This window comes from Microbacterium sediminicola, from assembly GCF_039531125.1.
Lineage (GTDB): Bacteria > Actinomycetota > Actinomycetes > Actinomycetales > Microbacteriaceae > Microbacterium > Microbacterium sediminicola.
The window spans coordinates 1,143,944-1,808,146 of sequence record NZ_BAAAPL010000001.1 but is presented as its reverse complement, the minus strand read 5'-3'; the positions used below and the strand labels follow the sequence as shown (position 1 = coordinate 1,808,146).

The 664,203-nt window shown below is 67.7% G+C and carries 608 protein-coding genes, 14 tRNA genes, 6 rRNA genes, 1 other RNA gene, 3 pseudogenes and 2 riboswitches (1 of these 634 running past the window's edge); of the genes and pseudogenes, 406 read left to right on the top strand and 226 right to left on the bottom strand.

The features are described 5' to 3' along the window. Nucleotides 1-336 precede the first annotated feature (336 nt). Complete coding sequence (locus tag ABD206_RS08505) at nucleotides 337-1,377, top strand: NAD(P)-dependent alcohol dehydrogenase (protein ID WP_344071359.1); 1,041 nt, start codon at nucleotides 337-339, stop codon at nucleotides 1,375-1,377. 18 nt (nucleotides 1,378-1,395) lie between these two features. On the opposite strand, the gene ABD206_RS08500 is transcribed toward ABD206_RS08505, so the two are convergent. Together ABD206_RS08500 and ABD206_RS08495 are read right to left on the bottom strand one after the other, a co-directional pair. Continuing rightward, nucleotides 1,396-2,052: a class I SAM-dependent methyltransferase gene (locus ABD206_RS08500; protein ID WP_344071358.1), complete on the bottom strand. Its 657-nt coding sequence runs from the start codon at nucleotides 2,050-2,052 to the stop codon at nucleotides 1,396-1,398. Nucleotides 2,053-2,057: 5 nt separating this feature from the next. Then, nucleotides 2,058-2,546, bottom strand: coding sequence for a YajQ family cyclic di-GMP-binding protein (locus ABD206_RS08495; RefSeq protein ID WP_344071356.1), 489 nt, complete (start codon nucleotides 2,544-2,546; stop codon nucleotides 2,058-2,060). 52 nt (nucleotides 2,547-2,598) lie between these two features. On the opposite strand from ABD206_RS08495, the gene ABD206_RS08490 reads away from it, so the two are divergent. From ABD206_RS08490 to ABD206_RS08460, 7 genes are all read left to right on the top strand, one after another. Continuing rightward, nucleotides 2,599-3,090: an FBP domain-containing protein gene (locus ABD206_RS08490; RefSeq protein ID WP_344071354.1), complete on the top strand. Its 492-nt coding sequence runs from the start codon at nucleotides 2,599-2,601 to the stop codon at nucleotides 3,088-3,090. 43 nt (nucleotides 3,091-3,133) lie between these two features. Beyond that, a complete protein-coding gene (locus ABD206_RS08485) occupies nucleotides 3,134-4,042 on the top strand; it encodes a carbohydrate kinase family protein (protein WP_344071351.1) in 909 nt (302 codons plus the stop codon). Nucleotides 4,043-4,291: 249 nt separating this feature from the next. Continuing rightward, nucleotides 4,292-4,903: an alternate-type signal peptide domain-containing protein gene (locus tag ABD206_RS08480; RefSeq protein ID WP_344071349.1), complete on the top strand. Its 612-nt coding sequence runs from the start codon at nucleotides 4,292-4,294 to the stop codon at nucleotides 4,901-4,903. 101 nt (nucleotides 4,904-5,004) lie between these two features. Further along, on the top strand, nucleotides 5,005-5,565 hold the full coding sequence (locus tag ABD206_RS08475; RefSeq protein WP_344071347.1) for a TasA family protein: 561 nt from the start codon (nucleotides 5,005-5,007) through the stop codon (nucleotides 5,563-5,565). After that, a complete protein-coding gene (locus tag ABD206_RS08470; protein ID WP_344071345.1) occupies nucleotides 5,562-6,509 on the top strand; it encodes a hypothetical protein in 948 nt (315 codons plus the stop codon). Before ABD206_RS08475 ends, ABD206_RS08470 begins: the two co-directional genes overlap by 4 nt. Beyond that, a complete protein-coding gene (locus ABD206_RS08465; protein WP_344071342.1) occupies nucleotides 6,509-7,267 on the top strand; it encodes a signal peptidase I in 759 nt (252 codons plus the stop codon). Before ABD206_RS08470 ends, ABD206_RS08465 begins: the two co-directional genes overlap by 1 nt. A 7-nt stretch (nucleotides 7,268-7,274) precedes the next feature. Next, nucleotides 7,275-8,732: an RICIN domain-containing protein gene (locus tag ABD206_RS08460; protein WP_344071340.1), complete on the top strand. Its 1,458-nt coding sequence runs from the start codon at nucleotides 7,275-7,277 to the stop codon at nucleotides 8,730-8,732. 109 nt (nucleotides 8,733-8,841) lie between these two features. On the opposite strand, the gene ABD206_RS08455 is transcribed toward ABD206_RS08460, so the two are convergent. Then, nucleotides 8,842-8,923: transfer RNA gene (locus ABD206_RS08455), tRNA-Tyr, on the bottom strand. A gap of 187 nt (nucleotides 8,924-9,110) precedes the next feature. Here ABD206_RS08455 and ABD206_RS08450 point away from each other — a divergent pair. From ABD206_RS08450 to ABD206_RS08385, 14 genes are all read left to right on the top strand, one after another. Continuing rightward, nucleotides 9,111-10,133 carry a hypothetical protein gene (locus ABD206_RS08450; RefSeq protein WP_344071338.1) on the top strand — a complete coding sequence of 341 codons (1,023 nt, stop codon included), beginning with the start codon at nucleotides 9,111-9,113 and terminating at the stop codon, nucleotides 10,131-10,133. After that, nucleotides 10,130-10,927, top strand: a complete 798-nt coding sequence (locus tag ABD206_RS08445; protein ID WP_344071336.1) for an inositol monophosphatase family protein — start codon at nucleotides 10,130-10,132, stop codon at nucleotides 10,925-10,927. The genes ABD206_RS08450 and ABD206_RS08445 overlap by 4 nt, the downstream gene beginning before the upstream one ends. A 149-nt stretch (nucleotides 10,928-11,076) precedes the next feature. Beyond that, nucleotides 11,077-12,486 (top strand): M23 family metallopeptidase, encoded by a 1,410-nt coding sequence (locus tag ABD206_RS08440; RefSeq protein ID WP_344071334.1) that lies wholly within the window; start codon nucleotides 11,077-11,079, stop codon nucleotides 12,484-12,486. A gap of 69 nt (nucleotides 12,487-12,555) precedes the next feature. Continuing rightward, nucleotides 12,556-12,627: transfer RNA gene (locus ABD206_RS08435), tRNA-Thr, on the top strand. Nucleotides 12,628-12,658: 31 nt separating this feature from the next. Continuing rightward, nucleotides 12,659-12,732, top strand: a tRNA-Met gene (locus tag ABD206_RS08430). Nucleotides 12,733-12,908: 176 nt separating this feature from the next. Next, nucleotides 12,909-15,248 (top strand): acyltransferase family protein, encoded by a 2,340-nt coding sequence (locus ABD206_RS08425; protein ID WP_344071332.1) that lies wholly within the window; start codon nucleotides 12,909-12,911, stop codon nucleotides 15,246-15,248. 495 nt (nucleotides 15,249-15,743) lie between these two features. Beyond that, nucleotides 15,744-17,264, top strand: a 16S ribosomal RNA gene (locus ABD206_RS08420). Nucleotides 17,265-17,657: 393 nt separating this feature from the next. Continuing rightward, nucleotides 17,658-20,760, top strand: a 23S ribosomal RNA gene (locus tag ABD206_RS08415). Nucleotides 20,761-20,878: 118 nt separating this feature from the next. After that, a 5S ribosomal RNA gene (gene rrf, locus ABD206_RS08410) occupies nucleotides 20,879-20,995 on the top strand. Together the 16S, 23S and 5S rRNA genes form the textbook arrangement of a ribosomal RNA operon. 166 nt (nucleotides 20,996-21,161) lie before the next feature. Then, the gene (locus ABD206_RS08405; RefSeq protein WP_344071330.1) at nucleotides 21,162-21,908 is read left to right on the top strand and encodes a DUF2510 domain-containing protein; all 747 of its coding nucleotides are present in this window, start codon (nucleotides 21,162-21,164) and stop codon (nucleotides 21,906-21,908) included. Beyond that, a complete protein-coding gene (locus ABD206_RS08400; protein WP_344071328.1) occupies nucleotides 21,905-22,702 on the top strand; it encodes a sulfite exporter TauE/SafE family protein in 798 nt (265 codons plus the stop codon). Before ABD206_RS08405 ends, ABD206_RS08400 begins: the two co-directional genes overlap by 4 nt. Before the next feature lie 48 nt (nucleotides 22,703-22,750). Then, the gene (locus tag ABD206_RS08395; RefSeq protein WP_344071326.1) at nucleotides 22,751-23,200 is read left to right on the top strand and encodes an FAS1-like dehydratase domain-containing protein; all 450 of its coding nucleotides are present in this window, start codon (nucleotides 22,751-22,753) and stop codon (nucleotides 23,198-23,200) included. Continuing rightward, on the top strand, nucleotides 23,197-23,601 hold the full coding sequence (locus ABD206_RS08390; RefSeq protein WP_344071325.1) for a MaoC/PaaZ C-terminal domain-containing protein: 405 nt from the start codon (nucleotides 23,197-23,199) through the stop codon (nucleotides 23,599-23,601). Before ABD206_RS08395 ends, ABD206_RS08390 begins: the two co-directional genes overlap by 4 nt. A gap of 2 nt (nucleotides 23,602-23,603) precedes the next feature. Next, nucleotides 23,604-24,740 carry a UDP-N-acetylmuramate dehydrogenase gene (locus ABD206_RS08385; RefSeq protein ID WP_344071323.1) on the top strand — a complete coding sequence of 379 codons (1,137 nt, stop codon included), beginning with the start codon at nucleotides 23,604-23,606 and terminating at the stop codon, nucleotides 24,738-24,740. Nucleotides 24,741-24,853: 113 nt separating this feature from the next. On the opposite strand, the gene ABD206_RS08380 is transcribed toward ABD206_RS08385, so the two are convergent. After that, nucleotides 24,854-26,089, bottom strand: a complete 1,236-nt coding sequence (locus ABD206_RS08380) for a pyridoxal phosphate-dependent aminotransferase (RefSeq protein ID WP_344071321.1) — start codon at nucleotides 26,087-26,089, stop codon at nucleotides 24,854-24,856. A 46-nt stretch (nucleotides 26,090-26,135) separates the two neighbouring features. Next, the gene (locus ABD206_RS08375) at nucleotides 26,136-27,203 is read right to left on the bottom strand and encodes a helix-turn-helix transcriptional regulator (protein ID WP_344071319.1); all 1,068 of its coding nucleotides are present in this window, start codon (nucleotides 27,201-27,203) and stop codon (nucleotides 26,136-26,138) included. Between the two features lie 150 nt (nucleotides 27,204-27,353). On the opposite strand from ABD206_RS08375, the gene ABD206_RS08370 reads away from it, so the two are divergent. The 4 genes from ABD206_RS08370 to ABD206_RS08355 are packed head-to-tail and all read left to right on the top strand — an operon-like array spanning nucleotide 27,354 to nucleotide 30,854. Then, nucleotides 27,354-28,226, top strand: coding sequence for an ABC transporter ATP-binding protein (locus ABD206_RS08370; protein WP_344071317.1), 873 nt, complete (start codon nucleotides 27,354-27,356; stop codon nucleotides 28,224-28,226). Beyond that, complete coding sequence (locus ABD206_RS08365; protein ID WP_344071315.1) at nucleotides 28,223-29,032, top strand: ABC transporter permease; 810 nt, start codon at nucleotides 28,223-28,225, stop codon at nucleotides 29,030-29,032. Before ABD206_RS08370 ends, ABD206_RS08365 begins: the two co-directional genes overlap by 4 nt. Before the next feature lie 35 nt (nucleotides 29,033-29,067). Next, the gene (locus ABD206_RS08360) at nucleotides 29,068-30,234 is read left to right on the top strand and encodes a sensor histidine kinase (RefSeq protein ID WP_344071313.1); all 1,167 of its coding nucleotides are present in this window, start codon (nucleotides 29,068-29,070) and stop codon (nucleotides 30,232-30,234) included. Then, a complete protein-coding gene (locus ABD206_RS08355; RefSeq protein ID WP_344071311.1) occupies nucleotides 30,231-30,854 on the top strand; it encodes a response regulator in 624 nt (207 codons plus the stop codon). The genes ABD206_RS08360 and ABD206_RS08355 overlap by 4 nt, the downstream gene beginning before the upstream one ends. 12 nt (nucleotides 30,855-30,866) lie before the next feature. Here ABD206_RS08355 and ABD206_RS08350 read toward each other — a convergent pair whose 3' ends face one another. The 4 genes from ABD206_RS08350 to aceB form a co-directional block, all read right to left on the bottom strand. Next, a complete protein-coding gene (locus ABD206_RS08350; RefSeq protein ID WP_344071308.1) occupies nucleotides 30,867-31,445 on the bottom strand; it encodes a TetR-like C-terminal domain-containing protein in 579 nt (192 codons plus the stop codon). Continuing rightward, complete coding sequence (locus ABD206_RS08345; protein WP_344071305.1) at nucleotides 31,438-32,271, bottom strand: alpha/beta fold hydrolase; 834 nt, start codon at nucleotides 32,269-32,271, stop codon at nucleotides 31,438-31,440. Before ABD206_RS08345 ends, ABD206_RS08350 begins: the two co-directional genes overlap by 8 nt. Nucleotides 32,272-32,447: 176 nt before the next feature. Next, on the bottom strand, nucleotides 32,448-34,046 hold the full coding sequence (locus ABD206_RS08340; RefSeq protein ID WP_344071303.1) for an isocitrate lyase: 1,599 nt from the start codon (nucleotides 34,044-34,046) through the stop codon (nucleotides 32,448-32,450). Between the two features lie 45 nt (nucleotides 34,047-34,091). Next, on the bottom strand, nucleotides 34,092-35,717 hold the full coding sequence (aceB, locus tag ABD206_RS08335) for a malate synthase A (protein ID WP_344071301.1): 1,626 nt from the start codon (nucleotides 35,715-35,717) through the stop codon (nucleotides 34,092-34,094). Nucleotides 35,718-35,853: 136 nt separating this feature from the next. On the opposite strand from aceB, the gene ABD206_RS08330 reads away from it, so the two are divergent. From ABD206_RS08330 to rplA, 9 genes are all read left to right on the top strand, one after another. Further along, nucleotides 35,854-37,356 (top strand): helix-turn-helix domain-containing protein, encoded by a 1,503-nt coding sequence (locus ABD206_RS08330; protein ID WP_425561170.1) that lies wholly within the window; start codon nucleotides 35,854-35,856, stop codon nucleotides 37,354-37,356. 40 nt (nucleotides 37,357-37,396) lie between these two features. After that, complete coding sequence (locus ABD206_RS08325; protein ID WP_344071299.1) at nucleotides 37,397-37,840, top strand: pyridoxamine 5'-phosphate oxidase family protein; 444 nt, start codon at nucleotides 37,397-37,399, stop codon at nucleotides 37,838-37,840. Between the two features lie 108 nt (nucleotides 37,841-37,948). Further along, nucleotides 37,949-38,677: a hypothetical protein gene (locus ABD206_RS08320; RefSeq protein ID WP_344071297.1), complete on the top strand. Its 729-nt coding sequence runs from the start codon at nucleotides 37,949-37,951 to the stop codon at nucleotides 38,675-38,677. Then, nucleotides 38,674-39,120, top strand: coding sequence for a hypothetical protein (locus ABD206_RS08315; RefSeq protein ID WP_344071294.1), 447 nt, complete (start codon nucleotides 38,674-38,676; stop codon nucleotides 39,118-39,120). Before ABD206_RS08320 ends, ABD206_RS08315 begins: the two co-directional genes overlap by 4 nt. 151 nt (nucleotides 39,121-39,271) lie before the next feature. Continuing rightward, a tRNA-Trp gene (locus tag ABD206_RS08310) sits at nucleotides 39,272-39,344 on the top strand. A 45-nt stretch (nucleotides 39,345-39,389) separates the two neighbouring features. Next, nucleotides 39,390-39,653: a preprotein translocase subunit SecE gene (gene secE / locus ABD206_RS08305; protein WP_344071292.1), complete on the top strand. Its 264-nt coding sequence runs from the start codon at nucleotides 39,390-39,392 to the stop codon at nucleotides 39,651-39,653. Between the two features lie 60 nt (nucleotides 39,654-39,713). Beyond that, on the top strand, nucleotides 39,714-40,703 hold the full coding sequence (nusG, locus tag ABD206_RS08300; protein ID WP_344071290.1) for a transcription termination/antitermination protein NusG: 990 nt from the start codon (nucleotides 39,714-39,716) through the stop codon (nucleotides 40,701-40,703). A 106-nt stretch (nucleotides 40,704-40,809) separates the two neighbouring features. After that, entirely contained in the window at nucleotides 40,810-41,241 is a 432-nt protein-coding gene (rplK, locus tag ABD206_RS08295; protein WP_344071287.1) for a 50S ribosomal protein L11, read from the top strand. A gap of 14 nt (nucleotides 41,242-41,255) precedes the next feature. After that, a complete protein-coding gene (gene rplA / locus ABD206_RS08290) occupies nucleotides 41,256-41,948 on the top strand; it encodes a 50S ribosomal protein L1 (RefSeq protein WP_344071285.1) in 693 nt (230 codons plus the stop codon). Nucleotides 41,949-42,009: 61 nt separating this feature from the next. On the opposite strand, the gene ABD206_RS08285 is transcribed toward rplA, so the two are convergent. The 4 genes from ABD206_RS08285 to ABD206_RS08270 form a co-directional block, all read right to left on the bottom strand. After that, nucleotides 42,010-43,041 (bottom strand): NADP-dependent oxidoreductase, encoded by a 1,032-nt coding sequence (locus ABD206_RS08285; protein ID WP_344071283.1) that lies wholly within the window; start codon nucleotides 43,039-43,041, stop codon nucleotides 42,010-42,012. 176 nt (nucleotides 43,042-43,217) lie between these two features. After that, on the bottom strand, nucleotides 43,218-43,709 hold the full coding sequence (locus ABD206_RS08280; RefSeq protein ID WP_344071281.1) for a MarR family winged helix-turn-helix transcriptional regulator: 492 nt from the start codon (nucleotides 43,707-43,709) through the stop codon (nucleotides 43,218-43,220). Then, entirely contained in the window at nucleotides 43,706-45,349 is a 1,644-nt protein-coding gene (locus tag ABD206_RS08275) for an MDR family MFS transporter (RefSeq protein WP_344071469.1), read from the bottom strand. Before ABD206_RS08275 ends, ABD206_RS08280 begins: the two co-directional genes overlap by 4 nt. Nucleotides 45,350-45,450: 101 nt before the next feature. Further along, nucleotides 45,451-46,047 carry a YqaJ viral recombinase family protein gene (locus ABD206_RS08270; RefSeq protein ID WP_344071278.1) on the bottom strand — a complete coding sequence of 199 codons (597 nt, stop codon included), beginning with the start codon at nucleotides 46,045-46,047 and terminating at the stop codon, nucleotides 45,451-45,453. Between the two features lie 316 nt (nucleotides 46,048-46,363). Here ABD206_RS08270 and rplJ point away from each other — a divergent pair, with 316 nt between their 5' ends. The 3 genes from rplJ to ABD206_RS08255 all read left to right on the top strand — a co-directional run bounded on the left by rplJ (nucleotide 46,364) and on the right by ABD206_RS08255 (nucleotide 49,820). Next, nucleotides 46,364-46,879: a 50S ribosomal protein L10 gene (gene rplJ, locus ABD206_RS08265; RefSeq protein ID WP_344071275.1), complete on the top strand. Its 516-nt coding sequence runs from the start codon at nucleotides 46,364-46,366 to the stop codon at nucleotides 46,877-46,879. A gap of 42 nt (nucleotides 46,880-46,921) precedes the next feature. Beyond that, the gene (gene rplL, locus ABD206_RS08260; RefSeq protein ID WP_251451116.1) at nucleotides 46,922-47,311 is read left to right on the top strand and encodes a 50S ribosomal protein L7/L12; all 390 of its coding nucleotides are present in this window, start codon (nucleotides 46,922-46,924) and stop codon (nucleotides 47,309-47,311) included. Between the two features lie 100 nt (nucleotides 47,312-47,411). After that, the gene (locus ABD206_RS08255; protein WP_344071270.1) at nucleotides 47,412-49,820 is read left to right on the top strand and encodes an HAD-IC family P-type ATPase; all 2,409 of its coding nucleotides are present in this window, start codon (nucleotides 47,412-47,414) and stop codon (nucleotides 49,818-49,820) included. On the opposite strand, the gene ABD206_RS08250 is transcribed toward ABD206_RS08255, so the two are convergent. Continuing rightward, nucleotides 49,807-50,223, bottom strand: coding sequence for a hypothetical protein (locus tag ABD206_RS08250; protein ID WP_344071268.1), 417 nt, complete (start codon nucleotides 50,221-50,223; stop codon nucleotides 49,807-49,809). The genes ABD206_RS08255 and ABD206_RS08250 overlap by 14 nt on opposite strands. 183 nt (nucleotides 50,224-50,406) lie before the next feature. Here ABD206_RS08250 and ABD206_RS08245 point away from each other — a divergent pair, with 183 nt between their 5' ends. From ABD206_RS08245 to ABD206_RS08235, 3 genes are all read left to right on the top strand, one after another. After that, nucleotides 50,407-57,144 carry an ExeM/NucH family extracellular endonuclease gene (locus ABD206_RS08245; protein WP_344071266.1) on the top strand — a complete coding sequence of 2,246 codons (6,738 nt, stop codon included), beginning with the start codon at nucleotides 50,407-50,409 and terminating at the stop codon, nucleotides 57,142-57,144. Between the two features lie 232 nt (nucleotides 57,145-57,376). Then, nucleotides 57,377-58,762, top strand: a complete 1,386-nt coding sequence (locus ABD206_RS08240) for a multidrug effflux MFS transporter (protein ID WP_425561169.1) — start codon at nucleotides 57,377-57,379, stop codon at nucleotides 58,760-58,762. A gap of 30 nt (nucleotides 58,763-58,792) precedes the next feature. Then, complete coding sequence (locus ABD206_RS08235; RefSeq protein WP_344071264.1) at nucleotides 58,793-60,355, top strand: SDR family oxidoreductase; 1,563 nt, start codon at nucleotides 58,793-58,795, stop codon at nucleotides 60,353-60,355. Between the two features lie 3 nt (nucleotides 60,356-60,358). On the opposite strand, the gene cydC is transcribed toward ABD206_RS08235, so the two are convergent. Then, nucleotides 60,359-62,029, bottom strand: coding sequence for a thiol reductant ABC exporter subunit CydC (gene cydC, locus ABD206_RS08230; protein WP_344071262.1), 1,671 nt, complete (start codon nucleotides 62,027-62,029; stop codon nucleotides 60,359-60,361). Then, complete coding sequence (gene cydD, locus ABD206_RS08225) at nucleotides 62,026-63,720, bottom strand: thiol reductant ABC exporter subunit CydD (RefSeq protein WP_344071260.1); 1,695 nt, start codon at nucleotides 63,718-63,720, stop codon at nucleotides 62,026-62,028. Before cydD ends, cydC begins: the two co-directional genes overlap by 4 nt. Nucleotides 63,721-63,861: 141 nt before the next feature. Between cydD and ABD206_RS08220 the strand changes: the two genes are divergently transcribed. The 4 genes from ABD206_RS08220 to ABD206_RS08205 are packed head-to-tail and all read left to right on the top strand — an operon-like array spanning nucleotide 63,862 to nucleotide 66,618. After that, nucleotides 63,862-64,257 carry a TOBE domain-containing protein gene (locus ABD206_RS08220; RefSeq protein ID WP_344071257.1) on the top strand — a complete coding sequence of 132 codons (396 nt, stop codon included), beginning with the start codon at nucleotides 63,862-63,864 and terminating at the stop codon, nucleotides 64,255-64,257. Between the two features lie 11 nt (nucleotides 64,258-64,268). Next, nucleotides 64,269-65,033, top strand: coding sequence for a molybdate ABC transporter substrate-binding protein (gene modA, locus ABD206_RS08215; protein WP_344071256.1), 765 nt, complete (start codon nucleotides 64,269-64,271; stop codon nucleotides 65,031-65,033). Further along, on the top strand, nucleotides 65,030-65,863 hold the full coding sequence (locus ABD206_RS08210; RefSeq protein ID WP_344071255.1) for an ABC transporter permease: 834 nt from the start codon (nucleotides 65,030-65,032) through the stop codon (nucleotides 65,861-65,863). Before modA ends, ABD206_RS08210 begins: the two co-directional genes overlap by 4 nt. Further along, entirely contained in the window at nucleotides 65,860-66,618 is a 759-nt protein-coding gene (locus ABD206_RS08205) for an ABC transporter ATP-binding protein (RefSeq protein WP_344071254.1), read from the top strand. The genes ABD206_RS08210 and ABD206_RS08205 overlap by 4 nt, the downstream gene beginning before the upstream one ends. 41 nt (nucleotides 66,619-66,659) lie before the next feature. Here the strand turns inward: ABD206_RS08205 and cydB are convergent, their stop codons facing one another. The 3 genes from cydB to ABD206_RS08190 all read right to left on the bottom strand — a co-directional run bounded on the left by cydB (nucleotide 66,660) and on the right by ABD206_RS08190 (nucleotide 69,866). Next, on the bottom strand, nucleotides 66,660-67,691 hold the full coding sequence (gene cydB, locus ABD206_RS08200) for a cytochrome d ubiquinol oxidase subunit II (RefSeq protein ID WP_344071253.1): 1,032 nt from the start codon (nucleotides 67,689-67,691) through the stop codon (nucleotides 66,660-66,662). Between the two features lie 12 nt (nucleotides 67,692-67,703). After that, the gene (locus ABD206_RS08195) at nucleotides 67,704-69,146 is read right to left on the bottom strand and encodes a cytochrome ubiquinol oxidase subunit I (protein ID WP_344071251.1); all 1,443 of its coding nucleotides are present in this window, start codon (nucleotides 69,144-69,146) and stop codon (nucleotides 67,704-67,706) included. Between the two features lie 102 nt (nucleotides 69,147-69,248). Next, entirely contained in the window at nucleotides 69,249-69,866 is a 618-nt protein-coding gene (locus tag ABD206_RS08190; RefSeq protein WP_344071249.1) for a helix-turn-helix transcriptional regulator, read from the bottom strand. 100 nt (nucleotides 69,867-69,966) lie between these two features. On the opposite strand from ABD206_RS08190, the gene ABD206_RS08185 reads away from it, so the two are divergent. The 5 genes from ABD206_RS08185 to ABD206_RS08165 all read left to right on the top strand — a co-directional run bounded on the left by ABD206_RS08185 (nucleotide 69,967) and on the right by ABD206_RS08165 (nucleotide 74,057). Continuing rightward, nucleotides 69,967-70,569: a hypothetical protein gene (locus tag ABD206_RS08185; protein ID WP_344071247.1), complete on the top strand. Its 603-nt coding sequence runs from the start codon at nucleotides 69,967-69,969 to the stop codon at nucleotides 70,567-70,569. A 78-nt stretch (nucleotides 70,570-70,647) separates the two neighbouring features. Next, a complete protein-coding gene (locus ABD206_RS08180; protein WP_344071245.1) occupies nucleotides 70,648-71,226 on the top strand; it encodes a copper resistance CopC family protein in 579 nt (192 codons plus the stop codon). Nucleotides 71,227-71,236: 10 nt separating this feature from the next. After that, on the top strand, nucleotides 71,237-71,767 hold the full coding sequence (locus ABD206_RS08175; RefSeq protein WP_344071243.1) for a copper chaperone PCu(A)C: 531 nt from the start codon (nucleotides 71,237-71,239) through the stop codon (nucleotides 71,765-71,767). Nucleotides 71,768-71,776: 9 nt separating this feature from the next. Beyond that, a complete protein-coding gene (locus ABD206_RS08170) occupies nucleotides 71,777-73,021 on the top strand; it encodes a Dyp-type peroxidase (protein WP_344071241.1) in 1,245 nt (414 codons plus the stop codon). A gap of 34 nt (nucleotides 73,022-73,055) precedes the next feature. Beyond that, nucleotides 73,056-74,057 carry a TIGR00341 family protein gene (locus tag ABD206_RS08165; RefSeq protein WP_344071239.1) on the top strand — a complete coding sequence of 334 codons (1,002 nt, stop codon included), beginning with the start codon at nucleotides 73,056-73,058 and terminating at the stop codon, nucleotides 74,055-74,057. 22 nt (nucleotides 74,058-74,079) lie between these two features. On the opposite strand, the gene ABD206_RS08160 is transcribed toward ABD206_RS08165, so the two are convergent. After that, nucleotides 74,080-74,706: a hypothetical protein gene (locus ABD206_RS08160; protein WP_344071237.1), complete on the bottom strand. Its 627-nt coding sequence runs from the start codon at nucleotides 74,704-74,706 to the stop codon at nucleotides 74,080-74,082. Nucleotides 74,707-74,799: 93 nt separating this feature from the next. On the opposite strand from ABD206_RS08160, the gene gnd reads away from it, so the two are divergent. Then, nucleotides 74,800-75,849 carry a phosphogluconate dehydrogenase (NAD(+)-dependent, decarboxylating) gene (gene gnd, locus ABD206_RS08155; RefSeq protein ID WP_344071235.1) on the top strand — a complete coding sequence of 350 codons (1,050 nt, stop codon included), beginning with the start codon at nucleotides 74,800-74,802 and terminating at the stop codon, nucleotides 75,847-75,849. A 15-nt stretch (nucleotides 75,850-75,864) separates the two neighbouring features. Beyond that, complete coding sequence (locus tag ABD206_RS08150) at nucleotides 75,865-76,221, top strand: hypothetical protein (protein ID WP_344071233.1); 357 nt, start codon at nucleotides 75,865-75,867, stop codon at nucleotides 76,219-76,221. On the opposite strand, the gene ABD206_RS08145 is transcribed toward ABD206_RS08150, so the two are convergent. From ABD206_RS08145 to ABD206_RS08130, 4 genes are read right to left on the bottom strand one after another with little or no spacing between them, the layout of a single operon-like run. Continuing rightward, nucleotides 76,218-77,549, bottom strand: a complete 1,332-nt coding sequence (locus ABD206_RS08145; protein WP_344071465.1) for a sensor histidine kinase — start codon at nucleotides 77,547-77,549, stop codon at nucleotides 76,218-76,220. The two genes, ABD206_RS08150 and ABD206_RS08145, sit on opposite strands and share 4 nt — an antisense overlap. Nucleotides 77,550-77,595: 46 nt before the next feature. Next, complete coding sequence (locus ABD206_RS08140; RefSeq protein WP_344071231.1) at nucleotides 77,596-78,291, bottom strand: response regulator transcription factor; 696 nt, start codon at nucleotides 78,289-78,291, stop codon at nucleotides 77,596-77,598. Beyond that, the gene (locus tag ABD206_RS08135) at nucleotides 78,288-80,189 is read right to left on the bottom strand and encodes a YhgE/Pip family protein (RefSeq protein WP_344071229.1); all 1,902 of its coding nucleotides are present in this window, start codon (nucleotides 80,187-80,189) and stop codon (nucleotides 78,288-78,290) included. The genes ABD206_RS08140 and ABD206_RS08135 overlap by 4 nt, the downstream gene beginning before the upstream one ends. Continuing rightward, on the bottom strand, nucleotides 80,186-82,975 hold the full coding sequence (locus ABD206_RS08130) for an MMPL family transporter (RefSeq protein WP_344071227.1): 2,790 nt from the start codon (nucleotides 82,973-82,975) through the stop codon (nucleotides 80,186-80,188). The genes ABD206_RS08135 and ABD206_RS08130 overlap by 4 nt, the downstream gene beginning before the upstream one ends. 136 nt (nucleotides 82,976-83,111) lie before the next feature. Between ABD206_RS08130 and ABD206_RS08125 the strand changes: the two genes are divergently transcribed. Further along, on the top strand, nucleotides 83,112-84,014 hold the full coding sequence (locus ABD206_RS08125; RefSeq protein WP_344071225.1) for a DMT family transporter: 903 nt from the start codon (nucleotides 83,112-83,114) through the stop codon (nucleotides 84,012-84,014). Between the two features lie 180 nt (nucleotides 84,015-84,194). On the opposite strand, the gene ABD206_RS08120 is transcribed toward ABD206_RS08125, so the two are convergent. Genes ABD206_RS08120 through ABD206_RS08105 form a run of 4 tightly spaced genes read right to left on the bottom strand, consistent with a single transcriptional unit; the run spans nucleotide 84,195 to nucleotide 88,853 of the window. Next, complete coding sequence (locus tag ABD206_RS08120) at nucleotides 84,195-85,199, bottom strand: ABC transporter permease (RefSeq protein WP_344071222.1); 1,005 nt, start codon at nucleotides 85,197-85,199, stop codon at nucleotides 84,195-84,197. After that, nucleotides 85,192-86,217, bottom strand: coding sequence for an ABC transporter permease (locus ABD206_RS08115; RefSeq protein ID WP_344071220.1), 1,026 nt, complete (start codon nucleotides 86,215-86,217; stop codon nucleotides 85,192-85,194). The genes ABD206_RS08120 and ABD206_RS08115 overlap by 8 nt, the downstream gene beginning before the upstream one ends. After that, nucleotides 86,214-87,752: a sugar ABC transporter ATP-binding protein gene (locus ABD206_RS08110; RefSeq protein ID WP_344071218.1), complete on the bottom strand. Its 1,539-nt coding sequence runs from the start codon at nucleotides 87,750-87,752 to the stop codon at nucleotides 86,214-86,216. The genes ABD206_RS08115 and ABD206_RS08110 overlap by 4 nt, the downstream gene beginning before the upstream one ends. Nucleotides 87,753-87,779: 27 nt before the next feature. Beyond that, nucleotides 87,780-88,853, bottom strand: a complete 1,074-nt coding sequence (locus ABD206_RS08105) for a substrate-binding domain-containing protein (protein WP_344071216.1) — start codon at nucleotides 88,851-88,853, stop codon at nucleotides 87,780-87,782. Nucleotides 88,854-89,105: 252 nt separating this feature from the next. On the opposite strand from ABD206_RS08105, the gene ABD206_RS08100 reads away from it, so the two are divergent. The 11 genes from ABD206_RS08100 (at nucleotide 89,106) to ABD206_RS08050 (ending at nucleotide 101,158) form a co-directional block, all read left to right on the top strand. Next, nucleotides 89,106-90,200 (top strand): Gfo/Idh/MocA family protein, encoded by a 1,095-nt coding sequence (locus ABD206_RS08100; RefSeq protein ID WP_344071213.1) that lies wholly within the window; start codon nucleotides 89,106-89,108, stop codon nucleotides 90,198-90,200. 41 nt (nucleotides 90,201-90,241) lie between these two features. Further along, nucleotides 90,242-91,156, top strand: a complete 915-nt coding sequence (locus ABD206_RS08095; protein ID WP_344071211.1) for a sugar phosphate isomerase/epimerase family protein — start codon at nucleotides 90,242-90,244, stop codon at nucleotides 91,154-91,156. A gap of 8 nt (nucleotides 91,157-91,164) precedes the next feature. After that, entirely contained in the window at nucleotides 91,165-91,920 is a 756-nt protein-coding gene (locus ABD206_RS08090; RefSeq protein ID WP_344071208.1) for an SDR family NAD(P)-dependent oxidoreductase, read from the top strand. Further along, complete coding sequence (locus tag ABD206_RS08085; protein WP_344071201.1) at nucleotides 91,917-93,056, top strand: aldose 1-epimerase family protein; 1,140 nt, start codon at nucleotides 91,917-91,919, stop codon at nucleotides 93,054-93,056. The genes ABD206_RS08090 and ABD206_RS08085 overlap by 4 nt, the downstream gene beginning before the upstream one ends. Before the next feature lie 14 nt (nucleotides 93,057-93,070). Next, nucleotides 93,071-94,288, top strand: a complete 1,218-nt coding sequence (locus tag ABD206_RS08080) for a CaiB/BaiF CoA transferase family protein (protein ID WP_344071197.1) — start codon at nucleotides 93,071-93,073, stop codon at nucleotides 94,286-94,288. A 2-nt stretch (nucleotides 94,289-94,290) separates the two neighbouring features. Further along, a complete protein-coding gene (locus ABD206_RS08075; RefSeq protein ID WP_344071195.1) occupies nucleotides 94,291-95,451 on the top strand; it encodes a hypothetical protein in 1,161 nt (386 codons plus the stop codon). Beyond that, nucleotides 95,448-96,230 (top strand): enoyl-CoA hydratase/isomerase family protein, encoded by a 783-nt coding sequence (locus ABD206_RS08070; RefSeq protein ID WP_344071192.1) that lies wholly within the window; start codon nucleotides 95,448-95,450, stop codon nucleotides 96,228-96,230. The genes ABD206_RS08075 and ABD206_RS08070 overlap by 4 nt, the downstream gene beginning before the upstream one ends. A gap of 14 nt (nucleotides 96,231-96,244) precedes the next feature. Then, a complete protein-coding gene (locus ABD206_RS08065; RefSeq protein WP_344071190.1) occupies nucleotides 96,245-97,432 on the top strand; it encodes a fumarylacetoacetate hydrolase family protein in 1,188 nt (395 codons plus the stop codon). Beyond that, entirely contained in the window at nucleotides 97,429-98,481 is a 1,053-nt protein-coding gene (locus ABD206_RS08060; protein WP_344071188.1) for a LacI family DNA-binding transcriptional regulator, read from the top strand. Before ABD206_RS08065 ends, ABD206_RS08060 begins: the two co-directional genes overlap by 4 nt. 30 nt (nucleotides 98,482-98,511) lie before the next feature. After that, nucleotides 98,512-100,035, top strand: a complete 1,524-nt coding sequence (locus ABD206_RS08055; RefSeq protein ID WP_344071185.1) for an aldehyde dehydrogenase (NADP(+)) — start codon at nucleotides 98,512-98,514, stop codon at nucleotides 100,033-100,035. Between the two features lie 82 nt (nucleotides 100,036-100,117). Beyond that, a complete protein-coding gene (locus ABD206_RS08050; RefSeq protein WP_344071182.1) occupies nucleotides 100,118-101,158 on the top strand; it encodes a methylenetetrahydrofolate reductase C-terminal domain-containing protein in 1,041 nt (346 codons plus the stop codon). Between the two features lie 170 nt (nucleotides 101,159-101,328). Here ABD206_RS08050 and ABD206_RS08045 read toward each other — a convergent pair. Then, a tRNA-Ser gene (locus ABD206_RS08045) sits at nucleotides 101,329-101,416 on the bottom strand. 84 nt (nucleotides 101,417-101,500) lie between these two features. Between ABD206_RS08045 and ffs the strand changes: the two genes are divergently transcribed. From ffs to recR, 7 genes are all read left to right on the top strand, one after another. Next, an RNA gene (ffs, locus tag ABD206_RS08040) (signal recognition particle sRNA small type) lies at nucleotides 101,501-101,597 on the top strand. 121 nt (nucleotides 101,598-101,718) lie between these two features. Further along, nucleotides 101,719-103,881 carry a phosphate acetyltransferase gene (gene pta / locus ABD206_RS08035; RefSeq protein ID WP_344071180.1) on the top strand — a complete coding sequence of 721 codons (2,163 nt, stop codon included), beginning with the start codon at nucleotides 101,719-101,721 and terminating at the stop codon, nucleotides 103,879-103,881. After that, complete coding sequence (locus ABD206_RS08030; protein WP_344071178.1) at nucleotides 103,878-105,110, top strand: acetate/propionate family kinase; 1,233 nt, start codon at nucleotides 103,878-103,880, stop codon at nucleotides 105,108-105,110. The genes pta and ABD206_RS08030 overlap by 4 nt, the downstream gene beginning before the upstream one ends. 99 nt (nucleotides 105,111-105,209) lie before the next feature. After that, complete coding sequence (locus ABD206_RS08025) at nucleotides 105,210-105,962, top strand: HAD family hydrolase (RefSeq protein WP_344071176.1); 753 nt, start codon at nucleotides 105,210-105,212, stop codon at nucleotides 105,960-105,962. Between the two features lie 2 nt (nucleotides 105,963-105,964). Next, the gene (locus ABD206_RS08020) at nucleotides 105,965-108,505 is read left to right on the top strand and encodes a glycoside hydrolase family 65 protein (protein ID WP_344071174.1); all 2,541 of its coding nucleotides are present in this window, start codon (nucleotides 105,965-105,967) and stop codon (nucleotides 108,503-108,505) included. A 20-nt stretch (nucleotides 108,506-108,525) separates the two neighbouring features. Continuing rightward, the gene (locus ABD206_RS08015; RefSeq protein WP_344071171.1) at nucleotides 108,526-110,616 is read left to right on the top strand and encodes a DNA polymerase III subunit gamma and tau; all 2,091 of its coding nucleotides are present in this window, start codon (nucleotides 108,526-108,528) and stop codon (nucleotides 110,614-110,616) included. Further along, nucleotides 110,616-111,209: a recombination mediator RecR gene (gene recR, locus ABD206_RS08010; protein WP_344071168.1), complete on the top strand. Its 594-nt coding sequence runs from the start codon at nucleotides 110,616-110,618 to the stop codon at nucleotides 111,207-111,209. Before ABD206_RS08015 ends, recR begins: the two co-directional genes overlap by 1 nt. Before the next feature lie 7 nt (nucleotides 111,210-111,216). On the opposite strand, the gene ABD206_RS08005 is transcribed toward recR, so the two are convergent. Then, entirely contained in the window at nucleotides 111,217-112,608 is a 1,392-nt protein-coding gene (locus ABD206_RS08005; protein WP_344071166.1) for a threonine/serine exporter family protein, read from the bottom strand. Nucleotides 112,609-112,752: 144 nt separating this feature from the next. Here ABD206_RS08005 and ABD206_RS08000 point away from each other — a divergent pair, with 144 nt between their 5' ends. From ABD206_RS08000 to ABD206_RS07985, 4 genes are read left to right on the top strand one after another with little or no spacing between them, the layout of a single operon-like run. Continuing rightward, complete coding sequence (locus ABD206_RS08000; RefSeq protein ID WP_344071164.1) at nucleotides 112,753-114,039, top strand: aspartate kinase; 1,287 nt, start codon at nucleotides 112,753-112,755, stop codon at nucleotides 114,037-114,039. 34 nt (nucleotides 114,040-114,073) lie between these two features. Beyond that, nucleotides 114,074-115,147: an aspartate-semialdehyde dehydrogenase gene (locus ABD206_RS07995; protein ID WP_344071162.1), complete on the top strand. Its 1,074-nt coding sequence runs from the start codon at nucleotides 114,074-114,076 to the stop codon at nucleotides 115,145-115,147. 44 nt (nucleotides 115,148-115,191) lie between these two features. Beyond that, a complete protein-coding gene (locus ABD206_RS07990) occupies nucleotides 115,192-116,667 on the top strand; it encodes a malate:quinone oxidoreductase (RefSeq protein ID WP_344071160.1) in 1,476 nt (491 codons plus the stop codon). A 5-nt stretch (nucleotides 116,668-116,672) separates the two neighbouring features. Further along, entirely contained in the window at nucleotides 116,673-117,326 is a 654-nt protein-coding gene (locus ABD206_RS07985) for a thymidine kinase (protein ID WP_344071158.1), read from the top strand. 83 nt (nucleotides 117,327-117,409) lie between these two features. Here ABD206_RS07985 and ABD206_RS07980 read toward each other — a convergent pair whose 3' ends face one another. Beyond that, nucleotides 117,410-118,258, bottom strand: coding sequence for a DUF1295 domain-containing protein (locus tag ABD206_RS07980; RefSeq protein WP_344071156.1), 849 nt, complete (start codon nucleotides 118,256-118,258; stop codon nucleotides 117,410-117,412). A 92-nt stretch (nucleotides 118,259-118,350) separates the two neighbouring features. Here ABD206_RS07980 and ABD206_RS07975 point away from each other — a divergent pair, with 92 nt between their 5' ends. Both ABD206_RS07975 and ABD206_RS07970 read left to right on the top strand, forming a co-directional pair. Beyond that, nucleotides 118,351-119,058 (top strand): FadR/GntR family transcriptional regulator, encoded by a 708-nt coding sequence (locus ABD206_RS07975; RefSeq protein WP_344071154.1) that lies wholly within the window; start codon nucleotides 118,351-118,353, stop codon nucleotides 119,056-119,058. Between the two features lie 40 nt (nucleotides 119,059-119,098). Beyond that, entirely contained in the window at nucleotides 119,099-120,355 is a 1,257-nt protein-coding gene (locus ABD206_RS07970; RefSeq protein ID WP_344071152.1) for an alpha-hydroxy acid oxidase, read from the top strand. Between the two features lie 75 nt (nucleotides 120,356-120,430). Here the strand turns inward: ABD206_RS07970 and ABD206_RS07965 are convergent, their stop codons facing one another. The 4 genes from ABD206_RS07965 to ABD206_RS07950 form a co-directional block, all read right to left on the bottom strand. Further along, entirely contained in the window at nucleotides 120,431-121,249 is an 819-nt protein-coding gene (locus tag ABD206_RS07965) for an HAD-IIB family hydrolase (RefSeq protein WP_344071150.1), read from the bottom strand. A 10-nt stretch (nucleotides 121,250-121,259) separates the two neighbouring features. Beyond that, nucleotides 121,260-121,336, bottom strand: a tRNA-Pro gene (locus ABD206_RS07960). A 24-nt stretch (nucleotides 121,337-121,360) separates the two neighbouring features. Continuing rightward, nucleotides 121,361-122,314, bottom strand: a complete 954-nt coding sequence (locus tag ABD206_RS07955; RefSeq protein ID WP_344071148.1) for a metallophosphoesterase — start codon at nucleotides 122,312-122,314, stop codon at nucleotides 121,361-121,363. After that, the gene (locus tag ABD206_RS07950; RefSeq protein WP_344071146.1) at nucleotides 122,311-124,926 is read right to left on the bottom strand and encodes a transglycosylase domain-containing protein; all 2,616 of its coding nucleotides are present in this window, start codon (nucleotides 124,924-124,926) and stop codon (nucleotides 122,311-122,313) included. The genes ABD206_RS07955 and ABD206_RS07950 overlap by 4 nt, the downstream gene beginning before the upstream one ends. A 106-nt stretch (nucleotides 124,927-125,032) precedes the next feature. Between ABD206_RS07950 and sp36 the strand changes: the two genes are divergently transcribed. Then, complete coding sequence (sp36, locus tag ABD206_RS07945) at nucleotides 125,033-125,245, top strand: Sp36 family protein (protein ID WP_344071144.1); 213 nt, start codon at nucleotides 125,033-125,035, stop codon at nucleotides 125,243-125,245. Nucleotides 125,246-125,249: 4 nt separating this feature from the next. Then, nucleotides 125,250-125,717: a RidA family protein gene (locus tag ABD206_RS07940; protein WP_344071142.1), complete on the top strand. Its 468-nt coding sequence runs from the start codon at nucleotides 125,250-125,252 to the stop codon at nucleotides 125,715-125,717. An 11-nt stretch (nucleotides 125,718-125,728) separates the two neighbouring features. Here the strand turns inward: ABD206_RS07940 and acs are convergent, their stop codons facing one another. Continuing rightward, nucleotides 125,729-127,696 carry an acetate--CoA ligase gene (gene acs, locus ABD206_RS07935; RefSeq protein ID WP_344071140.1) on the bottom strand — a complete coding sequence of 656 codons (1,968 nt, stop codon included), beginning with the start codon at nucleotides 127,694-127,696 and terminating at the stop codon, nucleotides 125,729-125,731. A 386-nt stretch (nucleotides 127,697-128,082) separates the two neighbouring features. Here acs and ABD206_RS07930 point away from each other — a divergent pair, with 386 nt between their 5' ends. The 10 genes from ABD206_RS07930 to ABD206_RS07885 all read left to right on the top strand — a co-directional run bounded on the left by ABD206_RS07930 (nucleotide 128,083) and on the right by ABD206_RS07885 (nucleotide 137,439). Beyond that, entirely contained in the window at nucleotides 128,083-129,099 is a 1,017-nt protein-coding gene (locus ABD206_RS07930; protein ID WP_344071138.1) for a TadA family conjugal transfer-associated ATPase, read from the top strand. Next, nucleotides 129,096-130,079, top strand: coding sequence for a type II secretion system F family protein (locus ABD206_RS07925; protein ID WP_344071136.1), 984 nt, complete (start codon nucleotides 129,096-129,098; stop codon nucleotides 130,077-130,079). The genes ABD206_RS07930 and ABD206_RS07925 overlap by 4 nt, the downstream gene beginning before the upstream one ends. A gap of 56 nt (nucleotides 130,080-130,135) precedes the next feature. After that, a complete protein-coding gene (locus ABD206_RS07920; protein ID WP_344071134.1) occupies nucleotides 130,136-130,333 on the top strand; it encodes a DUF4244 domain-containing protein in 198 nt (65 codons plus the stop codon). Nucleotides 130,334-130,365: 32 nt separating this feature from the next. Then, entirely contained in the window at nucleotides 130,366-130,665 is a 300-nt protein-coding gene (locus ABD206_RS07915) for a TadE family type IV pilus minor pilin (protein WP_344071132.1), read from the top strand. Continuing rightward, nucleotides 130,666-130,992, top strand: coding sequence for an Rv3654c family TadE-like protein (locus ABD206_RS07910; protein ID WP_344071130.1), 327 nt, complete (start codon nucleotides 130,666-130,668; stop codon nucleotides 130,990-130,992). Nucleotides 130,993-131,158: 166 nt separating this feature from the next. Next, nucleotides 131,159-133,888: a type I DNA topoisomerase gene (gene topA / locus ABD206_RS07905; protein WP_425561168.1), complete on the top strand. Its 2,730-nt coding sequence runs from the start codon at nucleotides 131,159-131,161 to the stop codon at nucleotides 133,886-133,888. Continuing rightward, nucleotides 133,885-134,514 carry a dTMP kinase gene (gene tmk / locus ABD206_RS07900; protein WP_344071127.1) on the top strand — a complete coding sequence of 210 codons (630 nt, stop codon included), beginning with the start codon at nucleotides 133,885-133,887 and terminating at the stop codon, nucleotides 134,512-134,514. The genes topA and tmk overlap by 4 nt, the downstream gene beginning before the upstream one ends. A gap of 29 nt (nucleotides 134,515-134,543) precedes the next feature. After that, on the top strand, nucleotides 134,544-135,740 hold the full coding sequence (locus ABD206_RS07895; protein ID WP_344071125.1) for a DNA polymerase III subunit delta': 1,197 nt from the start codon (nucleotides 134,544-134,546) through the stop codon (nucleotides 135,738-135,740). After that, nucleotides 135,740-137,296 (top strand): alpha/beta hydrolase, encoded by a 1,557-nt coding sequence (locus tag ABD206_RS07890; RefSeq protein WP_344071123.1) that lies wholly within the window; start codon nucleotides 135,740-135,742, stop codon nucleotides 137,294-137,296. The genes ABD206_RS07895 and ABD206_RS07890 overlap by 1 nt, the downstream gene beginning before the upstream one ends. 70 nt (nucleotides 137,297-137,366) lie before the next feature. Further along, nucleotides 137,367-137,439 (top strand) — tRNA-Thr (locus ABD206_RS07885). Here the strand turns inward: ABD206_RS07885 and ABD206_RS13630 are convergent. Next, nucleotides 137,395-137,715: a helix-turn-helix domain-containing protein gene (locus ABD206_RS13630; RefSeq protein WP_425561184.1), complete on the bottom strand. Its 321-nt coding sequence runs from the start codon at nucleotides 137,713-137,715 to the stop codon at nucleotides 137,395-137,397. The genes ABD206_RS07885 and ABD206_RS13630 overlap by 45 nt on opposite strands. Before the next feature lie 260 nt (nucleotides 137,716-137,975). Between ABD206_RS13630 and ABD206_RS13625 the strand changes: the two genes are divergently transcribed. From ABD206_RS13625 to ABD206_RS07845, 9 genes are all read left to right on the top strand, one after another. Next, nucleotides 137,976-138,191 (top strand): helix-turn-helix domain-containing protein, encoded by a 216-nt coding sequence (locus tag ABD206_RS13625; RefSeq protein WP_425561167.1) that lies wholly within the window; start codon nucleotides 137,976-137,978, stop codon nucleotides 138,189-138,191. Between the two features lie 725 nt (nucleotides 138,192-138,916). Then, the gene (locus ABD206_RS07880; protein WP_425561166.1) at nucleotides 138,917-139,924 is read left to right on the top strand and encodes a protein rep; all 1,008 of its coding nucleotides are present in this window, start codon (nucleotides 138,917-138,919) and stop codon (nucleotides 139,922-139,924) included. A 99-nt stretch (nucleotides 139,925-140,023) separates the two neighbouring features. Continuing rightward, complete coding sequence (locus ABD206_RS07875; protein ID WP_344071119.1) at nucleotides 140,024-140,362, top strand: hypothetical protein; 339 nt, start codon at nucleotides 140,024-140,026, stop codon at nucleotides 140,360-140,362. A gap of 14 nt (nucleotides 140,363-140,376) precedes the next feature. After that, the gene (locus ABD206_RS07870; RefSeq protein ID WP_344071117.1) at nucleotides 140,377-140,505 is read left to right on the top strand and encodes a hypothetical protein; all 129 of its coding nucleotides are present in this window, start codon (nucleotides 140,377-140,379) and stop codon (nucleotides 140,503-140,505) included. A 247-nt stretch (nucleotides 140,506-140,752) separates the two neighbouring features. Beyond that, nucleotides 140,753-140,905, top strand: a complete 153-nt coding sequence (locus tag ABD206_RS07865; protein WP_344071115.1) for a hypothetical protein — start codon at nucleotides 140,753-140,755, stop codon at nucleotides 140,903-140,905. An 80-nt stretch (nucleotides 140,906-140,985) separates the two neighbouring features. Beyond that, nucleotides 140,986-142,887, top strand: coding sequence for a hypothetical protein (locus ABD206_RS07860; RefSeq protein WP_344071113.1), 1,902 nt, complete (start codon nucleotides 140,986-140,988; stop codon nucleotides 142,885-142,887). Continuing rightward, complete coding sequence (locus tag ABD206_RS07855) at nucleotides 142,887-143,162, top strand: hypothetical protein (RefSeq protein ID WP_344071111.1); 276 nt, start codon at nucleotides 142,887-142,889, stop codon at nucleotides 143,160-143,162. The genes ABD206_RS07860 and ABD206_RS07855 overlap by 1 nt, the downstream gene beginning before the upstream one ends. Then, nucleotides 143,162-144,067, top strand: a complete 906-nt coding sequence (locus tag ABD206_RS07850; protein WP_344071109.1) for a hypothetical protein — start codon at nucleotides 143,162-143,164, stop codon at nucleotides 144,065-144,067. The genes ABD206_RS07855 and ABD206_RS07850 overlap by 1 nt, the downstream gene beginning before the upstream one ends. Nucleotides 144,068-144,187: 120 nt before the next feature. After that, entirely contained in the window at nucleotides 144,188-145,294 is a 1,107-nt protein-coding gene (locus tag ABD206_RS07845; protein ID WP_344071106.1) for a GTP pyrophosphokinase, read from the top strand. A gap of 11 nt (nucleotides 145,295-145,305) precedes the next feature. Here ABD206_RS07845 and ABD206_RS07840 read toward each other — a convergent pair whose 3' ends face one another. Next, nucleotides 145,306-146,358, bottom strand: a complete 1,053-nt coding sequence (locus ABD206_RS07840) for an LPO_1073/Vpar_1526 family protein (RefSeq protein WP_344071104.1) — start codon at nucleotides 146,356-146,358, stop codon at nucleotides 145,306-145,308. Then, nucleotides 146,351-146,692, bottom strand: coding sequence for a hypothetical protein (locus tag ABD206_RS07835; protein WP_344071101.1), 342 nt, complete (start codon nucleotides 146,690-146,692; stop codon nucleotides 146,351-146,353). Before ABD206_RS07835 ends, ABD206_RS07840 begins: the two co-directional genes overlap by 8 nt. Before the next feature lie 480 nt (nucleotides 146,693-147,172). Between ABD206_RS07835 and ABD206_RS07830 the strand changes: the two genes are divergently transcribed. After that, nucleotides 147,173-148,303: a hypothetical protein gene (locus ABD206_RS07830; protein ID WP_344071099.1), complete on the top strand. Its 1,131-nt coding sequence runs from the start codon at nucleotides 147,173-147,175 to the stop codon at nucleotides 148,301-148,303. Here the strand turns inward: ABD206_RS07830 and ABD206_RS07825 are convergent. From ABD206_RS07825 to ABD206_RS07815, 3 genes are all read right to left on the bottom strand, one after another. After that, on the bottom strand, nucleotides 148,300-148,488 hold the full coding sequence (locus tag ABD206_RS07825; protein ID WP_344071097.1) for a hypothetical protein: 189 nt from the start codon (nucleotides 148,486-148,488) through the stop codon (nucleotides 148,300-148,302). The two genes, ABD206_RS07830 and ABD206_RS07825, sit on opposite strands and share 4 nt — an antisense overlap. A gap of 180 nt (nucleotides 148,489-148,668) precedes the next feature. Continuing rightward, nucleotides 148,669-149,265: a tyrosine-type recombinase/integrase gene (locus ABD206_RS07820; protein ID WP_344071095.1), complete on the bottom strand. Its 597-nt coding sequence runs from the start codon at nucleotides 149,263-149,265 to the stop codon at nucleotides 148,669-148,671. A gap of 457 nt (nucleotides 149,266-149,722) precedes the next feature. After that, on the bottom strand, nucleotides 149,723-150,685 hold the full coding sequence (locus ABD206_RS07815) for an EamA family transporter (protein WP_344071093.1): 963 nt from the start codon (nucleotides 150,683-150,685) through the stop codon (nucleotides 149,723-149,725). A 54-nt stretch (nucleotides 150,686-150,739) separates the two neighbouring features. Here ABD206_RS07815 and ABD206_RS07810 point away from each other — a divergent pair, with 54 nt between their 5' ends. After that, a complete protein-coding gene (locus ABD206_RS07810) occupies nucleotides 150,740-152,962 on the top strand; it encodes an MMPL family transporter (protein WP_344071091.1) in 2,223 nt (740 codons plus the stop codon). Continuing rightward, nucleotides 152,959-153,537 (top strand): isochorismatase family protein, encoded by a 579-nt coding sequence (locus ABD206_RS07805; RefSeq protein ID WP_344071089.1) that lies wholly within the window; start codon nucleotides 152,959-152,961, stop codon nucleotides 153,535-153,537. The genes ABD206_RS07810 and ABD206_RS07805 overlap by 4 nt, the downstream gene beginning before the upstream one ends. On the opposite strand, the gene chrA is transcribed toward ABD206_RS07805, so the two are convergent. The 6 genes from chrA to ABD206_RS07775 are packed head-to-tail and all read right to left on the bottom strand — an operon-like array spanning nucleotide 153,538 to nucleotide 157,999. Beyond that, the gene (chrA, locus tag ABD206_RS07800; protein ID WP_344071087.1) at nucleotides 153,538-154,764 is read right to left on the bottom strand and encodes a chromate efflux transporter; all 1,227 of its coding nucleotides are present in this window, start codon (nucleotides 154,762-154,764) and stop codon (nucleotides 153,538-153,540) included. It abuts the gene before it with no gap. A gap of 51 nt (nucleotides 154,765-154,815) precedes the next feature. Further along, nucleotides 154,816-155,202 carry an arsenate-mycothiol transferase ArsC gene (locus tag ABD206_RS07795; RefSeq protein ID WP_344071085.1) on the bottom strand — a complete coding sequence of 129 codons (387 nt, stop codon included), beginning with the start codon at nucleotides 155,200-155,202 and terminating at the stop codon, nucleotides 154,816-154,818. Beyond that, nucleotides 155,199-155,948, bottom strand: a complete 750-nt coding sequence (locus ABD206_RS07790; RefSeq protein WP_344071083.1) for an aquaporin — start codon at nucleotides 155,946-155,948, stop codon at nucleotides 155,199-155,201. Before ABD206_RS07790 ends, ABD206_RS07795 begins: the two co-directional genes overlap by 4 nt. Before the next feature lie 18 nt (nucleotides 155,949-155,966). Next, nucleotides 155,967-156,608, bottom strand: coding sequence for an arsenate reductase ArsC (locus ABD206_RS07785; protein ID WP_344071080.1), 642 nt, complete (start codon nucleotides 156,606-156,608; stop codon nucleotides 155,967-155,969). A gap of 37 nt (nucleotides 156,609-156,645) precedes the next feature. After that, entirely contained in the window at nucleotides 156,646-157,047 is a 402-nt protein-coding gene (locus ABD206_RS07780; RefSeq protein ID WP_344071078.1) for an arsenate reductase ArsC, read from the bottom strand. Between the two features lie 49 nt (nucleotides 157,048-157,096). Then, entirely contained in the window at nucleotides 157,097-157,999 is a 903-nt protein-coding gene (locus ABD206_RS07775; protein ID WP_344071077.1) for a metalloregulator ArsR/SmtB family transcription factor, read from the bottom strand. Between the two features lie 83 nt (nucleotides 158,000-158,082). On the opposite strand from ABD206_RS07775, the gene ABD206_RS07770 reads away from it, so the two are divergent. From ABD206_RS07770 to ABD206_RS07760, 3 genes are all read left to right on the top strand, one after another. Then, nucleotides 158,083-158,646 (top strand): hypothetical protein, encoded by a 564-nt coding sequence (locus tag ABD206_RS07770; protein WP_344071075.1) that lies wholly within the window; start codon nucleotides 158,083-158,085, stop codon nucleotides 158,644-158,646. A gap of 96 nt (nucleotides 158,647-158,742) precedes the next feature. Further along, nucleotides 158,743-159,723: a YHYH protein gene (locus ABD206_RS07765; RefSeq protein ID WP_344071073.1), complete on the top strand. Its 981-nt coding sequence runs from the start codon at nucleotides 158,743-158,745 to the stop codon at nucleotides 159,721-159,723. A 52-nt stretch (nucleotides 159,724-159,775) separates the two neighbouring features. After that, a complete protein-coding gene (locus ABD206_RS07760) occupies nucleotides 159,776-160,147 on the top strand; it encodes a hypothetical protein (RefSeq protein WP_344071071.1) in 372 nt (123 codons plus the stop codon). Nucleotides 160,148-160,163: 16 nt separating this feature from the next. Here the strand turns inward: ABD206_RS07760 and ABD206_RS07755 are convergent, their stop codons facing one another. After that, on the bottom strand, nucleotides 160,164-160,628 hold the full coding sequence (locus ABD206_RS07755) for a hypothetical protein (protein WP_344071069.1): 465 nt from the start codon (nucleotides 160,626-160,628) through the stop codon (nucleotides 160,164-160,166). Beyond that, nucleotides 160,625-161,077, bottom strand: a complete 453-nt coding sequence (locus tag ABD206_RS07750; protein ID WP_344071068.1) for a DM13 domain-containing protein — start codon at nucleotides 161,075-161,077, stop codon at nucleotides 160,625-160,627. Before ABD206_RS07750 ends, ABD206_RS07755 begins: the two co-directional genes overlap by 4 nt. 157 nt (nucleotides 161,078-161,234) lie before the next feature. Between ABD206_RS07750 and ABD206_RS07745 the strand changes: the two genes are divergently transcribed. Together ABD206_RS07745 and ABD206_RS07740 are read left to right on the top strand one after the other, a co-directional pair. Further along, nucleotides 161,235-161,939 carry a response regulator transcription factor gene (locus ABD206_RS07745; protein ID WP_344071066.1) on the top strand — a complete coding sequence of 235 codons (705 nt, stop codon included), beginning with the start codon at nucleotides 161,235-161,237 and terminating at the stop codon, nucleotides 161,937-161,939. Then, on the top strand, nucleotides 161,939-163,075 hold the full coding sequence (locus ABD206_RS07740) for a sensor histidine kinase (RefSeq protein ID WP_344071064.1): 1,137 nt from the start codon (nucleotides 161,939-161,941) through the stop codon (nucleotides 163,073-163,075). Before ABD206_RS07745 ends, ABD206_RS07740 begins: the two co-directional genes overlap by 1 nt. 45 nt (nucleotides 163,076-163,120) lie before the next feature. On the opposite strand, the gene ABD206_RS07735 is transcribed toward ABD206_RS07740, so the two are convergent. Beyond that, a tRNA-Lys gene (locus ABD206_RS07735) sits at nucleotides 163,121-163,196 on the bottom strand. A gap of 67 nt (nucleotides 163,197-163,263) precedes the next feature. Here ABD206_RS07735 and ABD206_RS07730 point away from each other — a divergent pair. Both ABD206_RS07730 and ABD206_RS07725 read left to right on the top strand, forming a co-directional pair. Continuing rightward, entirely contained in the window at nucleotides 163,264-163,902 is a 639-nt protein-coding gene (locus ABD206_RS07730; RefSeq protein ID WP_344071062.1) for a DNA-directed RNA polymerase subunit beta, read from the top strand. Nucleotides 163,903-164,046: 144 nt separating this feature from the next. After that, the gene (locus ABD206_RS07725; RefSeq protein WP_344071060.1) at nucleotides 164,047-164,931 is read left to right on the top strand and encodes an aminodeoxychorismate lyase; all 885 of its coding nucleotides are present in this window, start codon (nucleotides 164,047-164,049) and stop codon (nucleotides 164,929-164,931) included. A gap of 104 nt (nucleotides 164,932-165,035) precedes the next feature. On the opposite strand, the gene pstB is transcribed toward ABD206_RS07725, so the two are convergent. The 7 genes from pstB to ABD206_RS07690 all read right to left on the bottom strand — a co-directional run bounded on the left by pstB (nucleotide 165,036) and on the right by ABD206_RS07690 (nucleotide 173,140). Continuing rightward, nucleotides 165,036-165,815: a phosphate ABC transporter ATP-binding protein PstB gene (gene pstB / locus ABD206_RS07720; RefSeq protein ID WP_344071058.1), complete on the bottom strand. Its 780-nt coding sequence runs from the start codon at nucleotides 165,813-165,815 to the stop codon at nucleotides 165,036-165,038. Between the two features lie 19 nt (nucleotides 165,816-165,834). Next, complete coding sequence (gene pstA / locus ABD206_RS07715) at nucleotides 165,835-166,923, bottom strand: phosphate ABC transporter permease PstA (RefSeq protein ID WP_344071056.1); 1,089 nt, start codon at nucleotides 166,921-166,923, stop codon at nucleotides 165,835-165,837. Next, on the bottom strand, nucleotides 166,923-167,885 hold the full coding sequence (pstC, locus tag ABD206_RS07710; protein ID WP_344071054.1) for a phosphate ABC transporter permease subunit PstC: 963 nt from the start codon (nucleotides 167,883-167,885) through the stop codon (nucleotides 166,923-166,925). The genes pstA and pstC overlap by 1 nt, the downstream gene beginning before the upstream one ends. Nucleotides 167,886-168,024: 139 nt before the next feature. Next, a complete protein-coding gene (locus tag ABD206_RS07705; protein ID WP_344071052.1) occupies nucleotides 168,025-169,122 on the bottom strand; it encodes a phosphate ABC transporter substrate-binding protein PstS in 1,098 nt (365 codons plus the stop codon). Between the two features lie 149 nt (nucleotides 169,123-169,271). Next, nucleotides 169,272-170,210 (bottom strand): NUDIX hydrolase, encoded by a 939-nt coding sequence (locus ABD206_RS07700; RefSeq protein WP_344071050.1) that lies wholly within the window; start codon nucleotides 170,208-170,210, stop codon nucleotides 169,272-169,274. Next, entirely contained in the window at nucleotides 170,207-172,369 is a 2,163-nt protein-coding gene (locus tag ABD206_RS07695; RefSeq protein ID WP_344071048.1) for an RNA degradosome polyphosphate kinase, read from the bottom strand. The genes ABD206_RS07700 and ABD206_RS07695 overlap by 4 nt, the downstream gene beginning before the upstream one ends. A gap of 69 nt (nucleotides 172,370-172,438) precedes the next feature. Beyond that, on the bottom strand, nucleotides 172,439-173,140 hold the full coding sequence (locus tag ABD206_RS07690; RefSeq protein WP_344071045.1) for a winged helix-turn-helix domain-containing protein: 702 nt from the start codon (nucleotides 173,138-173,140) through the stop codon (nucleotides 172,439-172,441). A 106-nt stretch (nucleotides 173,141-173,246) separates the two neighbouring features. Here ABD206_RS07690 and ABD206_RS07685 point away from each other — a divergent pair, with 106 nt between their 5' ends. The 4 genes from ABD206_RS07685 (at nucleotide 173,247) to ABD206_RS07670 (ending at nucleotide 176,572) form a co-directional block, all read left to right on the top strand. Then, the gene (locus ABD206_RS07685; RefSeq protein ID WP_344071043.1) at nucleotides 173,247-173,537 is read left to right on the top strand and encodes a hypothetical protein; all 291 of its coding nucleotides are present in this window, start codon (nucleotides 173,247-173,249) and stop codon (nucleotides 173,535-173,537) included. A gap of 175 nt (nucleotides 173,538-173,712) precedes the next feature. After that, nucleotides 173,713-174,321 carry a nitrobindin family protein gene (locus tag ABD206_RS07680; RefSeq protein ID WP_344071041.1) on the top strand — a complete coding sequence of 203 codons (609 nt, stop codon included), beginning with the start codon at nucleotides 173,713-173,715 and terminating at the stop codon, nucleotides 174,319-174,321. Further along, nucleotides 174,321-175,439: a CAF17-like 4Fe-4S cluster assembly/insertion protein YgfZ gene (gene ygfZ / locus ABD206_RS07675; RefSeq protein WP_344071038.1), complete on the top strand. Its 1,119-nt coding sequence runs from the start codon at nucleotides 174,321-174,323 to the stop codon at nucleotides 175,437-175,439. Before ABD206_RS07680 ends, ygfZ begins: the two co-directional genes overlap by 1 nt. Further along, nucleotides 175,436-176,572, top strand: coding sequence for an FUSC family protein (locus ABD206_RS07670; RefSeq protein WP_344071036.1), 1,137 nt, complete (start codon nucleotides 175,436-175,438; stop codon nucleotides 176,570-176,572). The genes ygfZ and ABD206_RS07670 overlap by 4 nt, the downstream gene beginning before the upstream one ends. A gap of 15 nt (nucleotides 176,573-176,587) precedes the next feature. Here the strand turns inward: ABD206_RS07670 and ABD206_RS07665 are convergent, their stop codons facing one another. Further along, nucleotides 176,588-177,406 (bottom strand): class I SAM-dependent methyltransferase, encoded by an 819-nt coding sequence (locus ABD206_RS07665; protein ID WP_344071033.1) that lies wholly within the window; start codon nucleotides 177,404-177,406, stop codon nucleotides 176,588-176,590. Between the two features lie 60 nt (nucleotides 177,407-177,466). On the opposite strand from ABD206_RS07665, the gene ABD206_RS07660 reads away from it, so the two are divergent. Next, nucleotides 177,467-178,216 (top strand): phosphoglyceromutase, encoded by a 750-nt coding sequence (locus tag ABD206_RS07660; protein WP_344071031.1) that lies wholly within the window; start codon nucleotides 177,467-177,469, stop codon nucleotides 178,214-178,216. Between the two features lie 68 nt (nucleotides 178,217-178,284). On the opposite strand, the gene phoU is transcribed toward ABD206_RS07660, so the two are convergent. Further along, complete coding sequence (gene phoU / locus ABD206_RS07655; RefSeq protein ID WP_344071462.1) at nucleotides 178,285-178,953, bottom strand: phosphate signaling complex protein PhoU; 669 nt, start codon at nucleotides 178,951-178,953, stop codon at nucleotides 178,285-178,287. Between the two features lie 167 nt (nucleotides 178,954-179,120). Between phoU and ABD206_RS07650 the strand changes: the two genes are divergently transcribed. Beyond that, nucleotides 179,121-180,350 carry a sensor histidine kinase gene (locus tag ABD206_RS07650; RefSeq protein WP_344071029.1) on the top strand — a complete coding sequence of 410 codons (1,230 nt, stop codon included), beginning with the start codon at nucleotides 179,121-179,123 and terminating at the stop codon, nucleotides 180,348-180,350. Then, on the top strand, nucleotides 180,347-181,030 hold the full coding sequence (locus tag ABD206_RS07645; RefSeq protein ID WP_344071027.1) for a response regulator: 684 nt from the start codon (nucleotides 180,347-180,349) through the stop codon (nucleotides 181,028-181,030). Before ABD206_RS07650 ends, ABD206_RS07645 begins: the two co-directional genes overlap by 4 nt. Before the next feature lie 71 nt (nucleotides 181,031-181,101). On the opposite strand, the gene ABD206_RS07640 is transcribed toward ABD206_RS07645, so the two are convergent. Then, nucleotides 181,102-181,572, bottom strand: a complete 471-nt coding sequence (locus ABD206_RS07640; RefSeq protein ID WP_344071026.1) for a DNA modification methylase — start codon at nucleotides 181,570-181,572, stop codon at nucleotides 181,102-181,104. A 165-nt stretch (nucleotides 181,573-181,737) separates the two neighbouring features. Here ABD206_RS07640 and ABD206_RS07635 point away from each other — a divergent pair, with 165 nt between their 5' ends. Together ABD206_RS07635 and ispD are read left to right on the top strand one after the other, a co-directional pair. Continuing rightward, nucleotides 181,738-182,220: a CarD family transcriptional regulator gene (locus ABD206_RS07635; protein ID WP_344071024.1), complete on the top strand. Its 483-nt coding sequence runs from the start codon at nucleotides 181,738-181,740 to the stop codon at nucleotides 182,218-182,220. Nucleotides 182,221-182,262: 42 nt separating this feature from the next. Continuing rightward, on the top strand, nucleotides 182,263-183,462 hold the full coding sequence (gene ispD, locus ABD206_RS07630) for a 2-C-methyl-D-erythritol 4-phosphate cytidylyltransferase (RefSeq protein WP_344071022.1): 1,200 nt from the start codon (nucleotides 182,263-182,265) through the stop codon (nucleotides 183,460-183,462). Between the two features lie 20 nt (nucleotides 183,463-183,482). Here the strand turns inward: ispD and ABD206_RS07625 are convergent, their stop codons facing one another. After that, complete coding sequence (locus ABD206_RS07625) at nucleotides 183,483-183,947, bottom strand: GNAT family N-acetyltransferase (protein WP_344071020.1); 465 nt, start codon at nucleotides 183,945-183,947, stop codon at nucleotides 183,483-183,485. A gap of 10 nt (nucleotides 183,948-183,957) precedes the next feature. Continuing rightward, nucleotides 183,958-184,890 carry a DMT family transporter gene (locus ABD206_RS07620; protein WP_344071018.1) on the bottom strand — a complete coding sequence of 311 codons (933 nt, stop codon included), beginning with the start codon at nucleotides 184,888-184,890 and terminating at the stop codon, nucleotides 183,958-183,960. Nucleotides 184,891-185,037: 147 nt separating this feature from the next. Here ABD206_RS07620 and cysS point away from each other — a divergent pair, with 147 nt between their 5' ends. From cysS to ABD206_RS07605, 3 genes are all read left to right on the top strand, one after another. Next, a complete protein-coding gene (gene cysS / locus ABD206_RS07615) occupies nucleotides 185,038-186,426 on the top strand; it encodes a cysteine--tRNA ligase (RefSeq protein WP_425561183.1) in 1,389 nt (462 codons plus the stop codon). Next, nucleotides 186,423-187,430 carry a 23S rRNA (guanosine(2251)-2'-O)-methyltransferase RlmB gene (gene rlmB / locus ABD206_RS07610; protein ID WP_344071014.1) on the top strand — a complete coding sequence of 336 codons (1,008 nt, stop codon included), beginning with the start codon at nucleotides 186,423-186,425 and terminating at the stop codon, nucleotides 187,428-187,430. The genes cysS and rlmB overlap by 4 nt, the downstream gene beginning before the upstream one ends. 91 nt (nucleotides 187,431-187,521) lie before the next feature. After that, nucleotides 187,522-188,160 (top strand): NAD(P)-dependent oxidoreductase, encoded by a 639-nt coding sequence (locus tag ABD206_RS07605; RefSeq protein ID WP_344071012.1) that lies wholly within the window; start codon nucleotides 187,522-187,524, stop codon nucleotides 188,158-188,160. Nucleotides 188,161-188,185: 25 nt separating this feature from the next. On the opposite strand, the gene ABD206_RS07600 is transcribed toward ABD206_RS07605, so the two are convergent. Beyond that, the gene (locus ABD206_RS07600) at nucleotides 188,186-189,493 is read right to left on the bottom strand and encodes a DUF4032 domain-containing protein (protein ID WP_344071010.1); all 1,308 of its coding nucleotides are present in this window, start codon (nucleotides 189,491-189,493) and stop codon (nucleotides 188,186-188,188) included. A 70-nt stretch (nucleotides 189,494-189,563) separates the two neighbouring features. Next, nucleotides 189,564-190,667: an ABC transporter ATP-binding protein gene (locus ABD206_RS07595; protein WP_344071007.1), complete on the bottom strand. Its 1,104-nt coding sequence runs from the start codon at nucleotides 190,665-190,667 to the stop codon at nucleotides 189,564-189,566. 254 nt (nucleotides 190,668-190,921) lie between these two features. Between ABD206_RS07595 and ABD206_RS07590 the strand changes: the two genes are divergently transcribed. The 5 genes from ABD206_RS07590 (at nucleotide 190,922) to ABD206_RS07570 (ending at nucleotide 197,244) form a co-directional block, all read left to right on the top strand. Beyond that, a complete protein-coding gene (locus tag ABD206_RS07590) occupies nucleotides 190,922-191,845 on the top strand; it encodes a DsbA family protein (RefSeq protein WP_344071005.1) in 924 nt (307 codons plus the stop codon). Between the two features lie 50 nt (nucleotides 191,846-191,895). Continuing rightward, nucleotides 191,896-191,971: transfer RNA gene (locus ABD206_RS07585), tRNA-Thr, on the top strand. A 256-nt stretch (nucleotides 191,972-192,227) separates the two neighbouring features. After that, complete coding sequence (locus ABD206_RS07580; RefSeq protein WP_344071003.1) at nucleotides 192,228-193,301, top strand: sigma-70 family RNA polymerase sigma factor; 1,074 nt, start codon at nucleotides 192,228-192,230, stop codon at nucleotides 193,299-193,301. A gap of 176 nt (nucleotides 193,302-193,477) precedes the next feature. Then, entirely contained in the window at nucleotides 193,478-196,261 is a 2,784-nt protein-coding gene (locus ABD206_RS07575; RefSeq protein ID WP_344071001.1) for a hypothetical protein, read from the top strand. Beyond that, nucleotides 196,234-197,244 (top strand): DMT family transporter, encoded by a 1,011-nt coding sequence (locus ABD206_RS07570; protein ID WP_344070999.1) that lies wholly within the window; start codon nucleotides 196,234-196,236, stop codon nucleotides 197,242-197,244. Before ABD206_RS07575 ends, ABD206_RS07570 begins: the two co-directional genes overlap by 28 nt. Before the next feature lie 16 nt (nucleotides 197,245-197,260). Here ABD206_RS07570 and msrB read toward each other — a convergent pair whose 3' ends face one another. Continuing rightward, nucleotides 197,261-197,668 (bottom strand): peptide-methionine (R)-S-oxide reductase MsrB, encoded by a 408-nt coding sequence (gene msrB, locus ABD206_RS07565; RefSeq protein WP_344070997.1) that lies wholly within the window; start codon nucleotides 197,666-197,668, stop codon nucleotides 197,261-197,263. A gap of 83 nt (nucleotides 197,669-197,751) precedes the next feature. On the opposite strand from msrB, the gene ABD206_RS07560 reads away from it, so the two are divergent. The 5 genes from ABD206_RS07560 (at nucleotide 197,752) to groL (ending at nucleotide 201,790) form a co-directional block, all read left to right on the top strand. After that, the gene (locus tag ABD206_RS07560) at nucleotides 197,752-198,756 is read left to right on the top strand and encodes a DUF2332 family protein (RefSeq protein ID WP_344070994.1); all 1,005 of its coding nucleotides are present in this window, start codon (nucleotides 197,752-197,754) and stop codon (nucleotides 198,754-198,756) included. A 9-nt stretch (nucleotides 198,757-198,765) separates the two neighbouring features. Next, entirely contained in the window at nucleotides 198,766-199,077 is a 312-nt protein-coding gene (locus ABD206_RS07555) for a DUF3263 domain-containing protein (RefSeq protein ID WP_344070992.1), read from the top strand. Then, nucleotides 199,077-199,679, top strand: a complete 603-nt coding sequence (locus ABD206_RS07550; protein ID WP_344070990.1) for a LytR C-terminal domain-containing protein — start codon at nucleotides 199,077-199,079, stop codon at nucleotides 199,677-199,679. The genes ABD206_RS07555 and ABD206_RS07550 overlap by 1 nt, the downstream gene beginning before the upstream one ends. Nucleotides 199,680-199,810: 131 nt before the next feature. Continuing rightward, nucleotides 199,811-200,014, top strand: coding sequence for a cold-shock protein (locus ABD206_RS07545; protein ID WP_344070988.1), 204 nt, complete (start codon nucleotides 199,811-199,813; stop codon nucleotides 200,012-200,014). Between the two features lie 156 nt (nucleotides 200,015-200,170). Next, complete coding sequence (groL, locus tag ABD206_RS07540) at nucleotides 200,171-201,790, top strand: chaperonin GroEL (RefSeq protein WP_344070986.1); 1,620 nt, start codon at nucleotides 200,171-200,173, stop codon at nucleotides 201,788-201,790. 153 nt (nucleotides 201,791-201,943) lie between these two features. Here groL and ABD206_RS07535 read toward each other — a convergent pair whose 3' ends face one another. The 6 genes from ABD206_RS07535 to ABD206_RS07510 all read right to left on the bottom strand — a co-directional run bounded on the left by ABD206_RS07535 (nucleotide 201,944) and on the right by ABD206_RS07510 (nucleotide 208,612). Next, complete coding sequence (locus tag ABD206_RS07535; RefSeq protein ID WP_344070984.1) at nucleotides 201,944-202,231, bottom strand: WXG100 family type VII secretion target; 288 nt, start codon at nucleotides 202,229-202,231, stop codon at nucleotides 201,944-201,946. Between the two features lie 125 nt (nucleotides 202,232-202,356). Further along, a complete protein-coding gene (locus ABD206_RS07530) occupies nucleotides 202,357-204,162 on the bottom strand; it encodes a sensor histidine kinase (RefSeq protein WP_344070982.1) in 1,806 nt (601 codons plus the stop codon). Continuing rightward, nucleotides 204,159-204,851 (bottom strand): response regulator transcription factor, encoded by a 693-nt coding sequence (locus tag ABD206_RS07525; protein WP_344070980.1) that lies wholly within the window; start codon nucleotides 204,849-204,851, stop codon nucleotides 204,159-204,161. The genes ABD206_RS07530 and ABD206_RS07525 overlap by 4 nt, the downstream gene beginning before the upstream one ends. Before the next feature lie 95 nt (nucleotides 204,852-204,946). Then, nucleotides 204,947-206,602: a DNA repair helicase XPB gene (locus ABD206_RS07520; protein WP_344070978.1), complete on the bottom strand. Its 1,656-nt coding sequence runs from the start codon at nucleotides 206,600-206,602 to the stop codon at nucleotides 204,947-204,949. Between the two features lie 36 nt (nucleotides 206,603-206,638). Beyond that, complete coding sequence (locus ABD206_RS07515) at nucleotides 206,639-208,345, bottom strand: helicase-associated domain-containing protein (RefSeq protein WP_344070976.1); 1,707 nt, start codon at nucleotides 208,343-208,345, stop codon at nucleotides 206,639-206,641. After that, on the bottom strand, nucleotides 208,346-208,612 hold the full coding sequence (locus ABD206_RS07510; RefSeq protein WP_344070974.1) for a multidrug ABC transporter ATPase: 267 nt from the start codon (nucleotides 208,610-208,612) through the stop codon (nucleotides 208,346-208,348). It abuts the gene before it with no gap. A gap of 107 nt (nucleotides 208,613-208,719) precedes the next feature. On the opposite strand from ABD206_RS07510, the gene ABD206_RS07505 reads away from it, so the two are divergent. Together ABD206_RS07505 and ABD206_RS07500 are read left to right on the top strand one after the other, a co-directional pair. Next, nucleotides 208,720-209,100 carry a cold-shock protein gene (locus ABD206_RS07505; RefSeq protein WP_344070972.1) on the top strand — a complete coding sequence of 127 codons (381 nt, stop codon included), beginning with the start codon at nucleotides 208,720-208,722 and terminating at the stop codon, nucleotides 209,098-209,100. Then, nucleotides 209,084-209,713, top strand: a complete 630-nt coding sequence (locus ABD206_RS07500) for a DUF3027 domain-containing protein (RefSeq protein WP_344070969.1) — start codon at nucleotides 209,084-209,086, stop codon at nucleotides 209,711-209,713. Before ABD206_RS07505 ends, ABD206_RS07500 begins: the two co-directional genes overlap by 17 nt. Nucleotides 209,714-209,731: 18 nt before the next feature. Here the strand turns inward: ABD206_RS07500 and serC are convergent, their stop codons facing one another. Then, nucleotides 209,732-210,838: a phosphoserine transaminase gene (gene serC / locus ABD206_RS07495; RefSeq protein ID WP_344070967.1), complete on the bottom strand. Its 1,107-nt coding sequence runs from the start codon at nucleotides 210,836-210,838 to the stop codon at nucleotides 209,732-209,734. Between the two features lie 109 nt (nucleotides 210,839-210,947). Here serC and ABD206_RS07490 point away from each other — a divergent pair, with 109 nt between their 5' ends. The 6 genes from ABD206_RS07490 to ABD206_RS07465 all read left to right on the top strand — a co-directional run bounded on the left by ABD206_RS07490 (nucleotide 210,948) and on the right by ABD206_RS07465 (nucleotide 219,609). Continuing rightward, the gene (locus tag ABD206_RS07490; RefSeq protein ID WP_344070965.1) at nucleotides 210,948-211,649 is read left to right on the top strand and encodes an iron-dependent transcriptional repressor DtxR; all 702 of its coding nucleotides are present in this window, start codon (nucleotides 210,948-210,950) and stop codon (nucleotides 211,647-211,649) included. A 246-nt stretch (nucleotides 211,650-211,895) separates the two neighbouring features. Beyond that, nucleotides 211,896-212,771: a M23 family metallopeptidase gene (locus ABD206_RS07485; RefSeq protein ID WP_344070963.1), complete on the top strand. Its 876-nt coding sequence runs from the start codon at nucleotides 211,896-211,898 to the stop codon at nucleotides 212,769-212,771. A 312-nt stretch (nucleotides 212,772-213,083) separates the two neighbouring features. Beyond that, entirely contained in the window at nucleotides 213,084-213,581 is a 498-nt protein-coding gene (locus ABD206_RS07480) for an HNH endonuclease (protein ID WP_344070961.1), read from the top strand. Between the two features lie 211 nt (nucleotides 213,582-213,792). Then, nucleotides 213,793-214,524 carry a hypothetical protein gene (locus ABD206_RS07475; protein WP_344070959.1) on the top strand — a complete coding sequence of 244 codons (732 nt, stop codon included), beginning with the start codon at nucleotides 213,793-213,795 and terminating at the stop codon, nucleotides 214,522-214,524. Between the two features lies 1 nt (nucleotide 214,525). Then, complete coding sequence (locus tag ABD206_RS07470; RefSeq protein WP_344070957.1) at nucleotides 214,526-216,097, top strand: DNA polymerase Y family protein; 1,572 nt, start codon at nucleotides 214,526-214,528, stop codon at nucleotides 216,095-216,097. After that, on the top strand, nucleotides 216,097-219,609 hold the full coding sequence (locus ABD206_RS07465; RefSeq protein WP_344070955.1) for an error-prone DNA polymerase: 3,513 nt from the start codon (nucleotides 216,097-216,099) through the stop codon (nucleotides 219,607-219,609). The genes ABD206_RS07470 and ABD206_RS07465 overlap by 1 nt, the downstream gene beginning before the upstream one ends. A 22-nt stretch (nucleotides 219,610-219,631) precedes the next feature. On the opposite strand, the gene ABD206_RS07460 is transcribed toward ABD206_RS07465, so the two are convergent. From ABD206_RS07460 to ABD206_RS07450, 3 genes are all read right to left on the bottom strand, one after another. After that, on the bottom strand, nucleotides 219,632-221,188 hold the full coding sequence (locus ABD206_RS07460; protein ID WP_344071460.1) for an SLC13 family permease: 1,557 nt from the start codon (nucleotides 221,186-221,188) through the stop codon (nucleotides 219,632-219,634). Between the two features lie 63 nt (nucleotides 221,189-221,251). Beyond that, a complete protein-coding gene (locus tag ABD206_RS07455; RefSeq protein WP_344070953.1) occupies nucleotides 221,252-221,392 on the bottom strand; it encodes a hypothetical protein in 141 nt (46 codons plus the stop codon). A gap of 204 nt (nucleotides 221,393-221,596) precedes the next feature. Next, nucleotides 221,597-221,878: a Fe-S cluster assembly protein HesB gene (locus ABD206_RS07450; RefSeq protein ID WP_344070951.1), complete on the bottom strand. Its 282-nt coding sequence runs from the start codon at nucleotides 221,876-221,878 to the stop codon at nucleotides 221,597-221,599. 172 nt (nucleotides 221,879-222,050) lie between these two features. On the opposite strand from ABD206_RS07450, the gene ABD206_RS07445 reads away from it, so the two are divergent. The 3 genes from ABD206_RS07445 (at nucleotide 222,051) to ABD206_RS07435 (ending at nucleotide 225,668) form a co-directional block, all read left to right on the top strand. Continuing rightward, entirely contained in the window at nucleotides 222,051-224,867 is a 2,817-nt protein-coding gene (locus ABD206_RS07445) for an ATP-binding protein (RefSeq protein ID WP_344070949.1), read from the top strand. Nucleotides 224,868-225,020: 153 nt separating this feature from the next. Beyond that, nucleotides 225,021-225,566, top strand: a complete 546-nt coding sequence (locus tag ABD206_RS07440; protein ID WP_344070947.1) for a DUF4333 domain-containing protein — start codon at nucleotides 225,021-225,023, stop codon at nucleotides 225,564-225,566. A 30-nt stretch (nucleotides 225,567-225,596) separates the two neighbouring features. Beyond that, nucleotides 225,597-225,668: transfer RNA gene (locus tag ABD206_RS07435), tRNA-Arg, on the top strand. Nucleotides 225,669-226,103: 435 nt separating this feature from the next. Here ABD206_RS07435 and ABD206_RS07430 read toward each other — a convergent pair. The 5 genes from ABD206_RS07430 to ABD206_RS07410 form a co-directional block, all read right to left on the bottom strand. After that, entirely contained in the window at nucleotides 226,104-227,627 is a 1,524-nt protein-coding gene (locus ABD206_RS07430) for an ApeA N-terminal domain 1-containing protein (protein WP_344070945.1), read from the bottom strand. A gap of 243 nt (nucleotides 227,628-227,870) precedes the next feature. Further along, on the bottom strand, nucleotides 227,871-228,329 hold the full coding sequence (locus ABD206_RS07425) for a hypothetical protein (protein ID WP_344070942.1): 459 nt from the start codon (nucleotides 228,327-228,329) through the stop codon (nucleotides 227,871-227,873). Beyond that, entirely contained in the window at nucleotides 228,320-228,904 is a 585-nt protein-coding gene (locus ABD206_RS07420) for an ArsR family transcriptional regulator (protein ID WP_344070940.1), read from the bottom strand. The genes ABD206_RS07425 and ABD206_RS07420 overlap by 10 nt, the downstream gene beginning before the upstream one ends. A 288-nt stretch (nucleotides 228,905-229,192) precedes the next feature. After that, entirely contained in the window at nucleotides 229,193-229,819 is a 627-nt protein-coding gene (locus ABD206_RS07415; RefSeq protein ID WP_344070938.1) for an HD domain-containing protein, read from the bottom strand. A gap of 120 nt (nucleotides 229,820-229,939) precedes the next feature. Next, nucleotides 229,940-230,392, bottom strand: coding sequence for a DUF1801 domain-containing protein (locus tag ABD206_RS07410; RefSeq protein ID WP_344070936.1), 453 nt, complete (start codon nucleotides 230,390-230,392; stop codon nucleotides 229,940-229,942). Between the two features lie 98 nt (nucleotides 230,393-230,490). On the opposite strand from ABD206_RS07410, the gene ABD206_RS07405 reads away from it, so the two are divergent. After that, nucleotides 230,491-231,075, top strand: a complete 585-nt coding sequence (locus ABD206_RS07405) for a dienelactone hydrolase family protein (protein ID WP_344070934.1) — start codon at nucleotides 230,491-230,493, stop codon at nucleotides 231,073-231,075. An 87-nt stretch (nucleotides 231,076-231,162) separates the two neighbouring features. Next, nucleotides 231,163-231,567 (top strand): nucleoside/nucleotide kinase family protein, encoded by a 405-nt coding sequence (locus ABD206_RS07400; RefSeq protein ID WP_344070932.1) that lies wholly within the window; start codon nucleotides 231,163-231,165, stop codon nucleotides 231,565-231,567. Nucleotides 231,568-231,603: 36 nt separating this feature from the next. Here ABD206_RS07400 and ABD206_RS07395 read toward each other — a convergent pair whose 3' ends face one another. Both ABD206_RS07395 and ABD206_RS07390 read right to left on the bottom strand, forming a co-directional pair. Then, nucleotides 231,604-231,957 (bottom strand): TraR/DksA family transcriptional regulator, encoded by a 354-nt coding sequence (locus ABD206_RS07395; protein WP_344070930.1) that lies wholly within the window; start codon nucleotides 231,955-231,957, stop codon nucleotides 231,604-231,606. A 30-nt stretch (nucleotides 231,958-231,987) separates the two neighbouring features. After that, the gene (locus tag ABD206_RS07390) at nucleotides 231,988-232,215 is read right to left on the bottom strand and encodes an RNA-binding S4 domain-containing protein (protein ID WP_344070928.1); all 228 of its coding nucleotides are present in this window, start codon (nucleotides 232,213-232,215) and stop codon (nucleotides 231,988-231,990) included. A gap of 158 nt (nucleotides 232,216-232,373) precedes the next feature. On the opposite strand from ABD206_RS07390, the gene ABD206_RS07385 reads away from it, so the two are divergent. From ABD206_RS07385 to ABD206_RS07375, 3 genes are read left to right on the top strand one after another with little or no spacing between them, the layout of a single operon-like run. Continuing rightward, nucleotides 232,374-232,721, top strand: coding sequence for a hypothetical protein (locus ABD206_RS07385; protein ID WP_344070926.1), 348 nt, complete (start codon nucleotides 232,374-232,376; stop codon nucleotides 232,719-232,721). 42 nt (nucleotides 232,722-232,763) lie between these two features. Further along, complete coding sequence (locus ABD206_RS07380) at nucleotides 232,764-234,203, top strand: GMC family oxidoreductase (RefSeq protein WP_344070924.1); 1,440 nt, start codon at nucleotides 232,764-232,766, stop codon at nucleotides 234,201-234,203. Beyond that, entirely contained in the window at nucleotides 234,200-235,084 is an 885-nt protein-coding gene (locus tag ABD206_RS07375) for an oxygenase MpaB family protein (protein ID WP_344070922.1), read from the top strand. Before ABD206_RS07380 ends, ABD206_RS07375 begins: the two co-directional genes overlap by 4 nt. 31 nt (nucleotides 235,085-235,115) lie before the next feature. On the opposite strand, the gene ABD206_RS07370 is transcribed toward ABD206_RS07375, so the two are convergent. The 3 genes from ABD206_RS07370 to ABD206_RS07360 all read right to left on the bottom strand — a co-directional run bounded on the left by ABD206_RS07370 (nucleotide 235,116) and on the right by ABD206_RS07360 (nucleotide 237,023). Further along, nucleotides 235,116-235,457, bottom strand: a complete 342-nt coding sequence (locus ABD206_RS07370) for a histone-like nucleoid-structuring protein Lsr2 (protein ID WP_344070920.1) — start codon at nucleotides 235,455-235,457, stop codon at nucleotides 235,116-235,118. A 40-nt stretch (nucleotides 235,458-235,497) separates the two neighbouring features. Beyond that, entirely contained in the window at nucleotides 235,498-236,355 is an 858-nt protein-coding gene (locus tag ABD206_RS07365) for a LuxR C-terminal-related transcriptional regulator (RefSeq protein ID WP_344070918.1), read from the bottom strand. 128 nt (nucleotides 236,356-236,483) lie between these two features. Then, nucleotides 236,484-237,023, bottom strand: coding sequence for a methylated-DNA--[protein]-cysteine S-methyltransferase (locus ABD206_RS07360; protein ID WP_344070915.1), 540 nt, complete (start codon nucleotides 237,021-237,023; stop codon nucleotides 236,484-236,486). Between the two features lie 219 nt (nucleotides 237,024-237,242). Between ABD206_RS07360 and ABD206_RS07355 the strand changes: the two genes are divergently transcribed. Together ABD206_RS07355 and ABD206_RS07350 are read left to right on the top strand one after the other, a co-directional pair. Beyond that, a complete protein-coding gene (locus ABD206_RS07355; protein ID WP_344071458.1) occupies nucleotides 237,243-240,923 on the top strand; it encodes an AAA family ATPase in 3,681 nt (1,226 codons plus the stop codon). Next, a complete protein-coding gene (locus ABD206_RS07350; RefSeq protein WP_344070913.1) occupies nucleotides 240,910-241,098 on the top strand; it encodes a hypothetical protein in 189 nt (62 codons plus the stop codon). The genes ABD206_RS07355 and ABD206_RS07350 overlap by 14 nt, the downstream gene beginning before the upstream one ends. Nucleotides 241,099-241,105: 7 nt before the next feature. On the opposite strand, the gene mscL is transcribed toward ABD206_RS07350, so the two are convergent. From mscL to ABD206_RS07335, 3 genes are read right to left on the bottom strand one after another with little or no spacing between them, the layout of a single operon-like run. After that, a complete protein-coding gene (mscL, locus tag ABD206_RS07345) occupies nucleotides 241,106-241,531 on the bottom strand; it encodes a large conductance mechanosensitive channel protein MscL (protein WP_344070911.1) in 426 nt (141 codons plus the stop codon). Nucleotides 241,532-241,550: 19 nt separating this feature from the next. Then, the gene (locus ABD206_RS07340) at nucleotides 241,551-241,844 is read right to left on the bottom strand and encodes an FmdB family zinc ribbon protein (protein WP_344070909.1); all 294 of its coding nucleotides are present in this window, start codon (nucleotides 241,842-241,844) and stop codon (nucleotides 241,551-241,553) included. Between the two features lie 14 nt (nucleotides 241,845-241,858). Beyond that, nucleotides 241,859-242,452: a 5-formyltetrahydrofolate cyclo-ligase gene (locus ABD206_RS07335; RefSeq protein WP_344070907.1), complete on the bottom strand. Its 594-nt coding sequence runs from the start codon at nucleotides 242,450-242,452 to the stop codon at nucleotides 241,859-241,861. 81 nt (nucleotides 242,453-242,533) lie between these two features. Here ABD206_RS07335 and galU point away from each other — a divergent pair, with 81 nt between their 5' ends. From galU to ABD206_RS07315, 4 genes are all read left to right on the top strand, one after another. Continuing rightward, entirely contained in the window at nucleotides 242,534-243,421 is an 888-nt protein-coding gene (gene galU / locus ABD206_RS07330) for a UTP--glucose-1-phosphate uridylyltransferase GalU (RefSeq protein ID WP_344070905.1), read from the top strand. A 21-nt stretch (nucleotides 243,422-243,442) separates the two neighbouring features. After that, a complete protein-coding gene (locus tag ABD206_RS07325; protein ID WP_344070903.1) occupies nucleotides 243,443-244,072 on the top strand; it encodes a GNAT family N-acetyltransferase in 630 nt (209 codons plus the stop codon). A 63-nt stretch (nucleotides 244,073-244,135) separates the two neighbouring features. Beyond that, complete coding sequence (locus tag ABD206_RS07320; protein WP_344070901.1) at nucleotides 244,136-245,062, top strand: large exoprotein; 927 nt, start codon at nucleotides 244,136-244,138, stop codon at nucleotides 245,060-245,062. A 54-nt stretch (nucleotides 245,063-245,116) separates the two neighbouring features. Further along, a tRNA-Ala gene (locus ABD206_RS07315) sits at nucleotides 245,117-245,192 on the top strand. A gap of 48 nt (nucleotides 245,193-245,240) precedes the next feature. Here ABD206_RS07315 and ABD206_RS07310 read toward each other — a convergent pair. After that, nucleotides 245,241-245,387: a hypothetical protein gene (locus tag ABD206_RS07310; RefSeq protein ID WP_344070898.1), complete on the bottom strand. Its 147-nt coding sequence runs from the start codon at nucleotides 245,385-245,387 to the stop codon at nucleotides 245,241-245,243. A 110-nt stretch (nucleotides 245,388-245,497) separates the two neighbouring features. Here ABD206_RS07310 and purU point away from each other — a divergent pair, with 110 nt between their 5' ends. From purU to ABD206_RS07295, 3 genes are read left to right on the top strand one after another with little or no spacing between them, the layout of a single operon-like run. Then, nucleotides 245,498-246,397 carry a formyltetrahydrofolate deformylase gene (purU, locus tag ABD206_RS07305; RefSeq protein WP_344070895.1) on the top strand — a complete coding sequence of 300 codons (900 nt, stop codon included), beginning with the start codon at nucleotides 245,498-245,500 and terminating at the stop codon, nucleotides 246,395-246,397. Nucleotides 246,398-246,423: 26 nt separating this feature from the next. After that, the gene (locus tag ABD206_RS07300) at nucleotides 246,424-247,272 is read left to right on the top strand and encodes a methylenetetrahydrofolate reductase (RefSeq protein WP_344070893.1); all 849 of its coding nucleotides are present in this window, start codon (nucleotides 246,424-246,426) and stop codon (nucleotides 247,270-247,272) included. Between the two features lie 43 nt (nucleotides 247,273-247,315). Further along, complete coding sequence (locus tag ABD206_RS07295; protein WP_344070891.1) at nucleotides 247,316-248,662, top strand: aminomethyl transferase family protein; 1,347 nt, start codon at nucleotides 247,316-247,318, stop codon at nucleotides 248,660-248,662. Between the two features lie 9 nt (nucleotides 248,663-248,671). Here the strand turns inward: ABD206_RS07295 and ABD206_RS07290 are convergent, their stop codons facing one another. Further along, nucleotides 248,672-249,175: a MarR family winged helix-turn-helix transcriptional regulator gene (locus ABD206_RS07290; protein ID WP_344070889.1), complete on the bottom strand. Its 504-nt coding sequence runs from the start codon at nucleotides 249,173-249,175 to the stop codon at nucleotides 248,672-248,674. Between the two features lie 130 nt (nucleotides 249,176-249,305). On the opposite strand from ABD206_RS07290, the gene ABD206_RS07285 reads away from it, so the two are divergent. The 3 genes from ABD206_RS07285 (at nucleotide 249,306) to ABD206_RS07275 (ending at nucleotide 251,757) form a co-directional block, all read left to right on the top strand. Continuing rightward, a complete protein-coding gene (locus tag ABD206_RS07285) occupies nucleotides 249,306-250,682 on the top strand; it encodes an aminomethyl transferase family protein (RefSeq protein ID WP_344070883.1) in 1,377 nt (458 codons plus the stop codon). Nucleotides 250,683-250,781: 99 nt separating this feature from the next. Beyond that, nucleotides 250,782-251,270, top strand: a complete 489-nt coding sequence (locus tag ABD206_RS07280; protein ID WP_344070864.1) for a hypothetical protein — start codon at nucleotides 250,782-250,784, stop codon at nucleotides 251,268-251,270. 10 nt (nucleotides 251,271-251,280) lie between these two features. Next, on the top strand, nucleotides 251,281-251,757 hold the full coding sequence (locus tag ABD206_RS07275; RefSeq protein ID WP_344070862.1) for a YbaK/EbsC family protein: 477 nt from the start codon (nucleotides 251,281-251,283) through the stop codon (nucleotides 251,755-251,757). Between the two features lie 12 nt (nucleotides 251,758-251,769). Here ABD206_RS07275 and ABD206_RS07270 read toward each other — a convergent pair whose 3' ends face one another. The 3 genes from ABD206_RS07270 to ABD206_RS07260 are packed head-to-tail and all read right to left on the bottom strand — an operon-like array spanning nucleotide 251,770 to nucleotide 254,115. Further along, on the bottom strand, nucleotides 251,770-252,948 hold the full coding sequence (locus ABD206_RS07270; RefSeq protein WP_344070860.1) for an acyl-CoA dehydrogenase family protein: 1,179 nt from the start codon (nucleotides 252,946-252,948) through the stop codon (nucleotides 251,770-251,772). Next, nucleotides 252,945-253,715: an alpha/beta fold hydrolase gene (locus ABD206_RS07265; RefSeq protein ID WP_344070858.1), complete on the bottom strand. Its 771-nt coding sequence runs from the start codon at nucleotides 253,713-253,715 to the stop codon at nucleotides 252,945-252,947. The genes ABD206_RS07270 and ABD206_RS07265 overlap by 4 nt, the downstream gene beginning before the upstream one ends. 10 nt (nucleotides 253,716-253,725) lie before the next feature. Next, nucleotides 253,726-254,115 (bottom strand): DUF4260 family protein, encoded by a 390-nt coding sequence (locus tag ABD206_RS07260; RefSeq protein WP_344070855.1) that lies wholly within the window; start codon nucleotides 254,113-254,115, stop codon nucleotides 253,726-253,728. Between the two features lie 17 nt (nucleotides 254,116-254,132). On the opposite strand from ABD206_RS07260, the gene ABD206_RS07255 reads away from it, so the two are divergent. After that, nucleotides 254,133-254,804: an HAD family hydrolase gene (locus ABD206_RS07255; RefSeq protein ID WP_344070853.1), complete on the top strand. Its 672-nt coding sequence runs from the start codon at nucleotides 254,133-254,135 to the stop codon at nucleotides 254,802-254,804. 8 nt (nucleotides 254,805-254,812) lie between these two features. Here ABD206_RS07255 and ABD206_RS07250 read toward each other — a convergent pair whose 3' ends face one another. Further along, nucleotides 254,813-256,018 carry an MFS transporter gene (locus tag ABD206_RS07250; protein WP_344070851.1) on the bottom strand — a complete coding sequence of 402 codons (1,206 nt, stop codon included), beginning with the start codon at nucleotides 256,016-256,018 and terminating at the stop codon, nucleotides 254,813-254,815. A gap of 360 nt (nucleotides 256,019-256,378) precedes the next feature. Here ABD206_RS07250 and nrdH point away from each other — a divergent pair, with 360 nt between their 5' ends. From nrdH to nrdF, 4 genes are read left to right on the top strand one after another with little or no spacing between them, the layout of a single operon-like run. Next, the gene (nrdH, locus tag ABD206_RS07245) at nucleotides 256,379-256,612 is read left to right on the top strand and encodes a glutaredoxin-like protein NrdH (protein ID WP_344070849.1); all 234 of its coding nucleotides are present in this window, start codon (nucleotides 256,379-256,381) and stop codon (nucleotides 256,610-256,612) included. Between the two features lie 3 nt (nucleotides 256,613-256,615). After that, nucleotides 256,616-257,053 carry a class Ib ribonucleoside-diphosphate reductase assembly flavoprotein NrdI gene (nrdI, locus tag ABD206_RS07240; RefSeq protein ID WP_344070847.1) on the top strand — a complete coding sequence of 146 codons (438 nt, stop codon included), beginning with the start codon at nucleotides 256,616-256,618 and terminating at the stop codon, nucleotides 257,051-257,053. After that, on the top strand, nucleotides 257,035-259,191 hold the full coding sequence (gene nrdE / locus ABD206_RS07235) for a class 1b ribonucleoside-diphosphate reductase subunit alpha (protein ID WP_344070845.1): 2,157 nt from the start codon (nucleotides 257,035-257,037) through the stop codon (nucleotides 259,189-259,191). The genes nrdI and nrdE overlap by 19 nt, the downstream gene beginning before the upstream one ends. 19 nt (nucleotides 259,192-259,210) lie before the next feature. After that, the gene (nrdF, locus tag ABD206_RS07230; RefSeq protein ID WP_344070843.1) at nucleotides 259,211-260,188 is read left to right on the top strand and encodes a class 1b ribonucleoside-diphosphate reductase subunit beta; all 978 of its coding nucleotides are present in this window, start codon (nucleotides 259,211-259,213) and stop codon (nucleotides 260,186-260,188) included. Here nrdF and ABD206_RS07225 read toward each other — a convergent pair. Beyond that, nucleotides 260,185-260,433, bottom strand: a complete 249-nt coding sequence (locus ABD206_RS07225; protein ID WP_344070840.1) for a DUF4287 domain-containing protein — start codon at nucleotides 260,431-260,433, stop codon at nucleotides 260,185-260,187. The two genes, nrdF and ABD206_RS07225, sit on opposite strands and share 4 nt — an antisense overlap. Nucleotides 260,434-260,502: 69 nt before the next feature. On the opposite strand from ABD206_RS07225, the gene ABD206_RS07220 reads away from it, so the two are divergent. The 3 genes from ABD206_RS07220 (at nucleotide 260,503) to ABD206_RS07210 (ending at nucleotide 262,913) form a co-directional block, all read left to right on the top strand. Next, complete coding sequence (locus ABD206_RS07220) at nucleotides 260,503-261,819, top strand: acetyl-CoA hydrolase/transferase family protein (RefSeq protein WP_344070838.1); 1,317 nt, start codon at nucleotides 260,503-260,505, stop codon at nucleotides 261,817-261,819. Between the two features lie 221 nt (nucleotides 261,820-262,040). Continuing rightward, entirely contained in the window at nucleotides 262,041-262,469 is a 429-nt protein-coding gene (locus tag ABD206_RS07215; protein ID WP_344070836.1) for a MarR family winged helix-turn-helix transcriptional regulator, read from the top strand. A gap of 51 nt (nucleotides 262,470-262,520) precedes the next feature. Next, the gene (locus ABD206_RS07210) at nucleotides 262,521-262,913 is read left to right on the top strand and encodes a DoxX family protein (protein WP_425561182.1); all 393 of its coding nucleotides are present in this window, start codon (nucleotides 262,521-262,523) and stop codon (nucleotides 262,911-262,913) included. A gap of 30 nt (nucleotides 262,914-262,943) precedes the next feature. Here the strand turns inward: ABD206_RS07210 and ABD206_RS07205 are convergent, their stop codons facing one another. After that, on the bottom strand, nucleotides 262,944-263,924 hold the full coding sequence (locus ABD206_RS07205) for a Gfo/Idh/MocA family protein (RefSeq protein ID WP_344070832.1): 981 nt from the start codon (nucleotides 263,922-263,924) through the stop codon (nucleotides 262,944-262,946). A gap of 72 nt (nucleotides 263,925-263,996) precedes the next feature. Between ABD206_RS07205 and ABD206_RS07200 the strand changes: the two genes are divergently transcribed. Beyond that, entirely contained in the window at nucleotides 263,997-265,325 is a 1,329-nt protein-coding gene (locus ABD206_RS07200; protein WP_344070830.1) for a M20/M25/M40 family metallo-hydrolase, read from the top strand. A 19-nt stretch (nucleotides 265,326-265,344) separates the two neighbouring features. Here the strand turns inward: ABD206_RS07200 and ABD206_RS07195 are convergent, their stop codons facing one another. From ABD206_RS07195 to ABD206_RS07160, 8 genes are all read right to left on the bottom strand, one after another. After that, entirely contained in the window at nucleotides 265,345-266,685 is a 1,341-nt protein-coding gene (locus tag ABD206_RS07195; protein ID WP_344070829.1) for an O-acetylhomoserine aminocarboxypropyltransferase/cysteine synthase family protein, read from the bottom strand. An 83-nt stretch (nucleotides 266,686-266,768) separates the two neighbouring features. Beyond that, complete coding sequence (locus tag ABD206_RS07190) at nucleotides 266,769-267,704, bottom strand: NADP-dependent oxidoreductase (RefSeq protein WP_344070828.1); 936 nt, start codon at nucleotides 267,702-267,704, stop codon at nucleotides 266,769-266,771. 57 nt (nucleotides 267,705-267,761) lie between these two features. Beyond that, nucleotides 267,762-271,649 carry an ATP-dependent RNA helicase HrpA gene (gene hrpA, locus ABD206_RS07185; protein ID WP_344070826.1) on the bottom strand — a complete coding sequence of 1,296 codons (3,888 nt, stop codon included), beginning with the start codon at nucleotides 271,647-271,649 and terminating at the stop codon, nucleotides 267,762-267,764. A gap of 19 nt (nucleotides 271,650-271,668) precedes the next feature. Next, nucleotides 271,669-274,062: a transglutaminase domain-containing protein gene (locus ABD206_RS07180; protein WP_344070824.1), complete on the bottom strand. Its 2,394-nt coding sequence runs from the start codon at nucleotides 274,060-274,062 to the stop codon at nucleotides 271,669-271,671. Continuing rightward, nucleotides 274,059-275,420 carry a DUF58 domain-containing protein gene (locus ABD206_RS07175; protein WP_344070822.1) on the bottom strand — a complete coding sequence of 454 codons (1,362 nt, stop codon included), beginning with the start codon at nucleotides 275,418-275,420 and terminating at the stop codon, nucleotides 274,059-274,061. Before ABD206_RS07175 ends, ABD206_RS07180 begins: the two co-directional genes overlap by 4 nt. After that, nucleotides 275,417-276,382, bottom strand: a complete 966-nt coding sequence (locus tag ABD206_RS07170; RefSeq protein WP_344070820.1) for an AAA family ATPase — start codon at nucleotides 276,380-276,382, stop codon at nucleotides 275,417-275,419. The genes ABD206_RS07175 and ABD206_RS07170 overlap by 4 nt, the downstream gene beginning before the upstream one ends. 35 nt (nucleotides 276,383-276,417) lie before the next feature. Next, nucleotides 276,418-282,306: an Ig-like domain-containing protein gene (locus ABD206_RS07165; RefSeq protein ID WP_344070818.1), complete on the bottom strand. Its 5,889-nt coding sequence runs from the start codon at nucleotides 282,304-282,306 to the stop codon at nucleotides 276,418-276,420. Between the two features lie 4 nt (nucleotides 282,307-282,310). Beyond that, on the bottom strand, nucleotides 282,311-283,420 hold the full coding sequence (locus tag ABD206_RS07160) for a serine/threonine-protein kinase (protein WP_344070816.1): 1,110 nt from the start codon (nucleotides 283,418-283,420) through the stop codon (nucleotides 282,311-282,313). Nucleotides 283,421-283,534: 114 nt separating this feature from the next. On the opposite strand from ABD206_RS07160, the gene ABD206_RS07155 reads away from it, so the two are divergent. Further along, nucleotides 283,535-284,371 carry an aldo/keto reductase gene (locus ABD206_RS07155; RefSeq protein WP_344070814.1) on the top strand — a complete coding sequence of 279 codons (837 nt, stop codon included), beginning with the start codon at nucleotides 283,535-283,537 and terminating at the stop codon, nucleotides 284,369-284,371. A 6-nt stretch (nucleotides 284,372-284,377) separates the two neighbouring features. On the opposite strand, the gene ABD206_RS07150 is transcribed toward ABD206_RS07155, so the two are convergent. Both ABD206_RS07150 and ABD206_RS07145 read right to left on the bottom strand, forming a co-directional pair. Then, nucleotides 284,378-285,940 (bottom strand): dolichyl-phosphate-mannose--protein mannosyltransferase, encoded by a 1,563-nt coding sequence (locus tag ABD206_RS07150; RefSeq protein WP_344070810.1) that lies wholly within the window; start codon nucleotides 285,938-285,940, stop codon nucleotides 284,378-284,380. A 10-nt stretch (nucleotides 285,941-285,950) separates the two neighbouring features. After that, on the bottom strand, nucleotides 285,951-286,514 hold the full coding sequence (locus ABD206_RS07145; RefSeq protein ID WP_344070808.1) for a hypothetical protein: 564 nt from the start codon (nucleotides 286,512-286,514) through the stop codon (nucleotides 285,951-285,953). 188 nt (nucleotides 286,515-286,702) lie between these two features. On the opposite strand from ABD206_RS07145, the gene ABD206_RS07140 reads away from it, so the two are divergent. The 6 genes from ABD206_RS07140 to rsmI all read left to right on the top strand — a co-directional run bounded on the left by ABD206_RS07140 (nucleotide 286,703) and on the right by rsmI (nucleotide 293,600). Then, complete coding sequence (locus ABD206_RS07140) at nucleotides 286,703-287,713, top strand: LacI family DNA-binding transcriptional regulator (protein WP_344070806.1); 1,011 nt, start codon at nucleotides 286,703-286,705, stop codon at nucleotides 287,711-287,713. Nucleotides 287,714-287,962: 249 nt separating this feature from the next. Next, the gene (locus ABD206_RS07135) at nucleotides 287,963-288,628 is read left to right on the top strand and encodes a class II aldolase/adducin family protein (protein WP_344070804.1); all 666 of its coding nucleotides are present in this window, start codon (nucleotides 287,963-287,965) and stop codon (nucleotides 288,626-288,628) included. A 68-nt stretch (nucleotides 288,629-288,696) separates the two neighbouring features. Further along, nucleotides 288,697-289,818, top strand: a complete 1,122-nt coding sequence (gene chvE, locus ABD206_RS07130) for a multiple monosaccharide ABC transporter substrate-binding protein (RefSeq protein WP_344070802.1) — start codon at nucleotides 288,697-288,699, stop codon at nucleotides 289,816-289,818. A gap of 72 nt (nucleotides 289,819-289,890) precedes the next feature. Continuing rightward, a complete protein-coding gene (gene mmsA, locus ABD206_RS07125) occupies nucleotides 289,891-291,420 on the top strand; it encodes a multiple monosaccharide ABC transporter ATP-binding protein (RefSeq protein WP_344070799.1) in 1,530 nt (509 codons plus the stop codon). Nucleotides 291,421-291,443: 23 nt separating this feature from the next. Beyond that, nucleotides 291,444-292,682, top strand: a complete 1,239-nt coding sequence (mmsB, locus tag ABD206_RS07120) for a multiple monosaccharide ABC transporter permease (RefSeq protein ID WP_344070797.1) — start codon at nucleotides 291,444-291,446, stop codon at nucleotides 292,680-292,682. A gap of 93 nt (nucleotides 292,683-292,775) precedes the next feature. Then, complete coding sequence (gene rsmI, locus ABD206_RS07115; RefSeq protein WP_344070795.1) at nucleotides 292,776-293,600, top strand: 16S rRNA (cytidine(1402)-2'-O)-methyltransferase; 825 nt, start codon at nucleotides 292,776-292,778, stop codon at nucleotides 293,598-293,600. A 16-nt stretch (nucleotides 293,601-293,616) separates the two neighbouring features. On the opposite strand, the gene ABD206_RS07110 is transcribed toward rsmI, so the two are convergent. The 4 genes from ABD206_RS07110 to ABD206_RS07095 form a co-directional block, all read right to left on the bottom strand. Continuing rightward, nucleotides 293,617-294,534 (bottom strand): sugar ABC transporter permease, encoded by a 918-nt coding sequence (locus ABD206_RS07110; RefSeq protein ID WP_344070793.1) that lies wholly within the window; start codon nucleotides 294,532-294,534, stop codon nucleotides 293,617-293,619. After that, nucleotides 294,534-296,156 (bottom strand): ABC transporter permease subunit, encoded by a 1,623-nt coding sequence (locus ABD206_RS07105; protein ID WP_344070791.1) that lies wholly within the window; start codon nucleotides 296,154-296,156, stop codon nucleotides 294,534-294,536. Before ABD206_RS07105 ends, ABD206_RS07110 begins: the two co-directional genes overlap by 1 nt. A 79-nt stretch (nucleotides 296,157-296,235) precedes the next feature. Next, nucleotides 296,236-297,465: a sugar ABC transporter substrate-binding protein gene (locus ABD206_RS07100; RefSeq protein WP_344070789.1), complete on the bottom strand. Its 1,230-nt coding sequence runs from the start codon at nucleotides 297,463-297,465 to the stop codon at nucleotides 296,236-296,238. A 143-nt stretch (nucleotides 297,466-297,608) separates the two neighbouring features. After that, nucleotides 297,609-299,651 carry a beta-galactosidase gene (locus tag ABD206_RS07095; RefSeq protein WP_344070787.1) on the bottom strand — a complete coding sequence of 681 codons (2,043 nt, stop codon included), beginning with the start codon at nucleotides 299,649-299,651 and terminating at the stop codon, nucleotides 297,609-297,611. A gap of 184 nt (nucleotides 299,652-299,835) precedes the next feature. On the opposite strand from ABD206_RS07095, the gene ABD206_RS07090 reads away from it, so the two are divergent. The 3 genes from ABD206_RS07090 (at nucleotide 299,836) to ABD206_RS07080 (ending at nucleotide 303,479) form a co-directional block, all read left to right on the top strand. Continuing rightward, on the top strand, nucleotides 299,836-300,849 hold the full coding sequence (locus ABD206_RS07090; protein ID WP_344070786.1) for a LacI family DNA-binding transcriptional regulator: 1,014 nt from the start codon (nucleotides 299,836-299,838) through the stop codon (nucleotides 300,847-300,849). Between the two features lie 23 nt (nucleotides 300,850-300,872). After that, entirely contained in the window at nucleotides 300,873-302,444 is a 1,572-nt protein-coding gene (gene metG, locus ABD206_RS07085; RefSeq protein WP_344070784.1) for a methionine--tRNA ligase, read from the top strand. A 150-nt stretch (nucleotides 302,445-302,594) separates the two neighbouring features. Further along, complete coding sequence (locus ABD206_RS07080) at nucleotides 302,595-303,479, top strand: TatD family hydrolase (RefSeq protein WP_344070781.1); 885 nt, start codon at nucleotides 302,595-302,597, stop codon at nucleotides 303,477-303,479. On the opposite strand, the gene ABD206_RS07075 is transcribed toward ABD206_RS07080, so the two are convergent. Together ABD206_RS07075 and ABD206_RS07070 are read right to left on the bottom strand one after the other, a co-directional pair. Beyond that, nucleotides 303,461-304,495, bottom strand: coding sequence for a LacI family DNA-binding transcriptional regulator (locus ABD206_RS07075; RefSeq protein ID WP_344070779.1), 1,035 nt, complete (start codon nucleotides 304,493-304,495; stop codon nucleotides 303,461-303,463). The genes ABD206_RS07080 and ABD206_RS07075 overlap by 19 nt on opposite strands. An 11-nt stretch (nucleotides 304,496-304,506) precedes the next feature. Beyond that, on the bottom strand, nucleotides 304,507-305,766 hold the full coding sequence (locus ABD206_RS07070) for a glutamyl-tRNA reductase (RefSeq protein ID WP_344070777.1): 1,260 nt from the start codon (nucleotides 305,764-305,766) through the stop codon (nucleotides 304,507-304,509). A gap of 41 nt (nucleotides 305,767-305,807) precedes the next feature. Between ABD206_RS07070 and hemE the strand changes: the two genes are divergently transcribed. Genes hemE through hemL form a run of 8 tightly spaced genes read left to right on the top strand, consistent with a single transcriptional unit; the run spans nucleotide 305,808 to nucleotide 314,191 of the window. Continuing rightward, the gene (hemE, locus tag ABD206_RS07065; RefSeq protein ID WP_344070775.1) at nucleotides 305,808-306,929 is read left to right on the top strand and encodes a uroporphyrinogen decarboxylase; all 1,122 of its coding nucleotides are present in this window, start codon (nucleotides 305,808-305,810) and stop codon (nucleotides 306,927-306,929) included. Beyond that, nucleotides 306,926-308,248 carry a protoporphyrinogen/coproporphyrinogen oxidase gene (locus ABD206_RS07060; RefSeq protein ID WP_344070773.1) on the top strand — a complete coding sequence of 441 codons (1,323 nt, stop codon included), beginning with the start codon at nucleotides 306,926-306,928 and terminating at the stop codon, nucleotides 308,246-308,248. Before hemE ends, ABD206_RS07060 begins: the two co-directional genes overlap by 4 nt. Continuing rightward, nucleotides 308,245-308,919, top strand: coding sequence for a hydrogen peroxide-dependent heme synthase (hemQ, locus tag ABD206_RS07055; protein WP_344070771.1), 675 nt, complete (start codon nucleotides 308,245-308,247; stop codon nucleotides 308,917-308,919). Before ABD206_RS07060 ends, hemQ begins: the two co-directional genes overlap by 4 nt. Then, nucleotides 308,916-310,130: a ferrochelatase gene (locus ABD206_RS07050; protein ID WP_344070769.1), complete on the top strand. Its 1,215-nt coding sequence runs from the start codon at nucleotides 308,916-308,918 to the stop codon at nucleotides 310,128-310,130. The genes hemQ and ABD206_RS07050 overlap by 4 nt, the downstream gene beginning before the upstream one ends. Beyond that, nucleotides 310,127-311,071: a hydroxymethylbilane synthase gene (gene hemC / locus ABD206_RS07045; protein WP_344070766.1), complete on the top strand. Its 945-nt coding sequence runs from the start codon at nucleotides 310,127-310,129 to the stop codon at nucleotides 311,069-311,071. Before ABD206_RS07050 ends, hemC begins: the two co-directional genes overlap by 4 nt. Further along, nucleotides 311,068-311,892, top strand: coding sequence for a uroporphyrinogen-III synthase (locus ABD206_RS07040; protein ID WP_344070764.1), 825 nt, complete (start codon nucleotides 311,068-311,070; stop codon nucleotides 311,890-311,892). Before hemC ends, ABD206_RS07040 begins: the two co-directional genes overlap by 4 nt. Then, nucleotides 311,889-312,875 carry a porphobilinogen synthase gene (gene hemB, locus ABD206_RS07035; RefSeq protein ID WP_344070762.1) on the top strand — a complete coding sequence of 329 codons (987 nt, stop codon included), beginning with the start codon at nucleotides 311,889-311,891 and terminating at the stop codon, nucleotides 312,873-312,875. The genes ABD206_RS07040 and hemB overlap by 4 nt, the downstream gene beginning before the upstream one ends. Next, nucleotides 312,872-314,191: a glutamate-1-semialdehyde 2,1-aminomutase gene (gene hemL / locus ABD206_RS07030; protein ID WP_344070760.1), complete on the top strand. Its 1,320-nt coding sequence runs from the start codon at nucleotides 312,872-312,874 to the stop codon at nucleotides 314,189-314,191. Before hemB ends, hemL begins: the two co-directional genes overlap by 4 nt. Before the next feature lie 92 nt (nucleotides 314,192-314,283). Here hemL and ABD206_RS07025 read toward each other — a convergent pair whose 3' ends face one another. Then, on the bottom strand, nucleotides 314,284-315,729 hold the full coding sequence (locus ABD206_RS07025) for a sugar porter family MFS transporter (RefSeq protein ID WP_344070758.1): 1,446 nt from the start codon (nucleotides 315,727-315,729) through the stop codon (nucleotides 314,284-314,286). A gap of 68 nt (nucleotides 315,730-315,797) precedes the next feature. Here ABD206_RS07025 and rsmA point away from each other — a divergent pair, with 68 nt between their 5' ends. The 8 genes from rsmA to ABD206_RS06985 all read left to right on the top strand — a co-directional run bounded on the left by rsmA (nucleotide 315,798) and on the right by ABD206_RS06985 (nucleotide 322,267). Further along, on the top strand, nucleotides 315,798-316,646 hold the full coding sequence (gene rsmA, locus ABD206_RS07020; RefSeq protein WP_344070756.1) for a 16S rRNA (adenine(1518)-N(6)/adenine(1519)-N(6))-dimethyltransferase RsmA: 849 nt from the start codon (nucleotides 315,798-315,800) through the stop codon (nucleotides 316,644-316,646). Nucleotides 316,647-316,656: 10 nt separating this feature from the next. Next, complete coding sequence (locus tag ABD206_RS07015) at nucleotides 316,657-317,727, top strand: aldo/keto reductase (RefSeq protein ID WP_344070755.1); 1,071 nt, start codon at nucleotides 316,657-316,659, stop codon at nucleotides 317,725-317,727. Beyond that, the gene (locus tag ABD206_RS07010; RefSeq protein ID WP_425561181.1) at nucleotides 317,721-318,647 is read left to right on the top strand and encodes a 4-(cytidine 5'-diphospho)-2-C-methyl-D-erythritol kinase; all 927 of its coding nucleotides are present in this window, start codon (nucleotides 317,721-317,723) and stop codon (nucleotides 318,645-318,647) included. Before ABD206_RS07015 ends, ABD206_RS07010 begins: the two co-directional genes overlap by 7 nt. Nucleotides 318,648-318,733: 86 nt before the next feature. Next, entirely contained in the window at nucleotides 318,734-319,036 is a 303-nt protein-coding gene (locus ABD206_RS07005; protein ID WP_344070751.1) for a DUF427 domain-containing protein, read from the top strand. A gap of 10 nt (nucleotides 319,037-319,046) precedes the next feature. Further along, entirely contained in the window at nucleotides 319,047-319,901 is an 855-nt protein-coding gene (locus tag ABD206_RS07000) for an ABC transporter ATP-binding protein (RefSeq protein ID WP_344070749.1), read from the top strand. Then, complete coding sequence (locus tag ABD206_RS06995; RefSeq protein ID WP_344070747.1) at nucleotides 319,898-320,584, top strand: ABC transporter permease; 687 nt, start codon at nucleotides 319,898-319,900, stop codon at nucleotides 320,582-320,584. Before ABD206_RS07000 ends, ABD206_RS06995 begins: the two co-directional genes overlap by 4 nt. Further along, nucleotides 320,581-321,291 (top strand): ABC transporter permease, encoded by a 711-nt coding sequence (locus ABD206_RS06990; RefSeq protein ID WP_344070745.1) that lies wholly within the window; start codon nucleotides 320,581-320,583, stop codon nucleotides 321,289-321,291. The genes ABD206_RS06995 and ABD206_RS06990 overlap by 4 nt, the downstream gene beginning before the upstream one ends. 76 nt (nucleotides 321,292-321,367) lie before the next feature. Further along, on the top strand, nucleotides 321,368-322,267 hold the full coding sequence (locus ABD206_RS06985) for an ABC transporter substrate-binding protein (RefSeq protein ID WP_344070743.1): 900 nt from the start codon (nucleotides 321,368-321,370) through the stop codon (nucleotides 322,265-322,267). An 84-nt stretch (nucleotides 322,268-322,351) separates the two neighbouring features. Here the strand turns inward: ABD206_RS06985 and ABD206_RS06980 are convergent, their stop codons facing one another. The 6 genes from ABD206_RS06980 to ABD206_RS06955 all read right to left on the bottom strand — a co-directional run bounded on the left by ABD206_RS06980 (nucleotide 322,352) and on the right by ABD206_RS06955 (nucleotide 327,525). Next, the gene (locus tag ABD206_RS06980) at nucleotides 322,352-322,513 is read right to left on the bottom strand and encodes a hypothetical protein (RefSeq protein ID WP_344070741.1); all 162 of its coding nucleotides are present in this window, start codon (nucleotides 322,511-322,513) and stop codon (nucleotides 322,352-322,354) included. Nucleotides 322,514-322,567: 54 nt separating this feature from the next. Then, a complete protein-coding gene (locus tag ABD206_RS06975; protein WP_344070739.1) occupies nucleotides 322,568-322,858 on the bottom strand; it encodes a metal-sensitive transcriptional regulator in 291 nt (96 codons plus the stop codon). Then, nucleotides 322,855-324,540 (bottom strand): FAD-dependent oxidoreductase, encoded by a 1,686-nt coding sequence (locus ABD206_RS06970; protein ID WP_344070737.1) that lies wholly within the window; start codon nucleotides 324,538-324,540, stop codon nucleotides 322,855-322,857. Before ABD206_RS06970 ends, ABD206_RS06975 begins: the two co-directional genes overlap by 4 nt. A 108-nt stretch (nucleotides 324,541-324,648) precedes the next feature. Then, a complete protein-coding gene (locus ABD206_RS06965) occupies nucleotides 324,649-326,472 on the bottom strand; it encodes an ABC-F family ATP-binding cassette domain-containing protein (RefSeq protein ID WP_344070735.1) in 1,824 nt (607 codons plus the stop codon). A 37-nt stretch (nucleotides 326,473-326,509) separates the two neighbouring features. Next, a complete protein-coding gene (locus tag ABD206_RS06960; RefSeq protein ID WP_344070733.1) occupies nucleotides 326,510-327,034 on the bottom strand; it encodes a hypothetical protein in 525 nt (174 codons plus the stop codon). Next, the gene (locus ABD206_RS06955; RefSeq protein ID WP_344070731.1) at nucleotides 327,031-327,525 is read right to left on the bottom strand and encodes a MarR family winged helix-turn-helix transcriptional regulator; all 495 of its coding nucleotides are present in this window, start codon (nucleotides 327,523-327,525) and stop codon (nucleotides 327,031-327,033) included. Before ABD206_RS06955 ends, ABD206_RS06960 begins: the two co-directional genes overlap by 4 nt. A 77-nt stretch (nucleotides 327,526-327,602) precedes the next feature. Here ABD206_RS06955 and ABD206_RS06950 point away from each other — a divergent pair. The 6 genes from ABD206_RS06950 to ABD206_RS06925 all read left to right on the top strand — a co-directional run bounded on the left by ABD206_RS06950 (nucleotide 327,603) and on the right by ABD206_RS06925 (nucleotide 333,218). After that, nucleotides 327,603-327,674: transfer RNA gene (locus ABD206_RS06950), tRNA-Gln, on the top strand. Nucleotide 327,675: 1 nt separating this feature from the next. Further along, on the top strand, nucleotides 327,676-329,136 hold the full coding sequence (gene glmU, locus ABD206_RS06945; protein ID WP_344070729.1) for a bifunctional UDP-N-acetylglucosamine diphosphorylase/glucosamine-1-phosphate N-acetyltransferase GlmU: 1,461 nt from the start codon (nucleotides 327,676-327,678) through the stop codon (nucleotides 329,134-329,136). Beyond that, on the top strand, nucleotides 329,111-330,145 hold the full coding sequence (locus tag ABD206_RS06940; RefSeq protein WP_344070727.1) for a ribose-phosphate diphosphokinase: 1,035 nt from the start codon (nucleotides 329,111-329,113) through the stop codon (nucleotides 330,143-330,145). The genes glmU and ABD206_RS06940 overlap by 26 nt, the downstream gene beginning before the upstream one ends. A gap of 145 nt (nucleotides 330,146-330,290) precedes the next feature. Continuing rightward, entirely contained in the window at nucleotides 330,291-330,761 is a 471-nt protein-coding gene (locus ABD206_RS06935; RefSeq protein ID WP_344070725.1) for a hypothetical protein, read from the top strand. Between the two features lies 1 nt (nucleotide 330,762). Beyond that, nucleotides 330,763-331,629: an FAD:protein FMN transferase gene (locus ABD206_RS06930; protein WP_344070723.1), complete on the top strand. Its 867-nt coding sequence runs from the start codon at nucleotides 330,763-330,765 to the stop codon at nucleotides 331,627-331,629. After that, nucleotides 331,626-333,218: an FAD-dependent oxidoreductase gene (locus ABD206_RS06925; RefSeq protein ID WP_344070721.1), complete on the top strand. Its 1,593-nt coding sequence runs from the start codon at nucleotides 331,626-331,628 to the stop codon at nucleotides 333,216-333,218. Before ABD206_RS06930 ends, ABD206_RS06925 begins: the two co-directional genes overlap by 4 nt. Here the strand turns inward: ABD206_RS06925 and ABD206_RS06920 are convergent. From ABD206_RS06920 to ABD206_RS06865, 12 genes and pseudogenes are all read right to left on the bottom strand, one after another. After that, the gene (locus ABD206_RS06920) at nucleotides 333,212-334,690 is read right to left on the bottom strand and encodes a sensor histidine kinase (RefSeq protein WP_344070719.1); all 1,479 of its coding nucleotides are present in this window, start codon (nucleotides 334,688-334,690) and stop codon (nucleotides 333,212-333,214) included. The genes ABD206_RS06925 and ABD206_RS06920 overlap by 7 nt on opposite strands. Continuing rightward, nucleotides 334,687-335,415: a response regulator transcription factor gene (locus ABD206_RS06915; protein ID WP_344070717.1), complete on the bottom strand. Its 729-nt coding sequence runs from the start codon at nucleotides 335,413-335,415 to the stop codon at nucleotides 334,687-334,689. The genes ABD206_RS06920 and ABD206_RS06915 overlap by 4 nt, the downstream gene beginning before the upstream one ends. Nucleotides 335,416-335,519: 104 nt before the next feature. Then, nucleotides 335,520-335,804, bottom strand: a pseudogene (locus ABD206_RS06910) (recombinase family protein); the annotation flags it as partial. An 809-nt stretch (nucleotides 335,805-336,613) separates the two neighbouring features. Next, nucleotides 336,614-337,633 (bottom strand): TIR domain-containing protein, encoded by a 1,020-nt coding sequence (locus ABD206_RS06905; protein ID WP_344070715.1) that lies wholly within the window; start codon nucleotides 337,631-337,633, stop codon nucleotides 336,614-336,616. Between the two features lie 122 nt (nucleotides 337,634-337,755). Further along, nucleotides 337,756-338,163, bottom strand: coding sequence for a GNAT family N-acetyltransferase (locus ABD206_RS06900; RefSeq protein ID WP_344070713.1), 408 nt, complete (start codon nucleotides 338,161-338,163; stop codon nucleotides 337,756-337,758). Nucleotides 338,164-338,407: 244 nt separating this feature from the next. Then, nucleotides 338,408-338,611: a hypothetical protein gene (locus ABD206_RS06895; RefSeq protein ID WP_344070711.1), complete on the bottom strand. Its 204-nt coding sequence runs from the start codon at nucleotides 338,609-338,611 to the stop codon at nucleotides 338,408-338,410. Between the two features lie 111 nt (nucleotides 338,612-338,722). Beyond that, nucleotides 338,723-338,929: an ABC transporter ATP-binding protein gene (locus tag ABD206_RS06890; protein WP_344070709.1), complete on the bottom strand. Its 207-nt coding sequence runs from the start codon at nucleotides 338,927-338,929 to the stop codon at nucleotides 338,723-338,725. Between the two features lie 190 nt (nucleotides 338,930-339,119). Continuing rightward, on the bottom strand, nucleotides 339,120-339,281 hold the full coding sequence (locus ABD206_RS06885; protein ID WP_344070707.1) for a hypothetical protein: 162 nt from the start codon (nucleotides 339,279-339,281) through the stop codon (nucleotides 339,120-339,122). After that, on the bottom strand, nucleotides 339,278-340,081 hold the full coding sequence (locus tag ABD206_RS06880; RefSeq protein WP_344070705.1) for a sigma factor-like helix-turn-helix DNA-binding protein: 804 nt from the start codon (nucleotides 340,079-340,081) through the stop codon (nucleotides 339,278-339,280). The genes ABD206_RS06885 and ABD206_RS06880 overlap by 4 nt, the downstream gene beginning before the upstream one ends. Before the next feature lie 93 nt (nucleotides 340,082-340,174). Then, entirely contained in the window at nucleotides 340,175-341,653 is a 1,479-nt protein-coding gene (locus ABD206_RS06875; protein WP_344070703.1) for a ThiF family adenylyltransferase, read from the bottom strand. 1 nt (nucleotide 341,654) lies between these two features. Beyond that, nucleotides 341,655-342,035 (bottom strand): hypothetical protein, encoded by a 381-nt coding sequence (locus tag ABD206_RS06870; RefSeq protein WP_344070701.1) that lies wholly within the window; start codon nucleotides 342,033-342,035, stop codon nucleotides 341,655-341,657. Next, entirely contained in the window at nucleotides 342,032-342,463 is a 432-nt protein-coding gene (locus ABD206_RS06865; protein WP_344070699.1) for a hypothetical protein, read from the bottom strand. The genes ABD206_RS06870 and ABD206_RS06865 overlap by 4 nt, the downstream gene beginning before the upstream one ends. A 141-nt stretch (nucleotides 342,464-342,604) precedes the next feature. Here ABD206_RS06865 and ABD206_RS06860 point away from each other — a divergent pair, with 141 nt between their 5' ends. From ABD206_RS06860 to ABD206_RS06845, 4 genes are all read left to right on the top strand, one after another. Next, the gene (locus tag ABD206_RS06860) at nucleotides 342,605-343,033 is read left to right on the top strand and encodes a transcriptional regulator (RefSeq protein ID WP_344070697.1); all 429 of its coding nucleotides are present in this window, start codon (nucleotides 342,605-342,607) and stop codon (nucleotides 343,031-343,033) included. Continuing rightward, nucleotides 343,020-344,084, top strand: a complete 1,065-nt coding sequence (locus ABD206_RS06855) for a protein kinase domain-containing protein (protein ID WP_344070695.1) — start codon at nucleotides 343,020-343,022, stop codon at nucleotides 344,082-344,084. Before ABD206_RS06860 ends, ABD206_RS06855 begins: the two co-directional genes overlap by 14 nt. A 101-nt stretch (nucleotides 344,085-344,185) precedes the next feature. Then, nucleotides 344,186-345,595, top strand: coding sequence for a hypothetical protein (locus ABD206_RS06850; protein ID WP_344070693.1), 1,410 nt, complete (start codon nucleotides 344,186-344,188; stop codon nucleotides 345,593-345,595). Between the two features lie 402 nt (nucleotides 345,596-345,997). Beyond that, nucleotides 345,998-346,825: a hypothetical protein gene (locus ABD206_RS06845; RefSeq protein ID WP_344070691.1), complete on the top strand. Its 828-nt coding sequence runs from the start codon at nucleotides 345,998-346,000 to the stop codon at nucleotides 346,823-346,825. Nucleotides 346,826-347,079: 254 nt separating this feature from the next. Here the strand turns inward: ABD206_RS06845 and ABD206_RS06840 are convergent, their stop codons facing one another. Together ABD206_RS06840 and ABD206_RS06835 are read right to left on the bottom strand one after the other, a co-directional pair. Further along, a complete protein-coding gene (locus ABD206_RS06840) occupies nucleotides 347,080-347,319 on the bottom strand; it encodes a uracil-DNA glycosylase family protein (protein ID WP_344070689.1) in 240 nt (79 codons plus the stop codon). After that, nucleotides 347,316-347,579, bottom strand: coding sequence for a ribbon-helix-helix protein, CopG family (locus ABD206_RS06835; RefSeq protein WP_344070687.1), 264 nt, complete (start codon nucleotides 347,577-347,579; stop codon nucleotides 347,316-347,318). Before ABD206_RS06835 ends, ABD206_RS06840 begins: the two co-directional genes overlap by 4 nt. Before the next feature lie 329 nt (nucleotides 347,580-347,908). On the opposite strand from ABD206_RS06835, the gene ABD206_RS06830 reads away from it, so the two are divergent. Continuing rightward, entirely contained in the window at nucleotides 347,909-349,360 is a 1,452-nt protein-coding gene (locus ABD206_RS06830) for an ABC transporter permease (protein WP_344070685.1), read from the top strand. Nucleotides 349,361-349,394: 34 nt separating this feature from the next. Next, nucleotides 349,395-350,114, top strand: coding sequence for an ABC transporter ATP-binding protein (locus ABD206_RS06825; RefSeq protein ID WP_344070682.1), 720 nt, complete (start codon nucleotides 349,395-349,397; stop codon nucleotides 350,112-350,114). Nucleotides 350,115-350,187: 73 nt separating this feature from the next. Here ABD206_RS06825 and gndA read toward each other — a convergent pair whose 3' ends face one another. Next, nucleotides 350,188-351,636, bottom strand: coding sequence for an NADP-dependent phosphogluconate dehydrogenase (gene gndA, locus ABD206_RS06820; protein ID WP_344070680.1), 1,449 nt, complete (start codon nucleotides 351,634-351,636; stop codon nucleotides 350,188-350,190). An 83-nt stretch (nucleotides 351,637-351,719) separates the two neighbouring features. Further along, nucleotides 351,720-351,842 carry a hypothetical protein gene (locus ABD206_RS06815; RefSeq protein ID WP_344070678.1) on the bottom strand — a complete coding sequence of 41 codons (123 nt, stop codon included), beginning with the start codon at nucleotides 351,840-351,842 and terminating at the stop codon, nucleotides 351,720-351,722. Nucleotides 351,843-352,077: 235 nt separating this feature from the next. Here ABD206_RS06815 and ABD206_RS06810 point away from each other — a divergent pair, with 235 nt between their 5' ends. From ABD206_RS06810 to ABD206_RS06795, 4 genes are all read left to right on the top strand, one after another. Then, nucleotides 352,078-352,686, top strand: coding sequence for a 50S ribosomal protein L25/general stress protein Ctc (locus ABD206_RS06810; RefSeq protein ID WP_344070675.1), 609 nt, complete (start codon nucleotides 352,078-352,080; stop codon nucleotides 352,684-352,686). Between the two features lie 90 nt (nucleotides 352,687-352,776). Next, a complete protein-coding gene (pth, locus tag ABD206_RS06805) occupies nucleotides 352,777-353,361 on the top strand; it encodes an aminoacyl-tRNA hydrolase (RefSeq protein WP_344070673.1) in 585 nt (194 codons plus the stop codon). A gap of 45 nt (nucleotides 353,362-353,406) precedes the next feature. Next, a complete protein-coding gene (gene mfd / locus ABD206_RS06800; protein ID WP_344070671.1) occupies nucleotides 353,407-357,015 on the top strand; it encodes a transcription-repair coupling factor in 3,609 nt (1,202 codons plus the stop codon). Nucleotides 357,016-357,088: 73 nt separating this feature from the next. Continuing rightward, the gene (locus tag ABD206_RS06795; protein WP_344070669.1) at nucleotides 357,089-357,688 is read left to right on the top strand and encodes a gamma carbonic anhydrase family protein; all 600 of its coding nucleotides are present in this window, start codon (nucleotides 357,089-357,091) and stop codon (nucleotides 357,686-357,688) included. A gap of 33 nt (nucleotides 357,689-357,721) precedes the next feature. On the opposite strand, the gene ABD206_RS06790 is transcribed toward ABD206_RS06795, so the two are convergent. Next, entirely contained in the window at nucleotides 357,722-360,397 is a 2,676-nt protein-coding gene (locus tag ABD206_RS06790; RefSeq protein ID WP_344070667.1) for a phosphoenolpyruvate carboxylase, read from the bottom strand. Nucleotides 360,398-360,565: 168 nt separating this feature from the next. Between ABD206_RS06790 and ABD206_RS06785 the strand changes: the two genes are divergently transcribed. From ABD206_RS06785 to ABD206_RS06720, 14 genes are all read left to right on the top strand, one after another. Continuing rightward, nucleotides 360,566-361,786, top strand: coding sequence for a Na+/H+ antiporter NhaA (locus ABD206_RS06785; protein ID WP_344070665.1), 1,221 nt, complete (start codon nucleotides 360,566-360,568; stop codon nucleotides 361,784-361,786). Between the two features lie 10 nt (nucleotides 361,787-361,796). Next, nucleotides 361,797-362,486, top strand: a complete 690-nt coding sequence (locus ABD206_RS06780; protein ID WP_344070663.1) for a nucleoside triphosphate pyrophosphohydrolase — start codon at nucleotides 361,797-361,799, stop codon at nucleotides 362,484-362,486. A gap of 31 nt (nucleotides 362,487-362,517) precedes the next feature. Continuing rightward, nucleotides 362,518-363,774, top strand: coding sequence for a histidine--tRNA ligase (gene hisS / locus ABD206_RS06775; RefSeq protein ID WP_344071456.1), 1,257 nt, complete (start codon nucleotides 362,518-362,520; stop codon nucleotides 363,772-363,774). Between the two features lie 58 nt (nucleotides 363,775-363,832). Further along, entirely contained in the window at nucleotides 363,833-364,651 is an 819-nt protein-coding gene (locus ABD206_RS06770) for an SGNH/GDSL hydrolase family protein (RefSeq protein ID WP_344070661.1), read from the top strand. Between the two features lie 24 nt (nucleotides 364,652-364,675). Further along, nucleotides 364,676-365,032 carry a GntR family transcriptional regulator gene (locus ABD206_RS06765; protein WP_344070659.1) on the top strand — a complete coding sequence of 119 codons (357 nt, stop codon included), beginning with the start codon at nucleotides 364,676-364,678 and terminating at the stop codon, nucleotides 365,030-365,032. After that, a complete protein-coding gene (locus ABD206_RS06760) occupies nucleotides 365,022-366,023 on the top strand; it encodes a DUF1648 domain-containing protein (protein ID WP_344070657.1) in 1,002 nt (333 codons plus the stop codon). The genes ABD206_RS06765 and ABD206_RS06760 overlap by 11 nt, the downstream gene beginning before the upstream one ends. A gap of 58 nt (nucleotides 366,024-366,081) precedes the next feature. Continuing rightward, nucleotides 366,082-366,723 carry an O-methyltransferase gene (locus ABD206_RS06755; RefSeq protein WP_344071454.1) on the top strand — a complete coding sequence of 214 codons (642 nt, stop codon included), beginning with the start codon at nucleotides 366,082-366,084 and terminating at the stop codon, nucleotides 366,721-366,723. A gap of 287 nt (nucleotides 366,724-367,010) precedes the next feature. Next, entirely contained in the window at nucleotides 367,011-368,291 is a 1,281-nt protein-coding gene (gene eno, locus ABD206_RS06750; protein WP_344070655.1) for a phosphopyruvate hydratase, read from the top strand. A 33-nt stretch (nucleotides 368,292-368,324) separates the two neighbouring features. After that, nucleotides 368,325-368,882 carry an FtsB family cell division protein gene (locus tag ABD206_RS06745; RefSeq protein ID WP_344070653.1) on the top strand — a complete coding sequence of 186 codons (558 nt, stop codon included), beginning with the start codon at nucleotides 368,325-368,327 and terminating at the stop codon, nucleotides 368,880-368,882. Between the two features lie 116 nt (nucleotides 368,883-368,998). Beyond that, on the top strand, nucleotides 368,999-369,517 hold the full coding sequence (locus tag ABD206_RS06740; protein WP_344070650.1) for a DUF501 domain-containing protein: 519 nt from the start codon (nucleotides 368,999-369,001) through the stop codon (nucleotides 369,515-369,517). After that, nucleotides 369,514-370,782: a S8 family serine peptidase gene (locus ABD206_RS06735; RefSeq protein WP_425561165.1), complete on the top strand. Its 1,269-nt coding sequence runs from the start codon at nucleotides 369,514-369,516 to the stop codon at nucleotides 370,780-370,782. The genes ABD206_RS06740 and ABD206_RS06735 overlap by 4 nt, the downstream gene beginning before the upstream one ends. A gap of 22 nt (nucleotides 370,783-370,804) precedes the next feature. Then, nucleotides 370,805-372,184, top strand: coding sequence for an NAD(P)/FAD-dependent oxidoreductase (locus ABD206_RS06730; RefSeq protein ID WP_344070649.1), 1,380 nt, complete (start codon nucleotides 370,805-370,807; stop codon nucleotides 372,182-372,184). A 30-nt stretch (nucleotides 372,185-372,214) separates the two neighbouring features. Beyond that, a tRNA-Leu gene (locus ABD206_RS06725) sits at nucleotides 372,215-372,287 on the top strand. 1 nt (nucleotide 372,288) lies between these two features. Continuing rightward, complete coding sequence (locus ABD206_RS06720; protein ID WP_344070647.1) at nucleotides 372,289-372,792, top strand: GNAT family N-acetyltransferase; 504 nt, start codon at nucleotides 372,289-372,291, stop codon at nucleotides 372,790-372,792. Between the two features lie 3 nt (nucleotides 372,793-372,795). Here the strand turns inward: ABD206_RS06720 and ABD206_RS06715 are convergent, their stop codons facing one another. Then, nucleotides 372,796-374,319 carry a SulP family inorganic anion transporter gene (locus ABD206_RS06715; protein ID WP_344070645.1) on the bottom strand — a complete coding sequence of 508 codons (1,524 nt, stop codon included), beginning with the start codon at nucleotides 374,317-374,319 and terminating at the stop codon, nucleotides 372,796-372,798. Nucleotides 374,320-374,393: 74 nt separating this feature from the next. On the opposite strand from ABD206_RS06715, the gene ABD206_RS06710 reads away from it, so the two are divergent. Both ABD206_RS06710 and ABD206_RS06705 read left to right on the top strand, forming a co-directional pair. Beyond that, nucleotides 374,394-374,963 carry a LemA family protein gene (locus ABD206_RS06710; RefSeq protein WP_344070644.1) on the top strand — a complete coding sequence of 190 codons (570 nt, stop codon included), beginning with the start codon at nucleotides 374,394-374,396 and terminating at the stop codon, nucleotides 374,961-374,963. 21 nt (nucleotides 374,964-374,984) lie between these two features. After that, a complete protein-coding gene (locus ABD206_RS06705) occupies nucleotides 374,985-375,872 on the top strand; it encodes a M48 family metalloprotease (protein ID WP_344070643.1) in 888 nt (295 codons plus the stop codon). Between the two features lie 80 nt (nucleotides 375,873-375,952). On the opposite strand, the gene ABD206_RS06700 is transcribed toward ABD206_RS06705, so the two are convergent. Beyond that, nucleotides 375,953-376,864 carry a hypothetical protein gene (locus tag ABD206_RS06700; protein ID WP_344070641.1) on the bottom strand — a complete coding sequence of 304 codons (912 nt, stop codon included), beginning with the start codon at nucleotides 376,862-376,864 and terminating at the stop codon, nucleotides 375,953-375,955. A gap of 50 nt (nucleotides 376,865-376,914) precedes the next feature. Here ABD206_RS06700 and ABD206_RS06695 point away from each other — a divergent pair, with 50 nt between their 5' ends. Next, complete coding sequence (locus ABD206_RS06695; protein WP_344070639.1) at nucleotides 376,915-378,108, top strand: AI-2E family transporter; 1,194 nt, start codon at nucleotides 376,915-376,917, stop codon at nucleotides 378,106-378,108. After that, nucleotides 378,105-379,331 carry a threonine ammonia-lyase gene (gene ilvA, locus ABD206_RS06690; RefSeq protein ID WP_344070637.1) on the top strand — a complete coding sequence of 409 codons (1,227 nt, stop codon included), beginning with the start codon at nucleotides 378,105-378,107 and terminating at the stop codon, nucleotides 379,329-379,331. The genes ABD206_RS06695 and ilvA overlap by 4 nt, the downstream gene beginning before the upstream one ends. Before the next feature lie 44 nt (nucleotides 379,332-379,375). On the opposite strand, the gene greA is transcribed toward ilvA, so the two are convergent. Both greA and ABD206_RS06680 read right to left on the bottom strand, forming a co-directional pair. Next, nucleotides 379,376-379,867 (bottom strand): transcription elongation factor GreA, encoded by a 492-nt coding sequence (greA, locus tag ABD206_RS06685; protein ID WP_344070635.1) that lies wholly within the window; start codon nucleotides 379,865-379,867, stop codon nucleotides 379,376-379,378. 85 nt (nucleotides 379,868-379,952) lie between these two features. Then, on the bottom strand, nucleotides 379,953-380,381 hold the full coding sequence (locus ABD206_RS06680; RefSeq protein WP_344070633.1) for a DUF4307 domain-containing protein: 429 nt from the start codon (nucleotides 380,379-380,381) through the stop codon (nucleotides 379,953-379,955). A gap of 72 nt (nucleotides 380,382-380,453) precedes the next feature. On the opposite strand from ABD206_RS06680, the gene ABD206_RS06675 reads away from it, so the two are divergent. Continuing rightward, nucleotides 380,454-380,702, top strand: a complete 249-nt coding sequence (locus tag ABD206_RS06675; RefSeq protein WP_344070631.1) for a hypothetical protein — start codon at nucleotides 380,454-380,456, stop codon at nucleotides 380,700-380,702. Nucleotides 380,703-380,705: 3 nt separating this feature from the next. On the opposite strand, the gene trhA is transcribed toward ABD206_RS06675, so the two are convergent. After that, nucleotides 380,706-381,389: a PAQR family membrane homeostasis protein TrhA gene (gene trhA, locus ABD206_RS06670; protein ID WP_344071450.1), complete on the bottom strand. Its 684-nt coding sequence runs from the start codon at nucleotides 381,387-381,389 to the stop codon at nucleotides 380,706-380,708. Between the two features lie 129 nt (nucleotides 381,390-381,518). Here trhA and ABD206_RS06665 point away from each other — a divergent pair, with 129 nt between their 5' ends. The 3 genes from ABD206_RS06665 (at nucleotide 381,519) to phoH2 (ending at nucleotide 385,080) form a co-directional block, all read left to right on the top strand. Next, on the top strand, nucleotides 381,519-382,298 hold the full coding sequence (locus ABD206_RS06665; RefSeq protein ID WP_344070629.1) for an isoprenyl transferase: 780 nt from the start codon (nucleotides 381,519-381,521) through the stop codon (nucleotides 382,296-382,298). A gap of 86 nt (nucleotides 382,299-382,384) precedes the next feature. Continuing rightward, a complete protein-coding gene (locus ABD206_RS06660) occupies nucleotides 382,385-383,509 on the top strand; it encodes an aminotransferase class V-fold PLP-dependent enzyme (protein WP_344070627.1) in 1,125 nt (374 codons plus the stop codon). Between the two features lie 203 nt (nucleotides 383,510-383,712). Then, nucleotides 383,713-385,080, top strand: coding sequence for an RNA 5'-3' helicase PhoH2 (phoH2, locus tag ABD206_RS06655; protein WP_425561164.1), 1,368 nt, complete (start codon nucleotides 383,713-383,715; stop codon nucleotides 385,078-385,080). A gap of 25 nt (nucleotides 385,081-385,105) precedes the next feature. On the opposite strand, the pseudogene ABD206_RS06650 reads toward phoH2, so the two are convergent. The 6 genes and pseudogenes from ABD206_RS06650 to xseA all read right to left on the bottom strand — a co-directional run. Beyond that, a pseudogene (locus tag ABD206_RS06650) lies at nucleotides 385,106-385,384 on the bottom strand (winged helix-turn-helix domain-containing protein); the annotation flags it as partial. A gap of 170 nt (nucleotides 385,385-385,554) precedes the next feature. After that, nucleotides 385,555-386,949: a class II fumarate hydratase gene (locus tag ABD206_RS06645; RefSeq protein ID WP_344070625.1), complete on the bottom strand. Its 1,395-nt coding sequence runs from the start codon at nucleotides 386,947-386,949 to the stop codon at nucleotides 385,555-385,557. A 21-nt stretch (nucleotides 386,950-386,970) separates the two neighbouring features. Then, nucleotides 386,971-387,570, bottom strand: coding sequence for a carbonic anhydrase (locus tag ABD206_RS06640; RefSeq protein WP_425561180.1), 600 nt, complete (start codon nucleotides 387,568-387,570; stop codon nucleotides 386,971-386,973). A 35-nt stretch (nucleotides 387,571-387,605) separates the two neighbouring features. Continuing rightward, on the bottom strand, nucleotides 387,606-388,247 hold the full coding sequence (locus tag ABD206_RS06635) for a DUF4245 family protein (RefSeq protein ID WP_344070621.1): 642 nt from the start codon (nucleotides 388,245-388,247) through the stop codon (nucleotides 387,606-387,608). Further along, entirely contained in the window at nucleotides 388,247-388,492 is a 246-nt protein-coding gene (locus ABD206_RS06630; protein WP_344070619.1) for an exodeoxyribonuclease VII small subunit, read from the bottom strand. The genes ABD206_RS06635 and ABD206_RS06630 overlap by 1 nt, the downstream gene beginning before the upstream one ends. A gap of 1 nt (nucleotide 388,493) precedes the next feature. Further along, entirely contained in the window at nucleotides 388,494-389,822 is a 1,329-nt protein-coding gene (gene xseA, locus ABD206_RS06625; protein ID WP_344070617.1) for an exodeoxyribonuclease VII large subunit, read from the bottom strand. 55 nt (nucleotides 389,823-389,877) lie between these two features. On the opposite strand from xseA, the gene ABD206_RS06620 reads away from it, so the two are divergent. The 3 genes from ABD206_RS06620 to ABD206_RS06610 are packed head-to-tail and all read left to right on the top strand — an operon-like array spanning nucleotide 389,878 to nucleotide 392,063. Beyond that, nucleotides 389,878-390,939, top strand: coding sequence for a 4-hydroxy-3-methylbut-2-enyl diphosphate reductase (locus ABD206_RS06620; protein ID WP_344070615.1), 1,062 nt, complete (start codon nucleotides 389,878-389,880; stop codon nucleotides 390,937-390,939). Beyond that, on the top strand, nucleotides 390,936-391,499 hold the full coding sequence (locus tag ABD206_RS06615) for a DUF6264 family protein (RefSeq protein ID WP_344070613.1): 564 nt from the start codon (nucleotides 390,936-390,938) through the stop codon (nucleotides 391,497-391,499). Before ABD206_RS06620 ends, ABD206_RS06615 begins: the two co-directional genes overlap by 4 nt. A 12-nt stretch (nucleotides 391,500-391,511) precedes the next feature. Then, complete coding sequence (locus ABD206_RS06610; protein WP_344070611.1) at nucleotides 391,512-392,063, top strand: MOSC domain-containing protein; 552 nt, start codon at nucleotides 391,512-391,514, stop codon at nucleotides 392,061-392,063. A gap of 88 nt (nucleotides 392,064-392,151) precedes the next feature. On the opposite strand, the gene fbaA is transcribed toward ABD206_RS06610, so the two are convergent. Next, nucleotides 392,152-393,180, bottom strand: coding sequence for a class II fructose-bisphosphate aldolase (gene fbaA / locus ABD206_RS06605; RefSeq protein WP_344070609.1), 1,029 nt, complete (start codon nucleotides 393,178-393,180; stop codon nucleotides 392,152-392,154). A gap of 198 nt (nucleotides 393,181-393,378) precedes the next feature. Here fbaA and glpX point away from each other — a divergent pair, with 198 nt between their 5' ends. Together glpX and ABD206_RS06595 are read left to right on the top strand one after the other, a co-directional pair. Beyond that, nucleotides 393,379-394,368, top strand: coding sequence for a class II fructose-bisphosphatase (glpX, locus tag ABD206_RS06600; RefSeq protein WP_344070607.1), 990 nt, complete (start codon nucleotides 393,379-393,381; stop codon nucleotides 394,366-394,368). 116 nt (nucleotides 394,369-394,484) lie between these two features. Beyond that, nucleotides 394,485-394,733 (top strand): UDP-N-acetylmuramyl pentapeptide phosphotransferase, encoded by a 249-nt coding sequence (locus tag ABD206_RS06595; protein WP_344070605.1) that lies wholly within the window; start codon nucleotides 394,485-394,487, stop codon nucleotides 394,731-394,733. Between the two features lie 8 nt (nucleotides 394,734-394,741). On the opposite strand, the gene ABD206_RS06590 is transcribed toward ABD206_RS06595, so the two are convergent. Both ABD206_RS06590 and ABD206_RS06585 read right to left on the bottom strand, forming a co-directional pair. Then, nucleotides 394,742-396,043, bottom strand: a complete 1,302-nt coding sequence (locus ABD206_RS06590) for a DNA recombination protein RmuC (RefSeq protein WP_344070603.1) — start codon at nucleotides 396,041-396,043, stop codon at nucleotides 394,742-394,744. A gap of 63 nt (nucleotides 396,044-396,106) precedes the next feature. Then, the gene (locus tag ABD206_RS06585) at nucleotides 396,107-396,706 is read right to left on the bottom strand and encodes a 3'-5' exonuclease (RefSeq protein ID WP_344070601.1); all 600 of its coding nucleotides are present in this window, start codon (nucleotides 396,704-396,706) and stop codon (nucleotides 396,107-396,109) included. A gap of 83 nt (nucleotides 396,707-396,789) precedes the next feature. Between ABD206_RS06585 and ychF the strand changes: the two genes are divergently transcribed. From ychF to ABD206_RS06570, 3 genes are read left to right on the top strand one after another with little or no spacing between them, the layout of a single operon-like run. Further along, a complete protein-coding gene (gene ychF, locus ABD206_RS06580; RefSeq protein ID WP_344070599.1) occupies nucleotides 396,790-397,863 on the top strand; it encodes a redox-regulated ATPase YchF in 1,074 nt (357 codons plus the stop codon). Nucleotides 397,864-397,875: 12 nt separating this feature from the next. Further along, on the top strand, nucleotides 397,876-398,562 hold the full coding sequence (locus ABD206_RS06575; protein WP_344070597.1) for an alpha/beta fold hydrolase: 687 nt from the start codon (nucleotides 397,876-397,878) through the stop codon (nucleotides 398,560-398,562). A 35-nt stretch (nucleotides 398,563-398,597) separates the two neighbouring features. Beyond that, nucleotides 398,598-398,753, top strand: a complete 156-nt coding sequence (locus ABD206_RS06570; RefSeq protein ID WP_344070595.1) for a hypothetical protein — start codon at nucleotides 398,598-398,600, stop codon at nucleotides 398,751-398,753. 42 nt (nucleotides 398,754-398,795) lie between these two features. Here the strand turns inward: ABD206_RS06570 and ABD206_RS06565 are convergent, their stop codons facing one another. The 8 genes from ABD206_RS06565 to ABD206_RS06530 all read right to left on the bottom strand — a co-directional run bounded on the left by ABD206_RS06565 (nucleotide 398,796) and on the right by ABD206_RS06530 (nucleotide 407,202). Continuing rightward, nucleotides 398,796-400,316: a DHA2 family efflux MFS transporter permease subunit gene (locus ABD206_RS06565; protein ID WP_425561163.1), complete on the bottom strand. Its 1,521-nt coding sequence runs from the start codon at nucleotides 400,314-400,316 to the stop codon at nucleotides 398,796-398,798. Nucleotides 400,317-400,470: 154 nt separating this feature from the next. Beyond that, complete coding sequence (locus ABD206_RS06560; protein WP_344070593.1) at nucleotides 400,471-400,668, bottom strand: hypothetical protein; 198 nt, start codon at nucleotides 400,666-400,668, stop codon at nucleotides 400,471-400,473. Then, a complete protein-coding gene (locus ABD206_RS06555; RefSeq protein ID WP_344070591.1) occupies nucleotides 400,665-401,570 on the bottom strand; it encodes a glycosyltransferase family 2 protein in 906 nt (301 codons plus the stop codon). Before ABD206_RS06555 ends, ABD206_RS06560 begins: the two co-directional genes overlap by 4 nt. Further along, the gene (locus ABD206_RS06550) at nucleotides 401,567-402,712 is read right to left on the bottom strand and encodes a cysteine desulfurase family protein (RefSeq protein ID WP_344070589.1); all 1,146 of its coding nucleotides are present in this window, start codon (nucleotides 402,710-402,712) and stop codon (nucleotides 401,567-401,569) included. The genes ABD206_RS06555 and ABD206_RS06550 overlap by 4 nt, the downstream gene beginning before the upstream one ends. After that, nucleotides 402,709-403,569 (bottom strand): carboxylating nicotinate-nucleotide diphosphorylase, encoded by an 861-nt coding sequence (gene nadC / locus ABD206_RS06545; protein ID WP_344070587.1) that lies wholly within the window; start codon nucleotides 403,567-403,569, stop codon nucleotides 402,709-402,711. Before nadC ends, ABD206_RS06550 begins: the two co-directional genes overlap by 4 nt. Further along, nucleotides 403,569-405,113, bottom strand: a complete 1,545-nt coding sequence (gene nadB / locus ABD206_RS06540; RefSeq protein WP_344070585.1) for an L-aspartate oxidase — start codon at nucleotides 405,111-405,113, stop codon at nucleotides 403,569-403,571. The genes nadC and nadB overlap by 1 nt, the downstream gene beginning before the upstream one ends. Then, nucleotides 405,110-406,447: a quinolinate synthase NadA gene (nadA, locus tag ABD206_RS06535; RefSeq protein ID WP_344070583.1), complete on the bottom strand. Its 1,338-nt coding sequence runs from the start codon at nucleotides 406,445-406,447 to the stop codon at nucleotides 405,110-405,112. Before nadA ends, nadB begins: the two co-directional genes overlap by 4 nt. Nucleotides 406,448-406,476: 29 nt before the next feature. After that, on the bottom strand, nucleotides 406,477-407,202 hold the full coding sequence (locus ABD206_RS06530) for an NUDIX hydrolase (RefSeq protein WP_344070581.1): 726 nt from the start codon (nucleotides 407,200-407,202) through the stop codon (nucleotides 406,477-406,479). Nucleotides 407,203-407,290: 88 nt separating this feature from the next. On the opposite strand from ABD206_RS06530, the gene ABD206_RS06525 reads away from it, so the two are divergent. From ABD206_RS06525 to gcvP, 4 genes are all read left to right on the top strand, one after another. Continuing rightward, nucleotides 407,291-408,463: a MarP family serine protease gene (locus ABD206_RS06525; RefSeq protein ID WP_344070579.1), complete on the top strand. Its 1,173-nt coding sequence runs from the start codon at nucleotides 407,291-407,293 to the stop codon at nucleotides 408,461-408,463. Between the two features lie 53 nt (nucleotides 408,464-408,516). After that, a riboswitch (glycine riboswitch) is annotated at nucleotides 408,517-408,607 on the top strand. Next, nucleotides 408,608-408,727, top strand: a riboswitch (glycine riboswitch). Nucleotides 408,728-408,774: 47 nt separating this feature from the next. Beyond that, on the top strand, nucleotides 408,775-409,890 hold the full coding sequence (gcvT, locus tag ABD206_RS06520) for a glycine cleavage system aminomethyltransferase GcvT (protein ID WP_344070577.1): 1,116 nt from the start codon (nucleotides 408,775-408,777) through the stop codon (nucleotides 409,888-409,890). Further along, on the top strand, nucleotides 409,887-410,270 hold the full coding sequence (gene gcvH / locus ABD206_RS06515) for a glycine cleavage system protein GcvH (protein WP_344070575.1): 384 nt from the start codon (nucleotides 409,887-409,889) through the stop codon (nucleotides 410,268-410,270). The genes gcvT and gcvH overlap by 4 nt, the downstream gene beginning before the upstream one ends. A gap of 56 nt (nucleotides 410,271-410,326) precedes the next feature. Next, nucleotides 410,327-413,167, top strand: coding sequence for an aminomethyl-transferring glycine dehydrogenase (gene gcvP / locus ABD206_RS06510; RefSeq protein WP_425561179.1), 2,841 nt, complete (start codon nucleotides 410,327-410,329; stop codon nucleotides 413,165-413,167). 1 nt (nucleotide 413,168) lies between these two features. On the opposite strand, the gene ABD206_RS06505 is transcribed toward gcvP, so the two are convergent. Both ABD206_RS06505 and ABD206_RS06500 read right to left on the bottom strand, forming a co-directional pair. Then, the gene (locus ABD206_RS06505) at nucleotides 413,169-414,188 is read right to left on the bottom strand and encodes a 1-aminocyclopropane-1-carboxylate deaminase (RefSeq protein WP_344070571.1); all 1,020 of its coding nucleotides are present in this window, start codon (nucleotides 414,186-414,188) and stop codon (nucleotides 413,169-413,171) included. Next, nucleotides 414,185-414,877 (bottom strand): GntR family transcriptional regulator, encoded by a 693-nt coding sequence (locus ABD206_RS06500; RefSeq protein ID WP_344070569.1) that lies wholly within the window; start codon nucleotides 414,875-414,877, stop codon nucleotides 414,185-414,187. The genes ABD206_RS06505 and ABD206_RS06500 overlap by 4 nt, the downstream gene beginning before the upstream one ends. A 109-nt stretch (nucleotides 414,878-414,986) precedes the next feature. Between ABD206_RS06500 and ABD206_RS06495 the strand changes: the two genes are divergently transcribed. Beyond that, entirely contained in the window at nucleotides 414,987-416,783 is a 1,797-nt protein-coding gene (locus ABD206_RS06495) for a proline--tRNA ligase (protein ID WP_344070567.1), read from the top strand. Nucleotides 416,784-416,786: 3 nt separating this feature from the next. On the opposite strand, the gene ABD206_RS06490 is transcribed toward ABD206_RS06495, so the two are convergent. Together ABD206_RS06490 and ABD206_RS06485 are read right to left on the bottom strand one after the other, a co-directional pair. Next, entirely contained in the window at nucleotides 416,787-417,617 is an 831-nt protein-coding gene (locus ABD206_RS06490; protein ID WP_344070565.1) for a zinc-binding metallopeptidase, read from the bottom strand. After that, nucleotides 417,614-419,119: an alanine/glycine:cation symporter family protein gene (locus ABD206_RS06485; RefSeq protein ID WP_344070563.1), complete on the bottom strand. Its 1,506-nt coding sequence runs from the start codon at nucleotides 419,117-419,119 to the stop codon at nucleotides 417,614-417,616. Before ABD206_RS06485 ends, ABD206_RS06490 begins: the two co-directional genes overlap by 4 nt. A 146-nt stretch (nucleotides 419,120-419,265) precedes the next feature. On the opposite strand from ABD206_RS06485, the gene nusA reads away from it, so the two are divergent. The 4 genes from nusA (at nucleotide 419,266) to rbfA (ending at nucleotide 423,975) form a co-directional block, all read left to right on the top strand. Further along, the gene (gene nusA / locus ABD206_RS06480) at nucleotides 419,266-420,255 is read left to right on the top strand and encodes a transcription termination factor NusA (protein ID WP_344070561.1); all 990 of its coding nucleotides are present in this window, start codon (nucleotides 419,266-419,268) and stop codon (nucleotides 420,253-420,255) included. Further along, the gene (locus tag ABD206_RS06475; RefSeq protein ID WP_344070559.1) at nucleotides 420,182-420,574 is read left to right on the top strand and encodes a YlxR family protein; all 393 of its coding nucleotides are present in this window, start codon (nucleotides 420,182-420,184) and stop codon (nucleotides 420,572-420,574) included. The genes nusA and ABD206_RS06475 overlap by 74 nt, the downstream gene beginning before the upstream one ends. Nucleotides 420,575-420,631: 57 nt before the next feature. After that, nucleotides 420,632-423,367 carry a translation initiation factor IF-2 gene (gene infB, locus ABD206_RS06470; protein ID WP_344070557.1) on the top strand — a complete coding sequence of 912 codons (2,736 nt, stop codon included), beginning with the start codon at nucleotides 420,632-420,634 and terminating at the stop codon, nucleotides 423,365-423,367. Between the two features lie 176 nt (nucleotides 423,368-423,543). Continuing rightward, nucleotides 423,544-423,975, top strand: coding sequence for a 30S ribosome-binding factor RbfA (gene rbfA, locus ABD206_RS06465; protein WP_344070555.1), 432 nt, complete (start codon nucleotides 423,544-423,546; stop codon nucleotides 423,973-423,975). On the opposite strand, the gene ABD206_RS06460 is transcribed toward rbfA, so the two are convergent. Next, nucleotides 423,976-424,473: a flavodoxin family protein gene (locus ABD206_RS06460; protein WP_344070553.1), complete on the bottom strand. Its 498-nt coding sequence runs from the start codon at nucleotides 424,471-424,473 to the stop codon at nucleotides 423,976-423,978. Between the two features lie 40 nt (nucleotides 424,474-424,513). Further along, the gene (locus ABD206_RS06455) at nucleotides 424,514-425,386 is read right to left on the bottom strand and encodes an HhH-GPD family protein (RefSeq protein WP_344070551.1); all 873 of its coding nucleotides are present in this window, start codon (nucleotides 425,384-425,386) and stop codon (nucleotides 424,514-424,516) included. Nucleotides 425,387-425,499: 113 nt separating this feature from the next. On the opposite strand from ABD206_RS06455, the gene truB reads away from it, so the two are divergent. The 8 genes from truB to ABD206_RS06415 all read left to right on the top strand — a co-directional run bounded on the left by truB (nucleotide 425,500) and on the right by ABD206_RS06415 (nucleotide 433,554). Continuing rightward, a complete protein-coding gene (gene truB / locus ABD206_RS06450; RefSeq protein ID WP_425561178.1) occupies nucleotides 425,500-426,336 on the top strand; it encodes a tRNA pseudouridine(55) synthase TruB in 837 nt (278 codons plus the stop codon). Further along, nucleotides 426,333-426,701, top strand: coding sequence for a hypothetical protein (locus ABD206_RS06445; protein ID WP_344070547.1), 369 nt, complete (start codon nucleotides 426,333-426,335; stop codon nucleotides 426,699-426,701). The genes truB and ABD206_RS06445 overlap by 4 nt, the downstream gene beginning before the upstream one ends. Nucleotides 426,702-426,746: 45 nt before the next feature. Next, the gene (locus ABD206_RS06440; protein ID WP_344070544.1) at nucleotides 426,747-427,205 is read left to right on the top strand and encodes a hypothetical protein; all 459 of its coding nucleotides are present in this window, start codon (nucleotides 426,747-426,749) and stop codon (nucleotides 427,203-427,205) included. After that, nucleotides 427,202-428,179: a bifunctional riboflavin kinase/FAD synthetase gene (locus ABD206_RS06435; protein ID WP_344070542.1), complete on the top strand. Its 978-nt coding sequence runs from the start codon at nucleotides 427,202-427,204 to the stop codon at nucleotides 428,177-428,179. Before ABD206_RS06440 ends, ABD206_RS06435 begins: the two co-directional genes overlap by 4 nt. A gap of 91 nt (nucleotides 428,180-428,270) precedes the next feature. Then, nucleotides 428,271-428,915, top strand: coding sequence for a hypothetical protein (locus ABD206_RS06430; protein ID WP_344070540.1), 645 nt, complete (start codon nucleotides 428,271-428,273; stop codon nucleotides 428,913-428,915). A 188-nt stretch (nucleotides 428,916-429,103) separates the two neighbouring features. Beyond that, nucleotides 429,104-431,251 (top strand): DEAD/DEAH box helicase, encoded by a 2,148-nt coding sequence (locus tag ABD206_RS06425; protein ID WP_344070538.1) that lies wholly within the window; start codon nucleotides 429,104-429,106, stop codon nucleotides 431,249-431,251. 97 nt (nucleotides 431,252-431,348) lie between these two features. Continuing rightward, on the top strand, nucleotides 431,349-432,377 hold the full coding sequence (locus ABD206_RS06420) for a 6-phosphofructokinase (protein WP_344070536.1): 1,029 nt from the start codon (nucleotides 431,349-431,351) through the stop codon (nucleotides 432,375-432,377). Nucleotides 432,378-432,699: 322 nt separating this feature from the next. Beyond that, a complete protein-coding gene (locus tag ABD206_RS06415; RefSeq protein WP_344070534.1) occupies nucleotides 432,700-433,554 on the top strand; it encodes an endonuclease domain-containing protein in 855 nt (284 codons plus the stop codon). 149 nt (nucleotides 433,555-433,703) lie between these two features. Here ABD206_RS06415 and ABD206_RS06410 read toward each other — a convergent pair whose 3' ends face one another. Beyond that, nucleotides 433,704-435,803 (bottom strand): S9 family peptidase, encoded by a 2,100-nt coding sequence (locus ABD206_RS06410; RefSeq protein ID WP_425561177.1) that lies wholly within the window; start codon nucleotides 435,801-435,803, stop codon nucleotides 433,704-433,706. Nucleotides 435,804-435,874: 71 nt separating this feature from the next. Here ABD206_RS06410 and ABD206_RS06405 point away from each other — a divergent pair, with 71 nt between their 5' ends. The 3 genes from ABD206_RS06405 (at nucleotide 435,875) to ABD206_RS06395 (ending at nucleotide 438,696) form a co-directional block, all read left to right on the top strand. Then, a complete protein-coding gene (locus ABD206_RS06405; RefSeq protein ID WP_344070530.1) occupies nucleotides 435,875-436,783 on the top strand; it encodes a phosphodiesterase in 909 nt (302 codons plus the stop codon). Between the two features lie 17 nt (nucleotides 436,784-436,800). Continuing rightward, entirely contained in the window at nucleotides 436,801-438,264 is a 1,464-nt protein-coding gene (locus ABD206_RS06400) for an aspartate ammonia-lyase (protein ID WP_344070528.1), read from the top strand. A 99-nt stretch (nucleotides 438,265-438,363) separates the two neighbouring features. Continuing rightward, complete coding sequence (locus tag ABD206_RS06395; RefSeq protein ID WP_344071444.1) at nucleotides 438,364-438,696, top strand: DUF4190 domain-containing protein; 333 nt, start codon at nucleotides 438,364-438,366, stop codon at nucleotides 438,694-438,696. Nucleotides 438,697-438,717: 21 nt separating this feature from the next. Here the strand turns inward: ABD206_RS06395 and ABD206_RS06390 are convergent, their stop codons facing one another. After that, nucleotides 438,718-439,581 carry a fumarylacetoacetate hydrolase family protein gene (locus ABD206_RS06390; protein WP_344070526.1) on the bottom strand — a complete coding sequence of 288 codons (864 nt, stop codon included), beginning with the start codon at nucleotides 439,579-439,581 and terminating at the stop codon, nucleotides 438,718-438,720. Nucleotides 439,582-439,729: 148 nt separating this feature from the next. Between ABD206_RS06390 and add the strand changes: the two genes are divergently transcribed. Together add and ABD206_RS06380 are read left to right on the top strand one after the other, a co-directional pair. Then, on the top strand, nucleotides 439,730-440,737 hold the full coding sequence (gene add / locus ABD206_RS06385) for an adenosine deaminase (RefSeq protein ID WP_344070524.1): 1,008 nt from the start codon (nucleotides 439,730-439,732) through the stop codon (nucleotides 440,735-440,737). Continuing rightward, complete coding sequence (locus ABD206_RS06380; RefSeq protein ID WP_344070522.1) at nucleotides 440,737-442,107, top strand: NtaA/DmoA family FMN-dependent monooxygenase; 1,371 nt, start codon at nucleotides 440,737-440,739, stop codon at nucleotides 442,105-442,107. Before add ends, ABD206_RS06380 begins: the two co-directional genes overlap by 1 nt. A gap of 6 nt (nucleotides 442,108-442,113) precedes the next feature. Here ABD206_RS06380 and ABD206_RS06375 read toward each other — a convergent pair whose 3' ends face one another. After that, complete coding sequence (locus ABD206_RS06375; RefSeq protein WP_344070520.1) at nucleotides 442,114-442,683, bottom strand: TetR/AcrR family transcriptional regulator; 570 nt, start codon at nucleotides 442,681-442,683, stop codon at nucleotides 442,114-442,116. Nucleotides 442,684-442,854: 171 nt separating this feature from the next. On the opposite strand from ABD206_RS06375, the gene ABD206_RS06370 reads away from it, so the two are divergent. The 10 genes from ABD206_RS06370 (at nucleotide 442,855) to ABD206_RS06325 (ending at nucleotide 451,833) form a co-directional block, all read left to right on the top strand. After that, nucleotides 442,855-443,223, top strand: coding sequence for an FKBP-type peptidyl-prolyl cis-trans isomerase (locus ABD206_RS06370; RefSeq protein ID WP_344070519.1), 369 nt, complete (start codon nucleotides 442,855-442,857; stop codon nucleotides 443,221-443,223). Between the two features lie 105 nt (nucleotides 443,224-443,328). Further along, on the top strand, nucleotides 443,329-443,889 hold the full coding sequence (locus tag ABD206_RS06365) for a YceI family protein (RefSeq protein ID WP_344070518.1): 561 nt from the start codon (nucleotides 443,329-443,331) through the stop codon (nucleotides 443,887-443,889). 260 nt (nucleotides 443,890-444,149) lie between these two features. Next, nucleotides 444,150-444,419, top strand: coding sequence for a 30S ribosomal protein S15 (rpsO, locus tag ABD206_RS06360; RefSeq protein ID WP_261166117.1), 270 nt, complete (start codon nucleotides 444,150-444,152; stop codon nucleotides 444,417-444,419). 190 nt (nucleotides 444,420-444,609) lie between these two features. Further along, nucleotides 444,610-445,575, top strand: a complete 966-nt coding sequence (gene efeU / locus ABD206_RS06355; protein WP_344070515.1) for an iron uptake transporter permease EfeU — start codon at nucleotides 444,610-444,612, stop codon at nucleotides 445,573-445,575. Beyond that, nucleotides 445,556-446,788, top strand: a complete 1,233-nt coding sequence (efeO, locus tag ABD206_RS06350; protein ID WP_344070513.1) for an iron uptake system protein EfeO — start codon at nucleotides 445,556-445,558, stop codon at nucleotides 446,786-446,788. The genes efeU and efeO overlap by 20 nt, the downstream gene beginning before the upstream one ends. A gap of 1 nt (nucleotide 446,789) precedes the next feature. Next, on the top strand, nucleotides 446,790-448,082 hold the full coding sequence (efeB, locus tag ABD206_RS06345; protein ID WP_344070511.1) for an iron uptake transporter deferrochelatase/peroxidase subunit: 1,293 nt from the start codon (nucleotides 446,790-446,792) through the stop codon (nucleotides 448,080-448,082). A gap of 66 nt (nucleotides 448,083-448,148) precedes the next feature. Continuing rightward, complete coding sequence (locus ABD206_RS06340) at nucleotides 448,149-449,036, top strand: alpha/beta fold hydrolase (RefSeq protein ID WP_344070509.1); 888 nt, start codon at nucleotides 448,149-448,151, stop codon at nucleotides 449,034-449,036. A 98-nt stretch (nucleotides 449,037-449,134) separates the two neighbouring features. Next, nucleotides 449,135-450,358: an LLM class flavin-dependent oxidoreductase gene (locus tag ABD206_RS06335; RefSeq protein ID WP_344070507.1), complete on the top strand. Its 1,224-nt coding sequence runs from the start codon at nucleotides 449,135-449,137 to the stop codon at nucleotides 450,356-450,358. Nucleotide 450,359: 1 nt separating this feature from the next. Beyond that, nucleotides 450,360-451,004 (top strand): FMN reductase, encoded by a 645-nt coding sequence (locus tag ABD206_RS06330; RefSeq protein ID WP_344070505.1) that lies wholly within the window; start codon nucleotides 450,360-450,362, stop codon nucleotides 451,002-451,004. Between the two features lie 130 nt (nucleotides 451,005-451,134). Further along, nucleotides 451,135-451,833 (top strand): class II aldolase/adducin family protein, encoded by a 699-nt coding sequence (locus ABD206_RS06325; RefSeq protein ID WP_344070503.1) that lies wholly within the window; start codon nucleotides 451,135-451,137, stop codon nucleotides 451,831-451,833. On the opposite strand, the gene ABD206_RS06320 is transcribed toward ABD206_RS06325, so the two are convergent. Next, nucleotides 451,824-452,441 carry a DedA family protein gene (locus ABD206_RS06320; protein ID WP_344070501.1) on the bottom strand — a complete coding sequence of 206 codons (618 nt, stop codon included), beginning with the start codon at nucleotides 452,439-452,441 and terminating at the stop codon, nucleotides 451,824-451,826. The two genes, ABD206_RS06325 and ABD206_RS06320, sit on opposite strands and share 10 nt — an antisense overlap. A gap of 161 nt (nucleotides 452,442-452,602) precedes the next feature. On the opposite strand from ABD206_RS06320, the gene ABD206_RS06315 reads away from it, so the two are divergent. The 6 genes from ABD206_RS06315 (at nucleotide 452,603) to ABD206_RS06290 (ending at nucleotide 460,388) form a co-directional block, all read left to right on the top strand. Beyond that, nucleotides 452,603-454,627: a glycosyltransferase gene (locus ABD206_RS06315; protein WP_344070500.1), complete on the top strand. Its 2,025-nt coding sequence runs from the start codon at nucleotides 452,603-452,605 to the stop codon at nucleotides 454,625-454,627. 248 nt (nucleotides 454,628-454,875) lie between these two features. Next, nucleotides 454,876-457,131: a polyribonucleotide nucleotidyltransferase gene (locus ABD206_RS06310; RefSeq protein ID WP_344070498.1), complete on the top strand. Its 2,256-nt coding sequence runs from the start codon at nucleotides 454,876-454,878 to the stop codon at nucleotides 457,129-457,131. 214 nt (nucleotides 457,132-457,345) lie between these two features. Further along, a complete protein-coding gene (locus ABD206_RS06305) occupies nucleotides 457,346-458,371 on the top strand; it encodes an aldo/keto reductase (RefSeq protein WP_344070496.1) in 1,026 nt (341 codons plus the stop codon). Between the two features lie 118 nt (nucleotides 458,372-458,489). After that, the gene (locus tag ABD206_RS06300; RefSeq protein ID WP_344070494.1) at nucleotides 458,490-459,092 is read left to right on the top strand and encodes a histidine phosphatase family protein; all 603 of its coding nucleotides are present in this window, start codon (nucleotides 458,490-458,492) and stop codon (nucleotides 459,090-459,092) included. Nucleotides 459,093-459,132: 40 nt separating this feature from the next. Further along, nucleotides 459,133-459,948 carry a 4-hydroxy-tetrahydrodipicolinate reductase gene (dapB, locus tag ABD206_RS06295; RefSeq protein ID WP_344070492.1) on the top strand — a complete coding sequence of 272 codons (816 nt, stop codon included), beginning with the start codon at nucleotides 459,133-459,135 and terminating at the stop codon, nucleotides 459,946-459,948. Next, nucleotides 459,945-460,388, top strand: coding sequence for a hypothetical protein (locus ABD206_RS06290; RefSeq protein WP_344070490.1), 444 nt, complete (start codon nucleotides 459,945-459,947; stop codon nucleotides 460,386-460,388). Before dapB ends, ABD206_RS06290 begins: the two co-directional genes overlap by 4 nt. On the opposite strand, the gene ABD206_RS06285 is transcribed toward ABD206_RS06290, so the two are convergent. The 4 genes from ABD206_RS06285 to ABD206_RS06270 form a co-directional block, all read right to left on the bottom strand. Continuing rightward, on the bottom strand, nucleotides 460,385-461,299 hold the full coding sequence (locus tag ABD206_RS06285; RefSeq protein ID WP_344070488.1) for a TIGR01777 family oxidoreductase: 915 nt from the start codon (nucleotides 461,297-461,299) through the stop codon (nucleotides 460,385-460,387). The genes ABD206_RS06290 and ABD206_RS06285 overlap by 4 nt on opposite strands. Continuing rightward, nucleotides 461,292-461,717 (bottom strand): OsmC family peroxiredoxin, encoded by a 426-nt coding sequence (locus ABD206_RS06280; RefSeq protein ID WP_344070486.1) that lies wholly within the window; start codon nucleotides 461,715-461,717, stop codon nucleotides 461,292-461,294. Before ABD206_RS06280 ends, ABD206_RS06285 begins: the two co-directional genes overlap by 8 nt. Before the next feature lie 81 nt (nucleotides 461,718-461,798). Beyond that, nucleotides 461,799-462,272: a DUF4395 domain-containing protein gene (locus ABD206_RS06275; protein WP_344070484.1), complete on the bottom strand. Its 474-nt coding sequence runs from the start codon at nucleotides 462,270-462,272 to the stop codon at nucleotides 461,799-461,801. Next, on the bottom strand, nucleotides 462,265-462,717 hold the full coding sequence (locus tag ABD206_RS06270; protein WP_344070482.1) for a TlpA family protein disulfide reductase: 453 nt from the start codon (nucleotides 462,715-462,717) through the stop codon (nucleotides 462,265-462,267). Before ABD206_RS06270 ends, ABD206_RS06275 begins: the two co-directional genes overlap by 8 nt. Before the next feature lie 107 nt (nucleotides 462,718-462,824). Here ABD206_RS06270 and thyX point away from each other — a divergent pair, with 107 nt between their 5' ends. The 18 genes from thyX to ABD206_RS06180 all read left to right on the top strand — a co-directional run bounded on the left by thyX (nucleotide 462,825) and on the right by ABD206_RS06180 (nucleotide 480,963). Beyond that, on the top strand, nucleotides 462,825-463,550 hold the full coding sequence (gene thyX, locus ABD206_RS06265; RefSeq protein WP_344070480.1) for an FAD-dependent thymidylate synthase: 726 nt from the start codon (nucleotides 462,825-462,827) through the stop codon (nucleotides 463,548-463,550). A 52-nt stretch (nucleotides 463,551-463,602) separates the two neighbouring features. Continuing rightward, nucleotides 463,603-464,580: a 4-hydroxy-tetrahydrodipicolinate synthase gene (gene dapA, locus ABD206_RS06260; RefSeq protein ID WP_344070478.1), complete on the top strand. Its 978-nt coding sequence runs from the start codon at nucleotides 463,603-463,605 to the stop codon at nucleotides 464,578-464,580. A gap of 17 nt (nucleotides 464,581-464,597) precedes the next feature. After that, entirely contained in the window at nucleotides 464,598-466,274 is a 1,677-nt protein-coding gene (locus tag ABD206_RS06255; protein ID WP_344070476.1) for a ribonuclease J, read from the top strand. Between the two features lie 37 nt (nucleotides 466,275-466,311). Then, nucleotides 466,312-466,806, top strand: a complete 495-nt coding sequence (locus ABD206_RS06250; protein WP_344070474.1) for a GNAT family N-acetyltransferase — start codon at nucleotides 466,312-466,314, stop codon at nucleotides 466,804-466,806. 186 nt (nucleotides 466,807-466,992) lie between these two features. Next, nucleotides 466,993-469,623, top strand: coding sequence for an FtsK/SpoIIIE family DNA translocase (locus tag ABD206_RS06245; RefSeq protein ID WP_344070472.1), 2,631 nt, complete (start codon nucleotides 466,993-466,995; stop codon nucleotides 469,621-469,623). 20 nt (nucleotides 469,624-469,643) lie between these two features. Then, nucleotides 469,644-470,252, top strand: coding sequence for a CDP-diacylglycerol--glycerol-3-phosphate 3-phosphatidyltransferase (gene pgsA / locus ABD206_RS06240; protein WP_344070470.1), 609 nt, complete (start codon nucleotides 469,644-469,646; stop codon nucleotides 470,250-470,252). Continuing rightward, nucleotides 470,249-470,755 carry a CinA family protein gene (locus ABD206_RS06235; protein WP_344070468.1) on the top strand — a complete coding sequence of 169 codons (507 nt, stop codon included), beginning with the start codon at nucleotides 470,249-470,251 and terminating at the stop codon, nucleotides 470,753-470,755. Before pgsA ends, ABD206_RS06235 begins: the two co-directional genes overlap by 4 nt. A gap of 163 nt (nucleotides 470,756-470,918) precedes the next feature. Next, complete coding sequence (locus ABD206_RS06230) at nucleotides 470,919-471,227, top strand: helix-turn-helix domain-containing protein (protein ID WP_344070466.1); 309 nt, start codon at nucleotides 470,919-470,921, stop codon at nucleotides 471,225-471,227. A 10-nt stretch (nucleotides 471,228-471,237) separates the two neighbouring features. Next, nucleotides 471,238-471,459 carry a DUF3046 domain-containing protein gene (locus ABD206_RS06225; RefSeq protein WP_344070464.1) on the top strand — a complete coding sequence of 74 codons (222 nt, stop codon included), beginning with the start codon at nucleotides 471,238-471,240 and terminating at the stop codon, nucleotides 471,457-471,459. Between the two features lie 315 nt (nucleotides 471,460-471,774). Then, entirely contained in the window at nucleotides 471,775-472,824 is a 1,050-nt protein-coding gene (gene recA, locus ABD206_RS06220) for a recombinase RecA (RefSeq protein WP_344070462.1), read from the top strand. Nucleotides 472,825-472,826: 2 nt separating this feature from the next. Then, nucleotides 472,827-473,396 carry a regulatory protein RecX gene (locus tag ABD206_RS06215; protein ID WP_344070460.1) on the top strand — a complete coding sequence of 190 codons (570 nt, stop codon included), beginning with the start codon at nucleotides 472,827-472,829 and terminating at the stop codon, nucleotides 473,394-473,396. Nucleotides 473,397-473,505: 109 nt separating this feature from the next. Further along, nucleotides 473,506-474,492: an amidohydrolase family protein gene (locus tag ABD206_RS06210; RefSeq protein WP_344070458.1), complete on the top strand. Its 987-nt coding sequence runs from the start codon at nucleotides 473,506-473,508 to the stop codon at nucleotides 474,490-474,492. Beyond that, complete coding sequence (locus ABD206_RS06205; protein WP_344070456.1) at nucleotides 474,489-475,373, top strand: IclR family transcriptional regulator; 885 nt, start codon at nucleotides 474,489-474,491, stop codon at nucleotides 475,371-475,373. Before ABD206_RS06210 ends, ABD206_RS06205 begins: the two co-directional genes overlap by 4 nt. 287 nt (nucleotides 475,374-475,660) lie before the next feature. After that, the gene (locus ABD206_RS06200; RefSeq protein ID WP_344070454.1) at nucleotides 475,661-476,641 is read left to right on the top strand and encodes an ABC transporter permease; all 981 of its coding nucleotides are present in this window, start codon (nucleotides 475,661-475,663) and stop codon (nucleotides 476,639-476,641) included. Continuing rightward, nucleotides 476,638-477,552: an ABC transporter permease gene (locus ABD206_RS06195; protein WP_344070452.1), complete on the top strand. Its 915-nt coding sequence runs from the start codon at nucleotides 476,638-476,640 to the stop codon at nucleotides 477,550-477,552. Before ABD206_RS06200 ends, ABD206_RS06195 begins: the two co-directional genes overlap by 4 nt. Beyond that, complete coding sequence (locus ABD206_RS06190; protein WP_344070450.1) at nucleotides 477,549-478,496, top strand: ABC transporter ATP-binding protein; 948 nt, start codon at nucleotides 477,549-477,551, stop codon at nucleotides 478,494-478,496. Before ABD206_RS06195 ends, ABD206_RS06190 begins: the two co-directional genes overlap by 4 nt. Next, nucleotides 478,486-479,295 (top strand): ABC transporter ATP-binding protein, encoded by an 810-nt coding sequence (locus tag ABD206_RS06185; protein ID WP_344070448.1) that lies wholly within the window; start codon nucleotides 478,486-478,488, stop codon nucleotides 479,293-479,295. Before ABD206_RS06190 ends, ABD206_RS06185 begins: the two co-directional genes overlap by 11 nt. A gap of 84 nt (nucleotides 479,296-479,379) precedes the next feature. After that, nucleotides 479,380-480,963, top strand: a complete 1,584-nt coding sequence (locus ABD206_RS06180; protein WP_344070446.1) for an ABC transporter substrate-binding protein — start codon at nucleotides 479,380-479,382, stop codon at nucleotides 480,961-480,963. A gap of 85 nt (nucleotides 480,964-481,048) precedes the next feature. Here the strand turns inward: ABD206_RS06180 and ABD206_RS06175 are convergent, their stop codons facing one another. Next, nucleotides 481,049-482,131, bottom strand: a complete 1,083-nt coding sequence (locus ABD206_RS06175; protein WP_344070444.1) for a zinc-dependent alcohol dehydrogenase — start codon at nucleotides 482,129-482,131, stop codon at nucleotides 481,049-481,051. Nucleotides 482,132-482,302: 171 nt separating this feature from the next. On the opposite strand from ABD206_RS06175, the gene ABD206_RS06170 reads away from it, so the two are divergent. From ABD206_RS06170 to miaA, 6 genes are all read left to right on the top strand, one after another. After that, nucleotides 482,303-482,863 carry a UGSC family (seleno)protein gene (locus ABD206_RS06170; RefSeq protein ID WP_344070442.1) on the top strand — a complete coding sequence of 187 codons (561 nt, stop codon included), beginning with the start codon at nucleotides 482,303-482,305 and terminating at the stop codon, nucleotides 482,861-482,863. Next, nucleotides 482,860-483,912, top strand: coding sequence for a hypothetical protein (locus ABD206_RS06165; RefSeq protein ID WP_344070440.1), 1,053 nt, complete (start codon nucleotides 482,860-482,862; stop codon nucleotides 483,910-483,912). The genes ABD206_RS06170 and ABD206_RS06165 overlap by 4 nt, the downstream gene beginning before the upstream one ends. Before the next feature lie 35 nt (nucleotides 483,913-483,947). Next, nucleotides 483,948-484,817, top strand: coding sequence for an SDR family NAD(P)-dependent oxidoreductase (locus ABD206_RS06160; RefSeq protein WP_344070438.1), 870 nt, complete (start codon nucleotides 483,948-483,950; stop codon nucleotides 484,815-484,817). Then, the gene (locus ABD206_RS06155) at nucleotides 484,814-486,157 is read left to right on the top strand and encodes a phenylacetate--CoA ligase family protein (protein ID WP_344070436.1); all 1,344 of its coding nucleotides are present in this window, start codon (nucleotides 484,814-484,816) and stop codon (nucleotides 486,155-486,157) included. The genes ABD206_RS06160 and ABD206_RS06155 overlap by 4 nt, the downstream gene beginning before the upstream one ends. 78 nt (nucleotides 486,158-486,235) lie before the next feature. Further along, complete coding sequence (gene miaB / locus ABD206_RS06150; protein ID WP_344070435.1) at nucleotides 486,236-487,783, top strand: tRNA (N6-isopentenyl adenosine(37)-C2)-methylthiotransferase MiaB; 1,548 nt, start codon at nucleotides 486,236-486,238, stop codon at nucleotides 487,781-487,783. Continuing rightward, nucleotides 487,780-488,697: a tRNA (adenosine(37)-N6)-dimethylallyltransferase MiaA gene (gene miaA / locus ABD206_RS06145; RefSeq protein WP_344070434.1), complete on the top strand. Its 918-nt coding sequence runs from the start codon at nucleotides 487,780-487,782 to the stop codon at nucleotides 488,695-488,697. Before miaB ends, miaA begins: the two co-directional genes overlap by 4 nt. On the opposite strand, the gene ABD206_RS06140 is transcribed toward miaA, so the two are convergent. Then, nucleotides 488,631-489,191, bottom strand: a complete 561-nt coding sequence (locus tag ABD206_RS06140; protein ID WP_344070432.1) for a MarR family winged helix-turn-helix transcriptional regulator — start codon at nucleotides 489,189-489,191, stop codon at nucleotides 488,631-488,633. The two genes, miaA and ABD206_RS06140, sit on opposite strands and share 67 nt — an antisense overlap. A 28-nt stretch (nucleotides 489,192-489,219) precedes the next feature. Here ABD206_RS06140 and ABD206_RS06135 point away from each other — a divergent pair, with 28 nt between their 5' ends. Both ABD206_RS06135 and dapF read left to right on the top strand, forming a co-directional pair. Continuing rightward, nucleotides 489,220-489,600, top strand: a complete 381-nt coding sequence (locus ABD206_RS06135; RefSeq protein WP_344070430.1) for a nuclear transport factor 2 family protein — start codon at nucleotides 489,220-489,222, stop codon at nucleotides 489,598-489,600. Nucleotides 489,601-489,638: 38 nt separating this feature from the next. Next, nucleotides 489,639-490,511 (top strand): diaminopimelate epimerase, encoded by an 873-nt coding sequence (gene dapF / locus ABD206_RS06130; RefSeq protein WP_344070428.1) that lies wholly within the window; start codon nucleotides 489,639-489,641, stop codon nucleotides 490,509-490,511. A 63-nt stretch (nucleotides 490,512-490,574) separates the two neighbouring features. On the opposite strand, the gene ABD206_RS06125 is transcribed toward dapF, so the two are convergent. Then, nucleotides 490,575-491,216 (bottom strand): class I SAM-dependent methyltransferase, encoded by a 642-nt coding sequence (locus tag ABD206_RS06125; RefSeq protein ID WP_344070426.1) that lies wholly within the window; start codon nucleotides 491,214-491,216, stop codon nucleotides 490,575-490,577. 87 nt (nucleotides 491,217-491,303) lie between these two features. Here ABD206_RS06125 and hflX point away from each other — a divergent pair, with 87 nt between their 5' ends. Continuing rightward, nucleotides 491,304-492,827 (top strand): GTPase HflX, encoded by a 1,524-nt coding sequence (hflX, locus tag ABD206_RS06120; RefSeq protein ID WP_344070424.1) that lies wholly within the window; start codon nucleotides 491,304-491,306, stop codon nucleotides 492,825-492,827. Nucleotides 492,828-492,845: 18 nt separating this feature from the next. Here hflX and ABD206_RS06115 read toward each other — a convergent pair whose 3' ends face one another. From ABD206_RS06115 to lexA, 3 genes are all read right to left on the bottom strand, one after another. Continuing rightward, nucleotides 492,846-494,756, bottom strand: a complete 1,911-nt coding sequence (locus tag ABD206_RS06115) for an alpha/beta hydrolase family protein (RefSeq protein WP_344070422.1) — start codon at nucleotides 494,754-494,756, stop codon at nucleotides 492,846-492,848. A gap of 4 nt (nucleotides 494,757-494,760) precedes the next feature. Beyond that, complete coding sequence (locus tag ABD206_RS06110; protein ID WP_344070420.1) at nucleotides 494,761-496,170, bottom strand: hypothetical protein; 1,410 nt, start codon at nucleotides 496,168-496,170, stop codon at nucleotides 494,761-494,763. A gap of 69 nt (nucleotides 496,171-496,239) precedes the next feature. Further along, a complete protein-coding gene (gene lexA, locus ABD206_RS06105; protein WP_344070418.1) occupies nucleotides 496,240-496,920 on the bottom strand; it encodes a transcriptional repressor LexA in 681 nt (226 codons plus the stop codon). A 215-nt stretch (nucleotides 496,921-497,135) separates the two neighbouring features. Here lexA and ABD206_RS06100 point away from each other — a divergent pair, with 215 nt between their 5' ends. Genes ABD206_RS06100 through ABD206_RS06075 form a run of 6 tightly spaced genes read left to right on the top strand, consistent with a single transcriptional unit; the run spans nucleotide 497,136 to nucleotide 501,544 of the window. Continuing rightward, nucleotides 497,136-497,558: a LysM peptidoglycan-binding domain-containing protein gene (locus tag ABD206_RS06100; protein ID WP_425561162.1), complete on the top strand. Its 423-nt coding sequence runs from the start codon at nucleotides 497,136-497,138 to the stop codon at nucleotides 497,556-497,558. 58 nt (nucleotides 497,559-497,616) lie between these two features. After that, entirely contained in the window at nucleotides 497,617-498,699 is a 1,083-nt protein-coding gene (locus ABD206_RS06095) for a histidinol-phosphate transaminase (protein ID WP_344070416.1), read from the top strand. Next, nucleotides 498,696-499,298: an imidazoleglycerol-phosphate dehydratase HisB gene (hisB, locus tag ABD206_RS06090; protein ID WP_344070414.1), complete on the top strand. Its 603-nt coding sequence runs from the start codon at nucleotides 498,696-498,698 to the stop codon at nucleotides 499,296-499,298. Before ABD206_RS06095 ends, hisB begins: the two co-directional genes overlap by 4 nt. Before the next feature lie 16 nt (nucleotides 499,299-499,314). Then, entirely contained in the window at nucleotides 499,315-499,965 is a 651-nt protein-coding gene (gene hisH, locus ABD206_RS06085; protein ID WP_344070412.1) for an imidazole glycerol phosphate synthase subunit HisH, read from the top strand. A gap of 48 nt (nucleotides 499,966-500,013) precedes the next feature. Beyond that, nucleotides 500,014-500,760 (top strand): bifunctional 1-(5-phosphoribosyl)-5-((5-phosphoribosylamino)methylideneamino)imidazole-4-carboxamide isomerase/phosphoribosylanthranilate isomerase PriA, encoded by a 747-nt coding sequence (gene priA / locus ABD206_RS06080; protein WP_344070410.1) that lies wholly within the window; start codon nucleotides 500,014-500,016, stop codon nucleotides 500,758-500,760. Further along, a complete protein-coding gene (locus ABD206_RS06075; protein ID WP_344070408.1) occupies nucleotides 500,744-501,544 on the top strand; it encodes an SseB family protein in 801 nt (266 codons plus the stop codon). The genes priA and ABD206_RS06075 overlap by 17 nt, the downstream gene beginning before the upstream one ends. 15 nt (nucleotides 501,545-501,559) lie before the next feature. Here ABD206_RS06075 and ABD206_RS06070 read toward each other — a convergent pair whose 3' ends face one another. Both ABD206_RS06070 and trxB read right to left on the bottom strand, forming a co-directional pair. Continuing rightward, nucleotides 501,560-501,916: a thioredoxin family protein gene (locus ABD206_RS06070; protein WP_344071440.1), complete on the bottom strand. Its 357-nt coding sequence runs from the start codon at nucleotides 501,914-501,916 to the stop codon at nucleotides 501,560-501,562. Nucleotides 501,917-501,964: 48 nt separating this feature from the next. Continuing rightward, nucleotides 501,965-502,888 (bottom strand): annotated as a pseudogene (trxB, locus tag ABD206_RS06065) (thioredoxin-disulfide reductase); the annotation flags it as partial. Between the two features lie 217 nt (nucleotides 502,889-503,105). On the opposite strand from trxB, the gene ABD206_RS06060 reads away from it, so the two are divergent. Genes ABD206_RS06060 through ABD206_RS06050 form a run of 3 tightly spaced genes read left to right on the top strand, consistent with a single transcriptional unit; the run spans nucleotide 503,106 to nucleotide 505,026 of the window. Continuing rightward, nucleotides 503,106-503,651 carry a UGSC family (seleno)protein gene (locus ABD206_RS06060; RefSeq protein WP_344070406.1) on the top strand — a complete coding sequence of 182 codons (546 nt, stop codon included), beginning with the start codon at nucleotides 503,106-503,108 and terminating at the stop codon, nucleotides 503,649-503,651. Next, nucleotides 503,648-504,766 carry a hypothetical protein gene (locus ABD206_RS06055; protein ID WP_344070404.1) on the top strand — a complete coding sequence of 373 codons (1,119 nt, stop codon included), beginning with the start codon at nucleotides 503,648-503,650 and terminating at the stop codon, nucleotides 504,764-504,766. Before ABD206_RS06060 ends, ABD206_RS06055 begins: the two co-directional genes overlap by 4 nt. Next, nucleotides 504,763-505,026, top strand: a complete 264-nt coding sequence (locus ABD206_RS06050) for a hypothetical protein (protein ID WP_344070402.1) — start codon at nucleotides 504,763-504,765, stop codon at nucleotides 505,024-505,026. The genes ABD206_RS06055 and ABD206_RS06050 overlap by 4 nt, the downstream gene beginning before the upstream one ends. Before the next feature lie 33 nt (nucleotides 505,027-505,059). Here the strand turns inward: ABD206_RS06050 and ABD206_RS06045 are convergent, their stop codons facing one another. Continuing rightward, the gene (locus ABD206_RS06045; protein ID WP_425561161.1) at nucleotides 505,060-505,488 is read right to left on the bottom strand and encodes a DUF1844 domain-containing protein; all 429 of its coding nucleotides are present in this window, start codon (nucleotides 505,486-505,488) and stop codon (nucleotides 505,060-505,062) included. Nucleotides 505,489-505,797: 309 nt separating this feature from the next. On the opposite strand from ABD206_RS06045, the gene infC reads away from it, so the two are divergent. The 35 genes from infC to der all read left to right on the top strand — a co-directional run bounded on the left by infC (nucleotide 505,798) and on the right by der (nucleotide 547,847). Further along, nucleotides 505,798-506,382: a translation initiation factor IF-3 gene (gene infC, locus ABD206_RS06040; RefSeq protein WP_344070400.1), complete on the top strand. Its 585-nt coding sequence runs from the start codon at nucleotides 505,798-505,800 to the stop codon at nucleotides 506,380-506,382. A gap of 48 nt (nucleotides 506,383-506,430) precedes the next feature. Further along, nucleotides 506,431-506,625: a 50S ribosomal protein L35 gene (gene rpmI / locus ABD206_RS06035; RefSeq protein WP_344070398.1), complete on the top strand. Its 195-nt coding sequence runs from the start codon at nucleotides 506,431-506,433 to the stop codon at nucleotides 506,623-506,625. A gap of 29 nt (nucleotides 506,626-506,654) precedes the next feature. After that, nucleotides 506,655-507,038, top strand: coding sequence for a 50S ribosomal protein L20 (gene rplT, locus ABD206_RS06030; protein WP_344070396.1), 384 nt, complete (start codon nucleotides 506,655-506,657; stop codon nucleotides 507,036-507,038). A gap of 135 nt (nucleotides 507,039-507,173) precedes the next feature. After that, complete coding sequence (locus ABD206_RS06025; protein ID WP_344070394.1) at nucleotides 507,174-507,992, top strand: TrmH family RNA methyltransferase; 819 nt, start codon at nucleotides 507,174-507,176, stop codon at nucleotides 507,990-507,992. A gap of 41 nt (nucleotides 507,993-508,033) precedes the next feature. Then, nucleotides 508,034-509,089 carry a phenylalanine--tRNA ligase subunit alpha gene (gene pheS, locus ABD206_RS06020; RefSeq protein WP_344070392.1) on the top strand — a complete coding sequence of 352 codons (1,056 nt, stop codon included), beginning with the start codon at nucleotides 508,034-508,036 and terminating at the stop codon, nucleotides 509,087-509,089. After that, nucleotides 509,089-511,620, top strand: a complete 2,532-nt coding sequence (pheT, locus tag ABD206_RS06015; RefSeq protein WP_344070390.1) for a phenylalanine--tRNA ligase subunit beta — start codon at nucleotides 509,089-509,091, stop codon at nucleotides 511,618-511,620. The genes pheS and pheT overlap by 1 nt, the downstream gene beginning before the upstream one ends. A gap of 41 nt (nucleotides 511,621-511,661) precedes the next feature. Beyond that, complete coding sequence (locus ABD206_RS06010) at nucleotides 511,662-514,529, top strand: MMPL family transporter (RefSeq protein WP_344070388.1); 2,868 nt, start codon at nucleotides 511,662-511,664, stop codon at nucleotides 514,527-514,529. Continuing rightward, entirely contained in the window at nucleotides 514,529-516,358 is a 1,830-nt protein-coding gene (locus ABD206_RS06005; RefSeq protein WP_344070386.1) for a YhgE/Pip domain-containing protein, read from the top strand. Before ABD206_RS06010 ends, ABD206_RS06005 begins: the two co-directional genes overlap by 1 nt. Before the next feature lie 442 nt (nucleotides 516,359-516,800). After that, on the top strand, nucleotides 516,801-517,844 hold the full coding sequence (argC, locus tag ABD206_RS06000) for an N-acetyl-gamma-glutamyl-phosphate reductase (RefSeq protein WP_344070384.1): 1,044 nt from the start codon (nucleotides 516,801-516,803) through the stop codon (nucleotides 517,842-517,844). After that, a complete protein-coding gene (gene argJ, locus ABD206_RS05995) occupies nucleotides 517,841-518,998 on the top strand; it encodes a bifunctional glutamate N-acetyltransferase/amino-acid acetyltransferase ArgJ (protein ID WP_344070382.1) in 1,158 nt (385 codons plus the stop codon). Before argC ends, argJ begins: the two co-directional genes overlap by 4 nt. Beyond that, nucleotides 518,995-519,954: an acetylglutamate kinase gene (gene argB / locus ABD206_RS05990; protein ID WP_344070380.1), complete on the top strand. Its 960-nt coding sequence runs from the start codon at nucleotides 518,995-518,997 to the stop codon at nucleotides 519,952-519,954. The genes argJ and argB overlap by 4 nt, the downstream gene beginning before the upstream one ends. Beyond that, nucleotides 519,951-521,198: an acetylornithine transaminase gene (locus tag ABD206_RS05985; RefSeq protein ID WP_344070378.1), complete on the top strand. Its 1,248-nt coding sequence runs from the start codon at nucleotides 519,951-519,953 to the stop codon at nucleotides 521,196-521,198. The genes argB and ABD206_RS05985 overlap by 4 nt, the downstream gene beginning before the upstream one ends. Further along, a complete protein-coding gene (gene argF / locus ABD206_RS05980) occupies nucleotides 521,195-522,118 on the top strand; it encodes an ornithine carbamoyltransferase (protein ID WP_344070376.1) in 924 nt (307 codons plus the stop codon). Before ABD206_RS05985 ends, argF begins: the two co-directional genes overlap by 4 nt. Continuing rightward, the gene (locus tag ABD206_RS05975) at nucleotides 522,097-523,194 is read left to right on the top strand and encodes a heparan-alpha-glucosaminide N-acetyltransferase domain-containing protein (protein ID WP_344070374.1); all 1,098 of its coding nucleotides are present in this window, start codon (nucleotides 522,097-522,099) and stop codon (nucleotides 523,192-523,194) included. The genes argF and ABD206_RS05975 overlap by 22 nt, the downstream gene beginning before the upstream one ends. Continuing rightward, nucleotides 523,191-524,621: an argininosuccinate lyase gene (gene argH, locus ABD206_RS05970; protein WP_344070373.1), complete on the top strand. Its 1,431-nt coding sequence runs from the start codon at nucleotides 523,191-523,193 to the stop codon at nucleotides 524,619-524,621. The genes ABD206_RS05975 and argH overlap by 4 nt, the downstream gene beginning before the upstream one ends. 54 nt (nucleotides 524,622-524,675) lie before the next feature. Further along, nucleotides 524,676-525,992 (top strand): tyrosine--tRNA ligase, encoded by a 1,317-nt coding sequence (gene tyrS, locus ABD206_RS05965; protein ID WP_344070372.1) that lies wholly within the window; start codon nucleotides 524,676-524,678, stop codon nucleotides 525,990-525,992. A gap of 598 nt (nucleotides 525,993-526,590) precedes the next feature. After that, nucleotides 526,591-528,111 (top strand): 16S ribosomal RNA (locus ABD206_RS05960). A gap of 393 nt (nucleotides 528,112-528,504) precedes the next feature. Beyond that, nucleotides 528,505-531,607, top strand: a 23S ribosomal RNA gene (locus ABD206_RS05955). Between the two features lie 118 nt (nucleotides 531,608-531,725). After that, nucleotides 531,726-531,842, top strand: a 5S ribosomal RNA gene (gene rrf / locus ABD206_RS05950). Between the two features lie 63 nt (nucleotides 531,843-531,905). Further along, on the top strand, nucleotides 531,906-533,180 hold the full coding sequence (locus tag ABD206_RS05945) for a hypothetical protein (RefSeq protein WP_344070370.1): 1,275 nt from the start codon (nucleotides 531,906-531,908) through the stop codon (nucleotides 533,178-533,180). Next, nucleotides 533,180-534,214, top strand: coding sequence for an HAD-IIA family hydrolase (locus ABD206_RS05940; protein WP_344070368.1), 1,035 nt, complete (start codon nucleotides 533,180-533,182; stop codon nucleotides 534,212-534,214). The genes ABD206_RS05945 and ABD206_RS05940 overlap by 1 nt, the downstream gene beginning before the upstream one ends. A 35-nt stretch (nucleotides 534,215-534,249) precedes the next feature. Further along, the gene (locus tag ABD206_RS05935) at nucleotides 534,250-534,444 is read left to right on the top strand and encodes a hypothetical protein (protein WP_344070367.1); all 195 of its coding nucleotides are present in this window, start codon (nucleotides 534,250-534,252) and stop codon (nucleotides 534,442-534,444) included. Nucleotides 534,445-534,457: 13 nt separating this feature from the next. Continuing rightward, a complete protein-coding gene (locus tag ABD206_RS05930) occupies nucleotides 534,458-535,258 on the top strand; it encodes a TlyA family RNA methyltransferase (RefSeq protein ID WP_344070366.1) in 801 nt (266 codons plus the stop codon). Then, complete coding sequence (locus ABD206_RS05925) at nucleotides 535,255-536,190, top strand: NAD kinase (RefSeq protein ID WP_344070365.1); 936 nt, start codon at nucleotides 535,255-535,257, stop codon at nucleotides 536,188-536,190. Before ABD206_RS05930 ends, ABD206_RS05925 begins: the two co-directional genes overlap by 4 nt. Before the next feature lie 13 nt (nucleotides 536,191-536,203). Further along, on the top strand, nucleotides 536,204-537,913 hold the full coding sequence (recN, locus tag ABD206_RS05920; protein WP_344070364.1) for a DNA repair protein RecN: 1,710 nt from the start codon (nucleotides 536,204-536,206) through the stop codon (nucleotides 537,911-537,913). Between the two features lie 27 nt (nucleotides 537,914-537,940). Beyond that, nucleotides 537,941-539,650 (top strand): CTP synthase, encoded by a 1,710-nt coding sequence (gene pyrG / locus ABD206_RS05915; RefSeq protein ID WP_344070363.1) that lies wholly within the window; start codon nucleotides 537,941-537,943, stop codon nucleotides 539,648-539,650. Continuing rightward, complete coding sequence (locus ABD206_RS05910) at nucleotides 539,647-540,225, top strand: NUDIX domain-containing protein (RefSeq protein ID WP_344070361.1); 579 nt, start codon at nucleotides 539,647-539,649, stop codon at nucleotides 540,223-540,225. Before pyrG ends, ABD206_RS05910 begins: the two co-directional genes overlap by 4 nt. Before the next feature lies 1 nt (nucleotide 540,226). Next, complete coding sequence (gene xerD / locus ABD206_RS05905; protein ID WP_344070359.1) at nucleotides 540,227-541,150, top strand: site-specific tyrosine recombinase XerD; 924 nt, start codon at nucleotides 540,227-540,229, stop codon at nucleotides 541,148-541,150. 95 nt (nucleotides 541,151-541,245) lie between these two features. Beyond that, complete coding sequence (locus ABD206_RS05900) at nucleotides 541,246-542,124, top strand: ParA family protein (protein ID WP_344070357.1); 879 nt, start codon at nucleotides 541,246-541,248, stop codon at nucleotides 542,122-542,124. Then, entirely contained in the window at nucleotides 542,108-542,989 is an 882-nt protein-coding gene (locus ABD206_RS05895) for a segregation and condensation protein A (protein ID WP_425561160.1), read from the top strand. Before ABD206_RS05900 ends, ABD206_RS05895 begins: the two co-directional genes overlap by 17 nt. Beyond that, entirely contained in the window at nucleotides 542,979-543,590 is a 612-nt protein-coding gene (gene scpB / locus ABD206_RS05890; protein ID WP_344070355.1) for an SMC-Scp complex subunit ScpB, read from the top strand. The genes ABD206_RS05895 and scpB overlap by 11 nt, the downstream gene beginning before the upstream one ends. Continuing rightward, nucleotides 543,587-544,405, top strand: a complete 819-nt coding sequence (locus ABD206_RS05885; RefSeq protein WP_344070353.1) for a pseudouridine synthase — start codon at nucleotides 543,587-543,589, stop codon at nucleotides 544,403-544,405. The genes scpB and ABD206_RS05885 overlap by 4 nt, the downstream gene beginning before the upstream one ends. A gap of 1 nt (nucleotide 544,406) precedes the next feature. Further along, complete coding sequence (locus ABD206_RS05880) at nucleotides 544,407-545,603, top strand: prephenate dehydrogenase (protein ID WP_344070351.1); 1,197 nt, start codon at nucleotides 544,407-544,409, stop codon at nucleotides 545,601-545,603. Then, on the top strand, nucleotides 545,596-546,315 hold the full coding sequence (gene cmk, locus ABD206_RS05875) for a (d)CMP kinase (protein WP_344070350.1): 720 nt from the start codon (nucleotides 545,596-545,598) through the stop codon (nucleotides 546,313-546,315). The genes ABD206_RS05880 and cmk overlap by 8 nt, the downstream gene beginning before the upstream one ends. Nucleotides 546,316-546,317: 2 nt before the next feature. Then, nucleotides 546,318-547,847, top strand: coding sequence for a ribosome biogenesis GTPase Der (gene der / locus ABD206_RS05870; protein ID WP_425561159.1), 1,530 nt, complete (start codon nucleotides 546,318-546,320; stop codon nucleotides 547,845-547,847). A 33-nt stretch (nucleotides 547,848-547,880) separates the two neighbouring features. On the opposite strand, the gene ABD206_RS05865 is transcribed toward der, so the two are convergent. After that, nucleotides 547,881-548,618, bottom strand: a complete 738-nt coding sequence (locus tag ABD206_RS05865; RefSeq protein WP_344070348.1) for an anaerobic ribonucleoside-triphosphate reductase activating protein — start codon at nucleotides 548,616-548,618, stop codon at nucleotides 547,881-547,883. Beyond that, entirely contained in the window at nucleotides 548,615-550,495 is a 1,881-nt protein-coding gene (locus ABD206_RS05860; protein WP_344070346.1) for a ribonucleoside triphosphate reductase, read from the bottom strand. Before ABD206_RS05860 ends, ABD206_RS05865 begins: the two co-directional genes overlap by 4 nt. Before the next feature lie 244 nt (nucleotides 550,496-550,739). Between ABD206_RS05860 and ABD206_RS05855 the strand changes: the two genes are divergently transcribed. Together ABD206_RS05855 and ABD206_RS05850 are read left to right on the top strand one after the other, a co-directional pair. Next, nucleotides 550,740-553,217: an FAD-dependent oxidoreductase gene (locus ABD206_RS05855; protein ID WP_344070344.1), complete on the top strand. Its 2,478-nt coding sequence runs from the start codon at nucleotides 550,740-550,742 to the stop codon at nucleotides 553,215-553,217. A gap of 81 nt (nucleotides 553,218-553,298) precedes the next feature. Beyond that, nucleotides 553,299-554,210, top strand: a complete 912-nt coding sequence (locus ABD206_RS05850; RefSeq protein WP_344070342.1) for an NUDIX domain-containing protein — start codon at nucleotides 553,299-553,301, stop codon at nucleotides 554,208-554,210. Nucleotides 554,211-554,288: 78 nt separating this feature from the next. On the opposite strand, the gene ABD206_RS05845 is transcribed toward ABD206_RS05850, so the two are convergent. The 3 genes from ABD206_RS05845 to ABD206_RS05835 are packed head-to-tail and all read right to left on the bottom strand — an operon-like array spanning nucleotide 554,289 to nucleotide 557,518. Beyond that, nucleotides 554,289-555,701, bottom strand: coding sequence for an HNH endonuclease signature motif containing protein (locus ABD206_RS05845; protein ID WP_344070340.1), 1,413 nt, complete (start codon nucleotides 555,699-555,701; stop codon nucleotides 554,289-554,291). 54 nt (nucleotides 555,702-555,755) lie between these two features. Continuing rightward, nucleotides 555,756-556,133 (bottom strand): RNA-binding S4 domain-containing protein, encoded by a 378-nt coding sequence (locus tag ABD206_RS05840; RefSeq protein WP_344070338.1) that lies wholly within the window; start codon nucleotides 556,131-556,133, stop codon nucleotides 555,756-555,758. Further along, nucleotides 556,130-557,518, bottom strand: coding sequence for an MFS transporter (locus ABD206_RS05835; RefSeq protein WP_344070336.1), 1,389 nt, complete (start codon nucleotides 557,516-557,518; stop codon nucleotides 556,130-556,132). Before ABD206_RS05835 ends, ABD206_RS05840 begins: the two co-directional genes overlap by 4 nt. 104 nt (nucleotides 557,519-557,622) lie before the next feature. Between ABD206_RS05835 and ABD206_RS05830 the strand changes: the two genes are divergently transcribed. After that, nucleotides 557,623-557,696: transfer RNA gene (locus ABD206_RS05830), tRNA-Pro, on the top strand. A gap of 87 nt (nucleotides 557,697-557,783) precedes the next feature. Here the strand turns inward: ABD206_RS05830 and ABD206_RS05825 are convergent. Further along, complete coding sequence (locus ABD206_RS05825) at nucleotides 557,784-558,902, bottom strand: class I SAM-dependent methyltransferase (RefSeq protein WP_344070334.1); 1,119 nt, start codon at nucleotides 558,900-558,902, stop codon at nucleotides 557,784-557,786. Nucleotides 558,903-559,055: 153 nt separating this feature from the next. Here ABD206_RS05825 and ABD206_RS05820 point away from each other — a divergent pair, with 153 nt between their 5' ends. Next, nucleotides 559,056-559,859 (top strand): DUF1206 domain-containing protein, encoded by an 804-nt coding sequence (locus tag ABD206_RS05820; protein WP_344070332.1) that lies wholly within the window; start codon nucleotides 559,056-559,058, stop codon nucleotides 559,857-559,859. A 55-nt stretch (nucleotides 559,860-559,914) separates the two neighbouring features. Here the strand turns inward: ABD206_RS05820 and ABD206_RS05815 are convergent, their stop codons facing one another. Next, a complete protein-coding gene (locus tag ABD206_RS05815) occupies nucleotides 559,915-560,463 on the bottom strand; it encodes a TetR/AcrR family transcriptional regulator (RefSeq protein WP_344070330.1) in 549 nt (182 codons plus the stop codon). 61 nt (nucleotides 560,464-560,524) lie between these two features. Here ABD206_RS05815 and ABD206_RS05810 point away from each other — a divergent pair, with 61 nt between their 5' ends. From ABD206_RS05810 to ABD206_RS05800, 3 genes are all read left to right on the top strand, one after another. Beyond that, complete coding sequence (locus ABD206_RS05810; RefSeq protein ID WP_344070328.1) at nucleotides 560,525-561,040, top strand: DoxX family protein; 516 nt, start codon at nucleotides 560,525-560,527, stop codon at nucleotides 561,038-561,040. A 133-nt stretch (nucleotides 561,041-561,173) separates the two neighbouring features. Continuing rightward, nucleotides 561,174-562,334, top strand: coding sequence for a carbohydrate-binding domain-containing protein (locus ABD206_RS05805; protein ID WP_344070326.1), 1,161 nt, complete (start codon nucleotides 561,174-561,176; stop codon nucleotides 562,332-562,334). A gap of 83 nt (nucleotides 562,335-562,417) precedes the next feature. Then, a complete protein-coding gene (locus ABD206_RS05800) occupies nucleotides 562,418-564,145 on the top strand; it encodes a sensor histidine kinase (protein WP_344070324.1) in 1,728 nt (575 codons plus the stop codon). Nucleotides 564,146-564,190: 45 nt separating this feature from the next. Here the strand turns inward: ABD206_RS05800 and ABD206_RS05795 are convergent, their stop codons facing one another. Beyond that, the gene (locus ABD206_RS05795) at nucleotides 564,191-564,922 is read right to left on the bottom strand and encodes a glutamine amidotransferase (protein WP_344070322.1); all 732 of its coding nucleotides are present in this window, start codon (nucleotides 564,920-564,922) and stop codon (nucleotides 564,191-564,193) included. Nucleotides 564,923-564,972: 50 nt separating this feature from the next. Here ABD206_RS05795 and ABD206_RS05790 point away from each other — a divergent pair, with 50 nt between their 5' ends. Next, nucleotides 564,973-565,497, top strand: coding sequence for a DUF1697 domain-containing protein (locus ABD206_RS05790; protein WP_344070320.1), 525 nt, complete (start codon nucleotides 564,973-564,975; stop codon nucleotides 565,495-565,497). 1 nt (nucleotide 565,498) lies between these two features. Here ABD206_RS05790 and ABD206_RS05785 read toward each other — a convergent pair whose 3' ends face one another. The 10 genes from ABD206_RS05785 to ABD206_RS05740 all read right to left on the bottom strand — a co-directional run bounded on the left by ABD206_RS05785 (nucleotide 565,499) and on the right by ABD206_RS05740 (nucleotide 574,005). Beyond that, nucleotides 565,499-566,359: an ABC transporter permease gene (locus tag ABD206_RS05785; RefSeq protein ID WP_344070318.1), complete on the bottom strand. Its 861-nt coding sequence runs from the start codon at nucleotides 566,357-566,359 to the stop codon at nucleotides 565,499-565,501. Then, a complete protein-coding gene (locus ABD206_RS05780; RefSeq protein WP_344070316.1) occupies nucleotides 566,356-567,198 on the bottom strand; it encodes an ABC transporter permease in 843 nt (280 codons plus the stop codon). The genes ABD206_RS05785 and ABD206_RS05780 overlap by 4 nt, the downstream gene beginning before the upstream one ends. Then, nucleotides 567,195-568,022, bottom strand: coding sequence for an ABC transporter ATP-binding protein (locus tag ABD206_RS05775; RefSeq protein WP_344070314.1), 828 nt, complete (start codon nucleotides 568,020-568,022; stop codon nucleotides 567,195-567,197). The genes ABD206_RS05780 and ABD206_RS05775 overlap by 4 nt, the downstream gene beginning before the upstream one ends. An 11-nt stretch (nucleotides 568,023-568,033) precedes the next feature. Then, the gene (locus ABD206_RS05770) at nucleotides 568,034-569,092 is read right to left on the bottom strand and encodes an ABC transporter substrate-binding protein (RefSeq protein ID WP_344070312.1); all 1,059 of its coding nucleotides are present in this window, start codon (nucleotides 569,090-569,092) and stop codon (nucleotides 568,034-568,036) included. A gap of 156 nt (nucleotides 569,093-569,248) precedes the next feature. Continuing rightward, nucleotides 569,249-569,836, bottom strand: a complete 588-nt coding sequence (locus ABD206_RS05765; RefSeq protein WP_344070310.1) for a helix-turn-helix domain-containing protein — start codon at nucleotides 569,834-569,836, stop codon at nucleotides 569,249-569,251. Next, nucleotides 569,833-571,191, bottom strand: coding sequence for an amidohydrolase family protein (locus tag ABD206_RS05760; protein WP_344070308.1), 1,359 nt, complete (start codon nucleotides 571,189-571,191; stop codon nucleotides 569,833-569,835). Before ABD206_RS05760 ends, ABD206_RS05765 begins: the two co-directional genes overlap by 4 nt. Further along, the gene (locus ABD206_RS05755; protein ID WP_344070306.1) at nucleotides 571,188-571,592 is read right to left on the bottom strand and encodes a nuclear transport factor 2 family protein; all 405 of its coding nucleotides are present in this window, start codon (nucleotides 571,590-571,592) and stop codon (nucleotides 571,188-571,190) included. The genes ABD206_RS05760 and ABD206_RS05755 overlap by 4 nt, the downstream gene beginning before the upstream one ends. A gap of 18 nt (nucleotides 571,593-571,610) precedes the next feature. Beyond that, nucleotides 571,611-572,465 (bottom strand): amidohydrolase family protein, encoded by an 855-nt coding sequence (locus ABD206_RS05750; protein ID WP_344070304.1) that lies wholly within the window; start codon nucleotides 572,463-572,465, stop codon nucleotides 571,611-571,613. Between the two features lie 4 nt (nucleotides 572,466-572,469). Next, nucleotides 572,470-573,168 carry an isochorismatase family protein gene (locus tag ABD206_RS05745; protein WP_344070302.1) on the bottom strand — a complete coding sequence of 233 codons (699 nt, stop codon included), beginning with the start codon at nucleotides 573,166-573,168 and terminating at the stop codon, nucleotides 572,470-572,472. Between the two features lie 33 nt (nucleotides 573,169-573,201). Continuing rightward, a complete protein-coding gene (locus ABD206_RS05740; RefSeq protein ID WP_344070300.1) occupies nucleotides 573,202-574,005 on the bottom strand; it encodes a thioesterase family protein in 804 nt (267 codons plus the stop codon). Nucleotides 574,006-574,037: 32 nt separating this feature from the next. Between ABD206_RS05740 and ABD206_RS05735 the strand changes: the two genes are divergently transcribed. From ABD206_RS05735 to ABD206_RS05685, 11 genes are all read left to right on the top strand, one after another. Continuing rightward, nucleotides 574,038-575,273, top strand: a complete 1,236-nt coding sequence (locus ABD206_RS05735) for an LLM class flavin-dependent oxidoreductase (protein WP_344070298.1) — start codon at nucleotides 574,038-574,040, stop codon at nucleotides 575,271-575,273. A gap of 1 nt (nucleotide 575,274) precedes the next feature. After that, on the top strand, nucleotides 575,275-575,673 hold the full coding sequence (locus ABD206_RS05730; RefSeq protein ID WP_344070296.1) for a RidA family protein: 399 nt from the start codon (nucleotides 575,275-575,277) through the stop codon (nucleotides 575,671-575,673). Then, nucleotides 575,670-577,112: an aldehyde dehydrogenase family protein gene (locus tag ABD206_RS05725; protein WP_344070294.1), complete on the top strand. Its 1,443-nt coding sequence runs from the start codon at nucleotides 575,670-575,672 to the stop codon at nucleotides 577,110-577,112. The genes ABD206_RS05730 and ABD206_RS05725 overlap by 4 nt, the downstream gene beginning before the upstream one ends. Continuing rightward, complete coding sequence (locus ABD206_RS05720; protein ID WP_344070292.1) at nucleotides 577,109-579,157, top strand: oxidoreductase; 2,049 nt, start codon at nucleotides 577,109-577,111, stop codon at nucleotides 579,155-579,157. Before ABD206_RS05725 ends, ABD206_RS05720 begins: the two co-directional genes overlap by 4 nt. A 1-nt stretch (nucleotide 579,158) precedes the next feature. Beyond that, nucleotides 579,159-579,893 carry an SDR family NAD(P)-dependent oxidoreductase gene (locus tag ABD206_RS05715; protein ID WP_344070290.1) on the top strand — a complete coding sequence of 245 codons (735 nt, stop codon included), beginning with the start codon at nucleotides 579,159-579,161 and terminating at the stop codon, nucleotides 579,891-579,893. After that, nucleotides 579,890-581,413 (top strand): GMC family oxidoreductase, encoded by a 1,524-nt coding sequence (locus tag ABD206_RS05710; protein ID WP_344070288.1) that lies wholly within the window; start codon nucleotides 579,890-579,892, stop codon nucleotides 581,411-581,413. Before ABD206_RS05715 ends, ABD206_RS05710 begins: the two co-directional genes overlap by 4 nt. Next, entirely contained in the window at nucleotides 581,410-582,876 is a 1,467-nt protein-coding gene (locus tag ABD206_RS05705; RefSeq protein ID WP_344070286.1) for an aldehyde dehydrogenase family protein, read from the top strand. The genes ABD206_RS05710 and ABD206_RS05705 overlap by 4 nt, the downstream gene beginning before the upstream one ends. 82 nt (nucleotides 582,877-582,958) lie before the next feature. After that, nucleotides 582,959-583,399: an organic hydroperoxide resistance protein gene (locus ABD206_RS05700; RefSeq protein WP_344070284.1), complete on the top strand. Its 441-nt coding sequence runs from the start codon at nucleotides 582,959-582,961 to the stop codon at nucleotides 583,397-583,399. Beyond that, nucleotides 583,396-583,893, top strand: coding sequence for a flavin reductase family protein (locus ABD206_RS05695; RefSeq protein WP_344070282.1), 498 nt, complete (start codon nucleotides 583,396-583,398; stop codon nucleotides 583,891-583,893). The genes ABD206_RS05700 and ABD206_RS05695 overlap by 4 nt, the downstream gene beginning before the upstream one ends. A 54-nt stretch (nucleotides 583,894-583,947) precedes the next feature. Next, nucleotides 583,948-584,850 carry a polysaccharide deacetylase family protein gene (locus ABD206_RS05690; protein ID WP_344070280.1) on the top strand — a complete coding sequence of 301 codons (903 nt, stop codon included), beginning with the start codon at nucleotides 583,948-583,950 and terminating at the stop codon, nucleotides 584,848-584,850. A gap of 87 nt (nucleotides 584,851-584,937) precedes the next feature. Next, a complete protein-coding gene (locus tag ABD206_RS05685) occupies nucleotides 584,938-585,852 on the top strand; it encodes a phosphatase PAP2 family protein (RefSeq protein WP_344070278.1) in 915 nt (304 codons plus the stop codon). Between the two features lie 71 nt (nucleotides 585,853-585,923). On the opposite strand, the gene ABD206_RS05680 is transcribed toward ABD206_RS05685, so the two are convergent. The 7 genes from ABD206_RS05680 to ABD206_RS05650 form a co-directional block, all read right to left on the bottom strand. Beyond that, nucleotides 585,924-590,456: a choice-of-anchor M domain-containing protein gene (locus ABD206_RS05680; protein WP_344070276.1), complete on the bottom strand. Its 4,533-nt coding sequence runs from the start codon at nucleotides 590,454-590,456 to the stop codon at nucleotides 585,924-585,926. Between the two features lie 90 nt (nucleotides 590,457-590,546). Beyond that, the gene (locus ABD206_RS05675; RefSeq protein ID WP_344070274.1) at nucleotides 590,547-591,416 is read right to left on the bottom strand and encodes a lytic transglycosylase domain-containing protein; all 870 of its coding nucleotides are present in this window, start codon (nucleotides 591,414-591,416) and stop codon (nucleotides 590,547-590,549) included. After that, nucleotides 591,413-592,321: an anchored repeat-type ABC transporter permease subunit gene (locus ABD206_RS05670; protein ID WP_344070272.1), complete on the bottom strand. Its 909-nt coding sequence runs from the start codon at nucleotides 592,319-592,321 to the stop codon at nucleotides 591,413-591,415. Before ABD206_RS05670 ends, ABD206_RS05675 begins: the two co-directional genes overlap by 4 nt. Beyond that, on the bottom strand, nucleotides 592,318-593,085 hold the full coding sequence (locus ABD206_RS05665; protein ID WP_344070270.1) for an anchored repeat-type ABC transporter ATP-binding subunit: 768 nt from the start codon (nucleotides 593,083-593,085) through the stop codon (nucleotides 592,318-592,320). Before ABD206_RS05665 ends, ABD206_RS05670 begins: the two co-directional genes overlap by 4 nt. Further along, a complete protein-coding gene (locus tag ABD206_RS05660) occupies nucleotides 593,082-594,101 on the bottom strand; it encodes a choice-of-anchor M domain-containing protein (protein WP_344070268.1) in 1,020 nt (339 codons plus the stop codon). Before ABD206_RS05660 ends, ABD206_RS05665 begins: the two co-directional genes overlap by 4 nt. 23 nt (nucleotides 594,102-594,124) lie before the next feature. Next, nucleotides 594,125-595,591, bottom strand: coding sequence for an anchored repeat ABC transporter, substrate-binding protein (locus ABD206_RS05655; protein ID WP_344070266.1), 1,467 nt, complete (start codon nucleotides 595,589-595,591; stop codon nucleotides 594,125-594,127). A 127-nt stretch (nucleotides 595,592-595,718) separates the two neighbouring features. Next, the gene (locus ABD206_RS05650; RefSeq protein WP_344070264.1) at nucleotides 595,719-601,016 is read right to left on the bottom strand and encodes a TIGR03773 family transporter-associated surface protein; all 5,298 of its coding nucleotides are present in this window, start codon (nucleotides 601,014-601,016) and stop codon (nucleotides 595,719-595,721) included. Nucleotides 601,017-601,127: 111 nt separating this feature from the next. Between ABD206_RS05650 and ABD206_RS05645 the strand changes: the two genes are divergently transcribed. Beyond that, entirely contained in the window at nucleotides 601,128-602,171 is a 1,044-nt protein-coding gene (locus ABD206_RS05645) for a CobW family GTP-binding protein (protein WP_344070262.1), read from the top strand. A gap of 9 nt (nucleotides 602,172-602,180) precedes the next feature. Here the strand turns inward: ABD206_RS05645 and ABD206_RS05640 are convergent, their stop codons facing one another. The 5 genes from ABD206_RS05640 to ABD206_RS05620 form a co-directional block, all read right to left on the bottom strand. Then, complete coding sequence (locus ABD206_RS05640; protein WP_344070260.1) at nucleotides 602,181-603,611, bottom strand: ABC transporter ATP-binding protein; 1,431 nt, start codon at nucleotides 603,609-603,611, stop codon at nucleotides 602,181-602,183. Continuing rightward, a complete protein-coding gene (locus tag ABD206_RS05635; RefSeq protein ID WP_344070258.1) occupies nucleotides 603,608-604,369 on the bottom strand; it encodes an energy-coupling factor transporter transmembrane component T in 762 nt (253 codons plus the stop codon). Before ABD206_RS05635 ends, ABD206_RS05640 begins: the two co-directional genes overlap by 4 nt. Nucleotides 604,370-604,436: 67 nt before the next feature. Continuing rightward, a complete protein-coding gene (locus ABD206_RS05630) occupies nucleotides 604,437-605,081 on the bottom strand; it encodes an MptD family putative ECF transporter S component (protein ID WP_344070256.1) in 645 nt (214 codons plus the stop codon). Between the two features lie 56 nt (nucleotides 605,082-605,137). After that, nucleotides 605,138-606,871: an ABC transporter ATP-binding protein gene (locus tag ABD206_RS05625; protein ID WP_344070254.1), complete on the bottom strand. Its 1,734-nt coding sequence runs from the start codon at nucleotides 606,869-606,871 to the stop codon at nucleotides 605,138-605,140. Beyond that, the gene (locus ABD206_RS05620; RefSeq protein WP_344070252.1) at nucleotides 606,868-608,661 is read right to left on the bottom strand and encodes an ABC transporter ATP-binding protein; all 1,794 of its coding nucleotides are present in this window, start codon (nucleotides 608,659-608,661) and stop codon (nucleotides 606,868-606,870) included. Before ABD206_RS05620 ends, ABD206_RS05625 begins: the two co-directional genes overlap by 4 nt. A 140-nt stretch (nucleotides 608,662-608,801) precedes the next feature. On the opposite strand from ABD206_RS05620, the gene ABD206_RS05615 reads away from it, so the two are divergent. After that, nucleotides 608,802-609,509, top strand: a complete 708-nt coding sequence (locus tag ABD206_RS05615; RefSeq protein ID WP_344070250.1) for a TetR/AcrR family transcriptional regulator — start codon at nucleotides 608,802-608,804, stop codon at nucleotides 609,507-609,509. Between the two features lie 15 nt (nucleotides 609,510-609,524). Here ABD206_RS05615 and ABD206_RS05610 read toward each other — a convergent pair whose 3' ends face one another. Beyond that, on the bottom strand, nucleotides 609,525-610,082 hold the full coding sequence (locus ABD206_RS05610) for a helix-turn-helix domain-containing protein (RefSeq protein ID WP_344070248.1): 558 nt from the start codon (nucleotides 610,080-610,082) through the stop codon (nucleotides 609,525-609,527). A gap of 82 nt (nucleotides 610,083-610,164) precedes the next feature. Between ABD206_RS05610 and ABD206_RS05605 the strand changes: the two genes are divergently transcribed. Next, nucleotides 610,165-611,106 carry an NAD(P)/FAD-dependent oxidoreductase gene (locus ABD206_RS05605; protein ID WP_344070246.1) on the top strand — a complete coding sequence of 314 codons (942 nt, stop codon included), beginning with the start codon at nucleotides 610,165-610,167 and terminating at the stop codon, nucleotides 611,104-611,106. 3 nt (nucleotides 611,107-611,109) lie between these two features. Here the strand turns inward: ABD206_RS05605 and ABD206_RS05600 are convergent, their stop codons facing one another. Genes ABD206_RS05600 through ykgO form a run of 3 tightly spaced genes read right to left on the bottom strand, consistent with a single transcriptional unit; the run spans nucleotide 611,110 to nucleotide 613,343 of the window. Further along, nucleotides 611,110-612,099, bottom strand: coding sequence for an arsenic resistance protein (locus tag ABD206_RS05600; RefSeq protein ID WP_344070244.1), 990 nt, complete (start codon nucleotides 612,097-612,099; stop codon nucleotides 611,110-611,112). Further along, complete coding sequence (locus ABD206_RS05595) at nucleotides 612,093-613,211, bottom strand: NAD(P)/FAD-dependent oxidoreductase (protein ID WP_344070242.1); 1,119 nt, start codon at nucleotides 613,209-613,211, stop codon at nucleotides 612,093-612,095. The genes ABD206_RS05600 and ABD206_RS05595 overlap by 7 nt, the downstream gene beginning before the upstream one ends. A gap of 9 nt (nucleotides 613,212-613,220) precedes the next feature. After that, on the bottom strand, nucleotides 613,221-613,343 hold the full coding sequence (gene ykgO / locus ABD206_RS05590) for a type B 50S ribosomal protein L36 (RefSeq protein WP_023951906.1): 123 nt from the start codon (nucleotides 613,341-613,343) through the stop codon (nucleotides 613,221-613,223). 96 nt (nucleotides 613,344-613,439) lie between these two features. Between ykgO and ABD206_RS05585 the strand changes: the two genes are divergently transcribed. After that, entirely contained in the window at nucleotides 613,440-614,477 is a 1,038-nt protein-coding gene (locus tag ABD206_RS05585; RefSeq protein WP_344070240.1) for a GTP-binding protein, read from the top strand. A gap of 9 nt (nucleotides 614,478-614,486) precedes the next feature. Here ABD206_RS05585 and ABD206_RS05580 read toward each other — a convergent pair whose 3' ends face one another. Both ABD206_RS05580 and ABD206_RS05575 read right to left on the bottom strand, forming a co-directional pair. Further along, nucleotides 614,487-614,783 carry a hypothetical protein gene (locus ABD206_RS05580; RefSeq protein WP_344070238.1) on the bottom strand — a complete coding sequence of 99 codons (297 nt, stop codon included), beginning with the start codon at nucleotides 614,781-614,783 and terminating at the stop codon, nucleotides 614,487-614,489. Beyond that, nucleotides 614,780-615,112, bottom strand: coding sequence for an ArsR/SmtB family transcription factor (locus ABD206_RS05575; RefSeq protein WP_344070236.1), 333 nt, complete (start codon nucleotides 615,110-615,112; stop codon nucleotides 614,780-614,782). The genes ABD206_RS05580 and ABD206_RS05575 overlap by 4 nt, the downstream gene beginning before the upstream one ends. A gap of 65 nt (nucleotides 615,113-615,177) precedes the next feature. On the opposite strand from ABD206_RS05575, the gene ABD206_RS05570 reads away from it, so the two are divergent. From ABD206_RS05570 to ABD206_RS05520, 11 genes are all read left to right on the top strand, one after another. Continuing rightward, on the top strand, nucleotides 615,178-615,615 hold the full coding sequence (locus tag ABD206_RS05570; RefSeq protein ID WP_344070233.1) for a Fur family transcriptional regulator: 438 nt from the start codon (nucleotides 615,178-615,180) through the stop codon (nucleotides 615,613-615,615). Nucleotides 615,616-615,698: 83 nt separating this feature from the next. Continuing rightward, nucleotides 615,699-618,191 carry a glycogen/starch/alpha-glucan phosphorylase gene (locus ABD206_RS05565; protein ID WP_425561176.1) on the top strand — a complete coding sequence of 831 codons (2,493 nt, stop codon included), beginning with the start codon at nucleotides 615,699-615,701 and terminating at the stop codon, nucleotides 618,189-618,191. 54 nt (nucleotides 618,192-618,245) lie between these two features. Continuing rightward, on the top strand, nucleotides 618,246-619,415 hold the full coding sequence (locus ABD206_RS05560) for a PP2C family protein-serine/threonine phosphatase (protein ID WP_344070229.1): 1,170 nt from the start codon (nucleotides 618,246-618,248) through the stop codon (nucleotides 619,413-619,415). Beyond that, complete coding sequence (locus tag ABD206_RS05555; protein WP_344070227.1) at nucleotides 619,412-621,370, top strand: glycosyltransferase; 1,959 nt, start codon at nucleotides 619,412-619,414, stop codon at nucleotides 621,368-621,370. The genes ABD206_RS05560 and ABD206_RS05555 overlap by 4 nt, the downstream gene beginning before the upstream one ends. Beyond that, nucleotides 621,367-621,699 (top strand): STAS domain-containing protein, encoded by a 333-nt coding sequence (locus tag ABD206_RS05550; protein ID WP_344070225.1) that lies wholly within the window; start codon nucleotides 621,367-621,369, stop codon nucleotides 621,697-621,699. Before ABD206_RS05555 ends, ABD206_RS05550 begins: the two co-directional genes overlap by 4 nt. Then, a complete protein-coding gene (locus ABD206_RS05545; protein WP_344070223.1) occupies nucleotides 621,692-622,114 on the top strand; it encodes an ATP-binding protein in 423 nt (140 codons plus the stop codon). Before ABD206_RS05550 ends, ABD206_RS05545 begins: the two co-directional genes overlap by 8 nt. Nucleotides 622,115-622,288: 174 nt before the next feature. After that, nucleotides 622,289-623,311: an iron-siderophore ABC transporter substrate-binding protein gene (locus tag ABD206_RS05540; RefSeq protein WP_344070221.1), complete on the top strand. Its 1,023-nt coding sequence runs from the start codon at nucleotides 622,289-622,291 to the stop codon at nucleotides 623,309-623,311. 10 nt (nucleotides 623,312-623,321) lie between these two features. Beyond that, nucleotides 623,322-624,368 (top strand): FecCD family ABC transporter permease, encoded by a 1,047-nt coding sequence (locus ABD206_RS05535; protein ID WP_344070219.1) that lies wholly within the window; start codon nucleotides 623,322-623,324, stop codon nucleotides 624,366-624,368. A 53-nt stretch (nucleotides 624,369-624,421) separates the two neighbouring features. Further along, nucleotides 624,422-625,414 carry a FecCD family ABC transporter permease gene (locus ABD206_RS05530; RefSeq protein ID WP_344071428.1) on the top strand — a complete coding sequence of 331 codons (993 nt, stop codon included), beginning with the start codon at nucleotides 624,422-624,424 and terminating at the stop codon, nucleotides 625,412-625,414. After that, entirely contained in the window at nucleotides 625,411-626,214 is an 804-nt protein-coding gene (locus ABD206_RS05525; protein WP_344070217.1) for an ABC transporter ATP-binding protein, read from the top strand. The genes ABD206_RS05530 and ABD206_RS05525 overlap by 4 nt, the downstream gene beginning before the upstream one ends. Beyond that, on the top strand, nucleotides 626,201-627,172 hold the full coding sequence (locus ABD206_RS05520) for a siderophore-interacting protein (RefSeq protein WP_344070215.1): 972 nt from the start codon (nucleotides 626,201-626,203) through the stop codon (nucleotides 627,170-627,172). The genes ABD206_RS05525 and ABD206_RS05520 overlap by 14 nt, the downstream gene beginning before the upstream one ends. A 29-nt stretch (nucleotides 627,173-627,201) precedes the next feature. Here the strand turns inward: ABD206_RS05520 and ABD206_RS05515 are convergent, their stop codons facing one another. Next, nucleotides 627,202-627,687, bottom strand: coding sequence for a glutathione peroxidase (locus tag ABD206_RS05515; RefSeq protein WP_344070213.1), 486 nt, complete (start codon nucleotides 627,685-627,687; stop codon nucleotides 627,202-627,204). A gap of 122 nt (nucleotides 627,688-627,809) precedes the next feature. Here ABD206_RS05515 and adhE point away from each other — a divergent pair, with 122 nt between their 5' ends. Then, nucleotides 627,810-630,500, top strand: a complete 2,691-nt coding sequence (adhE, locus tag ABD206_RS05510) for a bifunctional acetaldehyde-CoA/alcohol dehydrogenase (protein ID WP_344070211.1) — start codon at nucleotides 627,810-627,812, stop codon at nucleotides 630,498-630,500. 64 nt (nucleotides 630,501-630,564) lie between these two features. Here the strand turns inward: adhE and ABD206_RS05505 are convergent, their stop codons facing one another. Next, the gene (locus ABD206_RS05505) at nucleotides 630,565-632,673 is read right to left on the bottom strand and encodes a GAP family protein (protein ID WP_344070209.1); all 2,109 of its coding nucleotides are present in this window, start codon (nucleotides 632,671-632,673) and stop codon (nucleotides 630,565-630,567) included. A 48-nt stretch (nucleotides 632,674-632,721) separates the two neighbouring features. Beyond that, nucleotides 632,722-633,642 (bottom strand): universal stress protein, encoded by a 921-nt coding sequence (locus ABD206_RS05500; protein WP_344070207.1) that lies wholly within the window; start codon nucleotides 633,640-633,642, stop codon nucleotides 632,722-632,724. A 101-nt stretch (nucleotides 633,643-633,743) separates the two neighbouring features. Here ABD206_RS05500 and ABD206_RS05495 point away from each other — a divergent pair, with 101 nt between their 5' ends. From ABD206_RS05495 to ABD206_RS05470, 6 genes are all read left to right on the top strand, one after another. Further along, nucleotides 633,744-635,351 carry a GAF domain-containing sensor histidine kinase gene (locus ABD206_RS05495; protein ID WP_344070205.1) on the top strand — a complete coding sequence of 536 codons (1,608 nt, stop codon included), beginning with the start codon at nucleotides 633,744-633,746 and terminating at the stop codon, nucleotides 635,349-635,351. Continuing rightward, entirely contained in the window at nucleotides 635,348-635,980 is a 633-nt protein-coding gene (locus ABD206_RS05490; RefSeq protein WP_344070203.1) for a response regulator, read from the top strand. The genes ABD206_RS05495 and ABD206_RS05490 overlap by 4 nt, the downstream gene beginning before the upstream one ends. Before the next feature lie 296 nt (nucleotides 635,981-636,276). Beyond that, on the top strand, nucleotides 636,277-637,053 hold the full coding sequence (locus ABD206_RS05485) for a glycosyltransferase family A protein (RefSeq protein WP_344070201.1): 777 nt from the start codon (nucleotides 636,277-636,279) through the stop codon (nucleotides 637,051-637,053). An 11-nt stretch (nucleotides 637,054-637,064) separates the two neighbouring features. Then, nucleotides 637,065-637,541: a prepilin peptidase gene (locus ABD206_RS05480; protein ID WP_344070199.1), complete on the top strand. Its 477-nt coding sequence runs from the start codon at nucleotides 637,065-637,067 to the stop codon at nucleotides 637,539-637,541. Nucleotides 637,542-637,580: 39 nt separating this feature from the next. Continuing rightward, nucleotides 637,581-638,618 carry a YihY/virulence factor BrkB family protein gene (locus ABD206_RS05475; protein WP_344070197.1) on the top strand — a complete coding sequence of 346 codons (1,038 nt, stop codon included), beginning with the start codon at nucleotides 637,581-637,583 and terminating at the stop codon, nucleotides 638,616-638,618. Next, nucleotides 638,611-639,240 (top strand): CYTH domain-containing protein, encoded by a 630-nt coding sequence (locus ABD206_RS05470; RefSeq protein WP_344070195.1) that lies wholly within the window; start codon nucleotides 638,611-638,613, stop codon nucleotides 639,238-639,240. Before ABD206_RS05475 ends, ABD206_RS05470 begins: the two co-directional genes overlap by 8 nt. A gap of 61 nt (nucleotides 639,241-639,301) precedes the next feature. On the opposite strand, the gene lpdA is transcribed toward ABD206_RS05470, so the two are convergent. Next, nucleotides 639,302-640,702, bottom strand: a complete 1,401-nt coding sequence (gene lpdA, locus ABD206_RS05465) for a dihydrolipoyl dehydrogenase (RefSeq protein WP_344070193.1) — start codon at nucleotides 640,700-640,702, stop codon at nucleotides 639,302-639,304. 133 nt (nucleotides 640,703-640,835) lie between these two features. Here lpdA and ABD206_RS05460 point away from each other — a divergent pair, with 133 nt between their 5' ends. The 3 genes from ABD206_RS05460 (at nucleotide 640,836) to ABD206_RS05450 (ending at nucleotide 642,674) form a co-directional block, all read left to right on the top strand. Next, nucleotides 640,836-641,345: an FHA domain-containing protein gene (locus ABD206_RS05460; RefSeq protein ID WP_344070191.1), complete on the top strand. Its 510-nt coding sequence runs from the start codon at nucleotides 640,836-640,838 to the stop codon at nucleotides 641,343-641,345. After that, entirely contained in the window at nucleotides 641,345-642,037 is a 693-nt protein-coding gene (ftsR, locus tag ABD206_RS05455) for a transcriptional regulator FtsR (RefSeq protein WP_344070189.1), read from the top strand. Before ABD206_RS05460 ends, ftsR begins: the two co-directional genes overlap by 1 nt. Nucleotides 642,038-642,128: 91 nt before the next feature. Further along, the gene (locus ABD206_RS05450; protein WP_344070187.1) at nucleotides 642,129-642,674 is read left to right on the top strand and encodes a MerR family transcriptional regulator; all 546 of its coding nucleotides are present in this window, start codon (nucleotides 642,129-642,131) and stop codon (nucleotides 642,672-642,674) included. Between the two features lie 37 nt (nucleotides 642,675-642,711). Here the strand turns inward: ABD206_RS05450 and ABD206_RS05445 are convergent, their stop codons facing one another. Continuing rightward, nucleotides 642,712-643,518, bottom strand: a complete 807-nt coding sequence (locus ABD206_RS05445; protein WP_344070186.1) for a ParA family protein — start codon at nucleotides 643,516-643,518, stop codon at nucleotides 642,712-642,714. 70 nt (nucleotides 643,519-643,588) lie between these two features. On the opposite strand from ABD206_RS05445, the gene ABD206_RS05440 reads away from it, so the two are divergent. Genes ABD206_RS05440 through def form a run of 3 tightly spaced genes read left to right on the top strand, consistent with a single transcriptional unit; the run spans nucleotide 643,589 to nucleotide 648,879 of the window. Then, nucleotides 643,589-646,996, top strand: coding sequence for a pyruvate carboxylase (locus ABD206_RS05440; protein WP_344070185.1), 3,408 nt, complete (start codon nucleotides 643,589-643,591; stop codon nucleotides 646,994-646,996). A 54-nt stretch (nucleotides 646,997-647,050) separates the two neighbouring features. Continuing rightward, on the top strand, nucleotides 647,051-648,391 hold the full coding sequence (locus ABD206_RS05435) for a MinD/ParA family ATP-binding protein (protein ID WP_344070183.1): 1,341 nt from the start codon (nucleotides 647,051-647,053) through the stop codon (nucleotides 648,389-648,391). Next, nucleotides 648,388-648,879 carry a peptide deformylase gene (gene def, locus ABD206_RS05430; RefSeq protein WP_344070181.1) on the top strand — a complete coding sequence of 164 codons (492 nt, stop codon included), beginning with the start codon at nucleotides 648,388-648,390 and terminating at the stop codon, nucleotides 648,877-648,879. The genes ABD206_RS05435 and def overlap by 4 nt, the downstream gene beginning before the upstream one ends. Nucleotides 648,880-648,944: 65 nt before the next feature. On the opposite strand, the gene ABD206_RS05425 is transcribed toward def, so the two are convergent. Beyond that, nucleotides 648,945-650,771 carry an AMP-dependent synthetase/ligase gene (locus ABD206_RS05425; protein WP_344070179.1) on the bottom strand — a complete coding sequence of 609 codons (1,827 nt, stop codon included), beginning with the start codon at nucleotides 650,769-650,771 and terminating at the stop codon, nucleotides 648,945-648,947. A gap of 173 nt (nucleotides 650,772-650,944) precedes the next feature. Between ABD206_RS05425 and ABD206_RS05420 the strand changes: the two genes are divergently transcribed. Together ABD206_RS05420 and ABD206_RS05415 are read left to right on the top strand one after the other, a co-directional pair. Further along, entirely contained in the window at nucleotides 650,945-651,658 is a 714-nt protein-coding gene (locus ABD206_RS05420) for a lysophospholipid acyltransferase family protein (RefSeq protein ID WP_344070177.1), read from the top strand. 4 nt (nucleotides 651,659-651,662) lie between these two features. Continuing rightward, complete coding sequence (locus ABD206_RS05415; RefSeq protein WP_344070175.1) at nucleotides 651,663-653,000, top strand: class II 3-deoxy-7-phosphoheptulonate synthase; 1,338 nt, start codon at nucleotides 651,663-651,665, stop codon at nucleotides 652,998-653,000. Between the two features lie 41 nt (nucleotides 653,001-653,041). Here ABD206_RS05415 and pknB read toward each other — a convergent pair whose 3' ends face one another. Then, nucleotides 653,042-655,018, bottom strand: coding sequence for a Stk1 family PASTA domain-containing Ser/Thr kinase (gene pknB / locus ABD206_RS05410; protein WP_344070173.1), 1,977 nt, complete (start codon nucleotides 655,016-655,018; stop codon nucleotides 653,042-653,044). Nucleotides 655,019-655,123: 105 nt separating this feature from the next. On the opposite strand from pknB, the gene ABD206_RS05405 reads away from it, so the two are divergent. Continuing rightward, nucleotides 655,124-655,465 carry an Rv2175c family DNA-binding protein gene (locus ABD206_RS05405; protein ID WP_344070171.1) on the top strand — a complete coding sequence of 114 codons (342 nt, stop codon included), beginning with the start codon at nucleotides 655,124-655,126 and terminating at the stop codon, nucleotides 655,463-655,465. Nucleotides 655,466-655,510: 45 nt separating this feature from the next. On the opposite strand, the gene ABD206_RS05400 is transcribed toward ABD206_RS05405, so the two are convergent. After that, the gene (locus tag ABD206_RS05400) at nucleotides 655,511-656,605 is read right to left on the bottom strand and encodes a polyprenyl synthetase family protein (protein ID WP_344070169.1); all 1,095 of its coding nucleotides are present in this window, start codon (nucleotides 656,603-656,605) and stop codon (nucleotides 655,511-655,513) included. 66 nt (nucleotides 656,606-656,671) lie between these two features. Here ABD206_RS05400 and ABD206_RS05395 point away from each other — a divergent pair, with 66 nt between their 5' ends. The 8 genes from ABD206_RS05395 to murD form a co-directional block, all read left to right on the top strand. After that, on the top strand, nucleotides 656,672-657,034 hold the full coding sequence (locus ABD206_RS05395; protein WP_344070167.1) for a DUF3040 domain-containing protein: 363 nt from the start codon (nucleotides 656,672-656,674) through the stop codon (nucleotides 657,032-657,034). A 189-nt stretch (nucleotides 657,035-657,223) separates the two neighbouring features. Beyond that, on the top strand, nucleotides 657,224-657,655 hold the full coding sequence (mraZ, locus tag ABD206_RS05390) for a division/cell wall cluster transcriptional repressor MraZ (RefSeq protein WP_344070165.1): 432 nt from the start codon (nucleotides 657,224-657,226) through the stop codon (nucleotides 657,653-657,655). Between the two features lie 103 nt (nucleotides 657,656-657,758). Then, nucleotides 657,759-658,712, top strand: a complete 954-nt coding sequence (gene rsmH, locus ABD206_RS05385; protein ID WP_344070163.1) for a 16S rRNA (cytosine(1402)-N(4))-methyltransferase RsmH — start codon at nucleotides 657,759-657,761, stop codon at nucleotides 658,710-658,712. Continuing rightward, nucleotides 658,709-659,296, top strand: coding sequence for a cell division protein FtsL (gene ftsL / locus ABD206_RS05380; protein ID WP_344070161.1), 588 nt, complete (start codon nucleotides 658,709-658,711; stop codon nucleotides 659,294-659,296). Before rsmH ends, ftsL begins: the two co-directional genes overlap by 4 nt. After that, nucleotides 659,293-661,077, top strand: a complete 1,785-nt coding sequence (locus ABD206_RS05375) for a peptidoglycan D,D-transpeptidase FtsI family protein (protein WP_344070159.1) — start codon at nucleotides 659,293-659,295, stop codon at nucleotides 661,075-661,077. Before ftsL ends, ABD206_RS05375 begins: the two co-directional genes overlap by 4 nt. Nucleotides 661,078-661,102: 25 nt before the next feature. Then, nucleotides 661,103-662,515 carry a UDP-N-acetylmuramoyl-tripeptide--D-alanyl-D-alanine ligase gene (locus ABD206_RS05370; RefSeq protein WP_344070157.1) on the top strand — a complete coding sequence of 471 codons (1,413 nt, stop codon included), beginning with the start codon at nucleotides 661,103-661,105 and terminating at the stop codon, nucleotides 662,513-662,515. Further along, on the top strand, nucleotides 662,512-663,621 hold the full coding sequence (gene mraY / locus ABD206_RS05365) for a phospho-N-acetylmuramoyl-pentapeptide-transferase (protein WP_344070155.1): 1,110 nt from the start codon (nucleotides 662,512-662,514) through the stop codon (nucleotides 663,619-663,621). The genes ABD206_RS05370 and mraY overlap by 4 nt, the downstream gene beginning before the upstream one ends. Next, nucleotides 663,618-664,203, top strand: the beginning of a protein-coding gene (gene murD / locus ABD206_RS05360; RefSeq protein WP_344070153.1) for a UDP-N-acetylmuramoyl-L-alanine--D-glutamate ligase. The gene runs 959 nt beyond the window's last position; only the first 586 of its 1,545 coding nucleotides appear in the window; the start codon lies at nucleotides 663,618-663,620; its stop codon lies beyond the right edge, outside the window. Before mraY ends, murD begins: the two co-directional genes overlap by 4 nt.

The window sequence follows — 664,203 nt, the reverse complement described above, 5'->3', positions numbered from 1 at the left end:
TGCTCGCAGCCATCTCCCGCGCCAACCGCCCCGCCCGCGCCAGCGCCCGCGACCGCGCGACCTCCGCCGCAGCCAACACAGTTTCGGCTTCTTCGAACGCGGCAACAAGCGACTCCAGCTCGGCGGCCTCCGCCTCGCTGTATTCCACCACCCCGCTCGAAATCATGTGTCAATTCTGACAAGGGGGTCCGACATTGAAACGGGAAATCGGCCCCTCGCTGGAAAACTCGCATAATTCCTTTTCGGGGAGGAATACCCGCCCCCCGGAACAGAATCACCGGCGACCGTTTCGCCCCGACGACCCTCGCCCCCGGCATCCACGGCAGAATCAGACTCATGCCCACTGTCGCCGCATACGCCGCCACCTCCGCCACCGAACCGCTCGTCCCGATCACGATCGAGCGCCGTGAGACCGGTCCGACCGACGTCCTCATCGCCATTTGCTACGCCGGAATCTGCCACTCCGACATCCACACTGTGCGCGGGGAGTGGGGCGCCATCACCTACCCGCAGGTCGTCGGCCACGAGATCGCCGGTGAGGTCATCGAGATCGGCTCCGAGGTCACGAAGTTCGCGGTCGGCGACCGGGTCGGCGTGGGCTGCATGGTCAACTCCTGCCGCGAGTGCGAGAACTGCCAGGCAGGGATGGAGAACTACTGCCTCAATGTCTGCACCCAGACCTACGGTTCCGTCGACCGAGACGGCACGATCACCCAGGGCGGCTACGCGACGCACGTTGTCGTCGATCAGGACTTCGTGCTCGACATCCCCGAGAGCCTGCCGTACGACGCCGTCGCTCCTCTCCTGTGCGCGGGAATCACGACCTACTCGCCGCTCGCCCACTGGAACGCCGGCCCCGGCAAGAAGGTCGCCGTCGTCGGCATGGGTGGCCTCGGGCACATGGCGGTGAAGATCGCGGCCGCCATGGGCGCCGAAGTCACCGTTCTCTCGCAAACACTGTCAAAGCACGAGGACGGTCTGCGCTTCGGTGCGAGCCACTATTACGCGACGAGCGACCCGGCCACGTTCGCGGAGCTCGCAAACACCTTTGACCTCATCATCAACACCGTCAGTGCGCCGCTGAAGTTGGATGCCTACCTCGGGCTCCTGCGCCTGGACGGCACGATGGTCAACGTCGGTGCTCCGCCCGAGCCGCTGCCGATCCAGGTGTTCACGCTCTTCAACAACCGCCGTTCGTTCGCCGGATCTACGATCGGATCGATCGCCGAGACCCAGGAGATGCTCGACTTCTGCGCCGAGCACGGGATCGTCCCCGAGACGGAAATGATCTCGGCCGAGCAGATCAACGACGCCTACGAGCGCGTGCTGAGCTCAGACGTGCGCTACCGCTTCGTCATCGACGTCGCGACGATCTGAGCCGCGGGTTCGCCGACGCTAGGCGGACCGACGCAGCAGGAGGATCCCGTCCTCGAGCGTCGCGGCCTGGCCGTCGGGGCCGGTCGCCTCGCGTGGGCGGACCTCGCAGAGTTCCGTCTCCCAGACGCTCGGGTCGAGTGCGAGCAGCTCGAGCTCCTGCTCGGGTGTGAGCAGTCGTACGCCGTCGTCGTGCGCATGGCGCGACCAGGGAGGCGGAGCGGCGTGCGACAGCACCAGCAACCGCCCACCGGGCGCGACGCGGTCCGCGGCATCGCGCAACAGCCTGATGCGGGGAAACTCCGGGTCCCACGAGTGCAGGAAACTCGCGAGCACGAGGTCGAACGCGCCGTCGATGGATGCCGCACCGTCACCGACCACGAACGTCGCCGTCAGTCCGCGCTCAGCTGCGAGTTCGCCCGCCCGTCGGACTGCGGTGGGGGAGACATCCAGACCGGTCGCGTGCCATCCGTGCTCGGCGAGCCACAGCACATCGCCGCCCTCTCCCGACCCGATGTCGAGCGCCGTCCCCGGCGCCATGCCAGCCACCGTTGCCGCGACAGCGGCATTCACCCGCCCAGACCACACACGGTCTGCGGCGGCGTACCGCTCTTCCCAGGCCGCATGCATCGCGGCCGAGCGGTCGTCCGCAGCCGCAGCGGCGTCTTCGGCGACCATGCGTGTCAGCGGTAATTCACGAATTGCAGGTCGACATCCAGGTCTGCGGCTTTCAGCAGTCGGATGACGTCCTGCAGGTCGTCGCGGCTCTTGGACTGCACGCGCAGCTCGTCGCCTTGGATCTGCGACTTCACGCCCTTGGGGCCCTCGTCGCGGATGATCTTGCTGATCTTCTTGGCGTTCTCCTGCGAGATGCCGTCCTTGAGGGAGGAGCCGATGCGGTACTCCTTGCCGGAGGCGGTCGGCTCGCCCGACTCGAGGCTCTTCAGCGAAATCCCACGCTTGATGAGCTTGGACTGGAAGACATCCAGCACGGCCTTGGCGCGCTCTTCACTGTTCGCCTTGATGAGGATCTGCTCGCCGCTCCACTCGATCGAGGCGCCGGTGCCCTTGAAGTCGTAGCGCTGCTCGACCTCTTTGCGAGCCTGGTTGAGGGCGTTGTCGGCCTCCTGGTGGTCGACCTTCGAGACGATGTCAAAAGAGGAATCAGCCATCCCCCGAGTCTAGGGCGCGCGGGCGTTTCTAGACTGGGGAGACGGAGGTGCCATGCATTCGCTCACTCAGGAAGAACTGCGCGCGGTGTTCGTCAACGCCGCTCCCGACGAACTCAGCCGCATCGACATGCCGCTGAAGGCCATGACGACGGACTGGTATCACCTCGATTTCCTCGCGTGGCGCGACCCGGAGTTCCGCGGGCGCGGCTACCTCGTGGCCGAGGTCGACGGCCAGCCCACGGGCATCGTCGTGCGCGCCGCGGACTCCTCGTCCCGGGCGCGGTCGGGTATGTGCAACCTCTGCCACACAATGCAGCCCGGCAACCAGGTGTCCCTCTTCACCGCACGCAAGGCCGGGGATGCCGGCAAGCAGGGCGACAGTGTCGGTACCTACATCTGCGTCGACTTGTCCTGCCACGACAACGTTCGGTTGGCGGCGCCCCTTGCGCCCAGCGAGATCCGCGCGAGCGTGGACATGCGCATCGACGGCACGCGCCGCCGCACCGAGGCCTTCGTCGCCCGGGTCCTTGAGGAGGCGGCGTGACGATCGTGGTGGGTGCCGCCAGGGCGGCGGGAGAGTCAGGGGTATGAACCGTGTCGTCGTCATCGGAGACGCCCTCATCGACGAGCTGCGCGACGAGAACGGTGTGCGCGAGTTCGTCGGGGGAGCGGGTCTCAACGTCGCCGTGGGCCTCCAACGCCTGGGGGTGCCCGCGACGCTGATCGCGATGGTCGGGGATGATGAGTCCGGCGTCCGCATCCGCACCGCCCTCGCCGACCACGGGGTGGAGCTGCTCGCCTGCACAACGCAGGAGTCCGGCCGCGCGGTGAGTGTCCGCGCCGACGGAGAACCGACGTACTCCTTCAACAGCGCCGCCGTCGCGCGGCGCGTTGAGTTCGGCGAGACAGAGCGGCGAGTGATGGCCGATGCCCCCGCGATCGTCGTCAGTTCGTACCCGTTCGACGATGAGGAGCAGGAAGATGCCCTCCTCCGAGCGGTCCGTGAGGCCGGTTCGCCGCTGATCGTCGACCCCAACCCGCGGTGGGGGCTCCTCCGGGACCGGGACGCCTTCGCCGCGGGACTCCTGCATTGTGCGGGTGGTGCGGACCTCGTGAAGATCGGTGATGACGATGCCGCGATGCTCTGGGGTGAGGATGTCGACGTTGCGGCGGCGCGCCTGCGCGAGGCGGGTGCACAGGCCGTGCTGGTGACCCGCGGCGCCGCCGGCGCGACGATCGTCGTGGACGACGGAGAGATCTCCCGGCCCGCGACCCCGCTATCGCTCCCGATCGTCGACACGATGGGCGCGGGTGATGCGACGCTCGCCGCGGCGGTCGCGGAGCTCGTGCGGACGACTCCCGCATCGCTGGCGGAGTGGGGGCATGTGTTGGAGGCGGCGATGGATGCCGCGGCCGCCACCTGCCGCGTCGCTGGTGCTCTTCTGCGGTCGCTGGCAGAGGTGCATTCAGCAGATCTTGAGGTTGCCGGCAGCTGACGGGCGAGTTGGTCGAATCCAAAAAGGCCTGGTAAAAGGGATATTTTTCCCCACAACTCCGAATCTTGAGCTTTTCTTGCGCTGGCGTTGAGGTTCTGCTGAGGTTCGTCTCTGCGGAACCTCACAGAGCCCTTGTGCCGTGCTGATTGTGCCTTGCGCTGCCGGGCGTAGCTTCCCGAGTGTCGGAGGGACAGCGAAGTCCGGAAGTCGTCCCCCGTGAGCGATCACACATCTAGGGAAGGCAAGACAATGAATCGCAATGCAAAGGCAGGCATCGCCGTCGGAGCGGCAACCATCCTCCTCCTCGGCGGCGGCGGCACGTTCGCGCTGTGGCAGAGCTCGACGACTCTCACCGCGACATCCGTCACCTCAGGTCAACTTGAGTTGTCGGACGCGTCCGTCGATGGCGAGTGGTACCGATACGTCGACGGGCAAGACCTCGCTGACTATGACCCGCTCACCGACGCCATCGACATGACGACGTGGACGATCGTCCCGGAGGACGAACTGATCTTCATCGCCGAGGTCGGTCTGACCGCCGAAGGTGGAGACCTGTACTTCACCGTGGACAGCACACTCGGAGGAGATGCCGCTGCCGATGGCTTCACGGTGGGGATCACTGTGCTCGAGGAAGACGCGGTCACTCCTCTCACCTCGATCACGGCGGCGAGCGGTCAGTTCACCGGCGTCGCCGAGAACGACACCGTGTACAACGTGGATGCCGCTGACGAGGTCGTCACCACGACCTTCCTGACGGGCGTGCCGGTCAGCTTCGATGCAGACAACACCGACGATCAGTCGGTGACGCAGAACCTGGCGGAAGCCGCGATCAACGTCAACCAGGTCGTTCTCGTCGGGTGAGTACCGACCCCGCGGGTGATGCCGGGGCGTGTGAGTCTCCGGTATCACCCGCTTCAGCCAACTGACGTAGGGAGTTCGCCGCACAGCGAGGGGGTGGAATCATGACCGGTCGATACAGCGCGGATCGCCTCGGGGCACACGCGAAGCCCCAGACTCAGCGCACGGCACGGCAGGCCATGAGCCTCGCGGGTGCCACAGCGGTCTCGGCCTCCCTCCTCGGCATCCTGACTGCTGGCTCTACCACGGCACTCTGGCAGGACGGCGTCACCCTCAACGCCGGCGCGGTTGTCTCGGGCACGATCGATATGCAGATCACCGGCACCCTCAACGACATCACCAACAGGCTGCCGGGGGAGCGCGTCGTCCAGCAGCTCACGATGACCAACGGCGGAGATGTCGACCTCGACATCTCCGCCGTGCTCGACGTCACGCCCACGAACTTCGAGGTCCGCTTCGAGATCACCGACACCGCCTGCGGCGCGGTGCTGTCGACACCTGCTGTCACCGCGGGCACGCCCGTCGATCTCGGTACCGTCACGATCGGTCACAGCCGCAACCTCTGCGTGGAGGTGACCGCGCTTGACGGCGTACAGCCCAGCGAAACCCTGACCGCGATCGCCACAGTGACGGGCGATCAGATCGTGGCAGGAGACCAACAATGAGACCGCGATGGGCGCTCAGCACAGCAGCGATCGGCATCGCGCTGACGACGCTCACGGCGTCGCCGGCAATGGCAGTGGCCGACGAGGGGAGTGGCAACATCTTGCTCAGCAACGACGGTGTGAGCTGGGGACCGAGCCTCACCGACCCTCTTTTCCCTTCGGGCACGCGAATCGTCCCCGGCGATTCCCTCGACGCCGATTTCTGGGTCAAGAACAACAGCGACACGAACGCATGGGTCTCGCTGCGGATGAACGGTCTGGAAGTGAGCTTCCCCCAGTACGCGCTGACGATGGCGGTGGCCTTGGACGGTGCGACGTCCGGACGCGCATTCATCGAAGGGGGGCAGTGCTACACCCTCGTTCCTGCGCGCTACATGACCCCCGGGCAAGCCCTCCACATCGACACCTCTCTCAGCTTCGACGCGATCAACAGTTCCCTCTCACAGAACAAGACCGCTCAGCTCGTCTTCACGGTGCAGCTGACCGAGGCTGTCGTCGCGGTACGGACTCCCGCAGACTGCCCCGTCGCGCCTGGGGTTACACCGGGCGGCGCGGCGGGTGGCCCCACCATTCCACCGTCCCCAGGCGCGACCACCGGAACGGATACGGCTCAGGTGGGCGGCGAGGTCACGACCGAGGTGTTCGGCCAAAACACGCGCGAGGGCGCCGAGCAGGATGCCGCGGCCGCCGCGCCGACGACTGCCGGCCCGCATCCGCGTGATCCGGTCATCTGTGGTGGCCGCATCGGCGCCGGTCTCGCGGATCAGTGCGAGCGACTGATCGCGCAGGGTGAGGGCATCGGTCGTACGCCTCTCTATCCGAACAGCGGCACCTTCGGTGCCTGGTGGGCGCTCCTGTTCGGCTTTGTCGCCGTCGGCGCACTCCTCACCTACCTACAACGCGAACTTCGTACACGTGACCGCACCATCGTCTGGGAGCACTGATGGCCGAAACCCGAGCAGAACTGAGAGCGCAGCGCGAGCGCGAGGCGCAAGAAGCCGCGACGTCGCGGGGGGACGCCCCTCCACCCCCATTCGAGGATGCCGCCCCCTTCGCCGAGACTCCCGCCACCGCGCGGCCTGTTGCGCCCTCCGAGAGCGTGAAGAAGGTAGCGGTCGACAAGGACGGTAAGAGGGAGAAGGGAATCTGGAGCTACCTCGGGATGGGGATCAGTGCCGGACTCCTGCTACTGGCCATCGCCGTCGCTGCGCTCGTCGTCGTGGTTCCGGCTGTGACGAACTCGGTGTCGCTCACCGTTCTCACCAACTCGATGGAACCGACCTACCCGCCGGGCACGCTGCTCGTCGTCACTCCGACCGACCCACAGGACATCCGCATCGGCGACGTCATCACGTACCAGCTCGTTCCCGGAGAGGCGACGTACGTCACACACCGTGTGGTCGCCGTCACACAGTCGACGAACGGGGACGTGAGCTTCACGACCAAAGGTGACAACAACGGCACGATCGACGAGGACCCTGTCATCGCCGACCAGGTCATGGGGCGCGTCTGGTATTCGCTGCCGTGGCTCGGATGGATCAACAATGCGGTCGCTGGCCTCGGCCGATCGTGGCTGATCGTCGGCGCTGCCGTCGCGCTGTTCGCCTACGCGGGGTGGATGTTCACGTCCGGCTACGTCAAGAAGCGTCGCGAGCGGAACCACAACGAAGAGGTTTTCGCCGCGACTGAACCGGAGAGATAGGCGTCACATGTATCGGTTCGCCCGGGCGGCATTCGCCGGCATCCTGGTGCTCGCACTCAGCATGGGTGTGGTCACAGCTGCCGTTGCCGCCTGGCGCGCGATCGCCGGGCTGGATATCAGCGCGTCAGCCGCGGCAACCGGAATCACTTCGACAGGCAACTATGCCGGCCTCGCGGTGACATACGACCCGGTTGCGGGAACGCTTGCGGGCGCGGCCGCGGTCGTCATCGAGAACACCGGAACGCGCGAAGCGTCGTACCTCGTCACGCTCTCGCCCCACGATGCGTCGAACGCGGGACTCGGCGCGGCGATCTCGGTGGCAATCGGCACCGTTGCGAACACGGGTGCCTGCACCGTCGCGGTGCCGCTCGGCGCCGAGCAGTCGGGAACGCTCGCCACCGACTTCGTCTACGACAGTTCGTCAACGACCCTCGCTGCCGGCGCCTCTCTCACGCTCTGCGTCACGACGTCGATGACCGAAGCGAACGCAGAGGCGCTGGATGACAACGGCATCCAGATCGACGCGACGACGGCGCTGCGGTACTCGACCCAGGCGGGGTGGCGTGTCGATTCGTCGAGCACCACGATCATCCAGCAGGTGGCCGAGGGTCTCTTGTTCTTCACCAACCCTGCTGGCCGATACACGATCAGCCTCCCCGCGGTGTCATCGTGTCTCATATCGACCACAAACAGTGGAACGACCGGCCCGGCCACGGGGCACAGCTGCACGCCGGACTGGCAGAACCAGTGGCGGCTTGCGTCGGTCGCAGAGAACGTCTGGACGATCACTTTCGCCACCAACGGCGGAAGTGACAACAGTCGGTGGACGACGGGATCGCCAATCACCACCTCGACCGCCGCCGTCACAGACGCACAGCGCTGGCAGGTGATCGCGCGTGGTGACGGCACCTATCGCATTGAGAACGTCGGCACCGGCCTGTGCGCAGCCCTGGGAACCAACCTCTACGGCTCCACGAACTTTTTGACGACCGCCACCTGTGACTCCGGAAATGCCCACCAGGGCTTTACCTTCACGCTCGTCGGGTCGCCGTTGCCCTCGCAGCCCCTGGCGACCACGTGCAGTGGCAATCAGAATTGGATGACGATCAGCTGGCCCGTCAACTCCGGGTATGAGGCCGAGGCCGACTATCGGATCTTGGTCGACGGCGTCCTGATCGGAACGCAAGACAACGGCTACTACACGACCCTGGGATTCGGCGCATCCTCGATCCAGACCCCGCTCACCACGATCAACACGCAGAGCGGATTGGGACAGAAGACGATCACCGTCGAGCAGTCCGTTGCGGGCAGCCAGTGGGCGACCTATGCGACCGGCTCCATCTGGCTCACGTACGCGAATGGCAATGGGAACGGCAACGGCAATGGGAACGGCAATGGAAACGGCAACGGTGGTGGTGGCAACGGTGGCGGCAACGGAACGTACTACCTGTCGTGTACCGCGTAACCGATCGCGCTGACCTGCCTGACGGCGTGGGCCCCTCAAGGGTTCACACCCGCAACGCTCGATCGAACTGAAAAGGGCCCCGCTGTCGCGAGACCCTTTTCACTCAGAGTGGCAGGTGAGGGATTCGAACCCCCGAAGTCTAAGACGGCTGATTTACAGTCAGATCCCTTTGGCCGCTTGGGTAACCTGCCAAGGCGCACCCGCCCAGCTTGTACAGTCGACCGGAGGCGCGATCAGCAATACTACCTCCCCTGCGGTGGTCACAGAAATCGCCCCGGACCCGCGCTCCGTCGCGCTCCACAGTGTCCCGAATCCACAGCCGATCACATAGGTCGGCATGCGAGGATGACCCCAGCACGCACCCGTCTGGAGGAGCCCGTGACCACTCTGCCCCCCGATGCCCCGCCGCCTGCAGCGCCGCCTGCTCCGCAGACTCCCGCGTACGCGGAACGCCCACCACACGCCCAGGCCGTGATCTGGGTCGCGTTGTCCGCACTGATCGCCGCCGCGTTCGTGTGCATCGTGTGGGTGCTGATCGGCCCCTCCGACGGCACGATCGGGCGAGCGCTCGCCACGATCCTGTTGCTCGCGGGCTTCTGCGGTATTGCGATTCTCGAGGCGCGGCTGGCACACAAGCGGCCCGCGTGGTTCGCCATGGCCAGCACGATCTCGTGGGCGGTGGCGCTGATCATCGGCCTGCTGCTGATCTGGATGCCCGCCCACCGGTGGGACGGCTACGACTTCGATCCCTTCGGCGCCGCCGAGCGACTGCTGCGCTTCCTCCTGGTGGTCCTGATCCTCCAGCTCGTCCTTCTGCACGCGCGCCTGTACCTCAAGGCTGCCGGGCGGTACGCCTCCACCTTCACCCGCGTGGTCGCCCCGATCACCCTTGGGTTGGTCGCGATCCTCGCGATCATGCTGATCTTGCCGTTGGTCTTCAATGAGTGGGTCTACTTCTACGACTTCTACTGGCGCGTGGTCGTGGCGATCACGATCCTCGCGGCGGTCGGCACCGCGATCATCCCCATGGTCACGGCGCTGTTCGGTGCGCGACCCGGTCCGCTCCTGGTCGCTTCGTCGACGGATGCCGCGCCCGCTCCGGCATCCGCTGGTTCTGGCCTTGCGCCCTGGCCGATGTTCATCGACGGGCTGACGCCGCTGCCGATGATGCCCGATGGCACCCCCGACTGGAATGCGTACCACACGGGCCACCCGACCCCCGGGGCGATGCTCTTCGCATCCCTGCCCGCCGAGCCGGTCGCCGCCGAGCCGGTCGCGGCGGAGACGGGGGGCGATGTGGCGGAGGCGGCACCAGCTGACGCCGCCCCGACCGAGCCCCTGGCTGAGGCAACGCCCGAGGAAGAGGACGCCTCCTCCTCCGAGCCGGGGAAGGACGCGTGACCGCCGATATCCCGGCACTGGAAGCGCTTGCTGTCGCGATCGCTCGCGAGGCGGGCGCCCTGGCTCGGCAGCGGCGCGAGGAGGGCGTATCGATCGCGGCGACGAAGTCCGTGCTCGCCGACATCGTCACCGAGGCGGATCGCGAGGTCGAGGACCTCATCCGCGAACGACTGCGTGACGCGCGTCCGAGCGACGGCTTCCTCGGTGAGGAATCCGGTGCCGAGCCGGGGACGAGCGGCATCACGTGGGTCGTCGACCCGATCGACGGCACCGTCAACTATGCGTACGGCATCCCGATGTATGCGGTGAGCATTGCCGCGGTGTCGGGGCCGCCGGTCGCGGGGGAGTGGACGGCGCTGGTAGGCGTCGTCTACGCGCCCGCCATCGACGAGCTGTTCCGCGCGACCAGGGGCGGGGGAGCATGGCTCGGTGACCGGCGTCTCGAGGTCGAGCCGGAGGTCTCGCCCGCTGGCGCACTCCTGGCCACCGGCTTCGGCTACGACCCTGCCACCCACGCCGGTGACATCGCGCGCGTGGCCCGCGTCATGCCGATCGCGCGGGACGTGCGGCGCATCGGTGCCGCATCCCTCGATCTGTGCTCGGTTGCCGCCGGACGTGTCGATGGATACTTCGAGCGCGGGCTCAAGCCGTGGGATCACGCGGCAGGTGCGCTGATCGTCGAGGAAGCGGGCGGGAGATTCGGGCTGCTGGAAGAGGATGACCGCGGGCGACCCCTCATCGTCGCCGCCGGCCCGGGGCTGTTCGAGCGCCTCGTCGTGGTTGCGCTCCCGTGATGTCCGGGCGTCCACAGTTTTCTCAGGTGCGACGTAGTACCGTTTACCGTATTGTTACTTTTGCCGCGGGCGCCCGAAACGCCTGAGGACGAACGTAAGAAGTGCCCCCCGACCCCGTGTCGTACCCGACGACCGAGAGCGAACCACCCGTGACATCCGACTCCCCCGCGGCAGAGAGCGCGCCATCGCGACGTTCCCGCCGCACCGCCTCCCTGTCTGCGCAGGCGGCTGAGGAGTCGACCCCGGAGGTCGTCGTCGTCCAGGCCCCGGCACCGCTCACCACCATTCCTGTGCCTGTGCAGGCCGGTGACCGCGCCCGTGCCCACAACACCGCAGATGTGGACGTCGAGCCCGCCGCACCGAGGGCGTCCAGCCGCCGGGCTGCGCGCCTCGCAGCGGCTGAGGCCGCCGCCGAAGCACGTCGTCTGGCGTCGGCCCCCGCGACCGAGCCGATCGACGCCGTCTTGGCCGAGGTTCTGACCGAGCCGGTCATCGATGCGATCCGCGACCCCCTCTCGGACAGCCCCGCTGTCGTAGAACCCGAGTCGGTTGCTCCTGCGGCCGCATCAGAGCCCGCGCTCGACGAGTTCGAGGCCGCGGTCCGCGCGCTTGCGATGACCGTCGAGTCGCCGATCGTCGTGGATGCCGAGACTGCCGCGCGCGTCATCGCCGAGACGGCTTCGGCGGATGACGGTGACGTCGTCGACGTCGTGGATGCATCCGCCGTCGGCCTGCGTGGGCGGATCGGATCCCGTTTCGGACGCGTATCGGGTACGACGAAGAACTCCGGCAAGAAGCTGCTGACGACATCCTTCTCCATCGGGGTCATGGGCACTGTCGGACTGCTCGCCGTGGGGATGACGACCCCCCTCGAGGCCGTCGCCGCGGCGAATGCCGCTGACGCGACTTCGGTCACCACCATCGTCGCGCTCACCTCGTCGGACGAGGACAGCACCGGCGAAGACATCCAGGCCTACGTCGCGCCCGCCGAGGCGACGACCACCGACCTGGTGCGAAGCGAGGGCTACGCCGCTGTCTCGCTCGCCGAGATCGCGGCAGAGTCCGGTGTGCGCGACACCTCAGATCTCTACACGAACAACACGGCATCCGCTGTGCAGTATCCGTTCCCTGTCGGTGTTCCGATCAGTGACGGGTTCGGCATCCGCTGGGGGTACCTCCATGCCGGTGTCGACTTCATCCCCGGCGGTGAGGGCGCGGAGATCCACGCGATCGCCGACGGCGTGGTGCGCGTGGCGACGGAGGCGGGCGCCTCCTACGGCGTGCACGTGATCATCGACCACATCGTTGATGGCGAGGTCGTCTCGAGTCACTATGCGCACATGCAGTACGGCTCGCTGCAGGTTTCTGTCGGCGATGTCGTCCACGTGGGCGATGTCATCGGCACCGTGGGGACGACGGGGCACTCGACCGGTCCCCACCTGCACTTCGAGATTCTGCTCAACGGTGTGACGCCGACAGAGCCTCTCACCTGGATGGCGGCGCACAACGTCGCCGACACCGTGGTCACGATGCCCGACGGGATTCTCGTCAGCGAGTGATCGCCGCGAGGATTCTTGCGGCCCTCGTCGCTCTGATATCCTCTTCTAGTTGCCTGCTCAGCAGGCTTCGCCCCGATAGCTCAGTGGCAGAGCACTTCCATGGTAAGGAAGGGGTCGTCAGTTCAATCCTGACTCGGGGCTCGCAGCATCCAGTTTCCAGCGGATGCCTCGCGGCAGGGTAGCTCAGTTGGTGAGAGCGCACGACTCATAATCGTGAGGTCGCGGGTTCAAGCCCCGCTCCTGCTACAGATCGAAGAAGAGGACCTCAGGGGGTCCTCTTCTTTCGTTTCCGGGCACGGGCGTGGCTGTCGTCGCGAATGGCCGAGGCCCCGGACGCGGGGTGGCCGGCGTGCGGAGGCGCACCCCGAGCTGCGTTCAGGAGGTGTCTGGGAACGCTCCCATATGCTTGACGGCGACTTCACATGACCACACAGCCGACCACCATCCCGTTCCGCCGCGATATCCAGGGGCTTCGCGCTCTCGCCGTGCTCGCGGTCATCGGCGCACACGCGCTCGGCTGGCCCGCAGGCGGCTTCGTCGGGGTGGATGTGTTCTTCGTGATCTCAGGGTTCTTGATCACGCGGATGTTGCTGGAAGAGGCAGCCGTTCGCGGACGCGTGTCGCTCCCGCGCTTCTACGCACGCCGCGCACGCCGTATTCTGCCGGCGGCACTGGTGACGCTCGCCGTCGTGACGGCTGTCTCCTTCGTGGTCTTCAACACGGCCCGCGCTCACCAAACGTTGTGGGACGCGATCTCGGCCGCGCTTCTGGTGTCGAACTGGCGCTTCGCAGCAGAACAGACGGACTACTTCCAGTCGTCGTCGCCGGTGTCACCGCTCCAGAACTTCTGGTCACTCTCTGTCGAGGAACAGTTCTATCTCGTGTGGCCGGCGCTTCTCGTGCTGGTCTGGCTCGCGCTCGCGGGGAGGGCGGCTCGATCCGCGCGCGGAAGGTGGGCGGTGGGGGTCACGTCGCTCGCGCTCGCGATCGCCTCGTTCTCGTGGGCCATGGGAGAGACGGCCGATCATCCCTTGTCCGCCTACTTCTCGACCTTCACGCGAGTATGGGAGCTTGCGTTCGGTGCGACACTCGCAGCTGCCGCTCCGGCGCTGGCGCGGCTGCCGCGCGGCATCGGGATGGCGCTGAGCTGGGTCGGACTCGTCGGGGTGTGCGCGTCGTTCGTGGTGATCGATCCGGCTATCGAAGGCTTCCCCGCGCCGTGGGCGGCGCTTCCGGTCGCGGCTGCGGGCCTGATTCTGATCGGAGGGAGCTCCGGTGGTCCGCGACAACGACACCTCTTCCCGCTGTCGAATCCCGTCACGGTCTTCATCGGCGACGCGTCCTACTCCCTCTACCTGTGGCATTTTCCGGTGATCGTGATCGCCGCTGCTGCCGTGCCCGCATCGCAGGCTGCGAGCTGGATCGTCCTCGCGGCCATTGCCATCATCGGCTTGGCTTCGTTCTTCATCGTCGAGCAACCACTGCGCCATGCGCCCTTCTTGGGAGGTAATCTCCCGCGTGCGCAGTCGGCGCCGGCGGATCCCACCGAGCACATGCCGCGCGTGGGAGCACCGACGGTTGCGGCGCCGACCGTCGGCTCGACCCGGCCGGCAGGGTGGGTTCCTGGCACTCGGTACTACCCGGGGAGTCCGCGACCGACGGCTTCGCCGATGGCTCGCCCCGTCGGTACCCCGTCGCATGTCATCGAGCCAGCGCCGCGCGTGCCCGTGTCGAATCTCGAGCCCACCGACCTCACGTCCGCCTCGGCTCGTGCGTCTACGTCCTACGCGGACTGGCGGGCCCGGTTCGGGGCCCAGGTCTTCCTCGCGGGGGCGGGGCTGGTGACCGCGACGCTCGCCGTGCTCCTTGTGCTCCAGCCGTCGTTCACCACAGCCGTCATCGGCGTCGGTGCGAACGTCGAAGAGCCCGTCACGGCAGATGATGCCGCAGCCGAACTCCAGGCAGACGTGGCGGCCGCCGTGATGGCGTCCGCATGGCCGGCGCTGTCGCCCTCGCTCGATGACGTCATGATGCGCGGGTCGGCTGCCAACCCGGCGCGTGACTGCTTCTCCCCTTCGGTCACTCCCGATCTCGGATCGTGCACGTGGGGCAACGACGCGGCCCCGACCCACATCTACCTCGTCGGCGATTCGACGGCCATGGCGTATGCGCCCGCATTCCGTGCGCTCGCGGAGGACAGCGGGGGAGCGATTCGCGCCACCACGATCGGTCTGTATGGATGCCGATTCACCGATGTGTTGGTCGACAATGACGACGACGCGGTCATGGCAGCCTGCGAGTCGAGAAAGGCGCTCGTCCGTGACGCGATCGTGCGCGATCAGCCGACCGTCGTCGTGACGTCAAACATCTTCACGCTCGGACACACCACGGCAGGACAGGACCTGTCTGCGACTGACTTGATCGCTGCGCAGGCAGCCGAGGAGGCCAGCTATGGCGTGCCCACGATCACGTTGGCGCCGCCGCCATCGGGTGCCAACCTGAGTGCCTGCTACCGGCCGGGCTCCTCGCCATTCGATTGCGCGGTCGCCATCGACCCGACCTGGCGAGAAATGAGCGATGCGGCCGCGGCGATCGGAACGTATATCGACTCCCTGCCCTTCAGCTGCTGGGAGGACGTCTGCCCGGCATTCGCGGGGACCATACCGACCAAGTACGACCAAACCCATCTCACCGTGGCGTACTCCGAGCGCATCGCGCCCTACCTCCTCGCCCAAATGCGGGCGACCGGTCTCGTTCCGTAGCGCGAGGCCCGACGCTCCGGCCAGAGCATCCGTGCGTCCGGTGGAGCGTTCGCGCGACACGCCCGAGGGGGGAGTGGTTTTGGTCGTGGCGCCGCGTGGGTTAGAGTAGAGAGGTTGCCCCGCAGCACCGCCGAAAGGTCAGGAGATGCAGGGAAACGAGCCTCCGGCGCCAGCTGTCGAGTGCATATCTGTGAGTTCAGATTCACAGGATGCCGATTTGACAGAAACTGCAGGAGAGCTAAGATTGAGAAGTTGCCCTGGTGGCTGGCTGTGAGGCTGGTGTCGGGTGCATCCGATCCTTGAGAACTCAACAGCGTGCACTTGTCAAATGCCAAATAACCTCGTCCTGACCTTTTTGGTTGGGTGAGATTCCTTTGGATCAAAGTCCAGCCCTCTTTTTGGGGGTTGGCGAACGGATAGTCAGCAATGAATATCGTTTTGGTCAGTTCAAACTCGCTGCGTCGATCTTTTTCCGGTTGATGTATGCATTTTTTCTTTACGGAGAGTTTGATCCTGGCTCAGGATGAACGCTGGCGGCGTGCTTAACACATGCAAGTCGAACGGTGAAGCCAAGCTTGCTTGGTGGATCAGTGGCGAACGGGTGAGTAACACGTGAGCAACCTGCCCCGGACTCTGGGATAAGCGCTGGAAACGGCGTCTAATACTGGATACGAGCTGCGAAGGCATCTTCAGCAGTTGGAAAGATTTTTTGGTCTGGGATGGGCTCGCGGCCTATCAGCTTGTTGGTGAGGTAATGGCTCACCAAGGCGTCGACGGGTAGCCGGCCTGAGAGGGTGACCGGCCACACTGGGACTGAGACACGGCCCAGACTCCTACGGGAGGCAGCAGTGGGGAATATTGCACAATGGGCGGAAGCCTGATGCAGCAACGCCGCGTGAGGGATGACGGCCTTCGGGTTGTAAACCTCTTTTAGCAGGGAAGAAGCGAAAGTGACGGTACCTGCAGAAAAAGCGCCGGCTAACTACGTGCCAGCAGCCGCGGTAATACGTAGGGCGCAAGCGTTATCCGGAATTATTGGGCGTAAAGAGCTCGTAGGCGGTTTGTCGCGTCTGCTGTGAAAACTGGAGGCTCAACCTCCAGCCTGCAGTGGGTACGGGCAGACTAGAGTGCGGTAGGGGAGATTGGAATTCCTGGTGTAGCGGTGGAATGCGCAGATATCAGGAGGAACACCGATGGCGAAGGCAGATCTCTGGGCCGTAACTGACGCTGAGGAGCGAAAGGGTGGGGAGCAAACAGGCTTAGATACCCTGGTAGTCCACCCCGTAAACGTTGGGAACTAGTTGTGGGGTCCATTCCACGGATTCCGTGACGCAGCTAACGCATTAAGTTCCCCGCCTGGGGAGTACGGCCGCAAGGCTAAAACTCAAAGGAATTGACGGGGACCCGCACAAGCGGCGGAGCATGCGGATTAATTCGATGCAACGCGAAGAACCTTACCAAGGCTTGACATATAGAGGAAACGTCTGGAAACAGTCGCCCCGCAAGGTCTCTATACAGGTGGTGCATGGTTGTCGTCAGCTCGTGTCGTGAGATGTTGGGTTAAGTCCCGCAACGAGCGCAACCCTCGTTCTATGTTGCCAGCACGTAATGGTGGGAACTCATGGGATACTGCCGGGGTCAACTCGGAGGAAGGTGGGGATGACGTCAAATCATCATGCCCCTTATGTCTTGGGCTTCACGCATGCTACAATGGCCGGTACAATGGGCTGCAATACCGTGAGGTGGAGCGAATCCCAAAAAGCCGGTCCCAGTTCGGATTGAGGTCTGCAACTCGACCTCATGAAGTCGGAGTCGCTAGTAATCGCAGATCAGCAACGCTGCGGTGAATACGTTCCCGGGTCTTGTACACACCGCCCGTCAAGTCATGAAAGTCGGTAACACCTGAAGCCGGTGGCCCAACCCTTGTGGAGGGAGCCGTCGAAGGTGGGATCGGTAATTAGGACTAAGTCGTAACAAGGTAGCCGTACCGGAAGGTGCGGCTGGATCACCTCCTTTCTAAGGAGCATCTGGAGGCTTCGGTCTTCCAGGCGCCAGTTCAGAACCGAATGTGTTCTGCTGGTTAGCTCATGGGTGGAACATTTGATGAGGCTCCGTATGGAGATCGAAGAAGTTAGTACGCCGCTTGCGGTTGGAACGGTTTTTCGTGAAGGTACGGGGCATGCACGCTGTTGGGTCCTGAGGGACCGGATGGGCTTCTTTCGGGGAGTTCAACCAACCTCAGGGCCTTTTCTGGTGGTCGCAGCAGCGATCAGCGGGGAGGGTACCGCCCGTACTTTGAGAACTACACAGTGGACGCGAGCATCTTAGAGATGACTCTTTTGAGTCATTTCACAGATGATCTTTTTAGATCATTAGTCAATTTCAATTTGACGATTCAAACTCATGTGATTTCAAGTCTTTAAGAGCAAACGGTGGATGCCTTGGCATCTGGAGCCGAAGAAGGACGTAGCAATCTGCGATAAGCCTCGGGGAGTGGATAAGCACACTGTGATCCGAGGGTGTCCGAATGGGGAAACCCCGCTAGGCGGCGTGCCGACCTAGTGACTCCCGCCTGAATATATAGGGCGGGTAGAGGGAACGTGGGGAAGTGAAACATCTCAGTACCCACAGGAAGAGAAAGCAACCGCGATTCCGTTAGTAGTGGCGAGCGAAATCGGAACAGGCTAAACCGAGTACGTGTGATATCCGGCAGGAGTTGCGTATTCGGGGTTGTGGGACTTTTCGTGTTGTTCTGCCGAGCAGCGAGCGTGACAAGAGGGTATAGACGAACCGCTTTGAAAGGCGGGCCATAGTGGGTGCCAGCCCCGTAGTCGAAATGCCTGTCTTGGCGTGAAGAGTATCCCAAGTAGCACGGGGCCCGAGAAATCCCGTGTGAATCTGTCAGGACCACCTGATAAGCCTAAATACTCCCAGATGACCGATAGCGGACAAGTACCGTGAGGGAAAGGTGAAAAGTACCCCGGGAGGGGAGTGAAATAGTACCTGAAACCGTTTGCTTACAAACCGTTGGAGCCTCCTTAGTAGGGGTGACAGCGTGCCTTTTGAAGAATGAGCCTGCGAGTTAGCGATATGTGGCGAGGTTAACCCGTGTGGGGTAGCCGTAGCGAAAGCGAGTCTGAATAGGGCGATTCAGTCGCATGTCCTAGACCCGAAGCGAAGTGATCTATCCATGGCCAGGCTGAAGCGACGGTAAGACGTCGTGGAGGGCCGAACCCACTTAGGTTGAAAACTGAGGGGATGAGCTGTGGATAGGGGTGAAAGGCCAATCAAACTTCGTGATAGCTGGTTCTCTCCGAAATGCATTTAGGTGCAGCGTTGCGTGTTTCTTGCCGGAGGTAGAGCTACTGGATGGCCGATGGGCCCCAAAAGGTTACTGACGTCAGCCAAACTCCGAATGCCGGTAAGTGAGAGCGCAGCAGTGAGACTGTGGGGGATAAGCTTCATAGTCGAGAGGGAAACAACCCAGACCACCAACTAAGGTCCCTAAGCGCGTGCTAAGTGGGAAAGGATGTGGAGTTGCTCAGACAACCAGGAGGTTGGCTTAGAAGCAGCCACCCTTGAAAGAGTGCGTAATAGCTCACTGGTCAAGTGATTCCGCGCCGACAATGTAACGGGGCTCAAGCACGCCACCGAAGTTGTGGCATTGACATTAGTGGTAGGCCTTCGTGGTCCAGCCGTGTTGATGGGTAGGAGAGCGTCGTGTCACGAGTGAAGCGGCGGGGTGACCCAGCCGTGGACGTGACACGAGTGAGAATGCAGGCATGAGTAGCGAAAGACGTGTGAGAAACACGTCCTCCGAAAGACCAAGGGTTCCAGGGTCAAGCTAATCTTCCCTGGGTAAGTCGGGACCTAAGGCGAGGCCGACAGGCGTAGTCGATGGACAACGGGTTGATATTCCCGTACCGGCGAAGAACCGCCCCAATCAATCCAGTGGTGCTAAGTGCCCGAATCTTCATCCTTAAACCCTTCGGGGTGGCGGGGTGTTGGCTAGCGCATGACCCCATGCTGGTGCGGTTAGCGTATTAACAGGTGTGACGCAGGAAGGTAGCCCAAGCCAGGCGATGGTTGTCCTGGTGCAAGTGCGTAGGCCGAACGGTAGGTAAATCCGCCGTTCGTGATGGCTGAGACACGATGCGGATAAAAAGTGGGTGATCCTATGCTGCCGAGAAAAGCATCGACGCGAGGTTCTAGCTGCCCGTACCCCAAACCGACTCAGGTGGTCAGGTAGAGAATACCAAGGAGATCGAGAGAATCGTGGTTAAGGAACTCGGCAAAATGCCCCCGTAACTTCGGGAGAAGGGGGGCCATCCACTTATATGACCGTGCGTCAAAAAGGGTGTGGTGGCCGCAGAGACTAGTGGGTAGCGACTGTTTACTAAAAACACAGGTCCGTGCCAAGTCGCAAGACGATGTATACGGACTGACGCCTGCCCGGTGCTGGAAGGTTAAGAGGACGGGTTAGCGTAAGCGAAGCTCAGAATTTAAGCCCCAGTAAACGGCGGTGGTAACTATAACCATCCTAAGGTAGCGAAATTCCTTGTCGGGTAAGTTCCGACCTGCACGAATGGCGTAACGACTTCCCAACTGTCTCAACCGCGAACTCGGCGAAATTGCATTACGAGTAAAGATGCTCGTTACGCGCAGCAGGACGGAAAGACCCCGTGACCTTTACTACAGCTTGGTATTGGTGTTCGGTGTGGCTTGTGTAGGATAGGTGGGAGACTGTGAAGCATGGACGCCAGTTCATGTGGAGTCATTGTTGAAATACCACTCTGGTCACTCTGGATGTCTAACTTCGAACCGTAATCCGGTTCAGGGACAGTGCCTGGTGGGTAGTTTAACTGGGGCGGTTGCCTCCCAAAAAGTAACGGAGGCGCCCAAAGGTTCCCTCAATCTGGTTGGCAATCAGATGGCGAGTGTAAGTGCACAAGGGAGCTTGACTGTGAGACTGACAGGTCGAGCAGGGACGAAAGTCGGGACTAGTGATCCGGCAGTGGCTTGTGGAAGCGCTGTCGCTCAACGGATAAAAGGTACCTCGGGGATAACAGGCTGATCTTGCCCAAGAGTCCATATCGACGGCATGGTTTGGCACCTCGATGTCGGCTCGTCGCATCCTGGGGCTGGAGTAGGTCCCAAGGGTTGGGCTGTTCGCCCATTAAAGCGGTACGCGAGCTGGGTTTAGAACGTCGTGAGACAGTTCGGTCCCTATCCGCTGCGCGCGTAGGAAGTTTGAGAGGATCTGACCCTAGTACGAGAGGACCGGGTTGGACGAACCTCTGGTGTGTCAGTTGTTCCGCCAGGAGCACCGCTGATTAGCTACGTTCGGGATGGATAACCGCTGAAAGCATCTAAGCGGGAAGCCGGCCTCAAGATGAGACTTCCATACCTTCGGGTGAGAGGCTCCCAGCAGACTACTGGGTTGATAGGCCAGATGTGGAAGCGCAGTAATGCGTGTAGCTGACTGGTACTAATAAGCCGATGACTTGATAACACTCCATCAGTTTGATTTCTGTTGGTGCTTGCGTCCACTGAGTGGTTCTCGATGTACGGTCGAGAACACAACAAAACAATGTATTTTTGCTTGTGCGAGATTGAAACATCAATAGTGTTTCGGCGGCCATAGCGAGAGGGAAACGCCCGGTCACATTCCGAACCCGGAAGCTAAGCCTCTCAGCGCCGATGGTACTGCAGGGGGGACCCTGTGGGAGAGTAGGACACCGCCGGACTTCTTTCATGAAATGGCCACCCAACGCAGGGTGGCCATTTCACGTTAACGGCGGCGCTGCATGGCCGATCATCGGTTGTATGACTGGCGGCTAGAGTTGAAGGCCAGGTGAACCGTTCAGGTCACCGGACCTACGGCATCCTCACGACAGCGGAGATCGACAGCGCATGGCTCAGACCCCACCGGGCTGGTACGACGACGGTCACGGCGCTCTTCGCTGGTGGGACGGCTCCCAGTGGAGCGAGTTCACGCACCCCCAGCCGCAGGGCATGGATGTCTGGCGGCCGACCCGCAATGCACCCGTTCCTGAGGCCTCCGCTGAGCCGGCAGCGTCGACCCTCGAGCCGCCGGCCACGCCCGAGGAGCCCACGCAGGCGGGCATCTTCGCTGCCGCCACCGAGCCTCAGCGTTCGCGCACCTGGATTGCGTGGCTCGTTGTCGGAATCGGGATGCTCCTCATCGTCGTTCTCGCGGCGGTGCTGATCCCCCTCGCAATCCTCGGCTTCGGACGGGTGGATGCGCAGTCCGCGCAGCCGCAGAGCGGTGAGGAAGCGGCAGTCGTCGCGGCGATCACCGGCTTTGACGAGGCGTGGCAGACATCCGACTGCGAACTGTTCGCGGATGTCACGACCGAGAGCATCCGCGCTGCGACGGGCATCGTGGACTGCGCCGAGTTCGTGGCGCGGACAGAGGCATTCCGGCAGTGGTACTCCGACTACGAGATTGTCGTCACCGACATCAGCGCAACCGGCACCGACGAGTACACCGTGCTCACCCATGAGCAGTTCCAGACGCACTTCGAAAACGATGGAACCCCGCTCGACCCCCCGATTGAGGAGTTCGTCATCTACGAATACACCCTGGTTCCCGACGACAACGGCTGGGCGATCTACGACCTGGTGAGCGCACAGTGACTGAGACGCAGACGCGGACACCGCGGTTCTTCATCACCGCGATCATCATCGGTCTCGCCGCGGGACTGCTCTCCGGGTTGTTCGGTGTCGGCGGGGGCACGGTCATCGTCCCCGCGCTGGTGTTCTTCCTCGGGTACAACCAACGGCTCGCTGCCGGCACCTCGCTTGCGGCAATCGTTCCGACGGCGACCGTGGGTGTCATCTCCTACGCGGTGACGGACTCGGTGTCGTGGGTTGCGGCCATCATCCTGGCGCTGGGTGCGATCATCGGTGCGCAGATCGGCACGTGGCTGCTCCAGCGGCTACCGGTGCTCGTCCTGCGCTGGTCGTTCATCGGCTTCCTCGCGCTCGTGATCATCAGCCTCTACCTCGTGATCCCCTCGCGGGATGCCGTCCTCGAGTTCCACGCTCTGACGATCGCGGGGCTCGCTGTGCTGGGGCTCATCACCGGCATCCTGGCCGGTCTGCTCGGCGTCGGTGGCGGCATCGTCGTGGTCCCGATGCTCATCATCGTGTTCGGCGCGAGCGATCTCGTCGCGAAAGGCACCTCGCTGCTCATGATGATCCCGACGGCGGTCTCGGGCACCTTCGGCAACGTCAAGCGCAAGAACGTCGACCTGGTCGCAGCCGCCACCATCGGCGTTGCGGCGTGTACGACGACCGCCCTCGGTGCGTGGCTGGCGACGCTGCTCGACCCGTTCCTCGCCAACGTCCTGTTCTCGCTGTTCATCGCCTTCATCGCCATCCAGATGGCGCTCAAGGCGATCCGCGAGGGGCGCGCGAAGAAGGCGTGACGATCGAGGTCCCGAGGGTCCCGGGTGCCCGCTCGGTAGGATGTTGCGGTGCCTGTGAATCCTGAGCTCGTCGGAAAGACCTTTCCTCCGACGACGCCGTACCTGGTCGGCCGAGAGAAGGTGCGCGAGTTCGCGCGTGCAGTGTGCGCGGAGGACCCGCAGCATTTGGATGCTGCTGCCGCGCAGTCGCTCGGCTATACCGACGTCGTCGCCCCGCCGACCTTCGCCATCGTCATCCAGGATCAGACCCTGCAACAGCTTCTCGCAGAGCCGGGCTCCGGCATCGAGCTGCACCGACTGATCCACGCCGAGCAGCGCTTCGCCTACACCCGCCCGATCGTCGCGGGGGATGAGCTGACCGCGACCCTCACGGTGTCGCAGGTACGTCCGTTCGGGCAGGGTGCGATGGTCACGAGCGAAGCGGCGGTCACGGATGCCGACGGTGCGCACGTCGTGACCATGACCTCTGTGCTCCTGGTCGGGGAGGCCGACGAATGAGTGAACTGACCAAGGGCGACGTCGTCGCCGAGCGCACCGTGCACCTCACCCGCGAGGCCCTCGTCCGCTACGCCGGGGCATCGGGGGACTTCAACCCGATCCACTACCGCGATGACGTCGCGGCATCCGTGGGACTGCCCGGTGTCCTCGCGCACGGCATGCTCACGATGGGCCTCGCCGTCGAGACCGTGGTGCCCTGGCTCGGGGATGTGGCGCGCATCCTCGACTACGGCGTGCGCTTCACCCGCCCGGTGGTCGTGGATGCCGAGGACGGCGCCGACGTGGTCGTGACGGCCAAGGTGTTCGCGGTCGATGAGGAGACGGTCACCCTCGATCTGTCGGTGACCTTCGACGAGACCGCGGTGCTCGGCAAGGCGCGCGTGCGCGCCACTCTCGCCTGACGATGCCCGAGATCACCCCCATCCCGCTCGCGCAGCTGACGACGCTGCGCACCGGCGCCGCTCCCGCGCGCATGTGGGATGCCGAGACGCGGGAGGAGCTGATCGACGCCCTCCAGCACGTCTGGGCAGAGGGTGAGCCGTGGCTCGTGCTCGGCGGAGGCTCGAACCTCTTCGTCGGTGACGAGCCCTTCGAGGGGACCGTCATCCGCGTGCTCACCAGCGGCATCGAGACCCTGCCCGCCCCGGCTCCCGGCATCCGTCGTCTACGGGTGCAGGCCGGGCACAGCTGGGACGACTTCGTCGCCTACACGGTGGAGCGCGGGCTCGCCGGCGTCGCCGCGATGTCCGGGATCCCCGGGACCGTGGGCGCAGCGCCCGTGCAGAACATCGGAGCGTACGGACAGGAAGTCGTGCAGACGCTCGTCGAAGTCGAGCTCATCGATGAACGAACCGGCGAGATCCAGATCGTGCCCGCCGCAGAGCTGGGCCTCGGTTTCCGGACCTCCGTGCTCAAGCACCACTACGGTTCCGTGCCCGACCGTTCTGCCGTCATCCTCTCCGTCACCTTCGACCTGGCCGAAGTCGGTCCAGGGGAGCGGCGGATACGTGGCGAGCAGCTACGAGCGGCCCTCGGTCTCGCCGAGGACGACACCGTCACGCTGGGATGGGTGCGAGAGCACGTCCTCACTACCCGCGCGCGCAAGGGCATGGTGCTCGATGACGAGGACCCCGACACGTTCTCGGCGGGCTCGTTCTTCCAGAACGCCGTCGTATCGGCATCCTTCGCCCGCACACTTCCCGAGGAGTGCCCGCAGTGGCCGGTCCACCCCGACAAGGACGAGGCGCTCGTGATTCCGCTCGAGCAGTTCGACGGCTACATCCCGCCAGCGCGGCACGCGGAGTCCGATGTCAAGGTCAGCTCGGCGTGGCTCATCGAGCACTCCGGGATCGGCAAGGGGTTCCGCTTCCCGCGCTCGCGTGCCGGCGTCTCGACCAAGCACGCCCTCGCCCTCACCAACCGCGGCGAGGCGAACGCGGAGGAGATCGCCGAGCTCGCCCGCTTCATCCAGGGCCGCGTGCAGAGTGAATTCGGCCTGATCCTCCAGCCCGAGCCGGTCCTGGTCGGCGTCGAGCTCTAGTTCTCGCAGATCCATCCCGCCGAACCCACACCTTCGTTGCGAACCCACAGTCTCGTGGCGTCACAAACGTGTGGGTTCGCACGAAACGTGTGGGTTCGGCGGTGGGGGATGCGTCAGGCGAAGAGGCGCTGGAGGCGCTGGACGCCCTCGAGGAGCTGGTCGTCGCTCAGGGCGTACGACATCCGAAGGTAGCCGCTGGGGCCGAAGGCCTCACCGGGGACGACCGCGACCTCGGCCTTCTCGAGGATGAAGTCGGCCAGTTCGAGCGTCGTGTCGATCTGCACGCCGTCCCATTCGCGCCCGAGCAGGCCCGTGACATCCGGGTACACATAGAACGCGCCCTGCGGCACCGGCACCGTGACGCCCGGGATCTTCGCGAGCTCGGCGACGATGAGCGTGCGGCGACGGTCGAACGCCGCACGCATGGCCTCGGCCTCGTCCTGCGGTCCCGTGATGGCCGCGATCGCGGCGCGCTGGGCGATGTTGTTGACGTTGCTCGACAGGTGCGACTGTAGGTTCGCGGCCAGCTTGATCGCGTCGGCGGGGCCGACCATCCAGCCCACGCGCCAGCCGGTCATCGCGTAGGTTTTCGCGACACCGTTGAGCAGCAGCGTCTGCCCGGAAAGCTCCGGCACGGCCTCGACGATCGATACCGCGCGAGCTCCGTCGTAGACGAGGTTCTGGTAGATCTCGTCGGTGAGAACCCAGATGCCGTGCTCCAGCGCCCACTGCCCGATCGCCCGCGTCTCCGCCTCGGTGTAGACCGAGCCGGTGGGGTTCGAGGGGGAGACGAACACCAGCGCCGTCGTGCGCTCGGTGCGCGCCGCCTCAAGCTGTTCCACCGTCACCTTGTAGTCCTGGTCGGCTCCGGCGAACACCTCGACCGGCACACCGTCGGCGAGTTTGATCGCTTCGGGGTAGGTCGTCCAATAGGGGGCGGGGAGCAGGACCTCGTCGCCCGGGTTCACCACGGTCTGGAACGCCTGGTAGACCGCCTGCTTGCCACCGTTGGTGACGACCACCTGGGCGGGAGTGACTTCCAGGCGTGAGTCGCGCTGCGTCTTGGCCGCGATCGCCTCACGCAGCTCGGGAAGGCCGGCTCCGGGTGTGTAGCGGAAGTTCTTGGGGTCCGTGAGGGCTGCGGCTGCGGCATCCACGACGAACGGGGGCGTCGGGAAGTCGGGCTCTCCAGCGGCGAAGCTCACGACGGGGCGACCGGCCGCCTGCAGCGCCTTGGCCTTCGCATCCACTTTGAGCGTCGCGGATTCGGCGATGGCGGAGAGCTTGCGGGAAAGAGGAGCACGTTCGGTCACGGTGAAAATCGTAGTCGTCGCGGGGGCAGGACACATGAGCAACGGCTGTGCGTGCGGCGCGTGCCGCACGCGCTATCCGACATCAGTCGAGATCTGCGTCCGCGTACAGCAGGAAGAAGAGTCGCGAGGTGACCTCGCGGCGCGAGGAGACACCGAGTTTCGTGAAGACCGACTTGAAATGGTCCTGCACGGTGTAGGGCGACAGGTGCAGGGCCCGCGCGATGGCCTGCGTCGAGTCTCCGCGCGTCATGGCCTGTACTATCGCGGTTTCGCGAGGTGTGAGGCCGTAGGCGGACATTAGCAGTGGCGCAATGTCGGCCGGGCCGGCCGGTTCGATGGTGACCGCGTAGGTCGTGGTGGCGCCCGAGCCATCGCGCAGTCGCGTGCCGCGCAGCAGGAGCCAACGTCCGGAACGATCCTGTGTTCGCATCGTGGGGGCAGGGTCGTCGCCCCGGCGGATGCGGAGAAGGACGGCGGCGACGGATCCGGGAATCGGATAGTCGGGGTCATCGAGACGCGAAAGCATCACGGCTCCCGACTCTGTCGTGTCGATGAGCTTGCCATCCAGATCGAACAGAAGGATGGCCGGGCCGCCGTCGGTGGCCCCGGGAGCATCGATGGTGGAGGTCACGATGGCCGCACGGATTCCGTCGGCCAGGACGCCCTCGAGCGTGTGCAGGAAATCCGCTTCGTCACTGTCGAACCCCGGACCTCCGTGCGTGCGGTACAGGGCGAACGCACCCCACGCGGTTCCACCGCGACGGGCTACCCCGCGCAACTCGTGCTCGGCGCCGATCAACGGTCGGATCACGTTGCGAAATCGGTCGCTGCGCTGCAGATCCCCCTTCGTTTCGTCGAACAGGATGGCGATGGAAGAGTTGCGTCGCGAGAGGTCGACGAACTGCGCGACATCCGGCACTGCGTACTCGTAGAAGAAGAAGTCCAACCCGCCCGAGTCGTCGAGATCGTGGCGGTGAGCAACCGCGAGCGTCAGAGTCGAGGGATCGACGGTGGACAGGCATGCGCCGTCGGCAGGCACAGCGCTGCGTACGAGGGTCATCGCCTCGTCCATGTACTCCTCCAAGCCGAGACCAGCCCGCGCGAGAGTCATCAAACCCGCGCTCGCGCTGTCGGCTCGGAACTGTCGCATGAGGTCATTGTGGGCCGCCGCATGCGCGGTGTCACTCCCAGATTCCTGGTGGTTCCGCCGGGGGTGCCCCACGGCATCCACCGAACGGTGGATGCCGCACCCGACGAACGGCCACTGCCGCAGCGGCGCAGATACGAGGACGCTGGAGGCATGGAGAACACAGCGGTGCGGGTGCGGAACCTGCGGAAGACCTACGGCACGAGGGCGGTCGTCGACGACGTCTCGTTCGACATCCATCGCGGCGAGACGTTCGCGCTGCTCGGCCCGAACGGTGCGGGCAAGTCCACGACGGTCGAGATCCTCGAGGGGTACCGGCGTCGCACGAGCGGTGAGGTCTCGGTCATCGGCGAAGATCCGAGCCACGCGGGCCTGGCCTGGAAGGCCCGGCTCGGCATCGTGCTGCAGACCACGGAGCAGGCGGGGGCCTTCACCGTGCGTGAGCAGATACGGCAGTTCGCCGGCTACTACCCGAACCCGCGCAACGTCGACGAGGTGATCGCGGCGGTGGGGCTCTCGGAGCACGCCGGTCGACGTATCTCGAAGCTCTCGGGCGGCCAGCAGCGGCGCGTGGATGTCGCCCTCGGCATCATCGGCAATCCCGAGCTCCTCTTCCTCGACGAGCCGACCACCGGGTTCGACCCGCAAGCGCGCCGGGAGTTCTGGGGCCTCATCACAGGGCTGCAGGGGGAGGGGACGACGATCCTGCTCACCACCCACTACCTCGATGAGGCCGCACAGCTGGCCGACCGCGTAGCCGTGATCGACCGTGGTGTGCTGCAGGCGATCGGCCCGGTCGCCACGTTCGGCGGCGACGACGCGCGCACGCCGATCGTGCGCTGGAGCGAGGACGGGGCGATCCGCGAAGAACGAGCCGCGGAGCCGTGGGCGTTTGCGTCTGCACTGGCCGCGCGGCTGGGCCGAGAGCCGGAGGATCTCGAGATCCGTCGTCCGACCCTCGAGGACATCTATCTGGACATGGTCGAAGCGACCACCGATGACGAGAGGCTGGAGGTCTCCCGATGAGCACCATCGCCCTCGGCGCACGCCGCGCCGGCTACGAGATCCGCGGGTACATGCGCTCGCCGGAGTCCATCTTCTTCACGTTCCTGTTCCCGATCCTGATGCTGGCCCTGTTCAGCACGGTGTTCGGCGCCGACGGGGCACAGAGCTATGGGCAGAACCTGCCGCCGCTGACCGCGGCCGAGATGTACCTGCCGGGGATGCTCGCCGCCGGTGTGCTGCTCTCGGGACTGCAGAACCTCGCGATCGACATCGCCCTGGAGCGCCACGACGGCACACTCAAACGACTGGGGGGCACGCCGCTGTCTCCCGTGAGCTACTTCTTCGGCAAGATCGGACAGGTCGCGGCGACCGGGATCGTCCAGGCGATCGCGCTGCTGCTGTTCGCGTGGTTGGTGCTCGGTGTGGCCCTTCCCACCGACGTCCAGTCGTGGCTGACCTTCGTCTGGGTGTTCCTGCTGGGACTAGCCACCTCGGCGTTCCTCGGGATCGCCGTCTCGGCGATCCCGCGTAGCGCCCGCAGCGCGTCGGCCGTCGTGATCCCGGTCACCCTGGTGTTGCAGTTCATCTCGGGCGTCTATCTCTTCTTCTGGCTGCTGCCCGAGTGGCTGCAGAACATCGCGAACATCTTCCCGCTGGCGTGGATGGCCAAGGGCATGCGCGCCGTGTTCCTGCCCCCCGAGTACGCAGCGCTCGAGCAGTCGGGCGCCTGGGATCTCGGCTGGGTCGCCGTGGCGCTGCTGGTGTGGTTGGTCGTCGGGCTCGTGCTCTCGCGGCTCACCTTCCGCTGGATCCGCCGCGACGCGTAACCTGACCAGACGTCACGAGAAGAACGGATGTCGCGATGACCGAGCAGCGCTGGTGGGACGTGTTGGTCCCCGTCGTCGCGGCCGGCATCGCGACGCCCGTCTTCGTCGCGAGCCCCGACCCCTGGACCCGCGGACTCGTCGCACTCTCGGTGGCGATCTTCGTGGTCGGATACTTCGCCGTGCGCCGCCCGATGCGAGACGATCCGACGCCGGCGCGCAGCGCCGTGTTCCTTGCCCTCGTCGTGCTGTCGGTGGGGATCGGGGTTGCCGCCGTCCCCTTCATGGCGATGCTGCAGGTGCTCGCCTACCCGTTCGTGTGGACGACGGTGCGAAGCCGTGCGGCGGGGGTCGGCTGGACGGTCGCCACCGGTGCCGCCGTCTTCGTCGGGTTCATCATTCGCGACGGCTGGACCGTCGATGGGCTCATCGACGGGGGGCTGTCGGGCGGGCTCGCCGTGATCTTCGCGAGTGCCCTCGGGCTGTGGATCACGAGCATCGCCGAGTACGGCCAGGAGCGAGCACGCCTGGTGAACGATCTGACCGCAGCGCAGTCGCAGCTCGAGGCGCTCAGCCACGAGCGGGGCGTGGCCGAGGAGCGTGAGCGCGTCGCGCGCGACATCCATGACACCCTTGCGCAGACCCTTGCCGGGCTCGTCCTTCTGAGCGAGCGGGCCGGTCGCCAGGCGAGGGACGAGCGCTGGGATGCCGCGCGCGGCACGATCGAGACGGTTCAGCAGACCGCGCGGGAGGCGCTCGCCGAATCCCGCGCGCTGGTCGCTCGGATGGCCGCGGTCCCCGCCGACGATGCGCTCGCAGCGGCGATCGAAAGGCTCGCGGCCCGTTTCCGGGCCGAGGCGGGGCTCGCGATCGACGTGGAGGTGGCACCGGGTGCCCATCTCGACCGTGAGGCGCAGGTGGTGCTACTGCGGTGCCTGCAGGAGGCGCTCGCCAATGTGCGCAAGCACGCGCGCGCCACCCTCGTGCGGGTCGAGATCATGCGCGAGGCTGACACGGTGCGGATGGATGTCGAAGACGACGGGATCGGCTTCGCCCCCGACGCGGTCCGTACCGGATTCGGCCTCGACGGGCTGCAGGACCGCGTTGCGCTCGCCGGCGGCGAAGTGACAGTGCGCTCCGCTCCGGGGGAGGGGTCTACGCTCACGATCGTGTTGCCCGCGGCCGAGGCCGAGGTGGTCGCGTGATCCGGCTCGTCATCGCGGATGACCACCCCGTTGTGCAGGCGGGGCTTGTCGGACTGTTCGCGGACGAGCCTGGCTTCGAGGTCGTCGGCCGGGCTTCGGACGGTGCCGAAGCGGTTGCGCGAGCCGAGGAATCCCACCCTGATGTCGTGCTCATGGATCTGCGGATGCCGAATCTCGACGGTGTGGCCGCGACCGCGACGATCACGTCGCTGCCCGAGCCGACGCCGCGCGTGCTGATCCTCACCACATATGAGTCCGACGACCAGATCCTCGCGGCCATCGAGGCCGGTGCCGCCGGCTACCTGCTGAAGGCGGCGCCGCAGGACGAGATCATCGCCGGGGTACGCTCGGTGGCGGCCGGCCAGACGGCGCTCTCGCCGGCGGTCGCGGCGCGACTGGTGACACGCATGCGCGCGCCGGCCCCGACCGTCGCGCTCACTCCGCGTGAGACCGAGGTGCTTCGCCTCGTGTCGCAGGGGCGCAGCAACAAGCTCATCGCCGCGGACCTCGGGATCGGGGAATCGACGGTGAAGACCCACCTGCTGAAGATCTTCGAGAAGCTCGACGTCCCCGACCGCACCCGCGCAGTCACCCTGGCCATGGAGCGCGGCCTCATCTGAGGTGCGGGGCGCTCAGTCGGCGGGGTGCGCCGCCATCGCGGTCAGCATCGCGTGCAGGCCCCAGACGAGGCGGTCGAAGCTGCGGTCCACGCTCTGTGGCATGCCGAATCCGCCGCCGGTCTCGAGGGCGGCGAACCCGTGGAGAGCTGCCCGCACCGCTCGCGTCGCATCCACCCGATCGGCCTCGGCGATGCCATAGCCGGCCAGCACGGCCGTGACGATCGCGAGCACATCCGCGGAGGCTTCGGCATGCGCCGTCCCGGGGGTCATCGCCGGACGCTGGGTTGCCTCATAGCGACCCTGGTGAGCCAGGGCATACGAGCGATACGCGCTGCACAGCGAGCGGAGCGCATCCTGTTCGGAGACGCCGACGGTCGCCGTGCGCAGGGCGTCGCCCAGTTCACGGGTGGCCAGCGCTGCGACTTCCGCGCGCAGGTCGTCGAGAGAGGCGACGTGCTTGTACAAACTGGGCACCCGCACGCCCAACGAGTCTGCGACCAGAGTCAGGGACATCGCGTTCCATCCGGCGCCGTCGGCGATGTCAGCGGCGGCGGCAACGACGGCCTCGCGGGATAGGCCCGCCCTAGGCATCCGTCGCCACCCGCCGGCAGAAGGCGACGAGCGCGTCGCCCACGATGGTCGGCTGCTCGACCTGCGGGTAGTGCCCGGCGCCGTCCACGAGCGTCACGGTCGCGTTGAGCTGCTCGCCGATCCAGTGCGCTTCGGCGACAGGATCGCGGAAGTCCGGGTCGGCGGTGCCCATGATGACCGCGGCAGGGATCTGGACCTGCGGCAGGCTCCGCTCGGCCGCCGTGTGATCGGTGCGTGTGGTGCGCGCGAACGCCGCTGTCGCTCCCGGCCGGCGCATCGCCCGGCGGATCGCCGCGCGGTGCGCCTCGAAGTCGTCGGGCCGGCGGCCGGGGTAGAGGGAGGGCAGGTAGGACAACCAGGACTGCCGGGCCCACGGCCGGAGCATCAGCACACGGAAGAGGAGACCCATGACGGGGTTCACCGGTGCGTTGCGCACGAACGGTCCGATGAGCGCGACGCCGCTGACGGCATCCGGTCGCTGCGCGGCCGCCCACACCGACGCTCCCGCGCCCATGGAGTTGCCGACCAGGATCGCCGGGCCGCCGAGTTCATCGATCAATGCCAGGGCGTCCGAGCCCGCCGCCTCGTCGTCGTAGCGATCGAAGGTCGCGTCGCTCTCGCCGTGGCCGCGGAGATCCATGACCGCGACGCGGAACCCCGCTCGGGCGAGAGCGGGAACCGAGTAGCGGTAGGAGGCGGCGATCTCGCCCATTCCGGGGAGGCAGACGACAAGCGGGCCTTTCCCCGCGAGGCGGTAGGCGATGCGACCGCCGGGGCGGTCGAGATGCTGCACGGACAGCTCGTCGAACTCGGTGGTGGTGGTCATCTCGACCTCCTTGCTCATTGTCATAGCTTTAAAGCTAAAGGCATTAGCCATGAGTGTCAACAGGGTGAACCAAAAGAGTGTCAACGGGGTGAACCAAGAGAGTGTCAACGGGGTGACAGCAGTGGGGCGGGACGGATGCCGTGGCATCCGTCCCGCCCCACTGGAGGAACGAGGGATCAGCTGAACTGGTTCATCGTGTTGTGCTGCCCGCCGGCCTTGAGGGCGGCGTCGCCGGCGAAGTACTCCTTGTGGTTGTCGCCGATGTCGCTTCCGGCCATGTTCTGGTGCTTCACGGTCGCGATGCCCTCGCGGATCTCGCGACGCTGCACGCCTTTCACGTAAGCCAACATTCCCTCGTCGCCGAAGTAGCCCTTCGCGAGGTCGTCGGTCGACAGTGCGGCCGTGTGGTAGGTCGGCAGCGTGATGAGGTGGTGGAAGATTCCGGCGCGCGCCGACCCGTCGCGCTGGAAGGTGCGGATATTCTCGTCGGCCAGTCGCGCCAGCTCGGTGTCGTCGTATTCGACGCTCATCAGATCGCTGCGGTCGTAGGCCGAGACGTCCCCACCCTGCTCGGCGAGCGTGTCGTACGCCTGTTGGCGGAAGTTGAGCGTCCAGTTGAACGACGGGCTGTTGTTGTACACGAGCTTCGCGTTCGGGACCTCGGCCCGGATGGCATCGACCATGCCGGCGATCTGCTCGACGTGCGGCTTCTCGGTCTCGATCCACAGCAGATCGGCGCCGTTGCGCAGTGAGGTGATGCAGTCCAGCACGACGCGGGCCTCGCCGGTGCCCGGTCGGAATTGGTACAGATTGCTCGCGAGGCGCTTGGGGCGCAGCAGTGCGCCGTCGCGCTTGATGACGACATCGCCGTTGCCGAGCTCTGCCTCGGAGATCTCCTCGACGTCCAGGAACGAGTTGTACTGGTCGCCGAGGTCGCCCGGGGCGTGGGTGACGGCGAGCTTCTGGGTGAGACCGGCGCCGAGCGAGTCGGTGCGGGCAACGATGATGCCGTTGTCGATGCCGAGCTCGAGGAAGGCGTAGCGCACCGCGGTGAGCTTTGCGATGAAGTCCTCGTGCGGGACGGTGACCTTGCCATCCTGGTGGCCGCACTGTTTCTCGTCCGACACCTGGTTCTCGATCTGGATGGCGCAGGCGCCGGCCTCGATCATCTTCTTGGCGAGCAGGTACGTCGCCTCCGGGTTGCCGAAGCCTGCATCGATGTCGGCGATGATCGGCACGACGTGGGTCTCGTAGTTGTCGATCTGCGACTGGATGAACTCCGCCGCTGTCTCATCTCCCGCAGCACGCGCCGCGTCGAGCTTGGTGAACAGCAGGTCGAGCTCGCGGGCGTCGGCCTGACGCAGGAACGTGTACAGCTCCTCGATCAGTGCCGGCACCGAGGTCTTCTCGTGCATCGACTGATCCGGAAGCGGGCCGAATTCCGAACGGAGCGCGGCGACCATCCATCCGGAGAGATAGAGGTAGCGCTTGTCCGTGCTCTTGAGGTGCTTCTTGATGGAGATGAGCTTCTGCTGACCGATGAAGCCGTGCCAGACGCCGAGCGACTGGGTGTACAGCGACGAGTCGGCGTCGTACTCGGCCATGTCGCGGCGCATGATGTCCGCGGTGTACTGGGCGATCTCGAGGCCCGTGCGGAAGCGGTTCTGCGTGCGCATGCGAGCGGCGGATTCGGGGTCGATCGCGTCCCAGCTCGAACCGTTCTGCTCTTTGAGCGCCCGGACAGCGGCGATGTCGTCCTGGTAAGTGGTGGTCATGTCCTTGTCCTTCGTCGTTGAAATAGAGGTGTCTGCCCGCAGAGGTCAGTCGTCCGTCAGGTAGGTCGCGTAGGCGCCTGTGGTGAGGAAGGCCGGGAAGTCGTCGTGCAGGGCGACATCCCGGAACACCTGGGCGGCATCGTCGAACCGGTCGCCGGGGAAGCGGTCGACCTCGCCCAGCACCTGTGCGATGAGGTTGCCGACGTACTCCCGGGTGATGCGGGTGCCCTCGTCGGTCGAGCGGTCCTGGTGGATCCACTGCCAGATCTGCGAGCGGCTGATCTCGGCGGTCGCGGCGTCCTCCATGAGGTTGTCGATCGCCACGGCACCCAGGCCCCGCAGCCATGCCTCGATGTACCGGATGCCGACCGACACGTTCCCGTGGACGCCCGCGGCCGTGATGGGCCGTCCGATGTGCACGTCGATGAGATCGGCGGCGCGGACTGTCACCTCGGGACGCTGACGATCGACCTGATTCGGCCGGTCGCCCAGCACCGCGTCGAACTCCGCCTTCGCGACCGGAATGAGGTCGGGGTGGGCCACCCATGTGCCGTCGAACCCGTCGCCGGCCTCGCGCTTCTTGTCCGCGGACACCTTCTCGAATGCACGAGCGGTGACCTCGGGGTCGCGGCGGTTCGGGATGAAGGCACTCATGCCGCCGATCGCGAAGGCACCCCGCTTGTGGCAGGTCTGCACGAGGAGCTCGGTGTAGGCCCGCATGAACGGCACCGTCATCGTCACTTCGCTGCGGTCGGGGAGGACGAACCGCGCTCCGCGACCGCGGTAGTTCTTGATGATCGAGAAGATGTAGTCCCAGCGCCCGGCGTTCAGGCCCGCGATGTGGTCGCGCATCTCGAAGAGGATCTCCTCCATCTCGAACGCCGCCGGCAGCGTCTCGATCAGCACGGTGGCGCGGATCGTGCCGTGCGGGATGCCGATGTACTGCTCGCTGAAGGTGAAGATGTCATCCCAGAGCTTGGCTTCCTCGGAGGACTCGAGCTTCGCGATGTAGAAGTAGGGACCGCGACCGTTCGCGATCAGCTGCGTCGCGTTGTGGAAGAAGTACAGCCCGAAATCCACCAGCGACCCGGACGCCGACATCCGTCGCCCGGAGCGGTCGGTGAACTGCAGGTGCTTCTCGGTGAGGTGCCAGCCACGCGGGCGCATCACGATCGTCGGAGTGCGCTCGGCGGTGACGCGGTACTCCTTGCCCTCGGCATTCGTGTAGGCGAGCTGTCCGCGGATGCCGTCGAACAGCGACAGCTGCCCCTCGATGACGTTCCTCCAGGTGGGGGAGGTGGCGTCCTCCTGGTCGGCGAGCCACACCCGGGCGCCCGAGTTGAGTGCGTTGATGGTCATCTTGGGGTCGGTCGGCCCCGTGATCTCCACGCGCCGGTCTTCGAGTCCGGGGCCTGCGCCGGCCACGCGCCAGTCGAGGTCCTCGCGGATGTGCGCCGTGTCGTCTCGGAAGCGGGGGTCCTGACCATTGCCGATCTCGAACCTGCGCCGCATCCGGTCGGCGAGCCGGTCGTGCCGCCGCCCGGCGAACCGGGTGTGCAGATCGGCGACGAAATCGAGGGCCTCCGGCGTGAGGATCTCGTCGTAACGCGGACCCATCCGGCCGAGGATCTCGATCGTCGGGCTGGGCGCCGTGGGGGGCTGAATCGTCATGGCGGTCTCCTGAGTGGTCTCCGGGCTGTGGTTCCCGGTGGGTCGTGAGACCACTGTGAGTGAAGTTTCACCGCTCGACTGACCAATTGGGATGTGAAGATTGACGAAATTTCTTTTCTTGTGACACAATCCCGGCATGACGACGATGCCGACGCGAGACGCCCTCCCTGAGCTTCCGGAGGACGAGGGCATCGACGCGCTCATGATCGGGCGGCGCATCCGTCAGGTGCGCACGGACCAGGGGATGACGCTCGAAGCGCTCGCCGCTGCGGTCGATCGCGCCCCCAGCCAGCTCTCGATGATCGAGACCGGGAGGCGTGAGCCGAAGCTCACGCTGCTCCAGGCGATCGCGCGCGCGCTCGGCACGACGCTCGACGCCCTGCTGGAGTCGCAGCCCCTCGATGAGCGGGCGACCCTGGAGATCCAACTCGAGCGCGCGATGAAGGGACAGACCTTCCAGTCCCTGGGCATCGAGCCCTTCCGTATCGGCAAGACCGTCCCGACCGACGCGCTGAGAGCGCTGTTGGCCCTCCACGGCGAGATCGACCGGCTGCACGACGAGCGGGCGGCGACGCCGGAGGTCGCGCGTCGCGCGAACCTGTCGCTTCGGCACCTGATGACCAAGGAGAACAACTACTTCGCACACCTCGAGGCGCAGGCCGGGGATCTGCTGGCGGCTGTCGGGCACCAGGGTGGCCCGGTCACGCAGCGCACGGCATCCGACATCGCCGCCCACCTGGGCTTCACCATCCACTACGTTTCCGATGTTCCACTCACCACGCGCAGTGTGCTGGATCTCAAGAACGGCAGGCTCTATCTCTCAAGCAGCATGACCAGTCGCCGCGATGCGCGGACGGCCGTGCTGCAGTCTCTGGCCAGTCGTATCCTGGGGCACTCCGAGCCCGCCAGCTACGCGGACTTCCTGCGCCAACGCGTCGAGATCAACTACCTGACGGGCGCGATCCTTGTGCCCGAGAAGGATGTCGTCCCGGCGCTTCGGGAGGCGAAGTCGCGACGTGCGCTGTCGATCGAGGACCTCCGCGACGCGTACTCGGTCTCCTACGAGACGGCGGCGCATCGCTTCACCAATCTGGCGACCGTGCACCTGGACCTTCCCGTCCACTTCCTCAAGGTCCACGAGTCCGGGACGATCACGAAGGCCTACGAGAACGACGACGTGAACTTCCCGACGGACAGGTTCGGGTCGATCGAAGGTCAGATGTGCTGCCGCAAGTGGACCAGTCGTGTCGTGTTCGACATCCCCGATCGCTTCAACCCCTATTTCCAGTACACCGACACCGGCAACGGCACCTACTGGTGTACGGCGCGCGTCGAGGCATCCGCCGAGGGACTGCACTCCGTGAGTGTGGGTGTGCGCTTTGACGACACCAAGTGGTTCATCGGCCGTGAGACCACCAATCGCGGGGTATCACGCCACTCCGTCGAAGTGTGCTGCCGCCGAGCGCCCGCCGATCTCGAGGCGTCCTGGCGCGAGAACTCCTGGCCGAACGTGCGGACGCCGCGAACCCTTTTGGCAACGCTCCCCACCGGCTCCTTCCCGGGCGTGGACACGACCGACGTCTACGAGTTCCTCGAGTCGCACGCACCCAGCTCCCCCCGGGGTACGCTCGGGCCTTGAGTCCCTCCCGCGCCGGGCAGCGCAGGGCCAGAATGGAGGCATGGAAGAGATGATGGACAACGACGTAGTCACCTCCCTCTCCGACGCGGAGTCTTGGGAGCGACTGGCGGGCGTGCAACTCGGTCGGCTCGTGACCCACGTGGGCGATGTGCTCGACATCTATCCGGTCAACTTCGTGGTCGACGATGACAGCATCGTCTTCCGCACCGCCGAGGGCAGCAAGCTCGTCGAGCTGACCGTGAACGACGAGGTGCTCTTCGAGGCGGATGCCTATACCGACGACACTGCGTGGAGCGTCGTCGTGCGCGGTATCGCGCACCGGATGGACACCGAGTCTGAGATCGAGGCGGCAGATCAGCTCCCGCTGGCGCCGTGGGTGCCGACCCTCAAGTACAACTATGTGCGGGTGCGCGCGCAGAGCCTGTCTGGCCGCGCGTTCGTGCGCGGCCCCGAGCCCGAACGCTACGGCGTCGCGGACTACTGAGCGTCGCGGCAAGGACGGACACTGGGGCGCTGGTGGATCGCGGTCGTTTCGGCGGCCGCGACGTTCGCACTCGGACTCGCGGCGGTCGCCGCGATCGGGGTGCTGCGGGTGCCGCGGCCCGTGGAGATGACGGCGGCTGAGAACGCCGCGCTCGATCCGTTGTTCGAGCTCGATGCGGCTCGTGCCGACGAGATCCGCGCGCAGCGCGCGGACTATCGCAATGCCGCGGCCGCGTGGGATGCAGACCTGAGCGCCGTCGAGCAGTGGCGGCAGAACGATGAGGCCCCCGTCCAGGGGCCGGCCAACCCCGGGGGTGATGCCCTCCCGGGCGCGGACCCGACCGGGAGGGCATTCCTCGATTCGATCGGCGCGACTGACGTGCAGGTGCGATTCGACGCCGGCGATCTCAACTGCGGCTACGCGGCGCAGGCGGAGCTCGACACCTGGCGCACGTTGATCTCGGGCGGATGCTTCCAGACGGCCTATCCGGACTGGCTGTTCGTCGCGTGGGAGCCGGGAACCGAGGAGTTCGCCTGGCCCCTCTTCGTGCACGAGGCGATGCACTGGTGGCAGTACCAGAATTACTACCCGGCGCTGCTCGAGGCGGACCGCGAGGGCGTGCCGGAGGAGCTGTACGACGAGGAGTTCGAGACCGATGCCAGCTGCCGTGCCGTCTACCTGCACGGCATCACGCGTTCGGCCTACGCCGATTCCTCATCGCCGTGCACCATCGATTGGTACGAAGGATGGTTCCTCGACCATCTCGCTTCGCTCGGCGTCCGTGTCTCCGCTCCCACCGCAGAGGAGTTCGAAGTGACCACGGTGATCCGCCCGTGAGGCGTCGAGCCGCCGCCGTCGGTGCTGCGATCCTCGTCGTCGCCCTGGCCGGATGCGCCACGGACGATCCTGCAGAGATCGACGCGCAGGCCAGCGGCGCGTTCGACGGTCTGGTTGCGGCAGCGGCAGAGATCGATAGCGCCGTGCTGCGGACACTGTCGATCGATCCGGCGACGACGCAGTCTTGTGGCGACGGGGGAGAGCAGATCATCCGTAGCGCCCGCGGCACCGTGTCCGTCGGCGCGGGGGTTGCTCAGGTCGCCGCGCTGGCCGAACTGCAGTTCGCGGGTGGCGCGCTCGATCCCGAGCGCTGGGACGAGATCGATCCGGCGCAGCCCGGAGTTCAGCGCGCGTGGGCAGATGACGACGGGATCATCGCCACCGTCCGTTTCGAAGACCCGCTACTGGTGATCGCGGTGTTCTCGCCCTGTGTGGACGGGTAGTGGCATCCGACCCCGGTTCGCCGCCCCGACCCCCATGCCGTACACTGGACGATGCAGTAGAAGTCTGCATTCTTTTGCCGTGCCTGCGATCAAGTTCCCCTTGGTCGGCGCGGGAGAAGTGCGCAGACGCCCCGAGGCCTCCGAGGTCTCTAGGGCGGTAGCTCAATTGGCAGAGCAGCGGTCTCCAAAACCGCAGGTTGCAGGTTCGATTCCTGTCCGCCCTGCGCGTCAGCGAAAGCTGGCACACCAGAAGCAACCAGGTGGGATACATGGTCCAGGACGAATCACAGGGTGAAGTTGCTGCCCGCAGCAGCGAGCCCCGCGAGAAGAAGCTGAACATCTTCCAGCGGATCGCCCTGTTCATCCGTCAGGTCTTCGCCGAGCTCCGCAAGGTCGTCACCCCGACCCGCAAGGAGCTCGTGCGATACACGCTCGTCGTGCTCGGTTTCGTCGCCGTCATGATGGCGCTCGTGTACGGAATGGACGCCGCGTTCCTCTGGCTGACGACTCAGGTCTTCGGCATCCCCGCCTGACCCGGGCCGCGACACGAGGGGTGGGGCCAGATTCCCACCCCCGAACGGAAGTGAAAGACAGTGTCTGAAAAGTACCTCGACGACGCCGACTGGGCGCCCTCGGCTGAGCAGTCCTCGGAAGAAGACGAGGCTCAGGAGGGCTCGGAGCTCGCGCGCGAAGAGCAGCAGAGCGAGGCGGCCGAGCACGTGGCAATCCACGTCGAGGATGCCGATGCCGATGACTTCTCAGATGATGACGACGTCGAGGTGAACGACCCGGAGGCGGATGCGATCGTGAACGACGCGCTCGAGATCGACGAAACGGCAGAGGCCGAGGCTGCGGCCGAAGTGCTGACCGAAGATGCGGCCGACGAGGCGGCGGAGCGTGAGGCAGAAGCTGCCGACGAGGTCACCCCCTACGACGGTCCCGACCCGGACGAGGACGAAGACCCCTTCGAGGTGTTCCGCCGAGAGCTGCGCCTCATGCCGGGCAAGTGGTACGTCATCCACTCCTATGCCGGCTTCGAGCGCAAGGTGAAGGCCAACATCGAGCAGCGCAAGTCGACGCTCGAGGTCGAAGAGGAGATCTATCAGATCGAGGTCCCGATGGAGGACGTCGTCGAGATCAAGAACGGCCAGCGCAAGATGGTCACCCGCGTTCGTATCCCCGGCTACGTGCTGGTGCGGATGGAGCTCAACGAGGACACCTGGTCGGTGGTCCGCCACACGCCGGGCGTGACCGGGTTCGTCGGCAATGCGCACAACCCCACTCCGCTGCGTTTCGAAGAGGCCTTCAACATGCTGAAGTCCCTCGTCGAGGTCAAGGAGACCGCTCCGGCCAAGGGTGGCGCCCCCGCGAAGAAGGGTCAGCCCGTCGCGCGCGTCATCCCCGCCGAGGTCGACTTCGAGGCGGGCGAGACGATCACCATCAAGGAGGGCTCGTTCGCGGGTCTTCCCGGCACGATCAGCGAGATCAAGCCCGAGAGCGGCAAGCTCACGGTCCTCGTCTCGCTCTTCGAGCGTGAGACCCCGGTCGAGCTCAGCTTCGACCAGGTCACCAAGATGGTCTGACACACACAGATTTCCCGGGACACCCCGGGGTACCGCGGTCCGGAAAGGCCGGACTCGCGGGAGAAGCGGATGTTCACGGCATCCGGTTCGACGAAAGGAAAAAAGAATGGCACCGAAGAAGAAGGTGACCGGCCTGATCAAGCTTCAGATCAACGCCGGTGCAGCCAACCCGGCGCCGCCGATCGGCCCCGCGCTCGGTCAGCATGGCGTCAACATCATGGAGTTCTGCAAGGCGTACAACGCCGCGACGGAGTCGCAGCGCGGCAACGTCATCCCCGTGGAGATCACCGTCTACGAGGACCGCAGCTTCACGTTCATCCTCAAGACCCCGCCGGCAGCTGAGCTGATCAAGAAGGCCGCGGGCGTCGCGAAGGGCTCGAAGACCCCGCACACGTCGAAGGTGGGCAAGCTCACCAAGGACCAGGTGCGTCAGATCGCCGAGACCAAGATGCCCGACCTGAACGCGAATGACATCGAGGCCGCCTCGCTGATCATCGCCGGCACCGCCCGTTCCATGGGCATCACGGTCGAGGACTGAGGGGGATAACGAACATGGCTACCAAGTCCAAGGCATACGCAGAAGCCGTCTCGAAGATCGAGGCCGGCAAGTTCTACTCGCCCACCGAGGCCGTCGCCCTCGCTCGCGAGACCGGATCGAAGAAGTTCGACTCGACCGTCGAGGTCGCGCTCAAGCTCTCGGTCGACCCCCGCAAGGCAGACCAGATGGTGCGCGGCACCGTCATCCTGCCCCACGGCACGGGCAAGACCGCTCGCGTCATCGTGTTCGCCACCGGCCCCGCGGCTGAGGCAGCGATCGCCGCCGGTGCGGACGAGGTCGGCGGCGCCGAGCTCATCGAGAAGGTCGCCGGCGGCTGGACCGCATTCGACTCGGCCGTCGCGACGCCCGAGCTCATGGGTCAGGTCGGCCGCTTGGGTAAGGTCCTGGGTCCCCGCGGCCTGATGCCCAACCCCAAGACCGGTACCGTGACCCCGAACCCGGCCAAGGCCGTCGAGGAGATCAAGGGCGGAAAGATCGAGTTCCGCGTCGACAAGCACGCCAACGTGCATTTCATCGTCGGCAAGGCGTCGTTCACCGCCGAGCAGCTGGATGCGAACCTGCAGACCGCGCTCGACGAGATCGTCCGCCTGAAGCCCTCGAGCTCGAAGGGTCGCTACATCCAGAAGGGCGCCGTGTCGACCACGTTCGGCCCCGGCATCCCGCTGGATGTCAACGCGATCGGCTGATCACACATCACGAGCGAAGGCCCCCACCGTCCTGGTGGGGGCCTTCGTCATGGGTGCGTCGTCAGTCTTCGGCGACCTGGAGGACGATTTTCCCCCGGGTGTGGCCCTCTTCCAGTGAGGAGTGCGCGTCGGGAGCATGGTCGAGGTCGTAGACCTTGTCGACGTACACCTGGATCGCGCGCGAATCGAGCAGGCGCGCGATCGTCGCCAGCGTCGCCCCTTCGGGGATGACCTTGTAGCTCGTCGCACGCACCCCTGCGTCGCTGGCGGCCGCGGCATAGCCGGGGAATGATCCGGTCGGGACCAGAATGTAGATTCCCCCTGGACGGAGCACCGTCAGTGAGCGCGTTCCGACGGCATCCTGCGCATTGCCGACGAGGTCGATGACCACATCCATGTCCTGCACGACATCCTCGAAACGCGTCGTGGTGTAGTCCACCACGACGGATGCCCCGAGCTCCCGTAGCCAGGGCGCGTTCGCTCCGGATGCCGTGACGGTGACGTGCGCGCCGAAGTAGGCGGCGAACTGCACAGCGAAGTGGCCCACTCCGCCGGCGCCCGCGTGGATGAGAATGCGCTGTCCCTCGTGCGCGTGGGCGGTCTCGACCACGAGCCCCCACGCGGTCAGGGCCGCAACCGGTACCCCTGCCGCCTCGACGTGCGAGAGCGTCGAGGGCTTGCGCGCGAGGGAGAGCGTCGGGGCGACGACGTATTCGGCGTAGGAGCCACCGGTTCGCGGGAAGTTCGCCATTCCGAACACCTCGGTTCCCACCGGGAACGGGTGCGTCTCGAAGGGTGAACTGACGACGACGCCGCTGAAGTCGAAGCCCAGCGTCGCGGGAAGAGCGTCGACGGCCGAGGACAGGCCCGCGCCGGACCGCGTCTTGGCGTCGATGGGGTTCACGCCCGCGGCGACGACGCGCACGAGCAGTTCGCTCAGCACAGGGGAGGGGACGGGGGTCGACACAACCTGCATCGCATCGGGCGCTCCCCACTCGTCGACCATGACGGCCCGCATCTCGGAGGGGATCTCGATCTCGACGGCGGGGGCCGAGAGGGAAGAGGTGGCAGGACGCAGCGGCCGGAATCGCATAGGTCGCTCCTTCCGAACTTTGCCGCCGAGAAGCACGTGCATCTGCAGTGATCCACGCGTGACGACAGGTGGTGCCCCCGCGCTCCGCGAGGTATCCCTCAGTCAACAGCGCGATTGTCTCGTTGGTGTTACGTCGTTGTCACCGGTCAGATAAGAGGTTTCAGGCGAGCTGAGAGTCAGGCGGAGCGAGTGTCCCCACCCGGCGGCTCGCTGGAGATGAAGGCGTTGAGCAGATCGGCGAACTGCTCGATCGATGCGGTCGGCCAGGCGGCAAGAGCTGCGGCACGTCGTTGCTCGTAGGGCAGGCGCGCCTCATCGAGCCGTTGCGCCCCTTCTGCCGTGATGCTGATCAGCCGCGCGCGCCGATCGTTCGGGTCGGGGGTGCGAGCGATGAGCCCCAGGCCCTCCAGCTCACTCACCTGACGACTGAGCATGCCCTTGTCTGCGGTGAGGACCTCCACAAGCGCGGACAGTGTCGTGGGTCCGGTGCGCGCAATGGTCGTGAACAGTTTCGCCGTTCCCGGGAGCATGCCGGGGTGAAGGTTCTCGGCGAGCTGGATGTAGTAGCGCCGAACGGAGCCGACCAGCCCGACGATCGCTCCGTCGAGGCGGCGGACCGCATCGCGGTGAGCCGCCTCGACGGAGCGGGGATCGATCGGGTCCGTCATTGCTCCGGGGTCGTGCGATCGGTGGCTGACGGTGGCGTCTCCTCCGTCTTCCCCAGGACGTCCATGGCCTCGCTCACCGATACGGTCGCCAGGTCAGCCTCGCTTGCGGCGATGCGTTCGCGGGTGTTCATGCGGTTCAGGGGTGTGTTCGGCAAGAACGCCACGGCGATCACGCTCAGGATGGCGAACGGTACGAGGAAGACGAAAGAGAAAGAGATGCCCTGAGCGTAGACATCCTCGAAGATGACCTGCAACACGGCGGGCATCGTCGACACTTCGGGAAGCGACCCCGATTGCAGCTGGTCGGCCCACGCCTGCGCCTGATCGCCGAGTGAGGCGAGCGCCGCCATGAGATCGTTCGTGCGCTCGCCCAGCAGGTCGGTGACCCGTGCGGCGAGAGCCGCGCCCATCACCGACACGCCGATGCTGCCGCCCAGGCTGCGGAAGAACGTCACCCCCGAGGTCGCGGCGCCGATCTGTGTCGGGTTGGTCGTGTTCTGCACCACCAGCACGAGGTTCTGCATGGTCATGCCGACCCCCGCTCCGAGGATGAACATGTAGATCGACACGACGAGGAAGGGGGTGTCGTAGTGGATCGTGGTCAGCAGCGCGGAGCCGGCCACCAGCATCACCGCTCCCGTGACGACGTACGGCTTCCATCTGCCGAACCGCGTGATGAGCTGACCGGCGCCGATCGAGGCCACCAGCAGTCCACCGATCATGGGGATCGTCATCAGGCCGGCCTCGGTGGGGGAGGCCCCGCGCGCGAGCTGCATGTACTGCCCGAGGAAGACGGCCGCGCCGAACATCGCGATGCCGGTCGCGATGGAGGCGAGCACGGCCAGCGTGAAGGTGCGGTTGCGGAAGAGGGAGAGGGGAACGAGCGGATCCTTGGCGCGCAGCTCGACGACGATGAACAGGACCGTCGCGACGATCACTCCGCCGATCATGAGGATCGTTGCGAGGCTCCACCACTCGAAGGCGTCGCCCGCGAGGGAGACCCAGATCAGCAGCAGGGCGACCGCGGTCGACAGCAGCACGATGCCGACGTAGTCGATCGAGACCTTGCGGCGTGCGCGGTGCGTGAGGTGGAGCGTTCGCTGCACGATGATGAGCGCTGCGATGGCGAAGGGAATGGCGACGTAGAAGTTCCACCGCCAGCCCCAGGTGTCGGTGATGAGGCCTCCGGCCAGGGGGCCGCCGATCGTCGCGAGCGCCATGACGGCGCCGAACAGCCCCATGTAGCGTCCGCGCTCGCGAGGGCTGATGATGTCGGCCATGATCACCTGGCTGAGAGCGGCGAGCCCGCCCGCGCCGAGCCCCTGGACGGCGCGGCATGCGATCAGCCACTCCGGGGTGGTGGCGAAACCAGCCGCTGCCGTGGCCAGGACGAAGATCGCGATGGCCAGCTGGAACAACACCTTGCGGTTGTAGAGGTCGGCAAGCTTGCCCCATACCGGGGTCGAGATCGCCGTCGTGAGCAGAGTTGCGGTCACGACCCAGGTGAACGCCGCCTGATCGCCGTCGAGGTCGTGGATGATGACCGGGAGCGAGGTGGACACGACGGTCGACGCGAGCATCGACACGAACATGCCCAGGAGCAGGCCGGAAAGGGCTTCGAGCACCTGTCGGCGGGTCATGCCGGAATCGGTGCGGGAGACGGATGTCGTCACGGCAACCTGACTTTCGAGATAGTTGAGCAGAGACAACTATCTCGAATTGGTTGCAGAAAGTCAATCAATCAGGCGGTGCGCCTCGCCTGCGTCCTGCGGTAGAGCTCGTCGATGAGGTCGGTGGCCAGTTGTACGAGCCGTCCGATCTCCTTCTCGTCGCGGTCGACCCACTGACAGCGCGGCTCATCGCCCACCGGGACGAAGTCTTCGTGCTCCTCCCAGGCCACCAATGTCCTCTCGGCGCCGAGCACGTGCTGCTGCCACCACACCTGCCGCAGGTAGGAGCGCGGGATGCTGCGCCAGGACTTGTTGGTGGTTTTGATCTCGGCGAGCACGACGCGCCCCTCGGCATCCACCATCACGCCGTCCGGGGTGGCGAGGTGTCGCTTCTCGACGACCGCGTGGAACAGTGCCGACGACGGCAGGATGCCGTGGGTCGCCGCCACCCAACGGGCGATTTCCGGTTCACGCAGCCGGCCGTGCGCGGTGTAGGCGTTGCCGGAGAATCCGGAACCCATGAGCTTCGCGTCCGCGGCGCGGGCGATCGAGCGCTCGGAGGTGAGGCCGGCGACATCCGTTGCGGTGATCCCTCGCGAGCGAGCCCGCATCCACGCGACCCGGTCGCTGGAGTCGGCGACGATGCGGGCGGCCAGTTCGGGAGTCACCCCACGACCCTACGCGGGCGCCCGGACGTGCGGCGGCAGTCGCGCCGCGAGTTGAAGGAAGCGCAGCAGCCGGGGTATGCTTGTCGAAGCCGAAGACCGCCGGTCATCGTCGTGCGCGAAAGCGCAGGTCGATCGAAGCGCTGGAACTTCTCACCAGAGGAGGCCCAGGGGCCCGCGCAGGTGTCACAGAACGATTCTCCCGAATTCGGGTTTCTCAGCTCCGTGCGCTTGCGCCGGAGCTTTTTTCTTTGTCCGAGCGGATGCCGAGGCTCACGTCCCACCATCGTGGAACGTGCAGAAGACACAAGGAGTGACCATGGCGCAGAAGGAAGCGACGGTTGCTGAGCTCACGAAGAACTTCGAGGACTCCGCTGCCGTACTGCTCACCGAGTACCGCGGTCTGACGGTTGCCGAGCTCAAGGAGCTCCGCAACAGCATCCGTCAGGACGCAGAGTACGCCGTGGTGAAGAACACGCTGTCGAAGATCGCCGCGAACAACGCGGGGATCACGTCGCTGGACGAGGACCTCAAGGGCCCCTCGGCCATCGCGTTCGTGCACGGTGACCCGGTCACCGTCGCGAAGGGACTGCGCGCCTTCGCCAAGGCTCACCCTCTTCTCGTGATCAAGGGCGGCTATTTCGATGGCGCGCCCCTGTCCGCAGACGAGGTCAACAAGCTCGCCGACCTCGAGAGCCGTGAAGTCCTGCTGGCGAAGCTCGCCGGCGCGATGAAGGCCTCGATGACCAAGGCAGCATTCGTCTTCAACGCACTGCCGTCCAAGGCCGTTCGCACGGTCGACGCACTGCGTGAGAAGCAGCAGTCCGCGGCCTGATTCAGGTCCGGCAGATAACCACACCGATCAAGGAGAATCATCATGGCAAAGCTCAGCACTGAGGAGCTGCTCGACGCGTTCAAGGAGCTCACCCTCATCGAGCTCAGCGAGTTCGTCAAGGCGTTCGAGGAGACCTTCGACGTCACCGCTGCCGCCCCTGTCGCGGTCGCCGCTGCCGGCGCCCCCGCCGGTGGCGCCCCCGCCGAAGAGGCCGAGGAGAAGGACGCGTTCGACGTCATCCTCGAGGCCGCTGGCGACAAGAAGATCCAGGTCATCAAGGTCGTCCGCGAGCTCACCTCGCTCGGCCTCGGTGAGGCCAAGGCTGTCGTCGACGGTGCTCCCAAGCCCGTCCTCGAGGGCGCGAACAAGGACGACGCCGAGAAGGCCAAGGCCAAGCTCGAAGAGGCCGGCGCCACCGTCACCCTCAAGTAAGTCCCTTTCGAGGTACTTCCCGAAAGCCCCGGATGTCTCATCCGGGGCTTTCGCCTTTCCCCGTGTACGCGCCGTGGGCGTGTGTCGATATCGTGGCGGCATGACCACCGACCTCGCGCTGTCCGGACTCTCCGCCGCGGAGGTGGCCGAGCGGGTGGCCGCGGGCAGGACCAATGACTTCCAGGCGGACTCCAGCCGCAGCATCGGCAGCATCATCCGCGCCAACGTCTTCACGATCTTCAACGCGATCGTGGGCTCCTGCTTCCTCGTCCTCCTTCTGCTGGGGCGCTGGCAGGATGCCGTCTTCGGACTGAGCGCTCTGGCCAACACGATCATCGGCGCGTGGCAGGAGTTCCGCGCCAAGGCGGCACTTGATCGCCTCGCCCTGTTGAACGCGCCGTCGGCGCGTGTCCGCCGCGACGGAGTCGAGGCGGAGATCCGCCCGACAGAGGTCGTGCTCGACGACCTGCTCGTGCTGCGCGCCGGCGACCAGATCCCCGCCGATGCCGAGGTCGCCGAGGCACGCGGCCTGCAGGTCGACGAGTCGATGCTCACGGGCGAGTCGGACGCGGTGGACAAGCATCCAGAGTCGGAGGTGCTGTCGGGCTCGATCGTCGTCGGGGGCGAGGGCGTCGCGCGTGTGGTGCGCGTCGGGGCCGACTCATACGCCAACAAGTTCGCATCGGAGGCCAAGCGGTTCTCGATGGTCTCCAGCGAACTGCGGTCGTCGATCAACCTCGTCCTGCGCGTGATCGGCTGGGCGATCGGTCCCATCGCGCTGGTTGTGCTCAACGCGCAGATGATGGCCTTCGGCGGATGGCCGCAGGCGTGGGAGAGCGGCGACTGGGTGCAGGCGGCGGTCAACACGATCGCGGCGATCACCGCATCCATCCCGCTGGGACTCGTGCTGATGACCAGCATCGCGTTCGCGGTCGGCGCCGCCAAGCTCGCCGGCAAGCAGGTGCTCGTGAACGAGCTGCCGGCCGTCGAGGGACTGGCCCGCGTCGATGTCGTGTGTCTGGACAAGACCGGAACATTGACGGCCGGTGAGATCGAGTTCGATGCGGTCCACCCCGTCTCCGGTGCCGGCGCGGAAGGGTGGGGCGAGGTCCTGTCCTGGTATGGCGCGGACCCGGCCGCCAATGCGACCGCGCGCTGCCTGCGCGAGCCGTACCCGGTGGACCGGCCGATCACACCGGCCCACATCATCCCCTTCTCATCCGCTCGGAAGTGGAGCGCCGTGGCCTTCGGGGGGGATGGTCCGATCGGCACGTGGGTGCTCGGGGCTCCGGAGATGGTCTTCGCCGAGGCATCCGACCCCTCCTCCGATCTTGGTGGTCTCGTCGCGACCCTCGCCGCCACCGGCCGGCGCACTCTCGTGCTCGGACGTTCGCCGCTCGCGTTGTCCGAGGCGGATGTCGAGGCCGAGCGGCTGCCCAGGGGTGTCGTCCCGATCGTGGTCATCACATTCCGGGAGCAGGTTCGCCCCGATGCCGCCCAGACTCTCAGCTACTTCGCGGAGCAGGGGGTCGGCATCCGCGTGATCTCGGGTGACAACCCGCGCACTGTCGCCGCGATCGCCAGAGAGGTCGGTGTCGACGTGGAGGAGGGCTTCGACGCGCGCACCCTTCCCGACGATGACGATTCGCTGGCCGAGGTGCTGGAGCGGGAGCGCGTCTTCGGGCGCGTTACGCCGGAGCAGAAGAAGCGGATGGTGACCGCACTCCAGTCCCGCGGGCACACTGTCGCGATGACCGGCGACGGGGTCAACGACGCACTCGCGATCAAGACCGCCGACATCGGCATCGCGATGAACTCGGGTGCCGCGGCCACGAAGGCCGTCGCCCGCTTGGTGCTGCTGGATGGACAGTTCTCCCACCTGCCCGACGTCGTGGCCGAGGGGCGCCAGGTGATCGCGAACATCGAGCGGGTCTCGATGCTGTTCCTCACCAAGACCTCGTACATCGTGGTCCTGTCGATCGTGTTCGGCATCCTGCTGCTGCAGTTCCCGTTCCTGCCGCGACAGCTCTCGATCACCGACGGCCTCACGATCGGCATCCCGGCGTTCTTCCTGGCGCTGATGCCGAACAAGCAGCGCTACATCCCCGGATTCCTCAAGCGTTCGCTGAGCTTCGCGATCCCCGCAGGACTCGTGATGGGAGCGGGCCTCACGCTCTATACGATCAGCGCGAACTCGCTCGGCATCGACCAGGCGGAACTGCGCACCGGCGCGACGATCATCCTCGCGATCGTCGGCATCTGGATCCTGACGGTCCTCTCTCGCCCGATAAACCGCTTCAAGGGGCTCGTGGTCGGCGCGATGTTCATCGGACTGGTCGTGGTGTTCTCGGTGCCGCTGGCGACGGAGTTCTTCCAACTGGTCGATCCAGGCAAGGATGCGGCATACCTCATCGCGGGCGTGACGATCCTCACTCTCGGCGGGATCGAGATCGTGCGCTTCGCGCACCGACGGTTCGTGCGGCGGTCGATGGCCGCTATGCAGCCCTGATCTGCGGCGACTCCCGGAAGAACCTCGACGTCGCCGGCAGCCACAGCGCCAGAAGGATGAACACGCCGATCGTCATCTGGACGCCGGCGATCCAGTCGAAGTCGGCGGCGATGATCGCGAGAACGTGCAGCAGCAACTGCAGTGAGACGTAGACGGTCAGGACGATTCGCGAGAGTCGGCTGCCCCGCGAGATGCCGGATGCGACGCCGATGATCAGCAGACCGAGCAGGATGATCCCGGCGCCGACGAGGGAGTCGGCCCAGACCGCCGCCGAATCCGTGACGTCGTATCGACTGAGCAGTACCAGTAGACCGAGGCCGATCGAACTCAGCCCGCTGATGTAGGTCAGCACCACGGCGATCGTGACGACGACGGGGCGGCGTGCGGTCGGCTGCTCGGTCACGCGCCCACTCTAGCGATGGGGTCCGAACAGCGTCTCTCAACCCGCGAGAGACGCCGACGCGCCGGGGTCGCTGATCGCTTTGGTTTCGTTAACGCACACGTCACATATTCGATACGCAGCCATCATCCGGACGGGGATACCTTGATCCCTGTTCGGTCTTATCGGGGATTTCTCAGGGGAAACATGTCAATTTCACAGCGTTATTTGTCGCGCCGTTTTGCCGCTGTCGTCGGCGGCGTAGCTCTCGTGGCGAGCATGGTCGCCGTACCATCGGGAGCCTTCGCCTCAACCGATGGCGAGGGCGTCATCATCAACGAGGTGTACCTCAAGGGTGGAAGCGCCAATGCGGTGTACACCGACAAGTTCGTCGAGTTGTACAACCCCGGTGACGCCGCACAGAGCCTCGAGGGCTGGTCGCTGCAATACCGCAGCGCGAGCGGTACGGGCGGCCCGTCGGTGAACGTCCCGCTGTCGGGGACGATCGAGGCCGATGACTACTTCCTGATCGCCTTCGACGGCAACGGCGCCAACGGCGCCGCACTCCCGGTGACGCCGGACCTTGACATCGACAGCGTGTTCAACGCGTCCGGAACCAGCGGAACGCTGTGGCTCTCCGACACCACAGACGCGCTCACGCTCGCGACCGGCTCGATCAGCGGTGTCGAGCACGTCGTCGACCTGATCGGGTACGGCAGTTCAGGGACCTTCGAGGGTGCCGTCGTACCCGTCTCCGGCTCGAACACGACCCCCAACTCTCTGGCTCGTACCGGGTTCGTCGACACGGATGTGAACTCCGCCGACTTCGCGCACCCTGCGACGATCACCCCCCAGGCATCCGCGGGGAGCACCCCCGACCCCGAGCCGACCGCCACGTCGACGGCGGAGCCCACGGCGACCCCGACCGCGGAGCCTTCGCCCACGGCGACGTCGGGAATCACGGCGATCGATCAGATCCAGGGGACGGGCGCTGCCAGCCCCCTCGTCGGTCAGACCGTGACCACACGTGGCATCGTCACCGCGGCCTACCCGACCGGCGGCTACAACGGCTTCTACATCCAGACTCCGGGCACCGGAGCCGAGCTCGACGGTGCATCCGACGCAGTCTTCGTCTACGGCAGCGCCGCCACCGCTCTGGTCGCCGTCGGTGACTACGTCGAGATCACCGCAACCGTCGCCGAGTACTCCGACATGACCGAGCTGACCTCTCCGTCGGTGACGATCCTCGCCGAGACCCCCGCCGCGATCGTTCCGGCCGAGGTTGCCATTCCCGCGACGGAGGAAGCGCGCGAAGCGCTCGAGGGCATGCTGCTCGCCCCCGCCGGCGACTACACCGTCACCAACACCTACTCGACGAACTACTACGCCGAGATCGGCCTCGCCGTCGGAACCACGCCGCTGCTGACCCCGACCGAGGTCGCGGTCGTGGGCACGCCCGAGTACGACGCGGCGGTGGCGGATGTCGCCGCCCGCGCGGTCACGCTCGATGACGGCGCCTCGATCAACTTCAACTCCAACGCCAACAAGGGCATCGCGTTGCCGTGGCTCACCGATACCACCGTCACAGTCGGTGCCGCTGTCACCTTCGCCGAGCCGATGATCTTCGAGTACCGCAACAGCCTGTGGAAGCTGCAGCCCACGCAGCAGTACGTCGCCGGCGCAGAACTCCCCGCGACCTTCAGCGACGTGCGCACTGCGGCCCCCGAGAACGTCGGTGGCGACATCCAGCTCGCGACCTTCAACGTGCTGAACTACTTCACCACGACCGGCGAGGACTGGGGGTGCACCTCGTTCTACACCGACCGCGAGGGCAACCCGATCACCGTCAACAGCTGCGGTGACGCAGGTCCCCGCGGCGCCGCCGACGACGAGAACCTCGCTCGCCAGCAGGCCAAGATCGTTTCGGCGATCAACGCGCTGGGCGCCGAGGTCGTCTCGCTCGAAGAGATCGAGAACTCGGTCACGTTCGGACAGGACCGCGACGCAGCCCTCGCCACGCTCGTGGATGCGCTGAACGCCGCCCTCGGCTCAGAGGAGTGGGCGTACGTGCCCTCGCCCGCCGCAGAGGACCTTCCGGCTGTGGAGGCACAGGATGTCATCCGCACCGCCTTCATCTACAAGCCGGCCGCGGTCACCCCGATCGGCGACTCGGTCGTGCTGACCGACTCCGACGCCTTCTCGAACGCTCGCCAGCCGCTCGCGCAGGCGTTCGCTCCGGCAGGCGAAGAAGCCGCGCAGTTCGTCGCGATCGTCAACCACTTCAAGTCGAAGAGCTCCTCGGGCGCATCCGGTGACAACGCCGACAGCGGCCAGGGCGCCTACAACGGCGACCGCACCCGCCAGGCTGAGGCGCTTGTCGCCTTCGCTGACGAGGTCGCGGCGGACGCGGGCACCGAGAGCGTCTTCCTGCTGGGTGACTTCAACGCCTACAGCGAAGAGGACCCCATCCACGTGCTCGAAGAGGCCGGCTATACCGACCTCGGCGCGCTGACCGGCGAGTACAGTTACTCCTTCTCGGGTCAGTCCGGATCGCTCGACCACGTCCTCGCCTCCGCGGCGGCGCTGGAGACGGTGACCGGACAGGACATCTGGAACATCAACTCGGGTGAGGCCATCGCGCTGGAGTACAGCCGGTACAACTACAACCTGACCGACTTCTACGACGAGTCCGCCTACCGCTCCAGCGACCACGACCCGCTCGTGATCGGCATCACCGCGCTCGCGCAGCCCACGATGGTCAACCTGTTGAACATCAACGACTTCCACGGTCGTATCGATGGCAACACGGTCGAGTTCGCGGGCACGATCGAGCAGCTGCGCGCGGAGTACGGCGACGAGAACACGCTGTTCCTGTCGGCCGGTGACAACATCGGTGCCTCGCTGTTCGCCTCCGCGTACTTCGGGGATGAGCCGACGATCGAGGTCCTGAACGCGCTGGAGCTTGCGGCATCCGCTGTCGGCAACCACGAATTCGACAAGGGTCTGGATGACCTGTTGGGTCGTGTGACCGAGGCCTCCGACTTCCCCTACCTCGGTGCGAACGTCTACACGAAGGGCACCGACACCCCGGTGTTCCCCGAGTACGCGGTCTTCGACGTGGACGGCGTCACCGTCGCCGTCATCGGCACCGTGACCGAGGAGACTTCGGCACTCGTCTCGCCCGGCGGTATCGCCGACATCGAGTTCGGCGACCCGGTCGAGGCGGTGAACCGTGTGGCGGCGCAGCTGACCGACGGTGACCCGTCCAACGGTGAGGCCGATGTCATCGTCGCTGAGTACCACGAGGGCTCGATCGACGGTGTGGCCGAAGGTGCGACGCTCGAGGAGGAGATCGCCGCGGGCGGTGCCTTCGCGTCGATCGTCACCGAGACCAGCGCCGCTGTCGACGTGATCTTCACGGGCCACACCCACAAGGAATACGCGTGGGACGCGCCGATCCCCGGCGAGGAAGGCACTCGCCCGATCGTGCAGACCGGTTCCTACGGGGCCAAGATCGGCCAGGTCGTCCTGTCGGTTGATGATGAGGGCGAGGTCATCGACTACGCGGCGCAGAATGTCGCGCGCACGACCGTGTCGGAAGACACGCTCGAATCGACCTACCCCCGCGTCGCCGAGGTCGCCGCGATCGTCGATGAGACGCTGGCGGCAGCCGCAGAGGTCGGCGAGCAGCAGGTCGGTTCGGTGACCGACGACATCACGACCGCCTTCTCGGGTGGCACGTACGTCGACGGTGTGTACACGGGTGGATCGCGTGACAACCGCGCCGCGCAGTCTACGCTCGGCAACCTCGTCGCCGACTCGCTCGTCGCGAGCCTGTCGGCTGACGAGCGCGGTGGCGCCGAGATCGGCATCGTCAATCCGGGCGGCCTCCGCAACGAGCTGTACTACGGCGAGGACGGTGTCATCACCTACGCCGAGGCCAACGCGGTGCTGCCGTTCGTCAACAACCTGTGGACCACCACTCTCACGGGCGCGCAGTTCATCGAGGTGCTGGAGCAGCAGTGGCAGCCCGAGGGTTCGAGTCGTCCGTACCTGGCGCTCGGCCTGTCGGACAACGTGTTCTACACGTATGACGAGACGCGCGAGAAGGGCGACCGGATCACGGATGTCTGGATCGACGGTGAGTTGATCGATCTCGAGCGCGAGTACCGCATCGGTTCGTTCAGCTTCCTGCTGCAGGGTGGCGACAACTTCACCGTGCTGGCGGAGGGTACCGACACCCGCGACTCGGGTCTGATCGACCGTGACGCGTGGATCGACTACATCACCGCCAACTCGCCGCTGAGCCCCAGCTTCGCGAGCCGATCGGCAGAGACCACGAGCCTGCCCACGTCGGTCACGCGCGGCGAAGAGCTCACGATCGAAGTCTCGGGAATCAACCTCACCTCGCTGGGTGCGCCGGAGAACACCGAGATCGAGGTGGAGATGCGCGGCAGCGCGGCGGAGTTCGCCTCGGTCGCGATGGTCGAGGGAACGGCAACGGTGACGATCGAGGTCCCGATGGATGCTCCGCAGAACAGTGCACTGCTGCTGTCGGCACCCGACTCCGGGACCCAGGTGAGCTTGCCGCTCTCGGTGTCGGATGGACTTGTCGAGCTCAACCTGTTGAACATCAACGACTTCCACGGTCGTATCGATGGGAACACGGTGGAGTTCGCGGGCACGATCGAGCAGCTGCGTGAGCAGTACGGCGAGGAGAACACGCTGTTCCTGTCGGCCGGTGACAACATCGGTGCCTCGCTGTTCGCCTCCGCGTACTTCGGGGATGAGCCGACGATCGAGGTCCTGAATGCGTTGGAGCTTGCGGCATCTGCTGTCGGCAACCACGAGTTCGACAAGGGTCTGGATGACCTGTTGGGTCGTGTGACCGAGGCCTCCGACTTCCCCTACCTCGGTGCGAACGTGTACGACGCGACAACCGGCGACGTACTGTTCGATGAGTACGCACTGTTCGAGTCGAACGGCGTGACGGTCGCCGTGATCGGCGCGGTGACCGAGGAGACCCCCTCGCTCGTCTCGCCCGGTGGCATCGAAAACGTGCGTTTCGGTGACCCGGTGGAAGCGGTGAACCGTGTGGCGGCGCAGCTGACCGACGGTGACCCGTCCAACGGTGAGGCCGATGTCATCGTCGCTGAGTACCACGAGGGCTCGATCGACGGTGTGGCCGAAGGTGCCACGATCGAGGAAGAGATCGCCGCGGGCGGTGCCTTCGCCTCGATCGTCACCGAGACCAGCGCCGCTGTCGACGTGATCTTCACGGGCCACACTCACAAGGAATACGCCTGGGAGGGACCGATCCCCGGTGAGGAGGGCACCCGTCCCATCATCCAGACCGGCTCGTACGGCGCCAACATCGGACAGGTCGTCCTGTCGGTGGATCCCGCAACCGGGGAGGTCGTGTACTACTCGGCCACGAACGTCGCCCGCACGACGACGCCCGAAGCCGACCTCGAGGCGCAGTACCCGCGTGTGGCCGAGGTAGCGGCGATCGTCGATGAGACGCTCGCAGCCGCAGCGGAGGTCGGGAATACCCCGGTCGGTTCGGTGACCCAGGACATCACGACCGCGTTCGCGGGTGGCTCGTACGTCGACGGTGTGTACACCGGTGGATCGCGTGACAACCGCGCCGCGCAGTCCACGCTCGGCAACCTCGTCGCCGACTCGCTTCTCGACAGTCTCTCGGCTGACGAGCGCGGTGGGGCCGAGATCGCCTTCGTGAACCCCGGTGGCCTCCGCAACGAGCTGTACTACGGGGCGGATGGCGTGATCACCTACGCCGAGGCCAACGCGGTGCTGCCGTTCGTCAACAACCTGTGGACCACGACCCTCACGGGCGCGCAGGTCAAGGCTGTGCTGGAGCAGCAGTGGCAGCCGGATGGCTCGAGCCGCCCCTTCCTGCAGCTCGGCGTGTCGGACAACCTGTTCTACACGTTTGACGACAGCCGCGCGAAGGGCGACCGCATCACGGGGGTCTGGATCGACGGTGAGCCGCTGGTCATGGACGCCGACTACCGGGTGGGTTCGTTCAGCTTCCTGCTGGAGGGTGGCGACAACTTCACCGTGCTGGCGGAGGGTGCTGACACTCGCGACTCGGGTCTGATCGACCGTGACGCGTGGATCGAGTTCATCACGGCCAACTCGCCGCTGAGCCCCGACTTCGCCTCGCGCAGCGCGAAGGTCACGGGCCTGGCGTCGCAGCTGGTGCGTGGTGCGACGGCCACGTTCGAGGTGTCGGGTGTGAACCTCACCTCGCAGGGCTCGCCCGAAAACACGACCGCGCTCGTGTCGTTCGCGGGAAGCACCGCGATCTTCGACCCGATCGTGATCTCGGACGGCGTCGCGTCGGTGTCGGTCACGGTGCCCGCGGATGCTGCGGACAGCACCGAGGTCGTCCTTGCGGTCGAGCCGAGCGGTCTCGAGATCCGCATCCCGGTGACTGTCAGCAACGCCCTCGAGCCTGAGCTGCCTGAGACCGGCGGTGGTTCTGGTGGGAGCTCGGGTGAGACGCCCGCGGCCCCGGCTGAGGGCACGCTGACGCCGGCCGCACAGGGCCTGATCCAGGCTCCGGAGAGCGCCGAGCAGGGCCAGCAGATCACGATCATCGTCGGTACCCAGTACGCGGGGCAGACGGTGCACGTGTGGCTGTTCTCAACGCCGACCTACCTCGGCGCGCCTGTGGTGTCGGCATCCGGAACCGTCACCGTGACATTGCCGACCGGAGTTGCCGCGGGCACGCACCGACTGGTCGTGACAGACGAGCTCGGCACCGTGATCGGCTGGCAATACATCCAGGTCGAGGCGCTGGCCGCGACCGGTGGCACGGCTGAATCGGCGGGCGTGAACCTGCTGCCCTGGGCAGCGGCGGCGCTCCTGGCCGGTGCCGTCCTGCTCGTTATCCGCCGACGCACGGCCCAGGAGGCGTAACCCTCACAACCGAAGCATCCCGTTTTCGTCGAGGTATCCCGCATAGCGGGCCACGTCGATGGAAATGGGATGCTTCGGCGTTGGCGGGGTGGATGCCGGGAGCAGCGACCCAGTGGGGTCGAGCGGGCGTAGACTAGAAGTGTCGAATCGATTCGGGGCATGCGCGTCGACGTAATTCCACGCGCGCCCATCGACGGTGTCGACCCGCTTCTCACGTGAATGGACACTTGCCGTGCTCGACACTGCCCCCAACCCCACTGTGCCCGCTTCCGGGCGCCGATCTGTGCCCGAGACGACCGCGCCGGTGACGGCATCCACGCCCCTGCGGCACCGGTCGCCCACGGGTGCGATCCGCACCCTCGGCGCGAATCCTGCGACCGCGCCGATCATGCTGCACCCCGGAGACTCGCTGTCCGGTGGCCGTCGCGCGCTCTACATCATCCTGCTCGGTGCGCTCACAGCACTCGGTCCGTTCACGATCGACCTCTACCTGCCGGCGTTTCCCCAACTCGAAGCCGACTTCCAGACGACCGCGGCAGCCATCCAACTCACCCTGACCGGCACGATGATCGGGTTCGCGGTCGGCCAGTTGGTTGTCGGCCCCCTCAGCGACAAGCTCGGCAGGCGCCTCCCCCTGGTCGGCGTCACGATCTTGCACGTGCTCGCGAGCGCCGCGGCGGCGATCTCTCCCGACCTCATCACGCTGTCTGCAGCCCGCTTCTTCATGGGCTTCGGTGCCGCAGCCGGCGGTGTGGTCGCGATGGCGATCGTCCGGGACCTGTTCGGAGGTAAGCGCCTGGTCGTCATGCTCAGCCGCCTCGCGCTCGTGAGCGGGGTTGCGCCCGTGCTCGCACCCCTCCTGGGATCTGCCCTTCTGATCGTGATGCCGTGGCAAGGGATCTTCGTCGTCCTCGCCGCGTACGGCATCGTCATGCTGACGACGACGCTGCTGTTCATCCCCGAGACCCTGCCGCCGGCGCGTCGACACGAGCGCGGTGCGACGACGCTCGCGCAGCGGTACCGCGGTGTGCTGACCGACCGTGTTTTCCTCGGCGTGCTGGTCATCGGGGGCATGGCCTTCAGCGGTCTCTTCTCGTACCTCTCCGCATCGCCGTTCCTGTTCCAGGACGGCTATGGATTCGATCCCCAGGCATACGGCGTGCTGTTCGCCGTCAACTCGGTCGGGGTCGTCATCGGTGTGCAAAGCGCGTCGCGCCTCGCTGCGAGGTTCGGACCACAATGGGTGCTGGCCTTCTCGACGGCCGGGTTGGTGGTCTTCGGGTCGGCGATCATCATCACCGACATGATCGGCCTCGGCCTGTGGGGGACGATCATCCCGCTGTTCCTGTTCATCACCTCGGTCGGTTTCACGTTCCCGTGTGTGCAGGTGCTCGCCCTCGACCGGCACGGCAAGGCCGCCGGCACAGCGGCATCGCTCCTCGGCGCGGCCAACTTCGGAGTGGCCGGCATCATCTCCCCGCTCGTCGGCTGGATATCCGCGGGTGCCGGCATCACTGCAACGACGATGGCTGTGGTCATGGTCGGCTGCGGCATCGTCGCGGTGATCGCGCTGTGGCTGGTTGTGCGTCCCCGAACGGTGCAGGCGCTCACCCCCTGAGCCCACGGCAGACCCGAGTAGTCTGCCCGTGTGACCGACCTGACCGCTCCCACCGGACGCGAGTCCTCGCTGACCGCATCGGCGCGCGCTGATGGATCGGCACCGCGCGCGCTCGTACTGGGTGCGACGGGATACATCGGCGGGCGACTCGTGCCGCGTCTGCTCGCGGCGGGCTACCGCGTGCGTGTGCTCGCGCGGCACCCCGAGCGGATCCGCGCGTTCTCGTGGGGATCGCGCGTCGAGGTCGTCGCCGGAGATGCGTCCGATGAAGCTGTCATCGCTGACGCGGTGAAGGACGTCGACGTCCTGTACTACCTCATCCACTCGATGATGGCGGGACGATCATTCGAAGCGACAGACCGGACGGTGGCGAAAACGGTCGCCGACGCCGCTTGCGCCGCCGCCGTCGCCCGCATCGTGTACCTCGGCGGGCTGCACCCCGCCAGCGACGCGCTGTCGCCGCACCTGCGCTCACGCGTTGAAGTGGGGGAGATCCTGCTCGCCTCGGGTGTGCCCACGCTCGTGCTGCAGGCCGGAGTGGTCATCGGCTCCGGCTCGGCCTCATTCGAGATGGTGCGGCACCTGACCGAAGTTCTGCCCTACATGCCCGCACCGAGGTGGGTGCGAAATCGCATCCAACCGATCGCGGTGCGCGACGTCCTGTACTACTTGCTGGCCGCGGCACGCGTGGATGCCTCCGTCTCGCGGGCCGTCGACATCGGCGGCCCCGATGTGTTGCGGTACGGGCAGATGATGAACGGGTACGCCGTCGTCGCCGGGCTGCCCCAGCGTGCGATCGCAGCCCTGCCGGTGCTCACGCCGAGACTGGCGTCACGGTGGGTCAATCTCGTCACGCCGATCCCCGGCGCCATCGCGCGTCCGCTTGTCGAGTCCCTGCAACACGACTGCGTGATGCGATCCGACGACATCGATCGTCTGATTCCGCGTCCCGAGAACGGTCTGACGACATACCGCGACGCCGTGGCGCTGGCTCTCGGCCGCGAGCGTGCGGACGATATCGAGACGAGCTGGCTCGACGCCGACGTGTTGGATGTGCCCTCCAGCCCGCTTCCCAGCGACCCGGAGTGGGCAGGACGTGCGGTCTTCACCGACGTCCGGTCGGCGACGACGAGCGCTTCCGTCGGTGCGCTCTGGAGTGTCATCCAGGGGATCGGCGGCCAGAACGGGTGGTACTCCTCCCCGGTGCTCTGGGCCATCCGCGGATGGATGGACAGGCTTGTCGGAGGTGTCGGCCTCCAGCGCGGGCGCCGCAGCAAGAATCGACTCAGCGTCGGGGATGCGCTGGATTTCTGGCGGGTCGAAGCGATCGAGCCGGGCCGGTTCCTCCGGCTGCGGGCGGAGATGAAAGTGCCCGGACTCGCCTGGCTCGAGCTTCGGGCCACCCCGCAGGAGGGCGGTGGATCGCGCTACGACCAGCGGGCCGTGTTCTTTCCTCACGGGCTCGGCGGTCGGCTTTACTGGCTTGCCGTCCTGCCCTTCCACGGCTTCATCTTCCGCGGCATGGCCAACAGGATCACGGCCGCGGCGAGTGCTGTCGATGCGGCAGAGATCGCTGACGCGGATCAGCGCTAGGCATCACGAGAGGGGCGCGAGAGTCCCACGGTCGATGCGCACCGTTCGATCCACCAGATCGCCGGGAACGGTGACGTGGGAGATCAGGACGACGGCCTGATCGTCGTCCACGGCTGACAGCAGGTCGGTGAGCAGCGCGTCGGATGCCTCGGGGTCGACCCCCGCGGTCGGCTCGTCGAGCACGAGGACGGGGAACCCGCGCAGGAGCGCACGGGCCAGGGCGATGCGCTGCGCCTGCCCGCCCGACACGAGCGCCCCCCGCTCACCGACGCGCGCATCCAGCCCGCCGCGTTCGTGAAGCCAGTCACCCAGGCCCACCCGGGACAGCACGGCTTCGAGCTCGTCATCGGTGGCGGTGTCACGCGCGAACAGCAGGTTCTGGCGGATGTCCTCATCGAACAGCATCGGATCCTGCTCGCACAGGCCGATTGTCAGGCGCAGATCGTCGGTCGCCACGCGCCGGACGTCGGTCCCGCCGATCGTGAACACCCCGTCGCTGTCGAGGAAACGGACGAGCGTATGGGCGAGGGTCGATTTGCCCGATCCGCTGGATCCCACCACGAGGAGCCGTTCGCCGGGGCGGATGTCGAGGTCGATGTCCCGGAGCGCGGGGGAGTCCGCGTGCGGCCACGTCGCCGACAGGCCGCGCAGGCGAATTCCCTCTCCCAGGCGTGGCGCGTGCCCGGTCGGGGCGAGCTCATCGACAGGTATCCCGGCCGGGACGGCATCCGGGATCGCGGTCGCGATGCGCTCAGCCGAGGCACGCACCTGTCGCCATGCCGCCGCCGCCAGCGGCACCGCGGCGAACACCTCGAAGACCGCCATCGGCACGAGGACGGCGACAGCGAGTTCGGGACCACCGAGAGTGCCGTCCGCGGTCAAGGGAGTGGTCACCAGCAGCGCGGCGAGAGAGGCTGCGCCCGCGAGGAGGGACACGATGCCGGCGGTCGCGGCCTGTGCTCCCGCTCGGCGCACGACGGCGCGTCGCAGCGCCGCGTCCGCCTCGCGGACGCGGACGATGCTGGTGCGCTCCGCCCCGCAGGCCAGCAGCACGTCAAGGCTCCCCAGGTGATCGAGGATCGCATCTGCGAGGCGCGATCGCAGCGGGGCGATCGACCGCTCGGACCGCGCGCCCGCCGCCCATCCCCACAGCAGCGAGATCGCCGCCGCAGCGAGAAGGCAGCCGAGCAGTGTGACAGCGGCGGGCCAGGAGACGAACGCGACCAGCAGAACCGAGCCCACCGCGACCAGGGCCGAGGCGGTGAGCGGCTGCACGACCCGCAGCGGCAGATTCTGCAGGTCGTCGACATCATCGACGAGCGCTCCCAGCACCGAGCCGCGGCGGACACGGAACAGTCCGTCGGGCGCCAGCGGGATGAGACGCCGCACCATGTCGGTGCGCGTGGCCGCGAGCTGGCGGAGCGCGGCATCGTGTCCTGCCAGACGGTCCAGGTAGCGGAACACCGCGCGCGTCAGCGCGAACAGGCGCACCCCCACCACGGCGACCGAGATGTACAGGACCGGCGGCTGCTCGCTGGCGCGCACGATGAGCCAGGCGCTGACGGCGAGCAGCGCGACGGCCGACGCTTCCGAGGCGAAGGCGGATGCCGCGCCCGGCCAGAAGCGACGGAACGGGGGCAGCGCGCGGCGAAGGACGTCGTGCGTCGTGGTCATGCCCTCACCTCGCTCGGTTCGAGGGACACGATGCGGTCGGCGATGCTGCGCGCCGAACGTCGATGCGACACGAGGAGCACGGTCGCGCCGTCGTCTGCCAGCAGCCGGACCGAGCTCCACAGGCGCGCCTCGGTGGCCGCATCCAGGGCCGAGCTGGGCTCATCCAGCGCGATGACGGATGCTGCGCCCGCCAGGTGCCGATAGAACGCCCGCGCGATGGCGACGCGCTGCGCCTGTCCGCCCGACAGGCCCGATCCCTGGGCGCCGAGCAGGAGCTCCGGATGGAGCTCGTCGGCGCACGCGAGAGCGAGCGCGCGTGCGACCAGCGAGGCGTCCGCCGCGTCCGCGCCGAGCGCGATGTTGTCGGAGATCGTGCCCGTGATGAGGCCGGGGCGTTGTCCCGCCCACGCGAGCCATGTCGCCGGGGTCAGGGTGCTGACATCCACGCCCGCGTGCGTGAGCGTGCCCTCGAAGCTCGCAGCACCGCGGAGTGCGGCGAACAGGCTCGACTTCCCGACGCCGCTCGGCCCCTCGATCAGTGTCACACTGCCCGCCCCGGCCTCGAACGTGACGGGCGCCAGAAGGCTCTCGCCGCGCCGAACCCTCACGCCGGATGCCACCAGCGAGGGGTCGCGATCTGTGGCATCGGGGTCGTGGCGTACGGCGTGTTGCGTCCCCTCGCGTGAGAGTCCGGGCGCGGTGCGGTCACGTGCGGCATCCAGGACGTCGAAGATGTCGTCTGTGGCGGCGACTCCTTCTGCGGCGGCGTGGAACTGCACCCCCACCTGGCGCAGCGGCAGGTAGGCCTCGGGTGCCAGGAGCAGCACGAACAGCCCCACCGACAGTGCGAGAGATCCGTCGAGCAGACGGAATCCGATCGAGACGGCGACGATCGCGACCGCGATGCTCGCGAGGAACTCCAGCATGAAGCCCGAGATGAATGAGACCCGCAGCACCTTCATCGTCTCGCGGCGGTACTGCTCGGTGACGGTCGCGATGGATGCCGCGGCGCGGTGTTGCCGGCCGAACACCTTGAGCGTCGACAGCCCCCGTACCGTGTCGGAAATGCGGCTCGCGAGCTGCCCGAGTGTCTGCCACTGCCGCTGTTGGACCGCGCGCGTCATGAGCCCGATCAGCACCATGAAGATCGGGATGAGAGGGATCGTGAGGACGACCGTCAGCCCGCTCAGCCAGTCCTGCCACCACATGACGGCGATGATGATCGGAGTCGCGATGGCGGTGAGCAGCAGTTGCGGCAGATAGCGCCCGAAGTAGGCGTCCAGGGCGTCGAGGCCGCGGCCGGCGGTGACGGCGAGGTGGGCCGTGCTGCGAGTCGCCAGCCAGTCGGGGCCGAGGCGGCCGACCGCATCGAGCAGGTGGGAGCGCAGTTCGGACTCGACGCGCGCCGCCGCCCGCGACGCAGCGGCCTCACGCGCCCACATCAACAGGGCGCGCGCCAGCACGACGGCGGCGAAGGCCGGGAGGACCTGACTCAAGGCGCCGGCCGGATCCCCGTCGACCGCCCGCACGATGCCCTGGGTGAGCAGCCACGCGAACGCGATGATCGCCAGCGTCTGCGCCAGACCGATCACGGCGATCAGGGCGAAGAATCCGCGTGAGCCCCGCGCATAACGCAGGAGTCGCGGGTCGACCGGTGGGCGGCGTGCAGGGGATTCGTCCGCCGAAGGCATGGATCGAGTCTGCCTCATTCTGCGTTGTGCGCCGACTTCGGCCGCCGGGGGAAATCTCCACCGGTGGTCGTCAGAGACTCGTGCACCAGCGGGGAAAGTACGACAGTATCATCCGCAAATACGGATGATACTGTCGAAAACATGCGCACATATCGGATATCCGAAGCGGCGAGGCTTCTCGCCGTGAGCGATGACACCGTCCGCCGCTGGATCGACCACGGGGTGTTGTCCACGACCGGCGCAAGCCCCGTCGAGATTTCAGGCGACGCCCTCGCCCGCCGTGCGGTCGAGCTGGCGGCCACTCCCGTCGAGCCCGGTGATGTGCTCTCCAGCGCGCGCAACCGGTTCACGGGTCTGGTCACGCGGGTGCAGGTCGACGGGATCATGGCGCAGGTCGACATCCAGGCAGGTCCGCACCGGGTCGTGTCACTCATGTCCGCCGAAGCGGTCGCTGACCTGGATCTGCAGGTCGGGTCGCTGGCGACGGCCATCGTGAAGGCCACCACGGTCATCGTCGAAGCACAGCGGTCCGCATGAGGGTCCGGGGGATGCGCGCACCGGCAGCGTTGGCAGCGCTCGTGGCCGGCGCGATCGCGCTCGCGGGCTGTGCCGGCGCGGATGCCGCGACGGACGAATCGGGGACAACCACCGTTCTGACGGTGTCCGCTGCGGCCTCGCTGCAGGACGTCTTCGATGAGATCGCGGCGCACTTCGAGTCCGACCACCCGGGAGTCGTCGTCCAGACGGTCTACGACGGCTCCTCGACCCTGGCCACCCAGATCATCGAGGGCTCCCCCGTGGATGTCTTCGCCTCGGCGAACGAGACGACCATGCAACGCGTCGTGGATGCGGGCCTTGCGACAGACCCGGCGCTGTTCGCCACGAACACCCTGGTCATCGCCGTTCCGGCGGGCAATCCCGCAAAGGTCAGCGCGCTCGACGATCTCGCAGAACCGGGTCTTCTCGTCGTGCTCTGCGATGCCGAGGTGCCCTGCGGTGCGGCATCGCAGCAGCTGCTGGACCTGAACGGTGTCTCTGTCACACCCGCGAGCAGCGAGCAGAACGTCACGGCTGTGCTGACGAAGGTCGCCGCCGGCGAAGCCGACGCGGGGCTCGTCTACGCGACCGATGTCGCGGGGCGCGGTGATGTCGAAGCGATCGTGCCGGAGGGGGCGGACGAGGTCGTCAACCGTTATCCGATCGCCGCGCTTTCGGGTGCGACACACGCCGCGCTCGCGCAGGAGTTCGTCGACCTCGTGCTCGGTGCGAGCGGGCAGGAGACACTCGCAACGGCAGGTTTCGGCGCGCCATGAGCTCGACGGTGACCGGAGCGATGCCCTCACGCGGGCCGGACCTGGGTCTCACGCCGCGGGCGCTGGTTGTGCCCGCGATCGTCGGACTCGCCTTCCTGATCCTGCCGCTGCTGGCCCTTGTCGGTCGCGTCGAGTGGTCCAGCTTCCTGTCCGACATCACCTCCCCCGATGCGATGCAGGCCCTCGGTCTCTCGCTCGGGACGAGCACTATCGCCACGCTCGTGTGCATCGTCGTCGGGGTGCCGCTCGCGATCGTGATCGCCCGCGCCGGCGCGGGCTGGGCGGGCCTGCTGCGCGCCCTGGTGACGGTACCGCTGGTGCTGCCGCCCATGGTCGGAGGTGTGGCGCTGCTGTTCCTCCTCGGTCGCAACGGCTGGGCGGGCCCGGCGCTGTCGGCCCTCGGCATCCAGCTGCCTTTCACGACCGCGGCGGTGGTGATCGCGCAGACCTTCGTCGCGCTGCCGTTCCTGGTGCTCTCGGTCGAAGGCACTCTGCGCGCCCGCGGCGCCGGCTATGAGAAAGCGGCGGCGGGACTGGGGGCGGGTCGATGGATGATCCTGCGCCGGGTCACCCTGCCGCTGGCGGCGCCGGGTCTTGTCGCGGGGGTCGTGCTGAGCTTTGCCCGCGCGCTGGGCGAGTTCGGCGCGACCGCCCTGTTCGCGGGGAACGCTCCCGGCGTCACCCAGACCATGCCGCTGGCGATCTACACCGCGTTCAACGGCGCGGGCGTCACCCAGGGCACCGCGGTGGCGCTCTCCCTGGTGCTGCTGGTCGCCGCGCTCGCGGTGCTCCTTCTCGTCCGCGGCTGGCGGCCCGGAGCCACCCGATGACCGCGGCGCTCGCCGCGCACGTCGTGGTCGACCGGCCGGCGTTTCGCGTGGACCTGCGCGTCGACCTCGCGCCCGGGGAGATCCTCGCGATCATGGGGCCGAGCGGCGCGGGTAAGTCCACCCTCCTGGACGCACTCGCCGGATTCGTACCGCTGTCCGACGGCGCGATCCAGATCGCCGGACGTCTCGTCGCCCGCGCCGATGTGGCGCGGCCCCGGCACGGCATCCATCTCGCACCGGCCGCACGCGGGGTCGCGCTGCTCTCGCAGGACCCCCGACTGTTCCCGCATCTGAGTGCCCGGGAGAACATCGCGTTCGGGCCGCGGGCCCGGGGTTTGTCGCGAGAAACCGCCCGGCAGGTCGCCGACGAGTGGCTGGATCGCGTCGGTCTCCCGGATGCCGGGCACCGGCATCCGCACGAACTCTCCGGTGGTCAGCAGCAACGGGTCGCGCTGGCCCGCGCCCTTGCGGCGGACCCGGCACTCGTGCTGCTGGACGAGCCGCTGACCGGTCTCGACCCGCTGACGGCCGAGGAGCTTCGCGCGGTGCTTGCCACGCAGTTGTCGTGCACCGCCATCATCGCGACCCACAGTGTGCGCGACGCCGCGGTGCTGGCGCACCGCCTGGCCCTGATCGAGGAGGGTCGCTTCTCGCAGCAGGGGCTCCTGGATGACATCCTCGACGCCCCCGCGACGCCGTTTGCCGCGGCCCTGTTCCGCGAGACGCCGGTGAGGCGCCGAGACTCACCGCAATAGCAGCGTTTCTCGGCGCCCCACCGGCGTCACGGCGGCGCAGGTCAGTGGACGAGCGCCTCTGCCTTCTCGATCCGCGAGCGTGTGACGCGCTTGCGGAAGACCCAGTACGTCCAGCCCTGGTAGAGCAGGACCAGCGGCAGGAAGATGACCGCTGCCCAGGTCATGATCGTGAGCGTGTACTCGGTGCTCGAGGCGTTCGTGACCGTGAGGCTGTTCTCGGGGAAGGGCTCAGAGCGCATCACGAACGGGAACATCGACATCCACAGCGTCAGCACCGCGAACGCCACCGTGAACACGCCCGTCGTGAATGCCCAGCCCTCGCGATCGCGCGCGTTGAACAGGATGGACAGGATGAGCGCGACGGCCGCGAGGGCTGCGGCCGCGATCACGAGCGGCAGCAAGGGCGCCGCATGGGATGCCGCGAGCAGGATCGTCCAGATGAGGAAAGCCGCGGCGACGACGACGGTGATCAGACCCACCTTGGTCGCGAGCTTGCGGGCGTCATCGTGCACCTGCCCGTCGGTCTTCAGGCCGATGAAGTACAGGCCGTGTACGAACAGCACGAGCACGAGGGTGATCCCACCCAAGAGCGCGTAGGGGTTGAGCAACGTCAGCAGGCTGCCGGTGAACTCGTGGTTCGAGTCCAGTGGGACGCCCTGGACGAGGTTTGCGACCGCAACGCCCCACAGGAGAGCGGGCAGCACCGACCCGATGACGATCATCGTGTCGAAGCCCTTCTTCCACCGCAGGCTTTCTCGCTGGTGGCGGTATTCGAACGAGACACCGCGCAGGATCAGAGCGAGCAGGATCAGCAGCAGCGCGAGGTAGAACCCGCTGAACAGCGAGGCGTACCACTCCGGGTAGGCCGCGAACAGACACGCGCCGGCGACGATGAGCCACGTCTCGTTGAAGTCCCAGACGGGCCCGATCGTGTTGATGATCTGACGCCTGCCGACCTCGTCCTTGCCGAGGAAGGGGAGCGACATCCCGACGCCGAAGTCGAAGCCGTCGAGGACGAAGTAGCCGACGAACAGGACGCCGACGATCCAGAACCAGAGGTATGCGAGATCCATGGTCATCAGCTCCTAGTAGACCGTCGTCGGGGTGTCTTCGAGGGCGGGTGGTTCGGCGCCCGGGCTGTCGGGATCCGGCAGCGGGTCGGGTCCCTTGTGGACGGTCTTGAGGATGAGTCCGAACTCCACGACCGCGAGGGCCGCGTAGATGGCGGTGAACGCGATCAGCGAGATCAGCACCGACCAACCCGGGACGGACGGGGAGACCCCGTCCTCGGTGAGCATGAGGCTGAAGACGATCCAGGGCTGGCGGCCCATCTCGGTGAACACCCAGCCGACGAGGGAGGCCAGCAGAGCCAGCGGTGCGCTCCAGATGGCCACGCTCCACGCCCAGCGGGGGACGTCGCGCTTGGCGCTCTTGCGGGTCAGCCAGAGGCCGACGACGGCGACCAGGGTCGTGAACATGCCCAGGCCCATCATCCAGCGGAACGACCAGTACGTGATCCACAGCACGGGGTTGAAGACACCGTCGACTTGGGCGGCGAGCTCAGGCCACTGCTCGGCGTACTGGGCGTTGAGGTTGTTCACACCTTCCACGCACCCGTCGAAGGTGTGCGTCGAGAGGAAGGAGAGCAGATACGGCACGCGGATCGACCAGATCTCTCCCGTGCCGTCCGGGGTGCCGATCGAGAAGATCGAGAACGAGGCGTTCGCCCCGCACGCGGTATTGAACAGCGCTTCGGCCGCCGCCATCTTCATGGGCTGGGTCTCGACCATGACGAGGGCCAGCTGATCGCCGGCGAAGAAGACGCCGGCGAAGCCGATGATCATGCCCCACAGTCCGAACTTCAGCGCCGGGCGCATCATCTCGATGTTGCGCTTGCGGGCCATATGCCAGGCGGCGGCGGCGATGACCACGCCAGAGGAGAACATGAACGCGGCGAACAGCGTATGGGGGAACGCCGTCAGGGCCACCGGGTTGGTGAGCACCGCGACGAAGTCATTCATCTCGGCACGCGAGCCGTCGTCGGCCATTTGGTAGCCGAGCGGGTTCTGCATGAAGGCGTTGGCGGCGATGATGATGTAGGCCGAGAGCATGGCGCCGATCGAGGCGATCCAGATGGATGCCAGGTGCAGGCCTTTCGGGAGCTTGTCCCAGCCGAAGATCCACAGCCCGATGAAGGTCGCTTCGAAGAAGAAGGCCATGAGTCCTTCGAAGGCGAGCGGTGCCCCGAAGACGTCTCCGACGAACCGGCTGTAGGCCGACCAGTTCATGCCGAACTGGAACTCCTGCACGATGCCGGTGACGACCCCCATCGCGAAGTTGATCAGGAAGATCTTGCCGAAGAAGCGGGTCAGGTGCAGCCACTTCACATCGCCCGTGCGGTACCAGACGGTCTGGAAGATCGCGACCGTAACCGACAATCCCAGGGTCAGCGGTACGAAGAGGAAGTGGTACAGCGTCGTGAGTCCGAACTGCCAGCGCGCGAGCACAAGCGGATCAAGAAACTCCATGGTTGATACCCCCAGGTCGGTGGTGTGGTCCTTCAGTCACGCTACCGCGCCAGGGTTCAGCAAGGGTGAAAGTGGATGCCGTGAATAATCCGCGCACGACGCTCACGCTTCCGCGCGCAGGGCGAGGTTGACGACGCACTGCTCGGGGATGGCCCCGTCTGCCATGCACGCGACCCGCAGCGGGCCGCCGGCTTGGGCGAGCACGCCCTCCATGAGGCCGAGGTGGACGGCGCACAGCGTCGCGCGGTTGGTCGCGCTCGAGGATGCGTGCGGGCACGGGGAGAGATCGACGGTCAGGGTCGTCTCGTCGACGACCGGCTCGAAGCCGGCGTCGCCCAGATCATCCACGAGTGCATCCAGCTGGTGCAGCACCTCTGAGGGGAGATCCTCCGCATCGGTCCAGGGCATCACGCGGCGCATCAGATCCCCGCGGCGCGCGGCCTGTTCGGCCTTGCGGCGGGCGATCGAGCTCGTCGATCCCGCTGCTCCCGTCGCGGCGGAATAGAGCATCCGGGGGCGGCCGCGGGTCGTGCGGTGTTCGGTTTCGGTGACGACATAGCCGCCGTCGACCAGTCGCTGCAGGTGCTCGCGCACCGTGTTGGGGTGCAGACCCGTGGAATCGCACAGCTCGCCGACCGTGCGCGCGGGACGCTCTTGCAGAAGGTGCAGCAGCCGGACGCGCGAATAGCTGGAGATCGCGCTGTATGTGATGCGGGACATACCTGGATTATCGATCGACGCCGCGTCGTTCCGACCGGGAATAAGGTCCCATGGCGCCGTCGTGGTCTGCGGTGACGCAATGATTTGCCACAATGTATCCATGGCCCGATCGAGAAGAGTGCGACTGCTGCGCAGCACCGCCGCCGCCTCGATCGCCACGTTCGTCGCCCTCCTCTCGCACGTCGGCGCGGGCGGCGAGATGCCGCACGTGCTGGGTGTCGCCGTCCCCTGGGTACTCTCGCTCGCGGTGTGCACTGTGCTCGCGGGGCGGGCACTCTCGCTGTTGCGGCTCACCATGGCGGTCGGAATCAGCCAGTTCCTCTTCCATGCCCTGTTCGTGCTGGGGGCGACCGGTTCGGCCGCCGCGACGGCTACCGGACACGTCCACGGCATCGGCGCGCTGGATCTGTCGGATGTGACCGCGGTCGGCGGAGCTTCCGTGATGTCGCTGTCGCACGTGATCGCCGCGGCCGTCACCGTTGCCGTCCTCTACCGGGGCGAGCGCCTCGTCGCCCGGCTCGGAGAGCTGGCCCGTGGCGCCGCACGGTGGGTGCGTCGCCACTACGTCGCGGCCGGTGGGGGATGGTCCCTGGAGCCGCGCCTCGAGGTGCCGCTCGTGCCCTCGACGGCCGCACCACTTCTCTCGCGCATCTTTGCCAACGTCGTCCGGCGTCGTGGCCCGCCCGCGCCTTTCGTGGTCTGACTCTTCCTGCCGCAGTGCACGCATGCCCCGCCCGGGGTCTGCGCGCGGCTTTGGTGTTGTTCCCCGAGAGGTTTTCGCATGTCCCGTTTTCGTACCCGTGCGGCGGCCGTGGTGGTCGCCGTTCTCGCGATGGTCGCTGTGGCGACTCCTGCGTTCGCGCACGACGAGCTCGTCGCGAGTTCTCCCGCGTCCGGCGAGGTGTTGGACGTCGCGCCCGAGCAGATCGAGTTGACGTTCTCCGCCGACATCATGGAGCTCGGCGCGGCGGTCATCGTCGCGGATGCCGATGAGAACGACTGGGTGGGCGCGGACCCCGCCATCGACCTGCAGACGCTCACGGTTCCTCTCGTCGAGGGGATGCCGGACGGCTCATACGAGGTGCGATGGCGCGTGGTTTCGGCGGACGGACACCCGATCTCGGGCGTGATTCCCTTCACCGTGGGTGAGGCGACCGCTGCGACGGATGCCGCGACGACGGACGGGCACACCGAGGAAGATACGACCACCACCGATGACGAGTCCTCTGCGGCCGTCATGATCATCGTGATCGGCGGGGTCATCGCCCTCGCCGCGATCGCGCTGGTCCTCTTCTTCCTCTTGCGGGGCCGCGCGCAGCGCACCCGCACGGACGCCGATGACGCGTCCGATGAATCCTGAAAGGCACCACATGTCCACCCTTCGCACCACTTCGCGCGTCGGCATCCTGCTCGCGGCCGCAGCGCTCGCTCTGTCCGGCTGCACCGCCGCCGACGCATCCGCGCAGTCTGAAGCTGACGCCGTCGTCGTGACCGACGCCTGGGTCAAGGCCGTCGAGGACGGCATGACCGCCGCCTTCGGCGAGGTCGAGAACACCGGTACCACCGACGTCACGATCGTCTCGGCCGAGACGGATGCGTCGCCCATGATTGAGTTGCATGAGACCGTCGACGACGGCACCGGCACCATGACCATGCAGGAGAAGGACGGTGGCTTCGTGATCGCCGCCGGGGATACCCTGACGCTCGAGCCGGGCGGAAACCACATCATGTTCATGGGCGTCGCCGCGCCGATCGTCGCCGGAGATGAGGTCACCATCACCCTCGTCTTCTCCGACGGCTCGACCCTGGAGGTCACCGCCCCCGCCAAGGACTACTCGGGCGCGAACGAGGAGTACGTCGGTGACGACATGGACCACGACAGCATGGATATGGACGGCTGATCGAGGACCATGGTTGACGAGCGAGAGACACGCTCCGACACCGCCGCATCGACGCGGCGGCAGTTCCTCGTGGGAGGGGCTGCCGCCGGCGTCGGCGCCGCGGTGGGTGCGGCCGTCGCGCTGGGGGTGAACCACGCCGCAACGGCGAGTACCGCGCCCGGTTCGGGGGCTGCCCCGATGAACGGGGCGCAGGTCGTCCCGTTCTATGGCGAACACCAGGCCGGCATCGACACGTCGGCGCAGGCGCACAGCACCCTGGTAGCGCTCGATCTGTTGCCCGAAGTGACGCGGGACGGCCTGCGGCGCCTGATGCGCATCCTCACCGATGACGCCGCGCGCCTGACCCAGGGCACGCCGGCCCTCGCGGACTCCGAGCCTGAGATGGCCACGGCCCCCGCGCGGCTGACGGTGACCTTCGCCTTCGGACCGGAGTTCGTCGCCCGGTCAGGAGCGACCGCGCCGGCGTGGCTGCGGCCGCTCCCGGCGTTCTCGATCGATCAGTTGCAGGATGCCTACAACGACGGAGATCTGCTGATCCAGGTGGCCTCCGATGACCCCGTGACCGTCGCGCACACGGTACGGATGCTGCTCAAGGATTCCCGGTCGTTCGCCACGGTGCGCTGGCAACAGCAGGGATTCCGTGCGGCCTACGGGTCGTACCGACCCGGCACGACGATGCGAAACCTCTTCGGGCAGGTGGACGGCACCTCCAACCCGCAACCAGGCACCGAGAACTTCGACGCGGTCGTCTGGAGCGATCGGGGATGGCTGGCGGGGGGCACGAGTCTCGTCGTCCGCAGAATCCGGATGACCATGGACACCTGGGACGAACTCGATCGCAGCGGCCGTGAGCAGGCTGTCGGGCGCACGATGTCCAACGGTGCGCCGCTGACCGGTACCGAGGAGTTCGACGAACCGGACTTCGACGCGAAGACCGCGATCGGTTTTCCCGTGATCCCGGAGTTCTCGCACATGCATCGCGCCCGCGGCGATGACCCACGGTATCCGACCGAGCAGATCTTCCGGCGCGGCTACAACTACGACCTGCCGCCCTCGGGCGCGGAGGTGTCGGACTCGGGATTGATCTTCGTGTCCTACCAGGCCGACGTCGACCGGCAGTATGTGCCGATCCAGCAGCGACTGGCGGATCTGGATCTTCTCAACCAGTGGACGATCCCGATCGGTTCGGCCGTGTTCGCGGTTCCTCCCGGATGTGCCGAGGGCGGGTATATCGGCGAGTCGATCCTGGCGTGATGAAGAGATCCCCGCGCGCCACTACAGTGAGCGCGTGGGGATCTCTCGCGTCACTGAACTGCTGATTCCGACATCGCAACGACTGAGCGCCCAGGAGCTCCACGACTCCCTCGACCTCGGCGCGGGCGATGTCGGCCGCAAGCGATCGGCGTTCCTGATCATGCTGGTGCTCTCCGGTGTGATCGCCATCACCGGCGTGCTCGCGGACTCGACCGCGACCGTGATCGGCGCCATGATCATCGCACCCCTGGCGACGCCGATTCTCGGCATCGGTCTCGGAATCGTCGTCGGTCAGCTGCGCCTGGTGCTCACCTCGCTCGCATGGGTGATGATCGGGCTCGCGATCGTCGTCTTCATCGGAGCGATCTCGGCGCGCTTCGTCGCCGACCCGACGACCCTCGCCGTGAACTCGCAGGTCACCGGCCGCACCTCGCCCGGACTGCTCGACCTGGCCGCCGCGCTGGCAACGGGGACGGCAGGCGCGTTCGCGATCGCGCGTCGCGACCTGAGTGCGGTGCTGCCCGGCGTGGCGATCGCGATCTCCCTCGTGCCGCCGCTCGCCGTCGTCGGGGTGTGCGCGGGTGTCGGCGCGTGGGACTCGGCGCTCGGTGCACTGTGGCTGTTTCTCTCGAACGTCGTCGCCCTCATCATCGCCAGCAGCATCGTCCTGACGATTGCGGGCTACGCGAAGGATCCCGCGTCGCTGCCGACCGCGAAGCGCCGCCGTGCCTACACGGTCGTCGGCGTTGCGGCGGCGGTCGTGATCATCCCCCTCGCACTGAACACAGCGGTGTCCGTCGCGATCGCTTCGTGGGGGCTCACCATCCGTGACACGACCCAGACCTGGATCGGGGACGGGACCGACGTCCGGATGACGGGGCTGAGCTGGGTCGGTGTGAACGCGACCGTCGATCTCGTCTCGGATGACGGGCAGATTCCGTCCACGGATGAGCTGACGGACGCACTGGAGACGCTGCCCGAGTTCGTTTCGGTCGATCTGCGCGTGCAGAACGAAGCGCTCTACCCGGTCCGCTGATCGGGTCGTCGGAGGTGAGTCGCTAGAGCCTGATCGGGAAGGTCGCGAGGAGTGCGATCCCGACGACCGCGACGACGACCGCACCGCCCAGCATCACCTTTCGCGCCCACGGGGCGAGTTCGCGCTGCGACATCGCCGTGAGGAACAGGACGAGGGCGAACATCACCGTCAGCAGCGAGTAGTTGTCGCCTCGTTGATTGTTGGCCAGGGCCTCCTGGTACTTCTCATCCGCCGTGGCGCTGAGGGTCTGCGCCTCCACCGTTCCCGGGGGCACGTACTCGTCCATCGAGAAGGGACCCTCCTCGACACGGTCACCCGCCTCCCAGGCGTCGAACGCGATCGCGAATTCCGTCGAGAACCGCGCCTCGATGTAGTCGGCAAGGTCGGTATCGCCGCGATAGGTCGCGCCGATCCACTCCGCCCACACGCTCAGGTCGAACTGCCGGGCCGTGCGCGCTTCGCCCTCGGCGCTGGCCGCCTGAATCCGGGCGCTGGATGCCTGACTGAACGCGATCGACATCTCACCGCCCCACTTGGAGGCCTCGAATCCGCACCACGCGGTCAGCACAGCGGTGACCGAGAGGACGAAGACCGCGACGATGTCCAGCCAATCGCGGCGTTTCGGCACCGCAGGGGTCTCACCACTCACGTCGTCATCCTAGGGTCCCTAGACTGCGAGTGAACGTGCTCGGCGCGCACCGACGTGTCGGCAGTGGACGCACCGCGAACAGGGGACTCACACATGCAGCTGGGAATGGTCGGACTCGGACGGATGGGCGCCAACATCGTGCGCCGTCTTATGAAGGACGGACACGAGTGCGTCGTGTTCGACGTCAACGCTGATGCGGTCACCGCTCTTGCAGCCGAGGGCGCCACCGGCGCGACCTCGTTCGCCGACATGGCGGCCAAGATGCAGGCGCCGCGCGCGATCTGGCTCATGATCCCCGCGGGGCTGACCGGAACCGTCGTCGACGAGGTGGCCGAGGTTCTTGAGCCGGGCGACATCATCATCGACGGTGGCAATTCGAACTACAAGGACGATGTTCGTCGTGCCGCCAAGCTCAAGGACAAAGGCATCCACTACGTCGACGCCGGCACTAGTGGCGGCGTGTTCGGGCTCGAGCGCGGGTACTGCCTCATGGTCGGTGGGCCCGATGAGGCATTCGATTACATCGAGCCGGTGCTCAAGACCATCGCGCCGGGCAAGGGCGACGTCGAACGTACCCCGGGTCGCGACGGGGAATACGCGCCGGAAGAGCTCGGCTACCTGCACTGCGGGCCCTCGGGCGCGGGCCACTTCGTGAAGATGGTCCACAACGGCATCGAATACGGCATCATGGCCGCGCTCGCCGAGGGGCTGAACATCCTGGAGAATGCGGACGCCGGTGTGCGCGAGGCGTCGCACTCCGCGGAGGTCGCACCGCTCGAAGAGCCGGAGTTCTACCAGTTCACGATCGACACCGCGAAAGTGTCGGAGCTGTGGCGTCGCGGGTCGGTCATCTCGTCGTGGCTGCTGGATCTGACCGCTGCGGCCCTCGAGGCGAATCCCACGCTGGGGGGCCTCGCCGGGCGGGTCTCCGACTCCGGCGAAGGTCGTTGGACGGTGAAGGCCGCGGTGGACGTGGGGGTTCCGGCGCCAGTGCTGGCCTCCGCGCTGTTCGAGCGCTTCGCCTCGCGTGATGAGGATCACTACGCAAACCAGCTGCTCTCGGCGATGCGTCTGCAGTTCGGTGGTCACCAGGAGTTGCCGACGGGCGACAAGCTCGAAGCAGGCGCCCGCAAGGCGGAGTAGGCAGGAGCGAATCCCATGGCCAGCAGTCGACCACTTGGTGTCACGATCGTCGCACTCATCGCGATCTTCACCGCAGCGGTGCAGATCACGAGCGGTCTGTTCGTGCTCTTCGGGGGAGGCGGGATCGTGTACGGTCTCGTCTCGCTCGTCCTGGGCATCGTCACGCTTCTGGTGGCTCTCGGGCTGTTTGACGGGAGCAACCTTGCGCGCATCCTGACGACGATCGTGTTCCTGCTCAACATCGTCGAGTCCCTCTACGGCGCCTTTTCGTCGACGGAGAGTTTCTGGACCGGTGTCTTCGGCGCGCTGCTTCCCGTGATCGGTCTCATCCTGCTCTACACCGCTCGCGCGAACCGCTACTTCGCGGATTAGGCGTCCGGCGTCGCGAGCGCGGGCAGACTCACCTCGAAGGTCGTGCCCTCGCCGGGTACGGATGTGACGCCGATCGATCCGCCGTGGGCCTGCACGAGCGCCTGCACGATCGAGAGCCCCAGTCCCGAGCCGGCGCCGGAGCGTGCGGGGTCTGCCCGCCAGAACCGCTCGAACAGGTGCGGGAGATGGGTGGCGGGGATGCCGTGTCCCGTGTCGCTGACGCGCAGCACGCGGCGGCCCGCGACGCTCGTGACGGTGACGGTGATCGTCGCCTCGTCGGGGGTGTGTTGCAGGGCGTTTCCGACGAGGTTGCGCACCACCTGGGCAAGCCGCGGCTCGTCTCCGAGAACCCACGCTTCGCCGTTGACGTGCACCGTGATCTGTCGTTGCGGATGCAGGACACGGGCGTCGGCGACGGTGTCGAGGGCGATCCGTGACAGATCCACTCGCGCGCTTTCCAGAGGACGCCCCGCATCCGTTCGAGCCAGCAGCGCCAACTCGTCCGTCATGGTGCGCATCCGTTCCAGCTGCGTGGAGACGCGTCCGAGCGCTTCCTCCAGACGCGCGGGATCGGTCAGCCCACCGCGTTGGTACAGCTCTATCCAGCCGGTCGCAGAGGTCAGTGGCGTGCGCAACTCATGGGACGCGTCGGCCACGAACGCGCGCACGCGGTTCTCGGCATCCTCTTGCACATCGAAGGCGACGTTGATGGTCCGGGCCATCCGCGCGATTTCGGGATCTCCGGTGTCATCGACCGGAAGGCGCAGTGTGCGATCGCCGTCGGCGATCCGCTCCGCGCGTGCGGCGATCGTCGTCAATGGCCGCAGACCCCTGCCCACCACGATCATCGCTGCGATGATCAGGATGGTCGTGGTCACCAGCGCCGTCACCGAGAGCGCGGTGATGACGAGGATCCCGATCGCCTCGCGGTCGGCGGTGCGCACGACCAGCACGGCATCGGTGACAGCGACGCGGTCTGTGCCCGTGTCGAACGTCAGGTCGAGGGACGAAGTGTCGACCATCTGCGTGAGGTAGCGGCCTTCGACATCTGTCATCGTCTCGGACGCCGTGGCCAGGATCACCTCGACGTCTTCGACGGGCAGGCCGGCCGCGGCGAGGACCTCGGCGTCGTCGAGGAGGATGACTCCGAGTGAGCTGCCGGCGATGTCGGGAAGGCTACCGGGCTGGATGCTCGCACCCCCGGTCGCCTCGAGGCTGGTCGTCACCCTCGAGACCACGGTCTCGAGCTGAGATCTGTCGCGTTCGGCCAGCACCGGGAAAATCGCGAGCGCTGCGATCACCGCTCCTCCCAGGATCACCGCGATCATCACCGCGGCAAGTGTGACGGTCAGTCGCGAGCGGATCGACCGCACGTCAGTCGCCGGTATCCGTGCGCACGATGTACCCGAAGCCGCGGACCGTGTGAATGAGGGCAGGTCCGTCGCCTTCCACCTTGCGACGCAGGCTCGAGATGAACCTCTCCACGATGTTCGCCTCGCCGCCGAAGTCGTAGAGCCAGATCTCCTGCAGAATCTGGCTCTTGGACAGCACCCGATCCGCGTTCTCCAGCAGCAGCGCCAACAGGCGGAACTCCGTGGGCGACAGGTCGATCCGTCGTCCAGCGCGCTCGACGAGGTGGCGGTTTTCGTCGAGCCTGACGTCGGCGACCTCGAGGATGCCGTCGTCGACCGGCGCCGCGCTGGGCTCGCGGCGCCGAAGGAGCGTTTCGATGCGGGCGATCACCTCCACCGGACTGAACGGCTTGGTCACGTAGTCGTCCCCGCCCAGCCGGAGCCCCCGCACCCGGTCTTCGACAGCGTCGCGGGCCGAGAGGAAGAGGACCGGGATCTGCGCGTCGCGGCGCCGGATCAGCTGAACCAGCTCGAATCCGTCGATGCCGGGCATCATGACGTCCAGAACCACCAGATCGGGGTCCGCTGAACTCAGCGCGGCGATGGCGTCCGCGGCGCCGACCGCCTGACTGACCTCGTAGCCACTGAACTGCAACGTGGAGCTGAGCATGGCGCGGATCTCCTCGTCGTCATCGACCACGAGCACCCGCGCGTTCATGCGGCCATCCTGCCACGCAGCGCACCCGTGGCAGCGGCCGATGCGCGCGACATTCCGCTGCGCGAGCGCCGCCGACGGATGCCGATGCCCACCATGGCGACGCCGATCACCGTCCAGACGACCAGCGTCACGACGCCACCGACGACGCTCGCACCGGTCGGGTCGCCCGCGATTCCGGCGGCCAGGGTGATGAACGCGTTCGCGGGAAGCATCCCGTTCAGGGCTTCGATGGTCGGAGGCGCCGTCTGGATCGGAACGAGCGCGGATGCGGCGATCTGGGCCGCCGTGACCACCGCGAACACCAGCATCCCGTAGCGGCCGAACAGTGCTTCCAGCCCGCTCAGGAGTGTCGTGAAGGCCGCGGCACCCAACAGTGCGACCCCCGTCAGCGCCACGGCGGAGTCCAGCTCGAACCCGAACGCGCCGATGGCCGCGACCGTCACCAGCGCCTGCACGCCGGCGATGCCCAGTCGGGGGCGAAGGAGCAACACCAGCAGACGGGACGTCGTGGCGGGGGAGTCCAGCGCGGCCCTGTCGTATGGGCGGCGGCCCACCATGAGCGTGGCGAGCGTCCCGAGCCAGAGGACCACCGTCGCGATCAGCGCCGCGATCCACCCCTGCGCGCTGCTGGTGGCATCGGTCACCAGCTCGACGGGGTCCGTGACGACGGCGGCGAGCGCGTCGGCCTGCTGGTCCGTGTAGACCGGGACCTGGGCGGCTCCCTCCTCGAGTCCCTCGGCGAGCTCGCTTGCGCCGTCTGCGAGCTGGCTCTGCCCCTCTGCGAACTGCGCGGTGCCCGCCGCCAGCTGGGCGGCCCCGGTGGACGCCTGTGCGGCGCCGGTCGCGGTCTGTGCGGCGCCGGCCGCGAGTTGCGCTGCTCCGTCGGCGAGGCCGGTGGCCCCGGCCGCGAGCTGGGCGCTCGCATCCGCCGTGCCCTGGGCGCCGGTCGCGACCTGGCTCGCGCCGGCGGCGACCTGTGTCGCGGACCCGGCAAGGGCCGTGGCGCCCTGCGATGCCGCGGTCAGTGTGGCGCAGAACTCCACCGACGAGGATGCCGCGGGACATGACGCGGCAAGACCCGACAGCGTGTCGGCGAGGGTCGTGGCGCCGCCTGCGACGCCCGCGGCACCCGCGCTCGCGGACTGGGCGCCGGTCGCCAGCTGCGCCTGCGCGGTTGCCAGCTGAGTCGCGCCGGTGGCCACGCCCTGGGCGCCGTCCGCGATGCCTTGGGTGCCGCCGGCGACGCCGTTGGTGGCGGTCTCGAGCTGGCTCATCCCGGTCGACAGCTCGGACGCTGCAGCACTCAGCTGGCCTGCGCCCTCGGCCGCCTGCGCGGCGCCGTCCGCAAGGAGGACGGCGCCGTCGGCCGCCGCGGACAACGATGCCGACACCTCGCCCATTCCGGCCGCGGAGGCGGTCACGTAGGCGTTGGTGATGCTGTCTCCCAGTGTCGTAGCCGCTGTCTGCGCGACTACCTGCGCCGCCAGGCCTCCGACCGCCGAAGCGGCCGGATTGGTCTCCAAGGTCAGCTCCGCCGAGACGGGGTCATCGGTTCCCACCGACAGGACCGATGCGGAGAAGTCCGCGGGAATCGTCAGCACGGCGTAGTAGTCACCGCTGTCCAGGCCCTCCTGTGCATCGTCGGCGCTGGTCAAGGTCCAGCCCAGTCCCAGTGTGTCGCCGTCGGGGTGGATGAGCGCACCGGAGAGGGCACGTCCGGCCGCCATCGGCGTGTCACCGGTCACGATCTCGTCGTCGTTCACGATGGCGACAGGGATCGCGGACACCTCGGACTCCCGGTCTGCGATGCTCCAGCCGAGCACCGCGGCAGCGGCGAGGGGGACCAGCAGCGCGGCGGCGAGAAACAGCGAGATGCTGCGCGGACGGGCGGCGTTCATGCGTGGGCTCCGATCGTGGACGGGGAGGGCGAGGTGCCCCGAGGGGTGCGGCGGAATCTGACGACGCTTGCGCCCTCTGCTTGGAGGAGGTCCGCGAGCTGCGGTCGCGATGCTCCCGGTAGGAACACGATGTTTGCGCCGCACACCAGCGCAACGACGGCGGCCACCTCCTGCCGGTCCATGGCATCCAGGTCGCTGACTGCCACGCGCTCGCCGATTCGGCCTTCGCCGCTGGAGAGCAGGCGCACCGCGCGATCCTGACGCTCGCGCCGCATTCGGCGCGACCCTCCGTTCACCGCGATCATCTGCGCGAGGTGGTCGTTGACGCTCCCGCGGGGATCGATGTCATCTGCGTGCGCGATCGCGGTGACCCGACGTACCGCCTCGGCGCGCTCGGGCAGCACCTGCCCCGCGACCGCGAGAGAGCCCGACAGTGCGCGTGTGCGGCCGGACAGGACGTGCGCGAGAAGGACCTCGTCCGTGCCGTCATCGGCGGGAAGTGTCGCGATCTCGCCGACGCGCAGGTCGAAGGTGAGGACGGCGCCGTGCTCGTGCGTGCGAAGGTCACGCGCCGAGATCGCCAGCGCGGGGCCGCCGGCGTCATCCAGTGCCAGCTGCCGGGTGAGGGCTTCGCCCTCGACATCCACGGACGGGAGGATGCGGGCCAACCACCCCGGCATCCACCAGGCGCGCGCGCCGAGCAGGGACATCACCGCCGGTACCAGGGTCATACGCACCAGGAACGCGTCGACGAACACGCCGACGGCCAGTCCGAAGGCGATCGGCTTGATGGTGGCGCTGCCGCCGGGGACGAACGCGGCGAACACCGAGATCATGATGACTGCGGCCGCCGTGACGACGGGAGCCGAGTGTCGGAATCCCGAACGCACCGCATCGTCGGGATCGCCCGAACGGCTGAAGTCCTCGCGCATGCGGCTGACCAGGAACATCTCGTAATCCATGGCCAGGCCGAACAGCACGCCCATCACGAGGATCGGCAGGAAGCTCACGAGCGGCCCGGGGGAGGCCTCTCCCAGCAGCGCCGGGAACCAGCCCCATTGGAAGACCGCGACGATCGCCCCGAACGCCGCACCCACCGAGAGGAGAAATCCGAGGGTCGCCTTGATCGGCACCCAGATCGAGCGGAACACGATCATCAGCAGGATCAGGGACAGCCCGACCACGGTGAGGGTGAACGGCAGGAGTGCGGCGGACAGCTTCTCGGACGTGTCGATGTTGATGGCGGTGGTTCCGGTCACGCGGATGTCGCTCACGCCGTACTCTTCCTCGAGCTCGGAGGAGCGGTCACGGATGTCGTGGACGAGGTCCTTGGTCACCTGGTCGTTCTGACCGCCTTCGGGGATCACACGGAGCAGGCCGGTGTCACCTGACTCGTTGGGGGTGGCGACGGCGACGGCGGCGACCCCGGGGATCTCCTCGAACGCGGCCGACAGATCATCCAGCGTCTGAACGGGCTGGCTCGACTCGAGGATGTCGACCGTGATCAACAGCGGAGCGTTCCACCCGGGGCCGAATGCGTCGGCGACGGCGTCGAAGTTGTCGCGTTGGTCGGTTCCGACCGGCTTGGTGCTGGCATCTGGGAGGGCCAGAGACATCTGGGCCGCGGGGATCGCGAGCGCGCCGACGCCGACGACCACCAGGACGATCGTCAGGGCTGGGACCCGCGTGACGACGCGGATCCATCGATCGGTCAGCCTTGTCGTGTGCCGCGCAGGTTTCGCCGCCGCCCGGGCAGCGCGTCGCGCCGCTCGACGGGACCCTGCGCGTGGGCCCGGACGCAGGCGCTCGCCGAACAGGAGCGCGACGGCGGGCAGCACCGTGAGGGCGACGAGAACGGCCATCGCGACCGCCAGCGAGCCGCCGACGGCCATGACCGTGAGAACCGGGATACCGACGACCGAGAGCCCCAGCAAAGACACGATCACGGTGAGGCCGGCGAACACGACCGCGCCGCCCGCCGTCCCCAGTGAGCGCGCCATCGCCTCGGTGGGGGTGAGGCCGTGGGCGAGCTCCTGCCGATGCCGCGAGAGGATGAACAGCGAGTAGTCGATCGCGACGGCAAGACCCAGCATGACGGCGAACGAGGGTGTCGCTGTCGAGATGGACGTCAGGTTCGAGGCGATCATGAGCGCCCCGCTCGTTCCCGCGACCCCCAGCAGTGCCGCGAAGATCGGCATCCCCGCGGCCAGGAACGATCCGAACGTGACCAACAGCACCATCAGTGCGACCAGGATTCCGATGATCTCGGATGCGTGGCTCATCTCCCCGCCCTGGCCGCCGTAGGCGGCGCCGCCGATGGTGCTCGCGACTCCCGCAGTGTCGATCACGGCGGCGTCGTGGACGGCGGCGAGCACGTCTTCGCTGGGCTTCTCGTCATCGAATTGCACCGTCGCCAGAGCCGCGTCGCCGTCGTCGTTGAGTTGCATCCGGTCGATGTCGCTGACGCCGGCGACCCCGTCCACCGCCTCGATGTCGGCGATGGTCTCGCTCAGGATCGCCGCTGTGTCGGCGTCCTGGATCGAGCCCGACGTCGTCTGGAAGAGCAGCTGCGCACTCGCGCCCGAGGCCGAAGTGCCGAATCGCTCGGTCAGCACCTCTTGGCCGACCTGGGACTCGGTGCCGGGCACAGAGAAGTCGTCCTCATACGACGCGCCCAGCAGACTGCCGCCGCCGATGAGGGCGAGGACGATCAGCAGCCACGCCACCAGCACGAAGATGCGGTGGCGGGCGATCAGACGACCGAGCCGGTGCAGGAACAGAGACATGCGGACCTCGACAGATGTGGGGGATGGGCAGGGACAGTCGATCGTCCGCACCTGACGGGTCCGCATCCACGAACCTGACGATTGCCTGACGGGTCAGGTCCGCTAGCCTGGCGGCACACGCGCCCGGGAGGCATCCATGACGTTGACCTCGTTCCCCGAGATCGGCATCGCGCTCGCGGTGCTGTCGGCTGCGCTGCTCACGTTCGGCAACTTCTTCCAATCGCGGGGAGTCGCGCGGGTCCGCAGCGCGCGCGGCGGACTGGGAGCGGCCGGGTTCTGGAGTCTCGTCCGAAACCCGGTGTGGCTGATCGGGAGCGTGCTGTTCGGGCTCGCGATCCTCGCCCAGCTCGGTGCCCTCGCGTTCGCGCCGCTGATCGTCGTGCAGCCGGTCGGGGTCGTCGCGCTCGTCTTCGCGTCCGCGCTCTCGGCGGCGGTGATGCGGCGCGCTCCGAGTCTGCAGGAGATCATCGCCGTGGTGGTGGCGGTGTCGAGCCTCGGCATCTTCGTGTGGGTCGCCGCCGACGTCAGCGTGCAGACGACGATCGTCGATGAGCAGCTGATCGCCATCCTCATCGTGCTGCTGTTCGTCCTCGCCGTCACCTTCGGCGGGCTCGCGCTCTGGCGGCGCCGCGCGATCGCACCGGTGATCTACGTGCTCTTGGCGGGGTTGTTCTCCGGCTTCGTCGCGACCCTCGGCAAGACCGTCATCCTGCGCGTGCAGACGGCCTTCGCCACGGATGACCTCGGGATCGACGACACCAATCTGCTGACGATCGCGTGTCTCGTCGGGATCGGTGTCGCCGGAGCGCTCTCGATCTATTTCGTGCAGACGGCCCACACGGTCAACTCGCCGGAGACGGTCGTGGGTGGCCTGACGATCGTCGATCCCTGCGTCGCGGTGGTGCTCGGTATCACGATCCTGGGGGAGGCCGCCGGTGCACCGCTGTGGAGCATCGGCGTCTTCGTCGTCACCGGCGCCGCGGCCATCTGGGGCGTGTGGCGCCTCGCGAATCTCAGCCCGGCCCCCGAGAAGCTCTGAGTGTAGTTTCGCGGGAGCTCCCACCTCGCGGAGGTAGGAGATGTCGCGAGAACAGGACGACACGCCGGCCGAGCGTCCTGTTCTCGCGATTTTTCCTACGCTCGCGAGGAGCTTTCGTGGGTGCAGGAGTGCTGGGGGTGAGGGGCGGATGCGGCGGCATCCACCCCTCACCCCCAGTAGTCAGGACTTGTCGCGCCCGTAGGCGGCCAGCACCGCGAGGATGATGACGCCGTAGATGAGGTTCTGCATCGTGGCCCCGAGGTTGAAGACCGCGACCAGTGTCGATACCTGGCCCAGCACCAGCGCGCCGACGAAGGTGCCCGTCACCGATCCGCGGCCGCCGAACATCGAGGCGCCGCCGACGATCACGGCCGCGACCGAGCCCAGCAAATAGGTGTTGCCCATCGTCGTCTCGGCCTGCGAGAAGTAGCCGACGATGACGATGCCCGCGAACGCCGCCAGGAGCCCTGATGCGGCGTAGCCGGTGATCCGGATCCGCGCGACGGGCTGTCCGGCCAGACGTGCGGCATCCTCGCGTGCGCCCACCAGGAACAGTGAGCGTCCCCACCCGCTGTAGCTGAGGATCAGTTGGAGAACGACCATCAGGATGAGTGCTGTCGGGAGTACCGCGGCGAACGAGATGCCGAAGACCTCTATGCGCGCCGACGTGAATGCCGTCACCAGGTCGGGGACGGCGGTGAGCTCCGACAGCGGGAAGCTCAGCAGCAGCAGCCCGAAGAGGAGCCCGTTGATGGCGATCGTCGTCACAATCGGCGTCAACCCGATCTTGGCGATGATGAACCCATTCACGAGGCCGATCACGATGCCGCTGAACAGTGCCATCACCAGTCCCACTGCGGGCCCGAACGTGGCAGTCCATGTGAGGAAGCCGAGTGCCGAGAAGGCGATGGTGTTCGGGACCGACAGGTCGATGCCGCCCTGGATGACGGCGATCGTCTGACCGTACGAGGCGATTGCGAGGATCGCGGCGAAGGTCGCCGTGCTGATCAGTCCCGGGAGGGTGAACAGCGACGGGCGCAGGATGCCGCCGACGATGAACAGCAGGAGGAAGATCAGGATCCCCCAGCCGGCACGCGGCATCCGCGAGACGATGCGAGCCGCGAGACTGCGGTCATCGGTCGGTGCGTCCATGGGGGGCACCGACGTTGTCATTGTGTCACTCATCGTCCTTCCTCCTCAGGCTCGTTGCCCGGGTGATGACCTGGAACAAGCGCGGGATGACGACCACCGCGAGGATGATCAGCGCGCTGATGACGTACTGCCAGTACGAGTTGATGCCCGCGAAGAACAGCAGGTTCCCGACCATTCCCAGGACCGCCGCCGCCAGGATCGTGCCGATGATGCTGCCGCGGCCGCCCGCGAACGAGGCCCCCGAGAGTGCGACTACCGCGATCGAACTCAGCAGATAGGAATCGCCGCTGCGCGGATCTCCCGTCAATGTCGAACCTGCGAGCAGGATGGCGCCCAGCGACACGATCGCGCCCGACACCATGAAGGTGACGAGGATCGTCAACCGGGGCTTGAGGCCCGCGGACTGCAGCGAGACGCGGTTCGATCCGACGCCGTAGACCTGACGGCCGAACGAGGTGCGCTGCAAGAAGAACCACAGACCGACGGCGATGAGGGTCAACCACACGAGGGAGATCGGGACGAACGGCAGAAGCTCCCCGCTTGTCGCGAGGTAGATGTCCTTGCTGAGAGCACCGCCCGGGCGATCGAGGATCTGCCTGGCCACCGCCGCGTAGATGAACGCCGTCGCCAGTGTGACGGCGATCGCCGGGAGTTTGGCATAAGCGACGAGGACACCGTTGATCCCGCCTGCGACGATGCCCACGACGAGCGCCAGGGCCAGTGCGCCGGGTGCGCTGAGGTTGACGATTTGGGTCGCGAACACGACATTGCACAGGCTCGTGATGGCGCCGATCGAAATGTCGATCCCCCCGATGAGGACAATCAGAAGCTGCCCGATCGCGATCAGGGCGAGAGGTGCGATCAGGTTGGCGGCGGACTGCAGCTGGAAGCGCGTCAGCAGCCCGGGATTCACTGCAAGGTAGACCCCGAAGAAGATGACGAACGCGAGCACGGGGGCGATCGCGCCCTCGTAGCGCAGTCGTCGCACGCCGTGGGACAGAGCGCTGCGCTGCGGAGCCGGCGTGCGGACGGTGGTGGTCGTGGGGCTCATGCGGTTCCCACCGCCGCTCCCACGATCGCGTCGGGTGTGATGTCGTCGCCTTCGAGGATGCGCGCGACGCGCCCCCGGTACAGAACGGCGACCCGATGGCACAGGTGCACCAGTTCCTCCACTTCGGTCGAGAACCAGACGATTGCCACGCCGCTGTCGGCGAGTTCGAGCATCGCCCGGTAGAGCTCTTGCTTGGCGCGGACATCGATGCCGCGCGTGGGGTCGTGCAGCAGCAGGACGGAGCGACCGCGATCCATCCAGCGGCCGAACACGACCTTCTGCTGGTTTCCGCCGGACAGGGCCGAGACGGACTCCTTGGGTCCTCGGGTGCGCACGCTCAGTTCTCCGAGCACCCGGTCGATCCAGCTGCCCTCCCGATAAAGGGCGAATGCTCCGCCCGCCCCGAAGGGACGAAGCCATGGCGCCAGCAGGTTCTCGCCGACGCCCAGCGTCAGCGCGAGGCCCTCGGTCTTGCGGTCTTCGGGAACGAATCCCAGCCCGCGGCGCACCGCCTTGGGCGGGGAGAGGCGCGAGACGGACTGGCCCGCGATCTTCCAGGTGTCGGCGACGGCCGGGGTCGCCCCGAAGAGGCAACGCAGCAGTTCGGCCTGCCCCTGGCCTTGCAGGCCGCCGATGCCGAGAATCTCTCCGCGACGTGCAACGAGGTCAACTCCATCGAGGGCTTCGGCTCGAAGTCCCTGGATCTCGAGTGCGATCGGCGTATCTTCCGTCGGGGCGGCAGGGGGTTCGGGGAAGTGGCGCTTGGCCGTGCGACCGGCCATGAGTGAGACCAGCTCGTCGTCGGTCCATCCGCCACGGACGAATTCGCCGACGGATGTGCCATCGCGCAGCACGGTTCCGCGGTCGGCGATCTGAGAGAGCTCGCTCAGGCGGTGGGAGACGTAGATGATCCCGACGCCCTTCGCGGTCAGCTCGTGGATGCGGTCGAACAGCCACTCAACGCCGGTCGGGCTGAGTGCCGACGAGGCCTCATCGAGGATGAGGAGCGTGGGATCGGCGGCGATCGCGCGCACGATCTCGATCACCTGACGGTCGGCCAGGCGCAGATCGCCCATGACCGCCGACGGATCCAGGTGGGTGACATCGAGCAGTGTGAGCAGCTCTTCCGCATGCTCTCGTGCCTTCTTCTGGGAGAAGATGCCCTTTCCCCGCTTCTCGGGAAGCACGAGGTTCTCGGCGATCGTCCAGTCGGGGACGAGCGCGAGCTCTTGGAAGGCGCACGCGACACCGCGTTCACGCGCCTCCGCGATGGAGCCGACCTGGAAAGGCCGGCCCTCGAGCAGGATGCTGCCGGAGGTTGCCGGAGTCGCCCCCGCGAGGATGCGCGACACCGTGCTCTTCCCGGCGCCGTTCTCGCCGACAAGGGCCAGAACCTCCCCGGGGTTGCAGGCGAAGCTCGCGCTCTCGAGGGCATGGACGGCGCCATACCGCTTGGTCAGTTCGGAGACCACCAAGAGTGGCTCCGTCCGGAGCGCCGCGTCCTGCGCGACGCTCCGGATGGATGGGTTTTCCACGACGTCTCCTCGTGAATCGGAGGCGGATTACTTCTGGTAGTACTCGAGGACTTCGTCCACGGTCAGATCGAGACCGGGGAAGTCGTAGCCGAGCTGGAAGTTGTCCGCCTGACCGGGGAGGCAGAAGTCCTCGGCGTTGTCGTTGGTGATCTCCAGCGGCGGGTAGTACTGCTCCTGGTCGATGTTCTCGCCCTGGAGGAGCATCACGGCCTGCTGCAGGCCCTTGGCGTAGATCGCGGGCTGACCGAAGACCATGTTCCCGACGTAGCCGTCCGGTCCGTATTCGACGAGCGCGCACGCCTCGCCGTTGTAGCCCGAGCCGCCGACGGTGGGAACGAAGGGGATGCCGGCGTCGGCGAACGCGGCTGGGATGCCCTGGCCGCCAGTGAGGAACGAGTAGACGCCGCCGATGTCGGGGTTGGACTGCAGGATCTGCGCCATGTTCTTCTGCGCGTCGGCTTCGTTCCAGCCGTTGGTGCCGCGAGCGACGATGGTCGCGCCGTTGGCGGTAAGAACCTCTTCGACGGCGGGCATCGAGATGTCGTTGAGCGGCACGCCGGCAAGGCCCTCGAGGACGGCGACGTTCTTGTTGTCACCGAGCTGGTTGACCAGCCACTCAGCCCCGATCGTGCCGGCGCTGCCCCAGTCGGTGGACACGATGTAGACGTACGGGTTGTCGTAGGGGCCGCCGTTTGCGATCACCGGGATGCCGGCGGCCTCGGCCTGTGCGATGGCGGCGTCGGCGCCCGTGGCTGAGGCGGGATCGAACAGGATCGCGTCCACGCCCTCGGCGATCAGGTTCTGGATCGCCGAGTTCTGTTGGGCCGCGTCGTTGTCGTTCGTGCGCACGATCTTCAGCTCGACGGTGTCGGCGTAGTCGCGCGCGGCCAGGGCCTGCAGTGACGCGAGCCCCATCTCGCGCCAGGCCTGCCCACCCAGGGGCTGCTGGAAGCCGATGACGAACTTCCCGTCGTCGGAACCACCCCCGGACGTGTCGTCGGCGGGTGCGGAGGAACATCCTCCGAGGAGTGCTGCTGCGACGGTGATGCTCGCCGCGGACGCCGCGGCGAGAGTCCACCGGCGCGTACGTGATGACTGCATTTCTTCTCCCTTGAATGAAATGAAACAGGCGCTCGCTCGCTGGTGAGCGGCCTCATCGCTGCCGTCCTTGGCAGTGATTCGCACTCGTCGTTGTGGTGTGTTGACGGATGCTGCGAGGGACACTACCGTAACTTTGACAGCGCTGCCAGTAGCGCTACCAGCAAGCTCTCACCGGCACGCTGGAGTCACTCAGAGCCGCAGAGCTGCGGCGCCCCCGATCGCAATGAAGCGAGGAGAGGAGGCAGATTCGGCATGGAATCTGCAACCGCACGGAAGTTCGCCCCGGACGTCACGGTGCGCGAGTCCGGGTATCGGATCGGCGCGATCGGCGCCGGCATGATCATGGCCGACGTGCACCTCGAGGCCTACCGCCTCGCGGGTTTCCCGGTGGTCGCGATCGCGTCACGCACGCCCGCCAACGCGGCGGCGGTCGCCGAGCGCTACGGGATCCCCACCGTGCATCAGACGCCGCTGGAGCTCATCGAGGACCCCGAGGTCGATATCGTCGACATCGCCTTCCCCCCGGACCAGCAGCCGGCGCTGATCCGCGCCGCCCTTGCGCAGCATCACGTGAAGGGGATCCTCGCCCAGAAGCCGCTCGCTCTCACCCTCGAGGAGGCGATCGCACTGCGCGAGGAGGCGGCCGCGGCCGGCAAGATCCTCTCGGTCAACCAGAACATGCGCTTCGACCAGTCGATCCGGGTGCTCAAGCAGATCATCGACGCGGGCGAGCTCGGCGAGGTGGTCTTCGCAACAATCAACATGCACGCCATCCCGCACTGGCAGGGGTTCCTCGAGGGGTATGACCGGTTGACGCTCGCCAACATGAGCGTGCATCACCTCGACGCCCTTCGCTACCTGTTCGGCGACCCGGAGGAGATCACCACGGTCACCCGGACAGACCCGCGCACGACGTTCGCGCACGAGGACGGCATCGTCGTCTCGACGCTGCGATTCCCCTCGGGAGTGCTGGCGATCTCGACCGAAGACGTCTGGTCCGGCCCCCGGCACGAGGGCTTCGACTCCGACCAGAGCATCACCTGGCGGGTCGAGGGCACGCAGGGCGTCGCCAAGGGCACGATCGGATGGCCCACGGGGGACCCGTCGACCCTGACCTATGCCTCGTCGTTGTCCACGGACGGCAAGTGGGTCACGCCCGAATGGGACACACACTGGTTCCCTCACGCCTTCATCGGCGTCATGGAGCAGCTCCAGTACACCATCGCCACGGGCACCGCGCCCGAACTCACGGTCGCCGACAACGTGCGCACCATCGCCTTGATCGAAGCCGGGTATCTGTCGATTCGCGAGAACCGACCGGTCCGCCTGGATGAGATCCCCGTCTGACCCTGTCCATCCCACCCATCACACCTGCATAGGAGCAGAAAATGATTCAAGTCGGCATCTTCTCGGGGTACTTCCCCTACGACCTCGAGACCACCGCGTCCAAGATCCGTGCGCTCGGCTTCAACACCGTGCAGCTCGACCTGCACTTCTCCGACATGGACCTGACCGCAGGGCAGATCACCGAGGCCAAGGCCAAGCGCGTGCGCGACACCTTCCGTGCCCACGACCTGCCGATCTGCGCGATCTCGGGTTACACGAACATCGTCCACCCGGACCTGGACGAGCGGAAGCGCCGGGTCGACTACCTCAAGGAGATCATCCGCAACGCCCGCAGCTTCGGCACGCCGTATGTGATCTCGGAGTCGGGTACGTTCAACTCCGAGAGCGACTGGGTGCACGACGACAAGAACAAGACGGCCGAGGGCTATGACACCGCGCTCGCCGTGCTCGCCGACCTGAAGCAGACCGCGTACGACCACGGCGCGACGTTCCTGCTGGAGACCTACGTCAACAACGTGATCGGTTCCCTCGAAGAGACCGAGCGCGTGTTCGCCGACCTCCAGGGTCCCGGCATCGAGCTGCTCATGGACCCGACGAACTACTTCGAGACCCACAACATCGACCAGCAGCAGGAAGTGCTCGGGGCGGTCTTCGACAGCCTCGCCGACCGCGTCCGCATCGCCCACGCGAAGGACGTCAAGCGCTCCGGCGACGACAAGACCGAGAAGCACGCCGACATCGGCGACGAGAACGCCCTCGAGTCGCACACGTTCCGCGGCGTCGGCGAGATCGAGCTGCCGGCCGCCGGTCTCGGTGAGCTCGACTACGAGTACTACGTGAAGCGCCTCGCCGAGAAGAGCCCGAACGTGCCGCTGATCATCGAGCATCTCGACGAGAGCGACGTCCCCCGTGCCAAGGCGTTCGTCGACGGCATCCTGACGAAGGTGGGCGTCTAAGGATGTCTGTGAACCCGCCCGCGTCACGCGGATCGGTCGTCGTCACGGGTGCCGGTGGCGCCCTGGGACGTGCAATCTCGTTGCGCCTGGGCGCGGACGGGTTCGCGGTCGGCGTCCTGGGCCGCGAGGGTGAGCTGCTGCGGGAGACCGCAGCCCTCCTCGCGGACCAGGGCGTCGCCCACCGGGTCCTCCCGGTGGACCTGCGCGACGCCGACGCGATCGACGCAGCCCTGACCGAGACCGAGGCGCACCTGGGCCCCCTCGCCGCGCTCATCAACAATGCGGCGATCTATCCGGCGCGTCCCTTCCTGGAGATTCCACAGGAGGAATATGAAGACGTGGTCCGTGTCAATCAGACCGCGTACTTCCTGGCCGCGCAGGGCGCCGCCCGGCGGATGGCGTCGCACGGCGCGGGTGCCATCGTCAACGTCGGCTCGATCACCTTCCACGGCGGTTGGGGCGACCTTGCCAGCTATGTGTCGACCAAGGGTGCGGCCGTCGGCCTCACCCGGGCGCTCGCTCGGGAGCTCGGTCCGATGGGAATCCGCGTGAATGCGGTCTCGCCCGGAGCCTTCCCGACCAAGGCGGAGGAGATCCACGAGAACCCCGAGCAGTACAGCCAGATGGTGATCGGTCGTCAGTCGATCAAGCGCCGCGGCACCGATGCCGAACTGGCGGCGGTCGTGTCTTTTCTCGTCGGGGAGGACTCCGCGTTCGTCACGGGACAGACGATCAACGTCGACGGCGGATGGGTGATGACATGACCTCGGAATCGACAACGGCGTCGACGCCCGTCGCTGATCTGCGGCGCCGAACCGGCGACATGGCTGCCTTCGCCGGCATCCAGGAAGTCGTTCTCTCCAACGGCCGCGAGCATGGTGTGCGGGCTCTCGTCCTGCGCAACCTGTCGGGCCTGGAGGTGGAAGTCCTCATCGATCGGGCGTTCGACCTGGGTGGCGCCCGCTACCGCGGTACGCCTTTCGGGTGGCGCAGCGGCAACGGCTTCCGGCACCCGGGTCTGCACGAGGCGGATGCCGAGGACGGACTGTCCTGGCTGCGCGCCCTCGACGGACTCCTCGTCACGGGCGGGCTCGACCACGCGCTCTTCGGCGGCGAGTACGACGCTACCCACTACAACTACCCGCCCAAGCAGACGGTCCGTCACGGACTGCATGGCCGACTCACCGCGATCCCCGCGCGTCTGATCTCCGTCGACGAGGACTGGGACGGGGGAGCGCTGCGCGTCACGGGCGAAGTGATCCAGGCGACGTCGTTCGGTGAACACCTGCGATTGACGCGCACCGTCGAGATCGATCTGCACGGCACCGAGGTTCGCGTGCACGACGTGGTCGACAATCTGGGCTTCGAGAAGACGCCCCACATGTTCCTCTACCACCTCAACATCGGGTACCCGTACGTCGACGAGGGAGCCCAGCTGGTCGCACCGATCACCTCGCACGTGTGGGCATCGGACTCAACCTCGCAGCAGGGCGTCGCATACGACGTGCTCTCCGCACCGATCGACGGCTTCGTTGAGCAGGTCTGGGAGCACGCGCTCGCCGCGGGACCGGACGGGCAGCATCGGGTGGCCCTGGTCCATCCGGACGGCGAGCGCGGGATCGAGGTGTCGTGGGATTCCCAGGCCCAGCCGTACTTCTTCGAGTGGCAGAACCTGCGCTCCGGTCAGTACGGCGTGGGTCTGGAGCCCTCGAGCAACCATGTCACCGGCGAGGCGGCCGCGCGCGAGGACGGGAGCCTGACCTGGCTCGCGCACGGCGAGAGCCGCACCTACGACCTCACTGTCCGGATCCTCGACGGCGCGACCGACGTGCAGGGCTCCCGCGCCCGCATCCGTGCGATCGGCGACCAACCCGCTTCGGACCTCTCGACGCACGACTGAACGGCACAAGCACCATGACCGACACTTCATCCGCGCCTACGGGCGTACTCAGCGGCATCCGCGTGCTGGACTGCTCGATCGCCATGGCTGGCCCCTTCGCCGCCCAGCGATTGGGAGATCTCGGCGCGGACGTCATCAAGGTCGAGCCCACCTCGGGCGAGTGGCAACGCCACGCCGCGGCGGGCGGCGCGCGAGGCAACCGCATCAACGTCTCGTTCCTCTCCCTCAACCGCAACAAGCGCTCTCTGGCGGTGGATCTCAAGTCCGAGCAGGGCAAGCAGATCCTGCGGGGATTGGTCGCCACAGCCGACGTCTTCCTACAGAACTACCGTCCCGGTGTGGCGGCACGACTCGGAGTCGACTACGAGAGCCTGCGGGCGATCAACCCCTCGATCGTGTACGTCTCGATCTCGGGGTACGGCGAGGACGGCCCATATCGCGACCGACCGGGACAGGACCTGCTGCTGCAGGCGCTCAGCGGTGCCATGCTCTCGGCGGGAGCGGCGGGCTCCCCTCCTCAGGCCGCGGGACAGTACCTCGCCGACGCCGTCACTGCATCGACGGCGTTCGAAGCGGTGCTCGCGGCGCTCTTCCATCGCGAGCGCACCGGTCAGGGACAGCAGGTGACCGTCAACATGCTGGATGTCATCGCGACGCTCCAGATGCAGGAGATCTCGGTCTTCACTATGGGTGGCATCTCGCAGCAGCGCAGCGCCGAGCCCCACGCGCACGTCTACATCCGCGCGCCCTACGGCACCTACGAGACCACCGACGGCTACCTCGCGCTGGCCATGCCGCACCTGCCCACGCTCGGCGAGCTCATCGACGAGCCGTCGTTCGTGGACATGGACGGCGAGGTCGACGGGTGGACGCGCCGCGACGAGATCCACGCCAAAGTCGCGGCGAAGTTGAAGTCCCGCAGCACGCAGGACTGGCTCGACCTGCTCCAGCCCGCCGGCATCTGGGTGGCCCCCGTCTACTCGTACGCCGACCTGGTCGCGGACCCGCAGATCGCGCACAACGGGACGTTCGTCGAGTACGAGCACCCCACTGAGGGACTCGTGAAGACGCCCGGATTTCCCTACCGGTTCTCCGAGACCCCCGCGCGCATCGACCGCGGGGCCCCGCTGGCAGGTCAGCACACCGCCGAGATCCTTGAGGAGCTCGGCGTGACACCCGCGCAGATCGACGAGCTCGTGGCGGGCGGCGTCGTCGCGGCGACGGACGAGTGACGATGCCGATCTCATACCGCGGGCTCACCTGGGACCATCCACGCGGCCGGGACGCGCTGCGGGCGGCTGCGGCGCTTCTCGCGGAGGACGACGTCGAACTCACCTGGGACGTCCAGCCGCTGGAGGGGTTCGAATCCACGCCGCTGGACACCTTGGCCGACACCTACGACCTCATCGTCATGGACCACCCGCACGTCGGCGACGCCGTGGCGCTGGGATGCCTGCGCAGCGTCGAGGAGGTCTTTGGAGAGGGCGCTGTTGCGGATGTCGCGGCGCGGGCGGTCGGACCGTCGTTGGACTCATACCACCTCGATGGACGCACTTGGGCGCTGCCGCTGGATGCCGCCACTCAGGTCTCGGTGATGCGTCCGGACCTCGTCGAGACCGGTCCGCAGACTTGGGACGACGTCCTGGACCTCGCTCGCGGGGGGACGACCGCACTTTCGGTGTCGGGCCCACACGCCTACCTGACGTACGCCTCGGTCTGCGCGAGTCTCGGCGAGCCGCTGGCGATCGGCACGGCTGACAGCGTCGTCTCGGCCTCGGTCGGCGAGCAGGCCTTCGCGATCTTGACCGAGCTCGCGCGGCGCGCGCCCGCCGGGTCGGCCGAGCAGAATCCGATCGCGCTCCTGGAGCGCATGGCGAGCACCGACGAGATCGGCTACATCCCGCTGATCTACGGCTACGTGAACTACGCCGATCGGCGTGCGGCCCACCCCCTCGACTTCCGTGCGAGCCCGACCGGGCCGGGAGATCGAATCGGGTCGACGATCGGCGGGACGGGCCTCGCCGTGACGAGGCGCTGCGAGCCGACCGAGGCGCTGCGTCGTCATATCCTCTGGCTTCTCGGCGATGACGCGCAGCGCACGTTCATCCCCGATCACGCCGGCCAGCCCTCCATGCTCGCGGCGTGGACGGACGAGCGGGTGAACCGCGACTCCGGCGACTTCTATCTGCGCACACTCCCCACCATCTCGGGGGCATGGGTCCGTCCCCGCTTTCCCGGTTTCACCCAGACGCAGAGTGCCCTGTCCGCACTCGTGCGGCAGGTGCTCGACGGGGAGTCGTCCCCGCGCGAGGGCATCTCCCGCATGACCGACCTTCAGAACGCCGCGATCGCACGGGCCGTCGGCGCCCCCTCACCGGAAGGACATCACGCATGATCGCCTCACAGGCCCCCGAGATCCTCGTGGAGCAGGAGGACGCGGTGCTCACGGTGACACTGAACCGCCCCGAGAAGCTCAACGCCGTCACCCCCGCGATGAGCAAGGAGCTCACGAGACTCGCGCACCTCGCCAACGATGACGACACGGTGCGGGTCGTGGTCCTCACAGGCGCGGGCGAGCGCGCGTTCTGCGCCGGCTCCGACATCCGCACACTGGATGACTACGCCACGCCCTGGGAATTCCGGAACCGGGTCGACTACTGCGACGCGCTGCGCGAGGTGCGAAAGCCCATCATCGCGGCGATCAACGGCTACGCCTTCGGGGGAGGGGTCGAGACCGCGATGATCTGCGACATCCGCCTCTGCTCCGACAACGCGAAACTGGCCGCCTCCGAGATCAAGCTCGGCTGGATCGGCGGCGGCGGGATGAGCGCCTTCTTGGCGCACTCTGCGGGAGCGTCCAATGCCGCGCTCATGCTCCTGACAGGAGATCCGATCGACGCCCCGATGGCGCTGCGCTGGGGGCTTGTCACCGAGATGCACACCCCTGATGCGCTGATGCCCAGGGCCCGGGAGATCGCGGCGGCGATCGCGGCGCGTCCACCGATCGCCGCTCAGACTGCCAAAGCCAACCTGCGCGCGGCGTACACGATGCCCTTCGACGAGGCCATGCGCTATGAGCGGGACCTCCAGACGATTTGCTTCGCGACCGCTGATGCCGCCGAGGGGCGTGCGGCGTTCGCCGAGAAGCGCCCCGCCACCTTCGTCGGTCGATGAGAGAGGGATACGAGATGTCCGATGTCACCAGGTGGATGCCGCCGCTCGAGGAGGCGCTCCCCGACGATGCAGACTCTGCCCTCTTGGTCGGTCGCGTTTGGGATCCTTCTGCGCAGGGGCCGACGCCGATCGTCGTGATCGATGGCCGTGCGCGCTCGTTGGCGCGCACGTTCGCGACGGTCTCGGCGCTCACTGAGGAGGCGGAGGTCGTGTCCGCCGCCCGCGCCGGCGCCGGCGAGGACCTCGGCAGCATCGAGGAGATCTACGCGAACACGGCGTTCGACCGCCGCGATCCTGCTCGTCCGAGCCTGCTTGCGCCCCACGATCTGCATGCCGTCAAGGCCGCCGGGGTGACCTTCGCCGTTTCGATGATCGAGCGGGTCATTGAAGAGCGCGCGCGCGGAGACCTCTCCGCGGCAGCGCGTCTGCGCGAGATCATCGCCGACCGCATCGGCACCGACCTGCGCGGAGTGGAGCCCGGATCTGAGCGGGCCGCGGCGCTCAAGGAGCTGCTGATCGCCGAGGGACTGTGGTCGCAGTACCTCGAGGTCGGGATCGGTCCGGATGCGGAGATCTTCACGAAGGCGATGCCGCTGTCCTCTCGCGGCACGGGGGAGCAGATCGGGATCCTCCGCAGCTCCACCTGGAACAACCCCGAACCCGAGGTCGCGCTCGTCGTGACCTCCACGGGCGCCGTCGTCGGCGCCACTCTTGCCAACGACGTGAATCTCCGTGACATCGAGGGGCGCAGTGCACTCCTGCTGCCGCGCGCGAAGGACAACAACGCGTCCTGCGCGACGGGCCCCTTCATCCGCCTCTTCGATGAGGACTTCGGCATCGACGATGTCCGCCAGATGGATGTCTCCGTCGAGGTCGACGGAGTGGACGGCTTCGAACTGCGGGATGCCTCGGACATGCGGCTGATCAGCCGCGATCCGCTGGACCTGGCAGGTCAACTCGTCGGTGATCACCATCAGTACCCGGACGGTGCGGTGCTCATGCTCGGCACGCTTTTTGCGCCGATTCAGGACCGCGAAAGCGAAGGTCACGGTTTCACGCATCACCTCGGCGATGTGGTCACGATCCGCTCGGCGAGACTCGGCGCGCTTGCGAACGTCATCGCGTACAGCGAGGATTGCGAGCCGTGGACATTCGGGGTACGAGCACTCATGGCAAACCTGGCAGCGCGAAGTCTGCTGTGACCGATACCGAGGAGGTGCGCGCCGCCCGGCCGACGCGCCGCGCGACGCAGACGGTGACTCTGGACGAGGTTGCCGCGCTCGCCGGTGTGTCCCCGTCGACGGTGTCGCGCGCCCTTCGTAATGCGGAGCAGGTGTCAGAGGCCGCGTACGAAGCTGTCATGCGGGCCGTCGCTGAGACGAACTACGTCCCCAACCGTGCTGCCAGCCACCTCGCCTCCAATCGCAGCGGCACCGTCGCGGCGATCATGCCGGCGATGTCGTACTCCGTCTTCGCCGACACCGTCCACGGACTAGAAGAGGTCCTCGCCGCCGCGGGAGTCCAGCTGTTCATCGGGGCCACCGGATACGACGCGGTCCGTGAGGAGCAGACGATCCGCGCGTTCCTCGGCCGGCGCCCGGACGGCATTGTGATGGTGGGTGCCACACACACCGCGGCGGCGCGCGAGATGCTCCTCCGCGCGCGTATTCCCGTCGTCGAGACCTGGGACTGGACCGCGGATCCGATCGATTCTCTCGTCGGCTTCTCGAACGGTGCGGCCTTCACGGCGATGGCCGAGTTCGTCGTCTCGGCCGGCTACCGGCATCCGACCTTCGCCGGCTGGCTCACCGGTGCGGACTCGCGCGCCCATGAGCGTCGTGACGGTTTCACCGACGCGCTGCGGCGGCTCCTCCCGGACGAGCCGATCCGCGTGCTCGACACCGGCGCTCGCGGCATCAGCGCCGACGCCGGCGGATGGCTGCTTGATGAGGCCCTCGCGCGGTTCCCCGAGACAGATGTCCTCGTCTGCGCCAGCGACGTCTTCGCCACCGGTGCGTTGCTGCGTGCGCAGGCCCGCGGACTCACTGTGCCCGCCGACATCGCCGTCACCGGGTTCGGCGACTTCGAGCTGAGTGGTCTGCTCCACCCCGCCCTGACGACGATCCAGACCCCCAACGACAGCATCGGGCGACGAGCGGGCGAGATCATCCTGGAGCGCATCGCGGCCCCTGACTCCGACTCAGTCCGCGCTGATCTCGGATTCACCCTCGTGCCACGCGAGAGCGCGTGACCACACCCATCGTTTCGAAGGAGAAACGCGATGCCTCTTACATTGACCACGACCGACCCGCGCACGGGCGTCTCGACCGACACGGGCATCGAACCGACGCCTGATGAGGTCGTCGACGGAATCGTCGAACGCGCCGTGGGCGCGATGGAGGTCATGGAGGGGCGCGATCGGGCCGCGCGCGCCGAGATGCTCCGTGCCATCGCGGACGCCCTCGAGTCCCGACGAGACCTCCTCATCCCCATCGCGCAGGCCGAGACCGGGCTGACCGAGCAACGGCTCAACGGAGAGCTGACCCGGTCCGCTTTCCAGTTTCGGCTGTTCGCCGACGCCGTGGAGGAGGGGAGCTTCCTCGAGATCATGATCGATCACTCGGGCCCCACGCCGATGGGACCGCAGCCCGATATGCGCCGAATGCTGGTCCCGATCGGTCCCGTGGGCGTCTTCGGCTCGAGCAACTTCCCCTTCGCGTTCTCGGTTCCCGGCGGTGACACCGCCTCGGCGCTGGCCGCCGGCAACCCTGTCATCGTCAAGGCCCACAGTGCGCATCCGCTCACGTCCCGCGCCTCGTTCGACGCCATCCGTGCCGGGCTCGAGGAGGCGGGCGCACCTGCGGAGGCCGTCGGCATCGTCTACGGGCAGGCCGCCGGCTCGCGCCTCGTCGCTCACCCCGCGCTGACAGCAGTCGGGTTCACGGGCTCGCTCGGGGCGGCGCAGCACCTGCGCGCCATCATCGAGAAGCGCGAGCGTCCGATCCCGTTCTACGGCGAGCTGCAGAGTGTCAACCCGCTCATCGTCACCGAGGCGGCGCTGGAGGCGCGCAGCGTCGAGATCGCGCAGGGGCTCGGTGCCTCCGTCACCGGTTCCGCGGGGCAGCTATGCACCAAGCCCGGGATCGCATTCGTCCCGGACGGCGAGCGGGGCGACGACTTTGCTCAGCAGCTGGCGGAGGCAATGAGCGGCGCAGAACCCGCCGTGCTCCTCAACGGGCGCGTCCTCGACTCATTCCAGGCTGCCGAGCGCGAACTCGAAGCTGCGAGCGGTGTCGAGTCCCTCCTGGGCACGCGTGGCCCGGGCGCCGACAGCGGCGGCTTCACCGTCGCCGCTCGGATCCTGCGTGTGGACGCCGCCGCGGTCTCGGCCGAGCACACCGCGGAGGCATTCGGGCCACTCGTCCTGGTCGTCTCCTACCGCGATGAGCACGAGCTGGTCGCTGCGCTGGAGGCTGTGCCCGACTCGCTCACTGCGAGCATCCACCTCGAGGAATCCGACATCGAGTGCATCGCCCCCCTCATCCCGGCGCTCGGCGAAGCATCCGGCCGTCTCGTCTTCAACGGGTATCCGACCGGCGTGCGGGTCTCGTGGGCGCAACACCACGGCGGGCCGTGGCCGGCGACCAACTCGCTGCATACGTCCGTCGGAATCACCGCCATCCGACGCTTCCTCCGGCCGCTCGCCTGGCAGAACGCACCGCAGGCGCTCCTGCCGGCCGAGCTGCGTGACGGCTTCTCCGGGGCACCCCGCAGGATCGATGGCGTCTTGATGCTCGCGTCCTGACCGAGGGGCCGCGCCACCCGCGCGCGCCACCCGCGCGCGGCATTGTCTGTCCCCTCGGCGGGAGCGGCGGTAGTCTCGCCGCGTGACCGCAGTCTCACCCGCGTGCCCCAAGACCATGGAGTACGGGCCGTGCGGCGGCGTCGCCGTCGACGGGACGTGCGAGGTCGCCGACCACCGCTGTGTGTTCCTCGACGCCGCGACGGTGGAATGGTCCGGCATCGATCGGGACGGGACGAGGATGCCGCGGCCGGGCGAGCGCACGGCTGCCGCCCGTGCGATGCGCGATCTCATCGCGACCCGCCCCATCGTCGTGACGGACTTCCCCGCCCGGGCGCTGAGCCTGGCATCCATCGACGAGTGTGCACAGGCGCTCGCCGGTCGCGTGGACGCGGTGCTCGCAGGGGATGCCGGGACGGCCCGCGTGCAGTTCCCGCCCGCCTACCGAGCTTCGCTCGTGCAGCGCCGCGGCCTGCCGGTGTGGGCCGGCCTGAACATGCGCGATCGCAACCGCGTGGCCGTCGAGGGGGAGCTGGCGGCATTGGCGGTCGAGGGTGTCGCGGGCGTGCACTGCGTCACCGGCGACCACACGCTGACCGGCCACCGTCCGGATGCGGCGCCGGTGTTCGACCTCGACTCGACCGAGGCTGTGTCCCTGGCGCGGGCAGCCGGACATCTGGTCTCTGTTGCGGAATCGCCAGCCGCACCGCCGACGGCCCAGCGCGCACCTCGACTGGGTGAGAAGGTGCGCGCGGGCGCCGACGTGTGCTTCGTCAATCACGCCGGAGGCGTCGAGCCCGTTCGCCGATTCGTTGACGAGGTCGGCTCGCAGCACACCGAGCTGGCGGGCTTCATCCCGTGCGTGCCGGTGGTGACCGATCGGGGATCGGCGGAGCTGCTGGCATCCTTCACGACCCTCGTCCTGCCGGACGGGTTCATCGACCGGATCCTGTCGGCGCGCGATCCCGAAGCGGAGGGCATCGCCCTGGCGGTGGCCCTCAGTGAGCAGTTCCTCGAGATCCCCGGCGTCATCGGCATCAACCTGTCGGGCGGCCGCGACGGGGGAGAGATGCGCTTCGCCACAGCGATGGCGACAACCGCCGACCGTCTCGGCCTCGGAGGCTGAGACTTCGCGCATCGCGAAGGTAGGAGAAATCGCCAGGACAGGACGGCGCGCCGTGGCATTGTCCTGCGCTCGCGATTTCTCCTACGTTCACGAGGTGCGCAGGAGACGTATCCGCGGTGCCGACAGACGCATCGAGCGCCACCCAGTGGTGGCGGCGCTCGATCGGTCTTTGGCGGAGGATAGGGGATTCGAACCCCTGAGGGCTTTCACCCAACACGCTTTCCAAGCGTGCGCCATAGGCCACTAGGCGAATCCTCCATGGCCTTTCGGCCGTCGTCCAGTCTACAGGCCCGTCTCCGCCCCGACGACACGGCTCAGGAGAGGAGCATCGGTTAGACTTGCTAAAGCTCTCCGCGCGGCGGCATCCAGGCCAACTCCCCCAGGACGGAAACGTAGCAAGGGTAACCAGGCTCTGCCGGGTGCGCGGAGAGTCTTTTCTTTTTCCGCACGTGACTCCGTGCGACCCGCCGCAGTGCCGCGAGCGGTCCGGAGCGTGAGCGCCGGATATCTCCGGGCCTTGGTCCCTGCGCCTGACCTGCGGAGCGCCGTAGGCTGGGCGAGTGGCGCAGAGCATCTTCCTCACATCCGCAGAAGGCCATTCCGGCAAGTCGACGATCGCTCTGGGCGTGCTGGATGCGCTCAGCCATGCGACTCCCCGCGTGGGGGTGTTCCGCGCCATCGCCCGCTCCACCGACGAACCCGACTATGTCCTGGAGATGCTGCTGGCGCACGACGGCGTCGACCTGGCGTACGACGAGTGCATCGGCGTGACCTATGACGAGGTGCGCAGTGACGCTGACGCGGCGCTCGCCAAGATCGTCGAGCGGTACAAGGCGGTCGAGGCGCAGTGCGATGCCGTCGTCATCCTCGGCAGCGACTACACGGATGTCGGATCCCCCGCTGAGCTCGGATACAACGCGCGCATTGCGGCGAACCTCGGCGCCCCGGTCCTGCTCGTGCTCAACGGTCGGGACGGCCAGGCCGAGAAGCTCGGCTCCTCGCCGGCGCGCACGCCGCAGGAAGTGGGGCAGATCGCCGCGCTCGCGCTGGCGGAGCTCGCGCACGGCCGTGCCGGCCTTCTCGCCGTCGTGGTCAACCGCGCGGACCCTGACCACACGACAGAGATCATCGCGTCCGTCGACGAGACGATCCACCGGTTCCGTGAGCCCGAACACGCCGCATCGGACGGCGAGGTCGCGGTGTGGGCGATCCCCGAGGACACCTTCCTGGTGGCGCCGACGATGCGAGAGGTCATGGCCGCCCTCGACGCCACCCTCGTCAAGGGCGATGAGGCGCTGCTGTCCCGCGAGGTCCTGGGCGTCGTGATCGCGGGGATGTCGATGGTCAATGTGCTTCCGCGCCTGTCCGAGAGCGCGATCGTGGTCGTCCCCGCCGACCGCACCGATGTGCTGCTGGCGACCCTGCTGGCTCACGCGTCGGGAACGTTCCCCGCGGTCTCGGGAATCGTGCTGAACGGTCCATTCCCGCTGCCCGACCAAGTCGACCGGCTCATCGACGGCCTCAGCTCGAACCTGCCGATCATCGCGAACGACGACGGCACGTTCGAGACCGCAGTCAAGATCATCAACACGCGCGGGCGGTATGCCGCAGCATCCCAGCGGCGCTACGACACCGCTCTGTCGATGTTCGAGAAGCACGTGGATGTGGCGGCCCTGACCCATTCGCTGGGACTTGCCCGATCCACGGTCGTGACGCCGCTCATGTTCGAGTATGGCCTGGTCGAGCGTTCGCGCGCCGACAAGCGCCGCATCGTGCTCCCGGAGGGAAGTGACGACCGGGTGATCCGTGCCGCGGCCACCGTGCTGGCCCGCGGCATCGCCGAGCTCACGATCCTCGGGGATGAGACCGAGATCCGCACCCGCGCGGCGGAGCTGGGCGTCGACATCGGCGGGGCCCAGATCATCAGCCCCTTCGATCCGACGTACGTGCAGCCCTTCGCCGAGGAGTATGCGAAGATCCGCGCGCACAAGGGCATGACCCTCGGGCAGGCCGCGGATGCCGTGACGGACGTGTCGTACTTCGGCACGCTCATGGTCCACCTCGGTCTGGCCGACGGCATGGTGTCCGGCGCTGCGCACACCACGGCCCACACGATCCGGCCCGCGTTCGAGATCATCAAGACCAAGCCCGGTGTCTCGGTCGTCTCGAGCGTGTTCCTCATGGCGCTCGCCGACCGGGTACTGGTCTACGGTGACTGCGCGGTGATCCCCGATCCGACTGTGGAGCAGCTCGCCGACATCGCGATCTCCTCGGCTGCGACGGCCTCCCAGTTCGGCATCGATCCGCGTGTCGCGATGCTCTCGTACTCGACGGGGGAGTCGGGCGCCGGCGCCGATGTGGAGAAGGTGCGCGCCGCCACGGCGATCGTCCGCGAGCGTGCCCCGGGGCTCGCGGTCGAGGGACCCATCCAGTACGACGCCGCCGCCGATGCGGCTGTAGCCGCAGCGAAGATGCCGGGCTCTGCCGTCGCGGGGCGTGCCACGGTGTTCGTCTTCCCCGACCTGAACACGGGCAACAACACCTACAAGGCCGTGCAGCGCTCGGCCGGAGCCGTGGCGGTCGGACCGGTCCTTCAGGGTCTGAACAAGCCCATCAACGACCTGTCGCGCGGCGCGCTGGTCGATGACATCGTCAACACCATCGCCATCACCGCTATTCAGGCGCAGGCCCCTGAGAGCACTCCGGGAGAGGCATCCGCATGAGCGTCGTCCTTGTCGTCAACAGCGGGTCCTCCTCGTTCAAGTACCAGCTGATCGAACTCGACACCGAGGCGGTGCTGGCCTCCGGGCTGGTCGAGCGCATCGGCGAGGAGGTCGGTCATGCGCGACACACCGTGAAGGTGGCCTCGCCGGTGCCGGGGGAGGCCGCTCCGGCTCTGGTGGACGCGACCTTCGAGCGGGATCTGCCGATCCCGGATCACACCGCCGGATTCCAGGTCATGCTGGATGCCTTCGCCGAAGACGGCCCGTCACTCGAGGAACACGCGCCGGTGGCCGTCGGGCACCGCGTGGTCCACGGCGGTGCCCGTTTCTTCGAGCCGACGCTCGTCACCCCCCTCGTCCTGATCAACATCGAGGACCTTTCGGTGCTCGCGCCGTTGCACAACCCCGGTGCGGTGCAGGGCATCCGCGCGGCCCAGGCGGCCTTCGCCGACATCCCCCATGTCGCCGTTTTCGACACCGCGTTCCACCAGACCCTCAGCCCCGCGGCCTACACCTATGCGATCGATGCGCAGCTGGCCGCCGAGCACCGGATCCGTCGGTACGGCTTCCATGGCACCTCGCACAAGTTCGTCAGCGAGGCCGCGGCCGCCTTCCTCGGGCGCCCGCTGGATGATCTGCGTCAGGTCGTCTTCCACCTCGGAAACGGGGCGTCGGTGACCGCCATCGACGGCGGCCGATCGGTCGACACCTCGATGGGGCTCACGCCGCTGGAGGGTCTGGTGATGGGCACGCGTTCGGGTGACATCGACCCCGCTGTGCTGTTCCAGCTCGCCCGCCGCGCCCACATGTCGATCAACGACCTGGATGTGCTCCTGAACAAGAAATCCGGATTGTTGGGCCTCGCGGGGGTCTCGGACATGCGCGACATCGAGCGGCGCCGCGAGGACGGTGATCCCGACGCCACCCTCGCGTTCGAGGTGTACATCCACCGGCTGCGCGCCTACGCCGGCGCGTATCTGGCTCAGCTCGGTGGCGCCGATGTGATCTGCTTCACCGCGGGCGTGGGGGAGAACTCGCCTCTGGTACGTGCGGCGACGGTCGACACACTTGCCTTCGCGGGTGTGGAGATCGATCCCGAGCGCAACGAGGCGCGCGAGCGCGGCATCCGCCGGATATCGTCGGATGCCTCCGCGGTGACCGTTCTGGTGGTGCCGACGGATGAAGAGCTGGAGATCGCACGGCAAACACTCGGCGTCGCCCTCGGCTGATAGCGTCGCGCCGAAACCGGATCGACTCACGCTGGCACTACGCTGGCACCACGCCGCGCGGTCGTCTCCGTCGGTGACCGTCTCCGCCGGGAGGTTTCGTTGACGTTCGACGCACTGCCTGATCTGACACGGTACGACGCCGTGCTCTTCGATCTCGACGGGGTCTTGACTCCGACCGCCGAGGTGCACATGCATGCGTGGCACGAGATGTTCGACGAGCTGTTCGCGGCGTGGGGGATCAGCCCGGAGTACACCGAGCGTGACTACTTCGAGCATCTCGACGGCAAGAAGCGCTACGACGGCGTCGCGAGCCTGTTGTGGAGCCGCGATGTCGAGGTGCCGTGGGGCGAGCCGGGCGACGGGCCCGAGCTCGACACGGTGTGCGGAATCGGCAATCGCAAGAACGCTGTCTTCGAGCGCGTGCTGCGCAGTGAGGGCATCGCCCCCTACCCGGGATCGCTCGCGCTGCTCGACCAGCTGGCGGCGGCGGGAACCCCCGTGGCCGTGGTCTCGAGCTCGAAGAACGCGCGCGAGGTGCTCACCGCGGCCGGCATCATCGATCGATTCCCCGTCATCATGGACGGCGTCATCGCCGAGCGCGATCACCTGGCATCCAAGCCTGCGCCCGACGTTTTCGTCGAGGCCGCGAAGATGATGGGCGTCGACCCGGTCACAAGCGCCGCCGTCGAGGATGCCCTGAGCGGCGTGCGTTCCGCGGCATCGGGTGGGTTCGGTCTCGTCGTCGGCGTCGACCGGGGCGTCGGCGCGGATGTGCTGACCGAGGCCGGGGCACACATCGTCGTGTCGGACCTCGCCGAGTTCGTGGCCGGTGCCGGAGACGGGGAGGAGTGACGATGATCGATCGCGACCGCTTCCCCGTCGATCCCTGGCGGCTCGTCGAGACGAGCTACTCGCACGACGAAGTGGGCGTCTCCGAAACGCTCTTCGCCGTCGGCAACGGCTACCTGGGGTTGCGCGGGAACAACCCCGAGGGGCGTCACGCCCACGAGCACGGCACATTCATCAACGGCTTCCACGAGATCTTCCCGATCCAGCACGCCGAGCAGGCGTACGGTTTCGCCGAGGTCGGGCAGACGATCATCAATGCGCCGGATGCCAAGATCATGCGCGTCTACGTCGACGACGAACCGCTGTCGCTCGACATCGCCGACGTGCGTGAGTACCGACGCGAACTCGACATGCGTGAAGGCGTGCTGCGCCGCCGCATCCTGTGGGTGACGCCCTCCGGCAAGGAGGTTCTCATCGAGGATGAGCGGCTGGTCTCGTTCGAGGAGAAGCACCTCGCCGTGATGCGTCAGACGGTCACCGTGCTCAACGCCGACGCCCCCGTCACGATCAGCTGCCAGATCATCAACCGCCAGGACGGCGAGGATGTCTACGGCGGCACGCCGACAGCGCCCAAGAAGGCCGGTTTCGACCCTCGCAAGGTCGAACGCCTGCGCGACCGGGTGCTCAACCCTGAGGAGTTCTGGCAGGAAGGCACGCGGTCGGCGTTGGCCTACCGGACGACATCGTCGGGAATGACGGTCGCGGTCGCTGCGGACCACCTGGTCGAGACCGAGAACGTGTACACGCCGCGTCATCTCATTGAGGCCGACATCGCCAAGAACGTGTTCCGCGTCCAGGCGAAGGCGGGGGTCCCCGTCACCGTCACCAAGCTCGCGGCCTATCACACCTCGCGGGGGGTGCCCGCGCGTGAGCTCGTCGATCGCTGCCGCCGGACGCTCGATCGCGCCAAGGCCGAAGGTGTCGACACCTTCTTCCGGCGTCAGCGCGAGTGGTTCGACGAGTTCTGGGACCGCTCGGACGTCCGCATCGGCGGGCAGGACGAACTGCAGCAGGCGGCGCGCTGGTGCCTGTTCCAGCTTGCGCAGGCCGCGGCGCGTGCCGACGGGCTTGGCGTTCCCGCAAAGGGCGTGTCGGGCTCGGGTTACTCGGGCCACTACTTCTGGGACACCGAGGTCTATGTCCTTCCGTTCCTCGCGTATACGACGCCGCAATGGGCGCGGAACGCCTTGCGCATGCGATACCTGATGCTGCCGGCGGCGCGTCGCCGGGCGCGTCAGCTGAACGAGGCCGGAGCACTGTTCCCCTGGCGCACGATCAATGGCGAGGAAGCCTCTGCCTACTACGCCGCCGGCACGGCGCAGTACCACATCAATGCCGACATCTCTTTTGCGCTGGCCAAGTACGTCCGCGCGACCGGCGACACCGACTTCCTCTACCGGGAGGGTGTCGACATGGCCGTCGAGACCGCGCGCATGTGGACCAGTCTCGGATTCTGGCGCGAAGCGGAGGACGAGGTCGACCGCACATTCCACATCCACGGCGTGACGGGGCCCGACGAGTACACCACGGTCGTCAACGACAACCTGTTCACCAACGTCATGGCTCGCTTCAATCTGCGCTTCGCGGCGCACACGCTGCGCGACATGGAAACCGACCAACCCGAGGCTTACCGTCAGATGGTGGATCGGCTGGGGCTCGGCGATCACGAGGTCGAAGCCTGGGAGAAGGCCGCCGAGGCGATGCTGATCCCCTTCAGTGATGCGTTCGGCATCCATCCGCAGGATGTCGTGTTCCTCGAGAAGGAAGTGTGGGACCTCGAGAACACTCCACGGGAGCAGCGCCCACTGCTGCTGAACTTCCACCCCTTGGTGATCTACCGCTACCAGGTGCTCAAGCAGGCGGATGTCGTGCTCGCACTTTTCCTGCAGGGCAACCACTTCTCCGCCGAGGAGAAGCTCGCCGATTTCGAGTACTACGATCCGCTGACCACGGGTGACTCGACCCTGTCGGCGGTCGTGCAGTCGATCCTCGCGGCCGAGGTCGGCTATCAGGAGCTGGCGCTGGAGTATTTCCTCGAGGCGATCTTCGTCGACATCGGCGATCTGCACCACAATGCCTCTGACGGCGTGCACGTGGCGTCTGCGGGAGGAGTCTGGACGGCGCTGGTGTGCGGGTTCGGCGGTATGCGCGACCACTTCGGCGAACTGACCTTCGACCCGCGCCTGCCCGCGGATTGGCCGGAACTGTCCTACACACTCCATTGGCACGGCACGCGACTTGCGGTCACGCTCACCCGTGATCGCATGCGTGTGACTGCCGGTGAGGGCAAGCCGGTCTCCTTCTCGGTGCGCGGAGCATCGTACGTCGTGGAGCCCGGTCGGGAGATCATCGTTCCGCTCCCCGACCAGGGGCCGGTCATTCCCGGTAGGCCCTCGATCCGCAAGTTCGCGGACGTGCAGCGCGACGACGGTTCGGTGCTGTCGGCGTCCGTTCCGGTGGCCACCACGTCGATTCCGATCGTGACGGCGGCCGATATCCTCGACGTCGACGGCGGACCCGCTTCGCACACTGACGTGATGTCGTGACCACGCCCTAGGCTGGGGGAGTGACCACCGCCCTCTACCGCCGCTACCGCCCCGAGGCGTTCGGTGAGATGATCGGGCAGACGCAGGTGACCGAGCCGCTCATGACAGCGCTGCGCGGTGATCGCGTCGGGCATGCGTACCTGTTCTCCGGCCCTCGCGGATGCGGAAAGACGACCTCGGCCCGCATCCTCGCCCGCTGCCTCAACTGTGCCGAGGGTCCCACCGATACGCCCTGTGGCACCTGCGAGAGCTGCGTCGAATTGGGGCGCGGCGGCGGAGGGTCCCTCGACGTGGTCGAAATCGACGCGGCGAGTCACGGCGGTGTCGACGATGCCCGTGACCTGCGCGAGCGCGCCGTGTTCGCGCCCGCCCGAGACCGCTTCAAGATCTTCATCATCGATGAGGCACACATGGTCACAGCGGGCGGATTCAACGCGCTCCTCAAGCTCGTCGAAGAACCCCCCGATCACGTCAAATTCATCTTTGCGACGACGGAGCCCGAGAAGGTCATCGGGACGATCCGCTCCCGCACCCATCACTATCCGTTCCGCCTCGTACCGCCTGCGGCGATGCTCGAGTACGTCGAGGCACTCTGCCAGTCGGAGGGCGTGTCGGTGGAGCCGGGCGTCCTGCCCCTGGTCGTACGCGCCGGCGGCGGGTCGCCGCGCGACACGCTCTCGCTGCTGGATCAGCTGATCGCGGGATCGGAAGGCACGGTCGGTTATGAGCGTGCCGTCGCGCTGCTCGGCTACACCCACGCCGAGCTGCTCGACGAGATCGTGACCGCCCTTGCCGATGCCGACCCCGGCGCGGTGTTCGCCGCGGTTGACCGTGTGGTCCAGACGGGACAGGATCCGCGCCGCTTCGTCGACGATCTGTTGGAGCGCCTCCGTGATCTCATCGTCGTCGGTGCGACCGGTTCATCTGCGGGCGCTGTCCTGCGCGGTGTCTCGGCCGAGGAGCTGGCGCGCATGGCCGAGCAGGCCGAAAGATTCGGGGTGCTGCGGCTGTCGCAGACCGCCGACATCGTCGTCGCCGCGCTCGATGAGATGACCGGGGCGACCTCGCCTCGACTCCAGCTGGAGCTCATGTGCGCACGAGTGTTGGCCCGCGGCGTGGCGCCTTCCCCGAACGTGGCCGGCACGAGCGTCGGGTCCCCGGCGAGCGGGCCTGCACCCGCCGCACCGTCGCCGGTCGAGCGGTCCGGTGTCCCGGTGCCTGCGCCGGAGCCGGTCGCGCCCGAGCCGACTGTTCCGTCGGGCCCGATCACCCTGGCCGTCGTGCGGGATTCCTGGGAGGCGGTCATGGCGCGCCTCGAGGGGATCAGTCGGACGTCCTGGCTGCTGGTCTCGGGGGCGACGGTCGCGGACTTCGCCGACCAGGTGCTCACGCTGACATTTGCTCGCGCGGCCGATGTCGCCAAGTTCAAGCAGCTCTTGGCCGGAGCGGGCCCGAGTGAAGACCTGCGCACCGCCATCAAGAGCGTGCTCGGTATCCGGGTGAAGTACATCGCCCGGCATGACGGCGGCGATGGCGGGCCGGGCGGCGGTTCCGACACGGCCGGCTCTGGGCCGGGCGGTGACGTACCGCCGGCCGCGCGATCGGTGTCGGACGCGGGTGAGAGCCTCCCCTCGACTCCCTCGCGCGCCGCTGGTCCGACCCCTCCGCCCGCCGCGCCCCCCGCCTCGTCTGTGCCCGCTTCCGCGGGTGGCGGTCGGGCGATCGACGCGGGAGTGGCGCCGCGCGCACAGGTGGCCGCTGTGACGGAGTGGGCCGTGGCCCCGATCCCCGCGGACGCGGTCGCACCATTCGAGACGGCGCTCGCCGTCGACGACGAGCCAGAAGAAGCCGAGTCGCGTCCAGCGGATCGTGGCGCACCAGACGCTCGCGAAGGCGATGTGATCGTGACCGGCGGAGCAGAGTCCGGCTCCGAGAGTGACGATCCCGAGGTCGAATTCGCCGAGGTGCAGGTCGACGCACCGGTCGTCGCCCGCCCGATCGCGCGAGCCGCCTCCGGGCAGCAGCGCTATGGTGAGGCCGTCGTGAGACAGGTGCTCGGCGCACGCTTCGTCCGCGAAGAGCCCCACTCCGCACCGACGAGGTTCGGCTGATGTACGACGGCATCGTCCAGGAACTGATCGATGAGTTCGGCCGGCTTCCCGGCATCGGCCCGAAGTCGGCGCAGCGCATCGCTTTCCACATCCTCCAGACGCCGTCCTTCGACGTGTCCCGACTGGCGCAGATGCTCACCGAGGTACGCGAGCGCGTGCGGTTCTGCGAGGTGTGCGGAAACGTCTCGGAGCAGGATCGGTGTGCCGTCTGCCGTGACCCGCGTCGCAACCAGACCCTCATCTGCGTCGTCGAAGACGCCAAGGATGTCGCCGCCATCGAGCGCACGCGCGAGTTCCGGGGGCTCTACCACGTGCTCGGGGGCGCGATAAGTCCGATCGGAGGCGTCGGGCCCGACGACCTGCGCATCGCCGAACTCATGCAGCGGCTCGCCGATGGGACCGTGCAGGAGGTCATTCTGGCGACCAACCCGAACCTTGAGGGCGAGGCGACCGCGACCTACCTCAGCCGGCTGCTGACGACGCTGCAGATCTCGGTCACGCGACTGGCATCCGGTCTGCCGGTCGGGGGAGACCTCGAGTATGCCGATGAGGTCACGCTCGGGCGGGCTTTCGAAGGGCGCCGCGCCGTCTGAGTCGACGTCAGTCGCGTGTGCGCCAGGCGATGATCTCGGTCAGCCTCGTGCGCGTGGGCTGACCCAGCGAGATGCCGAGGGATGCGCCGACGGCCAGGCTCACACCGACCAACCCCGCGGCGACGAGTGTCGCGAACCCGTCCAGGAGCGCTCCGGTGCTTTCCCCCGCCTCGACGATTCCCAGGAGCCCACGGAAAACCGTCACGCCCGGCACCATCGGGAGGATCGCGGCCGCGGTGATCGCGACCGAAGGAACATGCAGCCGGCGAGCGAGCAGGATGCCGACGAAGCTGCCGACGAATGCGCCGATCCCGCTTGCAGGGGCCGCTCCGATGTGAAGCGTCGAGGCCAGCAGGTAGCCACTCCACGCGACGACGCTGAGCGCCACGCTGACCGCGATGATCCGCATGCCCGAGCCGTTGATGACGGCAACCGACAGTGCGATGAGGGCTGCGCCGAGGAACTGCAGCGGCACGGCGCCGAGCGGAATGGCTTCCGTCGGCGGGTCTACGGTGAGCCCCGCCATTCGTGCGACCTGCAGCCCCGCCAGGATGCCGAGCACGACCCCGAGGGTTTGGGTGGTGAGCTCCAGGATGCGTCCGGTCGCGGTCAGAGCGAACCCGTCGATGGCATCCTGCGCGGCACCGACCACTGTGAGCCCTGCGAGCATGAGGACGATACCGGACGCGACGATCACCGAGGGGCGCGCGTCCGCCGCCCCGGGAAGGCCCCAGTCCGCCAGGACCGGCGTGAGCGAGGCGAAGATCGTGATCACGGCGGCAGCGGTGACCTGGCTGTAGAAGTACGGGACGCGCGCACGGGCCAGACCGAACCTGGTGAGCGCAGCGAGTCCTGCGGCGAGGAAGGCGAGGACCGTGATGACGGGATTGCCGCCGAACATCACCGCGACACCGACGGCGAGAACGGACTGCGCCCCGATGACGGTGATCGCCCGGTAGCGGAACGGCGCCCGGCGGATGCCGCGCAGGCGCCCCCGCGCCTCCTGGATGTCGAGCCCCGACTCGATGTCGGCGAGAAGTGCCTGCAGGAGAAGGAGCTTCTCGTGGTCGTGGGCGGATCGGTGGACGATCCGCAAGATGGTGATCGGCCGGTCATCGCCGCTGCGGTGATAGGCCACGGTGATCGAGTTGTAGGTGATATCGATATGGACCGGCTCGAGCCGGTAGGCGCTCGCCGCGCGGGTGATCGCCGAGGTCACTTCGGAAGCGGTGGCGCCGGTCGTGAGCATCGTCTCGCCGATGCGTACCGCCAGGTCGAGGACGCGCACCGCCATGGCGTCGTCGACGACGGGGAGGGCTTCGGTCGCGGGCTGCGCATCGGTGGGCAGCCGGAACAGCCTGCGGATGAAGCCTGTTCGCGGGCGATGCTCGTCCGACATGGCGCGGTCCACTCCAGGGGGTCTCTCGGGGTGGTCTCAGCCTACGGGGCGCACGTCGGTGACACATGGCGGACCCGACATGGCGACATCCGTAGAATGGGCCGTTGGGTTCGGCATCCGAGCCCTTCATCTCGGGAGTAGCACGTGGCGCTGATCGTTCAGAAGTACGGCGGATCGTCGGTGGCCGACGCGGAGAGTATCAAGCGCGTCGCCAAGCGGATCGTCGATGCTCGTCGCGCCGGGCACGATGTCGTCGTCGCGGTCAGCGCGATGGGCGACACCACCGACGAGCTGCTCGACCTCGCCGCCCAGGTCGCGCCCATTCCCGCTCCGCGTGAGCTGGACATGCTGTTGTCCAGCGGTGAGCGCATCTCGATGGCGCTGCTGGCGATGGCGATCTCGTCGATGGGCTTCGAGGCGCGCTCGTTCACCGGTAGCCAGGCCGGAATGATCACGGATGCCACGCACGGCGCCGCCCGCATCGTGGATGTCACGCCCGTGCGCCTCCGCGAAGCGCTGGATGAGGGTGCGATCGTCATCGTGGCCGGCTTCCAGGGTTTCAACCGCGACACCCGTGACATCACCACCCTCGGTCGCGGCGGATCCGACACCACGGCGGTGGCGCTCGCCGCCGCGCTGAATGCCGACGTCTGCGAAATCTACAGCGATGTGGACGGCATCTTCACCGCCGACCCCCGCGTCGTCCCCCGAGCACGCAAGCTCGACACCGTCTCGAGCGAGGAGATGCTCGAGCTCGCCGCCAACGGCGCCAAGGTCCTCTATATCCGTGCGGTGGAATACGCTCGGCGCCACGGGGTGCTGATCCACGCGCGGTCCACGTTCAGTTCAGGCGTGGGAACCTACGTCCTCGGGCAGGGTCAGACCCGCCCGGATGCTCCGGAAGGAGAGCACATGGAAGAGCCGATCGTCGCGGGGGTCGCGACCGACCTCAGTCAGGCGAAGATCACGATCATCGGCGTCCCGGATGTGCCGGGCAAGGCCGCGGAGATCTTCAAGATCGTCGCCAAGTCGGGCGCAAACGTCGACATGATCGTGCAGAACGTGTCGGCGGCCGCGACCGGCCGCACCGATATCTCGTTCACGCTCCCCAAGACCGATGCCGCCGCTGCGCTCAAGGCGCTGGCCGCGGAGCAGCAGGAGGTCGGCTTCGCGAGCCTCGTGCACGATGACCAGGTCGGCAAGCTCTCGGTCGTCGGTGCCGGGATGCGCACCCACTCCGGCGTTTCAGCGACCCTCTTCGAGGCGCTCAGCGTCGCCGGAATCAACATCGAGATGATCTCGACCTCCGAGATCCGGATCTCCGTCGTGCTGCGCGATGCCGACATCGCAGAGGCGGCACGCGTCGTCCACGGCGCCTACGGTCTCGACGGCGAATCCGAGGCCACCGTCTACGCCGGCACCGGCCGGTAACATCTTCGCGAACGCTTCTCAGCAAGGATTCCTCATGACCCGTATCTCTGACTCAGGACTCTCCGTCGCCGTTGTCGGCGCGACCGGCCAGGTGGGCAAGGTCATGCGTGAGATTCTCGCCGAGCGCGACTTCCCGATCGGCGAGCTGCGCCTGTTCGCGACCGCGCGCTCGGCGGGGTCCACGATCGAGTACGCCGGCCACGAGATCGTGGTCGAGGATGTCGCCACCGCTGACCCCGCGGGTATCGACATCGCCCTCTTCTCCGCCGGCGCCACCGGCAGCCGCGCCCACGCGCCGCGCTTCGCCGCGGCCGGCGCGACAGTGATCGACAACTCCAGCGCCTGGCGCATGGACCCCGAGGTGCCGCTCGTGGTCAGCGAGGTGAACCCCCACGCCATCGACGAGGCGGTCAAGGGCATCATCGCCAACCCCAACTGCACGACGATGGCCGCCATGCCGGTGCTGAAGGTCCTGGATGCCGAGGCCGGCCTCGAGCGTTTGATCGTCTCGACCTACCAGGCCGTCTCGGGTTCTGGCCTGGCCGGCGCGCAGGAACTGCTCGGTCAGGTCGAGGCCGCCGTCGCGCAGGGCGATGCGATCGGCCTGGTCCACGACGGATCGGTCGTGGACTTCCCGGCGCCGCAGAAGTACGTCGCGCCCATCGCCTTCGATGTCATCCCCTTCGCCGGAAACCTCGTCGAGGACGGCCTGAACGAGACCGACGAAGAGAAGAAGCTGCGCAACGAGAGTCGCAAGATCCTCGAACTGCCCGACCTCCGTGTCGCCGGAACGTGCGTGCGGGTTCCGGTCTTCACCGGACACTCGTTGAGCATCAACGCCGAGTTCTCGCGTGAGCTCACACCCGAGCGTGCGTACGAGATCCTCGCGGACGCCCCGGGCGTGACGGTGCAGGAAGTTCCCACGCCTCTCCAGGCGGCCGGCTCCGACCCGAGCTATGTGGGCCGCATCCGCGCCGACCAGTCGGCACCCGAGGGCAAGGGTCTCGTGCTGTTCATCAGCAACGACAACCTGCGCAAGGGAGCGGCACTCAACGCGGTGCAGATCGCCGAGCTCGTCGCCTCGCGCCTGTCGACCCCCGCCGCCTGACGGTCGATTCGGGGCGCGCGGCGGCGCGACTCTAGAATTGACGGGTGAGTGAACCGGTCGATGTCGTCCTGATCGGGGGAGGCGTCATGAGCGCCACCCTCGGAACCCTCCTGTCTCAGCTCCAGCCGGACTGGAAGATCGAAGTCTATGAGCGACTCGACGACGTCGCGCTGGAGAGTTCGAACGCATGGAACAACGCGGGAACCGGGCACGCGGCGCTGTGCGAGCTCAACTACATGCCCGCGGCCAAGGACGGCAGCGTCGACCCCGCGCGTGCGGTCGGCATCAACGAACAGTTCCAGCTGAGTCGGCAACTGTGGTCCTCGCTCGTCGAGCGCGGCATCCTCGATGAGCCGTCGACCTTCATCAACTCCACCCCGCACATGACGTTCGTGCGCGGAGAGAAGGACGTCGCCTACCTCAAGCGCCGCTACGAGTCGCTGCGTCAGCAGCCCCTGTTCGACGGCATTGAGTTCTCCACCGACTCTCGGGTCATCAACCAGTGGGCGCCGCTGCTCATGCAAAAACGACTCAAGAGCGATGAGCCCTTCGCGGCCACGCGCGTGCCGGCCGGAACGGATGTCGATTTCGGTGCGCTCTCGCGCCAGATGTTCGACAAGCTCGAACAGTCCGGCGCGCACGTCATCCGCAACCGCGAGGTCACCAACCTCACGCGCCAGAAGGATGGCACCTGGCTTGTGAAATACCGCAACCGCATCGGCCGCACCCCCGGCCGCACGCGCGCGCGCTTCGTGTTCGTCGGCGCCGGCGGCTGGGCCATCAAGCTGCTGCAGCGCTCCGGAATCCCCGAGATCAAGGGCTACGGCGTCTTTCCCATCGGTGGGCAGTGGCTGAAGACATCCAACCCCGAGCTCGTCGCGCAGCACCGCGCCAAGGTGTACTCGCAGGCGTCCGTCGGCGCTCCGCCGATGTCGGTGCCGCACCTGGACACCCGCGTCGTCGACGGCGAGACCTCGCTGCTGTTCGGTCCGTTCGCGACCTTCAGTCCCAAGTTCCTCAAGCAGGGCAAGATCACCGACATCGTCGCGCAGGTGCGGCCGGGTAACCTCTGGCCGATGCTCAAGGTCGCCATCGACAACCCGAGCCTCATCTCCTACCTCGTGCGGGAGCTGCTGAAGAACAAGGACCGCAAGGTCGCGAGCCTGCGCGAGTTCATGCCGACCGCCGAATCCGCCGACTGGGAGCTGCTGAACGCCGGCCAGCGCGCGCAGGTCATGAAGAAGGACCCCGACAAGGGCGGTGTGCTGCAGTTCGGCACCGAGGTCGTCTCCTCGGCGGATGGCTCGATCGCGGGCCTTCTCGGCGCCTCGCCCGGGGCGTCGACGGCCGTCGCGATCATGCTCAACCTGTTGAAGTCCTGCTTCCCGGATCGCATCGCGGAGTGGGAGCCGCAGCTGCGCGAGCTCATCCCGAGCTACGGCACGGCGCTGAACCCTCACCCCGAGGCGGCGGCATCTACGCTGGCCCGCACCGCCGAGGCTCTCGCGCTCAAGGCCTGACGGGCGTGGCCAAGCTCTACTTCCGCTACGGAGCGATGAACTCCGGAAAGTCGACGGCGCTGCTGCAGGCGGCATACAACTACGAGGAGCGCGGCCAGCACGTGGTGCTCGCCAAGCCCGCGATCGACACGAAGGAAGCCGATCACATCTCGAGTCGGCTCGGGGTCACCCGCCCGGTGGACTTCCTCATCGCGCCGGGCGAGAACATGCGCGCCGTCTTCGCCGAGCACCGCGCTCGGGTGATCCGTCGGGGGGCCGAGGCGCTGGTGCCCGAGGCCGATCCCTCGCACGTGGACGTCGCCTGCCTCATGATCGACGAGGCGCAGTTCCTCACCCCCGAGCAGGTCGATGACCTGCTGCGGATCGTCGTGCTCGACGGTGTCCCGGTGCTCGCTTACGGCATCCGCACCGACTTCCGCACCGAGGCCTTCCCGGGTTCGCGCCGCCTACTGGAGCTCGCCCACTCGCTCGAGGAACTCAAGACCATCTGCCGGTGCGGCCGGAAGGCGATCTTCAACGCGCGCCTCGTGGGCGGCAGGTTCGTGTTCGACGGTGATCAGGTCGCAATCGATGAGCTGTCCACCGACCGCGTCACCTACGAGTCGATGTGCGCGGAGTGCTACCTCCGCGAATCCGGCGGCCGTATCGACGGTCGCTGACGGCATCCGTCCCCGCTTCGCCGAACCCACACGTTCGTTGCGAACCCACACGTTGATCGCGCAACGAAGGTGTGGGTTCGCAATCAAGCTGTGGGTTCGGTGGATGGTTGCGGACTGCGCGGGGGAAAGGGGATCAGCATCGATGTGGTGCGCTGGTACTCGGCGTATGCGGGGTACTTGGCTGCGGAGATCGACTCGGTGAACACGGTCGATCCGATGAAGAGCACGGTCAGCAGCGCCGCGCCGATGATCGTCCAGTTCAGGATGCCGCCCCACAGGCCCGCACCGGCGGCGACCGCCGCGGTCGCGCCGAACGCGTAGACCACCCACCACTGCGTCTGCTCGAAGAAGAAGTTCGGGTGGCGGCTGTAGCGCCACAGTCCCGTCGTGGCGAACCCCGGTGCCAGCCTTCCGCCCGCGGCCTCCTTGGCCGTGTGGAAGTTCCATTGCTGTTGGTCGGCGACGAACTCGCCGACCAGTGCCCCAAGGAAGAGGAGCCCGAAGGCGATGTCGAATCCGGTCAGCGCGACGGGGTTCTGCCAGGCGATGAGTGCGGGCAGCGTGATGAGGACGAGGAGCGCGTTCTGGTACAGCACGATGAAGAAGATGTTGAACAGCTGGAACTGCACGGGCGTCATCTTCGAGCGGAGGATCGCCCAGCGGTAGTCCTCCATGCCGGAGTAGCCGCCCTTGCGTGCGAAGTTGAACGTCAGGCGCGCTGCCCAGAGCGTCACGAGGATCGCTACGAGCACGAGTCGTGCGGCGTCCTCGCCGTCGACGAGCGCGGCGATCGCGAACACCCACACGTAGACGGCGGGAACGACAGACCACAGTCGGTCCACCCAGGAGGTGTCCGTCGTGACCAACGAGGCGATCCAGCAGAACAGCGAGACGGCGGCGGCGATGCCCAAGACGACGATCAGTGGGTCCATGGGCTCAGCGTAGAGGGCGCGGGAGGTACGGCGGCGGTTTTGGCTCGTGGTCAGACCACAGGGTATCCTGGTGGGGACGAAACGGAGTGTCTGTGACCGAGACAACCGCAAGGGCGTGGCGCGTCGTGCTGGACAGGATCGAAGGGGACCTCCTGGACGGAACACTGCAGCCCGGTGATCGGCTGCCGCCTGAGAGGGAGCTTGCCACGACACTCGGCGTCGGTCGGTCGAGTGTGCGCGAAGCGCTGCGCGTGCTGGAGGTCATGGGGCTCATCCGCACCGCAACCGGCTCCGGACCGAAGGCCGGAGCGATCATCATCGGCACCCCGACCGGAGGACTCTCGGCGCTGTTGCGACTGCAGGTCGCCGCGCAGAGCTTCGAGATCGAGGACGTCGTGCGCACCCGAGTCGCGTTGGAGTCGGCGGTTGTCGAGACCCTTGCCCAGGCCGATACCCGCGACCTGGCGGAAGTCCATCGCCTGCTGGAGATCATGGATGCCGCGGCGCTGTCGGTCGAGGAGTTCGTCGCTCTGGACGCGCAGCTCCACCTAGCGCTGGCGGAGGCCTGCGACAACGGGGTCATGACCGCGATGATGGCGGGGTTGCGCGACGCCATCGAGGGATACGTGGTCAGCGGCACCGAGCGCATTCCGGACTGGGCGGAGGCCTCAGCGCGCCTGCGTCACGAGCATCGCGAGGTCGTATCGGCCATCGAGCTCGGTCATGCCGACGCCGCGCGCCACCTGATCGCCGACCACATCCTCGGCTACTTCGCCTCGGTATCCACCGCCCGCTCCTGACCCGTCTGCTGCGCAGATCCCACCCGAAGAAAGGATGCCGATGGTCCGCCGTCAGCTGCCCAACCCCGCCGAGCTCTTCGAGCTGATGCAGTTCAAGATGCCCGAGTTGAACGGCAAGAAGCGCCGTCTCGATGCGGCCCTCACGATCAACGACCTGCGCGCTGTCGCCAAGCGGCGCACCCCGAAAGCCGCCTTCGACTACACGGACGGTGCGGCGGAAGGCGAGTTTTCGCTCGATCGTGCGCGCCGCGCCTTCGAAGACATCGAGTTCCACCCCGGAATCCTGACGCCCGCCCCCGACCTCGACACCTCCACCACGATCCTCGGCGGCCCCAGCGCCCTACCTTTCGGCATCGCGCCGACAGGCTTCACGCGCCTGATGCAGACCGAGGGAGAGATCGCCGGAGCTTCTGCCGCGGGCGCCGCCGGCATCCCGTTCACGCTGTCCACCCTCGGGACGACCTCCATCGAGGACGTGAAGGCCGCAAACCCCGATGGTCGCAATTGGTTCCAGCTCTACGTGATGCGCGACCGGGACATCTCGTACGGACTTGCGCGCCGCGCGGCCGACGCGGGATTCGACACACTCATGTTCACCGTCGACACCCCTGTGGCCGGGGCGCGCCTGCGTGACAAGCGCAACGGCTTCTCCATCCCGCCCCAGCTGACCCTCGGCACCGTGCTCAATGCGATCCCGCGCCCGTGGTGGTGGTATGACTTCCTGACCACTCCGAAGCTTGAGTTCGCTTCGCTGTCGACCACGGGCGGCACGGTGGGTGAATTGCTGGATGCCGCGATGGATCCGACCATCAGCTACGAGGACCTCGCCGTCATCCGCGATCTGTGGCCGGGGAAGATCGTCATCAAGGGCGTGCAGACCGTCGAGGATGCCGCGAAGCTCGTCGACCTCGGCGTCGACGGGATCGTGCTCTCCAACCACGGTGGCCGTCAGCTCGACCGTGCGCCGATCCCCTTCCGTCTGCTGCCGAAGGTCGTGCGTGAGGTCGGCGCGGATGCGACGATCATGGTCGACACCGGGATCATGAACGGCGCAGACATCGTCGCGTCGATCGCTCTCGGGGCGAAATTCACCCTCATCGGCCGCGCCTACCTGTATGGGCTGATGGCCGGCGGTCGCGAGGGCGTCGACCGCACGATTTCGATCCTGCGCACGGAGATCGAGCGCACGATGCGCCTGCTCGGTGTCTCGACGCTCGCGGAGCTCACCCCGCAGCACGTGACGCAGCTGACCCGGCTGGTGCCGGTCGATCAGGGGGCGACGGTCGCCGTCTCCTGAGCGACGGGTGAAGGCCCGGGGCGTCCGTGAGAGCGGTCGTCCCGGGCCTTCCGCGTCGTGCGGGTCGGTCGCGGATCAGCGGACCGGCAACGTCGGGATCAGGGCCTCGAGATACACCGCCGTGTCCTCCCAGCCCTCGACGGCCTGGCAGGTCACGCCCATGGCCAGGACGGGGTAGTCGTTGCCGTCAGGGTCGAGCCGGTCGCCGACGAACAGCATGTCATCCAGTGAGATCCCGGTCTGCTCGGCGAGCTGGCGCATGCCGTAGGCCTTGTCGATGCCGCGCGCGGTGATGTCGACTGAGGTCGATCCTCCGGAGCGCACCTCGAGATCGGGGACGCGGGCCTGGACGGCTTCACGCAGGCTGTTCTTCTTCTCACCCGTGGGGTCCCAGGCCATCTTCGCGTCGACCGGGGCGGTCTGGCCGAGGGCCGAGAACGTGATCTGCGAGCCGCGGTCCTCGAGGATGTCGCCCCAGGTCTCCGACTCCCAGAGCCCGAGGCGCTTGGCCTCCTCCTCGACGGCCGTCAACGCGCGCGACTTCTCGTCGTCGGTGAGGGCGTGGGCGTAGACGGTGTCGATCCCCGTGGTGGCGACGCGGTAGTACTGGGTGCCGCAGGTGGGGAGCAGGTGGAAGTGGGCGAGTACCTCGGTGGCGCTCGCCGGGAGGAGGTCCACAACCTGCTTCGTGAACTGGGCGAGCTGTCCGCCGGAGATGATCGCGACCTCGACGCGTTCGGCGAGCGCGACCAGCAGATCCCCGATCCGCGGATCGATCGCACTCTTGGAGGGGGCGAGGGTGTCATCCAGGTCGAAAGCCACCAGCAGGGGAGTCGTGCTCACGAGAGTCCTTCCAACGGATATGGCAATGGGCCGACCTGCTGGTCGGCCCATCCTTCATACATGGTCGGGGTGACAGGATTTGAACCTGCGGCCTCGTCGTCCCGAACGACGCGCGCTACCAAGCTGCGCCACACCCCGTGGCAACCCTCCGAGTCTACCCGATCAGTGACGGTGTCCCGAATCGACGCCACTTCGCGGGAGAAGGGTGATCAGTGAGATCTCGGGCCTGCACGCGAAGCGCACGGGGGCGTAGATCGAGTGACCCACGCCCGCGCTCACGTTCAGCGGCACGCTTCGGCCACCCGCAGTCCACATGCTCAAACCACGGGCCTGGTCGAGGGGGATGTCGCAGTTGGCCACGAGCGCGCCGTATCCAGGCATCCGTACCTGACCGCCGTGCGTATGCCCACCGAAGATCATGTCGGCGCCGAACTCCGTGAACGCATCGAGCACCCGGATGTACGGAGCATGGGTGACGCCGATCGTCACGTCGGGGGAGGCGGTGGCGATACGCTCCACGACCGGGGGAAGCTCATCCAGCCTGTCCCAGTGTCGGTGCGCGTCACTGACGCCGAACGCACCGATCGACACACCTGCGGCATCGAAGACGGTTCCCGCGTTGTTCAGGTCGTGCCACCCGAGGTCGCTTTGTAGGTAGGAGTCGAGCGCGTGCACATCCAGCGCGCCGCGGTCTTCCACCTTCTTGGAGGGCCCGGCGAAGTACTGGAAGGGATTGCGGAAGTGTGGTGCGTCATGGTCGTTGGACCCGTGCACGTAGACCCCGGGCACGTCGCGGAGTGGATCCAGCGCCGCGCGCACCCCGGCCAGTCCTTCGGCGTGCCCCAGGTTGTCACCCGTGTTGACGACCAGGTCGGGCTCGAGTGAGGCGAGAGTCGCCAGCCAGCGCTGCTTGCGCTTCTGCCACGGTGCCATGTGGATGTCGGACAGATGCAGCACCCGGATCGGTGACGATCCCTCGGGCAGAATCGCGACTTCGTGGCGGCGCACCGTGTAGAGGTAGCGCTCGATGCCGATACCCCACACGGCGGTCGCAGCGCCGACCGCCCCCACGACTCCGAGAGTCGTGAGGGCGGTGCGCGCCAGGGGGGATGTCACGGCGTCGGCGTCGGCGTCGGCTGCGGCACCGTGCAGGTGACGTTGATGTTCACCGTGGTCCCACGATCGACGACCGTTCCCGCGCCGGGGCTGGTGCCGTTGAGGGTGACCGTCGCGTTCGGGTTCGAACACGTGCCGCCGCTGGCATTGAGGCCAGCGCTCTGCAGCTGCGATCGCGCGTTCTCGACAGACCCGCTCACTGACGGGACGGCCACGCCCTGCCCGTTGCTCGGGCGGATCGTCACGGTCGTGCCGCCCGCGACATCACCGGCTCCCGGGTCCTGCTCCGCGACGATACCGGCGCCCTCGGTCGAGGTGACGGCGTCGCCCACGACGACCGCGAATCCGGCATCCTCCAGTGTGCTGGTCGCCTCCTCGACGGACATGCCCACGACGTTCGGGAGCTCGTAGAGCACGGTCTTCGTCAGGTTCGAATCCGGTGAGGGGAACGCGCCGCCGGGGTAGAGCTGGTTCGCGGCAGCGAGGATCGGCCTCGCGATCGAGTGCCTTGTGTACTGGTAGCTCCAGGGCCACTGGTTGATGACCGCGTAGCCTTCCGAGTTGCCCACCCACACGGCGGTGGCGACCGCCGTGCTCGAGGACACGACCCACGTCTGCTTGAGCTCGTGTGTACCGGTCTTGCCGAGCAGCGGAGTGCCGTCGTACGGGTTCGATGCCGTACCACTTCCGTTCGTCATCACGCCCTGGAGCGTGTAGGCGGCGGTGGCGGCGATGTTGGGCTCGAGTACCTGCGTGCAGGATGCCTCGGGGAGGGCCACCTCGTTACCGTTGTTGTCGGTGATGCTGTCGATCACGTGAGGGGTGCAGTAGACGCCGTTGTTGGCGATCGTGGCGTAGGCGGCGGCGATGTCGATCGGCGGGATGTTGGCCGAGCCGAGCACGGAGAACGCCGTGTTGACGTCGACCTCTTCGCCGTTACCGAGACGCACGCCCATCTTCGTCGCGGTGTTCTGGATGTTGCACAGGTCCAGCTGCGATGCCATCGCGAGGAAGCCCGAGTTCAGTGAGTCGGCGGTGAACCGCATCGGCGTTCCCACGTAGCCCGGATCGTTCGCGAAGTTCTTGATGAGGTAGTCCGTGGTGTTGACCCAGTCGCCGACACAGGTGTTCGTCATGCGTTTGAACACCTGGAGTCGGCCGTTCAGCACCTCGTTGACGGAGTGTCCCGCCTGCAACCATTCGAGCAGTGTGAACACCTTGAAAGTCGACCCGGCCTCGAAGCCGTTCGAGCTGCCGTAGAGCTGATTCCCCGCGTACACGAGCGATGAGTAGTTCGCATCGTCCGTGATCGTCTCGCTGAAGTTCGTATTCTGGGTGATCTCAAGGATGCGCCCGGTACTCGCCTCGATGCTGACGGTGGCAGCGCCCAACCGTCCGGTGTCGGCGTTTGTGTAGCCCTCGACCGAGGTCGGGACGTTCTCGGTCATCGCCGCCTCGGCGACGCTCTGCAGGTTGCGGTCGATCGTCAAGTAGACATTCAGGCCGCCCTGCTTGAGGAGCGTCTTGCGCTCATCGGTGGTCTCGCCGAAGGCGGGGTCGTTCTCGATGACGCCACGGGCGTACTGGCAGAAGTACGCGGCCTTGCCGGGGACGACGCCGCAGCCCGTGTCGGCCTGCGTGATGTTCGGCGTGATCGGTTCTGCGACGGCCGTGTCGTACTCTTCCTGCGTGATCTTGCCGTCCGCGAGCATACGACCCAGCACGTACGTCTGGCGTTCCTTCGTCAGCGAGTAGCCGTCTTCGGCGCTGTTGACAGGATTGCCGTCGGCGTCGGTCCACGAGCCGTCGGGAAGATCGATGCGATACAGGTTCGGCGTCTGCACCATACCGGCCAGGATGGCGGCCTGACCGATGGTCAGCTCAGAGGCTTCCACGCCGAAGTAGTACTTGGCGGCGGCACCGATGCCGTAGGTCTGGCCGCCGAAGTTGGCGATGTTGAGGTACCCGATGAGGATCTCGTCCTTCGAGTACTGCTGCTCAAGGGCGATCGCGTAGCGCATCTCCTGCAGCTTGCGCTGGTAGCCCTCGACACCGGACGCAACCGTCGCATCGGTGAAGCAGGCGGCCTTCGCAGCATCCTTCTCCTCCTGCGTCAGGTCGGCGGTGTCGCCGGTGCCGACCTCGGCTTCGCAGCGCTGAATGAGGATGTTCTTGACGTACTGCTGGCTGATGGATGAGCCACCGCCCTGCGAGCCGCCGTAGAGGATCGCGCGCGCGGTGCCGACCAGGTCGACGCCGCCGTGCGAGTAGAAGTTCTTGTCCTCGCTGGAGAGGATCGCGTCGTACATGACCGGAGCGACCTCGTCGAAGGTGACGGGCTCGCGGTTCTGGTCGTAGAACTGCGTCATGACCTCGTACTCGCCCGTGTCCGGGTTCATCCAGTAGAAGGTCGTCGGCAGCATCAGCTCGTCGATTTCGAGCGCGCTGGGAAGATTGTCGAAGAGCGTGATCGCACTGGAGGCGGCGGCCCCGGAGATCGCGATCGCCGGCGTGACGGTGGCGGAGACGAGGATTCCGGCGACTGCGCTGAGTCCGACGACCCCCAGCAGCCCGCCGAGCACACCGCCGGCCGTTCGTTTCGTTTCAGGCATAGGGTTGATCGTAGGGGAGCAACCTGTGGGAAGCCTTGAGGGGAGCCGCAAAACTGCGCCCCTTCACCGTACTCTTCCCGGCTGTCCGGCGACGATGGAGAACCGAATGATCGAGTGGGAATACATGACCACGCCGCTGCTGATCCACAACACCGCGGCGATCCTCAACAACTGGGGCAAGCAGGGCTGGGAGCTCGTGCAGGTCGTGCCCGGTCCCGAAGGGGGATTGGTGGGCTATTTCAAGCGTCCCAAGGGCGGCGGCGCCGCCAACGCGGGACTCGGAGCAGCGGCGAGCGCCGCGCAGCAGTTCGGAGAGTAAAAAGATGACGATCTCGACCCGCCTCGCAGAGCTCGGCATCGAGCTTCCCACGGTCGTCCCGCCCGTCGCGGCGTATGTTCCCGCGAAGGTGCACGGTGACCTCGTCTACACCGCCGGCCAGCTCCCGTTCGTGGCCGGCGTGCTGCCGGCGACCGGCAAGGTCGGCGACGGGGACGGCCTCGTCCCGGCATCCGATGCCGCAGACTTCGCCCGCCAGTGCGCTTTGAACGCGATCGCCGCCGCGGCGGCCGCGGCCGGGGGAGTGGACAAGCTCACCGGCGTGCTCAAGGTGACCGGCTTCGTCTCCTCGGTTCCCGAGTTCACGGGCCAGCCCGGCGTCATCAACGGTGCCAGCGAGCTGCTCGGCGAGGTCTTCGGTGATTCGGGGCGTCACGCCCGCTCCGCCGTCGGCGTCCCCGTTCTGCCGCTGGACAGTCCCGTCGAGGTCGAGGTCGTCTTCACCCTCTCCTGACCGGTGGCGCTTCAGCGCACCTGGGCCGAGATGACGCTCATGACCGCTGTGTCGGCGAGCGTCGTGGTGTCACCGACGTCGCGACCTTCGGCGACGTCGCGCAGCAAGCGGCGCATGATCTTGCCGGAGCGGGTCTTGGGCAGCTCGCTGACGATATAGATGTCGCGGGGACGAGCGATCGGCCCGATCTGCTCTCCCACCCACAGGCGCAGCTGCTGCGCGAGTCCCTCGGGGGAGTGCGCGCGCAGGAAGCTCTCCTTGAGAATCACGAACGCGACCACAGCCTGTCCCGTCGTTTCGTCGGCGGCGCCGACGACCGCGGCCTCGGCAGTCGCCTCGTGCGCGACGAGAGCAGACTCGATCTCGGTCGTCGACAGCCGGTGGCCTGAGACGTTCATGACGTCATCCACACGCCCGAGCAGCCACACATCACCGTCGTCATCGAGGCGAGCGCCGTCTCCGGCGAAGTAGTAGCCGCGGTCGCGGAACTTCTCCCAGTAGGTCTCGACGAACCGCTCGGGGTCCCCCCAGATCCCTCGCAGCATGCTCGGCCAGGGTTCGGTGAGCACGAGCAGACCGCCATTGCCGTTGCCGACGTGCTCGCCCGACTCGTCGACGACATCCACACCGATGCCGGGGATCGGGACCTGCGCACTGCCCGGCTTGAGCGCGGTGACCCCGGGCAGTGCCGAGATCATGATGGCGCCGGTCTCGGTCTGCCACCACGTGTCGACGATCGGAGCGACGTGGCCGCCGATGACATCGTGGTACCACATCCATGCCTCGGGGTTGATGGGCTCGCCCACGGATCCGAGCAGGCGGATGCTCGACAGGTCGTAATTCTCCAGAGCGCTGCGTCCGGTCTTCATGAAGGAGCGGATGGCGGTCGGAGCCGTGTAGAGGATCGTCACACCGTACTTCTCGACGAGCTCCCACCACCGCGCCGGGTGCGGGGAGTCGGGGGTCCCCTCGTACAGCACCTGCGTCGCGCCGTTGGCCAGCGGGCCGTAGGCGACGTAGCTGTGCCCGGTGATCCATCCGATGTCGGCGGTGCACCAGAAGACATCGGACTCGGGCCGGATGTCGTGCACGACGCGATTCGTGAAGGCGGCCTGCGTGAGGTAACCGCCGGAGGTGTGGAGAATCCCCTTGGGCTTCCCGGTGGTTCCGGAGGTGTAGAGGATGAACAGCGGGTTCTCGGCCGGGAAGGCCTGCGCTTCGTGCTCGGGGGATGCCTGGGGCACGACGTCGTGCCACCAGATATCGCGGTCCTCGACCCACTTCACCCGGTTCCCGCCGCGCTTGACGACGAGGACGTGCTCGACGGTCTCCTGTTCGCTGCGGTTGCTCGCCGCCGCGAGGGCCTGGTCGACGGCCGGCTTGAGCGGTGACACCTTGCCCTTGCGGTAGCCGCCGTCGGCGGTGATCACCAGTCGCGCTCCCGCGTCGTCGATGCGCGAGCGCAGGCTGTCGGCCGAGAACCCGCCGAACACGACCGAGTGAACGGCGCCGATGCGGGCGACGGCGAGCATCGCGGCGATCGCCTCGGGGATCATCGGGAGGTAGATCGCGACGCGGTCGCCCTGTCCGATGCCGAGCCCCTCCATCACATTCGCGACGCGCTTGACCTCGGCGGTGAGCTCCGCGTAGGTCACCTGCCGCTGATCTCCGGGCTCCCCCTCCCAGAGCAGCGCAACCCGGTCGCCGTAGCCGGCCTCGACATGCCGATCCAAGCAGTTGTACGCGACGTTGAGCGCGCCGTCGGCGAACCACTGGGCAAAGGGTGGGTTCGTCCAGTCGAGCACCTCGGTGAACGGGCGGTGCCAGTGCAGCTGCCGCGCCTGCTCCGCCCAGAACGCGTCACGATCCTCGGATGCCCGGGAATAGAGATCCGCGGTCCCCACCGCGTTCGCGGCGAAGTCTGCGGGCGGAGCGAAACGTCGGTCCTCGTTCAGCAAGTGGTCGATCTGGCTGCTCATTCGGCGCGCTCCTTTGCGGCGGAATCGGCGCGGCTCGTCGGCGCCGCGGTAGCGACAGGCTAATGGTGTCCGCTCCGCGTGACTACCTCCGAAATGAGGGTCCCGAGAGCACCATCTGGACTGTGTGTGAATTGTCTGTGTCAGATTGTGGCGGACAGTGCCCGCCGCGTATGCTGAGGCACGGCCGAACATCTGATTCTGGCATCGCGGCACCGACCACCCCCGATAACGGTGTCGCACAGGCGGCATCCCTCTCCCCCGATGGGATGCCGCCTTCTCTTCTCTCCGGGCACTCCCTTCCTCCCCATCGAGTGATCCGGCTGCGGGTGGCGGCGGTCCCGCCGCGATCGGGGCCTCGAGAGGGTCCGGATTCGTAGCGTCGGGGCATGCCCGAGATGTTCGTCCCACTCCCGCCCCGCGGCGACGCCGTCACGCGACGCTCGGACGAGGTCACGGTCACGGCGCCGGCATGGACGCGGCACCCCGCACTCGCTGACCTCGTGCCGCTGATGACGGATCCGCGCACCACGGATGTCTTCGTCAACGGCGCGGGATCGGTTTTCGTCGACGATGGCTCGGGGCTGCGCGAAGTTCCGTCTCCGCCACGCAGCGAGGCGGAAACGCGGGCGCTCGCGGTCGCACTCGTCGGCGCCGGAGGAAGGCACATCGACGAGGCGACGCCGTGCGTCGACGTGCGGCTGGACGGCGGTGTCCGTGTGCACGCCGTGCTCCCGCCACTCGCGGTCGACGGCACTCTTGTCTCGATCCGGGTGTCGCGCCTTGCGCGGATTCGGCTCCGCGACCTTGAACGCGGTGGCATGTTCGATGCGGAGCTCGCGCTCAGGCTGCGTTCGCTGGTCTCCGAACGTCGCAACATCCTGGTCACCGGGGCGACGGGCGCGGGCAAGACGACGCTGTTGGCCGCGCTCCTGAGCGAAGCAGACCCTCGCGAGCGGATCGTCACGATCGAGGATGTCGCAGAGCTGGCGATCGACCACCCGCATCATGTGCGCCTTGAGGCGCGACAGGCGAACCTCGAGGGTGCGGGCGCGATCGATCTGGCGCGGCTGGCGCGAGAGGCGCTGCGCATGAGACCCGACCGTCTGATCGTCGGCGAATGTCGGGGCGCGGAGGTGCGCGAACTGCTCACCGCCCTCAACACGGGACATGACGGTGGCGCGGGCACGGTCCACGCCAACAGTTTGGGCGATGTCGCCGCGAGGCTCGAAGCGCTCGGAGCCCTCGCGGGGCTGGGTGACCGCGCGCTGGCCCGCCAGGTCGCCAGCGCGATCGATGTGGTCATCCATGTCGAGCGCGACAGTGGGGGACGGCGCCACATCGCGGCGCTCGGTGAACCCGCGGTCGCCGCAGACGGTCGGCTTGTGATCGAGCAGGCGGCATGACGACGCTGGCACGATTTCGCGCGCGTCTGCGGCCACGCGCAACGGCTGCGGCATCCGATGCGGTGAGCGATGCGGCAGAGAGCCTGCTGCGCATCTCGGTGCTTCTCGAAGCGGGGATCCCGCCCGCCGCGGCGTGGCGCCACCTGGCCGCTCTCGGCGACCAGCGTGCCCGCGGCGTCGCGGCCGCCCTCGATGAGGGAACGCCCGTCGACGCGGCGTTGATGCTCGACGACTCCCCGCCCGAGTCCGCGCGCGCGGCACGCACGGCGCAGGCATCGCCGTCCGGATGGAACGACGTGGCAGCAGCATGGCGCGTCGCCACAACGGTCGGTGCTCCGCTCGCACCAACGCTGCGCGCATTCGCCCACACTCTCGCCGATGCGCGGGCCATCACCGACGAGGTGCGCATCGCGCTGGCCGAACCCGCGGCGACCGCGCGACTCATGGGATGGCTCCCGCTGGTGGGTCTCGCGCTGTCCGCGGCCCTCGGTTTCGATCCCCTCGGCGTGTTGCTCACCGAGCCCGCGGGGTGGGCGTGCGTCGCGGCGGGGCTCGCGCTCGTGCTCGGAGCCCGCAGGTGGACCGCCCGGATCGCTGACCAGGCTCGGGATCTCGGTCCCATGCCCGGGGTCGCCGCGGACCTGATGGCTGTGGCACTCAGCGGGGGCGTCTCGATCGATCGTGCGCGCGCCCTCGTCCGTGATGTGCGTCCCGAGACATCCGACGCTTCAGACTCGGCCGCCATTGAGCAGACGCTCGAGCTCTCCTCGACCGCGGGTGTGCCCGCCGCGGACCTCCTGCGCGCACAGGCCGTGGTCGACCGGCATCGAGCGCGAGTCGAGGGGCGGATGCGCGCGGCGACGCTGTCCACCCGGTTGCTGCTGCCGCTCGGGGTGTGCACCCTTCCGGCGTTCCTGTGCTGGGGCGTCGCCCCGATGTTCTTGAGCATCCTCCCCGGCATCGGCATTCCGACGCTGTGATCCGGGCCCCTCTTCCACCAATGCTCCCTCTGACCGTCCCCTCCCGAAAGGAAAGAATGATGAATGTTCCCCGCCTGACGACCGGCCGCGCGCGACGGCTGCTCCTCGACGAGACCGGTGCAGCGACGGCCGAATACGCCATCGCCACCATGGCGGCGGTGGCCTTTGCCGGCCTCCTCGTCGTCATCATGCGAAGCGACGAGGTGCGCGGCATCCTCACCGATCTTGTCCGACGAGCGCTCTCGGTCGAGTGATCCGGCGTGGGCTGGGTGGGGAGCGTGGCGCTGTGACCGCCGAGTTCGCGATCGCCCTGACCGCCGTCGCGCTCGTCCTCGCTGCCGTCGCCGGGCTGTTCGCGGGGATGGGGCGCCAGCTCCTGCTGCAGGATGCCGTATCCGACGCCGCCCGCCTGATCGCGCGCGGGGAATCGTCCGAGCGCGCGCGCTCGGTTATCCTCGCTGCGGTGCCCGAGGCGGGCATCAGCATCGAGTCTCGTGACGACATGGTGTGCGTGCTGGCGTCGGTGTCTGCGCCTCTCGGCGTGGACCTGCGGGCGAGATCCTGCGCCCTGGCAGGTGGGCGCTGAGTGCCAGGAACCGTCGCGACGGTCGGTTCTGTGTCGGTGTGCGCTGTTCTCGCGCTCGCGGGTGTGCATCTGGGGGCTGCCGCCCTGGTGTCGCAGAGGGCGGCGGGTGCCGCGGATGCCGCGGCGCTCGCCGCCGCGGACGTCGCGTCGGGTGCACTCGTCGGTGTGCCGTGCGAGCGCGCCGCGGAGGTCGCCGGCGCGGTCGACGCGCGCCTGCTCGACTGCGATCTCACCGGACTCGTCGCGACGGTGAGCGTCGCGCTCACATGGGGCGGGTTCGACGTGTGGGCCTTCGCGCGGGCAGGTCCACCGCCCGTGTCCTCATGAGCGGCATCGGCGGCTCCGAGTGCCGCGCCGGGCACTGCGGGAGAGACGTTCCGCCCGCCGCGGATGTCGTCATGGAGCGGGGCCGTGACGCTTCGAAGCTGAGTATCGGGTGCCCGCGCGCTCTCCTCCAATGTGTATGGTGTGCTTCGAAGAAAGGAAGCACCCGTTGGCGACAGGCAAGAAGCTCGTCATCGTCGAGTCCCCGACGAAGATGAAGTCGATCCAGGGATACCTGGGCGACGATTACGAGGTGCTCAGCTCGGTCGGACACATCCGAGACCTGGCGAGCAAGAAAGACATCCCTGCGGAGAAGAAGCAGGCGTACGGCAAGTATTCGATCGACGTCGAGAACGACTTCGATCCCTATTACGTCGTCAGTGACCGCAAGACGAAGACCGTCGCAGAACTCAAGCGCGCGCTCAAGGCCGCCGACGAGGTCCTCCTCGCGACCGATGAAGATCGCGAGGGCGAGGCCATCGCGTGGCACCTGCTCGAGGTCCTCAAGCCCAAGGTGCCGGTCAAGCGCATGGTGTTCCACGAGATCACCAAGGACGCGATTCGCGCCGCGGCCGAGAACACCCGCGACCTCGACCTCGCACTCGTGGATGCCCAGGAGACGCGACGCGTGCTCGACCGCCTCTACGGATGGGACGTCTCGCCGGTCCTGTGGCGCAAGGTCGGCAGCGGGCGGGAGGGTGCAGCCCTGAGCGCCGGCCGCGTGCAATCGGCAGCCACCCGCATGGTCGTCGAACGCGAGCGCGAGCGGATGGCGTTCGTCTCGGCCGACTACTGGGGCGTGGAAGCGTCGGCAACGAAGGCATCGGCCTCGTTCTCGACGCGACTGGCACGCCTGGATGGCGCTCCGCTTGCGCGCGGAACCGACTTCGACGATCTCGGACAGCTGAAGAAGGCGGTCGTCGTCCTCGACGAGACCGCGGCCCGCGACCTGGCCGCCGCGATCGAGGCGGTCGGTGAGGCATCCGTCACCGCGCTGGAGGCAAAGCCCGGGACCCGGAGCCCGAAGCCTCCGTTCACGACCTCGACCCTCCAGCAGGAGGCGGGGCGCAAGCTCTCGATGAGCGCGAAGCACGCGATGAGCGTGGCCCAGCGGCTCTACGAGAAGGGCTACATCACCTATATGCGCACCGACTCGACCGCGCTGTCTGCGCAAGCGGTCACTGCCGCGCGGACGCAGGCGGTCGAGCTCTACGGTGACGGAGCGGTGCCGCTGAAGCCCCGCACGTACCGCAACAACGCGAAGAACGCGCAGGAGGCGCACGAGGCGATTCGTCCCTCGGGCGAGTTCTTCCGGCGACCCACCGAGGTCTCGTCGCAGCTGGATCGCGACGAGCACCGCATGTACGACCTCATCTGGAAGCGCACGATCGCCAGCCAGATGTCGGACGCGAAGTACGAGACCACCACGGTGACGCTCGCGGTGAGCGCCGACGGCAAGAGCGCCGAGTTCACGGCATCCGGCACGGTCTACACCTTCAAGGGATTCCTTGAGGCCTACGAGGAAGGCCAGGACGAGAAGCGCAGTGACGCCGACAAGGCCGACGACCAGGCGCTTCCGGCCCTTGCCGTCGGCGATGTGCTCGCCTTGTCCGACACCGAGCCCAAGGGGCACTCGACGAGCCCCAAGCCGCGTTACACCGAGGCGAGCCTGGTCAAAGCGCTCGAGGAGAAGGGCATCGGACGCCCCTCGACCTTCGCGAGCATCATCGATGTGATCCTCGACCGCGGCTACGTGTTCAAGCGTGGGCAGGCCCTCGTCCCCACCTGGCTCTCGTTCAGCGTCGTGCGCCTGCTCGAGCAGCACTTCGCCGACCTGGTGGACTACGACTTCACCGCTGCCCTCGAAGACGACCTCGACGCGATCGCGCGGGGCGAGCAGCAGCGCACCGCATGGCTGAAGGAGTTCTACTTCGGCTCCGACGCGCACGTCGGCCTGCGCAACATCGTCGACAACCTCGGAGACATCGATGCCCGTGAGCTCAACGCGACGCGGATCACGGATGTCGCGACGCTGCGCTTCGGCAAGTACGGTCCGTACCTGGATGTGATCGATCCGGCGAACCCGGATGCCGCACCGCGGCGTGTCAACATCCCGGAGGACCTCGCGCCCGACGAGCTCACGGTGGAAAAGGCGCAGGAGCTGCTCGACGCGCCCGTCGCCGGGAACCGCGTGCTGGGCGAGAACCCCGCCAACGGCAAGCTGATCGTCGTCAAGGACGGCCGCTTCGGTCCGTACATCGAGGAGACCGAGCCGGAGGTCGCTGAATCCGTCGACCCCGACACCGGTGAGGTGCTCGAGTCGGCTCCGGTCGTTGAGGCGCCCGCGCCGGCGAAGGGGAAGAAGACGGCGAAGTCCGCGGCACCCAAGAACCGTACGGCGTCCCTGTTTCGCTCGATGTCTGTGGACACGATCGACCTCGACACCGCGCTTCGTCTGCTGGACCTTCCTCGCGTCGTCGGTGAGGACCCGGAATCGAAAGAGCCGATCACCGCGCAGAACGGCCGCTTCGGTCCGTACCTGAAGAAGGGCACCGATTCGCGATCGCTCGAGAGCGAAGCGCAGATCTTCGACATCACCCTTGAGCAGGCGCTGGAGATCTACGCGCAGCCCAAGTACGGTGCGCGTCGCGCCTCCAGTGCGCTGAAGGAATTCGACGCCGATCCGGTCAGCGGCAAGCCGATCAAGGTGCGCGACGGCCGATTCGGGCCGTACGTCACCGACGGTGAGACCAACGCGACGATCCCGCGTGGCGAGCAGGTCGACGACGTCGACTTCGCCCGCGCTGTCCAGCTGCTGGCCGACAAGCGCGCCAAGGGCCCCGCTCCCAAGCGGACGGCCCGCAAGACGACGGCGCGTAAGACAACGGCGAAGAAGTGACCGCGTCCGAGCGCGGACTGTTCGTCACGCTCGAAGGCGGCGACGGCTCGGGCAAGACGACGCAGGCCGCGCGCCTGGAGAAGTGGTTCACCGATCGCGGGCGCACCGTCGTGCGCACCCGCGAGCCCGGCGGTACGGAGGTCGGTCAGCTCATCCGCGACATCGTGCTGCATCACCGCGGTGATGTCGCCCCGCGTGCCGAGGCTCTGCTGTACGCGGCTGACCGGGCCCACCACATCGCCACCGTGGTGCGTCCGGCGCTCGAACGTGGGGATGTCGTGATCCAGGACCGCTATCTCGACTCCTCCGTCGCCTATCAGGGCGCCGGTCGGGTCCTCGGGCGCGACGAGATTCGAGATCTGTCGCTGTGGGCCACCGGCGGGCTGCTGCCCGATGTGACGGTGCTGCTCGATCTCGACCCGCACATCGCGCGCGCGCGACTGGATGCCGCCGACAAGCCCTTCGACCGTCTCGAGGCCGAGGCTCGCAGCTTCCACGATCGGGTGCGCGCAGAGTTCCTCGCGCTCGCCGAGGCAGAACCCGATCGCTTCCTCGTGGTGGATGCCTCCCTCCCCAGTGCGCAGGTCGGCGAGATCATCCTCAGCCGGGTCGCCGCTCTCGGCTGACGTCCAGGGTCGTCGCTATCGTTGAGGTCATGCCCGCCGCTTCCGTCGACGCCCGCCCCGTCGGTGACGCCGTGACCGACGCGGTCCCGTGGGGGGCGGTATGGGGTCAGGGGGCTGCTGTCGCGCAGCTGCAGGCTGCGGCATCCGATCCTGAGTCGATGTCTCACGCCTGGCTGTTGACGGGCCCTCCGGGATCCGGGCGCTCGACGCTGGCACGCGCGTTCGCGGCCGCCCTCATCGCGGAGCCGGGGGACGAGGCCGCGATGCGGCAGGTCATCGCCGGCACCCATCCGGATGTGACGCTGTTGCGCACCGAACAGGTGATCATTCGCATCGACGAAGCTCGCAAGCTCGTCGAGCGTGCCTACTTCGCCCCCTCGATCGGGCGCTACCGCGTCATCATCGTCGAAGATGCCGACCGCATGGTCGAGCGCACCTCCAACGTTCTGCTCAAGGCACTCGAAGAGCCGCCCGAGTGCACCGTCTGGATCCTGTGCGCGCCCAGCGACGCCGACCTGCTGCCGACGATCCGCTCGCGCGTGCGCGCCATCCGACTGGTCGAACCAGACGTCGCCGATGTCGCGTCACTGATCGAGCGGCGCACCGGGGTGTCGGCGCAGATCGCCGAGCAGGCGGCCCGGCATGCGCAGCGGCACATCGGGATGGCCCAGCGATTGGCGACCGACGTCGATGCACGCGAGCGCCGTGATGAGACCTTGCGAGCGGTGCTGCGCGTGCGTTCGGTCGCAGACGCCGTCGAGGTGGCCGGCACGATCGTGCAGGTGGCGAACGACGACGCCAAAGCGCTGACGGCCGAGCGCGACGACGCGGAGCGCACGTCGCTCTTGCGCACGCTCGGCATCGCCGACGGCGCCCCGATCCCGCCGACCGTGCGCTCCCAGATCACTGCGCTGGAAGACGAGCAGAAACGGCGTGCGACCCGCAGCGTGCGCGACGGGATCGACCGCGTGCTCACCGACCTGCAGTCGCTGTTCCGCGATGTCGTCATGATCCAGTTCGGACGAGCGGCAGCCGATGACACGTCGCTGGTGAACCGGGAACTGGCCGATGAGTTGCGCGCACTCGCTGCCGCCTGGGAGCCCTCGCGCACTCTCGTCGTCCTCGATGAGATCGCGCTGACCCGCCGCAATCTCGAACGCAATGTCGCCGCCGCCCTCGCGATCGAGAGCATGCTCATCACCGTCGCGACCGGGAGGACCCCATGATGCGCCCGACAGATACACGCCCGCGCATCGCCCCCCGCGCCGTGGGCGTGGTGGCGATGGGCATCACCGCCGTTCTCGCTCTCGTGGGGTGCGCCATCATCCCCCTGCAGCCTGATCCGGTCGAGAGCTCTCCGTCACCGATCACCGACGGGATCGCCGAAGACCTCCTGCCCTACTACCAACAGACACTGACCTGGACCGCGTGCGGTGAGGGATTCGACTGCACGACCGTGACCGCGCCGCTGGATTGGTCGGATCCTTCCCTCGCCACGATCGATCTCGCTGTCGTTCGCCATCGGGCGACCGGATCCGATCGCCTGGGGTCCCTCCTCACCAACCCTGGGGGTCCGGGTGCCAGCGGGGTTTCACTTGTTCAGGACTCACTCGGCTTCGCCGTGAGCGCGGAGCTCCAGGAGAGTTACGACGTCATCGGGTTCGACCCGCGCGGCGTGGGGCAATCCACCGCTGTCGTCTGCCTGGATGCCGCAGACATGGACGCGTATGTATTCGACATCCCGCCCGGTGAGCGGCGATCGAGCGAGTGGGACGCGGCGATCGAGGCCAAGCAGGAGTCTTTCGCCGATGCGTGTGAGGCGAACAGCGACGGGATCCTGCCCTACATCGACACGGTGAGCTCGGCGCGCGACATGGATCTGCTGCGCGGCGTCCTCGGCGATGAGAAGCTCAATTACCTCGGGTACTCGTACGGCACCTTCCTCGGCGCCACGTACGCGAAGCACTACCCGGCCAACGTCGGTCGCATGGTCCTGGACGGTGCCATCGATCCGAGCCTGAGCCTGCTCGAGGTCGGCACCGCACAGGCTGTGGGCTTTGAGAATGCTCTCCGCTCGTACATGACGTGGTGTCTCGGGCAGAGCGACTGCGCGTTCGCGGGCACGGTGGATGACGCGATGGCCGATCTCGGCATCCTGCTGGCAAGCGTCGACCAGCGTCCGTTGACGAACGAGGACGGTCGGATGATGGGTGCCGACGCGCTCCTGACCGGCATCATCGCCGCGCTGTATTCGCAGGGCAGCTGGCCGAGCCTGAACGTTGCGCTCGCGCTCGCGCTGCAGGGCGACCCGAGCGTCGCGTTCCAGCTCGCGGACTTCTACTACAACCGCAGCGGCGGTCAATACCTCGACAATTCGACCGAGGCGTTCAACGCCTACAACTGCATGGACTACCCGAGGGATGTCACAGACGCCGAGCAGGCCGCCTCGGATGCCATCCTGGCCGAGTCTGCGCCCACGGTCGCGCCGTACTGGACGGGGCCCGACCTGTGCGACGTCTGGCCCGCCGAAGAGACGGGCGTGCGCGAGGCGATCGCCGCGGCGGGTGCCGACCCCATCCTCGTCGTCGGTACGACCGGCGATCCGGCGACGCCGTACGAGTGGTCCGTTGCGCTGGCCGATCAGCTCGAGTCCGGGGTGCTGGTCACGCGGGTCGGCGAAGGCCACACGGGATACAACAAGGGCAACCAGTGCGTGGATGACACGGTCGAGGCGTATTTCATCGACGGGATCGTGCCCGGCGGCGACGTGTACTGCGAGTGACGCGGACCGTGTTCGCAGGGCCTCGCCGGACACGGTAAGATCGTTGATCGTGCGTCGTGCGAGCGATCGCGCCACCTTAGCTCAGACGGCAGAGCGATTCACTCGTAATGAATAGGTCGAGGGTTCGATTCCCTCAGGTGGCTCCGGTTAGAGGCCCCGTCAGGTGACGGGGCCTCTTCGTCTCCGTCACCGAAGGCGATCCAGTCGATTGATCGTCGAGTGATCCGAGCCCAGCCGGCGAGAGCCGATAGCGGCGGCTCGCTGATACCGCGCTCCCAATTGCTCACGGTGCGGAGGCTGTAGCCGAGCATTGCCGCCATCTGTGCCTGGTCGACATTGACGAAGGTCCGTGATGCGCGCAAACGAGCGTGCGGTGTTGCCGGTGCGGCGGCTACCTGTAGTGCGTTTGCGTTTGTCACTTGATCCTCCTCGTGTGGCGGTCGGCGGCTCTTCGGGCGGCTCGCGCTGTGGTGGCGACTTCTGACCACCCACACGAGCACTCGGCGTGCGTCTCGTACCCGTGGTGCCTGCCGCCCCCGATCGGTGCGGCCGGACTGAAGAACGGCATGGCAACGATACGCGTTTCGTGTCCGACTACGTTGCTCATGATTGTTAAGAGTAAGCGCGTCATCGGCAGAATGTTGCGCATTGATAGAAGTTTCGCGCTATTCTGTCGGCCATGCGCAGAATATTGCCGGTTACAAGCGGCGAGGTGCTTACCACCCGCGAGATATCTCGACGGTTGCAGCTGAGTCGGGAGACTATCTGCCTCGCGATCCGTGAGGGTCGGCTGAAGGCGCTAACGAAGCTCCCCGGTCGGAACGGCGCCTATCTGGTGTCGGAGCAGGCCGTGGTCGAGTGGCGTTGCCCTGGCGAGCGGTTGCCGGGCCTGTGATGCGGTCTGTGTTTCGACGGCTGTTCGCGGAGTGGCGTTGTTTCTGGCGCCGCGACCACGGGGCCTACTGATGGTGTGCGAGCACTCGGCGGGTGTGGTGCTCCCGTCCGGACGGTTCCTGTGCTTCGGGTGTGATGAGTTCCCGCGATCGGCGATCGAGAACGCTACTCAGTCCGCAGCCCGTGAGCGTATGCCTGCGTCGGTGCGGCAGATGGGCGCGATCTCTGATCTGTCGCGTCGGTTGTATGGGCGCAAGGAGTTGCGGTCGTGAGTGCCGAGTTCGGACTGTGCCGCGTGTGTGACGGCTGGGGTGATGACGGCGACGGCTACGTGTGCGAAGCCTGCGATGGCTCAGGGGTGGTCGCGTCGTGACGGTCGGTTTTGCCGTCGAGGCGCCGAAGGCGTCGAGCGGCCTCGGTACCAATGCGAATTCGGTAACCCCCCTCTTGTCTCGGGAGGCGTTCCGGGCTGCGAGACGTGAGCGCTTCGCGCGCCGGTCCGCGTCGTCGCGGTGGCTGATTGACGACACGATCGCCCAGCACGGCCGCGAGCACTTCGCCGAGCTTGCCCCGCGTCCTGCGACGTGCGGGTGGGCTGCTGGGTCGTTCATCGGTGTCCACAAGGCCCAGAACGGCCCGGCCAGGTTCTCGGGCATCCAGTCGTGTGGTTCGGTGTGGGGGTGCGCGTGCTGCGGCGCGCTGATCCGCTCTCGACGTTCCGCGGAAGTGCAGAAAGCGGCGGGTTGGTGGGAGGCGCAGCGCGGGCAGTTCCTGTTCCTGACGCTCACGGTCCGTCACTTCCGTGAGGACAGTCTGGAACGCACGATGGATGCGGTCACTGAGGCGTTCACGGCGACGATCAACGGGGCACCGTGGAAACGCTTCACCCGCGTGCACGGCATCCGCCATTTCGTGAAGGCGCAAGAGATCACCCTGGGCTGGGACAACGGCTGGCACGCGCACCTTCACGTGCTGCTGTTCGTGGATCTGGCGGCCGCGGCTGCGGATCTCGCAGCCGACGCCGATCAGGCGTGGCGGGATGCGGAAGATCATCCGACCAAGGGTGGCGGGCTCAATCGCTCCCGCGTGAAGAAGGCTGAACGGCTCGATGCGGAGGCGGCTGACGCGGCCCGCGCTGCCGCGCAAGGGATCGGGGCGGAGCGACGTCGCGAACTGCATGGGTGGCTCTCCGAGCGGTGGCGTTCGATGGTCGTTGCTGCGGGTGGTCGTGAGCCGTCGAAACGACGCGGTGTGGACATCCGCACCGTGCACGACGGGAAAGTCGTCGCGCTCTACGTCTCCAAACTCCAAGAGTCTGATCGGGGCTGGGGAGTGGGCAACGAGATGGCCCGGCAGGACATGAAGAAGGGCCGCAAAGACTCCCTTGTCCCGCTCGAACTGTTGGACCTGGACGGGCTGAGCGAAGACGAGATCGAGCGAAACCGGGACTACTGGATCGAGTACGTCACGAGCACGGCCGGCCGTCGCGCGATGACATGGTCGCGTGGGCTGAAAGACGCTGCCGGTATCGAGGAGCTTGACGACGAGCAGATCGTGGCCGAAGAGGACGAGGCGGCTGCGGAGGATGACCGGGTGTTGGTGATCGAGGCCCGGCATTGGGCGCGGATCCGTGACGACGCAGACACGATCGCTCGGATCTTGGAACTGGTCGAAGCTGACCGGGTCGATGAGGTTGCGCGGTATGTGCCGTTCGAGTATCCACCGCCAGTATGAAACTTGCTATTTATCAGATCTGATCTGGGATTTTTAGACTTCAAGTAGGCGGTGTGAAGCCCGCTGAAACTACTCAGAATCTCTCGGATTGGACTCATCATGGCTCTTTCTCGCAAGCGTCGCCCGCTTGGGTTGATCACCGGCAAGGTGCTCGCCCAGGAACCCCGTCAGGAGTACGCGGACGGCAAACCGACCGGCAACGTCGGACGGTTCGACGTCACCCTGCTCCAGAAGAACTTCGCCACCCCGGATGTGCGTTTCCCGGTCGGCCCGAACTTCCCCGAGGTGCCCGCCGTGGACGCGGAGGTCGCGCTGATTGTCGAGTTCGGTGAGACCGACGAGTGGGGCGCGAACATCCGCATCGTGCGGTACGCGACCGAGGACGATCTCGAATCGATCGCCAAGGTGCTCCCGGCTCTCGCGACGGCGTCGCGCTGACCGTCTGCTGACAGGTGGAAGGCGTAGACGAATGGCGCGATCAAGTCTGGGCGCTGCTGGACAGCTTCGCGGAGCCGTTCGCGGTGCTGCTCGTCCTGTTGGCGTTCACGCTCGGGATGCTGAGCATTCGGGCGCTCGGCTGATGGTCGGCCAGATCTCCGCATTCGTCGTGGTCAGCGGGTCCGCTGTCCTTCTGTTCGGGTTGGTGGGTCGTGGCTGAAGTTGCCCCGCTCATCCCGATCATCGTTCTCGCGCTCGGGGTCATTCGTGGCCTTGACCTGTTCATAGCTGTCGCCTGGTGATCACCGGCGCGTCACTCGTCACCGCCTACCTGGCGGGGCTGGCTGTTGCGTTCCTCGCGCGACTGACAAAGGGGAGGGGGTGAAATACATGGAGACCGACACCATTTCGAGTGTCATCAGCGCCGCAACTTCCGGCATCACGTCCGAACTCTGGCTGGTGGCTCCGATCGGCCTGGGCATCATGGCCATCGTCTGGGGCGTGCCCAAGGGCGTCCGCTTCCTGAAGTCGCTCGGCCGCTGAGCCAGCGCACGGGCCCCGTCATCCGTCGCATCGGCTGGCGGGGCCTGTCCCATTTGCTGACCATTCCTAGGAGGGTTGCTGTGTATCGCTGGATGTCGGGTGCTCTTGTTGCGGTGTTCGCCGCCGCGTTCGTCGTTACGTCTCCGAATGGTGCTCTTGCGGTTGAGTCCACTCCTGCGCCGGTTGTCCCGTTCCCTGCTGTTCCGTCTCAGTTGACTTCTGCTTTGTCCGGTTCCGATGTCGGCGCAATCGACTATGCGAACGCGCTCGTTGCTGTCGGCGCGGGAGCGGCTTTGACGACTATCGGCTCGGGCGGTTCCACGGCTGGCGCGCTCGCGGCGCAAGGTGCCAAGCCGATCACGGCTGCCGCGCAGCTCGCACGTGGTGGCGGTGCGGCCGCGTCTGTCTTGATCGCGGCGCAGGTCGGCTGGGCTATCGGTCAGGGCGGATTGGTGCTCTACTCTGCCGCCACTCAAACTGACTACGCGGATCTGATTTGCCGCACGCCCGATTGGTATCAGTCGGCCAACTCGTTCATCATGCTGGGCATCGCGCCTGACTGCACGGCGCCTGTTCTCGACGTCAATGTTGACCAGCTTGCGACTACGTATGCGACGATCCCGGGCTACGGGGAGTTCCATTTTGTGGGCACTCGCTCGAACCAATACTCGACCTGGGCGTTTTACTGTGGGCCTCAAACCCAGCTTGACTCGTCGCTTCGCTACCGGCTCATCTGGGATGAGGCGGGCGTCGACAAGACCTTTCCCACGTGGGCCGATTCGTCGTCGCAGATAGCCATCAATGAGGACATGTGCGGCTATCACGGCGCGATGTACATCTATCAGGATCAGCTCCCTAGTGATCGTGTGCTGATGGGTCTGGAGATCGTTCTCTATCCGATCCAGGCTGGTGTCGATCCGGTCGCCACGGCCGAGTTGGAGACGGTGACTGAGGATCCTTTGCGCACTCCGACCTGCAGTATCGATTGGGACGACGGCTCAACGACGACCGGCGTCGGCACGGCCTATGCCGAGTCTGTGGGAGTTGACCTGACTGCTGCCGACATGGGCTGTACGACGGCCTGGGATGCGAAGCCTGGTGCCGGCATTACGACCATGCCGACGCGTATTGGTGTCACGTCGGACGACGGCTCGGGGAACGTCATTGAGTTGACCTCTCAGGACGTGCCTACCTATTCGCCGGATCAGAAGGTGGGCTTGACGGCTGATCCGGGGGTCGGCCTGGTGCTCGAAAAGGCTCCGTCTGGTGGTGAGTTCGAGTCATGCAATCGTTGGATTGCCGACTGTGTCGACTGGTGGGCGGCCACCTCCCAGGGGACGCTCTCGACTACACAAGCGCTCGACACGTACCGCTGTACGTTCGGGGGCGTTAAGGTCGATCTGTCCGAGTGCGGGATCTACGCCTACACCTTCGACACTCGGACGGCGGTTGGGACGCAGACTCAGACCGCTACGATCACGGACCCCGCGACCGGTCAGCAGGTGCAGTGGCAGAACGAACCTGGCCTGAACTCCGTTTCGCCTGCCGCTGGAATCGACCCGGCGGGTGAATGCCTGGCGTCATGGTCGGATGCGATGAACCCGATTGAGTGGGTGCTCCAGCCGGTGAAGTGTGCGCTTGTGTGGGCGTTCGTGCCGCGTACTCAGGTTGTCACTCAGGCTCAGACTGCTGTCGCTACTGCGTGGTCGGGGACGATGGTGGGCAAGCTCGGAGACACTGTCGCTGGCTGGTCCTTCACCGCCCCCGCGAGTGGCTGCGGCGGGCTCAATGTCGGGATCTCGGCGGTCTGGCCGATGGCGGATGATTTCACGATTCTGAACGCGTGCCCGGGGGAACCGCTCGCGCCGATCGCGTCACTCTCATCGATCACGTTGGGGATCTTCGCCGTGCTCGGGGCTGCGTTCTCGGTGACCCGTTCGGTCGGGTCCGTTGTGGGCTTCACAGGTCTTGGGGGGGACTGATGATCACGGAATGGCTCGTGCAACTCGGCCTGGGTGTCGTGTCCTGGTTCGTTGGCCTGTTCCCCTCGGACTGGGAGGTGCCGACAGAGATCGCGAATCTGGATCAGATGATCTCTTCGTTCATCGCGGACTTCTCCGGGCTGGGAGTGTGGGCGCCGTGGGCGCTCCTGATCACCTGCGCGGTGATCTCGGCCGGGGTGTGGTCGGTTGGGCTGATTGTGAAGGCGATTCGTGCCGCCATCGCTCACATCCCGCTCGTTGGGGGTGCTGGCTGATGGCGGGCGCGCGCAGTCGCGCGGATGCGCGGCGAGCACGTCAGGCATCAGCCGAGGCCGTCAACGACGGGTTTGAGCGCATCGTGGCACAACTCCAACCCGACGCCATCAGACACGAACGAGAATCAGCGCCGGAGAAGCCGTGGAAGATCCGCGCGGCCGCGTGGATCGCATCCCACTCCAACGGCACCCGCGCAGTCGAACGCCTCCGCCAAATGCCGATCCGCGCGATCGTCGGCGCGAACGGGTCGGGCAAGTCCCTCTGCGCTCTCCGGTCGCTGCTGCCTTCACTCGACGCCGGCCGGACGGTGTACAGCACCGTCCCGCTCTACGACGCTGCGACGGGAGACTTGCATCCTTCATATCGGCGGTTCGAGTCGTGGGAACAACTCATGCACGCTGAGCACGCGGATTTCTTCGCGGACGAGATCTCCGGCATCGCGAGCTCGCGCGACCACAACAACCTCCACAGCGAAGTCATCAACCGCCTCCACCAGCTGCGGAAAGTCGATGTGACCTTCTGCTGGACCGCACCCGCCTGGCGCCGGGCTGACCTCTCGCTACGCGAGGTCACCTGGTCCGTTACCGAGTGCCGGGGCTACCTGCCTGACAACTCCGGCGCACACCAGGCCGACGGTTCGGTGCTGTGGGCGCCGCGGCGCCTGTTCCGCTTCACGACCTACTCAATGCGAGACTTCGACGAGTGGTCTGCTGGAAAGCGTGACCGTGTTAGTCCCGAGTTCGCCGAGTGGTTCGCAGGAACAGGATCGCGCGAGTTCGAGTCATATCGGACATTGGATGCCGTGGATCGAATTGAGGCTTTTGACCCAAGAGCGTGCCCCGAGTGCGGCAAGACGCGGCGAGTCGAGTACTGCCGTGGACATGAGGAGATGGAGCGTGGCTGAGGCTGCTCAGGAACCTTGCCTGTGACCCCGCGGAGTGAGCTGGATTCGCCTAGATGACTTGCGTGCAGAGTCAATGTGATTGGTCGTTGGCGTGCGCTGCTTGTGCAATAGCTTTGTCCCATGACCTCCCTTTCGCTAGAAGAAGCGGACTTCAGTGAGCGTTCTGTCCTACCAGCGGTGTTCGGGCCGAAGATCGAGGCATTGATTTGTGACCTGCTCGATCAGGCTTCTATCTCGCGCCTCACTGTGGTTCACCGCGTGAAGAGCTATCCCAGTGCGGCCGCGAAGATGCGCGCGAATCCGGAGAAGTATGGCGACGTCGCTGACTTGCACGACCTACTTGGAGTTCGCGTTATCACCTACATGGCAAGCGACGTCGAACTGGTGGTTGATGCGCTCCGTGGCGCCTTCAGAATTGACGAGCAGCGATCCGCAGACAAGCAAGCGATGCTCTCCTCGGATCGGTTCGGCTACTTGTCCTATCACTTGGTTGCCTGTATCACTCCGGAACGTGCAGCGCTGCCCGAGTGGTCTCAGTTCAAAGGGTTTCACTTCGAGATTCAGGTTCGATCGATACTCCAGCATGCGTGGGCGGAGATCGAGCACGACCTTGGGTATAAGTCGGACTCAGCGCTGCCGATCCAGCTTCGTCGCCGGTTTACGTTGCTCGCGGGATTGCTCGAGCTCGCGGATGCGGAGTTTGACGCTGTGTCGGCCGAAGTCGCGGAGCACGTAGCGCGTGTGCGCGCTGAGGTTGCCGGGGGCAAGGGGGTGCCGATCGATAGCGACTCACTACGTGCGCTGACCGGCAACGACTCGGCTGTTGCTCGTCTGGACCGTGCGATCGCCGACAGTATTGATGCCGATCTTGACGCGACATCGAGTGCCAAGTACATCGAGCATCGAGTCATGAATCTCAAGCAGGTCGGTGTAAGTGACACGCTCGAGCTTGAGCGGGCTATCGCTGAGAGTAGCGATTCACTGCTCCGTTTTGCCCGTGGTTGGCTCCAGGCGCCCGGCGCTCGCAATAACGCTAGAGCGTTGCACGAAGAAGCTGGTCGCTCCAGGGTGCTTCCTCGCGGGATCTCGATGTATTACTACTACCTGCATCTCCTTATTGAGCGGGATCTGGACGGTGCGCTCAAAGCGATTGGGCGACTCTCGCAACCAGAACGCTTCGAGCTCCTCCAGACCCTCCACGCGGAGGCGTTCGACGGGTCGTCGTAGAGCGGCGTGCGCTATGGAAGCCAGCGTTTCAGCGATGCCTTGTTTCCCGTGAACCTGGACCAGTATGCGTGCCCTAGAGCTATTCCGACCGAGGTCAGGTTGAGGGACTTGAGCTGCGCCTCATTGCTGTCCCAAGTCTCGCGCAGAAGCTGAATCTCGGGGATATATCGGACGACCTCGTCGGCTATTTCATCATCGGACATGCGTCCCTTTCCCATGAGCACTCTTATCTCTGGGAGCCGGTCCGACATACCCGCAGACTCGACGAGGCGGGTGAGGTCGAACTCCGATCCTGCGGATAGCTGGAGTCGGTTGGCGTCGCGCAAAGCTCCGCCAACGAGATGGTTTTCACGGAGCGCGACAAGCAGGTCCGGCTTCACATCCACTGCCATGAAACCCTTGGTGAAGAGTCCCTCGTGCCCGGCCGCAACGCTCTTTCCGAACGTCGAAAGGCCCACGCCGGCCGAGCCCGCTCCGACGTACTCAATGTGCTGGTAGTCGGCACTACTTCGGGGGACGTTTACGCCCAGCGCGTCGACTACTGGTCGTATTTCGCCGTATAGGCCCTCTGGGGTCTGGACGTCCAAGCTGCGCGAATACCTGAGGTAGAAGATCCAAGCGATCGCACGTCGCTGCTGCTCCGTCAACTTCGGTGCGGAGATGATTGCTTCGTTAAGTGCCAAGGTCCGGAGGTTACGCTCGCTCTCCTCGGAGCGTGCGGACAGGAGATCGACTAGTGCCTCGCGCAAATCTTCCTCACCTGACCGGGCATATTCTTTCTGCGCCTCGAACAGCATGTTCTGCATGTCTGGCGTCGCGAGCTCGTTCACCCGCTCAGGGCGATCCGACTCGAGCTTGGACAGGTATGCGCTCGTCAACTCCTCCGCTCGCTGCGCGGCGACTGCTTGGGCGATGCCCGCTAGCTCACGTGCGTTGGCCCTGAATACGTCGATTGCGACGGTTCGGGCTTCTTGGAGTGATAGCCCATGGACGTGGATATCGTTTCCAGCTTGGTAGTTTGTCGAGTTCTCGGCGCCATGTTGCGATAGGTCGGGTCTAGCCATCGTTGTGCCCATCGCGTTCGGAGTTGAGGTACATATCGCCGCTAGCTTGATAGTTTCTGGAATTCGCACCGCCCGCCTGAAAGTTGGTATGGGATGCGCCCCCCGATTTCTTGGCACCTGCAGGATGATCATTCGCTTGACGCGGTTCGCGTATCGATAGGCCGATAGTGAGGGCAACTACCCCAGCAGCCGTGATCGAAATCGCGATGAACCCCGGCCATGTCCAGAACAATTCTTCGGCCTCGAGCGCATAGATGTAGTAGCCGATCGCGAGTGTGCCACCGAGACCGAGCGAAATCTCACCGAGAATAACCAGGCGCTTTGCCACCGTCATGTACGGCACATTAGCGATTCGTGACTCTGGCTTGCGCCGCTTCGCGATCTCGAGGCCAGTTCGCCGTACACGCTAGAGTGCGGATGTGGTCCCCGCCGCGACACGCAATGAGGCACGGTCGAGGCTCGCGCGGGCGCGGGAGTACTTTGCTTTCGCCGAGATTGCAGACGGCGACGCCAACTTTGCCAACCCTGGTGTGAGCCTGTGCGTGAATGCGGGCATTGCTGCGGCTGACGTGGTTCTGTTGCTGTCTGAGCACAGGCGCGGGGCGCGGGATGGTCACGAGCGTGCGCCCCACGCGTTGCGACGGATCAATCAGGACTCTATGGCTCGCTCACTGAGTAGGCTCCTGAAACTGAAGCCGAGGGCGCAGTACACGGCGGGGGAGTCATGTAGTGCTAATGATTTCAGAGACGCATTGAGAGACGCCCGTCGATGTATCGAGTTGGCAAGTGCAATGCTCAACGGAGAGGTGAACGAATGACGACGTGCTTTGTGATCGGTCCGATTGGCAACGAACTTGCGCCGCTAGATAGTCCGGAGCGGTTGGCGTGGGAGTCTGCCCTCGAAATCTACGATCGCGTCATTCAGACCGCATGCAGCTTCTTGGATATCGAGGCCGTTCGAGCTGATCAGATCTCGATAACGGGTGACATCAACGAACAAATCTTCCGTCATCTCTTCGAAGCGGATCTCGTGATCGCGGATCTCAGTGGCGCAAACGCGAACGTAATGTACGAGCTTGGGCTAAGGCACTCCCTGAACAAGCTGACGATCCAGGTCGCGGACGCCGCGACGCCGCTGCCGTTTGATGTGAAGGCCGTACGAACGATTCTCATACAACGATCCCAGATGGGCTTGGTTGATGCCCGCAAGAAACTCGTGAAAGCGATTGAGGTCGGGCTGTCGGGTGCGTCGGATATGGTCGCCGCTACGCGAGTCTGGTCCGCACTGGAGGGAGCGGCCGGTGCGGACCTTGATGTGATTCTTGGGGAGCCTGATGCGGTGGACGGGCCTGAAGATCTAGATGAGGCCGATGGCGAGGGCTTCGTCGAGATCATGGTCGGGCTTGAGGGCTCATTCCAGAAGGTCACACACAGTCTCGAAAAAATCGGCTCGGCAATGCGTGACATGAACGACGACACGTCGCAGGCGACAGCCGAGATGAACCATCAGGACAAGTCACTTCCTTCGGCGGCCCGCATGGGTCTGATCCACAAGTTCGCCGGGACTCTGAAGGGACACGGCGAGATCCTTGACGCTCTTACTCTGACGTACGAAGAAGATGTACGGGAACTTGACTCGAGGGTCTCTCCGCTGTTGAGGATGCTTGCTGGGAACGAGCAGCTTCGAGAGATGGAGGGCGCTGACCGCTTCCTCGACATGATCTTGGGCCTTGCGGCTTCAGCTCGAGGGGCGTCTGAGGGATTCAGTGGGTTCTCGTCATCGCTTCAGTTCCTCGGGACGATGAGTTCGCTGCTGCGGTCACCTTCGAAACTGATCTCCAGGGGAGTGGCGCGAATTGCGGACAGCGTCACACTGATCGACGACTGGGATGCGGCCGCACGACGCGTGAAGGCGCTGGGGGAAGCAAAGAGGCCACCTGTCTAGGCGATGTGGCGCCGTGCAGCCTCCAGCTGTCGGATGATCGCGGAGAGTGAGTGGAGTGCGCTCTGAAGCTCGCCGATACGGATCAATGCGTTGACGACTGAGAGGTCGTGGTGTGCCATGGCGATTTGTGTGTAGGCGATGCCGGTGAGGGTCCATCCTTCGCCGGGTGCGTCTGGTGTGGTCATTGTGGTTGATCCTCTTGTTGTGATTCGTGCCGGATGGCTTTGGCCATTTGGCACACTTGCTGCTGAGTGAGCGGAGAGGGTCGGGTCAACTCCTGCATGGTGGTGTCTTGGTGCAAGGTGCGGAGCACCATCCCTGAGGTGTCGGGACCGCTTCGGGGTTGAGGCGGGCCTTGCAGCGCGCTACCTGCCGGGCGTGAGTCGGAGTGTGTGAATCGCGGCCTGCTCGTCGTTCCAGTCCGGATCGGTATAGATCTGGGTGGACGCAAGGTGCGCGTGCCGCATGAGCTTCTGCACGGTGCGGGTGTTGGCGCCGCGCCGGAGGAGTTCCGTTCCGTACGTGTGGCGCAGCTGGTGGGGTGTTGCTTCGATGTCGGCGCGGCGCATGGCACCTTTGATGGCGCCGTAGACGGCGGCTCTGGTGACGTGGTCGTTGCTGCCGATGTATGGCGGGAACCAGTAGCCGGTCGTGGGCATGTGTCGGGCGAGGTCGGCGAGGTCGGGGTGCAAGGGGATGATCTCGGTGGCACCGCCTTTGCCGGTGATGATGAGGGTGCCGATCTCGGTGTCGATGTCGCGGGTGTGGAACTTCGCGATCTCGTGGACCCGTAGCCCGGCGAGTACTCCGAGTGCGATGTAGACGCGTGTGCGGTGGCGGTTGGCGGCGCGGTAGATCGCTTCGACTTGAGCGACGCTGAGTGGGCGTGGCCGTGACCGCGGCCGTTTCGGCCTGGGGGTGTCGTCGGCGGGGTCGTCGGTGCGGATGCGTGCGCGTTTCATCCAAGTGGTGAAGGCGCGGATGCTCGCGTGGTAGCTGGCTTTGCTGGACGCTGTTAGATCAGGTCTTGCGCAGTATCGGACGATGCTTCGGGCGTTGAGTGTATAGGCGTTGGTGTTCGTTGCTGTGAACAGGGCGCGGACGGTTCCGAGGCGTTCAGCGATGGTGCGTTGTGACAGTCCTTGTGCGTTCTGCCACGCTGCCCACTCGTTGAGGATGTCCCCCGAGTCATCCCAGAGAGTCGGTTGCATGTGCTCGATCATTAGCGCCCCACAGCGAAAAGAGCGCTTCTGCACAGTCCGGGATGCTCAGGGTTTCTTCAAGATCCTCGGAAAACTCGTAATGAATAGGTCAAGGGTTCGATTCCCTTAGGTGGCTCTGAACGAAGAAGACCGTCCCGCGGGGGCGGTCTTCTTCGTTCATCCCGGTGGCAAGTGAGCGGGCCCACGGGGTCGGAGGTCACGCGAGGGCGAGCAGGACGCCGGCGGCGAGTGCCAGGCCCAGTCCCACCCACTGCACAGTGGCCACGCGCTCGCGCAGCACGATCGCGGCGAGGATGATCGTCCCCGAGGGGTAGAGGGCGGTCAGCGCCGAAACGATCGAAAGGTCTCCGAGTCGCAGGGCGACGAGCATCATGGTGTTCGCCGCGACATCCAGCACACCGCAGATGATCGCAAACAGCCAGAACCGCGCGTGCGGTGTCGGCCGCTGGGCGACCGCCGGGGCGGGGCGGGTGTGCTCGAGGTCGGCGTGGCCGGTGGGTGTCATGCCGACCTCGATGCCGTCCACGCGCAGGGCGGATACCAGTGGCCGGCCGCGTCGCGTCGTCACCAGGATCAGGACGAGCACGATCACGACCGTGATGGACGCGTTTGCGACGCGGTTCATGACCAGGGGGACAAGACCGCTGGCAGCGCTCGTCTGATCGATCGAGATCATGAAGCCGCCGATCGCGAGTCCTGAACCGATGGCCATGAGCACGCCGCGACCCGAGGGACGCACGACCTTCTTGCCGGGGATGAATCCGACCAGGACCACCGCGACCAGAGCGATGCCGAGCCCGGCGTAGCCGAAGGAGTTCAGCGACTCGCCGCCGATCGTCAGACCCCAGATCATGGGGGCGATTGCGGCGGTCACCGCGGTGACAGGGGAGAGGATGCTCATCGGTCCGATCGCGAGACATGCGTAGAGCAGAGCGATCGCGATCACGCCGAAGACGCCAGAGAGGGCTCCCCAGGCGACATCGCCCGGGGTCCAGACACCGCCCATCACCGGGAGCAGGGCGAGCAGCAGCACGAGGCCGGTGAGCGCGGCGACGGCGGTCACGACGATCGAGCGCAGCCCCCGGGCGGCGCGACCGCCGAAGAAATCCGCCGCGCCGTAGATGAACGCTCCGACGAGCGCGATCGATGCCGAGAGCATGCGAATCAGCGTAGGGGTTGCGCACCAGCACTATTTGCTAGATAAACTAGCGATATGTTCACCTCCTCGTCCCGTCAGTCGGCCCGCCCCTCCCGATGGCTGCGTATCGGAATCCCCGCTGTGCTCGTGCTGGTGTGGTTCATCGTGGGCTCGATGGGTGGTCCCTATTTCGGCAAGGTCGACGAGGTCTCCACCAACGACCAGTCCAGCTACCTGCCGCAGAGCGCGGACGCGACACAGGTGTCGGAGCGCCTGATGGACTTCCTGGGCGAGGACTCGATTCCAGCCGTGCTCGTCGTCGACGGGCAGGGGGAGCTCACCGAGACGCAGATCGATGACATTCAGACGGTGGTCGATGACCTCGCTGCCGTCCAAGGTGTCGAGGATGGAGTCTCACCGCCCGTGATCTCAGACGACGGCGAGGCTGCCCAGGTCTTCATCCCGATTGATTCGAGCGCCGACATCCAAGAGGTGATCGACGAACTGCGGGCCACTGTCGCTGATGAGTTGCCCGCAGGGCTCGAGGGATGGGTCACCGGGCCCGCGGGCTTCACGGCGGACCTGGTCGAGGGTTTCCTCGGCATCGACGGGCTGCTCCTGGCCGTCGCGCTGATCGCCGTTTTCGTCATCCTGGTCATCGTCTACCGCTCGCCGCTGTTGCCGGTTCTGGTTCTGCTCACCTCGATGTTCGCGCTGACGGTCGCGCTCCTGACAGTGTGGTGGCTCGCCTACGCCGGCGTATTCGTGCTCAACGGTCAGGTGCAGGGGATCCTCTTCATTCTCGTGATCGGCGCCGCCACCGACTACGCGCTGCTCTACGTGGCCAGATTCCGAGAAGCACTCGCGGACGGGCTCGGCAGATGGGACGCTGCGCTGCGTGCCTGGAAGGGAGCGTTCGAGCCGATTGCGGCCTCGGGTGGCACGGTGATCGCAGGCCTTTTGTGTCTGCTGCTCTCGGACCTTGCGACCAACCGGGCGCTCGGCCCCATCGCCTCGGTCGGCATCCTGTTCTCGATGCTTTCGGCGCTGACATTCCTTCCGGCGCTGCTGGCACTGTTCGGCCGAGTCGCCTTCTGGCCTTTCATTCCGAAGACCGCCGCGGCACCGCTTCCGGAAGACTTCACCCAGCCCGTCAAGGGGTTCTGGCCGCGCCAGGCGCGCCTGATCGCACGGCATTCCCGGCCCGTGTGGATCATCTCCACCCTCGTGTTGCTGGTCGCCACCGTCGGGGTCACCCAGCTGAAGGCGGACGGCGTCGCATCCAGCGATCTCGTGCTCGGGTACTCGCAGGCACGGGACGGTCAAGAGGTGCTCGCCGAGCACTTCCCGGCAGGATCCGGGAGCCCTGTGTACGTGATCGTGCCGGAAAGCGAGCTCGCCGCCGCTGTCACGACACTCGACGACAGTTCCGGGATCGAGTCCGTCGCGGTCGTCTCGGCCGACTCGGTGACCGGTCAGGCCGCTGTGACGGTCGAGGACGGTGAGCCGGTGTTCGCGGCGGTCGGACCTCCCGGAACCGCCGCTCCCACACCGACCGTCTCTGAGGGCGATGTGCTCGTGGTCGCGACGCTCACCGATACCGCCGACAGCCCCGAGGCAGAGCAGACCGTGCGCGACCTGCGTGTCGCGTTCGCCGACGACCTCGGCGAGGGTGTCGCCCTCGTGGGCGGTGTCACAGCGACGGACGTCGACACCAACGACACGTCGATCCGGGACCGCACAGTGATCATCCCGGTGGTGCTGGTCGTGATCCTCCTGATCCTCATGCTGCTGCTGCGAGCCGTTCTTGCCCCGGTGCTGCTGATCCTCAGCGTCATCGTGTCTTTCGGCGCGGCACTCGGAGTGAGCGCCCTCGTCTTCAACTCCGTGTTCCAGTTCCCCGGCGCCGACCCGGCCGTCCCGCTCTACGGCTTCGTCTTCCTGGTGGCGCTGGGCGTGGACTACAACATCTTCCTGATGTCGCGGGTGCGTGAGGAGTCCCTCGTGCACGGCACGAGGCGCGGAATCCTGAGGGGGCTGGTTGCCACCGGCGGTGTCATCACCTCGGCGGGCCTGGTGCTCGCGGCGACGTTCGCGGCACTCGGCGTCATCCCGATCCTGTTCCTCGCGCAGCTCGCTTTCATCGTCGCCTTCGGCGTGCTACTGGACACCTTCGTGGTGCGCTCGCTGCTCGTGCCCGCTCTGTCGTACGACATCGGCCGCGCGATCTGGTGGCCCTCGAAGCTCTGGCGCCGCGACGAGCGTGCTGCACCGGACGGGCGTACCCTCGAAGAATGAGCAAAGCGCTGTTCATCGTCGATGTGCAGAACGATTTCACCGAGGGCGGCGCGCTCGGCGTCGAGGGCGGCGACGCCGTCGCCGAGCGGATCACGCAGTACCTCTCCGCGCACGCCGGCGAGTATTCGATGATCATCGCCTCGCGCGACTGGCACGATGACGACAACGACAACGGCGGACACTTCCACCCTGAACCCGACTACGTGGACACCTGGCCTTCGCACTGCGTCGCCGGTACCGAGGGTGCCGAGTACGACCCGGCGCTGGTGGTTGAGTCGGTCACTCATCACGTGAAGAAGGGGCAGGGGGAAGCCGCCTACTCACTGTTCGAGGGCGTCACAGACGAGGGTCACAAGGTCTCGGACCTGCTGACCGAGCACGGCATCCTCGACGTCGATGTCACCGGAATCGCCACCGACTACTGTGTGCGCGCCTCCGCCCTCCACGCGATCGAGCACGGCCGACACGTGCGGATCCTCACCGACCTCATCGCCGGTGTCGCCCCGGAATCGAGCGAAGCCGCGCTCGCCGAGCTCGCGCATGCCGGGGCGGTGCTGGCCGAGTCGGGCGCCTGATCAGGCGATCCCCGCGGCGGCAAGCAGCACTCCGCCCGCAGCGCCGACCAGCACGACCAGCCACGGGGGGAGCTTCCAGGCGGTGAGCAGCACGAAACACCCGAGTGCGAGCGAGAAGGATCCTGCGCCCACAACCGAGGTCGTGAACAGCGGCGTGTAGAGGGCCGCCCCGAGGATGCCGACCACGGCCGCGTTGGCACCGCGCATGAGCGCCTGCATCCACAGGCGCGAGCGCAGGGCGTTCCAGAAGGGCAGCACGCCGATCAGCAGCAGGAAACCGGGCAGGAACACCGCGAGAAGCGCGATGGCGGCGCCGAGCACACCACCGGGTCCCTCGGACGAGAGGGTGCCGAGGTAGGCCGCGAAGGCGAACAGCGGTCCGGGCATCGCCTGGGCGGCGCCGTAGCCGGCGAAGAACTGGTCGGCGCTGACCCAGCCGGGGGTGACGACCGAGGCCTGCAACAGCGGCAGCACGACATGACCGCCGCCGAAGACCAGTGCCCCTGCGCGGTAGAACGCGTCGAAGAGGCTGACGGCTCCCGAGCCCGCGGCGGCGGCGATGAGCGGCAGGCCGAGGAGCAGGATGGTGAACAGTGCCAGTGAGACGATCCCGACCGTGCGCGAGACGGGGAATCGGAGAAGTCCGGCGACTTCGCCCGCTCGCGGTCGGCAGAGAACCAGGCCGGCGACGGCGCCCAGGGCGATCGCGGCGATCTGACCGAGCGATCCCGCGAGCATCAGCGCGACCACGGCGGCCACGACGGCGATCGAGGCGCGTCGGGCATCGGGGGTGAGCGTCTTCGCCATCCCCCAGACGGCCTGGGCCACAATCGCGACCGCGACGGTCTTCAGTCCGGTCAGAAGTCCCGTCCCGATGACACCCTCGAACAGGCTCGCGCCGAACGCGATCGCGACCATGAGGATCGCAGACGGCAGGGTGAACGCGAGGAACGCGGCCACAGCCCCCCAGGCTCCTGCGCGCTCGAGCCCGAGTGCGAAGCCGACCTGGCTGGAGGCGGGGCCGGGGAGGAACTGGCACAGGGCGACGAGGTCCGCGTACGCCTTGTCCGACATCCACTTTCGCCGCGCGATGAGGTCGTCGCGGAAGTAGCCGAGGTGTGCGATGGGCCCCCCGAAGGATGTCACGCCCAGGCGCAGAAACGCGAGGAACACCTCGGTGACCGACCCGCGTGGCGCGGACGGCCCGGCGGACGGCGAGTCAGGCATCCACGGTCCTTTCACCGAGCTTGCGCGAGCGCAACTGCTGCGCCGAGACGGTCAGAGCCGGGCGGCGAGTGCCTTCACGCTGTCGAAGACGTCGTCGCGCAGTCCACGTGCGCCGTCGGCCTCCCAGTTGGCGGGGTCGGGGAATGACCACTCCACCAGTTCGCCCGCCACTGGGCCCGGCAGGGCGAGCCCCGGCTTCATCGTCACGACGATGTCCGCGGTGGCGAGGTCCTCGGCGGTCACCGCGCGCGGGACGGCTCCCGACGCGTCGATGTCGAGCTCGGCGAGCGTGGCGGCGATCGCCGGGTTGATCGCCTGCGCGGGAGAGAGCCCGCCGCTCGTCGTCACGACGCCCTCGGGAGCGATCGCGGCGAACAGGTGCGCGCCCAGCTGCGAGCGGCCCGCATTGTGGTTGCAGATGAACAGCACCGTGGTCATCGGGTCTCCTTGTCGTCGAGAAGCTTGTCGTCAAGCTGCGGGATGACGATCTCTTCGGCTGCATCCGTGACATGGGGGAACAGCAGCACCGCGAGTGCGATCGCCAGGGCCATCCCCACCAGCTGGGCACCGATGAAGGGCAGTACCGAACCGGCAGCGATCCCTGCGAAGGTATCGCTGAAGAGTCGCCCGACGGTGACCGCGGGGTTTGCGAAGGATGTCGAGCTGGTGAACCAATACGCTGCGCCGATGTAAGCGCCTACGGCCGGGGCTGCGGCCGCTCCTCGCCCGGTGCGGGCGAGCGCGATGATCAGCAGCACGAGCCCTGCGGTGGCGACCACTTCGGCCAGCAGAGTGGCCGGCGTCGCCCGATCATGCGTCGAGAAGGTCGTCGGTACATCGAACATGAGGTTCGCGAGGACCGCACCGCCGATCGCGCCGAGCACCTGCGCGACGACGTAGACGCCCACCGCGGGGAGGGTGAGCCCGACACGCTGTCTGCGCCCGAGGAACCAGTCCGCGAGCGAGACGACCGGGTTGAAGTGCGCGCCCGACACCGGGCCGAACATGAGGATGAGCACCGCCAGGCCGAAGGCGGTGGCGATGGAGTTCTCGAGCAGTTGGAGCCCGACATCCGTCGAGAGTCGGCTCGCGGCGATGCCGGAGCCGACCACGACGGTGACGAGCAGACCCGTGCCGAGGAATTCGGCGAAGGCGCGACGCAGGATCGGTGCGGGGGAGGACACGTGCGGGGAGTTATCCGTTCAGTCGGTGAGTTCGTAGACGAGGCGCTCGACCTTGGCGCGGATATCGTCGCGCACGGCGCGGACGCCGTCGAGGTCGAGTTCCGCGGGGTCCTGCAGCTCCCAGTCGAGGTAGCGCTTGCCGGGATACACGGGGCAGGCGTCGCCGCAGCCCATTGTGACGATCGCGTCCGCCGCGCGCACGACATCGTCGGTGAGGGGCTTCGGAAACTCCTCGTTCATGTCGATGCCGAGCTCTTCCAGCACGGTCACGACCGCGGGGTGGATCGTGACGCCCGGCTGCGAGCCGGCCGAGCGCACGTGCACCTTCTCGCCCGCGATCGAGCGGGTGAGAGCAGCGGCCATCTGCGAGCGGCCGGAGTTCTGCACGCAGATATAGAGGACCTCGGGGACGTGCTTGGCGACGAGACCTTTGGACTGGGCGAGTGCGATCAGACGGTCGCGCGCGAATTTCTCGGCGAGTGATGCGAGGTGGACATCGACCTTGGCGGTGCGGGCGAGCGCCGCATACGACTCGAAGACGATCCGCTCGACGGTCTCCTCGTTGACGATTCCGACGTAGTGCTGCGCGAGGCGCTCGGATGCGCGGTGGAGGGTGGCTTCGACAGACAGCAGCGCCGCCTGTCCCCGTTCTGTTGACATGGTGATTCTCCCTGTGGAGGACTCGACGACGGCTCGGCTATGCGGTGAGCTCGGTGATGAGGGTTTCGATGCGTCCGCGGATGTCGTCGCGGATGATGCGCACGGACTCGATGCCCTGACCGGCCGGGTCGTCGAGCTTCCAGTCCTCGTAGCGCTTGCCGGGGAAGATGGGGCAGGCGTCGCCGCAGCCCATCGTGATGACGACATCCGACTCCTTGACGGCCTCGACAGTGAGGACCTTGGGAGTGTTGCCGGCGATGTCGATGCCCTCTTCGGCCATGGCCTCCACAGCGACGGGGTTGATCTGGTCTTTGGGCTCGGAGCCCGCCGAGAGGACTTCGATGCGGCCTTCGCCGAGGGCGGCCAGGTATGCGGCGGCCATCTGGGAGCGACCGGCGTTGTGGACGCAGACGAACAGGACGGTGGGCTTGTCGGCCATGGGATCGCTTCTCTCTGTCGGGGGCGTTGAGAAAAGCATAGATCAAGATCTATTGGTTGTCATCCTCATCGACCGATGGGTTTCGCAGTTCGGAGAGGAGTGTGCGCACGCGCCCCTCGATGTCGTCGCGGATCTCACGGACGACCGACAGCGGCTGGCCCACTGGATCGGCGAGATCCCAGTCGAGGTAGCGGTGTCCGGGGTAGATGGGGCAGGCGTCGCCGCACCCCATGGTGACGACGACGTCGGCGGCCCGGACAGCCTCGTCGGTCAGGGGCTTGGGGAACTCATCTCCCGTGGAGACACCGATCTCGTCGAGCGCGGTGACGACGGTGGAGCGCATGTCCGCGGCGGGCGCGGAGCCTGCGGTACGGACGGTCACCGCGTCGCCGGCGAGGTGGCGCAGGATGCCCGCTGCCAGCTGCGAGCGCCCGGCGTTCTGCACGCAGACGAACAGGACGCTGGGGCGGTGGGCGCGGGGGGAAAGGGTTGATTCCACGCGGGCGCAGAGCCGCGAGGCTGCGAACGACGCGACGCGCGAGGTCAACAGAGACGTGCCGCTGTCAGAGAGCGCGCGGTACGAGTCGGCCACGACCTCGCGGATGGTGACGGGGTCGATCGTCCCCGCGAAGCGCAGAGTCAGGTCGGCCGTGATGCGGTCGAGATCAACCGCATCACTCGTGGTGGCGGTCCCGAGCATCGCGTCTACGCGAGCTGCGGCATCCTGATCGATCGAGTACCAGACCTGTCGCCCCGACGGTTCGCGAGCGACGACACCGTCCGCGAGCAGGGTCTTCATGTGGTGGCTCACGGTGGGCTGTCGAAGGCCGAGCTCCGCGGCGATGCGTCCGACCAGCTCCCGACCATCCGCAGACCGCCGGATGAGCTCGACGATGCGCACGCGCGTGGGGTCTGCGAGTGAGGTCAACGTCGGCTCGGAGCGAGAATCCATTGATGCAAGTCTATCGGATGTCGGCAACAGGCTTGTTCGACTGTGCTCACCTGCGCGAAACACGTCGCGACATAGGCTGATGCATGGCCCTCCTCTCACCCCATGAATTCGGCCCGACCGTCGTCGCCGTCGTTGGTGCGGCGGTGGATGACACGCTCGAGAGCTTCGCGACGTGTGGCGGTGTCGATGTGATGTCACTGCGTGACCGCGAGCCGGATCTCGCCTCGCGCCGTATCCGTGCCTCATCCGCGTCGCTCGTCGTGCACGACGCAGATCCGCTCGAGCATGTCGCCGCGGCGTGGGTCGAGCTCTTCCAGGAGCGCGCGACGCTCGGCGCGCTCGAAGCCGAGATCGACGCTGCGCTCGACAGATTTGAGCGCGGGAGTGTCGCGATGCCCGACTATTACCTCGTTGTCGAACCGGATGCCTCCGATGACGAATGGCTGCACTGGTGGTGTGGGGCATTGGGGCGAGGCGCGCCGAGGCGAGTGATGCCACTCGCCGCTCCGGCGGGTTCCTCGGACGCCGGTCTGGGGCGCGTGCTCAGCTCGCTCCCCACCTCGCGTCCGTGGCCGGAACCTGCCACGTGGCTTCCCGATCTCGCCTACGATATTCCGGACCGCGTCGGGGTCCGTGCGGGGGAGTGAGTCGGGTCGTGTGCGCCGTTGCCGAGAGCTGCATCCATAGCGAATCGTGACATCGCCGTTGCCCGCGCGGAGTTGATCTCCCCTACCCTCGGGGCCATGCGACGGATGGGAACTGCGGTCTCCGGTGCTGTCATTGCGGGGATTCTGCTCACCGGATGCGGGCAGTCGGGAGCGGCCCCGTCACCGAGCTCGAGCGCAGTGGCGAGCGCTTCCGTCGCGGCCGCCGACGCCGACCTCAGCGGCGCGCTCACGCTCGACCCCGAGGGTTGGTACGGCGACGTCTATGCGGACGGCATCCTTCCTGTCGGCGACGGCCGGTACTCGGAGGTGAAGCCCGCGGTGGGGACGGTCTACCTGTGCTCGGAGAATTTTGCGCAGAACGGGGCCGGCGCGCAGGAGCGCGGGCCGTGGTTCATCAACGACGACACCGAGTGGGATCTGTCGCTGAAGATCCACGTCCAGGGCGCGGTCGAGTGGGAGCCGCAGATGACCGTGACGCTCGACGGCGACACGCGGACCGTGACGACCAACGACCTGCCCGACCACACGACGGGTGAGTTCCCCGTGGCCCGGGACGACCCGGCATACGACTACGACCGCAATCCGAACTCGATCAGTGCCCAGGAGCTCACTTATGACCTGAACGCCTCTCCGCAATACGGTGAGCCGCACTGCATGGGCGGAGAGGCCGGAGTGATGCTCACCGGCGCGGCGCTGTTCAACGCCTTCGACGAGCTCGGTCGCGACGCAGGTGCCTGGGAGATCCAGGATGCGTGCGAGGGGCACCCGCAGCAGGCCGGCGAATACCATTACCACACCCTCTCCTCGTGCATCGGTGCGGTCAGTGTCGAGACGGTGATCGGGTTCGCCTTGGACGGTTTCCCCATCACTGGGCCGACCGTCTCGGAGGGCAACGTGCTCACGACGGCGGACCTCGACGAATGTCACGGGATCGTCAGTGACGTGGAACTCGACGGGGAGACGGTCACGACCTACCACTACGTCATGACGCAGGACTTTCCGTACTCGGTCTCGTGCTTCCGCGCGGAGCCGATCACGATGCATCCCGCCCACTGACGCGCGGCGATCCGAACTATCCTGGCCGCATGCTGACCTCATTGGTGACCGGATGATCATCGCGCTGTTCCGTCGCCGCCTGCGCGAGGGCGTGAGCTTCGACGATTTCATCCGCGCCTGGGAGGCGGACGAGGGGTTCGGGGTGCCCGCCCGCGTCTTCAACGCGGTGTCGCTGAGTGATCCGCGCGAGGTGCTGTCGGTCGGCTTCGTCGATATTCCGGCGGATGCGCTGAGAGCAACCGCGGAGCAGGTCGCCGACCAGGAGGCGAAGCGGCACTCGCGCATCGATGAGGTCATCGAGAGCACGGAGTTGCGCGCGTTCTACGACCTGCGCACCGAGCACGACTTCTCGGGTGAACCGACGGAGATCGAGCTCGGGTCACTGGCCAGCATGGTGGCCGTGCTCGGGCGCGCGTCGGAGTAACGCGGCCAGAGCTGCGCTACAACCAGCGCGCTACCGCAGGCGAAGGACTGCGGCGCGCCAGCAGCAGCGCGCTCAGCGAGAAGCGGCGGGCGGCCGCCGGGGCCAGCAGGATCACGACCGACAGCACCGCCATCACCGGGTACTGGTCGATCAGCTGGTCCGAGCTCCAGTACAGCAGCAGCGTGAACAGCGATCCGATTGCCGCGGGGAGCGTCAGCACACCGAGGACCAGTGCCACCCCGAGCCCCGTCTCCAGCAGCGGGATCCCCGCACCGAACAGGCCGGGAACTGCCTGCATGGCGGAGCCGGGGAAGACGTCGAACCAGTCCGGCACCCGCGGGGTGCCGCCCACCAGCAGGATGTCACCGCCGTCGAAGTGGGCCTGGTACTTGAAGAGCCCCTCCAGCAGCCACAGCACGCCGAGGGTCACCCTCATCGCGCCGACCACGATCGGCGCGATGAGGGATGCACTCCGGGTCATGACAGCTCGGCCGCCCCGAAGACCGCGGCCGCCTTGTCGCAGTGGATGACCACGGTGGTGTACATCGCGGTGTCCATACCGTTCAGATCGAACTGCTGATCGGCCTCGTCCCAGGCGACCGTGCCGAGCTCGATGCCGTTCGCGACGGCGTCCTCATCGGTGCCGTTGGTGAGGTAGACGTGCAAGTCGGGGCCTTCGTCGGAGGAGAAGCCGGTGAGTACCAGGTGCTCCTCGTGGATCTCGACCGTGCCAGAGACCTGCTGACCGTTCAGGCCCTCGAAGGTTCCGGAACTCGCCGCGACCATCGGCTCGTCCATCTCCTCCATGTCGTCCATGTCGTCGGTTGCTGTGGCGGTCGCGGTCGCACCCGTCTCGGGCGTGGTGTCGGTGGTGGTGGTCGCGCAACCGGTGAGTGCGAGCAGAGTCGCGAGGAACGCGGCTCCCGTCATCGCTGTGATTCGTATTCGCATTGGAGTTCCTCTCGTTGGCGCCGCGGGATTCGCCGCGGTCGAGCTGACGCTAGCCCCGGTTCCGGACGCGGGAAGCAGAGATTTCAGGACCGTAAGGAACGGGCATGCGCTCGCGAGTTCGGCCTATGCTCATGCCGTGGAAGCCAAGGGCGGGCGCGGCGAGCGCGTGATGATCGTCGAGGACGATGCCACGGTACGCACCGTCGTCGGCGACTACCTGCGCGGACGTGGCTACCGCGTCACGCAGCTCGCCGACGGTCGGGAGGCCAGTGACGCGCTGCGCGCCGATCTGCCCGACGTGCTCGTGCTCGACCGCATGCTGCCCGGCGTCGACGGAGACGAGCTGTGTCGTCAGGTGCGGGAGCGCTCCGACCTCCCCATCATCATGCTCACCGCGCTCGGGTCCGCGGGCGCCCGCATCGACGGGCTGGAGCGCGGCGCCGACGACTACCTCGCCAAGCCTTTTGCGATGCGCGAGCTGCAGCTGCGGATCGCTGGCCTGCTGCGGCGGCGAAGCGAGCCGAGCTCGCCGCTCGCGCCGTTCTCGGTCGGCCCGTTCCGCATCGACCCGGCCACGCATCGCATCACCCGCCACGGCGCCGAAATCTCGCTCACCGCCCGGGAGTACGAGCTGTTCCTCTTCCTGCTGCGCAACCCGGATCGGGTGCTCTCACGTGAGGACATCCTGCGCGATGTCTGGGGCTGGAGTTTCGGCGAGCCCTCCACGGTGACGGTGCACGTGCGCCGGCTGCGGGAGAAGATCGAGTGCGACCCGCAAGTGCCGGAGTATCTGCTCACCGAGTGGGGCGCCGGCTACCGCTTCACAACGGCGGGCGCGTGATGCCGAGCCTCTCCGACTTCCTGTTCATCGGGGCGACCGCGCTCGCCTGTACCGCCGCGGTGACGGTAGTGGCGCTCGGGCTGCTGTGGCTGCTGCGACGGCGCTCGCTCGGCGCTCAACTGGCCGTCGTCGTGGGTGCCGTGATCGTCGCGATCGCGGTCTCCACGCTCGCCGTCTCCGCTCAGATGTACTTCTCTGAGCACGACCTGAAGGTGCTGGTCTGGGTTCTCGGTGCCTCTGCGCTGCTCGGCCTCGGCGCCGCCTGGCTGCTTGCCCGGGTCGCACGACGCTCAGTCGCTCGGCTGGGGGAGCGGGTGCGACGCATCGGCCGCGGCGACGTGGTGGCCTACGAGCCGGCAGGTTGGAAGGAGTTCGACGAGCTGGCCGGCGAGCTTGCCGATACTTCGCAGCGGCTCGCGGCAGCGCGGGCGGAGGTGGAGCGCCTCGACGCTTCCCGTCGGCAGCTCGTCGCGTGGGTGTCGCACGACCTGCGCACACCGCTCACCGGCATCCGGGTGATGGCGGAGGCCCTCGAAGAGGGCGTCGCCGAGGACCCAGATGCGTACGTCAGGCAGATCCGGGTGCAGGTGGATGCCGTGAATCGGATGGTGGACGGGCTCTTCGAGCTGTCCAAGATCCACAGTGGCACTCTCACGCTGCGCAAGGAGCCGATCGTGCTGCTCGATCTTCTTTCGGACGCGGCTGCCGACATGGTGCCGCTCGCGACCGAGCGGGGAATCCGGATCTCGCTCGCCGGCGTCGCCGATCAGATGATCCTTGCGGACCCGCGCGAACTCGGTCGGGTGGTGGCGAACCTGCTCGCGAACAGTATCCGGCACGCTCCCGAGGACTCCGAGATCGTGGTCTCGACGCACCGCACCGCTGACGATCGGATCGTGGTCAGCGTGCTGGACCGCGGTCCCGGTGTCGCCTCGAAGGACCTGGGGCGCATGTTCGAACTCGGGTGGCGCGGCGATGACGCCCGTACGCTCGCCGATCAGGTCACAGCTTCGCCCGGGGCCGGGCTGGGTCTCGCCATCGTGCGCGGCATCGTTGAGGCGCATGGCGGGCGGGTGACGGCCGTGCGTGTCGACGAGGGCTTCCGACTGGACGTGAGCTTGCCGACCCGGACCTGAACGAACCGGCTCGTGCGGGCTGTCGTCCCATCGATCTGCGCGATGTGGTGGGCCCGGAGGGGCTCGAACCCTCGACCCGCGGATTAAAAGTCCGATGCTCTACCGACTGAGCTACAGGCCCGAGCTTCCAGCCTACTTCGTGTGCGGCATCCGCCGCGTTCGATCGGGCCGCGCGTACTCTGGAACGAGTGAGTGACGAGTCCCGACCCTTTCACAAGCCCGTCAGACGGCCCGCAGAGCTGTTCGACAGGCTCTTCAGCGCCTCAGACCCGGCCGAGGTCTCGCGAGTGGCGCATTCCACAGCGCAGGCGCTGCTCGCTCGTGTGCGCGCGGAGCCCGACGGGGAGATCATCGACCGCTTGGTCGCGTTCACCGCCGAGCACGGCATCGACGACATCGCGGAGCTCTGGTCCAGAGCTCCCGCCAAGACCCTTCCCGGCGCGCTGTGGCGGCTGTATCTGCTGCAGCTGATGATCCACGACGATCCTCAGACCGCCGCGCTGACCTATGAGCGGGGACGTCGCACGCTACACACGGCCGACCCCGTGGTTGCCGGCGCGCCGGTTCCGGCCGGGCCCGACGAGCTGGTTGTGCTCATCGACACGATCCTGCGGGGTCTCTTCGAAGGCGACTTCGCCGTGGCGCTTGACCGTGCCGCCGCATTCTGTCGCGTCCAGGCGGCGGGAGCCACCTTCCTCGCCGACGACTATGACGGTACCGAAGATGCTCGCAGCACCGCGTTCACGACCCGTGCGCTGCGCCTGAGCGACTACGCCGAGGATCTCTCCGCCAGCGCCGCCCTCTGGCGCCGCGACGCCCTCACCTGAAAAGAAAGAGCCGGGCCGCAGAACGCCTCTCGGCGCGAGGCCGCTCGTAGCGGCAGAAGATGGAGCCCGGGGTTACTGCGGCCCGGCTACGACAGTCTAACGGCAGCTCCGCCGGTGGTATTCCCCGGGCGTAGGCTCGGTGCCATGGCCACGCGCTTTGCCCTGATGATCGTGCCGGCTGCGGCGGATGACGAACGCACCCACTTCACGGACACGTTCCGCTCGGTCGACCCGAAGGCGCCCGCTCTGAGCATCGGGGAGCTGTCCACGCAGCGCGGGGACGGGATCTTCGAGTCGATCGGTGTGATCGACGGACATCCGCAGCAGGTGGACGCGCATCTGGCGCGGCTGGCCAATTCCGCGGCGATCTGCGAACTTCCGCTGCCGAACATCGCCCAGTGGCGCCAGGCGATCGCCGAGGTCGTCTTGCACGCCGAGCGCGGAGAGTCGGTCGTGAAGCTTATCCTCAGCCGCGGTGTCGAGCACGGGCCGATGCCCACGGCCTGGGCGACGCTCGCCCCCGCCCCCGACTTCTCCGCACCGCGCGAGCGCGGCATCCGGGTGGTGACCCTCGACCGCGGGTACGACTCGGGCGTGCCCGAGCGCGCACCGTGGCTGCTGTTGGGCGCCAAGACGCTCTCGTACGCGGTGAACATGGCGGCCCTGCGCGAAGCGCACCGCAGGGGCGCGGATGATGCGATCTTCGTGACCACCGATGGCTTCGTTCTCGAGGCTCCGACCGCGAACCTCATCGTGCGCCAGGGGGACACCTTCGTCACGCCGGCGCCGACCGGCGGCATCCTGCACGGGACGACCCAGCTGGCTGCCTTCGACTACCTCGCGCAGCAGGGGTTCGAGACACGGTACGAGGTGATTCCGACCGACAGCCTCGCGCACGTGGATGCCGCGTGGCTGGTTTCCAGCATCCGCTTGGCCGCTCCCATCACGGCGATCGACAGCGTCCCGATCCCCGCCGACCCCGCGCTCACCCACGCCCTCAACGCCTACCTGCTGACGCCTCACGACTGAGCAGACCCATCGAAGCATCCCGTTCTCGTCGAGATGGCCCGCATTGCGGGATGATTTGCCGGGAACGGGATGGTTCGGTGGTGGGGTGGGGCGTCAGTGTCGGATCAACCGAAGCGGCCTGAGACGTAGTCCTCGGTGTCCTTGACCTTCGGTGCCGTGAAGATCGTGGTGGTGTCGTCGTACTCGATGAGCTTTCCGGGCTTGCCGGTTCCGGCGATGTTGAAGAACGCGGTCTTGTCGGAGACGCGCGATGCCTGCTGCATGTTGTGGGTCACGATCACGATCGTGTACTCGCTCTTGAGCTCTTCGATGAGGTCCTCGATCGCGAGCGTCGAGATCGGGTCGAGGGCCGAGCACGGCTCGTCCATGAGCAGCACGTCGGGCTTGACGGCGATCGCGCGGGCGATGCACAGGCGCTGCTGCTGACCGCCCGAGAGGCCCGAGCCGGGCTTGTCGAGGCGGTCCTTGACCTCGTTCCAGAGGTTGGCGCCCACGAGAGAGCTCTCGACGAGTGCATCCTGGTCGCTCTTGGACATGCGCTGGCTGTTGAGCTTCACGCCCGCCAAGACGTTCTCCTTGATGGACATCGTGGGGAACGGGTTCGGTCGCTGGAAGACCATGCCGACCTGGCGGCGTACGAGGACGGGGTCCACCCCCGGGCCGTAGAGGTTGTCGCCGTCGATGAGGACCTCCCCCTCGACGCGGGCGCCGGGGATGACCTCGTGCATCCGGTTGAGGGTGCGGAGGAAGGTCGACTTACCGCAGCCCGAGGGGCCGATGAAGGCGGTGACGGAGCGGGCCTCGATCGAGAGTGACACACCCTCGACGGCTTTGAAGCTGCCGTAGTAGACGTTGAGGTCGTTGACGTCGATGCGCTTGGACACGGAATGGTTTCCTTCGGGTTCAGCGGCCGGTCTTGGGTGCGAAGAACTTCGCCACGAGTCGGGCGACGAGGTTGAGCACCATGACGATGAGGATCAGGGTCAGTGCTCCCGCCCACGCACGCGAGAGTGCGGCGTCGGGGTTGGTGCCCTGATTGGCGTATTGGTTGTAGACGAACACCGGCAGGGTCATCATGTTGCCGTCCCAGATGTTCCAGTTCAGGCTCTGCGTGTAGCCGGCGGTCAGGAGCAGCGGCGCGGTCTCGCCGATTACGCGCGCGATGGCGAGCATCACACCGGTGGTGATACCGGCGATGGATGTCGGCAGGACGACCTTCACGATCGTCAGCCACTTGGGAACGCCGAGCGCATACGAGGCTTCGCGCAGTTCGTTGGGAACGAGGCGCAGCATCTCCTCCGACGAGCGCACGACAACGGGGATCATCAGCACGCTCAGAGCGACCGCACCCTCGATGCCCGACGAGTACCCGGCGCCGAAGAAGATCACGAAGACGGCGTAGGCGAACAGACCGGCGACGATCGAGGGGATGCCGGTCATGACATCCACGAAGAAGGTGATGCCGCGGGCGAGCTTGCTGCTGTTGCCGTATTCGACGAGGTAGATCGAGGTCATCAGGCCGATCGGCACCGAGATGATGGTCGCTGCCAGCGTGATCATCAAGGTTCCGACGATGGCGTGCAGGGCACCGCCGCCCTCGCCGACCACGTTGCGCATCGTTTCGCTGAAGAACGTGAAGTCGAACCGCGAGATGCCGTTGACGAGAACCGTGAACAGCAGCGAGATCAGCGGGAGGAGCGCGACGATGAATGCCGCGGACACCACCGCGGTGATGAAGCGGTCCATCGCGTTGCGGCGGCCCTCGACGAGGGAAGCCACGACGAGGATGAGGATCGCGTAGAGCACCGCGCCGAGGAAGGCGACGGCGACGACGTTGTAGTTCTCGACGGGCTGTTCGAGATTGAGGATCCAGAAGACCACACCCATGACCAGCCACGAGCCGATCAGCAGCAGCCAGGAGGTGCCGCGCGGCAGGCGGCCGTTCGCGTAGTGGTTGACCTTCGCGGCCGGGGCGACAGAGGCGGTGGACATCAGTTCGCTCCCGAGAACTCAGCGCGGCGATTCACTATCCAGCGGGCCACCGCGTTGACCGCGAAGGTCACGACGAACAGCACGAGGCCGGTGGCGATCAGCACGCTGATCCCGGCGCCGTAGGCCTCCGGGAAATTCAGCGCGATGTTCGCCGGGATGGTGGACGGGTTGGTCGCGGTCAGCAGTTCGAAGGTGATGACGCCCGAGACCGAGAGCACCATTGTGACCGCCATCGTCTCGCCGAGCGCGCGACCGAGGGCCAGCATCGCGGCTGAGACCATGCCCCCGCGGGCGAAGGGCAGCACGGCCATCTTGATCATCTCCCAGCGCGTGGCGCCGAGCGCGAGCGCTGCCTCTTCGTGCAGTTGGGGCGTCTGCAGGAACACCTCGCGGCAGATCGCGGTCATGATGGGGAGGATCATGATGGCCAGGACGAGGGCCGCGGTGAGGATCGTGCGGCCCGTGGCCGAGACCTGCCCGCCGAACAGCGGGAACCAGCCGAGATAGGTGTTCAGCCAGACGTAGAAGGGCTGGACGAACCCGGCCAGCACCAGCCCGCCCCAGAGGCCGAAGACGACTGAGGACACCGCGGCGAGCAGATCGATGATGTACCCGAGGACGGCGGCGGCCTTGCGCGGTGCGTAGTGCGAGATGAACAGCGCGATGCCGATCGCGAGCGGCGACGCGATCAGCAGCGCCAGCAGTGCCGACCAGATGGTGCCGAACACGAGCGGCCAGACGTACTCGAGGAACGAGACGCCCTTCAGGATCGGATTCTCGTCCGCCGGAACCGTGAAGGCGGGGATGGACTCGATGACGAGGAAGACCGTGACCGAGGCCAGGACGAGAAGAATGAGGATGCCGGCGCCGAGCGCAGTTCCCGAGAACGCGACATCTCCGGGTCGCCGGCGTGCATGGATCTTGCCCGCGGTCTGCGGCGCCGGGTCGGTGGTCGTAGCCATACCTGTGGAAAGTCCTTTGTCTTGAGACCGGGATGTCAGGCTCAGCGCGAGCTCCGGGTGGAAACCGGCCCTCTCGCTCAGCCCGCCCCGTTCAGTACATCCGAAAATGTACCGAACGGGGCGGTCATGAGGGGTGTTATCAGCCGATCAGCGCGATGGCGGCGTCGATCTGGGTACGCAGCGCGTCCGAGATCGGGGCCGAGCCGGCGTTCGCGGCGGCGGCGTCCTGGCCTTCAGCGCTGGCGATCCAGGTGAAGTAGGCCGAGACGAGTTCAGCGACGTTGGCGTCCGCGTACTCGACGCAGCCGATCTCGTAGCTGACCAGAGCGATCGGGTAGACGCCGGCCTCTTCGGTGGCGTAGTCGATGTCGAACACGATGTCGCCCTCGGTGCGACCCTCCTCCAGCGGCGAGGAGTCCACGATCATCGCGGCGGCCTCAGCCGAGTAGGGGACGAACTCGCCACCGACGCCGACCGAGACGGTGCCCAGGTCGCCAACCTGCGACGCGTCGGCGTAGGTGATGGTGCCGTTGCCGTTCTTGGTCGCGTCGATGACACCCGACGTGCCCTGTGCGGCCTCGCCCGAAGCGATCGGCCACTCGCCGTCAGCCTCGTACGGCCAGGCGCCCGAAGCCTCTTCGAGGTAAGTGGTGAAGGTCTCGGTGGTGCCCGAGTCGTCCGAGCGGTGGACCGGCGAGATGGCCAGGTCGGGAAGCTCGACGCCCTCGTTCAGGTCGGCGATCGCTGCGTCGCTCCAGTTGGTGATCTCACCAGCGAAGACCTGCGCGATGACCTCGGCGGTCATGTTGAGCGAGTCGATGCCCTCGAGGTTGAAGGCGATCGCGATCGGGGAGATGTAGACCGGGATCTCGACGATGCCGGCGGCGCCGTCGTCGGCGCAGGCGCCGAAGGTGTTCTCTTCGATCTCTTCGATCTTGAACGCGCGGTCCGAGCCGATGAAGTTGCTGGCGCCGGCGATGAGGTTCTCGCGGCCGGTGCCCGATCCGGTGGGCTCGTAGTTGACGGTGGCGTCGACGTTCTCGGTCTGGAAGCCGGCGACCCATGCCTCCTGGGCGGCGGTCTGCGACGACGCGCCGGTGGCGCCGATGGTGCCCGAAAGGCCCGACATGAGCTCCTCGGTCGAGCCGCCGTCGGTGCCGCCCGAGGCGCAACCGGCGAGGGCGAGAGATGCTACGGCGGCGACTGCGCCCAGCTGGGCGAAGCGGGTGATCTTCACTGTGAATCCTTCACTGTGTCGGGGGTGTGGTGATGCGGCCCGGTGCAGGGCTCCCTGAGACCGTAGACAGCGTCCCTTAAGGGATCGGGCGCCGAAGGTGAACGGCAGGTGAACAGGATTCAGCCTCTGGGAGGCCAAGAGCTACGCGATCAGAGCGCAGAAGGGTGCGTCTCGACCGAGACGATCCCGGAGTCGGGGCGATCGACCGACAGATGCAGGACCGAGAAGGATGCCGTGCTCAGAGCTCCGGCGCCCCACAGGTCGGTGTCGCGCTGCGATCCGGTGGCCCGCGCGATCTCATCGACGATGTCCGGCAGCACCGGGCCATGGCTGCACAGCACGGTGGCCTTGCGGGCGCGCACCCGCGCTGCGACGACGGCGCGAGCATCGGAACGGCCCGCGGCCCAGGCATCCTGGCTGATGAGCTCGGTCAGCTCAGCTCGGCGTCCGAGCGCCGCGGCAAGCGGCGCCACGGTCTTCTGGCAGCGCACGGCGGTGCTGGAGATGATGCGCCGCGCGCCGAAGGCGAGCAGCGGACCGACGATCGCTCCGGCCTGCTTGCGTCCTCGGGCGGCGAGAGGACGCTGAGCGTCCTCTCCATCCCACTCCTCGGGGCCGACCGCTTTTGCGTGGCGCAAGGCGATGAGGGGGAAGGTGCGCAGGTGGCCGGCGTCGCGCAGCTCGACGAAGCGGTCGAGGATCTCGTGGTCGATCGGGTAGCTGAGCTTCTTGCGGGCCTTCTTCACCGAGACCCAATGGAGCGCGGCGATTTCTTTGTTCGGCGAGAACGTCGACGCTTTGAGCGCGGCATCCGAGACCTCGGCCGCCCAGTAGTACACGATCTTCTCGCGCTTGGAGGGCATGTGGTACGTCGACATTCCGAGGGAGGGTCCGAGGGCGACGCGGATGCCGGTCTCCTCTTGGATCTCGCGGACGGCTGTCTCCGCGAGGGTCTCGCCGGGATCGACCTTTCCCTTCGGCAGGGAGATGTCGCGATATTGCGTGCGCAGGATCAACAGGATGCGGAGCTTCCCGTCGACCATGCGCCAGAGGACTCCGCCGGCAGCGAAAACGGTGTTGGAGCTCATCGTGTCACGCGTGCCCTTCGACGTCCGTGGACCTCGGCCATGGTGTGATCCTGCAGATCCAGGAGTGGTTCTCCGAACTCGTCCAGGTGATGCCGTGTCCAGACATCCCCCTGGAGTCGCCAGGTGCTGGTGGTCGGGCTCATCGCGAGGTCGAAGGTGGTCATCATCCGCGCGACCTGGGTCTCGTCCGTCACGCGGATCAGTGCCTCGATGCGCCGGTCGAGGTTGCGGTGCATCATGTCGGCGCTGCCGATGTACACCTTTTCATCGCCAGCGGCACCGAACGCGAAGATGCGTGAGTGTTCGAGGTAACGACCCACGACCGAGCGCACGGTGATGTTCTCGCTGAGCCCCGGCACGCCGGGCTTGATCGAACAGATGCCGCGCACCCAGATCTCGACCGGCACCCCGGCCTGTCCCGCGCGGTACAGGGCATCGATCACCTGCTCGTCAACCATCGAGTTGACCTTGATGCGGATGCGGGCGGGTATGCCGTCCAGTGCCTTGCGTCGCTCGGCGTCGATCAGCCGCAGCAGGCCCTTCCGCAGGTGGCGGGGAGCGACCAGGAGTCGACTGAATTTCTTCTCGATCGCATAGCCGGAGAGCTCGTTGAACAGACGGGTGAGGTCTCGCCCGACCTCCTCGCTCGCGGTGAACAGGCCGTAGTCCTCGTAGATGCGGCTGGTCTTCGGGTTGTAGTTGCCGGTGCCGATGTGGCAGTAGCTGCGCAGCACTCCGTCTTCTTCGCGGATGACGTGCGCGAGCTTGCAGTGGGTCTTCAGTCCCACCAGGCCATAGACGACATGGACGCCCGCCTTCTCGAGCTTGCGCGCCCACACGATGTTCGCGGCCTCGTCGAAGCGGGCCTTGACCTCCACCAGCGCCAGCACCTGTTTGCCGGCCTCTGCCGCGTCGATGAGGGCCTGGACGATGGGGCTGTCGCCCGAGGTGCGGTAGAGCGTCTGCTTGATCGCGAGGACGTGCGGGTCCTTCGCCGCCTGTTCCAGAAACGCCTGGACGCTCGTCGCGAACGACTCGTACGGGTGATGAACCATGACGTCGGACTTGCGCAGCGCCGCGAAGATGTCGCCACGCTCGTTGTTGTCGCCGGGCTGGAATGCCAGCGCCGTCGTGGGGACCTGTGGCTTGTAGCGCAGGTCCGGGCGGTCGATGCGTCCGAGGCTGAACAGTCCCCGCAGGTCGAGCGGGCCGGGGATCCGGTAGACCTCCTGTGCGGTGATGTCGAGCTCGCCCACGAGGAGGCTCAGGGTCACCTCGTCCATGTCGTCCGTGACCTCGAGGCGGATCGGCGGTCCGAAGCGTCGCCGCAGCAGCTCGGCCTCGAGGGCTTGGATGAGGTTCTCCGTCTCGTCTTCCTCGATGACCATGTCCTCGTTGCGAGTGAGGCGGAAGGCATGATGGTCGAGGATCTCCATGCCCGGGAACAGGTCCCCCAGGTGGTTGGCGATGAGCTCTTCCAGGGCGATGTAGCGCACCTTGTCGCCGTCGCGCGAGACCTCGACGAAGCGTGGGAGCATCGGTGGGACTTTCAGTCGCGCGAACTCCTGGCGTCCGGTGCGCGCGTCGCGGATCCGGATCGCGAGGTTCAGCGAGAGCCCCGAGATGTAGGGGAACGGATGCGCGGGGTCGACGGCCAGCGGCATGAGAACCGGGAAGACCTTGTCGTGGAAGTATTCGTAGAGTTTCGCGCGCTCGTCGCCTCCGAGTGACTCGAACCGCACGAACTCGACACCAGCCTCCGCAAGGGCGGGTGAGACCAGTCGGGTCCACGCGTCCGCGTGTCGCAGTTGCAGCGCGTGCGCCGCCGCCGAGATGTCGGCCAGTGCGTCATGGGGGGTCGTGCCGATGTTGGTCGGAACCGCAAGCCCCGTGACGATGCGACGCTTGAGTCCTGCCACGCGCACCATGAAGAACTCGTCCAGGTTGCTCGCGAAGATGGCGAGGAAGTTCGCGCGCTCGAGCGGGGGAAGACGGGGGTCCTCGGCGAGTTCGAGCACGCGCTGGTTGAAAGCGAGCCAGCTCAGTTCGCGATCGGTGTAACGGTTGGCCGGCAGGAACTCGTCGTCGACTTCGTCGAGGTCGAAATCGTCGTCGTCCTCGTATCCGAGACCGGTGTCCATCACCTCATCATCGATCATGCCTGCCATCTTGTCAGCGCAAGGTGTCGGACGTGTGAACGTCGGCTCTGCGGGCGGGTGACGCTGAGGTCAGGATGCTTCAGGCCGCTCCCTGGGCGGGGGGATCTGATCCTCTTCGTAGACGTTGAAGCGGTAGCCGACGTTGCGGACGGTGCCGATCAGCTGCTCCAAGTCACCGAGTTTGGCGCGCAGGCGGCGGACGTGTACGTCGACGGTGCGGGTGCCGCCGAAGTAGTCATAGCCCCACACCTCGCTCAGCAGCTGCTCGCGGGTGAACACGCGCGAGGGGTGCGTCGCGAAGAAGTGGAGCAGCTGGAATTCCTTGTAGGTCAGATCGAGCGCGCGGCCGTGAACCTTCGCGGAGTAGGACGACTCGTCGATCGTGATGCCGGAGGTCTGGATGCGCGAGGAGGCCTGCTCTTTCGACATCCGTCCGATGACGAGGCGGATCCGCGCGTCGACCTCGGCCGGGCCGGCGGAGACAAGGATCACGTCATCGACGCCCCAGTCTGTCGAGACCGCTGTCAGCCCGCCCTCGGTGATGATCAGGATCAGCGGCGCGTCCAGGCCCGTGGTGTTCAGGATCTTGCAGAGTGACTTCGCGCCGACGAGGTCGGTTCGGGCATCGACGAAGATCACGTCCGCGCTCGGGGCGTTGACCAGCTGTGCGGGCTCCGCCGGGATCTGCCGCGTGCGGTGGCTCAGCAATTCGAGCGAGGGCAGGACAGGACCACCGCCCTGTGCGGAGCTCAAAACCAACAATTGCGCCAAGGTCACATCCTCCCGGTGCCGTGGGCACCGCGATCACCAGTTTATGGGTCAGCAGTCCGGGTACTGCCGTTGCGTGTGTTTCCTGTCCATGAGAGACAATAGGGCGATGAACCTTCCCGCGCTCGCTCCGCGCCGATCTGCAGGCGGAATCGTGACCGTATGGGTACTTGCCGCGGTCGCGGGAACGGTCATCGGTTTCGTGGTTCCGGCCGACCAGCGCGTTCCCTGGTTGAGCGTGGTCGCGGGGCTGTCGGTGGCCGTCTCGTTCGCCGTACAGCTGGCGTCCGGTCGTGCGCAGGGATTCGTCGCCCGCGTCGGACTGAGCGTGTTGGGCGCCGTTCTGATCCTCGGCGTCATCAGCCTCGGATTCGGACTCAGCGGGCTCGTTTCGGCGTGAGGGGAACGTGCGCGCGTCGATGCGGATAAGGTGGAGCACATGGACCTCGTAGCGCTCGAACTCTTCTTCGTGGGCCTTCTGGCACTTGCCTCGCTCGCGATCGTCTTCGTCTCGGGTGTCGTCGTGAAGAACCTGTATCGCGGTCAGCGCTGACGCGCCGCGATCGAGCGCTGCCGTGATCGAACTGCCAGCCGATCTTCCCGCCGATCTCGTCCCCCTTTCGTGGCTGATCGGCGTCTGGGAAGGTACGGGCGTCATCGACTACGAGGCGGGCGGGCACCGCTACAACGGTGAGTTCTCCCACCGTGTCAGTTTCAGCCACGACGGCGGTGACTACCTCAACTACGCGGCAAACGCGTGGCTGATCGGCGAGGACGCCGAGAAGCCGAACGTCGCACTGGTTTCCGAGGTCGGGTTCTGGCGTGTGGCGCGTCCCGCGACGGATGCCGATCCCGGCCCGGGTCTCCTGCCGGCGCGCGCACTCCCCGAGCAGCGCACGGCGGAGGACCTCGAGAAGCTGCGCACGCCTTCCGGCGGCTTTGAGCTCCAGGCGTCCATCGTCCATTCCGACGGCGTGAGCGAGCTGTACCTCGGTGAGATCCGTGGCCCGCGGATCGATCTGGCCACCGACGCGGTCGTGCGCGCCGCGGGCGCCAAGCCCTATGCAGCGGCCACCCGCATGTACGGCTTGGTCGATGGGCACCTGCTGTGGGCGTGGGATATCGCGGCGCTGGGTGCGGACCTCGGCTCGCACGCATCAGCGCGCCTGGCCAAGGCAGACTGATGGCCGATTCGCGCTTCGCCTCCGTGTCGGGAGCCGTGGTCGACGACACGGTCGGCGGCGTCCTCCATTTCGGCAACCCGCTCGTCGAGCAGCGCCTCCTCGCCCAGGGTCGTGCTCTCGCACCGCGAGAGGATCGTGCGGTGATCGCCGTGGGTGGCGAGGATCGGCTGACCTGGCTCGATTCGCTGACCTCACAGGCGCTGGCCCGGCTCGAGCCGGGCGTGAGCACCGAACTGCTTGTTCTGGACCCGCACGGGCACATCGAGCACGCCGCCGCGGTCTTGGACGACGGCGTCACCACCTGGTTGATCGCTGACACCGTCGACACCGGTGCGCTTGCGGGCTGGCTGAACCGGATGCGGTTCCGGATGCGCGTGGAGGTACGGGAGGCGAGCGAGCTCAGCGTGTTCGCGGGAACCGCAGCGGCAACAGCGGCCGTGGCGGCGGCCGCGCCGAACGGCATTCCCGTGGCGTGGACCGATCCCTGGCCTCGCGTCGCGGTGGGTGGCCACGGCTACGCCCTTGCCGAGCACCCTGGTGCCGAGCGCGACTGGGTCGAGGTGATCGTCGACGAGCCCGAGCGCGAGAGGATTCTGGGCGCAGCCGTTGCGGGTGATCTGTCGCTCGCCGGGCGGTATGCCGCCGAGGCCCTCCGCATCGCCGCATGGCGGCCGAGCCTCGCCGCCGATGTCAACGAGCGCTCGCTTCCGCACGAGCTCGACTGGATGCGCACCGCGGTGCATCTTTCGAAGGGCTGCTACCGGGGGCAGGAGACCGTCGCGAAGGTCCACAACCTCGGACACCCGCCGCGGCGCATCGTCGCCGTACACCTGGACGGTTCGTCGAGTGTCTTGCCAGGGGCGGGGTCGGAGATCCGTGCCGGGGACGCTGTCGTGGGGGTGTTGACCTCGGTCGCGCTGCACTACGAGGACGGCCCGATCGGTCTGGCCATCGTCCGGCGGGGCGCCCCCGACGGCGACGTCCTCGTCGATGCGCCCGATGGCCCCGTCGCCGCCTCCCTCGAGCAGATCGTGCCCGCTGACGCCGGGGCCGCGGCATCCGTCCCGCGCATCACGCGTCTGTCGCGCCGCACCGTCGCCGAGCCGCCGACCAGATGACCGGCGAGGGCGACCAGCGTCGGCGGACGCTGCCGGACACGGCGCCGCTGACGGTCCCCGTGCAGACCCGCTGGTGGACGCCGCTGGATCCGATTCCGCGCTGGACGCGCCTGAGAGACTCCTGGGTCGCGATCGTGCAGATCACGGTCGCTGCGACCGCGGCCTACGCGTTCGCCTACTACGTCCTCGGCCACTCGGCGCCGCTGCTGGCCGCGACCGTGACCATCTCTAGCCTCGGGCTTGTCCGTGACGCGCGCCCCCGTCGTGTGCTCGAGACCGTCATCGGCATGCTCGTGGGCATCCTTGTCGCGGAGGTGCTGCTCCTGCTCGTCGGATCGGGGTGGTGGCAGCTGGCGATCAGTCTGGGGGCGACCCTCGCGATCGCGCGGTTCCTGGCTCCGCAACCGTCGTTCGCGCTGGCAGCGGCGATCCAGTCGATCATCGTCATGATCATGCCGACCAACGCGCCGCTCTCGCGCCTGGCGGACGGTGCCGTCGGGGCGGTCGCGGCGCTCCTGGCCACGGCATTGCTCCCGCGCAGTCCGCTGCGCACCGAACTTCGCGCGGGCGACGCGCTGTTCGCCGGGTACGCGAGCGCGAACGACACGCTCATCCGGGCGCTACGGCGAGGCGATCGTTTGCGTGCCGAGCGCAGCCTGGAGAAGGCGCGGGCCCTGCAGAGCCCCGTCGATGAGTGGCGGGTTGCGCTCGAATCGGGGCGCGCCATCGCCCGTATCGCGCCCTTCTTGCGCTCCCAGCGATTCGAGATCGCTCGCCACGAGCGCATCTGTCACGCGATGGACTACGCCTGCCGCAACATTCGCGTCATCGCGCGACGCAGCGTCTACCTGACGGATGATCGGGAGCCCCGACCGGTCGCGGCCGATGTGTTGGCGGATCTCGCTCGCGGCGCCGACCTCTTGGCGCAGTCGTTGCGGGACATCTCCCTTGAGCCCATCGCCCGGGAAAAGCTGCGCTCGGTCGCCGCGCGACTGGATCCCCGCGCGATTCTGCCTGACGCCGGGCTCGGCGACCAGAACCTCATCGCTGCCCTCCGTCCGTTGGCCGTCGATCTGCTCGCGGCCGCAGGGATGCCGAACGCCGAAGCCTCAGCGGCGGTTCCTCGTATCTGAGGCACGTCGGCTGCGTCACGCCGGCGCGACGGCCTCCCAGTCGACGGTGACTTCCCCCAGGCGCCAGCGATGACGTCCGCGCAGCGGCCATCCCTGTCGATCGAGAGCCGACAGTGCAGCCCGCCAGCGTTGCACCGGCGAGAACGCCGCCATGGCCGCCGCACGCTCCCACTCGCGGTCAAGGCTGGACAGGAAGACATGGATCCGCTCGCCGGTGACGTTGCGGTGGATGAGGGCCTTGGGGAGGCGTTCGGCGGCGACCGACGGCGCATCCAACCCCGCCAGCCGCAGGGAGACAGTGAGGGTGCGGGGGTGGGAGTCGGGGCCGATGTCGATCCAGGTCATGATGCGGCCGATCTCGTCGCAGGTCCCTTCGATGAGCACGCCCTCGGGATGCAGCCGCGCGGTCATCTGCTCCCATGCCGTGCGTACATCGCCCTCGTCGTACTGGCGGAGAACATTGAACGCCCGGATCACCGCCGGACGGCGTGGGGCGGGGATTTCGAAGCCACCCCGCGCGAAGTCGACCCGAAGGTCTGCGGCGAAGGGTGTCGCCCCGGCGCGCAGGCGTTCGAGCTGGGAGCGCGCACGGTCAACGCGAGCGGGGTCGATCTCCAACCCCAGCACCTCGACATCCGGTGCGGAATCCCGCAGGCGCGCGGCGAGTTCGAGCGCGGTCACGCCGCTCGCTCCGTACCCGAGATCCACGACGAGCGGGCTCGGGATCGCGCGGAGCGACGGGTGACGGGCGATCCACCTGTCGACGCGACGGAGCCGATTCGTACCGGTCGTCCCGCGGGTGGGCTGACCGAGGGGAGCGGACGAACGGGCCATGCGTCCATGGTGCCGCGGATCGTGCCGCGGGTGGACACCGGAGGTCGATATCATCGGGCTATGACCGAGCCCTACACGCTGATCCTTCTTCGCCACGGCCAGAGCCAGTGGAACGAGCTGAACCTCTTCACCGGGTGGGTGGACGTGCGCCTGACCGACCAGGGCCGCGGTGAGGCCACGCGCGGCGGCGAGCTTCTCGCCGAGCAGGGGGTGCTCCCGGATGTCGTGCACACCTCGCTGCTGAGCCGCGCCATCCAGACCGCCAATCTCGCGCTCGATGCCGCCGATCGCCTGTGGATCCCCGTCAAGCGCTCATGGCGACTCAACGAGCGCCACTACGGTGCGCTGCAGGGCAAGGACAAGGCGCAGACCCTTGAGGAGTTCGGTCCCGAGCAGTTCATGCTGTGGCGTCGCTCGTTCGACGTTCCGCCGCCGCTGCTGGCCGACGACAGTGAGTTCAGCCAGGTCGGTGACCCGCGCTACGCCGACATCGACGGTGAGCTGCCCCGCACCGAGTCGCTCAAGCTTGTGATCGATCGCCTGCTGCCGTATTGGGAGGAAGAGATCGCACCGGATCTGCGCACCGGCAAGACCGTCATGGTCGCCGCGCACGGCAACTCGCTGCGCGGCCTCGTCAAGCACCTCGAGGGCATCAGCGACGATGACATCGCCGAGCTCAATATCCCCACGGGCATTCCCCTCGTCTACAAGCTGGACGAGGACCTCGCCCCCCTCGGCCCGGGCGAGTACCTCGACCCTGAGGCCGCAGCAGCGGGTGCCGCGGCCGTCGCGGCGCAGGGCAAGAAGTAGTCGGCGGACCCGACCAACAAGAAGAGCGGATGCCGATCGGCATCCGCTCTTCTTGTTGACGAGTACCGTCAGACGTTCGTGGTCTCCCCGGTGGGGTAGAACTCGCCACCCTCGGCCAGATACTGGACTTTCTTCGCGACAGACACGGCGTGGTCGACGAAGCGCTCGTGGTAGCGGCTGGCGAGCGTCGCATCCACCGTCTGGGACGGTTCGCCCGCCCAGCTGTCGCTGAGCACTTTCTCGAAGACGCTCACGTGCAGGTCGTCGGTCTCAGCGTCGATGTCGCGGATGTCGTCCACGAGGGTGAGGTCTTCGGTGCGCAGGAGCTCTGACAGTTTCTTGGCCGCTGCCACGTCGAGCGTGCCCATCTTGTCGAAGGTCGACTTCAGCCCGCGGGGGACTGCGCGCTCGGGGAAGCGTAGACGCGTCAGCTGCGCGATGTGCTCGGCGATGTCACCCATTCGCTCGAGCGAGGCGCTCACCCGCAGCGCCATGACGACGATACGCAGGTCGCGGGCCACGGGCTGCTGGCGGGCGAGGATCTCGATGACCAGCTCGTCGAGGTCGTGCGCCTTCTCATCGATCTCGGCGTCCGACTCGATCACCTGCTCGGCGAGCGCGACATCGCTCGTGCCGAACGCGCCCGTCGCCTTCTCGATCGCGATGGTGACAAGTTCCGCGAGTTCGACGAGGCGACCCTGAACGTCCTCGAGCGACTGGTGGAAGACTTCGCGCATTCCGATCCCTTTCATCTGGGCGCCGTCGGGCCACGTGCCCACGACCCGGTGATTCTCGCCACCGAAGGTTAACGGACAGTGCCTCACGGGTGAATAGTGCAACGGCTGACCTGAGGCTACCGCGAATCAACACGGCACCCGGGGAGCGGGCGATCTACGCTGGTCGCATGACACCGGCGCAGTTCGCGTTGCTGGGCCTCGCCGTGGGGGTCCTCATCGGTGTTGCGCTGACGGCGGTGATCTTCCTCGCGCTGCGCGAGCGCGAGCGGCGCGAGTACGGACTGGGAATGGACATTCCCGAAGGAGCACGTGTCGTGCTGCAGGGGCTCGATGACCCCGCGATCGTGCTTGATGCGGCAGGAATCGTCATCGCGGGTTCCGCCTCGGCAGCGATGTTCGGCTTCGAGGAGGGGCGTTTGCTCCCGACGCACGAGTTGCGCTCGGTCGCCCGGCGCGCGCGCGAGTCCGATGTGGCATCCAAGACGACCCTGCGGGTCCGGCGGGGGTCGGCGCCCGGCGAGATCCGGTTGGTGACGGTGCGCGCCACGGCGCTGACCCAGCGGCTCACCCTCCTCGTGTTGCGAGACATCACGGAGCGCGAACGTGTCGAGCAGATGCGCCGCGACTTCGTCTCGAACACCAGCCACGAACTCAAGACGCCGGTGGGTGCGGTGAGCCTGTTGGCCGAGGCGATCGAGTCGGCGGCGGACGATCCCGATCAGGTGCGCAACTTCGCGTCGCGGCTGAGTGCCGAGGCCCATCGCCTGGGTACCCTCACTTCGCGCATCATGAATCTCTCGCGTCTGCAGGCCGCCGACGAGCTCAACGACGAGCGCGTCGTCTCGGTCGATGAGATCGTCGCGTCGGCGGTCGAGGCCCACACGGTGCAGGCCGAGTCGGCGGGCGTGCAGCTCGTGCGAGGTGGCGCACGCGGTGTGCACGTGCGCGGCGACGCTCAGGTACTCAGCGAAGCGGTGGGAAACCTCATCGCCAACGCGATCGCGTACTCCCCGAAGGGCTCGAGCGTCGGCATCGGCATCAAACCCGCTGACGAATACGTGGAGATCGCCGTCACCGACCGCGGAATCGGCATCTCCGAGGCCGAGCAGGAGCGGGTGTTCGAGCGGTTCTACCGTGCGGACCAGGCGCGGTCGCGGCGCACCGGCGGCACCGGGCTCGGGCTCGCGATCGTCAAGCACGCGGTGCAGCGCCACGGCGGTGAGGTGCGGCTGTGGTCCAGAGAGGGTCGAGGCTCGACCTTCACGATCGTGCTGCCGATGGTGCCTTCCCCCACAGATGACCCACCGCGCAAGCCGGCGCGCAAGAAGAAGCTCAAGAAAGAGCGCGCATCTGCGCGCAGCGGCGCCGCCGCGTCGAAGAACGGAGACACCGAATGACCCGCGTGCTGCTTGTCGAGGACGAACCCGACCTCGCCGACCCGCTCGCCTACCTGCTGCGCCGCGAAGGCTACGAGGTCGAGATCGCCGAGGACGGCCCGGCCGCGCTCATGGCCTTCCGCGAGCGCGGGGCGGACATCCTGCTGCTGGACCTGATGCTTCCCGGGATGTCGGGCACCGAGGTCTGCCGCCAGATTCGCACCACCTCGGCGGTGCCGATCATCATGCTCACGGCCAAGGACACCGAGGTCGACATCGTCGTGGGACTGGAACTCGGTGCCGACGACTACGTCACCAAGCCGTACTCCTCGCGTGAGCTGCTCGCACGGATGCGCGCTGTGCTGCGGCGTCTGTCGACGGCGGAGTCGGACCTCGATGACCGCGTTCTGGACGGGGGGCGTGTGACCCTGGACATCGATCGCCACACGGTGGCCGTCAGTGGTGACGAGATCAGCATGCCGCTCAAAGAATTCGAGCTGCTCGAGGTGCTGATGCGCAACGCCGGACGTGTTCTCACTCGCGGTCAGCTGATCGATCGCGTCTGGGGAACGGACTACTTCGGCGACACCAAGACGCTCGACGTGCACATCAAGCGCATCCGGTCGCGGATCGAGGAGAATCCGAGCGAACCGCGGATGCTCGTCACCGTTCGCGGCCTCGGTTACCGCTTCGAATCCTGACGCCACACAGCGACGGCGCTCCCGACAAGGAGCGCCGTCGCTGTCATCCGTGTCCGGATGGCGTGTGGGGCCTACGGGACCAGCGGTGCGAGGTAGTCGAGGTCGCCGTTGAGCACCGGGATGGCTTGCACCCAGGTGACGCCGTCGCCGGACTGGAACGAGACGGCGATGTCGCTGCCCGGCTTCGAGTCGATCCCGCTCACCAGCAGCGGCTCGTCATAGTCGGAGCCGAGGCTGATGATGGTGTTGGCCGGCACGATGACCTTCTCGGCGACCTTGTCCTCACCGAACTCCATGTAGAGCACTTCGGTCTTGTCGGTGCGGTTGACCAGCGCTGCGACGAAGTTGCCGAGCGTGCCCTCCTCATTGGCGACGATGAAGGCGTTGCGCACCTGGACGGGGCCGGCTGTGTCGGGGATGTTCGCACCCTCGGCGGCGGCGTACTCGATCGTGGTCGCCTGTGTCGAGATCATGCTGCACCCGGTCGTTCCGAGGACGAGAGCACCGCCGACAACCAGAGATGCGACGAGGCGAGATTTCACGGATCCTCCTTGAGCGGATGACAGCTTCACATGCATTCTAGGGGTTCGCGGTGACCACCTTCACGTTGACTGAGGGCAGCCACGCCCCGCCCGCACGGGGTGGGGGGCGAACCTTAGCGTATGCGCCCTGTGGTATCCTGGAGTTTGCTGAAGGGATATAACTCCATGCTTTTTGAGGTTGGCGAGACGGTTGTCTATCCGCACCACGGGGCGGCAACGATCATTGAGGTCAAGGAACGCGTCATCAAGGGAGAGGCGAAGAAATACCTGAAGCTCAACGTCACCCAGGGCGACTTGATCATCGAGGTCCCGGCGGAGAACGTCGACCTCGTCGGCGTTCGTGACGTGATCGGCAAGGACGGACTTGAGCGCGTCTTCGACGTGCTGCGCGCGCCCTTCACCGAGGAGCCGACCAACTGGTCCCGCCGTTACAAGGCGAACCTTGAGAAGCTTGCCTCGGGCGACGTCATCAAGGTGAGCGAGGTCGTGCGCGATCTGTGGCGCCGTGACCAGGACCGGGGGCTCTCGGCCGGTGAGAAGCGCATGCTCGCGAAGGCCAAGCAGATCCTCATCTCCGAGCTCGCGCTCGCCGAGAAGACCGACGAAGAGAAGGCCAGCGTTCTTCTCGACGAGGTTCTCGCCTCCTGAGACATCCGATGCGGATACGGCCGTTCGCGCTAGCGTGAAGCCGTGAGCATCATCCCGGTCCCGCGCGTGGCCGTCATCGTCGTCGCCGCCGGTTCCGGCACGCGACTGGATGCCGGAGCGCCCAAGGCGTTCGTCGGGCTCGACGAACATACGATCCTGCGTCACGCACTGCGGAACGTCTTCGACGGACCGGCCGCGCAGGTCGTCGTCGTCGCTCCCGCCGGGTACGAGGGAGACGCGCTCACCGACGCGGACGAAGCGGCGGGTGACCGACGGGATCTGGTGAGCGTCGTCACCGGCGGTGCGACCCGCCAGGAATCGGTCGCGGCAGGGCTCGCCGCGCTGTGGGGCGATGTCGAACTCGTCCTCATCCATGACGCGGCGCGCGCACTGATGCCGTCGGCGGTGTTCGCGCGCGTGGTCGACATGCTCGACACGGGTGTTGCAGCCGTTCTTCCGGTGCTTCCCGTCGTCGACACGATCAAGCGCGTCGCGGACGATCGCGTGGTCGGCACCGTCGATCGCTCCGAGCTGTCCGCGGCGCAGACCCCGCAGGGCTTCTGGCGCCGCATCCTGGAGAACGCGTACACGAACGCGCAGGACGAGTACACCGACGATGCTGCGCTGGTGGCGGCATCCGGTCACGCGGTGACCACGGTCGTCGGGGCCGAGGCAGGTTTCAAGATCACGACCCCCGCCGATCTTGCGCGTGCGCGTGGACTGGTTGCGCCGATCGCGCCGGTCGCGACACGCATCGGTGCCCCGACGCTCCTTCCGCGGGTGGGGATCGGCACCGACGTCCACGCGTTCGGCGGCGTGGGTGCGCTCTGGATGGCGGGGCTTCAGTGGCCGGGAGAGGAGGCGCTTTCGGGGCACTCCGACGGTGATGCCGTGGCCCACGCGATCGTCGACGCCCTGCTGGCGGCAGCGGGGCTCGGTGACATCGGCACGCACTTCGGCACCGACCGCCCCGAATTCGCCGGAGCCCACGCCGACGCCTTCCTCGCCCGCACGGCCGCCCTCCTCGGTGAGGCGGGATGGCGCATCGGCAACGTGAGCGTGCAGGTTCAGGCCCGCCGGCCGCGTTTCTCCTCGCGGCGAGGCGAAGCCGAGGCGGTGCTGTCGGCGGCGCTCGGCGGGGCGCCGGTCTCGGTGTCGGCCACGACGACCGACGGATTGGGATTCACTGGCGCCGGGGACGGCGTGGCCGCTTTTGCGGTCGCTCTGGTGGTGCCCGCCTAAGGGTCTGCAGCACGCGCTTGTCATAGCAGGCGCGTCATGAAGACCGACAGCGGGTCTTCGCGGTAGCTGCCGAACGGCGCGCACCGTTCGAACCCCGCGCTCTCGTAGAGACGCAGCGCGGGGACGAATTCCGCGGTGCTGCCTGTCTCCAGCCAGAGCCTGCCCACCCCGCGCGCCTGGGCCTCGGAGATCAGATGCGACAGCATTGCGCGACCGACCCCGCGGCCGAGGAACGCGTCGGCCACGCGCATAGACTTGAGCTCCGCATTGTGCGCATCGAGCATCGTGAGGGCTCCCGTGCCGGCGATCTCGCCCGACATCCATGCCGACCACACGGTCACCGCAGCGCCCTCGAGGCCGCTCAGGTCGAGCGCATGGCAGCTCTCTTCCGGAGAGATCTGTCGCATGCGCTCCAGGTGCTCGCGCAGGAGGGCGCGCGTCGGTTCTCCGGACAGGTCGTCTTCCTGAATCCTCAGATCGTCCATCGTGGCACTCTCAGACTTCGAGGGGGACGGCCGGCGGGTTGCGGTGTGCGCGGCTGCTCCACGCCAGCACCACGAGGCCTGCGGCGAGGACGCCGATGCCGAGGAGTGCGAGCGGTGCCAGTCGTTCGCCGAGCACAACGAGCCCGAGGAGGGTCGCCGTGAGCGGCTCGGCCAGGGTGAGTGTGGCGGCCGTGGCCGCCGTCAGGGAGGTGAGGCCCCAGGTGAACAGGATGTAGGCGAGGCTCGTCGTTCCGAGCCCGAGCCACAGCGCCATCACGAGCCCGCCTGGTGTCGACATCCATGAGAGATCGACGAACGGCACGGCGGCGATGCCGACGAGACCGGAGGATGCGCCCATCGCGGCCACCACGGTGAACGGATCCCAACCCCGATCGATGAGACGCCTCTGGATGTTGGCGAACACGGCGAATGATGCGCCGGCGCCGATGCTCCCGAGGATGCCGAGAGGGTCGGTCCCCGAGGTCGAGAAGCCGCCGGAGCCGGCGAGGAGCGCGACGCCGACCGTCGCCAGCGCCGTCGCGAGGATCCACCACCCGGTCGGACGGCGGCGGGTGAGCGACCATTCGAGGAGGCCGGCGAGCACGGGAGCCGATCCCAGTGCGATCACCGTACCCATCGCGACGCCGTTGCGCGCGGTTCCGAGGAAGAAGAGCGGCTGGTAGAGGGCGAGGCACACGCCCGTTGCGGCCATGAGCGCCACGGCGCCGGGGGTGAACCGTGGCGGCGCTTCAGCGTGGGCGCGGGTGCGCCGCCGGGCGCGGATCGCAAGGGGAAGTGCGGCGAGGGCGAGACCGGAGCCACCGATCGCCAGGCGGGCGACCCCGACCCCCAGCGGGGTGGTCCCGTCCGGGCCGAGTGCTTGAGAGGTGCCGGTCGTCCCGAACAGCACCGCGGCGGCGATGACGGCGAGGACGGGCAGCACGGTTCATTTGTACACGCCATCGGAGACGGCGATTCGGCTGTGCCAGCCATCAGGGATGGCGATGGTCGCGCCGGTAGGCTGGAATCCGTGACGATCGACCAGACCGCGGGGACCGGCAGCCTCCAGCTGCACGACTCCCGCGCCCAGATGCTGCGGGAGTTCGTCCCGTTGGATCCCGCGAACGTCACGGTTTACGTCTGCGGTCCGACCGTCCAGTCCGGGCCACACATCGGGCACCTACGCGCGGCGTTGGCGTTCGACATCCTGCGTCGGTGGCTTGCCCACCGCTACGGACGAGTGACGTTCGTGCGCAACGTCACCGACATCGACGACAAGGTCCTCGCGAACGCGACCGATGCCGAACCGTGGTGGGCGCTGGCCTATCGCATGGAGCGCGAGTTCACCGCCGCCTACGAGGGCATCGGGATCCTCGCGCCGACCTACGAACCCCGGGCCACGGCCTCGATCCCGCAGATGATCGCGCTCATCGAGGAGTTGATCGCCGAGGGGCACGCGTACGCAGCCCCCGCCGATTCGGTCGCCGCAGGCGACGTGTACTTCGACGTGCGCTCCTGGGCCGCCTACGGCGAACTCACCCGCCAGTCGATCGACGACATGGAGCCGGCCGCGGACGCCGAGCCGCGCGGCAAGCGCGACCCGCGGGATTTCGCCCTGTGGAAGGGAACCAAGTCCGACGAGCCGGCGGATGCGGCGTGGGATTCGCCCTGGGGGCGGGGGCGACCGGGATGGCACATCGAGTGCTCGGCCATGTCGCGTCGCTACCTCGGACCCGAGTTCGACATCCACGGCGGCGGACTTGACCTTCGCTTCCCGCACCACGAGAACGAACTCGCCCAGTCGAGCGCGGCCGGCGACGCCTTCGCGCGCTACTGGGTGCACAACGGCCTCGTCACCGTCGACGGGCAGAAGATGTCGAAGTCGCTCGGCAATTTCGTGCTCGCATCCGACGTCCTCGCCGAGCGCGCGCCGGTGGTGGTGCGCTATGCCCTGCTTGCCGCGCACTACCGTTCGAGCCTGGATGTCTCGAACAAGGCCTTCGATGAGGCTGAGGCGGCGATCGAACGCATCCGTGCCTTCCTCGAGCGTGCGCTGCGCACCCTGCGCGATGCCGACCGCGACACGATCATTCACGCGGCGCCGCCCGCGCGTTTCGTGGCGGCGATGGATGACGACCTCGGTGTGCCGCAGGCACTCGGCGTCGTGCACGAGCGCGTGCGCGAAGGGAACTCCGCATTGGACGCCGAGAATGCATCGGCGGCGTTGACGGCGTTCGCCGACGTGGCCGTCATGCTCGGGATCCTCGGCGTCGATCCGCTCGACCCGCAGTGGGGCGGCGGCGGTGGCGGGCCGGAGATCGGTGCGCTGGATACGCTCGTGCGCACGATGATCGAGCAGCGCGCGCGGGCGCGCGAAACGAAGGACTGGGCCACCGCCGACAGGATCCGTGACGCTGTCGCGGCGGCGGGTATCACTCTCGAAGACACACCTCACGGAACCCACTGGAGCCTCTCATGACCAAGCCAGGGCGCCCCGGCGCACGCAAATCCAACAAGAAGGGCGCTGTCAAGGGATCCGGCGGCAACGGTCGCAAGTCCCTCGAGGGCAAGGGGCCCACCCCGAAGGCCGAGGATCGCGCCTGGCATGTCGCAGGCAAGCGCAAGGCCGCCCAGGAGCGGTACGCGGCCGCCGGTGGTAAGGGTCGGCCGGGACAGGGGCAGCGAGTCGCAGGGTCCCACCCCAATCGCGGGGGACGGCCCAAACAGGCCGACGACACCGAGATCGTCACCGGGCGCAACTCGGTGCTCGAGGCGCTTCGCACGAAGATCCCCGCGACCGCGATGTACATCGCCCAGCGCGTCGAGATGGATGACCGTGTCAAGGAGATGCTCTCGTTGGCCGGCAACCGCGAGATCCCCGTCCTCGAGGTCACACGGCCCGAGCTCGATCGCATGGCGGGGTTCGACGGGGTGCACCAGGGCGTCGCGCTCAAGGTGCCGCCCTACTCGTACGAGCACCCGCAGGACCTGCTCGAAAAAGTCATCGACACCGGTGCCACACCGCTTCTGGTCGCCCTCGACGGCGTCACCGACCCCCGCAACCTCGGCGCGATCATCCGCTCGACGGCGGCCTTCGGTGGGCAGGGCATCATCATCCCGCAGCGGCGCTCGGCGGGCGTGAACTCCGCGGCCTGGAAGACCTCGGCCGGCGCGGCGGCGCGCATCCCCGTCGCGCTCGCGCCGAACCTCACCGCCACGCTCAAGGAGTTCAAGAAGCAGGGGGTGTTCATCCTCGGCCTGGACGGCGGCGGGGACGTCTCCTTGCCGGCTCTCGAGCTCGCCGAGCGCCCGGTGGTGATCGTCGTCGGCTCCGAGGGCAAGGGCCTTTCGCGTCTGGTGACCGAGACCTGCGATCAGATCGTCTCGATCCCGATCTCGGCGGCGACCGAGTCGCTGAACGCCGGAATCGCGGCATCCGTGGCGCTCTACCAGGTGTCGACGTTCCGCGCCGCGACACCCTGATCTCCCTCGCGTGCGGGGACGAGGGAATACCTCGCCGCACCGAGCGCTTGCATCTCACGACCGCCCGTGCGGCGGAGACGAAAGGACGCACATGGCCCACATCGCTGTCATCGGAGGAACCGGCTACGCCGGTCGCTACATCGTCGCCGAAGCGATCGCCCGGGGGCACTCCGTGGTGGCGGTCTCACGCTCGGTCGCGGCCGATCGCGTGCATGGCGCGTCGTACATCGAGGGATCACTCCTGGACATCCCGAGTCTTGTCACCGAGATCCAGGGTGCGGATGTCGTGATCATCACCGTTCCCGGGCGAGGCGACATGCTCGGCAAGGTGCGTCCGGCGGTCGAGGAGTTGAACTCCGTGCTGCCGGGGTCGGTGCGCATCGGCGTCATCGGCGGCGCCGGCGGAAGCCTGGTCGCCCCGGGTGGTCCGCGCGTGATCGATTCCGGATTCCCCGACGAGTTCAAGCCCGAGGCGTTCGAGGCGATCGGGGTTCTCGAGGACCTGCAGGCGGACTCGTCCGGGCGCGACTGGTTCCTCATTCATCCGGCCGGCGGCTTCGGTGCCTGGAACCCCGGTGAGCGCACCGGGAGCTACCGCGACGGCGGCGATGTGCTGGTGGTCGATGAGGCGGGGGAGTCCTTCATCTCGGGCGCGGATCTCGCGGTCGCCGTCATCGATGAGATCGAGAGCCCGAAGCACGTGCGGGAGCGTTTCACGGTCGGGTACTGACCCGCGTGCGAGTGGCGCGCGTCGGTCAGACCAGATCGCGCCAGTCGATCGGTCCGATCGAGGGGCTGCGCGTCGCAATCACGTCGGTGACCAGCGGAATCGCCATCGTGTCCGTCGGTGGCCCCATCACCGTCGCTTCGTCGCGACGGAAACGCAGCACGTTGTCGATGTAGCTGGTGAGCGCCTCAGCCAGCGGGATCGAGCGGCCCTGCGCCTGGGAAGCGTACCAACGGTGCTCGAGCAGCTGGTGGAACACCTCTGCAGGTTCCAGCTTCGCCCGCAGCTCGAACGGGATGGCGCGAACCACCGGCTCGAATACACGCGTCACCCACTCGTGGGCGATCATCTCCTCGTCCCCCTCGAGTCGGGTGCGGCGTGCGCGGAAATCGTCGAGGTCGTTGAGCAGACGCCGGGCCTGATTCTCCTCGACGTCGAGTCCCGTCAGGCGCAGCAGGCGCCGCTGATGGTGACCGGCATCCACGACCTTCGGTTGGATCGAGACGCGTGCGCCATCGACGGTCGCCGACATCGACATCTCGCCGATGTCGAAGCCGAGCTCGTTCAGGCGCTCGACGCGCTCCGTGATGCGCCAGGCCTCGGCGGCGTCGAAGGTCTCGATCTCGGTCAGCTCCCGCCACAGGGACGCGTACGCCGACATGATGCCGTCGGCGATCTCGATCGCATCGACGCCGCGATCGAGGCGCCCGCCGGCCTCGAGATCCATGATCTCGCCGGCGATGTTCGTGCGGGCGACGTCGAGATCATGGGCGCGCTGGCCCGGGGTGAGGCCGGCCTCATGCAGCTCGCCGGTCTCGGCATCCACGAGGTAGGCGGCGAAAGCACCGGCGTCTCGGCGGAAAAGGGTGTTCGACAGTGACACGTCGCCCCAGAAGAAGCCGACATTGTGCAGGCGCACCAGGAGCACCGCGAGGGCGTCGACCAGGCGCGTCGCCGTGTCGGGGCGCAGCACCTGGGTGAACAGTGCGCGGTAGGGCAGGGAGAACTTCAGGTGGGCGGTGACCAGCGCCGCCGGAAGCGGCTCACCGTCGGCATCCCGGCGCCCCGCGATGACTGCCACGCGGTCGACGCAGGGTGCGTCCAGGCGGGCGAGGTTGCCGAGCATGTCGTACTCGCGGCGGGCCATCGCCTCGGTGGTCTCTTTGACCGCCACGACTCTGCCCGAGAGGTTCACGAACCGCACCAGGTGACGGGAGATGCCCTTGGGGAGGGACACGATCGTCTCGTTGGGCCAGTCCGCGAGGGGCGTGCCCCAGGGGAGCTCCAGCAGGGCGGGCTCGACCGTGCTGGCAGTGATCGTCAACTGGTTCGTCATGGATGCCTCCGGCAAAAGCACACGGCGGTGCGAGAGGGATTCTCTCGCACCGCCGTGTTGCGTGTGGATGTCAGGCCGAAGCGACGGCCTTGGTGCCCAGGCGATCGCCGCTTTCGGCGTCGAACAGGTGGACGTGGTCGAGGATCGGGGCGAGCGTGACGACATCGCCTGCGTTCGGGTGGTTGCGGCCGTCGACGCGAGCGACGATGTCGATGCGCTTGCCCGAGACATCCGCGTGGCCGTAGAGGTAGCCGTCGGCGCCGAGCTCTTCGACCAGGTCGACGGTCACGGGCAGGCCGCGGCCGTCGGCGGGGGCGACGTCGATGTCCTCTGGGCGTACACCGACGGTGACGGCGGTGCCGGTCGCCTGAGCGAGCACCTCACGCTCGACGGGGATGAGGTGGGTGCCGAAGTCGACGCCGCCCTCGGTGATCTCCAGCGGGAACAGGTTCATGGCGGGGGAGCCGATGAAGCCGGCGACGAAGACGTTCTTCGGCGACTCGTACAGGTCGCGCGGGGTGCCGACCTGCTGCAGCAGACCGTCCTTGAGTACGGCGATCCGGTCACCCATCGTGAGCGCCTCGGTCTGGTCGTGGGTGACGTAGACCGTGGTGACGCCCAGGCGGCGCTGGAGCGAGGCGATCTGCGTACGGGTCTGCACGCGGAGCTTGGCGTCGAGGTTCGACAGCGGCTCGTCCATGAGGAAGACCTGGGGCTGGCGGACGATCGCACGGCCCATCGCGACACGCTGACGCTGACCGCCCGAGAGAGCCTTGGGCTTGCGGTCGAGGTACTGCTCAAGGTCGAGGAGCTTGGCGGCCTCGAGGACGCGGCTGGCGCGCTCATCCTTGTTGACACCGGCGATCTTCAGGGCGAAGCCCATGTTCTCGGCCACGGTCATGTGGGGGTACAGCGCGTAGTTCTGGAACACCATCGCGATGTCGCGGTCCTTCGGCGGGACGTCCGTGACGTCGCGGTCGCCGATGCGGATGTGACCCGAGTTGACCTCTTCGAGGCCGGCGAGCATGCGGAGCGACGTGGACTTTCCGCAGCCGGAAGGGCCGACCAGAACGAGGAACTCACCGTCCCCGACTTCGAGGTTGAGCTTGTCCACCGCGGGGCGGACGCCGCCGGGGTAGAGGCGGGTTGCGTTGTCGAAGGTGACTGACGCCATTTCTTCTTCTCCTTCACCGGCAGGTACGTGCCGGACGATCCGTTGTGAGGGTGATGGGGTGATGTCCCCTGCGCACGTCATCGGGCGCACCCCAAGTGTCTCACGTCAACCTGAGTGTGAGCGATGTCTGGGTTTTTCTCAGCCAGGCTGGCTAGCATCGAGGTCGGCCGCGTGAGTTCTCAGCGTGCCGATGGCCGCAACCCTCGGCCTCTTGTCGGGCACGACCCGACCCCCGTCTGTGTGTAAGAGGTGTCATGTCCAACGACGAATCCCCCCAGGTGCCGGCGACGCGTGATCGTCGCGGAGCCGTGCGTGAGAAGGCGCAGCAGGTGCACGCGAAGCAGCGTCGTGCGCGCCGGATCCGCGGAGGGCTGATCGGCGTCGGCATTGTGGCCGTTGTGGCCGTTGTGGGCGTGTCGGTGACCCTGGCTGTCACCGGAGACGCGAGCAAGACCACGCTCACACCGCTGAGCGCGACGGCAGACGGCTTCACGGTCACCTCGGTCGCCGGCGTCTCAGCAGCCGGGCAGGCCGTGGAGGGTGACACCGGGGGAGAAGAGGCAGCGACGGAAGAGGCCGCCCCCGCTCCCACCGAGACCTCGGCCGCCGAGGTGGAGATCCGCGTCTACGTGGACTACCTGTCTCCCGCATCCGCGCAGTTCCAGGCGGCGAATGCCTCACAGCTCTCATCGTGGGTCGAAGACGATGCCGTGACGCTGACCTACTACCCTGTTGCGCTCCTGACGGCGAAGTCCAACGGTACGAAGTACTCACTGCGAGCCGCGGCGGCGGCGGCGTGCGTCGCCACCTATGCGCCCGACGCCTTCTACCTCTTCAACAACGCGCTGCTGACCCAGCAACCCGACGTGGATTCCGACGGATTCAGCGACACCGAGCTGGCCGATATCGCCCAGGCATCCGGCGTGCAGTCTCCCAAGGTCGTGCGCGCGTGCATCGAGGACGGTGACTACCTCACGTGGGCGAAGGATGCCACCGAGCGGGCGATCGATGAGATCCCCGGCACCGACGGCACTCCGCTGACAGGTACCCCGCTCGTCCTCGTCAACGACGCTGTGTATGTCGGGTCGGTCGACAGCGCCCAGGAGTTCGCGCAGTTCGTGCTGACGATCGACTCGGACAAGTACTACGCGACGCCCACCCCGACCCCGACATCCTGAGTTCGGCCGGTTTATCGGGGCACGGAAGCCCTCGATAGACTGGGCACTCTGCCGACGTGGCGCAATTGGTAGCGCACCCGACTTGTAATCGGGCGGTTACGGGTTCAAGTCCCGTCGTCGGCTCCACCTTGTGCGTCGACCCCGCTCGCACCCTCGCCACCTCGCGAAGGTAGGAGATATCGCGAGGGGAGGACGACACGCCGCGGATTCGTCCTGTCTTCGGGAGATCTCCTACGCTCGCGAGCTGCATGTCCCGCTGGTCGAGCGTGCCTGCGCCGATGTTTTTCACCAAACCGCGTAACACGCGACGTACTTCGAGGTCTGTAAAGTACGACGGATGCGTGGCTCCGTCGCCACGAGACCGACGGAGGCGGGGAAACCGATGAGCGAGCGCGGGGAGCGGGACGACCGGTCCGACCAGCAGCTCATCGAGGCGACGCGCGAGGGCGACGTCGCCGCCTACGAAGTGCTCTGGCAGCGCCACCGCGACGTCGCCATGGTTGCTGCGCGCGCCAACGCCGGCCTCTTGGATCCCGAAGACATCGTTCAAGAGGCGTTCGCGCGGACTTTTCAGGCGATCCGTTGCGGCAAGGGCCCGACTCTGAGTTTCCGGCCGTACCTCTACGCGGCCATTCGCAACATCGCCACCACCTGGAAGCGTCGTCACATCGATACCCCGGGAGACCTCGAGGATGTCGAGACCGTGGAATCTGCGGATGAGGTGGCCGTCGCTCTCGCCGACCAGCAGATCGCGACGACCGCCTTCGCGGCGCTGCCGAAGCGATGGCAGGAGGTGCTCTGGCTCACGGAGGTCGAGGGCATGGGGCCCACTGATGCCGCCCAGCTCCTGGGGATCAGCCCCAATGCGACCAGGCAGCTGTCCCATCGAGCGCGAGAGGGGCTGCGGGATGCCTATGTGCAGGCCCACCTGCAAGAGGGGGACGTCGACGACGAGTGCGCCTGGGTGCAGGAGCGCCTCGGGTCATTCAGTCGTCGCACCCTGTCCCGGCGGCAGCGCCTTCGCGTGCAGACGCACCTTGCCGAATGCCCGGACTGCCCGCAGGTAGAGCGAGAGGCCCAGCGAGTCTCGCGGATGTTGCCACTCGTGCTGCTGCCGATCGCGTTGGGCGGAGGGACGGCCGTGGCTGCTGCCGGCACGCTGCCGACGAGCGAGGCGCTCGCCGCCGGTACAGCACCCGCACAGGCATCGGGAGCATCCGCAGCCCACGCTTCCGGCCACGCGGCGGCGACGGCGCACTCCACGCATGCGGCGACGATGGCGACGGCATCGCATGTGAGTACCGGCATGGTCCACGCCATCATCGTCGTCAAGGTCCTCATGGTGGGCGTGGGTGCACTCATCGGATTCGGGGCGTTCGGCGCGATCGCGTACAACATCGAGTTCTTCGACCTGATCGAGCAGGCGGTCCGTCTGCTGCACGTCAGCCCGCGCTGACACCGAACATCCACCGCCTTCTCATCGGTGTTCGATGAGAGTTCGATGAGAGATCGCGTCGCTGCCGCTCCCTCACGTAACGCGCATCCCCCTGCGATGTCTCTCCAGGTAACGGTTCACGCCGTGACATGCGACACCAGGGATTCGGCCCTGCGGGGCCACAAAGGGGGGACCCCGTGCGTCACCAGTTCACACACACCATCACTCCGCACCACCAGACCGCGCAGCCAGCCGGGCATCTCAGGTCCGCGCTGCTCGCCGCGATCGGGCTCGTTCTTTCGGCAGCCCTTGTCCTCGGCGGTGCGCTGACCGCCCGGGCGACGGTCGGCATCGGCGCCGGCTTCGGCTCCCTCCCACCCGACCACACGATCGGGTGGGAGGGAGCGTACGTCATGCCCAACGGTCAGCAGGGGTACTGCCTCACGCCCAGTGAGCACGGACCGACCACGCCCGGCACGGCGACGAACGACGCGGGGCTCTGGACCAATTGGAACGGCACCAGCGGCAACCTGCTCGCCGGTGTGAACCGCATCATCTCGACCCACGGTCAGTCGGGGGATCCCGTGCAGGGCTCCGCCGTCGACTTCGCCGTCAAAAACATCGTCGCCCCGGCAACGCTCTACGCGATGCGCGGATACCCGAACGACGCGACATGGCCATACGGAGACATCAGCCGCTACGTCATCTGGACGTTCAGCTCGGGGTATCCCATCACCGACGGGAACGGTACTCCGATGACCTCCGCGCAGATGAACCAGGTCGCCTCGCTGGCGGCGCAGTACACGCAGGAGGCGCGGTCGACGACGGCAGCGACGGATGCCACGGGCTCGGGTCGGCTGGAGTTCACGGTCGACGCGACGAACGACGACGCGGGCACGGTCACGATGATCGGCACGGCGGGGGCGAGCGGGACGATCACGCTGGTGAACGGCCGCTTCGTCTCGACCGGCTCGACAACTCTCACGGGTGCTGAGCAGGGCGTCGCCTATGCGATCACGGGCATCCCTCCCGCCGATGATGGTGCGCCGTACCGGATCTCGGGCACCGGGAGCTTCACACCGCCGGGCGGTGGTGGGTGGTTGGCGCAGGTCCGGGTTTGGCAGACCGCCGGGTACCAGACGCTCGCGACCGGAGGCGGAACGGCGGTTGCGGAGCCGTTCGCCGTATCGGGCGAGGATGCCGCGGATCGCACCGTGACTTTCCGCCCGGTCGTCGCCACGCGTGTGCACGCCGAGTACTACGAGCGCGGCGACAGCCTCGTCGATGTCTTGACCTTCGGCACGACGGCCGACTCCGCGGGGCTGGACAATCCCTGGTATCGGATGTCGGATGGCGACTACCTGCCGATCACCGCTTCGGGCGTCGTCTATGGTCCGTTCGCCCAGCAGCCGGAGCAATCGGCCACACCTCCCGCCGGGTCCCCGATCGCAGCGACCGCAACGGTGACGACCGGGGACGGCGGCCCCACGGTCACCTACGACGCGACCGCCAGCCCCGCGGTCTCGACATCCGGGTTCTACACCTGGGTGTGGACGATCGAGCGGAACGCCCAGCCCGCCGCGGTGGCACCGTTCCTGCCCTCCGGATATGCGTTCGCTGCGCCTTTCGGGCAGGTCGCGGAGTCGAGTATCGTTCCGGCACGAATCCGTGCGAGTACCCAGGTCGCGACGTCGAGTGTGCGGTTGAGCGAGCTCGCCGTCGACACCGCCGAGGTCAGTGTCGACGGACTCTGGCTGCAGGATGCGGGGCGCAACATCCCGGTGGTCTTCCGCTGGGATGCGTACCACGATCCCCGAGCGCGGGACGAGATCTCTCCCGTCGCGACGATCCCGGCGGATGCGCGACTGATCGGCACGGTGCACGTCACGGCTGAGGGCGCGGGCACCATCTCAACCCCCACCGCCGAGGCCAGCGGCATCCTCGCTCCCGCCAGCGGCACCGGCAGCGTCGTATGGGTCCTGGGTGTTCACGCCGAAGATCAGCCCGCGCAGTATCGGGAGTGGGTGGAGCCGTGGCGCGATGACTACGGACGCGCCACTGAGATCCAGAGCATCCTGCAGCCGGCCGTGACCACGCTCGCGCAGCCGGCGGCACCGCTCGGCGGAACACTGAGCGATGTCGCGACCGTGGCCGGCCCACTGCCGGTGATCGGGGCCGAGCTTTCGTTCGCGGCCTACCGGGTGCCGCTTGATGCAGATGGACGCATCGCCTACCCGGCAGGTGTCCCCGAGGGTGACCTGAGCTGGGTGTGCACCGACGCGAATCGCGTGTTCGACAGCGCCGGGACGCCTCAGGTAATCACGGAGCCGGGCGCATATACCTCTCCGAGCATTCCGGCCGACGCGTACGCGCCGATCGTGTGGGTGGAGCTGCTGGGAACGAATACCGCCGTGACCGCCGCACCATCGCAGACCATCGCGCGGGGAGCGTGCGGACGGGCGGAGGAGACCTCTCTCGTGCTGGACCTCGCCACGACGGCGGCGGCCGCGGACGCTGAGCGCCCCGTGCCCGCAGGCGCCGAAGTGACCGACACGATCACCGTCACAGGATGGGTTCCCGACGACGCCGTCGCCCGCATCGACGCCTTCCGCGTCGCTTCCGCAGAAGAGCTGGTCTGCCTCGAGGGCACGGAGGTCTTCTCGCAGACCTTCGACGTCGCCGCGGGGCTGCACAGCGCGGCCGACCCGTTCGTCGCGACGTCGCAGCCGTTCGTCCCCGAGACCTGGGGTGAGGCATCCACGCTCGCGTACGTCGCCACGATCCACGATGAGGAGGGGCGGATTCTCGCCCAGGGGCTGTGCGGTGAGGATGCCGAGACGCTGACGCTTGCCGCGCACACCCTGCCACCGACGGGCGGGACTGCGCCCGTGCCGACGCTGATCGGTGCCGCGGCGCTCACCCTGGGCGCAACCTCACTGCTCGCGTTCGAGAGGTGGCGCAGACCGCGGCCGCGGGCCTGATCGCCGCCCGCGGCGTCGCGCTCGGGCAGAATGAACCGGTGAGATCCGGCACCGCGACGACGATCCTCGCGCTCAGCGGGACGATCGCGGTCGGCGCGCTGACGGCGATGCAGGTGCGGGTCAACGGTCAGCTCGGCCATCGGATCGAGGACAGCACCGTGGCGGCGGCCGTGTCCTTCGGCTCGGGACTGATCATCGTCGCGTTCATCGCGCTGATCACGCGCGCGGGCCGCCAGGGGGCTCGTGTTCTCGTCGACGGCATCCGGGTGCGCCGCATCCCATGGTGGATGCTGCTCGGCGGCCTTGCCGGCGCCTTCACGGTGTCGAGCCAGTCGATCACCGCGGGCATCATCGGGGTCGCGCTGTTCACCGTCGGGTTCGTGGCGGGCCAGATCGTGTTCGGGATCGTCATCGACCGCATCGGCTACTCGCCCTCCGGGGTGGTGCCGGTCACGATGCGGCGCGTGCTCGGCGGCGCCATCGCGCTCGTCGCTGTTGCGGTCTCCGTCACCGGCTCCCACCTGGCGGAGGTGCCCTGGTGGATGCTGCTCTTGCCGTTCGCCTCGGGAGCCGGGGTGTCGTGGCAGCAGGCCACGAACGGGCGACTACGTCAGCAGACCGACTCGGCGATGATCGCCACGGTGATCAACTTCCTCGGCGGCACTGCGGTGCTCGTCCCGATCGCGATCGTGCACGTGGCGCTCTTCGGTTTCCCTGTGGTCTGGCCCGACGACCCCTGGCCCTATCTCGGTGGCGCGCTCGGCGTCGTCTACATCATGTTGTCGGCGGCGCTCGTCCGGCGCACCGGGGTGCTCCTGCTGGTGCTGGGATCCGTGGTGGGGCAGCTGATCGCCGCGCTGATCCTCGATGCCCTGTGGCCCACGCCCGCCAGCCCCGGGTTCGTGCGTGAACTCGTGATCGCCGGCCTCGCCCTGGTCTCGGTGCTCGTCGTCGTCGTTCCGCGGCGACCCCGTACCGCGTGAGGCGCGGCTCGCAGTCTCAGGCGTCGGTTTCCGGAGTGAACTCCAGCGCGATGGAGTTCATGCAGTAGCGGTCCCCGGTCGGGGTGCCGAAACCGTCGGGGAAGACGTGGCCGAGGTGGGATCCGCAGTTCGCGCAGCGGACCTCGGTGCGCAGCATCCCGTGGGTGCGGTCTTCGATCAGCTCCACGGCCTCGGGGCGCACCGACTCGTAGAAGCTCGGCCACCCGCAGTGCGAGTCGAACTTCGTACCGCTGACGAAGAGTTCATTGCCGCACGCAGCGCACGTGTAGAGGCCGGCTCGGCTCTCGTCGAGGAGCTCTCCCGTCCACGGGCGTTCGGTGGCGGCTTCGCGCAGCACCGCGTACTGGTCGGCGCTGAGTTCGGCACGCCACTGCTGGTCGGACTTCTGGGTGGGGTAGGACATTGTTCCTCCTTGTATGGGAATGCAACGCGAACCGCGCCCCGGCTGTTCCGCGTCTCGCATATCCCGACCACGACAATAGAGGGATGTCGTACGAGGAGGCATTCGCCGTCGCCGAACGGTACGCGCGGTTCGCCCATGACGAGGCGCCGGGCCGTTCCGCCCGCTATGGGGAATGGGCCGCGGGCGTGGCCACCGACAAGGACGTGCAGAACCTCCTCGCGCAGATTCCTGCCCACCGTCGACAGCCTCCGCTCGTGTTCGCCGTCACCCGCATGCTCGGCGCTCCCGAGGGGGACTACGCGGCTTGGGCCCGGTGGCTGCCCGGTCACCTGCCGGAGGTGGCCGAGGAGTGCACCCGTCGCGGGCTGCAGACGAACGAGCCTCTGCGGTGTGCGGCGCTGCTTCCCGCGCTGAGTCTCGTCGACGGACCGATTGCCTTGCTGGAGATCGGTGCGAGCGCGGGACTGTGCCTGTATCCCGACCGCTACTCGTATCGCTATCGCGGGGCGACGGACCTGGATCCCCCCACCGGTCCGTCCACCGTGACCCTGAACAGTCGGTGGTCGGGGCAGGATGCGTCGCTGCGTACGCCCGAGATCGTTTGGCGCGCGGGCATCGACCTGGCACCGGTCGATGTCGCATCCGCTCGCGATCGCGCGTTCCTCGCCGCGCTGGTCTGGCCGGGCGAAACAGGTCGACTGGCGCGCATCGAGGCGGCGATCGATCTCGTGCGTGCCGAGCCGCCGAGGCTCGTGCGCGGCGATGCGACCGCCCCCCGCGTGCTGACTTCCCTTGCCGACACGGCGCCGAAGGATGCGACGCTGATCATCACGACGCCTGGGGTTCTTCCCCATATTCCCCGAGCGGGTCGGGCGGCGTTGTTCGGTGAGATCGACGCTGCCCGGATCAGTCGTCCGCGTACGCGATGGGTGTCGCTGGACCCGCCCGCGCTCCACGATCGGTGGGGAGCCACGCCGACGACAGCTGGCGGCTTCGTGCTGGGGATGGATGATCGCGCCCTTGGCTGCGCGGACCCATTGGGAGCCTGGGTGGAGTGGCTTCCGAGGGATGTCAGTCCTCGTCGGTAGCCTCGGGGCGTGACCTTGCACGAGCGTTCCCTGACTGACCGGGAGCGGGCTGTGCTCGATTTCGAGTCCGGATGCCGCCTGCGAGGCTGGGCCAAAGAGGAGCAGATCCGCGAAACACTCGGCATGTCGCCCGCGCGCTACTACCAGCTGCTCGGGCGCTTGATCGACTCGCTCGAGGCGCAGGAGTACGACCCATTGCTGATCGCGCGGCTGCGGCGTCTGCGGGAGCGGTCGCGCGCCACGGCACGCACGCGGGGATTCTCGACCGACGGGCCCGGCTCAGGGCAAGAACGCAGGTTCGGCGTCGGTACGATCGTGTGATGCCCCCTTCGTTCCCGCGCGACCGCTTCGATGACGTCCCCAACGGCCCGGGCCGTGTGGGTGCGCACCGTGGCGAGAATCCGCACATGCGGGGCGGGATCGTCTTCTTCTGGGCGGCGCTTGCCACCGTCATCCTCATCGGCGTCGGCATCTTCGGGACGTTCGTCGTCTCGGGTCGTATCGTGCTGTTCCCCGAGGCCCAGCCCACCCCGACCCCGACGGCGACGATCGACCCGGTCCTTGACACCTCGTATGCGGTGCTGATCCTCAATGCGACGCCCGAGACCGGACTGGCCACGCAGATGAAGGACGAGCTGATCGCCGCGGGGTGGGCCGCGGACGACGTGCTGGCGGGTGAAGCGGGCAGCACCGACTTCGCCGAGACCACGATTTACTACGCGAACGCGACGGATCTGCCGGCAGCGCTGGGGCTTTCCGAGGTGATCGGCGGTGCGAGGGTCGTGCAGAGCGATGCATATCAACCCGTCGACGACGAGGCGACCGAGGTGGATGAGAGTGCGGCACTCCAGCTGACGATCGTCATCGGCCTCGACAGCACGGCTGCCGGTGCTCCGACCCCCACGGCGACAACGGACCAGTAGGTGCGTACGAGCCGTGTTTCCGGCCCGTAACAACTTGAATGCGCGGGTGTCAATACTTCGCATTCCGCGCGAATTCGCGCTTTTGCCCTGAATACGATGGCGCAAGACCCGCCCAGCATCAGGAGTTTCGCATGGCCCTAGGTACCGTCAAATGGTTCAACGCCGAGAAGGGCTACGGCTTCATCACCGTCGATGACGGTCAAGACGTCTTTGTGCACTACTCGAACATCGACATGACCGGCTTCCGTGTCCTCGAGGAGGGGCAGAAAGTCGAGTTCTCCGTCGGCAGCGGACAGAAGGGCCCGCAGGCCGAGTCGGTCCGCGTCGTCGCCTGACGTTTCCGTCCCCAGAAGGAGATCCCCTGTGGCTGTGGCCGCGGGGGATTTCTGCATCTGCTCCCGCTTGCACTCGCCATGGTCGAGTGCCAGAATGGTTTAGCACTCCGTATCCCAGAGTGCTAAGACCTAGCCCCGTCCGGGAGGGACGAACACATGGCAAAGATGATCGCTTTCGACGAGGAAGCCCGCCGTGGCCTCGAGCGTGGCCTGAACATCCTGGCTGACGCCGTCAAGGTGACGCTCGGCCCCCGCGGTCGCAACGTTGTTCTCGAGAAGAAGTGGGGCGCCCCCACGATCACGAACGACGGTGTGTCGATCGCCAAAGAGATCGAGCTCGACGACCCGTACGAGAAGATCGGCGCAGAGCTCGTCAAGGAAGTCGCCAAGAAGACCGATGACGTCGCCGGCGATGGAACCACCACGGCGACCGTGCTCGCTCAGGCGCTTGTGCGCGAGGGCCTCCGCAACGTCGCCGCCGGCGCCGACCCCATCTCGCTCAAGAAGGGCATCGAGAAGGCCGTCAAGGCCGTGACCGATGAGCTGCTTGCCAGCGCCAAGGAGGTCGAGTCCAAGGAGCAGATCGCCGCGACCGCGTCGATCTCTGCCGCTGACCCCGAGATCGGCGCGCTGATCGCCGAGGCCATCGACAAGGTGGGCAAGGAAGGTGTCGTCACCGTCGAGGAGTCGAACACCTTCGGAACCGAGCTCGAGCTCACCGAGGGCATGCGCTTCGACAAGGGCTACCTGAACCCCTACTTCGTGACCGACCCCGAGCGTCAGGAAGCGGTCTTCGAGGACCCCTACATCCTGATCGCGAACCAGAAGATCTCGAACATCAAGGACCTTCTGCCCGTCGTCGACAAGGTGATCCAGGAGGGCAAGGAGCTCCTCATCATCGCCGAGGACGTGGAGGGTGAGGCTCTCGCGACTCTGGTGCTCAACAAGATCCGTGGCATCTTCAAGTCGGCCGCCGTCAAGGCTCCCGGCTTCGGTGACCGCCGCAAGGCTCAGCTGCAGGACATCGCGATCCTCACCGGCGGACAGGTCATCACCGAAGAGGTGGGCCTCAAGCTCGAGAACGCGACCCTGGACCTGCTCGGCCGCGCACGCAAGGTCATCATCACCAAGGATGAGACGACCATCGTCGAGGGTGCCGGCGACGCGTCGCTCATCGAGGGCCGCGTGACCCAGATCCGTCGCGAGATCGACAACACCGACAGCGACTACGACCGCGAGAAGCTCCAGGAGCGCCTCGCCAAGCTCGCCGGCGGCGTGGCCGTCATCAAGGCGGGTGCAGCGACCGAGGTCGAGCTCAAGGAGCGCAAGCACCGCATCGAGGACGCCGTTCGCAACGCGAAGGCTGCCGTCGAAGAGGGAATCGTCCCCGGTGGTGGCGTCGCTCTCATCCAGGCCGGTACCAAGGCGCTGGCGGGCCTCGAGCTCGCCGGTGATGAGGCGACCGGTGCGAACATCGTCAAGGTGGCCATCGAGGCTCCGCTCAAGCAGATCGCGCTGAACGCAGGGCTGGAGCCCGGCGTCGTGGCCAACAAGGTCTCGGAGCTGCCCACGGGTCACGGCCTCAACGCCGCGACCGGTGAGTACACCGACCTGTTCGTACAGGGCATCATCGACCCGGCCAAGGTGACCCGTTCGGCTCTGCAGAACGCGGCATCCATCGCCGGCCTGTTCCTCACGACCGAGGCGGTCGTTGCGGACAAGCCCGAGAAGACCCCCGCGGTTCCTGCCGACCCCACCGGCGGCATGGACTTCTGAGTCTGATTCACAACGAGACAGGCCCTTCCCTTCGGGGGAGGGCCTCTCTCGTTGTCGGCCTTCTGCGCGAGGGGTCACGACACGCCGTGACGCTCGGCCGGGATGGGACAGTGTGCGACCCCTCGCGTGAGAGGTGTGCGGAGGACCGCGTGCTCAGCGGAACAGGCCGAGCGAGAGCTGCTCGGCCTCGGCGTACTGGTGACCGGCTGCCTCGAGTGCAGCGCTGATCGAGTGCAGCGCGTCTTCGACATGGGCGTTCGCGGCACGCCATTCGTCGATGACGCCGGCAAAGGCGCTGGAGGCGGCACCGGTCCATTGGCCTTGCAGGCCGGTCAGCTGTGCCAGCATCGCATGGTTCTCTGCGCGTACGCGTTCTGCGGTGTTTCGTGCGGATGCGGTGGCGGCCAGGACAGCGTCGCTGTCGACGGCGAAGGCGGGCATGGGGACCTCCTCGGTGTGGGTGAAGGTCTCCGACCATATGAGCGGCGCGCGGCCGCCGCGCCGGCTGCCCGGCAGAGGTCGATGTGACGCCCCGCCCCGGAAGCTGGGGAGGGAGCGCGATCGCCTCAGCGCTCGGGGTTCTCCTCGAGCGCTGACGCCGGGAGCCGTTCGAGCGGCTGCGTCATGATGTCGGCCTGCTCGGCACGGTCGCGGTGCTGGACGAGTGGGAACCCGACACGGAACGTCGCGCCGCCGCCGGGCGTGTCGCGCACCTGTACGTCACCGTGGTGAGCCTCGACGATCGAGGACACGATCGACAGACCCAGGCCCGACCCGCCCGTTGCCCGTGCGCGCGAGGTGTCGGCACGCCAGAACCGCTGGAAGATCTTGTCCTTGATCTGGTCCGGAATGCCTTCGCCGTGGTCGACGACCTCGACCCATCCCATCTGAGCGGTGCGGTCCACACCGACGCGCAGTTCGATCGGGGAGTCCTCGCTGGTGAAGCGGCGGGCGTTGCCGAGAAGGTTCGTGATCACCTGACGGATGCGGTTCTCGTCGCCCAACACGATGGGTGGCGCAGCGGCAGCGGTGGGAGGGACGGGGTTCAGCCCGGCCGCATCCGCGAATCCCTGATCAAGCCGAGCGGGAGACTCGGATCCCGCAGCGTCGGTCTGCTCGTCGCGGGCTCGTCGACGCAGGAAGATCGCGCCGGCGCGCGCGAGTGCGGATGTGCCGCGCGGTCGCTTGGCGACGGCGTAGGAGCCGGTTTCGGTGACGACCGGTGACATGGTCTCGCGCTCGCTGATCGTGGTGTCCACCACAGCGACCGGGCGTTGCGGGGAGGCGGCACGCGCATCCATTGCGGCATCGCGCGCGAGGGGGCGCAAGTCCACGGCTGTGAACACGACATCGCGTCGTTCGTCCAGGCGAGCCAGCGCCAAGAGGTCCTCCACGAGCAGGCCCATCCGCACGGCCTCCTTCTCGATGCGCTCCATCGCCTGAGCCATGTCCTCGTCCGAGCGGATCGCACCCATCCGATACAGCTCGGCGTAGCCGCGGACGGTCACCAGGGGCGTGCGCAGCTCGTGACTCGCATCCCCGACGAAGCGCCGCATTTGGCGCACGGTTGTATCGCGCTGGCCGAGCGCGGCATCCACGCGCCCGAGCATCGTGTTGATCGCGGTCTTGAGGCGACCGACCTCGGTGCCCGGTGCGATATTGGTCAGGCGTTGTCCGAAATCACCCGCCGCGATTTCCATCGCCGTCGATTCGACCTGCGCGAGGCTGCGGAACGCAAGCGTGACGAGCAACCGGATCGCGATGGCGCCGAGGGCGATCGTGATGACCGCCAGGATGCTGTAGATCCCGAGGTAGGTGGCGAGGGTTTGCGTCACCGTCGACATCGGCAGTGCCACCATCTGCGTGTAGAGCGTCGAGGTTCCCTCGACCTGGATCACGGCCACTGACGCGCGGAATGTGCTCGTACCCGTCGTGGCAGACAGGGTGAAGGGAGCCTGCTGTTGCAGGATGTAGCCCTCGGCGAGGCTGAATGTCTCGGGGAAGGCGGGCTGCGCCGAGCGCCGCCCGCCGCCGGCGCTCGCGATGAATTCGCCTTCGGGTCCGTAGAGGGCCACGAAGTACTCGGTCGGCGCGGCCTCCTCCTTCACCTTGAAGGGGGGACTGGACGTCGAGTCGATGTCGAACAGGCCGCTCACTGCCGTCGCGGAGGCGAGCTGGGTCACCTGGGTGTCGATGCTCGCCGCCAGCTCTGAGCGCAGGAACACCGTCGTGCCGATCCCGGTGCCCAACAGCCCCAGGGCGAGGATGGCGACGGCGACGCCGGTGACCTTGGCGCGCAGGCTGATGCTGCGCCACCAGGTCGTGACGGCGTCGGACTGGTCGGCGCCGTCGGGCCCCGCCCCTGAGGTCACGCGGTCTTGCCGGCCTTCAGCATGTAGCCGAAGCCGCGCTTGGTCTGGATGAGCGGCTCCGACGAGTGCGGATCGATCTTGCGACGCAGGTACGAGATGTAGCTCTCGACGATGCCGGCATCGCCGTTGAAGTCGTACTCCCACACGTGGTCGAGGATCTGCGACTTCGACAGCACGCGGTTCGGGTTGAGCATCAGATAGCGCAGCAGCTTGAACTCGGTCGGGCTCAGCTCGATCGACACCGACCCGACGGTGACGTCGTGCGTGTCCTGATCCATCGTGAGCTCGCCGGTGCGGATGACCGACTCCTCATCGGTGTGCATCGTGCGGCGCAGGATCGCCTGGATGCGCGCGACGATCTCGTCAAGACTGAAGGGCTTGGTGACGTAGTCGTCGCCGCCGGCGTTCAGGCCCGTGATCTTGTCTTCGGTCTCGTCCTTGGCCGTCAGGAACAGGATCGGCGCCGTGTAGCCGGCACCGCGCAGCCGCTTGGTGACGCTGAAGCCGTTCATGTCGGGGAGCATGACATCCAGCAGGATGAGGTCGGGCTCCTCCTCGAGGACGGCCGAGATCGTCTGGGCTCCGTTACCGACGGCCCTGACCTCGTAGCCGGCGAACTTGAGGCTCGTCATCAGCAGGTCACGGATGTTCGGCTCGTCGTCCACGACGAGGATGCGAGGTGCGCTCATGCCCCCATTATCGTGATGGAACTGGTGCGGATGCTGGATATCGCCCGGATCGGCGGTTTCCCGCGTTCACGCCCCGCGCTTCGGCGTGCGTGGACCTAGGCGGCGAGGCGGTCCGCGTCGAGGATCGTATAGCTGTAGCCCTGCTCAGCGAGGAAGCGCTGGCGATTCTGGGCGAAGTCCTGATCGACCGTGTCGCGGGCGATGAGGGTGTAGAAGCTCGCGGTGTGGCTGGACTGCTTGGGGCGCAGCAGTCGCCCCAGTCGCTGGGCCTCCTCCTGGCGGGAGCCGAACGATCCCGAGACCTGGATGGCGACGGATGCCTCGGGCAGGTCCACTGAGAAGTTGGCGACCTTCGAGACCACGAGCACCGAGATCTCGCCCTCGCGGAAGGCACGGTATAGCTGCTCGCGCTCATCGACCGGCGTCGAACCGGTGATCTGCGGAGCGCCGATGGCATTCGCGATCTCGTCGATCTGGTCGAGATACTGCCCGATCACGAGGATCTGCTCGCCGGGATGGGCTGCGACCAGGTCTTTGACGACACCGATCTTCACGGGCGCGGTCGCCGCGAGCCGGTAACGCTCCTCGTCGGCGGCAGCGGCGTACTCCAGCCGTTCTCCGGCGGGGAGATCCACGCGCACCTCGTAGCAGGCGGCCGGGGAGATGAAGCCCTGCGACTCGATCTCCTTCCAGGGTGCGTCGAAGCGCTTGGGGCCGATGAGGCTGAACACGTCGCCTTCGCGACCGTCCTCCCGCACGAGCGTCGCCGTCAGGCCCAGGCGCCGGCGTGCCTGCAGATCGGCGGTGAGCTTGAAGACAGGGGCCGGCAGCAGGTGCACCTCGTCGTACAGAATGAGGCCCCAGTCCAGGGCATCCAGCAGCGCCAGGTGCGCGTACTGCCCCTTCCGTTTCGCGGTGAGGATCTGGTAGGTCGCGATCGTGACCGGCTTGATCTCTTTGGACTGGCCCGAGTACTCGCCGATCTCCTCCGGCGTGAGGCTCGTGCGCCTGAGCAGCTCGTCGCGCCACTGCCGGGCCGACACGGTGTTGGTGACCAAGATCAGTGTCGTCGTCTTGGTGTCGGCCATGGCTCCGGCGCCGACGAGTGTCTTGCCCGCGCCGCAGGGCAGCACGACCACACCCGAGCCGCCGTCGGTGAAGGCATCCACCGCCTGGCGCTGGTAGGGACGCAACGCCCAGCCGGCCTCGTCGAGGTCGATGGGATGCGGGGTGCCGGGTGTGTAGCCGGCGAGGTCCTCGGCGGGCCACCCGATCTTCAGCAACTCCTGCTTGATGTGGCCGCGGGCCCAGGCATCCACGACGTAGGCGTCGGGCAGGGGATGGCTGAGGAGCAGCGGCTGGATGCGCTTGTTCTTGGCGACCTCGGTGAGCACCGCCGCATCGGTCGAGCGCAGGATCAGCGCGGGCTCGTCGCTACCGGGAATCGGCGCGCGTTCGATGACCAGCCGCCCGTAGCGACTGACGGTCTCCGCGATGTCGATCGCCACCGACGGGGGGACGGGAAACCGTGACCATCGATCGAGCGTCGCCAACATGTCCTCGGCGGAATGTCCCGCAGCCCGTGCGTTCCACAGGCCCAGCCGGGTGATCCGGTAGGTGTGGATGTGCTCGGGTGCGCGCTCGAGTTCGGCGAAGATCGCCAGTTCGTGGCGGGCGGACTCTGCGTCCGCGTGTGCCACTTCCAGCAGCACGGTGCGGTCGCTCTGAACGATCAGCGGGCCATCAGCCATAGCCGACCAGTCTACCCGGCCGACCGATGACAGGATTCACGCCGGCTGGACGCTCACGATGGTCGACACCGGCAGGGTGCGCTCGACATCCGCGCCACGATCGCGGCCGCGCAGGCGCCCGCCGCCGAGCCCGGTGGCCTCGAGTGTGAACGTGCGCTGGTCGGTGGCGCTCAGCCGCACGGTCACGACGATCTCGGCGCGGGCGCGTACGGCCTGCTCCAGTTCGCGTCCGAGCCACGCCGCGTCGGTGTCGGTGGTGTCGCTGGCTCGAAGTCGGGTGAGCAGTGGCGCGTAGCGGGAGGCCTCGTCGGCCTCGTCGGACACCGACGGAGCGGTACGGCGACGCAGCGACTCGACGTCGCCCTCGGGGGTGAGAGCGATCACCGGGTAGCGCGCGTCCGCGAGTGCCCAGAAGAGGTGATCCCGGCTGACACGGCTGATGAGGGCATCCTCGTGCCGGACCAGCCCGAGCGGGCGCAGTGCGTGGTCTACGAGGACGAGATCCAGCAGCGCCGGTTCGGTGCTCTCGATGATCGAATTCGGCGTACCGGTGTCGGAGCGCACAGTGAGCGATCCGTGCCGCGCGGCCGTGGTGGAGATCACATACTCGAGCGGTTGCGGGATGCCGGTGAGGGAGAGCTCGGTGAGGAACTCCCGGATCGACTCTTCGCTCTCTCCCTCGGTCAGGCCTGCTCCGATCGACTCCGCGGTGAACCGGTACGTGGATGCCTGTGCGCGCGATTCGCGGCGGGCGATGCCGCGCAGTCGAAGGTCGAGGGCGGGAGCGAGGGGTCCGGGAGCGACAGCGGTCAGATCCGCCTGCAGGTAGATCGTGTCGATCTCGGCCGGCAGCATCGCCGTGAGGGCAGCCGTGTCCGGGGCGTCTCCGGCGAAGAGGCCGCGTGACCAGGGTGGTACGCCGCCGGACGCGGTCACGATCCCCCACCGTGCCGCCGCCCGTTCGATAGCGCCGGCTTGCGCCGGCCAGGCGGGATCGAGCGGGTAGGTGCTGGCCCAGAGCGAGATCGGAGCGACGTCGTGATGCGCGGTGCGAATGCCATCGGGGAGGGCGTCGCGCATTCCGGTGGCCACCTGCGCCCATCGGGTGGCCGTGTCACCGCTCAGCCACTGCTCACCGGATTCCGTGACCACCCACTCCCGGTCGATGGAGCGCACGAGACCGGCCGCGGCGGCGGCGAGGATGAGGTCGTCCAGCTCATCGGCATCGCCGATGGCTCCGCCTTCGATCAGTCGCTTGCGGTCGGCGGCGCTGACCGGGCCCGCGCCGGTGCGCGCGAGCGGGATGTGGAGGGCCGCCAGCAGGACGTCGGCCAGAGCAGCGCACGCGGTGAAGACATTCTCTGCGGCCGCAGCCTGCTCGGCAACGGATGCCTCTGTCAGCCCGCTGGACACTGCAGGCACGAAGGCGTCGGGTCGGGACTGCGCGACGGCATCGAGGCGTTCGCGTACGGACGGAAGGAGTGATCCGTCGGGCGAACTGAAGCCGTAGCGTGACGCGGCGGGGGACGAGCCTGAGGCAGAACGAAGCGCGACGAGGGTGGCGCGATCCACGACGCTCAGGGCTCGGTCGATCGACGCGGGCTCGAGCAATGTCTCGGCCGCGTCGAAGAAGTCCTGCCAGCCGATCGTGGGGGAAATGTCGCGAGCGCTCAGCACAGCGACGAGCGCGGCGTCATCCAGCGACGTCAGCGAGGTCGCCAGTGACCGCTCGTCGCCGGGCATTCACTCGGCCTTGTTCGCCCGAGACCTCCGCACGAACGTCATGATGATGACGGTGGCGAATGCGACGATGGCGAGCGGCGGAGCGATGTAGACGGTGATGCCCACGGCCGGCCAGATGCCGCTGCTCATGTCTGCTCCCGCTCCGGAAGCGATCATGATCGCGAAGAAGCACAGCACCGACAGCAGGACCAGACCCAGCGACATGGTCGCCAGCACCCGGTCGATCGTGCGGACCGGAAGATCGCCCCCGGGGCTATTCGTAGTCATCCGCCCCAGACTACCCCGTCGCCGTGCCCTAGTCTTAACCGTCGGGGATCGATCGGTTCCCGCGTTCGTCCGCCGCTTCGCGGCATCCATCATGAAGAGGTTCTCGCATGCCCACCGGCAAGGTCAGGTTCTACGACGAGGAGAAGGGGTTCGGCTTCATCTCCTCCGACGAGGGAGCCGATGTCTTCTTGCACGCCACCGCACTTCCCGCCGGTGCCACCGTGAAGGCAGGGACGCGCCTGGAGTTCGGTATCGCCGACGGCAAGCGCGGCCCGCAGGCGCTCTCGGTCCGCGTGCTGGAAGCGCCCGTCAGCATGGCCAAGCGCTCGCGCAAGCCCGCCGATGACATGGCGATCATCGTCGAAGACCTCGTGAAGCTGCTCGACGGCATCGGAGGCGACCTGCGTCACGGCCGCTACCCGAGCTCGGCGCACGCGAAGAAGATCGCTGCGGTCCTCCGCAAGGTCGCCGATGACCTCGACGCCTGACCCGGCGCTCCTCGAAGCGCACGACCTCGCGCGCGCCGCGCTGTGCGAGATCACTCCCGAGCACACGATCGGCGACCCCGTGGGGTACACGGTCGAGGACGAGGGTGTCGTCTCGCTGCGATTCGCCACGACTCTGCGGGGATACCCGGGCTGGTTCTGGACGGTGACCCTCGCCCGCGTCGGCGAGGCAGAGCCGACCGTGCTCGAAGCCGAGCTGCTGCCCGGTGAGGACGCGCTCCTGGCCCCGGAGTGGGTGCCCTGGGCGGAGCGTCTTGCCGAGTATCAGGCCGCGCAGGCCGCTGCGGCGCTCGCCGCGGAAGACGAGGAGTCGGACGACGCGGACGCTGCGGACGAGGACGATCTCGACGCGGATGAGGATGATGACGACGAGGATCTCGACGACGTCGACGATCTGGATGCCACTGACTTCGACGTGGATGGATCCCCGATCCTGCACGCCGGGGACGTGGACGGCGTCGACATCGACGACCTCGATGAGTCCGAGGCCGACGACGAGCCCGCGGAGGACGCTGACGCGGATGAGGGCGACGTCGAGGACACCGATGACTCCGATGACGAGGACGACACCCACGACGGGGACGTCGCGGACTGACGCCGCCACCACCCTCTGTCAGAGGCGCTCGACGGTGTACTCGATCGCCGAGATGAGCTGACGCACGTCGCTCTCCTCGATCGAGACGAAGGTCGCGATGCGCAACTGGTTGCGCCCCAGCTTGCGGTACGGCTCGGTGTCGACGATGCCGTTGGCGCGCAGGCTCTTGGCGACGGCCGCGGCATCCACCGACTCGTCGAAGTCGATCGTGACCACCACGGGGGAGCGGTCGGCGGGGTGTGCGACGAACGGCGTCGTGTACGAGGTCTTCTCGGCCCACTCGTAGAGCGCCCCCGACGTGGATGCCGTCTTGGCGCCGGCCCACTCCAGTCCGCCGTTGTCGAGGATCCACTGCACCTGCTCGTCGAGCATCAAGAGCGTCGCCACCGCGGGGGTGTTCAGCGTCTGGTTCAGGCGCGAGTTGTCGACCGCGTTCTTCAGGCTGAGGAACTCCGGGATGTACCGGTCTGATGCGGCGATCTTCTCAATGCGCTCGATCGCGGCGGGCGAGACCAGGGCGTACCAGAGTCCGCCGTCCGAGGCGAAGTTCTTCTGCGGAGCGAAGTAGTAGACGTCCGCCTGCGCCCCGTCGAAGTGGATGCCGCCGGCGGCGCTCGTGGCATCGATGACCGTCAGGGCGCCGGGGTCGCCGTCCACCCGGGTGATCGCGGTCGCGACTCCGGTGGAGGTCTCGTTGTGGGGCCACGCATAGACGTCCACGCCCGCTACCGCTTCGGCGACCGCGCTCGTGCCGGGCTCGACCTTGCGCACATCCGGCGCCTCCAGCCACGGCGCCTTGGCCGCGGCGGCGAATTTCCCGCCGAACTCGCCGAAGACGAGGTTCTGACTGCGGTTCTCGATCAGACCGAACGCCGCAGCGTCCCAGAACGCGGTCGAGCCGCCGTTGCCGAGGATGATCTCGTAGCCCTCGGGTGCGCCGAACAGTGCTGCGAGGCCCTCGCGCGTGCTACCGACGAGGTTCTTCACCGGCGCCTGACGGTGGGAGGTTCCCAGGATCGCTGCTCCTCGGGTGACCAGAGCCTCCAGCTGCGCGCCTCGCACTTTCGAGGGGCCACAGCCGAATCGGCCATCGACGGGAAGGAGATCACGGGGTAGCTCGACCATATGCCGATTCTAGAGTTCCCTGCGGAAGGCCGTTGCGCGTGGCCACCGGACAAATGGTCGACCGCATTGGATAGGCTCATCTCATTCCCCTTCGACGCGAGGATCAGGCATGACGGATCTCATCGACACCACCGAGATGTACTTGCGTACCATCCTGGAGCTCGAAGAGGAGAACATCGTTCCGCTCCGCGCCCGGATCTCGGAGCGCCTCGGTCACTCGGGACCGACCGTGTCACAGACCGTCGGACGCATGGAGCGCGACGGTCTGGTGATCGTCACCGATGACCGCAGCCTCGAGCTCACCGACGCCGGACGCCAGAAGGCGATCGACGTCATGCGCAAGCACCGCCTCGCCGAACGGCTGCTCTCGGATGTCATCGGCCTGGACTGGGCGTACGTGCACGAAGAGGCATGCCGCTGGGAGCACGTGATGAGCGAGCAGGTCGAGCGTCGCCTCGTCGAGCTCCTCGGTCACCCCACCGAGTCGCCCTACGGAAACCCGATCCCCGGACTCGACCAGCTGGGCGACATCCCCGCTCTGACCTTCGAAGAGGGCGTCGTGGGTCTGGTTCGACGACTGGATGCCGCGGGCGGCCCGATCGCCGCCACCGTGCGTCGTCTGGCAGAGCCCGTGCAGGTCGACCCCGAGCTGCTGCAGCAGCTGAAGGCCGCCGGCGTCGTGCCCGGAGCCACGGGCCAGTTCCAGTACAGCGAGGGCTATGTGCTGGTCCAGATGGACGGATCCGACGAAGCGCTCGAACTGCCCGTCGAGGTGGCCGCTCACATCTTCTTGGTCGAAGACCGGATCTGACGGTCCCGGCGCCGCACGAGCACGTCTACCACTCAGGTGGTTGTCAGTTGTCTGAGTGTGACTTATTCGTTACCTTCCGGTACCCTCGAACAGTCTGAGATTGCGGTAACGCAGGCCCCAGACTCCGGAAGGATTGCCTCCCCGGCTCGTCATCCCTCCGGTTCACCCGATATCGAGCGGTGGTTCTGCCACCGCCACGACACGTGACGAGCCAGCGCTCCGGCGCAGAGGCGCCGGAGGAAACGCTTGGCTGATAACAACGAATCGCACGACATCGAGGCGACCGACACCCCCACGCCGCCTGTGCGCACTCGCCGCAGCGTCCGTCTGTCGAAGCTTCCGCGTCCGGCGGTCGTTCGTTCCCGCACGCCCCGCGCGAAGGGTGCCTCGGCAAGCCCCGCGCGCAGCCTCGCCTCGCTGGCGATCGTCGGCGGTCTCGTGCTCGCCGTCGGTCTTCCCGCCTACGGTGCCTTTCAGCAGTCCGCGGAAGCGGTGACACTGCAAGAGGTCGCAGAAAGCGACGCGCAGTCGCTCGTGGTGGCATCCGACACCGAAACCGCCGCCCTCGAGCGCGACAGCTATTCGGCGACCACTCCCGAGGAAATCGAGCAGAAGAAGGCCGAAGAAGCCGCTGCCGCCGCTGCCGCCGCCGCGGCATCGGTCGCGTCGAGCTACTCCGCCGTGGACATCTCGATGGTCTCGCCCGGTTCCGGTGCCGTCCGCTGGCCGGTGACGACTTTCCACATCGGTGACTGGCAACTCAACGGCTTCCGCACCGCATCGCGCCCGACCCACAACGGCGTCGACATGCTCAACTCCTCCGGTTCGCCCATCTACGCCGCTGCCGACGGTGTCGTGCGCATCGCGCAGGACGGCTATTACACCTACGGCAATGCTGTGGTGATCGATTCGGTCATCAACGGCCAGGTCGTCTCCACCCTGTACGCCCACATGATCTGGGGCAGCCGTCTGGTGAACCCCGGTGACACCGTCACCGCCGGGCAGATGATCGGTCTCATGGGTATGACCGGGTATGCCACCACGCCGCACCTGCACTTCGAGGTCAAGATCAACGGCACCTACGTCGACCCGTGGGCCTGGCTGAACGCCAACGCGGGCTGATCGGCTCCTCGTTCCACGACACGCAACGTCCTGTTCACCGGGGGTGACCTTCGTGACTTCTGGCGTGTATTACCCTGATCCCGACGTGTAAGAACGGGAGAGGGTCCGATGGACAGCACACCACGCAGCCGAACCACGGTTGCTTTGGGGCGCCTCGTCCTTCGGCATCATGTTCTCGGACACCGCGGGATATCCGTGGGTCTGGAGCGCTGTCTGTAATCAGACAGCGCTTTTTTCATGCCCTCGTACTGCTCGAACGCGTCACAGGTCGAATAACCGTGAAGCCGTCTCGGGCCGTTCGAGAGGACAGCAATGCGCACTCTGGTACTCAACGCGGGCTATGAGCCCCTGGCCGTGGTGTCGTTCAAACGGGCGCTCGTGCTCGTCATGAACGACAAGGCCACCGTCATCGAGCACATCACCGACAATCCGGTGTGGGGAACGGACGGCGCGCATGATCGCCCGGCTGTCATCATCCTCACCCGCTACGTGCGTGTGCCGGGAGGGCGCACCGTGCCGGTCACCCGGCGCGGAGTGCTGCGCCGCGACGGTCACCGCTGCGCGTACTGCGCGAAGGCGGCATCCACGATCGATCACGTGCTGCCGCGCTCTCGCGGGGGAGCCGACTCGTGGGAGAACCTCGTGGCCTGCTGCCTCAAGTGCAACAACCTCAAGAGCGACCGCACTCCGCAGGAGATGGGGTGGGACCTGCGGTTCCTGCCCGGTGCTCCCCGCGGCGCGCAGTGGACCGTCCGCGGCACCGACCGCACAGATCCCGCCTGGGAGCCGTACCTGGAGCTTGCCGCGTAGACCTCAGGTCTGTATCGCGCGCCGCGCGTGTGCTGGTGTCGTGCGGAGATCTGCATTGTTGCGGATGGTTCAGCCCCAGGCATCCGCAGGAGTGTCGATCCCCGTGGTTGCGTGGCGAGAGCGACAGAGGATGTTCTGATGTTCGGATGTCTGGGGTGATCGCTAGTCTCAAAGAGTAGAAATATTCGAACATAAGTTCTACTCTGTCGGGATGAGGGCGGTCATGGGAGCACAGCGCGTCGAGGACCGCCTGGCCGAGGTGCATCGCCTGCGGGCCAAGGTCGAGCAGGTGCAGGGGAGAAGTCTCGACGCTCCCGCGCTGCCGGCGTATCCGGCGCTGTCCAGGCTCCTGCCCGGCGGCGGGCTGCGGCCGGGCTCGGTCTATACACTCGCGCCGGGAGCGGCATCCGTCTCGCTGCTGCTGTCGCTGTTGGCGCCTCCCTCGCAGGCAGGGTCGTGGTGCGGGGTTGTGGGAATGCCTGATCTGGGAGCCGAGGCGGCCGAACGGCTGGGTGTTGATCTGTCGAAGCTCGTCATAGTGCCCGGTCCCGGCTCGCGATGGCTCGCGGTCACCTCGACGGTGACCGAGGTGTTGCCGGTGGTGGCCGTTCGCCCACCGGGCAGGGTGTCGGATGCCGAGGCCTCGCGCTTCGCCGCGCGACTGCGCGATCGTGGGTCGGTGCTGCTCGTGCAGGGGAGTTGGCCGCAGGCTGAGGCGACCCTCTCGGTGAGCGATGCGGGATGGTCGGGCCTCGGGCAGGGACACGGATACCTCGGGGTGCGGGAGGCGACCATCACCGTCGCCAGCAGACGGCTGTCGACCCCGCGGCGCGGACGGATGCTGTTGCCTGCCCTCGGCGGGATTGTGGAGGATCGTGCGCCCGTGTGGGAAGAACGCTTCCCCCGTGTCTCCGAGGCGTTGCCGGTGCGAGCGGTCGGCTGAAATGGCGACTGAGATATCCACGCGCAGTCTCGTCGTGTGGGTGCCGGACTGGCCGGTCGTCGCCCTCACCCGCGACGGTGCGCATCCGCTGGACCCGGAAACTCCGATCGCCGTGGTCGAGAAGAACCTCGTGGTGGCCTGCTCTGCCGCGGCGCGCCGTGATGGGGTCAGACGCGGGTTGCGGCGACGGGATGCCCAAGGGCGATGCCCGGCGCTGACGATCGCGCCGCTCGATCCGGTGCGCGACCACCGGGCATTCTCACCCGTGGTCGCGCAGATCGAAGAGCGCGTTCCCGGGGTGCAGGTCATGCGCCCGGGGTTGTGCGCGCTGAAGGCCCGGGGCCCGGCCCGCTACTACGGGGGAGAATCCGCTGCCTCCCACGTCCTGCTGGATCGGATGCGGGAACTCGGCCTCGATGGCGCGCGTATCGGGGTTGCCGACGGCCCCTTCACTGCGGAGCAGGCGGTGCGGATCGCGACCTCTGCCGACGATCCGGTGCGGATCGTTCCGGAAGGGGCGGCGGCGGGATTCCTTGCGCCGTTGTCTGTCGCAACGCTCGTCGACACCGATCCCGACATCGTGCGGCTCCTGTCCACGCTCGGTGTCCAGAGCCTCGGCGCCTTCGCTGCGATGCCCGAAGAGCGGGTGCGGGAGCGGCTGGGGGAGCGCGGCGTGCGACTGCGGGCGCTCGCCGCGGGGCTCGATTCCCGGGCGATCGAGCCCCGCACCCCGCCGCCGGAGCTTTCCCGTGAGATCGCCTTCGAGCCCCCGCTGGAGCTGGCCGACCAGGTCGCGTTCGGGGTGCGCCAGAGCGCGGATGCCTTCCTTTCCGGTCTCGGCGCGATCGATCTGGTCTGCACCGAGGTGCGCATCGAGCTGGTCGGGGATCGGGGAGAGCGCAGCGAGCGGGTGTGGCTGCATCCGGGGTCTTTCGATGCCGCCGCCATTGTCGATCGGGTGCGGTGGCAGCTGGCAGAGGATGCCGCAGACCTCGTCACCGGGGTGGGGCTCGTGCGGATCTCACCCGAAGCGGTGGATGCGGCGTCCCACCACGCCCCGGCGATCTTCGGCTCCGGCCCCGAGGAGCGCGTGCATCACGCCCTCTCCCGGGTGCAGGCGATGCTCGGCCACCGCGGAGTGCTCACTCCGGCGATCGGCGGAGGGCGATGGCTCGCAGAGCGCCAGGTTTGGGTGCCCTGGGGTGACCGGCTGCCGAAGGATGCGCGCGTCCTCGGAGCGGAAAGGGCGCGGCCGTGGCCGGGGAGTCTTCCCGACCCGCTGCCCACGACGGTGTTCGCCGATCCCGTCACGGTCGATGTCGTCTCGACATCCGGGGTCAGCGTCTCGGTCGACGAGAGAGGACAGATCACGGGAACTCCCGCACTCCTCATCGAAGCCGGTCGCCGTCGTGCCGTGACGGCCTGGGCGGGCCCGTGGCCGATCATCGAGCGCGGGTGGGATCCCGCTCGCTCCCGCCGTGCGCACCGGTTCCAGATCGTGGATGCCGACTGCACCGCCTGGCTACTCGTCTGCGAGCGAGGGTCGTGGCACGCCGAGGGGAGGTACGACTGATGGGCTTCAACAACCCCTCTGTGCCGTGGTCGGAGATGGAGCGGATCCTCAGCGACAGGCGGCGCCCGAGCGGCGTTCCCGGCGGTGCCGACGGTGGAGACAGCCCCGCCTGGTCACACAAGCGCGGAGCGTATGTGCCGCCCCCGATCGAACGGCCGTCCGAGACCGTGCCGTACGCCGAGTTGCACGCCCACTCGTCGTTCTCCTTCCTCGACGGGGCGTCTTCTCCCGAAGACCTGGCAGAAGAAGCTGAGCGGCTGGGGCTTCACGCGCTCGCCGTCACCGACCATGACGGGTTCTACGGCATCGTCCGTTTCGCCGAAGCCGCTGAGCAGCTGGGGCTCAAGACCGTGTTCGGCGCCGAGCTGTCGCTGGAGCTGCCCGCACCCCAGAAGGGTGAACCCGATCCGGTCGGATCGCACCTGTTGGTCCTCGCCCGGGGTGAGGAGGGATACCACCGACTCGCCTCCGCGCTCACTCGCGCGCAGTTGCAGGGCGGCGAGAAGGGGCGTCCGCAGTATGACCTCGAGCAGCTCGCCGCCTTCGCCCGCGGCGACGAACGCCTCGATGGGCTGGCGGGGGTGCGCGGCAGATCCGAGTGGGCGGTGCTCACCGGATGCCGCAAAGGCGCGGTGCGCCGTGCGCTCGCCGCCGGAGGGGTGGATGCCGCGGCCACCGCCCTCGATGAGATCGTGCGTCTTTTCGGGGCGGACGCCGTGCACGTGGAGTTGATGGATCACGGTGCCCCCACAGACACCCGTGACAACGACATCCTCGCCGCGCTCGCCGCGGACCGGGGGCTGCCTCTGCTGGCGACCAACAACGTCCACTACGCCGCCCCCGAGCGTGAGGCGCTCGCCGCCGCCGTCGCCGCCGTGCGCGCGAATCGGAGCCTCGATGAACTCGACGGGTGGCTCCCCTCCCACGCCGGCGCGCACCTGCGCTCGGGCGCCGAGATGGCGCAGCGCTTCCGCCGCTATCCCGGGGCCGTGGCGAACACCGTCGCGCTCGCCGATGACCTCGCGTTCTCGTTGCGGCGAGCCACACCCGCACTGCCGAAGCTCCCCGTGCCCGAGGGACACACGCCGATGTCGTGGCTACGGCACCTGGTGTGGCAGGCGGTGCCGCGCCGCTACCCCGATCTGTCGCAGCGAGACCGCGACCGCATCGAGCGGGAGCTCGGTGTCATCGAGATGAAGGACTTCCCGGGCTACTTCCTCATCGTCCACGGCATCGTGCAAGAGGCCCGCCGTCGCGGCATCCTGTGTCAAGGGCGGGGGTCTGCCGCCAACAGTGCCGTCTGCTATCTGCTCGACATCACGGCGGTGGATGCCATCGCCTACGATCTGCCGTTCGAGAGGTTCCTGTCGAGCCTGCGAGACGAAGAGCCCGACATCGACGTGGACTTCGACTCCGACCGGCGTGAGGAGATCATCCAGTGGGTCTACGCCACCTATGGGCGTGATCGCGCCGCGCAGGTCTCGAACGTCATCCAGTACCGCCCCAAGAACGCGGTGCGAGATATGGCACGCGCGCTCGGGTTCTCGCCGGGGCAGCAGGATGCCTGGTCGAAGCAGATCGAGCAGTACGGCGCGACGCTGGAGAGCGCGCCGGAGCACGACATCCCCGACCGGGTCATCGAGTATGCGGCCGAGCTGTTGAAGGCCCCGCGGCACCTCGGCATCCACTCGGGTGGGATGGTGCTGACCGAGCGTCCCGTGGGAGAGGTCGTGCCGATCGAGCATGCCCGCATGGAGAACCGCACCGTCATCCAGTGGGACAAGGATGACGCGGCCTGGATGGGGCTCGTGAAGTTCGACCTGCTGGGCCTCGGGATGCTGGCAGCCATCCAGTACTGCTTCGACATGATCCGAACCTCGACGGGGGAGGAGTGGGAGCTGGCGACCCTCCCCAAAGAAGAGGCCGCGGTCTACGACATGCTGTGCCGGGCCGATGCGATCGGGGTGTTCCAGGTGGAGTCCCGCGCGCAGATGGGGCTGTTGCCGCGGCTGCAGCCGCGGCAGTTCTACGACCTCGTGATCGAGATCGCCCTCATCCGGCCAGGACCCATCCAGGGTGGGGCGGTGCATCCGTTCGTGCGCCGCAAGCTCGGGCACGAGAAGGTCACATACCCGCATCCGAAGCTCGAGCCGGTGTTGAAGCGCACCCTCGGTATCCCGGTGTTCCAGGAACAGCTCATGCAGATGGGAATGGCCGTCGGGGGGCTCACGGGGGAGGATGCCGATCTGCTTCGTCGCGCGATGGGCTCCAAGCGCGGGGTCGAGCGGATCGAGTCGCTGCGCGAGAAGCTCTATGCCGGCATGGCCGAGAACGGGTTGGTGGGGGAGGACGCCGATGCGATCTACGCCAAGATCCAGGCGTTCGCGAACTTCGGGTTCGCCGAGTCGCACTCCCTCTCGTTCGGGCTGCTCGTCTACGCGAGTTCCTGGATAAAGCTGCACTACCCGGGCGCGTTTCTTGCGGGGCTGCTGCGCGCGCAGCCGATGGGGTTCTACTCGCCCGCGACCCTGGTCGCCGATGCCCGTCGCCACGGCGTCGAGGTGCGCCGCCCCGACCTCCACGCCTCGGGGGTGTGGGCAGGGCTGGAGGTGGTCACGCCGGGTGCGGCATCCACGGAGATCCACGCAACTACGCACCGATCTGCCGAAAACTATCCGTGGGAGTGTGGATCTGCGCAGGAGCGCAGCACGGGCATGGATGCCTGCGCCCACCGCATCCAGCCGAAAGTGGGCCCCTTCGACCCGGCCGCCCCCGACGAGTCCGCGGCCCACCGCCGCGACGGAGCCTTTGCGGTGCGGCTGGGGCTGGCCGCGATCAAGGGGATCGGGCAGCCGACGGCCGAGCGGATCGTTGCCGACCGCGATGCGCACGGCCCGTTCCGAGACCTGCGCGACCTCGTCAGACGCACCGGGGTGACCGAGGCGCAGCTTGAAGCCTTCGCCACGGCGGGGGCTTTCGACTGCCTCGGACTCTCGCGCCGTGAGGGCGTGTGGCTTGCGGGTTCTGCCGCGCAGGATCGCGCCGAGTACCTGCCCGACTCGCTCGTCGCGGTGCAACCGCCGCTGTTCGCCGATCAGAGCAGCTACGACATCTTGGCCGCCGACCTCTGGGCGACGGGGATCTCGACCGATGATCACCCGATGACCCACTACCGATCGGTGCTGGACGCGCGGGGGGTGCTCACCTCGGGGGACCTGTGTACGCACGAGACGGGGAGACGGATCGAGGTGGCCGGACTCGTCACCCATCGACAGCGGCCGGCGACGGCATCCGGCGTCACCTTTCTCAACCTCGAAGATGAGCACGGCACGGTGAACGTCATCTGCTCGGTCGGGGTCTGGAACCGCTATCGCCGCGTGGCGCGGGATGCGCCCGCGCTCATCATCCGCGGGATGCTGGAGCGCTCGCCCGAGGGGGTGACCAACATCCTGGCCGACAGGTTGGAAGACCTGCGGGTGGGGGTGCAGCACCGCTCGCGCGACTTCCGGTGATCGGGGCCACCGACGCGGGTGCCTAGAACGGCCACACCAGCGGCACGTAGAACACCGCGATCGCGAGGAACAGCACCCCCAGCGGCAGTCCGAGCTTCCAGTAGTCGCCGAAGCGGTAGCCGCCCGGCGCCATGACGATGAGGTTCGCCGGGGTGGCGATCGGGGTGAAGAAGCATGCGGCGCCGGCGACCGTGAGAGCCAGCATGAACGGCATGACGGAGACACCCATCGATTGCGACAGTGCGACCGCAACGGGCGCCAGGATCAGCACCGTCGCAGCGTTGCTGATCAGCTGGCTCAAGACGACGGTGATCAGGCACAGCACCAGCAGCACGAGGGTGGGTGCAGCATCCCCGACAACGGCGAGCACCTGATTCGCGACGAAGTCGGCCGCGCCGGTGTTGAAGAATGCGGTCGACATCGGGATCATGCCGGCGATGAGCACCACGGTGGTCCATGAGATCGAGCGGTACGCCTGCTCGATGCCGACTGATCGGGTGAGCACCAGCAGGCACGCCGCGACCAGGGCCGCAGCGGCCGGCGGGACGATACCCGAAGCCAGCGCGATGATCATCAGCCCCAGAATCACGAGCGGCGCGATCGCCCGTCGATCCAGAGGAGCGGAGCGCCGGAGGTCGGTCGGGGCATCCAGCGCGAGGATGCGGCGCCCGCCCGCCGTGTGCTTGGCGAGATCGTCCCAGCTGCCCTGCAGCAACAGCGCGTCGCCGGCTTCCGCCGTGAAAGGGCTCGCGGTGATCTTCGCCTCGCCGCGTCGGGCACCCAGCAATACGAGGTCACCACTGGGCGTGGCCATCCCGAGCGAGAGCTGCGTGCCGATGAGGGAGGAGCGCGGCGGGACGATCACCTCGGTGATGCCGCGCGCCGCGCCCATGAGCACCCCGGTGTCGAGGGTGACCGCGTACTCGTCCCGCAGCAAGCGGGCGTGGGCGGCGAGGTCGACGGGCATTGCGGTGCCTGTCCGGAGGGGGAGCAGCCGGGGGCCGAGGAGCAGCACGACCGCCACGGTGCCGATCACGAGCGGGATGCCGACGAGGGCGAATTCGAGGAATCCGATCGGTCTTCCGCCGCTGTCGGCCGCGACCTCCGACACGATCACGTTCACCGGGGTGCCGGTCAGCAACAGCATCGAGCCCGCGTGCGCGACGAATGCCAGCGGGATGAGCAGCTGCGAGGAGGGAATACCTGCCCGCGCGGCGACCACCACGACGAGTGGGACGAGCGCGGCCACGGCGCCGGTGACGCTCACGACGGCACTGAGGATCGCTGCCAGCACCGCGATCGCGAGCACGAGAGGGATGCGTTTCGTGCCCGCGCGGCTGAGGAGCTGCCGTCCTGCCCAGGTGGTGATGCCATTGGCATCCAGAGACTCGCTCACCACGAACATCGCGGCGACGAAGAGGACGGTCGGATCGCCGAAACCTGCGAGCGCCTCGGGCAGCGTGAGCACTCCTGTGAAAAAGAGCGCGAGCGACACCCCGATCGCGACGACGCCGAGAGGGACGCGGTTGGAGACGAAGGCAACGACGGCGAGACCGAGGATGACGAACGTGACGATCATCGGGTCCACGCGGCCAGGCTATTGCGCCGGATGCCCGCGCGCGATCCCGTGGACCCGATGACGTCACAGCTGCGGGGCGCGTGTGTCGTAGTCGGAGCGTTCCGGGCGACGGCCGTAACCGTCGCCGACCACGCTCAGCCCGACGGCGAGGATGCAGGTGATGACAGTGGCGATGAGGACGATGGTGAGGAAGAGGGTGAACATGGTGGCTCCTTTCTGGATGCCACCATCACTCGCTTTTGGACTGATCGGTGAGAGCCAATCGATGCCCGTTGGCCCGCTCTGGTATCAGATGTGCGTGATCGCGCGCGATTCTCGATGTCGAGCAGGCCATTTGAGGTGAATTGGACTGCACACACCAAGCGACCCCGGCGATTGAGGCCGCCGGGGTCGCTCGTGGTCTGTGTCTCAGCCCTGGGTTGCCAGTGCGAAGCGCACCGATCCGTCCTGTGAGACCTCCGCATCGAGGATGCGATCGACCAGAGCGAGGTTGGCCGCCTCATCGAGGAAGACCTTGGCGCCGGATGTCGCGACCACCGTGTCTTCGCTCTCGGGCGCCGGGGCGACACTGAGCTCAAAGCCCGTTCCATCTCCCGAGTCGCGGATTCTCAGCCCGCCGTCCCCTGCGTCAGGGACGCGGGCGACGATGTTCTTGACGGCAGTGGCTGCCGAGTCGGTCATGGTGAGCATGGGTGCTCTCCTTCCGTTGGCGTGTCCGGACCGGCCACGATTCCGAGAGTTCGTACGACCTGCAACCTCAACTCCGACATCCTCAGGGGATTCACACCTCTGGTTTGTCGGGTGTTTGTGTGCCCCGCGTGCAGCATGCGGACGCCATAGCCAGACCAGATAGGGTCGACCGATGGCCGGAGAGCGAAGGGCGCGCGACCGGCTCGAGACACCCCTGCGAGAGCGCGATGTGGAGACTCGTGCTTTGGCCCAAGTGCTCGGGGCTGCGCGGCGTGGGAACGGCTCTGCGCACGTTCTGAAGGGTCCGGCGGGAATCGGGAAGACGAGCCTTCTGCGGTGGCTGGCGACGAACGCGGCATCGACTGACTGCCTCGTCATGCGAGCGCGAGGAACGAGAGAAGGTGCATCGCACACATACTCCGCCGTGCTTGACCTCTATTCGCCGGCCGTGTTTCACAGCCGCGGGCAGATGTCGTTCCACGGTGCGTGCGAGCTGGCGCTGACGCTCATCGACACGGGCACCACCCCTCCCGGCGGTGAGTTTGCGTTCTTACACGGGCTGTACTGGTTGACGGTGAGTCTGAGCGAGGCGCAGCCCCTGGTGCTGCTGTGCGATGACATCCAATGGTGTGACGATGCATCGCTTCGCGCGCTGCGCCACCTCGCGGAGCGCAGCGCGGACCTGCCCGTCCTCATCGTGGGTGCGGTGAGAGCGGGGGAACCACTTTCAGAAGCGGCGGTGGCGTTCGTCGACACCGTCACCACCGTCGTGGAACCGCACGAGCTCTCCGCCGACGCCGTTGCGGGGATGCTGACCGATGTGCCTCGTGACGCCATTGCGACCATCGCCGCTCGCAGCGGGGGCAACCCGTTTCTTGTCCAGGAGCTGAAGAACTACCTGCAGGAGCACCCAGACCGGGCGGTCGCCTCCGCGGTGCCCCCGAATGTTGTCACAACGATCGACCAGAGACTTCGCGCACTGGACCCCGCGGAGCGCAACGTGCTGATGGCGCTGGTCGTGCTCGGTGAGCGCGACACCAGCATCGCCGAGATCGGGGATCTCGTGGGAGCCGATCACAGCGAGGTCAGTCGGGTGGTCGATCAGCTCCGTGAGCGCGCCCTGGTGTCGGGTCACGGTCCGCTCGCCTTCGCCCATCCGCTTTACCGGGATGCCGTCGAACGTGCGATGCGTCCGCACGAAAGGCAGCGTCTGGAGAAGGCCGCTGCGTGCGCGCGGCACGTGGACCGGCCCATCCACGCGGCGAGCCACATCCTGGCTGCCCCAGATCTGTGCCCGATGGGTGAGGATTGGGTTGTTCCGACTCTTGTACGCGCTGCTGAGGATGCTGCCGGACGCGGGGGCTTTGACGAAGCCGAGCGGTATCTGCGCCGCACTCTCCGGGAGCCGTTAGAGGCGCCGGTCGCGTTCACGATTCGACTACACCTCGGTTCGGTTCTGCATCAGAAGAACGATGCGCAGGCGTTGGAACATCTGGCGCGCGCACAGGCGCTGGCCCCGGACGATGTGGCGGCCGGTACAGCTGCGCTCGCGCGATCGGAGGCGCTGTTCCACTTTGGTGATCTGGTCCAGGCCGCCGCGGTCGCCGAGACAGCGGCGGCGGCGGCAATCGAGGATCAGCCCGGGCTGCGCACTGCGCTGGAGGTTGCGGCCTTGAACGCCGGGTCGCAGCTGGGCCTACAGCGTCCCCATCTCGCTGACGACGCAGCGCGCACCTCAGGGCGCGTGGTGGACGTGGCCGAACGTGCGCTCGCCGCGCACATCGCCTGGGATCGCGCAGTCCGCGGTGTCGGCCCCCACACGGCTGTGATCGATCTCGCCCGTCGTTCGCTGGCGGTCTCGTTCGACCAACCCGACGTCCTCCATGAGGAGCTGTATGCGGCAGACCCGTCGCTCGTCTACGCGTGCAATGCGCTCTCTTGGGCGGGGGATTTCTCCGGCGCAGAGTTGTTCACCACTCAGGCGATCGAGCGGGCATCAGCACGTGGCTCGGTGCTCGGTGTGGCCTACGCAACGGCAGCGCGCGCGGGGAACGGGGTCTATCGCGGAGACATCCGGGGTGCAGCCATTGATGTTCGGTCGGCGCTCGACCACCTGCCTCAACCCGATCTGATGTACCACCTCTTGGCGGTGGGCTGGGAGATCGAAGTCGCGATCGAGCAGGAGCGCGCCGAAGAGGTGCGCGACCGCATCATTGCGGAGGGTGTGGATGGAAGCGTGCCAGATATCGGTGCGGCATCGGCGATGCTGATCTCACGCGCACGCTTGTGGGCAGAGCTCGGTGAGTGGGATCGTCTGCGCGCTGACACCGAAGAGGTCGCGGTCCGCAGTGAGCGCGCGCACTACATCTCGGCGAGCAGCACACCGTGGCGCTCGCTCTCGGTGCCGTCGCTGTTGGCGGCCGGGCGTCGCGCATACGCCGAGGAGCTCGTGCACGAGGAGCTCACTCACGCGGAGCGCTTCGGGTCGCCGCGTGCCATCGGGGTGGCGTTGCGAGCGCTCGCGACGTGCAGACCGGATCCCGAGTCTGCGATCGCTGACCTGGTCCGAGCGACGGAGGTGCTGTCCGACGCTGACGCCGAACTCGTGCTCGCCGGCGCCCAGATCGATCTCGCGACCCACGCAGGTTCGGGCTCGGTTCGTCATCGTCAAAGCCAGCTTCGCGACGCGATGGAGCGCGCATACCGCTGCGGTTCGGAGCGTGAGGTGCGACGCGCGATGAGAGCGCTGCGCGACACCGGGGCTCGCCCCCGACGCCCGGTGCGCTCCGGGCCCGACGCGCTCACCCCGCAGGAGTTGCAGGTGGCGCGCTTGGCATCGGGCGGGATGGGAAACCGGGAGATTGCCGAGGCGCTGTTCGTGACTCGTCGCACGGTCGAGCTTCACCTGACGAATGTGTACCGCAAACTCCACATCGATGGTCGCAGCCAGTTGGAGTCTGCTCTCGTGCTCGGGCGCTCGGCGCACTGACGCTGCCGCAGTCTTTTGTCTTCCCCTCCGCAGGGTTTTGTCCGCGTCGCGGGTGGGCGCGATGGGTAGCCATAGCCTTCCTTGCGGGCGCCTTGTCGAACCTTCGGCGGTGCCCGACAAGCATCGACAGATCCACGGAGAGCGAGAATCACCATGTCGAAGAAGACTGCGCTGGCAGCATCCATCCTGCTCGCGACGACGGCCGGTCTTGCGGGCTGTTCTGTCACCTTCGGGTCTTCCGGCGAGCTGACGAGCGCAACCCTCGAAGAGGGCATCGCCGAGCGGATGGTGGAGATGGGTGCCGAGGCTCCTGATTCGATCGAATGCTCGGGGTCGCTGTCGGCGGATGCCGGATCGACCACAACCTGTGAGGTTGAGCACAGCGGCGTTCGAGCAACCCTCGTCGTCTACGCCGAGGATGTCGATGGCGACACGTTGAACTACAGCTGGGAGACCGAGGAGGGAAGCCAGATCGTTGTCGTCGACAGCATCATGGCTTCCATCGATGAGGCCTTCACTGCGGAGTACGGTGAGTCGTTCGCCGATATCCAGTGCCCCGCAGATGAGGTACTGGCCATCGCCGGTGCGGTGATCTCCTGCGATGCCGTGACCGATGGCGGTGAGGTCGGAATCGTCGAGGTCGTGGTGACGAGTGTCGACGGGCTCTGGGTCAACTTCGACTGGTCGTTCGTGAGCTGAGCGGCCTCCACGTCTAAACTGGACCGGCCAGCCTCTGTAGCTCAATGGAAGAGCAGTTCCGTCCTAAGGAAACGGTTGGGGGTTCGAGTCCCTCCAGGGGCACCGCTTTTTATATCCCTGATCTGGGATTTTTGGAGCTTTTCGAGCCTGGATGCGGTGGCTTGCCCCACATCCTGCCCACATTTTTGCGGTGCCAGGCGTCGTGCCATGGCTCTGGACATCGGTAGCTGTTGCACTTGCGGAGCCCTCCACGGGCTTGGTCGTCGTCGGGCTAGCCGTGCTGACGGATGGTGTCGACTCGCAGTTTGTTGATCGGTCTCGCGCTGTTCGCTCGAGGACCGGCTTGCGGGCTCTTCTCGGCGATCAGGGTTCGCGCGGTGGATGCCGATCGGACCGACAACCACGCCGGGGTGGCCAGCACGCGTAGGCCACCGACCGCGACGACTGGCTGGCTGCGCATACCTAGACCTAGCCCAAGATCGGTGGACCTTCCGCCGCCGTGCCGCCCTGCCCATCTTCCGTCCGGCGAGGCGGTTGCTAATCGTCAACTACGGTCACGCCAACGGCTGCGATCTGCATGACGATCGAGTTGTCGTTACAGAGGACTCGTCGTGCGAGCTTGGCGGCATGCGAGAGATCGGGGTGCTCATCCACGGCATTCCGGAGTCTGTCCTGCGGCACACCCAATTCGTGAAGCAGATTCAGGATCACCAAGCTCGCGGTGACCTCAGCGACGGCATGAAGGTGGTTCAGATCGTTATCGGCGGTTCCGACGTGTGCGAGATTGTTGCGTGCATCTTTCGCTGCTTTGGCCCATACCTCGGGTTCATGCACGAGGCGGACGCCAGCTTCGCCGACTCGGCCGACAAGGTCGAGGAGACGCTGCTTGAGAGTGGGGACATTTGAGTGCTCCGTGAGGCGGTCAGAGAGCCACGCCTTGCGGTCAGCCGGTGCGGCTTCCAGGAGAGCTTTGCGCAGCAACTTGAACTCCTCCGGAGGTATCGGCGGGGCCGGGTCGAGCGCGCGATGAAACGACTCCGCGGCGGCAACTGCTGTAACCACTCTCGTCTCGATGTATCCGCTCCGCACATACCGCAAACCGAGGATCATGCTGCGCGCGGCAGCGAACCTGTCGCGGACTTCTAGCCAACGAGGAAGGAGGTCCTCGAAAGGAAGATCATCAAGCGTCAGGACGTAGTTGCGCAGATCCAGGGCTTCCGCATCCGGCTTGGGCTTGACTACACGCACCTGATACACGGTGATCTCATGCGGTTGGTCCCGCATCGGATGATCGTCGGGCCAATCGTCAGGAGTCGGCGGCAGGAACACGCTCATGCTGATGATCCCGCACGCGCGGAGCGTTGAGAGGGACAGAAGGTCTGCCATGCCTCCGAGCAGATCGAGCCAGTACTCGAAAGACTGCGGCTCCTCGCGCTCGAATCTGATTACCTGGTGTTCGCGCACGCGCGTCAGGGTTTGGGACCGAGTCCGTTCAGAGTGCGGATGCCATGCATAGTGGCTGAGCTTGGCTGTGAGCGGGCCCGATTCGACCGTGAGGGCTTCCAGGTGCTTCAGCTCGATCGTGCCAGTCAGGTCGCGCTCTGGTCCGAAATAATGTGTCTCCTGAATGCCAGTCCTGCGCGACCAGACGGTCATGTCCTCGACGTGTGCGGACGCGGCCGTGAACGCTGGTTCGTCCGGATCGTCGATATGCACGCCCACCAGCGCGGTGTGCGCTCTCAACTCCAGCTTGTCAGGCGTCCCGAACATCCCGCCAAGGCTGAATGATCGCGCAGTTGTGACGTGGACGCTCAACAAGGTGATGTACTTGCCATCACCGATGCCGACGACTACTGGCCAGCGCTGGAGTTCGTCGGTAATGATGGTAGAGCCGTTCTTGCCCGGGCGCGTGACGTTGTATTTCCAGCCGCCGATGAGCCGAAGCCGTAGACCCTCGTCCGGCGAGTAGGTCAGCACCCCGGGCACCTTGTTGTCAGGATCCTCGGGTCGCCACCACTGGCCTGTCCAGTCCTGATGCTCGTCTAGCAGAGTTTCGGTCACGCCTTCATATTGCACCTGCGCTATGACATCGGGCCGTGTCGGGATGTCGTCCCCGCGGGCGCGAGTCGGCGTGCGCAACTCGCAAGAGTGAACGCGGCGGGCGCACGGGACTGCTGACCGAGCTGGGTGACAGCGTGAACTGGCTTGCACGCAGCGCCCGCTCACCGCGCAATGCCCGTATGCGGATCCCCAGCGGGTCGCCGCACCGGTCTACGGGGCGGAGCGGTTCGGTGGTGTGTTGGCTTAGGAGCCGGCTCCGCGCGTGAGTGCGGCGTTGTGCAGTTCTTGGGCTGCTTGTTCGGCGAGGTTCGCGTCGGCGGCGCTGATGGGCTTGGCGGCGTAGTGGCTCTGGTTGCGGGCTCGGCGTAGTCGGTCGAATCGGCGTGCGGCTGCGTCTCCCGGTGGCGTGTCGAGCACGGCGCGCAGGAATCGTCCGAGCGCTTCGTGTTGGCCGGGGCCGTTGGTGGTGCGGTAGCCGTGGGCGGCGAGGAGGGCTTCGCCGATGTCGTGTGCGGCGTCGTAGGCGATGTCGTACTTCACGCCGGTGCTCGTCAGTAACGGGAGCTGACTGATCCGATCGGCGGCGGCGGTGAGGAATGCGCGTGCCCGTGCCTGGTCGGGAACGACCTGCTCGATCCGGCGGGCTGTGACCAAGTCGTCGACGGCTTGCTGCTGGGCGGGTGTCAGCGGTGTCACGGCCATCGCTCACCTCCGATGATCGGCACTCTCGGGCTGTTGCGTACCTGGTGAAGGAATCCCGAGTCGGCGCGAGACTCTTCGGGTGTGAGGATCGTCGCGTTGACCGGCCGGTGTACGAGTTCCTCGACCCTGTCGCATGCTGAGTACACAGCGTCCGGGACTGGTGTCCCGATGACCATCACGTCAATGTCGTTGGGTGCGGCTCCTTCGATTCCGCGCATGCGCGCGGCGAACGAACCGTAGAGGAACGCCGTCTCAATCCCTCCGATGTGTGAGAACTCCTCGGCCAACAGCGCCACCGGCCCTGTCGCAATGAGGAGGATCTCGCGCAAGGGCGGGACCAGAGGGCTCGAATCGTTTGCGCGGAGCATGCGCGTGCGACCGACGAGCCGTTCGACGAGGATGCCGGCATCCAAGAGCCTCGCGACTTCGCGGTGCGCGGTGGGATAGGCAAGATCGGCTCGTGATGCGAGATCTGTCAGGCTGATCTCCTCGTCGCCGAGGATCACGGCTGAGAGAAGGCGTGCTTGTCCGTCCGATCGGAAGATCGGAGCGAGAAGCGGCGCCGTGGTTCTCATATGATGGATATTAATATCCAATTTATCGATACGTCAATGCTTCTGCTGCCCGCGGTTTGCCCACACACTCTTGAAACAGTTCTCGTCGAGCTGATCGGATCGCGGTGGATTCAACCTGCGATCCGCGTGAATCTGCGGATTCTGATCGAATCGGTCCGATCTGAGGAACCTGCGCCCGGGTTCGAGTCCCTCCAGGGGCACCGAGGTCGACTGACCTGCGGTCGCGCCGATCCGTCACCGATTTGCCGTAGGTGCGACCGCGTCTGCCGCGAGACACCAGTCCAGAGGTCACGACTCGTGCGGCAGTCCCGACCCCAGATGTTCGAGGGGGTTCGCCGAGAGCTTTCTGATGAGGCCGCCCTCAAGCAATCGCTTCGCGGCCGTGTCCGGCTTGCGCGCTGCCTGGTCACTCACGCACGCGCCGAACTCCGCGGCGAGTGCTCCTCGTGGGTGTGCAGCGAGCACCTCGCGCCGGACTTCCTCCGGCAGGGCATCCGGTCTGGCGCCTGAGATATCCAGACCCGTGGCAATCTCGAGCAGGTAGCCCTCGGCATCCAGTGCGGGATCGACGCTGGTCCAGTTGTGGCGCACGATCACCTCGAGTACCCGGTCGCGCCGATGCGCAGGCCAGCCCGCGCCCGCGGTGAGCGCGACGCCGACGTGCCCACCAGCGTGCTCGTAGGAGATCTTGTGGTTGTCGAACTCCGCCACGGTGCCGATGTCATGCAGGACGGCAGACACGTACAGCAGTTCGTGATCGATGTCCCCGATCCCGTCGACGTGCGCGAATGCTTCTGCCCAGAGCCAGGAGCGCAGTGCGTGAGCGGTGATCGCACGCGACTGATATTGCGCGGCGAGCTCGAGGGCACCTCGGGCAGCGGGGGTGTCGGGCACAGGGAAGTCTGCGATGCGCATGTCTACATCCTGCGGCTGTGTGAGGACCTCCGACATGTCCCGAGGCGACAGCGATAGTCCGAAAACAGCCAACCACATCTGATGCGCGGCACGCCTCGAGTGGCACGGTCGGCGGCGGCGTCAGCCGTTCCCCGCTGCGTGCGTGCCGCCGCTAGGTACGGCGTCATCGCCGCGCTCCCAGGCGATGGCGATGAGGCGGCGGAGCACGTCGAGGTCGACATCGTCGAGCTTGCGGACGTAGACACAACCGGCACCCTCGGTATAGCGCCCGAGCTCGGGCAGCAGCGCGGCGCCTTCGGGCAGGTCTTTGAGCCCGTAGAGCGAGAGGGCGGACTTGCGTGGGGCGAACCCTGTCTTCGGCCAGTCGCCGCGTGTTCTGGGATTGGCTCGCGAGACGTATCGGTAGCTGCCGTAGCCGACGATCGACGGCCCCCACATCACCGGGTTGGTGCCGGTCACTTCCCGGAACAGCTCCGCGAGCGCCAGGCCGTCCTCGCGTCTGCGCGCCGGCGTCGCCGCCTTGAGGAATTCGTGCACATCGGCATCCGTCGGCTGCGTCTTGTTCTCGGGCACGCGTCGATTCTCTCCCATCTCGACGACACTTCTCATGTCAGCTTGCCGCGCGGCGTCTGTCAGACGGGGCGAGTAGTACTGAGAGAAGAGGAGGTTCCATGGCTGAGGTGTTGATGTTCCACCACGTTCTCGGACTCACGTCGGGCATGGCTGCATTCGCGGAACGGCTCCGCACCGGTGGTCACACCGTCCATACGCCCGACCTGTTCGGTGGCCGCGTCTTCGACTCGATGGAGGACGCCTTCGCATTCGTTCAGAGCGGCGAGATTGACGTCGACGAGCGGGCGGATGCCGCGGCGGGGGCGCTTCCCGCGAGGCTCGTCTACCTCGGCGTATCGTTCGGCGCGATGTCGGCGCAGCGCCTCCCGCAGACACGTCGAGGCGCAGCCGGCGCGGTGCTGCTGGAGTCGGCTGTGCCGATATCGGGTGAGTGGGCGTTCGGCCCGTGGCCTGACGGTGTTCCGGTGCAGATCCACGGCATGGATGCTGACGCGTTTTTCGCTGGCGAGGGCGACATCGACGCCGCGCGCGCGATTGTCGATGTCGTCGACGACGGCGAGCTGTTCCTCTACCCCGGCGACCGGCACCTGTTCGAGGACAGTTTGCTCCCGAGTTTCGACGCCGAAGCGACGGACCTCCTGATCGCGCGCATGCTCGCCTTTCTCGACCGCGTGGACGGCTGATACCCCTGATGAGCCCGGCTGGCGTCAGTGGTGGACGGTGCTGTCGGGTAATCCGCACGCGTGCGGAGTTCGCTCTAGAGTCGCGACATGCGCATCGTCGTGTCGGGGACCCATGGGAGCGGCAAGAGCACGCTTGTTTCGGACTTCGTTTTTCGTCATTCGGAGTTCGTTGTGCTGCCCGACCCGTTCGAGATGCTCGACGAGACGTGGGACGGCCCCACCGTTGCCTCGTTTGCGGCTCAGCTGCGCGTGTCAGCGGCGCGGCTTCACCCCGAAGAGACCTCGGGGAGCATCGTCGCCGAGCGTGGACCACTCGACTTGATTGCCGACGAGGAGGGGGTGCCGCTTCGGGATGTGGCGAATGACATGCTGCTGGACCTCATCGGTGACGTGGGCATTGTCGCTGGGAGCGTCAAGGTCGCAGAGATCGTCGGCAGTCGGCACGAGCGACGTGAAACGCTCGAGGCTCTGGTGAGGGAGACCGCCGGCTGAAGACGATGCGTGGACGCCGCTCGTGCGCTTTGCCTGCTACGCGGCGCAGGCGATGCAGCGCCTCGCGGTCGGGAGCACTTCCAGCCTGCCCGCGCGAATGTCTCGGCCACATCCTTCGCAGCGGCCGTAGGTGCCCGCCCGCCATCGAGTCAGCGCGTCGTCGATCTCGACGACGTCGCGCTCGGCGGCGAGGCGGAGCCCCTCGATGCGCTCCCATTCCATCGAGAGCGTGACGCCCTCGGGATCGTGTTCGTCATCGGCGGTCTCCGCGCCCCGATCGCGTCGCAACTGCGCCGCCGCCGACGCGAGCTCGTCGCGTCGCGCGAGCGCTGCCGCGCGGGCGCGGGCCAGGAGAGCGCCGTTCTCCGCTGAGGAAGGGGGATCGCTCATGATCGTCGAGCGTAGGGCGGTTCCGGCGCTTCAGGGCTGGACGCGCGCGCTACGCCCGCCGACGCTGACGATATCGCCGGGATGCAGTTGCCGGCCACGGCGGCGATCGACCTGGTCGTTGACGAGCACCTCGCCGTCGGCAATCGCCTCCTTCGCCTCGCCGCCGGAGTCCAGCAGCCCGGAGAACTTCAGGAACTGGCCGAGGCGGATGACATCGCCCCCGATGGAAACGTCGTCGATCGGGGGCGGAGTCGTCATGCTCGAATGGTAGCCGCCGTGAGGGCGGGGGAGTGCAGCATCGCCGTCTCGATCAGCTGATGGGCTGTGAATATTGATTCACTTATTGCTTGCCTTTCGGCAGTGCGACGCGTCATGCTGTCTGGGGGAGCAATGGCGCTCCCACCGGAAGGAATCCCATGGAACTGACGGCCGCGCAGCGCGCGACATTCGCATCGATCATCGACACCTTCATGCCCGGTGATGGCGGTGCCATCCCGCCCGCGAGCGCCTTCGGTGCGCCGGTGGTCGCCGAGGGCATCCTCATGAGCAACCCTCGATCGAGCGAGATCGAGATGTTCACGAAGATCATGAACCTCTGGGACACGCGACTGGGCGGCATGTTCATCGGGGTCGGGCCCACGCACTTCAGCGAGCTCTCGCACGAGCAGCGTGAGGCGGCCCTCGTGGCGATGTCGGATTCGCGGATGCCGCTCAAGCGCGTGCTGTTCCAGAACCTCAAGGCCGCGGCGACGCTCTCGTCCTAACTGATCCGCGGGCCCGACGGCACATCTCCCCTCTGGAGCGCGATGGGCTACCCCGGCCCGCTCGGGCCGCTGGGTGCCGACCACCCCAAGGGGCTGCACCCTGAGACCCCCACCACAGACACGACCCTCGACTGCGACGTCGTCGTCATCGGATCCGGCGCGGGAGGGGGGACCGCCGCGGCGGTGCTCGCCGCACAGGGACTCGAGGTCGTCGTCCTCGAGAAGGGCGGCTACTTCGACGATGCGGACTTCACCGGCACCGAGCTGACGGGCCTCACCACGCTGTACGCCTCGGGCCCGAGCGCCACCGCCGAGGGACAGATGAGTCTGCTGGAGGCGCAGTGCCTGGGCGGTGGCACCGTTGTCAACTACTCCACCTCGTTCCGAACGCCCGATCGCATCCGCCATGAGTGGGCGGCGACCGGCGCGACCGAATTCCTCAGCGACGACTACGACCGCGCGATGGATGCGGTCTGGAGCCGTCAGGGCGTCAACGGCGACTACAGCCAGCCGTCGCACCGCGACCAGATCATGGAGCGTGGGCTCACGGCATTCGGTTGGCACATCGGGAGCCTCGATCGCAATGTCATCGGGTGTGACGCCGGCGCAGTGTGCGGTCGCTGCGGTTACGGCTGTCCCCTGGGGGCCAAGCAGTCGGTCGCCAAGACCTGGCTCATGGATGCCGAGGCCGCCGGGGCCCGCATCCTGACCGGGGTCGATGTCCGCACCATCACGACGGCGCGTGGCAGCGCGAAGAGCGTCGAGGGTCGCACCGCCTCGGGAGTCACCGTCACGGTCCGTGCCCGCGCGGTCGTTGTCGCCGGCGGCAGCGTCCAGACCCCGGCGATCCTCAAGCGCTCCGGGTTCACCAACCCCAACATCGGCCGCCACCTGAGGCTGCACCCGGCGACCGCGGTGTGGGCGGAGTTCGACGAAGAGGTGCGTCCGTGGGAGGGAGCGATGCAGTCGCGCTACTCGACCGAGCGCTCCGACATCGGCGGATCCGGCTACGGCGTCGTGTACGAGACCGCCGCTGCGAACCCCGCGCTGTCGGTGGCGTTCCTGTCGTGGCGCGGCGCGCAGCGCCATCTCGAGATCATGCGCAACCTCTCCCATTTCTCCAGCGTCGGTGTGATCACGCGCGACCAGGACAGCGGCGAGGTCAAGGTCGGCAAGGACGGTGAGCCCACGATGCACTACACACTCTCCGCCCGTGACGCCGCCCGCATGCACGCGGGCGTCGACGGCGGCGCGCGCATCCTGGAAGCCGCGATGGCGGCTCTGCACATCATGGGCTCGGCGCGGATGGGTGGATCCGCCGAGACGAGCGCTGCCAATCCTGAGGGTGTCACCTGGGAGGCGGAGAATGTCGTCATCGCGGACGCCTCGACATTCCCGACCAGCTCGGGAGTCAACCCCATGGTCACGATCGAGGCGATCGCACACCTGAACGCCACACGACTGGCAGGGAGACTCACATGACATCCGAGCCGTCCTCCCCGCCCGCGGCGGCGGCGACGCCCCGCCGCCGCAGTCGCGAAGAGCTCGACGCGCTTGACTCGAGCTTCCTCGCCCGCAGCCTGCTGCTGACCGGCACCCTGTCGGGCACGGCCAACGTCATCATGCAGCTGGCCAACCCCGCTGTCGGTTACGGTGTGGCGCGCAGCACGGTGGAGAACGGACGTCTGGACAAGCACCCCATCAAGCGGGCACGCACGACGCTGTCGTACCTGGCGGTCGCGGTGCTCGGCAACGCTGAGGATCGCAAGAGATATCGCAAGGCCGTCACCGGTCAGCACGCGCAGGTGCGCTCGAGCGGTGACAGCCCGGTCGAATACAACGCGATGAATCCCGAGCTGCAGCGATGGGTGGCGGCGTGCCTCTACTACGGTGCCGAGGAGACGTACCAGCTCGTCTACGGTCCGCTCGAGGGGGCGGATCGCGAGAGGTTCTACCAGCAGGGCATGGTGCTGGGCACGACCCTGCAGATGCCAGCCGAGTTGTGGCCGGAAGACAGGGCGGCCTTCGAGCGGTACTGGAACGAGCAGGTCGCGAAGATCTCGATCAGCGACGAGATTCGGGCGTTCCTGCTCGGGGTCGCGTGGACCGAGTACGCACCCGAGCGGATCCGCAAGCGCATCGCCGAAGACAAGTACCGGCGCACGATCGGATACCTGCCGCCGGTGTTCCGTGCCGCGTTGCGCGTGGACTGGACCGCTACGGACCAGGTCTGGTTCGACGAGTATCTGGCCGAGGCGATTCGCAAGGAACGCCGTCGGCCACTCTGGGTCTCACAACTGGGGTATCGGCTGCTGCTGTGGGACGTGCGCGTGCGCTACCGGATGGGGAGGCGCCTGGTCTGAGCCGCCGCCCTCCGAGACCCGTCGATCCCGGTCAGTGCGCCGCTTCGTATGCTTCGAGAACGGAGGCCGGCACGCGGCCGCGCTCGGAGATGGTGTAGCCGTTCTCCTTGGCCCACGTCCGCACCGCGCTGTAGTCCTGCTGGCCGGAACGGCGACGTTTGCGCGCCGGTCCGCTCACCTGGGCGGCGGACACGCGGCGGCCCGCGGAGACATACGGGGCGAAAGCCTCGCGGAGGGCCGCGGCGTTCGCTTCGGTGAGATCGACCTCGTAGGCGACACCGTCGAGGGAGAACGTGACGGTCTCGCCGTCGCCGATTTCGAGGACGGTGCCGTCGAGGTCGTCGACGAGCTGGTGAACGATTTTGCGTGCCATATTTGGCACTTTATCGCCCGATTTCGTTCATTCGCGACAATTACGGGAGAATTCCGGCGCGTCGTGCTTTAGTGACCGCTGCATGCCGAGTCGAGACGCCCAGTTTCGACATCGCCGATTGGAGATAGGACTTCACTGTGCCGGCCCGCAGTCCCAAATTCTCGGCGATCTGCGCATTCGTCTGGCCGAGCGACGCACATGAGAGAACATCGACTTCTCGGCGGGAGAGCGTCGTGTCGACCCGTTCAGACGGCGCACCATCACCGCTCAGCGCCGCGATCCGGCGCTCGACCGCAGCGAGTCGCTCCCGCATCACCGGGTCATCGATCGACCCCGCGATTGCGCGCAATTCCGCGTAGCTTTCGCGGAGTTCCTCACGTGCTGCACCGCCCAGCGGAGGAAGGACCGTGGATGACGATGCCGAAACACGGTCGGCCACTTCGTCGCGAATACGGACCTCCGCAGCGAGGGACTGCGCGATGGAGAAGGCCGGATTGGCGCTCATTCCCTCAATCGAGGTTTCGCGCCAGGATCCGCAATAGAGAAGACCCCGGGTGCGTCCGGACACGATGATCGGAATGGCGAAAAGGGTGGAGATTCCTTCACCGAGAATCGCGCGGTCATAGTCGTGCGTGATGCTGCGCGACGTCCGGTAATCCAACGCCAGCCTCGGGCGTCGCTCGATGATCGCGCGACCTCCCAGACCCCGCTCGGCCCGCACCACGAGTCCGTCGATCATGTGGGTGCGTGTGCCCGACGTGGCGGTCACGTGCACCGCGCCGTTCTGCTCCCACCCGCCGAATGCCACGGGAAAGCGCGTGGACTCCGTGAGACCGCGCACGGCAGAGGCGATCAGATCCGCGTCCGTCATGTCCGCGGTCAGTGCCACTTCGACCATTTCCCACCTGCCGGCGACTCCACTGTCTGCGCTGCCGTCGCATCGACGCTACCACCGCAGAAGGCGCGGCGGCCGGGGATGCGCGCGGTTCTCGGCCGCACCCCCGGAGGGGTGATCGGCCTACACGATCACCCCTCCGGGCGCACGCTGTGATGCCCGAAACGACTCTCGTGGTCGAGCAGATATCGCTTGATCTCGGGCTGCCCGCCGTACTCGCCGAGGGATCCGTCCGCGCGGATGACGCGGTGCACGGGGACGACGACCGAAAACGGGGTTCTTGCGCAGGCGGTACCGACCGCACGCGCGGCACGCGGTCGGCCCGCAAGAACGGCGACCTCTCCGTATGATGCGGTCTCGCCGTACGGGATGTCGCACACCGCCCGCAGCGCCTCCCGCGCGAATCCGGGTACCCCCGACCAGCGCAGGGGCAGATCGAAGCGGGTGCGCCGCCCGGCGAAGTAGTCCTCGAGCTGCGCGGCTGCTGTCTGCGCGGCGGGCGCGGCGGACGCGAGGGGCGTGATCCTGTCGCGCAGGTGAACGGGCACGGTGCCCGGTGCGTCGCCGACAACGGGCTCAACGCTGAGCAGTTCGCCGGCCTGCGCGACGATCACGATCTCACCGATGGGGGAGGGATGGATGAGGATGCCGATCTCACTGGCGGGCGTCATGCTGACATCCTCGCTCTCCGCCCGCGACGAGCTGCGCTCCACCGCCGGTCTCCGCGAGGTCCGCGCTGCCCGACTATTGGGGAGGAACGGCCGGTGGGTCGGCGTGTCGCGCAAAACCGCAACACCCGCGCGAGGATACCGGGCGCTGCCGGATCAGCCACTTAGTCTGACCGTGTGGTGCGAGCAGAAGGCGGTGTCATCCTGGGCGTGGATGGTGCGATGCGTGAAGTCCCGGTGGATCCGGACGAGCCGGATGTGTCGGCTGCGCATGCCGACGTCGTCCACATCGCCGAGGCCGAGCGGGCACGGCTTCGTGCCCAGGCAGCGGAGCTGGGAGGGCGCTCGCCGCTCCTGCACTTCTCCGATTCGCCCGATGCAGGCATCGAGATCACCAAGGCGCACCCTGGCAGTCTCCCGAAGTTCATCACCGGACGCTCCACGCTCCTGTCGAACCTCTTCCGCGATGAGGTGGCTCTGCACACGGCCCATCGCGCTGCCGAGCGGATCACCGCCAAGAACGTCGAACTGCGCACCGCCCGAGGACTCGAAGCGGTGCGCCTGGCCGTGGGCCTCGCCTCCTGGCGCATCGGGGGTCTGGAGTGTGTCGCTCCTGTCCTGCTGCGCCCGCTCGCGATCCGTCGTCACCACACCGACTACGAGCTGAAGCTTCACGGGACTTTCACTCTCAACCCCGAACTGCTGCGCGCGATGCGCTCGCACTTCGGCATTGAACTCGACGCCGATGCGCTCGCCGCGCTCGCCTACGACCAGGGTGTCTTCAAGCCGCAGCCCGTGATCGACCACCTGCGCGCTCTCCTTGCGCAGGTACCCTCTTTCCAGGTCAAGCCGCGCCTGGTGGTCTCGACGTTCGTCGATGTCGGCGCCGATATGGCCCGGGACGCGGTTCAGCTCGACCACCCCGTGCTCAACGCCCTTGCCGGCGACGCCGCCGACCGCGAGCGACTGCAGCTGCGTCGCCCTGTTCCGGTACGCCCGGGCCCCGACGAGCGCTCGCCGGCGTCGGACTCGTTGCTGCTGGATGCCGACGCTGAGCAGGAAGCGGTACTGAGCCGGATTACGGCGGGCCAGTCGCTCGTCGTCCATACCCTGCCCGGCACGGGCGGGACGCAGACGGTCATCAACGCGGTCGGGTCCCTCGTGCGCGAAGGGCGACGGGTGCTGGTCGTCAGCGCGCGTCGCTCCACCCTCGACGGCGTCCGCCACCGACTGGCGGGGGTTGGGCTGCCCGGCCTGGCCGTCTCGCCGGGCGACCTGCAGCGTGACCTCATCCGAGCGATCGGACGCAACGAGAAGGCCGTGCCACCGAAGGTGTCGGAGGTCGACGACGCTCTCGTCCGCCTGCGCACGGTCCTCCGCGACTACCGCTCCGCCATCTCCGAGCAGCACGACGCGCTGGGGGTCTCGGTTCTCGACATCCTGCGGTGCACCTCCGCCCTCGCGCAGCTGCCGACGCCACCGACCACCGGCGCACGATTCGACATCCAGACCCTCGTGGGTCTCGCCCGCGGGCGGGACGAGGCGGCGAAGGCGCTCGCCGATGCCGCGCGGCTGGGTGAGTTCCGCATCGGCCCCTCCGACTCTCCCTGGTACGGCGTCAGCTTCCAGACCACCGAGCAGGCGCGCGCCGCGCACTCCTTGGCAGGCAAGCTCCACCGCACCGACCTGCCCCACCTGCTGGAGCGCGGCTACGTGCTGCTGGGCCAAACGCACATGCGCCCGTTCGAGACCGTCACCGAGATGGGGGAGTACCTGCGACTGCTGCAGGGTATCCGCGATTCGCTCGACCGGTTCAGCCCCACAGTGTTCGAGCGTCCCCTCGCCGAACTCATCCAGGCCCACGCGCCGCGTCGCGATTCGTCGGATCTCAGTGGCGCCAACCGGCGCCGCCTGCGCAAGCTCGCGCGCGAATACGTGCGGCCCGGCGTCCATGTCGGTGACATGTACGAATCGCTCGTCCGCATTCAGCAGCAGCGCCAGCAGTGGCAGCGTCTGGTCGAGACGGCGGTCGTCCCCGACATCCCGCTGGGGCTCGCCGACGTCGCGGTGGGCTGGCAGCGCGTGGATGCGGAGCTGGCCGAGCTCGATGCCGTCCTCGGCCGTGCCGGAGCCGATGCGCTCGCGCAGCTGCCGATCAAGACGCTCGTGCGCACGCTCGCGGGTCTGGCCGCCGACTCCGAGGTGTTCGAGAACCTGATGGAGCGCGCGACGCTGCGCACCCAGCTGGCCTCGCTCGGCCTCGAGCCGCTCTTGATCGACCTGTCTGAGCGTCATGTTCCTGAGGAGCGCGTCGCGGACGAGCTTGAGTACGCCTGGTGGCAGTCCGCCCTCGACCACCTGCTGCGGTCGGAGCCGGCCCTGCTCGGCGCCAACACTGCGGTGGTCGATCGACTCGAGCGTGACTTCCGACTCGTCGACGAGGCCCACGCCGCGTCATCCGGTCAGCTCCTGGCCGCGCACCTGGCCACGCAGTGGCGCATCGGTATCGTCGACGAGCCGCACGAAGCAGGAGCGCTCAAGCAGGCGCTGCGAGACGGGCGAACGTCACCCGCGCACCTGTCGAGCGTCGCTCCGACACTCATGCGCACGCTCGCGCCGGTGTGGCTGGCATCTCCCTACGACGTGCCCATGATCCCCGAGGATGCCGACTTCGATGTCGTCATCATCTCGGATGCGGCTGCCCTCAGCCTCATCGAGGCGGCCCCGGCGCTTCGCCGGGCGCGTCAGGTGATCGCGCTGGGTGACCCGGTCACCCAGAAGCCGACCGCTTTCCGCACGAGCGCCGGGCCGATGACGGTCGAGGACGAGCCCGAGACGCCGTTCGATGATGTGAGTGTCTTCGAGCGTCTCGCCGAGATCCTGCCGGTCGAGACCCTGACGCGCAGCTATCGTGCGGGCGGGGAGGACCTCGCAGAACTGGTCAACGACGCGTTCTACGGAGGGGACATCGTCTCCCTGCCGTGGGCGGGCTCCTATCTCGGGCGTGGCAGCTTGAGCGTTGACTACGTCGAGGGGGGAATCGGTGTCCCCGACCCCCAGTCGGGTGCGGTGGAGAGCCCCGAAGCCGAGGTCGCCCGGGTGGCGACGCTGGTCGTCGAGCACGCGATCAATCGGGCGGGTGAGTCGCTCATGGTGATCACCGCCAGCGCCAAGCACGCCGCGCGCATCCGGTCAGCGGTCGACAAGGCGTTTGCCGGACGCTCCGATGTCGCGGAGTTCGTCGGACGCGACACTGCCGAGCCCTTCGCGGTGTTCACCCTCGAGGAATCCGTCGCCGAGAGCCGCGACCGCGTGATCTTCTCGCTCGGCTTCGGTCGAACGCGCCACGGCCGGGTCCTGAGTGACTTCGGTGACCTCTCCACGGCTGACGGGGAACGTCTGCTGACGGTCGGGATGACCCGCGCCCGTCGCTCCATGGTGATCGTCTCGTGCATCTCGCCGGGCGCCGTGGACGCACGACGGCTTTCGCACGGAGCGGCCTCTCTCATGGGGATCCTCGGCGACGTCGAGCGGCGCGCGCGCGCAGAGCGCAACGAAGACGACGGCGATCCGCTGATGCTGTCGCTGGCACGAGAGCTGCGCCGGCTCGGCGTGGCCGTCGAAGTCAACTACCGGGGCCTGTTGCCCCTGGTCGCGCAGCATCGCGGCAAGGCGGTTGTCGCCGAGAGCGACCCGGAAGCCTCAGGCGAGTCGCTGCGGGAGTCGCTGCGACTGCGGCCCCAGATCCTCCGCCGGCTCGGGTGGCACTATGTCCGGGTGCACTCCTTCGATCTGTACAGCGACCCCGCCGGCGTCGCGCAGCGCATCGCGGGCCTGCTCGGGGTTCCCGCCGACCAGGCCGTCGCCGAGGGCGACACCCAGCCCCTCGATGCCGCGCTCTGACAGGCAGCGGATCGAACGCGTCTCGGGATCACGCCGGGCGCGCCTCACCCCGGCGCCGGGGACGGGCGACGAGCCGGTGGAGGGTGACCTCCCCGATGCGTCCGGTACGGCATCCAGCCCGGCCGAGGGCCCGAACGACGCTCGCATGCGCGGCGACGTCCCGCCCCACTACTGACGCCGGGTCAGGGTGTGGGGGAGTCCTGGCTCTTCTTGTCGGACAGCAGGTCGCGGATCTGGATGAGGAGCTCCGCCTCGCTCGGCATAGGTTCGGGTTCTTCGGGCAGATCCTCGCGCGCGGCGGCGCGCTCTTTCATCTTGTTCATCGGCATGACGAACACGAAGTAGACCACCACAGCGACGGCCACGAAATTGATGATCGCGCCGATGATCGACCCCCACGCGAAGCTCGTCGTGCCGCCGAACAGCGTCGGCACGTCGAACGTGAGGCTGTTCAGGCTGTCGGCCTGGAAGATGAGGGCGATCAGGGGATTGATCAGACCCGCGACGATCGCGTTCACGATGGCGGTGAAGGCCGCGCCGATGACGACCGCCACAGCGAGGTCGATGACGTTGCCGCGGACGATGAACTCGCGGAATCCCTTGATCATGTGTGCTCCCTGGGTGAGATCAGCTGCCGCTCGAGGCGGTGGCCGGCGACGAGGGCGTCGAGGATGAGGATGAGGATGACGATGACGATGAGGAGCCGCTTGCCCCTGACGACGCCGCGCTCGACCCGGTCGAACCCGATCGCGAGTCGGTGCGGTAGAAGCCCGACCCGTTGAAGGTCACACCGATCGAGCCGTACTCCTTGCGGAGCGAGCCCCGGCACTCGGGGCACTCGGTGAGGGCAGCATCGGCGAAGGATTGCACGGTGTCGAATCGGTGACCGCAGTCGCGGCAGGCGTAGGAATAGGTGGGCATCGGATTCTTCTTGGTCAGGTGGCGAGGGGGAGATCGACGATGCGCGCGGGAGTGACCGCACCGGTCACCGGCTGGTCGTGCACATCGCGGGGGACTGCGTCGACGAGTTCATCGTCGAAGATCACGGCGTAGACGGGTGGGGCGTCGCGCATCGAGCCGAGAGTCTTGTCGAAGTAGCCACGCCCCCATCCCATGCGCATTCCGCTCACGTCGACCGCGGCAGCGGGAATGATCATCAGGTCGACGTCGCCGACCGCGATCGGTCCGAGCAGTTCGCCCAGCGGCTCGGGAAGGCCGAACAGACCCTCGATCTCGGAGCCGTCCGCGGTCGCCACCGTCCAGTCCAGCAGCCCGTCCTCGCGCGTGATCGGCAGCAGCACGCGCAGCCCGCGGGAAACGGCGGCATTGATGAAGGGTCGCGTGTTCGGTTCGGTCGTGGTGGAGAGGAAGCACGACACCGAGGTCGCGCCGAACCGCTCCAGAAGAGCGTCGAGCTGCCGGGTCAGGGCGGCGGCGGACTTCTCGCGCGCCGCATCCGACATGATGTGACGCCGCTCCCGCAGGTCCGCGCGCAGAGCGCGCTTCTCGTCGTCGATCGCATCGGACATGCGTCGATTCTAGGAGGTGGTTTCGTGCCGGGCGCTCACGGAGGCGCAGTGAACAACGACGCTCCCCGGTAGTCTGGGTTCATGTCTGACCTTCCTTTCAAGGCCGTGATTCCCGCTGCTGGTCTCGGTACCCGCTTTCTCCCCGCCACCAAGGCGATGCCGAAGGAGATGCTGCCCGTCGTCGACAAGCCGGCGATCCAATACGTCGTCGAAGAAGCGGCGTCCGCAGGCATCCAGGATGTGCTGATCATCATCGGGCGCAACAAGAACAACATCGCCAACCACTTCGATGCCGTCCCCGAGCTCGAGGACAAGCTGCGCGACAAGGGCGACACGAAGAAGCTCGCCGCCGTGGAGCATTCCTCCGACCTCGCAGATGTGCACATGGTGCGCCAGGGCGAGCCCAAGGGTCTGGGCCACGCAGTGCTGCGTGCGCAGGCGCACGTGGGCACCCACCCGTTCGCGGTGCTGCTCGGCGACGATCTCATCGACGAGCGCGATCCGCTCCTCACCAAGATGCTCGAAGAGCACCGCCGCACCGGCGCGGCGATCGTCGCGTTGATGGAGGTCGATCCCGATCAGATCCACCTGTACGGTTGCGCCGTCGCCGCGCCCACCGACGACCCGGATGTCGTCACCGTGAGCGGGCTGGTGGAGAAGCCGGCGAAGGAGGACGCGCCGTCCAACCTCGCCGTCATCGGACGCTACGTCCTGGCCCCGACGGTCTTCGATGTGCTCGAGCACACCGCTCCGGGCAAGGGTGGCGAGATCCAGCTGACGGACGCGCTCGAGGAGCTCGCGGTCGAGCCGAACGGACCCGGTGTGCGCGGCGTGATCTTCCGCGGTCGTCGGTACGACACCGGCGATAAGGTGGACTACATCAAGGCCATCGTGCAGCTGGCAGCCGACCGCGAGGATCTCGGCGACGAGCTCAAGCCCTGGTTCAAGGAGTTCGCGGCGACCCTGTAGCCGCTCGTTGGAAGGGGTGCCGTGGATCTCACCGCTCCTCTTCAGCATGGGCCGGTATCCATCCGGCTCGTGCGTCAGCGTGATGCACGCACGCTGCAGCAGCTGCTGCTCGAGAATCGCGCCTGGCTGAGTCCCTGGGAGGCGACCAGCCCCGACGGGCCGGTGTCTTTCGACATGCGTCTGGGGGTGCGGCGGCTTCTACAGCAGTACCGCGACGGCGCCGGCGTGCCGTACGTGATGGAGTACGGCGGCCAGGTCACCGGTCAGTTGAACGTGTGGGGGATCGCCCGTGGGTCCCTCAGCTCCGCGACCATCGGCTACTGGATCGGTGAGCAGTTCGCCGGGCGGAACATCACGCCGATCTCGGTGGCGTTGGCCACAGATGCCTGCTTCGTGGAACTCAATCTCCACCGGGTGGAGATCTGCATCCGTCCCGAGAACAGGGCGAGCCTGCGCATTGTCGAGAAGCTGGGCTTCCGCTACGAGGGGTACCGCCGCCGCTACATCCACATCGATGGGGACTGGCGCGATCACTACGCCTTCGCACTGGTGCGCGAAGAGGTGCCGGAGGGGGTCCTCGGTCGCTGGCTCGCGGGCCGGGTGCCCAAGGATGCCGCGACCGTGCCCCCGCAGGATCGCTCCGCGGTCTGACACGCCTCGACACACCCGCGCCGATGCGGGCCGTGAGGCCCGTGGTCGCATACCGTATGACGCATGGACGGGCAGGTGCTGGGCGGGGGCGTCATCGTCGCTGTCTCCGTGCTGCTCTGGCTCGTCTATCTCGTCCCCTCCTGGTACGAGCGTCGTCAGTTCGATGCCTCCGAGCGCAACGCGGTGCGGTTGAACCAGGCGTTGCGCGTGCTCGCGGAGACGAGTGAGACTCCCGAAGAGGTGCGACTCGAGCTCAGTGCGCGCACGGCTCAAGCCCAGCAGCGTGAGGCCAAGCGTGCGCTGGCGGAGCGCGAACGACTCGCGCGTCAAGCTGTCGCAGAGCGTGAGCAAGCCGCCGTCGAGACCGCCCGCGAAGAGCTGCAGGCTGCGCGTTCGTTGCCGGCGGCCCGCCGCCGCCGTGCCCGTCGTCGGGCTCGCCTCCTGACCACGTTCGTCGGCATCGTTGCTCTGCTGTGTGCCGCGTGGGGGCTGTGGCTGCTGCTGGCCACGGGAGCGGAGACGCTGCTGTGGATCTCCGGCGCCGTGGCCGTTGTGTGCACGCTGATGCTTGGGCGGATGGCCAAGGTGTCGTCCCGTGCCGTGACGAGGGTGGCGCCCGTCGCCGCAGCCCCCGCCGTCCCGACGCCGACCGTGCAGGATGTGTCGCTGCCCGCGACGCGCCAGTGGGCCCCGCGATCACTTCCCGCCCCTCTCACCGCCGCCGCGGGTTCTCGCGCGGCCGCGATGATGGATGCCGAGGACGCGCGCGCGGCGCTGCGGCAGGCGGCGATGGACGAGGCGATGCGCGCGAAGGCAGCGGCCGCCGCGCCGCCCACGATCGAGCATGCGCGTGTCGTGCGCGAGCGCGCGCAGACCACCCAGCGTCAGACCGGGGGATCGGTGGACTTCACACGGCTCGGCTACGTCGATGACGCCGAGATCGAGGCGCACGTGCGTGACCTTCTCGCCCGCCGTGCGGCCAGCGCCTGACCCCGCCGCGATTCGGGGCGCACTCGAGGCGCGTGATAGTGTTACTGGGTTCTCGGGCCTGTGGCGCAGTTGGTAGCGCGCTTCGTTCGCAATGAAGAGGTCAGGGGTTCGAATCCCCTCAGGTCCACCAAAAAATCCCCGGCTATGCCGGGGATTTTCTTTTCATCGAGGCCGAGACTCAGCTGCCGCCGGTGATGATGCCGATCACGCCTGAGCCGATCAAGTAGACGCCGACGCCCGCGACGGTGACCCAGATCGCGATGCGTCCGTTCGAGATCTTGCTCTTGTCATCTTTGTCGCCGTTGCCGCCACCGAAGAAACTCACGGGGCAAGTCTAGTTCGACAGTGCTGAACCGTCCGTAGGGGATGATCTCTTCCCCATTCTTTGCCCGTTGATATAGTTTCAGTTGTCTGAAACAAGCAATGGAGCAGATCATGACACTCGTCGAACCTCGACCGGCCGCCACCTCGGCCAAGCTCCCCTCCGACGAGGGAGTCCTCCTCGTCGAGGGAGAGGACCAGCCAGGGCTCATCCAGGCGATCACGACGGTGCTGCACGAGAGTGGCGCGAACATCGTCTCCCTCGACCAGTACAGCGACAATCCCGAGGGCGGTCACTTCTTCCAGCGCACGGTGTTCCACCTGCCGGACTTCACCGCGGCCCGCGAAGATCTCGAAGCCAAACTCGACAAGGTCATCTCCGACGATTTCGGACTGACGTGGCGTCTCAACGACCGGTCGGTTCCCAAGCGCGTCGCCATCCTCGCCTCCACCTCCGACCACTGCTTGCTCGATCTGCTGTGGCGCCACCGTCGGGGTGAGATCCCCATGACCGTCTCGATGGTGATCTCCAACCACACGAACGTCGCCAACGACGTCCGCTCGTTCGGCATCCCGTTCTTCCACGTGCCCTCGCAGGGAGCCGACAAATCAGCGGCCGAGGCGGAGATCGTCCGCCTGCTGCGCGGCAACGTCGACCTGGTGGTGCTCGCCCGCTACATGCAGATCCTCTCGCCGTCATTCCTCGAGAACGTCGAGGTGCCGGTGATCAACATCCACCACTCGTTCCTTCCCGCCTTCATCGGTGCCGGGCCCTACAAGAAGGCCAAGGAGCGCGGCGTCAAGCTCATCGGTGCCACCGCGCACTACGTCACGGAAGACCTCGATGAGGGGCCGATCATCGAGCAGGACGTCGCGCGGGTGGACCACTCGATGACCGCCGCCGACATGCAGCGCAAGGGCGCCAACGTCGAGCGTGCCGTCCTCTCGCGTGCTGTGACCTGGCACTGCGAGGACCGCGTCATCCGTCACGGTCGCGAGACCGTCATCTTCTGAGCACACCCCGACACGAAAGGCGATCGATGGCGAACGCACCCTTCCTCACCCCGCTGGCCAAGGACTTCTCCCTGGAGATGACCGGAAAGGACGTCGCAGACCTGCGCGAGGCCGCTCCGCTGCTGCCGCAGGGCACGCGCATGAACGTCACCTTCCTCGGCAACGAGGACCTCCCGATGCGACTGGCCGCATCGCGCGCGGTGCTCGAGAGCGGGCTCGTCCCCGTCCCCCACATCTCTGCACGACGACTCACCAGCCGTCAGGAGCTCGAGACGTTCCTCGGTGCGCTGAAGGAGGCCGGCGCCTCTGAGAAGGTGTTCGTGGTCGGCGGCGACCCCGCCACCCCCGCCGGTCCCTACCCGGACTCGGAGCGCGTCATCCGCTCGGGCATCCTCCCCGAATACGGGGTCCAGGATGTCAGCATTGCGGGCTACCCCGAGGGTCACCCCGACATCGCGACCGACGTCTTGTGGGACGCGCTGCGCGGCAAGGCCGATTCCCTGCGCAAGCAGGGCATCCCCGGCACGATCATCACGCAGTTCGGCTTCGATGACGCCGCCTTCCTCGGCTGGGTCGAGAAGGTCCGCGCCGAGGGCATCGACTTCCCGATCCGCCTCGGCGTTCCCGGCCCCGCCGGAGTGAAGCGCCTCATCGCATTCGCGACCCGGTTCGGCATCAGTGCCAACGCGATGATCATCAAGAAGTACGGCTTCTCCCTCACGAACCTCGTCGGCACCGCCGGGCCCGAGAAGCTCATCCGCGCGCTCAGCGACGGTTACGATCCCGAGCGCCACGGCGACGTGCGCCTCCACTTCTACACCTTCGGCGGCATCGCCAAGACCGCGGAATGGGTCCGCGACCACCTCACCGCCTGATCCGCATATCGCACCCACCTTCATTCACTCAAAGGAGAGCACCATGACCATCCCCTCCCTGCAGCAGGCGATCGACGCCGCGGGATCCCCCATCCAGCTGCTCTGGAAGCCCGGCGTCGCGCCGTGGACCGTGCCGGTCGTCGAGCCGGAGTTCGCCGGCTGGGCCGCCGAGCAGACAGCGTGGCGCACGACCGTCGCCCTGTTCGACCTGTCGTTCCACATGTTCGACACGTTCATCGACGGTCCCGACGCGACGCGCCTGCTCTCCGAGGTCAGCGCGAACAACTACGAGAAGTTCGCCGTCGGTCAGGCCAAGCAGTTCGTCCCCGTCTCGTACGACGGCAACATCATCGTGGACGGCATCCTGCTGCGCACCGCGGAGAATGGGTACACCCTCACCGGCGTTCCCGCCTCGCAGAACTGGGTGAAGTACCACGGCGAGCGCGGCGGCTACGACGTGCAGTGCGTCACCGACCCCGACTCGTCGGTGCGCAAGGACGGTGACCCCACCCTCTTCCGCTTCCAGGTGCAGGGCCCCAACGCAATGGATGTCGTCTCTCGGGCCTTCGGAGGACCCCTGCCCGAAACGGCGTTCTTCCACTCGACGATGACCTCGATCGACGGTGTTCCGGTGCGGGCGCTCCGCCACGGCATGGCCGGCCAGGCCGGCTACGAGTTCATCGGTGACTTCGCCCACTACAGCAAGGTCAAGGATGCGCTGCTGGCCGCGGGCGCCGAGTCGGGGATCGTCCCGGTCGGTGGCAAGGCCTACTTCACGAACGGCGTCGAGAGCGGTTGGATCCCGACCCCGACCCCTGCGATCTACACCGACCCGCGGCTCGCCGACTATCGCGCATGGCTGCCGAAGTTCTCGTACGAGGGCATGAAGCCGCTGTCGGGCAGCTTCTACTCGAACGACATCTCCGACTACTACATCTCGCCCTGGGAGCTCGGCTACGGCCGTTCCATCTCGCTGAACCACGACTTCATCGGGCGCGACGCGCTCGCTGCGGCCAAGGGCAGCGACCAGCTGCGAACCAAGGTCACCCTGGAGTTCGACCGTGATGATGTCGACCGTGTCATGGGTGCCGACCTCGATTATCTGAACAACTACGGTCGCTTCCGCATCGAGGCGGGGGGTGAGCTGGTCGGGATGACGTTCTGGACCTCGAACATCGCCCCGATCGGGACGGTGCTCGCGCTTTCCCTCGTCGACGCCGCGCACGCCACGCCGGGAACGCAGGTCGAGGTCGTCTGGGGCGAGCACCCCGGTCACGGCACCGCCGGAGACGCGGACCTGGGCTTCCCCCGCATCCGCGCGACGGTGCAGACCTCCCCGTACGACGAGTACGCTCGCACCACCTACCGCGGGCTCGCCTCCGCCCGCTGACCGAACGGTCTATCGCGAGACGTCTCCCGGGACCGGCCACATCGTGCCGACCGGGAGCGTCTCGCCGAACGTGGCGGTGATGACCGCGAGCGCGGCATCCAGCGCGGCGGAGTCACCTCCCGGCAGCGCCGCGCGCACGTCGGCGTCGACCTTGGCGACCCGGCGACGGCCCTCCGCGGCCGCCTCGATGCCCTCCGGTGTCGCCTCGTACCAGATCACGCGCTTGTGGACGGGATGCGGCAGGCGTCTCACCCAGCCGAGTCGCTCGAGATGACCCAGCGCCGTCGTGACGCTCTGCGGCGTGAGGTGAAACAGGCGTGCCAAATCGGATGCCGACATATGCCCGAGCTCGTCAAGGTGGACCGTGATGCCCATCTGGGTCACCGTGACGCCGAGGTCCTCGATCGCGTCCGTCACACGTCGGTGGACGGCCTGATTCGCGCGCCACAGCCGGTAGGGGAGTGCGCCGAGCCATTCTGAGGGCGCCGTCGCCCCGTCCGCGGTCGAAGTCATCATCATCCTTTCGCTGACTCCAGATGTTACCGGACGCACAATGTTTTCAGATACTAGAAAACATTGTAAGAGACTGTTATGCTCGCCGAAGTCCCTCGGAGCTGAGGGTGACGATGTCGAAAGGACGACCATGGCCAGCCTCGAAGAAGAGATCCAGTCGCTGGGTGGACCGATCGCGCTGCTGCGCGCGGGCCGCTCCGGCGCCTACCAGTTCCCGGTCAAGCCCGAATTCACGAACTGGCGCGACGAGCAGGAGTCCTGGCGCACGAGTGCCGCGCTGATGGACCTTTCCCTGCACATGACGGATCTCGTCATCGAGGGCCCCGACACCTACGCGCTGCTGGCCCACGTGGGTGCCAACAGCTTCAAGGGCTTCGGCCCGATGAAGGCCAAGCAGCTGGTCGCTGTGGGCTATGACGGCAACATGGTCGGCGATGCCATCCTGTTCTGCATCGCGGAGAACGTCGTGCGCGTCGTCGGTCGTCCGCCGGCGCTGAACTGGGTGCAGTACCACGCCGAGACCGGTGACTGGGATGTGACGGTCCGCAAGGACGAGCGCTCCGTCGCCAACCCCAAGGGCCGTGAGTACTATCGCCTGCAGCTGCAGGGCCCGACGGCCGACAAGATCTTCGAGAAGGTCAACGGCGGTCCGATGCCCGAGATCAAGTTCTTCCACATGGGCACGTTCAAGATCGGCGAGTACACCACGACCGCGCTGAACCACCGCATGTCCGGCTTCCCCGGCCTGGAGTTCTTCGGACCGTACGAGGAACTGGAGGGCGTGCGCAGCACGCTGCTGGAGGCGGGTGCCGAGTACGGCATCACCCAGATCGGCGGCCGCGCCTATGCATCCGTCGCGGCGGAGTCGGGCTGGATCGCCAACACGCTTCCCGCCATCTACAGCAGCGAGGAGATGAAGGCCTACCGCGAGTGGCTCCCCGCCCGTTCGTTCGAGGGACATCTCGCACTCGGTGGCAGCTTCGTATCGGATGACATCGAGGACTATTACGTCACTCCCTGGGACCTCGGCTACACGCACATCGCGAAGTTCGACCACGACTTCATCGGCCGTGAGGCCCTCGAAGCACGCATCGGCGAGAAGCACCGACGCAAGGCATGGATCAAGTGGGACCGCGATGACGTCGCGAAGATCTACGCGAGCATGTACAACCCCGGAACCGAGCGCTTCAAGTACCTGGAGACGCCGGCGGCGTTCTACACGGCGTCGCAGTTCGACCGGGTCGAGAAGGACGGGAAGCTGGTGGGCCTCATGAACCTTCCTGTCTACTCGTCGAACGTCCGCGCCTTCATCTCGCTGGGCATGCTCGACGAGGAAGCAGCCGTCGGTGATGTCGTCGACCTGGTGTGGGGCCTTCCCGACGGTGGGGTGCAGAATCCGTTCGTCGAGAACCACACCCAGACCACGATCAAGGCGACGGTGATCGATCGCCCCTTCACCGAGGACACGCAGGGCTCGGGTCACCGCACGGTGGCCGCGAAGGTCTGACACGCTCATCCACATCGCCCCGACCGCAGGTCCTTCGCCTGCGGTCGGGGCGATCGCGTTAGCGTGGGTCATATCCCACCCCCGAGCCGAGGAGGATCCGTGCTGCCCGTCAGTCGCTACGAAGCTGTCGAACTCATCAAGAAGTGGGGTCTGCTCTTCGACCTCCATGCCTCACCCGAAGCGGTGTTCTCGCACACCGTCGGCGACGACTTCGTGATCGCATTCGAAGACATCGAGATGGTGGGGATGGCGGGGCTGAAAGAGCACGACGAATCCAAGGAGCAGTTCTACGACGAGCTGCACTTCTACTACGACCACGTGATCGAGCAGGAGGGGGACCCCCTCGTCCTGACCACCCGCATGATCTGGGACACCTGGCGCCGACGCTCCGACGGCGGCGGCGAGCACCTCATCGCCGACCTCCGCCACCGTTGGACTCTCACCCGTCTGGCCGATGGACGCCCGGTCTTCCAGCGTCACGAGCTGCTGTCCCTCGACTATCGAGACGGGTACGGACCGAGCGAGAGCGACGCCGGGAACCTCCACATCGATGAGGACCGCGTCGGGATGGGATCGGCCGCCGCTTAGGATCGGACTCATGTCCGCACACCTCCCCGCTCGCAGTCGCCTCGTCCACGACGCCTTGCGAGATGCGGGGATCCCCGGGGAGATCGTGGTCCTCCCGGATGCCGCATCCACGGCCGCGCTCGCAGCCGAGGCGCTCGGGATCGAGGTGGGCGCCATCGCGAACAGCCTGATCTTCTGGGTCGACGACGCGCCGCTGCTGGTGATGACCAGCGGCGCGCACCGCGTCGACACGGTGGCGCTGGCCGAGAGGGCCGGAACGGGCAAGATCGGTCGGGCGAGCCCCGAGCAAGTACGTGCGGCGACCGGACAGGCCATCGGCGGGGTCGCACCCACGGGGCATCCCACGCGGTTGCCGACGATCGTCGACGAGGACCTTGCCGCCTACCCGCAGATCTGGGCGGCCGGCGGCACGCCGCACACGGTGTTCCCCCTCACCTACGACCAGCTCGTCGCACTCACCGGCGGAACGGTGCTCAAGGTCGACTGAGTCGCGTCGTCGCTAGGGCGCGAGCGGGCCGAGCCACGCGGTGGCGACCGTCGAGTGGGCGGATTCCGGGTCGGAGGGGTGGAACAACCCCGCCAGCACGTCCCGGTACAGGCGGGAGAGCTCGCTGCCGGCCGCGTACGACGAGCCGCCGGCGGTCAAGATCGCGTCATCGACCACGGACTTGGCCATCACCGCAGCGCGGTGCTTGACGCCCGAGAGCAGCGAGAACCAGCGGGGGCCATGATTCACGAGCCCATCGACGTCGCTCGCGAGGGACTCGAGCTGCGGCGGCAGGGCATCGTAGGCGAGCGCCATGTCGGCGATCCGCCACCGGATGTCGGGGTCCTGGCTGTAGGAGAGCCCTGTCTTCTTCGACATCCGCGCCCCGACGGTGGCGACCGCGACATCCAGCGCACGGCGGGCGATGCCGGTGTAGACCGAGCCGAGAAGGACCTCGAAGACACTGAAGATGCCGAACACGATCGGGTCGGGATTCGGGCCCGGGGCGATGCGTCGCACGACACGATGGGCGGGTGCGAGCGCGCCGTGCAGCTCGGTCGTGCGCGACTGGGTGCCGCGCATCCCGAGGGTGTCCCAGTCATCCCGCGTGACGACCCGCCCCGCTGCCTCCTCACCGCGGGAGACGAAGGCGTAGACCATCTTCGGGCCGTCCGGAGATGTGGTGTCCAGACCGTGCAGTCCGAGCTGCGTCCAGACGGGAGCGAGCGAGGTGAAGATCTTGGTGCCGGTGAAGGCGTAGCCGCCCTCGGCGGTGGGGGAGGCATCCGTGTCGCTGCCGAACAGGACGAGGTCGTTCCCCGCTTCACTGATGCCGAAGGCGAAGATCTCGCCGGCGGCCGCTCCCTCCTGCACGAACCGGAGCGTGGCGATCCCGCGGTCGGCGAGGACCTTCGCCACGCCGGTCCACACCAGGTGCATGTTGATCGCCAGCGCCGTCGCCGGAGCGGCGGTCGCGAGCCGCTGCTGCAGAACGGATGCCTCGACCAGGCCGAGGCCCAGGCCCCCGAGCGCGGTCGGCACGAGCTGCGCCAGATAACCCACCTCCCGCAGCTCGTCGAGATCGTCGTCGGGGAACGTGTTCTCGCGGTCGTGGATGCCCGCCCGCTCGCGGAAGCGCGCGAGCATGTCGTCGGGCAGGATCAGGGCCGGATCGAAGCTGGTCGTGGTCATGCCAGAGCCTCCCAGAGGTGACGGATCGTCTCGTCGGGTCGATCTCGGTGCGGTGAGTGCCCCGCGCCGGTCACGACCGACATTGTGATGTGGGGTCGGGTGAGGAGCGTGTCGGCGATCTCGCCCTGGAACAGGGCGTACACGCTCGGATCTCCCGCGATGATGTGCACGGGGACATCGACGGCGAGCGCGGCAGCCCGCACGTCCCATTCCGGGTTCTGCGCCGTTGTCTGCTCGACCGCCCAGCCGCTGGCCTGCGCCGTCGCGAGAACCTTCAGCTCGACATCGTGCTCATGCCACGAGGGGTGTGCTGCCCGAACCGCGGCCGCAGACGGGTCGAGGAGCGCCTGCGCGTGACCCGCTCGGATCTCTGCGCGCTGCTGCGCGGTCAAGGAGATGGCGGGATCGAGCAGGACAAGACGTGATGCCCATCCCGGGAGGGTGGCTGCCGCGACGACGCTGCTGGTTCCGCCGAGTGAGTGACCGACGACGACATCCCAGGGTGCCGCATCGCCGTCCCGCGCCGCGTCAGGCCGGCACGCGGCCAGATCCGCCGCGTACGCGCCGATCGTGTAGTCCAGCGCGCGGGGGGCGGTGCCGTGCCCGCGCAGGTCGACGGCATGCGCGCTCCACCCGGCCTCGGCGAATGCGGTGCCCAGGCGCCACATGAGAGCGCCGCTCGACCCGAGACCGTGGACCAGCAGCGCGCGGCGCGGCGCATCGGCCGCTCCCCAGATGTGACGCGGAAGAGTCAGTGGAACGGGCATGATCTCCATGCTAGGAGTGCTGCGAGGGAAGCGTGCCGTCCTTCTTGCGCAGCGTGAACCCGAAGGTCCGGTCGACCGCGATGTGCAGCAGCCAGCCCATACCGGCCCAGAACAGCGGCAGACCGATCTCGCGCAGCTCCCACAGGTAGGCGAGTGTGCCACCGACGAAGAAGAGCACGAAAGGTACCCAGGCCCGGTGAGCAGCGTTGTAGAACGGCACCCGTTCGGGCTTGAGGACACCGCGCTGATCGCCGGCGGCGCCGAACAACGACACGTCGGGAGCAAGCGCGAATGCGACGATGATCCCCGCGGTGACCCAGCCGTGCAACAGGCTCTCGGCGACCGAGACGATCAGCAACGCGATGGCGAGAAGAATCCAAGCCAGCCGCGAGTAGGTCACCGCCTTATCCTAGGCCGATGGTACCGACGATCATTCTGGACCTGGACGGCACCGTCGCACTCGGCGATGGCCCGATACGCGCGTACGCCCGCGCGATCGACGAGGTGGCGTGCCCGGGGTTCGAGGAGCTGGGGCTGGCGGCGCTGCGCGAGTACGTCGAAGGGCGCGCCGAGCACCGCGACGGGTACCACGCCATCGCTGCGGCGGCTCAGGCGGCAGGCGTGGCGGACGACGGCCTGCAGCGCGCCTATACGCTCAGCCGCGAGCGCTTCGGCACACCCGCCGCGCCCGTGAGTGCGCCGAGCGGCCTCGCGGATTTCCTCGCGACGCTGCAGGGCCGGGCGACGGTCGTGCTCGCGACCAACTCGCCTCCGGTCGGCATCGAGGAGGCGCTGCGCGAATGGGGCGCTCTTCCCCACTTCGGCGCGCTGCACTACTCGGTGGGAAAGCCCGCGGGGCTCGTGCCGATCGTCCGCGCGGCCCGCGCGCAGGGACCCGTTCTCTCGGTCGGGGACATCCCCGAGTTCGACCTGCATCCGGCCGCAATGCACGGCGCTGATACCGCGTTGGTGGGACCGTCGTCGCAGACATCGGGGTTCGAGGCGACCATGCGGGGCCACACCCTCACCGATCTCTATGACGACATCTCCGCATGGGTCCGTGCCTCACGCGCCTCGTCGGCGGAGTGAGGATGGGGTCAGGTGACCGTGTCGACGGGCTCGGTGTCGGGTATCGGGCTCGCGTCGCGATGACGCAGATCGGGGAAGCTGCGCACGAAGACCACAGCGACCACGGTGCCGGCCAGCGCGAACAGCAGGCCTGAGCCGAGAGCGCCCTGGGGGCCGACGCCGTCGATCAGGAATCCGGCGACGGCGGATCCGGCGGCGGCGCCGATGAGTTGCCCGGTGCCGATCCAGCCGTAGGCTTCGGCGGTCTCACTGAATTTCACGCTCGCGGAGGTCATCGAGAAGACGACCGCCAGGGCGGGGGCGATACCGATTCCGGCGAGGAAGAGCGTCCCGCCCAGCCACCAGACATTGAGGGAGAGGACCGCGAGCACCAGTCCCGCTGTCACGATCGCCATCCGACGCGCCATCGCCCAGGGCCCGATCGGCAGATGACCGAAGGCGAGCCCGCCGGAGAGGCTGCCGACGGCGAACACCGCGAGCACGATGCCCGCTTCGGGGCCGTCGTGTCCGAAGGAGGCGACCACCCCTGCCTCGACCGCGGAGCAAGCGCCGATCAGGAGGAAACCGACGGCTGTCGCGAGGATCACCGACGGCTTGGCGAGGACCTTGCCGAAACTGCGTCGCGACCGCGGGATGCGCACGCGCGCGACCTCGGGGGAGAAGATGAACCAGAGCCCGCCGACGATCATGACCACGACGATCATCCCGAGGGCCGGGACAGTGCCGACCTGCGTTGCCACGAAGGTGATGAGCACCGGCGCGACGATCCAGATGACCTCCTGCAGCGAGGCATCCAGCGAGTACAGCGGGGTGACCTGACGCGAGTTGACCAGCTTCGGGTAGATCGTGCGCACTGCCGGCTGCACCGGCGGCGTCGCCAGGCCCGCGACGAGTCCGAGCGCGATGTAGGCCGGCAGCGGAAGAGTGAAGGCGGCGATGGTCGCGATGGCGGCCACGCACACGGCCAGGGTGAGCAGCAGCACGCGGCGCATTCCCCAGCGACCCATCCACCGGCTCGTGACCGGACCGGCGATGGCTTGACCGACCGAGGTCGCGGCCAGCACCAGTCCCGCCGCCCCATACGAGCCGGTCACGTACTCGATGTGCAACAGGAGCGCGAGGCTCGTCATGCCGTTGGGAAGTCGCGCCGTCAACTGCGCCGCGATGATGCGCGCCACCCCCGGTGTGCGCAGCAGTTCCCGATATCCCGCCACCTCTCAACGTTACGCCCCGCACACGCGAGTGCACGACACGCCGCGACACGCCGAACGTGCAATCCACAGCCGAATTCGATGTCGGTGGATCGTGCGAGCCTCGCTTCTGTGGATAGATGTCCGGCCGTCGCGTGAAAACCGCATGATCTGGCCGCTCGACGCTCTGCCGCCGATGTCGTCCCCTGTGGATGAATCGGTGGACATCCTGTGGTGAGGGTGGGGATGGTGGTGGAAAACTACACGAATGTAACTACTACCCCTTGTGGTTGCTTCCGATGTCCGTCCCCATATGTAGTATTGGACTCCCGGTGGGGGACTGCCGGTCTGACGAAGGATTTTCCGAGGGGGAGAAGGATCGACATGGCGATCACGGTGTACACCAAGCCTTCCTGTGTGCAGTGCACGGCGACCTACCGCGCGCTGGACTCGAAGGGCATCGATTACGAGGTTCTCGACCTGTCACAGGATGCGAGCGCGCTCGAGCAGGTCAAGGCCCTCGGCTACCTGCAGGCGCCCGTCGTCATCACCGACGAGGACCACTGGTCGGGCTTCCGCCCCGACAAGATCGACGAGCTCGCTTCGCGACTGGCCTGATCGATGAGCACGGCGGTTGCTGTCGAGGCGCCGTTGCTCGTCTACTTCTCGAGTGTGTCGGGCAACACGGCCCGCTTCATCGAGAAGCTGGGGATGCGTGCACAGCGCATCCCGTTGCTCCCGGCGGATGCCCCGCTCTTCGTCGAGGAGCCTTTCGTCCTGGTCACTCCCACCTACGGGGGCGGTCAGGGCCGCGGTGAAGAAAAGGGCGCGGTTCCGCGTCAGGTGATCCGGTTCCTCAACGATCCCCGCAACCGCTCTCTGATCCGCGGAGTCATCTCCGCGGGCAACACGAACTTCGGCGAGGCGTTCTGCCTTGCCGGAGAGATCGTGAGCCGCAAGTGTGACGTGCCGCACTTGTATCGGCTGGAACTGTTCGGCACGCCCGAAGACGTGACTCGCGTGAGCGAAGGATTGGAACGATGGTGGAAGCTGCACTGACCCAGGCGGCGTTCAAGACGGACGCGCGCTTCGACGGGATGGATTACCACGCGCTGAACGCGATGCTCAACCTCTACGGCGCGGACGGGAAGATCCAGTTCGACGCCGACAAGCGGGCCGCGCGCGAGTACTTCCTGCAGCACGTCAACCAGAACACGGTGTTCTTCCACTCGCTCAAGGAGCGCATCGACTACCTCGTCGACAAGCAGTACTACGAGCCGGCCGTCATCGAGAAGTACCCCTTCGCCTTCATCGAGGAACTCACCGAGCGCGCGTACGGCAAGAAGTTCCGCTTCGAGACGTTCCTCGGCGCCTTCAAGTACTACACGAGCTACACGCTCAAGACCTTCGACGGAAAGCGCTACCTCGAGCGCTTCGAGGATCGCGTCGTCATGACCGCGCTCGGCCTGGCCGACGGTGACCAGGATGTCGCGACGATGCTCGTCGACGAGATCATCTCGGGCCGCTTCCAGCCGGCCACCCCGACCTTCCTGAACACCGGCAAGGCCCAGCGCGGTGAGCTCGTGTCCTGTTTCCTGCTGCGCATCGAAGACAACATGGAGTCGATCTCCCGCGGCATCAACTCCGCGCTGCAGCTTTCCAAGCGCGGCGGCGGCGTGGCGCTGCTGCTTTCGAACATCCGCGAGTCGGGTGCCCCGATCAAGAAGATCGAGAACCAGTCCAGCGGCATCATCCCCGTCATGAAGCTGCTCGAAGACAGCTTCAGCTACGCCAACCAGCTCGGGGCCCGTCAGGGTGCGGGCGCGGTCTACCTCAACGCCCACCACCCCGACATCATGCGCTTCCTCGACACCAAGCGCGAGAACGCGGACGAGAAGATCCGCATCAAGACGCTCTCGCTCGGCGTCGTGGTCCCCGACATCACGTTCGAGCTCGCCAAGAACGGCGAGGACATGTACCTGTTCTCCCCGTACGACGTCGAGCGCGTCTACGGGGTGCCCTTCGGCGACATCTCCGTCACCGAGAAGTACCGCGAGATGGTCGACGACCCGCGCATCAAGAAGACCAAGATCAACGCGCGCGAGTTCTTCCAGACCCTCGCCGAGATCCAGTTCGAGTCCGGCTACCCGTACATCATGTTCGAGGACACGGTGAACGCGGCCAACCCCATCAAGGGCCGGATCAACATGTCCAACCTCTGCAGCGAGATCCTCCAGGTCAACACCCCGACGACCTACAACGAGGACCTGTCCTACGACCAGATCGGCAAGGACATCTCCTGCAACCTCGGCTCGATGAACATCGCCCTCGCGATGGACGGCGACGACCTCGGTCAGACGGTCGAGACCGCCATCCGCGCCCTCACCGCGGTGAGCAACCAGAGCCACATCACCTCGGTCCGTTCGATCGAGGACGGCAACGACCGTTCGCACGCGATCGGCCTCGGCCAGATGAACCTGCACGGCTATCTCGCCCGCGAGCACGTCCACTACGGATCCGAAGAAGGCCTGGACTTCACGAACATCTACTTCTACACGGTGCTCTACCACGCGCTGCGGGCCTCGAACCTGCTCGCGATCGAGCGCGGTCAGGCGTTCGGTGGCTTCGAGGACTCGACCTATGCCTCGGGGACGTTCTTCGACAAGTACATCGAGCAGGAGTGGGCGCCGAAGACAGAGAAGGTCAAGGAGCTCTTCGCGGCTCACCACATCCCCACCCAGGCCGACTGGGTGGCGCTGAAAGCCAGCATCCAGGAGCACGGCATCTACAACCAGAACCTGCAGGCTGTTCCGCCGACCGGATCGATCTCGTACATCAACAACTCCACGAGCTCGATCCACCCGATCGCCTCGAAGATCGAGATCCGCAAGGAAGGCAAGCTCGGCCGCGTCTACTACCCGGCGCCGTTCATGACGAACGAGAACCTGGAGTACTACCAGGATGCCTACGAGATCGGCTACGAGAAGGTCATCGACACCTACGCCGCCGCCACCCAGCACGTCGATCAGGGCCTGTCGCTGACGCTGTTCTTCAAGGACACCGCCACCACCCGCGACATCAACCGCGCCCAGATCTATGCCTGGAAGAAGGGCATCAAGACCATCTACTACATCCGTCTGCGTCAGATGGCCCTCGAGGGGACCGACATGACCGAGTGCGTCAGCTGCATGCTCTGACGGCCGAGAGAGAACGCGAATGACTGCTGAGAAGCTCAAGCTGATCGACCACGTCCAGGCGATCAACTGGAACCGCATCCAGGATGACAAGGACCTCGAGGTGTGGAACCGCCTCGTGAACAACTTCTGGCTGCCCGAGAAGGTGCCGCTGTCCAACGACGTGCAGTCGTGGAACACGCTCACCCCCGAGGAGCAGACCCTCACGATGCGGGTGTTCACCGGTCTGACGCTGCTGGACACGATCCAGGGCACCGTCGGCGCGGTCTCGCTCATCCCTGACGCGATCACCCCGCACGAGGAGGCCGTCTACACGAACATCGCGTTCATGGAGTCGGTGCACGCCAAGAGCTACTCGTCGATCTTCTCGACACTGTGCTCGACGAAGGAGATCGACGAGGCGTTCCGCTGGTCGGTCGAGAACGAGAACCTGCAGCGCAAGGCGCAGATCGTCATGGAGTACTACCGCGGCGACGAGCCCCTCAAGCGCAAGGTCGCCTCGACCCTGCTGGAGTCGTTCCTGTTCTACTCGGGCTTCTACCTGCCGATGCACTGGTCGTCCCGCGCGAAGCTCACCAACACGGCCGACCTCATCCGCCTCATCATCCGTGACGAGGCCGTGCACGGGTACTACATCGGCTACAAGTTCCAGAAGGGACTCGAGAAGGTCGACGATGCCCAGCGCCAGGACATCAAGGACTACACCTTCTCGCTGCTCTACGAGCTCTACGACAACGAGGTGCAGTACACGCAGGATCTCTACGACGGCGTCGGCCTCACGGAGGACGTGAAGAAGTTCCTGCACTACAACGCCAACAAGGCGCTGATGAACCTCGGCTACGAGGCGATGTTCCCCGAGTCGGTCACCAATGTGAACCCGGCGATCCTGTCGGCGCTCTCGCCGAACGCCGATGAGAACCACGACTTCTTCTCGGGGTCCGGTTCGAGCTACGTCATCGGCAAGGCTGTGGCCACCGAAGACGAGGACTGGGACTTCTAAGCCGCCAGCTTCTGCTTGACGTAGGCCACGATCGCGTTCGCGTGACCGTGGCCTACGCCGTTCTCGGTCTTCAAGACGTTCACGATCGCCATGTGCGTCTCGCCGGCGTCGAAGCGCTCGACGACCAGGTCGATCCACTCCTGCATGGGCTTTCCGTACGTCTTCTCGATGCTCGGGAAGTAGGAGGCGGGCCCCTGGAGCTTCTCTCCGGGGGCGATGACCGGGGCTGTCACGCGCGATGTCATGTGCAGACTCTATTCCTCGGCGCATGCCAGAGTGGAGCGGTGGTCCGTGCGGACCGGTGAGGGTGAGAGATGACTGTTGTCGACCGCTATCGGGCCAAGCTCGTCACCGCCGCGGATGCCGCTGCGCAGATCCCGTCGGGCGTGCAGGTGCTGGTCGCGATGGGCCTGGGCGCCCCGCCGGCGATCCTTGCCGCCATCGGAGACCGTGTTCGGGACGACCTGCTCGTGGACGCCGATCTGTACTACGGCATCGGCGGGGATGCGATCCGCGACAGTATCCTGCAGCCGGGCGTCATCGAGAAGATCCGTGCCCACACGTTCTTCGTCGCCGGCTACGACCACCACATCATCGCCGATCCGCTGCGCGCCGACCGCGAGAGTCTCGACTTCATTCCGGTCAATTTCTCGGACCTGCCGCGGGTGATCACCGAGCGCCTCGATATCGACACGTTCGTCGTGCAGGTGAGCCCGATGGACGCCAGCGGCCACTTCTCCTTCGGCGTTGTCAACGACTACGCCAATGCGGCCGCGCGCGCGTGCCGCCGCCTGATCGTCGAGGTGAACCCGCACATGCCGCGGGTGTTCGGGGACTCGCTGCTGCACATCGACGAGGTCGACCTCGTCGTCGAACACGCCTCGGCTCTCCCCGAGGCGGTCGAACCTGCGCCCACCGTGACCGACCGCGCCATCGCCGCGCACGTGGTGCCCCACATTCCCGACGGCGCGACGCTGCAGATCGGGGCGGGCCGCGTCCCCACCGCGATCGGTGAGGCGCTGGTCGATCACCGCGATCTCGGCATCCATTCGGCGCTGTTCTCGCCCGTGTTCATCCCTCTCATCGAGTCGGGCGTGATCACCGGGCGCAAGAAGACGCTGCATCCGCGCCGGCACGTGTGGACCTCGGCGGCCGGTGACGCGCACATGTACGAGTTCATGAACGACAATCCGTCCATGGCGAGCTTTCGCTCGAGCTACGTGAACGATCCGCACATCATCGCGATAAACGACGCGATGATCTCGGTCAACGCGGCCATTCAGGTCGATCTCTACGGGCAGGTCAACGCCGAGATGATCGGCGGGCTGCAGTACTCGGGCTCTGGTGGGCAGTTCGACTTCGTCACCGGCGCCGCGCGCTCGCGCGGGGGCAAGTCCTTCGTCGTGCTGCCGGCCACGGCCAAGGGCGGCGCGATCTCGACCATCGTCCCCAAAGTCGACATCGTCACCGACGAGCGCATGGATGTCGAGCACATCGTCACCGAGAACGGCGTCGTCAACATGCGGGGCCTGTCGACCCAGCAGCGCGCACTCGCGCTGATCTCGCTCGCCGACCCCGCTCATCGCGACGACCTCGTCGCCGCAGCCAAGGCCCAGCACCTCATCGCCTGACTCGCGGCGACACCGGAATGGCGAAGGACCTACGGGTGCGTGTGCTGCCGGCATCCAGCGCCTCGCGAGCGTAGGAGAAAACGCGGCCGCAGGACGCGAGCGCGGCGTGTCGTCCTGTTCTGGCGATATCTCCTACCTCGGCGATGTTTCACCCCGTGGCGGCGCACCTGCGGAGGTGGGGGCGGCGCCGTAGGATGAAGGACTGCACCAGAGGAGGCGACATGGCAGAGCGACCGCGGCGGTTCAGCCCCGTGCTGGCGTTGCTGACGATGTCGAGCGTGTGGGATGCGCAGCTGGGGGCCGCGCTCAAAGACCTCGGCCTGACGACCCGCAAGTACGCGCTCCTCGGCCACATCTACGGCGTGCCGGGAGTCTCCTTCAGTGAACTGGCGCGGATGTCGCAGATCACCGTGCAGACCGCCCACACCGCCGTGCGCACTCTGGTGTCCGAAGGGTTCGTGCACGACAGCATGGCGCACGCGGGCGCTGCCTCCGAGCTGCGGGTGACAGAGCGGGGGACGGCCGCGCTCATGGAGGCCGAAAAGCGGTTGCGATCGCTCGACCGTTCGCTCACGAAGGCCGCACCCGAGCTTTCGCAGGCGCTGAAGGGCCTGCACGAGCAGCCCGTCGAGGTGCCGCCCGTCGAATGAGCGTCGGCATTTGACAGTGCGCCCGCTGTCACGTTGGCTGTCACCATGACGATGATGACGGTGCCGCAGACGGGCGCGCGGTGGGTCCTGGCCGGCGCGATGATGTTCGCCGGCGTGACGCACCTGACGGTGGCGCGTAAGGAGTTCCAGGCGCAGGTGCCGTCCTGGGTCGTGGACAACACCCCGCTGGACGAGGATGCGGTGGTCGTGGCATCCGGCGTCGTCGAGGTGATGCTCGGAGCGGCGCTGGTGATCCTCCCGAAAGAGCGCCGCCGGATCGGTGCGATTCTCGCCGCCTTCTTCATCGCGATCTTCCCCGGCAACATCGCTCAGTACCTCGACAGACGCGACGGGTTCGGGCTCGACACCGACCGCAAGCGGCTCGTGCGCCTGTTCTTCCAGCCCGTGCTCGTCGCGTGGGCGCTGTGGTCGACGCGGCGCTGAGCAGCCGTCGCCGACGACAGAGCACCCGCTTCACTCGCCGGGGTAGCGCACCCCCACCTGCGCGCGGATCTCGTCGAGAAGGTGCATGATCGCCACCGACTGGTCGAGGGGGAGCAGTTCGCTGTCAGTCTTGCCCCGGGCGATGAGGTCGGCGGCCGCCATCGCCTGGTACTGCATGCCGCGCCCGGTGACCTCCGGCACGTACTCCTCGAGGATGCGACCGTCCGGGGTCGTGACGCGGAAGGACGCCGGGTTGTACCAGACGCGGTCGATGTCGATCCGGGCGTCGGTGCCGACGATGTGAGCCGTGTTGGGACCCGCCGACCGGGCCGCGGAGATCGACGTCGACAGGGCCCCGCCCTCGTGCGTGAAGATCGTTGCGACTTCGCTGTCCGCGCCGGTTTCGCTGAGCCGGGCACGCGCGGTGACGCCGGTGGGTGCACCGAGCATGTCCCAGATGAAGGAGAGGGGATAGATCCCGAGATCGAGCAGGGCACCGCCGCCGAGTTCGAGCGCATTGAGTCGGTGCGCGGGGTCTGTGGAGATCCGCTGGGTGTGGTCTGCGAAGACCGCACGGATCTCGCCGAGCGCTCGCGAACGCACGATCTCGCGGATCCGCGCCATATGCGGCAGGTAGCGCGTCCACATCGCCTCCATGGCCAGCAACCCGTGCGCGCGGGCGGCGTCACGCACACGCTCGGCCTCGGGCCCGGTGAGGGTGAACGGCTTCTCGATGAGGACGTGCTTGCCGGCCTCCAGCGCGAGGATGGCGTTGTCCGCGTGCATCGGATGCGGAGTCGCGACATAGACGATGTCGACGTCCGGATCGGCGACCAGCGCCTCGTAGGAGGAGTGCGCGTGCGGGATCTCGAACTCCCGGGCGAACTCTCGAGCTGCCGTCTCGCGCCGTGACCCCACGGCCGCGATCGGCAGACCGGCGGTCCTCAGATCGGCGGCGAACATGTGGGCGATGAGCCCGGTGGCGAGAATTCCCCAGCGTGCTGACGTCATGGTCTTGAGCGTAGCCATCAGCGCGTCGGCACGGCATCCGCCGCGCACAGTGAGCCGGAGTAGTCTCGCCGGGTGGCCACCCCGATCGAACGCTTCCAAGAACTGCTGCGCATCCCCACCGTCTCGCACGCCGACGAGTCCCTCATCGAATGGTCCGCGTTCGATGACTTCCACGCCGCGCTCGCGAGACTGTATCCGGCCGCGCACGAGACGCTCGAGCACGAGGTGATCGACGGCCACTCACTGCTGTTCCGGTGGCGCGGAGCGGCATCCGATCGCCCGACGATCGTGATGGGCCACATGGATGTCGTCCCCGTCGTCGAGAGCGAGTGGGAGCATCCTCCGTTCGCGGCCACGATCGTGGGCGAGGGAGCGGATGCGGAGATCCACGCGCGCGGCGCCATCGACGACAAGGGTGCGGTCGTCGCGATCATGGAGGCCGTCGAGGGCCTCGTGGCGGAGGGCTTCACGCCCGCCCAGGATGTCTACCTCGCCTTCGGGCACAACGAGGAAACCGCCGGCGGCGGCGCCCGCGCGATCGTTGCCACCCTCGTCGACCGCGGCGTGCGCGCCGGCCTCGTGATCGACGAGGGAGGGGCCGTGGTGGACGGCGTGATCCCTGGCATCACCGTTCCCACGGCCATGGTCGGCGTTGCCGAGCGCGGAGTGATGACGGTGCTGCTGACAGCCCGGGATGCCGGTGGTCATGCCTCCACACCCCCGGCGATGCCCGCCACGGCGCGGCTCGCGCGCGCGATCGATCGCTTACGCCGGCGCCCCTTCCCGCTGCGCCTGGCGGACCCGGTGCGCGCCATGCTCGCGACCCTCGCCCCGCACGCGCCCGAGCCACTGCGGACCCTCTTCGGCAAGGCCGGGCTCACGGCCCCCGTGCTGGTGCGCGCGCTCGCCGCCGGCGGACCGGAGATGAACGCGATCGTGCGCACCACGGCGGTGGCGACCGAGCTGTCGGGCGCGCCGGGAGAGAACGTCCTGGCGACCACGGCGCGCGCATCGATCAACATCCGCCTGCTCACGGGCGATTCCGTGGCGAGTGCGGTCGCGCATGTGCGCGGTGCCGTCGCGGACGGCGAGGTCGAGGTCGAGGTGCGGCACGCGTCCGAACCCTCCCCGGTCTCACCGTGGAAGGGCGAGGCCTGGCGGCGCATCGCAACGGCGGTGTCGGCCACCCTCGGCGAGGAGGTCGTGACGACCCCCTACCTGCAGCTGGGCGCCAGCGACAGCCGCTGGTACACGGTGCTCAGCGACAACGTGTACCGCTTCACACCATTCCACCTCACCCGGAGCGAGCGTGACACGCTGCATTCGCACAACGAGCGCATCCGTGCGGACGTGTGGGTGCGGGGAATCGGCTTCTACCGGGCGCTCATCGCGGCATCCTGACCGCCTCGAGCTGAGGGGGTCAGCCCTCGAGCGCTGCCAGGGCGTGGGCGAGGTCGGCGATGAGATCGGTCGGGTCCTCGAGACCGATCGAGAGACGGATCGTGCGCGGTGAGATCTGCGCCGCGCGCAGCTGATCCGCCGTCAGGTGGTAGTGGGTCATCGACGCCGGGTGGTTGACCATGCTGCGTGCATCGCCGATGTTCGCGACGAGGTGGATCAGACGCAGCCCATCGATCACCGCGGTCACCCTCTCGTCATCGCGCACGGGATCCCCGGTCGTGGCGAGGTCGAACGAGAAGACCGACGAGGCTCCTCGTGGCAGGTATCGCTGCGCCAGGCCGTGCCAGGGGCTGCTGGACAGACCCGGATGCCAGACCCGCTCGACCTCGGGGTGGGCGTTGAGGAAGCGTGCGACCGCGAGGGCGCTCTCGGAGTGACGCTGCATGCGCATGTCGAGGGTTTCGAGGCCCTGCAGGAACTGGAAGGACGACCATGCGGGCAGGGTCGTGCCGAAATCATGGATGAAGCGCGTCTTGATGTACACGATCAGAGCGAGGCCTTCGTCAGCGAACCGGTCCCACAACACGAGGTCGCCGAAGCGGTCGTAGGGGGTGGTGAACTGCGGCCACTTCTCGGGGTCGGCGCCGAAGTCGAACGAGCCGATGTCGACGACGATGCCGCCGAGGGCCACGCCGTGGCCGCCGATGTACTTGGTCGCCGAGTGGATGACGATGTCGGCGCCGTGCTCGCCCGGGCGGACGAGATACGGCGAGGCGACGGTGTTGTCGACCACGAGGGGCACGCCGGCCTCGTGGGCGAGGTCGGCGACGGCGCGGATGTCGAGCACGGTCGCCAGCGGATTGGTGATCGTCTCGGCGAAGAAGGCGCGGGTCTCGGGGCGGACGGCGCGGCGCCAGGCATCCGGGTCGTCCTGATCGACGTAGGTGACCTCGATGCCGAGCGTTCCGAGGGAGTCGGAGAGGAGGTCGACGGTGCCGCCGTAGAGCTGGCGTGCGGCCACGATGTGGTGCCCCGCCGAGGCGAGGGCGAGGATCGCGGCGGCCGCGGCAGCCTGTCCCGAGGAGACCGCGACCGCGGCGCGCCCGCCCTCGAGGGCGGCGACGCGCTTTTCGAACACGGCCTGGGTCGGGTTCGCGTTGCGGCTGTAGACGTTGCCCATCTGACGCAGCGCGAAGACGTCGCGGGCGTGGGCGAGCGAGGGGAACTCGTAGCCGTTGGACTGGTAGATCGGGGTGACGGCGGTGTTCTGCGGGACGCCCGGTGTGTAGCCGGCCTGCACCTGCGCGGTCGCGAAGCTCTCGTGCGGCTCGGTGTCGCGGCCGGCGGCGGGTGTCGTCATCCACCTATGGTCACACGCGCCCCGGCGCGATCGAAAAGTATGAGACGCCGCATGACGCGGGCGCGCGTCATGGTGCGGGCGCGTCAGGGGCGGATCGTCACCTTGCCGCGCGCGCCGGCCATGACGGCACGGTGGGCGTCGCCGGCGTCTGCCATCGAGAACGCAGGCCCCTCCTCGATCCGTGCGGCGCCGGCGGCCAGCAGATTGACCGTGACCGGCAGCGCCTCGACGCGCCACGCCTCCTGCTGTGCGGTGAGCGGCTCGGGGGAGCCGCCGCTGAACGCGCGGATGCCGAGCCCTGCCGCATCCGCGCCGCGCACGATCGTCGCGATGCGGGAGCGGTCGGGGACGAGCTCGAGCGATGCGGCCAGTGCCGCGTCCGCGCCGGCGGCATCCAGGACCACGGTCGGGACGAGCCCGGTCGCCCGGACGGCGGCGACGACATCGTCCGCGTAGGAGACCGGCGTCGCGCCGAGCTCTGCCACGGTCTCCGCGCGCGCCGGGCTGGCGGTGGCGATCACCTCGGCGCCCCAGAGCGTCGCGAACTGGATCGCGGCCTGCCCCACCGCGCCCGAGCCGCCGTGGATCAGCAGGACGTCATCGCTTCGCACATCGAGTGAGCGCAACGACTGGTAGGCGGTGGCGAACGGGATGCCGATGCCGGCGGCCGCGGCGGCGCTGACGTTCGCGGGACGCAAGGTGGCGGCATCCGCCTTCACCGCCACGAACTCGGCGTACGCGCCGAACGTGCGGGCGAAGACGACGGGATCGCCGACGCGGAAACCGTCGACGTCGGGGCCGACGTCGACGACGATGCCGGCCCCGTCCATGCCGATACGCCGCGGCTTGTCGATCGTCTGAGACGCGCGCATACCGCTGCGCAGCTTCGCATCGATCGGGTTCACGCCCGCAGCCTCGACCCGCACCACGATCCGCCCGGGTCCGGCTTCGGGGGTCGGGATCTCGATCGTGTGGAGGACGTCCGGTCCTCCGAACGCGGTGTAGACGACGGCGCGCATGCGGGTTCCTTTCGGTGGATCTCCACCGCCACGCTACGCCGTGTCGGACCGGATGGGTCAGCCGCGTGCGGCCGAGAGCGCCTTCGTGATGCGCTGGAGCGAGACCGGCTCTGCCGTGCCGAGGGACTGGGCGAACAGGCTCACCCGGTATTCCTCCAACAGCCAGCGCGCGTGTACCAGCGCTGCCGGGGCGTCGGCGAGCGGCGGGATCGTCCCCCCGGCGTCGGCGTACAGCACGGCGGCACGCTCGAACTCCGTCAGGCGTTGCCGATCCCGGCCGGGATTGTCCGAGAGTGAGCGGATGCGCTCGGCTGCTCCCGCGAGATAGCGCGGATAGTGCGCTAGGCGTGCCCGCCCGACCGCTGACACGAAGCCCGGGAAGACCAGGCCCGAGAGCTGCTGCTTGAGGTCACCGAGCGCTGCCAGAAGCGTCAGTGCGTTCAGGCTCCGGATGCCGCGATCCACGTCGCGGTGCGCCTGCAGGATGCGCGCGCACAGCGACACCGTCTCGAACAGGGCATCGGTGACCTCTGCGGACAGCGCATCGCGGGCTGCCTCGAACGCCCCTCGTGAGCGAATGTCGGGGTGCCTGTCGAGCACGGCGTCGGCGATCGCGACCCGACAGTCCTCGACGAGCGCCTTGGCCGAGGCATAGGGGGAGGCGCTGAGGGAGAGCTTCTCGTTCGCGGTCAGGTGATCCAGCACGTACGGGGCGGGGGACGCGGTCGTCAGCAGCAGGAGTCGACGCAGACCCGCATGCGTCGCCTCCCGCGCCCGCTCGGGCGTCGACTCGATGCGCACCCCGACGCTGTCCTTCTCGTCGACGAGTGCCGGATAGCCGCGGACGATGCCTCCGGCCACACGCGTATCGACGACCGCGGGGAGCTCACCGAAGCTCCAGTCGCGCAGGCCGCTGGATTCCCGGAACGCGGGTCCTTCGGCATCCGCTCGAGCTCCTGCGGCTCCCGCAACGCGTGCGGCACCGCCGGGGGCTGCGCGGGTGACCGAGCGTGCGACTGCGCCACGAGCGGCAGCGGCGAGGTCGCGCTGCAGGACGGCGAGGTCTCGACCCGAGCCCAAGGTGCGGCCCCGAGGATCGACGACCCGGAAGGAGACACCGAGATGCGCGGGCACGCGGTCATCGTCGAAATCATCCGCGGAGACCGGCTGGTGCGCGGCGCGCTGGATGCGCGAGGCGAGCGCCTGGCGGAGCGATGTCGGAGGAAGCCCCGCGTGGTGCTCGGGGCCATCAGCGCGAAGGTCTGCGGCGAAGGTCGCGGCCCAGTCTGCGGCCGGCACCACGTGGCGGCGGATGTGCTTCGGGAGTGCGCGGATGAGTCCGGCGATCAACTCATCGCGCATCCCCGGAACCTGCCAGTCGAAGCCGTCGGCGCGCAGACTCGACAGCAGCGCGACCGGCACGACGATGTTGACGCCGTCATCGGCCGCGCCCGGCTCGAAGCGGTACGCCACCGTCAGCACCTGGTCGCCCTGGGTCCACCTGCTCGGGTAGTCCGCGTCGTCCGAGGTGCGGGCCCCGTCGACCAGGTCGCTCTCCGCCATGTCGAGTAGCCGCGGGGAGCGGGCGGAGGCGTCCTTCCACCACGCCTCGAACGAACGCACGTCGAACACGTGCCGGGGCACGCGCGCGTCGTAGAAGGCGTAGACGGCTTCGTCACCGACAAGGATGTCGCGCCGACGCTCGCGCTCTTCGAGCTTCTCGAGGCGCCGACGCTGCTCGGTGTTGCGTCTGGCGAACGCCGTCAACCTCTTCTCGAGCGCCGCCGCATCCCACTCGCCCTCGACGAGGGCATGCCGCAGGAACAACTCACGGGCCAGTGCGCGATCGAAGCGGGCGAGCTGGACCCGTCGCTTGCTGACGATCTCCACCCCGAACAGAGTGACGCTCTCGTATGCCGATGCCGCGCCGGCCGAGCGCGACCAGTGCGGCTCCGACAGTCGCCGGTGCGCGAGGTCGCCGGCGAGTTCCTCGGCCCAGGCCGGATCGATCACACCGGCGGTGCGGGCGAACAGACGCGAGGTCTCCACGAGCTCTCCGGCCATCACGGCGACAGGCCGGGCCTTGCGCAGGGTCGAGCCGGGGAAGATCGTGAAGCGCGCGCCCCGCGCGCCCCGGTACTCGGCGGCGGGCTTTCCGCGGCCGCCGGGTGTGGATCTCGCCGCTGACGAGCCCTGACGCTCATCCAGGATGCCGATCTGCGAGAGCAGACCCGAGAGGATGGCCCGGTGTACGAGATCCGGGTCGACGTCCCGGTGCGCGCGTGAGCGCTTGAGGCCGAGCAGGTCCGAGAGCTGGCGGTGCACGTCGGCCCACTCGCGTACGCGGACGTAGTTGAGGTGCTCCGCGCGGCACAAGCGTCGGAACGCGCTGGACCCGAGCTCGGACTGCTGCTCCTGCAGGTAGGTCCAGAGGTTGCGGAGGGTGAGGAAGTCACCGGTCGGGTCGGCGAAGCGCGCGTGCAGCCGATCCGCTTCGTCGCGCCGTTCCTCGGGGCGTTCGCGCACATCCTGGATCGACATGCCCGCGACGATCGGCAGCACGGCGGGAAGGACGTCGCGATCACGGGCCTCGACGAGCATGCGGGCAAGTCGCGGGTCGATCGGAAGGCGCGCGAGGTCGCGACCGACGCGCGTCAGTCGGTGACCGCGGGTGCGATCCGAGCCCACCGCGCCGAGCTCGACGAGCAGATCGAACGCCGCCTTCACCCCGCGCGAGTCGGGGGGAGTGAGGAAGGGAAAGGCCGTGACATCCCCCATCCCGAGTGCGAGCATTTGCAGCACCACGGCGGCCAGGCTGGTGCGCAGGATCTCGGGCTCGGTGAATTCGGGGCGTTTCGCGAAGTCATCCTCGGCGTACAGACGGATCGCGATGCCCGCCGAGGTGCGGCCGGCGCGCCCCGAGCGCTGTTGGGCGGATGCCTGGGAGACCGCCTCGATCGGCAGCCGCTGGATCTTCGAGCGGGCGGAATACCGCGAGATGCGCGCCGTCCCGGTATCGATGACGTAGCGGATGCCGGGGACGGTGAGGCTCGTCTCGGCGACGTTGGTCGACAGGATCACCCGGCGCCGCACGCCCGCGACGCCGGATCGCTCGAACACGCGGTGTTGCTCGGCGGCGCTGAGACGTCCGTACAGGGGGAGGACCTCCGTGGGTGCGGCGTCTTTCGCATACATGCCGCGGACGGCATCCATCGCGTCGCGGATCTCCGCCTCGCCCGGCAGGAAGACCAGGACGTCCCCCGCGGGCTCGCGATCCAGCTCGCGCAGGGCGGCGAGGAGTCCGTCGACGTCGTCCTGCGCGGCCTCATCGTGCGGCCGGTAGCGCACCTCGACCGGGTAGGTGCGACCGGAGACTTCGACCACCGGGGCCGTCGATTCCTCGTCCGTGGGGTCGGGGGCGAAATGCCGTGCGAAGCTCTCGGGATCGATCGTTGCGCTGGTGACGATGACCTTGAGATCCGGGCGCTTCGGCAGAATGCGACGCAGGTAGCCGAGCAGGAAGTCGATGTTCAGCGACCGCTCGTGCGCCTCGTCGATGATGATCGTGTCGTATCGGCGCAGCAGCTTGTCGCGATGGATGTCATTGAGCAGGATGCCGTCGGTCATCAGCGCGATGCGGGTGTCGTCCGAGACGGCGTCGGTGAAGCGGACCCGGTACCCCACGGCGGAGCCGAGCGGTACCTGCAGCTCCTCGGCGATCCGCTCGGCGATCGAGCGGGCGGCGATCCGGCGCGGCTGCGTGTGCGCGATCCGGGTGCGGCCGAGCTCGAGGCAGATCTTCGGGAGCTGGGTGGTCTTGCCCGACCCCGTGGCTCCGGCGACGATCACGACCTGGTGATCGCGGATCGCAGCGGCGATCTCATCGCGCGCCGCGCTGACAGGCAGCTCCGGCGGGTAGACGATGACGGGCTCGGGCGAAGACATAGCCTTCGATCGTATCCCGCTATCGGCGTCTGAGGGAGCGCAGCGAGAGCGCCGCGGCCAGCCGCTGCCGCCGGGTCAGCCCCGCGCGCCACTGCCCGCGTTCCTCGTCGACGAGGTCCCAGAAACGTGCGGCCTCGCCGTCCGTGGGCGGCGAGGGGGCGAAGCTCGCTCGGTCGGCTGCCGCCGCCAGGGTTGCACCGGCCGGGTGCCCGATCGCGGCGGCGAACGAACTGCGGGTGAGGTTCGACGGCACTTCGGCGCCATGGTCGGCGGCGGCATCCACCCACTCGTCCCACCCGCCTGCCACGCGGGCCGCCGGCTGTGGGCGCGTCCTGCGACGACGACGGCGGTGCGCCTTGAGTGCGAGGATCGCCAGCAGCGGAGAGATCACGACGAGAAGGACCAGGGCGCTGGCGGCGCCGATCTGCACGATCAGCCACAGGCCGGCGGCATCGAACTCGTCCGGCGGAGAGGTCTGGTCGCGGGTGTCGGTGTCGGCGGGGTCTGCCTCGGGTGGTAGGACGGTGTCGGCCGTCTCGCCGTCGACGTCCGTGGCATTCTGCGGATCACTGAGCGCTTCGGTCGAGGAATCGGGCGCGATCGTGTGCTGCGGGGTCGTATCGATCGGGATCCAGATACCGGTGACATCCTGCACCTCGATCCAGGCGCCGACATCGCCGCCCCGGCAGGCGCCGTCTTCGCAGACCGGCAACGTGGGATCCGGGGAACTCAGTCGTGCCCCCACCACGATCCGTGCCGGGAATCCGAGCTGATCGGCGATGAGGGCGGCGGCCACGGCGAACTGCTCGTCGTCGCCGACCCCCGCCACGAGGTTCGCCTCGGGTTTCCCGCCCTCCTCAAGCTGCCGATCGACGAGCGCGGCGAACAGGTCATCGATGCGGTCGGTGGAATGACCGGCCCGGCTGGGCGAGAACGCCCCGCCGTCGAGGCTGTCGAGCCAGGCCTCGGCGTCGGCTTCTGTCAGGGCGTGGCTGAGGTAGCCGCGCTCGCGCAGACGGTCGATCAGTTCGATGAGCCCCGCGCCGGTGGCGGGAACGTCCTGCAGGCCGATCCAGGTCAGCAGACTCTCGGGGATCACGGCCTCCGGGAGGGAGGGACCGGCATTCGGCGCCGTCGCGGTCGCCGGGTCCGCCTCGGCCACCGCTGACCCGCGAAGACTGTAGACGGTCCCGGGCCCGAACGTGTCGCTCAGTTCGACGCCGGTGGCCAGGGCTGCGCTGTAGAAGAAGCCGTCGGTGAGTGCGCCGCGCGACGGACCTGTGAACGAGATCGCCTCGAGATCGCCGACCAGGGGGACCCACAGCTGATCCCAGTCCTCGAGCGAGATCTCCGCCTGCAGCTGGGTGCCGCCGACCGCGGGCAGTGCCGAGGGCACGCGGGCGAAAGAGGCCGGTGCCGTCGAATCGACGGCGGCGATGCGCGCGCTGACGCCGTCGCTGAACGAGAGGGTCGCCATGCGTACGCGGTCGCCTCCCGTCGTGGAGACGCGGAACAACACCCGGTCGTAGGTGTCGGCCCGGTAGTTCTCTCGCAGGGTCGAGAGCGGGCTCAGTTCCTGCTCGATCCGCAGAACGGGGTCGATTCCGGTTCTTGGGACGGTGCGGGCATGCGCGACGACGAGCACGGGGGTGAGGATGCCTGCCGTGATCACGGCGACCAGGAGTATCGCCGTGCCGATCGCCAGGCGCGCCGCTCGGGCGCGTGCGGCACGTGCCGAAGCGGCGCCGGCGCCGCGTCGCAGGGCGAGGCGGCGCACCGCCGCTGCCCGCCAGAGATACCAAAGCACGATGATCGCGATGGCGGACAGACCCAGAAGTGCGGCGGGGGTGACCTCGATCGGGCCGATCCTCCAGCCCGGGGAGGTGGTCGCGGGGCCGAGCAGGATTCCGCCTGCGGCGGGAACGAGGGCGATGGGACCTGCCACAACCCACCGACGGCCCGCGGACGCAGCGAGCGTTGCCGAGGGACCCGGGACGAGGAGGAACAGGAGCAGGGCCGGGCCGAGGGTCTGCTGGTAGGTGCCGACGGGAAGATCGAGGGTCAGCAGGTTCTTGACACCGGTGACCGGAGCCGTGAGGACACCGAGCGCCGCGTCCGGGAGCTGCGCGAGATCGGTGAGCGCGTCGGGGGCCGCCAGGGGGAGGGCCAGGAGAAAATACGCGACCAGATACGCCAGGGATGTCGCGCCCAGACGCCACCTGCGGGCGCGGGAGAGTGCCGCCACGATCAGCGATGCGGCGCTCGCGCTCGCCGCGGTCAGCCAGAACCAGTCGTCGCGGTAGATCGGCCAGAGGGCGCCTGCGCCGACCGCCGCGACGAGAAGGGCGAAGCCGGCATTTCCCCACCAGTACCCCCAGGGGGGAGGCACTGTCGCGGCGGCGTCGCCGCTCATGACTGTGCTCCCCGGCCGAGCAGTTGTCGGAGGTCATCGAGCAGCCCGATCGTGACCACCTGGGCGTCGCCGAGACGGCGCAACCGCGGCTCGCCTTCGAGGTCGCACACGATCGCGGCGACGCCGAGATGCGAGGGGAAGGCGAGCGCGGCACGCTGGAGCGCCGTGGCTGTCGTCGTGGATCCGCACACGAGGAACGCGAGTGAGGCATCCGGATGCGCCTCCACGGCGAGCCCCGCGACATCCGCGAGGGGGTTCACGCTCTCACGCAGCGACACCCCTGACAGGCCGTCGAGCAGGATGCGGGGGGTCACTGTCGAAAGCTCCCGGATCGCGCGCATCCGCGAGCGGGCGAACTCCGGCACCTCGTCGCCGACGGTCACGTCGACGTCCCGGCCGTCGCGCAGCCCCCGGACACCGAGGGAGGCCGCCGCGCTGACCGCGAGCTCGAACTCCTCGTCATCGCGGTAGGCGGCGCGGTCGGTGTCGAGGGCGATCACCATGCGGGAGCGCCGGGTTTGCTCGTACTGACGCACCATGAGCGTCCCGGTCTTGGCGGTCGACTTCCAATGCACGTGGTGTTGCGCATCGCCCGGCGCGTACTCGCGGATCGCGTGGAACGAGATGTCGGCGTCGCTCAGGGCGGCCGACGGACTGCCTTCGAGGTCGCGGATGAAGCCGGCGCTGGTCGGGGGGAGCGCAACCGTGCGCGGGTGCACGTAGAGCGTGCGCACCTGGGTCCAGGTCGCTTCATGGCGGAGTAGTCCGAGGGGATCACCGCGCACCGCGCTCAGCGGACCGATCGGCACGATACCGCGGCGTGGGGTGGGGATCTCGATGTGGGCGACGTGCTGCGCCCCTCGTCGGAGCAGCGGGATGTCGAGTTCCACGATGCCCTGGGCGGCATCGTGACCGATGGGCAGGTCGATGATGCCGGGGAGGGTGAGGGTTGCCGCGGTGCTTGTGACCGTCACGCTCACGCGTGCGCCGGCTCCGGCGACCACCCGGTCGTGGGTCAGTGCGAAGCCGACCGTGTACGGCCGCGCCCTCGCGAGAAAGGGGAGGGCGAGAATGATGAGCGCGAGCCCCAGGAGTCCGGCGGCGACGAGCTCGCCGATTCCGAAGACGATGCCCAGGGGCAACGCCACGGCCGCGGCGACGAGCGCGATCCACCCCCCGGCGCGCACCGTGGCAGCGACCCACCGTGCCGCGATCGTGACGGCGGCGCGAAACCGGTGCCAGGCCGAGGCGCTGCGCAGCGCGAGGGTTGTCCCGCCGCGCGCGGTGTCTAAGCGCGTGCGGGTGTGGGCATCAAGCGCGTTCCCGTGCCGCGGAGTGTGCTCGGTCGGGTCGCTCACCCCTGCTCCCGTTGCGTGGGCGGGGTGACATCCAGCAGCACCTGGCCGATGACGGCGCGCGCGCTCACCCCGTCGAATTCCGCCTCGGGATCCAAGACCAGGCGGTGGGCGAGCACGGGCTCGGCCAGGGCGGTGATGTCGTCCGGAGTCACGAACTCGCGGCCATGGGCGATCGCCCACGCCTTGGCGGCGCGGGTGAGACCCAGAGCGCCGCGCACACTCACCCCCAATCGCACTTCGGCCGCCGCGCGGGTGGCATCGACGATGCGCGCCAGATAGTCCAGGATGACGGGGCTGACATATACGTCGCGGGCCAGGCTCGACATGCCCGCCACTCCGTCGAGGGAGACCACGGGTTCGACATCCGTGCGCACCTGGGCGGTGCCGGCGAGGATGCGCACCGTCGCTGCGTGATCGGGGTAACCGAGCGAGGTCTTCATGAGGAAGCGGTCCAGCTGCGCCTCGGGCAGACGGTACGTTCCCGCTTGCTCGATCGGGTTCTGGGTAGCCACGACCAGGAACGGCGAACCGACCGGGCGGGAGACGCCGTCGATCGTGACATGACCCTCCTCCATGACCTCGAGGAGTGCCGATTGGGTCTTGGGGCTGGCCCGGTTGATCTCATCGGCCAGCACGATGTTGGCGAACACGGGGCCCTGGTGGAAGTCGAACTCTCCCCGCCGTTGGTCGTAGACCGTGATGCCGGTCACATCGCCGGGCAGCAGGTCGGGGGTGAACTGGATGCGTGAGAGAGTGCCGTCCACGCTCTGCCCCATCGCCCGTGCGAGCGAGGTCTTTCCGGTGCCCGGGACGTCCTCCAGCAGCAGGTGGCCCTCGGCGATCATGGCGGTGAAGGCGAGCTCGATGACGTGGCGTTTGCCGAGCACCACCTGTGCGACATTGTCGGTCAGCGCACGGAAGGCCTCCTGGAATCGACCCACCTGGTCGGCTGTCACGGTCATCTGTTCGGTGCGCCTCTCTCGCTCACGGCTCTCACTCACGGCGTCGCGCAGCTGAGCGCGGTGTACGTGTAGGGGTCCAAGCCTGTCAGGTTGCCCGTCCAGGTGACGGTGATCTCCCAGTCAGTGCTCGTCGTGTCGGCCGACGGGGTCCCGGTCTGCGCAAGGCTGTAGTCCCCGCTCGCGGCGGTCACGGTGGTCGCCGCCGGGTTTCCGTCGGCGTCGCAGGTGGTGGGGAACACCACCTGGGCCGTGTAGGCGGCGCCGCTCGGGGTGACGGTGGTCCCGGATCCCGAGCACGCCGAACCGACGCACCAGTAGGCCTGGATGGCGCCGGGGGCCTCACCGGTGCGGAACAGGCTCGCGAAGTCGGTCGTCCGCGTCGCCCCGTAACGGGTCTCGTAGCGATCATGCGGGAAGCTCGGCGGGGTGATCCCGGTCCAGCTCACGGTGGCGCCGGCGACCGTCGGGGTCGGCGCGATCGTGTAGGTCGCGGTGCCGCTGGGTGCGGGGAGCGGCTCGGTGGGTTGCGCTGTCACCGGGCCGACGGTGCTTCGCCCGAACGAGGTTCCGCCGATCCGGTACTCCGCGCACGCGAAGACCGCGGTGTCCTCCCACGGCGTTCCCGGCAGATCTTCCGACAGCACGGTCGAGGTGGTCTCGCCGACCCGATGCAGCGTGCAGGTGGCGGACGTGGAGATTCCGACCCACAGCGTCGCATCGACCGCGTTGGCAGCAACCGTCGCGACCGCCTCGACCACCCCGGACCCGTCGTCGGTGGGCGTGACCGACAGACTCAGGCGCGGGGCGCCGACGCCCGAGGCGACGACCGTTCGTGAGGAGCCCTCGGCGCTGCCTGTCGCGATCGTCGGGTAGTCGAAGCGGGAGAGCGGTGTGATGGTGAGGGTCGTTGCGACGTTGGCGCCCACATCGAACTCGGGGAAGGTGACGCTCGCTGATCCGGAGGGGACCGGGAGGGTCTGGGTGGCGCCCGAGACGGGACTGGTCACCCGCACCGACCCGGTCGTCGCGTCGAATCCGCCGACGGTCACCGCCGCGACGCCGCCGGAGCCATCGGAGGTGGCGACGGGAACGGCCGAGGCCGACGTCGGGGCCGCGGGGGAGGCATACGCCCAGGCGGTGACCGGGGTGGTCGCAGCCCGGGCGGAGCCGACCGAGTTGACGGCGCGCGCCTGGTAGGCCGTTTTCACCCCCGCATCCGCAGGGATCGCGGGGCAGGTCCCATCCGCGTCGCACCGGTATTCCTGACCGCCCCCGGTGACGATGTACCCCTCGACGGCGGGGTAGGAGGAACGGGCGGATGTCACCCGCAGCGTCACGCTGTCCGCGGTGAACGCGGTCCACTCGATCGACGTGGCATCCGCGGGCAGCCCCCGAAGATCCAGGATCGCGGTTCCTGCGCGCTCGCCTGCCGTGAGCCGGCCCTGCGCGTCGGCCAGGACGTAGCTTCCCGCGCAGTCGGCGGCACCGGGGGCGTCCGCGCTCCAGGTCGCACGGATGGCGGTCGCCGAAGCGACCTCATAGGTGACCTCGGGGCAGTTGGCCGGGCTGCTGGTCGACACGAGTGTCAGCGGTGTGCCCGGCAGCGGGTTGACCTCGCCGGCAGCCCCCACGACCTGGATCGTGCACGAGGTCGTGCCGCCGGCCTGGGAGCACTGCTGGGAGACCGTCGCGGCCTTGGGCAGAGTGGAAGGTGCGGGACCCACAGCCAGGGTGAGGGTTGCCGCGGTGGCATCCCGGTGGCTGGCGAGGCGGACGATGACCGACTCGGTACGACCGGGGCGGGCGGCGTCCTCGGCCGTGATCTGGAGCGTGCTCCCCTCGAGGACCACCTCGAACTGGTCGCCGTCGTAGGCGACCTCGTAGGTCAGCGAACTCCAGTCGGGCGTCCCGGTCCAGGTCGTCAGCTGGCGCAGATCGTATGTCTCACTCTGCCCGGGCCCGATCGTGCGGGCGGCGGCGTTCAGCACGGGCTGCGGCGCCTCGGCGATGACGGCGATCGGAACCGAGAGGTAGGTCCAGGCATCCTCACCCGCCAGACGGGTCGGGACGATGCAGCTGTCGGTCCACGGAGCGCCGCGACCGGCTGCGTAGCGGACGGTGTCCGCTGAGATCAGGGTGCACGTCGCCTGCGCCCGGGCGCCGCCGGTCGTGACATCCGTGCCGATCTCGAGCGTGCTGCCGCGCGGGACGGCGATGAGCGCCGCCAGATCGACGTCCACGCTCGCGTCCTCGTCGACCGTGATCGCGCTCGTTCCCTCCCGCAGCGTCGGGCGCAGGTCGTTGAGGCCGGGAACTCGGAGGAATCCGTAGGACGTGACTTCCCGACCGGTGTAGTCGACGCCGGTGACGGTGAAGGGGATGAGTGCCGCCTGCTCGGACACCGTTCCCGAAATCGACGAGCCCGAGACCCGTACCCCGGGGTTCTCGCCCCAGAGCGAGAGCGAGAGGATCGCGGGATCGCCGCCGCTCCAGCTGATCTTGTCGGTGAGCACATCGACGCCCGTCGCATAGGCGTCGATCGTCTCGGCGGTGAGTACCGTGTCGCGCACCTCGGGGTAGTTGGGAACGGGGTCGCGGACGACCTTCACCACGATAAGGCCCATTGCGGTATCGCCGGATGCGGTGGCGGCGGTGTAGACGAACGACGAGGTTCCCAGCGTCGGACCCGCGCGCAGCGTCACCGTACCGCTGTCGGTGTCGACCTCCAGCAGCTGGGCTGCGAGCGCCTCGTACTCCGCCGTGCCGAGTTCGGCGTTGGGTCGCACCTCGACGAGGCTCAGCTCGCCGCCGGCCGGATCGATGTCGCCGTCCAGCGGAGAGACCGTCACCTGGTTGTCGGCGTGATCCTCGCCGCCCTCGATCTGGACGTAGTCCGAGAAGGTCACCGGCCGCGGGTCGGACTGCGCATCCCGCACGCCGATCAGCGCGAGGGCCGTCGCCGTCGCGCCGCGTGCATCGCGCACCTGGTAGCTGAACGAGGCCTGTCCGCTCCACCCGGTCGGCGCGGTGTAGACCAGGCTCGATCCGTCGGCCGAGATCGCGGCGGTGCCGGCGGGTTCGCCGTCGGCGGTCGTCGGCTGGTCGATGACGGCCGAGAGCACAACGGTGTCGCCGTCGGCATCCAGCCCGAACGGGTCGAAGGCGATGAGGGTCGAGCGGCCGCTGAGGGCGCGGCCTTCGAGGGTCACCGGAGTGGGTGCGGTGTTCGTGTCGCCGTCCTGCACGGTCACGGTGATCCGCGCGGTGTCGGTCAGCTCGGGGAATCCGAGGCGGGACACGGTGTACGACACGCTGTACACGCCCGGCTCGTCCGGGGCCAGGTAGCGCACCGTGCGGCTGGTGGCGAACGCGAGTCCGGCATCCGATTCGTTGACCACCCGCGAGGGATCGATCGCCAGGAGGCCTCCGGCCGGGGCCGAGTCGTTTTCGAGTACGGGGATGTCGACGAGGGCGCCGGCGCGCACGACAGCGGTGTCATCGACCGCGATCGGCGGGTCGGCGCTCGCGGCCGGGAGCAGGACCAGGGTCAGCTGGCCCTCGATCGCCGCGGTGCCGTCATCGGTGCCGTCCGAGATCGAGTAGCGCACCACCCCCAGTTCACCCGCGGCACCGTCCGCCGTCGTGCCGCTGGCGCGGATCGTGCTCTGTCCGACCGGGTCCACGCTCAGTGTCGCTCCCTCCGCGGGCTCGGGCCGCAGATCGCTCAGCAGGAGCACGAGCTGCGCGGGGTTGGAGACGGCATCCAGCACATTCACCGTGGTGTCTTCACTCGGACGCACGAACGCGACCAGTGGCGGCGTCGAGAGCGGGGTGGCACCGGCGGCGAGTGTGGTGATCCGCACCGTCCCGGATGCTTCGACCGTGCCGGCGCCGCCGCGCTCGTCCCGCACCGTGTAGGTGATCGTCGTGGAACCGGGTGACGGAGCAGTGAAGGAGAAGGACAGGCCGGCGGGATTGACGGTGATGTCGGCGCTGTCCGGTGTCGCCGAGACGGCTGCCAGGGTGGCGGTGCCGGAGGCGCCGGTGATGCGACCGCTGAGGTCGATCGTGAGGGTGCGCCCCGCGACGGTGGTCGTCGAGAACGACGAGAGCTGGAGCGACGCGGTCGGGGTGACCTCGACCGTCAGTGCACGCTCGGTCGTGGCTCCGCGGGTATCGGAGACGATCACCATGATCGTCACCGTCTCGACGGCCGTGGCGTTCGGGTCGGGGTGCTGGTAGGTGATGCTGCCGGTCGGATCGACCGTGACGGTGCCGGTCCCCGACGTCACGGCGGCCGAGAGCACGTACATGCCGTCCGATTCCGGATCCACGAAGCCGTCCAGCACGGGCACGGTGACCGTGCCACCCGGCACCGTCTCGGGCTCGGGCCAGGTCGCCAGACACGCGTCGACGCCGCACCACACGGGTGCCGTGTTGACCTCGTCGTCGATGACGGTCAGCGTGACCGTCGCGCTCCCCGAGAGCAGCCCATCGCCGGTCGTCCCGTCCGAGACCCGATAGGAGAAGGATCTGGTTCCCTCGGCATCCTCGGGGATGTCGAGCACGATCATCCCATCACCGTTGGTCGCGGCGGGCATCCCGAACCCCGATGCGGTGATCGAATCCGACTGCACGGTGAGCACGTCCTCGTTCGGGTCGTGGTCGTTGAGCAGGACGGGCAGGAGCACGCTGCGTCCCGCACGCACGCCGAACGTATCGTCGACGGCGACCGGGGGGCGCGGGTCGATGACCTCGGCGGCGGGGGCGGCCTCGGTTTGCTGCGCCGCCGAGTCCGCTTCGATCTGCCAGGCCTGCGAGGACGGCACGAGCGTGCCGTCCGGAGCCGTCCACACCCACCCGGACTGGGTCTCGTTCAGGATGGTCCGCGAGCCGTTCGTGGCGAAGACGGGGAGGATCTCGGTATCCAGATCCTGACCGGCGTACGCGAGCGCCGTCGACGTCCCGGTCAGTTGTGACCACATCACCCCGTCGCCGGTCGGCGGCAGCCAGGCGGCCAGCACATCGGTCTCGGTGGTCACAGGTGCGGCAGGCGTGCCGAGTGTCTGCGCTCCGCCGAAGACCTGGCGCACCTCGCCGTCGTCGAGGCCGACGCCGACCAGACCGCTCGTGTCCGCCACGAACACTTCCGTGCCCGTGTCCGCGGCGACCTGCAGAAGGGCGCCGTCGGCGAGGCTCGACGAGATCGGCTGCCCTTGTCCCTGGATCCACAGGGTGCCGGTGTCGGGATCGAAGAGGACCCATCGGTCGCCGACGAGTGTCAGCGCAGCCTGGTCGCCCGGAGCATCGACAACGGCATCGGTGCCGATCACGTGCCCGTCGGCGTCGGCGCGGATGACCAGGCCCTGCGACGGCGAGTATGCCGCGATCTCACCGCTGTCGGTGAGTGCGACCGCGGTGACGGCGATCGGATCGCCCGCGGCATCCAGGATGTCCACCGGAGTGAGCGCACCGGTGGACAGATCGCCGAGCGTGACGTCGCCGGCATCGGTCAGATAGAGCACCCGACTGCCCGCCGTCACGACCTCGCGGGTGCCGGCGGGCGTCGAGGCGTACGCGTCTTCGAGGTCGGTCGTGAGATCGGCGGGCGTGGCGGCATCCACTCGCGAGACCTTGGTGGCCGCAGCGGTGAACAGCCACAGGCCGGCCGCCGACTGTGTGAGGGCGGTGGGCTGTTCGACGGTCTTGACCGTGTCGATCTCGCCCAGCTCGGTGTTGACCCGCGCGTAGTTGCCGCCCGCCGAGCGCTGCAGCGCCCAGACGGTGCCGTCGTCGAGGGGAGTCTGCTGCGCGTCGTATCCCGGCCAGACGATCGCGGCCACCGCGACCGTCGTCGCGATCGCCGTGATCGCGACGGCCAGTACGCCCTGTCTGCTCAGTCGAAAGATACGGGGCTCGCGCATCGCGTCAGTTCCCGACCGCGACGAGGACGGCGGCCACGACTCCGACGGCGGCCACAGCGAGCCCGCCCACGGGCCAGGCCCACAGCGGAATCCGGCCCGCGCGCTGCGGCGCGTCGAGGTCGTCGCTCGGCATCCGTCGCACGGGTGCGGTGCGCGCACGCCGCGACGAGCTGTGCGGCACGTGGGTTCGGCGTAGCGCGGCTGCGTTCGGCGCGGACCTCGGGGTGGAGGGCGCCGGTGACGCATCCACCAGTTCCAGCGGCGTGACGGGCATCCCTGCCTCGTATTGCACGAGTTGCAGCGCATGGGCGAAATCCGCCGCCGAGGTCTGGCGGTCGCCCGGCTCCCGTGACAGGGCGCGGCGCAGCACATCCTCCACACCGGGGGGCAGATCGTCTCGGCCGATCGGAGCGTAGGCGGCGCGACGGATGCGGACCTTGAGCTGCTCGCGGGAGTTCGCGCTCCCGCCGGGATTCTCGAAGGGGCTGCGCCCGGCCAGCAGCGAATAGATCGTCGCCCCCAGTCCCCAGACCTCGGTGGCGATCGTCCCCGGCGTGCGGCCGTCGATCATCTCGGGCGGACTCCACGGCACCGACATCGCGATCACCTCGTACTCGTCATGGTGCGCGCGCGAGGCGGCGATCCCGAAGTCCGAGAGGACCGGGGAGTCGTACGCGGTGATGAGCAGATTCGAGGGCTTGATGTCGCGATGCAGCAGTCCCTCACGGTGCGCGGATTCCAGCGCGCACGCGATCTTGACGCCCGTGTGCAGCGCCTCCGCGACCGGGATCGCCTCGCGCCGGTAGCGCGACGCGTACGAGGACGGGCAGTACTCCATGACGATGTACGGCCTGCCGTCGGGGGAGACGCCGGCGTGATAGATCGTGAGGATCGACGGGTGGGCGGAGAGGCGTGCCATCGCGTCGGCCTCCGCGGCGAAGAGGTGTCGCAGGCCCTCGTCCTCGAGCTTGTCGAGCAGAACCTTGACCGCGACCGGGCGCCGGGGCATGTCCTGTTCGTACAGGAACACATCGGCAAAGCCGCCCGCCCCGAGGGGGCGGACGTAGGTGAAACCTGCCAGGACCGGGGCGTCGGCCGGAAGGCGACTAGCCACTGGATCCCCCGACCGCCCGCCTCGCGCCTGTGCGATGGGTGGGGCGACACATGGGACAAGAGTAGATCGGCCCTTCCTGAGCCTCGGCTGTGCCGTGCCGCATACGCTGGGGATATGACAGTTCCCTCTCTCCCGCTCAACGACGGCCACACGATCCCCCAGCTCGGCTACGGGGTGTTCAAGGTCCCCGCCGCCGACACCGAGCGGGCCGTCTCCGAGGCGTTCGAGCTCGGCTATCGCCACATCGACACGGCGGCGATCTACGGCAATGAAGAAGGCGTCGGTGCCGCGATCGCCGCCAGCGGCATCCCGCGCGATGAACTGTTCATCACCACCAAGCTCTGGAATGACCGGCATGACGGCGAAGAGCCCCGTGCAGCGCTGGGGGAGAGCCTCGACAAGCTCGGGCTGGATGCCGTCGACCTCTATCTCGTGCACTGGCCGACGCCGGCACACGACAACTATCTGCACGCTTGGGAGAAGCTCATCGAGCTGCGCGGTGCGGGCCTTGCCACGAGCATCGGCGTCTCGAACTTCTTGGTGCCGCACCTCGAGCGGATCGTCGGTGCGACCGGGGTGGCGCCTGTCGTCGACCAGATCGAACTGCACCCCGCCTACCAGCAGCGCGAGGTCGTCGAATGGGCCGGTGCGCACGAGATCCGCATCGAGGCGTGGGGACCGCTGGGCCAGGGAAAGTACGACCTGTTCGGGCTCCCCGCCGTCGCCTCGGCCGCCGCCGCGCACGGCAAGACGCCCGCTCAGGTGGTCCTGCGGTGGCACATCGAGAAGGGCAACATCGTGTTCCCGAAGTCGGTGCGACGTGAGCGCCTGGCCGAGAATCTGGACGTCTTCGACTTCGCGCTCTCCGCGGCCGAGGTCGCGGCGATCGACGCGATCGACCCCGGTGACGGCTCGGGCCGGGTCAGCGCCCACCCCGACGAGGTGAACTGACGCCGGTCAGATCCAGGTCGGCGACCAGTTGTGCAGTCGCCAGAAGTCGTACGGCACCGTCGTGGCCGTCAGGATCGGGTACCAGAACGCCGACAGCGCGATCGCGGCGATGACGAGCACCCAGAGCACCCGCTGTGCCGCCACGCGCTTCTCGGGTGCGTCCGGGCGGGGCCTCGCGATGTCACGCATGGCCAGGGCGAGCGCGAGCAGCAGGAACGGCAGGATCACGACCGTATAGAACTGGAACACCGTCCGCTCGGGATACAACAGCCAGGGCACCCAGGTGACCGCGATGCCGGTGAGGACGAACCCCGACTGCCAGTCCCTCCGGCGGACGAACCGCACGACGAGATAGACCGTCGCTGCCACTGACGCGTACCAGATCAGCGGGTTGGGCATGCTGTAGATGTTCTGCACGCAACCGCCCGCGACGCCGCACGCGGCATCCGCCTGATCGAGCGAGTGGTAGAACATCGAGGTCGGGCGCACCAGCAGCGGCCACTGCCAGGCGGGACTGGCATACCCGTGTTCGGCCGACAGGCCGACATGGAAGCCGTACATCGACTGGTGGTATCGCCAGAGGCTCTGGATCGACAGCGGCACCCACGACCAGAACCCCGTCGCCGGGGAGGAGTCTGCCGAGTCCCGGTCGTAGCCGCCGTCGGTCACCAGCCAGCCGGTCCACGACGCGAGGTAGACGACGAAGGCGACCGGCACCAGTGCGACGAAGGTCGCGGGACCCTGACGGAGGATCGCGTCGGTCGGCCAGTTCAGGATGCCCCGTCTGCGCCGCTCAAGGACATCCATGACGACCAGATAGATGCCGACACCCGCCAGCACGTACAGGCCCGACCACTTGACGGCGGTCGCGCAGCCCGCAGCGCAGCCGGCGGCGAGGATCCAGGGCCGCCACCAGAACACGCGCCCCCAGTGCGGTGGGTCATCGTCGGAAGCCGCCGGCCAGGGCCATCGTCGTCGCATCCAGCCGCGGTCCAGCAGGACGAACCAGAAGGTCAGCAGCGTGAAGAACATCACGAAGACATCCAGCAGCGCGACCCGGCTGAGGACGATCGCGAGCCCGTCGATCGCCATGAGTCCGGACGCGGCGACGGCGACGCCGATCGAGCGGGTGAGGGTGAGGGCGACGAGGTAGAGGAGCAGGACCGCTGCGGTGCCGAACAGCGCCGTGGCGAACCGCCAGCCGAAGGAGGAGTCGGCGCCGAACAGCGCCATCCCCGCACCGATCAGATACTTGCCCAGCGGCGGGTGGACGACGTAGCTGCCGAGATCGAGGAAGATGTCGGTCTCACCGGCGGCGAAGCGGGTGTCAGCAGCATCGGGCCACTTCGCGGCGTACCCCAGGTTCCACTGCGACCATGCGTCCTTGACGTAGTAGGTCTCATCGAAGACGAGCTCGTGCGGATGGCCGAGATTCCAGAAACGCAGGATGCCGGCGACGAGCGTGATGGCCCCCGGTACGGCGACACGGAGCGCCGGGCGCGCGGCACAGCCGGCCGAGAGTCGGTCGTAGAGCGTCGGCCGCGGCGGGATGTCGACGGTCAGGCTCACGGCATCCACCCTACGGCTGCGTGGACGTGCCCTCTGTCTGAGCGCCGGGTGCGGTCGGGGGCTGTGGCGGTTCGTCGCCGACGCCCAGCAGGAAGGAGGCGACCTCGACGGCCGGTCCCTCGAGCACGGGGCCGGTGCCGAAGGCCCAGTCGGCATCGGTGGCGCGTACCGTATGGCCGCGCACGACGGCGCGGCGCTCGAACGGCCCCGCAGCCTGCGCGTAGAGCGCGACGGCTCCCGCGACCATCGGGTCCAGGGGAAGGGCGCGCGCCGCCTCGCGCGCCAGGCGCAGCGCTGCCGCCACGGCGCGCGACAGCGTGCGGATGCTGCACCGCCGTGCCCGCAGGAGCGCACGGAACCGGTCGACATCGCCTCCCGCTGCCGACCAGATGCGGGCGAGTCCGGCACTGTGGGCCACGGCGCTCATGCGCTCGGTCGCGCTCTGACCGGGAAGTGGAAGGTCGAGGACCGCTCCGAGCACCTCGTCGAGCGCCGCCCGCCGATCGTCGGTGACGGCGCTCTCGTCTTGGGGGGTGCGCTGGCTCAGTGGCATCCAGCGCCAGAAGTCGGACACGGGCCCAGCGTACGGTGGTGCGCGCGTCCGACGCGCGATGTGACAGATGTGACAGGGGGCGAGGGGTGCGCGAGCGCGGCCTCGTCGTGCGAATGTGACAGTCACATGCTGGAACTGGCTAACATAGCGATCACACCGAACCCGATCGGGTGTGTGGTGTGATCGGACACACCGAAGGGGCGTGGGGCATGGCCGACGAGGTGACGGTCAGGCCGCCGAGCATCCGCGATGTCGCGCGGCTGGCGGGGGTGTCCCACCAGACCGTGTCGCGCGTCCTCAACGACCACCCGAGCATCCGGCCCGAGACCCGGGCACGAGTGCTCGAGGTGATGGGGGAGCTGAAGTACCGACCCAATCGCGCCGCGCGCACGCTCGCCTCCAGCCGTTCGCAGACCATCGGCATCCTTTCGGCGTCGTCGACCCAGTACGGTCCGGCCGCGAGCATCGCCGCAATCGAGGCCGCCGCTCGCGAGCGCGGCCACTGGGTGTCGACGGCCAACATCGATGCACATGACCCCGAGTCGATCACGGCGGGCATTGCGCATCTGAGCGCGCAGTCCGTCGAGGGACTCGTGATCATCGCGCCGCAGACGCGCGTTTTCCGCGCCCTGGAGTCGCAGCGCATCGACGTACCGTACGTCACCCTCCAGTCCGAGCTGCGCGGCAGGGAGCATCATCTCTCGGTCGACCAGATCGCGGGTGCGCGCCTCGCGACACGCCACCTCATCGAGCTGGGCCATCGCGACATCTACCATCTCGCGGGCCCGCAGGACTGGATCGAGGCCGAAGCGCGCATGCGCGGATTCCTCGACGAGATGGATGCCCACGACCTCCCGATGACGGCGCCGATCCTCGGGGACTGGACCGCGGAGTTCGGCTACTACGCGGGGCGCGAGTTGCTGCGGGTGCGGGACTTCACGGCGGTGTTCGCCTCGAATGACCAGATGGCCCTGGGGCTGCTCCACGCGATCCGCGACGAGGGGCTGTCGGTGCCGAGGGACCTGAGCATCGTCGGTTTCGACGACATCCCCGAGTCCGCACATTTCTGGCCGCCGCTGACGACCGTGCGCCAGGACTTCCCCGAGCTCGGCCGGCGTTGCGTCGAGCTGCTGCTCGATGGCGCGAGCCCCACAACGGAAACGACGATCGTCCCCACCCTCGTCGTCCGCGCCTCCACCGGCGCCGTCGCCCGCACCTGACCCTCCCACGGCGTCACCTCTCACCGAGTCCACACGTTCATTGCGAACCCACATGTTGCTTGCGCAATGAACCGGTGGGTTCGCAACAAGGATGTGGGTTCGGGAGTCAGTGCGAGCCGACGTAACGGCGCGTTACCAATCTGAAACATTTGGTCGCTTGACAGCGTCGGCGAGGGCGGGGCTATAGTTTCGCAATGTGAACGGTCACATTGGACCGCACAGGTTCTGACCGGAACAAGGGAGTTCTTCATGTCCACCGCAGCGACCACGCACGGCGACGGCTACGCCGCCGGGGTGAAGGCCGAGGTTGCGATTGCTCGCACCCGTGCCGACGTCGCTCACCGACAGGCGGAAATCGAACAGCACGGGCTCGTGACGATGCCCCGGGGCAATGTCTCGGCGCGGATCGCGTCGGCACAGCTGATGGTCATGTCGCCGGTGTCCGGCCCCTTCGAGAAGGTCTCTCCCGAGCGGACTGTCGTGTGTGATCTCGATGGGCGCCTCGTGCCGGATTCGCTCGGCAGCGATCGGCAGCCGTCGCTGGATGCCGGCATCCACGCCGCGGTCTACCGCGCCCACGCCGAGATCGGCGCCATCATCCACACCGACTCACCGAACGCGCTGGCATGGGCCGAGGTCGCTGAGATCCTGCCCTGTCACACCGCCGGCACGGCCGAGCTGCTCGGCGACGCGGTCGACGTGACCGTCGTCGATCTCGCGAGCGCCGACGCGGTGCCTGCGGCCGTGGCGCGAGGCTGCGGCGCGGTCGCCGGGATTGCGCTCGTGCGCGGCATCGGCGTCTTCGCGACCGGAACCACCCTGCGCGATGCGGTCGCGCGCGCCGTCGCGGTCGAGGCCGCGGCCCGGCACGCGCTTCTCGTGCGCCACCACCAGACCCCTGACGCTGTCTCCTGAATCACGCGGCGTCAGTCACAACTGAATATCGACACCAAGACAACGATGTCCTTAGAAAGGAAATCACTGTGAAGAGCAAGAAGGTTCTCCTCGCCGGAGCGGCCACCCTGGCCGCTGGCGCGCTCGTTCTGACGGGCTGCTCGGGATCGGGTGGCGGCGAAAGCGGCGGCGACGGCGGTCTCGTCGGCGTCGCAATGCCCACCAAGAGCTCCGAGCGCTGGATCCAGGACGGCGACGCCGTCAAGGCGCAGCTCGAAGAGCAGGGCTTCACCGTCGACCTCCAGTACGCCGAGGACGACATCCCCACACAGGTTTCGCAGATCGAAAACATGATCACCAAGGGCGCCGAGGCGCTCATCATCGCCTCGATCGACGGCACGACGCTCACCAGCGTCCTGCAGGAGGCGGCCGACGCCGGCATCCCCGTCATCGCCTACGACCGCCTCATCCGCGACACCGAGAACGTCGACTACTACGCGTCGTTCGACAACTACCAGGTCGGTGTGCAGCAGGCGACCTCGATCCTCAACGGTCTGGGTCTCACCGAGCTGGACGGCACCCCGATCGAGGGCGCACCCGAGGGTCCGTTCAACATCGAGCTGTTCGCCGGTTCGCCCGACGACAACAACGCCACGTTCTTCTGGAACGGCGCGATCGACACCCTGCAGTCCTACTTCGACGAGGGCACCCTCGTCGTGAAGTCGGGCCAGACCGATTTCCAGCAGGCGGCGACGCTGCGCTGGGACGGTGAGACCGCTCAGAGCCGCATGGAGGACATCCTCGTCTCCACGTACTCCGACGGCTCGAAGGTCAACGCGGTGCTCTCGCCCTACGACGGCATCTCGCGCGGCATCATCTCGGCATTGACGGACGCCGGCTACACCGTCGGCGACGAGTGGCCCATCATCTCGGGTCAGGATGCCGAGCTGGACTCCGTGAAGGCCATCAACCGTGGTGAGCAGTACTCCACGATCTTCAAGGACACCCGCCTGCTCGCGCAGGTCGCGGTCGACATGGCGGTCGCGCTGCTCAACGGCGAAGAGCCGGACGTGAACAACACGACCGACTACGACAACGGCGTGAAGGTCGTGCCGTCGTACCTGCTCGAGTCGGCCATCGTCGTCAAGGACAACATCACCGAGGTCCTCGTCGACAGTGGCTACTGGACCGAAGCAGAGATCAGCGGCTAAGACAGTTCCACAGGGACAGGCCGGGCGGTGTTCGACACCGCCCGGCCTGGGCCCGCCGATGAAGGAGTAATGATGACCGCCCACATCCTCGAGATGCGCGATATCACCAAGACGTTCCCCGGCGTCAAGGCGCTCTCGAACGTCAACCTCGCCGTCGAGCGCGGTGAGATCCACGCCATCTGCGGTGAGAACGGCGCAGGCAAGTCCACCCTCATGAAGGTGTTGTCCGGTGTGTACCCGCACGGCACGTATGAGGGCCAGATCGTGTTCGAGGGTGAGGAGGTCCAGTTCCGCAACCTTCGCGACAGCGAGGCCAAGGGCATCGTCATCATCCACCAGGAGCTCGCACTCAGCCCCCACCTCTCGATCGCAGAGAACATCTTCCTGGGGAACGAGCAACGCGGCGCCCTGGGACTGATCGACTGGAACAAGACCGACTTCGAGGCCTCAAAGCTTCTTGCCCGGGTCGGTCTGCGCGACAACCCGCAGACGCCCATCAAGCAGATCGGTGTCGGCAAGCAGCAGCTGGTGGAGATCGCCAAGGCGCTGTCCAAGCGCGTGAAGCTGCTGATCCTCGACGAGCCGACCGCGGCGCTCAATGACGAGGACTCGGCGCACCTGCTCGACCTGATCATGCACCTAAAGGGTCAGGGGATCACGTCGATTATCATCAGCCACAAGCTCAACGAGATCAAAAAGATCTCCGACACGGTCACCGTCATCCGTGATGGCAAGACGATCGAGACGATCGACCGCGGTGACGTGACCGAAGACCGCATCATCAAGGACATGGTCGGTCGCGACCTCGAGCATCGCTATCCGGACCACGACCCCCAGATCGGCGATGAGCTGCTGCGCGTGGAGAACTGGACGGCGCACCACCCGCAGGACTCCAGTCGCGTCGTCGTCGACAACGTGTCGCTGAACGTCCGCGCGGGAGAGATCGTCGGGATCGCCGGCCTCATGGGTGCCGGTCGCACCGAATTCGCCATGAGCCTGTTCGGTCACAGCTACGGCAGTCGCATCACCGGCAAGGTCTTCATGCGCGGCAAGGAGATCAAGACCCGAACGGTCGCGGAGGCCATCGAGAACGGCATCGCCTACGCCACGGAGGACCGCAAGACCTACGGTCTGAACCTCATCGAGGACATCAAGCGCAACATCTCCATGGCGTCTCTCGGCAAGCTCGAGCGACTGGGACTTGTCAACGACAACAAGGAATACGCCGTCGCCAACGAGTTCCGCCGCGACATGAACATCAAGGCGCCCAACGTCCTGGTCCCCACCGGCAAGCTGTCGGGCGGAAATCAGCAGAAGGTCGTGCTCTCGAAGTGGATCTACTCCGACCCGGACGTGCTGATCCTCGACGAGCCGACCCGCGGCATCGACGTCGGGGCGAAGTACGAGATCTACACGATCATCAACAAGCTCGCCGCCGCGGGCAAGGGCATCATCGTCATTTCATCGGAGCTGCCCGAGCTGCTCGGCATCTCGGACCGCGTCTACGCGATCTCCGAGGGCCGCATCACGGGTGAGCTTCCGATCGCCGAGGCGACACCCGAATCCGTCCTCAAGCTCATGACCATGGAGAAGGCCCGCTGAGGGCCCCCGCAGGAGACACAGACATGTCCAACGACACGCAATCAACCGAATCCACGGCGGCCGGCGCCCTCGTCAACCCGCCCGACAACAAGTTCACCCGCTGGTTCAGCAACATCCTCGGCGACCTCGGCAAGAACGGCATCTTCATCGCGCTGCTGGTCGTGGTGGCCTTCTTCGCCATCACCACCGACGGCATCCTGCTGCGCCCCCAGAACATCTCGAACCTGATCGTCCAGAACGGGTACATCCTGGTCCTGGCGATCGGCATGGTGATGGTCATCATCGCCGGTCACATCGACCTGTCGGTGGGATCTGTCGCGGCCTTCATCGGCGCGGTCTCGGGCGTGTTCGCGGTGCAATGGGGTCTGCCCTGGTGGCTCGCGATCATCCTCTCGCTCCTGATCGGTGGCCTGGTGGGTGCCTGGCAGGGGTTCTGGGTCGCCTTCGTCGGCATCCCGGCGTTCATCGTGACCTTGGCGGGCATGCTCATCTTCCGAGGTCTGGCGCTGGTCGTCCTCGGCAACGCCAACATTGGTTCGTTCCCCGAGGAGTACCGGGCGCTCGGCAACGGCTTCATCAACGGCGTGTTCGGAGAGAGCACCCCGGACCTGTTCACGCTGCTGATCGGCGCCGCGGCGATCGTGCTGCTCGTCTTCAGCCAGGTGCGCACGCGCGCCGCTCGCGTGAAGTACGGCCAGGATGTCGACCCGATCGTCTGGTTCATCATCAAGCTCGTGCTCGTGTCGGCCGCGATCGTCTTCTTCATGTTCGCGCTCGCCTCGTACAAGGGCATCCCGGTCACCCTCATCATCCTGGCCGTGCTGGTCCTGTTCTACGGCACCGTGATGAACCGCTCCGTCTTCGGACGTCACATCTACGCGATCGGTGGCAACCGCCACGCCGCAGAGCTGTCGGGCATCAAGACCCGCCGCGTCGACTTCATGCTGTTCGTCAACATGGGCTTCCTCGCCGCCCTTGCGGGCCTCATCTTCACCGCGCGCCTGAACCTGGCGGGCCCCAAGGCCGGTGACGGGTTCGAGCTCGAGGCGATCTCGGCCGCGTTCATCGGTGGTGCGGCCGTGCAGGGTGGCGTCGGAACGATCGGCGGCGCCATCATCGGTGGTCTGATCATCGGTGTGCTGAACAACGGCATGTCGATCATGGGCATCGGTATCGAGTGGCAGCAGGCCGTCAAGGGCCTCGTGCTGCTGCTGGCCGTTGCCTTCGACGTGTACAACAAGCGTCGCGCGGGCCGCGGCTGAGTCGCAGCGCTCCTCGCGGGCCGCTTCGCACGATATCCGTGCGGGGCGGCCCGCGTCGTTTCGACGCGACGCGGCGTTGCCTAAGCTGGGAGCGTGATCATCCTCGCGGCCACCCCGATCGGCAATCTCGGGGATGCCTCGAGGCGTCTAGTCGAGGCGCTGGGCACGGTCGAGGTGATCGCCGCCGAAGACACCCGCACCACGCAGCGGCTCCTGGCCGCCCTCGATGTGGCGAATCGGCCGCGGCTGATCGCGTTGCACGACCACAACGAGAAGGACCGCGCCGGGCAGGTCGTCGAGCTCGCGCGCGAGACCGACGTCCTCGTGCTCTCGGATGCCGGGATGCCGACCATCAGCGACCCCGGTTACGGCCTTGTCGCCACAGCGGCTGCCGAGGGCGTCGAGGTGACCGTGATCCCGGGGCCCAGCGCTGTGCTGGCGGCACTGGCCGTCTCGGGACTTCCGACCGACCGCTTCAGCTTCGAAGGCTTTGCCCCGCGCAAGTCGGGGGAGCGGCGCCGCGCGTTGGGGGAGCTGTTGGCGGAGCGACGGACCATGGTCTTCTTCGAAGCACCGTCGCGACTGGCAGCGACCTTGTCATCGATGGCGGAGAGTTTCGGTGACGCGCGCCCGGCCGTCGTCTGCCGCGAGCTGACGAAGGTGCACGAAGAGGTGCGTCGCGGCTCTCTTGCCGAACTCGCGGTCTGGGCCGAGCAAGGCGTGCGCGGTGAGATCGTGATCGTGGTGTCGGGTGCGACCGAGGCCGCCGAGCGGATGCCCTTCGACGACGCGGTGGCCTATGTCCTCGACCGCGTCGCGCAGGGCGCGCGTCTGAAGGACGCGACGCGCGACGTCGCGGGATCCTCGGGGTACGCCGCCCGCGACCTCTATGACGCCGCTGTTGCGGCCCGCGCCTGAGAGAGCACGGGACCGCTCAGCCCTTGACGGCGCCCGAGGTCAGTCCACCCACGATGTAGCGCTGCAGCACGAGCGTCAGGACGAGGATCGGGATGGCGCCGATCACCGCGCCGGCCGTGAACAGGCCCCAGTTCGCCGAGAGCTGGTCTGAGACCCAGCCGTACATGCCGACCGCCAGGGTCCACTGCTCTTCGCTGGTCAGCACGATGCGGGCGATGATGAACTCCGAGTAGGTCGCGATGAACGACAGCAGCGCGACGACCGCGAGGATCGGGGTGACCAGGGGGAAGATCAGTCGCCAGAAGATCTGCGCGTGGCTGGCGCCATCGATCTTCGCTGACTCATCGATCGAGATGGGCACGGTGTTGAAGAACCCGTAGAGCAGGAACGTGTTGGCGCCCAGGACGCCGCCGAAATAGATGCAGATGACGGCGATCTTCGAGTTGAATCCGAGGGCGGGGATCACCTCGCCGAGGGCGAGCAGCATCAGGAAGATCGCGATGAAGGCGAGCGCCTGCGGGAACATCTGGATGATGAGAAGGCCCGTCAGGCTCGTGCGGCGTCCGGCGAACCGGAAGCGCGAGAACGCGTACGCCGCCGCGGCTCCCATGATCACCGATCCGATCGCCGTCGCGCTCGCGACGACGAGAGTGTTGCCCATCCACTCCCAGTAGCGCGTCTGCCCGAGCGCGATGAAGTTGTCGAGGCTGAACGCGCTGAACAGACCCGTCGCGGCCGACAGCGTGCCTTTCGGGTTCAGCGCCGCCGACAGGGTGTACAGGATCGGGAAGGCGGCGTAGAAGATGATCACGAGGGCGAACAGGTACTTCCACCCCACCTCCAGGAGCCAGCGGCGCCGCCTCGCCCGGACGCGTTCGGGGGAGTTGTCGTCGGGCCACTCGATCGTCGACTGGGCTCGGGTTGTCGTGGACATCACTGGAACTCCTCCAGTCGGCGGGTCTGTCGGAAGGAGATGGCGGCGATGATGCCGACGACCACGAACACGAGGATCGCCAGGGCGCTGGCCAGGCCGAAGTCGGCGACGCCGCCCGAGACGCCGGAGATGTCATAGATCGCCGATATCAGGATGTCGGTGTAGCCGAGCGCGTATGGTGCGCCGGGTATCGCGGGTCCGCCGCCGTTGAACAGGTAGATGACGGTGAAGTTGTTGAATCCGACCGCGAACGAGGCGATCGCCAGCGGGGCGGTCGATACCAGCAGCAGCGGGAAGATGATCGACCAGAACCGGCGCATCCGTCCCGCACCGTCGATCTCGGCGGCCTCGAGCGCGTCCGTCGGGATCGCCTGGAGTGCGCCGGTGCACACGAGGAACCAGTACGGGAAGCTCAGCCAGACGTTGACCCAGAGCACGGCGAAGCGGGCGAGCCAGGGGTCGCCGAGCCAGTTGATGTTCGCGCCGAAGAAGAAGAGGTCGTTCACGACGCCGAATTCGGCGTTGAACATGCCTCGGAACACGAGCGCCGAGAGGAAGACCGGGAATGCGTACGGCAGGATGAACAGCGTCCGCAGCGCCTTTCGGCCCCGGACGCGCGGGTCGTTGAAGACCAGGGCGAACAGCAGCCCCAGCCCGAACGGCACGATGACCGACAGCAGCGCGAACGCGAAGGTCCAGCCGGCGACCAGCAGCAGCGGTTCGAAGAGCTTTGGGTCGGTGAACAGCTTGACGAAGTTGTCGAATCCGACGTTGACCGACCAGCCCGTGGGCAGGGATGACCCGTCATCGGCGACGAAGCTCCCGTCGTCGGTGGCGTGGTAGACGGTGCCGGTGGTGGTGTCGGTGATGGTCTGCGCATCGGCATCCCACACGAGGGTGGACTCGTAGATGGCGCCGCTCGACCCGTCGCGCGTGCGAAGCGACCCGTCGTTGGGATCTGAGGACACCGGGACCCGAAGGTCGATGACGGTCTGCTGCAGCTCCTGGTCGGACAGCAGTCGGCTACGGTCGACGATGCTCCATCCGGGAACCTCGGTGGGGGCTCCCGCACCCATCGTGCCGGCCTCGGCCAGCGGTTCGAGCTCGGAGCCGACATAGATCGTGCCATCGTCGTTGATGGCGAAGCCGAGTTCGCCGAGGCCCCGCTCGACGACGGTGAGCGGGTAGGTCGGGCTGCCGTCGACGCGGCGCTCCCCCTGGATGAGGGTCGCCTGCACGGCCTGCTCCTGGGTGCCGGCATGTCCCGTGCCGTAGTTCGTGAAGGCGATGTAGGCGGTGTAGCCGAAGATGAAGATCTGGAAGGTGAACAGGAAGATGAGCCCGGGGAGCAGGTACTTCATCGGAAGCGCGCGCTTCCAGAAGTAGACGACATCGGCCGCGACGAGGATCACGATCATCGCGACGAGGATGAACCACGACTCGACGCGCCAGGCCGAGACGATGACCATCAGGCCGAAGGCATTGACGATGGCCATCAGGGCGAGCTTGACGAGGAAGCCCCAGCCGAGGCCGCGCCATCCTCGCGCGTGGGACTCGCCGCGCGGCGGTGCGCCGTCCTCGCCCGGGGGCGTTGCCTTCCCGGGGGTCTGGGTGAGGGACATCCGTGTTCTCCTGTTCGAGGGCCCTGAGCGAGAGGGAGGACCCGGCCCGGGCGTGTGCCCGGACCAGGTCCTGCGGGTGTCAGCCCGCGAGGGCTGCGGTGAGCTCGTCGATCATCGTGTTCCACGTCGACACGGGGTCGGCGCCGGCGATGATCTGCGATTCAGCGGCGTTCCAGTAGTCCCACACCGAGCCCATCTCGGGGATCGAGGGCATGGGGACACCGTTCTGCGACGACGCGAGGAACCCGGCGATGATCGGGTCGGACGCGACCTCGGCCGCGAGAGTCGACCATGCGGGGATGCGCGGGTCGGCCTCGTAGAGAGCGGTCTGAGCTTCCGCGGTGGCGATGTAGTTCACGAGGAACTCGTTGGCCAGCAGCGTGTTCGCGGACTGCGAGCTCAGGTAGAAGCCCTGCACGCCCACGAACGGTGCGGCGGCTTCGCTGCCGGCGGACGGGATCGGGTTGACCGCGACCTCGACGCCCTCGGCCGTCAGGTCGGCGATCGCCCAGGGGCCCTGGACGGTGTAGGCGGCCTGTCCGGTCGCGAACAGCTCGTTGTTGATCGCGTAGTCGATCGTCGTCGAGATGTATCCGGTTCCGGTCTCGCCGTTCTCGCCCAGCCAGGTCGCGAAGGCCTCGCCGTTGGCGCCGCCCATGCCGACCTCGTTGGTGTACGAGCCGGACGAGTCCTGCACGAACACCGGAGCGCCGAACGACGTCTGGAATCCGTACATCGTGTAGCCGTCGCCGGTCTGCCCGTTGGTGTTGATGACGAAGGGGCGGTCGGCGCCGGAGGCGACGCCCGCGGCGATCATGTCCTCCCAGGTAGCGGGAGCGTCGTCGCCGACGAGTCCGACGTTCTGGATGAGGGCCACGGTCTCCAGGGAGTACGGCAGAGCGTAGAGCTGCCCGTCGTACGTCATCGCGTCCAGGGCCACCTGCTCGAACTCGGAGGCCTTGTCGCCGAGGTCGATCGTGTTGACGACACCCGCTGCGACGAGGGCGCCCAGCCAGTCGTGCGCGCCGATGGTGATGTCGGGTCCGCTTCCGGTGGGCACCTGGGCGATGAAGTCCGCGCGGAGGTCGTCGAAGTTCTTCACGACGAGCTCGACGGTCGCGCCGGTCTCCTCCTCGAAGACGGCCGCGGCTGCTTCCACTGCGGGCTGACGGTTCTCGTCCACCCAGATGGTGAGGGTCTGGCCGGCACCGTCGATGGTTCCGTCCGAGTCGCCGCCGCCGCTGGTGCAACCGGCGAGAAGGGCCGTGGCCGCGATCATTGCGACGCCGGCACCGATGTACTTGCGCATGGTTTTCCTTCCATGAGTGGTCGGAACGCGCGAGCTGAGAGATCGCGCCGTCACGACCGGTGGGGTTGTGGTCCGGGATGATGTTGCTGTGTCTGCCGGTCCCCGCCCCGACGGTATCCCGGAACCGTCGGCGGGGCTAGTGATCACCGGGTGTCCGGGTCATCACCTCCTTGCGGGTGCGGGAGCGCCGTGCGGATCACAGCGACCCCTCCTGCAGCGACAGTCAGTGCACCGGCGATGTCCGCGCCGGTGAGAAGCTCGGTTCCCGTCACGGCGAGCGCGGCCGGCTCGTCGCGGTGGTTGACGGCGGTGACGTACGCCGCGTCCGCGCCGACGCGCGTGATGACCTCGAGACCCTCGGGGTGGTCGCCCGCGGTGACACCGGCATCGGCGTACACCCGATCGAACAGGCTGCGCATGCCGGAGGCATCCAGGCGGGTCGAGACGTACCATCCGGTGCCCGCGCCGTGGGCGTTGCGGGTGATGGCGGCTCCGGCCTCGCCGGGACCGTCGACGTAGTGCGCCTGCACGTCCGCGGTCGTGACGACCAGGTCCTCCTGCCACGCCAGCGATCCGGATGCCGACCCATCCGCCCAATGGATCTGACGCCGGTCGTTCTCGCGCAGCGGCAGGAACTCCTCGACCCGCACGCCGAGCGCGGGCTCGAGCGGGGCGCCGAAGCCGCCGACGTGCACCGTGTCGTTCTCGTCCACGATGCCGGAGAAGAACGAGACCAGCAGCGTGCCGCCGTTCTCGACGTACTCGTTGAGGTTCGCGGCACCCGCCAGGCGCAGCATGTACTGCGCGGGGGCCACGACCAGCCGGTACCCGGACAGGTCCTGACCCGGGAGGGCGAAGTCGACGGTGACGTTGTCGCGCCACAGCCGCTCGTAGAACAGTCGGATCTGCTGCGCGTAGGTGACGTCCTCGGTCGGCCGCCACTCCAGGCCCTGGGCCCAGAAGGACTCGAAGTCCCAGAGCACGGCGACATCAGCCTGCACACGGGACCCGCGGACCTCCGAGAGGCGCTGCAGGTCGCCTCCTAGTGCGGTCACCTCGCGGAAGACCCGGGAATCGGTGCCGGCGTGCGGGATCATCGCCGAGTGGAACTTCTCGGCGCCGAAGCGGCCCGCGCGCCACTGGAAGAAGAGGATGCCGTCGGCACCGCGTCCCAGATGCGTGAGGGAGTTGCGTCGCATCTGACCGGGACGCTTGGCGATGTTGCGCGGCTGCCAGTTCACGCCTGATGTGGAGTGCTCCATCAGGATCCACGGCCTGCCGCCGCCGACCGAGCGCGACAGGTCGGCGGCGATGGCCAGACCGATCTCGGCCTCCTCGTCGGCGGCCCACAGGTAGTGGTCGTCCGAGACGACGTCCACCTCGCGCGCCCAGGCCCACAGGTCGCACCCGTCGTGCTGGTTCGCCATGAAGTTGGTCGTGATGGGCTGCGAGGCGTACTGACGGATCGCGTCGCGCTCGCGGATGAAGCACTGGCGCAGCTGGTGGTCGGTGAAGCGCGCGTAGTCGAGGCGCTGCGCGGGGTTGGCGGGGGTCGCAGTGATGGCGGGCGCCCCGATGTGCTCCCAGGCGGTGTAGTGCTGTCCCCAGAAGCTCGTGCCCCAGGCGGCGTTGAGCGCATCGAGGTGGGTGTAGCGCTCCTGCAGCCAGAGCCGCCAGGCGCGTACCGCGTGCGGTGAGTAGTCCTCGCTGACCGGCGTGCCGTACTCGTTGTGCACGTGCCACAGTACGACAGCCGGGTGGTCGGCGTACCGGCGCGCGAGCTCGGTGGCGATGCGCACCGAGGCCTCCTGGTAGGCCGGAGCGGAGTGGGATGCCATCCCTCGGGCGCCGAAGCCCATGACCGTGCCGTCGCGCATGACGAAGCGGGTATCGGGGTGCTGTGCGAAGAACCAGGCCGGAGGAGAAGCGGTCGGGGTACCGAGGTCGACGCTGATCCCGTTTTCGTGCAGCAGGTCGATGACCTCGTCGAGCCAGGAGAAGTCGAAGACACCCTCGCTCGTCTCCAGCAGCGCCCACGAGAAGATGCCGACACTGACGAGGTTCACGCCCGCCTGCCGCATGAGTACCACATCTTCGCGCCAGGTCTCGCGCGGCCACTGTTCGGGGTTGTAGTCCCCGCCGTAGGCAATGCCGGCCAGGTTCGGCCAGGTGCTCTCCTGCGACATCGGTGGTGCGCTCCTTTGCGGTGGTGCTGTGGTCACGCTGGCGCGTGTTCCGGGGCTGTGACCGGTCCCAGCCTATGCAGACGATCTCGCGGCGAAAGTCCCACGTGAGGTTCGTTACCGAACTGTGACCGTGCACAGTCTGCCTCACACCGGGACGTCGGCGACGGCGGTAGAGTCGCAGTTCATGGACACCGCTGAGGGCCGCCGTCGGCCGACGATCCGCGACGTCGCGGCGGTGGCCGGAGTCTCCCGCGGCACGGTCTCGCGCGTCATCAACGGCGGGCATTGGGTCTCACCGGACGCCCGCATTGCGGTGGAGGAGGCGATCCGCTCCACCGGATACACCGCCAACCATGCCGCGCGCAGCCTTGCGACCGGACGCGCGAATTCCATTGCGTTCCTGCTCACCGAGCCGCAGCATCTGCTGTTCGCCGATCCGACGTTCGCCCTGCTGCTCCGCGGCGCGACCGAAGCGCTCTCGCGACGCTCGATGACGGTTGTGCTGATCGTCGCCGACTCCGAACAGGAACGGCGCAACGTCGAGCACTATGCCCGCGCCGGGCACGTCGACGGCGTGCTGCTCATCTCGTCGCACGAATCCGACACCCTTCTCGACACGCTCGCCGGCGCCGGCATTCCGACGGTCTGCACGGGTATTCCGCTCGGCGAGCACATCCCGGTACCCACCGTTTCGGTCGACGAGGTGGGATCGGCCCGCACGATGACGAGGTACCTGCTCGATCGTGGGCACCGTCGGATCGGCATCATCACGGGGCCCAATGACACTCCCGGCGGCCGGTTCCGGCTGCAGGGCTTCCGGGAGGAGATGGGTGACCTCTTCGATCCGGATCTGGTCGAGCAGGACCGCTACGAGAAAGACGCGGGAGCCGCGGCGATGACTCGGCTGCTCGCGCGTGCTTCTGATCTGGACGCGGTTTTCGCGGCATCCGATGTCATGGCGGTAGGCGCGATCGCCGCCGCCAAGCGGGCGGGTATCCGGGTGCCCGAAGACCTTGCCATCGCGGGCTTCGACAACTCGGGACTCGCCGAGACCAGCGAGCCGCCACTGACGACGATGGGGCAGCCCTGGGATCGGATATCGAGCGCCATGGTCGACATCCTGCTGGATGTCATAGCCGGCCACCCGCGCGAGTCGCTCGTGCTGCCCACCGCGCTTGTCATCAGGGACAGCGCATAACGAGCCCCCACTAGAATTCTCGGGTGAGCACCGGCGGTTCCTTTTACATCACGACGCCCATCTACTACCCGAGCGATGTCCCGCACATCGGCCACGGATATACGACGGTCGCCGTGGACACCCTCGCGCGCTGGCACCGCCAGAGCGGGGATGACACGTGGATGCTCACGGGCACCGACGAGCACGGACAGAAGATGATGCGCGCCGCCGCCGCCAACGGGGTGGGCCCGCAGGAGTGGGTCGACAAGCTCGTCGGTGAGTCCTGGTTCCCGCTGCTGAATACCTTGGATGTCGCCAACGACGACTTCATCCGTACGACGCAGGAGCGCCACGAAGAGCGCGTCAAGCAGTTCGTGCAGGCCATCTACGACCGCGGCTACATCTACGCCGGCGAGTTCGAGGCGCTCTACTGCGTCGGCTGTGAGGAGTTCAAGACCGAGTCCGAGATCCTCGATGGCACCGGGGCGTTTGAGGGCCTCAAGGTGTGCGCGATCCATTCGAAGCCCCTGGAGCTGCTGCAGGAGAAGAACTACTTCTTCAAGCTCAGCGAATTCCAGGACCGACTGCTCGAGCTCTACAAGACCGTCCCCGACTTCGTGCGTCCCGACTCGGCCCGCAACGAGGTCGTCTCCTTCGTCAAGCAGGGGCTGAAGGACCTCTCCATCTCCCGGTCGACGTTCGACTGGGGCATCCAGGTGCCCTGGGACCCTGCGCACGTCATCTACGTCTGGGTCGACGCGTTGCTCAACTACGCGACGGCCGTCGGCTTCGGCTCCGACCCTGAGGAGTTCGAGCGCCGGTGGCCGGCTTACCACGTCGTCGGCAAGGACATCCTGCGCTTCCACGCCGTCATCTGGCCCGCGATGCTCATGGCGGCCGGTGTCGAGGTGCCCCGCGGGGTGTTCGCACACGGCTGGCTGCTGGTGGGCGGCGAGAAGATGTCGAAGTCCAAGCTCACGGGTATCGCCCCGACCGAGATCACGGACGTCTTCGGCTCGGATGCCTACCGTTTCTATTTCCTGTCGGCGATCCCGTTCGGCCACGACGGGTCGTTCTCGTGGGAGGACCTGTCGGCGCGGTACCAGGCCGAACTCGCAAACGGCTTCGGCAACCTCGCCTCGCGCACGATCGCCATGATCGAGAAGTACTTCGCCGGCGTGGTGCCACCGGCAGGCGAAGACACCGACGCCGACCGTGCGATCCAGCAGACGGTGGCAGCGGCCGTCTCGAACGCGGATGCCGCCATGGAGCGGTTCCGGATGGACGAGGCGATCGACGCGATCTGGACGATCGTCGATGCGCTCAACGGCTACATCACCGAGAACGAGCCGTGGGCTCTCGCCAAAGACGAGGCGAAGCATGCGCGCCTGGGCACAGTGCTCTACACCTGCGCCGAGGGGTTGCGGGCCCTCGCGACCCTGCTCTCGCCGTTCATGCCGGCATCCACGGAGAAGCTGTGGATCGCCCTCGGTGCCGCCGAGACGCTCGGCCGTCTGCAGGACCAGCCGATCCGCGAGGCGGGAACCTGGGGCATCCTGCGTCCGGGTACCTCCGTGAACGGGCTCGCACCCCTCTTCCCCCGCGTCGAGCAGTAGCCCGCCGCCGCCCTGAGGTGGGGCCTGTTCGTCGCTAACTCCTCAAGAACCAGGCTCATCACTCGCGGGGCTGCACGAGCACTGTCCGCGCGGGCGAAAATTGAGGAGTTGGCGACGGACGCGCGCTGGGATGATCGAGGAGATGAAACGATGAGCGAAGACCCGAGCACGTACGTCCGCGAGCGCTCGAGTGAGGGACGCAAGGACTTGACTCGCCCCGGCCTGCCCGAGCCTCTGGCGGTGCCGGTCTACGACAACCACTGCCACCTCGAGATCGTGGACGGCGACGACGCGCTGAGCCTGGACGAACAGCTGGAGCGCGCCGCGGCCGTCGGCATCGCCGGGGTCGTGCAGTCCAGCGGTGACATCGAGGCGTCCCGCTGGGCGGTGTGGGCGGCAGAGACCCATCCCCAGGTGCTCGCCGCGGTCGCCATCCATCCGAACGAAGCGCCCGTCTACGAGGCAGCCGGAGCACTGGATGACGCCATCGCGGTCATCGACGAGCTCGCCGCGCACCCCCGGGCGCGCGCGATCGGCGAGACGGGGCTGGACTTCTTCCGGACGGATGCCGAGGGTCAGCCCGCCCAGTACCGCTCGTTCGAGGCCCACATCGCGCTGGCCAAGAAGCACGGCATCGCCATGCAGATCCATGACCGCGACGCGCACGCGGCGGTGCTCGGGGTGCTTGAGCGCGAGGGGGCGCCCGATAAGACCGTCTTCCACTGCTTCTCGGGCGATCAGGACATGGCGCGCATCGCCGCCGACCGGGGGTACTACCTCTCCTTCGCCGGCAACATCACGTTCAAGAACGCGCAGAACCTGCGCGATGCGCTCGCCGTGACGCCGCGCGACCGCATCCTGGTCGAAACCGATGCGCCCTTCCTCACCCCGGTGCCCTACCGCGGTCGACCGAACGCGCCCTACCTCGTGCCCATCACGCTGCGCTTCATGGCGGCGGAGCTGGGGGTCGACGTCGACGAGCTCGCGGCGCAGGTGGCTGCGAACACTCTCGAGGTCTACGGCGACTTCGCCTGAGCTCGATCCCCGCGTCGGGCCGCCGGACGCGTCGTCGCGCCGGGGACGAGTTCCCACGGCAGGACGAGCGGGGTCGGCAGCGCCGGACCGCCGGCGAGCGCGGCCGCCAGCGCCGGGAGGAGCAGCCGCGGTCCCGCGTCGGGATGGACGCAGACGTGCGTCACCCCCAGCCTGTCGTTGAGGTCGCAGTCGTAGACGCACAGCGCCACCACCTGCAGGTCGCGGGGGAGCACGAGGTCGGTGCGCGAAAGGCCGAGGAACAGCTCGGGGCCCTCCTGATAGAACGAGAAGACGCCATCGGCGCCGGCTTGCATGAGCTCTCGCACGGGGCCGGTCAGCTCCGGTCGCCCGCGGCGCACTCGCACGATCGCCGGGTCCTGCCGGTGGGTGAGGCACCACTCCAGATACGCCTGCTCTCCGATGCGCCCGTGCGCGAGGCCGCCGGCCTCGGTGAGGAACCCCACCCGCTCGCACCCGCTGTCCCGCAGATGGTCGAGCGCGGCCGTGGTCGCTGCGGCGTAGCCGGTGCGGATCCAGGTCCCGGCCGCGGCAGGCACCCGCACATCGGTGGTGATGATCGGGATGCCGCGCGCGGCCGCCTCGCTCAGCGCGGGGGCGTTCGCCTCGGCCGTGGGCGCGTACACCGCGTCGACCCGGGCCGCACCCAGCAGGTCTGGCCGGTCGGCGGGGATCACGGTGACGGTGTAGCCGTGCTCGGCCGCGACGTCCACGAGGCTGTTGAGCTGACGCATCGTCGCCCTCGCGGTGTGCCCCTCATCGGCGCCCGGACCCGGACCGGTGGACACGTAGCCGATCGACATCGTGCGTCCGCGCCGGAGCGCCGCCGCGAAGCGGTCGGGGGCGTAACCGAGGGCGGCGGCGGCCTCGAGGATGCGCTCACGGGTCTCGGGACGCATCGAGCCGCGGTCGTTCAGCGCCTGGCTGACCGCGGCCGTGGAGACACCGGCGTGCTGGGCGACGTCCTTCAGCGTTGCGCGGGCGGGCGGAGTGTCCATGCCGGCGGCTCTCAGGTCGCCTGATCGGCGGCAGATCCGGGGAAGACGGTCGCGACGGCATCGGCCCACAGCTGACCATCACCGCCGGCGGCCAGCGTATGCCCCTGCGCGATGAGGTGGTGCATCATGACGCCCGAGAAGTGTCGCAGGGCACGTTCGATGTCGGCCGCGGCGGCGGGGGAGCGGCTGCTCTGGTGCGCGATCTCGCGGTCGCGCAGGTTCTCGACCCACGAGCGCACCGCGACGACGGAGGGCGACACCTCGTGCACGCGGCGCGCGCTGGCGTGACGCCCCGCGGCGGCAGTGACGATCTCGCGTGCGTCGCGCAGTGTCGCGAACTCGTCGATCGGCGCGTGGACGCGGATCGCATCCAGGTCGAGAAGCTCGATGCCTGCGAAGTCCGCGATCTCGGCATCGACGTTGCGGGGCATCCCCAGATCGATGACGAGCGTGTCGGCACCTCCTCCGGCAACGGCGCGTCCCGCACGGAGGGTGTCCGCGTCGATCGCGACGCGCGTGGTGCAGGTCACAACCACGTCGGCACTCGCGACGGCCGCCGGAAAGTCCGCGGCGTCAACGGCGACGAGGTCGTGTCGCTCGGCGAAGGTGGCGCCGCGTCCGGTGCGCGAATGCACGAGGATGTCGACCGCGCCGCGGGCGCGCAGTGCCGCGAGCGAGGCGGCGGCGTAGCGGCCGGTCCCCACGAGCAGGACCTTCGCGTCCTCCCACGCGGTCACGCGCGAGGAGGCGAGCTCGAGCGCCAGGCGCACGAGAGATCGACCCGACTGCGCCAACTGCGTCGCGTTCTTCACCTCTCGCGAGGTCTCGCTCGCGCGGTCGAAGAGGTGCTCCAGTGCGCGCGTGGTCGATCCGCTCGCACGTGCCTCCTCGTAGGCACGTCGTACCTGTCCGGCGATCTCCTCCTCGCCGACGACCACGGAATCCAAGCCCGAGGCGACCGCGAACAGGTGGTGGGCGACGCGGTTGCCGACGGTGACATCGAGCGCCTCGTGCACATCCCGGTAGCGCAGATCGGATGCCGCGGCGATCTCGGACAGCGCCGCATCGACGCCTGCGCCGGGGGTGTGGTCATCGTCGAGGTCGACGTCGAGGTAGGCCTCGAAGCGGTTGCAGGTGGCCAGGAGGACGGCCCCGGAGATGGCCTCGTGCGCGCCGGACAGGTTCGTGCGCAGGCGCTCCTCGGCTTCGGCGAGGCGCTCGAGGGACGCGAAGGGCGTCACCCGATGGTTGGCCGACAGGCAGACGAGCATGGTCGGGGACCTCCTTCGAGCAGTTAGTATATCGATTAACCATGCACCTCTCCGCCCATCATCCGCTGGTCGCCGACCGCACCCAGGACTCCCGTCTCGTGCAGGCGTATCTCGGGCGCAGGCCCTCCGTCCCGCCCGTCTGGTTCATGCGTCAGGCCGGTCGGTCCCTCCCCGAGTACCGAGCGCTGCGCGAGACCTCTTCGATGCTCGATGCGTGCCTGCAACCAGAACTTGCGGCCGAGATCACGATGCAGCCGGTGCGCAGACACGGTGTGGATGCCGCGATCTTCTTCAGCGACATCGTCATCCCCCTGCTCGTGGTGGGCCTGGACGTGAAGATCGTGGCCGGCCGCGGGCCGGTCTTCGCCTCACCTGTGCGCACCGCCGTCGACATCGCGAGGGTCACCGACATCGATCCCGACACGGTGATCTCGCGCGGCGGCCCGATCGTCGAGGCGGTCGAGCAGATCACCGCGCTCTTGGCGCAGGAAAGCGAGCGTCGCGGCGAGCCGCTGCCGCTGATCGGCTTCGCCGGTGCCCCCTTCACCCTGGCGGCCTACCTCGTCGAGGGCGGTCCCTCGAAGGACCACCTCGCCGCCCGCGGGCTCATCTTCCGCGACCCGGCCGCCTGGGAGGCACTGACCGGGTGGCTTGCGGAGGTCACGGGGCGCTTTCTCCGACTGCAGCTGCAGGCCGGGGCCAGCGCCGGGCAGCTCTTCGACTCGTGGGCGGGATCGCTCGCACCCGAGGTCTACCGCACGGCCGCGCTTCCGGCCTCCCGTCGCGCTGTGGAGATCGCCCGAGAGGTGACACCGCCCAGGGAAGCCACGATCGAGCGCATCCCCCTCGCCCATTTCGGCGTCGGTACCGGAGAGTTGCTGGCCGACATCGCGACGCTGGGGGTGGATGTCGTGGGCCTGGACCACCGCGTGAGCATCGTGGATGCGCTCATGCGCATGAACGCCCCGGTCGCGGTGCAGGGCAACCTCGATCCCGCTCTCCTGTTCGCGCCCGAGCCGGTCTGGCAGGAGGCGCTGGATCGTCTCCTGCGGCAGGGGCGCGCGGCATCCGCGCACATCGTCAACCTCGGGCACGGGGTCCCACCCGAGACCGACCCCGACGTGCTCACCGCGATCGTGCGACGGGTGCACGAGGCATCGTGAACCCCGATGTGTGCGTCGTCGGCGCGGGGATTGCGGGCCTCGTGATCGCCGCCGAGACCGCGGCGGCGGGACTGCGCACCGTTGTGTTCGAGCATGCCGCCGTGAGCGGCGGCATGCTCGCCGCGCGAGAGCTCGAGGGCATGGCTGTGGATGCGGGGGCCGAGGCCTTCGCCACCCGCACGGACGCCGTGCCCGAGCTCGTCCGGCGGTGGGATCTGCCGCTGGAGATCGTGACGCCGGCCCCGACCGGGGCGTGGCTCGTTTTCGGGCACGGCCGGCACCGGCGTCGCGCTCCGCTTCCCGCAGGATCGATCCTCGGCATCCCCGCCGATCCGTTCGCCGCGGACGTCGCGCCGTTCGGCGACCCGCATGCGGAAAGCGAGGCACCGCTCCCGACGGACGAGCCGTCGCTGCGTGACCTCGTCGCCGACAGACTCGGAGCCCGCATCGCCGACGTTCTCGTGGACACCGTCACCCGTGGCGTCTACTCCCGCCCTGCCCGCGAGGTGCGACTGTCGCAGGTCCAGCCGCAGCTGTGGCGTGAGGCGCAGGCGCGCGGCTCCCTCACCGCCGCTGTCGCGCACCTGTCCACCGGGCAGCGCCTGGGGAGTGCCGTGGCGGGGATCCGCGGTGGCATGTGGCGGCTGCCGATCGAACTCGAGAAGGCCGCGGGCGCGCGGGGCGCGAGCTTCGCGCACCACACCGAGGTGCTCTCGGTCACACCGAAAGCTGAGGGCGTCCGCGTCGACGTGCCGAAGGGCTCCGTGACCGCTCGCGCCGTGGTGCTCGCGACGCCAGGCTCGGCATCCGCTCGGCTCCTGGGCACCAGCGCGCCGATCAGCGCCCCCGTCGAACTGGCGATCGCCCGGGTCCGCTCGCCCGCACTCGATCGGCATCCGGTCGGCACGGGAGCGCTCGTCGCGACCGACGCGGGGCTGCGTGCGAAGGCCCTCACCCACGCCACCGCGAAGTGGGCATGGCTCGCCCAGGCGATGTCCCGCTCGGGAGGGGACCACATCGTCCGGCTCTCCGCACGCCACCCCGGCCCGGGACTCGATGACCCCCGGGTGGTCGCGTCGGAGATCACCGCCATCACCGGCGCAGAGGTGGACGCGTCTGAGATCGTCGCGCTCCACTCGCAGCACTGGGATGCCGCGGCATCCACCGGCCCCGGTCTGCAGACCCCCGCCGGGGTTCACCTCGCCGGGGCCCAGGTGGCCGGGACCGGCCTGGCATCCGTCATTCCGCACGCGCGCGCCCTGGCCGCCGAGCTCATCCAGACCCTCGCCCTCGCACCCCCACCCAAGGAGAACCGATGACCGACGAGACCGACGAGACCGCCCTGTCGGCGGGCTTCACCCTCTTCACCGTGCTCGATGTCCCCCGCACCGCCGGCGTGGATGTCGACGAACTCGACCGGGCCATCGCCGAGGTCGAGGCGACGGGTGTCACCGTGCGTGGCTTCTACGACCTGACCGGGATGCGCGCGGGGGCGAGCATCATGACGTGGCTGCACGGCGATGTGCCCGAAGCGCTGCAGGCGGCGCTTCGCACTCTGCGCCGCACCGGTGCCCTGACGGGATCCCGTGTGGAGTGGACCGCGATGGGCGTGCACCGCGAGGCGGAGTTCAACAAGCGGCACATCCCCGGCTACCTCCGCGGCGAGGCCGCTCGCGACTGGCTGTGCCTGTATCCGTTCGTGCGCAGCTACGAGTGGTACCTGCTGCCCGAGGCGGAGCGCTCGGCGATGCTCGCCGACCACGGTCGTAAGGGTGCCGCGTTCCGCGACGTCGTGGCCAACACCGTCTCGACGTTCGCGCTCAGTGACTACGAGTGGCTGCTGCCCCTGGAGAGCGACAACCTCACGAGCCTTGTCGACCTGATGCGGGCACTGCGCGCCACGGATGCCCGACGCCACGTGCGCGAGGAGGTGCCGTTCTACACCGGACGACGCATCCAGGTGGCGGAGCTTGCCGAGGTGCTGGCGTGACCGCCACCAACGTGCGTCCGAAGCCCCCGCGCGCCACGGGAGCGTACTGCGCGCCGGGCGCCGCGGTGTGCGGTGCGACGCCGGCGGCGGCATCCGGACCTGCGCACGTCGAGGAACCCGTCACCTACGATGCGGTGCTGATCCTGGGCTTCGGTGGGCCCGAGGGTCAGGACGATGTCATCCCGTTCCTGCGCAACGTGACCGCCGGGCGCGGCATCCCCGACGAGCGGCTCGAAGAGGTGGCGCATCACTATCGCCACTTCGGGGGCGTCTCGCCGATCAACCAGCAGAACCGCGAACTGGTCACCGCGCTGCGGGCAGAGCTCTCCGCGCGCGGCCGGGACCTGCCGGTGTACTGGGGCAACCGCAATTGGATGCCGTACGTGAGCGACGCGCTCGCGCAGCTTCACGCCGACGGCCACCGTCGCGCGCTCGCGTTGGCGACCAGTGCCTACAGCTCCTACTCCTCGTGCCGGCAGTACCGGGAGGATCTCGCCGACGCGCTCGAGGCCACCGGTCTGGGCGCCGAACTCGAGATCGACAAGGTCGGGCAGTTCTTCGACCACCCCGGCTTCGTGCAGCCGTTTGCGGACGGCATCCGGGAGGGCATGTCGCGCCTGGCGGAGCAGGGGATCACCGACACGTCCGAGGTCGAGATCCTCTTCTCGACGCATTCGATCCCCGTCGCCGATGCCGAGCGCTCCGGGCCCCGCGACCGTGACTTCGGCGACGGCGGGGCCTATGCCGCCCAGCACACCGCGGTCGCCGAGCGCATCATGGCGGATCTCGGCCTGGACTGCGCGTGGCAGCTCGTCTACCAGAGCCGGTCGGGTCCGCCTTCGGTGCCGTGGCTGGAGCCCGACATCAACGACGCGATGGCGGAGCTTCCCTCCCGTGGTCGCCGGGGAGTGCTCATCGTGCCGCTCGGGTTCGTGAGCGACCACATGGAGGTCATGTGGGACCTGGACACGGAGGCGATCGAGACTGCCGCAGGTCTCGGGCTTGTCGCGGTGCGCACCGCCACCCCGGGCACCGCTCCCGCCTACGTCGCGGGGCTCGCCGACCTAATTGACGAACGGCTGTGGGGTACGCCGGGCGCGGAGCGCACGCGGATGACGGCGCTCGGTCCGTGGTACGACGTGTGCCGCCCGGGATGCTGCGAGAACAAGCGCCTCGGCTTCCGCCCGGCGCTCGCGGGGCTCGAGCCGTGAGCCTGCGGCTGGGGACGCGCGCGAGCCTGCTGGCCACGACGCAGTCGCAGCTGGTCGCCGACCGGCTGGCCGAGAACAGCGGCGAGGACGTCGAGCTGATCCGCATCACCACCCACGGCGACGTGGCGACCGGGTCGCTGGTGTCTCTGGGTGGCACCGGCGTGTTTGCGACGGCGCTGCGGGAGGCTCTTCTGCGGGGCGAGTGCGACCTCATCGTCCACTCGCTCAAGGATCTCCCCAACGCCGCTTTCGAGGGCCTCACCCTCATCTGCGTGCCCGAACGCGTGAGCGCGCGTGACGTGCTCTGCTCGCGGGACGGAGTCGGCCTCGATGACCTGCGCGCCGGCGCGATCGTGGGAACCGGCTCGCCGCGTCGTGCCGCTCAGGTGCTGCGGCGCAGGCCCGATGTGGCTGTCCGAGACATCAGAGGCAATGTCGACACGCGGCTGCGCAAGGTCGCGGACGGCGAATTCGACGCGATCGTCTTGGCCGAGGCGGGTCTGTCCCGCATCGGTCGTGAGGATGCCATCACCGAGACCTTCGAGCTCGACCAGTGGCCGACGTCGGCCGGGCAGGGGGCGCTGGCCGTCGAGATTCGCACGGGCGATGTCGGTGAACCGCTCGGCCAGGCGCTGCGCGCGCTCGCCGTGGGCGAGGCGGAAGCCGCCGCTTTGACCGAGCGTGCCGTGCTCGCCGAGCTCGAGGCGGGATGTGCCGCCCCCATCGGTGTCAGCGCGCAGATCCACGGCTCGCAGCTGGAGGTGACCACCGAGGTCTACAGCCGCGACGGCTCCCGCGCTGTCACGGTGCGGGACTGGGTGGATCTGGCCGTCGCAGCCGAGCGCGCGGGTCGTGCCGGGCTCGCCGAGCGCATCGTGACGCGTCTGCACGCGGACGGGATCGATGGTCTGGAATCCGGACCAGGGCAGGGGATCCCGTGAGCGCGCAGCCCGCATCGTGGCTGACCGGGCGCCGGGTGCTCGTCCCCCGGGGCGGCGCCTGGGGCGAGCGCGTCCGCGCGCTGCTGGCCGAGCGCGGCGCGGATGCCGAGATCGTGCCGCTCATCCAGACGCGTCCTCCCCGCGACACCGTGGCGCGCGACCGCGCTTTCGCCGCCCTGTCCGGCGGCTCCTATGCGTGGGTCTTCGTCACCAGCGCCGCTGCCATCGAGCAGCTGGTGGCCGAGGGTGTGCGCATTCCGCCGCGGACGCGCATCGCCGTCGTCGGCCACGCGACCGCCCGCGCGGTGATCGACGCAGGGTTCGCGGTCGACTTCGTGCCCACGGGTGCATCGTCCGCGGCAGCGATGACGCAGCAGTGGTGCACCGCGCACGTCGCCGCCGACACGGGCCGCGCACTCGTGCTGCGCTCCGACCTCGCGATGGCCACCGTGAGTGACGAGCTCGAGGTGCGCGGCTTCGCCGTCGACGTCGCGATCGCCTACCGCACGGTGGGTGTCGACCTGCCCGAGGCCACCGTCGAGCGCATCCGTGCCGGCGCGTTCGATGCCACGCTCCTGACCTCCACGAGCGTGGTGCGCGAGCTCGCGCACCAGGTCGTCACCGTCCCCACCACGATGGTGCTCGCCGCCCTCGGTCCCGGCACCGCCCGTGAGGCGGAGCGCCGCGGCTACCGCGTTGCGGTGACCGCCGCCACGCAGACGGTCACGGCGCTCGTCGACGCCCTGAACGCCGTCGACGTTGCCGACCGACGCCCTCTGTCCCACACCTCGACGTTCCCCGACACGGAGACACGCCCATGAGCTCTTTCCCCGCCCATCGTCCTCGCCGGCTGCGCTCGACCCCCGCGATGCGAAGACTCGTCACCGAGCACTCGCTCCACGCTCGTCAGCTCGTCCTTCCGGTGTTCGTGACCGAACGAGACGCACCGCAGCCGATCGCGACGATGCCCGGGGTGATCCAGCACACGCTCGAGTCCCTCCCCGATGTCGTGAACGAGGCGGCAGGCGCGGGCCTCGGTGGCGTCATGCTGTTCGGCGTCCCCGCGGTGCGTGACGCTCTCGGCACCGGCGCGACGGATCCCGACGGCATCCTCAACCGCGCGATCCGCGTCGCGAAGGATGCCGCAGCCGGGCGTCTCACGGTGCAGGCCGATCTCTGCCTGGATGAGTTCACCGACCACGGGCACTGCGGGGTGCTGGACGCCGACGGCGGCGTCGACAACGACGCGACGCTCGAGCGCTACGTCGCGATGGCGCTCGCCCAGGCCGCGGCGGGTGCCGACATCCTGGGGCTGTCCGGAATGATGGACGGTCAGGTCGCCGCCTGCCGGGAGGCGCTGGAAGATGCCGGCTTCGTGGATGTCGTCATCCTGGCGTACTCGGCGAAGTACGCCTCGGCCTTCTACGGGCCGTTCCGTGACGCGGTCGAATCGACGCTGTCGGGAGACCGCAAGGCCTACCAGCTCGATCCCGCGAACGCGCGCGAAGGGGCCCTGGAGGCTCAGCGCGACATCGACGAGGGTGCGGACATCATCATGGTCAAGCCCGCCGGACCCTACCTGGATGTGCTCGCCGACGTCGCCGCGTCCGCTTCCATTCCAGTGTGGGCATATCAGGTGTCGGGGGAGTACGCCATGATCGAAATGGCCGCCGCGGCGGGGGCCATCGACCGTGATCGCGCGATCCTCGAGTCCCTCATCGGCATCCGTCGCGCGGGCGCCGACGCGATCCTCACCTACTGGGCGATCGAGGTCGCCGGCTGGCTGCGGGAGGGACGGGCATGAGTGGCGGGCACAACGAGGACCTGTTCGCGCGGGCGCGCCGGGCGATGCCGGGAGGCGTGAGCTCGCCGGTGCGCGCGTACGGCTCGGTCGGCGGCACGCCGCGATTCCTGGAGTCCGCGCACGGCGCGTATGTCGTCGACGCCGACGGGCGGGAGTACGTCGACCTCATCGCCAGCTGGGGGCCCGCCATCCTCGGGCACGCCCACCCGGAGGTGATCGAGGCCGTCACCGACGCCGCTGCGCGCGGACTGTCATTCGGGGCGAGCACGCCGGCCGAGACGCTGCTGGCCGAGGAGATCTCCGGCCGCGTTGCCGCCGTTGAGCGCGTGCGGTTCGTCTCCACCGGGACTGAGGCCACAATGACCGCGGTGCGGCTGGCCCGCGGAGTCACCGGGCGCGACCTGATCGTGAAGTTTTCGGGCCACTACCACGGCCACTCCGACGGCCTGCTCGCCCAAGCGGGGTCAGGGGTGGCGACGCTCGCGCTTCCCGGTTCGGCGGGCGTCCCCGAGGCGATCGCCGCGCAGACGATCGTCGTCCCCTACAACGACCCTGCCGCGATTGCGGAGGTCTTCGCCCGGCATCCGGGCCGGATCGCCGCGGTGATCGTGGAGGCGGCCGCGGCGAACATGGGTGTGGTGGCCCCGGAGCCCGGGTTCAACGCCCTGCTCGCCCAGACATGCCACGACAACGGTGCGCTTCTCATCCTCGACGAGGTGCTCACCGGCTTCCGTGTCGGCCCCGCCGGCTACTGGGGGGTGCAGCAGCAGACGGGCGAGACGTACGCCCCAGACCTCTTCACCTACGGCAAGGTGATCGGCGGCGGGCTACCAGTGGCAGCTGTCGCAGGGCGCGCCGAGGTGATGGACCTGCTCGCGCCCGTCGGCCCGGTGTACCAGGCGGGGACCCTTTCGGGGAACCCGGTCGCCGTGGCGGCGGGCCTTGCGACCCTCCGGCGCGCGGATGCCGCGGTCTATGCCGCGCTCGATGCGACATCGGCCGCGTTGCAGGCCGAGGTCGGGGCGGCCCTGGAACGCGAGGGCGTCCCTCACGTCATCCAGACCGCCGGAAACCTCTTCAGCGTCTTCTGGGGCGCGCCTGTCGCGGGGGGCGTCCCCGACTACGAGACCGCGACCCGTCAGGAATCCTTCCGCTACGCCGCGTTCTTCCACGAGATGCTCGCCCAGGGCGTCTCACTGCCGCCCTCGGCCTTCGAGGCCTGGTTCGTGACGGCATCCCACGACGCCGACGCCCTCTCCCGCATCGCGGCGGCCCTCCCCGCCGCCGCTCGCGCCGCGGCTTCCGCGACCCCCTGAACCCGCCGAACCCACATGCATATTGCGAACCCACACGTTTCTGGCGTCACAAACACGTGGGTTCGCGCCCAACGTGTGGGTTCGGCGACCAGCTAGGCCTTGACCTTGGGAGCGAAGAGGGTCTCGGTCTGCTCGAGCTCCATGCCCTTGGTCTCGGGGATCTTCCAGACCACGAAGACGAACGAGAGCGCGGCGAACGCGGCGTACATGCCGTAGGTCAGCGGCAGCGACCAGGTCGACATCACCGGGAAGGTCATCGTGATGACGAAGTTGGCGATCCACTGCGCCCCGGCGGCGACGCCGAGCGCCTTGCCGCGGATGCGGCTCGGGAAGATCTCACCGAGGAGTACCCACACCAACGGGCCCCACGAGGCGCCGAAGCCGACGACGAACAGGTTCGCCGCGACCAGGGCGATCGGCCCCCAGGCACCGGGGAGGGTGACATCCGAACCCGACCCCTCCGCGAACATGAACGCGAGGGCCATCGTGCCCAGTGACAGCGTCATGAGCACCGACCCGGTCAGCAGGATCGGCTTTCGGCCGACGCGGTCGACCAGGAAGATCGCGATCAGTGTCACGAGCACATTGGTGACACTCGTGAACACGCTGATCACCGGCGCGTTGGTCATGCCGACCGAGTTCCACAGGCTCGTCGAGTAGTAGAAGATCACGTTGATGCCGACGAACTGCTGGAACACCGACAGGATGATGCCGATCCAGACGATCGGCTGAAGCCCCAGCGCCTTTCCGCGGATCGATACGCCGGCGTTCTTGCGATCGGTCTCGATCGCGGTCGTCAGCTCGTTCATCGTCTTCTCGAGGTCCACCGGGGGGACCAGACGCGAGAACACCGCGCGGGCCTCGTCCGTGCGTCCCTTGGTGATGAGGAAGCGTGGGGATTCCGGCACGGTGAACGCGAGGATGCCGTACACGGCGGCCGGCACCACGCCGACCACGAACATCCAGCGCCACGCTTCCAGCCCGAACCACAGCACGTTGTCGGGTCCGCCGGCGGCGCCCTCGAGGACGGCATCCGACAGCAGCGCGGCGAAGATACCGATCGTGATCGCCAGCTGCTGGAGCGAGGCCAGGCTGCCGCGGATCTGACGGGGTGCGACCTCGGCGATGTAGGCGGGGGCCACGACCGAGGCGATGCCGATGCCCAGGCCTCCGACCACGCGCCACAGAGCCAGATCCCACACCGAGAAGGCGAGGCCGGCGCCGACCGAGCTCACGAAGAACATGATGGCGCCCAGGAACATGACCTTGAGGCGTCCCCAATGGTCGGCGAGGTTGCCGGCCAGCATCGCACCGGCGGCGCAGCCGAGCAACGCGACGGCGACCACGAGGCCGGTGACGAAGGAGTTGAGCGAGAAGTCGGACTGGATCGACTCGACCGCGCCATTGACGACCGAGGAATCGAAGCCGAACAGGAATCCACCGACGGCTGCGGCGATGGAAAGTCCTACTGCTCGACGTCCGTAGGGGCTATTGAGATGAAACGTTCCCGTGGGAAGCGCGTCGGATGACGTTGACACGAGCCTCACGCTACTCCGAGGGGGACCGCTCGCGCGGGATTTCTCGTTGCGCTCATTACAGTGAACTCATGACCGTCACGCTCCTGGGCGCCGCCGAGATCCGCGCGCTGGCAGCCGAACTCGACGTCACACCCACCAAGAAGTGGGGGCAGAACTTCGTCGTCGACGCCAACACGGTGCGAAAGATCGTGCACCTGGCCCGTGTCGCGGATGCCGACCGTGTCGTGGAGATCGGCCCGGGACTCGGTTCGCTGACCCTCGCGATCCTCGAGACGGGCGCGACAGTCACCGCGGTCGAGATCGATCGGCGACTGGCGCAGCGACTCCCGCAGACGGCGGCAGATCACGGCGTGCGCGAGGGGGCTCTGGATGTCATCCCCGAAGACGCGCTCCGCGTCACCGAGCTTCCCGCCCAGCCCGAGGTTCTCGTGGCCAATCTGCCCTACAACGTCTCGGTTCCCGTGCTGCTGCACTTCCTCGAGACCTTCCCCCACCTGCAGCGCGGTGTCGTGATGGTCCAGGCCGAGGTGGGGGAACGCCTGGCCGCGCCTCCCGGCTCCAAGACCTACGGAGCTCCGAGCGCCAAGGCGGCGTGGTGGGGATCGTGGCGGCTGGCCGGCACCGTCTCGCGCCAAGTGTTCTGGCCGGTGCCGAACGTCGACAGCGTGCTGGTCGCCTTTGAGCGCCACGAGCAGCCGCTCGCCGGCGAGGATGAGCGCCGCCGCACGTTCGCGATCGTGGATGCCGCTTTCCAGCAGCGGCGCAAGATGCTGCGCCAGGCTCTGGCGACCCTCATGGGCGGGTCGGCGGCGCAGGCCTCTGCCGTGCTCGAGGCCGCCGGTGTGGCGCCCACCGCGCGCGGCGAGGAGCTCTCGATCGATCAGTTCCTCGGGATCGCCCGCGCCGCGGACCGGTAGCCTGACGAGCATGAGCTCCGAGTCGCGATTCTCTCGCGCGTCCCACGATCAGCATCGCCCCTACTCCGCCGCCGAGGACCGCTACGACCTCACCACGTATCGGCAGGTCGGCACGTCGGGCCTGTACCTGCCGCCGATCTCGCTCGGGCTCTGGTGGAACTTCGGCGACAACATCCCGTTCGACAACCAACGGGCGCTGCTTCGTCACGCGTTCGACTCGGGGATCACCCACTTCGACCTGGCGAACAACTACGGTCCGCCGTACGGGTCGGCCGAGACGAACTTCGGTCGCATGATGCGCGAGGACTTCGGGCGCTACCGCGATGAGCTGATCATCTCGTCCAAGGCCGGATTCGACATGTGGCCCGGTCCCTACGGCGACTACGCATCCCGCAAGTACATTCTGGCCAGCGCCGAGCAGTCGCTGACCCGAATGGGCCTGGACTACGTCGACATCTTCTATTCGCACCGGATGGATCCGGTCACGCCCGTCGAAGAGACGATCGGGGCGCTGGACACCCTCGTCCGGCAGGGGAAGGCGCTCTACGTCGGGATCTCCTCGTACAGCGCCGAGAAGACCGTGGAAGCCGCGGCTGTGGCACGCAGCATGGGCACACCGCTGGTGATCCACCAGCCCGCCTATTCGCTGCTGAACCGCTGGGTCGAGGACGGGCTCACCGGCGCCCTTCGCCAAGAGGGCATGGGGGCGATCGCCTTCGTGCCGCTCGCGCAGGGACTGCTCACCGGCAAGTACCTGCACGGCGGTCCCGCCGAGCGCGCGCAGTCACGCAATTCCCTGCCCGCCGCGACAGTGTCCGAACGAGGACTCTCGGTGCTGCGGGGCTTGGCAGAGATCGCGCGTGAGCGCGGGGAGACCCTCCCGCAGCTGGCGCTCCAATGGGTGCTGCGCGAACCGGTCATTACCTCCGCGCTCATCGGTGCGTCACGCCCCGAACAGCTCGACGAGAACCTCGCCGCGCTCGCGGGACCGGCCTTCACGGCCGAGGAGCTCGAGCAGATCGACGCCCTCACCGACGGCGTCGAGATGTCCGACATGTGGGGGGACGCCACAGGATCGTGAGTCTCGCAGCGCGCCCCGAGGGAGTCCGGGTTCGAGCACCCGGCAAGCTCAACGTGTCGTTCGAGGTCGGTCCGCTACAGCCCGACGGCTATCACGCCGTGGCATCGGCCTATCAGGCGGTGTCCCTGTTCGAGGATGTCTGGGCGGAGCCGGCACGGGACTTCAGCCTCTCTGTCGGAGGCTCGGTCGACGTCACCGGCGTACCCACCGACGATCGCAACCTCGCGCTGCGGGCGGCGCGGCTGCTGGCCCACCACATCGGCCACGACGGCGGAGTCCGGCTCTCGATCCAAAAGCACGTGCCGGTCGCCGGCGGCATGGGCGGCGGATCCGCGGATGCCGCGGCGACCCTCCTCGCCTGCGACGCGCTGTGGGGGAGTGATCTCGGCATGGCCCGCCTGCAGGATCTTGCCGCACAGCTGGGCGCCGATGTGCCGTTCGCGCTTATGGGGGGCACCGCGATCGGGCTCGGTCGCGGGGATCGCCTCAGCCCGGCGCTGGCGACGGGACGTTTCGACTGGGTCATGGTCGTCTCCGAGGTGGGCCTGTCGACCCCCGCGGTCTATCACGAGCTGGATCGCCTGCGGGAGGGAGCTCCGGGCGTGCTCCACCCGGTCGACCCGTCCGTTCCGGTCGGGGTGCTGCAGGCGCTGCGCTCGGGCGACCCGGTCGCACTCGCCGCCCACCTGAGCAATGACCTTCAGGCGGCATCGATCTCGCTGCAGCCGGCGCTTCGCGAGGTGCTCGCGCTCGGCGAGGACTCCGGCGCGCTCGCCGGCATCGTGTCGGGCTCCGGCCCCACCCTCGCCTTTCTCGCCGCGGATGTGACCTCGGCCCTGGAGCTGCAGGTCACCCTCTCCGCCGCCGGACACAAGGCGCTCCATGTGCACGGCCCCGTGCCCGGCGCCCGCATCGTCTGACGAATTCACCCGGGTCCGATCCTGTGTCGGAGGCGTCGGGTAGCGTGGATGTCAGCCCCACGGACCGTATCGACGAACGGAGCACCATGAAGGCTGTCATCGACGACACTGTGATCGCAGAGGCTCCCCGCGAGGACCTCGTCCGCATCGAGGGCAACTGGTATTTCCCACCCAGCAGCCTGCGTGGGGACGTGTTCGTCGAGAGTCCGACGCCGTACACCTGCCCGTGGAAGGGGCGATGCCAGTACTACAGCGTCGTGCTCGACGGTCGCACCCACTCGGATGCGGCCTGGGCCTACCCCGAGCTCTATCCCGGTGCGATCGAACGCGTCGGGAAGGATTTCGCGGGGTACGTCGCATTCGATCGGAGTGTCGCGGTCAGCGATTGACCGCCCGCGCATGGTGATCGTCTTCGACGGCGTTTCCAAACAGTTCCCCGACGGCACTCGCGCCGTCGACGGGTTCAGCCTGACCCTGCCCGCGCATCGCACGACGGTGTTCGTCGGCTCCTCCGGCTGCGGCAAGACGACGCTGCTGCGCATGATCAACCGCATGGTCGACCCGACCGCGGGGCGCGTCACCATCGACGGTGACGACATCGCCGCCCGCAACCCCGTGGAGCTGCGCCGCGGCATCGGCTATGTCATGCAGAACTCCGGGTTGCTGCCGCACTACACGGTGCTCGAGAACATCGCGACCGTGCCGGTGCTGCGCGGCGTGCGCCGTGCCGAGGCGCACGGCCGCGCGCGGGAGCTCATGGCGACCGTGGGGTTGGATGCCTCGCTCGCGCGCCGCTACCCCAGCCAACTCTCGGGCGGGCAGCAGCAGCGCGTCGGCGTCGCGCGCGGACTGGCGGCGGACCCGAACATCCTGCTGATGGACGAGCCGTTCGGTGCCGTCGATCCCCTGGTGCGCGCGGAGTTGCAGCAGGAATTGCTGCGCCTGCAACGGGAGGTGGACAAGACGATCGTTTTCGTCACGCACGATATCGACGAGGCGTTCCTGCTGGGCGATCAGGTCGTCATCCTCGAGCGCGGCGCACAGATCGCCCAGGTGGGCACCCCGAGCCAGATCATGGAGAATCCGGCATCCGACTTCGTCGCGAGCTTCATCGGCGCCGACCGTGGCAAGCGGAGCCTGCGCCTCAAGCAGACACCTCACGGCACGGCGGTCGTCGACGCGCAGGGTCGCACGCAGGGGATGCTCGACGACACCGCGACCGACTCCGCTCCCCGTGACGGAACCGCGCCATGAGCTGGATCATCGACAACCTCGGGCTGATCGGGCAGCTCTCGCTCGAGCATCTCCGACAGAGCCTGCTCGCGATCGTCGTGGGTTTCGTCGTCTCGATCCCGCTCGGCTACGTCGCCTGGCGGTTCACCCCGCTGCGCGGAACCGTCATCACCGTGACCGGTCTGCTGTACACGATCCCCTCGCTGGCGCTGCTGATCCTGCTGCCGACGATGTTCGGCTACAGCGCGCTGAGCGATCTGAACCTGATCATCGTGCTGACCCTCTATGCGCTGGCGATCCTCGTGCGCTCGGTCGTCGACGGCCTCGACTCCGTCGACGCGAGCGTGCGCGGCGCCTCGACCGCGATGGGATTCTCGGCCGTGCGGCGTTTCTTCGGCGTCGAGCTTCCGCTCGCGGGGCCCGTGATCCTGGCGGGCCTGCGCGTCACGGCGGTCTCGACGATTTCGCTCGCCACGGTCGGCATCCTCGTCGGTGTCACCAACCTCGGCTACCTGTTCACGAACGGGCTGCAGCGCCGTATCATCCCCGAGGTCCTGGCGGGCATTCTCGCCGTCGTCGTGCTGGCGCTGGTCGTTGATCTGCTGCTCATGTGGGCGGGTCGTCTCGTCATGCCCTGGACCCGTGGAGCGGCGTCGCGCCGGACTGTGTCTCGCGCCACGACCGTTCCGGTGGACGTCGCATGAACCTGCTCGTCGACGCCTGGCTGTGGCTCACCGACCCGGCACAGTGGAGCGGCCAGTTCGGGATCCCGACCCTGCTGCTCCAGCAGCTCGGCTACACGGCCGCCGCCGTCGGCATCGCGGCGGCCATCGCCGTGCCGACGGGCTGGGCGATCGGTCACACCGGTCGTGGTCGCGAGCTGGCGGTGGCGCTGTCGGGGGCGGCACGTGCCCTGCCCTCGTTCGGCCTGCTCATCCTGCTGATCCTCGTGCTCGGTGTGACCAGGCGCCCCGAAGCCGCCCTCATCACCTTCGTGCTGCTGGCGATCCCCTCCCTCTTGGCCGGGGCTTACACCGGCATCGAGGCGATCGATCGTGCCACGATCGATGCCGCGCGCGCGGTGGGGATGACCCGTTGGCAGGTGCTCTGGCGGGTCGAGATCCCCCTCGGGCTCCCTCTCCTGATCGGCGGGCTTCGCACCGCGACCCTCCAGGTCGTGGCCACCGTCACGATCGCCGCCTACGTCAATCTCGGTGGGCTCGGGTGGCCGATAATCCAGGGCATCCCGCTGCGCCGTTTCGATCAGGTGCTCGCCGGCGCGATCCTGGTCGCCGCACTCGCCCTGGTGCTCGATGCGGCGCTCGCCCTCGCGCAGCGCGCCTCGCGGCCTCGCGGGGTGCGCGTCCTCTCCCGCAGGCCCCGTCGTCCGCTCGTGTCGGCGGCCGCCTGAACGATCTTTCCCATCCGCTTGCCCCCCGCACCGAACCACAACACAGCCCCTCCGCACCGAAAGAGAAAGAGCAACCATGAAGACCACACGCATCCTGTCCGTCGCGGGTGCCGTCGCCGCGGCATCCCTGCTGCTGTCGGCCTGCTCCTCGGGCAGCCCCCTCGACGAAGGCTCCGGCGAGGTGTCGACCGACACGATCGTCGTCGGATCGCAGGCCTACTACTCGAACGAGATCATCGCCGAGATCTACGCCCAGGCACTTGAGAACGCCGGGTTCACCGTCGATCGCCAGTTCAACATCGGGCAGCGCGACGCCTATATCCCCGCGCTGGAAAGCGGCGAGGTGACGCTGTTCCCCGAGTACAGCGGCAATCTGCTGCAGTACTTCGACCCGGAGACCACGGCGCGCACCTCCGACGAGGTCTATGCCGCCCTCCCGGGCGCACTGCCCGAGGGCCTGGTCGTTCTCGACCAGTCCAGCGCGACCGACCAGGATTCGTATACGGTGACGGCGGCCTTCGCCGACGAGTACGGACTCGCATCGATCGCGGATCTCGCGGACGTGGATGTGCCGCTCGTGCTGGGCGGCCCCGCCGAGCTGGCCGAGCGTCCCTACGGGCCCGAGGGTCTGCTGAGTGTCTACGGCATCGAGGTGGGTTTCTCACCGACCGGCGACACCACGTTCGAGGATCTCGAGGCGGGAACGGTGAACCTCGCCAACATCTACACCGCGGATCCGCGGATCGAGACCGCGGGCCTGGTCGTGCTGGAAGACCCCGAGGGTCTCTTCCTCGCCTCCAACGTGGTACCGGTCGTGAATGCCGACGTGGCCGACGAGGTCGCGGATGTCATCAACCAGGTCAGCGCCGCCCTCACCCCCTCGGGGCTTGTCGCCCTGAACGTGCAGAGCACCGTGGACCTCATGGCTCCCGCCGACATCGCGGCGCAGTGGCTGGCCGACAACGGCATCAGCTGACATCCTCGCAACGAACGCACAGCGGCCGCCGACTCCCGAGGGAGCGGCGGCCGCTGCGTCGTGATGCGCGGGATATCGCCCGGATCAGCGACCGAACAGGCTCGCGAAGAAGCCCTTCGAGGGCTCGTTCTCGTGTCCCTGGCAGCGCTGGGCCTTGGGGACGCCGGCCATGGCCTGCTGGACGTGCTGCCCGCAGCCGCCCCAGGTCGTCTTTCCGCACTTGCGGCAGGTGGTCTGGTAGCACATGGGTCGTTCTCCTGTGGGGTGAGTCGGTGAGGTGAGCGTGTTGGGCGGTCGGGTTCAGGCGAGAGACAGGAAGAGCTTCTCGAGTTCTTCCTGTGTCAGGCCCTCCTGGGTCGCGGCCTTGTCCGGGTCGGCGAGGCAATCGCGCATGGCGGTGGAGATGATGGCGAAGCCGGCCCGGTCCAGGGCGCTCGTGACCGCAGACAGCTGGGTCACGACGTCGCGGCAGGTACCGCCGGACTCGACGGCGTTGATGACCGCCGCCAACTGTCCCTGTGCCCGCTTGAGGCGGTTGACGATGCGCTTTTGCGCTGCGGCCTGCTCTTCAGGCGTTCCGGTGATCATCATGCGGTGACTCGTTCCTTCACGAGGATGTCTGCGGTGGCGTCGCCCCACCACTGGCGGAAAGTGGTCATCCCACCCGAGAGGGCCGCGGTCTCGAACCCGTGGTCCACCAGGACGCGGGCCGCGATGTTGGTGCGGACACCCGATGCGCAGATCGTGGCGACGGGTCGGCCGGCGGCGGCCTCGGTGACCTCGTCGATGCGCTCGCGCAGCTCGGTGTGGGGGATGTTGATCGATCCGGGGATGTGTCCGGAGGCGAATTCGCGGCGTGTACGGACATCCAGCAGCAGCGACTCCGACTGCACCTGCTCGAGGTCCTGCGCGTACCACATCGCCAGTCGGCCGTTGCGGACGTTCTCGGCGACCATGCCCACCAGGTTGACCGGGTCTTTGGCCTGGCCGTACGGCGGCGAGTAGGCGAGGTCGAGATCCATGAGGTCCTCGGCGACCAGGCCCGCGCGGATTGCCGTGGCGAGCACGTCGATGCGCTTGTCGATGCCCTCGTAGCCGACGGCCTGCGCACCGAGCACCCGACCGTCCTCGTCGGCGATGTGGACCATCAGATGGACGGTCGCCGCGCCCGGGAAGTAGCCCGCGTGCTGCATCGGGTGCAGGTGGAGGGTCGTGTAGGCGATGCCGGCGGCATCCAGGCTCTGGCGGTTCGCGCCGGTCATGGCCGCGGTGATCTCACCGACGCGGACGATCGCGGTGCCGATCGGCTGCGGGATCGTGCGGGCACCGGCCATACCGAAGATGTCGTCTGCGATCAGGCGTCCCGCGCGGTTGGCGGGACCTGCCAGCGGCACCGGGCGCTGGACGCCGGTCACGGCATCCGTGCTGATGACCGCGTCGCCCGCGGCCCAGACACCCTCGGCCGAGGTGCGCCCGTGATCGTCGACGACGATCGCGCCACGGATGGTCTCGACGCCAGCGTCCTGGATGAACGCGGTGTCGGGGCGAACGCCCACCGAGAGGACGACGAGGTCGGTCTCGATGCGGGTGCCGTCCGACAGGATGACGGTGTCGGCCTCGGCGCTCACCTCGACGGCCTCGGCCGCGACGCCGGCGTGCACGCGGATGCCGAGATTGCGCAGCTGCGTGGTGACGACCGTCGCCATCTCCTTCTCGAGCGGGGGGAGCACGTGCGGAGCGAGCTCCACGACGTCGACCTCGAGACCGCGGTGACGCAGGGCTTCCGCGGCCTCCAAGCCGATGAAACCGGCGCCGAGGACCACGCCGCGTGTCGCGCCGTCGTCGACCCACTTCTTCAGGGTCACGGCGTCGGAGACGGTGCGGAGGGTCCGGACGCGCGGGGAGTCGAGCCCCGGGAGCGGCGGGCGGACCGCGGCGGCGCCGGGGGCGAGGATGAGGGCGTCGTAGGTCATCTCCTCGACACCGGAGGCCGAGGCGACGGTGATCGTCTTGGCGGCGGTGTCGAGCGCGGTGACGTCGTGCCCGGTGCGCACATCGAGGTTCAGCGCAGCCTTGAGTGTCTCGGGGGTGTGCAGCAGCAGCGAGCCCTCGTGGGGGATCTCGCCGCCGACGTGGTACGGGAGTCCGCAGTTGGCGAAGGAGACTTCGGGGCCGCGCTCGAGGACGATGATCTCGGCGTTCTCGTCATGACGACGAGCTCGGGCGGCGGCGCTCATTCCGGCGGCGACGCCGCCTACGATGAGGATGCGCATGGTGTTCCTCTTTCAGGGGTGAGCGGTTCGTGCGATGACTCGACTATACCCCCGGGGGTATCTTCTCGTCAACCTCGGCGAGGTCGCCGTACCCCTGGGCCACCCGGTTCAGTCGAGCGCGTCACCGAGCTCGAGCCACCGCTCCTCGAGCTCATTCATCTCTTGGGACGCGGCGTCGCGTTCGCGCTGGATGTCGATCAGCGCCGAGTAGTCGTCGTGGCTGTCGGCGAGACGCACGTCGATGGCATCCAGCTGGCTCTGCAGCTTCTCCAGGCGTCGCTCGATCGCGGCGATCTCCTTCTGCGCGGCACGGCGCTCGGCGCCCGAGAGCGCGGGGGTGCTCGCCGCGGCGGTGGCAGGCGCGGGGTCTCGGCGCGTCGGCTGCTCGCCCGGCGAGCGGACGAGCGCATCGCGCAGGCGCAGGTACTCGTCCACTCCGCCCGGGAGGTGGCGCAGGTGGCCCACGCCGTCGGCTCCGGGGAGGATGGCGAACTGCTGGTCGGTGACCCGCTCCAGAAAGTAACGGTCGTGGGAGACCACGACCAGGGTCCCGGGCCAGGAATCGAGCAGGTCTTCCATCGCCGCGAGCATGTCGGTGTCCAGGTCGTTGGTCGGCTCGTCGAGGATCAGCACGTTCGGCTGGTCGAGCAGGATCAGCAGCAGCTGGAGGCGGCGCTTCTGGCCGCCGGAGAGGTCTTTCACCGGCGTCGAGAGCTGCGCGGAGGAGAACCCGAGCCGCTCCAACAGCTGGCCGGGGGTGAGTTCCTGTGCTTTGGAGCCGCTGCCGATCGTGTAGCTGGTGCGCAGGCGTCCGATGACGACGCGCACGGGGTCGCCCAGGTGCTCTTCCAGCTCATCCAGGCGCTGGGTGAGGGTGGCGACCTTCACGGTCTTGCCGCGCTTCACACGCCCCGCGGTCGGCGTGGTCGATCCGTCGATGAGACCGAGGAGCGTGGATTTGCCGGCGCCGTTGACGCCGAGGATGCCGGTGCGCTCCCCGGGTGCCAGGCGCCACTCGACGCCGCGGAGCACCTCCTTGTCGCCGTAGGCGACCGCGACATCGACAATGTCGACCACGTCCTTGCCCAGGCGCGAGACCGCGAGCGACTGCAGCGCGATCCGGTCGCGGATCTCGGGAACGTCGGCGATGAGGGCATTGGCGGCGTCGATGCGGAACTTGGGCTTCGAGGTGCGGGCCGGCGCGCCCCGGCGCAGCCACGCGAGCTCTTTGCGGGCAAGGTTCTGACGGCGCGACTCGATCGCCGCAGCCTGACGGTCACGCTCCACGCGCTGCAGCACGTACGCGGCGTATCCGCCCTCGAACGGCTCCACGACCCGGTCGTGGACCTCCCAGGTGCGGGTGCAGACCTCGTCGAGGAACCACCGGTCGTGCGTGACGACCAGAAGAGCGCCGGATGACGCGCCCCAGCGCGTCTTGAGGTGACCGGCGAGCCACGCAATGGCCTCGACATCGAGGTGGTTGGTGGGTTCGTCCAGGGCCAGCACATCCCAGTCGCCGACGAGTAGGCGGGCGAGGGAGACCCGGCGGCGTTGTCCGCCGGACAGGGTGCCGAGCGTGGCGTCCCAGGGGAGGTCCGATACGAGACCGGCGAGGACATCGCGCACCCGCGCGTCGCCGGCCCACTCGTGCTCCGCGGCATCGCCGACGATCGCGTGCCCGACCGTCTCGTCATCGGCCAGGGTGTCCTGCTGGTCGAGGACGCCGATGCGCACACCACCGCGGACGGTGACCTTGCCGGCATCCGGCTCACGGAGCCCGGCGAGCATGCCGAGCAAGCTCGATTTGCCGTCGCCGTTGCGTCCGACGATGCCGATGCGGTCACCCTCGTCGACCCCGAGCGAGATGTCGTCGAACACGACCTTGGTCGGGTATTCGAGGTGCAGGCCGGTGGCCCCGAGCAGATGCGCCATAACCGCTCCAGCCTACGTGCGCAGCGGCGGCAGAGCGTCAGTGGAAGGCGTACTCGAGGATCGCGACGACCGCGCCCAGCAGCGACGTGCCGATCGCCCCGAGGATGCGCGCCCACACGCGAGCTCCGGTGCGCCAGTACGCGACATACCCGAGGAAGGCGAGCACCAGCATCGTCGTCCACAGCGCGTACACCGACGAGTCGTCGGCATTCAGCCCGTTCGCACCGGCGACGAGCATGGCGATCGTCGGCGGGATCGATGCCCAGAGCATGCCCGCAGAGTGCGTCAGAGAGTAGAGGGTCGCCGCGCGGAGGGAGTGGCGGCCGTGGTCGGCGAGCGTGTAGGCGAACACGTGGGAGATGAAGAACACCACCAGGGTGGCCACGGATGCGATGACCGCGTCGGCGACGCCTTCGTGATAGTCCGCCGTGATCATCAGCAGCGAGCTGTAGAGGATGAGACCGTAGACGGCCGCGGGGGTGCGAAATCGCGTGTCGAACCACTCGTGCCAGCGCTCGGCTCGCCGCTCCTCGGGCGTCTCCGCGGTCTGCTCCTCGCTCATGCGTCGAATCCTAACGAGAGCTTGCGAAGCAAAGATGCCAGACGGTCGCGGTCGCTGCGGGAGAGGGCGTTCAGCAGCGCCGCCTCCGCATCCACGAGGCGGGTGATGGCGGCATCCACGCGCAGGCGGCCGTCGTCGGTGAGGATGACCAGGATGCCGCGCCCGTCACCGGGGTCGGCCTCGCGTCGCACGAGTCGGCGACCCACGAGGCGATCGATGCGGTTGGTCATCGTGCCGCTGGAGACGAGTGTCTGCTGCAGTAGCTGCTTCGGGCTCAACCGGAACGGGTCTCCGGCGCGCCGCAGCGCCGACAGAACGTCCCATTCCCACGGTTCGATGTCCGACTTGCGGAACGCCTCGCGCCGGGCGCGGTCGAGGTGTCGGGAGAGCCGGTCGACCCGGGAGAGCACTTCCAGCGGGGAGAAATCGAGGTCGGGGCGCTGGGCACCCCACGCCTCGACGATGCGATCGACCTCGTCCGACTCCTGCATGCGGCCATTATCCCGTGGCGGGCGCCGGGGCATTCCCCGCGCTCTGGCAGACTGGATGCCGGCCGCGAAAGCGGCGATCCGCCGTGGTGTAATGGCAGCACGACAGCCTTTGGAGCTGTGAGGTCTAGGTTCGAGTCCTGGCGGCGGAGCATGACCGCAACGCCGCTCGCCATCGTCATCCTCGCCGCCGGGCAGGGGACTCGCATGAAGTCCTCGCTCCCGAAGGTGCTGCACCCGATCGGCGGACTGCCGCTCGTGGGGCACGTGCTCGCCACCGCAGCGGCGGTGACCCCGGACCGCACCGTAGTGGTCGTGCGGCACGAACGTCAGCTGGTCGTGGATGCCGTGACAGCCCTGCATCCGGCCGTCGAGGTCGTCGACCAGGACGACATCGCCGGGACGGGCCGGGCCGTCGAGCTGGCGCTCGCGGCCCTCGACGGATTCGACGGAGACCTCGTCGTGCTCTCCGGTGATGTCCCGCTCGTGGAGGCGTCGCTGGTCGAGCAGCTCATCGCCCAGCATCGCGCCGACGCCGCGGCCGCGACCCTGCTGACGGCGACGCCGGAGGATGCCAGCGGCTACGGTCGTGTCATCCGCGACGACGCCGGACGCGTCGCCCGGATCGTCGAGCAGAAGGATGCCTCGGCCGAGGAGCTCGCCTCGCGCGAGATCAACACCGGCATCTATGTGTTCGGCGCGGCGCTGCTGCGCGACGGGTTGGCAGCGGTCGGCACCGCGAACGCGCAGGGGGAGAAGTACCTCACCGATGTGATCGCGTTGTTGCGCGGTCAGGGCCACACCGTGTCGTCGGCCGAGGCCCCAGACCTTGCGGCCGCGCTCGGGGTGAACGACCGGGTACAGCTGTCCGAGGCCGCCCGGGCGCTCAACGCCCGCACGGTGCGTCGATGGCAGCTCGAGGGTGTGACCGTCATGGACCCCGCGACCACCTGGATCGATGTCACGGCGACGCTCGCCCCGGATGTCACGGTGCGGCCGAACACGCACCTGCTGCGGGCGACCGTCGTCGAGCGCGGCGCCACGATCGGTCCCGACACCTCGCTCGTGGACTGCGAGGTGGGTGAGGACGCCACCGTCACCCGCACTGACGGCACCCTCGCCGTCGTCGGCGCGCGGGCCTCGGTCGGGCCGTTCGCGTACCTCCGCCCCGGGGCGATCATCGGTGACGGCGGCAAGGTCGGCACCTACGTCGAGGTCAAGAACTCCACGATCGGCGCCGGCAGCAAGGTGCCCCACCTCTCCTACATCGGCGACACCACGATCGGCCGCGGCGTCAATCTCGGAGCGGGCGCGATCACGGCCAACTACGACGATCTGGCCAAGCACCGCACCGAGATCGGGGACGAGGTGCACACCGGATCGCACAACGTCTTCGTCGCGCCCGTTAGGATCGGAGACGGCGCAAAGACGGGTGCGGGTGCGGTCATCCGTAAGGATGTCCCGGCCGGCGCGCTGGCTTTGACCGTCGCCCCTCAGCGCAATGTCGAGGGGTGGGTCGAGAAAAACAGACCGGGTACGGCCGCCGCTGATGTCGCCGCAAAAGCCCGGAGCGCGAAGGAAGCGAGCGATGGCGAGCAAGCACAAGAAGGTTGACCTCGATCGCGAGAACGGCATCGCGCCAGGCCTCGTAGCCAAGACCAAGAAGCGTCTGGTGGTGGCATCCGGCAGGTCCCACCCCGCGCTGGCGGCAGATGTCGCCGAGGGCTTGGGTACGCAGCTCGTCCCCACGGAGTACCGAACTTTCGCCTCGGGCGAGATCCTCACCCGCTTCGAGGTCTCGATCCGCGGCTGTGACGTGTTCCTCCTCCAGTCGTTCGGCGAGCCGGTCAACGAGTGGATGATGGAGATGCTCATCATGCTCGACGCGCTCAAGCGCGCCTCGGCCAAGCGCATCACCGTCGTCGCCCCCTACTTCCCGTACTCGCGACAGGATAAGAAGGGGCGCGGCCGCGAGCCGATCAGTGCGCGACTGGTCGCCGACCTCATGCAGACCGCCGGCGCCGATCGCATCATGAGCGTCGACCTGCATGCCGCCCAGATCCAGGGCTTCTTCGACGGGCCCGTCGACCATCTGTTCGCAAAGCCCGTGCTGCTGGAGTACTTCGAGCGCACCTTGTCGCTCGAAGACCGCGAGAAGCTCACGGTCGTCTCACCCGACACCGGCCGCGTGCGCGTGGCCGACACGTGGTCCGACAGCCTCGGAGCGCCGCTGGCGATCATCCACAAGCGCCGCGACCCGAACGTGGCCAATCAGGTCACAGTGAGCGAGATCGTCGGTGACGTCTCGGGCCGGGTCTGTCTGCTGGTCGACGACATGATCGACACCGGTGGCACGATCGTGAAGGCCGCTCAGGCCCTGAAGGCCAATGGCGCCGAGCGTGTCATCGTGGCCGCCACCCACGCGGTGTTCAGCGACCCCGCCTCCGAGCGACTGCAGGATGCCTCGATCGACGAGGTCGTGGTGACCGACTCGATCCCCGTGCCCGAACGCAAGCGATGGGAGTCGCTCACGATTCTCCCGATCGCCCCGCTGCTTGCCCGCGCGATCCGCGAGGTGTTCGAGGACGGCTCGGTCACGAGCATGTTCGACGGCGCCGCCTGAGCGCCACCCTCCCCGGCGTTGGGGGCGAGGAGTTCTGAGGATTTCCTGATCTTTCGGGGGATCCCTCGGGTTTTCTGGCGTACGCATAGCTTTCGCCGTCATGATGGGCGTACCGACGACCCTCCGCACGACCGAAGGACCGCCCATGCTCCGTGCCCCCGCACCTGTCCGCGCCGCCGCCGCCCTCGTTGGCATCGGCGCCGCTTTCACACTCGCCGGCTGCGCCGGCACGGAAGCCGCCACCACGGCAGACACCGCCGACGACACCACGACGAGCACGACGGACGAGTCGACGACCACCGACTCCTCCGGGACGGGTGAGTACGTCGACGGCACCTACACGGCCGAGGGCTCGTACGCGACGCCCGAGTCGGTGGAGTCGATCACCGTGACACTGACGATCGCGGATGACACCGTGACGGCGGTCGAGGTCACCGGCGAGCCGCAGGCGCGTGAGACCGAGCAGTACCAGTCCGCGTTCGTCGGCGGTATCGCCGATGTCGTGGTCGGAGAGAGCGTCGACGAGGTGTCGGTGAGCCGCGTCGCGGGCTCTTCGCTCACCAGCACGGGATTCATGCAGGCGCTGGAGACGATCAAGGCCGAGGCCGCGGCCTGACATGAGTAGTCGCGTCGACACCATCTGGGAGTTCGACGCGATCGGCACGCACTGGTCGATCGAGACCGAGCACGCCCTCGCTCAGGAGGTTCGCGACGCCGTCTCCGAGACCATCGACGCGTTCGACCGCGTCTGGTCCCGGTTCCGCGACGACTCGGTGGTCTCCTTTCTCGCCGCGAACGGCGGTGAGGCGGTGCTCCCGAACGATGCCGACGAGATGCTCTCGATGTTCGCGGAGATGTCGGACGCGACCGACGGCGCGGTCAACCCGCTGATCGGCGCCTCGCTCGAGGCACTCGGCTACGACGCCCGGTACTCCCTGCACGCCGGTGAGGCGACCGCCGCACCGTCCGAGTGGCGCGGAATCCTCGGATGGCATGCGGGAGCGCTCGTGCTCGCCCGGCCGGCTGTGATCGATGTCGGAGCGCTCGGCAAAGGACGCCTCGTCGACCTGGTCGCCGCCGCGGTGGGCTCGGCCGGAGGCGGCCTTGTCATCGACGCCGCCGGCGACATCCTGGTGAAGGGGATCCCGCAACGTATCGGTCTGGAGCACCCGTACGACACGTCCCGGGTGATCGGTGTCTGGCAGATCGACGACGGCGCGCTCTGCGCGTCGGCCACCAACCGACGTGCGTGGGGAGATGGTCTGCACCACGTGCTCGACGGGCGGACAGGGATGCCGGTGCGCACGATCGCGGCGACCTGGGCCGTGGCGCCCACGGCGATGCGGGCGGATGCGGCATCGACGGCGCTGTTCTTCGAGGGTGGGCCGGAGCTGGCGCACCGCTGGGGCGTGCAGTGGGTGCGGATGACAACAGATGGCGCGGTCGAATGGTCGCACGGATTCACGGGGGAGCTGTTCAGATGATCACGATGGTGCGTTCGGGGTGGAACCGGGTGTTGGCGGTGCTGGGACGATTGTCAATGTACCGACTCGTGCTGTTCGCGCTTGTCGGGATCGCGGTGATCGCGTTCGCGCTCTCGTTCGCGGGGCTGGTCGTGCCCTCACCGCTGGAGATGATCGTCAGCCTCGGCATCTTGATCGTGGCCTGCGGACTGGTCGACCTCATCGCCCATCGGATCGTGGGGCACGCGCCGCACCTGGAATCCACGCTCATCACGGCGCTCATTCTGCTGTTCGTGCTGCGGCCTCCCGCGCTCGAGGGGGATTTCGTGACCCCTCTCGCCTTCGTCGGCGTCGCCGTCGCGGGTGCCGTGGCCGCGGCATCCAAGTATCTGCTCGTTTGGCGCAGCCGCCACATCTTCAACCCGGCGGCTGTCGGCGCGGCGGTGCTCACCATCATCAGCATCTGGGTGCCCGACATCGGAGGCTCTTCCTGGTGGGTGGGAACGCCGGTGCTGGCGATCCCGGTGATCGTCTTCGGCCTTGCGGTGCTGTGGCGCACCGAGAAGCTGCGCGTCGTGGCGCTGTTCGTGGTCGTGGCCGTCGTCGTCGCCTTCGCCCGCACCCTGGTGCAGTACCAGTCCGCGGGGCTCGACGTGGATGTCGCCGCGATCACTTCGTCCGTGCTGTGGTCCTCGCCCTTCCTCTTCTTGGGCGCGTTCATGCTCTCGGAGCCTCTGACCCTGCCGCCGCGGCGGTGGCAGCAGCTGATCGTCGCCGCGGTCGTGGGTGCGCTCGCCGGCTGGCCCATTTTCGTCGGGGAGATCTCGCTCGGACAGGAGCGGGCACTGCTGATCGGCAACCTCGTCGCCTTTGCCTTCGCGCTGCGGGCCGCCGTTCGGCTCACGCTGGTCAATCGCGCCCTGATCACTCCCACGACGCGGCTGCTGACCTTCCGCGCCAAGCGCCCGATCAACTTCATGGCGGGCCAGTACCTCGAATTGGACGTTCCGCACCGGCGGTCGGATGCCCGTGGCACGCGGCGTGAGTTCAGCATCGCGTCGGCGCCCGAGGACCTGCCGATCGTGCGCGTGGCGTTCCGCGAGTTCCCGGCCGATCAGGGTGCGACACCGCCGAGCTCGTTCAAACGTGCGCTGGGCGAGGTCGACGAGGGCGCCACGCTCGCCGTGACGGGGATCTGGGGCGACTTCGTCCTGCCCGCGAAGACGGAGGAACCGCTGTTGATGGTCGCCGCGGGGATCGGGGTGACGCCGTTCGTCTCGCAGCTGCGTCATCTGCACGCGGTGGGGCAGTCGCGCGACGTCGTGATGATCTATGTCGCGTCCACGGCATCGGAGCTCGCGTTCGCCGATGAGATCGAGCAGACCGCGACGCCGGTGGTGGTCTTCACTCGCGACGAGCCGTCGGTCCTTCCTGCCCACTGGAAGTGGGCCGGGGGAGCGCGACTGGATGCGACGACCCTCCACGACGCGGTTCCGGACCTGTCGGCCCGTCACGCCTATATCTCGGGCCCGCCGCGTCTCATCGCCGACCTCGCACCCGCCCTCGCCCAGGCACGCTCGACCGTCACCGACGCCTTCAGCGGCTACTGACCGGGCTCGGGTGCCTCGGTGCGGAGCGGGAAGCGGACGGTGAACGTCGTGTCGCCGGGAACGCTGTCCACCGTGATCTCGCCGTGGTGGGCGTGCACGATCGCGCGTGCGATCGAGAGGCCGAGGCCGGTGCCGCCGGTCTGACGCGCCCGGGAGCGGTCGGCGCGGGAGAAGCGTTCGAACAGCTCCGCCGAGATCGCCGGATCGATGCCCGGGCCGTTGTCGTGGACGCGGATGATTGCATTCTCGGCGTCGTGCGTCACCGACAGTGTCACCTCGGTGCCCTCGGGGGTGTGGGTGCGGGCGTTGGCGAGCATGTTGATGACGACCTGCTGGATGCGGCGGGCATCGCCCGGGATGACGACGGGCTCGTCGTCGACCTCGACCTGCCAGACATGATCACGTCCGGCGGCGTTCGCGTCGGCGACGGCTTCATAGGCCATCTGGGTGAGATCGACCGTCCCGTAGACGAGCTCCTGACCTTCATCGAGGCGCGCGAGCAGCAGCAGATCCTCGACGAGACTCGTCATCCGCAGCGACTGCGCCTGGATGCGCTCCAGCGCTGATCCGGTGTTCTCCGACAGTGACGGGTCGCGCAGCGACAGCTCGGAATAGCCCCGGATGGAGGCCAGGGGAGTGCGCAGCTCGTGGCTGGCATCCGCCACGAATCGCCGCATCCGCTCTTCGTTGCGCTGGCGGGCATCGAGGGAGACATCCACGTGGTCCAGCAGCGTGTTGAGGGCATGGCCCACGCGTCCGACCTCGGAGTGCTCGTCGGTGAGAGAGTCGGGCACGCGGTCCGAGATCTTCACGGTGCCTTCTGCCAGCGGAATGCTGGCGACGCGCTCCGCCGTGTCGGCGACCGCCTGCAGCGGCCGCAGGCTCGAGCGGATGATGAGGGTGACGACAAGCCCCAGGATGATGAGACCGCCCGCGGTCACGAGGGCGACGGTCGTGAGGATCTGGGTGACCGTCTCGGTGACCTCTGAGACCGGAAGTCCCGCGATGCCGAAGACTCCTCCGAGATCTCCCGCGAAGGCGACGCGATACGTACCGAGCCCGTCGATCGTGACCGTGGTCCAGCCGGGCTCTCCGATGGATGCCGCCAGCTGCGAGAGCTGCGTCGAGGTCAGCGCGACGACCTCCTCGTCGTCGGAGACATACGCGCCGGTCAGCTCTCCGCTCGATTGCATGACCCAGAGGAAGCCGACCGGCTGCCGGCCCGCGTCGAGCGTCTCGACGGCGCTGGCTCCGGGCATGATGCGCACGCTCTGGACGGCGTCGCGCAGCTTGGCATCCAGATTGTCTTCGAGGATGTTGCGCAGCAGCGCACCGCTGGCGACGGAGATGAGGATGAGGATGAGCGAGACGATCCCGACGACGGTCACGATCAGTCGCGCTTGCAGGCTCCAGCGACGCCGGGGCCCGGGCGTGGAGCGCTGCGCGGTTTCGGCGGCTGGAGCAGAGGTCACTGCGAGGCCTTGATCATGTAGCCGACGCCGCGGACCGTGTGGATGAGGGGCTCCTGCCCCTGATCGATCTTCTTGCGCAGGTACGAGATATAGAGCTCCACGACGCTCGAGCGTCCGCCGAAGTCGTAGTTCCACACCCGGTCGAGGATCTGTGCCTTGGACACCACTCGGCGCTGGTTGCGCATGAGGTAGCGCAGCAGCTCGAACTCGGTGGCGGTCAGCTCGATCGGCTCGCCCGCACGGTCGACCTCGTGGCTGTCTTCGTTGAGCGTCAGATCCCCCACGCGCAGGATCGGCTCGTCCTCGGTGTTGGCGGCTGTGCCGGCCCGTCGCATGAGTCCCCGAAGGCGGGCCACGACCTCTTCGAGGCTGAAGGGCTTGGTGACGTAGTCGTCGCCGCCCGCGGTGAGGCCCGCGACCCGGTCGCCCACGGCATCCTTGGCCGTCAGGAACAGGACGGGGACGTCGTTGCCGGCCTGGCGCAGTCGCTGGAGCACCGCCATGCCGTCGAGGTCGGGCATCATGATGTCGAGCACCATGGCGTCGGGGTCGAAGTCCCGCACCGCCTGCAGTGCTTCGAATCCCGAGCCGGCCGTCCGCACGTCCCAGTTCTCCATGCGCAGTGCCATCGAGAGCAGGTCGGTGAGCATCTGCTCGTCGTCGACGACCAGGATGCGGGGAGCGGTGCCGTCGAGGCGGCGGAGAGCGGGAGCCGGGGATGTCATGGCTCCATTGTGATCGTTCTTCTATGTGTTTCCTATGGCGTCTCCTATGTGCCTCCTGTGAGTGTGGCGCGGGTGGATCGGGTCGCCGGCGCACCTCCTGCAGTGAGGCTGAGCGCGACGGTCGTGGTTGCGAGCTGATCGCCGATCTCATGCGCGTCCCTCACCGACCGGGCGAGGCGATCGAGCTTGGTCACAACGAAAGTGTCCCCGTCTCTTACCGCGGCAAGCGCTTCTCGCAGGCCGGGCCGCGCCCGGTTGGTGCCGGTCAACCCGTGATCGACGTAGATGTTTGAATCAAGGACGCCGAGTCGCAGCAACGCATCTCGCTGGGACGTGAGGTCCTGATCGGCGGTGGAGACTCTGGCATAGCCAATCTGTATTCCATTCATGCCGCCGAGTGTGCCACCGGATGTGCGCTCCCGCGCCCGGTTGGATCCCCTACCGGGCACTGCTCGATTGAGACGCGTCGGCGTGCGCGGCCAGAATGGTACGAGCCCAGGCATGAGTCGAACGGAATCGAGACCCCGGTCGGACCAAGGTTGGCTTGCTCCGGTCAACTCAACGATGATGTCGGCCATGTGCGCCCGAGAGACTCACTGGCTAGGTGTCCGCGGCACTTCCAAGGCAGTCGTGAGTCGCTTGATCATCGTCGGTTCCCGACCCTGCGGTGTGGAGTTGGGTATCGCGAGGAGCCCAATCTATGTACGCAACCACTGCAGTAATCGCCAGACTGACAGAGCCGACAACGATTGTCGGCAGGAACGCCTCCGCATCCGCCAGCGAAGAACTCAAAACGATGAAGCCGCCGATGATCCCAACCGCGAGAAACACAAACCCTATCGTCCGAATCCACCGTTTCAGATCGCGAAGTGCAGGGATGTACAAAGTGAGAACTGCGCCTGGGAGGGCCGCGAGCACAAGCGTGGCCCATACTGTCCCCGCGGGCGGGGACATGAGAAGGAAGTAGCTCCCAAACATCCCAGCTACGAGCAGTATGAGCGCCAGCGCGACATAGACGCCAGCACGAAAGTCACTTTTCGAGATGGTCAACTCATTCCTAACGGCTAGATCGATTTCAACTTCGAGTCGGCGTTCGAGAGGTTTCCAGGGGGCCGATCTCGAAGCGTGCGGTGCGAGACATCCCCAACTAGGTGGGGCGCTCGCCACGACGCCCAACCCAACGCGCCGTCGGCGCGGGTCAACGTGTCGCGCGGAGATCAAATGGATTGACGAGTCGGCTTTCCGCGATCAAACCGGCCCATTCCTTCTCCCAGAATGACTTAATCTGTGGCGCCGAGTCGAGCGCGATCTCGAACGCAGGCGAATCGATGCGCGATCGTCGGTACATCTCGAAGATCGAAAGCACGAGAGTTTCGCCATCTATGCACTGGGCCGAGTAGCTAAGGTGCGTTGGCGAGAGGTAGAAGGAGAGTCGAGACGCATCAGCACCAGCGTCTTGAAAGACCTGAGCGAAGCGACGTCCGGTCTTCTGGATCTTCTCGCGGAGCACTGCGTCACTCGACTCCGGAAAGAGCGACCGAAGGTACTGAAAGTTCCCAGCAACCTCCGGATCGGATACCACTACTGAGATCCGCGAATCGGGCCGCTCAACGAACGCTCGGAGCGCAGACAGATTGGCATTCACCCAGGAGTCGAAGTAGTGCACCGCGATCAGGAGCTCGTTACTTGCGGAGTCAAGAAGCCGCGCCCAGTCCACCTGGCGGAAGCTTTGGGCAACGCGCACGCTTGGCGCCAGTTCGCCTGCCCGAGACCTGCGCATCTCGGTACGAATCGCGTTTGTCGCGGGGCCAAGAGCCGCTTGCAGATTGCCATCGGAACGGTGGGGCTCGTACTCGCGCACCGCCAGCCCGGCCAGGTCGGAGGGGAGCTTCACGTCGCTCCCGCGCGGGCGGACTATGAACGATCTGTCCATCCCGAGATAGCCGGCGAACATCCCCAACTCGAAAATCACGTTGTCTCTGGGTGCCGCCGACTCCTCGCCTCGCGATACGAGGACGTCATCAGGGCCGATCACAAACACACCGAAGTCGCTTGCCTCGAGCTCGGCCCGCAAGCTCGCGATTGTGTCTCGCGAAATTCGCATTACACCTTGCGTCCACACGGTCACTTCAGCATCGCGCTCGAGATTTTCCTGAACCGCGTACGCTACGTCCAGGCTTTCGGTCGCGGATGCAACGAACACTCGAGGTTTCGTCATTGCCCACCTCTCTCGCGCCTATGCCTCAGCGTAGCGGCGCAGCTACGATCGACCAACAAATTGGGGACACAGAGCGATCCGTAAACGGGTAGTGTCCGTATGCCGGGGCCGCGGTAAGTCCGTTATCGCGCTGCTCGGACCATGGCCGTCGCGTCGGGGGCTCTAAAGCCGAACTGCTCGTAGAGTCCGTGGGCATCACCGGTGAAGAGCATCCACCTGAAGGCTCGTCCTGGCCCGTCATCGATCATGAGCTGCAGGAGGCGCTTGCTAAGGCCGTGACCTCGATGAGCTTCGAGCACGAACACATCGGCGAGGTACGCGAAGGTGACGCCGTCGGATACGGCACGCGCGAAGCCGACTTGCTCGCCGGTGTCCCGGCGGTAGGCGCCGACGACGCGCCACGCACCGGCGATCTGGGCGTCGAAGTCGGTGCGGCTGCGCTGACGCCCCCAGTACGCTTCGGTCGACAGCCACTCCCAGACAAAGTCGTTCTGGATCCGGTCAGGGGCGTCGTCGAGTTCGTACTCCATCCGATCATTGTGACGCCGACGAGGCTGCGGCGGACCCAGCCAGTCCGACACCGGTGGCCCCGATTCCGAAACCTGCGGATCCCCATTCGGGCATTGCGCGGTTGAGGGACGCGCGCGTGCACTCGGCGGTGCCACACTCGCGCTGGCTGGTCAGTCTAGGGAAGAGCCGACTTGATGCGTCTCGACTGCGCGACCCCAGTTGCCTGCCTAGTACGCGCCGTTTCGGCGAGTTTTCACTTCTGAATCAAAGACTGTGGGTGTGTGCGAACACCCGAGCGATGTATGAGGCAAATCGGCTCATTCCCTTCCACCCCATGCCGACGACGACGATCGCGAGAAGTGGACCAAACCACCAGTGCATTGCGATGTTGACTAGGACGGCATTCCAGAGCGTCTCCAGCGCGGTCCAGCGCCCATCCCAGATCAGCTGCTGCCAGTCGATCTCCATATGTTCATCTCCCATCCGCCCGGGGAGCTGTCGAGCACAAGATCGCCTACGTCGGCTCCCGATCAACCAGTGGCCCGCGCGGGATTGACGTGCGGGCCACTGGTACGGACCTCAGACCCGCTGGCTGATCGTGCCGTTGGGATTGCGCTTGGCAGCGGACTCGGTCACGAAGCGGCCGGTGGACGCGGAGCGATGGACGGTGGTTCCGTTGCCGGTACCGGAGCCGACGAGTTCGGTCGTGGTCTTGCCGGGCCAGCGGGCGACCGTCGCCCTAGAGACGAAGCGGCCGGACTTGGCGGAGCGGTGGACGGTTCCCATGTGGGACTCCTTCACTGATTGTTTCGCCGGGCTCCCTCAGGCGGAGTGTCGCTGGTCTGCGACTGCCGACTCCGGTACAGTCAGTGCTCTGGATGAGACCTGACTCCTCAGGGATCTTGAGCCGTCCCGTTGCAGCGGGGCGGCTCTATTCGGTTGTGATCCCGACAACTCGGTATATGTACGGCGCCGTTCAATTCCCCTCGCGCCTGCCTCGGATCTGCGTCGACGCGCTCGACTTGGCCCGTGAGACCAGCGCCTGTGCCTTCGCCGACGAAACGGATCGACGGGCTGCCTTCGCGTTCTGGGTGCCGAATGACGAGCGCTCGAACTTTCCCTCGAACTGACTGCTCATACTGTCTCCCTGTTCTCTCTGGCTCGTTGACGTGCCCGGGCGATCGCCGATTCGACAGCCTTGCCCGTCATTCCGAGCTTGTGACCGATCTGCTCGTGCGTGAGGCCGTGCGCGACGCTGAGGTAGAAAGCAGATCGCGCGCGGTGGTCAGTGATGCTGCCGAATGCACGCCGAAGCTCGTCCCTGACCTGCGCAGTTACGCTTGCATCCGGCGCGAGATTGGCGAGATTGCTCTCGAACTCCTCAACCTCCCGGGCGAGGTCTGCGTCCAGCGGTGCCGCATACGATCGCAGTTCCTCGCGCCGCCAGCGCTTGTAGACGTTGCTGAACTGGAGCAGACACTGACCCACGAAGAACGTCCGTAGGGAAGCACCCCTCGATGGGTCCCACTTCCCGGGGACCAGGACCTTGTCGCGGAAAGCGGTGAGCGCGAGCACGACCGTCTCGTCTGCCAACCCCTCCGCGTCTTCGATCATGGCGCCCTCGCGTGGCTCCGCCTCGAGGGCGCCGAAGCCCTTGCGCTTGACCTCACCGGCGATCTGTCCCTTGTAGATCCACCCCCGAATGACGGCCCATCCGTACTTCGCGATCTCGATCGCGAAGAGGTCGTAGTCCCGGCCGCGAAACCCGCCGGCACGCAATGCCGCCTCGAGCTCCCGGTCGCCGGCGAGCCGGTCTACCCTCTCCTCGGCGTTGTCCCGGTCGGCATCCGCAAGCCACGCTAGATCGGCTGCCCATTTCTTGAGAGAAGGAATGCCTCCGAGAGACGAATGCCCATTCGGGTCACAGCTGTCGACCATGGCGTTCCTCGCGATCTCGTGTCAGTTCATGCGCACCATGCTCCCTTGTATGTCCGACATCGCCGACTTCCCCTCGCGGACTTCAGAGCACAATTACTGAATGCGATTGGTGTATCGGTGGAGCAGGTGCTCGATGCCCGAGAGGATGCGGAGACGGACGGGATGTCTCACGGTCCTGCGCGCCTCGACCTTCTCTCGCCAGTCGTTTCGGTGCTCGGCAATTCGGGTGCGACGATCGCCTGCTCCGGTCGCGTTCTTGTACGCGCAGTACGGCCCGCATGACGCGTCGGCATGTAGAAGCGTGTGGGTGGAGAGAACGTAGTGCAACGGCCCCGGCACCCCACGGCTGCCCGGATGGGCGACCAGGCTCACGAACTGGGCCAGGAGGGAGGCGCTGACGCTCGCCGAGAGGGCGGCGACATTCTGATGCGACGGCGCTTCCCGGTTCGCGCCCTCGATGTACTCAGGGTCCTCGAGGAGCCCTAGCTTGTCCAAGGACACGTCGCCTGCGACCAGCTGGCCGAGGCACGCCATGCATGACCGGCCCGGAGTAAGGGTGTGCGTTCGCCAGATGCCGTTTCGCATGCGCCCGTCCGGGAAAGTCGTCAGCGCGATACCTCCGTCGATGACGGGAACGAGGTCGGCGTACGCGATTCCGTTGAGCACCGCGCGCGGCCAGGGCCTGTCGACGCAGGAGAAGATCACGTCGTAGTCCAGAGCGATGCTCACCCCGACCGGGTCGGTGATGCTGACCTCGTGACGTCGAACCTCAAAGGCGTCGGCGGTAGCCGCGGATCTCATGAGTCGAGCCGCGACCTCGACCTTGGCGCGGCCGAGTGCGGCATCGAGTCGCGTTGCGCCGACCATGCGGTCGAGGTTTCGTTCTTCGACGGCGTCGTAGTCCATCACGCCAACCGTGATGAGCCCGGTGGCGGCGAGCCGCTGAGCAACGTCTAGGCCGACGCTGCCGCCTCCGACGACGAGAACGCGGAGGCGGGCGATCGTGCCTTGGGCGCGATCGCCCCAGGAGGACACCGTCCGAGCCTGTGCCCCGGTGATCCTGGGCACCGGGCGCAGCTCGTCGTTCCAGGTGACGGCGAGCGTGGGGGAAACGGAACGGACGGACTCCGCCCATGTCGGTTCGGCCCGGTCGAACCAGAACCTCGCGGACCATGCGACGTCTTCGCCGCCGATGGTCATGCCGAGCATCGGCATCTCCGTGGCGGACCGGGCGACTCGTTCGTAGTCGGACTCGGTTTCCCAGTCGGTGCGCGAGAGGCGCTGCCAGCCGCGGCCGCCAGGGTGGGAGTGCAGGAGCACGAGCCCATGGCCGGCGAGGCGTGCTTCGTGAGCGGCGCGGAGGACGTAAGCACTAGTGAAGGAGGCGTTGCCGTGGACGTGCCGCTCGCCGTCGCGGGGAAGGATGACGGACCGGATCACGGCTGTCGTGCGCTCGACGCCCGTGGAGAACACGTAGGTCGCGATGAGGACGTCTTCTTGCCCGTCTTCTCGCAGGAGGTGGTCTCGCATGACGGCTTCGGTGTTGCCGCTCATCGCAACGGAGTAGCGCATATCAGGCAGCCTGGGCGATCGCGATCGAGATGAACCCGCGGACGTGACTCAGCCATGCGCGTGCGGGATGGATGGAGGTGTCGTTGTAGCTGTAGTCGCGCGAGTGCCTCTTGTATCCAGGCGCACAGTCGGTGTCGTCCATGTTCGTCTCGGCGAACCGGATACCCCCCGGCAGGTGGATCCAGTGGGGCGGTACAGCCGGCCAGCTCTGCACCTCGGCGATGCTGACACCAGTGGTGATGGTCTGACCGGCGTGCGCGCCGCCTACCGCGACGATGTCGTAGAGGATGCGTGGGCCGTCGGCGCGCGCCGGGGCGCCCGCTGCAGTCATGTCGGCGATGAACTGCTGAGCCGCCTCCGACAGGTCAACTGAATCGCTCATGCAACACCGCCGACGTGCTTGACGGTGACAAACTCGTCACCATCAACGATGGTCACGATCTCGTCGTCCGGAAACGAGGTGGGGCTTCCGACACGGGCCAGGTCGAAGGCGGCCGGGTCCAGGCCGGCGAGGCGCAACAGAGCGGATGCCGCCTGGTCATCGTCGTAGCTGCGGAATGATTCACCGTCGATCGTGAACCGGAGGTTCTGACGTGCGACGAACCGATCGCCGTGCTCAAGGTTGATGATCTGCCCGTCCCTGATCTTCACCTCGACACCGTTCTTCTTCACGAGGAACAGATCGAAGTCCTTAGGGTCCCGGCCAGCGAGGCGCAGCAGCGCCGCTGCCTCCTGGTCGGAGTCGTGGACCGTATACGCAGCGTCGTTGATGACGATGCTCAGCGGCGAGGGGGTGGTGATGGGGGACATGGCGTCCTCCTTCCTGAGCCGACTTCTCGGCTCGCTAGGAGTGTTGCGGAACTGCAACAGCAGATCGATACTAACACATTCTGTCGCGCTACTGAAACAGCGTTGCGTTTGCGGTAGAGTTGCGGTGGAAGGATGGCGAAGATGGCGAAGACCCAAATCGATACCGATCGGCTGTTCGCGGTTCTTGAAGCCCGGACTAATGATGAGAACCTCTCGTGGCGGCAGGCAGCGCTCCAGATAGGAGTTAGCCCTTCACTGCTCTCGCGGTTGAAGTATGGGCAGCGGCCCGATCTCGACGGATACGCCAGCATCGTGCATTGGCTTGGCATGTCGGCTGACGCATTCATCGAGATTGAGACTGATGACGTCGAGCCGGCGAGGGAGAGCAGCTTGATCACCGAGATCAGCGCGGTGATCCGTAAGCGCCGCGATCTCACGGACGCCGACAAGACCTACCTAGAGGACGTCATGCGCGCGAGTATTGAGCACGTTCGTCGCAGCAGACCAAGTCTGGAATCAAGTGAAGCGAAAGCCACACTGACACAGGAGACGCGCCGTGGGGGCGACTGACGCGCAAAATGCTGCGCTCCATTTGGAGGGGCTGACGCTCGAAGGAGGTTGGCTCGTCGGCCCACCCAACAATGTTGACCAGGAGCAAACGGGGGGAACGTTCAGCGTCACCTACAGGGTGACGCGAGCGGACAACCAGCAGGGGTTCCTTAAGGTGCTCAACCTGGCGCAAGCGCTTGAGAGCGACCAATTGGTCGATACTCTCGGAGCCCTAACGGCCGCGTTCGCAGCCGAACGCAATCTGTGTGAGATGTGCGGGACCAAGCGACTGTCCCGGGTAGTCACCGCCATCTCCCACGGAGAAGCTCGAGTTCCCGGATTCCTTATCGGCACCGTGCCGTACATCATCTTCGAACTTGCAACCCACGACGTGCGCGTCGCGCTCAGCCGCGCTGGGCAGATCGATGCGGTCATTAAGCTCGAGTACGCACACAGCCTCGCTACAGGTGTCCGCCAACTACACAAAATCGGCGTCGCGCATCAGGACATCAAGCCGTCAAACATCCTGGTCTTCCCTCAGGTCGCGAATCGCGCCGTCGGCAAGGTCGCTGACCTCGGCCGCGCGTATCGGGACGATCTCGCGTCTCCGCACGATGACCTCCTGATTCCCGGAGATCGGTCCTACGCCCCGCCGGAGCAGCTGTATCGGCACAGATTCGAGGAACCGGCCATCCGCCGATTCTCTGCCGACCTCTACCAACTCGGCAGCCTCATCACGTTCCTCTTTACAGGGCGAACCATGAACACCTTCCTGACGCTGAATCTTGCCGAGCATCACCGATGGACCTTCTACGGCGACACCTACGAGAGCGTTCTGCCGTACCTCGACGAGGCCTACGAGAGCGCACTCGGAGAGATCGAGTCGGAACTCCCGAACGTCGTGGCCGAACGTCTAGTCATGACCATCCGATACCTGTGCGAACCCAACGCCGCCCTTCGGGGCCACCCCAAAGCCCGTGAGCAGACCGCAGCATCGGACTTTGCGCTCGAGCGGACCGTGGCCGAACTTGACCTAATGGTCCGAATCGCCGCCAAGGAGGCTCAACGGTGAGCCTGCAGTCGATTGATGACACCAGGGACGTTGTCCCACGATGGCGGAGTTTTGCGGATACGAGAGCGTCCGCAGAACTGGCGCCGCTCAGACGAGCAAGCGTGATCGCGACCGAATCGGAACTGGCCCCCTTGCGCGCGCAGTACACCAACTCCGAAGACCAGTACGTCATCGCTGACTACCTCTGCGCTCTGATTGCTTACCAGGTGAGCCAGAGCGTAATAGCCCCGGTCGCCCGTGCACTCGAGGCCGTATCCGACGAAGGAAGCTCGTTGTGGAAGTTCGCACGGGAGGCGATCGGCCCCCGTGACGAGCAAACGAACAATGACGTTGAGATGTCGTCGATCGACGCGCACGCACGGCTTCAGCTGCGTGCGCTGCGCCGTGCGATGCGTCGATCCCCTCGGCGCGCGACGTTCCGCATCGACGCCGCCCTCGCGCACGCGACGCTGGGTAACAAGGTGTCCGCGAACCGTGAGGCGCGAATCGCCCTCGACCTTGCTCCGACCAATCGTTTCGTCGTGCGAAGCGCGGCTCGCCTGCTGATTAGTCAAGACAAGCCCGACGAGGCTGTGTGGGTGCTGCGACGCTCGGGCATTCATCTGCACGATCCATGGATCCTCGCACCGCTACTCAGCGCGATGCAGTTGGCAGGTCGAAGTCCGTCGGAGTTTCGAGCCGCACGGGAACTCTCGACCACTGCCAACCACTCGCCATCTGACCTGGCCGAACTGTGGAGTGAGATGGCCACAATCGAGCTCGGGGCGGGAAAGACGAAGGTTGCCCGTGGACTCTTTAGGTCCTCGCTCGCCGAGCCGAATGACAACGTGGTAGCTCAGGCCGAATGGGCCTCCAAGGCAGGCGGCTTCACTCTCCCCGAAGCCGCATTAGATGTCGAAAGAGGATACGAGGCTCGTTCGCGCGCTTTTGCGCGTGAAGCTAGATGGAATGAATCCGTCGCGGAAGGGAGAGCGTGGCAACGCGACGAGCCTTTCGCCCTCGAGCCGGCGCTCAGCACATCCTATGTCGCGGCCCTGGTCCTTGAGGATTACGAGCGTGCGCTCGAAGTGGCGGTCGCAGGTCTAAGCTTCCACCCACAGGACGCCGCGCTCCGGAACAACGCGGCCTTTGCCGCTGCCAACCTCGGGAATGTTGAGGAGGCTAACAACCATCTCCGACGCGCAACGCCGGAGAACGACGGCGAACGCACCACAATTACTGCCACTCGAGGATTGATTGCCTTCAGGACGGGGGACATCGCAACGGGCAGAGCCCGATACAGGGAAGCGATCAACGAGTTCCGAAAAGCCGGGAACGCCGACATGTCAGCCATGGCGAGCAGCCTCTGGGCATTGGAAGAGCTGAGGGTGCGCTCCCCGGCGGCCGAGATGATTCGGGCTGCCGCCGCAAAGGACGCAGAGGGTGCCAACCTTCCCGAGGTTCCCATTCTGATTGATCGTGTCGAGGCGCGGCTGTCCGACGCCACCGGAGGGGCTTCGTCTTCGGCATAGCATGAGCCCACTTGCTCGGTGAGATTTAGGTTCGCAGCGCTCTTCTTCGCGTCGGTGAATCAGGCGACTTCGCGTCGGTGAATCAGGCGACCCCACAGCCCGCCCTCGCTGGGGCACGCCAATCACGGTTCAAACGACCGCCTCACCGCGTGTGATTGCTCGCGATACCTAGGCTGCCCGACCGACCACGGACCTGACGACGATATCCGCACGTCCTGGTCCGGGCTCGACCCGCGCACCGGCATGCCTGGCTGAATGACAGTCGTCTGGGAGACCTCGTCCTGATGCGGGTGAGTGGAAAGCATACACGTAGGGCGGTCCCTTCTGGAGCGCTACGCGCATGAGGCGAATTGCGTTCCAGGCGAGTGCTCGATGGATTTCCCGTGTCGCTAGATTGAAGCAATGAGAGTCCCTCGATTCACTTCCGAGTACAGCGATTCGCAGCCCAGCGACGAGCCGATGTCGAACGCGGAGGTAACGGCGCTGGTGCAGACCCTCGCCAGCCACGAGGATTCAGAGGCTGCTCAGCAGAATCTGGTGTTGCGATCAGTGAAGGACTTCTACCACGCAAAGTATTTCTGGCTCCGCACCCGCGACGCCGACTACAAGGGCGATGATCGCCTTAAACGCGTGACCAAGCACTTCCAGAACGTCCTATTTAGGCAGGCCGTTGTTTCGATTGCGACGGCAATGGACACGACGCTAAGCAACGCTGGTGGCGGCGACAAGGCCATGCGCACTGCCTCGCTGCCCCAAATGCTCGACCGGGTTGCGTCGCGGCTCGACTCAGCAGAGGCCGACACCACTGCAGCAAAGGAATTGATGTCGACAATAAAGGAGAGGGTTGACCCTGAACGCCATCCTGTCCTCAAGTACGTCAGGCACATGCGCAACAAGTGGGCCGGACATGCATCTTTGGATATCAGGTTCGACGACTGGGAAGGCGGCGCCTCGGCGTTGCGGATTAGTCATCTGGAGTCGGCATTAGCACGCATCGTCAATGCGTTCGAGGACTATGCGGACCTCGTCGAGATGAGCGATGCCTTGACAAGCGCGACCACCGAGCCGCCTCGTGCACCCGTCGTCGATAGCCTAGGGCGGGAGAGTATCCCGCTCAGGGTCGACTGGTTCAGCGTCGGAGTCGCCGCGAACGTCGTGCGCGAAGCCACCGACAAGGACGTAGACCGATTCGTCGCAGTCCTTGTCGCCGGCAGCAACTTGCAAAGTTAGCAGGTTGGTCGAGCGCGCCTGCGCCGCGATCGATGCAATCGATCGGGTGTTCGACGGGTGTCGTCGCGGACCAGACCGGCGCTGGTGTCAAATCCGAGCGGTGGGAGAGACGCTGGAACCGATTCCTAGCTTTATCCGGTTGGCCGCGAGACGCGATTACGTCGTGCTATGCGCGATTCCCGGCGCCAATAATGGGCGCACGCTCGAAAGCCGGTCCCTCACTGCACGCGTATCGGACCCAAAGTCGATCGTGTTTACGGGAGGAGGTCCAGCATCTGCGGTCGGGCCTTCATCGCGTGGATCACAAGCTCGTTGCCGCTGTCGAAAACCAGCACCACCAGCTCGAGCAACCGTCCCTGCCGGTCGAAGCCGAGCCGGAGTTGGCGAGCTGGCGAGTCCTCGTCGAGGTCGTCGATCCACAGCGGCCACGATGCGGCTTGGATGATTTCATCGGGCGTGATGCCGTGCTTGAGTGCGGAGTCGTGAACCTTCACGCCGCGTACGCGGCGATCGCTTCGCGGATAAGTTCTGAGCGCGTCTTGTGCTCTCGAGCCGCGCGGGCATCGAGAGCAGCGAGCTCGTCCGCAGTGAGTCGGAGCGCGACGACCTGGGCGGGCTCCGCTCCGCGTCCGGGTCGTCCGCGTCCTCGGCGTTTGAGAGCCTCGACGTCGTAGCCGACTTCAGCCTCCGCAGCCCACGCCGCGATCTGTTTCTCCGTCACCGGAACGCCGTTGATCGTCTCTTCACCACCCATGGCGGCATCGTAATACGAAATTGCGAGCGGATCTACGGTTGCCCGAGTGTCGGTCGTAAAGCAGGCGCTTCGGCTGCCTCCATCAAACGAGAATGTGCGCCACGCAGGCGCCGTGGTCGCCGTTGACCGAATATCCGGCCCGCTCGTTGGTGCGAGCATCGGACGCCATACGCGCAGGTATCCCAAGCCGCTCAGAGGTCCCAGCAGGCGACCGACGCGTCTCGCGCCGACATCCTTATGCAATCCATAGGTCCCGCATCACCGCCGCATCACCGCGGTTCTTAGCGTCTGACCGACGGCTGGCGCCCGTGCCGCCGAAAGGGAGAGGTATGTACTGGACCTATCTGCGGCGGGAGCTTGCCGGCCGCAAGAAGCAGACGATCATCGTCGCGGCGGGGCTTGCCATCGCCATCGCGCTCGTGATCATCGTGAACTCGCTCGCTGCGGGCGTGCGCGACGCACAGGCGCAAGCGCTCGAGTCCGTGTACGGCGTCGGCACCGACCTCACCGTGACCGGTGCGACGGCCGAACCCGGTGAGGGTGGCGGCGGCCAGCGGTTCGAGTTCGACAGCGAGGCCGGTGACACGACCGACGGCACGACCACGCTGTCGCAGTCCACCCTCTCCGTCGAGATGATGCGCGGCACCCTCGAGTCCTCGACGCTCGACACGATCGCATCGCTGGATGGCGTGAGTGCCGTATCCGGCGCCCTGTCGCTCACGAACTCCACTTTCTCGGGCGAGATGCCCGACATGTCCCAGACCACCGACGGCTCTGCCGAGGGTGGCATGGGCGGCGGCCAGCCTCCGACAGGCGGCGCCGACGGTGCCGGTGGCAGCGCATTCGGCATCGACTCCTTCACCGTGCTCGGCATCGACCCGGCTGACACCACGATCGGCCCGCTGTCCGCAGTCGAGGTGACCGAGGGACGTGCGCTGGAGTCGTCCGACGCGGGCGCGTACGTCGCGGTCGTGGATGCCACCTACGCAACCACCAACGAGATCGCCGTCGGTGACACCATCGACGTGGGTGGTAGCGATGTCGAGGTCGTCGGCATCGTCTCCTCGACCTCGAGCGAGGCCGACACCGCCGCCAACGTGTACCTGCCGCTGGATGTCGCGCAGTCGATCGCCGGGCTCGATGACGTCGTCTCGACCGTCTACGTGCAGGCGTCATCTGCCGATGCCATCGCCACCGTGCAGAGTGAGATCGAAACCGCGCTGCCCGACACCACCGTCAGCTCGCAGTCTGACCTCGCCTCCACCGTGTCGTCGTCGCTGTCCAGCGCCTCCGCGCTCATCTCGAACCTCGGCACGTGGCTGTCGGTCATCGTGCTCGCTGTGGCGCTCGTGCTCGCGGTCCTGTTCACGATTTCGGGCGTCAGTCGCCGCACCCGTGAGTTCGGAACCCTCAAGGCCATCGGCTGGTCCAACGGCCGCGTCATCGGCCAGGTTGCGGGGGAGTCGTTCATCCAGGGGCTCATCGGCGGTGTCGTGGGACTCGTGATCGGTCTGGCCGGCATCCTCGCGGTGAACATCATCTCGCCGACGATCTCGTCCACCGGAACGACCGAACAGGGCGGCCAGGGTGGCCCCATGGGTGGCGGCTTCGCGGGCATGACCCAGACCGCGACCGAGGTGACCCTCAGCGCACCGATCACGCTCTCCGTTGTCGGCGCCGCCATCGGCATCGCTGTCCTCGGCGGCTTGCTTGCCGGAGCCTTCGGCGGGTGGCGAGCCGCGCGCCTGAGCCCCGCAGAAGCCCTCCGCTCGGTCGGCTGAGTCCGGCATCCCCATTCGCAAAGGAGAAGAGATCATGACCATGGCACAGACCGAGACCGTCGCGGCAGCGGATGCCGCACCCCGTGCGATCTACCGGCTGGAGGGCGTCACCCGCACCTACCAGCAGAAGAACCGCATCATCAAGGCCATCAAGGGCATCGACCTGGAGATCGACGAGGGTGACTTCGTGACGATCCAGGGCCCGACCGGTGGCGGCAAGTCGACCTTCCTGCAGCTGCTGGGCGCGCTGGACCGCCCCACGTCGGGGTCGGTGTGGCTTGGCGACACCGACATGGCGAAGGCCTCGAACGCCGACCTCGGGCGCATCCGCGCCCGGGAGATCGGGTTCGTCTTCCAGGGGTTCAACCTCATCCCGACGCTCACCGCCCACGAGAACGTCGACATGGGGCTCGAGCCGCTGGGACTGAGCGCGGCCGAGCGCAAGGAGCGCGTCCTCGAGGCGCTCACGCACGTCGGCCTCGCCGACCGCGCGGACCACCTGCCCGGCGAACTGTCGGGCGGGCAGCAGCAGCGCGTGGCGATCGCCCGCGCCATCGCGAAGCGCCCCCGAGTGCTCCTCGCGGATGAGCCGACCGGAAACCTCGACGAGCACATGCGAGACGAGATCATGGCGCTGCTGAAGAGCCTGAACGCCGACGGCCTCACCATGATCATGGTGACGCACGACTCCGCCGTTGCGCGCCGCGCCAACCGTCGTCTGCGGCTGGATCACGGCACCGTCCGCGACGTCTGATCACCCGCGCACCGACACACCAGAAGCGGGAGGCTCCCTCAGGGGCCTCCCGCTTCTGCGTGCGTTGGTGCGGTCAGTGCGTGTCGACCGCCTCGACCTCGGAGCGATCGCCCGACCACAGCGTGTGGAAAGTGCCGTCCTTGTCGACGCGCTTGTAGGTGTGCGCGCCGAAGAAGTCGCGCTGACCCTGGATGAGGGCGGCGGGCAGACGCCCCGCGCGCAGGCCGTCGTAGTACGCGAGCGACGACGAGAACACCGGCGACGGGATTCCGGATGCCGCCGCCGTGGCGACGATCGCGCGCCAGGCATCCTGCGACGCGGCGAGCGCCTCGCGGAAGAACGGCGCCGTCATCAGCACCGGGAGATCGGCGGATTCGGCGTAGGCCTCGGTGATGCGGTTGAGGAACCGCGCGCGGATGATGCAGCCGCCGCGCCAGATCGCCGCGACGGTGCCGAGGTCGATCGTCCAGCCGTAGTGGGCGGCGCCGGCGCGGATGATGTCGAAGCCCTGCGAGTACGCGACGATCTTCGAGGCGTACAGGGCCAGGCGCACCTGCTCGACGAAGGCGTCGGCGTCGAAGGCCGTGAATTCCTCGGCGGGTCCAGGGAGGACGCCGGTCGTCGCGCGCTGTTCGGGATGCGAGGACAGCGAGCGTGCGAACACGGCCTCGGCGATGCCGGATGCCGGAACCCCGAGGTCGATCGCGGTCTGGGCCGTCCAGCCGCCCGTGCCCTTCGCGCCGGCCTGGTCGACGATGATGTCCACCAGCGGCTTGTCGGTGTCGGCATCCACCTGACGCAGCACCTCGGCGGTGATCTCGATCAGGTAGGACTCCAGGTCACCGGTGTTCCACTCCGCGAAGATGTCGGCGATCTCTGCGGGGGTCTTGCCGGTCGCGCGACGGATGAGGTCGTAGGCCTCGGCGATGACCTGCATGTCGGCGTACTCGATGCCGTTGTGCACCATCTTCACGAAGTGACCCGCGCCGTCGTGACCGACGTGCGTGACACAGGGCTCGCCCTCGGCGACGGCCGCGATCGAGCGAAGGATCGGCCCGAGGGTCACCCAAGATTCGTCCGAGCCACCGGGCATGAGCGAGGGGCCGAGAAGCGCGCCCTCCTCGCCGCCGGAGACGCCCATGCCGACGAAGTTCACCCCCGTCTCGCGCACGGCCTTTTCGCGGCGGATGGTGTCGGTGAAGAGGGCATTGCCGCCGTCGACGATGATGTCGCCCGGTTCGAAGACCTTGAGCAGCTCTTCGATGACCGCGTCCGTGCCCGCGCCCGCCTTGACCATGATGATCGCGGTGCGGGGGACGGTCAGGGATGCCGCGAACTCCTCATACGAGAACGTCGGGACGAACTCCGCCTCGGGGTGCTCGGCAACCAGGTGCTCAGTCTTGTCGTGGCTCCGGTTGAAGATCGCGACGGTGTTGCCCTCGCGGCTGGCGAGGTTTCGGGCGAGGTTGGATCCCATCACCGCCAGACCGACGACACCGATGTTGGCTGTGGCTTCGCTCACGAGTACTCCCTGTTCGACCTGCGCAGCATTCGCTGCCCCCGCAAGCCTAGAGCGTCGGCTGAGGAGGTCGGACGGGAGTGCGATCAGTCCTTGCGGTAGGCCGCGCGGCCCATGCTCCAAAACGCGCCCACGACTCCGACGATGGTGCCGAGGGCCAGGATGCCGATGACGGCCATGATCAGGTCAGAGACGAGCTTCGCGTCCATCGTCACTCCTTGGGTGGGGCGGTGCGGGTGCGCGCGAACGCGCGCGGTTCCCATCGTAGCGGCGACGCTGGTAGACTTGCGGACCGTACTTCGGCGAGGGAGTCCGCGGGCCGCGAAAGTGGTCCGACGAGACATCCGTCATCGACGAGGGTGTGCGGTCTGACAGGTGTCCTCACGCGCTCGCGTTCGAGTCGATACCCGTCAACATCAGGGCCCACGCCCGAGGAGAAACATCATGTCTGAAGACAACAAGGTCGCAGCCGAGCTGCGTGACAGCTTCGGCAAGGGCTTCGCCCGCCGTCTGCGCGCCGCCGGCAAGATCCCCGCCGTCCTCTACGGTCACGGCACCGACCCCGTCCACGTCGCCCTTCCCGGCCACCAGATGTCGCTGCTGGTCCGTCACGCCAACGCGCTGCTCGAGCTGGACATCGAGGGCACCGAGCAGCTCGCCCTGGTCAAGGACATCCAGCGCGACCCGGTGCACCAGATCATCGAGCACATCGACCTGGTCATCGTGAAGAAGGGTGAGAAGGTCACCGTCGACGTGCCCGTCACCGTCGTCGGCGAGTCGGTTTCCGGCACGATCGTCAACGTGGATTCCGCCACCGTGTCGCTCGAGGTCGAGGCTACCCACATCCCGCAGCACGTCGAGGTCGACGTCGACGGCCTCGACGAGGGCGCGCACATCACGGCCGGCCAGCTGACGCTGCCCAAGGGTGCATCGCTGCTCTCGGATGCCGACCTGCTCGTCATCGCGATCTCGGTTCCCGCCGCCGCGGCCGCCGAGGAGAGCCCGGCCGAAGAGGCTGACGCCGAGCCGGCCGCCGAGGACGCTGCCGAGTAGTCTCGCGAGATTCGAACAAGGGGAGGGTGCGGTCGCCGCATCCTCCCCTTGTGCATCACCCGCGCACCGACCTGCAGAGAGAATGGAACCGTGGCTGACACGTGGCTGATCGTCGGGCTCGGAAACCCCGGGCCCCGCTATGAGCGCACCCGGCACAATGTGGGCCAGCTCGTCGTCGATGAGCTCGCGTCACGGCGGGGGGAGACCTTCCGGGCGCACAAGGGCAACGCCCGCGTCGCCGAGACATGGCTGCGCCCCGGCGCGCACAAGCTCGTGCTGGCCAAGCCCAACTCCTTCATGAACGTCTCGGGCGGCCCCGTCGCGGCGCTCGCCCGCTTCTACGCCACCTCGCCGGATCACATCGTGGTCGTGCACGACGAGCTCGACATCCCGTTCGACACCGTCCGATTGAAGACCGGCGGCGGTCACGGCGGCCACAACGGGGTGCGGGATGTCGCTAAGGCGCTCGGGACACCGAACTTCCCCCGCGTGCGTGTGGGTATCGGACGCCCCGCCGGCAGCAAGGATGTCGCGGACTGGGTGCTCGAACCCTTCGCGCCGTCCGACCGGGACGCGCTGGCGCTCATGGTCGGCGATGCCGCCGATGCCGTGGAGCGTCTGGTCGAGCACGGACTCGTCGCGGCCCAACAGGTGCACCACGCTCCGCGGCCGTAGCCAGCATCCGCGCGGCCTGCCCCCGCGAGCGCCTAGACTCGTTCGGTGAGTTTTCCCGGGATTCTGCGCGCCCTCGCTCGGTCCGAGCAGTTCCGGGAGGCGGTGAACTCCTCGTCCGTGGATGCCGACTTCTCCGCTGTGGAGGGCATCGTCGCGCCGCTGCTGGGCGCCCTTCTTGAGCGCCGCACCGCGGGCGGTGCCCCGGTGCTGTTGGCGATCACCCCGACCGGGCGCCGGTCGGATGCGCTCGCGCCCGCCCTCACGGCGATCTTGCCCGAGGCTGTCGTCCTTCCCTTCCCGGCGTGGGAGACGCTGCCGCACGAGCGGCTGAGCCCGAGCGCGGAGATCGTCGGCCGCCGTCTCGAGACCCTCACCCGCATCGCCCGTCACGATGGCGCGACCCCCGTGATCGTCACCGCGTCGGTGCGTGCCGCGCTGCAGCCCCTGGCCCCGGGCCTCACCGATCTCGACCCGATCGAGCTGGCGGCGGGTGGCCGTGGCCACGACCTCGGCGCGATCGTGGCGCGCCTGGTGGAGTTGGCCTACCACCGTGTCGACATGGTGTCCCGGCGCGGTGAGTTCGCGGTGCGCGGCGGCATCCTCGATGTCTTCCCGACGGTGGCAGACCACCCCTACCGCGTGGAGTTCTTCGGCGACGAGGTTGAGCAGATCCGCGCGTTCTCCGTCGCCGACCAGCGCTCACTGCCGGGGGACATCCCGGGTGTGACGATCCTTCCCGGGCGTGAGCTGCTGTTGACCGACGACATCCGTTCGCGTGCGCGCCAGCTGGCCGCGGAGTTCCCGGGTCTGCAGGGCATGCTCGAGAAGATGGCGGAGGGGATTCCCGTGGAGGGGATGGAATCCCTCACCCCGGCGCTCACCGACGGCATGGCCTCGCTCGTCGACTATCTGCCCGAGCGCACGGCGATCGCCGTCATCGACCCCGAACGCTCCCGCACCCGCGCGAGCACCCTCGCCGAGACCAACCGCGAGTTCCTCGAGGCGGCCTGGAGCGCGGCGACCGCCGGCGCGCAGGCGCCGATCGATCTCGGCGCCGGGGACTTCCTCTCCCTCGCGCAGCTGCGCGAGGCCGCGCACGAGCGCTCGGGCGTGTGGTGGGCGCTCAGCGGCTTCGACTCGGGCGCCGCCGACGCCGCGGCAGAAGGTCTGTTGGATGACGAGGACGACCGCGATGACGCGGATGCCGCCGTGCGGGTGCCCGCGCGGGCCGTGCCCTCCTTCCAGGGCAACGTCGACGGGGCGACCGCCTACGTCGCCGAGCGCGCCGCCGCGGGGTGGAGTGTCGTGGTGGCCGCCTCTGGCACCGGCCTGGTCGAGCGTGCCCGCGATGTGCTCGCCGAGCGCGAGGTGCCCGCCGCGATCGCCGGCGACCTCGACGAGGCCCCGCCGGAGGGGGTGGTGCAGCTGGTCGTGGCCCAGCTGGAGCGCGGCTTCGAGATCGAGAACGCACGGCTCGCCGTTCTCACCGAGTCGGAGTTCTACGGGCGCACGATCAGCGGCGACCAGCGCGTCGTCAAGAAGTTGGCCTCTCGTCGACGCAACGTCGTCGACCCGCTGCAGCTGACCCCCGGCGACATCGTCGTACACGCCACCCATGGGATCGGGAAGTTCGTCGAGCTCTCCAAGCGTGAGGTCTCCTCCGGTGGGCGCAACGCGGTCAAGAGCGTCCGCGAATACGTCGTCCTCGAGTACGCGCCGTCCAAGAAGGGGTACCCGGGCGACAAGCTCATGGTCCCCACCGACCAGCTGGATCTCCTCTCCCGCTACGTCGGGGGAGAGGCGCCGACCCTGTCGAAGATGGGTGGCAGCGACTGGGCCGCCGCCAAGGGGCGCGCGAGAAAGGCCGTCCGCGATATCGCGGTCGAGCTCGTCAAGCTCTACTCGGCGAGAATGGCGGCCAAGGGTCACGCCTTCGGCCCCGACACCCCCTGGCAGCGCGAGCTCGAAGAAGCCTTCCCCTTCGCTGAGACCCCCGACCAGCTGCAGACGATCGATGAGATCAAGGCCGACATGGAGCGGCCGATCCCGATGGACCGCCTGCTCTCGGGCGATGTCGGGTTCGGCAAGACCGAGGTCGCCGTGCGTGCCGCGTTCAAGGCGATCCAGGACGGCAAGCAGGTCGCGATGCTCGTCCCCACCACGCTCCTGGTCAAGCAGCACCTCGAGACCTTCTCTGAGCGCTTCGCCGGGTTCCCGGTCAAGGTACGACCGCTCTCGCGGTTCCAGACCGACAACGAGGCCAAGCTCGTGCTGGCGGGCCTGGTCGACGGCACGATCGACATGGTCATCGGGACGCACCGCATCCTGACCGACAAGGTCATCTTCAAGGACCTCGGCCTCATGATCATCGACGAGGAGCAGCGCTTCGGCGTCGAGCACAAGGACGCGCTGAAAAAGCTCAAGACCAACGTCGACATCCTCGCGATGAGTGCGACGCCGATTCCCCGCACGCTCGAGATGGCGGTCACCGGCATCCGCGAGATGTCGACCCTGCAGACCCCGCCCGAGGACCGCCACCCGATCCTCACCTACGTGGGGGCCAAGAACGACAAGCAGGTCGCCGCCGCCATCCGCCGCGAGCTCCTGCGCGAGGGACAGGTGTTCTACGTCCACAACCGTGTGCAGTCGATCCAGCGCGTGGCGAGCGAACTGGCCGAGCTCGTCCCGGAGGCGCGCATCGCCGTCGCCCACGGGCAGATGGGCGAGCACGCGCTCGAGCAGGTCGTCGACGACTTTTGGGAGCGCAAGGCCGACGTGCTCGTCTCGACGACGATCATCGAGACCGGCCTGGACATCTCCAACGCCAACACGATCATCATCGATCGCGCCGACCGGTACGGGCTGTCGCAGCTGCACCAGCTGCGCGGGCGCGTGGGACGCGGCCGTGAGCGGGCCTACGCCTACTTCCTGTACGACGACACGAAGCCGCTGTCAGAGACCGCGGCCGATCGGCTGGAGACCATCGCCGTCAACAACGATCTCGGCAGCGGTATGCAGGTGGCGCTCAAAGACCTCGAGATCCGCGGCGCGGGCAACCTCCTTGGCGCTGAGCAAGCCGGACACATCGCCGGGGTCGGCTTCGACCTGTACCTGCGGATGATCGGAGAGGCGGTGGCCACCTTCCGTGGTGAAGACACCGAGGGACCGACCGAGCTGCGGCTGGAGCTGCCGGTGCAGGCGCGCATTCCCGAGGACTACATCGACAGCGAGCGGCTGCGCCTGGAGGCCTACCAGAAGCTGTCGGCCGCGGCATCCGTCACCGCGAAGGACGAGGCGATCGATCTGGTCATCGACGAGCTCACCGACCGCTACGGCGAGCCTCCCGTGGATGTGGCAGGTCTCGTGGCGATGGCGCGCCTGCGCCGTCGTGTGGGCCGGGCGGGGCTCTCGGATGTCGTGGCCATGGGGCCGAACCTGCGGATCGCCCCCGCACGCCTCCCCGATTCGATGCGCGTGCGGCTGCAGCGGCTGTACCCGAGCGCGAAGCTCCTGGCCGGCGGTGAGGCGCTCGTGGTGCCGATGCCGCGCCCGGGCGGCGAGGCGATGAGCGACGCCGATCTCATCGCGTGGGTGGACACCCTGCTCGGCCAGCTGTGGCCGGAGCCGGTTGCTGCGGAGAGCGCCGCCGAGTAGGCATCTTCCTGCCGAAGGTCCCTGCCGGAGCGCGCCCCACCGGGCTACGCTGACACCGATCGAGGGAGGAACGATGCTGTTCGAGCACCTGGGGGCGAGCCCCCGCATCCACCCGAGCGCGGTGATCGCACCGAGCGCCGTCATCTCCGGAGACGTCACGATCGGCGCGGACGTGCAGGTCCTCCACGGCGCCGTCATCACCGCCGAGGGCGGCCCGATCACGATCGGCGACGACGTCATCGTGATGGAGAACGCCCTGATCCGCGCCAGCGCGACCGACCCCGTCCACATCGGCGACCACGTCCTCGTCGGGCCCATGGCCAGTGTTTCGGGCGCGACGATCGATCGCGAGGTGTTTCTGGCGACCGGGACCCGCGTGTTCAACGGCGCGCGCATCGGGGAGCGCAGCGAGGTGCGGATCAACGCGGTCGTGCACCTGCGCACCGTGCTGCCGGCCGAGAGCGTCGTCCCCATCGGATGGATCGCGGTGGGAGACCCCGCCCAGTTGTATCCGCCCGAGCGTCACGACGAGATCTGGGCGACGCAGCAAGAACTCGACTTCCCCGGGTACGTCTTCGGTCTGGATCGGGATACGCCCGACCTCATGGTGCAGCTCACCGAACGCTACGGCCGGGCACTGTCCCGTCACGCAGACGACCGCCCCCTCGACTGAGCGAGAGGACGGTCGCGAGACGGTGCGCGAGACTCAGCCGGTGTTCTGCAGTCCCGCCGCCACACCGCTGACCGAGAGCAGCAGGAGTCGCTGCTGGTCAGGGTCCGCCGGCGCGTCGGCGGCGGATGCCTCCCGCAAGGCTCGGAGCGCGCGCAGCTGCAGCAGCGAGAGCGCATCGACGTAGGGACTGCGCAACTCGACCGCGCGCTGGAGGACAGGCTTGTCCGAGAGCACGTGGTCGCCGCCGGTGAGTCGCACGATCCACGAGCGGGTGAGTTCCATCTCGCCGAGGACCAGCTCTGCGAGATCGTCGCGATCACCGAGGCCGAGGTACCGCTCCGCGATGCGGATGTCGGCTTTCGCGAGGCTCATGGCGACGTTGTCGATCATGGTGCGGAACAGCGGCCACTGCGTGTAGGCGTCGGCGAGGACTTCGGCATCGCCCACCGCCTCGAGCGCGGTCCCCAGACCGAACCATCCGGCGAGGTTGATGCGGGCCTGGGTCCAAGCGAAGACCCAGGGGATGGCGCGCAGGTCTTCCAACGATTCCACCGACAGGCCGCGCCGGGCGGGGCGTGAGCCGAGCGCGAGCAGTCCGATCTCTTCCATGGGTGTCACCTGAGCGAACCACGGGGCGAACCCGGGAGCCTTCACGAGCGAGAAGAAGCGCTCGCGGGAAGCCGCATCCATCGTGGCCGCGACTTCGGCGAAGCGCCCCGCGGCGTCGCTGTTGCGCTTTTCGATCGAGGGGGCCGATGCCAGCAGAACGGCTGCAGCGACCTGATCGATGTGGCGCTGGGCGATGTCGGGGTCGCCGTAGCGGGCGAAGATGACCTCGCCCTGCTCCGTCAGCTTGAAGCGTCCGTCGACCGAGTGCGGGGGCTGGGCCAGGATGGCCGAATTCGCAGGACCGCCGCCGCGGCCCAGGGCCCCGCCCCGGCCGTGGAACAGCGTCAGCTCGATGCCCTCGGTGCGTGCCCACTCGGCGATCAGCGCCTGCGCTTCGTAGAGCGCGAGGTTGGCGGCGACGGGGCCGACATCCTTCGACGAGTCGGAATAGCCGAGCATGACCTCCAGGTGGCGGTCGGTGGCCTCGAGGCGGGCGGCGAACTCGGGGAAGGTCACGACCTCGCTGAGGATCTGCGGCGCCGCCTGCAGGTCGGCGAAGGTCTCGAACAGGGGGATGACATCCAGCACCGGCGGCGTGCCGTGCTCGCCGACCGCATACCGCGCCAGGCGGTGCACGTTCGCGAGGTCCTGCGCCGCCTGCGTGAACGAGACGATGTAGCGCCCTGCTGCGCGGGGCCCGTAGCGCTCCTGCAGATGCGCGACCGTGCGGAACACGTCCAGCACCTCTTCGGTCAAGTCGGACGGCTCTGCGCCGCTGTCGAGTTCGGCGAGCACCTTCTTGTGCACCGCGGAGTGCTGGCGCACCTCGAGCTCGGCCAGGTGGAAGCCGTAGGTTTCGACCTGCCAGATCAGCTGCTGCAGGTGGCCGTACGCCTGGCGCGCCGCGCCCGCCGCGACCAGGGAGTTCTGCACGATGTACAGGTCCGTGAGGAAGTCGGCCGGGTCGGCGTAGGCGAGATCGGCGTTGCGGGTGCGCGTGGCCTCGATCTTGCGCGCCAGCATCAGCATGATGCGGCGGTGCGGCTCGTCCGGGGAGCGCTTGGCGATCTCGTTCGCGGCTTCCTCATCGGCGGCCTTGAGACCGCGCCAGAGTGCCCGCAGCTCGTCGCTGGGGGGCGTGGTCGCCGCATCCAGGGTGAGCGTGCGGCCGATGCGCTGGGTCGTGCGCTCCAGGCCCAGCAGGATGTGCTCTGCGGCGATCCCGGCCGCCTTGCGGGTGACGGACGCTGTGACGAACGGGTTGCCGTCGCGGTCGCCGCCCACCCAGGAGCCGACGCGCACGAATGGCTTGACGAGCGGAGCGTGTGCGCCGGCGGCCTCGCCCTGGAGCGTGTCGTCGATGCGGCGGTAGACCTGCGGGACGACGGTGTACAGCGTCTCGTCGAAGATCGCCATGACCGAGCGGACCTCGTCGGTGGGGGCGGGCTTCTCGGGGCGCAGCGGCGCGGTGCGCCAGAGTGTGTCGATCTCTTCGACCATGCGGCGCTCGACCCGGGAGGTGTCGGTTCCCACGCGCAGGTGCTCATCGTGCTCCTCGATGAGGTCCGCGAGGCGTCGGATGCTCGAGGACACCGCGCGGCGTCGCGCCTCGGTGGGATGGGCGGTGAAGACGGGGTGGAAGCGCAGCGACTGCAGCCGCTCGATGGCGGCGTCACGCCCGATCTCGCCCGACAGGCGGGCGAACGCCGCATCGATCGAGTCCGCTGCCTCCTCGCTGTCGGGGCTCCCGTCCTTTTCCCGGACGACCCGCACCCGCTGGTGCTCCTCGACGAGGTTCACCAGGTGGAAGTAGGCGGTGAAGGCTCGGGCCACCTCGTGGGCGCGCTCGATCGTGAACGACTCGGCGATAGCGGTGGCCGCATCGAACGCATCCGGCGAGGCGTCGGTGCGCGCGCGGATCGCCGCCAGGCGCAGGCGCTCGACATCGTCGAAGAGGCCGGGAGAGCCGCTCTCGCGCAGGACCTCTCCCAGGAGCGAGCCGAGCATGCGCACGTCGGCGCGCATCTGATCGGGGATCTCCTGGGCGGCCTCGTACCGCCCGACGAGCTCGATCGCTTCGGTGTGCGTCAGTTCGTGCATGCCTTCCACCGTAATGGCGTGGTGTTACCGCAGCGTGACGGTCTCGGGTATCGGCCTGCCTCTGCGAAGGCGCCCCGGGACGCGCCCGGTAGGATCGTCAGGAGGGAGTGCCGGGAAGTCTGGTCGGCGTTGTCCGCTGTACCCCGAAGACAGATCCGAGAGGACTCTATGTCGTTGCTTCGTTCCGCCCGTTTTCCCGCGATCATGCTGCTGCTGGCGGCGATCGTGGGTCTCGCTCTCGCCAACTCTCCCTGGGGCGAGGCTGCGCTCGAGGTCCAACACACCTACCTCGGCATCCCGGGCGTGTTCGAGCTCTCGGTCGGTCACTGGATCGCCGACGGCTTGCTCGTGCTGTTCTTCTTCGTGGTGGCCGTCGAACTGCAGTTCGAGCTGACCAATGGCCAGCTCAATTCGCTGCGCAAGGCCGTGCAGCCCGCGATCGCGGCCGCAGGCGGCGTCATCGTTCCCATCGCGATCTTCCTGGCCTTCTCATGGGGCACCGAGTCGGCGAACGGCTGGCCGATCCCCACCGCGACCGACATCGCCTTCGCGCTCGGCGTGCTCGCCGTCTTCGGGCGGGGACTTCCCTCCGGCGTTCGGGTGTTCCTGCTGGCCCTGGCGATCCTCGACGACATCGTCGGGATCATCTTCATCGCGGTCCTGTTCACCGACGGGGTGAATCTGGCCATGCTGGTCGCGGCAGCCGTGCTCGTGGTGATCTTCGGCTACCTCAGCCGCAAGCTCGACACTCGGGCGGGCACCCTCATCGGCATCGTCCTCGTGCTCCTGGGCATCGCCACCTGGGTGCTCGTCTACCTCTCCGGTGTCCACGCCACGATCGCCGGCGTCGCGCTGGGACTGGCCATGTCGCAGCAACCGGCGCTGCACGCACGCCACGCGATGGAGCCGTGGGTCAACGGGATCGTGTTGCCGCTGTTCGCGATGTCCTCGGCGCTGGTCGTGATCCCCGCGGTCTCGTTCGGTGAACTCTCGCCCGCCTTCTGGGGCATCCTCGTCGCGCTGCCGGTGGGCAAGCTCATCGGCATTTCGGTGTTCGGATGGATCTCGCAGCGTGTGGCGCATGATCCGAGCGTTCCGCGATTGCCCTATGCCGATCTGCTCGCCGCCGGCGCGCTCGGCGGCATCGGCTTCACCGTCTCGCTCCTGCTGTCCGAACTCGCCTTCGCCGGCGACGATCTCCTGACAGATGAGGCCGTGCTCGGCGTCCTGGCCGGCTCGCTCATCTCGGTGCTGCTTGCCGCCGTTGTCGTGTCGATCCGGGCGGCGGGGTATCGCCGTGCCGCCGATGAGACCGGCGCCGAGATCGTCGAGGACGAGCACTCGGGATCCGAGACGGCGGATCTCGACGACACCCCCGAGTACCGCTGATCGGCCGCCGATGAGCCAGCCGAGGGACGACGCGGATGGCCTGCGCCGCGCCGTCGACGCCATGCGGGAGGTCCGCGATCGGTGCGTGTGGACCCAGCAGATCGAGCATGCCGATCTCGTTCCCTACCTGGTCGAGGAGAGCGCCGAACTCATCGACGCCGTCGAGGTCGGCTCGCGCGCGGACCTGCGCGAAGAGCTCGGAGATGTCCTGTGGCAGGTGCTCTTCCACGCCGAGATCGCCTCGCGCGACGAGGTCGAGCCCTTCGACATCGACGATGTCGCGGGAGATCTCGCCGACAAGATGGTGCGCCGGCATCCGCACGTCTTCGGCGGTAAGACGGCGCGGACCCCGGACGAGGTGCTTGTGCTGTGGAACGCGGCCAAGGCCGAAGAGAAACGCGAGCGCACGAGCGTGCTCGACGGTGTCTCCGAGAGGATGCCGAGCCTCGCGCTCGCGCAGAAGCTGGTCGGCAAGGCCGCGTCGGTCGATGCGCGGATCGCTCCCGTCGATGCCGAGCAGACAGGTCTCGTGATCGATGACGAGGCTGCCCTCGGTGACGCGCTCCTGGCCCTGGTCGCGCAGGCGCGCCAGCGCGGCTGGGACGCCGAGACGATTCTGCGGGAGAGGCTCCGAACCCTCACGGCGCAGATCCGCGCAGTCGAGCAATCGTGCACCGCGCATCCGCAACCGGGAGAATAGGACGATGCCCGCAGTCAACCCGCCGCGCGGAATGCGCGACTTCCTTCCTGCCGACAAGCTCCGTCGTGAGCGCGTCCTTGCGCTCATCCGCGCCGTCTACCGTTCCCACGGTTTCGACGAGATCGAGACCCCCGTCGTCGAGGACTACGCGCGCCTGCACGCCGGGATCGGCGGCGACAACGAGAAGCTCGCCTACAACGTGCTCCGGCGGGGGCTGGATGCCGACGGCATCCGTGCAGCCGCGGATGACCCGGCCGCGCTCTCCGACCTCGGGCTCCGCTACGACCTGACGGTTCCGCTGGCGCGCTTTTTCGCCTCGCACCGCGCCGAGCTGCCGACGGTGTTCCGCGCGATCCAGATCGCCCCGGTGTGGCGCGCCGAGCGCCCCCAGAAGGGGCGATATCGGCAGTTCGTGCAGTGCGACATCGACATCATCGGCGACGCGACCTCGCGCGCCGAGACCGAGCTCATCGTCGCGTCGCTGGACGCCGTGGATGCGCTGGGGTTGGAGGGAGCACAGGTGCGCGTCAACGACCGACGCGCGCTGGAGGCGATGCTCGCGCACTTCGGATTCGCTCCCGAAGAGCAGTCGGGCGTGCTCATCACGATCGACAAGCTCGACAAGATCGGACCCGCAGGCGTGGTCGCCGAGCTGCGCGAGCGCGGCGCGGACGAGGGAGCGGTGGCGGCCTTCGAGGCCTTCCTGTCGCGCCCGGTCGATGGCCAGACCCTCCCGTTCGGTGAGGGGCAGATCCGTGCGGCGCTTCCCGACGGTGTGGGGGACGAGGTCGTGGCGCACCTGGTCGGCATCGGCGATGCCGTCTCGGCGGCTCGCGGCGAGGGAGAGGTCCCGCTGGTGTTCGACCCGTTCCTCGTCCGCGGGATGGGGTACTACACCGGCACGATCTTCGAGCTCGCGCACCCGAGCGTCGGGTACTCGCTGGGTGGCGGCGGCCGCTACGACGGCATGATCGGCAGGTTCCTCGGGCAGCAGGTCCCCGCGGTCGGGTTCTCGCTCGGATTCGAGCGGCTCGTCGACTTGCTGGATGCCGGCAGCGACGCTGACGAGGACGCGGTAGTGCTGATCCACGATCGTGATGTGCCGCTGGCTGAACTCGTCGCGGCGAAAGCCGCGCTGGTGCGGGTCGGTTCCCGGGTTCGTCTGGAGCAGCGCACGAAGAACCTCAAGGCACTCTTGGATCGCGCCGCCGCCGACGGGTACACGAGCTTCGCCATCCTCGCCGCGGGGGCTGACCCCGGCGCGTTGGAACTCAAGCCGCTGTCCTGAACGGACGGGCGCGGGGGGGGGTAACGCATTGTTCACCCGCGCCGGGTGCAATGGCGACATGGGATCGCGGATTCGGGCCTTCGTCGTCACCGTTGTTGCGAGCATCCTGACCGCGGCGATCACGCTGGCGCTGGCGCGCGAGGTGCTCTCTCGCCAGGCCGCGCACGCCCGACGGCAGATCGGAAAGCCGCTCGGTGAGATCGCACCGGACGCCGACCGGGTGTGGCGGCGCCGGCAGGACGGGGCGTGCATCGACCTGCTGATCGTGGGGGATTCGATTGCGGCGGGACTGGGTGCCGAGCGTCCCAAAGACGTGCTCGGCGCGCGGATCGCGAAGTCGGTGGGGCGGGCGCTCGCCCGACCGGTACGGCTGCGGACGGCCGCCGTGGTGGGATCCGAGTCAGCGGATCTCGTGGGCCAGCTCGACGCGCTGCCCTCCGACTACTCGCCGGATGTCGCACTGGTGATCGTCGGTGGCAACGACGTGACCCACCGCATTCCGGTGGCGACCTCGGTCGAGTACCTCGTCGATGCGGTGACGCGGCTTCGTGATCGTGGCGCCGCGGTGATCGTCGGAACCTGTCCCGACCTCAGCGCACTGCGCCCGGTTCCGCAACCCTTGCGCACCCTCGCGGGACGGATGTCGCATCGCCTCGCCGCCGCGCAGGCGGAGGCTGCCGCGACGGCCGGCGCCCGCGTGGTCTCGCTGCGCCACGCGGTCGGTCCGATGTTTCTGTCGGAGCCGGACGAGATGTTCAGCCTCGACCGCTTCCACCCGAGCGCCGTGGGCTATCGGCGCACGGCCTCGGCATTCGTCCCCGTGGTGATCGACGCGGTGCGCGAGATCGATGAGCGGCGAGGCAAGTTGTTGCAATAGTTCTATTTCAACTAGAATTAATGCGTGCTGATTCGCATCGACCCGAATGACGCGCAGCCGCTCTTCGCGCAGGTTGCCGCTTCCATCCGCGCGCAGATCGCCGACGGAGTGCTGCGCGTCGGCGAGCGGCTGCCCGCGGCCCGCGAGCTGGCCATATCGCTCGGGATCAATCTGCACACCGTACTGCGCGCGTACCAGGACCTGCGCGACGAGGGCCTGGTCGATCTGCGCCGCGGCCGGGGAGCGGTGGTCACCGACTCCGCGACGGCACTGGCAGCGCTCCGCGTCGAGATGGCGCAGATGGTGCATCGGGCTCGGGCGCACGGAATATCGGCGAGCACGCTCGCATCACTCATGAAGGAGATCTCGGATGACGTCTGACGACCCCCGCATCCTGCGGCGATTCGTGCTCGTGGGACTGGTGCTGCCAGTGCTGCTGTGCACTGTCGCCGTCATCGTCCAGGTGTCGATGTTCGGATCGCTCCCCGACCCGGTCGCTACGCACTGGGGGGCGAATGGCCGCCCCGACGCCTACGGTCCGGCGTGGATCTACCCGCTGCTCACGGTGCTCGTCGGGCTCGGGTTGCCCGCTCTCATGGTGGGCCTGATGATCCCGGGACTCCGTCGCGGGGACCGGGGGAGCGCGTACCGGCTCATGGCGGCGCTGGGACTCGGTCTCTCGGCGCTGCTGGCCGGGCTGTCGACCGCCAGCCTCGTCCTGCAGGCCGGCATCGCGGACGCCGCCGAGGCGCCCTCGATCGTCGTCGCGATGATCGTGTCGTTCGCGCTCGCGATGGGCGCCGGCGTCCTTGGCTGGTTCCTGCAGCCGAACGAGCCGTGGCGCGCTGAGCGCCCTGCCGCCGTCGCGCCGCTGGATCTGGCGCCCGGCGAGGACGCGGTCTGGCTGCAGGCCGTGTCGATATCGCGCAGCGGCGCCATCGCGCTTGTGGTCGCCACCGTGATCCTGGTCGCGGCGACCGTCGTCACCGCGGTCACCGCCCCAGCGGGCGTCACGTGGATCCTCGGCATCGTGACCGTCGTGGTGGGCGTGCTGGTCGCGGTCATGACGCGCTTCCGCGTGCGCGTCGACCGCGAGGGTTTGACCGTGACCGGTGTCTTCGGTGCGCCTCGGTTCCGCGTCGCGGTCGAAGACGTCGTCGCCGCGAGCGTCGTGCAGATCTCGCCCATGGCGGATTTCGGCGGGTGGGGTGTGCGGCTGGTGCCCGGGCGGTTCGGCATCGTCCTCCGGTCGGGGGAGGGTATCGAGGTGACCCGCGCGGGCCGACGGGCCTTCGCGGTGACCGTCGACGATGCCCGCACGGGGGCGAGTCTTCTGGAGGCCTACGCGCGGCGGGCGGTCAGCGCGGGTTGACGGTCGGTGACCGAGCCGCAAGCCTGTCGATGTGGCAGAACCGACGCGCGAGAGCTGGATGCGGCTCGATGACTACCTGACCGACGTCCTGGTGGGGCACGACTCTGCGCTGGAGAGCGCCGTCGCGGTGCAGGATGCCGCGCACCTGCCCTCCATCGAGGTGGCGCCCCTGAACGGCAAGCTGCTGCATCTGCTGGCACGGATGATCCGCGCCCGCCGCATCCTCGAGATCGGGACCCTCGGCGGCTACTCGACGATCTGGATGGCGCGTGCCCTGCCCGAGGGCGGGAGAGTCGTCACGATCGAGGCGGAGCCCGACATCGCCCAGGTCGCGCAGTCCAACCTGCTCCGAGCGGGCGTGGCGGATCGCGTGGAGGTGCTCGTCGGGCGCGGTGAGCACGTGTTGCCGACCCTCTCGGGCACGGAGCCCTTCGATCTCGTCTTCATCGACGCCGACAAGGAGTCGAACACCCTGTACCTGGATTGGGCCGCGCGCCTCGGTCGGTCCGGGGGTCTGGTGGTGGTCGACAACATCGGGCGTGAGGCGCGGGTGACCGATGCCGATACCGACGACTCCCAGATCCAGGGAGTGCGCGCGAGCCTGGAAATGCTGCGAGACGACCCACGGTTCGACGCAACCGCACTCCAGACCCTGGACCGCAAGGGCTGGGACGGCATCGCCCTCGCCCTCCTCGCCTGACCCGCCCCCTTCCCCCCTCGCCGAGTTGCACTTCCCCTGGTCGAGTTGCACTTCCCCTGGTCGAGTTGCACTTCCCCTGGTCGAGTTGCACTTCCCCTGGTCGAGTTGCACTTCCCCTGGTCGAGTTGCACTTCCCCTGGTCGAGTTGCACCTCCCCTGGTCGAGTTGCACCTCTTCCTGGTCGAGTTGTCCCGGCCGGGGGTCTGTGGCCCGGCTCTGGTCCTCACTAGACTCGAACCCGGACCGACGTCGCTCCAACATTTGCTCTCTGACACAAGGAGTCCTTCGTGGCACTGATTGAGGCTGTAGGCGCGCGCGAGATTCTCGATTCGCGCGGAAACCCGACCGTCGAGGTGGAAGTCCTCCTCGAAGACGGCACCGTCCAGCGGGCAGCCGTCCCGTCCGGTGCATCCACCGGCGCATTCGAGGCGTACGAGCTGCGCGACGGCGACAAGAGCCGCTACAGCGGTAAGGGCGTCCTCAAGGCCGTCGCCGCCGTGATCGACGAGCTCGGCCCTGCGATCGAGGGTGTGGATGCCAGCGAGCAGCGCCTCGTCGACGAGATCCTCATCGAGACCGACGGCACCGACAACAAGTCGCGCACCGGCGCCAACGCGATCCTCGGCGTCAGCCTCGCGGTCGCCAAGGCCGCCGCCGACAGCGCCGACCTGCCGCTGTTCCGCTACCTGGGCGGACCGAACGCCCACGTCCTGCCCGTGCCGCTGTTCAACGTCATCAACGGCGGCGAGCACGCCGACAACGGCATCGACTTCCAGGAGTTCTTCCTCGCGCCCATCGGCGCCGAGACCTACGCCGATTCGCTGCGCTGGGGCACCGAGACCTACCACGTCCTGAAGGGCGAGCTGAAGGCCGCGGGCTTCGCGACCGGCCTGGGTGACGAGGGCGGCTTCGCCCCTGACCTCCCCAGCAACCGCGAGGGTCTGGACTTCCTGATGAAGGCGATCGAGAAGGCCGGCTTCACCCCCGGAACCGACATCGCCGTGGGCCTGGACGTCGCGGCCACCGAGTTCTTCAAGGACGGCGTGTACACCGTCGAGGGCAAGCCCTGGTCGGCCGACAAGCTCACCGATTACTTCGCCGACCTCGTCGCGAACTACCCGATCGTCACGATCGAGGATGCGCTCGCCGAGGACGACTGGGACGCGTGGAAGGCCCTCACCGAGAAGATCGGCAAGAGCGTCCAGCTCGTCGGCGACGACCTGTTCGTCACCAACCCCAGCCGTCTGCAGCAGGGGATCGACCTGGGTGTCGCCAACGCGCTGCTCGTGAAGGTCAACCAGATCGGCACGCTCTCCGAGACGCTGGATGCCGTGGCCCTGGCCACCTCGAACGGGTACCGCTCGATGATGTCGCACCGCTCCGGTGAGACCGAGGACACCACGATCGCCGACCTCGCGGTCGCGGTGAACTGCGGTCAGATCAAGACCGGTGCGCCTGCCCGCAGCGAGCGCGTCGCGAAATACAATCAGCTCCTGCGCATTGAAGAGGAGCTCGGCGACGCGGCGGTCTTCGCCGGCCGCGGTGCCTTCCCGCGCTACAAGGGCTGAGCCCGCACGATCCTGACAGAAGGGGGAGCCGAGATGACCGATCCGGCTCCCCCTTCTCGTTCTCCCCGCGGCCCGCGCAGACGGCCGCGCGCACCGCGTCGCGTCGACGTGCGCCGCTGGCTGGGCGGCATCCGGCTGTCGGGGTTCATGGTGATCATGCTGGGACTCGTCGTCCTCGCCGCCTTCGTGCTCGTCCCCACGGTGGGCACGTACCTCGAACAGCGACAGCAGATCGCAGCGCTCGCCCAGACCGTCCAGCTGACCGAGGACGAGATCGCGGCGCTCGAGGCGGAGCGCGACAGCTGGAAGGATCCCGCGTTCATCACGACCCAGGCCCGCGAGCGCCTGTACTACGTGCGACCGGGCGAGGTGGTCTACCTCGTCGACGACGATCTCCCGGCCGATGCCATCCCGGCCGAACAGGCACCTGTGAGCGACGAGGTCGAAGAGGCCCAGACCGAGTGGATGTCGCAGCTCGTCCGGTCGGTGACGACCGCCGGTCTCGCCCAGATCGCTACCGGGCCGGTGATCGATATCGAGATCGGCGTGCCCGATCCGACACCGTCGACGACCGAGACCCCCGCGGGCTGACGCGCTCCGTTCGCTCAGCGCGCTCTGTTTTCCTCAACGGCTCTAACGGCTCCGTCTTTGTTAACGGCTCCGTCACACGCAGGGCGATCCCAGGTGGCGATCGCTAGCCTGGACAGGTGCCCACGCCTCCGTATCCGCCGGTGACCGACGCCGAACTCGCGGTGCTGCGCTCGCAGCTCGGTCGTCCGGCGCGCGGCGTGGTCGGAGTCGCCGCGCGCTGTGTCTGCGGCAACCCGACGGTCGTGGCGACCGCGCCGAGACTTGACGACGGCACGCCGTTCCCGACCTTCTACTACCTGACCCACCCCGGAGCAACCGTCGCGATGTCGGTGCTCGAAGCGGAGCAGGTCATGCGCGAATTGTCCGACGAGCTCGCCGCAGACGAGGAGCTGGCTGCCTCGTATCGCGCGGCCCACGAGGCCTATCTGGCCGACCGACGCGCCTACGGCGAGCCCGAGGAGATCGCCGGCATCTCGGCCGGTGGAATGCCCACACGTATCAAGTGTCTGCACGCCCTCCTGGCGCACGCCCTCGCGGCCGGTCCCGGAGTGAACCCGATCGGCGACGCGGTGCTTGCGCGCTCGACGTGGTCTCCTGAGCGGTGCACGTGTGCGATTCCGGGGCCTCCCGCGTGAGACGGCTGGTCGCGGCGGCACTGGCAGTGGCGGGGATCGCGACCCTCACGGGCTTCGCGACGCCCTCGCCGAGCCCGGTCGACTCGGACCCCATCCGCGCTCTGGAGTACTGGCTCGACGACTACGGCGTCCGCGACGCGTGGCAGACGACCAAGGGTGCCGGGGTGACGATCGCGGTCATCGACACGGGAATCGGAAAGGGCCCCGTGGAGTTCTCGGGCGTCGTCGGAGGCACGGATGTCTCGGGCCTGGGGTCGGCCGATGGGCGTACCCCGGTCGGCGCCCGCGACACCGACCACGGCAGCTGGGTCGCCTCGCTGGCCGCATCTCGCGGCACAGGCGTGGACACCGGGATGATCGGCGTCGCGCCCGAGGCGGAGCTGCTGTCGATCTCGGTGGGTTTCGGCAGTACCTCCGCGGTGCCGTTCGTCGAGGAGATCGCCGACGCGATCTACTGGGCCGTCGACAACGGCGCCGACATCATCAACATGTCGTTCACCACCAACACGCAGGAGTGGGACGAGAGCTGGGACGACGCGTTCCTGTACGCCTTCGAGCACGATGTCGTCGTCGTGGCGGCGGCCGGCAACCGCGACAGCGGGACGACGGTGGTCGGTGCACCCGCCACGATCCCGGGGGTCCTGGTCGTGGGTGGCGTGGACCGGGACGGCGTGGCGAGCGTCGGCGCGTCGACGCAGGGCATCACGATCGCCGTCTCGGCGCCGAGCGAGGACCTGCTGGGCGTGTCCGCAGACGGGACGCTCGTGGAGTGGAACGGCACGAGTGGGGCCGCGCCCATCGTCGCGGGGATCGCGGCCCTAGTGCGCTCGGCCCACCCCGAACTTGACGCGGACGACGTCATCAACCGCATCATCCAGACGGCCACACCGGTCGAGGGAGTGTCCTGGGTGCCCGACCCGCTCTACGGCTATGGACTCGTCGATGCCAACGCCGCGGTGAATGCCATCGTGCCGACCGTCAGCACGAACCCGTTGGGAAGCCTGGCCGAATGGATCCGCCTGCACCGTCGTGCCGCCGCTGCCGATCCGGAGCCGACCGCGACCACCGCGCCGGTCGAGATCGATCCATTGCCGCCGGTCGATGAAGCTGCCGCCCAGGCCAATCCGCTGCTGCCCACGGAGGACACTCTGCTGTACGCGACCATTCCCCTCACCGCGACCACCCTCGCGGCTATACTGGTGGGGCTCGGCGTCACCGCTGCTGTCCGACGCGTCCGATTGGCGTCCCGCGCGCCCCGCCGTTGAAAACACCTGGAGTTCTCCTATCGTGAGCACCACCACGCCCAAGATCCTGATCGTCGGTGGAGGGTACGCCGGCTTCTACACGGCTTGGAAGCTCGAAAAGCACCTGCGCAAGGGTGAGGCCCAGGTCACGATCGTCGACCCGCTTCCGTACATGACGTACCAGCCCTTCCTGCCCGAAGTGGCTGCGGGTTCCATCGAGGCGCGTCACGCGGTCGTCTCCCTGCGTCGGCACCTCAAGCGCACGCGTGTTCTGACCGCCAAGGTCACCGGCATCGACCACGCCACGCGCACCGCGACGATCACACCCGAGCACGGGGAGCCGTGGCAGGAGAGCTACGACCAGATCGTCGTGACCGCCGGCGCCGTCTCCCGCACCTTCCCGATCCCCGGCATCGCCGACAACGCGATCGGTCTCAAGACCATCGAGGAGGCCGTCGCTATCCGTGACCGACTCTTCTCGAACTTCGACAAGGCCGCGACCCTTCCTCCCGGCCCCGAGCGCGAGCGCCTGCTGACGGTCGTCGTCGTCGGTGGCGGGTTCGCCGGCATCGAGGCGTTCGCCGAGTTGCGTTCGATCGCCTCCGCACTGCTGGAGAAGTACCCCGAGCTCTCGTTCGACGAGACCCACTTCCACCTCATCGAGGCGATGGGGCGGATCATGCCCGAGGTCTCGCTTGAGACCAGCAAGTGGGTCATGAAGTCGCTCGGCCAGCGAGGGGCAGCCATCCACCTCGACACCCAGGTCACCGGCGCCGTCGACGGCATCGTCGAGCTGTCCACGGGCGAGTCGATCCCCTCCGACATCATCGTGTGGACCGCCGGCGTCATGGCCAACCCCACCGTGGTGCGCGGCAGCGACCTCCCGGTGGAAGAGCGTGGCCGCATCCGCACCCGCGCCGACCTGCGTGTGGGCACCGACGAGGAAGTCGTCGAGGGTGCCTGGGCCGCGGGTGACATCTCTGCCGTGCCCGATCTGACCGGCGGTGGTGTCGGTGGCTACTGCGTGCCGAACGCCCAGCATGCCGTGCGTCAGGCCAAGCTCCTCGCGAAGAACCTGGTCGCCGTGCTGCGCGGCGAGGCGCCTCGCGAGTACATCCACAAGAACCTCGGTGCGGTCGCCGGTCTCGGTCTCTACAGCGGTGTCTTCCAGTCCGGGAAGATCGCGCTCAAGGGCTTCATCGCCTGGTGCGCTCACCGTGGCTACCACGGCCTGGCGATGCCGTCGTGGGAGCGCAAGTGGCGCGTGCTGTGGGGCTGGTGGAACAACTTCTGGCTCGGCCGCGACATCGTCAACCTGTCGACGGTGCAGAGCCCCCGTTATGTCTTCGAGGAGTTCGCCGCCCGGCCCAAGCCTCCGGCAGCCTCCACGGCGCCCACGGAGAAGACGCCCGCCGCGTCCTGACCGGCTAGCGTGGGGGAGCCGGACATCGGCGCCCCCGTAGCCCAATGGCAGAGGCAGGCGACTTAAAATCGCTTCAGTCTGGGTTCGAGTCCCAGCGGGGGCACATGATCCGTCTTGGCCGATCCGAAGATGTCACCGCGATCCGCGGTGTCGAGCGGAGTGCGGGGCAGGCGTTCACGATGATCGGCCTGCGCGCGGTCGCGGAGGATGTTCCGCCGAGTCGGGAAGAGCTTGCGGGCTACATCGACGCCGGTCGGATCTGGGTGACGGTCAACGAGAACGGCCGCCCGGTCGCGTACATCCTAGTACGGCAGGTCGAGAAGATGGCGCATATCGAGCAGGTGTCGGTCGCTCCGGAGCACGCGCGTCGCGGCCTTGGCGCTGCTCTGATCGACCACGTCGAGGAGTGGGCGCGCGGGCAGGAGCTCAACGGTCTGACACTCACCACTTTCGCGGAGGTTCCGTGGAACGCGCCGTATTACGAGCGTCTCGGGTTCCGACAGATCCCACCCGATGCGCTCAGCGATGGTCTCCGCGTGATTCGTGAACACGAGGCAGCGGTCGGCCTCGACCGCTGGCCGCGGACGGCGATGTTTCGGGCGTTGTGAGCGCTACAGCCCGGCGCCGAGCTCGCCTGACAGACGTCCGTGGAACCGGCTCGTCGCCTCGTTCATGCCCTCGAGCACGACGCGCTTGCCGTGCTGCTCATACTTGGTGACGATCGCATCCAGGGCCGCGACGGTCGACGCATCCCAGATGTGCGAATTCGACATGTCGATCACGACCCGGTCGGGGTCGATGGCGTACTCGAACATCGTCGTGAGGTCGTTGCTGGAGGCGAAGAACAGTTCGCCGTCGACGGTGTAGCGGGCGCTGGGCACCGTGCTTTCGGCATCCACCTCGCGTCGGACGGTGACGAAGTGGGCCACGCGCCGAGCGAAGAGCACCATCGCCGCGATCACGCCGACGACGACGCCGATCGCGAGGTTGTGTGTCCACACCGTGATGCCGACGGTGATGACCATGACGATCGTCTCGCTCTTGGGCATGCGGCGCAGGGTGGACCAGCGGATGCTGTGCCAGTCGAAGGTCGCGACCGAGACGACGATCATGACCGCCACCAACGCCGCCATCGGGATCACCGCCACGACATCGCCCAGGACCAGCACGAGGATCAACAGGAACACGCCCGCCAGGAAGGTCGAGATGCGCGTGCGCGCGCCCGAGGCCTTGACGTTGATCATCGTCTGACCGATCATCGCGCACCCGCCCATCCCGCCGAACAGGCCCGAGAGGATGTTCGCGCCACCCTGGCCGAGCGCCTCGCGTGTCTTGCGCGAGTGGGTGTCGGTGATGTCGTCGACGAGTTTGGCGGTCATGAGCGACTCGAGAAGACCGACGACGGCCATGGCGGCGGCGTAGGGGGCGATGATCTGGAGGGTCTCCCAGGTGAGGGGGACGTTCGGGATGATCAGCTGCGGCAGGCTCTCGGGGAGCTCTCCCTGATCGCCGACGGTGGGGACGCTGAGGCCGAAAACCACCGCGACGGCTGTGATGAGGATGATCGCGACCAGCGGCGCCGGAACGATCTTCGTCCACATCGGCATGACGTACATGATGAGCAGACCCACCGCCACCATCGGATAGACGAGCCAGGGGACGCCGATCAGATGCGGCAGCTGCGAGGTGAAGATGAGGATCGCGAGCGCGTTGACGAAACCGACCATCACGCTGCGTGGGATGAAGCGCATCAGCTTCGCCACCCCGAGCACCGCCAGCACGATCTGGATGGCGCCGGCCAGCAGCACTGTCGCGATGAAGTAGTCCATCCCGTACTCGCGGGCCACGGGGGCGATCACGAGGGCGACGGCGCCGGTGGCGGCGGTGATCATCGCGGGCCTGCCGCCGAGGAACGAGATCGCCACGGCCATGATGAACGACGAGAACAGCCCGAGTCGCGGATCCACGCCCGCGATGATCGAGAACGCGATCGCCTCGGGAATGAGGGCGATGGCCACGACCAGTCCAGCGAGCACTTCCCGTGTCAGCAGACGCGGGCTGCGGAGCGCCTGCAGCACCGTGGGTTCGATGCGATAGCGGCTGGCGGGGTCCGGGCGTGAGGCGACGTCAGTCATAACCCGACGAGCCTACGGCGAATCTCCGCCGCACTCACAGTTTCACCGCGCACGGAGTGCGTAGGATGGGGCGCATGTGGGAGTGGTTGATACCGGTTCTTGTCATTGTGGCGCTCGTCGCCATCGTCGGTATCTACCTGTGGGCGACATACAACTCGCTCGTTCAGCTCAACGTCCGCGTCGACGAGGCCTGGAGCGACATCACTGTCCAGCTCAAGCGGCGTGCTGACCTGATCCCTGGGCTGATCGAGACGGTCAAGGGCTACGCGGCCCATGAGAAGGCGGTCTTCGAGAACGTCACGCAGGCGCGCGCCGAGACGCTGTCCGCGGGTGGACCAGCCGAGGCAGGTGTCGCCGAAGGGCATGTGCAGCAGGCGCTGAAGTCGCTGTTCGCGGTGGCCGAGGCCTACCCTCAGCTGCAGGCCAGCCAGAACTTCCTGCAGCTGCAGCAGGCGCTCGTCGACACCGAGGACAAGATCCAGGCTTCCCGCCGCTTCTACAACGGTGGTGTGCGCGAGCTCAACACCAAGATCAAGGTGTTCCCGAACAACATGTTCGCCAAGAACCTCGGCTTCCACGAGCGCGAGTTCTTCGAGGTCGTCGACGGCGCAGCCATCTCCGAGCCGCCGCGCGTGCAGTTCTAGTCGACCCGGTCGGGCCGTCTCGTGTACAGCGCGATCGCGCGCAACAAGCGCAATACGTGGTTCATCCTCATCCTGTTCGTGCTGGGCATCGGTGCGATCGGTCTCCTGGCCGGGTGGCTCATGGAGAACAACTGGTGGATCACCGCGTTCATCCTGATCTTCGCGATCGGCTACGCGGTCATCCAGTACTTCGCCGCCGACCGTGAGGCGCTGGCGATGTCGGGTGCCTTCGAGGTGATGCAGGAGCAGGCGCCGAGGTATTACCGCCTCGTCGAGAACCTGTGCATCACGACCGGCACGCCGATGCCGAAGCTCTACGTCATCGAGGATGCCGCGCCCAACGCGTTCGCGACGGGGCGTACGCCCGAGAAGGCGGCGATTACGGTGACCACCGGCCTGTTCGAGCTGATGACCGACCGGGAACTCGAGGGTGTGCTCGCCCACGAGCTCGGACACATCCGCAACTACGACATCCGGGTGTCGATGATCGTCTTCGGTCTGGTCGTCGCGATCGGCATCCTGGCGGACATGATGCTGCGGATGGCGTTCTTCAGCGGATTGCGCCGCTCGAACAACCAGCAGTCCCAGGTGTTCTTCCTCATCTTCGGACTGGTCGCCGCGATCGTCGCGCCGCTGTTGGCCGCCATCGTCCAGGCCGCGATCTCCCGCCAGCGCGAGTACCTCGCCGACGCCACGGGTGCGCTCACGACGCGTGATCCCGACGGTCTCGCTTCCGCCCTCACGAAGCTGCAGGAGCACGCGCAGCCCCTCAAGAAAGAGAACACCTCGATGGCGCACCTCTGGTTCGCCAACCCGCTGCGCCCGACGACCTTCTCGCGACTGTTCGCCACCCATCCTCCGATCCCCGACCGGGTCGCGCGCCTGCACAAGATCGGCGGGGAATTCTGAGGCAACTGGGCTGGGGGAGTTGCAACTCGGCCAGGTGAAGTGCAACTCGGCTGGGGGAGGTGCAACTCGGCTGAGGGGGGTCAGCCGACGGCGAGCGTCATCTCGTTGCCGGTGAAGGTGATCGTGCCGCGCAGGGCCCAGTCATCGGCCCGATAGGTGAACGAGGCCTGCGCGCCGGCGCGGGTCGTGCCGGTCGCGGTGGCCACGATCACGCCGTCGGTGGCGTCGAAGCTCGACAGATCGTCCGACAGCGTCAGCGTCGGCGCGGTCTCGATACGGAACGCGATTGACTCCAGCGTGGCGAGGTCGGCGGCCCACGGCACCCGGATGCCGCAGTTGGGCGGAACCGTCGCCGCCGGTGCCGCGCACGCGTCGATGTACGCCTGCACCTGGGCTGCGGCGGCGTCCCGTCCCGCGGGGGAGAGAGTCGAGTCAAGCGACACCGGCGTGACAGCGCCGATGGGGACGGCGGCCGTAGCGGTGCCCTCCAGGATGCCGACCGGAGCGGCGGTGATGTCGTAGCCGCCGGGAAGCACCGCAACGGTCGTGTCCGCGGCCAGAAGCTGCGTTCCCACAGCGATCGTGTCGCCGTGCGTCGTCGAGACCTCCAGGGCGCCCAGCCCGTCGCATGCGATTCGCCAGACGCCGGCCGTCGACACCAAGGAGAGCGTCGCCTCTCGGGACTGGCCGTCGAGCGAATACGCCACCGTCGCTCGCGCGCTCTCCTGCTGCTCGATGACCTCACCGACGGTGGGATCGGTGATGGTCTCGGTGACGCCGGCGAACGCGCCGATGAGGGTGGTGCTGTCGGTGCCGTCGCAGGCCAGTGCCTGCACGGCCGATGCCGGGTCGGCGGCAGCGAGTGCGCCCAGGTAGTTCTGCGCCGCAGCACCGGGACCAGAGGGGCGCAGGGCGAACCAGGCGCCGAAGCCGCCTGCCGCCACGACGAGGGTCGCCGCAGCGACGATGCCGATCACCGTGCGTCGCCTCATGCCCCCACGCTACCCGGCGCGCCCGAACGGACGGCGCCTAGACTGAGCGGATGAGCACCCCGGACGACAAGCCCCGCGGTTCCCTTTTCGATGCGCTGCGTGACCGCCGCCGCATCGTCTCCTCCGAGGTCGCCAAGACCATTCCCGCCGGCCTCCACGTGGCAGCGGCCTACTCGTGGCGCTTCCTCGTGATCGCGGCGGCGGCGGGTGTCGCGATCTGGCTCGTCATCCAGCTCAAGCTCCTGGTGATCCCGATGCTCATCGCGATCCTGATCACCGCGCTCGTGTGGCCCGCCTTCTCGGCGATGGTGCGTCTGCGCTTCCCGAAGTGGTTGGCGATCGTCGTCACGGTCGTGGGGACCCTCGCGATCGTCACGGGTCTGCTGTGGCTCGCGATCTGGCAGATCACGCTGCAATGGACGTCGGTGCGCGACAGCACGATCGAGGCGATCGAGCAGTTCCGCAACTACCTGATCGATGGGCCGCTCCATCTGAGCGCGCAGCAGATCGACGACATGCTGGCGGCATCATGGACCTTCCTGCAGCAGCAGGCGGAACTGCTGTGGTCGGGCGCGCTGGCGATCGGCACGACCGTCGGCCATGTCGCCACCGGCGCCCTGCTGACCTTGTTCATCCTCTTGACGCTCCTCGCCGACGGCGCCGGAATCTGGCGCTGGACGACCAGGCTCTTCCCGAAGGCGGCGCGCCCGGCAGCGGACGGCGCGGGACGCGCCGGATGGGTCACCGTCGCCAACTACGCGCGCACCCAGCTGCTGGTCGCGACCATCGACGCGGTCGGCATCGCCCTCGGCGCGTTCTTGCTGGGTGTGCCGCTCGCGATCCCGATCGGCGTCCTGGTGTTCCTCGGTTCCTTCATCCCGATCGTCGGTGCGGTCCTGACCGGTGCTCTCGCCGTGTTCCTCGCGCTCGTCTACAACGGTCCGTGGATCGCACTCTGGATGCTCGTGGTGGTGCTCGGCGTGCAGCAGATCGAGGGTCACATCCTGCAGCCGCTGCTGATGGGATCGGCCGTGAAGGTCCATCCCCTCGCCGTCGTCCTCGTGGTCGCCGGTGGCGCGCTCATCGCCGGCATTCCGGGAGCGCTGTTCGCCGTGCCCTTGGCTGCCTTCGTGAACGTCGTCGCCGTCTATCTCGGCAACAGGTCCTGGGAGACCGGCGCCGCCCCGCCCACACCCGACCTGATTTGGTCGACGGTTCCCCGCACCAGGAGAATCGGCAGGTGAGCATCCCCACCCTCGCCGATTTCGAGGACGCCGCGGCGACCCTCGCCGGCGTCATCCGCCGCACGCCCCTGGACGAGTCGCTCTTCCTCTCCGAGCTTCTCGAGGTGCCCGTCGCCCTCAAGCTCGAGAACCTGCAGCGCACCGGCTCTTTCAAGATCCGTGGTGCCATCAACCGCCTGTCCCAGCTCACCGAGGCCGAGCGCGCCCGTGGTGTCGTCGCCGCCTCCGCGGGCAACCACGCACAGGGTGTCGCGCTCGCGGCACAGTCGCTCGGCATCCCGGCGACGATCTTCATGCCGCTCGGTGTCCCCGTACCGAAGCTCCTGGCCACCCGTGGCTATGGAGCAGATGTCATCCTCGAGGGCGCGACGGTGGAGACGCCGCTGCGGTTGGCGGCGGAGTTCGCCGAGCGCACCGGCGCCGTGCTCATCCATCCCTTCGACCACCCCGACATCATCGCCGGGCAGGGCACGCTGGGCCTTGAGCTGTTCGAAGAGATGCCGGATGTCGAGACCATCATCGTGGGAATCGGCGGCGGAGGACTGATCGCCGGTATCGCCGCAGCCGCCAAGGCGCGCGCCGCCGCGGCCGGGCGGGATATCCGCATCATCGGCGTGCAGGCGGAGAACTCATCCGCCTACCCGGCTTCGCTCGCGGCCGGCCACCCGGTCGAGGTCGACACCCGTCCCACGATCGCGGACGGCATCGCGGTCGCCAGGCCCGGAGACCTGCCGTTCGAGATCATCAGCGAGCTGGTCGACGAGGTCGTCACCGTCACCGAAGATGACATCGCCCGCGCCCTGCTGGTGCTGCTGGAGCGCGCCAAACAGGTGGTGGAGCCCGCGGGAGCGGTCGGCGTCGCCGCGATCCTCGCCGGGAAGGTCACCGCGACCGGACCCACGGCCCTGGTCCTCTCGGGCGGAAACATCGACCCGCTGCTGTTGCAGCGCGTCGTCGCGCACGGTCTGGCCGCGTCGGGACGCTACATGACCATGCGCGTGCCGCTGCCCGATCGCCCGGGTCAGCTCGCGCGCGTGTCGGAGCTGCTGGCGCTGGCCGGCGCGAACGTGATCGAGGTGCTGCACACCCGTCACGGCCAGGGCCTTCAGATCAGTGAGGTCGTCCTCCAGCTCAGCGTCGAGACGCGTGGTGAGGAGCACCGTGCCCACGTCATCGCGACGCTCGAGTCCGCGGGCTTCTCGGTGCAGGTCGTCGAGGACTGAGCCCTCTCGTGCGGATCGGCGCACAGTGCGCTGATCCGCCGCGGTCACTGCCCGGTGTAGGTCTCGACCTTCACGATCTCGACGGTGATCTGACGGCCGTTGGGCGCCGTGTACGAGCCTGAGTCGCCTTCGCGCATGCCGAGGATCGCCGCACCCAGCGGTGAGGCCTCGCTGTAGACGTCCAGATCGGTGCCGCCGGCGATCTCCCGGTGGCCGAGGAGGAACACCTCTTCACCGCCGGCGATGACTGCGGTGACGACCGTGCCGGACTCCACGACGCCGTTGCTCTCGGGAGCGTCGCCGACCTTGGCGTTCTTCAGCAAGGCCTGGAGTGTGCGGATACGAGCTTCCTGCTTGCCCTGCTCGTCCTTGGCTGCGTGGTATCCGCCGTTCTCTTTGAGGTCTCCCTCTTCGCGGGCGGCCTCGATGCGCTTGGCGATCTCCTGGCGTCCCGTGGTCGACAGGTGCTCGAGTTCGGCGGCGAGGCGGTCGTATGCCTCCTGGGTGAGGAAACTCACCTGGGTGTCGCTGGCCATAGCAATCTCCTTGGTACGGTCGGGCGCAGATATGGCAAGACGCCCCGGCAGCGCCAGGGCGTCAGGTGGATACGGTCTGGTCAGATTACGTCACCCAGCAGGAGTTGACCAAACCCGTGGTCGCCTCCGCGATGGTCGGAATCGACTCGACGAAGGCGCGCGTGTGCTCCTCCGACGGCGGGATCACGACGATCTTCCAGCCCACGACGCCGTGCTCCTCGTCCTGCGCCTCCAGTGCGCACGCGATCTCGCTGCCGGGGGTGACGGTCGCGCGGAATGACACCGTCACCGCGTGCGCGCTGTCGACGGTGAACCCCGTCGCATCGGCGGTGACGGTGTTCATCGAGGACGCGACGGTCATCCAGCCGAACCACACCACGACCACGGCGACGATCGCGATTCCCACCCCCGCGAGCCAGCGAGATCGGGTCGTCCGGGTGCGTCCGTAGCGCGCATCGAGCTTGGCAGCGATGCGGTCCTGATCGGACTGAGCGGCGGTGGGGGCGGGGGTCATCTGGGTTCGGGGTGAGGACGTAGTCTGGACTTCCAGGCTAACTGCCCGGATCCCCGAATCGAGACACCCTGCATGTTCGCACTCTTGGCGGCCCTCACTGCCGTGCCCAGCCCGTCCGCGACCGTCGACGACGACCTTGTGACGCCAGGTCCCTGGGGCTTCGCGATCATCGCGGTGCTCGCCGTGGTGGTCATCTTGCTGGTCTGGGACATGATGCGGCGTATCCGCCGCGGGCGCGTGCGTGCCGACATCCGGGATGAGCTGGATGCCGAGCAGGCTGCATCGACGGACGGTGATGACGACCCCACGCCGTCGCAGTGAGGCTCAGCCGCCGTTGAACGCGGGGTGCAGTGAAATGATCAGGCACGCCGCCCAGTGGCAGAGGAACGCCAGCACCGTGCAGACGTGGAAGATCTCGTGGAATCCGAAGTGGTTCGGCCACGGGTTCGGGCGCTTGAGCGCATAGACGACCGCGCCGAGCGTGTAGAGCAGGCCGCCCACGATCACCAGGACCATCATCGCGACGGACGCCTGGAACAGCGGCACGATGTACATGACCGCCGCCCATCCGAGCAGCAGGTAAAGGGCGACGTACAGCCAGCGCGGCGCATCGATCCAGAAGACGCGGAACAAGATCCCGAGGATCGCACCACCCCAGACCAGGGACAGCAGGATGATCGAGGCCGGGCTGGGGAGGGCCAGCACCGCGAGCGGGGTGTACGTGCCCGCGATCAACAAGAGGATGTTGGCGTGGTCGATGCGCTTGAGGACCGCCTTGGTGGTCGGCTTCCAGTTGAAGCGGTGGTAGAGCGCGGAGTTGCCGAACAGCAGCAGCGACGTGGCCATGAAAACCGCCGCCGCCCACTTGGCGGCCGTGCCCTGGGCGAGCACGATCAGCACGATGCCCGCGGCGATCGCCACCGGGAACGTTCCGGCATGGATCCACCCGCGCCAGGAAGGCTTGAGCTCCGTCGGAGCTGGCGCTTCCAGCAGGGGGAGTTGGGGCATGGGCGCACCGTCGAGTGCATCGGTGGTCTGTTCGTGGCCGCTCACGCTCCGAGCCTACGGTCCGCTGTATGCCGCCACCCGTACGCGGGCTGTGAGGGTGTGATGATCGGGCAGGAGTAACGTTGCCGTGTGACCTCGACCAGCCGAGGCAAGGGACCGCTCTACCGCCTCTACATCTCACGGCTGCGACGTCAGCTGACCCCGCAGAGCGTGCCGCACCACGTCGCGATGATGATCGACGGCAACCGCCGCTGGGCCAAGCAGCTCGGCTTCGACAGCGCCGCGCACGGCCACCGCGCGGGCGCGGCCAAGATGCGCGAATTCCTCGAGTGGTGCGACGACTTGGGCGTCAAGGTCGTATCGCTCTACCTGCTCTCGACCGACAATGTCCGCAAGCGCGACTCGGCGGAGCTCTCGGACCTCATCGAGATCATCGCCGACCTCGCCGATGAACTCTCACGGGTGCGCGATTGGCGCATCCAGCACGTGGGCCGCGCGGACCTCCTCCCTCCTGAGCTGGTGGCGGTGCTCGAGGCTGCGGAGCACCGCACCGCGGGGAACCGCGGACTGCACGTGAACCTCGCCGTCGGGTACGGCGGGCGCAGCGAGATCGTCGACGCCGTGCGCAGCATCATCGCCGCGCACGATCGCGACGGGGGGTCGATCCAGGAGCTGGCCGCCAGCCTCACCCCCGAGCAGATCGGAGAGCACCTCTACACGGGGGGACAGCCGGATCCCGATCTGGTCATCCGCACCTCCGGAGAACAGCGCCTCAGCGACTTCCTGCTGTGGCAGAGCGCGCACAGCGAGTTCTACTTCGTGGAGTCGTTGGGTCCGGACCTGCGCGAGGTCGACTTCCTACGCGCACTGCGCGACTATGGGCGTCGCGACCGTCGCTACGGAAGCTGATCGCGCGGCGCCGGACGCCCCGCTGCGGAAGCTGATCGCGCGGTGGCCCCGTCGCGGGCGCCGAGGCCGCGTGCCAAGATGAGTTCGTGGCCGGTCAACTTGAGTCCTACGTCGATTCGTTCGACGAACAGCCCGGATACCTGGACTGGGCGGCGTTCGGTCCGCTCTCACCCGAGGTGCGCAGCGAGGTGCACGCGGATGCCGAGTTGCTGGGTACGGGCAGGCGCAGCAGCGTCGACCTGGTCAACGAGCACGTCGACCAGTCCCGCGTGACCGCTGCGGCAATGCTCGCCGTGCGCGAAGACCAGGTGGTCATCCAGCCCTCGGCCAGTCATGGCCTGCAGCAGGCGATTTATGGGCTCTCGGGGGACCTGCTGCTCTCGCGAGCCGAATTCCCCTCGCTCACGGTTGCGGTCACGCGCGCCGAAGCCTGTGGCGCGGATGTGAGCGCGCACTGGGTGGAGCCCGACCGCGGATTCATGTCGCCCGAAGTGATCCGCGACGCGCTGACCGAAGAGGTCACCGCGGTCGCCGTGAGCCTTGTGGACTTCCGCACGGGCTACCTCACCGACCTGTCCGCCATCCGTGACGTGATCGGCGATCGCCTGTTGATCGTCGACGCCATCCAGGGGCTCGGTGTCGTAGATGCGGACTACGCGAGCGCCGACGTGGTGTGCGCGAACGGCTACAAGTGGCTGCGCGCCGGTCACGGCACCGGCGTCGCGAGCTACAGCGACCGCGCGATGGAGCGGATCACCCCCGTCCTCTCCGGCTACGTCGGAGCCGAGGGCGGGCTGCCGGTGGACGAGGTCACCGCGCCGGTCACCGATGCCCGCGCCTTTCTGGTCTCGAAGGCCGACTCTCTCGCATCCGCGCGTCTGGGCACGGCACTGCGCGAGATCCAGGATGCCGGGATCGACGAGGTCGCCGCAGCGGTCGCGGCCCGCGCGACCCGCGTCATCGAGATCGCGGACGAGGCGGGCATCGCTGTGCTCACCCCGCGTGAGGAGCAGTACCGCGCGGGGATCGTGACCCTCGTGCCCGAGGCGCAGGATGCCGGGCCGTTGTCCGCGGAGTTGGCCAATGCCGGTGTCACCACGACGGCGCGCGGCGGCACGATCCGGGTGTCGGCGCACGCCGGCACCGATGACGAGACCCTGGAGATGTTCCAGGGTGCTTTGACGGCGTTCGCCGCGATGCGCAGCTGGTAGCGGAGCGCGCCGGCGCGCGTGCGCGGGAATTTACTTCGTCGTAACCGCCGGCACAGCGTGTCGCTTTTCGGTGGGGGCGCGGGCCGTCGTACGGTCAGAGCGACGGGCAAGGCGCCTGTCCGGGTCGGCCGTCAGGATCGCGACTCGAGACCCCTGGTCGACTCGCTGGGTACCGGGATTCCCACCCGGGGCGGGAGTGGGTTGTGACCACACGGGCAGCACAGGCACAGGACCAGTCGGTCGGACGCGACCACCGGATCGAAGATGCTGAGCAGGATCAGGCGCTGACCACCTACGTGCTCGACACGTCGGTGCTGTTGAGCGATCCGCGCGCGTTCTTCCGATTCGCGGAACACAGCATCGTGGTTCCGGTCGTCGTCATCACCGAGCTCGAGGGCAAGCGCCACGATCCGGAGATCGGCTATTTCGCCCGCCAGGCCCTGCGCCATCTCGATGAACTGCGTGTCGAGCACGGGCGGCTCGACTTCCCGGTCCCGGTCGGGGACGGCGGGACGCTGCGTGTCGAGTTGAACAACACGAACCCCGACGTTCTCCCCTCGGGGATGCGCTTGGGCGACAACGACAGCCGCATCCTCGCGGTGGCGGCCAACCTCGCCTCAGACGGGCTCGAGGTCGTCGTCGTCTCGAAAGACCTCCCGATGCGGGTCAAGGCCGCCTCGCTCGGCATCTCGGCGGAGGAATACCTTGCCGAGCAGGCGATCGACTCCGGCTGGACCGGGATCACGACGATCGACGTCTCCGGTGACGAACTCAGCGACCTGTACGAGAGTGAAGTCGCCTCGAGCCCGCAGGTGACGGGACTCCCGGTGAACACCGGGCTGATCGTGCACTCCGAGCGGGGATCGGCTCTGGGCCGGGTGTCCGGTGACGGGGAGTTCCGCCTGGTGCGCGGCGACCGCGAGGTCTTCGGTCTGCACGGACGTTCGGCTGAGCAGCGGATCGCGATCGACCTGCTGCTGGACCCCGAGGTGGGGATCGTGTCTCTCGGTGGACGTGCCGGAACCGGAAAGTCCGCGCTGGCGCTGTGCGCCGCGCTCGAAGCGGTCCTCGAGCGGCAGCAGCAGAAGAAGATCATCGTGTTCCGTCCGCTGTTCGCGGTCGGCGGGCAGGAGCTCGGATACCTGCCCGGCGACCAGGCCGAGAAGATGAACCCCTGGGGGCAGGCCGTGTTCGACACCCTCGGCTCGGTCGTGTCGGGCAACGTCCTCGAGGAGGTCGTGGAGCGGGGACTGCTCGAAGTGCTTCCGCTGACCCACATCCGCGGGCGCTCTCTGCACGATGCCTTCGTGATCGTCGACGAGGCCCAGTCGCTGGAGCGCAACGTCCTGCTCACGGTGCTCAGCCGCATCGGGCAGAACTCCCGTGTCGTGCTCACCCACGATGTCGGCCAGCGCGACAACCTGCGCGTCGGACGTCACGACGGCGTCGCCTCGGTCATCGAGACCCTCAAGGGCCAGGGCCTCTTCGGACACGTCACCCTGGTGCGCTCGGAGCGCTCTGCGATCGCGGCTCTGGTCACCGATCTGCTGGAGTCGGGCGAGCTGTCCTGACGTGGCTGCTACCGGTGGGGATGACTCATCCCCACCGGTAGCCCACCCCACGCACCGTGGTGATCCGGTCGGCGCCGATCTTCGCGCGCAGGTATCCGACGTAGACATCGACCACGTTCGACCCGGGATCGAAGTCCAAGTGCCATACCTCCCGCAGCAGGGAAGACCGGGTCAGGACGACTCCCGGATGTCGCAGGAAGTGTGCCGCAAGAGCGAATTCACGCAACGACAGTTCGACCTCTTGGCCGCCCACGCTGGCCCGCATCGCCGTCAGGTCCAGGCGGACGTCCCCGAACGTGAGTACATCCCCATGCCCGACGGTGGGCACCGCTCTCCGGTCCTGCGTCATCCTTGCCCCCGACTGCCGAATGAATGCGGCGAGACTACGGGGCGCGCATCCGCAACAGACGTGCCGAAGGGCCCGCCCCTGTGGAAAGCAGGCGGGCCCTTCGGCGTCGATCGTGCGGGAGAGACTCAGCCCGGGTGGGTCATCGACAGCAGGTCGAGCTTCTCATCGAGCTGCTCGAGCGTCAGTTCGCCGCGCTCGATGTAACCCAGCGCCACGACGGCCTCGCGGATCGTGATGCCCTCGGCGACGCTGTATTTGGCGATCTTGGCGGCGGCCTCGTAGCCGATCAGCTTGTTCAGCGGCGTGACGATCGAGGGCGACATGCCGGCGTACGCGGCCGCACGCTCGAGGTTCGCCTCGAGCCCGGTGATCGTGCGGTCGGCGAGCACGCGCATCGAGCTGGAGAGCAGGCGGATCGACTCCAGCACCGCGGTCCCCATGATCGGGATGGCGACGTTGAGCTCGAACGAGCCGGAGGCGCCCGACCATGCGACGGTCGCGTCATTGCCGATCACACGCGCGCACACCATGAGCGTGGCCTCGGGGACGACCGGGTTGACCTTTCCGGGCATGATCGACGATCCCGGCTGCAGGTCGGGGATGCGGATCTCGGCGAAGCCGGTGTTGGGACCCGAGCCCATCCAGCGCAGGTCATTGTTGATCTTCGTCAGCGACACCGCGATCGTGCGAAGAGCCCCCGAGACCTCGACGAGGGCGTCGCGGTTGGCCTGGGCCTCGAAGTGGTCCTTGGCTTCGGTGATCGGCAGTTCGGTCTCGGCGACCAGAAGCTCCAGCACCTTCTGGGGGAACCCCTTCGGGGTGTTGATGCCGGTGCCCACGGCGGTGCCGCCCAACGGGACTTCGGCCACGTGCGGGATGGTGGCCTGTACGCGCTCGATGCCGAGGCGGATCTGACGGGCGTAGCCGCCGAACTCCTGACCCAGGGTGACGGGCGTGGCATCCATCAGGTGGGTGCGTCCCGACTTGACGGCGTCCTTCCACAGCTCGGCCTTCTCTTCGAGTGCCACCGCGAGGTGGTCCAGCGCCGGGATCAGGTCGTCGATGAGCTCCTGCGTCACGGCGACGTGCACCGACGTCGGGAACACGTCGTTGGAGGATTGCGAGGCGTTGACGTGGTCGTTCGGGTGCACCTTGGCCCCGAGCAGGCGCGAGGCGAGGGTGGCGAGGACCTCGTTCATGTTCATGTTCGTCGAGGTACCGCTGCCGGTTTGGTACACATCGATCGGGAACTGATCGGTGTGGGCGCCGCCGATCACCTCGTCCGCGGCCGCGGCGATGGCATCGGCGATGGCCCCGTCGAGCGTGCCGAGCTCCTTGTTGGCCAGGGCGGCGGCCTTCTTGATGCGCGCGAGCGCGACGATCTGCGAGGGGGCGAGCGTGTCACCCGAGATCGGGAAGTTCTCGACCGCCCGCTGGGTCTGGGCGGCATAGAGCGCATGGAGGGGGACGCGCACCTCGCCCATGGTGTCGTGCTCGATGCGGTATTCGGTGTCAGTCACGTCGTTGTTCCCTTCGCGTGGTCAAGCGTCCGCCGTCGCGGCGCCCAGGATGGTGTCGGGCACGGCGGTGCCCTCGGCGAGGCGATAGTTCGCCCCCACGATTGCGAGACGGCCCTCGGCGACGGCCTCGCTGATGAGTTCCGACGAGTGCAGCAGCTCGGCGACGGTGTCGCGCAGGTGCTCCCGTCCGACTTCTTCGGCATCGATCGCCGCGCCCGGGTGGGCGCGCATGACGCGCCGGACGGCCGGAACGATCGGGGCGATCTGACGCCAGATGTGCGCGGGCAGGGGCGGAGCATCGGCGGCGGTGCTGTCGATCGCGGCGCCGACCGCACCACACTCGTCATGGCCGAGCACGACGATCAGCGGGACCTCGAGGACGGCCACGGCGTATTCGAGGCTGCCGACGACGGAATCCGAGATCACTTGACCCGCGTTGCGCACGACGAACAGGTCTCCGAGGCCCTGGTCGAAGATGATCTCCGCGGCCAGTCGCGAATCGGCGCAGCCGAACAGGGCGGCCCGGGGGCGCTGCCCCTGCGCGAGCTGGTGACGGCGCTGCACGTCCTGGTGCGGGTGTGCGGGTTCTCCCGTCACGAAACGGACATTGCCCCGCTGCATGCTTTGCCACACCTCGGCGGGTGTGCCGTGTTCGCTCACTCGGACTCCTCCTGAAGGGTCATGATGTCGGCGCTCAGTCCGTCGGCGACTGTGCGAAGGGTCTCGCTGGAGGTGGAGCCATAGACGAGGATCGTGTCGGGCCCCGCCTCGGTGCTGATCGCGGCCGAGATGTTGCCGGCGACGGCGGCATCGGGGATGTCGTACTCGGTCCAGGTCACACCATCGATGACGATCGTCCCGGCCTCCTCCGCACCGCTGAGCTCGCGCGAGGCCCAGGCCGCATCAGCGCCGAAGCCCTGCGCGACGCGGACGAACCCGGCCGACTCGTCGGGGACGTAGAGGATCTGCCACACCTGGGGAGCGTCATCCACGAGGGTTGCGCCGTTGACGAGCCACTCGTCGGGGACGACCGGCGCGACGGCGACCGAACCCACGGTCGTCGAGACCTGTGCGGCGACGGCCGCAACGTCGATCGGCTCCGCGGGAGCCGGTTCGCCGCGGGGGACGGCGAAGATCACGATCGCGACCACGCCGAGGGTGATCAGCAGAGCCGCGATGAGGTTGCGGGTGGTCTGACTGGATCGGTAGACCCGAGAGGATTCCGCCTTACGGGCAGCCGTCTCATCCGGTGTCTCGGGGCGGCCGAGCTCCGCGACGACGCGGGGTTCGCCGGCCATCAGGCCTCTCCGCCTTCGGCGGCGTCGCGGGCGGCATCCAGGCGCTGCTTGGCGCCCATCAGCCACTGTTCGCAGCGCGCGGCCAGTGCTTCGCCGCGCTCCCACAGCGCCAGGGACTGCTCCAGCGTGGGGGCGCCCTGCTCGAGCTCGGCGACGACGCGCCCCAACTCGTCGCGGGCCTGTTCGAACGAGAGGTCGTCGATGCCGGCGGTGGCGGCGTCGTTCGTACCCGTCATGGCTTCCATCCTACGGCTGGTCGGTGTTCTCTTCGGCGTGAGGTGGGACAGGGGTGCCGGCCGTGCGGGACTCGGCGATCTCGCCCTCGGAGCGCGCGGCGAACGAGCCACGCCCGACCGTCACGGTCACCGCGGTTCCGGTGGGGACCTGCGCAGCGTCGCGCACGATGACGCCGTGGTCGTGGTGGGCGATCGCGTAGCCGCGGGCGAGAGTGGCCGCGGGGGAGAGCGCGCGGACGGCGGCGCGAAGCTCTGCCGTCTGGCGCGCACCGGCGGCGATCGCCCGCTCGGCGCGGTCGCGACCGCGTGCGACGAGCAGCTCGATGTGCTGGGCGCGCTGGTCGATCGCCGCACCGGGATCGCGCAGCACCGGGCGGGTGCGCAGCTGCTCGAACTGGGCGAGTTCGTGCGCGACACGGGTCGTGACCCGACCGCGCAGGCGGGCACGCAGCTGTGTCACCAACGCCAGCTGTTCGGAGACGTCCGGGACGACACGCTTGGCGGCATCGGTGGGGGTCGACGCGCGAAGGTCTGCCACGTCGTCGAGGATCGGGTGGTCGTTCTCGTGCCCGATGGCGCTGACGATCGGGGTGGATGCCGCCGCCACCGCCCGCACGAGGCGCTCATCCGAGAACCCCAGCAGTGTCTGTGGGTCGCCGCCGCCGCGGGCGATGATGATGACGTCCACCTCGGGGTCGGCATCCAGCGCGGCCAGGGCCGCGAGGATGTCGGGGACTGACCGATCCCCCTGCACGGCGACGTGCTGGGTGCGGAACCGGACGCGCGGCCAGCGCAGCTCGGCGTTGCGGTGCACGTCTTTTTCGGCGTCGGAGCGCTCGCCGGTGATGAGGCCGATCAGGTGTGGCAGGAACGGCAGCGGCTTCTTGCGGCTCGCATCGAACAGCCCCTCGCTCCGCAACTGGGCGCGCAACTTCTCCAGCCGCTCCCACTGGTCGCCCAGGCCCACGTGGCGCATCGCCGACACGCCGAACGACAGGTCGCCCGACCGTGTGTAGTAGTCGGCCTTGACGCACGCGACGACGTGGTCGCCGACCGCGAGATCGGCAGGGAGGCGTTGACGGGTGCTCGACCAGATGCGGATCGAGATCGTGGCATCGGTGGTGAGGTCCTTGAGCCTGCCGAAGACGTTGCCCGAGCGGGTGTTCCACGAGGTGATCTCACCCTCGACCCACACGGACCCCCAGGTCTCGATGAAGCCGCGGATCGTGTCTCCCAGCCGGGCGACCGAGGTCGGAGACTCGGGTGCCGAGTCGCGCGGATGCACGGCGTCCGGCGGCGGTGCCTGACCAGCGGCCGGCTCGGGGCGAAACGTCGTCATGATCCCTTTCGGCTGGCTCGGCCCGTCCACAGACCGCGCCCGTAGAATCGATCGGGTGAGCACTCCCGCGATCCATCTGCCCGTACCCCGCGTCCCGCGGCGGCGTGAGCGACTTCAGGATATCCCGGTGGCAGGCGCCAAACGGGTGCTCCTGGCCTCACCCCGGGGATACTGCGCGGGTGTGGACAGGGCGGTCATCGCCGTCGAGAAGGCCCTGGACCGCTTCGGAGCGCCGGTTTACGTCCGCAAGCAGATCGTCCACAACATCCATGTCGTGACCGAGCTCGAGGCCAAGGGGGCGATCTTCGTCGAGGAGGTCGACGAGGTCCCGCCCGGAGCCCACGTCGTGTTCAGCGCCCACGGGGTGTCGCCCGCCGTCGTGGAATCCGCGGCCGACCGGGGCCTGCAGGCGATCGATGCGACGTGCCCGCTCGTGACGAAAGTCCACCGCGAGGCGGTGCGTTTTGCGCGCGACGACTTCGAGATTCTCCTGATCGGCCACCTCGGCCACGAAGAGGTCGAGGGCACCGCGGGGGAGGCACCCGATCACGTGACGATCGTCAACTCTCCCGAGGAAGCCGACACCGTCCAGGTGAAGGACCCGAGCAAGGTGGTGTGGCTCTCGCAGACGACGCTCTCGGTCGACGAGACGATGGAGACCGTCCGTCGCCTGCGCGATCGGTTCCCCGAGCTGCACGACCCGCCCTCCGACGACATCTGCTACGCGACCCAGAACCGTCAGGTCGCGATCAAGAAGGTCGCCACCGACGCGGACCTGGTCATCGTCGTGGGGTCGGCGAACTCCTCCAATTCGGTGCGCCTCGTGGAGGTCGCGCTCGAGTACGGCGCCAAGGCCGCGTACCGCGTGGACTACGCCGACGAGATCGAGCAGGCGTGGCTGGACGGCGTGCGCAGTGTCGGAGTGACCAGCGGTGCCTCCGTTCCCGAGGTGCTCGTCCAGCAGGTGCTCGAAGACCTCGCCCACGCCGGCTATCGCGATATCGAAGAGGTGCGCACGGCTGAAGAGGACCTGATGTTCTCGCTTCCGAAGGAGCTGCGTCAGGACTCGACCGGCCAGCGCGACGCGCGCGCTCGCGGCGGCAGGGTGCGCTCGTGACGCAGGACGCCGGCGACGTACCCGAGGAACGGCCCGCGCCGCGTTACGGGGTGTACGCCACACCCGAGGAACAGCGCGCGCGCATCCAGAAGCCGGATGTCACGCTCTCGCTCGATGCCGGTGCCGCACCCGACGATGCGGCGGTCCCGTCGGTGGTGCGCGCCGCCCCGGATGCGGCGGCGCAGGAGCGGTCCGGATCGATCGATCGGATCATCACCTTCGCGCTGCTCGCCTACGGGCTGGTCAACGTCGTGGTGGCGGCCTTCGATCTGCTGGATTTCGCCACCTATGCGGACACCGTCTACGCCGTCATCGGCATCCCGGATTCGTTCAGCGACACGGGGAACGCCGGAATGTGGGGCGCGACTGCAGCCGTCACCCTCGTCGTCGGTTTCGCGGTCACTGCGTGGTTCGCCGTGCGTGCCGTCCTGGCGCACAAGCGAGCGTGGTGGATTCCGTTGCTGGGAGCCGTTGTCACACACATCGCGCTCGGCATCGTGGTCATGATCCCGCTCATGTCCGATCCCGCTTTCACGAACTACGTCGCCTCACTGGGCTAGAAGGGACCTGCCATGCCGAGCGTGCTCGCTGTCTGCGTCGTACACCAGCTGCTGCCGGATTCGGGCACCGTCGGTACGACCGCGATCGACAAGCGGGCGGTGCACGGTGCGGTCCGGGTGGGGCCGTACGGCGTCTACGCCGACGTGCAGGCCGACCGCAAGCACCACGGTGGGGTCGATAAGGCGCTGTACGCCTATGCGCAGGAAGACGCCGAGTACTGGGAGAGTGAGCTCGACAGAGAACTCCCGCCGGGCTTCTTCGGGGAGAACCTGCGCACCGAGGGGATCGACGTCAACGACACCCGCGTCGGGGAGCGCTGGCGCATCGGACAGAGTCTTGAGGTCGAGGTCACGATGCCGCGCACTCCCTGCCAGACGTTCGCGCGCTGGGTGGGGGGAGACGCGCAGCGCGGCTGGGTGAAGCGGTTCTCCGCGGAGCGCCGCCTGGGCCCGTACCTCCGCGTCGTCAAGAACGGTCGGGTGCAGGCCGGGGACGAGATCATCGTCATCCACCGGCCGGATGACGCGCCGGGGCTGCTCGATCGCTACGTCGATCCGGCATAGGCCTCGACGCGCGGATGGTCTCCGTGAACGACGGATGCCCCGACCCTGAGGTCGAGGCATCCGATCGATCTGGCGCTGCGTCAGCGGCTCAGCTCTTGGACTGGCCCGCGGAGCCCAGCTGCTGGGTCGCCTCGATGACACGGGCTGCCATCGCCGACTCGGCGATCTTGCCCCAGGCGCGTGGGTCGTATGCCTTCTTGTTGCCGACCTCGCCGTCCACCTTGAGGACGCCGTCGTAGTTGCTGAACATGAAACCGGCGACCGAGCGGGTGAAGGCGTACTGGGTGTCGGTGTCGATGTTCATCTTCACGACACCGTTGGCCACGGCCAATGCGATCTCTTCATCGGTCGAGCCGCTGCCGCCGTGGAAGACGAGGTCGAGGGGCTTGACACCGGTGCCGAACTTCGCGGCGATGCCCTCCTGGATCTCACCGAGCAGCTCCGGCTTGAGCTTGACGTTGCCCGGCTTGTAAACGCCGTGGACGTTGCCGAACGTCAGGGCGGCGATCCAGCGGCCGGCTTCGCCGAGCCCGAGGGCCTCGACGACCTGCGCGACATCTCCTGTGGTCGTGTACAGCGCGTCGTTGGTGCCCTCGTGCTTGACGCCGTCCTCTTCGCCGCCGACGACACCGATCTCGACCTCGAGGATCGCGTTGATGTTCTTGAGACGGGGGAGCAACTCCTTGGCGATCTCGACGTTCTCCGCGAGCGGCACGGCCGAGCCGTCCCACATGTGCGACTGGAAGATCGGCTCGCCGCCGGCCTTGACCTGCTCCTCGGACGCGGCCAGCAGCGGCATCACGAAGTCATCGAGCGCAGGCTTGGGGCAGTGGTCGGTGTGCAGGGCGACCGTGATGGGGTAGTTCTTGGCGACCTCGGTCGCGAACTTGGCCATGGCCAGGGCGCCGGTGGCGCGAGCCTTGACGGTGTGACCGGCGAAGTAGTCGGCGCCGCCGGTCGTGACCTGCAGGATGCCGTCCGAGCCGGCTTCGGTCAGACCCTGCAGCACGGCATTGATCGACTGTGAGCTCGAGACGTTGATCGCGGGGTATGCGAATCCGCCCGCCTTGGCGCGGTCGAGCATCTCGGCGTACTGGTCGGGGGTTGCGACGGGCATGTGTGTGCTCCTTGTCGATGAGGGTTCCTGGTCACTCTACCGAGCCCGACGACGGTGCGGGGAGGCGGCCGGACCGGCAATATCGCCGGTGGTCGCGCAAATCGCCGCGCTGCAGAAAATGTTAAGAATCGCACTTTCTTCGGCCGCTGCGGAGAGCAAGACGGCGGCTTGTCGGTGTCCCGTCGTTAGGCTGGAAATATGGTGAGCCTGACCGCGGACATGAGTCCGTTGCATCCCGATCGGAATCTTGCGCTCGAGCTGGTGCGCGCGACAGAGGCGGCGGCGATCCGCTCGGTGCCCTTCATCGGACGGGGGCAGAAGGAGCTCGCCGACGGTGCCGCGGTGGATGCCATGCGGGCCTTCCTCACCACCGTCAACTTCGACGGTGTGATCGTGATCGGTGAGGGGGAGAAGGACAACGCCCCGATGCTCTTCAACGGCGAGCATGTCGGGACCGGCCGCGGGCCGCAAGCCGACATCGCCGTGGACCCCATCGACGGCACGTCGCTGACCGCCGAGGGTCGCAACAACGCCCTCTCGGTGCTCGCGGTCTCGGATCGCGGCACAATGCTGGACGCGTCATCGGTGTTCTACATGGACAAACTCGTCACCGGCCCCGCCGGCGTCGGCGTCGTCGACATCCGCCTGCCGGTCGGGGAGAACATCCGCCGGCTTGCCACGGCGCTGGGAAAGCCCGTCGACGAGATGGTCGTCTCGGTGCTGAACCGCCCGCGACACCAGCAGCTGATCGCCGACATCCGCGAGGCGGGCGCGGGCACCCGTCTGATGAGTGACGGCGACGTGGCCGGCGGCATCAACGCCGCCCGACACAACGCGCGCACCGACATGTGCGTCGGGATCGGCGGCAGCCCCGAGGGCATCGTGACGGCGTGCGCGATCAAAGCGCTCGGCGGTCACATCCAGGGGCGGCTCTGGCCGCGCGACGACGACGAGGCGCAGAAGGGTCGCGACGCGGGGCTGAAGATGGACGATTTCGTCTATGAGGCGGACGATCTCGTCGAGGGGAACAACACGATCTTCGTCGCCACCGGCGTCACCAACGGCGAGCTCGTCGCCGGTGTGCGGCGCGAGGGCGGCTACGTCTACACCGAAAGCGTCGTCCTGCGTGGTGCATCGGGGACACTTCGTCGGATCACCTCGGAGCACCTGGTCTCCAAGTGGCTGTGACCTCTCCGATCGCGGTGGCGCCGATGCCCTGATCCCGGCTCACGACAGCGCGCTGAGGTCCGCTTCGGCATCGACTCTGGCAGAATCGACGCGAAGCGACCGCGAGGAGTAGTGCGATGTCGACACCGTCGAACGCCGGTCAGGCGCCGAAGTCCGGGTCGGGACCTGCCACCGGCAGCACCCCGCACACGGGAGCCCAGGCCGTGATCGCCGATGCGACGGATCCTGCGCGGAGACCGGACGTCTTCTTCCGGGTGCGGCGGCCCGAGGGGCATCAGCCGTCCGTGTGGTGGTCGATCGGAGCTTTCGCGCTGGTCTCCGGCGGCGTCATCGCGCTCCTGAGCCTGATCCCGGGCGGCGCGTAGGCGCCGACTCACTCGGATACGGCGTCGATTCGTCCTCGGATGTCACCGAGGTCGGCCGAGACGCGCGAAGTCGGGTCGTGCTCGGCGATTGCATCGATCAGTTCGGGCGCGGTGAGGTGACGCGGTGTCGCGGTGACGGCGTCGGCGGTGCCGAGGTCGGCGAGCCTGGTCTCGTCGATGCCGGGGAACTTCCGCGCCGTGACCAGGACGCGGCTCTCCAGCGAACCCGCGAAGCGGTTGTACGACTCCACGGTGCGCTCGATCGAACGCCGCAGATCGTCGGCGTGTCCGGCGAGGGCACTCAGGCGGGAGAACAGCTCGGTGCCCAGGGTGAACAGCTGTCGCGCTTCGGCGGTCACGTCCTGCTGCGTCCACGTGTACGCGACGGTCTTGAGCACCGCCCACAGATTGACCGGTGAGGCGAGCGCCACCCGGCGTCCGAAGGCGTAATCCAGCAGCGTCGGGTCCGCGTCCAGGGCCGCCGAGAGCAGCGACTCGCTCGGCAGGAAGCAGATCACGAACTCGGGGCTGGAACCGAGGCCCTCCCAATACGACTTCTTGGCGAGCGCGTCGATGTGGGTCTTCACAGCCCGCACGTGCTTGTCCAGCAGCGCACGGCGCGCCGCGGCATCCGGTCCGGTCGCCGTCTCGGGCAGCGCCGCCGCTTCGAGATAGGCATCCAGCGGCACCTTCGCGTCCACAGCGATGGCCTTCTCGCCGGGGAGTCGGATCACCATGTCGGGCCGACCTGTGCCGGCTTCGGTGCCGATCGTCGCCTGGATGTCGAAATCGACATGCCGCGTGAGCCCGGCTGCCTCGACGACGCGGCGCAGCTGGGTTTCTCCCCAGACGCCGCGCGTGCTTCCCGATCGCAGCGCGCTGGCCAGGCTCTCGGTGGTCGCCCGCAGCTGTTCGTCTGACTGTTGGGCCCGGCGCAGCTGCTCGGCGAGGGAGCCGTATTGCGACTGGCGTTCGCGCTCGAGCTCGGCGACGGTCGATTGCATCGTCTGGAGGGTCTCGCGCACGGGTTCGAGGGCGCGAAGCACCGACTGCTCACGCCGTTCGCGCTCCTCGCGAGCGGCCTGCTCGGTGCGGGTCTGCGCGAGGAGGTCGCGGTACCACTGTTGCTGCTGCTCGAGCTGCGCCGCGAGGGCCTCGCGCTCGGCGGTGCGCTGGACGAGTGCCTCGCGGAGCCCGCCGACCTCCCGCATCCCGCGGCTGCGCGCGCCCGCGGACCCCCACGCCCATCCGGCGATGATGCCGGCCAGCAGGCTTCCCAGAATGATCGCTGACACCAATAGTGCGTCCATGACGACAGGATGCACCGGGCCTGGGACATTCCGGCTCAGTCCGCGCCGCGCGCGGGCGCAGTGTCAGGCGAAGACGGTCTCGGCGGGCGCGGAGAACCCCTCGAGTTCGGCCAGGCGTACGCCCAGCGACGTGGTCAGCGCGGGAACCGAGTCCACGCCCGCTCGTCGCGCCGCGTCGATCACGATGTGCGCGCAGGCGAGGGCGTCGGCTACGGCATCGTGGTGCGAGAAGCCCTCGAACCCCGCCGCCGCGGCGGCAGCCGGCAGGCGGTACGAGGGCAGGTCGTAGGTGCGGCGCGCGATCTGCACGCTGCAGGCATAGGAGAGCGACGGGCAGTCGCTGCCGGCCGCCTCGCTCGCGCGCTTGATGACGCTCATGTCGAAGCCGGCATTGTGGGCGAGCACGATGTCCTCGCCGAGGAAGGCGCGCAACGCCGGCAGCTGGTAGTCCCAAGAGGGCGCGTCGGCGACATCCTCCGCGCGGATGCCGTGGATGCGGGTGTTGATCTCGAAGAACCGGTCGTGCGGGAAGGGCGGGCGGATGAGCCAGCCTTCGGTCTCGACGACCACGCCGCCTCGCACTCGGGCCAAGCCCACGGCGCACGCGGAGGCGTTGGAGGAGTTCGCCGTCTCGAAGTCGACTGCGGTGAAATCCAGTGACACGGCTTCAGCCTCGCGGTGTGCGGCGCCACCCGAGGGAAGGCGCGCCGAGGCATCCGCGTGTCGGGCCCGTAGACTGGTCCCTCGTGGCTCTCACCATCGGAATCGTCGGACTCCCGAACGTCGGCAAGTCGACCCTCTTCAACGCCCTGACCAAGAACCAGGTTCTCGCCGCGAACTATCCGTTCGCGACGATCGAGCCCAATGTCGGGGTCGTGAACCTCCCCGACCCGCGACTCGACACGCTCGCCGGCATCTTCGGCTCCGAGCGCATCCTGCCCGCGGCGGTCTCGTTCGTCGACATCGCCGGCATCGTCCGGGGCGCGAGCGAGGGGGAGGGCCTGGGCAACCAGTTCCTCGCCAACATCCGCGAGGCGGACGCCATCGCCCAGGTCGTGCGTGGTTTCGCCGACGACGACGTCGTGCACGTCGACGGCGCGGTGAATCCGAAGAACGACATGGAGACGATCAACGCCGAGCTGGCGCTCGCCGACCTCCAGACCCTCGAGAAGGCGATCACCCGCTACGAGAAGGAGGTCAAGGGCAAGAAGACCGAACCGATCGTGCTCGAGACCGCGCTCGCCGCCAAGGATGCGCTCGATCGCGGCGTCGTGCTCTCGGCATCCGGCATCGACCTCGCCCCGATCCGGGAATTGGGGCTACTGACCGCAAAGCCGTTCATCTTCGTGTTCAACGTCGACGAGGCCGTGCTGACAGATGCGAGCCGCAAGGGCGAGCTCGAAGCGCTCGTGGCCCCGGCCAAGGCGATCTTCTTGGACGCGAAGATCGAGTCCGAGCTGATCGACCTGGATCCCGAGGACGCCGCGGAACTGTTGGCATCCACGGGCCAGGAGGAGTCGGGGCTCGATCAGCTCGCACGCATCGGCTTCGACACGCTGGGCCTGCAGACCTACCTCACGGCCGGTCCGAAAGAGGCGCGCGCGTGGACGATCGGCAAGGGGTGGAAGGCCCCGCAGGCGGCCGGCGTCATCCACACCGACTTCGAGAAGGGCTTCATCAAGGCCGAGGTCATCTCGTTCGAGGATCTCGTGGCCACCGGCTCGGTCGTCGAGGCGCGCGCCAAGGGCAAGGCGCGCCTGGAGGGCAAGGACTACGTCATGCAGGACGGCGACGTCGTCGAGTTCCGCTTCAACAACTGAGGATCACGCACCATGGCCGACATCCAGATCTTCGAACCCGGTGGGCGAGCGATCGCCTACGCCGATGACCACCACCACAAGGGTCCCGCCGTCGTCCTGTTGCCGGGGTTGGGGCTGAAGATCGGCTATCTCGGCCTGCTCGCCGAGGCGCTGGCCGAAGAGGACTTCCGTGTGCTGCGGGTCGGTGCGCGCAGCGTCGATGCCGAGGAGCCCGCCACCCTCCACGACCTCGCTCAGGACGTTCTGGACGTCATGGATCACGTGGGTCTGACCCGCGCGTGGGTCGGCGGCCACGAGTTCGGCGGAACGATCGCCCGTACCGTCTCGATCGATCACCCCGAGCGGGTGGCCGGCGTGCTGCTGCTCGGTGTCGAGGGTGCCTCCCCGCTGGATGTGGTGCATGTCGAGGGCTCGGACGTCCCCGAGGGTGCCCGCAACGCCGCGCTCGCGGCGATGCAGGCGGCCGCTCGCGCCGCGACCCCGGATATCGCGTGGAACTCGCTCGCGCCGGTGATCCCTGTTCTCGTCCTGCAGGGCACCGAGGACGTCGTCTATCCCGTCGCCAACGCCGAGGCGCTGCGCGAGACAGCTCCCGAGCGCATCAGCATCGTGCCGGTCGAAGGGGGCATGGACCTGTTCCCCCTGACGCACGTGGCCCCCACCGCGTGGCCGATCGAGGACTACCTCGACTGGGACTGACCCGCCCGCTGGCTGAGCGCGGTAGCGTGGGGCGCATGTGGCTCGACAGACTCAAGCGCTTCGGCATCGGTCTCGGCGTCGCCGCGGGCATCCTCGCGGTGATCGGCGTCCTGCTCATCGAGCTCGCCTCGCTGTTGGCGGCCCTCCTGGGCGGCCTCGTGCGCATGCTCCCCGGCGAGGGCCGCGGCTGACGCGCTGCCCTGCTCCGGAGGTGGGGCGGGGATACCTGTGGGTCAGTGGCCGCCGTGGAACTCGCCGACGGTGTCTGCGGGCTTGCGGATGAGGAACGCGCCGACGATGAGCGGCAGCGAGAGGATCGCTGCGACCAGGAACGCGACCTGAGAACCGGATGCCGCGGCATCCGCGGCGCTCGCCCCGCCCGCTTCGGCTGCGGCTGCGACCGCCGACATCGTCGTGATCATGACCGCGACCCCGGCGGCGCCGGCAACCTGCTGGATGGTGCCGAGCACCGCCGATCCGTACGAGTAGAAGTGCGGTTCGAGTGAGGCGAGGGAGGCCGTGAACAGCGGCGTGAACGAGAGCGCGAGCCCGATCGACAACACGATCTGGGTCACCAGGATCACCCAGAACGGGGTCGCCGCGGTGAAGCTCGCATACGCCCAGAGCGAGGTTGCGGCAAGGATCGACCCGGGTACCAGCAGCACCTTGGTGCCGAAGGCGTCGTAGATCCGTCCGACGATGGGGCCGGCGAATCCCATGGCCAGTGAGCCGGGGAGAAGAAGCAACCCGCTTTCCAGAGCCGTGGCCCCGAGCGCTTGGTTCAAGAAGAGCGGAAGCACCGTGATCGCCCCGAAGAACGCCATCGACAGGATGCTCATCTGCGCGATCGAAAGGGAGAAGTTCTTCGAGCGGAACACCCGCAGATCCATCAGTGCGTCGTCCTTGCGCTGCAGAACGAGCTGACGCCACAGGAACAGTGCCAGCGCCAGCAGGCCCACGACGAGGGAGATCACGAGGGTGAGAGTGGATGCCGCCTCGGCCGCCTCGGCATCTGCGCCGGAACCGTGGCCGGCGCCGCCGCCGATCTGGCTGAGACCGTACACGAGCCCGCCGAACCCGAGTGCGGACAGGATGATCGAGAGGATGTCGATGGGCGCGCGCGTCTGCTCGCCGAAGTTGCGTAGCCACAGCGCTCCCGCGCCGAGCGCCAGCAGAGCGATCGGCAACACGATCCCGAAGATCCAGTGCCAGCCCAGTGAGTCCAGGACCAGCCCCGACAGCGTCGGCCCGATGGCCGGGGCCAGTGCGATCACGATGCTGACGCGGCCCATCATGCGCCCGCGGGCATGCGGCGGCACCAGGGTCATGATCGTGGTCATGAGCAGCGGCATCATGATCGCGGTCCCGGATGCCTGGATGACGCGGGCCACCAGCAGCACCTCGAATCCGGGCGCGAAGAAAGCCACTGCTGTCCCGAGGGAGAACAGACCCGAGGCGGTGAGGAAAACCTGGCGTGTGGTGAAACGCTGCAGCAGGAATCCACTGGTCGGGATGACGACCGCCATCGTCAGCATGAACGCGGTCGTCAGCCACTGCGCCTGCACGGCGGTGATACTGAGGTCGACGATGAGGTGCGGGATCGCGACGCCCATCGTGGTCTCGTTGAGGATCGCGACGAAGGCGGCGGCCAACAGCAGCCAGATGATCCGCGCCTCGGCGGCGCCGAGCTGGGCCGGCTGCGCGTTCGCGGCGGCGGCACCGGATTCGGCGGGGGTGTGGTCGATCGACGACAACGCCGACTCCTTACTGGGTGCGAACGAGTGCACCGGGAAAGCGGAAGGGGTGTGGTGGGGTACCGAGGTGCTCCAACCAGCCGAGCGCGGGATTCATTCCCACGGGACGCCCGGCGCCGCTCTCAGGCGCGGACGGCGACAGGCACGAGCCGATTCAGTTGTGGGGGCGCTTGGTCTCGTCCCAGTGGACGGAGCCGATCGCGTCGGTCGGGCGCGGCTCGGGCTCGTTCTCGACGATGTTCTTCGGGAGCGGCGACAGGAGCTGCTCTTCCGGGGTGTTCTGGAGTTCGTCGATCTCTTCGCGCAGAGCATCGAGCTCGTCGCGTCCGTGAGCGGCCTCGTTCGCGGTCATGGAGCCAGCCTAGCGGGAAGCAGGGACCTGATCTCGGCGCGGAACCGCTCCACCTCCGCACGATACCTCGGGTCAGTGTGGGTTTCGGCGATCCCCTCGAGGCGCGGGATGTCCATCGCCAGGATCAGCTCGGTGCGGGCGCGCAGCGCGGCGGGTTCGTCGCGCAGCACCGCCAGCCCGCCCCGCATGGCCGCGAGGCAGTCCTGCAACACGGCCAGCTCGCCTTCGCGCTGCGTGATCGAGGACCCATCTGCGCGCACGCGCCACAGAACGAGAGGTTCGGGGATCGTGTCGAAGGCGCGGGCGTGCAACAGAAGGTCCTGCGCCACCTCCTGGTCCTCGTACAGGCGACCTTCGGGAAAGCGGCGAAGTCCCCAGAACGGGGTGCGTACGAGCTTGGCCCAGGCCACGATGCTCGCCGTCGCCGCCGGATGCTCGGCGAGCGTTGTCCGCTCGCGCGCGGGCGAGGTCGCCGCTGTGACCCACGGCTGAACCTCGCTGGCGGCGTACGATCCGTCGGCGGTCGGGCGAAGTCGCGAGTACGCGGCGATCGCGAGGTCGCTGCCGGTTCGCTCCAGCGTCTCGACGAAGCGCGTCAGCGCGTGCGGCGCGAGCACATCGTCGGCATCCAGGAATCCGACGTACGGGGTGTCGACGAGATCGAGTCCCACGTTTCGCGCGGCGCCGAGACCGACAGCGCGGGCGTGGTGGATGACGCGCAGTCGGTCGTCTGCGCGAGCGGCGCGCTCGAAGATCTTTCCGGTGTCGTCCACCGAGCCGTCATCGATGAGGATCGCTCGCCAATCCGCGCGGGTCTGGGCCTGGAGCGAGTCGAGGGCCTCGTGCACGTACGGCGCGACATCGCGTCCGGGGACGATGAAGGTCGCGACCGCCTGACTCACGTGGGCGATCCTACGGCCGCCACGGCAGCGGTGGTCGCGTGGACGAGAGATTCGACCGGGACGGCGAACGAGTGCCCGAGGGTGACACGCACGGCTGTGCGGGCCTCGTCCGGGGAAACCCCGAGCGCCAGCAGCACGTGGCTGGGCTCGTCGCTGCCGGCCGCGCACGCGGACCCGCTGGAGGTCACGAACCCGAGCCTTTCGAGCTCGAGGAGGACGGCCTCGCCGTTCGTGCCGGGGAAGACGAAGCTCGCTGTCCCCGGGAGTCGCCTGGTGGGGTGGCCCGTCAGGCGTGCACCGGGGACCGCGGCGAGGATGCCGACGACGAGCGCGTCGCGGATCGTGGTGATGCGGGCCGTCTCGCGTTCCCGCTCGAGCTCGGCCAGCTCCAGGGCGGTGGCAAGTCCGACAACGCCCGCCACGTTCTGCGTGCCGCCGCGACGCTCGCGCTCCTGTCCACCGCCATGGAGCACCGGCTCCACCGGCAGGCGGGAGCGGATGCCGACCACGCCCGTGCCCTGCGGGGCACCGATCTTGTGCCCCGCGATGCTGATCGCGTCGGCGTGTGTCGTCGTGCGCGCCAGGGAGAGCCAGCCGGCGGCCTGCACGGCATCGAGGTGCAGCGGCACGCGGTCTGTCCTCGCCGCGATCGCCGCGGCATCCTGCACGGTGCCGATCTCGTTGTTCGCGTAGCCGAGTGTCACCAGGGCGGTGTCCTCCCGCACAGCGGCCGCAACGGCGTCCGGGTCGACGATGCCGTCGCCGTCGACAGGAAGGGTCGTCACCTCGAAACCGTGCAGACGACGCAGGTAGTCGCACGAGCGCAGCACCGACTCATGCTCGATCGCGCTGGTGACCACGTGCCGCGCGTCCCGGTGGAGCATCGCGCCCAGGCCGATCCCCTTGATCGCGAGGTTGTTGGACTCGGTTCCGCCGGAGGTGAACACGACGTCCGCGCGGCGCATGCCGAGCACCGCGGCCACGCGCGCTCGCGCATCCTCGAGCGTCGCCGCAGCCGCTTCGCCGATGCTGTGATGGCTGGAGGGGTTCCCGAAGCGGTCGCCGAGATAGGGCGCCATCGCTTCGCGCACTTCCGGCCGGACGGGCGTGGTCGCGGCGTGGTCGAGGTAGATGAGGCTCACGACGGTGAGGAGACCCGGATGTCGAGGCCGAGGTCGATGGCGCGGGCGGAGTGGGTGAGCGCTCCCACCGAGATGACATCGACCCCGGTCTCCGCGATGGCACGCACCGTGTCGAGGGTGACGCCACCGGATGCGTCGACGATCGCCCGTCCCGAGATCTGGGCGACCGCATCCCGGAGTTCGGGCACGGAGAAGTTGTCGAGCATGATCGTGTCGACGCCTCCCGCCAGGACCTCCTCGATCTGATCGGGTCGATCGACCTCCACCTCCAGGTGCGTCGTGTGTCCGAGGCGTGTGCGGGCCACGCGGATCGCCTCGGTGAGCCCGATGCCGGCATCCGTCAGCACCGCCAGGTGATTGTCCTTGGCCATCGCCGCATCCGACAGGGAGAAGCGGTGGTTGTGCCCGCCGCCGCAGCGGACCGCGTAACGTTCGAGCGCCCGCAGGCCCGGTGTCGTCTTGCGCGTGTCGACGATCCTCGCGCGCGTGCCGGTGACGGCATCCACGAAGCGTGCGGTCATCGTCGCGATCCCGGACATCCGCTGCGTGAAGTTCAACGCGACGCGCTCGGCCGTCAGCACGGCGCGGGCGGGGCCCTCGACCCGCGCGAGCACGTCTCCGGCGTCGAAGCGCTCACCGTCGGCGCGGAGAGGTTCGACCCCGATTCCAGGATCGGTGAGCGCGAAGGCGGCGGTGAAGACCTCGATACCGCTGAGCACGCCCGGCTCGCGCGCCACGAGGTCGGCCGCGGCCACGGCTGCGTCGGGGACGAAGACGTCGCTGGTGACGTCGCCCCACGGCGCATCCTCTGCGAGGGCGGTGGCGACGACGGAGCGGATCTGGGCGGATGTGAGCATCAGCTGGCCTCCGCGAGAGCGAGCGGGGAGTCCGCGCGGGAGTGTGCCCCGAGGGACTGCGTGCGGGCCAGTGCCGCGTCGACCATCGCGGTGGCGACCTCGACCAGCGCGGCATCCTCGCGCTCGGCTCGGGTGGCCGGTGACCGACTCTCGCCGCGCCAGGCCGTCAGCTGATCGGCTGCCCGGGTCAGCCCTGCATGGTCGCGCACGAGCCCGACCTCACGCCACATCAGCTCCTGCAGACCGGCCCGCGAGAAAGCGGTGGGCGGCGCGGCGGGCGAAACCGATCGATTCCGTCGTGTGGCGACAGGCCGTGACGTGGATGTGAGCGTCGCAGCCGTGGGTATCGTCGTCGCCGCGACTCGCCCCGCGCGGGTTCCGAAGACCGCGCCTTCCAAGAGGGAGTTGGAGGCGAGACGGTTGGCGCCGTGCACCCCGGTGCAGGCCGTCTCACCGGCCGCGAACAGACCGGGCAGACTCGTGCGCCCTTCGAGGTCGGTGGCCACACCCCCCATCAGGTAGTGGGCGGCGGGGTGGACCGGGACAGGCTCACTCGCCCAGTCGATCCCGCGGGAGCGGAGCTCGCGATCGATCGTCGGGAACCGGCGTGCCAGATACGCCGCCCGCGATTCCTGGTCGCTGGATGCCACGGCAGTCGCATCCAGAAAGACGGGGCGTCCGCCCTGGGTCCGCATGGCTTCGGTGATCGCGCGGGCCACGATGTCACGGGGCGCGAGTTCGGCGTCGGGGTGCGCGTCGAGGGTGAAGCGTCGGCCGTGCTCGTCGAGCAGTATCGCGCCTTCGCCGCGCACCGCCTCGGAGACGAGGAACGGCACCTCGTGTGCCAGGACGGTCGGATGGAACTGCACGAACTCGAGGTCTGCGACGGCAGCCCCCGCCCGTAGTGCGACGGCGATGCCGTCACCGGTGGAGACACCGGGATTGGTGGTGTGGGAAAAGAGCTGGCCCGCGCCTCCGGTGGCGAGGAGAACGGCATCCGCCGGGAACTCGATCAGCTCGGCGTTCGCAGCGATCTGGACCAGGGCGCCGGTCACCGTGCCGCGGTCCACGACGAGGTCGACCAGCAGTGCGTCCTCGAGGACAGCCACGGCCGGGTGCGCTCGCACGGCCCGCGCGAGCGCGCGCTCGATCTCGGCACCGGTCGCATCGCCACCGGCGTGCAGCACTCGGGGTGCGGAGTGCGCGGCCTCGCGCCCGCGCCGCAGAGCGCCGTCGGTGTCCCGGTCAAAGCGTGTGCCGAGAGCGATCAGGTCCGACACGCGATCTGGTCCCTCGCTCACGAGGATCCGGGCCGCCGCCGGGTCGGCGTGCCCGGCTCCCGCGGTGAGGGTGTCTGCGAGATGGGCGGCGATGCTGTCGTCGGCCCCGGTGACGGCCGCGATCCCGCCCTGCGCGAATCCCGTGGCGGAATCCTCGAGGCTCGCCTTCGTCGCGATCGTGACCTCTGCTCCGGCATCCGCGGCAGCCAGCGCGGCCGACAGACCGGCGATGCCACTGCCGGCCACGAGGACCGTGGGGGTCATGCGGCACTCCCGGTCACGGGGGTGGGTACTGCGAGGAGCATTCGCTCCAGCGCCTGGCGCGCGGGTGCGGCGACCGCATCGTCGACGGTGATGCGGTTCGGCAGCTGTCCGGCGAGCAGCGATTCGAGCACCCAGGCGAGATAGCCGGGATGGATGCGGTACATCGTCGAGCACGGGCAGACGACCGGATCCAGGCAGAAGATCTCGTGCTGGGGATGTTCTGCCGCGAGGCGCTGCACCAGGTTGATCTCGGTGCCGATCGCGAAGGTGGTGGGCTCGGTGGTGGCGGCGATCGCCGTGCGGATGTAGTCCGTGGAACCCGCCTGGTCCGCGGCATCCACCACCTCCATCGCGCACTCGGGATGGACGATGACCTGCACTCCCGGGTGCTCGGCGCGGGCCTTCTGGATCTGGTCGACGGTGAAACGACGGTGGACCGAGCAGAAACCGTGCCAGAGGATGACGCGGGAGTCGGCGATCGCGTCGTCATCGTTCCCGCCCAGCGGTCGGCGCGGATTCCACAGTGGCATCTGCGAGAGCGGCACGCCCATCGCCTTCGCGGTGTTGCGGCCGAGGTGCTGATCGGGGAAGAAGAGGACCCGTCGTCCCCGGGCGAAGGCCCACTCGAGTACCGTGCGCGCGTTCGACGAGGTGCAGACGATGCCGCCGTGTCGCCCGACGAACCCCTTGATGGCGGCAGAGGAGTTCATGTACGTCACGGGGATCACCGGCAGCAGGCCGTCGGCATCGGGGGTGTCGAGATCACCGAGCACGTCCTCGAGCTGCTCCCAGGCATCCTCGACATCGTCGATCGTCGCCATGTCGGCCATCGAGCAGCCGGCCGCGAGGTTGGGGAGGATCACCGCCTGCTCGGGCCGCGAGAGGAGGTCCGCTGTCTCGGCCATGAAATGCACGCCGCAGAAGACGATCGCCTCGGCGTCCGGGTGAGCGGTGGCGGCCTTGGCCAACTGGAACGAGTCGCCCACGTAGTCGGCATGGGCGACGACCTCGTGGCGCTGGTAGAAGTGGCCGAGGATGACGACCCGATCGCCGAGCTGGTCGCGGGCGGCGTGGATGCGACGCTCGATTTCGTCGGCGTCGGCGTCGCGGTACTCCCGCGGCAGCTCCCCCTGGCGCGGCGCGCCGGTGGGGATCACATCGCCGACGGAGGCACCGGGGCCGTAGCCCGGGCGCGTGTCGACCTGCCAGGGTGCATCGCCCAGGTCCGTACCGCAGGTCTCCCCGGGTGCGGCACCGGCGAGGATCGCGGCGATCTCGCTGTCGACGGAAGGGTTGTGGGGGTTCGGGACGAGCGCGATGTTGGTGGCGGCCATGGGTGGTTCTCCTGGGTCGAGCGATCCGCTCAGCGGGGCGCGATCAGCGGCCCGCGTTCGGCGAGTTCGACGTCACGGTTGTAGCGGTAGAGGCGGGCGGGGCGATGGTTTCCGGTGCGGAATCGGTCCGTGGGGATGAGGGTGTTCGAGTTCTCCACCTGACGGCGGAAGTTGGCCGGGTCCAGGCGTCGACCGAGGATCGCCTCGGTGACCTCACGGAGGTCTGCAAGAGTGAACTGCTCGGGCAGCAGACCGTTCGCGATGCGGCTGTATCCGACCTTGTTGCGCAGGCGCCACAGTGCGTAGTCGACGATCTCGTTGTGATCGAAAGCCAGGGCGGGAAGCTCGGACGCCGCGAACCACTCGACGTTCTCAGGGGCATCGCCCGCGGCGGCATGGGCGGCCACCTGCGCATCCACCTCGTCAGAACGCAGCAGCGCCCAGTAGACGACCGACACGACGCGCGTGGGGGAGCGGTCGACGGCGCCGAAGGCGTACAGCTGCTCGAGGTAGGTCGGGGCGAGCGCGGTCGTCTCCTCGAGCGTGCGCGAGGCTGCGGCATCCAGGTTCTCGGCGGCGTTCAACCAGCCGCCCGGCAGTGCCCAGCGTCCCTCGAATGGATCGCGGGTACGGCGTACGAGGGGGAGTGCGAGCACCGGGCAGGCCGATTCCGAGAGTCCGCGCACGCTGAAGATCACGGCCGAGACGGCGACGCGGATCTCGTCCGTGGGAGGTGTCGGGGTAGTTTGAGTCATAGTGACCTTTAGTCGAGTCGATCTTAGTGTCACGCTGACCTGAAGGCAAACGGGTGCTCTCTCAGCCGCGCCGCCTACCCTGGCGAGCATGATCGTGTTCGACGTGCTGCTCGTCGTGCTGCTCGTCGTTGCGACCCTCATCGGACTCCAGCGCGGATTCTTCGCCAGCCTCGGTTCCTTCGCAGGACTGCTGGCCGGTGGCATCGCCGCGTACTGGCTCATGCCGATCGTCGGTGACCTCGTGCCGGCCGCCGAGTGGCGCACGGTCGCTGTCATCGGTGCGGGCGCCGTTCTCCTGGTCATCGGGACCGCCATCGGCGGTGCGATCGGTCGGGCAGTGCGTGGTGGCGTCGATCGCATCAAGCTCCGCGTGCCGGAGCGGATGCTCGGCGGCGCGCTGAGCCTGGTCGCTGCGGCCTTGGCCATGTCGTTCGTCGGGAACGCCGTGGCGACGATGGGGATCCCCTTCCTCTCGACCGCTGTCGCCAACTCGTCCGTGCTGCGCACGATCGATGACCTCACACCTGCGCCGGTGCGTGGGGCGATTGCCCAGGCGCGCGGGATCGTGCTCGACCAGGGGATCCCGCAGCTCGGCATCCTCCTGGAACTCACTCCGACCGACCAGGCCCCCCAGGTCGCCCTGGACGATGCGGCCCTGCAGGCCGCCGCGCAGTCTGTCGCGCGCGTCTCGGGCGTCGCCTACGCGTGCGGTACCGCCGCGACGGGGTCCGGGTTCGCCATCGCGGCCGACCTCATCGTCACCAACGCGCACGTGGTCGCGGGCGTCGAGACTCCTCTGGTCGAATTGCCCGGCCGAGCCGCGCAGGAGGGTCGGATCGTCTACTTCGACGCCGCCGATGACCTCGCCGTGATCGCGGTGGACGGGCTGGATGCCGTCGCGCTCCCGATCGCGGCGCCGTTGCCCACCGGCAGCAGCGCCGCGGTGCAGGGGTACCCCTATGGTGGGCCTCTCACCTCGGGAACCGCGTACGTGCTGACGGTTGCGCAGATGCAGGTCGAAGACGTCTACGGACAGACATCCAGCGCCCGAGAGGTGTATGCGCTGCAGGCCGTGGTGCGGCCCGGCAACTCCGGCGGCCCGGTGCTCACCACCGACGGCGAGGTGGCCGGCGTCGTTTTCGCGCGCGCCGAGGACGACGACGATCTCGGCTACGCCATGACCACGACCGAGCTCATGCCGATCCTCGCCCAGACCGGTTCTCTGACCGACACGGTCTCGTCGGGCGCGTGCACGTCCTGAGAGGTCGTATGCTGGCCGCAGCGCGCGAGCGCCCCACAATCGAACATCGGCCGACGACCCTCGCGGGAGAGTCCGGATCACTCCGGGCACCGAAGGAGCAAGCCTCCCCGCCAATCTCTCAGGTCCTCATATCGCAAGGGTCAGGCCACTCTGGAAAGCGATCAGCATGCGCCGCGCTGATCCGCCGACGGTGAAAGCCCTCCACCCGCACAGATCTCGCGGATGCCAGGGTGAAACTCTCAGGCCCATGACAGAGGGGGAGTTCTCGGACGCAGCACGTGCGTCCGTCCGTCTGTGACCGGGAGAACTTCATGTCCGACCTGCGCACCACCCCGCTGCACGAGAGGCATCGCGCCCTCGGCGCATCCTTCACCGCGTTCGGCGATTGGTCGATGCCCATCCGGTACGGCTCGGAGCTGGCCGAGCATCGCGCCGTACGTGAGGCTGCCGGCCTCTTCGACATCTCGCACATGGCCGAGTTCATCGTCGAGGGCCCCGGGGCGGCCGCCGCGCTCGACGCGGCACTGTCGCGGCGCGTGTCGACTCTCGCGGTCGGTCGTGCGGCGTACGCGTTGCTTCTGTCTGCGCAGGGCGGGGTGCTGGACGACCTCATCGTCTACCGTCTCGACGAGTGGTGGTTCCTCGTGATCGCCAACGCCGGGAATCGCGGCATCGTCGCCCATGAGCTCGGCATCCGTCTCGCCGCGCGCGGAGTGAGGTTCGAGGATGCCTCGGACAGCTTCGCGCTGATCGCGCTCCAGGGTCCGGCAGCGCAGGCCGTGCTCGGCGACTGCGGGGGTGTCACCGAGTTCGAGCGTCCGCCGGCAGAGATCCCCCGATACGGTGCCGCACGCGCGCGATTCGGCGGTGACGAAGTGCTCGTGGCGCGGACCGGCTACACGGGCGAGGACGGGTTCGAGATCCTCGTGCCGAGCGATCTCGCCGTGCCGCTGTGGGACGAGCTCCTGGCCGCCGGCGAGTCCCACGGACTCGTGCCGGCCGGTCTCGCCGCGCGTGACACGCTGCGGTTGGAGGCCGGGATGCCGTTACACGGCCACGAGATCTCGGCAGAGGTCCTTCCCGCGCAGGCAGGGCTGTCGTGGGCCGTCGAGGCGGACCGTTCCGGGTTCGTCGGCGAGAACGTCCTGCGCGAGTCTGCCGGGGAGGCGCGCCGCGTCCTCGTCGGACTCGCCTCGGAGGGGCGCCGTGCGGGACGCGCCGGGTATGCAGTCATGGATGCCGTCGACGGCGCCATCGTGGGCGAGGTGACCAGCGGCGCCCTGAGCCCCACGCTCGGGCACCCGATCGCCCTCGCCTTCGTCGACCCCACCGTCTCGTCCCTCGGCACCGCGCTCGCCATCGACGTGCGCGGCACCGCCATCCCCACCACCGTCACCGCGCTGCCGTTCTACCGGAGGAAGAAATGACCGACCTGTCGACCCTGAAGTACTCGCCCGAGCACGAATGGCTGCGTCTGGAAGGTGATGTCGCGGTCATCGGCATCACGGACTACGCGGCCGACAAACTCGGCGACATCGTGTTCGTGGATCTCCCCGCCGTCGGCGCCACCGTCGTCGCGGGCGAAGTCGCGGGCGAGATCGAGTCCACCAAATCGGTCGGTGAGCTCTACTCTCCCGTCGACGGCGAGGTCGTGGCGGTCAACGGCGAGGCATCCGACGATCCTTCGTTGGTCAGCTCCGACCCCTACGGGCAGGGCTGGCTCATGAAGCTCAAGGTCGATCCGGCCGCCGCCGACGGGCTGCTCAATCGGGAGGCCTACCTCGCTCTCACCGGCGGCGGCGCGTGAGCGGGCGCCCCTTCGTCGAGCGACACATCGGGACGGACCCCGCCGCGCAGCAGCAGATGCTCGCCGGGCTCGGCTACGACTCGGTGACACAGCTGTTGGATGTCGCGCTGCCGCGCGTCGTGCGTGGAGACTCGCCCGCGCTCGCCGGCCTCCCCGAGCCTGCCGGCGAGGCCGAGGCCGTGGCCGAGCTGCGTGCGCTGGCCCGTCGAAACCGGGTGACCCGCTCGCTGATCGGGCTGGGGTACCACGACACCGTCACGCCCCCCGTGATCCAGCGGAACGTCTTCGAGAATCCGTCCTGGTACACCGCCTACACGCCGTATCAGCCGGAGATCTCCCAGGGGCGGCTGGAGGCGCTGCTGAACTTCCAGACGATGGTCGCCGACCTCACGGGGCTCGCGACGGCCAACGCGTCGATGCTCGATGAGGCCACGGCGGTCGTCGAGGGGATGCTGTTGGCCCGTCGCGCCGCGAAGGTCGCCTCCAACGTCTTCGTCGTGGATGCCGATGCCCTGCCGCAGACGCTCGCGCTGCTGCGTCACCGCGCCGACGCCGTCGGGATCGACATCCGCGTGTGCGATCTCGCCGGGGGTGAAGACATTCCGGAGGCCTTCGGCATGCTCGTCCAGTACCCCGGAGCCTCGGGGCGCGTCTGGGACCCCGACGCGGTGATCGCGCAGGTGCACGAGCACGGTGGGTTGGCGGTCGTCGCCGCCGACATCCTCGCGCTCACCCTGCTGCGTTCACCGGGCGCCCTCGGCGCCGATGTCGCCGTGGGAACGACGCAGCGATTCGGGGTGCCGATGGGGTTCGGTGGACCGCACGCCGGCTACCTCGTCGTGCGCGCGGGCCTGGAGCGCCAGCTTCCCGGCCGCCTGGTGGGCGTGTCCCGGGATGCCGTGGGGGACCCCGCATATCGCCTTGCGCTGCAGACCCGCGAGCAGCACATCCGCCGCGAGAAGGCGACCTCCAACATCTGCACCTCGCAGGTGCTGCTGGCCGTCATGGCATCGATGTACGCGGTCTATCACGGCCCCGACGGGCTTCGCGCGATCGCGCAGGACGTCCACGTGTGCGCGGCGCTGCTCGCCGGCGCGCTCCGCGCACATGGCGTCGAGGTGCTCGGGGCACACTTCTTCGACACGATCCAGGTGCGGGTCGCCGATGCCGAGGCCGTGGTTGCGGCCGCCCATGGCCTCGGCATCCTGCTGCGTCAGGTCGATGCGACCACGGTCGGGATCAGCGCCGACGAGGTGAGCGCCGCCGACCCCACGATCGAGGCCGACATCCTCGCCGCGTTCACGGCGACGGGGGACGCCCGTCCGCCGGCGCACAGCCGAGAGCTCCCGGCGGAGGAATCGTGGACGGCGCTCGCGGAGGTCCGGATGTATCCCGAGAGCCTGCGGCGAGAGGAGCCCTTCCTCACACATCCCGTCTTCCACACGCACCGCTCGGAAACGGCCATGATGCGCTATCTCAAGACGCTGGCCGATCGTGATTACGCCCTCGATCGAGGCATGATCCCGCTCGGGTCGTGCACCATGAAGCTCAACGCCGCCGCCGAGCTCGCCGCCGTATCCTGGCCCGAGTTCTCGCGGCTGCATCCCTTCGCGCCCGCCTCGGATGTGGCAGGGACGCTGGATCTCATCGACCAGCTGGAGACCTGGCTGGCCGAGCTCACCGGCTACGACGCCGTCTCGCTGCAGCCGAACGCGGGCTCACAGGGGGAGCTCGCCGGCCTTCTCGCGATCCGCGGCTACCACCGCTCGCGCGGCGACGAGCAGCGCGTGGTGTGCCTCATCCCCTCGTCGGCGCACGGTACGAACGCGGCCTCGGCGGTTCTGGCCGGCATGCGGGTCGTGGTCGTCGCCTGCGACGAGGGCGGCAACGTCGACCTCGACGACCTCCGCGAGAAGATCCAGACGCACGCCGATGCGCTCGCCGCGCTCATGATCACCTATCCGTCCACGCACGGCGTCTACGAGCACGAGGTGCGCGCCGTCACTGCGGCAGTCCACGCGGCGGGCGGGCAGGTGTACATAGACGGCGCGAACCTGAACGCCCTGATCGGTGTGGCGCGTCCCGGAGATCTCGGTGGGGATGTCTCGCACCTGAACCTGCACAAGACCTTCGCGATCCCGCACGGCGGTGGCGGTCCCGGCGTCGGACCGGTGGCGGCAAAAGCCCACCTCGCCGAGTTCCTGCCGTCGCATCCGCTGGCGCAGCGTCCGGATGCCGCCGCCGGCACGGTGTTCGCCGGCGGGCCGGTGTCGGCGGCGCCGTACGGGTCGGCATCCATCCTGCCGATCGCCTGGGCCTACATCCGCATGATGGGCGCCGACGGCCTGCGACAGGCGACGGAGGCAGCGGTGCTGTCGGCGAACCACATCGCCGCGCGGCTCGGGGAGCACTACCCCGTGCTGTACGCGGGCGATGGGGGGCTGGTCGCGCACGAGTGCATCCTCGACCTGCGTCCGCTGCGCGAGGCGACCGGGATCACCGTCGACGATGTCGCCAAGCGTCTGATCGACTACGGCTTCCATGCCCCGACCATGTCGTTCCCCGTGCCGGGGACGCTCATGGTCGAGCCGACCGAGTCGGAGGACCGGGCAGAGATCGAGCGGTTCATCGAGGCGATGATCGCGATCCGCGCCGAGGCGGACCTGGTGGAATCGGGGGAGTGGGCGGCGGATGACAATCCCCTCGTGAACGCCCCGCACACGGCGGAGGCGATCGTCGACGCCGACTGGGAGCACCCCTATTCGCGCGAGGTCGCGGTCTATCCGGTGCCGACCCTCGTGCGCGGAAAGTACTGGCCGCCGGTGCGCCGCGTCGACCAGGCCTTCGGCGACCGCAACCTGTCGTGTGCCTGCCCTCCGATCGAGGCCTTCGCCTGAGTCAGCTCCAGAGCTTCCAGTAGGCGTTGACCGCCTGCTGGCCGCCAAGGTGCGCGTAGAGCACGGTCGAGTCCTTCGGGATGTCGCCATCCTTGACGAGGTCGATGAGACCCGCGAGGGACTTCCCCTCGTACACGGGGTCGGTGATCATGGCCTCCAGCTCCGCCCCGAGGGCCATGGCCTGCATGGTCGAGTCGACCGGGATGCCGTAGAGCTCGCCCGCCCACCCCTCGAGCACCTGGATCTCGTCGTCGCGCAGGTCGCGGCCGAGGTCTATCAGCTCCGCCGTGTTCCGGGCGATGCGTGCGACCTGATCGCGGGTCTTCTCGAGCGTTGCCGAGGCGTCGATCCCGATGACGCGGCGCTTGACGCCGGTCAGGTCTTCCAGGGCCGCGAAGCCCGCGATCATCCCGGCGTGGGTCGACCCGGTGACGGTGCACACTACGATCGTGTCGAAGAAGACGCCGGTCTGCTTCTCCTGCTCGGCGACCTCGAACGCCCAGTTCGCGAAGCCGAGGCCGCCCAGCGGGTGCTCGGATGCTCCCGCGGGGATGGCGTAGGGCGTGCCACCGGCAGCCTCCACCTCTTCGAGTGCCAGCTTCCACGAGTCGCGGATGCCGATGTCGAAGCCGGCGTCATCCAACCGCGAGTCGGCGCCCATCATGCGCGAGAGCAGGATGTTGCCGACCTTGTCGTTCATCGGGTCATCCCACGGCACCCACTTCTCCTGCACGAGACGGGCCTTCAGGCCGAGGTGTGCGGCGACCGCCGCGACCTGGCGGGTGTGGTTGGACTGGTAGCCGCCGATGGAGACGAGGGTGTCGGCGCCGGAGGCGAGGACGTCGGGGACGATGTACTCGAGCTTTCGGACCTTGTTGCCCCCGTAGGCCAGGCCGCTGGAGACATCCTCGCGCTTGGCCCAGACCTGCGCCCCGCCGAGGTGCTGGCTCAACCGCTTCAGGTGGTGGATCGGGCTCGGCCCGAAGGTCAGCGGGTAGCGGGGGAAGGACTCGAGCTTCATGACGTCTCCTGGGGGCGGTGGGGGGTCTGCGAGGGGGAGGAGGGGGTGGTCGCGATGACGAGGTCGCGCCAGATCTGCTCCGCGAGGTCTGCCGCGCCCTCCGCATCGCCGTCGGCGCACAGCTCGATGAGTCGCGTGTGTCGGCGCACGGAATCGCGACCCTCGTGGGAGGCGAAGCGCATCCGCTCGGCACGGTGGAGGATCGGCTCGTATTGGGCGAGCACCGAGCGCGCAGCGGCGTTGCCACCGGCCTCGAGTGCGACGGCATGGAACTGCTGGTCCGCCAGGTGGGCGGCATCCACATCACCCGCGGTCTGCGCGGCCGCGAAGCGCTCGTTCGCGTCCCGCATCGCGTCGAGATGGACAGACGTGAGACGGGGGACGGCGTCGCGGACCGCGACGCGGTGCATCGCGGCCACGACGGCCTGCGCATCCCAGATGTCGCGCTCATCCAGCGGCGCGACCGTGGTCGCACGGCCGGGCAGGGTGCGCACCAGTCCGGCGCGCCCGAGCTCGAGCAGCGCCTCGCGCACCGGGGTGCGGCTCACCCCGAGCCAGGTTGCGATCTCCGCATCCCGCAGCTGCTCATCGGGCGCGAGCGTCCCGTCGACGATCGCGTCGCGAAGGCGTTCGAGGACCGTGTCCCGCAGGAGAGGCCGCGGGGGTGCCTGGGTGAGGGGGATCGGCATGCAATATATTGCACATCAGAATGCGGGCAGTGTCAACCGCGAGGCGATCGCCGTGCCGGCGCTCTGCCGCCACGCGTCCACGCCACCCGCGCGCCTAGACTTGTCGCTCGTGGTCACCCGTCTCTCGCACTTCTTCCTCCGCACCCTTCGCGAAGACCCGGCCGACGCCGAGGTCAACAGCCACAAGCTGCTCGTGCGCGCCGGCTACATCCGCCGGCAGGCACCCGGGGTCTTCGCCTGGCTGCCGCTCGGTCTGCGTGTGAAGGCCAAGGTCGAGACCGTCATCCGCGAAGAGATGGCGGCGGCCGGTGCGTACGAGGTGCACTTTCCGGCGCTGCTGCCGCGCGAGCCCTACGAGGCGACCGGCCGCTGGGAGGAGTACGGCGACGGCATCTTCCGACTGAAGGACCGCAAGGACGCCGACTACCTGCTGGCCCCCACGCACGAAGAGGTCTTCACTCTGCTGGTCAAGGACCTCTACTCGTCGTACAAGGACCTGCCGCTGACGATCTACCAGATCCAGGACAAGTACCGCGATGAGGCGCGTCCGCGCGCAGGACTGCTGCGCGGTCGCGAGTTCACCATGAAGGACGCGTACTCGTTCGACCACACGGACGCTGGTCTGGATGCCTCGTACATGGCCCAGCGCGACGCGTACGAGCGCATCTTCCAGCGACTGGGCCTCGAGTACGTGATCGTCAAGGCGGATGCCGGTGCGATGGGCGGGTCCCGCTCGGAGGAGTTCCTGCACCCCACCGAGGTCGGTGAGGACACCTTCGTCCGCTCGGACGGGGCGTACGCAGCCAACGTTGAGGCCTACACGACCATCCCTCCCGAGGCGCTCCCGATCGAGGGTCTCCCGGACCCGGTTGTCTTCGACTCGCCGAACACGCCGACCATCGCCACGCTCGTCGACCACCTCAACGCGCACATCGATGCTCCCGCGACGGGGATTGCCGGTCCCGCGACCGACGGCGCGTCCGAGTGGACCGCAGCTCACACTCTCAAGAACGTCGTACTGGCGCTCACCCACCTCGACGGTGCGCGTGAACTGGTCGTCATCGGCGTGCCGGGAGATCGGGATGTCGACGAAAAGCGCGTCGAGGTGGCTTTCGCTCCGGCAGAGGTCGAGCCGGCCACCGAGGCCGATTTCGCCGCGAACCCGTTGCTGACCAAGGGCTACATCGGTCCCTGGAGCCCGTCGGGCCCTGTCCTCGGTGAGGACTCGGCCACCGGCATCCGCTACTTCCTCGACCCCCGCGTCGTGGACGGCACCCGCTGGGTGACCGGGGCGAACATCGATCAAAAACACGTCCACGGGCTGGTTGCGGGACGCGACTTCACCGCCGACGGCGTCGTCGAGGTCGCCTCCGTCCGCCCCGGCGACCCCGCCCCCGACGGATCGGGGCCGGTGTCGCTGGCGCGCGGAATGGAGATCGGGCATGTCTTCCAGCTCGGCCGCAAGTACGCCGAAGCGCTGGGGCTGAAGGTCCTCGACGAGAACGGCAAGCTCGTGACCGTCACGATGGGCTCCTACGGCATCGGCGTGACCCGCATCCTCGCGATCATCGCCGAGCTCAACAACGACGACAAGGGGCTGATCTGGCCGGCCTCGGTCGCGCCCTTCGACGTACACGTCGTGGCGACGGGCAAGGACCAGACCGCGTTCGATCTGGCCGCCGAGATCTCGGCGGGGCTTGAGGATGCCGGACTCGACGTGCTCTACGACGACCGCCCCAAGGTCTCTCCGGGCGTGAAGTTCGGAGATGCCGAGCTGATCGGCGTGCCGCAGATCCTCATCGTCGGCCGCGGTGCTGCCGAGGGTCAGGTGGAACTCTGGGATCGCCGGAGCGGGGAGCGCGAGACGGTCGCGGCGGCGGAAGCGGTCGCCCGTCTCACCGCCTGAGGCTCACATCCCGAACTCGGCGCGGATCCGGTCGCGCATCCGCACGAACTCCGCCTGGTCGGCGAAGAACCGCAGCTTCTGCGCGATCGGGAAGTCACCGTCCACCGGGTCGTCCAGCACGTAGACCATGAAGCTCTCGGCGAAGTCCTCGATGACATTCGTGGCGGCGTAGTCGCTGACGAACTCGTCCTCGTGCGCGAGGTAGAAGTCCCACGCGACGTCATCGTCACTGTTGTCAGCATCGGGCGCATCGGCATACCCGCTCCAGAACTCCTCCGAAAACGAGAAGATCGCCGAATCCGGCAGCGCGCAGCCCTCGAGAAGCAGCAGAGTGTCGCACTCGTCGACATACGGGTCGACCTGATCGGGGCTGAGGCTCACAATGTGTGCGTACTCGTGGACGAGGGTCGACAGCAGGAGGTCCGCGTCGTCCGCGTAGGCGAGATTCGCCGCAAGCGCCCAGAAATCGGGGTCGTCCTGTTGGACGACGTAGGCGAGAGTGTCACTGCTCGCGGAATCACCCGCGCGGAACTCGATGACCGAATCGCTCACGGTCTGCCGCGAGGCGACGCGGACGAACATGTCCCATACGGCCGCCGCCGCAGCATCCGGCACCGGGGACAGTGCAGCAGACCCGGTGACCTCGTAGACCTCGACGATGCCGAAATCCACGTCCTCCTCGGTGCGGGGCGCGTTCGGGTCGGAGGAGTCCGCTCCGCCCGTGTCCGAAGAGGTCCCGTCGCTCTCGTCCTCATCGAGGACGTAGCAGCCGGACAGCCCGACGGAGATCGCGAGGACGAGCGCGGGCGCCGTTGCCCGGCGGGAAAGGCTCATGGCTTCGGTGCGTGGTGGAGGTGATCGCGGTGCTTCTCCGCCTGGTGCTTCTTGACGGGGAGGTCCATCGGTCCGGTGACCGACAGCTCGTCTTCCCAGCACTCGATTCCGGACACACCTGGGAGTAGGTCGCGGGTGAACACCGGGTCGCGACCCTCGCGCCGCTGGCGTGTGTAGTCGCGCAGCAGTCTGAACGCGATGCCCGAGAGCAGCCCGATGGCGATGAGGTTGATCAGCGCCATGATCCCCATGACTCCGTCGGCGAAGTTCCACACCAGGTCGGCCGAGGCCAGTGACCCCACGAGCACGGCGATCACCACGAGCACTCGATAGGTGGGGAGCACGCCGCGGCGCATGGTGATGAACTCGATGTTCGACTGGCCGTAGTAGTAGTTGCCGAGGATCGAGGAGAAGGCCAGCAGGAAGATGATGATGCTCAGGGCGATGTTCGCCCAGTCGCCGAGCTCGGAGACCAGCGCGCCCTGTGTGAGCGCGATGCCCCGGGAGGCGGATCCGAGGTCGGGCACCGACACCAGGATGATGAACGCGGTGATCGAGCAGATGAGGAACGTGTCGAAGTAGACGCCGAGCGACTGCACCAGTCCCTGCTTGACGGGATGGGTCACTGCGGCGCTGGCACCCGCGTTCGGCGCTGAGCCCAACCCCGCCTCGTTCGAGAACATGCCGCGGCGCACTCCGGTGAGGACGATGTAGCCGAAGGTGGCGCCGACCACCTCGTTGAAGCCCCACGCCTGCGTGAAGATCTCCGCGAACACCGCCGGCAGGTGCTCGATGTTGAGGGCGACGACCGCCAGGCCCAGCAGCAGGTACGCCAGCGCCATGAGCGGGACGAGGGTCTGGGTGACGGACGCGATGCGGCGCACTCCGCCGAACACGACCAGGGCAGTGAGGATCGCGACGACGACTCCCGCGACCGGCCCGACCCACGCGACATCGCCGCCGAAGCTCGAGGAGACCGTGTCGGCGATGGTGTTGGCCTGCAGCGACGAGAACGCGAACGGGAAGCAGATGATCAGGATGATGGCGAACAGGATCCCCATCCACCGCGACTTCAGGCCTTTCTGCATGTAGTACGCGGGCCCGCCGCGGAACCCCTCCTCATCGCGGACTTTGAACAGCTGTGCGAGGGAGGACTCGATGAAGCTCGATGAGGCGCCGATCAGAGCCATGAGCCACATCCAGAACACCGCCCCCGGGCCGCCGAGCGCGATCGCGGTCCCGACACCCGCGATATTGCCGACGCCGACGCGGGAGGCCGCCGAGATGGTGAACGCCTGGAAGGAGGAGACCGACTGGGGCTCGCCCGAGGCGGTGCGCGGGGTCTTGTCGGTGAGGGTGCGGAACATCTCGGGGATGAGGCGGATCTGCACGACCCCCGAGCGCACGGTGAAGTAGAGCCCGAGCCCCACGACGATCGGAAGAACGATCCAGGTCCACAGCAGATCCCCCGAGTCCAGGATCCAGGTGTTCAGCGCATCCATGTCGCAAGTATGTCCGCTCGACGGTCATGCGTCATTACGACGACGTTTCGGTTCGGGTCGACCTCTCGCGCCGCCGTGATGGCGCGGCATCGGGTAACGTTGGATAATTCCGTGCGAATCGGGAAGAGCTGAATAGGGAGGTCACGATGGATATCGATCTGGCGTTGCTGAGGACGATCGAGCGCGAGAAGGACATCCCGTTCGATGAACTCGTGCACATCATCGAGCAGGCGATCCTGACCGCCTACGGCAGACACACCTCCCCGAACGGCGAGATTCCCGAGGGTGCTCGAGCGGCGCTGGATCGCAAGTCGGGCCACGTGGCGATCTTCCTCCCCCTGACGGACGACGAGGGTGCCGTCATCGGCGAGGAGGAGACGACACCCGACGACTTCGGCCGAATCGCCGCCTTCGCCGCGAAGCAGGTCATCAGTCAGCGACTGCGCGACATTGCCGACGACGCCGTGCTGGGCGAGTTCCGCGGCAAGGAAGGCGACATCGTCGCGGGCATGATCCAGCAGGGGCCGAACCCCCGCATGGTGCACGTCGATCTCGGATCGGTCGAGGCGATCCTGCCGCCCGAAGAGCAGGTTCCGGGCGAGGATTATCCCCACGGGTCGCGCCTGCGCGTCTACGTCACCTCGGTCTCCAAGGGCACGAAGGGCCCCTCGATCACCGTCTCGCGCACCCACCCGGGCCTCGTGCGCAAGCTTTTCGCCCTCGAGGTCCCCGAGATCCCCGCGGGTCTGGTCGAAATCGTCTCGCTCGCTCGGGAGGCGGGTCACCGCACCAAGATCGCCGTCAAGGCCAACGACCCCACGATCAACGCAAAGGGCGCCTGCATCGGCGAGCTCGGTCGCCGTGTGCGTGCCGTGACCGAGGAACTCGGCGGCGAGAAGATTGACATCGTCGACTATCACGCGGACCTGGCGACCTTCGTCGCCCACGCGCTGTCCCCGGCGAAGGTCAGCTCGAGCTTCGTCCTGGATGCCAAGACCAAAGCCGTCCGGGCGCTTGTCCCCGACTACCAGCTGTCCCTGGCGATCGGCAAGGAGGGTCAGAATGCCCGCCTCGCGGCCAAGCTCACCGGCGCCAAGATCGATATCCAGCCCGACAGCATCCTCGACGAGGGCTGAGGCCGGTTCGCCGGTGCCGGCGAGGTGTAGGATGGAGCCTGTACGAACCTGCGTCGGTTGCCGCGCGCGTACCTCCCGATCTGACCTCCTGAGGGTCGTTGCGGTCGGGTCCGCCCTCGTCTGGGACGAGCGGACCTCGATGGCGGGGCGGGGGGCGTGGGTGCATCCGAACGAGGAATGCCTCGCGGTCGCACTGCGGCGGCGGGCGTTCGTACGGGCGTTGCGTGTGGAGGGTCCCCTCGATACGCAGGCACTGAATCACCGGCTGAACGAGAAACGGCTGAATGGCAATGGACACGAAGTGAACGGCTCGAAATGAGACCCGTCCGCAACTAGCGGTCCGCCCCTGTCTGGGCGGGCCCCAGACAGGAGAACTGTGGCAAAACCACGCGTGCACGAGATCGCATCCGAACTCGGCATTGACAGCAAAGTCGCCCTCGCGAAGCTGAAGGAGCTCGGCGAGTTCGTCAAGAGTCCCTCATCGACCATCGAGCCCCCCGTCGCGCGGAAGCTTCGCGCGGCCTTCGCAGACCAGGGCGAGGCGGCAAAGCCCGCGGCCGGTGCGACGCGCACTCCCGCAACCGGCGCGCGCCCCGGACCCCGTCCCGCGCCCGGTGCGCGCACGTCGGCGCCGACGCCCGGCCCCCGGACCGGTGTGACACCCGCCGCGGACAAGGCACCGGCAGCTCCTGCCGCCGCCGCGGCACCCGAGACCCCCGCCGCGGCTCCGGCTGCAGGCGCCAAGCCCTCGTCCGCGCCGAAGCCCGGTGCCGCACCCAAGCCCGGCGGCGCTTCGCAGCCGCCGCGTCCGGGTGGCGCTCCGCGTCCGGGTAACAACCCGTTCGCCTCGTCGCAGGGCATGGGCCAGCGGCCCGCGGGCCCGCGTCCGGGTAACAACCCGTTCGCCTCGTCGCAGGGCATGGGTCAGCGCCCCACCCCGGGCAACATCCCCCGGCCGCAGGCGCCCCGTCCCGGTGCTCCCCGTCCCGGTGCGCCCGGTCGTCCCGGTCGTCCCGGTGGTGGCGCCGGTCGTCCCGGCGCGCCGTTCCAGCAGCGTCCCGGCGGTCCCGGTCGTCCCGGTGGTGGCGCCGGTCGTCCCGGCGCGCCCGGCGGGTTCCCGCCGCGTCCCGGCGCGGGCGGTCGAGGCCGCGGTCCCGGTGGAGGAACGGCGGGAGCTTTCGGTAAGGGCGGCGGCAAGTCCAAGCAGCGCAAGTCGCGTCGGGCAAAGCGCCAAGAGTTTGAGATGCGGGATGCCCCGCAGGTCGGCGGCGTCAACGTCCAGAAGGGCAACGGCGAGATCGTGCGTCTGCGTCGCGGCGCGTCGATCTCCGACTTCGCGGACAAGCTCGAGGCGATCCGTGGCTACACGGTGCAGCCCGGAACGCTTGTGACCATCCTGTTTAACCTCGGTGAGATGGCCACCGCGACCGAGTCGCTGGACGAGGCCACCTTCGAGGTGCTGGGCGCCGAGCTCGGCTACAAGATCCAGATGGTCTCGCCCGAGGACGAGGACAAGGAGCTTCTTGAGGGCTTCGGCGTCGACCTCGAGAAGGAACTCGAAGACGAGGACGACGACCAGCTCGAGATCCGTCCCCCCGTCGTGACCGTCATGGGTCACGTCGACCACGGTAAGACGCGACTGCTCGACGCGATCCGTCAGACCAACGTCGTGGCCGGCGAGGCCGGTGGTATCACCCAGCACATCGGTGCGTATCAGGTGTGGACCGAGCACGAGGACATCGAGCGTGCGATCACCTTCATCGACACGCCGGGTCACGAGGCGTTCACCGCCATGCGTGCCCGTGGTGCGCAGGTCACCGACCTCGCGATCCTCGTGGTCGCCGCCGACGATGGCATCATGCCGCAGACGGTCGAGGCGCTGAACCACGCGCAGGCCGCGAACGTGCCGATCGTGGTGGCGGTCAACAAGGTCGACAAGCCCGACGCGAACCCCGCGAAGGTGCGTCAGCAGCTCACCGAGTACGGTCTGATCGCCGAGGAGTACGGCGGCGACGTCATGTTCGTCGATGTCTCGGCCCGCGCCGGCACGGGCATCCAGGAACTGCTGGATGCCGTCCTGCTGACCGCCGACGCCGGTCTCGACCTGCGCGCCAACCCGAACAAGGACGCCCGCGGTGTCGCGATCGAAGCCAAGCTCGACAAGGGCCGTGGTTCGGTGGCGACCGTCCTGATCCAGTCCGGAACGCTGCGCGTCGGCGACGCGATCGTCGCCGGCACCGCCTACGGACGCGTGCGTGCGATGGTCGACGAGAACGGCGATGCGGTCGACGAGGCGGCGCCGTCGCGTCCGGTCCAGGTACAGGGTCTGAACTCCGTGCCGCGCGCCGGTGACGTCTTCATCGTCACCGACGAGGACCGCACCGCCCGCCAGATCGCTGAGAAGCGTGAAGCCGCAGAGCGCAACGCACAGCTGGCCAAGGCCCGCAAGCGCATCTCGCTCGAGGACTTCACCCGCGCGCTCGAAGAGGGCAAGGTCGAATCTCTCAACCTCATCATCAAGGGCGACGTGTCCGGTGCCGTCGAGGCACTGGAGGAGTCGCTCCTCAAGATCGAGGTCGACGATTCCGTCCAGCTGCGGATCATCCACCGCGGCGTCGGTGCGATCACCGAGTCGGACGTGAACCTGGCGACAATCGACAACGCGATCATCCTGGGCTTCAACGTGCGCCCCGACGCGAAGGCGCGCGAGCGCGCCGCCCGCGAAGGCGTCGACACCCGGTTCTACTCGGTCATCTACAACGCTCTCGAGGATGTCGAGCAGTCCCTCAAGGGTCTTCTCAAGCCCGAGTTCGAAGAGGTGCAGTCGGGTGTCGCCGAGATCCGCGAGGTCTTCCGCTCGTCGAAGTTCGGCAACATCGCGGGATGTATCGTCCGCAGCGGCACGATCACGCGCAACGCGAAGGCTCGCGTCATCCGCGATGGCGTCGTGCTCGCCGATGGCCTGGCCATCGAGTCGCTGCGCCGGTTCAAGGACGACGTGACCGAGGTTCGCACCGACTACGAGTGTGGTATCGGCCTCGGCAAGTTCAACGACATCCAGATCGGCGACGAGATCGAGACCACCGAAATGGTCGAGAAACCGCGCGGCTGATCGCGGTGCGCGACGTGGTCGCGCGACATGATCAGTGACCGCTACGGTGTCGGATGTCTCGCTTCCGCAAGAGCGGGGACCCCTGCCCCGATTGCTCCAGCGAGACATCCGACACCTTCGCTCCTCGACTGGGGCGGAAGACGACGGCCGCAGCGGACTTCAGCAAGGAGAATGAGATGACTGGGGAACGACAGGCGCGACTTGCCGACCGTATCCGCGTGCTGGTGGCCGAGCGCCTCGAGAAGGGGCTGCGTGACCCGCGCCTCGGCTTCGTCACGATCACCGATGTGCGCGTGACCGGTGACCTGCAGCATGCATCCGTGTTTTACACGGTGCTCGGCAGCGATGAGGATCGTGCCTCGACCGCGGCGGCGCTCACGGCGGCGACCGGCATGCTGCGCAGCGAGGTGGGACGCAAGCTCGGCGTACGGTTGACCCCCACGCTCGAATTCATCCACGACGGTCTGCCCGAGAACGCCGGGCACATCGAGGACCTCCTGCGAGAAGCGCGCGAGCGCGACGACGAGGTGGCGGGGCTGGCGGCATCGGCGCACTACGCCGGCGACGAGGACCCGTACGTCAAGCCGCGGGCCGACGAGGCCGAATAATCAGGATCGGACGTGCGCACGCAGCCCGCGCGCCCAGGTCCGTGCGCGGTCCAGTTCGCCCGGCGTGAGCGGGCCCTGTGTGCTCTTCACGTAGAAGCTCTCGGCGGCGACGGGGACGAACCCGTGCCGTCGGCCCTCCTTGGCTGCGGAGCGTGAGGCAGATCCCGGCACCCACTTCTGGGTGACGTGCGTGTCGAACGTCGCCAGCGGGACCGGTGCGTCCAGATCGATGTCATCGATCCATTCCCGCAGGCCGCGGTGTGTGGCACTCAGCGCGCCCCGCGAGAGCGCATCGTCCCGCGTGGACGAGCGGGACATCGAAAAGGCATGCGTGGGTCCGCCGGCCACCACCAGGGAGACATCGGCGTTCACATGCTCATCAGCGCCGTCGACGTCGGCGAAAGAGACGCTGGACCACTCGGAGAGACCCTCGGCGACCGCTCGGGCGATATCCCGGGTGTTGCCGAACATCGATTCGTAGACCACGACAGTCTTCATGAGGCTCACGCTACGCGCGCGATTCTGCGGCTCCCAGGGACTAACGGCCCGTCGGTAGACGCGCCCATCCGTCAGCCGCTTCCACGAGCCCGTCCGCGATCAGCGAGTCCAGCGCGCGATCGCGCTGGACGGGGTCGGGCCAGTCGGGTGCGAGCTGGAGTTCGAGAAGGGGCTCGGGTGCGGCATCCCGCAGTGCCCGCAGGATCACACCTCGTACTTGCCGATCGCTGCCCTCGTAGCGGGCCTGTTTGCGCCGCCGATCTCCGGTGTCGGGAAAGCCTGCGGCCCGCCACGCGCAGACGCCGCTGACGGGGCAGATCTCGCACCGCGGGGTCCGCGCGACGCACACGGTGGCGCCGAGCTCCATCGTCGCCGCGTTCATCACGGCGGCTTCGTCGTCTGCGCGGGGGAGGAGCCCATCCATCGCGGCGAGATCGGTTCGTGCCGGCGGTCCCGGCTGTGCACGGCCATCGAGCGCGCGCGCGAGCACGCGCCGGGTGTTCGTGTCGACCACGGGGTGCCGGTCGCCGTATGCGAACACGGCCACCGCCCGCGCGGTGTAGTCGCCGATGCCGGTGAGCGCGAGCAGCTCATCGACATCGCGGGGGACCTCGCCCCCGTGGCGTTCGGTGATCTCCACCGCGGCGCGGTGCAGCCACAGCGCTCGGCGCGGATACCCGAGGTTCGCCCACTGGTGCACCGCCGCCGCGGGCGGCTCGGCGGCCAGGGCCGCCGGCGTCGGCCAGCGTGTCAGCCACGCCTCCAGGTGGGGGATGACCCTCGCCACAGGTGTCTGCTGCAGCATGAATTCGCTGACCAGCACGCCCCACGCACCGAAGCCGGGCGCGCGCCAGGGGAGTTCCCGCGCGTTGTCCCGATACCAGGCGATGAGCGGGGGAGCGAGGTCGGGCACGGGCTCAGCCTACGTCGGGCGCCGGCGCCGCTCGTCGGGACGGGCGGGAGGCCGCCTAGGCTGGAGGGGTGACAGACCGCGCGGGCATTGTGTTGGTCGACAAGCCCGGAGGGATGTCGAGCCATGACGTCGTCGCGCGGGCACGGCGGGCCCTGGGCACCCGCAAAATCGGGCACGCCGGCACGCTGGATCCGATGGCGACAGGGCTGCTGGTGCTGGGTGTCAACGCGGCCACCCGTCTGCTGACGTATCTCGTGGGGCTCGACAAGACCTACGAAGCCACGATCCGGCTCGGGGTCAGCACGGACAGCGACGATGCCGACGGCGAGGTCACGGCTGTGGTGGCGGCCGACGCCGTTCCGGACGAAGCGATCGCCGACGGTGTCCAGGCGCTGACCGGCCCGATCTCCCAGGTGCCGAGCACCGTGTCGGCGATCAAGGTGGCCGGGCGCCGCGCATACGACCTCGCTCGTGCCGGCGAGTCCGTGGAGCTTGCGGCGAGGGAAGTCACGGTCTCGCGGTTCGAGGTGACCGGTACCAGGCGTGAGGTGGGGGTCGTGGACGTGGATGTCGTCGTCGACTGCTCGAGCGGCACCTACATCCGTGCGCTGGCCCGCGATCTCGGCGCCGCCCTCGGGGTCGGCGGACACCTCACGGCTCTTCGTCGCTCGCACGTGGGTCCCTTCGCGGTCACCGACGCCTGCGGCATCGACCAGATCGACGAGGCGCGGCTGCGGGGCGCGGCGGAGGTCGCGACGGCCGTGCTCGGCAGATTCGAGGTGTCGGCGCAGGAGGCCCGGGATCTGCGTCACGGCAAGCGGCTCAGCGGTGCCGCCGGCCGGCTGGCGGACGGAACGGCGGCCGTGGATCCCGAGGGCAGACTGGTCGGGATCCTCGAGCGTCGCGGCGCGGACGTGAAAAGCGTGATGAACATGGCGGAGGGTTCATGATCCTGTGGTTTACCTACGTGCAGGTGGGAGTCGCCGTCGCGGCGGGGGTGCTGTGCGTGATCCTCGGTCTGGTCGGGCGGCGCCCGAGTGACCTCACGGTCGGCGCGCTGGCACTGCTCGAACTGCTGCTGATCGCCCAGATCGTCATCGCAGTCATCGCGCCGGTCGCCGGAAACCCACCCACCGGCAGCCTGCTGGAGTACTGGGTGTATCTGGTCTCCGCTGCACTGCTCCCGCCCGCCGGTGTGGTCTGGGCGCTGCTCGAGCGCAGCCGCTGGAGCACCGTCATCATGGGCGTCGCCGCCCTGGCGGTCGCCGTGATGGTGTGGCGCATGCAGGTGATCTGGACAGTCCAGGTCGCATGAGCGGCGACGATCGCTGCGTCCGGGCGCCGTAGGATGAATGGCGCCATGATTTCTTCCTCTCGGCCCCGCATGACCGGAATCGGACGGGTTCTCGTGATCGTGTACGCGATCATGGCCCTGGCATCCACAGGACGCTCGTTCGTGCAGATCGTGCGCGAATTCGACGCCGCTCCGGTCGCCTACACGCTGTCCGCGCTCGCCGCCGTGGTGTACATCCTCGCGACTCTCGCGCTGATCTTCTCGCGCTCGCAGGGATGGTATGTCGTGGCCTGGATCGCGATCGTGTTCGAGCTCGCCGGCGTGCTGATCGTGGGCACGCTCAGCTGGATCGTGCCGGCGATGTTCGGGCATCCGTCGGTCTGGTCGTACTACGGCGGCATCGGTCCCGATGGTTACATCGGCTACCTGTTCGTGCCGCTCATCCTGCCGTTCTTGGGGCTGTGGTGGCTCTGGACCCACCGTGCCCGCGTGCCGGCCGCAGCCGCGGAGGTCGCGGCATCGTGATCGTCTTCCGCGACCCGGCCGAGGTACCCGCAGACTTCGCCCCGTCCGTCACCGTCGTCGGGAAGTTCGACGGGGTGCACTCGGGGCATCGCGCGGTGATCGCGCGGGCCCGGGTGGATGCCGCGGCACGCGGACTCCAGGTCGTCGCGGTGACCTTCGACCGCAACCCCCTCGCCTTGCTGCGGCCCGATGTGTGCCCCGAGAGCCTCATCGGAGTGCACCAGAAGGTGCAGCTGCTGTCGGAGACCGGAGTCGATGCCGTCCTCGTTCTCCGGTTCGACGAGGAACTCGCGGCTATCCCCGCCGACGACTTCGCGCAGACGGTGCTCGTCGATGCACTGCACGCCCGTTCCGTCCTGGTCGGCGCGGACTTCCGGTTCGGCCGCGGCGGCGAGGGAACGGCGGACTCCCTCGCCGAATACGGGCTCTCGCACGGGTTCGATGTGCATGTGGTCGATGAGGTCCGCGCTCAGGAGCACGGACGGCGGGTCTCGTCCACCTGGATCCGCGAGCTGCTCGCCGAGGGCGATGTGACCTCTGCGGCGAAGCTCCTCGGGCGGCTGCCGTCGGTGTGGGGCGAGGTCGTGCACGGCCACAAGCGCGGCCGCGCGATCGGGTTCCCGACGGCCAACCTCTCGCCCGATCTCGAGGGTTTCGTCCCCGCGGACGGTGTGTACGCGGGCTGGCTCGTCGACCAGGACTCGGCCGGGGGACTACGCCCCGGTGTGCGCCGTCCGGCGGCCATCAGCATCGGGACGAACCCGACATTCGATGACGTGGCCTCCCGACAGGTCGAGGCGTACGTGCTGGACGAGACCGATCTCGACCTCTACGGACACTTCGTGGAACTGCGCTTCGTGCAGATGCTGCGCCCCATGACGGCGTTCCGTGGCATCGACGCCCTGATCGAGCAGATCACCGACGACGTCACCCGCACGCGTGAGGTGCTGCTGAAAGCCGAGTCCGGGCGCTGACCCCGGGCCTGCTGGGGTGATCCCGGCGCGCGCTCCGGAGGCCCGTCTCCGTCGCGGGTAGCCTCGTACCCAGCCCTCAGGAAGGATCCGCATGTCACGTCTCGGACGCCCCTCGCGCATCGCCGTGGTCGGTGCGGTTCTTGCCGGAGCGAGCCTGATCGTGCTCGCCGGATGCGCTCCGCTGCCGGATGCGGAACCGACCACGGCAGGTTCGGCGACATCGACGTCTACGGCTGCACCAGCGGCATCCGACAGCGCGACGCCGACGCCCACCACCGAGCCCGGGTTCGCGGTGCCCGCCGACTGTCGTGACATCTACTCTGCAGACATGCTCGCCGCTCTGGACAGCGCCAACCCGCCCCTCAACGACCCGACGCTGACGATGTACTCGACCGAGAACGTGACGGGGCTCGAGCTGTTGTCGTCGGGCGTGACGAGTCTGCGGTGCACGTGGGGTGTCGGAGGATCTGCGGGGCTCGCCACCAATGTGACGGCGATCACCGCGGGTGACGCTGATGAGCTCGTGGCATCCTTCGAGTCATCCGGGATGTCCTGCGCGGAGTACACGGGCGGCCAGATCTGCCGCATCGAGCACGAAACCATCGACCGTAGCGACAACCTCGTCGACACCGGGGAGACCCACTACGTCGGACGCGGTGGATGGATCTCGACGCGCTGGGTGAATTTCGCACCGGAAGGCTACACGGAAGACATCGTCGCGACACTCTGGCCCTAGCCAGGCGGGCCCGCGCATCGTGGTGCGCAGGCGCGCTAGAATGGACCCGACTCCGTGACCGGGGGCGCAGCTCGCTGAAGCGAGTGCCCGCGACACCACCCGTCGCAGATGTCGATGTTCGAGCGCGATCCTCGCGCGCACCCGCCGCCGGTGGCGGCACACGCAAAGTACGAACGCTCAGGAGGAGCATGCCGGCCACGGCAACCGCCGCCCAGCGGCGCAGAAAGTCGTCTTCGGCGCGTCGTGACGATGACGCGCCCGTCATCCCGATCCTCGCCCGCAAGGTCCGCGAGGTCGAAGCCAAGGCCCAGCGCGGCAAGTTGGGCCCGACGAACCGGGTGAAGTTCCAGGTCATCGCCTTCCTCGTGCGTGAGGAGCGTGCCCGCGTCAAGGCGGACCCGCAGATCGCCGATGGTGTGCGCGCCGAGCTGCTCAAGCGCCTCGACGGCGTCGCGACGATCCTCGCGAAGACGGCGGCGCGCGACACGTCCCTCATCCAGCTGCTCGAGGTCGATCAGGCCACCTCGCCCGTCGCGCGTCGTATGCGTCGCGACTGGCTGCTGGAGTCCGGCGCAGAGCTGCCGCCGGATGAACTGATCATCACCGATACCCCGGCGCCCGCACCGACGGTGGTGCCGGCGGGTCTGGCGGAGCGTCAGGTGGTTCCCGCAGCCATCGAGTCGCGGCAGATGGCGAACCCCTTCCTCGCCCCCGATCTCGCGCTGCGCGCGCCGCGGGAGAACCGCCGCCGCCGTCTGGATGGGTGGGAGTTGATGGGCCCCCTCTACAAGGCTTTCGAAACCGGGGCCGGAGGGTCGAGCGCTTCCATGGAGCTGCCGGCGGTCCCCGAGTTCGACCGGCTCTCGCCCAAGGGCCTGGAGATCATGCCGCACCAGTCGCGGTTCCTCGAATCCGTCCGGGAAGGTCATCGCACCTTCCTGCTCGCGGACGAGCCGGGCCTGGGAAAGACCGCGCAATCCGTGCTTGCGGCATCCGTCGCCGATGCCTACCCGCTGCTGGCCGTGGTGCCCAACGTCGTCAAGATGAACTGGGCGCGGGAGGTCGAGCGCTGGACGCCGCAGCGGCGCGCGACCGTCATCTCCGGTGACGGCGAGGACGTGGACGCCTTCGCCGACGTCTTCATCGTCAACTACGAGATCCTCGATCGCCATCTCTCCTGGCTCGGCTCGATCGGGCTCAAGGGCATGGTCGTCGACGAGGCGCATTTCATCAAGAACCTCACCTCGCAGCGGTCCCAGAACGTCCTCGCGCTGGCATCCCGCATCCGCGAGCAGGTGCGCAACCCGCTGCTTCTCGCGCTCACGGGAACGCCGCTGATCAACGACGTCGAGGACTTCGACGCGATCTGGCGGTTCCTGGGCTGGACCACCGGAGACAAGCCGGGTGCGCTGCTGATGGACCGGCTCGACGAGACCGGGCTCACCCCCGCCGACAAGGCCTTCTACCCGGAGGCCCGCGACGCCGTGATCTCGCTGGGGATCGTGCGTCGCAAGAAGAAGGATGTCGCCGCCGACCTCCCCGACAAGCTCATCGCCGACCTGCCGGTGGAGCTCGACGATGAGTTCGGCCGTTCGATCCGCGACGCCGAACGCGAGCTCGGACAGCGCTTGGCGGCCAAGTACCGCAGGATCATCGAGGCGCGCGGTGACCGAGGGCTCGCTCCCGGCGAGATCGACGACGACATCGTGCGTCTGGTCGCCCACAACGAGCTCGAGGAGTCCAAGGCCGCGGGCACCGGTGGTGACAACGTCTTCACGATGGTGCGCCGCATCGGTCAGGCCAAAGCGGTCGTGGCCGCCGACTACACCGCTCAGCTGCAGCGCTCGGTGGGGAAGGTCGTCTTCTTCGCCAAGCACATCGATGTCATGGATGCCGCAGAGCGCCACTTGGCGGCATCCGGTCTTCGTACCGTCTCGATCCGCGGTGAGCAGACGACAGCGGCACGCCAGCAGGCGATCGACGACTTCAACGCCGACCCGGACGTCGCCGTCGCCGTGTGTTCGCTGACGGCGGCCGGTGTGGGACTGAATCTCCAGGCCGCGTCGAACGTCGTCCTCGCCGAGCTCAGCTGGACGGCGGCCGAGCAGACACAGGCGATCGACCGTGTCCACCGCATCGGACAGGACGAGCCCGTCACCGCGTGGCGCATCATCGCCGCCCACACGATCGACACCAAGATCGCCGAGCTCATCGACACGAAGCAGGGGCTCGCCGCCCGCGCTCTCGACGGTGAAGCGGTGGATCCGGCATCCAGCGACTCGGTCCAGCTCGCGGCCCTGATGCACGTGCTGCGTCAGGCTCTGGGCGGGGAGTAATTCCCGGCCCGGAACCTGTGGCCGCCGCCCGCACTGCGCGCTAGTGTCGGTGGAGGCAACGTCGCCATCTTGCACCAACTCTGAAGAGGGACGACACATGAAGATCGGCATCCTGACCAGCGGCGGCGACTGCCCCGGGCTCAACGCGGTCATCCGCGGCGTCGTGCTCAAGGGCACCACCGCCTACGACATGGAGTTCGTCGGCGTGCGAGACGGATGGCGCGGCGTCGTCGAGGGTGATTTCTTCCCCCTCACCCGTCACGACGTGAAGGGCCTCTCCAAGGTCGGCGGCACCATCCTCGGAACCAGTCGCACCAACCCCTACGAGGGGGAGCGTGGCGGCGCGGTGAACATCGCGAAGACCCTCGAGGCCGCTGGTGTCGACGGCCTGATCGCGATCGGCGGCGAGGGGACCCTGGCCGCGGCCAACCGCTTGGCCAACGACGGCATCAACGTCCTCGGTGTCCCCAAGACGATCGACAACGACCTGCGTGCCACGGACTACTCCTTCGGCTTCGACACGGCGGTGAACATCGCGACCGACGCCATGGACCGTCTGCGCACGACCGGCGACTCACACAAGCGCTGCATGGTCGCCGAGGTCATGGGCCGCCACGTCGGCTGGATCGCGCTGCACGCGGGCATCGCGGCCGGCGCCCACGTCATCTGCATCCCCGAAAAGCCGATGACCATGGACGAGATCTGTGAGCAGGTGCGCAGCGCCGCCTCGCGCGGCCGCGCACCCCTGGTCGTGGTGTCCGAGGGCTTCACCCTCGCCGGCATGGAAGAGGCGCACAGCCACAAGGGGCTGGATGCCTTCAACCGGCCACGCCTGGGCGGGATCGGTGAGCTGCTGGCGCCCGAGATCGAGCGGATCACCGGTATCGAGACCCGCGCGACGGTGCTCGGCCACATCCAGCGCGGCGGTTCGCCGTCCGCCTTCGATCGGGTGCTCGCCACACGCCTCGGCCTGCATGCCGCGGATGCCGTGGTCGACGAGGCCTGGGGACAGATGGTCGCCATGCGCGGCACCGACATCGTGCGCGTGCCCTTCGACGAGGCACTCGGCGAGCTGAACACGGTTCCGCTCTACCGCTACGAGGAAGCCGCGGCCCTCTTCGGCTGACCCGCGCGGCCCCGCCCCCGGCATCCTCCCGCGGACCCGCCGCCCCGGCATCCTCCCGCGGCATCCACCCGCTCTCGCGAAGGTAGGAGAAATCGCGAGCACAGGACGACACACCGGTGAGGCGTCCTACGTCGGCGTTTTCTCCTACCTTCGGTAGGCCGACATCAGGGGTTCCCTCCTCGCGATCACACGTCGGGCCCGCGAGGTGATCGCGCCGCGGTGGGATGTCCGCGGTTCCTCCCCAGTCGTGACCCTTGACGAGGTGTGAGCCTCAGCAGCCATGTGTCACGAATTCGATCCAGGAGTCGGGCACGGTCCTGGTGTGCGACCCGTCTCAGACCTCGTGGCAATGGTGGATGCCGTCGGTGCGGCCCATACGCGCACACTGCGGCGCGCTGGATTCACCGAGCATGCGGTGCGTGTGGCGCTGGCGGGGGGACGGGTAGAGCGCGTGCGGCGCTCGTGGATCGTGTCACGCGAGTGTCCGGATGACCTCCGAAGGGCGGCATCCGCCGGCGGACGTGTCACGTGTCTCACTGCCGCGAGACGCCTGAGTCTCTGGACTCCCGACCACACGCACATACACCTCGCGGTTGCGCCGACGGCGTCGCGCAACCGCGGCGGGGATGTGAAATTGCACTGGTCGGTCGGTCCGTCGCCGGTGGCGGACGGTCGCCTCGTCGATCCGCTCGTGAATGTTCTCCACAATGTGTCGACATGCGTCCCACTCCCTGACGCGGCCGCCGTGTGGGAGTCGGCGATCCGCAAGAAGCTGGTGGCGACGGAGATGCTCGAGAGAGTCGACTGGCCCTCCGTACCCGGCCGGGAGCTCGCGGCATCCGTTTCGGCGCTCTCGGACTCTGGGATCGAGACGCGCTTCGTTCACCTCATGAGCACGCTGAAGGTGGCCGTCAGTCAACAGGTGTGGATCGACGGCCATCCCGTCGATGCCTTGATCGGGGCTCGACTTGTCGTTCAACTGGACGGTTTCGCGCACCACCAAGCGGCTGAGCGGCGACGCGACATCGCCGCCGACGCCCGCCTGGTGCTCATGGGCTATACCGTCTTGCGATTCGACTACGCCCAGGTGCTCTTCGACCCGGCTCACGTCGTCGACACGGTGTCAGGCGCTATCGCGCAGGGACTTCACCGCGCCCGCGCCGTATCGCCAAGGTAGGAGAAATCGCGAAAACAGGACGACACGCCGGTGAGGCGTCCTGCGTCGGTGATATCTCCTACCTTCGCGATGCAGCCGCGGCGCCGCGAGGTGGCAGTACCGCGGCGCGCAGGCGGAGGTGCGCCGTCTGCCGCGGGAGCCGCCCGGGGTCAGGCGTCGGAGAGGCCGAGGATGTCGAGGAGCCAGGCCAGCTCGAAGGCGCGCTCGCGCCAGGCGTTGTAGCGTCCGCTCACGCCGCCGTGGCCGGCGACCATCTCACACTTGAGCATGGCATCCACACCGGCTTCCCGCAGGCGCGCGACCCATTTGGCGGGTTCGACGTACATGACGCGGGTGTCGTTGAGAGAGGTCACCGCGAGGATGCGCGGGTACCGGATGCCGTCCCGGACATTCTCATAGGGCGAGTAGCTCTTCATGTAGGCGTAGACCTCGGCGTCATGCAGCGGGTCGCCCCACTCGTCCCACTCGATGACCGTCAACGGAAGGGACGGGTCAAGGATCGTCGTGAGGGCGTCGACGAACGGGACATCGGCGAGGATGCCGGCGAACAGGTCGGGCGCGAGATTGGCGACCGCGCCCATAAGCAGACCCCCGGCGCTCCCGCCCTCGGCGACCATGCGCGAGGGCTCGGTCACGCCGGCCGCCACGAGATGCCGCCCGCAGGCGACGAAGTCCTCGAACGTGTTGCGCTTTCGCAGGAGCTTCCCGTCCTCATACCACTGCCGCCCCATCTCACCGCCGCCGCGCACGTGCGCGACCGCGAAGATGACGCCGCGGTCGAGCTCTGAGAGTCGGGCGATCGAGAACCCCGGATCGATGGAGTGCTCGTACGAGCCGTAGCCGTACAGGTGCAGGGGCCGCGCGCTGTCGCCGGGCTCTCCGAACGAGCGCTTCCACACCAGCGAGATCGGCACGCGGGTGCCGTCGGCGGCCACCGCCCACTCGCGGCGCTGCCCATAGTCCGCAGCGTCGTAGCCGCCGAGTACGGGCTGCTGTTTGCGCAGATGCAGGATGCCGGTCGCGATCTCGTAGTCGGAGACGCTGGGCGGGGTGATGAACGAGCCGTACCCGATGCGCAGCACCGCGGGCGCCCATTCCGGGTTGCCCGCGGTGCCCACGGAGTACAGCGTCTCGTCGAACGTGAGCTCGTCGCGCTCGCCGCGGGCGTAGTCGAACAGCGCGAGGCGCGGCAGCCCGTCTCGGCGATACGCCGCCACGGCCCAGTCGCGGAACGTCGAGAAGCCGAGCAGGCGCTCGCCGGGGGTGTGCGGGATGACGACCTCGGTCGGGCCGAGAGGGTCCGCGGCATCCACCCGCACCAGCTCGAAGTCGAGCGCGTCGTGATTGTGCAGGATGTACAGCACGTCGCGCCCGTCGACGACGGCGTGCGACGACGAGTACTCGACGCCCTCACGCCGCGGCCACACGACACGGGCAGCCCCCCGCAGGTCGCCGGCGTCGATGATCCATTCTTCAGAGGTCACCGACGATCCCAGCTCGATCATCAGGAAGCGGTCGCTGCGTGTGAATCCGGCACCGACCCAATAGCGCTCGTCCGGCTCGTGGAACAGCTGCGCATCAGCGGCGACATCCTGGCCGAGCTCGTGCAGCCAGACCGTATCGGGGCGCCAGGCGTCATCGACCGTGGTGTAGACGATGAAGTGACCATCGGGGGAGAAGGTCGCGCCGGAGAAGGTGTTCGGGATCTCATCGGCCAGGTTCTCTCCGGTACGGAGGTCCCGCACCCGCACCGTGTAGCGTTCGTCGCCCGCCAGGTCCACGCCGTAGAGCAGCAGGTTCCCATCCGTGGAGACCTCGAAGCTCCCGAGGTCGAAGAATGCGTGCCCCTCCGCCTCGAGGTTGCCGTCCAGCAGCACCTGCTCTCCCTCGACCTCGGTGTCGGGGGAGAGCTGCGGCGGCGTCCAGTCCGCGGTATCCGCGAGCGGCGCGCGGCAGTGGATGCCGTACTGGCTGCCTTCGAGAGTCCGGGAGTAGTACCACCACTCGCCTCGGCGCACCGGCACTGACAGATCGGTCTCGCGGGTGCGGGCGCGGATCTCGTCGAAGATGCGCTCGCGCAGCCCCGACAGGTGCGCGGTGCGGGAGTCGGTGTGCGCGTTCTCCTCACGGAGGTGAGCGAGGACCTCGGCGTCCTCCTTGTCGCGCAGCCACTCGAACGGGTCCTCGAACACATCCTCGTGGTGGATGCGAGTGTGCGGGCGCGAGGCCGGGGCGGGGGCAGCGTGCAGATGGGTCACCGCTCCACGGTAATCGAGACGCGCGTGTCGGCAGGCGTCGCCCGGGGTCGTAGGCTGGCGGCATGGCAGGGGCATCCGTGCAGTTCGGACAGTATCCGCCTGCTCTTCGCACCATCGTCCACGTCAGTGACACCCACTTCCTCGACCGCAACCGGCCGTTGCAGGGTCGCTACGACACCCGCGCGGGGCTCGAGCGCACTCTCGCGAAGGTCGCGGCCCTCGGTATCCGCCCCGACGCTCTGGTGTTCACCGGGGATCTCACCGATCTCGGCGAGCCGGATGCCTACCGGGCCCTCCGTGAGATGGTCGAGCCGCTCGCGGCCGAGCTCGGCGCACCCGTTATCTGGGTCGCCGGCAACCACGACGAGCGGCCGGCGCTGCGCGAGCACCTGCTCGGGAGCGCCGCCACGCAGGAGCGGGTGACCGGGGTGTGGGACCTGGACGGCCTGCGGCTGATCGCCCTGGACACCTCGGTTCCGGGCTGGCATCACGGCGAGATCGATGATGCGCAGCTGTCCTGGCTGGCCGCCGAGCTCGCCGAACCCGCGCCGCTGGGAACACTCCTGGCGATGCACCATCCGCCGATCCCGACACATCTGCCCTTCTTCGACATCCTCGAGCTGCGCGACCAGCCGCGGCTGGCGGCCGTCCTCGCGGGCACCGATGTGCGTGGCATCCTGGCGGGTCATCTGCATTACTCCACGAGCGCGACGTTCGCCGGGATCCCGGTGTCGGTCTCGGCGGCCACCTGCTACACGATGAACCTTGCGCGACCCGCGATGGAGGTCAACGGCATGGACGGCGGGCAGTCGTTCCACCTCGTCAACGTGTACCCCTCGACGATCACGCACGCCGTCGTGCCCGTGGTGGATGCCGAGACCGCAGACTACTTCGACGAGGAGTGGGTGCGCCGGATGGCGCAGCTCACCCCCGCCGAGCGGCTCGACGCGTTCTCGCGCAAACCGTCCTGACGCTCGAAGGAGAGCACATGCCCGCATCGATGACCCGCACCGAGACTGATTCGCTCGGCTCGATGGAGATCCCCGCGGATGCCTACTGGGGCATCCACACCGCACGGGCGCTGGAGAACTTCCCGATCTCGCGCCGGCCCATATCGGTCTATTCCGACCTCGTGCGCGCGCTCGCGATGGTGAAGCAGGCGGCGACGCGCGCGAACGCGGATATCGGCGTCCTTCCATCCGAAAAGGCCGAGCTGATCGATCGCGCCGCCCAGCGCGTGATCGACGGAGATTTCCACGAGCAGTTCGTCGTCGGTGTCGTCCAGGGTGGTGCCGGCACCTCGACCAACATGAACGCGAACGAGGTCATCACCAACATCGCGCTCGAGCTGGCGGGCAGACCCAAGGGGGACTACGGGTTCCTCTCGCCGATCGACGACACCAATCGCAGCCAGTCGACCAACGATGTGTACCCGACCGCGGTGAAGGTCGGGCTGAGCCTGGATCTGATCACACTGCTGGAGGAACTGGACTTGCTCCGGCGGTCGTTCCTGGCCAAGGCGATCGAGTTCCACGACGTGCTGAAGGTCGGACGCACCCAGCTGCAGGATGCTGTGCCGATGACCCTCGGGCAGGAGTTCCACGGCTTCGCCACCACGCTCGGCGCGGACTACGACCGACTGCGCGAGAACGCATCGCTGCTCTACGAGATCAACCTCGGTGCCACGGCGATCGGTACCGGTATCACCGCCCATCCCCGCTACTCGTCGTCGGTGCTGCGGCACCTGCGGCGCATCACGGGCCTGGAACTTCAGACGGCGGGCGACCTGGTGGAGTCCACCAGCGACACGGGCGCGTTCATGTCGTTCTCGGCATCGCTCAAGCGCAACGCGGTCAAACTCTCGAAGATCGCGAACGATCTGCGGCTGCTGTCGTCTGGTCCGCAGGCCGGCCTGTCGGAGATCTCGCTGCCCTCCCGCCAGGCGGGATCGAGCATCATGCCCGGCAAGGTCAACCCGGTGATCCCGGAGGTGGTCAATCAGATCGCCTTCGCGGTGGCGGGTGCCGACCTGACGGTCACGATGGCAGCCGAGGGAGGTCAGCTGCAGTTGAACGCTTTCGAGCCGATCATCGCGCACTCGATCTTCCAGTCGATCACCTGGATGCGCCGGGGCATGCGCACTCTGCGGGTGAACTGCGTCGACGGCATTGTCGCCAACCGCGAGCGGCTGGGCACGATGGTGGGGACATCGGTGGGGGTCGTCACCGCGCTCACGCCGTTCATCGGCTACGCGGCTGCGGCGAACCTCGCCAAGCAGGCCTTGGCGACGGGCGCCAACATCGCCGATCTCGTCGTTGCCGAGGGCTTGATGACACGCGACGTGGTGACCAAGCAGCTCTCGCCCGAGCGCTTGTCGGGCCTGCAGGCGGTGACCGCGGCGATGCCGGTGGTGTCGACGAATCCGCCGGAGGTCGGGGACACGGATATCTGAGGTCGATTGCGATGCGACCTCCGCCGACGCTAGCTTTCAACCACGCGCGCACCGACGCCGCGCACACTCAGCAAGGACAAGGAGATCATCGTGACCGACATGCCCTCGTACGACCCCGCACCGCAGAGCCCTCCGGCAGGGCCGCCCACCACCGTTCCCGGCAAGACGATGGGAATCGTCGCGCTGATCCTCGCATTCTTCTTCCAGCTCGTCGCGCTGATCCTGGGCATCGTCGCTCTGGTTCAGAGCCGCAAGGCAGGCGCCAAGAACGTCCCCGCGGTCTGGGCGATCGTCCTCTCGAGCGTGTTCATGGTGTTCGGGATCATCATCCTCGCCGTTGTGCTCAGCTCGGCCGGCGCCCTCATCAGCATGTGCGGTGACCTCGGCCCGGGTGTCCACGACGTGAACGGGGTCACGGTCACCTGCGGCTGACCGACGCGACGCGCTGCCGCGTCAGTCGATGATGCGGCAGTGCGTCCTCAGCTCCCCGATGCCGTCGATGCCGACGGTGACGGTGGAGCGGTCGCGCAGGAAGATCTGTGGATCGCGCGAATAGCCGGCGCCGCCGGGGCTCCCGGTGGAGATGAGTGTGCCCGGCAGCAGCGTGGCACCCTGGGACAGGTGCGCGACGAGGGTCGGGACGCTCCGGATCATCTGGCCGGTCGAGGCGTCTTGCACCGTGTGGCCGTCCACAACAGTCCAGATGTGCAGATCCTGCGGGTCGGGCACCTCGTCGGCGGTCACGATGAACGGGCCGTTCGGGGTGAACCCGTCGAAGGACTTGCAGCGCGACCACTGCGCTTCGGCGAATTGGATGTCCCGCGCGGTGATGTCGTTGACGACGGTGTAGCCCCACACGTGCGCCGTCGCCTCGTCCGCGCCGACGTCCTTGGCCGCGGCGCCGATCACGACGCCGAGTTCTGCCTCGTAGTCGACGGCTTCGCTGAGATCGCGCGGCCAGGACGTCGTGCCCTCGTGCCCGGCAAGGGAGTTCGGCCACAGAACGAAGACCGTCGGAGCCGTGTCGGCCTTCAGGCCGAGCTCACTCGAGTGGGCCGCGTAATTCAGCCCCACGGCCAGGACGACCGGCGGCGCGGGCACCGCCGCGCCGAACACCGCACCCTTGAGGGGGGTCACCGCAGCTGCCGGCAGTGCGGTGCGCACCCGGTCGAGCAGCTCGTCGCCCCCACCGATGAGGTCGTTGAGTGTGCGGGGAGCCCCCGGGAAGAGGGCGGAGACGGCGACGGCGCCGTCCTCGCGCACCGCGACGAACTCCGTCGTGGACGCGCCCGGGAAAGTCACATGGGCAAAGCGCATTGGTCCACGCTATCGGGGGCGGGTGCGCGCGCGATGCAATCACAGATTCCCGAGCTGGTCGTGTGCGATCGGGGGGCAGCGGACACACGGGTGAAACATCCATCGACTAGTGTGAACTGACTAGTTCAACTCTCTTGAGGGGTTCCCGGTGAACGACACCATGACCGCACGCGATCTTGCGCTGCTGCCCAAGGGGCATCTGCACCTCCACCTCGAGGCGGCGATCCGCCCGGACACCCTGAAGGAGCTGGCCGCGGCCGGCGGGATCACGATCCCGCCCACGAGCGGGTTCGATGGCTTCGCAGCGTTCTCGGGCATGTATCAGGGGCTCCTGGCGGTGCTCGCCGATCCCGCGTGTCTGGCTCGTCTCATCGATGAGGCGGTCGAGGATGCCGCGAACGACGGCGCCGTCTACGTCGAGTTCGGCGTCAGCCCCCAGTTCTATCTCGAGGCCTTCGGCACGCTCGAGTCCTCTCTGGACCGCCACATCCAGCTCGCCCGCGAGGCGGGTGAGCGCTTCGGGGTCGAGATCGGACTCATGGTGACGGTCGACCGCATGCGGCCGGTCGAGGACTCGATCGAGCTCGCCCGCGTCGCCGCCTCCCGCGCGGGCGAGGGCGTCGTCTCGTTGGGGCTCGCCAACGAGGAGCGCGGATACCCCGCCGAGCTTTTCGTCGAGGCATTCGCCATTGCGAAGGCCGCGGGTCTGCAATCAGCCCCTCACGCCGGTGAGCTCGTCGGCCCCGAATCCGTCTGGCAGGCATTGAATGCGCTGAACGCCGACCGCGTGCTGCACGGAGTTCGCGCCCTCGAGGACGACGCCCTGCTCGCGGTGTTGAAGGAGCGTGGCACACCGCTGGATGTCTGCCCGACCTCGAATGTGATCCTGGGTGTCGTCCCCGACCTCGGGGTGCACCCGCTCCCCACGCTCCTCGACGCGGGCGTGCGTTGCTCGATCAACGCGGATGACCCCGTCCTGTTCGGCCCCGGACTGCTGGACGAGTACATCGCCGCCCGAGAGAGCATCGGTCTCTCTGACGAGCAGCTCGCCGCCTGCGCGTGGACGTCGATCGAGACGACGCTTGCCTCGGACGAGACGAAGACGGCGGCCCGCGCGCGCATCGACGCCTGGCTCGACGGCGACGCGGTCGCCTGATGGGGAACCTTCACTTCGGTGTCTTCGAGTCCTTCCAGCCCCAGACCGGCGGCACGCACAGCTGGCCGCACCCCCTCGACGACGGGCGCGAGTTTCTGGATCTCGAGCGCTGGGCGCGCATGGCCAAGGTCATGGATGAGACCGGCTACGACTTTCTGTTCATCGCCGACCAGTACGGCTACCCGATCGTCGGCGATGACATCAGTGAGGTCGCCGTCACCCGGGGAATCAACTTCCCGACATTGGACCCTTTCGTCCTGATCGCGGGCCTGATCCGCGACACCGAGCACCTCGGCTTCGTCGTGACCGCGGCCACGGGCATGGACCACCCCTCCCAGCTTGCGCGGCGGATGACGAGTCTTGACCACCTGTCGAACGGGCGGATCGGGTGGAACATCGTCACCGGGTCCTCGCAGAATGCCCAGGCCGAGCTGATGGGCCAGCAGATGGTGTCGCATGACGTGCGATACGCCATGGCCGACGAGTATGTCCGGTTGGCACGCACCTTCTGGGAGGATGCGTGGGACAGCGATGCGCTCGTCTTGGATGCCGAGACGCAGACGGCCGTGCGTCGTGACGGAGTGCGACGAATTCGCTTCGAGGGCGACCACTATCGGTCGACCGGGTACTTCCCGGTGCCCCCGTCACCGCAACGAACGCCCGCGCTGTTCCAGGCCGGCACATCTCCCGCCGGCCGCGCCTTCGCGGCCGCGCATGCGGAGTGCGTGTTCGTGCAGGCCACGACCCCGTCCCACACGGCAGGCAGCGTCGCCGACATCCGGCGGCGCGCGCAGGAACGAGGCCGTGACGGCTCCGCGATGCGGCTGATGTCGGGAATGACCGTGTTCGTCGCCGAGACGACCGCTGAGGCCCAGCAGCTCGCTGCAGAGTTCGACGCGCTGCAGACGGATGAGATCGTCGCGGCACTGTACGCGGGAAACACCGGCATCGACCTGCTCAGCCTTGACCCGGATGGCACACTCCACCAGGTTCTCGAGTCGGGCGGTCCCGTCGGTCAGCTGGGGACGAGCAATATCGAGCGGTTCCTCGGATCGGAGACCTCACCGGCCCCGACCGTCCGCGAGATCCTCGACCAGCTGCGCGGACGCGGCACGCGGGGGTTCCGTGTCGTCGGATCGCCGACGGAAGTCGCGGACCAGATCGAGGAGATCGCGGCGCAGACCGACCTCGACGGATTCCTCATCGAGCCGACGTTCGGCACGCGCGACGTCGCGGCCTTCGGTCGTCTCGTCCTGCCGGTCCTCCGCGAGCGGGGCCGTCTGGGACCGCCGGCGGGGCCCACCTTGCGCGAGCGCCTGAGCGACAGCGCGGGTGCCCACGTCTCGCACCCGAACGTTCCGGTGCGCTGATCCTTCTCAGGCGTCGAAGAGCCGTGTGACAGCCTCGTCGTGTGCCGCGTCGAGAGCCTCGACGGGGGTGCCCGCCAGAAGTTCGAGCTGCAGACCTCGCCAGAGGACCATGAGCTGCACCGCGGCCCGCGCTGCCGTCGCCTCGTCGAAACCGTGGGATCGGAAGGCGGCGCCGATGCCCCGCGGCCAATGTGTCGCGAGGACATCCAGGTGGGTGCGGTTGGCCTCAGGTGCGCGCACAGCCGCGGCGAACGCCTCGAAGAACAGGGTCAGATACGCGGTGTTCTCGGGTGCCCGCAGGCGCCGCCATCCCGTCCGGAGGTTCTCGACGAGGTCGCCGGGATCCGACAGGCCTGGGATGAGCGCGTGGAGATCCGGAAAGCGTTCGTAGGCGGTGTGGATCGCCCGCGCGAACAACTCTTCCTTCGAACCGAAGTAGTAGAGCAGCATCCGGTTGTTCGACCCGATGGCCCGGGCAAGCTCCGAGAGTGACACGGCCACGACGCCACGTTCGAGGATGACGTCCGCGGCAAGCCCGAGCAGGCGCTGGGCCTCGGGGGAGTCCTCGCGTATCACTCGCCCAGCATAGGCGGACAAAGACTCAGCGCCCGGTGCCGCGGCGATGCCTGCGAGTCTTCCGAGCGCTGAGTTGAACTGTCTTCAGGATGCTCCTGGCTCGGTGCTGTGTCAAGGGGACTTCGGTCCCATCGCGTTGACGGTGCCCGCGCCCTCTGGTGGGATGGATGCATGACACAAGATCGCACCAAGCCCGAGATCGACGCTCCCCAGGGGGATGCGCCGGCCGACCTCGTCATCCGTGACATCATCGTCGGCGACGGCGCCGAGGCCCAGCCCGGTGACAGCGTCACCGTCCACTACGTGGGCGTCGAGTTCGAGTCCGGTGAGGAGTTCGATTCCTCCTGGAATCGGGGCGAGACCATCCAGTTCCCGCTGCGCGGCCTGATCCAGGGATGGCAAGACGGCATCCCCGGGATGAAGGCTGGCGGTCGTCGCGAGCTCATCATCCCGCCGCACCTGGCCTACGGCCCCGCGGGTGGGCACTTCCTGGGCGGGAAGACCCTCATCTTCATCATCGATCTGGTTGCCGTCGGCTGACGCGAGCAAAATCATTTCCATTCCTGGGAATAGATTCAAGTGAATGGTGTTGAGTCCTCGTGAGGGTGGCCGCTGGGGCCGCTCGCATGATCCTGGAGGATACAGATGACCGACACCGTGCTCGAGCTCCCCGGCTACCGCGCCGGCACCTGGGTACTCGACCCGTCCCACAGCGAAGTCACCTTCTCGGTGCGCCACATGATGATCTCGAAGGTGCGGGGGAACTTCGGCGTCAAGAGCGCCACGATCGTCGCGGGCGAGAACCCGCTCGACGCTCAGATCACCGCATCCGTGGATGTCGCATCCGTCGACACCAAGGACGAGGGCCGCGACGGTCACTTGCGCTCGGCGGACTTCTTCGACGTCGAGAACCACCCCACGATGGACTTCGTGTCCACCGGTGTCCGTCGGGTCGGTGACACGCTCCTCGTCGACGGTGACCTGACCATCCGCGGCGTGTCGAAGCCGGTGACCTTCGAGGTCGAGTTCGGCGGCTTCGGCTCGGACCCGTGGGGCAACTACAAGGCGGGCGCGACGGCCAAGACCGTCATCAACCGCGAGGACTTCGGGCTCGTGTGGAACGCCGCTCTCGAGTCGGGCGGCGTGCTGGTGGGCAAGGACGTCACGATCGAGCTCGATCTGCAGGGCAGCATCCAGGCCGACTGAGGCCGGTGTTCTCGGAGGGGGCGGGTGCTGCGGCATCCGCCCCCTCTGTATGTACGCGGATCGCGATCGGCACCGCGTAGAGGTGCGCGACGACCATCGGCACCAGTTCCGGCACGGGGCGCATCGGGACGGCGAACGCGCTGCCCGGGAGATGGAGACCTGGTAGACTCTGGAGGTTGCCGTTTGATCGGCCGCGGATAAAGAGAGCTCGCGCACAAGGCGACGAGCACCGCGCAGCAAGGAGAGAGGGGATCGAATCTATGGCACTGGAAGCAGACGTCAAGAAGGCGATCATCGAAGAGTACGCAACGCACCCCGGTGACACCGGTTCCCCTGAGGTGCAGGTCGCGCTGCTGTCGCAGCGGATCAAGGACCTCACCGAGCACCTCAAGGAGCACAAGCACGACCACCACTCGCGTCGTGGCCTGTTCCTGCTCGTCGGTCAGCGCCGCCGCCTGCTCGGCTACCTCCAGGACATCGACATCGAGCGCTACCGCTCGCTGATCGAGCGTCTCGGTCTTCGCCGATAAGCGCGATCGCGTACATCGTCTTCGCAAGAAGGGTCGCCCCGTCCGGGGCGGCCCTTCTTCACTTCCGCGAGCGCAGCCGGCTCCCGCTCAGTGGGACTGATTCCGCTCCACCCGGCGGCCTGGGATACGATTAGGCTTACCTAATCTTCGCGCGCGGCGCCGCGCGGACCCCAGACCCGGGAAAGCAATCGTGTTCGCTACCTTCCTCATCGGCATCCGCGAGGGCCTCGAGGCCGCGCTGGTCGTCGGCATCCTCGTCGCCTACGTGACGCAGCTCGGACGCCGCGACATCCTGCCGCGGCTCTGGGTCGGCGTCGCGGCGGCGGTCGCGCTCGCGGTCGCACTGGGAGCGATCTTCACCTTCGGGGCGTACGCCCTGACCTTCGAGGCGCAGGAGATCATCGGCGGAACGCTCTCGCTCGTGGCCGTCGCGATGGTCACGTGGATGATCTTCTGGATGCAGGCCAAGGCACACACGATGGCCTCCGACCTGCGCACCGGCGTCGACCGAGCGATCGCGACGGGCGGACTGTGGGGGATCGTCATCCTCGGGTTCGTCTCCGTCGCACGCGAGGGAATTGAGACGACGCTGCTGCTCTGGTCGATGGTGCAGTCCTTCGGCGACGCCCCCGCAGCGCTCCTGGGTGCACTGCTGGGGCTGCTGACCGCGGTGCTGCTCGGATGGCTCCTGGCACGAGGGATGCTGCGCCTCAACCTGCGCGTGTTCTTCACCTGGACCAGCGCGTTCCTCATCATCGTCGCAGCCGGCGTGCTCGCCTACGCCATCCACGATCTCCAGGAGGCCGGCGTACTGCCGGGACCTTTCACCGCCCTCGCACCGGTGGATGCCACAGGTGCCGTCGCCGTCGGCTGGGCCGCTTTCCCGTTCGGGTGGGCGTTCGATCTGTCGGCGGTCATCGCGCCCGGATCCGCCCTGGCGGCCGTCCTGCAGGCCACGATCGGCTTCATGCCGCAGATGACCTGGCTGCAGGTCATCGCGTGGGCGCTGTATCTCACGATCGTCGGCACCATCTTCGTCCGGCGCGCCCGGCGCTCGGCGCCTCGTCCGCAGGCGGCGACTACTCCTTCGACTTTCCCTTCCGGTACGACATCCGACTCCCGCAATAAGGAGCCCCATGCCCTTCCCCTCCCGTAGCCTCGGCGCCCTCGCCGGTGTCACCCTCGGCGCGATCGTCCTGGCAGGGTGTGTCGCGCGCGCCGATCTCGAGTCGGCCGACTCGATCGCCGTGACCTCCACGGACTCGACCTGCGAGGTCTCGACCGACGAGGCGACCAGCGGCACCGTGACGTTCGAGATCACCAACGCCGGCAGCCAGACCACCGAGTTCTACCTGCTCGCCGATGACGGCCTGCGCATCGTCGGTGAGGTCGAGAACGTCGCGCCGGGCGTCTCCCGTACGCTGACCCTCGTTGCGCAGCCGGGCGACTACTACACCGTCTGCAAGCCCGGGATGCTCGGCGACGGCGTCGGAAAGGCGGCGTTCACCGTGTCCGGCGAGGCCGTCACCGTCGATGCGGAGGACGCTGAGCTCAAGCAGCAGGCGGTCGAGCTGTACGCTGCGTTCGTCAAGGATCAGGTGGGGCAGCTCGTTCCCGCCGTCGAGGAGTTCGTCGCGGCCTACGAGGCCGGCGACGACGAGACTGCTCGGGCGCTGTTCCCGCTCGCGCGCGCGTTCTACGAGCGGATCGAGCCCGTCGCCGAAGCGCTGGGAGATCTCGACCCGCGCATCGACTACCGCGAGGTGGATGCCGTCGCCGAGGGTCTGGACTGGACCGGATTCCACCGCATCGAGAAGGACCTCTGGGTGCCCGCCGAGGACGCGCTCAACTCGGACGACGTGACCCCGGCGTGGCAGGACTGGGCGCCCTCGACGGCAGCGGAGCGTGCGGTGTTCGGCGATCTGCTCATCGCCGACGTCCAGGAGCTCTACGAGTACGTCCACAGCGACGCCTTCGCGGAGGACCTGGCCGCGCAGGGGATCGCCGGCATTTCCAACGGCGCGATCGCCCTGCTCGACGAGGTCGCCTCCGGCAAGATCAGCGGTGAAGAGGACTGGTGGTCGGGAACCGACCTGTACGACTTCGCTGCCAACGTGGAGGGGTCCAAGATGGCCTTCTCGCTCGTGCGCGACTTCGCCCTGTCGTCGGGCGAGGATGGCGAGGAGCTCGTCGCGCAGATCGACGCCGGCTATGCGGCGCTGGAGACCGAGCTCGCCCGCTTCGGCTCGCTCGAGGACGGTTTCGTCTCGTACGGTGAACTCACCGATGCCGACCGCCGCGACCTGTCGGACCAGATCAACGCGCTCGCCGAGCCGCTGTCCCAGCTCACGGTGACGATTCTGGAGTGAGATGACCGAGCACGATGCGCCGACACCACCCGCGGCGGCGGGTCTGAGCAGACGGGGTCTGTTCGGGCTTGCCGCAGGTGCGGGTGTCGGCGGTCTCCTCGTGGGCTCCGCTGCCACGGCGGGCGTCGTTGCGGCGTCCTCCGCGAATCAGGCATCCGCCGCCGGCGTGCACCCGTTCTTCGGTGCGCATCAGGCCGGGATCATGACCCCGGTGCAGGACCACCTGCACTTCGCCGCCTTCGACATGATGGCCGGCGCCACGCGCGAGGACCTGATCGAGCTGCTCCAGGACTGGAGCTACGCCGCCTCGCGGATGACGCAGGGCCTGGATGTCAGTGCGACAGGCGCCGTCGGAGGATCGCCGGAGGCGCCGCCGGATGACACCGGCGAGGCGCTCGGTCTGCCCGCCAGTTCCCTGACGGTGACGTTCGGGTTCGGCCCGACCCTCTTCCGCGACGGCTCCGGCGTCGATCGTTTCGGTCTCGCCGGGCGTGCACCGGCGGGATTCGATGCGCTGCCGGCGTTTCTCGGTGACGATCTCGACCCGACCTACACCGGTGGGGATCTCTGCGTTCAGGCGTGCGCCGACGATCCGCAGGTCGCCGTACACGCGATCCGCAACCTCAGCCGCATCGCCTTCGGCCGCGCGAGCCTGAGGTGGTCGCAGCTGGGGTTCGGTCGCACCTCCCGCACGACGGCCGATCAGCAGACCCCGCGCAACCTCTTCGGGTTCCGCGACGGTACGGCGAACATCCTGGCCGATGACGAGCACGCGCTGCGCGACCACGTGTGGGTGGATGCGACGGCAGGGCCCGCGTGGCTCGCGGGCGGCTCGTACCTCGTGGCCCGCAAGATCGCGATGACCATCGAGACCTGGGACCGGGTGAGGCTCAGTGAGCAGGAGCGCATTACAGGGCGGGCCAAGGGGTCGGGTGCGCCGCTCAGCGGTGGCGACGAATTCACGGATCCCGATTTCGCGGCGACCGACGCCGCGGGCGCGACGCGCATTGATGCGACCAGTCACGTCGCTCGTGCGCATCCGGTGAACAATGCCGGCATCCGGCTCCTCCGGCGCGGGTACAACTACGTGGACGGAAACACCGCCATCGGACGCCTCGATGCCGGGCTATTCTTCCTTTCGTTCCAGAACGCGCCCGATCGGTTCGTGACGGTGAACAAGGCCGTCGTCACCGATCTGATGGCCGAATATCTGACGACGATCGGATCCGGTGTGTGGGCGATTCCGCCGGGCGCCGCGGAGGGATCCTACGTCGGCGCCGACCTGCTCGCCTGAGCGCCGCTGGTCCTCGGCGAATCGCGATGGCGGTCAGCCTCGCCGCCAGGGTAGTGTCAGCCACCTATGACGGTGATCGACGACGCCCGCGAACGCGATCGCGCCATTCCCGACCTGGACTGGACGCTGTTGCCGCCGCGTGCCCGGCGAGATGTCGTGCGCGCGCCCAGCGGCGATCTGGCGCGCATCAGCCTCGGGGAGGCGGGTGCGCCCCGGGTGGTCCTCGTGCCCGGGGTGACCGGGTCGAAGGAGGACTTCGTCCTCATGCTCCCGCTGCTGGCCGCGGCCGGCTACCGCGTCGAGTCGTACGACATCGCCGGCCAGTACGAGTCGGCCGCAGCCGGTCCCGAAAACCTCGAGCCGCCGCGCGCGGCGTACGACTACAGACTGTTCATCGACGATCTCGTGACGGTGCTCGAGGACGGCGCTGCGCCGGCACATGTGCTCGGTTACAGCTTCGCTGGAATGGTCGCCCAGCAGACTGCGGTCCGGCATCCTCACCTGTTCGCGAGTCTGACGCTGCTGTCCACGCCGCCGGCGGTCGGCCAGGTGTTCGCAGGTGTGAAGCGGATCGGGCGCTTCTCGCACCTGGCGTCTGGACGCACCGGTGCGGGCCTCATGCTGTGGGGTGTGCGCAACAACCTGAACAAGGTTCCACCGCGGCGGCTGGAGTTCGTGCGGGCGCGCTTCGCCCACACCCGTCGGCGCAGCGTCGACGAGATCGTCGGACTGATGATGCGGATGCCGGACGTCACCGCCGAGGTGCGCGCACTCGAGATCCCGAAGCTCGTGGCTACGGGTGCGCATGACCTTTGGCCGGTCGCGCAGTACGAGCAGTACGCCGCACGGATCGGGGCCGGCGTCGCGGTGTACGAGACCGGCCACAGCCCCTGTGAGACTGCTCCGCATCAGCTGGTGCGCGACATGCTGGCCCTGTTCGCGGCGCGATCCTGACTTCCCGGGAATAGATTCGACGCGCAGACGTTGGGTGAGATATACATTCACTTGAATAAATCGCCACGGAGATCCCGGCGGCGAGGAAGCGGATCATCATGAACACCCCCGAAAACCAGCCGGCGGTGCAGTTCGGCATCTTCTCCGTCAGCGACATCACGGCGGACCCGACGACGGGCCACACGCCCAGCGAAGCCGAGCGCATCCGCGCGACGCTTGAGATCGCGAAGCACGCCGAAGAGGTGGGGTTGGATGTCTTCGCGCTCGGCGAGCACCACAACCCGCCGTTCTGGTCCTCGTCGCCCACGACGACCCTCGCGTACATCGCGGCCCAGACCGAGCGCCTCATCCTCTCGACGGCCACGACCCTGATCACCACCAACGACCCGGTCAAGATCGCGGAGGATTTCGCGATGCTCCAGCACGTGTCCGGCGGCCGTACCGATGTGATGCTCGGACGTGGCAACACCGGCCCCGTCTATCCGTGGTTCGGGAAGGACATCCGTCAGGGGCTGCCGCTGGCGATCGAGAACTACAACCTCCTCCACAAACTGTGGCGTGAGGATGTCGTGGACTGGGAGGGGAAGTTCCGCACGTCCCTGCAGGGCTTCACCTCGACGCCGCGGCCGCTCGACGGTGTCGCCCCCTTCGTCTGGCACGGCTCGATCCGGACGCCCGAGGTCGCCGAGCAGGCCGCCTACTACGGTGACGGGTTCTTCGCGAACAACATCTTCTGGCCCAAGGAGCACTTCCAGCGGCTGGTCTCGCTCTACCGTCAGCGCTTCGAACACTACGGGCATGGCACCCAGGCCCAAGCGATCGTGGGTCTGGGGGGTCAGGTGTTCATGCGCACGAACTCCCAGGACGCGGTGCGCGAGTTCCGGCCCTACTTCGACAACGCTCCGGTCTACGGTCACGGCCCCGCCATGGAGGACTTCACCGAGATGACGCCGCTGACCGTCGGGTCTCCGCAGCAGGTGATCGACCGCTACGCCGGGATGCGCGAGACCTTCGGCGACTATCAGCGGCAGCTCTTCCTCATCGACCACGCGGGTCTGCCGCTGAAGACGGTGCTCGAGCAGCTCGACATCCTCGGCGGCGAGGTCGTTCCGGTCCTGCGCAAGGAGCTCATGGCGAATCGTCCCGCGGACGTCGCCGACGCCCCCACGCACGCGCGCCTCGTCGCCGCTGCGGGTGGCGCGCGTGAAGCCCGCCCCCGCGCCAACCGCGGCGATAACCTGACTGCCGGGACCCCGTATCAGGACACCCCGGCTCCTGCCGGCTCCGCGTTCGGGGCTGCGGCAGCGCGACAGGGGGCGTGACATGTCCGCTCGTCGCGTCGCCGTCATCAGTGCCGGGCTCTCGACGCCCTCATCGAGCCGCATGCTCGCCGACCGACTCGCGGTAGCGACGTCCGCGGCGCTGTCGGTGCGGGGCGCCGATGTGATCGTGGACGCGATCGAGCTGAGAGATCACGCTCACGCGATCACCGACAACATGATCACCGGGTTCGCGCGTCCGGAGCTGGAGGCCGCCATCAACGCCGTGGTCTCGGCGGACGCGATCATCGCCGTCACACCGGTCTTCTCCAGCAGCTATTCCGGGTTGTTCAAGTCCTTCATCGACGTGCTCGATCCCGATTCGCTGCGGGGAACGCCCGTGCTCCTCGGTGCCAACGGCGGGACACCGCGCCATTCCTTGGCGCTGGACTATGCGCTGCGTCCGCTCTTCGCCTACCTGCATGCAGATGTCGTCCCGACGGGCGTGTACGCGTCCTCCGCCGACTGGGGAGGCGTCGACGAGGGCATCGCGCCCTTGGCGGAGCGTATCGAGCGAGCCGGCCGCGAGCTGGCCGAGGCGATCACCCGGCGTGAACCTGCGCGCATGGCCGACCCGTTCGACCCCGACAGCTATCTCGGTGAGGGGCGCTCGTTCGGGCATCTGCTGGGAGGACTCGCCGGCGAATAGTCGATCGATGAGGCGGCGCCAAGGGTTGCGCGTTGCGCAGCCAAAGGTTGCCGCCTCATCGCTGCCGAGCGAACGGCGCCGGTTGCTACGGTCGGGCTCGGCGCAACGATGCGCCGGGAAGGCGGCGGCCGTGCCGGATCGACACGAACTTCGCGAGCAGCTCGCAACAGCGACGAGGATCCTCGCCCGACACGAGATGATCGGCATGTTCGGTCACGTCAGTCTGCTGACCGACGATCCGACGCGCTATCTGATGTGTCCCGGTGCCGGAAAGCGCAAGGACCGCTGTCGCCCCGAAGACGTGCTCGAGCTCGGTCTCGATGATGAGTTCGAAGTGGGGCGCCCCCTCGAGATCTACATGCACGCGGCGATGCACCGGGCGCGGCCGCAGACCCGATCCCTGGTCCACGTCCACTCGCCGAACCTCACCGCTTTGTCGGCGATGGCCGAGCCTCCGACCGAGCTGCTCATGGTGCACGCGGCGTTCTGGCCCGAACGTATTCCGCTGTGGGACCGACCCGAGCTGATCACGAGCCATCCCGTCGCAGACGAGATGGTTGACCTCATGGGCGACAGCGCGATCGCTCTGCTGCGCTGGCACGGTGCGGTCATCGTCGGATCGACGATCCAGGAGGCCGTCTTCCGCACGGTATTGGCCGAGTATCACGCCGGCCTGCTGCTCACCTCGCTGGCCCATGGCCGCCCACTCGCTCCGGTGACCGTGGACCGGGAGGCGCTGTATACCGCGATGCTCCCACCGGCCACGCACCTGCTGAACTGGAGATTCGAGAGCTCCTTCGTGGAACTGGACCCGCTCGATCAGGCGTGACCCGATCGAGCGCGTTCATCGCGCCCGCGGCTGATCCGGGTGACGCCGACGTCCACGATCAGGCCGAGGAGCACCGCGACCGTGATCGAGAGGATCACGGCGGCCAGGGGGCCACCGGGGAGAAGTGTGGCCACGATCGCCCCCACCGCCGCCTGATAGAGCGCCCAGGCGCCGGCCGCGATGCCGACCATCGTGAGGTAGCGCGGCGCGGGGACTCGTGTCGCACCGGCCGTGAGATTCACGGCCAGTCGCGCAAAGGGGATGAATCGGGCGGTGAAGACGACGGTCGCGCTGTTGCGCTGCAGTCGCCCCCCGGCCCACTCGATCGCCCCCGCCACGCGGCGCGTCCGCATCCAGCGCCATCGCCGCATACCCACGCGTCTGCCCAGGATGTACACGATCGCATCCCCTGTGAAGGCGGCGAGCCCCGCCAGCACGATGACCGCCCACAGCGGTGGGGATCCCACGGTGACGGCGAGCGCGCCGAAGGCCGTGACGGCGATCTCTCCCGGCACGAGAACCAGGAGGCTGTCGGCCAGGACCAGACCGAACATCGCCCACAGGGCCCAGGGGCTTGTTCCGAGCCCGACCAGGACATCGTCGATCACCTCTTCTGAGTATCAGGCGCCGGTGAACGGCACGCGAACAGCGGGCGCCGGGATGAACGCCGCGATGCAACGGGTGAACGGGAGCGGCGATCGGATGAACAGTGGGCGACCCTTGCCGCTGATTCCCGTCTGCGGGTGGGTTGTGGCCGCACTCTGGATGCGTGAGAGTCGCGCTGCTTGCGGAGTCGTTTCTCCCTCATATGAACGGGGTCACCGGTTCGGTGCTCCAGGTCCTTCGCCACCTCGCGAGCGAGGGGCATGAGACCCTCGTGATCGCGCCCCGCGCCGGCGATGTGGACGCCGATCTCCACGGCGCGCGGACGACACTGCTGCGCTCGGTCCCGTTGCCCTCGTACCCGCAGGTCCGCGTGGTCTTCCCGCGCGCGGCGAAGCTGGCGGCAGTTCTGCGCGAGTTCCGACCCGATGTCATCCACCTGGCTTCGCCGTTCGTGCTCGGCTGGCAGGGCGCGGTCGCCGCGGACGCCCTCAAGGTCCCGGTCGTCGCCATTTACCAGACGGACGTGGTCGCGTACGCCGAGAAGTACGGGCTGCCCGCGGCCACCGCGATCGTGCAGTCCCATGTGACCCGGCTCCACCGTCGCGCGACGCTCACGCTCGCGCCCTCCAGCGCTTCGATCGCGCAGCTTGAGACGCTCGGCGTCGACCGCCTGCGCCGGTGGGGGAGAGGGGTTGACGCCGAGCGCTTCCGCCCCGAAAGGCGCAGCGATCTGTGGCGCCTCGCGACCGCACCGGATGAGACGATCATCGGCTATGTCGGGCGCCTGGCGCCCGAGAAGCAGGTCGAAGATCTCATCGCGGTGCACGACATCCCCGGCACGCGTCTCGTGGTCGTGGGCGATGGACCCTCGCGCCCGGCGCTGGAGAAGGCCCTGCCGCGGGCGATCTTCCTCGGGCACCTGTCGGGGATCGAGCTGGCCACCGCGATGGCCGGGTTCGACGTGTTCGTCCACCCCGGCGAGAGCGAGACCTTCGGTCAGACCATTCAGGAGGCGCTCGCCAGTGGTGTTCCCGTCGTCGCGACGGGGACGGGGGGTCCTGTCGACCTCGTCCGCTCGAGCGTCGACGGCTGGCTGTACCGGCCCGGCGACCTCGCCGACCTGCGCGCCCGCGTCTGCGACCTGGTGGGCGATGAGTCCAAGCGAATGGCTTTCGCCGCTGCGGCGCGCGAGTCGGTGCGAGACCGCACCTGGACTGCGCTCGGGCATCAGCTCGTCGGTCATTACGAAGAGGCCCGTTCGCTCCGGCCCATCGACGATGCACTCTTCGCGCGCGCTGCGACCCGTCCCGCCATGCCCCCGGCGCCGGTGGCGGCGGGGGCGCCGAAGTGGAAACGGTTCGTGGCGCTCGGGGACTCCCTCACCGAGGGTCTGTGCGACACCTCGCGGATGCCGTCGGGGCAGTACCGCGGGTGGGCCGACCGCCTCGCCGAGCTTCTCGCCGGCGCGCGGGAGGCCGCCACGCACCCCGGCGCGGAGCCATTCCGCTACGCGAACCTCGCCGTGCGCAGCCGCAAGATCCGCGACCTCGTCGACGAGCAGGTGCCGCGCGCGCTCGCGATGACGCCTGACCTCGTCTCGGTGTTCATGGGGGCGAACGATCTCGTGAGCCGCGGCGCCGATCCTCTCGCGCTCGCGCGGGAGCTGGAGGGGGCCGTCCGCGAGCTGCGCGCCCGTGGCATCGACGTCCTGCTGGTCGGTCTCATGCTCCCTCGGCGCCACCTGGCGATGATCTTCGCCCGGCGCGTGGCGGTCTACAACTCCGAGATCCGCCGCATCGCGGCATCCACCGGTTGCATGCTGCTCGACCTGGACGCGCTGCCGGAGATCAGCCGACTGGAGATGTGGGCCGACGACAAGGTGCACCTGCGCTCGCAGGGTCATCGATTCCTCGCCTATCGCGCCGCCGAGGCGCTCGGGGTGCCCTACGCGGACGAGCTGTCGAACCTGGACACGGCTTTCCACGAGGACGACGCCCCGCGGCCGCGGGGATGGCTCGCGCGCGATGCCCTCCCGTGGATGTGGCGACGCCTGCGCGGGCGCACAGCGGGGGATGGCATGGTCGCCAAGCACGACGACTACGTGACGATCGCGCGCCCGAACACGTCGGTCGTCGGCGCGCACCCCGACGCGGGCCCCGCGCCGATAGGGAAGCAGAGCCCGCGCTGATAGGATCGTGAAGGTTGCCGTATGGCATCCGCTCAACTTCACAGTGAGCTCCTGGAGCAGGCCGGCAGGAAGCTGGTCCCCTGTGGTGGATTCCTCGTCGCGAGAGCGCCGGGTGGTCTTCTACTGGTGGCCAGCGCAGGCGGTGGGCGCGATCGTGCCCGCCCGCCGGAATCTGCCTGTTCCTGCTCCTTCGCACGTGCTCGCGCGCCACACGGGTGCGCGAGTCGAAACAAAGAAGGAGAGACCTCTTGGAAGGTCCAGAAATCACCGCCGCCGAAGCTGTCATCGACAACGGCCGCTTCGGCACCCGTACTGTCCGGTTCGAGACCGGACGCCTCGCCCAGCAGGCGCAGGGAGCGGTCGCCGCATACCTCGACGAGGAGACGATGCTCCTGTCGGCGACCAGCGCCGGCAAGCACCCCCGTGAGGGCTTCGACTTCTTCCCGCTGACCGTCGACGTCGAAGAGCGTTCGTACGCCGCGGGCAAGATCCCCGGTTCGTTCTTCCGTCGTGAGGGCCGCCCCTCGACCGAGGCGATTCTCGTCTGCCGTCTGATCGACCGGCCGCTGCGCCCGTCGTTCGTCGGCGGACTGCGCAACGAAGTCCAGATCGTCGTCACCGTGCTCTCGATCGCACCGGGCGAGTTCTACGACGCGCTCGCGATCAACGCCGCGTCGGCCTCGACCCAGATCTCCGGCCTGCCGTTCTCGGGCCCGATCGCGGGTGTCCGCCTGGCGCTCATCCCCGGCCATGGCGACCACGCCGACCAGTGGGTCGCGTTCCCGACGGCAGCCCAGCTCGAGGACGCGGTCTTCGACCTGATGGTCGCCGGTCGTGTGCTCGCCGATGGTGAAGTGGCCATCATGATGGTCGAGGCCGAGGCCACCGAGGGCAGCTGGAACCTCATCAAGGGCGGGGCGACCAAGCCCAGCGAGGACGTCGTGGCAGCCGGCCTCGAGGCCGCCAAGCCCTTCATCAAGGTGCTCGTCGCCGCGCAGGCCGAGATGGCTGCGACCGCGTCGAAGGAGCCGGGCGTCTATCCCGTCTTCCCGCCGTACGCCGATGAGGTCTTCGACTTCGTCTCCACGCGCGCCTTCGGCGAGCTGGCGAGTGTGTACCAGATCGCCGACAAGCAGGAGCGTCAGGACGCCGACGACGCGATCAAGGACCGCGTCAAGGCAGAGCTCGCCGCGGCCGTCGAGGCGGGCGAGCTGCCCGCCACCGCGCTCGCCGAGTTCTCGGCCGCGTACAAGTCGGTCACCAAGAAGATCGTCCGTGGACGCATCCTCTCCGAGGGTGTCCGTATCGACGGTCGTGGTCTGGCGGACATCCGTCCGCTGGATGCCGAGGTCCAGGTGATCCCGCGCGTGCACGGTTCGGCGATCTTCCAGCGCGGCGAGACCCAGATCATGGGTGTCACCACGCTGAACATGCTCAAGATGGAGCAGCAGATCGACTCGCTCTCGCCCACGACGAGCAAGCGCTACATGCACCACTACAACTTCCCGCCGTATTCGACCGGTGAGACCGGCCGCGTGGGAAGCCCGAAGCGTCGTGAGATCGGTCACGGCTTCCTCGCCGAGCGTGCCCTCGTCCCGGTCCTGCCCTCGCGCGAGGAATTCCCCTACGCGATCCGCCAGGTCTCCGAGGCCCTGGGCTCCAACGGCTCGACCTCGATGGGCTCGGTCTGCGCGTCGACCCTGTCGCTGCTGAACGCCGGTGTGCCGCTGCGCGCACCGGTTGCCGGCATCGCGATGGGTCTGGTTTCCGACACGGTGGACGGTGAGACCCGCTACGCGGCCCTCACCGACATCCTCGGTGCCGAAGACGCCCTCGGCGACATGGACTTCAAGGTCGCCGGCACCAGTGAGTTCGTGACGGCGATCCAGCTGGACACGAAGCTCGACGGCATCCCCTCGTCGGTGCTCTCGGCTGCGCTCACGCAGGCCAAGGAGGCACGTCTGACGATCCTCGGCGTGATCAACGCCGCGATCGACAGCCCGGACGAGATGGCTCCGACCGCGCCCCGCGTGATCAGTGTCCAGATCCCCGTCGACAAGATCGGCGAGCTCATCGGCCCCAAGGGCAAGACGATCAACGCGATCCAGGACGCCACCGGCGCCGACATCTCGATCGAAGAGGACGGCACCGTCTACATTGGCGCCGTGGACGGCCCTTCTGCAGAGGCTGCCCGCGCGCAGGTCAACGCCATCGCCAACCCCACCAACCCCGAGGTCGGCGAGCAGTTCCTGGGCACGGTCGTCAAGATCGCGACCTTCGGCGCGTTCATCTCGCTGCTCCCCGGCAAGGACGGCCTGCTGCACGTCTCCGAGGTGCGCAAACTCGCCGGCGGCAAGCGTGTGGAGAACGTCGATGACGTCCTCTCGGTCGGTCAGAAGCTCCTCGTGCGCATCACGAAGATCGACGACCGCGGCAAGCTGAGCCTGGAGCCTGTCCTCGACGACGCTCCCGCTGAGGCTGCCGAGGCACCCACCGAAAGCTGATCCGCAGTCCCCATCAGAAGCGCCCGGTCCGCGAGGATCGGGCGCTTCTGTGTTGCTGAAGGTATGCGTGATCGAAGCGTTATCAAATATTCACGGCCTGGTTGCCGGGGACCGCTCCCACACTGCACCGACGCCGTACGCTCGAAGAACGCACCGAGTGGTGCGTCGGAGAGCGCGGCTCCCCTCCGCGTGTACTTCGGCGAGGGGTGAGGCAATGGCCGTTTTCGGTATCGGCGCCTCGGCAGCGCCCGATTCCGGCGCACAGCCGGCGGCCCACCCTTCCGCTCCCATTCCGGTGCAGGGACCGCCGCTCGGATCCCATGTGCGGGTGCCACTCGGCGAGACCGGAATGTCGGTGTTCCCCCTCATTCTCGGCGGCGGCGAGTTCGGCTGGACCGTGGACATGTCGGTCAGCCACGACATCCTCGACACCTACCTCGCTACGGGCGGCAACGCGATACACACCGCTGACAGCTACGCCGGAGGGCGCAGCGAGCACATCATCGGGCGCTGGATGGCGCACCGCGGCGTGCGTGACGAGATGGTCCTTGGGGTGCGCATCGGCGGACACCCCGACCACCCGGGACTCGGGCCCGTCGAGCTCGTGCGCGCCGTCGAGGGATCTCTGACACGGCTGGGCACCGATCGCATCGACATCCTCTACCTGGATGCTCGAGCGGCAGCCGCCGCGCCGCTGGAAGAGACCCTCGCGACCGCGGAATGGCTCGTGGAGGCGGGCAAGGCGCGGGCGATCGGCGCGGTCGGCTACCGTGCCGAGCAACTCGTCGAGGCCCGCATCCTGTCGGCCGCCGGCTACCCGCGGATCACGGTGCTTGACGTGCCGTTCAACGTCGTGCGCCGTTCGGAGTTCGACAGCGATCTGCGCGTGGTGGCGCAGGCGCAGTCGATGGCGGTCACCCCCTCGCACGCGCTGGAGCACGGCTTCCTCTCGGGGCTGCACCGCGCGCGGGTCTCCGCGCCGCTCTCGGTGCGCGCGAAGCAGATGACCGCCAACCTCAACCGTCGGGGGACCCGGACTCTGAAAGCGCTGGATGCGATCGCGGCCGAGCTGCAGACGACCGATGCCGCCGTCTCGGTGGCGTGGTTGCTCGCCCAGCGGGTCGTCACCGCGCCGATCGTCAACGCGTTCGCCCCGCACCAGGTGGAAGAACTCGTGCAGGGCGTCGGGATTCGCCTGACCCGCTCGCAGCTGGCAGACATCGCGCGCGCCGCCGAGTAGCCGCTCCCGCCGGAGGCAGGCGACGGGGCTGGGGAGTCGCACCGCGGTGCGACGGGGGTTCCGGGTAGGGTGGATGGGATCCCGCAGACCGCGTGACGGCCCGTGACTTCTCAGTACTGTGACTCATTACATCTATCTCGTACGCCCCGGCGAGCATCTCGACGCCGAGCACGGACTCTCCGATGGCCCCCTCTCGCCGAGAGGGCGCCGCCAAGCGTCTCTTCTGGCCGAGCGCCTCTCGGGGGTTCCCTTCGAGGCTGTCTGGCACTCTCCCTTGGATCGGACGACCGAGACCGCGCGGGTGATCGCCGAGCGGATGCCGTCGGTGTCACCGCAGCCCTCGTCGCTGCTGTTCGACTGCGTGCCGACCGGGATGCACGAAGAAGCGCCCGCCGTCTTCGAGCCGTACTTCGGCTCGGTCACCGAAGAAGAGGTGGAAGCGGGGCGCGCGCAAATGGCCGACGCGGTCAATGCCTTCCTCGTGCGCAAAACCGGCGACATCCACGAACTGCTGATCACCCACAACTTCGTCATCAGCTGGTTCGTGCGCGAGGTGCTCCAGGCTCCGGAGTGGAAGTGGATGACCCTCAACCAGGCCAACTGCGCGATCACCGTGCTCTCCCAGCGCCCCGGCCGTCCCTGGTCGCTCTACTCGTACAACGACGTCGCTCACCTGCCCGTCGAGATGCGCACGGGTCTGCCCGAGCCCTACGGGTTCTGAGTACCGATGGTGCGGGGCCCGGCGCGGCTAGGCTGAGATCATGAGCACGCGCGTCGCCGTCGTCGGGGCCACCGGCAAACTCGGCCGGGTCATCAGCCAGGTGGTCGCAGACACGGAGGGATTCGAGCTGTACGCGCAGCTCGGGTCGCGTTCGGCGCTGTCGGAGATCGCGGGAGCCGATCTCGTCGTGGATGCCACGACCCCGGCCGTCTCGATGGACGTGGTGCGTGCGGCGGTCGAGCGCGGCATCCCGATCATCGTCGGCACCTCAGGCTGGTCGGCGGAGCGGATCGCGAGCGTGCGTGCGCTGGTGACCGCGGCCGGCACCGGGGTGTTCTTCGTCCCGAACTTCTCGTTGGGCTCGGTACTGGGCTCGGCGCTCGCGGCGGCTGCCGCGCCCTTTTTCTCCTCGATCGAGATCGTCGAGTCGCATCGCTCGACCAAAATCGACTCGCCCAGCGGCACCGCCGTGCGCACCGCAGAGCTGATCGCGGCGGCTCGATCGGAGGTCGGTCCCGTCGACGCGCCGCACGTCGATCAGCGGGCCCGCGGCCAGCAGGTGGCGAGTGTGCCCATCCACTCGATGCGGCGACCGGGAGTCGTTGCGCAGCAGAGCGTTGTCCTGTCGGGCCCGGGGGAGACGCTCACGCTCACCCACGACACGGTCGACCCGGCCGCGGCCTACAGCCCCGGCATCCGTCTCGCGCTGGCGGCAGCCGCGGATGTGCGCGGCGTCGTGGTCGGATTGGACAGCTTCCTGGACATCGGTATCGGCCGACCCGTCGACGCCGGCGCCGACGATCCGGTGGACGATGGCGGCGTGTCCGGCCAGGTCGCGCGCACGACCGGCATATGAGGGCGCGCATCGCCGTCGCCGTGATGGCGGCCCTGCTGCTGTTGTACATCGTCCTGGTCGGCCAGCGCGCCTGGCTTCTGCTGCTCAGCGGCGACGGCGTCGGGATCGCCATGGGTGTCGCGCTCGTCGTGCTCCCGGTGATCGCGGTCTGGGCGCTGGGGCGCGAGCTGTGGTTCGGTGTGCGGGCGGAGCGACTGGGCAGGCTCCTGGAGGCCGAGGGTGGCCTTCCCGACGAGATCGTCGACGTGCGCCCCAGCGGGCGCGTGCTGCGCGCCGAAGGCGACGCCCTCTTCCCGCGGTATCGCGCAGAGGCTGAGGCGGCGCCGGACAGCTGGCAGGCCTGGTACCGGCTGGGCCTCGTGTACGACGCGGCAGGGGACCGGCGGCGCGGGCGGGAGGCCGTGCGCCGCGCGATCGGGCTCCAGCGCGCTCAGCGCTAGGCGTTGTCGGCCACCGCGGCGTGCACCGCGTGCTCGGCCGTGGGGTGGGTCCAGATGAAGCCGCTGGCGCGCAGCGCGTCCGGCTCGACATGCGCGTCGGTCAGCAGCAGGGCGGATGCCGCGTCTCGGCCGAGAGCCAGCCGCAACGCCCACGCCGGGGCCCGCAGCAGGTAGGGACGGTTCAGTTCTTGCGCCAGGGCGAAGCCGATGTCGTTCGCCGTCGCGCGCGCAGGCCCGGTCAGGTTCACCGGGCCTGTCAGGCGCCGATGAAGGATGTGGGTGATCGCACCGACGGCATCCGGGTACGAGATCCATGGCCACTCCTGAACGCCGCGGCCGAGCGGCCCCGACAGGCCTGCACGGGTGAGCAGGATCAAGGGCTTGAGCACTCCGTCTTCGTGGATGACGGGGGCGGTGCGCAGCGTCGTGATCGGTGTCTGCGCGCCCGCGCCGGCCGCGGCGGCCTCCCACTCACCGCAGACGTCGGCGAGGAACCCCTCACCGCGCGGCGAGCCCTCGGTGACGGGACCGCTGGGGACGGCGCCGTAGTAGCCCACGGCGGAGGCGGAGACGAAGTGCGGGGCATCCGCGCCGCGGGCGCGGATCGCCTCGGCGAGCACGCGCGTCGGCGTGACCCGCGACCACAGCAGCTCATGCCGGTAGCGGCGCGTCCAGGGCAGTCGTCCGATGCTGGCGCCGTTGAGAGCGACGACGGCGTCGACGCCGTCCAGCACGGCTGGATCCAGTCGCGCCCCCTCCTGCAGCCAGGAGATCTCATCGGTGCCCACGGGCGGTCGACGAACGAGGGTCGTCACCCGCACGCCGTCCGCGCGCAGCCGGGCAGACAGCCCTCGCCCGAGCAGGCCGGATCCTCCGGCCAGCACGACGTGCCGCAGGGGGCGATCAGGCAAGCGTCGCCTCGAGGGTGATCTCGATCCCCGCGAGTGCCGCGGAGACGGGGCAGCCGGCCTTCGCCTCGGCGGAAATCCGGTCGAAGTCCTCGGCGCTCAAGCCGGGGACGGTCGCCTCCACGTTGAGGTGGCTGCCGGTGATACCGGTGCCCGGGACGAAGGTGACGGCCGCCGAACAGCGGATCGACTCCGGCGGGGTGCCGTGCTGGGTGAGGGCGTGCGAGAACGCCATCGAGAAGCACGAGGCGTGCGCAGCGGCGATGAGTTCCTCCGGCGTCGTCGTGCTCGAGGAACCCTCGCTACGCGCCTTCCAATCGATGCCGAAGGTGCCGATGTGCGAGGAGTCGAACGTGACGTTCCCGGAGCCCTCGGCAAGGCTGCCGTTCCAGACGGTGGTGGCTTCGCTCGTGACGGACATGGAGACCTCCCTGGTCGCGGGCGCCCACCGTGGGCGCATCGCGGTCAGCCTAACCGGCTGCGGCGCTGTCCGGCCAGGGGATCAGGCAGAAGCCGAGCGTTCGCGGCCGACGAGGCCGACCCGCTGCAGCAGAAGGTACATCTGGCAGCCCAGGCACAGGCCGAAGACGGCATTGAGGAACGCGGCGAGGAATGCCGCGGCGGCGGCGATGGGAAGGATCCAGGGCACGCCGATCAGGTGCAGGGCGATACCCAGCCCGGTCACGAACAGCCCCACACCCTGCGCGAACCGCGGCGGACGCGGATCTTCGAATTCGGTCGCGGGGGACAGGCGCGGCTGGACCACACGACGGTAGATGACGCCCCAAGGCGCGGTGCGAGGGGACAGGACTCCCCAGAGGAAGAGAGTGGCGATCACCACGAGCAGCCAGAACGCCGCCGCGGTCGCCGCGACGAGGCCGAGGAAGACATCCACCAACAGCAACACCGCGGTGATCCCCGCCGCGACGCGGGGGCCACGCACATCGATCCGGTTCGGGGCGGCGGGGTCAGGCATGGGTCGGTTCTCCGGAGAGGGGCTGACCGGTCAGACGGGCCAGCTCGAGTTCGAGCACGTGGCGGTTGGGCACACCGCCGAAGCGTGTGTGGATCGCGCCCTCCCGGTCGAGGAGAAGCGTCGTGGGTGTCTGCAGCACGTTGAAGTGGCGAGCGATGTCGGGGCGGTGCGTGAGGTCGACATCGAGATGACTCACGCCGTCGCGGGTCGAAGCGATCCCCGCGAGCGTTCGGTGAACACCCGGGCAGCGGCTGCACATCTCGGTGCTGAACTGCAGCAACGTGGCCTGCTCGCCCAGGCTCACGGCCCCCAGTCGTGCGGGTTCCACGACCTCGCGTCCCGGCGCGCGCCGCGCGCGCCCCTGACGCAGCCGCCAAGCCACGCCGACGGCGCCGGCCAGCGCGAGCAGCGCGGCGACGCTCAGGAGGGCGGTGAAGGGGTCCACGGCAACCAACATAAGCGAGTCTGCCGCCGCGGGCGTCGTCGATGACGCTCTGTGACGCGCGTGCGGGATCTCACCCACCGTGGGTCCGCGCGAGTAGGGTGTGAGCCGTGACCGACATCGAGTTCCGCAGTGATGTGACCGTAGAGCTGGTGCGATCCAGCGCCGCCGACTCCGACGTGCTGTTCGCGGCGCGCGTCTCGACACTCGGCGAGCAGACCCTCGACGAGGCGGCCGCCGGAACCGAGGCGTCGGATCGTGACCGGGGGCTCATCAACTACCTCATGCGCGACCGCCACGGTTCACCGTTCGAGCACAACTCGATGACCTTCTACGTGCAGGCGCCGATCTTCGTGTTCCGCGAGTTCATGCGCCACCGCATCGCCTCCTACAACGAGGAGTCCGGCCGCTACCGCGAGCTGCGTCCCGTGTTCTACGTGCCCGCCCCCGAACGCAAGCTCCGGCAGGTCGGCAAGCCCGGTGCCTACGACTTCCTGGACGGCACGCCCGAGCAGACCGCGGTCGTCGAGGAGACCACGCGGGAGGCATCCGTGCACGCCTTCGAGGCGTACCAGCGGATGCTCGATGCGGGTGTCGCGCGCGAGGTGGCCCGCATCGTGCTGCCGCTGAACACGTACTCCTCGATGTACGTGACGATGAACGCGCGCTCGCTGATGAACTTCCTGTCCCTGCGCACCAAGGTCGAGGGCTCTCACTTCCCGTCCTTCCCGCAGCGCGAGATCGAAATGTGCGCCGAGAAGATGGAGACGCTCTGGGCCGATCTCATGCCCATGACGCACGCGGCGTTCGCCAAGAACGGGCGCGTCGCACCCTGACCGCGCCGCGCTCGGCGCCGTGCGCGAGTCCGTACGGCGATAGCCTGAACATATGACGCACACCGGCAATCCCTTCGGACAGGTGCTCGTCGCACTGGTGACGCCCATGACCGCCGACGGCGAAGTCGATTGGCCCGCCGTCGAGAAGCACATCGACGACGTGATCGTCGCCGGTGCGGACGGCATCGTCGTCACCGGAACGACGGGTGAGACATCCACCCTCACCGACGCGGAGAAGATCCGCCTCGTCGAGGTCGGCAAGGATGTCTCGGCCGGCCGCGCGAAGATCATCACCGGAGGCGGCTCGAACGAGACCGCGCACGCGATCGCCCTCTACAAGGCCAGCGAGAAGGCCGGCGCCGACGGCATCATGATCGTCACGCCGTACTACAACAAGCCGACCCAGGCCGGCATCCTGACCCACTTCCGGCTCGTTGCCGGCGCCACCGACCTGCCGGTGATCCTCTACGACATTCCCGGGCGCACCGGCGTTCCCATCAAGTACGAGACGATCCTGCGGCTGGCCAAGCATCCGAACATCCTCGCGATCAAGGATGCCAAGGGGGACTTCAGTGAGGTCAGCCGTGTGTTGAACCAGACCGACCTGATGTACTTCTCCGGCGATGACGCGAACGTCCTGCCCCACCTCGCGATCGGCGCCGCGGGTCTCATCGGCGTGACCGCGAACATCGCCGCCCAGCCTTACCGCGAGATCGTCAACGCCGTCAACGCGGGAGATCTGCACGCTGCGACGGCAGCTCACCGCAAGCTCGAGCCGCTCGTTCGCGCGGTGATGACGCACGTGCCCGGCACCGTCGCCGCCAAGTACATCCTGCATGGGCTGGGACGGATCTCGAGCCCCCGCGTCCGTCTTCCGCTGGTCGGCCCGGAAGAGTGGGAGGCCGCGATGATCGAGGACGAGCTCGCTCTCGTGCGCGATGTCCCGGGTGTCGACTTCTCCAACTTCCGCCCCGACCGCAACGCCGCCGCCGGCGGCGCGCTGCCCCAGGTCTCGGGCACTACCCGCTGACACCACGAGGATTCTGCATGTCAAACGCCGTTCTTGCCCCGCCCGCGCTGGAAAAGGGGACACTGCGTGTGATTCCGCTCGGTGGCCTGGGCGAGGTCGGCCGCAACATGACGACGTTCGAGCTGGACGGGAAGCTGCTCATCGTCGACTGCGGCGTGCTCTTCCCCGAGGAACACCAGCCGGGTGTCGATCTGATCCTGCCGGACTTCGAGCCGATCAGGGAGCGCCTGGACGACATCGTCGGCGTCGTCCTCACGCACGGCCACGAGGACCACATCGGAGCGGTTCCCTACCTTCTCAGGCTCAAGCGCGACATTCCGCTCATCGGCTCAGGCCTCACGCTGGCGCTCACCGAAGCGAAGCTGAAGGAACACCGGATCAAGCCCTACACGCTCACCGTGAAGGAGGGGCAGACCGAGCAGCTCGGCCCCTTCGACCTCGAATTCGTCGCGGTGAACCACTCGATCCCCGACGCGCTGGCGGTCGCCATCCGCACGAGCGCGGGCACGGTCCTTGCCACGGGGGACTTCAAGATGGATCAGCTCCCGCTGGATGGACGCCTGACCGACCTGCGCTCCTTTGCCCGGCTGGGTGAAGAGGGCGTCGACCTGTTCCTGGTCGACTCGACCAACGCCGACGTTCCGGGCTTCACCCCGACCGAGCGCGAGATCGGCCCTGTCCTCGACCAGGTCATCGGACGCGCGCAGCGCAGGGTCATCGTGGCGAGCTTCTCCAGTCACGTGCACCGCGTGCAGCAGGTCATGGATGCCGCCCACGCCCATGGACGTCGACTGGCGCTCCTGGGTCGCAGCATGGTGCGCAACATGACGATCGCGGAGGACCTCGGCTACCTCAACGTGCCCGACGGCCTGCTGATCGACTACAAGAAGGCCAGGGATCTTCCCGACGACAAGATCGTCTACATGTCGACCGGCTCCCAGGGTGAGCCGATGGCGGTGCTCTCGCGCATGGCGAACCTCGACCACGAGATCGAGCCCGGTCCCGGCGACACCGTCATCTTGGCTTCCAGCCTCATCCCGGGCAACGAGAACGCCGTCTACCGCGTGATCGACGGACTCACCAAGCTCGGAGCGAATGTCGTACACAAGGCCAACGCGCGCGTGCACGTCTCGGGCCATGCGGCCGCCGGCGAGCTGCTCTACTGTTACAACATCCTCAAGCCCCGCAACGTCCTGCCGGTGCACGGCGAGTACCGGCACCTGATGGCCAATGCGAAGCTCGCCCAGGACACCGGCATCCCGGCCGAGAACACGCTTCTGGCCGAGAACGGCACCGTCGTGGACCTGAAGGACGGGGTCGCCCGCATCGTCGGCCAACTCGACCTCGGCTTCGTCTACGTCGACGGCTCGAGCGTGGGGGAGATCACCGACGCGGACCTCAAGGACCGTCGCATCCTGGGCGAGGAGGGCTTCATCTCGGTCATCGTCGTCGTGGATGCCGCCACGGGACGAATCATCTCCGGACCTGAGGTCCATGCGCGCGGTTTCGCCGAAGACGCCGCGGTCTTCGAAAGCGTCAAGCCCAAGATCGCCGCGGCGCTCGCAGAGGCCGCGAAGTCGGGTGTCCGCGACAACCACGCGCTGTCGCAGGTCGTGCGCCGCACCATCGGTCGCTGGGTGAACCAGTCCCTGCGCCGCCGGCCGATGATCGTCCCGTTGGTGATCGAGGCCTGAGGCCGACGAGGCGGTGCACACTGGCTACACTCAGCCCATGCGCACCGCGTATCACCTCCGTCCGGCGACGGCCGCCGATGGCGCGTTCCTCGGCGACATGGTCGTGGAGGCCGCCAACTGGCGGGACGGGCCTGCGCGGTCGCGCTACGAGGTGCTGACCAGTCCCGACTACGGCCGCTACGTCGGCGGTTGGATGCGTCCCGGCGATGCCGGCTTCGTCGCGCTGACGGAGAGTGACGATCCGATCGGGGCGGCCTGGTTTCGCACGTTCCCCCGCACGGATCCCGGGTTCGGCTACGTCGCTACCGGCGTGCCCGAGCTCATCATCGGGGTGCGGCCGATCTGGCGGGCGCACGGCGTCGGACGCGCGCTGCTTCGCCGTCTGTCGGAGCGCGCGCGCTCCGAAGGGGCGACGCGGCTGAGCCTCAGTGTGGAGCGCGGGAACTTCGCCGCGACGCTTTACCGTTCCGAGGGCTTTGCGGTCACGCAGAGCGGGTTCGGTCGCGACACGATGGTCAAACGCCTCCGCTGAAGTGCAACTCGGCCCAGGGAGGTGCAACTCGGCCCAGGGAGGTGCAACTCGGCCCAGGGAGGTGCAACTCGGCCCAGGGACGTGCAACTCGGCCCAGGGAGGTGCAACTCGGCAGGAGGGGGCAGATCGCGGGAAACCCCGCGTCGTTCCGGGCTCGTGTCGCAGGCCGCGCCTACCGTGGTGCTCATGCCGAGGAGTTCCACCAAGACCTCGACCTCCGGTCGCACGCCCGCCAAGGGTTCCTCGTCGCGCGCGCGGGGTTCGGCCCCGGTCCCCAAGCGTTACGTCGACGACGCGGAGAGTCCCGTCCTTCCCGTGCGCATGTGGATGGGACTGGCCCACGGGGTCGGCGGCATCTTCCGGGCCTTCGGCCCGGAGAACCTGGAGAAGTCCCAGCGGCGTGACGGATTCCCGTTCCTGCTCATCATCCTCGCGATCGCCGGTGCGGTCGTGGAGTGGTTCTTCATCAGCTCGTCGATCGGCGCCACGCTTTCGGCCTACACCGTCGGTGCGCTCGTGGGCCGCGTGGCGTTCGTGCTCCCGGTGCTGCTGGTGCTGCTGGCCGGATGGCTCTTCCGTCACCCGGCGTCGGTCCACGACAACGGCCGGATCGGCATCGGTTTCGGGCTGATCATCCTCGTCGCCTCGGGCTTCGCGCACGTGTACGGTGGCCGGCCGCAGCCGGCGGAGGGCTTGCCCGCGCTCAGCGCGGCCGGCGGGGTGTTCGGCTGGCTCATCGGTGAACCGCTGGCGCTGGCGCTGACCCCGATCGGCGCGGGAATCGTCCTGGGCTTTCTGGGTGTGCTCAGCATTCTTATCCTGACCAAGACCCCGCCCAACCGCATCGGCAGGCGCCTGGGTGACCTCTACGCCTGGATGTTCGGCGCCGAGCGCGCCGAACCCGCGGCGGGATCCGACGCGGATGCCGCCGACGCGGCGACCGAGGCGCTGCCGTGGTGGCGACGGAACCGCTCGGGGCGGGAAGAGGACGCCGACGGTGCACTGCACACGCAGGATCTCACCGAGCTGCTGCCTCCCGGCCCGCCCGAAGGTGGGTTCGACCAGGCGTTCCAGGCCGAGAACACGACGCCGGATGCCCTCACCGAGATCTTCGACGCCGCCGCGCTCGCAGAGCTGCAGCAGCCCGCCGGACCCGCGCAGACCGGCTTGCAGGATGACACGGGGGAGATCCCCGACGAGGATCTGCCGGCGGTCACCGGTTTCGGCACGGACGCTCCGCGATCCGCACCGGCGCTGCCTTACCGCCTCCCGTCGGTGGCGAGCCTCGCAGCGGGTACGCCCGCCAAGGCGCGCTCCGAGGCGAACGACCAGATCGTCGCGGCGATCACGGGCGTCTTCGAACAGTTCCAGATCAACGCGCGCGTGACCGGATTCTCGCGCGGCCCGACAGTGACCCAGTACGAGATCGAGCTGGGATCGGGCGTGAAGGTCGAGCGCATCACCGCGCTGACCAACAACATCGCCTACGCGGTGGCATCCAACGAGGTGCGCATCCTCGCCCCCATCCCCGGCAAGAGCGCGATCGGTGTGGAGATCCCGAACGCTGACCGCGAGATCGTGACCCTCGGCGACATCCTGCGTTCGCCGGTGGCGTCCTCCGCCACCCACCCGATGACCATCGGTGTGGGTAAGGACGTGGGCGGCGGATATGTCGTCGCCAACCTCGCCAAGATGCCGCACCTGCTGGTGGCCGGCTCCACCGGATCCGGAAAGTCGAGCTTCGTCAACTCGATGATCACGAGCCTGCTGATGCGGGCCAAGCCCTCCGACGTGCGCATGGTGCTCATCGACCCCAAGCGTGTGGAGCTGACCTCCTACGCGGGCGTTCCGCACCTCATCACGCCCATCATCACGAACCCGAAGAAGGCGGCCGAGGCGCTGCAGTGGGTCGTGAAGGAGATGGACATGCGCTACGACGACCTCGCGTCGTTCGGCTTCCGTCACATCGATGACTTCAACCGGGCCGTGGTCGCGGGCGAGGTGCAGGTGCCGGCAGGCAGCGAGCGGGTGCTCAAGCCGTATCCGTACCTGCTCGTCGTCGTCGACGAGCTCGCCGACCTCATGATGGTCGCCCCGCGGGACGTCGAGGACTCGATCGTCCGGATCACGCAGCTGGCCCGCGCGAGCGGCATCCACCTCGTGCTGGCGACGCAGCGTCCCTCGGTCGATGTCGTGACCGGCCTCATCAAGGCCAACGTCCCTTCGCGCCTGGCCTTCGCCGTGACCAGTGTCACCGACTCCCGGGTCATCCTCGACCAGCCGGGGGCCGACCGGCTTATCGGTCAGGGCGACGGACTGTTCCTGCCGATGGGTGCCTCCAAGCCGCTGCGCGTGCAAGGGGCGTGGGTCAGCGAGCCCGAGATCGAGGCGGTGGTCGCGCACGTGACGGCCCAGGCTCGTCCCGAGTACCGCAACGATGTCCAGGCCGCAGCCGAGAAGAAGGAAGTGGATGCCGACATCGGCGACGACCTCGAGCTGCTGCTGGCGGCGGCCGAGCTGGTCGTCTCGACGCAGTTCGGTTCGACCTCGATGCTGCAGCGCAAGCTCCGCGTCGGCTTTGCGAAGGCCGGACGTCTGATGGACCTGCTGGAGTCGCGCGAGATCGTCGGACCCTCCGAGGGGTCGAAAGCCCGTGACGTGCTGGTGACGGTCGAGCAGTTGCCGAGCGTGCTGGCCAAGCTGCGCGGCGAAGATGCTCCCGCCGCCGATCCGGTCGATGAGCAGTTCGAAGGCCACGAGGTTGTCGACGGCGACAGCGGCGGTGAGGATGCCTGGAGCCTGACCGGGCGCGAGTGATCCGGCGCTAGGCTCGCACCATGGCGATCCCGAGGCAGCTTCCCAACGCGATCACGATCGTCCGGATCCTGTTCGCCCCGGTCTTCCTCTGGATGCTGCTGGCCGACGGCGGCGCCGACGGGCCGCTCCGCTGGTGGGCGGCAGTGCTGTTCATCGTCGCGATCGCGACCGATGGCGTCGATGGGTATCTGGCGCGCAAGTACGAGATTGTCACCGACCTCGGCAAGTTGCTCGACCCGATCGCCGACAAGGTCCTGACCGGCTTCGCCTTCATCGGGCTCTCGATCCTCGGCGAATTGCCCTGGTGGGTCACGATCATCGTCCTGATCCGCGAGATCGGCATCACGATCTATCGGTTCATCGTTGTGAGCGACCACGTGCTGGCCGCTGCCTGGATGGGAAAGCTCAAGACCGTCGCGCAGTCGGTCGCGCTCTCCCTCGCGCTGCTGCCGTTCGCCTCCCTCGTCCCCGACGGCTCCATCTGGGCCGGCGCGATTTTCTGGATCAACGTCGTCACCATGACGATCGCCGTGCTCTTGACGATCGCGAGCGGCATCGACTACATCGTCAGCGAGGTGCGTGGTCGACGCGCCCGGACCGTGGGCGGTGGCGGCGCGTCGGCCTCATGAGCGAAGACACCGCTGGTCCCGACATCGACAGCCGGGCAGCCGATCTGCTGCCGATCCTCGCGGGCCGGGGATGGCGGATCGCGACGGCGGAGTCGTTGACCGGTGGTCTCCTCGCCTCGGCGATCGTCTCGGTGCCGGGCGCATCTGCCGTCATGTACGGCGGTGTCGTCGCCTACGCCACCGAGGTCAAGCACACGGTGTTGGGCGTGGAGCAGAGTCTGCTGGCCCGGGAGGGTGCCGTGCACCCCGATGTGGCCCTGCAGATGGCGCGCGGAGTGCGCGTGGCGTTGGGGCCCGCGCAGCGCCCCGTCGAGGTCGGCGTCGCCACGACGGGCGTCGCGGGGCCCGACCCCCAGGACGGTGCGCCTGTCGGCCGCGTGTACGTGGCGGTCGTCACTCCGCAGCAGGAGCGCGTGGTCCGACTGGACCTGGACGGGGACCGCGCAGGGATTCGTTGCGGAGCCGTCGAAGCAGCGCTCGAGCTGGTGCGCATTTCGCTCTGAGCGAGCGGGACAACCGACCGGGAACACCAGGTGTTTCACTCGCGTTACATTCGGTGATTCCCACCCATTCCACAGAACGCGGCGTTAGTGTGACCTACATCGGTGTTGTACTGTTGTCCACCCCGGGCACGAATGGCATGAAGCAGTGAGGAGGGGGCCCGAGATGATCCTGGTACGTCAAGAGATCGGCGAAGTCCTGCGTGACTTGCGTCAGCAGAAGGGGCGCACCCTCCGCCAGGTGGCCAGCCGCGCGAGCGTGGCGCTAGGCTACTTGAGCGAAGTCGAGCGCGGTCAGAAGGAAGCATCCAGCGAGATCCTCTCGGCGGTCGCCGAGGCGCTGGACGTTCCCATCTCGATGATCATGCGCGAGGTGAGCGATCGACTCGCGGTCCTCGAGGGCCTGCACACGTTCCCGGATGTCGTTCCGGACGAGCTCGTCGCGTCGATGGACGCCGAGCTGTCGTTGCGCTGAGCACCGTCGGATGCGACGCAGCGAGTTCCACCGCGCCGTCTCCGACGAGTTCGGCGCGCGGGCAGGGTCGATTGTGGCGGATCTCGTGCTGAGCGAGGTCGGTGGGCGCACCGCGAGCGATGCGCTCGAGAGCGGCGTGCCGCCGAGGGACGTGTGGCTTGCGCTGTGCGTGGAGGCCGATGTCCCGGCCGAACGTCGCTACGGGGTCGGCCGGCTCGAGCCGCGGCGCTGACCACCGGCCACGGCCCCTCGGGTCCGATCAGACCGACGATCGCGGCGTCGATTCATCCGGCGTGTCGTCGAAGCTCTGTTCGAATCAACCGTAGGCTCCTGCACAAGTGGGGTCGCGCAGGCACCCGTCCACGGCACGCGGAGCATCCCGGGCAGCAATGTCCGAGGCTCCGCGTACCGTGAGCGGCGTCGAACGACATCACTCGCCTTGTCACCGAACCGGCTGGCCTCAGCACGGGAACGCGACAGCCTACAGGCGGCCGATCCTCCGGTGGCGGACACTCCGCTCTCGGACCGAGTGCTGAAGGAGCACACCATGCCCACACCTGCAGACCGCGAGAAGGCCCTCGATTCGGCCCTCGCCCAGATTGATCGCCAGTTCGGTAAGGGCTCCGTCATGCGGCTGGGCAGCGACGAGCGGGCGCCCGTCGAGATCATTCCCACCGGTTCGATCGCGCTGGATGTCGCGCTCGGTGTCGGGGGACTCCCGCGCGGTCGCATCATCGAGATCTACGGTCCGGAGTCGTCGGGTAAGACGACGCTGACACTGCACGCCATCGCGAACGTGCAGCGCGCGGGCGGGATCGCCGCCTTCATCGACGCGGAGCACGCCCTCGATCCCGACTACGCGCAGAAGCTCGGCGTCGACATCGATCAGCTGCTGGTATCGCAGCCCGATACCGGTGAGCAGGCGCTGGAGATCGCGGACATGCTGATCCGCTCGGGAGCGATCGATCTGGTCGTCATCGACTCCGTCGCGGCCCTCGTTCCGAAAGCGGAGATCGAAGGTGAGATGGGCGACTCCCACGTGGGTCTGCAGGCGCGCCTCATGTCGCAGGCGCTGCGAAAGCTCACCGGCGGGCTCAACCAGACCAAGACCACCGCGATCTTCATCAACCAGCTGCGCGAGAAGATCGGTGTCTTCTTCGGCTCACCCGAAACGACCGCGGGTGGAAAGGCGCTCAAGTTCTATGCGTCCGTCCGCCTCGACATCCGCCGTATCGAGACGCTCAAGGACGGCACCGACGCTGTCGGAAACCGCACCCGCGTCAAGGTCGTCAAGAACAAGATGGCACCACCCTTCAAGCAGGCCGAGTTCGACATCCTCTACGGTGTCGGGATCTCACGAGAGGGAAGCCTCATCGACTTCGGTGTCGAGCACGGCATCGTCAAGAAGTCGGGTGCGTGGTACACCTACGACGGGGAGCAGCTGGGTCAGGGCAAGGAGAACGCCCGCAACTTCCTGATCAAAAACGCCGATGTCGCGGCCGAGATCGAGACCAAGATCAAGCAGAAGCTCGGTATCGGCGGTGCCAAGAGTGAGGAAGCCGTCGAAGACGAGCTGGCCAAGCGTCGCCCGGCCTAATCATGACCATCGACCGCGAGAGCGATGAGCTCGCGCCCGTGATCCCGCTGTTCGGGGGTTCTTCTCCCGACAGCGGGACCACGGATGACCGGGCAGGCATCCGTGACCGCGCGTTCGACCGACTCGCCAGGAAGCTCGGCCGAAAGGGGCTTTCCCTCGCCGAAGCCCGCGAGTTCCTGAGCGACGAGGGTGTCCCTCGGGAGGACATCGACGTGATCGTCGACGAGATGCATGCGCGGCGATGGCTGGACGACGACGTGCTGGCGGAACAGATCGTTCACTCCTGTGTTTCTCGCCGAAACGATGGGCGACGGGCGATCGCGGCCGCCTTGGCCAAGCGCCGCATTGATCGTGAGACAGCGGCGCGTGCGCTGTCCGATCTTCCGGACGACGACGAAGAACGAGCGCACGTCTTCGCACGCTCGAAGGTGGGCGCGCTTTCCCGGCTGGATCGCGACGTCGCCGTGCGCCGGCTTGTCGGTCAGCTCCAACGCCGTGGATACCCGCCCTCGGTCTCGGTTTCGGTTGCCGTCGCGGTTCTCGCCGAGGCAGAAGCCTCGCGCGGGCTCTGAATCCGGCGCCACAACAGAGCTCGTCTGGCGCACCGCGGCCTTCCGCGTCGTGGAAGTGGTGAGCGGCGTGTAGTGACGAGCGGACACTATTGATCGCGGAGGTAGCCCCGTGATCATCGACGCTCACGCGCACATTATTCCCCGCAGTTTCCCGGACGCGACGGGATTCCCACGCATGATCGCGACGGAACGCGACGATGTGCGGCGGCTGATGTTCGGTCGCACCGACTTCCTCGCTTCAGCCGTTTTCTACACCGTGGATGATCGGATCGCCGCGATGGATGCAGCCGGCGTGGACGAGGAGGTTCTCTCGCCAATGCCGCCACTGCTCAACTTCTCGCTCGGCGCAGCGCAGGGGCGGGACCTGTTCCGGTACGTCAACGAGATGATGAGTGACGTCGTCGTGCTCGGGCAGGGACGTATCCACGGGCTTGGCGTCGTGCCATTGCAGGACCCTGACCTTGCTTCCGCTGAACTCGCACGCGTCGCGGCGTTGGGCCTGCGTGGTGTCGAAGTCAGCTCCCACGTGAACGGGGTCCCGATCGGTGACGCGCGCTTCGTCGACTTCTTTCGCGAGATCGCCCGACTCGGGATGTCTGTGTTCGTCCACGCGATGCCGCGCTTGGACGAAGTCGGTCTGGCGGAGGATCTCCGCGCATCCGTGGGCGTCGGGATCGAAGGCGCCCGTGGTGCGGCGTCGCTCATCCTGGGTCCGGTGGGTGCGGTGTGCGCGCACTCGCGCGTGACGCTGAGCCACGCGGGCGGCGGTCTGCCCGCGATGCTTCCCCGGGCGGACTATTTCTGGGCGCACGCCGATCCGAGCACGCGCTCGGCGGAGCCGCCCAGCGTACGTGCTCGCCGGTTCGTCTACGACTCCATGGCGTTCGATCCGCGGACGCTCCGCTACGTCATCGACTACCTCGGCGCCGATCGCATCGTGCTCGGAACGGACTTCCCTGCAATGGAGCGGCCCGAGCGTTTGGATGAGTTGCTGACCGCGGTCGACGCGAGTGCGCGGGAGCGTGACCTCATCGGTGCGGCCAACGCCCGCACATTTCTCGGTCAGGCTGCGCGGATCCCCGGTAGCATGCGATGACCACCGCAGCGGAGGGGAGGGACGGGAAAATCGTGGCCTTTGGACCGGCGCGCTCGGGCGCAACGGATTCGCCCGACCCCTCGTCCAGCAAGCGAACGGCAGCTGCGCGCGTCCTCGCCCTCCTCGGTGCGTTCGGGCATGGGACAGGAGCGCTCACCCTGACCGAGATCAGCCGCCAGGCTCAGCTCTCCCTCACCACCACGCATCGCATTGCGCGAGAGGTCGTCGAGTGGGGTGGGCTCGAGATTGACGAGTCCGGTCGATATCGCTTGAGTCGGAAGATCCTGGATCTCGCATCGGCATCGACGGAGGACCTGCAAGTCCGGGAGCGTGCGTTGCCGCACCTCGTCGACCTCCACCGGCGAACCGGGCTGACCGTTCACTTGGGAGTACGGGACGGACGCGACGTGATGTATTTGGAGGCGCTGCGTGCGCACCCCAACTATTCCGGCGAGAACCGACTTGGTGGGCGGCTCCGACTTCACGTCACGGCGACGGGCCTCGCGCTGTTGGCATACGCGGGCGAGGATTTCATCTCGGACTACGTCGCTGAGCCGCTCAAGCGATACACACCGCACACCGTCGTCGATCCGGACGAACTCACCGCGTTGCTGCGCCGAATCCGCACCGATCGATACGTCCATGTCAGGCAATTCGTGACGATGGGGACAGGCGTCGTCGCAGCACCGGTCTTTGCCCCCGACGGCACAGCGAAGGCCGCTGTCGGCGTGGTCTACCTGATCGAGCGGGATGATCCCGACCACCTCGTGGAGCCGGTGCGCCTGATCGCAACGCGCATCACACAGTCGCTCGCCGAGACGCGAACGACGCCCGATCCGCGCACGATCGACTTCAACCGCCGTCACGCGGGTCTGGTATAGCGGTTCCTCGGCGCCCCACCTCGCGGTGCTCTCGCGCGTCGGTGTCGCGCACGTTCGGCGTTGCCCGCAGCGCGTGCGCGCGCGGTGAGTGCACGAAATCTGTGGGGATTCCCGGTCTTCCGCGGCGCGGAATGTCCCGTTGAGACCTCTCACTATGTTGATCAGTATTGCCATGGTCCGCAGAGCGAGCGCGGCGTGTGACGATCACAGGCTGGCGTGCATTGCGGGACGTTTCAAAGGAGAGATGTCTTGACCCCACTGCCACTTGCATCCGGGAGACGGCGCGCATGAAAGCTGCCGCCCTGCACTACCTGAAACTGCTCGGCTCCTCGGCGCTGCTCCTTCTGGTCGTCATCACGATCCTGTTTCTGCTGCTCGAGATCGCCCCCGGCGACCCCATTCAGACGCTTGTCGGTGATGTCCCGGTGTCTGAGGCGCTGCGACAGCAGCTGACCGAGTCGTTCGGGCTGGACCGCCCGCTCTACGAGCGCTACGTCATCTACATCGGGAACGTGCTCACCGGGAACCTCGGCTTCTCGTTCGGATCGAACACGCCGGTGGCCGAGCTGATCCTCGACCGCCTCGGAAACACGCTGGCGATCGCCGTGCCCGCGTTCATCCTCTCGACCGTGGGGGGTGTGGTGCTCGGTGCGATCGCCGCGAGAACCCGGCGCCGCTGGCTGGACGGTGGGCTGTCGGCCGGAGCTGTCGCGTTGTTCTCGGTGCCGAATTTCTGGCTCGGTCTCATGCTGATCATGGTCTTCTCCGTGTGGCTCGGCTGGTTGCCGACACAGGGAAAGTCACCGTACGGGCAAGACGGCATCGCGTGGCAATACATGATCCTGCCGGTCATCACTCTCGCCAGCATGGAGCTCGCCTATAAGACACGGATCATGCGCTCCTCCATGATCGAGTCGCTCGGCCAGGACTTCATCGACACCGCGCGATCGAAGGGACTCTCGGAGCAGCGGGTGCTGTGGCAGCATGCGCTTCCGAACGCCCTGTTGCCCATGGTCACCGTGGCCGGCTACAGCCTCGGTTTCATCATCGCGGGATCGGTCCTGGTGGAGACCGTATTCAGCTGGCCGGGGATGGGGCTCCTCTTCATCGGCGCCATCAACAGACAGGACACGCTGGTCGTCCTGGGAGTCGTCATCGTGATCACGATCTCCATCCTCGTGATCAACATCATCACTGACGTGATCTACGGCCTCGTCGATCCCCGCCTCCGGGCGCGCTTTACGCAGCCAGCAGGGAGCATGGCATGACACTCGAACGTACGTCACCCCAAAACACGAGCGCGCACGAACCGGAAACGACGCCGATTCCCCTCCCGGCGCGACGGACCGGCCCCGATGCGGTCTGGTGGGCCTTCTTGCGGAAGCCGTCGACGCTGGTCTTCCTGCCCATCGTTGTCCTCATGATCCTGCTCTCCTTCCTCGGGCCGCTGTTCACGGGGGACCCGGTCGCCATTGGACATCCCGTGTTGCAGGCCCCCGATCTGCAGTACCCGATGGGGACCGATCAACTCGGTCGTGACTATCTACCCCGGGTACTCATGGGGGGACAGGTGTCGTTGCTGGTGGGCTTCAGCGTCGCCCTGCTGTGCCTGACCCTGGCGTTGGTCGTCGGCGGTCTCGCCGGATACTACGGCGGTGCGCTCGACGTGGTCCTGGTGAAGATCTCGGAGTTCTTCCAGGTCATTCCGGGCCTCGTCCTCGCTCTGGTCGCCGCTGCTCTCCTGGGATCGAGCGTCACGATGATCGTCATCATCCTCGCGGTGACGATGTGGCCGGGCGTCGCACGTATCGTCAGAGCAGAGGCGGCTCGGATCTCTCAGCTGGGCTATGTGGAATCCCAGAAGGCAGCGGGCTTCGGCAACCTCCGCATTCTGTGGTCAGACGTGATCCCCAACGCCATGCCGCCGGTCATGGTGGCAACCACCATGACCGTGGCGCGAGCGATCCTCGCGGAATCCGGTCTGTCGTTCCTGGGCATAGGAGACGCCAACCGACCCAGCTGGGGAGCACTCCTCAACTCAGCGCAGTCCTACGTCAGCAGTGCCTGGTGGCTGGCGATCTTTCCCGGCCTGTGCATCTTCATCGTCGTTCTGGCGGTCAACATGTTGGGCGACTCGCTCAATGACGCACTGAACCCGTCGATCGGGAGAGTCAAGTGAGCATCGATACCCGTACCGCATCGCCGCAGCGCGATGTCGCCCAGCCCACCGAACCCGTTCCCTTCCTGCGGGTATCGGATCTCAGCATCCACCTGCCTGCGGGCGCGCATCGCAGCGTGCACGCCGTGAAGCGTGTGGACGTGCAGATCGGTCGTGGTGAGCGCGTGGGCATCGTCGGAGAGTCCGGCTCAGGGAAGTCCGTGACGGGACGCGCGATCGCGGGGCTTCTGCCGACCAATCCCCGGGTGGTCGTGAACGGGTCGGTCCGCTTCGACGGAGCGGAGATGATCGGCGCGCCACCCCGCGAGTGGGACCGCATCCGTGCGCACACCGTCGGAATGATCTTCCAAGACCCCTCGACGTTCTTGAATCCCACGATGAAGATCGGTCGTCAGGTCGAAGAGGCGATCACCGGTGGCCGACGTCGGCGCCGGGGGGACCACACGCAGACGGCGGTTGACCGCTACCTGACGCTCGCGGGCCTGTCGGACCCCGCCCAGGTGGCCAAGAGGTTCCCCTACGAGCTGTCGGGAGGAATGCGACAGCGCGTGCTCATCGCGATCGCGATCGCGAAGCAGCCCGACCTCATCATCGCGGACGAGCCCACGACGGCGTTGGATGCCACCGTGCAACGTCACGTGCTCTCGACCTTGGACGAGACGGTCACGCGCCTAGGGACCTCCCTCATCCTCATCTCCCATGACTTCTCGGTCGTCGCCGGAATGACCGATCGCGTGTACGTCATGTACGCGGGTCGTGTCGTGGAGTCGGGGCCGACACGGCAGGTGCTGTCCGCGCCGCGTCATCCCTATACGCAGGCGCTGCTGCGCAGTGTTCGCAGTCTCACCGACGACGATCTCGATCTGTGGTCCATTCCGCCCTCCCTCCGACACGAACTCGACGTCGCCGCGATGGTCTCGGGGGGTGACGACGATGCTGCTTGAAGCGCGCAATGCGTCCAAGACCTTCCGCGCCCGCCGTGGGGCTGCGTCGGTGGCCGCCGTCTCCGGCGTGACTCTGCAGGCTCGGCCGGGCGAGTTCGTCGCGATCGTGGGCGAGAGTGGCAGCGGGAAGAGCACGCTCGCGAGGATGCTGCTCGGGCTCATCCCTGCCACCAGCGGAGAGATCGAGTTCGACGGGCTGTCGTTGGGGCGGATGAACCGCACGCAGGTGCGCGCGTATCGCACCGGGGTGCAGGCCGTTCTGCAAGACCCCTCGGGGTCGCTCAATCCCCGCAAGACCGTGGAACGTTCGTTGGGCGAGATCGTCCGACTGCACCATGTCGCATCGGGTCGCGCCGCCGTGCGGGCTCGAGTCGTGGAGTCGCTGAACGAGGTCGGGCTCAGTCCGGCGGAAGCGTTCTTGGACAGGTACCCCCAGGAACTGTCCGGCGGGCAGCGTCAGCGCGTCTTGATTGCGCGCGCTCTCGTCCTCAGCCCGCAGATCATCATCGCGGATGAGGCGGTCTCCGCATTGGACGCGTCGGTGAAGGCCGGGATCCTCAAGCTGATGAACGGCCTGACCGAGCGTCTCGGCGTCGGCTACGTGTTCATCACCCATGACCTGCCCGTGGTGCGCAAGGTCGCGCAGCGGGTCTATGTGATGAAAGACGGTCACATCGTCGAGGGCGGGAGCACCACGCAGATCTTCACGGCTGCGAAGCACCCCTACACCCGCAGCCTGCTCGCGTCCGCGCTGACCCTGGACGCTTCGTCGTCAGAGTCACCCCGATCCGACAACTGAATACGGCATACCCGCCACCGGGACGCCCCTGCGCCACAGCGGAGTTCCGCCTGCACTACAGAGAGGTAGTACACAGTGATGAGAATGAGAAAGACGGGCCTCGCCCTCGGCGCGGCGATCACCGCTTCGGCCATGATGCTGAGCGGATGCGCGGGAGGAGGGGCCGACACGGGCGCGGAGGCTGTCTACATCGAGGCGATCCAAGATGACCCGGTATCGATGAACCCTGCAATCGCGAGTTCGCCCACGGTACAGCGACTGGGCGAAGCGATGCTGGATCCTCTTGTGGGAATCACCTCCGACTTCGTGATCTTCCCCAGTCTCGCCCAAGAGTGGGAATGGAGCGACGACGCGCGCATGCTCACGCTCCATCTTGCCGAGGGGGTGACCTGGCATGACGGTGAGCCCTTCACCTCTGCGGATGTCGTCTTCAACTTTGAAGAGATCATGCCGCTGCAGACATACGCGCCGGCCATGCTCGCGGTCATCGACTCCGTCGAGGCCACCGATGACCATACGGTCGTGCTGGAGCTCAACGGCGAGTACGGACCATTCATGCAGACGCTTGCGCTGCAATACATGTTGCCCAAACACATCTATGAGGGAACAGACCCGACCACGAACCCTGCGAACATGGCGCCGATCGGGACCGGCCCGATGATGTTCGATCACTTCAGCTCGGGAGAAGAGGTCGTGCTCGTGAAGAACCCGAACTACTTCCGTGGCGAGGTTCAGGTCGATCGCGCGGTGTACCCGATCATGCCCGATGACAACACGCGCACGCTCGCCCTGATCGCGGGCGAGATCGATCAGGCCGAGATCCCGGCATCCCAGCAGGACCAGATCGCCGAGCACCCAGAGCTGGTGCATCGGACGACCGGGTACTTCCCGCAGGGCATCATCCTGCAGATGAACGCGGTGTCCGAACCCCTGAGCGACGTCGACGTGCGCGCGGCGGTCTTCGCGGCCATCAACCGCGACGAGATCACCGAGGTCGCGCTGAAGGGGCTGGGAGAGCCCGCGCAGGGCTTCTTCCCGCCGAGCCTGTCGTGGGCCGTGAACGAGGACGTCAACTTCGACGAGGATTTCCCCGGTGACATCGATGCGATCAACGCCGCACTCGATGGGGCCGGGTACCCCGTGGGCGAGGACGGCACGCGATTCACTCTGGATGTGAAGTACATTTCGACGCTCACCGATACGGCGGACGCCGCAGAACAGATCAAGGCGATGCTCGCTGACGTGGGCGTCGGGGTGAATCTCGAAGGCGTCACCTCTGCGATCTTCATCGAGCAGATCTATACGGAGAGCAACTTCGATCTGGCACTGTTGCGGACGACGGTCTCGGCGGACCCGAGTCTGGGCATCGCACGCTGGTACGTGTGCAACCCTGATCGCATGGGTGCGCGCAACCCCTCCGGGATCTGTGACGCCCAGATCGATGCGGCCGCCGAAGGGGCGCTGCTGACCATCGATCAGGATGCGCGCGGAGACTTCTTCAAGGAGATGCAGCAGCGTTCCGAGGAGCTCATCTTCGATGCGCCGCTGGCATGGACGAATGCGTCATTCCCGACGGTGAACACGGCCAAGTGGAACGGGTTGGTCGACCCTGATCCGGACACCGCGTCCACCGACATCAACTGGCTGACGATGACTCCCGTGAGGTAGGCCGAGCGCGGAGAACCCGAACAGGGCGGTGCGGAAGTCCGTACCGCCCCCTTCGGCGTGTTTCTGCGCGTCGCCGTCCTGGAGATCAGGGGACGATCGCGACATTGATCGCGGTCTCCCCCGGCACGTCTCCCGCCAGCACTGCAACGGCGCTCACGGCGTCGTCGAGCGAGAACGTGTGGGTGGTGAGCAACTCCAGCGGATACTCCCCGGACTCGATGAGGCGGATCGCCGCCTCGATCGACGAACCCTCGACGCCACGCGCACCGACCATGGTCACACCCTTCTGGATCAGCGTGTCGGTGACCAGCTCGATCGCGTGACCGTGCTTGAGGCCCGCGAGCACGATCGTGCCACCGCCGCGGACGATCTCCAGAGCGTCCCGCACCGGTTGCGCTGCCATCGGGGTGATGTCCAAGACGACATCGGCCAGCGACTCATCCGTGAGTTCTCGGACGCGGCCGGGCACGTCCTCTTCGTCTGCCAGAATGGCTGCCTCAGCTCCGAAGGCCTGGGCGATCGCCAGCTTGTGACTGTCCCGTGCCAGCCCCGTGATGAAGATCCGGTCGGCACCTGCTGCGCGCGCGGCAATGACGGCGGCGATGCCGCGCTGACCCGCCCCGAGCACGACGACCGTGTCGCCCTGCTTCACTCCACCCAGCTGAACGGCCCAACGGATTCCGGCCGCCAGCGAGTTGTACGTGGCGGCGATGGCGACGGGGATCGTCGCATCCATCTTGTGCACGACGCTGTTCGGGTGCAGGTACATGTACTCGCTCCAGCCGCCGATGAGTGTGCTGGGCGCATCGAACGGCCGATACCCATACGCGCCGATCGAGCGATCACAGTAGGTGAACAGGCCGTCGCGACAGTGACGGCACTCTCGACACGGGACGACGACCTCGACGACAACGCGGTCGCCTGTGGTGACGCCCCATCTCTCGGCCGCGCGCGGGCCGATTTGCTCGATGATTCCCAACGGTTCGTGGCCGGGGATCACGGGAAGCGGCATGCGCCCACCGGTGGTGATCTGTTCGATGTCGCTGCCGCATAGCCCACACGCCTCGACCCGCAGCAGCGCGTCGTCCACGCCGATCTCGGGCAGGGGGATGTTCTCTATGCGTGTGGTGTTCGGTCCCGTCAGCAGTGCCGCCCGCGCCGTTCTCATCAGTGCCTCGTTTCGTCGTCATTGACGCGAGCGCGCCGCGTGCGAGCTCGCGTCAACGAACGTATGTCGGGGATGTCTGGTTCGAAGTCCCGATTCCGCCGGGCGGAATCGGCGCGCATGAGGTGTGTGGCGTCGGTCAGAGTGGGGGTCTCGTACACGGAGGTGGAGATCATGGTCGCGGCAATCATCGACCCGACTCGGGGGCGCGTGTCCGTCGCAGCGTCCCCTCACGCGGAGGCCGTCCGCCGGGGCAGTCTCGGAGGTCTGCGGGTGGGACTGCTGGGGAACACGAAACGCAACGCCGAACAGATTCTCGACGCCGTCGGTGCGTGTCTGCAGCGGCGTGGTGCCGGCCAGCTGGTTCGGCGGACGAAGCGTCAGTTCGCCATGCCGCTGCCGGACGATCTCGTCGAAGAGCTCGTTCGCGAGTGCGACGTCGTCGTGATCGGTGTCGGAGACTGCGGCTCGTGCAGCGCATCAGCGGTCGCGGACGGAATCGCTCTCGAAGCGGTCGGCATCCCGACGGCGGTGGTGTGCACGACCGAGTTCGCAACGACATCGCGTGCGATGGCCCAACTCAAGGGCGCGAATGACTTTCCCTTCCTCCTGACGGAGCACCCGATCTCCAACCTCACTGCCGCCCAGATCAGCGCACGTGGTGAGGACCTGGCTGACGACGTCGCGAACCGCCTCGTGACCGCGGATTCGGCTCTGACCGGCACACCGGCGTGAGCGAGCAGACAGCGGCACGCTCCGAGGCCGCCACGCTGGATCCGGACGCGGCCGTCGCGGTCATCGAGCACCTGTACGCGCAGGGGTGGTCTGACGGGCTTCCGCTCGTGCCCGCGACCGAACACGCGGTCCAGAGCTTCCTCGCCCACACCACGCGCGATCCCGACGAGGTCATTGCGCACCTACCACAGGTGGGTCAGAGTGCGACGGTGCGCGATGTCGTGGTCCACGCGATCATGGCTGGTTGCCGACCCGAGTATGTGCCTGTCGTGCTCAGCGCCTGGGACGCCCTGTCCGCCGAGCGCGCCGCTCGCGGCGGGGGATGGCAGAGCACCAGCGGACCCGCGCCGCTGGTGATCGTGAATGGCCCGATCCGCGAGAAGCTGGGGATCAACGCGACCGGCGGTGTCCTCGGCCCGGGTTTTCGCCCCAATGCGACGATACCCCGAGCGGTGGGTCTCACCGTGCGCAACAGCTTCGGCATCCTTCCGCACGAGCTCGATCAGGCCACACAAGGGATTCCCGGCCGATGGGGGATGTGCATCGCCGAGGACGAGGAGCACAGCCCGTGGGAGTCGTTGGCGACCGAGGCGGGTCTTTCCCCGATGGCTGACGCCGTCACGGCCACGCTCGTGCGCACCAGTGAGTTCGTGGACAACCGTCACTTCGACAACGCCACCGAAGTGTTGCGAGACTTCGCAGACACGATCCAGCGCACCGGCGCGTGGCTCTTTCGCCATTCGTCGGCGCTGTTGGTGCTCAATCCCGAGCATGCGCGGGTGTTCGCGCGCGCCGGGATGACCAAGCAAGACGTGCGGGAATGGCTTGTCGATCATGCCGCCCGATCCGAGTCTGCGCTGGCGGCGGTGGGGAAGTCATTGTCGCGTCTGCCCGACGGCCCGTTCGACGCCGACTACCGCCATCCGGTGTTCGCCGATGCCCAACCCCATCAGCTCCCCATCGTGGTCGCAGGCTCGGGAAATGCCGCCATATCAATGGTCGTCCGCGTCTTCGGCACCTGGTCGGGACGTTCTTTTCCCATTCGCTGACAGACTCGGCACACACCCCCACCCGGAGGAGAACCATGACAGCTCACGAGCAACAGTCACAGGACTGGGCGCGTGCGACCGCGGATCCGTTGGCGACGGCCGGCGAACCGTGGCTCACCGACAAGGTCGCACTGGTCACCGGCGGCGGACTCAGCGGTCCCGATGGCGGCGTCGGGTTCGCCTTTGCCTGGCTGTGTGCGCGCAACGGTGCCCGTGTGGCCCTCCTCGACCGTGATCGGCACGCCGCAGAACGGGCCGTCGCGGTGATCGAGGCCGCCGGCGGAAGCGCGATGGCATTCGACGTCGATGTGACCGACCAGCAGTCCTGCGAGCGTGCGTTCGCGGACGTCGCTGCGGCGTGGGGGCCGATCGACGTCCTCGGCAACTCCATCGGAGGGGGCGGGACCGAACCGCTGTTCGAGGGGACGCTGGCACAGTGGCAGCGCGCCATCGATCTGAATCTCACCTCCGCCTGGATCATCATGCGCAGCGCTCAGAGGCACATGAACGATGGAGGATCGATCGTTCATGTGTCCTCCGGTGCCGTCGAGGGTCGCGGCCCGGGCCTGGCCTATACGGTGGCCAAGACCGGTCTCGAGAAGCTCTGCGTTGGCGCCGCCGCGTCGCTCGCCCCCCGGGGTATTCGGGTCAACTGTGTGCGAGTGGGAATGATCTGGGGGGCGTTTGCCGCACGCGGAATCTCTCAGGCACAGCGCGAGGCCCGCGCCCGCAACGTGATCCTTCGCCGTGAGGGGAACGTGTGGGACATCGCATCCGCGGCACTGTTCCTGTCCACGTCGCAGTCACGCTGGATCACCGGGCAGATTCTTCCCGTGGATGGGGGTGGCGGGGCCCCGGCCCAGGTCGGCCAAGTCGGGCAGGCGTTCGACGAGGAGCAGGCATGAGCGCGCCGGCGACCTTCGATCTCTGGTCGCCCGCGACAGACACCCTGGCCTGGGAGGAGATGCAAGAGCGGCAGTTGGTGGCGTTACGGGAGACGTTCGACCGGCTTCGCCGCCACGAGGTATGGCGGCGACGACTGGGCTCGACGGGTTCGCCGACATCGATGGCGGAACTGGCGGATGTCGCCTATACGACGAAATCGGATCTGCGGGCCGCGCAAGAGGAGACGACCTCCGAACGCCCGCTGGGCGCATTCCAGTTGGTCGACACGGAGCAGTTGCGCCAGATCACAACCTCCTCCGGGACGACCGGCGCGCCGGTCATGTTCGGGCTGACGACGCGCGATGCACAGAGCTGGCGATCGGCGATCGCCAATGCCTATCGCACTGCGGGAGTCGGCCCGGGGGAGACCGTCGCGTTGACGACCGGGATGGCGATCGTTGCGGGTGGTCTGCCCTACGCCGACGGAATTCGCGAGGCCGGCGGAGCGCTCGCGTGGATCGGAGGCCAGACGAGTTCTCGTATGGCGGGAGGCATGGCGCGCACCCGGGCGACAGTCCTGGTGGCGACGGCATCGTTCGCCGCGCACTTCGCGCAGCGGTGTGCTGTCGAACTGGGCCGGGATGCCTCGGAGCTGGCGGTGCGCACGGTGATCGCCGGCGGTGAGCCCGGCGCCGGGGTGCCGCACATTCGCCGCGCCATTCTGGATGCCTGGGGTGCGCAACGTGTCAGTGAACTGATGGGGCTCGGAGATGTGTTGCCGGCGATGTGGGCTGAGTGTCATGTCGGTAACGGCATGCATTTCACGGCCGCCCCCGACATCCTCGTCGAGCTCGTCGAGCCCGACAGCGGCCGTCCCGTGCCGTGGGAGCCGGGGGCCACCGGAGAGGCGATCTACACCACAGTGAGCAGGGAGTCCTGTGCCGTGGTTCGGTTCCGCTCGCGCGATCAACTCGCTGTCATCGCGAGGGAATGCGCCTGCGGTCGTACCTCGCCGACCGTGCGATGCGTCGGGCGCACGGACGACATGCTCATCTACAAGGCGATGAACGTGTACCCCACTGCGATCCGAGACGTCGTGCTCAAGGTCGCGGGCAGCCACCTGACGGGGAACATGCGGGTCCGCAAGGACAGTGAGGGTCAGGTCAGATTCGATGATCCGCTGCCACTTGAGGTCGAGCTGGCCGGCCCCGCTGATGACGTCCGGACCGGTGCCGCATTGGCTGCGGCCGAGGAAGCGGTGCGGCAACAGCTTCGGGTGCGCGTCAGCATCGAGCCGCAGCCTGGCGGAGTCCTGCCCGTGAGCGACTACAAGAACTCGCTCACGTACGTGCGCACATGAGCGTGCGCAGCACGTCCGCGCGCGTACGTGCTGCCTCCACGCCGAGCCTCGGGTACGGATCGTAGAATGGCTCGCATCATGTCCACGCCCTCCGCTGCTCCTACGGTCATCGCACCGTCTCCGGCCGCCCTGTCTCCCTCCGGAACCGCGCGCACCTACGAGGTGCGCACCTTCGGCTGCCAGATGAACGTGCACGACTCCGAGCGACTCTCCGGCTCCCTCGAGAGCGCGGGCTACCTGCCGGTCGAGCCAGGCGACGAGCCCGACGTGGTCATCATCAACACCTGCGCCGTCCGGGACAACGCCGCGGGCAAGCTCTATGGCACCCTCGGCCACCTCAAATCCCGCAAGGACAAGCGCGCCGGCATGCAGATCGCCGTCGGCGGCTGCCTCGCCCAGATGGACAAGCAGAATGTCCTCGACAAGGCCCCTTGGGTGGATGTCGTGTTCGGCACGCACAACATGGGGTCGCTGCCGCGCCTGCTCGAGCGCGCGCGTCACAACGACGAAGCTGAGCTGGAAATCCTCGAATCCCTGGAGGTCTTCCCCTCCACGCTGCCGACAAAGCGCGACAGTGCCTCGTCGGGCTGGGTGTCGATCTCGGTCGGCTGCAACAACACCTGCACCTTCTGCATCGTCCCGAGTCTGCGGGGCAAGGAGAAGGATCGCCGCCCGGGCGACATCCTGAACGAGATCCGCCTGCTCGTCGAGGATGGCGCGATCGAGGTGACCCTCCTCGGACAGAACGTGAATTCCTACGGTGTCGAGTTCGGCGATCGTCAGGCGTTCGGCAAGCTCCTGCGCGCGGCCGGTGAGATCGACGGGCTCGAGCGCATCCGCTTCACCAGCCCCCACCCGGCCGCCTTCACCGATGACGTGATCGACGCGATGGCCGAGACCCCCGCAGTGATGCCTCAGCTCCACATGCCGCTGCAGTCCGGCAGTGACCGCATCCTGCGCGCAATGCGCCGCTCCTACCGCAGCGAACGGTTCCTCGGGATCCTCGAGCGCGTGCGAGAGCGCATTCCGCACGCGGCGATCTCCACCGACATCATCGTCGGTTTCCCGGGCGAGACCGACGAGGATTTCGACGAGACCATGCGGGTCGTGGAGCAGGCGCGTTTCGCGAGTGCCTTCACGTTCCAGTACTCGATCCGGGAGGGCACACCGGCTGCCACCATGGCAGATCAGGTGCCCAAGGCCGTCGTGCAGGAGCGATACGAGCGCCTCGTCGCGCTGCAGGAGCGGATCTCCCTCGAGGAAAACCAGCGCCAGCTGGGACGCACCGTCGAGGTGCTCGTCTCGACCGGTGAAGGCAAGAAGGATGCCGCCACGCACCGCTTGACCGGACGTGCCGAAGACAACCGGCTCGTGCACTTCGAGGTCCCTGAGGGGTCTGACGTGCCGCGGCCCGGAGACGTCGTTTCCGTGACCATCACCCATGCCGCACCGTTCCACCTGCTCGCTGATGCGCCGGACGGTGCGCCGCTGCGCATCCGTCGCACGCGCGCGGGTGATGCCTGGGACCGCTCGCTCGCCGAGTCGTGCGCCGTTCCCGTGCCCGCCGGCGATGACGGTGCACGGGCGATATCGTTGGGTCTTCCTTCGCTCCGCGTCGGCGCATGAGCGAACCCCGCCTATGGGCGGTGATCGGAGCCACCGGGACGGGCAAGAGTGATCTCGCTCTCGCCCTCGGTGAGGCGCTGGCGGCCCAGGGGAGGCGCGCAGAGATCGTCAACGCCGATGCCATGCAGCTGTACCGCGGTATGGACATCGGCACTGCCAAGCTCACGCCCGCGGAGCGCCGTGGCATCCCGCACCACCTGCTCGACGTGCTCGCCGTCACCGACGAGGCCGCTGTCTCCGCCTATCAGCAGCACGCGAGGGCCACGATCGAGGATATCCACGCGCGCGGCGCCGACGCTGTCCTGGTGGGCGGTTCGGGACTGTACGTGTCGAGCGTCGTCTACGACCTGCGATTCCCGCCGCGAGACGCTGCGCTTCGAGCGGAGCTTGAGCAGCAGCTCAGCGACGGCGGCCCCGGTGTGTTGTATGCGCGGCTGCGCGAGCTCGATCCCGTCACAGCGGATCGCATCGATCCCCTCAATGGACGCCGCGTCGTGCGGGCGCTCGAGGTGGCGTTGTCGGGCGAGCACTCGCACGGCGCGGTCATGCCCGATGAGCTTCCGCTCTGGTTCGAGCACACGCGTCTGATCGGCCTGCGATCGGCGCGCCCCGCACTCATCGAGCGCCTCGATCGCCGCGTCGAGCGGATGTGGCGGGACGGCCTCGTCGATGAGGTCGACGCCCTGCGCTCGGAAGGGCTGGAGAGTGGTGTGACCGCGCGACGGGCGATCGGATACGCACAGGCGCTGAGCCAGCTGGCGGGCGAGGCGACACCGGAAGAGGCCGTTGCCCAGACGCAGGCGCTGACCCGCCGCTATGCGCGTCGTCAGGTGTCATGGTTCCGGCGCTACCGCGACGTGCGCTGGCTCGACGTTGACGATGCGCCGCCGGACGCGGCCGCTCTTGTGGGCTGAGTGTTTCTGGCGGCCTCCTCGGTGAGGTGAGTGTCGGGCGGGAAGCGCCGCTCCCGGACGTCCTCGGCGACGCCGAGTTGTTCCAGCAACACGGAAAGAGCACGCCGCAGCGTGGCGTGGTCGGCCTCGCCGAGGCCCCCCAGCAGGTCCCGGGCGAGATGTACGCGTGCGTCGCGTGCGCACTCGATCGCGTCCCGTGCGTGCTCCGTCAGCTCGAGTGAGCGCCTCCTTAGATCGTCGGAGCTCTGCGTCACGGCGACATAGCCCAGGTCGCGGAGCTCGGCGACCGTTTTCGACATGGCCTGCTGGCTCACGGAGAGATCGCGAGCGAGCTCGGAGATCGACTGCGGCCCGCGTAGCAAGCGCTGGAAGACATAGCCGTGGCGGGGCCGCAGACGCGTATGTCCCGCGCGACGCAGGGCGCGCAGAACACGCGCGTCCACCGACGCGCCCGCCAGAGACAGCAGGGAGGGGGTGTCGACATCATGAAGCACACAACCATAGTTGTGCAAAAATGGACGCATGAGTGAGACGGAAGCGGCGATTCGCAGGTATTTCGAGGTTGTCGGGGACCTGAGTTCCTCCGAGGAAGACCTGCGAAGCTGCCTGGCGCCCGACGCGCAGTTTCGAGAGTTGCCCAACCCGATCTCGCCGAATGGTCATCTTCGCGATGTCGAGCAGACGGTCGTAGGCTTCCTCACAGGCAAGTCCACATTGTCCGCCCAGTCGATCGAGATCGAGGAGGTGCTCGTCGACGGTCCCCGCGCGGCGGTGCGCTCCACCTGGCGGGGACGGATCGGGGAGACGGACTTCGTGGCTCACATGGCAGGGTTCCTCACCGTCCGGGGTGGCCTGATCGCAAGCCACGACACGTTCGACTGCTACGAACCCTTCCCCCGCTGACGCGCCGAGGTTCGGCCACGTTTTCGTAGACTTGAAGGATGTCGCACAGCATCGCCTTCACCAAAGGACACGGGACGGGGAACGACTTCGTCATCGTGCCCGACCGCGATGGCGAACTCGTGATGAGCGACGATCAGGTCGCCGCACTGTGCGATCGGAGATTCGGTATCGGGGGCGACGGACTGCTGCGCGTCGTGCGCTCCGGTGCCTTGCCTGAGGGGGTCGCGGCCGCCGAGGCGGGCGCGGAGTGGTTCATGGACTACCGCAACGCCGACGGCTCGGCGGCGGAGATGTGCGGCAACGGCATTCGCGTGTTCCTGCGCTACCTCGAGGTCGTCGGATGGGCGGATCCCGACGCGGGTCCGGTGCAGATCGGCACCCGCGCGGGGGTGAAGACCCTCACCCGCAGCGAGCGGGGATACGAAGTCGATCTCGGTGCGTTCGTCGTCACCGACGACGACGTGCTGGTTCGTGCGCGCGGGCTGGAGGTTGCGCGCCCCGGCGTCTCGATCGATGTCGGGAACCCGCACATCGTCGTCGCCCTCGGTTCGGAAGCGGAGCTGGGCGCGATCGATCTGGGGCGTGCGCCGGCGCTGGATCCAGCGCCGGACGCAGGGGCGAACGTCGAATTCGTGGTGCCGAGCGACCCGCTCGTCCACGATGGTGTCGGCACGATCGAGATGCGCGTCTTCGAACGCGGCGTGGGGGAGACCCTCAGCTGCGGCACCGGCGTCGCCGCAGCGGCGCTCGCGGTACGGCACTGGGCGGGATCCGCTGCGCCGGACGGCTGGAGCGTCACCGTCCCCGGCGGTGAGCTCGGGGTGCGTGTCATCCCTACGGACGAGGGGCCGCATGTGCTGCTCTCGGGCTCGGCGCACCTGGTCTATTCCGGCGAGATCACCCTCGCCTGATCGCCGTGCCTCGCGCAGCCGGACTGTGCGTCGTTCCGCCGGGGTGCACGGCGCTTCGGGGCGTCAGGGCAGCACGATCGGCGTCGTCGGGGGTGTCCCGTGCCGGCGCACCTTGAGGACGCGGAAGCCTTTCGCCGTTGATGACCGGTAGACCGAGTACCCGGGCGTGAACGTCGAGGTGATCCAGCGCTGCAGCGAGTCCGACCCCAGATTCCGCGAGATCACCAGCCACGCGTCGGAGCGCTCGTCCAGCCGCGGCAGCCAGGTCTCCAGCAGATCGTGCAGCTGGCTCTTGCCGATACGGATGGGCGGGTTCGAGCGGATGGTGCGGAATCGCACATCAGCCGGAACATCTTCGGGCCGCACCGCGTTGATGTTGTCCAGACCCAGTTCCGCCGCGTTGCGGCGCACCAGATCGAGGGCACGTTCGTTCACGTCGACCGCCCACACGGTCGCGTGGGGGGAATCCCAGGCGAGCGCAAGGCTGATCGGCCCCCAGCCGCAGCCGAGGTCCAGGAGGTGCCCGCCCGCCGGCGCGGGGGGCATGTTCGAGAGCAGCACGCTCGTGCCGACATCCACATGCTCGGGGCTGAACACGCCTCTCGCCGTGGTCACCTCGACCTCGCGGCCGAGCAGGTTCACGCGGATGCGGCGAAGGTCCTCGGGGCTGGAAGGCGACGACGTGAAGTAGTGGTCGCTCTCCATGGCGACGAGCGTAGCGGAGGACGGGCCCCGGGCGGGAGGCTAGAGTTTACGGATGCCTGTGGGGAGGCGCCCCGGGCAAGGAGAAAGATGATCGAACACGAGTCCGAACCGACGGATGCCGGCACGACGGATCCGATCGAGCGTGTGATGGCGCACGAGCGCGCGCGCTCTTCGGTTCGCGTGTTCGGCGCGGCGCAGGCTCTGCAGGACTCCCGGACGGCCGACGGCAGCACGACGGACGGCGAGCAGTGGGACCGCGAGGAGCGCGCAGCCCTGCGGCGCATCCCCGGGCTGTCGACCGAGCTCGAGGACGTCACCGAGGTCGAGTATCGCCAGCTGCGGCTCGAGAACGTCGTTCTGGTGGGTGTGCACCCGCAGGGCGAGCAGGAGGACGCGGAGAACTCGCTCCGCGAGCTCGCGGCACTCGCCGAGACGGCGGGTGCGGTCGTGCTCGACGGGGTGCTGCAGCGACGTCCCCACCCGGACCCTGCGACCTACGTCGGTCGCGGCAAGGCGCAGGAGCTGCGCGACATCGTGGCTGCGGTGGGTGCGGATACCGTGATCGCCGACACCGAGCTCGCACCCAGCCAGCGGCGAGCGCTCGAGGATGTCGTCAAGGTCAAGGTGATCGACCGCACCACGGTCATCCTCGATATCTTCAGCCAGCACGCCAAGAGCCGCGAGGGCAAGGCGCAGGTCGAGCTCGCCCAGCTCGAGTACCTCCTGCCGAGGCTCCGCGGCTGGGGCGACTCGATGAGTCGGCAGGCCGGTGGACAAGTCGGCGCGGGCGGCGCGGGCATGGGCTCGCGCGGTCCCGGTGAGACGAAGATCGAACTCGACCGCCGCCGCATCCGCACCCGGATGGCGCAGCTGCGCAAGCAGATCCGCGACTTCGCCCCGGCGCGCGACGCCAAGCGCGCCGAGCGCAAGCGCCACACGATTCCTTCGGTGGCCATCGCCGGGTATACGAACGCCGGCAAGTCGAGTCTGTTGAACCGGCTGACCAGCGCAGGGGTGCTGGTCGAGAACGCCCTGTTCGCGACACTGGATGCCACAGTGCGGCGCAGCCAGGCCGAGGACGGCCGCGTCTACACCTTCACCGACACGGTCGGATTCGTCCGCAATCTGCCGCACCAGCTCGTCGAGGCCTTCCGCTCGACGCTCGAGGAGGTGGGACAGGCCGATGTCATCGTTCACGTCGTCGACGGCTCGCACCCGGACCCCGCAGCGCAGCTTTCCACCGTGCGCGATGTCATCGGAGACGTCGGCGCGCGTGAGATCCCCGAGATCGTCGTTTTCCACAAGGCCGATCTGCTCGACGACTCGGATCGCCTCGTGTTGCGCGGTCTCGAGCCCACCGCCGTCTTCGCGTCGTCCCGCACGGGGGAGGGGATCGAAGAGCTGCGCGCGCTGATCGAGCGCACGCTGCCCCTGCCTGCGGTCGAGGTGCGTGTCGTCATCCCCTACGACCGTGGCGACCTGGTATCGGCTGCGCACGAGTCGGGGCACATCGTGACCAGTTCTCACGAGGTCGAAGGAACCGCCCTCCACGCCTTCGTGTCAGAGCGCCTGGCCGCGGAGCTCGCCCCTTTCAGCACGACCCCGGCGTGACCGGCGGTCGACGATCGCTCAGTCGGTCGTCGTCAGCTCGACCACCGGTGAGCCGTGCGGTGTGAAGCCCCATACGGCGCCGAGGAAGCCGAGTTCCGTCTCGAGGGCGTCGATGATGGTCTCGGCACTGCGGAAGCCGTGGCCCTCGCCGGGATAGCGCACCAGACGGTGGGGAATCGCGTGCGCGACCAGCGCATCCCGGATCGCCTCCGCCTGAGCGGGCGGTACGACGTGGTCCTCCTCGCCCTGCAGCAGAAGCATGGGCACATCGAAGCCGTCGGCGTGTGACAGCGGTGAGCGCTCCCGGTAGAGGGCTCCGGCGTCCGGCAGCGGGCCGATCAGTCCGTCGAGGTAGCGCGACTCGAAATCGGGTGAGGACGCCACGAGCGCTCGCGCGTCCCCGACGCCGTAGCGCGAGATCCCGGCGGAGAAGACCTCGGTGCGGGCCAGTGCCGACAGCACGGTCCAGCCGCCTGCGGAACCGCCGGCGATCGCCACGCGGTACGGGTCCGCGAGGCCGAGCCGGATCAGTTCGCCCACGGCATCCACCACGTCGTCGACATCGACAACGCCCCACTGTCCCCGCAATCGCTCGCGGTAGGTCCGCCCGTACCCTGTGGAGCCGCCGTAGTTGACGTCGAGCACTCCGATACCGCGGCTCGTCAAGTAGGTGATCTTCGCCGTTGCCGCACCGCCGACGTGTCCGGTCGGACCGCCGTGCACGAACACGACGTACGGGGGAGGAGTCGACGGCGCGTGGACGTCGGGGTTGCGGGGGGCGAAGACGTAGGCATGGATCTCGCCGTGGCGGCCGGCGATCGTGAGCTCGCGCGGTGTCGGTCGCCATCGGTCATCCCAGGGACTCTGACCGCCCGCGATGGCTTCCCACGTGGGGACTGGCCCCGGCCGGAACACCCACAGACCGGGGACGCCGTCGGCGGAGACCCCCGTGATGAGCGCGGCGTCGGCGTTTCCGTCGGCGACTGTCATCTCGCTGCGGACAGGGCCGTCCATGAGCTCGGCCCGTCCGTCGTTCGCGACGAGGGCGACACGGTCGGCGCCGACCGTACGTGCGCTGACGATGGACTCACCGACGACCGCGAACCAGCGCAGACCGAGCGCCCAGAGCGCACCACCGGTGTCCGCCGACGCGGGCGAGAGCGGGGCAGGCCCTGCCTCCGGCGTCCACCGCCGGAGATTCCACCACCCGTCGACGTCGTCCACGTAGAGGAGCTCACCGCCTTGGGTCCACACCGGCTGCAACGGCGCGCTTGCCGCGCCCCCGGCGATGGTCTGCCAGGAGGTCACGCGGCCGTCGCGCAGATCCCCGACCCGCAACTCCGTGACATCCCAGGGCATGTGCGGATGGTTCCAGGCGACCCACGCGAGTCGCTTCCCGTCGGGCGAGAGCGCCGGCTGGGCGAGGAAGTCGCTACCGCTGGCCACGCTCGTGATCGCGGAGGCGTCCTGCGCCGCTGAGCCGTCGGTGGGAATGGTGACGATGTCGCGCCGGGTGCCGTGCTCGCGGATCGCCATGACCGCGTCCGCCTGCGCGAGGAGCCCACCGAATCGCACGTCGGCCTCGGGGGGCGTCAGAGCGACCGGATCACCCCCGGGGGTGAGTGCCCAGACACGCTGGTCGGACTTCTCCACGAAGACGAGCCGACCGTCTGACAGCGCCGTCCAGGCGCCGCCGCCGTACTCGTGCACGCGCGAACGCGCGCTCCAGGGTGCGGGAAGGAGCGTCTGGATGCTCCCGTCCGCGCCGCGCCGCAGCACCGCGGTACGCCCGGCCTCGGCGGCGACGGTCTGGCCCCACCAGATCTCGTCGTCGACGAAGCAGGCCCCGTCGATGCGGGCCGGTGAGCGCGACACGACCGCCGCGGTCACCGGACTCGGCCAGGCCCCGTAGGGCGTGGGAGCCGACATCCGCCTACTTCGCCGCGGACTCGTCGACGACCGCGGCACCCTCGCCGTCATCCGCCTGGTCGGCGGACTCCTCGACGATGACGACGGCGTCGACGACAGGAGCGACATCGCCCTCGCGCACCTGCAGGAGCTCGAGGATCCAGCCGACCAGGCCCATCACCAAGATGACCAGAATGAGGTCGCCGAAGGAGAGCGGACGCATCGCCATCAGCCACAGCACGGCGATCACGACGACGCCGAACCGCACCGCCACGCGATAGCGTCCGATGGTCGCGCCGAAGACGCCCGTGTTCAGACCTCGCTCCGCGAGAGTCGCACGGATGGTCTCGTTGAAGCCGCCGACGGCGGTGCGGGTGGCTGTCGCGGACCTGCTCGAGCCCAACACCCATCCGACGATGGCGATCAGCACCCCGAGCAGCGCGAACACGACGGCGGTCTCGGCCATCGACGAGGTCATCTGCCCGTAGATGACCCCGAGTGCCGACGGCGAGAGGTCGAACTGCGATGCCAGAACCGATGTCGCGATGCCGCCGACCGCGAACCCCACGGCGAGTACCGCTCCTCCGATCGCGATTCCGACTCCAGTGCCGATCACCGCGCTGCTGCGGCGCGGCGCGATGAGGATGCCGCCGACGAACAGCGCCAGCGTGACGATCGGCATCCACCAGCCGACGGCGTCCGCCAGCGAGTAGATCGTGCGGAAGGCGATGAGCTCGTCGCCCTCTCCGATGATGATGACGGTGTCGATGGTCGGGATCATGGACGCCACGCCCACGCCGGCGTCGGTGAGTGTGGTCTTGAGCTGCTCGATGATCGGGCCCAATGCGATGCCCAGACCGTCGCTGTTGAGAACCAGGATGCCGCCGCCGTCGTTGGTGGCGACCGTGGTCATCGACTTGTGAGCGCTGCGCAGCGCGAAGGTCCACACGTTGGCGAACGCATCCGAGCGCACGACGCTGGCCACCGCCGAATTGACGAGGCTCTGCACGCCCTCGGCCGCGGGTCCCCGCAGCAGGTCGAGCGCGTTGGCCGCGGGCTCGGGGAGCCCCAGCTCCTCGATGCCGTCGAAGACCTGATCGGTGAGGCCGGAGAAGTCCACTTGGTTGTCGATCGCGGTGGTCGCCTGATCGATGATCATGTCCTGGACATCGGGGTCCTGCGCGAGAGGTGCGAACGTGTTCACGAACGCGTTCTCATCGACAAGCTCCACACGCGCCCACGTCGTGACGATGGAGACGGGCACAAGGATCGTCGCGATGACGATCAGCAACGCAGAGAGCGCGCTGCGCCACCAGGGGCCTCGCTTGGCCTTCGCTGGGGTGGCGGTGGCAGTGGCGGCGGAGAGGCGGGCGTTCTCCTCCTCCAGCGCACGGATGCGGTCTTCGAGGGAGTTCTGCTCGCTGGGCGTCGTCATGCCGCCATTCTTGTGCAGGAATGCCCTCGCCCGCACGCTGACGCGGCGAATTGCTGTGGAGGTGGCGGATCAGACCGCGCGGAGCACAGCGACGACCTTGCCGAGGACTGATGCCTCATCGCCCAGGATCGGCTCGAAGGCAGAGTTGCGGGGGAGGAGCCAGGTGTGGCCGTCGCGCTGACGGAACGCCTTGACGGTCGCCTCGCCGTCGAGCATCGCGGCGACGATGTCGCCGTTCTCCGCCGTGGGCTGAGAGCGCACCACCACCCAGTCTCCGTCGCAGATTGCGGCGTCGATCATGGACTCGCCACTGACTTTCAGCATGAACAGATCGCCCTTGCCCACCAGCTGGCGCGGCAGCGGGAAGACCTCGTCGATCTGCTGATCCGCCGTGATGGGAACGCCCGCGGCGATACGGCCGACCAGCGGCACGAACGCGGCATCCCCGACCGCCGGTGCGGTGTCGGCCGGATTCTCGGCGGCGGTGCCGGGAAGGTCGATCAGGATCTCCATGGCGCGAGTCTTGCCGGCGTCGCGGCGCAGGTACCCGCTCAGCTCCAGCTGGTTGAGTTGGTGCGTCACGCTCGAGAGGCTCTTGAGCCCGACGGCATCCCCGATCTCGCGCATGCTCGGCGGATAGCCGTTGCGGGAGATCGCCCGCTGGATCACCTCGAGGATCGCGAGCTGCTTGTCGCTGAGACTGCGACGGCGCCGGGTGGCCGGCTTCTCGCGTCCGTGCTCTTCGCTCATCGGGACGTCTCCTGTTCGTGGCGACCCGACCCCGCCGAGTCGCGCGGATTCGAATGTCGGAGGTGGGTGGTTGCCTGTGTTCATCGAAACGCTAGCCCTGATCGCGGCGAATCCTCGTTCATGGTTTCGCGTGTCGTGTTCGAAACTTCCGCACGACATCGTGTACTTGACGTCCACACTAATCGAAGATAACTTCGGAAGAAAGGTTCGCAGATATGTCCGCATCACCCGTCCTCAACTGCGAAGCTCTCCCCGACCGATCGGAGAAGAACATGAGCGCGATCCTGCTCCCCGCACCGTCCCCGCGACTGCGCTCCACCCGACTGCGCCTCACCGCGCGGGGTCGCGCGGTGCTTCTGACGCTCGCCGCTCTCCCGGCGATCGCGATCATCGCGATCTCGGTGCTCGGTGGCGGGTCCGCGCTCGCCTCGCTCGAGGACGGGGTGCCCGCGGGAACCTTCCAGACGGTGACGGTGATGCCGGGTGAGTCGCTCTGGTCGATCGCGCAGGAGATCGCACCCGATGAGGATCCGCGCGATGTCGTCGCCGACATCGAGCGATTGAACGGCATGAGCGGCGGCATCGTGGCCGCCGGCCAGCGCCTGGCGATCCCCGCCGAGTACGCATCGGCCCCGTGAGGCCCGTAACGACGACGAGACCGGCAACGACGATGGGGCCGGCACCTACGATGGATAGGTGACCCGCCTCGACGATCTCCCACTCCGCGACGACCTTCGCGGCATGACGCCGTACGGTGCCCCGCAGGCCCCCCTCCCCGTTGCGCTCAACGTGAACGAGAACACCCACCCTGTTCCCGACGAGGTCGCGGACGAGATCCTGACCGAGATCGGTGCGGCGCTGCGCGAGGTCAACCGCTATCCGGATCGTGAGTTCAGCGCGTTGCGAGAGGCGTTCGCCGGCTACCTCGGTCACGGTCTCGTACGGGATCAGATCTGGGCGGCGAATGGCTCCAACGAAGTGCTGCAGCACGTGCTGCAGGCTTTCGGTGGGCCGGGTCGACGGGCGCTCGGATTCTCGCCCACCTACTCCATGTACCCCCTGCTGACACGTGCCACCGGGGCGACGTGGGTGTCGGGCGCGCGCGGGGAGCGCTACGAACTCTCGGCCACCGACGCGGCCGCGCAGGTGCGTGAGACGGACCCGGACATCGTCTTCCTGTGCGCCCCGAACAATCCGACGGGTACGCCACTCGATCTCAGCGTCATCGAGGCTGTGTACGAGGCGTCACGCGGGATGGTGGTCGTCGACGAAGCGTATGTCGAGTTCGCACCCCACAGCGCCCCGTCCGCGCTCACTCTGCTACCTGGGCGTGAGCGGCTCCTGGTGTCGCGCACGATGAGTAAGGCGTTCGCGTTCGCGGGCGCGCGCGTCGGCTATCTCGCCGCGGATCCTGCCGTCATCGATGCGCTGCGGCTGGTCAGACTGCCCTATCACCTGAGTGCGCTCACCCAGGCGGCCGCGCTGGCCGCGCTTCGCCACGCGCCGACGATGCTGCGCATGGTGGATGACATCGTCGCGCAGCGTGACCGGATCTCTGCGACGCTGACCGAGCTCGGGTATGACCCCTTCGAGTCGTGGACCAATTTCGTCATGTTCGGCGGCGTCGCCGATCCGCGCGCGACGTGGGAGTCGTTGTATGCCCAGGGAGTGCTGATCAGGGACGTCGGTATCCCGCACAGCCTGCGCGTGTCGGCGGGCACCGACAGTGAAACCACGGCGTTCCTCGAGGCGTTGGCCTCGGTAGACTCGGCCTCATGACCAGTCGCACCGCTTCGGTGACCCGCGCCACCAGCGAGTCCCGCGTCGAGATCAGCGTGAACCTGGATGGCACGGGTGCCAGCAGCATCGAGACCTCCGTGCCGTTCTACGACCACATGCTCACGGCGTTCGCGAAGCACTCGCTGACCGACCTCACGATCCGAGCCGAAGGTGACACCGACATCGATGTCCACCACACCGTGGAGGACGTCGCGATCGTGCTGGGGCAGGCGATCCGTGACGCGCTCGGTGACAAGGCCGGCATCTCGCGCTATGGCGATGCACTGGTGCCGCTGGATGAGGCGCTCGTGCAGGCCGTCGTCGATCTGAGCGGGCGTCCCTACCTCGTGCACCTCGGTGAGCCCGAGGGGTTCGAGTTCCACCTCATCGGCGGACACTTCACCGGATCGCTTGTGCGTCACACCTTCGAGGCGCTGGCCTTCCATGCCGGAATGACGCTGCACGTGCGCGTCCTGGGCGGTCGAGACCCGCACCACATCGCCGAGGCCGAGTACAAGGCCCTGGCGCGGGCGTTCCGCCAGGCGAAGGCGCTGGACCCCGACGTCTCCGGCATCCCGAGCACGAAGGGCGCGCTGTGACCCGGACAGTCCGGCGATGAGCGCGAGCGTGCGCGTCGCCGTCCTGGACTACGGCTCGGGCAACGTCCACTCCGCGGTCAAGGCGCTCATCGCGGCAGGCGCCGATGCCCGCCTCACCGCCGACCGTGACGAGATCATGGATGCCGACGGACTGGTCGTCCCCGGCGTCGGCGCCTTCAGCGCGGTGATGGGTGCGCTCACCGCGAGCCGAGGAGACGAACTCATCGAGCGGCGTCTCGCGGGCGGTCGACCGGTGCTCGGTATCTGCGTGGGGATGCAGGTCATGTTCGAACACGGCGTGGAGCGCGGCGTCGACACGGTCGGCCTCGGGGAATGGCCGGGTGCCGTCACCGAACTGGATGCCCCCGTTCTGCCCCACATGGGTTGGAACACGGTGGACGCGGGCCACGGCACACGTCTGTTCGCCGGCCTCGAGGACCAGCGCTTTTATTTCGTGCACTCCTATGCCGCTCAGTCCTGGACGATGCAGGTCGATCCGCCCTTCCCGGAACCGGTGGTGACATGGGCGACCCATGGGGGTGAATTCGTGGCGGCCGTCGAGAACGGCCCCCTGTGCGCGACCCAGTTCCACCCGGAGAAGTCAGGAGACGCCGGGATCCGTCTGCTCGCGAATTGGCTGGACACGGTCCGCGCGGCTAACCTCTGAATTCGTGCCCGCACCCGAGGGGGCACGAATGATCCTGCCCGAGGAGATATGAACGACTTCGCGTCCACCCCTGAACTGATCCTGCTGCCCGCCGTGGACGTGGCCGACGGCAAGGCGGTGCGCCTCACCCAGGGGGCGGCCGGCACCGAGACCAGCTACGGCGACCCCGTCGACGCCGCAGTCGACTGGGCACGACAGGGCGCCGAGTGGATCCACCTGGTGGATCTGGACGCCGCCTTCGGGCGCGGCTCGAACCTCAGCGTCATCCGCAAGGTGATCAAGCAGGTCAAAGGCGTGCGCGTGGAGGTCTCCGGTGGCATCCGTGACGACAAGAGCCTCGAGACGGCTCTCGAGCATGGTGCTGAGCGGGTGAACCTCGGCACCGCCGCCCTGGAGAACCCGGAGTGGGCCGCCGATGTCATCGGGCGCTACGGCGAGCTGGTCGCGGTCGGCCTGGACGTGCGCGGCACGACGCTCGCGGCGCGCGGCTGGACGCAGGAGGGCGGCGATATCTGGGCCGTCCTGGAGCGTCTGGAAGATGCCGGCTGCGGACGCTACGTGGTGACCGACGTCACCAAGGACGGCACGCTCCGCGGTCCCAACCTCGAACTCTTGCGCGACGTGTGCTCGCGCACCCCGAAGCCGGTCATCGCCTCCGGCGGAGTATCGAGCCTCGACGACATCGCCGCGCTGCGCGAACTCGTTCCCCACGGGGTCGAGGGCGCCATTGTCGGAAAGGCCCTGTACTCGGGTGCGTTCACGCTCGCTGAGGCCCTGGATGTCGCCGGACGCTGATCCCGCAGACTCCGCCGGTCACTCGTGCGGACCCGGTGACTCCGCCGGCGTCCCCTGGGAGGGCCGCAGCTTCGAGCCGAACCGGCACGCCGGTGACGACGGCTCGGCAGACCCGGCCCTGGAAGCGGCGCGCGATCGGCTCCGTGCGGGCACGGGGGATCTGGTCGCCGTCATCGACGCCTATCGGCGCGCGCGACTGCTCATCCCCTTGATCGCCGAGAAGGGGGAGGAGGGTGTCGGTGCGCACGGACTCCCCGTCGACAAGACCCAGGAACTCTCGATCGTGACGGTCGCAGGTCCTGACGGTCGTCGCGTTCTCCCCGTGTTCACGTCTGTGGCGACCATGGCCCAGTGGGACAGCACCGCGCGCCCCGTGCCCGCCGACGGCGTGCGCACGGCGCGGGCCGCGATGGAGGACGGGACCGATCTGATCGTTGTGGATCCGGGTTCGCCGGGGGAGTTCGTGATCCGTCGCCCCGCCGTCTGGGCGATCGCCCAGGGCGAGCCGTGGGAGCCGAGCTCCACCTCGCCGGAGGTGTTCGCCGGTCTCCAGCAGAGCATCGGTGGCGAGCTCGCTGTGCTCGACTTGGCTGTGCGCGCGGCCGATCCCCAGGCGAGGGGGCGCGGGCCGGAGCTGATCGTGTCGCTCCACCTCGTTGCGGGGCTCGATCGTGCGAGTCTCGACGCAGTGCTCAGCCGCCTCGCACGTCGCTGGGCAGCTGACGACCGCATCGCCACGCTCGTCGATTCCGTGAAGGTGACGTTCGACCAGGGGCACGCGTAGATCGTGCCGCTGAGATCAGCCGAAGTGTGAGGTGACGGCCTCGTCGAGCGCAGAGCGCGTGATCGCTCCGTTGATGGATCCCCGGAGATCTCCGTCGACGAAGAACTTCACCGATGGCAGCGACGTCACGCGGTAGCGCAACGCCAGGTCGGGGTGGGCCTGCACATCCACTTTCGTGACGCGGATGCGGTGTCCGTGCGTGCGTTGCAACTCTTCGAGCAGTGGTGTGAGTGCTGTGCATGTGCCGCACCACGGCGCCCAGAAGTCGACGAGAACGGCACCAGGGGCGTCCAGGACATCCTCGTCCCACGTCGTCGATGTCGTCCGCGAGAGCGAATCCCCCGCTGCTGCGCCGCCGGTGACCGGCGGCACCTCCGGCGCAGGTGACGCGGATGGTGCGGTCGTCGTGCTGCGTTGCGGGTCGGTGGTCGCCGTGAGATATCGTTCCGCATCCAGGGCCGCGGTCGCGCCCGAGGCCGCAGCGGTGATCGCCTGTCGGTATGTCGGGTCGATGACGTCGCCGGCGGCGAAGACGCCGGGTGCAGACGTCCGGCTGCTTCGACCGTCGACCGCGATCGTTCCGTCGGCGGCGAGATCGAGCTTCCCCTGGACGAGGTGTGTCCGCGGCTCGTGGCCGATCGCGATGAAGACGGCATCCACGGCCAGATGCGTCTGTCTTCCCGTCGCGCCGTTGCGGAGGGCCAGAGCTCTCACCGTCGAATCACCGATGATGTCGACCACCTCGGTCTCGGGCAGGAATGTGATGTTCGCGGTGCCCCGTGCCCGGTCTTGCATGATCGCGGATGCGCGCAGCTGCGTGCGGCGATGAATGAGGTACACGCGCGCGGCGAACTTGGCGAGGAACGTCGCTTCCTCGACGGCGGAGTCCCCGCCGCCGACGACGGCCACCGTGCGTCCACGGTGGAAGAAGCCGTCACATGTGGCACAAAAAGACACTCCGGCGCCGGTGAGTCTTCTCTCCGCGGCGAGTCCGAGCGGGCGCGGTGCGGATCCCGTGGCGTAGATAAGGGCGGACGCCTCGTGCTTCTGGCCGGATCCGAGCGTCACGGTCTTCGCCGTCTCCGTGATTGCCAGGTCCACGACGTCGTCGTAGATGATCCTCGCTCCGAATCGCTCTGCCTGAGCACGCATGCGTGTGACGAGGGCAGGGCCGCCGATGCCGTCTGGGAACCCCGGGAAGTTCTCCACCTCGCTCGTGTTCATCAACTCGCCGCCGGCTGCCGTGGATCCGGCGACGAGGAGCGGGTGACGACCGCCCCGGGCTGCGTAGATCGCCGCGGTGTAGCCGGCGGGACCCGATCCAAGGATGATCACCTCATGCATGAGTCCTCCTCCTGACGTCGTGCTCACGGAAGTGGCCCCGTTACGGGGCCCGAACGGTGGGGAGGCTACCGACCGGCGCGAGAGGGCAGTAGTGCGCTTCCGTGCGATGGAACGTGCGCCCTGAGTTCGCAGTCGGTCTTCCGGCCGGCGAAAGAGCGGATGCGTCTGCTGTGCGGACCTGATTGCCTTTCGAGCAGATCCGAGAGAGCAGCAGGGCATGACCAACCATCAACGTGAGCGACTTCTTGACCCTACCGGCGCATCCGGCGATCGCGATGACGGCACCTTGGCGCCGAGGCCGCGCTCGTTGCGCGGGCTCACCGTTGGGCTCCTCGACAATACGAAGCCCAATGCGCCGATGCTCCTCGACCTCATCGGCGAGATCCTCGTGGCAGCACACGGGGTGGCGGAGCTTCGTCGCTATGTGAAGGACTACTTCGGAACGCCCGCGAAGCCCGGTCTTGTGGCTCAGGTGGCGCGCGAATGCGACATCGTCGTCACCGCGGTGGGTGACTGCGGATCGTGCAGCGCCGCTACCGTCGCAGACGGCATCCAGCTCGAAGCGGCGGGTGTGCCCACGGTCGCGATCTGCTCGGACTCATTCCGAATGTCCGGACGTGCGATGGCGCAGGTCCAGGGATTCCCTGGGTACGAGTTCGTCACCGTGCTGCACCCGGTGGCCAGTCTCGATGAGAACGGGTTGCGCGATCGGGCGCGGGACGTGCTTCCCCAGGCCCTGCAGGTGCTGGGAGTGGAGGCATGATGTCGCACGGTCTTCCACTGGCGGACAGCGAGGTCGAGGAACGCTTCGACGTCTGGTCGGCGCGTGCGGCGATCGAGTACTACGAGAGCCACGCGTTCACCGACGGGCTCCCCGTCGTGCCCGTGTCGGAGTCGTCCTTGGCGGCGTTCTTGCGCACCGTCGACCGGGACCCACAGGAGGTGCTCATGCCGATGCCGCACCTGAACAGGGCGTTGACGGTGCGTCTTGCCGCCATCAACGCGGCGATGGCGGGCTGCCTTCCCGAGTACTTCCCGGTGGTCGTGGCCGCGTGGGAAGGATTCGCGGCGGAGCCCACACCGACTCGCGGTATTTGGCAGAGCACCACCGGCACGGCGCCGTTGACGCTCGTGAACGGGCCGATTCGCGATCAGATCGGCATCAATTGTGCGGGCAATATCTTCGGTTCGGGGTTCAGAGCCAATGCGACCATCGGTCGGGCCATTCGGCTGGCGGCGATCAACGTCTTCGGGCTGCATCCGCATCTTCTCGACCAGGCGACACAGGCGACACCCGCCAAGTACTCGGCCTGCCTCGGGGAGAACGAGGAGAACAGCCCCTGGGAGTCCCTGCATGTGCAGCACGGTTTCGATTCCGACGACAGCACGGTCTCCACGTTCGTCATTCGTTCGGTGCTTCACCTCGAAGCGCGTCACTGTGATGCACCGGAGCAGCTTGGCCACGATCTGGCGAACTCCGTCGCTCGCACCGGGGCTCTGCTCCACGAGTACACGAGTTCTCTGATCGTCCTCGGTCCCGAACACGCGGCGATGTGTGCTCGCGCGGGGTGGGACAAGGACACTGTTCGTCGCTTCGTCTACGAGGCGGCGAGCGTGTCTCGCGCCACGCTCGCCCGTGTCGGGAAAGGCGCCGTCTCGCGGCACTCCCGGTGGCGACTGCCCGCAGACCACCCCGATGCGATCGCTGACGAGACGTCCGCGCGCGGGGGTGATGACGCCCCGGTCCTGAGCTCGCTCGACGCGATTCAGGTGATCGTCGCCGGTGCAGACAATGCCGGCGTATCCGCCGTGGTGGACCTCTTCGGCCCGCCGCGAGGCATCCCGTTCTCCATCGCCAAAGTCAGGAGCTCCGCATGACCGACACCCACGACAGATCAGACATCGAGACCGCGCTGGCAAGCCTGCGCGACATGTTGGCCGCCGACGACTACCAGCTCACCTGGGACCTCACCCCGTCTTCGGGTGTGCGCGTGAGGATCGATGCGGGCGCATCGGCGTGCGCAGACTGCCTGGTACCGCAGCAGGTGATGGAGGCGATGACCGCACAGGCTTTGACGGGCACGGGTCTGAGTCTGGCTGAGTTGCAGATGCCGTCCCACCCCGGCAGCGAGGCCTGATCCGCGCGGATCGCTGTGACAGGCCGTCCGAGGTCAGGTGACCGGTCCTGTCCACTTCTCGCCCGGCCCCTTGCCGATCGGGTCGGGGATCACAGACGCTTCGCGGAACGCGAGTTGCAGGGAACGCAGCCCGTCGCGCAGCGAGCGCGCGTGCATGTCACTGATCTCGGGGGACCCTGCGGTGATGAGGCCGGCGAGCGCGTTGATGAGCTTGCGCGCCTCATCGAGATCCTTCTGGTTCTCGGGGTCGTCGGCGAGCCCGACCTTGACGGCAGCGGCGCTCATGAGGTGCACCGCGGTGGTCGTGATCACCTCGACGGCAGGGACATCGGCGATATCGCGGGTCGCGGCCGCCGCGGCGTTGGCGTCGCGCTCCCAGCGTGATTCGCGTTCCCGGTCTCGGCGGTCGGCCGAGTCGTCGAGAGCGGTGCCAGCGTCGGGGGAAGGGGGAATCGTCGTCACGAGGTGCTTTCTGCTAGACTTGCGCAGGCTTTCGGATCGTCTACGGTTCGAAAACGAAAGAGGATCACATCCCACCCGCGCTTGCCGCTCCAGGCTACCGGGTCCACGCACTCCGCCCCGTCGCTTGCGACGGGGTCGCGCATGATGGGCGCCATCATGCGGCCGGGTGCACAGAAGCCGGCGACTCGCGCGCTGTGCGGGTGGAATGTCTGACGATTTCGCCCGCAGCACTCCCTGTGCTGCGGTGACCACCATCCGTACGAAGAGGAGTTCCGCATCAGCGATCCCCGCATCAACGAGCGCATTCGCGTGCCCGAGGTCCGTCTTGTGGGCCCCGGCGGCGAACAGGTCGGTGTCGTCCGCATCGAGGTTGCTCAGCGTCTGGCCCAGGATGCCGATCTCGACCTGGTCGAGGTCGCTCCCAACTCGAAGCCGCCCGTGGTCAAGATCATGGACTACGGCAAGTTCAAGTACGAGGCCGCCCAGAAGGCCAAGGAGGCCCGACGCAATCAGGCGAACACGGTCCTCAAGGAGGTCCGCTTCCGCCTGAAGATCGAGCCGCACGACTACGAGACCAAGCGCAAGCACGCCGAGAGCTTTCTCAAGGCGGGCGACAAGGTGAAGGCGATGATCCTGTTCCGCGGCCGCGAGCAGAGCCGTCCCGAACAGGGTGTGCGTCTGCTGCGCAAGTTCGCAGAGGATGTCTCGGAGTGGGGCACCGTCGAATCGAACCCCACGATCGACGGGCGCAACATGACGATGGTCATCGCACCGCACAAGAACAAGTCCGAGGCGAAGGCGGAGCAGAACGCTCAGCGTGCCGCCAACAAGGAAGCGTCGCGCAGCGCGGCACGTCCGGAATCGGCCGAGACGGCAGCCCCGGCCGCCGAATAAGGCCCCACGAACTCCCGCCCCGCGGGAAGAACAACGAAGGAAGAGAAGATGCCGAAGCAGAAGACCCACTCGGGCGCCAAGAAGCGCTTCAAGGTCACCGGGAGCGGCAAGCTCATGAAGCAGCAGGCCAACCTGCGTCACAACTTCGAGGGCAAGCCCACCAAGCGCACCCGCCGCCTGTCGCAGGAGCAGGTCCTCGCCAAGGGCGACGCGAAGGTCGCGAAGAAGCTTCTCGGTCGCTGAGCGACCCGCACGAATAGGAACGAAACGAAATGGCAAGAGTCAAGCGGGCCGTCAACGCCCACAAGAAGCGTCGGGTCATCCTCGAGCGCGCGTCCGGCTACCGCGGTCAGCGTTCGCGCCTCTACCGCAAGGCGAAGGAACAGGTCACCCACTCGCTGGTCTACGCATACCGTGACCGTCGCAAGCGCAAGGGCGACTTCCGTCGTCTGTGGATCCAGCGCATCAACGCTGCGAGCCGTCAGAACGGCCTCACCTACAACCGCTTCATCCAGGGCCTGAACCTGGCCGGCGTGCAGGTCGACCGTCGCATGCTCGCCGAGCTGGCTGTGAACGAGCCCGCAGTGTTCGCGTCGCTGGTCCAGACCGCGAAGAACGCTCTGCCCGCCGACGTCAACGCCGCTAAGTCGGCCTGACGCTCGTCGTCGCACAACACGGAGGGCGCCCCGATCGGGGGCGCCCTTCGTCGTTCTCCGGCGCGTGGCACGCGTTCTTCCACAGGGGAGCCCGCTGTTCACGGAGGGTTCACCCTCGCGTCCTAGACTGAGGCCGTGCTTGAGAACCCGCGATCGCCCCGCGTGCGCGCGGTCGCGAAGCTGTCCAAGCGCAGTGCCCGCACCGAGACCCGGCTGTTCCTGTTGGAGGGGCCTCAAGCAGTGCGCGAGGCCCTGACCTATCGCCCGGATGTTCTGGTCGAGATGTTCGGAACGCCCGCCGCCCTCGAGCGCCACGCCGCCCTGAGGGACGCGGCAGACCGCGCGGGGATCCACGTCGAGGTCGCCAGCGACGCGGTGCTGGACGCGATGGCCGACACCGTCACCCCCCAGGGCATCATCGCCGTGGCGGCGCAGACCCCGGCGAGCGTCGAGGATGTCTTCGCCGCGCGGCCTCGCCTGGTCGCGATCTGTGAGCAGGTGCGGGATCCCGGGAACCTCGGGACGATCATCCGCGCCGCCGACGCCGCAGGCGCCGACGCCGTGATCCTCACGGGCAACTCCGTCGACCCCTACAACCCGAAGGTCGTCCGCTCGACGACCGGATCGCTGTTTCATCTTCCGCTCGCGCTCGGCGTGGATCTGGCCGATGCCGTCGCGCTGGCCCACCGCGCAGGTATCCGGGTGGTGGCGGCGGACGTCGACGGTACCGACTTTCTCGCCGCCCGCGACCTGCTCGCCGAGCCGACCGCGTGGCTGTTCGGCAATGAGGCGCGCGGTCTCGAGGATCAGGCGCTCTCCCACGCCGATCTTGCGTTGCGTCTGCCGATCTACGGGCGTGCGGAGTCGCTGAATCTTGCCACCGCTGCCAGCGTCTGCTTGTACGAGACCGCCTTCGCGCAGCGTTCCGTCGGTGTGGCGCCCGCCAACGCCTGAGCGGCAGGTCACCGGTCTGCCGCTCGGTAGACTTCCTTTTTGTGTCTGAGACCCCCGAGACCACGCCGCCAGAGATCACTCCCGAGGCCGTCGAGGCCGCCGTCGCTGCGGCCCTCGCCGCCTTCGCCGAGGCCGCCGACACCGCCGCGCTGAAGACCGCTCGCACCACGCACTCCGGCGAGGGTTCGCCGCTCTCTCGACTGAACGCGTCGCTGCGCCAGGTCGCGCCAGAGCGCAAGGCCGAGTTCGGAAAGCTCGTGGGCATGGCGCGCGGTGAGGTGAACAAGGCGCTCGCCGCGCGCGAAGAGGAGCTGGCCGCACTCGAGTTGGCTGCGCGTCTGGAGGCGGAGCGGGTGGATGTCACCGCGTTGGCGTCTCACGCGCGCATCGGCGCGCGGCATCCGCTCACGCTTCTGCAGGAGGAGATCTCCGACGTGTTCGTCGGCATGGGCTGGGAGGTCGCGGAAGGACCCGAGCTCGAGCACGAGTGGTTCAACTTCGACGCGCTGAACTTCGACGTCGATCACCCCGCGCGGCAGATGCAGGACACGTTCTTCGTCGACCCCATCGATCGCCACCTCGTGATGCGTACGCACACGAGCCCCGTCCAGGTGCGCTCCATGCTCGAGCGGGAGCTGCCCGTGTACGTGGTGTGCCCCGGTCGGGTGTACCGCACGGACGAGTTCGATGCGACCCATCTGCCGGTGTTCTCGCAGGTCGAAGGGCTGGTCATCGACAAGGGCATCACGATGGCACATCTGAAGGGGACGCTCGATCACTTCGCCCGGGTGCTGTTCGGGCCCGAGGCCAAGACCCGCCTGCGCACCAACTACTTCCCCTTCACCGAGCCCTCCGCCGAGCTCGACCTCTGGCACCCCACCTTCACCGGCGGCGCACGCTGGATCGAGTGGGGCGGTTGCGGCATGGTGAACCCCAACGTGCTGCGTGCGGCCGGCATCGATCCCGAGGTCTACTCGGGATTCGCCTTCGGGATGGGCATCGAGCGCACGCTCATGTTCCGCAGCGACGTCCAGGACATGCGCGACATGGCCGAGGGTGACATTCGATTCAGCGAGCAGTTCGGGATGGTGGTGTGATGCGCGTCCCGCTGTCGTGGTTGCGTGAGTACGTCGAGATCGACGACGAGGCGACGCCCGAGGACATCCTCGCCGCTCTCGTGCGCGTCGGTTTCGAAGAGGAGGACATCCACCGCTTCGAGTTGAGCGGACCGATCGTGGTCGGCGAGGTGCTCGAGTTCGTGGCAGAGCCCCAGAGCAACGGCAAGACGATCCGCTGGTGCCAGGTGCGTGTGGCGCCGGACGGTGAGACGGCAGCAGACGGCGGAGATGCCGTGCACGGCATCGTCTGCGGCGCCGGCAACTTCTTCCCCGGCGACAAGGTCGTGGTGACCCTGCCCGGCGCCGTGCTTCCCGGGCCCTTCCCGATCGCCGCGCGCAAGACCTACGGTCATGTCTCCGACGGCATGATCGCCTCGGCCAAGGAACTGGGCCTGGGGGAGGAACACTCCGGGATCCTCCGACTGGTCGAACTCGGCATCGACGCTCCTGTTGGCACCGACGCGATCGGGCTGCTGGGTCTGGATGACGCGGCGATCGACGTCAACGTGACTCCCGACCGCGGCTATGCGCTGTCTGTGCGTGGCATCGCCCGCGAGTACTCGCACGCCACGGGTGCGGCCTTCCGCGATCCGGGTGTCCGACCCGAGGCCGAGGTCGCGCTCCGCGACGATACGGCGTTCGCGGTCACCGTCGACGATGAGGCCCCCATCCGCGGACGGATCGGCTCGCCGTCCTTCGTGGTGCGCATCGTGCGGGACGTGGATCCCACCAAGCCGACCCCGCCCTGGATGATCGCGAGGCTCAGCCTGGCCGGTATCCGGTCGCTCGGCATCCTCATCGACATCACCAACTACGTGATGCTCGAACTCGGCCAACCGATCCACGGCTACGACCTCGATCTGCTCACCGGCGGTATCACGGTGCGCCGCGCCGCGCCCGGCGAGAAACTGCGCACCCTCGACGACAAAGAGCGCACTCTCCACGTCGAGGACCTGCTGATCACGGACGAGTCGGGCCCGATCGGTCTGGCAGGCGTCATGGGCGGCGGGACGACCGAGATGAGCGCTGCGACCCGCAACGTCCTCATCGAGGCAGCAATCTTCGACACCGTCTCGATCGCCCGCACCGCGCGTCGGCACAAGCTGCCGAGCGAGGCGTCGCGGCGCTTCGAGCGCGGCGTGGACCCCGCGCTGTCTTCCGTCGCGGCGGCGCGCGTCGCCGAGCTGATGGTCCGGTATGCCGGGGGGACCGACACCGCCGCCGGTGGTGTCGTCGGCGCGGCGGTCGCGCCGGAGCCGATCGTGCTGCCCACGGCATTCGTGCCCGAGCTGATCGGTGTCGACTACAGCGAGAGCGAGATCACCGGAGCCCTCGAGATGATCGGGGCAACCGTCGCCGATGAGGGCACCGCGTGGAAGGTCACACCGCCGACCTGGCGCCCCGACCTCACCGACAGGTGGACGCTGGCCGAAGAAGTCGCCCGCATTCATGGCCTGGACCGCGTGCCCTCCGTCCTGCCGACGCCCCCGTCAGGACGGGGGCTCACGGCCCCGCAGCGCGCTCGGCGCCGCGTGTCCAACGCGCTCGCCGCAGCGGGATACGTCGAAACTCCCTCCTTCCCGTTCACGACCGCGGAGCTCAACGACCTGCACGGATCCGCCGCGGGGGAGAGCCTTCCGAGTATCAAGCTCGCCAATCCGCTCGACGGCCAGGCGCCGTTCCTGCGACGTTCGCTGGTGCCGGGGCTGCTCCAGGTCGCGCATCGCAATCAGTCGCGGGGTTTCACCGACCTGTCCCTGTTCGAGACCGGTGCGGTGTTCCTGCCTGAACCCGGCGTCGACTACGGCACCGTCACGGTCCCGCCGCTGGGAGTTCGTCCCGACGCTGCGACCCTGGCGCAGTTGGATGCCGCGATCCCGCCGCAGTCGCGGTACGCCGCCGTGTTGCTCACCGGAGCGCGCACGCCACGTCAGCCCGGTCAGCCCGCGGTCGCCGCAGACCTCTCGGACGCCATCGACGCGGTGCGCACGATCGCGGCGGCAGCCGGTGTCGATGTCGCCGTGGTGCAGTCGCGACGTGCGGCCCTGCATCCCGGCCGCACGGGCGACATCTTCGTCGGCGACACTCTCGTCGGGTATGTGGGCGAGCTGCTCCCGTCCGTCGCGGAAGCCGCCGACATCGCGGGCACGGTCGTTCTCGCCGAAGTCGACCTCGACCTCGTGGTCTCCCTCGCGGGCGAGCGCGTTGTCGCGGCGTCCCTCTCGGGGTTCCCGGCCGCGACGCAGGACGTCTCGCTGGTCGTCGCGGCGGACATCCCCGCAGCCGCCGTGGGGACCGCGCTCGCGGAGGGCTGCGGTCCGCTGCTGGAGTCCTTGCGCCTGGTCGATGACTACCGTGGCACGGGGCTTGCCGAGGGCACCAAGAGCCTGAGCTTCGCCCTGCGGTTCCGCGCGCCGGATCGCACGCTCACCGCTGCGGAGGCGACGGATGCCAAGCTTGCGGGTGTGGCCGTGGCCACGGAGCGCTACAACGCCCACCTGCGCGACTGACGACACCCCGCCACCGATCACCCCGAGGAAGGCACCCGACGATGTCCTCGTTCCTGTACCGACTCGGACGCGCGTGTGCGCGACGTCGATGGACCGTCATCCTCGTCTGGCTCGCGATCGCCGTCGGTGGCGGGAGCCTCGCCGGAGCCCTCGGCAACCACCTCGAATCGACGTTCGAGATCCCCGGAACGCAGGCCCAGACGGCGCTGGATGCTTTGGAGCAGCGCTTCCCGCAGCTCTCCGGCGCGAGCGCGCGTGTCGTGATCGCCGCCCCCTCAGGTCAGTCGATCGACGCGGACGCGGACGCGATCGCCGGCGTGTGTGAGTCGGTCGCGGCACTCGATGACGTCGTCGCTGTCACCTGCCCGTACGCGATGGCCGCCAGCGGCTCCACCGCGGCCTCCGACGGAGCCAGCAGCCAGATCTCCGCGGACGGGACGATGGTGTTCATCAGCGCGCAGCTGAGCGTGCAGAGCGCCGACATCCCCGATGCGCTCGTGTCCGGCGTGGAACAGGCCATCGCGCCGCTGCAGTCGGCGGGCCTCACCGTCGCCGTCTCGGGGATGCCGGCCGAATCCGGCGGTGTGGACTGGACAGAGCTCGTAGGCATGGCGCTGGCGTACATCGTCTTGGCGATCACTTTCGGATCGCTGCTGGCGGCGGGCGTGCCACTCGTGTCTGCCGCGATCGGGGTGACGATCGCGACGTCCTCCATCACGATCGTCGCAGCGCTGGTTCCGGTGTCCTCCACCGCCCCTGTGCTGGCCACGATGCTCGGGCTTGCCGTCGGCATCGACTACGCGCTGCTGATCACCTCGCGCCACCGCGACAACCTCCGCGCGGGCATGGACCCGCGAGAGTCCGTGGCGGTGTCGATCGCGACCGCCGGCACCGCCGTCGTCTTCGCCGGGATGACGGTCATGATCGCGTTGCTGGGGCTGTCTGTGGCCGGTATCCCGTTCCTCACGGTCATGGGTCTGGGTGCCGCCGCGGCCGTGTTCACGGCGCTGGCGGTCGCCGTCACCCTGCTCCCGGCGATTCTCTCCCTCCTGGGCAAGCGCCTCGTGCCGCGCGCGGGACGAAAGCGGAAGGGCAAGGGCGCGGATGCCGCACCGGCGACGGCCCGAACACCGCGCTGGGCGCGGATGGTCTCCGGCCACCCTTGGCTGACCACGGTCGGGGTCGCCCTCGTGCTGCTGGTCGCGGCCGTCCCCGCGGTGAGCATGCGCCTGACCCTTCCCGACGCGGGTTACGACCCCGTGGGAACCCAGGCACGCACGGCCTACGACCTGCTCGATGAGGGCTTCGGTCCCGGCTTCAACGGTCCGCTGCTGATCACCGCGGACATCTCGAAGACACTCGACATCCCCGGTGCCCTCGATGCCCTCGACGGCGCGTTCGGTGATGTCGCCGGTGTCGCCGAGGTGTCCCAGGCCTTCCCCAACGAGGCGCTCGATCTCGCGGTGCTGACGATCACCCCCGACTCCTCACCGTCCTCGGACGCGACGGCGGAGTTGGTCCAGACCCTGCGTGCGATGGCGCCCGCGTTCGAGCAGGCGCACGGGTTCACCTTCGAGGTCACCGGCCAAACGGCGTTGGCGATCGACATCTCCGACCGCCTGGCGGCGGCCCTCGTGCCATTCGCGATCGTCGTGGTGGGGCTCAGTCTCATCCTGCTCATGATCATGTTCCGCTCGATCGCCGTACCCATCACCGCGACGCTCGGCTATCTCCTCACCGTCGGCGCCGGCCTCGGGGTCTCGACCGCGGTCTTCGAGTGGGGATGGGCGGCGTCGCTGCTGGGCGTGGCCAAGGTCGGCCCGGTGATCAGCTTCATGCCGATCCTGGTCATGGCGGTCCTGTTCGGGCTCGCGATGGACTACCACGTCTTCCTCGTCTCCCGCATGCGCGAGCGGTACACCGCCACGGGGGACGCACGCGCCTCGGTCACGGGCGGCTTCGCGCAGTCGGCACGGGTGGTGACTGCGGCGGCGCTCATCATGTTCTCGGTGTTCTTCTCCTTCGTCCCGGGCGGCAGTGCCGTCATCCAGCCCATCGCGCTCGCGCTCGCAATCGGCGTGCTGATCGACGCGTTCGTCGTCCGCATGACGCTCATCCCCGCGCTGATGACGCTCCTCGGTGACCACGCCTGGTGGCTACCGCGATGGCTCGAGCGGATCCTGCCCAACGCCGACATCGAGGGGGAAGCCGTGCACCGCATGCTGGAACAGCGTCACTGGCGCGATGACCCGGCATTCCCGGGACGTTCCGAGGGGATCCGGGCAGACGGGCTCGGGCTCGACGGTGTCGCCCCGATCTCGTTCGATCTCGATCGCCGGGGACTTCTTCTCGTCCGCGGTGCCGGCGGTGCGGCGGTGTGCGAAGCGGTCACGGGACGCGCACCCGAATTCTCGGGGACCTTGGCGGTCGACGGTCTCCTCCTGCCGTTCCAGAACACCACGCTGCGCGAGCGCAGCGCTCTCGTGCGCGCTCTTCCCGATCCGATCGATGCGACCACCCTCACCGAGCACCTGCGGTTGTTGCTGCGGATGGCGGGGGTGCCCGCTCGGGATCGCGACGCGCGCCTGGGGGAAGCGGCGCGGATCTACGACAACCTCATCGAGGCCTCGGCCCATCCCGCGTGGGCTGACCCCGACGAACCGCTGACGGGTCTGGACGAACACGAGCGTTGGTGCCTGGAGGCGGCAGCAGCTCTGGCCGCACACCTCCCGGTCGTGGCGCTGGACCTCGGCAGACGGCACGATCAGGCGAGCGTTCTCCGGGTTCTCCTGCAATCAGCGCCCGACACGACGACGCTCGCGGTCGCGACCTCCGCCGAGGCGGCATCCGAGAGGCCGACGGTCGTGGTCGACACTGCCGGCGCACTCGTCACGGGAGGTGTGTCGTAATGCAGCTGTGGACCCTCGTCGCCCCCGCCGCCTCTCGCGGCCGCGCGCTCGCCGTCATCGTCATCGCGGTGCTCACACCGCTCCTGGTCCTGCTCGCGCTGGCGCCGCACCAGCCCACCGAGCGCGTGCCGGCCGCCATCGTGAACCTCGACGTGCCGATCGAGGAGAACGGCACACCCGTCGCGGTCGGCAAGCTCCTCACCGAGAACCTCATGACCGCCGACGACGGCATCGAATGGACGCTGACCGATTCCCAGACTGCCGCGGCGGGGCTGTCTTCCGGCGCATTCCAGGCCGTCATCACGATCCCCTCGACCTTCTCGCAGGATGCCTCGACGCTCGCCTCGGATGACCCGAGGCGCGCGGAGATCCAGGTGACCACGAGCACCCAGCACGGCTTCCTCTCCGGTGTGATCGCCACGGCGTTGGCCGAGGCCGTGCCCGAGAGCGTGTCGGCCGAGCTCACCAGCGACTATGTCGAGGGGACGCTCGGCGCCTTCACCGAACTGCACGAGGGGATCGGGGAGGCCGCCGATGGCGCAGCCGAGCTCGCCTCGGGCGTGGGACAGGCTGCCGATGGCGCGGAGCAGCTGGCGGTGGCGCAGGGCGAGTTGGCTGCGGGACTCTCGGATATCGGGGCCATCCTCGGCGCACTGCCGCAGGGTGCCAGGGACCTGGGAACACTCGCGGATGCGGCCGCTCAGCAGGCGGGCGCCCTCGCGATCTCGGCCGGTGAGACCGCCATCGAGGCCGATGTGCTCGCGGCCGAGCAGGTGCTCACCGTCGCAGACATCGACGCGATTCTGGCCGCCATTGCGGTCGATCCCACCGCCCCGGTGAGCAGCCTGGTCGCCGACCTCACGGCGCTGCGCTCGGGCGCATCCCAGAGCGCGACCGACCTGTCGGCGCTGTCCGGCACCGCGGCGACCGACAGTGCGCGGGCGGCAGAGCTGGCCGTGGGCTCGGCGGCGATCGGCGTCATCGCCGGACCCGTCGCCGACGGCCTCGGCGAGCTCGCCACGGCCCAGGATGCGGCTGCGGCCGGCGCGCAGGAGTTGTCCGGTCTCACACAGGATCTGGCCGCGGGACTGGTCACCGCCCAGGGCGGGGCCAACTCCCTGGCCTCCGGGCTCGCGAGCGCGGCAGCAGATATCCCGTCGTACACGAGCGACCAGCAGAGCGCGATCGCGGATGTCGTGGCCCAGCCCATCGGTGTCACCACCTCGACCGTCGCCGGCCCCCAGAGCGCCCGGGCGGCATCTGTGGCGGCGCTCGCGCCCGTCGGGCTGTGGCTCGGTGCGCTGGCCACCTACCTGCTGATCGCGCCGTTCGCGCGCACGGCCCTCGGCTCGCCTGCCTCGGCAGCGCGGATCGCGGCCGAGGGGAGCGGGATCGCGCTCGTCACCGGTGCCATCCAGGCGGCCCTGGTCTGGGTGGGGATCGCGCTGCTGGGGGTGACTCCCGACCGCATCGCCGTGGCGCTTGGCCTCGCCGCCGCCGCCGCATTCTCCTTCATGCTCGTCCATCAGGCGTTGGTCGCCCTGCTGGGGCGCGCGGGGCTCGTCATCTCTGTCATCGCTCTCGGCGTTCAGTTGGTCGCCGCCGGCACCCTGCAGCCGGTGACGACCGGATCGCTCGCGGCGACACCGTTGGCGATGCTGCCGCTGAGTCTGTGCCTGCAGGGCACGCAGGCCCTCGTCGGCGGATCGCTGCACGCCGTGCTGCAGGCGGCGATCGGACTCGTGCTGTGGGCGCTACTGGCCTTCGCCGGAACGGTGATCGGGGTGACGCGTGCTCGCCGCCGCTCGCCCATCACCGCGCTGACCTGACCCCCTCCCGACTTCCCTCCGCCGAGTTGCACTTCCCTCTGCCGAGTTGCACTTCCCTCCGCCGAGTTGCACCTCCCTCTGCCGAGTTGCACCTCCCTCTGCCGAGTTGCACCTCCCTCTGCCGAGTTGCACCTCCCTCTGCCGAGTTGCACCTCCCTCAGCCGACTTGCCCTTCGCTCAGCCGACTTGCGCTTCCTCAGCCGAGCTGCACGTCGCGCGATTTGCCCCGTCGCGGGGCGCTCGCTATCCTCGCGGCATGACCTCGGCATCGCACGGCTCCGTCGCTTCGGCGACGATGCTGCCTGCGCTGCGCCGACGTCTGGGCGAGCGCCGACTGTAGGCGACCCCGCGCTGCGCCGTCGTGGCGCCGCGGTGTCGCCGGTCGTGAGTTCATCACCGTGCGCGACCGCGCACGGCAGGCCCAGACAATAAGGTGGAATCCATGTCCTACACGGTCGCCGTCTCCGGCGCATCCGGCTATGCGGGGGGCGAAATCCTGCGGCTGCTCGCGCAGCACCCCGATGTCGAGATCCGCACGGTCACCGCGCACTCCAACGCGGGTCAGCCGCTGGCGCTGCACCAGCCCCACCTGCGCTCCCTTGCGCATCTGACGCTGCAGGAGACGACCCCCGAGGTCCTCGCCGGTCACGACATCGTCGTCCTCGCGCTGCCGCACGGTCAGTCGGGCGTCTACACCGACGTGCTCGGCGAGGTGCCCCTCGTGATCGATGCCGGCGCCGACCACCGGCTGACCTCCGCCGACGCCTGGGCGCAGTTCTACGGCGGCGACTTCCATGAACCGTGGACCTATGGTGTTCCCGAGCTGCTGGTCGGAGCCGGCCGACAGCGCGACAAACTCGTCGGGGCGACCCGCATCGCCGCACCCGGATGCAACGCCTCGACCGTGTCTCTGAGCCTGGTCCCGGGGGTCGCGGCGGGGGTCATCGACCCTTCCGACATCGTCAGCGTGCTTGCGGTGGGGCCCTCGGGCGCCGGCAAGAGCCTCAAGCCCACCCTGTTGGCCAGCGAAATCCTCGGGTCCGCCAACCCCTACTCGGTCGGTGGCGTTCACCGGCACATCCCCGAGATCCGGCAGGCGCTCGGCGCGGTCACGGATGCCGACATCCGGATCTCCTTCACCCCGGTCATCGTGCCGATGTCGCGCGGCATCCTCGCGACATCCACCGCCCCCATCGCGGGGGATGCGACGGATGCCGAGATTCGGCAGGCGTGGGAAGCCGCGTACGCGGACGAGACCTTCGTGCAGCTGCTCCCCGAGGGTCAGTTCCCCCGCACGGCAGATATCCTCGGCGCGAACACCGCGCTGATGGGCCTCGCGATCGACCGGGCGGCCGGGCGCGTGGTCGTCGTCACCGCGGTCGACAACCTCGTCAAGGGCACGGCGGGGGCCGCCATCCAATCCATGAACATCGCGCTGGGACTGCCCGAGGCCCGCGCACTGACCGTGAACGGAGTCGCGCCGTGAGCGTCACCGCGCCCCAGGGATTCGAGGCCGCCGGCGTTGCGGTCGGGCTGAAGTCGACCGGCAAGCCGGATGTCGCGGTCGTCGTCAACCGCGGTCCGCTCAAGATCGGCGCGGCAGTGTTCACCAGCAACCGCGCCAAGGCGAATCCGATCCTGTGGTCGCAGCAGGCGATTCAGGACGGCGGGGTCGAGGCGATCGTCCTCAACTCGGGCGGGGCCAACTGCTTCACCGGCGCCTTCGGATTCCAGACCACGCATATGACCGCCGAGCATCTCGCGGGACTCCTGGATGTCAGCTCCGGCGACATCCAGGTGTGCTCGACGGGCCTGATCGGCACCGGCGACGAGGTGTTCCGCCAGAAGGTGCTCGACGGCACGACCGCGGCGGTGGCCGCGCTGGATGCCAACGGCGGCGACGCCGCAGCGCTGGCGATCATGACCACCGACTCCCGCCCCAAGACCGCGACCGTCCACGGTGACGGGTGGACGATCGGCGGCATGGCGAAGGGCGCCGGGATGTTGGCGCCGGGCCTTGCGACCATGCTCGTGGTCCTCACGACCGATGCGGTGCTCACCGCCGAGGAGGCCGACGCGCACCTGCGTGCCGCCACCAGGGTGAGCTTCGACCGCCTCGACTCCGACGGTTGCATGTCCACCAACGACCAGGTGACCCTTATGGTCAGCGGCGCCTCGGGTGTGACCCCCGAGACGACGGCGTTCCGCGCGGCACTGATCGAGGTCTGCACCGACCTCGCGGTGCAGCTGCAGTCCGACGCCGAGGGCGCCAACCACGACATCGCCATCGAGGTCGTCCACGCGGCATCCGAGGACGACGCCGTCGAGGTCGGTCGCTCAGTGGCCCGCAACAACCTCTTCAAGGCCGCCATCTTCGGCAACGACCCCAACTGGGGACGCGTGCTCGCCGCCATCGGCACGACCACCGCGCCGTTCGACCCCTACGCGGTGGATGTCGACATGAACGGCGTACGCGTGTGCTCGAACGGCGGACCGGACCAGCCGCGCGAGCTCGTCGACCTCACGCCCCGCAAGACCCATGTCCGCATCGACCTCAAGGAGGGCGAGGCGTCGGCGACGATCTACACCAACGACCTCACCCACGACTACGTGCACGAGAACAGCGCCTATTCGTCATGACAGACCTGCAAGACACCACGCCGGAGGAGGCCGCCGAGAAGGCCGCCGTCCTCATCGAGTCCCTGCCCTGGCTCAAGCGCTTCCGCGATCAGATCGTCGTCGTCAAGTACGGCGGCAACGCGATGGTCTCCGAAGAGCTCCAGCGCAGCTTCGCCGAGGACATCGCCTACCTCCGCTTCGTCGGCGTCAAGCCCGTCGTCGTCCACGGCGGTGGCCCCCAGATCTCCAAGATGCTCGACCGCCTCGACATCCGCAGCGAATTCCAGGGCGGCTATCGGGTGACCAACACCGAGGCGATCTCGGTGGTCCGGATGGTGCTGGCCGGGCAGATCAATCCGCAGCTCGTCGCGCAGATCAACACCCACGGCGCCTTCGCTGCGGGACTCTCCGGCGAGGATGCGGGGCTGTTCGGCGGTCGTCGGCGCGGCGTCGTCGTCGACGGCGAAGAGGTCGACCTCGGCTTCGTCGGGGACGTGGTGCAGGTGACACCGGATGCCGTCCTCGACCACCTCGCGGCAGGCCGGGTGCCGGTCGTGTCCTCGATCGCCCCCGACCTCGACAATCCGGGGCACTCGCTCAACGTCAACGCCGATGCCGCTGCTGCGGCGTTGGCCGCGGCGCTGGGGGCGGCAAAGCTCGTCATCCTCACCGATGTCGCAGGTCTCTACGCCGACTGGCCCAACCGCGACTCGCTGGTCTCTCATCTGACGGCCGCTGAACTGCGCGTGATGTTGCCGAGCCTGGAGTCGGGCATGATCCCCAAGATGCAGGCGTGCCTGGACGCCGTCGAGGGGGGAGTCGACACCGCCGCGATCATCGACGGTCGCGTGCCCCACTCACTGTTGATCGAAGTCTTCACAAGCAAGGGAATCGGAACTGAAGTGGTGAACGGCACCGTGGATTGCGGCACCGTGGTCGACAACACCGCGGTCCGCGAGGAAGGGAGTCAGGCATGAGTGAAGAACAGCCCACGACGTGGCAGAGCGATGCCCGACGCGACCTCGTGTACAACGCGGGGGATCGCCTGGCGATGTTCACCCGCGGTGAGGGGTCCTACCTCTGGGACGACCAGGGCAAGCGGTACCTCGACTTCCTCTCCGGGATCGCGGTGGTCTCCCTCGGGCACGCGCACCCCGTCTTCGTCGAGGCCGTCTCGCAGCAGGCGGCCACCCTCGCGCACGTGTCGAACTACTTCGCCACCCCGCCCCAGCTCGCGCTCGCCGCGCAGCTCAAGCGCCTGGCGGGGACAGGGGAGTCCGGCAAGGTCTACTTCGGCAACTCCGGAGCCGAGGCCAACGAGGCGGCGTTCAAGCTCGCGCGCCTGCACGGGGCGGCCCGGGACGGCCGGGCGGCGCGGCCCCGAATCATTGCGCTGACGGATGCTTTCCACGGTCGCACGATGGCGACCCTCGCCCTCACCGGCAAGCCCTGGATGCAGGAGCCGTTCCTGCCGATGGTGCCGGGCGTCGAGTTCATCGACTCCACGATCGAGGCGCTGGAGGCCGCCGTCGACGACAGCGTCGCCGCCGTGTTCCTCGAGCCCATCAAGGGCGAGGCCGGTGTCCTGCCCCTCCCGGACGGGTACCTGAAGGCCGCGCGCGAGATCACCTCGCGCCACGGTGCGCTGCTGATCATCGACGAGATCCAGACCGGCGCCGGCCGCACCGGTGAGTGGTTCGCCTTCCAGCACGCCGGGATCGTGCCCGATGCCATCACCGTGGCCAAGGGCATCGGCGGAGGGTTCCCGATCGGAGCGCTCATCACGTTCGGCGCGGCCGGCGACCTCTTCTCGCCCGGCACGCACGGCTCGACCTTCGGCGGCAACGCGTTGGGAACCGCGGTGGCCGGTGCCGTCCTCGCAGAGATCGAGCGCGCGGGGCTGGTGGAGAACGCCCGCACCCGCGGCGACCAGCTGCGAAGCGGCATCCTGGCGTTGGGCTCCTCGCTGGTCGTGGAGTGCCGCGGTCAGGGGCTGCTGGTCGGAGTCGCCCTGGCCCACCCCGTCGCCAAGGCCGTGGTGGCGGCCGCGCAGGAGCACGGCCTCGTCATCAACGCGCCCAACGACACCACTATCCGCCTCGCTCCGGCGCTGACGATCGGCGACGTCGAGATCGACGAATTCCTGGGGCTGTTCGAGGCCTCGCTCGCCACGGTCGAGTCCGCCCTTCTGCTTGACACCCCCACGGAGGTACCCGCATGACCCGCCACCTGCTGCGCGACGACGATCTGACCGCCGCCGAACAGTCCACGATCCTGGACCTCGCCCTCGAGCTGAAGCAGGACCGCTGGAAGCTGAAGCCCCTGGCAGGTCCCGAGACGGTGGCCGTTATCTTCGACAAGTCCTCCACGAGAACGCGCGTCTCCTTCGCGGTGGGCATCGCCGATCTCGGCGGCTCGCCGCTGATCATCTCGACGGCCAACAGCCAGCTCGGCGGCAAGGAGACCCCCTCCGACACCGCGCGGGTGATGGAGCGCCAGGTCGCGGCGATCGTGTGGCGCACCTACGCCCAGGCGGGCCTCGAGGAGATGGCGCGCGGCACCCGCGTGCCGGTCATCAACGCCCTCAGCGACGACTTCCACCCCTGCCAGCTGTTGGCGGACCTGCTCACGATTCGCGAGCACAAGGGGGAGCTCAAGGGACTGACCCTGTCGTTCTTCGGTGACGGATGCTCGAACATGGGTCACTCCTACGCTCTGGCGGGCGTGACCGCCGGCATGCATGTGCGCATCGCCTCGCCCGAGGAATACGCGCCGCGCGCCGATGTGGTCGCCGACGCCGACCGCCGCGCCGAGGAGACCGGCGGCTCGCTCACCCTCTACACGGACCCACTCGAGGCGGCCGCGGGCGCCGACATCATCGTGACCGACACGTGGGTCTCGATGGGCAAGGAGGAGGAGAAGATCGCGCGCCTGCGCGATCTCGGGGGCTACAAGGTCACCACCGAGACCATGCAGCTGGCAGATCCCGAGGCGATCTTCATCCACTGCCTGCCCGCCGATCGCGGCTACGAGGTCGACTCCGAGGTCATCGACGGCCCCCAGAGCGTCGTCTGGGATGAGGCAGAGAACCGACTGCACGCGCAGAAGGCGCTCCTGGTGTGGCTGCTGCAGCAGGACTAGCCGACACCCTCACCACCCATGTGCGGCGGCTCGACGAGCCGCGGCGCATCGCGGGCATCGACCTGGCGCGCGGGCTCGCCGTCATCGGCATGCTCGCCGCGCACCTGTTCGCGCTCGGCCCACTGGAGTGGGCCGATCCCGCAACCTGGGGGAGTATTGCGAGCGGTCGTTCCTCGATCCTGTTCGCGCTGGCGGCCGGCGTCTCGATCGCCCTCGTGACCGGTGGCCCCCGCCCGCTCGAGGGAGTCGCGCGAACGGTGCGCTCCCGCTGGCTCGCGCGCCGTGCACTCGTGCTGTGGATGCTCGGGCTGCTGCTGATAGCGACCGGCGTGCCCGTCTACGTGATCCTGCCCGCCTATGCGCTGCTGTTCCTTATGGCGATCCCTTTCCTCGGGCTGCGGGCCCGCGCGCTCGCCGCCTGGGCGGCGGGGATCGCGCTGGTCGTGCCGTGGATCCTGCCGACCACGGACGCGCTGCCGATATGGGACACCCTCCCGGGGGAGGCGGTCTGGCTCTTCTTCGGCCTGGCCTACCCCGCCCCGCTGTGGATCGCGTTCGTGCTGGCGGGCATGGCGATCGGGCGGCTCGACCTGCGTCGGCCCGCGGCCCTGTGGGCGCTCGCAGTCGGCGGGGCGGCGCTGACGGTGCTCTCCGAGCTTCTCGCGCTGGTTCCCGTGGATGCCCAGTCCTACCTCGGCCAGGTGTGGACCACCTCCCCGCACAGCGGTGGTCTGCTGGAGGTCTGGGGATCGTGCGGCTTTGCGGTCGCGGTCATGGCCCTCAGCATCCTGCTGTGCCGCACGCCCGTCAGCGCCGCACTGCTGCCGATCCGGGCCACCGGGAGTATGCCGCTGACCGCCTACTCCGCGCAGATCGTCATCTGGGCGATCTGGTCGTTCCTCGCTCTCGGGACGACGACCGACCTCTACGGATTCCGTGCGTTGCAGCCCTTCTGGCCCATGGTCTTCGGCATTCTGATCGGATGCACCCTCTGGGCTCTGCTGCGTGGGCGCGGTCCGCTCGAGCGTCTCGTCGAGCGGTTCAGCGCGCCGCGCGCGGATAGGCTGGGCAGATGAGCACCACGAGTGACGGAACCCACGAAGGTGCCCTCTGGGGTGCCCGCTTCGCCTCGGGACCCTCGCCCGAACTCGCCGCGCTGAGTGTGTCGACGCACTTCGACTGGGATCTGGCCCTGTACGACATCCGCGGATCGCACGCGCACGCGACCGCGCTCGAGGCCGCAGGGTATCTGACCGCCGAAGAGGCCGCGGCGATGCACGCGGGACTCGAGCAGCTGGCCGCCGCGGTGACGGCGGGCACGATCACCGCGCGCCCCAGCGATGAGGACGTACACGGCTCCCTCGAGCAGTCGCTCATCGAGATCGTCGGTCCCGAGCTGGGTGGAAAGCTGCGGGCCGGTCGCAGCCGCAACGATCAGATCGCGACGCTCGTGCGCCTGTACCTGCTCGACCACAGCCGCACCATCAGTCGCGAGATCGTCCGCCTGATCGATGCCATCGTCGCCCAGGCGGAGGCACACGAGGCCGCGATCATGCCGGGGCGGACGCATCTTCAGCACGCGCAGCCCATTCTCCTCGGGCACCATCTGCAGGCACATGCCTGGCCGCTCGTCCGCGATCTCGAGCGCCTCCGCGACTGGAGCGCGCGCGCCTCGGTGTCGCCGTACGGTGGCGGTGCGCTGGCGGGATCGACCCTGGGACTGGACCCCGAGCTGGTCGCTCGTGAGCTGGGTCTGGCACGCCCGGCCGAGAATTCCCTCGACGGGACCGCGGCACGAGATGTCGTGGCCGAGTTCGCCTTCATCTGCGCTCAGATCGGAATCGATCTGTCCCGCTTCGCCGAGGAGATCATCCTGTGGAACACGCGGGAGTTCGGGTTCGTGACTTTGGACGACGCATACTCGACGGGCTCGAGCATCATGCCGCAGAAGAAGAACCCGGATATCGCCGAGCTTGCGCGCGGCAAGGCCGGGCGCCTGATCGGCAACCTCTCCGGGCTACTGGCGACGCTCAAGGCCCTGCCGCTCGCCTACAACCGCGACCTGCAGGAAGACAAGGAGCCGGTCTTCGACTCGGTGCGCACCCTCGAACTCGTGCTCCCCGCCTTCGCCGGCATGGTTGCGACCCTGCGCTTCGACGTCGAGCGGATGGCGTCCCTCGCCCCCGAGGGCTTCTCCCTCGCGACGGATGTGGCCGAGTGGCTGGTGCGCCAGGGAGTGCCGTTCCGCGACGCCCATGAGATCTCCGGACAGCTGGTGCGGGCCTGTGAGGAGCGCGGGATCGGGCTCGAGGATGCCGACGACGAGATGCTGGCGACCGTGTCGCCGCGCCTGACCCCCGAGGTGCGCTCCGTGCTCTCGATCGAGGGATCGGTGGCCAGTCGGTCGGGTGTCGGAGGTACCGCGCCGGCGCGGGTTGCCGAGCAGCGGGCGGAGCTCATCTCGCGTACGCAGCATCTTGCGCAGCACCTGGCCATCGCCTGAGCTGCGTCGCAGCGGCACCGTCCCGGCCTGCATGCCGCTGATAATCTGACACCCGTGCCAGACCTCGACATCGCCGCCCACGCGCGTGCCCTTGCGCCCGCGAACGACCCCTCCTTCGAGAACGTCTGGGACGAACTGCTGTGGCGCGGCCTTGTGCACGTCTCCACCAATCAGGAGGAGCTGCGGGAGCTGTTGGGCGGCGATCCCATCACGATGTACTGCGGATTCGATCCGACCGCGCCGAGCCTGCACCTCGGGAACCTCGTCCAGCTGTTGCTGCTGCGACGGCTGCAGTTGGCGGGTCACCGGCCACTGGGCCTGGTCGGCGGATCGACCGGCCTGATCGGGGATCCCCGACCGACCGCGGAGCGCACGCTCAACACGAAGGAGACCGTCGCCGCGTGGGTCGCGCAGCTCCAGGCCCAGGTCGAGCGGTTCCTCGACATGGGGGGCCCGAGCGCCGCGCGCCTGGTCAACAATCTCGACTGGACCGCGCCGCTGTCGGCGATCGATTTCCTGCGTGACATCGGCAAGCACTACCGCGTGGGCACGATGCTGAAAAAGGATGCGGTCAGCGCGCGCCTGAACTCCGAGGCCGGCATCAGCTACACCGAGTTCAGCTACCAGATTCTGCAGGGGCTGGACTTCCTCGAGCTGTACCGCCAGTACGACTGTCGTCTGCAGACCGGTGGCAGCGACCAGTGGGGCAACCTCACCAGCGGCGTGGACCTGATCCACTACGTCGAGCACACCTCGGTGCACGCGATCGGCACTCCGCTGATCACCAACTCCGACGGCACCAAGTTCGGCAAGAGCGAGGGCAACGCGATCTGGCTGGATGCCGAGATGTGCAGCCCCTACAGGATGTACCAGTTCTGGCTGAACACCGATGACGCGGACGTGATCGAGCGGTTGAAGATCTTCACTTTCCTCACGCGAGAGGAGATCGAGGAACTCGAGGGCTTCGTCGAGACGGAGCCCTTCCGACGCGCCGCCCAGAAGCGCCTCGCGTTGGAAGTCACCACGACCGTTCACGGGCCGGAGGCGACGGCAGCGGTCATCGCCGCCTCCGAAGCGCTGTTCGGCAAGGGGGATCTGCAGACACTGGATGCCACCGTCCTGCGCACCGCGCTGGAGGAGTTGCCGAACGCGGAGATCACCTCGCAGACCACGGTCCTCGATGCGCTCGTCCAGACCGGCCTCGTGGCGAGTCTGTCGGAGGGTCGACGAGCGATGTCGCAAGGAGGGGTCTCCCTGGACGGCGTCAAGGTCACGGATGAGACCGTCCTCGTCTCCGGCGCGCTTCCCGGCGGCGTGTCGGTGCTGCGGCGGGGCAAGAAGACTCTCGCCGGGCTGTTCGTCACATCCTGACGATGACCGTCAGCGACAGGGGGAGGTCGCTGAGACCGCAGTGACGCGGAGTGTTTCGCGACCGTCACGCCCCGGAAACATGCGCGACACGCCCGAGTGAGGGACCGATTTGTCGCGGTGTTCAGATCCACGTAATGTATTCCTTGTTCGCCCCAAAGGAGCGCGGTGAGGCTGAGAGCCTCCCCTCCTCAAGCAGTGAACACAACTCCTTCCCAGTAAGACTCCTAGAGTCACGGGCCCGCAAGGTCTACACTGGGGGATCTGCTCGTACACCGAGTCGATCCGATGAGGTCGCGAGCTTCCACTCGCGGCGAGTCGAATTGACAGCAGTGAGCGAGCGGGTAAAATTGAGAAGTTGCCCTGGTGGCTGGCTGTGAGGCTGGTGTCGGGTGCATCCGATCCTTGAGAACTCAACAGCGTGCACTTGTCAAATGCCAAATAACCTCGTCCTGACCTTTTTGGTTGGGTGAGATTCCTTTGGATCAAAGTCCAGCCCTCTTTTTGGGGGTTGGCGAACGGATAGTCAGCAATGAATATCGTTTTGGTCAGTTCAAACTCGCTGCGTCGATCTTTTTCCGGTTGATGTATGCATTTTTTCTTTACGGAGAGTTTGATCCTGGCTCAGGATGAACGCTGGCGGCGTGCTTAACACATGCAAGTCGAACGGTGAAGCCAAGCTTGCTTGGTGGATCAGTGGCGAACGGGTGAGTAACACGTGAGCAACCTGCCCCGGACTCTGGGATAAGCGCTGGAAACGGCGTCTAATACTGGATACGAGCTGCGAAGGCATCTTCAGCAGTTGGAAAGATTTTTTGGTCTGGGATGGGCTCGCGGCCTATCAGCTTGTTGGTGAGGTAATGGCTCACCAAGGCGTCGACGGGTAGCCGGCCTGAGAGGGTGACCGGCCACACTGGGACTGAGACACGGCCCAGACTCCTACGGGAGGCAGCAGTGGGGAATATTGCACAATGGGCGGAAGCCTGATGCAGCAACGCCGCGTGAGGGATGACGGCCTTCGGGTTGTAAACCTCTTTTAGCAGGGAAGAAGCGAAAGTGACGGTACCTGCAGAAAAAGCGCCGGCTAACTACGTGCCAGCAGCCGCGGTAATACGTAGGGCGCAAGCGTTATCCGGAATTATTGGGCGTAAAGAGCTCGTAGGCGGTTTGTCGCGTCTGCTGTGAAAACTGGAGGCTCAACCTCCAGCCTGCAGTGGGTACGGGCAGACTAGAGTGCGGTAGGGGAGATTGGAATTCCTGGTGTAGCGGTGGAATGCGCAGATATCAGGAGGAACACCGATGGCGAAGGCAGATCTCTGGGCCGTAACTGACGCTGAGGAGCGAAAGGGTGGGGAGCAAACAGGCTTAGATACCCTGGTAGTCCACCCCGTAAACGTTGGGAACTAGTTGTGGGGTCCATTCCACGGATTCCGTGACGCAGCTAACGCATTAAGTTCCCCGCCTGGGGAGTACGGCCGCAAGGCTAAAACTCAAAGGAATTGACGGGGACCCGCACAAGCGGCGGAGCATGCGGATTAATTCGATGCAACGCGAAGAACCTTACCAAGGCTTGACATATAGAGGAAACGTCTGGAAACAGTCGCCCCGCAAGGTCTCTATACAGGTGGTGCATGGTTGTCGTCAGCTCGTGTCGTGAGATGTTGGGTTAAGTCCCGCAACGAGCGCAACCCTCGTTCTATGTTGCCAGCACGTAATGGTGGGAACTCATGGGATACTGCCGGGGTCAACTCGGAGGAAGGTGGGGATGACGTCAAATCATCATGCCCCTTATGTCTTGGGCTTCACGCATGCTACAATGGCCGGTACAATGGGCTGCAATACCGTGAGGTGGAGCGAATCCCAAAAAGCCGGTCCCAGTTCGGATTGAGGTCTGCAACTCGACCTCATGAAGTCGGAGTCGCTAGTAATCGCAGATCAGCAACGCTGCGGTGAATACGTTCCCGGGTCTTGTACACACCGCCCGTCAAGTCATGAAAGTCGGTAACACCTGAAGCCGGTGGCCCAACCCTTGTGGAGGGAGCCGTCGAAGGTGGGATCGGTAATTAGGACTAAGTCGTAACAAGGTAGCCGTACCGGAAGGTGCGGCTGGATCACCTCCTTTCTAAGGAGCATCTGGAGGCTTCGGTCTTCCAGGCGCCAGTTCAGAACCGAATGTGTTCTGCTGGTTAGCTCATGGGTGGAACATTTGATGAGGCTCCGTATGGAGATCGAAGAAGTTAGTACGCCGCTTGCGGTTGGAACGGTTTTTCGTGAAGGTACGGGGCATGCACGCTGTTGGGTCCTGAGGGACCGGATGGGCTTCTTTCGGGGAGTTCAACCAACCTCAGGGCCTTTTCTGGTGGTCGCAGCAGCGATCAGCGGGGAGGGTACCGCCCGTACTTTGAGAACTACACAGTGGACGCGAGCATCTTAGAGATGACTCTTTTGAGTCATTTCACAGATGATCTTTTTAGATCATTAGTCAATTTCAATTTGACGATTCAAACTCATGTGATTTCAAGTCTTTAAGAGCAAACGGTGGATGCCTTGGCATCTGGAGCCGAAGAAGGACGTAGCAATCTGCGATAAGCCTCGGGGAGTGGATAAGCACACTGTGATCCGAGGGTGTCCGAATGGGGAAACCCCGCTAGGCGGCGTGCCGACCTAGTGACTCCCGCCTGAATATATAGGGCGGGTAGAGGGAACGTGGGGAAGTGAAACATCTCAGTACCCACAGGAAGAGAAAGCAACCGCGATTCCGTTAGTAGTGGCGAGCGAAATCGGAACAGGCTAAACCGAGTACGTGTGATATCCGGCAGGAGTTGCGTATTCGGGGTTGTGGGACTTTTCGTGTTGTTCTGCCGAGCAGCGAGCGTGACAAGAGGGTATAGACGAACCGCTTTGAAAGGCGGGCCATAGTGGGTGCCAGCCCCGTAGTCGAAATGCCTGTCTTGGCGTGAAGAGTATCCCAAGTAGCACGGGGCCCGAGAAATCCCGTGTGAATCTGTCAGGACCACCTGATAAGCCTAAATACTCCCAGATGACCGATAGCGGACAAGTACCGTGAGGGAAAGGTGAAAAGTACCCCGGGAGGGGAGTGAAATAGTACCTGAAACCGTTTGCTTACAAACCGTTGGAGCCTCCTTAGTAGGGGTGACAGCGTGCCTTTTGAAGAATGAGCCTGCGAGTTAGCGATATGTGGCGAGGTTAACCCGTGTGGGGTAGCCGTAGCGAAAGCGAGTCTGAATAGGGCGATTCAGTCGCATGTCCTAGACCCGAAGCGAAGTGATCTATCCATGGCCAGGCTGAAGCGACGGTAAGACGTCGTGGAGGGCCGAACCCACTTAGGTTGAAAACTGAGGGGATGAGCTGTGGATAGGGGTGAAAGGCCAATCAAACTTCGTGATAGCTGGTTCTCTCCGAAATGCATTTAGGTGCAGCGTTGCGTGTTTCTTGCCGGAGGTAGAGCTACTGGATGGCCGATGGGCCCCAAAAGGTTACTGACGTCAGCCAAACTCCGAATGCCGGTAAGTGAGAGCGCAGCAGTGAGACTGTGGGGGATAAGCTTCATAGTCGAGAGGGAAACAACCCAGACCACCAACTAAGGTCCCTAAGCGCGTGCTAAGTGGGAAAGGATGTGGAGTTGCTCAGACAACCAGGAGGTTGGCTTAGAAGCAGCCACCCTTGAAAGAGTGCGTAATAGCTCACTGGTCAAGTGATTCCGCGCCGACAATGTAACGGGGCTCAAGCACGCCACCGAAGTTGTGGCATTGACATTAGTGGTAGGCCTTCGTGGTCCAGCCGTGTTGATGGGTAGGAGAGCGTCGTGTCACGAGTGAAGCGGCGGGGTGACCCAGCCGTGGACGTGACACGAGTGAGAATGCAGGCATGAGTAGCGAAAGACGTGTGAGAAACACGTCCTCCGAAAGACCAAGGGTTCCAGGGTCAAGCTAATCTTCCCTGGGTAAGTCGGGACCTAAGGCGAGGCCGACAGGCGTAGTCGATGGACAACGGGTTGATATTCCCGTACCGGCGAAGAACCGCCCCAATCAATCCAGTGGTGCTAAGTGCCCGAATCTTCATCCTTAAACCCTTCGGGGTGGCGGGGTGTTGGCTAGCGCATGACCCCATGCTGGTGCGGTTAGCGTATTAACAGGTGTGACGCAGGAAGGTAGCCCAAGCCAGGCGATGGTTGTCCTGGTGCAAGTGCGTAGGCCGAACGGTAGGTAAATCCGCCGTTCGTGATGGCTGAGACACGATGCGGATAAAAAGTGGGTGATCCTATGCTGCCGAGAAAAGCATCGACGCGAGGTTCTAGCTGCCCGTACCCCAAACCGACTCAGGTGGTCAGGTAGAGAATACCAAGGAGATCGAGAGAATCGTGGTTAAGGAACTCGGCAAAATGCCCCCGTAACTTCGGGAGAAGGGGGGCCATCCACTTATATGACCGTGCGTCAAAAAGGGTGTGGTGGCCGCAGAGACTAGTGGGTAGCGACTGTTTACTAAAAACACAGGTCCGTGCCAAGTCGCAAGACGATGTATACGGACTGACGCCTGCCCGGTGCTGGAAGGTTAAGAGGACGGGTTAGCGTAAGCGAAGCTCAGAATTTAAGCCCCAGTAAACGGCGGTGGTAACTATAACCATCCTAAGGTAGCGAAATTCCTTGTCGGGTAAGTTCCGACCTGCACGAATGGCGTAACGACTTCCCAACTGTCTCAACCGCGAACTCGGCGAAATTGCATTACGAGTAAAGATGCTCGTTACGCGCAGCAGGACGGAAAGACCCCGTGACCTTTACTACAGCTTGGTATTGGTGTTCGGTGTGGCTTGTGTAGGATAGGTGGGAGACTGTGAAGCATGGACGCCAGTTCATGTGGAGTCATTGTTGAAATACCACTCTGGTCACTCTGGATGTCTAACTTCGAACCGTAATCCGGTTCAGGGACAGTGCCTGGTGGGTAGTTTAACTGGGGCGGTTGCCTCCCAAAAAGTAACGGAGGCGCCCAAAGGTTCCCTCAATCTGGTTGGCAATCAGATGGCGAGTGTAAGTGCACAAGGGAGCTTGACTGTGAGACTGACAGGTCGAGCAGGGACGAAAGTCGGGACTAGTGATCCGGCAGTGGCTTGTGGAAGCGCTGTCGCTCAACGGATAAAAGGTACCTCGGGGATAACAGGCTGATCTTGCCCAAGAGTCCATATCGACGGCATGGTTTGGCACCTCGATGTCGGCTCGTCGCATCCTGGGGCTGGAGTAGGTCCCAAGGGTTGGGCTGTTCGCCCATTAAAGCGGTACGCGAGCTGGGTTTAGAACGTCGTGAGACAGTTCGGTCCCTATCCGCTGCGCGCGTAGGAAGTTTGAGAGGATCTGACCCTAGTACGAGAGGACCGGGTTGGACGAACCTCTGGTGTGTCAGTTGTTCCGCCAGGAGCACCGCTGATTAGCTACGTTCGGGATGGATAACCGCTGAAAGCATCTAAGCGGGAAGCCGGCCTCAAGATGAGACTTCCATACCTTCGGGTGAGAGGCTCCCAGCAGACTACTGGGTTGATAGGCCAGATGTGGAAGCGCAGTAATGCGTGTAGCTGACTGGTACTAATAAGCCGATGACTTGATAACACTCCATCAGTTTGATTTCTGTTGGTGCTTGCGTCCACTGAGTGGTTCTCGATGTACGGTCGAGAACACAACAAAACAATGTATTTTTGCTTGTGCGAGATTGAAACATCAATAGTGTTTCGGCGGCCATAGCGAGAGGGAAACGCCCGGTCACATTCCGAACCCGGAAGCTAAGCCTCTCAGCGCCGATGGTACTGCAGGGGGGACCCTGTGGGAGAGTAGGACACCGCCGGACTTCTTTCATGAAATGGCCACCCAACGCAGGGTGGCCATTTCACGTTAACGGGAGGATTTTGGGATGAGCGACAACGAGACGCCGGGATCGGGCGACGGCGAATCGCGCCGTCGGAGTTCGCATCCCCGTTCTTCGGGTGAGCGCGGTGGACAACAGCGCCGCCCGTCTCGCGACGACCGCCCCTCTCGTGACGGCAAGCCTCGTCGCGACGACCGCGCTTCTCGCGCAGGTAAGCCTCCTCGCGACGGTAAGCCTGCTCGTGATGGCAAACCTCCTCGTGACGGCAAGCCCTACGGGGAGCGTCGGCCTTCCCGCGATGCGCGTTCATCGTCGGAACGCACGCCCTACCGCGGTGGCGGCGAGCGAAACCCCTCTCGCACTGACCGCCCGTATCGCGACGACAAGAGGTCGGGTGAGCGCAAGCCGTACCGCGGCGGTGCGTCGGCCGGGGATCGCAAGCCCTACCGCGGTGACGCATCCGGTGGAGAACGCACGCCCTACCGCGGTGGCAAGCCCGGCTATGGCGGCACGTCCGGAGGCCGCGCCGGTCGTTCGATGGAGCGCGATCGTCAGGATGACGTCGAGCGGATCCCCGCGCCGCCGATCCCGGATGAGATCACGGCGCGCGATCTGGGCGGCGGCGCGCGGAATGAGCTCAAGACCCTGAGCAAAGAGAACGCCGAGCAGGTCGCCCGGCACCTCGCGATGGTGTCACGTCTGATCGAGGACGACCCCGCCCTCGCGCACGAGCACGCGCAGGCCGCTGTCCGGCGCGCCGGACGCATCGCCGTCGTGCGCGAGACCGCGGCGATCACGGCGTACGCGCTGGGGGATTTCGCGCTTGCGTTGCGTGAGCTGCGGACCTACCGCCGGATCTCCGGGCGCGACGACCAGATCGCGCTGCTCGTCGACAGCGAACGCGGTGTCGGCCGTCCCGATCGAGCGTTGGAAGAGGGACGTGCGGTCGATCGCGCGAAACTCGAGACCGGCGTGCGCGTCGAACTCGCGATTGCGATGTCCGGTGCGCGGCTGGATCTGGGCGAGCCGGAACGTGCGCTCGAGGAGCTCGACATCCCGGAGCTCGACCCCAACCGTGCCTTCGAGTGGTCGCCGGGGCTGTTCGCCGCACGGGCCGGCGTCCTCGAGGAACTCGGTCGGGACGAAGAGGCCGAGCAGTGGCGTGAGCGGGCACTGGTCGCCGCCGAAGCCCTGGATGCCGCCTCCGGCCACGCCGAATCGGAAGAGCTCGTGATCGAGGATCTGTTCCCGGACGAAGAACCGCCGTCCTCGGACAGGCATGCCACCGAGGCGTCCGAGCCGACGGAGCGCGCTGACTGATGGGGGTGTTCTCGCGGTCCACTCCCACACCCTTGGACGGCGTGGATGTCGTCCTCGCCGACCTGGATGGTGTCGTCTATGCGGGGGCAGGCGCCCGCCCGTACGCGGTGGAGAGCCTGAATGCCGCTGCCGCGGCGGGGCGCCGTCTCGGTTTCATCACGAACAACGCCTCACGAACCGACGCATCCGTCGCCTCCCATCTTTCTGAGCTCGGCATCCCGACCCGGCCCGAGGAGGTCGTGACGAGCCCGCAGGCGGCCATGTCGCTGCTCACCGCGCGCGTCGCACCCGGCTCGACGATCCTCGTCGTCGGCGGTGAGGGCCTGGTGGTCGAGGTGGAGAAGGCCGGCTACACCGTCACGCGCAGTGCGCTGGACCAGCCCGCGGCCGTCGTGCAGGGCTTTGCGCCCGAGGTGTCGTGGAAGGATCTCGCCGAGGCGGCGTACGCCCTGCACCTGCCCGAGGATGAGGGTGGCATCCCGTGGATCGCCACCAACACCGACTGGACGATCCCGCAGGCGCGCGGTATCGCTCCGGGCAACGGCACGCTCGTCTCCGCCGTCCACACCGCCGTAGGGCGTCTCGCGACGGTGGCGGGCAAACCCGAGGTGCCGATCTTCACCGAGGCGATCGAGCGATTCGCGGCACACAAGGCCCTCTTCATCGGAGACCGGCTTGACACAGACATCCTCGGGGCGAACCGTGCGGGGATCGATTCCGTTCTCGTACTGACCGGCATCGACCGGCCCAAGCACGTGCTCGCCGCTCCTGCCGGATCTCAGCCGACCTACATCCTCGGCGACCTCCGCGAGCTGTTCGAACCGTACCCGCAGATCCGCGTGCGGGGCGCGGTCACCGAGGTGCGCGGTGCACGTGTGCGCATCGACGGCGCCGACGTGATCATCGAGGCCGAAGGTGATCGTCCTGTCGACCTGCTGCGAGCGGGCGCCGCGGCCATCTGGGCGACCGGCCGCCAGATCTTCGGGTTCCGGGTGCCCGAGCGACTGTACGCCGACCCGTTCCTGCGTCCCTGACGCGATCGGAGGGTCACGGCTCGTATGCTGAGAGCATGGATGCCGACCCCGACGCTACGCCCCAGCCGGCGATGCGACCGGCCGATGACCTGCTGTCGCGGCTGGAGGTCATCGAGTCGCAGCCGCTGACTGCTCGGGCCGTGTCCTACGAGGCCGTGCACGACGAGCTCGCCCGGCGACTCGAGCACCAGCCGGGGGCATCCGCGCCCTCGCAGAGTGCGGCGCAGTGACACCGCCGACTCCATGACGGCGAGACTGGACGCAGAGCTGGCCAGCCGGGGGCTCGCTCGCTCGCGCACCCATGCCGCACGGCTCATCGCCGAGGGGCGGGTACTGGTGGACGGCGTCGCGGTCGTCAAAGCGTCGACGCAGGTCGCTGCGAACACCGCGCTCGAGGTCGCCGGTGACGACCACTATGTGAGTCGTGCCGCGCACAAGCTCCTCGGAGCACTCGACGCGTTCTCGCTCGATGTCCGTGGCCGACTCGCGCTGGATATGGGGGCTTCCACGGGGGGATTCACCCAGGTTCTCCGCGAGCGCGGTGCCGACCCTGTCGTCGCGGTGGATGTCGGCCACGGCCAGATCGCCCCCGCTGTCGCCGCCGACCCCGGTGTGATCGCGGTGGAGGGTTTCAATGTCCGCTACATGACGCGGGAGAACCTCGCGGAAGCGGCCGGACGCCCCGTGCTGCCCGAGGTGGTCGTCGGAGACCTCTCTTTCATCTCCCTCGGACACGTGATGCCGGCGGTCGCGGCGGTCCTGGCCGAGAACGCCGACATCGTGCTGCTGATCAAGCCGCAGTTCGAGGTCGGCCGGACGGCTGTGCGGGAGGGGCTCGTCACCGCCCCCGCCCTCCGCGCGGATGCCGTCATGGGTGTGCTGTGGGAGGCGTGGGATCTGGGATGGGGCGTGGGCGGCGTTGTGGCCTCGGCCGTGGTCGGCACCCACGGCAACGCCGAGTTCCTCGCGCACCTGAAACCGCACAGCGGTGACAATCCGACAGAATGGGGGGACCGGGTGGCTGAGATGGCGGGGGTGCGATGATCGAGGACGAGCGCTACATTCTCGTGGTCGCCCACGCCCGCCGGCCCGACACCGTGGCCGCGGCCGTTCGGGTCATCGCCGCGCTGCGTGAGGCGGGTGCCGTGCCGGTGTTCGCCGCCGAGGATCTCGCGGAGCTCAGCGTCGCGATCCCACCGGGGCGCGTGGCCGTGCTGGCCGACGAGGTCGCCGTCTCGGACATCGAGCTGGCGATCGTGCTCGGCGGTGACGGGACGATCCTTCGTGCCGCCGAACTGGTGCGTTCGGGCCGTGCGCCGGTGCTCGGCGTCAACATGGGTCACGTCGGCTTCCTCGCCGAGATCGAGCGGGACAACCTCGACGAAGCCGTGCGGCGGGTGATCGACCGCGACTACACGGTCGAGGAACGCCTGGCGCTGCAGGTCCGCGTCAAGGACCACGACGGGGCGGTCATCTACGAGACCTGGGCGCTGAACGAGGCGACGGTCGAGAAGGGCAGCCGTGAGCGCATGCTCGAGGTCGTCATCGAGATCGACGGGCGCCCGCTGTCATCTTTCGGGTGCGACGGCGTCGTCGTCTCGACGCCGACGGGCTCGACCGCCTACAACTTCTCCGGCGGCGGTCCCGTGATCTGGCCCGGGGTGGATGCCATCTCCGTCGTGCCGCTCTCGGCGCACGCGCTGTTTGCCAAGCCGCTGGTCATCGCCCCCGAGCACGCCGTCGCGATCGAACTGCTCGAGCGCACGGAGACCGGCGTGCTGTGGTGCGACGGTCGCCGTTCGCACGATCTCCCGCCCGGTGCGCGCGTCGTGGTACGGCGCTCCCCGGACCCGGTGCGGCTCGCGCGACTGCATCCGGTCGCTTTCACCGACCGTCTCGTGCAGAAGTTCCGCCTCCCCGTCGAGGGATGGCGTGGCCCGGTGACGGGAATCCAGACGGGAAACATCACGCTGTGAGGGGTGCGGGCAAGTGATCGAGCAGATGCGTCTGCGCGATCTCGGAGTGATCGCCGACGCGACCCTCCCGCTGGGGCCGGGGTTCACCGCGATCACCGGTGAGACGGGTGCGGGAAAGACGATGGTCGTCACCGGTCTCGGACTGCTGATGGGGGCCCGCTCGGATGCCGGTGCGGTGCGCGCCGGCGCGGCTCAGGCATCCGTGGAGGGCATCTGGATCGTGCCGCCCGAGGGTCACGTCGTGGACCGCGTGCGCGAGGCCGGCGGCGACATCGAACCGATCGATGACGGACGGGCCGAGCTCGTGGTCAGTCGGACGCTCTCGGCCGAGGGGCGCAGCCGCGCCTCGGTCGGAGGACGCTCCGCGCCCGCCGGAGTGCTGGCCGACCTCGCCGACCAGCTCGTCGTCGTCCACGGCCAATCCGATCAGCTGCGCCTGCGGTCGGCCGCGGCGCAGCGTGACGTGCTCGACAGGTTCGGGGGAGAGACGCTCGCCGCAGCGCTCGCCGCCTACGGTGAGGCGTTTCGCCACTGGCAGCGCGTCGACACAGAGCTGGAAACGCTGCTGACCGAGCGTGAGGACCGCGCGCGAGAGGCCGATCAGCTGCGCGCCGCGATCGATGAGATCGAGAAGATCGCACCCGAGCCCGACGAAGACGTGGCGCTCGCGCAGCGAGCGGCGCGACTGGCGCATTCCGAGGAGCTGCGGGACGCGGCGACGCTCGCGCACGAGCTGCTCGCGGGCGAGGGGGAAGCGCCCGACGCCGTCTCCCTCCTCGCGGATGCGCGCCGCACTCTGGAGCGCGCCAGCGGCAACGACCAGAGGCTGCAGGAGCTGGCAGACCAGCTCGCCGACCTGGGCTACCGGATGACGGACGTGTCGGCGGAGTTGGCCGGCTACCTCGCCGACCTTGATGACTCCGGACCCCAGGAGCTCGCCGCTGTCGAGGAGCGCCGGTCGGTGCTCGCCGACCTCGTGCGCGCCCACGGGACCCTCGCCGCAGCGCTCGATCTGCTTGCCACCGGTTCGGCGCGCCTCGTCGAGCTCGATGACGACGACGATCGCGTGGTGCGTCTGAGTGCGGAGCGCGACGCGGCGACATCCGCCCTGGATGCCGCCGCCGCGCATCTTACGGCCGCGCGCGCCGACGCGGCGACGCGGCTGGCCGCCGGGGTCACCGCAGAAGTCCAGGCGCTCGCGATGCCCGATGCCCGGGTGGAGGTCGTCGTCTCGCCCACCGAGCCGAGCATCCACGGCCGTGATGAGGTCGCCATCCTCCTGGCGCCGCACCCCGGTGCGCAGCTCCGACCCGTTGCACGGGGCGCCTCGGGAGGCGAACTCAGCCGTGTGATGCTGGCGCTGGAGGTCGTGACTGCGGGCGCGGATGCGGTGCCGACCTTCGTGTTCGACGAAGTGGATGCCGGGATCGGGGGAGCGGCGGCCATCGAGGTCGGTCAGCGGCTGGCGGCCCTCGCGCAGACCTCGCAGGTGATCGCCGTGACCCATCTGGCCCAGGTCGCGGCGTTCGCCGGACGCCACCTCTCGGTCGTCAAATCCAGCGACGGCTCGGTCACCGAATCGAGCGTGCGTAGCCTCGAGGGCCCCGAGCGGGAAGCGGAGATGGCGCGACTGCTGTCGGGAATGCCAGACTCCGAGGCAGCCCTCACCCACGCTCGTGAGCTGCTGGGGTTGAGAACCGCGCCGCGTCCCACCGCCGACTGACAGCGCCGACTGATAGGATCGAAGCCCGTGACGCAGACCCCGAGTGACTCCCACGGCAACCCTTCCGAGCGCACCACCAAGCACATCTTCGTGACCGGTGGCGTCGTCTCCTCTCTGGGGAAGGGACTCACGGCGGCCAGCCTCGGAAATCTCCTGACGGCGCGCGGGCTTCGGGTCGTGATGCAGAAGCTGGATCCCTATCTCAACGTGGACCCGGGGACGATGAACCCGTTCCAGCACGGCGAGGTCTTCGTCACCGATGACGGCGCGGAGACCGACCTCGACATCGGCCACTACGAGCGGTTCCTGGACATCGAGCTCAGCCAGGCGGCCAATGTCACGACCGGGCAGATCTACTCCCAGGTGATCGCCAAGGAACGCCGCGGCGAGTACCTCGGTGACACCGTGCAGGTCATCCCGCACATCACGGACGAGATCAAGCGCCGCATGCGCCTCCAGGCCAGCGAAGACCCACAGCCCGATGTCATCATCACTGAGATCGGCGGCACCGTCGGCGACATCGAGTCGCAGCCCTTCATCGAGTCGGCCCGTCAGATCCGCCACGAGCTGGGGCGGGGCAACGCGTTCTTCGTGCACGTCTCGCTCGTGCCGTTCATGGGTGCATCGGGCGAGCAGAAGACCAAGCCGACCCAGCACTCGGTGGCAACCCTCCGCTCGATCGGCATCCAGCCGGATGCGCTCGTGCTGCGCAGCGACCGTCCCGTGACCGACGCCAACAAGCGCAAGATCGCCCTCATGTGCGATGTCGACGAGGGTGCCGTGGTCAACGCCGTCGATGTGCCGAGCATCTACGACATCCCGACGATGCTGCACGAGCAGGGGCTGGACGACTACATCGTCGACAGTCTCAACCTGCACACCGACGACGTCGACTGGAGCCGCTGGAACAAGGTGCTGCAGGCGGTGCACAACCCCAAGCACGAGGTCACGATCGGCCTGGTCGGCAAATACATCGACCTTCCCGACGCCTACCTGTCGGTCACCGAGTCGCTCAAGGCCGGTGGGTTCGCCCATGAGACCCACGTCAACATCACCTGGATTCCCTCGGACCTGTGCGAGACGCCGGAGGGCGCGGCCAAGGCCCTGTCGCAGGTGGACGGCATCGTCGTCCCGGGCGGGTTCGGCATCCGCGGCATCGAGGGCAAGCTCGGCGCACTGAAGTTCGCGCGCGAGCAGGGCATCCCGACGCTCGGGATCTGCCTCGGCCTGCAGTGCATGGTCATCGAGTACGCCCGCAACATGGCCGACCTCCCCGGCGCGTCCTCGAGCGAGTTCGATCCCGACACCGAATTTCCGGTCGTTGCCACGATGGCCGAGCAGGTCGACATCATCGACCACGGTGACATGGGTGGCACGATGCGCCTGGGACTGTACCCCGCCGAGCTCGCCGAGGGCTCCATCGCCGCCGAGATCTACGGATCGACCCTCGCGCATGAGCGTCACCGTCACCGCTACGAGGTGAACAATGCCTACCGCGACAGACTGGCGACGGCGGGTCTGTGGTTCTCGGGGCTCTCGCCGGATCGCAACCTCGTCGAGTACGTCGAGCTGCCCCGGGACGTGCACCCGTACTACATCGCGACCCAGGCCCATCCCGAGCTGCGCTCGCGGCCGACCGCGCCGCACCCGCTGTTCCGGGGCCTGGTCGGCGCTGCGCTGGAGCGCCACCGCGCCAGCGAGCTGTTCGACGTCGAAAGTGCCGAGGACGCCGGGTGAGCAACCCGTTGCGCGACCAGCCCGTCGATGCGGAGGTCGTCGACTCGGACCTCGTCTACGAGGGCCGCGTGTGGGACGTGCGCAGCGACACCGTCGCGTACGGCGAGACGACGATCGTGCGCCAGTACGTCGAGCACCCGGGCGCCGCCGCCGTCGTGGCGATCGATGACGACCAGCGTGTCCTGCTGATCCAGCAGTACCGACACCCCATCCGTCACCGCGACTGGGAGATCCCCGCAGGGCTCTTGGATGTCGCGGGGGAGAGCCCTCTCGAGACGGCGCAGCGTGAGCTCGCCGAGGAGGTCGACCTCCGCGCCGAGGACTGGTCGGAGCTGGTCAGCATCTTCACGACGCCCGGTGGCAACGACGAGGTCGTGCACCTGTTCCTTGCCCGGGGGCTGAGCGCGCTCGAGGTCGCCCACCCCCGCGAGGACGAAGAGGCCGACATCCGCCTGGAGTGGGTCGCGCTCGAGGATGCTGTGACGGCTGTGCTCGATGGGCGGATGCGCAACGGCATCCTGGCGGTGGGGCTGCTGGCGGCCGCGGAGCGTCTGCGACGCGCATCCCGGTCGTGACATGCGCCTGGATCGCGCGATCGATGCCTACCTGCGGCATGTGACGGTCGAGCGGGGGCTGTCCGCGCACACGACCGCCGCCTACCGTCGCGACATCGCGCCGTACGCGCAGTGGTTGGGGGAGCGTGGCGTCGTCGAGGTCGCCGATGTCACTCTCGAGCTCGTCACCTCGTACGTCGCCGAGCGGGCGGGTGCCGATCCGGCACCCGCTGCCACGAGCCTCGCGCGGCTGCAGTCCTCGATCCGCGGGCTGCACCGGTTCTTGCTCGCTGAGCAGCTCGCTCCCACCGATCCGACGCTGCGGCTGCGACCGCCGAAGATGCCCCAGCGCCTTCCCAAGGCGCTGACGATCGGGCAGGTCGAGCAGCTCCTGGATGCCGCAGGCCCCGAGCCCGGGGAAGCGGAGGCCGCCGACCTCGTGCCGCTGCGCGATCGTGCGCTGCTGGAGCTGCTCTACGCCACCGGAGCGCGTGTCTCGGAGGCGGTCGGCCTGGACGTGGACGATGTGACGCACGGAGATGTGCTGCGGGTGCGCGGCAAGGGCGGGAAGGAGCGCATCATCCCGATCGGGTCCTACGCGCGCGCCGCCGTGGATGCCTACCTCACCCGGGCGCGGCCGGAACTGGCCCGACGGGGGCGGGGCACACCACGGCTGTTCCTCGGCGCTCGGGGCGCACCGCTGTCGCGCCAGAGCGCATGGCTGGTGATCCAGGCGGCGGCCGAGCGGGCGCAGCTGCACGCCCATGTGTCGCCCCACACGCTGCGGCACTCGTTCGCGACACACCTGCTGCAGGGCGGAGCCGACGTGCGGGTGGTGCAGGAGCTGCTCGGGCACGCGTCGGTGGCCACCACCCAGATCTACACCCACGTGAGCGTCGACTCGCTGCGCGACATCTACGCGACCTCCCACCCTCGCGCCCGCTGACTCTGCGGCGGCGAGGCGCCGTCGGCCGCGCACAGCCCGTGGCTAGAATCGGTGGACGGCGCAGGGCGCCGGATTCGGGGAAGGCAGGAGTCTCAGTGGCGGCGAGCAAGCGGGCGGCGGCGAAGCTCGAGGACGAGGTCCTCGGTCCGACAGGACGCCCCTACCACGGGTTCGACACCCCCCGGCCGCTGGAATCCCACGGCCCGGCCCGCATCATCGCCCTGTGCAACCAGAAGGGCGGCGTGGGAAAGACCACGACGACCATCAACCTGGCGGCCTCCCTCGCCGAGTACGGGCGCAAAGTCCTCGCGGTCGATTTCGACCCGCAGGGTGCGCTGTCGGCGGGCCTGGGTATCCCGACCCATGACATTACGACGATCTACGACCTGCTGCTGGACACCAAGCGCGACCCGCATGACGCGATCGTCCCCTCCTCGGTCGAGGGTTTGGATGTCATCCCGGCCAACATCGACCTCTCGGCCGCCGAAGTGCACCTGGTCAACGAGGTCGCCCGCGAGACGATCCTCTCCCGGGTCCTGCGCAAGGTCGCCGGTGAGTACGACGTCATCCTGATCGACTGTCAGCCCTCGCTCGGCCTTCTCACCGTCAACGCGCTGACCGCCAGCCACGGCGTGCTCATCCCGCTGGAGTGCGAGTTCTTCGCACTGCGCGGCGTGGCCTTGCTCATCGAGACGATCGACAAGGTGCGGGACCGCCTCAACCCCTCGATCACCCTCGACGGGGTGCTCGCGACGATGTACGACCCGCGGACGCTCCACTCCCGCGAGGTCCTCGAGCGCGTCGTGGAGGCCTTCGGCGATGACGTGCTGGAAACCGTCATCGGCCGCACGGTGAAGTTCCCGGATGCCTCGGTGTCGGGCGTTCCGATCACGACCTTCGCGCCCGAACACGCCGCCGCGCAGGCCTACCTGCGCCTTGCCCGGGAACTCGTCGCACGTGGCGCGATCGCCTGAGGCGCCCGAGCCGACCGACACGGAGGGCCCGCGCGCACCCCTGAGCGCTGAGGGGGAGGCATCCGACCCCGCGACCGCCGCCGATCCCGGATTCCGGGTATCGCTGGATGTCTTCGACGGCCCGTTCGACCTGCTCCTCTCGCTGATCTCGCAGCACGAACTGGACATCACGGAGGTCGCGTTGAGTCGGGTCACCGACGAGTTCATCGCCTACCTGCGCGCGCTCGGCCCCGAGCAGGACCTCGACGAGACCTCCCAGTTCCTCGTCGTCGCGGCGACCCTGTTGGACATGAAGGTGGCGGGACTCCTACCGCAGGGTGAGCTCGTGGACGCCGAGAGCGTCGCGCTGCTGGAGGCGCGCGACCTGCTGTTCGCCCGCCTGCTGCAATACCGCGCGTTCAAGGATGTGTCGGAGTGGTTCGGCCGCTGTCTCGTGCGTGAAGATCGCCGCCACGCGCGCACTGTTCCCCTGGACGCGAAGTACCGCAACGTCGTGCCCGAACTGGTCTGGACCCACTCGGCCGAGGACTTCGCGGCCCTCGCTCTCCTCGCGCTGACGCCCAAGGAGATCCCGCACGTCGGGCTCGACCACCTGCACGCGCCGCTGGTGAGCATCCGGGAGCAGGCCGCCGTGGTGGTGACGCTGCTGCGCGGCGCCGGCACGCTGACCTTTCGTGAGCTGATCGTCGGCGCCGACCAGCCCGGCGTGATCGTCGCGCGGTTCCTGTCGGTGCTCGAGTTGTACCGGCATGCGGCTCTCACCTTCGAACAGCTCGAGCCGCTCGGCGAGCTGACGCTGCGCTGGAGCGCGGAGCGGTGGTCGGACGAGAATCTTGCGACACTGGGAGCCGACTATGACCGATGACACCGTGCCTGATCACACCGCCCCCGACGACACCTCCGCCTTCGCCGCCGACATCGTGCGCCGGCTCGAAGCCGTGCTGATGATCCTCGACGAGCCCCACAGCATCGTGAGTCTCGCCGCCGCGGTCAGCGCTCCGGTCCCCGCCGTGCGGCAGGCCCTGGAGACTCTCGTCGCCGACTACGACGGCGAGCGCGACGGTCCGCGCCGGGGGTTCGAACTGCGCGAGGTGGGCGGCGGATGGCGCCTGTACGTGCGCGAGGAGTTCGACGATCTCATCGCGGAGGTCGTCACCGCCCAGACCCCGTCCCGCCTGTCGCAGGCGGCGCTGGAGACGCTCGCGGTCATCGCCTACAAGCAGCCGGTCACGCGCGGGCAGGTCGCGGCGATCCGTGCCGTCAATGTCGATTCGGTGGTGCGCACGCTCGTCTCGAGGGGTCTCATCGCCGAAGTCTTCACCGATCCCGACACCGGCGCGATCCACTACGGCACGACCGACGCGCTGCTGGTGAACCTCGGGATCAATTCGCTCGACGAGCTGCCACACATCTCGCCGCTGCTGGATGACGGGACCGGTGGATTCGACTCGGAGGCCGTGCGATGAGCCCGTCGGGCAACCAGGATTCTGCGCCCGAGGGCGTGCGCCTGCAGAAGGTCCTCGCCGCCGCGGGTGTCGCTTCCCGTCGCGTCTGCGAGCAGCTGATCGTCGAGGGTCGCATCCGGGTCAACGGCGCGGTGGTGACCGAGCTCGGCACCCGTATCGATCCGGAGAGCGACCTCGTGGACGTCGACGGCGTCGCGGTCCAGCTCGATGGGACCAAGCGCTACATCATCTTGAACAAGCCCCGCGGGATCGTCAGCACGATGAAGGACGAGCAGGGACGCCCGGATCTGCGCCGCTACACCCGGGAGTGGCCGGAGCGCCTGTTCAACGTCGGGAGGCTGGACGCCGACACGAGCGGTCTGCTCGTGCTCACCAACGACGGTGACCTCGCCCATGTGCTCTCCCACCCCTCGTTCGGGGTGACCAAGGTCTACATCGCCAAGGTCGAGGGGCGCGTGAGCGCGCAGACCATCGCGCGGCTGACCGCCGGAGTGACCCTGGAGGACGGCCCGATCGCCGCCGACAAGGCGCGGTTGCTGTCGGCATCCGGTGAGGGAGCGGGCTCGCTCGTCGAACTCACCCTGCACTCGGGCCGCAACCGCATCGTCCGGCGCATGATGGCCGAGGTCGGGCATCCCGTCGTCGAGCTGGTCCGGAGGCAGTTCGGGCCGCTGCACCTGGGAACCCTCCCAGTGGGGAAGGCCCGTGAGCTGACTAAACTGGAGCGTGGCGCGCTTCTCACCCTGTCGCGCCGAGATGCCGGTGATGACCGTTCCGCCGGCGACGAGCTTTCTGCCGGCCCGAGGAGCCAGTGACATGACCATGCCCGCCGCATCATCCGCGCGCCCGGATGCGGCGCACCCCGGTGCTGCCTCGCGAGACGCCGCTGCGCGGACGGATGCCGGCGCCCGGTCCGAGGCGCTCTCCTCGCGTCTGTCCGGCACCGTGCGCATCGTCGGTGCCGGCTTGCTGGGCGCGAGTATCGGCCACGCGCTGCGCGCCGCCGGTGTGGACGTCGCGCTCGAGGACACCTCGCCCGCACAGCTGAGCCTTGCTGTCGACTACGGCGCCGGACGCGCCGCCACGGCGCAGGATCGCCCCACTTTGATCGTCGTGGCCGTGCCGCCGGATGTCGTCGCCGACGTGGTGGAGCGGGAGCTGCGCACCCACCCGGGCGTCGTGGTGACCGACGTCGCGAGCGTCAAGCTCGAGCCGCTGCGCACCCTGCGCGAGCGCGGCGTCGATCTCACCCACTACATCGGCTCGCACCCGCTGGCGGGGCGCGAGCGCGGAGGTGCGATCTCGGCCCGCGCCGACATCTTCGTCGGACGCCCCTGGGTGGTCTGCCGTGACGCGGAGACGCCGGCCGCAGACCTCGCCCTGGTGGAGTCCCTGGCCCTGGAGCTCGGCGCGATGCCGCTGGAGATGACCCCTGAGGACCACGACCGCTCCGTCGCGCTGGTCTCCCACGTGCCGCAGCTGGTGGCCAGCCTGTTGGCGGGGCGCTTCACCGACGCGGCCGATGGGTCCTTGCGACTGGCGGGACAGGGTGTGCGCGACACGACGCGCATCGCCGCATCCGCGCCGGAGCTGTGGGTGCAGATCCTCTCGGCCAATGCGGCGCCGGTGGTGGATGTGCTCGACCAGCTCTCGGTCGATCTCGCCCGCGTCGCCGATGCCCTGCGCGCCCCCGACGCCCCGGGCGCCCGGCGCGAGGTGGCGGACACGATCCGCCGCGGCAACGAGGGCGTCGAGCGGCTGCCCGGCAAGCACGGACAGAACCGCCGGTTCGCGACGATGGTCGTCATGGTCGATGACACCGCCGGTCAGCTGGGTCGTCTGTTCGGCGACCTGGGTGAACTCGGTGTCAACGTCGAGGACCTGCGCCTGGAGCACTCGCCGGGCGCGCCGTTCGGCCTCGCCGAGGTCAGCGTGGTGCCCGCCGCGCTGCACGGCGCCGCGGAGGGCTTGGAGCAGCGCGGCTGGAAGATTGCGAGCACGAGCAATGACTGACGTGACCACCCAGACTCCCGCGATCATCGCGATGGACGGACCCGCCGGCAGTGGAAAATCGAGCGTCTCCAAAGAGGTCGCCCGCCGCATCGGCTTCGGCTATCTCGACACCGGTGCCGCCTACCGTGCGCTCGCGTGGCAGGCGCTGCAGACCGAGCGCGACACCTCCGATGCCACCTCAGTCCTCGAGGTCGCGAGTGATTTCCCGTTCTCGATCTCGCTGGACCCGGACGCGTTCTGGGTGAAGGTCGGCGACACCGAGGTGACCGAGGCGATTCGAGAGCCTCGTGTGTCGGATGCCGTCAGCGGCGTCGCGCGCGTGGCACTGGTGCGTCGTGCGATGAACGCGATGTTCCGCTCGCTCGTGGCCGACTCGGGCCTGCGCGGCGTCATCATCGAGGGACGTGACATCACGACTGTGGTCGCGCCGGATGCCCCTGTGCGGATCCTGCTGAGTGCGGATCCCGTCGTGCGCGCCGCCCGCCGCAGCGCCGAGCTGACCAGCCTCGACACGGCCGCTGTCGCCGTGGCGATGCAGCGGCGGGACGCCTCCGATGCGCAGGTCGTGGATTTCCTCGAGGCGGCGCCCGGGGTCATCCCGATCGATTCCACAGACCTCGACTTCGAGCAGACCGTCGACGCGGTGCTCGAGGTCGTCACCGACATCCTGAACATCGCCGCGCCTGCGGCATCCACCGAGCCGGAGGCGTAAGCGTGGACACCGACGAGATCCCGGACAACGAGGGCGAGGTCGACCGACTCACCGAGCGGCTGGCCGACATCGACGACACCCTCGCCGACCAGCGCGCGGCGGCCCTGCGCGCCTCCCTCGAGGACTACGACCTCGATGACGACGACGCTGCCGTGCTCGCCGGGCTCGTCGCGGGCGAAGACGGCATCGAGTATCTGCCGGCGCTGCCGGTGGTCGCAATCGTCGGTCGGCCCAATGTCGGCAAGTCCGCCCTCGTCAACCGCATCCTCGGGCGTCGCGAAGCGGTCGTGGAAGACACCCCGGGCGTCACCCGCGACCGGGTGATGTACAAGGCCGAGTGGCTCGGCCGACGCTTCACGCTCGTGGACACCGGCGGGTGGGAGCCCGATGCCCGCGGCATCGACAAGTCGGTTGCCGCCCAGGCCGAGGTGGCGATCGACCTGTGCGACGTGGTGCTGTTCGTCGTCGACGCCATGGTGGGCGCCACCTCGACCGATGAGCACGTGGTGCGGCTGCTGCGCACGTCGGGAAAGCCCGTTTTCCTGGTCGCCAACAAGATCGACGACGCGCGCCAGGAACCTGAGGCCGCGGCGCTGTGGAACCTCGGTCTCGGTGAACCGCATCCCGTCTCCGCGATCCACGGCCGCGGCGTGGCGGACCTCCTGGACACCGTCATGGAGGTGCTGCCGGAGACCTCGGCCGTCGCCTCGCACGAGATCGGCGGCCCTCGCCGCGTGGCGATCCTCGGCCGACCCAATGTCGGCAAGTCGTCGCTGCTGAACAAGGCGGCGGGCGAAGAGCGCGTGGTCGTCAACGACCTGGCCGGCACCACCCGCGACCCGGTCGACGAGATCGTCGAAGTCGGTGGCAAGCTCTGGAACTTCGTCGATACCGCCGGCATCCGCCGTCGCGTGCACCTGCAGCAGGGTGCCGATTTCTACGCGTCGCTGCGCACCTCCGCAGCTCTGGAAAAAGCGGAGGTGGCCGTCGTCGTGCTCGATGTCAGCCAGCCGCTGAGCGAGCAGGATGTCCGCATCATCGACCTCGTGCTGGAGTCGGGCCGTGCGCTCGTGCTGGCATTCAACAAGTGGGACCTGCTCTCCACGCCCGAGTTGGAGAACCAGGACCGTCGCCGCTATCTCGAGCGCGAGATCGAGCAGGACCTCGCGCACGTGTCGTGGGCGCCGCGTGTGAACATCTCCGCGCGCACCGGCCGTCACCTCGAGAAGCTCGTTCCCGCCCTCGAGACGGCACTGGCATCCTGGGACCAGCGCATCCCCACCGGCAAGTTCAACGCGTTCCTCGCCGAACTCGTCGCCGAGCACCCGCATCCGCTGCGCGGTGGGAAGCAGCCGCGCATCCTCTTCGGGACGCAGGCCTCGACGCGTCCGCCGACCTTCGTGCTGTTCACGACCGGATTCCTGGATGCGGGGTACCGCCGCTTCGTGCAGCGGCGCCTCCGCGAGCTGTACGGCTTCGAGGGCACCCCGATCGTGCTGAACATGCGCGTGCGGGAGCGCCGCCAGCGGTGATGCGCGCGGCGGCGCCCGGCATCGTTCGCGCGATCAGCGGGTCGTGAGATGGGCGAAGCGTCCGTCGAACTCGGCGGCGATCTGACCCACGAGGTCGGGGGAGCCATCGCCGGGCGAGCGTGTGGTCATCCGTGAACCGACGGCCCGCACGCGCTGCAGTGCCCAGCTGGCGACGCCCTCGGCCAGAAGTCGCTCGCCGAGGCCGCGCAGGGTCGCGGCATCCGTCAGGTCCGGGTGCACGGTGGTGCGCACCTCGTAGCCGAGGACCCGGTCGCCGTCCGCACGGTCGGCGGCGGCGAGGACCTTCTCCAACGATCGCCAGGCATGTGTGCCGCTGCCGCGTCGAGCGGTGACGGTCGCATAGTCGGATTCGTTCGCTTTGATGTCCAGGCCGATCCAGTCCACGTGCTCGAGGACGGCATCCAGTGCGGCGGGGAAGGCACCGGCCGTGTGCAGACCCACGGTGAAGCCGAGCTCTCGCACCTCGTCGATCGCCGGGCGCAGCGCGGCCTGCATCGTGGGCTCCCCGCCCGAGAAGACGACGCCATCCAGCAGCTGCCGCCGACGCTGCAGGAAGGCGTGGACATCTGCCCAGGAGATCGAGCCCGCAGTGTGCGGGTCGATGAGATCGGGATTGTGGCAGTAGCGGCAGTCCCACGGGCATCCCTGGAAGAACACGGTCGCCACCAGACGATCGGGCCAATCCACGCTCGACAGGCGCGAAAGCCCCGCGACGCGAGGTGCGAGGGTGTCCATGGCCGCCACGCTCATCGGGGGATCGCCGCCAGGGGGTGAGGCTCGTCGAACGCACGCGACTCGTCGAAGTAGACGCGCTCGGCCGCCTCACCCTGTTTGCCGATGTTGAACGAGGACACCGGGCGGAAGTACCCCATGACCCGCGTCCACACCTCGCACTCGCGGTCGCAGTCGGGACACCGGGGGTGATCGCCTGAGACGTAGCCGTGCGCGGGACAGATCGAGAAGGTCGGGGTCACCGTGATGTAGGGCAGTCGGAACCGCTCGAGGGCGCGCCGCACGAGTGTCTTGCAGGCCGCCGCCGAGCTCAGCGCCTCGCCCATGTAGAGGTGCAGGACGGTGCCGCCGGTGTACAGGTGCTGGAGCGGTTCCTGCAGCTCCATCGCCTCGAACGCGTCGTCGGTGAATCCCACCGGCAGCTGCGAGGAGTTCGTGTAGTACGGGTTCTCGCTGGTCCCGGCATGACGGATGCCGCCGCCCACGTCCCCCGCGCCGGCATTGCCGAAGCGAGCCAGATCCAGGCGGGCGAAGCGATAGGTGGCGCTCTCAGCGGGCGTGGCCTCGAGGTTGTACATGTGCCCGGTCTGCTCCTGGAACTCGACCATCCGTGCCCGGATGTGCTCGAGCATCCACATCGCCAGACCCGTCCCTTCCGGCGTGGTGACATCGGTGCGGTCGAGCGTGAAGTTGCGGACGAACTCGTTGATGCCGTTCACACCGATGGTCGAGAAGTGGTTCTCAAGCGTGCCGAGATAGCGCTTCGTGTAGGGGAACAGGCCCGCATCGATGTGGTGCTGGATGGTGACGCGCTTGGCTTCCAGGCTGTCGCGGGCGACCTCGAGCAGCTCGTCGAGGCGCGCGAGGACGGCGGGGGCGTCTCCGGGGTGCAGGTAGCCGAGGCGTGCGCAATTGAGCGTGACCACGCCCACGGATCCGGTCTGCTCGGCCGAGCCGAACAGACCGTTGCCGCGTCTGAGCAGTTCGGTGAGATCCAGTTGCAGGCGGCAGCACATCGACCGGATCATGCCGGGGTCGAGATCAGAGCTGATGAAGTTCTGGAAGTAGGGCAGGCCGTACCTCGCGGTCATCGCGAACAGGGCGTCGACGTTGGGCCCGTCCCAGTCGAAATCCTTCGTGATGTTGTAGGTGGGGATCGGGAACGTGAAGGCTCGGCCATCGGCATCCCCGTCGTTGTACACGTCGAGGAAGGCGCGGTTGATGATCGCCATCTCGTCGACCAGATCGCCGTAGGTGAAGTCCTGGACCGTGCCGCCGATCATGGGGTGCTGGTCGCGGAGATCCGGCGGGCACGTCCAGTCGAACGTGAGATTCGTGAAGGGAGTCTGCGTGCCCCAACGCGAGGGCACGTTCAGGTTGAAGACCAGTTCCTGCACGATCTGGCGCACCTGGGAGTACCCGAGAGCATCGACGCGGACGAAGGGGGCGAGGTAGGTGTCGACCGAGCTGAAGGCCTGGGCTCCGGCCCATTCGTTCTGGAGGGTGCCGAGGAAGTTCACCATCTGTCCTGCGGCTGCCGACAGGTGCCGCGGGGGACCGGAGGAGATGCGGCCGGGGATGCCGTTCAGGCCCTGTTCGAGCAGGGCCCGCAACGACCACCCCGCGCAGTAGCCGGCGAACATGTCGAGGTCGTGGATGTGGATGTCGCCCTCGCGGTGGGCGATGCCCGCTGCCGGGGCGTACACCTCATCGAGCCAGTAGTTGGCGATGAGTTTGCCCGACGCGTTCAGGATCATTCCGCCCAGGGAGTACCCCTGGTTCGCATTCGCGTTCACCCGCCAATCGGAGCGCGCGAGATACTCGTCGATGGTGTCTGCGACGGGAACCGAGCGGTGCGGAGCAGGAGCGGGGGCAGTGTCGGGGGAGGATTCCATGCGCGCACTATATGCAGGAGAAATTTTTCACGGCGCCACAATATGTGGTGGTTCACAATGGTCAGACCACAACATGTGATGTCGGTTGTGAGGCAGTACATCCTCGCGTGTCGAACCCGGGCCGGCCGGGGTTCGGGTGTACCCGCGGAAGGGAGGACCTAGGGCCTTACCCGACGGATACCCCGGGGAGTACCGTCGGACTCGAGGGTGCGGACCGCAGCCTCGGACGCAGAGGAGTTCCACCATGAAGATCGTTGTCGTCGGAGGAGTGGCCGGAGGAGCGTCGGTGGCGGCGCGTGCGCGCCGCCTCGACGAATCGGCCGAGATCGTGGTCCTGGAGCGCGGCGACTATGTGTCGTTCGCGAACTGCGGACTGCCGTACCACATCGGTGGTGTCATCGCCGATCGCAGCCGGCTGCTGCTGCAGACGCCCGAGAGTCTGCGTGAAGCCCTGGATCTGGACGTGCGCGTCGGTCAGGATGTGACCGGCATCGACCGCGAGGCGAAGACCGTCACGGTCACCGAGGTCGCCACCGGCCGGGAGTACACCGAGAGCTACGACGCTTTGGCGCTGTGTCAGGGCGCAGACCCGCTGCAGCTTCCGCTTCCCGGCATCGACCTGCCCGGCATCCATACGCTGCGCAACGTCGCCGACATGGACATCATCAAGTCGCGCCTCGACGACGCCCTCGCCGCGGCCGCCGCGAAGGGACGGCGTGCGAGCGCGGTCGTCATCGGCGCCGGCTACATCGGCGTGGAGATGGCCGAGAACCTGATCCATCGCGGCGCAGACGTGACGGTCGTGGAGCTCGCCGACCAGATTCTGCCGCCCCTGGACAAGGATGTGTCGATCCCGGTCGAACAGCACGCCAGGGGCCGGGGCGTCGAACTGCAGCTGGGAACGTCCGCTGCCGCGTTCGGTCTCGAGAAGGACGGCAAGCTCCGCGTCGAGTTGAACAACGGTCACGCGCTGAAGACCGACCTCGTGATCTTGTCCGCCGGGGTGCGGCCGAACGTCCGTCTCGCGAAGGACGCGGGTCTGGAGATCGGCGAGCGCGGCGGCATCGTCGTCGACACGCACATGAAGACATCCGACCCGCACATCTGGGCGGCAGGGGATGCCGTCGAGACCGCCCACACCGTCTTGCCGGGGCGCTGGATCACGCCGCTTGCCGGCCCCGCCAACCGTGAGGCGCGCGTCGCGGCCGAGAACATCTGCGGTCGTGACACCGAGTACGTCTCCACCCAGGGCACCTCGATCGTGAAGGTCTTCGAGATGACCGCGGGTGCCACCGGCGCCAATGAGCGTCAGCTGGAGCGGGCCGGCGTCGACTACCTCGTGGCCCACGTGCACCCTTCAGGTCATGCCGGCTACTATCCCGGCACCGCGCAGATGCACATCAAGGTGACGTTCTCGCCGACCGATGGACAGCTGCTCGGCGCCCAGATCGCCGGTTTCGACGGCGTCGACAAGCGGCTCGATGTCTTCGCGACCGCGATCCGGCTGGGCGCGACCGTGCACGACCTCGAGCACCTCGAGCTCGCCTATGCCCCGCCGTTCGGTTCGGCCAAGGACCCGGTCAACATGGCGGGCTTCGTCGCCAGCAACGTCCTGTCGGGCGATCTGAAGCTCTGGCACGCGAAGGACTACCCGGCCGCGACCGAAGGGTGTCGCATCCTCGATGTGCGCACTCCCGAGGAGTACGACATCTGGCACATCTCGGGGGCGGAGAACGCGCCGCTCGGCGAGATCCGCGAGTTGTCTGAGACCTGGGACAAGGACGTGCCGATCCGTCTGTACTGCGCGGTCGGCTTCCGCAGCTACCTCGCCTACCGGGCGCTCGTGCAGCGCGGCTTCACCGACGTGCGCACTCTGTCGGGCGGGTCGATCACGTTCCGCTTCTACCACGACCTCGAGCCGGTGGGCTTCGTCGCCAAGCCCGCCGAGATCCCGTATGCCGAAGCGACCGATCTTCTCGCGCAGGTGAAGGGGACCGGGCAGAGCGTCGACCTCGACTGCACGGGTCTGGCCTGCCCCGGGCCCATCATGCGCCTCACCACGCAGATGGATGAGCTCGCCCCCGGCGATGACGTCGTCGTCCACGTTTCGGACCCGGGCTTTGCGCATGACGCTCCGGCATGGGCGAACAGCCATGGCCACGAGATGCTCGCCATCAGCCCGGAAGGGCCGGGGTATGTCGCGACGTTCCGCAAGGGTGGGGCGAAGGAGGGCGGCATCGCCGTCCAGCCGCTGAACCAGACGTCCTTCGTCGTCTTCTCGGGGGACCTCGACAAGGCGATCGCGGCGTTCATCATCGCCAACGGTGCGCTCGCGATGGGGCAGAAGGTGTCGATGTTCTTCACCTTCTGGGGGCTGAACATGCTGCGTCGCCACGATGCGCCCCCGCGGGAGAAGAAGATCATGGACCGCATGTTCTCGATGATGATGCCCTCGGGCTCCGACCACCTGCCGCTGTCGCAAATGAACATGGCGGGCATGGGGCCGGCGATGATCAAGGACGTGATGAAGAAGCACAACGTGCCGACACTGGAGGAGTTGATGGAGTCGGCACGCGAGGGCGGGGCGCAATTGGTCGCCTGCACGATGACCATGGACCTGCTCGGCATCGCCGAGAGCGATCTGCAAGACGGAATCGACTTCGGCGGCGTCGCCACCTTCCTCGGCGAAGCACAGAAGTCGGGAACCACCCTGTTCATCTGAGGGATGGACGAGAGGCCCCGCACCCACTCCCAGGGCGCGGGGCCTCGCTTTTTCGTAACACGGGTGTGCGAGGCTGACAGAGTGACGATCGAACCACCCCGCCCCGGTGAGCCGCGCCGCCCGCACGGTCCGCGCGATCCCGGGGACGCGTGGGTGGTGGCCCCCACGGGCGAGCGGTACTGGGGGCGGTTCGGCGCCGCGGGGCTGCTGGCAATCGATGCCGAGCGCGGCGTGCTGCTGCAGCACCGCGTGGGGTGGAGCCACTTCGGCGGCACGTGGGCACTGCCCGGCGGGGCCCGCCACGAGGGTGAGAGCGCGGGCGACGCGGCCCTCCGAGAGGCCGCGGAGGAGGCGGCCGTCCCGATGGCGGCGGTCCGTGAGCGCTTTTGGAGCGTGCTGGATGTCGGAGTGTGGACCTACACGACCGTCGTCGCCGATGTGGTCGAGGCGTTCGAACCGGTGATCGCCGACGCCGAGAGCGTGGCGCTCGAGTGGGTGCCGGTCGATCAGGTCGATCAACGGCCGCTGCATCCGGGTTTCGAGGCGGCGTGGAAGAGGCTGCGGGATCTGGTGAGCCTGCGGCCCGTGGTGATCGTGGACGCGGCCAACGTTGTGGGCTCCGTTCCGGACGGCTGGTGGAAGGACCGCGCCGGGGCGGCGGGTCGGCTGTTGGAGCGGATCGGCACGTGGGCCGGAGCGGGGGTTCCTGCCGAGAACCTGGACCTTGCCGAGGACGTGTGGTTCCCGAGCGTGCGCGTCGTGCTCGAGGGACAGGCGAAAGCGGCCGCGCCCGCGGGCGCGCGGGGAGCCCTTGAGATCGTGCATGCGTCCGCCTCGGGCGATGACGCGATCGTCGCGGCGGCCGAGCACGCCGTCTCTCACGGCGAGATCGTCACGGTGGTCACGAGCGATCGCGGGCTCGCCGAGCGCGTCGCGAGCATCGGCGCGCAGACCCGCGGCGCGGGATGGCTGCGCGAGATGCTCGACGCGTAGTGCGTGGTTCCCGGATGGACCGGATGATAGGCGTGGCGACATCAGGCCGGCCGGAGCGCCGCGAGCGAGAGCAGCCGGTCAGAATGGCGGAGGATCGGGCGGTCGCACGTCGTCGGGCGGCCGGTACGAGGAGTCGGGATGGCTATCATCCAGGGGACGGAATCGGACACGCTCGCCGGCAACCAGCTCACGGGGCGGTCGGTCCATGTAGTGCTTCCCACCGGGGCTCGTCCACGCCAGAACACCGCCGGGCCGCTGGACGACCTGCCACGGCGTCGCGTGCTTCAGCGAGTGGTGTCTGCGGCAGAGATGCGCAAGATTCGACGCGCTCGTTGGGCCGCCCCGCGCGGCATCCACCGTGTGATCGATGTCGCAGCGGAACGTCGGCATGCGGCAGCCGGGGAAGCGGCAGTGTTCGTCCCGCACCCGGAGCGTGCGCCGCAGGTGCTCGCTCGGGCGGTAACGGTCGACCTCGAGCACATTCCCCGACACCGGATCTGTCAGTACGCGGTCCCATCCGGGAGCGGTGCCGGTGAGCGTGCGTGCGGTGGTGATGTCTACCGGACCGCGTCCGATGAGTTCGGCGGGCGTGTCCTGTGTGCCGATGAGGGAGAGGACGGGCACACGCAGTTCGACGCGCGCCTGGATGTTGCCGAGCGGGCCCGAACCGGCCGCCCCGGCCATCGACTCGGGAGTGGACGCGAGCAGCAACTCGCAGAGGATGTCGGCGCGACGCTGGTCGATGGTGCGTCGATCGGGCTGGGGGACCTCGGTGTCGGTGTCGGTGTCGGTGTCGGTGTCGGTCGAGGTCGAGGTCGAGGTCGAGGCCGCGACGTCGTGAGAGAGCCGTGCGAACTGCGTGAGGCGGTCGTGGATGCCGTACGCCAGAAGTGCCGGCAACGGGGCGATGAGCTCGGCCATCCCGTCGTCGAGATCGACGACCCGTACGGCACGCTCGGCTCGCCGAACCTTGTGCCGCTCTTCGAACGTGGCGGCACTGAGCTGCGCGGCCAGGCGCTGCGCCGCGGGGCGCACGCGCGACACTGACTCGACCTCGGCAAGCGGCACGATCACCTCCTCGTATTCGGCGCGTGCGTGATCGTCGGCGATAGCCAGTCCCGCGTCGCAGATCACGCGAAGGTGCGCGCGGCTGATTCGTCCCTCCGACAGTGACCGGAAGGCCGCCGGCATCCTCGTCATCTGCTCGGCTGCGTCTGCCATCTGCCGCTGGATCGTGCGGTCGCTGACGCGCAGTTGCGCGCCGATCTCTGCGGCAATGGACCTCAGCGGCATGTCGCGCTCGCGAGACGCGGCGCTCTCGAGCTGGTCGGCCTCTTGGTGTGCGATCTCCATGGCGACCGCCAGCGTGGCGATCTCGGCCGCCTGCAATGTCGCGATCGTCGAACGCAGCATCGCGACGCGCTTTGCCAGCCCGGCGATGACCTCGGCGGCACGGGGCTTCGAGGGCTGTGCGGCGAGCTCGTCGGTCATGGCTTCACTGTGTCATGGACCTCCGACATTGCCTCGAGCACTGAGGGGGAGCGGTCAGCGCCCGCGGAGCTTGTCGATCTCGCGCCGCTCGCGTTTGGTGGGGCGACCCGCCCCGCGATCGCGGACGGGAACGAAGGGGGTCTCTTCTCGCGACGGGGGAGGAGGCGTCCTGTCCTCCACGGCGAGGGCTGCCTGCGGCGCACCGACGCGCTTCACGATCGGTTCCCGTACGACGAGGATCCGATCGAACCCTGCGATGCGCACGCGCAGCTCGTCGCCGGGCTTCACCTGTTGCGCCGCCTTCGCCCGATCGCCGTTGACCCGCACATGCCCTGCGCGGCATGCGGTCGTCGCCGCCGATCGGGTCTTGTAGACGCGCACGGCCCACAGCCAGGCGTCCACCCGCGCCGACAGTCGCTGTTCGCCACTCATTCGTCGAGGGTAGCGCCGCGCGGCAGCAGCAGAGAGGCGGCGAACGCTCCGGCGGCCACCAGGCACAGGAATGTGAACGCGAGGGAGAAGGAGGACGCGGCCGGGTCATCGCCGCCGAGCGCGACCAGCGAGGCGGCACCCGCGGCGCCGAATGCCCCGCCCACCTGTCGGGCGAGCACGTTGACGCCGCTCACCGCCGCGACCTCCGGGTCGGGGGAGGCGTCGATGAGGATGTTCAGGACGCCGGCGGATGCCGTGGCGATGCCCGCGCCGGCGACGATCGACCCAGTGAGCAGTGCCGGGAGGGAGTGGGAGCTCGCGGCCAGGATGACGGCGCCCACGGCCGTGGCTGCCGCGCCGAGCACCGCCGGCCCGCGGCGCCCGAGGAGCCGCCGGAACACCCCCGCGAGCGGTCCGACCGCCGCCATGGCGAGGGTCGCCGGAAGCAGGATCAGTCCCGCCACGAGAGGGCTGTTGGTCTCGCCGGTCCGGGTCAGCTCGATGAAGATCGGCAGCACGACGAAGGTGGCGAACAGCGTTGCTCCCAGCAGGAGCGCGACGAGGTGGGAGCTCCAGATCGGCCGAGCTCGCAGCGAGACGGTCGTGTCATCCGCACGTCGTCGCCTGGTCGCGCGCCAGGCCCACACCAGGAGAAGTGTCGCGCCCGCCAGTGCGCATGCGGCCGTCGCGAGCTCGGGGTACGGCATCCGGGGCGCCTCGGTGATTGCGAGGAGCAGTCCGGCTACGCCGCCGGCGAGCAGGAGTGGGCCGACGAGATCGAGCCGATGACCGGCGGTCGGAGCGACGCGCGGGAGGAGCATCAGTGCGAGGACCTCCGCTGCGGCGAGCATCCCGAACGGCACCCATGAGAGCGCCTGTGTGCCCAGCGTTTCGACGAGGAGACCCGAGACGACAACCCCGAGTGCGGTGCCCGTCGCGAAAGCGCTGGCGAGGATGCCGACCAGCAGCGCTCGACGGTGGGGCGGCGCGATGTGGGTGGCGATCGAGATGGCGAGCGGGAGCACGCCTCCGCCCAGCCCCACGAGCACGCGCCCCGCGATGAGGGTCTCAAGACTCGACGCCAGCCCGGTGATGGCCAGGCCGACGAGCAGGACCGGAATGAGCAGACGCAGCACCCGTCGAGAGCCGAACGTGTCGCCGAGCCGACCGATCGTGGGCGCGGTGATCGCCGCCACGATGAGTGTGCTCGTGAGCGTCCAGCTGGACTCGGCCGCCGTCGTGCCGAAGCGTTCGGCGGTCAGCGCAAGTGTGGGTGCGGTCATCGACAGGGGCAGAGCCGCGCCCACCGTGGCGAGGGTGAGCGTGGTGACCTTGGCGCCGGTGTGCACGTGGCGGAGCGTGTGGGTCGCCCGTGATGCGCTCATCGCTCCAGGTTAGTGACGCGCGCCGCGCCCGGTGTGCCCCCGGTTATCGGCAGTGCGCCGGACCGGGTAGGATAGGGGAGTTGTCCGCACGAAGGTGCGGATTCCGGGATGTGGCGCAGCTTGGTAGCGCACTTGACTGGGGGTCAAGGGGTCGCAGGTTCAAATCCTGTCATCCCGACCGGAACGCGAAAGGGTCCGCCGAATGGCGGGCCCTTTCGCGTTCCGCGAGCGGATGACCCAGGTGGAGCGCATCCCGACCGAACCCTCAGTGACGGGTCGAGACGGTGACGGTGAACTTGGCATTGCGTGCGACCTGCTGAGTGGGGCCGATCGCACGCTCCAGCAGCGGTCGATACTTCAGCGCGGAGTTCCAGACGCACCACAGCTGGCCCCCCGGGCGCAGGACCCGTGCGACGTCGGTGAACATGCGGGGTGCGATGAGGTCGGTCACCGCGGCGGACGAGTGGAACGGCGGGTTCAACGCGATGAGGGACGCGCTGTCGGAAGGTCTCTCGCCGAGCATGTCGTCACGTACCACCTCAACGCGGTCGTCGATGCCGTTGGCGCGCATCGTCGCCCGCGCAGACGCCACCGCGATCGAGGACTGATCGCACGCGTACACATGTGCGTCGGGATGTCGCGTCGCCATCCACGCACCGATGATTCCCGTGCCGCAGGCCAGATCGATGAAGGGATCGCTTTGCGTACCGCCGCCCGGACTATCGGGAAGGCTCTCAAGGAGAAGGCGGGTGCCGATGTCGAGCCGTGCGCCCGCGAAGGCTCCGCCGTATGCGCGCACCTCAATGCCCTCGACCCGCGCGCCGGCAGGAATCGGGTCGCGGCCATCCCGAGGCTCGCGGGCGATCAGAACCCTCGACTTCTGGCGGGCATGACTGACATCGAGCCGACCGAAGTGCTCGCTGATGATCGCGTTCATCGACACCGACATGTGCTTGAGACGCCCACCTGCGATGACGACGACGGCGGGGTCGGCGTGCGCGGCGATCAGGCCGACGATGTCGCGGAGAGCATCGAGGGAGCGGGGGAGTCGGAGCAGGACGATCCGCGCTGCGCTCACCAGCTCGGTGTCGAGGGGGAGCTGGCGGAAGCGGCCACTGAAGTCGATGCGAGAGGCATTGGCCTCGAGTGCGCGTTCGCCGGTGACCGCATCGATATGGGTGCGAATCCCGCTCGCGCCGGCGCCGGCTACCCCGAGCGTGAGGGCACCATACAGGTCGTTGATCACGACGATGTCGCCTGGTTGGGCATCCGCGCGCAGGTCTGCGGATTCGTCGAGGATCAATCGATCTGCCGCGTCGACGGCGACAAGCCCCGGACCCTCGACGTCGGGCCAACGCCGCAGACCGTCGAAGATCTCACTCACCGCATCACGTCGCTCTCACCGGAGACGATGCGCGGGGGAAGGCCGGTCACGGAGAGAGCCTAACCGCAGGCCCGCGGGCTCGCGGTGCTCCGTCGATCAGACGGTGCCGCAAACGGGGGCCTGGTGCGCGGTAGCCGGGAGTAGGCTGCCGCGATGGGCACACCCACGGCTGCAGCGCGGGCGACGCAGGATTCGCCCGCGTTCCGTGCGATCGCTCGCACCGGATATGTCGTGCTCGGTCTCGTGCACATCGTCATCGGGGGCATCGCGATCTCGCTCGCCACGGGCGGCGGTGGCGATGCTGACCAGGGCGGCGCGATGGAGAGTATCCGCCAGACCCTTGTGGGGATTCCGCTGCTGTGGGTCATCGGCGTGGGCTTGCTGGCACTGGCGGTGTGGCAGATCGCCGACGCATTCCTGGAGCGCGACCCTGATACGAAGAAGAGGTGGGCGTACCGGGTCAAGTACCTGGGCACCGCCGTCGCCTACATCGCGATCGCCGGGACGGCCCTCGTCTACGCGCTCGGCGGCGAGGCGGACTCGTCGGAGTCGACGCAGGCGCTCAGTGCGGCCCTGCTCGCCACGCCGGGCGGCGTCATCCTGCTCACCATCATCGGCCTCGTCGTCGGTGTGATCGGTGTCGTCTTCATCGTGCGCGGCGTCACCAAACGGTTTGAGAGCCATCTCGCGCTCCCGGATGGAATCGCGGCCAAGGGCATCGTGACTCTCGGTGTGATCGGGTATGTCGCGAAAGGGGTCGCCATCGCGATCACCGGGGTACTCTTCGTCGCGGCCGCGGTGACACGCGACCCGGAGGCCGCCGGCGGGCTGGATGCCGCCCTCCGCGCTCTCACCCAGTTGCCGTTCGGGCCCGTGGTGTTGTGGATCGTCGGCGCGGGACTGGTGATCTACGGTGTGTACTGCTTCGCGCGTTCCCGCTACGCACAGATGAGGTGAGTGGTGTGGCACACCGTGCGCCGCGTCCGGAGACCCGGACAACGATGGTGGCGGACTACCGAGCGAAGCGGAGGCGTTGCGTGACCTCGCGTGCGAGGGCCACCGAATCCGCCGGTGCCGGCACGGCTCCGCTGAGCAGGATGCCCGCGAGGCCGTGGACGAGCGCGAACGCCGCATACGCCCCCGCACCTTCCGCTGGCGAGTCGGGATCCTCGTGCCGTGCGACCGCGGCGGTGAGCGCCGTCCACGCGGCCGCGCGAGCACTGCGCAGGGAGTCATCGTCCTCGTCGAGAAGGCGCGGCTCCCACATGACGGCGTAGTGCCCAGGGTGCGCCAGCGCCCACTGCACATAGGTGACACCCATCGCATAGATGTCGTCGTGATAGTTCTCGATGGCCGCGCCGAGTGCCTCGAAGCCTTGGATCGCAAGCGCAGTGAGCAGCCCCTGCCGCGTGCCGAAGTGGTGGACCGGTGCGGAGTGGGACACGCCCGCGCGGCGCGCGAGCTCGCGGAGGGAGATCGACTCGGGGCTTTGTGAGGCGGCCATCTCGGCTGCGCTGTCGAGCAACTGACGAGGCAGATCTCCGTGGTGATAGGTCGTCACGGGGGAAGCATATCTTGTCAGTGTCAAGTTTGCGCACTACGCTGATCTAGACACTGACAAGATGGGTGTGACTGTGATTCTTCTCCTTCCCCTAGTGATTGCGACGCTGATCGCTCGCGCCGGAGCCGGGCTTCTTGCCCGCAAGGATCGCCGAGCGCAGGCATGGTCGACATGGCCGGCCGCGGCGGGAATCGGCGTGAGTGTCGTGTTCGTCTCGGCGAGCGTCACCCACTTCATCGAGCCGCAACGGTCGGGACTGATCGCGATCGTGCCGGACATCTTGCCTGCGCCGGATCTGATCGTGACGGCCTCTGGAGTCCTCGAGCTGGCTCTCGCCGCCGGCCTGGTGGTCCCACGGACGCGTCGGGTCGCAGCCGTCGCCGCGGTCGTGCTGCTTGTCCTGATGTTCCCGGCGAACATCGTGGCCGCTGCCGGGGTGGACAATCCCGCCGCGCCGTCGACACCCCTGGTACCTCGCGCGATCGCCCAGCTCGTGTTCGTTGTTGCGGCTGTCATCGCGGCCCTTCCGGGTCGCGCGCGAGGCACCGAGCTCCCCGGTGCCGGCGGAGGCCGCTGACCCGACGATGGCGGGCCTGTTCACCGCTTCCGCAGGGAAGACTCCGCCGCGGCATAGACCTGTCATAGAAAGTCCATAGACCTGATTGGTGGACTCTTCTCACGCCGACAGAACCCCGAGGCAAGGAGACACCATGAGACGACTCGTCCTCACCACCACCGCGCTCGCGGCATCCGCACTTCTGATCGCGGGATGCGCGACGACGGTCACCACCCCTGCCGCCGAGACCACGACCTCGACGTCTGCCTCGGAGACCGTGACGACCTCGACGGTCGACACCAGCAACTCGAGCGGTGACATCGACTGGAGCGCGCTGCCGACGACCGAGGTGACGCTCACCGACGAAGGGCTCACCATCACCGAAGCGGGGACGTATGTGCTCAGCGGGTCGACCACCGGACAGATCATCGTGAACGCGGACGGCAATGTCCGCATCATCCTGAACGGTGTCACGATCGCCAGCTCTGAGGGAGCGGCGATCCAGGTCGACGAGGCCGAAACCACCGTGATCGAACTCGCGGACGGGACGACCAACACCGTTTCGGATGCCTCCACCCGCGCCGACGAGGAGATCGACGGGGCCATCTACTCCTCCGACGACCTGATCATCACCGGCACCGGCACGCTCGATGTCACCGCCAACTTCGCTGACGGCATCGTCGGCAAGGACGACCTCTGGATCGAGTCGGGCACGATCACCGTCACGAGCGTCGACGACGGCATCCGCGGCAAGGACTCGCTGACCATCAGCGGCGGCACGATCACGATCGATGCCCAGGGTGACGGCATGAAGTCGACCAACGACACCGACGCGGGCGAGGGACAGCTCGTGATCTCCGGCGGCGACATCACCATCACCACCGGCGACGACGCCGTCAAGGCCGAGCAGCAGGTGACCATCACCGGCGGCACCCTCGACATCGTCTCGTCCGTGGAGGGCATTGAGGCGCCGGTCATCGTCATCGACGGCGGCACCATCAGCGTCAACGCCTCGGATGACGGCATCAACGCCGCCGCGTCGGAGATCGTCACGAGCGGTCTGAAGATCACGATCAACGGCGGCGACATCACGATCGTCATGGGATCCGGTGACACCGACGCGATCGACAGCAATGGTGATCTGGCGATCACCGGTGGCACCATCGACATCACCGCGCAGTCCGCGACCGACTTCGACGGCACCGGGACCTTCACCGGCGGCACCCTCATCGTCAACGGGACGCAGGTCACCACGCTGAGCCAGTCCATGGGCGGAGGCATGGGTGGCGGTATGGGCGGCGGCGGTCGCCCCTGATCGTGAGTACGCCTTCACACGGCGGGTGCGCTCCCCTCCCGGGAAGCGCACCCGCTACGGTGTTCGTCTGTGAGGAGTCACCGATGACGCCCCGTCCCGGGGGGCGCGTCCAGCGTGCGGCCACCGTCTGGTGGGAGGCCGTCTCCGGTGGTGCCTTCTACAACCGGTGGAGTGCCTGGCTTTCCTTGGTGCTCGCGAGCCTGGTCGCGGTGCCGACGCTCGAGCAGGGGGCGCCGACGGGGTATGCGAAAGCCGTCATCGTGGCGGCTATCGGTTGGGTGCTGCTTGCCGCGATGGCCGTCCCGGCCGCGATCGCCGAACGCCGCTGGAGCTCGCGCACGGCGCGTGGGGTGGTCGTGTTGGCAGTGCTGCTGCTGGCCGCGTCCCTTCGCGGACCGCTCAACGACCTGCTGAGCGTGTGGGTGTGGGGTCTGAACAGCGAGGGTGAGAGCGGCTTCGGGGCGCGCGCGGTGTCGAACGCACTCGCCGCGCTCGCGCTGTTCTCCTTCGTGGCGATCGCACACACCCAGTACGCCCGACGGCGGGCCATCGGCGCGCGGCTCGAGAACGCGATCGCACCGTTGCGCGCTCGTCTCCGACTGGCACAAGCGCACGCGGATGAGACCCCCGAGATCCTCGCAGCGACAGCGCAGCGCCTGCGTGCGGACCGGGACAGGATGCTCGCGGGCACGATCGACTTCGAGGCCGTGAGCGCGTACGCCGCCGACGTCCGCGCCGAAAGCCACAGATTCGAGGAGCGTGCCAACGCGACCGACGTCGCGGAGGTGTCTGGGACGGATGCCGTGGACGTGCAACCCGAGCCGCGCCGATCGCTCTCGCAGCGACTCGCGGCCCCGCCGTGGGCGGTCGCTGCGCTGGTCTACTGCATCGCGACCGCGCCGTTCTCGATCCCCACGGGCGGGTGGGGCATCTTCGCGATCGGGGTCGTCGGGCTTGTCATCATCGATGTGATCGGCAACATCGTCGTCCGGTGGCTCATCCCCGCACCCGGGACACCGGGGCGCCCGGTGTGCTTCATCGGCACCTGGGTACTCGCGGGCATCGCCGTGGCCGCGCTCTCACACGCCATCCTGCCCGGGATCGGCATGCTGGCCTACGTCGGCATCATCGCCTTCCCGGGGCTCATACTCATCGTCTCGCTCTCGATGGATGCGATGCGTGTGGCCAGCAGCGCGGCCGGGCGATCCGAGCTCATTCTCACGCAGGTCGCACGCTACGTCGCCGAGGAGACCGCTCGTGGCTCGGATCCGCTCCGACAGGCAGTCGGGTTGCTGCACGGTCGCGTGCAGGGTCGGTGTGTCATCCTCGCCGCCCAGGCCGACGACGGCACCCCGTCGGCGACGCAGATCGCCGAGTTTCGCGCGCAGACAGACGAGGCGTTCGACGATCTGCTCTCTCCGGTGAACGACACGGAGGTCCGGCGCGGTTCCCTGGGCGGCACCGCCCTCGGGCCGCTCGATCGGATGGTCGCGGCGTGGCGCGCGGTGATGGAGATCAGCCTGACGATCGCGCCGGACGCCGTGACGGCGCTCGCGGACCGGGAGGTCGCAGAGGGCGCGGCCGACGTGGTGAACGAAGCGCTCGTGAACGCTGTGAAGCACTCGGGTGCCCGTCAGGCATCGGTGGCGGTGTCCCGCGCCGAAGAAACGGGTCTGCGTGTGCAGATCACGTCCCCGGGCACTCTCGCCGCACCCGTTCACCGCGCGGCGGGAATCGGTGCGAGTCGACCGGGGGTGACGATTCGGCAATCGGGTGCTGACGTCGTGCTCGACGCCGTGGTCGCCGGGTGACCGGGCGGCTGCGGCAGAGTACTTCGGCGACGCGCGTTCGGTGACTCAGCGCGCGTAGCGCTCCGCGAACGTGCGGAGCATCCGGCTCGTGTGTACGACCTCGCGTCGGCGCACCGCTGCTAGGGGGATTTCGAGGGCATCGGGGGAGAAGTAGCCGTAGTCCGCGTACGCGTGGATGCGACTGTCGATGCCTTCGAGGTCCAGCTCGGGGTGGAACTGTGTGGCATAGACGTTGTGACCGACGCGGAACATCTGCACGGGGCAGCTCGCCGAAGTGGCCAGCAGCGTCGCGGACGCGGGGAGCGAGGCGGCCGCCTCCTTGTGTCCGACGAATGCATCGAAGGCCAGCGGCATCCCCGTGGTGAGCGGGTCGGCGGCGCCGGCGTCTGTGAGTGTCACTTCGACGACGCCGACCGGCTCGCCGTAGGTGCGGTCGATCGTCGCACCCTGGTGCGCTCCCAGGCTCCCGACCCCGTAGCAGGCGCCGAGGAACGGGAAGTCGCGTTCGACGACCTCGTCCAGAAGGGCGTGCATCTCGCTCTCGACGCGTCGCTGCACCGCCGACTTCGACGCCTCCGGATCAGAGGTGTTGAACGGACTGCCGCCGACGAAGATCCCCGAGAGCTCGTTCAGATCGAGCGCGGGCATGGCAGCGGATTCGAGCCGGATGCGGCGCAGCTCGTTCTCACGCAGACCCGCGTACCGCAGGAACAGCTCGTACTCCTCATCGGCGACGCGATCCTCGGCGCGCGTGGCCAGCAGCACGAACGGTTTCACTCTGACAGCGTAGGTGGTCCCGTGTCGCGGGCCCCCGCTACCGTCGGAGTATGACGGATTGGGTCGCGCTGCTCCGCGGTGTCAATGTGGGTGGGATAACGATCCGCTCTGCCGAGCTGGCCGAGCTGTTCCGGTCCCTCGGTTTTTCCTCAGTACGCACAGTGCTCGCGTCGGGGAATGTGGCGTTCGGTGCCGACGGGGAGCGCGGCGCGCTGAAAGCTCGGATCGAGGCAGCCCTCAGTGAGCGCTTCTCCTACGATGCCTGGGTGATTCTGGTGACCCGGGCGGAGGTCTCGGCGGCGATCGCGGATTTCCCGTTCGATGCCGAGGTCGAGGAGCGTCAGCCCTGGGTGATCTTCTGCGCGGATGCCGAATGCCATCGTGATCTGATGGCAGCGGCATCCACGCTGGATCCGGTCGTCGACCCCGTCGCCGCGGGCGCGCAGGTCGTGTACTGGAATCCGGTGAAGGGCACGACTGTGAGCTCTCCCTTCGCGAAGGTCCTCGCGCGGTCGCGATTCACAGCCGTCACGACCAATCGCAACCTGCGGACCCTCAGGAAGATCGTCGGCTGAGCTAGCGGCTCGGTGCCATGCCCACCCGCGCGAGCACCGTACGCTCGACGATCGCCACGAGGTTGTAGAGCACGATCGACACGGCGGTGATGGTCGCGGCGAGGCTCCACACGAGAGACATCTCCGAGGACCCGACCGCCGCGACGATCGCGTAGCCCATTCCGCGTCCGGTCGCGAGCCACTCCGCGATCATGGCGCCCGTGATCGCGCCGGGCACCGAGATACGGATCGCGACGAACAACGCGGGAAGGGCGGAGGGAATCGCGACCTTCCTCAGCATGGTCCACTCCGAGCCGCCGAAGACGGTGATGAGGTCCACCATCTGCGCGGATGCCGACCGCAGTCCGAAAGCGAGCGTGACCAGCGCCGGGAAGAGGACGACGATGCCCCCCATCACGGCGGTCGTGACCATGTCCCGTCCGAAGATCAGGATGATGATCGGGGCGATCGCGATCAGCGGCACCGACTGGAGCAGAAGCGCGATCGGCATGAGCGTCTGCTCGACACCCTTCAGGAGCATGAACAGCGCGGCGAGCAGGAAGGCGGCGCCGAGGCCGACGCAGAAGCCCAGCGCGCTGTCGACGAGCGTCTCGCCGAGCATCTCGAAGATGAACGAGCGGTTCTCCTCAGCCGCCGGGGCGACGAACATGAAGTTCCAGACATCCAACGGTGTCTTGCCGACGAATGGCGGCACCTGCAGCACGATGAGCGCACCCCACCACAACGCCAGGATCGTGATGATGGAGCCGAGAGCGGTGAGGAGCGACTTTCGCGCGGCTCGCAGCGTGGCTCGTGCGGTGGAGGACCTGACGACGCGGGTGAAGGGCGCCGTCATCGTGGCCGTGAGATTCTGTCCGCTCATGCGACCGTCCCCTTCGCGTTTCCGGACGTCCACGGCGTGACGAACCGGGCGATCACCGAGATGAGGAAGTACGCGAGGCCGGAAGCCAGGCCGATCACCAGCGCGAGAGCCCAGGCACGCGGGGCGTTGAGGTTCTGCTGGGCATTCACGAGCGCCGGGCCGATGCCGGCATCCACGCCGCCCATGTATTCACCGATGATGGCGCCGAGGAAGGCGGCGGGGCCGGCGATCTTGAGGGCGTTCAAGGTGGCGGGGAGGGCGGCGATGAGGCGCACCTTGGTCAGCTGGGTGAGGCGAGAGCCGCCGTAGGCCGTCACGAGTTCGAGAATCGTTTTGTCGGCGGCGCGAAGGCCCAGCAGTGCTCCGGTGACGGTGGTGAAGAAGGGGATCATCGCGGCGAGGAAGACCGCTGTGCCCGAGGGCTCACCCGGAGACGGGACCCCGATGATGATCCGTACAATCGGGCCGATGGCGACGATCGGCACGCAATAGCTGATCACCGCGATCTGCATGACCGTGCCTTCGACGAACGGCAGGATGACCACCAGGAACGCCAGCGCGATCGCGATGCCGTTGCCCCAGACGTAGCCGAGAGCAGCTTCCTGAGCGGTCACGGCGAGATTGCTCAGGTAGAACATCGGGCCGTCGGTGACCAGCGCCTGGATCACGTCCCACGGGGAGGGGATCGTGCCGCCCTCGCCCGTCGGGCTCACGCCGATCTGGCTGAAGATCGTTTCGGCGCTCAGCCACCACGCCGCGATGAGGGTCACGATGCCGGTTGCGCCCAGCAGTCGCGATCGCGCCTTTCCGGAGAGTCTGCGGGTCGCCGTGCCACTCATGCCGCGTCCCTGTCGGCGGGGGCGCCGAACAGCAGTTCCGATGCACGGTCTTCGAGCTTGTGGAACTCCGGGCTGCGCATGATCTCGGGCAGGCGCGGACGGGGCAGATCGATGTCGATGATCTCTTTGACGCGGCCGGGACGGGCGCTCATCACGGCGACCTGGTCGGAAAGGAAGATCGCCTCGGAGATACCGTGCGTGACCAGCAGCGTCGTCGCGGGACGCTCGGTCCAGATTCGCTGCAGCTCGAGATTCAGGCGCTGCCGCGTCATGTCGTCCAGCGCGCCGAACGGTTCGTCCAGGAGCAACACCGTGGGATCGATGGCCAGTGCACGGGCGATCGACACACGCTGGCGCATTCCACCCGACAGCTGAGCGGGCTTGGCGTTCTCGAATCCGCGGAGCCCGACGAGATCGATGAGGTTCTCGACCATCCCACGGTCGACCTGGCGTCCCGAAATCTCGAGCGGGAGCCGGATGTTGGTGCGCACCGACCGCCAGGGCAGGAGCGCGGAATCCTGGAAGGCGATGCCGAGCTCGCCCTTCTTCTGCAGTTCGGCAGCGTCGTGCCCGTCGATGAGAGCAGTGCCCGTCGTTGCGGTGTCGAGTCCGGCGAGGATGCGCAGCACCGTGGACTTGCCGCAGCCAGACGGGCCGAGCAAGGACAGGAAGCTGCCCTTGTCGGTGTGAAGGTGCACATCCTCCAGAGCGGTGACCGCTTTGGGGCCGGTGCCGAAGACTTTCGTGAGCCCGTCAATGCGGAGCCCACTCCCGGCAGGCCGGGAGTGGGTGTCCGCATCGACGAGCAGCTTGTTGCTGCTCATGAGGTGCTGGTTCAGCCGATCAGTTCGGGGTGGTTCGCGTACACATTCTCCAGCAGAGAGAAATCGAAGAGCTGGTCGGCGGTGATGTCGGTACCGACGCTCGCGAGAACCGCGAGGTTCTCCGCGATCAGCGCGTCGGTCATCGTGAACAGTCCGTTCGCGTCGGTGTCGACCGACTCGATCAGGCCGGCGGCCTCGACGGCCTGCTTGTACTGGACGTCGGCGTCGAGCCCGAGCTCGTCACCGTAGAGCGACATCGTCAGGTCGGTGGCGGCCTGCGGGTCGGCGAGGGCGTCCTGCCAGCCCTTGATCAGGGCGTAGAGCAGACCCTCCAGCAGTTCGGGCTGGTTGTCGATCGTGTCCTGCGAAGCGATGACGCTCTCGGTGACGAAGGGCAGGCCGTTGTCGGCGTAGGTGAGGTTGGTGACCTCATAGCCCTGCGACTCGATGATGATCGACTCGTTGGTGATGTAGGCCAGGAAGCCGTCCACGTCACCGGTGATCAGCACGCTCGGGTCGTACTCGACCGGCACGATCGTGACGTCGGCGGAGTCGATGTCGTTGGCGGCCAGCAGCGCCTCGAACAGCGTCTCGTTGCCGGCCTGGACGCCGATGCGCTTGCCGATGAGGTCCTCGGGGGTTGCGATGTTGCCGGCGTCCGCGAGCGAGAGGATCGTGAACGGGTTCTTCTGGTAGGTCGTGCCGATGATCTTGATCGGGGCGCCTTCGTTGATGATCGCGGGCGCTGCGCTGATCGGGTCGGTGATGCCGATCGTCGCGCTGCCGGTGGCCACGAGCGACTCGGTCGCGCCGGGGCCGGCGACCAGGTCGACGCTGTCGAATCCGGCTTCGGCGAAGTAGCCGTTCTCCTCGGCCATGTACTGGCCTGCGAACTCGACGTTCTTGATCCACGACAGCTGGATGCTGGCATCACCGAAGCTCGCGTCTGCGGTGGACTCTGCGGGGTCTGCGGAGCCCGAGCACCCGGTCAGGGCGAGGGCGAGGGCTGCCGCGGCGGCAGGGATGGCAAGCGCGGCACGTCGAGCACGTGCGCGTGTGAGTACGGTCATTTCGGGCTCCAAAACAGTGCAGGGGAGTGTTCGTCATAGGTGTGCAAGTGATCACCTATACCGAACGCTAGATACTGCGTGTTTCGGTAAGACCGAGGAAATGTTTCGGGGATGTAACGTACTCGCCGCCCTCGCCGCAACCTCTCCGGGCCGTGATTAATAGACCGCCGCGGAACTCGAGAAGAGAATCACGCAGGGCACGTCCGCCGCGTTGGAGATGCTGTGCTGGGTGCTCGGATCGTACGAGAGACAGTCGCCTGCGCGAAGGCGGTGGGTCTCGCCGCCGATGGTGACATCGACCTCACCGGACTGGATGATCATGCTCGTCTCGGACGGCCCGTAGCTGAGGTACTCGTCGCCGGTGCTCCCGCCGACGGCGAGGACAGAGCGGATGACCTGGAGCTTTGTGAACTCGCGTGGAGTGAGCAGCTCCTCATCCCACTCGCGATTCGGGTGTACGAGGCGGGGTGCTTCTCCCGCCCTCACCAGCCAATTGTCGGTGCGGGCCTCGAAGAGGTTGCCGATGGTCTGGCCGAGCGCCTTGGCGATGCGCATGAGGCTCGCGATCGACGGGCTCGCCGTCCCGCGCTCGACCTGGGAGAGGAAAGAGACTGAAACATCGGCCTCCGCCGCGAGCTTGCGCAGGGAGATCTGCTGGGCCATCCGAAGACGCCGGATGTGTGCGCCGAGCGCCTGCTCGTCGAAATCTGCCTCGGTCTTCTCGACCGCCCCCGCACTGTTCATCGGGTCATTGTATCGGCGGGGTGCGTGCCGCTTACGGGCGCCCAGCCGGAGGTGAGCGCGTCGACCTCCGCGAGCACACGCGGCACCTCGATGGTGGTGACCTCACCGTCGACGACGACGCTGCGACCCCCGATCTCGACGCGCTCGATCGCTTCGGGCTGCATCGAGTAGATGATGTTCTGGGTCGCCGTGCGCGTCGGATGCAGGGAAGGCGTACCGAGGTCGAGTGTGACCAGGTCGGCGGCGTATCCCGCCGCGATCTTCCCCACCGGCATGCGGAGTGCTCGACCCCCGGCAGAGGTGCCGAGGCGCAGTGCATCCGTGGCCGTGATCACTGTGGCATCGCGCTGTGTCGCCTTGGCCAGGAGTGCCGCCATCCGCATCTCCTCGAAGAGGGACTGACGGCTGTTCGCGCCGCCAGCGTCGGTGCCGAGCGCCACGGGGATACCGAGCTCGCGCATGCGTGCCAGCGGCATGATCCCGCCGCCGAGGAAGGCGTTGGTGCTCGGGTTGTGCACCACGCTGGCGCCGGATTCGGCGAGCAGCCGCAGATCGTCGTCGTCCACATTCACGGTGTGGACGGCGAGCATGTACTCATCGAGGACGCCGACGTCCGCGAGGCGAGCGACGGGGCTCTGCCCCCAGTTCGCGCGCGATACGGCGACCTCGCCAGCACTGTCGGCGACATGGGTGTGCAGCGGTGCGTTGAACTCGCGTGCGAGGGCGTTGCCGAGCTGCAGCATCTCGGCGCTCGCGCCGAGGACGGAATGGGGGGCAGGGTGCACGTGCAACATCGGGTCGTCGGCCACCTCGGTCGCCAGCTCCCGGAAGTTCGCCTCGTACTGGGCGAGGCTCTCCTGGTAGCGGACAGGGCCGGGGTCGGCATCGAACATGCACCTTGCCAGCACGGCCCGGATCCCGACCGCGCGCGCGGCATCGAAGATGATCCGAGCGTTGTCGTTGCCCCGGTCGTGCAGGTAGAAGAACTCGACGGCGGTGGTGATACCCATCCGCACCATCTCGACGAAGTCGAACTCGGCGCCGATCCGCAGGCCCTCCGAATCCAGCCCGGCGGCCGTCGGGTGGACGATCTTTCCCATCCAATCGGGGAAGCGGAGGTCATCACCGAAACCGCGGACGAGGGCCTGGAAGGTGTGGCCGTGGCCGTTCACGCCGCCGGGGACGATGGCCCGCCGCTCGCGGATCTCGACGGGAGCAGAGCTGTGATCGGCAGGCAGCTGCGCGCGGGGGCCCGCCCACGCGATCGAGTCGCCCGAGATGACGATGGCCGCGTCCGCGATCCACTCGTCGTCGACGAAGGCGAGCGGCGCGACGATGACGCGGGTGGCGGTCACCGGGTTCCTCCCAGCAGTTCGTCGACAGCGGCCTGGTCGGACTCATAGAAGCGCAGATGGACGAGCATGTCATCTGCGACCTGCGACACGATCACCCGCTGCCACGACAGCTCCGCGCCGTTCACGGTGGCCGATGCCGTCGCGATCGTCACGACGTGATCGTCGCTGGCGAGCAGGTCGATCGGAGCGAGACGGAAAGAGCGATCCGTCAGAGCCGCCATCGTTGCGCCGAACGCGGCGACGCCCTCGTGGCCCCGGTAGGTTCCCGAAGCGGGATGGGTGCCGGGCACCTCGAGGGTCACATCCGGGTGGTAGAACGGCATCGCGGCCGGCGGTCCGCCCGCTGCCATCGCGTCGAAGTATCCGGTCAGAACGGCGAGGTTCTGTTCACGCGTGCTCATTGCAGGTCTCCAGGGGCGTCAGTGTGTCGTCGGTGCGAGACCGACGAGGGAGAGCGGGCGGTTGTCGATGATGTCCTCGATCAGGGCGGGATCGATGTGCGGAGAGCCGGCGGGCGGGTGATCTCCGAGCGCACGGAACTGCGTGAGGCAGTCGGCGGGGCGATAGGTGGGGAAGTCGGAGCCGAACAGCACGCGGTCGGTGACGCCGTAGTCGACCAATCCCTGCAGGATCGACGCGAGCTGCGCGGGCCTGCCGAAGCGTGCGGACAGGTCGGTGAACACGTTGGGGTTCTTGAACATCACCGCCTGTGTCTCGAAGCTCCACGGCTGGCCGGCGTGGGCGATGATGATCGGCGTGTCGCGGAAGGTGCGGGCGACGCGGTCCAGCAGCACCGGCTGCGCGTACTCGAGCGCACCGGAGCGCAGGAAGACGCCACCCTGATGGAAGGTCATCGCGAGCCCGAGATCTGCCGCCGCGGTGTACACCCGCCACGCGGCGTCGCTGTGCGGATGGAAGCCCTGGTAGGGCGGGGAGAGCTTGACGCCCTTGAGGCCCAGGTCGGTCGCCGCATAGCGCAGCTTGTCGACCGCGTCCGGATCATTCGGATCGACGCTGGCGAAGCCGATCGCCCGAGCCGGATCCCGCTCCACGATGCCGGCGACGTACTCATTCGGGATGTCCAGGTCGATGTCGCACACGACCAGCGCGAGCACGATCGCGGCGTCGATTCCGGCTTCGTCCATCGCGTCGCGATGCGCATCCCAGGACCCGGCGGCGCTCGTGGCCCAGCCGACGTTGGCGTCGTAGTCGGGACCCCATTCGGGCCCCAGGTGCTCGGGAAGCCAGACGTGCGAGTGCCAGTCGATCCTCATGCCGTCACGCTCCGGGCGAGGAGAGGTACGCGCGGGCCGTGGTCGTGTCGAGCACATCGGCGTACTTGCTCGACAGGTCGAACAGCGAGACCTCGTGCACTGTCTGGGTGCGGTCATAGACCGCATCGCCGACCACGACGACCCGGAAGCCGTACGAGAACGCATCGACGGCGCTGGCCCGCACGCAGCCACTCGTGGTGCAGCCGGTGAGGACCACGGTGTCGACGCCGAGTTGGACGAGGTGTGTCAGCAGGCCCGTGGCGAAGAACGCACTGGGGTGATCCTTCGGGACGAGGATCTCTCCGTCGACCGGTGCGGCCTCGGCGACGAATTCGTACGCAGCGGGATCCGGTGAGGCCAACGTCGGGGACTTCACACGAAAGCCTCCGGGCGTCGTCGCGTCTTTGGGAGCGACGTGGGGGAAGAGCACGGGGACACCGGACGCACGGCCGGCCGCGAGCAGCTCGGAGATGTTGTCGACGGCATCCCAGCCTCGTGTGCCGGTCGCCGTCGGGTACTCCTGCATCGCCTGCTCGATGGGAACGCGCTCGTGCCCGACGGTGCGGTACTGCACGTCGATGACCACGAGGGCGGGTCGGGTGCCCAGCGGAGCGGTGCGGCCGAATCCTGCGCGGTGGTAGAGAGCCTCGTCCTGCTCGCTCACCGAGTTCGGCCACCAGGAAGGAGGCGGAGGTGTCGTCACGGATGTCACGCTAGGCGCCTCGTGCAAACAATGTCAATTCATACCGATCATGAGTGAATCCAGACTGGAATTTGCGAAGGCTGTCGCGCTCTGCGGCATTTCATGGGCCTCGGCAGGGAGGAGTGCCGCGCGCTGATGGGCGCGGGCGAGAAGGCGCCCGTCGGCGGAGGTGAGATCGAGGATGCCGTCGGCGAGATCGTCGCTCGCGCGGGTCGTCAGGTGTTGATGCCACCACTCGGCCGGCGCCGCGGTCTCGATCAGCGAGATCGCCAGCGTCGCCGTCGCCACCGCGAACGGGCCGCGGTCGGGGGTGAGCGCTCCGGGTCCGATGAGATCGGCCGCGATGCATGCCCATTCGTCTGGCTGCAGAGTGCTTGCGCCGCCACGGGCGCGGATGCGACTGAGGATGACCCCGGCTCTGGTCGGCCGTGCTGGTTGCCACTCGATCGCGCCGTCGAAGGAGACGTGAGAGCGCGGGAACTCGACTGCCGCGCGAGGCGCATCGCGCGAGGCGAGGGATGGCGGGGTCGGCGAGAAGCTCAGACTTGCCTGCGCGGTCGTCACGCCGCGGGATTCAACGGTGGCGACGGCGTCGGCGAAGCGGCGTCCGCGTCGCAGCGGAGTCACGCGCACGGTCGCGCTGCCCGCAGGGGTCGGGGCGAGGAAGGTGAAGTGCGCGTCGCTCAGCGGCAGTTCGATCCCGAGCGTCAGGCGCGCGGCGCGAACGATGGTCGCGGCGACCGCGCCGCCGAACATCGAGCGCACCATCCATGCGGGGGAGAAGTCAACCGCACAGCCGTCGTCTCGCGTCTGGATCGGGCCGTTTAAAACCAGCACGATTCGCCCAAGCGTTCGGTATTGGTGTACACATGTCCAGTATAAAGTCACGCAACCCGGGAGCCGCTGTGCAATTCGACTACCTGTTCACCATGGACAACCCTGGAAACGAGTACCGCTACGGCGAGTTGCTCGACATGGCGACCGAGCAGATCGTCCACCTGGACGAATCCGGTTTCGGCACCCTGTGGCAGGGTGAGCACCATTTCGGCGGTGAGGGTTTCGAGATCAATCCGAACCCGATCATGGCAGGCGCGTATGTCGCCGGGATTACGAAGAACCTTCGTATCGGCACGGGCGCGGTGACCCCGCCGTTCTGGCACCCCATCCGCCTCGCGGAGGACCTCGCCCTTCTCGACCAGATGTCGAAGGGACGTCTGGACATCGGCGTCGCGCGCGGCATCCAGCAGCGCGAATTCATGAACTTCAACCCCGAGGCCGATCGCCGCACGGACGAGGATCGCAACTGGCGATACTTCCTCGAGCAGCTCGAGGTCGTCAAGAAGGCCTGGACGATGGAAGGCTTCTCCCACTCGGGAGAGTTCTTCACCTTCCCGAACGGTAACGTGCAGGACGGCGCGACGTGGTATCCCCGCAACCCGCTGTGGCGCGCCGAAGACGGCGAGTACGTGGGCATGTCGATCATCCCCAAGCCGTACCAGAAGCCGTATCCGGCGATGTGGAATCTCCTCGACAAGACCCCGGGCTTCATCCGCTCGGCGCAGGAGCGCATGAACGTCATCACGTGGCTGCGCTCGCGCGAGGGTCTGCGTGAAGTCATGACGGCCTATGAGGAGACGCTCGCCGAGACGCTCGGGCACGATGTTCCCCGCGGCACGGGCACCAGCCTCATGCGCATGGTCTACGTCGCCGAAACCGACGAGCAGGCCGAGCGCGAAGCACGGCAGCTGATCGAGGATCTCTTCAACTATGTCGGCGGTGTCAGGCCGCGTGACATCTTCGCCAACCCCGGCGAGAAGCTGACCGACGAAGAGCAGACGGGCTCGTGGTGGAAGTTCCTCTTCCCGCGCGAGCACCTCTTCATCGGCTCGCCCGAGACCGTCCGTGAGCAGATCGCGCACCTGAACGGCGAGTACGGCGTCGACCGCCTCGTGCTGTGGTCCTGGATTCCCGGCCTCACCCAGGAGCAGGTCATGCGCTCGAATCGACTCTTCGTCGACGAGGTCATGCCGCATTTCCCCGGGGCGGCGATCCCCTCGATCAAGCCTGAGATGCCCGAGGGCTTCGGACCCCTGACGGGAGACTGACATGCGACGGATCATCCGGGTTCCCGAAGGACCCCAGTACGACGATTCCTACCCGCTGTCGCAGGGCGTGGAAACCGAGACGATGGTGTTCGCCAACGGCATGGCGTTCGACAACGAAACCCGCACGCGGATGGCCGATGCCGTGAGCATCCAGGACGAGACGCGGCTGTGTCTCGATGCGCTCCAGGCGATCCTGGCCGATGCCGGCTCCTCACTTGCGGACGTGGTCAAGACCACCGTCTATCTCTCCGAGCGTGAGTACTACGACGACATGAACACCGTCTACAAGCAGTACTGGGAGCCCGGGCAGTTCCCCACCCGCGCCACCGTCTACGTCGGCATCGGCAGCCAGTGCCGTGTCGAGATCGACGTCGTCGCGGTGAAGGGGGCGGCGTCATGACCGTCACGCCGCTTTCGCTGATCGGGTCCGCGCTCGAGCCGCGCGAGGTCGCGGGTCCGAGCTGGCCCGTGCACGACCCGGCCACGGGTGTCGTGATCGGAGCCGTCCCCCTCGACGACGTCGCGGCCGTCGATCTCGTCGTGGATGCCGCGGTCGAGGCGGCCGGAGGCTGGGCAGCGACACCACCCACCAAGCGTGCGCGTCTGCTGATATCGCTGGCACGTGCCCTCGAGGACAACGCGGACGAGATCGTCGCCTCCATCACGCGGGAGAACGGGAAGACCACCGTCGACGCGCGCGCCGAGATCGCACGCGCCGTCGAACACCTCGAAGCGGCGGCGACGGCACCGGCTCTCCTGACCGGCGAGCACGTGGTTGACATCCTCCCCGGACTCGATGCGAGCGTCGTGCGCGAGCCGCTGGGTGTCGTCGCGGTGGTGCCGCCCTTCAACTTCCCGATCATGACCGGCCTCATCTACTGGGCCTGGGCACTCGCGTGCGGCAACGCGGTCATCGTCAAGCCCAGTGAGCAGACTCCGTTCACGCTCGCGATCGTCGGACGTCTGGCGCTCGAGGTCGGCTTTCCCCCCGGTGTGTTCAACATCGTCCACGGTGGACGCGCGACGGTCGAGGCGCTGTGCGATCACCCGGATGTCGCGGCCATCTCGCTCGTCGGCTCCTCTGCGACCGCGGCGGCGGTCTACGCGCGGGCCAGCGCGGCCGGCAAGCGCGTGCACGCCGCCGGTGGCGCCAGAAACCCGATCGTGGTCATGCCCGATGTCGACCCCGTCGAGACCGCGAAGGCCATCGCCGCGAGCGCGTTCACGATGGGCGGCCAACGGTGCCTGTCGGGCAGCGTCGTCCTCACGGTCGGCACGGTCCACACCGCTCTGGTGACGGAGCTCGCGCGTATCGCCGAGTCCCTCACTGTCGGCGCGGGGAGCGACCCCGACACCGATGTGCCCCCGCTCGTGTCGCGGGCAGCCGTCACCGGCGCGGTCAGCGCCGTCAGTGCCGCGGAGGCGGCGGGAGCGCGGGTGCTCGTCGACGGACGCATGATCGTCGCCGACGGAGGATTCTTCTTCGGACCGACGGTGATCGACGGGGTCGGCGTCGACAGCCCGCTCCTGGAGAACGAGACGTTCGCACCGTTGGTGTCGATCGTCGCCGTCGATTCACTCGAGGAGGCCCTGGCCGTGGTGAACGACTCGCCGTTCGGCAACGCCGCGTGCATCTTCACCACGGAGGGGAAGGTCGCCAAGACCTTCGCCCAGAGGGCGGATGTCGGGAACGTCGGCGTGAACGTCAGCGTCGCTGCCCCGACCGCGACGATCGCCTTCGGTGGCCGCCGCCGCTCCTTCCGCGGGGTCATCCACTCGCAGGGCCGCCACGCCATCGAGTTCTACACGGACGTGAAGTCGGTCTCGACGCGATGGTGAGCCTGTCCGATCCGATCCAGCTGGGACCCGCGACGATCCGCAACCGGGTCTTCGTCGCGCCCCACACGACGAACTTCGGCCAGCCGGGCGACAACCTCGTCACCCAGCGGCACCTCGACTACCATCGCGAACGCGCGCGTGGCGGTGCGGGCCTGATCATCACGGAGGGGATCCGTGTCCACCCGACGAGCCTGCGACGCCTCGGTATCCACGCCTACGACGACGAGTCCCTTCCCGGTCTGACAGCACTCGCCGAGACGGTGCACGCCGAAGGGGCCGCGCTGTTCGCGCAGATCCTTCACACCGGGCGGCACTCCGGCGACGATCACTACGGCTCCTACGGGCCGGGTCCCACTCCCTGGTCGACCGGCGCCCATGTGCCGCACGAGATGAACCGCCACGACATCCGCGTCATCGTCGATGGTTTCGCCGGCGCCGCGCAGCGTGTTGTGGCCGCGGGTTTCGACGGCATGGAGGTGCACCTCGGTCACGGGCACCTGTTGCACCAGTTCCTCTCGCCGGTGACGAATGCGCGCACCGACGAGTACGGCGGCTCCTTCGAGAACCGCCTGCGGCTGTCACTGGAGTGCGTGCGTGCGGTGCGTGACGCCGTGGCCGGTCGTGCTGCGGTGGGTGTGCGCCTGAGCGCCGACGAGTTCCTGTCGGGCGGGATCGGCATCGAGGAGACCGTGCAGATCGTGCGTGCCCTCCTCGCGGACGGCCCGCTCGACTTCCTCCACGTCAGCCACGCCGCCTACATCGGCGCACCGTCACTGGCCACACAGATGGCCGACATGAGCTGGGGAACCGCGCCCTTCCGTCATCTCCCGGCGCGCATCGCCCAGGAGTTCCCGGAGATTCCTGTCCTCGCGATCTGTCGTATCGACGATCTCGACACGGGACAGGACATCCTCGATGCGGGTGAGGCGGCGATGGTCGGGTTCGCGCGTGCCCACATCGCAGACCCGAACCTGTCGACCCGGACGGGCGGTCCGGCCGCGCGGACACTGCCCCTCACGCAGCGCCGGGTGCGGCGGTGCCTCGCCTGCAACCAGGGGTGCAACGCCAACCTCGAGGCGATCGTCCCGATCACCTGCACCGTCAACCCGGCGGTCGGGCGCGAGGGGGCCTGGCAGCAGGCCGAAGCGGTCGCCGCGCGTCCACAGCGGATGCTTGTGGTCGGTGCGGGCCCTGCGGGCCTGGAAGCGGCCATCAGTGGCGCCATCCGCGGGCACACCGTGCGGCTCCTCGAGGCGCGCAGCCAGATCGGCGGCGGCATCCGCGACATCGTGCGCACGAACGGTCGCGAGCGCTTCGGGCTGCTGCTCGAGGATCTCTCGGCCGAACTGGCCGAGACGGACGTCGAGGTGCACACCGACACTGTCGCCGACGCCCGAGAGATCATGTCGTGGGCTCCGGATGTCGTCGTCCTGGCCACCGGCTCCCGCCCGGACGCCGCCACGGCGATCGATCTCGGATCGGTGCCGACGTACGAGTCCGTCGATGTCCTGGCCGACCCCGCGCTCGCGGGGAGCCGGTGCGTCATCCTCGATGAGACAGGCACGTGGGAGGCCAGCGGTGTCGTCGGCCACCTGGCAGAGGCGGGGGTGCAGGTCCACCTCGTCTCGCCCACGCCGGCGTACGCCGGACACATCACGGTCTACTCCCGGCTCGCGCTCGCCGAGCGTCTCACGGCGGGGGGCGTCGAGGTGCACACGCTCGGACGCGTGAGCTCGCCAGCGGCAGGGGTCATCGACGTCCTCCCCACCGTCGGCGCATCCGCCCCCGTGCGGATCGAAGGAGTGGATGCGGTCGTGCACGTGCGACCCCGACGCGCAGATGATTCTCTGCTCGACGCGCTGGATGCGGCCGGATTCACCGGCGAGGTACACCTCGTCGGCGACGCCTTCGCGCCGCGGACTGTGCAAGAGGCCGTCTACGAGGGGCGCGCGGTGGGTACCGTCGCCGGCACCTCGGACGCGACGATCGCCCGTGGCATCCGCATGCGCGCTCCGTACCGGCTCGATGACGCGGAGGTGAGCTGACATGTCGGATCACCCTCGTCCCCTCGACGGCATCCGGGCACTGGTGACGGGCGCAGGTGGGGGAGTCGGCCGGGAGATCGTCGCCCGGCTGCAGCACGACGGCGCACGCGTCGTCGCCGCGGACCTCGTTGCCCCGGAGTTGCCCGCAGCCGTGTCGGGTATCGCCCTCGATGTGACGGACGACGCGTCGTGTGCATCGGCGATCGGTGAGGCGGTCGCCGTCCTCGGTGGGCTGGACCTGCTGGTGAACGCGGCTGGAATCATGGTGCGCAAGAACGCGCTCGGCACCGACACCCAGACGTGGCAGCGCGTCCTGGATGTGAACCTCACCGGCGCCTACCGGATGTCGCGCGCGGCATTCGCGGCCCTGGCGGAGTCCCCCCGCGCGGGCATCGTGTCGATCTCGTCGACTCACGCGTTTCTTGCGGCCAAGAACTCGATCGCTTACTCGGTGTCGAAGGCGGGCATCAGTCACCTCACCCGGCTGCTGGCATTGGAGTGGGCGGAGCACCGCATCCGGGTCAATGCCGTCGCACCGACCGTCGTCCCCTCGCCGATGACCGCAGACGTGCTCGCGGATCCCTCCTACATCGCCCGCAAGTTCACCGCGATCCCGCTGGGGGAGCCGATTCCGGCATCCGCGGTCGCCGGTGCCATCTCGTATCTGACATCACCTGACGCCGCGCAGACGACGGGTCAGGTCCTCGTGCTCGACGGAGGAGAAAGCCTCGCATGACCACTGACATTCTGAAGACTCGACCGCGCGTGGTCATCGTCGGCGGCGGCACGGCGGGACTCGTCGTCGCCGATCGGATCGCCGATGACGCGGATGTGACGATCATCGAGGCGGGGCCCGACGCCGGCGCAGAGCTGCCGGGGTGGATCCTGGACGACATCGCACTCCCGGACGAGCTGTTCTGGGACCACGTGGATGCCGAGACTGGCCAGATCGTGCTGCGCGGCAAGGTCACGGGCGGCTGCACCTCCATCAACGCGGCCGCCGCGCTGCGGGGGCAGCCGTGGGACTTCGACCAGTGGCAGGTTCCCGGGTGGACGTGGGCAGACATGGAACCGGCGTTCGCCGCCATCGAGGCGGATGAGGACTTCGGGGACCGTGCCGGACACGGCTCGACGGGCGCGCTGCCGATCCGTCGGCTCTCGTTCTCTCCCATCGACGACACGTTCGTGGCGTGGGCGAAGGGCCGAGGGCACGCCTGGGTGGAGGACCAGAACGCGCCCGGCGCGCTCGGGGTCGGGCACTGGCCGACCAACATGATCGAGAACGGGCGGCGATGGGGCGCGCACGCCGCGTTCATGCCGGGCGTCCGTGAGCGGGTCACCCTGGTCGCGGATGCCGTCGTCCGCGCCCTGCGCATCGAAGACGGCGTCTGCGCGGGCGTGGTCGTGCAGCGGGATGGGCGGGAGGAGCTCCTCGCAGCCGATCACGTCGTGCTCGCCGCCGGCGCCGTGGGGACCCCGGCGCTTCTGCAGCGCTCCGGCATCGGATCTGCCGATCTGCTCGAGGGCCTGGGAATCGACCTTGTCCTCGACCGCCCCGCGGTCGGGACGAACCTCCAGGATCACCCCTGGCTCACACTCCAGGTGCCGGGCGCCGACCCGGAGGCCGCCGGGCAGCGCCCGGTCAACGGCACGCTGCTGCGGTACGAGGTCGAGCCCGACGACCGCGTCGAGGTACACCTCTACCCGCACCAAGCGCAGCCCTACATCCCGGATGCCGATCCGCGGGACGTGCTCGTGGGCATCGGGCTGATGCGTGCCGTCAGTCGCGGCAGCATCGAGATCGATGCCTCCGGTGAACCCGTCGTGAAGCTGCGCCATCTCACCGCTCCCGCCGACCGTGCCGCGTTCGCCACGGTCCTCGCCGATGCCATCGCCTATGTCGACGACATGATCGCCGACGGCGTGTTCCTCGAGCCTGAGGATCCGTGGTGGCGCTGCGACGATCCGGTCGAGGCGGCAATCCTGCGCCTGGAGTCCTACGGCCACATCGTCGGGACCTGCCGCATGGGCACCGATGAGGACGCCGTCGTGGACGAGACCCTCGCGCTGCGCGGGGTCAGCGGGGTGTCGGTGATCGATGCGTCGATCATGCCGGTCAGCCCCCGTGCCAACACGATGCTCACGTCCTTCGCCATCGGATGGCGCGGCGGCGAGATGCTCCGCGACACGCTCACCACCTCCGCGGCCGCGCCCGCAGCCGCTTCTGCACCGACGACCCTGGGAGAGAACGCATGACACTGCTTGACCCGTCCGTGATCGCGTCCACGCTCTATGCCGGCACCGCGGCGGCGGCACCGGCAACCGCCGAGATCCGAGAGGCCCTGACCGGCGAGTCGATCGGCACCGTCGCCACCGCCGACGCCGCCGCTCTCGATGCCGCCGTCGACAGGCTCACCGTCGGTCAGACGGCGTGGGCGGCCACACCGCAGGCGGATCGCGCCGCCGTGCTGCTGCGCGCCGCCGACCTGCTCGAGCAGAATGCGCCCGAGCTCGCCGACTGGTACGTGCGGGAAGCCGGCTGCACTGTCGGATACTCCTTCTTCCAGCTGCAGATCGGCGCACAGTCCCTGCGCACGGCCGCCGCGCTGACGACCGAGCCGGTCGGAGACCTCTTCCCGTCGGCGCCGGGACGCTTGAGCATGTCGCGCCGTGTGCCGGTGGGCATTGTCGGGGTGATCGCACCGTTCAACTCTCCGCTCTATCTGGCGCTGCGCTCCATCGCCCCCGCGCTCGCGCTCGGCAACGCCGTGATCGTCAAGCCCGACCCGCGTACGGCGATCACAGGAGGATCGGTGATCGCCGAGGTCCTGTTCCAGGCGGGCCTGCCCAAGGATGCACTCGCCGTGCTCCCCGGAGACGGCGCACTGGGTGCGGCTCTCGTCGATCACCCCGCCGTTCCGGTCATCGCCTTCACGGGGTCGACGGCGGCAGGAAAGCGCATCGCCATGGCTGCGGCCGAGAAGATGAAGCGCGTGCACCTCGAGCTGGGGGGCAACTCGCCCCTTGTCGTCTTCGACGACGTGGATCTCGAGAAGGCGACAAGTGCGGGTGCGTTCGGCTCCTTCATGCACTCCGGTCAGATCTGCATGGCCTCCAGCCGCCACCTCGTGCACTCCTCGATCGCCGAGGCCTACACCGCCCGTCTCGCCGAGAAGGCGCGGGCGTTGGTCGTGGCGAACCCGGCGCTGAATCCCGCCGCGATGATCGGCCCGATCATCGATGCCCGGCAGCGCGACGGTGTCCACTCGATCGTGTCGGCGACCATCGACGCGGGTGCGCACGTCGTCACCGGCGCAGCGTTCGACGGTCTGCTCTACGAGCCGACGGTGCTCAGCGGTGTGACCCCGGGGATGCCGGCCTACGACCTGGAGATCTTCGGACCGGTCGCCCCCATCACCACGTTCGACACGCTCGACGAGGCTGTCGACCTCGTGAACGGCACCGAGTACGGGCTCTCGGTCGGCGTGCTGACCGGTGACATGGCGCGCGGCCTCGCGTTCGCCGACCGGGTACGCAGCGGCAACGTCCACATCAACGACCAGACCCTCGTGGACGATGTCATCCAGCCGTTCGGCGGCTTCGGCGCCTCGGGCAACGGCAGCCGGGTGGGGTCTGCCCGCTACAACGCCGATGCATTCACCGAGCAACAGTGGGTGACCGCTCGCGCAGACATCGCCCCCTACCCGTACTACGACTGAGCCGCGCTCTCTCGATTCGCCGCCCGCCGACGACGGGCGGCACCAGTTGAGCCGCTCCGGCGCGCTCGGAAAGGAACCACTCATGGCACACCTGTACACCGCGAAGGCCCACGTCAAAGGCGGCCGCAACGGCCACGGACGCACGGATGACGGCATCCTCGATCTCGACCTGAAGCGTCCCGGGGCGATGGGGGGCGATGGGGGAGCGACCAACCCCGAGCAGCTGTTCGCGATCGCCTACGGCGCCTGCTTCGAGGGCGCCCTCGCCGCCGTCGCCCGCCGCACTCGTGTGGACGTCGGACAGACCTCGGTCGACTCGACCGTGGAGCTCCACTCCCGCGAGGATGGCACCTTCGGGATCGAGGTCGAGCTCGCCGTCACTCTGCCCGGCGTCACCGATGCAGAGACGGCCAAGGACCTCGTCGCCCAGGCGCACCTGGTCTGCCCCTACTCGAACGCGCTGCGTGGCAACGTCGATGTCGTGCTTTCCGCCAACGGAGAGCACGTGGCGGGTGCGCGGTGACCGTCGCCATCGACCTTGCCGACGCTGCGGCGTTGCGGCGCGCCTTCACGCTGTATCCGCACGGTGTGATGGCGGTGGCGGCGGAGGTCGACGGTGCACCCGTCGGTCTCGCCGTCAGCGCGTTCGTGTCGGTATCGCTGGAGCCACCGCTCGTGCTGCTGTGCTTCGACAAGCAGTCCTCGACCTGGCCGAAGCTCAAGGATCTCGATGCGATCGGTGTGAGTGTGCTCGCGCGCGACCACGCGTGGCTGGCCAAGCAGCTCGCCAGCCGCAGCCGTGACCGGTTCGCGGGTGCGTCCTTCGAGCGGGTGGACTCCGGTGCGCTGCTGTTGGCGGACACTCCGACGCAGATGGTGTGCACGATCGACCAGGTTCTGGAGGGCGGCGATCACCTCATGGTGCTGATGCGCGTGGGGGAGTGCCGCGTCGATGCAGACATCGAGCCTCTCGTCTGGCACGACTCGCGACTTCTCGCCCTAGGGCGGGGCCTCTAGAGCCGACGAGAACCTCCCCACGATGAGATTCACGACCGCCGAGAGGGCGAGAAATTGACTTTCGACACCAAGAACGACCGCTATCCCTTTTCGCAGATCACCGCTCGGCCCACCTACGAGTGGCCGAACGGTGCTCGGCTGGCCGTCTATTTCGCGCTGAACGTCGAGGCGTTCGAGTTCGGCCGCAACCCGGGACCGGATTTCACCACCATGCCCGCTGCGCCCTTCCACCGGGGCTTCGCCTATCGGGACTACGGGAACCGGGTGGGCATCACGCGCATTCACAACGCCTTTGCGGAGCAGGACAATCCGCTGGCCGTGCTGGCGAACCTCTCGGTGTATGACGCGTGTCCGGAGATCCTCGTACCGTTCCGCGAACGGGGAGACGAGTTCGTCGGCCATGGACGTACGAACTCGGAGCGACAGCTGGACATGACACCAGAACAGGAGCGCGAGGTCCTGGTCGCGGTGCGAGATCGGATGCTCCAAGAAGAGGGCACGCGGCCCCAGGGGTGGTTGGGACCGTTCATCTCGCAGAGCGCACACACGCCGGAGCTGCTGGTCGAGACGGGCTATTCCTACATGCTCGACTGGTGGTTCGATGACCAGCCACAGTATTTCCGCACCGACAACGGGCCGATTCTCGCTGTTCCGTACCCGTCGATGGAGATGAACGACATCCCGGCCCTGATCAACCGGGGCATGTCCGATCGTGACTTCGAAGCGATGCTGATCGCGGCGTTCGATCAGCAACTGCGTGAGTCGGAGCATGCCCCCCAGGTCTACGCGGTATCGATCCACACCTTCCTGATGGGACAGCCCCATCGAGTCGGGATCCTGCATCGCGTCTTGGAGCACATCAACCGGCACCAGGACGAGATCTGGTTCACAACGCCCGGCGCGATTGCAGAGCATGTGCTGCAGCTTCCGGAGGTGCAGCCCACCGGGACGACATGACGTGTGAACGTTTGATTTCGGCCTCGTTCGTGCGTTCGGTGGAGCGCTACTCTCACGACATCACCCCGTCTGGAGAGGCAGCTAGCCGTGCGCAGTCCACAACACACCGGATCACGCGACACCGAGCCTGACACGACGCTCGCCACCGCCACGCGTCGATGGGTCATCCTTGCGATCGGGTGTGTCGTCGGGTTCATCGTCGTCTACATCGTGGCTGTCCTCACCCCCTGGGGCCAGGACTGGGAGAACGCCGCCATCGCCGGTTCGGGCCAAGTACTGCCGTGGGAAGCGACGGATGTCGACGACGACCTCGATCTCATCCAAACGTGGTCGCTCGCCATCGCCATACTGATCGTCGGAGTGATCGGGCTCTCTCGTCGGCAGGTGCGCACGGCGTTTGCGGGCATGGGGGTGATCGTCGTGGGAGTGCTCCTGTCGGAGGCGCTCAAGCGTTTCGTGCTGTGGCGCCCCGACCTTGCCGCGGCCGCGTTCGACTCAGGGCACAACAGCTTTCCGAGCGGTCACACGACCATCGCGATGACCTTGATCGTCGCGATGATCATCGTGGTGCCCTTCCGCTGGCGGGGCCTTGCCATGATCATCGTCATGACCTGGGCGGGCTTCATCGGCGCGTTCACGGTCATCGTCCACTGGCACCGCCTCTCCGACACGCTCGCAGCCGACATGCTCGCGCTCTGCCTCGGCAGCCTGGCCTCGCTGTGGCTCCTGAAGGTGGGCCGGGTGCGCGCGTACGCCGGGCCACCCGTGTCCCGCGCTCGCGTCGTCTATGTGTGGGTCGCTGCTCTCGTCGCTGCAGCGGGCCTCATCGCCGGGCTCGTGTTCGGGGTCCTTGCCGTCGTGCAGGGCCTGGCGAGCTCCGCCGGTCAGTACGACGCCTACATCTCGGCGCAGCTGCTTGCGGCTGCCGGATCCCTGACTGCTGCGCTGGGGTTCTGGGCGACCTGGCGCGGGCTCGAGGTACCCGACGCCGTCAAGGCTTAGCGCACGTGAAACTGGCCTGCATCCCCCATCCGGATGCAGGCCAGTCGATTGTCACTGTCGCTCGTGCTCGGTCATGCCTCGTCTCTGTGGTGGCGGCGCAGGAGGATGAGGAGCACTCCGCCGAGGACAGCGGCGGTGGGGAGGGCGATCCACTCGGGTGAGAAGATCCCGCCTGTGCCGGACAGTCCCGTGACGGTTGCGCCATCGGCGGTGACTGTGACCGCGGCCCAGCCGATCAGGGTGCCGTCGGCGGCGAACACCGCGATGCGGTGGTCACCGACGGGAGTGTCGGCGGGGACGATGACCGAGACCGTGCCGGAGCTGCTGGCAAGGATCCAGTCGCCGGTGAGCAGGGTCGGGGTCGAGAACATCCATGCCGCAACCCACTCGTCAGCGTGTCCACTGCCGAGTTCGATCGTTACGGAGTCTCCGGGCTCGAGCTCGGTGTCTGAGAGAACGATGCCGCCCTCAGAGATGCCGTCGAGGTCGTCGCCGGTGCGGTCCTCGGGGGAGCCCTCGGGTTCCTCCGTTCCCGTTCCCGGGTCTTCCTCAGCGGCAGCGACCGAGATGGTGACCGGCTCAGACGGACCGTATGCGACCTCACCCGTAGGGGTCAGGATCGACACCCGGTAGGACGTGCCGTCATCGGCGGCAGACACCACGGACGACAGCATGCTCGAAGACGCACCCTCGATCGCGGTCCACAACTCCGACTCGTCAGATGCCTGCTGCTCCCACTTCATGGTGTCAAGCATCGTGTCGACGCCGTCGGGCAGGCTCATCGACAATGCCAACGGCTCACCCTCCGTGTATGCCGTCACGCCGGCGATCGACGGGACTTGATGGGCAGATGCGCCATGGTCGTCGATTTCCATCGTGACGGGTTCGCTGACGATCGAGTCGAGTTCGGTGCCCGCGAAGTCGAGTGTCGCGCGGACCTCGACGCCGTCGAGTGCCTGCTCGGCGGTCAGGGTGTGCTGCAGCCCTTCCGCGGCGGGGAGCGTCGTCCAGTCGCCATCTGGCCACTTCCACTCCCAGGCGACCGTGTCACCGTCCGCGAGGGCCGGGTCGGCGGCCAGCTCAAGGTTGATGTCGGATCCCTGGTGGTAGTGGTCGCTGAGCGCCTTGAAGAAGAACAGCTGTCCTTCGGTGTCGGCCGGCACCACGTCGATGCCCGCGTTGAGGCTGGCGGCCGTGACTCTCTTCCCGCTGGGGAAGGTGTACAGGACGGTGAGAGCGAGGGTGTACCCGTCGATGTCCAGCGTCGCGGGGAACTCGCCGTAGAGGTTTGCCGGATCGGTCGATCCTTCCACGGCCGGGCCGGACAGGATGTAGTCTCCGCCGTTGTACCCGATGTACCAGATAGCCGTTGTCAAGTTCTCGTCGTACGGGTAGACCTCGGCCTCGACGTGCGCGGTCTGCCCATCCCGGTACACAGTCTGCATACCCGACAGCAGCAGCTCGCGCTCGTTGACGACGACCGCGACGGGCTCGTCGGACTGTGCGATGACCACACCGTCTCGAACGACCTGCGCGACGAAGTCCCGATCTACCTCGCCGGACTCATACTTCCAGCTCGTGTCGGACTGCTCGAGCCACCAGCTGCTCGAGTATGACCAAACCTTCGAGCTCTTGCTGGCGATGCGCACCGTGTCGCCGTCCGCGAGGACGTAGTCCTCGGGGATCGACATGAACAGGTCCTCACCGACATACCCCGGATTCGCGCCCGTGACAGACAGGATCGGGGTCTCAACCAGGTCCTCGACGTGCAACGCGACCCACGGGGTCGTCGCGAGCGTCTCGGAACCTGATTTCAGCTGCACCGCGATCTCGAAGTCACCTTCCGCTGCCGAAAGAACACGCGAGATCGCGCCGCCGGTCACACCGGTGGTCGTTGTGTATCCGGTGCTCGTGGTGTCACCGGCCCACCGCAAACGCCACTCGAAGCTCTCGCCCTCGCCGAGGGTGTGACCCACCACAGTCGCGTTCAACGTGTCGCCGGCAGTGTAGGAGTTCTGAATGCCCATCAGGGACATCGAGGTGACATCGATCACCTGAATAGTGACCGCTTCGGACGGCCCGTACGCGACAGCGCCGGTCGGGGTCAAGACCGTAACGCGATAGGACGCCCCCGAGTCGGCGACAGCGGTCTGCGTCGACAGCGTCGTCGAGGTCTCACCGTCGATCACGGCCCACTCCTCAGAGCCGGCATCCTGCTTCTCCCACAGAATGTCGGTCAGCATCGTCTGGCCGTTCTCGGGCAGGCTCAACGACAACCCCAGAGGCTCGCCCTCGTAGTAAGTCGTCTCGCCCGCGATGGACGGGACCTGCTTCGCGGCGGCCCCGTGATCATCGACCTCGATCGTGACGGGCCCGGCAACGAGGGACTCTCGTTCCGTGTCGGCGAAGTCGATCGTCGCTCGAACCTGTACGTCATCGAGCGCCTGCTCGGCCGTCAGCGAGTAGCTCTCGCCCGAGATGCCAGGGAAGCTCTCCCACTCCCCGCCTGGCCACAACCACTCCCAGGTGATGACGTCGTCGTCGCCCGGAGCGGGAGCGACGGTCAACTCCAGATCGACAGTGTCGCCGGTGTGATAGTGCGCCGAGAGGTCATTGAAGAAGAACAACTGGGCATCGGGATCGTCGCTGACATAGACCCGGAGCTGCTCGCTCTCTGCGACGCGGCTCCCCAGGTAGACCGAGTTGTTGCTGAAACCTGGCTTGTTGGCCGTGAGAATCAGGTAACCCTCGTTGTCAGCCATGTCCACTTCATGGTCGATCGATGGAACAGAGCCGGTGCCCTCGCCCCAGACCTCCACATCCCCCAGCAGCAGGTTGATGGTGCTGGTTGCGAAAAGCCACTGGTAGGTGAAGTCCGCGTCTGATTCGCGCTCGGGGTAGATCTCTCCTGAGAGGTGCGCGGTCGCTCCGGCCATGTACAGTCCCTGCAGGCCACTCGTCATCAGCTCGAACGTCGCTTGTGAGAACGCCACCGGCTCGGACTGCCGTACCACGACGCCGTCGCTGTTGAGGATCTGGATTGCCGCGTCACCCGAGCACGAGCACGACGCGTAGCTCGTCTGTGTCAGCTCGAGGGAATCTTCCGTCGCGACCGGCGCAAGAACGGACCCCGGTGCGGTCCACTCGGCCACCGGACGGATGACCCAGTTGGTCGATTCGCCGTCAGCGAGGTCGAGACCTGTTGCCTCGAAGCGGATGCTGTCACCCGGATACATCGCAACCGCGTCCCCTTCAGCGACGGAGATCGTCGGTGCGGTTCCTTCGGGTACGACGTTGATCGTGACCACCGGTGTCTGCGCCACGATCTCGTTCTTTGAACAGGTCGAACTCGAGGAGGTGCAGTTCAGGACATAGCCGATGAGGCCGTATCCATCGTGGCTCATGTCCACGACCTGCGAGTAGTCCGCGTCGAGGCTCGCCTTCACGAGGATCGACGTGTACGAGAGGTCGCCGTCCCAGCCGGGGGGCACCAGGCGCCAGCGGAACTTCTGCCCGTACTCTGTCGCGTCAGGGTCGAGGGTCATACCGACGAGCGTCGCGTCGAGTGTGTCCCCTGGTGCGTAGGAGTCTTCGACGCCCACGATTGCGAACTCGACGCCTGATTCCTGGGTGACCGTGACGTCGACCGCAGAGGAGGCGGATGCCGTCCAGAGGTTGCTGGTCTCGGGAACGAAGTGGGCGGTGACGGTGTGGGTACCGATGGTGAGCGCAGCTGTTTCGAATTCCGCTTCGCCGTCGACGACTTCTTCGTAGCCGAGGACTGTTTCGCCTTCGCGGAACTCGACGTAGCCCTCGGCGCTGGATGGCTCGACGCTCGCGTGGAATTCTGCGGCAGCGCCGACTACAACCGATGATGCGCCGTCGAGGTGCATTGTTGTGGTCGTGGAGACCTGCTCGGGGAGGTCGCCGATGATGAAGGTGTAGGTGGCGGTGTCGGTTTGGGGGGTTCCGGCGATGGTGGCGTCGGCGCGGACGGTGATTTCGTAGGTGCCGGCTGCGGTGAATGCCCAGTTGGCGTGCATGTGCTGGTTGGCGTTGAGGACGAGCTCTGTGAGGTCTTCGTCGCTGGACCAGAATCTGTTGGGGTCTCCGAAGACGCCGCTGGTCCACAGCTCGACGTCTCCGGGGCCGGTGACGTCGACGAGTGTGAGGGTGGTCAGGTTGTCATCGAAGGTTCCGCTGAGGACCGATTCGGTGGAGAATCCGGGCCAGAGGGTGGCGTAGTTCTGCACTTCGGGTGCGAGCCACACGTCGGCGCCCTCGGCTGCGACGAACTCGTAGCCCGCGGGCCAGGACATCTTGGCGTCGTTGTTGACGTGGAACCACACGTCTTCGGCTTCGAAGCGGGTGTGATTGCCTTCGTCGACGTCGGCCTTGGTCGCAAGGGTCAGCTGACCGTCATCCAGGAAGGTGGACACGGCATCCGTGTGGATGTCGGCGAGGACGCGGTATTCGGTGGGGGCGGGGGCGGCGCCATCGGCGGCTGTCGCGGCTTGTGCGGGAAGTACCAGGGCGGTGATACCCAGCGCGACAGTCGCGACCGCAGCGCCAACACGCTTCACGGGCGCAGGTGCAGTGATCACAAGGGACCTTTCCAATAGAGAGCGATAATCATTCTCACATAACTCTCAGCCTGACTGCGACCTATGAATCGGTGAGCGGAATGCTGGGGCTTAGGGGAGCGAGGCGTAGTAGTTCGCGGCTTCTGCGACGCGGTTGTTGTACTCGACAGAGGGGTTGTAGGCGTGGATCGCAGAGATCCAGTTGGATGCGACGGAGAGGTTGCCGCCGACATTGCACAGGTGGGTTCCGGCCGACAGCGCTGCGTCGTCGATCTGATTGATGTCGATCACGCCGTCGCCGTTTCCGTCGATGCCCTCGAGTGCCCAGGTTCTTGGCGTGAACTGCATCGGGCCGACGGCTCTGTCCCAGACGGCATCGCCGTCTACAGTGCCGTTATCGGTGTCCGGCACGGCGAGCGTGCCGTTACCGTCCAAGGCGATGCCGACGATTGCCGGTGCCACGGTGCCGTCCTCGTTGAGAGTCGCGCCATTCATCGTCCCGTGTTCGGTCTCGACGAACCCGATTGCTGCGAGGGTGTTCCACCCGATGTTGCACGTCGGTCGCGTCTCGGCCAGAAGGATGGCGGCACCGGCGTATGCCGCGAGTGCGCGTTCGGGGATCCGACCCGCCGCAGCCACCTCGCTTACCCATCCGGCATCCGCGAGGGTCGAGATCCCCGTCGGCGGGATGTCAAAAGTCGGCGTGGACGTCGGCTGCGTCGCTGGCGTTGCCGCTGGCGAAGCCGTGGAGGATCCCGCGACGCTCCCTCCCGGGGATGAGGACACGGCCGTGTCTGTCGGATGCAGGAACAGTGCGATGCCGGCGATCACAACAACACCTCCGATCACGGCAAAGCTGGCGGTGATCGTTGGCAAGAGCCATCGCGATGTCCGTGCCGGGCGAGGAGCATCCGGCTCGACCGCAGCCTCGGCAAGGAGCTCGTCGAAGGCGCTCCCGTCGTGAGGGTCAGCGCTGTTCATTCGTGGACTCCTGCTGGCGTCGCGCGCACACGGTCGGCATTTGTCGTCGCGTGTCGGCGCTGGGTGATGCGTGCGAGCACCCCCTGACGGGGAGAGAACAACCACGCCAGCACGAACGCCGCCGTGAGAACGAGCACGATGGTGCCGCCGGTTGGCAGGTCCCACGACCACGAGATGTACAGACCCACGAGCGCGGCGGCGGCGCCGAACAGCGGGGCAAGGAGCATCATGATGCCCAGCCGGTCGGTGAGCAGGCGTGCGATTGCCGCCGGTGTCACGAGGAGTGCGAGCACCAGGATGTTGCCGATCGTCTGCACGCTGATGACAACAGCCAGGGTCACCAGTACGTAGAGCGCCAGATCGAGCCAGAACACCCGCAGACCGAGGGCCCGAGCAGACTCTCGGTCAAGGCTTACCGCGACGAACTCTTTGTGCAGCACGAAGACGGCGAGCAGCACGACCACGCCCATGCCGGCCACGACCAGAACGTCGCTGTCGGGGATGCCGGTGATCGAGCCGAAAAGGAACTGCTGCAAGGATCCCGCGTAACCGGGCGCCTGTGAGATCACGACGATCCCCAGCGCGAACGCCGCGACGAAGAAGATCCCGATGACCGAGTCCTCTTTCAGTCGCCGATTCTGGCTGAACACCGCGACCAGCACGGCGGTCGCCACTCCCGCGAGCGTTCCGCCCACGATGAGGTTTCCCGAGACCACGAATGCGATGGCGAGCCCGGGGAACACGGCGTGGGCGACAGCATCGCCGATGAAGGCCATTCCGCGAAGCACGACGTACGACCCGACGACGCCGCACACGATCGATGACATCATCGCGACGGCGAGCGCCTTGGGAAGGAAGGCCAGATCGGGATTGAAGAGATCGATGATGAAGTCAATGGGGTTCATGCGGCGGCCGCCTTGACCATGCGAAGCAGAGCCGAATTTTCGCCCACGCCGAAGGTCTGTGCCCACAGCTGAGGATTGTCAACCAGCTCTCGCGGCGGTCCCGCTGCAACGACCGTGCGGTTCAGCAGGGCAAGCCGGTCTGAGACGTCGATCGCTCCGAGCAGATCGTGGGTCGTCATCAGAACCGCCCGCCCCTCGTGAGCGAGGGCAGCAAACAACTCCGACAGGAGTTCCTGAGTGGGCATGTCGAGCCCGGTGAACGGTTCGTCCAGCAGCAGCAGTGCGGGGCGCAGCACCAGCGCGCGTGCGACGAGGATTCGCTGACGCTGGCCACCGGAGAGCTGACCGATGGGCCGGTCGGCAAGGTCGGTCATCCGTACCCGCTCGAGGGCTTCGGCGACGCCGTCCCATTCGCTTCTGCCGGGCCAGCGAAGAACCCCGAGTCGACCGGTGAGACCTGAGGCCACCGCATGCGCGACCGAGATCGGAAAGTCCCATGCGAACTCATGACGCTGCGGCACGTACCCGATCGCGGTTCGCCCGGGCTTGGTTGCGCGCCCCTCGACGCGCACCTGCCCGGTCGCGATCGGCTGAACTCCCAGGATGGCGCGCAGAAGTGTGGTCTTTCCCGCGCCGTTGGGGCCGAGGAGCGCAACGAGTTCACCGCGTGTCACCGAAAGAGACACATCGCTCAGCACCCGGCGACCACCGAGATCGACAGATACCTCGTGCACATCGAGCGCGGGATCCGCACCGGCGCTCACTTGCCCTCACCCCCGGGGTGTTCGGGCGCGCGCGACGACAGCGCGGCCCGCTTCGTGCGGGAGCCTCGGACGAGCACGACGACGATGCCGACGACCAGTCCGATCGCCACGACGGCGATTGCGGTGATCAGAATCGGCACGACCGGGTCGGATGCGCCTGCCGCCTCGTCTTCGCCGGTGTCCGCGTCGACGTCCGTGTCGTCTGTGCTCGCATCGGTGGAATCGGATGCCGCCCACGTCGCGGTGAGCGCGGCATCCGTGTCGGTCTGTGACCCCACCGCGAAACGCAGGATCTGGGTGTCAGACACAGTCGATCCGTCGACGAGGTCAGCGCTGGCGGTCAGCTCCACCAGATAGACCCCCGGTTCGGTGAACGCCCAGTTCGCGTGCGTGTGGGTGTTGACATCGACCCAGAGCGGCTGCGGCTCGGCCACTCGTGAGTCCCACAGCACGTCAGGTTCACCGAAACTGCCGGACTGCAAGAACACCGTCATGGTTCCCGGCCCCTCGACGCCGTCGAGGGTGAGCGTGACACCGCGGTCAATGGCGGCCATCACCTCGGGATCTTGCGTGTTCCAGCCGATCCACACGACGTCCGGGTTCTGCGTCTGGGGCGATACCCACACCGATTCGCCCGCATCGACACCGAGAAACTCGTAGGCCGGGTCATCGGGCGCGGTGAGGATCCCGGCATCCGTGATCTGGAACACGGTCTCGGACGGGTAGCGCCACACGCTTGTCGCGCTTTCGTCGGCGCGGGCGACGTCGTCATGGATGAGCAGCGTCCAGACACCGTCGTCGAACCTCGGACCCATATCGACGTGCCCGGAGCTCAGGACGCGATCACCGTGAACGATCTCTTGACCCTGTTCGATCGTCTGGTCAAGCGCCGGGTCTTCGGAGGTATCGGCGAGCGCGCTCGTGGGAATGCCGACCGCGACAGACGCCGCGAGAAGGAGTGAGAGCGCGGCGAGGGGGGTGCGGCGCGTGGGTGCCGCGAAGGTGGATGTGTGCACGATGGGGGCTTTCTGTGGTGCGGCTAGGAGCCAAGGCATTCGAGCAGACTGTCGGCGTTGAACCGCATCATCTCGACGTAGGTGGTCACGGTGTCTGAGAACGTGTCGCCGTAGATCGCGCAGACCTCGACTCCTTCTTCGCTGGCGACATCGGTCAGAGTCGAGGAACGCGCCGCCAGGTTCGGCTCGAGAAAGACCGCCGGAACCTCCAGTGATCTGATCGTCTCGGCGAGTTTGCGACGGTCGGCCAGAGACGGCTCGCTGGCAGGATTCGGGGTGACAAAGCCCGCGACGGTGATCTCGTACGCGTGCGCGAGATATCCGAACGCGTCGTGGGTGGTCACCAGGTACCGGTGCGCGGCGGGGATCTGGGCGATCGTGGAACGAACGTACTCGTCAGTGCGTTCGAGCTCCTCCAGATAGGCGGCGGCGTTCGCAGCGTAGTCCGCAGCGTGGGCCGGGTCAGCCGCAATGAAGGTGTCGCGCATCAACTTCACGTACGCCATTGCGTTTCGAACGTCTTGCCAAAGGTGGGGATCGATCTCGCCGTGCACGTGCTTGCCCAGCACCGCCTGCGGGAGCTGATAGACCTCGTCGCCCGCATGGCCGAGAAAGGAATATTGCGAGCCACCGGGGATCTGTTCGAGCGTCTTCGCGGGAACGTCGATGATGACCCTGTCGGCTGCGAGCGTGCGCGGGGCATCCTCGCCGCTGCCTTCGGCGTCGTACCGCACGATCAGTTCGCCGGCGTCGAGGTCGACGGTGAGATCGGCGTGGCCACCGTCGAGCACGATCGGATCTGAGATTCCTGCCTCTTCTGCAGCGACCGCGGGGTTGACTCCGACCGCGAACACATAGGTGGCGACATCGAGCGGCACCGGTTTGGAGGTGTCATCGACCTGAAGGCGAGCCTGCAGGGTCAACGTGTACACCCCGGGCTCCGTGAACGCCCACGAGAGGTGGGAGTGCGCATCCGCCGGCAGGGTCGTGGTGTCGTCACGGTATCCGTTGCTGGCATCGAACCCATCGGACGAGTCGAAATAGACGTCCGTGTCTCCGAAGCTCCCCGTGAGGTAGGCGTACACGTCGCCGGGCCCTGTTGCCGCGATAGTCGACAGCTCCACCTCGGAGGTGCGTGTCGCACCGTACTGCGCGCCATCACCGAGGGCGCGCAGCCCCAGCCACACGGTGTCGAGGGCGACATCTTCGACGAGCGCGATGATGTCGGCGGCGTACTTGACAGACTCTTCGGCTAGCGACACCGAGATTGCTCCGTCGGACACGTTCGCGTCGAGCGTTTTGATGATCGACTGCTCTTCGAGCAGCGCGTAGTTCGAGAAGGCGACGTCGGCGTACACCACGTTGCGTGCGTCCCGCAGTGTGGGCTCGTAGGTATGCGGGTCTGCGTTGTCGGGAACGATCGAGACGACGTCGACGAAATTACCTCCGACGTTTTGGGCGAGGTCGCGCAGAATTCCGGTCGTGGTCACCACCTGGAGCCGGTCAGAGTCGGCTGCGAGTAGAGGTTTCACTGCGCATCCCGAGGCGGCGAGCACAGTGAGGGCGAGAAAGCCCGCGAGTGCCGCCCGCCGCCTCGCCCTCACGCCGGAGCTCCGGTCACGGGGTGCGCCTGCTCCGCCACCACAACACGCCACCACCGGCCGCGGCAAGTAGAAGGAGGATGCCAAGGGTCAGCACGAGCATCGGCACGGGGTTTCCGCCGCTGAGCGCCGTCAACGGGTCATCGCTGTCGCCGGCTGCATCAGATGCCTCACCCGGCAAGGTGTCGGCTGCGGCATCTTCAGCCTCGGCCTGAGCCTGCTCTGCAGCTTCGGCGGCGGCATCCGTGTCGTCTGCCTGCAGCACGGCATTCGAGATCGTGCCGCACCCCGTGCTCGAGGACACCGCTGAAGCCGGGTCCACATCTCCGACCGCGATCGTGAGGACCTCGGTGTCAGAGGAGGTGGTGCCGTTTGCCAGCGTCGCTGTTTGGGTCATTGTGAGCCGATAGATTCCCTCGGCGCTGAACGCCCAGTTGGCGTGCGCGTGTACGCCGAGCGGGATGTTATAGGTGCCGCCGTTGTTGAAGACGACCTGCTGCACTCCGCCGAACGCGCCCGTCAGGTAGACCTTGACCGTGCCCGGTCCGCTGACGCTGTTGAGCGTCCAGCGCACCGAGCTGCTCGTGTTGCCGGCGTTGAGGGACTCGGTCGACCAACCGAGCCAGATGAGGCCCGATTGCTGGGTCTGCGGTACCTGCCAGACCGTGGTGCCCGCGGCACCGATCGCCCCGTACCCGGACGGCAGCGTGACAGCGCTGGAGGGCTTCAGCCACAGCACGGTGCCCGACGGTTCGCGGTAGACCTTGGTGCCCGAGGTGTCGTCGCCGATCAGCGACTCGATCTTTCCTCCCACGATGCGGGTGGAGTAGTCGATGTGACCCGACGAGAGGATCGTCGCGCCGGCCACGCACTGGGACGCCGCGACGGCGGTGACTGCCGGGGTGTCATCGGTCGTGGTGTCCCCGTCACTGGAGTTGCTGCCGCTGGAGTCGGAACTCGAATCGGATGCCGTGACCACGCTGAGGGAGTCCCAGCCGATCAGGTTTCCGTCCCGGTCCTCGACGATCAGGCTGTGTGCCCCGGTCGCGGCGTCCGCCGGCAGGCGCACCTGCACTGCGCCAGAGGAGCCGACCTGTGACCATCCGAGCCACGTGGGGGAGGAGCGCAGCCACACCGATACCCAGTTGCCGGCGTGCTCGGCGCCGACCTGGACCGTCACAAGCTGACCTGCGGTGAAGCCGTCGGTGCCTTCCAGCACCTGAACCTCGCCCGCGCTCTCATCGGTCAGAGCGCTCTCGGGGATGGGAGTGGTGTCGGTGTCCGTCGGTTCTCCGACCGGTTCGGTGAAGCACTCGGTCGGGTCGATCGCGACGACGTCGACATCGCCCACGGCGACGGCCAAGACGAACTCGTCCGACGCATCGGTACCGGATGCAAGCGTTGTCGTGCGGGTGAACGCGAGACAGTAGGCGCCTTCTGCCGAGAACGCCCAGCTGCCGTGCGCGTGGGTGTTTTGCGGGATCGTGAACGTGTCGGCATCCGTTACGCCGTCGCGCGTGTTGAACCTCACATCGACAGCGCCGAGCTGGGTTGGGCTCGAGCTGAACAGTGCGAATTCGCCCGGCCCACTCACATCGGTCAGCGTCCATTCCACGCCGGTCTGGGTCGCAGACAGGGCGATCTCTTCTGTAGACCAGCCCGGCCACAGCAGGCCGGACTGCTGGGTCTCGGCGACCATCCAGACCGGATCGCCGCTCGTGCCGAGGAACGAATACGTGCTCGACGCCGGAATCGTGGTCTCAGAGTCGGGAAGAAGCTGCAGCACGGTGTCTTCGGCGTCGCGATAGACGGCGTCGCTGGATTCCGTGGTGTCCTTCACCTTCGTGTCGAGAACCCCAGACTCCAGCACCGACGCGATGTCGACGTGACCGTCGTTGAGGATGGTCGCACCGGATGTGGTGAGCGAACCGTTCTCGACATCCCATGCGTGCTCGTCGGGTGTTTCGCCGCCGTCTCCCGGGGTTTCTTCCGAGCCTTCGCCGCCGTCTGCGCAGGGCACGACCGTGGAGCGGTCGATGTAGGTCTCGTCGGTCGGATCGGTACTTCCGACGACGACCGTGAGGGTCTTGGTGACCTCGAGCGCCGTCCCGTCTGCGAGAGCTCCACTCCAGGTGAGCGGCACGCAGTAGACACCGGATGCCGAGAACGTGTGCTCGATATGCCGCGAGAGCCAGCCGGTCGGCCACCACGCGCTGGTCGGATCGTCCGCACCGGTGCCGAGCGCGAGGGGGTCGGCGTTCCAGACCGTGCGGCTGATCGCCATGTCGCCGGCGCCCTCCACCTCGCCGAGAGACACAGTGAGATCACCGTCGAGGTCCTCGCGCGCGATATGGGTGGTATCCCAACTGATGTCAGGCTGACCGTCGCCATTGTTGGTGTTGCCGACCACCCAGCCGTCGCTGCGCAGCGCCGTCGACGAGAAGATGATCTCCTCGATGTCGCGGCCGACGATCGTGTCGCCGGGGGTGTCCTGCACGCGCGCCGTGACCTCGAGGGAGTCGTCAGTCAGGTAGGGAGTGATCAACACCTGACCGTCTTGCTGCACGATCGTGTCATCCTCGGTTTCGGTGACCTCCGCCGCGGTGAACAGGGGAGCCTCTTCGCCGGAGCGGCCGCAGGGCTGGATCGTCGACAGGTCGAGATCAGGCCCGACCGCAACCGTGAGCTGCTGTGTGTCGCTGGAGTACTCGCCGTCCAAGTAGCCGGCGATCTCGAAGTTCAGGCAGTAGACGCCGGGTTCGGTGAACGCCCAGTTGATATGGCTGTGGGCGCCGTCCCTCTCCCAGCTGAGCAGGCCCGTACGGGTGTCCATCGCCACCCGGGCGGTGCGTCCCTCGGTTGCCGCGATGGTTTGGTACAGGAGGAACTCGCCGTTCTCGGGTCCGCTCATGCCCTTCAGCGTCCATGTCCATGATCCGTCGACATCGAGGTTGCCTTCGGCAGAGAATCCGGGCCAGAGAGTCTGGGCCGACAATCCGCTGGCTTCGGGGAACGCGTAGTAGGTCTCGCCCTCGTCGGCAACGAACGTGTAGTCCAGGCCGGTGGATACCTCGGGCACGACGTACTCGTTGTATGCGGTGGTGCCGACCCAGACGACGTCGTCGACGAGGTACTGCGTCGTCTTGCCCACGCGCCACTCGAAGCCGCCGTCGATGGTCTCGACGCTGAGGTCGGTGTGGCCGCTGGTCATGTAGTGCACGGTCGGGTCGAGGTCGACCTCGTCTGCCACCGGCTCGCTGTACTCGCGCTGCGCGCACGGCTCGACGGTATCGACGTCGACGCTGTCGCCGACGACGACGGTGTAGGTCGATGCCGCTGAAGCGTCCCCGACCGCGGGGTCTGTGTACACGCCAGCGACGGTGACGCAGTAGACACCTTCTTCTGAGAATGCCCAGCCCAGCGGCTCCGTGACGGTGCTGAGTTCGACCTCGTTGATGACGCCGTCGCCGCGGCTGTCCCACATGGGGAAGCCGAAGGTATCTTCGGGGGAGTCGTCGTCCGTCTGGTAGGCGGTCATGTAGCCAGATGAGGTGGTCTCGACGGACTGCAGCGTGAGGACGACCTGCTCGCCGGCGGTGTCCATCCCGAGCCCGGTGGCATCTCCTTCGATCAGAAGGTCATTGGTACGCCATGCGTGGGGAAGATCGTCTTCACCGGGTGTGCGCCACAGCAGGGTCCCCGCATCGGCCAGCCGCGCCCAGCCGTTGTATCCGCTCGAGTTGGCTTCGTATCGTGCGCCGGGCCAGATGGTGTCTTGCGTGGGAATCGCGAGGATCACCTCTGCTGCGTCGCGGGTCGTGTCGCTCTCCCCGGTCGCATCCTGCAGCGCGAGCTCGTAGACCCCGCCATCCATAACGGATGCCAGCCTCACCGTGCCGTCCGTGAGAACGGCGACGCCGTCCTCACGGATGTGATTCGCGATGCCTTCGTCGACCTCGGTCTCCGGCTGCGCGCACGGCGACACGGTCGTCGGGTCGATCTCGTTACCGACGACGAACGTATAGGTCGCGGTGTCGCTGAGAAGCTCACTCGTGGCCAGGGACGTTACATAGGTGGTGAGAGCGATGCAATACACACCCGAGGCCGTGAACGAGAACCCCGTCGTCGTTGAGCCCTCGTACGTGGGCAGGTCGCTCGTTGTGCTGGCGATCGGGACATCGATCGGCGCCGAGATGAGCGGGTCGATCCGCCCGTCCCAGTACACGCGAGCGATGTTGTCGCTCGAGCCGGTGCGATACGTGACCATGTCGCCGGGGGCGGCCGCGCCGTCGGCGCCGGTCACGGCGGACAGGCTCACCTGGGGGAGCCATTCGATGTCTTCGAGCGTCATCGTCCCGGAATCCACGCTCACCGTGACCGCGTTGCTGCGGTACTGGTCTTTGAGGCTCGCGTGGCCCGCGGTGCGCCACAGCACAGTGCCTTCGGGGGCGATCGCGGCCCAGAACCTCTTCTGTGAGGTCGACATGCTTTCGGCGGGCCACGTCGCATCCTGGTTGGGGACCGAGATCACCAGCGAGTCCGCTTCTTGCCAGGTGGCGCCGAACGCCCCCTCGTCACCGACCTGCCGAAGCCCCAACTCGACCTGCCCGTCGACGATGCGCTGCGTGATTCGCAGATCGCCCTCGGTGACGACCTCGGTGGGAGCCACTGCGGCGGTCTGCGCCGCGACGGCCTCATCGGCGTCAGTGCTCTCTGCGCCCGAATCCGTCGTCTCACTGTCGGTGACATCGAACGTGTAGGTGACCTCGCGCGTGGTCAGGTCGATCACGCTGGTCTCGGAGTCGGTGACGACCGCACTGGCGGCGAAGACGAGGCTGTACGAACCCGCGTTACTGAAGTGCCACACGGTCGGCAGAGAGGTCCCGGCGTCGAGGGTGAGCGGTTCGGCGAAGAGGGTCGCGTTGTCGTCGGCTCGAGCGATCGTGACGGTTGCATTCTCGGGGGCGGTGAGATCAACGAGCGAGAGCGAGACGGGCCCGTCGAAGCTGTAGCCCTCGGGCAAGACCGCTTCTTCCGCGCTGATCGTCGCGGTGAACGGCTCCGCCGATGGCGCTGACAGGGTGATCTCTTCGGGAACGTAAAGCTCCCCGTCCTCGGCTCGCGTGCGCAGGTCGAGTTCACCGTCCTCGGTGAGGCCGACCGTCACAAGGTCGGCGTCGATGGCGGTCACCGATGGCAGCGAGGTTGCGGCGGGATCGGTGGCGGTGGCCGAGAGCGGTGCGGTCAGAACGCCTGCGAGGAGTGCGGCAGTGGTGACGGCGGCGAGGCTGAGGCGGTGAAGCGAGAAGCGCACGGAGAATTACCTGTTCCATCCCCGGGTGGGGGAAATGACGTGGGTCGTGGTGTGGGGTCGAGCCCCCGAGCTTCCCAGCATACGATAATGATTATCAACCGCAGTACACAGGTGTCGACGATCCCCCCGAACCCCGCGCATCCCTCCCGCCTCCCGGTCATCGCAGTGACCGGGCATCTCGGCGCGGGCAAGACCACCTTGCTGAACCACCTGCTGCGTGCGCCCGGGGCGCGGCTTGGTGTGGTCGTCAACGACTTCGGGGTTGTGAATGTCGATGCGGGGCTCGTCGCCGCACAAGTCGATGATGTTGCCGGCATCGCCGGAGGTTGCGTCTGCTGTTTGCCCGACGCGGGCGGACTCGACGGCGCTCTCGAGCGGCTTTCGCACCCGCGTCTGCGCCTCGACGCCATCATCGTGGAAGCCTCCGGTGTCGCCGAGCCGCTGGCGCTGGCGAAGCTCATTCGATACAGCGGGGTGCAAAGGGTGCGGCTCGGGGGAGTCGTTGACGTCATCGATGCCGTCGAACACTTTCGCACCGTCGATCTGTGGCCGGAGCCGCCCGTGCGGCACGCCGCAGCGACCCTTGTCGTTGTGAGCAAGCTCGACGGTGTGGCGGCGGCCGAGCGAGAATCGCAGGCTGCGCGCATCGTCGAGCGGGTACGGATGAGAAACCCGCACGCTCCGGTCGTCGTGGCCGATCACGGTCGCGTGGACCCGACCCTCATCTTCGATGTCGCGACCCCGGACGATCCCGAAGAACTGCCGATCGCGGCGCTGCTGCGCGAGAGCGACGGCGAACACCTTGACCACGCGCACGCACGTTCGGCATCCGTTGCCCTGCCCGCTCCGATCTCGCCGACCGCGTTGGTGGATCTGCTCGAGTCACCGCCCGCAGATGCCTACCGCATGAAGGGGCGAGTGCGGGTGCGCGCCGTTCGCGGCGAGCGCGGGTACGCCGTGAACGTCGTGGGATCGATGATTCACGTTGCCCCGCTGCCCGTCGTGCCCCAGGTCGGCGAACTCGTTGCGATCGGGATCGACATGTCTGCCCACGCGGCAACGACGCGGCTCGCCGCTGTGGCAGCTGCCCCTGCGGACCGACCAGATGTCGCAGGCCTGCGACGCCTGCATCGATATCGTCGGCTCAGCGACTAGCCTCACCGACTAGGCAGGCGCCGGCGCGAGGGTGAGCTGGCGGTCAGCGCTGAGAGCGAGCAGATCCTCGTCGTGACTGATCACGATGACGACGGCGCCCTCCGAGGCGACGCGTCGAATCTGATCCGAGATGGACTGCAGGTGGCGGCGGTCGACGCCGGAGCTCGGCTCGTCGAAGATCACGATCCGCCGCCCCGCGACCCGAACCGCCGCGACGACCAATCGCTGCTGTTGCCCGCCTGAGAGCGACAGCGGGTGTCGTTCGGCGAGGTGGCTGAGGTCGAGCGCAGCAAGGATGCCTGCCGCATCCGTCTGGTCATGGCGGTCTGCGCGTGCAAGCTCGATCTCGGCCTCGACGCTCTCGGTGAACAGCTGGCGCTGTACGTCCTGCATGACGATCGCGCTGGAGCGCTGCCGAGCGCGCCTGCTGAGGACCTTGCCATCGAGAGTGACGGCGCCGGTGCTGCGCTGAAGTCCGGTGATCACGCGCGCGAGTGTGGTCTTGCCGGCGCCATTGACACCGCGCACCGCCGTGACCTCGCCCGCCGCGAACAGAGCATCCTCGATGTCAAGCGCCGTTTTGCCGCCAAAGCGGCAGCGCACGCCCGTCAGACGCAGGCCGGGGGCGGTGTCCTCTGTCACCGGTGTGGGATCGACGACCGATGCGCCCGTCGCGGGAATCGGTGGTAGCGCCGCGGTGCGGATCTCACCGCGCAGCCCTTCCCGGGCCAACACCTCGTCGGGAACCAGACGAAACTCCTCGGCTGACCACACGACGTCGATGCGGCCGTCTCGCATGACGATGACACGGTCGACGAGGTCCTGGAGGTATCGCAGGCGGTGTTCGGCGATGACGATCGTGACGCCGCGCGACTTCAGTTCGGCGAGCGTGGCCACCAGGCGCGAAACGGCGTCCGCCGAGAGGTTTGAGCTGGGCTCATCCAGAAGCAAGAGCGCCGGCCCGTGGGCGGTTGAGGCTGAGATCGCGACCTGCTGTTGCTGCCCACCAGAGAGCAGCGAGAGTTTCTGACCGACCGGGAGGGCGCGGGCGAGCGCGGCGAGATCTTCAGTGACGCGGTCGCGCATCACCTCACGCTCGAACCCGAAGTTCTCCATCGCGAACGCGAGTTCCTCTGGTGCGCTGTCGGTGAAGAACTGGCGGCGCGGATGCTGAAGAACGGTTCCGGTGATGAGCCCGATCTCGTCGAGTTCGACCGTTGTTGTCGAGAGTGCGCCGACCGTCACCGCTCCGGTCAGCACCCCCTCATCGTGAAAATGAGGGATCAGTCCGTTCATGAGACGCAGCGCCGTCGACTTTCCCGACCCGCTTGCCCCGCACAGCACGACGACCTCACCGACGTCGATGTCGAGGTCAACGGCCTTGAGGCTTGGGTCATCTGCGTGCGGATAGATCCAGGTGACGGCGTCGATGTTGATCATGTGAGCGGTGAGGGAATGAGCAGACCCCAGGCGGCGAGTGCTGCGACGAACAAGACAAGGACGAGATCGGCGATCCCGAAGCGTGGGGGAGTGAGCGCGGTTGGCGTGCGTCGGGAGCCGAGGCCACGCAGAATCGCCGAGGCCGAAAGATCTTCGCTGGCCCGCAGACTCGCGGCGATCATGGGCACCGCAAACCGTTCCGCGCTCAGAATCGGATGCCGCGCAAACCCGCTAGCCCCGGCAAGACCCCGCAGACGCATGGCATCGAGCACGGCGAGCGCTTCGGACGCGACGACGGGGAAGAAGCGGATCATCACGGCAAGCGTGACCGAAATGGCGCGGGGGATATGCCACGCGCGGAATGCGGCCGACAGTTGCGTGGGCGAGGTCATGGCGGACACGTGCATTCCGACGCCGATCGCCACAACGAAACGGATGAGGTACACGCAGGCGATGGAGATGATCGCCGTGAGAGCACCCGGCCACCACAGCGGCAGCATCCACCCCAATACCCACATGAGAGCGGTAGTTACGAGCAGCCCCGTGATCCGGCGCCACGCTCCCTCGGAGGCGGCGAGCACGATGGCCAGCGCAAGCCCTGGCAGGACGAAGACGAGCCCTCCCGGACTCATCACGGCTGCGCTGACCACGAGCACGACGAGGATCTTCGTGCGCGGGTCGAGGCCGGTGGCCGGGCGGGTGGTGTCGAGCGCGAGAGCGCGGTCTGCGACACCACCCGTCTCGGAATCAGTGAGCACCGTGGTCAGTGCGCGCCGTGGTCAACGAGCGCTGTGTTCCATGGTTTCCTGACGTGCACGGCGCTGGTCACGCGAGCCCGGCCCGGCGGAAGTGCTTGCGCAGCAGGGCCGTGCCCAGCAGTGCGCCGAGAAAACCGCAGATCACCGACACCGCGACCATCACGAGGATCGCGGGAACGGTGACGACCGCCGCGAACTCCTGCATGTACTGCTCGCCCATCGAGCTGTTCTGGTTGACGTACGCGACGGGGTCGATGAAGAACGGAATCCAGGGCCCGATGAACCACACCGAGAAGACCGAGTACGCCCAGATTGCCGCCCACTTGGACTGGTAGCGGCCCGCCGCAAGCACGAACTCGGCGATGACCGAGAGCACGATCGTGACAACGGTGCTCTGCCAGGGGTGACCCATCATGAACAGAAGCAGGGCAACCACGACGCCGAAAAGCGTCACCATCCCAGCGTGCTTCACGCGCGTGAGAAACAGCATGTACGGAATGCCTGCGACGATCGGTGCAAGCGGCAGGGTGAGCAGCATGACCAGGGGGCTGATGATGCCGACCATTGCCACCGCGAACACGATCACGAAGTAGATCACCGCGAAGATCGCGACGCTCAACAGGTCGCGTGCGCTGAACCGCAGCGAGAACCCGGGCTCGGTCGAAGGAGCAGGAACAGATGTGGGTGCGGCAGAGACAGACTCGTCGGTCATGGCTCGGTCCTTTCGGGTCGGGTCGGGTCGGGTCGGGTGTCGGGTTAGGCGAAGGGCTATTCGGATGCCGTCAGCTGCCAGCCGGCGGCGTCGACGCGCTCCCGCCAATAGCGGGCGTAGGCGCCGCCGGCGGCGAGAAGCTCGTCGTGGGAACCCGATTCACGAATCCCACCGTTGCCGTCGAGCATGATGATCTGATCTGCGGTCATGATCGTCTGCAGCCGGTGTGCGACGACGATCAGCGTGCGGTCGGCGCGCACGTGGTCGATGGCTTCTTGGATGGCGATCTCATTGCCGATGTCCAGAGCGCTCGTGGCCTCATCCAGCAACACGATCGGAGCGTCCTTGAGGAGGGCGCGTGCGATCGAGACCCGCTGCCGTTCGCCTCCCGACAGGTTCGAGCCACCTTCGCCGACGCGAGCGTCCCAGCCGCCGGGAAGCCTCTGTGCGATCTCGTCGACGCGCGCTCGGCGCGCCGCGGCGATGACGTCTTCGCGCGTGAGGTCGGGGTTTCCGATCCAGACGTTGTTCAAGATGGAGTCGTCGAAGAGGTACACATCTTGGAAGACGGGTGCAACGGCCGCTTCGACAGCGTCTGATCCGAGTTCGGGAAGCGGCGCGCCACCGATCGAGACCGTTCCGTTCTCGGGATCGTAGAAGCGGGCGATCAGCTTGGTGATCGTGGTCTTGCCAGAGCCGGAGGGGCCGACGACGGCAGTCATCGCACCGCTTGGAGCGCGGAAGCTCAGGTTCTGCAGAACGGGGTCGGCGCCGTATCCGAAGCTCACGTCCGAGAACTCGATCTGCCAGTCATTCGGCGTCGCGGGCGTCTGCGGTTCGGGGAGCGAGGGGACCGCGGCAAGAGCATCCAGCTGGTCGAGGGTCGTGCGGGCAACCGAGACGCCGCCGCCCAGGTCGCCTGCGGCGACGATCGGTTCGTTGAATCGCACGCCCAAGACCAGGAGCGCGATGAGGGTCGCGGGGTTGATCGTGCCCCCGATCGCGAGGTACGCGCCGAGCACAAGAAGCACCGTCAGCGAGAGCTGGACGACCGCTCCGAAGGTGGCGATCGCCGCGCCGCCGGTCATCAGCAGGCCGCGGTAGGCGCGGTGTTGCCCTTCGAGCGCTTCGGCCACGAGCCGATCCGAGATCGAACCGTCGCCGGCGGTGCGTAGCGCGGGTTGGGCGCGGGCGAATTCGATCACCCGGCTGGATGCCTCGGCGACGGCCTCGGAGTGCTCGGCGTCGCCGCGGCCGATCCTCTTGCTGAGCCACCGATAGACGATCGCGAGCACGGGGACCATGGCGGTCATCGCCAGCGCCAGACGCCAGTCGAAGAAGTACATTCCCACGAGAACGACCGCGGGGGTCACGAACCCCGTGATGATCTGCCGAAGAATCGCGTAGGGCATCGTCGAGATGAACATCGCGCCCTGCGTCGCGATCCCCGTGATCGAGCCGGTGCGGTCGGTGGAAAACCAGGCGACAGGAAGGCCGACGAGGCGGTCACCTAAACGGGTCAGAAGCGAGTCCAGCAATGCCGTGCTGGCCTGCATCCCGACTTGACTGGCAAACCACGCGGCCACGATGTAGCCGAGCGCTGCCGCGGCCACGGCGATGAGCCAGCCGGAGGCGCCCGCGAGGTCTTCGGCGAACAGGTGCTGCAGCACGGGCACAAGCAGGATGAAGGCGACACCTTGAAGCGCTGCCGCGGTGACGATGAAGCCGAGTTCTGCGAGGAACAGCTTGCGGGCTCGGGGGGAGCAATACCGTAGAAGACGACGGATCATGGCGTGACCCCCTCGGGCAGCGACCGGGCATGGTTGGACTGGTAGTTCTGCCACATCGAGGCGAAGTGTCCCCCCGCCGCGACGAGTTCGCTGTGGGTTCCGCGCTCGATGATGCGCCCGTCATCCATCACGAGGATCTGGTCTGCGCCGACGATTGTGTGCAGGCGGTGCGCGATCACGACGACGGTGCGCTCTGCCGCCAGCGTGCTGAGTGCTCGTTGGATTGACGCTTCGGAGTCCGGGTCAGCGAAGGCGGTGGCTTCGTCCAAGACGAGAATCGGGGTGTCTGCCAACAGCGCCCGCGCGATGGTCACGCGCTGAGCCTCACCTCCGGAGAGGTGGGCGTCTGTTCCGACGACGGCGTCGTAGCCCCGCTCGAAGCGCAGAATCCGTTCGTGGATCTGCGCCGCCTGCGCGGCCGCGACGACCTCGTCATCCGACGCGTTCGGGCGGGCAAGACGGATGTTGTCACGGATGCTCGCGCGCAACAGCTGAACGTCCTGGAAGACGAATCCGACATGTTCATAGAGTTCGGAACTGGCCACGTCCCGGACGTCAGTGTCACCGATCGACATCGATCCCGCAGCGACGTCATAGAAGCGTGGCACGAGTTTTGCCAGCGTGGACTTGCCCGAGCCGGACGCGCCGACCAGCGCCGTGACAGTTCCGGGTGCGCACGCCGCGTTGATGTCGGCCAGCACCTGTCGTTCGCCATCGTACGAGAACGAGACATCCTGTGCGCGGATGTCGGATCGCTGCGGTGTGGCAGGATCTGTCGGCCATGCAATCGTGGGCAGCGCGAAGAACTCAGTGAGGGATGCCTGCGCCTTCGTCGCGTTCCGCAGGAACTGCGCGGAGGCGCCGAGTTTCATGAGTGGGCTGGTCAGCCCCAGGCCGAGCAGGATCCCCGGCAGGATTCCGATGGGCGTGGCGATCCCGATCGAGATGAGCCACATTCCTGCCCCGAGAAGCCAGGCGAGAACCACGACCGGAGAGGTGACGATCTCGATGATCGTGAAGAGCACGGCCGTCTCGTTGGTCCACTCCCCGACGAACCGCACGTACTCTTTCGTGGATTCCCGGTAGCGCCGGTGGCTGCGTCCGAGCTGACCGAAGCGCTTGACGACGGCGATGCCCTGCACGAACTCCACGGTCGCGCCCGACAGTTGCGCGGTGGCGTCGTCGTACTCGCGGTACTTCTCGCCGGTGCCGCGCATCATGATCATGTACAGCGCCATCGTGACGACAAGGGGAACCAGAGCGGCAAGAGCGAGCTGCCACTGCACGATGAACAGGTAGATGATGCTGATCACGGGGATTGTGATCGCCATCACCACGTCATGAATCGCGTGCGCCACCAGTTGATGGAGCGCCACAACGTCATTTTCGACGAGCTTTCGCGCCGCGCCTGAACTTCGCGCGTCAAACCAGCCCAGGGGCAGCCTCTGCAGGTGGGCAACGATGCGTTTGCGGAGCGAAAACTGGAGCTCTGCGTCAGCGAAGTGGCTCACGATGCCGGAGAAAAGTGCCGCCGCAAAACTGATGATGAGTGCCGCAACGGCGACAGCGACGATCACCCACACGCGGGTGACATCGAGCGCGCTGCCGTTCAGCGTCGGCAAGAGCGTGCGGGCGAGTTCGACGATCGCGATGAACGGAACGACGCTGCTTGCGGCACCGATAGCGCTGAGCGTCACGATCCCGGCGAAGGTCCCACGCACCGGGGCGAAGAACGACTCGGTCGTGGATGCCGCGCGGGGCGGTTCACTTGTGTCGTGGTGTGCGCTCATCGCGCGAGCCTTTCGGGATGAAGGGGCGAAGTGCGCTAATGATAACGATTCCCATACACGCAACTCACACCGTAGAGTGAACGGTGTTCTATTTCAAGCCGACCGAGGGCTTGGGGTCTTCGATGGGCCGAGGAGATGTGGTGCGAAAAACATCGGATCAGCCATTTCACGTCGGATTGACCCCCGAGTCCGTCATCGACGCCGCAGTCGGATTGACCCGCGAGTCTCATCTGTTCACCTGGTCGATCCGCGACCTTGCGGCAACGCTCGGGGTCGCGCCATCGGTCATCTACCACCACGTCGGTGGAAAGGACTTGTTGTGCCGCGCCGTCACGGAGCGTGTCTTTCAGCAGATCCTGCTGCCTCCGGCGGAGCTGGAGTGGCAGGAGTGGTTCCGCACGCTCCTTTATGGCATTGGCCCGCTCGCTGCCAGGTACCCGGGCACCGCTAAGTGGATGCTGATGCACGGACCGACGATCCCCGCGGTGCTCCCCACTGTGGAGGCGGGCATGGCCGTCCTGCGCCGCGGAGGGTTCGGTGAGAGCACGAGCATCGCGTACTCCCTGCTTCTGAACACTGCGATGCTCTCGATCGCGATCGGCGATGACCGACTGCAGCACGAGGGCGACGGTCAGCGCGATCACGCCACGATGATGCGGGAGTTCGAGCAGGTGTCTTCAGCCGCGCCTGGGGCGCGAGAGTTGGGGCAGCGGATCATCGGGCCGTTCGTTGCGGGAGGTGCGGATGCCCAGGGTTTTCGCATGCAGCACTACCGGCTCGCGATCGACGTGACGATCGCAGGCCTCGGGGTCATCATGCTGGGCGACGGTGCCCATCGCAGCGGCTGATGCACGCGGGCGGGTTCACTCCAGCGCGGTGTGGGTGTGCATCCGCGCGCCGGCGTCGTTGAAGATGCTGATCACTTGAGCGGGGCGTCCGCCCGCTGCCGACATGGCGTGGGGTGTGCGCGTATCGAACTCTGCGGCTTCGCCACGGTGGAGGATGAGGTCTTGCTCGCCAAGACGGAGCCTGAGCTTGCCGTGCAGCACGTAGAGCCATTCGAAGCCGTCGTGCGTCTTCAGTGGCGGGTCTGCCGCGCCGGCTGTGTACGTGATCTTGTACGTGCTGATCGGTGAGTGCTCTGGGGCCAGTGGTGCGATGATCATGCCGTCGCGCCGGATGATCGGTCGCCGGACCCGGGGATCGGCGGGGACGGGGTCGACAAGGTCGTCGAGTCGGATGCCGAGTCGCCGGGTGAGGGGGAGGAGGAGTTCGAGCGTGGCCTGGCGTTTGCCTGACTCCAAGCGTGAGAGCGTGCTCGTCGACATGTCGCAACCGTGCGCAAGCTCCTCCAACGTCAGGCCGCGCGCGCGGCGAACCGCCCGCAGTCTGGTGCCCACTCGATCGAGTTCTTCGTGCACGATGCTCCCGGTGTCACTGCCGCAGTTTGCCGATATTGCAAACCAGTTTGCAGCATCTGCCGCTCTTGCACACGATGGGCGCATGAGCACACCACACTGGGACGTCATCGTCGTCGGCGGGGGACCCGCTGGGCTATCTGCCGCACTGCTTCTTGGCCGAGCGCGTCGCCGCGTTCTTGTGATCGACGGAGGTCGCCCGCGAAACCGGTTCGCTGATCGGATGCACGGAGTTCTCGGCTGGGAGGGAGTTGCCCCGGAGGAGTTGCGCGCCCGGGGGCGGGCGGAGGTCGCAGCCTACGGCGTGGAGCTTTTGGATGACACCGTGAACTCCGTGTCGAGTCAGGAGTTCGGGATCGAGGTGAACACCGAGGGTGCAGTGACCGCGCAGGCACGCGCGGTGATCGTCGCGACGGGTCTTGTCGACGAGCTCCCCGATCTGCCCGGGCTGGCATCCAGGTGGGGAAAGACCGTGCTGCACTGCCCCTACTGCCACGGGTGGGAGGTGCGAGATGCCCGACTGGGCGTGCTCGCCACCTCGCCGATGTCAGTTCACCAGGTGGAGCTCGTTCGCCAGTGGAGTGACCGTGTCATCTTCTTCGCTGCCGCAGCCGGCGAGCTCGATGACGAGGTGATCAGTCGCCTGGGCGCCCGCGGCGTAGAGATCGTCTCGGAGCGTGTTCGAGAGATCCGCGGGACGGGGAACAGCATCGAGGAAGTGGTGCTCGAGGGCGGGGCGAACAGGGCAGTGGATGCGCTGTTCACGGTGGGTACCGCGCGACCGGGTGACGGCGTGCTCAGCGCACTGACGCTTGATCGCACCGACACCCCGGTCGGATCGTTTCTTGCCGTCGATACCACCGGGCGCACGAGCAACCCTCGGGTGTGGGCAGCCGGCAACGTCGTCAATCCCGCAGCGAACGTGCCGATGTCGATCGGGGCAGGCGCGATGACCGGCGGGATGGTCAACGCCGCACTGGTTGCGGAGGAAGCGGTCGCTGCAGTGCGGGGGGTCGCTTCCTCCTGAGACTCACACGGTCTCGAGGGGGCGCGGGGGCTGGTCTACCCGCGCTGCCCGCCCGCGCAGGAGGTGCGTGATCACGGTGAGGTGCGGGAACTCGATGAGCATCCCCAAGACGATCGCCGCCGCGACGATGGGCTGGTCAGGAAGAGCCACGGTGGTAACGGCCAGCATCAGCGGCGCGTTGCGTGCCGACGTCGTCATGGTCAGCAGTGCGTGCTCGCGGTAGCGCAGCCGGGCAACCTTCGAGATCGCTTCGCCGACGAAGAAGGTGACGACGAAGAAGAGGAAAACCACGAGCAGCACCCACGCGAAGGATCCGACATCGCTCAAGATCGTCTCGATGTTGCCGGCGAAGATGCCGACGATGACCGCGGCGATCACAAAGGGAACGGCACGATCGACCCCAGAGACGACTGCGGCCCGAACTCGGGCGCTGAGCGTCAGCCGCATCACCAGCCGCAGCGTGAGTGCGATGGCGGCAGGAGCCACGAACCATGTGAGCAGCGTCGGCCCGGCCGAGCCGAACGAGGATGCCGCGCTCTGGCCCGCGAACAAGAACAGCCACACCGGGTACAGCAGCAGCTGAAGGGTCATCTGCACCGGGATGAGTGCGGCGCCGGTTGTGGTGTCACCGCCAGCCATGCGGGTGAAGCCCAGGAACCAGTCTGTGCAGGGCGCGAGGAAATAGATCAGCACACCGAGGCGGAGCGCGTCGCTGGGGAGCAGGGCGCTCAGCGGCCACGCGATCAGCGGGATGACGACGAAGTTGACTCCGATGGCAAGCGCCACTACGAGGCGCGAGCGGCGAAGCGCCGAAAGGCCGTCCAGGCGAAGTGTGAAGAAGAGAACCCCGACAAGCAGCAGAATGAGCGGGTCGACAACGGATCCGAGCTCCGACCCCACCGCGGGTGCCAGCGATCCGACGAGGCTTCCCAGAACAATCGCCGTCAGAAACAACAGCGTTGTGAACGCGGGACGGGGCAGACCGGTCAACATGCGCACTCCACTCCGCAGCATGAGAGATCGTCGGTGAGCATTCCCGCAGCTCTATACGCTTCCAACGCTGATGTGTCCTTTTCTGCTCGCTCGCCGATCACACGGGCAATGTGGGCAAAGCGCTGGCGGAACTTGTAGATGAAACAGAACTTGAGGCCGCCATGCCGGATAGCAGGTCCTGACAGAAACAGTCCGGGGGAGATCGTCGACTGATCGTCTTCGTCAAGCTCGGGCCAGCCGTCGGGGCGCGCCGAAAAGAGCGGCGCGACCGGTCCGAGGCCCGCCCCAAAGCCCGTCGCCGAAATCGGCCGCGAGTCAGAGGTCGCCTTGGTTCCGTTGTCCAGACTCACCACCCAGGTGTCGCCATCTCGCTTCACTCCGGTTGCGTGCGCTGCGGTGAGGGTGAGCCGGCCGGTGGCCCGAGCCGCGTTCATCCGAATGCGCGACCGTGGCGCCAAGCGGAACGAGGGATCTGACCCCGTGCCGGCATCCCACGGCGTCCCGGCGTCGACGATCTCGACCTCCGCGCCGCGTTCCACGTGATAGCAGGCGATATCGATACCCGACTCGTAGCCGCCGATGACCACGAGTCGCCCCGTCCGTGGTTGCCACGCGCCCGGTTCTCGCGAATGGACCGTGAGCGAACTGCCCGCCATGCGCGGGAGCGTGGGGTCGGCAAACTCTCCTCCCGCCCAGACGAGAGCGCGCGTACTCACCGGGCCCCTGGAGGTTTCAACGGCGAACGCGTCGTCGAGCTTCGTGACCGCGGTGACCTCGGCGTCATCCATGACCGGGACCTGGAAGTGCTTGGTCACACTGCGGAGGTACTTCGCGTACTGCGCACCGGTGGGATAGTCCACTCCCAGAGAGAAGGCCGGGGAGGTTTCGGGATGGACCGCGTTAAGGTCGGTCGCCCCAAATCCGTTGCCCGTGAATGACGGTGTGAGAAATGTCTGGGCAGAAGGCCACTCGAGAAACGTCTGGCCGATCTGACCGCGTTCGAGCACGCCGAAGGTCAGCTCCGGCACGCTTGCCAACGCGAGCGCGGTGCCGATACCTGCCGGGCCGGCGCCGACGACGAGAGCATCGAGAATGGGAGGCCGCTGTGCCATCTCCGTGCGTCAGCCCTGACGTCCCTTGAACCGTGGGTTGAGCTTGTTGATGACGTACACCCGTCCGCGGCGGCGCACGACCTGAGCGCCAGGCTGGTTCTTGAGTGATTTGATCGACGCGCGCACCTTCATAGTGACCTCCGAATTGAGAACGGTTATCATTTGACGATAGCCGTCCGCGCGACGCGTGTGAAATCCGCGCACCCCGGCAGACATGAGGAGGCCCACGTGGATCAGGTTGACGTCGTCGCTGTCGTCGGAAGTTGCGCGTCTGAGCGGTTGAGCTACGCGAAGCGCCTGGCTGCGATGTCGCATCGGATGCTGGTGCCGGCGTCCCGGCTTGCGGTGTCACCTGACCCGATCGACGAAGCTCTCGCGCTCGCGCCCTGGGCAGACAGGCCCGGCGGAGCCCTCATCGAGTTCCCCGGTTCCGTGGACATGCCCGAGGTCATTGGCAGTCTCGCTGGGGCGTCAGCACCGACGCGGCTGATGGGTGTCGTGTGCGTCGTCGATGCCACGCACCTGCTCGATGATCTGTGGCGTGACACCTACATGAATCGCGTCAACTCGCCGGCTCGCGACACGGCCCGGCCGGAGCAGGTCGCCGAGGCGCTGTTGACCGCGATGCAGATCGAGTACGCATCGCACATCGTGCTCGTCAACTGGTCGGCGCTGTCAACGCCCGATCTCTCGATGGTCATGGCTGTCGTCGGCGCGCTGGCGCCGCGGGCTCGAGTGAGACTGCACCGTCGCGTCATGGAGCCGTGGACGGCGGGGGAGCCCTACCAGGTGGGGCAGGATGCGCCGGGATGGGTGGCGCTTCTCAATGGCGCCTTCGATCCTCACCTCACAGACCGCCGAGTAAGCGGCTTTCGCTACGAGAACGTGCGTCCCCTGCATCCGGGGAGGCTCCAGACGCTTCTTGACGAGCGCATCGAGCCGGGGGAGTTCGGCCGTGTGATTCGATCGGCGGGATTCTGCCGGTTTGCAACGCGGCCGCATCGCGCGATCACGTGGGACCACGTCGGCCAGATGATCTCGTACTCGCCGCTGTCGTACGATCACCTCTCCACCGACGATGAGGCACTGATCGCCGTGGGCCAAGAACTCGCCTTCATCGGCATCGATCTAGACCATGACCGCCTGTCGGCGGCTCTCGATGATGTTGCCCTCACCGACGGTGAGCTGCTCTCAGGTCCGCAGGTATGGGCGCGCTTCTTCGACCCCTTCCCCGCCTGGCCGACCGCGGCCGACCGGGCGGAGTAGGGCGAAGCGTCAGTGCTCGTCGTAGTGGTCTGCGTGCGCGGCGTGCTTGTGCCCGTCGTGGATGTAGTCGACGTGGTCCCCGTGGGTCACCGCTTCGTGCCCGCATCCGTCGCCGTGGGCGTGGTCAGTGACGCTGTGCTCGGCAACCGACTCGTGCTCGTCGTAGTGGTCGCCGTGCAGGGCGTGGTGGTGGGTTCCGTGGATGTAGTCGACGTGGTCCCCGTGCGGGACGGCCTCGTGTCCGCATCCGTCGCCGTGGGCGTGCTCGGCCACACTGTGTTCTGCGTGAACGTCGGTCATGCTCATCGTTCTTCTCCTTCTTCTTCTGGTCGGTCTGAGTGGAGTGCTGCAGGTTCGGTGACGTGGAAAAGTGCGTCACTGATCACGTGGAGCACATGGTGGTCTGCGAGCCGGTATTCGACTTCTCTTCCCTCCCGGTGGCTGCTGACCAAGCCCGCTCCTCGCAGGGTTCGCAGGTGCTGGGACACCAGCGGCTGGGACAGTCCGGATTCGGCGACGAGAGAACTCACGGTCCGCGCGTCGTCGCGGAGAAGCAGCAGTAGCGCCAAGCGCGACTCGTTGCCGAGCGTCTTGAACAGCTCCGCCGCCGCGGTCCGCTCCACATTGCCTTCCACGCACTCAGTCCATCACACACATAAAGAGATTGCAATATATCAATGCAATTGCCGAGGGGGCGTCGATGAAGACGACAGCGCATGAAGCTCGATCCACGGTGCAGCGCGAGGCCGTGCGCACCGGGCTTGCCAGTTGTGAAGGGTTCGTCTCAGCCGGGCAACTGCACGATCTGCTCACGGGCCAAGGGGTGAGCGTTGGCCTCGCGACCGTATATCGACAGTTGAACTCGCTCGCAGAATCCGGTCAGGCCGACACCATCCCGGTCGCCGGCGGTCAGCTGTTTCGCTCCTGCACTCCGGGATCACACCACCACCATCTGATCTGCGAGGGGTGCGGGCTCGCCGTCGAGATTGACCCCCCTGATGAAGCATGGATCGAACGCGCGGCGCAGCGCCGAGGCTTCACCGTCACGCGGCACTTGTTCGAAGTCTTCGGCCGCTGCCGCGAGTGTCCAGAGCACGTCGGCGACGTGCTCGAAGGCTCGACGTCAGACGATTCGTGACGAATATGTAAACCTCGCATGGCGATTGGTGAATCTGGTTCATCGGCGGGTGCGTCGCTCGGTATTTTCATCTCGTGTCCGACATCGTGAACCCCGGCGCTGCGCGCCCGACCCACCCGCTGGCTCTGGCCCCGGTGGTGTCTCCTCCTTCCTCGGTCGACGGCTTCGTCAAGCAGTTCCTGACGAACCTCAACTTCGACCAGGGCGTCTCGCTGTCGGAGTCCGACGCCAACGACCAGTATCTGGCGCTGGCTGGCACGGTGCGCGACTACCTCATGGCCAGATGGTTGGAGGACCAGGCCCGGCAGAACGAGCAGCAGTCCAAGACCGTCTGCTACCTCTCGGCGGAGTATCTCCTCGGTCGTCAGCTCGACAACAATCTGCTGGCTGCCCGTCTCACCGATATCGCGACCGACGCGCTCGCACAGTGCGGGATCGACATCAACGACCTGCGCGAGCTCGAGGTCGAGCCGGGGCTGGGTAACGGAGGCCTCGGACGGCTGGCGGCCTGCTTCATCGACTCGCTTGCCACGATGAGCGTCCCCAACATCGGCTACGGCATCCGCTATGAGTACGGGATCTTCCGTCAGACCTTCGTCGACGGTGAGCAGGTCGAGCAGCCGGATGCCTGGCTGCGGATGGGATCTCCGTGGGACTTTCCCCACCCGGAGGCCGCGCAGACCATCTCGTTCGGTGGGCGTACCGAGACATACGACGACAACGGCACCGAGCGCACCCGATGGATCCCGGACTGGAGTGTCCTCGCGGTGCCGTACAACATGATGGTGCCCGGCTATCACAACGGCCGGGTCAACACCCTGCGGCTGTGGCGCGCGGTCGCGACCAACGCGTTCGACCTTCGCATCTTCAACTCGGGCGACTACGAGGAGTCGGTGCGCGCGCAGACGTTCGCCGAGAACATCTCCAAGGTGCTCTACCCGGAGGACTCCACGCCGCAGGGCAAGGAGCTGCGCCTGCAGCAGCAGTACTTCTTCGTCTCGGCATCCATCAGAGACTTCATCGACACGGTGCTCCCCGCCGACTACGACCTGACGAAGCTTCCCGACCGCGTGATCTTCCAGCTCAACGACACCCACCCGGTCATCGGCGTGCCGGAGCTCATGCGGGTCCTCATCGACGAGAAGGGGATGGAGTGGGACGACGCCTGGGCGATCACCCAGCAGTGCTTCGCCTACACCTGCCACACTCTGCTGCCCGAAGCGCTCGAAGTCTGGCCCGTCGACCTTCTGGGGCGCCTGCTTCCGCGCCACCTGGAGATCATCTACCGCATCAACGAGGAGTTCCTCGAGGAGGTTCGCGAGCGCTTCGGTGACGACATGCTGCGCATCCGCAACATGTCGATCATCGGCGAGCACCCCTACCGCTCGGTGCGGATGGCGTACCTCGCCACCGTTGCCGGCGCCAAGGTCAACGGTGTCGCAGAGCTGCACTCCCAGCTGCTGCGCGACAAGGTGCTGCACGATTTCGCCGAGATGTACCCCGACAAGTTCACGAACGTCACCAACGGCATCACCCCGCGTCGCTTCATCCGTCTCGCCAACCCCTCGCTGGCAGAGCTCATCACCGAGGCGCTCGGTGCCGGCTGGACGATCGATCTCGAGCGGCTACGCGGACTGGAGGCCCTCGCAGAGGACCCGGAGTTCCGCGAGCGGTTCGGCGCCGTCAAGGCCGCCAACAAGCGACGGCTGAACGAGGTCCTCTTCCAACGGGATGGGGTCCACGTCGACGAGACCCACATGCTGGATGTCATGGTCAAGCGCCTGCACGAGTACAAGCGGCAGATGCTCAAAGTCCTGCACATCGTCACGCTTTACGACGGCATTGCGTCGGGCCGGGTCGCCGCGGCCGACGTCACCCCGCGTACGTTCATCTTCGGGGCCAAAGCGGCACCGGGCTATGCGATGGCCAAGCGCATCATCCACCTCATCAACGCGGTCGGCTCCGTCGTGAACAACGACCCGCGGGTCGAGGGTCGGCTGAAGGTCATCTTCCCGCCGAACTACAACGTGACCCTCGCGGAGAAGGTGATTCCGGCTGCCGACCTGTCCGAGCAGATCTCGCTCGCCGGAAAGGAAGCCTCCGGCACGGGCAACATGAAGTTCGCGCTCAACGGCGCTCTCACGATCGGCACCGATGACGGCGCGAACGTCGAGATCCGGCAGCTCGTCGGTGACGACAACTTCTTCCTCTTCGGCATGACAGAGCCCGAGGTCGAGGTCCTCTGGGCACAGGGCTACACGCCGGCGGATTTCTACCAGGCTCATGCGGGGCTTCGCGGGGCGCTCGATCTCATCTCGTCCGGGGCGTTCTCGGAGGGGGATCGTTCGGTGTTCGAGCCGGTGGTCTCCAACCTGCTCTACGACGACCGGTTCATGGTGCTCGCAGACTATGCGTCGTACATCGCGGCGCAGGAGCGCGTGGATGCGGCCTACGCCGATCAGGATGCCTGGACGAAGTCGGCGATTCTCAATGTCGCACGCAGCGGGTTCTTCTCGTCCGACCGCTCGATGCGGGACTACATCGACCGCATCTGGCACACCCCGCCGGTGCTCTGAGAGTGATCGCCTGTTCCGGCCCGCGGGGCCCTCACGCTCCCTAGGATGGGGCACATGAGCCGGGACGACTTCGTCTTCGACGAGGAGGCGCGCCAGCGCGCGTTAGATGCACTCGACATCGTGGACAAGCCGCGAGAGGAGCGCGTGGATCGCATCGCGCGGCTGGCCGCAGAGATGTTCCAGGTGCCCATGGTGAGCGTCTCGATCCTCGATCGCGAGCGGGAGTGGCGCTTGTCCGAAATCGGTCTCGGCGGCCGCGTGAACGATCGGGTCACCTCGTTCTGTGATGTCACAATCCGTCAGCAGGGCACGCTGGTGGTCGAAGACGCCTCGATCGACCCGATATTCGCGACCAACCCCTTTGTCATCGAGCATCCGAGGGTGCGCTTCTACGCCGGGCATCCACTGAAGGCACCGGGCGGTGAGCAGATCGGCACGCTGTGCATCATCGATGACAAGGTGCGCACCCTGACATCGGAACAGCGGGGTCTGCTCGAAGAGCTGACCCAGTGGGTGCAGGCGGAGATCACGCGCGACTTCGACATCGACCAGGCGCGACTGATGCAACGGGCGCTGCTCCCACAGCATCTCCCCGTGGTCGAGGGGTATCGGATCGCCGCCGATGCGATCGGCGCCGGAAGTCTGATGGGAGACTTCTACGATCTGTGTGCTCGCGACGGCTCCCTCACCGTCACCCTGGCCGACGTGATGGGCAAGGGTATCGGCCCCGCGATCGTGGCCGCCGGCGTGCGAGCGTCGTTGCGCACGAGCCCTGAGCGCTCCCTCGTCACCGCGGTCGACGAGGCCGAGGGTGTCCTTGAGGAGGCCCTGCTCGGCACGTCGTGCTTCGTCACCGCCGTCCACGCGCGGATCGAGATATCCACGGGCGAGCTGACCTTCGTCGATGCGGGACACGGCCTCGCCTACATCCTGCGTGCGGACGGCTCCTGGGTGCGACTGCCGGCGACCGGCCTGCCCCTGGGCATGAGCGGGCTCGGGGTGGATCGCACCGAGGGGACGGAACACCTCGATCCCGGCGACGTGCTGTTGTGCTGCAGTGATGGTCTGCTCGATGTGCTCGATACCGACGACCCTCTCGGCCAGATCCGTCGCGCCGTGCGCACCCTCGGGCCGGACGGCGCCGTGCAGGAGGCGCTCAGGCTGGCGCGGGATCGCGGCGCTACCGATGATGTCACCGCGATCGTCGTGGAGCGCATGTTGTGACCGCGCGCTTCGTGGTCATCCGAATCCTGGCGCTGCTGTCGGTGCTGCTCGGACTGAACTACGTGGTGTGGCGCTGGTTGGCGTCGGTGAACTGGGAGGCGTGGTGGATCGCGGTGCCGCTGATCGTCGCCGAGACCTACAGCCTCGTGGACACGTTCCTGTTCGCGGCGACGATGTGGCGTGCCCGAGAAAGGCCCGCTCCGCGCTCGAAACCGGCCGGCACCGTGGATGTCTTCATCACGACCTACAACGAACCTCTTGAACTCGTCATGGCGACCGCCCGAGCGGCGAAGAAGATCGTCTATCCCCACGAGACGTGGATCCTCGATGACGGTGCCAGACCCGAGATGGAGGCCGCCGCCCGCGCCGCCGGCATCGGCTACATCACCCGCAGCGAGGACTGGGCGGGAAAGCCCCGCCACGCGAAGGCGGGGAACCTCAACAACGCCCTGTTCCACACCGACGGCGAATTCCTGCTGATCCTGGATGCCGACCAGATCCCCGACCCCTACATCCTCACCCGGACCCTCGGATACTTCGCCGACGATCCCGAGGTCGCGCTCGTGCAGACCCCGCAGTGGTTCGTCAACGTCGATGCGGCCGATCCGCTGGGCAGCCAGGCGCCGCTGTTCTACGGACCGATCCAACAGGGCAAGGATGGCTGGAATGCGGCGTTCTTCTGCGGATCCAACGCTGTGCTGCGCCGCGACGCGCTCATGCAGCTGGGGATCGTCGGCTATGTGCGCGAGGTGGAGGATTCCACGCGGAGCGCCCTGCGCGCCGCCGAGACGCTGCTGACCAAGACCCTGCGCGAGAAGAGCCTGGCGCCCGAGGTCGCCCACGAGCTGCGGATGCTGCGTCGGAAAGTGACCACCGCGCGCGCCGAGCTGCACGCGGGTGAGCCTCTTGCCGATGTCACTTACCGGATCGCGCAGGCGGTTCGGGAGGCTTCTCGCCGCCTGGTCGAACGCGACACCGCCCAGATGACGGCGGATCTGGCGGCGCTACGCGAACTGGAAGCGCACGCCGATGTCGGTGGCGGTGACGTGGTCGTCTTCGACCCCGAGGCGCTCGACGTCCTCGTACACCATGACTTTTCACCGCTCGGTGCCGTCGAGTCGGTCGGTGTGCTCGTCGATGCGGTGCGTGTCGACCGGCCGGGCGAGGCGATTCCGGTGCAGCCGCTGGCAACGATCTCGGTGACAGAGGACATGGCCACCGCGATGCAGCTGCACGCCCTGGGGTGGCGGAGCGTCTACCACCACGAGATCCTCGCCCACGGGCTGGCGCCGGAGGATCTGGGGACCATGCTGCAGCAGCGCCTGCGTTGGGCACAGGGGACCATGCAGGTCATGCTCCGCGACAATCCGCTCGTCAAGAAGGGGCTCTCGGCCGGCCAGCGACTGATGTACTTCGCAACGATGTGGAGCTACCTCGCGGGCTTCGCCGCGGTGATCTTCCTCGCCGCGCCGGTCATCTATCTTTGCCTCGGCGTGCTGCCGGTGACGGCCTGGAGCGTGGATTTCTTCGCCCGCTTCATCCCCTACTTCGTCGTCAACCAGATCCTCTTCCTCGTGGTGGCCAAGGGCATCAAGACCTGGCGTGGTCAGCAATACTCGCTGGCGCTATTCCCGGTGTGGATCAGATCGTGCACGAGCGCCTTCGCCAACGTCGTCATGGGCAAGCCCCTGGGGTTCGTGGTCACGCCCAAAGACGGTTCCCGTGCCGCGATTCCCTGGCGGGCGATCGCGCCGCAGCTGACCGCCATGGTGCTGTTGGTGTTCGCCATGATCGTGGGTGTCATTCGGGTGATCATCGGCACATCCGATGGCGTGGGCACACTCGTGAACACGGTGTGGGTAATCTACGATCTAGCGGTCCTGAGCGTCATCATCCAGGCCGCTCTGTATCGGGGACCCGCCAAGCGGGTCGAACAGCCACAGGAGGCGGAATGAACCTCGACACCCACCGCGACGGCGACTACGCGGTCATCGTCCCGACGGGGCGCATCACCGCGAGCACGGCGCCGTCGCTGCGCTCGACGATCGATGCGCTCGTCGCCGATGGCACCCCACGCATCGTGCTGGACATGGCCGGTGTCGAGTTCATCGACTCGACAGGACTGGGCGTGCTCATCGGCGGGCTGAAGTCGACGCGGACGGCGGGCGGGGATCTGCGGATCGCGGCCGTTCCGGATGTCGTACGTCGGGTGCTGACTCTGACGAACCTCGACCGCGTGCTGCGGGCGTACGAGACTACCTCAGCGGCGGTGTCGGATGCCTGAGTCTTCGGTGCGCACCTCGTTGACCGGCGTCGCCGAGGCCGGCCTCATCGACGAGGTACATAGCAAGCTGGCGTGGCTGTGGGCGAACGTCGAAGGCGCCACAATCGACGACCGGGAGTTGTTCGAGCTGGCGGTGGGTGAGGTGGCGGCGAATGTCGTCGAGCACGGCCGAGGTCGCCCCCCGGTGGAGATCACGGTGACTCTGGAGGCCTCGAGCACGGCGCTCACGGCGATCTTCGCTGACAACGCCGACCCCGCCGTCGTGGATCTCAGCGGCGTGAGCATGCCCGACGTCGACGCGGAGTCGGGCCGAGGTCTTGCCCTGGCGTTGCTGGCGCTTGATGAACTCGTCCATGAAACCGGACCCGGAAACACGTGGCGTCTGGTACGTCACCTCGGTGTCGATCGCGGCTGATCGCCCCCTGCCCTGAGTTCCTTTCGCGCGTGTCGCTCGACGGGGGAGTGCGTCGAGCCCTTCTCCCGCGCCGCCTTCGGCCGGAACCAGGTTGAGTCACGCCCGCAATAGCGTTAGGTTAGGCACGGCTTACTTTGGTGAGCCTCACACAGCAACCTCACGAAAGGAGCGCTCGTGCGCGCCTCCCGAATCGCGGCCCTCGGTGCGGCAGCTCTGCTGGCCACCTCCCTTGTCGCCTGCTCGACCACCTCTGACGTCTCCTCCGAGGCGGAAGCAGGCTCGTCGGGCACGTTCCCCGTGACAATCGAGCACGTATACGGCACCACCGTCATCGAGTCGCAGCCCGAGCGCATCGCCACGGTGGCATGGGCCAACCACGAGGTCCCGCTCGCGCTGGGCGTCGTGCCCGTCGGCATGGCCGCCGTCTCGTGGGGGGATGACGATGGTGACGGAGTCCTGCCCTGGGTCGAGGAGCGCCTGGAGGAGCTCGGGGCCGAGACGCCGGTGCTGTTCGACGAGACAGACGGGATCGACTTCGAAGCCGTCGCCGACACGAACCCGGATGTCATCCTCGCCTCGTACTCCGGGCTGAGCCAGGAGGACTACGACACCCTCTCGAAGATCGCTCCGGTCGTCGCCTACCCCGACGTCGCATGGGGCACGTCCTGGGAAGAAATGACCCTCATCAACTCCGAGGCCATCGGTCTCGCCGCCGAGGGTCAGGCGCTGGTCGACGAACTGCACGCCGAGGTCGACGCATCGCTGGCCGACTACCCTGCGCTCGAGGGCTCGGCGGTCCTCTTCTCCTACATCGATCCCTCCGATCTCAGCCAGATCGGTTTCTACACGAGCCACGACACCCGTCCCGGCTTCCTGGAGGGCATCGGACTGCCCACCCCGACCGTTGTGGCCGAAGAATCGGCGGGCACGGACCTCTTCTACACGTCCGTGAGTGCCGAGCAGGCGGACCGCTTCGAGGACGTCGACCTGTTCGTCACGTACGGTGACGCCGACGGAGAAATGATCGACCTGCTGCAGGCCGACCCGTTGCTCTCGCAGATCCCCGCCATTGCCGCGGGCAACATCGTCATCCTCGAGAACGGCACGCCGCTGGCGGCGTCGGCGAACCCCTCGCCGCTGTCGATCAGCTGGGGAATCGACGATTACTTCGCGCTGCTTTCCGCGCCGCTGAGCTGATCCCCCTCGAGTGACCACCGCCCGCAGCGTCGCACCGCGACCGGACCTCGCCTTCGCGCGACGCCCGGTCGCGGTGCGACTGCTGTGGTTGGGTGCTCTGGTCCTGCTGCTCGCTGCGCTGGTCGTCGCCTCTGTGTCGTTCGGCGTGCGATCCGTCGCGCTCGCCGACATCATCGCGGGAATCACAGGGCGCACCGATGACATCTCGCAGGCGGCGGTTGCCGCCCGACTGCCGCGGACGGTACTGGGCCTGCTGATCGGCGCCGCGCTTGCGCTCTCGGGAGCGACGATGCAGGCGGTCACCCGCAATCCACTTGCCGATCCCGGGATTCTCGGGGTGTCGGCAGGTGCGGCACTCGCCGTGGTCGTCGGCATCGCGTTCTTCGGTCTGAGTCAGCCGTACCCGATGATGGCGGTGGCTATCACCGGCTCCGCCGTGGCGGCGGTCTTCGTCTACGGCATCGGCTCGTTGGGCCTCGGGGGTGCGACCCCATTGAAGCTCGCACTGGCGGGAGCGGCGACATCGGCGGCTCTGATGTCGCTGGTGAGCGCCATTCTGCTCCCGCGCATCGACATCGTCGAGACTTTCCGGTTCTGGCAGATCGGGGGAGTCGGCGGTGCGACATGGGAACGCGTCGCCACCGTGGCTCCCGTGCTGCTGGTCGGAGCGGTCATCGTGATCGCGCTCGCCCGAGCGATGAACTCGCTCGCGCTCGGCGACGACCTTGCCACGGCCCTCGGCCAGCACGCCGGTCGTACGCGCGCCGTGTCCGCGGCTGGTGCCGTCATCCTCTGCGGTGCCGCGACCGCCGTCGCCGGCCCGATCGCGTTCGTGGGTCTGGTCATCCCGCACCTGTGCCGTCTGCTGGTGGGCACCGACCATCGCTGGCTCCTGCCCTTCAGCGCTCTCGCGGGGGCAGCGCTGCTGGTCGCCGCGGATGTCATCGGGCGCATCGTCGCGCGCCCCGACGAGATCGAGGTCGGGATCCTCACCGCCGTCGTCGGAGCGCCGGTGTTCATCTGGATCGTGCGGCGGCAGAAGGTGCGTGAGCTGTGAGCGCGACGCTCCTCGAACGTGCGGCCCCCGGCGCTGTCGTGAGGGGGCGACGGATGCGTCGTCGCCGCCAGCAGGTGGTCGTCGGCGTCCTGGCGGCGCTGGTGGTGCTGGTCTTCGCCGTCTCGCTCATGATCGGCCAGACGTTCTATCCGCTCGACGAGGTCGTCCGCGTGATCCTCGGCCAGACCGTCCCGGGCGCGTCGTTCACCGTCGGTGAGCTGCGCTTGCCGCGCGCAACCCTCGGCCTGCTCGCGGGCTGCGCCTTCGGTCTCGCCGGCGTGACCTTCCAAACGCTGCTGCGCAACCCGCTCGCCTCTCCCGATGTGATCGGGATCACCACCGGCGCCAGCGCTGCGGGGGTGTTCGGCATCGTGATCCTCTCGCTGTCGCAGACCGCTGTGTCGCTGTTCGCGCTCGTGGGCGCTCTCGTGACCGCCGCTGCGATCTACCTGCTCTCCCACCGCGGGCGCTTCGCCGGTACGCGGCTCATCCTCATCGGGATCGGGGTGGCCGCGATGCTCGACGCGGTCGTGACATACGTGCTGTCCAAGGCGGCGGCGTGGGACATCCAGGCCGCGATGCGGTGGCTGACCGGCAGTCTGAACGGCGCGAGCTGGGGCACGGTCATCCCGCTGGCGATCGCGCTTCTCATCGTGGTGCCGATTCTCCTTCTGCGCGGTCGTGATCTCGATGCGCTGCGATTGGGTGATGACACCGCCGCAGCCCTGGGCGTCCCGGTGGAGCGCACCCGGGTCATCCTCATGGTCGGGGCTGTGGTGATCCTCGCCTTCGCCACAGCCGCCGCCGGCCCGATCGCATTCGTGGCGTTCATGTCCGGTCCCATCGCGGCGCGACTGGTCGGTCCCGGGGCGGCTGTGCTCCCGGCATCCGGCCTCATCGGAGCGCTGCTGGTGCTGTCGGCGGATCTCGTCGGCCAGTTCGCATTCGACGCCCGCTATCCCGTGGGCGTGATCACGGGTGTGCTCGGTGCCCCGTTCCTCATCTCCCTGCTCGTGCGAACCAACAGATCGGGAGGATCGCTGTGACTGCTGCCCGCTCACTCGCCGCCGAAGACCTCACCCTCGCCTACGGCGATCGGGTCATCGTCCAGGGACTCGATCTCACGATCCGACCCGGTGCGGTCACCGCGATCGTCGGAGCCAACGGCTGCGGGAAATCGACGGTGCTCCGCGCTCTGGCGCGCCTCCTCCCGCCGCGCGGCGGTCGCGTCCTGCTGGATGGCAGCGACATCCGGGCCCGCAGTTCGCGCGACACGGCGCGGGTGCTCGGGCTTCTGCCGCAGAGTCCGGTGGCCCCCGAAGGGATCACGGTCGGGGATCTCGTCGGCCGCGGCCGGCATCCGCATCTCAAACTCTTCGCACGCTGGGGTGCCCACGACTACGAGGCGGTCGCTGAGGCGCTGCGAGCCACCGACCTGGTGGAGCTTGCCGACCGTGCCGTCGACGAGCTGTCGGGCGGTCAGCGCCAGCGGGCCTGGATCGCGCTCGCGCTGGCGCAGGAGACCGATGTCTTGCTGCTGGACGAACCGACGACGTTTCTCGATGTCGCGCACCAGGTCGAGGTACTGGACCTGCTCACCGACCTGAACCGAGACCGCGGCACCACGATCGTGATGGTGCTGCACGACCTGAACCTCGCCGCCCGCTACGCGGACGAGATCATCGCGCTGAAGAACGGCCGCATCGCCGCCCAGGGCCCTCCCGCTGCCGTTGTCGACGCCGACATGGTCGAGGAGGTCTTCGGGATGCCGAGCACGGTCATCATCGATCCCGTCTCGGGAAAACCCGCCGTCATGCCGAAGGGAAGACACCATGTCCGTCCGTGAAGAGAGCACACAGACCGTCGACGATGCGAGCGAGGCCGCTGCCCCCGCGCCGTTCATCGTGGCGCGCGGGAAGGTCGTGCGGATCGACCGACTGTCCCCGAACTTCGCCCGGGTGTCATTCTCCGGCCCTGACCTCACCGGTTTCGGGAATCCGGAACGGATCCTGGACCAGCGGATCAAGCTCATCTTCCCGCCGGCGTCGGGACGGCTTCCGGATCTCTCGCGCCCCGACGGCGATTGGTGGGCGGCGTTCTTGGCGATTCCCGAGGCGGAGCGGGGCACCATGCGCACGTACTCGATCCGTGATCTGATCGTCGACGGCGCGGAGACGACCGTGGTGGTCGACTTCGTGATGCACCTTGAGCCGGGCCTCACGGGGCCGGCATCCTCCTGGGCGAGCGGAGCGTGCGTGGGTGACGAGCTGCTTCTCATCGGACCGCGTCGCGGATCCCACGGCGGCGGCGGAATCGAATACCAGCCCGGTGATGCCCGTACGGTGGTGCTGGCCGGCGACGAGACGGCGGCGCCGGCGATCGCCCGCATCCTGGAGGAACTTCCCCGGGAGGCCGCGGGCAGCGCGTACATCGAAGTACCCTCCGCCGCCGACGTCCTCACGATCGACGCGCCCGAGGGCATCACGGTGCGATGGGTGCCTCGGGAGGGCCTCGGGCACGGCGAGAGCCTCATCCCCGCGGTCCTGGCGGACATGGGGATGACCGTGGCCCCCGCCGTCGCCGATGACGGGTCCGAGGATCTCGTGTGGGAGACGCCGCTGTACTCCGGATCGGGGGAGGAACTCGGAGCCCAGGTCAACCACACCGATCGCTACTTCTGGATCGCTGGTGAGTCGCGGGTCGTCACGACGCTGCGCCGGCACCTGGTCAAGGACCTCGGTATCGACCGTTCGCAGGTGGCCTTCATGGGCTATTGGCGCAAGGGCGTCGCGATGCGTGGCTGATCCCGCGCTGGCGGGGAGAAGCGGGGCGTTCAGGCCGGGAGTGCGTCTTCGATCGCCGCGATGACCTCGGGGGCGTCGGGCAGCGTCTTCGGGCTGAAGCGCGACACCGTGCCGTTCGGGCTGATCACGAACTTCTCGAAGTTCCACCGGATCTTGCCGGTGGTGCCCTCGGCGTCCGCGACGGTCGTGAGTTGCTGGTACAGCGGGTGCGCGTTCTTGCCGTTGAGCTTGACCTTCTCGGTCATGGGGAACGTGACGCCCCAGGTCGTCGAACAATACTCCTCGATCTTGCCCTCGCTGGACAGTTCCTGCAGGAACTGATTACTCGGGAAGCCGATGACGGTGAAGCCGCGATCACCGTACGTCTTCTGCAGCTCTTCGAGCGCGGCGTACTGCGGAGTCAAGCCGCAGCGAGAGGCGACGTTGACCACGAGGACGGCTTTGCCGTCGGCCAGCGCGCCGAAAGTCGTCTCTTCGCCGCGAATGGTGGTGACCGGGATATCTGAGAGCTCCATGCCTCCAGGGTATGCCCGCACCGGGGGAGGGGACCATGGTCCCTAGTGTGGTCTGACCACAGTGTCAGGATGGCAGTAGGCAAGGGCGCGGGCACCGGGCCCGGGCCAAGGAGGAGGATCCGATGTCCACCACCATTGATGCACTGGTCGCCAAGGCGCAGGATGCGCTGGCCGAGTACGCATCGTTTACGCAGGAGCAGATCGACCAGATCGTGCGCAAAGCATCGGTCGCGGCCCTGCACCATCACGGCGAACTGGCCGTCATGGCGGTCGAGGAGACCGGGAGGGGGCTGTTCGAGGACAAGGCCGTGAAGAACATGTTCGCCTGCGAGCACGTGACCCACTCGATCATCAAGCAGCGCACTGTCGGGGTCATCTCCCACGACGAGATCACCGGCATCACCGAGATCGCCGATCCCGTCGGCGTCATCGCCGGCATCACCCCGGTGACCAACCCGACCTCGACGGCGATCTTCAAGTCCCTCATCGCGCTGAAGACCCGCAACCCCATCGTCTTCGCCTTCCACCCCTCGGCCCAGAAGTGCTCCGTCGCGGCGGCGCAGATCGTCCGTGACGCCGCCGTGGCGGCGGGCGCTCCAGCCGACTGCGTCCAGTGGATCGCAGAGCCCTCGCTCGAGGCATCCGGTGAGCTCATGAACCACCCCGGCGTCGCCCTCATCCTCGCCACCGGCGGCAACGCCATGGTGCGCGCGGCCTACTCCTGCGGCAAGCCCGCCCTCGGCGTGGGTGCCGGCAACGTGCCGGCCTTCATCGAGCGCACCGCAAAGGTCGGCCGTGCCGTCAATGACGTCGTCCTGTCCAAGGCCTTCGACAACGGCATGGTGTGCGCCTCGGAGCAGGCCGTGATCCTCGACGAGCCGATCGCCGCCGAAGCGCTCTCGGAGTTCGAGCGCCTGCACGCCTACATGGTCACGGCCGACGAGAAGCGCAAGCTCGAGGAGTTCATCTTCGGCGTGCACGCCAAGGCCAAGAACTGCGGCGAGGCCAAGCTCAACGCGAAAGTCGTCGGCAAGTCTCCCGTGTGGATCGCCGAACAGGCAGGCTTCACGGTGCCCGACGACACGTCGGTCATCCTCGCCGAGGTCGCCGGCGTCGGCCCGCAGGAGCCGCTCACCAGAGAGAAGCTCGCCCCGGTGCTCGCGGTGCTGCGCGCGAAGAATGCGCAGGAGGGCATCTCCCTGTCCGAGCAGATGGTCAACTTCGACGGACTCGGCCACTCCGGTGCCATCCACACGACAGACCAGGCGGTGGTCGAGGAGTTCGCCAAGCGGGTGCGCGCCGTCCGGATCATCGAGAACGCGCCGTCGGCGCTCGGCGGCATCGGCGACATCTACAACGCCTTCATGCCCTCGTTGACCCTGGGCTGCGGTTCCTACGGTCGTAACTCCGTGTCCAACAACGTCTCGGCGGTGAACCTCGTGAACGTCAAGCGCGTGGGTCGTCGCAACAACAACCTCCAGTGGTTCAAGGTCCCCGCCAAGACCTACTTCGAACCGAACGCCATCCGCTACCTGATCGACATGAAGGGGGTGGAGCGCGTCACGATCGTGACGGATTCGACCATGACCAACCTCGGCTTCGTCGACAAGGTCATCGATGTCCTCAACCGTCGCCCCGGCCGGGTGCACCTGCAGATCATCGACTCGGTCCTGCCGGAGCCGAAGGTCTCGAGCGTTCAGGCCGGCGCCGCCGAGATGCGCGAGTTCCAGCCAGACACGATCATCGCCCTCGGCGGTGGTTCTCCGATGGATGCCGCGAAGGTCATGTGGCTGCTGTACGAGAACCCCGAGGTGCAGTTCTCGGACATGCGCGAGAAGTTCTTCGATGTCCGCAAGCGCGCCTTCAAGTTCCCCGACCTCGGCAAGAAGGCCAAGCTCGTGTGCGTTCCCACGACCTCGGGCACCGGCTCGGAGATGACCCCCTTCGCGGTCATCACCGATGACGAGACCGGCATGAAGTACCCGCTGGCCGACTACGCGCTGACCCCGTCGGTCGCGATCATCGACCCGGTGCTGACCTCAGCCCTTCCCGCCAAGGTCGTCGCCGACGCGGGCTTCGACGCGCTCACGCACGCGACGGAGGCCTATGTGTCGGTCTATGCCAACGACTACACCGATGGTCTCGCCCTCCACGCCATCAAGCTCATCTTCGAGAACATCGAGCGCAGCGCGAAGGCGCAGCGCGGCAGTACCGACCCGGCGGACGTCCTGGCGCGCGAGAAGATGCACAACGCGGCATCCATCGCCGGCATGGCGTTCGGCAACGCGTTCCTGGGAATCGTGCACGCGATGGCCCACGTGACGGGGTCGAAGTTCCACCTGATCCACGGCCGGACCAACGCGATCTACCTGCCGCACGTCATCCGCTACAACGGCACCGTCCCGACCAAGCTCACGAGCTGGCCGAAGTACGAGCGCTACGTCGCTCCGGAGCGGCTGCAGCAGATCGCCCAGCACCTGGGCCTTGCCGCCGCCACTCCGGAGGAGGGCGTGGAATCCTACGCACGCGCGGTCGAACAGCTGCGCGACGCGGTGGGTATCGAGCGCTCGTTCCAGGCACAGGGCGTCGCCGAGGCCGACTTCATCGGCCGCCTCGACGAGCTCGCGATGGCCGCTTACGAGGACCAGTGCGCTCCGGCCAACCCCCGGATGCCGATGCTCGCCGACATGAAGACGCTCATGGAGGCCGCCTACTACGGCACCTCATTCGCCGAGGTCCGTGCCCACCGTGCGGAGACCGCGGTGGCGGACGAGACCCCCGCTCCGGCCGAGGCGGGCGCCCCCCGGGCGTAGATCCCCTGCACGAGCGAAGGTCCGCGGCGGCTGCCGCGGACCTTCGCTCGTTCGCCGGGCGGACTCAGTTCGTGGTGAGGGTGGTGGTTCCCAGGACATCGCCGTAGGCATCCAGCGCCTGCACGGCGGTGTACGCGCCCAGCACGGTTCCTGCGGGAAGCGGGAGCGCGGTCTCGAACCCGGTCCGCCGGTGGGCGGTGACAACGCTTGCCGTCGTGTCGCTGTCGCCGCTGAGGATGCGCCACGACGCCACCTCGGTCGCGCCGTTCCAGCTCACGTAGACCGTCGGCGCGGGGTCCTCGGGGTCGCTGGATGCGTCGGAAAGGACGGCGGTGGGGCTCTCCGCGGGTGTCGCACTCCATGGGAAGACGTAGGCGCGGTAGCTCGTCCCGGCGGTGAAGGTCGCGTCGTAGAGCAGATCGCCGTCCGCACTGAACTCGGAGTAGTACGGCTGAGATCCCCATCCGACGACGACGTTGCCATTCGGCAGCTGCTGCACGTTGCCCTGGGTTGTCGAGACGCGTTCGCCCGAGGGGAGATACTCGGTCACGAGACTCGCGGTGCCGGCGTCCTCATCGACCGACAGTCGCAGCCCGCGCGAGACCGCGGCCAGCGACGGCGACTCGTTGTCGAAGAGGGTGATGGTTCCGTCGTCGCGGCGATGCGCGTCGTGCTGCCAGGCGAACTGCGCGTCTTCGGCGATCTCGATGTCGCTGGCCGACCCGCCCAGTCGCCAGTCGATGGTCGCGCTGGCGCGATCGAGCCGGTACACCGTCCAGGTGTTGCGCGCGGACACGAGGAAGCCGTCATCGCCGTCCAACGACACGGCGTTGAGGTGGATGTAGTCGTACGGCTTGTCGATCGTGCCGCCGTCCTCGGGCAGCTCGTACTGCGACTCCGTGACGGGGACCTCGTCGAGAGAGCTCCACTCGAAGATCGCCTCCCCGGTCGCGATGTCGACTTCCTGTACATGGCCGGCGAGCACATAGCCGTCCTCGGGGCCGCCGACCGCCGTGAGGTCGGCCGGCTCGGTGATGTAGGCGATGAGCAGCATTGTGCCGGCGGGCGTGATGGTCGTCTCGTGCATGTCGGCCTGGCCCGGTCCGATCGAGCCGCTCGTGGTCACCCGCGTCAGCTCGGTGTAGGTGTCATCCAGCACGATAACCTCGCCTTGGCCGTGGAAGCCCGACTCTCCGACCCAGTACGTCAGCACGTCCTGGCCGAGGTAGTCCTGAACGCGCACGTCGAAGGCGCTGTCCTCGCCGGTGTTCAGCACCCAGACCGGATCGCCGGCGGCGTCCACGATCTCGGCCCCCTGCATCGCTGACCCGTCATCGAGGTCCTTCGGGCCGAGGAATGCGTAGGTGTCAGGGGCGAACACCGACGCGTCTCCGCCGGTGTGGGTCACCGAGATGACCGGGGGCGTGAGATCCGGGCGCGAGACGAAGTCCCACTGCTCGGCTGTCGCGGCAGGCTCATCGTCCTCGGGTGCCGGGGTGGGGGAGACGAGATGCCCCACACCGATCGCGACGAGGATCGCACCGACGAGGAAAGTTGAGATCCACAGCACGACCTGCGCGTGCGAGACCAGCCATTCACTGAGACCCTCGAGTGCGGGCCGGACCCGGCGGCTGCCGAACAGGAACGCGAGCACGAGTCCGGCGACCGTCGAGACGCCGAGAATCGTGAAGATCACGACCGCCAGCGCGCTGCCGGGCACATCCAGGGATGCCGCCCCGATCGCGAGGCCGGCGGCGACCGCGAGGGTGAGGTTCTTCGGGCGCACGTTCATCGCGAGACCGAACGCGAACGCGCGGCGGGGGCCCAGGGACTCCAGAACACCGGTCCAGGAGGGAGCCGAGGACCCCGAGGGTCTGCGGCGCGAGCGTACGGCCGAGATCACCGCCCACCCCATGAGCACCGCGCCCAGCGCGATCTCGACCGCGTGGACCCAGGTCGGGACGCTCGCCGAGACATCCGGCGGGATGAGGCGCGCACCGATCGTGAACACCGTCGCCAGGGTGAGCACACCCAGCGCCCAGCCGGCTGCGTAGCCGACACTCACCGGCACGGGATTCGGGGAGAGCAGGAGAAGCACCACAGCCAGGATGGGCAGGATGCTCAGCGCCATCGCGATGCCGAGCGGCACGACGTACCAGAGGACCGATTCCACGGTCCGACTCTAGGGCCAATGGCCCGGTCTCCTCTTCCGGCGGGGTGACTACGGGACGACGAGTGCGGGTGCGTTGAGGTTCATCAGCACGTCGTGCACGACGGCCGACACGTGCGGGGGTGCCTCCGCGCGCCCGCGCCCGATCACCAGCAGCGAGGCATCCGTCGCCGCAGTGAGGAGCGCCGCGGGCACCGATTCCGCGACGACCCGCGTGCTCACATCCAGTCGGGGGACCTCGCGCAGGGCGAGCGCGCAGGCGCGCGAGAGGACATCCCGTGCCGCACTGGAGCGGATCTCGCCGGTCGCGGCGGCGTCCTCGTGGGGGAGCGGGGTGCGCGCATGGACGAGGGTCAGATGCTCGTCGGCGCTCGCCGCTTCGGCTGCGCCACGACGAAGGACATCGCCCCCTGTCGTCTTCGCTCCGACGCCGACCACGACACCGTGTCGGCCCTCGACGGGGAGGTTCGGAACGACCACGACCGCCGAGCGCGCGGCCGCGACGACATAGAGCGAAGCGGCGCCGAAGCTGCGACCGCGGAGATACCCCGTGCGGTGCGATCCCACCACCAGCAGGTCCTGCGTCCGCGCGGCACCGGCGAGGACACCGGGCGTCCGACCGTGCACGAGCTCGGTCTGGATGGCGGTGACGCCGTGGCGGCGCGCCTCCGCGCGCGCTGCGTCGAGCACGTGGATGCCGCGCTGTTGCGCTTCGGCCATGTAGTCGTCGCCGGCGACGCCCCACGTGTCGTCGACGATGTGCACGATGAGCAGCGGCGTGCCGTGAGCGCGCGCGTAACGCAGCGCCCAGGACAGCGCGCCGGAGCTCGGCCCGGATCCGTCGACGCCGACGACCAGGCGGGCGAAGGTCTCCAGGTGCTCGCCGGTGTCGTGATCGCTGATGTCGTGCTCCATTGCGGTCGGTGCTTCGAGAACGGTGGTCGGGCCCGTGAGGCCGGATGAGTCGCGCATGGTTCTGCTCCTCTCGTGCTCTCCAGCATCCGATCGAAGGTCGCGCCCAGACAGGGGCAAAGGTCCCGCGCGATAGGCTCACAGCCGGGAGCGGAGGGCGGATGGCGGATATCGAGGCGCGACTACGCAGCCTGCTGCAGGCCAATGAGGCCGTCGTCAGCCAGCTTGATCTCGGCGCCGTCCTGAAGCGGATCGTCCAGGCGGCCGTCGAACTGGTCGGTGCCCGCTACGGCGCCCTCGGCGTCATCGGACCCGATGGAATGCTCGAGCAGTTCATTCACGTCGGGCTCGACGCCGCCGAAGCGCGGGCGATCGGGGCTCCGCCCGAAGGGCACGGCCTCCTCGGGGCGCTCATCCATGATCCGCATCCGATCCGGCTCGAACACCTCGGTGACGATCCGCGCTCCACGGGCTTTCCCGCGCATCATCCGCCCATGGACAGTTTCGTCGGCGTGCCCATCCGGATCCGCGGCGAGGTCTTCGGCAACCTCTACCTGACCGAGCACGGCGAGGGTGGGTTCACCGCCGAGGACACCGAGCTTCTGGAGACCCTCGCCGCCACGGCGGGAATCGCGATCGACAACGCCCGCCTCTACGAGGAGTCGCTGCGCCGTGAACGCTGGGCGGCGGCGGCTGCCGAGATGAGCGCGGCGATGTTCTCGGACAAGACCGGCAGGCCCCTGCAGCTCCTGGCCGACAAGCTCGTGCCGCTCACCGATGCCGCGGCGGTCGTCGTCGCCTCCACGGTCGGCGACGGCGCGCTGTGCGTGGATGTCGCCCGCGGCCACGGTGCGGACGGTTGGGACGGTGCCGTCCTTCCGCGCGCGGGGACGCTGATGGGCCGGGTCATCGAGAGCTGGCAGCCGTTGCAGGTCACCGAGCAGAGCATGACGATCGGCGGCGAGCGGCTGCAGTGGGGGCCGACCGTCGTGGTGCCGATGTGGGGCGCTGCCCGGGTTCCGATGGTGCTCACGATCGCCCGGCCGCCCGGCGGCGTCCGCTTCACCGAGCATGACGTCGACCTCGCCGCCGACCTCGCCGAGCAGGCCACCATCGCCCTCGAGATGGCTCGCGCGCGCGCCGACCGCGAGCAGCTCGCGCTCATGGACGAGCGCGCGCGCATCGCCCGCGATCTGCACGACCACGTGATCCAGCGGCTGTTCGGCGCCGGTCTTTCCCTCCAATCGATTTCCGGGCGTCTTCCGGGTGAGGCGCGCACGGCGGTGTCGGATCAAATCGAGACCCTGGATGCCGCGATCGCTGAGATCCGCACCGTCATCTTCGCGCTGCGCCAGCCGCGGGCATCGCTGGGCTCGGTGCGGCATCGGGTCGTGGATGTCGTGGCCGAGGTGTCCGCGTCGCTCGAGACGCCGCCGCGGGTGGTCTTCCACGGGCCGCTGGACGTGCGCACCGATGTGGACCTGGCCGAGGACGTCGTCGCGGTCGTCCGCGAGGGACTGAGCAATGTCATCCGGCACGCGCGCGCCCGGGAGATCTCGGTGCGGGTCGCGATCGCCGAGAACGCCCTGGTGGTCGAGATCGACGACGACGGGATCGGCATACCCGCCGCGCCCGCGCGGCGCAGCGGAGTCGATAACCTGGAGCAGCGGGCCGTCTCTCGCGGCGGCGAGTTCTCCGTCACGGCCCAGAGCGCGGGAGGCACTCGCCTGCGCTGGAGCGTCCCTCTCACCGGAAGTGAGCCCCTGTGATCAGAGTCTTCGTCCTGGACGACCATGAGATCGTGCGTCGCGGCATCGTCGACCTCATCGACGCGGAGCGGGACATGGAGGTCATCGGCGAGGCATCCACCGCGCGGCAGACCCTCGGGCGCGTTGCCGCGACGCTTCCCGATGTCGCGGTGCTCGACATGCGGCTCCCCGACGGCAGCGGGATCGACGTGTGCCGTGACATCCGCTCGAAGCATCCGGACATCAGATGCCTGATCCTCACCGCCTACGACGATGACGAGGCGAGCTACGCCGCCGTGCTCGCGGGTGCGTCGGGGTATGTGCTCAAGGACATCAAGGCCAACGGTCTGCTGGAGGGCATCCGCGCGGTCGCCGCCGGTCGTAACTTGCTGGCATCGGCCGCAGCGGAGCGTGTGCGCACGGATGCGCAGAAGCAGCCGGTCACGCAGACACCCGGCGTCGATCTCACCGAACGGGAACGGCAGGTGCTCGAGCTGATCGCCGAGGGACTGACGAACCGCCAGATCGGTGAGCGACTCGACCTCATGGAGAAGACCGTCAAGAACTACGTCACCGGCCTGCTGCGAAAACTCGGCATGGAGCGACGGACGCAGGCAGCGGTGTACGCGACCTCGCACCGCACGCCGTGACGCTACGCCCGCAGACATGAGGGCGCCGCGGCATCCGGTGACGAGTCGGATGCCGCGGCGGCCGGCGCGGGGAGGTTGCAGATCGACGGCGTTTCGATGCACCAGGTCCGATGCGCCGGATGCCTCACCCGCGGGAGTCGCCGACGGTTCGTGCGGCGACGACGGTGACGGTCGTGGGGGGAATGACCGTCGATGTAGTTGTGATGTACATCAGTCTGGTCTGGGCCGACATGCCGAAACAGGGCCTTTGGTCCCACCTGTGGGGGACCGTGCCGCGTCGCCGATAAGGTGACGGGGTGTCCTCGGCAATGCGCATCGCGGTGGTCGTGCCGTGCCGTGACGATGCGGACGTGCTGCGTTCGTGCCTCGCGGCGCTGGCGGTGCAGTCCCGGCCCGCTGATCGCGTCATCGTCGTCGACAACGACAGCGGCGACGACTCCGTCGAGGTCGCGCGCGCGGCCGGTGTCGAGGTGCGGCACGAATCGCTGATCGGCATCTGGCCGGCCGCGGCCCACGGCTACGACGCGGCGCTGGCCGATTGCGATCTGATCGCACGCATAGACGCGGATTCCCGCCCACACCCGGACTGGCTCCAGCGTCTGGAGGGGGCTTTCTCGGCCGACCCGTCGCTCGGCGTGCTCACCGGCGGAGCCGAGATGTACGGGGCGAACGCGCTTCTGCGCTATCTCGGCGAGCACTGGTACATCGGTGGGGGAAGATTCTGGATCAACCTGTGGTTGGGTATCCCGCTCGTCTACGGTTCGAACTTCGCGATGCGAGCTCCGATCTGGGGGCGTGTGCGCACCGAGGTCGACCGCACGAACCCGCACATCCACGACGACCTGGACTTGACGATCCGGCTGCGCCGTGCTGATGGGGTCCGGTGGGACCGCACGCTGACGATGCCGGTCTCGGCCCGGCCAGTGATGAGCGTGCGCGCGCTCGCCCGACGCGTATGGCGGGTCGTTCCGACGTTCGCCGCCAGTTGGCCCGAGGGAGCCGCATGGCGCCGCAGCCGCGGTTATCCACAGCAGAGCCCGGACGAGGGTGAGGCGGGGGTCAGCGCGACCTAGGGTCGAGGGCCATGCCCCCGGTGTCGATCGTTTGTGTGGCTGCCGCCTACGCGTGTTTCGGTGTGCTGGGGATCCTCCTGGCGGTCATCGATCTGCGCACCCACCGACTGCCGAACCGCTGGGTGTCCCTCGCAGGCGGAGTCGGCTGCATCCTGCTGCCGCTCGCGGCCTTCGCCGCAGATGCACCCGGGCGCAGCTGGGGAGCGGTCCTCGGCGCCGGTGCGGTCGGTGCCGGCTATCTCCTCCTGTGGCTGGCGACGCCTGCCGGCATCGGGGCGGGGGATGTCAAACTCGCCGCCGTGGTCGGCCTGCACCTGGGTTGGTGGGGGTGGCCGACGGTGATTCTCGGCACCGCCTTCGCCTTTGTTCTGGGAGGGCTGGCCGCGCTCGGGGCGGTCATCGTCGCGCGCGGCGACCGCGGCGCGGCGATCCCGTTCGGGCCCTGGATGATCGGCGGGGCATGGACCGCCATGGTCCCGGCGATGTGAGGTCCCGCGGCCGGTGATCACGCCGGTAGCCTGGCTGGCATGCCCCCCTTCGTGAAGCGCATCGTCGATCCGGTCGTCGCGTGGGCATTGTCCCTGCGGGTCGTGAGGGCGTATCTGCTCTACGGCGAGAAGCGCGGACCGGCGCTGGCCGACAGCGTGACCTATCGGGCGCTGTTCAGCGTGTTCGCCGCCGCCCTGCTCGGGTTCTCGCTGGCAGCCCGGTGGCTGGCGGACAATCCGGTCGCGTGGAATGCGCTGGTGCAGGCCGTCGACGCTGCGATCCCCGGTCTCATCGGGCAGGACGGCGTCATCCCGACCTCATCGCTGACGGCGGGGATCGCCACTGCGACGATCTTCTCGGTCCTCGCCCTGGTGCTCGCCTCGATCGGAGCGGTCGGATCGCTGCGTTCTGCGCTGCGGATCATCTCGGGGAGCGTCCACGACACCGGGTTCTGGCTCTGGGTCATGGTGCGCAACCTGCTGCTCGCGGCCGGGATCGGCGTGGCGGTCGCCGTATCGGCTGTCCTGACCTATTTCGGCACCGCCGGGGTGGTGACGCTCCTCGGATGGCTCGGCGTCGCCGATGCGCAGCCGCTCGGATCGTGGGTGGCGCGCGGCGTCGGTGTGCTGGTCGTCTTCGCGCTGGATGTCGGGATCGTGGCCTTCGTGTTCGTGGTTCTCTCGGGTGTCCGTCCCCCGGCGCGAGCGCTGTGGGCCGGGTCGCTGATCGGGGCGCTCGGACTGACCGTGCTGCAGCAGCTGTCGGGACTGTTCGTCGCGGGGGCGTCGGCGAACCCCCTCCTGGCGACGTTCGCATCGTTGATCGCCCTGCTGCTGTGGATCAACCTGTCGGCTCAGGTCATTCTCATCGCGTGCACCTACGTGATCGTGGCCGCAGAGGAGAGCGGTGCCGCGGGACGCCCACGCGCTCCGGCCACATTCGGACAGCGACGGGTGCGCCGCGCGGAGATCGCGCTCCGACGCATCGAGGCAGAACTCGCCGATGCGCGCGCCGAGGTCGCGAAGGAGACCTCGGTTCGGTCCGGAGAGCCCGAGCAGAAAGGACAGGATGCCTGAACCGACCGAGCCCTCGCAGACGTGGGAGGTCGAAGTGACCTTCGACGTCGATGAGAGGACCGCAGCGCCCGACTGGCGTGTGCTGCCCGGTGTGGCCTCCGTCGATGCGCCCGAGCAGCGTGAGCTCGACGCGCGCTATTTCGACACCGAGGACTATGTGCTGGGTCGTGCGCACTATGCGCTCCGACGGCGCGAGGGTGGCCCCGACGAGGGCTGGCACCTCAAGGGACCGCGTCAGGGTGCGGCGCGACTCGAGACGGGGTGGGCGCTGGGTGACGAGTTCGACGAGGAGGACCCCGTGCCGGGACGGATCCGCACGGCGATCACCGATCTGACCGATCGGCCGCTCGGTGAGATCGCCCGCATCCGCAACAGCCGCACGGCGGTCGTGCTGCGGGACGCGCAGGGCGGCGTGATCGCCGAGTTCGTCGATGACCGGGTGCGCGCCGTCGATGTGCGGCACGGCACTGAGCGCACGTGGCGTGAGTGGGAGATCGAACTCGGACCCGCCGCGCCCCGGGACCACGGCCGGTTCTTCGCCGCGGTGCGGGAGCTGTGTTTCGACGCGGGCGCGTGCGACGCGCTCACCGACTCCAAGCTCGCGCGAGCCCTCGGGCTCTGACTTTCCGAAGACGCGACAGCGGCCGGAACCCGAGGGTGTCCGGCCGCTGTCGCGTGAGGGATCAGAGGTTGATCATGTGACCCGCAAGCCCATGGAAGGCCTCCTGGACCGCTTCCGAAAGCGTCGGGTGGGTGTGGATGTTGCGGGCCGCTTCGAGCGCGGTGAGGTCCCACTTCTGCGCGAGAGTGAGCTCGGGCAGAAGTTCCGAGACGTCCGGCCCGATCATGTGCGCACCCAGCAACTCGAGGTGCTCGCCGTCGGCGATGACCTTGACGAAGCCGACGGGCTCGCCGATGCCGTTCGCCTTGCCACTCGCGCTGAACGGGAACTTCGCGACACGGACGTCGTAGCCCTCGTCGCGGGCCTGCTGCTCGGTGAGGCCGAAGCTGGCGATCTGCGGCGAGCAGAACGTGGCTCGCGGCATCATGCGGTAGTCACCGAGCGTCATCGTCTCGGCCTTGCCGATGGTCTCGGCGGCCACGACGCCCTGCGCCTCTGCGACGTGGGCGAGCTGCAGCTTGGCCGTCACATCGCCGATCGCGAAGATGTGCGGGACGTTCGTACGCATGACGTCATCGATCGCGATCGCACCGCGCTCGGTGAGGGCGACGCCCGTGTTCTCGAGGCCGAAGCCCTCGACGCGCGGCGCGAAACCGATCGACATGAGGACCTTGTCGACGTCGATGGAGCCCTGGGCGCCGTCCTTGTTGCCCGTGTAGCTGACGGTCACGCGATCGCCGTGGTCCACGACGCTGTCGACCTTGGTGGAGGTCAGCAGCTCGATGCCGTACTTCTTGTACTGTCGCGCGATCTCCTTGGAGACCTCCTCGTCCTCGTTGGGAAGGGCGCGGTCCAGGAACTCGATGATCGTGACCTTCACGCCGAAGTTCGACATGACGTAGGCGAACTCCATGCCGATGGCGCCGGCGCCGACGATGGCGATGGAGGAGGGGAGTTCGCGACTGAGGATCTGCTCCTCGTAGGTGACGACGTTCTCGCTGAGCGTGACGCCCGGGAGCAGGCGCACCGTCGAGCCGGTCGCGATGATCGCGTTGTCGAACGTGACGGTCTCGACCCCGCCGTCGGCCTTGGTCGCGGTGATCGTGTGCGCGTCGACGAACGTGCCGCGCGCCTCGTACTCGGTCACCTTGTTCTTCTTCATCAGGAAGTGGATGCCCTTGACGTTGGTCTGCGCAACGCTGCGGCTGCGGTCCCACGCCTTGCCGAAGTCGAAGTGCACGTCTCCGGAGATGCCGAACAGATCGGCCTTGTGGGTGAAGGTGTGCGCCAGCTCGGCGTTCTTCAGGAGAGCCTTCGAGGGGATGCAGCCCACGTTGAGGCACACACCGCCCCAGTACTTCTCTTCGATGATGGCAGTGGACAGACCCAGCTGTGCACAACGGATGGCCGCGACGTACCCGCCGGGGCCTGCACCAAGGATGACGACGTCGTAGTGAGGCATGCCTCCAGCCTATCGCCAGGAGCGGGTCGGGAACCCTCCGAACGTCAGGGGCCCGCGGCGGAGCGGACCGGACGGCGCGCTCGACAATCGCATCTCATTTCGGGCTATTGTGGGGCGTCAGAAGGAGGCCATCGTGGTTGACGAATCACCTGCCGAATCCGGCGACATCCGTCGCGCGTCCGGCGACGCCGCGGCGGCCGGAACGCACGCGCGCGGCATCGACACCACGGTGTCGTTCGGCCACGATTCCGATCTGTCGTTCGTGCCGTTCGGCAGCGAGCTCAGCGAGATCGAGCTCGAGGCGATCGACGCGCTGCCCACAGGCTCTGCGCTCATGATCGTGCGATCGGGCCCCACCGCCGGTGCCCGCTATCTCTTGGACGCCGACGTGACCACCGTGGGTCGCCACCCCGAGGCTGACATCTTCTTCGACGATGTCACGGTCTCCCGGCGTCACGCCGAGATCACCCGCACCGACAAGACGTTCGAGATCGTCGACCAGCGCTCGCTGAACGGCACCTACGTCAACGGCGAGCGGGTCGATCGCGCTGTGCTGACCAACGGCGCCGAGGCGCGCGTCGGCAAGTTCCGACTGAACTTCTTCGTCTCGCCCGCCGATCTCACCCCGGCGGCGCAGAACTGATGGCGGGACTTCCCGCCCACGACCGATCCTCCGCTGCGGGTCTGCTCAGCATCGGTCAGGTGCTCGCACGGCTCTCTCCCGATTTCCCGAGCCTGACCTCCAGCAAGCTGCGCTTCCTCGAGGTACAGGGCATCGTCTCCCCGACGCGCACCGATTCGGGGTACCGCAAGTTCTCGCTCGCCGATATCGAGCGGTTGCGCCTGGCGCTCACTCTGCAGCGTGATCACTATCTGCCGCTCATGGTGATCCGCGACTACCTCGACGACGTCGAGGCAGGGCGCGACCCCGCGACGCCCATCCCCGCGCCTCCCACCTCGATCGTCCAGGCCCCGCGCCGCTATCGGCGAGAAGACCTGCTCGCGGCCGCCGGTGCTGCTCCCCAGCTGCTCAACGACGCGATCAGCACGGGCGTCATCACCGCCTCGGACAGCTACGGCGAGCAGACCGTCGCGCTCCTTCGCGCATTGGTCGCCCTCGATCGGCACGGAATCGAGCCGCGCCATCTCCGCGCTGTTCGGCAGAGCGCCGAACAGGATGCCGCGCTGATCGAGAAGGCCCTCGCGCCGCTGTCGCGTCGCACCGACGCGACGTCCCGCGGCCGCGCCGAGGAGTTGGCTCCGGAACTTGCCCGACGGATGGAGGAGGTGCGTGCCGTGTTCGTGCGGGGCGCCCTCGATCGACTCCTGCCGTAGGCGACACGCCGAGGCGCAATCGACGGATGTCGTTGCTCACCGCTCGGGGCTCATCTAGCGTTGACATGTCCGAAACAAACGGGAGGTAGCCATGACGGCACACGAGGCGGCTGATGCGCCCAGCCTGACGGCAGACCTCCTTTTCACCGACGGACTTCCCGAGCTGGATGACGAGGTCGGCTACCGCGGCGCAATGGCCGCACGTGCCGCTGGAATCACGTATCGACAGCTCGACTATTGGGCCCGCACCGGATTGGTCGAACCGACCGTGCGAGGTGCGTCGGGATCGGGTACACAGCGCCTGTACGGCTTCCGTGACATCCTCGTCCTCAAACTCGTCAAGCGTCTCCTCGACACCGGCATCTCGCTTCAGCAGATCCGCACCGCTGTCGACCAGCTGCGTGCCGCGGGAGTGCGCGACCTCGCGGGTACCACGCTCATGAGCGACGGTGCGTCGGTCTATCTGTGCACCTCGAACGACGAGGTGATCGATCTCGTGAGTCGCGGCCAGGGCGTGTTCGGTATCGCCGTCGGCAAGGTGCTGCGAGAGGTGGAGTCGACCCTCGTCGAGTTCACTCCGCAGGAATCGGACCCGGTCGACGAGCTTGCGGCGCGTCGGGCCGCCCGCTCCGCCTGATCAGAGTCGTCGGCACACGGTAAGCGCGTCTTCGCCGTCAGGACGCGGCGTCGGGAGCCGGGATGCGGCCCGTGCGGATGATGCGGTCCAGCAGCGCGTCGAAGTCGGCGGCCAGCTCCTGCGCGGAGTCACCGGGCCAGATGTGCAAGGGCTTTGCCGCACCCTGTGCCTGCTGCAGCGAGGTGCGCTCGGGCAACTGCGGCGACAGCACCAGCGGGCCGAACATCTCGCGGAGCTCCTTGATGCGGAACTGGTGCTCGATCGACTGCGGGCGAACACGGTTGACGACGATCCCGAGGGGCTGGAGACGGGGGGAGAGGCCGCGTCGGATCTCTTCGATCGCACGGAGGGCCCGGTCGGCGGCTGCAACCGAGAACAGTCCCGGCTCGGTCACGACGATCACCCGATCGCTTGCGGCCCATGCTGTGCGTGTGAGTGCGTTCAGTGACGGGGCGCAGTCGATCAGCACCAGGTCGTAGTCGGCCTCGATCGTCGCGAGTGCCTCCTCCAATTTCCACACGTCGCGGACGCTGGGGTGGGGGCCGTCGAAGTTGATGGCGGACGGGCTGCCGATGAGCACGTCGATCGTGCCCGGGTGCACCTTCGACCATCCGCTGGAGGTGATCGCCTGGCGGACGGTCTTCTCTTTCGGATTGCCGAGCACGTCGGCGATGTTGAGGCGACCGGCCACCTGAATATCCATGCCGGTCGAGACATCCGACTGCGGGTCGAGGTCGACCACGAGGGTGCGCACCCCTCGGGCGAAGGCGGCGGAGGCAAGGCCCAAGGTGACGGTCGTCTTGCCGACACCTCCCTTGAGCGAACTCACGGACAGTACGTGCACGAGGCACTACGTTACCGTCCCCTAGGCTGTGAACACACTCAGGCCACTCCGTCACCAACAGTGAGGTGTGATGTTCCGCAAGATCCTGGTCGCCAACCGCGGCGAGATTGCCATTCGAGCCTTCCGAGCAGCCTTCGAGTTGGGTGCCCGCACCGTCGCGGTGTATCCCTTCGAGGACCGCTACTCGCTCCACCGCCTCAAGGCCGACGAGGCCTATCAGATCGGGGAGCCCGGACATCCGGTCAGGGCCTACCTCGACGTCGATGAGATCGTGAGGGTCGCGCGCGAGTGCGGCGCCGACGCGATCTACCCCGGCTACGGGTTCCTCTCCGAGAACCCGGAGCTGGCCGAGAAGGCCCGCGCTGCCGGCATCACCTTCATCGGACCGCCCGCCTCCGTCCTCGAGATGGCGGGCAACAAGGTCACCGCCAAGGAGCACGCGATCGCCGCCGGTGTCCCGGTGCTCCGCTCGACTGAGGCATCCGACGATGTCGAGGGGCTCGTGGCCCAGGCGCCGACGATCGGCTTCCCGATCTTCGTGAAGGCCGTCGCCGGCGGCGGCGGGCGCGGGATGCGCCGCGTCGAGACGCCGGCCGAGCTTCCGCCGGCCCTCGCCGAGGCGATGCGCGAGGCCGGGAGTGCATTCGGCGATGCTCGTGTGTTCCTCGAGCAGGCTGTGCAGCGACCGCGACACGTTGAGGTGCAGATCCTCGCGGACGGCAGTGGGAACACCGTGCATCTGTTCGAGCGAGACTGCTCGGTGCAGCGACGCCACCAGAAGGTGATCGAGATCGCGCCGGCGCCGAATCTGGACCCCCAGGTGCGCGATGACCTGCACCGTTACGCCGTGGCGTTCGCCGAGTCGATCGGCTACCAGAACGCCGGCACCGTCGAGTTCCTGCTCGAGACGGCCGGGCCCCGCGCCGGCGAGGTCGTCTTCATCGAGATGAACCCGCGCATCCAGGTCGAGCACACGGTCACCGAAGAGGTCACCGATGTCGACCTCGTGCAGTCCCAGATGCGGATCGCGGCGGGGGTCACCCTCACTGAACTCGGCCTCGAGCAGAGCGACATCCATCTGCGTGGCGCGGCGCTGCAGTGTCGCATCACGACGGAGGACCCGACGCAGGGGTTCCGTCCCGACACCGGCAAGATCACCACCTACCGGTCGCCGGGCGGCGCGGGTATCCGCGTGGACGGCGGAACGACCGCGGCAGGGGCCCAGATCAGCCCGCACTTCGACTCCATGCTCGCCAAGCTCACCTGTCGTGGGCGCGACTTCGCGGCCGCGGTCACCCGGGCCCGTCGCTCCTTGGCCGAGTTCCGCATTCGGGGGGTGTCGACCAACATCCCGTTCCTGCAGGCCGTCCTCGATGACCCTGCCTTCCTCGCGGGTGACCTGAGCACCGCGTTCATCGATGAGCGCCCGGAGTTGCTGCGTGGCCGTGAGTCGAAGGACCGCGGTTCGAAGCTGCTGAACTGGCTCGTGGATGTCACGGTCAACAAGCCCCACGGAGAAAACCCGCTCACGGTTTCGCCGCGACTGAAGCTGCCGCCCATCGATCTGACCTCTCCCGCACCTGCGGGCTCCCGTCAGCTGCTGCGCGAGCTCGGTCCCTCCGGCTTCGCCCGTGCGCTGCGGGACCAGACCGCGCTCGCGGTCACCGACACGACCTTCCGCGATGCCCACCAGTCGCTGCTGGCCACGCGGGTGCGCACGCGGGACCTCATGGCCGTTGCTCCGTACGTGGCGCGCATGACCCCGCAGCTGCTGTCGGTGGAGGCCTGGGGCGGGGCGACATACGACGTCGCACTGCGCTTCCTCGGCGAGGACCCCTGGGAGCGGCTCGATCGCCTCAGCGCCGCGCTGCCGAACGTCGCGATCCAGATGCTGCTGCGCGGGCGCAACACCGTCGGGTACACGCCGTATCCGACGGAGGTCACGGACGCGTTCGTCGCGGAGGCCGCGGCCAGCGGTGTGGACATCTTCCGGATCTTCGACGCGCTCAACGACATCTCGCAGATGCGTCCGGCCATCGACGCGGTGCTCACCACCGACACCGCCGTGGCAGAGGTGGCCATGTGCTACACCGGGGACCTGCTGGATCCCGCGGAGGATCTCTACACGCTGGACTACTACCTGCGTCTGACGGAGCAGATCGTCGATGCCGGCGCTCACGTTCTCGCGATCAAGGACATGGCGGGGCTGCTGCGCCCGGGGGCGGCCTCCGTGCTGGTCTCCGCGCTGCGCGAGCGATTCGACCTCCCGGTCCATGTCCACACACACGACACCGCGGGAGGTCAGCTGGCGACCCTGCTGGCGGCCAGTGCCGCCGGCGCGGACGCGGTCGACGCGGCCTCGGCGCCCATGGCCGGAACGACGAGTCAGCCCTCGTTGTCGGCGCTGGTCGCGGCGCTCGCGCACACCGAGCGTGATACCGGCCTGTCGCTGGCAGCCGTGTCGGATCTCGAGCCCTACTGGGAGGCGGTGCGCCACCTGTACCGTCCCTTCGAGTCCGGCCTTCCGGGGCCCACGGGGCGCGTCTATCGCCACGAGATCCCGGGTGGGCAGTTGTCCAACCTGCGTCAGCAGGCGATCGCCCTGGGCCTGGCAGAGGACTTCGAGCTCATCGAGGACATGTACGCAGCCGCGAACGAGATCCTTGGTCGGGTTCCGAAGGTGACGCCCTCATCGAAGGTCGTCGGTGACCTCGCGCTGCACCTGGCTGCGGTGAAGGCGGACCCTGCGGACTTCGCTGCGAACCCCGAGAAGTACGACATCCCCGACTCGGTTGTCGGGTTCATGGCGGGGGAACTCGGTGATCTGCCGGGTGGCTGGCCCGAGCCGTTCCGCTCCAAGGTGCTGCAGGGGCGGTCGATTGTCCCCGCCGTGACGCCGCTCACGGATGCCGACACCGCGGCGCTGAACGCAACCTCCGAACAGCGGCGCGGCGCCCTGAACCGCCTGCTCTTCCCGGCTCCCACCCGAGAGTTCGAGCGCGTCCGCGAGTCGCACGGCGATGTCAGCGTGCTGGACACCGTCGACTATCTGTACGGCCTCGAGCACGGGGCGGAGCACGTCGTCGAAATCGAGCGCGGCGTCCAGCTCTTCGTCGGTCTCGAGGCGATCGGCGCGGCCGATGAGAAGGGCATGCGCACCGTGATGACCACGCTCAACGGTCAGTTGCGCCCGGTGTTCGTGAGGGACCGCTCGATCAGCGTCGAGGCGCGTCAGGCGGAGAAGGCGGACACGTCCCGTCCGGGTCAGATCGCTGCGCCGTTCTCGGGTGCGGTCACGGTGAAGGCGGCCGTCGGCGAGCAGGTCAGTGCCGGGCAGCCGGTCGCCTCGATCGAGGCCATGAAGATGGAAGCGGCCATCACCTCGCCGGTCGACGGCGTGGTGGAGCGGCTGGTCATCACCGGCACGCACCACGTCGAGGCCGGCGATCTTTTGCTGGTGGTTCGACCCGCCGGATAGCCTGGAGGATGACAGGCACGTCGTCGTGCGCAGATTTTCTAGGGGGGAGTGCACGTGGCTGAGAGCTCGGCACCGTCGCACCACGACGAGGACGACAACGGTGTCCTCGATGAGCCAGTGGCCGACACCAGCGGCATCTTCCTGGGCGGATCGACCGCCCAGGTGACGGTCTCGTTCGGCGCCGGCGCCGATGAGGACGACAGCGTCGTGGACGACGAGGCGCCCGCCGATGCCGTCGCGGAGGCACTCGCATCGTCCGAGCGTCGGGAGCCGCTCGACACCGCGGAGGCGGAGATCATCGAGGACGAGACGGAGATCGACGACGCGGCGGACGCGCGCGTGGAGGTGCCCGTGGCTGAGCCGGTGCGCGCCGTGGAGAACCCGCCGGCCTCGTACGAGCTGACCCTGGCCTCTAAGCGTCTCGGTGAACTCGAGGCGAGCCGCGAGGGAGCCGACGTCCTCACTGCGGAGCGCCTGCTCGATCCGCATCACGTGACCAAGGTCGAGCCCGAAGGCTTCTGGCAGGCGACCCTGTATCGGCTGTCGGGGACACTGATCAACGTCGGCGACAGCAAGAGGGCGCGCGCACGCAAAGAGCTCGACGCCCGCATCGCCGCGGGCCTGCCCGGCGGCTCGCGATTCGTCCCGATCCTCAGCCGCAAGGGCGGGGTCGGCAAGACCACCGTCACGACGCTCTTGGGCATGGCCCTCGCCGATGCTCGCGACGACCGGGTCATCGCGGTCGATGCCAACCCCGATCGCGGCACCCTCGCCGACCGCATCTCGCGCACCAGTGGGAAGACGATCCGTGATCTGGTGCGCATTCAGGGCGAGGTCGGCGGGTACAACGACCTGTCGACGATCGTGGCGCGCGACGAGACACGACTCGACATCCTCGCGTCGGATGCCGACCCGCGCGTGTCCGAAGCCTTCGGCGACGAGGACTACCGGGCGGCAGCGTCGGTGGCTGCTCACTATTACTCCGTTGTGCTCACCGATACGGGGACCGGCATCGTCCATTCCGTGATGGGCGCAACTCTGGAGCGCGCGGACACACTCGTGATCGTGGCGGGGCTGAGCATCGATGAGGCCCGGCTGGCGTCCGAGACCCTCACCTGGCTCGAGACCAACGGCCACGCCGACAAGGTGCGAAACGCCGTCGTCGTCTTGAACACGACGAGGCCGGGGTCGCCTCTCGTGCGGGCCAACGAGGTGGCCGCGCACTTCCGCACGCGCGTGCGCTCGGTCGTCGCCATCCCCTACGACTCGCACATCGCGGCCGGTACTGCGATCTCCTTCCGCGACATCACCCCCGCCACGCGGGAGGCCGCGCGCCAGCTCGCGGCCGCCGTCGTCGAGGCGCTGCGGGCCGCGAGCGCGGGCACCGCCCGATGACCGTCAGGCCCATCCGCGTCTTCGGTGATCCGGTGCTGCGCTCGGCGTGCACGCCGATCGAGCAGATCGATGACGGGACGCGCGCGCTCGTCGCAGACCTGCTGGAGACGGTGGAGCTGCCCGGTCGCGCGGGTGTCGCCGCTCCGCAGATCGGCGTCGGCGTCCGCGCGTTCAGCTACAACATCGACGGTGACATCGGCTACGTCCTCAACCCCGAGCTCGTCGAGGTGGCCGGCGAGATCGAGCTGGTGGGCGAAGGCTGCCTCTCGGTGCCGGGACTCTGGCACGACACGCCGCGCTATCCCTGGGCCAAGGTGCGTGGCATCGACCTCGACGGAAACCCGGTGGTTCTGGAGGGCGAGGGGCTCTTGGCGCAGGCCCTCCAGCACGAGACCGATCACCTCGACGGAAAGCTCTACCTCGATCGGCTTGACCCGGAGCGTCGTCGCGTGGCAATGCGTGAGGTACGCGAGTCGGACTGGTTCTGACGCACGGACCGATCCCGAAACGGTGAGGGCCCCGGCAGTGCCGGGGCCCTCACCGTGTGCTCGCGCTACGCCAGGGACACGTTGGTGGTGTTCACCGGGACGGCATACATCGCTTCGATCTCGTCCTCGAAGTCGCTCAGGATCACGTTGCGCTTGATGCTGAGCTTCGGGGTGAGGTGACCGCTCGCCTCGGTCCACTCCGTGGGGAGGATCGTGAACTTGCGCACCGACTCGGCGCGCGAGACGAACGCGTTCGCTCTGTCGACGGCACGCTGCACCTCGGCGTTCACGGTCGAGTCGGCCGCGGCCTGCTCGAGCGACATGTCGGCCGGGAGCCCGTTGTTCGCAAGCCACGTCGGCAGCATCTCGGGGTCGAGGGTCACCAGGGCCGAGATGAACGGCTTCTGGTCGCCGACGACGACGACCTGCCCGATGATCGGCGCGGCCCGCATCGGATCCTCGAGAGCCGCGGGTGCGACGTTCTTACCCCCGGCCGTGACGAGGATCTCCTTCTTTCGGCCGGTGATCCGCAAGAGCCCGTCGGCGTCGAACCGGCCGACGTCTCCCGTCTTGAACCAGTCGCCGTCGAAAGCGGCGGCGGTGGCTTCGGGGTTGCGCCAGTACTCCTTGAAGACGTTGATGCCGCGGACCTCGATCTCGCCGTCGTCGGCGATGCGCACACCCACGCCGGGGAGTGCGGGGCCGACAGTGCCGATCTTGGACTTCGTCGCGAGGTTGACGGTGGCGGGCGCCGTCGTCTCGGTCAGGCCGTAGCCCTCGAGGATCGTGACTCCCAGGCTGTGGAAGAAGTGGCCCAGGCGCTCCCCGAGGGGTGCGGAACCCGATACGGCGTACTTCACGCGTCCGCCCATGGCGGTGCGCAGCTTCGAGTAGACGAGCTTGTCGAAGAGTCGGAACTTCAGCGCCATGCCCAACGGGATGCGCCGACCTTCCTGCACGTACTTCGAGTGCTCGATCGCGACGTGCGCCGCCGCGCGGAAGATCTTGCCCTTGCCTCCGGCCTCGGCCTTCTGTTCGGCCGAGTTGTAGACCTTCTCGAACACACGGGGCACGGCGAGCAGATACGTCGGTTGGAACGAGCCGAGAGCCGGCAGCAGCTGTTTGGTATCGGGCTGGTGCCCCGTCTTGACCCCGGCGTGGATGTTGAGGATCGAGATGAAGCGGGCGAACACGTGCGCGGTCGTGATGAACAGCAGGGTGGATGCTCCCGGCTCGGCGACCACTTCGGCAAGCGCCGCGGCGGAGTTACGGGAGAGCTCGACGAAGTTGCTGTGGGTGAGCACGCACCCCTTGGGGCGCCCGGTCGAGCCCGAGGTGTAGATGAGGGTCGCGATGTCCGCGCCGACCGCGGTGGTGCGGCGTCGTTCGATCTCTTCGTCGGTCACCTCGACGCCCTGCGCGGCGAGGGTGGCGAGGTCGCCACGGTGCATCGCCCAGGTGGTGCGGACCTCGGGCAGCTCCGGCAGCACCTCGCGCAGGCGTTCCTCGTGGTCGGTCGACTCGCAGATGCAGGCGACCGCCCCCGAGTCCGAGAGGATCCACGAGATCTGTGCGGGGGAGCTGGTCTCATAGATGGGCACCATCACCGCGCCGGCGAAGAAGAGCGCGAAGTCGACGAGGCTCCACTCGTAGGTCGTCCGGGCGATGAAACCGACCTTGTCGCCTGTCTCGATGCCGGCAGCGGCGAAGCCCTTTGCGAGCGCGACGACCTGATTGAGGAAATCCGATGCGCTGATGTCCCGCCAGCCCTCGCCTTCGGGCACGGCGAACAAGGCCAGATCAGGTGTCAGCTTGACGCGCTCGACCAGCAGATCTGTGGTGTTGGCCTGCGGATCAGCGGTGATGATCGCGGGCGTTTCGAACTCGGCCACGGCAGCTCCTTCGGTACCGGTGAACATCGGAGGTGATGTGCTTCGATCCTACTGGATGACACTCGGTGTCAGGGCGGGTGAGATCAGGTGTCGCGCTGATCGTGTGACGGACGAGGTGCGCGGTGTGTCTTGGCTAGACTCGGGGACGCCGATGAGGAAGGGATGTCCGCGCGGTGTTCTACTGGCTCATGAAGTACGTGGTCATCGGACCGATTCTCAAGGCGATCTTCCGTCCCTGGGTCGTCGGGCGACGGCACGTGCCGAAGACGGGCGCCGCGATCCTCGCGAGCAACCATCTGTCGTTCGCCGACTCCATCTTCTTGCCGCTCATGTTGGATCGGCCTGTGACGTTCCTGGCGAAGAGTGAGTACTTCACCGGCAAGGGAATCAAGGGGTGGGCGACCCGGATGTTCTTCAAGGGCACAGGTCAGCTCCCGATCGACCGTTCCGGAGGCAAGGCGTCCGAGGCGTCCCTGAACACCGGACTCCAGGTGCTCGGTCGCGGCGACCTGCTCGGCATCTACCCCGAAGGCACGCGCAGCCCTGACGGGACGCTGTATCGCGGTCGCACCGGTATCGCCCGAATGGCGCTGGAGGCACGCGTGCCCGTGGTGCCGTGCGTCATGGTCGACACCGACACGATGATGCCGATCGGACAGCGACTTCCCAATGTCGTTCGCGTCGGCATCGTCATCGGTGAGCCGCTGGACTTCTCCCGTTTCCACGGGATGGAGGGTGACCGGTACATCTTGCGCTCGATCACCGACGAGATCATGGTCGCGCTGCAGCGGTTGGGGGAGCAGCGCTACGAAGACGTGTACGCGTCGACGGTGAAGAACCGTGCGCGCCCCCCGCGTCCGGAGCCCGTCCCCGCGCAGATAGACTGATCCGATGCTTCGCGAGCTCGACCCCCTGGACCACTGGCGTTCCCTCCCCATCAAGCAGCAGCCCGAATGGACGGACCCGGATGCCGTCGCACGCACGTCGGCAGAACTGTCCGCCCTGCCTCCGCTCGTCTTCGCCGGCGAAGTCGACAACCTTCGAGAGCGCCTCGGACGCGCTGCCGCCGGTCAGGCTTTCCTGCTGCAGGGCGGCGACTGCGCCGAGACCTTCGCGGGGGCGACGGCCGAGCAGATCCGCAACCGCATCAAGACGGTGCTGCAGATGGCCGTCGTGCTCACCTACGGTGCGTCGATGCCCGTCGTCAAAATGGGGCGCATGGCCGGGCAGTTCGCCAAGCCCCGCTCGAGCAACACCGAGACCCGCGGCGACGTCACGCTGCCCGCCTACCGTGGCGACATCGTCAATGGCTACGACTTCACCGAAGGTTCCCGCGCGGCCGACCCCGCGCGCATGCTGAAGGCCTACCATACCTCCGCGTCGACGCTGAATCTCATCCGGGCTTTCACGCAGGGTGGGTTCGCCGACCTCCGCGAGGTGCACAGCTGGAACAAGGGATTCGCGCAGAACCCCGCGAATCAGCGCTATGAGGGTCTGGCGACCGAGATCGACCGCGCGATCAAGTTCATGGAGGCTGCGGGTGCCGACTTCGACGAGCTGCGCCGCGTCGAGTTCTACACCGGTCACGAGGGCCTGCTGATGGACTACGAGCGCCCGATGACGCGCATCGACTCCCGCACCGGGACGCCCTACAACACCTCGGCGCACTTCCTCTGGATCGGCGAGCGCACGCGCGAGCTCGACGGCGCACACGTCGACTACTTCTCCAAGATCCGCAACCCGATCGGCGTGAAGCTCGGCCCCACCACCTCGACCGAGACCGCGCTCGCCCTCATCGACAAGCTCGACCCCGAGCGCGAGCCCGGGCGTCTCACCTTCATCACGCGCATGGGCTCGGGCAAGATCCGCGATGCCCTGCCTCCGCTCCTCGAAGCCGTCCGCGACTCCGGCGCGATGCCGCTGTGGGTCACCGACCCCATGCACGGCAACGGCATCACCTCACAGACCGGCTACAAGACGCGTCGCTTCGACGACGTCGTCGACGAGGTGCGGGGCTTCTTCGAGGCCCACCGCGCAGCGGGAACACATCCGGGCGGCATCCACGTCGAGCTCACCGGCGACGACGTCACGGAGTGCCTCGGCGGTTCCGAAATGATCGACGAAGAGGGCCTCGCCACGCGCTACGAGTCGCTGTGCGACCCGCGACTGAACCACATGCAGTCGCTGGAGCTCGCCTTCCTCGTTGCCGAGGAGCTCGAGAAGCGCTGACGCAGGGGCGGCGATGCCTCCTTCAGGCGGAGATCACGGGGTCAGTTGTTCCCGTTGTCGTCGTCACCGTCGTTGCCGCCGCCCAGTTCGAACCCGGTGATCGACACGTCGGAACCGGGCAGCCGCATGGTCCCCGCCTTCGGGTTGATCTTCGTCACCTCGTAGAGGCTCCAGAACACGGAGGGCGGAAGAGCGTCGGTGTTGACACTGAAGCCGGCGCTTTCGAGGGTGCTCACGGCGACATCGATCGTCATGCCGACCACGTCGGGAACCGCGATCGGCTCGGGCCCCTGGGAAACGATCAGGGTCACGGTGTTGCCCGGCTGCCAGGCACCGCCGCCCTCGCGCGGTGCGATCCCGATGACATCGCCGTCGGGCACGACGTTGTCGTACTGGTCGATCGTCGCATTTGAGACGTTCAGACCCTTCGCGGTGAGCGCTGAGGTCGCATCGGAGATCGACATGCCCGCGACATCCGGAACGGCGCCGACGGAGACGGTGAGCGTCACCGTGTCTCCCTCGTAGGCCTGGCAGCCGCCGGTGCAGTCGATCGTGTCGCCGCTGACGCGGGGAGTGAGTGACACGTTCATCACGCTGCCCGCCGCCGCGTCGTCGAAGATCGTCACGTCGGGCTCTGTGACGATGAGACCGAACCCGGACAGCTCGGTGCGCGCCTGGGTGGCGTCTGCGCCGCCCAGCGCGGGGATCTCGTGCACAGCGGGGCCGAGTGAGACCACGACCGTCACGACGGTGTCCTTGTCGACCAGGGAGCCCTCGGACGGGTCGGTACGTATGACTTCACCCTGGGTGACGTCGAGCGAGTACTCGCCGGTCTCGGCGGATTCGAGGCCGTGGGCACGCAACACTTCTGCGGCTTCGGCGTAGCTCGATCCCGCGACGGCCGGGATCTCGATGCGCGAGCCCGGTCCGGACCCGAACCACCAGCCGGCGGCGGCGGCCAGGGCTGCCAGCACGATCACGATCGCGATGATCCACGCGGCGCGCGTGCCCTGTCGCCGGGTCGCGCGGCGCAGACGTGCGGCATTGTCGACGGCTTCGGGGACCGCGAGCGATCCGGTGGCCACGGGGAGGACCTTCGTGAGCTCGGCGACGTCTTCGTCTGGGGCGATGACCGCTGTCGTGTTCGCGGCGGGCGCGGTGTGGGGGAACACTCCGAGCTGGCGCTCGATCTCGCGCAGCCGCTGCAGCATCTCCATGGCGTCCGCCGGACGTGCATCGGGCTGACGTTCGGTCGACCAGAGCACGAGCTCGTCCAGCTGCTCGGGCACGCCGGGGTTCTTGACGCTGGGGCGGGGAACGGAATCGGTTGCGTGCTGGAATGCGATCTGCATCGGCTGCTCACCGCGATACGGCTGCTCGCCCGCGAGCATCTCGTAGAGCATGATGCCCAGCGAATAGATGTCGCTGCGGGCATCGGCCGTCCCGCGGGTCACCAGCTCGGGGGCGAGGTACGCGATCGTGCCCATGAGCTGTTGGCCGGTCGCCGTGTTCGCCGACGTTGCGCGCGCGAGGCCGAAGTCGCCGATCTTGATGCGACCGTCCTCGGCGAGGAGCACATTCTCGGGTTTCACATCGCGGTGGACGATGCCGGCCCGGTGCGCCGCGGCGAGCCCGGCGAGGACGGCATCCATCACCGTGATGGTCTGCTCGATCGTCAGGCGTTTCTCCTGGCGGAGCAGTTCGCGCAGGGTGATGCCGGGCAGATACTCCATCACAAGGTAGGCGACCTCACCGTCGCTGCCCTGGTCGAAGACGTTCACGACATGGGGATCCGCGAGGCGTGCGGCGGCGCGCGCCTCCTGGATGAACCGGCCCTGGAAGACGGTGTCGTCGCTCAGGTGGCCGTGCATGACCTTCAGTGCGATGCGCCGCTCGAGGCGGAGGTCGGTAGCGACGTACACGGTCGCCATCCCACCGCGGGCGATACGAGCGCGCACCCGGTACCGACCGTCGATCAGACGGCCGATCAAGGGATCGGTCTGCGCGCTCGTGCTCACGAGTCGAGTCTACGGAGCCGAATCGGCAAGGCCCGGCAGCGGCTCTCCCCGCGCGCGGCGCAGGTGAGGTCTGCGCAGCACGCGCGCGGGTGAGAAAATGTGAGGGTGAGCACCAAAACCGCACCAGAAGGCTGGTTGACACTTCCCGATCTCGTCGACGTGCTGGGAGAGCCTCTCGGGCGCGTGCGTCGCCTCCTCGATGAGTCTCAGTTGGTCGGATCCCGCCGGTTCGGGGTGTTGGCGGTGCCCGAGGTCTTCGTCGTCGACGGCCACCCGCTGTCCTCGCTGCGGGGGACTGCGATCGTGCTCCACGATGCCGGGTTCAGCGACGACGAGGTGATCGACTGGCTGATGGCCCCCGAGGAGTCGATCGGTGTTGCGCCCATCGACGCGCTGCGAGCGGGGCGCAAGAGCGAGGTGCGCCGCGTCGCCCAGACGCTGGCCTGACCCGGGCGGGCCAGCAGCACGCCCACTCGGTCGTGACGGTGCCCGTCAGCTTGCGCGTTCGGTCGCGGCGGTGGCGAGGTCTCGCAGCCGCCCCACGGCATGGGTTCCCAGTGGCGCGCCGATGAGGGCTTTGTCGGCCCGACGCGCGTAGTCGGCGATGAGTTCCTCGGTGCGCGCGAGCGCGCCGGACTCCTCGATGGCGCGCTGCAGTGTCGCGATCTGCGCAGCGTCGAGCCCCGGATCTCCGACGAGCTCGTCGAAGGTCCGTCGGGCCCCGCCGGTGAGGCCCTCACGCGCGTAGGCGATCAGGACCGTCCGCTTTCCCTCGCGAAGATCGTCGCCAGCGGGCTTCCCCGTCTGCGACTCATCGCCGAACACGCCCAAGACGTCATCGCGCAGCTGGAAGGCCATGCCCAGCGGATGGCCGAATGCTGCAAGTGCATCGCACTGCGCCGGCTGCCCACCGGCGACGCGTGCCCCGAGACCCAGCGGTCGCTGGATGCTGTAGCGCGCGGACTTGAGCGACGCGACCGCCAGAGCGCGGTCCGCGTGCGTGCTCTCCGCGGCGCCCGTGTAGGCCGACTCTTCGGCGACGTCGAGGAACTGGCCGACGGTCACTTCTCGACGCATGAGGGAGTACTCCCGGCGCGCGGCACGCGCACGCTCGGCATCCAGCTGTGCCAGCCCCTCTTCGAGGAGGTCGTCGCTCCATGCGACCAGCAGATCGCCGAGCAGTAGCGCGGCGGCCAGGCCGAAGTCCGTCGCATCGCCGTCCCATCGTCGATCCCGGTGAACGGCCTCCAGCGCACGGTGGGCGGCGGGCTTTCCCCGGCGAGTGTCGGAATGGTCGACGATGTCATCGTGCACGAGGGCGGCGGCATGGAAGATCTCCAGCGCCGCTGCGGCGGCGAGGATTGGCTGATCGGGGGTCACGGCCGCCCCGGCATGCTCGCGGACGGCCTCCCAGCCGGTCAGGCAGAACCGCGCGCGCAGGCGCTTGCCACCGCGCACCGCCGCCTCAGCGGCCTCTTGCACAACGTCGGACTCCCCGCCGAAGCCACGCGTCTCCCCTCGCCGAACCGTGAGGAACTCCTCGACTCGCTGGGAAACAACTGCGATCGCATCGCTGTCTGGGGACACGGCCCTAGCCTAGTAATCTGCGGCGCGCGTAGAATCAATGCACCGATCCAGCCCGAGGGGGATCCCATGCCACTCTCCGAACAGGAGCAGCGTCTGCTCGATGAGATGGAACGCCATCTCATGCGCAACGACGCCGACGTCGTGAGCGCTGCCGGCGGTCGCGGCTTCTCGTATCGCAACATCGTCTACGGTGCGCTCCTGGTGCTGGCCGGTATCGGCATCCTCGTGGTGGGAGTAGCGACTCAGCTCATCGTCGTGGGGGTTCTCGGGTTCGTCGCGATGGTCGGCGGTGTCGTCGTCGGCGCATTGCCCGCGCGCGGCGCGCGCGCGGCTTCGACCGCTGGGAGCACGCCGCCGCAGGCCCGCTCGGGACAAAGCTTCATGGATCGCATGAACGATCGATGGGACCGCCGCCAAGAAGGGCGCTGATCCCTCAGACTTCGACGAAACGCCGACCTTCGGGTCGGCGTTTCGTCGTTAACGGCGGTGCCCGGCGCAGCGAGGGCATCTCGACGTGGGGGAGAACTCCGGCGTGTTCGGGGTGCAAAAGGGTGTCAAAGTGGAGGTAAGTGGAGTAAAGTGGTGAATACGTAAGGGTGGGAAGGGGGTGACGCGTGGATGCTGCTGGGGACACACACTCCCAAGCTCGACGACAAGGGGCGCGTCATCTTGCCCTCGAAGTTCCGCGACGATCTCGGCGCGGGCATCGTGGTCACCCGCGGGCAGGAGCGCTGCCTCTACGTGTTCTCGGCAGCCGAGTTCGAGCGTGTGCACGAACGCATCCGCGAGGCTCCGCTCACGAACAAGCAAGCCCGCGACTTCCTGCGCATGTTCCTCTCGGGCGCGAGCGCCGAAACACCCGACAGTCAGAACCGCATCACGATTCCGCCGCCACTGCGCGCCTACGCGGGTCTGGAGCGGGAGCTCGTCGTCACGGGCGTGGGCGCCCATGCCGAGATCTGGGATGCGGCCGCCTGGAACACCTACCTGGAATCCAACGAAGCCGGCTACTCGGAAATGGAGCAGGAGGTGATCCCCGGCCTGTTCTGATCCTCTGGCTGTGACTTCCCGCCGCCCGACCCTGACGCACTTCCCCGGCGCCAGGTTCGCGAGCGGAGGGGGATCAGAGCTCGAGGCCGAGGCCTGAGAGACCATGAACCTGCGCGACATCCACACCCCCGTCCTGCTCGATCGCTGCATCGAGCTGCTCGCTCCGGCGCTGGAGGGCCCCGCCCCCGTCGTCGTGGATGCCACTCTCGGCATGGGGGGACACACCGAGGCGCTTCTGGAGCGCTTTCCCTCGCTGACCGTGATCGGGCTGGACCGTGACCCCGACGCCCTGCGGATCGCCGGTGAGCGACTGTCGGGCTTCGGTGACCGCCTGATTCGCGTCCACACTGTGTACGACGGCATCGCCGCCGCGATCGCGTCGGCGGGATTCACCGCCGTCGACGGCATCCTGTTCGACCTCGGTGTCTCCTCCCTCCAGCTCGACATCGCCGATCGCGGATTCGCCTACGCGCAGGACGCGCCGCTGGACATGCGCATGGACCCGACCCAGGGGCCCACGGCCGCCGACGTCCTGGCCACGGCCTCCGAGGGTGAGCTGCGGCGCATCTTCGAGCGCTACGGCGAGGAGAAGCTGGCGGGCCGCTACGCCCGGGCCATCGTGCACGCGCGCCAGGAGGAGCCCATCGAGCGGTCCGCGCGTCTGGTCGACATCCTGCAGGCGGCGACTCCCGCGGCGCTCAAGAACGCGGGACACCCGGCCAAGCGGGTGTTCCAGGCGCTGCGCATCGAGGTCAACCGCGAGCTTGCGGCCCTCGAGACGGCGCTACCCGCCGCGCTGGATGCGCTGGGTGTCGGGGGTCGCGTCGTCGTGATGTCGTATCAGTCCCTGGAGGACCGTCTCGTCAAGCGGGTGTTCTCCGCAGCGACGCGTTCGACGGCCCCGGCGGGACTGCCCGTCGAACTGCCCGAGCACGCCCCGCGCTTCCGCCTCCTCGTCAAGGGCGCGGAGCTCGCCTCCGACGAGGAGCGCGAACGCAACCCCCGAGCAACCCCCGTGCGGCTGCGTGCCGCGGAGAGAGTCAGGCCTGCCGCATGAGCCTCGATGCCCTCGCACCGCTCCCCGCCCCTGGCGTGCACTCCCCGCCGCAGGAACCGTCCCGACCTCGTCTGGTGCCCGTCGAGCGCACCGCTCGTCGTCGCCGGCCGCGGCTTGCCTACGGCATCGTCGCGGTGCTGGGTGCGGCGGCCATCGTCGCGGCGCAGATGGTCATCTCGATCCTCACGACGCAGGACTCCTACGCGCTGGCTGAGCTCGGATCGCAGCAGCGACAGCTTTCCTGGGAGCGTCAGATCCTTGCCGACGAGGTCGCAGGTTTGAGCTCGCCGCAGTACCTCGCGGCAAATGCCTCCGCGCTGGGTATGGTCATCAGCGAGGCACCGACCTTCCTGCGTCTGAGTGACGGAGCGCTGGTGGGGACCTCGCAGGCAGCGAGCTGGCAGTCCTCGATCGACGCGGTCGGGCGGGGTGCGGTCGCCAACGCGCTGATCACCGACACCCCCCTGGTCACCGACCCCGCAGCGACGATCGAAGGAGTCCCCGTGGAGATCACTTCCGAGGACGGCGCCGCGACGACCCCACCGCCCCTGACGGACGGTCTCCCGACGCCGACGACGCGATGACCGACCGCAGCACGCGCAGCCCGCGACGTCGGACGGTCGTCGCGATGGTCGTCGTGCTGGGGGTCATCGGCGCGTTCGTCGTACGTCTGGTCGACATCCAGGTCGTCAACGCGAGCGACCACATTGCGCAGTCGCTCTCCCTCGGCCTCTCGGCATCGCAGACGACCTACGGCACGCGCGGCGACATCGTCGACGAAAACGGCGAGACCCTCGCCACCAGCATCCTGCTCTATGACGCGCAGCTGGATCCTGCCCTGGTCGGGCCGGTCGAGCGTGAGATCGACGGCGAGGACGTCGCCGTGCCGTGGGAGCAGGTGGCCGCCGAGATCGGAGCGATCACCGGTCAGACCGGAGAAGAGATCCAGGCGATCGTCGCCTCGGCTCTCGAAGAGAATCCCGACACGCGCTACGCGCTCCTCAAGCGAGGTCTGACGACGGCGGAGTATCGGACGCTGGTCGCGCTCGGAGTGCCGTTCCTGGCATTCGTGCCGCATCCGGATCGTACCTACCCGGATGGTGCCGTGGCCGGCAATCTCGTCGGCTTCGTCGACGTCGACAGTGAGCCGCTCGCGGGTCTCGAGGCCTCCGAGAACACCTGTCTCGCCTCGACGGACGGGCTCATCTCGTACCAACGGGGCGCGGACGGGGTCATCATCCCCGGAACCAAGACCGAGGTCCCCGCCGTCGACGGCGGCACCCTCCAGCTGACCATCAACCGCGATCTGCAGTGGTATCTCCAGCAGCTCATCGCAGAGCAGACCCAGAACACCGGGGCCCAGTCGGGGAACATCATCGTCGTGGACGTCAAGACGGGTGCGATCCGCGCGGCGGCCGAATACCCGACCGTGGACCCGAACGACCCGTCCGGCGTCGACATCGCCGATCGGGAGAGCGGGATCTTCCACGACACCTTCGAACCCGGGTCGACCTTCAAGGCGTTGACCGCCTCGATGCTCGTCGACTCCGGAACCGCGACTCCCTACTCCGTGGTGACCGTTCCCTACCGTCAGAACTTCCCGAACGGGGCCGTCGTCACCGACGACTCGTACCACCCGACGTACAACTACACGCTCACCGGGGTCCTGGTGGCGTCCTCGAACGTCGGGACCTCGACGTTCGCGGGCTTGATGAGCGCGCAGACGCGCTACGACTACTTCCAGCGTTTCGGCATCGGCCAGGGAACGGACGTCGAGTTCTGGGGCGAGGCCCACGGCCTCGTCTACGAGCCCGACCAGTGGGACAACCAGACCTTCTACAACACGTCGTACGGCCAGGGCCTGACGACCACGCTCCCGGAGCTCGCCAGTGCCTATCAGGCCATTGCGAACGGCGGTCTGCAGGTGCCGCTTCGTCTGGTCGAGTCCTGCACCGCGGCCGACGGCACGGTCACGGTGCCGGAGAACGGCGAGACGACGCAGGTGATCAGCGAGAGCGCCTCACGACAGGTCATCGACATGATGGAGAATGTCGCGACCAAGGGCTGGCTGGCAAGCCAGGTCGCCATCGACGGCTACCGCATCGCGATGAAGACGGGTACCGCCGAGAAGGTGGATCCGGCCACGGGCACCTACAAGAACGGCCTCTATTTCACGACGATCGCCGGATTCGCACCGGCCGACGACCCGCAGTACGTCGTCATCGTCACGCTGGACGAACCGACCACGATAAGGTCATCTGGTGCCAACGCCCCGGCATTCAGGGAGGCGATGACCCAGGTGCTCAAGACGTATCGGATCATGCCGTCCGGCTCCGCCTCTCCCGATCTGCCGACCACAGGCTGACCCGCCCGGGCCCGGCGCGACGCATATGATCGAACTCACTTTCGCCCGCATCGCCGATGTCCTCGGCGGTCACCTCATCCTCGACCCGCGCGACACCGCCGAGACGACGGTCTCGGGCACCGTCGACACCGACTCGCGACACATCGGTCGCGGCGACATCTTCGTCGCCAAGCCGGGGGCACACACCGACGGCCATGACTTCGTCGCCGCAGCCGCCGCGGCGGGAGCGGCCGTGGCGATCGTGGAGCGGCAGGTTGCGGCTCCGATCTCCCACATCGTCGTTCCCGACGCCGTCGGCGCTCTCGCCGACCTCGCCCGATTCGTGGTCGCCCGCGTGCGCGCGCACGGCGAACTCAGGATCGCGGGGATCACCGGTTCGAACGGCAAGACCACGACTAAGAACCTGCTGGCGCGCATCCTCTCGGACGAGGGGGAGACGGTCGCACCCCGCGCCTCGTTCAACAACGAGGTCGGAGCGCCCCTCACGATGCTGCGCGTGAGCGATTCCACCCGCTTCCTGGTCAGCGAATTCGGCGCGAGCGCGCCGGGGGAGATCGCCCGGCTGGCAGGACTGGTCGAACCGGACCTCGGCGTGGTCCTGATGGTGGGGATGGCCCACGCCGGTGGCTTCGGCGGCATCGAGTCGACCTTCCACGAGAAGTCGCAGCTCATCCGCTCGGTGCGTCCCGGCGGGGTCGCGGTTCTCAACGCCGACGACCCGCGCGTGGTGGCGATGGCCGAGATCGCGGACGAGCGGAACCAGCGCGTGCGCTGGTTCGGGCGCTCCGCGCGCGCCGATGTGCGGGCGACCGAGGTCGAGACCTCGGCGGCCGGCACCCGATTCCTCCTGACGGCGGACGGTGCGTCGATGCCGGTGTCGTTGCGCGTCCTCGGCGAACACCACGTCATGAACGCCCTTGCCGCCATCACCGCCGCGCTCGAGTTCGGCGTCGCGCTCGAGGACTGTGTCGCGCGCCTGGAGACGGTGGAGCTCGCCGAGCGCTGGCGGATGCAGCCGCTCGGTTCGGATCGGGTCCGCATCATCAACGACGCATACAACGCGAGCCCGGACTCGATGGCCGCGGCGCTGCGCACACTCGCGCAGATCACCGCTCCCGGCGAGCGCACGGTGGCGGTCCTGGGGGCCATGAGCGAACTCGGTGAGTTCGCCGGCGAGGAGCACGATCGCATCGCACTGCTGGCGGTGCGCCTGCGCATCCAGCGGATCGTGGTCGTCGGCACCGAGGCGCGCAGACTCTATCTCGCCGCGATCGGCGAGGGATCGTGGGACGGCGAGGCTGTCTTCTGCGAGAGCGCGGAGGATGCCTACGTGTATCTGCTCGATGAGCTGCGCGAGGGGGATCGCGTGCTGGTGAAGTCGTCCAACTCGGCGGGTCTGCGGCACCTCGGCGATCGTCTGGGAGAATCGTTCGCGTGAGATCCCTCCTGATGGCGTCGGCGATCTCGCTGTCCTTTTCGCTGTTTCTCACCCCTGTCTTCCTGCGCGCATTCCGCCGCTGGGGATGGGGTCAGGTGATCCGCACGCCGGACTCGGGCAACAACCCGCGGCACGGACTCAAGCGCGGCACGCCGACCATGGGCGGCGTGATCTTCGTGTGTGCGACGGTGCTCGGTTACCTCGTGGGCACGTACGTCGGGGGTTCCCCGCCGACCGTGTCGGGCCTGCTCGTGATCTGGATGATGGTCGGATTCGCGATCGTCGGCTTCATCGACGACTTCATGAAGTTGCGCCGCCAGCGCAGTCTCGGTCTGTCGGGCTGGCGCAAGATCGTCGGCCAGATCATCGTGACAGTGCCGTGGGCACTCGTCGCCCTGCAGTTCCCCGACGCGCAGGGGCAGACCCCCGCCACGGCGTTCGTGTCGATCTTCCGTGACGTCTCGGTGCTGAACTTCCTCGCGCTGGGCGCCGCGGTCGGCATCCTGCTCTACGTCGCCTGGATCTCGTTGATCGGCGTCGCCTGGTCGAACAGCACCAACGTCACCGACGGGCTCGACGGCCTGGCCACCGGCGTCGGCGTCTTCACGATCGGGGCGATGAGCCTCATCACCTTCTGGCAGTTCCAGCAGCGCTGCGACTCCGCAGACCTGGTCGATTCCTACCAGCAGGCCTGCTACCAGACCCGCGATCCGCTGGATCTCACGATCATCGCCGCCGCCTTCGTCGCCGCGCTTGTCGGGTTCCTGTGGTGGAACGCCCCCAAGGCGCAGGTGTTCATGGGGGATGTCGGCTCGATGGCCATCGGCGGTGTGATCGCGGCGCTGTCGATCCTCTCCCACACCGAGATCCTCACCATCCTCACCGCGGGCGCGTTCATCATCGGCACCGGCTCGGTCATCCTGCAGCGGCTGTACTTCAAGCTCACGCGCGGCAAGCGCCTCTTCCTGATGAGCCCGTTCCACCATCACCTCGAGATGCGGGGCTGGTCGGAGACGAACATCGTGATCCGCATGTGGATCATCGCCGCGGGGCTGGCCGTGACCGGCGTGGGCTTCTTCTACGTCGAATGGCTCGCACGCACATGAGCGGCGACGTGTCGCGTCTGGATGCTCTCACCAGCTGGCACGCGGACTGGAGTGGTCTGCGCGTGGCCGTGCTCGGTTTGTCGGTCACGGGGTTCTCGGTGGCGGACACCCTCGCCGAGCTCGGCGCCGATGTGCTCGTGGTCTCCGAGAGCGCTGCGCAGGAGTACGAGCGTCTGCTGCCGGTGATCGGCGTGCGCGCCGTGATCGGATCCCTGTCGACCGCGCCCGAGGAGCTGGTCTCGTTCGCACCCGAGGTGATCGTCGCCTCGCCGGGCTTCTCCCCGCGGCATCCGATCGTCGTGTGGGCGCGGGAGCAGGGTGTGCCGCTGTGGGGCGACGTCGAACTGGCGTGGCGCGTGCGGGACAAGGTGCTGCGTCCCGACGGCTCGCCGGCCGACTGGGTGCTGATCACGGGCACCAACGGCAAGACCACCACTACCGGCCTGACGGCGGCGATGCTCGTGGCCGGCGGACTGCGCGCCGCGCCCTGCGGCAACATCGGGGTGCCGGTCCTCGATGCCGTGCGAGACCCCGGCGGCTTCGATGCGCTGGTCGTGGAACTCTCCAGCCACCAGCTCTGGT

What these genes read in the sequence shown, in the direction of transcription:
- mraZ (WP_344070165.1), top strand. Translation starts at nt 657,224, where the DNA reads ATGCTGCTGGGGACACACACTCCCAAGCTCGACGACAAGGGGCGCGTC.
- ABD206_RS05570 (WP_344070233.1), top strand. Translation starts at nt 615,178, where the DNA reads ATGAAGACGACAGCGCATGAAGCTCGATCCACGGTGCAGCGCGAGGCC.
- ABD206_RS07000 (WP_344070749.1), top strand. Translation starts at nt 319,047, where the DNA reads ATGGTGATCGTCTTCGACGGCGTTTCCAAACAGTTCCCCGACGGCACT.
- ABD206_RS06860 (WP_344070697.1), top strand. Translation starts at nt 342,605, where the DNA reads ATGGCGAAGACCCAAATCGATACCGATCGGCTGTTCGCGGTTCTTGAA.
- ABD206_RS07995 (WP_344071162.1), top strand. Translation starts at nt 114,074, where the DNA reads ATGACCCGTATCTCTGACTCAGGACTCTCCGTCGCCGTTGTCGGCGCG.
- ABD206_RS06365 (WP_344070518.1), top strand. Translation starts at nt 443,329, where the DNA reads ATGACCGACACCGTGCTCGAGCTCCCCGGCTACCGCGCCGGCACCTGG.
- ABD206_RS06305 (WP_344070496.1), top strand. Translation starts at nt 457,346, where the DNA reads ATGGCCGTTTTCGGTATCGGCGCCTCGGCAGCGCCCGATTCCGGCGCA.
- nadB (WP_344070585.1), bottom strand. Translation starts at nt 405,113, where the DNA reads ATGACCCCCACGGTCCTCGTGGCCGGCAGTGGCATCGCCGGTCTGTCG.
- ABD206_RS07965 (WP_344071150.1), bottom strand. Translation starts at nt 121,249, where the DNA reads ATGGGCCGACCAGCAGGTCGGCCCATTGCCATATCCGTTGGAAGGACT.
- ABD206_RS08480 (WP_344071349.1), top strand. Translation starts at nt 4,292, where the DNA reads ATGAATCGCAATGCAAAGGCAGGCATCGCCGTCGGAGCGGCAACCATC.
- ABD206_RS07375 (WP_344070922.1), top strand. Translation starts at nt 234,200, where the DNA reads ATGACATCCGAGCCGTCCTCCCCGCCCGCGGCGGCGGCGACGCCCCGC.
- ABD206_RS05835 (WP_344070336.1), bottom strand. Translation starts at nt 557,518, where the DNA reads ATGAGCGCATCACGGGCGACCCACACGCTCCGCCACGTGCACACCGGC.
- ABD206_RS06720 (WP_344070647.1), top strand. Translation starts at nt 372,289, where the DNA reads ATGATCCGTCTTGGCCGATCCGAAGATGTCACCGCGATCCGCGGTGTC.
- ABD206_RS08255 (WP_344071270.1), top strand. Translation starts at nt 47,412, where the DNA reads ATGACCACCGACCTCGCGCTGTCCGGACTCTCCGCCGCGGAGGTGGCC.
- ABD206_RS06400 (WP_344070528.1), top strand. Translation starts at nt 436,801, where the DNA reads ATGCCCGCATCGATGACCCGCACCGAGACTGATTCGCTCGGCTCGATG.
- ABD206_RS07340 (WP_344070909.1), bottom strand. Translation starts at nt 241,844, where the DNA reads ATGCCCACCTATTCCTACGCCTGCCGCGACTGCGGTCACCGATTCGAC.
- ABD206_RS06640 (WP_425561180.1), bottom strand. Translation starts at nt 387,570, where the DNA reads ATGCAGCGGGGCAATGTCCGTTTCGTGACGGGAGAACCCGCACACCCG.
- ABD206_RS08115 (WP_344071220.1), bottom strand. Translation starts at nt 86,217, where the DNA reads ATGAGCCCCACGACCACCACCGTCCGCACGCCGGCTCCGCAGCGCAGC.
- hemB (WP_344070762.1), top strand. Translation starts at nt 311,889, where the DNA reads ATGAGCTCTTTCCCCGCCCATCGTCCTCGCCGGCTGCGCTCGACCCCC.
- ABD206_RS05790 (WP_344070320.1), top strand. Translation starts at nt 564,973, where the DNA reads ATGACGGATTGGGTCGCGCTGCTCCGCGGTGTCAATGTGGGTGGGATA.
- ABD206_RS07810 (WP_344071091.1), top strand. Translation starts at nt 150,740, where the DNA reads ATGTTCACCTCCTCGTCCCGTCAGTCGGCCCGCCCCTCCCGATGGCTG.
- ABD206_RS05520 (WP_344070215.1), top strand. Translation starts at nt 626,201, where the DNA reads ATGTCCGTCCGTGAAGAGAGCACACAGACCGTCGACGATGCGAGCGAG.
- ABD206_RS07510 (WP_344070974.1), bottom strand. Translation starts at nt 208,612, where the DNA reads ATGACTACGAATAGCCCCGGGGGCGATCTTCCGGTCCGCACGATCGAC.
- ABD206_RS08210 (WP_344071255.1), top strand. Translation starts at nt 65,030, where the DNA reads ATGAGCTCGACGGTGACCGGAGCGATGCCCTCACGCGGGCCGGACCTG.
- rplK (WP_344071287.1), top strand. Translation starts at nt 40,810, where the DNA reads ATGGCACCGAAGAAGAAGGTGACCGGCCTGATCAAGCTTCAGATCAAC.
- ABD206_RS05805 (WP_344070326.1), top strand. Translation starts at nt 561,174, where the DNA reads ATGAGACGACTCGTCCTCACCACCACCGCGCTCGCGGCATCCGCACTT.
- ABD206_RS06100 (WP_425561162.1), top strand. Translation starts at nt 497,136, where the DNA reads ATGTCCGCATCACCCGTCCTCAACTGCGAAGCTCTCCCCGACCGATCG.
- dapA (WP_344070478.1), top strand. Translation starts at nt 463,603, where the DNA reads ATGACGCACACCGGCAATCCCTTCGGACAGGTGCTCGTCGCACTGGTG.
- ABD206_RS06925 (WP_344070721.1), top strand. Translation starts at nt 331,626, where the DNA reads ATGATCACGATGGTGCGTTCGGGGTGGAACCGGGTGTTGGCGGTGCTG.
- sp36 (WP_344071144.1), top strand. Translation starts at nt 125,033, where the DNA reads ATGATCGAGTGGGAATACATGACCACGCCGCTGCTGATCCACAACACC.
- ABD206_RS06880 (WP_344070705.1), bottom strand. Translation starts at nt 340,081, where the DNA reads ATGGTCGACAGCTGTGACCCGAATGGGCATTCGTCTCTCGGAGGCATT.
- ABD206_RS07815 (WP_344071093.1), bottom strand. Translation starts at nt 150,685, where the DNA reads ATGCTCTCGGCATCGATCGCGCTCGTCGGAGCGTTCATCTACGGCGCG.
- ABD206_RS06460 (WP_344070553.1), bottom strand. Translation starts at nt 424,473, where the DNA reads ATGAAGACTGTCGTGGTCTACGAATCGATGTTCGGCAACACCCGGGAT.
- ABD206_RS08485 (WP_344071351.1), top strand. Translation starts at nt 3,134, where the DNA reads ATGAACCGTGTCGTCGTCATCGGAGACGCCCTCATCGACGAGCTGCGC.
- ABD206_RS08170 (WP_344071241.1), top strand. Translation starts at nt 71,777, where the DNA reads ATGGTTGACGAGCGAGAGACACGCTCCGACACCGCCGCATCGACGCGG.
- ABD206_RS05750 (WP_344070304.1), bottom strand. Translation starts at nt 572,465, where the DNA reads ATGAGGATCGACTGGCACTCGCACGTCTGGCTTCCCGAGCACCTGGGG.
- ABD206_RS05370 (WP_344070157.1), top strand. Translation starts at nt 661,103, where the DNA reads ATGATCGAACTCACTTTCGCCCGCATCGCCGATGTCCTCGGCGGTCAC.
- ABD206_RS06050 (WP_344070402.1), top strand. Translation starts at nt 504,763, where the DNA reads ATGACCGACACCCACGACAGATCAGACATCGAGACCGCGCTGGCAAGC.
- ABD206_RS06125 (WP_344070426.1), bottom strand. Translation starts at nt 491,216, where the DNA reads ATGGAGAGCGACCACTACTTCACGTCGTCGCCTTCCAGCCCCGAGGAC.
- ABD206_RS08350 (WP_344071308.1), bottom strand. Translation starts at nt 31,445, where the DNA reads ATGCCTAGGGCGGGCCTATCCCGCGAGGCCGTCGTTGCCGCCGCCGCT.
- dapB (WP_344070492.1), top strand. Translation starts at nt 459,133, where the DNA reads ATGAGCACGCGCGTCGCCGTCGTCGGGGCCACCGGCAAACTCGGCCGG.
- ABD206_RS07725 (WP_344071060.1), top strand. Translation starts at nt 164,047, where the DNA reads ATGGCCACGCGCTTTGCCCTGATGATCGTGCCGGCTGCGGCGGATGAC.
- ABD206_RS05985 (WP_344070378.1), top strand. Translation starts at nt 519,951, where the DNA reads ATGAGTGAAGAACAGCCCACGACGTGGCAGAGCGATGCCCGACGCGAC.
- ykgO (WP_023951906.1), bottom strand. Translation starts at nt 613,343, where the DNA reads ATGAAGGTGCGCGCGTCGATCAAATCACTCAAGAACCAGCCTGGCGCT.
- mscL (WP_344070911.1), bottom strand. Translation starts at nt 241,531, where the DNA reads ATGATCAAGGGATTCCGCGAGTTCATCGTCCGCGGCAACGTCATCGAC.
- ABD206_RS06215 (WP_344070460.1), top strand. Translation starts at nt 472,827, where the DNA reads ATGACCATCGACCGCGAGAGCGATGAGCTCGCGCCCGTGATCCCGCTG.
- ABD206_RS08465 (WP_344071342.1), top strand. Translation starts at nt 6,509, where the DNA reads ATGGCCGAAACCCGAGCAGAACTGAGAGCGCAGCGCGAGCGCGAGGCG.
- ABD206_RS05700 (WP_344070284.1), top strand. Translation starts at nt 582,959, where the DNA reads ATGGCACACCTGTACACCGCGAAGGCCCACGTCAAAGGCGGCCGCAAC.
- ABD206_RS06700 (WP_344070641.1), bottom strand. Translation starts at nt 376,864, where the DNA reads ATGAGGCGACGCACGGTGATCGGCATCGTCGCTGCGGCGACCCTCGTC.
- ABD206_RS07490 (WP_344070965.1), top strand. Translation starts at nt 210,948, where the DNA reads ATGACGGATCTCATCGACACCACCGAGATGTACTTGCGTACCATCCTG.
- ABD206_RS06505 (WP_344070571.1), bottom strand. Translation starts at nt 414,188, where the DNA reads ATGAAGCTCGAGTCCTTCCCCCGCTACCCGCTGACCTTCGGGCCGAGC.
- ABD206_RS05800 (WP_344070324.1), top strand. Translation starts at nt 562,418, where the DNA reads ATGACGCCCCGTCCCGGGGGGCGCGTCCAGCGTGCGGCCACCGTCTGG.
- ABD206_RS08190 (WP_344071249.1), bottom strand. Translation starts at nt 69,866, where the DNA reads ATGTCCCGCATCACATACAGCGCGATCTCCAGCTATTCGCGCGTCCGG.
- pgsA (WP_344070470.1), top strand. Translation starts at nt 469,644, where the DNA reads ATGGCGATCCCGAGGCAGCTTCCCAACGCGATCACGATCGTCCGGATC.
- ABD206_RS07645 (WP_344071027.1), top strand. Translation starts at nt 180,347, where the DNA reads ATGACCCGCGTGCTGCTTGTCGAGGACGAACCCGACCTCGCCGACCCG.
- ABD206_RS06250 (WP_344070474.1), top strand. Translation starts at nt 466,312, where the DNA reads ATGCGCACCGCGTATCACCTCCGTCCGGCGACGGCCGCCGATGGCGCG.
- ABD206_RS05945 (WP_344070370.1), top strand. Translation starts at nt 531,906, where the DNA reads ATGAGCGACAACGAGACGCCGGGATCGGGCGACGGCGAATCGCGCCGT.
- ABD206_RS07425 (WP_344070942.1), bottom strand. Translation starts at nt 228,329, where the DNA reads ATGGCCGTGACACCGCTGACACCCGCCCAGCAGCAAGCCGTCGACGAC.
- ABD206_RS07950 (WP_344071146.1), bottom strand. Translation starts at nt 124,926, where the DNA reads ATGCCTGAAACGAAACGAACGGCCGGCGGTGTGCTCGGCGGGCTGCTG.
- nrdF (WP_344070843.1), top strand. Translation starts at nt 259,211, where the DNA reads ATGACTGCTGAGAAGCTCAAGCTGATCGACCACGTCCAGGCGATCAAC.
- ABD206_RS08180 (WP_344071245.1), top strand. Translation starts at nt 70,648, where the DNA reads ATGTCCCGTTTTCGTACCCGTGCGGCGGCCGTGGTGGTCGCCGTTCTC.
- ftsR (WP_344070189.1), top strand. Translation starts at nt 641,345, where the DNA reads ATGGCGGGACTTCCCGCCCACGACCGATCCTCCGCTGCGGGTCTGCTC.
- ABD206_RS07775 (WP_344071077.1), bottom strand. Translation starts at nt 157,999, where the DNA reads ATGGATTCTCGCTCCGAGCCGACGTTGACCTCACTCGCAGACCCCACG.
- ABD206_RS05755 (WP_344070306.1), bottom strand. Translation starts at nt 571,592, where the DNA reads ATGAGCACGCGTGAACAGAACCTCGCCGTTCTGACCGGATACTTCGAC.
- ABD206_RS05560 (WP_344070229.1), top strand. Translation starts at nt 618,246, where the DNA reads ATGAGCCGGGACGACTTCGTCTTCGACGAGGAGGCGCGCCAGCGCGCG.
- ABD206_RS06390 (WP_344070526.1), bottom strand. Translation starts at nt 439,581, where the DNA reads ATGCGCTTTGCCCATGTGACTTTCCCGGGCGCGTCCACGACGGAGTTC.
- ABD206_RS06490 (WP_344070565.1), bottom strand. Translation starts at nt 417,617, where the DNA reads ATGAGCCTTTCCCGCCGGGCAACGGCGCCCGCGCTCGTCCTCGCGATC.
- ABD206_RS07355 (WP_344071458.1), top strand. Translation starts at nt 237,243, where the DNA reads ATGCGTGAAGTCCCGGTGGATCCGGACGAGCCGGATGTGTCGGCTGCG.
- ABD206_RS05550 (WP_344070225.1), top strand. Translation starts at nt 621,367, where the DNA reads ATGAACCTCGACACCCACCGCGACGGCGACTACGCGGTCATCGTCCCG.
- recR (WP_344071168.1), top strand. Translation starts at nt 110,616, where the DNA reads ATGTACGACGGCATCGTCCAGGAACTGATCGATGAGTTCGGCCGGCTT.
- ABD206_RS08005 (WP_344071166.1), bottom strand. Translation starts at nt 112,608, where the DNA reads ATGTCGGACGAGCATCGCCCGCGAACAGGCTTCATCCGCAGGCTGTTC.
- ABD206_RS07335 (WP_344070907.1), bottom strand. Translation starts at nt 242,452, where the DNA reads ATGTCCGATGCGATCGACGACGAGAAGCGCGCTCTGCGCGCGGACCTG.
- groL (WP_344070986.1), top strand. Translation starts at nt 200,171, where the DNA reads ATGGCAAAGATGATCGCTTTCGACGAGGAAGCCCGCCGTGGCCTCGAG.
- ABD206_RS07820 (WP_344071095.1), bottom strand. Translation starts at nt 149,265, where the DNA reads ATGAAACGCGCACGCATCCGCACCGACGACCCCGCCGACGACACCCCC.
- phoU (WP_344071462.1), bottom strand. Translation starts at nt 178,953, where the DNA reads ATGCGCGAAGTCTTCCACCAGTCGCTCGAGGACGTTCAGGGTCGCCTC.
- ABD206_RS08140 (WP_344071231.1), bottom strand. Translation starts at nt 78,291, where the DNA reads ATGAACGCGCGGGTGCTCGTGGTCGATGACGACGAGGAGATCCGCGCC.
- ABD206_RS06975 (WP_344070739.1), bottom strand. Translation starts at nt 322,858, where the DNA reads ATGATGATCACCGGAACGCCTGAAGAGCAGGCCGCAGCGCAAAAGCGC.
- ABD206_RS06780 (WP_344070663.1), top strand. Translation starts at nt 361,797, where the DNA reads ATGAGCCAGCCGAGGGACGACGCGGATGGCCTGCGCCGCGCCGTCGAC.
- ABD206_RS06630 (WP_344070619.1), bottom strand. Translation starts at nt 388,492, where the DNA reads ATGGAAGCCATGACGGGTACGAACGACGCCGCCACCGCCGGCATCGAC.
- ABD206_RS06790 (WP_344070667.1), bottom strand. Translation starts at nt 360,397, where the DNA reads ATGCACGAACTGACGCACACCGAAGCGATCGAGCTCGTCGGGCGGTAC.
- greA (WP_344070635.1), bottom strand. Translation starts at nt 379,867, where the DNA reads ATGGCCAGCGACACCCAGGTGAGTTTCCTCACCCAGGAGGCATACGAC.
- ABD206_RS07925 (WP_344071136.1), top strand. Translation starts at nt 129,096, where the DNA reads ATGACGACGCTGGCACGATTTCGCGCGCGTCTGCGGCCACGCGCAACG.
- ABD206_RS05670 (WP_344070272.1), bottom strand. Translation starts at nt 592,321, where the DNA reads ATGAACCCCATTGACTTCATCATCGATCTCTTCAATCCCGATCTGGCC.
- ABD206_RS07215 (WP_344070836.1), top strand. Translation starts at nt 262,041, where the DNA reads ATGGCAGAGCGACCGCGGCGGTTCAGCCCCGTGCTGGCGTTGCTGACG.
- ABD206_RS05930 (WP_344070366.1), top strand. Translation starts at nt 534,458, where the DNA reads ATGACGGCGAGACTGGACGCAGAGCTGGCCAGCCGGGGGCTCGCTCGC.
- ABD206_RS08475 (WP_344071347.1), top strand. Translation starts at nt 5,005, where the DNA reads ATGACCGGTCGATACAGCGCGGATCGCCTCGGGGCACACGCGAAGCCC.
- argC (WP_344070384.1), top strand. Translation starts at nt 516,801, where the DNA reads ATGTCCTACACGGTCGCCGTCTCCGGCGCATCCGGCTATGCGGGGGGC.
- ABD206_RS06745 (WP_344070653.1), top strand. Translation starts at nt 368,325, where the DNA reads ATGACCGATCCGGCTCCCCCTTCTCGTTCTCCCCGCGGCCCGCGCAGA.
- ABD206_RS05595 (WP_344070242.1), bottom strand. Translation starts at nt 613,211, where the DNA reads ATGGCACAGCGGCCTCCCATTCTCGATGCTCTCGTCGTCGGCGCCGGC.
- ABD206_RS08340 (WP_344071303.1), bottom strand. Translation starts at nt 34,046, where the DNA reads ATGACCACCACTTACCAGGACGACATCGCCGCTGTCCGGGCGCTCAAA.
- ABD206_RS06905 (WP_344070715.1), bottom strand. Translation starts at nt 337,633, where the DNA reads ATGACGAAACCTCGAGTGTTCGTTGCATCCGCGACCGAAAGCCTGGAC.
- ABD206_RS13625 (WP_425561167.1), top strand. Translation starts at nt 137,976, where the DNA reads ATGCGCAGAATATTGCCGGTTACAAGCGGCGAGGTGCTTACCACCCGC.
- gcvT (WP_344070577.1), top strand. Translation starts at nt 408,775, where the DNA reads ATGTCCGACCTGCGCACCACCCCGCTGCACGAGAGGCATCGCGCCCTC.
- ABD206_RS07875 (WP_344071119.1), top strand. Translation starts at nt 140,024, where the DNA reads ATGGCTCTTTCTCGCAAGCGTCGCCCGCTTGGGTTGATCACCGGCAAG.
- modA (WP_344071256.1), top strand. Translation starts at nt 64,269, where the DNA reads ATGCGCGCACCGGCAGCGTTGGCAGCGCTCGTGGCCGGCGCGATCGCG.
- ABD206_RS07825 (WP_344071097.1), bottom strand. Translation starts at nt 148,488, where the DNA reads ATGACCACACCAGACGCACCCGGCGAAGGATGGACCCTCACCGGCATC.
- glmU (WP_344070729.1), top strand. Translation starts at nt 327,676, where the DNA reads ATGACCGCAACGCCGCTCGCCATCGTCATCCTCGCCGCCGGGCAGGGG.
- ABD206_RS06865 (WP_344070699.1), bottom strand. Translation starts at nt 342,463, where the DNA reads ATGTCCCCCATCACCACCCCCTCGCCGCTGAGCATCGTCATCAACGAC.
- ABD206_RS07770 (WP_344071075.1), top strand. Translation starts at nt 158,083, where the DNA reads ATGGCCCTCCTCTCACCCCATGAATTCGGCCCGACCGTCGTCGCCGTC.
- lpdA (WP_344070193.1), bottom strand. Translation starts at nt 640,702, where the DNA reads ATGCCTCACTACGACGTCGTCATCCTTGGTGCAGGCCCCGGCGGGTAC.
- ABD206_RS07080 (WP_344070781.1), top strand. Translation starts at nt 302,595, where the DNA reads ATGAGCGAAGACCCGAGCACGTACGTCCGCGAGCGCTCGAGTGAGGGA.
- recA (WP_344070462.1), top strand. Translation starts at nt 471,775, where the DNA reads ATGCCCACACCTGCAGACCGCGAGAAGGCCCTCGATTCGGCCCTCGCC.
- ABD206_RS07515 (WP_344070976.1), bottom strand. Translation starts at nt 208,345, where the DNA reads ATGCCCGGCGACGAGCGGTCACTGGCGACCTCGCTGACGTCGCTGGAT.
- ABD206_RS08055 (WP_344071185.1), top strand. Translation starts at nt 98,512, where the DNA reads ATGCCTCTTACATTGACCACGACCGACCCGCGCACGGGCGTCTCGACC.
- ABD206_RS07700 (WP_344071050.1), bottom strand. Translation starts at nt 170,210, where the DNA reads ATGAGCTCCAACACCGTTTTCGCTGCCGGCGGAGTCCTCTGGCGCATG.
- ABD206_RS08470 (WP_344071345.1), top strand. Translation starts at nt 5,562, where the DNA reads ATGAGACCGCGATGGGCGCTCAGCACAGCAGCGATCGGCATCGCGCTG.
- ABD206_RS07835 (WP_344071101.1), bottom strand. Translation starts at nt 146,692, where the DNA reads ATGACGGTGGCAAAGCGCCTGGTTATTCTCGGTGAGATTTCGCTCGGT.
- ABD206_RS05705 (WP_344070286.1), top strand. Translation starts at nt 581,410, where the DNA reads ATGACACTGCTTGACCCGTCCGTGATCGCGTCCACGCTCTATGCCGGC.
- ABD206_RS06870 (WP_344070701.1), bottom strand. Translation starts at nt 342,035, where the DNA reads ATGAGCGATTCAGTTGACCTGTCGGAGGCGGCTCAGCAGTTCATCGCC.
- pstA (WP_344071056.1), bottom strand. Translation starts at nt 166,923, where the DNA reads ATGTCCACCGCCTCTGTCGCCCCGGCCGCGAAGGTCAACCACTACGCG.
- ABD206_RS05395 (WP_344070167.1), top strand. Translation starts at nt 656,672, where the DNA reads ATGCCACTCTCCGAACAGGAGCAGCGTCTGCTCGATGAGATGGAACGC.
- ABD206_RS07400 (WP_344070932.1), top strand. Translation starts at nt 231,163, where the DNA reads ATGCGCATCGTCGTGTCGGGGACCCATGGGAGCGGCAAGAGCACGCTT.
- ABD206_RS05810 (WP_344070328.1), top strand. Translation starts at nt 560,525, where the DNA reads ATGGGTGTGACTGTGATTCTTCTCCTTCCCCTAGTGATTGCGACGCTG.
- ABD206_RS07070 (WP_344070777.1), bottom strand. Translation starts at nt 305,766, where the DNA reads ATGCTCGTCTGCCTGTCGGCCAACCATCGGGTGACGCCCTTCGCGTCC.
- ABD206_RS06570 (WP_344070595.1), top strand. Translation starts at nt 398,598, where the DNA reads ATGTGGCTCGACAGACTCAAGCGCTTCGGCATCGGTCTCGGCGTCGCC.
- ABD206_RS07380 (WP_344070924.1), top strand. Translation starts at nt 232,764, where the DNA reads ATGGGCTACCCCGGCCCGCTCGGGCCGCTGGGTGCCGACCACCCCAAG.
- ABD206_RS08205 (WP_344071254.1), top strand. Translation starts at nt 65,860, where the DNA reads ATGACCGCGGCGCTCGCCGCGCACGTCGTGGTCGACCGGCCGGCGTTT.
- ABD206_RS07525 (WP_344070980.1), bottom strand. Translation starts at nt 204,851, where the DNA reads ATGAGCGCACCTCGCATCCTCGTCGTGGACGACGAGCCGAACATCCGT.
- ABD206_RS08360 (WP_344071313.1), top strand. Translation starts at nt 29,068, where the DNA reads ATGACCGAGCAGCGCTGGTGGGACGTGTTGGTCCCCGTCGTCGCGGCC.
- ABD206_RS05775 (WP_344070314.1), bottom strand. Translation starts at nt 568,022, where the DNA reads ATGAGCAGCAACAAGCTGCTCGTCGATGCGGACACCCACTCCCGGCCT.
- ABD206_RS06595 (WP_344070605.1), top strand. Translation starts at nt 394,485, where the DNA reads ATGTCGACACCGTCGAACGCCGGTCAGGCGCCGAAGTCCGGGTCGGGA.
- ABD206_RS06420 (WP_344070536.1), top strand. Translation starts at nt 431,349, where the DNA reads ATGAAGATCGGCATCCTGACCAGCGGCGGCGACTGCCCCGGGCTCAAC.
- ABD206_RS06810 (WP_344070675.1), top strand. Translation starts at nt 352,078, where the DNA reads ATGTCTGAAGACAACAAGGTCGCAGCCGAGCTGCGTGACAGCTTCGGC.
- ABD206_RS05630 (WP_344070256.1), bottom strand. Translation starts at nt 605,081, where the DNA reads ATGACCGACGAGTCTGTCTCTGCCGCACCCACATCTGTTCCTGCTCCT.
- ABD206_RS07365 (WP_344070918.1), bottom strand. Translation starts at nt 236,355, where the DNA reads ATGGTCGAAGTGGCACTGACCGCGGACATGACGGACGCGGATCTGATC.
- ABD206_RS07590 (WP_344071005.1), top strand. Translation starts at nt 190,922, where the DNA reads ATGTCCAACGACGAATCCCCCCAGGTGCCGGCGACGCGTGATCGTCGC.
- nadC (WP_344070587.1), bottom strand. Translation starts at nt 403,569, where the DNA reads ATGCTCACATCCGCCCAGATCCGCTCCGTCGTCGCCACCGCCCTCGCA.
- ABD206_RS05605 (WP_344070246.1), top strand. Translation starts at nt 610,165, where the DNA reads ATGAGCACACCACACTGGGACGTCATCGTCGTCGGCGGGGGACCCGCT.
- ABD206_RS07980 (WP_344071156.1), bottom strand. Translation starts at nt 118,258, where the DNA reads ATGGACCCACTGATCGTCGTCTTGGGCATCGCCGCCGCCGTCTCGCTG.
- rbfA (WP_344070555.1), top strand. Translation starts at nt 423,544, where the DNA reads ATGACTGGGGAACGACAGGCGCGACTTGCCGACCGTATCCGCGTGCTG.
- ABD206_RS06935 (WP_344070725.1), top strand. Translation starts at nt 330,291, where the DNA reads ATGCTCCGTGCCCCCGCACCTGTCCGCGCCGCCGCCGCCCTCGTTGGC.
- chrA (WP_344071087.1), bottom strand. Translation starts at nt 154,764, where the DNA reads ATGCCTGACTCGCCGTCCGCCGGGCCGTCCGCGCCACGCGGGTCGGTC.
- ABD206_RS06180 (WP_344070446.1), top strand. Translation starts at nt 479,380, where the DNA reads ATGAGAAAGACGGGCCTCGCCCTCGGCGCGGCGATCACCGCTTCGGCC.
- ABD206_RS05715 (WP_344070290.1), top strand. Translation starts at nt 579,159, where the DNA reads ATGTCGGATCACCCTCGTCCCCTCGACGGCATCCGGGCACTGGTGACG.
- ABD206_RS06205 (WP_344070456.1), top strand. Translation starts at nt 474,489, where the DNA reads ATGACCACCGCAGCGGAGGGGAGGGACGGGAAAATCGTGGCCTTTGGA.
- ABD206_RS07660 (WP_344071031.1), top strand. Translation starts at nt 177,467, where the DNA reads ATGACCGAGCCCTACACGCTGATCCTTCTTCGCCACGGCCAGAGCCAG.
- ABD206_RS06155 (WP_344070436.1), top strand. Translation starts at nt 484,814, where the DNA reads ATGAGCGCGCCGGCGACCTTCGATCTCTGGTCGCCCGCGACAGACACC.
- ABD206_RS07155 (WP_344070814.1), top strand. Translation starts at nt 283,535, where the DNA reads ATGACAGTTCCCTCTCTCCCGCTCAACGACGGCCACACGATCCCCCAG.
- ABD206_RS06060 (WP_344070406.1), top strand. Translation starts at nt 503,106, where the DNA reads ATGACCAACCATCAACGTGAGCGACTTCTTGACCCTACCGGCGCATCC.
- ABD206_RS07930 (WP_344071138.1), top strand. Translation starts at nt 128,083, where the DNA reads ATGCCCGAGATGTTCGTCCCACTCCCGCCCCGCGGCGACGCCGTCACG.
- ygfZ (WP_344071038.1), top strand. Translation starts at nt 174,321, where the DNA reads ATGGCCGATTCGCGCTTCGCCTCCGTGTCGGGAGCCGTGGTCGACGAC.
- aceB (WP_344071301.1), bottom strand. Translation starts at nt 35,717, where the DNA reads ATGACGATTCAGCCCCCCACGGCGCCCAGCCCGACGATCGAGATCCTC.
- ABD206_RS06995 (WP_344070747.1), top strand. Translation starts at nt 319,898, where the DNA reads ATGAGCTGGATCATCGACAACCTCGGGCTGATCGGGCAGCTCTCGCTC.
- ABD206_RS07100 (WP_344070789.1), bottom strand. Translation starts at nt 297,465, where the DNA reads ATGCGCAAGTACATCGGTGCCGGCGTCGCAATGATCGCGGCCACGGCC.
- ABD206_RS07685 (WP_344071043.1), top strand. Translation starts at nt 173,247, where the DNA reads ATGAACCTTCCCGCGCTCGCTCCGCGCCGATCTGCAGGCGGAATCGTG.
- ABD206_RS06610 (WP_344070611.1), top strand. Translation starts at nt 391,512, where the DNA reads ATGCCGAGCGTGCTCGCTGTCTGCGTCGTACACCAGCTGCTGCCGGAT.
- ABD206_RS06755 (WP_344071454.1), top strand. Translation starts at nt 366,082, where the DNA reads ATGCGGCTCGATGACTACCTGACCGACGTCCTGGTGGGGCACGACTCT.
- ABD206_RS05475 (WP_344070197.1), top strand. Translation starts at nt 637,581, where the DNA reads ATGCCCCCCTTCGTGAAGCGCATCGTCGATCCGGTCGTCGCGTGGGCA.
- ABD206_RS06110 (WP_344070420.1), bottom strand. Translation starts at nt 496,170, where the DNA reads ATGACGACGCCCAGCGAGCAGAACTCCCTCGAAGACCGCATCCGTGCG.
- ABD206_RS06560 (WP_344070593.1), bottom strand. Translation starts at nt 400,668, where the DNA reads ATGACCGCGAACGAGGCCGCTCACGGACGCGACGAGCTCGATGCTCTG.
- ABD206_RS06590 (WP_344070603.1), bottom strand. Translation starts at nt 396,043, where the DNA reads ATGGACGCACTATTGGTGTCAGCGATCATTCTGGGAAGCCTGCTGGCC.
- ABD206_RS08280 (WP_344071281.1), bottom strand. Translation starts at nt 43,709, where the DNA reads ATGACGGACCCGATCGATCCCCGCTCCGTCGAGGCGGCTCACCGCGAT.
- ABD206_RS06475 (WP_344070559.1), top strand. Translation starts at nt 420,182, where the DNA reads ATGCCCGCCTCGCGGCCAAGCTCACCGGCGCCAAGATCGATATCCAGC.
- ABD206_RS05515 (WP_344070213.1), bottom strand. Translation starts at nt 627,687, where the DNA reads ATGGAGCTCTCAGATATCCCGGTCACCACCATTCGCGGCGAAGAGACG.
- ABD206_RS08195 (WP_344071251.1), bottom strand. Translation starts at nt 69,146, where the DNA reads ATGGAGTTTCTTGATCCGCTTGTGCTCGCGCGCTGGCAGTTCGGACTC.
- ABD206_RS07865 (WP_344071115.1), top strand. Translation starts at nt 140,753, where the DNA reads ATGGAGACCGACACCATTTCGAGTGTCATCAGCGCCGCAACTTCCGGC.
- ABD206_RS05785 (WP_344070318.1), bottom strand. Translation starts at nt 566,359, where the DNA reads ATGAGCGGACAGAATCTCACGGCCACGATGACGGCGCCCTTCACCCGC.
- miaB (WP_344070435.1), top strand. Translation starts at nt 486,236, where the DNA reads ATGTCCACGCCCTCCGCTGCTCCTACGGTCATCGCACCGTCTCCGGCC.
- ABD206_RS07500 (WP_344070969.1), top strand. Translation starts at nt 209,084, where the DNA reads ATGACCTCGACGCCTGACCCGGCGCTCCTCGAAGCGCACGACCTCGCG.
- hisH (WP_344070412.1), top strand. Translation starts at nt 499,315, where the DNA reads ATGAGCGCGAGCGTGCGCGTCGCCGTCCTGGACTACGGCTCGGGCAAC.
- ABD206_RS08070 (WP_344071192.1), top strand. Translation starts at nt 95,448, where the DNA reads ATGATCGCCTCACAGGCCCCCGAGATCCTCGTGGAGCAGGAGGACGCG.
- mmsB (WP_344070797.1), top strand. Translation starts at nt 291,444, where the DNA reads ATGTCCAACGACACGCAATCAACCGAATCCACGGCGGCCGGCGCCCTC.
- ABD206_RS07395 (WP_344070930.1), bottom strand. Translation starts at nt 231,957, where the DNA reads ATGAGCGATCCCCCTTCCTCAGCGGAGAACGGCGCTCTCCTGGCCCGC.
- nrdI (WP_344070847.1), top strand. Translation starts at nt 256,616, where the DNA reads ATGAGCACGGCGGTTGCTGTCGAGGCGCCGTTGCTCGTCTACTTCTCG.
- cydC (WP_344071262.1), bottom strand. Translation starts at nt 62,029, where the DNA reads ATGACCACGACGCACGACGTCCTTCGCCGCGCGCTGCCCCCGTTCCGT.
- ABD206_RS07190 (WP_344070828.1), bottom strand. Translation starts at nt 267,704, where the DNA reads ATGCGCGCCGTCGTCTACACCGCGTTCGGAGGACCGGACGTCCTCCAC.
- ABD206_RS06175 (WP_344070444.1), bottom strand. Translation starts at nt 482,131, where the DNA reads ATGAGAACGGCGCGGGCGGCACTGCTGACGGGACCGAACACCACACGC.
- ABD206_RS05865 (WP_344070348.1), bottom strand. Translation starts at nt 548,618, where the DNA reads ATGAGCGTGGCGGCCATGGACACCCTCGCACCTCGCGTCGCGGGGCTT.
- cydB (WP_344071253.1), bottom strand. Translation starts at nt 67,691, where the DNA reads ATGGATCTCGCATACCTCTGGTTCTGGATCGTCGGCGTCCTGTTCGTC.
- ABD206_RS06835 (WP_344070687.1), bottom strand. Translation starts at nt 347,579, where the DNA reads ATGGGTGGTGAAGAGACGATCAACGGCGTTCCGGTGACGGAGAAACAG.
- ABD206_RS05765 (WP_344070310.1), bottom strand. Translation starts at nt 569,836, where the DNA reads ATGAACAGTGCGGGGGCGGTCGAGAAGACCGAGGCAGATTTCGACGAG.
- ABD206_RS08020 (WP_344071174.1), top strand. Translation starts at nt 105,965, where the DNA reads ATGATCGATCGCGACCGCTTCCCCGTCGATCCCTGGCGGCTCGTCGAG.
- ABD206_RS08105 (WP_344071216.1), bottom strand. Translation starts at nt 88,853, where the DNA reads ATGCAGTCATCACGTACGCGCCGGTGGACTCTCGCCGCGGCGTCCGCG.
- ABD206_RS07165 (WP_344070818.1), bottom strand. Translation starts at nt 282,306, where the DNA reads ATGCGCGAGCCCCGTATCTTTCGACTGAGCAGACAGGGCGTACTGGCC.
- ABD206_RS07625 (WP_344071020.1), bottom strand. Translation starts at nt 183,947, where the DNA reads ATGGACGATCTGAGGATTCAGGAAGACGACCTGTCCGGAGAACCGACG.
- ABD206_RS06900 (WP_344070713.1), bottom strand. Translation starts at nt 338,163, where the DNA reads ATGGAGTACGAACTCGACGACGCCCCTGACCGGATCCAGAACGACTTT.
- ABD206_RS08275 (WP_344071469.1), bottom strand. Translation starts at nt 45,349, where the DNA reads ATGACCCGCCGACAGGTGCTCGAAGCCCTTTCCGGCCTGCTCCTGGGC.
- ABD206_RS07940 (WP_344071142.1), top strand. Translation starts at nt 125,250, where the DNA reads ATGACGATCTCGACCCGCCTCGCAGAGCTCGGCATCGAGCTTCCCACG.
- ABD206_RS07295 (WP_344070891.1), top strand. Translation starts at nt 247,316, where the DNA reads ATGACCATCCCCTCCCTGCAGCAGGCGATCGACGCCGCGGGATCCCCC.
- ABD206_RS07440 (WP_344070947.1), top strand. Translation starts at nt 225,021, where the DNA reads ATGTCGAAGAAGACTGCGCTGGCAGCATCCATCCTGCTCGCGACGACG.
- ABD206_RS08150 (WP_344071233.1), top strand. Translation starts at nt 75,865, where the DNA reads ATGGCCAGCAGTCGACCACTTGGTGTCACGATCGTCGCACTCATCGCG.
- rsmA (WP_344070756.1), top strand. Translation starts at nt 315,798, where the DNA reads ATGACCGTCACGCTCCTGGGCGCCGCCGAGATCCGCGCGCTGGCAGCC.
- ABD206_RS05820 (WP_344070332.1), top strand. Translation starts at nt 559,056, where the DNA reads ATGGGCACACCCACGGCTGCAGCGCGGGCGACGCAGGATTCGCCCGCG.
- ABD206_RS06895 (WP_344070711.1), bottom strand. Translation starts at nt 338,611, where the DNA reads ATGGAGATCGACTGGCAGCAGCTGATCTGGGATGGGCGCTGGACCGCG.
- gnd (WP_344071235.1), top strand. Translation starts at nt 74,800, where the DNA reads ATGCAGCTGGGAATGGTCGGACTCGGACGGATGGGCGCCAACATCGTG.
- ABD206_RS06005 (WP_344070386.1), top strand. Translation starts at nt 514,529, where the DNA reads ATGCAGCTGTGGACCCTCGTCGCCCCCGCCGCCTCTCGCGGCCGCGCG.
- hisB (WP_344070414.1), top strand. Translation starts at nt 498,696, where the DNA reads ATGACCAGTCGCACCGCTTCGGTGACCCGCGCCACCAGCGAGTCCCGC.
- ABD206_RS05855 (WP_344070344.1), top strand. Translation starts at nt 550,740, where the DNA reads ATGAAGATCGTTGTCGTCGGAGGAGTGGCCGGAGGAGCGTCGGTGGCG.
- xerD (WP_344070359.1), top strand. Translation starts at nt 540,227, where the DNA reads ATGCGCCTGGATCGCGCGATCGATGCCTACCTGCGGCATGTGACGGTC.
- ABD206_RS07650 (WP_344071029.1), top strand. Translation starts at nt 179,121, where the DNA reads ATGACACCGGCGCAGTTCGCGTTGCTGGGCCTCGCCGTGGGGGTCCTC.
- rsmH (WP_344070163.1), top strand. Translation starts at nt 657,759, where the DNA reads ATGAACCTGCGCGACATCCACACCCCCGTCCTGCTCGATCGCTGCATC.
- ABD206_RS08425 (WP_344071332.1), top strand. Translation starts at nt 12,909, where the DNA reads ATGACCACACAGCCGACCACCATCCCGTTCCGCCGCGATATCCAGGGG.
- argF (WP_344070376.1), top strand. Translation starts at nt 521,195, where the DNA reads ATGACCCGCCACCTGCTGCGCGACGACGATCTGACCGCCGCCGAACAG.
- nrdE (WP_344070845.1), top strand. Translation starts at nt 257,035, where the DNA reads ATGGTGGAAGCTGCACTGACCCAGGCGGCGTTCAAGACGGACGCGCGC.
- ABD206_RS06170 (WP_344070442.1), top strand. Translation starts at nt 482,303, where the DNA reads ATGGTCGCGGCAATCATCGACCCGACTCGGGGGCGCGTGTCCGTCGCA.
- ABD206_RS07695 (WP_344071048.1), bottom strand. Translation starts at nt 172,369, where the DNA reads ATGATCGATGATGAGGTGATGGACACCGGTCTCGGATACGAGGACGAC.
- ABD206_RS07595 (WP_344071007.1), bottom strand. Translation starts at nt 190,667, where the DNA reads ATGGCGTCAGTCACCTTCGACAACGCAACCCGCCTCTACCCCGGCGGC.
- ABD206_RS07275 (WP_344070862.1), top strand. Translation starts at nt 251,281, where the DNA reads ATGTCCGCACACCTCCCCGCTCGCAGTCGCCTCGTCCACGACGCCTTG.
- rplL (WP_251451116.1), top strand. Translation starts at nt 46,922, where the DNA reads ATGGCAAAGCTCAGCACTGAGGAGCTGCTCGACGCGTTCAAGGAGCTC.
- ABD206_RS06715 (WP_344070645.1), bottom strand. Translation starts at nt 374,319, where the DNA reads ATGACTGACGTCGCCTCACGCCCGGACCCCGCCAGCCGCTATCGCATC.
- ABD206_RS07550 (WP_344070990.1), top strand. Translation starts at nt 199,077, where the DNA reads ATGCCCCCTTCGTTCCCGCGCGACCGCTTCGATGACGTCCCCAACGGC.
- ABD206_RS05940 (WP_344070368.1), top strand. Translation starts at nt 533,180, where the DNA reads ATGGGGGTGTTCTCGCGGTCCACTCCCACACCCTTGGACGGCGTGGAT.
- ABD206_RS06380 (WP_344070522.1), top strand. Translation starts at nt 440,737, where the DNA reads ATGGGGAACCTTCACTTCGGTGTCTTCGAGTCCTTCCAGCCCCAGACC.
- rpmI (WP_344070398.1), top strand. Translation starts at nt 506,431, where the DNA reads ATGCCGAAGCAGAAGACCCACTCGGGCGCCAAGAAGCGCTTCAAGGTC.
- rplT (WP_344070396.1), top strand. Translation starts at nt 506,655, where the DNA reads ATGGCAAGAGTCAAGCGGGCCGTCAACGCCCACAAGAAGCGTCGGGTC.
- ABD206_RS06445 (WP_344070547.1), top strand. Translation starts at nt 426,333, where the DNA reads ATGATCCTGTGGTTTACCTACGTGCAGGTGGGAGTCGCCGTCGCGGCG.
- ABD206_RS05530 (WP_344071428.1), top strand. Translation starts at nt 624,422, where the DNA reads ATGCGTCGTCGCCGCCAGCAGGTGGTCGTCGGCGTCCTGGCGGCGCTG.
- serC (WP_344070967.1), bottom strand. Translation starts at nt 210,838, where the DNA reads ATGGTCGAGCTACCCCGTGATCTCCTTCCCGTCGATGGCCGATTCGGC.
- ABD206_RS06940 (WP_344070727.1), top strand. Translation starts at nt 329,111, where the DNA reads ATGGCGAGCAAGCACAAGAAGGTTGACCTCGATCGCGAGAACGGCATC.
- ABD206_RS08495 (WP_344071356.1), bottom strand. Translation starts at nt 2,546, where the DNA reads ATGGCTGATTCCTCTTTTGACATCGTCTCGAAGGTCGACCACCAGGAG.
- ABD206_RS07855 (WP_344071111.1), top strand. Translation starts at nt 142,887, where the DNA reads ATGATCACGGAATGGCTCGTGCAACTCGGCCTGGGTGTCGTGTCCTGG.
- ABD206_RS08095 (WP_344071211.1), top strand. Translation starts at nt 90,242, where the DNA reads ATGATTCAAGTCGGCATCTTCTCGGGGTACTTCCCCTACGACCTCGAG.
- ABD206_RS05845 (WP_344070340.1), bottom strand. Translation starts at nt 555,701, where the DNA reads ATGACCGACGAGCTCGCCGCACAGCCCTCGAAGCCCCGTGCCGCCGAG.
- ABD206_RS08370 (WP_344071317.1), top strand. Translation starts at nt 27,354, where the DNA reads ATGGAGAACACAGCGGTGCGGGTGCGGAACCTGCGGAAGACCTACGGC.
- ABD206_RS07210 (WP_425561182.1), top strand. Translation starts at nt 262,521, where the DNA reads ATGATGACGGTGCCGCAGACGGGCGCGCGGTGGGTCCTGGCCGGCGCG.
- ABD206_RS06960 (WP_344070733.1), bottom strand. Translation starts at nt 327,034, where the DNA reads ATGAGCGAGGAGCAGACCGCGGAGACGCCCGAGGAGCGGCGAGCCGAG.
- ABD206_RS06330 (WP_344070505.1), top strand. Translation starts at nt 450,360, where the DNA reads ATGTCCGCTCGTCGCGTCGCCGTCATCAGTGCCGGGCTCTCGACGCCC.
- ABD206_RS08135 (WP_344071229.1), bottom strand. Translation starts at nt 80,189, where the DNA reads ATGAACGCCGCCCGTCCGCGCAGCATCTCGCTGTTTCTCGCCGCCGCG.
- ABD206_RS06500 (WP_344070569.1), bottom strand. Translation starts at nt 414,877, where the DNA reads ATGCCGATCCCCCTCACCCAGGCACCCCCGCGGCCTCTCCTGCGGGAC.
- ABD206_RS08330 (WP_425561170.1), top strand. Translation starts at nt 35,854, where the DNA reads ATGACGACGATGCCGACGCGAGACGCCCTCCCTGAGCTTCCGGAGGAC.
- ABD206_RS06530 (WP_344070581.1), bottom strand. Translation starts at nt 407,202, where the DNA reads ATGACTCAAACTACCCCGACACCTCCCACGGACGAGATCCGCGTCGCC.
- ABD206_RS05730 (WP_344070296.1), top strand. Translation starts at nt 575,275, where the DNA reads ATGCGACGGATCATCCGGGTTCCCGAAGGACCCCAGTACGACGATTCC.
- ABD206_RS06010 (WP_344070388.1), top strand. Translation starts at nt 511,662, where the DNA reads ATGTCCTCGTTCCTGTACCGACTCGGACGCGCGTGTGCGCGACGTCGA.
- ABD206_RS06710 (WP_344070644.1), top strand. Translation starts at nt 374,394, where the DNA reads ATGTGGGAGTGGTTGATACCGGTTCTTGTCATTGTGGCGCTCGTCGCC.
- ABD206_RS07370 (WP_344070920.1), bottom strand. Translation starts at nt 235,457, where the DNA reads ATGGCACGCAAAATCGTTCACCAGCTCGTCGACGACCTCGACGGCACC.
- ABD206_RS06195 (WP_344070452.1), top strand. Translation starts at nt 476,638, where the DNA reads ATGACACTCGAACGTACGTCACCCCAAAACACGAGCGCGCACGAACCG.
- ABD206_RS05710 (WP_344070288.1), top strand. Translation starts at nt 579,890, where the DNA reads ATGACCACTGACATTCTGAAGACTCGACCGCGCGTGGTCATCGTCGGC.
- glpX (WP_344070607.1), top strand. Translation starts at nt 393,379, where the DNA reads ATGGTGAGCCTGACCGCGGACATGAGTCCGTTGCATCCCGATCGGAAT.
- ABD206_RS05780 (WP_344070316.1), bottom strand. Translation starts at nt 567,198, where the DNA reads ATGAGTGGCACGGCGACCCGCAGACTCTCCGGAAAGGCGCGATCGCGA.
- ABD206_RS07765 (WP_344071073.1), top strand. Translation starts at nt 158,743, where the DNA reads ATGCGACGGATGGGAACTGCGGTCTCCGGTGCTGTCATTGCGGGGATT.
- ABD206_RS08175 (WP_344071243.1), top strand. Translation starts at nt 71,237, where the DNA reads ATGTCCACCCTTCGCACCACTTCGCGCGTCGGCATCCTGCTCGCGGCC.
- ABD206_RS06815 (WP_344070678.1), bottom strand. Translation starts at nt 351,842, where the DNA reads ATGGACGCGAAGCTCGTCTCTGACCTGATCATGGCCGTCATCGGCATC.
- ABD206_RS06575 (WP_344070597.1), top strand. Translation starts at nt 397,876, where the DNA reads ATGGCCGACATCCAGATCTTCGAACCCGGTGGGCGAGCGATCGCCTAC.
- ABD206_RS07390 (WP_344070928.1), bottom strand. Translation starts at nt 232,215, where the DNA reads ATGACGACTCCGCCCCCGATCGACGACGTTTCCATCGGGGGCGATGTC.
- ABD206_RS07470 (WP_344070957.1), top strand. Translation starts at nt 214,526, where the DNA reads ATGGCGACTGAGATATCCACGCGCAGTCTCGTCGTGTGGGTGCCGGAC.
- ABD206_RS07415 (WP_344070938.1), bottom strand. Translation starts at nt 229,819, where the DNA reads ATGCGCATCGCAGACTTCCCTGTGCCCGACACCCCCGCTGCCCGAGGT.
- ABD206_RS06485 (WP_344070563.1), bottom strand. Translation starts at nt 419,119, where the DNA reads ATGGATGCGCTGAACACCTGGATCCTGGACTCGGGGGATCTGCTGTGG.
- ABD206_RS08220 (WP_344071257.1), top strand. Translation starts at nt 63,862, where the DNA reads ATGCGCACATATCGGATATCCGAAGCGGCGAGGCTTCTCGCCGTGAGC.
- ABD206_RS08380 (WP_344071321.1), bottom strand. Translation starts at nt 26,089, where the DNA reads ATGTGTCCTGCCCCCGCGACGACTACGATTTTCACCGTGACCGAACGT.
- ABD206_RS06245 (WP_344070472.1), top strand. Translation starts at nt 466,993, where the DNA reads ATGCCGAGGAGTTCCACCAAGACCTCGACCTCCGGTCGCACGCCCGCC.
- ABD206_RS07845 (WP_344071106.1), top strand. Translation starts at nt 144,188, where the DNA reads ATGACCTCCCTTTCGCTAGAAGAAGCGGACTTCAGTGAGCGTTCTGTC.
- ABD206_RS06695 (WP_344070639.1), top strand. Translation starts at nt 376,915, where the DNA reads ATGAGCACCCCGGACGACAAGCCCCGCGGTTCCCTTTTCGATGCGCTG.
- ABD206_RS06055 (WP_344070404.1), top strand. Translation starts at nt 503,648, where the DNA reads ATGATGTCGCACGGTCTTCCACTGGCGGACAGCGAGGTCGAGGAACGC.
- priA (WP_344070410.1), top strand. Translation starts at nt 500,014, where the DNA reads ATGAACGACTTCGCGTCCACCCCTGAACTGATCCTGCTGCCCGCCGTG.
- ABD206_RS08100 (WP_344071213.1), top strand. Translation starts at nt 89,106, where the DNA reads ATGGAATCTGCAACCGCACGGAAGTTCGCCCCGGACGTCACGGTGCGC.
- ABD206_RS08385 (WP_344071323.1), top strand. Translation starts at nt 23,604, where the DNA reads ATGCCCGAGATCACCCCCATCCCGCTCGCGCAGCTGACGACGCTGCGC.
- ABD206_RS08075 (WP_344071195.1), top strand. Translation starts at nt 94,291, where the DNA reads ATGCCGATCTCATACCGCGGGCTCACCTGGGACCATCCACGCGGCCGG.
- ABD206_RS07740 (WP_344071064.1), top strand. Translation starts at nt 161,939, where the DNA reads ATGCCGAGCCTCTCCGACTTCCTGTTCATCGGGGCGACCGCGCTCGCC.
- ABD206_RS07095 (WP_344070787.1), bottom strand. Translation starts at nt 299,651, where the DNA reads ATGTCGCAGGAGAGCACCTGGCCGAACCTGGCCGGCATTGCCTACGGC.
- nrdH (WP_344070849.1), top strand. Translation starts at nt 256,379, where the DNA reads ATGGCGATCACGGTGTACACCAAGCCTTCCTGTGTGCAGTGCACGGCG.
- ABD206_RS08490 (WP_344071354.1), top strand. Translation starts at nt 2,599, where the DNA reads ATGCATTCGCTCACTCAGGAAGAACTGCGCGCGGTGTTCGTCAACGCC.
- ABD206_RS07140 (WP_344070806.1), top strand. Translation starts at nt 286,703, where the DNA reads ATGGCCGACGAGGTGACGGTCAGGCCGCCGAGCATCCGCGATGTCGCG.
- ABD206_RS08405 (WP_344071330.1), top strand. Translation starts at nt 21,162, where the DNA reads ATGGCTCAGACCCCACCGGGCTGGTACGACGACGGTCACGGCGCTCTT.
- ABD206_RS07635 (WP_344071024.1), top strand. Translation starts at nt 181,738, where the DNA reads ATGCTTTTTGAGGTTGGCGAGACGGTTGTCTATCCGCACCACGGGGCG.
- ABD206_RS06825 (WP_344070682.1), top strand. Translation starts at nt 349,395, where the DNA reads ATGACCATGGCACAGACCGAGACCGTCGCGGCAGCGGATGCCGCACCC.
- rlmB (WP_344071014.1), top strand. Translation starts at nt 186,423, where the DNA reads ATGACCAAGCCAGGGCGCCCCGGCGCACGCAAATCCAACAAGAAGGGC.
- efeO (WP_344070513.1), top strand. Translation starts at nt 445,556, where the DNA reads ATGCCCTTCCCCTCCCGTAGCCTCGGCGCCCTCGCCGGTGTCACCCTC.
- ABD206_RS06830 (WP_344070685.1), top strand. Translation starts at nt 347,909, where the DNA reads ATGTACTGGACCTATCTGCGGCGGGAGCTTGCCGGCCGCAAGAAGCAG.
- ABD206_RS07075 (WP_344070779.1), bottom strand. Translation starts at nt 304,495, where the DNA reads ATGGACACTCCGCCCGCCCGCGCAACGCTGAAGGACGTCGCCCAGCAC.
- ABD206_RS05935 (WP_344070367.1), top strand. Translation starts at nt 534,250, where the DNA reads ATGGATGCCGACCCCGACGCTACGCCCCAGCCGGCGATGCGACCGGCC.
- ABD206_RS06785 (WP_344070665.1), top strand. Translation starts at nt 360,566, where the DNA reads ATGTCGTTGCTTCGTTCCGCCCGTTTTCCCGCGATCATGCTGCTGCTG.
- cmk (WP_344070350.1), top strand. Translation starts at nt 545,596, where the DNA reads ATGACTGACGTGACCACCCAGACTCCCGCGATCATCGCGATGGACGGA.
- ABD206_RS07600 (WP_344071010.1), bottom strand. Translation starts at nt 189,493, where the DNA reads ATGACGAACCAGTTGACGATCACTGCCAGCACGGTCGAGCCCGCCCTG.
- ABD206_RS07665 (WP_344071033.1), bottom strand. Translation starts at nt 177,406, where the DNA reads ATGGCCCGTTCGTCCGCTCCCCTCGGTCAGCCCACCCGCGGGACGACC.
- ABD206_RS06770 (WP_344070661.1), top strand. Translation starts at nt 363,833, where the DNA reads ATGGGATCGCGGATTCGGGCCTTCGTCGTCACCGTTGTTGCGAGCATC.
- ABD206_RS07895 (WP_344071125.1), top strand. Translation starts at nt 134,544, where the DNA reads ATGCCCGCCGCTTCCGTCGACGCCCGCCCCGTCGGTGACGCCGTGACC.
- ABD206_RS07105 (WP_344070791.1), bottom strand. Translation starts at nt 296,156, where the DNA reads ATGTCCCTCACCCAGACCCCCGGGAAGGCAACGCCCCCGGGCGAGGAC.
- ABD206_RS05880 (WP_344070351.1), top strand. Translation starts at nt 544,407, where the DNA reads ATGACCATGCCCGCCGCATCATCCGCGCGCCCGGATGCGGCGCACCCC.
- ABD206_RS06290 (WP_344070490.1), top strand. Translation starts at nt 459,945, where the DNA reads ATGAGGGCGCGCATCGCCGTCGCCGTGATGGCGGCCCTGCTGCTGTTG.
- ABD206_RS06255 (WP_344070476.1), top strand. Translation starts at nt 464,598, where the DNA reads ATGTCAAACGCCGTTCTTGCCCCGCCCGCGCTGGAAAAGGGGACACTG.
- ABD206_RS05620 (WP_344070252.1), bottom strand. Translation starts at nt 608,661, where the DNA reads ATGAGCGCACACCACGACACAAGTGAACCGCCCCGCGCGGCATCCACG.
- ABD206_RS05415 (WP_344070175.1), top strand. Translation starts at nt 651,663, where the DNA reads ATGCTTCGCGAGCTCGACCCCCTGGACCACTGGCGTTCCCTCCCCATC.
- ABD206_RS06525 (WP_344070579.1), top strand. Translation starts at nt 407,291, where the DNA reads ATGATCGTGTTCGACGTGCTGCTCGTCGTGCTGCTCGTCGTTGCGACC.
- ABD206_RS08245 (WP_344071266.1), top strand. Translation starts at nt 50,407, where the DNA reads ATGTCAATTTCACAGCGTTATTTGTCGCGCCGTTTTGCCGCTGTCGTC.
- ABD206_RS06425 (WP_344070538.1), top strand. Translation starts at nt 429,104, where the DNA reads ATGCCGGCCACGGCAACCGCCGCCCAGCGGCGCAGAAAGTCGTCTTCG.
- ABD206_RS06885 (WP_344070707.1), bottom strand. Translation starts at nt 339,281, where the DNA reads ATGAGCAGTCAGTTCGAGGGAAAGTTCGAGCGCTCGTCATTCGGCACC.
- ABD206_RS07270 (WP_344070860.1), bottom strand. Translation starts at nt 252,948, where the DNA reads ATGACCACGACCAGCTTCGATCCGGCCCTGATCCTGCCCGACGACATG.
- argB (WP_344070380.1), top strand. Translation starts at nt 518,995, where the DNA reads ATGACAGACCTGCAAGACACCACGCCGGAGGAGGCCGCCGAGAAGGCC.
- ABD206_RS07520 (WP_344070978.1), bottom strand. Translation starts at nt 206,602, where the DNA reads ATGGCTGATGGCCCGCTGATCGTTCAGAGCGACCGCACCGTGCTGCTG.
- adhE (WP_344070211.1), top strand. Translation starts at nt 627,810, where the DNA reads ATGTCCACCACCATTGATGCACTGGTCGCCAAGGCGCAGGATGCGCTG.
- ABD206_RS06275 (WP_344070484.1), bottom strand. Translation starts at nt 462,272, where the DNA reads ATGCCTGACCCCGCCGCCCCGAACCGGATCGATGTGCGTGGCCCCCGC.
- hemE (WP_344070775.1), top strand. Translation starts at nt 305,808, where the DNA reads ATGCACCTCTCCGCCCATCATCCGCTGGTCGCCGACCGCACCCAGGAC.
- ABD206_RS07110 (WP_344070793.1), bottom strand. Translation starts at nt 294,534, where the DNA reads ATGTCCACGACAACCCGAGCCCAGTCGACGATCGAGTGGCCCGACGAC.
- ABD206_RS06395 (WP_344071444.1), top strand. Translation starts at nt 438,364, where the DNA reads ATGCCCTCGTACGACCCCGCACCGCAGAGCCCTCCGGCAGGGCCGCCC.
- ABD206_RS07480 (WP_344070961.1), top strand. Translation starts at nt 213,084, where the DNA reads ATGCGCACTCTGGTACTCAACGCGGGCTATGAGCCCCTGGCCGTGGTG.
- ABD206_RS05840 (WP_344070338.1), bottom strand. Translation starts at nt 556,133, where the DNA reads ATGAGTGGCGAACAGCGACTGTCGGCGCGGGTGGACGCCTGGCTGTGG.
- ABD206_RS07265 (WP_344070858.1), bottom strand. Translation starts at nt 253,715, where the DNA reads ATGCCCGTTCCACTGACTCTTCCGCGTCACATCTGGGGAGCGGCCGAT.
- ABD206_RS07090 (WP_344070786.1), top strand. Translation starts at nt 299,836, where the DNA reads ATGGACACCGCTGAGGGCCGCCGTCGGCCGACGATCCGCGACGTCGCG.
- ABD206_RS05770 (WP_344070312.1), bottom strand. Translation starts at nt 569,092, where the DNA reads ATGACCGTACTCACACGCGCACGTGCTCGACGTGCCGCGCTTGCCATC.
- ABD206_RS06955 (WP_344070731.1), bottom strand. Translation starts at nt 327,525, where the DNA reads ATGCAGGAGTCGGACGAGGTCGATCGCATCGTCGAGGCGTGGGGTGCC.
- hemL (WP_344070760.1), top strand. Translation starts at nt 312,872, where the DNA reads ATGAGTGGCGGGCACAACGAGGACCTGTTCGCGCGGGCGCGCCGGGCG.
- ABD206_RS06135 (WP_344070430.1), top strand. Translation starts at nt 489,220, where the DNA reads ATGAGTGAGACGGAAGCGGCGATTCGCAGGTATTTCGAGGTTGTCGGG.
- ABD206_RS05440 (WP_344070185.1), top strand. Translation starts at nt 643,589, where the DNA reads ATGTTCCGCAAGATCCTGGTCGCCAACCGCGGCGAGATTGCCATTCGA.
- ABD206_RS07750 (WP_344071068.1), bottom strand. Translation starts at nt 161,077, where the DNA reads ATGACGGGAGCCGCGTTCCTCGCGACTCTGCTCGCACTCACCGGTTGC.
- ABD206_RS07460 (WP_344071460.1), bottom strand. Translation starts at nt 221,188, where the DNA reads ATGATCGTCACGTTCGTCATCCTCGGTCTCGCCGTCGTTGCCTTCGTC.
- ABD206_RS05500 (WP_344070207.1), bottom strand. Translation starts at nt 633,642, where the DNA reads ATGCGCGACTCATCCGGCCTCACGGGCCCGACCACCGTTCTCGAAGCA.
- ABD206_RS06795 (WP_344070669.1), top strand. Translation starts at nt 357,089, where the DNA reads ATGCTGTTCGAGCACCTGGGGGCGAGCCCCCGCATCCACCCGAGCGCG.
- ABD206_RS08085 (WP_344071201.1), top strand. Translation starts at nt 91,917, where the DNA reads ATGACCTCGGAATCGACAACGGCGTCGACGCCCGTCGCTGATCTGCGG.
- ABD206_RS07385 (WP_344070926.1), top strand. Translation starts at nt 232,374, where the DNA reads ATGGAACTGACGGCCGCGCAGCGCGCGACATTCGCATCGATCATCGAC.
- ABD206_RS07920 (WP_344071134.1), top strand. Translation starts at nt 130,136, where the DNA reads ATGATGAATGTTCCCCGCCTGACGACCGGCCGCGCGCGACGGCTGCTC.
- ABD206_RS08375 (WP_344071319.1), bottom strand. Translation starts at nt 27,203, where the DNA reads ATGCGACAGTTCCGAGCCGACAGCGCGAGCGCGGGTTTGATGACTCTC.
- rpsO (WP_261166117.1), top strand. Translation starts at nt 444,150, where the DNA reads ATGGCACTGGAAGCAGACGTCAAGAAGGCGATCATCGAAGAGTACGCA.
- ABD206_RS07220 (WP_344070838.1), top strand. Translation starts at nt 260,503, where the DNA reads ATGACTGTTGTCGACCGCTATCGGGCCAAGCTCGTCACCGCCGCGGAT.
- ABD206_RS07450 (WP_344070951.1), bottom strand. Translation starts at nt 221,878, where the DNA reads ATGCTCACCATGACCGACTCGGCAGCCACTGCCGTCAAGAACATCGTC.
- ABD206_RS06680 (WP_344070633.1), bottom strand. Translation starts at nt 380,381, where the DNA reads ATGACCCCCGCCCCCACCGCCGCTCAGTCCGATCAGGACCGCATCGCT.
- ABD206_RS07890 (WP_344071123.1), top strand. Translation starts at nt 135,740, where the DNA reads ATGCGCCCGACAGATACACGCCCGCGCATCGCCCCCCGCGCCGTGGGC.
- purU (WP_344070895.1), top strand. Translation starts at nt 245,498, where the DNA reads ATGACACTCGTCGAACCTCGACCGGCCGCCACCTCGGCCAAGCTCCCC.
- ABD206_RS06970 (WP_344070737.1), bottom strand. Translation starts at nt 324,540, where the DNA reads ATGCGCATCCTCATCGTAGGCGGCGTCGCCGCCGGAATGAGCGCCGCC.
- scpB (WP_344070355.1), top strand. Translation starts at nt 542,979, where the DNA reads ATGACCGATGACACCGTGCCTGATCACACCGCCCCCGACGACACCTCC.
- ABD206_RS08505 (WP_344071359.1), top strand. Translation starts at nt 337, where the DNA reads ATGCCCACTGTCGCCGCATACGCCGCCACCTCCGCCACCGAACCGCTC.
- ABD206_RS07605 (WP_344071012.1), top strand. Translation starts at nt 187,522, where the DNA reads ATGGCCCACATCGCTGTCATCGGAGGAACCGGCTACGCCGGTCGCTAC.
- ABD206_RS07780 (WP_344071078.1), bottom strand. Translation starts at nt 157,047, where the DNA reads ATGGCCGACAAGCCCACCGTCCTGTTCGTCTGCGTCCACAACGCCGGT.
- ABD206_RS07005 (WP_344070751.1), top strand. Translation starts at nt 318,734, where the DNA reads ATGAAGGCTGTCATCGACGACACTGTGATCGCAGAGGCTCCCCGCGAG.
- ABD206_RS06115 (WP_344070422.1), bottom strand. Translation starts at nt 494,756, where the DNA reads ATGTCGGCTCCCACGCCCTACGGGGCCTGGCCGAGTCCGGTGACCGCG.
- ABD206_RS06890 (WP_344070709.1), bottom strand. Translation starts at nt 338,929, where the DNA reads ATGGGAACCGTCCACCGCTCCGCCAAGTCCGGCCGCTTCGTCTCTAGG.
- ABD206_RS07535 (WP_344070984.1), bottom strand. Translation starts at nt 202,231, where the DNA reads ATGCCCGCCTTCGCCGTCGACAGCGACGCTGTCCTGGCCGCCACCGCA.
- ABD206_RS06230 (WP_344070466.1), top strand. Translation starts at nt 470,919, where the DNA reads ATGATCCTGGTACGTCAAGAGATCGGCGAAGTCCTGCGTGACTTGCGT.
- rplA (WP_344071285.1), top strand. Translation starts at nt 41,256, where the DNA reads ATGGCTACCAAGTCCAAGGCATACGCAGAAGCCGTCTCGAAGATCGAG.
- galU (WP_344070905.1), top strand. Translation starts at nt 242,534, where the DNA reads ATGTCTGACCTTCCTTTCAAGGCCGTGATTCCCGCTGCTGGTCTCGGT.
- fbaA (WP_344070609.1), bottom strand. Translation starts at nt 393,180, where the DNA reads ATGCCCGTCGCAACCCCCGACCAGTACGCCGAGATGCTCGACCGCGCC.
- ABD206_RS06440 (WP_344070544.1), top strand. Translation starts at nt 426,747, where the DNA reads ATGATTTCTTCCTCTCGGCCCCGCATGACCGGAATCGGACGGGTTCTC.
- ABD206_RS08365 (WP_344071315.1), top strand. Translation starts at nt 28,223, where the DNA reads ATGAGCACCATCGCCCTCGGCGCACGCCGCGCCGGCTACGAGATCCGC.
- ABD206_RS07170 (WP_344070820.1), bottom strand. Translation starts at nt 276,382, where the DNA reads ATGACCGTGACAGCCGACCAGGTGGGTCGATTCCAGGAGGCCTTCCGT.
- ABD206_RS07755 (WP_344071069.1), bottom strand. Translation starts at nt 160,628, where the DNA reads ATGACCCGGAGTGCATCCCTCATCGCGCCGATCGTGGTCGGCGCGATG.
- ABD206_RS05495 (WP_344070205.1), top strand. Translation starts at nt 633,744, where the DNA reads ATGGCGGATATCGAGGCGCGACTACGCAGCCTGCTGCAGGCCAATGAG.
- ABD206_RS07225 (WP_344070840.1), bottom strand. Translation starts at nt 260,433, where the DNA reads ATGACATCGCGCGTGACAGCCCCGGTCATCGCCCCCGGAGAGAAGCTC.
- ABD206_RS06930 (WP_344070723.1), top strand. Translation starts at nt 330,763, where the DNA reads ATGAGTAGTCGCGTCGACACCATCTGGGAGTTCGACGCGATCGGCACG.
- hflX (WP_344070424.1), top strand. Translation starts at nt 491,304, where the DNA reads ATGATCGAACACGAGTCCGAACCGACGGATGCCGGCACGACGGATCCG.
- ABD206_RS06635 (WP_344070621.1), bottom strand. Translation starts at nt 388,247, where the DNA reads ATGGCCGGCGAACCCCGCGTCGTCGCGGAGCTCGGCCGCCCCGAGACA.
- pheT (WP_344070390.1), top strand. Translation starts at nt 509,089, where the DNA reads ATGCGCGTCCCGCTGTCGTGGTTGCGTGAGTACGTCGAGATCGACGAC.
- ABD206_RS07475 (WP_344070959.1), top strand. Translation starts at nt 213,793, where the DNA reads ATGAGGGCGGTCATGGGAGCACAGCGCGTCGAGGACCGCCTGGCCGAG.
- pstC (WP_344071054.1), bottom strand. Translation starts at nt 167,885, where the DNA reads ATGGCTACGACCACCGACCCGGCGCCGCAGACCGCGGGCAAGATCCAT.
- cysS (WP_425561183.1), top strand. Translation starts at nt 185,038, where the DNA reads ATGCTGCGGGAGTTCGTCCCGTTGGATCCCGCGAACGTCACGGTTTAC.
- ABD206_RS05450 (WP_344070187.1), top strand. Translation starts at nt 642,129, where the DNA reads ATGACGGCACACGAGGCGGCTGATGCGCCCAGCCTGACGGCAGACCTC.
- ABD206_RS06675 (WP_344070631.1), top strand. Translation starts at nt 380,454, where the DNA reads ATGTTCGCACTCTTGGCGGCCCTCACTGCCGTGCCCAGCCCGTCCGCG.
- trhA (WP_344071450.1), bottom strand. Translation starts at nt 381,389, where the DNA reads ATGCCCCAACTCCCCCTGCTGGAAGCGCCAGCTCCGACGGAGCTCAAG.
- def (WP_344070181.1), top strand. Translation starts at nt 648,388, where the DNA reads ATGACCGTCAGGCCCATCCGCGTCTTCGGTGATCCGGTGCTGCGCTCG.
- ABD206_RS06225 (WP_344070464.1), top strand. Translation starts at nt 471,238, where the DNA reads ATGCGACGCAGCGAGTTCCACCGCGCCGTCTCCGACGAGTTCGGCGCG.
- ABD206_RS07195 (WP_344070829.1), bottom strand. Translation starts at nt 266,685, where the DNA reads ATGACGACACCCGCCGCCGGCCGCGACACCGAGCCGCACGAGAGCTTC.
- rplJ (WP_344071275.1), top strand. Translation starts at nt 46,364, where the DNA reads ATGGCGCAGAAGGAAGCGACGGTTGCTGAGCTCACGAAGAACTTCGAG.
- ABD206_RS06340 (WP_344070509.1), top strand. Translation starts at nt 448,149, where the DNA reads ATGACGGTGATCGACGACGCCCGCGAACGCGATCGCGCCATTCCCGAC.
- ABD206_RS07545 (WP_344070988.1), top strand. Translation starts at nt 199,811, where the DNA reads ATGGCCCTAGGTACCGTCAAATGGTTCAACGCCGAGAAGGGCTACGGC.
- ABD206_RS06235 (WP_344070468.1), top strand. Translation starts at nt 470,249, where the DNA reads ATGAGCGAAGACACCGCTGGTCCCGACATCGACAGCCGGGCAGCCGAT.
- ABD206_RS08285 (WP_344071283.1), bottom strand. Translation starts at nt 43,041, where the DNA reads ATGCGATTCCGGCCGCTGCGTCCTGCCACCTCTTCCCTCTCGGCCCCC.
- ftsL (WP_344070161.1), top strand. Translation starts at nt 658,709, where the DNA reads ATGAGCCTCGATGCCCTCGCACCGCTCCCCGCCCCTGGCGTGCACTCC.
- gcvP (WP_425561179.1), top strand. Translation starts at nt 410,327, where the DNA reads ATGCTCGCCGGGCTCGGCTACGACTCGGTGACACAGCTGTTGGATGTC.
- ABD206_RS07290 (WP_344070889.1), bottom strand. Translation starts at nt 249,175, where the DNA reads ATGACTTCGACCGCGGACGGGGCGACGGCGCCCTCAGAATGGCTCGGC.
- ABD206_RS05580 (WP_344070238.1), bottom strand. Translation starts at nt 614,783, where the DNA reads ATGAGCATGACCGACGTTCACGCAGAACACAGTGTGGCCGAGCACGCC.
- ABD206_RS07830 (WP_344071099.1), top strand. Translation starts at nt 147,173, where the DNA reads ATGACGACGTGCTTTGTGATCGGTCCGATTGGCAACGAACTTGCGCCG.
- ABD206_RS07850 (WP_344071109.1), top strand. Translation starts at nt 143,162, where the DNA reads ATGGCGGGCGCGCGCAGTCGCGCGGATGCGCGGCGAGCACGTCAGGCA.
- ABD206_RS07205 (WP_344070832.1), bottom strand. Translation starts at nt 263,924, where the DNA reads ATGACGTCAGCACGCTGGGGAATTCTCGCCACCGGGCTCATCGCCCAC.
- ABD206_RS07580 (WP_344071003.1), top strand. Translation starts at nt 192,228, where the DNA reads ATGAGCGAGCGCGGGGAGCGGGACGACCGGTCCGACCAGCAGCTCATC.
- ABD206_RS08080 (WP_344071197.1), top strand. Translation starts at nt 93,071, where the DNA reads ATGACCGACACTTCATCCGCGCCTACGGGCGTACTCAGCGGCATCCGC.
- xseA (WP_344070617.1), bottom strand. Translation starts at nt 389,822, where the DNA reads ATGACGACGTTTCGCCCCGAGCCGGCCGCTGGTCAGGCACCGCCGCCG.
- gcvH (WP_344070575.1), top strand. Translation starts at nt 409,887, where the DNA reads ATGACCGACCTGTCGACCCTGAAGTACTCGCCCGAGCACGAATGGCTG.
- nadA (WP_344070583.1), bottom strand. Translation starts at nt 406,447, where the DNA reads ATGGCCGCCACCAACATCGCGCTCGTCCCGAACCCCCACAACCCTTCC.
- cydD (WP_344071260.1), bottom strand. Translation starts at nt 63,720, where the DNA reads ATGCCTTCGGCGGACGAATCCCCTGCACGCCGCCCACCGGTCGACCCG.
- ABD206_RS07180 (WP_344070824.1), bottom strand. Translation starts at nt 274,062, where the DNA reads ATGAGCGGCGACGCCGCCGCGACAGTGCCTCCCCCCTGGGGGTACTGG.
- ABD206_RS07420 (WP_344070940.1), bottom strand. Translation starts at nt 228,904, where the DNA reads ATGAGAACCACGGCGCCGCTTCTCGCTCCGATCTTCCGATCGGACGGA.
- ABD206_RS07255 (WP_344070853.1), top strand. Translation starts at nt 254,133, where the DNA reads ATGGTACCGACGATCATTCTGGACCTGGACGGCACCGTCGCACTCGGC.
- ABD206_RS05545 (WP_344070223.1), top strand. Translation starts at nt 621,692, where the DNA reads ATGCCTGAGTCTTCGGTGCGCACCTCGTTGACCGGCGTCGCCGAGGCC.
- nusA (WP_344070561.1), top strand. Translation starts at nt 419,266, where the DNA reads ATGGATATCGATCTGGCGTTGCTGAGGACGATCGAGCGCGAGAAGGAC.
- ABD206_RS05735 (WP_344070298.1), top strand. Translation starts at nt 574,038, where the DNA reads ATGTCCAGTATAAAGTCACGCAACCCGGGAGCCGCTGTGCAATTCGAC.
- ABD206_RS05480 (WP_344070199.1), top strand. Translation starts at nt 637,065, where the DNA reads ATGCCCCCGGTGTCGATCGTTTGTGTGGCTGCCGCCTACGCGTGTTTC.
- ABD206_RS05600 (WP_344070244.1), bottom strand. Translation starts at nt 612,099, where the DNA reads ATGTTGACCGGTCTGCCCCGTCCCGCGTTCACAACGCTGTTGTTTCTG.
- ABD206_RS08460 (WP_344071340.1), top strand. Translation starts at nt 7,275, where the DNA reads ATGTATCGGTTCGCCCGGGCGGCATTCGCCGGCATCCTGGTGCTCGCA.
- ABD206_RS08325 (WP_344071299.1), top strand. Translation starts at nt 37,397, where the DNA reads ATGGAAGAGATGATGGACAACGACGTAGTCACCTCCCTCTCCGACGCG.
- ABD206_RS06405 (WP_344070530.1), top strand. Translation starts at nt 435,875, where the DNA reads ATGGCAGGGGCATCCGTGCAGTTCGGACAGTATCCGCCTGCTCTTCGC.
- ABD206_RS08065 (WP_344071190.1), top strand. Translation starts at nt 96,245, where the DNA reads ATGTCCGATGTCACCAGGTGGATGCCGCCGCTCGAGGAGGCGCTCCCC.
- ABD206_RS07285 (WP_344070883.1), top strand. Translation starts at nt 249,306, where the DNA reads ATGGCCAGCCTCGAAGAAGAGATCCAGTCGCTGGGTGGACCGATCGCG.
- ABD206_RS06185 (WP_344070448.1), top strand. Translation starts at nt 478,486, where the DNA reads ATGCTGCTTGAAGCGCGCAATGCGTCCAAGACCTTCCGCGCCCGCCGT.
- truB (WP_425561178.1), top strand. Translation starts at nt 425,500, where the DNA reads ATGTCGAGCCATGACGTCGTCGCGCGGGCACGGCGGGCCCTGGGCACC.
- ABD206_RS07350 (WP_344070913.1), top strand. Translation starts at nt 240,910, where the DNA reads ATGCCGCGCTCTGACAGGCAGCGGATCGAACGCGTCTCGGGATCACGC.
- ABD206_RS05625 (WP_344070254.1), bottom strand. Translation starts at nt 606,871, where the DNA reads ATGATCCGTCGTCTTCTACGGTATTGCTCCCCCCGAGCCCGCAAGCTG.
- ABD206_RS05375 (WP_344070159.1), top strand. Translation starts at nt 659,293, where the DNA reads ATGACCGACCGCAGCACGCGCAGCCCGCGACGTCGGACGGTCGTCGCG.
- ABD206_RS07015 (WP_344070755.1), top strand. Translation starts at nt 316,657, where the DNA reads ATGAGCTCCGAGTCGCGATTCTCTCGCGCGTCCCACGATCAGCATCGC.
- ABD206_RS06760 (WP_344070657.1), top strand. Translation starts at nt 365,022, where the DNA reads ATGACGTCTGACGACCCCCGCATCCTGCGGCGATTCGTGCTCGTGGGA.
- ABD206_RS05885 (WP_344070353.1), top strand. Translation starts at nt 543,587, where the DNA reads ATGAGCCCGTCGGGCAACCAGGATTCTGCGCCCGAGGGCGTGCGCCTG.
- ABD206_RS07320 (WP_344070901.1), top strand. Translation starts at nt 244,136, where the DNA reads ATGGACGGGCAGGTGCTGGGCGGGGGCGTCATCGTCGCTGTCTCCGTG.
- ABD206_RS07360 (WP_344070915.1), bottom strand. Translation starts at nt 237,023, where the DNA reads ATGACGCCCGCCAGTGAGATCGGCATCCTCATCCATCCCTCCCCCATC.
- ABD206_RS06430 (WP_344070540.1), top strand. Translation starts at nt 428,271, where the DNA reads ATGTCACGTCTCGGACGCCCCTCGCGCATCGCCGTGGTCGGTGCGGTT.
- ABD206_RS06980 (WP_344070741.1), bottom strand. Translation starts at nt 322,513, where the DNA reads ATGTGCTACCAGACCACCTGCCGCAAGTGCGGAAAGACGACCTGGGGC.
- ABD206_RS08030 (WP_344071178.1), top strand. Translation starts at nt 103,878, where the DNA reads ATGAGCGTCGTCCTTGTCGTCAACAGCGGGTCCTCCTCGTTCAAGTAC.
- ABD206_RS05860 (WP_344070346.1), bottom strand. Translation starts at nt 550,495, where the DNA reads ATGGAATCCTCCCCCGACACTGCCCCCGCTCCTGCTCCGCACCGCTCG.
- dapF (WP_344070428.1), top strand. Translation starts at nt 489,639, where the DNA reads ATGTCGCACAGCATCGCCTTCACCAAAGGACACGGGACGGGGAACGAC.
- secE (WP_344071292.1), top strand. Translation starts at nt 39,390, where the DNA reads ATGGTCCAGGACGAATCACAGGGTGAAGTTGCTGCCCGCAGCAGCGAG.
- ABD206_RS07805 (WP_344071089.1), top strand. Translation starts at nt 152,959, where the DNA reads ATGAGCAAAGCGCTGTTCATCGTCGATGTGCAGAACGATTTCACCGAG.
- ABD206_RS07135 (WP_344070804.1), top strand. Translation starts at nt 287,963, where the DNA reads ATGTCCACCGCAGCGACCACGCACGGCGACGGCTACGCCGCCGGGGTG.
- ABD206_RS08185 (WP_344071247.1), top strand. Translation starts at nt 69,967, where the DNA reads ATGGCCCGATCGAGAAGAGTGCGACTGCTGCGCAGCACCGCCGCCGCC.
- ABD206_RS05675 (WP_344070274.1), bottom strand. Translation starts at nt 591,416, where the DNA reads ATGAACAGCGCTGACCCTCACGACGGGAGCGCCTTCGACGAGCTCCTT.
- ABD206_RS07455 (WP_344070953.1), bottom strand. Translation starts at nt 221,392, where the DNA reads ATGTTCACCCTCTTCCTCACCATCGTCCTCATCGCCACTGTCATCACC.
- ABD206_RS07505 (WP_344070972.1), top strand. Translation starts at nt 208,720, where the DNA reads ATGCCCACCGGCAAGGTCAGGTTCTACGACGAGGAGAAGGGGTTCGGC.
- ABD206_RS05925 (WP_344070365.1), top strand. Translation starts at nt 535,255, where the DNA reads ATGATCGAGGACGAGCGCTACATTCTCGTGGTCGCCCACGCCCGCCGG.
- hisS (WP_344071456.1), top strand. Translation starts at nt 362,518, where the DNA reads ATGCGCGACTTCCTTCCTGCCGACAAGCTCCGTCGTGAGCGCGTCCTT.
- ABD206_RS07970 (WP_344071152.1), top strand. Translation starts at nt 119,099, where the DNA reads ATGGTCCGCCGTCAGCTGCCCAACCCCGCCGAGCTCTTCGAGCTGATG.
- ABD206_RS07445 (WP_344070949.1), top strand. Translation starts at nt 222,051, where the DNA reads ATGGCCGGAGAGCGAAGGGCGCGCGACCGGCTCGAGACACCCCTGCGA.
- efeB (WP_344070511.1), top strand. Translation starts at nt 446,790, where the DNA reads ATGACCGAGCACGATGCGCCGACACCACCCGCGGCGGCGGGTCTGAGC.
- ABD206_RS07405 (WP_344070934.1), top strand. Translation starts at nt 230,491, where the DNA reads ATGGCTGAGGTGTTGATGTTCCACCACGTTCTCGGACTCACGTCGGGC.
- ABD206_RS07840 (WP_344071104.1), bottom strand. Translation starts at nt 146,358, where the DNA reads ATGGCTAGACCCGACCTATCGCAACATGGCGCCGAGAACTCGACAAAC.
- hrpA (WP_344070826.1), bottom strand. Translation starts at nt 271,649, where the DNA reads ATGTCTTCGCCCGAGCCCGTCATCGTCTACCCGCCGGAGCTGCCTGTC.
- ABD206_RS06075 (WP_344070408.1), top strand. Translation starts at nt 500,744, where the DNA reads ATGTCGCCGGACGCTGATCCCGCAGACTCCGCCGGTCACTCGTGCGGA.
- acs (WP_344071140.1), bottom strand. Translation starts at nt 127,696, where the DNA reads ATGAGCAGCCAGATCGACCACTTGCTGAACGAGGACCGACGTTTCGCT.
- ABD206_RS08130 (WP_344071227.1), bottom strand. Translation starts at nt 82,975, where the DNA reads ATGTCTCTGTTCCTGCACCGGCTCGGTCGTCTGATCGCCCGCCACCGC.
- msrB (WP_344070997.1), bottom strand. Translation starts at nt 197,668, where the DNA reads ATGTCCTACCCCACCCAGAAGTCCGACCAGCAGTGGCGTGCCGAACTC.
- ABD206_RS08145 (WP_344071465.1), bottom strand. Translation starts at nt 77,549, where the DNA reads ATGATCGCGGTGATCCTGGGAGGAGCGGTGATCGCAGCGCTCGCGATT.
- ABD206_RS05470 (WP_344070195.1), top strand. Translation starts at nt 638,611, where the DNA reads ATGCCTGAACCGACCGAGCCCTCGCAGACGTGGGAGGTCGAAGTGACC.
- ABD206_RS07795 (WP_344071085.1), bottom strand. Translation starts at nt 155,202, where the DNA reads ATGACCACGGTGCTGTTCATCTGCAACCACAATGCGGGCCGCTCGCAG.
- ABD206_RS06915 (WP_344070717.1), bottom strand. Translation starts at nt 335,415, where the DNA reads ATGACATCCCCGGCTCCCGCTCTCCGCCGCCTCGACGGCACCGCTCCC.
- ABD206_RS06845 (WP_344070691.1), top strand. Translation starts at nt 345,998, where the DNA reads ATGAGAGTCCCTCGATTCACTTCCGAGTACAGCGATTCGCAGCCCAGC.
- argH (WP_344070373.1), top strand. Translation starts at nt 523,191, where the DNA reads ATGAGCACCACGAGTGACGGAACCCACGAAGGTGCCCTCTGGGGTGCC.
- ABD206_RS06985 (WP_344070743.1), top strand. Translation starts at nt 321,368, where the DNA reads ATGAAGACCACACGCATCCTGTCCGTCGCGGGTGCCGTCGCCGCGGCA.
- ABD206_RS06200 (WP_344070454.1), top strand. Translation starts at nt 475,661, where the DNA reads ATGAAAGCTGCCGCCCTGCACTACCTGAAACTGCTCGGCTCCTCGGCG.
- ABD206_RS08345 (WP_344071305.1), bottom strand. Translation starts at nt 32,271, where the DNA reads ATGACCACCACCACCGAGTTCGACGAGCTGTCCGTGCAGCATCTCGAC.
- ABD206_RS06990 (WP_344070745.1), top strand. Translation starts at nt 320,581, where the DNA reads ATGAACCTGCTCGTCGACGCCTGGCTGTGGCTCACCGACCCGGCACAG.
- ABD206_RS06875 (WP_344070703.1), bottom strand. Translation starts at nt 341,653, where the DNA reads ATGCGCTACTCCGTTGCGATGAGCGGCAACACCGAAGCCGTCATGCGA.
- ABD206_RS05640 (WP_344070260.1), bottom strand. Translation starts at nt 603,611, where the DNA reads ATGATCAACATCGACGCCGTCACCTGGATCTATCCGCACGCAGATGAC.
- ABD206_RS07300 (WP_344070893.1), top strand. Translation starts at nt 246,424, where the DNA reads ATGGCGAACGCACCCTTCCTCACCCCGCTGGCCAAGGACTTCTCCCTG.
- ABD206_RS07760 (WP_344071071.1), top strand. Translation starts at nt 159,776, where the DNA reads ATGATCATCGCGCTGTTCCGTCGCCGCCTGCGCGAGGGCGTGAGCTTC.
- ABD206_RS06280 (WP_344070486.1), bottom strand. Translation starts at nt 461,717, where the DNA reads ATGTCCGTCACGAGCGAAGCCACCACCGTCTGGAACGGCAGCCTTGCC.
- ABD206_RS07465 (WP_344070955.1), top strand. Translation starts at nt 216,097, where the DNA reads ATGGGCTTCAACAACCCCTCTGTGCCGTGGTCGGAGATGGAGCGGATC.
- miaA (WP_344070434.1), top strand. Translation starts at nt 487,780, where the DNA reads ATGAGCGAACCCCGCCTATGGGCGGTGATCGGAGCCACCGGGACGGGC.
- ABD206_RS06160 (WP_344070438.1), top strand. Translation starts at nt 483,948, where the DNA reads ATGACAGCTCACGAGCAACAGTCACAGGACTGGGCGCGTGCGACCGCG.
- ABD206_RS07560 (WP_344070994.1), top strand. Translation starts at nt 197,752, where the DNA reads ATGTCGTACGAGGAGGCATTCGCCGTCGCCGAACGGTACGCGCGGTTC.
- ABD206_RS06965 (WP_344070735.1), bottom strand. Translation starts at nt 326,472, where the DNA reads ATGGCGCATCTGCTCGGGGCCACCGGCCTGCACCTCGAATACCCGACC.
- ABD206_RS08500 (WP_344071358.1), bottom strand. Translation starts at nt 2,052, where the DNA reads ATGGTCGCCGAAGACGCCGCTGCGGCTGCGGACGACCGCTCGGCCGCG.
- ABD206_RS05725 (WP_344070294.1), top strand. Translation starts at nt 575,670, where the DNA reads ATGACCGTCACGCCGCTTTCGCTGATCGGGTCCGCGCTCGAGCCGCGC.
- ABD206_RS07670 (WP_344071036.1), top strand. Translation starts at nt 175,436, where the DNA reads ATGACCGGCGAGGGCGACCAGCGTCGGCGGACGCTGCCGGACACGGCG.
- lexA (WP_344070418.1), bottom strand. Translation starts at nt 496,920, where the DNA reads ATGAGCGAAGAGCACGGACGCGAGAAGCCGGCCACCCGGCGCCGTCGC.
- mmsA (WP_344070799.1), top strand. Translation starts at nt 289,891, where the DNA reads ATGACCGCCCACATCCTCGAGATGCGCGATATCACCAAGACGTTCCCC.
- ABD206_RS08390 (WP_344071325.1), top strand. Translation starts at nt 23,197, where the DNA reads ATGAGTGAACTGACCAAGGGCGACGTCGTCGCCGAGCGCACCGTGCAC.
- hemQ (WP_344070771.1), top strand. Translation starts at nt 308,245, where the DNA reads ATGACCGACGAGACCGACGAGACCGCCCTGTCGGCGGGCTTCACCCTC.
- ABD206_RS08120 (WP_344071222.1), bottom strand. Translation starts at nt 85,199, where the DNA reads ATGAGTGACACAATGACAACGTCGGTGCCCCCCATGGACGCACCGACC.
- ABD206_RS08125 (WP_344071225.1), top strand. Translation starts at nt 83,112, where the DNA reads ATGACGTTGACCTCGTTCCCCGAGATCGGCATCGCGCTCGCGGTGCTG.
- ABD206_RS06370 (WP_344070519.1), top strand. Translation starts at nt 442,855, where the DNA reads ATGACACAAGATCGCACCAAGCCCGAGATCGACGCTCCCCAGGGGGAT.
- ABD206_RS07785 (WP_344071080.1), bottom strand. Translation starts at nt 156,608, where the DNA reads ATGTCAACAGAACGGGGACAGGCGGCGCTGCTGTCTGTCGAAGCCACC.
- ABD206_RS06335 (WP_344070507.1), top strand. Translation starts at nt 449,135, where the DNA reads ATGAACACCCCCGAAAACCAGCCGGCGGTGCAGTTCGGCATCTTCTCC.